This window comes from Citrobacter sp. Marseille-Q6884 (assembly GCF_945906775.1).
In the GTDB taxonomy this organism is placed as follows: domain Bacteria; phylum Pseudomonadota; class Gammaproteobacteria; order Enterobacterales; family Enterobacteriaceae; genus Citrobacter.
Genome location: NZ_CAMDRE010000001.1, coordinates 461,372 through 1,384,117 on the forward strand (window position 1 = coordinate 461,372; position 922,746 = coordinate 1,384,117).

Annotated in this window: 869 protein-coding genes, 23 tRNA genes, 13 rRNA genes, 2 other RNA genes, 4 pseudogenes, 1 riboswitch and 1 other annotated feature (2 of these 913 only partly in view); of the genes and pseudogenes, 415 read left to right on the forward strand and 496 right to left on the reverse strand. The window is 52.2% G+C overall.

All coding sequences use genetic code 11. The features are described 5' to 3' along the window. The 7 genes in view from N7268_RS02045 to ureG are tightly spaced (at most 10 nt apart) and all read left to right on the forward strand, a layout consistent with a single transcriptional unit that may run on beyond the window. Positions 1-615 carry the 3' portion of an urease accessory protein UreD gene (locus N7268_RS02045; RefSeq protein ID WP_260863517.1) on the forward strand. The gene continues 210 nt to the left of window position 1, outside the view, so 615 of the gene's 825 nt are visible here — the last part of the coding sequence; the start codon falls outside the window, past its left edge; the stop codon is at positions 613-615. Between the two features lie 10 nt (positions 616-625). Beyond that, positions 626-928 (forward strand): urease subunit gamma, encoded by a 303-nt coding sequence (locus N7268_RS02050; protein ID WP_260861638.1) that lies wholly within the window; start codon positions 626-628, stop codon positions 926-928. An 8-nt stretch (positions 929-936) separates the two neighbouring features. Beyond that, entirely contained in the window at positions 937-1,257 is a 321-nt protein-coding gene (locus tag N7268_RS02055) for an urease subunit beta (RefSeq protein ID WP_260861639.1), read from the forward strand. Beyond that, positions 1,250-2,953 carry an urease subunit alpha gene (gene ureC, locus N7268_RS02060; RefSeq protein ID WP_260861640.1) on the forward strand — a complete coding sequence of 568 codons (1,704 nt, stop codon included), beginning with the start codon at positions 1,250-1,252 and terminating at the stop codon, positions 2,951-2,953. Before N7268_RS02055 ends, ureC begins: the two co-directional genes overlap by 8 nt. Positions 2,954-2,962: 9 nt before the next feature. Next, a complete protein-coding gene (ureE, locus tag N7268_RS02065) occupies positions 2,963-3,421 on the forward strand; it encodes an urease accessory protein UreE (protein WP_198905720.1) in 459 nt (152 codons plus the stop codon). Next, complete coding sequence (locus N7268_RS02070) at positions 3,421-4,092, forward strand: urease accessory protein UreF (protein WP_260861641.1); 672 nt, start codon at positions 3,421-3,423, stop codon at positions 4,090-4,092. Before ureE ends, N7268_RS02070 begins: the two co-directional genes overlap by 1 nt. Positions 4,093-4,102: 10 nt before the next feature. Then, positions 4,103-4,720 carry an urease accessory protein UreG gene (ureG, locus tag N7268_RS02075; protein WP_198905718.1) on the forward strand — a complete coding sequence of 206 codons (618 nt, stop codon included), beginning with the start codon at positions 4,103-4,105 and terminating at the stop codon, positions 4,718-4,720. Between the two features lie 60 nt (positions 4,721-4,780). Here ureG and tsaD read toward each other — a convergent pair whose 3' ends face one another. Beyond that, a complete protein-coding gene (gene tsaD / locus N7268_RS02080) occupies positions 4,781-5,794 on the reverse strand; it encodes a tRNA (adenosine(37)-N6)-threonylcarbamoyltransferase complex transferase subunit TsaD (RefSeq protein ID WP_198905717.1) in 1,014 nt (337 codons plus the stop codon). A gap of 236 nt (positions 5,795-6,030) precedes the next feature. On the opposite strand from tsaD, the gene rpsU reads away from it, so the two are divergent. The 3 genes from rpsU (at position 6,031) to rpoD (ending at position 10,238) form a co-directional block, all read left to right on the forward strand. Next, positions 6,031-6,246: a 30S ribosomal protein S21 gene (rpsU, locus tag N7268_RS02085; protein WP_001144069.1), complete on the forward strand. Its 216-nt coding sequence runs from the start codon at positions 6,031-6,033 to the stop codon at positions 6,244-6,246. 238 nt (positions 6,247-6,484) lie between these two features. Further along, positions 6,485-8,230: a DNA primase gene (gene dnaG, locus N7268_RS02090; RefSeq protein ID WP_260861642.1), complete on the forward strand. Its 1,746-nt coding sequence runs from the start codon at positions 6,485-6,487 to the stop codon at positions 8,228-8,230. Positions 8,231-8,390: 160 nt separating this feature from the next. Next, complete coding sequence (gene rpoD, locus N7268_RS02095; protein WP_198905715.1) at positions 8,391-10,238, forward strand: RNA polymerase sigma factor RpoD; 1,848 nt, start codon at positions 8,391-8,393, stop codon at positions 10,236-10,238. 45 nt (positions 10,239-10,283) lie between these two features. Here the strand turns inward: rpoD and mug are convergent, their stop codons facing one another. Further along, entirely contained in the window at positions 10,284-10,790 is a 507-nt protein-coding gene (gene mug, locus N7268_RS02100; RefSeq protein WP_260861643.1) for a G/U mismatch-specific DNA glycosylase, read from the reverse strand. Between the two features lie 124 nt (positions 10,791-10,914). Here mug and N7268_RS02105 point away from each other — a divergent pair. Beyond that, positions 10,915-10,990: transfer RNA gene (locus tag N7268_RS02105), tRNA-Ile, on the forward strand. Positions 10,991-11,147: 157 nt separating this feature from the next. Here the strand turns inward: N7268_RS02105 and N7268_RS02110 are convergent. The 14 genes from N7268_RS02110 to N7268_RS02175 form a co-directional block, all read right to left on the reverse strand. Then, positions 11,148-11,366 (reverse strand): DNA-binding transcriptional regulator, encoded by a 219-nt coding sequence (locus N7268_RS02110; protein ID WP_260863518.1) that lies wholly within the window; start codon positions 11,364-11,366, stop codon positions 11,148-11,150. Positions 11,367-11,433: 67 nt separating this feature from the next. Beyond that, entirely contained in the window at positions 11,434-12,603 is a 1,170-nt protein-coding gene (locus N7268_RS02115) for a phage late control D family protein (RefSeq protein ID WP_260861644.1), read from the reverse strand. Next, positions 12,600-13,085: a phage tail protein gene (locus N7268_RS02120; protein ID WP_000978867.1), complete on the reverse strand. Its 486-nt coding sequence runs from the start codon at positions 13,083-13,085 to the stop codon at positions 12,600-12,602. The genes N7268_RS02115 and N7268_RS02120 overlap by 4 nt, the downstream gene beginning before the upstream one ends. A gap of 14 nt (positions 13,086-13,099) precedes the next feature. Beyond that, complete coding sequence (locus N7268_RS02125; protein WP_260861645.1) at positions 13,100-15,541, reverse strand: phage tail tape measure protein; 2,442 nt, start codon at positions 15,539-15,541, stop codon at positions 13,100-13,102. Beyond that, positions 15,534-15,671, reverse strand: coding sequence for a GpE family phage tail protein (locus N7268_RS02130; RefSeq protein WP_077633992.1), 138 nt, complete (start codon positions 15,669-15,671; stop codon positions 15,534-15,536). Before N7268_RS02130 ends, N7268_RS02125 begins: the two co-directional genes overlap by 8 nt. 14 nt (positions 15,672-15,685) lie before the next feature. Further along, the gene (locus N7268_RS02135; RefSeq protein ID WP_052946300.1) at positions 15,686-16,021 is read right to left on the reverse strand and encodes a phage tail assembly protein; all 336 of its coding nucleotides are present in this window, start codon (positions 16,019-16,021) and stop codon (positions 15,686-15,688) included. Between the two features lie 62 nt (positions 16,022-16,083). Continuing rightward, positions 16,084-16,605 carry a phage major tail tube protein gene (locus N7268_RS02140; RefSeq protein WP_260861646.1) on the reverse strand — a complete coding sequence of 174 codons (522 nt, stop codon included), beginning with the start codon at positions 16,603-16,605 and terminating at the stop codon, positions 16,084-16,086. A 15-nt stretch (positions 16,606-16,620) separates the two neighbouring features. Then, the gene (locus tag N7268_RS02145; RefSeq protein WP_260861647.1) at positions 16,621-17,799 is read right to left on the reverse strand and encodes a phage tail sheath protein; all 1,179 of its coding nucleotides are present in this window, start codon (positions 17,797-17,799) and stop codon (positions 16,621-16,623) included. Positions 17,800-17,936: 137 nt separating this feature from the next. Continuing rightward, the gene (locus N7268_RS02150) at positions 17,937-18,515 is read right to left on the reverse strand and encodes a tail fiber assembly protein (RefSeq protein ID WP_260861648.1); all 579 of its coding nucleotides are present in this window, start codon (positions 18,513-18,515) and stop codon (positions 17,937-17,939) included. Then, the gene (locus N7268_RS02155; RefSeq protein ID WP_260861649.1) at positions 18,515-20,380 is read right to left on the reverse strand and encodes a phage tail protein; all 1,866 of its coding nucleotides are present in this window, start codon (positions 20,378-20,380) and stop codon (positions 18,515-18,517) included. Before N7268_RS02155 ends, N7268_RS02150 begins: the two co-directional genes overlap by 1 nt. 6 nt (positions 20,381-20,386) lie before the next feature. Beyond that, positions 20,387-20,920 (reverse strand): phage tail protein I, encoded by a 534-nt coding sequence (locus tag N7268_RS02160; RefSeq protein WP_260861650.1) that lies wholly within the window; start codon positions 20,918-20,920, stop codon positions 20,387-20,389. Beyond that, a complete protein-coding gene (locus N7268_RS02165; protein ID WP_260861651.1) occupies positions 20,913-21,821 on the reverse strand; it encodes a baseplate assembly protein in 909 nt (302 codons plus the stop codon). The genes N7268_RS02160 and N7268_RS02165 overlap by 8 nt, the downstream gene beginning before the upstream one ends. Before the next feature lie 6 nt (positions 21,822-21,827). After that, the gene (locus N7268_RS02170; protein ID WP_260861652.1) at positions 21,828-22,175 is read right to left on the reverse strand and encodes a GPW/gp25 family protein; all 348 of its coding nucleotides are present in this window, start codon (positions 22,173-22,175) and stop codon (positions 21,828-21,830) included. Beyond that, on the reverse strand, positions 22,172-22,813 hold the full coding sequence (locus N7268_RS02175) for a phage baseplate assembly protein V (protein WP_260861653.1): 642 nt from the start codon (positions 22,811-22,813) through the stop codon (positions 22,172-22,174). The genes N7268_RS02170 and N7268_RS02175 overlap by 4 nt, the downstream gene beginning before the upstream one ends. A gap of 188 nt (positions 22,814-23,001) precedes the next feature. On the opposite strand from N7268_RS02175, the gene N7268_RS02180 reads away from it, so the two are divergent. Beyond that, positions 23,002-23,865, forward strand: coding sequence for a hypothetical protein (locus N7268_RS02180; protein ID WP_078207423.1), 864 nt, complete (start codon positions 23,002-23,004; stop codon positions 23,863-23,865). Between the two features lie 56 nt (positions 23,866-23,921). On the opposite strand, the gene N7268_RS02185 is transcribed toward N7268_RS02180, so the two are convergent. From N7268_RS02185 to N7268_RS02235, 11 genes are all read right to left on the reverse strand, one after another. Continuing rightward, on the reverse strand, positions 23,922-24,374 hold the full coding sequence (locus tag N7268_RS02185; protein WP_260861654.1) for a phage virion morphogenesis protein: 453 nt from the start codon (positions 24,372-24,374) through the stop codon (positions 23,922-23,924). Further along, the gene (locus N7268_RS02190; RefSeq protein ID WP_260861655.1) at positions 24,367-24,834 is read right to left on the reverse strand and encodes a phage tail protein; all 468 of its coding nucleotides are present in this window, start codon (positions 24,832-24,834) and stop codon (positions 24,367-24,369) included. Before N7268_RS02190 ends, N7268_RS02185 begins: the two co-directional genes overlap by 8 nt. Then, positions 24,797-25,042: an Rz1-like lysis system protein LysC gene (gene lysC, locus N7268_RS02195; protein WP_110916055.1), complete on the reverse strand. Its 246-nt coding sequence runs from the start codon at positions 25,040-25,042 to the stop codon at positions 24,797-24,799. Before lysC ends, N7268_RS02190 begins: the two co-directional genes overlap by 38 nt. Then, entirely contained in the window at positions 24,942-25,355 is a 414-nt protein-coding gene (gene lysB / locus N7268_RS02200) for an Rz-like lysis system protein LysB (protein ID WP_260861656.1), read from the reverse strand. Before lysB ends, lysC begins: the two co-directional genes overlap by 101 nt. Further along, positions 25,352-25,849: a glycoside hydrolase family 104 protein gene (locus N7268_RS02205; protein ID WP_260861657.1), complete on the reverse strand. Its 498-nt coding sequence runs from the start codon at positions 25,847-25,849 to the stop codon at positions 25,352-25,354. The genes lysB and N7268_RS02205 overlap by 4 nt, the downstream gene beginning before the upstream one ends. Beyond that, a complete protein-coding gene (locus N7268_RS02210; protein ID WP_023135264.1) occupies positions 25,836-26,132 on the reverse strand; it encodes a phage holin family protein in 297 nt (98 codons plus the stop codon). The genes N7268_RS02205 and N7268_RS02210 overlap by 14 nt, the downstream gene beginning before the upstream one ends. A 3-nt stretch (positions 26,133-26,135) precedes the next feature. Then, on the reverse strand, positions 26,136-26,339 hold the full coding sequence (locus tag N7268_RS02215; protein WP_023135265.1) for a tail protein X: 204 nt from the start codon (positions 26,337-26,339) through the stop codon (positions 26,136-26,138). Then, the gene (locus N7268_RS02220; RefSeq protein ID WP_191672059.1) at positions 26,339-26,845 is read right to left on the reverse strand and encodes a head completion/stabilization protein; all 507 of its coding nucleotides are present in this window, start codon (positions 26,843-26,845) and stop codon (positions 26,339-26,341) included. The genes N7268_RS02215 and N7268_RS02220 overlap by 1 nt, the downstream gene beginning before the upstream one ends. An 88-nt stretch (positions 26,846-26,933) precedes the next feature. Beyond that, positions 26,934-27,686: a terminase endonuclease subunit gene (locus N7268_RS02225; RefSeq protein WP_260861658.1), complete on the reverse strand. Its 753-nt coding sequence runs from the start codon at positions 27,684-27,686 to the stop codon at positions 26,934-26,936. 3 nt (positions 27,687-27,689) lie between these two features. Continuing rightward, positions 27,690-28,757, reverse strand: a complete 1,068-nt coding sequence (locus N7268_RS02230; RefSeq protein WP_001247243.1) for a phage major capsid protein, P2 family — start codon at positions 28,755-28,757, stop codon at positions 27,690-27,692. A gap of 76 nt (positions 28,758-28,833) precedes the next feature. After that, positions 28,834-29,688 (reverse strand): GPO family capsid scaffolding protein, encoded by an 855-nt coding sequence (locus tag N7268_RS02235; RefSeq protein WP_260861659.1) that lies wholly within the window; start codon positions 29,686-29,688, stop codon positions 28,834-28,836. Positions 29,689-29,853: 165 nt separating this feature from the next. On the opposite strand from N7268_RS02235, the gene N7268_RS02240 reads away from it, so the two are divergent. Together N7268_RS02240 and N7268_RS02245 are read left to right on the forward strand one after the other, a co-directional pair. Continuing rightward, positions 29,854-31,623 (forward strand): terminase ATPase subunit family protein, encoded by a 1,770-nt coding sequence (locus tag N7268_RS02240; RefSeq protein ID WP_260861660.1) that lies wholly within the window; start codon positions 29,854-29,856, stop codon positions 31,621-31,623. Between the two features lies 1 nt (position 31,624). Continuing rightward, positions 31,625-32,671 (forward strand): phage portal protein, encoded by a 1,047-nt coding sequence (locus N7268_RS02245; RefSeq protein ID WP_260861661.1) that lies wholly within the window; start codon positions 31,625-31,627, stop codon positions 32,669-32,671. Positions 32,672-32,980: 309 nt separating this feature from the next. On the opposite strand, the gene N7268_RS02250 is transcribed toward N7268_RS02245, so the two are convergent. From N7268_RS02250 to N7268_RS02295, 10 genes are all read right to left on the reverse strand, one after another. Further along, positions 32,981-34,993 (reverse strand): ATP-binding protein, encoded by a 2,013-nt coding sequence (locus N7268_RS02250; RefSeq protein WP_260861662.1) that lies wholly within the window; start codon positions 34,991-34,993, stop codon positions 32,981-32,983. A 4-nt stretch (positions 34,994-34,997) separates the two neighbouring features. Beyond that, on the reverse strand, positions 34,998-36,026 hold the full coding sequence (locus tag N7268_RS02255) for a DNA cytosine methyltransferase (RefSeq protein WP_260861663.1): 1,029 nt from the start codon (positions 36,024-36,026) through the stop codon (positions 34,998-35,000). 283 nt (positions 36,027-36,309) lie between these two features. Next, positions 36,310-36,750 (reverse strand): DinI family protein, encoded by a 441-nt coding sequence (locus tag N7268_RS02260; RefSeq protein ID WP_260861664.1) that lies wholly within the window; start codon positions 36,748-36,750, stop codon positions 36,310-36,312. Positions 36,751-36,865: 115 nt separating this feature from the next. Next, positions 36,866-39,010: a replication endonuclease gene (locus N7268_RS02265; protein ID WP_260863519.1), complete on the reverse strand. Its 2,145-nt coding sequence runs from the start codon at positions 39,008-39,010 to the stop codon at positions 36,866-36,868. Between the two features lie 94 nt (positions 39,011-39,104). Next, the gene (locus N7268_RS02270; RefSeq protein WP_061549575.1) at positions 39,105-39,326 is read right to left on the reverse strand and encodes a TraR/DksA family transcriptional regulator; all 222 of its coding nucleotides are present in this window, start codon (positions 39,324-39,326) and stop codon (positions 39,105-39,107) included. Beyond that, on the reverse strand, positions 39,326-39,559 hold the full coding sequence (locus N7268_RS02275) for a DUF2732 family protein (RefSeq protein WP_103014764.1): 234 nt from the start codon (positions 39,557-39,559) through the stop codon (positions 39,326-39,328). Before N7268_RS02275 ends, N7268_RS02270 begins: the two co-directional genes overlap by 1 nt. 66 nt (positions 39,560-39,625) lie before the next feature. After that, positions 39,626-39,826, reverse strand: a complete 201-nt coding sequence (locus N7268_RS02280) for a hypothetical protein (protein ID WP_061549576.1) — start codon at positions 39,824-39,826, stop codon at positions 39,626-39,628. After that, positions 39,813-40,040, reverse strand: a complete 228-nt coding sequence (locus N7268_RS02285; RefSeq protein ID WP_001550178.1) for a phage filamentation protein Fil family protein — start codon at positions 40,038-40,040, stop codon at positions 39,813-39,815. The genes N7268_RS02280 and N7268_RS02285 overlap by 14 nt, the downstream gene beginning before the upstream one ends. Positions 40,041-40,047: 7 nt before the next feature. Then, entirely contained in the window at positions 40,048-40,557 is a 510-nt protein-coding gene (locus tag N7268_RS02290; protein WP_052935637.1) for a phage regulatory CII family protein, read from the reverse strand. Between the two features lie 30 nt (positions 40,558-40,587). Further along, positions 40,588-40,851, reverse strand: coding sequence for a hypothetical protein (locus tag N7268_RS02295; RefSeq protein WP_061549577.1), 264 nt, complete (start codon positions 40,849-40,851; stop codon positions 40,588-40,590). A gap of 128 nt (positions 40,852-40,979) precedes the next feature. On the opposite strand from N7268_RS02295, the gene N7268_RS02300 reads away from it, so the two are divergent. After that, positions 40,980-41,561: a phage repressor protein CI gene (locus N7268_RS02300; protein WP_061549578.1), complete on the forward strand. Its 582-nt coding sequence runs from the start codon at positions 40,980-40,982 to the stop codon at positions 41,559-41,561. 2 nt (positions 41,562-41,563) lie between these two features. Beyond that, a complete protein-coding gene (locus tag N7268_RS02305) occupies positions 41,564-42,565 on the forward strand; it encodes a tyrosine-type recombinase/integrase (protein WP_061549579.1) in 1,002 nt (333 codons plus the stop codon). 9 nt (positions 42,566-42,574) lie between these two features. Here the strand turns inward: N7268_RS02305 and N7268_RS02310 are convergent, their stop codons facing one another. The 3 genes from N7268_RS02310 to N7268_RS02320 form a co-directional block, all read right to left on the reverse strand. Next, the gene (locus N7268_RS02310; RefSeq protein ID WP_260861665.1) at positions 42,575-44,038 is read right to left on the reverse strand and encodes a restriction endonuclease; all 1,464 of its coding nucleotides are present in this window, start codon (positions 44,036-44,038) and stop codon (positions 42,575-42,577) included. A 407-nt stretch (positions 44,039-44,445) separates the two neighbouring features. Further along, positions 44,446-44,820: a cell envelope integrity TolA C-terminal domain-containing protein gene (locus N7268_RS02315; RefSeq protein WP_260861666.1), complete on the reverse strand. Its 375-nt coding sequence runs from the start codon at positions 44,818-44,820 to the stop codon at positions 44,446-44,448. A gap of 553 nt (positions 44,821-45,373) precedes the next feature. Then, the gene (locus tag N7268_RS02320) at positions 45,374-45,502 is read right to left on the reverse strand and encodes a hypothetical protein (RefSeq protein ID WP_260861667.1); all 129 of its coding nucleotides are present in this window, start codon (positions 45,500-45,502) and stop codon (positions 45,374-45,376) included. Positions 45,503-45,875: 373 nt separating this feature from the next. On the opposite strand from N7268_RS02320, the pseudogene N7268_RS02325 reads away from it, so the two are divergent. Continuing rightward, positions 45,876-46,056, forward strand: a pseudogene (locus N7268_RS02325) (cytoplasmic protein); the annotation flags it as partial. Positions 46,057-46,259: 203 nt separating this feature from the next. On the opposite strand, the gene N7268_RS02330 reads toward N7268_RS02325, so the two are convergent. The 5 genes from N7268_RS02330 to N7268_RS02350 all read right to left on the reverse strand — a co-directional run bounded on the left by N7268_RS02330 (position 46,260) and on the right by N7268_RS02350 (position 51,221). Then, entirely contained in the window at positions 46,260-46,559 is a 300-nt protein-coding gene (locus tag N7268_RS02330; RefSeq protein ID WP_198905702.1) for a DUF1889 family protein, read from the reverse strand. Between the two features lie 136 nt (positions 46,560-46,695). After that, positions 46,696-48,516, reverse strand: a complete 1,821-nt coding sequence (locus N7268_RS02335) for a diol dehydratase reactivase subunit alpha (RefSeq protein WP_260861668.1) — start codon at positions 48,514-48,516, stop codon at positions 46,696-46,698. Between the two features lie 10 nt (positions 48,517-48,526). Continuing rightward, the gene (locus N7268_RS02340; protein WP_198905699.1) at positions 48,527-48,955 is read right to left on the reverse strand and encodes a glycerol dehydratase small subunit DhaB3; all 429 of its coding nucleotides are present in this window, start codon (positions 48,953-48,955) and stop codon (positions 48,527-48,529) included. Positions 48,956-48,957: 2 nt separating this feature from the next. Next, positions 48,958-49,542, reverse strand: coding sequence for a propanediol/glycerol family dehydratase medium subunit (locus tag N7268_RS02345; protein WP_260861669.1), 585 nt, complete (start codon positions 49,540-49,542; stop codon positions 48,958-48,960). A gap of 11 nt (positions 49,543-49,553) precedes the next feature. Further along, the gene (locus N7268_RS02350; RefSeq protein ID WP_198905697.1) at positions 49,554-51,221 is read right to left on the reverse strand and encodes a propanediol/glycerol family dehydratase large subunit; all 1,668 of its coding nucleotides are present in this window, start codon (positions 51,219-51,221) and stop codon (positions 49,554-49,556) included. 398 nt (positions 51,222-51,619) lie between these two features. Between N7268_RS02350 and N7268_RS02355 the strand changes: the two genes are divergently transcribed. From N7268_RS02355 to N7268_RS02370, 4 genes are read left to right on the forward strand one after another with little or no spacing between them, the layout of a single operon-like run. Further along, the gene (locus N7268_RS02355) at positions 51,620-52,048 is read left to right on the forward strand and encodes a GlcG/HbpS family heme-binding protein (protein WP_260861670.1); all 429 of its coding nucleotides are present in this window, start codon (positions 51,620-51,622) and stop codon (positions 52,046-52,048) included. A gap of 22 nt (positions 52,049-52,070) precedes the next feature. Then, positions 52,071-53,234 (forward strand): 1,3-propanediol dehydrogenase, encoded by a 1,164-nt coding sequence (gene dhaT / locus N7268_RS02360; protein WP_260861671.1) that lies wholly within the window; start codon positions 52,071-52,073, stop codon positions 53,232-53,234. An 18-nt stretch (positions 53,235-53,252) separates the two neighbouring features. Beyond that, positions 53,253-53,606, forward strand: a complete 354-nt coding sequence (locus tag N7268_RS02365) for a glycerol dehydratase reactivase beta/small subunit family protein (protein WP_260861672.1) — start codon at positions 53,253-53,255, stop codon at positions 53,604-53,606. Continuing rightward, positions 53,607-54,137: a cob(I)yrinic acid a,c-diamide adenosyltransferase gene (locus N7268_RS02370; protein WP_260861673.1), complete on the forward strand. Its 531-nt coding sequence runs from the start codon at positions 53,607-53,609 to the stop codon at positions 54,135-54,137. On the opposite strand, the gene dhaR is transcribed toward N7268_RS02370, so the two are convergent. Together dhaR and N7268_RS02380 are read right to left on the reverse strand one after the other, a co-directional pair. Continuing rightward, on the reverse strand, positions 54,115-56,040 hold the full coding sequence (gene dhaR / locus N7268_RS02375; protein ID WP_198905691.1) for a dihydroxyacetone kinase operon transcriptional regulator DhaR: 1,926 nt from the start codon (positions 56,038-56,040) through the stop codon (positions 54,115-54,117). The two genes, N7268_RS02370 and dhaR, sit on opposite strands and share 23 nt — an antisense overlap. Before the next feature lie 93 nt (positions 56,041-56,133). Then, positions 56,134-57,231 carry a glycerol dehydrogenase gene (locus N7268_RS02380; RefSeq protein ID WP_260861674.1) on the reverse strand — a complete coding sequence of 366 codons (1,098 nt, stop codon included), beginning with the start codon at positions 57,229-57,231 and terminating at the stop codon, positions 56,134-56,136. 563 nt (positions 57,232-57,794) lie between these two features. Between N7268_RS02380 and N7268_RS02385 the strand changes: the two genes are divergently transcribed. Beyond that, positions 57,795-59,453 (forward strand): glycerone kinase, encoded by a 1,659-nt coding sequence (locus N7268_RS02385; RefSeq protein WP_260861675.1) that lies wholly within the window; start codon positions 57,795-57,797, stop codon positions 59,451-59,453. A 61-nt stretch (positions 59,454-59,514) separates the two neighbouring features. On the opposite strand, the gene cfa is transcribed toward N7268_RS02385, so the two are convergent. Beyond that, positions 59,515-60,669, reverse strand: coding sequence for a cyclopropane fatty acyl phospholipid synthase (cfa, locus tag N7268_RS02390; RefSeq protein WP_260861676.1), 1,155 nt, complete (start codon positions 60,667-60,669; stop codon positions 59,515-59,517). Positions 60,670-60,799: 130 nt separating this feature from the next. Here cfa and N7268_RS02395 point away from each other — a divergent pair, with 130 nt between their 5' ends. Continuing rightward, positions 60,800-61,585: an AraC family transcriptional regulator gene (locus N7268_RS02395; RefSeq protein WP_260861677.1), complete on the forward strand. Its 786-nt coding sequence runs from the start codon at positions 60,800-60,802 to the stop codon at positions 61,583-61,585. Here N7268_RS02395 and N7268_RS02400 read toward each other — a convergent pair. Next, positions 61,582-62,364 carry a siderophore-interacting protein gene (locus tag N7268_RS02400; RefSeq protein ID WP_260861678.1) on the reverse strand — a complete coding sequence of 261 codons (783 nt, stop codon included), beginning with the start codon at positions 62,362-62,364 and terminating at the stop codon, positions 61,582-61,584. The genes N7268_RS02395 and N7268_RS02400 overlap by 4 nt on opposite strands. A gap of 235 nt (positions 62,365-62,599) precedes the next feature. Between N7268_RS02400 and N7268_RS02405 the strand changes: the two genes are divergently transcribed. Further along, a complete protein-coding gene (locus N7268_RS02405; protein ID WP_260861679.1) occupies positions 62,600-63,277 on the forward strand; it encodes a PadR family transcriptional regulator in 678 nt (225 codons plus the stop codon). A gap of 57 nt (positions 63,278-63,334) precedes the next feature. On the opposite strand, the gene N7268_RS02410 is transcribed toward N7268_RS02405, so the two are convergent. Continuing rightward, entirely contained in the window at positions 63,335-64,855 is a 1,521-nt protein-coding gene (locus tag N7268_RS02410) for a PAS domain-containing methyl-accepting chemotaxis protein (RefSeq protein WP_260861680.1), read from the reverse strand. Between the two features lie 430 nt (positions 64,856-65,285). Between N7268_RS02410 and ygjG the strand changes: the two genes are divergently transcribed. After that, positions 65,286-66,665, forward strand: a complete 1,380-nt coding sequence (gene ygjG, locus N7268_RS02415) for a putrescine aminotransferase (protein WP_260861681.1) — start codon at positions 65,286-65,288, stop codon at positions 66,663-66,665. 207 nt (positions 66,666-66,872) lie between these two features. Then, the gene (locus N7268_RS02420) at positions 66,873-68,891 is read left to right on the forward strand and encodes an NADPH-dependent 2,4-dienoyl-CoA reductase (RefSeq protein ID WP_260861682.1); all 2,019 of its coding nucleotides are present in this window, start codon (positions 66,873-66,875) and stop codon (positions 68,889-68,891) included. A 12-nt stretch (positions 68,892-68,903) separates the two neighbouring features. Here N7268_RS02420 and N7268_RS02425 read toward each other — a convergent pair whose 3' ends face one another. The 3 genes from N7268_RS02425 to rlmG all read right to left on the reverse strand — a co-directional run bounded on the left by N7268_RS02425 (position 68,904) and on the right by rlmG (position 70,982). Further along, the gene (locus N7268_RS02425; RefSeq protein WP_260861683.1) at positions 68,904-69,326 is read right to left on the reverse strand and encodes a type II toxin-antitoxin system HigA family antitoxin; all 423 of its coding nucleotides are present in this window, start codon (positions 69,324-69,326) and stop codon (positions 68,904-68,906) included. After that, a complete protein-coding gene (locus tag N7268_RS02430; protein WP_260861684.1) occupies positions 69,323-69,640 on the reverse strand; it encodes a type II toxin-antitoxin system HigB family toxin in 318 nt (105 codons plus the stop codon). The genes N7268_RS02425 and N7268_RS02430 overlap by 4 nt, the downstream gene beginning before the upstream one ends. A gap of 205 nt (positions 69,641-69,845) precedes the next feature. Further along, on the reverse strand, positions 69,846-70,982 hold the full coding sequence (gene rlmG, locus N7268_RS02435; RefSeq protein WP_260861685.1) for a 23S rRNA (guanine(1835)-N(2))-methyltransferase RlmG: 1,137 nt from the start codon (positions 70,980-70,982) through the stop codon (positions 69,846-69,848). Between the two features lie 85 nt (positions 70,983-71,067). On the opposite strand from rlmG, the gene N7268_RS02440 reads away from it, so the two are divergent. The 4 genes from N7268_RS02440 (at position 71,068) to sstT (ending at position 75,369) form a co-directional block, all read left to right on the forward strand. Further along, complete coding sequence (locus N7268_RS02440; RefSeq protein ID WP_260861686.1) at positions 71,068-71,571, forward strand: M48 family metallopeptidase; 504 nt, start codon at positions 71,068-71,070, stop codon at positions 71,569-71,571. Between the two features lie 69 nt (positions 71,572-71,640). Next, positions 71,641-72,639, forward strand: a complete 999-nt coding sequence (locus N7268_RS02445) for a Gfo/Idh/MocA family protein (protein ID WP_198905670.1) — start codon at positions 71,641-71,643, stop codon at positions 72,637-72,639. A 271-nt stretch (positions 72,640-72,910) separates the two neighbouring features. Next, on the forward strand, positions 72,911-73,879 hold the full coding sequence (locus N7268_RS02450) for a TerC family protein (protein ID WP_260861687.1): 969 nt from the start codon (positions 72,911-72,913) through the stop codon (positions 73,877-73,879). 245 nt (positions 73,880-74,124) lie between these two features. Then, a complete protein-coding gene (sstT, locus tag N7268_RS02455; RefSeq protein WP_260861688.1) occupies positions 74,125-75,369 on the forward strand; it encodes a serine/threonine transporter SstT in 1,245 nt (414 codons plus the stop codon). Positions 75,370-75,385: 16 nt separating this feature from the next. Here sstT and N7268_RS02460 read toward each other — a convergent pair whose 3' ends face one another. The 3 genes from N7268_RS02460 to uxaC form a co-directional block, all read right to left on the reverse strand. Next, the gene (locus N7268_RS02460) at positions 75,386-75,940 is read right to left on the reverse strand and encodes a YgjV family protein (RefSeq protein WP_260861689.1); all 555 of its coding nucleotides are present in this window, start codon (positions 75,938-75,940) and stop codon (positions 75,386-75,388) included. Between the two features lie 101 nt (positions 75,941-76,041). Further along, positions 76,042-77,529 carry a UxaA family hydrolase gene (locus tag N7268_RS02465; protein ID WP_260861690.1) on the reverse strand — a complete coding sequence of 496 codons (1,488 nt, stop codon included), beginning with the start codon at positions 77,527-77,529 and terminating at the stop codon, positions 76,042-76,044. 14 nt (positions 77,530-77,543) lie between these two features. Continuing rightward, positions 77,544-78,956: a glucuronate isomerase gene (gene uxaC / locus N7268_RS02470; RefSeq protein ID WP_260861691.1), complete on the reverse strand. Its 1,413-nt coding sequence runs from the start codon at positions 78,954-78,956 to the stop codon at positions 77,544-77,546. A gap of 474 nt (positions 78,957-79,430) precedes the next feature. On the opposite strand from uxaC, the gene N7268_RS02475 reads away from it, so the two are divergent. The 11 genes from N7268_RS02475 to N7268_RS02525 all read left to right on the forward strand — a co-directional run bounded on the left by N7268_RS02475 (position 79,431) and on the right by N7268_RS02525 (position 86,792). Continuing rightward, positions 79,431-80,732, forward strand: a complete 1,302-nt coding sequence (locus N7268_RS02475) for an MFS transporter (protein ID WP_260861692.1) — start codon at positions 79,431-79,433, stop codon at positions 80,730-80,732. Positions 80,733-80,867: 135 nt separating this feature from the next. After that, positions 80,868-81,644: a transcriptional regulator ExuR gene (gene exuR, locus N7268_RS02480; RefSeq protein WP_198905663.1), complete on the forward strand. Its 777-nt coding sequence runs from the start codon at positions 80,868-80,870 to the stop codon at positions 81,642-81,644. Positions 81,645-82,062: 418 nt separating this feature from the next. Then, positions 82,063-82,725, forward strand: a complete 663-nt coding sequence (yqjA, locus tag N7268_RS02485; protein WP_260861693.1) for a DedA family general envelope maintenance protein YqjA — start codon at positions 82,063-82,065, stop codon at positions 82,723-82,725. A gap of 18 nt (positions 82,726-82,743) precedes the next feature. Further along, positions 82,744-83,112, forward strand: coding sequence for an EnvZ/OmpR regulon moderator MzrA (gene mzrA, locus N7268_RS02490; protein WP_198906357.1), 369 nt, complete (start codon positions 82,744-82,746; stop codon positions 83,110-83,112). 147 nt (positions 83,113-83,259) lie between these two features. Then, positions 83,260-83,628 (forward strand): DUF1090 domain-containing protein, encoded by a 369-nt coding sequence (locus tag N7268_RS02495; RefSeq protein WP_260861694.1) that lies wholly within the window; start codon positions 83,260-83,262, stop codon positions 83,626-83,628. A 33-nt stretch (positions 83,629-83,661) separates the two neighbouring features. Further along, on the forward strand, positions 83,662-83,967 hold the full coding sequence (locus N7268_RS02500) for a YqjD family protein (RefSeq protein ID WP_045447881.1): 306 nt from the start codon (positions 83,662-83,664) through the stop codon (positions 83,965-83,967). 2 nt (positions 83,968-83,969) lie between these two features. After that, positions 83,970-84,365 (forward strand): phage holin family protein, encoded by a 396-nt coding sequence (locus N7268_RS02505; RefSeq protein ID WP_260861695.1) that lies wholly within the window; start codon positions 83,970-83,972, stop codon positions 84,363-84,365. Further along, a complete protein-coding gene (locus N7268_RS02510; protein WP_198905659.1) occupies positions 84,365-84,664 on the forward strand; it encodes a YqjK-like family protein in 300 nt (99 codons plus the stop codon). Before N7268_RS02505 ends, N7268_RS02510 begins: the two co-directional genes overlap by 1 nt. Positions 84,665-84,849: 185 nt before the next feature. After that, positions 84,850-85,242 (forward strand): DoxX family protein, encoded by a 393-nt coding sequence (locus N7268_RS02515; protein ID WP_260861696.1) that lies wholly within the window; start codon positions 84,850-84,852, stop codon positions 85,240-85,242. A 71-nt stretch (positions 85,243-85,313) separates the two neighbouring features. Further along, complete coding sequence (gene yqjG / locus N7268_RS02520) at positions 85,314-86,300, forward strand: glutathionyl-hydroquinone reductase YqjG (protein ID WP_260861697.1); 987 nt, start codon at positions 85,314-85,316, stop codon at positions 86,298-86,300. A gap of 126 nt (positions 86,301-86,426) precedes the next feature. Next, positions 86,427-86,792, forward strand: a complete 366-nt coding sequence (locus N7268_RS02525) for a DUF805 domain-containing protein (protein ID WP_198905656.1) — start codon at positions 86,427-86,429, stop codon at positions 86,790-86,792. 38 nt (positions 86,793-86,830) lie between these two features. On the opposite strand, the gene yhaJ is transcribed toward N7268_RS02525, so the two are convergent. Then, positions 86,831-87,727, reverse strand: a complete 897-nt coding sequence (gene yhaJ, locus N7268_RS02530) for a DNA-binding transcriptional regulator YhaJ (RefSeq protein WP_260861698.1) — start codon at positions 87,725-87,727, stop codon at positions 86,831-86,833. Positions 87,728-87,831: 104 nt separating this feature from the next. Here yhaJ and N7268_RS02535 point away from each other — a divergent pair, with 104 nt between their 5' ends. Then, positions 87,832-88,533: a pirin family protein gene (locus N7268_RS02535; protein ID WP_260861699.1), complete on the forward strand. Its 702-nt coding sequence runs from the start codon at positions 87,832-87,834 to the stop codon at positions 88,531-88,533. Positions 88,534-88,558: 25 nt separating this feature from the next. Then, the gene (locus tag N7268_RS02540) at positions 88,559-88,714 is read left to right on the forward strand and encodes a hypothetical protein (protein WP_260861700.1); all 156 of its coding nucleotides are present in this window, start codon (positions 88,559-88,561) and stop codon (positions 88,712-88,714) included. 66 nt (positions 88,715-88,780) lie between these two features. Here the strand turns inward: N7268_RS02540 and N7268_RS02545 are convergent, their stop codons facing one another. The 14 genes from N7268_RS02545 to garP all read right to left on the reverse strand — a co-directional run bounded on the left by N7268_RS02545 (position 88,781) and on the right by garP (position 106,076). After that, positions 88,781-90,091 carry a serine dehydratase subunit alpha family protein gene (locus N7268_RS02545; RefSeq protein ID WP_260861701.1) on the reverse strand — a complete coding sequence of 437 codons (1,311 nt, stop codon included), beginning with the start codon at positions 90,089-90,091 and terminating at the stop codon, positions 88,781-88,783. A gap of 24 nt (positions 90,092-90,115) precedes the next feature. Continuing rightward, positions 90,116-91,447: an amino acid permease gene (locus N7268_RS02550; RefSeq protein ID WP_260861702.1), complete on the reverse strand. Its 1,332-nt coding sequence runs from the start codon at positions 91,445-91,447 to the stop codon at positions 90,116-90,118. Between the two features lie 368 nt (positions 91,448-91,815). Next, positions 91,816-93,180, reverse strand: a complete 1,365-nt coding sequence (gene tdcG, locus N7268_RS02555; RefSeq protein WP_260861703.1) for an L-serine ammonia-lyase — start codon at positions 93,178-93,180, stop codon at positions 91,816-91,818. Between the two features lie 91 nt (positions 93,181-93,271). Beyond that, entirely contained in the window at positions 93,272-93,667 is a 396-nt protein-coding gene (locus N7268_RS02560; RefSeq protein WP_260861704.1) for an enamine/imine deaminase, read from the reverse strand. A gap of 13 nt (positions 93,668-93,680) precedes the next feature. Beyond that, complete coding sequence (gene tdcE / locus N7268_RS02565) at positions 93,681-95,975, reverse strand: 2-ketobutyrate formate-lyase/pyruvate formate-lyase (RefSeq protein ID WP_260861705.1); 2,295 nt, start codon at positions 95,973-95,975, stop codon at positions 93,681-93,683. 28 nt (positions 95,976-96,003) lie between these two features. Beyond that, positions 96,004-97,212: a propionate kinase gene (gene tdcD / locus N7268_RS02570; protein ID WP_260861706.1), complete on the reverse strand. Its 1,209-nt coding sequence runs from the start codon at positions 97,210-97,212 to the stop codon at positions 96,004-96,006. Positions 97,213-97,243: 31 nt separating this feature from the next. Next, positions 97,244-98,575 (reverse strand): threonine/serine transporter TdcC, encoded by a 1,332-nt coding sequence (gene tdcC / locus N7268_RS02575; RefSeq protein ID WP_260861707.1) that lies wholly within the window; start codon positions 98,573-98,575, stop codon positions 97,244-97,246. A gap of 20 nt (positions 98,576-98,595) precedes the next feature. Continuing rightward, positions 98,596-99,585 carry a bifunctional threonine ammonia-lyase/L-serine ammonia-lyase TdcB gene (gene tdcB, locus N7268_RS02580; protein ID WP_198905642.1) on the reverse strand — a complete coding sequence of 330 codons (990 nt, stop codon included), beginning with the start codon at positions 99,583-99,585 and terminating at the stop codon, positions 98,596-98,598. A gap of 97 nt (positions 99,586-99,682) precedes the next feature. Next, positions 99,683-100,621, reverse strand: coding sequence for a transcriptional regulator TdcA (gene tdcA, locus N7268_RS02585; protein ID WP_260861708.1), 939 nt, complete (start codon positions 100,619-100,621; stop codon positions 99,683-99,685). Between the two features lie 796 nt (positions 100,622-101,417). Continuing rightward, positions 101,418-101,794: RNase P RNA component class A (gene rnpB / locus N7268_RS02590), an RNA gene on the reverse strand. 32 nt (positions 101,795-101,826) lie between these two features. Next, positions 101,827-102,972: a glycerate 2-kinase gene (gene garK, locus N7268_RS02595; RefSeq protein ID WP_260861709.1), complete on the reverse strand. Its 1,146-nt coding sequence runs from the start codon at positions 102,970-102,972 to the stop codon at positions 101,827-101,829. 65 nt (positions 102,973-103,037) lie between these two features. Continuing rightward, complete coding sequence (gene garR / locus N7268_RS02600) at positions 103,038-103,928, reverse strand: 2-hydroxy-3-oxopropionate reductase (RefSeq protein ID WP_198906355.1); 891 nt, start codon at positions 103,926-103,928, stop codon at positions 103,038-103,040. Between the two features lie 30 nt (positions 103,929-103,958). After that, entirely contained in the window at positions 103,959-104,729 is a 771-nt protein-coding gene (gene garL, locus N7268_RS02605) for a 2-dehydro-3-deoxyglucarate aldolase (protein WP_260861710.1), read from the reverse strand. A 15-nt stretch (positions 104,730-104,744) separates the two neighbouring features. Then, positions 104,745-106,076 (reverse strand): galactarate/glucarate/glycerate transporter GarP, encoded by a 1,332-nt coding sequence (garP, locus tag N7268_RS02610; RefSeq protein WP_260861711.1) that lies wholly within the window; start codon positions 106,074-106,076, stop codon positions 104,745-104,747. Between the two features lie 385 nt (positions 106,077-106,461). Between garP and garD the strand changes: the two genes are divergently transcribed. The 7 genes from garD (at position 106,462) to N7268_RS02645 (ending at position 114,843) form a co-directional block, all read left to right on the forward strand. Next, entirely contained in the window at positions 106,462-108,033 is a 1,572-nt protein-coding gene (gene garD / locus N7268_RS02615; protein ID WP_260861712.1) for a galactarate dehydratase, read from the forward strand. A gap of 354 nt (positions 108,034-108,387) precedes the next feature. Continuing rightward, positions 108,388-109,647, forward strand: coding sequence for an ABC transporter substrate-binding protein (locus N7268_RS02620; protein ID WP_260861713.1), 1,260 nt, complete (start codon positions 108,388-108,390; stop codon positions 109,645-109,647). A 68-nt stretch (positions 109,648-109,715) separates the two neighbouring features. Then, positions 109,716-110,660: a carbohydrate ABC transporter permease gene (locus N7268_RS02625; RefSeq protein WP_260861714.1), complete on the forward strand. Its 945-nt coding sequence runs from the start codon at positions 109,716-109,718 to the stop codon at positions 110,658-110,660. 9 nt (positions 110,661-110,669) lie between these two features. After that, positions 110,670-111,494, forward strand: coding sequence for a carbohydrate ABC transporter permease (locus N7268_RS02630; RefSeq protein WP_260861715.1), 825 nt, complete (start codon positions 110,670-110,672; stop codon positions 111,492-111,494). An 11-nt stretch (positions 111,495-111,505) separates the two neighbouring features. Then, entirely contained in the window at positions 111,506-112,612 is a 1,107-nt protein-coding gene (locus N7268_RS02635; RefSeq protein WP_260861716.1) for an ABC transporter ATP-binding protein, read from the forward strand. A gap of 36 nt (positions 112,613-112,648) precedes the next feature. Beyond that, positions 112,649-113,905, forward strand: a complete 1,257-nt coding sequence (locus N7268_RS02640; protein ID WP_198905629.1) for a Gfo/Idh/MocA family protein — start codon at positions 112,649-112,651, stop codon at positions 113,903-113,905. Between the two features lie 17 nt (positions 113,906-113,922). Beyond that, positions 113,923-114,843 (forward strand): ROK family protein, encoded by a 921-nt coding sequence (locus N7268_RS02645; protein ID WP_198905627.1) that lies wholly within the window; start codon positions 113,923-113,925, stop codon positions 114,841-114,843. A gap of 37 nt (positions 114,844-114,880) precedes the next feature. Here N7268_RS02645 and agaR read toward each other — a convergent pair whose 3' ends face one another. Next, positions 114,881-115,651: a transcriptional repressor AgaR gene (gene agaR, locus N7268_RS02650; RefSeq protein ID WP_198905625.1), complete on the reverse strand. Its 771-nt coding sequence runs from the start codon at positions 115,649-115,651 to the stop codon at positions 114,881-114,883. A 325-nt stretch (positions 115,652-115,976) separates the two neighbouring features. Further along, positions 115,977-116,780, reverse strand: a complete 804-nt coding sequence (locus N7268_RS02655) for a DeoR family transcriptional regulator (protein WP_260861718.1) — start codon at positions 116,778-116,780, stop codon at positions 115,977-115,979. A gap of 220 nt (positions 116,781-117,000) precedes the next feature. Here N7268_RS02655 and kbaZ point away from each other — a divergent pair, with 220 nt between their 5' ends. The 8 genes from kbaZ (at position 117,001) to kbaY (ending at position 124,403) form a co-directional block, all read left to right on the forward strand. Continuing rightward, positions 117,001-118,326, forward strand: a complete 1,326-nt coding sequence (kbaZ, locus tag N7268_RS02660) for a tagatose-bisphosphate aldolase subunit KbaZ (RefSeq protein ID WP_313958367.1) — start codon at positions 117,001-117,003, stop codon at positions 118,324-118,326. Between the two features lie 19 nt (positions 118,327-118,345). Further along, complete coding sequence (gene agaV, locus N7268_RS02665) at positions 118,346-118,819, forward strand: PTS N-acetylgalactosamine transporter subunit IIB (RefSeq protein ID WP_198905621.1); 474 nt, start codon at positions 118,346-118,348, stop codon at positions 118,817-118,819. A gap of 10 nt (positions 118,820-118,829) precedes the next feature. Then, complete coding sequence (agaW, locus tag N7268_RS02670) at positions 118,830-119,609, forward strand: PTS N-acetylgalactosamine transporter subunit IIC (RefSeq protein ID WP_198905620.1); 780 nt, start codon at positions 118,830-118,832, stop codon at positions 119,607-119,609. Next, on the forward strand, positions 119,599-120,477 hold the full coding sequence (agaE, locus tag N7268_RS02675) for a PTS N-acetylgalactosamine transporter subunit IID (RefSeq protein ID WP_198905619.1): 879 nt from the start codon (positions 119,599-119,601) through the stop codon (positions 120,475-120,477). The genes agaW and agaE overlap by 11 nt, the downstream gene beginning before the upstream one ends. 16 nt (positions 120,478-120,493) lie before the next feature. Beyond that, entirely contained in the window at positions 120,494-120,928 is a 435-nt protein-coding gene (gene agaF, locus N7268_RS02680) for a PTS galactosamine/N-acetylgalactosamine transporter subunit IIA (RefSeq protein ID WP_260861719.1), read from the forward strand. After that, positions 120,925-122,058, forward strand: a complete 1,134-nt coding sequence (gene nagA / locus N7268_RS02685) for an N-acetylglucosamine-6-phosphate deacetylase (protein WP_260861720.1) — start codon at positions 120,925-120,927, stop codon at positions 122,056-122,058. The genes agaF and nagA overlap by 4 nt, the downstream gene beginning before the upstream one ends. A 302-nt stretch (positions 122,059-122,360) precedes the next feature. After that, positions 122,361-123,515: an AgaS family sugar isomerase gene (locus N7268_RS02690; protein ID WP_260861721.1), complete on the forward strand. Its 1,155-nt coding sequence runs from the start codon at positions 122,361-122,363 to the stop codon at positions 123,513-123,515. A gap of 12 nt (positions 123,516-123,527) precedes the next feature. Continuing rightward, the gene (kbaY, locus tag N7268_RS02695) at positions 123,528-124,403 is read left to right on the forward strand and encodes a tagatose-bisphosphate aldolase subunit KbaY (protein ID WP_260861722.1); all 876 of its coding nucleotides are present in this window, start codon (positions 123,528-123,530) and stop codon (positions 124,401-124,403) included. Positions 124,404-124,523: 120 nt separating this feature from the next. Here kbaY and N7268_RS02700 read toward each other — a convergent pair whose 3' ends face one another. Together N7268_RS02700 and rsmI are read right to left on the reverse strand one after the other, a co-directional pair. Next, positions 124,524-125,525, reverse strand: a complete 1,002-nt coding sequence (locus N7268_RS02700) for a Fic family protein (RefSeq protein ID WP_260861723.1) — start codon at positions 125,523-125,525, stop codon at positions 124,524-124,526. A gap of 2 nt (positions 125,526-125,527) precedes the next feature. Further along, positions 125,528-126,391 carry a 16S rRNA (cytidine(1402)-2'-O)-methyltransferase gene (gene rsmI, locus N7268_RS02705; RefSeq protein WP_198905604.1) on the reverse strand — a complete coding sequence of 288 codons (864 nt, stop codon included), beginning with the start codon at positions 126,389-126,391 and terminating at the stop codon, positions 125,528-125,530. Between the two features lie 63 nt (positions 126,392-126,454). Between rsmI and N7268_RS02710 the strand changes: the two genes are divergently transcribed. From N7268_RS02710 to dolP, 4 genes are read left to right on the forward strand one after another with little or no spacing between them, the layout of a single operon-like run. After that, positions 126,455-128,509 (forward strand): penicillin-binding protein activator, encoded by a 2,055-nt coding sequence (locus tag N7268_RS02710; RefSeq protein WP_260861724.1) that lies wholly within the window; start codon positions 126,455-126,457, stop codon positions 128,507-128,509. Further along, complete coding sequence (locus N7268_RS02715) at positions 128,467-128,862, forward strand: YraN family protein (protein ID WP_260861725.1); 396 nt, start codon at positions 128,467-128,469, stop codon at positions 128,860-128,862. Before N7268_RS02710 ends, N7268_RS02715 begins: the two co-directional genes overlap by 43 nt. A gap of 34 nt (positions 128,863-128,896) precedes the next feature. Then, positions 128,897-129,487: a DnaA initiator-associating protein DiaA gene (gene diaA / locus N7268_RS02720; RefSeq protein WP_048213380.1), complete on the forward strand. Its 591-nt coding sequence runs from the start codon at positions 128,897-128,899 to the stop codon at positions 129,485-129,487. Between the two features lie 9 nt (positions 129,488-129,496). Next, the gene (dolP, locus tag N7268_RS02725; protein WP_198905598.1) at positions 129,497-130,072 is read left to right on the forward strand and encodes a division/outer membrane stress-associated lipid-binding lipoprotein; all 576 of its coding nucleotides are present in this window, start codon (positions 129,497-129,499) and stop codon (positions 130,070-130,072) included. A 48-nt stretch (positions 130,073-130,120) separates the two neighbouring features. On the opposite strand, the gene N7268_RS02730 is transcribed toward dolP, so the two are convergent. Continuing rightward, on the reverse strand, positions 130,121-130,768 hold the full coding sequence (locus N7268_RS02730) for an NAD(P)H-binding protein (protein WP_260861726.1): 648 nt from the start codon (positions 130,766-130,768) through the stop codon (positions 130,121-130,123). A gap of 38 nt (positions 130,769-130,806) precedes the next feature. Then, entirely contained in the window at positions 130,807-131,235 is a 429-nt protein-coding gene (locus N7268_RS02735; RefSeq protein ID WP_260861727.1) for a YhbP family protein, read from the reverse strand. 52 nt (positions 131,236-131,287) lie between these two features. Here N7268_RS02735 and N7268_RS02740 point away from each other — a divergent pair, with 52 nt between their 5' ends. Next, positions 131,288-131,587, forward strand: a complete 300-nt coding sequence (locus tag N7268_RS02740; RefSeq protein WP_198906353.1) for a GIY-YIG nuclease family protein — start codon at positions 131,288-131,290, stop codon at positions 131,585-131,587. Here the strand turns inward: N7268_RS02740 and N7268_RS02745 are convergent. Continuing rightward, entirely contained in the window at positions 131,574-132,077 is a 504-nt protein-coding gene (locus N7268_RS02745; protein ID WP_198905592.1) for a GNAT family N-acetyltransferase, read from the reverse strand. The two genes, N7268_RS02740 and N7268_RS02745, sit on opposite strands and share 14 nt — an antisense overlap. Continuing rightward, a complete protein-coding gene (locus N7268_RS02750; RefSeq protein WP_198905590.1) occupies positions 132,071-132,595 on the reverse strand; it encodes an SCP2 domain-containing protein in 525 nt (174 codons plus the stop codon). The genes N7268_RS02745 and N7268_RS02750 overlap by 7 nt, the downstream gene beginning before the upstream one ends. Before the next feature lie 218 nt (positions 132,596-132,813). Between N7268_RS02750 and N7268_RS02755 the strand changes: the two genes are divergently transcribed. The 3 genes from N7268_RS02755 to N7268_RS02765 all read left to right on the forward strand — a co-directional run bounded on the left by N7268_RS02755 (position 132,814) and on the right by N7268_RS02765 (position 135,784). Next, the gene (locus N7268_RS02755; RefSeq protein WP_198905589.1) at positions 132,814-133,809 is read left to right on the forward strand and encodes a peptidase U32 family protein; all 996 of its coding nucleotides are present in this window, start codon (positions 132,814-132,816) and stop codon (positions 133,807-133,809) included. An 8-nt stretch (positions 133,810-133,817) separates the two neighbouring features. Continuing rightward, the gene (locus N7268_RS02760) at positions 133,818-134,696 is read left to right on the forward strand and encodes a U32 family peptidase (protein ID WP_260861728.1); all 879 of its coding nucleotides are present in this window, start codon (positions 133,818-133,820) and stop codon (positions 134,694-134,696) included. Between the two features lie 80 nt (positions 134,697-134,776). Continuing rightward, positions 134,777-135,784: a luciferase-like monooxygenase gene (locus tag N7268_RS02765; RefSeq protein ID WP_260861729.1), complete on the forward strand. Its 1,008-nt coding sequence runs from the start codon at positions 134,777-134,779 to the stop codon at positions 135,782-135,784. 46 nt (positions 135,785-135,830) lie between these two features. Here the strand turns inward: N7268_RS02765 and mtr are convergent, their stop codons facing one another. The 12 genes from mtr to N7268_RS02825 all read right to left on the reverse strand — a co-directional run bounded on the left by mtr (position 135,831) and on the right by N7268_RS02825 (position 149,768). Next, a complete protein-coding gene (gene mtr / locus N7268_RS02770) occupies positions 135,831-137,075 on the reverse strand; it encodes a tryptophan permease (RefSeq protein ID WP_260861730.1) in 1,245 nt (414 codons plus the stop codon). A gap of 270 nt (positions 137,076-137,345) precedes the next feature. Then, positions 137,346-139,319, reverse strand: a complete 1,974-nt coding sequence (locus N7268_RS02775; protein WP_260861731.1) for a DEAD/DEAH family ATP-dependent RNA helicase — start codon at positions 139,317-139,319, stop codon at positions 137,346-137,348. Continuing rightward, on the reverse strand, positions 139,312-139,392 hold the full coding sequence (gene yrbN, locus N7268_RS02780) for a protein YrbN (RefSeq protein WP_010723222.1): 81 nt from the start codon (positions 139,390-139,392) through the stop codon (positions 139,312-139,314). The genes N7268_RS02775 and yrbN overlap by 8 nt, the downstream gene beginning before the upstream one ends. Before the next feature lie 105 nt (positions 139,393-139,497). Beyond that, a complete protein-coding gene (gene nlpI / locus N7268_RS02785; RefSeq protein WP_040234121.1) occupies positions 139,498-140,382 on the reverse strand; it encodes a lipoprotein NlpI in 885 nt (294 codons plus the stop codon). A 108-nt stretch (positions 140,383-140,490) separates the two neighbouring features. Beyond that, positions 140,491-142,626 (reverse strand): polyribonucleotide nucleotidyltransferase, encoded by a 2,136-nt coding sequence (gene pnp / locus N7268_RS02790; protein ID WP_260861732.1) that lies wholly within the window; start codon positions 142,624-142,626, stop codon positions 140,491-140,493. Between the two features lie 251 nt (positions 142,627-142,877). Continuing rightward, positions 142,878-143,147, reverse strand: coding sequence for a 30S ribosomal protein S15 (gene rpsO / locus N7268_RS02795; RefSeq protein WP_198905582.1), 270 nt, complete (start codon positions 143,145-143,147; stop codon positions 142,878-142,880). Between the two features lie 148 nt (positions 143,148-143,295). Then, positions 143,296-144,240, reverse strand: a complete 945-nt coding sequence (truB, locus tag N7268_RS02800) for a tRNA pseudouridine(55) synthase TruB (RefSeq protein ID WP_198905581.1) — start codon at positions 144,238-144,240, stop codon at positions 143,296-143,298. Continuing rightward, on the reverse strand, positions 144,240-144,644 hold the full coding sequence (gene rbfA, locus N7268_RS02805; protein ID WP_003024988.1) for a 30S ribosome-binding factor RbfA: 405 nt from the start codon (positions 144,642-144,644) through the stop codon (positions 144,240-144,242). Before rbfA ends, truB begins: the two co-directional genes overlap by 1 nt. A 150-nt stretch (positions 144,645-144,794) precedes the next feature. After that, positions 144,795-147,491, reverse strand: coding sequence for a translation initiation factor IF-2 (infB, locus tag N7268_RS02810; RefSeq protein ID WP_260861733.1), 2,697 nt, complete (start codon positions 147,489-147,491; stop codon positions 144,795-144,797). A gap of 24 nt (positions 147,492-147,515) precedes the next feature. Continuing rightward, the gene (gene nusA / locus N7268_RS02815; protein WP_260861734.1) at positions 147,516-149,003 is read right to left on the reverse strand and encodes a transcription termination factor NusA; all 1,488 of its coding nucleotides are present in this window, start codon (positions 149,001-149,003) and stop codon (positions 147,516-147,518) included. 28 nt (positions 149,004-149,031) lie between these two features. Continuing rightward, a complete protein-coding gene (gene rimP / locus N7268_RS02820) occupies positions 149,032-149,484 on the reverse strand; it encodes a ribosome maturation factor RimP (RefSeq protein ID WP_003024996.1) in 453 nt (150 codons plus the stop codon). Between the two features lie 207 nt (positions 149,485-149,691). Then, positions 149,692-149,768 (reverse strand) — tRNA-Met (locus N7268_RS02825). A 344-nt stretch (positions 149,769-150,112) separates the two neighbouring features. On the opposite strand from N7268_RS02825, the gene argG reads away from it, so the two are divergent. Then, entirely contained in the window at positions 150,113-151,456 is a 1,344-nt protein-coding gene (gene argG, locus N7268_RS02830; protein WP_260861735.1) for an argininosuccinate synthase, read from the forward strand. Between the two features lie 189 nt (positions 151,457-151,645). Here the strand turns inward: argG and N7268_RS02835 are convergent. The 3 genes from N7268_RS02835 to N7268_RS02845 all read right to left on the reverse strand — a co-directional run bounded on the left by N7268_RS02835 (position 151,646) and on the right by N7268_RS02845 (position 153,137). Next, positions 151,646-151,732: transfer RNA gene (locus N7268_RS02835), tRNA-Leu, on the reverse strand. 9 nt (positions 151,733-151,741) lie between these two features. Further along, positions 151,742-152,074 (reverse strand): preprotein translocase subunit SecG, encoded by a 333-nt coding sequence (gene secG / locus N7268_RS02840; protein ID WP_003025000.1) that lies wholly within the window; start codon positions 152,072-152,074, stop codon positions 151,742-151,744. A gap of 169 nt (positions 152,075-152,243) precedes the next feature. Then, the gene (locus N7268_RS02845) at positions 152,244-153,137 is read right to left on the reverse strand and encodes a LysR family transcriptional regulator (RefSeq protein WP_198905578.1); all 894 of its coding nucleotides are present in this window, start codon (positions 153,135-153,137) and stop codon (positions 152,244-152,246) included. Positions 153,138-153,288: 151 nt separating this feature from the next. Between N7268_RS02845 and iadA the strand changes: the two genes are divergently transcribed. Continuing rightward, positions 153,289-154,422, forward strand: coding sequence for a beta-aspartyl-peptidase (gene iadA / locus N7268_RS02850; protein ID WP_260861736.1), 1,134 nt, complete (start codon positions 153,289-153,291; stop codon positions 154,420-154,422). A 10-nt stretch (positions 154,423-154,432) separates the two neighbouring features. Then, entirely contained in the window at positions 154,433-155,899 is a 1,467-nt protein-coding gene (gene dcuC, locus N7268_RS02855) for a C4-dicarboxylate transporter DcuC (RefSeq protein ID WP_260861737.1), read from the forward strand. 50 nt (positions 155,900-155,949) lie between these two features. On the opposite strand, the gene glmM is transcribed toward dcuC (N7268_RS02855), so the two are convergent. The 4 genes from glmM to rlmE all read right to left on the reverse strand — a co-directional run bounded on the left by glmM (position 155,950) and on the right by rlmE (position 160,887). Then, positions 155,950-157,287, reverse strand: a complete 1,338-nt coding sequence (glmM, locus tag N7268_RS02860) for a phosphoglucosamine mutase (protein ID WP_260861738.1) — start codon at positions 157,285-157,287, stop codon at positions 155,950-155,952. After that, a complete protein-coding gene (folP, locus tag N7268_RS02865) occupies positions 157,280-158,128 on the reverse strand; it encodes a dihydropteroate synthase (protein ID WP_198905573.1) in 849 nt (282 codons plus the stop codon). Before folP ends, glmM begins: the two co-directional genes overlap by 8 nt. A 98-nt stretch (positions 158,129-158,226) precedes the next feature. Then, on the reverse strand, positions 158,227-160,158 hold the full coding sequence (ftsH, locus tag N7268_RS02870) for an ATP-dependent zinc metalloprotease FtsH (RefSeq protein ID WP_260861739.1): 1,932 nt from the start codon (positions 160,156-160,158) through the stop codon (positions 158,227-158,229). Positions 160,159-160,257: 99 nt separating this feature from the next. Then, positions 160,258-160,887 carry a 23S rRNA (uridine(2552)-2'-O)-methyltransferase RlmE gene (rlmE, locus tag N7268_RS02875; RefSeq protein WP_004106110.1) on the reverse strand — a complete coding sequence of 210 codons (630 nt, stop codon included), beginning with the start codon at positions 160,885-160,887 and terminating at the stop codon, positions 160,258-160,260. Between the two features lie 125 nt (positions 160,888-161,012). Between rlmE and yhbY the strand changes: the two genes are divergently transcribed. After that, entirely contained in the window at positions 161,013-161,306 is a 294-nt protein-coding gene (gene yhbY, locus N7268_RS02880) for a ribosome assembly RNA-binding protein YhbY (RefSeq protein WP_003025016.1), read from the forward strand. A gap of 280 nt (positions 161,307-161,586) precedes the next feature. Here the strand turns inward: yhbY and greA are convergent, their stop codons facing one another. Then, complete coding sequence (gene greA, locus N7268_RS02885; protein WP_260861740.1) at positions 161,587-162,063, reverse strand: transcription elongation factor GreA; 477 nt, start codon at positions 162,061-162,063, stop codon at positions 161,587-161,589. A gap of 248 nt (positions 162,064-162,311) precedes the next feature. On the opposite strand from greA, the gene dacB reads away from it, so the two are divergent. Beyond that, a complete protein-coding gene (gene dacB / locus N7268_RS02890; RefSeq protein ID WP_260861741.1) occupies positions 162,312-163,748 on the forward strand; it encodes a serine-type D-Ala-D-Ala carboxypeptidase in 1,437 nt (478 codons plus the stop codon). 102 nt (positions 163,749-163,850) lie between these two features. Here dacB and cgtA read toward each other — a convergent pair whose 3' ends face one another. The 4 genes from cgtA to rplU form a co-directional block, all read right to left on the reverse strand. Then, on the reverse strand, positions 163,851-165,023 hold the full coding sequence (cgtA, locus tag N7268_RS02895) for an Obg family GTPase CgtA (protein WP_198905570.1): 1,173 nt from the start codon (positions 165,021-165,023) through the stop codon (positions 163,851-163,853). 15 nt (positions 165,024-165,038) lie between these two features. Then, a complete protein-coding gene (locus N7268_RS02900; protein ID WP_260861742.1) occupies positions 165,039-166,004 on the reverse strand; it encodes a DMT family transporter in 966 nt (321 codons plus the stop codon). Between the two features lie 127 nt (positions 166,005-166,131). Beyond that, positions 166,132-166,389 (reverse strand): 50S ribosomal protein L27, encoded by a 258-nt coding sequence (gene rpmA, locus N7268_RS02905; protein ID WP_003025030.1) that lies wholly within the window; start codon positions 166,387-166,389, stop codon positions 166,132-166,134. Between the two features lie 19 nt (positions 166,390-166,408). Next, the gene (gene rplU / locus N7268_RS02910; protein ID WP_003025032.1) at positions 166,409-166,720 is read right to left on the reverse strand and encodes a 50S ribosomal protein L21; all 312 of its coding nucleotides are present in this window, start codon (positions 166,718-166,720) and stop codon (positions 166,409-166,411) included. A 259-nt stretch (positions 166,721-166,979) separates the two neighbouring features. On the opposite strand from rplU, the gene ispB reads away from it, so the two are divergent. Then, complete coding sequence (gene ispB / locus N7268_RS02915) at positions 166,980-167,951, forward strand: octaprenyl diphosphate synthase (protein WP_260861743.1); 972 nt, start codon at positions 166,980-166,982, stop codon at positions 167,949-167,951. Between the two features lie 241 nt (positions 167,952-168,192). Continuing rightward, a complete protein-coding gene (gene sfsB, locus N7268_RS02920) occupies positions 168,193-168,477 on the forward strand; it encodes a DNA-binding transcriptional regulator SfsB (protein ID WP_198905565.1) in 285 nt (94 codons plus the stop codon). 56 nt (positions 168,478-168,533) lie between these two features. Here sfsB and murA read toward each other — a convergent pair whose 3' ends face one another. From murA to mlaF, 7 genes are all read right to left on the reverse strand, one after another. Beyond that, the gene (gene murA / locus N7268_RS02925) at positions 168,534-169,793 is read right to left on the reverse strand and encodes a UDP-N-acetylglucosamine 1-carboxyvinyltransferase (protein ID WP_198905563.1); all 1,260 of its coding nucleotides are present in this window, start codon (positions 169,791-169,793) and stop codon (positions 168,534-168,536) included. A gap of 53 nt (positions 169,794-169,846) precedes the next feature. After that, positions 169,847-170,101, reverse strand: coding sequence for a BolA family protein (gene ibaG, locus N7268_RS02930; protein ID WP_198905561.1), 255 nt, complete (start codon positions 170,099-170,101; stop codon positions 169,847-169,849). Between the two features lie 123 nt (positions 170,102-170,224). After that, positions 170,225-170,521 (reverse strand): lipid asymmetry maintenance protein MlaB, encoded by a 297-nt coding sequence (gene mlaB / locus N7268_RS02935; protein WP_260861744.1) that lies wholly within the window; start codon positions 170,519-170,521, stop codon positions 170,225-170,227. Further along, positions 170,521-171,156, reverse strand: a complete 636-nt coding sequence (gene mlaC / locus N7268_RS02940) for a phospholipid-binding protein MlaC (protein WP_260861745.1) — start codon at positions 171,154-171,156, stop codon at positions 170,521-170,523. The genes mlaB and mlaC overlap by 1 nt, the downstream gene beginning before the upstream one ends. 18 nt (positions 171,157-171,174) lie before the next feature. Then, positions 171,175-171,732: an outer membrane lipid asymmetry maintenance protein MlaD gene (mlaD, locus tag N7268_RS02945; protein WP_198905558.1), complete on the reverse strand. Its 558-nt coding sequence runs from the start codon at positions 171,730-171,732 to the stop codon at positions 171,175-171,177. Positions 171,733-171,736: 4 nt separating this feature from the next. Beyond that, positions 171,737-172,519 (reverse strand): lipid asymmetry maintenance ABC transporter permease subunit MlaE, encoded by a 783-nt coding sequence (gene mlaE, locus N7268_RS02950; protein ID WP_198905557.1) that lies wholly within the window; start codon positions 172,517-172,519, stop codon positions 171,737-171,739. Positions 172,520-172,526: 7 nt separating this feature from the next. Continuing rightward, complete coding sequence (gene mlaF, locus N7268_RS02955; RefSeq protein WP_198905556.1) at positions 172,527-173,339, reverse strand: phospholipid ABC transporter ATP-binding protein MlaF; 813 nt, start codon at positions 173,337-173,339, stop codon at positions 172,527-172,529. Between the two features lie 215 nt (positions 173,340-173,554). Here mlaF and N7268_RS02960 point away from each other — a divergent pair, with 215 nt between their 5' ends. The 11 genes from N7268_RS02960 to npr all read left to right on the forward strand — a co-directional run bounded on the left by N7268_RS02960 (position 173,555) and on the right by npr (position 181,480). Beyond that, on the forward strand, positions 173,555-174,532 hold the full coding sequence (locus tag N7268_RS02960) for a calcium/sodium antiporter (protein WP_260861746.1): 978 nt from the start codon (positions 173,555-173,557) through the stop codon (positions 174,530-174,532). A gap of 13 nt (positions 174,533-174,545) precedes the next feature. Then, positions 174,546-175,532, forward strand: coding sequence for an arabinose-5-phosphate isomerase KdsD (gene kdsD / locus N7268_RS02965; RefSeq protein WP_198905553.1), 987 nt, complete (start codon positions 174,546-174,548; stop codon positions 175,530-175,532). A gap of 20 nt (positions 175,533-175,552) precedes the next feature. Next, a complete protein-coding gene (gene kdsC, locus N7268_RS02970; protein WP_260861747.1) occupies positions 175,553-176,119 on the forward strand; it encodes a 3-deoxy-manno-octulosonate-8-phosphatase KdsC in 567 nt (188 codons plus the stop codon). Then, positions 176,116-176,691, forward strand: coding sequence for an LPS export ABC transporter periplasmic protein LptC (lptC, locus tag N7268_RS02975; RefSeq protein ID WP_198905551.1), 576 nt, complete (start codon positions 176,116-176,118; stop codon positions 176,689-176,691). Before kdsC ends, lptC begins: the two co-directional genes overlap by 4 nt. Then, entirely contained in the window at positions 176,660-177,214 is a 555-nt protein-coding gene (lptA, locus tag N7268_RS02980; protein ID WP_103769889.1) for a lipopolysaccharide ABC transporter substrate-binding protein LptA, read from the forward strand. The genes lptC and lptA overlap by 32 nt, the downstream gene beginning before the upstream one ends. A 6-nt stretch (positions 177,215-177,220) precedes the next feature. Continuing rightward, complete coding sequence (gene lptB, locus N7268_RS02985) at positions 177,221-177,946, forward strand: LPS export ABC transporter ATP-binding protein (protein ID WP_260861748.1); 726 nt, start codon at positions 177,221-177,223, stop codon at positions 177,944-177,946. A 46-nt stretch (positions 177,947-177,992) separates the two neighbouring features. Continuing rightward, positions 177,993-179,426, forward strand: a complete 1,434-nt coding sequence (gene rpoN, locus N7268_RS02990; RefSeq protein ID WP_198905549.1) for an RNA polymerase factor sigma-54 — start codon at positions 177,993-177,995, stop codon at positions 179,424-179,426. 22 nt (positions 179,427-179,448) lie between these two features. After that, entirely contained in the window at positions 179,449-179,736 is a 288-nt protein-coding gene (hpf, locus tag N7268_RS02995; protein ID WP_005121327.1) for a ribosome hibernation promoting factor, read from the forward strand. Between the two features lie 83 nt (positions 179,737-179,819). Continuing rightward, a complete protein-coding gene (gene ptsN, locus N7268_RS03000) occupies positions 179,820-180,311 on the forward strand; it encodes a PTS IIA-like nitrogen regulatory protein PtsN (RefSeq protein WP_198905548.1) in 492 nt (163 codons plus the stop codon). A gap of 45 nt (positions 180,312-180,356) precedes the next feature. Next, positions 180,357-181,211, forward strand: coding sequence for an RNase adapter RapZ (gene rapZ, locus N7268_RS03005; RefSeq protein ID WP_003025085.1), 855 nt, complete (start codon positions 180,357-180,359; stop codon positions 181,209-181,211). Then, on the forward strand, positions 181,208-181,480 hold the full coding sequence (gene npr / locus N7268_RS03010; protein WP_198905546.1) for a PTS phosphocarrier protein NPr: 273 nt from the start codon (positions 181,208-181,210) through the stop codon (positions 181,478-181,480). Before rapZ ends, npr begins: the two co-directional genes overlap by 4 nt. A 48-nt stretch (positions 181,481-181,528) precedes the next feature. Here the strand turns inward: npr and mtgA are convergent, their stop codons facing one another. From mtgA to N7268_RS03030, 4 genes are all read right to left on the reverse strand, one after another. Continuing rightward, positions 181,529-182,248, reverse strand: a complete 720-nt coding sequence (gene mtgA, locus N7268_RS03015) for a monofunctional biosynthetic peptidoglycan transglycosylase (protein ID WP_260861749.1) — start codon at positions 182,246-182,248, stop codon at positions 181,529-181,531. Further along, positions 182,245-182,898: an isoprenoid biosynthesis glyoxalase ElbB gene (elbB, locus tag N7268_RS03020; RefSeq protein ID WP_198905542.1), complete on the reverse strand. Its 654-nt coding sequence runs from the start codon at positions 182,896-182,898 to the stop codon at positions 182,245-182,247. Before elbB ends, mtgA begins: the two co-directional genes overlap by 4 nt. Positions 182,899-183,127: 229 nt before the next feature. Continuing rightward, complete coding sequence (gene arcB / locus N7268_RS03025) at positions 183,128-185,464, reverse strand: aerobic respiration two-component sensor histidine kinase ArcB (RefSeq protein WP_260861750.1); 2,337 nt, start codon at positions 185,462-185,464, stop codon at positions 183,128-183,130. A 94-nt stretch (positions 185,465-185,558) separates the two neighbouring features. Then, positions 185,559-186,488 carry a TIGR01212 family radical SAM protein gene (locus N7268_RS03030; protein ID WP_198905540.1) on the reverse strand — a complete coding sequence of 310 codons (930 nt, stop codon included), beginning with the start codon at positions 186,486-186,488 and terminating at the stop codon, positions 185,559-185,561. A gap of 686 nt (positions 186,489-187,174) precedes the next feature. Here N7268_RS03030 and gltB point away from each other — a divergent pair. The 4 genes from gltB to N7268_RS03050 all read left to right on the forward strand — a co-directional run bounded on the left by gltB (position 187,175) and on the right by N7268_RS03050 (position 195,842). After that, a complete protein-coding gene (gene gltB / locus N7268_RS03035; protein ID WP_260861751.1) occupies positions 187,175-191,635 on the forward strand; it encodes a glutamate synthase large subunit in 4,461 nt (1,486 codons plus the stop codon). Between the two features lie 9 nt (positions 191,636-191,644). Beyond that, entirely contained in the window at positions 191,645-193,063 is a 1,419-nt protein-coding gene (gene gltD / locus N7268_RS03040) for a glutamate synthase subunit GltD (protein WP_260861752.1), read from the forward strand. A gap of 258 nt (positions 193,064-193,321) precedes the next feature. Continuing rightward, positions 193,322-194,572, forward strand: a complete 1,251-nt coding sequence (gene codB, locus N7268_RS03045; protein ID WP_260861753.1) for a cytosine permease — start codon at positions 193,322-193,324, stop codon at positions 194,570-194,572. Continuing rightward, positions 194,562-195,842 carry a cytosine deaminase gene (locus tag N7268_RS03050; RefSeq protein ID WP_260861754.1) on the forward strand — a complete coding sequence of 427 codons (1,281 nt, stop codon included), beginning with the start codon at positions 194,562-194,564 and terminating at the stop codon, positions 195,840-195,842. The genes codB and N7268_RS03050 overlap by 11 nt, the downstream gene beginning before the upstream one ends. 58 nt (positions 195,843-195,900) lie before the next feature. On the opposite strand, the gene nanQ is transcribed toward N7268_RS03050, so the two are convergent. The 5 genes from nanQ to nanR all read right to left on the reverse strand — a co-directional run bounded on the left by nanQ (position 195,901) and on the right by nanR (position 200,744). Further along, positions 195,901-196,371, reverse strand: coding sequence for an N-acetylneuraminate anomerase (gene nanQ / locus N7268_RS03055; RefSeq protein ID WP_260861755.1), 471 nt, complete (start codon positions 196,369-196,371; stop codon positions 195,901-195,903). Next, positions 196,368-197,243, reverse strand: coding sequence for an N-acetylmannosamine kinase (gene nanK / locus N7268_RS03060; protein WP_260861756.1), 876 nt, complete (start codon positions 197,241-197,243; stop codon positions 196,368-196,370). The genes nanQ and nanK overlap by 4 nt, the downstream gene beginning before the upstream one ends. Before the next feature lie 79 nt (positions 197,244-197,322). Next, positions 197,323-198,813 carry an MFS transporter gene (nanT, locus tag N7268_RS03065; RefSeq protein WP_198905532.1) on the reverse strand — a complete coding sequence of 497 codons (1,491 nt, stop codon included), beginning with the start codon at positions 198,811-198,813 and terminating at the stop codon, positions 197,323-197,325. Between the two features lie 111 nt (positions 198,814-198,924). Further along, positions 198,925-199,818: an N-acetylneuraminate lyase gene (nanA, locus tag N7268_RS03070; RefSeq protein ID WP_260861757.1), complete on the reverse strand. Its 894-nt coding sequence runs from the start codon at positions 199,816-199,818 to the stop codon at positions 198,925-198,927. 134 nt (positions 199,819-199,952) lie between these two features. Next, positions 199,953-200,744 (reverse strand): transcriptional regulator NanR, encoded by a 792-nt coding sequence (nanR, locus tag N7268_RS03075; RefSeq protein WP_260861758.1) that lies wholly within the window; start codon positions 200,742-200,744, stop codon positions 199,953-199,955. Between the two features lie 359 nt (positions 200,745-201,103). Between nanR and dcuC (N7268_RS03080) the strand changes: the two genes are divergently transcribed. Next, on the forward strand, positions 201,104-202,471 hold the full coding sequence (dcuC, locus tag N7268_RS03080) for an anaerobic C4-dicarboxylate transporter DcuC (RefSeq protein ID WP_260861759.1): 1,368 nt from the start codon (positions 201,104-201,106) through the stop codon (positions 202,469-202,471). Between the two features lie 43 nt (positions 202,472-202,514). Here dcuC (N7268_RS03080) and sspB read toward each other — a convergent pair whose 3' ends face one another. The 5 genes from sspB to zapE all read right to left on the reverse strand — a co-directional run bounded on the left by sspB (position 202,515) and on the right by zapE (position 206,159). Next, positions 202,515-203,018 carry a ClpXP protease specificity-enhancing factor gene (gene sspB / locus N7268_RS03085; RefSeq protein ID WP_198905528.1) on the reverse strand — a complete coding sequence of 168 codons (504 nt, stop codon included), beginning with the start codon at positions 203,016-203,018 and terminating at the stop codon, positions 202,515-202,517. A 5-nt stretch (positions 203,019-203,023) separates the two neighbouring features. Beyond that, positions 203,024-203,662, reverse strand: a complete 639-nt coding sequence (gene sspA, locus N7268_RS03090; RefSeq protein ID WP_198905526.1) for a stringent starvation protein SspA — start codon at positions 203,660-203,662, stop codon at positions 203,024-203,026. Positions 203,663-203,976: 314 nt separating this feature from the next. After that, positions 203,977-204,369 (reverse strand): 30S ribosomal protein S9, encoded by a 393-nt coding sequence (rpsI, locus tag N7268_RS03095; protein ID WP_000829818.1) that lies wholly within the window; start codon positions 204,367-204,369, stop codon positions 203,977-203,979. A 15-nt stretch (positions 204,370-204,384) separates the two neighbouring features. After that, positions 204,385-204,813: a 50S ribosomal protein L13 gene (gene rplM / locus N7268_RS03100; protein WP_003025141.1), complete on the reverse strand. Its 429-nt coding sequence runs from the start codon at positions 204,811-204,813 to the stop codon at positions 204,385-204,387. A gap of 218 nt (positions 204,814-205,031) precedes the next feature. Next, positions 205,032-206,159 carry a cell division protein ZapE gene (gene zapE, locus N7268_RS03105; RefSeq protein ID WP_260861760.1) on the reverse strand — a complete coding sequence of 376 codons (1,128 nt, stop codon included), beginning with the start codon at positions 206,157-206,159 and terminating at the stop codon, positions 205,032-205,034. A gap of 192 nt (positions 206,160-206,351) precedes the next feature. Between zapE and zapG the strand changes: the two genes are divergently transcribed. From zapG to degS, 3 genes are all read left to right on the forward strand, one after another. Then, the gene (gene zapG / locus N7268_RS03110) at positions 206,352-206,750 is read left to right on the forward strand and encodes a Z-ring associated protein ZapG (protein ID WP_198905522.1); all 399 of its coding nucleotides are present in this window, start codon (positions 206,352-206,354) and stop codon (positions 206,748-206,750) included. A 168-nt stretch (positions 206,751-206,918) separates the two neighbouring features. Beyond that, entirely contained in the window at positions 206,919-208,286 is a 1,368-nt protein-coding gene (gene degQ / locus N7268_RS03115) for a serine endoprotease DegQ (protein ID WP_260861761.1), read from the forward strand. Positions 208,287-208,378: 92 nt separating this feature from the next. Continuing rightward, the gene (gene degS / locus N7268_RS03120; protein WP_198905519.1) at positions 208,379-209,446 is read left to right on the forward strand and encodes an outer membrane-stress sensor serine endopeptidase DegS; all 1,068 of its coding nucleotides are present in this window, start codon (positions 208,379-208,381) and stop codon (positions 209,444-209,446) included. Between the two features lie 65 nt (positions 209,447-209,511). Here degS and mdh read toward each other — a convergent pair whose 3' ends face one another. After that, positions 209,512-210,447 carry a malate dehydrogenase gene (mdh, locus tag N7268_RS03125; RefSeq protein ID WP_198905518.1) on the reverse strand — a complete coding sequence of 312 codons (936 nt, stop codon included), beginning with the start codon at positions 210,445-210,447 and terminating at the stop codon, positions 209,512-209,514. A gap of 436 nt (positions 210,448-210,883) precedes the next feature. Between mdh and argR the strand changes: the two genes are divergently transcribed. Both argR and yhcN-B read left to right on the forward strand, forming a co-directional pair. Further along, entirely contained in the window at positions 210,884-211,354 is a 471-nt protein-coding gene (gene argR, locus N7268_RS03130; RefSeq protein ID WP_198905517.1) for a transcriptional regulator ArgR, read from the forward strand. Between the two features lie 380 nt (positions 211,355-211,734). Continuing rightward, on the forward strand, positions 211,735-212,001 hold the full coding sequence (gene yhcN-B / locus N7268_RS03135) for a DUF1471 family stress response protein YhcN-B (RefSeq protein ID WP_260861762.1): 267 nt from the start codon (positions 211,735-211,737) through the stop codon (positions 211,999-212,001). A 56-nt stretch (positions 212,002-212,057) separates the two neighbouring features. Here yhcN-B and N7268_RS03140 read toward each other — a convergent pair whose 3' ends face one another. The 4 genes from N7268_RS03140 to aaeX form a co-directional block, all read right to left on the reverse strand. Further along, positions 212,058-212,336 (reverse strand): hypothetical protein, encoded by a 279-nt coding sequence (locus tag N7268_RS03140; protein WP_198905515.1) that lies wholly within the window; start codon positions 212,334-212,336, stop codon positions 212,058-212,060. A gap of 176 nt (positions 212,337-212,512) precedes the next feature. Beyond that, positions 212,513-214,480, reverse strand: a complete 1,968-nt coding sequence (aaeB, locus tag N7268_RS03145) for a p-hydroxybenzoic acid efflux pump subunit AaeB (RefSeq protein WP_260861763.1) — start codon at positions 214,478-214,480, stop codon at positions 212,513-212,515. A gap of 5 nt (positions 214,481-214,485) precedes the next feature. Then, on the reverse strand, positions 214,486-215,418 hold the full coding sequence (gene aaeA, locus N7268_RS03150) for a p-hydroxybenzoic acid efflux pump subunit AaeA (protein WP_260861764.1): 933 nt from the start codon (positions 215,416-215,418) through the stop codon (positions 214,486-214,488). A 7-nt stretch (positions 215,419-215,425) separates the two neighbouring features. Continuing rightward, positions 215,426-215,629, reverse strand: a complete 204-nt coding sequence (gene aaeX, locus N7268_RS03155; protein ID WP_003025177.1) for a p-hydroxybenzoic acid efflux pump operon protein AaeX — start codon at positions 215,627-215,629, stop codon at positions 215,426-215,428. Positions 215,630-215,814: 185 nt separating this feature from the next. Here aaeX and aaeR point away from each other — a divergent pair, with 185 nt between their 5' ends. After that, positions 215,815-216,753 carry an HTH-type transcriptional activator AaeR gene (gene aaeR / locus N7268_RS03160; RefSeq protein ID WP_260861765.1) on the forward strand — a complete coding sequence of 313 codons (939 nt, stop codon included), beginning with the start codon at positions 215,815-215,817 and terminating at the stop codon, positions 216,751-216,753. Between the two features lie 46 nt (positions 216,754-216,799). Here aaeR and tldD read toward each other — a convergent pair whose 3' ends face one another. The 7 genes from tldD to mreB form a co-directional block, all read right to left on the reverse strand. Continuing rightward, on the reverse strand, positions 216,800-218,245 hold the full coding sequence (gene tldD / locus N7268_RS03165; RefSeq protein WP_260861766.1) for a metalloprotease TldD: 1,446 nt from the start codon (positions 218,243-218,245) through the stop codon (positions 216,800-216,802). Between the two features lie 147 nt (positions 218,246-218,392). Next, positions 218,393-222,193 (reverse strand): AsmA2 domain-containing protein YhdP, encoded by a 3,801-nt coding sequence (gene yhdP, locus N7268_RS03170; protein WP_260861767.1) that lies wholly within the window; start codon positions 222,191-222,193, stop codon positions 218,393-218,395. A 111-nt stretch (positions 222,194-222,304) separates the two neighbouring features. Beyond that, the gene (rng, locus tag N7268_RS03175) at positions 222,305-223,774 is read right to left on the reverse strand and encodes a ribonuclease G (protein ID WP_003025190.1); all 1,470 of its coding nucleotides are present in this window, start codon (positions 223,772-223,774) and stop codon (positions 222,305-222,307) included. Further along, positions 223,764-224,357, reverse strand: a complete 594-nt coding sequence (locus tag N7268_RS03180; RefSeq protein ID WP_260861768.1) for a Maf family protein — start codon at positions 224,355-224,357, stop codon at positions 223,764-223,766. Before N7268_RS03180 ends, rng begins: the two co-directional genes overlap by 11 nt. 7 nt (positions 224,358-224,364) lie before the next feature. Beyond that, complete coding sequence (gene mreD, locus N7268_RS03185; protein WP_151217892.1) at positions 224,365-224,853, reverse strand: rod shape-determining protein MreD; 489 nt, start codon at positions 224,851-224,853, stop codon at positions 224,365-224,367. After that, the gene (mreC, locus tag N7268_RS03190) at positions 224,854-225,876 is read right to left on the reverse strand and encodes a rod shape-determining protein MreC (protein WP_260861769.1); all 1,023 of its coding nucleotides are present in this window, start codon (positions 225,874-225,876) and stop codon (positions 224,854-224,856) included. Between the two features lie 64 nt (positions 225,877-225,940). Then, on the reverse strand, positions 225,941-226,984 hold the full coding sequence (gene mreB / locus N7268_RS03195) for a rod shape-determining protein MreB (RefSeq protein ID WP_000913396.1): 1,044 nt from the start codon (positions 226,982-226,984) through the stop codon (positions 225,941-225,943). On the opposite strand from mreB, the gene N7268_RS03200 reads away from it, so the two are divergent. Beyond that, a complete protein-coding gene (locus tag N7268_RS03200) occupies positions 226,962-227,282 on the forward strand; it encodes a hypothetical protein (protein WP_198905499.1) in 321 nt (106 codons plus the stop codon). The two genes, mreB and N7268_RS03200, sit on opposite strands and share 23 nt — an antisense overlap. Before the next feature lie 8 nt (positions 227,283-227,290). On the opposite strand, the gene csrD is transcribed toward N7268_RS03200, so the two are convergent. Further along, a complete protein-coding gene (csrD, locus tag N7268_RS03205) occupies positions 227,291-229,231 on the reverse strand; it encodes an RNase E specificity factor CsrD (RefSeq protein WP_260861771.1) in 1,941 nt (646 codons plus the stop codon). A gap of 224 nt (positions 229,232-229,455) precedes the next feature. Here csrD and N7268_RS03210 point away from each other — a divergent pair, with 224 nt between their 5' ends. From N7268_RS03210 to fis, 10 genes are all read left to right on the forward strand, one after another. Beyond that, positions 229,456-230,430 carry an MDR family oxidoreductase gene (locus tag N7268_RS03210; protein ID WP_260861772.1) on the forward strand — a complete coding sequence of 325 codons (975 nt, stop codon included), beginning with the start codon at positions 229,456-229,458 and terminating at the stop codon, positions 230,428-230,430. 77 nt (positions 230,431-230,507) lie between these two features. After that, positions 230,508-231,509 carry a protein-methionine-sulfoxide reductase catalytic subunit MsrP gene (gene msrP, locus N7268_RS03215; RefSeq protein WP_260861773.1) on the forward strand — a complete coding sequence of 334 codons (1,002 nt, stop codon included), beginning with the start codon at positions 230,508-230,510 and terminating at the stop codon, positions 231,507-231,509. Beyond that, positions 231,510-232,109, forward strand: coding sequence for a protein-methionine-sulfoxide reductase heme-binding subunit MsrQ (gene msrQ / locus N7268_RS03220; RefSeq protein ID WP_260861774.1), 600 nt, complete (start codon positions 231,510-231,512; stop codon positions 232,107-232,109). A gap of 390 nt (positions 232,110-232,499) precedes the next feature. Beyond that, positions 232,500-232,970, forward strand: a complete 471-nt coding sequence (gene accB / locus N7268_RS03225; RefSeq protein ID WP_198905494.1) for an acetyl-CoA carboxylase biotin carboxyl carrier protein — start codon at positions 232,500-232,502, stop codon at positions 232,968-232,970. A 10-nt stretch (positions 232,971-232,980) separates the two neighbouring features. Continuing rightward, positions 232,981-234,330, forward strand: coding sequence for an acetyl-CoA carboxylase biotin carboxylase subunit (gene accC / locus N7268_RS03230; protein ID WP_260861775.1), 1,350 nt, complete (start codon positions 232,981-232,983; stop codon positions 234,328-234,330). A gap of 107 nt (positions 234,331-234,437) precedes the next feature. Continuing rightward, positions 234,438-234,680, forward strand: a complete 243-nt coding sequence (locus tag N7268_RS03235; RefSeq protein WP_260861776.1) for a YhdT family protein — start codon at positions 234,438-234,440, stop codon at positions 234,678-234,680. Next, complete coding sequence (gene panF, locus N7268_RS03240) at positions 234,670-236,121, forward strand: sodium/pantothenate symporter (protein WP_260861777.1); 1,452 nt, start codon at positions 234,670-234,672, stop codon at positions 236,119-236,121. The genes N7268_RS03235 and panF overlap by 11 nt, the downstream gene beginning before the upstream one ends. An 11-nt stretch (positions 236,122-236,132) precedes the next feature. After that, a complete protein-coding gene (gene prmA / locus N7268_RS03245; RefSeq protein ID WP_260861778.1) occupies positions 236,133-237,014 on the forward strand; it encodes a 50S ribosomal protein L11 methyltransferase in 882 nt (293 codons plus the stop codon). Positions 237,015-237,374: 360 nt separating this feature from the next. Next, on the forward strand, positions 237,375-238,340 hold the full coding sequence (gene dusB / locus N7268_RS03250; RefSeq protein ID WP_260861779.1) for a tRNA dihydrouridine synthase DusB: 966 nt from the start codon (positions 237,375-237,377) through the stop codon (positions 238,338-238,340). A 25-nt stretch (positions 238,341-238,365) separates the two neighbouring features. Then, positions 238,366-238,662 carry a DNA-binding transcriptional regulator Fis gene (fis, locus tag N7268_RS03255; RefSeq protein WP_000462905.1) on the forward strand — a complete coding sequence of 99 codons (297 nt, stop codon included), beginning with the start codon at positions 238,366-238,368 and terminating at the stop codon, positions 238,660-238,662. Between the two features lie 215 nt (positions 238,663-238,877). Here fis and N7268_RS03260 read toward each other — a convergent pair. Continuing rightward, positions 238,878-239,054 (reverse strand): annotated as a pseudogene (locus N7268_RS03260) (excisionase); the annotation flags it as partial. A 116-nt stretch (positions 239,055-239,170) separates the two neighbouring features. On the opposite strand from N7268_RS03260, the gene N7268_RS03265 reads away from it, so the two are divergent. Next, positions 239,171-239,545: a hypothetical protein gene (locus N7268_RS03265; RefSeq protein WP_232946773.1), complete on the forward strand. Its 375-nt coding sequence runs from the start codon at positions 239,171-239,173 to the stop codon at positions 239,543-239,545. Here N7268_RS03265 and N7268_RS03270 read toward each other — a convergent pair whose 3' ends face one another. From N7268_RS03270 to N7268_RS03320, 10 genes are all read right to left on the reverse strand, one after another. Then, the gene (locus N7268_RS03270) at positions 239,546-239,896 is read right to left on the reverse strand and encodes a hypothetical protein (protein ID WP_260861780.1); all 351 of its coding nucleotides are present in this window, start codon (positions 239,894-239,896) and stop codon (positions 239,546-239,548) included. Further along, positions 239,893-240,492: a tail assembly protein gene (locus tag N7268_RS03275; RefSeq protein ID WP_260861781.1), complete on the reverse strand. Its 600-nt coding sequence runs from the start codon at positions 240,490-240,492 to the stop codon at positions 239,893-239,895. Before N7268_RS03275 ends, N7268_RS03270 begins: the two co-directional genes overlap by 4 nt. 13 nt (positions 240,493-240,505) lie before the next feature. Beyond that, positions 240,506-242,167 (reverse strand): terminase large subunit, encoded by a 1,662-nt coding sequence (locus N7268_RS03280; protein WP_260861782.1) that lies wholly within the window; start codon positions 242,165-242,167, stop codon positions 240,506-240,508. After that, on the reverse strand, positions 242,151-242,507 hold the full coding sequence (locus N7268_RS03285) for a phage terminase small subunit P27 family (RefSeq protein WP_023326190.1): 357 nt from the start codon (positions 242,505-242,507) through the stop codon (positions 242,151-242,153). The genes N7268_RS03280 and N7268_RS03285 overlap by 17 nt, the downstream gene beginning before the upstream one ends. 273 nt (positions 242,508-242,780) lie before the next feature. Beyond that, positions 242,781-243,224 carry an HNH endonuclease signature motif containing protein gene (locus N7268_RS03295; RefSeq protein WP_239605602.1) on the reverse strand — a complete coding sequence of 148 codons (444 nt, stop codon included), beginning with the start codon at positions 243,222-243,224 and terminating at the stop codon, positions 242,781-242,783. After that, positions 243,224-243,517 carry a head-tail connector protein gene (locus tag N7268_RS03300; protein WP_134214847.1) on the reverse strand — a complete coding sequence of 98 codons (294 nt, stop codon included), beginning with the start codon at positions 243,515-243,517 and terminating at the stop codon, positions 243,224-243,226. Before N7268_RS03300 ends, N7268_RS03295 begins: the two co-directional genes overlap by 1 nt. Beyond that, entirely contained in the window at positions 243,510-243,833 is a 324-nt protein-coding gene (locus tag N7268_RS03305; RefSeq protein WP_260861783.1) for a phage head closure protein, read from the reverse strand. Before N7268_RS03305 ends, N7268_RS03300 begins: the two co-directional genes overlap by 8 nt. An 11-nt stretch (positions 243,834-243,844) precedes the next feature. Continuing rightward, positions 243,845-245,080, reverse strand: a complete 1,236-nt coding sequence (locus N7268_RS03310; protein WP_260861784.1) for a phage portal protein — start codon at positions 245,078-245,080, stop codon at positions 243,845-243,847. A 1-nt stretch (position 245,081) separates the two neighbouring features. Then, entirely contained in the window at positions 245,082-245,642 is a 561-nt protein-coding gene (locus N7268_RS03315) for an HK97 family phage prohead protease (RefSeq protein ID WP_260861785.1), read from the reverse strand. Between the two features lie 51 nt (positions 245,643-245,693). Continuing rightward, entirely contained in the window at positions 245,694-246,860 is a 1,167-nt protein-coding gene (locus tag N7268_RS03320; RefSeq protein ID WP_260861786.1) for a phage major capsid protein, read from the reverse strand. Between the two features lie 260 nt (positions 246,861-247,120). Here N7268_RS03320 and N7268_RS03325 point away from each other — a divergent pair, with 260 nt between their 5' ends. Both N7268_RS03325 and N7268_RS03330 read left to right on the forward strand, forming a co-directional pair. Beyond that, positions 247,121-247,861 (forward strand): hypothetical protein, encoded by a 741-nt coding sequence (locus N7268_RS03325; RefSeq protein ID WP_260861787.1) that lies wholly within the window; start codon positions 247,121-247,123, stop codon positions 247,859-247,861. A 56-nt stretch (positions 247,862-247,917) separates the two neighbouring features. Beyond that, positions 247,918-248,427 carry a hypothetical protein gene (locus N7268_RS03330; protein WP_260861788.1) on the forward strand — a complete coding sequence of 170 codons (510 nt, stop codon included), beginning with the start codon at positions 247,918-247,920 and terminating at the stop codon, positions 248,425-248,427. 32 nt (positions 248,428-248,459) lie between these two features. Here the strand turns inward: N7268_RS03330 and N7268_RS03335 are convergent, their stop codons facing one another. The 9 genes from N7268_RS03335 to N7268_RS03380 form a co-directional block, all read right to left on the reverse strand. Further along, positions 248,460-248,720, reverse strand: a complete 261-nt coding sequence (locus N7268_RS03335; RefSeq protein WP_260861789.1) for a hypothetical protein — start codon at positions 248,718-248,720, stop codon at positions 248,460-248,462. Positions 248,721-248,934: 214 nt separating this feature from the next. Further along, positions 248,935-250,299, reverse strand: coding sequence for a helicase RepA family protein (locus N7268_RS03340; protein ID WP_260861790.1), 1,365 nt, complete (start codon positions 250,297-250,299; stop codon positions 248,935-248,937). Next, entirely contained in the window at positions 250,296-250,664 is a 369-nt protein-coding gene (locus N7268_RS03345; protein WP_260861791.1) for a hypothetical protein, read from the reverse strand. The genes N7268_RS03340 and N7268_RS03345 overlap by 4 nt, the downstream gene beginning before the upstream one ends. Next, positions 250,661-250,972 (reverse strand): hypothetical protein, encoded by a 312-nt coding sequence (locus tag N7268_RS03350; protein ID WP_260861792.1) that lies wholly within the window; start codon positions 250,970-250,972, stop codon positions 250,661-250,663. Before N7268_RS03350 ends, N7268_RS03345 begins: the two co-directional genes overlap by 4 nt. After that, complete coding sequence (locus N7268_RS03355) at positions 250,965-251,156, reverse strand: hypothetical protein (RefSeq protein WP_260861793.1); 192 nt, start codon at positions 251,154-251,156, stop codon at positions 250,965-250,967. Before N7268_RS03355 ends, N7268_RS03350 begins: the two co-directional genes overlap by 8 nt. Further along, complete coding sequence (locus tag N7268_RS25160) at positions 251,149-252,309, reverse strand: host cell division inhibitor Icd-like protein (RefSeq protein WP_409929169.1); 1,161 nt, start codon at positions 252,307-252,309, stop codon at positions 251,149-251,151. Before N7268_RS25160 ends, N7268_RS03355 begins: the two co-directional genes overlap by 8 nt. 10 nt (positions 252,310-252,319) lie before the next feature. Continuing rightward, positions 252,320-252,529, reverse strand: coding sequence for a helix-turn-helix transcriptional regulator (locus tag N7268_RS03370; protein WP_014072030.1), 210 nt, complete (start codon positions 252,527-252,529; stop codon positions 252,320-252,322). 115 nt (positions 252,530-252,644) lie between these two features. Continuing rightward, a complete protein-coding gene (locus N7268_RS03375; RefSeq protein ID WP_260861795.1) occupies positions 252,645-253,487 on the reverse strand; it encodes a DUF6387 family protein in 843 nt (280 codons plus the stop codon). Next, the gene (locus tag N7268_RS03380) at positions 253,484-254,707 is read right to left on the reverse strand and encodes a tyrosine-type recombinase/integrase (protein WP_260861796.1); all 1,224 of its coding nucleotides are present in this window, start codon (positions 254,705-254,707) and stop codon (positions 253,484-253,486) included. The genes N7268_RS03375 and N7268_RS03380 overlap by 4 nt, the downstream gene beginning before the upstream one ends. A gap of 278 nt (positions 254,708-254,985) precedes the next feature. On the opposite strand from N7268_RS03380, the gene yhdJ reads away from it, so the two are divergent. Next, positions 254,986-255,870, forward strand: coding sequence for an adenine-specific DNA-methyltransferase (gene yhdJ / locus N7268_RS03385; protein ID WP_260863521.1), 885 nt, complete (start codon positions 254,986-254,988; stop codon positions 255,868-255,870). 82 nt (positions 255,871-255,952) lie between these two features. Then, the gene (locus tag N7268_RS03390) at positions 255,953-256,117 is read left to right on the forward strand and encodes a DUF2556 family protein (protein ID WP_198905487.1); all 165 of its coding nucleotides are present in this window, start codon (positions 255,953-255,955) and stop codon (positions 256,115-256,117) included. A gap of 66 nt (positions 256,118-256,183) precedes the next feature. On the opposite strand, the gene envR is transcribed toward N7268_RS03390, so the two are convergent. Next, positions 256,184-256,840: an acrEF/envCD operon transcriptional regulator gene (envR, locus tag N7268_RS03395; RefSeq protein WP_260861797.1), complete on the reverse strand. Its 657-nt coding sequence runs from the start codon at positions 256,838-256,840 to the stop codon at positions 256,184-256,186. Positions 256,841-257,253: 413 nt separating this feature from the next. Here envR and N7268_RS03400 point away from each other — a divergent pair, with 413 nt between their 5' ends. From N7268_RS03400 to N7268_RS03430, 7 genes are all read left to right on the forward strand, one after another. Next, a complete protein-coding gene (locus N7268_RS03400; protein ID WP_260861798.1) occupies positions 257,254-258,417 on the forward strand; it encodes an efflux RND transporter periplasmic adaptor subunit in 1,164 nt (387 codons plus the stop codon). Positions 258,418-258,428: 11 nt separating this feature from the next. Beyond that, the gene (locus tag N7268_RS03405) at positions 258,429-261,542 is read left to right on the forward strand and encodes an efflux RND transporter permease subunit (protein ID WP_260861799.1); all 3,114 of its coding nucleotides are present in this window, start codon (positions 258,429-258,431) and stop codon (positions 261,540-261,542) included. 274 nt (positions 261,543-261,816) lie between these two features. Next, positions 261,817-262,038: a lipoprotein gene (locus N7268_RS03410; RefSeq protein ID WP_198905482.1), complete on the forward strand. Its 222-nt coding sequence runs from the start codon at positions 261,817-261,819 to the stop codon at positions 262,036-262,038. Positions 262,039-262,497: 459 nt separating this feature from the next. After that, complete coding sequence (locus N7268_RS03415; RefSeq protein WP_260861800.1) at positions 262,498-263,523, forward strand: amino acid ABC transporter substrate-binding protein; 1,026 nt, start codon at positions 262,498-262,500, stop codon at positions 263,521-263,523. A gap of 69 nt (positions 263,524-263,592) precedes the next feature. Continuing rightward, a complete protein-coding gene (locus N7268_RS03420; RefSeq protein ID WP_260861801.1) occupies positions 263,593-264,774 on the forward strand; it encodes an amino acid ABC transporter permease in 1,182 nt (393 codons plus the stop codon). 9 nt (positions 264,775-264,783) lie between these two features. Then, the gene (locus N7268_RS03425) at positions 264,784-265,887 is read left to right on the forward strand and encodes an amino acid ABC transporter permease (protein WP_260861802.1); all 1,104 of its coding nucleotides are present in this window, start codon (positions 264,784-264,786) and stop codon (positions 265,885-265,887) included. Positions 265,888-265,894: 7 nt separating this feature from the next. Beyond that, positions 265,895-266,653: an amino acid ABC transporter ATP-binding protein gene (locus N7268_RS03430; protein WP_198905479.1), complete on the forward strand. Its 759-nt coding sequence runs from the start codon at positions 265,895-265,897 to the stop codon at positions 266,651-266,653. A 102-nt stretch (positions 266,654-266,755) separates the two neighbouring features. On the opposite strand, the gene rrf (N7268_RS03435) is transcribed toward N7268_RS03430, so the two are convergent. The 7 genes from rrf (N7268_RS03435) to N7268_RS03465 all read right to left on the reverse strand — a co-directional run bounded on the left by rrf (N7268_RS03435) (position 266,756) and on the right by N7268_RS03465 (position 272,148). Next, positions 266,756-266,871: ribosomal RNA gene (gene rrf, locus N7268_RS03435) — 5S ribosomal RNA — on the reverse strand. Between the two features lie 38 nt (positions 266,872-266,909). After that, a tRNA-Thr gene (locus N7268_RS03440) sits at positions 266,910-266,985 on the reverse strand. Positions 266,986-266,999: 14 nt separating this feature from the next. Next, positions 267,000-267,115: ribosomal RNA gene (gene rrf, locus N7268_RS03445) — 5S ribosomal RNA — on the reverse strand. Positions 267,116-267,209: 94 nt separating this feature from the next. Then, a 23S ribosomal RNA gene (locus N7268_RS03450) occupies positions 267,210-270,115 on the reverse strand. Positions 270,116-270,324: 209 nt separating this feature from the next. Further along, positions 270,325-270,400: transfer RNA gene (locus N7268_RS03455), tRNA-Ala, on the reverse strand. Positions 270,401-270,459: 59 nt separating this feature from the next. Further along, positions 270,460-270,536 (reverse strand) — tRNA-Ile (locus N7268_RS03460). Between the two features lie 70 nt (positions 270,537-270,606). Further along, positions 270,607-272,148, reverse strand: a 16S ribosomal RNA gene (locus N7268_RS03465). Positions 272,149-272,617: 469 nt separating this feature from the next. Between N7268_RS03465 and N7268_RS03470 the strand changes: the two genes are divergently transcribed. After that, positions 272,618-273,172 carry a gamma carbonic anhydrase family protein gene (locus tag N7268_RS03470; protein WP_260861803.1) on the forward strand — a complete coding sequence of 185 codons (555 nt, stop codon included), beginning with the start codon at positions 272,618-272,620 and terminating at the stop codon, positions 273,170-273,172. On the opposite strand, the gene N7268_RS03475 is transcribed toward N7268_RS03470, so the two are convergent. From N7268_RS03475 to dprA, 6 genes are read right to left on the reverse strand one after another with little or no spacing between them, the layout of a single operon-like run. Further along, positions 273,148-273,405 carry a DUF1488 domain-containing protein gene (locus tag N7268_RS03475; protein WP_260861804.1) on the reverse strand — a complete coding sequence of 86 codons (258 nt, stop codon included), beginning with the start codon at positions 273,403-273,405 and terminating at the stop codon, positions 273,148-273,150. The two genes, N7268_RS03470 and N7268_RS03475, sit on opposite strands and share 25 nt — an antisense overlap. Continuing rightward, a complete protein-coding gene (aroE, locus tag N7268_RS03480; RefSeq protein WP_260861805.1) occupies positions 273,402-274,223 on the reverse strand; it encodes a shikimate dehydrogenase in 822 nt (273 codons plus the stop codon). Before aroE ends, N7268_RS03475 begins: the two co-directional genes overlap by 4 nt. Position 274,224: 1 nt before the next feature. After that, positions 274,225-274,800 (reverse strand): L-threonylcarbamoyladenylate synthase type 1 TsaC, encoded by a 576-nt coding sequence (tsaC, locus tag N7268_RS03485; RefSeq protein ID WP_198907456.1) that lies wholly within the window; start codon positions 274,798-274,800, stop codon positions 274,225-274,227. 4 nt (positions 274,801-274,804) lie between these two features. After that, on the reverse strand, positions 274,805-275,347 hold the full coding sequence (locus tag N7268_RS03490) for a type I DNA topoisomerase (RefSeq protein ID WP_260861806.1): 543 nt from the start codon (positions 275,345-275,347) through the stop codon (positions 274,805-274,807). Positions 275,348-275,373: 26 nt separating this feature from the next. Next, positions 275,374-275,847 (reverse strand): DUF494 family protein Smg, encoded by a 474-nt coding sequence (smg, locus tag N7268_RS03495; RefSeq protein ID WP_104652295.1) that lies wholly within the window; start codon positions 275,845-275,847, stop codon positions 275,374-275,376. After that, positions 275,819-276,943, reverse strand: a complete 1,125-nt coding sequence (dprA, locus tag N7268_RS03500; protein WP_260861807.1) for a DNA-protecting protein DprA — start codon at positions 276,941-276,943, stop codon at positions 275,819-275,821. The genes smg and dprA overlap by 29 nt, the downstream gene beginning before the upstream one ends. Positions 276,944-277,072: 129 nt before the next feature. Between dprA and def the strand changes: the two genes are divergently transcribed. From def to mscL, 5 genes are all read left to right on the forward strand, one after another. Continuing rightward, positions 277,073-277,582 (forward strand): peptide deformylase, encoded by a 510-nt coding sequence (gene def, locus N7268_RS03505; RefSeq protein WP_198907459.1) that lies wholly within the window; start codon positions 277,073-277,075, stop codon positions 277,580-277,582. Between the two features lie 14 nt (positions 277,583-277,596). Then, complete coding sequence (fmt, locus tag N7268_RS03510; protein WP_260861808.1) at positions 277,597-278,544, forward strand: methionyl-tRNA formyltransferase; 948 nt, start codon at positions 277,597-277,599, stop codon at positions 278,542-278,544. Between the two features lie 52 nt (positions 278,545-278,596). Next, positions 278,597-279,886, forward strand: a complete 1,290-nt coding sequence (rsmB, locus tag N7268_RS03515; protein ID WP_260861809.1) for a 16S rRNA (cytosine(967)-C(5))-methyltransferase RsmB — start codon at positions 278,597-278,599, stop codon at positions 279,884-279,886. A 21-nt stretch (positions 279,887-279,907) separates the two neighbouring features. Next, positions 279,908-281,284 carry a Trk system potassium transporter TrkA gene (gene trkA / locus N7268_RS03520; protein ID WP_260861810.1) on the forward strand — a complete coding sequence of 459 codons (1,377 nt, stop codon included), beginning with the start codon at positions 279,908-279,910 and terminating at the stop codon, positions 281,282-281,284. 141 nt (positions 281,285-281,425) lie between these two features. Then, positions 281,426-281,839, forward strand: a complete 414-nt coding sequence (gene mscL / locus N7268_RS03525; protein WP_003031152.1) for a large-conductance mechanosensitive channel protein MscL — start codon at positions 281,426-281,428, stop codon at positions 281,837-281,839. Here mscL and N7268_RS03530 read toward each other — a convergent pair. From N7268_RS03530 to rpsJ, 31 genes are all read right to left on the reverse strand, one after another. Then, positions 281,836-282,054: an alternative ribosome-rescue factor A gene (locus N7268_RS03530; protein WP_260861811.1), complete on the reverse strand. Its 219-nt coding sequence runs from the start codon at positions 282,052-282,054 to the stop codon at positions 281,836-281,838. The two genes, mscL and N7268_RS03530, sit on opposite strands and share 4 nt — an antisense overlap. A 57-nt stretch (positions 282,055-282,111) precedes the next feature. Next, positions 282,112-282,537, reverse strand: coding sequence for a Zn(2+)-responsive transcriptional regulator (gene zntR / locus N7268_RS03535; RefSeq protein ID WP_260861812.1), 426 nt, complete (start codon positions 282,535-282,537; stop codon positions 282,112-282,114). Between the two features lie 11 nt (positions 282,538-282,548). Beyond that, positions 282,549-282,917 (reverse strand): DUF1992 domain-containing protein, encoded by a 369-nt coding sequence (locus N7268_RS03540; protein WP_260861813.1) that lies wholly within the window; start codon positions 282,915-282,917, stop codon positions 282,549-282,551. A gap of 107 nt (positions 282,918-283,024) precedes the next feature. Next, positions 283,025-283,411, reverse strand: coding sequence for a 50S ribosomal protein L17 (gene rplQ, locus N7268_RS03545; RefSeq protein WP_001216372.1), 387 nt, complete (start codon positions 283,409-283,411; stop codon positions 283,025-283,027). Between the two features lie 40 nt (positions 283,412-283,451). Continuing rightward, positions 283,452-284,441, reverse strand: coding sequence for a DNA-directed RNA polymerase subunit alpha (locus tag N7268_RS03550; RefSeq protein WP_003031139.1), 990 nt, complete (start codon positions 284,439-284,441; stop codon positions 283,452-283,454). Between the two features lie 25 nt (positions 284,442-284,466). Next, positions 284,467-285,087 (reverse strand): 30S ribosomal protein S4, encoded by a 621-nt coding sequence (gene rpsD / locus N7268_RS03555; RefSeq protein ID WP_003031138.1) that lies wholly within the window; start codon positions 285,085-285,087, stop codon positions 284,467-284,469. 33 nt (positions 285,088-285,120) lie between these two features. Beyond that, a complete protein-coding gene (gene rpsK / locus N7268_RS03560) occupies positions 285,121-285,510 on the reverse strand; it encodes a 30S ribosomal protein S11 (protein ID WP_260861814.1) in 390 nt (129 codons plus the stop codon). Between the two features lie 16 nt (positions 285,511-285,526). Then, positions 285,527-285,883 (reverse strand): 30S ribosomal protein S13, encoded by a 357-nt coding sequence (rpsM, locus tag N7268_RS03565; RefSeq protein ID WP_003031135.1) that lies wholly within the window; start codon positions 285,881-285,883, stop codon positions 285,527-285,529. Between the two features lie 146 nt (positions 285,884-286,029). Next, positions 286,030-286,146: a 50S ribosomal protein L36 gene (rpmJ, locus tag N7268_RS03570; protein WP_000868187.1), complete on the reverse strand. Its 117-nt coding sequence runs from the start codon at positions 286,144-286,146 to the stop codon at positions 286,030-286,032. 30 nt (positions 286,147-286,176) lie between these two features. Continuing rightward, the gene (gene secY, locus N7268_RS03575) at positions 286,177-287,508 is read right to left on the reverse strand and encodes a preprotein translocase subunit SecY (RefSeq protein ID WP_001118864.1); all 1,332 of its coding nucleotides are present in this window, start codon (positions 287,506-287,508) and stop codon (positions 286,177-286,179) included. 7 nt (positions 287,509-287,515) lie between these two features. Then, positions 287,516-287,950, reverse strand: coding sequence for a 50S ribosomal protein L15 (gene rplO / locus N7268_RS03580; RefSeq protein WP_198907466.1), 435 nt, complete (start codon positions 287,948-287,950; stop codon positions 287,516-287,518). 3 nt (positions 287,951-287,953) lie between these two features. Then, a complete protein-coding gene (gene rpmD / locus N7268_RS03585; protein WP_001140434.1) occupies positions 287,954-288,133 on the reverse strand; it encodes a 50S ribosomal protein L30 in 180 nt (59 codons plus the stop codon). Between the two features lie 3 nt (positions 288,134-288,136). Next, on the reverse strand, positions 288,137-288,640 hold the full coding sequence (gene rpsE, locus N7268_RS03590; protein ID WP_003031131.1) for a 30S ribosomal protein S5: 504 nt from the start codon (positions 288,638-288,640) through the stop codon (positions 288,137-288,139). 14 nt (positions 288,641-288,654) lie between these two features. Further along, a complete protein-coding gene (gene rplR / locus N7268_RS03595) occupies positions 288,655-289,008 on the reverse strand; it encodes a 50S ribosomal protein L18 (RefSeq protein WP_000358956.1) in 354 nt (117 codons plus the stop codon). A 9-nt stretch (positions 289,009-289,017) separates the two neighbouring features. Beyond that, on the reverse strand, positions 289,018-289,551 hold the full coding sequence (rplF, locus tag N7268_RS03600) for a 50S ribosomal protein L6 (protein ID WP_260861815.1): 534 nt from the start codon (positions 289,549-289,551) through the stop codon (positions 289,018-289,020). 12 nt (positions 289,552-289,563) lie between these two features. Next, positions 289,564-289,956 (reverse strand): 30S ribosomal protein S8, encoded by a 393-nt coding sequence (gene rpsH / locus N7268_RS03605; RefSeq protein ID WP_123650840.1) that lies wholly within the window; start codon positions 289,954-289,956, stop codon positions 289,564-289,566. Positions 289,957-289,986: 30 nt separating this feature from the next. Further along, entirely contained in the window at positions 289,987-290,292 is a 306-nt protein-coding gene (gene rpsN, locus N7268_RS03610) for a 30S ribosomal protein S14 (RefSeq protein ID WP_003031125.1), read from the reverse strand. Between the two features lie 14 nt (positions 290,293-290,306). After that, complete coding sequence (rplE, locus tag N7268_RS03615) at positions 290,307-290,846, reverse strand: 50S ribosomal protein L5 (protein WP_003031123.1); 540 nt, start codon at positions 290,844-290,846, stop codon at positions 290,307-290,309. 14 nt (positions 290,847-290,860) lie between these two features. Next, positions 290,861-291,175 (reverse strand): 50S ribosomal protein L24, encoded by a 315-nt coding sequence (rplX, locus tag N7268_RS03620; protein WP_003031122.1) that lies wholly within the window; start codon positions 291,173-291,175, stop codon positions 290,861-290,863. 10 nt (positions 291,176-291,185) lie between these two features. Further along, a complete protein-coding gene (gene rplN, locus N7268_RS03625) occupies positions 291,186-291,557 on the reverse strand; it encodes a 50S ribosomal protein L14 (RefSeq protein WP_000613954.1) in 372 nt (123 codons plus the stop codon). Between the two features lie 163 nt (positions 291,558-291,720). Continuing rightward, positions 291,721-291,975, reverse strand: a complete 255-nt coding sequence (gene rpsQ, locus N7268_RS03630; RefSeq protein ID WP_003031120.1) for a 30S ribosomal protein S17 — start codon at positions 291,973-291,975, stop codon at positions 291,721-291,723. Beyond that, positions 291,975-292,166 (reverse strand): 50S ribosomal protein L29, encoded by a 192-nt coding sequence (rpmC, locus tag N7268_RS03635; protein ID WP_000644742.1) that lies wholly within the window; start codon positions 292,164-292,166, stop codon positions 291,975-291,977. Before rpmC ends, rpsQ begins: the two co-directional genes overlap by 1 nt. After that, complete coding sequence (gene rplP, locus N7268_RS03640; RefSeq protein WP_000941208.1) at positions 292,166-292,576, reverse strand: 50S ribosomal protein L16; 411 nt, start codon at positions 292,574-292,576, stop codon at positions 292,166-292,168. The genes rpmC and rplP overlap by 1 nt, the downstream gene beginning before the upstream one ends. Positions 292,577-292,588: 12 nt before the next feature. Further along, entirely contained in the window at positions 292,589-293,290 is a 702-nt protein-coding gene (rpsC, locus tag N7268_RS03645; protein WP_000529945.1) for a 30S ribosomal protein S3, read from the reverse strand. A 17-nt stretch (positions 293,291-293,307) separates the two neighbouring features. Beyond that, on the reverse strand, positions 293,308-293,640 hold the full coding sequence (gene rplV / locus N7268_RS03650) for a 50S ribosomal protein L22 (RefSeq protein WP_000448832.1): 333 nt from the start codon (positions 293,638-293,640) through the stop codon (positions 293,308-293,310). A 14-nt stretch (positions 293,641-293,654) separates the two neighbouring features. Then, entirely contained in the window at positions 293,655-293,933 is a 279-nt protein-coding gene (gene rpsS / locus N7268_RS03655; RefSeq protein ID WP_001138115.1) for a 30S ribosomal protein S19, read from the reverse strand. A 16-nt stretch (positions 293,934-293,949) separates the two neighbouring features. After that, positions 293,950-294,771 (reverse strand): 50S ribosomal protein L2, encoded by an 822-nt coding sequence (rplB, locus tag N7268_RS03660; RefSeq protein ID WP_198907468.1) that lies wholly within the window; start codon positions 294,769-294,771, stop codon positions 293,950-293,952. A 17-nt stretch (positions 294,772-294,788) separates the two neighbouring features. Continuing rightward, complete coding sequence (gene rplW / locus N7268_RS03665; protein ID WP_000617546.1) at positions 294,789-295,091, reverse strand: 50S ribosomal protein L23; 303 nt, start codon at positions 295,089-295,091, stop codon at positions 294,789-294,791. Beyond that, a complete protein-coding gene (gene rplD / locus N7268_RS03670; protein ID WP_003031119.1) occupies positions 295,088-295,693 on the reverse strand; it encodes a 50S ribosomal protein L4 in 606 nt (201 codons plus the stop codon). The genes rplW and rplD overlap by 4 nt, the downstream gene beginning before the upstream one ends. Before the next feature lie 10 nt (positions 295,694-295,703). After that, the gene (gene rplC, locus N7268_RS03675; RefSeq protein ID WP_003031117.1) at positions 295,704-296,333 is read right to left on the reverse strand and encodes a 50S ribosomal protein L3; all 630 of its coding nucleotides are present in this window, start codon (positions 296,331-296,333) and stop codon (positions 295,704-295,706) included. 32 nt (positions 296,334-296,365) lie between these two features. Continuing rightward, positions 296,366-296,677 (reverse strand): 30S ribosomal protein S10, encoded by a 312-nt coding sequence (rpsJ, locus tag N7268_RS03680; protein WP_001181005.1) that lies wholly within the window; start codon positions 296,675-296,677, stop codon positions 296,366-296,368. 380 nt (positions 296,678-297,057) lie between these two features. On the opposite strand from rpsJ, the gene N7268_RS03685 reads away from it, so the two are divergent. Beyond that, entirely contained in the window at positions 297,058-297,525 is a 468-nt protein-coding gene (locus N7268_RS03685) for a prepilin peptidase (RefSeq protein ID WP_260861816.1), read from the forward strand. On the opposite strand, the gene bfr is transcribed toward N7268_RS03685, so the two are convergent. The 11 genes from bfr to fkpA form a co-directional block, all read right to left on the reverse strand. Beyond that, a complete protein-coding gene (gene bfr, locus N7268_RS03690) occupies positions 297,522-297,998 on the reverse strand; it encodes a bacterioferritin (RefSeq protein ID WP_198907470.1) in 477 nt (158 codons plus the stop codon). The genes N7268_RS03685 and bfr overlap by 4 nt on opposite strands. A gap of 71 nt (positions 297,999-298,069) precedes the next feature. Then, a complete protein-coding gene (gene bfd / locus N7268_RS03695; protein ID WP_003031111.1) occupies positions 298,070-298,264 on the reverse strand; it encodes a bacterioferritin-associated ferredoxin in 195 nt (64 codons plus the stop codon). A 185-nt stretch (positions 298,265-298,449) separates the two neighbouring features. After that, positions 298,450-299,634 carry an elongation factor Tu gene (tuf, locus tag N7268_RS03700; protein ID WP_260861817.1) on the reverse strand — a complete coding sequence of 395 codons (1,185 nt, stop codon included), beginning with the start codon at positions 299,632-299,634 and terminating at the stop codon, positions 298,450-298,452. Between the two features lie 69 nt (positions 299,635-299,703). After that, the gene (fusA, locus tag N7268_RS03705; RefSeq protein ID WP_260861818.1) at positions 299,704-301,818 is read right to left on the reverse strand and encodes an elongation factor G; all 2,115 of its coding nucleotides are present in this window, start codon (positions 301,816-301,818) and stop codon (positions 299,704-299,706) included. Between the two features lie 96 nt (positions 301,819-301,914). Further along, positions 301,915-302,385, reverse strand: a complete 471-nt coding sequence (rpsG, locus tag N7268_RS03710) for a 30S ribosomal protein S7 (protein ID WP_003023657.1) — start codon at positions 302,383-302,385, stop codon at positions 301,915-301,917. 95 nt (positions 302,386-302,480) lie between these two features. After that, the gene (gene rpsL, locus N7268_RS03715; protein ID WP_003023654.1) at positions 302,481-302,855 is read right to left on the reverse strand and encodes a 30S ribosomal protein S12; all 375 of its coding nucleotides are present in this window, start codon (positions 302,853-302,855) and stop codon (positions 302,481-302,483) included. Between the two features lie 125 nt (positions 302,856-302,980). Beyond that, complete coding sequence (gene tusB / locus N7268_RS03720; RefSeq protein ID WP_260861819.1) at positions 302,981-303,268, reverse strand: sulfurtransferase complex subunit TusB; 288 nt, start codon at positions 303,266-303,268, stop codon at positions 302,981-302,983. Positions 303,269-303,275: 7 nt separating this feature from the next. Beyond that, complete coding sequence (gene tusC / locus N7268_RS03725; RefSeq protein WP_198907132.1) at positions 303,276-303,635, reverse strand: sulfurtransferase complex subunit TusC; 360 nt, start codon at positions 303,633-303,635, stop codon at positions 303,276-303,278. Continuing rightward, a complete protein-coding gene (gene tusD / locus N7268_RS03730; protein WP_260861820.1) occupies positions 303,635-304,021 on the reverse strand; it encodes a sulfurtransferase complex subunit TusD in 387 nt (128 codons plus the stop codon). Before tusD ends, tusC begins: the two co-directional genes overlap by 1 nt. Further along, positions 304,021-304,743, reverse strand: a complete 723-nt coding sequence (locus tag N7268_RS03735) for a transcriptional regulator (protein WP_198907130.1) — start codon at positions 304,741-304,743, stop codon at positions 304,021-304,023. The genes tusD and N7268_RS03735 overlap by 1 nt, the downstream gene beginning before the upstream one ends. Positions 304,744-304,908: 165 nt before the next feature. Next, entirely contained in the window at positions 304,909-305,727 is an 819-nt protein-coding gene (gene fkpA, locus N7268_RS03740) for an FKBP-type peptidyl-prolyl cis-trans isomerase (RefSeq protein ID WP_198907129.1), read from the reverse strand. Positions 305,728-305,958: 231 nt separating this feature from the next. Between fkpA and N7268_RS03745 the strand changes: the two genes are divergently transcribed. Further along, entirely contained in the window at positions 305,959-306,177 is a 219-nt protein-coding gene (locus N7268_RS03745) for a protein SlyX (RefSeq protein WP_198907128.1), read from the forward strand. A 134-nt stretch (positions 306,178-306,311) separates the two neighbouring features. Here N7268_RS03745 and slyD read toward each other — a convergent pair whose 3' ends face one another. The 4 genes from slyD to kefG form a co-directional block, all read right to left on the reverse strand. Continuing rightward, positions 306,312-306,908: a peptidylprolyl isomerase gene (gene slyD, locus N7268_RS03750; RefSeq protein WP_198907127.1), complete on the reverse strand. Its 597-nt coding sequence runs from the start codon at positions 306,906-306,908 to the stop codon at positions 306,312-306,314. Positions 306,909-307,002: 94 nt separating this feature from the next. Then, positions 307,003-307,203: a YheV family putative zinc ribbon protein gene (locus N7268_RS03755; protein WP_260861821.1), complete on the reverse strand. Its 201-nt coding sequence runs from the start codon at positions 307,201-307,203 to the stop codon at positions 307,003-307,005. A gap of 9 nt (positions 307,204-307,212) precedes the next feature. After that, positions 307,213-309,018: a glutathione-regulated potassium-efflux system protein KefB gene (kefB, locus tag N7268_RS03760; RefSeq protein ID WP_260861822.1), complete on the reverse strand. Its 1,806-nt coding sequence runs from the start codon at positions 309,016-309,018 to the stop codon at positions 307,213-307,215. Then, positions 309,018-309,569, reverse strand: coding sequence for a glutathione-regulated potassium-efflux system ancillary protein KefG (gene kefG / locus N7268_RS03765; protein WP_260863522.1), 552 nt, complete (start codon positions 309,567-309,569; stop codon positions 309,018-309,020). The genes kefB and kefG overlap by 1 nt, the downstream gene beginning before the upstream one ends. A gap of 132 nt (positions 309,570-309,701) precedes the next feature. On the opposite strand from kefG, the gene N7268_RS03770 reads away from it, so the two are divergent. Further along, on the forward strand, positions 309,702-311,606 hold the full coding sequence (locus tag N7268_RS03770; RefSeq protein WP_260861823.1) for an ABC transporter ATP-binding protein: 1,905 nt from the start codon (positions 309,702-309,704) through the stop codon (positions 311,604-311,606). Positions 311,607-311,648: 42 nt separating this feature from the next. Here the strand turns inward: N7268_RS03770 and N7268_RS03775 are convergent, their stop codons facing one another. Next, positions 311,649-311,957 (reverse strand): monooxygenase, encoded by a 309-nt coding sequence (locus N7268_RS03775; protein WP_260861824.1) that lies wholly within the window; start codon positions 311,955-311,957, stop codon positions 311,649-311,651. A gap of 196 nt (positions 311,958-312,153) precedes the next feature. Between N7268_RS03775 and N7268_RS03780 the strand changes: the two genes are divergently transcribed. The 3 genes from N7268_RS03780 (at position 312,154) to N7268_RS03790 (ending at position 314,380) form a co-directional block, all read left to right on the forward strand. Beyond that, positions 312,154-313,176, forward strand: coding sequence for a hydrolase (locus N7268_RS03780; protein WP_260861825.1), 1,023 nt, complete (start codon positions 312,154-312,156; stop codon positions 313,174-313,176). Then, positions 313,173-313,391 (forward strand): YheU family protein, encoded by a 219-nt coding sequence (locus N7268_RS03785; protein ID WP_260861826.1) that lies wholly within the window; start codon positions 313,173-313,175, stop codon positions 313,389-313,391. Before N7268_RS03780 ends, N7268_RS03785 begins: the two co-directional genes overlap by 4 nt. A 119-nt stretch (positions 313,392-313,510) precedes the next feature. After that, on the forward strand, positions 313,511-314,380 hold the full coding sequence (locus tag N7268_RS03790; protein ID WP_260861827.1) for a phosphoribulokinase: 870 nt from the start codon (positions 313,511-313,513) through the stop codon (positions 314,378-314,380). Between the two features lie 46 nt (positions 314,381-314,426). Here the strand turns inward: N7268_RS03790 and N7268_RS03795 are convergent, their stop codons facing one another. Continuing rightward, entirely contained in the window at positions 314,427-314,831 is a 405-nt protein-coding gene (locus tag N7268_RS03795; RefSeq protein WP_096759301.1) for an OsmC family protein, read from the reverse strand. Between the two features lie 308 nt (positions 314,832-315,139). Between N7268_RS03795 and crp the strand changes: the two genes are divergently transcribed. Together crp and N7268_RS03805 are read left to right on the forward strand one after the other, a co-directional pair. Further along, on the forward strand, positions 315,140-315,772 hold the full coding sequence (gene crp, locus N7268_RS03800) for a cAMP-activated global transcriptional regulator CRP (RefSeq protein WP_000242758.1): 633 nt from the start codon (positions 315,140-315,142) through the stop codon (positions 315,770-315,772). Between the two features lie 51 nt (positions 315,773-315,823). Then, the gene (locus N7268_RS03805) at positions 315,824-317,911 is read left to right on the forward strand and encodes a YccS/YhfK family putative transporter (protein ID WP_260863523.1); all 2,088 of its coding nucleotides are present in this window, start codon (positions 315,824-315,826) and stop codon (positions 317,909-317,911) included. Positions 317,912-317,960: 49 nt separating this feature from the next. Here N7268_RS03805 and N7268_RS03810 read toward each other — a convergent pair whose 3' ends face one another. From N7268_RS03810 to ppiA, 5 genes are all read right to left on the reverse strand, one after another. Continuing rightward, positions 317,961-319,178, reverse strand: coding sequence for an aspartate aminotransferase family protein (locus N7268_RS03810; RefSeq protein WP_260861828.1), 1,218 nt, complete (start codon positions 319,176-319,178; stop codon positions 317,961-317,963). 85 nt (positions 319,179-319,263) lie between these two features. After that, complete coding sequence (gene pabA, locus N7268_RS03815; protein WP_260861829.1) at positions 319,264-319,827, reverse strand: aminodeoxychorismate synthase component 2; 564 nt, start codon at positions 319,825-319,827, stop codon at positions 319,264-319,266. 31 nt (positions 319,828-319,858) lie between these two features. Beyond that, on the reverse strand, positions 319,859-320,461 hold the full coding sequence (locus N7268_RS03820) for a putative adenosine monophosphate-protein transferase Fic (protein WP_198907113.1): 603 nt from the start codon (positions 320,459-320,461) through the stop codon (positions 319,859-319,861). Beyond that, positions 320,451-320,618: a YhfG family protein gene (locus tag N7268_RS03825; protein WP_260861830.1), complete on the reverse strand. Its 168-nt coding sequence runs from the start codon at positions 320,616-320,618 to the stop codon at positions 320,451-320,453. The genes N7268_RS03820 and N7268_RS03825 overlap by 11 nt, the downstream gene beginning before the upstream one ends. Positions 320,619-320,724: 106 nt before the next feature. Then, positions 320,725-321,297, reverse strand: coding sequence for a peptidylprolyl isomerase A (ppiA, locus tag N7268_RS03830; protein ID WP_198907111.1), 573 nt, complete (start codon positions 321,295-321,297; stop codon positions 320,725-320,727). A 276-nt stretch (positions 321,298-321,573) separates the two neighbouring features. Here ppiA and tsgA point away from each other — a divergent pair, with 276 nt between their 5' ends. The 5 genes from tsgA (at position 321,574) to cysG (ending at position 328,296) form a co-directional block, all read left to right on the forward strand. Next, positions 321,574-322,755, forward strand: a complete 1,182-nt coding sequence (gene tsgA, locus N7268_RS03835; RefSeq protein ID WP_260861831.1) for an MFS transporter TsgA — start codon at positions 321,574-321,576, stop codon at positions 322,753-322,755. Between the two features lie 295 nt (positions 322,756-323,050). Beyond that, positions 323,051-325,594, forward strand: a complete 2,544-nt coding sequence (nirB, locus tag N7268_RS03840; RefSeq protein WP_260861832.1) for an NADPH-nitrite reductase large subunit — start codon at positions 323,051-323,053, stop codon at positions 325,592-325,594. Next, positions 325,591-325,917: a nitrite reductase small subunit NirD gene (nirD, locus tag N7268_RS03845; protein WP_198907108.1), complete on the forward strand. Its 327-nt coding sequence runs from the start codon at positions 325,591-325,593 to the stop codon at positions 325,915-325,917. Before nirB ends, nirD begins: the two co-directional genes overlap by 4 nt. Positions 325,918-326,101: 184 nt before the next feature. Beyond that, positions 326,102-326,911 (forward strand): nitrite transporter NirC, encoded by an 810-nt coding sequence (gene nirC / locus N7268_RS03850; RefSeq protein WP_260861833.1) that lies wholly within the window; start codon positions 326,102-326,104, stop codon positions 326,909-326,911. 11 nt (positions 326,912-326,922) lie between these two features. Next, on the forward strand, positions 326,923-328,296 hold the full coding sequence (cysG, locus tag N7268_RS03855) for a siroheme synthase CysG (protein WP_260861834.1): 1,374 nt from the start codon (positions 326,923-326,925) through the stop codon (positions 328,294-328,296). 76 nt (positions 328,297-328,372) lie between these two features. On the opposite strand, the gene trpS is transcribed toward cysG, so the two are convergent. The 12 genes from trpS to N7268_RS03915 form a co-directional block, all read right to left on the reverse strand. After that, positions 328,373-329,377, reverse strand: a complete 1,005-nt coding sequence (gene trpS / locus N7268_RS03860) for a tryptophan--tRNA ligase (RefSeq protein ID WP_260861835.1) — start codon at positions 329,375-329,377, stop codon at positions 328,373-328,375. Then, entirely contained in the window at positions 329,370-330,128 is a 759-nt protein-coding gene (gph, locus tag N7268_RS03865) for a phosphoglycolate phosphatase (RefSeq protein WP_260861836.1), read from the reverse strand. The genes trpS and gph overlap by 8 nt, the downstream gene beginning before the upstream one ends. Continuing rightward, positions 330,121-330,798 carry a ribulose-phosphate 3-epimerase gene (rpe, locus tag N7268_RS03870; protein ID WP_260861837.1) on the reverse strand — a complete coding sequence of 226 codons (678 nt, stop codon included), beginning with the start codon at positions 330,796-330,798 and terminating at the stop codon, positions 330,121-330,123. The genes gph and rpe overlap by 8 nt, the downstream gene beginning before the upstream one ends. Positions 330,799-330,815: 17 nt before the next feature. After that, the gene (gene dam, locus N7268_RS03875; protein WP_198907095.1) at positions 330,816-331,652 is read right to left on the reverse strand and encodes an adenine-specific DNA-methyltransferase; all 837 of its coding nucleotides are present in this window, start codon (positions 331,650-331,652) and stop codon (positions 330,816-330,818) included. A gap of 117 nt (positions 331,653-331,769) precedes the next feature. Further along, positions 331,770-333,089 carry a cell division protein DamX gene (damX, locus tag N7268_RS03880; protein ID WP_260861838.1) on the reverse strand — a complete coding sequence of 440 codons (1,320 nt, stop codon included), beginning with the start codon at positions 333,087-333,089 and terminating at the stop codon, positions 331,770-331,772. Positions 333,090-333,185: 96 nt separating this feature from the next. Beyond that, complete coding sequence (gene aroB, locus N7268_RS03885) at positions 333,186-334,274, reverse strand: 3-dehydroquinate synthase (RefSeq protein WP_260861839.1); 1,089 nt, start codon at positions 334,272-334,274, stop codon at positions 333,186-333,188. A gap of 57 nt (positions 334,275-334,331) precedes the next feature. Beyond that, entirely contained in the window at positions 334,332-334,853 is a 522-nt protein-coding gene (aroK, locus tag N7268_RS03890) for a shikimate kinase AroK (RefSeq protein WP_003023552.1), read from the reverse strand. A 403-nt stretch (positions 334,854-335,256) separates the two neighbouring features. Further along, positions 335,257-336,495, reverse strand: a complete 1,239-nt coding sequence (gene hofQ, locus N7268_RS03895; RefSeq protein WP_260861840.1) for a DNA uptake porin HofQ — start codon at positions 336,493-336,495, stop codon at positions 335,257-335,259. Further along, positions 336,410-336,811 carry a DUF2531 family protein gene (locus N7268_RS03900; protein WP_260861841.1) on the reverse strand — a complete coding sequence of 134 codons (402 nt, stop codon included), beginning with the start codon at positions 336,809-336,811 and terminating at the stop codon, positions 336,410-336,412. The genes hofQ and N7268_RS03900 overlap by 86 nt, the downstream gene beginning before the upstream one ends. Continuing rightward, entirely contained in the window at positions 336,801-337,262 is a 462-nt protein-coding gene (locus tag N7268_RS03905) for a hypothetical protein (protein WP_260861842.1), read from the reverse strand. The genes N7268_RS03900 and N7268_RS03905 overlap by 11 nt, the downstream gene beginning before the upstream one ends. Continuing rightward, positions 337,246-337,788: a PilN domain-containing protein gene (locus N7268_RS03910; protein ID WP_260861843.1), complete on the reverse strand. Its 543-nt coding sequence runs from the start codon at positions 337,786-337,788 to the stop codon at positions 337,246-337,248. Before N7268_RS03910 ends, N7268_RS03905 begins: the two co-directional genes overlap by 17 nt. Continuing rightward, on the reverse strand, positions 337,788-338,567 hold the full coding sequence (locus tag N7268_RS03915) for a DNA utilization protein HofM (protein ID WP_260861844.1): 780 nt from the start codon (positions 338,565-338,567) through the stop codon (positions 337,788-337,790). The genes N7268_RS03910 and N7268_RS03915 overlap by 1 nt, the downstream gene beginning before the upstream one ends. 120 nt (positions 338,568-338,687) lie before the next feature. Between N7268_RS03915 and mrcA the strand changes: the two genes are divergently transcribed. Then, positions 338,688-341,240, forward strand: coding sequence for a peptidoglycan glycosyltransferase/peptidoglycan DD-transpeptidase MrcA (mrcA, locus tag N7268_RS03920; RefSeq protein ID WP_260861845.1), 2,553 nt, complete (start codon positions 338,688-338,690; stop codon positions 341,238-341,240). 70 nt (positions 341,241-341,310) lie between these two features. Here the strand turns inward: mrcA and nudE are convergent, their stop codons facing one another. Beyond that, the gene (gene nudE / locus N7268_RS03925) at positions 341,311-341,871 is read right to left on the reverse strand and encodes an ADP compounds hydrolase NudE (protein WP_198907141.1); all 561 of its coding nucleotides are present in this window, start codon (positions 341,869-341,871) and stop codon (positions 341,311-341,313) included. A 322-nt stretch (positions 341,872-342,193) separates the two neighbouring features. On the opposite strand from nudE, the gene igaA reads away from it, so the two are divergent. The 4 genes from igaA (at position 342,194) to hslO (ending at position 346,375) form a co-directional block, all read left to right on the forward strand. Continuing rightward, positions 342,194-344,329 (forward strand): intracellular growth attenuator protein IgaA, encoded by a 2,136-nt coding sequence (gene igaA / locus N7268_RS03930; RefSeq protein ID WP_260861846.1) that lies wholly within the window; start codon positions 342,194-342,196, stop codon positions 344,327-344,329. A gap of 62 nt (positions 344,330-344,391) precedes the next feature. Next, positions 344,392-345,060, forward strand: a complete 669-nt coding sequence (yrfG, locus tag N7268_RS03935; protein ID WP_260861847.1) for a GMP/IMP nucleotidase — start codon at positions 344,392-344,394, stop codon at positions 345,058-345,060. 10 nt (positions 345,061-345,070) lie between these two features. Next, positions 345,071-345,472 carry a ribosome-associated heat shock protein Hsp15 gene (gene hslR, locus N7268_RS03940; protein WP_260861848.1) on the forward strand — a complete coding sequence of 134 codons (402 nt, stop codon included), beginning with the start codon at positions 345,071-345,073 and terminating at the stop codon, positions 345,470-345,472. Between the two features lie 24 nt (positions 345,473-345,496). After that, positions 345,497-346,375, forward strand: coding sequence for an Hsp33 family molecular chaperone HslO (hslO, locus tag N7268_RS03945; protein WP_198907083.1), 879 nt, complete (start codon positions 345,497-345,499; stop codon positions 346,373-346,375). Between the two features lie 48 nt (positions 346,376-346,423). Here hslO and N7268_RS03950 read toward each other — a convergent pair whose 3' ends face one another. Beyond that, entirely contained in the window at positions 346,424-348,142 is a 1,719-nt protein-coding gene (locus N7268_RS03950) for a DUF4153 domain-containing protein (RefSeq protein WP_260861849.1), read from the reverse strand. Positions 348,143-348,520: 378 nt separating this feature from the next. Between N7268_RS03950 and pckA the strand changes: the two genes are divergently transcribed. The 3 genes from pckA (at position 348,521) to nadS (ending at position 350,936) form a co-directional block, all read left to right on the forward strand. Continuing rightward, positions 348,521-350,143: a phosphoenolpyruvate carboxykinase (ATP) gene (gene pckA, locus N7268_RS03955; protein WP_198907081.1), complete on the forward strand. Its 1,623-nt coding sequence runs from the start codon at positions 348,521-348,523 to the stop codon at positions 350,141-350,143. Between the two features lie 126 nt (positions 350,144-350,269). Further along, entirely contained in the window at positions 350,270-350,587 is a 318-nt protein-coding gene (locus N7268_RS03960; RefSeq protein ID WP_198907080.1) for a type II toxin-antitoxin system RelE/ParE family toxin, read from the forward strand. A 52-nt stretch (positions 350,588-350,639) separates the two neighbouring features. Further along, positions 350,640-350,936, forward strand: a complete 297-nt coding sequence (gene nadS, locus N7268_RS03965; protein WP_260861850.1) for a NadS family protein — start codon at positions 350,640-350,642, stop codon at positions 350,934-350,936. A 44-nt stretch (positions 350,937-350,980) separates the two neighbouring features. Here nadS and envZ read toward each other — a convergent pair whose 3' ends face one another. Both envZ and ompR read right to left on the reverse strand, forming a co-directional pair. After that, entirely contained in the window at positions 350,981-352,333 is a 1,353-nt protein-coding gene (gene envZ, locus N7268_RS03970; RefSeq protein ID WP_198907078.1) for a two-component system sensor histidine kinase EnvZ, read from the reverse strand. After that, complete coding sequence (ompR, locus tag N7268_RS03975; RefSeq protein ID WP_001157751.1) at positions 352,330-353,049, reverse strand: two-component system response regulator OmpR; 720 nt, start codon at positions 353,047-353,049, stop codon at positions 352,330-352,332. The genes envZ and ompR overlap by 4 nt, the downstream gene beginning before the upstream one ends. Before the next feature lie 227 nt (positions 353,050-353,276). Here ompR and greB point away from each other — a divergent pair, with 227 nt between their 5' ends. The 6 genes from greB to N7268_RS04005 all read left to right on the forward strand — a co-directional run bounded on the left by greB (position 353,277) and on the right by N7268_RS04005 (position 360,637). Beyond that, positions 353,277-353,750, forward strand: a complete 474-nt coding sequence (gene greB, locus N7268_RS03980; RefSeq protein ID WP_005121627.1) for a transcription elongation factor GreB — start codon at positions 353,277-353,279, stop codon at positions 353,748-353,750. Between the two features lie 101 nt (positions 353,751-353,851). After that, on the forward strand, positions 353,852-356,188 hold the full coding sequence (locus tag N7268_RS03985) for a Tex family protein (RefSeq protein ID WP_260861851.1): 2,337 nt from the start codon (positions 353,852-353,854) through the stop codon (positions 356,186-356,188). A 464-nt stretch (positions 356,189-356,652) separates the two neighbouring features. Beyond that, positions 356,653-356,880: a ferrous iron transporter A gene (gene feoA / locus N7268_RS03990; RefSeq protein ID WP_162380549.1), complete on the forward strand. Its 228-nt coding sequence runs from the start codon at positions 356,653-356,655 to the stop codon at positions 356,878-356,880. Positions 356,881-356,898: 18 nt separating this feature from the next. Continuing rightward, on the forward strand, positions 356,899-359,217 hold the full coding sequence (gene feoB, locus N7268_RS03995; protein WP_260861852.1) for a Fe(2+) transporter permease subunit FeoB: 2,319 nt from the start codon (positions 356,899-356,901) through the stop codon (positions 359,215-359,217). A gap of 11 nt (positions 359,218-359,228) precedes the next feature. Beyond that, positions 359,229-359,465, forward strand: coding sequence for a [Fe-S]-dependent transcriptional repressor FeoC (gene feoC / locus N7268_RS04000; protein ID WP_198907074.1), 237 nt, complete (start codon positions 359,229-359,231; stop codon positions 359,463-359,465). Positions 359,466-359,674: 209 nt separating this feature from the next. Next, positions 359,675-360,637 carry an Rpn family recombination-promoting nuclease/putative transposase gene (locus N7268_RS04005; RefSeq protein ID WP_260861853.1) on the forward strand — a complete coding sequence of 321 codons (963 nt, stop codon included), beginning with the start codon at positions 359,675-359,677 and terminating at the stop codon, positions 360,635-360,637. Positions 360,638-360,680: 43 nt separating this feature from the next. Here the strand turns inward: N7268_RS04005 and bioH are convergent, their stop codons facing one another. Continuing rightward, entirely contained in the window at positions 360,681-361,451 is a 771-nt protein-coding gene (bioH, locus tag N7268_RS04010) for a pimeloyl-ACP methyl ester esterase BioH (protein ID WP_260861854.1), read from the reverse strand. Positions 361,452-361,488: 37 nt separating this feature from the next. On the opposite strand from bioH, the gene gntX reads away from it, so the two are divergent. The 3 genes from gntX to gntT all read left to right on the forward strand — a co-directional run bounded on the left by gntX (position 361,489) and on the right by gntT (position 364,440). Further along, positions 361,489-362,172 carry a DNA utilization protein GntX gene (gene gntX, locus N7268_RS04015; protein ID WP_260861855.1) on the forward strand — a complete coding sequence of 228 codons (684 nt, stop codon included), beginning with the start codon at positions 361,489-361,491 and terminating at the stop codon, positions 362,170-362,172. A gap of 58 nt (positions 362,173-362,230) precedes the next feature. Further along, positions 362,231-362,806: a Fe-S biogenesis protein NfuA gene (gene nfuA / locus N7268_RS04020; protein ID WP_198907070.1), complete on the forward strand. Its 576-nt coding sequence runs from the start codon at positions 362,231-362,233 to the stop codon at positions 362,804-362,806. 317 nt (positions 362,807-363,123) lie between these two features. After that, the gene (gene gntT / locus N7268_RS04025) at positions 363,124-364,440 is read left to right on the forward strand and encodes a gluconate transporter (protein WP_198907069.1); all 1,317 of its coding nucleotides are present in this window, start codon (positions 363,124-363,126) and stop codon (positions 364,438-364,440) included. Positions 364,441-364,535: 95 nt separating this feature from the next. Here the strand turns inward: gntT and malQ are convergent, their stop codons facing one another. Next, a complete protein-coding gene (malQ, locus tag N7268_RS04030; RefSeq protein ID WP_260861856.1) occupies positions 364,536-366,623 on the reverse strand; it encodes a 4-alpha-glucanotransferase in 2,088 nt (695 codons plus the stop codon). A 9-nt stretch (positions 366,624-366,632) separates the two neighbouring features. Further along, positions 366,633-369,026, reverse strand: a complete 2,394-nt coding sequence (gene malP, locus N7268_RS04035) for a maltodextrin phosphorylase (protein ID WP_260861857.1) — start codon at positions 369,024-369,026, stop codon at positions 366,633-366,635. A gap of 615 nt (positions 369,027-369,641) precedes the next feature. On the opposite strand from malP, the gene malT reads away from it, so the two are divergent. Next, on the forward strand, positions 369,642-372,347 hold the full coding sequence (gene malT, locus N7268_RS04040) for an HTH-type transcriptional regulator MalT (protein WP_260861858.1): 2,706 nt from the start codon (positions 369,642-369,644) through the stop codon (positions 372,345-372,347). A gap of 44 nt (positions 372,348-372,391) precedes the next feature. Here the strand turns inward: malT and N7268_RS04045 are convergent, their stop codons facing one another. The 3 genes from N7268_RS04045 to glpE all read right to left on the reverse strand — a co-directional run bounded on the left by N7268_RS04045 (position 372,392) and on the right by glpE (position 374,574). Continuing rightward, positions 372,392-373,150 carry a DeoR/GlpR family transcriptional regulator gene (locus tag N7268_RS04045; RefSeq protein WP_260861859.1) on the reverse strand — a complete coding sequence of 253 codons (759 nt, stop codon included), beginning with the start codon at positions 373,148-373,150 and terminating at the stop codon, positions 372,392-372,394. A 161-nt stretch (positions 373,151-373,311) separates the two neighbouring features. Further along, entirely contained in the window at positions 373,312-374,142 is an 831-nt protein-coding gene (glpG, locus tag N7268_RS04050; protein ID WP_260861860.1) for a rhomboid family intramembrane serine protease GlpG, read from the reverse strand. Between the two features lie 105 nt (positions 374,143-374,247). Further along, the gene (gene glpE / locus N7268_RS04055; protein WP_045448476.1) at positions 374,248-374,574 is read right to left on the reverse strand and encodes a thiosulfate sulfurtransferase GlpE; all 327 of its coding nucleotides are present in this window, start codon (positions 374,572-374,574) and stop codon (positions 374,248-374,250) included. 191 nt (positions 374,575-374,765) lie between these two features. Here glpE and glpD point away from each other — a divergent pair, with 191 nt between their 5' ends. After that, the gene (gene glpD / locus N7268_RS04060) at positions 374,766-376,274 is read left to right on the forward strand and encodes a glycerol-3-phosphate dehydrogenase (RefSeq protein WP_260861861.1); all 1,509 of its coding nucleotides are present in this window, start codon (positions 374,766-374,768) and stop codon (positions 376,272-376,274) included. Between the two features lie 67 nt (positions 376,275-376,341). Here the strand turns inward: glpD and glgP are convergent, their stop codons facing one another. The 6 genes from glgP to asd form a co-directional block, all read right to left on the reverse strand. After that, the gene (gene glgP / locus N7268_RS04065) at positions 376,342-378,789 is read right to left on the reverse strand and encodes a glycogen phosphorylase (protein WP_260861862.1); all 2,448 of its coding nucleotides are present in this window, start codon (positions 378,787-378,789) and stop codon (positions 376,342-376,344) included. 19 nt (positions 378,790-378,808) lie between these two features. Further along, entirely contained in the window at positions 378,809-380,242 is a 1,434-nt protein-coding gene (gene glgA, locus N7268_RS04070; RefSeq protein ID WP_260861863.1) for a glycogen synthase GlgA, read from the reverse strand. After that, the gene (gene glgC / locus N7268_RS04075) at positions 380,242-381,537 is read right to left on the reverse strand and encodes a glucose-1-phosphate adenylyltransferase (protein WP_198907060.1); all 1,296 of its coding nucleotides are present in this window, start codon (positions 381,535-381,537) and stop codon (positions 380,242-380,244) included. Before glgC ends, glgA begins: the two co-directional genes overlap by 1 nt. A 13-nt stretch (positions 381,538-381,550) precedes the next feature. Beyond that, on the reverse strand, positions 381,551-383,527 hold the full coding sequence (gene glgX, locus N7268_RS04080; RefSeq protein WP_260861864.1) for a glycogen debranching protein GlgX: 1,977 nt from the start codon (positions 383,525-383,527) through the stop codon (positions 381,551-381,553). Beyond that, complete coding sequence (glgB, locus tag N7268_RS04085) at positions 383,527-385,710, reverse strand: 1,4-alpha-glucan branching enzyme (RefSeq protein WP_260861865.1); 2,184 nt, start codon at positions 385,708-385,710, stop codon at positions 383,527-383,529. The genes glgX and glgB overlap by 1 nt, the downstream gene beginning before the upstream one ends. Before the next feature lie 313 nt (positions 385,711-386,023). Beyond that, a complete protein-coding gene (asd, locus tag N7268_RS04090) occupies positions 386,024-387,130 on the reverse strand; it encodes an aspartate-semialdehyde dehydrogenase (protein WP_198907057.1) in 1,107 nt (368 codons plus the stop codon). A gap of 192 nt (positions 387,131-387,322) precedes the next feature. Here asd and yhgN point away from each other — a divergent pair, with 192 nt between their 5' ends. Then, the gene (gene yhgN, locus N7268_RS04095) at positions 387,323-387,916 is read left to right on the forward strand and encodes a YhgN family NAAT transporter (RefSeq protein ID WP_198907056.1); all 594 of its coding nucleotides are present in this window, start codon (positions 387,323-387,325) and stop codon (positions 387,914-387,916) included. Positions 387,917-387,972: 56 nt separating this feature from the next. Here yhgN and gntU read toward each other — a convergent pair whose 3' ends face one another. The 5 genes from gntU to N7268_RS04120 all read right to left on the reverse strand — a co-directional run bounded on the left by gntU (position 387,973) and on the right by N7268_RS04120 (position 393,140). Continuing rightward, positions 387,973-389,313 (reverse strand): gluconate transporter, encoded by a 1,341-nt coding sequence (gene gntU, locus N7268_RS04100; protein ID WP_260861866.1) that lies wholly within the window; start codon positions 389,311-389,313, stop codon positions 387,973-387,975. Further along, positions 389,313-389,843 carry a gluconokinase gene (gene gntK, locus N7268_RS04105; protein ID WP_198907054.1) on the reverse strand — a complete coding sequence of 177 codons (531 nt, stop codon included), beginning with the start codon at positions 389,841-389,843 and terminating at the stop codon, positions 389,313-389,315. The genes gntU and gntK overlap by 1 nt, the downstream gene beginning before the upstream one ends. Before the next feature lie 146 nt (positions 389,844-389,989). Then, positions 389,990-390,985: a gluconate operon transcriptional repressor GntR gene (gene gntR / locus N7268_RS04110; RefSeq protein ID WP_198907053.1), complete on the reverse strand. Its 996-nt coding sequence runs from the start codon at positions 390,983-390,985 to the stop codon at positions 389,990-389,992. A 298-nt stretch (positions 390,986-391,283) separates the two neighbouring features. Then, the gene (gene yhhW / locus N7268_RS04115; RefSeq protein ID WP_260861867.1) at positions 391,284-391,979 is read right to left on the reverse strand and encodes a quercetin 2,3-dioxygenase; all 696 of its coding nucleotides are present in this window, start codon (positions 391,977-391,979) and stop codon (positions 391,284-391,286) included. Between the two features lie 123 nt (positions 391,980-392,102). Next, on the reverse strand, positions 392,103-393,140 hold the full coding sequence (locus tag N7268_RS04120) for an oxidoreductase (protein WP_260863524.1): 1,038 nt from the start codon (positions 393,138-393,140) through the stop codon (positions 392,103-392,105). A 248-nt stretch (positions 393,141-393,388) separates the two neighbouring features. Here N7268_RS04120 and N7268_RS04125 point away from each other — a divergent pair, with 248 nt between their 5' ends. Further along, positions 393,389-394,162, forward strand: a complete 774-nt coding sequence (locus N7268_RS04125; protein WP_260861868.1) for a polymer-forming cytoskeletal protein — start codon at positions 393,389-393,391, stop codon at positions 394,160-394,162. 186 nt (positions 394,163-394,348) lie between these two features. After that, positions 394,349-394,837 carry an N-acetyltransferase gene (gene yhhY, locus N7268_RS04130; protein ID WP_260861869.1) on the forward strand — a complete coding sequence of 163 codons (489 nt, stop codon included), beginning with the start codon at positions 394,349-394,351 and terminating at the stop codon, positions 394,835-394,837. An 87-nt stretch (positions 394,838-394,924) separates the two neighbouring features. Here yhhY and ggt read toward each other — a convergent pair whose 3' ends face one another. Continuing rightward, the gene (gene ggt, locus N7268_RS04135; RefSeq protein ID WP_260861870.1) at positions 394,925-396,670 is read right to left on the reverse strand and encodes a gamma-glutamyltransferase; all 1,746 of its coding nucleotides are present in this window, start codon (positions 396,668-396,670) and stop codon (positions 394,925-394,927) included. 117 nt (positions 396,671-396,787) lie between these two features. Between ggt and N7268_RS04140 the strand changes: the two genes are divergently transcribed. Further along, positions 396,788-397,231, forward strand: a complete 444-nt coding sequence (locus N7268_RS04140; RefSeq protein WP_198907047.1) for a DUF2756 family protein — start codon at positions 396,788-396,790, stop codon at positions 397,229-397,231. Here the strand turns inward: N7268_RS04140 and ugpQ are convergent. From ugpQ to livK, 12 genes are all read right to left on the reverse strand, one after another. After that, a complete protein-coding gene (ugpQ, locus tag N7268_RS04145) occupies positions 397,228-397,971 on the reverse strand; it encodes a glycerophosphodiester phosphodiesterase (RefSeq protein WP_260861871.1) in 744 nt (247 codons plus the stop codon). The two genes, N7268_RS04140 and ugpQ, sit on opposite strands and share 4 nt — an antisense overlap. Beyond that, the gene (locus N7268_RS04150) at positions 397,968-399,038 is read right to left on the reverse strand and encodes a sn-glycerol-3-phosphate import ATP-binding protein UgpC (RefSeq protein WP_260861872.1); all 1,071 of its coding nucleotides are present in this window, start codon (positions 399,036-399,038) and stop codon (positions 397,968-397,970) included. The genes ugpQ and N7268_RS04150 overlap by 4 nt, the downstream gene beginning before the upstream one ends. Positions 399,039-399,040: 2 nt before the next feature. Beyond that, positions 399,041-399,886 carry a sn-glycerol-3-phosphate ABC transporter permease UgpE gene (gene ugpE / locus N7268_RS04155; protein ID WP_198907044.1) on the reverse strand — a complete coding sequence of 282 codons (846 nt, stop codon included), beginning with the start codon at positions 399,884-399,886 and terminating at the stop codon, positions 399,041-399,043. Continuing rightward, positions 399,883-400,770 carry a sn-glycerol-3-phosphate ABC transporter permease UgpA gene (ugpA, locus tag N7268_RS04160; RefSeq protein WP_038634974.1) on the reverse strand — a complete coding sequence of 296 codons (888 nt, stop codon included), beginning with the start codon at positions 400,768-400,770 and terminating at the stop codon, positions 399,883-399,885. The genes ugpE and ugpA overlap by 4 nt, the downstream gene beginning before the upstream one ends. A 107-nt stretch (positions 400,771-400,877) precedes the next feature. Next, positions 400,878-402,194 carry a sn-glycerol-3-phosphate ABC transporter substrate-binding protein UgpB gene (gene ugpB / locus N7268_RS04165; RefSeq protein ID WP_260861873.1) on the reverse strand — a complete coding sequence of 439 codons (1,317 nt, stop codon included), beginning with the start codon at positions 402,192-402,194 and terminating at the stop codon, positions 400,878-400,880. Positions 402,195-402,457: 263 nt separating this feature from the next. Then, entirely contained in the window at positions 402,458-402,826 is a 369-nt protein-coding gene (locus tag N7268_RS04170) for a type II toxin-antitoxin system death-on-curing family toxin (protein ID WP_260861874.1), read from the reverse strand. Beyond that, entirely contained in the window at positions 402,823-403,044 is a 222-nt protein-coding gene (locus tag N7268_RS04175; protein ID WP_260861875.1) for a type II toxin-antitoxin system Phd/YefM family antitoxin, read from the reverse strand. The genes N7268_RS04170 and N7268_RS04175 overlap by 4 nt, the downstream gene beginning before the upstream one ends. Positions 403,045-403,133: 89 nt before the next feature. After that, entirely contained in the window at positions 403,134-403,847 is a 714-nt protein-coding gene (gene livF / locus N7268_RS04180) for a high-affinity branched-chain amino acid ABC transporter ATP-binding protein LivF (protein ID WP_260861876.1), read from the reverse strand. Position 403,848: 1 nt separating this feature from the next. Continuing rightward, positions 403,849-404,616, reverse strand: coding sequence for a high-affinity branched-chain amino acid ABC transporter ATP-binding protein LivG (gene livG / locus N7268_RS04185; protein ID WP_260861877.1), 768 nt, complete (start codon positions 404,614-404,616; stop codon positions 403,849-403,851). Beyond that, positions 404,613-405,890 (reverse strand): branched chain amino acid ABC transporter permease LivM, encoded by a 1,278-nt coding sequence (livM, locus tag N7268_RS04190; RefSeq protein ID WP_260861878.1) that lies wholly within the window; start codon positions 405,888-405,890, stop codon positions 404,613-404,615. The genes livG and livM overlap by 4 nt, the downstream gene beginning before the upstream one ends. Beyond that, entirely contained in the window at positions 405,887-406,813 is a 927-nt protein-coding gene (livH, locus tag N7268_RS04195) for a high-affinity branched-chain amino acid ABC transporter permease LivH (RefSeq protein ID WP_221922606.1), read from the reverse strand. Before livH ends, livM begins: the two co-directional genes overlap by 4 nt. Positions 406,814-406,873: 60 nt before the next feature. Beyond that, positions 406,874-407,983 carry a branched-chain amino acid ABC transporter substrate-binding protein gene (gene livK, locus N7268_RS04200; RefSeq protein ID WP_198907038.1) on the reverse strand — a complete coding sequence of 370 codons (1,110 nt, stop codon included), beginning with the start codon at positions 407,981-407,983 and terminating at the stop codon, positions 406,874-406,876. Positions 407,984-408,406: 423 nt separating this feature from the next. Between livK and panM the strand changes: the two genes are divergently transcribed. Next, entirely contained in the window at positions 408,407-408,790 is a 384-nt protein-coding gene (gene panM / locus N7268_RS04205; protein WP_260863525.1) for an aspartate 1-decarboxylase autocleavage activator PanM, read from the forward strand. An 85-nt stretch (positions 408,791-408,875) separates the two neighbouring features. Here the strand turns inward: panM and livJ are convergent, their stop codons facing one another. The 5 genes from livJ to ftsY all read right to left on the reverse strand — a co-directional run bounded on the left by livJ (position 408,876) and on the right by ftsY (position 414,632). Continuing rightward, positions 408,876-409,979 carry a branched chain amino acid ABC transporter substrate-binding protein LivJ gene (gene livJ, locus N7268_RS04210; RefSeq protein ID WP_260861879.1) on the reverse strand — a complete coding sequence of 368 codons (1,104 nt, stop codon included), beginning with the start codon at positions 409,977-409,979 and terminating at the stop codon, positions 408,876-408,878. Positions 409,980-410,280: 301 nt separating this feature from the next. Further along, positions 410,281-411,135 (reverse strand): RNA polymerase sigma factor RpoH, encoded by an 855-nt coding sequence (gene rpoH / locus N7268_RS04215; RefSeq protein ID WP_260861880.1) that lies wholly within the window; start codon positions 411,133-411,135, stop codon positions 410,281-410,283. 254 nt (positions 411,136-411,389) lie between these two features. Continuing rightward, complete coding sequence (gene ftsX / locus N7268_RS04220; protein WP_260861881.1) at positions 411,390-412,448, reverse strand: permease-like cell division protein FtsX; 1,059 nt, start codon at positions 412,446-412,448, stop codon at positions 411,390-411,392. Further along, positions 412,441-413,109, reverse strand: a complete 669-nt coding sequence (gene ftsE, locus N7268_RS04225) for a cell division ATP-binding protein FtsE (RefSeq protein WP_198907034.1) — start codon at positions 413,107-413,109, stop codon at positions 412,441-412,443. Before ftsE ends, ftsX begins: the two co-directional genes overlap by 8 nt. Positions 413,110-413,111: 2 nt before the next feature. Next, the gene (ftsY, locus tag N7268_RS04230; RefSeq protein WP_260861882.1) at positions 413,112-414,632 is read right to left on the reverse strand and encodes a signal recognition particle-docking protein FtsY; all 1,521 of its coding nucleotides are present in this window, start codon (positions 414,630-414,632) and stop codon (positions 413,112-413,114) included. A 277-nt stretch (positions 414,633-414,909) separates the two neighbouring features. On the opposite strand from ftsY, the gene rsmD reads away from it, so the two are divergent. Then, entirely contained in the window at positions 414,910-415,506 is a 597-nt protein-coding gene (gene rsmD, locus N7268_RS04235) for a 16S rRNA (guanine(966)-N(2))-methyltransferase (RefSeq protein ID WP_260861883.1), read from the forward strand. Next, positions 415,496-415,771 (forward strand): DUF1145 family protein, encoded by a 276-nt coding sequence (locus N7268_RS04240; protein ID WP_260861884.1) that lies wholly within the window; start codon positions 415,496-415,498, stop codon positions 415,769-415,771. The genes rsmD and N7268_RS04240 overlap by 11 nt, the downstream gene beginning before the upstream one ends. Positions 415,772-415,815: 44 nt before the next feature. Here N7268_RS04240 and N7268_RS04245 read toward each other — a convergent pair whose 3' ends face one another. After that, positions 415,816-416,175, reverse strand: coding sequence for a DUF2500 domain-containing protein (locus N7268_RS04245; RefSeq protein ID WP_260861885.1), 360 nt, complete (start codon positions 416,173-416,175; stop codon positions 415,816-415,818). Positions 416,176-416,316: 141 nt separating this feature from the next. Here N7268_RS04245 and N7268_RS04250 point away from each other — a divergent pair, with 141 nt between their 5' ends. Both N7268_RS04250 and zntA read left to right on the forward strand, forming a co-directional pair. Beyond that, the gene (locus tag N7268_RS04250; RefSeq protein ID WP_198907029.1) at positions 416,317-416,943 is read left to right on the forward strand and encodes a lysoplasmalogenase; all 627 of its coding nucleotides are present in this window, start codon (positions 416,317-416,319) and stop codon (positions 416,941-416,943) included. A 75-nt stretch (positions 416,944-417,018) separates the two neighbouring features. Beyond that, positions 417,019-419,217, forward strand: a complete 2,199-nt coding sequence (zntA, locus tag N7268_RS04255) for a Zn(II)/Cd(II)/Pb(II) translocating P-type ATPase ZntA (protein WP_260861886.1) — start codon at positions 417,019-417,021, stop codon at positions 419,215-419,217. A gap of 51 nt (positions 419,218-419,268) precedes the next feature. Here zntA and tusA read toward each other — a convergent pair whose 3' ends face one another. After that, a complete protein-coding gene (gene tusA / locus N7268_RS04260; protein ID WP_003827551.1) occupies positions 419,269-419,514 on the reverse strand; it encodes a sulfurtransferase TusA in 246 nt (81 codons plus the stop codon). A 168-nt stretch (positions 419,515-419,682) separates the two neighbouring features. Here tusA and N7268_RS04265 point away from each other — a divergent pair, with 168 nt between their 5' ends. Further along, entirely contained in the window at positions 419,683-420,348 is a 666-nt protein-coding gene (locus tag N7268_RS04265; protein ID WP_260861887.1) for a 7-cyano-7-deazaguanine/7-aminomethyl-7-deazaguanine transporter, read from the forward strand. A 72-nt stretch (positions 420,349-420,420) separates the two neighbouring features. After that, positions 420,421-420,978 (forward strand): DcrB family lipoprotein, encoded by a 558-nt coding sequence (locus tag N7268_RS04270; RefSeq protein WP_198907026.1) that lies wholly within the window; start codon positions 420,421-420,423, stop codon positions 420,976-420,978. 3 nt (positions 420,979-420,981) lie between these two features. On the opposite strand, the gene N7268_RS04275 is transcribed toward N7268_RS04270, so the two are convergent. Next, complete coding sequence (locus tag N7268_RS04275; protein ID WP_260861888.1) at positions 420,982-422,199, reverse strand: MFS transporter; 1,218 nt, start codon at positions 422,197-422,199, stop codon at positions 420,982-420,984. A 132-nt stretch (positions 422,200-422,331) separates the two neighbouring features. Between N7268_RS04275 and N7268_RS04280 the strand changes: the two genes are divergently transcribed. From N7268_RS04280 to nikR, 3 genes are all read left to right on the forward strand, one after another. Beyond that, a complete protein-coding gene (locus tag N7268_RS04280) occupies positions 422,332-423,381 on the forward strand; it encodes an AI-2E family transporter (RefSeq protein ID WP_260861889.1) in 1,050 nt (349 codons plus the stop codon). Between the two features lie 62 nt (positions 423,382-423,443). Beyond that, positions 423,444-424,022 carry a 4'-phosphopantetheinyl transferase AcpT gene (gene acpT / locus N7268_RS04285; RefSeq protein WP_198907023.1) on the forward strand — a complete coding sequence of 193 codons (579 nt, stop codon included), beginning with the start codon at positions 423,444-423,446 and terminating at the stop codon, positions 424,020-424,022. Positions 424,023-424,133: 111 nt separating this feature from the next. Continuing rightward, a complete protein-coding gene (gene nikR / locus N7268_RS04290; protein ID WP_005121550.1) occupies positions 424,134-424,535 on the forward strand; it encodes a nickel-responsive transcriptional regulator NikR in 402 nt (133 codons plus the stop codon). A 65-nt stretch (positions 424,536-424,600) separates the two neighbouring features. On the opposite strand, the gene N7268_RS04295 is transcribed toward nikR, so the two are convergent. The 4 genes from N7268_RS04295 to N7268_RS04310 all read right to left on the reverse strand — a co-directional run bounded on the left by N7268_RS04295 (position 424,601) and on the right by N7268_RS04310 (position 431,030). After that, positions 424,601-425,725 (reverse strand): ABC transporter permease, encoded by a 1,125-nt coding sequence (locus tag N7268_RS04295; protein WP_198907022.1) that lies wholly within the window; start codon positions 425,723-425,725, stop codon positions 424,601-424,603. Then, the gene (gene rbbA, locus N7268_RS04300) at positions 425,725-428,466 is read right to left on the reverse strand and encodes a ribosome-associated ATPase/putative transporter RbbA (RefSeq protein ID WP_260861890.1); all 2,742 of its coding nucleotides are present in this window, start codon (positions 428,464-428,466) and stop codon (positions 425,725-425,727) included. The genes N7268_RS04295 and rbbA overlap by 1 nt, the downstream gene beginning before the upstream one ends. After that, positions 428,463-429,530: an HlyD family secretion protein gene (locus tag N7268_RS04305; RefSeq protein ID WP_260861891.1), complete on the reverse strand. Its 1,068-nt coding sequence runs from the start codon at positions 429,528-429,530 to the stop codon at positions 428,463-428,465. The genes rbbA and N7268_RS04305 overlap by 4 nt, the downstream gene beginning before the upstream one ends. A 303-nt stretch (positions 429,531-429,833) precedes the next feature. Further along, entirely contained in the window at positions 429,834-431,030 is a 1,197-nt protein-coding gene (locus tag N7268_RS04310) for an NAD(P)/FAD-dependent oxidoreductase (protein ID WP_260861892.1), read from the reverse strand. 229 nt (positions 431,031-431,259) lie between these two features. Here N7268_RS04310 and pitA point away from each other — a divergent pair, with 229 nt between their 5' ends. After that, on the forward strand, positions 431,260-432,759 hold the full coding sequence (pitA, locus tag N7268_RS04315) for an inorganic phosphate transporter PitA (RefSeq protein ID WP_260861893.1): 1,500 nt from the start codon (positions 431,260-431,262) through the stop codon (positions 432,757-432,759). Positions 432,760-432,821: 62 nt separating this feature from the next. On the opposite strand, the gene uspB is transcribed toward pitA, so the two are convergent. After that, entirely contained in the window at positions 432,822-433,157 is a 336-nt protein-coding gene (gene uspB, locus N7268_RS04320) for a universal stress protein UspB (protein WP_003023371.1), read from the reverse strand. 393 nt (positions 433,158-433,550) lie between these two features. Here uspB and uspA point away from each other — a divergent pair, with 393 nt between their 5' ends. Both uspA and dtpB read left to right on the forward strand, forming a co-directional pair. Further along, complete coding sequence (gene uspA, locus N7268_RS04325) at positions 433,551-433,988, forward strand: universal stress protein UspA (RefSeq protein ID WP_003023368.1); 438 nt, start codon at positions 433,551-433,553, stop codon at positions 433,986-433,988. 293 nt (positions 433,989-434,281) lie between these two features. Then, a complete protein-coding gene (dtpB, locus tag N7268_RS04330; protein ID WP_260861894.1) occupies positions 434,282-435,754 on the forward strand; it encodes a dipeptide/tripeptide permease DtpB in 1,473 nt (490 codons plus the stop codon). 84 nt (positions 435,755-435,838) lie between these two features. Here the strand turns inward: dtpB and N7268_RS04335 are convergent, their stop codons facing one another. Next, entirely contained in the window at positions 435,839-436,342 is a 504-nt protein-coding gene (locus N7268_RS04335) for an RrF2 family transcriptional regulator (RefSeq protein ID WP_260861895.1), read from the reverse strand. A 231-nt stretch (positions 436,343-436,573) separates the two neighbouring features. On the opposite strand from N7268_RS04335, the gene N7268_RS04340 reads away from it, so the two are divergent. Further along, entirely contained in the window at positions 436,574-437,773 is a 1,200-nt protein-coding gene (locus tag N7268_RS04340; RefSeq protein ID WP_260861896.1) for an NAD(P)/FAD-dependent oxidoreductase, read from the forward strand. A 51-nt stretch (positions 437,774-437,824) separates the two neighbouring features. On the opposite strand, the gene rsmJ is transcribed toward N7268_RS04340, so the two are convergent. Together rsmJ and prlC are read right to left on the reverse strand one after the other, a co-directional pair. Continuing rightward, positions 437,825-438,577, reverse strand: a complete 753-nt coding sequence (gene rsmJ, locus N7268_RS04345; protein WP_260861897.1) for a 16S rRNA (guanine(1516)-N(2))-methyltransferase RsmJ — start codon at positions 438,575-438,577, stop codon at positions 437,825-437,827. 134 nt (positions 438,578-438,711) lie between these two features. Further along, on the reverse strand, positions 438,712-440,754 hold the full coding sequence (gene prlC / locus N7268_RS04350) for an oligopeptidase A (protein ID WP_260861898.1): 2,043 nt from the start codon (positions 440,752-440,754) through the stop codon (positions 438,712-438,714). A gap of 214 nt (positions 440,755-440,968) precedes the next feature. Between prlC and N7268_RS04355 the strand changes: the two genes are divergently transcribed. Beyond that, positions 440,969-441,811, forward strand: coding sequence for a 23S rRNA (adenine(2030)-N(6))-methyltransferase RlmJ (locus N7268_RS04355; protein WP_198907014.1), 843 nt, complete (start codon positions 440,969-440,971; stop codon positions 441,809-441,811). Between the two features lie 71 nt (positions 441,812-441,882). Continuing rightward, positions 441,883-443,235: a glutathione-disulfide reductase gene (gene gorA, locus N7268_RS04360; protein WP_260861899.1), complete on the forward strand. Its 1,353-nt coding sequence runs from the start codon at positions 441,883-441,885 to the stop codon at positions 443,233-443,235. 62 nt (positions 443,236-443,297) lie between these two features. Here the strand turns inward: gorA and N7268_RS04365 are convergent, their stop codons facing one another. Continuing rightward, positions 443,298-444,692 carry a cytochrome-c peroxidase gene (locus N7268_RS04365; protein WP_260861900.1) on the reverse strand — a complete coding sequence of 465 codons (1,395 nt, stop codon included), beginning with the start codon at positions 444,690-444,692 and terminating at the stop codon, positions 443,298-443,300. A gap of 425 nt (positions 444,693-445,117) precedes the next feature. On the opposite strand from N7268_RS04365, the gene N7268_RS04370 reads away from it, so the two are divergent. After that, positions 445,118-446,767: an alpha,alpha-trehalase gene (locus tag N7268_RS04370; RefSeq protein ID WP_260861901.1), complete on the forward strand. Its 1,650-nt coding sequence runs from the start codon at positions 445,118-445,120 to the stop codon at positions 446,765-446,767. A gap of 30 nt (positions 446,768-446,797) precedes the next feature. Here N7268_RS04370 and N7268_RS04375 read toward each other — a convergent pair whose 3' ends face one another. Next, positions 446,798-448,387 carry an STY4199 family HEPN domain-containing protein gene (locus tag N7268_RS04375; RefSeq protein ID WP_260861902.1) on the reverse strand — a complete coding sequence of 530 codons (1,590 nt, stop codon included), beginning with the start codon at positions 448,385-448,387 and terminating at the stop codon, positions 446,798-446,800. Between the two features lie 176 nt (positions 448,388-448,563). On the opposite strand from N7268_RS04375, the gene N7268_RS04380 reads away from it, so the two are divergent. Next, positions 448,564-449,103: a GNAT family N-acetyltransferase gene (locus tag N7268_RS04380; RefSeq protein ID WP_260861903.1), complete on the forward strand. Its 540-nt coding sequence runs from the start codon at positions 448,564-448,566 to the stop codon at positions 449,101-449,103. Positions 449,104-449,190: 87 nt separating this feature from the next. Next, positions 449,191-449,541: a glycoside hydrolase family protein gene (locus N7268_RS04385; RefSeq protein WP_260861904.1), complete on the forward strand. Its 351-nt coding sequence runs from the start codon at positions 449,191-449,193 to the stop codon at positions 449,539-449,541. An 18-nt stretch (positions 449,542-449,559) separates the two neighbouring features. Here N7268_RS04385 and N7268_RS04390 read toward each other — a convergent pair whose 3' ends face one another. Both N7268_RS04390 and N7268_RS04395 read right to left on the reverse strand, forming a co-directional pair. Then, positions 449,560-450,162, reverse strand: coding sequence for a response regulator transcription factor (locus N7268_RS04390; protein ID WP_260861905.1), 603 nt, complete (start codon positions 450,160-450,162; stop codon positions 449,560-449,562). A gap of 367 nt (positions 450,163-450,529) precedes the next feature. Then, positions 450,530-451,288 carry an SDR family NAD(P)-dependent oxidoreductase gene (locus tag N7268_RS04395; protein ID WP_260861906.1) on the reverse strand — a complete coding sequence of 253 codons (759 nt, stop codon included), beginning with the start codon at positions 451,286-451,288 and terminating at the stop codon, positions 450,530-450,532. A gap of 118 nt (positions 451,289-451,406) precedes the next feature. On the opposite strand from N7268_RS04395, the gene N7268_RS04400 reads away from it, so the two are divergent. From N7268_RS04400 to N7268_RS04410, 3 genes are all read left to right on the forward strand, one after another. Continuing rightward, a complete protein-coding gene (locus N7268_RS04400; RefSeq protein WP_260861907.1) occupies positions 451,407-452,306 on the forward strand; it encodes a LysR family transcriptional regulator in 900 nt (299 codons plus the stop codon). 79 nt (positions 452,307-452,385) lie between these two features. Beyond that, positions 452,386-453,402 (forward strand): inner membrane protein YhjD, encoded by a 1,017-nt coding sequence (yhjD, locus tag N7268_RS04405; protein WP_260861908.1) that lies wholly within the window; start codon positions 452,386-452,388, stop codon positions 453,400-453,402. Between the two features lie 297 nt (positions 453,403-453,699). After that, entirely contained in the window at positions 453,700-455,022 is a 1,323-nt protein-coding gene (locus tag N7268_RS04410; protein WP_260861909.1) for an MFS transporter, read from the forward strand. A gap of 47 nt (positions 455,023-455,069) precedes the next feature. Here the strand turns inward: N7268_RS04410 and N7268_RS04415 are convergent, their stop codons facing one another. Both N7268_RS04415 and pdeH read right to left on the reverse strand, forming a co-directional pair. Further along, positions 455,070-457,130 carry an AsmA family protein gene (locus N7268_RS04415; RefSeq protein WP_260861910.1) on the reverse strand — a complete coding sequence of 687 codons (2,061 nt, stop codon included), beginning with the start codon at positions 457,128-457,130 and terminating at the stop codon, positions 455,070-455,072. A gap of 78 nt (positions 457,131-457,208) precedes the next feature. Then, positions 457,209-457,976 carry a cyclic-guanylate-specific phosphodiesterase gene (gene pdeH, locus N7268_RS04420; protein WP_260861911.1) on the reverse strand — a complete coding sequence of 256 codons (768 nt, stop codon included), beginning with the start codon at positions 457,974-457,976 and terminating at the stop codon, positions 457,209-457,211. A gap of 231 nt (positions 457,977-458,207) precedes the next feature. On the opposite strand from pdeH, the gene N7268_RS04425 reads away from it, so the two are divergent. After that, entirely contained in the window at positions 458,208-459,137 is a 930-nt protein-coding gene (locus N7268_RS04425; protein ID WP_260861912.1) for a sugar kinase, read from the forward strand. 40 nt (positions 459,138-459,177) lie between these two features. Here N7268_RS04425 and N7268_RS04430 read toward each other — a convergent pair whose 3' ends face one another. The 4 genes from N7268_RS04430 to N7268_RS04445 all read right to left on the reverse strand — a co-directional run bounded on the left by N7268_RS04430 (position 459,178) and on the right by N7268_RS04445 (position 464,678). Then, positions 459,178-460,671 carry a M16 family metallopeptidase gene (locus tag N7268_RS04430; RefSeq protein ID WP_260861913.1) on the reverse strand — a complete coding sequence of 498 codons (1,494 nt, stop codon included), beginning with the start codon at positions 460,669-460,671 and terminating at the stop codon, positions 459,178-459,180. Between the two features lie 222 nt (positions 460,672-460,893). After that, positions 460,894-462,180 (reverse strand): dicarboxylate/amino acid:cation symporter, encoded by a 1,287-nt coding sequence (gene dctA / locus N7268_RS04435; protein WP_198906998.1) that lies wholly within the window; start codon positions 462,178-462,180, stop codon positions 460,894-460,896. Positions 462,181-462,358: 178 nt separating this feature from the next. Continuing rightward, entirely contained in the window at positions 462,359-464,344 is a 1,986-nt protein-coding gene (gene hmsP, locus N7268_RS04440; RefSeq protein ID WP_198906997.1) for a biofilm formation regulator HmsP, read from the reverse strand. A 226-nt stretch (positions 464,345-464,570) separates the two neighbouring features. Continuing rightward, a complete protein-coding gene (locus tag N7268_RS04445) occupies positions 464,571-464,678 on the reverse strand; it encodes a type I toxin-antitoxin system toxin Ldr family protein (RefSeq protein ID WP_198906996.1) in 108 nt (35 codons plus the stop codon). Positions 464,679-465,108: 430 nt separating this feature from the next. Between N7268_RS04445 and megL the strand changes: the two genes are divergently transcribed. Then, positions 465,109-466,305, forward strand: a complete 1,197-nt coding sequence (megL, locus tag N7268_RS04450; RefSeq protein ID WP_260861914.1) for a methionine gamma-lyase — start codon at positions 465,109-465,111, stop codon at positions 466,303-466,305. Between the two features lie 117 nt (positions 466,306-466,422). Beyond that, positions 466,423-467,721, forward strand: a complete 1,299-nt coding sequence (locus N7268_RS04455; protein WP_260861915.1) for an amino acid permease — start codon at positions 466,423-466,425, stop codon at positions 467,719-467,721. 33 nt (positions 467,722-467,754) lie between these two features. Here N7268_RS04455 and N7268_RS04460 read toward each other — a convergent pair whose 3' ends face one another. From N7268_RS04460 to N7268_RS04515, 12 genes are all read right to left on the reverse strand, one after another. Further along, positions 467,755-468,957 carry a sigma-54 interaction domain-containing protein gene (locus N7268_RS04460; protein WP_260861916.1) on the reverse strand — a complete coding sequence of 401 codons (1,203 nt, stop codon included), beginning with the start codon at positions 468,955-468,957 and terminating at the stop codon, positions 467,755-467,757. A 158-nt stretch (positions 468,958-469,115) separates the two neighbouring features. Next, complete coding sequence (gene dppF / locus N7268_RS04465; RefSeq protein ID WP_198906992.1) at positions 469,116-470,120, reverse strand: dipeptide ABC transporter ATP-binding subunit DppF; 1,005 nt, start codon at positions 470,118-470,120, stop codon at positions 469,116-469,118. Next, a complete protein-coding gene (dppD, locus tag N7268_RS04470) occupies positions 470,117-471,100 on the reverse strand; it encodes a dipeptide ABC transporter ATP-binding protein (protein ID WP_260861917.1) in 984 nt (327 codons plus the stop codon). Before dppD ends, dppF begins: the two co-directional genes overlap by 4 nt. A gap of 10 nt (positions 471,101-471,110) precedes the next feature. Then, entirely contained in the window at positions 471,111-472,013 is a 903-nt protein-coding gene (dppC, locus tag N7268_RS04475) for a dipeptide ABC transporter permease DppC (protein WP_198906990.1), read from the reverse strand. 9 nt (positions 472,014-472,022) lie between these two features. Beyond that, positions 472,023-473,042, reverse strand: coding sequence for a dipeptide ABC transporter permease DppB (dppB, locus tag N7268_RS04480; protein WP_045448668.1), 1,020 nt, complete (start codon positions 473,040-473,042; stop codon positions 472,023-472,025). A gap of 161 nt (positions 473,043-473,203) precedes the next feature. Further along, positions 473,204-474,811, reverse strand: coding sequence for a dipeptide ABC transporter periplasmic-binding protein DppA (dppA, locus tag N7268_RS04485; RefSeq protein WP_198906988.1), 1,608 nt, complete (start codon positions 474,809-474,811; stop codon positions 473,204-473,206). Continuing rightward, positions 474,726-474,962, reverse strand: coding sequence for a hypothetical protein (locus N7268_RS04490; RefSeq protein ID WP_198907146.1), 237 nt, complete (start codon positions 474,960-474,962; stop codon positions 474,726-474,728). The genes dppA and N7268_RS04490 overlap by 86 nt, the downstream gene beginning before the upstream one ends. 547 nt (positions 474,963-475,509) lie before the next feature. Then, a non-coding RNA gene (locus N7268_RS04495) (RtT sRNA) lies at positions 475,510-475,641 on the reverse strand. A 34-nt stretch (positions 475,642-475,675) separates the two neighbouring features. Then, positions 475,676-475,752: transfer RNA gene (locus tag N7268_RS04500), tRNA-Pro, on the reverse strand. Between the two features lie 91 nt (positions 475,753-475,843). Beyond that, a complete protein-coding gene (gene eptB / locus N7268_RS04505) occupies positions 475,844-477,535 on the reverse strand; it encodes a kdo(2)-lipid A phosphoethanolamine 7''-transferase (protein ID WP_260861918.1) in 1,692 nt (563 codons plus the stop codon). A gap of 209 nt (positions 477,536-477,744) precedes the next feature. After that, positions 477,745-478,947: an MFS transporter gene (locus tag N7268_RS04510; RefSeq protein WP_198906986.1), complete on the reverse strand. Its 1,203-nt coding sequence runs from the start codon at positions 478,945-478,947 to the stop codon at positions 477,745-477,747. Between the two features lie 245 nt (positions 478,948-479,192). Continuing rightward, positions 479,193-479,894 (reverse strand): autotransporter outer membrane beta-barrel domain-containing protein, encoded by a 702-nt coding sequence (locus tag N7268_RS04515; RefSeq protein WP_260861919.1) that lies wholly within the window; start codon positions 479,892-479,894, stop codon positions 479,193-479,195. Between the two features lie 159 nt (positions 479,895-480,053). Between N7268_RS04515 and tag the strand changes: the two genes are divergently transcribed. Both tag and N7268_RS04525 read left to right on the forward strand, forming a co-directional pair. After that, positions 480,054-480,635: a DNA-3-methyladenine glycosylase I gene (gene tag / locus N7268_RS04520; protein ID WP_260861920.1), complete on the forward strand. Its 582-nt coding sequence runs from the start codon at positions 480,054-480,056 to the stop codon at positions 480,633-480,635. Then, positions 480,613-481,053 carry an N-acetyltransferase gene (locus tag N7268_RS04525; RefSeq protein ID WP_260861921.1) on the forward strand — a complete coding sequence of 147 codons (441 nt, stop codon included), beginning with the start codon at positions 480,613-480,615 and terminating at the stop codon, positions 481,051-481,053. Before tag ends, N7268_RS04525 begins: the two co-directional genes overlap by 23 nt. Here N7268_RS04525 and N7268_RS04530 read toward each other — a convergent pair. After that, positions 481,022-483,355, reverse strand: coding sequence for a molybdopterin guanine dinucleotide-containing S/N-oxide reductase (locus N7268_RS04530; protein WP_260861922.1), 2,334 nt, complete (start codon positions 483,353-483,355; stop codon positions 481,022-481,024). The genes N7268_RS04525 and N7268_RS04530 overlap by 32 nt on opposite strands. A gap of 160 nt (positions 483,356-483,515) precedes the next feature. Here N7268_RS04530 and N7268_RS04535 point away from each other — a divergent pair, with 160 nt between their 5' ends. The 6 genes from N7268_RS04535 to ghrB all read left to right on the forward strand — a co-directional run bounded on the left by N7268_RS04535 (position 483,516) and on the right by ghrB (position 489,438). Next, positions 483,516-484,178: an OmpA family lipoprotein gene (locus tag N7268_RS04535; RefSeq protein WP_045448680.1), complete on the forward strand. Its 663-nt coding sequence runs from the start codon at positions 483,516-483,518 to the stop codon at positions 484,176-484,178. 102 nt (positions 484,179-484,280) lie between these two features. Then, positions 484,281-485,297 carry a LacI family DNA-binding transcriptional regulator gene (locus N7268_RS04540; protein ID WP_260861923.1) on the forward strand — a complete coding sequence of 339 codons (1,017 nt, stop codon included), beginning with the start codon at positions 484,281-484,283 and terminating at the stop codon, positions 485,295-485,297. 100 nt (positions 485,298-485,397) lie between these two features. Then, complete coding sequence (locus N7268_RS04545; protein WP_260861924.1) at positions 485,398-486,147, forward strand: sugar phosphate isomerase/epimerase family protein; 750 nt, start codon at positions 485,398-485,400, stop codon at positions 486,145-486,147. A 3-nt stretch (positions 486,148-486,150) separates the two neighbouring features. Further along, positions 486,151-487,089, forward strand: coding sequence for a sugar kinase (locus N7268_RS04550; protein ID WP_260861925.1), 939 nt, complete (start codon positions 486,151-486,153; stop codon positions 487,087-487,089). Positions 487,090-487,154: 65 nt separating this feature from the next. After that, a complete protein-coding gene (locus N7268_RS04555; protein WP_260861926.1) occupies positions 487,155-488,441 on the forward strand; it encodes an MFS transporter in 1,287 nt (428 codons plus the stop codon). Between the two features lie 22 nt (positions 488,442-488,463). Further along, positions 488,464-489,438 carry a glyoxylate/hydroxypyruvate reductase GhrB gene (ghrB, locus tag N7268_RS04560; protein ID WP_260861927.1) on the forward strand — a complete coding sequence of 325 codons (975 nt, stop codon included), beginning with the start codon at positions 488,464-488,466 and terminating at the stop codon, positions 489,436-489,438. Positions 489,439-489,478: 40 nt separating this feature from the next. Here ghrB and N7268_RS04565 read toward each other — a convergent pair whose 3' ends face one another. Beyond that, on the reverse strand, positions 489,479-490,189 hold the full coding sequence (locus N7268_RS04565; RefSeq protein WP_198906976.1) for a DUF3053 domain-containing protein: 711 nt from the start codon (positions 490,187-490,189) through the stop codon (positions 489,479-489,481). A gap of 379 nt (positions 490,190-490,568) precedes the next feature. Between N7268_RS04565 and N7268_RS04570 the strand changes: the two genes are divergently transcribed. The 3 genes from N7268_RS04570 to cueP all read left to right on the forward strand — a co-directional run bounded on the left by N7268_RS04570 (position 490,569) and on the right by cueP (position 492,084). Further along, positions 490,569-490,859: an HTH-type transcriptional regulator gene (locus N7268_RS04570; RefSeq protein ID WP_198906975.1), complete on the forward strand. Its 291-nt coding sequence runs from the start codon at positions 490,569-490,571 to the stop codon at positions 490,857-490,859. 281 nt (positions 490,860-491,140) lie between these two features. Further along, positions 491,141-491,353 carry an RNA chaperone/antiterminator CspA gene (gene cspA, locus N7268_RS04575; protein WP_000014594.1) on the forward strand — a complete coding sequence of 71 codons (213 nt, stop codon included), beginning with the start codon at positions 491,141-491,143 and terminating at the stop codon, positions 491,351-491,353. Positions 491,354-491,544: 191 nt separating this feature from the next. After that, entirely contained in the window at positions 491,545-492,084 is a 540-nt protein-coding gene (gene cueP / locus N7268_RS04580) for a copper-binding periplasmic metallochaperone CueP (protein ID WP_260861928.1), read from the forward strand. A 59-nt stretch (positions 492,085-492,143) separates the two neighbouring features. Here the strand turns inward: cueP and glyS are convergent, their stop codons facing one another. The 3 genes from glyS to N7268_RS04595 form a co-directional block, all read right to left on the reverse strand. Beyond that, on the reverse strand, positions 492,144-494,213 hold the full coding sequence (gene glyS, locus N7268_RS04585) for a glycine--tRNA ligase subunit beta (protein ID WP_260861929.1): 2,070 nt from the start codon (positions 494,211-494,213) through the stop codon (positions 492,144-492,146). 9 nt (positions 494,214-494,222) lie between these two features. Next, entirely contained in the window at positions 494,223-495,134 is a 912-nt protein-coding gene (gene glyQ, locus N7268_RS04590; RefSeq protein WP_006817708.1) for a glycine--tRNA ligase subunit alpha, read from the reverse strand. A 95-nt stretch (positions 495,135-495,229) separates the two neighbouring features. Continuing rightward, on the reverse strand, positions 495,230-495,541 hold the full coding sequence (locus tag N7268_RS04595) for a YsaB family lipoprotein (RefSeq protein WP_260861930.1): 312 nt from the start codon (positions 495,539-495,541) through the stop codon (positions 495,230-495,232). Between the two features lie 176 nt (positions 495,542-495,717). On the opposite strand from N7268_RS04595, the gene N7268_RS04600 reads away from it, so the two are divergent. Next, entirely contained in the window at positions 495,718-496,713 is a 996-nt protein-coding gene (locus N7268_RS04600; protein ID WP_260861931.1) for an acyltransferase, read from the forward strand. Here N7268_RS04600 and yiaB read toward each other — a convergent pair. The 3 genes from yiaB to xylA all read right to left on the reverse strand — a co-directional run bounded on the left by yiaB (position 496,710) and on the right by xylA (position 500,092). Further along, positions 496,710-497,075 carry an inner membrane protein YiaB gene (yiaB, locus tag N7268_RS04605; protein ID WP_260861932.1) on the reverse strand — a complete coding sequence of 122 codons (366 nt, stop codon included), beginning with the start codon at positions 497,073-497,075 and terminating at the stop codon, positions 496,710-496,712. The two genes, N7268_RS04600 and yiaB, sit on opposite strands and share 4 nt — an antisense overlap. Before the next feature lie 167 nt (positions 497,076-497,242). Continuing rightward, entirely contained in the window at positions 497,243-498,697 is a 1,455-nt protein-coding gene (gene xylB / locus N7268_RS04610; protein WP_260861933.1) for a xylulokinase, read from the reverse strand. Positions 498,698-498,769: 72 nt separating this feature from the next. Then, positions 498,770-500,092, reverse strand: coding sequence for a xylose isomerase (gene xylA, locus N7268_RS04615; RefSeq protein WP_260861934.1), 1,323 nt, complete (start codon positions 500,090-500,092; stop codon positions 498,770-498,772). A gap of 364 nt (positions 500,093-500,456) precedes the next feature. Between xylA and xylF the strand changes: the two genes are divergently transcribed. The 4 genes from xylF (at position 500,457) to xylR (ending at position 505,518) form a co-directional block, all read left to right on the forward strand. After that, entirely contained in the window at positions 500,457-501,449 is a 993-nt protein-coding gene (gene xylF / locus N7268_RS04620; RefSeq protein ID WP_198906967.1) for a D-xylose ABC transporter substrate-binding protein, read from the forward strand. A gap of 109 nt (positions 501,450-501,558) precedes the next feature. Beyond that, positions 501,559-503,100, forward strand: coding sequence for a xylose ABC transporter ATP-binding protein (locus N7268_RS04625; RefSeq protein WP_198906966.1), 1,542 nt, complete (start codon positions 501,559-501,561; stop codon positions 503,098-503,100). Further along, complete coding sequence (gene xylH, locus N7268_RS04630) at positions 503,078-504,259, forward strand: xylose ABC transporter permease XylH (protein ID WP_260861935.1); 1,182 nt, start codon at positions 503,078-503,080, stop codon at positions 504,257-504,259. The genes N7268_RS04625 and xylH overlap by 23 nt, the downstream gene beginning before the upstream one ends. A gap of 80 nt (positions 504,260-504,339) precedes the next feature. Further along, positions 504,340-505,518: a D-xylose utilization transcriptional activator XylR gene (xylR, locus tag N7268_RS04635; protein ID WP_260861936.1), complete on the forward strand. Its 1,179-nt coding sequence runs from the start codon at positions 504,340-504,342 to the stop codon at positions 505,516-505,518. A 74-nt stretch (positions 505,519-505,592) separates the two neighbouring features. Here the strand turns inward: xylR and N7268_RS04640 are convergent, their stop codons facing one another. Further along, positions 505,593-506,417 carry a protein bax gene (locus tag N7268_RS04640; protein WP_198906963.1) on the reverse strand — a complete coding sequence of 275 codons (825 nt, stop codon included), beginning with the start codon at positions 506,415-506,417 and terminating at the stop codon, positions 505,593-505,595. A gap of 316 nt (positions 506,418-506,733) precedes the next feature. On the opposite strand from N7268_RS04640, the gene malS reads away from it, so the two are divergent. Both malS and avtA read left to right on the forward strand, forming a co-directional pair. Next, positions 506,734-508,764, forward strand: a complete 2,031-nt coding sequence (gene malS / locus N7268_RS04645) for an alpha-amylase (RefSeq protein ID WP_260861937.1) — start codon at positions 506,734-506,736, stop codon at positions 508,762-508,764. A 176-nt stretch (positions 508,765-508,940) separates the two neighbouring features. Continuing rightward, positions 508,941-510,191: a valine--pyruvate transaminase gene (gene avtA, locus N7268_RS04650; RefSeq protein WP_409929173.1), complete on the forward strand. Its 1,251-nt coding sequence runs from the start codon at positions 508,941-508,943 to the stop codon at positions 510,189-510,191. A 36-nt stretch (positions 510,192-510,227) separates the two neighbouring features. On the opposite strand, the gene N7268_RS04655 is transcribed toward avtA, so the two are convergent. Further along, entirely contained in the window at positions 510,228-510,701 is a 474-nt protein-coding gene (locus tag N7268_RS04655; protein ID WP_198906960.1) for a 4Fe-4S binding protein, read from the reverse strand. A 240-nt stretch (positions 510,702-510,941) separates the two neighbouring features. Beyond that, positions 510,942-511,682 carry a MipA/OmpV family protein gene (locus tag N7268_RS04660; RefSeq protein ID WP_260861939.1) on the reverse strand — a complete coding sequence of 247 codons (741 nt, stop codon included), beginning with the start codon at positions 511,680-511,682 and terminating at the stop codon, positions 510,942-510,944. 121 nt (positions 511,683-511,803) lie between these two features. Between N7268_RS04660 and N7268_RS04665 the strand changes: the two genes are divergently transcribed. Next, on the forward strand, positions 511,804-512,757 hold the full coding sequence (locus N7268_RS04665; RefSeq protein ID WP_260861940.1) for a LysR family transcriptional regulator: 954 nt from the start codon (positions 511,804-511,806) through the stop codon (positions 512,755-512,757). A 28-nt stretch (positions 512,758-512,785) separates the two neighbouring features. Here N7268_RS04665 and N7268_RS04670 read toward each other — a convergent pair whose 3' ends face one another. From N7268_RS04670 to N7268_RS04710, 9 genes are all read right to left on the reverse strand, one after another. Then, positions 512,786-513,922 carry an HlyD family secretion protein gene (locus N7268_RS04670; RefSeq protein WP_260861941.1) on the reverse strand — a complete coding sequence of 379 codons (1,137 nt, stop codon included), beginning with the start codon at positions 513,920-513,922 and terminating at the stop codon, positions 512,786-512,788. A gap of 5 nt (positions 513,923-513,927) precedes the next feature. Then, a complete protein-coding gene (locus N7268_RS04675) occupies positions 513,928-514,251 on the reverse strand; it encodes a DUF3302 domain-containing protein (RefSeq protein ID WP_198906956.1) in 324 nt (107 codons plus the stop codon). A 220-nt stretch (positions 514,252-514,471) separates the two neighbouring features. Continuing rightward, on the reverse strand, positions 514,472-516,010 hold the full coding sequence (gene aldB / locus N7268_RS04680; protein ID WP_198906955.1) for an aldehyde dehydrogenase family protein: 1,539 nt from the start codon (positions 516,008-516,010) through the stop codon (positions 514,472-514,474). 93 nt (positions 516,011-516,103) lie between these two features. Then, complete coding sequence (yiaY, locus tag N7268_RS04685; protein ID WP_260861942.1) at positions 516,104-517,255, reverse strand: L-threonine dehydrogenase; 1,152 nt, start codon at positions 517,253-517,255, stop codon at positions 516,104-516,106. Positions 517,256-517,442: 187 nt separating this feature from the next. Continuing rightward, positions 517,443-519,287: a selenocysteine-specific translation elongation factor gene (gene selB, locus N7268_RS04690; protein ID WP_260861943.1), complete on the reverse strand. Its 1,845-nt coding sequence runs from the start codon at positions 519,285-519,287 to the stop codon at positions 517,443-517,445. Further along, on the reverse strand, positions 519,284-520,675 hold the full coding sequence (selA, locus tag N7268_RS04695; protein ID WP_260861944.1) for an L-seryl-tRNA(Sec) selenium transferase: 1,392 nt from the start codon (positions 520,673-520,675) through the stop codon (positions 519,284-519,286). The genes selB and selA overlap by 4 nt, the downstream gene beginning before the upstream one ends. Positions 520,676-520,773: 98 nt before the next feature. Further along, positions 520,774-521,382 carry a glutathione S-transferase gene (locus tag N7268_RS04700; RefSeq protein ID WP_260861945.1) on the reverse strand — a complete coding sequence of 203 codons (609 nt, stop codon included), beginning with the start codon at positions 521,380-521,382 and terminating at the stop codon, positions 520,774-520,776. Positions 521,383-521,479: 97 nt separating this feature from the next. Next, positions 521,480-522,616: an HlyD family secretion protein gene (locus tag N7268_RS04705; protein ID WP_260861946.1), complete on the reverse strand. Its 1,137-nt coding sequence runs from the start codon at positions 522,614-522,616 to the stop codon at positions 521,480-521,482. Between the two features lie 2 nt (positions 522,617-522,618). Continuing rightward, the gene (locus N7268_RS04710) at positions 522,619-522,975 is read right to left on the reverse strand and encodes a DUF3302 domain-containing protein (protein WP_198906949.1); all 357 of its coding nucleotides are present in this window, start codon (positions 522,973-522,975) and stop codon (positions 522,619-522,621) included. Between the two features lie 530 nt (positions 522,976-523,505). Between N7268_RS04710 and mtlA the strand changes: the two genes are divergently transcribed. From mtlA to mtlR, 3 genes are all read left to right on the forward strand, one after another. Next, positions 523,506-525,419: a PTS mannitol transporter subunit IICBA gene (gene mtlA, locus N7268_RS04715; RefSeq protein ID WP_260861947.1), complete on the forward strand. Its 1,914-nt coding sequence runs from the start codon at positions 523,506-523,508 to the stop codon at positions 525,417-525,419. 143 nt (positions 525,420-525,562) lie between these two features. Beyond that, on the forward strand, positions 525,563-526,711 hold the full coding sequence (gene mtlD / locus N7268_RS04720) for a mannitol-1-phosphate 5-dehydrogenase (RefSeq protein ID WP_260861948.1): 1,149 nt from the start codon (positions 525,563-525,565) through the stop codon (positions 526,709-526,711). Then, positions 526,708-527,298, forward strand: coding sequence for a mannitol operon repressor MtlR (gene mtlR / locus N7268_RS04725; RefSeq protein WP_409929174.1), 591 nt, complete (start codon positions 526,708-526,710; stop codon positions 527,296-527,298). The genes mtlD and mtlR overlap by 4 nt, the downstream gene beginning before the upstream one ends. A 12-nt stretch (positions 527,299-527,310) precedes the next feature. On the opposite strand, the gene N7268_RS04730 is transcribed toward mtlR, so the two are convergent. After that, entirely contained in the window at positions 527,311-527,517 is a 207-nt protein-coding gene (locus N7268_RS04730; protein ID WP_260861949.1) for a hypothetical protein, read from the reverse strand. A gap of 291 nt (positions 527,518-527,808) precedes the next feature. Between N7268_RS04730 and N7268_RS04735 the strand changes: the two genes are divergently transcribed. The 5 genes from N7268_RS04735 to trmL all read left to right on the forward strand — a co-directional run bounded on the left by N7268_RS04735 (position 527,809) and on the right by trmL (position 532,561). Beyond that, on the forward strand, positions 527,809-528,171 hold the full coding sequence (locus N7268_RS04735) for a YibL family ribosome-associated protein (protein WP_260861950.1): 363 nt from the start codon (positions 527,809-527,811) through the stop codon (positions 528,169-528,171). Between the two features lie 260 nt (positions 528,172-528,431). Beyond that, a complete protein-coding gene (gene lldP, locus N7268_RS04740) occupies positions 528,432-530,087 on the forward strand; it encodes an L-lactate permease (RefSeq protein ID WP_260861951.1) in 1,656 nt (551 codons plus the stop codon). After that, positions 530,084-530,860 carry a transcriptional regulator LldR gene (gene lldR / locus N7268_RS04745; RefSeq protein ID WP_260861952.1) on the forward strand — a complete coding sequence of 259 codons (777 nt, stop codon included), beginning with the start codon at positions 530,084-530,086 and terminating at the stop codon, positions 530,858-530,860. Before lldP ends, lldR begins: the two co-directional genes overlap by 4 nt. Continuing rightward, positions 530,857-532,047, forward strand: a complete 1,191-nt coding sequence (gene lldD, locus N7268_RS04750) for an FMN-dependent L-lactate dehydrogenase LldD (protein ID WP_198906942.1) — start codon at positions 530,857-530,859, stop codon at positions 532,045-532,047. Before lldR ends, lldD begins: the two co-directional genes overlap by 4 nt. Positions 532,048-532,087: 40 nt before the next feature. Beyond that, positions 532,088-532,561 carry a tRNA (uridine(34)/cytosine(34)/5-carboxymethylaminomethyluridine(34)-2'-O)-methyltransferase TrmL gene (gene trmL / locus N7268_RS04755; RefSeq protein ID WP_260861953.1) on the forward strand — a complete coding sequence of 158 codons (474 nt, stop codon included), beginning with the start codon at positions 532,088-532,090 and terminating at the stop codon, positions 532,559-532,561. A 142-nt stretch (positions 532,562-532,703) separates the two neighbouring features. Here trmL and cysE read toward each other — a convergent pair whose 3' ends face one another. The 5 genes from cysE to N7268_RS04780 form a co-directional block, all read right to left on the reverse strand. Continuing rightward, positions 532,704-533,525 carry a serine O-acetyltransferase gene (gene cysE / locus N7268_RS04760; protein ID WP_003024160.1) on the reverse strand — a complete coding sequence of 274 codons (822 nt, stop codon included), beginning with the start codon at positions 533,523-533,525 and terminating at the stop codon, positions 532,704-532,706. 78 nt (positions 533,526-533,603) lie between these two features. Then, positions 533,604-534,623 carry an NAD(P)H-dependent glycerol-3-phosphate dehydrogenase gene (gene gpsA / locus N7268_RS04765; RefSeq protein WP_260861954.1) on the reverse strand — a complete coding sequence of 340 codons (1,020 nt, stop codon included), beginning with the start codon at positions 534,621-534,623 and terminating at the stop codon, positions 533,604-533,606. Beyond that, positions 534,623-535,090, reverse strand: coding sequence for a protein-export chaperone SecB (secB, locus tag N7268_RS04770; RefSeq protein ID WP_003024155.1), 468 nt, complete (start codon positions 535,088-535,090; stop codon positions 534,623-534,625). The genes gpsA and secB overlap by 1 nt, the downstream gene beginning before the upstream one ends. Positions 535,091-535,137: 47 nt before the next feature. After that, positions 535,138-535,389 carry a glutaredoxin 3 gene (grxC, locus tag N7268_RS04775; protein WP_003024152.1) on the reverse strand — a complete coding sequence of 84 codons (252 nt, stop codon included), beginning with the start codon at positions 535,387-535,389 and terminating at the stop codon, positions 535,138-535,140. 148 nt (positions 535,390-535,537) lie between these two features. Continuing rightward, complete coding sequence (locus N7268_RS04780; protein ID WP_260861955.1) at positions 535,538-535,969, reverse strand: rhodanese-like domain-containing protein; 432 nt, start codon at positions 535,967-535,969, stop codon at positions 535,538-535,540. Positions 535,970-536,216: 247 nt separating this feature from the next. Between N7268_RS04780 and gpmM the strand changes: the two genes are divergently transcribed. Genes gpmM through N7268_RS04795 form a run of 3 tightly spaced genes read left to right on the forward strand, consistent with a single transcriptional unit; the run spans position 536,217 to position 539,990 of the window. Continuing rightward, a complete protein-coding gene (gene gpmM / locus N7268_RS04785) occupies positions 536,217-537,761 on the forward strand; it encodes a 2,3-bisphosphoglycerate-independent phosphoglycerate mutase (protein ID WP_260861956.1) in 1,545 nt (514 codons plus the stop codon). 33 nt (positions 537,762-537,794) lie between these two features. Then, positions 537,795-539,054: a murein hydrolase activator EnvC gene (envC, locus tag N7268_RS04790; protein WP_260863526.1), complete on the forward strand. Its 1,260-nt coding sequence runs from the start codon at positions 537,795-537,797 to the stop codon at positions 539,052-539,054. A 3-nt stretch (positions 539,055-539,057) separates the two neighbouring features. After that, entirely contained in the window at positions 539,058-539,990 is a 933-nt protein-coding gene (locus N7268_RS04795; protein WP_260861957.1) for a divergent polysaccharide deacetylase family protein, read from the forward strand. Here N7268_RS04795 and N7268_RS04800 read toward each other — a convergent pair whose 3' ends face one another. From N7268_RS04800 to kbl, 3 genes are all read right to left on the reverse strand, one after another. Then, positions 539,991-541,028, reverse strand: coding sequence for a glycosyltransferase (locus N7268_RS04800; protein WP_260861958.1), 1,038 nt, complete (start codon positions 541,026-541,028; stop codon positions 539,991-539,993). A gap of 190 nt (positions 541,029-541,218) precedes the next feature. Continuing rightward, positions 541,219-542,244 carry an L-threonine 3-dehydrogenase gene (gene tdh, locus N7268_RS04805; protein WP_198906934.1) on the reverse strand — a complete coding sequence of 342 codons (1,026 nt, stop codon included), beginning with the start codon at positions 542,242-542,244 and terminating at the stop codon, positions 541,219-541,221. Positions 542,245-542,253: 9 nt separating this feature from the next. Beyond that, positions 542,254-543,450, reverse strand: coding sequence for a glycine C-acetyltransferase (kbl, locus tag N7268_RS04810; protein ID WP_260861959.1), 1,197 nt, complete (start codon positions 543,448-543,450; stop codon positions 542,254-542,256). 215 nt (positions 543,451-543,665) lie between these two features. On the opposite strand from kbl, the gene rfaD reads away from it, so the two are divergent. Genes rfaD through N7268_RS04830 form a run of 4 tightly spaced genes read left to right on the forward strand, consistent with a single transcriptional unit; the run spans position 543,666 to position 547,897 of the window. Beyond that, positions 543,666-544,598, forward strand: coding sequence for an ADP-glyceromanno-heptose 6-epimerase (gene rfaD / locus N7268_RS04815; protein ID WP_003827312.1), 933 nt, complete (start codon positions 543,666-543,668; stop codon positions 544,596-544,598). Positions 544,599-544,606: 8 nt separating this feature from the next. Then, positions 544,607-545,653 carry an ADP-heptose--LPS heptosyltransferase RfaF gene (gene rfaF / locus N7268_RS04820; RefSeq protein WP_260861960.1) on the forward strand — a complete coding sequence of 349 codons (1,047 nt, stop codon included), beginning with the start codon at positions 544,607-544,609 and terminating at the stop codon, positions 545,651-545,653. A gap of 3 nt (positions 545,654-545,656) precedes the next feature. Further along, the gene (gene rfaC / locus N7268_RS04825) at positions 545,657-546,610 is read left to right on the forward strand and encodes a lipopolysaccharide heptosyltransferase RfaC (RefSeq protein ID WP_260861961.1); all 954 of its coding nucleotides are present in this window, start codon (positions 545,657-545,659) and stop codon (positions 546,608-546,610) included. Positions 546,611-546,652: 42 nt separating this feature from the next. After that, entirely contained in the window at positions 546,653-547,897 is a 1,245-nt protein-coding gene (locus tag N7268_RS04830; RefSeq protein ID WP_260861962.1) for an O-antigen ligase family protein, read from the forward strand. Between the two features lie 34 nt (positions 547,898-547,931). On the opposite strand, the gene N7268_RS04835 is transcribed toward N7268_RS04830, so the two are convergent. From N7268_RS04835 to rfaQ, 7 genes are read right to left on the reverse strand one after another with little or no spacing between them, the layout of a single operon-like run. Further along, positions 547,932-548,717 (reverse strand): glycosyltransferase family 25 protein, encoded by a 786-nt coding sequence (locus N7268_RS04835; protein ID WP_260861963.1) that lies wholly within the window; start codon positions 548,715-548,717, stop codon positions 547,932-547,934. A 26-nt stretch (positions 548,718-548,743) separates the two neighbouring features. Further along, a complete protein-coding gene (locus tag N7268_RS04840; protein ID WP_260861964.1) occupies positions 548,744-549,757 on the reverse strand; it encodes a glycosyltransferase family 8 protein in 1,014 nt (337 codons plus the stop codon). A 51-nt stretch (positions 549,758-549,808) separates the two neighbouring features. Then, on the reverse strand, positions 549,809-550,825 hold the full coding sequence (waaO, locus tag N7268_RS04845) for a lipopolysaccharide 3-alpha-galactosyltransferase (RefSeq protein WP_260861965.1): 1,017 nt from the start codon (positions 550,823-550,825) through the stop codon (positions 549,809-549,811). Positions 550,826-550,830: 5 nt separating this feature from the next. After that, positions 550,831-551,919 (reverse strand): lipopolysaccharide 1,6-galactosyltransferase, encoded by a 1,089-nt coding sequence (gene waaB, locus N7268_RS04850; RefSeq protein WP_260861967.1) that lies wholly within the window; start codon positions 551,917-551,919, stop codon positions 550,831-550,833. Between the two features lie 18 nt (positions 551,920-551,937). Continuing rightward, on the reverse strand, positions 551,938-552,735 hold the full coding sequence (gene rfaP, locus N7268_RS04855; protein WP_260861968.1) for a lipopolysaccharide core heptose(I) kinase RfaP: 798 nt from the start codon (positions 552,733-552,735) through the stop codon (positions 551,938-551,940). Next, positions 552,728-553,852, reverse strand: coding sequence for a glycosyltransferase family 4 protein (locus N7268_RS04860; RefSeq protein WP_260861969.1), 1,125 nt, complete (start codon positions 553,850-553,852; stop codon positions 552,728-552,730). The genes rfaP and N7268_RS04860 overlap by 8 nt, the downstream gene beginning before the upstream one ends. Next, the gene (rfaQ, locus tag N7268_RS04865) at positions 553,849-554,919 is read right to left on the reverse strand and encodes a lipopolysaccharide core heptosyltransferase RfaQ (protein WP_260861970.1); all 1,071 of its coding nucleotides are present in this window, start codon (positions 554,917-554,919) and stop codon (positions 553,849-553,851) included. The genes N7268_RS04860 and rfaQ overlap by 4 nt, the downstream gene beginning before the upstream one ends. A 397-nt stretch (positions 554,920-555,316) precedes the next feature. Here rfaQ and waaA point away from each other — a divergent pair, with 397 nt between their 5' ends. Both waaA and coaD read left to right on the forward strand, forming a co-directional pair. Further along, positions 555,317-556,594: a lipid IV(A) 3-deoxy-D-manno-octulosonic acid transferase gene (waaA, locus tag N7268_RS04870; RefSeq protein WP_260861971.1), complete on the forward strand. Its 1,278-nt coding sequence runs from the start codon at positions 555,317-555,319 to the stop codon at positions 556,592-556,594. 8 nt (positions 556,595-556,602) lie between these two features. Further along, entirely contained in the window at positions 556,603-557,082 is a 480-nt protein-coding gene (gene coaD / locus N7268_RS04875) for a pantetheine-phosphate adenylyltransferase (RefSeq protein ID WP_260861972.1), read from the forward strand. A gap of 16 nt (positions 557,083-557,098) precedes the next feature. On the opposite strand, the gene mutM is transcribed toward coaD, so the two are convergent. The 4 genes from mutM to radC all read right to left on the reverse strand — a co-directional run bounded on the left by mutM (position 557,099) and on the right by radC (position 559,369). Further along, on the reverse strand, positions 557,099-557,908 hold the full coding sequence (gene mutM / locus N7268_RS04880) for a bifunctional DNA-formamidopyrimidine glycosylase/DNA-(apurinic or apyrimidinic site) lyase (RefSeq protein ID WP_198906919.1): 810 nt from the start codon (positions 557,906-557,908) through the stop codon (positions 557,099-557,101). A gap of 98 nt (positions 557,909-558,006) precedes the next feature. Next, positions 558,007-558,174 (reverse strand): 50S ribosomal protein L33, encoded by a 168-nt coding sequence (gene rpmG / locus N7268_RS04885; RefSeq protein WP_003024094.1) that lies wholly within the window; start codon positions 558,172-558,174, stop codon positions 558,007-558,009. Between the two features lie 20 nt (positions 558,175-558,194). Continuing rightward, complete coding sequence (rpmB, locus tag N7268_RS04890; RefSeq protein ID WP_003024071.1) at positions 558,195-558,431, reverse strand: 50S ribosomal protein L28; 237 nt, start codon at positions 558,429-558,431, stop codon at positions 558,195-558,197. Between the two features lie 272 nt (positions 558,432-558,703). Then, positions 558,704-559,369 (reverse strand): RadC family protein, encoded by a 666-nt coding sequence (radC, locus tag N7268_RS04895; protein ID WP_260861973.1) that lies wholly within the window; start codon positions 559,367-559,369, stop codon positions 558,704-558,706. 170 nt (positions 559,370-559,539) lie between these two features. Between radC and coaBC the strand changes: the two genes are divergently transcribed. From coaBC to slmA, 3 genes are all read left to right on the forward strand, one after another. Continuing rightward, on the forward strand, positions 559,540-560,760 hold the full coding sequence (coaBC, locus tag N7268_RS04900) for a bifunctional phosphopantothenoylcysteine decarboxylase/phosphopantothenate--cysteine ligase CoaBC (protein WP_260863527.1): 1,221 nt from the start codon (positions 559,540-559,542) through the stop codon (positions 560,758-560,760). Next, positions 560,738-561,196: a dUTP diphosphatase gene (gene dut / locus N7268_RS04905; RefSeq protein WP_198906917.1), complete on the forward strand. Its 459-nt coding sequence runs from the start codon at positions 560,738-560,740 to the stop codon at positions 561,194-561,196. The genes coaBC and dut overlap by 23 nt, the downstream gene beginning before the upstream one ends. Positions 561,197-561,312: 116 nt before the next feature. Next, a complete protein-coding gene (slmA, locus tag N7268_RS04910; RefSeq protein WP_260861974.1) occupies positions 561,313-561,909 on the forward strand; it encodes a nucleoid occlusion factor SlmA in 597 nt (198 codons plus the stop codon). A gap of 82 nt (positions 561,910-561,991) precedes the next feature. Here slmA and pyrE read toward each other — a convergent pair whose 3' ends face one another. Both pyrE and rph read right to left on the reverse strand, forming a co-directional pair. Continuing rightward, positions 561,992-562,633, reverse strand: coding sequence for an orotate phosphoribosyltransferase (gene pyrE / locus N7268_RS04915; protein WP_198906915.1), 642 nt, complete (start codon positions 562,631-562,633; stop codon positions 561,992-561,994). A gap of 63 nt (positions 562,634-562,696) precedes the next feature. Further along, on the reverse strand, positions 562,697-563,413 hold the full coding sequence (gene rph, locus N7268_RS04920; RefSeq protein WP_260861975.1) for a ribonuclease PH: 717 nt from the start codon (positions 563,411-563,413) through the stop codon (positions 562,697-562,699). A 125-nt stretch (positions 563,414-563,538) separates the two neighbouring features. Here rph and N7268_RS04925 point away from each other — a divergent pair, with 125 nt between their 5' ends. Further along, positions 563,539-564,402: a YicC/YloC family endoribonuclease gene (locus N7268_RS04925; RefSeq protein ID WP_260861976.1), complete on the forward strand. Its 864-nt coding sequence runs from the start codon at positions 563,539-563,541 to the stop codon at positions 564,400-564,402. Between the two features lie 106 nt (positions 564,403-564,508). On the opposite strand, the gene N7268_RS04930 is transcribed toward N7268_RS04925, so the two are convergent. Continuing rightward, the gene (locus N7268_RS04930) at positions 564,509-566,221 is read right to left on the reverse strand and encodes a PilZ domain-containing protein (RefSeq protein ID WP_260861977.1); all 1,713 of its coding nucleotides are present in this window, start codon (positions 566,219-566,221) and stop codon (positions 564,509-564,511) included. Between the two features lie 931 nt (positions 566,222-567,152). On the opposite strand from N7268_RS04930, the gene N7268_RS04935 reads away from it, so the two are divergent. Continuing rightward, the gene (locus N7268_RS04935) at positions 567,153-567,770 is read left to right on the forward strand and encodes a trimeric intracellular cation channel family protein (RefSeq protein WP_260861978.1); all 618 of its coding nucleotides are present in this window, start codon (positions 567,153-567,155) and stop codon (positions 567,768-567,770) included. Here N7268_RS04935 and ligB read toward each other — a convergent pair. Further along, positions 567,767-569,446, reverse strand: a complete 1,680-nt coding sequence (ligB, locus tag N7268_RS04940; RefSeq protein WP_260861979.1) for an NAD-dependent DNA ligase LigB — start codon at positions 569,444-569,446, stop codon at positions 567,767-567,769. The genes N7268_RS04935 and ligB overlap by 4 nt on opposite strands. Positions 569,447-569,707: 261 nt before the next feature. Between ligB and gmk the strand changes: the two genes are divergently transcribed. The 5 genes from gmk to recG are packed head-to-tail and all read left to right on the forward strand — an operon-like array spanning position 569,708 to position 575,572. Continuing rightward, a complete protein-coding gene (gene gmk, locus N7268_RS04945; protein ID WP_005122601.1) occupies positions 569,708-570,331 on the forward strand; it encodes a guanylate kinase in 624 nt (207 codons plus the stop codon). A 54-nt stretch (positions 570,332-570,385) separates the two neighbouring features. Next, positions 570,386-570,661 carry a DNA-directed RNA polymerase subunit omega gene (rpoZ, locus tag N7268_RS04950; protein WP_000135058.1) on the forward strand — a complete coding sequence of 92 codons (276 nt, stop codon included), beginning with the start codon at positions 570,386-570,388 and terminating at the stop codon, positions 570,659-570,661. A gap of 18 nt (positions 570,662-570,679) precedes the next feature. Then, positions 570,680-572,791: a bifunctional GTP diphosphokinase/guanosine-3',5'-bis pyrophosphate 3'-pyrophosphohydrolase gene (gene spoT / locus N7268_RS04955; protein ID WP_260861981.1), complete on the forward strand. Its 2,112-nt coding sequence runs from the start codon at positions 570,680-570,682 to the stop codon at positions 572,789-572,791. A 4-nt stretch (positions 572,792-572,795) separates the two neighbouring features. Continuing rightward, the gene (gene trmH, locus N7268_RS04960; RefSeq protein ID WP_260861982.1) at positions 572,796-573,485 is read left to right on the forward strand and encodes a tRNA (guanosine(18)-2'-O)-methyltransferase TrmH; all 690 of its coding nucleotides are present in this window, start codon (positions 572,796-572,798) and stop codon (positions 573,483-573,485) included. Between the two features lie 5 nt (positions 573,486-573,490). After that, positions 573,491-575,572, forward strand: a complete 2,082-nt coding sequence (gene recG / locus N7268_RS04965) for an ATP-dependent DNA helicase RecG (RefSeq protein WP_260861983.1) — start codon at positions 573,491-573,493, stop codon at positions 575,570-575,572. Between the two features lie 42 nt (positions 575,573-575,614). Here recG and gltS read toward each other — a convergent pair whose 3' ends face one another. After that, positions 575,615-576,820, reverse strand: a complete 1,206-nt coding sequence (gene gltS, locus N7268_RS04970) for a sodium/glutamate symporter (RefSeq protein ID WP_198906907.1) — start codon at positions 576,818-576,820, stop codon at positions 575,615-575,617. A 228-nt stretch (positions 576,821-577,048) separates the two neighbouring features. Between gltS and xanP the strand changes: the two genes are divergently transcribed. The 5 genes from xanP (at position 577,049) to N7268_RS04995 (ending at position 583,931) form a co-directional block, all read left to right on the forward strand. Then, positions 577,049-578,440, forward strand: coding sequence for a nucleobase:cation symporter-2 family protein (gene xanP, locus N7268_RS04975; protein ID WP_198906906.1), 1,392 nt, complete (start codon positions 577,049-577,051; stop codon positions 578,438-578,440). Positions 578,441-578,561: 121 nt separating this feature from the next. Further along, on the forward strand, positions 578,562-580,271 hold the full coding sequence (locus N7268_RS04980) for an AsmA family protein (RefSeq protein WP_260861984.1): 1,710 nt from the start codon (positions 578,562-578,564) through the stop codon (positions 580,269-580,271). Positions 580,272-580,573: 302 nt separating this feature from the next. Further along, a tRNA-Sec gene (locus tag N7268_RS04985) sits at positions 580,574-580,668 on the forward strand. 119 nt (positions 580,669-580,787) lie between these two features. Next, positions 580,788-581,825, forward strand: coding sequence for a virulence RhuM family protein (locus N7268_RS04990; RefSeq protein WP_260861985.1), 1,038 nt, complete (start codon positions 580,788-580,790; stop codon positions 581,823-581,825). A gap of 609 nt (positions 581,826-582,434) precedes the next feature. Then, the gene (locus tag N7268_RS04995; protein ID WP_198906902.1) at positions 582,435-583,931 is read left to right on the forward strand and encodes a C69 family dipeptidase; all 1,497 of its coding nucleotides are present in this window, start codon (positions 582,435-582,437) and stop codon (positions 583,929-583,931) included. A 57-nt stretch (positions 583,932-583,988) separates the two neighbouring features. On the opposite strand, the gene N7268_RS05000 is transcribed toward N7268_RS04995, so the two are convergent. After that, positions 583,989-584,645, reverse strand: coding sequence for a LuxR C-terminal-related transcriptional regulator (locus tag N7268_RS05000; RefSeq protein ID WP_260861986.1), 657 nt, complete (start codon positions 584,643-584,645; stop codon positions 583,989-583,991). A 483-nt stretch (positions 584,646-585,128) separates the two neighbouring features. Here N7268_RS05000 and N7268_RS05005 point away from each other — a divergent pair, with 483 nt between their 5' ends. Genes N7268_RS05005 through N7268_RS05020 form a run of 4 tightly spaced genes read left to right on the forward strand, consistent with a single transcriptional unit; the run spans position 585,129 to position 589,886 of the window. Continuing rightward, the gene (locus N7268_RS05005) at positions 585,129-585,704 is read left to right on the forward strand and encodes a fimbrial protein (protein ID WP_260861988.1); all 576 of its coding nucleotides are present in this window, start codon (positions 585,129-585,131) and stop codon (positions 585,702-585,704) included. 53 nt (positions 585,705-585,757) lie between these two features. Continuing rightward, positions 585,758-586,465: a molecular chaperone gene (locus N7268_RS05010; RefSeq protein ID WP_260861989.1), complete on the forward strand. Its 708-nt coding sequence runs from the start codon at positions 585,758-585,760 to the stop codon at positions 586,463-586,465. 20 nt (positions 586,466-586,485) lie between these two features. Then, positions 586,486-588,948: a fimbria/pilus outer membrane usher protein gene (locus N7268_RS05015; RefSeq protein WP_260861990.1), complete on the forward strand. Its 2,463-nt coding sequence runs from the start codon at positions 586,486-586,488 to the stop codon at positions 588,946-588,948. Then, on the forward strand, positions 588,939-589,886 hold the full coding sequence (locus N7268_RS05020; protein WP_260861991.1) for a fimbrial protein: 948 nt from the start codon (positions 588,939-588,941) through the stop codon (positions 589,884-589,886). The genes N7268_RS05015 and N7268_RS05020 overlap by 10 nt, the downstream gene beginning before the upstream one ends. A 76-nt stretch (positions 589,887-589,962) precedes the next feature. Here N7268_RS05020 and N7268_RS05025 read toward each other — a convergent pair whose 3' ends face one another. Continuing rightward, positions 589,963-590,802, reverse strand: a complete 840-nt coding sequence (locus tag N7268_RS05025; RefSeq protein WP_260861992.1) for a helix-turn-helix domain-containing protein — start codon at positions 590,800-590,802, stop codon at positions 589,963-589,965. A gap of 368 nt (positions 590,803-591,170) precedes the next feature. Then, positions 591,171-592,088 carry a LysR family transcriptional regulator gene (locus N7268_RS05030; protein WP_260861993.1) on the reverse strand — a complete coding sequence of 306 codons (918 nt, stop codon included), beginning with the start codon at positions 592,086-592,088 and terminating at the stop codon, positions 591,171-591,173. A 237-nt stretch (positions 592,089-592,325) separates the two neighbouring features. Here N7268_RS05030 and N7268_RS05035 point away from each other — a divergent pair, with 237 nt between their 5' ends. The 3 genes from N7268_RS05035 (at position 592,326) to N7268_RS05045 (ending at position 594,669) form a co-directional block, all read left to right on the forward strand. Next, on the forward strand, positions 592,326-593,333 hold the full coding sequence (locus N7268_RS05035; RefSeq protein WP_260861994.1) for a zinc-binding alcohol dehydrogenase family protein: 1,008 nt from the start codon (positions 592,326-592,328) through the stop codon (positions 593,331-593,333). Between the two features lies 1 nt (position 593,334). Beyond that, entirely contained in the window at positions 593,335-593,640 is a 306-nt protein-coding gene (locus N7268_RS05040) for a putative quinol monooxygenase (RefSeq protein WP_260861995.1), read from the forward strand. Between the two features lie 126 nt (positions 593,641-593,766). Then, positions 593,767-594,669 carry a carboxylate/amino acid/amine transporter gene (locus tag N7268_RS05045; RefSeq protein WP_198906893.1) on the forward strand — a complete coding sequence of 301 codons (903 nt, stop codon included), beginning with the start codon at positions 593,767-593,769 and terminating at the stop codon, positions 594,667-594,669. Positions 594,670-594,697: 28 nt separating this feature from the next. On the opposite strand, the gene nlpA is transcribed toward N7268_RS05045, so the two are convergent. Together nlpA and N7268_RS05055 are read right to left on the reverse strand one after the other, a co-directional pair. Beyond that, positions 594,698-595,510 carry a lipoprotein NlpA gene (gene nlpA / locus N7268_RS05050; RefSeq protein ID WP_198906892.1) on the reverse strand — a complete coding sequence of 271 codons (813 nt, stop codon included), beginning with the start codon at positions 595,508-595,510 and terminating at the stop codon, positions 594,698-594,700. A gap of 206 nt (positions 595,511-595,716) precedes the next feature. Then, positions 595,717-596,133, reverse strand: a complete 417-nt coding sequence (locus N7268_RS05055) for a GNAT family N-acetyltransferase (RefSeq protein WP_260861996.1) — start codon at positions 596,131-596,133, stop codon at positions 595,717-595,719. Between the two features lie 130 nt (positions 596,134-596,263). On the opposite strand from N7268_RS05055, the gene N7268_RS05060 reads away from it, so the two are divergent. Both N7268_RS05060 and N7268_RS05065 read left to right on the forward strand, forming a co-directional pair. After that, on the forward strand, positions 596,264-596,557 hold the full coding sequence (locus N7268_RS05060; protein WP_198906890.1) for a YicS family protein: 294 nt from the start codon (positions 596,264-596,266) through the stop codon (positions 596,555-596,557). A gap of 93 nt (positions 596,558-596,650) precedes the next feature. After that, positions 596,651-598,033: a glycoside hydrolase family 1 protein gene (locus tag N7268_RS05065; protein ID WP_260861998.1), complete on the forward strand. Its 1,383-nt coding sequence runs from the start codon at positions 596,651-596,653 to the stop codon at positions 598,031-598,033. 18 nt (positions 598,034-598,051) lie between these two features. On the opposite strand, the gene nepI is transcribed toward N7268_RS05065, so the two are convergent. From nepI to N7268_RS05090, 5 genes are all read right to left on the reverse strand, one after another. After that, positions 598,052-599,245, reverse strand: coding sequence for a purine ribonucleoside efflux pump NepI (gene nepI / locus N7268_RS05070; RefSeq protein ID WP_260861999.1), 1,194 nt, complete (start codon positions 599,243-599,245; stop codon positions 598,052-598,054). Between the two features lie 118 nt (positions 599,246-599,363). Further along, positions 599,364-599,663 (reverse strand): helix-turn-helix domain-containing protein, encoded by a 300-nt coding sequence (locus tag N7268_RS05075; RefSeq protein WP_198906888.1) that lies wholly within the window; start codon positions 599,661-599,663, stop codon positions 599,364-599,366. Positions 599,664-599,672: 9 nt separating this feature from the next. Beyond that, a complete protein-coding gene (locus tag N7268_RS05080) occupies positions 599,673-600,014 on the reverse strand; it encodes a type II toxin-antitoxin system RelE/ParE family toxin (RefSeq protein ID WP_260862000.1) in 342 nt (113 codons plus the stop codon). Positions 600,015-600,169: 155 nt separating this feature from the next. Beyond that, positions 600,170-600,622, reverse strand: coding sequence for a DUF1198 domain-containing protein (locus N7268_RS05085; RefSeq protein ID WP_260862001.1), 453 nt, complete (start codon positions 600,620-600,622; stop codon positions 600,170-600,172). A 52-nt stretch (positions 600,623-600,674) separates the two neighbouring features. Beyond that, positions 600,675-602,009 carry an NCS2 family permease gene (locus tag N7268_RS05090; RefSeq protein WP_260862002.1) on the reverse strand — a complete coding sequence of 445 codons (1,335 nt, stop codon included), beginning with the start codon at positions 602,007-602,009 and terminating at the stop codon, positions 600,675-600,677. 176 nt (positions 602,010-602,185) lie between these two features. Between N7268_RS05090 and adeD the strand changes: the two genes are divergently transcribed. Then, the gene (gene adeD, locus N7268_RS05095; RefSeq protein WP_260862003.1) at positions 602,186-603,958 is read left to right on the forward strand and encodes an adenine deaminase; all 1,773 of its coding nucleotides are present in this window, start codon (positions 602,186-602,188) and stop codon (positions 603,956-603,958) included. A 64-nt stretch (positions 603,959-604,022) separates the two neighbouring features. On the opposite strand, the gene uhpT is transcribed toward adeD, so the two are convergent. The 7 genes from uhpT to ivbL form a co-directional block, all read right to left on the reverse strand. Beyond that, the gene (gene uhpT / locus N7268_RS05100; RefSeq protein ID WP_260862004.1) at positions 604,023-605,414 is read right to left on the reverse strand and encodes a hexose-6-phosphate:phosphate antiporter; all 1,392 of its coding nucleotides are present in this window, start codon (positions 605,412-605,414) and stop codon (positions 604,023-604,025) included. A gap of 132 nt (positions 605,415-605,546) precedes the next feature. After that, entirely contained in the window at positions 605,547-606,875 is a 1,329-nt protein-coding gene (locus N7268_RS05105; RefSeq protein WP_260862005.1) for an MFS transporter, read from the reverse strand. A gap of 9 nt (positions 606,876-606,884) precedes the next feature. Then, positions 606,885-608,387, reverse strand: a complete 1,503-nt coding sequence (gene uhpB / locus N7268_RS05110; protein ID WP_260862006.1) for a signal transduction histidine-protein kinase/phosphatase UhpB — start codon at positions 608,385-608,387, stop codon at positions 606,885-606,887. Continuing rightward, positions 608,384-608,977, reverse strand: a complete 594-nt coding sequence (gene uhpA / locus N7268_RS05115) for a transcriptional regulator UhpA (RefSeq protein ID WP_198906881.1) — start codon at positions 608,975-608,977, stop codon at positions 608,384-608,386. Before uhpA ends, uhpB begins: the two co-directional genes overlap by 4 nt. A 141-nt stretch (positions 608,978-609,118) precedes the next feature. Further along, positions 609,119-609,409, reverse strand: coding sequence for an acetolactate synthase small subunit (ilvN, locus tag N7268_RS05120; protein ID WP_046671058.1), 291 nt, complete (start codon positions 609,407-609,409; stop codon positions 609,119-609,121). Positions 609,410-609,412: 3 nt separating this feature from the next. Beyond that, positions 609,413-611,101, reverse strand: a complete 1,689-nt coding sequence (ilvB, locus tag N7268_RS05125; RefSeq protein WP_260862007.1) for an acetolactate synthase large subunit — start codon at positions 611,099-611,101, stop codon at positions 609,413-609,415. A 126-nt stretch (positions 611,102-611,227) separates the two neighbouring features. Beyond that, positions 611,228-611,326, reverse strand: a complete 99-nt coding sequence (gene ivbL, locus N7268_RS05130) for an ilvB operon leader peptide IvbL (RefSeq protein ID WP_003827118.1) — start codon at positions 611,324-611,326, stop codon at positions 611,228-611,230. Between the two features lie 522 nt (positions 611,327-611,848). Between ivbL and tisB the strand changes: the two genes are divergently transcribed. The 3 genes from tisB (at position 611,849) to emrD (ending at position 614,299) form a co-directional block, all read left to right on the forward strand. After that, positions 611,849-611,938, forward strand: a complete 90-nt coding sequence (gene tisB / locus N7268_RS05135) for a type I toxin-antitoxin system toxin TisB (RefSeq protein WP_198906879.1) — start codon at positions 611,849-611,851, stop codon at positions 611,936-611,938. Positions 611,939-612,057: 119 nt separating this feature from the next. Then, on the forward strand, positions 612,058-612,891 hold the full coding sequence (locus N7268_RS05140) for a DMT family transporter (RefSeq protein ID WP_260862008.1): 834 nt from the start codon (positions 612,058-612,060) through the stop codon (positions 612,889-612,891). A 223-nt stretch (positions 612,892-613,114) separates the two neighbouring features. Then, positions 613,115-614,299, forward strand: coding sequence for a multidrug efflux MFS transporter EmrD (gene emrD, locus N7268_RS05145; protein WP_260862009.1), 1,185 nt, complete (start codon positions 613,115-613,117; stop codon positions 614,297-614,299). Here the strand turns inward: emrD and N7268_RS05150 are convergent. Continuing rightward, positions 614,226-615,287, reverse strand: a complete 1,062-nt coding sequence (locus tag N7268_RS05150; protein WP_260862010.1) for a cellulase family glycosylhydrolase — start codon at positions 615,285-615,287, stop codon at positions 614,226-614,228. The two genes, emrD and N7268_RS05150, sit on opposite strands and share 74 nt — an antisense overlap. Before the next feature lie 89 nt (positions 615,288-615,376). Continuing rightward, the gene (gene dsdC, locus N7268_RS05155) at positions 615,377-616,300 is read right to left on the reverse strand and encodes a DNA-binding transcriptional regulator DsdC (RefSeq protein WP_260863528.1); all 924 of its coding nucleotides are present in this window, start codon (positions 616,298-616,300) and stop codon (positions 615,377-615,379) included. 229 nt (positions 616,301-616,529) lie between these two features. On the opposite strand from dsdC, the gene dsdX reads away from it, so the two are divergent. Both dsdX and dsdA read left to right on the forward strand, forming a co-directional pair. Further along, complete coding sequence (dsdX, locus tag N7268_RS05160) at positions 616,530-617,867, forward strand: D-serine transporter DsdX (RefSeq protein ID WP_198906875.1); 1,338 nt, start codon at positions 616,530-616,532, stop codon at positions 617,865-617,867. A gap of 17 nt (positions 617,868-617,884) precedes the next feature. Beyond that, the gene (gene dsdA / locus N7268_RS05165; protein ID WP_260862011.1) at positions 617,885-619,207 is read left to right on the forward strand and encodes a D-serine ammonia-lyase; all 1,323 of its coding nucleotides are present in this window, start codon (positions 617,885-617,887) and stop codon (positions 619,205-619,207) included. A gap of 12 nt (positions 619,208-619,219) precedes the next feature. On the opposite strand, the gene N7268_RS05170 is transcribed toward dsdA, so the two are convergent. The 7 genes from N7268_RS05170 to ibpA form a co-directional block, all read right to left on the reverse strand. Continuing rightward, on the reverse strand, positions 619,220-619,750 hold the full coding sequence (locus tag N7268_RS05170) for a radical SAM protein (RefSeq protein WP_260862012.1): 531 nt from the start codon (positions 619,748-619,750) through the stop codon (positions 619,220-619,222). Continuing rightward, a complete protein-coding gene (locus N7268_RS05175; RefSeq protein WP_260862013.1) occupies positions 619,747-620,109 on the reverse strand; it encodes a DUF202 domain-containing protein in 363 nt (120 codons plus the stop codon). The genes N7268_RS05170 and N7268_RS05175 overlap by 4 nt, the downstream gene beginning before the upstream one ends. Next, entirely contained in the window at positions 620,099-620,446 is a 348-nt protein-coding gene (locus N7268_RS05180) for a YidH family protein (protein ID WP_260862014.1), read from the reverse strand. The genes N7268_RS05175 and N7268_RS05180 overlap by 11 nt, the downstream gene beginning before the upstream one ends. A 166-nt stretch (positions 620,447-620,612) precedes the next feature. Continuing rightward, the gene (locus N7268_RS05185; protein ID WP_260862015.1) at positions 620,613-622,274 is read right to left on the reverse strand and encodes a putative transporter; all 1,662 of its coding nucleotides are present in this window, start codon (positions 622,272-622,274) and stop codon (positions 620,613-620,615) included. A gap of 110 nt (positions 622,275-622,384) precedes the next feature. Further along, positions 622,385-623,215 carry a DNA damage-inducible protein D gene (gene dinD, locus N7268_RS05190; RefSeq protein WP_260862016.1) on the reverse strand — a complete coding sequence of 277 codons (831 nt, stop codon included), beginning with the start codon at positions 623,213-623,215 and terminating at the stop codon, positions 622,385-622,387. Positions 623,216-623,351: 136 nt separating this feature from the next. Then, positions 623,352-623,780 (reverse strand): small heat shock chaperone IbpB, encoded by a 429-nt coding sequence (ibpB, locus tag N7268_RS05195; protein WP_198906869.1) that lies wholly within the window; start codon positions 623,778-623,780, stop codon positions 623,352-623,354. Between the two features lie 93 nt (positions 623,781-623,873). Next, positions 623,874-624,287, reverse strand: coding sequence for a small heat shock chaperone IbpA (gene ibpA, locus N7268_RS05200; RefSeq protein WP_198906868.1), 414 nt, complete (start codon positions 624,285-624,287; stop codon positions 623,874-623,876). Further along, positions 624,281-624,353 (reverse strand) — a sequence feature (ROSE (Repression Of Heat Shock gene Expression) occurs in the 5'-region of heat shock genes and acts as an RNA thermometer to modulate expression.). (Overlaps the previous gene by 7 nt.) Before the next feature lie 236 nt (positions 624,354-624,589). Here ibpA and N7268_RS05205 point away from each other — a divergent pair. Next, entirely contained in the window at positions 624,590-624,925 is a 336-nt protein-coding gene (locus tag N7268_RS05205) for a YceK/YidQ family lipoprotein (protein ID WP_260862017.1), read from the forward strand. Between the two features lies 1 nt (position 624,926). On the opposite strand, the gene N7268_RS05210 is transcribed toward N7268_RS05205, so the two are convergent. From N7268_RS05210 to dnaA, 6 genes are all read right to left on the reverse strand, one after another. Then, on the reverse strand, positions 624,927-626,153 hold the full coding sequence (locus N7268_RS05210) for a DUF3748 domain-containing protein (RefSeq protein ID WP_260862018.1): 1,227 nt from the start codon (positions 626,151-626,153) through the stop codon (positions 624,927-624,929). Between the two features lie 109 nt (positions 626,154-626,262). Further along, the gene (gene yidA, locus N7268_RS05215) at positions 626,263-627,075 is read right to left on the reverse strand and encodes a sugar-phosphatase (protein ID WP_260862019.1); all 813 of its coding nucleotides are present in this window, start codon (positions 627,073-627,075) and stop codon (positions 626,263-626,265) included. 159 nt (positions 627,076-627,234) lie between these two features. After that, entirely contained in the window at positions 627,235-629,649 is a 2,415-nt protein-coding gene (gyrB, locus tag N7268_RS05220) for a DNA topoisomerase (ATP-hydrolyzing) subunit B (protein ID WP_260862020.1), read from the reverse strand. A 28-nt stretch (positions 629,650-629,677) separates the two neighbouring features. Beyond that, positions 629,678-630,751, reverse strand: coding sequence for a DNA replication/repair protein RecF (recF, locus tag N7268_RS05225; RefSeq protein WP_260862021.1), 1,074 nt, complete (start codon positions 630,749-630,751; stop codon positions 629,678-629,680). Next, positions 630,751-631,851 (reverse strand): DNA polymerase III subunit beta, encoded by a 1,101-nt coding sequence (gene dnaN / locus N7268_RS05230; protein WP_198906862.1) that lies wholly within the window; start codon positions 631,849-631,851, stop codon positions 630,751-630,753. Before dnaN ends, recF begins: the two co-directional genes overlap by 1 nt. A gap of 4 nt (positions 631,852-631,855) precedes the next feature. Beyond that, positions 631,856-633,259, reverse strand: a complete 1,404-nt coding sequence (gene dnaA / locus N7268_RS05235) for a chromosomal replication initiator protein DnaA (RefSeq protein WP_260862022.1) — start codon at positions 633,257-633,259, stop codon at positions 631,856-631,858. 606 nt (positions 633,260-633,865) lie between these two features. Between dnaA and rpmH the strand changes: the two genes are divergently transcribed. From rpmH to N7268_RS05280, 9 genes are all read left to right on the forward strand, one after another. Next, the gene (gene rpmH / locus N7268_RS05240; protein WP_003023858.1) at positions 633,866-634,006 is read left to right on the forward strand and encodes a 50S ribosomal protein L34; all 141 of its coding nucleotides are present in this window, start codon (positions 633,866-633,868) and stop codon (positions 634,004-634,006) included. 17 nt (positions 634,007-634,023) lie between these two features. Further along, positions 634,024-634,383 (forward strand): ribonuclease P protein component, encoded by a 360-nt coding sequence (rnpA, locus tag N7268_RS05245; RefSeq protein WP_045448963.1) that lies wholly within the window; start codon positions 634,024-634,026, stop codon positions 634,381-634,383. Then, the gene (gene yidD, locus N7268_RS05250; RefSeq protein WP_198906860.1) at positions 634,347-634,604 is read left to right on the forward strand and encodes a membrane protein insertion efficiency factor YidD; all 258 of its coding nucleotides are present in this window, start codon (positions 634,347-634,349) and stop codon (positions 634,602-634,604) included. The genes rnpA and yidD overlap by 37 nt, the downstream gene beginning before the upstream one ends. A gap of 2 nt (positions 634,605-634,606) precedes the next feature. Continuing rightward, positions 634,607-636,253: a membrane protein insertase YidC gene (gene yidC / locus N7268_RS05255; RefSeq protein WP_260862023.1), complete on the forward strand. Its 1,647-nt coding sequence runs from the start codon at positions 634,607-634,609 to the stop codon at positions 636,251-636,253. Positions 636,254-636,358: 105 nt separating this feature from the next. Continuing rightward, positions 636,359-637,723 carry a tRNA uridine-5-carboxymethylaminomethyl(34) synthesis GTPase MnmE gene (gene mnmE / locus N7268_RS05260; RefSeq protein WP_260862024.1) on the forward strand — a complete coding sequence of 455 codons (1,365 nt, stop codon included), beginning with the start codon at positions 636,359-636,361 and terminating at the stop codon, positions 637,721-637,723. 151 nt (positions 637,724-637,874) lie between these two features. After that, the gene (locus N7268_RS05265; protein WP_260862025.1) at positions 637,875-639,056 is read left to right on the forward strand and encodes an MFS transporter; all 1,182 of its coding nucleotides are present in this window, start codon (positions 637,875-637,877) and stop codon (positions 639,054-639,056) included. Continuing rightward, on the forward strand, positions 639,025-639,984 hold the full coding sequence (gene yidZ, locus N7268_RS05270; protein ID WP_260862027.1) for an HTH-type transcriptional regulator YidZ: 960 nt from the start codon (positions 639,025-639,027) through the stop codon (positions 639,982-639,984). Before N7268_RS05265 ends, yidZ begins: the two co-directional genes overlap by 32 nt. A 167-nt stretch (positions 639,985-640,151) precedes the next feature. Next, complete coding sequence (locus N7268_RS05275) at positions 640,152-640,901, forward strand: 4'-phosphopantetheinyl transferase family protein (RefSeq protein WP_260862028.1); 750 nt, start codon at positions 640,152-640,154, stop codon at positions 640,899-640,901. A gap of 30 nt (positions 640,902-640,931) precedes the next feature. Continuing rightward, positions 640,932-641,498, forward strand: a complete 567-nt coding sequence (locus N7268_RS05280; protein ID WP_260862029.1) for an NADPH-dependent FMN reductase — start codon at positions 640,932-640,934, stop codon at positions 641,496-641,498. Positions 641,499-641,558: 60 nt separating this feature from the next. On the opposite strand, the gene adeP is transcribed toward N7268_RS05280, so the two are convergent. Then, positions 641,559-642,896 (reverse strand): NCS2 family permease, encoded by a 1,338-nt coding sequence (gene adeP / locus N7268_RS05285; RefSeq protein WP_198906853.1) that lies wholly within the window; start codon positions 642,894-642,896, stop codon positions 641,559-641,561. A 167-nt stretch (positions 642,897-643,063) separates the two neighbouring features. Here adeP and yieH point away from each other — a divergent pair, with 167 nt between their 5' ends. After that, positions 643,064-643,729 (forward strand): 6-phosphogluconate phosphatase, encoded by a 666-nt coding sequence (gene yieH, locus N7268_RS05290; protein ID WP_260862030.1) that lies wholly within the window; start codon positions 643,064-643,066, stop codon positions 643,727-643,729. A gap of 87 nt (positions 643,730-643,816) precedes the next feature. Here yieH and phoU read toward each other — a convergent pair whose 3' ends face one another. The 20 genes from phoU to asnC all read right to left on the reverse strand — a co-directional run bounded on the left by phoU (position 643,817) and on the right by asnC (position 664,467). Beyond that, the gene (phoU, locus tag N7268_RS05295) at positions 643,817-644,542 is read right to left on the reverse strand and encodes a phosphate signaling complex protein PhoU (protein WP_003023824.1); all 726 of its coding nucleotides are present in this window, start codon (positions 644,540-644,542) and stop codon (positions 643,817-643,819) included. Positions 644,543-644,556: 14 nt separating this feature from the next. Next, positions 644,557-645,330, reverse strand: a complete 774-nt coding sequence (gene pstB / locus N7268_RS05300) for a phosphate ABC transporter ATP-binding protein PstB (protein ID WP_198906850.1) — start codon at positions 645,328-645,330, stop codon at positions 644,557-644,559. A 51-nt stretch (positions 645,331-645,381) separates the two neighbouring features. Further along, positions 645,382-646,272 carry a phosphate ABC transporter permease PstA gene (pstA, locus tag N7268_RS05305; RefSeq protein WP_260862031.1) on the reverse strand — a complete coding sequence of 297 codons (891 nt, stop codon included), beginning with the start codon at positions 646,270-646,272 and terminating at the stop codon, positions 645,382-645,384. Then, on the reverse strand, positions 646,272-647,231 hold the full coding sequence (pstC, locus tag N7268_RS05310; protein ID WP_198906848.1) for a phosphate ABC transporter permease PstC: 960 nt from the start codon (positions 647,229-647,231) through the stop codon (positions 646,272-646,274). The genes pstA and pstC overlap by 1 nt, the downstream gene beginning before the upstream one ends. 145 nt (positions 647,232-647,376) lie before the next feature. Next, positions 647,377-648,417, reverse strand: a complete 1,041-nt coding sequence (gene pstS, locus N7268_RS05315) for a phosphate ABC transporter substrate-binding protein PstS (protein WP_260862032.1) — start codon at positions 648,415-648,417, stop codon at positions 647,377-647,379. A gap of 328 nt (positions 648,418-648,745) precedes the next feature. Then, complete coding sequence (gene glmS, locus N7268_RS05320; RefSeq protein WP_260862033.1) at positions 648,746-650,575, reverse strand: glutamine--fructose-6-phosphate transaminase (isomerizing); 1,830 nt, start codon at positions 650,573-650,575, stop codon at positions 648,746-648,748. 314 nt (positions 650,576-650,889) lie between these two features. Beyond that, complete coding sequence (gene glmU / locus N7268_RS05325; RefSeq protein ID WP_198906845.1) at positions 650,890-652,260, reverse strand: bifunctional UDP-N-acetylglucosamine diphosphorylase/glucosamine-1-phosphate N-acetyltransferase GlmU; 1,371 nt, start codon at positions 652,258-652,260, stop codon at positions 650,890-650,892. 723 nt (positions 652,261-652,983) lie between these two features. Continuing rightward, positions 652,984-653,403, reverse strand: coding sequence for a F0F1 ATP synthase subunit epsilon (locus N7268_RS05330; protein WP_005121460.1), 420 nt, complete (start codon positions 653,401-653,403; stop codon positions 652,984-652,986). Positions 653,404-653,423: 20 nt separating this feature from the next. Next, entirely contained in the window at positions 653,424-654,806 is a 1,383-nt protein-coding gene (gene atpD / locus N7268_RS05335) for a F0F1 ATP synthase subunit beta (RefSeq protein ID WP_003023806.1), read from the reverse strand. Between the two features lie 26 nt (positions 654,807-654,832). Beyond that, complete coding sequence (gene atpG, locus N7268_RS05340; RefSeq protein WP_005121458.1) at positions 654,833-655,696, reverse strand: F0F1 ATP synthase subunit gamma; 864 nt, start codon at positions 655,694-655,696, stop codon at positions 654,833-654,835. Between the two features lie 50 nt (positions 655,697-655,746). Continuing rightward, complete coding sequence (atpA, locus tag N7268_RS05345) at positions 655,747-657,288, reverse strand: F0F1 ATP synthase subunit alpha (protein ID WP_198906843.1); 1,542 nt, start codon at positions 657,286-657,288, stop codon at positions 655,747-655,749. A gap of 12 nt (positions 657,289-657,300) precedes the next feature. Further along, the gene (gene atpH, locus N7268_RS05350) at positions 657,301-657,834 is read right to left on the reverse strand and encodes a F0F1 ATP synthase subunit delta (RefSeq protein WP_198906842.1); all 534 of its coding nucleotides are present in this window, start codon (positions 657,832-657,834) and stop codon (positions 657,301-657,303) included. 14 nt (positions 657,835-657,848) lie between these two features. Next, a complete protein-coding gene (atpF, locus tag N7268_RS05355; RefSeq protein WP_003827022.1) occupies positions 657,849-658,319 on the reverse strand; it encodes a F0F1 ATP synthase subunit B in 471 nt (156 codons plus the stop codon). Positions 658,320-658,378: 59 nt separating this feature from the next. Then, the gene (gene atpE / locus N7268_RS05360; RefSeq protein WP_000429386.1) at positions 658,379-658,618 is read right to left on the reverse strand and encodes a F0F1 ATP synthase subunit C; all 240 of its coding nucleotides are present in this window, start codon (positions 658,616-658,618) and stop codon (positions 658,379-658,381) included. A gap of 46 nt (positions 658,619-658,664) precedes the next feature. Then, complete coding sequence (atpB, locus tag N7268_RS05365; protein WP_047460083.1) at positions 658,665-659,480, reverse strand: F0F1 ATP synthase subunit A; 816 nt, start codon at positions 659,478-659,480, stop codon at positions 658,665-658,667. Between the two features lie 7 nt (positions 659,481-659,487). Next, entirely contained in the window at positions 659,488-659,868 is a 381-nt protein-coding gene (gene atpI / locus N7268_RS05370) for a F0F1 ATP synthase subunit I (RefSeq protein WP_198906841.1), read from the reverse strand. 615 nt (positions 659,869-660,483) lie between these two features. After that, the gene (rsmG, locus tag N7268_RS05375) at positions 660,484-661,107 is read right to left on the reverse strand and encodes a 16S rRNA (guanine(527)-N(7))-methyltransferase RsmG (protein ID WP_260862034.1); all 624 of its coding nucleotides are present in this window, start codon (positions 661,105-661,107) and stop codon (positions 660,484-660,486) included. A 100-nt stretch (positions 661,108-661,207) separates the two neighbouring features. Continuing rightward, a complete protein-coding gene (gene mnmG / locus N7268_RS05380; RefSeq protein ID WP_260862035.1) occupies positions 661,208-663,097 on the reverse strand; it encodes a tRNA uridine-5-carboxymethylaminomethyl(34) synthesis enzyme MnmG in 1,890 nt (629 codons plus the stop codon). 372 nt (positions 663,098-663,469) lie between these two features. After that, positions 663,470-663,919 carry an FMN-binding protein MioC gene (gene mioC / locus N7268_RS05385; protein WP_260862036.1) on the reverse strand — a complete coding sequence of 150 codons (450 nt, stop codon included), beginning with the start codon at positions 663,917-663,919 and terminating at the stop codon, positions 663,470-663,472. An 89-nt stretch (positions 663,920-664,008) separates the two neighbouring features. After that, positions 664,009-664,467, reverse strand: a complete 459-nt coding sequence (gene asnC / locus N7268_RS05390; protein ID WP_003023780.1) for a transcriptional regulator AsnC — start codon at positions 664,465-664,467, stop codon at positions 664,009-664,011. A gap of 151 nt (positions 664,468-664,618) precedes the next feature. Between asnC and asnA the strand changes: the two genes are divergently transcribed. Further along, on the forward strand, positions 664,619-665,611 hold the full coding sequence (asnA, locus tag N7268_RS05395) for an aspartate--ammonia ligase (protein ID WP_260862037.1): 993 nt from the start codon (positions 664,619-664,621) through the stop codon (positions 665,609-665,611). A 3-nt stretch (positions 665,612-665,614) separates the two neighbouring features. On the opposite strand, the gene viaA is transcribed toward asnA, so the two are convergent. Then, complete coding sequence (gene viaA / locus N7268_RS05400) at positions 665,615-667,066, reverse strand: ATPase RavA stimulator ViaA (RefSeq protein WP_260862038.1); 1,452 nt, start codon at positions 667,064-667,066, stop codon at positions 665,615-665,617. Beyond that, positions 667,060-668,556: an ATPase RavA gene (ravA, locus tag N7268_RS05405; protein ID WP_260862039.1), complete on the reverse strand. Its 1,497-nt coding sequence runs from the start codon at positions 668,554-668,556 to the stop codon at positions 667,060-667,062. Before ravA ends, viaA begins: the two co-directional genes overlap by 7 nt. A gap of 347 nt (positions 668,557-668,903) precedes the next feature. Here ravA and kup point away from each other — a divergent pair, with 347 nt between their 5' ends. From kup to rbsR, 7 genes are all read left to right on the forward strand, one after another. Further along, positions 668,904-670,772, forward strand: a complete 1,869-nt coding sequence (gene kup, locus N7268_RS05410) for a low affinity potassium transporter Kup (RefSeq protein WP_260862040.1) — start codon at positions 668,904-668,906, stop codon at positions 670,770-670,772. Positions 670,773-670,964: 192 nt separating this feature from the next. Further along, on the forward strand, positions 670,965-671,384 hold the full coding sequence (rbsD, locus tag N7268_RS05415) for a D-ribose pyranase (protein ID WP_198906833.1): 420 nt from the start codon (positions 670,965-670,967) through the stop codon (positions 671,382-671,384). A 7-nt stretch (positions 671,385-671,391) separates the two neighbouring features. After that, positions 671,392-672,897, forward strand: a complete 1,506-nt coding sequence (gene rbsA / locus N7268_RS05420; protein WP_198906832.1) for a ribose ABC transporter ATP-binding protein RbsA — start codon at positions 671,392-671,394, stop codon at positions 672,895-672,897. Between the two features lie 5 nt (positions 672,898-672,902). Beyond that, entirely contained in the window at positions 672,903-673,868 is a 966-nt protein-coding gene (gene rbsC, locus N7268_RS05425; protein ID WP_198906831.1) for a ribose ABC transporter permease, read from the forward strand. A 24-nt stretch (positions 673,869-673,892) separates the two neighbouring features. After that, positions 673,893-674,783 (forward strand): ribose ABC transporter substrate-binding protein RbsB, encoded by an 891-nt coding sequence (gene rbsB / locus N7268_RS05430; RefSeq protein ID WP_088902911.1) that lies wholly within the window; start codon positions 673,893-673,895, stop codon positions 674,781-674,783. A gap of 141 nt (positions 674,784-674,924) precedes the next feature. Beyond that, positions 674,925-675,854: a ribokinase gene (gene rbsK, locus N7268_RS05435; RefSeq protein WP_260862041.1), complete on the forward strand. Its 930-nt coding sequence runs from the start codon at positions 674,925-674,927 to the stop codon at positions 675,852-675,854. A 3-nt stretch (positions 675,855-675,857) separates the two neighbouring features. After that, positions 675,858-676,850, forward strand: a complete 993-nt coding sequence (gene rbsR / locus N7268_RS05440) for a ribose operon transcriptional repressor RbsR (RefSeq protein WP_260862042.1) — start codon at positions 675,858-675,860, stop codon at positions 676,848-676,850. Here rbsR and mdtD read toward each other — a convergent pair. Then, complete coding sequence (mdtD, locus tag N7268_RS05445) at positions 676,816-678,243, reverse strand: multidrug transporter subunit MdtD (protein ID WP_260862043.1); 1,428 nt, start codon at positions 678,241-678,243, stop codon at positions 676,816-676,818. The genes rbsR and mdtD overlap by 35 nt on opposite strands. A 1-nt stretch (position 678,244) precedes the next feature. Continuing rightward, positions 678,245-678,949: a FadR/GntR family transcriptional regulator gene (locus N7268_RS05450; RefSeq protein ID WP_260862044.1), complete on the reverse strand. Its 705-nt coding sequence runs from the start codon at positions 678,947-678,949 to the stop codon at positions 678,245-678,247. A gap of 476 nt (positions 678,950-679,425) precedes the next feature. Between N7268_RS05450 and N7268_RS05455 the strand changes: the two genes are divergently transcribed. From N7268_RS05455 to N7268_RS05480, 6 genes are all read left to right on the forward strand, one after another. Beyond that, positions 679,426-680,967, forward strand: a 16S ribosomal RNA gene (locus N7268_RS05455). A gap of 85 nt (positions 680,968-681,052) precedes the next feature. Continuing rightward, positions 681,053-681,128: transfer RNA gene (locus N7268_RS05460), tRNA-Glu, on the forward strand. 222 nt (positions 681,129-681,350) lie between these two features. Further along, positions 681,351-684,256, forward strand: a 23S ribosomal RNA gene (locus N7268_RS05465). A 95-nt stretch (positions 684,257-684,351) separates the two neighbouring features. Further along, positions 684,352-684,467: ribosomal RNA gene (gene rrf / locus N7268_RS05470) — 5S ribosomal RNA — on the forward strand. A 51-nt stretch (positions 684,468-684,518) separates the two neighbouring features. Further along, positions 684,519-684,595: transfer RNA gene (locus N7268_RS05475), tRNA-Asp, on the forward strand. Between the two features lie 53 nt (positions 684,596-684,648). After that, positions 684,649-684,724 (forward strand) — tRNA-Trp (locus tag N7268_RS05480). A gap of 108 nt (positions 684,725-684,832) precedes the next feature. Here N7268_RS05480 and hdfR read toward each other — a convergent pair. Next, positions 684,833-685,666, reverse strand: coding sequence for an HTH-type transcriptional regulator HdfR (hdfR, locus tag N7268_RS05485; protein ID WP_260862045.1), 834 nt, complete (start codon positions 685,664-685,666; stop codon positions 684,833-684,835). A 118-nt stretch (positions 685,667-685,784) separates the two neighbouring features. Between hdfR and maoP the strand changes: the two genes are divergently transcribed. Further along, positions 685,785-686,123: a macrodomain Ori organization protein MaoP gene (maoP, locus tag N7268_RS05490; protein ID WP_003018025.1), complete on the forward strand. Its 339-nt coding sequence runs from the start codon at positions 685,785-685,787 to the stop codon at positions 686,121-686,123. A 24-nt stretch (positions 686,124-686,147) separates the two neighbouring features. Here maoP and N7268_RS05495 read toward each other — a convergent pair whose 3' ends face one another. Next, entirely contained in the window at positions 686,148-687,668 is a 1,521-nt protein-coding gene (locus N7268_RS05495; RefSeq protein ID WP_260862046.1) for a YifB family Mg chelatase-like AAA ATPase, read from the reverse strand. A 352-nt stretch (positions 687,669-688,020) separates the two neighbouring features. On the opposite strand from N7268_RS05495, the gene ilvL reads away from it, so the two are divergent. From ilvL to ilvA, 6 genes are all read left to right on the forward strand, one after another. Continuing rightward, positions 688,021-688,119, forward strand: a complete 99-nt coding sequence (gene ilvL, locus N7268_RS05500; protein WP_001311244.1) for an ilv operon leader peptide — start codon at positions 688,021-688,023, stop codon at positions 688,117-688,119. Positions 688,120-688,258: 139 nt separating this feature from the next. After that, positions 688,259-689,905 (forward strand): acetolactate synthase 2 catalytic subunit, encoded by a 1,647-nt coding sequence (ilvG, locus tag N7268_RS05505; RefSeq protein WP_260862047.1) that lies wholly within the window; start codon positions 688,259-688,261, stop codon positions 689,903-689,905. Next, positions 689,902-690,165 (forward strand): acetolactate synthase 2 small subunit, encoded by a 264-nt coding sequence (ilvM, locus tag N7268_RS05510; RefSeq protein WP_003018017.1) that lies wholly within the window; start codon positions 689,902-689,904, stop codon positions 690,163-690,165. Before ilvG ends, ilvM begins: the two co-directional genes overlap by 4 nt. A gap of 17 nt (positions 690,166-690,182) precedes the next feature. Next, complete coding sequence (locus N7268_RS05515) at positions 690,183-691,112, forward strand: branched-chain amino acid transaminase (RefSeq protein ID WP_198907425.1); 930 nt, start codon at positions 690,183-690,185, stop codon at positions 691,110-691,112. A gap of 62 nt (positions 691,113-691,174) precedes the next feature. Next, entirely contained in the window at positions 691,175-693,025 is a 1,851-nt protein-coding gene (ilvD, locus tag N7268_RS05520) for a dihydroxy-acid dehydratase (RefSeq protein WP_260862048.1), read from the forward strand. Positions 693,026-693,027: 2 nt separating this feature from the next. Next, a complete protein-coding gene (gene ilvA, locus N7268_RS05525; RefSeq protein ID WP_260862049.1) occupies positions 693,028-694,572 on the forward strand; it encodes a threonine ammonia-lyase, biosynthetic in 1,545 nt (514 codons plus the stop codon). 54 nt (positions 694,573-694,626) lie between these two features. On the opposite strand, the gene N7268_RS05530 is transcribed toward ilvA, so the two are convergent. The 7 genes from N7268_RS05530 to ilvY all read right to left on the reverse strand — a co-directional run bounded on the left by N7268_RS05530 (position 694,627) and on the right by ilvY (position 702,712). Then, entirely contained in the window at positions 694,627-696,201 is a 1,575-nt protein-coding gene (locus N7268_RS05530; RefSeq protein WP_260862050.1) for a hypothetical protein, read from the reverse strand. A 124-nt stretch (positions 696,202-696,325) separates the two neighbouring features. Continuing rightward, positions 696,326-697,516 (reverse strand): glycosyltransferase family 4 protein, encoded by a 1,191-nt coding sequence (locus tag N7268_RS05535; RefSeq protein ID WP_260862051.1) that lies wholly within the window; start codon positions 697,514-697,516, stop codon positions 696,326-696,328. Continuing rightward, entirely contained in the window at positions 697,513-697,905 is a 393-nt protein-coding gene (locus N7268_RS05540; protein WP_260862052.1) for a GtrA family protein, read from the reverse strand. The genes N7268_RS05535 and N7268_RS05540 overlap by 4 nt, the downstream gene beginning before the upstream one ends. Beyond that, entirely contained in the window at positions 697,902-698,591 is a 690-nt protein-coding gene (locus N7268_RS05545) for a class I SAM-dependent methyltransferase (RefSeq protein WP_260862053.1), read from the reverse strand. Before N7268_RS05545 ends, N7268_RS05540 begins: the two co-directional genes overlap by 4 nt. Beyond that, a complete protein-coding gene (locus tag N7268_RS05550) occupies positions 698,588-699,862 on the reverse strand; it encodes a glycosyltransferase family 2 protein (RefSeq protein ID WP_260862054.1) in 1,275 nt (424 codons plus the stop codon). The genes N7268_RS05545 and N7268_RS05550 overlap by 4 nt, the downstream gene beginning before the upstream one ends. 578 nt (positions 699,863-700,440) lie before the next feature. Next, a complete protein-coding gene (gene fabV / locus N7268_RS05555; RefSeq protein WP_260862055.1) occupies positions 700,441-701,634 on the reverse strand; it encodes an enoyl-ACP reductase FabV in 1,194 nt (397 codons plus the stop codon). 175 nt (positions 701,635-701,809) lie between these two features. Then, positions 701,810-702,712: an HTH-type transcriptional activator IlvY gene (gene ilvY, locus N7268_RS05560; RefSeq protein WP_198907422.1), complete on the reverse strand. Its 903-nt coding sequence runs from the start codon at positions 702,710-702,712 to the stop codon at positions 701,810-701,812. A gap of 156 nt (positions 702,713-702,868) precedes the next feature. Here ilvY and ilvC point away from each other — a divergent pair, with 156 nt between their 5' ends. Next, positions 702,869-704,344: a ketol-acid reductoisomerase gene (gene ilvC / locus N7268_RS05565; protein WP_260862056.1), complete on the forward strand. Its 1,476-nt coding sequence runs from the start codon at positions 702,869-702,871 to the stop codon at positions 704,342-704,344. A gap of 45 nt (positions 704,345-704,389) precedes the next feature. Here ilvC and ppiC read toward each other — a convergent pair whose 3' ends face one another. Continuing rightward, complete coding sequence (gene ppiC / locus N7268_RS05570) at positions 704,390-704,671, reverse strand: peptidylprolyl isomerase PpiC (protein WP_001140251.1); 282 nt, start codon at positions 704,669-704,671, stop codon at positions 704,390-704,392. Between the two features lie 84 nt (positions 704,672-704,755). Between ppiC and rep the strand changes: the two genes are divergently transcribed. After that, a complete protein-coding gene (gene rep, locus N7268_RS05575) occupies positions 704,756-706,780 on the forward strand; it encodes a DNA helicase Rep (protein WP_260862057.1) in 2,025 nt (674 codons plus the stop codon). A gap of 21 nt (positions 706,781-706,801) precedes the next feature. Here rep and gppA read toward each other — a convergent pair whose 3' ends face one another. Further along, entirely contained in the window at positions 706,802-708,283 is a 1,482-nt protein-coding gene (gppA, locus tag N7268_RS05580) for a guanosine-5'-triphosphate,3'-diphosphate diphosphatase (protein WP_260862058.1), read from the reverse strand. A 136-nt stretch (positions 708,284-708,419) separates the two neighbouring features. Continuing rightward, positions 708,420-709,688: an ATP-dependent RNA helicase RhlB gene (rhlB, locus tag N7268_RS05585; RefSeq protein ID WP_003829013.1), complete on the reverse strand. Its 1,269-nt coding sequence runs from the start codon at positions 709,686-709,688 to the stop codon at positions 708,420-708,422. A 238-nt stretch (positions 709,689-709,926) separates the two neighbouring features. On the opposite strand from rhlB, the gene trxA reads away from it, so the two are divergent. The 20 genes and pseudogenes from trxA (at position 709,927) to N7268_RS05685 (ending at position 727,076) form a co-directional block, all read left to right on the forward strand. Then, a complete protein-coding gene (gene trxA / locus N7268_RS05590; RefSeq protein WP_001280776.1) occupies positions 709,927-710,256 on the forward strand; it encodes a thioredoxin TrxA in 330 nt (109 codons plus the stop codon). A 153-nt stretch (positions 710,257-710,409) separates the two neighbouring features. Then, positions 710,410-710,518 (forward strand): annotated as a pseudogene (locus N7268_RS05595) (rho operon leader peptide). 77 nt (positions 710,519-710,595) lie between these two features. Continuing rightward, positions 710,596-711,855 (forward strand): transcription termination factor Rho, encoded by a 1,260-nt coding sequence (gene rho, locus N7268_RS05600; protein WP_002437993.1) that lies wholly within the window; start codon positions 710,596-710,598, stop codon positions 711,853-711,855. A gap of 236 nt (positions 711,856-712,091) precedes the next feature. Then, entirely contained in the window at positions 712,092-713,195 is a 1,104-nt protein-coding gene (wecA, locus tag N7268_RS05605; RefSeq protein WP_260862059.1) for a UDP-N-acetylglucosamine--undecaprenyl-phosphate N-acetylglucosaminephosphotransferase, read from the forward strand. A gap of 12 nt (positions 713,196-713,207) precedes the next feature. Then, the gene (wzzE, locus tag N7268_RS05610) at positions 713,208-714,254 is read left to right on the forward strand and encodes an ECA polysaccharide chain length modulation protein (protein WP_260862060.1); all 1,047 of its coding nucleotides are present in this window, start codon (positions 713,208-713,210) and stop codon (positions 714,252-714,254) included. A gap of 55 nt (positions 714,255-714,309) precedes the next feature. Then, positions 714,310-715,440: a non-hydrolyzing UDP-N-acetylglucosamine 2-epimerase gene (gene wecB, locus N7268_RS05615; RefSeq protein WP_198907415.1), complete on the forward strand. Its 1,131-nt coding sequence runs from the start codon at positions 714,310-714,312 to the stop codon at positions 715,438-715,440. Further along, positions 715,437-716,699: a UDP-N-acetyl-D-mannosamine dehydrogenase gene (wecC, locus tag N7268_RS05620; protein ID WP_260862061.1), complete on the forward strand. Its 1,263-nt coding sequence runs from the start codon at positions 715,437-715,439 to the stop codon at positions 716,697-716,699. Before wecB ends, wecC begins: the two co-directional genes overlap by 4 nt. Next, positions 716,699-717,766, forward strand: coding sequence for a dTDP-glucose 4,6-dehydratase (gene rffG, locus N7268_RS05625; protein WP_260862062.1), 1,068 nt, complete (start codon positions 716,699-716,701; stop codon positions 717,764-717,766). Before wecC ends, rffG begins: the two co-directional genes overlap by 1 nt. A gap of 18 nt (positions 717,767-717,784) precedes the next feature. Continuing rightward, the gene (rfbA, locus tag N7268_RS05630) at positions 717,785-718,666 is read left to right on the forward strand and encodes a glucose-1-phosphate thymidylyltransferase RfbA (protein ID WP_260862063.1); all 882 of its coding nucleotides are present in this window, start codon (positions 717,785-717,787) and stop codon (positions 718,664-718,666) included. Then, positions 718,644-719,321, forward strand: a complete 678-nt coding sequence (gene rffC / locus N7268_RS05635; protein ID WP_260862064.1) for a dTDP-4-amino-4,6-dideoxy-D-galactose acyltransferase — start codon at positions 718,644-718,646, stop codon at positions 719,319-719,321. Before rfbA ends, rffC begins: the two co-directional genes overlap by 23 nt. Positions 719,322-719,325: 4 nt before the next feature. Further along, positions 719,326-720,456, forward strand: coding sequence for a dTDP-4-amino-4,6-dideoxygalactose transaminase (rffA, locus tag N7268_RS05640; RefSeq protein WP_260862065.1), 1,131 nt, complete (start codon positions 719,326-719,328; stop codon positions 720,454-720,456). A 1-nt stretch (position 720,457) separates the two neighbouring features. After that, entirely contained in the window at positions 720,458-721,708 is a 1,251-nt protein-coding gene (wzxE, locus tag N7268_RS05645; protein ID WP_260862066.1) for a lipid III flippase WzxE, read from the forward strand. After that, on the forward strand, positions 721,705-722,784 hold the full coding sequence (locus tag N7268_RS05650) for a TDP-N-acetylfucosamine:lipid II N-acetylfucosaminyltransferase (protein WP_260862067.1): 1,080 nt from the start codon (positions 721,705-721,707) through the stop codon (positions 722,782-722,784). Before wzxE ends, N7268_RS05650 begins: the two co-directional genes overlap by 4 nt. After that, complete coding sequence (gene wzyE / locus N7268_RS05655) at positions 722,781-724,136, forward strand: ECA oligosaccharide polymerase (RefSeq protein ID WP_260862068.1); 1,356 nt, start codon at positions 722,781-722,783, stop codon at positions 724,134-724,136. The genes N7268_RS05650 and wzyE overlap by 4 nt, the downstream gene beginning before the upstream one ends. Next, on the forward strand, positions 724,136-724,876 hold the full coding sequence (wecG, locus tag N7268_RS05660) for a lipopolysaccharide N-acetylmannosaminouronosyltransferase (RefSeq protein WP_260862069.1): 741 nt from the start codon (positions 724,136-724,138) through the stop codon (positions 724,874-724,876). The genes wzyE and wecG overlap by 1 nt, the downstream gene beginning before the upstream one ends. A gap of 279 nt (positions 724,877-725,155) precedes the next feature. Further along, a complete protein-coding gene (gene thrP / locus N7268_RS05665; RefSeq protein WP_260862070.1) occupies positions 725,156-726,541 on the forward strand; it encodes a bifunctional threonine/serine APC transporter ThrP in 1,386 nt (461 codons plus the stop codon). 102 nt (positions 726,542-726,643) lie between these two features. Then, positions 726,644-726,720 (forward strand) — tRNA-Arg (locus tag N7268_RS05670). A 56-nt stretch (positions 726,721-726,776) separates the two neighbouring features. After that, positions 726,777-726,852, forward strand: a tRNA-His gene (locus N7268_RS05675). Positions 726,853-726,872: 20 nt separating this feature from the next. Further along, a tRNA-Leu gene (locus tag N7268_RS05680) sits at positions 726,873-726,958 on the forward strand. 41 nt (positions 726,959-726,999) lie between these two features. Continuing rightward, positions 727,000-727,076 (forward strand) — tRNA-Pro (locus N7268_RS05685). A 536-nt stretch (positions 727,077-727,612) separates the two neighbouring features. On the opposite strand, the gene hemY is transcribed toward N7268_RS05685, so the two are convergent. From hemY to hemC, 4 genes are read right to left on the reverse strand one after another with little or no spacing between them, the layout of a single operon-like run. Next, positions 727,613-728,812 carry a protoheme IX biogenesis protein HemY gene (gene hemY, locus N7268_RS05690; RefSeq protein WP_260862071.1) on the reverse strand — a complete coding sequence of 400 codons (1,200 nt, stop codon included), beginning with the start codon at positions 728,810-728,812 and terminating at the stop codon, positions 727,613-727,615. A 2-nt stretch (positions 728,813-728,814) separates the two neighbouring features. Continuing rightward, a complete protein-coding gene (gene hemX, locus N7268_RS05695; RefSeq protein ID WP_260862072.1) occupies positions 728,815-729,990 on the reverse strand; it encodes a uroporphyrinogen-III C-methyltransferase in 1,176 nt (391 codons plus the stop codon). A 21-nt stretch (positions 729,991-730,011) separates the two neighbouring features. Further along, positions 730,012-730,752 carry a uroporphyrinogen-III synthase gene (gene hemD, locus N7268_RS05700; protein ID WP_260862073.1) on the reverse strand — a complete coding sequence of 247 codons (741 nt, stop codon included), beginning with the start codon at positions 730,750-730,752 and terminating at the stop codon, positions 730,012-730,014. Further along, the gene (gene hemC, locus N7268_RS05705) at positions 730,749-731,690 is read right to left on the reverse strand and encodes a hydroxymethylbilane synthase (RefSeq protein WP_260862074.1); all 942 of its coding nucleotides are present in this window, start codon (positions 731,688-731,690) and stop codon (positions 730,749-730,751) included. Before hemC ends, hemD begins: the two co-directional genes overlap by 4 nt. Positions 731,691-732,082: 392 nt before the next feature. Here hemC and cyaA point away from each other — a divergent pair, with 392 nt between their 5' ends. Next, positions 732,083-734,629: a class I adenylate cyclase gene (gene cyaA, locus N7268_RS05710; protein WP_260862075.1), complete on the forward strand. Its 2,547-nt coding sequence runs from the start codon at positions 732,083-732,085 to the stop codon at positions 734,627-734,629. Between the two features lie 51 nt (positions 734,630-734,680). On the opposite strand, the gene cyaY is transcribed toward cyaA, so the two are convergent. Further along, positions 734,681-735,001 (reverse strand): iron donor protein CyaY, encoded by a 321-nt coding sequence (gene cyaY, locus N7268_RS05715; RefSeq protein ID WP_198907400.1) that lies wholly within the window; start codon positions 734,999-735,001, stop codon positions 734,681-734,683. A gap of 137 nt (positions 735,002-735,138) precedes the next feature. Here cyaY and lptM point away from each other — a divergent pair, with 137 nt between their 5' ends. The 8 genes from lptM (at position 735,139) to corA (ending at position 742,171) form a co-directional block, all read left to right on the forward strand. Further along, positions 735,139-735,342, forward strand: coding sequence for an LPS translocon maturation chaperone LptM (gene lptM, locus N7268_RS05720; protein WP_198907399.1), 204 nt, complete (start codon positions 735,139-735,141; stop codon positions 735,340-735,342). Between the two features lie 36 nt (positions 735,343-735,378). Then, positions 735,379-736,203, forward strand: coding sequence for a diaminopimelate epimerase (gene dapF / locus N7268_RS05725; protein WP_198907398.1), 825 nt, complete (start codon positions 735,379-735,381; stop codon positions 736,201-736,203). Continuing rightward, on the forward strand, positions 736,200-736,907 hold the full coding sequence (locus N7268_RS05730; protein ID WP_198907397.1) for a DUF484 domain-containing protein: 708 nt from the start codon (positions 736,200-736,202) through the stop codon (positions 736,905-736,907). The genes dapF and N7268_RS05730 overlap by 4 nt, the downstream gene beginning before the upstream one ends. Further along, positions 736,904-737,806 carry a tyrosine recombinase XerC gene (gene xerC / locus N7268_RS05735; RefSeq protein WP_260862076.1) on the forward strand — a complete coding sequence of 301 codons (903 nt, stop codon included), beginning with the start codon at positions 736,904-736,906 and terminating at the stop codon, positions 737,804-737,806. The genes N7268_RS05730 and xerC overlap by 4 nt, the downstream gene beginning before the upstream one ends. Then, positions 737,806-738,522 (forward strand): 5-amino-6-(5-phospho-D-ribitylamino)uracil phosphatase YigB, encoded by a 717-nt coding sequence (yigB, locus tag N7268_RS05740; RefSeq protein ID WP_260862077.1) that lies wholly within the window; start codon positions 737,806-737,808, stop codon positions 738,520-738,522. The genes xerC and yigB overlap by 1 nt, the downstream gene beginning before the upstream one ends. Positions 738,523-738,610: 88 nt before the next feature. Continuing rightward, positions 738,611-740,773 (forward strand): DNA helicase II, encoded by a 2,163-nt coding sequence (gene uvrD / locus N7268_RS05745; RefSeq protein WP_198907394.1) that lies wholly within the window; start codon positions 738,611-738,613, stop codon positions 740,771-740,773. A 236-nt stretch (positions 740,774-741,009) separates the two neighbouring features. Beyond that, entirely contained in the window at positions 741,010-741,066 is a 57-nt protein-coding gene (ysgD, locus tag N7268_RS05750) for a YsgD/CorL family protein (RefSeq protein WP_212723238.1), read from the forward strand. 154 nt (positions 741,067-741,220) lie between these two features. Continuing rightward, a complete protein-coding gene (corA, locus tag N7268_RS05755; RefSeq protein ID WP_260862078.1) occupies positions 741,221-742,171 on the forward strand; it encodes a magnesium/cobalt transporter CorA in 951 nt (316 codons plus the stop codon). A 73-nt stretch (positions 742,172-742,244) separates the two neighbouring features. On the opposite strand, the gene rarD is transcribed toward corA, so the two are convergent. Together rarD and yigI are read right to left on the reverse strand one after the other, a co-directional pair. Continuing rightward, entirely contained in the window at positions 742,245-743,138 is an 894-nt protein-coding gene (gene rarD, locus N7268_RS05760; RefSeq protein ID WP_260862079.1) for an EamA family transporter RarD, read from the reverse strand. Positions 743,139-743,189: 51 nt separating this feature from the next. Beyond that, entirely contained in the window at positions 743,190-743,657 is a 468-nt protein-coding gene (gene yigI / locus N7268_RS05765; protein WP_260862080.1) for an acyl-CoA thioesterase YigI, read from the reverse strand. Positions 743,658-743,821: 164 nt separating this feature from the next. Here yigI and pldA point away from each other — a divergent pair, with 164 nt between their 5' ends. The 3 genes from pldA to rhtC all read left to right on the forward strand — a co-directional run bounded on the left by pldA (position 743,822) and on the right by rhtC (position 747,292). After that, positions 743,822-744,691 carry a phospholipase A gene (gene pldA / locus N7268_RS05770; RefSeq protein ID WP_260862081.1) on the forward strand — a complete coding sequence of 290 codons (870 nt, stop codon included), beginning with the start codon at positions 743,822-743,824 and terminating at the stop codon, positions 744,689-744,691. A gap of 87 nt (positions 744,692-744,778) precedes the next feature. Continuing rightward, positions 744,779-746,608, forward strand: a complete 1,830-nt coding sequence (gene recQ / locus N7268_RS05775; RefSeq protein WP_260862082.1) for an ATP-dependent DNA helicase RecQ — start codon at positions 744,779-744,781, stop codon at positions 746,606-746,608. A gap of 63 nt (positions 746,609-746,671) precedes the next feature. Beyond that, positions 746,672-747,292 carry a threonine export protein RhtC gene (rhtC, locus tag N7268_RS05780; RefSeq protein WP_198907388.1) on the forward strand — a complete coding sequence of 207 codons (621 nt, stop codon included), beginning with the start codon at positions 746,672-746,674 and terminating at the stop codon, positions 747,290-747,292. 38 nt (positions 747,293-747,330) lie between these two features. On the opposite strand, the gene N7268_RS05785 is transcribed toward rhtC, so the two are convergent. Together N7268_RS05785 and rhtB are read right to left on the reverse strand one after the other, a co-directional pair. Beyond that, positions 747,331-748,215: an Rpn family recombination-promoting nuclease/putative transposase gene (locus N7268_RS05785; protein WP_260862083.1), complete on the reverse strand. Its 885-nt coding sequence runs from the start codon at positions 748,213-748,215 to the stop codon at positions 747,331-747,333. 162 nt (positions 748,216-748,377) lie between these two features. Then, on the reverse strand, positions 748,378-748,998 hold the full coding sequence (gene rhtB / locus N7268_RS05790; protein WP_198907387.1) for a homoserine/homoserine lactone efflux protein: 621 nt from the start codon (positions 748,996-748,998) through the stop codon (positions 748,378-748,380). 110 nt (positions 748,999-749,108) lie between these two features. Here rhtB and pldB point away from each other — a divergent pair, with 110 nt between their 5' ends. From pldB to N7268_RS05805, 3 genes are all read left to right on the forward strand, one after another. Next, positions 749,109-750,125 (forward strand): lysophospholipase L2, encoded by a 1,017-nt coding sequence (gene pldB, locus N7268_RS05795; RefSeq protein WP_198907386.1) that lies wholly within the window; start codon positions 749,109-749,111, stop codon positions 750,123-750,125. Between the two features lie 15 nt (positions 750,126-750,140). Then, on the forward strand, positions 750,141-750,941 hold the full coding sequence (gene yigL / locus N7268_RS05800) for a sugar/pyridoxal phosphate phosphatase YigL (RefSeq protein ID WP_260862084.1): 801 nt from the start codon (positions 750,141-750,143) through the stop codon (positions 750,939-750,941). Between the two features lie 80 nt (positions 750,942-751,021). Beyond that, the gene (locus tag N7268_RS05805; protein WP_260862085.1) at positions 751,022-751,921 is read left to right on the forward strand and encodes a carboxylate/amino acid/amine transporter; all 900 of its coding nucleotides are present in this window, start codon (positions 751,022-751,024) and stop codon (positions 751,919-751,921) included. On the opposite strand, the gene metR is transcribed toward N7268_RS05805, so the two are convergent. Continuing rightward, the gene (metR, locus tag N7268_RS05810) at positions 751,809-752,762 is read right to left on the reverse strand and encodes an HTH-type transcriptional regulator MetR (protein ID WP_260862086.1); all 954 of its coding nucleotides are present in this window, start codon (positions 752,760-752,762) and stop codon (positions 751,809-751,811) included. The two genes, N7268_RS05805 and metR, sit on opposite strands and share 113 nt — an antisense overlap. A gap of 248 nt (positions 752,763-753,010) precedes the next feature. Here metR and metE point away from each other — a divergent pair, with 248 nt between their 5' ends. Then, on the forward strand, positions 753,011-755,272 hold the full coding sequence (metE, locus tag N7268_RS05815; RefSeq protein ID WP_260862087.1) for a 5-methyltetrahydropteroyltriglutamate--homocysteine S-methyltransferase: 2,262 nt from the start codon (positions 753,011-753,013) through the stop codon (positions 755,270-755,272). Positions 755,273-755,323: 51 nt separating this feature from the next. On the opposite strand, the gene N7268_RS05820 is transcribed toward metE, so the two are convergent. After that, entirely contained in the window at positions 755,324-756,148 is an 825-nt protein-coding gene (locus N7268_RS05820; protein ID WP_260862088.1) for a dienelactone hydrolase family protein, read from the reverse strand. 265 nt (positions 756,149-756,413) lie between these two features. On the opposite strand from N7268_RS05820, the gene udp reads away from it, so the two are divergent. Then, a complete protein-coding gene (gene udp / locus N7268_RS05825) occupies positions 756,414-757,175 on the forward strand; it encodes a uridine phosphorylase (protein ID WP_006686084.1) in 762 nt (253 codons plus the stop codon). A gap of 72 nt (positions 757,176-757,247) precedes the next feature. Here the strand turns inward: udp and N7268_RS05830 are convergent, their stop codons facing one another. After that, positions 757,248-757,685: a CZB domain-containing protein gene (locus N7268_RS05830; RefSeq protein WP_260862089.1), complete on the reverse strand. Its 438-nt coding sequence runs from the start codon at positions 757,683-757,685 to the stop codon at positions 757,248-757,250. A 505-nt stretch (positions 757,686-758,190) separates the two neighbouring features. Here N7268_RS05830 and rmuC point away from each other — a divergent pair. From rmuC to tatD, 8 genes are all read left to right on the forward strand, one after another. Then, positions 758,191-759,618 (forward strand): DNA recombination protein RmuC, encoded by a 1,428-nt coding sequence (gene rmuC, locus N7268_RS05835; protein ID WP_260862090.1) that lies wholly within the window; start codon positions 758,191-758,193, stop codon positions 759,616-759,618. 94 nt (positions 759,619-759,712) lie between these two features. Beyond that, positions 759,713-760,468, forward strand: coding sequence for a bifunctional demethylmenaquinone methyltransferase/2-methoxy-6-polyprenyl-1,4-benzoquinol methylase UbiE (gene ubiE / locus N7268_RS05840; protein WP_045449144.1), 756 nt, complete (start codon positions 759,713-759,715; stop codon positions 760,466-760,468). A 13-nt stretch (positions 760,469-760,481) separates the two neighbouring features. Continuing rightward, positions 760,482-761,087 (forward strand): ubiquinone biosynthesis protein UbiJ, encoded by a 606-nt coding sequence (ubiJ, locus tag N7268_RS05845; protein ID WP_260862091.1) that lies wholly within the window; start codon positions 760,482-760,484, stop codon positions 761,085-761,087. Continuing rightward, positions 761,084-762,724: a ubiquinone biosynthesis regulatory protein kinase UbiB gene (ubiB, locus tag N7268_RS05850; protein ID WP_260862092.1), complete on the forward strand. Its 1,641-nt coding sequence runs from the start codon at positions 761,084-761,086 to the stop codon at positions 762,722-762,724. The genes ubiJ and ubiB overlap by 4 nt, the downstream gene beginning before the upstream one ends. Before the next feature lie 78 nt (positions 762,725-762,802). Further along, complete coding sequence (tatA, locus tag N7268_RS05855) at positions 762,803-763,057, forward strand: Sec-independent protein translocase subunit TatA (protein ID WP_260862093.1); 255 nt, start codon at positions 762,803-762,805, stop codon at positions 763,055-763,057. Positions 763,058-763,060: 3 nt separating this feature from the next. Continuing rightward, entirely contained in the window at positions 763,061-763,609 is a 549-nt protein-coding gene (gene tatB, locus N7268_RS05860) for a Sec-independent protein translocase protein TatB (protein WP_260862094.1), read from the forward strand. Between the two features lie 2 nt (positions 763,610-763,611). After that, on the forward strand, positions 763,612-764,403 hold the full coding sequence (tatC, locus tag N7268_RS05865; protein WP_260862095.1) for a Sec-independent protein translocase subunit TatC: 792 nt from the start codon (positions 763,612-763,614) through the stop codon (positions 764,401-764,403). A 41-nt stretch (positions 764,404-764,444) separates the two neighbouring features. Next, a complete protein-coding gene (gene tatD / locus N7268_RS05870) occupies positions 764,445-765,227 on the forward strand; it encodes a 3'-5' ssDNA/RNA exonuclease TatD (RefSeq protein ID WP_260862096.1) in 783 nt (260 codons plus the stop codon). Between the two features lie 5 nt (positions 765,228-765,232). Here tatD and rfaH read toward each other — a convergent pair whose 3' ends face one another. Beyond that, complete coding sequence (rfaH, locus tag N7268_RS05875; protein WP_260862097.1) at positions 765,233-765,721, reverse strand: transcription/translation regulatory transformer protein RfaH; 489 nt, start codon at positions 765,719-765,721, stop codon at positions 765,233-765,235. A 203-nt stretch (positions 765,722-765,924) separates the two neighbouring features. Here rfaH and ubiD point away from each other — a divergent pair, with 203 nt between their 5' ends. Beyond that, on the forward strand, positions 765,925-767,418 hold the full coding sequence (ubiD, locus tag N7268_RS05880) for a 4-hydroxy-3-polyprenylbenzoate decarboxylase (RefSeq protein WP_260862098.1): 1,494 nt from the start codon (positions 765,925-765,927) through the stop codon (positions 767,416-767,418). Positions 767,419-767,458: 40 nt separating this feature from the next. Beyond that, positions 767,459-768,160, forward strand: coding sequence for an NAD(P)H-flavin reductase (gene fre, locus N7268_RS05885; protein WP_198907368.1), 702 nt, complete (start codon positions 767,459-767,461; stop codon positions 768,158-768,160). Between the two features lie 155 nt (positions 768,161-768,315). Here fre and fadA read toward each other — a convergent pair whose 3' ends face one another. Together fadA and fadB are read right to left on the reverse strand one after the other, a co-directional pair. Further along, the gene (gene fadA / locus N7268_RS05890) at positions 768,316-769,479 is read right to left on the reverse strand and encodes an acetyl-CoA C-acyltransferase FadA (RefSeq protein ID WP_260862099.1); all 1,164 of its coding nucleotides are present in this window, start codon (positions 769,477-769,479) and stop codon (positions 768,316-768,318) included. 9 nt (positions 769,480-769,488) lie between these two features. Further along, positions 769,489-771,678 carry a fatty acid oxidation complex subunit alpha FadB gene (fadB, locus tag N7268_RS05895; RefSeq protein WP_260862100.1) on the reverse strand — a complete coding sequence of 730 codons (2,190 nt, stop codon included), beginning with the start codon at positions 771,676-771,678 and terminating at the stop codon, positions 769,489-769,491. Between the two features lie 189 nt (positions 771,679-771,867). On the opposite strand from fadB, the gene pepQ reads away from it, so the two are divergent. From pepQ to rrf (N7268_RS05940), 9 genes are all read left to right on the forward strand, one after another. After that, positions 771,868-773,199 (forward strand): Xaa-Pro dipeptidase, encoded by a 1,332-nt coding sequence (pepQ, locus tag N7268_RS05900; RefSeq protein WP_260862101.1) that lies wholly within the window; start codon positions 771,868-771,870, stop codon positions 773,197-773,199. Further along, positions 773,199-773,813 carry an IMPACT family protein gene (locus N7268_RS05905; protein ID WP_260862102.1) on the forward strand — a complete coding sequence of 205 codons (615 nt, stop codon included), beginning with the start codon at positions 773,199-773,201 and terminating at the stop codon, positions 773,811-773,813. Before pepQ ends, N7268_RS05905 begins: the two co-directional genes overlap by 1 nt. 37 nt (positions 773,814-773,850) lie before the next feature. Further along, positions 773,851-775,302 carry a Trk system potassium transporter TrkH gene (trkH, locus tag N7268_RS05910; RefSeq protein ID WP_198907363.1) on the forward strand — a complete coding sequence of 484 codons (1,452 nt, stop codon included), beginning with the start codon at positions 773,851-773,853 and terminating at the stop codon, positions 775,300-775,302. Between the two features lie 11 nt (positions 775,303-775,313). Then, positions 775,314-775,859 (forward strand): menaquinone-dependent protoporphyrinogen IX dehydrogenase, encoded by a 546-nt coding sequence (gene hemG / locus N7268_RS05915; protein ID WP_260862103.1) that lies wholly within the window; start codon positions 775,314-775,316, stop codon positions 775,857-775,859. Positions 775,860-776,232: 373 nt separating this feature from the next. Beyond that, positions 776,233-777,774 (forward strand): 16S ribosomal RNA (locus N7268_RS05920). A gap of 69 nt (positions 777,775-777,843) precedes the next feature. Then, positions 777,844-777,920: transfer RNA gene (locus tag N7268_RS05925), tRNA-Ile, on the forward strand. Positions 777,921-777,979: 59 nt separating this feature from the next. Beyond that, positions 777,980-778,055, forward strand: a tRNA-Ala gene (locus N7268_RS05930). 209 nt (positions 778,056-778,264) lie between these two features. Further along, positions 778,265-781,170: ribosomal RNA gene (locus N7268_RS05935) — 23S ribosomal RNA — on the forward strand. Between the two features lie 95 nt (positions 781,171-781,265). Further along, a 5S ribosomal RNA gene (rrf, locus tag N7268_RS05940) occupies positions 781,266-781,381 on the forward strand. Between the two features lie 100 nt (positions 781,382-781,481). On the opposite strand, the gene mobB is transcribed toward rrf (N7268_RS05940), so the two are convergent. Both mobB and mobA read right to left on the reverse strand, forming a co-directional pair. Continuing rightward, complete coding sequence (gene mobB, locus N7268_RS05945) at positions 781,482-781,985, reverse strand: molybdopterin-guanine dinucleotide biosynthesis protein MobB (RefSeq protein WP_260862104.1); 504 nt, start codon at positions 781,983-781,985, stop codon at positions 781,482-781,484. Continuing rightward, positions 781,982-782,566: a molybdenum cofactor guanylyltransferase MobA gene (mobA, locus tag N7268_RS05950; RefSeq protein ID WP_260862105.1), complete on the reverse strand. Its 585-nt coding sequence runs from the start codon at positions 782,564-782,566 to the stop codon at positions 781,982-781,984. Before mobA ends, mobB begins: the two co-directional genes overlap by 4 nt. A gap of 69 nt (positions 782,567-782,635) precedes the next feature. On the opposite strand from mobA, the gene N7268_RS05955 reads away from it, so the two are divergent. The 4 genes from N7268_RS05955 to N7268_RS05970 all read left to right on the forward strand — a co-directional run bounded on the left by N7268_RS05955 (position 782,636) and on the right by N7268_RS05970 (position 786,193). Next, positions 782,636-782,905, forward strand: coding sequence for a YihD family protein (locus N7268_RS05955; RefSeq protein WP_042325406.1), 270 nt, complete (start codon positions 782,636-782,638; stop codon positions 782,903-782,905). Positions 782,906-782,981: 76 nt separating this feature from the next. Further along, positions 782,982-783,968: a serine/threonine protein kinase gene (locus N7268_RS05960; protein ID WP_260862106.1), complete on the forward strand. Its 987-nt coding sequence runs from the start codon at positions 782,982-782,984 to the stop codon at positions 783,966-783,968. Between the two features lie 16 nt (positions 783,969-783,984). Continuing rightward, positions 783,985-784,608: a thiol:disulfide interchange protein DsbA gene (gene dsbA / locus N7268_RS05965; RefSeq protein ID WP_260862107.1), complete on the forward strand. Its 624-nt coding sequence runs from the start codon at positions 783,985-783,987 to the stop codon at positions 784,606-784,608. A gap of 154 nt (positions 784,609-784,762) precedes the next feature. After that, a complete protein-coding gene (locus N7268_RS05970; protein ID WP_260862108.1) occupies positions 784,763-786,193 on the forward strand; it encodes a DUF945 family protein in 1,431 nt (476 codons plus the stop codon). A gap of 38 nt (positions 786,194-786,231) precedes the next feature. Here the strand turns inward: N7268_RS05970 and N7268_RS05975 are convergent, their stop codons facing one another. Beyond that, a complete protein-coding gene (locus tag N7268_RS05975) occupies positions 786,232-787,137 on the reverse strand; it encodes an acyltransferase (protein ID WP_198907265.1) in 906 nt (301 codons plus the stop codon). A gap of 389 nt (positions 787,138-787,526) precedes the next feature. On the opposite strand from N7268_RS05975, the gene polA reads away from it, so the two are divergent. Continuing rightward, positions 787,527-790,313, forward strand: a complete 2,787-nt coding sequence (polA, locus tag N7268_RS05980; protein ID WP_260862109.1) for a DNA polymerase I — start codon at positions 787,527-787,529, stop codon at positions 790,311-790,313. Positions 790,314-790,646: 333 nt separating this feature from the next. On the opposite strand, the gene yihA is transcribed toward polA, so the two are convergent. Continuing rightward, on the reverse strand, positions 790,647-791,279 hold the full coding sequence (yihA, locus tag N7268_RS05985) for a ribosome biogenesis GTP-binding protein YihA/YsxC (protein WP_198907267.1): 633 nt from the start codon (positions 791,277-791,279) through the stop codon (positions 790,647-790,649). 227 nt (positions 791,280-791,506) lie between these two features. Here yihA and N7268_RS05990 point away from each other — a divergent pair, with 227 nt between their 5' ends. The 3 genes from N7268_RS05990 (at position 791,507) to hemN (ending at position 793,924) form a co-directional block, all read left to right on the forward strand. After that, complete coding sequence (locus tag N7268_RS05990; RefSeq protein ID WP_260862110.1) at positions 791,507-791,731, forward strand: hypothetical protein; 225 nt, start codon at positions 791,507-791,509, stop codon at positions 791,729-791,731. A gap of 115 nt (positions 791,732-791,846) precedes the next feature. Beyond that, positions 791,847-792,362 (forward strand): Der GTPase-activating protein YihI, encoded by a 516-nt coding sequence (gene yihI, locus N7268_RS05995; protein ID WP_260862111.1) that lies wholly within the window; start codon positions 791,847-791,849, stop codon positions 792,360-792,362. A gap of 188 nt (positions 792,363-792,550) precedes the next feature. Continuing rightward, positions 792,551-793,924 (forward strand): oxygen-independent coproporphyrinogen III oxidase, encoded by a 1,374-nt coding sequence (hemN, locus tag N7268_RS06000; protein WP_260862112.1) that lies wholly within the window; start codon positions 792,551-792,553, stop codon positions 793,922-793,924. 90 nt (positions 793,925-794,014) lie between these two features. Here hemN and N7268_RS06005 read toward each other — a convergent pair whose 3' ends face one another. The 4 genes from N7268_RS06005 to glnA form a co-directional block, all read right to left on the reverse strand. Continuing rightward, complete coding sequence (locus tag N7268_RS06005) at positions 794,015-794,125, reverse strand: YshB family small membrane protein (protein WP_096758886.1); 111 nt, start codon at positions 794,123-794,125, stop codon at positions 794,015-794,017. 111 nt (positions 794,126-794,236) lie between these two features. Beyond that, positions 794,237-795,646, reverse strand: coding sequence for a nitrogen regulation protein NR(I) (gene glnG / locus N7268_RS06010; protein WP_198907271.1), 1,410 nt, complete (start codon positions 795,644-795,646; stop codon positions 794,237-794,239). Positions 795,647-795,657: 11 nt separating this feature from the next. Next, entirely contained in the window at positions 795,658-796,707 is a 1,050-nt protein-coding gene (gene glnL, locus N7268_RS06015; protein WP_198907272.1) for a nitrogen regulation protein NR(II), read from the reverse strand. 274 nt (positions 796,708-796,981) lie between these two features. Further along, complete coding sequence (gene glnA / locus N7268_RS06020) at positions 796,982-798,391, reverse strand: glutamate--ammonia ligase (RefSeq protein WP_137381412.1); 1,410 nt, start codon at positions 798,389-798,391, stop codon at positions 796,982-796,984. 379 nt (positions 798,392-798,770) lie between these two features. On the opposite strand from glnA, the gene typA reads away from it, so the two are divergent. The 4 genes from typA to N7268_RS06040 all read left to right on the forward strand — a co-directional run bounded on the left by typA (position 798,771) and on the right by N7268_RS06040 (position 803,889). Beyond that, on the forward strand, positions 798,771-800,594 hold the full coding sequence (gene typA / locus N7268_RS06025; protein WP_198907273.1) for a ribosome-dependent GTPase TypA: 1,824 nt from the start codon (positions 798,771-798,773) through the stop codon (positions 800,592-800,594). Between the two features lie 233 nt (positions 800,595-800,827). Next, positions 800,828-801,538, forward strand: coding sequence for a GntR family transcriptional regulator (locus N7268_RS06030; protein WP_198907274.1), 711 nt, complete (start codon positions 800,828-800,830; stop codon positions 801,536-801,538). Between the two features lie 8 nt (positions 801,539-801,546). Continuing rightward, positions 801,547-802,527, forward strand: a complete 981-nt coding sequence (locus tag N7268_RS06035) for a sugar phosphate isomerase/epimerase family protein (RefSeq protein WP_260862113.1) — start codon at positions 801,547-801,549, stop codon at positions 802,525-802,527. Between the two features lie 96 nt (positions 802,528-802,623). Then, positions 802,624-803,889, forward strand: coding sequence for an MFS transporter (locus N7268_RS06040; RefSeq protein WP_260862114.1), 1,266 nt, complete (start codon positions 802,624-802,626; stop codon positions 803,887-803,889). A gap of 206 nt (positions 803,890-804,095) precedes the next feature. Here N7268_RS06040 and N7268_RS06045 read toward each other — a convergent pair whose 3' ends face one another. Continuing rightward, entirely contained in the window at positions 804,096-805,034 is a 939-nt protein-coding gene (locus N7268_RS06045) for an SGNH/GDSL hydrolase family protein (RefSeq protein ID WP_260862115.1), read from the reverse strand. A 324-nt stretch (positions 805,035-805,358) separates the two neighbouring features. Here N7268_RS06045 and yihX point away from each other — a divergent pair, with 324 nt between their 5' ends. From yihX to fabY, 4 genes are read left to right on the forward strand one after another with little or no spacing between them, the layout of a single operon-like run. Beyond that, a complete protein-coding gene (gene yihX / locus N7268_RS06050) occupies positions 805,359-805,958 on the forward strand; it encodes a glucose-1-phosphatase (RefSeq protein WP_260862116.1) in 600 nt (199 codons plus the stop codon). Next, on the forward strand, positions 805,952-806,824 hold the full coding sequence (locus N7268_RS06055; protein ID WP_260862117.1) for a virulence factor BrkB family protein: 873 nt from the start codon (positions 805,952-805,954) through the stop codon (positions 806,822-806,824). The genes yihX and N7268_RS06055 overlap by 7 nt, the downstream gene beginning before the upstream one ends. Next, on the forward strand, positions 806,821-807,258 hold the full coding sequence (gene dtd / locus N7268_RS06060) for a D-aminoacyl-tRNA deacylase (protein ID WP_198907290.1): 438 nt from the start codon (positions 806,821-806,823) through the stop codon (positions 807,256-807,258). The genes N7268_RS06055 and dtd overlap by 4 nt, the downstream gene beginning before the upstream one ends. A gap of 44 nt (positions 807,259-807,302) precedes the next feature. Further along, positions 807,303-808,244, forward strand: a complete 942-nt coding sequence (gene fabY, locus N7268_RS06065; RefSeq protein WP_260862118.1) for a fatty acid biosynthesis protein FabY — start codon at positions 807,303-807,305, stop codon at positions 808,242-808,244. Positions 808,245-808,282: 38 nt separating this feature from the next. Here the strand turns inward: fabY and N7268_RS06070 are convergent, their stop codons facing one another. After that, on the reverse strand, positions 808,283-809,197 hold the full coding sequence (locus N7268_RS06070) for an alpha/beta hydrolase (protein WP_260862119.1): 915 nt from the start codon (positions 809,195-809,197) through the stop codon (positions 808,283-808,285). Between the two features lie 199 nt (positions 809,198-809,396). On the opposite strand from N7268_RS06070, the gene N7268_RS06075 reads away from it, so the two are divergent. Beyond that, positions 809,397-809,639 carry a CopG family transcriptional regulator gene (locus tag N7268_RS06075; protein WP_260862120.1) on the forward strand — a complete coding sequence of 81 codons (243 nt, stop codon included), beginning with the start codon at positions 809,397-809,399 and terminating at the stop codon, positions 809,637-809,639. Further along, positions 809,639-810,013: a type II toxin-antitoxin system VapC family toxin gene (locus tag N7268_RS06080; RefSeq protein ID WP_260862121.1), complete on the forward strand. Its 375-nt coding sequence runs from the start codon at positions 809,639-809,641 to the stop codon at positions 810,011-810,013. Before N7268_RS06075 ends, N7268_RS06080 begins: the two co-directional genes overlap by 1 nt. Before the next feature lie 35 nt (positions 810,014-810,048). Here N7268_RS06080 and fdhE read toward each other — a convergent pair whose 3' ends face one another. The 4 genes from fdhE to fdnG are packed head-to-tail and all read right to left on the reverse strand — an operon-like array spanning position 810,049 to position 815,572. Beyond that, a complete protein-coding gene (gene fdhE, locus N7268_RS06085) occupies positions 810,049-810,978 on the reverse strand; it encodes a formate dehydrogenase accessory protein FdhE (protein WP_260862122.1) in 930 nt (309 codons plus the stop codon). After that, complete coding sequence (gene fdoI / locus N7268_RS06090; RefSeq protein WP_198907294.1) at positions 810,975-811,610, reverse strand: formate dehydrogenase cytochrome b556 subunit; 636 nt, start codon at positions 811,608-811,610, stop codon at positions 810,975-810,977. The genes fdhE and fdoI overlap by 4 nt, the downstream gene beginning before the upstream one ends. After that, entirely contained in the window at positions 811,607-812,509 is a 903-nt protein-coding gene (gene fdoH, locus N7268_RS06095) for a formate dehydrogenase O subunit beta (protein WP_260862123.1), read from the reverse strand. The genes fdoI and fdoH overlap by 4 nt, the downstream gene beginning before the upstream one ends. A gap of 12 nt (positions 812,510-812,521) precedes the next feature. Beyond that, the gene (gene fdnG / locus N7268_RS06100; RefSeq protein WP_260862124.1) at positions 812,522-815,572 is read right to left on the reverse strand and encodes a formate dehydrogenase-N subunit alpha; all 3,051 of its coding nucleotides are present in this window, start codon (positions 815,570-815,572) and stop codon (positions 812,522-812,524) included. 193 nt (positions 815,573-815,765) lie between these two features. Here fdnG and fdhD point away from each other — a divergent pair, with 193 nt between their 5' ends. Then, positions 815,766-816,602, forward strand: a complete 837-nt coding sequence (gene fdhD, locus N7268_RS06105) for a formate dehydrogenase accessory sulfurtransferase FdhD (RefSeq protein WP_260862125.1) — start codon at positions 815,766-815,768, stop codon at positions 816,600-816,602. Here the strand turns inward: fdhD and N7268_RS06110 are convergent. Both N7268_RS06110 and N7268_RS06115 read right to left on the reverse strand, forming a co-directional pair. Further along, positions 816,569-817,075, reverse strand: coding sequence for a YgjV family protein (locus N7268_RS06110; RefSeq protein WP_260862126.1), 507 nt, complete (start codon positions 817,073-817,075; stop codon positions 816,569-816,571). The two genes, fdhD and N7268_RS06110, sit on opposite strands and share 34 nt — an antisense overlap. A gap of 58 nt (positions 817,076-817,133) precedes the next feature. Continuing rightward, on the reverse strand, positions 817,134-817,655 hold the full coding sequence (locus N7268_RS06115) for a Crp/Fnr family transcriptional regulator (protein ID WP_260862127.1): 522 nt from the start codon (positions 817,653-817,655) through the stop codon (positions 817,134-817,136). Positions 817,656-817,784: 129 nt separating this feature from the next. Between N7268_RS06115 and N7268_RS06120 the strand changes: the two genes are divergently transcribed. Next, positions 817,785-817,997, forward strand: a complete 213-nt coding sequence (locus N7268_RS06120) for a DUF1471 domain-containing protein (protein ID WP_196209881.1) — start codon at positions 817,785-817,787, stop codon at positions 817,995-817,997. A 41-nt stretch (positions 817,998-818,038) separates the two neighbouring features. Here the strand turns inward: N7268_RS06120 and N7268_RS06125 are convergent, their stop codons facing one another. Next, the gene (locus N7268_RS06125) at positions 818,039-818,362 is read right to left on the reverse strand and encodes an AzlD domain-containing protein (RefSeq protein ID WP_198907299.1); all 324 of its coding nucleotides are present in this window, start codon (positions 818,360-818,362) and stop codon (positions 818,039-818,041) included. Then, positions 818,362-819,021, reverse strand: a complete 660-nt coding sequence (locus tag N7268_RS06130) for an AzlC family ABC transporter permease (protein ID WP_260862128.1) — start codon at positions 819,019-819,021, stop codon at positions 818,362-818,364. Before N7268_RS06130 ends, N7268_RS06125 begins: the two co-directional genes overlap by 1 nt. Positions 819,022-819,122: 101 nt before the next feature. On the opposite strand from N7268_RS06130, the gene N7268_RS06135 reads away from it, so the two are divergent. Further along, a complete protein-coding gene (locus N7268_RS06135) occupies positions 819,123-819,671 on the forward strand; it encodes a helix-turn-helix domain-containing protein (RefSeq protein ID WP_198907301.1) in 549 nt (182 codons plus the stop codon). A 47-nt stretch (positions 819,672-819,718) separates the two neighbouring features. Here N7268_RS06135 and rhaM read toward each other — a convergent pair whose 3' ends face one another. From rhaM to rhaB, 5 genes are all read right to left on the reverse strand, one after another. Then, the gene (rhaM, locus tag N7268_RS06140) at positions 819,719-820,033 is read right to left on the reverse strand and encodes an L-rhamnose mutarotase (protein ID WP_260862129.1); all 315 of its coding nucleotides are present in this window, start codon (positions 820,031-820,033) and stop codon (positions 819,719-819,721) included. Then, positions 820,030-821,178, reverse strand: coding sequence for a lactaldehyde reductase (gene fucO / locus N7268_RS06145; protein ID WP_260862130.1), 1,149 nt, complete (start codon positions 821,176-821,178; stop codon positions 820,030-820,032). The genes rhaM and fucO overlap by 4 nt, the downstream gene beginning before the upstream one ends. A gap of 76 nt (positions 821,179-821,254) precedes the next feature. Beyond that, positions 821,255-822,082 carry a rhamnulose-1-phosphate aldolase gene (gene rhaD, locus N7268_RS06150; RefSeq protein ID WP_260862131.1) on the reverse strand — a complete coding sequence of 276 codons (828 nt, stop codon included), beginning with the start codon at positions 822,080-822,082 and terminating at the stop codon, positions 821,255-821,257. 58 nt (positions 822,083-822,140) lie between these two features. Further along, a complete protein-coding gene (rhaA, locus tag N7268_RS06155; RefSeq protein ID WP_260862132.1) occupies positions 822,141-823,400 on the reverse strand; it encodes an L-rhamnose isomerase in 1,260 nt (419 codons plus the stop codon). Continuing rightward, positions 823,397-824,866: a rhamnulokinase gene (gene rhaB, locus N7268_RS06160; RefSeq protein ID WP_260862133.1), complete on the reverse strand. Its 1,470-nt coding sequence runs from the start codon at positions 824,864-824,866 to the stop codon at positions 823,397-823,399. Before rhaB ends, rhaA begins: the two co-directional genes overlap by 4 nt. Positions 824,867-825,168: 302 nt before the next feature. Between rhaB and rhaS the strand changes: the two genes are divergently transcribed. Together rhaS and rhaR are read left to right on the forward strand one after the other, a co-directional pair. Further along, positions 825,169-826,017: an HTH-type transcriptional activator RhaS gene (rhaS, locus tag N7268_RS06165; RefSeq protein ID WP_260862134.1), complete on the forward strand. Its 849-nt coding sequence runs from the start codon at positions 825,169-825,171 to the stop codon at positions 826,015-826,017. Between the two features lie 145 nt (positions 826,018-826,162). Further along, on the forward strand, positions 826,163-827,005 hold the full coding sequence (gene rhaR, locus N7268_RS06170) for an HTH-type transcriptional activator RhaR (protein ID WP_260862135.1): 843 nt from the start codon (positions 826,163-826,165) through the stop codon (positions 827,003-827,005). 2 nt (positions 827,006-827,007) lie between these two features. Here rhaR and rhaT read toward each other — a convergent pair whose 3' ends face one another. Together rhaT and N7268_RS06180 are read right to left on the reverse strand one after the other, a co-directional pair. Continuing rightward, entirely contained in the window at positions 827,008-828,042 is a 1,035-nt protein-coding gene (rhaT, locus tag N7268_RS06175; protein WP_198907309.1) for an L-rhamnose/proton symporter RhaT, read from the reverse strand. A 203-nt stretch (positions 828,043-828,245) separates the two neighbouring features. Next, positions 828,246-829,667, reverse strand: a complete 1,422-nt coding sequence (locus tag N7268_RS06180; protein ID WP_260862136.1) for an L-fucose/L-arabinose isomerase family protein — start codon at positions 829,665-829,667, stop codon at positions 828,246-828,248. 255 nt (positions 829,668-829,922) lie between these two features. Between N7268_RS06180 and sodA the strand changes: the two genes are divergently transcribed. Further along, complete coding sequence (gene sodA, locus N7268_RS06185; RefSeq protein ID WP_103780006.1) at positions 829,923-830,543, forward strand: superoxide dismutase [Mn]; 621 nt, start codon at positions 829,923-829,925, stop codon at positions 830,541-830,543. Positions 830,544-830,836: 293 nt separating this feature from the next. Continuing rightward, entirely contained in the window at positions 830,837-831,820 is a 984-nt protein-coding gene (kdgT, locus tag N7268_RS06190) for a 2-keto-3-deoxygluconate transporter (protein WP_260862137.1), read from the forward strand. A 79-nt stretch (positions 831,821-831,899) separates the two neighbouring features. On the opposite strand, the gene N7268_RS06195 is transcribed toward kdgT, so the two are convergent. Next, the gene (locus N7268_RS06195; RefSeq protein ID WP_260862138.1) at positions 831,900-832,790 is read right to left on the reverse strand and encodes a dihydrodipicolinate synthase family protein; all 891 of its coding nucleotides are present in this window, start codon (positions 832,788-832,790) and stop codon (positions 831,900-831,902) included. Between the two features lie 152 nt (positions 832,791-832,942). On the opposite strand from N7268_RS06195, the gene yiiM reads away from it, so the two are divergent. Then, positions 832,943-833,617 (forward strand): 6-hydroxyaminopurine reductase, encoded by a 675-nt coding sequence (yiiM, locus tag N7268_RS06200; protein WP_260862139.1) that lies wholly within the window; start codon positions 832,943-832,945, stop codon positions 833,615-833,617. Between the two features lie 58 nt (positions 833,618-833,675). Here yiiM and cpxA read toward each other — a convergent pair whose 3' ends face one another. Next, positions 833,676-835,049: an envelope stress sensor histidine kinase CpxA gene (gene cpxA / locus N7268_RS06205; protein WP_260862140.1), complete on the reverse strand. Its 1,374-nt coding sequence runs from the start codon at positions 835,047-835,049 to the stop codon at positions 833,676-833,678. Next, a complete protein-coding gene (gene cpxR, locus N7268_RS06210) occupies positions 835,046-835,744 on the reverse strand; it encodes an envelope stress response regulator transcription factor CpxR (RefSeq protein WP_260862141.1) in 699 nt (232 codons plus the stop codon). The genes cpxA and cpxR overlap by 4 nt, the downstream gene beginning before the upstream one ends. 150 nt (positions 835,745-835,894) lie before the next feature. Between cpxR and cpxP the strand changes: the two genes are divergently transcribed. The 7 genes from cpxP (at position 835,895) to N7268_RS06245 (ending at position 843,581) form a co-directional block, all read left to right on the forward strand. Further along, a complete protein-coding gene (gene cpxP / locus N7268_RS06215) occupies positions 835,895-836,395 on the forward strand; it encodes a cell-envelope stress modulator CpxP (protein ID WP_260862142.1) in 501 nt (166 codons plus the stop codon). A gap of 147 nt (positions 836,396-836,542) precedes the next feature. Next, positions 836,543-837,445 carry a CDF family cation-efflux transporter FieF gene (gene fieF, locus N7268_RS06220; RefSeq protein ID WP_260862143.1) on the forward strand — a complete coding sequence of 301 codons (903 nt, stop codon included), beginning with the start codon at positions 836,543-836,545 and terminating at the stop codon, positions 837,443-837,445. A gap of 173 nt (positions 837,446-837,618) precedes the next feature. Beyond that, positions 837,619-838,581 carry a 6-phosphofructokinase gene (gene pfkA / locus N7268_RS06225; protein ID WP_260862144.1) on the forward strand — a complete coding sequence of 321 codons (963 nt, stop codon included), beginning with the start codon at positions 837,619-837,621 and terminating at the stop codon, positions 838,579-838,581. A gap of 191 nt (positions 838,582-838,772) precedes the next feature. Next, positions 838,773-839,762 carry a sulfate/thiosulfate ABC transporter substrate-binding protein Sbp gene (gene sbp / locus N7268_RS06230; RefSeq protein ID WP_260862145.1) on the forward strand — a complete coding sequence of 330 codons (990 nt, stop codon included), beginning with the start codon at positions 838,773-838,775 and terminating at the stop codon, positions 839,760-839,762. A gap of 105 nt (positions 839,763-839,867) precedes the next feature. Further along, the gene (locus N7268_RS06235) at positions 839,868-840,617 is read left to right on the forward strand and encodes a CDP-diacylglycerol diphosphatase (protein ID WP_260862146.1); all 750 of its coding nucleotides are present in this window, start codon (positions 839,868-839,870) and stop codon (positions 840,615-840,617) included. Between the two features lie 73 nt (positions 840,618-840,690). After that, complete coding sequence (locus N7268_RS06240; protein WP_260862147.1) at positions 840,691-841,995, forward strand: SLC13 family permease; 1,305 nt, start codon at positions 840,691-840,693, stop codon at positions 841,993-841,995. Between the two features lie 113 nt (positions 841,996-842,108). Beyond that, entirely contained in the window at positions 842,109-843,581 is a 1,473-nt protein-coding gene (locus N7268_RS06245; RefSeq protein ID WP_260862148.1) for an anion permease, read from the forward strand. Between the two features lie 41 nt (positions 843,582-843,622). Here the strand turns inward: N7268_RS06245 and tpiA are convergent, their stop codons facing one another. Both tpiA and N7268_RS06255 read right to left on the reverse strand, forming a co-directional pair. After that, positions 843,623-844,390 carry a triose-phosphate isomerase gene (gene tpiA, locus N7268_RS06250; protein ID WP_198907323.1) on the reverse strand — a complete coding sequence of 256 codons (768 nt, stop codon included), beginning with the start codon at positions 844,388-844,390 and terminating at the stop codon, positions 843,623-843,625. A gap of 109 nt (positions 844,391-844,499) precedes the next feature. Next, positions 844,500-845,099 carry a YiiQ family protein gene (locus tag N7268_RS06255; RefSeq protein ID WP_198907324.1) on the reverse strand — a complete coding sequence of 200 codons (600 nt, stop codon included), beginning with the start codon at positions 845,097-845,099 and terminating at the stop codon, positions 844,500-844,502. A 100-nt stretch (positions 845,100-845,199) separates the two neighbouring features. Here N7268_RS06255 and N7268_RS06260 point away from each other — a divergent pair, with 100 nt between their 5' ends. Continuing rightward, a complete protein-coding gene (locus tag N7268_RS06260) occupies positions 845,200-845,631 on the forward strand; it encodes a DUF805 domain-containing protein (protein WP_260862149.1) in 432 nt (143 codons plus the stop codon). A gap of 43 nt (positions 845,632-845,674) precedes the next feature. Here the strand turns inward: N7268_RS06260 and fpr are convergent, their stop codons facing one another. The 4 genes from fpr to N7268_RS06280 form a co-directional block, all read right to left on the reverse strand. Then, the gene (fpr, locus tag N7268_RS06265; RefSeq protein ID WP_260862150.1) at positions 845,675-846,421 is read right to left on the reverse strand and encodes a ferredoxin--NADP(+) reductase; all 747 of its coding nucleotides are present in this window, start codon (positions 846,419-846,421) and stop codon (positions 845,675-845,677) included. 95 nt (positions 846,422-846,516) lie between these two features. Then, positions 846,517-847,527 carry a class II fructose-bisphosphatase gene (gene glpX / locus N7268_RS06270; protein WP_198907327.1) on the reverse strand — a complete coding sequence of 337 codons (1,011 nt, stop codon included), beginning with the start codon at positions 847,525-847,527 and terminating at the stop codon, positions 846,517-846,519. Positions 847,528-847,660: 133 nt separating this feature from the next. Then, the gene (gene glpK, locus N7268_RS06275) at positions 847,661-849,169 is read right to left on the reverse strand and encodes a glycerol kinase GlpK (protein WP_260862151.1); all 1,509 of its coding nucleotides are present in this window, start codon (positions 849,167-849,169) and stop codon (positions 847,661-847,663) included. A 21-nt stretch (positions 849,170-849,190) separates the two neighbouring features. Next, on the reverse strand, positions 849,191-850,036 hold the full coding sequence (locus tag N7268_RS06280) for an MIP/aquaporin family protein (RefSeq protein WP_260862152.1): 846 nt from the start codon (positions 850,034-850,036) through the stop codon (positions 849,191-849,193). A gap of 427 nt (positions 850,037-850,463) precedes the next feature. On the opposite strand from N7268_RS06280, the gene zapB reads away from it, so the two are divergent. Continuing rightward, entirely contained in the window at positions 850,464-850,709 is a 246-nt protein-coding gene (zapB, locus tag N7268_RS06285) for a septal ring assembly protein ZapB (RefSeq protein ID WP_198907330.1), read from the forward strand. A gap of 220 nt (positions 850,710-850,929) precedes the next feature. Here the strand turns inward: zapB and rraA are convergent, their stop codons facing one another. From rraA to priA, 7 genes are all read right to left on the reverse strand, one after another. Further along, entirely contained in the window at positions 850,930-851,415 is a 486-nt protein-coding gene (gene rraA / locus N7268_RS06290) for a ribonuclease E activity regulator RraA (protein ID WP_198907331.1), read from the reverse strand. A 92-nt stretch (positions 851,416-851,507) separates the two neighbouring features. Beyond that, positions 851,508-852,437, reverse strand: a complete 930-nt coding sequence (menA, locus tag N7268_RS06295) for a 1,4-dihydroxy-2-naphthoate polyprenyltransferase (protein ID WP_198907332.1) — start codon at positions 852,435-852,437, stop codon at positions 851,508-851,510. 67 nt (positions 852,438-852,504) lie between these two features. Next, on the reverse strand, positions 852,505-853,836 hold the full coding sequence (gene hslU / locus N7268_RS06300) for an HslU--HslV peptidase ATPase subunit (protein ID WP_045449318.1): 1,332 nt from the start codon (positions 853,834-853,836) through the stop codon (positions 852,505-852,507). A gap of 9 nt (positions 853,837-853,845) precedes the next feature. Beyond that, positions 853,846-854,376 (reverse strand): ATP-dependent protease subunit HslV, encoded by a 531-nt coding sequence (gene hslV / locus N7268_RS06305; RefSeq protein ID WP_003028805.1) that lies wholly within the window; start codon positions 854,374-854,376, stop codon positions 853,846-853,848. 91 nt (positions 854,377-854,467) lie between these two features. Next, on the reverse strand, positions 854,468-855,445 hold the full coding sequence (gene ftsN, locus N7268_RS06310; protein WP_260862153.1) for a cell division protein FtsN: 978 nt from the start codon (positions 855,443-855,445) through the stop codon (positions 854,468-854,470). A 92-nt stretch (positions 855,446-855,537) separates the two neighbouring features. Then, positions 855,538-856,563: a DNA-binding transcriptional regulator CytR gene (gene cytR, locus N7268_RS06315; protein WP_198907334.1), complete on the reverse strand. Its 1,026-nt coding sequence runs from the start codon at positions 856,561-856,563 to the stop codon at positions 855,538-855,540. Positions 856,564-856,719: 156 nt separating this feature from the next. Next, positions 856,720-858,918, reverse strand: a complete 2,199-nt coding sequence (priA, locus tag N7268_RS06320) for a primosomal protein N' (protein WP_260862154.1) — start codon at positions 858,916-858,918, stop codon at positions 856,720-856,722. 333 nt (positions 858,919-859,251) lie between these two features. On the opposite strand from priA, the gene rpmE reads away from it, so the two are divergent. Then, positions 859,252-859,464 (forward strand): 50S ribosomal protein L31, encoded by a 213-nt coding sequence (rpmE, locus tag N7268_RS06325; RefSeq protein ID WP_038636025.1) that lies wholly within the window; start codon positions 859,252-859,254, stop codon positions 859,462-859,464. Between the two features lie 53 nt (positions 859,465-859,517). On the opposite strand, the gene metJ is transcribed toward rpmE, so the two are convergent. Next, on the reverse strand, positions 859,518-859,835 hold the full coding sequence (gene metJ, locus N7268_RS06330; protein ID WP_003825168.1) for a met regulon transcriptional regulator MetJ: 318 nt from the start codon (positions 859,833-859,835) through the stop codon (positions 859,518-859,520). A 266-nt stretch (positions 859,836-860,101) separates the two neighbouring features. Here metJ and metB point away from each other — a divergent pair, with 266 nt between their 5' ends. From metB to N7268_RS06355, 5 genes are all read left to right on the forward strand, one after another. Continuing rightward, positions 860,102-861,262, forward strand: coding sequence for a cystathionine gamma-synthase (metB, locus tag N7268_RS06335; protein ID WP_260862155.1), 1,161 nt, complete (start codon positions 860,102-860,104; stop codon positions 861,260-861,262). Positions 861,263-861,264: 2 nt separating this feature from the next. After that, positions 861,265-863,697, forward strand: a complete 2,433-nt coding sequence (gene metL, locus N7268_RS06340) for a bifunctional aspartate kinase/homoserine dehydrogenase II (protein WP_260862156.1) — start codon at positions 861,265-861,267, stop codon at positions 863,695-863,697. 301 nt (positions 863,698-863,998) lie between these two features. Continuing rightward, entirely contained in the window at positions 863,999-864,886 is an 888-nt protein-coding gene (metF, locus tag N7268_RS06345; RefSeq protein ID WP_198907338.1) for a methylenetetrahydrofolate reductase, read from the forward strand. Positions 864,887-865,054: 168 nt separating this feature from the next. Further along, entirely contained in the window at positions 865,055-867,235 is a 2,181-nt protein-coding gene (katG, locus tag N7268_RS06350) for a catalase/peroxidase HPI (RefSeq protein WP_260862157.1), read from the forward strand. A gap of 100 nt (positions 867,236-867,335) precedes the next feature. Further along, positions 867,336-868,256, forward strand: coding sequence for a DMT family transporter (locus N7268_RS06355; RefSeq protein ID WP_260862158.1), 921 nt, complete (start codon positions 867,336-867,338; stop codon positions 868,254-868,256). Positions 868,257-868,289: 33 nt separating this feature from the next. Here N7268_RS06355 and gldA read toward each other — a convergent pair whose 3' ends face one another. Genes gldA through ptsP form a run of 3 tightly spaced genes read right to left on the reverse strand, consistent with a single transcriptional unit; the run spans position 868,290 to position 872,585 of the window. Further along, complete coding sequence (gene gldA / locus N7268_RS06360) at positions 868,290-869,393, reverse strand: glycerol dehydrogenase (protein WP_198907341.1); 1,104 nt, start codon at positions 869,391-869,393, stop codon at positions 868,290-868,292. Between the two features lie 11 nt (positions 869,394-869,404). After that, on the reverse strand, positions 869,405-870,067 hold the full coding sequence (gene fsa / locus N7268_RS06365) for a fructose-6-phosphate aldolase (protein ID WP_260862159.1): 663 nt from the start codon (positions 870,065-870,067) through the stop codon (positions 869,405-869,407). Between the two features lie 16 nt (positions 870,068-870,083). After that, complete coding sequence (ptsP, locus tag N7268_RS06370; protein WP_260862160.1) at positions 870,084-872,585, reverse strand: phosphoenolpyruvate--protein phosphotransferase; 2,502 nt, start codon at positions 872,583-872,585, stop codon at positions 870,084-870,086. 307 nt (positions 872,586-872,892) lie between these two features. Between ptsP and N7268_RS06375 the strand changes: the two genes are divergently transcribed. From N7268_RS06375 to N7268_RS06395, 5 genes are all read left to right on the forward strand, one after another. Continuing rightward, positions 872,893-873,972 (forward strand): PTS fructose transporter subunit EIIC, encoded by a 1,080-nt coding sequence (locus N7268_RS06375; RefSeq protein WP_260862161.1) that lies wholly within the window; start codon positions 872,893-872,895, stop codon positions 873,970-873,972. A gap of 14 nt (positions 873,973-873,986) precedes the next feature. Beyond that, a complete protein-coding gene (locus N7268_RS06380) occupies positions 873,987-874,307 on the forward strand; it encodes a PTS fructose-like transporter subunit IIB (RefSeq protein ID WP_198907345.1) in 321 nt (106 codons plus the stop codon). Between the two features lie 110 nt (positions 874,308-874,417). Continuing rightward, on the forward strand, positions 874,418-876,715 hold the full coding sequence (locus N7268_RS06385) for a formate C-acetyltransferase (RefSeq protein WP_260862162.1): 2,298 nt from the start codon (positions 874,418-874,420) through the stop codon (positions 876,713-876,715). Then, entirely contained in the window at positions 876,681-877,559 is an 879-nt protein-coding gene (locus N7268_RS06390) for a [formate-C-acetyltransferase]-activating enzyme (protein WP_260862163.1), read from the forward strand. The genes N7268_RS06385 and N7268_RS06390 overlap by 35 nt, the downstream gene beginning before the upstream one ends. 1 nt (position 877,560) lies before the next feature. Continuing rightward, positions 877,561-877,917, forward strand: a complete 357-nt coding sequence (locus N7268_RS06395) for a PTS fructose-like transporter subunit IIB (protein WP_198907348.1) — start codon at positions 877,561-877,563, stop codon at positions 877,915-877,917. Here the strand turns inward: N7268_RS06395 and N7268_RS06400 are convergent. From N7268_RS06400 to argE, 4 genes are all read right to left on the reverse strand, one after another. Further along, the gene (locus N7268_RS06400; RefSeq protein WP_260862164.1) at positions 877,904-878,764 is read right to left on the reverse strand and encodes an AraC family transcriptional regulator; all 861 of its coding nucleotides are present in this window, start codon (positions 878,762-878,764) and stop codon (positions 877,904-877,906) included. The genes N7268_RS06395 and N7268_RS06400 overlap by 14 nt on opposite strands. 90 nt (positions 878,765-878,854) lie before the next feature. Next, the gene (locus N7268_RS06405) at positions 878,855-880,588 is read right to left on the reverse strand and encodes a phosphoethanolamine transferase CptA (protein WP_260862165.1); all 1,734 of its coding nucleotides are present in this window, start codon (positions 880,586-880,588) and stop codon (positions 878,855-878,857) included. 214 nt (positions 880,589-880,802) lie between these two features. Further along, positions 880,803-883,454, reverse strand: a complete 2,652-nt coding sequence (gene ppc, locus N7268_RS06410) for a phosphoenolpyruvate carboxylase (RefSeq protein WP_260862166.1) — start codon at positions 883,452-883,454, stop codon at positions 880,803-880,805. A gap of 346 nt (positions 883,455-883,800) precedes the next feature. Beyond that, entirely contained in the window at positions 883,801-884,952 is a 1,152-nt protein-coding gene (gene argE / locus N7268_RS06415; RefSeq protein WP_260862167.1) for an acetylornithine deacetylase, read from the reverse strand. Between the two features lie 155 nt (positions 884,953-885,107). Here argE and argC point away from each other — a divergent pair, with 155 nt between their 5' ends. The 4 genes from argC (at position 885,108) to oxyR (ending at position 889,528) form a co-directional block, all read left to right on the forward strand. Further along, a complete protein-coding gene (argC, locus tag N7268_RS06420; RefSeq protein WP_260862168.1) occupies positions 885,108-886,112 on the forward strand; it encodes an N-acetyl-gamma-glutamyl-phosphate reductase in 1,005 nt (334 codons plus the stop codon). 7 nt (positions 886,113-886,119) lie between these two features. Further along, entirely contained in the window at positions 886,120-886,896 is a 777-nt protein-coding gene (gene argB / locus N7268_RS06425; protein WP_260862169.1) for an acetylglutamate kinase, read from the forward strand. A 77-nt stretch (positions 886,897-886,973) separates the two neighbouring features. Then, positions 886,974-888,347 (forward strand): argininosuccinate lyase, encoded by a 1,374-nt coding sequence (gene argH / locus N7268_RS06430; RefSeq protein WP_260862170.1) that lies wholly within the window; start codon positions 886,974-886,976, stop codon positions 888,345-888,347. Positions 888,348-888,610: 263 nt separating this feature from the next. Beyond that, positions 888,611-889,528, forward strand: a complete 918-nt coding sequence (gene oxyR, locus N7268_RS06435; RefSeq protein WP_198907356.1) for a DNA-binding transcriptional regulator OxyR — start codon at positions 888,611-888,613, stop codon at positions 889,526-889,528. Here oxyR and sthA read toward each other — a convergent pair. Next, the gene (gene sthA, locus N7268_RS06440) at positions 889,511-890,911 is read right to left on the reverse strand and encodes a Si-specific NAD(P)(+) transhydrogenase (RefSeq protein WP_124022000.1); all 1,401 of its coding nucleotides are present in this window, start codon (positions 890,909-890,911) and stop codon (positions 889,511-889,513) included. The genes oxyR and sthA overlap by 18 nt on opposite strands. Before the next feature lie 191 nt (positions 890,912-891,102). Between sthA and fabR the strand changes: the two genes are divergently transcribed. Next, on the forward strand, positions 891,103-891,738 hold the full coding sequence (gene fabR, locus N7268_RS06445; RefSeq protein ID WP_003028862.1) for an HTH-type transcriptional repressor FabR: 636 nt from the start codon (positions 891,103-891,105) through the stop codon (positions 891,736-891,738). A gap of 15 nt (positions 891,739-891,753) precedes the next feature. Beyond that, on the forward strand, positions 891,754-892,113 hold the full coding sequence (locus tag N7268_RS06450) for a YijD family membrane protein (protein WP_260862171.1): 360 nt from the start codon (positions 891,754-891,756) through the stop codon (positions 892,111-892,113). Between the two features lie 58 nt (positions 892,114-892,171). Here N7268_RS06450 and trmA read toward each other — a convergent pair whose 3' ends face one another. Then, complete coding sequence (gene trmA, locus N7268_RS06455; RefSeq protein WP_260862172.1) at positions 892,172-893,272, reverse strand: tRNA (uridine(54)-C5)-methyltransferase TrmA; 1,101 nt, start codon at positions 893,270-893,272, stop codon at positions 892,172-892,174. A 115-nt stretch (positions 893,273-893,387) separates the two neighbouring features. After that, positions 893,388-893,584: riboswitch (cobalamin riboswitch) on the forward strand. A gap of 64 nt (positions 893,585-893,648) precedes the next feature. Here trmA and btuB point away from each other — a divergent pair. The 9 genes from btuB to birA all read left to right on the forward strand — a co-directional run bounded on the left by btuB (position 893,649) and on the right by birA (position 904,050). Further along, positions 893,649-895,532: a TonB-dependent vitamin B12 receptor BtuB gene (btuB, locus tag N7268_RS06460; RefSeq protein WP_260862173.1), complete on the forward strand. Its 1,884-nt coding sequence runs from the start codon at positions 893,649-893,651 to the stop codon at positions 895,530-895,532. Further along, positions 895,477-896,328, forward strand: a complete 852-nt coding sequence (gene murI, locus N7268_RS06465) for a glutamate racemase (RefSeq protein WP_260862174.1) — start codon at positions 895,477-895,479, stop codon at positions 896,326-896,328. Before btuB ends, murI begins: the two co-directional genes overlap by 56 nt. A 374-nt stretch (positions 896,329-896,702) precedes the next feature. Next, a 16S ribosomal RNA gene (locus tag N7268_RS06470) occupies positions 896,703-898,244 on the forward strand. 70 nt (positions 898,245-898,314) lie between these two features. Further along, a tRNA-Ile gene (locus tag N7268_RS06475) sits at positions 898,315-898,391 on the forward strand. Between the two features lie 59 nt (positions 898,392-898,450). Beyond that, a tRNA-Ala gene (locus N7268_RS06480) sits at positions 898,451-898,526 on the forward strand. Between the two features lie 209 nt (positions 898,527-898,735). Next, a 23S ribosomal RNA gene (locus tag N7268_RS06485) occupies positions 898,736-901,641 on the forward strand. Between the two features lie 93 nt (positions 901,642-901,734). After that, positions 901,735-901,850, forward strand: a 5S ribosomal RNA gene (gene rrf / locus N7268_RS06490). Between the two features lie 212 nt (positions 901,851-902,062). Next, positions 902,063-903,091 (forward strand): UDP-N-acetylmuramate dehydrogenase, encoded by a 1,029-nt coding sequence (gene murB / locus N7268_RS06495; protein WP_260862175.1) that lies wholly within the window; start codon positions 902,063-902,065, stop codon positions 903,089-903,091. After that, complete coding sequence (gene birA, locus N7268_RS06500; RefSeq protein WP_260862176.1) at positions 903,088-904,050, forward strand: bifunctional biotin--[acetyl-CoA-carboxylase] ligase/biotin operon repressor BirA; 963 nt, start codon at positions 903,088-903,090, stop codon at positions 904,048-904,050. Before murB ends, birA begins: the two co-directional genes overlap by 4 nt. 31 nt (positions 904,051-904,081) lie before the next feature. On the opposite strand, the gene coaA is transcribed toward birA, so the two are convergent. Together coaA and N7268_RS06510 are read right to left on the reverse strand one after the other, a co-directional pair. Then, positions 904,082-905,032: a type I pantothenate kinase gene (gene coaA / locus N7268_RS06505; protein ID WP_198907474.1), complete on the reverse strand. Its 951-nt coding sequence runs from the start codon at positions 905,030-905,032 to the stop codon at positions 904,082-904,084. 290 nt (positions 905,033-905,322) lie between these two features. After that, positions 905,323-905,403 (reverse strand): annotated as a pseudogene (locus N7268_RS06510) (hypothetical protein); the annotation flags it as partial. Between the two features lie 19 nt (positions 905,404-905,422). On the opposite strand from N7268_RS06510, the gene N7268_RS06515 reads away from it, so the two are divergent. The 13 genes from N7268_RS06515 to rpoC all read left to right on the forward strand — a co-directional run bounded on the left by N7268_RS06515 (position 905,423) and on the right by rpoC (position 919,494). Continuing rightward, positions 905,423-905,498 (forward strand) — tRNA-Thr (locus N7268_RS06515). 8 nt (positions 905,499-905,506) lie between these two features. Continuing rightward, positions 905,507-905,591, forward strand: a tRNA-Tyr gene (locus N7268_RS06520). Between the two features lie 114 nt (positions 905,592-905,705). Then, a tRNA-Gly gene (locus tag N7268_RS06525) sits at positions 905,706-905,780 on the forward strand. Between the two features lie 5 nt (positions 905,781-905,785). After that, positions 905,786-905,861 (forward strand) — tRNA-Thr (locus N7268_RS06530). A 118-nt stretch (positions 905,862-905,979) separates the two neighbouring features. Continuing rightward, positions 905,980-907,164 (forward strand): elongation factor Tu, encoded by a 1,185-nt coding sequence (gene tuf / locus N7268_RS06535; protein ID WP_260862177.1) that lies wholly within the window; start codon positions 905,980-905,982, stop codon positions 907,162-907,164. Positions 907,165-907,393: 229 nt separating this feature from the next. Further along, the gene (gene secE, locus N7268_RS06540; RefSeq protein WP_003033128.1) at positions 907,394-907,777 is read left to right on the forward strand and encodes a preprotein translocase subunit SecE; all 384 of its coding nucleotides are present in this window, start codon (positions 907,394-907,396) and stop codon (positions 907,775-907,777) included. Position 907,778: 1 nt separating this feature from the next. Then, positions 907,779-908,324, forward strand: coding sequence for a transcription termination/antitermination protein NusG (nusG, locus tag N7268_RS06545; RefSeq protein WP_003033125.1), 546 nt, complete (start codon positions 907,779-907,781; stop codon positions 908,322-908,324). A 157-nt stretch (positions 908,325-908,481) separates the two neighbouring features. Beyond that, entirely contained in the window at positions 908,482-908,910 is a 429-nt protein-coding gene (rplK, locus tag N7268_RS06550) for a 50S ribosomal protein L11 (protein WP_003033122.1), read from the forward strand. Between the two features lie 3 nt (positions 908,911-908,913). Further along, positions 908,914-909,621 (forward strand): 50S ribosomal protein L1, encoded by a 708-nt coding sequence (gene rplA, locus N7268_RS06555; RefSeq protein ID WP_198907431.1) that lies wholly within the window; start codon positions 908,914-908,916, stop codon positions 909,619-909,621. Positions 909,622-909,915: 294 nt separating this feature from the next. Next, positions 909,916-910,413 carry a 50S ribosomal protein L10 gene (rplJ, locus tag N7268_RS06560; protein ID WP_007704673.1) on the forward strand — a complete coding sequence of 166 codons (498 nt, stop codon included), beginning with the start codon at positions 909,916-909,918 and terminating at the stop codon, positions 910,411-910,413. A gap of 66 nt (positions 910,414-910,479) precedes the next feature. Further along, positions 910,480-910,845 (forward strand): 50S ribosomal protein L7/L12, encoded by a 366-nt coding sequence (gene rplL / locus N7268_RS06565; protein WP_012133812.1) that lies wholly within the window; start codon positions 910,480-910,482, stop codon positions 910,843-910,845. A gap of 320 nt (positions 910,846-911,165) precedes the next feature. Beyond that, positions 911,166-915,194, forward strand: a complete 4,029-nt coding sequence (gene rpoB, locus N7268_RS06570) for a DNA-directed RNA polymerase subunit beta (protein WP_260862179.1) — start codon at positions 911,166-911,168, stop codon at positions 915,192-915,194. A 76-nt stretch (positions 915,195-915,270) separates the two neighbouring features. Then, a complete protein-coding gene (gene rpoC / locus N7268_RS06575; protein ID WP_260862180.1) occupies positions 915,271-919,494 on the forward strand; it encodes a DNA-directed RNA polymerase subunit beta' in 4,224 nt (1,407 codons plus the stop codon). Between the two features lie 76 nt (positions 919,495-919,570). On the opposite strand, the gene N7268_RS06580 is transcribed toward rpoC, so the two are convergent. The 6 genes from N7268_RS06580 to N7268_RS06605 form a co-directional block, all read right to left on the reverse strand. Next, the gene (locus N7268_RS06580; protein ID WP_260862181.1) at positions 919,571-919,891 is read right to left on the reverse strand and encodes a PTS lactose/cellobiose transporter subunit IIA; all 321 of its coding nucleotides are present in this window, start codon (positions 919,889-919,891) and stop codon (positions 919,571-919,573) included. Between the two features lie 4 nt (positions 919,892-919,895). Then, positions 919,896-920,201 (reverse strand): PTS sugar transporter subunit IIB, encoded by a 306-nt coding sequence (locus N7268_RS06585; RefSeq protein WP_260862182.1) that lies wholly within the window; start codon positions 920,199-920,201, stop codon positions 919,896-919,898. A 292-nt stretch (positions 920,202-920,493) separates the two neighbouring features. Then, positions 920,494-921,627, reverse strand: coding sequence for a 2-iminoacetate synthase ThiH (thiH, locus tag N7268_RS06590; protein WP_260862183.1), 1,134 nt, complete (start codon positions 921,625-921,627; stop codon positions 920,494-920,496). Then, a complete protein-coding gene (gene thiG, locus N7268_RS06595; RefSeq protein ID WP_260862184.1) occupies positions 921,624-922,394 on the reverse strand; it encodes a thiazole synthase in 771 nt (256 codons plus the stop codon). Before thiG ends, thiH begins: the two co-directional genes overlap by 4 nt. A 1-nt stretch (position 922,395) precedes the next feature. Next, a complete protein-coding gene (thiS, locus tag N7268_RS06600; RefSeq protein WP_260862185.1) occupies positions 922,396-922,596 on the reverse strand; it encodes a sulfur carrier protein ThiS in 201 nt (66 codons plus the stop codon). Continuing rightward, positions 922,577-922,746 carry the 3' end of a HesA/MoeB/ThiF family protein gene (locus N7268_RS06605; protein ID WP_260862186.1) on the reverse strand. The gene runs 589 nt beyond the window's last position, so 170 of the gene's 759 nt are visible here — the last part of the coding sequence; its start codon lies off the right edge, out of view; the stop codon is at positions 922,577-922,579. Before N7268_RS06605 ends, thiS begins: the two co-directional genes overlap by 20 nt.

Consider the following 922,746-nt stretch of genomic DNA (forward strand, 5'->3'; position numbering starts at 1 on the left):
ATCTCAGTCACGCTGGAGGAACAAAGCCACGCGTTAATCACCATGCCCGGTGCGGGAAAGTTTTATCGCAGCCGTGGCCCACAAGCGGTGCTGCGTCAGACTTTTACGCTCGCACCGCAAGCCACCCTGGAGTGGCTTCCACAGGATACGATCCTCTTTCCCGGCGCAAACGCCCATATTCAGTCGGTGTTTCATTTGACTAACGACAGCCGTCTGCTGGCCTGGGATCTCTGTTGCCTGGGTCGGCCTGTGATGCACGAAAGCTTCTGCCACGGCACGTTACACAACCGTCTGGAAGTGTGGCGAGAGGGTCTGCCGTTGCTGATTGAACGACTACATATTCACAGCGGCGAGCTGAATATCCTTGCCCATCAACCCTGGGTCGGCACGCTGCTGTGTTATCCGGCCACGGAAAGCATGCTGGAAGGGACGCGTGAGCGGCTTGCCCCCCTCGGTGATTATGCCGGGGCAACGCGGGTCGATTCCCTGCTCACCGTCCGTTTTCTTTCAAACGACAACCTGATCGTGGGTGGCGTGATGCGCGATATCTGGCAATTTTTGCGCCCATTACTGACTCAAAAATCTCCCGTACTGCCCCGAATCTGGCAAACATAAGAGAGTCCCTATGGAACTGACCCCCAGAGAAAAAGACAAGCTGTCGCTCTTTACTGCCGCGTTGGTGGCTGAGCGCCGTCTGGCCCGTGGGTTGAAGCTCAATTACCCGGAATCCGTGGCGCTGATTAGCGCCTTCATTATGGAAGGTGCGCGTGACGGTAAAACCGTCGCTTCACTGATGGAGGACGGTCGCCACGTTCTGACGCGCGATCAGGTGATGGAGGGCGTTCCGGAGATGATCCCGGACATTCAGGTTGAAGCGACTTTCCCGGACGGTTCAAAGCTGGTCACCGTTCATAATCCGATCATATAGGAGCGGCAATGATCCCTGGTGAATATAAGATCCTGGCGGGCAATATCGCCATCAACGCGGGACGAAAAACCTGCACGATCGTCGTGGAAAATCATGGTGATCGGCCCGTTCAGGTCGGATCACATTACCACTTTTATGAGGTCAATCCCGCGCTGCGTTTCGACCGGCAAAAAGCATTGGGCTTTCGTCTGAATATTCCAGCAGGCACCGCAGTACGTTTTGAGCCCGGGCAAAAGCGGGAAGTCGAGTTGGTCTACGTCGCAGGCGCACAGCAGATCGTTGGTTTTCGCGGCGCAGTGATGGGCGCGCTGGAGGCAGACAATGCGTGAACTCTCCCGACAGGCGTATGCCGACATGTTTGGCCCCACCACCGGCGACAAAGTGCGTCTGGCCGATACCGAACTGTGGATCGAGGTGGAAAACGATCTCACCACTTACGGTGAAGAGGTTAAATTCGGCGGAGGGAAAGTGATCCGCGATGGAATGGGCCAGGGACAAATGCGCGCCGACGCCTGTGTGGATCTGGTGATCACCAACGCGCTGATCGTCGATCACTGGGGGATCGTCAAAGCGGATATCGGCATTAAAGACGGCAGGATTGCCGCCATTGGCAAAGCGGGCAACCCGGATATACAACCTGACGTCACGATCCCGATTGGTGTGGGTACTGAAGCGATCGCCGGCGAAGGTAAGATCGTTACTGCAGGCGGAGTGGATACGCATATTCACTGGATCTGCCCGCAGCAGGCGGAAGAGGCGCTGGTTTCCGGGGTCACAACAATGATCGGCGGCGGTACAGGACCAGCCGCTGGAACCCATGCGACAACGTGTACACCGGGTCCGTGGTATATCGCCCGCATGTTACAGGCAGCAGACGCGCTGCCGGTCAATATCGGCTTTCTCGGCAAAGGCAATGGCTCCTGTCCTGATGCGCTGCGCGAACAGGTCGCCGCTGGCGCAATCGGTCTGAAGATCCATGAAGATTGGGGCGCAACGCCTGCGGCGATTGACTGTGCGTTAACCGTTGCTGATGAGATGGACATTCAGGTCGCGCTGCACAGCGATACGCTGAATGAATCCGGTTTTGTGGAAGATACGCTGGCGGCCATTGGCGATCGCACCATTCATACCTTCCATACCGAAGGCGCTGGCGGTGGCCATGCGCCGGATATCATCACCGCCTGCACGCACGCCAATATTCTGCCCTCCTCGACCAACCCGACGCTGCCTTACACCGTCAACACGATCGACGAACATCTGGACATGCTGATGGTTTGTCATCATCTCGACCCGGATATTGCCGAAGATGTGGCGTTTGCCGAATCACGCATTCGCAGAGAAACGATCGCCGCCGAAGACGTGCTGCACGATATCGGCGCGTTTTCGCTGACCTCATCAGATTCCCAGGCAATGGGACGCGTAGGAGAAGTGATCCTGCGAACCTGGCAGGTAGCGCATCGCATGAAAGTCCAGCGTGGCGCGCTGGCGGAAGAAACGGGCGACAACGATAACCAGCGAGTGAAACGCTACATCGCCAAATACACCATTAATCCGGCGCTGACTCATGGCATCGCCCACGAAGTGGGGTCTGTCGAGGTCGGGAAACTGGCAGATCTGGTGCTCTGGTCGCCTGCGTTTTTCGGTGTGAAGCCTGCCACCATCATTAAGGGCGGGATGATTGCCTGTGCGCCGATGGGCGACATCAACGCCTCAATCCCGACGCCGCAGCCGGTACATTACCGCATGATGTTCGGGGCGCTGGGCACCGCTCGCCATCACAGCCGCCTGACATTTATTTCGCAAGCGGCAGATGCACTCCACATCCCGCAACAGCTCAATCTGCACAGTGCCATCGCGGTGGTAAAGGGCTGCCGAACGGTGAAAAAAGCCGACATGATCCACAACAGCCTACAACCCAATATTACCGTCGATGCCCAAACCTACGAGGTACGCATTGATGGGGAATTGATCACCAGCGAAGCGGCAGATGTGCTGCCGATGGCGCAACGTTACTTTCTATTTTAAGGAGCCGAGATGCTGTTTCTGACACAACGTATTGACACCTCTGCCGCTGCGACCGCCACGCTGACGTTACCCATTGATGTGCGCGTCAAAAGTCGGGCGAAAGTACACCTGAATGACGGTCGCGAAGCGGGTCTGATGCTACCGCGCGGCCTGTTGCTACGCGGCGGTGACCGTCTGAGTACGGAAGACGGTACGGTCGTCGTGGAAATTATCGCGGCTGACGAAGCGGTTTCCGTCGTGCGCTGCGCCGATCCGTTTCTGCTCGCCAAAGCCTGCTATCACCTGGGCAACCGCCACGTACCGCTACAAATTCTGCCCGATGAACTGCGCTACCACCACGATCATGTGCTGGATGACATGCTGCGCCAGTTCAACCTGCAGGTCACATTTGCCCATCTGCCGTTTGAGCCGGAAGCTGGCGCATATGCCAGCGAGTCTCACGGACATCATCACAGCCATGCCCACTGATGCGTGAAACCCAACAGCTGCGCCTGATGCAGCTCGCCAGCAGCAGTTTACCGGTGGGATCGTTTACCTGGTCTCAGGGACTTGAGTGGGCGGTGGAGGCCGGCTGGGTAAAAAGTGCTGATGACTTTTCTCGCTGGCAGATCCAGCAAATGGAACAGAACTTTTTTACCGTCGATTTACCGCTGTTCGCCCGGCTTTACCACGCCTGCGAACAGAACGATTTTACCGCCGCCCGCCGCTGGACAGCCTGGTTGCTGGCCTGTCGGGAAACCCGCGAACTGCGTGAAGAAGAACGTAGCAGAGGGATCGCATTTACGCGTCTGGTGGCGGACTGGGAGCCGGATTTCCCCCCGCAATGGCGTACACTCTTTGCCGACAGCCAGCTCTGTGGTTTGGCCTGGCTGGGCGTACGCTGGAACCTCCCTCTCGCGGATCTCGCCCTGAGCTTCGGCTACAGCTGGATCGAGAGCGCGGTGATGGCCGGGGTCAAACTGGTTCCTTTTGGGCAACAGGCGGCGCAACGGTTGATCATGTCGCTTTGCGATCGTTATGCGCAGGGCCTGACACAAGCGCTGGCATGCCCTGATAACAGCGTGGGGTCAGCGACTCCCCTGGCCGCCATCGCCTCATCCCGGCATGAAACCCAATATTGCCGATTATTCCGCTCCTGAGGAGACAAAAATGCGTGAATATAAACATCCCCTGCGCGTTGGCGTGGGCGGTCCGGTCGGTTCCGGTAAAACGGCGCTGCTGGAAGCGTTATGCAAAGCCATGCGCACCACTTACCAACTGGCAGTGGTAACCAACGATATCTACACCAAAGAGGATCAGCGCATTCTCACCGAAGCGGGCGCACTGGAGCCGGACAGGATTGTGGGTGTGGAAACGGGCGGCTGCCCGCATACAGCGATCCGCGAAGATGCGTCGATGAATCTGGCCGCAGTAGAAGCACTCAGCGAGAAATTCGGCAATCTGGATCTGATCTTCGTTGAAAGCGGCGGTGATAACCTGAGTGCCACCTTCAGCCCGGAATTAGCCGATCTGACGATCTACGTGATCGACGTAGCCGAAGGCGAGAAGATCCCGCGTAAAGGTGGACCGGGGATCACAAAATCTGATTTTCTGGTGATCAACAAAACCGACCTCGCGCCTTATGTCGGTGCGTCGCTGGAGGTTATGGAGCGTGACACCCTGCGTATGCGAGGCGAGCGCCCCTGGACGTTTAGCAATTTAAAATCAGGCGAGGGTCTGGCTAAAATTATCGCGTTTCTGGAAGAGAAAGGGATGCTGCGGGTGTAGTGCGGTGTTGTGCTGTAATTGCCCGGTGACGCTGCGTCTACCGGGCAAGACAGAAAGCGCTTACGCCGCAGGCAACTCCGCCAGCGGCCAGCGTGGGCGTACGGTGACACCGAGGTCGGCCGTTGCGCCGGCTTTAAAACGCACCATGCCCGCATACGCGATCATCGCGCCGTTATCGGTACAAAATTCCGGGCGCGCATAAAACACTTCGCCACGACGCTTTTGCATCATCTCCGCCAGTTTCGCACGCAGGGTACGGTTCGCACTCACCCCACCCGCCATCACCAGGCGTTTAAAACCGGTTTGATCCAACGCGCGTTTGCACTTGATCATCAACGTATCCACCACCGCATCTTCGAAGGCGCGGGCGATATCCGCACGGGTCTGATCGTCGTTTCCGTTATTGCGAATGGTATTTGCTGCAAAGGTCTTCAAACCGGAAAAGCTGAAATCGAGTCCCGGACGGTCAGTCATAGGACGTGGGAAAACAAAACGTTTTTCTACGCCCTGTGATGCCAGCTTAGACAACATCGGGCCGCCAGGATAATCCAGCCCCAGCAGCTTGGCCGTTTTATCGAATGCTTCACCCGCAGCATCATCGATCGATTCGCCCAGCAGTTCATACTGGCCGATCCCGGTGACGCTAATCAGTTGGGTATGTCCCCCCGAAACCAGCAGCGCGACAAACGGATATTCCGGCGGATTGTCTTCCAGCATCGGTGCCAGCAGATGTCCTTCCATATGGTGAACAGGAATTGCCGGTACGTTCCAGGCGAACGCCAGCGAGCGACCAACCGTTGCGCCGACCAGCAGTGCGCCAACCAGACCCGGACCTGCGGTATAGGCCACCGCATCGATGTCTTTTGCCGTCAGGTTCGCTTCTTTTAATGCCGCCTGAATCAGCGGCACAGTTTTGCGCACGTGATCGCGCGAAGCCAGTTCAGGCACCACGCCGCCGTAGTCAGCGTGTAATTTCACCTGACTATACAATTGGTTGGCTAACAGACCTTTTTCATCGTCGTAAATGGCGATGCCGGTTTCATCGCAGGATGTTTCAATTCCCAGTACACGCATGACTTATTTTACCTCGCTCTAATACCGCGCAGTGTAGGTCGAATGCGGGTTGATGTAAAACTTTGTTCGCCCAGGAGAGAAGCCTCGTGTATACTCCTTGTCCTTATAAAAGTCCCTTTCAAAATCGCGTCGGTGCTTTACAAAGCAGCAGCAATTGCAGTAAAATTCCGCACCATTTTGAAATAAGCTGGCGTTGATGCCAGCGGCAAACCGAATTTATTAAAGGTGAGAGTTACATGCCGGTAATTAAAGTACGTGAAAACGAGCCGTTCGACGTAGCACTGCGTCGCTTCAAGCGTTCATGCGAAAAAGCAGGTGTTCTGGCGGAAGTTCGTCGTCGTGAGTTCTATGAAAAACCGACTACCGAACGTAAGCGCGCTAAAGCTTCTGCTGTGAAACGTCACGCGAAGAAACTGGCTCGCGAAAACGCACGCCGCACTCGTCTGTACTAATTCATTGAGAGCCAAAGCTCTCAATTCAGACTGAGTTGTAGTTGTAAGGCCGTGCTTCCGAAAGGAATGCGCGGCTTATTTTCGTTTATACACGTCATCATTCAAGCTGCCTCTGAGTTGGCTGCAGTCGCTCACCCCAGTCACGTACTGATGTACGCTCCTGAGGATTCGCTCCCTTGCCGCCTTGATGCATCCTGAATGATTTTGTGTATATGAGTCATCAAAAAAACAGGGGCCTATGGCTGGACGAATTCCTCGCGTTTTTATCAATGACCTGCTGGCAAGAACCGACATCGTCGATCTCATCGACGCGCGGGTAAAGCTGAAAAAGCAGGGCAAAAATTATCACGCGTGCTGTCCGTTCCATAACGAAAAAACCCCCTCTTTCACCGTAAATGGTGAAAAACAGTTTTATCACTGCTTTGGATGTGGCGCGCATGGCAACGCCGTCGATTTTCTCATGAACTACGACAAGCTCGAGTTTGTGGAGACCGTCGAAGAACTGGCCGCAATGCACAACCTCGAAGTGCCTTATGAAGCAGGCAGTGGCCCCAGTCAGATAGAGCGCCATCAACGGCAAAGTCTTTATCAATTGATGGACGGCCTGAACACGTTTTATCAACAGTCTTTGATGCAGCCCGCCGCTACCCCTGCGCGCCAGTACCTGGAAAAGCGAGGATTAAGTAGCGACGTTATCACCCGTTTTGCCATTGGTTTTGCCCCCCCCGGCTGGGACAACGTCCTGAAACGGTTTGGTGGCAATTCTGAAAATCGCAAATCGCTGATCGACGCGGGTATGTTGGTGACCAACGATCAAGGACGCAGTTACGATCGCTTCCGCGAACGGGTCATGTTCCCCATCCGCGACAAACGTGGTCGGGTGATTGGTTTTGGTGGACGCGTGCTGGGTGATGCCCTGCCGAAATACCTGAACTCCCCGGAAACCGATATTTTCCATAAAGGTCGCCAGCTGTATGGCCTTTATGAAGCCCAGCAGGATAACGCCGATCCGCAGCGCCTGTTAGTGGTAGAAGGCTATATGGATGTGGTGGCGCTGGCGCAATACGGCATTAACTACGCCGTGGCTTCCCTTGGGACGTCAACTACCGCCGATCATATCCAGTTGTTGTTCCGTGCAACGAACAACGTGATTTGCTGTTACGACGGCGACCGCGCAGGACGCGACGCCGCCTGGCGTGCGCTGGAAACCGCGCTGCCTTATATGACAGACGGTCGTCAGTTGCGTTTTATGTTTTTACCTGACGGCGAAGATCCTGACACGCTGGTACGTAAAGAAGGGAAAGAGGCTTTTGAAGCCCGGATGGAGCAGGCCCTGCCGCTCTCCGCGTTTCTCTTTAATACTCTATTGCCGCAGGTCGATTTGAGTACGCCAGACGGACGTGCACAGCTAAGCACATTAGCGCTGCCGTTGATCACTCAGGTCCCGGGCGAAACGTTGCGCATCTATCTGCGACAAGAGTTGGGAAACAAGCTCGGCATTCTGGATGACAGCCAGCTTGAACGTTTAATGCCAAAACTGGCAGAAAATGGGGCTTCCCGACCGGTTCCGCAGCTAAAACGCACGACCATGCGTATACTGATAGGGTTACTGGTACAGAACCCGGACTTAGCACCGCGGGTTCCGCCCTTAGGCGCCCTGGATCAAAATAAGCTGCCTGGACTTGGCTTATTCAGGGAACTGGTCAACACTTGTCTGTCTCAGCCAGGTCTGACCACCGGACAACTGTTAGAACACTACCGTGGCACAAATGATGCTGCAACCCTTGAAAAACTGTCGATGTGGGACGATATAGCAGATAAAGATATCGCAGAAAAAACCTTCACCGACTCGCTCAACCATATGTTTGATTCGATGCTTGAACTACGCCAGGAAGAGTTGATTGCGCGTGAGCGCACACACGGTTTAAGCAGCGAAGAACGCCGGGAACTCTGGACACTGAACCAGGAACTGGCCAGGAAGTGAAAAACAAAAGTATTTAACGGCTTAACTGCCGAATATCGTTCGGGAAGACCCCGACAGCCGCACGGAGAGGCAGCGGCAAAATATAAGTATGCCCTCGTTTTGCCGTTGGCGGTTTTACCGCCCAACACCAATCAAACGAATTAAGTGTGGATACCGTCTTATGGAGCAAAACCCGCAGTCACAGCTGAAGCTTCTTGTCCAACGTGGTAAGGAGCAAGGCTATCTGACCTATGCCGAGGTCAATGACCATCTGCCGGAAGATATCGTCGATTCCGATCAAATCGAAGACATCATCCAAATGATCAATGACATGGGTATTCAGGTGATGGAAGAAGCACCGGATGCCGATGATCTGCTGCTTGCCGAAACCTCCAACAGCACCGATGAAGACGCGGAAGAAGCGGCTGCCCAGGTTCTGTCCAGCGTTGAGTCCGAAATCGGCCGTACAACTGACCCGGTACGCATGTACATGCGTGAAATGGGTACCGTTGAACTGTTAACCCGTGAAGGCGAAATTGATATCGCTAAGCGTATCGAAGACGGGATTAACCAGGTTCAATGCTCCGTTGCCGAATACCCGGAAGCTATCACCTACCTGCTTGAACAATACGATCGCGTTGAAGCTGAAGAAGCGCGTCTCTCCGATCTGATCACCGGCTTTGTTGATCCGAACGCGGAAGAAGAGATGGCGCCAACAGCGACCCACGTCGGTTCGGAACTCTCTCAGGAAGAGATGGATGACGACGAAGACGAAGATGAAGAAGACGGCGACGACGACAGCAGCGATGACGACAACAGCATCGACCCTGAATTAGCGCGTGAGAAATTCGCTGAGCTGCGTACGCAGTACGAAGTCACCCGCGATACCATCAAAGCGAAAGGCCGCAGCCATGCAGCCGCGCAGGAAGAAATTCAGAAGCTGTCTGAAGTGTTCAAACAGTTCCGCCTGGTGCCGAAACAGTTCGACTACCTGGTCAACAGCATGCGCGTCATGATGGACCGTGTGCGTACTCAGGAACGTCTGATCATGAAGCTCTGCGTTGAGCAGTGCAAAATGCCGAAGAAAAACTTCATCACCCTGTTCACTGGTAACGAAACCAGTGAAACCTGGTTCAACGCGGCAATCGCGATGAACAAGCCGTGGTCTGAAAAACTGCACGATGTTACTGATGACGTTCACCGCGCCCTGCAGAAACTGCAGCAGATTGAAGAAGAGACCGGCCTGACCATTGAGCAGGTTAAAGACATCAACCGTCGTATGTCCATCGGTGAAGCGAAAGCCCGCCGTGCGAAAAAAGAGATGGTTGAAGCGAACTTGCGTCTGGTTATCTCCATTGCCAAGAAATACACCAACCGTGGCCTGCAGTTCCTGGATCTGATTCAGGAAGGTAACATCGGCCTGATGAAAGCGGTTGATAAGTTTGAATACCGTCGCGGCTACAAGTTCTCCACCTATGCAACCTGGTGGATCCGTCAGGCGATCACCCGTTCGATCGCGGATCAGGCGCGTACCATCCGTATCCCGGTACATATGATTGAGACCATCAACAAACTCAACCGTATCTCCCGTCAGATGCTGCAAGAGATGGGTCGTGAGCCGACGCCGGAAGAACTGGCTGAACGCATGCTGATGCCGGAAGACAAGATCCGTAAAGTGCTGAAGATCGCCAAAGAGCCTATCTCCATGGAAACGCCAATCGGTGATGATGAAGATTCGCATCTGGGTGATTTCATCGAGGATACCACCCTCGAGCTGCCGCTGGACTCAGCCACCACCGAGAGCCTGCGTGCCGCAACGCACGACGTTCTGGCTGGCCTGACAGCGCGTGAAGCGAAAGTCCTGCGTATGCGTTTCGGTATTGATATGAACACCGACCACACGCTGGAAGAAGTGGGTAAACAGTTCGACGTTACCCGCGAACGTATCCGTCAGATCGAAGCGAAGGCATTGCGTAAACTGCGCCATCCGAGCCGTTCTGAAGTGCTGCGTAGCTTCCTCGACGATTAATCTCGCCGCATTTACACAAACGCCACCGCAAGGTGGCGTTTTTCTTTACAGTCCGCGAACAACCAGCGCCTCATCTAACTCCCGATACGCCTCAACCAGTTTTTCCAGCGTAATCCGGCTCAACCCACTGGGGTTTGGCAGCACCCAAATCTGCGTTGCACCAATCGTCAACGTTTGTTTCCCCCACTGCGCACCGCGCTGGCTAAAACCTTGTTCAAAGGCCTGTTTGCCCAGGATCGCTAACGCCGAAGGCTGATAGTCCTCTATCTTCTCAACGAGCTTGCGGCCACCACTGCGCATTTCTTGCAGCTTCACTTCATTGGCTTGCACCGTCGGTCTGTCGACAAATTTGGTCACGCCACAGCGGAAATCCAGCAATTGCTCCGCCTCTTCCGGCTTTAACTGACGATCGGTAAAACCGGCCTGATGAATGACCTTCCAGAAGCGGTTAGCAGGATGTGCAAAGGGGAACCCCGTACCCGCCGAAGAGAGCCCCGGATTGATGCCACAAAAAACCACCCGTAGCCCCGGCGCCAGAATATCCTTAACCATAATCACTCCGAAAAATACGTCAGGGGACAAGTATAACGGACTGAAAACACATTGTTTATAAAAACAGCATCCGTACGCTTATGGCTGGATTGCAACGCGGAGTTACTTTATAATCCACCGCCACGGCCCCTTAGCTCAGTGGTTAGAGCAGGCGACTCATAATCGCTTGGTCGCTGGTTCAAGTCCAGCAGGGGCCACCAAATTTTAGCTTTAAAATCATATAATTAAGCCACTCTAAAGAGTGGCTTTTTTGTTGTCTCGTTTTTAAGTGGCGATAAAATGGCGGTGGATTTTATACCGCCATTTTCCTGAGCGTATAAAAAAACCCGCACACGGCGGGCATTTAACGTAAATTTATCAGAGCCACAATGACCGCTGACCACCGACAGTCGGGTGCGGCGGTGCCGGGTCGATAGCTCCTGGAGTAACAATAAAGCGCTCTATCGTTTCCATTGTCATAAACGTACAACTACAGTTGATGTTCTGGCATTGGTGGTAGCGCTCTTTTGTATTCTCTGTTAAATAGCGGCTTGTTCGTGCATGTGCGGCATGATGACACTTTGGACAATGAAACATAACCCACCCTACTATTCTCAATTCGTGAATCAATGATAAACAGCAATTCACTTTTTGTGAATACATTTTATTCATCATCCGGTTCAGCACTGTACTCCACATCGGAGAGCTTAACCTCAAGCTCTAAGCCCGTCGTGAATCCATTATTATTCAGATTGTGAGTTACCTTACTGATTAACCATGCCTGCTCATCTATGACGCGCTTAAAGCCCGACACGCGCACCGGTGTCTCGGGGAATAAATCAGCCCGACCGAGCGCCAGTGTAATTGAAAACTCCGCAACGCCTCGCTGCAACTTATCCCACTTAGCCTGAGCTGCTCGCATCGCCTGAGCCTTTGAAGCGTAGACCGTCGTCAGCGCCAGCACGTTATCAGCCTCACCGGCCATATACTCACCCTCGCGCGCTTCCTGCTCTTTTTTGGCTTTTGTCTTTTTGCTGACCGGCTTTGCTTTCGGGTGTTCCAGTGCGCGCAGGTGCTTCTCTTTTGGTTTACGTTTCAGCGTTACCTTTTGCTTTTGCGGCTTAGGGTCTTTAGTGTGCAACCATTTTGCCGTTACGCCGGTATAAGCCCCACGGTCGGCAATGGCAAACTGATGACGGTCACCATCACTTCGGGTCAGTGTCATTTGTGGGACGGGTCTACCACTGGCCGTCACTGCGCTACCGGCTTTCAGAAACAGCAATTTCCCCGCTTTCACTGATACTGTCGCCCCGTTGCGCTCAGCCAGTCTGGTCAAAAATACTGCGTCGGACTCCTGCGACTGGTCGATATGCGGTACCGGGATTTTTTTCAGCGAATCCGCGACGCTGGCCGTCAGTTTATTGCGTTTTGCGATGGCGCTGACCAGCTCACCGAGAGTGGTGTCGTGCCATGATTCCTCGCGCCGTGAATTGAGCGTTCCGCGAAAATCTGCGCTACGCGCACGGATGGTCAGCGTATCAGGCGCGCCCCGGTGCTCAATCTCATCAACAGTGAAATCGCCCTTATTCAGAAGTCCCGACCCTTGCCAGCCAAGCCACAGCGTCAGCACTGCCCCGCGCAGGGGTAACTCGACTTTGCCGTCGGTATCGTCGAGCTCAATGTCGAGTTGGTCAGCTTCAAACCCCCGGTTGTCGGTCATAGTGAGAGAAATCAACCTGTCACTAAAATTGCTGGTAATGTCCTGGCTGTTCAGCGTCAGCATAAATGCCGGGGCAAGGCTTACTCCGGCGTCAATGGCCATGCCCGTCATCATGCGGTCAGCCCTCCGAGCATACCCTGCAGCTTATCGGTCAGGTTACCGGCAGAGTCAAGCAGCTCGCTGGCCTGCTTATTCAGGTCGCCAAACATCGCTGCCAGTGATTCGTCGACCCGTTTCAGCGAAAGTGTGAAATCAATCTTTCTGGCCGCGCCATCACTGAAAAATTCAGTGTGTGTAGTCGAGACTTTATCGACGATATACATTCCGAGAATATTGCCGGTACCCTCAATCAGCGGCCACGCTCTGCCCTCGTCGGCCATCAGCTCAACCGCCCTCAGTGATATACGGCCGCCGGTAATGGCAGGGTAAAGCGTACCGGCAAGCTGAATGGAGGTTTCCCCCTCACCGAGAAACTGATAAGCGGGAGGTTTACCAACCCTGTCATTAGACACCCAGCGGTAATCCTTCGAGTGTTGCATCGACTGATAAGGCAGGGTGCGGCGTTCAAATACAAACATTCCAAGTGCAAGCATCATTTTTTATTCCCCCCTCAGTCATGGCTCATACTGGCGCGCTGCCGTGCACGCTTCTCGCGCTCAATCTGTTCGAGTGTGTCGCGTAACTGTCGGTCAAGCTGATGCCCCGGCGCAACGCCACCCGGCAAAGTGATGTTGTATTCACTTTTACTCTGGTCAATGTAAGAGCGTCCCGCCGGTGCGGTCACTGGCTGATAAGCCTGATAACCACCATATGTGCTGGTTGCCGGGATGTAGGAATTACCCTGTGTAGCGGAGTTGGTTTTTGCTGCGGTCTTGTCCAGGCTGCCTGACTCTTTGTTGATGATACCGAGCTTTTCGAGAAGCCAGTCGACACCGCTGCGCAACTTGTTAAATACATTGAGCGGAGCCATCAAAGCAGAGGCCAGCGTCTGACCAAATATGACGCCGACATTTTTGCAGCTATCGAGTGTTTCCTGCGCGGCCTTGACCGGTGCTATAAGGTCTTTAAACCACTGCCAGACGCCGCGCAGTTTCTCACCGAGACCATCAAAAACTGGTGCCAGTGGAGCGAACATTTCCCTGACAGGAGCAAAGGCGCTCATGACTCCCTCAATCACCCCCGAGAAAAATGCGCTGACTGGCTCCCAATATTTACGGATGAGTAACGCCCCGGCCACAATCGCCGCCCCCACAGCCACAATCGGCCAGGTAATCGCGCCGAGTGCGGTCAAAATGGCGCTACCGGCGACAGTAAAGACCGTACCCAGCACGCCAGCAGCAGCGATAATGGCGTTAATCCCCATGACAACCGGCCATGCAACGAGACCAATGCCGCCGATGATGCCAATCAGAGCCAGCGCACCACCGGCAATGATGCCAATAGTTTCCGCTAACCCTTTGTTGTCTTTGATCCATCCGTCGAGCTTTAACACGTATTGTGTGGCGGTTTGGGTCAGCTTGCGCAGAGAGCCCTCTTGCTGGTCAAAAAGGTCGGTACCGACAGCCTCATAAGCAGACTGAAACTCTTTAAAGTCGCCGCCGAGGTTATCCTGCATAACCTTAACCAGTTCCTCGGTTTTACCGTCTGATGCTTTCAGCGCGGCGGCTAGCTGGTCGAGCTTGCCGCTGGCCGCTGCCGCCATCAGCACGTTAGCCGATGAGCTGGCTTCTTCGCCGAATATGGTTTTCATGTATTCGGCTTGCTGGGCGGTACCGAGATTGTTGCGCTTAAAGCTGGCCTGCATTTCTTTCAGGATGGTAAAAATCGGGCGCGTATTACCTTTGCTGTCCGAGGTTTTGACACCCAGCTCCTTGAGGGCATCCCATGCTTTGCCGGTCGGTGCCTGCAGGCGGCTTAACACCGCACGGCTCCCGGTACCGGCCATCGAACCAGTAATTTTCGCATCATGCAGAGCCCCCACCATCGCGGCGGTCTCTTCAATACTGACACCTGCATTTTTTGCCACCGGCGCGGCATAGGTCATAGCATCGCTGAGGCCGTCAAAGTCGGCGGCGGTTTTGTTCATCACCGTAGACAGCACATCGCCAATATGTGCGACTTTGTCATTTGAAAGCTGAAACGCGGAGCGCATCCCCATCAGTAACGCGGCGTTTTCCTCCATTGTGCGACGGTTAGCAAGCGCCATATTCAGAGTAACTGGCGTTGTCACCTGAATCGCTGCGGCATCACCACCACCTTTTGCGATAATAATCTGCGCACTCGCAGCATCGTCGGCAGAGGCGGCGGTATTGTCGCCGAGCTGTCGCGCCTGTTTGCGTAATGCCTGCATTTCTGGCGACTGCTTATCGACCCCGAGCACAGCCTGCAGCTCGGAATTTTTCTGCGCAAAGTCATAACCGGGCATCAGCAATTTAACCCCGGCCATCGTTCCCGCTGTCGCAATACCTACCCCGGCAGCGCCTGCTGCGGCCATGTTACCGGCAAGCTCCTTACCTGATTTATATCGTTCTTTCACGCGGTTTAAGTGCGCCTGCTGTGCGCTGACCTTCGCCAGCGCCTCGCGCTGCCGGTTGAGTTGTGCTGTCGTTTCACTGATGCGGTTTTTTAATCCTCGCTCGTCATTAGCAAGGTTGCGGGTATTGATTCCGGCAGCACCCAGTTCGCGTTGCTGGCGTTTTACCGACTCGGTGAGGCTGTTGTATTTGACCTGCAGACCATCAGCCGCACGTTTTGCCGATTCAAGCACCTGCGCCTGCGCACGCGTTGGCCGTTCGGTATTTTTAAATTGGGTGGCAAGCTCCTCGGCTTCACGTTTCGCTTTTTCAAGCGCCTGACCGGTTACGGCCAGTTGCGCGCTTGTCTTACGAAAGCCGTCGATTTTCGACGCCTGACCATTCAGGTCACGCAGCCCTTTTTGTGTGGTGCGAATATCACCCGACAGGGTTTTACTCGCGGTCTGGATAGATTTAAGCGGTCGGGTCGCCTGGTCGACCGCTTTCAGCAATACCTCAAGCCTCAGGTTATTACTCATTGTGGTTTCCGCTACGCTGCAGCGCCTTTTCGCGCCATGTGATGAGCTCGCACAGGCTCAGGGAATAGAGCTCTGATGGCGGCCAGTGGAATATCACTGCGATATCCGCCATCAGGTCATCGGTCGACAGGTCGGGCGGGAAATCTATTCCGCCGAAGCCGGTGACAAAAAACCAATCACCTTAGCGGCCAGCGACAGCATATCTGGCAGGTTCATCGCGGTGAGTTCCTGCGTGGTGAGTGCCGGATAGGTCATGCGGGGCAGCACCTTAATCAGCGCATCGACCTCGGACTGCGCCACCGCCGCCAGACTGACGCCACGCAGGGTACCTGCGTTCGGTTCAATCAGGGTGACCTTTTCAATCGTCTGACCGGCGCGCTTAATCGGCTTGTCGAGGGTCACGACGTTCGGGTTTACGGTGTCAATTTCATTGCCAGCCGTATCAACAAATTCAGGGGTTTTGCGTGGAGCTTTTGCCATGATGTTTTTCTCTGCTCTGAATGGGGGTAATAACCGGCCAGCAGTGCTGACCGGTCAGGGAATTACAGCAGCCCGATTGCGCGGCGGTGCTGCTCCAGACGGTCGACATCGTTCACCTTCTCGACCATGTTGACGGTGTCGATTTCGATAATGTCGCTACCATCAATCGTGAGGCGGTAATAGGTGCAGACGGTCGACAGTTTGGTCGAGGTGTTTTCACCCTGCTTATTCTCGCCGCCGTCGATTTCTTTATGACGGCCACGCATGACCACCTCGACAGCAACGATTTCGCCAGTGTCGTCACGCTGGTAAGATCCAGCAAAACGCAGCGGCACGGCATCAGCACCCGGTGCCGCATACTGCGCCCACAGCGCCACATCAGGCAGGCCACCGACAGACCATTCGACGGTGAGCGCATCATCGTCGAGACCAAGGTCAATCGCCGCCGCGCCATTCATGCCGCCGCCGCGATAGTTTTCGAGCTTGCGGGTCAGCTTCGGCAGTGTCACGGATTCAACAACGCCCATATAGCTAAGGCCGTCATTGAACATGTTCAGATATTTAAGTTTGCGGGGTAGTGCCATGTTGTTTCAGGCTCCTTAGCTGTTGACCGATTCGGCCAGATTCACCAGATATTTATCGGTGATACGCTGGCGCAGGGTCAGGCTTTCCAGTGGTGGAACCGGCGTATAGTCGTAGTCGATATACAGTTTCCCGGCTTTGAGGGTTTCCTTGTCGTTCGATTCCTCGTCGAACCAGCATTCACCGTCCACGATGTAGCCGTTAGATTTCAGCTCGCGGAATTTGGCGTTAATGCCGTCGACAATGTCACGGATGAGCGATGCGGTGATGGGCTTATCGACCGCCCACATGTGCGCCTCAGCCATTGTGTCGGCCAGCACCTGCGCGGTGCGGGTGTAGTTCTCAAACAGGAAAAGCGGGTCATCAGAACAGGTGCGGTTCCCCCAAAAACGGAAACCATCTTTGCGCACCAGAGTCGTGACTCCGGCCTCGTTGAGTAGGTCAGCATCGGTGCCGGATGCCTGCAAATCCCAAAAGACTGAGGCACTGATGCCAGTGACGCCCTGTACGCCAACGTTAGACAGCGTTTTGTGCCAGCCGATAGTCTGGTCGATGTAGGCACGCAGACCGAGTGCGCGAGCGGTGGCGTAGGCCGTCGCGGTGGCGTTCGCGGTGGTATCCCATGCGAGGAAGTCAGGCCAGATGAGCATCAGTTCGCGCTGGCTGAAATTCTCACGATAGGCCATCGCCTCGGAAATGGTTTTACAGCCCCACGCGCTGACATAGCAAAATGCGCGTAGCTTGATAGCGGCTGACGCAAGTGCGACCGCTACCTCTTGCGTATCGAGACCCGGCACACCGAGAATACGCGGCTTAACGCCGGTAACTGCTTCGGCAGTCAACAGCGCTTTAATGCCAGTGTATTTACCATTCTCATCCGTGCCTCCGATGATATTGGTAACGGTCTGCGCTTCTGCATCGTCACCGGTACCTTCGGCAATGCGCACAACGATAGTAACCGGCTTCGACTGGTCTGCGATGGCCTGCAGGGAGGTCGCCAGCGTGCCTTTTTTACCGGCTTTCGCAATGGCGCTTTGCACGTTGGTAATCAGTACCGGCTCATTGAGGGGGAATAGCTTCGCATCCGCATCACTGGCCGTGCAGACAATGCCGATGATAGCGGTCGAAACTGTGGAAATGACGCGGGTGCCGTCGTTAATTTCAAGCACCTGCACGCCGTGGTGAAAATCACTCATCCGGTTAACTCCATGGTTAAGGGGTGAGTGTATTTTCTGTTGTGTGGTGGTGGCGGGCTATTTGTCAGGGTTGGATAAGGTCTGGCACAACCGGGGAGCAGGAAAGCGCGGGCAACCGCCCGCCTGAGTGATACCGGTTATGCGGGCAGTTCCGGCCATGTGATATCGGGGGCATCTTCGGGTTTGATTCGGTTTAGCATCACGCGATACTTTTTCCACGCAATAAGCGCATTCGATTCGTCTTCCGTGGCCATATACAGATCAACAGCATCCTGTAAGGGGGCAATAGCCGATGTTGCAATCGTCAGCAGGTTTGCTTTTTCCTGCGCCGCCTGCCCCTGACGAAATGTTTTTTCCGCTTCGGCATCGTGGAGCCACTGAGTACCGTCCCATTTTACATACTCCCCGTCAGGTGCAACCGACACAACGTTATCAGGCAGAGCGCCCAGCTCTTCAATAACAGTGGGCTTACCGGTGCTGATGTCATAAACGGTTGTCCCACGGTGGTCTTCCACCCGCGACCATTTATTAGCCTGAGCATCAAAAACAGCCACAAAACCCGCCGTCACTTTTGGGGGCGCAATATCGGTGCTGTAGGCAGGCAAGCCCGTATTGGCCGGAATAAAGCCATCCCCCTTACCGATAAACTCATTCGTGGCAGATGACAGGTTGTAAATCGTAATCACGCGATTGGTGTTGGTCATTTTAAAAGTCATTATGCAAGCCTCACAATGTAGTTAAATGCGGTGTTTTTTACGGTATTTTCAGCCTGACCAGATGCCCAAACAGTTACACCGTGGCTGTGCGCGCCAATATAGACAGAGTGAGCATGTGCCCCAATATATACCGAGTGAGCGTGGTCGCCCGATGGGGTGGTCGTCATGGTTCCTGCAGTGGCTAATGCCTGGTTTCGGTCACCATCTTTAACGGTTGTTGAAGTCGGGCCAGTATAATTGTGAGCGTGTGAACCTGTGGTATTCGTCGTTTTGGTTCCGTAATCAAATCCGGTTGTGTCCCGGTTTCCAATGTCGGTAGCCGCGACCGTTGCGCCGTGGTCGTGTGATTTAATACCGTCGAGCTCCTGAGACAATACGGCGCGTCCGCTGGCTGGTTTGCCTTTGATGGTCTGACCGCGCATATCAGGAATCACCCCAGAGGGATACGCCACTGCAAGCAACGGATAGACTGATTTATCAAAGGCCTGTCCCTGCATTAATGCATAACCAGCGGGCACAGCATCAGACGGCCACGGGACAGGAGCGCCCACTGGATAGGCATCAGAGGGCGGATTCGCGGTGTTGAAATCCCTGCGCCAGCCCGGCAAATAGACATCACCATGATTGATGTAGGTAAACTGAGCGCTGGCAAGTCCACTCATTGCTGTTGTCGGGGTCGTAATGCGAATAGTCATTGCGCCGCGAATACCCATCACCTCAACCACCGCACCGGCTAACTGGATATTTCCGCACCCGGTATCGGTGATGGTTCGGTTATCACCATAAGACCACGAACCTTTACACATCCAGTACGGATGATTAAACGCACCTTGTTGCTCCAGCCAGACGATAAACTCCGCAGTCGTCCAGTTACCGCCCCCGCCAATGCTTACAGAGCCACTGAAAGCCCGCGCTGCGCCTGTGTTACGCACGAATAAATCTTTTTCTGGAATATCCCTGCCGTTCTGCTCTTTAGCCAGTCTCTTATCTGCGTTGTCGTTAGCTTCCTTGACCGCTTTCGGTGTCGCGGCAAGGCTCTCAGATGAGCTGTCAGTATCGCTGCTGAGTTTCACCAGACCTTTCTGCGTTGTGCTCGCGTCCTGAGCTGTATATTTACCATTAGCAAGGTCATACGCCGCCTTAACCGCTTTCGACGTCGCGGCGAGCGTCTCAGACGTGCTGTCGGTCGCGCTGCTGAGCTGCACCAGACCTTTCTGCGCTGTACTCGCGTCCTGAGCCGTATATTTACCACTGGCAAGGTCATACGCCGCCTTAACCGCTTTCGGCGTCGCTGCGAGCGTCTCAGACGTGCTGTCGGTCGCACTGCTGAGCTGCACAAAACCTTTTTCTTTCAGCGTGGCGTCAGGATGATTGCGGGACCGCTCATGCTCAGCCAGTTTGTCGTCGACATAATCCTGTGTGGCCATCACCGTTGTTGCATCAATGGACAACGCCACCGAGTCGATGCTGCTGACAATAATCACCATGCGACAGGTCTGCGCACGCCCCGAGCCCTCGGCCAGCTTCGGCTTATAACTTTCAGCCATATTGGCAACGGCAATCAGCGTGCCTGCATCATCATACAGACCCAGCTCGCGCATCCAGAAACCACCCACATCAGGAGGGATGACCAGCTCTGCCACAATATAGTTTTTATTTTTGTTGTCCTGGCTGATTTTATTCAGCGCACGACGCCAGACTTCATTAATGAGCTTTGTCTGACCGGCGTTAGGCTCCGGCAGCGTGCCGCCGCCATCCCCGACGGCCATCGCGGTAAGGTTCACTTTTTTTCCACCCGGCACAGTAGCTGCTGCCAGTTTCTCAGCACCGGCAGTGGTAATAATTGTTTTAAATTTTTTGCTCATTATTCCTCACTCTTCCGGGTAAACCGTAATAATGTCGCCGTCATATGCCACTCCGCCGGTGTACATATAGCCCGCTATGTCCTGGATAATATTCAGACCAATCAGGTGACGGCTTGCGGGTTTTGCATCCGCAATTAACCGCTCCATTTCTAAATACATTTCTTCGGTGATACCGCTTTCCAGTACACCGATATCAAGACGAAAAGTGCCTGCCGGGTCGTCATTCTCCCACCACTCAGTAACGTTAATGATGTAACCGAGCGGCTCAACCACACGCCGAACTGCGCCTATCGTCCCTTTGTGGCAGTGGATGTAATACGCACTGCGAATAACGTCACGCTTGGTTTCTTCCGGCCAGTTCTCATCCCAGCGGTCAACGGAAAACGCCCACGCCAGCCACGGCAAAAGGTTTGCAGGACAGGTGTCAGGGCTCCACAGGCGGCGTAACGGAATGGGGGTATTTTCAATATCTGCACAGGCACGGGCAGCAGCCACCTCAAGAGGTGATGAGCCTACAGGTAACAGGCGCGCATCACTCATCAGAGCCACCAATCACTATTTGATAGTCAGTGCAAAAGGAGGCCTGCGTTTTATCAAGCACAATGTCAGCCACTGGTGCCGCCAGTTCTACACGCTGCACCCCCTCAACATGTAACGCGGCATAGATGGCCGACAGGCGAATATCCCGCCCTAACCGGTGTTGAGCGCTGGCATAGGCTTTGAGCTTCGCCTCAGCAGCTGCGCGAATCGGCTCACTTTCCGGCCCCGGATAAATGAAAAGCGTTGCGCGTATCTGGTAATCAACAATCTGAGCTGACTGCACCGTTACACGGTCAGCAACCGGCCTCACGTCCTCACCATTAAGCGCATTGCGTACAATGCTCAGAAGCTCGTCAGACGCCGCGCCGTTATTCTCACGCGAGAGCACAGATATCGTGACGCACGCAGGGGATGGGCTGATAACAGAAATATCAGCGACACGCCCGTCAGCACTACGACCATGAAATTCATAGGCACCCGTAGAGCCCGCCACGCTCATTCCTTCAAATGACTGCTGTATGCGCAGGCGATAATCGGCGTCGAGCTCCATTTCTGCCGGGGTGGGTGGAATGGTGGTGTCATCAGCAGGCGTGACGACAAGACGCTCAACATTGAAATTCGCCCCGATATTATCGAGGTCACTGTCTATGGCATAAGCCAGCATGACTGCACGTGCTGCCTCATTGACACGCTGACGCCAGATAACCTCACGGTAGGCGTTTTCCTGCAGCAGCTTAACAACCGGCTCAGACTCAAGCGCGAGCGTCCGGGCGACGGCTTCCTGCAGGTCTTCTGGATAGAGCGAAATCAGCGTCGCAATGCGCTCCGCAAGGATAGTTTCATAGTCCAGTTCCTCGACCACATCGGGAACAGGTAGCAGACTCAGGTCAACAGTTGCCATAGTGATTTAACTCAGTGAAACAGTGGTTGAAACTGACGCACCGGTATCGGTACGCATACCGGTAATATCGACATACATTTCGCCAGTGTCGCCGCGCTCAAAACTGATGGATGTAAGCCTGATGCGTGGTTCCCACTTCTGGATCGCGGAATAGCACGCCACCATGATTTGGAGCCTTAGCGCTGGGGTTTGCGGCATATCAATCAACGCAGACAGGAGCGAGCCATATTCACGACGCATTACCCGCGAGCCGACCGGCGTCAGCAGAATGTCGCGCATGCTCTGGCTGATATGCTCACTGTCACGGATAGCGAGGCCGGAATGGCGGTTCATCCCCATATAGCGCGCCGTCACTTGGTTCCCTCCGTCCAGCTCCCGCCCCGTTGCACGCCGCCGTGACTGTGGTCATCAACCTGCACACCGTTTGATTTCAACGTGCCGTCGGTATGTTCGATGTTTCCACGCATGGTGCCGCCTTTCTGCACCTCAAGCGTCGCTGTTGTCAGTTTATTGGTGCAGACCACCTCCGGGGTGTCGAGGGTGATACGTTCTACCGCTTTAACCAGCACCACCGGCACGGTGGCGGTGATAGACTCCGATGCCGTCACATCGGCAGTCTTGATGCCGCTGACCGTCAGCGCACCGGATTCCGGCTCATACTCCATAACCGCGCCATCAGGGAACACCACATGCCACGCATCCGCCGAGGCAGACGGGGCGGGGTTATCGTCTGAGAAAATCCCCGGCAGCACGAAAGCGGTATCAAGCTCGCCACCAATCGCCAGCAGCAGCACCTGCTCACCGACCGAGGGAGCCCACCATGTGCGCGAACGACCGGCGCGGGTAGTCAGCCAGTTCAGCCATGTAGTCTGGATCCCGCCGCTTTGTACGCGACACAGCCCCTGCACAATATCGACCTCAGTCACCACACCTGAGCGGATGAGGTTGCGAACCGCACGCGCTAGTTCTTGAATGCTGTTTAGTGTGTTCATGTAGCAAGAATGACGCAGTTAAAGCTATGGGGCTACCGAGGGAAAATTGTTCAGCAATGGGACAACAAACATCGAGGTCTAGACCTTAAAAAAACAGCCTTGTTCTAGATCGCCCTTCCAATTACACTTGATTTAATCTCGACAGAGATGGAATTCTAAATGGCTAGCTTATAATTCAGGATTGAAAAATGGAAGAATCTAAAAGAATACGCCAATTAAAAGAAAACCTCATAAAGGAACTACCTTTCTTTCCAAATGAAAAATCAATACGCACTGAACTAGAAAATCAAAGTTTAAATGGGGTTTTAATCGCTTACCTCCACTGGAAAACAAGAATTGTGCCGACCCGCAGAAGGAGAGTTCATATATATCCAGAGGTAACGAGCGATAAAAGATGGAAAGAACTAAAACTTGGTATTCATGGGTTACTGGATAAGGTCAGAAAAGGTGAAGACTTATACCCTCATCTTTCATTGCGCGCACATAAGTATGGCTACACTCCTGTTGAAAGAATTCGTAATGGAGATGCTGATTCATGGGAAGACAAAGATCAGTTATTAAATACGAAAGGTTTTCATCATTTTCATTTGAGCATGAATATTCAAAGTACAGGCTTGGCCGAAAGGACAAACAATGTTCTTTTTGCCTTCGTTTCTCGCGACCAGTTTCGTGCTGTGGGGATATTTGATCATAGTGTATTTGATAAACCCGATAGTTTAAATGGCATGACTGAGGAACGTGAAAGAATGTGGACCCTGCATGAAAAATACATCACATTCGGAATGAAAGCTGGCACAGTGTATATAAACAATCTGATAACAGCATCCGGGCATCCTGTAAATCTTATCATGCTCGCCGATCGTTATGCTGCAATCATCCGAGAATATGACCAGAAGGCGGAAGACAGAATTTTTGTAAATGAGCTTTATGCTCAAAGCCCACTTCCCTCTCCAGAAAGGTTTAAATTTGAGTGGCGCATAGAGGGTTTGGATCTTGTTCTTTTTGATAAAAAAAACAGAGTGGCCTTTAACGTCTACAAAGCTCACATTTAAGCATGTGAATATATTTTTCTCTGCTGCTATTAAATTAGCAGCAGAGAATTAATCAATTATCTTAGGAAAAGATACTGTAAGACCACTTCCTCCATCAATGTCACTTCATCTTGGTTAAATCCGAGCAACGGGCGCGCCTCGTACTGCACATCGCGGCTGTTGCGGTTTGGCCGGTCTTTGAGGCCATACTGATGCACCCGCGCCATGCGCTGCACTTTTCCGGTAAATTCCACCACCGCCGCACTGTCGCTGCCTTTGGCTTTCATAAAGCGGTTAGTGCGCAGTCTGGTGAACATTTCACGCTTAATGCGGCCTTTTTTGCTCCGCACAGGCTGGCGCTTTCGCGCCGCATACGGGGTGCCGTCGGGTGCCTGCTGGCGCTTAATGCGTTGTTGCTGACTGGCGCGCAGCTTTTTCGCAATCTCAGCCGCCATTTGACGACGCGCCGCCGGTGACAGGCTGGCAATCAGACCGGCAAGGCGCTCCTGCAGTGCGGTTAACTCACTCATCCCACTTACTCACCAGTTCGCCGTTAACATACAGTTCGACCGGGCGCGTCACCGGCTCAGGCAGCGGCGGCTCAGGGGCATAACTGACATGCAGCGCGCCGTCGACCTCTCTGACGAGCGTGCGCTCGGAGAGTCTCAGGCTGATACTGATATCAAGCGAATCGTCGCTATTGATATCAATCATCCAGGTGAATCCTTTCTCCCGCCCGTCGTCGGTGGTCATAATGTCCGGCTGATGTTCACGCAGCCACGCCTGCACCGGCACGAATATCAAGTCGAGGTCGCCGGTGAAGTCAGTCACCACCACGTTAAGCACGTACACCTTTTCAAATGACAGCGAGCTCGCCAGTCGGGAATCGGTATGGCCGTTGTCGGCAAACAGGCGCAGCATATCGGGGTTATTTCGGAGCTGCGGCACGGCGTTAATCAGCGCTTTGCGCAGGCTTTTGTGCTTCTGCATCAAGTTCATCCTGACAGTGTTTGACAGTTTTGACCTGCAGCGCACAGGCAGTCAGCGCGCCCTCAAGACGGCGAATATCCGCGCTCAGGTCACCATTCGTTTTCGGGTCACTTTCCGGCATCGGGCAAAGGCTCACCCTCGGGCATCCGTTGACCACAATCACCGGCGCTGGCGCAGGCGGGGCGGGTGTGCAACCGACGCACAACATCAGGCAGAGCAGCGTTATACCAGCGGCGAAAGGCTTCATTTTCATTAAGTAACCTCATTATCGTCTGCTCACGGCGCCTGGCTTCTGCGCTTGCCTTTGCGAGCTGTTCGCGCAGTGCCACCTGCGCGGATTCATTACGTCTGGCGAGCTGACCGGCAACACTGAGCTGATTTTTCAGCATGCTAATCGTCGTCTTTTGCTCGCTCGCGACACGGTTTGCCGTCTCAAAGGAGCGGGATAAATTGCCGTTCTCATGGCGCAACCACAGCAACCCGAGCACGGCCAGCACAAGCAGCGTTATCAGGACTTTCATGCCATCACCCCGCCAGCCGAGCGCCAGACGGTGACCAGCTTTTCGAGACTGTGCTCGCGCTGGCCGTAACCGGCACCCGGCAATGACGCCCAGATATTGCGACAACGGGAAACAGCACGCTCAATACGCCCCGCCCGGATATCGTCAATAGCACCGCGTTCCCGGATTAACTGGATCGCGAGCTTGTCCTGCGACAGTGGACTGAAATCAGGCAACGAGAGCTGTTTTTTATAGTGCGGCCAGAACAGATAAAGCTGCTGGTAACGCCCCGATGCCGTGGATTTCTCACCACGGCGATTAAACACTTTCGGTGGTCGGCCATGTGCGAAAGGGTGGTCGCTGTAATCGGTGAAAATCTCTGGCTTACCATCAAGACCGGTGACAATGGCGTCATAGCCACGGTTTTTCGTCAGCGGATGGTTCGCTGTTCCTTCGGAATACGCCAGCATGTCCAGAAAGGCGGCGATATTCTGGTGAGTATTAATGACCGGCATCGTCTTCCCCTTTCTGTGACTTAAAGCGGCGCTGTATGGCGATTTCCACCACCTGATAACCGGCAATGCCGAGCATGGATCCAATCCCGCATACGGCAGGCAGTGACATATCAGGAAACTGCACCAGAACAACACCGGCGACCATCGAAACGAAACCGCCGAGCAGCATGCGTCCGACAAACAGGCGCGGGGTGATGGGCTCACCACCTGCCAGCACTTTCCCGACAACAATCATCACGCCAATCACAAACAGTGACAGGACGCCTTTTTCCCCTTCTGTCATGGTTTACTCCCAAAGATTGATAGTGTTAGTTACTGGTGAAGACGGCACATCGGGCAGGTCAATCTCGGTACCATGCGGCAGAATGACTCCCAGCTCAGACAGACCCGGATTAGCCTGCAGCACCGTCTCGACCACGCCCTCAGTGCGCCCGTAATACCGGGCGCAAATCGCATCGAGGGTGTCGCCCTGCATTGCCCTGACTTTCATCAGAGCTGACCCACTATGCAGCGCGGCTTGTCCTGCAGACGCGCAACTGACCAGCGCATATCCCGCCACAGGTCATCAATGGTGGTTTCCACACTGTCGGCTTTTTTGTCACCCTTGCCGGTGGCCTCAACGCCGCGATAACGCTCATACAGGGTGGCGGTCGCCATCGCCGTCACGGCGCTGAGGTAGTGGAAAACGCGCACATTCTCGCCGTCGATTTCCTCGGCAGGCACGTCGGCCAGTTGCTTAAACCCGGCGGCAGTCTGGCGCAGCCGGTAGTCGTAAAGCTCCGCATTGGTCTCGGCCATGCCAGTCTTGATGGCATTGCGCAGGCGCGCATCGGAAACCGTCTGCTCAAGGCGCATCAGTTCGCGCACGCGCTTCGGATCCACATCAGGGAAAAAGAACGTGTTTTTAATCACTGCACCGCCCGTCTCCGGTGCGGGAATCACCACGCCCGGTACGTCCTGCGGTTCATCGGGCTGGTTCAGTATCACTGTCATCATGACAACCTCATCAGGTTGGGCGGTGGACGCCGGTCGCCGTCAGGTCTTTGCCTGCTTTGACCGGCGTGCCGCCCGGCTCGGGGAGCGTTCAGTTAACCGGCGGTTTTGCCGCCTTTGGTGGACGCCCGCGCTTTGCTGCCGGTCTGGTGGCAGGTTTGCGCGTGCGCGGTTTAGTCGTTTTACGGGGTGCGGCCTCTGGCTTTGGCTTCAATGCCCGTTCCAGTCGCTCAATCTCCTTGCGCACACCGGCATTGCGGTCGAGCTGCATCGCGCGCTGAAACTGCGCCAGCGCCTCTGCATTCATACCGGCATCACGCAGGGTCAGGCCAGTCACCTTATGCAGACGGGCGCGCACCATATCGGGAACGTCAGCGCCGTCGGTCAGGTCGATAGTGGTCTGCAGCCAGGAAAGGTCGACAGACTCACCGGCATCGCGCAGACGCTGCGAGGCAAACGCCACCTCCTCAACCAGCATGTAAGGTGTTGTGCGGCGATGGTCAGAGGTGAGGCCGTATTTCAGCGCGTAGGGGGCAATTTCCAGCGCGCCAGCGATATCACCGGCATCGAGACGCCACAGCATAACGGTCATGACAATGTCATCCTGCGCACCACGACCATCAGCCAGCACACCGGCGACCCACGGCGCATAGAACGGCAGCAGCTCGCGCTTTTTCTCGGCTTTACGTTCGTTTGAACGGATGTTTTTTAACGTGCGGCGGTCATCGGCCAGCTTAACCAGCATCTGCTCATAGGCGGTTGCATGGCGCAGCGGGGCTTGCTCCCGCTGCGCGGCTTGAGAGGCCGAGACCCGCATCATGTGACGCTGTGCGGGGCTCGTCATGGTTTAGGCTCCGCTTTCCGGTGCTGCAGGTGCGGTGAAATCGCCCAGGGTGATGTTTTCCAGCAGGCACCCGGCGGCATACGCCTCGACCACATAGTCGATATTCATCGACTCGTAGTTTTCCACACGGTCTTTTTTCGGGTTTTCGTCAATGCTGCGGCGGTGGCTCTCATCCATGAAATAGATAGAGAGGTTTTCCAGCGTGGTCACTAACACGGCATTCGCCGGGAAGTACGGCACACGCACAGCAGGCAGGTTGCCGATTCGCTTCTGGCTGATGATGATATCTGCCGCGAGCGCTTCGCTGTTTTCCTGCGGCTTATTCACCAGCGGGAAATATTTGTCGGCCAGCAGCTTACGGCCAACGATGGCAACGAGTTTCGGGTCATCCTGATAAACCTCGTCAATCAGGTTGTTGGTCGCATCCATCACCAGCGCGTCGAGGTTCTCATAGTCGCCGTTTCGACCGACACGAATCACTGCTGAAACGACCTTACCGTCAGCGTCGGTGATGTTGCTCATTACGCGCGTCGGGGCTTCATTGCGGTATTTCTGCAGCCAGCCGACGGCCACATCCTGCAGCATCGGATTTTTGGTGCGGTCAGAGGTGGCGGCGCGGGTGGTACCGTTAAAACCGGCCATGATGAAATCGAGCGCCTGACGCTTGACGATGGCGTCACGGATACGGCGCTGGAAGTCCTGAAAACGCGCCCACAGGTCGAGGGTTTTATATTTCAGATGGAAGTCAAAGTTAATCTGGTCGCACTCGTACTTGTTGGACTCAAGCGCGGTAAAGTCTGCGGTCTTACGCTCATCATCACCCGAGGTGTCGGTCGTGCTGGCGATAGTACCGGTCACACCAACGCCGATTTTCTCACCCTTCATTTCTGCGACTGGCAGGATATTAATCGTCTGCAGAAACGCGGATGACTCCTGCACTTTGTTCATCAGCGTTTGCGTGACGGACGGCTCGACGGTGAATTTTTTACTGACATCATCAGTGCTGATGCCGTTCAGCTCAGCGACGCGGGTCAGATAGGCATTGAACTTAAAACGGGTTTCCGGGCGCATAGTATTTCCTGTTTGAATTTATCGGTTAGTCACTGCATCGGGCGGGGTTGCCGCCCGGTTTCTGCTCTGCGGTTTATCAGCAGTCGGTCAGCAGCTCATCGCCACCACCGCCGCTGGCTTTCGTGCGTCGCGGCTGGCTGAAACTTTCGGTTTTATCGAGGGTGGTTTTCAGGGCGGAAAATGCCTGGCTGGTTTCTTCAACCTTGCCGGTCAGTTCCTGTTTGAAGGTGGCAAGCGCGGTTTCTATATCGGAAAGACGCTTATCCTGCGCAGTGAGGTTGGTCTGCACATGCTCGCTGACGGCGGTCACCGCCTCATGCACATCATTCATGCGCGCATCGTCGCTGACCTGCTTACGGCTGAAAATGGCTTTCACCTTGTCAGTCAGGGCGGTGAATACCGTTTCCGGCTGGTCTTCAAACTCAAGCTCCGCAAGCGTTGCCGCTGAAATCAGGTTTTCAGGGTTAGCTTTAAAGCGGTTAAGCGGGTTGTGTTTTGCATTGCGACAGAATTCGAGGTATTCGGTGCCGAGGCTTGCCGGGTCATCGGTCACAGCCAGACCAACGAGATAGCATTTGCCGCTGTTGCTGAAATTCGGCGCGATTTCCATTGAGGTATAAACCTTCTGGAGAGCCTTATTCATTGCGACTAAATCGTCGGATGGGCTGATTTTTGCGAACAGTGCCAGCTTTCCGTTAAGCGCAGAGTCATCTTCGATTTTCTCCGCTTTCAGCTCGACCACATCGCCATAGCGTTTGAACGGGCTATCAGGAAACACGCTTTTGATGTGCTCAAGATTGATGCGGCAACCGTAGACGCGCGGGTCAAACGTGTCGGCCATTTCCTGAATATCACTGGCGCTGATAATGCGCCCGTCGCAGGTATCACCCTCGACGCCGATGCGAAAGAATTTTGAGACTTTTTTTGCCATTGTCAGGAGTCCTGAGGTTAGGGTTACTGGTCAACGCCAGTTTCCAGACTCCGGGCACACCAGACCACTAACGACGGCTGGACAATCGCCCACACAACAGCACCTTAGCGAATCACTGACGGCCATTAAGTAGCCTTGCCCTGAATCCACTACGGCGAGGCATCAATGACCATTTCCACCGATACAACCTTGTTGCATGACCCGCGACGACAGGCATCGCTGCTTTACTGGCAGGGGTTTTCCGTGCCACAGATTGCCGAAATGCTGCAGGTCAAGCGCCCGACCGTGCAGAGCTGGAAGCAGCGCGACGGCTGGGACGGCATCGCGCCGATTTCCCGCGTTGAAAGCAGCCTTGAGGCCAGGCTGATTCAGCTCATCGCCAAGCCGCAAAAGACAGGCGGCGATTTCAAAGAGATTGACCTGCTCGGGCGGCAGATTGAGCGGCTGGCGCGCGTCAACCGCTACAGCCAGACCGGCAACGAGGCCGACCTTAACCCCAACGTCGCCAACCGCAACAAAGGGGAGCGCAAAAAGCCGAAAAAGAATTTTTTCAGCGACGAGGCTATCGAGAAACTGGAGGAATTATTTTTCGACCAGTCTTTCGAGTACCAGTTGCAGTGGTACCGCGCAGGGCTGGAGCACCGCATTCGCGACATTCTCAAATCCCGCCAGATTGGCGCGACGTTCTATTTCTCCCGCGAGGCACTGCTGCGCGCGCTCAAAACCGGCCATAACCAGATATTTCTGTCAGCCAGTAAAACGCAGGCTTACGTGTTCCGCGAATACATCATCCAGTTTGCACGACTGGTCGACGTCGACCTGACCGGCGACCCGATTGTCATCGGCAACAACGGCGCAAAACTGATTTTTCTCGGTACCAATTCCAATACAGCGCAGAGCCATAACGGCGACCTGTATGTCGATGAAATATTCTGGATCCCGAACTTTCAGAAACTGCGCAAAGTCGCCTCGGGCATGGCTTCGCAGAAGCACCTGCGCTCAACCTACTTTTCGACACCTTCCACGCTGGCGCACGGCGCTTACCCCTTCTGGTCTGGCGAGCTGTTCAACAAAGGGCGCAGCCGGATTTCCGACCGCATCGAAATCGATATCAGTCACAGCGCGCTCGCCGGTGGTCAGCTCTGCGACGATGGCCAGTGGCGGCAGATTGTCACCATTGAGGACGCCCTTGCCGGTGGCTGCACCCTGTTCGACCTCGACCAGCTCAAACGCGAAAACAGTGATGAGGATTTTAAAAACCTGTTTATGTGCGAGTTTGTCGACGATAAAGCGTCGGTATTCCCGTTCGAGGAACTGCAGCGCTGCATGGTCGACGTGATGGAGGAATGGGAGGACTTTGCTCCGTTCGCCGACCATCCGTTCGGCTCGCGCCCTGTCTGGATTGGCTACGACCCGTCACACACCGGCGACAGTGCCGGGTGCGTCGTGCTCGCGCCGCCAGTGGTCTCCGGTGGCAAATTCCGCATGCTGGAGCGCCATCAGTGGAAAGGCATGGATTTTGCCGCTCAGGCAGAGGGCATCCGCAAACTGACTGAGAAATACAACGTCGAATACATCGGCATTGACGCAACCGGCCTCGGCCTCGGCGTATTCCAGTTGGTGCGCTCATTCTACCCGGCGGCACGCGGCATTCGTTACACGCCTGAGATGAAAACCGCGATGGTACTCAAGGCAAAAGACACCATTCGCCGCGGCTGTCTGGAGTACGACGCCGGGGCGACCGACGTCACGCAGTCGTTTATGTCCATCCGCAAAACTATGACCAGCAGTGGGCGCAGCGCCACCTACGAGGCCAGTCGCACCGAGGAAGCCAGTCACGCCGATATCGCATGGGCGACCATGCACGCCCTGTTAAACGAACCGCTTTCCGCCGGTAGCGGCATGCAGCCTAAATCTATTCTGGAGTTCAACTAAAATGGGTAAGCAAAAATCCCGTAAAGCCAACGCACAAAAGGCCAGCAAACCACAACAACTGAACGCCAGCGCACCGCCAAAAACGACAGCGTTCACCTTCGGCGAGCCGGTGCCGGTACTCGATAAGCGCGACATTCTGGATTATGTCGAGTGCATCAGTAACGGCAAATGGTACGAGCCGCCGGTCAGCTTCTCCGGGCTGGCAAAGAGCCTGCGCTCTGCCGTGCATCACAGCTCACCGATTTACGTTAAACGCAACGTGCTCGCGAGCACCTACATTCCGCACCCATTGTTATCCCGTCAGGATTTCAGCCGTTTTGCGCTCGACTATCTGGTATTCGGCAACGCCTTTCTTGAGCAGCGCCACAGCGTCACCGGCCAGTTAATCAAGCTACTGACCTCACCGGCCAAATATACCCGTCGTGGGGTTGATGATTCGATTTTCTGGTTTGTGGAAAACTTCACTCTGCCGCATGAGTTCGCGCCTGACACCGTGTTTCACCTGCTGGAGCCTGACATTAATCAGGAAATTTACGGCCTGCCGGAATATCTCAGCGCGCTTAATTCTGCCTGGCTGAATGAATCCGCGACGCTGTTCCGTCGCAAGTATTACCAGAACGGCGCGCACGCGGGTTACATCATGTATGTGACCGACCCGGCGCAGAGCGCGACCGACGTCGAATCGCTGCGCGAGGCAATGCGCAACTCGAAAGGGCTCGGCAACTTTAAGAACCTGTTTTTCTACGCCCCCGGAGGAAAACCAGACGGCATCAAAATAGTGCCACTGAGCGAGGTCGCCACAAAGGATGACTTTTTCAATATCAAGAAAGCCAGTGCCGCCGACCTGATGGACGCGCACCGCGTGCCGTTCCAGCTTATGGGCGGCAAGCCCGAGAATATCGGCTCACTCGGTGACGTTGAGAAGGTGGCAAAGGTATTTGTGCGCAACGAGCTGTCGCCGCTACAGGACAGGTTCAGGGAGGTAAACGACTGGCTCGGCATGGAGGTCATCAGGTTCAAAGAGTACACCCTCGACAACCCGGAATAATCCCCCCACAAGCCGCCAGCATGGCGGCTTTTTCACACCCTGCCACCATCACGCCTCAGACGCACCACACGCGCACGAATACACGCGACCACCAACGAACCGACAGCAACCACGAAAGCGCCATTACGAGGCGCTCAGACGATAATTTTTATCATTACGCACCACCTCTGGCGCGCAATGCTATCCCCGCCACGCCTGCCCGCTTTATGGGGCAGTTTTAATGCAGTTGCCTTAATAGTATAAAGGCGCGCCATTACTGGCACGCCTTTAAATTTATCAAGCAATAATTCTGATGCATTAGCATGCAACTTAATGCACTTGTTGCGCTGACTCTTGAACTTTTTCACCTTCCGAAATTTTTAGCGTTTCAGTGTTAATTAACGCATGAATCCGCTTATCGTTAGGCGAGCGTTCGACCAAATGATCTAAGAACTCTTGCCATTGACGTTTTGCTTCGGAAAGAAGGTCTCCCCATGTAAGGGTTTCGAGTCCATCCTCTTTAAGCTTTTTAACTTTTTTCAAGAATGCAGGATTTTTCTTAGCTATTTTGTCAGCGACCAAATAGCCAGTGGCAGTATTAAATCTTGAGCCCGTTGAGCTTTCGAGATGACCACGGAATGTATCTACGTATGTTTCAAACCTGACCAAATGATCTAAATCGATGGTTAACCCTGGGCGCATGAACTCAAGGATGAGCAGATGCTCTCCGCTAGCCAAAACTAAATCAACACGCCCATTAAAATCTTCATCCTTATCAAGACCTGAATCTTTTGCTGCCTCAACGGCTAAGTCACCAACATTTCTTTCCTTAGCAAAGGTTTCCCACTTTGGTGATATTAACCAAGGGTTATTTGCAATGTAATCACGCACCGCATTTTCTAACTCACGATTTTTGATTCGTGATTCTAGGCCAATTATTGTATCTAGCTTTGCTTTAACTGATTCTGCTGTATGTAGGGCTTGAATGGTGTTAGCTTCGATAAGCATAGATAGTAATTTATCACTATCCATATCAGGAACCTCTGCCACTTGCCGGATTAACTCTTTTAAACGACCGCCTTCCCACGCCGTAAGAATAGAGTTACCTAACTCCTTGAATTGCTCAGCATTAATTTGATTGATGCTTGCCAACTTTTTAAGGGCAGTCATTATAGTTTTCTTTTCGCTCGGAGCAAGTTTTTCAATTCTCGAGCTAAAGTCAGAAACCTTATCCTCTATGAGCTTCGTTTTTTCTTCAGCCCTTCGGTCTTTCCATATTCTCAATAAATTGCGAATACGAGCCTTCCCCCACTCTTCAAGGGTTGCTAAATGGTGATGTCCCCAATTCAACCGCTGGCGTTCTGTTGAAATAACATCTTCATCAAATTCATCAAGATAATCAGCCAATACTGCACCAGTCATATATTCTGGTCCATTTTGACTAGGGAGTCCGCCAGTTAAATTGAACATAAAAGGTCTTTGTGATAATTTCCCATGGGAAAATATTGAAATCCCCTGCAACTCCTCTTCCTTTATAGTTTCCTTCAAGAAGAAAACTCTCCATTTTATTTGATGGCCTCCAACCATTTCGGTTCCCCATCCATCTTTATCAATCTCAGTCAGCCCTTCAGGTTTTTCATTTGATTTATAATCTTTAGGGAAAGACATTTCTGATTGAATAAGGAAATTTTCCGTCGGAATTACTTTCCCATCAACACTGACATAAAAATTTGCAGCCGCCGCATTAACAGAGAAACGGCGAGCCATAGATGTTGCAAAAAAATCTGCTGAAATCAAACGTTGTATTTTCAGACCTGTTAATTTAATAGTTGTACCATGTTCTTGTTTTAATTCTTCATTAGGCTCAACTCGATCAATAACATCAATGCTAAGCTTAGATGTATTGATATAATCGTCATTCGATGAATCACGAATTTTATCAATATCAAGTACAAATGATGTTTTCTCACCAGTGTCTTTACTGATAGTTGTTACAGTGATAACGGATGCGATACCAAAACCTGCAAATTTCCCAATACCCTTTCGTCCCATTAATGGTCGTTTTAAATCCCGTGAAAGAGTTTTTGCATTGTTTTTACGTTTATCATACCCTACTGTCAGAAATTTATTCTGACATTCGTCTTGAGTCATTCCAATACCATTATCTTGAATAGTAATGGAGAAATCATCATGCGTAGGGAGCGTGATTTTAACTTCAGTAGCATCAGCATCCCATGAGTTAGAAACCATTTCCGCAATAGCTGCTGTTGGGCTTTGATACATTTGTATGCCCAAATGATCAATTATTCTTCCATGGAAATTTAAAAATAAAGAGTTTTCCATTCTATTATCCTAATTCAATAAGGTGCTTTTTGATTACTTCTGCATGACGCTTGATAAACTCTGGAGGTAGCGCATTGCCAATCATAAGAGCAGCTCTATCTTTGCCGTACTTGATTGGGAAGTAATAGTTTTTGGGAAAAGTTTGCAATAGAGCCGCTTCTCGCAAAGTAATCGCTCTATCTTGTACAGGATGAAGAAACCGTCCTTTAGATGGATTGGTACAACCACTTGTTATTGTTGGAGATACCGCATCCCATTTCATACGGCCATAAACATCTCTAAATCCGTTAGGATATTTTTTATGACAAGGTAGCCAGTATTCATACGGCAAGTCAGCACGGCTACCACCATCTTTAGGTACCAGCTTTATTATTTTCATGACTTTTTCAGTTCGATTTTCTTTAATATTATGCAAAAAGTCATCGCTATGCTGTGGTAATGGCAAATCTCCAATCGCATCCTTAACAGTTACCTTTATGCTGTTTTTTTCTGCTCTTGGTAAATATCCTAATCTTGACGCTAACATTACCATACGTCGCCTTCTCTGCGGTACTCCAAAGTAAGAAGCATCTTCAATCGCAACTGAATTAGAATCTATGAAGTATCCTAATTGCTTCAATTCATCGCAAAAAATCTTTATACGGTAATCCTTGGCTAACGCGGGGACATTTTCCAACATCACCACTTTAGGAAGGAAACATTTAACAAAATCCAAAAACGAAAATATCAAATCATTCCGTTCATCGTTAACTGAGGAATTTTTATTTCTCGTTCTTAAGCTTGAAAAACCCTGACATGGTGGGCATCCCGCAAGCAATTCAAGCTGCCCTTGCTGGAGACCAAGTTCACTCATGATTTTTGCTGGAGATAGTTCTCGTATATCTCCAGTACGCAATGAAACATCAGGATGATTCTGCATATAGGTTTCAGAAACAATAGGCTCCTTTTCGACAGCCGACACTACATCAAAGCCAGCCATCTTAAGACCAACCGTCAGGCCACCTGCGCCGCAGAAGAGATCTATCGCTTTCATAAAATCCTTATCAAATCTAAACCAATCTGTAACTTTGAAAAATAATGGATGAGTATAAATGAGTCACCATGTCGCAGCAAAAGTATCTTTGTGGAAGCTGGTTCAGATGTGAGCTGAACGCCAAAGATGTCGCATTTTCGTTGTTAGCAGGTGCATTCATCCCGTTCTTCCAATGTGCAATGCTGACACGTTGTTATTCCATGGTTTACCTTTGTATGCAATCCCATACAAAATAACCCCATGCCATCAAACATAGGGTTACGGTTTGTATATTTTTCAGGAACTAACGCCAGCTCTCATCTTCCCATACTTCCTGAAGGATACTATCGAGAGCTTCGCGGTCTGAATCTTTATCGAACCCCATCAACTCAACACCAGTCATAGAACCTTTCTTGACGTTAACGCTAGTTGTCGGAAAAACTGACTGTATTCGCTTGGTCAATTCACTCTGAAAAGCATCAATCACAGGCTGGCCGACTATTTGATCTTTATCTAATGTGATATTTACTCTCACCTTGCCCTCCTTCGCAAAGGTTTCATCAACAGGCGGCGCGGAAAAAACAACAGAAAAATTATTGTTTTTCATTAAGTTGCCTCTTGCTATCTCCGCAATTAAATTTAATGCGATTTCACGGTCTCTTTCCTGACAAGTCCCTTCAGCCGTCAGACGCGCAATCATTTCGACCCGCTCAATCATAACGTGCTCACTTAACTCTCTATCCACACAACCTCCACAACGAGATACTGTATAAACATACAGTAGCACGTATTGATAAAAAATGTGAAGAAAAAAAGCAGTAAATACACTGTATGTACATGATATGTATGAACATTAACGGTTATGCTCTCATCGTCAGCTCAGCTAAAAGCGCAACGCGATTGAGGATTTCTGTAGCTTTGGTCTGATGTTCCTTAGCTCTAGCCTGATGCGATGGCGCTGCGGAAAATATTTCGCCTTTGGCCGTTCCGCGTAACCATTTGCCACCCAAACAACTTTTACCGCCAGCCATCAGGTGCAGAGCTTCTCCCCGGCTGATAGTGATGCCAGTTGTCAGATGTATCTCGTCGATAATTATCGCTGCAACTGCGTTTTGTTCATTCGTTCCGTGAATGAATTTTCGCCGCATTTGTGGCTTTTGCTTCCTAAGTCGTTTTGTCAGCTCTCGTCTTTCACGTCGACTCAGTGGTTTTGATAAATCGATTTCCGGTGGATCGCTTTCGCTTCCCGTACAGTTATTGACAGAACTCCGAGGGACGGCTTTGCCGTCCTGAAGGTCAACGGCCAAATCAACAGCACGCTTCGGAACAATCTTCCACTGAGTGAGCCGAGTTAAAATCGGGCTCCCTGCACCTATGGAGGAATCGTAGACCCCCTTAATGCATACCGTTTCCTCACCGTACTGATTAAGCTCGGTACGCGGTTCATACAGTGTGCGCACCTGTAAATCATCGCGACGGACAAACGGCCCACCCTGCGCATTAACATAACCAGCCCAGTCACCAGCGTCGGCGGCATCATGGACGGCGGCAAACTCAACGCTCAGGCCGTGCGCGGTTTCGGTATCAGCGAGGCGACGTAACTCACGGTAAACCGTCACCGGCGCACCACCGATAAACTGAAACTGACGGATGTGCCAGCGCGCTGCCCATGCTGAAACGGCGGGGGCTGTATCCTTCAGCAGCTCACCACTTTCATCATCGGTTTCACCATCGAGAGCATAACCGTCGATATTTTTTGAGATGTATTTAGCAACATAGCCGGTTGCGCTGCCTTTCTCTGGGTCAATCGCCTCGGCGTGGAAACGTGCTTTTTTGGCTTTATCGCTTTTCAGTTCGTGGCGGTCTTCTTTCCATGCGTATTTACGGACGATGGAGCGAACATATTCAACATCTTCCGGCAGCATGAACATCAGCATGTGCCAGTGTGGAGTACCGTCGTGATGGGGCTCGGCGACACGAATACCGAAAATTCGCACATCTTCCCGATGCAGTTTGGCACGGATACGCGCCCAGATACCGGTTAGATAGTTTTGCGTGTCAGCCGGGCTGGCACCGCTCCATTTGCTGTTACGGTAACCGGCTTTAGTCGTGGCGTGGTATTTTGACGGCGCGGTTAGAGTGTAAAACTCACCAACATAACCGAGCTCATTACAGATGTTTTCAAACCCACGAATGCGGGTCATGAGCTCACAGCGGCGAATGGCAGGGTTAGCAACTGAGCCATCATATTTTTCAATCAGGCTGATACGGTTGCCGTCTTCGTCTTCGAGATCCAGACCTTTGAGAAATTCACGAGTGCGGCGCTTTTGTTCACGCCAGTCAGTCACGCAGTTTTTACTCGCGTAGGTATTTTTTTTCTTGTTGACGTTACCGACTGCAATTTGCAGGTGTTCGCGCCACGTAGCCGCAACGCGGCGCAAACGACCACGCCACCACCCATCATTAAACATCTTGGCAATAGCCGGTGCGATTTCATCCGCGTCGACATAATTTTTTGCAACCCGATCCCAATGTGGTGGGATAACGTTGAATTGGAGGGAAATAATGCCAGCACGGATATACCAGGTGTACAGCGTTTTAAGCTCGCCAAATCCGTGGTCATCAATGTTGGCAAGTTCACCACGAATGAAATTAGCAATATCAGCGGCCAACAGGTCAACATCAGCACGCGACATATCAGGGAGGCGATTATATCTGGCGACCATATTGACCATGCGTGACGCCAGATATTGCATAAGCTGGGTATCAAAATGACAACCGAAAACAGCGGTTGATACATTGCTGTTGATGCCAGCGCACTCGTATTTTTTTGCAACCAGTTCAAGACGCGGCAATGCCTTTTTGCAGAAGCTGATTAAAAAAGCATTGGCTCGTTGACTGCCCTGATTTTGCTCCAGCACCGCAGCGGTTCGATAAACATCAAAACGCACGCACTCAGGCTGGAGAGAAAGCACCTTTCTCGCATGCAGCAAAGCCGCGAACATACGGTCGCGGCGATACTGTTGGTCGTAGGTAAGATATGGACTGGTTATTGCCGACCGTGGAGCATTCCACGGAAACGCGAATTGAACAGCCAATTCATACCCCCCGATAATGCTTAGATTTGAGCTCGTCGATTTGCTGACAGGTCACGCACAAATCCACGCCCGGAATCGCAATGCGGCGAGCTTCTGGGATTGGTGCGTCACATTTTTCGCAGAAAAAACGGGAAGGCGCAGCGATACGGCTGCGCGCTTTGTTGATGTAGCGCTCGCGGTCTTCCTGCTCACGCTGTTGGGCTAAATCAATTGTGTCAGCCATTAGTGCAGCTCCTGTGATTCGTTCTCAAAGCGAGTGGCTTCGCGGCGCAGAAGTTCGGCCGCTTCTTTGCCGGTCATATCTGAATTGGTAATGTGAACGGCCAGCGCTTCGAGACGGATTGAAACGGCGAGAGCGCGATCTTTGCGCTCTTCTTTTTTGGCTTCTTTAAACAAAGACTCCAGCACGTGGTCGCCAGCACTACTCGGCGTTGATAAATAAATAGTTCTACTCATATATCCTCCTGATTTTTGGCAAAAGAATGCCCGGCGGGTTTACGCCAAGTAATTACGTTTAATTAATTAACTATATCCAAATACAACAGCAGGCTTGCTTTTTAACTGCTTGATGATTTCGGCTTTTAATCCATCCTTAAATTCTTTGCAGCACTCCCACTCAGGGTCAACGCGAAGTATTGCGCCGTCTCGGGTTTTAATTTCAAAACCATCCTCCATATTTGGAATCATGGCACCTAAAACAATTCTTAATTCATCGCGTGACATGTTTCACTCCTTTAATTACAAAGTGGACAATACGAATAATTAAAAAACCTGACGATTTCGGCGACTTTGTTTTCAGCCCTTTTAATAATTCGGACTGTGAGCGGCACGGGTGCCAGCGCTTGCCGTCCTTACCTGCGATCCAGCCATGGCCGTAATGCATGCCGGGGCTTTGCTTAACGAGCAGAGACGCGAATGACGGTTCACTTTTCAGCATACGCACCTCAAATAAGACCAAACGATGCGCCAATACCGCTCATGGTATCGACCACGCTCGACATAGCGGGATTAGTCTGCAGACGTGCATGCAGCGCCAGAGCCGACAATGACAACATGCGAATGCCGGAGTTAACGCTTTCAATCATGTTGTGCTTACGGGCAGTGGTCAGACGCTCATCAGATACAGCACCGCTCGCCAGTTCACCGAGTTCGCGCATTGCGCGCATGACGTAAGACTGCAATTTATCTTTAGCCAGCTCATTAACCGGCACGCATGGCAGACAATGAATCTGCGCCAGAAAACCATCAACGAGGGTTGAGTCTTCGGTCAGGTCAGTCAGCAGCCACAATTCAGGCGGTGTGAACTGGTGAGGCTGTTCTGGGTTGAGCTTGTTACGTAACGTCTGAACATTCATACCCGCACGCTCGGCCAGCTTCGCCATATTGTGACGCTGCGCAAAAGCCCGGCACGCTTCGTCATAGTGGGGATGTTTGGAAATCTGAAAATCAAACATGCTACATCCTTATAATTCACATAATGTGAATCAAGCACCGATAACAAGTTGGAAACGGGAATGACCCAACGCTTTACGCAACTGTTCTTCTTTCCAGCGAGCGTAATAGATACGAATCGGGCCACCTGCTTTCTTGCAGCCTTTACGGATGGTGCGGGGTTCGATTGGTACACAAGGGTTGTCGCCAGTTGTCCAGCGATAAGCGGTACGCTCAGAAACACCTTCAAGTTCTGCGAACTGCTGCAGACTAACGATAGGTGCAGGTACTTTGATGATTGCGATTTCAGAAGCCATGTTGCATGATTCCCTTTTGCCAAAGTTTGCAATTGAAATGACTCTGTTTGCCAACACCTGCCATCAATTGCGTAGGTTTAGCCAAAATATATCTCCCAATTGAGAGATAGTAAATAGGTTTTAGTGAAATGAACATTAATTCTTTAGGATGGAGCAACGTAGACGTCCTCGATCGCATCTGCGAGGCTTATGGATTTTCACAGAAAATTCAATTAGCTAACCACTTCGACATTGCCTCAAGTTCGCTATCGAATAGGTACACCCGAGGCGCTATCTCCTATGACTTCGCAGCACATTGCGCCTTAGAGACAGGAGCAAATCTTCGTTGGCTACTTACTGGGGAGGGTAGAAAGTTCGAAAATGAGAAACCTGCAGAGGGAACTTTGAATCTTTCGATTCAATTATTCACAATAAGTGAAGGCCAACTAGATGATCAGGGTTGGATAACAATTGATAAGAAGTTTTTCCCTGATGCCATTTCTGATCCCTACATCATCGAAGCTGATGGAAGATTTCATTTTATGGAGAGTAAAAATTCACTCTCTGATGGGACTTATTTGATTGATGTTGATGGCAGCAAAAGCATACGAGAACTCACTATTTTACCGGGTCAAAGGCTTCACGTTTCTGGCGGAAAGATTGCTTTCGAATGCAGTATTAGCGATATAAAAATTCACAATCGTGTTTTTGCCGTTTATCAGGAACTTTAACAATGACGGTAAGAAAAAATCCCGCTGGCGGTTGGATTTGTGAACTCTACCCAAACGGTGCAAAAGGCAAACGTATCAGAAAGAAATTCGCTACTAAAGGCGAGGCTCTGGCGTTTGAGCAGTACACCGTTCAAAACCCGTGGCAGGAAGAAAAGGAAGACAGGCGCACGTTAAAAGAGCTGGTTGATTCATGGTATAGCGCTCATGGCATTACACTGAAAGACGGCTTGAAACGCCAGTTAGCCATGCAACATGCTTTTGAGTGTATGGGCGAACCACTTGCACGCGATTTCGATGCGCAGATGTTTTCCCGCTACCGAGAAAAACGGTTAAAAGGTGAATATGCCCGTTCAAACAGAGTGAAAGAGGTATCTCCTCGCACGCTTAATCTTGAGCTGGCCTACTTCCGGGCAGTGTTCAATGAGCTAAACCGCCTCGGAGAATGGAAGGGTGAAAACCCACTGAAAAATATGCGCCCATTCCGAACAGAAGAAATGGAAATGGCCTGGTTAACTCACGACCAAATTTCGCTACTGCTCGGAGAGTGTAAACGGCATGACCACCCTGATTTAGAAACCGTGGTAAGAATCTGTCTCGCCACTGGCGCACGGTGGTCTGAGGCCGAGAGTCTGAGAAAAAGCCAACTTGCGAAATACAAAATCACATACACCAATACAAAAGGCAGAAAAAACCGCACCGTTCCAATAAGCGAAGAGCTCTACAAATCTCTGCCTGATGATAAAAAAGGTCGGTTGTTTAGTGACTGTTATGGCGCGTTCCGATCTGCTTTGGAAAGAACAGGCATCGAACTACCGGCAGGACAGCTTACCCATGTCTTGCGCCACACCTTCGCCAGTCACTTTATGATGAATGGTGGTAATATTTTAGTCCTACAGCGCGTTTTGGGGCATACCGATATCAAAATGACAATGCGGTATGCCCATTTTGCTCCAGACCACCTAGAAGATGCTGTTAAGCTTAATCCATTAAATACATTTAGTTAGACTAATTTATTATTTATTGTTCATTTCTCGTAGATCTTGCTCCCAATGGGTGTCGTTGGATTCAACAATACCCTCCCTTTCCAAAAGCATCATTCTCTTCAAAAGATATTTGTTGCTAATTCCTCTTAGATAATACCTAACAGTTTCTGCAAAATCCCAGTTGTTATCTGAAAATAGTCTTGGCTGGAATGAATGGCAATATACAATTTCAATATCCTTTCCCTCGCAATCAAAATTAGCTAACATATTAGTAATTTTTTGATCACGAAGCACCTCGACATGTGGGCCATGCAATGTTTCATATCCAATATGGATAACTGTTTTACCATCATCTGGGGCTTGCCTTACAGCCTTTACAAGTAACCCTTTGACATCTTTGGCCTTTTTTGTAATCGACTCATCTGCTATACATTCCCATTTAGCGCAGAAAGGTCTCTTTATCTCATCTGCAAAAACATTAATCGTACTATATTCATCATCGCTATAAGTACAAAGTTTCGCTTGGCATGCCATTGTATAACTACCGTGGGGGTCATAGTTATCATCTAAAAGAGAGTTAAGCTGTGGAGAAGGATACTTTACTATCCATTTGGCAAAATGTTCATTTATACGGTCCATATCAATTAAATTTGCTACCACTGATATTTCATCATTTTCACAAGATGCAACACCAGATTGCATCAAATCTCTTGAGCCGTATAAATACCTAACAACATTCAAGAAAATATCCGGATTGGTACTATTGACCTCGCATTTAAATTTTACATTGAAAAAAACAGGATATGGGTAAGAAATTATATATGGCAGAGCTTGCTGCCATCTTTTAACCCATTCCGTTCGTTCATTTTCTGAATATTGAGTTACCTTTGCAAGCCTTTTACATTCGACATATAGTTTATCATTTCCTTTCGTAACTAGAAGGTCTGGTGTTTTACCTGCGCCGGATTCAGGTATAAACTCCACTTCCCATCCATTTTTTATATAACAGGCAGCAACAACCAATTCGAATAATACAGAGTCTGGTTGATTTTCAGGTTTAATAAGTAAATCTTTAAGTTTATTTTCAATACCTTTGGTACGCTTCAACTCTTCGCTAAATTCCCCGATGGTAGCAAAAAACGGCCAAATTCTAGAGGATTGTGCAGGTTCATCAACTGTTGGGCGATCTGCAAGTGATTCTGCAAGATATAAATACCAAGCGATCCAATCATCATAAAAAGCCATGCGAGAATCTTTTTCATGAAAAGAAACATCAGATTGACTGCTATACAACCGTTCAGTGAGGGAGCGAAAATATCGTAGAACATTATCTCTTCGCTCAGACCACTTTTCTTCTCCCATGACGTCAACAAACCATCGATATGTTTTCTTTATATCTTTGACGAGAGGATCGTCATGTCTCGCATTAAAATGCTTCCAAAATTCAGCGTACTCATCTTCAGTAGCATTTTTATCATGACTATTTTCGTTCACTTTATATCCTTAGATGGAAAAAAAGATAGGCCTAAGTTACTATTTTTTAACCTATATGTATGTATCTGCATTCACAAACATAGCGCATTTTAGTGGCGATAAAGTGGCGGTAGAAATGGCGAATAATGGGTAATCATTGGCAAACAGTGGCAATCTATGTCAATGATAAATAACGCAAACTATTGATTTTCGGTTGTTCCGGTAGGAACTCATAATCGCTTGGTCGCTGGTTCAAGTCCAGCAGGGGCCACCAAATATATCAAGGGCTTAGATAAGAAATTATCTAAGCCCTTTTTCTTTGCGACTCATTTTCAATACCTGTCAGCTACAGCGGACTGTTCCAAAACTATCACGGCGGTACGTAGTGGTACTCAGGCCCAGACGCAGAGCGAAGTAAACAAAACACCTCAAAGTTTGAAATCGAATGGGATACCATTTTGCCCAAGTAGTGCTTTCGGCACCGGCAGGAACGTAGAATTCTTCACAGCAGTAATAGCGGCCTCACAGAGCGCTGGATCGCCGCCTTCGGATTGTACGCCTCGTACAAGGCCATCAGGCTGCAGAAAGAGACGGACAGAGCAAACTTGCCCCTTATACTGCTGCCAATCGTCAATATTACTCATTATTTCGTATTTTACCGACTGCGCCCAGGAACCGATGGTTAACGGTACTTCGCGATGATTCGCCTTAATTTCGGCTTTCAACCCTTCCGAGGTCACTGGGTTACCTGAGCATCCGGTTACCAGCAGCACCATGAACATCTGAGGGATCAAATATTTCATATATGATCCTATCGTGCCAATTCAACGACATAGTCGCTGGATTTGATAATATAGTTCATACTATTCTCCGATAAATAATCGTCCAGGCTGAACTGTTGGTATCGAGATTACTTCTCTATTACTCGTAATGATAATCACCTCGCATGTTGACATGTCATCCGAAGTCATCGTGCTGGCGAATCATTAAAAACGTAGGCAGTTAGCACTGGAAAAGTAGTGCGTTCATATGTTAATGAAATTTATTGACAGCGTAATCCTTTTAATTACCTGACATTATTTAATGTAAACATTTATCCGCATCAGGATAGATTGGCATTCTCACGTTTAGATATTTTGTCAGTTTGGTAACTTACAAGATAATGACGATAAGTAAAACTGTACATATTATACAGTTATAATAAACGAAGATTAATGGCAAGGCGTTTTTATTGCCAGTAGAGCACAATCACAATATTTTTTTCGTTTTCATTAGAATCATGTCTGGCACTCTCAGTAGATCACACTTGTGGCATCCCTGCCCCAGAGCGCTGCGGGTATTACCGACAGTCCAAAATTAATAGCAGGTGCCACCAGCATGATGACTACCAGTACCGCCATGCGGATGAGTGCCTGATGGGCAGGCATTAGCAGCACTTGCGAAACCAGCAACAGCCAGGACAGCAATCAAAATCAGCTTTTTCATGATCATTCTCTTTTTTAACGAAAAGGCGCCAAGGCGCGTTATCTTACGTAGTCGTGCTATACAGCACATCACGAGTGAATTTACGGCGGAAAGGCGCATCGTCACAACAGAAATGCGTTCGCCAATATAAAAAGAGCATGTACATCTGAAAAGCTATATTCGTTTGATGAATTGTGCTTTGAGTAAAAGTTAAATTTTCGCGAGTGGCGACAGTATTGTTAATTACTATGATTTGATGTCCGTATTATAATCTAACCATTCCAACCTCCGAATATGTCCCCTTATGTATCTCAGCCCATGACATATGGCCGATACTAACGCACCTCTCAAACCCCGATAATTACCCTCCCCCAAAAAATAAGGAGATAAAAATATGGCTCTTAAACCTGGAGAAAATTCAGGAAACAACGGTGGAATCTATGTGGAAGTTGGCCCAAGAGGCGGTGTGAAAGATAATTTCGCAACTATTGCGGACAACAAAACAGCTCCACCAACTCAAAACCCCAAAAGCTACTGGAAGTTGGCCAAAAGAACACCTAACAGTAAACGTAAATGATTGATAGCAGGCGCTACTTTGAGTAGCGCTTATTTCTGACATCTGGTTTAGCTTAGAATTAAAAGAAAACACAACAGGCGGCGTTTTGGGATTATGCCACTCTTACAACCCTTCCAGACACGAGGATGTTGCTGGCAATGCTTTTGGACGCCGCCATCGGGAGATGGAAACGTCCAGTTAGCGTTTGATTCGATAGTCAGCTCACACTAATGCTTTGAGCTGCTCCTGCATATAGGCCGTAAAAAACTCAGGGTTCTTGATAAGCATACGGTTACCCGATGCCACTTTCTCTGCCCATCCAGCCACTTTTTTTGTGAACTCGGGATTCCATCCCTCCTGTTCGCCGCGAGCAGTAATCTCGGCTGCGCTGGCTGGTACACCTAACTCATTCAAATACTTTAAAATTCCCTTGGCCGTACTTTCATCCATTGAATGCGGCACCGATGCCGATGTGTTCATACCACCAATAAAATCCAGTGCTTTCTCAATCGCTGTTGGCATGCTCTTATCCTTAAATTAACCACGTGATAAACACGTTTATAATATGAACCCAACTCAGCGGGGATATCAAAGAGAACGTTACCTTTATTTGATTTACCCCGCAGCCAAACGCTTGCTGTGGTGATTTTCTGCTCTATTATAGCGTGTCTGGCGCGGCTCCGGCTAAAACCAGCCCGGTTGCAACCGCGTTGCGCGGCCCTTCGGTACCACGAATATTCCCCTGCCCGGCGACGACGCCGTAATGCGCCAGCGCTTCGGTGATCATTTGTGGGATCTCAAAATCCAGCGATGAGCCTCCCACCAGCACCACAAACGTCATATCGCGAATTGAGCCGCCTGGCGAGACCAGACGTAACGCGCGCAGGCAGTTGCTCACAAAGACCTTCTCTTTTGCCTGACGACGCACCAGGCGGATTTTCTCCAGTGACGTCTGATTTTCAATGGGGATCAGCTCGCCGTCTTTCAGATACACCACCTTGGCAAATACGGATGGACTTAGCGGTTCGCGAAAAAACTCCACCGCGCCGTTCTCGTGGCGAATGCTGAACAGACTCTCCACCTTCGCCAGCGGGTATTTTTTAATTTCCTCCGCCAGAAAAGCATCGTTCAGACCAAGCTCCGTTTTAATCAGCAGGCTGACCATATTCCCCGCACCCGCCAGATGCACCGCGTTTACCCCACCATCACGATGAATAATGGCAGCATCAGTGGAGCCCGCCCCCAGATCGAGGATCGCCAGCGGTGCGGCGCATCCGGGCGTGGTCAGCGCCCCGGCTACCGCCATATTGGCCTCCACACCGCCCACTTCAACAGGTGTGCTTAGTCGCTTGCTCAACTCGCTGGCAATCGCCTGCATCTGTAGCCGGTCGGACTTCACCATCGCCGCGATGCCCACGGCGTTTTCCATCGCATGCTCCCCCGCGATGCCACCCAGCACTTTACGAGGGATAAACGTATCTACCGCCAGCAGATCCTGAATATGCACCGTGTTCATATCCTGCCCGCTCAGCGAGGCCATCACCTTACGCACACGCTCCAGCATTCCCCCTGCGTGAGTACCCGCTTCCCCGCGGATATCACGCACCGGCGCACAGGCGCTCATCGCCTGCATGATAGCCTGTGCCCCCTGCGCCACGTCCGCTTCACCACTTCGCTTTTCACCACGGACAAAGATCTTGCCCGCCGGGATCACCCTTGAACGCACATCCCCTTGCGGTGTTTTCAGCACCACGGCGGAACGGTTGCCAATCAGCGCTCTGGCGATGGGGACGATGGTTTGCGTTTCCTCAGGCGTCAGGGCAAAGAAGGTTGCGATACCGTAGGGATTCGACAGCACGCGAACCACCTGGCCGGCAGCCGCGACTTCAACGGCCGCCAGCACACCTTCCGGGACCTTCTCCAACAGAGTGACCTCATCAATAACCGGCATCACCCGATGCAGACGGTTATTGACCAGCACGCCATCGTCTTTTTTCAGGATCGCCGCCACCACGTTCACGCCGCGATCCAGCGCCTCATTGATCAGCCACACCACTTCAAGGAAATCCCTCTCTTCCCCCACCAGTGGGATCCAACCTTGCGTTAGCTGATCCTTGCTCAGCGATGCCAGCTTATCCACAGCGATCGTGGTACCCATCCCCACCCCAACGCCGCCCGGCGTTTGGGGGTTATGCCCAATCATGGTCGATTCAGTAATGATGGTTTCCGTGATCGTTTCCATCGCGACATCGCCAATCACCGGCGCGGCTTCGTTGATACAGATTTTCTCCACATCACTTAGCGACCATGGGGTTTTATCCAACGCCTGTTGCAGGGAAGCTATCACCCCGGCGATATTGTCCCGCGTGCCTTTCATGCCCGTGGTGGCGACAATCCCGCTGGCAACGAACCGGCCATGCTGTGCCAGTGCCACTTCCGTCGTGGCATTACCGATATCAATCCCCGCAATTAACGGCATAACGCCTCCGTCACTGATTACCTTTACGCAGTTTATTTCTCTGTTGATACACTTCGGCTGACTCACGGACAAACCCGGCATTCACCGTAGCGTGCCAGGTGTGTTCCAGCTCATCGGCGATGGCCAGAAGTTCCGCCATGGAAGATCGAAATGGGCGTAGCGCGTTGTAAATCTCCAGGATGCGGGCATCCGGGATGGCGATCAGCTCCGCCGCGCGACGAAAATTACGCGCCACAGCATGGCGCTGCATCTGCTCGGCAATCTGCGCCTGGTACTCCAGCGTTTGCTGAGAAATACGCACATCCTGCGGACCGACATGCCCGGCCAGTACGTTCTCAAGGGTAATATCGGTTAATGGTTTACCGGTTGGGGTCAGGATCTTCTCCGGGCAGCGAGTCGATAACGGATAATCCTGTGCAGTCATGATGTTTTCGCTCATGGTCATTCCCTTACTAATGCAACGTGCAGAGTGACAGGCGCGGCATCCTGCACCACATGTTTGGTTTCTTTGATGTGAAACAGCGCGGCTTTCGCCATAAATTTCGGGCGCACCATTTGGTCATTGACCACTGGAACAGGTGAAGGCGACTCTTTACGCGCATAGCGCGCGGCGTTTTTACCGATCTGGCGATAGGTTTCCAGCGTCAGCAGCGGGGCCTGCGAAAAAAGCTCAAGGTTGCTCAGCGGCAGCAAATCGCGCTGATGGATAACCGTTGTGCCTTTCGACTGGATGCCAATCCCAATGCCGGAGCCGCTAAGGTTTGCCGCATCCCAGGCCATAAAGGAGACATCTGAGGTACGCAGAATTCTGACGACCCGCGCATGCAGCCCCTCTTCTTCAATCCCGGCCACCAGCTCTTTCAGGATTGCCTTGTGCAGCATATCAATCAAGGTCTTGTGCTGGTATTTATCAAAGGCCGGTCCCACGCCAATCACCACCTCATCAGCGCGGACATCCGCTGTTGCTGCCTCGCCTTCACAGACCTGCAAGGTGAAAACCGGCTTACGTTCAGTTGTGCATTCCACGGTATACCGCCTTATTCAATCGAGCTGGGCTGAACCACGCCCGCGATATTTTTAATTTCCGCCCAGCGTTCGGCAGAGATGCGATAGCCGGTCCCGGGTCCCTGATAGTCATTGATGTCATTGACCGCGCTGACCACATCGAACTGGCGGTCAAGAATGGCGGACGTTTGCAGGTAATCGCCGGTCACACGCTGTCTCAGCATATTGAGAATGTTGTTGGCGATGTCCTCGAAGCCGCTGGCGCTCAATGCGCCGACAATATCCAGCCCGGTAATGTTGCGCTTCATCATCTCTTCCACCGCAGCCAGATCTTCCACCACATTGCGGGGCGGCATATCTTTGCTCCCGTGCGCATACGTTGCGGCCTCTACCTCATCATCGCTAATGAGCGGCAATCCCAACTCACGGAATACAGCCTGAATGGCGCGGGCGGCTTTATTACGGATGGCGATGGTTTCCGCTTCGGTGACCGGACGTAAACCGCCATCAACCATCAGATCGCGTTGCAGGATGTTGTAATCGTCAAAGTCTTCAGCATCAAAGTTCGACCCGGCAAACATGTTGTCGTAGTTCGGTACCGCGCTGTAGCCGGAGAAGATAAAGTCGGTGCCGGGCAACATCTGCATCAATGTGCGGGCGGTACGGCGAATATCGGAGTGTGAGAAGGTCTGGTCATTAGCTGATGCCACTTCAAGGTCGAGCATTGAGGCGATCAGATTTTCCGCCAGTACCGCACGAATGCCCGACGGTACCGCGCCGGTCATCCCGATACAGCTGACGGCACCGTTTTGCAGCCCCTGAACACCCGCGCCCTTGGTGATAAAAATGCAGCGCGATTCCAGATACAGCATCGATTTGCTTTCTGAATACCCCATCAGCGCTTCCGACCCCGTACCGGAGGTATAACGCATCTTCAGCCCACGAGAAGCATAGGCCGAAGCGAGAAAGGCTTTTGACCAGGGCGTATCATCGCCGTCGGTAAATACCGATTCCGTCCCGTAGACCGATACGGTTTCGGCGTAGCTGGTTAACCCACGCATCCCCAGTTCCAGCTCTGTCGCTTCTTCAACAGAGCATTGAGTGAGCACGCCAGGGCGACCACATTGGGACCCCACCAGCAGCGCCAGCGCGTTGAACGGCGCATAGCGCGCGATACCCACCGTGGTTTCTTGCTCGGAAAAACCACGGATCCCAGCTTCAGCCGCATCGGCTGCAATCTGCACCGGGTTATCTTTCAGGTTAGTGACGTGACACTGGTTAGAAGGGGTACGTCTGGCGCGCATTTTTTGCAACGCCATCATCATCTCCACTACGTTCATTTGTGCCATCACTTCCACCGCTTTCGCCGGGGTGATGGCAGTGGTCACCGCAATAATCTCTTCCCGACTGACGTGGATATCCACCAGCATTCTGGCGATTTCCAGCGCGTCGAGCTGCATCGCTTGCTCAGTCTGCGCCACGTTAATGGCATAGTCGGCAATAAAGCGGTCAATCATGTCGAACTGTGCGCGGTCTTTACCGTCCAGCTCGACAATACGACCATTTTCTACCTTCACAGAGGAAGCGGGATCGTAAGGGCTTTCCATCGCGACAAGCCCTTCTTCCGGCCACTCACCAATGAGCCCATCCTGATTAACAGGCCGCTGGGCAAGGACTTCGAATCGTTTTGATCTTCTCATAGCGCATTGACTCAAAAGTTAAAAAAACAGGAACGCCGGGCTGTATCGCCGGAGGTGGAAACCCCTCAGCCATCGCCTTTATTCAGCAATAGCCGAACTTTAAATGAGCAAGACAATAAAAAAATAAAATTAATTACGTTCCAATTTGGCACGTAATTAATTCTCACCGTTTCAGAATGGAACGCCAACCCGGAATATTCACGAAGAATTGTGATGGGGTTAAATGATCATTATCAAAAAACACACAAGGCTAATAATTAATGTGGCTTCACTGGTATTTTCACCCTCTTGACTTAATAACGTGCGGCGTGAAAATAAAGAAAACGCAATGATGATAAAAAATAGCTGTCGCACGAAATTTTTCGTGACCTCGGCCCTACACGTACACAGGAGAGATTGTGAATAAGAGCCAGCAAATTGCCACCATTACCCTGGCGGCAGCCCAGAAAATGGCAGCCGCCGTCGAAGCAAAAGCACGTGACATCAACGTTCCGGTGGTCTTTTCCGTCGTTGACCACGGTGGCAACACGCTGCTGATGCAGCGTATGGACGAGGCATTTGTCAGCAGTTGCGATATTTCACTTAATAAAGCCTGGACCGCCTGCTGTTTACGTCAGGGGACTCACGAAATTACCGATGTGGTACAACCCGGTGCTTCACTATATGGATTACAGCTGACTAACCAACAGCGCATTATTATTTTCGGCGGTGGTCTGCCTGTCATGATAAACGGAAAAACAATCGGTGCTGTCGGCGTAAGTGGCGGCACTGTCGAACAGGACAAATTATTAGCCGAAACGGCATTGAATTGTTTCTCTGAATTATAAATGAAATCTAAGAAGGTATATTATGAGCTATCGTATGTTTGATTACCTGGTGCCGAATGTTAACTTTTTTGGTCCCAATGCTATTTCCGTTGTCGGTGAACGTTGCAAATTATTAGGCGGTAAAAAAGCGCTGCTGGTGACCGATAAAGGTCTGCGGGCAATTAAAGACGGCGCAGTAGATAAAACGCTCAGCCATCTGCGTGAAGCGGGTATTGAGGTCGTGGTTTTTGACGGCGTCGAGCCAAACCCAAAAGACACCAACGTACGCGATGGTCTGGCGGTATTTCGTAAAGAGCAGTGCGATATTATCGTCACTGTCGGCGGCGGCAGCCCGCACGACTGTGGTAAAGGCATTGGCATCGCCGCTACCCACGAAGGCGATCTCTACAGCTATGCCGGAATTGAAACCCTGACCAACCCGTTGCCCCCCATCGTGGCGGTCAACACCACCGCGGGTACGGCCAGCGAAGTGACTCGCCACTGCGTGCTGACGAACACGAAAACAAAAGTGAAATTCGTCATCGTCAGCTGGCGTAACCTGCCGTCGGTCTCCATTAATGATCCATTGCTGATGCTCGGCAAACCCGCGCCGCTGACCGCCGCCACCGGGATGGATGCGTTGACCCACGCCGTTGAAGCCTATATTTCGAAAGACGCTAACCCGGTCACCGACGCCGCCGCAATCCAGGCAATCCGACTGATCGCCCGTAATTTACGCCAGGCCGTCGCGCTGGGCAGCAACCTGAAAGCCCGCGAAAATATGGCCTATGCTTCGCTGCTGGCGGGTATGGCATTTAACAACGCCAACCTCGGCTACGTGCACGCCATGGCGCACCAGCTTGGTGGCCTGTATGACATGCCACACGGTGTGGCGAACGCCGTTCTGCTGCCGCACGTGGCGCGCTATAACCTGATAGCCAACCCGGAAAAATTTGCCGACATCGCGGAGTTTATGGGCGAGAACATTGACGGTCTGTCCACGATGGACGCCGCTGAACGGGCAATTCACGCCATCTCTCGTCTTTCTGCCGATATTGGTATTCCGCAGCATCTGCGCGAACTGGGCGTCAAAGAGGCCGATTTCCCGTATATGGCGGAAATGGCGCTGAAAGATGGCAATGCTTTCTCGAACCCGCGCAAAGGGAATGAGAAAGAGATTGCTGAGATCTTCCGCCAGGCTTTTTGATTGAAAAAGGGGGACGCCATGCCACTTTCACCACCCGGTGTACATCTGTTTTATCACTCGCGCTGGCAGAATACCCGCGAGCTTGATGAGCTGTGCTGGGGGCTGGAGGAGCAGGGTGTCCCTTGCCAGGCAAGGTGTTGTGATGAGAATGCCAGTGCGCTGACGCTCAGCAAACGGGCGGCAAAAAGCTCAGCGTTGCGGGTAGGTCTCGGGCTTAACGCAACCGGTGATATTGCCTTAACCCATGCACAGTTGCCCAACGATCGGGCGCTGATCCGCGGGCATATCGCCGCCGGAGTGACGCAGATCCGCACGCTCGGTGCCAACGCCGGTCAACTGGTGAAAGTGCTTCCCTTCAGCGAGATAACATAAATGTATCGTATTTATACCCGAACCGGCGATAACGGCACCACCGCGCTGTTTGGCGGTCGGCGCATCGACAAAGATGACATCCGCGTGAATGCCTATGGGACGGTGGATGAACTGATTTCCCAGCTTGGCGTCTGCTATGCCACGACCCGGCAACCCGCGTTACAGCAAGATCTGCACGCCATTCAGAAAACGCTGTTCGTGTTGGGCTCGGAACTCGCCAGCGATGAAAAGGGTCTCGCTCGCTTAACGCAGACGATTAACGCCGGAGATATTCAGGCGCTGGAGCAGTTGATTGACCGCAATATGGCACAAAGCGGCCCGCTTAAGGCGTTTGTGATCCCGGGGAAAAACCTGGCGTCGGCGCAGTTGCACGTCGCACGCACGCTGTCGCGACGGCTGGAACGTATTCTCATCGCAATGGACAAGGCAGTGACCGTGCGCGACGAATTGAAGAGCTATATCAATCGTTTATCCGATGCCCTCTTCTCCATGGCGAGAATCGAAGAAACTACTCCAGATGCTTGCGCTTAAACTGGCTGGCGTCGATATCGTACTGCTTCATCTTGCGCCACAGCGTAGTACGGCCAATGTTCAGCAGTTGCGACATCTCCTGCACACGCCCGCTGGTTACGCGCGCGGCGTGGATAATCGCCTCTTTTTCGATGGCCGTAAACGTCAGGCTGGCAGGAAGCAGTGAGGAAGTCGTATCACTGCCGGGGCGTTCGGCAAACAGATAATCAGGCAGATTACTCAAGCGAATATGGCCGTTATCGCTGCTGATGGCGATGTTTTCGATAATGCTGTTCAGCTCAAAATCGTTGCCCGGCCACGAGTAGGCCACCAGTTGCGCCAGCGCATCGTCATCGATCTTCAGGCTGGTTGAAAAGCGTTTTTTCAGGCTATTCAGGCGCGTATATATCAGCGATGGAATGCTGTTACGCCGCGCCCGTAGCGGCGGGATGACGATCTCAAAAGAGTGCAGCGCATAGTAAAGCTGGCGGCTAAAGCGGTTTTGTTCCACCAGATTGGCGAGATCCACGGTGGTGGTGGCGATCACTTTCACATCTACCGGGATCAGGCGGCGCGCATCAAGGCGGGTCAGAACGCCCTGTTTTATCACCTGCAGCAGCGCAGACTGGAGTTCCGGCGCCAGATACTCAATTTTTTCCAGAAACAGCGTGCCACCGTTTGCCAGTTCAAGGCGGCTCAGCCGACCGTTTTCATCATCGGTTGGCGCACTGCCCATAAAATCCTGCCCCAGTACGCTGTTGGCATACAGCTGGCAGTTAACGGCGATGTACGGACCGCTGGCGCGTTCGCTTTCATTATGAATGGCCTGACTCAGCAGCTCCTTACCCACCCCCTCTTCCCCACACAGCAGGATCGGGAAACTCCCCCTCGCCGCCTGGCGACCGAAATGGATCAGCCGCCGGGTTTCCGGGTCATCCGTCGACATCTGTTCAAAGGTATGGCTGACCTTGCCTAACTGGCTGGTCATCAATTGGCGCATTTGCTCGACCGGATGCAAGAGCAGAATAAAGCTATTGCCCTGCTCTTCTACAATCGGCTTCAGGGTAATGACAGCATCCACAAACTGATGCTGACTCTCAAAGGTGACTTCGACGTGATTCAGGCCACGGGCATGCTTAATTGCACGGCGCAGCAGCGTGGGTAAATTGACCAGGTCGTGAATGTTTTTACCCTGGCTGGCCTGAGCGTCCAGATGCAAAAGCATCGCGGCTCGCGCATTGAGGAACTGCAATACGCCCTGCTCATTCCAGGCCATCACGCCATCATCCATACTCTCCAGCAATCCGTACATCTGATTCAGATGACGGTTAGATTCGGCTAACAGACTGTCGGTCAGCAAAGAATTACCGACTTCTCTGGCAATCGCCAGCGTCAGGGAGAGATCAGAAACGGACTCATGCTCGACCAGACAGCAGAGTGAAATGGAGCCAAACAGCCGTCCGTGGTTATCGAACACCGGCGTTGAGCAGAATGACCAGGGATGCAGCGCCTGTTTAAAGTGTTGATCGCCAGAGGTTTTGGTCGGCTGTCCCGGCATCGTCGCCAGCGACAGCGCACAGCTACCAATAATGCTCTCGGCACAGTAGCTGCCGTCACGAAAACCCAGCTCCGCCAGTTGTTCTACCGTTTGCGGATCGCCGCAACGGCTGAGAATACAGGCCGACTCATCCAGAATCAGCAGCGCACAGGGGCGTCCATCCATAAACTCCCAGGCATCTTCCAGCGCGGCCTGACCAATCGTCAGTAGCGCAGTCTTGCGGCGGCAAATCGACTCAAACGTCAGCCCTTGTGCCTGATGCGGCGCCTGCCAGGTTTCCCGCTGCATAAATTTGCTGCAGCGATGCCATGACTGAGCGATGACCGAAGAGACGTCCTTTTTGAGTTCCTGAGTGTGCGCCGTCATATCCCTTTCCGCTGTTTTACCCTGGACAACCCCTCCGGCAGAGACTGTCAGAGGGGAGAGAAGATGCCGGAAAAAAGGCTTACCGACGTCTGATTAACGTGCCAGCCACTGCTGTCCCAGCAGGTCTGCCGTCAGAATAGCGGCATGTACGCTGTCTGGGGTCACCGGGAACGGCATATTATGGATGGTTTCACCTTCTGCACAGGTGGCTTTCGCGACGGCATGGATTTTATCATCAATGCCCTCTTTCACACCCATTTGCGCCAGCGTCACCGGCAAGCCGACTTTCTGACAGAAATCCAGCACGGTTTCAATCTCGTCCATTGGGCTGTTTTGCAGCACCAGTTGCGCCAGCGTACCGAATGCGACCTTCTCACCGTGGTACAAATGGTGGCACTCTTCGAGAATCGTAAAGCCGTTATGAATAGCATGTGCGCCCGCAAGACCACTGCTTTCAAAACCGATACCGCTGAGATAAGTGTTGGCTTCAACAATACGTTCCAGCGCGTCGGTGACTACGCCTGCCTGCGCGGCTAAGCGAGCCTTTTCACCTTCTGCCAGCAACGTATCATAGCACAGGCGCGCCAGGCTCAATGCCGCCGCCGTGGACTGCCCACCCGCCATGCTGGTCGCTCTGGCGTCATAACAGGCTTTAGCTTCAAACCAGGTAGAGAGCGCATCCCCCATTCCGGCAACCAGCAGACGCACTGGCGCTTTGGCGATAATTGCCGTATCCATCACCACCATATCCGGGTTTTTCGGGTAGATCAGGTACTCTTCAAATTCCCCGGCTTCGGTGTAAATCACCGACAGAGCGCTGGTTGGCGCATCGGTAGAGGCAATCGTCGGAATCACTACCACCGGCAGCTTCTGGTAGTAGCCAATCGCTTTGGCGGTATCCAGCGTTTTCCCACCGCCAATCCCCACGACGCCACGGCAGCCGTGTTGTTTCAGAATGGCAATAAGACGATCAATTTCCACATGGCTGCATTCGCCGTTAAAGCGCTCTGCGTGGCAGCTAATCCCATGATTGTGGAGGCCATTAAGTACTTTTTCCCCCGCCAGCTTCATCACGAAATCATCCGCAATCACAAAAAAGCTGTCCGCCAGGTTTTTAGCGTATTGACCAAATAAGGTAGAAGCGTCAGGACCCTGGAGATATTTGGCTGGAGATTGAATAACTTTTAGCATTCCTTTCATCCTCAAATAAGTACATGTTTTTACATGATGAGCCCTGGCGTTTACCTGTTTAGCCTGATGCTGAGCGCTAAAGCAGAGCGGTACCGGAGCGATGTACTCACTGTAGGGCGAGGCGTGCACAAAAAAATCTTTCGTCTTTTTGTTCTGATATGAAACAGATAAAAATAGCTGACGTTCCATATTGAAACGCTTAACCCTAAATTTAATACGGTTTGCGATCCCGATCCGTTCATTTGCGCTCATTTCAGTACAGAACACACAAACCGGATAGGTCTTTTACCTTCCCGTCACGGTAAAGACCGTCAAAAAATCCCCATCCATTCGCGATAAACGCCGCTAATGTCAGGAGAAAAAAGCGGTGCAGGGTCGCATTGCGCGCTTTTTTCGCACAATCACGTTCCATTTCGGAACAAAAAAGAACATTCGCGTTTCGTAATGAAACTCATTTTGCTGCAGTTTTTTTCCGCGCTGACTCCGCCAGAATCTCTCCATCGCCTCCGCGCCATGACAGGGCATCCGGGGGTTTGTTTTACACTCAATCGCCAGGAGCTGTTATGTCTCAATTCTTTTTTAACCAACGTACCCATCTCGTTAATGACGTCATCGAAGGTACGATTATCTCCAGCCCGTGGAACAACCTGGCACGTCTGGAGAGCGATCCCGCCATTCGCATCGTGGTGCGTCGCGATCTCAACAAAAATAATGTCGCGGTGATCTCCGGCGGTGGCTCAGGGCACGAACCTGCCCACGTCGGATTTATTGGCAAGGGTATGTTAACCGCTGCCGTGTGCGGCGACGTGTTTGCCTCCCCGAGCGTGGATGCGGTACTGACGGCCATTCAGGCCGTGACTGGTGACGCGGGCTGCCTGTTAATCGTGAAGAATTACACTGGCGACCGTCTTAACTTCGGTCTCGCCGCAGAGAAAGCACGTCGGTTGGGTTATAACGTCGAAATGCTGATCGTCGGTGACGACATTTCACTGCCGGATAATAAACATCCTCGCGGTATCGCCGGAACCATTCTGGTCCATAAAGTCGCGGGCTATTTTGCCGAGCGCGGCTATAACCTCGCGACGGTCCTGCGTGAAGCACAATACGCGGCGAACAACACCTTTAGCCTGGGTGTCGCGCTTTCCAGTTGTCATCTGCCGCAGGAAACCGAGGATGCACCACGTCAACATGCAGGTCAGGCGGAACTGGGGATGGGGATTCACGGTGAGCCTGGCGCGTCGGTGATTTCCACGCAAAACAGCGCGCTGGTTGTCAATCTGATGGTAGAAAAGCTGGTTGCCGCCCTACCGGAAACGGGTCGTCTGGCGGTGATGATAAATAATCTCGGCGGCGTGTCGATTGCGGAAATGGCCATTCTGACCCGCGAACTGGCAAACAGCGCGTTGCATCCGCGCATCGACTGGCTTATTGGACCGGCCTCACTGGTTACGGCGCTGGATATGAAAGGCTTCTCGCTGACGGCCATCGTGCTGGAGGAGAGCATCGAAAAAGCACTGTTAACCGAAGTGGAAACCAGCAGTTGGCCAACGCCCGTGCCGCCACGTGATATCACAACCGTACCGTCATCGCAGCGCAGCGCGCGCGTGGAATTCCAGCCTTCAGACAACGCGCAGGTCGCCGGGATTATTGAGCGGGTTACCGGAACGCTTTCCGATTTAGAGACACACCTTAATGCGCTGGATGCCAAAGTGGGCGATGGCGATACCGGGTCAACCTTTGCCGCGGGTGCGCGCGAAATTGCCGATCTGCTGCATCGCCAGCAGCTTCCGCTTGCTAACCTTGCCACGTTGTTCGCACTGATTGGCGAGCGTCTGACCGTGGTGATGGGCGGTTCCAGCGGCGTACTGATGTCTATCTTCTTCACCGCAGCCGGTCAGAAACTGGAACAAGGTGCCGGAGTCGCTGAAGCACTGAATACGGGTCTGGCTCAGATGAAGTTTTACGGGGGTGCGGATGAAGGCGATCGCACAATGATTGATGCCTTGCAACCGGCCCTGACCGCGCTACTCGCGCAACCTGAAAACCTGCAGGCCGCCTTCGACGCCGCGCAAGCAGGCGCAGAGCGTACCCGCCTGTCGAGCAAAGCCAACGCGGGTCGCGCATCTTACCTTAATAGCGAAAGCCTGCTCGGTAATATGGACCCCGGCGCACATGCTGTCGCGATGGTGTTTAAAGCGCTGGCAGAGAATGAATTGAGCTAAGTTTTCGTCCCAATAAAAAAACCGGAGTCAGTTCATTGAGCTCCGGTTTTTTTCTGCGCGATTAGCGATAAACGCGAAGACCGCCTTCTACGCCTCGACTAAACAGCACCTGCCAGAGTTCAATATCTCTGGCGCGGAACGCCCCGGCGCATGCACATAAATAGTAATTGAACATCCGTCTGAACGTCGCGGAATAACGCGGAGACAACTCCGGCCAGGCCTGATTAAAACGCTGGTGCCAGGCCATCAACGTTTTATCATAATCACTGCCAAAGTTATGCCAGTCCTCCATCACAAACCGTGACTCGCTGGCTTCAGCAATATGAGAGATCGCCGGCAAACACCCGTTAGGGAAAATATACTTATTGATCCACGGATCGACGCTCATCCCTTTTTTATTGCTGCCAATCGTATGCAGCAGGAAAAGTCCGTCGGGTTTTAAACAACGGTCTGCAATGCTGAAATAGGTGTCGTAGTTTTTCGGCCCGACGTGTTCAAACATGCCGACAGAGACAATACGATCATAGTGTTTATCGAGATCGCGATAGTCCTGAAGCAGAATAGAAACATCCAGCCCCTCGCAGCGCTGCTGCGCCATTTTTTGTTGTTCCTGCGAGATGGTGACCCCTTCTACCGCCACGCCATAATGACGCGCCGCATATTCTGCAAGGCCTCCCCAGCCACAACCGATATCCAGTAAGCGCATGCCCGGTTTAAGCTGCAGCTTCTCGCAAATCATTTTTAATTTTGCATTCTGCGCCTCTTCTAAGGTCTCCGCTTCTTTCCAGTAGCCGCAGGAATATTGCATGTAAGGATCAAGCATCAGGGCGAAGAGATCATTCCCTGTATCGTAATGTTCCTTACCGACAATCCAGGCGCGGCTGCGCGACTGCAAATTAAAGAGGCGTGCGCTGGCAATGCGCAAAATATCTTTCAGATTACCCGGCATCTTTTGGTCGAGTTTTGCTTTCAGGATTTTGCAGAACAAAATATCGAGCCGTTCGCAGTCCCACCAGCCTTCCATATAGCTTTCGCCAAGCCCTAAAGAACCTTGTTGCAGTACCCGTTTAAAGAAACCGGTGTGATGAAGTTGAATGTCCCAGGCACGCGTACCATTAATCTGGATATCAGCCTGCTGGAGCAGCTCTTTCCCCATCCGCGTCCAATTATCATTTTTTTCATTTACGATTACTGCATCTGAACAAAGCGTGCTCATGGTCTTTACCAAAAGTGGACTAATAATTCTTAGGCAAGATTATTATGGAAAAGAGATTGTATGTATTATGATTTGAGGACAAGATCTATCGAGCAGAGGCCACAGAATCGGGAGCATTGCGCATTTATTTATGGAAACCCTCACACAGAAACAGTGGAATTCCTTCCCGGATGACTCCGTCGCTGAGCTGCCGCAGGACGTTTACTTTCGCTCGTATGTGCTGGAGGCCAACAACCATGTTCCGCAGCACACCCATTCTTTTATGCAGTTTCATTTTGCCCGCAAGGGCAGCATGCGTATTGATGTCGCCGGGAAGTGCTGGATAATCCCCGCGCATTATGGCATCTGGATCCCCAATAATACGGAGCATGCGGTCTGGGCGCTGGATGATGTTTATTTAGAGAATCTGGATATTAAACCGGACTTTCTGGAACAGCCCATTAACGAGTGTAAAGTGGTTGCCATCAGTGATTTCGCCAGAGAATTTATTCATTACGCAACCAACTTAATTTCAGGTCATTATGATAGCCAGTCTAAAGAGGGAAAACTGGTTAGCGTCCTGGTCGATATTATTTTGCAATTACCGGAAGTGGCGTTTGTATTACCCTGGCCGCAGGATCGCGAATTAACCAAAATCTGCCGGACAATACAAGAATCCCCGGCATTAGAACATTCCGTTGAGTATTGGGCGCAGCATCTCGGTATGTCGGCCCGCACCTTTTCGCGTCATTTCAAAAAAGAGACAGGATTACCCTTCAGCGTCTGGAAGCAAAAAATGCGTATTCTAGAATCCGTGTTAATGCTGAAAAAAAATAAAAGCGTGACCGCCGTTGCGCTCGACGTGGGGTATTCGAGCACCGCGGCGTTTAGCTATGCGTTCCGCCAGGTATTTGGCGTGCCCCCGTCAAATTATTAACGGGTGGAATTGCGGTGATGCCAGTAGGCTGCCGCACGTACCCGTTGCTGATCGAACGCCTCGGTTTCAAAGCGGGCGCTCAGGTTTTTTACCGCTTTTCCTTCACCGGTGATCCAGATGAAATAATCATCCGCAGGGACGTTCAGTTGCGCCAGCGCATCATTCACCGCCTGCTCGTTATGACCGACAAACCACTGAATCGCAAATCCGTCGAGATGGGCCAGGTAATCCTGGCAGGCAGCATCCTGCACGCTCACCAGCGCCATTACATTCGGACGTACCGCTAAACGGCTGAGCGCTTCCAGCCGGCGGCGCAATGCTGGCATACCTGACTCATCACAAACATACACCTGGTACGCGTAATCTTCCGGCACCACCAGCGAACCACGCGGGCCGCCAATCGTCAGTTTGTCACCTTCACGGGCATGCTTCGCCCAGGTACTCGCCACGCCGCCCTCATGCAGGTAGAAATCCAGCGCCAGTTCATGGCGCGCTTCGTCATACAGCGGTGTGTAATCCCGGGAGACAGGACGGATTCCTTCAGCCCAAACGATGCCCTCATCGGTGACCGTTGGCGGCACAAACTGTGTGCCGGGTTCAGGGAAAAAGACCTTGGAATGGTCGTCAAAGCCGCGTGAACTAAAGCCCTCCAGAGCATCACCGCCGAGCACGATACGCTGAAAGCCCGTGCTGATACGTTCAACGCGCAAAACGGTGAGTTCACGAAAACGCAGCTCATGACGAACGCGCTGGGGGTAGCGTGAGGTGTTTTTTGTCATTTTTTCGCCTTAATGGGGATAATACGATATATCTAAATTATCATTTTAAATGATAATGATTGCTAATCACGAATATTGCAAGCACTTTCTGATATAGCCACCGTCCAACTCCCTATCAGCAAAATAAAAATTAAGTACATATAAATCAATCAATTAAAACATAAAAACATCACACCCTTGCAAAACATAAAAGTTTAGATATAAATTAGATATATCTAAACAACGTCAGGAGACAATGATGCAAAACCAACATGAGGGTTGCTGCAAACATGCAGATCGCCAACACGAAGGATGCTGCAAGGGTGAAGGACATCACCACGAAGGTCATGACCACGAGCACCACCACGCAGGTTGTTGCAAAGGAGAAGCGCATCGCCACGAAGGTCATGACCACGAGCACCACCACGAACACGGCTGCGGGCATCGTCATGGTCGGGGCGGCGGTCGCCGTCAGCGCTTTTTCGGCCACGGTGAATTACGTCTGGTGATTCTGGATATCTTGACCCGTGACGCCAGCCACGGCTACGAACTGATCAAAGCTATCGAAACGCTGACCCAGGGAAATTACACACCAAGTCCTGGTGTTATTTATCCGACGCTGGATTTCTTGCAGGATCAGGAGCTGATTGCTGTCAGTGACGAGGAAGGCGGGCGTAAACAGATAACGATCACGACGCAAGGCCAGCAATGGCTGGATGAAAACCGTGAGCATCTGGAGCACATCCACGAACGCATCAAGGCACGCTGCGTGGGGTTCGAATTACGTAAAAACCCGCAAATGAAACGGGCCCTGGATAACTTCAAAGCGGTGCTGGATCTCCGGGTTAATCATGGCGACACCAGCGATGCACAGATCAAAAAAATCATCGGCATTATCGATCGCGCCTCGCTGGACATCACCCAACTGGATTAAGCCGCTCCCTCTTCAGACGGAACACGTTAACTCGCGGTTCCGTCTGTTGCGTTGTGCTTAATGCAGAACGGTGACTGCATCTTCCAGGCGCCCGGCGCGATGTTTCACCATCGCAGAAATCCGGGTGCTCTCTTCCACCAGCTCAGCATTTTTCTGCGTAATGCTGCTTAACTCATTCACCGCACGGGTCAAACTGGTCAGCCCGTCCGCCTGCTCTATCGTGGAGTGGCTGATTTGAGCGATCAGTTGCGTGACGTTTTGCACCTGCGCCACAATGTCATCCATCGTGCGCCCTGCTGCGTGAACCTGATCGGAGCCGGACTGCACTTTATCGGCGCTGGCATCAATCAGTTTACGAATGTCATTCGCCGCACTGGCGCTACGGCTGGCAAGATGGCGGACTTCCCCTGCCACCACGGCAAACCCTTTCCCCTGTTCACCAGCCCGCGCGGCTTCCACCGCGGCGTTCAGCGCCAGGATATTGGTCTGGAAAGCAATATCGTTAATCAGGGTGGTGATGGTGCCAATTCGCTGCGTGCTGTTGGCGATATCGTCCATGGTTTTAATGACGGTACCCATCGCCTCACCGCCCTGCGTTGCCGCACTGCTGGCAGCAATTGAGAGCTTGTCGGCAGCCGCAGCCGTCGCAGAGTTTTGCTTCACCGATGCCGCCATCTGATTCATGGTCGTCACCGTATCCTGCACATTCTCTACAGTCTGCTGAGTATGTTTGTTTAAATCATCACTCCCTTTCGCCAGCGTTTCGCTGTCGTTACGTACGCTGGAGACCTGACTTGAAACGTCATGAATAAGCCAGCGGCACATTAATCCCAGTTGCCCCACCGCCCGCAGCATCAGACCCAGTTCATCACTGCGATTGAGATGCGACACACTGTTGCGCTCACCGGTCGCCACTTTCAGCGCCTGGCGGGCGACGTTCTCAATGGGGCGCACAATTTGCCATTCGAAAATCGCTGTACCCGCCAGCATCACTAACGCACTCGTCAACAATATCGGCCACGCAGCGCCCATCTGCTGCAACGTTACGGCCAACACGATAAACATCAACGCCATCACGCTGCGTACCCGCCAGCGAACCGGGAGTGACGGCAGTTTGCCCAACCAACCTTTGCGAACCACCAGCCCTTTATGCACACGCTTGTTACAACGACCTTCATTCAGCGCCTGATATAAAGGCTCGACCGCCGCAACCTCTTCCTCCGTCGCCCGGGTACGAATCGACATATACCCGGTAACGCGCCCTTCCCGCACCATCGGCACGGCGTTGGCTCTCACCCAGTAGTGATCGCCATTTTTACGCCGGTTTTTCACGATGCCGCTCCACGGCTCCCCTTGCTGTAGCGTGTACCACATATCTGCAAATGCGGCTTTTGGCATATCCGGGTGGCGGACCAGATTGTGCGGTTTGCCCAGTAATTCATTCAGCTGATACCCGCTGACCTGGACAAACGTGTCGTTCGCGTGGGTGATATAGCTTTGCAGGTCAGTCGTTGACATGAGGGTGATATCATCATCCAGCGGTGTGTTTTGCTGGCTAACGTAGGGATGAGAAGACATGATTGCGTCCTGTGCAGGTTATCTGGTTGTTAACTCTCTCGGCATATGTTATTTCGGCGATAATCTTTTTATCTTTAGTTGTTAAATTTGATTTAGATCGCAATTTGCGATTAAACCTCCAAATCTGTATGTTTTCTAATTCCTTGATTTAAAATACTTTCATCCAGAAACTATTCAGTAACGCTTCACTTCATGCACCGTGACAGGGCAGATCTTGCTCTCTTTTGGCGCAACTGCGGCTGTTTCCTGTCTGTTTTTGCGGTGCAAACCTGCCAAAAATGCCAGTAAATGTTAAGTTTTGACATTAAATGTTGCACAAATGAATAACATCCTGGTGTTTATCCCGATTTTCGTAAAGCGCGCCGGGCTGGCGTAATCCCTGCAATACTTAATTCAGTATCATGTGATACGCGAGCTCCGGGAGCATATTTTGAACAGGTTACCTTCCAGCGCATCGGCCCTGGCCTGCAGCGCACACGCACTGAATCTCATTGAGAAGCGAACGCTTGATCATGAGGAAATGAAAGCACTTAACCGAGAGGTGATTGAATACTTCAAGGAGCATGTCAATCCGGGGTTCTTAGAGTATCGAAAATCTGTAACTGCCGGCGGGGATTACGGAGCCGTAGAGTGGCAAGCGGGGAGTCTGAATACGCTTGTCGACACCCAGGGACAGGAGTTTGTCGATTGCCTGGGAGGTTTTGGAATTTTCAACGTGGGGCACCGTAATCCAGTCGTGGTCTCCGCCGTACAGAATCAACTCGCTAAACAACCGCTTCACAGCCAGGAATTGCTGGACCCTTTGCGGGCCATGCTGGCGAAAACGTTGGCTGCGCTGACGCCCGGAAAACTGAAGTACAGTTTCTTCTGTAACAGCGGCACCGAGTCCGTTGAAGCGGCACTGAAGCTGGCGAAGGCGTATCAATCGCCACGCGGAAAATTTACCTTTATTGCCACCAGTGGCGCTTTCCACGGTAAATCGCTGGGCTCGCTCTCTGCCACGGCAAAATCGACCTTCCGCAAACCTTTTATGCCGCTCCTGCCGGGCTTCCGTCATGTGCCTTTTGGCGATATTGACGCGATGCGTACCGTGCTCAGCGAGTGTAAAAAAACCGGTGACGATGTGGCGGCCGTTATTCTGGAGCCAATCCAGGGTGAAGGGGGCGTGATCCTGCCGCCGCAAGGGTATTTGACCGCGGTACGTAAACTCTGCGATGAGTTCGGCGCGCTGATGATCCTGGATGAAGTTCAAACAGGCATGGGGCGTACCGGCAAGATGTTCGCCTGCGAGCATGAAAACGTGCAGCCCGACATTCTGTGTCTGGCAAAAGCGCTGGGCGGCGGCGTGATGCCTATCGGGGCGACCATCGCCACCGAAGAGGTATTCTCCGTGCTGTTCGACAACCCGTTCCTGCACACCACCACGTTTGGCGGTAACCCGCTTTCGTGTGCGGCGGCGCTGGCAACCATCAATGTCCTGCTGGAGCAAAATTTACCGGCTCAGGCAGAGCAGAAAGGCGATATGTTACTGGATGGCTTCCGTCAGATGGCGCGGGAATACCCGGACCTGGTGCATGACGTACGTGGTAAAGGCATGCTGATGGCGATTGAGTTTGTCGATAATGAAATCGGCTATAACTTTGCCAGTGAGATGTTCCGCCAACGCGTGCTGGTCGCCGGAACACTCAACAACGCCAAGACTATCCGCATCGAACCGCCATTAACGTTGACGATCGAACAATGCGAGCTGGTCTTACGCTCAACGCGCAAAGCGCTGGCCGCATTGCGAGTGAACGTGGAGCAAGTGTAATAACCTTATCCGGCCTGCTAAGTAGTACTTTTACAGGCCGGATAAGATTCATCATCCATATTGCTATTCGGCTAATCATCCCTCAGACGCCCTCTTTTTTGAATCCCATCACAATCACGGCATTCCCCTTTTCCCTTTTGCGCGCCGACGACTAAATTATTAACTCATCCGACCACATAACAATAATTTTACATACTGGACACCTTTATGAGCTATCCGTCGCTGTTCGCCCCACTCGATTTGGGATTTACCACGCTTAAAAACCGCGTGCTGATGGGTTCAATGCATACCGGGCTGGAAGAGTATCCCGATGGTGCAGAACGGCTGGCGGCGTTCTACGCTGAGCGCGCCCGTCATGGTGTCGCCCTCATTGTGAGCGGAGGGATTGCCCCTGCGTTATCGGGTGTGGGGATGGAAGGTGGCGCGATGCTTAACGACATCAGCCAACTGCCGCACCATCGCGTCATCACCGATGCGGTTCACGACGAAGGCGGCAAAATTGCGCTGCAAATTCTGCATACCGGACGCTACAGCTATCAGCCACATCTGGTCGCGCCCTCAGCGATTCAGGCTCCCATCAACCGCTTTACGCCGCATGAACTGAGTCACGATGAAATCCTGCAACTGATTGAAGATTTCGCCCATTGCGCACAACTGGCGCGTGAAGCGGGCTACGATGGTGTCGAAGTCATGGGTTCAGAAGGGTATTTGATCAACGAATTCCTGACGCTGCGTACCAACCAGCGCACTGATGAATGGGGCGGCGATTATGCCAACCGCATGCGCTTTGCGATAGAAGTGGTACGGGCGGTACGTCAGCGCGCCGGCAATGATTTTATAATTATCTTCCGGTTATCGATGCTCGACCTGGTGGAAGACGGAGGAACCTTTGATGAAACCGTCCAGTTGGCGCAAGCGATAGAAGCCGCCGGCGCCACTCTCATTAATACCGGAATCGGCTGGCACGAAGCGCGTATTCCCACCATCGCCACGTCGGTTCCACGCGGGGCTTTTAGCTGGGTAACACGCAAACTGAGAGGCCATGTAACGATCCCGCTGGTTACCACCAACCGTATCAACGATCCTGCCGTGGCCGATGACATTCTGGCGCGCGGCGATGCTGATATGGTGTCTATGGCCCGTCCATTCCTCGCCGATGCTGAGCTTCTGTCAAAAGCGCAAACGGGACGGGCGGATGAGATCAATACCTGCATCGGCTGCAACCAGGCTTGTCTGGATCAGATATTCGTCGGCAAAGTGACATCCTGCCTGGTGAACCCACGCGCCTGTCATGAAACCAAAATGCCGATCGTTCCGGCAACACAGTTGAAAAACCTGGCTGTCGTCGGTGCCGGTCCCGCGGGACTTGCTTTTGCCATTAACGCGGCCGCCCGCGGGCATCACGTGACGCTGTTTGATGCGCATGGCGAGATTGGCGGGCAGTTTAATATCGCCAAACAGATCCCCGGTAAAGAAGAGTTCTATGAAACGCTACGTTACTACCGCCGCATGATCGACGTGACTGGCGTAACGCTGAAGCTGAACCATTTGGTGACGGCACATGATCTTCAGGCCTTTGATGAAGTGATCCTCGCCAGCGGGATCGAACCCCGCAGGCCGCCGATCGACGGGATTGATCACCCGAAAGTTCTGACCTATCTCGACGTCCTGCGCGAGAAAACGCCTGTGGGTAAACGTGTCGCCATTATTGGCTGCGGCGGGATCGGTTTTGATACCGCCATGTATCTGAGCCAACCCGGTTCTCCCACCAGCCAAAACATTGCCGAATTCTGCGTGGAATGGGGCATCGATACCAGCCTACAGCAGGCGGGAGGTTTACGCCCGGAAGGTCCGCACTTGTCCCGTAGCCCGCGACAGATCGTTATGTTGCAGCGTAAGGCCAGCAAACCGGGGCAAGGTTTAGGGAAAACAACCGGCTGGATCCATCGCGCCACCCTACTCTCGCGCGGCGTAAAAATGATCCCCGCGGTGAGCTACCAGAAGATCGACGATGAAGGACTGCATGTTTTGATCAACGGCGAACCGCTGATCTTCGACGTGGATCATGTGATTATCTGCGCCGGTCAGGAGCCAAAACGCGAGCTGGTCGAGCCGCTACATGCGGCAGGTAAAACCGTGCATCTGATTGGTGGGTGCGATGTGGCGATGGAACTGGATGCCCGACGCGCAATCGCTCAGGGCACCTGGTTGGCGCTGGAGATTTAACACTCGCGCAGGCTAATCGATAAATAACGCCGGGGATATGCCAAATCGTGCAGCCAGCTTTTTGGCATGCTCCAGCGTTAATTTTCTTTGTCCGTTCAGTACACGTGAAACCATCGACTTACTGCCAATTTCGTCAGCAAAATCGGAAAGCGTCAGATTATACTGGTCCATAAGAGTGCGCAAAACCGCGATACCCGCCGGAATAGCCTCAATCTCTTCACGTAATGCACGTAATGCCGGATGATTATCTTCATATGCGCGGATGCGAACGCACAGCAGGTCAACTAGCGGATTTGTTGGGTCGCTCATCAGCAGTTCGGCCACCAGTTCCAGAGCGTCACGATGATCGGCTTCGGTGGGGTTATCTCCCAGAAGAGGAATTTCTGCGACCAGCGTTTGTGTCGCTTTCAGGGCTTTTTCTGTCATCAGAATCATGATTTTTTCCCCTTCGTTCTGTGTCTCTCTGTGAACCTGTCGTACTCGGCGTGGTTAAAGATGTGCCTGATGTAAAACTTCTGACTTTCAAAAAATATCAGCGCAATCACTCTGATATTGTTGTTAGCGATGTTTAATACGTAATGCTTATCAAGATATTTGAAGTTATCCAGTGAGGGATAAAACACTTTCAGTGCTTCCGGCGTCGGACAGTGTGCTTTCGCAATAGTCTTTCCTAGCAGCTTAATTTCTTTTGCAAATTGAGGAAATCTTTCACATCCCTCGTCAATTGCGGTCATTGATATCAGGTGCATTCTTTATCACGTCCGTTGACAAATTGGCAATATCATAACACGAGTTGCCAATTTGGCAACTTCATGACCTTGTAGGAATCAGCGTAACAATACGCCGGAGATCACCAGAGGTGGAGGGGGCTAAGGGAGAGAGTTTATGGTTTGCGAACAGGATTCCAAATCCGAGCCGGACAGCGACATTTACGCCGCCATCCGGCATCAGGGTTTAGCGACGGCGACCGGTTTTCACGGCTTTCAGCACCACAAATTTGTTGTTCGTGGCGATGGTGACGCAGTTACCGAAAATCTTCTTCAGCTTGTGGAAGTAATCCAGATGACGGTTGGCAACGATATACAGCTCGCCGTTAATTTTCAGGCAGCGACGGGCATGATGGAACATCTCCCAGGCGATGTTATCGGTCAACGCATGCTTCTGATGAAACGGAGGGTTACACAGCACCGCGTTAAAGCGGAACGGCTCAACGCCAGACAACGCGTTGTTGATCATAAATTCACAACGATCCAGCGCTTCTGGCATGTTGGTTTCAACGTTCAGGCGGCTGGATGCCACCGCCATTGGCGACTCATCGACAAACACGACGCTCGCTTGCGGGTTTTTCTCCAGCAACGTCAGACCGATGACTCCGTTACCGCAACCGAGATCGACGATCTCCCCTTCCAGATTTTCCGGCAGGTGTTCAATAAAGAAACGCGCGCCAATGTCCAGCCCGGTACGTGAAAACACATTCGCATGGTTGTGGATGGTCCAGTCTGTCCCTTCCAGCTTCCAGCTCAGGGTTTGTGACGCATCGGCCAGTTCAGGATGGCTGAACGTACAGTTGATCAGGCGGGCTTTTTTCCATGCCAGCGTGGTGGTGGTTGGACCCAGTACTTTTTCAAACAGCTCAAGAGTCGAAGTGTGAATATCACGCGCTTTCGCGCCCGCGATAATACGCGTCTGCGGCGTGACAACCTCGCGCAGGGCTCGCAGCTGCTGTTCCAGCAGCGCCATGGTTTTGGGGATCTTAATCAGCACAACGCCCGGCGCTTGCGGGTACGCCGCCGTGCTGTCGAGAAACTTGACGCTGGATTCCGCTATATCGTTGTGACGCAGGTTCTCACGCGTCGCCAGCTCGCTTAAATAAGAGTCGCCGATGCTGTATGGCGTATGTTCCGCCAGCGCACAGCCCAGCGCGCCGAAGGTATCATTCAGGATCAGCACCGGGCCGCTAATCTCGGTATCATCCAGCTGTTGCAGCAGATATTCATCGGCCGCTTCCCACGCCAGCAGTGGGTTAACGTCATCCGTTTCCGGGAAACGTTTTAGTGACAGCGAACGGAAACCGTTGTCTATGTGGCTCATCGGCCCTCCTGAATGGTAAAATTTCGGTGTTATCCCTGAAAAGGGTGCGTGAGTATACACTTTTTATACTTTATATGGGGCACAAATGAGTCAGCTGACCTATCTGCAAGGCTACCCGGAGAATTTGCTTTCTCAGGTCCGCACATTAATCGCCGAGCAGCGTCTGGGGGCGGTACTGGAGAAGCGTTATCCGGGAACGCATGATTTCGCGACCGACAAAGCGCTCTGGCAATACACGCAGGATCTGAAAAACCAGTTTCTGCGTAATGCGCCACCGCTCAATAAAGTCATGTATGACAGCAAGATCCACGTGCTGAAGAATGCGCTGGGGCTGCATACCGCCGTATCTCGCGTGCAGGGTGGAAAACTGAAGGCAAAAGCAGAGATCCGCGTTGCGACCGTGTTTCGCAATGCTCCTGAACCCTTTTTACGCATGATCGTCGTTCATGAACTGGCACACCTGAAAGAAAAAGAGCACGACAAGGCGTTTTACCAGTTGTGCTGTTATATGGAACCTCAGTATCACCAACTGGAGTTCGATACCCGTCTGTGGTTAACGCAACAATCGCTAAAGCAAACTGCGCAGTAGCGCACTGGCTTTGTCATCAAGGCATGCTAAATTGACGAAAGGATCCCTTTTCGCAGCCTGAAGGCATTTATGATACGTTTCGCAGTAATTGGCACAAACTGGATCACCCGCCAGTTTGTCGATGCCGCCCATGAAACCGGCAAATACAAGTTAACCGCTGTTTATTCCCGTAGCCTTGAACAGGCACAGACCTTCGCCAACGATTATCTCGTCGAACATCTGTTTACTTCGCTGGACGCGATGGCGAAAAGCGACGCGATTGATGCCGTCTATATCGCCAGCCCAAACGCCCTGCATTTCCCGCAGACAGAGCTTTTTTTGACGCACAAAAAGCATGTCATTTGCGAAAAACCGCTGGCATCAAATCTGGCGCAAGTCGATGCCGCCATCGCCTGTGCGCGCGAAAATCAGGTCGTACTGTTTGAAGCGTTTAAGACCGCCAGTCTGCCCAATTTCCTGCTGTTGCAGCAGTCTCTGCCCAAAGTAGGGAAAATCAGAAAGGCGTTTATCAATTACTGCCAATACTCTTCACGCTACCAGCGCTATCTGGACGGCGAAAACCCGAATACGTTTAATCCTGCGTTTTCTAATGGCTCGATTATGGATATCGGTTTTTATTGCCTGGCCTCAGCCGTTGCGCTTTGGGGTGAACCGCACAGCGTTCAGGCCAGCGCCAGCTTGCTGGACAGCGGCGTGGATGCCCACGGCGTGGTGGTCATGAACTACGGTGATTTCAGCGTCACTCTGCAGCATTCCAAAGTCAGCGACTCCGTGCTGGCCAGTGAAATTCAGGGGGAGTCTGGCTCTCTGGTGATTGAGAAAATCTCCGAATGCCAGAAAGTGTGCTTTGTTCCTCGTGGAGGCAAAACGCAGGATATTACGACGCCGCAGCACATCAATACTATGCTCTATGAGGCAGAGGCATTTGCTCATCTGATTGAAACCAACGACGTGGATCACCCGGCACTGGCTGTCAGTCGTATTACCGCAAAACTGCAAACGGAGATCCGCCGTCAGACCGGCGTCATCTTCCCGGCTGATCATGCGGATACCTCGCTGACTGCGTAAAACTATGTAAAACAGATGTTACAGGCCATTGACTGAAAACGTGGCCTGTAATACTTTGTAACCCGCAAAGGGGAGTAACTTCGTTGTCGGTTGATCGTCATTACGATGTGTGAAAAACCACATCCGGTCGCCGGGCGATAACAAAGGAATACGCTATCGTATTCCTTTGTTGTTGTAAGTGAGACCTTGCCGAATGGCAAGGTCTATGCATAAAAAGCAGCGGCTAACGTCATTCGGCGTTGGCCGTTTTTTTTATGTATGGGGAAAAAGAATGAATACTGTCGGCACACCGTTGTTATGGGGTGGGTTCGCTGTTGTGGTGGTGATTATGCTGGCCATCGACCTGCTGCTGCAGGGGCGTCGTGGCGCGCATACGATGTCGATGAAGCAGGCCGCAGCCTGGTCAATCGTCTGGGTAACACTGTCATTACTGTTTAACGCCGCATTTTGGTGGTATCTGGCTGAAACACAGGGTCGTGCTGTCGCCGATCCACAGGCGCTGGCGTTCCTGACCGGCTACTTAATCGAGAAATCGCTGGCGGTTGATAACGTCTTTGTCTGGTTGATGTTGTTCAGCTACTTCTCTGTTCCCCCTGCGCTGCAGCGTCGGGTGCTGGTCTATGGCGTACTGGGCGCGATTGTCCTGCGTACGATTATGATCTTCGCTGGCAGCTGGTTAATCGCCCAGTTTGAATGGCTACTGTATGTGTTCGGCGCGTTCCTGCTGTTTACCGGCGTGAAGATGGCGCTGGCAAAAGAAGATGCATCCGGCATTGGCGACAGACCGTTAGTTCGTTGGTTGCGCGGTCATTTGCGTATGACCGATACCATCGAGAACGAGCATTTCTTTGTCCGTAAAAACGGCCTGCTGTTTGTGACGCCTCTGATGCTGGTACTGATTCTGGTTGAGCTGAGCGATGTGATTTTTGCCGTGGACAGCATTCCGGCTATCTTTGCGGTGACGACGGACCCGTTCATCGTGCTGACCTCTAACCTGTTCGCGATTCTTGGTCTGCGTGCGATGTACTTCCTGCTGGCTGGCGTGGCAGAGCGTTTCTCCATGCTGAAGTACGGGTTGTCCGTCATTCTGGTCTTTATCGGTATCAAAATGCTGATCGTCGATTTCTACCATATCCCGATCGCCATCTCGTTAGGCGTTGTGTTCGGTATTCTGTTCGTCACGCTGATTGTGAATGCGTGGGTCAACCACCAGCACGACAAAAAGCAGCAAATACAATAAGTTTCAAGCTTTAGCCTTTAAAGCCCGACGGCCCGATGCGCGCGTCGGGCTTTTTATTTATCATGTCAAAATTATGTTAATTTAAAGTTATAAAATATGATCTCACCGCGAAATCCAGGAGATTTATCTTCCCGAACGACTTTCTTTCCCTATACTCAGCCATGCAAACATCAGCCTGGGTTCTGAAAGATGCGTCTATAGAACGCACAAAGGCCAGGCAACAACACAATGAAAGGAATGATGAAATGACTACGCAACGTTCGTCGGGGCTGATCTCGCGCCTGGTTCAAGGAAGCCTGGTAAAACAAATTCTGGTGGGTTTGATACTGGGGATCCTTCTGGCTCTGATATCAAAACCCGCAGCAGAAGCGGCGGGTTTGTTAGGTACTTTGTTCGTCGGCGCATTAAAAGCGGTCGCTCCAATCCTGGTCCTGATGCTGGTCATGGCGTCTATCGCTAACCACCAGCATGGCCAAAAAACCAATATCCGTCCGATTCTGTTCCTCTATCTGCTCGGGACATTTTCAGCGGCGTTAGCGGCCGTCGTGTTCAGCTTCGCCTTCCCGTCTACCCTGCATCTTTCCAGTAGTGCAAACGATATTGTGCCGCCATCCGGCATCGTTGAAGTGATGCGCAGCCTGTTAATGAGCATGGTGTCTAACCCGATTGATGCTCTGCTGAACGCTAACTATATCGGTATTCTGGTCTGGGCTGTCGGCCTGGGCTTTGCGTTGCGCCATGGCAACGACACCACTAAAAACCTCGTCAACGATATGTCCAACGCGGTCACCTTTATGGTTAAGCTGGTGATTCGTTTTGCCCCTATCGGTATTTTTGGCCTGGTCTCTTCCACGCTGGCAACAACCGGTTTTGCTACCCTTTGGGGCTATGCGCAACTGCTGGCCGTGCTGGTTGGTTGTATGCTGTTGGTGGCGTTTGTGGTTAACCCGCTGCTGGTATTCTGGAAAATTCGCCGTAACCCCTACCCGCTGGTGCTGGCATGTCTGCGTGAAAGCGGAGTGTACGCTTTCTTTACCCGCAGCTCCGCAGCCAACATTCCGGTGAATATGGCGCTGTGCGAGAAGCTGAATCTGGATCGGGATACCTATTCTGTGTCTATCCCGCTGGGCGCAACCATCAATATGGCGGGCGCGGCGATCACCATTACCGTGCTGACGCTGGCGGCGGTGAATACACTGGGTATTCCGGTCGATTTACCAACGGCCTTATTGCTGAGCGTGGTGGCTTCTCTGTGTGCCTGTGGCGCATCGGGCGTGGCAGGAGGCTCGCTGCTGCTGATCCCGCTGGCATGTAATATGTTTGGTATCCCGAACGATATCGCCATGCAGGTGGTTGCCGTCGGCTTTATTATCGGCGTGTTGCAGGACTCCTGTGAAACCGCGCTGAACTCCTCTACCGACGTCTTATTCACCGCTGCAGCCTGTCAGGCTGAAGATGAGCGTCTGGCAAATAACGCCCTGCGCGGATAACCGCACTTCCCCTCCGTTATCGTACGGAGGGGTTCTCTTCCTGTACGCTTTTTTCAATTTTGAAAGGATCAATTCCGCGTTTCTGCATGCGTCTGAAGCGGAGAATGTTCAGGCCATTCATGACCAGAAAACTTCCTTCGATCATCGTGCCGCCAATCGAGCCCAACCAGAAATTGTGGGCAACCCAGCAGGCGGTCGCACACCACATCACGCAGCGAACGGTCAATCCCTTACAGCGAAACAGCGCCCAGGTACTGGCCAGCGTACCGATAATCGGCAATAACTCCATGGCATGCTGCAATTTTGCCAGCCCGAGCACCAGGGTGAGAAGAATGAAAACAGCCATGACCCACAGCTTGCGGGTATGCATCGAAACCAGGGTGCGTATCGTATTGAGCTCTGCGCTCATCCCCGCAGGCCAGGCGCCCATCAGAAAGAAATGCACGCCAATGGTGGCGCTATAGACAGCAAGTTGCAGCCTGAACCGGCGCTCGTCGCGGTTGAAGAACGTGGTAATACCGATCAGAAAGGCGATGACACCTACGCCCTGGGCCAGCCAATACGCGGTCATGGAAGATCCTTGTCAGAATTCACAAAAGCAAACGGCGCTCCATATTATGAAACGCCGTTTTTTTAAATCCACTCGAACGTGGTTCGGAAGATGAAGGGTAATTACAGCGTTACGCCACTCTTGAAGATAGCCAGTTCACGGAAATCGTTACGTTCATTGCACGTCGGCTTACCGTTGGCAAACTCCACAATCGTATCGACAAACTCGTTTAGCAACTGCGGCATCGCTTTACCGTGAATCAACTGCCCGGCGTCAAAATCAATCCAGTGCTTTTTCTTCGCCGCCAGCTCGCTGTTGGTGGCGATTTTCACCGTCGGCACGAAGCCACCGTAAGGCGTTCCGCGACCGGTACTGAACAACACCATATGACAACCTGCACCCGCCAGCGCACTGGTCGCAACGGCATCATTACCCGGTGCGCTTAACAGATTCAGACCGTGCGTTTTCAGGCGTTCGCCATAACGCAGTACATCCACAACCTGACTGGAACCCGCTTTCTGTGTGCAGCCCAGCGATTTATCTTCCAGCGTGGTGATACCACCCGCTTTGTTGCCCGGTGACGGGTTCTCATAAATCGGTTGGTCATGAGCAATGAAGTACTGTTTGAAGTCGTTGACCATGGTCACCAGCTTGCCGAAAGTCTCTTCGTCACGGCAGTGATCCATCAGAAGCTGCTCTGCACCGAACATTTCCGGCACTTCAGTCAATACGGTGGTGCCGCCGTTCGCGATCACGTAGTCGGAGAAACGACCCAGCATCGGGTTGGCGGTAATGCCGGACAGACCATCCGATCCACCGCATTCCAGACCAAACTTCAGCTCGCCCAATTTGCCCGGCTCACGCTTATCATTTCGCATCACGTTGTACAGTTGATGGAGATGTTCGACCCCGGCTTCCACTTCGTCTTCCTGGTGTTGGCAGACCATGAAGTGAACACGGTCAGGATCGAATTCACCTAACGTTTCGCGAAAAGCATCAACCTGGTTGTTTTCACAGCCGAGGCCAACCACCAGCACCGCACCCGCATTCGGGTGGCGCACCATATTTTGCAGCATGGTGCGGGTATTGATGTGGTCATCACCCAACTGCGAACAGCCGTAGGTGTGGCTGAAAAGATGAACGCCGTCGATACCTTCAGCATCGTGGGTCTCTTTCAGGAATCGGGTCTGCATCTGACGCGCCATCGCGTTGACACAGCCAACGGTCGGCAGTATCCACAGCTCATTACGCACCCCAACCTCGCCATTGGCACGACGGTAGATCTGCACATCGCGATCCGCCGGTTGCGCTTCGGGCGCCTGAAAGTCGGGTTGATAGCTATATTCATCCAGATCGCTCAGGTTGGTACGCGTGTTGTGAGCATGAATGTGCTCACCCGCCGCGATATCCGCCAGAGCATGGCCGATAGGTTGGCCGTATTTAATGACGTTTTCACCCTGCGCAATATCGCTCAGCGCAAATTTATGCCCACGTGCAACGTCCTGCAAAAGCGTGACGGTGTGGTTATCGACACTGACCTGTGTGCCTTGCGTCAGGTCCGCCAGCGCGACCGCAACGTTATCCAGCGAATGGATCTTGATGTATTGCATATCAACCCCGGACCTTAGTTCAGTTCAATGGCGAAGTAGTCGCGCGCATTGTTGAAGCAGATATTTCTGACCATTTCGCCAAGCAGTTGAATGTCTGCCGGTGCTTCACCCGCAGCCACCCAACGACCGATCATCTGACACAGGATGCGGCGGAAGTACTCATGGCGCGTGTATGACAGGAAGCTACGGCTGTCAGTCAGCATACCGACAAAACGGCTCAGCAGACCCAGTTGCGCCAGCTGCGTCATCTGACGTTCCATACCGTCTTTCTGATCGTTAAACCACCAGCCAGAGCCAAACTGCATTTTGCCCGGCATCCCTTCACCCTGGAAGTTACCAATCATGGTGCCCAGCACTTCGTTATCGCGCGGGTTCAGACAGTACAGGATGGTTTTCGGCAGCAGATTCTGTTCGTTCTGTTTGCTCAGCAGTTTGGAGAGCTCTTCCGCCATCGGACGGTCGTTAATGGAGTCGAAACCGACGTCCGCACCCAGCAGTTTGAACTGACGCAGGTTGTTATTGCGCAGCGCGCCAATGTGGTACTGCTGTACCCATTCGCGACGTGCATATTCTGCGCCGAGGAATACCAGTACCGCCGTTTTGAACTGCGCCACTTCATGTTCGCTCAGGGTCTCACCGGCCAGACGGCGCGCCAGGATGCTATCCAGTTCGGATTCGTTAGATTCAGCAAACAGCACCACGTCCAGCGCGTGGTCAGACACTTTACAGCCGTGCGCGGCGAAGTGATCCAGACGCTTCGTCAGTGCGGCTTGCAGGTCGGAGAAGCGGCGGATATCAGTGTCAGACACTTCGCCCAGCTTCGCCATGTAATCGCAGAATGTTGCCTGTTCAATGTTGAAGGCTTTATCCGGACGCCAGCTCGGCAGCACTTTGATGTCGAAGGTGCTGTCTTTGGCGACCGTTGCGTGATGCTCCAGAGAGTCAATCGGATCGTCAGTGGTACCGACCATCTTCACATTCATCTGCTGCATGATGCCGCGCGCGGAGAACTTGTCCTGCGCCAGCAGTTCGTTGCATTCGTTCCAGATTTCGTCCGCGGTAGACGGAGACAACAGCTTACCTGTAATACCAAACGGGCGACGCAGCTCAAGGTGCGTCCAGTGGTAAAGCGGGTTACCGATAGTGTGCGGAACCGTCGCAGCCCAGGCATCAAACTTCTCACGGTCAGACGCATCGCCGGTACACAAGCGCTCAGCCACACCGTTGGTACGCATCGCGCGCCATTTGTAGTGGTCACCCTTCAACCAGATGTCATACAGGTTGTTAAAACGGTAGTTTTCCGCGATTTGCTGCGGCGGCAAATGGCAGTGGTAATCAAAGATCGGCTGGTCTTTCGCGTAATCATGGTACAGACGGCGGGCAAATTCGGTATCTAGCAGGAAATCTTCAGTCATAAACGGGGTCATTATCGTCTTCCTCTCAACGAGTGCGTCAGATTGCTTATGTTTTGATGCTGACAAAGTTATCACACCAATTTCTACATACCGAAGATATTTTCGTGAGTTAGATCAACAAATGGTGACAAAAAAATTACTCTCAAAGAGGTAAATCGTGCGTCAGGCCGCGCCAGTACTGGCTTTGCTGAATCGAAATAATGACCACACGAAGATTCACACTTTTGTGATGGCACTCACCTTTTAAAGCTGTATGACAAGTTATCTTTTTGCCGTCGCAATACATAAGCCGACGGAATGCAAATTACCGATGGTTCACCATCGGATTGACCGGTACGGAAACCGAATTAGCAAGATTATTGACATGGCAAAGTTCGGGGAGTACCGGCTTTTTTTCGGTTACGCCCTTCGTAAAAGAACATCCTTCGCTCTGCACAGGAAGATGACCGCGATCCTTGCGGAAATAACAAAACGACGAGGTTTTACATGCGTAAAATTAAAGGGTTACGTTGGTACATGATCGCACTGGTGACACTTGGCACCGTGCTGGGTTACCTGACACGTAACACTGTGGCGGCAGCTGCGCCAACGCTGATGGAAGAGTTACACATCTCCACTCAACAGTATTCCTATATCATCGCAGCCTACTCTGCTGCTTACACCGTAATGCAACCCGTTGCTGGCTATGTTCTGGATGTCCTGGGAACAAAAATTGGCTACGCGATGTTCGCCGTTCTGTGGGCCGTCTTCTGTGGTGCAACGGCGCTGGCAGGAAGCTGGGGTGGCCTGGCGCTGGCTCGTGGTGCTGTCGGTGCCGCTGAAGCCGCGATGATCCCTGCGGGTCTGAAAGCCAGTTCAGAATGGTTCCCGGCCAAAGAGCGTTCAATTGCAGTTGGCTACTTTAACGTCGGTTCTTCTATTGGTGCGATGATCGCTCCACCGCTGGTTGTCTGGGCAATCGTGATGCACAGCTGGCAGATGGCGTTCATTATCTCCGGTGTACTGAGTTTCATCTGGGCGATGTCCTGGCTTGTTTTCTACAAACATCCTCGCGACCAGAAAAAACTGTCTGACGAAGAGCGTGATTACATCCTCAACGGTCAGGAATCCCAGCACAAAAACAGTACTGCGAAGAAAATGTCGCTCGGTCAGATCCTGCGCAACCGCCAGTTCTGGGGTATTGCACTGCCACGTTTCCTGGCAGAACCGGCCTGGGGTACGTTTAACGCCTGGATCCCGCTGTTCATGTTTAAAGTTTACGGCTTTAACCTGAAAGAGATTGCGATGTTCGCCTGGATGCCAATGCTGTTCGCTGACCTGGGTTGTATCGTCGGCGGTTATTTACCACCGCTGTTCCAGCGCTGGTTCGGCGTCAACCTGATCGTTTCCCGTAAAATGGTCGTGACGCTGGGTGCATTCCTGATGATTGGCCCTGGCATGATTGGTCTGTTCACCAGCCCGTACATTGCTATCGCTCTGCTGTGCGTCGGTGGTTTTGCTCACCAGGCACTGTCTGGCGCGCTGATTACGCTCTCTTCTGATGTGTTCGGTCGTAATGAAGTGGCAACCGCAAACGGCTTGACCGGTATGTCCGCATGGCTTGCAAGTACGCTGTTTGCCCTGGTGGTCGGCGCCCTCGCTGACACCATTGGCTTTAGCCCGCTGTTTGCCGTACTGGCGGTATTTGACCTGCTCGGTGCGTTGGTTATCTGGACGGTGCTGCAAAACAAACCGGCCAGCGAGATTGACTCGGGCCCGCAGACCAATAAACCTGCGACACAAAGCTAATTTGCCCTGATTCACAAAGGTTATAAAATGCTAAAGCCGCCAGTTCACTGGCGGCTTTTTTGTCGCCACGAGTGGAGCCATACTCGCAAAAGTGGTATAACAAATATAGTCTGCCGTATCATGCCTGGAGTGCATATGGAAATCACCGAACCACGACGTTTGTATCAACAACTTGCTGCTGATCTTAAAGAACGCATTGAGCAAGGCGTTTACCTGGTGGGCGATAAGCTACCCGCCGAACGCTTTATCGCCGATGAAAAAAATGTCAGCCGTACCGTGGTTCGTGAAGCGATTATTATGCTGGAGGTTGAAGGCTACGTTGAGGTGCGCAAAGGGTCTGGGATCCACGTCATCTCTAACCAACCTAAACATTATGTCGCACCGGATGAAAATCTCGAGTTTGCCAGCTACGGTCCGTTTGAGCTTCTCCAGGCTCGCCAGTTAATTGAGAGCAATATTGCCGAGTTTGCCGCCACCCAGGTGACCAAACAGGACATCATGAAACTGATGGAAATCCAGGAGAAATCGCGTAACGAAAAAAGCTTCCGCGACTCTGAGTGGGATCTCCAGTTCCATGTGCAGGTTGCCCTCGCAACGCAAAACACGGCGCTGGCGGCCATCGTTGAAAAAATGTGGACCCAACGCGTATACAACCCGTACTGGAAGAAATTACACGATCACATCGATCTCCGCACAGTCGATAACTGGTGTGATGACCATGACCAAATCCTGCGGGCGTTAATTCGTAAAGATCCCCATGCCGCTAAACTGGCAATGTGGCAGCACCTTGAGAACACGAAACTGATGCTGTTTAACGAAACCAGCGATGATTTTGAATTCAATGCTGACCGTTACCTTTTTACGGAAAATCCGGTCGTTCATCTGGATACTGCCGCGAACGGGGCAAAATAAACATTCTGATACCCAATGGATTTCGAGTTGCATTGAGGCGGCAGGTGAGTCGTGAGCAGGCGCAGCCAACAATAATGCAGCTTGAAGGACAATGGGTATAGCCTGTTTCCGACACTCGGTAAGCATTAAGTATAAAGTGTCAGCCTGTGTAAATCCTCTCGCCACCCTCCTTTGCGATAAGCAAAATCACAGTTCAGCGGCCGTAATTTCTATAACGGACTACGTTGACCTTTGTTACAATTAAAAGCCTTTTGAATTTTTGTGTGTTAGTGCTTGCTTACTTCACAACTTAACAGGGAACAGTTCAGGCCGTGAATTTGTGCCAGACCGCGACCCATGTAAAAAATATTAATAAAATTGCGGCATGACAAACTCCAGACAACCGGCGTGACGACAACCGATTCTCCAGGAATACTGAATGGAACTACTGACTCAATTACTGAATGCCTTGTGGGCTCAGGATTTTGAAACTCTGGCCAATCCTTCCATGATTGGCATGCTGTATTTTGTCCTGTTTACAATTTTGTTTCTGGAAAATGGACTGCTCCCTGCAGCCTTTTTACCTGGCGACAGTTTGCTGGTTCTGGTCGGGGTGCTTATTGCTAAAGGAGCAATGGGTTTTCCGCAAACGGTTCTGCTCCTCACCACCGCGGCCAGCCTCGGCTGCTGGGTGAGCTATATACAAGGTCGATGGTTGGGTAATACTCGCGTCGTGCAGAATTGGCTTTCTCATCTCCCCGCGCATTACCATCAACGTGCTCATCATCTTTTCCACAAGCATGGCCTGTCTGCGCTACTGGTGGGGCGATTCATTGCTTTTGTCAGAACGTTACTGCCAACTATCGCAGGACTGTCAGGTCTGAATAATGCGCGCTTTCAGTTCTTCAACTGGATGAGCGGGCTGTTGTGGGTACTGATCCTGACAACGCTGGGCTACCTGTTGGGCAAAACGCCTGTTTTCCTCAAGTATGAAGATCAGCTCATGTCTTGCCTGATGCTGCTTCCTGTCGTTTTACTGGTGTTTGGGCTGGCAGGATCGCTGGTTGTACTGTGGAAAAAGAAATACGGAAACCGAGGGTAAATTATGCCGATATCACGCATAACACTCCGACGGCTGGCCTGGACGACCACCTTTCTCCTGTTTGTCGGCGGGCTCATTCTGACCTGGTCAGCCATTCGCGAGCAGGAGTCAACACTGGCTATTCGCGCGGTTAACCAGGGCGTCAGCATGCCAGACGGCTTCTCTATCTGGCACCATCTGGATGCCAACGGCATTCGCTTTAAAAGTATCACCCCCCAAAAAGATGCGCTGCTCATCACCTTTGATTCCAGCGCACAAAGCGCCGCAGCGAAGGTCGTGCTGGACAAAACGTTACCGCACGGCTTCGTTATCGCTCAACAGGACGATAACAATCAGACGGTACAGTGGTTATCTCGCTTACGCGATAACCCGCATCGTTTTGGTTAACTTCCAGGAATCTGAATTAGATCACTCACTTTGGTGATTTCGCCGTTTAGAGCCTATGATTAATAAACTGGGTTTATGACTCATGCTTTATTACCTGGAGCAACGACCCCAACGTAACCGGGGCGAAACACAATGGAAGGTTCAAGAATGAAATACCACGTCGCTTTAGCAATTACCCTTTTCGCTCTCAGTGCCGGCTCTTACGCCAACACCCTCTGTCAGGAAAAAGAACAAGATATTCAGCGGGAGATTAGTTATGCCGAAAAGCACAATAATCAGAGCCGCATCAACGGGCTGAACAAAGCGCTGAGCGAAGTTCGGGCAAATTGTTCTGACAGCAAATTGCGAGCCGACCATCAGAAAAAAATCGCAGAACAGAAAGATGAGATTGCTGAGCGTCAACGTGATTTAACTGAAGCGAAGCAAAAAGGCGATGCGGATAAAATTGCAAAACGCGAACGTAAGCTTGCTGAAGCTCAGAATGAGCTAAAAAAACTCGAGACCCGCGATTACTAAGTACGGTAACTACCCACTCACCTGGAGAAAACTATGTCTAAAGATAATGCTACGGAACACCTGCGTGCTGAGCTGAAATCCCTTGCGGATACGCTTGAAGAGGTACTGAGCTCTTCTGGTGATAAGTCGAAAGAAGAGCTGAGTAAAATCCGCAGTAAAGCCGAACGTGCGCTGAAAGAGAGCCGCAATCGCCTGGGTGAAACCAGCGATGTCATTGCCAAACAGACCCGCGAAGCCGCAGCCCGGGCAGATAACTACGTGCGCGAAAACCCGTGGACCGGTGTCGGTATTGGCGCGGCGGTCGGTGTGGTACTGGGTGTTCTGTTGTCGCGCCGCTAACAATGGCTGACTCTCAACACGCACAAGGCCCGGGCAAAAGCGTACTGGGTATCGGGCAGCGGATCCTCACTATTCTCGTTGAGATAGTGGAGACCCGACTGCGGTTGGCCGTCGTTGAACTGGAAGAGGAAAAAGCCAACCTTATTCAGCTTATGCTGATGCTGGGGTTGACCATGCTTTTTGCGGCTTTCGGCTTGATGAGCCTGATGGTGCTTATCATCTGGGCCATTGATCCTCAGTATCGCCTCAACGCAATGATTGCCACCACCGTTGTGCTGTTACTTCTGGCACTCCTTGGCGGTATATGGACGTTACGTAAAGCCCGTAAATCAACGTTGTTGCGGCATACGCGCCACGAACTGGCCAGTGACCGGCAGAGTCTGGAGGATGATGCATAATGAGCAGTAAAGTCGAACGTCAAAAACGTAAGGCGCTGCTGCTTGGCCAGATCCAGCAGCAACGGCTGGATCTGTCTGCCACGCGTCGAGACTGGCTGGAGGCAACCGGCGCATACGATCGTGGCTGGAACACGCTACTCAATCTGCGTTCCTGGGTGTTGGTCGGCAGCAGCATCATGGCGATTCGCACTATTCGCAACCCGAATCTGCTCGTGCGCTGGGCCAAACGTGGATTTAGCATCTGGAGCGTCTGGCGACTGGTGAAAGCCACAATCCGGCAGCAGCAGTTGCGCGGTTAGCCCCCTGATCCCGTCCCTGTGTATCCTCTTTCCTCAAATTTTTTGAAAATTACTGACAGTTTTCCTTGCTAACAATTGTCATTCTCCACGTTTATGATTCTCTCCATCGACAGCAACGACGCGCTATTCAGCGTTGTTGCACAAAAAACAAAATAAGCCGCCTGGGTGGTTTCGTGGAGAGTACGATGAAAAAATTAGAAGATGTTGGTGTACTGGTAGCGCGCATTCTGATGCCAATCCTGTTTATTTCTGCAGGTTGGGGAAAAATCACCGGATATGCGGGTACCCAACAGTACATGGAAGCCATGGGCGTCCCTGGATTTATGTTGCCGCTGGTTATTCTGCTTGAGTTCGGCGGCGGTCTGGCCATTTTGTTCGGCTTCCTGACCCGTACTACCGCACTGTTCACCGCTGGCTTCACCGTGCTGACAGCGTTCATCTTCCACAGCAACTTTGCGGAAGGGATGAACTCACTGATGTTCATGAAAAACCTGACCATCGCAGGCGGCTTCCTGCTGCTGGCTATCACCGGTCCTGGCGCATTCAGCATTGACCGTGCGCTGAATAAAAAGTGGTAAGCAAGCTATACTAAACGAATCAAAAAGCGAGGAGGCATCTCCTCGCTTTTGCTATCTGATGGAGAGAAAAAATGGGACAACTGATTGATGGCGTCTGGCATGACACCTGGTATGACACCAAATCTACCGGGGGAAAATTTCAACGTTCTGCATCGGCTTTCCGTAACTGGCTCACCGCTGATGGCGCGCCGGGTCCAACTGGCGAAGGTGGCTTTGCCGCCGAAAAAGATCGGTATCACCTCTACGTGTCACTTGCCTGTCCCTGGGCGCACCGTACACTGATCATGCGTAAGCTCAAAGGGCTGGAATCGTTTATCTCTGTTTCCGTCGTGAATCCACTGATGCTGGAAAACGGCTGGACGTTTGACGATGATTTCCCGGCAGCAACGGGCGATACGCTCTACCAGCACGAGTTCCTCTACCAACTCTATTTGCATGCCGATCCGCATTACAGTGGCCGGGTCACCGTTCCGGTGCTGTGGGACAAAAAAAATCACACGATTGTCAGCAACGAATCCGCGGAAATCATCCGCATGTTTAACACGGCGTTTGATGCGCAGGGTGCAAAAGCCGGGGATTACTACCCGCCGGCGCTGCAAGGTAAAATTGACGAGCTGAATAGTTGGATTTACGACAACGTCAATAATGGCGTCTATAAAGCCGGATTTGCCACCAGCCAGGAAGCCTACGACGACGCTGTCGAAAAAGTCTTTGTTTCTCTGGCGCGTCTGGAGCAGATCCTGGGTCAGCATCGCTATCTGACCGGCAACCAGTTAACAGAGGCTGATATTCGCCTGTGGACAACGCTGGTGCGCTTTGATCCGGTCTATGTCACCCACTTTAAGTGCGACAAACACCGTATTAGCGACTATCTGAATCTTTACGGTTTCCTGCGCGATATCTACCAGATGCCGGGCATTGCAGATACCGTCAATTTTGATCATATCCGTAATCACTACTTCCGTAGTCACAAAACCATTAACCCGACCGGCATTATTTCTATCGGGCCATGGCAAGATCTCGACGAGCCCCACGGACGCGATAGCCGTTTCGCATAATTTACACAGGCACCCTTCAGGGTGCCTTATTAATTAACACTGCAAATATTTACCCGCGTACCAATCACAGCTATTCTTATTTTGATTGCTTTAAAAACAAGTAATTGAACGCAGAACGAGGCAAAAATGGATTGGTATTTAAACGTATTAAAGAACTACTTTGGTTTTGGCGGCCGTGCGCGCCGCAAAGAGTACTGGATGTTTGTTCTGGTCAACATCATCTTTACGTTCGTACTGGGCGTTCTGGACAGAATGTTTGGCTGGCAACGTGCCGGGGGAGAAGGCATATTAACGACGATTTATGGGGTTCTGGTCTTTATCCCATGGTGGGCGGTGCAGTTTCGCCGTTTGCATGACACCGATCGATCGGCATGGTGGCTGTTAGTGTTACTGATCCCCATCGTCGGCTGGTTGATAATCATCCTTTTCAACTGTCAAAACGGCACGCCGGGTAACAACCGGTTCGGCGCCGACCCTAAAAGCCTGTCCTGAATTCACATGCGCCCCATCGTTTGAAGGGGCGCATGCTATTATTTTCCGGCAAACAGCTTCGGTATTTCCCGTAAACACCAGGATTTTGCCTCACCCATGCTGTCACGTCGCCAGGCCATGATGATATCAATTTCGTTCGTGGATTCCGGGCTAACCACGCGCAGTCGGCCTGCCGCAATATCGTCTTCAACCAGCGGGTAAGGCATTGTCGCCACGCCCAACCCGGCCAGCAATGCCTGCCGCTTGTCCTCTATTGAACTCACCGTCAACCGCGGTTGTTTATCCAGCAGTTGAACGGTCAGCACCGGTCGCTCACGGGCGGTATCCGCCACAGCAATACCGCGGTATTTGACGCGAGTCACTTCCGACAACGGTTCAGGCTCCTGATGAATCGGGTGATCCGGTGCCGCAACATAGACGTTCATCAGCGTGTACAGCTTGCGGGAATTGATTTCTGATGATGAGCGAAAATGCATATCCGGGGCGATCACGATATCCGCTCTTCCCTGCTCCAGACGCTCCCATGCCCCTGCCAGCACTTCGGTGATCACCGAAAGTTGGGTATTCGCCTTCCCGGCGAGCCGGTCGATAAGTGGGAAGAACGCCGCCGTTGGCACCAGCGCTTCGGTGACAATCGTCAGGTGCGTTTCCCAACCACGAGCCAGCGCTTCCGCATCGGTAGTCAGCTTGTCTGCGGCTTCCAGTAACACGCGACCCCGTTCCAGCAGCATGCGCCCTACGTTGGTGAATTTTGTACGGTGGCCTGAACGGTCAAACAGCACGACGTCCAGCTCTTCTTCCAGTTTCTGCATGGTATAGCTGAGTGCAGAAGGTACGCGCCCCAGTTCGTCCGCCGCTGCGGCAAAGCTACCGCGTCGATCTATTGCGTCCATGACGCGTAACGCTTCCAGCGTTAAAGCCCTTTCTTTGGCCATCTCGTTCTCATTCAGGAAATTTGAACATACCGGGCAGAATATCTGGCTAACAATGCAGCGTCCAGCCATTTAACATAAAAGGAAGTAAAGAGAGGTCAAGAATTATGATTACTACCCGAACAGCCAAACAGTGCGGACAGGCAGACTACGGCTGGCTGCAGGCCCGTTATACCTTCTCCTTTGGACACTACTTTGATCCGAAATTGCTGGGTTATGCCTCACTGCGTGTTCTGAACCAGGAAGTTCTGGCGCCGGGGGCTTCTTTCCAGCCACGTACCTATCCAAAGGTGGATATTGTCAATCTGATCCTTGAAGGGGAAGCAGAATACCGCGACAGCGAAGGCAACCACGTTCAGGCCAAAGCAGGTGAGGTCTTACTGCTCGCCACACAACCTGGTATAAGCTACAGCGAGCACAATCTCAGCAAAGATAAACCATTGACCAGAATGCAATTGTGGCTGGATGCCTGCCCACAACGGGAAAATGCATGTGTGCAGAAAACCACACTGACCGCAGGCAAACATCAGCTCATCGCCTCACCGGACGGTGAACAGGGTAGCCTGCATCTTCGCCAGCAGGTTTGGGTGCATCATGTTGAACTGAAACAAGGTGAATCGCTGAGTTTTCAGCTACATGGCCCGCGAGCCTATTTGCAGTCGATCCACGGCACCTTCCATGCGGTGACGTCTGGCGCAGAGAAAGAAGCGCTGACCTGCGGCGATGGCGCATTTATTCGTGACGAAGCTAACATAACGTTAGTCGCCGATACGCCGCTGCGCGCTTTGCTGATAGATTTGCCCGTATAGTCAGGAAAAACAAGGGAGTGCGACGATGAGCAAGAAATCGTCAAAAAAACGCCAGCCGAAGGCTGAGCCCAAAATACAGGAAGTCGTCACCACCTTCGGGTATGAAGAAATGCTGACGGAACTGGAAGCGATTGTTACCGAAGCCGAGATCCGGCTGACAGAAGAAGATGCCGCCCAATAAGGCGGCATCGGATAAAACCCAAACAGCCGGATAGCGACACTAACGTGTCTTATCCGGCCCATACGGTTAATGTGCTTTACTGGCCATAATCTCAATGATCTGCTTGTCGGTTTCCTGCATCGAACGACACGCCAGCGCACACAAGTTAGAGATAGATTGCTCTACGTTATGCGCCACAATCCCTTCATTACCCGTTACTGCGGTATCGTCCAGCGCCATGAGCACCGCCTTCCACGCCGCCGAAGCGCTGGTAGAGACTTTCATTGCACAGCTGTTTGACGCGCCATCGCAAATCATCCCACTCACATCGCCAATCATGCTGCTGATGGCCATCGCGATGGTGTTGTAACGGCCATCCACGACCCATGCCATACCTGCCGCAGCACCCATTGCCGCTGTTGTTGCCGCACACAACGCCGATAAACGCGGAAGCTGATGATGGATATAGATCGCACTCAGGTGAGATAACATCAGCGCACGCGCCAGCTTCTCATCATCCGCGCCAAAATGTTCTGCCACCACCATGACCGGAACCGTGGCGGTGATACCCTGATTACCGGAGCCGGAGTTGCTCATCGCCGGCAGCGTCGCCCCGCCCATACGTGCATCCGATGCTGCACTGGTACGGATTAGAATGGCAGTGGAGAGGTCATTGGACAACAAACCCCGCGCGCACTGCTTCTCCAGCGTCGCACCGATGTGTAGTCCCCAGTTGCCGCGTAATCCTTCCTGAGACAAGGCGCCATTCAGTTTTGCCGCATCCAGAATAAAGCGAATCGACTCAAAAGGTACCGCATTCACAAACGCCAGAATCTCTTCCAGCGAAGTGTGAGATAACACTGCTAATGGCGATACCTGTTCTTCATCCTGATCATGCTCTTGGTGGGTAAACACCACACCGTTGTGCGTCTCGATGCGCACAATGTTGGTGTGACCGCCAACGATAGTGACGCACGCCCACCCTTGCGCGCTGTAAACCTTCGCACGAGAGAAAAGAATATCCTCGCAAGGCTGCTGCAGCATCACGGCAACCTTGCCGCTCTCCAGCATCGCTTTAGCGCTGGCAATCGCCTCCGCAGACGCATCTTTCAGCACTTCCAGGCCCGCACGGGGATTTCCCCCCAACGCACCCAGCGCAGCGGCTACGGGTAGCCCCACCATTCCCGTACCCGGCACGGTCACGCCCATGCCGTTTTTCATCAGATTCGGTGATACCCACGCATCAATGCGTTCAACCGCGCCGTTCAACTCAGCAGATGCCACAGCAGCGGCCAGAGCCAGGGAGATAGGTTCGGTGCAGCCCAGTGCAGGTTTTACTTCTTCCTGCACCGCGCGGATAAAACTATCCCATAATGGATTCAATGTAGTCTCAAACATAACAACGACCTTTACTCAGATATCTCAAGAAAATGCCAGGAACGGAGAAACGCACAACAGCAGGCCTGTGATGATGATCAGATACAGAGATGCGCCTTTATATTTGTGCAGTGCAGGAACTTTGTAGACCAGCCAGGCCGGGATTAAACACCCCACCATGCCGAAGATTGGGCTACAAATTGAGGTGAAGCTCAGTACCGGCGCATTGAGCACAATTGCGCTCCAGGCCAGTAAGATGGCGAAGACCATGATGCCGCGCTGAACGAGGGTTTCGTTGATCTTCTCTGCGGGCATTTTGCGGCGCAGCAGGTTCATCACAATTCCCTGAGTCGCTTCACGAAAGCCCAGATAAACACCGAAGAATGCAGTCATAACGGCGAAGATATTCAGGATTACGCTGACGATTTTTACCCAGCCCGCACCATCACCACTGATAAACTGCGCGGCAATCGCCAGGGCGGAAATATTTTGCTCATATGCTTTCACCGCTTCTTCATGCCCCATCGCCAGAGTGAAGGAGACTGCATAGAAAAAGACGGTGACAAACAGAATACCGAACGCGATGTTCATCGCGCGCAGGGCTTTATGACGCGCCACTTCAATGGATTTTTCACGAGAACGGTATGAAATAACCATCGGGCTCAGTGTCTGAATAAACAGAATTGAGGTCAGCGTGAACGGCAGGGTAATGATGGCATTCTTGATCAACAGCGCCATCGGCGGCAGTGAACCCGCGTTATACAAATGCCACATTCCCACCATCGATACGCCCAGTGCCGCGACCACCAGCAGCTTGGTCAGCACCATACCGGTGGAGATTTTAAACAGCATTTTTTCGCCGCGTGACGAGATGGCAACCAGGATGCAAATCAGCACCAGGCCATAGAACGGGCTGTCTGACAGTAAACCTTCCGTCACGCCAAACGTATGCAGATAAGAGGCGCTATCGTTAGTGATTGCGGTGGAATAGACGAACATCCAGATAACCAGCATCACAAAGTAGAGTGCGCCTAACAGGATGCCCCAGTTTTTACCCAAATAGCCGCTGATAACGCTCGGGTAATCTTTACACTCAGGGGACTCAGCCAGCGTGTTGATAAACAAACGCTGAAACAAGTACATGGCGGGATAACCGATAATAGAGGAGAGCAGGAATACCCACAGCCCCATCAGGCCCACCTGAACGGGCAGGAAAACAATCCCTGCGCCAATCGCCATCCCGATACTCATGATGACCCAGCCGGTGTCCGTACTGTCGAACTTAATGGCTTCTTGCCATTCGCTTTCCGTCATCCCCGCCCGACGCGCCGGAGCGGATGCGTCGAGTACTACGCTGTTATTCGTTGCCGTTGCCATAATTTTTCGCTCAATGTGTAGGTAGAGGTTTTTTATTTTTTTTGTGCTGCTTCAAGGCGATATGCAGCATTCAAGATGCAGGCGAACTATTGGAATGCAGAAATCATACGCTCGGGTTCAGAGAAAAACTTCACAAACAAACCCCTGTAATTTCTAAAAGTTAAGAATTATTTTCTACAAAAATAAATAAAAGAATATTCATTTTCTGTTTTTGAAGGCGATCACAACAAAAAAAGGTGCACCGAAGTGCACCTTTTTGTCATGTCTACATGGTTAACTCATTGCGGAATCTGGGTGTTTTTGCCTTATCCAACCGACAGGGATGACAAACCCGGATGGCGTTGTGCCACCGGGTTAGCCGCTTTGCCTCAGGTACACACCACTTTGATCGCCAGGCCGCCGCGTGAGGTTTCACGGTATTTATCGTTCATATCTTTGCCCGTTTCGTACATCGTTTCGATCACTTTATCGAGCGAGACACGTGGCTCGGACGTCCGTCGCAGCGCCATACGTGCAGCGTTGACGGCTTTTACCGCGTTGATGGCATTACGTTCAATGCACGGAATCTGCACCTGGCCAGCCACCGGATCGCAGGTTAATCCCAGGTTATGCTCCATCGCGATTTCCGCGGCAATACAGACCTGTGACGGGCTACCCCCCAGTAATTCGGTCAGCCCGGCGGCAGCCATTGAACAGGCTACACCAATCTCACCCTGGCAACCCACTTCGGCGCCAGAAATTGAGGCATTCATCTTATACAGCGCGCCTATCGCCCCTGCTGCCAGTAAATAGCGGGCAATCGAATTCGCATTAACCGGACGACGGAACTTGTCGTAATAGGCCAGTACTGCCGGGATAATCCCACAGGCACCGTTCGTCGGCGCGGTTACCACTCGCCCTCCGGCCGCGTTTTCCTCACTCACTGCCAGTGCGAACATATTGATCCAGTCGATGACATTCATCGGATCGCTGGACAAGTTATCGCTGGAAACCAGTAACCGACGTAACGCTACGGCGCGGCGCGGCACATTCAGCGGGCCAGGCAATACGCCTTCGGTGTTCATGCCGCGCTCGATACCGGCGTGCATGACGTCCCAGATACTGGCAAAACCCGCATCAATTTCCTCTTTACTGCGCATCGCCAGCTCGTTTTGCATCATCAGGCCGGAAACCGAAAGCCCGTTTCGCTCACACAGTTTCAGCAACTCGCTGGCAGAATGAAAGTTGTACGGTACACGTGTTTCGACATCGTGCGCCTGGCCAAAATGTTCCTCTTCAACGATAAAACCACCGCCGACAGAGTAATAGGTTTTACTTAACAGCGACTCCTCGCCGTTCCACGCGGTGATCCGCATTCCATTTTCATGGCGTGGAAGCATTTCGCTATGGAAGAGAATGTTCTCAGCAGGAGGGAAATCGACGATATGCGTCCCCTCTGCGACCGGCAAGCGGCCAGTGCGGGTGACATCCTGAATAAAACCGGCAATAGCGTCAATATGCACGTTTTGCGGGCTATTACCTGCCAGCCCCATCATGATCGCGACGTCGGTCGCATGACCTTTGCCGGTCAGGGAAAGCGATCCATAAAGATCGACCACAATACGCGTGGTCTGACGTAATTCACCAGAACTGACCAGTTGGTCGATAAAGCTTTTACCTGCATTCATTGGCCCCACGGTATGGGAGCTGGAAGGTCCAATGCCAATCTTAAAAATATCGAATGCGCTAATCATATCCACACCCTCGGATTGCCGTTCAGTGAAGACCAGGTTTCACACTCATTAAAGGAATCGGGGCGATCCTGACGATCGCCCCGCGGGGGGATTACAACGTGTCACCACGTACGGCGATGGCTTCAATCTCCAGCTTCACATCCTTCGGTAAGCGGGCGACCTGTACGCAGCTGCGTGTAGGATAGATTGCCTTATGCTCATCAAAGAACTGCTGGTACACCTGGTTAATGGTGGCGAAATCGTTCAGGTCAGAAACAAAAACCGTGGTCTTCACGATATCGCTCACTTTCAGACCTGCGGACTCGACGATCGCTTTCACGTTTTCCAGGCTCTGACGCGCCTGATCGGCCACGTCTTCTGCCACTTCACCCGTCTGCGGACACACCGGGATTTGACCTGATGTCAGCACCATGCTGCCCAGATCCACACCTTGTACGTAAGGCCCAATGGCTCCCGGCGCACATTCGGTTGCAATAATTTTTCTCATAGCCCCTCCGGCGTCAAAGCGCCTGGGTGAAAGTACGTGAAATGACATCCTGCTGCTGTTCGCGGGTAAGCGCATTGAAGCGCACCGCATAGCCAGACACACGGATAGTCAGGTTCGGATAGTTTTCCGGGTGCTCAATCGCATCCATCAGCATTTCGCGGTTCATGACGTTAACGTTCAGATGCTGACCGCCTTCCACATGAGCTTCATGGTGGAAGTAACCATCCAACAGCCCTACCAGGTTGGTTTTACGCACACTATCTTCTTTACCCAGCGCAGCTGGCACAATCGAGAAGGTGTACGAGATACCGTCTTTGGCATAGGTGAACGGCAGTTTGGCCACGGAAGTTAACGATGCGACAGCACCTTTGCGGTCACGGCCGTGCATTGGGTTCGCCCCTGGTGCAAACGGTGTACCTGCCCGACGTCCATCCGGCGTGTTACCGGTTTTCTGTCCATACACCACGTTAGAGGTGATGGTCAGAATGGACTGCGTCGGTACCGCGTTACGATAGGTCGGCAACACTTTAATTTTCTTCATAAAGCGTTCAACCAGGTCGCAGGCAATGCTGTCTACTCGCTCGTCATTGTTACCGTACTGCGGGTAGTCGCCTTCAATTTCGAAATCGACGGCCAGGCCGTTTTCATCACGAATCGGTTTCACGCGGGCATATTTGATCGCCGACAGAGAATCCGCCGCAACGGAGAGACCCGCCATGCCGCATGCCATCGTCCGATAAACATCACGATCGTGCAGCGCCATCAGAGAGGCTTCGTAGCTGTACTTGTCGTGCATGTAGTGAATGATGTTCAGCGCGCTGATGTACTGTACCGCCAGCCAGTCCATAAAATGGTCCAGGCTCTCCATCACCGTGTCGTAATCCAGCACATCATCCATCAGCGGCGCGGTTTTCGGACCGACCTGGATTTTCAGCTTCTCATCCACACCACCGTTGATTGCGTACAGCAACGTTTTGGCGAGGTTGGCGCGTGCGCCAAAGAACTGCATTTGCTTGCCGATAACCATCGGGCTAACACAGCAGGCGATAGCGTAGTCATCGCTGTCAAAGTCGGCACGCATCAGATCATCGTTTTCATACTGCAAAGACGAGGTGACGATAGACACCTGCGCGGCATATTTTTTGAAAGCAATCGGCAGCCCTTCAGACCACAGCACCGTCAGGTTTGGCTCAGGCGCCGGTCCCATGGTGTGCAGCGTGTGCAGGTAACGGAACGAGTTTTTCGTGACCAGCGTGCGGCCGTCCAGCCCCATCCCACCAATGACTTCCGTTGCCCAGATAGGATCGCCAGAGAACAGGGTGTCGAATTCCGGCGTACGCAGGAAGCGCACCATGCGGATCTTCATGATGAAGTGGTCGATCAGTTCCTGCGCCTGCTGCTCGTTTAAAATTCCGGCTTTGAAGTCGCGCTCAATGTAGATATCGAGGAACGATGCGGTACGACCCAGAGACATTGCACCGCCGTTCTGGGATTTCACCGCGGCCAGATAGGCAAAGTAAACCCACTGCACGGCTTCCTGCGCATTACGCGCCGGGCGGGAGATATCACAACCGTATTTCGCCGCCATTTCCTGCATTTGCAGCAGTGCGCGACGATGTTCAGACAGCTCTTCACGCAGACGAATCGTCGCTTCAAGATTCTGTCCCCACTCCAGGTTTGACTGGAGATCGGCGAACTGCAGTTCACGCTCACGCACCAGATAGCGGATGCCATACAGCGCAACGCGGCGGTAGTCGCCGATGATGCGGCCACGACCATAACCGTCCGGCAGTCCGGTCAGCACACCGGATTTACGGCAACGCAGCATATCCGGGGAATAGGCGTCGAATACACCCTGGTTATGGGTTTTACGCAGTTCAGTAAACTGATATTCAAAATCCGCATCCATCTCACGACCATAAGCCTCAAAAGAGCTTTTGATCATGTTGATGCCGCCAAACGGGTGCAGAGCACGTTTGAGCGGTTTATCCGTTTGCAGACCGACGATCTTTTCCAGTTCTTGTTCAATATAACCGGCATCGTGCGCGGTAATCGTCGTTGCAATATTGGTATCGAAATCAACCGGCGCATGCGTCGAGTTTTCAATACGGATGCCCGCCATCACCTTTTCCCACAATGCGGTGGTCGCTGGTGTTGCTTCGGCGAGGAAAGATTCATCCCCTTCATAAGGCGTGTAGTTATGCTGAATAAAATCACGGACATTAATTTCTTCTTTCCAGTCCGTACCTTTAAAGCCATTCCAGGCTTCGGCATACAGCATATCGCTGGTATCGATATTTACCTTCATGAAAAATAATCTCTCTACTGAAAATTAATTATGCAAATTCCGCTGGTGTATTAATTTTGCCTAACTGAATGGCATCACGAGCAATCATTTTCTCTTCGTTTGTGGGAATTACCGCACAAACAACACGCGCGTCTTTCGCGGAGATAATTCTTTCGCCATGGGAATTCGGCAGACTATTCATATCGCTGTCGATATTCACACCTAATACAGCCAGATGTTCAATGACCAGGCGGCGAATTAATACTGAGTTCTCACCAATTCCACCGGTGAAAATAATTCCATCAAGACGATGTAACGATGCGGCATGGCCGGCGATATGGCGTGCAATACGGTGCACAAAGGTTTTAATCGCCAGTTGCGCACGTTCGTGTCCTTCGTGCCAGGCTTTCTCCAGCGTACGTAAATCAGAGGACAAACCGGAAATACCCAGTAAGCCGGACTCTTTATTCACAACACGCTCAAGGTCGCTCAGCGTCTGGTTGGTTTCGCTGGCAATCCACGCCATTGCGCCGAAGTCCACATCACCGCTACGCGTACCCATCATCAGCCCTTCCAGCGGCGTCATACCCATTGAGGTATCAACGCTTTGCCCGTTACGGACTGCACAGATGGAAGCACCGTTTCCAAGATGGGCGACAACCAAACCAGAATCATCTTCGTGCAGGTCGAGCAACTCATGCGCACGCTGTGAAACATAGCGGTGTGACGTACCATGGAAGCCATAACGGCGAACACCCAGCTCTTCGAAATATTTCCACGGTAACCCGTACAGATAGGCTTCAGGTGCCATCGTCTGGTGGAAGCTGGTGTCAAACACGGCCACCTGCTGCCGGCCTGGGAATAGATGCTGTGCGGATTCAATGCCGCTCAGGTTCGCATAATTATGTAACGGTGCTAATGGAGATACTTTGCGAATATTGTCGATAACTTCATCAGTAATTATCGCTGATTCCGTAAAGATACTGCCGCCGTGGGCAATGCGGTGGCCAATTAAGGCCACGCTGTCCATTAAATTACGGTTCTCCAGTTCTACTGCAATTGCTTTTAATGCATCTTCGTAGCTGTGGTGAGCCAGCTTAGCTGGCTCTCCTCCATTAATCGCTATGAACGCATTTTCAGAATTAATACCGTCCGCAATTCCCGCCATTAAAACTTCACAGTTTGCTGCATCCAGCACTGAGAATTTAATTGAAGATGAACCGCAGTTAATAACCAGTACTACCGGAAACTCATTCATTTCACTACTCCGCTCATCCTGAGCTTACGAATTAAAACAGTTTGTAGACAATGTTCAGGATGGTCAGCAAACCAATCACGGTAACAAACACGTTATCCAGACGGCCACGGTATTTCGCCAGTGATGGCGCTTTACGGATGGCGTACATCGGCAACAGGCAGAGCAGAGAAGCGATAATTGGTGCACCCATTGCTTCAATCAGGTCCAGAATGTTCGGGTTGGCGTAAGCAACAACCCAGGTGGAGCCCATGATGAAGATCATGCTGATGGTGTTAAGTTTGCCAGCAGATACTTTGGTTTTATCGCCTTTGTAACCGAACTTCAGTACCAGACCGTTCAGACCTTCCAGTGTGCCCAGGTAGTGGCCGAAGAAAGATTTGAAGATAGCAACCAGTGCGATGATAGATGCCGCGTATTCCAGAACGGTCGCAAAGGCCGATTTCGTACCAGACAGTGACGCGAAGTGGTTAGCCAGGTAAGACAGCACCGGGATGTTCTGCGCTTTCGCTTCCGCCATGTTTGCCGGAGACAGTGTGAACAGGCAGCTAAAGGCGAAGAACATAACCACGGCAACCATCAGCATACTGGCGCGGGAGATGATCTTGGAACATTTCTGCTCGGTAAACTCACGACCGAAATCTTTCTCATACTCTTCACGTTTAGAAACCACGAAGGAAGAAACGATTGGAGAGAAGTTGAAAGAGAACACCATGATGGAAATACCCAGCCACACGGTAACCAGGATGCCGTCATGACCGGTCAGTGCGATATTACTGAGGTCAACCTGCTGAATAACCGCAGAGTTCCAGTAAGGGATCAGTGACAGAGAAATCAACACCAGGCTGGCAATAAACGGCCATACCAGGTAGCTCATCACTTTAACCATCAGGTCCTTACCAAAGTAGATGACGAATGCCATCAACAGCAGCAGGAACAGTGCTACGAAGCCACGGTTAAGCGCTGGCATCTGCAACTGGTTTTCCCAGAAGGTCATAAAGGTGTTGGTAATGGTGACGCCATAAATCCACAGCAGTGGGCAAATCGCAAAGAAGTAAAGGAACGTGATAACCACGCCACCCGTTTTACCAAAGTGCTCTTCAACCGTTTCTGTGATGTTACCGGAAGGGTTAGAACCGGAAAGACACAGGCGTGCCAGTGCACGGTGGCAATAGAACGCGATGGGGTACGCTAACACCAGCATCAACAGAATGGGGATCAGCCCGCCAAAACCTGCGCGGATAGGGAAGAACAGCACCCCTGCGCCGATGGCCGTACCAAATAAACCCAGTGTCCAGGTGGTGTCCGATTTGCGCCAGGACGATTGTTTTGTCTGGCTGGATACAATGCTATCAGTAGTACTCATATCCTATCCTCAACGAAATATTAAGCGTCAACTAAACCAGTAATTTGGGATACACGAGAAAGATCGATATTACCGCCAGAAATAATGCTGACTGTTTTTCTGTTCTGGATATAGCTATCTAATTTCCCGCTTAATAATGCTGCACATGCCAGAGCACCGGCACCTTCAGTCACAACTTTATTTCGCTGAATTAATGCCACCATACTGTTGCGAATTTCCTCTTCGCTAACCAGGACAATGTCATCGACCAATTCACGAACGATTTCATAGGTTAAATTACCCGGGCGGGAGACGTCACAACCATCCGCCAGGGTGCCGGTCGTTCGATGCGTGGTTATTTCTCCAGCGTGGAAAGAAGCCGCCATGCCGTGAACGTTTTCAGACTGAACACCAATAATTTTAATCGTCGGATTGATTGATTTAATAGCGACTGCAATACCAGCAATCAGACCACCACCACCAATGGGCACAATCACGTTATCGACATCGTACAGATCTTCCAGAATTTCCAGACCAATGGTGCCCTGGCCTGCAATGACTTTCGGATCATCATAAGGAGGAATAAAGATACGGCCTTCAGTTTCCACAATCTCGCTGACCTTAGCGATTGTGTCGTTGAAGTTATCACCGTGCAGGACAACTTCTGCAGAGTAGTCGCAGGTTGCTGCTACTTTAGACTTCGGCGCGCCTTTCGGCATCACCACTTTACCGTCGATACCGAGCATAGCGCAGGAGAGAGAAACCCCTTGCGCATGGTTACCTGCAGAGCAAGCCACCACGCCTTTAAGTCTTTCTGCTTCAGTTAATGAACTGAGCTTATTAAAGGCGCCACGGATTTTAAATGAGCCAGTACGCTGCATGTTTTCGAACTTGAGGAAAATTTCCCCTTTGCAACGTTCACTAAAATAGTTAGAGCGAGGCATTCCAGTTTTATAAATTTTCCCCGCCAGTCTTTTTTTCGCTTCGAGGATATCTTCAATTGCAACCGGGAGATCGTATGTAATGTGCATTAGAACCTCTTACCTGGGTATTAAAGTAAATAGATTACCGTAACCAACGTCTGATATAGACAGATGGCGTTTATTCCGTATTAAAAATTTTTAATCTTTAATCAATTTCAATTAATTGCTTTCGTCGATGGCAATTATATGATGAATATTCTTTGGCTAACTCCACCAAAATTGATGCTGCTTTTTTTATTCGATAATTTTTCGACCATACGGCGGCATATCGCGCGACCGGTAAGGCCTCTTCTACCGGAATAGTAATAAACTGGTTTGAACCAAATGGAGTGGTCATATCACAGGGAATTACTGTTAAGAAATCAGCATTGAGAACAAGATTATAAATCGTGACGACGGAGTCGGTTTTAACGATGTTTTCACTGCTGATGCCATTTTTTTGTAACGTAGTAAGAAGTTCGCTGTAGTAACCCATATTCGTTTGTGGCAACACCCACTGTTCGTTTTTCAACGCTTTCAGCGTGGTGATGCCGGTGCATGTTCGGGACTTACTGGCCACCAGCACGAACTCTGACTCAAAGAGCGGCTCCACATGCAGATCGTGCAGTTTCATCTCATCACTCAACGTTCCGATGGCGAAATCCAGACGCCCGTCACGAACAGCAGGTAAGAAAGAGGAAAGCTGAGCCTCATACATGGAAACCTGCGCTTTCGGGAACACCTCTTTAAACTTCTTAATCATGCCGGACATGATGGTAAAGGCAATCAGTGACGGGAAGCCAAACGACACATCGACAACCGCATTGCTCGTCATGCTGTTCATCTCATCAACCATATTTTTCATTTCACGGGTAATGGATTCAGACCATGAGAGCATCACCTGACCCGCCTGAGTCAATGTCACGCCGGTATTTTTACGTACCACTAACTCAATCCCAAAATAAGCCTCAACATCATTTATGATTTTGCTGACAGCGGGTTGAGTTAATCCTAATTCTTTTGCAGCCGAACCGATAGAACCACTCCTAATGACTTCCTGAAAGACCACTAAATGCTGTGTTTTAGGGAGAGTAATCGTATTCATATCGACCTGCGCTAATTACTTTGTTGACGGCAGGAAGTGTATCAAATTAAGTACACGAGGATATGTGCGACCACTCACAAATCCCCTTGCCTTACATTTTGCAAGATTATTATAAAACAATAAAACACTTTAAATTCAGATACATGCGAAATTCCGATCTCACTTTATCCTGATTTTAATCAAAAAAAGATGGGGGGATAACGAATTTTTATGGCGATAACATGCCAACTTTATTGGCTATTTCTAAAGATCGTGAAAGGTGATATTTCAAGCAATTACAGCGTAATTATCAGGCAACATGGCGATTAAATTTAATGAGTAACTTATCAAATATAATTATATTTTAATTATTACCTTCATTAAATAACGTTATGCATCACATTTTTTTGCCTTATTTGTTTGTAAAGAAACATTAAATGAATTTATATTTAAACAATTTCAAACAAACAATTATCATGCGCAACAATATATTAACACTGATTTTGTGTGGTTTATCAGCAAGTAATTTTGTGATGACGATCGATTGCGTGTGTTTATACTCGATAAAAACGTATCGCACAGCGTTTTGTGTTAGTCGTCACAAAACAGGAAATATTCAGTGACGACTTCCACTCTGACAAAAGACGTTCTGCACATAAATAAGAGGGGAATAAAAGGAGATTGAGAGAAAATAACCGATAAAACCCAGCCAATCAGGACTGGCCTGAAAACGTAGTGCTATCAAGCGCAACAGACAGTCGGACCGATAAAGCACCCAAAAAGCAAAAACCCGCCGAAGCGGGTTTTTACAGAGAAATAGTGAAGCTGACCGATAAGCCGGGTTCTGTCGTGGACAGTCATTCATCTAGGCCAGCAATCGCTCACTGGCTCAAGCAGCCTACCCGGGTTCAGTACGGGCCGTACCTTATGAACCCCTATTTGGCCTTGCTCCGGGTGGAGTTTACCGTGCCACGGACTGTTACCAGCCGCGCGGTGCGCTCTTACCGCACCCTTTCACCCTTACCTGATCCCACTTGCGTGGGCCATCGGCGGTTTGCTCTCTGTTGCACTGGTCGTGGGTTTCCCCCCCAGGCGTTACCTGGCACCCTGCCCTATGGAGCCCGGACTTTCCTCCCCTCCGCCTGTCTCCTCCGAAGAGGACGACGACGAAGCGGCGACTGTCTGGTCAGCTTCGGCGCGCAGTATAGAGGGTTCGCGCGCCTTTGTCACCCCGCACTGCGCATTCCGACTGCAAGCGTGGCGGCGATATTTCGTGAAGCCCGGTAAATATTATCAAATGCCCCGCGAAAGGCCTCTTCCAGCGTACCGATACGGGTCAATACGCTAAACACCGCATCAATACCATATTGATGCACTACGCCCACATCAGGCGTCAAACTTCCGGCAATACCAATCACCGGCTTATGGTATTTCTTCGCCACGTTTGCTACCCCTACAGGCACCTTACCGTGGATGCTTTGACTGTCGATGCATCCTTCTCCGGTAACCACCAACGTGCAATCGTGAATATGCTCTTCCAGATTAAGCGCCTGGGTCACAATCTCTATACCACTGCGAAGATCCGCACCTAAAAAAGCCATTAACGCGGCGCCCATACCGCCCGCGGCTCCCGACCCCGGAACGTCCCTCACGTCCACACGCAGAGATTTTTTAATCACATCGGCATAGTGAGAAAGATTACCGTCCAGTTCAATAATCTGTTCTTCAGTTGCCCCTTTTTGAGGGCCGAAAATGCGGGAGGCACCCTTTTCGCCGATCAGTGGGTTAGTCACGTCGCAGGCAACGCGAATTAAACAGGTTTTTAATCGCGGATCCAGACCTGAAATGTCGATACTGTTCAGGCTATTCAGACAGCCGCCGCCATAACCTATTTCAGTTCCATTCGCATCACGGAGTTTTGCGCCCAGCGCCTGCATCATCCCCGCGCCGCCGTCATTGGTTGCACTGCCGCCAATGCCAATAATGATGCTTTTCGCGCCACTTTCCAGCGCTTGCAGGATCAGTTCCCCAGTGCCGCGAGACGTGGTCACTAACGGGTTGCGCTTTTCAGGAGGAACCCGAGCCAGGCCGCTGGCTGCCGCCATTTCGATAAAAGCCGTCTTACCATCCCCGGACATGCCCCAACTGGCGTTCACTTGCTCCCCCAGCGGCCCCGTCACCAGAGCGGAATGCTCCGTTCCCTGCGTGGCGGCAATCATCGCCTCAACTGTTCCTTCGCCGCCATCAGCAAGCGGAACAGACACATATTGCGCATCGGGAAAGATTTCCCGGAATCCTTTTTCTATCGCCTGAGCTACCTCGGTGGCAGAAAGGCTTTCTTTATAAGAGTCTGGGGCAATTACGATTTTCATAGTTATGTAGCCTGACTGTGCCGCGCAAGGCAAGAAATACAGGGCGCGCATCCGCGCCCTTCTTGTTAGCGAGTGACTTCCACTTTCGCCAGTTTTTCGTAGTAGCACGCCAGCGCACTGTGGTCTGCCGTTCCCAGTCCATCGGCACGCAGCGCCTGCATCATTTCCATGACTGCAGCGGTCAGCGGCAGCTGAGCCCCCACGCCATGAGAGGTGTCCAGCGCATTCGCCAGATCTTTAATATGTAGATCGATACGGAAACCGGGTTTGAAATTACGATCCATCACCATCGGCGCTTTGGCATCCAGCACGGTGCTGCCCGCCAGACCACCACGAATCGCCTGGTACACCAGATCAGGATTCACACCCGCTTTGGTCGCCAGCGTCAGCGCTTCGGACATTGCGGCGATATTCAGCGCCACAATCACCTGGTTTGCCAGTTTGGTGACGTTACCCGCGCCGATTTCCCCGGTATGCACGACAGAGCCGGCCATCGCTTTCATCAGGTCATAATATTTGTCGAAGATTGCTTTATCGCCGCCAACCATCACAGACAGGGTGCCATCAATCGCTTTCGGTTCACCACCGCTTACGGGTGCATCCAGCATATCCACGCCTTTTGCTTTTAGCGCCTCGCTGATTTCACGGCTTGCCAGCGGAGCAATGGAACTCATGTCGATCAGGACAGTGCCCGGCTTCGCGCCTTCGATAATTCCGCCTTCACCTAACGCAACGTCCTTCACGTGCGGGGAGTTCGGCAGCATCGTGATGATCACATCACACCGCTCGGCTATCGCTTTGGCGGTGCTGGCGGTTTCTGCGCCTGCGGCGATCAGTTCGGCAATCACTTCCGGGTTACGGTCGGAAACCACCAGCGAGTAACCGGCTTTAATGAGGTTCTTACTCATTGGTTTACCCATGATCCCCAGGCCAATAAAACCCACTTTCATCGTCATCATTGTGTCTCTCTCTTGTTGCGGTGGTGATTATTTTTTAAAGGCATCAGCCAGTTTCTGCGTCGCAGAGCGGAAAACGCCAAGGTCGCTGCCGACGGCAACGAAGGTTGCCCCCCACTCCAGATAACGGCGAGCGTCCGCTTCCACCGGCGCCAGAATGCCGCTTGGCTTACCATGGGCTTTCGCACGAGCAAAAATGTGTTGAATCGCTTTCTGTATGTCCGGATGCGAGGCGTTGCCGAGATGGCCTAACGCGGCGGCCAGATCGCTTGGGCCAACGAAGATGCCATCCACACCATCCGTCGCGGCAATCGCGTCAACGTTATCGACCCCCTGCTGGCTTTCGATCTGCACAAGGACAGTGATGTTCTTATTCGACTGAGCGAAGTAATCCGCTACGGTGCCAAACATATTGGCGCGATGGGAAACGGACACACCGCGAATACCTTCCGGCGGATAACGGGTAGACGCCACAGCCCGCACCGCTTCTTCTTCGGTTTCCACAAACGGGATCAGGAAGTTATAGAACCCAATATCCAGCAGACGCTTGATAATCACCGGCTCGTTGGTCGGCACACGCACAACCGGTGCGCTGGCACTGCCTTTCAGCGCCATTAATTGCGGAATAAACGTAGAGATATCGTTCGGCGCATGTTCACCGTCCAGCACCAGCCAGTCAAAACCCGCCAGGCCTAATACTTCGGTACTGATGGGGTTGGCCAGCGCGGACCAGCAGCCAATCTGAATCTGTTGCGCCGCCAGGGCCGCTTTAAATTTGTTCGGGAAGATCGTGTTATTCATCGCCTATACCTTTGTTTATTTCTGCAATTCCATACGTTTAATGTCACCGACAATAAACAGGTAGCAAACCATCGCCATCAGCGCCGAACACCCTACGAACATCAGCGCAGCATTAAATGAGTGCAGCTCACTCACCAGATAACCAATTACCAGCGGGGTAACGATAGAAGCCACGTTACCAAACACGTTAAAGACCCCACCGCACAGCCCCACAATCTCTTTCGGCGCAGTATCCGAAATCACCGGCCAACCAAGCGCGCCAAAACCTTTACCAAAGAACGCCAGCGCCATCAGCGCAACCACCAGGGTGGTATTGTCCGTGTAGTTACACAGAATGATGGTCGAGGCGAGCAGCATGCCGAGCACAATCGGCAGCTTGCGCGCCAGCGTGATGCTGGAACCACGTTTAATCAGATAATCGGAGAACACACCACCCAGCACGCCACCGGCAAACCCGCACAGCGCCGGAATGGAGGCCACCAGACCCACTTTCAGAATCGACATCCCTTTTTCCTGCACCAGGTAAATCGGGAACCAGGTCAGGAAGAACCAGGTGATGGTGTTGATAAAATATTGTCCGAAGAATACCCCCAGCATCATGCGATTGGTCAGCAATTGCTTGATGTAGTGCAGTTTCGGACCACTCGCCGCCGCGCCCGGCTTCTTGTGATCCATATCCACAACCGCGCCGTTATCGGAAATAAACTTCAGCTCTTCTTGTGACATACGCGGATGGTCGGTTGGATTATGGATCAGCTTGACCCACAGCCCGGTCAGCACAAAACCTATCGCGCCCATCACGGTAAAGACGTGCTCCCAACCCCAGGCAAAGGTCAACCAGCCCAGCAGCGGAGAGAACAGTGCCAGAGAGAAATACTGTGCGGAGTTAAAAATAGCCGATGCGGTGCCACGTTCTTTGGTCGGGAACCAGGCTGCCACAATACGGGCGTTTGCCGGGAAGGAGGGCGCTTCCGAGAAACCCAGCATGAAACGCATGATAAACATTGAAACACCCGCCCAGGCCAGCGGGAACATATCCACAAAGCCCTGCAGGAAAGTGAACAGTGACCAGAAGAACAGGCTGTAGGTGTAGACTTTCTTCGAGCCAAACTTGTCGAGCAGCCAGCCGCCGGGGATTTGCATCAGCAAGTACGCCCAACCGAAGGCAGAAAAAATGTAACCCATTGAGATGGCGCTAAGCTGCAGCTCTTTTGCCACTTCAGTACCAGCAATAGACAGCGTTGCACGATCCGCGTAGTTAACGGCGGTCACAATAAATATTATCAGCAATATTAAATAGCGGGTGTGCGTGCCCTTCTTTTTCTCTACAACCGTATCCAGAATCATTTTATTTACCTCGGGTACATAAGCATTTTTATTATTATTGAGTAGGTATTCCTGGTGATAAATTACCATTAATTAAAACAAGTAATAATATCAGACGCGATACAACCGTGATTTAGTATAATCAGCATGGCACCGTTAATCATTGTGCAATCGCTCATTAACAACGCGTATTTAAAATATTATCTTAGGCATATGCACATAAGTATGGGCGCTGATGCACACATTTGTAGATTGATGCCCCCGGCGGCGCGGCTTTCCCGATATTAAGTGATCCTCGTCACGTTCTTAGATTTAAACTCCTGACATTCTTATTTCATAACACGGAATCTTTCGTCCCTATAATTAGATTCAATATATATAACCCACTGGCTGGAGAATACTGGCAATGGCCGACATCGAAATTAGACAAGAATCGCCGACGGCGTTTTATATTAAAGTACACGACACGGATAATGTGGCGATTATTGTCAATGACAATGGTCTGAAAGCCGGAACACGCTTCCCGGATGGACTGGTATTGGTTGAGCATATTCCCCAGGGCCATAAAGTGGCGCTCACGGATATTCCTGCACATGGCGAAATCGTGCGTTATGGCGAAGTCATCGGCTATGCGATGCGCGATATCCCGCGCGGCAGTTGGATCGATGAATCCATGGTTGAACTGCCCAAAGCCCCGCCGCTGGAGACACTCCCACTGGCCACAAAAGTACCGGAGCCGCTTCCGCCTCTGGAAGGTTATACCTTTGAAGGTTACCGCAATGCCGATGGCAGCGTCGGTACCAAAAACCTGCTCGGCATCTCCACCAGCGTCCACTGCGTGGCGGGCGTTGTCGATTATGTGGTGAAAATCATTGAGCGCGACCTGTTGCCAAAATACCCGAACGTAGACGGCGTGGTGGGGCTGAACCACCTGTATGGTTGCGGTGTTGCGATCAACGCGCCGGCAGCCGTCGTGCCCATTCGGACCATCCATAATATTGCGCTGAACCCCAACTTCGGCGGCGAAGTGATGGTTATCGGCCTCGGTTGCGAAAAGCTCCAGCCAGAACGCCTGCTGGAAGGGACTTCTGACGTAAAAAGTATTCCGGTAGACAGTGCCAGCATTGTCAGCCTGCAGGATGAAAAACACGTTGGATTTAGATCCATGGTTGACGACATTTTGCAGGTTGCCGAGCGCCATCTGGCAAAACTCAACCAGCGTCAGCGCGAAACCTGCCCGGCATCTGAACTGGTCGTCGGTATGCAATGTGGCGGTAGCGATGCGTTTTCCGGCGTAACGGCCAACCCGGCGGTCGGCTACGCGTCCGATCTGTTGGTGCGCTGCGGAGCAACCGTCATGTTCTCGGAAGTCACTGAAGTGCGTGACGCGATCCACCTTCTGACGCCACGTGCAATCAACGAAGAGGTGGGTAAACGCCTGCTGGAAGAGATGGCCTGGTACGACAACTATCTTGATATGGGCAAAACCGACCGTAGCGCAAACCCCTCTCCGGGCAACAAAAAAGGGGGGCTGGCAAACGTGGTGGAAAAAGCGCTGGGCTCCATTGCCAAGTCGGGCAAGAGCGCCATTGTCGAAGTGCTGTCACCCGGGCAGCGTCCAACCAAACGCGGTCTGATTTACGCCGCAACGCCTGCCAGTGATTTTGTCTGCGGCACCCAGCAGGTCGCTTCAGGCATTACCGTACAGGTGTTCACTACCGGTCGCGGGACACCGTATGGTTTGATGGCCGTACCGGTGATTAAAATGGCAACGCGTACAGAGTTGGCCAACCGTTGGTTTGATCTGATGGACATCAACGCCGGAACCATCGCCACGGGTGAAGAGACCATTGAAGAAGTGGGTCTGAAGCTGTTCGAATTCATTCTCGACGTCGCCAGCGGACGCAAAAAAACCTTCTCGGATCAGTGGGGGCTGCATAACCAGCTGGCGGTGTTTAACCCGGCGCCGGTCACCTGACTTTCGAAATGAAAGCGAGAAACAAAACGGGGATTTATCCCCGTTTTTCATGCCGCCTGTTGAAAAGATAAAGTGATAACGTTCGCATTTTCAAAGGTTTTTTTTAGCGCCTCTTTTTTTCGGTTTTAACACGCAAAAACATGCTAACAACATGAAATAAAAAGAAATAATAGCAGCATAAAATTAAGTTATATTTTCGTTTTGATAAAAGAGAAACCTACCGAAAGACGCCGCAGTTTTATTGCGATAATCCCCTCTTTTTTCCTCCTTTGACTTTCCCTTTTGTTACACAGATTATTCGATAGCTCCTGTAATTTACCTCCAAGCATTCTGACCTGAATAAAGAGGGAAGTTATGTATACCCTGAATAAAAATAATGTCGCATTGGCGTGCCTTATTTCATGCTTACTGGCTACACCTGTCGTCGCGAGCGCCGAAGGGCAGGCTGAATCTAAGCCTGTTAAATTACGCTACACGCTGTGGGATCGAAATCAGCTTCCTGGCGAACAACAACTGGTTAATGAGTTTGAAAAAAATAACCCGGGCGTTAAAGTTGAAATTGAATTAACCCCGTACGATCAGTATTTCATAAAATTAAGTTCTGCCGTGGGTGGTAATGTTGCTCCAGATGTATTCTGGATGAATATGCCTAATTTCCAGCAGTATGTTAAAAATGGCATGCTGGAGCCGCTGAGCGGTTATCTGAAAGATAAGTCATCACCCAATCTGGATGATTTTGTAAAAAGCTCAGTAGACGCCTATCAATACCAGGATAAACAATACGCTATCCCCCGGGATATTGACGCGATTGCCGTCTGGTATAACAAAAAACTGTTCGATCAGGCGGGTGTCGCTTATCCAGATAAAAACTGGTCGTGGGATGATTTAAAACAGAAAACTGAGCAGTTACGTAAAGGACTGGATCAGCAATCTTATCCACTGGCGATGGAATTCAGCAGCGGCCAGGACAGTTACTTTAACCTGCTATTACAGGCTGGCGATAAAATCGTCCTGCCGGATGGCAAAACGGATGTCGCCAATGATAAAGCAATTGCCGTATACCGCGACGTTCAGGGCATGTTGAAAGACGGGTTGATCCAGCCGCCGGGAGAAACAGAGGCGTCTGATGTCTTCCAGTCCAATCGCGTCGCTATGGTCTACGCAGGCTCATGGTGGGCGCTACCATTCTCGCAAAACGAACTGATTAAAGGCCATATTGGCGTGGTTCCTATGCCAAAAATGGCAGAACAAGCGGGTGTCTCGCACAGTCTGGCATTCGCCATGTCGGCGAAGAGCGAGCATAAAGACGCGGCCTGGAAATTTATTGAATTTATGAGTTCTGAGCATGCGCAGCAAACACTGGCGCGGGGAAAAGTGGTTATTCCTGCCAACCAGAAAGTGGCGAAAGAGTGGGCTGAAGGTTTCAAAGATATCGATGTTTCTGCCTATATCGACTCACTGGCTTTTTCGCATAAATACCCTACTGCCGGTTCCAACACCGCTAAATGGAATAGCATCCTGAATGACGGATTGAAAAAAGTCTGGACGGGAAGCGATCCGGAAAAAGTGATGCCTGGCGTGGCAAAACGTGTTGAACGTGAAATGCAGAAATAATCCTGAGGGAGCGTTGCTCCCTCTCACCTTCGCCTGCGCGATTGTAAAGTAAGTCTCCCGGAGTCTGTATGAGCTATTCAGATGAAGCTGCATCCCCACCGCTGCCGGCCAAGGAAATACGCAAAAAAAACCTGACAAAGCTGGAAAAAGAAGAACGCTTTTGGGGCTGGATAATGATTCTGCCGCTATTAGCGGGATTAATTGTTTTCTACTTTACGCCGTTTTTCCAGAACGTTTTTTATAGTTTCACCGATCTGGGTGAGTTTCAAATCTGGACGACAATCAGCTTAGATAACTATATTAATTTATTTAGCGATGATGAGTTTCGTGCAGCAATATATAACACGCTGGCCTACGTTTTTATTTGCGTACCCATTATCACCGTTCTGTCATTACTGCTTGCCATTGGCCTGAATCAGGCCATTCGCGGTCAGTGGCTGTTTCGCACCCTGCTGTTTCTGCCGGCTGTCACCATGCCAGCGGCCATTGCCATGGTCTGGCAATGGTTGATGAACCGTAACTTCGGCTTAATTAATCAGATTCTGGCCTTTTTCGATATTCCCGCGATTGGCTGGCTTTCAGACCCGGATATCGTGCGTCTGAGCGCCTCTCTGGTCATCATCTGGTCGGCGATTGCGCTGAAGATGATCATCTTGCTCGCAGGACTGCAAGGCATTCCCAAACAGATCTATGAAGCGATGTCGATCGATGGCATCAGCAAACTCCGCGGGTTCTGGTCCATTACCTTACCGTTGATGATCCCGACGCTGTTTTTCGTTCTGGTGATCTCATTTATCGAAACGCTACAAATTTTCGACGTGGTGTACCTGCTGTTTGGCAGTTCGTCCATGGTGGACGATCAAACGATGACCATCGCCTATCTCTTCTACAAATATGCCTTTATCTACCATGAAAAAGGGTATGCCTCAGCCATTGCCGTGGTGATTTTTGTTATCACGATGGTACTGACGCTGCTGCAGGTATGGATTGGTAAACGACTTAAAGCACAGTAAGGCACCGCTATGTTTATGACAAAACGTGAAAAATGGCTTATTTACGGCCTGATGACCCTGGCAACGCTGGTCACGGTGGTTCCTTTTATCTGGATGATCGTGACCTCGTTTAAAACGCAGGCCGAAAGTATCGCTTTCCCCCCGATCCTGCTGCCCGCCAACCCCGGTTTTCAGGCTTACGGTAAAATCCTGCATGAAATGCCGTTTGGCAGTTTTTACTTTAACTCGATCGTCTCCACGCTGGTCATCGTCATTTTACAGACGCTGATTGCCGCCATGGCGGCGTATGGCTTCTCGCGCCTGCGCTTTAAAGGACGTGATGTCATTTTTATGCTGTGCATTTCAATTCTGATGGTGCCCGGACAGATCTTTTTGATTCCACAATTTTTAACCATTGAGAAAATAGGCTTACTGAACTCTATTCCTGGCCTGGTGCTGCCTGGTTTATTCAGTATTTATAGCGCTTTTTTATTACGCCAGTTTTTCCTTTCCGTTCCAAAGGAACTGGAAGAGGCCGCGATCATGGATGGCTACAACCATATGACTATTTTCTTCAAAATTATGCTGCCGTTAATTAAACCGGGACTGATTGCCTGCGTCATTATTAACGGATTGTGGAGCTGGAATAATCTCATGTGGCCGCTCATCGTCAATACCTCCATGGATAAAATGACGCTGCCGGTAGGGTTGGCCTCGCTATCTGGACGTTCTGGTGTGGAATATCCCATGTTAATGGCGGGTGCGTTACTGGCGATTATCCCCATGTTGTTACTTTATATCTTCTTCCAGCGCTATTTTATTCGCGGCATCGCTGGTGCCGGAATTAAAGGATAAGGGGCATTGTTATGTCAGGCATACAATTACAGGCAGTAAGCAAAGTCTATCCCAATGGTTTTAAGGCTATTCATGGCGTTGATCTTGAAATTCATGATGGCGAATTTATGGTTTTTGTTGGGCCATCTGGCTGCGCGAAATCCACGCTTTTACGCATGATTGCCGGTCTGGAAGAGATTACCCATGGGCATATCGCTATCGGTGAACGCTGCGTAAACGATCTGCTGCCGAAAGAACGTGGTGTTGCAATGGTCTTCCAGAACTATGCCCTCTATCCGCATATGACGATTTATAAAAATATGGCGTTTAGCTTGCTGGGCAAAATGAGCAAGGAAGAAATTGATGCTCGCGTACGCGAAGCGGCGCATAAGCTGGAAATCGAAACATTGCTCGACAAGAAACCCGGCCAGCTGTCTGGAGGACAGTGCCAGCGTGTTGCCGTCGGCAGGGCCATTGTACGTAAGCCTGAAGTCTTTCTGTTTGATGAACCCCTCTCCAACCTCGATGCCAAACTCCGTGTCTCGATGCGCGTAAGGCTGACGGAGCTACATCGCCAGTTGCGTAATGAAGGTGTGAACGCAACCATGGTGTACGTTACCCACGATCAGATTGAAGCCATGACCATGGGAGACCGAATTTGCGTTCTCAACGGGGGTCGCATTATGCAGGTAGATACCCCCGGTAATATCTATCACCATCCCAAAAATAAATTTGTGGCAGGATTTATTGGCAATCCCGCCATGAATATTCTTCTCCTGGATGTCGAACCCGGCGCCCGTGGACTTCGTCTGGCGGATAATCTGACCTTACCCCTGAATCCGCGACTCTGCGGTCTGCTGGAACAGTATCCACACGACAGCGTGTGGTTTGGCATCCGTTCAGAGGCCATTCTGTTAGCACCACAAAATGATGCAACCGCGTTCGACGCGCATATTACCAACGTAGAAAGAATGGGAAATGAAGATCTCCTTCATTTCGATATTGGCGAGCAACATATGATCCTGCGCGTTAATTCGTCGCCAGGCTGGAATCCGCTTCCCGGAGAATCCATCAAAGTAAAATTCAATCTTGAAGCCGCCTTTTTATTTGATAAACAACATGAAGAAAATCTGGCCTGACCGTTATTCAGGCCGGGTGAAAAATGAGAGGTTTATATGTGTGCGAATAAAGTGACCGTTTTAGTGGTAGGGGCTGGTGCGCGCGGCGAAATATATTCTCGCTATGCCCTGGAACATCCTGACAGAATGCAGGTAGTGGGTGTTGCCGAACCCAGAGAGGCTTATCGCCAGCAATTTGTTGCGCAGCATAAGATTGATCAAAATAACGTATTTTGCGACTGGAAAGAGGCCGCAGCGCAGCCAAAAATGGCCGACGTGGTACTGATTTGTACGCAAGATAATATGCATAAAGATCCTGCCGTTGCCTTTGCCGGACTCGGCTATCATATTTTGCTGGAAAAGCCGCTCGCACCGACGCCAGAGGATTGCCGTATCATCATCGACGCGGTCAAACGCAACAACGTATTACTGGCCGTCGCCCACGTCCTGCGTTACACCCGCTATACGCAAAAACTGAAATCACTGCTCGATGACGGCGTGATTGGCGATATTGTCAGCATGCAGCATCTTGAACCCGTAGGTTACTGGCATCAGGCACACTCCTTCGTACGCGGTAACTGGCGTAACGAAGCAGAATCGTCATTTATGCTGTTACAAAAATCCTGTCATGACCTGGACTGGATCCGCTACATCATGAGCGACAACTGCCGTGACGTTGGGTCGTTTGGCAGCCTGAGCCATTTCGTGAAAGAGAATCAACCTGAAGGCGCCGCAGACCGCTGCCTGGATTGCCAGGTTGAAGCGACGTGCCCCTGGTCAGCCCGCAAAATTTATCTGGGTGAAAACCATAAATGTACCCCGCATTTCCGACGTGTTCTCACCGCTGAGCCCAGCGAAGAGAATGTCCGCCAGGCACTGCGTGACGGACCTTACGGTCGCTGTGTTTATCGTTGTGATAACGACGTGGTGGATCATCAGGTCGTTAATTTACGCTTTGCCCACCAGCAGACGGTTACGTTCACCATGACCGCGTTCACCAAAATGGAAGACCGAAAAACTCGCCTGTTTGGTACAAGAGGTTATCTGGAAGGTGACGGCGAGAAAATTCGCGTGTTTGATTTCCTGACTGACACAGAAACGCTACATGAGGTTGAGGAGATAGCTGAAGGGACACAAACGCAGATGGGCGGTCATGGCGGTGGTGACTACTACCTGATGGATCGCTTTATCCACGCGGTGATGGCGGAAGATCAGGACATGATCCTCTCTGGTCCGGATGAGTCACTGGAAAGCCATTTAATGGTCTTTGCTGCTGAGCGCGCTCGCAAGGAAAACTGTTTAGTTAAGCTGTAAAGCCGAGGAGATGAGGCATGTTTTACGGTGTTGATATTGGCGGAACAAAAACTGAAATTGTCGCCTTTGATAAGGAAATGCAGGTTTGCTGGCGCAAGCGCGTTGCCACGCCGGTTAAGGATTATGAACTCTTTCTTTCGACCTTTGCCTCTCTTATTGATACCGCCGACTGGGCAACGGGAACGCAGGGTAAAATCGGCATCGGCATGCCGGGATTAATGGACAGGCATACCGGAAAACTCCTGTCCTCTAACGTGCCCTGCCTGACCGGGCGCCAGGTCATGAACGATCTGGCTCATCGGCTCAACCGTTCAGTTGAGCTGGACAACGACTGCTGTTGCTTCGCGCTATCGGAGGCCCATACCCAGCAGGCGCGTCAGTTCTCCCGAATATTTGGCGCCATTATTGGTACCGGTATGGGCGGTGGCTTAGTCATTGACGGTCAGTTGTATCGGGGTCGCAACCGGATGGCCAGCGAGTTCGGCCATTTACCGCTGCCCGCAACGTTTATGCGTCGCTACCACCTGCCGGAACTGAAGTGTGGCTGTGGCTTACAAGGCTGTGTGGAGCGCTATCAATCCGGCCCGGGCCTGCTCTGGCTGCATAAACACTTTAGCGGTGAGCAGCTGAAAATGGAGACATTGCTGGAGAACTACCGTCAGGGAAACGCCAGCGCAGTGACAACCGTGGAGGCGTGGATCGATATGCTGGGCTGCACACTGGCACAACTACAACTGATTCTGGATGTCGATGCGTTTATTTTGGGGGGCGGTATGTCCAACATCCAGGAGCTTTATACGTTACTGCCGCCGGCCATGTCACGCTACCTTTTCCCTGGCTTAGCACCTGCCCGCGTGTTCCCGGCCATCCATGGCGCATCAAGCGGTGTACGTGGAGCCGCGTTACTGCTGGTTGAACAGGGAGAACCGGCCCACTAGAGGAGAGCTGGCAAGCCTGGCTTGCCAGCCACCTGGCTTATTCATCCGCAATCACGACGTCAATGCCAAGCTGGGTTAAGGTTCGATGATAATTCTCCGGTATACCGCTGTCGGTAATCACCCGATCAATCCCGCTGATTTCACTGATCATACAGAAGCTTTTGCGCCCAAATTTACTGGAGTCAGCCACCACGGTGACCTCCTGCGCCACCTGACACATCACTTGATTGAGGTGTGCTTCCCCGGGATGGGGAGTGGTAATCCCCGCTTCCAGACAGAACCCATCGACACCTAAAAAGAGCTTATCAAACCGATACTGTCTGAGCTGATGCTCTGCCGAAGGGCCATACAGTGAATACACGCTTTGTCTGACATTCCCGCCCAGAATCATGACGTCCACGCGTTCAAAGTTGGCAAGCTCCCAGGCGATATTAAGCGCATTGGTCATCACCACCAGATCACGGCGATTTTTTAGCATTGGGGGAATGAGCGCGGTAGTGGAGCCAGAATCGAGGATTAACGTGTCGCCATCTTTCACAAAACTGGCCGCTTTCTCCGCAATTTGTGATTTAACGTCGCGGTTGAGCCGGTCTTTATCCTGTAAGGGTCGGTCAAGGGCAAAGTGCTGGTTTAACACCGCCCCGCCGTAGGAGCGCATGACACATCCCTTCTTTTCCAGATAGCGCAAGTCGTTGCGGATCGTGACAGATGAAACACCAAAATGGAGGCTGAGTGGTTCCACACGCACACTGCCCTGATCGCATAGCAGATCGATAATTTGCTCGCGACGTCTTAAGTTATCCAGCATTTCTATTGCTCCATCAAATATTCATATTGTTATGTTTTAGCGCTTTAGCACTTTCGTTTTCTTTTGAATATATTACATCAGAAGCAAAAAGGTGAATTTGTGAGCACTGCTCCAGCGTTGATTTTAGAAAAAAAAGCGCATTCTTTTTCGGTTTAGACAAATCGAAAAGGAGAAAAGCGAAAGAATGAAAACGGGCAGAACATTAAGTGGGGTAGAAAAAGGCGGGATCTTTGCGGTAAAACGAAAGCGAGCCGCAGAAAAAGCTCGCTTATTTTTTCTTTCTGTTTAATTGAAACCGATCACAATTTTGAGTTTTCGCGGGGCGTTACTCAACAATGATCACTTCAACACCGCAGCGGCGTAATTCCTGCAAACTCTCTGCCGGAATACCTTCGTCAACAATAATGGTGTGAATACGTTGTGTATCAATGATTTTATGCAGACTGGAGCGATTAAATTTACTGGAATCCGTCACCACGATAATACGCTCGGCCACTTCACACATCCGGCGATTCAATCTGGCTTCGTCTTCATTATGCGTACTCACACCCCGTTCTAAATCGATGGCATCAACGCCAAGGAACAGCATATCGAAGTGGTAGTTCTGTAACGATTGCTCCGCCTGGTCGCCATAAAATGACTGCGACTGCCGACGCAAATGCCCACCGGTCATCAGCAGTTCTACACCATCAGCTTCCAGTAACGCATTGGCGACATTCATGCCGTTGGTCATCGCAATCACATCGGTATGCTGGCGCATCAGACGGGCAATTTCATACGTCGTGGTACCGGAATCCAGAATCACGCGGTGACCCGGTTTGATCAGTTCAGCGGCTGCACGGGCAACACTGCGTTTCATGGCGGTATTGAGTGAGCTTTTGTCCTCAACAGAGGGTTCCACACCCGGCGTATTACTGTCGCAAATCAGCGCACCACCATAAGCGCGGACAGCAATGCCCTGCTTTTCCAGAAAAGCCAGATCGTTGCGGATCGTCACCGTGGATACGCCGAAGAAAACAGAAAGATCGTTCACCTGCACGCTTCCTTGCTGTCGCAACCGCTGGATGATCTGCTCACGCCGCTCGCTGGTACCTGTCACGCGCTTACTTGCAGCATCGGTATTGCTCATAAGAGATCCCTTAATTAATACTTTCGTTTCATTTCGTTTTGTCTATTAACGCCTTTCTTTTCACGGAATGCAAGCGCAATAAGCCGCTCTGAGGCACACAGATCTACCGCTGAAACCTTTCATTATGTTTCTTTTGTGAAACAGATCGGAAAACCAGTATCTTTCGTTTTATTTTTATAACACCATGATGCAGTATCAAATGAAACAAAACGAAAGATTGATGTCGCCATCATCTGACCTGGAGAGGAAAGTGAAACATCTAACTGACATGGTGGAACAGCACAAACGCGGAGAAGCTAACGGGATTTATGCCGTTTGTTCCGCGCACCCACTGGTACTGGAATCCGCAATACGCTTCGCCCATGCGAACCATACACCACTACTCATTGAAGCAACCTCCAACCAGGTTGACCAGTTTGGCGGCTACACCGGTATGACGCCAGCCGATTTTCGCAATTTTGTCTACAGCCTGGCCGACTCGTTTGATTTTCCACGGGATAGATTAATTCTGGGCGGAGACCATCTGGGGCCAAACCGCTGGCAAAATCTCCCCGCCGAACAGGCAATGGCCAATGCTGACGATCTGATCAAAAGCTATGTCGCCGCCGGTTTTAAAAAGATCCACCTGGATTGCAGCATGTCCTGCGCCAACGACCCGGTTCCCCTGACGGATAAAATCGTCGCTGAACGTGCCGCCCGACTGGCGAAGATCGCCGAAGAAACCTGCACAGCCCATTTTGGCGAATCTGATCTGGTCTACGTGATTGGTACGGAAGTCCCGGTACCTGGTGGGGCTCACGAAACGTTAACCGAGCTGGAAGTCACCACGCCTGATGCTGCACGCGCCACGCTGGAAGCTCACCACCATGCGTTTGAAAAACAGGGTCTGGACGCCATCTGGCCGCGTATTATCGCACTGGTTGTTCAACCCGGCGTCGAATTCGATCACACGCATATCATCGATTATCAGCCGCAGAAAGCTGTCGCCTTAAGCAAGATGGTGGAAGCCTACGACACGCTGGTATTTGAAGCACATTCAACGGATTACCAAACACCGCAGTCCCTACGTCAGCTAGTGAAAGACCATTTCGCTATCCTGAAAGTCGGTCCCGCGTTGACCTTTGCCCTGCGCGAAGCCCTGTTCTCACTGGCCGCCATTGAGGAAGAACTGCTGCCTGCAAAAGCGAGTTCCGGCCTGCGCCATGTTCTGGAAAGCGTCATGCTTGACCGCCCCGAATACTGGCAAAGCCATTACCACGGAGATAGCCACGCGCGTCGTCTGGCTCGCGGCTACAGCTACTCCGATCGGGTACGTTATTACTGGCCGGACAGTCAGATTGATGACGCCTTCGAACGCCTGGTGCGTAACCTGGCTGACGAACCTATTCCGCTGCCGCTGATCAGCCAGTATTTACCGTTGCAGTACGTAAAAGTACGCGAGGGCAGTCTCAGAGCAACACCACGAGAACTCATCATTAACCATATTCAGGACATACTGCAGCAATATCACTGCGCCTGCCTGGGTGCATCATTTCATAACGCATAACAAGAAAGAGAAAAATTCTATGCCAAACATTGTATTAAGTCGCATTGATGAACGCCTGATTCATGGTCAAGTTGGTGTGCAGTGGGTTGGATTTGCGGGGGCAAATCTGGTTCTGGTCGCAAATGATGAGGTCGCTGAAGATCCGGTTCAGCAAAACCTTATGGAAATGGTGCTGGCTGAAGGGATCGCCGTCCGTTTCTGGTCACTGCAAAAAGTGATCGACAACATTCATCGTGCCGCCGATCGACAAAAAATTCTGCTGGTTTGCAAATCACCCGCGGATTTTTTACGGCTGGTCGAAGGTGGCGTACCTGTGAACCGCATCAACGTAGGCAACATGCACTACGCCAACGGTAAGCAGCAAATCGCCAAAACAGTTTCTGTAGACGCTAACGATATTACGGCGTTTAACGGGCTGAAAGCTGCCGGGGTGGAATGCTTCGTACAGGGCGTTCCAACAGAACCAGCCCAGGACCTCTTTAAACTTCTCTGAGGAATTCACAATGGAAATTAGTCTGTTGCAGGCTGTTGCGTTGGGTATTCTCGCCTTTATCGCAGGCCTGGATATGTTCAACGGGTTGACGCACATGCACCGCCCGGTTGTGCTTGGACCGCTGGTTGGTCTGATTCTGGGCGATCTGCATACCGGTATTTTAACCGGCGGTACACTGGAACTGGTCTGGATGGGTCTCGCCCCACTGGCTGGCGCCCAGCCACCAAACGTGATCATCGGCACCATCGTTGGGACCACCTTCGCCATTACCACCGGTGTGAAACCTGAAGTGGCCGTCGGTGTGGCGGTACCGTTCGCCGTAGCCGTTCAGATGGGTATTACCTTCCTCTTCTCGGTTATGTCAGGGGTTATGGCTCGCTGCGACCGTATGGCAGCCAATGCCGATACAGCAGGGATTGAGCGGGTAAACTATCTGGCATTACTGGCGCTCGGAACGTTCTACTTTTTATGCGCATTCCTGCCGATTTACTTTGGCGCGGAACATGCCAAAACCGCCATTGATGTCCTGCCAACCCGCCTGATTGACGGCCTGGGTGTTGCGGGCGGCATCATGCCAGCTATCGGTTTTGCCGTGCTGCTGAAAATCATGATGAAAAACGTCTACATCCCTTATTTCATCCTGGGTTTTGTTGCCGCGGCCTGGCTCAAGCTCCCGGTACTGGCTATCGCCGCTGCCGCTCTGGCAATGGCGCTGATCGATTTTCTGCGTAAATCACCTGAACCTACGGCTCCTACAGCACAAAAAGAGGAATTCGAAGATGGCATCTAATCAAACGGCTCTGCCGAACGTTTCCGATACAGAAACAACGCTGCTGTCAGGCACCAATGAAGACGTCTATGAAGACCAGAAAATCGGCGCTGAGTTGACGAAAAAAGATATCAACCGCGTGGCCTGGCGTTCAATGTTATTACAGGCGTCCTTTAACTATGAACGTATGCAGGCATCAGGATGGTTGTACGGCCTGTTGCCCGCACTGAAAAAGATCCACACCAACAAACGCGATCTGGCGCGTTCGATGAAAGGCCATATGGGTTTCTTCAATACCCACCCCTTTCTGGTGACGTTTGTTATCGGGATCATCCTGGCGATGGAGCGTTCCAAGCAGGACGTGAACAGTATTCAAAGCACCAAAATTGCTGTGGGTGCGCCGCTTGGCGGCATCGGTGATGCGATGTTCTGGCTAACGTTACTGCCCATTTGTGGCGGGATTGGCGCCAGCCTTGCGCTTCAGGGCTCCATTCTGGGTGCCATCGTCTTTATTGTATTTTTCAACATTGTGCACCTCGGTCTGCGCTTTGGCCTGGCGCACTACGCTTACCGTATGGGCGTGGCCGCAATCCCACTGATTAAAGCCAATACCAAGAAGGTCGGACACGCGGCATCTATCGTAGGTATGACGGTAATTGGGGCGCTGGTAGCCACATACGTTCGCCTTAGCACAACGCTGGAAATTACCGCTGGCGATGCGGTTGTGAAGCTGCAAACGGATGTTATTGACAAGCTGATGCCTGCTTTCCTGCCACTGGTCTACACATTGACCATGTACTGGCTGGTTCGCCGTGGCTGGAGTCCCCTGCGTCTTATCGCCATTACCGTGGTACTCGGCGTGGTAGGTAAGTTCTGTCATTTCCTTTAAATACAAGGGGCTGTAGATGTTAGGTATTATTTTGACGGGTCATGGCGGGTTTGCCAGCGGAATGGAAAAGGCGATGAAGCAGATTCTGGGCGAACAGTCTCAGTTTATCGCCATCGACTTTCCAGAAACCTCAACCACTGCCTTACTGACCTCGCAGCTTGAGCAGGCGGTGAGTGAGCTGGATGCCGAGGAAGGAATTATCTTTCTGACCGACCTGCTGGGTGGAACGCCCTTTCGCGTCGCCTCCACGCTGGCAATGCAAAGGCAAGGGACGGAAGTGATCACAGGGACCAATTTGCAACTGCTGCTGGAGATGGTGCTGGAACGAGAAGGTCTGAGCGGCGAAGCGTTTCGTTTACAAGCGCTCGAGTGCGGACACCGGGGGTTAACCAGCCTGGTCGATGAGCTGGGACGCTGCCGCGAGGAAAAGCCCGTTGAGGAAGGGATATGACACAGCTGCTGCGCGCCAGACGTCTGCTGACTGAACAGGGTTGGCTGGACGACCACCAATTGCGTATTGAAGACGGCATCATCACAGCAATAGAGCCTGTGCCAACAGGCGTGATGAGCCGCGATGTTGAACTGCTTTGCCCGGCGTATATCGATACCCACGTGCACGGTGGCGCAGGCGTCGATGTAATGGATGAAGCACCCGATACGCTTGATAAGCTGGCGATGCATAAAGCGCGTGAGGGGGTAGCCAGTTGGCTACCCACTACCGTCACCGCCCCATTGAAGGATATTCACAGGGCGCTGCAACGCATTGCCCGCCGCTGCCATTCTGGTGGGCCAGGTGCGCAGGTGCTGGGAAGCTATCTCGAAGGCCCGTACTTTACGCCGCAGAACAAAGGCGCGCATCCCCCCGAACTCTTCAGGGAGCTGGCTCTGAGCGAACTGGATGCGTTGATTGCGATTTCCGAACAGACGTTGCGTGTCGTCGCACTGGCACCGGAAAAAACCGGCGCACTGCAGGCCATTCACCATCTGAAGCAACAGAATGTGCGGGTCATGCTGGGTCATAGCGCCGCAACCTGGGAACAGACCCGTGCGGCCTTTGATGCTGGCGCTGACGGGTTAGTGCACTGCTATAACGGCATGACCGGTTTGCATCACCGTGAACCCGGTATGGTCGGCGCAGGTTTAACCGACCCACGCGCATGGCTGGAACTGATTGCCGACGGACACCACGTTCATCCGGCGGCCATGAAGTTGTGCTGCTGCTGTGCGCAAGATCGGGTCGTGCTCATCACCGACGCGATGCAGGCTGCGGGCATGCCCGACGGGCGCTATACGCTTTGTGGCGATGAGGTAGAAATGTCCGGCGGGATCGTGAGAACGGCTTCCGGCGGTCTGGCAGGCAGTACGCTCTCGGTTGATGCGGCCGTTCGCAATATGGTCGAACTCACCGGGATAGCCCCTGAAACAGCGATCCATATGGCTTCGTTACACCCTGCGCGCTTGTTAGGGATCGAAAAGCGTCAGGGATCGTTAGAGACGGGCAAACGCGCCGATATTATTGCGCTCGACAGTGGGCTGCATATGCAACAGATCTGGATTCAGGGTCAGGCTCTCCCCCTTTAGACCTTTCATTTTGCCTCATATTGGCCTTTGCTCACCGAGTGCAATGCCTTTCTTTTCCTTTCGTTAAGAAAAATCAGAACTCAACGTTAATTAAAACTTATCTTTATATATCAATAGATTAATTGAATGAGCTGCTTTCTTGATCACAAATTTCGTTTTATTGCATTTTACGCCATTGAACTTTCGATTTCTTTCATATAGATTTTAAACAAACGATCATGTGTACAAGTGAAACGAAACGAAAGATAGCAACATGTTTACCAGCGTCTGATGTGGAATTCACAAGACTAAGGACTTAAGTTATGCCAGAAACCTACACTCCTGTTGCTGCGGTAACGGGCACCTGGACAGAAGAAGAGATCCGCCAGCAACCTGCCAGTTGGATCCGTTCTCTCGTTAATATCGACAACATTCGATCCGCCATTGATAGCTTCCTCACACCATTACTGCGCAAAAACGACCTGCGGATCGTTCTGACCGGAGCGGGTACTTCGGCCTTTATCGGCGACATCATCGCTCCCTGGCTCGCCAGCCACACCGGAAAAAACATCAGCGCCGTTCCCACCACGGATTTGGTGACCAATCCGATGGATTACCTGAACCCAGCACATCCGCTGCTGCTGGTGTCTTTCGCGCGCTCGGGCAACAGCCCCGAGAGTGTCGCCGCAGTAGAGCTGGCTAATCAGTTTGTCCCTGAGTGCTATCACCTTTCGATCACCTGCAACGAAGCGGGCAGCCTGTATCAAAATGCAATCGAAAGCGACAACGCCTTTGCGCTGTTAATGCCTGCCGAAACCCATGACCGTGGTTTCGCCATGACCAGCAGTATTACCACCATGATGGCCAGCTGCCTGGCCGTCTTCGCCCCGGAGAAAATCAACAGTAAAACCTTCCGCGACGTGGCGGATCGTTGCCAAAAGATCCTGACCTCGCTTGGCGATTTTAGCGATGGCGTATTTGGTCATGAACCCTGGAAACGGATCGTCTATCTCGGCAGCGGCGGGCTGCAGGGCGCCGCGCGTGAATCTGCACTGAAGGTTCTGGAGCTGACCGCAGGAAAACTGGCCGCGTTCTATGACTCGCCAACCGGTTTTCGCCATGGCCCCAAATCGCTGGTCGATAACGAAACGCTCGTGGTGGTCTTTGTCTCCAGCCATCCCTATACGCGTCAGTATGATCTCGATCTGTTAGCTGAGTTACGCCGCGATCAACAGGCGCTGCGCGTTATCGCCATTGCCGAGAAAACCGATGCCACCATTGAAGCCGGCCCACATATCCTGCTGCCATCTTCACGCACGTTCATCGATATGGAATTAGCGTTCTGCTTCCTGATGTACGCCCAGGTGTTTGCACTTACGCAATCCATCAACATCGGCAATACGCCAGATACGCCTTCCGCCAGCGGTACAGTCAACCGTGTCGTACAGGGTGTTGTCATTCATCCCTGGAATGCCTAAGAGGATCGTTTTATGAGCATTATTTCCACCAAATATCTCCTGCAGGATGCACAGGCTAAAGGTTATGCCGTACCTGCGTTCAACATCCATAACGCCGAAACGATCCAGGCGATCCTCGAAGTGTGCAATGAAATGCGTTCGCCGGTGATCCTCGCCGGGACTCCGGGCACCTTTAAACATATCGCGCTGGAAGAGATTTACGCGCTGTGCAGCGCCTACTCCACAACCTACGACATGCCGCTGGCGCTGCATCTTGATCATCATGAATCACTGGATGATATCCGTCGCAAAGTGAATGCCGGGGTACGTAGCGCGATGATCGATGGCAGCCACTTCCCGTTTGAAGAAAACGTAAAGCTGGTGAAATCCGTTGTGGACTTTTGCCACGCCAAAGATTGCAGCGTTGAAGCAGAATTAGGCCGTTTGGGCGGCGTTGAAGATGATATGAGCGTTGATGCAGAAAGCGCATTCCTGACCGACCCGCAGGAAGCAAAACGTTTTGTTGAGCTGACCGGCGTAGACAGCCTTGCTGTCGCTATCGGTACCGCGCACGGCCTCTACACCAAAACGCCAAAAATCGATTTCCAGCGCCTGGCCGAGATTCGTGAAGTTGTTGATATTCCGCTGGTGCTGCACGGCGCAAGCGATGTACCTGACGAATATGTCCGCCGCACAATCGAACTCGGCGTGTGCAAAGTTAACGTCGCCACCGAACTGAAAATTGCCTTCGCTGATGCGGTCAAAGCATGGTTTGCTGAAAACCCACAGGGTAACGATCCTCGCTACTACATGCGTGTCGGTATGGATGCAATGAAAGAAGTGGTACGGAGCAAAATCAACGTCTGTGGCTCGGCGAATAAATTGATGCCAGCCCGCGAATTATCGTAGAACGCATCGAGAGTTGAATGCGAATTATGGAGCGTTATCTGGTTTATACCGGGTGACGCTCTTTTTTACGACATCCTTCTGGCACTGAAGGAGAACGGATTTAGAACGACGGATGGGCTGTTAGCATACCCGCCATGACCCCCCTTTCTTCGCCCCAATGCGTTGTAGCTTTCCTTTTTGCTGTAATGCTTTCAGATATCTTTCCACTGTTCGTGCTGAAATTTCGCATTCACCTGCAAGGCTTTTGGCCGTTCGCGTCGGCTGATCCGATAAGATCTGCAGGATACGTTTCTCTATGGCCGTTAACTCAGACGATATTTCTTCCGACATTTGTTCCGACATTTCTTCCGACAGCGCGGAGGTGTTTTCTAATCCCTCTTTCAATGCAGTGATCATGTTGTCCAACATAAATTCTATAAACGCCGTACAGCCACTTTGCCGATCGCATTGCCCCAGAATCTGATAATACCGCTCTTGCTGGTAGTGGATCAGTGTCTCCACCGGTAGCCACGCCAGTTCTGCACGCCACTCGCTAAGAATTAATGTCTGCCATAACCGCCCCATTCGGCCGTTTCCATCCGCAAATGGATGGATGAATTCAAACTCGTAATGGAAAACAGCCCCCGCAATCAGGGGATGGATTTCCGTGACGCTTAACCAATGCAGCAATTCATCCATCAAACGGGGAAGTTGCGAAGCGGGGGGAGCCATATGAATGAGTTGTTTTTCTCTGTATACGCCAACATTTCCTGAGCGCAATCGACCAGGATTATCGACCAGGCCCATCATCAAGATGTGGTGGGCATTCAAAAGGTCAGATAACTGATGACTTTTCCACTCCGACATCTTTTCATAGGCCAATATCGCATTTCTGACTTCCTGTATATCTTTAGCCGGAGCCAGAATGCGCTTCCCTTCCATCAGTGCCGTAACCTGGTCCGCGCTCAGCGAATTATGCTCAATCGCTAAAGAAGCCTGAATAGTGCGAATGCGATTCTCTTTGCGCAAAAGAGGAGATGCCCGCCCAGCCATAACCGCCCAATGCCCCATAAGCTCACCAATCTCAATCACCTGATTGAGTATCAGTGGCGTGACGGCGAAGGGAGGCTGGTATTCACCCACGCTTATTCTCCCTGCTGTTCCAGCGCGTGCTTATACAGCGCGTTCTTTTTCACACCATGGATTTCAGCAGCCAGCGCGGCGGCCTTTTTCAGCGGCAACTCGGCCTGCAGCAGCGCCAGCGTCCGTAACGCATCGGCCGGGAGATCGTCTTCCTGCGCTTTGTGTCCTTCGACAATCAGCACCATTTCGCCTTTGCGGCGGTTTTCATCTTCTTTTACCCAGGCCAGCAGTTCGCCAACCGGCGCCCCGTGAATGGTTTCCCAGGTTTTGGTTAATTCGCGCGCCAGTACCACATAGCGCGACTCCCCCCAGACGGTAACCATGTCTTCCAGGCTATCGAGGAGGCGGTGAGTCGATTCATAAAAAATCAGAGTCCGCGGTTCCGCCTCAATGGCTTTTAACGTATCGCGGCGGCCTTTGGATTTGGCAGGCAGAAAACCTTCATAGCAAAAACGATCTGACGGCAGACCCGCAGCGCTCAATGCGGCAATCGCAGCGCACGGACCCGGCAGAGGAACGACGCGAATACCCGCTTCACGACAGGTGCGCACCAGGTGATAACCCGGATCGTTAATCAGCGGCGTACCGGCGTCGGAAACCAAGGCAATGTTTTGCCCTTCTTTCAGTTTTGCGACTAACGTTTCGGCTTTTTGCTGCTCGTTATGATCATGTAGCGCGAACAAACGCGCGTTAATCGCGAAGTGTTGTAACAATAATCCTGTATGACGAGTGTCTTCAGCGGCAATCAAATCAACGGCTTGTAAAACTTCGAGCGCTCGTTGGGTAATATCAGCCAAATTCCCGATAGGAGTAGGTACAATAAAGAGTTGGCCTTGAGAATTATCCGCCGATTCGTGTTGTTTCATTGTGTCGTCCGTATTGCCGATTTAATATTGAGCATTGCGTAAAAAAATATCACTGGATACAGAATGGTACCCTCAACATTTTCTCGTTTGAAAGCCGCGCGCGCACTGCCTGTTATCCTGGCAGCATTGTTGTTCGCCGGTTGTGGCACCCAGGCGCCCGATCAGAGTGCAGCCCATATGCAGGGCACTGCGCAAGCTGATTCCGGCTTTTATCTGCAACAGATGCAGCAAAGTTCAGATGATAGCAAGACCAACTGGCAATTACTCGCCATTCGTGCACTGCTGAAAGAAGGTAAAAGCCAGCAGGCGGTCGAATTGTTCAACCAGTTGCCGCAGAATCTGAACGATAATCAACGCCGGGAGCAGTCTCTGCTGGCGGTGGAAATCAAGCTGGCACAAAAAGATGTGGCTGGCGCACAGGCATTGCTGGATAAACTCACCCCTGCCGATTTCGATCAGAACCAGCAAGCGCGATACTGGCAAGCGCAAATTGACGCCAGCCAGGGTCGCCCTTCCCTCTCACTGCTGCGTGCGTTAATCGCTCAGGAGCCGCTGCTTGCCGCTAAAGATAAGCAGAAAAATAGTGATGCGACCTGGCAGGCGCTCTCATCCATGACGCCAGAACAAGCTCAGGCGTTGGTCATCAATGCCGATGAGAATGTGCTGCAAGGCTGGCTGGATCTGCAACGCGTATGGTTTGATAACCGTAACGACCCGGACATGATGAAAGCGGGTATTGCCGACTGGCAAAAACGCTATCCGCAAAACCCGGGAGCCAAACTGCTGCCAACGCAGCTGGTTAACGTCCAGAGCTTTAAACCAGCATCCACCAGCAAAATTGCGCTGCTGCTGCCTCTGAATGGTCAGGCTGCTGTGTTTGGCCGTACGATTCAGCAAGGTTTTGAAGCGGCGAAAAATATGGGCACGCAACCGGTAGCCGCCCCCGCAGTAACACCGGCAGTGGCGCCAACGAGCGGCACCGAAACAAATGCTCAGCCACAGACGGCTGATGGCGTTGCCAGTCCTTCTCAGGCTTCAGTGAGCGATCTGACCAGCGATGCGCCAGCGCAGACAGAAACCGCGGTTGCTGCGCCACAATCAACTTCAGCGCAACCGACCACGGCAAGCGCGCCGGCGAATCCTTCCGCTGAGCTGAAAATCTACGACACCTCCTCGCAGCCGCTGAACCAGATTCTGGCGCAGGTGCAACAGGATGGCGCCAGCATTGTTGTCGGCCCGTTGCTGAAGAACAATGTTGAAGAGCTGATGAAAAGCAACACCCCGCTGAACGTGCTGGCGCTTAACCAGCCTGAGGCGGTGAAGAATCTGCCAAATGTATGCTACTTCGCCCTGTCACCGGAAGATGAAGCGCGCGATGCCGCACGTCATATTCGTGCGCAGGGTAAGCAAGCTCCGCTGCTGCTGGTTCCACGTAGCGGCCTTGGCGATCGTGTATCAAACGCCTTTGCTCAGGAATGGCAGACGCTTGGCGGCGGTGTGGTGTTACAGCAGAAGTTTGGCTCTACTGCAGAGCTGAAAATGGGCGTCAACGGTGGTTCCGGGATTTCCCTGACAGGCAGCCCAATTGCCTCCTCACTTCCGTCACAGCCTGGTGTAACAATTGGTGGTCTGACGATCCCAGCAGCACCAACGGATGCGCAAATCACTGGCGGAAGCGGTCGTGTTGATGCCGTGTACATTCTGGCGACCCCGGAAGAAATTGCGTTTATTAAACCGATGATCGCCATGCGTAACGGCAGCCAGAGCGGTGCCACGCTGTATGCCAGCTCGCGTAGCGCACAAGGCACGGCGGGTCCTGACTTCCGACTGGAGATGGAAGGCTTACAGTACAGCGAAATTCCTATGCTGGCTGGCGGCAATGCGTCACTCATGCAGCAGGCGTTAAGCGCGGTGCGTAACGACTATTCGCTGGCGCGTATGTACGCCATGGGCGTTGATGCCTGGTCACTGGCGAACCACTTCTCGCAAATGCGTCAGGTGCAGGGATTCGAAATTAGCGGTAACACGGGTGCATTAACTGCAACGCAGGATTGTGTGATAAACAGGAAGTTATCATGGCTCAAATACCAGCAAGGAGAAGTCGTTCCTGCCAGCTAACAAGTAAACAGACCGGTGACGCGTGGGAAGCTGCTGCGCGTGACTGGCTGGAGGGCAAAGGACTGCATTTTATCGCCGCCAACGTACGTGAACGGGGCGGCGAAATCGACCTGATAATGCGTGAAGGCCGCACCACCATCTTTGTTGAAGTCCGCTACCGGCGTTCAACCCAGTTTGGCGGCGCAGCGGCAAGTGTGACTCGCAGCAAACAACACAAATTATTACAGACCGCCCGCTTGTGGCTCGCGCGCCACAATGGGAGTTTTGATACTGTGGATTGCCGTTTCGATGTGTTAGCCTTCACCGGAAATGATGTTGAGTGGTTTAAGAATGCGTTTAATGACCACTCATAATTGAAGATACAGAGCCTGGTACTTAAGGATTAGCGTGTTAGACAGAATTAAAGTCTGCTTTACAGAAAGCATTCAAACTCAAATAGCTGCAGCTGAAGCGCTCCCGGATGCGATTTCCCGTGCGGCCATGACGCTGGTTCAATCCCTGCTCAATGGCAACAAAATTCTCTGTTGTGGTAATGGGACGTCCGCTGCCAACGCACAGCATTTTGCTGCCAGCATGATCAACCGTTTTGAAACAGAACGCCCAAGTTTACCTGCGATTGCACTAAATACTGATAATGTGGTCTTAACTGCGATTGCCAACGACCGCCTGCACGACGAAGTTTATGCCAAACAAGTCCGTGCGCTGGGACATGCAGGCGATGTTCTGTTGGCCATTTCTACGCGTGGTAATAGCCGCGATATCGTAAAGGCCGTTGAGGCAGCCGTTACGCGTGACATGACTATCGTCGCGCTGACCGGTTATGACGGGGGAGAACTGGCCGGGTTATTAGGGCCACAGGATGTTGAAATTCGCATCCCTTCCCACCACAGCGCCCGCATTCAAGAAATGCATATGCTGACGGTCAACTGCCTTTGCGATCTCATCGATAACACGCTTTTTCCTCACCAGGATGATTAAGGAGTACACATGAAGGCATTTTCACCGCTCGCAGTCATCATTTCTGCGTTGCTGTTGCAAGGCTGTGTAGCTGCCGCCGTTGTCGGAACTGCTGCTGTCGGCACGAAAGCCGCAACAGACCCTCGCAGTGTCGGCACCCAGGTAGATGATGGAACCCTGGAATTACGCGTCAATACGGCGTTGTCAAAAGATGCCCAGATTAAGAAAGAAGCGCGCATCAACGTCAGCGCTTATCAGGGTAAGGTGCTACTGGTTGGTCAGTCGCCTAATAGCGAACTGTCTGCACGAGCAAAACAAATTGCTATGGGTGTAGAAGGCACAACGGAAGTCTATAACGAGATCCGTCAGGGTCAGCCAATTGGTCTGGGTGAAGCCTCTAACGACACCTGGATCACCACCAAAGTGCGTTCTCAGTTGCTCACCAGCGATCAAGTGAAATCGTCTAACGTGAAAGTGACAACCGAAAATGGGGAAGTGTTCCTGCTGGGTCTGGTCACCGAGCGTGAAGCGAAGGCTGCTGCGGATATCGCCAGCCGGGTCAGCGGTGTGAAACGCGTCACCACAGCCTTTACGTTCATTAAGTAACGGACGAACGGTCCGGCAGCGATTGCTGACCGGGCCTGCATCCTTATTCTATTCTGCCAACCGTTTTGCCCTTTCGCGAAGTTGAGAAGATGTCAGAATTGCGACGCCTTCATGCTCCGGCGATATCGCTTCTGCCAGCATTGCCCGCGCGACATCCCGCCCCTCAATCGATTTCCAGTTTCCGGGCAGCAACCTGAACAACGGTGCAAAGAGCATTTCATTCGTTCGCTGTTTCTCCCGCTCCCCCAACAACATCGAAGGCCGAACAATCGTTAGCCGTGGCCAGTTCTGAGCAATCAGCGCCTCTTCCATCTCACCTTTTACCCGGTTATAGAAGAAGGGAGAGTGAGCATTAGCCCCCATCGAACTCACCACCAGCATATGCTGCGCCCCCAGGCGACGCCCCGTCAGTGCCGTATCGACCACCAGCGTATAATCGGCATGAATAAACGCCTCTTTACTGCCCGCTTCGCGTCGGGTGGTGCCCAGACAGCAAAAAACAATATCGACCGGATCGGTCACCTGCGCCAGGGCATCGGTCAGTTGTGGATCATGAGGGTTATAGATCCCCACCGTATCAGCCAGCGGCCGACGTGTCGGGGCAGTGATGGCGTGAACCCGGGGTTCATTCAGCAGCATACGCAATAAATGCCCGCCAACCAGCCCCGTCGCGCCTGTAATTAACACCTGACTCATCGTTTTTCCTTCCCCTGCGCCCGCTTTCACTCTTCTAACTATAGATCACGCTGCCAGTGCATTTTTTTACCAAAACCCATGGTGTTATCCGTGAACTTGATTTCATCGAGACGAATCGCCCACACCGGCGCATTCAGGGCTCTGGCAACCGGAAAGCGACGGTTATAGAGCTTACGCGCCCTGTCACTTTCTTCCCCCTCCAGACGCCGAATCTCTCCTTTAAACTGCACGCCACGAATTAACGCCACCGTTTTAGGCTGCCCGTTTACCGTACCGGCGATGGGCGCGCGTGGGCCAGACATCTGAGCATGACGGGTTTTCTCTTCGGTAAGCACGTAGAACGCGACATTTTGTGCATCAAACAGATAAAAAGCATTCGTGCACCACAGCTCTCCGTCCTGGTGTACACACCAGGTGACAACATGCTGTTTCGCCAGCCACTGGGATATCGCGGTAAGTGTTTCCATCTCTGTTCTCTCTTATACTGGGCACCTGAAACGTAACACGCTGAAGACAATGATGACATCCTGGTATCTGTATCTGATTCGCACAGCAGATAACGCGCTTTACACCGGAATTACCACCGATGTGGAACGTCGTTATAAACAGCATCAAACCGGAAAAGGCGCAAAAGCCTTGCGTGGGAAAGGAAAATTAACGCTGGCGTTTTCGGCGCAGGTAGGCGATCGGTCACTGGCCCTGCGCGTCGAATACCGGGTAAAGCAACTCACAAAACGTCAGAAAGAACGCCTTGTCGAAGGCGAAGGGCTTGAGGCGCTACTGGCTAGCCTGCAAACCCCGGCGCTTAAAAACGATTAAAGTGGTCGTGGTATTCCACCAACCCCGTCACACCATTTAGCGCATCATCTGCCAGACGATGGACCTGGAAAGCGCTTTCTGTGCCCGGCCAGCGACAATGCAAATCATGATGAGCCGCGAGCTCAAAACCAAAGCGGCTGTACAATGCCGGATCGCCCAACGTGACGACTGCCGCATAGCCAAACTCATTTAAAGAGTCCAGTCCTTCATAGACCAGTTGACGTGCCAGCCCCTGCCCACGGTAGTTTGCATCCACCGCCAACGGCGCCATACCGACCCACTGCAGATCTTCACCCTGAACATCGACAGGGCTGAAGGCGACATAACCGACTACCTGACCTTCATCGTCAGTAGCAACCAGACCGAGCGTCAACAAACCGTCTTCACGCAGGTCGTGTACTAACGTTGCTTCTGCATCGCTCTCGAATGAACGACGCAACAGCGCATCAATACCAGGGGCATCAATGGGAATTTCAACTCGAATCAGCATGGTTCACCTACCGAGGTCTGTTTGGTTTCTGGCGAATGTTTCATACCCGCCTCAACAAAATCCGCCAACTGCAGAAGCACGACGCGTAGTGCTTTCGGCATCTGCTCCAGCTCAATGGCATCCATCAGATTTTTCACATATAGCCCTAATTCAGTATCGCCTTCAATCACCAGACGACGCTGGAAGAAAAGCGTATCCGGGTCCTGCTTACGCGCCGCAATCATCAATAAATCACTGGCATCAGCGCTGAAACTCACATCAGCGTCTGCGTTCTGACTGACAATAAGCTTGCCGTTGTCAACAGAGGTGTACCATCTGAGGCCAATATCACGGACATGAATGCTTAACCAGCGACCTTCCAGAAACTCCAGCTCCCCATCAGCCAGCGCCTGGCTAAATTGCCAGCTCAGGACCTGTTCCAGAACCTGTCGCTTCAGCGCAAAGGGCGTCAGTTTAACCGGTACACTCATCAAAGAAGGACCAAAATGCACTAAGCGTGAACGCAGTTTATCCAACACGAGCTTTACTCCCTGTTTCAATTGTCCTGCTATTTTGCCATATCAAATAAACGACATAGCGGCATAAATCAACAATTACGTTCGATTTCCCTGGTCAATTATTGGTATCACCAATGCCACTTTAACTGCCTTAAATCAAAAATTGTCGCAGCAAGGTTAACTAAAATCCCTCTTCGTTAACATTTTTGCGCCCAGAGGCGCAACGTTCAGGATAAATTATGGAGCTGCTCTGCCCTGCCGGAAATCTCCCGGCGCTTAAGGCGGCCATCGAGAACGGCGCTGATGCTGTTTACATCGGGCTGAAAGATGACACCAACGCCCGTCATTTCGCCGGCCTTAATTTTACCGAGAAAAAATTGCAGGAAGCGGTCAGTTTTGTCCATCAACACCGCCGTAAACTGCACATTGCGATTAACACCTTTGCCCACCCGGATGGTTACGCACGTTGGCAACGTGCCGTTGATATGGCGGCGCAGTTGGGTGCGGATGCGCTCATTCTCGCTGACCTCGCTATGCTTGAGTATGCCGCAGAGCGCTACCCTCATATTGAGCGCCATGTCTCTGTTCAGGCATCTGCGACCAACGAAGAAGCCATTAATTTCTATCATCGCAATTTTGACGTCGCACGCGTTGTACTTCCGCGCGTACTTTCCATTCATCAGGTGAAACAACTCGCTCGCGTGACGCCGGTTCCGTTAGAAGTCTTTGCCTTTGGTAGCCTGTGCATTATGGCGGAAGGCCGCTGCTACCTCTCATCTTACCTGACGGGCGAATCGCCGAATACCGTAGGCGCCTGCTCCCCAGCCCGCTTTGTCCGCTGGCAGCAAACTCCGCAGGGGCTGGAATCTCGCCTGAACGAAGTGCTGATCGACCGTTATCAGGATGGCGAAAACGCCGGTTACCCAACGCTGTGCAAAGGCCGCTATCTGGTTGACGGTGAGCGCTATCACGCACTGGAAGAACCCACCAGCCTGAATACGCTGGAATTGCTGCCTGAACTGCTGGCTGCAAATATCGCTTCGGTGAAAATCGAAGGTCGTCAGCGTAGCCCGGCCTATGTAAGCCAGGTGGCGAAGGTGTGGCGTCAGGCGATCGATCGCTGCATCGCCGACCCCAAAAATTACGCACCGCAGGCTGCCTGGATGGAGACTCTCGGTTCCATGTCCGAAGGCACGCAAACGACGCTTGGCGCGTATCACCGTAAATGGCAGTGAGAGAAGCAATGAAATATTCCTTAGGGCCGGTGCTGTGGTACTGGCCGAAAGAAACGCTGGAAGATTTTTATCAGCAGGCCGCCACCAGCAATGCCGACATTATCTACCTCGGTGAAGCCGTGTGCAGCAAACGCCGCGCCACGAAAGTGGGTGATTGGATCGATATGGCAAAATCGCTCGCAGGCAGCGGTAAGCAAGTCGTGCTGTCTACGCTGGCGCTGGTTCAGGCTTCATCGGAACTGGGGGAGCTGAAGCGTTACGTGGAAAACGGCGACTTTCTGCTGGAAGCCAGTGACCTCGGCGTGGTCAACATGTGTGCAGAGCGTAAACTGCCGTTTGTGGCTGGCCATGCGCTTAACTGCTACAACGCGGTCACGCTGCGTCTGCTGCTTAAGCAAGGCATGGTGCGCTGGTGCATGCCCGTTGAGCTTTCCCGCGACTGGCTGGTGAATCTGCTCAACCAGTGCGACGAACTGGGTATTCGCAACCAGTTTGAAGTGGAAGTTCTCAGCTATGGGCATCTGCCGCTGGCGTACTCTGCCCGCTGCTTTACTGCACGCTCCGAAGACCGCCCCAAAGATGAATGCGAAACCTGCTGCATTAAGTACCCAAATGGGCGTGATGTCTTGTCTCAGGAGAATCAGCAGGTCTTTGTCCTGAACGGGATCCAGACCATGAGCGGCTATGTCTACAACCTCGGAAATGAACTGACTTCCATGCAAGGGGTCGTGGATATCGTGCGCCTGTCCCCATCAGGAACCGAGACATTCGCCATGCTTGATGCCTTCCGCGCCAACGAAAATGGCGGTTCGCCATTACCCCTTGCCGCGCACAGCGACTGCAACGGATACTGGAAACGTATTGCCGGACTGGCGTTACAGGCATAAGTAAATAGCTCACTTTGTTAACAACGTTAACTACTCTTTAATGCAGTATTAAAGATTAATCGGTAACAAAGTGAGCCGTTATGACTGATAAAACCATTCCGTTCTCGGTGCTGGATCTGGCACCGATCCCCGAAGGCTCCTCGGCGCGAGAAGCGTTCTCCCACTCTCTCGATCTCGCTCGCCTGGCTGAAAAGCAGGGCTATCATCGCTACTGGCTGGCGGAGCACCACAATATGACTGGCATTGCCAGTGCTGCGACGTCGGTGCTGATTGGCTATCTGGCGGCGAATACCACAACGCTGCATCTGGGCTCTGGCGGGGTCATGCTGCCTAACCATTCACCGTTGGTGATTGCCGAGCAGTTCGGGACATTGAATACGCTATACCCCGGTCGTATCGACCTGGGTCTTGGCCGCGCACCGGGTAGCGATCAGCCTACGATGCGCGCGTTACGCCGCCATATGAGCGGTGATGTCGATAACTTCCCACGTGATGTAAGCGAAATGGTGGACTGGTTTGACGCCCGCGATCCCAATCCACACGTGCGCCCGGTACCTGGCTACGGCGAGCAAATTCCCGTCTGGTTGCTGGGTTCCAGCCTGTATAGCGCACAGCTGGCGGCACAGCTCGGCCTGCCGTTTGCCTTCGCCTCGCATTTTGCGCCCGATATGCTGCATCAGGCGCTCCATTTGTATCGTACCCAGTTCAAACCCTCTGAGCGTCTGGCACAACCCTACGCAATGGTGTGTATCAATATCATTGCTGCTGATAGCAATCGCGACGCTGAGTTTCTCTTTACTTCCATGCAGCAGGCATTCATGAAGCTGCGCCGGGGTGAAACCGGGCAGTTACCGCCGCCGGTAGAGAATATGCATCAACTGTGGTCCGCTTCAGAGCAGTATGGCGTGCAACAGGCGTTAAGGATGTCGCTGGTCGGTGATAAAGCGAAAATCCGCCACGGTCTGGAATCCATTCTGCGTGAAACCCAAGCCGATGAGATTATGGTTAACGGACAGATTTTCGATCATCAGGCGCGCCTGCATTCGTTCGGATTAGCGATGGATGTGAAGGAAGCATTAGTAGGGTAGTGTTTTTTTGCCCGGTAGCGCTTCGCTTACCGGGCAGCACAACGACTTATTGGTATACCGGCAACAGATTAACGCTCGACAGGATATGTATCAGCGCGTTGCCCACACCAAAGACCAGGATCAGCGCAATCATCGGCTTACCTCCCCAGACGCGGAATTTCGGGCTGCCGAAACGCTCGCGGGATTTACGCGCCAGCAACGCCGGAACAATCGCCGCCCAGATGGTTGCCGCAAGTCCTGCATAACCAATGGCATACAGGAAACCGTTCGGCCACAACAGGCCACCGACAATCGGCGGAACGAAAGTCAGTAATGCTGTTTTAAAACGTCCCATCGCCGAGTCATCAAAACCAAACAGATCCGCCAGATAGTCAAACAAGCCCAGCGTCACGCCGAGGAATGAACTCGCGACCGCAAAGTTAGAAAACACCACCAGCAGTAAATCCAAGCTACGGCTGTTCAGCACACCACTCAGCGCCTGTACCAGCACATCAATGTTGCCGCCCTGCTGTGCAATACCAATAAATTCTGGACGCGGGATATTCCCCATCGTGCCCAGCAACCATACGGTATACAACACCAATGCCAGCAGCGTACCGTACACCAGACACTTAACGATAGTCTTCGGATCCTTACCGTAGTACTTCATCAGGCTCGGCACGTTGCCATGGTAGCCAAATGACGCGAGACAGAACGGCAGGGTCATTAACAGATACGGTGTATAAGACGCGTTGCTTTCCGCCACATTAAACAATGTCGTCGGCGTAACGTGCCCCAACAGGCTGCCGAATGTCAGGAAAAAGGTTATCACTTTCGCACCCAGCACAATCGCCGTCATTCGGCTAACCGCTTTTGTGCTTAACCACACCACAAACGCCACCAGCAGGGCGAAGCCCAGACCTGCAGCACGCGCCGGAACATTCAGCGACATCTCAGAGAAGGTGTGATGCAGGATCGAACCACTCGCAGAAATATATGCATAAGTCAGAATATAGAGAACGAAAGCAATCGAAATGCCGTTCACCACGTTCCAGCCTTTACCCAGCAAATCTTTAGTGATGGTGTCGAAGCTGGAGCCAATCCGGTAGTTGAGGTTAGCTTCCAGGATCATCAGCCCGGAATGCAGCATGCAGAACCAGGTAAAGATCAGAGCGGCCATTGACCAGAAAAACCACGCACCGGACATGACTACAGGCAGGGAAAACATCCCCGCGCCAATAATTGTGCCGCCGATGATCACTACGCCGCCGAGCAGCGAAGGTGATGTTTGGGTGGTGGTTAGTGTTGCCATTCAGCCATCTCTCCAGTCATTTATATTGTGACTACATATCAATGTGCTGCACTGTACCAGTACACGAGTACAATTAAAATAAAAAAAGCCCCGATTGTTGAGATCGGGGCTGTATAGTTTACTTTACGCTTTTATACTCGTCATACTTCAAATTGCATGTGCGTTGGCTACGCTCGTTCACCCCAGTCACATAGTTATCTATGCTCCTGGGAACTCACTCCCTTGCCGCCTTCCTGCAACTCGAATTATTTAGAGTACAAGCTAAGAAGCTTATGCGTCACCGCCGAAACGACGACGGCCAGCAGAATCATCACGACGCGGAGCAGAAGAGTCGTCACGACGTGGACCACGGCTACCTTCACGACGTTCGCCGCTGAAACGACGACCATCACCACGACCGCCTTCACGACGCTCGCCGCCAAAGCCACGACCTTCTCCACGACCGCCTTCACGACGCTCGCCGCCAAAGCCACGACCTTCACCACGACCGCCTTCACGACGCTCACCGCTGAAACGGCCACCGCCACGACGCTCACCACCCGTGTGCGGTACTGCATCGCCAACCAGCTGCATGTTCATCGGCTTGTTCAGGATGCGGGTACGGGTAAAGTGCTGCAGCACGTCGCCCGGCATACCTTTCGGCAGTTCGATGGTGGAGTGGGAAGCAAACAGCTTGATGTTACCGATGTAACGGCTGCTGATATCACCTTCGTTAGCAATCGCACCAACGATGTGACGGACTTCAACACCGTCATCGCGACCCACTTCAATGCGGTACAGCTGCATATCGCCAACGTCACGACGTTCACGACGCGGACGATCTTCACCACCACGGTCATTGCGGTCACGCGGGCCACGATCGTTGCGATCACGCGGACCACGATCGTCACGGTCACGGAATTCACGTTTCGGACGCATCGGCGCATCTGGCGGCAGGATCAGAGGGCGCTCGCCTTGAGCCATTTTCAGCAGTGCTGCAGCCAGCGTTTCGATATCCAGCTCTTCTTCCGGCTGCATTTTTGCCAGCAGAGCACGGTACTGATCCAGATCGCTGCTTTCCAGCTGCTGCTGTACTTTCGCGGCGAATTTTTCCAGACGGCGTTTGCCCAGCAGTTCTGCGTTCGGCAGTTCAACTTCCGGAATGGTCAGCTTCATGGTGCGTTCGATGTTGCGCAGCAGACGACGCTCGCGGTTCTCAACGAACAGCAGCGCACGACCCGCACGACCCGCACGACCCGTACGACCGATACGGTGAACGTAAGACTCGGAGTCCATCGGGATATCGTAGTTAACAACCAGGCTGATACGTTCAACGTCGAGGCCACGGGCCGCAACGTCAGTCGCAATCAGAATATCCAGGCGGCCGTCTTTCAGACGTTCCAGAGTCTGCTCACGCAGGGACTGGTTCATGTCACCGTTCAGTGCAGCACTGCTATAACCGCTACGCTCCAGCGCTTCTGCCACTTCCAGAGTTGCATTTTTGGTACGAACGAAAATGATCGCCGCATCAAAATCTTCAGCTTCCAGGAAACGCACCAGCGCTTCATTTTTACGCATACCCCAGACAGTCCAGTAGCTCTGGCTGATGTCAGGACGCGTCGTTACGCTGGACTGAATGCGCACTTCCTGCGGCTCTTTCATAAAGCGGCGGGTAATACGACGAATCGCTTCCGGCATAGTCGCGGAGAACAGCGCGGTCTGATGACCATCCGGGATCTGCGCCATAATGGTTTCAACGTCTTCGATGAAGCCCATACGCAGCATTTCATCGGCTTCGTCCAGTACCAGACCACTCAGTTTAGAGAGATCCAGCGTACCACGCTTCAGGTGATCCAGCAGACGACCTGGCGTACCGACAACGATCTGCGGCCCCTGACGCAGGGCACGTAATTGCACGTCATAACGCTGGCCGCCGTACAGGGCAACCACGTTCACGCCGCGCATGTGTTTAGAGAAATCCGTCATGGCTTCTGCAACCTGAACCGCCAGTTCGCGGGTCGGTGCCAGCACCAGAATCTGAGGTGCCTTCAGCTCAGGATCAAGATTGTTGAGCAGCGGTAAAGAGAACGCTGCAGTTTTGCCGCTACCTGTCTGGGCCATACCCAGAACATCGCGACCGCCCAGCAGATGCGGAATGCACTCTGCCTGGATTGGAGATGGTTTTTCGTAACCCAGATCGTTAAGGGCTTCAAGGATAGGAGCCTTCAGGCCCAGATCTGCAAAAGTGGTTTCGAATTCAGCCATGTAGTACGTGTGCCTCAAAATTAATGGCGGCCAGTCTACATAACTCATCATGAAATTGATCTGCAATTTTCATTGAAAAGTGTGAACCGGCTCAAAGTAGGTGTATTAACGAACAACAACGCCCTCACCCGTGAAGGTGATGGCAATCAAAAAGATTACGGGCTGATGTGTACGTCAGCTATTGCTGGTCCGATTCTGCCAGGTCATCTTGGTCCTGGCCCAGGAGCGATAATTCCAACAATGCGTATCGGTGCTCAACAAAGTTATGAACGTTGTTAGCCACCGCCAGTTTGAACAATGCCGTAGCGTTGTCCAAATCCCCCAGACTTAGGTAGTACTTACCTAAATAGAAGTTGGTTTCACTGAGATGCTCAGCGAGCGAGGTGTTATCCGTTGCGTCCGCCTTCAGGCGTTCCATCAGCGTTGCTTCGCTAATGTTGCCCAGGTAGAACTCGACAATGTTCCATCCCCATTGCTCTTTATCCGATTTCTCGAAGCGCTGTTTTAACGCTTCTTTAGCCTGCTTCTCATCGAGCTTCTGCTCAGCGAGATAAAGCCACAGACTGCGGAAAGGATCATTGGGATCGTCTTGATAAAACGCCAGCAGATCATCTTGCGCTAACTTGTCGCGACCGCCGTAATACAATGCGATACCGCGATTTAAGTGCGCGTAGTTGTAAGTTGGATCAAGCTCAAGTACAGAATCAAACGCTTCATAGGCAGCATCAAAATTGCCTGCCTGCGTTAAATATATACCTAAGTAATTGAATACTTCAGGCATATCTGGTCGGATTGCCAGCGCTTGTGAAAAATCATTCCGCGCTAGTGCCCTCAGACCGAGACTATCATACAACACTCCGCGCTCATATAAAAGCTGTGCGCGTTCGTCATCGGTTAAAGCCCGACTGGCAAGAATTTGTTCCATACGTGCCAGAATCACTTCCTGCTGTAAAGTCGGTTGCAGTGGTACTGCGAGGACTTCACTCTTACGCCAGGTGGAATTACTGCATCCAGCCAGCGTGAGTGCTGTCGCAACGAAACACCAGCGCAAAAAAGGCTTCATTTCCCACTCCCGAAGACAACGATTGAATGAACGTCCTGTTCCCCGGTTGCTAACAAGGCATCCTGCCGGGTTAAAGGCCCTCCGCTTTCACGGAGGGCAATGGCAACCTTACTCGCCCTGTTGGCTCACCGGAGCTTCCGGTGCAGCGGCAGGCTGAGACTGCTCAGTTGCTTCTTTAATGCTTAAACGTACGCGGCCCTGACGATCAACTTCCAGAACCTTAACCGGTACTTCCTGACCCATCTGCAGGTAATCGGTCACTTTCTCTACGCGCTTGTCGGCGATCTGAGAGATGTGAACCAGACCTTCTTTACCGCCACCAATGGCAACGAATGCGCCAAAGTCAACGATACGGGTCACTTTACCGTTGTAGATACGGCCCACTTCGATTTCTGCGGTGATCTCTTCGATACGACGGATTGCATATTTTGCTTTCTCGCCATCGGTCGCAGCAATCTTCACAGTACCATCATCTTCGATTTCGATGGTGGTGCCGGTTTCTTCGGTCAGGGCACGGATAACAGAACCGCCTTTACCGATAACGTCTTTGATCTTGTCCGGGCTGATCTTGATCGTATGGATACGCGGAGCGAACTGAGAAATGTCACCGCGTGGCGCGTTGATCGCCTGTTCCATCACACCCAGGATGTGCAGACGCGCACCTTTAGCCTGGTTCAGAGCAACCTGCATGATTTCCTTGGTGATACCTTCAATTTTGATATCCATCTGCAGTGCAGAGATACCGTCGCGGGAACCCGCCACTTTGAAGTCCATATCGCCCAAGTGGTCTTCGTCGCCCAGGATGTCAGACAGAACAACGTAGTTGTCGCCTTCTTTCACCAGACCCATCGCGATACCCGCAACAGCCGCTTTAATCGGCACGCCTGCGTCCATCAGCGCCAGAGAAGCACCACATACGGAAGCCATAGAAGAGGAACCGTTAGATTCGGTGATTTCAGAAACCACACGCACGGTGTACGGGAATTTATCCAGTTCCGGCATAACAGCCAGCACGCCACGCTTCGCCAGACGACCGTGACCAATTTCACGACGCTTCGGAGAACCGACCATGCCCGTTTCGCCTACGCAGTACGGAGGGAAGTTGTAATGGAACAGGAAGTTGTCAGTACGCTCGCCCATCAGTTCGTCAAGGCTCTGCGCGTCACGCGTGGTGCCCAGGGTCGCAGTAACCAGCGCCTGAGTTTCGCCACGGGTGAACAGTGCTGAACCGTGAGTACGCGGCAGAACGCCAGTACGCACGTCCAGACCACGAATCATGTCTTTTTCACGACCATCGATGCGCGGCTCGCCTGCCAGTACGCGGCTACGAACAACGTTTTTCTCGATAGCGTGCAGGATTTCACCCAGCTCGTTAGCGTCCAGGGTTTCGTCTTCAGCCACCAGCGTCGCGATGGTTTCAGATTTGATCACGTCAACCTGAGCATAACGCTCTTGTTTGTCGGTGATACGGTAAGCGTCGCTCAGGCGCGCTTCTGCCAGGGCGGCAACGCGTGCATTCAGCGCTTCGTTGACGGCTTCTGGCTGCCAGTCCCAACGCGGTTTGCCAGCTTCTTTCGCCAGCTCGTTGATAGCCTGAATAACAACCTGCTGCTGTTCGTGACCGAATACGACTGCGCCCAGCATCTGGTCTTCGCTCAGCAATTCTGCTTCGGATTCAACCATCAGTACGGCAGCTTCAGTACCCGCTACAACCAGATCCAGTTTGCTTTCTTTCAGTTCGTCCTGAGTCGGGTTCAGTACGTACTGGTCATTGATGTAACCAACACGTGCAGCACCGATCGGGCCGTTGAATGGGATGCCAGACAGAGTCAGCGCAGCAGATGCACCGATCATTGCCACGATATCCGGGTTAACCTGTGGGTTAACGGAAACAACGGTCGCGATAACCTGAACTTCGTTAACGAAACCTTCCGGGAACAGCGGACGAACCGGGCGGTCAATCAGACGCGCAATCAGGGTTTCGCCTTCGCTTGGGCGGCCTTCACGACGGAAGAAGCTACCCGGGATACGGCCAGCAGCGTAGGTACGCTCCTGATAGTTAACGGTCAACGGGAAGAAATCCTGGCCCGGCTTCGCTTTTTTCTGACCTACAACGGTAACGAATACCGCAGTGTCATCCATGCTAACCATAACGGCTGCTGTCGCCTGACGCGCCATCATGCCGGTTTCCAGAGTGACGGTGTGTTGGCCGTACTGGAATTTACGAACGATCGGATTAAGCAAAATAATATCCTTTCTCTATTTTTGGACGGCACATTGATCTATGCGCCATCGTTAATACCCGATCTTCTGCGCATCCTCGCGACTAATGACAACCCTAACCCACATTCATTGGGTAAAGCCTCTCATTAGCCGCGCGAACCTCTGCAACGGAAGATCATTTATAGCAACAATACATTAGTTTCCAGCGAATTGCTGCCATCTGCTGGAAAAAAGGGGCCATGAAGGCCCCCTCTTTCTGAAACTCGAAAGAATTAGCGACGCAGACCCAGACGCTCGATCAGCGCGGTGTAGCGTGCAACATCTTTACGTTTCAGGTAGTCGAGCAGTTTACGACGCTGAGAAACCATGCGCAGCAGACCACGACGGCTGTGGTGATCTTTTTTGTGCTCTGCAAAGTGGCCCTGCAGGTGGTTAATCTGTGCAGTCAACAGAGCAACCTGAACATCGGTAGAACCGGTGTCGTTTGCATCACGACCGAACTCAGAAACGATTTTAGCTGTAGTTTCAGTACTTAGAGACATTTTAAAACTCCAAAGTATTAAGAATGAAAGGACGCCGATCTCTAATTCAGCGATCCCAGTGTACGCCGCGCGAACTGTTAAAAAATTTACGCAACGTTAAGCGGCAGTATTCTACTCGCAGCGCCCTTTTATCGCAAGACAGAGAGCGCTATGCAGGATACTCAACCACCAGGCGACGGGGAGCGACACGACCTTCATCGTCTATCTCACCCATGCCGATAAACTTGCCTTCGTCACCTTCCGTCACGCGAACCAGGCCTTCCAACGGTACGCCCGTCGTACGCACCGGATTACCATTTTTAAAGTAAACCGACGACGTTAAAGGGAGATTAACCACCGGATAGTCCGATGCCGGACTGTCCATTGGCATCAACAGCGGATCAAGCAACTGCGCTGCCGGAATATTTTGCTCTTCTGCCTGCTCAACCAGGCTGCGTAAATGCTCCAGTGTGACCATACGGTCTACCGGATATTTACTGACTGTCAGGCGACGCAGATATGTCACATGCGCACCGCATCCCAGCTTCTCGCCCAGATCGTCAATGATCGTACGAATATACGTCCCTTTGGAGCAATGCACTTCCAGCTCCAGTTCGTGACCTTCGTGGCGAATAAACAGCAGTTCATAGACGGTAATCGGACGCGCTTCACGCGGCACTTCGATGCCCTGACGCGCATACTCGTACAGTTTTTTACCCTGATACTTTAACGCTGAGTACATTGAAGGGACTTGTTCGATATCGCCGCGAAAGGTTTCCAGCGCGCTAGCCAGCTGTTCCGGGGTAAACGTCACCGGACGCTCCTGCACGATTTGCCCATCCGCATCGGAGGTATCAGTACGCTGTCCCAAACGGGCAACTACGCGGTAGCGTTTGTCAGAATCCAGCAGATACTGCGAAAACTTTGTCGCTTCCCCGAGGCAGATTGGCAGCATGCCGGTCGCCAACGGATCCAACGCGCCGGTATGGCCGGCACGATTGGCATTGTAGATACGTTTGACTTTCTGCAGCACGTCATTACTGGACATGCCCTGCGGCTTATCCAACAGCAGGACACCATGAATGTCGCGACCACGACGACGAGGACGACTCATCAGTCCTCCTTGCTGTCGTCCGCAGGGTTCACACGACGTTCATCGTCATGTTTCACCACGCTGGTCACCAGGTTAGACATGCGCATCCCTTCGACCAGCGAGTTGTCGTAGAAGAAGGTCAGCTCAGGCACGATACGCAGACGCATCGCTTTACCCAGCAGAGAGCGGATAAAACCAGAGGCTTCCTGCAGTGCTTTAATCCCGTTTTTCACAGCAGCTTCGTCCTGGTCGTTCAGGAACGTCACGAACACTTTGGCATACGCCAGGTCACGGGACATCTCAACGCCAGAAACGGTCGTCATCATACCTACACGTGGATCTTTGATTTCGCGTTGCAGGATGAGTGCGATCTCTTTTTGCATCTCCTGGGCCACACGCTGCGGGCGACCAAATTCTTTCGCCATAATAAATTCTCCAGAATAAAGACAAAAAAGGGGCCATAAGCCCCTTTTTAAATTTCATTGCCGGGTGGCGCTTCGCTTACCCGGCTTACACCTAATCATCTTCTAAGGATTTTGGGTTGCACATAACAGTGGCCCAAAAGACGACGAAGATTATGCGATGGTACGTTTGATCTCGATAATCTCGAACACTTCGATCATATCGCCAACGCGAACGTCGTTGTAGTTCTTAACGCCGATACCACATTCCATGCCGTTACGAACTTCGTTAACGTCATCTTTGAAGCGGCGCAGGGATTCCAGCTCGCCTTCATAGATAACCACGTTGTCGCGCAGTACGCGGATCGGGTTATGACGTTTAATCGTACCTTCGGTAACCATACAGCCCGCGATCGCACCAAATTTCGGTGATTTGAACACATCACGAACTTCAGCCAGACCGATGATCTGCTGTTTCAGTTCCGGAGACAGCATGCCGCTCATCGCTGCTTTCACTTCGTCGATCAGATGATAGATGACGGAGTAGTAACGCAGATCCAGGCTTTCAGCTTCAATCACTTTACGTGCAGAGGCATCAGCACGTACGTTGAAGCCAACCAGAATCGCGTTGGATGCCGCAGCCAGCGTTGCGTCGGTTTCGGTGATACCACCCACGCCAGAACCGATGATCTTCACTTTTACTTCGTCGGTAGACAGTTTCAGTAAAGAATCGGAGATCGCTTCCACAGAACCCTGAACGTCGGCTTTGAGGACAATATTCACTTCGTGAACTTCGCCTTCAGTCATGTTCGCAAACATGTTCTCGAGTTTAGATTTCTGCTGACGAGCCAGTTTAACTTCACGGAATTTGCCCTGACGGTACAGTGCAACTTCACGCGCTTTCTTCTCGTCACGAACGACGGTCACTTCGTCACCGGCAGCCGGAACACCGGACAGACCCAGGATTTCCACCGGAATGGACGGACCTGCTTCCAGTACTTCCTGACCCAGTTCGTTACGCATTGCACGAACGCGGCCATATTCAAAGCCACACAGAACGATATCGCCTTTGTTCAGCGTACCTTCACGAACCAGAACGGTAGCAACCGGACCACGACCTTTATCCAGGAAGGATTCGATAACCGCGCCGCTCGCCATACCTTTGCGAACCGCTTTCAGTTCCAGAACTTCGGCCTGCAGCAGGATGGCATCCAGCAGTTCGTCGATACCGGTACCGGCTTTCGCTGATACGTGAACGAACTGGCTTTCGCCGCCCCACTCTTCCGGCATGATACCGTACTGGGACAGTTCATTTTTAACGCGATCAGGATCCGCTTCTGGCTTATCAATTTTGTTGACTGCAACTACCACCGGCACACCTGCCGCTTTCGCGTGCTGGATAGCTTCGATGGTCTGCGGCATCACGCCGTCGTCTGCTGCAACAACCAGAACAACGATATCCGTTGCCTGCGCACCACGAGCACGCATAGAGGTAAACGCGGCGTGACCCGGGGTATCCAGGAAGGTGATCATACCGTTGTCAGTTTCAACGTGGTACGCACCGATGTGCTGAGTAATGCCGCCCGCTTCGCCAGAGGCCACTTTCGTTGAACGAATGTAGTCCAGCAGAGAGGTTTTACCGTGGTCAACGTGACCCATGATGGTCACAACCGGCGCACGAGGTTCAGCAGCAGCGCCCATATCACGGTCGCTCATTAACGCTTCTTCCAGCTCGTTTTCACGACGCAGGATAACTTTGTGACCCATCTCTTCGGCAACCAGCTGTGCGGTTTCCTGGTCAATGACCTGGTTGATAGTGGCCATTGCACCCAGTTTCATCATCGCTTTGATGACCTGAGAGCCTTTAACCGCCATCTTGTTCGCCAGATCGCCAACGGTGATGGTTTCGCCGATCACAACGTCACGGTTAACAGCCTGAGCTGGCTTCTGGAAGCCCTGCTGCAGAGAAGAACCTTTACGCTGCTTGCCGCCTTTACCGCCGCGAACCGCTGCACGCGCTTCTTCACGGTCAGCTTTAGATTCAGCGTGTTTGTTGCCTTTTTTCGCTGGACGCGCTGCTTTCGCGCTGCGAGTACGGCCACGACCGCCTTCTACTTCACGATCGTTCTCGTCTTCAGCCTGGCGAGCGTGCTGAGAAGTGGTGACGTGATAATCGCTCTTATCATCTTCCACTTTCTCTTTCTCTTGCTCTGCCCAAACACCGGCATTTTCTTCCGCCATACGACGGGCTTCTTCAGCCACACGGCGCGCTTCTTCTTCAAGCTTACGACGCGCTTCTTCTTCCGCTTTACGCTTCAGTTCTGCGGCTTCATTTTCACGGCGGGCTTTTTCGGCCTGGGCGGTTTTAGTCATATCGTCGGTCTGTTGATTGCTCACTTTGTCTTTTTCCGCAGCTTCACGTTTCGCTTTATCAGCGGCTTCACGTTTAGCTTGTTCTGCGGCCTCACGTTCAGCTTTTTGTTGCGCCTCGCGTTTAGCAGCTTCTTCTGCTTCACGACGGGCTTGCTCTTCCGCTTCACGCTGCGCCTGCTCTTCCGCGGCCAGGCGTTCAGCCTCTTGCGGATCGCGTTTTACAAAGGTGCGTGTCTTGCGGACTTCGATTTGTACCGATTTGCTTTTTCCACCGGTACCTGGAATATTGAGAGTACTGCGCGTTTTACGCTGCAATGTCAACTTATCCGGCGCAGATCCGTTTTCACGGTTCAGGTGCGCCAGTAAGGTCTGTTTCTCTTGTGCGGACACAGAATCATCAGCAGACTTCGGGATACCAGCATCAGCAAATTGCTGAACCAGGCGATCCACGGAGGTCTGAATCTCTGCAGCCAGCGTTTTTACGGTTACATCTGTCATACTGTTCCTTCCTGCTACAGTTTATTACGCTTCGTCGCCGAACCAGCAAATATTACGGGCAGCCATAATCAGCTCACCGGCTTTTTCGTCGGTCAACCCTTCGATATCAGCCAGATCATCAATGCCCTGTTCAGCGAGATCTTCCAGCGTACAAACACCACGGGCAGCCAGTTTGAAGGCCATATCGCGATCTAATCCTTCCAGATTCAGCAGATCGTCAGCCGGCTTGTTATCACCGAGGCTTTCTTCCTGGGCCAGTGCCAGAGTGGTCAGTGCGTTTTTAGCACGCTCGCGCAGCGCTTCAACGGTCTGTTCATCAAGGCCGTCGATTTCCAGCAGTTCTTTCATTGGCACGTAGGCCAGTTCTTCCAGCGTCGCAAAACCTTCTTCCACCAGAACAGTCGCGAAATCTTCATCGATATCGAGATATTTGGTGAAGGTATCAATGGCTGCATGCGCTTCAGCCTGATGCTTAGCCTGCAGGTCATCAACGGTCATTACGTTGAGTTCCCAACCGCTCAGTTGTGAAGCCAGGCGGACGTTCTGACCGTTACGTCCAATCGCCTGAGCCAGGTTACCGGCTTCAACCGCGATATCCATGGTGTGTTTATCTTCATCCACCACGATAGAAGCGACGTCTGCTGGCGCCATTGCATTGATCACGAATTGTGCGGGGTTATCATCCCACAGGACGATATCGATACGCTCGCCGCCCAGCTCGGTAGAAACCGCCTGAACACGCGCACCGCGCATACCCACACACGCACCGACGGGATCAATACGCTTATCGTTGGTTTTCACTGCGATTTTCGCACGAGAACCCGGATCGCGAGCCGCCGCTTTAATTTCGATCACTTCTTCGCCAATTTCTGGCACTTCAATGCGGAACAGTTCAATCAGCATTTCTGGTTTGGAACGCGTAACGAACAGCTGCGCACCACGCGCTTCCGGGCGAACGGAGTACAGTACGCCACGAATGCGGTCACCCGGACGGAAGTTTTCACGCGGCAGCATGTCTTCACGCAGAATGACGGCTTCAGCATTGCTGCCAAGATCCAGAGAAATGTTGTCGCGGTTTACTTTCTTCACCACACCGGTGACGATTTCGCCTTCGTGTTCGCGGAATTGATCAACAACCATCGCACGTTCAGCTTCACGTACTTTCTGTACGATAACCTGTTTTGCGGTCTGGGTAGTGATACGGTCAAAGGTCACAGATTCAATCTGATCTTCAACATATTCGCCCACGTTCAGACTTTCGTCTTCGAAACGTGCCGCTTCCAGCGTAATTTCTTTCGTTGGCTGGGTGACTTCTTCCACAATCACCCAACGGCGGAAGGTATCGAAATCACCGCTTTTACGATCGATTTCTACACGAACGTCGATCTCTTGCTCATATTTTTTCTTTGTTGCTGTAGCCAGCGCACTTTCCAGCGCTTCAAAAATTTTCTCGCGTGGCAGCGCTTTTTCGTTGGATACGGCTTCAACAACAGCCAAAATTTCTTTGTTCATCGCGGGCTTTTCACCTCAATCCAGACTGTTAAAAGTGGGGAACCAGGTTCGCCTTCTGGATATTACTCAGCGCGAACACTTCATCTTTACCTTCGACTGTGACAGTGATCATCTCACCATCCACCGCTTTGATAACGCCCTGCCATTTACGACGGTTTTGTACCGCCATACGAAGAACCAGCGTAACTTCTTCACCCAGGAAACGCACATAGTGTTCAGCCGTGAACAGAGGACGGTCGAGACCCGGTGAGGAGACTTCCAGGTTATAAGCAACGGTAATGGGGTCTTCGACATCCATCACGGCGCTGACCTGGTGGCTCACATCAGCACAATCATCAACATTGATGCCATCTTCACTATCAATATAGATGCGCAGTGTGGATGTGCGACCGCGAATAAATTCGATGCCGACCAGCTCGTACCCCAAGGCTTCAACTGGCGCTGTAATCATCTCTGTTAATTTTTGCTCTAATGTGGACAAGCCCACCCCCAAGACATAAAAAAAGGGCCTAAAGCCCAGTTATTCTGTAGTCAGATAACAAAAAACCCCGATAAATCGGGGCTTTAGATAACTGAACCCTATAACCGCACCTGCGGTTCGGAGAACCTTCCGAAAGAATTTTTTTCAAATCCAGCTACGAAGGCCTAAGTCTTCACAGTATATTTGAAAAAGAACTCTAAGGGAAAGTGGTTGCGGGGGCCGGATTTGAACCGACGACCTTCGGGTTATGAGCCCGACGAGCTACCAGGCTGCTCCACCCCGCGCCTGAAACGTGGCAAATTTTACTCGCTTTGGGTAAAAGATGCAAATACTGCTGGGATTTGGTACCGAGGACGGGACGTAAAATCTGCGCACAGTATATTGATTACGTATGCCTTATGTCAACCTTGTTACTGCTATGCAAATGAATGAATGCCACTCAGCGCAAAACAAGTGGGAACCATCACAGATAAATCGACCCTCCACGCCGTTATTTAACGAAATTGCCACTAAACTCTTCCTGTCATCCTGAAAAGATGATTAAATGAAAACTCATTTATTTTGCATAAAAATGCACTCAATATAAAAACCGACCTCTTCACCAGTCTATCAAGCAGGGTTTTATTTTATGACGACGATTCTCAAGCATCTCCCGGTAGGTCAACGTATTGGTATCGCTTTTTCCGGCGGCCTGGACACCAGTGCTGCACTGCTGTGGATGCGACAAAAAGGGGCTGTCCCATATGCATATACTGCGAATCTGGGCCAGCCGGATGAGGATGACTATGACGCCATTCCTCGCCGCGCAATGGAATATGGTGCTGAGAACGCTCGCCTGGTTGATTGCCGGAAGCAGCTGGTTGCCGAAGGGATCGCAGCGATTCAATGTGGCGCATTCCATAACACCACCGGTGGCCTGACTTATTTCAACACCACTCCGCTGGGCCGTGCGGTTACCGGCACCATGCTGGTTGCTGCAATGAAAGAAGATGGCGTGAATATCTGGGGTGACGGCAGCACCTATAAAGGAAACGATATTGAGCGTTTCTACCGCTATGGTCTGTTGACCAATGCGGAACTGCAGATTTACAAACCGTGGCTGGATACCGATTTTATCGATGAGCTCGGCGGCCGCCATGAGATGTCTGAATTTATGATCGCCTGCGGGTTCGACTACAAAATGTCTGTCGAAAAAGCCTATTCCACCGACTCCAATATGCTCGGTGCCACGCACGAAGCGAAAGATCTCGAGTTCCTCAACTCCAGCGTCAAAATCGTTAACCCGATTATGGGCGTGAAGTTCTGGGATGAAAGCGTGAAGATCCCGGCAGAGGAAGTCACTGTGCGTTTTGAACAGGGTCATCCCGTTGCACTGAACGGTAAGACCTTCAGCGACGATGTTGAGATGATGCTCGAAGCCAACCGCATCGGTGGCCGTCACGGTTTGGGCATGAGCGATCAGATTGAAAACCGTATCATTGAAGCGAAGAGCCGTGGGATCTATGAAGCCCCGGGGATGGCATTGCTGCACATCGCTTACGAGCGTCTGCTGACCGGCATTCATAACGAAGACACCATTGAGCAATATCACGCTCACGGTCGCCAGCTTGGTCGTCTGCTGTATCAGGGTCGTTGGTTCGACTCTCAGGCATTGATGCTGCGTGATGGCCTGCAACGTTGGGTGGCCAGCCAGATCACCGGCGAAGTGACGCTGGAACTGCGTCGCGGTAATGACTACTCGATCCTCAACACCGTGTCTGACAATCTGACTTATAAACCAGAACGTCTGACAATGGAAAAAGGCGACTCCGTATTCTCACCGGACGATCGTATCGGTCAGCTGACCATGCGCAATCTGGATATCACCGATACCCGCGAGAAGCTGTTCGGTTATGCGCAGTCTGGTCTGCTGAGCGCATCTTCCACGACGGGCCTGCCACAGGTTGAGAATCTGGAAAACAAAGCGAAGTAAACATCATCATCTTAAGGCCGCGAAAGCGGCCTTTTTTATGCGCGGAATATGAGGGATGTAGGACTGATAAGCGTAGCGCCATCAGGCGTTGTAATAATGTCGGATGGCGGCATAAACGCCTTATCCGACCAACCCCCACAAATGACAGACGAAAAAAAAGACGCTTTGCAGCGTCTCTTTTTTGGAATTTGGTACCGAGGATGGGACTCGAACCCACAAGCCCGTTAGGGCACTACCACCTCAAGGTAGCGTGTCTACCAATTCCACCACCTCGGTACAGAATACTTAGCGTGGGATATCGCTGGTCGGCTGAGCCGGAGCAGCTGGCTGAGTCTGCTCGGTTTTCGCCGGTGCACTCAGATTTTCCCACTCACTTCCTTTATTGGTCTTATTGCTGTTCATGTTACCCAGCACCAGACTGATAATGAAGAACAGGGTTCCCAATACAGCTGTCATTCGGGTCATGAAGTTACCAGAACCACTTGAACCAAACAGCGTACCAGATGCGCCTGCGCCAAAAGAGGCTCCCATATCAGCGCCTTTACCTTGCTGCAGCATAATCAAGCCAACCAGGCCAATTGCCACAATAAGGAAAACTACCAAAAGAGCTTCGTGCATAATCAACCTGTTCCTTGCGGAGTTGCCGCGTACCAATGCTTCGACCAATAAAGCGGGACATACATACTGTTTCCCACTGAAGCGGGTGTGAATACTAACCAAAGCGAATAACCTTCGCAAGGGCAATTTGTTGGCATTGTATCAACTGCGGAAAAAATCGCCACATCAATCAAAAACGCAGCAATTTATCCCAGCACCTCTGCATGACAGGTCGTTGATCATCAACGTTCGCCCAAACAACAACGGGGATTTCACAAATCAGCGCGGTATTATCCGGCCAACAGTGGATAATCTCATGATTCACTAATTCTTCAGCGACCATTGATTCCGGCAACCACGCCATTCCCATATGCCGTAACACCATTTCCCGAATGGTCTCGCTTAAGCCACTCTCAAACACCTTTTTCAGACGCGGGCGCACACGTTGCTCTGCAGGGTCGATAATACGCCTGACAAAGGTGTAGTCGCTATAGCAAAGCCAGGGGATCTGCGCCTTAGTATCCTCAAGCTTCTCCGCCAATTGTGAAGAAATAACCGGAATAAAACGCTCGTATCGCCATAAGGAGCGCTTGAGCCTTCCCGCAATCTCCAATCCCGGCTGAGAGGAAGGCAAATCATACGTCACCAGCAAATCAATCTGCCGGTCAATCAAGGCGTTAAAGTGGTTATCAATCCCCTGAATGCTGGCGTTTACCGTAAAGCTAAGTTGCGGTTCACTTTGTCGCAGATAGTTGATCATGTCAGGCAGGATATTCACCGACAACGTATGTAGACTGACCATTACCAGCGTATTGTCTGTCGCGGGCATCATTGCAGATAGTTCATGATGCGCCTCCGTCAATGTACTGAGGACATGACGGGCATAGGGTTCAAAACGTTCGCCATAGGAAGTCAGTGAAACCGGCGTTGTGGTGCGATCGAACAGCGGGACGCCCAGTACCTCCTCCAGCGCTTTAATCCGCCGACTTAACGCGGGTTGCGTGATATGTCGCTGCGCCGCGGCCTGAGAGTAATTCCCATGCTGACTCAAAGCCAAAAAATCTTCTAACCACTTACAATCCATGTCGAACACTCCACCATACCATAACCGTATCCACCGATAACAAATTGGAAATAGTCACAGTTATAGTAATGACTTTAATGTGGACATCATAACAACAATATTCCGTTTCACCTGCCGACTCTTCTTTCCCTTGACGTTTGACAGGACTGATATGTTTACATTACTGACCAATGCCCGTGTCTTTTCCCCTGAGGATTTAGGCCTCTGCTCCCTGCTGGTACATGCCGATCGTATTGTGGCGGTAGAAAAAGATATTTCATGCTTTGAAGGTGTTACAGAAGTCATCGATTGTCGGGGAAAGTGGGTAATCCCTGGCATCATCGATCAGCATGTCCATCTTACCGGTGGTGGCGGTGAGGCCGGTTTTGCCAGCCGCACACCAGCCGTCAAATTACGTGATCTCATTCAGGCAGGTATTACAACGGTTGTCGGCGTGCTGGGTACAGATGCCATCTCTCGCTCCCCCAAAGATCTCTATGCCAAAATGCAATCGCTGAATCTGGAAGGCGTGCGTGCGTTTATGCATACGGGTGCTTATGCCGTACCCAGTCCCACCATCACAAAATCCATCCGCGATGATATGGCATTTATCCCGGCCATTCTCGGCGTCAAAATAGCACTGGCCGATCACCGTGGTTCTTATCCGTCTTTTCAGGAACTGTTGAGGATTGTCAGCGATATCCGCGTGGCCTCTCTGCTGGCGGGTAAAAAAGGGTTGCTGCATGTCCATCTTGGCAATCTGCCAGAAGGCATGTCGCAACTGGTTGAGCTTTGCGATGCAGGGATCCCAATCCACCATATCTCGCCGACCCATGTGGCGAGAACAGAAGCGCTATTCGAGCAAGCCATCGCCTTCGCACACCGGGGCGGCCATATCGATGTGACCTCAGGCGGCAGCCGATTTATGCCTCAGGAAGAAGCCATTCTGCATGCACTGAAAGCACAAGTTCCGGCCGATCGCATTACCATCAGTTCGGATGGTAATGGCAGCGTACCGCGCTTTAACGCACAAGGCATTGTCGAAGGATTAAGCGCGGCGCCAGTGGCCGGTAACCTTAACCTGCTTCCGCGTCTGATCGACGTCGGCATCCCAGTATCACAAGCGATTGCCATGGTGACGGCAAACGTCGCACGGTCTTTGGGGATTTCCGGCGGCGTGCTCTGTGCGGGTGAACGTGCCGATATTTGCGTACTCAATGACGACCTCTCTCTGGCGCATCTGTTTGCCGCGGGCATACCGTTACTGCGTGATGGCGAATGTCTGGTCAACGGCAATTTTGAGTGAGGATGTAAGAATGTCATTATTGCTGGCACTCATTGCCATTATTTTTGCCGGACGTCTGATTCTGAAAAAGTATCACCCTCAGTCGGTGCTGCTACTGACCGGGATTGTCCTGCTGCTCATCGCGCATTTTAGTGGGCTGGCTACGCTCAGTGGCCTGGTGAAAAAAAGTACCGGATTTGGCCCGTTTGATGTCTTTGAGTTTATCCGCGATACGCTGAGCGTTCGCCTCGGCGGTCTCGGGCTGCAAATTATGCTGATTGGTGGTTTCGCCACGTATATGTCGGCAATTGGTGCCAGCCAGGTACTGGTTAGGGTGACATCCCGCCCTTTGCAGCGCCTGAACTCCCCTTATCTGCTGCTCGGGCTGGCATTATTGCTGGGTCAATTTCTGTCGCTGTTTATCAGCAGCGCCACAGGATTAGGCTTACTGCTGATGGCAACGCTTTACCCCTTGCTGACGCGTCTTGGTTGCAGTCGCGCGGCCGTTGCCGCCGTAATCGCCAGTACCTGCGCGGTGGAATTTGGGCCAGGCTCCGGCAACTCTGTTCTTGCCGCCAAAACGGCGGGCATTGAGGTCGTGAACTATTTTGTCCAGGATCAGCTTCCCATCGTCATCCCTGTCATTCTTTTTATTGCACTGCTGCATATTGTCGTCCAACGCTTTTTCGATCGACGTGAAAGTGGCGACAACGTCGCTGTGCAGATGCAGACGTTAACATCTACCGACGAAACCACCGCACCGGTAGCCTGGCTTTTTCTGCCAATGTTACCGCTGGTTTTAATGCTGCTGTGCAGCGATCTGCTGTTCAGCTCGCTCAAAATCACCCTGGATACCGCAGTCCTGATAAGCCTTGCCATTACGCTGGTTTGTGAATACTGCCGCCACAGGAAAGCGCGCGATGTGATGGCGGGCGTGCAAAAAGTTTTCGACAGCATGGGCAGTGTTTTTGCCACTGTCGTGACGCTGATTATCGCTGGTGAAGTTTTTTCTGCCGGATTAAAAGCGATTGGCGCCGTCGATGCACTCCTCTCCCTGTCTGGTGAATTTGGTCTGAGTGCCGCTTCGATTATCCTGCTGATGACGCTGATCACCTTCGCGATTTCGGCTTTGATGGGATCCGGGAATGCGGCGTTTTTCTCCTTCGCACCGATGGTACCGGACATCAGCCGCCATATCGGCAGCGATATCGCGGTGATGATGTTACCGATTCAAATATCGGCGGGGATTGGACGGACATTATCGCCGATTGCCGGCGTCATCATTGCTATCGCAGGGATTGCTGGCGTATCGCCCGTAGATATTGTTAAGCGCACCGCCATTCCGATGCTGGGTGGCTGGTTGTTGATGATTGCACTGACGTTTGCCCGTTCCGGGCATTTGCTGGCGGTACTGCCGTGGCTGGCAGCCCTCGTGTTGATGATTGCCGGGGGCTATTTCTGGCAAAACCGACGCAAGCCGGCGATTTCAGCACAGTAAAAAAAAGCCGGAGTCCAGGACTCCGGCGTTACTACTGACGCTTTATGTGATTAAACCGCTTTCACGGCATCCGCAATACGGTGAGCGAATTCAGTGACCTGCGCTTCATCTTCACCTTCAACCATCACTCGAATTAACGGTTCAGTACCAGACTTACGCAGCAGAACGCGTCCACGGTTACCCAGCGCCGCTTCAACTTCCGCCATCACCGCTTTTACGTTTTCATTTTCCAGCGGGTCGCCGCTGCCAGCAGTGAAACGAACGTTAACCAGCAGCTGCGGGAACATTTTCATGCCGCTGCACAAATCGTGCAGACTCATGTGATTGCGTACCATCGCAGCCAGTACCTGCAGACCCGCTACAATCCCGTCACCGGTGGTTGTTTTGTCCAGCAGGATCACGTGCCCCGAGTTCTCTGCCCCGATACGCCAGCCTTTTTCCTGCATTTTTTCCAGCACGTAGCGGTCGCCCACTTTCGCACGGGCAAACGGAATACCCAGCTGCTTCAGTGCCAGTTCAAGACCCATGTTACTCATCAGCGTACCGACGGCACCGCCACGCAGTTGCCCCTGACGCAGCGCTTCACGGGCGATGATATACATGATCTGATCGCCATCGACTTTATTACCTTCGTGGTCAACCATGATCACGCGGTCGCCGTCGCCGTCCAGCGCAATACCCAGATCGGCTTTTTCTGCAATCACCCGCGCCTGCAGGGCACGGACGTCGGTGGCGCCCACTTCTTCATTGATGTTCACGCCGTTTGGCTCACAGCCAATGGCAATCACATTTGCACCCAGCTCACGCAGGACATTTGGTGCAATGTGGTACGTCGCGCCATTCGCGCAATCCACCACGATCTTAAGCTCATTCAGACTCAGTTCGTTCGGGAAGGTGCCTTTGCAAAACTCAATATAACGACCGGCAGCATCGACAATACGGGTAGCTTTACCCAGTTCAGCCGAGTCCACGCAGGTGATCGCTTTTTCCATCTCGGCTTCAATGGCTTCTTCAACCGCATCCGGCAGTTTGGTCCCGTCGGTGGAGAAGAATTTGATCCCGTTGTCATAGTACGGGTTGTGCGAGGCAGAGATAACAATTCCGGCTTCAGCACGGAAAGCGCGCGTCAGATAAGCAACGGCGGGTGTGGGCATTGGACCGGTAAAAGAAGCCGAGAGTCCGGCTGCAGCCAGGCCCGCTTCCAGCGCAGACTCCAGCATATAGCCAGAAATACGCGTATCTTTACCGATAATAATTTTACGTGAACCATGACGTGCCAGCACTTTACCTGCAGCCCAACCCAGCTTGAGCACAAAGTCAGGAGTAATTGGGGCGTCGCCTACACGGCCACGGATCCCATCAGTGCCAAAATATTTACGATTACTCATAGCGTTTTTTTTCCTTTGCAGACAATGTGGCTTCCACCACACGCATCGCTTCTACGGTTTCTTTGACGTCATGGACACGAATGATCTGCGCCCCCTGCATCGCGGCAATCACCGCACACGCAAGACTACCGCTCAGGCGTTCAGATGGCCCCACATTCAGCAACTGGCCAACCATTGATTTTCGTGACATCCCAACCAGCAGCGGCAGATTAAAATGATGAAACTCCGCCAGGCGTGCCAGTAATGTGTAGTTATGGGTGAGATTTTTACCGAATCCGAATCCCGGGTCGAGTAACAATTTATCTTTTGCGATGCCAGCCCTTTCACAACGAGCTATTTGCTCAATAAAGTAACGATTTACCTCAGCAAACACATCCTCGTATTTGGGCGCTTCCTGCATCGTTTTCGGCTGCCCCTGCATATGCATCAGGCAAACCGGTAATCCGGTTTCCGCTGCGGCTTCCAGCGCACCCGGCTCCGAGAGTGAACGAATGTCATTAATGATATGTGCCCCCACTCTGGCACACTCGCGAATCACTTCCGGTTTTGAGGTATCAACCGAAATCCACACTTCGAAACGTTGAGCGATTGCCTCAACGACCGGGATCACGCGATTCAGCTCTTCTTCCACGCTCACGTCCGCTGCGCCTGGACGTGTGGATTCTCCACCCACATCAATGATAGTCGCCCCTGCGTTAATCATCAGATTGGCGTGTTTCACTGCCTCAACCAACGTATTGTGCGCCCCGCCATCAGAAAAGGAGTCCGGCGTGACATTTAAAATACCCATAACGTGGGGATGGCTGAGATCCAGTGAAGAACCCTGAGCAAAGAGTTTCATAGTCTTATCCCTGGTAAAATCTTGAGTAAGCAGATAACAAAAACCCCGGAGCAAGCCCCAGGGTTTTCAATTAAAACATGGTCATCGGTAACGATAACTTATTTGTCGCCTAACTGCTCTGACATGTTGCCCGGATTCGGCGTACGCGGTTCATCGACCGGACGCGGTGCACTCGGGGTACCATTGTTGCCAGAGTTATTAGACGTACCGGACTCTTCCCAGCCCGCAGGCGGGCGCACATCACGACGAGCCATCAGGTCATCAATCTGCGGCGCATCGATGGTCTCATATTTCATGAGCGCATCTTTCATCGAGTGCAGAATGTCCAGGTTATCGTTCAGAAGGCGACGAGCACGGTCATAGTTACGTTCGATCAGCAACTTCACTTCCTGGTCGATGATACGCGCGGTTTCATCGGACATATGTTTTGCTTTCGCAACAGAGCGTCCCAGGAACACTTCGCCTTCTTCTTCCGCGTACAGCAACGGACCGAGTTTCTCAGAGAAGCCCCACTGAGTCACCATGTTACGCGCCAGATTGGTCGCGACTTTGATGTCGTTCGACGCACCGGTAGAAACATGTTCAACACCGTAGATGATCTCTTCAGCCAGACGACCGCCGTACAGCGTAGAAATCTGACTTTCCAGCTTCTGACGGCTGGCGCTGATTGCGTCGCCTTCAGGCAGGAAGAAGGTCACACCCAATGCACGACCACGCGGAATAATTGTCACTTTGTGGACCGGATCGTGTTCCGGCACCAGGCGACCGATAATCGCATGACCTGCTTCGTGGTACGCGGTGGATTCTTTCTGCGCTTCCGTCATCACCATGGAGCGACGTTCCGCACCCATCATGATTTTGTCTTTCGCTTTTTCGAACTCAACCATCGAGACAACACGTTTGTTGCCACGGGCAGCAAACAGTGCAGCTTCGTTGACCAGGTTCGCCAGGTCCGCACCGGAGAAGCCCGGGGTACCGCGGGCAATGATTGCCGCATCGATATCCGGCGCCAGCGGTACACGACGCATGTGAACTTTCAGGATCTGCTCACGACCACGAACGTCTGGCAGGCCAACCACAACCTGACGGTCGAAACGGCCAGGACGCAGCAGTGCCGGGTCCAGAACGTCCGGACGGTTAGTTGCCGCGATAACGATGATACCTTCGTTACCTTCAAAGCCATCCATCTCAACCAGCATCTGGTTCAGCGTTTGTTCACGTTCATCGTGACCACCGCCCAGACCCGCGCCACGCTGGCGACCTACGGCATCGATTTCATCGATGAAGATAATGCACGGTGCTGCTTTCTTGGCTTGTTCAAACATGTCACGCACACGAGATGCACCGACACCCACGAACATTTCCACGAAATCAGAACCAGAAATTGTGAAGAATGGAACCTTCGCTTCACCCGCGATGGCTTTTGCCAGCAGGGTTTTACCTGTACCCGGAGGACCGACCATCAGGACGCCTTTCGGGATTTTACCGCCCAGTTTCTGGAAACGGCTCGGTTCGCGCAGGTACTCAACCAGTTCCGCCACCTCTTCTTTCGCTTCGTCACAACCTGCAACGTCAGCAAAAGTGGTTTTGATCTGATCTTCCGTCAGCATGCGCGCTTTGCTCTTACCGAACGACATGGCACCTTTGCCACCGCCGCCCTGCATCTGACGCATGAAGAAGATCCAGACACCAATCAGCAGCAGCATTGGGAACCAGGAAATGAAGATAGAAGCCAGCAGGCTCGGCTCTTCAGGCGGCTCGCCAACAACCTTGACGTTTTTGGTCAGCAGGTTATCAAGCAGCTTCGGATCGTTAACCGGAATGTAGGTCGTGTAACGGTTACTGTCTTTCTTGGTAACGTTAATCTCACGTCCGTTGATACGCGCTTCACGAACCTGGTCCTGATTGACCTCTTGCAGAAAGGTAGAGTAATCCACCTTACGGCCATTAGACTCGCTGGGCCCAAAGCTCTGGAATACTGACATCAGCACAACGGCAATGACCAGCCAGAGTATTAGGTTTTTCGCCATGTCACTCAAGGGATTAACCTCTTATTACAACTGTGTTAAAAACAGCGTCAGGATACTCTATATCCAGCGTCTTTCAAACTTTCGTTTGAAATCTACCGGTTATGGTTTACGCCCGGTCGCTACAATGTACACTTCACGCGAACGGGCGCGGGAAGAGTCCGGCTTACGAACTTTGACCTTCGTAAACAGGGAGCGAATCTCTCTTAGATACTCATCGAAACCTTCGCCCTGGAACACTTTCACTACAAAACTACCACCTGGCGCTAATACATCACGAGCCATACCCAGCGCCAGTTCTACCAGATACATGGCCCGGGGAATATCCACTGCCGGTGTACCACACATATTTGGCGCCATATCAGACATGACCACTTGTACTTTACTGTCACCTACTCGCTCAAGTAATGCTTTCAGGACTAATTCATCACGAAAGTCGCCCTGAAGGAAGTCCACTCCAACGATTGGATCCATAGGTAAAAGATCGCAAGCGATAATGCGGCCGCTGTTTCCGATCTGCGTAACCGCATATTGCGACCAGCCACCGGGTGCAGCGCCGAGGTCAACAATCGTCATCCCCGGTTTAAAAATTTTGTCACTTTGCTGTATTTCATCAAGTTTAAACCAGGCACGGGAACGTAACCCTTTTTTCTGCGCCTGTTGAACATATTTATCGCTAAAGTGTTCCTGAAGCCAGCGGCTTGAGCTGGCAGAACGCTTTTTACCTGTCATTTCACTTTCCCATCGGGCAGTTCATCGTAACCAATGGTGTAAATTTCTACACAGCTATTTGGCGATATATGGGAGATGGCGGTAGAATGACCCGTTTTCAATCCCAACGTAAGCAAAAATATACGATGAATCTGAGTACTAAACAAAAACAGCACCTGAAAGGTCTGGCACATCCGCTCAAGCCGGTAGTTATGCTTGGCAATAATGGTTTGACCGAAGGGGTACTGGCCGAGATTGAACAAGCGTTAGAGCACCATGAACTTATCAAGGTGAAAATCGCCTCGGAAGATCGCGATACTAAAACCTTGATCGTGGAAGCTATCGTACGCGAAACCGGCGCCTGCAACGTACAGGTCATCGGCAAAACGCTGGTACTGTATCGCCCGACTAAAGAACGTAAAATCTCGCTGCCACGCTAAGAATATCCCAAAGTTAAACACGAAGTTTGTGTAAAACACGGGAATTTCCGCTAGCAGGAGAGCAAAATGCCACGCTCTCTTCGTTGATAAAAGGCCGCTATGCGGCCTTTTTCCTTTCTTTACAATACATCAACATCTTACAGATACACTAAATAATTCGAGCGGCAGGAAGGCGGCAAGAGAACGAACCCCGGTGAGCTTACTGTGGTAAGTGCTTCGGGTGAGCGAACGTAGCCAACGCACATGCAGCTTGCAGTATGACGTGTGTATTGGGTAATGCTTACAGGTATTCTACCTTAAGCACTTCATATTCCACTTCACCGCCCGGCGTTTTGATAACCACTACGTCATCCTGCTCTTTGCCGACCAGGCCACGTGCGATAGGTGAGTTCACTGAAATCAGGTTCTGTTTAAAATCTGCCTCATCGTCACCCACAATACGCCAGGTTTGCTCTTCATCGTTATCGAGGTTCAGAACGGTGACTGTCGCACCGAAAACGACGCGGCCATTGTTCGGCATTTTCGTCACGTCGATAACCTGGGCATTTGACAGCTTCGCTTCAATATCTTTAATGCGTCCTTCGCAGAATCCCTGCTGTTCACGGGCAGCGTGATACTCCGCGTTCTCTTTCAGATCACCGTGTTCACGCGCTTCAGCAATGGCGGCAATAATTTCAGGACGGCGCACAGATTTCAGAAAATCCAGCTCTTCGCGCAGTTTTTCAGCACCACGTAAGGTCATCGGGATAGCTTGCATTTGTTATACCTCTTGAACATTCCTGTAGGGGGCGCTTGTTTTCACCCCGGCTGCTAAGCCCACTCAGGCATACGCCATGCGAGAGTCAGAAGCAAAAAAAATACCGACCCGGGCACAATGTCCCAGGTCAGCTACGATTTTCTATTTGATGATCATTTTACCCTGGAGTTCCCTATGGGTCATCGTTTACTTTTTGGGGCGTTGCGCCGTAGTATGACGGCCTGTTTCCAGGTTGTTAGCGCGAGATTATGCGATTTCCCAGATTTACCATTGGATTGACTGCCAGTATAGCGGCGTTCAGCATTCAGGCTGCGAATGTTGACGAGTACATCAACCAGCTTCCTGCTGGGGCCAACCTCGCCCTTATGGTACAGAAGGTCGGGGCCCCTGCTCCCGCGATTGATTACCATAGTCAGCAGATGGCGCTCCCCGCCAGTACCCAGAAAGTCATTACCGCTCTGGCGGCACTGATTCAGCTCGGGCCAGACTTTCGTTTCACCACCACGCTTGAGACGAAAGGCAGCGTAGAAGATGGCGTATTGAAAGGGGACTTAGTCGCGCGATTTGGTGCCGATCCGACGCTAAAACGCCAGGATATTCGCAATATGGTGGCAACCCTGAAAAAATCAGGCGTGACGCAAATTGCCGGAAATGTCCTTATCGACACCTCTATTTTCGCCAGCCATGATAAAGCCCCTGGCTGGCCCTGGAATGACATGACGCAGTGCTTCAGCGCTCCGCCTGCGGCAGCGATTGTCGATCGTAACTGCTTCTCTGTTTCGCTCTACAGCGCACAGAAGCCAAACGATCTTGCCTTTATTCGCGTGGCGTCCTATTACCCAGTCACTATGTTCAGCCAGGTACGCACGCTGGCACGCGGTTCTGCAGAAGCGCAGTATTGTGAACTCGATGTCGTTCCTGGCGATTTGAACCGTTTCACGCTCACTGGCTGTCTGCCCCAGCGCGCGGATCCTCTGCCGCTGGCATTCGCGATTCAGGATGGCGCCAGCTATGCCGGGGCCATTATCAAAGATGAGCTGAAACAAGCAGGTATCACCTACAGCGGCACGCTATTGCGCCAGACACAGGTCAACGAGCCGGGGACAATCGTCGCCAGCAAACAGTCTGCGCCTTTGCACGATCTGCTTAAGATTATGCTGAAAAAATCAGACAACATGATCGCCGACACCGTCTTTCGCATGATTGGCCACGCGCGGTTTAATGTGCCGGGCACCTGGCGCGCAGGCTCTGATGCCGTACGCCAAATCCTGCGCCAGCAGGCAGGCGTTGATATTGGCAACACCATTATTGCTGATGGTTCAGGACTGTCCCGCCATAACCTGATTGCGCCGGCCACCATGATGCAAGTGCTGCAATACATTGCTCAGCATGATAATGAGCTGAATTTCATCACGATGCTGCCGCTGGCAGGCCACGATGGCTCTTTGCAATACCGTGCAGGTTTGCATCAGGCGGGAGTGGATGGCAAAGTCTCGGCGAAGACAGGCTCGTTACAAGGGGTGTATAACCTCGCCGGATTTATCACCACAGCAAGCGGGCAACGCATGGCGTTTGTGCAGTATCTGTCGGGCTATGCGGTAGAGCCTGCAGACCAGCGTAATCGCCGTATACCACTGGTTCGCTTCGAGAGCCGGTTGTACAAGGATATTTATCAGAATAACTAACCCGGCGAAACGCCGGGCAGTGACGTTAACGCGCTTATCCGGCCTACAGAGGCTGACCTGGAAACAAAAACCCCGGCAACATGGCCGGGGTTTTGATTGCGATTAACGCTTGTAGATGAACTCAACGCCTTCTTCGTCGTCTTCGTCCCAATCATCATCCCAGTCATCTTCCGCTTCGTCTTCGACTTCAGCGAGCTGCTGACGGTGATAATCGTCCCACATGAACTCCACTTTCTCCGGCTGTTTCGCTTCTTCAGCCTGAACAATCGGGTTCTCGATGATAAAGGTCATCACATCCCAGCAAAGATCTTTCACGCCCAACTGGCTGGCGGCAGAGATCAGATAATATTTACCTTCCCAGCCCAGCGCGTCCGCGATCGCTTTCGCTTTTTCTTCTGCTTCAGCCGCATCCATCAAATCAATTTTGTTGAACACTAACCAGCGCGGCTTAGATGCCAGATCCTGACTGTATTTTTCCAGTTCGCCAATAATGATACGGGCGTTTTCTACCGGATCAGAACCGTCAATCGGATCGATATCAATGAGGTGCAGCAGGACGCGACAACGTTCCAGGTGTTTCAGGAAGCGGATCCCCAGGCCTGCGCCTTCGGCCGCGCCTTCAATCAGCCCCGGGATGTCAGCAACCACGAAGCTCTTTTCGTTGTCCATACGCACAACGCCCAGGCTCGGTACCAGGGTAGTAAACGGATAATCCGCCACTTTCGGTTTCGCCGCAGACACTGCACGGATGAACGTTGATTTACCAGCGTTTGGCATGCCCAGCATACCCACGTCCGCCAACAGCATCAGCTCCAGCATCAGATCGCGCTTATCGCCCGGTGTACCCATCGTTTTCTGACGCGGAGTACGGTTTACCGAGGATTTAAAACGGGTGTTACCCAGACCGTGCCAGCCGCCTTTCGCCACCATCAGACGTTGACCATGTTTTGTCATGTCGCCCATGGTTTCGCCGGTACCTTGGTCAATAACGCGCGTACCGACAGGCACTTTAATGGTGACGTCTTTACCACGCTTACCAGTACAATCACGGCTCGCGCCATTCTGACCACGTTCCGCACGGAACGATTTTTCAAAGCGGTAATCGATCAGCGTATTCAGGTTTTCGTCGGCTTCCAGCCAGACGTCGCCGCCATCCCCGCCATCACCGCCATCCGGGCCGCCTTTCGGGATGTATTTTTCGCGGCGGAAGCTGACACAACCATTACCGCCATCACCTGCAACGACCAGAATCGATGCTTCATCAACAAACTTCATTTTACTCTCCGTAAATCATTCGCCTGAGCGGGGTTGCGAAACCACCGTTTCATGCTTACGTAAACCGCCCCAAATTCGATGACCAATGGCGGAATACATCGCGCCCGCAACCACGATAAACGCACCGAGATAACCTAATAGGTTTAGCATCGGTCTGGCGAAGAAATCGGGCCAGGCCAGTGATAATAAATCTGAAAATAACAACGTAAACAGCGGCGTGAGCGTGATAATGGCGCTCACCTGCGCCGCCTGCCACCGCGCCATCGCTTCCGCAAGGGCACCGTATCCTACCAACGTATTCAGGCCGCAGAATACAAGACAGGCAAGCTGCCAGTCGCTGAGCTGCGTTATCACGCCGGGTTTAGCCAACGGCAATAACGCAATCGTACATAAAGTGTACAGTAAAAACAGGATCTGCGGTGACGCCAGGCGACGCAATAACACCTTTTGCGCCACCCCATAACTCACCCAGACCATCGCCGCACTGACACCAAAAATCACACCCCAGGTGTAATCGGTCAGTCGGGTAAAAATCTCGATCAGACTGGTATTAAAAAACATCACCAGCCCGCTCAAAAGCATAATGGCACCAATGACCTGCGTACCGCGCATCTTTTCTTTCAGGATAAAGACGCTGGCGATCATCATGCCAACCGGTGAAAGTTGACCGATAACCTGCGAAGCCGTTGGGCTCAAGTATTGCAAAGAAGAACTAAACAGAATGAAGTTACCGAACAGTCCACCGGTGGCGATTGCCAGCAGTACCAGCCAACGCGCTTTGCGAAAAATACGCAGTGGCGGGAGCTTCTTTTTAACCGCAAGAATCGCCCCAAGGCCAATGCTTGCCATTAAAAAACGGTAGAACACGACGGTAGGAGGCTCCATCACCTCCAGCACTTGCTTCATCGCTATTGGCAAAGCCCCCCAACAGACCGCAGTCGTGAGCGCTAAAAGAATACCAATACCTGCCTGCTGCTTCATGCCGTATTCCCTGCAAGGGCTCGTTTCCGAATGATGACGGTGCGACGAGCATATTTACCGGTCGTCGAATGTAAAAAGCCCCGCAACGTGTTGCGGGGCTTTTATCCGTTACCGGGACGCGAAAAACTTATTCAGCAACAATGCTGATGAATTTACGGTTTTTCGGGCCTTTCACTTCAAATTTCACTTTACCGTCTGCTTTAGCAAACAGAGTGTGGTCTTTGCCGCAACCAACGTTAGAACCAGCGTGGAATTTAGTACCACGTTGACGAACGATGATGCTACCAGCCAGAACTGTTTCGCCGCCAAAGCGTTTTACGCCCAGACGTTTAGCTTCTGAATCGCGACCGTTACGAGTCGAGCCGCCAGCCTTTTTATGTGCCATTTAATCTGCTCCCCTTAACTTAAGCGCTGATGCCAGTGATTTTCACATCAGTGAACCACTGACGATGGCCCTGCTGCTTACGGTAGTGTTTACGACGACGAAACTTAACAATTTTAACTTTCTCGCCACGACCGTGAGCAACAACTTCAGCTTTGATAACGCCGCCATCAACGAAAGGAACGCCGATTTTGACTTCTTCACCGTTTGCGATCATCAGAACTTCTGCGAACTCAACAGATTCGCCAGTTGCGATGTCCAGCTTTTCCAGGCGAACGGTCTGACCTTCGCTTACTCGGTGTTGTTTACCACCACTTTGGAAAACCGCGTACATAAAAAACTCCGCTTCCGCGCACACCTTTTTGATGATTCAGAGTGCGCTATAAATATTCACAATAGGGCGCGAATATTACGCAAAACGCGAGCCTTTGACAAGTGCTACCGTCAATACATGAAGAAAAAAAACACAACACGTACGGTAACGTTTATCTGCGGCGTTTTTTCAGTACAATCAGCATATATTTCTAACCTTAAAACCCGACGTTGCCTTGCCATACTGTGAGGTAATCGGGGCGAGAAGCCCGGCTTTTGCGATGAATTTAGAAAAAATCAATGAGTTAACCGCGCAAGATATGGCGGGTGTCAATGCGACAATCCTTGAGCAACTCAATTCCGATGTCCAGTTGATCAACCAGTTGGGGTACTACATTGTTAGCGGCGGCGGGAAACGCATTCGTCCAATGATTGCGGTACTCGCGGCGCGTGCCGTTGGTTATCAAGAAAATGCGCACGTTATGATCGCGGCTTTAATCGAGTTTATCCACACCGCGACCCTGCTTCATGATGATGTTGTGGATGAATCCGACATGCGCCGCGGGAAAGCAACGGCGAATGCCGCATTTGGTAATGCGGCCAGCGTGCTGGTCGGCGATTTTATCTATACCCGCGCTTTTCAGATGATGACCAGCCTCGGTTCGCTGAAAGTGCTGGAAGTCATGTCTGAAGCGGTAAACGTCATTGCAGAAGGCGAAGTGCTGCAGTTGATGAACGTCAATGACCCTGACATTACCGAAGAAAACTACATGCGCGTCATTTACAGCAAGACAGCGCGCCTGTTTGAAGCTGCGGCCCAATGCTCAGGTATTCTGGCTGGCTGTAGCGCTGAGCAGGAAAAAGGGTTGCAGGATTATGGCCGATATCTTGGTACGGCATTCCAGTTAATTGACGATTTGCTGGATTACAGCGCCGATGGCGAGCAGTTGGGTAAAAACGTGGGGGATGATCTCAATGAGGGCAAACCTACGCTCCCTCTGTTGCACGCCATGCGTCACGGCACCCCGGAACAGGCCCTGATGATTCGACAGGCAATTGAACAAGGTAATGGCCGCCATCTTTTGGATCCGGTTCTGGAAGCCATGAACGCCTGTGGTTCACTGGAATGGACCCGCCAGCGTGCTGAAGAAGAAGCCGATAAGGCGATTGCCGCACTTCAGGTACTCCCAGACTCTCAGTGGAAAGAAGCCCTGATTGGGCTGGCACATATCGCAGTACAGCGTGATCGTTAATACTCCCCTTACCCGCTGATACCATCATCCCGCGCCCAGCGCGGGATGCGCTTATAAGCTCCTGTAAAATCTCTTCACCACACGCCAATCGCATTTAAAACCCTTCAGTATGACATTGGCATATTCTGAATATATTAACATTTTACAGGAACATATTAGAGCATTCGTTCTCCTGACGTTATAGTGTCCTCACTGGCTAATTGTGAAACCGTAAGTGGTTAAACTAAGGAGTGATGGAATTATGGAAAACAAGTTTATTGACTGGCATCCAGCTGACATCATCGCGGGATTACGCAAGAAAGGAACCTCGATGGCTGCCGAGTCGCGTAAAAATGGATTAAGTTCATCAACACTGGCAAATGCGTTAACGCGGCCGTGGCCAAAGGGTGAATTGATTATCGCCAGAGCACTGGGGGCAGATCCCTGGGTGATTTGGCCATCGCGCTATCACGACGCACAAACGCATGAATTTATCGACAGAACGCGCCTGATGAGAGCCCGTAAAGAGAAGCAGGATACCGAATGATGTTTTGACAGTCCCCCCATGTCAACGACCCATGGGGGAACAAAAGCCGCAGACGATTACTCGCCTTTCACGCGCTCAATATTTGCACCAAGTGCGCGCAGTTTATCTTCGATGCGCTCATAGCCACGATCGATGTGATAAATGCGATCCACCACCGTGGTACCTTCCGCAATACATCCCGCCAGTACCAGGCTTGCGGACGCACGCAGATCGGTCGCCATGACCTGTGCGCCGGAGAGCGTTTCAACACCGTGGCAAATCACCGTATTGCTTTCGATCTCCGCATGCGCGCCCATACGGCTCAGTTCAGGCACGTGCATAAAGCGGTTCTCGAATACGGTTTCAGTGATGAACCCCGTCCCTTCTGCGACCAGGTTCAGCAGCGTGAACTGGGCTTGCATGTCAGTCGGGAAAGCCGGATGCGGCGCAGTGCGCACATTGACAGCTTTTGGACGCTTACCGTGCATATCCAGGCTAATCCAGTCTGCACCCACTTCAATATCCGCACCTGCATCACGCAGCTTCGCCAGAACGGCATCCAGCGTATCAGGTTGCGCATTGCGGCAGATAATTTTGCCGCGAGAAATTGCCGCTGCCACCAGGAACGTCCCGGTTTCAATACGGTCTGGCAGAACGCGATACACGCCGCCACCGAGGCGTTCAACGCCTTCAATGGTGATACGATCGGTACCCTGCCCGGTGATCTTCGCACCCAGCGTAATCAGGAAGTTTGCGGTATCAACGATTTCCGGCTCGCGCGCGGCGTTTTCGATGATGGTGGTGCCTTCTGCAAGCGTTGCTGCGCACATGATGGTGACTGTCGCGCCGACGCTGACTTTATCCATCACGATGTGCGCCCCTTTCAGACGACCATCAACAGACGCTTTCACATAGCCTTCTTCCAGCTTGATGGTGGCGCCCAACTGCTCAAGACCGGTAATGTGTAAGTCAACCGGACGCGCGCCAATAGTGCAGCCGCCTGGCAGTGAAACCTGGCCCTGACCAAAGCGAGCCACCAACGGTCCCAACGCCCAGATGGACGCGCGCATGGTTTTCACCAGGTCATACGGCGCGCAGAATACGTTCACGTCACGCGCATCGATGTGCACGGAACCGTTACGTTCAACTTTCGCACCCAGCTGGCTCAGCAGCTTCATAGAGGTGTCAACGTCCTTCAGTTTCGGGACGTTTTGGATCTCGACAGGTTCTTCTGCCAGCAGCGCCGCGAACAAGATCGGCAGTGCGGCGTTTTTAGCGCCTGAAATGGTGACTTCGCCCTGGAGCTTCGTCGGCCCCTGAACACGGAATTTATCCATTATTCTGTTCTCTGTTTAGAATTCATACTCGCTACCGGCACATAACCCGTAGCTCAAAAACCGTTAAGTTTACGATCGCGCGCCCATTCAGCTGGGGTAAACGCCTTGATCGACAAGGCATGGATGCGATTATCCGCAATATATTCCATCAACGGCGCGTAGACGGATTGCTGCTTTTTGACCCGGCTCATGCCTTCAAACATCTCACCCACGGCAATAACCTGAAAGTGGCTGCCATCGCCAGAAACGTGGACTTCCTGGAGGGAGAGTGCATTCATCAGCACGCTCTGAATTTCATTATTTTCCATGGGCTCTTCATTCGTCAGATAGTGAAAACAGCCCAACATCTTAGAGCAAAGTGGCGCTGTCATAAATAAGCAAAAAGCCTCGCTGATAAATCAGGCGAGGCCATTGAGAGTAACGTCCTGATATTACTGACGCGGAAGGACGTCGTCGGGAAGATTGTAAAGCTGCGCCAGCGTGTAAACCTTATCGTTAACGCCAGCGAGTGAAACTCGATTCCCCTGCTGCTTGCCCTGGTCGATAAGGTGTAGCAGTAATGCCAGACCACCGGTATCTACCCGGGAAATCTGGCTCAGGTCGATACAGGTTACCCCTTTCATCGCTTCAACGCGCGCATCCCATAACGGATTTAACACGTCCTGATCCAGCTCTCCCACAAGCGCCAGCTTGTCACCTTCGCGCGTCCACGTGAGTGACTGTGGCATTATTTTTTCTCTTCCAGCGTGATTTTCTGCTGAGCAATGGATTTCAGCTGTGCCGTCAGACCATCGATACCTTTCGTACGCAGCAGGTCGCTCCACTCGTTTTGTTTCGTGGTGATCATGCTGACGCCTTCGGCAATCATGTCATACGCCTGCCAGTGACCGGTCTGGGAGTTTTTACGCCACTGGAAATCCAGACGTACCGGAGGACGGCCATTCGGATCGATGATCGTCACACGGATCGGCACAATGGTCGCATCGCCCAGCGGCTGCTCAGGTGCAATCTGATACGTTTGTCCATGGTACATCGCCAGCGCCTGACCGTAGGCCTGTTTCAGATATTCACGAAACGCAGCGAAATACGCATCACGTTGCGCAGGCGTCGCTTCTTTGTAGTAACGACCCAGCACTAATGCGCCCGCATATTTTACCTGCACGTACGGCAGCAGTTCCTGATCAACAACATCACGCAGATAGTCCGGGTTGGAACGGATTTTAGATTGTTCGTTTTTCAGACGATCGAAGGTTTTCTGTGCCGCTTCATTCATCTGTTTGTACGGGTTAGTCTGATCCGCTGCCGTTGCGGCGCTAAGGGGGGCAATCACCAGCATAGCCACCATCATCAATCGTTTAAACATACGTCGATTCTCCTGAGATTATTTCGTTGCGCCCGCAGGCGTAGTGGCTTCATTATTGCCTTCTGTCGCAGCAGACGCATCGCCAGAATTCTTATTGTCATCACCTTTACTGTTGCTGTTGTAAAGGAACTGACCAATCATGTCCTCCAGCACCATCGCAGATTTGGTGTCCTGAATCGTGCCGCCATCTTTGAGGATAGACGTTCCCAGCTCAGGATCTTCAAAACCTACGTTTAATGCCAGGTACTGCTCGCCCAGCAGACCGGAGGTACGGATGCTCAGTGAACTGGTATCCGGGATATGGTTAAAACGCGATTCGATCTCCAGCGTCACACGCGGCAGATAGGTTTTCGGATCTAACGAGATGTCGGAAACACGGCCTACCACCACGCCGCCAATCCGCACCGGAGAGCGCTCTCTCAAGCCGCCGATGTTATCAAAGGTCGCATAAATCGTGTAGGTCGGCTCAGTGCGCATCGACGTGACGTTTGCGGCTTTCAGGCAGACAAACAGCGCCGCCAGCAGCGCAACCAACAGGAATAACCCGACCCAAATTTCATTTTTTTTCGTTTGCATGAACTTAATTCCCAAACATCAGTGCGGTCAGCACAAAATCCAGCCCCAGAACGGCAAGAGATGCGTGCACAACGGTGCGTGTCGTTGCCCGGCTAATCCCGGCGGAGGTCGGGATCGCATCATAACCATTAAACAATGCAATCCACGTGACCGTAATGGCGAACACCACGCTCTTAATCAAACAGTTGACCAGGTCCAGACGCCAGTCGACGGCATTTTGCATGGCAGACCAGAAAAAGCCTGCATCAATACCTTTCCAACTCACGCCAACCAGCGAACCACCCCAGATGCCAACCGCGACAAAAATAATCGTCAGTAGCGGCAGAGAGATAACACCCGCCCAAAAACGCGGGGAGATCACCCGACGCAGGGGATCGACCGCCATCATTTCCATACTGGAAAGCTGCTCGGTCGCTCGCATCAGACCAATTTCTGCGGTTAACGCCGAGCCGGCACGTCCTGCAAACAGCAGCGCCGCAACGACCGGTCCCAGTTCACGCAGCAACGAAAGCGCCACCAGCATGCCAAGGCTGGTTTCTGCGCTGTAAGTCGTCAGAACCAGGTATCCCTGCAACCCCAACACCATACCGATGAACACGCCAGAGACGATAATGATCAGCATCGATAAGACACCGACATTATAGAGCTGGCGTATCAGCAGCGGCGCATGTTTGCGAAACTCCGGCTTGCCGATTACCGCATTGAACAACATTAATCCGGCACGCCCGAACGTTCTGAGGGTTTTGATCCCCCGATGTCCGAGTGATGCCAGCGCATTTAACAACATGGGTGGCTTAACTCCCTGTTTTGAGTAAATCGGTGTGGTAATCGCCCGCCGGATAGCGGAACGGAACCGGCCCATCGGCAATACCATCCAGGAACTGGCGCACGCGCGGATCGGCATTTTCTTGCAGCGCCTGAGCACTACCGTAGGCCACTATTTTTTTGTCCGCCATAATATAGGCGTAATCCGCAATACTCAGCACCTCCGGCACATCATGGGAAACCACCACGCAGGTGACGCCCAGCGCGCTGTTCAGTTCTGAAATCAGCTTCACCAGCACCCCCATTGTGATGGGGTCCTGGCCAACAAACGGCTCATCAAACATGATGAGATCAGGCTCCAGCGCAATGGCGCGTGCTAATGCCGCACGTCGGGCCATCCCACCGGATAATTCCGAAGGCATTAATTTTGCCGCGCCCCGCAGGCCGACAGCCTCCAGCTTCATCATCACCGTGCTTTTCAGCAACGGCGCGGGTAACGTCGTATGCTCACGCAGCGGATAGGCAACGTTGTCAAACACGTTCATGTCGGTAAACAAGGCACCTGACTGAAACAGCATACTCATGCGCTTACGCACGGTGTACAAACGCGAACGAGACATGGCAGGAACGTTCTCGCCGTCAAACAGAATCTCGCCCTTATCGGGAGGGATCTGCCCGCCAATCAGACGCAGCAGCGTCGTTTTGCCGATGCCTGATGGCCCCATGATTGCCGTTACTTTACCGCGCGGCACCGTCAGGGAAATATTATCAAAAATGCAGCGGTCGCCTCGGGAAAAGCTGACATCGCGCATATCGACTAGATTCGCCACAGACTGACCCATTGATTCATCCTTTACTATTGCCTCGTTAATCGAAGAGTTTGGCGCTCAATTTAGCCATGAACCCAACATATTTACAGATTATTACCCACCCTGGTTAGCGAAAGCTGGCATTTGTTTTACTTTTTAGCCGCATAAAGTCAAAATTAAGACTTCGTTACGGCTTCCAGAAGATCCTTCACGTGGACCGGCGAGTATACCTGAAGAAAGGACTTTAGATGCTTTTAGCGACGGCGCTGTTAATAATTGGTTTACTTCTGGTGGTCTACGGTGCCGACCGTCTGGTGTTTGCCGCATCCATTTTATGCCGATCCTTTGGCATTCCCCCGATCATCATTGGGATGACCGTCGTCAGCATCGGTACCTCCTTACCTGAGATTATTGTCTCCGTTGCCGCATCAATGAATGGGCAGCTCGATTTAGCCGTCGGTACCGCTATCGGCTCCAATATCACGAATATTTTATTAATTTTAGGCCTGTCAGCGCTAATTCACCCTTTTACCGTGCATTCTGATGTTCTGCGTCGTGAATTACCGCTAATGTTGCTGGTGAGTATTCTGGCCGCTTCTGTGCTGTATGACGGGCAGTTGAGTCGCAGCGATGGATTCTTTCTTCTGCTTCTTGCCGTGCTATGGCTGCTATTCATTGTTAAAATCGCGCGTCTGGCTGAACGGCAAGGCAACGACAGCCTTACCCGGGAACAAGTGGCGGAGCTCCCACGCGAAGGGGGACTACCCGTTGCATTTTTGTGGCTGGGTATTGCGCTGATCATCATGCCGATGGCAACACGGATGGTGGTCGATAACGCGACCGTGCTGGCGAACTATTTTGCCATGAGCGAACTCACCATCGGTCTGACGGTGGTCGCCATTGGCACCAGCCTGCCAGAACTGGCAACGGCAATCGCAGGGCTGCGCAAAGGTGAAAACGACATTGCGGTCGGTAACATTATCGGCGCGAATATTTTTAATATTGTTATCGTCCTCGGACTGCCTGCGCTAATTACGCCAGGCGAGATTAATCCGATGGCCTTCAGCCGCGACTATAGCGTCATGCTACTGGTGAGCGTAATTTTTGCATTACTCTGCTGGCGTCGTCCACGCCAGACAGGTCGAGGCGCTGGCGCGCTGTTGACCGGCGGTTTTATCATATGGCTGGCGATGCTGTATTGGTTATCGCCCCTTCTCGTTGGATAACTGGAAACGCATTATGTCGCACTTAGAGTTGCAACCGGGTTTTGACTTTCAGCAAGCAGGCAAGGAAGTCCTGGCAATTGAACGTGAAGGCCTGGCGGAGCTTGATCAGTACATCAATCAGAATTTCTCTCTCGCCTGTGAAAAGATTTTCAGTTGCCCGGGAAAAGTGGTGGTCATGGGAATGGGAAAATCCGGCCACATCGGGCGGAAAATGGCCGCAACGTTTGCCAGCACCGGCACTCCGTCATTTTTCGTTCATCCTGGTGAAGCGGCGCACGGCGATCTGGGTATGGTATCGCCGCAGGACGTGGTGATCGCCATTTCTAACTCCGGCGAATCCAATGAGATCGCCGCGTTAATTCCGGTACTCAAACGCCTTCACGTTCCGCTTATCTGCATGACCGGCCGCCCTGAAAGCAGCATGGCGCGTGCAGCAGATGTGCATCTGTGTGTTAAAGTGCCCAAAGAAGCGTGCCCGTTAGGTCTGGCACCGACCAGCAGCACGACCGCGACGTTGGTGATGGGCGATGCGCTTGCCGTCGCGTTACTCAAGGCTCGCGGTTTTACTGCAGAAGATTTTGCGTTATCCCATCCGGGTGGCGCACTGGGTCGTAAGCTTTTACTGCGCGTTAACGATATTATGCATACCGGCGACGAGATCCCGCACGTCAATAAAAGCGCCAGCCTGCGTGATGCCTTACTGGAGATCACGCGGAAAAACCTTGGCATGACCGTTATTTGCGATGACGCGATGAAGATTGACGGTATTTTCACTGATGGCGATTTACGTCGCGTCTTCGACATGGGCGTCGATGTTCGCCAGTTAGGCATTGCCGATGTGATGACGCCTGGAGGCATCCGTGTGCGCCCTGGCATTCTGGCCGTGGATGCCCTGAACTTAATGCAGTCCCGCCATATCACTTCAGTAATGGTTGCTGATGGCGACCAGTTACTCGGTGTGTTACATATGCATGATCTGCTGCGTGCAGGTGTAGTGTAAGAAACTCAAGGATAAAGAAAATGAGTAAAGCAGGTGCGTCGCTTGCGACCTGTTATGGACCCGTCAACACTGACGTCATCACGAAGGCAGAGAACATCCGTCTGCTGATCCTTGATGTGGATGGCGTGCTGTCTGATGGTCTGATTTATATGGGTAATAACGGTGAAGAGCTGAAGGCGTTTAACGTCCGCGATGGCTACGGTATTCGTTGCGCGCTCACTTCCGGTATTGAGGTTGCCATTATTACCGGACGAAAGGCTAAACTTGTAGAAGATCGCTGTGCCACGTTGGGGATTACCCATCTCTATCAAGGGCAATCGGACAAACTGATCGCGTTTGCCGACCTGATCAGCAAACTGGCTATTGCACCTGAAAATGTGGCGTACGTTGGCGATGATCTGATCGACTGGCCGGTGATGGAAAAAGTGGGATTAAGCGTCGCCGTCGCCGATGCGCATCCGTTGTTGATCCCGCGGGCCGACTATGTCACCCGTATCGACGGGGGGCGCGGCGCGGTACGTGAAGTCTGCGATTTATTACTCCTGGCGCAGGGCAAACTGGATGAAGCCAAAGGGCAATCGATATGAGCAAAACCAGACGTTGGGTTATCATTCTACTGTCGCTGGCTGTCCTTGTGCTGATTGGTATTAACCTGGCAGACAAAGACGACACAACCCAGGTGGTCGTGAATAACAACGATCCCACCTATAAGAGCGAACATACTGATACCGTCGTGTATAGCCCGGAAGGCGCACTGAGCTATCGTCTGATCGCCCAACATGTTGAATATTATTCAGATCAGGCGGTTTCGTGGTTTACGCAACCCGTATTAACCACGTTTGATAAGGATAAAGTCCCGACATGGTCAATCAAGGCCGATAAAGCCAAATTGACCGAAGATCGGATGCTGTATCTGTATGGTCACGTTGAAGTCAACGCGCTGGTGCCTGACTCTCAACTACGCAGAATTACTACCGATAACGCGCAGATCAACCTGGTGACGCAAGATGTCACATCAGATGATCTGGTCACGTTGTACGGAACAACATTTAACTCCAGCGGACTGAAGATGCGCGGCAACTTACGCAGCAAGAACGCCGAGCTGATTGAAAAGGTTAGAACCTCATATGAAATCCAAAACAAACAAACTCAGCCTTAACCTTGTGCTTGCCAGCTCACTTCTGGCCGCCAGCATTCCGGCATTTGCCGTCACCGGCGATACCGAGCAGCCGATTCACATTGAATCGGACCAGCAGTCCCTGGATATGCAGGGTAACGTGGTGACATTTACCGGTAATGTTATCGTGACGCAGGGCACCATCAAAATTAATGCCGATAAAGTCGTCGTGACCCGTCCTGGCGGCGAAGATGGCAAAGAAGTGATTGATGGCTATGGTAACCCGGCAACGTTTTACCAGATGCAGGACAACGGTAAGCCGGTTAAAGGTCACGCTTCGCAGATGCACTATGAACTGGCGAAAGACTTCGTCGTTCTGACCGGTAAGGCCTATCTGGAACAACTCGATAGCAACATCACGGGCGATAAGATTACCTACCTGGTAAAAGAGCAAAAAATGCAGGCCTTCAGTGACAAAGGCAAACGCGTCACCACCGTTCTGGTGCCGTCGCAGCTGCAGGATAAAAACAAAACCAAGGCTCCGGCAGAGAAAAAAGGTAACTGATTCGTTATGGCAACATTAACTGCAAAGAATCTTGCAAAAGCCTATAAAGGCCGCCGCGTAGTGGAAGATGTCAGTCTGGCCGTCAACTCAGGGGAGATCGTCGGTCTGCTTGGCCCTAACGGCGCCGGTAAAACCACGACCTTTTACATGGTTGTCGGCATTGTGCCGCGTGATGCGGGCAATATCATCATTGATGATGAAGACATTAGCCTGCTGCCGCTGCATGCTCGCGCACGTCGTGGTATCGGCTATTTACCGCAGGAAGCCTCCATTTTCCGTCGCCTGAGCGTGTTTGATAACCTGATGGCGGTGCTGCAAATTCGTGACGATCTGACCAGCGAACAGCGTGAAGATCGTGCTAACGAACTGATGGAAGAGTTCCATATCGAACATTTGCGCGACAGCATGGGTCAATCGCTCTCCGGTGGTGAACGCCGCCGTGTGGAAATCGCCCGTGCTCTGGCCGCAAATCCGAAATTTATCCTGCTGGATGAACCGTTTGCGGGCGTTGACCCGATTTCCGTTATTGATATTAAACGCATCATCGAACACCTGCGTGACAGCGGGCTGGGCGTGCTAATTACTGACCATAACGTGCGCGAAACGCTGGCGGTCTGTGAGCGGGCCTACATTGTGAGCCAGGGGCATCTGATCGCGCACGGTACGCCGACAGAAATTCTGCAGGACGAGCACGTTAAGCGCGTATACCTTGGGGAAGACTTCAGACTCTGATAGGGTAGAAGACTTCACCTCACTGCGGGAGAAAACAACTCTGAACATGAAGCAAGGTTTGCAACTCAGGCTCAGCCAACAACTGGCCATGACGCCTCAGCTACAACAGGCTATCCGCCTGTTGCAGTTGTCCACGCTGGAACTTCAGCAAGAACTTCAGCAAGCGCTGGAAAGTAACCCACTGCTCGAGCAAACCGATCTTCACGACGAAATTGATACGCAGGATAAACAGGACAGCGAACCTCTCGACACCGCAGACGCGCTTGAACAAAAAGAGATGCCGGAAGAGCTGCCGCTTGATGCCAGTTGGGATGAAATTTACACCGCAGGTACGCCTTCTGGCACCAGTGGAGATTACATCGACGACGAGCTACCTGTGTATCAGGGTGAGACTACACAATCGCTGCAGGATTATCTGATGTGGCAAGTGGAGCTGACCCCGTTCTCGGATACCGATCGCGCCATTGCCACATCGATTGTGGATGCGGTTGATGAGACTGGATATCTGACTGTTTCGCTGGATGACATTCTCGAAAGCATGGGTGATGACGACATCGGTATGGATGAGATCGAAGCCGTGCTTAAACGCGTTCAACGCTTTGATCCTGTTGGCGTTGCGGCAAAAGATCTCCGCGACTGTTTGCTGATCCAACTTTCGCAGTTTGACAAGGCCACGCCGTGGCTGGAAGAAGCCCGTCTGATCATCAGCGATCATCTCGATCTGTTAGCCAATCACGACTTCCGCACGCTCATGCGTGTTACCCGACTGAAAGAAGATGTGCTGAAAGAAGCCGTCAACCTGATTCAGTCGCTTGACCCCCGACCGGGACAGTCGATCCAGACAGGTGAACCGGAGTATGTGATCCCGGATGTGCTGGTGCGCAAGCATAACGATCGCTGGGTCGTCGAACTGAACAGTGACAGCATTCCACGCCTGCAGATTAACCAGCACTATGCGGCCATGTGTAATGGCACGCGTAACGATGCCGACAGCCAGTTTATCCGCAGCAACCTGCAGGATGCGAAGTGGCTGATCAAAAGTCTGGAAAGCCGCAATGATACGCTGTTGCGCGTCAGCCGCTGTATTGTGGAGCAGCAGCAAGCTTTCTTTGACCAGGGCGAAGAGTATATGAAACCGATGGTGCTGGCGGATATCGCCCAGGCCGTCGAGATGCACGAATCGACCATTTCCCGAGTGACCACGCAAAAGTATCTGCACAGTCCGCGCGGCATTTTCGAATTGAAGTATTTCTTTTCCAGCCACGTTAACACTGAGGGTGGAGGCGAAGCCTCTTCCACAGCGATACGCGCGCTGGTGAAGAAATTAATTGCTGCGGAGAACCCTGCGAAACCGCTGAGTGACAGCAAGTTAACCTCTATGCTGTCAGAACAAGGTATCATGGTGGCGCGCCGCACCGTTGCGAAGTACCGAGAGTCTTTATCCATTCCGCCGTCTAACCAGCGCAAACAGCTGGTCTGACCCAACCGATAAGGAAGACACTATGCAGCTCAACATCACTGGAAATAACGTCGAAATCACTGAAGCCCTGCGCGACTTTGTCACCACAAAGTTCGCCAAGCTTGAACAATATTTCGACAGGATTAATCAGGTCTATATTGTGTTGAAAGTGGAGAAAGTCACACACATCTCGGATGCAACACTGCATGTGAACGGTGGCGAAATTCATGCCAGCGCGGAAGGTCAGGATATGTATGCCGCCATTGACGGTTTAATTGATAAACTGGCTCGGCAGTTAACAAAACATAAAGATAAACTGAAACAGCACTAACTTGTCCGGGCAGTTAGCGGGTGCAGGACGGCCTGTTGTGAAACACAACAGGCCATTTGTACAGTTAGCGCTTAGGTGAAATTATGATAAATAACGATACGACTCTACAACTGAGCAATGTACTTAACCAGGAATGTACGCGCGCTGGCGTTCACTGCCAAAGCAAGAAACGCGCACTGGAAATCATCAGTGAGCTGGCAGCCAAACAGCTCAGTCTGCCCCCTCAGGTGGTATTTGAAGCCATCCTGACGCGTGAGAAAATGGGCAGTACCGGCATCGGTAATGGTATTGCGATTCCGCACGGAAAGCTGGAAGAAGACACGTTGCGCGCAGTCGGCGTTTTTGTGCAACTCGAAACGCCTATCGCGTTCGACGCCATAGATAATCAACCTGTCGACCTGCTTTTCGCCCTGCTGGTCCCTGCGGACCAAACCAAGACGCATTTGCATACGCTATCACTGGTAGCAAAACGTCTGGCAGACAAGACTATCTGCCGCCGTCTGCGTGCCGCGCAGAGTGACGAAGAGCTGTATCAAATCATCACGGACACCGAAGGTGGACAGGATGAAGCATAACAACCCAATGACATCCTTTTTTGTCGTTGTGAGGAGAAACAGTACATGGTACTGATGATCGTCAGCGGTCGTTCAGGGTCAGGAAAATCTGTCGCCCTGCGTGCGCTGGAAGATATGGGTTTTTACTGCGTGGATAACCTCCCCGTCGTGTTGTTGCCCGATCTGGCTCGTACACTGGCCGATCGCCAAATTTCTGCGGCCGTCAGCATTGATGTGCGCAACATGCCTGAGTCCCCGGAGATTTTCGAGCAGGCCATGAATAACCTGCCGGAAGGTTTCTCGCCGCAACTGCTGTTCCTTGACGCTGACCGTAATACGCTGATTCGCCGCTACAGCGATACGCGTCGTCTACACCCGCTCTCCAGCAAAAATTTGTCTCTGGAAAGCGCGATTGATAAGGAAAGTGATTTACTGGAGCCGCTGCGCTCCCGCGCTGACCTGATCGTTGATACGTCCGAAATGTCCGTCCACGAACTGGCGGAAATGTTACGTACCCGCCTGCTGGGCAAGCGTGAACGTGAACTCACGATGGTCTTCGAGTCCTTCGGCTTCAAACACGGCATCCCCATTGACGCGGATTACGTCTTTGACGTGCGCTTCCTGCCGAACCCGCACTGGGACCCGAAACTGCGTCCAATGACCGGTCTTGACAGACCTGTCGCCGCCTTTCTCGACAGGCACACAGAAGTACACAATTTTATCTACCAGACTCGCAGCTATCTTGAGCTATGGTTACCCATGCTGGAGACCAACAACCGAAGCTATCTCACCGTAGCCATCGGCTGTACCGGCGGGAAACACCGTTCGGTGTATATTGCAGAGCAACTGGCAGACTACTTCCGCTCTCGCGGTAAAAACGTACAGTCACGCCATCGTACGCTGGAAAAACGTAAATCATGACCGTGAAGCAAACTGTTGAAATCACGAATAAGCTGGGCATGCATGCCCGGCCGGCAATGAAACTGTTTGAATTGATGCAGGGTTTTGAAGCAGAAGTCCTGCTGCGTAATGATGAAGGTACAGAAGCCGAAGCAAATAGCGTTATCGCTCTGCTGATGCTGGATTCTGCCAAAGGACGTCAGATCGAGATTGAAGCCACAGGACCTCAGGAAGTTGAAGCCCTGGCGGCAGTGATTGCGTTGTTTAATTCAGGGTTTGACGAAGATTAATCCTGTTGGCCGGATAAGGCGTTTACGCCGCATCCGGCGACCGACCCACTAATACAGTTTATTTTCCCGCATAAACGACTCACCACCCAACTGGCGCATTTGACGCATAATCCACGCCTGGCGGTTACGCACATAACCTGACGGTGCATTCGCCTTAAATCGTATTGGATTCGGCAGCACCGCTGCCAGCAATGCCGCTTCAGACAGGCTCAGCCGACTGGCTGGCTTATGAAAATAGCGTTGCGCCGCCGCTTCCACACCGAATACGCCATCACCAAACTCAGCAATATTCAGGTACACGGTCAGAATACGTTTCTTACTCCAGACCGTTTCCATACCGAGCGTTAACCCGGCTTCCAGCCCTTTACGTATCCAGCTGCGTCCATCCCACAGAAAGAGGTTTTTTGCCGTTTGCTGCGATAACGTGGACGCGCCACGAATACGGTTTTCATTACGTTCGTTGTGCGCCAGCGCTTTTTCTATCGCGGAAACATCAAATCCCCAGTGTTGCGGAAATTTTTGATCTTCTGCCGCAATCACCGCCAGCCCCATCCACGGAGAAATCTCATCCATGCTCACCCAATCCGAGTGCGCCACGTAACGGAAATCACCGGACAGCCATGCGCCGATTTGCCGTTCAACCATCACCGCCGAAAAAGGCACTGGCAACACGCTGAACAGGGCGATGCCCCCGCCCCAAAATACCGCGAGGACAATGACGATACGGAGAAAAATACGCCGCAGAAACGCGGTAACGCCTTTTCTCATTCAGCCAGTACCAGCACGCGCGAGACCAGCTTATCGATACCGCTTGCCGCCTCAGCAATATCCTGTGCCAGCATGTAAGCTGGGGTGGTGACGATTTTGTTATCTTCATCAACCACAATGTCATCGACCGGACAAGGCACATGTTCAGCCCCCATCTCTTCGAGTACTTCCGCGGTATCAATATCAGTGCCAATCGTCACCCGCAGCGGGAAGTTAAATATTTTGGGTAACATGGCTGGCGCGATACACATAAAGCCCAACGGTTTCCCTGCCTGATGCATCGCCACGGCCAGTGCGGCTAAATCGCTATCGACCCGGCAGTCGCTCCCCTGGCTGGCGAAATTGCTCAGGTTCTTCGCCGCGCCAAATCCTCCGGGCACAATCAGTGCGTCCAGTTCCGAAGAAACAGCCTGGGCAAGTGGGCGAATCTCCCCTCGCGTAATACGGGCGGCTTCAATCAGGACGTTACGCGTTTCCGGCATCGGCTCGCCCGTCAGATGATTGATGACATCCGTCTGCTGTTTGTCCGGCGCAAAGCAGATAGCCTGAGCACCACTGCGGGCAATGGCCAGCAGTGTGAGTACGGTTTCATGGATCTCCGCGCCGTCATAGACGCCACATCCACTCAGCACTACGCCAACTTTTTTCATCGAAACACTCCTTTCGCAACTGACCGAAGCACATTAATAATTTTGATTAAAATGCTACGCTTCACACATTTAACTGATTCATGTAACAAATTATTTAAGATTTGCTATCTTAACTGCGTGCGGCCTGAAATTTAGGGCTGCGCCCTTGTAAACAATGATAATAATTTACGGCGCAGCCACGATTTCCCTGGTGTTGGCGCAGTATTCGCGCACCCCGGTCAAGCCGGGGTCATTTTTTTTCCGCGCTTGCTACCCAGGCTCTTAATACCGCCACATCGTGTTGCCACTCCTGCTTCATCTCTTCAATCCATTCAGCCACGTTATCTTCCCAGGCAGGAAGGTCCGGTGATTGAATTTGCTGACCGAGCTGTTGCAGATGACGCAGCCCGACCGATCCCGCTGCGCCTTTGATTTTGTGCCCCTCTTCCACAACGCCTTTTTTATCACGTGCGGTCAGGTTCGACTCCAGCACGCTCAAATATCCCGGCATCATCTTCTCAAACACCGCCAGCCCGTCGGTAATTAACTTCGGTCCCACCAGCTCGAGGTATTGTTCCAACATGGGAATATCTAACAGCGCTTGCGATTTACTGCTTTCTTCAGATGTCACAGTGCTCTCCTCTTCGTTTCGGGTATCCCAGTATTTTTTAATCATGGCGGTTAAGGCCGGAACCGACAGCGGCTTACTCAGCACATCGTCCATGCCAGCATCCAGATATTCTTTTTTGTCTTTCAGCACGTTGGCGGTGAGCGCCACCAGCGGTGGCAGGTCTTCGCGCGCGTATTTTTTGGTGAGCTCCCGGGAGATATCCAGCCCCGTCATATCCGGCAACTGAATATCCAGCAGCACCAGGTCATATTCACCCGGTTTGAACATCTCCAGCGCGGCTTTCCCGGTCATGGCGACATCCACACTGTTACCCAGTTTTTCCAGCACTGAACGCGCGACAATCACGTTCAGCTCAATGTCTTCGACCAACAGTACGTTCAGCGCGGGCAGAGGCATCTCATCGTCTTCAAACGCATCTTCAACCTGTTCCGCCACGGCGGGAGCATGAACGGTCAGCGTAAAGACAGATCCTTTTCCTGGCTGGCTGGAAACCGTAATATCGCCGCCCATGTTTTTCGCCAAACGCTTCGACACGGCCAGACCGATACCGGTTCCCGTCGCCGGTTTGCCCCCGTTACTGTCTTTCACCTGATAGTACATGGCGAAGATTTTATCCTGCTCATCCTGCGGAATACCGATCCCGGAATCTTCAACTTCAAAGTGCAGCATGCTCTCTTTGTCATAACGCGCCCGCACGGTGACCTGCCCCTGCTGGGTAAACTTCACGGCATTGCTGATCAGGTTCCACAGGATCTGACGCAGACGCGTCCCGTCGGTAATGACTTTATGCGGCAGCGGTAACGTCGGCTCAAGCACAAAACGCAGCCCTTTTTGCTGCGCCTGCAGGCCAGAGAGGTTTTCCAGATCGGCGATAAAGCTGGTGAAATCTATCGGCTGATTATCGAGCTGAACTTTACGCCGCTCCATCTTATCCATGTCAATAATATCGTTGAAGATATTACCCAACGTCACCGCAGAGACATGGATCGTTTTCAGGTATTTTTCCTGCTCCGCGGTCAGGTCCGTATCCAGCAATATGCGGCTTAATCCGACAATGCCATTAAGCGGCGTACGCAGTTCGTGGCTGATCGTGGAAATAAAGGTGGTCTTATCGCGGCTGGCGCGCTCAAGCGCATCCTGATAGCGCTTACGTTCCGTAATATCGCGCCCAAAGCCCATCAGACCATGTCGCTTACCCACGCGGTCATAGTAGGGCACTTTACGGATTTCAAAGCAGGCTTTGCGCCCGTCGGGGTAATCCAGCCACTGCTCATAGGTGAGTGACACATTGTGGCGGAAGACTTTCTCGTCAGTTTCGATAACCTTCTCAGCCGCCTCAGGCGAGTAAACGTCTGCCGGTTTTAAATTCACCAGTTGCTTTTCACTCTTGCCGGTCAGTAACTCCATGGCGCGGTTACAGCCGGAAAACTCTTTATCTTCATTGCGATAAAAAACCAGATCCGGCGAGGCATCCAGGAAAGAACGCAGAAAAGAGGACTGTTGCTCAAGCTGGATCTGCGCTTCTTCGCGCTCTTTGATTTCGACTTTGAGCTGCTCGAAGGTTTCCTCACGCTCGGCTTCCGCCTTCTCGCGCTCAACAATCTCTTGATTGAGCTGCGCGATATTGTCTTTCAGTTGTACGTTAAGCTTAAGATCGCGCTCGCGCATCTCCTCAAGCTTTTGCACCAGCCGTGATAAGCGTTGCCGGGATTCCTCCAGTTGCTCCACCACCACGGACAAGAAATAGACGGCCCAGGGCGTAATCAGCAGACCAAAAAAGATAGAGCGAATGACATCAATACTTTCTACCCGGCCATGCAACACCATAGTGACAGCCATCTGCACCACGATTGCCAACACGACCAGAGCCAGCGCCAACAGCAGCGAAAAGCGCACCAGACCTAACTTCATCATCAGGTCGACATAATATTGCGCCAGCATACGAATTTGCTTCATAGAGGGTTCCTTCACGACAACTTGGCACAATAATACTCAATTCTCAGCGTGACGTTTAAGATTGTGCAAGAAATGCGTAGTTTCCCTCATCGCGCTACGCGTTTGGCAGGCTCCAGGGGTTGCCCAGAGCGGATCCCTGGACGCCATGTTCATTGAGATACCTGTCCAGTTCGACCATCCCGGTCCATCGATTTTCACACCAGAGCGGCGCCAGTAACGTCGGGCGACGGGCGCTGGCAGAAATCCGATGGTAGATAACTTCCGGCGGTGTATGGCGAATCATCTCGCCTGCTGTCACTGTATAATCAGCAAGGTCAATGCCGCTCAGACGCCCTGCCTCCCAGGCTTTCGCCATAATGCTGCCCTTCACGATATGCAGCGGGTGCAGCTTAATACCGTCAACGCCAGTATCTACCACCCGCTCCAGCGTTTGCAGACACTCCGTCTGCCCTTCTCCCGGTAAGCCGACAATAAGGTGCGAGCACACTTTTAACCCGCGTTCACGGGCCAACTGAGTGGTTCGCTGGTAGCAGGCAAAATCATGTCCACGATTGATGCGGTGCAGCGTTTTATCATGTGCGGTTTGCAGCCCCAGCTCCAGCCACACCTCGTATCCCTGATCCTTATATTCGCAAAGCAGATCGAGCACCGCATCCGGCACACAGTCCGGGCGCGTTCCGACGCACAGCCCAACGATATTGGCCTGACTGACGGCCTGCTGATACATAGAACGGAGCACCTGCACTTCTGCAAAGGTACTGGTATAGGCCTGAAAATAGGCCAGATAACGCTTGGCGCGATTAACCAGATGCGCCTGATGCTCAAGCTGCTCGGCAATGGAATGATGCTGCTGCGCTTCATCGGCAAACGAGGCGACATTACAGAAAGTACAGCCGCCACGTCCGATGGTGCCATCGCGATTTGGGCAGCTAAAACCCCCGTGCAGCGTGAGTTTATGAACCTTTTGCCCATAACGGCGAGAAAGATCCCCACCAAACATATTGACTAATTTCTGTAACTGCATAATCTGATAGACCGCGCCTTGAAAAGAGGCCAAAGCCTGCCATTTTTAGCCCCTGTCGGCGATGACCTGGATCAATCGCCCAGGCGCGCCTTTATTTATTGCATAAAAATTCAAAATAACAGAAATTTCATTCAGTAAAACGGTAATTACTTTTCCTTATATCCCGCTATTTTTTTTATCTTCTGACACCCTTCGGATAAAAACAGTATCTTTAAGACGCCAATGCTCCAAAAACCAGCATAAAATGCCACACATCGTGATAAACAAAGGGAGGAGATGAGATATCAGGCCATCCTGACAGTGAGACAGATCACACTTCCCCACCGACTTCACGCGCGTTAAATCGATGTAAAAACCCCTTTATTTTCAATGTATTCATAAAGTTAATCGCGCTATAGCACATTTTTGTATAAATAAGATTGCCATTTGACCTGTGTGTGGATTCCCGATAACTTGGAAATCCGCTGGAAGCTTTCTGGATGAGCAGCCTGCTCATCATATTTATGCAGTAATTGAGATTCCCTCTGAAGCAAGTCCTCAAACTTGTTTGACCTATGCGAAATGGATAAAGAGGGCGAATGCGAGGTAAGCGTATGACACGCAAACCCCGTCGCCATGCTCTTGGTGTGCCCGTGCGCAAACGGTATCGGAGAGGTGTCCCGCAGAGCCTGGGGAGGTTCACTGATATGTTGTACGATAAATCCCTTGAGAGGGATAACTGTGGTTTCGGCCTGATCGCCCACATAGAAGGCGAACCTAGCCACAAGGTAGTGCGTACCGCCATACACGCACTGGCCCGGATGCAGCACCGTGGCGCCATTCTTGCCGATGGTAAAACCGGCGATGGTTGCGGCCTGCTGTTACAAAAACCTGACCGCTTCTTTCGCATCGTTGCGCAGGAGCGCGGCTGGCGTTTAGCCAAAAACTACGCCGTCGGCATGATCTTTTTAAATAAAGACGCTGAACTGGCCGCGGCATCCCGTCGCATTGTTGAAGAAGAACTCCAGCAGGAAACCCTGTCGATTGTGGGCTGGCGCGATGTGCCAACCAACGAAGGGGTCCTTGGTGAAATCGCCCTCTCCTCTCTGCCACGTATTGAGCAAATTTTTGTCAACGCCCCTGCGGGCTGGCGTCCACGCGATATGGAACGCCGCCTGTTCATCGCGCGTCGCCGTATCGAAAAACGCCTTCAGGCCGATAAAGACTTCTACGTCTGTAGCTTGTCGAACCTGGTCAATATTTATAAAGGTCTGTGTATGCCGGCGGATCTGCCGCGCTTCTACCTGGACCTCGCGGACCTGCGTCTGGAATCGGCCATCTGCTTGTTCCACCAGCGCTTCTCCACGAACACCGTGCCGCGCTGGCCGCTGGCACAGCCGTTCCGCTATCTGGCGCATAACGGCGAGATCAACACCATTACCGGTAACCGCCAGTGGGCGCGTGCCCGTACCTATAAGTTTCAGACGCCACTGATCCCGGATCTGCACGATGCCGCCCCGTTCGTCAACGAAACCGGCTCCGACTCCAGTTCGATGGACAACATGCTGGAGCTGCTACTGGCGGGCGGGATGGATATCATCCGCGCCATGCGCTTGCTGGTACCGCCAGCCTGGCAGAACAACCCGGACATGGACCCTGAGCTGCGCGCCTTCTTTGACTTTAACTCCATGCACATGGAGCCGTGGGATGGTCCCGCGGGGATCGTCATGTCTGACGGTCGCTTTGCTGCCTGTAACCTCGACCGTAACGGTCTGCGTCCGGCACGCTTTGTGATCACCAAAGACAAGCTCATCACCTGTGCCTCTGAAGTGGGTATCTGGGACTACCAGCCGGATGAAGTGGTCGAGAAAGGCCGCGTCGGTCCTGGCGAACTGATGGTTATCGATACCCGCACCGGGCGCATTCTGCACTCAGCCGAGACCGATAACGACCTGAAAAGCCGTCATCCGTACAAAGAGTGGATGGAGAAAAACGTCCGCCGTCTGGTGCCGTTTGAAGACCTGGCTGACGATCAGGTCGGCAGCCGCGAGCTGGATGATGACACCCTCGCCAGCTACCAGAAACAGTTTAACTACAGCGCCGAAGAGCTGGATTCCGTGATCCGCGTGCTGGGTGAAAACGGCCAGGAAGCGGTCGGTTCAATGGGTGATGATACCCCGTTCGCCGTGCTCTCCAGCCAACCGCGTATTATTTATGACTACTTCCGTCAGCAGTTTGCCCAGGTGACCAACCCGCCTATCGACCCGCTGCGTGAAGCGCACGTGATGTCGCTGGCCACCAGCATTGGTCGTGAGATGAACGTTTTCTGCGAAGCGGAAGGCCAGGCGCACCGCCTGAGTTTTAAATCGCCGATCCTGCTGTACTCCGATTTCAAACAGCTCACTACCATGAAAGAGGAGCATTATCGCGCTGACACGCTGGATATTACTTTCGACGTGACCGAAACCACGCTCGAAGAGACCGTTAAAGCGCTGTGCGATAAAGCGGAACAGATGGTGCGGAACGGCACGGTACTGCTGGTGCTCTCCGACCGTAACATTGCCAAAAACCGCCTGCCGGTTCCGGCTCCGATGGCGGTCGGTGCGGTGCAAACGCGTCTGGTAGAACAGAGCCTGCGCTGCGATGCCAACATTATCGTGGAAACCGCCAGCGTGCGTGACCCACACCACTTTGCGGTGCTGCTGGGCTTCGGCGCAACGGCAGTCTATCCATACCTCGCGTATGAAACCCTGGGACGTCTGATCGATACGCAGGCGATTGCCAAAGATTATCGGACCGTGATGCTGAACTACCGTAACGGCATCAACAAAGGTCTGTACAAAATCATGTCCAAAATGGGCATTTCAACCATCGCCTCTTACCGCTGCTCGAAGCTGTTTGAAGCCGTGGGTCTGCACGATGACGTCGTTGCGCTCTGCTTCCAGGGTGTGGTCAGTCGCATCAGCGGAGCCAGTTTTGCCGACTTCCAGCAGGATCTGCTGAATCTCTCCAAACATGCCTGGCTGGCGCGTAAACCGATCAGTCAGGGTGGGTTGCTGAAATATGTTCACGGCGGCGAGTATCACGCCTACAACCCGGACGTGGTGCGCACGCTGCAACAGGCTGTTCAAAGTGGCGAATACAGCGACTATCAGGAATATGCGAAGCTGGTCAACGAGCGTCCGGCGGCAACACTGCGCGACCTGCTGGCCATCACGCCAGGTGATGAAGCAATTAGCCTGGATGATGTCGAACCGGCAACAGAACTGTTTAAACGTTTTGATACCGCCGCGATGTCTATCGGCGCATTAAGCCCGGAAGCACACGAAGCGCTGGCCGAAGCAATGAACAGCATCGGCGGTAACTCTAACTCCGGCGAAGGCGGCGAAGATCCGGCACGCTATGGCACCAACAAAGTGTCACGCATCAAGCAGGTGGCTTCCGGTCGCTTCGGCGTCACCCCGGCGTATCTGGTCAATGCGGACGTCATTCAGATTAAAGTCGCCCAGGGCGCGAAGCCGGGCGAAGGCGGACAGTTGCCGGGTGACAAAGTGACCCCGTACATAGCCAAACTGCGTTATTCGGTACCCGGCGTCACGTTGATCTCCCCGCCGCCGCACCACGATATCTACTCTATCGAGGACTTAGCGCAGCTGATTTTCGACCTGAAACAGGTTAACCCGAAAGCGATGATCTCCGTGAAGCTGGTTTCCGAACCGGGCGTGGGCACCATCGCGACCGGCGTGGCAAAAGCCTATGCAGATCTGATCACCATCGCGGGCTATGACGGCGGTACCGGCGCCAGCCCACTCTCGTCGGTAAAATACGCGGGCTGTCCGTGGGAACTGGGCCTGGTGGAAACCCAGCAGGCACTGGTCGCTAACGGTCTGCGCCATAAGATCCGCTTGCAGGTTGATGGCGGTCTGAAAACGGGCGTCGATATCATCAAAGCGGCGATTCTCGGGGCGGAAAGCTTCGGCTTCGGAACCGGTCCGATGGTGGCGCTGGGCTGTAAATACCTGCGTATTTGCCACCTGAACAACTGCGCAACCGGCGTCGCGACTCAGGACGAAAAACTGCGTAAGAATCACTATCACGGCTTGCCGTTCAAGGTGACCAACTACTTTGAATTTGTTGCCCGTGAAACCCGTGAGCTGATGGCGCAATTGGGCGTGAAACGTCTGGTGGATCTGATTGGCCGCACCGACCTGCTCAAAGAGCTGGACGGATTTACCGCCAAACAGCAGAAGCTGGAACTGTTCCGACTGTTGGAAACGGCTGAACCCCATCCGGGTAAAGCGCTGTACTGCACCGAGAACAACCCGCCGTTTGATAACGGCGTGCTGAACGCACAGTTACTGCAGCAAGCGAAACCGTTTGTCGATGAACGCCAGAGCAAAACCTTCTGGTTTGATATCCGCAACACCGATCGTTCAGTCGGCGCATCACTGTCTGGCTATATCGCGCAGACGCACGGCGATCAAGGTCTGGCATCCGATCCGATCAAAGCGCACTTCAGCGGTACTGCGGGTCAAAGCTTTGGCGTATGGAACGCAGGCGGCGTTGAACTGTATCTGACTGGCGATGCTAACGACTACGTCGGTAAAGGCATGGCAGGCGGTTTGCTGGCAGTACGTCCTCCGGTGGGCTCTGCCTTCCGTAGCCATGAAGCAAGCATCATCGGTAACACCTGTCTGTACGGCGCGACCGGCGGCCGTCTGTTTGCCGCAGGTCGTGCGGGTGAACGCTTTGCCGTACGTAACTCCGGCGCGATCACCGTGGTAGAAGGCATTGGTGACAATGGTTGCGAATACATGACAGGCGGTATCGTCTGTATTCTTGGGAAGACGGGCGTTAACTTCGGCGCAGGTATGACGGGCGGATTCGCCTACGTGCTGGACGAAGACGGCGATTTCCGCAAACGCGTGAACCCGGAACTGGTCGAAGTGTTGAGTGTAGACACGCTGGCTATCCATGAGGAACATCTGCGTGGTCTCATCACTGAGCACGTACAACATACCGGTTCTTCACACGGCGAAGAGATTCTGGCTAACTGGCCGGCCTTCTCAGCGAAATTTGCGCTGGTAAAACCAAAATCCAGTGATGTGAAAGCACTGTTGGGTCACCGTAGTCGTTCCGCAGCTGAGCTGCGGGTGCAGGCGCAGTAAGGGGTTAAGATGAGTCAGAACGTATACCAATTTATCGACCTGCAGCGTGTTGATCCGCCGAAGAAACCGCTGAAGATCCGTAAGATCGAGTTTATCGAGATTTACGAACCGTTTTCCGAAGGTCAGGCCAAAGCGCAGGCAGATCGCTGCCTGTCCTGCGGCAACCCGTACTGCGAGTGGAAATGCCCGGTGCATAACTACATCCCGAACTGGCTGAAGCTCGCCAACGAAGGACGTATTTTTGAAGCGGCAGAGTTGTCTCACCAGACCAACACACTACCGGAAGTCTGCGGTCGCGTTTGCCCGCAGGACAGGCTGTGCGAAGGCTCCTGCACGCTGAACGATGAGTTTGGCGCAGTGACCATCGGCAACATCGAGCGCTATATCAATGATAAAGCCTTCGAAATGGGCTGGCGTCCGGATATGACCGGCGTTCGCCAGACGGACAAACGCGTCGCCATCATCGGCGCGGGTCCGGCAGGCCTGGCTTGTGCTGACGTACTCACCCGTAACGGCGTGAAGGCCGTGGTGTTTGATCGCCACCCGGAGATCGGCGGACTGCTGACCTTCGGTATTCCGGCCTTCAAGCTGGAGAAAGAGGTCATGACCCGCCGTCGTGAGATCTTCACCGGTATGGGCATTGAATTCAAACTCAATGTGGAAGTCGGTCGCGACGTGCAGCTCGACGATCTCCTGAAGGATTACGACGCTGTGTTCCTCGGCGTGGGGACTTATCAGTCAATGCGCGGTGGGCTGGAAAACGAAGACGCCGACGGTGTGTTCGATGCTCTGCCGTTCCTGATTGCGAATACCAAACAAATCATGGGCTTCGGCGAAACCACTGACGAACCGTTCGTCAGCATGGAAGGCAAGCGCGTCGTTGTTCTTGGCGGTGGTGATACGGCGATGGACTGTGTGCGTACCTCGGTTCGTCAGGGGGCGACACACGTAACCTGTGCTTATCGTCGCGATGAAGAGAACATGCCAGGCTCAAAACGCGAAGTGAAAAACGCGCGTGAAGAGGGCGTGGAATTCCAGTTCAACGTTCAACCGCTGGGTGTGGAAGTCAACGCCAACGGTAAGGTCTGCGGCGTGAAAATGGCGCGCACAGAAATGGGTGCACCGGATGCCAACGGTCGCCGCCGCGCGGAAATCGTCGCCGGTTCTGAACACATTGTCCCGGCCGATGCGGTGGTCATGGCGTTTGGTTTCCGCCCGCACAGCATGGAATGGCTGGCGAAGCATAGCGTCGAGCTGGATTCGCAGGGACGAATTATTGCCCCGGAACGCAGCGACAACGCCTTCCAGACCAGCAACCCAAAAATCTTTGCTGGCGGTGACATCGTGCGCGGTTCAGATCTGGTCGTGACGGCGATTGCCGAAGGTCGTAAAGCGGCTGACGGCATCATGAACTGGCTGGAAGTGTAAGTCAGCTTTTTCTGGCATCTCATCCACCCTGGTGGATGAGATGTTAAACGCCTTAGTAATACCGCTAAACCTACCAACTAAACCTGCCGACTAAGCCAGCCTGACTACACGTTTTGTAAACAGGGCAAATAACCTGATACCTGCAATACATCAAAAACATGAATAATAGCCATGTAAAGATTATACGGAAACGTTTGCTTTATTCTGGGAACTGTATATGATGCGGCGGATTTTTTGGGCAAAATTCATGGAGGCGTTGTGTCGCAGGACAACAATTATAGCCAGGGCCCCGTCCCTCTGGCGGAGCGGAAAGGCGTGATTCCACTAACGTTTGTCATGTTGGGACTCACATTTTTTTCCGCCAGTATGTGGACCGGTGGCACACTCGGTACCGGTCTTTCTTATCATGATTTCTTCCTGGCAGTCCTCTTCGGTAATCTTCTCCTCGGTATTTACACTGCATTTCTCGGTTTTATCGGCGCAAAAACAGGGCTCTCAACCCACCTTCTGGCGCGTTACTCATTTGGTTTGAAAGGTTCATGGCTCCCCTCACTGCTATTAGGCGGCACGCAGGTGGGCTGGTTTGGCGTTGGCGTGGCCATGTTTGCTATCCCCGTCGGCAAAGCGACGGGGCTTGACGTCAATATCCTGATTGCGGTTTCCGGTCTGTTGATGACCCTGACTATCTTTTTTGGCATCTCGGCGCTGACCGTTTTATCTATCATCGCCGTACCTGCCATCGTCATTCTTGGCAGCTACTCCGTCTGGCTGGCGGTGAGCGATGTCGGCGGTTTAGACCATTTAAAGGCGATAGTGCCGCAGACGCCTCTTAATTTCTCCACCGCACTGGCGCTGGTGGTCGGCTCGTTCGTCAGCGCTGGGACGTTAACCGCCGACTTTGTCCGCTTTGGCCGAAACGCTAAAGGCGCGGTGCTGATTGCCATGGTGGCGTTTTTCCTTGGCAACTCGCTGATGTTTATCTTCGGCGCTGCGGGCGCCGCCGCTGTTGGACAGGCGGATATCTCTGACGTGATGATTGCCCAGGGACTGCTGCTGCCCGCGATTGTGGTACTCGGTCTGAATATCTGGACCACCAACGACAATGCGCTATACGCCTCAGGTCTGGGATTTGCCAATATTACCGGCCTTTCCAGCCGTACGCTGTCAGTGGCTAACGGTATTATCGGTACACTGTGCGCACTGTGGCTTTACAATAACTTTGTCGGCTGGCTGACATTTTTGTCGGCGGCTATTCCCCCAATTGGCGGGGTGATTATCGCCGACTATCTGCTGAACCATCGCCGATATGCCGACTTCAGCAAAGCGCAATTTATTTCCGTAAACTGGATAGCTATCCTGTCTGTTGCCCTGGGCATTGCCGCCGGTCACTATATCCCCGGTATCGTGCCCGTCAACGCTGTACTCGGCGGCGTATTCAGCTATATCCTGCTGAATCCCCTTTTCAATCGCAGCCTTGCTAAATCACCAGAGGTCAGCCATGCAGAATAATAACATCACCCTTCGTCAGGCGCGTTTACAGGGGCGTGACGGATTGTGGCAGCTCACTATTGAAGACGGGCGCTTCAGCCGGATTGAACCTCAGGACGCCGCTACGTTACCACAGGGTGAAGTGCTGGATGTCGAAGGCGGTCTGGCAATCCCACCGTTCGTTGAACCACATATCCATCTCGACACCACCCAAACCGCGGGTGAGCCGAGCTGGAACCAGTCCGGGACATTGTTTGAAGGTATTGAGCGCTGGGCCGAACGTAAGGCAATGCTCACTCACGAAGACGTGAAAGCGCGCGCCATGCAGACCCTGAAGTGGCAGATGGCCAACGGCATTCAGTACGTCCGTACTCACGTTGACGTTTCCGACCCTACGTTGACGGCGCTGAAAGCCATGCTGGAGGTGAAGCAAGAAGTTGCTCCGTGGGTAGAGCTGCAGATCGTCGCGTTCCCGCAAGAGGGCATTCTTTCTTACCCCAACGGTGAGGCGTTATTAGAGGAAGCTGTGCGTCTGGGCGCCGACGTCATTGGCGCGATCCCCCACTTTGAATTCACGCGTGAATATGGCGTGGAGTCGCTGCACAAAATTTTCGCCCTCGCGCAAAAATACGACAGGCTTATCGACGTGCACTGCGACGAAATTGACGATGAGCAATCACGCTTTGTTGAAACCGTCGCGGCGCTGGCGCATCGCGACAATATGGGCGAACGCGTGACCGCCAGCCATACCACGGCAATGCACTCCTATAACGGCGCGTATGCTTCCCGTCTGTTCCGCCTGTTGAAAATGTCCGGCATTAACTTTGTCGCAAATCCACTGGTCAATATTCACCTGCAAGGGCGCTTTGACACTTATCCTAAACGCCGCGGCGTCACGCGCGTCAAAGAGATGCTGGAGGCGGAGATCAACGTCTGCTTCGGTCATGATGACGTCTTCGATCCGTGGTATCCGCTGGGTACCGCGAATATGCTGCAGGTACTACATATGGGGTTACACGTGTGCCAGTTGATGGGATACGGGCAGATTAACGATGGGCTGAACCTGGTCACCACCCACAGCGCGAAAACCCTGCACCTGCAGGACTACGGTCTGAACGTGGGGAATTCCGCGAATCTGGTCATTTTACCGGCAGAGAATGGATTTGACGCGGTTCGTCGCCAGACACCTGCACGTTATTCCATTCGTCACGGTCGAATCATTGCCGAGACGGTGCCTGCCCAGACGACGCTGCATCTTACACAGCCCGAAACGGTGACGTTTAAGCGCTAGGTCGTGACATTCCATGTCGGATGGCGCAAGCCTAGCCATCCGACACAGTCTCTCATCGTCAGGCTGGTTGTAATAAGCTGGCGCGTACCTTGATCACTACCTTTTTGATATCCATCGGAGCCTGCACCACACAGCCCGGTTTATGCGGCTCGCGCGGCATAAAAATCACAAATCTTCCCGGCTTCAGTACAATAGCCTGCTCATCGGCAATCTGACTGCACAACTGGTAGTCATCCTCAACGTGCATCTCTTCGCACTGACGAGCAGAATCGCTCAACCCAAACAGAATACGTTCTTCGCCGGATAACAGCACCTGAATGTCAATGTACTGCTGATGCAGCTCCGCTTTCTTTTGCTCCGGGCTCTGCGTTGCAAATTGCATCACATTCATAAAAATATTATCGCCCTGCAACGCATAGCGCCCAGGCGTCTTCTCCTGCGGATTCGCCGCAATGGCCAGCGTTAACGCCTGCTGCAAGACCGGATGTAATCCAGCAGAAGGCAGTGAACGCAACTCATCTGACATCATAATCGATCTCCCTGGGCCAACAGCGCAGCCCCTAATAATCCGGCATCATGCCGGTAATGTGCCGGTTGTAGCGCCACCTGGTAGGCCGATGGCTCTTGTGCCAGGCAGCGTCGGACCTGCGTCAGATAGCCGTCGGCCAACCCGACGCTACCGCCAACGACCACACACTGACAATCGGTGGTGGCTTTGATATCCGCGATTAACCTCGCCAGTGCTTGTGCCGAACGAGTAATAAGGTCAGCAGCCTGCGTGTTGCCTTGCCCGGCGCGGATAAAAATCGTTTTGGCATCACATCCGGCAAGTTCACCTTGTGCCGCAGCCGCAATCCCGCGTCCTGAAGCGATCGCTTCCACACAGCCGCGACGACCGCAGCCGCACATCGGCCCATTGGGATCGGCCAGCGTATGGCCCAGATGCCCTGCCAGCCCGCCGGTACCGGTGAGAAGTTTGCCGTCCGTCACGACGCCGCCCCCCACGCCCGTAGAGACGGTGAGAAAGACCATGTCACGATAATCCCCCCGCAGAGCATGATATTCCGCCCATGCCGCAGCCTGAGCATCGTTAACCGCCCGTGCGGGCAATCCGGTAATCGCTTCCAGCGTTTCCGTCAGCGGGAAATGCAATAACCCTCCAAGATTATGCGGATTGATTGCCAGCAGAACACCGTCGCGGATAATCCCGGTCGAGGCAATCGCCACGTGCTTAGCATAAAGAGAAAGCGGCTCCACCAGGGTATGCAACGCCGCGCGTAGTGCATCCGGCGTTTTGCTCGCGGGGGTGGGCAATTCACGACGGTCGCGAATCAACAGGTCATTATCGACCAGTGCGGCGGCCAGTTTGGTACCGCCGATATCAATAGCCAGCGTGGTCATCGCAAAGCCTTCTTCTGCGTTAGTAACGACATACAGTTTCCCTTACGAAAATTGCCCGGTTCTGAACCGGGCAAACGGACTAACTTTTTGATTTCACCAGGCCGCGTTTATCGCTACCAAACGGGACAGCTCCGCTAAAGGGTTTGCCATCGATAGCATCATGCGTACGCAGTGCTTCCGGACGCAGCCAGCGCTGAACACGTGACGGCATATCGAGACCAATCAGCAGGATCACCACAAACGTCAGGCTGAACGAAAGCGATCCCAGCGCCGTCCCCAGATCCAGACGTTGTGCAATCAACGCCCCGATGATCGGCGCCAGCGCCCCGCCCAGCGCACCGACGTTGTAGGTGAAGCCCAGGCCCGCCGCACGCTGGTCGGTATCAAAATAGCCACCAATCAGTTTTGGTAAGATCCCGGAGATCCCCTGTCCGAGCATTTGCTGGAAAAACAGCAGCAAACCGAGGACCCAGACGTTGGTGCCACCAATGGCAAAGACCGGAATAATCAGCAGCTGTGAGGCCAGCAGACTGCATACATAAGCCTTGCGGGTGCCCAACCAGTCGCCAAGAAAACCGCCTACGCAACAGCCAACCGCTGCACCAAAACCGCTAAAGAAGAGCACACGGGCGACCGTTGAAGGGTCATACATCAGCTCAGTTTTCAGGTACGTCGGCAACAGTGCCTGAATCGGCCATGAGTAGAGGAAGGCAAACAGCACGACCACCATGAGCATCACGCCAGTCGGCCAGCGTTTACCGCTGCTTTGCACCATAAAGCTGATGAAAATGAATGCGCAGAGCAGTCCGAGAATCGCAACGATTGCCGCATTTTGCAGATTGCCGGCAAAACAGAACCACAGCGCCGTTGCGGCAGCCATCGTCATCAGAATATTGATCACCCGATGTTCGCCCCGATAGAGAATATCGACCATCGTGCGCACTGGCGCCTTACCTTCGTGCTTCTCTTTCCAGTCTTCGGCTTCAGGAATATTTTTACGCAGCCAGAGTGCGAAGATAATCGGTACAATGCCGATGAAGAACAGCGCACGCCATCCCCAGACCGGAACCACCAGACTGTAGACCTGTGCGGCGATCACCGCACCAACGGAGAAGCCGGAAATCAGGAAACCGCTGGCTTTATTGCGCAGGTGTTTAGGCCAGCTTTCAATGACATAGGTCGCACTGGAGCCGTATTCACCCGCCATTCCCATACCGATAACCAGTCGGGCGATAAACATGGTGGTGTAGCCCGGCGCAAAGCCGCAGGCCAGCGTCCCGACAGAGAACAGAATGATGCTGGTGACCATCGCCAGACGGCGGCCATAACGGTCACCCATCGCCCCCAGCACCAGCCCGCCAAACCAGCGAGAAATAAAGGCGGCCGAAATCAGGCTGGCGGCTTGCACCGTCGTCAAACCGAATTCGCCTTGTACTTCTGTCAGCACAAGCGCGATTAAGACAAAATCAAAACCATCAAGCAAATATCCCAGCCAGGCTGCGGAAAATGCCCGCCATTGCGCCCGATTGAGATGGCGATACCACGGGATGCTCTGGGTAGAAGTACTCATTTTACTCTCCCGACGATGTTTTGTTGTTGTGCCGGATAGCGGCGTTCCCCGATCCGGCCTACGGTCGAAATAGCCAGGCCGGGCAAGCGAAGCGCCCCCGGCAACCCGCGGTTACGCCTTTTCTGCCAACAGTTGGTTCGCCAACGCTTTCAGCTCTGGCAGGAATTTCTCGTCCACTGGGGCGAAAGGTTTACGGCACAGCGGTACAGAGACCACGTCCATATAGTGCAGAACGGTTTTCAGACCACGGAACACGCCGACTTTAATGAGCAGATCGATAACCTTATTGCACTCGGTTTGCAGCTTTTGTGCAGTCTTGATATCGCCTTCTTTGAGCGCTTTCACAATTCCCTGATAACGCCATCCCATGATGTTATATGTGCTACCGATACCCCCATCAGCGCCCGCCAGCAGGCCAGAAGCAAAGATTTCGTCATAACCGTTATAAAGCACCAGATCAGGATGCGCGCGGCGGATCTGCTCCATCTGATAGAGATCGCCCGAGGTTTGCTTCAGTGCGCCAACGCCCGGCAGCGTGACCAGCGTATTGATTTGATCCAGCGTCAGTTTTACGCCACTCAGCGCCGGAATGTTGTAGACCACCATCGGCAACCCATCAGCGGAATCAATAATTGCACGGTAGTGATCGCAATGTTCTTCAAAACTGAACGGATAGTAAAACGGGGTGACGGCGGAGACAGCATCAAAGCCGTAGCGGTGCGCGGCACTCGCCAGTTGTTGGCTTTCTTCGGTGCTTACCGTCCCGACATGGGCGATTAAGGTAACTTTGCCTTTCGCTTCTTCAGCAACGATCTCCAGTACCTGCTCTCTTTCCGCACGGTTCTGTACAAAGGCTTCACCCGTTGAGCCTCCGACGTACAACCCGTCAACGCCCTGCCCAATGTTGAAACGCACCAGACGGCGCAGGCTCTCAATATCCAGGCGCTGTTGGTTATCGAATGGGGTTAACAACGCTGGCATCACGCCTTTTAAATCTCTTGCCATAACGACCTCTGTCTATGATTAGTGTTATCTAACTGCATACCTTTATACCTGTTATACCAGATCAAATAAGCAGCAATACAATACAGAACGCTTATAATGCGATCTGCTTCACTAAACGATCGTCAGGATCGAAATTACTTGCGCGATTTTTTCTTTTTACCGAAGGCGTGCCAGGTGGCGGAAACGCTGTTGAGATGTTCTTGTAAAGCGCGGTCGGCTTCATCAGGATTGCGCTGACGAATCGCCTCGACAATAGCGATATGCTGCTGATAACTCACGCTATTATGTTCATGCAATTCCTGATCGGCGACGGTCGGACGTGCTGCAATCAACCAGTCCAGCAGCGCGACATGGATCGCCATAAAAATAGGATTACCCGGGATCTCCGCCAGCACGCGGTGGAAATCAACATCCGAACGAATAAACAGCGTGTTGTCATCCAGCGACTGGCTGTTGATCTCCAGCGCTTTCGCCAGCCTGTCAATTTGTTCGTCTGTGGCATGTTCGGCCGCGTAACGCACCAGGCTGGACTCAAAAAACAGCCGCAGTTGCTCAAAGTGGGCAATACCTCCCGGGTGCGAGAGGAAATCTTTCGCCATGCCGGACAATTCGCTGATGATGGTATCGGCCGAGGGGCGCGAAACACGGGCGCGCTCGCCATTGTTGATTTGTACCAGACCTTTACGTTTTAACGCCGCGAGGGCTTCACGTACGGATGGACGACCCACGTTGAAGAAAGCCATCAGTTCCCGCTCCGACGGCAACGGCTCACCCTCGCTAAATTCCCGGCGACGAATCATCTGTTCCAGCTCTTCTTCCACCATTTCAGAGAGTTTCTTACGCGCCAGCGGACGGTTACGTAAGCTACGGCCAATGGTAGAGGGAGAGTCTTCAGCTTGCGAATCAAATGCGTTCATAGGGTCCATTCCGCTAAGTCGAGGTGACAAACAACAGCGGGTTCATCCTAACACAGGATCGAAAGCAGGGTGAAATGATGGTCTGCCAGACCAGTCTGTCTATTGATACCCAATAAAATGAAAATATTATTCTTCACGAAGATATTTAAATTAACGTTAATTTAAAACACCCGCATTCTGTTTATGAAATTCGCGAATATGAATGTGAAAAATAATCATAACTTACTCTTTTAAATAGAAAAATAATTTAGATATCGAATTAAAAACACGATATCCACTCCATAAAAAATGCCCAAAAAAATATAACATCCGATTTCATAACAGCGTTATTACCGGATTTATCTTCTTCTCTGGCATGGAGTGAAAAAATGTTCGGCATTATTATCTCTGTCATCGTTTTATTAACGATGGGTTATCTGATCCTCAAAAACTACAAACCACAGGTCGTGCTGGCGGCAGCCGGGATCTTCCTGATGATCTGCGGCGTCTGGTTGGGGTACGGCGCGCTGGTCGCCCCCGATAAAAGCAGTGGCTATCTGCTGGTCGATATTTATAACGAAATTCTGCGTATGCTCTCCACCCGGGCCGCAGGCCTTGGATTATCCATTATGGCGGTGGGCGGTTATGCCCGCTATATGGACCGGATGGGCGCCAGCAGAGCCATGGTGAGTCTACTGAGTCGCCCGCTTAAGCTTATTCGCTCACCTTATATCGTACTTGCAGCCACCTACGTGATCGGTCAGATCATGGCGCAGTTCATCACCAGCGCTTCCGGGCTAGGTATGTTATTGATGGTCACGCTCTTTCCGACGCTGGTCAGCCTTGGCGTGAGCCGTTTGTCTGCGGTCGCGGTCATTGCAACCTCAATGTCGATTGAATGGGGCATTCTGGAAACCAACTCAATTTTTGCCGCCCAAGTGGCTGGAATGAAAATTGCCACCTACTTCTTTCACTACCAATTGCCCGTGGCGTCCTGCGTCATTCTCGCCGTTGCCATTGCGCACTTTTTCGTGCAGCGCCGGTTTGATAGAAAAGCGTTACCGGACAGCGCCGGCTTCGCCGAACAAAAGGTTCTGGAAGACGTCCCCCCACTCTACTATGCCATTTTGCCAGTCATGCCACTGATTCTGATGCTGGGTTCGTTGTTACTTGCGCATATGGGATTGATGAAGGCAGAGCTGAATCTGGTCGTGGTGATGCTCATGAGCATGACAGTGACCCTGTTTGTGGAGTTCTTTCGTAAGCACAATCTGCGCGAAACCATGGACGACGTGCAGGCATTTTTTGACGGGATGGGGACGCAATTTGCCAATGTCGTCACGCTGGTCGTGGCGGGGGAAATTTTTGCCAAGGGGCTAACCACTATTGGCACCGTTGATGCGGTAATAAAAGGTGCGGAACATTCCGGTCTGGGCGGCATCGGTGTGATGATCATTATGGCGGTGGTTATCGCCGCTTGCGCAATTGTGATGGGGTCAGGCAACGCGCCGTTTATGTCGTTTGCCAGTCTGATCCCGGATATCGCTGCAGGGCTGCATATTCCGGCGGTCGTGATGATCATGCCAATGCACTTTGCCACCACGCTGGCCCGTGCGGTTTCACCGATTACCGCGGTCATTGTCGTGACATCAGGTATTGCAGGCGTGTCGCCTTTTGAGGTCGTCAAACGTACGGCGATCCCAATGGCAGTGGGATTTGTGGTGAATATGATCGTCACCATCGCCCTGTTTTATTAATGCCTGGCGCAGAAAACCAAACAGGCCCAAAAGGGCCTGTTTTTTATTTCACTACGCGTAGTGCTGGACGCCCACCACGAGGCGGTGGCGGAGTGTCATCCGGGTCGTTGTCGTCACCGTTGTCAGGCTTATCGCCATCAATGACCGACATGACGGTTTCACTCTCAAAACCCGATGCTTCGTTGTCGTCATCATTTAAGCTGGCGACCTCTTCATCGTAAGCGGCTTCTGGCTCGAACATCGTGCCCGCACCGTTTTCACGCGCATAAATTGCCAGAACGGCAGCCAGCGGCACGGAAACCTGACGTGGTACACCGCCGAAGCGCGCGTTAAAGCGCACTTCATCGTTAGCCAGTTCGAGGTTCCCCACTGCACGCGGAGCGATATTCAGAACAATTTGCCCGTCACGCGCATATTCCATCGGAACCTGCACGTCCGGGAGCGTCACATCCACCACCAGATGCGGCGTGAGTTGGTTGTCTAACAACCACTCATAAAATGCACGCAGCAGATACGGACGGCGCGGTGATAGTTGTGGCAAATCCATACAGATTAACCCCGGCCCAGGCGCATTTCGCGTTCAGGCTCAGTCAGAGAAGCCAGGAAAGAGTCACGTTCAAAGACGCGAGTCATATACCCTTTCAGCTCTTTCGAACCTGCGCCGCTGAATTCAATACCCAGCTGCGGTAAACGCCACAGCAGCGGTGCCAGGTAACAGTCTACCAGGCTGAACTCATCGCTCAGGAAATACGGTTTCTGACCAAATACTGGCGCAATCGCCAGCAGCTCTTCGCGCAGTCGCTTACGTGCGACATCGGCTTCAGCGGCAGAACCGTTCACGATGACGTTCATCAGCGTGTACCAGTCTTTTTCAATACGCTGCATGTACAGGCGGCTCTCACCACGCGCAACCGGGTAAACCGGCATCAGCGGCGGATGCGGGAAACGCTCATCCAGGTATTCCATAATGATGCGAGATTCCCACAGGGTCAGCTCACGATCCACCAGTGTCGGTACGCTCTGATTCGGGTTGAGGTCGATCAGATCCTGCGGTGGATTGTCCTTTTCCACATGCTCAATCTCGAAACTAACACCTTTCTCAGCCAGCACAATGCGGACCTGATGGCTATAGATGTCAGTAGGACCAGAAAACAGCGTCATTACCGAACGTTTGTTGGCAGCGACAGCCATGAAAACCTCCAGGTATATTCAGAATTTTTACTGCTACCAGCCACTGTGTGGCCAGCCAGAAGTGATGTCACCCATACTCGGAAAGCCATTGCTGTTCAAAATACAAACAAAAAATGAACAATACCGGATATTTGGGCAGAAAATTGGATGATAGTTTACCAGATTTTGTGACCTTTGTGGTGAGTCGATTCTGGAAATGGGGAAAAAGAGGTGGCCATCAGCGTATTACTGCGGTAATTCGCGGGGAATATTCATAAAAAAACCCGCCGGAGCGGGTTTTTTCGTAAATTGAAATCTGCCTGAGCAGAAAGCAATTAACGCTTGGAGAACTGCGGACGACGACGTGCTTTACGCAGACCGACTTTCTTACGTTCAACCTGACGAGCGTCACGAGTAACGAAGCCAGCTTTACGCAGTTCAGAACGCAGGGACTCGTCGTACTCCATCAGAGCGCGGGTGATACCGTGACGGATCGCACCAGCCTGACCAGAGATACCACCACCTTTAACGGTGATGTACAGATCCAGTTTCTCAACCATGTCGACCAGTTCCAGCGGCTGACGAACTACCATGCGGGCAGTTTCACGACCGAAGTACTGTTCCAGAGAACGTTGGTTGATTACGATTTTACCGTTGCCCGGTTTGATGAAAACGCGAGCTGCGGAACTTTTGCGGCGACCAGTGCCGTAGTATTGATTTTCAGCCATTGCCTATAATCCCGATTAGATGTCAAGAACTTGCGGTTGCTGTGCCGCGTGGTTGTGCTCGTTGCCAGCGTAAACTTTCAGTTTACGGAACATAGCACGACCCAGAGGGCCTTTTGGCAGCATGCCTTTAACCGCGATTTCAAGCACACGCTCAGGACGGCGAGCAATCATCTCTTCAAAGGTCGCTTGTTTGATACCACCGATGTGACCGGTGTGGTGATAGTACACTTTGTCAGTACGCTTGTTGCCGGTTACAGCAACTTTGTCAGCGTTCAGAACGATGATGTAATCACCAGTATCTACGTGCGGAGTGTATTCCGCTTTGTGCTTACCGCGCAGGCGCAGAGCCAGTTCGGAAGCCAGACGGCCCAGAGTTTTACCGGTCGCGTCAACAACATACCAGTCGCGTTTTACGGTTTCTGGTTTAGCTGTAAAAGTTTTCATTAAAAGCTTACCCAAATAAATAAGTTACACGTTGGTGAACACCCAAACGTTTTGTCAGTTGAGGTTCACACGACATTGTCCAGCAAACCTACCCCTTCGAATAGCCTATGCCGGCACATAGAAAGTTTTGGGAAAAAAACTCTCTCGTAACGTGGGGTCGCAAGATTATAGAGAAGTCGGGGTCAAAGATCGACCCCTTTGTGTGATTTGCAGTGGGTTTAACCCGCTAAATGTTCCCGCTTCAGATACTCTTCGCTTTGCATCTCCTGCAAACGCGATAAACAGCGCTGGAACTCAAACTTGAGACGTTCGCCCTGGTAAATCTCATATAAGGGCGATGCAGCACTCACGACCAGTTTTACGTGGCGTTCGTAGAACTCATCAACCAGCGCGATAAAGCGCCGTGCCTCACTTTCCATCAACGTCGTCATGACCGGCACATCCGATAACAACACCGTGTGGAAAAGGCGCGAAAGCGCAATATAGTCGTGCTGGCTGCGAGCATCGACGCACAACGTGGAAAACGAAACCGCCAGCGTCTGGTTTTCGACGGCCAGCGTCTGCATCGGACGGTGGTTGATTTCCAGCGTCGGCGCATGTTCGCTTTTCGCGCCCGCTAACGCCAGCCACAGCTTATCCATCTGTTGCCGGGTTTCCTCATTAAGCGGCGAGAGCCATAAATGCGCCTGTGTTAACGTCCGCAGGCGGTAATCAACTCCCGCATCCACATTCATGATGTCGCAATACTGTTTGATTGCGTCGATAGCAGGTAAAAAACGCGCGCGCTGTAAGCCGTTGCGGTACAACTCGTCGGGCGGAATATTGGAGGTTGCCACCAGCGTGATACCGCGAGCAAACAGCGCTTTCATTAATCCCCCGAGCAGCATCGCGTCGGTGATATCGGAGACAAAAAACTCGTCAAAGCACAGCACATCCGTTTCTGCCTTAAAGCGGTCAGCAATCACTTCCAGCGGGTCGCTTTGACCTTGCAGAGCAGTGAGCTCTTCGTGTACCCGCAACATAAAGCGGTGAAAGTGCAGACGCTGTTTCCGCGCGCCAGGCAGACTATGGTAGAACAGATCCATCAGCCAGGTTTTCCCGCGCCCTACCCCTCCCCACATATACAGGCCCCGTACCGCCGTATGTTCTTCCGGCTCACGCTTACCCAGCAATTTGCCAAACCGTGCCATCAACCCACTCGGCTGCGGTGCTGGAAGCTTCAGCGCAGTGAGTTCTTGGTAAATGGTTTCCAGTCGATTGACCGCTTCTTGTTGTACGTTGTCGGGTTGATGGCTGCCGTCATTGAGGGCCTGGAGGTAACGCGATGTCGGGGAAAGGCTTTGCATGATGTTATTGTTATTCCTTGAGAATCGATGTGCCGTCGCTCACGGTTGACGAAAAAAAGGCCGTTCTACACTACGCGATATAAAGACGGGATTCCACTTCTACAGGATTAGCGGTTATAGTGGCATAATCAGGCGCGGGCATGGAGCCTAAAGCCAACACCCTACGGAAACAAAAGACAACGGGAGATGTTCATGACCTGGGAATATGCGCTAATTGGGTTAGTCGTCGGTATCATTATTGGTGCCGTAGCCATGCGTTTTGGTAATCGTAAATTACGCCAACAGCAGGCATTGCAGTACGAACTGGAAAAGAACAAAGCTGAGCTGGAAGAGTACCGTGAAGAGCTGGTGAGCCACTTTGCCCGTAGCGCCGAGTTACTGGATAACATGGCGGACGACTATCGTCAGATCTATCAGCACATGGCAAAAAGCTCCAGCAGCCTGCTGCCGGGCATGTCACCGGAATCCAACCCGTTCCGTAATCGTCTGGCTGAGTCTGAAGCAGGCAACGATCAAGCGCCGGTGCAGATGCCGCGTGACTATTCCGAAGGGGCTTCCGGCCTGCTGCGTAGTGGCGCAAAGCGCGACTAACTGCACATCGTTAAGAAATTTATTGGGCGCAGCGATTGCGCCCTCCGCTTCTCTTCCCGTCCCAGCTATTATTTAGTCGTTAGCCGCATTGTGACCAAACCGAAAATTCAATAACATCAAACTGTTTTGAATCATCTTCCGTTTACTCAAGGTACGAGAGCAGGATCCATGAAAAAACAAACCCAGCTGTTGAGTGCATTAGCGTTAAGTGTCGGGTTAACTCTCTCGGCGCCCTTTCAGGCCTTTGCGTCGATACCAGGCCAGGTCCCCGGTCAGGCAGCCCTCCCCAGCCTCGCCCCAATGCTGGAGAAAGTGTTACCTGCCGTCGTGAGCGTGAGAGTCGAAGGTACGGCCACTCAGGGGCAGAAAGTCCCGGAAGAATTCAAAAAGTTTTTTGGCGATGAACTGCCCGATCAACCCTCACAGCCTTTTGAAGGGCTAGGGTCGGGGGTCATCATTGACGCCGCAAAAGGGTACGTGCTGACTAATAACCATGTTATTAACCAGGCACAAAAAATCAGCGTCCAGCTAAACGATGGTCGTGAATTCGACGCCAAGCTTATCGGTAGTGACGATCAAAGCGATATCGCGCTGCTGCAAATTCAACATCCCAGCAATCTGACGCAAATTGCCATCGCCGACTCCGACAAGCTACGCGTAGGTGATTTCGCGGTAGCCGTCGGCAACCCGTTCGGATTAGGGCAAACCGCAACGTCCGGTATTGTATCGGCTTTAGGTCGCAGTGGCCTGAACCTGGAAGGTCTGGAAAACTTTATCCAGACCGATGCCTCCATTAACCGCGGTAACTCCGGCGGTGCCTTGCTTAACCTGAACGGTGAGTTGATCGGGATTAACACCGCGATCCTGGCGCCAGGTGGCGGCAGCATCGGCATTGGCTTTGCGATTCCCAGTAACATGGCACGTACGCTGGCACAGCAGTTGATGCAGTTTGGCGAAATCAAACGCGGATTGCTGGGGATTAAAGGGACGGAAATGACCGCCGACATCGCCAAAGCGTTCAAGCTGGATGTGCAGCGCGGCGCATTTGTCAGCGAGGTTCTGCCGAACTCCGGCTCCGCGAAAGCGGGCGTGAAATCCGGTGACGTCATTACCAGCCTGAACGGCAAGCCGCTCAACAGTTTCGCTGAACTGCGTTCACGCATTGCGACGACCGAACCGGGAACCAAAGTCAAACTGGGCCTGCTGCGTAACGGTAAGCCGCTGGAGGTTGAAGTCACCCTGGATACCAGCACCTCATCTTCTGCCAGCGCAGAGATGATTGCACCGGCGTTACAAGGGGCAACGCTGAGCGACGGACAGTTAAAAGACGGTACTAAAGGCATCAAAATTGATAACGTCGAAAAAAGCAGCCCGGCAGCCCAGGCAGGCCTGCATAAAGATGATGTTATCATCGGCGTTAACCGTGACCGCGTGAACTCCATTGCCGAAATGCGTAAGGTACTGGAGGCGAAACCGTCAATCATCGCGCTGCAGGTGGTACGCGGTAACGAGAATATTTATCTGCTCTTGCGTTAAACCTGTCACGAACCGGACATCAGCCTGCCGTGTGATGTCCGGTAAACTCGTGATATGCTGCTGCCGTTCCCCTTTTTAATGACGCCGCCATCATGTTTGTGAAGCTTTTACGTTCGGTCGCGATTGGTTTAATTGTCGGCGCAATTCTGCTGGCCGCGATGCCCTCTCTGCGCAAAATAAATACGCTTTCAGCGCCACAGTTCGACAGCGCCGATGAAACGCCTGCCAGCTATAACCCAGCCGTTCGCCGCGCGGCACCAGCCGTCGTTAACGTATATAACCGCAGTATGAACAGCACGACGCATAACCAGCTTGAGATCCGTACACTCGGCTCGGGCGTGATCATGGATCAGCGCGGCTACATCATCACCAATAAACACGTCATTAATGATGCCGACCAAATCATCGTGGCTTTGCAGGATGGACGCGTGTTTGAAGCGCTGCTTGTCGGCTCCGATACGCTGACTGACCTTGCAGTGCTGAAAATCAACGCGTCTGGCGGACTGCCGACAATCCCAATCAATAACAAGCGCGTACCGCATATCGGTGATGTGGTTCTTGCCATCGGCAACCCCTACAACCTTGGACAAACTATTACCCAGGGGATTATCAGCGCCACCGGTCGTATTGGCCTGAACCCAACGGGACGGCAAAACTTCCTGCAAACGGACGCCTCGATCAACCACGGTAACTCCGGCGGTGCGCTGGTGAACTCGTTGGGTGAGCTGATGGGCATTAACACGCTGTCGTTTGATAAGAGCAACGATGGAGAAACCCCGGAAGGGATTGGCTTTGCCATACCGTTCCAGTTAGCGACCAAAATCATGGATAAGTTGATTCGTGATGGACGCGTCATTCGTGGGTACATCGGCATTAGCGGCCGTGAGATTGCTCCGCTGCACGCTCAGGGCAGTGGAATGGATCAGATTCAGGGGATTGTGGTTAACGAAGTCGCCCCGGATGGCCCGGCAGCTCAGGCAGGCATTCAGGTTAATGACCTGATTATCTCGGTTAATAATAAACCGGCTGTCTCGGCCCTAGAGACCATGGATCAGGTTGCTGAAATTCGCCCGGGTTCCGTGATTTCAGTGGTCGTAATGCGCGATGACAAGCAATTGAAGTTGCAGGTCACGATTCAGGAATATCCGAATACGAACTAAGTGAATGAAAGACGTAAAAAAACCGGAGCTCGCTCCGGTTTTTTTATCTGGCCTACGCGAATGCGTTACTTAACGAACTCTTCGCCCAGAGTGATATCTTTCTTCAGAGTGTCCAGCATGCCTTCCAGCGCATTCTGTTCAAACGCGCTCAGTTTACCGATGGACTGGCGTTCTTCTACACCGTTTTTGCCCAGCAGCAGCGGCTGAGAGAAGAAACGCGCATACTGACCGTCACCTTCAACATAAGCGCATTCTACTACGCCTTTCTCGCCATTCAGCGCACGAACCAGAGACAGACCGAAACGTGCCGCAGCCTGACCCATAGACAGGGTTGCAGATCCGCCACCGGCTTTTGCTTCGACGACTTCAGTACCTGCGTTCTGGATACGCTTGGTCAGATCAGCCACTTCCTGCTCAGTGAAGCTCACGCCTGGAATTTGTGACAGCAGTGGCAGAATAGTTACGCCAGAGTGTCCGCCAATAACCGGCACTTCAACCTCGGTCGGTTGCTTACCTTTCAGTTCCGCAACAAAGGTGTTGGAGCGGATGATGTCCAGCGTGGTTACGCCAAACAGTTTGTTCTTGTCGTATACACCTGCTTTTTTCAGCACTTCTGCAGCGATTGCAACGGTTGTGTTCACTGGGTTAGTGATGATACCAACACATGCTTTCGGGCAGGTTTTCGCAACTTGCTGTACCAGGTTTTTCACGATACCGGCGTTAACGTTAAACAGGTCGGAACGATCCATACCCGGTTTACGCGCGACACCCGCGGAAATCAGCACCACGTCAGCACCTTCCAGTGCAGGGGTCGCATCTTCACCGCTGAAGCCTTTGATTTTCACAGCAGTAGGGATGTGGCTCAAATCAACAGCCACACCAGGTGTTACTGGAGCGATGTCGTACAGGGAGAGTTCTGAACCTGAAGGCAGTTGGGTTTTTAACAGTAATGCTAGCGCCTGACCGATACCACCAGCAGCGCCGAGGACTGCAACTTTCATCCTAAACTCCTTATTATCTTGATAAGCAAAATGTCTATTGCTCCGCGGCGGCGACCTTAATTCACAAATCCAATGAATTCAATAACCACGCGTCAAGAATGCGTAGTCACGCAAATTTGGCTTTTATGCATTTAACTTACGTAAAATAAAACCTAAGTTACGTAATTCAAAACCACACGCACAGTAGAGCAACTTTCCAACAGGTGCTGACAATATACCTTACCGCCCTCTCAAAACAACATCAATTTGATAACATTTGATTTACTTTTAATCTTATTTGCGAGCCGTGACACAGGCATGTTTCTTGATAACGAAATTTGATAAAATTCCGCTCTTTCATAACATTATTTCAGCCTTGAACAAGGCAGACTGTTTGCATAAAAATTCATCTGTATGCACAATAATGTTGTTTCTACTGCCATATTACGGGTGACTTATGCGAAGCTCGGCTAAACAAGAAGAATTAGTAAAGGCGTTTAAAGCGCTACTCAAAGAAGAAAAATTCAGCTCTCAGGGCGAAATCGTCATCGCGTTGCAGGAGCAGGGCTTTGATAATATCAATCAGTCCAAGGTTTCACGCATGCTGACAAAGTTTGGCGCCGTGCGTACCCGCAATGCAAAAATGGAGATGGTGTACTGCCTCCCGGCAGAACTGGGTGTACCCACAACCTCCAGCCCGCTGAAGAATCTGGTCTTGGATATCGACTATAACGATGCTGTCGTGGTGATTCATACCAGCCCTGGCGCTGCACAGCTCATTGCACGTCTGCTCGACTCATTGGGTAAAGCAGAAGGTATTCTGGGAACAATCGCTGGCGACGACACCATCTTCACCACCCCGGCCACGGGTTTTACGGTAAAAGATCTGTACGAAGCGATTCTTGAACTGTTCGAACAAGAGCTGTAATGCCTTTCCCCGTCGCACATCGTGGTGGCGGGGAAAAACCTGCCGTTTTCATTCCCTCCCTCTATCATTCACTACCAATCATTTAACAAATAGTGCGTTTCACCGTCAAAATGCATTCACACAGTGAATGATAAGCATGAAAAACGCACAATTTGCAAAATTACGTATCTAAATGAATTTATTAAGTTTATTTAAATTCACTTGCCAAAAAATGAGTTTTTAATTCCATACAGTTATAAAAAATACATTTCTTAACACCTAATAACGCCAGAAACCATTAGCGTGGTATTAATTTATCGAGTGATTAGTGTATACTTGATTTTGTGATGAGGGTCACGAAACAAAGACCCCCAATAAAAGAATTCGACGAGGTAAATATCATGAAAATCAAAACCACTGTTGCAACATTAAGCCTTCTTTCCGTTCTCTCTTTCGGCGCAAGCGCAGCCGTGAATCAGGTGAACGCACAAGAAGCACAGAATCTGCAATCCATGGGCACTATCTCTGTATCTCAGATCGGTAGCTCACCAATGGATATGCGCCAGGAAATCGTTGCTAAAGCTGAAAAAGCAGGCGCCAGCAGCTACCGCGTGACCGAACTCCGTGAAGGCGCTCACTGGCACGCAACGGCAGAACTGTACAAATAAACCCTCGTCGTCTAGTCCGACGACTTGCCCCCGCCTGTCGGGGGCTTTTTTATGTCTTACTTCGCATGGCGAACATTAAAGCGTAATTGCCCTTCCAGCTCTTCTTCCGCTTCATCAAACAGCAAAATCAGCGCGCCATACCGTCTACGTTGTTTGTCCGGCAAATGGACAAATTCAATCTCGAGCGGCAACGGCAATACTTCCCCAATGACCACCTCCCACAGAGAATCCAGGTCGCTGACCTTGTCCCGTGCCAGCCCGAAGGTGCGTGTAAACTCCCGGTAGAAATCGTTCTGATCTTCAATCTCGTCAAAATCAAACGTATAGATGTTCATCTGTAGCCACCATCCCGACACCAGTTACTCTACAGACCACCACTATGCAGGGTCTTCTATTGTCCATCGCCCAGTCGTCCCCTCTGAATAACATCACTCACATGATTCTATGGCTCCCGCACATCAGGTAAGTATAGCCATAAAAAAACCGACGCTTCTGGCATCGGTTTTTACGCTTAACTGCTGGTCAGCGCATGCTGGTATTTGTGTAGCATGCCCGTTAGCCGTTTCACTGGCTCCGTCACCTGGGGAGGGGCTTCCCACTGATTTAATTTTTCCTGATAGATATCAAGCTCCGCCAGCAGCTGACTGAAGTAACGCCGACGTTTGTCGTCATTCCCTGCAGAAATCACAAGATCGGCGGTGCGTCGAAGTTGACGATGAAACGCAGAGAGATCCTCGTTTACCGGTACTGGCGCATCGCGCAGACGCTGGTGGGCGATGATCATCGTCAGCGCCAGACGAAACTTCGCCAAATCGCCAGGGAATTTATTCATCAGTAAAAACAGTTGCTGGTAGAGCGCCGGAAGATGGTTTTCTTTGCGACGAACCACATTGGTTGTCATGGCGGAAACGGCCGCCGAAACAAACTGATTCAGAAGCACGCGACCGGTTCTGTCACGAGAGTTATCACGCACCAGCAGAATCACAAGAAACGCCAGTACACACCCCACAATCTGCCCCAGCGCACTGTCGAGGAACTGGCTGAAATGGAAGGTCATTGGGTTATCCAGCACGATAATATTAATGGTGCTGGCCAGCGCCCCCATCGATCCCAGACGCCGCTTCTGCACCTCAATCCCCAGAAAGAATCCCAGTACCGCCAGGCTCAGGCACAGTAGCAACATGCTTTGCTGTGTGTTCGGGATGATGACCAGAAAATAGAGTGCGCCGAGCGGTAACGCCGCCAGTGTGCCGTAGATAAAGTCGATCGCCACCATGCGTGGATTGGGTAAACGCATTGCCAGAGAGGTCACGACCGCGATCATCACCATTGCACCGCTTCCCGAGGTCCAGCCCGTCCATAACCAGAACAACGTACCCAGCACACAGGACAGCGTGGTACGCCAGAAATTCACCATCGCATGATGGCGTTCGGCAGATTCCACTTTCACCACCGGCTCGCCCTGCAGGATCTCTTCTTCTGTTGCACTGATTTTCGTATTACTGATCACCCCGCGTTTCAGCAACAAATAGCGTGTCGCAGCGCCGGCCCAGGTATAAATCGTCACCGGCGTTTCACGCTCGCCAGTCCAGGCAATCACCCGGCGCATCCGTTTCAATTGCTTATGGACATCCTGCGCCGTTTCCACGGGCGTCGCGAACAACTCGCGAAACGTGTCCGTAATCTGCTCCGGCCGCGTGTTCTGAATAAGATAGGTTTCACAGGATTGGGTAATCAGCGTCAGCGACAGCGTATTCAGCGCTTTTAGCCTTCGGTTAGCGCGCCCCCAGCGTGAAGATTCCATGTTCAGGTTGCTGCGCATACCTTCGAGCGCCGCCGTCCGACGTACTAAATCGCCCCAGGCCTTATCCACCTCTTCGCTGTCGCCATGCTTAATGCACAATTGCATGAGTTGGTACTGCGCCACCAGCAAACTGTCCAGTTCGAGATCGACTTCTTGCTTCACTGAACGCGGCGAAAAGAGTAAATCCGCCACGATAGCGCAGACAATACCAATGACAATTTCACTGCAACGTTCGACCGCAAACTGTGGCGTCAGCAGAGGCTCGGCCTGAATGGTAATAACGATAATCAGCGCCGTATAACCCGAAAGCCCCCATGCATAAGAGTTCTCGATCCGCACCAGCGAGGAGAGCCAGGTACAAAAACCGGCCCAGATACAGCACACCAGAATCATCAACAATGGCGCACGGATCATGCTGATGATAATAACCAGAGCAGCAATACAGCCAATGAATGTCCCGACGATACGCAACATACCGCGATAACGGATTGCGCCAGAATACGGTTCTCCACCCGCGGCAAAGGCCGGGCCAGCCGCCACTATTGCCGCCGTCAGCACCGCCCAGCGTGGTGTCTCAAGCTGAAAGTGAAAGCCAACAAACAGCGCCAGTACAATGGCGCACGCCAGTTTTACCGCAAAACGGATATGCTGATTGGCAATGGAGAAAATGCCCATCACGATTAACCAAACTCGCGCAGACGGTGCGCCATTTTACGGAAGAAGGATTCCTGGCTGGCGTCACGATCCTGTTTGCCCGTAATGACGACGGTGGCCGTGGTGCCTGCTGGCCACAATGTCCCCTGCTGTTCATCAAGGCGAATACGCACCGGTACACGCTGCGCCAGACGAACCCATTCGAGGTTGGAGTCGATGGTCGCCATGCCTTTCGCATCTTGTGTACTGCTGGCATTTGTCACGCCTGCCGCCACGCTATCGACAGTACCTTTTAATACCTTGTTGCTGCCAAGTGGCGTTATCTCAGCGCGATACCCCGGACGAACGCCTTCCAACTTCGTTTCTTCCATATAAGCCAGCACATAGAATGAGTGCTGTTTTACCAGCGCTACCGCCGTAGAGCCTCGGGTGATAAATTCACCGGAATAGACGTTAAGGTTCGTGACCCAGCCGTCGGCGGGTGCACGAATCACCGTACGTTCGAGATCCAGTTTTGCCAGATCGCGCGTTGCCTGCGCTTTCGCCAACTGGTGCAGCACGGTTTGCAGTACGTTATTGGACTGATCAATCTCTTCACGTGACATAGCTTGAACGCCAAGTCGATTACGACGACCGGCTTCCTGGCGTTTTTCCTGCGCCAGCACCTGATAATAGGCGACATCCGCTTCGGCTTGTTCGAGGGCTTTCTTGTAGCGCGGTTGGTCGATGGTGAACAGGACCTGATCCTTTTTCACCAACTGATTATCATGAATATTGACGTTCGTGATTAAGCCTGCAACGTCCGGGGCAATCGCAACGACGTCAGCACTAAAACGCGCATCACGCGTCCACGGCGACTCCGTGTAGAACACCCAGGCGCGAAAAAGGGCAATGAAGGCCAGAATGACCAGTACGACGGTCGTGGCTGTGCGGGCAAGTTTTCTTGTTAGTGTTTTCACTTCAACCTCAAACGAACAGGCGCGTTATTAAATAGAACAGACAGCAATACAGCGCGGTATTAAACAGAGCCGGATGCCAGACAAAGTCATAAATGCCAGTCGGAACCAGCACCCGGCGCACCAGCCAGAAAATCGCCAGTGACAAAAGTAATTCGAAAAATATCGGTGGGAATGAGAGACCAAACACCACGATAACGGGAAACAGACTCATGTTGACCTTGGTAGCTATAAGAGAGTGCAGATGAACGATTTTCTAGCGTATGTCACCGCAGAGAAGGGCAAGGATTAGCCAGGCGAGAGCGACACAGCCGTTATTTGAATAATAATATGTTAGCGTAACTGTTATGCTGTTATCTATATTATGTGATCTAAATCACTTTTAAGCCAGAGTGAACAATGGAACGATTAAAACGTATGTCGGTATTCGCCAAAGTCGTCGAGTTCGGCTCCTTTACGGCCGCCGCAAGACAGCTGCAAATGAGCGTTTCATCGATAAGCCAGACAGTATCAAAACTGGAAGATGAGCTGCAGGTTAAGCTGCTAAACCGCAGCACACGCAGCATTGGGCTGACTGAGGCGGGTAAAATTTACTATCAAGGCTGCCGCCGAATGCTGCACGAAGTTCAGGACGTTCATGAGCAGCTTTATGCCTTTAACAACACGCCAATCGGTACGCTGCGAATTGGCTGTTCTTCAACTATGGCACAAAATGTCCTCGCCGGACTGACCGCAAAAATGCTGAAAGAGTATCCTGGGCTAACGGTGAATCTGGTCACCGGCATCCCGGCGCCAGACTTAATTGCCGACGGTCTGGACGTGGTTATCCGCGTGGGAGCGCTACAGGATTCCAGTCTTTTCTCTCGTCGTCTGGGCAACATGCCGATGGTGGTGTGCGCCGCTAAAAGTTATCTCGCCCAGTTTGGTACCCCGGAAAAGCCCGCCGATCTCAGCAACCATTCCTGGCTGGAATATAGCGTACGCCCCGATAACGAATTCGAACTGATTGCCCCGGAGGGAATTTCTACACGCCTCATCCCACAAGGGCGTTTCGTGACGAATGATCCCATGACGCTGGTTCGCTGGCTGGCTGCAGGCGCGGGAATTGCCTTTGTCCCACTGATGTGGGTGATCAATGAGATCAACCGTGGTGAAGTAGAGATCCTGCTGCCCCGCTACCAGTCAGACCCACGTCCGGTCTACGCGCTGTATACCGAAAAAGACAAGCTGCCGCTCAAGGTACAAGTGGTGATTAACTCTCTGACAGATTATTTCGTCGATGTGGCACAGCTGTTTCAGGGGATGTACGGTCGGGGAAAAGGTAAACCAGAGGAATGATGTGTAGGCCCGATGGTACTGTTACTCATCGGGCCTACACAGAGAATCAGGCGGTACCGCCGACGGTCAGATTATCCACCTTCAGCGTCGGCTGACCCACGCCAACTGGCAGACTTTGCCCTTCTTTACCGCAAACACCCACACCGTTATCCAGCTTCAGATCGTTACCGACCATGGAAATTTGCTGCATCGCCTCAATACCTGAGCCGATCAACGTCGCACCTTTCACCGGCTTAGTGACTTTACCGTTTTCGATCAGATACGCTTCAGACGTTGAGAAAACAAACTTACCGGAGGTGATATCCACCTGCCCACCACCGAAGTTAGGCGCATAAATACCGTATTCAACAGATTCGATAATTTCCTGCGGCGTGGATTTCCCCGGCAGCATATAGGTGTTGGTCATACGCGGCATCGGCAAATGCGCATAAGATTCGCGGCGGCCGTTACCTGTCGGCGCTACACCCATCAGACGTGCATTCAGTTTATCCTGCATGTAGCCTTTCAGAATGCCATTTTCGATCAGGACATTGTACTGACCCGGCGTCCCTTCATCATCAATAGCCACGGAGCCACGGCGATCCGCCATTGTGCCGTCATCAACGACTGTGCACAGTTCAGATGCCACCAGCTCGCCCATATGGCCGCTGAAAACAGAGGTGCCGCGACGGTTAAAGTCGCCTTCCAGACCATGACCGACCGCTTCATGCAGCAGAACGCCAGGCCAGCCCGCGCCGAGTACCACCGGCAGCGTACCCGCAGGCGCAGCTACCGCAGACAGATTCACCAGCGCCATGCGCACGGCCTCTTTCGCCCACGCGTCGGCACGGACTTCGCCATCGAGAACGCCAAGGAAGAAATCATAGCCAAAGCGACCGCCGCCACCGCTGGCGCCACGCTCACGTTTACCGTCCTCTTCGACCTGCACGCTAACGGACAGACGCACTAAAGGACGGACATCTGCCGCCAGCGTACCGTCAGTTGCCGCCACCAGGATCAGCTCGTAGACCCCCGTCAGGCTTGCCGTCACTTCCTGTACGCGTTTATCTGCCGCACGGGCAACGCGATCAACACGACGCAGAATGTCCAGCTTCTCTTCACGGCTCATGCTCTGTAAAGGATCAACAGAGGTGTAGAGCGCAGGATGCTCAACGGCGCCCAGCGTTTTTACTTTGCCATCGCCACTGTCACGCACGATTGTACGAGCCGCATGTGCGCTTTGTTCCAGCGCCAGCAGGCTGATCTGATCGGCATAGGCAAATCCCGTTTTTTCTCCGCTGATGGCGCGTACGCCAACGCCCTGGTCGATATTGTAAGAGCCATCTTTAATGATGCGGTCTTCTAAAACCCAGGATTCGTGATAGCTCGACTGAAAATAGAGATCGCCGTAATCAAGACGGCGTTCGGCCAGTTGGCCCAGAATGGCAAACAGATCCTGATGTTTCAGGCCATTCGCCGCTAGCAATTGTTCACTTACCAGGTTCAGACTCATCGTTTTGGTTACTCATTTAATTCTGCCGGGTGACGACGAAAGCGCCTTACCCGGCCTACTTTGTTAGGCTGCACCAGGCCGGATAAGCGTAACGCCATCCGGCATGACTATGTAGTGAGATTGGGGCAATTACTTGCCTTCGTCAAATCATTGCTGGCTTTCTTTTCGCGGCTGGCGCAGGACTTCGTTAATCTGCGGCTTATCGACCGGACCGGTGATTCGATAGCGTAAAATCGAGACTTTGCTCCACAAAGGTCCCAGCACTTTACTGGCTGCAAACACCGCAGCACCGACAATTGGGTTGACGGCAAATGCGGCAGCAACACCCACGGTCGCGGAGATTTCAGGCGCCACGACGGCTTCCATATCCAATTCACGACGCACCAGGTTCACCGAGCCTTTCATGGCGATATCCGCTTCCAGGCCATCCACCAGCGTATCGTCAGTATGCATCACGCCATCTTTGATCCATGCCGTACTGCGAATGGAGTCAAAATAAAAGCCTTCGCTAAACGTATCGCTAAAATCAAAACGCAGTTTACGTAACAGCGCATCAAAGCTTAGTAGACGTAACAGTTGTCCTGCATGACCCGTGCTTAACTCCGTCAACTCACCTTTCCCCAAACGGGTTCGCAGAATACCATTCAGCGAAGCCTCATCAGGATCCCAGGGGGGATTACGCCAGTGCAGATCGTATTCCACATTAAACGAAGAATTTCGAATCGGGGTGGAGACACCAAAGAAGCTGACGGCAGAGTCGATTTTGTTACCGTTCAGTTTTCCTTTCAGTGATGTACGCTCTTTGCCAGGCACGTTAACCCATTCACCGTCTGCGGTGAGTCTGGCAAAGCCCGTATCCAGCAGACCATTGCTTAAGGTTAGCGTGTCGCCTTTCACCGCCACATCGGCGTCGATGCGCCCGTATTTCTGGCCCCACAACCAGCACTCAGCGCAGCGTAACTGCACATCTGGCCAGCCACGGAAGCTGACTCTGTCGATGGTAGAAAACGGCGAAGATGGCGTGGTATTCGGTTCTGGCTTCGTGGCGCTCGGGTTGTAATACAGGTACTTAACCAACGCATTCCACGGTGCGTTATTGCGCATGGTCAGCGTCGCGTTGATCTCGCGTCCCTGCGCCTGCACGGTAGCGCCGTTTAGCGAAGGTTCAGACACAATACTCAGGTTGTTCCATTGCTGGCCGCCCAGAGACAATGACGGCGTGCGTATTGCAACACGCTGAGGGAAATTCGCGTTTGTCCCCACGTTATCCGCCGCGCCTTTCTGGAACAGCGCCAGCCATTGCGCACCATCCATAGGTGGAAGGTTGAGTTCGATCCCTTGCTGGTCAGGCAGAGCGGGCACGGTACGACTTTCAGAAGTCCAGATGGCACGGTCAAGCGTCAGTTTCTGATTCAGCAACCAGCGGCTGTTAAAGTGGTTTTTGTTTCCGGCGTTACCGGTCAGTTCAAAGCTGCGCAGGTTGCCATCCGCCTTAACGTTAACCGGCAGCGACTCACCCGCCTTTTTATTCAACGGTGCAGGTAAGTGACTACTTACATTCTTCAGGTCGCCTTTAAGCTCAATGTTGTAGGTCGCCCCTGCATGATACGGAAGTTCGATACCGACTTTACCGTTCCATGCCATGCTTCCGCTCAACGCATCGTTCAACTGCGTCGGCAATATCCCCATGCGGGTAGGTTGCCAGTCGCCTTTCAGATTTACCGCAACCTGATAGGCTTTTGCGCCTTCGGTCGTGGAGAAATCGACGTTCAGAGGCTGATTAAACCAGTTTGCCGTCATCGGCTCGCTTTTAAGATCGCCATTCACAAAGCTGAATTTACCGTTCAAATCCTTCAGCGTACTGTCGAGCGGCTTAATAAACAGGCTGTTGTTACGCAGGTTGACGTCACCTTTGGCGGTGACCAGCGAACCATCCAGCGGGATATCAAGATGTAAGCGAGCATTCACATCGCCGTCAATCTGGAGCTGCTCCAGCGTGGCACCGAGAGAATCCTTCAGCGGAGTTTCATCAAAATAGGGGCCAACCGCCTTTCCTGGGCCATTGATGTCGGCATCAATCAGCAGCTTTTCTTTCGCATAGTCAGGAATATCGGCCGTCAGATTAGTGGCTTTCACTCCACCTAAATTGACGCTGTCCGTTTTCATCCACAGACCGTCATTGAGGAAGTTCAGTTCTATATCAAGGTCAGTGAGCGCAGGCCAGTCGGGCTGAAAAGCAAACTTCGCCTCGCGAAGCGGGACGAATACCTGAAACTGCCCTTCATTGTGTTTATAGGGGAATAAACGTGGGTTGCCGCCATACACCAACGTGGCGTTATCCGCTTTACCGCCCTGAATCGCACCGCTGAGATAGTCAACCAGATCCTTGCCCATCAGGTTTTCCGGGAAATAGCGCCAGGCCTGAGAACCGTCGTCAGTGCTGATCCCTGCCAGAATGCCCAGCCAGGGTTCATCACCTGCGGGTTGCAGATAGCGAAAACCGCCGCGCGCATGCACCGCTTTCGCTTTAACATCGATATTCCGCCCGTCCAGCTGAAAACCGTTGTCATTCTTCAGCCAGCTTAACGACGCCACGCCATTTTCGATTTCCAGCGGTGCGCGAAAGACGGTTTCATAGGGCATTTTCGCCTGTTTCATGGAAGCCGTAAGCGCACCATTCTCAACGCTCCCGGTCAGCGTACCGGAGAAATGTTCTGCACCCGGTAACAGTTTCCACTGTTTCCAGGCCAGGTTCGTCCATGTGGACTGAAAGCGGGTTTTTTCGGTCGCCTGGAGTGGGATATCGAGCGCCAGCACATCAATCTTGCCACTCGGTTGCGTGGCCTGCCAGATCTCGCCCAGCGCCGGAGATAGCTTTGCCGCCATTGGGCGCAGTCCTTCTAATCCCGCTAACTCCAGATTACTGGCGCGGATGCGTAATTCATCGCTGCGTTTGTTATTCTCCCCACAGACTTCCTGCTCCGGGATCCAGGCGAGAGTTAATGCACCACTCGGCCAGGGTTTGCCATCCAGGGTTATCCGTGTATCGGGAATAGAAAATTGCCAGCCAGGCTGTTCACGGCTGATATGCGCGGTCAGGTTATCAACCGAAAGCGTATGCGTATGGTTATCACCCAGCCAGCTTGCGCCACCTTTCTTCAGCCAGACATCGCCGCCGGAGATTTCACCTTTACTGAGGGTCATCCACCCTTCCAGGCTAAAGCGCGCGGTTTGCAACGCGACATTGTCCTGCATCCATTTTCCCAGCCACGGTTTTACGTCAATGCCATCAGCCTGCAGCCAGACCCGACCATTATTCAGCAGTCCGTCATCATCACGCAGATCCATTCGTACCTGCATGACGCCATGCTGCCCGGTCAAACTGGAAAGACTGACCTGACCTTCCGCGCGATGCCTGTTTTTACCATTCAGCCAGGTAAGTTGGGGGATCGCCAGTTCAGCGCGCTGGCCTGACAGGGTCAAAAAACTGATCTGGCTATCACGTAGATCGAAATGATCGAATTGCCGAAGAAAAAGATCGCTGATGCGGCCAGTTTCAATCCCTTCACCGCTTTCACTGCGCTGGATGGGCGTATTGGTGCGCAGTTGCAGTTGCCAGAAAGTGAGGTCGCGAAACTGCCAGCGCATGTGCAGCAAGCTTTGCCAGACATCCAGCGCCAGCGTGACGCGCTTTACCGACAATTCACCGCCATCTTTTAGCTGCGCATGGATATCGCGCGCTTCAAGCGTAGGACCAAAATTTTGCCAGTTGGCGGAAAGCTGGCTGGCAGAAACAGGCATGCCAGTGGCGGATTCAATCTTATCAAGGAGGGTCGGACGCAGACTGTCCAGATGAGGCAGGGCAAGGCGCAGCCCACTCACCAGCAGCGCTGCGATGACAACGAATGCGGCTCCAGTGAGCAGTAATATCCCCGGCAATCGCCTCACGCGCCTCTCCTTGTCTGCCAAAAAATGTGACTCACGAACCTGAAGTGATATTTGCCGGATGGCAGCGCTTGCGCCACATCCGGCTTACAGACGCTGATTCCGCAGGCCTGATCACATCATAACCACGTCGAACTGCTCCTGGTTATAGAGCGGCTCGATTTGTACTTTGACCTGTTTACCGACAAAGATTTCCACTTCCGCCAGCGCATGAGATTCTTCGCCTTTCAGGGTTTCAGCCACTGCCGGAGAAGCATAGACCAGGAAACGATCCGAATCATAAGCATGATGCACGCGTACGATTTCACGCATGATTTCATAACATACGGTTTCCACCGTTTTCACCGTACCGCGCCCGTGACAGGTCGGACACTCATTGCACAGCACATGCTCCACACTTTCGCGCGTACGCTTACGTGTCATCTCCACCAACCCAAGTTGGGAGAAACCGTTGATGCTGGTTTTTACGCGATCCTTACTCAGCGCCTGCTCCAGAGAGTGCAGTACCCGACGGCGATGGTCTTCATTATTCATGTCGATAAAGTCAATAATGATGATCCCGCCCAGGTTACGCAGACGCAGTTGACGCGCGATAGCCTGAGTCGCTTCGATATTGGTATTAAAGATAGTGTCGTCGAGATTACGATGTCCAACAAACGCGCCGGTGTTGATATCAACGGTAGTCATGGCTTCCGTTTGATCGATAATCAGGTACCCCCCTGATTTCAGCTCAACTTTACGTTCCAGCGCACGTTGAATTTCATTTTCTACATCAAAGAGATCGAAAATGGGCTGGCGTCCGCTGTAGTGTTCCAGCTTACTGGTCATCTCCGGGATGTATTCCGCTGTAAACTCCAGCAGCGCCTCATAGGTCAGACGGGAGTCTACACGGATTCGGTCAAGCTGCGCGTCGGCAAAATCACGCAGGACGCGCTGCGCCAGCGCCAGCTCTCCGTACATCTGGTAGCGTGTTTGCGGGCGCTTTTTGCGCTCCATGACTTTCGTCCAGACGCGCTTAAGATAAGCCGCATCGGAGGCCAGATCCTCTTCACACACCCCTTCTGCCGCCGTGCGAATAATAAATCCGCCCTGCTCGTCGCAGTAATCAGCCACCACTTTTTTCAGGCGCTCACGCTCTGTTTCGCTTTCGATACGCTGGGAAACCCCAACGTGTGATGCGCCGGGCATAAAAACAAGATAACGGGAAGGCAGCGTGATGTCTGTCGTCAGGCGTGCGCCTTTAGTGCCAAGCGGATCTTTTACCACCTGCACCATCAGGTCTTGCCCCTGACGTACCAGCTCGGAGATGTCGCGCACGGTAAATTGCTTTTGCTCTTCACCGGCCACACATTCGGTGTGCGGCATGATATCTGAAGCGTGAAGAAATGCGGCTTTATCCAGTCCAATATCTACAAAAGCCGCCTGCATACCCGGAAGTACACGACTTACACGACCTTTGTAGATATTGCCTACGATTCCGCGTCGCGCCTCACGTTCAATATGAATTTCCTGCAGAATACCGCCATCAATGTACGCCACACGTGTTTCCGATGGCGTTACGTTTACCAACAATTCAGCCGTCATGTTTATCCCTTTTCTCACGCAGTGCGTTAAAATTGCTCAGCAACTCATACGTTTCTACCAGCGGTAAGCCGACTACGGCGTGATAGCTGCCATTTATCTTCCTGACAAAACAACCACCCAACCCTTGAATACCGTATGCACCTGCTTTATCCATAGGCTCACCGCTGGCTACATAGCTCGCGATGTCCTCATCTGTTAGTGCTCTGAATGTCACTTCCGTCACGACCAGGCAGTCCAGACTGTGCTGGCGATCGGCTAATGCCACTGCCGTCATCACCTGATGCGTTTTGCCTGACAATTTACGCAGCATCGCGGCGGCATGAGCAGCATCCCGGGGTTTTTCCAGCACTTCGCCATTCAGAATGACAATGGTATCCGCCCCCAACACCGGCACATCGCGCGCAGCCAGCGCAACACCGGCCTGTGCTTTCTCACGCGCCAGGCGAACGACATACTGCTGCGCACTTTCCTGCGGGTGCCGTTGCTCCTCAATTCCGGGAACCAGGCGCTCGAATGTTATGCCAAGCTGGGTCAACAGCTCCTGACGACGCGGGGAACCTGAAGCAAGATACAGAGTATTCATATCGACCTTATTGCACCGCGAACTGCTGGCGGACTTTACGCATCAGTAAGAATAGCCATGGCCAAAGCACACCATTCACTACACTACTCCAGAACACTTCGGGTCTGAAAGAGACATTGATCACTAAAAACTCGGCCCAGAAAACAATTATATCCACGACCAGTGATAACAACATGACTACCAGCGCCTGTTGCCAGAGCGCGAGGTTACGGAATAGCTGGAATTTCAGCGCGACCAGATAAGCGATGATGCTCATCGACAATGCCCGCACGCCAAGCGTGGAGCCACTAATGAGATCCAGTATGGCACCCATCACAAATCCTGTGCCCACATTTACGCGATGCGGCAGCGCCAGAATCCAGTACAGCAGGATGAGTAATACCCAATTTGGCCGGAAAACCAAAATGTCATCCGGCCAGGGCATCACTTGCAGCAGAAGTGCAATAAGGAACGAGAGCCAAATTACCCAACGTCCCTGGCTACGATAGCTTGCCACTTACTGTCCTCCCGGCTTACGCGGAGCAGGTGGCGTCGTCGTGGTATCCACAGGCGTTGAGGTGACGCCTGTCGCAGGTGCAGGAACTGGCGCAGGAGGCCCCATCGCATCCGGTGCCGGCAGAACTTGCGGCATCATTTGCATCAGACGTTCATTGGCAACACGATGCACCTCTTCCGGCGTCATCGGATTTGCGCCATTACGATCGGCTCCCCACAGCAGCAGCAGATAGCGTAAACGCTGCAAACCCGCTGTCGGACGCGCCTGAATCACCGTGTAAGCGCGCTGGGTGTCCAGCTTAACGGAGGAGACGACAGCAACCGGGTACCCTTCAGGGAAACGGCCACCCAGACCGGAAGTGACCAGCACATCGCCAACGCGGATGTCGGTATTGGCCGGCAGGTGTTCGAGCTGTAGATCGTCCGTGCAGCCGTTACCCGCAGCAATGACACGAATATCGTTACGTAAGACCTGGATCGGCAGCGCGTGGGTGGCATCGCAAATCAGCAGTACGCGACTGGTCAGTTTGGCCACGGCAACAACCTGACCTACCACACCTTTATCACTGATAACTGGCTGACCTTCGTAGACGCCGTTAACGCTCCCTTTGTCGATCACAACTTGATCGCTGTAGGGATCATTCACCGTCGAGATGACCTGCGTCACCATCTTCTGTTCGTCCTGACGCAGCGGCGATCCCAGCAGCTCACGCAAACGCGCGTTCTCCTGTTTATATTGCCCCAACATCAGCAGCTCACTGTTTTTCAGCAGCAGTTCCTGACGCAACGCCCGGTTTTCAAGTTCGAGTTGGTCACGCGATGCCAGCGTTTGCGACACGCCGTCGAGTAATTCACGGGGACCATTAGAGATAAAGTAGAAAGGACTGACGGCGGTATCCATGTACGTTCGGATTTGACTAAACGTACCCAGGCGGCTGTCGGCAATAATAACGCCGAGCGCCACCAGCACCGCCAGAATAAGGCGAATCTGTAGCGACGGGCCACGGCTAAAAATTGGCTTCATAGTCTATGCGTATTCTCGTATCAGAGCGGAAGGGTAACCCGCGGGCTACCCTACCTGCATCCGATTACTCTTCGCTGAACAGGTCGCCGCCGTGCATATCGATCATTTCCAGCGCCTTGCCACCACCACGCGCCACACAGGTCAGCGGGTCTTCAGCAACAACAACTGGAATACCGGTCTCTTCCATTAACAGACGATCAAGGTTACGCAACAGCGCGCCACCACCGGTCAGCACCATGCCGCGTTCGGAGATATCAGACGCCAGCTCTGGCGGGCACTGTTCCAGTGCAACCATTACCGCGCTCACGATACCGGTCAGTGGTTCCTGCAGCGCTTCCAGAATCTCGTTTGAGTTCAGGGTAAAGCCACGTGGAACACCTTCAGCCAGGTTACGACCGCGAACTTCAATCTCGCGGACTTCGTCGCCCGGATAAGCAGAACCGATTTCGTGCTTAATACGTTCTGCAGTCGCTTCACCGATCAGAGAGCCGTAGTTACGACGGACATAATTGATGATAGCTTCGTCGAAACGGTCGCCACCGATACGCACGGAAGAGGAGTAAACCACGCCGTTCAGGGAGATAACGGCAACTTCAGTGGTACCACCACCGATATCCACAACCATAGAACCGGTTGCTTCAGAAACGGGCAGACCCGCACCGATTGCAGCCGCCATCGGCTCTTCGATCAGGAAAACTTCACGCGCGCCTGCGCCCTGAGCGGACTCACGGATCGCGCGGCGTTCAACCTGAGTTGCTCCAACCGGTACACACACCAGCACGCGCGGGCTTGGGCGCATAAAGCTATTGCTGTGCACTTGTTTGATAAAGTGCTGAAGCATCTTTTCAGTCACGAAGAAGTCAGCGATAACGCCGTCTTTCATTGGGCGAATGGCAGCAATATTGCCCGGCGTACGACCCAGCATCTGCTTCGCATCATGACCTACTGCAGCCACGCTTTTCGGCGAACCGGCACGATCCTGACGAATGGCCACAACAGAAGGCTCATTCAATACGATGCCTTGTCCTTTTACATAAATAAGGGTATTCGCGGTACCCAGGTCAATGGACAGGTCATTGGAAAACATGCCACGAAATTTTTTCAACATACTAAGGGATAATCCTGAAAGCTGGGGCGGAAAACAAAATCCGCTTACTTTACCAACCACACGCAGCAGCGACAAGGCGCAAAAATCATCTGCTACGGTGAAAATTAGTGCAGTTCGTTTCCTTTGTTACAAAATCGGCCTGAGTCCGTCAGGGCTGAATAAATCAGCAGCACTCCTCGCTTTTGTTTGCAACCTGTCAAAGGTCATTCACCTGCATGTTTGCTATTACAACCTGGCGAGCAGACAAGCACACCCCCAGAAGGCACAGCGCGCGTTATTCTACGTGAAAACAAATTAAACGGCAGGTTAAACCGAATATCTTTGCGAATATTTTTTCACGTTGGTGTCAAGTGGCTGTGATGCGGCAAAAAAATCACCCTGGCCACCCGCGACTCCACGTTCTGTCAGCGTATGCCACTCGCTACGCGAGCGTACGCCTGTCGCATAAACCTGCGTTGGCGTCCCTGAACACGCCTCTACCAGGCTTTGGACCAGAAGCTGGTTTTCCGTTCGCTTATCAATATTCCTCACCAGACTGGGGTGAAGTTTCAATAATTCGACGTTCAGCTCTTTAATCCAACTGGTACTCACCAGCGTTAAACCGGCCTGCGTCACGGCAATACGAACGCCAAGCGCATCCATCAGACGAATGACGGGCTGTAACCGGCTGATATGTTGACAGACATCTGCCTCTGCAAGTTCAATAATTATGCGTTTACGTAGCGATTTTTCGCACTGCATCAATGTATCGCGCAGCCAGCGCTGAAAACGCGGGCGAATAAGCGACTCAACCGTCGTCTGTATCGCCAGGTTTTCCTGTGGCCAGTAGCCCAGTAACAGGATCAGACGACTAATCTGCAAGCGGTCATACTCTTCCGCCAGGCCAAATTGCAGCACCATCGGCATATATTCCGCCGAGATGACCTCTTCGCTGCCATCAAAAATGCGGCACATTAATTCCCGATGATGCACCCGTCCTTCACGCGTCACCGCCGGTTTTTGATAAATTCTCGGACCGCCCCGACTGAGCATCTGCTCGATGAGCGTTCGCCAACGCACATTACCCCGGCCTTTTTCCGGTAAGGAGTCATCATAGACGGACCAACTGTTCCCACCCTGCAGTACCGAATTACGGGTTGCCGCTTCGGCGTGATCCATCACTTGTTCAGTAGACTGGCCGCTGCGGCAGACGCAAATCCCGATATGAACCATATCGGCACGATCGATCATTTTGTTAGCAGGAAGTGCATCCACCGCTTTTAATAATTGCCCGGCGATGCTTTCCGCCTCTTTCAACGTGCGGTGTGGCAGCAGTATGGCAAAATCGCTACGGTGGTAACGCGCCAGCAACGCGCCCGGATAGCGCATAATAAAGGTCGATAACAAATTGATAAGCGCAGAAATTTGCTCTTCCGCCAGCTTGATTCCCCAGCTATCGCGCAACAGCGTAAAGTCGGGCAGGCGAACCATCATCACGACGCCGTGCGATCCCACTTTTTCCTGATCTTCCAGCAATGTCGCCAGTTGGTTATCAAAGAACAGGCGGTTGCTCAGCCCGGTTTTTGTATCCTGAGCAACATAGGAGCGGATCAGCGTATCCAGTCGGCTGCGCTGCTCGCGGGCGCTTTGAATTTCACTCAGCAGCATATCAAGCGCACTGCTGGTACGCGCAGGCCACTCATAAACCGTTCCGCGCACGTTCGGTCCACGTTCGCCGTTAAGAATGCGCGTTGAGCGAATTTCCAGAAGCTCCTGCCCGGAAAGCTGACGCTGAAGCCAGCGTACCGACAGAAACAGCATGAGAATAATGAAGCCAATCGCCAACGTGAGCGGTGCGGTGGTTAAGAGCGAATGAAAATAGTTGCCCATCGGATCCTGGTAGACCAGATGCAGCGACATTCCAGGGTGCTTAATCAAAGGAACGGTGAGATCGCGATAAACACTGTTCGTCCCGGCCGGGCGATAAATGCTCGTCCGCGCATGGCTATAAACCGTATGCGTTCCCTGAACCAACTCGACACGCACAATATCAGCCGACACCATCAGTTCATCGATCTGCGGTGTTAAGGAGACAAAATCTTTTGAGACGAGATGCGTGTCAATCGCTGTCGCAACGGCCTGAACCCGACTGGCGAGCTTGTATTGAATACCGTTATAGAAACTCAGCGAGCAGCCGATCAGCGTCACGAAGATCGTTAAGCCGGTAAGCAATGTCACAAAAGCTGAAAATTTCGTCGTTAATCGCATCCTTGTGTTAACTCCGACAGTGATGAAACAGGTATGAAAATGAAAAAGCGACACGAAAATGCAAATCTGAACGCGAAATTCGTTATTTTACATAATAGCGCGGGCATACTACCAAATCAGGTATATCTGGCAATTTATTGCGCAGAATCGGCATCATGTTTTGATTAGCGAGTATAGTCTTCATAATTAATTTTCCAATCCACTATATGAATTGAGGACAGGTTATGCAGGCTTTGATCTTAGAACAGCAGGACGGAAAGACCCTGGCATCCGTTCAACCCCTCGACGAAAACCAACTTCCACAAGGCGATGTCACGGTGGATGTTCACTGGTCAAGCCTGAACTATAAAGACGCGCTGGCCATCACCGGGAAAGGTAAAATCATTCGTAATTTTCCGATGATTCCTGGTATCGATTTCGCCGGTACCGTGCGGACCAGTGAAGATCCTCGTTTTCATGCGGGCCAGGAGGTTTTACTCACCGGCTGGGGTGTAGGTGAAAACCATTGGGGCGGTCTGGCTGAACGCGCGCGCGTAAAAGGCGACTGGCTGGTTGCACTGCCACAAGGCCTGGATGGACGCAAAGCCATGGTCATCGGCACCGCCGGTTTTACGGCCATGCTGTGCGTCATGGCGCTTGAAGACGCGGGTATTCGCCCGGAAGATGGCGAAATTGTTGTCACCGGCGCCAGCGGTGGTGTCGGCAGTACAGCCGTGGCATTGCTGCATAAGCTGGGCTATCAGGTTGCTGCGGTATCCGGTCGCGAAAGTACTCACGATTATCTGCGTAGCCTGGGCGCTAACCGAATCCTCGGTCGTGATGAATTTGCTGAATCTCGCCCGCTGGAAAAACAGCTGTGGGCAGGCGCTATTGATACCGTTGGTGACAAAGTACTGGCAAAAGTTCTCGCTCAGATGAATTACGGTGGCTGCGTTGCCGCCTGCGGTCTGGCCGGTGGTTTTGCGCTGCCCACTACGGTGATGCCATTTATTCTGCGTAATGTCCGTTTGCAGGGTGTGGACTCCGTGATGACGCCTCCGGCTCGTCGCGCACAGGCCTGGCAACGTCTGGTTAACGACTTGCCGGAATCATTCTATACACAGGCGGCCACAGAAATTACCCTTGCCGACGCACCGAAGTTTGCCGATGCCATCATCAATAACCAGATTCAAGGCCGTACGCTGGTGAAGATTGCCTAATCTTCAAATTTTTGTGACATATTCGCATTAATAATCGTCCTCCATCATGCTTAGTAAAACGCCTGATGGAGGACACTATGAGAGACTCAAAGTTAACGGAAGCCGATGTCACGGCGGAATCCGTTTTTATGCTCCAACGCCGCCAAATCCTTAAGATGCTGGGTATCAGCGCGACGGCCCTGACACTCTCGCCCGCCGCTCATGCCGATCTGCTCAGTTGGTTTAAAGGCAACGACCGCCCCCCTGCACCTGCTGGCAAGCCGCTAAATTTCAGTAAACCTGCAGCCTGGCAAAATACGCTGCCTTTAACGCCAGAAGATAAGGTTTCCGGCTATAACAACTTTTATGAGTTTGGTCTGGATAAAGCCGACCCGGCCGCTAATGCTGGCAGTCTGAAAACCGATCCGTGGACGTTAAAAATCAGCGGTGAGGTCGCAAAACCCTTAACGCTCGACCACGATGCGCTCACCACCCGCTTCCCACTGGAGGAGCGCATTTACCGGATGCGCTGCGTGGAAGCCTGGTCAATGGTCGTGCCATGGATCGGCTTTCCGTTACATAAGCTGTTGGCGCTGGTCGAACCCACCAGCAATGCAAAGTATGTGGCTTTCGAAACACGTTATGCGCCAGATGAAATGCCGGGGCAGAAAGATCGGTTTATTGGCGGAGGGCTGAAATATCCCTACGTTGAAGGATTACGTCTTGATGAAGCTATGCACCCACTCACTCTGCTCACCGTGGGCGTGTATGGTAAAGCGCTTCCTCCACAGAATGGCGCCCCAATTCGCTTAACTGTGCCGTGGAAATACGGTTTTAAAGGCATTAAGTCGATCGTCAGTATTAAACTCACGCGAGAGCGTCCCCCCACAACCTGGAACATGGCCGCCCCCAATGAATACGGGTTTTATGCCAATGTGAATCCCCATGTCGATCACCCGCGCTGGTCCCAGGCCACTGAGCGATTTATTGGCTCAGGCGGTATCCTTGACGTACAGCGACAACCCACCCTTCTGTTTAACGGCTATGCCGATGAGGTGGCTTCGCTTTATCGCGGCCTCAATCTCCAGGAGAATTTTTAAGTGCGTCTGACACCCAAACAGGTCACCTGGCTGAAAGTAGGTTTGCATCTTGCCGGTATTTTGCCGTTTGCCTGGCTCTTTTGGGCAGTGAATCACGGGGGATTGAGCGCCGATCCCGTCAAAGATATTCAACACTTTACCGGTAGGACAGCTCTGAAATTTCTGTTGGCGGCCTTGCTGGTTACGCCGCTGGCACGCTACGCTAAACAGCCATTATTGATACGCACGCGCCGCCTGTTAGGGCTATGGTGTTTTGCCTGGGCTACGCTGCATTTAACCAGCTATGCGTTACTGGAGTTGGGCATTAATAACCTGGCGCTGTTAGGGCGAGAATTAACAACGCGGCCTTATCTGCTTTTAGGCATTATCAGTTGGTTCATCTTATTCGCCCTCACAGTGACATCCACGCAGGCAGCACAGCGCAAGCTCGGTAGAAACTGGCAGTATTTACACAACTTCGTCTATCTTGTGGCGATCCTGGCGCCGGTTCATTATCTGTGGTCGGTAAAAGTTTTATCCCCACAACCGATCATTTATGCTGCGCTCGCTATCGTGCTTTTAGCCTGCCGTTATAAGAAGTTCCGCCAGTGGTGGCGGTAGTTTCGCGATATGTGCAGTACGTTACAAAACACAGACGAACCCACGTTCTTTACATACCAGCGGTTGATAATCTTCCCTGATAAGACCAGTATTTAGCTGCCAATTGCTACGAAATAGTTATAATGTGCGACCTTGCTTTCCCCGAGAGCGTTTTAACATCGCTGAAAGGGTGACAATCGCGCATTGAAGGTATATTTTGTTTTTTACCCGAAAATGGCAGAAGATAGCCACACAATGACTGGTAAGTCCTGGAATCTCATTGAATGGTTATGGCACTGAGTGCAAACCTGAGATACAGGCATCGTGTCACCAACAGTTATTCAAATGCTATACAGACGGCGATAAAACGCCTGTCACAATCTCACTAAACAAAGAGTACGGAACCCACTCATGGATATTCGTAAGATTAAAAAACTGATCGAGCTGGTTGAAGAATCAGGCATCTCCGAACTGGAAATTTCTGAAGGCGAAGAATCTGTACGCATCAGCCGTGCAGCGCCAGCTGCAAGTTTCCCGATGATGCAACAGGCTTATGCAGCACCAATGATGCAACAACCTGCTCTGTCTAACGCTGTCGCACAAACTGCAACTCCAAGCATGGAAGCCCCTGCTGCAGCGGAAATCAGTGGTCACATCGTACGTTCCCCGATGGTTGGTACCTTCTACCGTACCCCAGGCCCTGACGCGAAACCGTTCGTCGAAGTGGGTCAGAAAGTGAATGCGGGCGATACCCTGTGCATCGTTGAAGCCATGAAAATGATGAACCAGATCGAAGCCGATAAAACCGGCGTCGTAAAAGCCATTCTGGTCGAAAGTGGTCAACCGGTAGAATTTGACGAGCCGCTGGTCGTCATCGAGTAACGAGGCGAACATGTTGGATAAAATTGTTATCGCCAACCGCGGCGAGATTGCCTTGCGTATTCTTCGTGCCTGTAAAGAACTGGGCATCAAGACTGTCGCAGTGCACTCCAGCGCGGATCGCGATTTAAAACACGTATTACTGGCAGATGAAACGGTTTGTATTGGACCGGCTCCCTCTGTAAAAAGTTACCTGAATATCCCGGCCATCATCAGCGCTGCTGAAATCACTGGCGCGGTGGCAATCCACCCGGGTTATGGCTTCTTGTCCGAGAACGCCAATTTTGCTGAGCAGGTTGAACGTTCTGGCTTTATTTTCATTGGCCCGAAAGCTGACACCATCCGCCTGATGGGCGACAAAGTGTCCGCTATTACCGCGATGAAGAAAGCAGGCGTACCGACCGTTCCAGGTTCCGACGGCCCGCTGGGCGACGACATGGACGCTAACCGCGCGCATGCTAAACGCATCGGCTACCCGGTAATTATCAAGGCCTCCGGCGGCGGCGGCGGTCGCGGTATGCGCGTTGTGCGCGGCGATGCTGAGCTGGCGCAATCCATCTCCATGACGAAAGCTGAAGCGAAAGCGGCTTTCAACAACGACATGGTGTACATGGAAAAATACCTGGAAAATCCTCGTCATATCGAGATCCAGGTACTGGCTGACGGTCAGGGTAACGCAATCTATCTGGCAGAACGTGACTGCTCCATGCAGCGTCGTCACCAGAAAGTGGTCGAAGAAGCGCCAGCACCAGGCATTACGCCGGAACTGCGTCGCTACATCGGCGAACGTTGTGCAAAAGCGTGTGTTGATATCGGCTACCGCGGCGCAGGTACGTTTGAGTTCCTGTTCGAAAACGGCGAGTTCTATTTCATTGAGATGAACACCCGTATCCAGGTTGAACACCCGGTTACTGAGATGATCACGGGCGTAGACCTGATCAAAGAGCAGCTGCGTATTGCCGCTGGTCAACCGCTGTCCATCAAGCAGGATGAAGTTGTGGTTAAAGGCCATGCGGTAGAATGCCGTATCAACGCCGAAGACCCGAACACCTTCCTGCCAAGCCCGGGTAAAATCACGCGTTTCCACGCGCCGGGCGGATTTGGTGTGCGTTGGGAGTCTCATATTTACGCAGGCTACACTGTACCTCCGTACTATGACTCAATGATCGGTAAACTGATTTGCTACGGCGAAAACCGTGACGTGGCGATTGCCCGCATGAAAAACGCCTTGCAGGAACTGATCATCGACGGCATCAAAACTAACGTTGATCTGCAGATCCGCATCATGAATGACGAGCACTTCCAGCGTGGTGGATCCAATATCCACTATCTGGAGAAAAAACTCGGACTTCAGGACAAGTAAGCGAACGTTACGCGAAAAGGCCGGATTTTCCGGCCTTTTGTTTTTCTCCCCTCCGGCACGTCCCATAATGTACAATCCCCGCTTTCTTTATCCACAAGGGACAAAAAATGGACGCTCGTTTTGTTCAGGCCCATAAAGAGGCGCGCTGGGCGCTGTGGCTGACCCTTTTCTATCTTGCCACATGGTTAGTGGCCGCTTACTTACCAGACTCCACGCTGGGGATTACCGGCTTACCGCACTGGTTTGAGATGGCCTGTCTGCTAACGCCGCTGGTTTTCATTTTACTGTGTTGGGCAATGGTGAAATTTATCTATCGCGATATCTCTCTGGAGGATGACGATGCAGCTTGAAGTCATTTTGCCGCTTGTCGCCTATCTGCTGGTGGTGTTTGGTCTTTCCGTTTATGCAATGAGAAAGCGAACGACGGGCACCTTCCTGAATGAGTATTTCCTCGGCAGCCGTTCTATGGGCGGGGTCGTGTTAGCCATGACGCTGACCGCAACCTATATCAGCGCAAGTTCGTTTATTGGCGGTCCAGGCGCAGCCTATAAATACGGGCTGGGATGGGTACTGTTGGCAATGATCCAACTGCCCGCCGTCTGGCTGTCACTGGGTATTCTCGGCAAGAAATTCGCTATTCTGGCGCGGCGTTATAATGCCGTCACCCTCAACGATATGCTGTTCGCCCGTTACCAGAGCCGTTTACTGGTATGGCTGGCGAGCCTCAGTCTGCTGGTGGCTTTCGTCGGAGCCATGACCGTGCAGTTCATCGGCGGTGCCCGTTTGCTGGAAACCGCCGCCGGTATCCCTTATGAAACCGGTCTGCTGATCTTTGGTATCAGTATCGCGTTATACACCGCATTCGGCGGATTTCGCGCCAGCGTGCTGAATGACACGATGCAAGGCATGGTAATGCTGATTGGTACCATTGTCCTGCTGGTCGGTGTCGTCCATGCTGCAGGCGGCCTCAGCCACGCAGTAGAAACCCTGCAAACCATCGATCCTAAACTGGTGACGCCACAGGGCGCTGATGACATTCTGTCGCCAACCTTTATGACGTCGTTCTGGGTGCTGGTCTGCTTCGGGGTGATTGGCCTGCCGCACACAGCGGTACGCTGTATCTCCTATAAGGACAGTAAAGCGGTACATCGCGGCATTATTATCGGCACTATTGTGGTGGCGATCCTGATGTTTGGTATGCATCTGGCGGGCGCCCTGGGACGTGCGGTAATCCCCGATCTGACGGTACCGGATCTGGTTATTCCGACCCTGATGGTTAAAGTTCTGCCACCCATTGCTGCCGGGATCTTCCTCGCCGCACCTATGGCCGCGATCATGTCAACGATCAACGCCCAATTACTGCAGAGTTCCGCTACGATCATTAAAGATCTTTACCTGAACCTTCGCCCGGAACAATTACGCAATGAAACCCGGTTGAAGCGAATGTCTGCAGTGATCACCCTGCTGCTGGGTGCGTTACTGTTGCTAGCCGCCTGGAAACCACCAGAGATGATCATCTGGCTCAACCTGCTGGCGTTTGGTGGTCTGGAAGCGGTCTTCTTGTGGCCGCTGGTGCTGGGCCTGTATTGGGAGCGAGCGAATGCGACAGGTGCCTTGAGTGCCATGATTGTCGGCGGTGTACTCTATGCGGTACTTGCCACCTTTAACGTTCAGTACCTGGGCTTCCATCCGATTGTGCCCTCGTTACTGCTAAGTTTGCTGGCTTTCCTGGTCGGGAACCGTTTTGGTTCTACCGCCCCGCAAGCTGCCATATTGACTACTGATAAATAAAGAGTTTTGCCATGCCATGGATTCAACTGAAACTGAACACGACCGGTGCAAACGCTGAAGAATTGAGCGACGCGCTGATGGAAGCGGGAGCTGTCTCTATCACCTTCCAGGATACGCATGACACGCCGGTATTTGAACCCCTGCCAGGTGAAACTCGCCTGTGGGGCGATACCGATGTTATCGGCCTGTTCGATGCAGAAACCGACATGAAGGACGTGGTTGCCATTCTGGCTCAACATCCACTTCTGGGTGAAGGCTTCGTGCATAAAATCGAACAGCTTGAAGACAAAGACTGGGAACGCGAGTGGATGGATAACTTCCACCCGATGCGCTTCGGTGAACGTCTGTGGATTTGCCCGAGCTGGCGCGATGTCCCGGATGAGAATGCCGTTAATGTGATGCTGGACCCTGGTCTGGCGTTTGGTACAGGCACACACCCGACGACGTCTCTGTGCCTGCAATGGCTGGACGGTCTCGACCTTAACGGTAAAACCGTTATCGACTTTGGCTGCGGCTCCGGCATTCTGGCCATTGCCGCACTGAAATTGGGTGCAGCGAAAGCTATCGGTGTGGATATCGATCCGCAAGCTATTCAGGCCAGCCGTGACAACGCACAACGTAATGGCGTTTCCGACCGCCTGGAGCTCTATCTGCCGCAAGATCAACCAGAAGCCCTGAAAGCCGATGTCGTGGTTGCAAACATCCTCGCGGGCCCATTACGTGAACTGGCACCGTTAATCAGCGTACTGCCTGTTGAGGGCGGTTTACTGGGCCTTTCCGGCATCCTCGCCAGCCAGGCAGACAGTGTTTGTGAAGCCTATGCTGACCTCTTTACCCTCGATCCTGTTATCGAGAAGGAAGAGTGGTGTCGCATTACAGGGCAGAAGAAATAGTCCCTTTCCGTTACCATTTGCCACGCTAAAATCGCTCTTTTTTTCGCAAAAGGATTTGCGGAAATGAGAGCGAGATCTCATTCAAATGTCATTATTTGCTCATAAAAACAGCTTTTTATCCTGACTAACTCACCTCGCCAGCAATAAAAAAAGAGAAGTTTTCGGAATTTATAAATGGATGCAAAATTACTCTTTTTTTGTATATCAATGATTATTAAAGAATTTAATCCGAAAGCGTGCACTCAACACGCAATTCATTGATCCACCTCAGAGGATTGGTTAAAGTTTGGCCTTTCATCTCGTGCAAAAAATGCGTAATATACGCCGCCTTGCAGTCACAGTATGGTCATTTCTTAACTCATGCGCATCGGACAATATCAGCTCAGAAATCGCCTGATCGCAGCACCTATGGCTGGCATTACAGACAGACCATTCAGGACGCTGTGCTATGAGATGGGAGCAGGATTGACGGTATCCGAGATGATGTCTTCTAACCCGCAGGTTTGGGAAAGTGACAAGTCTCGTTTACGGATGGTGCACGTTGATGAGCCAGGAATTCGCACGGTGCAAATTGCCGGTAGTGACCCTGTTGAGATGGCCGATGCCGCACGAATTAACGTGGAAAGCGGCGCCCAAATTATTGATATCAATATGGGGTGTCCGGCTAAAAAAGTGAATCGTAAGCTCGCAGGTTCAGCCCTCTTGCAGTACCCGGATTTAGTGAAATCGATACTAACCGAGGTCGTCAATGCAGTGGACGTTCCTGTCACACTCAAGATTCGCACCGGCTGGGCTCCGGAACACCGTAACTGCGTAGAGATTGCCCAACTGGCTGAAGACTGTGGCATTCAGGCTCTGACCATTCATGGACGCACCCGCGCCTGTTTGTTCAATGGAGATGCTGAATACGACAGTATTCGGGCAGTTAAGCAGAAAGTTTCCATTCCGATCATCGCGAATGGCGACATTACTGACCCGCTTAAAGCCAGAGCTGTGCTCGACTATACGGGGGCGGATGCCCTGATGATAGGCCGTGCAGCTCAGGGAAGACCCTGGATCTTTCGGGAAATCCAGCATTATCTGGACACTGGGGAGTTGCTGCCCCCGCTGCCTCTGGCAGAGGTGAAGCGCTTGCTTTGTGCGCACGTTCGGGAATTGCACGACTTTTATGGTCAGGCAAAAGGGTACCGAATTGCGCGTAAACACGTATCCTGGTATCTCCAGGAACACGCTCCAAATGACCAGTTTCGGCGCACATTCAACGCCATTGAAGATTCCAGCGAACAGCTGGCGGCGTTGGAGGCATACTTCGAAAATTTTGCGTAAACAGAAATAAAGAGCTGACAGAACTATGTTCGAACAACGCGTAAATTCTGACGTACTGACCGTTTCTACCGTTAACTCTCAGGATCAGGTAACTCAAAAACCCCTGCGTGACTCGGTTAAACAGGCACTGAAGAACTATTTTGCTCAACTGAATGGTCAGGATGTTAATGATCTCTATGAGCTGGTACTGGCTGAAGTAGAACAGCCCCTGTTGGACATGGTGATGCAATACACCCGCGGTAACCAGACCCGTGCTGCCCTGATGATGGGTATCAACCGTGGTACGCTGCGTAAAAAACTGAAAAAATACGGCATGAACTGATACTAATCAGTTAAGTCGTTGAAAGAAAAGGCGCTACTCGGCATGGGGATGCGCCTTTTTTATTAATCTGACTACACCACTGACTACACCGAAGCGCGAACATCTTTGAACGATGCTGATAACTATTTTTTCCGACCGCCTTTCTTTGAAGGAAGTTTATCCAGCGCATCCAGGTTAAAACCCAGCTCTTTATCGGTAAGTGGTTTTGCATGTCCTCTGGCCCAGTTCGTGACCTCTATCAGATCAATCCAGCGCTCCTTCACTCCCTCAATCTTCAGTACGTGCGTTCCCTCTCGCCAGATGCCCCGCTGTATCCGCTTGTTGATTGCCTCCGGCGTTTCTCCTATAACCTCGCAATAGTAAGACAGTGGTACGCAGCCTAACCCATACATAATCGACCTCTAACAAAGTAGCTATTATTGTAGGAGAGATGTATCCTACAATAAGTGGTTAATAATCGAACACCCTACTGCAGGATAGATTTATCCCACGATAAGGAATACCAGCTATGCGATTAACAGCCCGTAAGAAAGAGATCCTCAGCTTCTTTGAATCAGAGCACCGTGAGTGGGTAACCAGTGAAGTTGGCGCACCTCCTATTGACGTTTCCGGTGTTACTTACCTGCTGCACGGTACAAGTTGCTTTGATAAAAGCTACCAACTGGAATCAACCCGCAGAACGCTTGAGGCAATGGTAAAAGACGGGCTACTGGAAAAGGTTATCAGCTACGAGAGACGCCAGGACACGACGCAAAGTGGGGATGGGAAAGGTGTATGGTGCAACTGCTCACGCTATGGTTTACCCGGTCAATGTAACGTTATGCGGGATGATGGCGATAACAGACGCCCCCATATCGAGGGCGAAAGCGTCAGAATTGATTAATCAGTTCAGGGTGCAAGAAGGGGCAGGAAATGCAGATAAGTTTTTTGCTATCACATCTTTCATGTGTTCAGCCCAAGCGTCGAAAATGGCCATATCTGTTCCTGGCCATTTAATCAGGTAGGCAACCAGAACTTCATCAGTTAGCTTATCCTGCTGATCCCAGTCAACAATGAACTGCCGGAATAACGCATAACCCTTCGCCGGGTCTTTGTTCTGCCATGTATCCACAACCACATCGAATGCCGGAACGGTGTAAGTGATTTCCACCGGCAGGGGCTCGTATTTTGTAGGAATGAGAACTTCGCGGGTGAATGTCTCTCCCTCTGGCCATATCTGCGCCTGATTTATCATTGCTGATCCTCCACGTAGATACCCGCCGATATGATTGCTCCCCCGATACGGCGTTTACCGTAAAGCAATGGCACCGGATAGCCTTGCGCAGCAGTGTTAGTTACGCCTCCAAACGCGTATGAGGCCTTATTATCAGCACTTTGTTTGCTTGCAAGCCCCGTAGCCTGAGGGGAAAGAAGTTGGGCTACTCCTCCTACAGTCATCGCAGTACCAGCAGCAAACATCATATTACTTGCAGCAATTCCAATGCCAGGCATCCAGATCGAGGCAGCCACAATAACAGCACCTAAAATAGTTTGTAGCACTCCTGCTTTTTTACTTCCAATTACCACCGGCACGATATGAATCTCACGCCCATTGTTCGGAAATTCCAGGTCATCTACTCCAATGTTCTTTTTCCCGACATAAATCGCATACGTTAAACCGCGAGCCCTGCTTGTATTCATGTATTTTTCGAATCCGGGAATTGTTACGGCCAGAGCCCGAAAAGCCTCATGCGTAGTCCTTACAAGGCGCTGGTGAGTTTTACCGAAGGTCTTGCCTAGCGGGCCAAACATACGGATGGTAGCAAGTGTTTCATTATTAGCTGTATTCATTGTTTTACTCCTGTCAGATACCGTTAAATGTCGCCAGCCGTTGTTTGTGGCTGTCGCTCATATCGAAAGCAAAATCCTCATGCTCAGCCTGGAAGGTACCGAACGCCATTAGCGCAGATACAGCCGGGTCTATCTTGTTGGAGGATTTCTTCTTGTTGGGCTTAATGTTGGCGTTAGCGTCGGACTCCATCACCACGTTACCAATCGCCCAGGCCAGAACTGGATCGCCACGGTGGCGCACCACTCTGCGATTAACGAACACCTCAAAGGATTTCGCTACCGGACTGAATTTGAGATAGGTTTGCGGGAACGGCTCCACATCGAGGCCCGCCCCCTGTAGCTGGGTGCGCAGGTGCGTGGCGTTCCACGTATCGAAGCCCACCAGCCGGATATTGAAGGTTTCAGCGTCGCGCAGAATATCGTCACGGATACGGTCATAGTCGATGCAGTCACCGGGTGTGGTGCGTATCCATCCCGCTTTTACCCACTGCCGGTAGATGGCGCGGTTTTTGTTGGCGACGTTAAGCAGCTGCGCTTCCGGCAGATAATGACGAGTAAGGAGTCTGATCTCCCTGTCGAACGGGAACGCATAGCTTACGCTGGTGATGTCGCTGGTAGAGGACAGGTCAAACCCGGCATAACACTCCATTCCGGCCAGATCGACTTCGGTATAGTCGAGAGCACAGGCATCCCATGCACCGGCGCCCATCCACGGCGTGGAGCCCTGACACCAGATATTGAAACGTTTGGTCAACATTTCGACCCACTGCGACGGTATGCCCCGCGCTTTCTGGATGGTGGACTCCAGTTTCGCCGCATCCACGGACACATGCAGATTAGGGTTAGCCTTGATCCACTTTTCCGGCTGTTCAACCTCGCTTTCGTCGTCCAGCTCGTAGATCAGGACAAACAGTGAATCGTTGTTCTCTTCCCCGGCCAGAATCTGACAGCAGTAGTCATAATGCTGCTTACATGCTGAGACAACGTTACTCCCGGCGGTCGTGATGGCGAATAAAATCGCCTCCGGACGTGCGCCCATACCCAACTCAAGCGCGGAATAAACACCGTTATCCGGGTGAAGGTGGTATTCATCGACAATCGCCAGGCTGGGGTTAGTCCCCTCAATGGTGGCCGCTTTCGCCGCCAGCGGCTTTAACAGGCTGTTGCTCTTCGGGAAAATGACCTTATGCGCCTGGATATTAACGCGCTTTTTCAGCGGTTTTGACAGCAGGCACATCTGGCGGGCATCGTCGAACACGATTCGGGCCTGATCACGACTCACCGCCGCCGTGTAGATATCCTGCTGGCCCTTCTCCATCACCAGAAACCAGTTAGCCAGCATGGCGGCTACGGTGGATTTGGCATTCTTGCGCGGCACCTCAATAAAGGCGCTGCTGTATTTGCGGCGGCCTGACTCCCTGACCTTAAAGCCCAGCAGGTTAGCAAAGGCGAACTGCTGCCAGGGCTCAAGCTCGATAGGCTGGCCCCGCAGCGGGCCTTTGACGTGTGGACAGAGCCGGGAGAACGCGATAAACCGCTCCACGGTTGCCGTATCGAACTCATAACGGGGGTCATTCAGGTCTGAAAAGTACCTTTCAACGGCCTGTTTTACGCGCTTACAGGCCGGAATTTCACCGGATTTAATGGCGTTTGCGTAATCATTCCAGACGGTCAAGCTCGTCCTCCTCTTCCGTTTCTACCGGATTACGGCGGCGGCTTACCGGATCAAAGCCCAGCAGCGACGACATTTTTATGAGAATTTTTTCGGCATCCGCTTTTGCACTCAGTGCCGGGTTACGGCTCTCACCGCCCTGGCTGTTCACTATGCTAAATCCCCGCGTGGCAAGGTCTTCCACGGCTTTGCGGTACATCGAGTAATTGACGCAATACAGCTCAAGGTTGTTCCAGTCGGCAGGCGTAAGATCACCGCGCTCCGCCAGCTGCTTCGCTTTTGCTTTCCACTGCTGCGCCGCGATTTCATCAAGGTAGGCGGGCGGTTTGGGTGGTCTTGCCATAACTTACTGTTTTCCTGTCTGTTTTATTTTCAAAAAAATCGCCGCGCGTAAAAATTTGAGGGGGCGGGTGGTTCTTCGCTGAGAGGGGTTTGTCCTGAAAACCTCCCCCACCCCGTCCATGCGCCCTGTCAGTGGTTGCGGAAGCATTCCATAAGCTCTCGGTCACGCTGGCTCATGCGCTTTACTACGGGCTTCGTGTGCGCTCTCTGTCTGGCTGGTTGCCATGCCTCGCGCTGCTTTATCAGCCCACTAATCAGGCGCTGCTGTTCCTGCTCAGTCATTGTTTGCCTCATAGATCCAGTCGGTGCGATGACGTGCTGCTTCTTCCTGCTCACGAAACTTACCGGCTTTACGCTGCTGCTTCGTCACCGGGTCTGTTGTTGTTGTCTTCCGGCCATGACAGGCAGCGCATAACTGCTGGTGATTACTGGCTGGCCAGAACAGCACATCGGCTTCACCCTCGATAGGAATGATGTGATCGACGATAGTTGCCGATGTATAGACTCCAGCCTTGAGACAGTGGACACATAGCGGATTGGCTTTCAGAAAATGACGACGGTATTCGCCCCAGCGGTTGGAGTAACCGCGCTCTGTCCGTGTACCTCTTCGGCTGTCGCTTTGTCGGCGGGCATCCCGCTTATGCTCATCACACTTGCCGGTCTTCACCCGCCTATTACATCCCGGCTCGGTGCACCGTCGCATTGGCTGCCACGGCATCAGTACACCCCCACATCTCGGTAGACAGACCACAACGCAGAGACAGCCATCGGTATCTCTTTGGCGTCGGTGTCACCAATCATCGTGCGGTACTCATACAGCTGAGAAACGTACATCAGACAACCGATCTTGATTGCAGGGGTGAACTCCAGACCATTATCGAACCGCTTGCCGATATGCTTCTGACAGACCTCCAGCGCTGCCTCGATGTACGCCTGTATCAACGTATCTTCGTAATCATCATCAATACGGCAGTGCAGCTTTGCTTCTGCCAGGGTGATTGAATCAACCATTAAAAATTCCTCCCTTACAAAGCAATTCAAGCCGGGTATGGTCTTTGTCGGGAATAACAGCATCAACCGAATAGGCCATGCCGCGGGCATTGGGTGAGCTCCATAGAAGGCGATAACCGGCCAGGATGTCTGGTCGGTAACGTATCCAGATGCGGGTGGTGATTTGGTTCATGATCGCGCCGGACGCGATAATTTCTTTACCACTCACGTCAGCGATATCCGCCCATACCGTGCACAGGTCTTTCCATTCTTTAATTACCTGGCCTGAGGGCGACTGCCTGGATACATAGTTCTGTACCGTCACCCGGCGTTTCATACTACCCGCTCTCATTCGTCACCTTCCTTGCCGTCTTTGCTGATCTTCACTTCCTGCTTCCATGCCTGGCTGAATTCGTCACCACCTTCACGCGGTGGCATCCCCTCACGCTCTCGGGCTTCGTTCGGGTTCATGATCCCGTTCTTAATACCGCGCTCATAAGTGGCATAACGTTCGGTTGGCGTGGCGCGGAGAAGGTCAGCAGAGTCAAACTCCACCTGATAACGGGTTCCTGGGACGGGGGAGGCCACCAGCAGCGCAGATTTGATTTGTTGTTCGAAGTTCGCCAGCCACGGGCGCATCGTCATGGTAAGAAAGGCGCGGCTCGCTTCGCTGAAATTGCTGTAGGTGCTGTTGCTGTATTCCTGCAGGAAGATAGGCGACACGTTGAACATCCGGGCAATGTCTTCAATAGTGAAGCGACGGGAGGCCAGCCACTCGGCATCCTGATTACTCATGCCCAGCTGCTTATAATCCATTCCACCTTCAAGAATCGGCGTTTTCCCGGCGTTTCTGGCACCCTTGTAGCGCTCCAGCGCATCCAGAGCCTGTTTGCCTTTCACGCTGTCGAGCCAGTCAGCAGTAGTGACCACCCCCGCCGCCATCATTCCATCTTTCATAATGCTAGCGCCGTGGCGCTGCTGAGCGAGTCCTAACCCCAGCGCCTCTCGGCAGACGGTGATTGGCGAACGCCCCAGAAAACCATCATCGGTCGAGTAACGCAGGTGCAGAATCTCTTCCTGCAAGTAGGTGCGCACTGCCCCGGCAAACGGCTCAGTAACAGTGTATTTGTACTTATGCTGGCCGATACGCTCAGGAACCACCGCCCCCGGCGCATACGGATGCAGGGATTCCGGCTGACCGTCGCGGCCCCACTGGATCACCGCATAGGCGTTACCGTTCAGCAGACAATGGCGCATCATCGTGCGCTTGAACTGGTAAGGCGTCTGGCAGTCGTTCGGCTGCTCGTTCAGAAGAAAATCCACCGGGTGATTGCTCAGCCATTCTCGCGCCTCACGCCCGTTATCGTTACGCACGCGGTAGAGGTAGCAGGGCATTGTTGCCACTGCCTCACTGATAACTGACACGGCGTTCATCACCGCCGGCAGAGATTCCGCAGTACCAGCAGACACATATTCGCCTGATCCGGTATTTGGAATCCCTGCCATCGCCAGAAACTCATCAATCGTCATGCTGCGCTGTTCGGATAGCTCAGATTTACGGCCAAAAGGCCAGATATTCCACATATCACAGCCCCGCTAAGTCAGCCCAGCGGCGGCGGTTATCGCCAGCGCGGCGCAGTTCAGGATGTTGGGAGAAAAGCGACCGGTGCGCAATCTCCACGCCGGACTCAGGGTAAGCAGGCATAGAAGTAACGGTGATTTCGCGTAGTTCAGCAGTGATGACGGTTCGTGTGTAAGGTAATTTCGCTGTATCCCAGAAATCTTTTGACGCACGGAAACCAAAGCTCATGCCGGAAATGTCACCGCGCTCCACCAGCTCCAGTACATCATTCCCAAGCTGGGTATTCGGCGGGGTCAGCTCGAAGCGCAGCCCGGTATCGTCTTCGGACAGCACCAGCGTGCCGGATTTAGTGCGTCCCAGTAGTTGGGTGTAGTTATGCTCATACAGCGCACGCACATCGCTACCGGATGCCAGGCTGTCTTTAAACGCCCCCGGCGCGAACTGCTCACGAAATTCATCCCAGATAATTTCTGACAGGCTGTTCCATCGCACGGCATAGCCCACCAGCTTTTTATTGCTGGCGCTCAGATCGGAGGTGCGTATTTCAAAATCTATTGTTTTCATTACTTGACTCCACAGAGGGCAAAAAGGGGCCGAAGCCCCTTAAACGTCAAATCAGGAACCGGAGCCGGAAAGCTCAAGCACCTTGATGGCGTTGGAGTCCACCACACCACCGCCCAGGTATTTATCGGTATGCACCTTGTAGAAACCAGGTTCGGTGATGTTGTCGGGGCGGGTACGCACGCCAGTAGTGTGATCCACGATAAAGTAACCGCGCTTAAAGTCCCCGACTGCCAGGAACGCTTCACCCGCAGCCGCATCAGGCATGGTTTCCAGATATTGAACCGGACGGCCAAGGAGGGTATCGGGAGAGTCAGCGACGAGACGATCACGCCAGATGTAATCCCCGTTGCCGTTTTTCAGCTTTTGCAGCGTAGCGGCAGTGTTGGAGTTCATCACCCATACGGCATTTTTACGGTATTTGGCTTTCAGCTTATACAGCAGGTCGATCAAGCCATCAGAGGAAACGGCAGCAGCTTCCATTTTCTCCAGCGTTCCGAACGGACGGGTTTTATCGCTGGTGGCCGCACGCGGATAGGACAGGAACCCTTTGGATTTTTTATCACCGTCGCCGTTAACAAAGTCGGTTTCTTCGGTAGCAGTGAAGGTGTCGGTGATTTCGGAAGACAGCCAACCCAGAATATCAACTTCGGAGAAGTCGAGAATTTCCTGAGTGGTTTTCGGGTAGGCGTAGATCGGGTTGAGTTTGATATCAACGCGCTCCATCTTCGGCGTGCTGGTTTCGGTACGTGCTTCACCTTCGGTACCGCGATTAACGGTAGTACCGCCCACAGATACCAGCTTCTGGTATTCGTTGGTTTTGGTGGTCTTCACCGTGGCGATGGAGCGCATAACGCTGTCATCCTGCAGCTGGCGCATAATCTCTTTGTCCAGCTCAGGGATAACGGTATAACCGCCATCAGCCTGCACCAGCGTGGAGAGAGAGCGAGTATCCCCAGTCATGATGTAGTGGCGCAGCTCGTCGTTGCTTACTGGCTCACCTTCGACGGAAGTACCAGGCAGATTGCGCAGATCGTCGGCGACGGCTTCAAGACGGGTGATTTCAACTTCAAGCGCATCAGCCTGGGCGCGGAGTTCGTCGAACTTTTTGCCCTCTTCTTCGTTCAGACTACGCTTCTCAGTGTCGGCTTTGTCCAGCATGGAGCGCATCCGCGTTTTGAGGGCGGCTTTCTGCTGGCGTAATTCGAGTAGTTTCTTCATGGAGTGGTTTCCGTAACAATTAACGTTGAGACGTGAAACCAGCGCTTAGGAGAGGAGGCCGTTAAATCTTTTTCTGCCTCTCGCAGGCTGTACTCGCTACAGCTTGATTTAACGGCCAGTGGCGGCTCACGTCTGAGTGCCACTCTTTAAGATATGGATCAAATTATCGATGTAAATAAGGTATTTTTACTCCGAACATCCTTGAAAGATAACACACAAATAATTTACAAAAAGCAATGGTCAAAATGATGGGGATTCACATGACAAAAGAGATTCTTGCCGTTCCGGGTGTACATCCATCCCCGTTGTACAAAAGAACCTATAAATCCGTTCAAGATATTGATGAAAAATTAACCAAGCTGATTCATAGATGGCGATTTTTCAATGCGGGACCGCCTATGAAAGTTACTGCATATGATGGAACAGAAATCTGCTATCAAGGTATGGCCTTTAAAGGTTCTCCCGTTGATGTTTTTTGGAGCGGCTTTATCGGCCCTTACATTGAAAATTACTCAGTGAATGTATTAGAGCAGACATCAGCCTTGGCAATTGAATGCCAATTTTCAATAGAGGAATCCATTGAAGAAGCTAAACGCCTATTACTTGTAATGGTTCGCAGGCTTTACCATGAAATGGCCGAGACTGATAAAATTTTAAGAGGAGATGGATTTTCCTTCCCAGAAAAGAAAGATGTCAGCGGTTACATTGAAAATATGTCCCAGAAGATAAAAGAACATGCTGAAATAGAAAAACTGAAAAAACCACATCCAAATCACAACATATTCAACATAGATACCGTAAATAGCATATATGCGCAATTTGGTACAAGTAATAGCATTAATACTCAAGAACTCAGAGAGTTCTTCACAATAATCGCGTCTTCGGGTGAAGATGAAGTTATCTCCCTCTCAAAAATACTTCTGAAGAGCGTTATGTCAAAGAATTTACTGAGCAAAGAAAAATATGATTTTCTAATATCTATTTTTAAATCTCAGCCATGACTATTGCTTATTAAGCATTAAGTAACTTAAACAAAGCTACCAAAAGGAGTAAAATTATGGATTTTGACGCTATGGCATACCCTGAAAAATTCACAATAGCAGGAATTGAATACAAAGGGCGCAGAAATTCTACTGAAAAAAAGGTACTAATTCCTTACACTGAGGAGCCAGACATCACTATTGGAGATGAAATAACTCAAAAGCTTGGAAAGGGTGAAATATCCTTAAAAGTACTGGATATGTCATTCTTACCAGGAGGCACGCTTAATGTTGGCACTAAGCACCCACACATGCTTACATTAAAGGTTGAAAATTTAACTGCCAATGAGCACAAGCCCAAACCATCCAGCCAAAACACATTCAACATTGGTAGCGTATCAGGCTCACAAGTTCAAATCGGTGAAAGTAATCATATGCTGGTGAATATCAGCATTACTGAACTGGTAGATAAAGTAGCTAAATCTGGCGATCCACAGGCTAAATCAATGTTGAAACAATTACTGGAGAATAGCACCGTTGCCAGTATCGTCGGTGCTGGTGCCTCTGCACTGCTAGGTTTACTTTAAAAATAGGCCTGGTATCAATCCAGGCCTTAAAATCATTTCTCACTCATCCATTTTGGTGGGGATGGCATTTTTTCTCTGAAAGCTTGCAGGTGTTCAATCAAAGCATCAACCTGCTCAATGTTTGTCGCAATAATTTCATCTGATAGCGTACTGCGAACAAAATCATGGTGGTCAATCCACAACAGAGCACCGTTTGCCAGAGCCTGACGATACTCTGAGGTAGGCATTGAACTCATTTCATGAAGCCCAAACTGATCGTAATACTCTTTTATTTCCTGAATCGTAATAGGCATAAATTCTCCTTATTTGTCTAACTTGCCGCATTTAGTGCCGCGTTTAGTAATGCCGCACTTAGCGCCGCACCAGTTTTCTCAAAAAATCATGCAAAGCCAGTAATGACGGGGGTTTCAATGAAATGCCGCACTTAGCGCGTGTATACAGGGACTAAGTGCGGCATTTGGTTACAAGACATACTAAATGCCGCACATGCCGCACTTAGCGCCGCATTTACTCGACTGTTACCGGGTAAAGGTTCTCACCCTCGATGCGAATAATTTGCTCACTCTCCAGCTTGTCCAGCCAGCGCGGGAATGACTTTCTCACTTTATCTGCCCCCAGTGTTGCACGCAGATCGTCTTTTATGACGGAGATAGTGCATGGCTCCCCCTTAGCTGAACGGCTGCGTACTGCCTGCCATAGTGCATGGTGGTTATCGCTAAGACGGGAGATATGGGCCAGTTCAGGCTCAACCTCTTTAGCCTCTCTCGGCTGATCGTGCACAACCAGAGAGCACACAAGCTCACCATCTTCATCGGTGTAAAGCTCAGCCGTTCTCAGGTCATACGCCTTACGTTCTGGCTCCTCCGCGTCTTTCATCTTGGTACAAGTCAGAATAAGCGCCTTTCCATCCCCTTCACGCTTAACGTTAAATTCAGTATCAAGCGCAGCACGGAAAGCACTGGAACCGCGAGCGCCTTTCCCTTCATCCTTGCCGGAGTGGTGGACTACCAGCACCGTTGCACCCGTTTTCTGTTTGATAACGTCACAGCCCTCAATAAACGCCCCCATGTCACGAGCATCATTCTCGTCGTTACCACCAAAACAGCGGGCCAGAGTATCGATCACCACCATGCGAACCGGCACACCACATTCGGCTTCAATCTGCCTGGCAGCAAGAAGCACTTCTGTAACCTCTGACTCACGCACAGGGAACACCGGACGATTAACCAGCCAGAGGTTGTCTGCCTGTATGCCATGCACCTGTTCCCATGCCCGTATACGCCGGGGAACACCTACACCACCCTCGCCAACCACATACAGCACTGCGCCAGGAGTGACCTTCTTCCCCGCCCATGGCAGACCAGCTGCGATATGACAAGCCCACGATACGGCTAGAAAACTCTTATACGAACCGCTTGGGCCGTAAATGCTGCACAGAGACTGCGCTGGCAGAAAGTGTTTAAGGATATAGTCCTGACGGATATCAAAGCCCTCAGATCCGCGAGAGAGAGGCAGCTTTGTCCTGAACTTTGCACCAGCATCAGGAAAGACGCGGTGAATGCGCTGCACGTCAGACAGCATGGCATTCATTTCACCTTCGCCTATCTCTTCCACCAGCACAGAACGCCGTGCGGTAATCATTTGTTTGCGGTCCGTATCGAGATACCCGGCATCACAAAGCTCCTCATACGGCATTGCTGCTATCTGGTTGAGGCGAGCCACCAGCTTCCCGTAACGAGTAGTTGGATCTTTATGCTGGTGGAGGGCCTTATCCAAATCACTGCGGCTGTACTGCTTGCCATGAGCCCACAGATACGAACAGGTAAACAGGGCATCAGATACCGTTTCTACAGATGTCAGTTGCATCGTCATTTGGGTATGCCCCCGCTCATCTGGAATTTTCCAATCAAAGGATGGAACCAGTACGCAGAGCCATATTTGCGCTTAGCACTGCGCAGCACCAACCGCGCCGCTTCCCTGAACTTTTCATCAGGCGCAACGAACCCTCCAGATTTGAGCTTAACCAGCATCACCCCTGTGTTTTTCGCCAGTTCCTCAGCCTTTTTGGTTGAGATACCGTATTCCGCAGCCAGTGTTGCTACTGGCGTCATACCAGGAGGGATTTCTCCACCCTGACTATCGGTGAGTGACTTAACCTGTGCCTCAAGATGCAAAATCTTTTCAACCAGCAACTCAACTCGGTTGGACAGCTCATTAAATTTGACGTTACTGATCATTGCAGCACCTCCCCGCGACGATTTCTAAGTACGAAATTTGCTGTGCAACTGTTTTGCTCCATAGCTTCAGCAAGTCGGGGAAGATTCCGCAACGTATCGCCTAATAACATCAGATCACGCCTGGCATTTTCATTGCTGTATTCTTCACCAAGAGTTGCCTCAAGCGTCAGGTTTCCAATGAGGGTGAGCGTGTTAGAAATGGCCCTGGCAGTTTCGCCACATACATCTGCTGTCTCGATCAGTTCTTCATCGGTATAGTTTTTAAAGTCAGGAGCGTGCTTTACAAGTTGATGGTAGATATCACGCATTTTTCCCCTCCAGCCCATCAAGTTCACGGCGAAGAGAGCGACAACGCATTAAGGCTTTATCCACGAGTTCAAAAGCAATTTCATGCTCATCATCATTTCGGCAATCCATTTCCATTGCCGCAGCCAGTAAGACCTCAAGAGAGCGGAATTTGTCGCCCATATCCAGCATGGTCAGATTAGACATGGCGCACCTCCTGAACTGTAGCGATTTCCGCTACGGTTGAAGGGGTCAGGCTTTCCCTGAGTCCTGAAGGTGTTGGGTTATCACAAACCTCATGAAGAGGTAGGCGTGCGGCAAAGAAGAGCAACCACCCCGGGCAATTGTCACGAGCCCTCTGTTCGCTAGTGGCATTGGTGTAGAGCACGATTGGTTTTGCATTTGGTGCAATGATAGGTACTGCAAGAAAACGCCATGTAAATTTTGGGCGAGTTTGGGTAGAATGATTGTCAGCCATAACTGTTACCTCACTTAACGGTTTGGTTAGACGCCCTGGTACTGCTCTAACAGTCCGGGGCGTTGCTTTTTGGTATGCACCTGTCATACACTTGATTACCACTTCAAAGTAATCAGGTGTCAACCAAATGTCAACCATAGAAATTAAAGCCAAAGGTAACAAGCAGATCGCATTACGTGTAGAACCAAGCCTAGAAGAAGGAATTAAACAGGCTCTGGCACAAGATGGTGACGCTTCTGTATCAGCGTGGATAAAGCGAATAATCCGCAAAGAGTTACAACAACGAGGCATCGAGCCAAAAGGCTGATACCCAAAGTGCATAAATGCACTCTGGAAATCTTCTGGGGTTTGACCACCGCTATTTTTGTAGCTCTGGTTCTGACCGATGCAACTTTCGTTGCATCGATACCCAATATCTGGGTAACGGTCGAAACTACGGGATTTCTCCGTAGTATGTCCAACTGCTGTTGCCCCCAATCCAACTATCACTATCTCAGTGATGGTATCTCCTGAAATCTTAGGAGATTGGGTATGCTGCATTGCAGTACACCCGGCACTCTGTTCCAGTTCTCCAGAAGTTTCGGGAGATTGGGTATGCGGCAATGCCGTACACCTTAAACAGCCCAATTTCTGGGTAGTTTGGGGGTGGGCGTGACTTTTAGTCACTCGCAAAGGTCTGGATTTGAAATCCGATCCCTCTTGGGAGACATATTGCAATGCAGTACGGATTTGAAATCCGAACTGCGCCAATGGCGCAGTTCCTGTAATCACAGGAGCGCTCAGGCTTTGACCACCAGCATTTACCCTGGTATCCTGACTTTGCTTAAGTTTTTGGTAGTGACATTGGCGGCCCTGCATGGCCGCTTTTGTTTTATGTGACATTTCCCACCCCTCACGCTGCTTTGCTGCGGCTCTGCTGCCATGCTGTGACCTCTGACAGAAGCCAACCAACGGCGCGGCCTCCCAGCTTACGGCGGGCGGGAAAGCTCCCCTCTTTTTCCATCATGTATCGAGTGGTTCGACAAATACCGGTTAGCTGTCGGCACTCAGCCTCACGGATAACTCTTTCTGCTGGCTGCTGGGATTGTTTAATATTGTTCATAAAAAAATGCTCTCGTTCGCTAAGGTTCGAGAGCATTCTTATTCAACAAAATTATCACCGCGACGGTGAGAAAAAAATTATATTCCTCTAAAGGAGTTACCCTTATTCACTTATATCAAGATAATTCTTTCCTGATTTTATCTAAAGAATCACTTCTTATGATTTTATCCAAGAAAGGTTTTACCGTTTGAGCTATGGCAAAGGACTCCTTTTCTCCATCCGGGAACAGGGATACTGCGAGTACGCCAAGAGATATTTTGCTGTCGGTAGCGCTCTCCCATGACATCAAATCAATAAGTGGAATTATTCTGTAGTCAATTATCTTACGTCTGACGCTCTCCCAGTCCCCTGAGACTGGCTTATCTGGTTCAGGTATTCCGAGTTCTTCGCGCCATTTTGGGAGGAGGTTCGTGAATGCTTCAATCAAAAGGTCATCTCTGTTGTTTAAGTCAACAGTAATCATCACGTTTTCCACAACATCAGAAAGTAAGTTTACTGGCTCGCGCATGACAGCCCAAAACATACCGTTATCTGCTGTAAACAAATCCCCCACCAAATCATCGTCAACGACTATTGGCTTTCCTTTCCAGTGACCTTTATCAGCATTGATTTTATTCAAAAATGCCAACTCAAATCTCATTAATGGTTTTATACCATCGCCGTAACTTAATTTTAGCAAATCAGGCTGAGTCTTGTACTCGTATTCCTTTTGCTTTTCAAGAAACCATTCTTCTGCTTTGAGCTCCCCGAATGGATCACCAAAATTATTGTTAAGTGGGTATTTAGCACCATGTTGCAAACCATAGTCAGGGCAGTCTGTATTTTTTATTGTTAAATCATCGCATCGCCAATAAAGCTGACGAAACAAATCCTTATCAGACATATTTTCAAGGTCATCATATTTTTCCAGGCTGAATGACTTTGGTAAGTCTCTTTTACTGTTAATTTTTTTTGTCATCTTGCGACCTCAAGAATAGTAACATTTGAGATATCAGAGGTAATAATGTCTAATCTCTGCATCCATTTATTCAGTGCATCCAGTTTTTCAGGTAAATACTGGCTGCGGTTATATACGGACATGACACCACCCAGCGCATGGCCCAGAAGTTGCTCGACAACATGCGGAGCGATTCCCATGTTGTTCAGAGTCGTGGAAAATGTACGGCGTAAATCGTGAAGCGTCCACGGTTCAGAGTGGCCCAGACGCTTATACAACATCCTTCCCCACTGACTGACAGCTTCCGGTTTCTTTATCTCTCCCAGCAAAAGCCCTGTGCTTTGGTGTTGCTCTAAAAGCTGTTTGATAAATGGGCGGATATCTACGGGAATAGGCCGTAGTATTTTCTCACCACCTTTGCTGTGCTCTTTTGGTACAGTCCAAACCCAATCATTTAGATCCCATTCGGTTACGCGAGATAATCTCAACTCCTGAGTTCGGCAGCCAAACACCACCAGCAGACGTAAGAGCGCTGAGTAGTAGGGTTTAAATTTCAGGCCTGAGCACTCCCGCCATATATCTGCCAACTCTTGCCGGGTATGCTCTCTGTCCCGTTTATTCTGTTTACGTCCGACATCGTCAATGGTCAAATCGTCCAGGACATTACTCACTGCGTACCGATGAACACGGCAGAACTTGAGGGCTTGCTTACACATTTGCAGAAGATAGCCAGCAGCTACTGGAGCTTCATCTCTCACCCTGCTGAAACACTCCAGCCAGTGGCGGGTTTCGCACATAGAGAGAGGAAACTCCCCAATATATGGGTAGATATGCTTATTGAGCTGTTCTATATGCTTTTCCACATTAGCCCGTTTATGAGATGCATATTCCCTTATCCAGTATTCAAGTGCCTCTCTTACAGTTACCGGCTTAAGTGTTTCCTGTGTGGTGACAGTTAACTGGTGTTTCGGGTTCTTCCCCTCAGCAAGCCAGGCACGACATTGATCGCGCTTTGCCCTCGCGGCCTTCAGTGAAAGATCGGGATAGTTACCTAACTTCAAACGCTGAGGGGCAGTACTGCGCCCACCTATGCGGTAAGTAAAATACCAGGTCATTATCCCAATCTTTGACACCTTTACGCTCAGGCCGTCACCATCAGCATAAAAGCTATCACCGGGACTTTCCCTCCCGACCATCTTACGGAGCGATGTATCACTTAACTTGTTCGTACCACCAGCCATAAAAACCTCAGTTCATTTTTGGCACTGACTACACCACTGACTACACATCTCAATGTTACTCTATGAACTGCAATGAACAAAGGCAAACCAGAAAAACAGTTTTATGGTTTTATATCATATAGATAAATAAACATCAGCAAACATAGCTGAACGGTAAAAAACGTAGGTTTTGAAAATACGGCATGAACTGATACTAATCAGTTAAATGTTTGTTTTAAAAGGCGCTACTCGGCATGGGGAAGCGCCTTTTTTATTTGTATCACCCAGAGGTTTTGGCGATGAAAGCAAGCTGTGAACCCGTCTATTTTGGCGATGAATCGAAAAAGATTATCCAGGGTGATGCGCTGACCGAACTAAAAAAGCTGCCGTCTGAAAGCGTTGACCTCATTTTTGCCGACCCCCCTTATAACATCGGCAAAGATTTTGACGGCATGGTGGAATCCTGGGACGAAGAGAGCTTTCTGTCCTGGCTGTTTGAATGCATAGAGGAATGTCATCGAATTCTGACGCCACAAGGCACCATGTACATCATGAACAGTACAGAGAATATGCCGTACATAGACCTTAAATGCCGCCAGCTCTTTACCATCAAAAGCCGTATCGTATGGTCTTATGATAGCTCGGGGGTACAGGCCAAAAAGTTCTTTGGTTCAATGTATGAACCGATTCTTATGCTGGTTAAAGATCAGAAAAACTATACGTTTAACCACGATGATATTCTGGTGGAAGCCAAAACAGGTGCCAAACGCGCGCTTATCGATTACAGAAAGAATCCGCCACAGCCATACAATCAGAAGAAAGTTCCCGGTAATGTCTGGGCGTTTCCGCGTGTTCGCTATTTGATGGACGAATACGAAAATCACCCAACGCAAAAACCTAAGGCCTTATTAGAGCGCATTATCCTTGCATCCTCTAACCCAGGCGACAAGGTGCTGGATCCCTTCGCGGGCAGCTTTACTACCGGTGCAACCGCAGTGGCGCTGGGTCGCAAGTTTGTCGGTATTGAAATCAATACTGAATACGTAAAAATGGGGCTCAGGAGACTGAGTATCAGCTCCCATTTTTCTCAGAATGAGCTTGCAAAGGTGAAAAAGCGAAAGACAAAAAACCTCTCTAAAAAGAGTCGATTACCTGAAATGGACGACGAGATTTCACCAAAGTAAAAGCATTGTAAGTCTGCTTTTCAGCTTTTGGATTTCGTGTATATTCCCTGCACGCTTGGGCATGAATACACAGGGTTTGGGAATGATTCGCAAGTATTGGTGGCTGGTTGTTTTTGCTGTCTTCGTGTTTCTTTTTGATGCATTACTCATACAGTGGATAGAGTTAATGACAACAGAGCATGATAAGTGTCGGAATATGGACTCCGTGAATCCTCTCAAGCTGGTCAACTGTGCCGACATCGAATAGCGCCGCCGAAAAGACATCATCTACTGCAGCCGTCAGGCCATGACGGCTGAACTATTGCGGCTGAAACTACCCTACCTGATTTTCATTCTGGACCAGTTGTATTATACAGCCATCAGGACTTAACATTTTTAATACATTATCGACTAATACGGGTGCTTGCTCATAAAGGTCATAACTTATTGGATTCATTAACCAGTTCTTTATTATTCCACTAAAGCTACCATGCAGAATAATGATGATGATATCTAAATCCAGGGCGGTTGCAATAAGACCTTCATCCATACACTTTTGCAGAGACTCGCGAATACTTTGATGGCTAAGGCCTATTTTATCGCGAATTTCCTGTTCAGATATCATATCCTTATGAAACTCACACTTATGATATAAGATTTGCATTAATGCCTGCTGACGAGGAACCTCTGCGATATATTGCAAACCAACAACGAATTTTTCACGCAATCGCTGCAAGGGATCATTCTCCCAGCGACCACTGAGCCTGTCCTGGATAAGATCGCGTAGAGGTGGTTGTTGCAACCATAACTCATTAAACAGTTGAGTCTTATTCTCGAAATGCCAGTAGATTGCGCCCCGCGTCACGTTGGCAGCATCGGCAATGTCATTTAGCGTCGTGTTACCAACGCCACGAGCAGCAAACTGGACAATCGCAGTTTCGATCAGATGCTGTCGCGTTTTGAGGGCATCAGCTTTCGTTTTTTTGGCCATGATTCAGAATGCCTGAGACAGAGTGGGGAATGATAAACTTTCTTATCTAATATTTGCCATACGGAATAAATGTATCACTTAGCTTTTATTTAGACGAGATCTAAAATATTTCATTACATGCAACATATATAAATAAACAAAACGAATAAGAATTACGCATTATATTCACCACGCAAATGTTTATTTCAATATGTATTTTAGCGCGTCATAACATTGCCATCCCTTCCGAATGAAAAAGCAGATACTTAATCTCTTTTTGTTTTTACGTGCCGTGTATTGTCCAGCAAAATAAGTATTGCTTACATCGCAAGCTAATTATTTGTAGGATAGCTAACTATTATTTTTACTTGCGCGCGTTATCGTCCTGCCGTTATCCGGTAAATAACGAGCTTTCGGTTTTTTAAGGAATAGTAATGACGAAAAATGCCAGGTTTTCACTCCTGCCCTCATTCATCATCATCTCCGCTGCATTACTCGCCGGTTGTAACGATCAGGGAGAAACGCAAGCTCATCCTACGGAGCCACAGGTTACTGTTCATGTTGTGGAATCAGCGCCATTAGCCGTGACGACCGAATTACCAGGGCGTACAACAGCATTTCGTATTGCAGAAGTTCGCCCCCAGGTCAGCGGCATTGTGCTTAAAAGGAATTTCACCGAGGGGAGTGATGTTGAAGCAGGTCAGTCGCTTTATCAGATCGATCCTGCTACTTACCAGGCCGACTACAATAGCGCCAAAGGTGAACTGGCAAAAAGCGAAGCTGCAGCGGCAATCGCGCATTTAACGGTTAAACGCTATGTCCCACTGGTCGGAACAAAGTACATCAGCCAGCAGGAGTACGATCAGGCGATTGCTGATGCTCGTCAGGCCGATGCCTCTGTTATCGCCGCAAAAGCCGCTGTTGAAAGCGCCCGCATCAACCTGGCCTATACCAGAGTCACCTCGCCAATTAGCGGACGTATCGGCAAATCGAATGTGACCGAAGGTGCGCTGGTGACCAATGGTCAGGCAACCGAGTTAGCCACCGTTCAGCAGCTTGATCCCATTTATGTCGACGTGACGCAGTCCAGTAACGATTTTATGCGCCTCAAGCAGTCCGTTGAGCAAGGTAACCTGCATAAAGACAATACCCGCAGTACCGCTGAGCTGGTAATGGAGAATGGTCAGTCATATCCGTTAAAAGGTTCTCTGCAATTTTCTGACGTGACGGTGGATGAAAGTACCGGTTCCATCACCCTCAGAGCTGTTTTCCCCAATCCTCAGCACACTCTGCTTCCGGGGATGTTCGTGCGCGCACGTATTGATGAAGGCGTCCAACCCAATGCCATCCTCGTCCCACAACAGGGAGTGACGCGTACACCGCGCGGCGATGCAACAGTGATGGTCGTCAACGACAAGAGCCAGGTTGAAGCGCGTCCCGTGGTTGCCGCACAAGCCATTGGTGATAAATGGCTCATTAGCGAAGGTTTACAACCCGGCGACAAAGTCATCGTGAGCGGTTTACAAAAAGCCCGTCCAGGTGTGCAGGTTAAAGCCACCGCCGATACCGCAACCCCTGCCACGAAAGCGGCGCAATAAGGTAACCGGATATGGCAAATTTCTTTATTAGGCGACCTATCTTTGCGTGGGTGCTGGCCATTATTCTGATGATGGCGGGCGCGCTGGCAATCCTGCAACTGCCTGTAGCGCAGTACCCCACCATCGCGCCTCCTGCAGTGGCGATCTCTGCAACCTACCCGGGCGCAGATGCGCAGACGGTGCAGGATACCGTAACGCAGGTTATCGAACAGAACATGAACGGCATCGATAACCTGATGTATATGTCCTCCACCAGCGATTCCGCGGGGAGCGTCACCATTACGCTGACGTTCCAGTCCGGCACCGATCCCGATATTGCACAGGTTCAGGTACAAAACAAACTGCAGCTCGCGACTCCTTTGCTGCCGCAAGAAGTTCAGCAGCAGGGGATCAGCGTAGAAAAATCCAGTAGCAGCTTTTTGATGGTGGCGGGCTTTGTTTCTGATAACCCGCAGACAACTCAGGATGACATCTCCGACTATGTCGCCTCGAATGTCAAAGACGCCATCAGCCGCCTGAACGGCGTAGGTGATGTGCAACTGTTTGGTGCCCAGTACGCCATGCGTATCTGGCTGGATGCGAATTTATTAAACAAATACCAACTTACGCCGGTTGATGTCATCAATCAGTTGAAGGTACAGAACGACCAGATCGCCGCAGGTCAGTTAGGTGGCACACCAGCCCTGCCCAATCAGCAGCTCAACGCCTCGATCATTGCACAAACGCGACTAAAAGACCCAGATGAGTTTGGCAAAGTCACCCTACGCGTGAACAGCGATGGTTCTGTGGTGCACTTGAAAGATGTCGCACGCATTGAGTTAGGAGGTGAAAACTACAACGTCGTTGCACGTATTAATGGAAAACCGGCATCCGGTCTTGGTATTAAACTGGCAACCGGTGCCAACGCACTGGATACCGCTAACGCCATCAAAGCCAAACTGGTAGAACTGCAGCCGTTCTTCCCTCAGGGAATGAAAGTGGTCTACCCGTACGACACCACACCGTTCGTCACAATCTCAATTCATGAAGTGATAAAAACACTGTTTGAAGCGATTGTGCTGGTCTTCCTGGTGATGTACCTGTTCCTGCAAAACATCCGCGCCACACTGATTCCAACCATCGCGGTACCTGTCGTGTTGCTGGGAACATTTGCCGTACTTGCTGCGTTTGGTTACTCGATAAACACCCTGACGATGTTCGGGATGGTGCTCGCCATCGGCCTGCTGGTCGATGATGCGATAGTCGTGGTGGAAAACGTGGAACGTGTGATGATGGAGGATCATCTACCACCCAAAGAGGCGACAGAGAAATCGATGTCGCAAATCCAGGGCGCACTGGTGGGTATCGCTATGGTGCTATCCGCGGTGTTTATCCCTATGGCCTTCTTTGGTGGGTCAACCGGTGCCATTTACCGGCAGTTTTCTATCACTATCGTTTCCGCCATGGCGCTCTCCGTACTGGTCGCGCTGATCCTGACTCCCGCGCTTTGTGCAACGCTGCTGAAGCCGGTATCGGCTGAGCATCACGAGAAAAAAAGCGGTTTCTTTGGCTGGTTTAATGCCAAATTCGATTACAGCGTTAACCACTACACCAATAGCGTCAGCGGCATTATTCGTAAAACCGGCCGCTATCTGGTCATCTACCTGATCATTGTTATTGGGATGGCGGTACTGTTTATACGTCTTCCTACCTCCTTCCTGCCAGAGGAAGATCAGGGGGTGTTCCTGACGATGATTCAGCTTCCGGCTGGCGCGACGCAGGAGCGCACGCAGAAAGTGTTAGACCAGGTGACCCATTACTACCTGAACAATGAGAAAGCCAACGTCGAAAGCGTCTTTACGGTTAACGGCTTTAGCTTCAGCGGCCAGGGGCAAAACTCAGGGATGGCGTTTGTCAGTCTCAAACCCTGGGAAGAGCGTAGCGGTAACGAGAATAACGTTGAATCCGTTATAGCCCGCGCCACCCGAGCATTTAGCCAGATTCGTGATGGTCTGGTATTCCCCTTCAACATGCCAGCCATTGTTGAATTAGGGACCGCAACGGGCTTCGACTTTGAGCTGATTGATCAGGGTGGGTTGGGGCATACAGCTCTAACGCAGGCGCGTAATCAGTTGTTAGGCATGGTGGCAAAACATCCCGACTTGTTGGTGCGTGTACGTCCTAATGGCCTGGAAGATACCGCTCAATTTAAGCTGGATGTGGATCAGGAAAAAGCGCAGGCGCTCGGTGTCTCCTTGTCCGATATTAATGAAACCATCTCCGCTGCGCTGGGCGGCTATTACGTCAACGACTTCATTGACCGTGGCCGCGTGAAAAAAGTGTATGTTCAGGCAGATGCTAAATTCCGTATGTTGCCGGAAGACATCAATAATCTGTACGTTCGCAGTGCCAATGGTGAAATGGTGCCATTCTCAACATTCAGTTCAGCACATTGGATCTACGGTTCACCGCGACTGGAACGCTACAACGGTATGCCATCAATGGAATTGCTGGGCGAAGCGGCTCCAGGCAGAAGTACCGGTGAAGCAATGGCGCTAATGGAAAGCCTTGCAGAAAAACTGCCTAACGGTATCGGTCATGACTGGACGGGCATGTCTTATCAGGAGCGACTGTCAGGTAACCAGGCCCCCGCACTGTATGCCATTTCGTTGATCGTGGTATTTCTTTGCCTTGCCGCCCTGTATGAGAGCTGGTCGATTCCTTTCTCTGTCATGCTGGTTGTACCGCTCGGTGTGGTCGGTGCGCTGTTAGCCGCGTCGCTTCGTGGAATGAACAACGACGTCTACTTCCAGGTGGGACTGCTAACCACCATCGGTCTCTCTGCCAAAAACGCTATCCTGATTGTGGAGTTTGCTAAAGATCTGATGGATAAAGAGGGCAAAGGGTTGATCGAAGCCACACTGGAAGCGTCACGCATGCGACTTCGCCCCATCCTGATGACATCCCTGGCCTTTATTCTGGGAGTTATGCCTCTGGTGATCAGCCATGGTGCAGGCAGTGGCGCACAGAATGCTGTCGGTACAGGTGTTATGGGGGGCATGCTCACCGCTACATTACTGGCAATCTTCTTCGTTCCCGTTTTCTTTGTGGTCGTTAAACGGCGTTTTAGTCGGCGCAACGATTAATTTGTAAAAACAAGGCGTCTTCGGGCGCCTTTTTAACAGATTCTGACCTCTTTATTTATTAATAAGATAGCCATTTATTTTTTCTCACGCCGCGCAAAGAAACCTTCTATACCCTCCGGATTTATTCATTATGTTTACAATCCACATGAATTGAGATTATTCCTCATGTCAGTCTTTTTTTAAGAGGTGGTAAAATAGTATTCGATTTCGCAGGCAGATAGCTTAGCGTTTGTTTCTGCTTTAATAGCGAAACGCTTATTTTAGAGGTAACACCATGAAAAGATTAATATCCGTTGCATTGCTTACAGCCGTATTGGCGGGCTGTGCACACGATTCTCCTTGCGTACCTGTGTATGACGATCAGGGCCGCCTGGTTCATACCAATACCTGTATGAAAGGCACCACGCAGGATAACTGGGAAACAGCAGGTGCGATCGCTGGTGGCGCAGCCGCTGTTGCCGGTCTGACACTTGGGATAGTTGCCTTGACGAAATAAATCATCTTAAAAGCGCGGCGATGGCCGCGCTTTTATTATAAAAGGTAAATTCTTATATAAGACAAAACGTTGGTTTACATCACTCATCCAATAATAAAATTATTATAGATTTCCCTCACATATCCACGACTTAAAATTAGCGTTTTTTCTGTTTTTCGTAACAACGCGGCTTCAGTCCATTATTCTCACACGCTCAATATTCACGCCCGAAATTGTTATCACGCATCCTGTCTTAATTTTAAATTTTTTGCGCTGAAATGTGGCGTACGTTTCAATTTTGCACCACTTCGGGGCGCTGAATTTATTTTTTCCTGTCTACACTCTGCATATTGCGTCGAACAATCGCACGCAAAAACCTGGCACTACCTTTGCTTAAAAGAGTATGGCCAAAGCCACAGACAGGTAAAAGACGTTTTCAGAACGTTTCCATAACAATAATTCCTCCACACAGGATGCTCTATGAAAAAGATGATAATAGCCAGCCTGGCTGCGGCCGGCGTGATGCTTGCGATTGCAAATCAGGCACATGCCGGCGCAACGCTTGATGCCGTAAAGAAAAAAGGGTTTGTGCAATGCGGTATCAGTGACGGTCTGCCTGGTTTTTCATATGCCGACGCAAGCGGTAAATTCTCTGGTATCGATGTCGATGTATGCCGTGGTGTTGCTTCGGCGGTATTTGGCGACGACACAAAAGTAAAATATACCCCGCTCACGGCCAAAGAACGCTTCACGGCTTTACAGTCTGGTGAAGTCGATATGCTCTCCCGTAATACCACATGGACCTCCTCTCGTGATGCAGGTATGGGTATGTCTTTCACGGGCGTGACTTACTACGATGGCATCGGCTTTCTTACCCATAACAAAGCGGGTCTGAAGAGTGCTAAAGAGCTGGATGGCGCAACCGTATGTATTCAGGCGGGAACGGACACCGAACTGAACGTGGCCGATTACTTTAAAGCCAACAACATGAAGTACACCCCTGTCACCTTCGACCGTTCGGATGAATCGGCTAAGGCGCTGGAATCAGGCCGCTGCGATACGCTGGCTTCCGACCAGTCTCAACTGTATGCCCTGCGAATCAAGCTAAGCAACCCGGCAGAATGGATCGTTCTGCCAGAGGTCATCTCTAAAGAGCCGCTGGGACCTGTTGTGCGCCGTGGTGATGACGAGTGGTTCTCTATCGTTCGCTGGACATTGTTCGCCATGTTGAATGCCGAAGAGATGGGAGTGAACTCGAAAAACGTTGATGAAAAAGCTGCTAACCCTGCCACACCGGATATGGCACACCTGCTTGGCAAAGAGGGTGATTATGGCAAAGATCTGAAGCTGGATAATAAATGGGCTTACAACATTATCAAACAGGTAGGAAACTACGCAGAGATCTTTGAACGTAACGTGGGATCGGAAAGTCCACTGAAGATCAAACGTGGGCAGAATAACCTCTGGAATAACGGTGGCATTCAGTATGCGCCGCCGGTGCGCTAATCCATCGCGATGTAACGGGCGCCGCACTTGCGGCGCTCAGTTCAGAGTCATAGTTACCGAGGTTTTCTTATGCCCCATCGCCGCTCAACCGTAAAAGGATCGTTATCCTTTTCTAACCCTGCGGTCCGCGCCTGGTTATTTCAAATACTTGCTGTCATTGTGGTCGTCAGCATTGCGGTCTATCTCATTCATAACACGATTAATAACCTGAGCAGTCGCGGTATTACCTCGGGGTTTTCTTTTCTCGATCGCAGCGCCGGATTTGGTATTGTCCAGCATCTGATTGATTACGAGCAGGGTGATACGTATGGTCGTGTCTTTCTGGTCGGGCTACTCAATACGCTGCTGGTCTCTGCATTATGTATTGTATTCGCTTCATTTCTCGGTTTTTTTCTCGGGCTGGCGCGCCTGTCAGATAACTGGTTACTGCGGAAGCTTTCTACCGTTTATATCGAAACGTTCCGTAATATTCCGCCTCTGCTACAGATATTCTTTTGGTATTTTGCCGTGTTACGCAATTTACCTGGGCCACGCCAGGCGGTTAACGCGCTCGATTTAGTTTTTCTGAGCAATCGCGGACTTTATATTCCAGCACCACAGATGGGAGAAGGTCTTTTTGCCTTTTGTGCTGCAATCGTTATTGCGGTCGTTTTCTCCATTGGGCTATTTCGATTTAACAGGATGCATCAGACAAAAACAGGTCAACTGCGCCGAACCTGGCCCACTGCACTGGCTCTGATCGTCTTTTTACCCATGATTTCACAGTGGACTTTTGGTGCCGCACTTCATTGGGATATCCCTGAGTTGCGCGGTTTCAACTTCCGCGGTGGCATGGTACTTATCCCAGAACTGGCTGCGCTAACGCTGGCACTTTCAGTGTATACCTCTGCATTTATTGCAGAGATTATTCGAGCCGGGATTCAGGCCGTGCCTTATGGTCAACACGAAGCAGCGCGTTCTCTGGGTCTGCCAAATCCAGTTACGCTCCGCCAGGTGATTATCCCGCAGGCGCTGCGCGTCATTATTCCCCCATTGACCAGCCAGTACCTGAATATCGTAAAGAACTCCTCGCTCGCTGCCGCAATTGGCTACCCGGATATGGTTTCTCTGTTTGCCGGAACCGTGCTTAATCAAACAGGACAAGCCATTGAAACTATTGCTATTACCATGTCGGTTTACCTGATTATCAGCCTGAGTATTTCGCTGCTAATGAATATTTATAACCGTCGTATAGCACTGATTGAGCGCTAAGGAGCCATGATGACAAAAGCACTGCTGTCTCACCCCTCGCGCCAGACCAGCAATCACGCTGGCCGCATCATACTTTGGATGCGTAAAAATCTATTTTCCAGCTGGTCAAACAGCCTGCTCACGCTGTTATGCGTGTGGTTAATGTGGATGTTCATTCCACCGCTGTTCAACTGGGCATTTCTGCAGGCCAACTGGGTAGGTTCGACCCGCGCTGATTGTACAAAAGCGGGCGCGTGCTGGGTGTTTATCCATGAACGCTTCGGGCAATTTATGTATGGGCTCTATCCACACGATCAGCGCTGGCGGATTAACCTGGCCCTGGCTATTGGTCTGCTCTCCATTGCCCCTATGTTCTGGAAAGCGATGTCTCACCGTGGTCGCTATATCGCCGTCTGGGCGGTGGTTTATCCGATTGTAGTCTGGTGGTTGTTGTACGGTGGATTTTTCGGTCTCGAACGTGTAGAGACACGTCAGTGGGGTGGACTGACACTCACCCTGATTATTGCCTCTGTCGGTATTGCAGGCGCGCTTCCGTGGGGGATTTTACTGGCATTGGGTCGTCGTTCTCATATGCCTGTCGTTCGGATTTTATCGGTCATTTTCATTGAGTTCTGGCGTGGTGTGCCGTTAATCACCGTCCTGTTTATGTCTTCGGTCATGCTTCCATTATTTATGTCCGAAGGCACCAGTATCGACAAGCTGATTCGGGCGCTGGTTGGTGTCATCCTTTTCCAGTCCGCCTATGTCGCGGAGGTCGTACGTGGAGGACTGCAAGCCCTGCCGAAAGGCCAGTATGAAGCTGCCGAATCTCTGGCACTGGGATACTGGAAAACCCAGGGGTTGGTCATTCTTCCGCAAGCCCTCAAGCTGGTCATTCCCGGTCTGGTCAATACGATCATCGCCCTGTTCAAGGATACCAGCCTGGTCATCATTATCGGATTGTTTGATCTCTTCAGTAGCGTTCAACAAGCAACCGTGGACCCTGCCTGGCTGGGTATGTCCACGGAAGGGTATGTTTTTGCCGCTCTGATTTACTGGGTTTTCTGCTTCAGCATGTCGCGTTATAGCCAGCATCTGGAAAAACGTTTTAACACCGGGCGTACACCGCAATGAGGAATTTATGAGTCAATTAATAATGCCGTCTAACGACGCGATGATTACGCTGGAAAACGTCAACAAATGGTATGGACAGTTTCACGTACTGAAAAACATCAACCTGAAGGTAAAACAGGGGGAAAGAATCGTATTATGTGGACCTTCTGGCTCGGGTAAATCGACAACAATCCGTTGTATTAACCATCTGGAAGAGCATCAGCAAGGCCGCATTGTCGTGGATGGAATTGAGCTTAATGAAGATATCCGCAATATTGAACGCGTCAGGCAAGAGGTGGGGATGGTCTTTCAACATTTTAATCTCTTTCCTCACTTAACGGTCCTGCAAAACTGCACACTGGCACCTATCTGGGTGCAAAAGATGCCAAAGAAAGAGGCTGACGTGCTGGCAATGCACTATCTGGAGCGCGTACGTATTGCTGAGCATGCCCATAAATACCCAGGGCAAATTTCCGGTGGGCAGCAGCAACGTGTGGCTATTGCACGTTCGCTGTGCATGAAACCAAAAATCATGTTATTTGATGAGCCTACGTCAGCCCTGGATCCTGAAATGGTGAAAGAAGTGCTGGATACCATGATCGGCCTGGCGCAATCGGGAATGACCATGCTTTGCGTCACTCATGAAATGGGGTTTGCCCGAACGGTGGCGGACAGGGTGATCTTTATGGATCTTGGTGAGATTGTTGAACAGGCACCACCGAACGAGTTTTTTGCCAATCCAAAATCTGAACGTACTCGTGCGTTTTTGTCTCAGGTTATTCATTAAATTCACAGGCCGGAAAGGTAAGTATGTTGCCATCCGGCTATTTTTTGAGTCACATAAACGCAAAAAGGCCATCCTTTCGGATGGCCTTTCGCTTGATTTGATGTCTGGCAGTTCCCTACTCTCGCATGGGGAGACCCCACACTACCATCGGCGCTACGGCGTTTCACTTCTGAGTTCGGCATGGGGTCAGGTGGGACCACCGCGCTACAGCCGCCAGACAAATTCTTTTCTAAGCGCCGAACTTTAACCTAAAAACTGGTGCTGATACCCAGAGTCGAACTGGGGACCTCACCCTTACCAAGGGTGCGCTCTACCAACTGAGCCATATCAGCACACTAAATTTGATGCCTGGCAGTTCCCTACTCTCGCATGGGGAGACCCCACACTACCATCGGCGCTACGGCGTTTCACTTCTGAGTTCGGCATGGGGTCAGGTGGGACCACCGCGCTACAGCCGCCAGGCAAATTCTGTTTATTAACCCCTTTTCGCCGGTTAATTCAATCTGTATCAGGCTGAAAATCGTCTTCTCTTTCGCCAAAACATCTTCGGCGTTGTAAGGTTAAGCCTCACGGTTCATTAGTATCGGTTAGCTCAATGTATCGCTACACTTACACACCCGACCTATCAACGTCGTCGTCTTCAACGTTCCTTCAGGAGACTTATAGTCTCAGGGAGAACTCATCTCGGGGCAAGTTTCGTGCTTAGATGCTTTCAGCACTTATCTCTTCCGCATTTAGCTACCGGGCAGTGCCATTGGCATGACAACCCGAACACCAGTGATGCGTCCACTCCGGTCCTCTCGTACTAGGAGCAGCCCCCCTCAATTCTCCAGCGCCCACGGCAGATAGGGACCGAACTGTCTCACGACGTTCTAAACCCAGCTCGCGTACCACTTTAAATGGCGAACAGCCATACCCTTGGGACCTACTTCAGCCCCAGGATGTGATGAGCCGACATCGAGGTGCCAAACACCGCCGTCGATATGAACTCTTGGGCGGTATCAGCCTGTTATCCCCGGAGTACCTTTTATCCGTTGAGCGATGGCCCTTCCATTCAGAACCACCGGATCACTAAGACCTGCTTTCGCACCTGCTCGAGCCGTCACTCTCGCAGTCAAGCTAGCTTATGCCTTTGCACTAACCTCCTGATGTCCGACCAGGATTAGCTAACCTTCGTGCTCCTCCGTTACTCTTTAGGAGGAGACCGCCCCAGTCAAACTACCCACCAGACACTGTCCGCAACCCGGATCACGGGTTCACGTTAGAACACCAGCCATTAAAGGGTGGTATTTCAAGGTCGGCTCCATGCAGACTGGCGTCCACACTTCAAAGCCTCCCACCTATCCTACACATCAAGGACCAGTGTTCAGTGTCAAGCTATAGTAAAGGTTCACGGGGTCTTTCCGTCTTGCCGCGGGTACACTGCATCTTCACAGCGAGTTCAATTTCACTGAGTCTCGGGTGGAGACAGCCTGGCCATCATTACGCCATTCGTGCAGGTCGGAACTTACCCGACAAGGAATTTCGCTACCTTAGGACCGTTATAGTTACGGCCGCCGTTTACCGGGGCTTCGATCAAGAGCTTCTCCTTACGGATAACCCCATCAATTAACCTTCCGGCACCGGGCAGGCGTCACACCGTATACGTCCACTTTCGTGTTTGCACAGTGCTGTGTTTTTAATAAACAGTTGCAGCCAGCTGGTATCTTCGACTGATTTCAGCTCCACGAGCAAGTCGCTTCACCTACCTATCAGCGTGCCTTCTCCCGAAGTTACGGCACCATTTTGCCTAGTTCCTTCACCCGAGTTCTCTCAAGCGCCTTGGTATTCTCTACCTGACCACCTGTGTCGGTTTGGGGTACGATTTCGTGTTACCTGATGCTTAGAGGCTTTTCCTGGAAGCAGGGCATTTGTCACTTCAGCACCGTAGTGCCTCGTCATCACGCCTCAGTGTTAGAGTGAACCGGATTTACCTGGAACACACACCTACACGCTTAAACCGGGACAACCGTCGCCCGGCCGACATAGCCTTCTCCGTCCCCCCTTCGCAGTAACACCAAGTACAGGAATATTAACCTGTTTCCCATCGACTACGCCTTTCGGCCTCGCCTTAGGGGTCGACTCACCCTGCCCCGATTAACGTTGGACAGGAACCCTTGGTCTTCCGGCGTGCGGGTTTTTCACCCGCATTATCGTTACTTATGTCAGCATTCGCACTTCTGATACCTCCAGCAACCCTCACAGGCCACCTTCAACGGCTTACAGAACGCTCCCCTACCCAACAACACATAGTGTCGCTGCCGCAGCTTCGGTGCATGGTTTAGCCCCGTTACATCTTCCGCGCAGGCCGACTCGACCAGTGAGCTATTACGCTTTCTTTAAATGATGGCTGCTTCTAAGCCAACATCCTGGCTGTCTGTGCCTTCCCACATCGTTTCCCACTTAACCATGACTTTGGGACCTTAGCTGGCGGTCTGGGTTGTTTCCCTCTTCACGACGGACGTTAGCACCCGCCGTGTGTCTCCCGTGATAACATTCTTCGGTATTCGCAGTTTGCATCGGGTTGGTAAGTCGGGATGACCCCCTAGCCGAAACAGTGCTCTACCCCCGAAGATGAGTTCACGAGGCGCTACCTAAATAGCTTTCGGGGAGAACCAGCTATCTCCCGGTTTGATTGGCCTTTCACCCCCAGCCACAAGTCATCCGCTAATTTTTCAACATTAGTCGGTTCGGTCCTCCAGTTAGTGTTACCCAACCTTCAACCTGCCCATGGCTAGATCACCGGGTTTCGGGTCTATACCCTGCAACTTAACGCCCAGTTAAGACTCGGTTTCCCTTCGGCTCCCCTATTCGGTTAACCTTGCTACAGAATATAAGTCGCTGACCCATTATACAAAAGGTACGCAGTCACCCCATAAAGAGGCTCCCACTGCTTGTACGTACACGGTTTCAGGTTCTTTTTCACTCCCCTCGCCGGGGTTCTTTTCGCCTTTCCCTCACGGTACTGGTTCACTATCGGTCAGTCAGGAGTATTTAGCCTTGGAGGATGGTCCCCCCATATTCAGACAGGATACCACGTGTCCCGCCCTACTCTTCGAGTTCACAACACATGCACTTTTGTGTACGGGACTTTCACCCTGTATCGTGCGACTTTCCAGACGCTTCCACTAACACACATGCTGATTCAGACTCTGGGCTGCTCCCCGTTCGCTCGCCGCTACTGGGGGAATCTCGGTTGATTTCTTTTCCTCGGGGTACTTAGATGTTTCAGTTCCCCCGGTTCGCTTCATTACGCTATGTATTCACGTAATGATAGTGTGACGAATCACACTGGGTTTCCCCATTCGGAAATCGCCGGTTATAACGGTTCATATCACCTTACCGACGCTTATCGCAGATTAGCACGTCCTTCATCGCCTCTGACTGCCAGGGCATCCACCGTGTACGCTTAGTCGCTTAACCTCACAACCCGAAGATGTTTCTTTCGATTCATCATCGTGCTGCGAAAATTTGAGAGACTCGAACACACCATTTATCTGTTCTTATTACGGAGAACAGACACAGTGTGTCGTTTCAATTTTCAGCTTGATCCAGATTTTTAAAGAGCAAAACTTCGCAGTGAACCTTTTCAGGTACACTCTGAAGTTTTCTTGGGTTTTTGCAGTAAGTAATGGTGGAGCTATGCGGGATCGAACCGCAGACCTCCTGCGTGCAAAGCAGGCGCTCTCCCAGCTGAGCTATAGCCCCATCGAAGTCATCTCATTCACCTTAATCTTCCGGAACACCCTTCGGCATCAGAAAGAATTTGGTAGGCCTGAGTGGACTTGAACCACCGACCTCACCCTTATCAGGGGTGCGCTCTAACCACCTGAGCTACAAGCCTGCAGAGATTTCTTACTGCTAATTTTCATCAGACAATCTGTGTGGACACTACAAGGAACGGTTCTTTAAGGTAAGGAGGTGATCCAACCGCAGGTTCCCCTACGGTTACCTTGTTACGACTTCACCCCAGTCATGAATCACAAAGTGGTAAGCGCCCTCCCGAAGGTTAAGCTACCTACTTCTTTTGCAACCCACTCCCATGGTGTGACGGGCGGTGTGTACAAGGCCCGGGAACGTATTCACCGTGGCATTCTGATCCACGATTACTAGCGATTCCGACTTCATGGAGTCGAGTTGCAGACTCCAATCCGGACTACGACATACTTTATGAGGTCCGCTTGCTCTCGCGAGGTCGCTTCTCTTTGTATATGCCATTGTAGCACGTGTGTAGCCCTACTCGTAAGGGCCATGATGACTTGACGTCATCCCCACCTTCCTCCAGTTTATCACTGGCAGTCTCCTTTGAGTTCCCGACCGAATCGCTGGCAACAAAGGATAAGGGTTGCGCTCGTTGCGGGACTTAACCCAACATTTCACAACACGAGCTGACGACAGCCATGCAGCACCTGTCTCAGAGTTCCCGAAGGCACCAAAGCATCTCTGCTAAGTTCTCTGGATGTCAAGAGTAGGTAAGGTTCTTCGCGTTGCATCGAATTAAACCACATGCTCCACCGCTTGTGCGGGCCCCCGTCAATTCATTTGAGTTTTAACCTTGCGGCCGTACTCCCCAGGCGGTCTATTTAACGCGTTAGCTCCGGAAGCCACGCCTCAAGGGCACAACCTCCAAATAGACATCGTTTACAGCGTGGACTACCAGGGTATCTAATCCTGTTTGCTCCCCACGCTTTCGCACCTGAGCGTCAGTCTCTGTCCAGGGGGCCGCCCTCTCTACCGTTACTCCTCCAGATCTCTACGCATTTCACCGCTACACCTGGAATTCTACCCCCCTCTACAAGACTCTAGCCTGCCAGTTTCGAATGCAGTTCCCAGGTTGAGCCCGGGGATTTCACATCCGACTTGACAGACCGCCTGCGTGCGCTTTACGCCCAGTAATTCCGATTAACGCTTGCACCCTCCGTATTACCGCGGCTGCTGGCACGGAGTTAGCCGGTGCTTCTTCTGCGAGTAACGTCAATCACTAAGGTTATTAACCTTAATGCCTTCCTCCTCGCTGAAAGTACTTTACAACCCGAAGGCCTTCTTCATACACGCGGCATGGCTGCATCAGGCTTGCGCCCATTGTGCAATATTCCCCACTGCTGCCTCCCGTAGGAGTCTGGACCGTGTCTCAGTTCCAGTGTGGCTGGTCATCCTCTCAGACCAGCTAGGGATCGTCGCCTAGGTGAGCCGTTACCCCACCTACTAGCTAATCCCATCTGGGCACATCCGATGGCAAGAGGCCCGAAGGTCCCCCTCTTTGGTCTTGCGACGTTATGCGGTATTAGCTACCGTTTCCAGTAGTTATCCCCCTCCATCGGGCAGTTTCCCAGACATTACTCACCCGTCCGCCACTCGTCACCCAAGGAGCAAGCTCCTCTGTGCTACCGTTCGACTTGCATGTGTTAGGCCTGCCGCCAGCGTTCAATCTGAGCCATGATCAAACTCTTCAATTTAAGTTTGATGCTCGTGAATTAAACTTCGTAATGAATTACGTGTTCACTCAGAGACTTGGTATTCATTTTTCGTCTTGCGACGTTAAGAATCCGTATCATTGAGTGCCCACACAGATTGTCTGATAAATTGTTAAAGAGCAGTTGCGACGCGCTTTAGCGCTCTGTCGCGAGGTGGCGTATATTACGCTTTCCTCTTTCAGAGTCAACCCTGAATTTCAGGATTTTTCTCTTTACCGAACCGGCTGTTTGCGTGAAGTGATTCACATCCGCCGTGTCGATGGAGGCGCATTATAGGGATCCCATTTTTTAGCACAAGTGTTTTTTGGATCTTTTTTGTTGAATGACTGTTTTTTGCCCCTTTCGCTACATTCCTGTGCAATTTGGCTGATTTTTGATAGCTAAATCACTTGCACAGTCTCAATAATCCAACCAAAGTCTTCATTACCGCTCTATTTTCGTTGAGGTAAACATGTCTGATGTACTACGTCCTTATAAGGATCTTTTCCCGCAGATCGGAAAACGCGTGATGATCGACACCAGTAGTGTCGTCATTGGTGATGTTCACCTGGCTGATGATGTTGGGATCTGGCCACTGGTTGCGATCCGGGGTGACGTGAACTACGTGGAGATTGGCGCCCGCACTAACATTCAGGACGGTAGTGTGCTTCATGTGACACATAAATCCTCTTCTAATCCACAGGGTAATCCACTCATCGTAGGCGAGGATGTCACAGTCGGTCACAAAGTCATGCTGCACGGCTGCGTCATCGGCAACCGTGTTTTGGTCGGTATGGGCTCAATTCTGCTGGACGGCGTAGTTGTAGAAGATGACGTTATGATTGGTGCGGGAAGTCTGGTGCCGCAAAACAAACGTCTGGAAAGCGGATATCTGTATCTGGGAAGCCCAGTGAAGCAGATACGTCCACTGAGCGATGAAGAGAAAGCTGGCCTGCAATACTCCGCTAACAACTATGTTAAGTGGAAAGATGAGTATTTAAGTCAGGGTAACCAAACCCAACCATGATCGTCTTCTTGCTGGGCCTGGATCAATGCTTCTGCCTCTTCTTCCAGATCCCAGCGATGCATTCGAAAGATGTCCAGCCACTGTTCTGGCGTGTCTCCACCAAAGCGATACGCCAACACCTCCCCCTTGATGGCACACATTAACTGCATACCATGAACCATAGCCGGAAAGACGACTGCATTGATATCGGTTTTCCACTCTTCTCTGTCGGGAAACTGGATCGCCTGATTCACGCAGACAACTCCTGTTGCAGCTTTTTAATAACGGGTTCAACCTCTGGCAATACACCATGCCAGAGTAAAACAGCATGTGCGGCCTGCCCCACCAGCATTCCCAAACCATCGGCATATCGTCTTGCTCCCTGCTGCACACACCAGGAAAGAAAAGGCGTCATGCCCTTTTGATAAAACATGTCATAGCAGGAGACTGAAGCATGGATCACCGATGCAGGAATGGCCGGTACATCACCGCTAATGCCACTGGACGTCGCATTAATGATCAGATCGAATTCGTAGTGCTCAAGTTCATCCATCACCACAGCCTGGACACTGCCTGTATGGGAGAAAACTTGCGCCAATTCTTCAGCGCGAGAAGCAGTACGGTTCACGATGGTAACCGCGCAATCCATAGACAGAAGCGGCAACAACACTCCACGGGATGCGCCACCAGCGCCAATAAGCAGAATGCGCGACCCGGGATGAATAAACGATAAACGCTCAAGATCGCTTAACAAGCCTATACCATCGGTGTTATCTCCCAGTAAACGACCATCCTCAAGACGTTTAAGCGTATTAACCGCACCAGCAAGTGACGCCCGCTCGGTCAATTCATCTGCTCGTGCAAACGCCTCTTCTTTGAAGGGAACGGTAATGTTTGCCCCTTTTCCCCCTTCAGCAAAGAAGGTATTCAGCGTATTAACAAAATTATCGACAGGTGCCAGTACACGCCCATAGGAATGATCAATATTCAGCAGCTGAGCAAATTGCTGATGGATAAAAGGCGACTTGCTGTGCGCTATCGGATTACCAAAAACAGCATAGTTTTCTTTCATATTACCCCTGTCTAAACTGTTCACCCGTCAAAGCATCACGGATTTCCGAGGGATTTAAGCGTCCTCCGGTATCGCCTTCAACAACAGGAAAATCTGCGCCGAATTGTGCTCGTACTTCCTCTACCGTTCTGCAAGGGGGTAAACCACTCAAATTCGCACTGGTAGAGACGAGCGGTTTGCCATAAGCCTGGCACAATGCGACCACCAGAGGATGATCGGTAACACGTACGGCCAGGGAATCAAAATGTCCCGTTAGCCAACGAGGTGTGGAAGACTGTGCGGGAAAAACAAAAGTAACCGGGCCAGGCCAACGGGAGAAGACGGCTTTTCGCTGGGCATCCGTCAGCATGCTGTCATCGATGTACGGCTTAAGCTGTTCAAAACTCGCCGCAATCAGAATTAAGCCTTTTTCGATTGGTCGTTGTTTCAGTTCCAACAAACGGGTCACGGCCGTTTCACTATCGGGATCACAACCAACACCGAAAACAGCTTCTGTTGGATAGGCGATGACATTTTCTTGTTTCAGAACCTCTATCGCATCAGCGATGATGGTGTCTGTGGGCAGGTTATTATTCACTTTTTTATTCCGCCGAAATCGGCTTTCCACATTGTTTACTGGCACAAAAGTGTTTCACACCCTGCGCGGTTTTCTTTTCGATGAGGAGCGGATAATGGCACTCAGGACATTCTCCGGCTAATGGTTTGAAGTTAATGACAAACTGACACTCCGGATAGCGATCGCAGGAGTAAAAGGTTTTGCCATAACGTGAACGCCGCTGCACCAGATGTCCCGTCTGGCATTGAGGACACACAATGGCTGTTTCATCAGGCTTATCGATGAGTTCAGTATGATCGCATGCAGGATAGTCGCTGCAGCCAATGAACATGCCGAATCGTCCCTGCCTCAGCACCAACTCAGCGCCGCATGCGGGGCAAAACTTACCCTCCAGAACTTTGACAATATGTCCATCCGCAGAAGATTTTAGCGGACGGACATAGTCACATTCCGGATAGTGTGAACAACCGAGAAACGGACCATGTTTCCCGGAGCGAATAACCAGTTCAGCCCCACATTGCGGGCAGGGCTCATTTTTACGCACCGTAAACAGTGCTGATTTAGCCATAACAACTCATACTGAATGAAGATTGATTAATGAAGCATACCTTCATTCACCTCAAAGAGTAATTCTTCCATTTGCTGATACGCATTTTCACAACCTGGAATGTTGAATAAAACCATCAGGATCACCCACTTCAGGTCTTCCAGATCGAACTCCGCCGTATCCAGCGCGAGAACGCGTTCAATGACCATTTCTCGCGTTTCGAGGTTTAGCACCTGAATCTGCTCCAGGAATAACAGGAATCCCCGACAGCTTGCATCCAGTCGCTCGCACTCTTCTGCAGTATAAATACGTATAGAAAGAGGGTCAGAGGCAAGCTGCATGGGTTCAGCAAGGCCATCCTGGTAATCAGCAAGCTTTTCCAGCCACAGTAACGCGTTGTAGATGTCTTCACGATCAAAACCAGCGTCGGTAAGATCCCGCTCCAGTTTGTCCTGATCCACACGCAGCTCGGCTTCGTTATGGATGTATGTCTCAAACAAATACATTAGTACGTCGAACATGGCTTGCCCTCCTCAATCGGACATAGCCGCCGGGTACAGCTGCGATCCATCCTGCTAACTCCAGTTCGAGTAGCTGACTGACTACCTCTGGCACAGGTTGGCCGGCACGTTCAGCGACGACGTCAACAGGTGTTACCTCATCTCCTACGTTAGCCAGGAGCTCTGGAAATGGCAATGCCACCTCTTCGTGATCTGGAGAATAAATTGAATTTTCAGGTTCATCTGGCAACCAATGTAAACCGTATTGCAAATTTTCCAGAATATCCTCTGGTGCTGTCACAAGCGTAGCGCCCTGCTTAATAAGCCAGTGTGGCCCTTCACTCCCGGGACTCCCTATCGGCCCAGGTAAAGCAAACACTTCACGCCCCTGTTCCAGGGCACAGCGCGCAGTGACCAATGAACCACTGCGCTGTACGGCTTCAACCACCAGCACACCTTTACTCAGACCGCTAATAATACGGTTGCGTCGGGGAAAATTGCGCGATAAAGGGGGCATTTCCAAAGGGAACTCAGATACTAACGCTCCACCTCCCTCAACCAGACGTTCAGCAAGACGGATATGTCGCCGTGGGTGAATGGTATCCAACCCGTTCCCCAACACCGCAATACTTTTCCCTTGCATATTAATCGCAGCATTATGTGCCACACCATCAATTCCCCGAGCCAATCCACTGGTGATCGTCACGCCATATGCTGCAAGCTTTTCACAAAATAACCGTCCCCAACGTTCGCCATACCAGGAGTGATCCCGGCTGCCTACAACCGCGATCTGAAACGAATGAAGACATTCGGGATGCCCCACAACAAAGAGCACACCGGGATAGTCTTCAATGGCGCGAAGCTGTAGCGGGTAATTTTTACTGTCGGCAACCATTAAATGGTGATTCGGCAACTCCAGCCAGCGCAGCGTTTTTTCCAGTGCCTGTTCGGAAAAGGTCAAAAAACGCGCTGCTTGTCGGGAGGAGAGCCCAGCGCATTGAAGTATCGCTTTGTTAATACACGGTTGAGCAATAAGCCAGTGCGCAACACGCACCATCTCATCTCCGTACAGTTCACTCACTCGTGCTAAACGTAACCAAATCTCAGTGTGGGTCATCCTGATTCCCCTGCCACAAGCAGTCTTATCAATCTTTGCGATTGGTCACTGATGCTGTCAATCAGAGGGGGTTTTGTCTAGAATAGAGGTAATAATGTTTTCAACTCCTGAATACAACTCTGGATAACTATGTCAGTTTTGCAAGTGTTACATATCCCGGACGAGCGCCTTCGCAAAGTCGCAAAACCGGTTGAAGAAGTGAATGCAGAAATTCAACGTATCGTCGATGATATGTTCGAAACGATGTACGCCGAAGAAGGTATTGGTCTGGCGGCAACACAGGTCGATATTCATCAGCGTATCATTGTTATTGATGTTTCTGAGAACCGCGACGAGCGTCTGGTGTTGATTAACCCAGAACTGCTGGAGAAAGACGGTGAGACAGGCATTGAAGAAGGTTGCCTGTCCATACCGGAACAGCGAGCATTAGTGCCGCGTGCTGAGAAAGTCAAAATTCGTGCGCTCGATCGCGACGGTAACCCATTTGAACTGGAAGCAGACGGTCTGTTAGCTATCTGTATTCAACATGAAATGGATCATTTGGTCGGAAAGTTGTTTATCGATTATCTGTCTCCGTTGAAACAGCAGCGTATTCGTCAGAAAGTTGAAAAGCTCGACCGCCTGAACGCCCGAGCTTAAGGACAAGGATCAACGTGTCAGACTCACTACGTATTATTTTTGCGGGTACACCTGACTTTGCAGCGCGTCATCTTGACGCGCTGTTGTCTTCTGGACATAACGTCGTTGGCGTGTTTACCCAACCGGATCGCCCTGCGGGACGCGGTAAAAAGCTGATGCCCAGCCCGGTAAAAGTACTGGCGGAAGAAAAAGGGATACCGGTTTTTCAACCTGTCTCGCTTCGCCCCCAGGAAAATCAGCAGCTGGTTGCTGACTTACACGCAGATGTGATGGTCGTGGTGGCATATGGCCTGATTCTGCCAAAAGCGGTGCTGGATATGCCGCGACTGGGTTGCATCAATGTCCACGGTTCTTTGCTTCCGCGCTGGCGCGGTGCGGCACCGATCCAACGTTCACTCTGGGCGGGTGATGCCGAAACTGGCGTAACCATCATGCAGATGGATATTGGCCTGGATACAGGCGATATGCTGCATAAACTTTCCTGCCCGATCACCGCTGACGATACCAGCGCCAGCCTCTATAACAAGCTGGCCGAGCTCGGCCCCCAGGGACTGCTTCATACGTTACAACTGCTGGCAAGCGGGACCGCAAAACCTGAAGTCCAGGATGAGTCGCAGGTATGTTATGCCGAGAAACTCAGCAAAGAAGAAGCTCGCGTGGACTGGACGCTTAGCGCCGCACAACTGGAACGCTGCATTCGAGCCTTTAATCCATGGCCAATGAGTTACATTGTTATCGACGAGCAGCCGGTCAAAATCTGGCAAGCGACCGTCATTGATAAACCTGCAGGTGCCGAACCGGGGACTATTCTGGAGGCGACCCGTCAGGGTATTCAGGTTGCAACAGGTGATGGCATTTTGAATCTCACCTCTTTGCAGCCTGCCGGCAAAAAGGCCATGAGCGCGCAGGATTTACTTAATTCGCGCCGGGAGTGGTTCGTGCCCGGTAACCGGCTTCTCTAACGGTTCATCTCTTTAAAGCCCGGGGTCTCCGGGCATTTTTATTTTTGCACTTATGAAAAAACATCTTAATTTACGCAGTATGGTGGCTCAGGCCGTCGAACAGGTTGTTGAAAAAGGTCAATCTTTAAGCAACGTGCTGCCTGCCATGCAGCAGAAAGTCGCTGATAAAGATAAAGCATTATTGCAGGAGCTATGCTTCGGCGTATTACGCACGCTTTCCCAGCTGGAGTGGATTATAAAACAGCTGATGGAACGCCCGATGACGGGCAAACAGCGCACTGTCCACTATCTCATCATGGTTGGTATATACCAGCTATTACACACCCGTATTCCTCCTCACGCTGCGCTTGCCGAGACCGTTGAAGGTGCGGTAGTTATCAAACGTCCTCAGTTGAAAGGCTTGATTAACGGCGTGCTACGCCAGTTCCAGCGCCGCCAGGATGAACTGCTCCCCGAGTTCGCACAAAGTGAACTGCGTTTCTTACACCCATCCTGGTTAGTAAAGCGTATTAAGAGCGCCTATCCACAGCAGTGGGAAGCGATTCTTGAGGCAAATAATCAGCGCCCGCCAATGTGGCTGCGCGTGAACCGAAACCACCATAGCCGTGATGCCTGGCTGAACCTGCTGGCTGAAGCTGGCTTAACCGGTTTCCCACACCCGGATTACCCGGATGCTGTACGTCTGGAAACCCCTGCACCAGTGATGGCTTTACCTGGCTTCGAGCAGGGCTGGGTAACTGTCCAGGACGCTTCAGCCCAGGGTTGTGTCAGCTACCTGCAGCCGCAAAATGGTGAACAAATCCTTGATTTATGCGCCGCGCCAGGGGGAAAGACAACACATATTCTGGAAGTCGCTCCTGAGGCTAACGTAATGGCGGTTGATGTAGATGAAAAACGTTTATCTCGCGTCTACGATAATCTAAAACGCCTCGGCATGAAGGCAACCGTTAAGCAAGGCGATGGCCGCTATCCTGAACAGTGGTGTGGCGAGCAGCAGTTTGATCGTATTTTGCTGGATGCACCGTGCTCGGCCACAGGGGTCATTCGTCGTCATCCCGATATCAAATGGCTCCGCCGCGACCGGGATATTGCTGAACTCGCACAGTTGCAGGCAGAGATCCTCAATGCGACCTGGACACATCTGAAACCAGGCGGCACGCTGGTTTATGCTACCTGTTCAATTTTGCCAGAAGAGAACCAGTTGCAGATTGCCGCCTTCCTGGAGCGTACGCCGAACGCGGTATTAAGCGAAACCGGTACACCGGAACAACCAGGACGTCAGAATTTACCGAATGCAGAAGAAGGCGATGGCTTCTTTTACGCTAAGATAATCAAAAAGTGATGAGATAACGGGTCGCGACTGATGAAAATTATCATTCTGGGCGCAGGGCAAGTTGGCGGTACGCTGGCTGAGAACCTGGTCGGAGAGAACAACGATATCACGGTAGTCGATACCAACGGCGAGCGTTTACGTAGTCTGCAGGACAAGTTTGACCTTCGCGTTGTGCAAGGCCATGGCTCCCATCCTCGCGTACTGCGTGAAGCAGGTGCTGATGATGCCGATATGCTGGTTGCGGTTACCAGTTCGGATGAAACCAATATGGTTGCCTGCCAGGTCGCTTATTCCCTGTTTAATACGCCAAATCGCATTGCACGAATTCGTTCACCGGATTATGTGCGTGACGCCGATAAGCTCTTTCACTCCGATGCCGTACCCATTGATCACCTTATTGCACCGGAGCAACTGGTCATCGATAACATTTATCGCCTGATTGAGTATCCGGGTGCGCTGCAGGTCGTCAATTTCGCCGAAGGTAAAGTCAGCCTTGCAGTGGTTAAAGCCTACTATGGCGGCCCATTAATCGGTAATGCGCTATCAACCATGCGTGAGCATATGCCACATATTGATACGCGAGTTGCTGCAATTTTCCGCCACGACAGACCAATCCGCCCACAAGGATCCACGATTGTTGAAGCCGGTGATGAAGTCTTTTTTATCGCGGCATCACAACATATCCGGGCCGTAATGAGTGAATTGCAGCGTCTGGAAAAACCCTACAAACGCATCATGTTAGTAGGTGGCGGTAATATTGGCGCAGGGCTGGCACGCCGGCTGGAAAAAGATTATAGCGTCAAGTTGATCGAGCGCGATCAACAGCGTGCCTCCGAGCTCGCGGAAAAACTGCAAAATACGATCGTCTTTTTTGGCGACGCGTCAGATCAAGAATTGCTGGCGGAAGAACATATTGATCAGGTTGATCTGTTTATCGCGGTAACCAATGACGATGAAGCTAACATCATGTCGGCAATGCTTGCAAAACGCATGGGCGCCAAGAAAGTCATGGTGTTGATTCAACGTAGAGCGTACGTTGATCTGGTGCAGGGCAGCGTTATTGATATTGCCATTTCACCGCAACAAGCCACCATATCTGCATTACTGAGCCATGTACGAAAAGCGGATATTGTCGGCGTGTCTTCACTACGTCGCGGTGTAGCTGAAGCCATCGAAGCCGTCGCACACGGAGATGAAACAACATCCCGGGTTGTCGGTCGTTCAATTGACGAAATTAAGCTTCCACCGGGAACCATTATTGGTGCCGTCGTCAGGGGTAATGATGTGATGATTGCCAACGATAATCTGCGTATTGAACAAGGCGATCACGTTATTATGTTCCTGACAGATAAAAAGTTCATTACCGACGTCGAGCGATTATTCCAGCCAAGTCCCTTCTTCCTGTAATTATTTGGGCGCTAATATAGCGCCCTTTTTATTTCCCCTTATTTTTCATGGTTTAATAATTGAGTCTTTCCGCAATACATAAATGGAAATTGCCTTAACATTTGTTAAACTTATAAACGTCAGCAGCATAGGGAGAATAAAATGAGCATTATTAAAGAGTTTCGCGAATTCGCGATGCGCGGGAATGTAGTAGATTTGGCTGTGGGTGTCATTATTGGTGCGGCATTCGGTAAAATTGTATCGTCACTGGTTGCCGATATCATCATGCCGCCACTGGGGTTATTAATTGGTGGGATCGACTTTAAACAGTTTGCTCTAACGCTACGCGATGCGCAGGGAGATATCCCGGCAGTCGTCATGCATTACGGTGTATTTATTCAAAATGTCTTTGATTTCATTATCGTTGCGTTTGCTATATTTATGGCAATCAAACTGATCAACAAACTGAATCGTAAAAAAGCTGAAGAGCCGGCTGCACCGCCTGCGCCTTCTAAAGAAGAAGTATTGCTGAGTGAAATTCGTGACCTGCTGAAAGAACAGAATAACCGTTCTTAAACATTTACTGAAACAAGAAGGCCAGTGGTAAAAAAGCGATTCACTTTCTTGCCACTGGCCTCCCAGTTACCCCGATTGCCATGTTTACCCTTACGTAGAAAACTACCTTTCCCTTTCTTATTTTTCTCAATACGCTGCCTGAACAGTGGGTCATGCAAAAGTGCCTCAATGGCGTTGTCCTTAATTTGCCCTTTCGTATGTTGATAACGACTCATCATTACTCCAGATTGTGTGGTTTAACGGCGCGAGTGTAGACCTGTCTGACCAATAAATCAACAGCCCGACTTTGCTCCACTGGCACCTTGCTCAAGCGCTTCGAGAATAGAACAGTACACGCTACTGTGTGCCATGCCACAGCATGCATCATTCAGTCGCTGTAATGACCGTTGCATCGTCTGCAGTTCCGCAATCCGCGCTTCGACTTCTTTTAATCGTTCCTGAACGATCCCTTTTGACTCCTGACAGGTATGATGTTCGGGATCCACCCGGATCGACAGCAGTTCACGGATCGACTCCAGTGTAAAACCGAGCTGCCGTGCATAACGAATGAACTTCAAACGCTGAAGATCGCTTTCTGTATAGAGGCGAAATCCACCTTCGGTACGTACTTCATGCTCCATCATCTGCTGCTTTTCATAGTAGCGGATGGTATCGGGCGTCACTTCCGCCAGTTTCGCTAATTCACCAATACGATACATAATACTCCCCACTATTCATCATTAATCTTATGTTGAAGCTTATCGGCGTACCCACCGCGTAAGAAGTCTGTGCTGATTCCAGCCTGGCGAAGTTTGAGTTCAAGTAACGACAGACGTCGGCTCACTTCCTGATATCGGGGATCGTCTTTACGAATTCCCGCAAGGATATCAAGCAAACCTATTGCTTCTCTGCGCTGCTCAAGTTCAGGAGGCAGGCACCCGGCGTTTTTCAATAAACGATATCCGGCTCGAAGTTCCGGCGGAACATGGGAGTCATCGTCAAGAGTAAGCGGCACGCCAGCACCCGGTAAATCATCAAACTCACCTTTTGTCTGCGCATCGATAATATGGCGCTCCGCCCACTGGTCTAATAGCCACATACAACACTCCAGAGGATGAACAAAAAGAGTACAACTATTGTAGATAAGTTGAAAATAGCAGATATAAAAAAACCCGCCGGGGCGGGTTTTTTTACAGTTACTACAGATTACTCTGCAGCAGCTTCTGCTTTCGATTCAGAGCGATCAACCAGCTCGATGTATGCCATCGGCGCGTTGTCGCCTGCACGGAAGCCACACTTCAGAATGCGAGTGTAACCACCGGCGCGGCTCGCGAAACGCGGGCCCAGCTCGTTAAACAGTTTTGCCACGATCTCGTTATCACGAGTACGGGCGAATGCCAGACGACGATTAGCTACGCTATCAGTCTTGGCAAGAGTAATCAGCGGCTCAACTACGCGACGCAGCTCTTTCGCTTTCGGCAGAGTCGTCTTGATGATTTCATGACGAACCAGTGAACCTGCCATATTGCGGAACATAGCCTGGCGATGGCTGCTGTTGCGGTTCAGTTGACGACCACTCTTACGATGGCGCATGACCTTATCCTTCTCAGTAAAACCTTAACCTGTGATCCGGTTACTCGTCAGCGATGCTTGCCGGTGGCCAGTTTTCCAGGCGCATGCCCAGAGACAGTCCACGGGAAGCCAGCACGTCTTTAATCTCAGTAAGAGATTTTTTACCAAGGTTAGGCGTCTTAAGAAGCTCAACCTCAGTACGCTGTACCAGATCACCGATATAGTGGATAGCTTCTGCTTTGAGGCAGTTAGCAGAGCGGACAGTCAATTCCAGATCGTCAACAGGGCGCAGCAGGATCGGATCGAATTCTGGTTTCTCTTCTTTAACTTCCGGCTGACGTACATCACGTAAATCAACGAAAGCTTCCAGTTGTTCAGCCAGAATGGTTGCCGCACGACGAATCGCCTCTTCAGGATCGATTGTGCCGTTGGTTTCCATTTCGATGACCAGCTTGTCCAGGTCGGTACGCTGTTCTACACGCGCTGCTTCAACATTGTAGGCAATACGCTCTACAGGGCTGTAGCATGCGTCGACCAGCAGACGGCCGATTGGGCGCTCATCTTCTTCCGAATGAATTCGGGTAGAAGCCGGCACATAACCACGACCGCGCTGAACTTTGATACGCATACTAATAGATGCATTCTCATCGGTCAGGTGGCAGATCACGTGCTGTGGCTTGACGATTTCGACATCACCATCATGGGTAATGTCGGCTGCAGTCACAGGGCCAATGCCAGATTTATTCAAGGTAAGAATAACGTCATCTTTACCCTGAACTCTCACCGCCAGCCCTTTCAGGTTGAGCAGGATTTCCAGGATATCTTCCTGAACGCCTTCTTTGGTGCTGTACTCATGTAGTACACCATCAATCTCAACCTCGGTCACCGCGCAACCCGGCATCGATGAGAGCAGAATACGGCGCAGTGCGTTACCCAAAGTATGGCCAAAGCCACGCTCTAAAGGCTCAAGGGTCACCTTGGCGTGCGTCGAACTCACTTGCTCGATATCAACCAGGCGCGGTTTTAGAAACTCTGTCACAGAACCCTGCATTGTGTCCTCTCTTTGGTACTAAGCTTTACTTGGAGTAAAGCTCGACGATCAGGTGTTCGTTAATGTCCGCAGACAGATCAGAACGCTCCGGCTTACGCTTGAACGTGCCTTCCATCTTGCCAGCATCAACTTCCAGCCAGGTTGGCTTTTCACGCTGCTCAGCCAGCTCCAGAGCGGCTTTCACGCGAGACTGCTTCTTCGCTTTCTCACGAATGCTAACAACGTCATTCGGACTAACCTGATAAGAAGCGATGTTAACAACACGACCGTTTACCATAATTGCTTTATGGCTGACCAGCTGACGTGCTTCTGCACGAGTGGCACCGAAGCCCATACGGTATACAACGTTGTCCAGACGACCTTCCAGCAGACCCAACAGGTTTTCACCGGTGTTGCCTTTCAGACGTGCTGCTTCTTTGTAGTAGTTACGGAACTGACGCTCCAGCACACCGTAGATACGGCGAACTTTTTGCTTTTCACGCAACTGCACACCATAGTCAGACAGACGCGGTTTACGCGCACCGTGCTGGCCAGGAGCTTGTTCAATTTTACACTTGGTATCGATCGCGCGAACGCCAGACTTAAGGAATAAGTCAGTGCCCTCACGACGGCTCAGCTTGAGCTTAGGACCCAAATATCTTGCCATTTTCTTTCTCCAACTAACCTGGAAAACGTAGCGTTATACGCGACGTTTTTTCGGCGGACGACAACCGTTATGAGGGATCGGAGTCACATCAGTAATATTAGTGATGCGGAAACCAGCGGCGTTCAGAGCACGAACAGTAGATTCGCGACCTGGACCCGGACCTTTGACCATAACTTCCAGATTCTTGATACCGTATTCTTTTACGGCGTCAGCGCAACGCTCTGCTGCAACCTGAGCTGCAAACGGAGTGGATTTGCGAGAACCACGGAAACCGGAACCACCGGCTGTTGCCCAACCCAGTGCGTTACCCTGACGATCAGTAATGGTAACGATGGTGTTGTTAAAAGAAGCATGGATATGAGCCACGCCGTCAGAGACTTGTTTTCTTACACGTTTACGTGCACGAATTGGTGCCTTTGCCATTATTCAATCACCCCGATTATTTCTTGATCGGTTTGCGCGGACCCTTACGGGTACGTGCGTTGGTCTTGGTACGCTGACCGCGAACCGGGAGACCACGACGATGACGCAAACCGCGATAGCAACCAAGGTCCATAAGGCGCTTGATGCTCATGCTAACTTCACGGCGCAGATCACCTTCAACGACAAATTTGGCAACTTCGTCACGCAGCGTGTCGATTTGTTCTTCAGACAGCTCACTGATCTTAACATCTTCAGCGATACCCGCTGCAGCCAGAATGGCTTTAGAACGGGTCTTGCCGACGCCGTAGATCGAAGTTAATGCGATCACAGCATGTTTCTGATCAGGAATGTTAATGCCTGCTATACGGGCCACTATGCACTCCTACTATTTAATATGTACGCACCATGCTGAAAAGCCCGCTTTCAGGATACTCAAATGGAAACGCACAGACATACAAAAGATTGGCTGGCTAATCTAGCCAGCTCAACCCAACTTTGCAAGAAAAATATGCGAATAAATCAGCCTTGGCGCTGTTTATGCTTCGGCTCGGCACTGCAAATCACACGGATGACACCATCACGCTTAACGATTTTGCAGTTACGGCATAATTTCTTGACGGAAGCACGAACTTTCATTTTTACTCTCCGTAACTTCTCGGGCGACCGTTAACGACCGTAGCCTTTCAGGTTCGCCTTCTTCAATGCAGACTCGTACTGACTTGACATCATCAGAGTTTGCACTTGAGCCATAAAGTCCATAATCACGACAACAACGATAAGCAGTGAGGTCCCACCGAAGTAGAACGGTACTTTCATTGCATCACGCATGAACTCCGGGATCAGGCAGATAAAGGTAATATACAGCGCACCAACCAAGGTCAGGCGGGTCATTACTTTATCGATATACTTCGCCGTTTGCTCTCCCGGACGAATTCCTGGTACAAATGCACCGGACTTCTTCAGGTTATCTGCTGTTTCACGCGGGTTGAAAACCAACGCCGTGTAGAAGAAACAGAAGAAGATGATTGCAGACGCATAGAGTAACACATAAAGCGGTTGCCCAGGCTGCAAATACAGCGAAATTGTTGTCAGCCAGTTCCAACCAGTCCCGCCCCCGAACCATGACGCGATGGTCGCCGGGAACAGAATAATACTGGAAGCGAAGATTGCCGGGATTACCCCCGCCATATTCACTTTCAGCGGTAAATGTGTGCTCTGTGCAGCATAGACACGACGACCCTGCTGACGTTTCGCGTAGTTTACCACAATGCGGCGTTGACCACGCTCAACAAATACAACAAAGAACGTCACTGCAAATACTAATACTGCAACCAACAGCAACACGAGGAAGTGCAGGTCGCCTTGACGCGCTTGCTCGATAGTATGGGCAATGGCTGGCGGGAGTCCCGCGACGATACCGGCGAAGATAATGATTGAGATACCGTTGCCGATACCACGTTCAGTAATCTGTTCGCCCAACCACATCAGGAACATAGTCCCTGTAACCAGACTTACAACAGCGGTGAAATAGAATGCAAAGCCTGGGTTCATCACCAGGCCCTGCATACCAGGCATATTCGGCAAACCGGTAGCAATACCGATCGACTGGAATATCGCCAGCACCAGAGTACCGTAGCGGGTGTACTGGCTGATCTTACGACGACCAGACTCCCCTTCTTTCTTAATTTCGGCCAACGTTGGATGAACCACCGTCAGCAGCTGGATTATGATCGACGCCGAAATATACGGCATGATCCCCAGAGCAAAGATAGAAGCACGGCTGAGAGCACCACCAGAGAACATGTTAAACATTTCAATGATGGTGCCTCGCTGTTGCTCAAGCAGTTTGGCAAGTACAGCGGCATCAATACCAGGGATCGGAATGAAAGAGCCAATACGGAACACAATCAGCGCGCCGATTACAAACAGCAGTCTGCGTTTCAGCTCGCCTAAGCCACCTTTGGCACTTTGAAAATCTAATCCCGGTTGTTTAGCCATCTGCTACTTATTCCTCGATTTTACCGCCAGCAGCTTCGATAGCAGCACGAGCGCCTTTAGTAACACGCAGGCCACGAACAGTTACCGGAGTAGTGACTTCACCAGCCAGGATCACTTTCGCGAACTCGATCTGGATACCGATAATGTTAGCTGCTTTCAGCGTATTCAGGTCTACAATACCGCCTTCAACTTTAGCCAGGTCAGACAGACGAACTTCGGCTGTGATCGCTGATTTACGTGAAGTGAAGCCGAATTTCGGCAGACGACGGTACAGAGGCATCTGACCACCTTCGAAACCGCGACGTACGCCACCGCCAGAACGAGACTTCTGACCTTTGTGACCACGACCACCGGTTTTACCGAGGCCAGAACCGATACCACGACCCAGGCGTTTACCCGCCTTTTTGGAGCCTTCGGCCGGAGACAGAGTATTTAAACGCATCTCTTACTCCTCAACTTTAACCATGAAGGAAACCGCGTTGACCATACCACGAACAGCAGGAGTATCCTCGCGCTCTACGGTGTGACCAATACGACGCAGACCCAGGCCAAGCAGCGTTGCCTTGTGTTTCGGCAGACGACCGATTGCACTGCGGGTTTGAGTAATTTTAATAGTCTTTGCCATGGTTTATTTCCCCAGAATTTCTTCAACGGATTTACCACGCTTGGCAGCGACCATTTCCGGAGATTTCATATTTTCCAGACCATCGATAGTTGCACGAACCACGTTAATCGGGTTGGTGGAACCATACGCTTTAGCCAGAACGTTACGAACTCCAGCGACTTCCAGAACGGCGCGCATTGCACCACCGGCGATGATACCGGTACCTTCGGAAGCCGGCTGCATGAATACACGAGAACCCGTGTGAGTACCCTTAACCGGGTGCTGCAGGGTGCCGTGGTTCAGCGCGACGTTAATCATATTGCGACGGGCTTTTTCCATCGCTTTCTGGATCGCTGCTGGAACTTCACGCGCTTTACCGTAACCAAAACCAACGCGACCGTTACCATCGCCAACTACAGTCAGAGCTGTGAAGGAGAAAATACGACCACCTTTTACGGTTTTAGATACGCGGTTTACCGCGATCAGCTTTTCCTGCAGTTCGCCAGCTTGTTTTTCGATGTGAGCCATCTTACACCTCTACCTTAGAACTGAAGGCCAGCTTCACGGGCAGCATCTGCCAGTGCCTGGACACGACCATGATATTGGAACCCGGAACGGTCAAAGGACACATCTTTGATGCCTTTTTCCAGAGCGCGTTCGGCGACAGCTTTACCCACAGCTGCTGCAGCGTCTTTGTTACCGGTGTACTTCAGTTGTTCAGCGATAGCTTTTTCTACAGTAGAAGCAGCTACCAGAACTTCAGAACCGTTCGGTGCAATTACCTGTGCGTAAATATGACGCGGGGTACGATGTACCACCAGGCGAGTTGCGCCCAGCTCTTTGAGCTTGCGGCGTGCGCGGGTCGCACGACGGATACGAGCAGATTTCTTATCCATAGTGTTACCTTACTTCTTCTTAGCCTCTTTGGTACGCACGACTTCGTCGGCGTAACGAACACCCTTGCCTTTGTAAGGCTCAGGACGACGGTAGGCGCGCAGATCTGCTGCAACCTGACCGATCAGCTGTTTATCAGCGCCTTTCAGCACGATTTCAGTCTGAGTCGGACATTCTGCAGTAATACCTGCCGGCAGCTCATGATCAACTGGATGAGAGAAACCTAAAGCCAGGTTTACTACATTCCCTTTGACCGCTGCACGATAACCTACACCAACCAGCTGCAGCTTCTTAGTGAAGCCTTCGGTAACACCGACAACCATTGAGTTCAGCAGGGCACGCGCGGTACCAGCCTGAGCCCATCCATCTGCGTAACCATCACGCGGACCGAAGGTCAGTGCATTATCTGCATGATTAACTGCAACAGCATCGTTGAGAGTACGAGTCAGCTCGCCGTTTTTACCTTTGATCGTAATAACCTGACCGTTGATTTTTACATCAACGCCGGCAGGAATAACGACCGGTGCTTTAGCAACACGAGACATTTTTTCCTCCGATTAGGCTACGTAGCAGATAATTTCGCCACCAAGACCAGCCTGGCGCGCTGCACGATCAGTCATAACACCTTTAGAGGTAGAAACAACTGCGATACCCATGCCAGCCATAACTTTCGGCAGCTCGTCTTTACGCTTATAAATGCGCAGACCTGGGCGACTGACACGCTGAATGCTTTCTACAACAGCTTTACCCTGGAAATACTTAAGAGTAAGTTCCAGTTCCGGCTTGGTGTCGCCTTCAACTTTAAAATCTTCAATAAAACCTTCTTCCTTCAGCACGTTGGCAATTGCCACTTTCAGCTTGGAGGAAGGCATGGTGACCGCAGCTTTATTCGCGGTCTGACCGTTACGGATACGGGTCAGCATATCCGCGATCGGATCTTGCATGCTCATCTGTCTTTACTCCCGTGATTCAATTGGTAATTACCAGCTAGCCTTTTTCAAGCCTGGTACTTCACCGCGCATGGCGGCTTCACGCAGTTTGATACGGCTCAACCCGAACTTGCCCACATAGCCATGCGGACGACCTGTTTGACGGCAGCGGTTACGCTGACGGGACGGGCTGGAATCACGCGGCAGAGACTGCAGCTTCAGAACTGCGTTCCAACGATCTTCGTCGGTCGCGTTCACATCAGAGATGATAGCTTTCAGTTCAGCGCGTTTTGCGAAGTACTTATCAGCTAAAGCTACGCGCTTTACTTCGCGTGCTTTCATTGATTGCTTAGCCATTCAGTAACCCTACCTTACTTGCGGAACGGGAAGTCAAAGGCAGCCAGCAGAGCACGGCCTTCTTCATCAGATTTCGCAGTAGTGGTAATGGTAATATCCAAACCACGCACGCGGTCGACTTTATCGTAGTCGATTTCTGGGAAGATGATCTGCTCACGGACACCCATGCTGTAGTTACCACGACCGTCGAAAGACTTAGCGGACAAGCCACGGAAGTCACGGATACGTGGAACAGCAATAGTGATCAGACGCTCAAAGAACTCCCACATGCGTTCGCCACGCAGAGTTACTTTACAGCCGATCGGATAGCCCTGACGGATTTTGAAGCCTGCAACTGATTTGCGTGCTTTGGTGATCAGCGGTTTTTGACCGGAGATTGCTGTCAGATCAGCTGCTGCGTTATCCAGCAGTTTCTTGTCAGCGATCGCTTCACCAACACCCATGTTCAGGGTGATCTTCTCGACCCGAGGGACTTGCATGACAGAATTGTAGTTAAACTCAGTCATGAGTTTAGCGACTACTTCGTCTTTGTAGTAATCATGCAGTTTCGCCATCGTACTACTCCAAATTACTTGATAGTTTCGCTGTTAGATTTGAAGAAACGGACTTTTTTGCCGTCTTCGAATCTAAAGCCTACACGGTCAGCCTTGCCGGTTGCCGCGTTGAAGATAGCAAGGTTAGAGATCTGAATAGCTGCTTCTTTCTCTACGATGCCGCCTGGTTGGTTCAGGGCCGGAACCGGCTTCTGATGTTTCTTAACCAGGTTGATACCTTCAACAATGACCTTGCCGGAAGACAGGACATTCTTAACTTTACCGCGTTTACCTTTATCTTTACCGGTTAACACGATAACTTCGTCATCACGACGGATCTTCGCTGCCATGATTCGCTCCTTAGAGTACTTCTGGTGCCAGAGAGATAATTTTCATGAACTTCTCGTTACGAAGTTCACGAGTTACCGGCCCAAAAATACGCGTACCGATAGGTTGCTCGCTGTTATTGTTTAAAATAACGCATGCATTACCATCGAAGCGAATGACAGAACCGTCCGGGCGACGAACACCCTTCTTGGTGCGCACCACTACCGCCTTCAGCACATCACCTTTTTTGACCTTACCACGCGGAATTGCTTCTTTGATGGTGATCTTGATGATGTCGCCTACGCCTGCGTAGCGACGGTGCGAGCCACCCAGAACCTTGATACACATTACGCGACGTGCACCGGAGTTGTCGGCGACGTTCAGCATAGTCTGTTCTTGGATCATTTTAGTGCTCCGCTAATGTCAACTACTACTGAGACCCGAAAATCAGGTCGTTAAAAAAGCCCCATATCGGGGGCGCGGCATTATAACACCGCTTCAACGATATGGGTAGAAAAAATAAACGGCTCATCGCTGAGCCGTTTATTCGTTGAGAATGCGTACTGTATTACAGAACAGCTTTCTCTACAACGCGAACCAGCGTCCAGGACTTAGTCTTGGACAGCGGACGGCATTCGCGGATTTCAACCACGTCACCAGTACCGCATTCGTTGTTCTCGTCATGTACGTGCAGTTTGGTCGTACGCTTAATGAATTTACCGTAGATCGGGTGTTTCACAAAACGTTCGATAGCAACAACAATGGATTTCTCCATTTTGTCGCTAACAACGCGACCTTGCAGAGTACGGATTTTATCGGTCATTACGCACCCGCCTTCTCAGTCAGTAAAGTCTTAACGCGTGCGACATCACGACGCACTTGCTTCAACAGGTGAGACTGTTGCAGCTGGCCACTTGCAGCCTGCATACGCAGGTTGAACTGCTCACGCAGCAGGTTCAGCAGCTCGGTGTTCAGCTCTTCAACACTCTTCTCACGCAGCTCTTTTGCTTTCATTACATCACCGTCTTAGTTACAAAGGTGGTTTTAATCGGCAGTTTCGCTGCTGCCAGCTTGAATGCTTCACGGGCCAGCTCTTCCGGTACGCCGTCCATTTCATAAAGGACTTTACCCGGCTGAATCAAGGCAACCCAATACTCCACGTTACCTTTACCTTTACCCATACGCACTGCCAGCGGCTTTTCAGTGATCGGTTTGTCCGGGAATACACGGATCCAGATCTTACCTTGACGCTTAACTGCACGGGTCATAGCACGACGTGCTGCTTCGATCTGACGGGCAGTCAGACGACCACGGCCAACAGCTTTCAGACCGAAGCTGCCGAAGCTAACATCCGCGCCAGCAGCCAGACCGCGGTTACGGCCTTTGTGCATTTTACGGAATTTTGTACGCTTTGGTTGTAACATCAGCGACGCTCCTTATTTACGGCCTTTACGCTGCTGCTTTTTAGGTTGAGCAGCCGGTTTTTCCGGTTGTTCAACAGCAGCCATACCACCCAGGATCTCGCCTTTGAAGATCCATACCTTAACGCCGATTACACCGTAAGTGGTGTGCGCTTCAGAGGTGTTGTAGTCGATGTCAGCACGCAGAGTGTGCAGAGGAACGCGACCTTCACGGTACCATTCGGTACGTGCGATTTCCGCGCCGCCCAGACGGCCGCTAACTTCAACTTTAATACCTTTAGCGCCCAGACGCATTGCGTTCTGTACAGCACGCTTCATAGCACGACGGAACATAACACGACGTTCCAGCTGAGAAGTGATGCTGTCAGCAACCAGTTTTGCGTCCAGTTCAGGCTTACGCACTTCGGCGATATTGATCTGAGCAGGAACGCCAGCAATATCCGCTACGACTTTGCGCAGTTTTTCTACGTCTTCGCCTTTCTTACCGATAACGATACCCGGGCGAGCAGTGTGAATGGTCACACGGATGCTCTTAGCCGGACGCTCGATAACGATACGAGATACAGACGCTTTCGCCAGTTCCTTAGTCAGGTACTGACGTACTTTAAAATCGCTGTCCAGGTTGTCAGCGAATTCTTTGGTGTTCGCAAACCAGGTTGAGTTCCATGGTTTTACAATACCCAGGCGAATACCATTAGGATGTACTTTCTGACCCATTGCTAGTCTCCAGAGTCTCAGCGATCGGACACAACCACAGTAATGTGGCTGGTGCGCTTCAGGATGCGATCTGCACGACCTTTTGCACGCGGCATAATGCGCTTCATGCTCGGGCCTTCGTCTACGAAAATTTTCGTAACTTTCAGATCGTCAATGTCAGCGCCATCGTTGTGTTCAGCGTTAGCAATGGCAGATTCCAGGACTTTCTTAACCAGTACAGCCGCTTTCTTATTGGTGTAGGTCAGAATATCCAGAGCCTGCGACACTTTCTTACCGCGAATCAGGTCTGCAACAAGGCGAACCTTCTGAGCAGAAGAACGAGCATGGCGATGTTGAGCTAAAGTTTCCATCTCTTCCTCCTACCTTATTTCTTCTTCGCTTTTTTATCAGCAGCGTGGCCGCGATAAGTACGAGTCGGTGCGAATTCACCCAGTTTGTGACCGACCATTTCGTCGGAAACAAATACCGGAACGTGCTGACGACCATTATGGACAGCGATGGTCAAACCGATCATGTTAGGAAAGATCGTTGAACGACGGGACCAAGTGCGCAGGGGCTTCTTGTCTCCGCTTTCCACCGCTTTCTCTACCTTCTTCAGCAAGTGCAGGTCAATAAAAGGACCTTTCTTGAGAGAACGTGGCATGGCTTATCCTCTAAAATTATTTGCTACGGCGACGTACGATGAATTTATCAGTACGCTTGTTGCTGCGGGTCTTCTTACCTTTGGTCTGAACGCCCCACGGAGTTACCGGGTGCTTACCAAAGTTACGACCTTCACCACCACCATGTGGGTGATCGACTGGGTTCATCGCAGTACCGCGAACGGTAGGACGAACACCACGCCAGCGTGCAGCACCTGCTTTACCCAGAACGCGCAGCATATGCTCAGCATTGCCAACTTCGCCCAGAGTTGCACGGCAGTCTGCTTCGACTTTACGCATTTCACCAGAACGCAGACGCAGGGTGACATAAGCACCATCACGCGCAACGATCTGAACGTAAGTACCAGCGGAACGAGCCAGCTGACCGCCTTTACCTGGTTTCATTTCTACGTTATGAACGGTAGAACCAACCGGGATATTGCGCATCGGCAGGGTGTTACCTGCTTTGATTGCAGCATCAACGCCAGACTGAATCTGGTCGCCAGCTTTCAGGCCTTTAGGGGCCAGGATGTAACGGCGCTCACCGTCTTTGTACAGAACCAGCGCGATGTTCGCGGAACGGTTCGGATCGTACTCAAGACGTTCAACAATTGCCGGAATACCATCTTTGTTGCGTTTGAAGTCAACAATACGATATGCCTGCTTGTGACCACCACCGATGTGACGAGTGGTGATACGGCCATTGTTGTTACGACCACCGGATTTGCTGTTTTTTTCAATCAGCGGAGCAAAAGGTTTGCCCTTGTGCAGCTCTGGGTTGACCACTTTAACAACATGGCGACGACCCGGAGATGTCGGTTTACATTTAACAACTGCCATTGTATTACTCCTCCGACTTACTCAGCGCCGCCGACGAAGTCCAGATTCTGGCCTTCCTTCAGGGTGACGTAAGCTTTTTTCCAGTCGCTACGACGACCGATACGCTGTCCGTGACGTTTAACTTTCCCTTTAACTACCAGGGTGTTAACGACTTCGACTTCGACTTCAAACAGTTTCTGCACAGCAGCTTTGATTTCTGCTTTGGTCGCGTCTTTAGCAACTTTGAGAACGATGGTATTGGTTTTTTCCATCGCAGTAGACGCTTTTTCAGAAACGTGCGGTGCACGCAGCACCTTCAGCAGACGTTCTTCACGAATCATGCCAGCATCTCCTCAACTTGCTTAACAGCATCAGCAGTCATTACGACTTTGTCGAAGGCGATCAGGCTAACCGGGTCGATACCAGTTGCATCGCGTACGTCAACCTTGTGCAGGTTGCGCGCAGCCAGGAACAGGTTCTCGTCCAGCTCACCGGTGATGATCAGCACATCTTCCAGAGCCATGTCTTTCAGTTTCTGTGCCAGCAGCTTAGTTTTAGGCGCTTCTACAGAGAATGATTCGACAACGATCAGACGATCCTGACGTACCAGTTCGGACAGAATGCTTTTCAGCGCGCCGCGGTACATCTTTTTGTTAACTTTTTGACTGTGGTCCTGCGGGCGAGCAGCGAAGGTCACGCCACCTGAACGCCAGATCGGGCTCTTGATAGAACCTGAACGCGCACGGCCGGTACCTTTCTGGCGCCACGGCTTTTTGCCTGAACCAGTTACTTCAGCACGAGTCTTCTGAGCACGAGTACCCTGACGAGCACCAGCTGCATAAGCAACAACAACCTGGTGAACCAGCGCTTCGTTGAAATCACGACCGAAGGTAGTTTCGGAAACAGTCAGCGCGCTCTGCGCGTCTTTCAATACTAATTCCATTGCTATCCCCTTACGCCTTCACAGCTGGTTTAACGATCAGGTCGCAACCGGTCGCACCCGGAACACCACCTTTAACCAGCAGCAGGTTGCGCTCAGCGTCAACACGTACTACGTCCAGGCTCTGAACAGTTACACGTTCGTTGCCCAGCTGACCTGCCATTTTCTTGCCTTTGAACACTTTGCCCGGAGTCTGGTTCTGACCGATAGAACCCGGAACGCGGTGAGACAAGGAGTTACCGTGAGTAGCGTCCTGGGTACGGAAGTTCCAGCGCTTAACGGTACCAGCGAAACCTTTACCTTTAGAGGTACCGGTTACGTCAACTTTTTTAACGTCAGCAAACAGTTCAACGCTAATGTTCTGACCAACGGTGTATTCTTCACCATCTGCCAGACGGAACTCCCACAGGCCGCGGCCAGCTTCTACGCCAGCTTTAGCAAAGTGACCAGCTTCCGGCTTAGTTACACGGTTAGCTTTTTTAGCACCAGTGGTAACCTGAACAGCGCGATAGCCATCGTTAGCCAGATCTTTAACCTGAGTAACGCGGTTTGCTTCAACTTCGATAACGGTTACTGGGATAGATACGCCATCTTCAGTGAAGATGCGGGTCATACCCACTTTTTTACCGACTAAACCAATCATTGTATCAACCTCTCAATCGCTCGATGACCTGATTAACCCAGGCTGATCTGCACGTCTACACCGGCAGCCAGGTCCAGACGCATCAGAGCATCAACGGTTTTTTCAGTTGGCTCAACGATGTCAACCAGACGCTTGTGAGTGCGAATTTCGTACTGATCACGCGCGTCTTTGTTAACGTGCGGAGAGATCAGAACGGTAAAGCGCTCTTTGCGGGTCGGCAGCGGGATCGGACCACGAACCTGCGCACCAGTGCGCTTGGCAGTCTCGACGATTTCCGCGGTTGATTGATCGATCAGACGATGATCAAACGCTTTCAAACGGATACGGATTCTTTGGTTCTGCATGAGACCAGAGCTCCAATTATTTTATAGACGAAATAGTTACTCCTCAAACCCATTACGATTGATGGGAGAGTGTAACCGTTCTTACAGAGTTCCCCGATTGGGAACATTGTCTGGTATCGCTTTCGCAGTACCGGTGGCTCATATTGAGCCGCTGTCAATATTAGACAAGCCCGCGCATTATACGTAAATCTCAGCCATACGCAAGCGCCGCGTAGATATTAATCACTCAGGCGGCTGATGCGAGCACGGTTCCACTCTATATGCAGCCGTTTTAGAGTGCCGTAATTTTTCTGGAAGGAGGTCACCGTTATCGCGTTCCTGGTCTTGAGTGACGCCCACTTTTGCTTGAGGGTGATCCCTTTACCGCAAAGGACGCATACATGTACGCCACCCTTCCCTTCCTGATTATCTATACCACTTTGTGCGGGTTGCTTTGGGTCCGAGATTTACGCACCGGGTTATTGCCCAACAAGTTTACCTGCCCTCTTCTCTGGAGCGGCCTTATTTATCATCTGTTTTGCCGACCTGCACTGTTGTCCGATGCACTTTGGGGAGCCATCGTGGGGTATGGCGTATTTTCTCTGATCTACTGGAGCTACCGGCTGGTATACCGACAGGAAGGGCTGGGTTATGGAGATGTAAAATTTCTCGCCGCACTGGGCGCATGGCATCGTTGGGAATCATTACCGCTACTGGTGTTCCTGGCTGCCAGTTTTGCCTGTTGTATGGCGGGAATGGCCTGGATTAAGCATGGGAAAAAGGGACTAAAAAACCCGCTGCCTTTTGGACCATATCTGGCGGCTGCGGGTTTTGTTATTGGCTGGATACGTTTGATGCAGGGCGATTAGTCACTGACTTTAATTTGCGATTGCAGATAATTTTGCAATCCAAGTTTAGATATCAGGTCCAGCTCTGTTTCGAGCCAGTCGATATGCCCTTCTTCGTCGGTCAGGATCTCGATCATCATGTCCCGGCTAACATAGTCATGAACGCTATCGGCATAGGCAATGGCTTCGCGTAAATCTTTCGCACCTTCAAGCTCAAGTCGAAGATCGGACTGCAGCATCTCTTCAACATCTTCGCCTATCCCCAACTTACCCAGATCCTGTAAGTTTGGCAGCCCTTCTAAAAATAAAATACGCTCAATATATTTATCGGCGTGTTTCATCTCATCGATAGATTCATGATACTCAACATCATTGAGACGAGTCAGTCCCCAGTTTTTAAACATACGGGCATGGAGAAAATACTGGTTGATTGCGACAAGCTCATTTCCCAATAGTTTATTGAGATAATTTATGATTTTAACATCACCTTTCATTTTATAGTCCCTCCGCTTCCACTCTTAGAGCGTAGATGGGGCTACAGGGATGTCAAAAAAAAGAGTGTGACTCAGGCGATCTCTTTAAATTCTGGCATTTGTGTTAGCTCATCCTGCATAACTTCACGTGCCGCGCGGATGCATTTACCGCATTGATTTCCCACAGGAATAAATTTACGTAATTGCTGGAAAGACTGTGGGTGAAACTGGCGAACAGCCTGACGAATTTTTTTATCACTTATCGCATTACACAAACAAACGTACATGATCGCTCCCGTTCAATTTATGCGCAAAGTGTAAATGAGAATAGTTATGATTACAATAGCACAATTATGTTTGCATGCGGATTGAGCGAACGAAAAATGCGAATAAATATTACAGTCATTAAATAGCAGGCAGCAAAAAGGGCGCCGAAGCGCCCTTTTTAAGCTCAAAGCTAATTAATAAATAATTAGCTCATTACTTTAGCAACAACGCCCGCACCTACAGTACGGCCGCCTTCACGGATTGCGAAACGCAGACCGTCGTCCATCGCGATCGGGTGAATCAGGGTAACAACCATTTTGATGTTGTCGCCCGGCATTACCATCTCTACGCCTTCCGGCAGTTCGATGGTACCAGTCACGTCAGTAGTACGGAAGTAGAACTGCGGACGGTAGCCTTTGAAGAACGGAGTATGACGGCCGCCTTCGTCTTTGGACAGAATGTACACTTCAGATTCGAACTTGGTGTGCGGCTTGATAGAGCCCGGCTTAGCCAGTACCTGACCACGTTCGATTTCTTCACGTTTGATACCACGCAGCAGAACACCAACGTTCTCACCAGCACGGCCTTCGTCCAGCAGTTTGCGGAACATTTCAACGCCAGTACAGGTAGACTTAGCAGTCTCTTTGATACCAACGATTTCAACTTCTTCACCAACTTTGATGATACCGCGCTCTACACGACCGGTAACAACGGTACCACGACCGGAGATGGAGAATACGTCTTCGATAGGCAGCAGGAACGGCTTGTCAATCGCACGCTCTGGTTCCGGGATGTAAGAATCCAGGAAGCCAGCCAGTTCGATGATTTTTTCTTCCCACTCTGCTTCGCCTTCCAGCGCTTTCAGAGCAGAACCACGAACGATCGGAGTGTCGTCGCCCGGGAAATCGTACTGAGACAGAAGTTCACGAACTTCCATTTCTACCAGTTCCAGCAGCTCTTCGTCATCAACCATGTCGCATTTGTTCAGGAACACGATGATGTACGGAACGCCTACCTGACGACCCAGCAGGATGTGCTCACGAGTCTGCGGCATCGGGCCGTCAGTCGCAGCAACAACCAGGATCGCGCCGTCCATCTGCGCAGCACCGGTGATCATGTTTTTAACATAGTCGGCGTGGCCCGGGCAGTCTACGTGTGCGTAGTGGCGAGTCGGGGTGTCATATTCAACGTGAGAAGTGTTGATGGTGATACCACGAGCTTTTTCTTCCGGAGCGTTATCGATCTGGTCGAATGCACGAGCAGCACCGCCGTAGGTTTTAGCCAGTACGGTGGTGATTGCAGCGGTCAGAGTAGTTTTACCGTGGTCAACGTGGCCGATGGTGCCGACGTTAACGTGCGGTTTTGTACGTTCAAATTTTTCTTTAGACACGGCTATATTCCTTACTATAGTGCTCTCCCCTTTGGAGAGAGCACGGGACTTAGGTTTTAATCCTGTGGCTTATTTACCACGGGCTTCAATAACGGCCTGAGCAACGTTGTTCGGCGCATCGTCGTACTTCAGGAACTCCATGGAGTAAGAAGCACGGCCTTTGGTCAGAGAACGCAGTTGAGTTGCATATCCGAACATTTCAGACAGCGGAACTTCAGCGTGAATAACAACGCCAGTGACGTTGGATTCCTGACCACGAAGCATACCACGACGGCGGCTCAAGTCACCGATAACGTCACCGGTGTTCTCTTCCGGAGTCTCTACTTCAACCTTCATGATAGGCTCAAGCAGAACTGGTTTCGCTTTCTTAAAGCCATCTTTGAAGGCGATAGAAGCGGCCAGTTTAAACGCCAGCTCAGAGGAGTCAACGTCATGGTAAGAACCGAAGTGCAGACGCACGCCCAGATCAACAACCGGGTAACCCGCCAGCGGGCCAGATTTCAGCTGTTCCTGGATGCCTTTATCAACGGCCGGGATGTATTCGCCAGGAATTACACCACCTTTGATGTCGTTGATGAACTCGTAGCCTTTCGGGTTTGAACCCGGCTCCAGCGGGTACATGTCGATAACAACATGACCGTACTGACCGCGACCACCAGACTGCTTAGCGTGTTTACCTTCGATATCGGTAACTTTCGCGCGAATCGCTTCGCGGTAAGCAACCTGAGGTTTACCGACGTTCGCTTCAACGTTGAATTCACGCTTCATACGGTCAACGATGATGTCGAGGTGCAGCTCACCCATACCGGCGATAATGGTCTGGTTAGATTCTTCGTCAGTCCATACGCGGAATGACGGGTCTTCTTTAGCCAGACGGCCCAGAGCCAGACCCATTTTTTCCTGGTCAGCTTTGGTTTTCGGTTCAACTGCGATGGAGATTACCGGCTCAGGGAATTCCATACGTTCCAGAATGATCGGGTGATCCGGGTCACACAGGGTGTCACCAGTGGTCACGTCTTTCAGACCGATTGCAGCCGCGATATCGCCCGCGCGAACTTCTTTGATCTCTTCACGTTTGTTAGCGTGCATCTGTACGATACGGCCAAAACGTTCACGTGCAGTTTTCACGGAGTTCAGGATGGTGTCACCGGAGTTAACCACACCAGAATACACGCGGAAGAAGGTCAGGTTACCCACGAACGGGTCGGTAGCGATTTTGAATGCCAGAGCAGCAAACGGCTCTTCATCGCTAGCGTGACGCTCAGCCGGAGTATCTTTACCGTCGTCCAGGATACCGTTGATCGCAGGTACGTCGATTGGGGATGGCAGGTAATCAATTACCGCATCCAGCATCGCCTGAACACCTTTGTTCTTGAACGCAGAACCACAGGTTACCAGGATGATTTCGTTGTTCAGAACGCGCTGACGCAGAGCTTTTTTGATCTCTTCTTCAGTCAGTTCTTCACCACCCAGGTATTTCTCCATCAGCTCTTCTGAAGCTTCTGCAGCGGACTCGATCAGGTTCTGGTGCCATTCTTCAGCCAGTTCCTGCATGTCAGCCGGGATATCTTCATAAGTGAAGGTTACACCTGCGTCTTCTTCGTTCCAGTTGATGGCTTTCATTTTCACCAGGTCAACAACACCGGTGAACGCTTCTTCAGCGCCAATTGCCAGCTGCAGCGGAACAGGGTTCGCGCCCAGACGGGTTTTGATCTGACCAACAACTTTCAGGAAGTTCGCACCCATGCGGTCCATTTTGTTAACGAACGCAATACGCGGAACTTTATATTTGTTTGCCTGACGCCATACGGTTTCAGACTGAGGCTGAACACCACCAACTGCGCAGTAAACCATTACTGCACCATCAAGCACACGCATGGAACGTTCTACTTCGATAGTGAAGTCAACGTGCCCCGGGGTGTCGATGATGTTTACGCGATGCGGTTCATACTGCTTAGCCATACCAGACCAGAATGCAGTAGTCGCTGCGGAGGTGATAGTAATACCACGCTCCTGCTCCTGCTCCATCCAGTCCATGGTGGCTGCGCCGTCATGAACTTCACCGATTTTGTGGTTTACACCGGTGTAGAACAGAATACGTTCGGTAGTAGTGGTTTTACCGGCGTCGATGTGCGCACTGATACCGATGTTACGGTAGCGCGCGATGGGTGTTGTACGAGCCATTTGATTCCTCGTTTATCTTTTAGGCGTTCAATTTAAGTAGCCCAAAGCGGGCTGCTTACTAGAAGCGCCCGCCTGGTGACTAAAACTCCGAAGGGATTACCAACGGTAGTGTGCGAACGCCTTGTTGGCTTCTGCCATACGGTGAACGTCTTCACGTTTCTTAACTGCAGTACCTTTGTTTTCTGCAGCATCAGAAAGTTCGTTCGCCAGGCGCAGAGCCATGGATTTATCACCGCGTTTACGAGCAGCTTCAACGATCCAACGCATTGCCAGAGCATTACGACGGACCGGACGGACTTCAACTGGTACCTGATAAGTAGAACCACCAACGCGGCGAGACTTAACTTCGACAGTCGGGCGCACGTTTTCGAGAGCTACTTCGAAAGCTTCCAGTTCGTTTTTACCAGAACGCTGAGCCAGGGTCTCCAGCGCGCTGTATACGATAGTTTCGGCAGTAGATTTTTTACCATCTACCATCAGGATATTTACAAATTTAGCCAGCAGTTCTGATCCGAACTTCGGATCCGGCAGAATTTTACGCTGACCAATGACGCGACGACGTGGCATGGAAATACTCCGTTGTTAATTCAGGATTGTCCAAAACTCTAAGAGTTTAGTTTGACATTAATATAAAACGTTTGGCCTTACTTAACGGAGAACCATTAAGCCTTAGGACGTTTCACGCCATACTTGGAGCGTGATTGCTTACGGTCTTTAACGCCGGAGCAGTCAAGCGCACCACGAACGGTGTGGTAACGAACACCCGGGAGGTCTTTTACACGACCGCCACGGATCAGGATCACGGAGTGCTCCTGCAGGTTGTGACCTTCACCACCGATGTAGGAAGTCACTTCAAAACCGTTAGTCAGACGAACACGGCAAACTTTACGCAGTGCGGAGTTCGGTTTTTTAGGAGTGGTAGTATATACACGAGTACATACGCCACGTTTCTGCGGGCATGCTTCCAGCGCAGGCACGTTGCTTTTTGCAACTTTGCGTGCACGTGGTTTGCGTACCAGCTGGTTAACTGTTGCCATTAAATAGCTCCTGGTTTTAGCTTTTGCTTCGTAAACACGTAATAAAACGACCTCATACAATATGAGGACGCAGAATTTTAGGTCGGTGTCGAAAAGGTGTCAAGAAATATACAACGATCCCACAATTACCAGGCCATCTGGTTGGGATGCTTCACCGTAAGTCTGACGAAGTCAGTATAGCCAACCCTGACGACACTGTCTGAAATTTGACCATCTAACCCGCGAGCTTTAATGTCTTCTTCCAGTACATAGACCTTAATGGAGGCGTTTTGCAGACTTTCAAGGAAGCGGCTCCCTTCTACTGCGGCGGTCACGCCATCCTGGAGTAATAAAAGCTCGTCGTCTTCGCCAAGAAAACGAAGAAGGGAGGAGAAATCGGTAAGCCACGCAGAGCGATGTAAGGTATGCAGCATGAGAGTCTCAAAACCTCAAAATGACGTCATAGTTGCCAAGCTCGCGGCGCAACGCTTCGGGTTCAAGTACCGTCGCATCAACCACAAAATTGACGCCCTGCTCCAGACCGCGCTCGCGCAATGAGGCGGCGCAAAGCCAGCATTGTTCTATATCGTACAACCCAAACAGCTTAAAGGTCGCGATATAGTCCCGGGCCAGGACGACATCAGGTTGCTGCCCCTGTAAGATCTGGAAGACACCATCACCAATAAAGAAAACGCCAAGGTTTTCCGTTAACGCTGATGTCGCAAGTAAGGCATCGAGTCCTTCGCGGCCAGACGTGCTTCCGTGCGGCACGGTGGAAAAGACAAAAGCAACACGTTTCATTAAAACTGCACCACGCGATCGCAAGTCAGAGATGACTCAGCCAAAGAACCCAGCCCGCTGAGGCTAAAACCTGATTGTAAATTAGCACATGCCAACCCCAATCTCTTTGCTTCAACCTCATCAACAACACCACGACGCAACGCCGCCGCCACACAGATATGCAGCTCCACACCGTGTTGCTGGTTAAGCTGTTGCCAGGCTCGCACCAGATCAAATTCATCACTGGCAGGCGATGTCAGAAAGTTCGCGTTATACACGCCTTCGCGATAGAAAAAGACGCGACTTAACTCATGCCCTTCCTCAAGCAACGCGTGAGCAAATTGCAGCGCGCTGCTCGCCTGTTGTGTGCCGTAAGCGGGTCCGGTCACCATGATGGCAAAACGCATTACTTATCTTGCCCCTGGAAATCGCCGCTTTTGAACTGGCGAATATAGAGGTAGACAGTGTGCTTGGAGATGTTCAGACGGTCAGCAACCTGGTTTATCGCATCTTTGATATCGAAGATGCCTTTCTCATACAGATTCAGGACGATCTGACGATTCTTCGCGTTGTTCGATACGTTGCGATCGGCATTCACTTCTTCAATCGTGAACTCGAGCGTCTGGGTTACCAGATCTTCCACGGATGACGCGAAATTCACGGCAGAACCCACTTCCGGGGTTTCCGGTGGAATAAAGGTGCTCATTATCTGCGAGAAAGGCACATCAAGATTCATGTTGATGCACAGCAGACCAATAACGCGATGCTCACGGTTGCGAATAGCAATCGTCACCGACTTCATCAAGACACCGCTTTTCGCACGTGTAAAATAACATTTCGACACGCTGCTATCCGCACCCGTCATATCATGCAGCATGCGCAACGCAAGGTCGGTAATCGGAGAGCCGATTTTTCGGCCCGTGTGTTCACCGTTGGCGATGCGAATGGCCGAGCATTTCAAATCCTGCAAAGAGTGCAATACGATTTCACAATGGGAACCAATGAGCATCGCTAACCCGTCCACTACCGCTTCGTAGGATTTAAGGATATCGAAGTCGGTTTGATCGAATGGACGTTGATCCAGCAAATCAAGTTCACTGGTTTCGTTGGTTAAAAGCGACCTGGACATGAAAAAAAGCACTCCTTTTCAGGAGCCTGTCGTTATATTGTCAGGGCAGGCTCATCACTATTGGGGCATCTAAAGTAATACAGCGCACGAGGCGCTTTCCAGTATTAATTATATCCTGTAGATAATAAAAAAACCGCCGCCCTGTGGGCGGCGGTTTGTCGAACCTTATTTCTTGCTGGCATCCGCCGCTTTATCAGCAGGCGCTGCATCTGGCTTCGCCTCTGCTTTCGGTGCTGGTTTGATGTCTAACAGTTCAACATCAAAGACCAGTGTGGAGTTTGCCGGAATGCCCGGAACGCCCGTTTTGCCGTAAGCCAGATCCGGTGGAATGACCAGCTGGATTTTACCGCCTTTCTTGATGTTCTTCAGACCTTCAGTCCAGCCAGGGATAACACCGTCAAGACGGAAAGAGAGCGGCTCACCACGGGTGTAGGAGTTATCAAACTCTTTACCGTCGATCAGCGTACCTTTGTAGTTTACAACAACCGTGTCGCTGTCTTTCGGTGCTTCACCGGTACCTTCTTTCTCTACTTTGTAGACCAGGCCAGTAGAAGAGGTTTTAACCCCTTTCTCTTTAGCAAACTTCTCGCGATACACTTTACCTTTGGCTTCATTATCAGCCGCGTCTTTTTCCATTTTCGCCTGAGCGGAAGACTTCACGCGCGCTTCGAATGCCTGCAGAGTTTGTTCGATTTCCTGGTCAGACAATTTGCTCTTGTCTGCAAATGCATCCTGAACACCCGCGATCAGCTGATCTTTATCCAGTTTGATGCCCAGTTTTTCCTGCTCTTTCAGAGAGTTTTCCATGTAACGCCCCAGGGACGCGCCCAGCGCGTAAGCTGATTTCTGGTCGTCATTTTTGAATGCAGCTTTGCTGTCAGCGGTAGCGGCTGGTTTCGCAGCATCAGCAGCGAAGGTGATTGGGGCATGCAGAGCAACGGCCATCGTGGTCGCCAGCAGCGTTACTTTAAACAGTGATTTCATCCATTTCTCCAGGGCCGGGGCATCTCACCCCAGGGTTATCTAACATAAAAATGTACTATAAAGCGTTGCAGAACAAATCAACATACAGGCACGCCCTATTATCGCCACTTTTCAGACTCTTTTTGTTTAAATTAGTTTCGTTGCAGGGGAATGAGTACTGTGCAAACAGACAAAGTTGAGTAGAATTCGCCACAATCCGCGATCTGCCGGAAATAACAGAAGAGGTGAATCATGCAGGATACAACAATGGAAACTCGCCTGGCTGAGCTGGAAAGTCGCCTGGCATTTCAGGAAATCACCATTGAAGAGCTCAATGTGACGGTAACCGCACACGAACTGGAAATGGCTAAACTGCGCGATCATCTGCGTCTACTGACGGAGAAGCTCAAAGCAACGCAGCCATCTCATATTGCGGCGCAGTCCGAAGAGACACCACCACCCCATTATTGAGATATAAAAAAAGCGGGGATCTCCCGCTTTTTTTTGTGCCGGATGGTGACGCAAACGTCTTACCCGGCCTACTCATCATACCCAAAACCGTTCAACTCACAGCAACACCGCCGTGGGTTGAAAGATGACAGGTATTAGTGGCAACCGCAGCCGCCGTGACCTTTACCGCCACCACCGCAGCAGCCTTCGCCGCCGTGCTCATGACCGTGGTCATGGCCGTGACCGCCGCAGCAGCCTTCGTGATCGTGGTCATGGTCGTGACCGTGCGCACCGTGAACGTGGCCGTGAGCCAGTTCTTCTTCGGTCGCTTCGCGGATCGCAACAACTTCTACGTTGAATTTCAGATTCTGGCCAGCCAGCATGTGGTTACCGTCAACCACTACGTGGTCATCTTCCACTTCGGTAATTTCTACCGGTACTGGACCCTGGTCGGTTTCAGCCAGGAAACGCATGCCAACCTGCAGCTCGTCAACGCCCATGAAAACGTCTTTAGGAACGCGCTGTACCAGGTTTTCGTCATACTGACCGTAAGCATCGTTCGCGCCCACAGCAACGTCGAATTTATCACCAACTTCATGACCGTCCAGCGCTGTTTCCAGGCCAGAAATCAGGGAACCGTGACCATGCAGGTAGTCCAGCGGTGCACTCACCGGAGACTCATCAACCAACACACCGTCTTCTGTACGTACCTGATAGGCCAGGCTGACCACCAGGTCCTTTGCTACTTTCATGATATCTCCTGAGCATGGAAAGAATAGTGGCGCAGATTGTAGCGGAATTCTGCACCCGTGTACCCTCTAGCTTAAAAAAAGCTGCGGCATATCGCTAGTCCGGATGAAAAATCCCTATCACTTGCTCTTCTTTGCGAACGTGCTCGCGCGCTTCTTCATCGGCTTCTCGCATCTGATGGCCGCACTTAACACACTCAACAATATCGATATTATTTTCACGCCACATCGCCAGCGAATCCTGAGCCTGGCAGGACGGGCATTTTGCCCCTGCAATAAAACGTTTACGGATTGCCATGGTTATCCTCTACTCAAATTCATCCCAGCCATCTAACTGGCGTCGCTCTTGTTGCATCTCGCGATGGAAAATCTCTTCCAGTTCACGCCGGGCTTCTCTGGCACGCGAGATTTGTACCGTGTCGGTATGTACCGGGATAAGCTCCCGTAACATGCGCATGTCCAGCCGGCGAAAATGCAGCTGAGCGCGCTGAGCCTGATGCGGATGCATACCCAATGAGACCAGCGTTTTACGCCCCAACTCCAATGCACTCGAAAAGGTTTCTCGGGAAAACTGTGTTACACCTGCCTGTAATAACTCATGTGCTTCAACACGTCCGCGCGCTCGCGCAAGAATATGCAAATGCGGGAAGTGTTGCTGACAAAGTTCCACCAGCTTCATGGTGTCTTCAGGCTCATTGCATGTAATCACTATCGATTCCGCTGCTTCCGCGCCAGCAGAACGTAACAGCTCGACCTGCGTCGCGTCGCCGTAATACACCTTATAGCCGTATTTGCGCATCAGGTTAACCGCGCTGATATCTCGCTCCAGGACGGTAATACGCATTTTATTCGCCATCAGCAAACGACCAATCACCTGACCAAAGCGCCCGAATCCCACCACAATTACCTGTGGCTTATCATCTTCCACCCAGGGTTTTTCATCTTCGTCATCCGGGCCGTTAAACTGGCGAGAGAGCCATTTATCAATCAATTTCATTAGCAGCGGCGTCGTCATCATCGACAACGTGACGGTCACCAGTAGCAGCGCCATTTGATCGCCCTGAAACAGTCGCTGTGAAGAGGCGATTGAGAAAAGAACAAAGGCAAATTCACCCCCCTGACTTAATACACCAGCAAACTGCATCCGCTCGGAGCTTCTCATTCCATACAGCCGCGCCAGAAAATAGAGTACCGACGTCTTAACGACCACCAGCACAATGACGCTCGCCACCACCCACAAAAGGTGGGTATAGAGCACGCCAAGATTCAGCGACATCCCTACCGAGATAAAGAACAAACCAAGCAGCAGGCCTTTAAAGGGATCAATGGCCGTTTCCAGCTCGTGTCGGTATTCACTTTCCGCCAATAGCACGCCCGCGATAAACGTCCCGAGCGCCATCGACAGCCCCAGCGCATCCATAAATAATGCAGAACCCAGCACCAGCAGCAGCGTCGCGGCGGTAAACACTTCCCGCACACCGGAGCCCGCAATAAATCGAAACACAGGCCGCAGCAGGTAACGTCCGCCAATCAGCATGCCGGCAAAGGCCAGCACCTTCATCCCAATTTTGATCCAGTCAAAATGCTCATCGGCTGAGCCCGCTAACAGCGGCACCAACGCCAGTGCGGGGATCACGGCCAGATCCTGAAACAGCAGCACCGAAAATCCCAACTGGCCCGATTCGCTGCGGTTCATCCCCTTTTCCCGCATCAGCTGTAGCGCCATCGCCGTCGAGGACATCGCCAGACCAATGCCGCCCACGACCGCCGCCTGCCAGGAGAAATTCGTCAGCATGAGCAACCCAGCCAAAACGACGGCGCTGAGTACGACCTGCGCCGCGCCCACGCCAAAGATGGAACGCCGCAGTTGCCACAGCTTAGACGGGTTAAGCTCCAGTCCGATAATGAACATCAGGAACACGACACCCAGCTCAGAGAAGTGCAGAATTTCATCCACATCACTGATGAAGCCTAATCCCCATGGGCCGATAGCAATTCCCGCCAACAGATACCCTAAAACAGGGCCAATCCCCAGCCGCGATGCCAACGGCACCGCAGCCACCGCCGCGAAGAGAAACAGCACTCCCGCCAGCAATAAATCAGAACCTTCCATCAACGGCCTCCTGGGGGAATCGGATTTGCCAGCCAGTCACCATACGCTTTGGCATGGCTCTCCAGCTCCTGGCTGGTTTGCCGCCTGGCCCAGTAAACGATAATGGGGCTCATCCAGTGCATCCGGCACATACCTGCCGTCAACTCAAAAGGACGCAGCACATCGCTCATTGGATAGCGGTTCAAGGCATCATAGCGGTAAGCGCTCTCCGGCTCACCGGTCGTAATCACGCTTCGCCAGTACTTTCCCGCCAGTTGATTTCCTCCCGGCCCGCTGGCAAATCCACGGCTCAGTACGCGGTCAAACCACTCCTTTAGCAGAGCAGGACAGCTATAGGTATACAGCGGATGCTGAAAGACAATCACATCGTGCTCGCACAACAGCGCCTGCTCATGTGGGATGTCGATAAAAAAATCGGGATAGTGCGCGTAAAGATCGTGCACGGTAACATTACTGAGCTGCATGGCCGGTTTAAGCAGAACCCGGTTCGCGACCGAGTCCTGAGATTCCGGATGGGCATACAGCAGCAACACTTTCGCTGGCTGGAACATCATCCCCCTCCCGGTTATGTCTTTTGTCTATTTTCGACGTTTTGGGCTACCATTGCGCCTCGGTGCGGCAAACCGCCCGCACATTACATTATCATAATGATAAATTAACATAGTCTGAACATACGGCGCCTTATGATTGTTTTCTCCTCGTTACAAATTCGTCGCGGCGTGCGCGTCTTGCTGGACAATGCCACTGCCACCATTAATCCGGGCCAGAAGGTGGGTCTGGTGGGTAAAAATGGCTGCGGTAAATCTACCCTGCTGGCATTGCTGAAAAATGAAATCAGCGCCGACGCCGGCGGATTTACGTTCCCGGGAAACTGGCAGCTCGCGTGGGTAAATCAGGAAACGCCTGCGCTTCCCCAGCCCGCATTAGAGTACGTGATTGACGGTGACCGCGAGTATCGCCAGTTGGAAGCGCAACTGAACGAGGCCAACGAACGTAACGATGGGCACGCCATTGCCACCGTGCACGGCAAGCTGGATGCCATAGACGCATGGACCATCCGTTCGCGGGCCGCCAGCCTGCTGCACGGCCTCGGGTTTTCCAACGAGCAACTAGAACGTCCGGTTAGCGATTTCTCCGGCGGCTGGCGTATGCGCCTCAACCTTGCCCAGGCGCTGATTTGCCGTTCAGACCTGCTTCTACTCGATGAACCGACTAACCACCTCGATCTCGACGCGGTGATCTGGTTGGAAAGATGGTTGAAAAGCTATCAGGGCACGCTGATTCTGATCTCTCACGACCGCGACTTCCTCGATCCGGTCGTGGACAAAATCATCCATATCGAACAACAGACAATGTTCGAGTACACCGGTAACTACAGCGCATTTGAAATCCAGCGAGCGACTCGCCTGGCACAGCAACAGGCGATGTATGAAAGCCAGCAGGAGCGCGTGGCGCATCTGCAGAGCTATATCGATCGCTTCCGCGCAAAAGCCACCAAAGCAAAGCAGGCACAGAGCCGCATCAAAATGCTGGAGCGTATGGAGCTGATTGCTCCGGCGCACGTGGACAACCCGTTCCACTTCAGTTTTCGCGTACCGGAAAGCTTGCCTAATCCATTGCTGAAGATGGAGAAAGTAAGCGCTGGCTATGGCGAGAATATTATTCTCGACTCCATCAAACTGAACCTCGTTCCTGGCTCACGCATCGGCCTGTTAGGGCGCAACGGTGCAGGTAAATCAACGCTGATCAAACTGTTAGCGGGAGAGCTGGCGCCGATCAGTGGCGAAATCGGTCTGGCGAAAGGCATTAAGCTCGGCTACTTCGCCCAGCATCAGCTGGAATTTTTACGTGCTGACGAATCACCTATTCAGCATCTGGCGCGTATGGCGCCACAGGAGTTAGAACAGAAGCTGCGTGATTACCTTGGCGGATTTGGTTTCCAGGGCGATAAAGTCAGCGAAGAGACCCGACGCTTCTCCGGCGGCGAAAAAGCACGTCTGGTACTGGCGCTGATTGTCTGGCAACGCCCGAACCTGCTGCTTCTCGATGAACCCACCAACCACCTGGATCTCGACATGCGCCAGGCGCTGACCGAAGCGCTAATTGATTTCGAAGGCGCACTGGTTGTTGTTTCGCACGACCGTCATCTGATTCGCTCCACGACCGATGACCTCTATCTGGTCCACGACAAAAAAGTTGAACCGTTCGATGGTGATCTGGAGGATTACCAGCAGTGGTTGAGCGACGTGCAAAAGCAGGAAAACCAGAGCGATGAACCGGCAAAAGAGATCGTCAACAGTGCCCAGGCACGTAAAGACCAGAAGCGTCGCGAAGCCGAACTGCGCACCCTGACGCAGCCGCTGCGTAAAGAGATCGCCCGTCTTGAAAAAGAGATGGAGAAACTCCACGCCCAGTTGGCGCAGGCCGAAGAGAAGCTCGGTGACAGCGGACTGTACGATCAAAGCCGCAAAGCTGAGTTAACGGCCTGTCTGCAACAGCAGGCGAGCGCAAAATCCGGGCTGGAAGAGTGTGAAATGGCCTGGCTGGATGCGCAGGAGCAACTTGAGCAAATGCTGCAGGAAGGCTAAAACGCTGGCAGGCTTTGCCCGTTGCAGAGCCTGCCTTTCTGATTACACCACGTGGCCGTGGTTAATCTTCGTCAGGGCAGCATTGACGTCAAACAGTTGATACTCCACCTCGTCAACTCCCAATCCTTTCAGACGCACAGTATGTTTTTTCACATACGCTTGCGCTGTCTCTTCAGATTCAAACAGGTAGATACCACCCGCCTGTTGGTTCTTTTCACTTTCGGTCCAGATTTTCCAGATGAATCCAGGTTCCTGGTTAATCGACTCCGCTAATCCCACGAGCTGTTGCGCCATTTCATCGCCAAACGGGCCGCTAAAGTTAAAATGGATTTGTAAAAGTGTATTCGACATATTCCCTCCTGGAGCGCGTCCACTAAAGTCTCTACCACCCTACCACGGTTAACTCTGCCGCTGTCGCAATTTGTGCAGCAACCGAAATACATCAACAACAATGCGAAGAAAGTTCGTGCTTTACCTCATTTTCATAAACATGAACCCCATCAGGCGGTATAGTAGCCGCAGATTAAAAGAAGACATCGCATAAGTTATGACTCAAATTACGTCCCCCGACCTCAGCATTGCCAATGACAACAGCGCGGAGTTTGTCCCCATGCGCGGTATCCGTAACCGCCATCTGCAAACAATGCTGCCGCGCCTGATCCGCCGTAAAGTGAAGTTCGATGCCCACTGGCAGCGTCTGGAATTACCCGACGGCGACTTTGTCGATCTGGCATGGAGCGAAGATCCGCATCAGGCGAGGCATAAACCCCGTCTGGTGGTATTTCATGGCCTGGAAGGCAGTCTGAACAGCCCCTATGCGCACGGTATGATTGAAGCAGCGCAAAAGCGCGGCTGGTTAGGTGTAGTGATGCATTTTCGTGGCTGCAGCGGCGAACCGAATCGCCTGAACCGCATTTATCACTCCGGTGAGACCGAAGACGGCACCTGGTTTTTACACTGGCTTGAGCGGGAATTTGGTCGTGTACCCACCGCGGCGGTAGGTTATTCGCTCGGTGGCAACATGCTGGCATGTCTGCTGGCAAAAGAAGGACACGCCATCCCGATTGATGCCGCAGTGATTGTCTCTGCGCCTTTCGTGCTTGAAGCCTGTAGCTATCACATGGAAAAGGGATTTTCTCGCGTCTATCAGCGCTATCTGCTCAATCTTTTAAAAGCCAATGCCTCGCGTAAGCTTGAGGCCTATCCGGGTTCACTGCCGGTGAGTCTGGCACAGCTCAAGTCTTTGCGCCGCATTCGCGATTTTGACGATCTCATTACCGCCAAAATTCACGGTTTTGCCGATGCGATAGACTATTATCGTCAGTGTAGCGCCATGCCGTTACTCAATCAGATCGCCAAACCGACACTGATTATTCACGCGAAAGACGATCCGTTTATGGATCATCACGTGATCCCGAAACCGGAAAATCTGCCCTCGCAGGTGGAATACCAGTTAACCGAGCATGGCGGACACGTCGGATTTATTGGCGGTACGCTACGCCGGCCTGAGATGTGGCTGGAATCGCGTATCCCCGACTGGCTGACAACGTATCTGGAGGCATCATCATGATAATACCGTGGCAAGATATCTCCCCCGACGCGTTGGACAATCTGATTGAAAGCTTTGTCTTGCGTGAAGGCACCGATTATGGTGAACATGAACGCTCGCTCGAACAAAAAGTCGCCGACGTCAAACGCCAGCTACAATCAGGTGAAGCCGTGCTGGTGTGGTCCGAACTGCATGAAACGGTCAACATTATGCCGCGGAAACAGCTTCGCGACTGATCCGTGGATGACGGCTGGCGACAATAAAAAACGACTTTTACCCTAAATAAATCAGGCAACAGGAAGGTAGACAGTACACCTCCGGCTTGACGAATGACGGGTACATTTATGGAGTTATTATGTCTGCCAAATATCCGGTCATTGCGGTAACAGGATCCAGCGGCGCGGGGACCACCACCACCAGCCTCGCGTTTCGAAAAATTTTCGCGCAGTTAAACCTGCGTGCCGCCGAGGTGGAGGGGGACAGTTTTCACCGCTATACCCGTCCTGAAATGGACATGGCGATCCGCAAAGCGCGCGACGCCGGGCGACATATCAGCTATTTCGGCCCAGAAGCCAATGATTTCAGCTTGCTGGAACAGACGTTCATTGAGTACGGCCAGACAGGCAAAGGTCAGTCCCGTAAGTATCTACACACCTACGATGAAGCCGTTCCGTGGAATCAGGTTCCAGGTACCTTTACGCCCTGGCAAGCGCTTCCTGAACCAACGGACATCCTGTTCTACGAAGGACTGCACGGTGGCGTCGTCACCCCCCAGCAAAACGTGGCCAGGCATGTCGATCTGCTGGTTGGCGTCGTCCCTATCGTCAACCTGGAATGGATCCAAAAACTGACTCGTGATACCAGCGAGCGCGGACATTCGCGCGAAGCGGTCATGGACTCGGTCGTTCGTTCAATGGACGATTACATCAATTACATCACCCCACAGTTTTCCCGTACGCATATAAACTTCCAGCGCGTTCCGACTGTTGATACCTCCAATCCCTTTGCTGCCAAGAGCATTCCGTCACTGGATGAAAGCTTTGTGGTGATTCATTTTCGTAATCTGGAAGGGATTGATTTCCCCTGGCTGCTGGCGATGCTGCAGGGTTCATTCATTTCCCATATCAATACGTTAGTGGTGCCGGGCGGTAAAATGGGATTAGCGATGGAATTGATCATGCTGCCGCTGGTGCAACGGCTGATGGAAGGGAAAAAGATCCAGTAAACGGTGAGAAATGCCCGATGGCAGTATGCTTATCGGGCACTCTGTATTACGCCGCAATCACTTCATAGGAATGGGTGATGTTCACCGCTTTTTCCAGCATCAGCGCGACGGAGCAATATTTCTCCGCAGAAAGGTCAACGGCACGAGACACAGAAGCGTCTTTCAGATCATTGCCCGTGACGATGAAATGCAGATTGATATGAGTGAACAGACGCGGCGCCTCTTCACGGCGCTCAGAGGTGAGCTTCACTTCGCAGTTGGTCACGTCCTGGCGGCCTTTTTGCAGGATCGACACTACATCAATCGCGCTACACCCACCCGCAGCCATTAATACCATTTCCATCGGGCTCGGCGCTTTATCACCGGAGTTACCGTCCATCAAAATTTGGTGGCCTGAGGCGGACTCACCGAGGAAGGTTAACCCCTCAACCCACTTTACACGCGCTTGCATATTTCGTAACTCCAATGTTTCAATTTTCCTGACAGATTACGCGCACATAACAATTCTCGCAACGGAAGGCGACCTGCGTCATGCTGAAGCGAGACACCAGGAGACACACGGCGAAAGCTATGCTAAAACAGTCAGGATGCTACAGTAATACATAGACGTACTGCATGTATGCAGAGGACATCACATTACAGGCTGCAGCATTCTTTTTAGCAGCCCCCTTCCCAGGTAGCGGGAAGCACATTTTGGCAACCCAGAGGCAGCGTCGTTTTCTGGCTCTGGAGACAGCTTATAACAGAGGATAACCGCGCATGGTGCTTGGCAAACCGCAAACAGACCCGACTCTCGAATGGTTCTTGTCTCATTGCCATATTCATAAGTACCCATCGAAGAGCACGCTGATTCACCAGGGTGAAAAAGCGGAAACGTTGTATTACATCGTTAAAGGCTCAGTGGCAGTACTGATTAAAGATGAAGAAGGAAAGGAAATGATCCTCTCTTATCTGAATCAGGGCGATTTTATTGGTGAACTGGGCCTGTTTGAAGAAGGCCAGGAACGTAGTGCCTGGGTTCGCGCTAAAACCGCATGTGAAGTCGCTGAAATTTCATACAAAAAATTTCGCCAATTAATCCAGGTGAACCCGGATATTCTGATGCGCCTGTCATCTCAGATGGCTCGTCGTCTGCAAGTCACGTCCGAAAAAGTGGGCAACCTTGCCTTCCTGGACGTTACCGGTCGTATCGCTCAGACGCTGTTGAATCTGGCGAAACAACCTGATGCGATGACCCACCCGGACGGTATGCAGATCAAAATCACCCGTCAGGAAATTGGCCAGATTGTAGGTTGTTCCCGTGAAACCGTTGGTCGCATCCTGAAGATGCTGGAAGATCAGAATCTGATCTCCGCGCACGGTAAGACCATCGTCGTCTACGGCACGCGTTAATCCCATCGTAATGGCGCGTTACCACGTAATGCGCCATTTTTGTTTACACCGATGTGGCGAAGACTGATCTATCACCCCGAAATCAACTACGCACTACGACAAACACTGGTGCTGTGTTTACCTGTGGCTGTCGGTCTTATCATTGGTCAGCTTCATCTGGGGCTCCTCTTTTCCCTCGTCCCCGCCTGTTGCAACATTGCCGGTCTTGATACACCGCATAAGCGTTTTTTCAAACGCCTGATTATTGGCGCATCGCTGTTTGCTGGCTGCAGTTTGGTCATGCAATTGCTGCTGGCGCAGGAAATTCCGCTACCGCTAATCCTTACCGGCCTGACGCTCATTCTCGGCGTTACCGCAGAATTAAGTCCGCTGCATGCGCGACTGTTGCCGGCCTCGCTGATTGCCGCGATTTTCACGCTGAGTCTGGCAGGAAACATGCCCGTCTGGGAGCCCTTGCTCATCTATGCGCTGGGTACATTGTGGTACGGCCTGTTCAATTGGTTCTGGTTTTGGTTGTGGCGTGAGCAACCGCTGCGTGAATCCCTCAGCCTGCTGTACCGGGAACTGGCCGATTACTGTGAAGCAAAATACAGTCTGCTGACCCAGCACATTGATCCTGAAAAAGCCCTGCCCCCGTTGCTGGTCCGTCAACAGAAAGCGGTGGATCTCATTACCCAGTGCTATCAGCAAATGCACATGCTTTCAGCGCACCATAACAACGAATACAAACGTCTGCTGCGGGCTTTTCAGGAAGCGCTGGATTTGCAGGAGCATATCTCAGTCAGTCTTCACCAGCCGGAAGAGGTACAAAAACTGGTCGAGCGCAGCCATGCGGAACAGGTGATTCGCTGGAATGCGCGAACCGTCGCCGCTCGCCTTCGCGTGCTGGCTGATGACATTTTGTATCACCGCTTGCCGACGCGTTTCTCAATGGAGAAGCAGATCGGTACGCTGGAGAAAATCGCCAGGCAGCACCCGGATAACCCAGTCGGGCAATTTTGCTACTGGCACTTTAGCCGGATTGCGCGCGTACTGCGTACCCAGCGCCCGCTGTATGCCCGGGACTTAATGGCTGACAAACAACGCCGGTTGCCGTTGCTCCCGGCGCTGAAAAACTATCTGTCATTGAAATCTCCCGCGCTACGCAATGCCGGGCGCATCAGCGTCATGTTGAGCATCGCCAGCCTGATGGGAAGCGCCTTACATCTGCCAAAACCTTACTGGATACTGATGACCGTCCTGTTTGTGACACAGAACGGCTACGGCGCAACCCGGGTGCGTATTCTGCACCGTTCAGTGGGAACGCTGGTTGGACTGGTCATTGCCGGGGTCACATTGCACTTCCATATCCCTGAAGGGTTCACGCTGGCGGCCATGCTGCTTATCACGCTGGTCAGCTATCTGATCATCCGCAAAAACTACGGCTGGGCTACGGTGGGCTTTACGGTTACGGCGGTGTATACCCTGCAGCTGCTGACGCTGAATGGGGAACAATTTATCATCCCGCGGTTTATCGATACGGTGATGGGCTGTTTGATCGCCTTTGGCGGTACGCTCTGGCTGTGGCCGCAATGGCAGAGCGGCCTGCTGCGTAAGAATGCCCATGATGCGCTGGAAGCCGATCAGGAAGCCATCCGTCTCATCCTCAGCGACAATCCGCAGGCCACGCCGCTCGCGTATCAGCGCATGCGGGTCAATCAGGCACACAACACGTTATTTAACTCTCTGAACCAGGCCATGCAGGAGCCAGGGTTTAACTCGCACTATCTGGCAGATATGAAACTGTGGGTCACGCACAGTCAGTTTATCGTCGAGCACATTAACGCGATGACCACGCTGGCGAGAGAGCACACGGTGCTGACGCCGGATCTGGCGCAAAGGTATCTGGAATCCTGCGAAATCGCCCTCCAGCGCTGTCAACAACGGCTGGAATATGACGGGCCGGGAAGCTCCGGCGATGTGAACATTCTCGAGTCGCCGGAAATGCTCTCCCACGGACTGTTAAGCACCCTGGAGCAGCATCTGCAACGCATCATTGGTCACCTGAACACCATGCACACCATTTCTTCCGTTGCATGGCGCCAGCGACCGCACCACGGTATCTGGCTTAGCCGACGGCTGCGGGACATCAAGAGTTAGCGCTGTTTGCCGGATCACAGCACAAGCGCCTGATCCGGCAATCAGACAATCATCCCACCACTTTTCCTACCGCCTGGGCGAAACGCTGCATGCCTTCATGAATATCGGCGTCCTCCACCACCAGCGACGGAGCGAAGCGCATCACATCCGGCCCTGCGTTCAGCACCATGACGCCTTCGTGCGCGGCAGCGTAAAGGAAATCACGTGCCCGACCTTTGTACTGTGGCTTCAACTCCGCGCCAATCAGCAGCCCCATGCCGCGAATATCGCTGAAAATATCAAACCGCTCATCAATCTGCTGCAAATGCTGGACAAATGTCTGGCGTCTGGCCTGAATACCTTCCAGCACCTCTGGCGTATTGATGATGTCGAATGCCGCTCCCGCAACCGCGCAAGCCAAAGGGTTACCGCCATAAGTGGAACCATGCGAACCAACGTGGAATGCAGAAGCAATCTCCTGCGTGGTCAACATGGCACTCACCGGGAAACCACCGCCGAGCGCTTTAGCGCTGGTCAGAATATCCGGCGTCACACCGTAATGCATATAGGCAAACAGGTCGCCGGTACGCCCCATTCCACACTGGACTTCATCAAATACCAACAGCGCCTGGTGCTGATCGCACAGTTCACGCAGACCTTGCAGGAACTCAGGCGTTGCAGCGGTAACGCCCCCTTCGCCCTGGATAGGTTCAACGACCACCGCGCAGGTGTGATCGTCCATCACGGCTTTTACCGCATGCAGATCGTTAAACGGCACATGGATAATGTCCGCGGGTTTTGGGCCAAAGCCGTCAGAATATTTCGGCTGCCCACCGACGGAAACGGTAAACAGCGAGCGACCGTGGAACGCATTATGGAAGGCAATGATCTTGGTTTTGAACGGGCTATGACGCACACAGGCATAGTGGCGAGCCAGTTTAAATGCCGTTTCGTTAGCTTCGGTGCCGGAGTTCATGAACAGCACCCGTTCAGCAAAGGTCGCATCAATGATTTTGCGGCCTAAACGTAACGCAGGCTCGTTGGTGAAGACGTTGCTGGTATGCCACAGGGTTTCACCCTGGGTTTTCAGCGCATCAACCAGTGCCGGATGGCAATGTCCCAACGCTGTCACTGCAATACCACCCGCGAAATCAACATATTCCTTTCCTCGTTGATCCCAGACTCGACTTCCTTTCCCTTTTACCGGAATAAACTCCGCCGGTGCATAAATCGGCAGAATCACTTCATCGAATGTCGCGCGCGTAATTGCAGTTTGTTCAGTTGCCATGTCATCACCACCCTGTTAAGCAGAAATGCTAGTGAAATAATAATCACAAAATATGAATAAAAAATCACTGAATAGCAACTACAAATCAGCGCTGCAGGAAATTTGCCAGCAATTGATGCCCCTGCTCACTGAGGATACTCTCCGGGTGAAACTGCACGCCCTCCACATCCCACTCACGGTGGCGAATACCCATTATTTCTTGCGTTTCACTCCAGGCAGTGACTTCAAAGCAGTCCGGCAACGTTGCAGGGGCGACCACCAGCGAGTGGTAACGCGTGACCGTTAACGGGTTTGAAAGTCCCTGAAAAACCCCCTGTCCGTTATGCGTAATGGCAGAGGTCTTGCCGTGCATCACTTTCGCCGCACGAACCACTGTTGCACCAAACGCCTGCGCCATCGCCTGATGACCCAGACAAACGCCCAGCATGGGGGTTTTTCCTGCATAGTGACGGATAACGTCCAGCGAAATGCCGGCATCATCCGGTGTACAGGGTCCCGGGGAAATCACGATTTTTTGTGGGTTCAGAGAGGCAATCTGGGGCAGCGTCAACTCGTCATTGCGTCTGACAAGGACCTCAGCACCCAGTTCGCAGAAATATTGATACAGGTTCCAGGTAAAAGAATCGTAGTTATCGATAAGCAGGATCATGGCGGCTCCGGTACATAAGAACCGCGCTATTCTACTCAGAATCCTCGGCTTCGCTTACCACTTTACGAAATATCGCCCGCAACGCAGTCAGATCCCCCATTGCACCGCTTTGGTTAGCCTGATTCCACTCTTCGACCTGAATGCCATCCCAACTGAGCACATACCCGGCATGAATCGCTAACTGTTCGAAGAAAATACGTTGCGCCAGACCGCTACCGATACGAAACGGATGCAGGACGTTAATCTCGCAATAGTAATGCGCGAGCCGATCGACAAATTTTTCTTCAGGTAACCCGACCAGCCAGGACTCCTCTTCCAGATCCTGCATCAGCGCATTGCCCTCTTTCTCGATGTAGGCAAAATGGCAGAAGCGGGTGTCCCCTTGATAAATATCGACTTCGCGCAGATGCCCGGCCCAGTCGAAGATATCCTGGTAAAGCTGACGATGAATAGCACACAAATGAGGCAAGCCCCGTTTCAACGGGCCCAGTTCAATCGTCGCCGCGCGCAACGCCGTCAATTCATAAGCGGCCTGTGCCAGACGCTGGGTCTGATGAACCCCCAGACGATTACGCATCACGTTCAGGCCAGGATACAAATAGGGATCACGCCCATCACCGAATTTATCGCTCATAGTGCCTCCTCAGTTCTTCAAGGCGCACCCGTGCGTCTTCCGCGCTCAGAGTAACCCGTGGAATATCCACGCCTTCCAGCCGTCGGCTTGCCTGGAAATTGACATTTCGCCATTGTTCCCAGAGGCTGGACTTTTGTTTATCGGTGAGTTTTTTCACGTGACCTCCCTGAATGTGCCGGCACTTGCCACAAGTATAAGCAGCAATTTGGGGTTACGCAGAGAAGGGAGAGAACGCGGGCAAGAACTGCCCGCGTAAAATACGATTACGGCAGGACTTTCGCTGAAAGGATAACAATCGGTTTTGACGGGACATTCTGATACGGGCCCACATCGTGAGTCTGTACCTGAGAGATCTTGTCCGCAACATCCATACCTTTCACCACTTTACCGAAGACGGCATAACCAAAGTCACGCTGGCCGTGATCGAGGAAAGCATTATCCGCAATGTTGATAAAGAACTGGCTGGTCGCGCTGTCTTTATCTGCAGTACGCGCCATCGCAATAGTGCCACGGGTGTTGCGCAGCCCGTTATCGGCTTCATTCTTGATTGGCGGGTTAGGTTTTTTCTGCTGCATCTGCTCGTTAAAACCACCACCCTGCACCATAAATCCTGGGATCACGCGGTGAAACGTGGTGTTGTTATAGAATCCGCTGTTTACATAATCGACGAAATTTTGTACGGAGACCGGGGCTTTCTGGCTGTTCAGCTCCAGCTCAATATTACCCGCAGAAGTTGTCAGCAGTACGTGTGGGTCACCTTTCGCTGCCAGCGCTGCAGGAGAGAGAGCAGAAAGAGCGAGAACAGCTGCAACAGCCGCCAGGGTCGATTTGAGCATGAGAATTCCTTAACAAGAGCAGAAATAAAGCAAGTGAATTGATTCTAAAGAGCCTTCAAGGACAAGGCCATCCCTTTACTTAATTTTACGAATCTGAAACAAATGTAACTGTACGCGCTGTGCGAGCACCGCGCCACAAGCAGTGATCAAGATCACATTAAAAAATGTAACGATTACTTCATTCACTAATAATTATTTAAATACGTCACTAAAACGCCTAAAATCTGCCCGTTCATAGCGCTGTCAATGCGCTTTACATTTCAATACAGGCCAGTCATGACTAACAGCAACCGTATCAAGCTCACATGGATCAGCTTTCTCTCCTATGCCCTGACAGGCGCATTGGTCATTGTCACCGGGATGGTGATGGGAAACATCGCAGAATACTTCCATTTACCTGTTTCCAGTATGAGTAACACCTTCACCTTCCTGAATGCCGGCATTCTCATCTCTATTTTTCTGAATGCGTGGCTGATGGAAATTGTGCCGCTAAAAACGCAGCTGCGCTTTGGCTTTATTCTGATGGTACTGGCGGTGGCCGGACTGATGCTCAGCCATAGCCTTGCGTTATTCTCAGCGGCCATGTTTGTGCTGGGTCTGGTCAGCGGCATCACCATGTCGATTGGTACTTTCCTCGTCACTCAGATGTATGAAGGACGCCAGCGTGGTTCACGCCTGCTGTTTACCGACTCCTTCTTCAGTATGGCTGGGATGATTTTCCCAATGGTTGCGGCCTTCCTGTTAGCACGCAGCATTGAATGGTACTGGGTCTACGCCTGCATCGGTCTGGTATATGTTGCGATCTTCATTCTGACTTTCGGCTGTGAGTTCCCGGCATTGGGCAAACACGCTCAGCAACCGGAAGTCCCTGTGGCAAAAGAGAAATGGGGCATTGGCGTTCTGTTTCTGTCCATCGCTGCGCTGTGCTATATCCTGGGTCAACTTGGTTTTATCTCCTGGGTACCGGAATACGCCAAAAGCCTGGGCATGAGCCTGAACGATGCGGGTAAACTGGTCAGCGACTTCTGGATGTCTTACATGGTTGGTATGTGGGCGTTCAGCTTTATTCTGCGCTTCTTCGATTTGCAGCGCATTCTGACCGTGCTGGCGGGTCTGGCAACCGTTCTGATGTATCTGTTCATCACCGGTACACCTGAGTATATGCCGTGGTTCATTCTGACGCTGGGCTTCTTCTCCAGCGCGATTTATACCACCATCATTACTCTCGGCTCTCAGCAAACGAAAGTTGCGTCGCCAAAACTGGTTAACTTCGTGCTGACCTGCGGCACCATTGGTACCATGCTGACCTTCGTGGTCACCGGTCCTATCGTCGCTCACAGTGGCCCACAGGCGGCACTACAAACGGCGAACGGGTTGTATGCTGTCGTGTTTGTGATGTGCTTTATTCTTGGCTTCGTCACGCGTCATCGCCAGCATAGCGCGCCTGCTGCGCATTAAAACTGGCATACCGGATGGCGGCTCCGCCGTCCGGTATTTTATCGCCCGACTTCCCTGCCCCTAACGACGTAGCTCTCAAAATCTTAAGTAGTAGTTCACAACGCAGTAAACCCCTTCATTTTGTATTCTTTTTGTACTAAACCGAAAAGCCTGTCAATTCCGTGACTTATAAAAATACTGACAAATCAGCCACATACCTCTTAAGGAGTATATAAAGGCGAATTTGATTTGCATCAATAAGTGACGTTGCTGAATCGTTAAGGTAGGCGGTAATAGAAAAGAAATCGAGGCAAAAATGAGCAAAGTCAGACTCGCTATTATCGGTAATGGTATGGTCGGCCATCGCTTTATTGAGGATCTTCTTGATAAATCCGACGCTGCCAATTTTGATATTACCGTCTTCTGTGAAGAACCCCGCAAAGCGTACGACCGTGTACACCTGTCATCCTACTTCTCTCACCACACCGCTGAAGAACTGTCTTTGGTGCGTGAAGGATTCTACGAGAAACACGGCGTTAAAGTATTGGTCGGTGAACGCGCCATTACTATCAACCGCCAGGAGAAGGTGATCCACTCCAGCGCGGGTCGTACGGTTTATTACGATAAGCTGATCATGGCGACCGGCTCTTACCCCTGGATCCCGCCGATTAAAGGTTCGGAAACTCAGGATTGCTTTGTTTACCGTACCATTGAAGACCTTAACGCTATCGAGTCATGCGCGCGCCGCAGCAAACGCGGTGCAGTCGTTGGTGGCGGTCTGTTAGGTCTGGAAGCGGCGGGTGCCCTGAAAAGCCTGGGCGTAGAAACCCACGTAATTGAATTTGCCCCAATGTTGATGGCTGAACAGCTGGATCACATGGGCGGCGAGCAGTTACGTCGCAAAATTGAAAGCATGGGCGTGCGCGTGCACACCAGCAAAAACACCAAAGAGATCGTCCAGGAAGGGACTGAAGCACGTAAAACCATGCGCTTTGCCGATGGTAGTGAACTGGAAGTGGATTTCATCGTCTTCTCCACCGGTATTCGTCCACGTGACAAACTGGCCACTCAGTGCGGTCTGGATGTCGCTCAGCGCGGCGGTATTGCGATTAATGACAACTGCCAGACTTCAGATCCAGACATCTACGCCATTGGCGAATGCGCCAGCTGGAATAACCGCGTATATGGTCTGGTCGCGCCTGGCTACAAAATGGCGCAGGTTGCCGTTGACCATATTCTCGGTACTGAAAACGCTTTTGAAGGTGCCGATCTGAGCGCCAAGCTGAAACTGCTGGGCGTGGATGTCGGCGGTATCGGCGACGCACACGCGCGTACACCAGGCGCACGTAGCTATGTCTACCTTGATGAAAGCAAAGAAGTCTACAAACGCCTGATCGTCAGCAAAGATAACAAAACGCTGCTCGGCGCGGTTCTGGTCGGCGACACCAGCGATTACGGCAACTTGCTGCAACTGGTGCTGAACGCCATCGAACTGCCGGAAAACCCGGATTCACTGATTCTGCCAGCGCACGCAGGCAGTGGTAAGCCATCTATCGGTGTTGATAAACTGCCAGACAGCGCGCAGATTTGCTCCTGCTTCGACGTCACCAAAGGCATGTTGGTTGCCGCCATTAACAAAGGCTGCCACACCGTTGCCGCACTGAAAGCCGAAACCAAAGCCGGTACCGGCTGCGGCGGCTGTATCCCGTTGGTTACCCAGGTGCTGAACGCTGAACTGGCGAAACAGGGGATCGAAGTTAACAACAACTTGTGTGAACACTTCCCGTACTCGCGTCAGGAACTGTTCCATCTTATCCGTGTGGAAGGCATTAAAACCTTCGAAGAGCTGCTGGCAAAACACGGGAAAGGTTACGGTTGCGAAGTGTGTAAACCGACCGTGGGCTCTCTGCTCGCTTCCTGCTGGAACGAATACATCCTGAAACCGCAGCACACACCGCTGCAGGATACCAACGACAACTTCCTGGCGAACATCCAGAAAGACGGGACGTACTCTGTCATTCCTCGTTCTGCCGGTGGCGAAATCACGCCAGAAGGTCTGGTGGCCGTAGGCCGTATTGCACGTGAGTTCAACCTGTATACAAAGATCACCGGTTCTCAGCGTATTGGCCTGTTCGGCGCGCAGAAAGACGATCTGCCGGAAATCTGGCGTCAGCTGATTGAAGCTGGCTTCGAAACCGGTCATGCCTATGCCAAAGCATTGCGTATGGCGAAAACCTGCGTAGGTAGCACCTGGTGCCGTTATGGCGTCGGCGACAGCGTAGGTTTCGGCGTTGAGCTGGAAAATCGCTACAAAGGCATCCGCACCCCGCACAAAATGAAGTTCGGTGTCTCAGGCTGTACCCGTGAATGTGCGGAAGCGCAGGGTAAAGACGTCGGTATTATTGCCACCGAGAAAGGCTGGAACCTGTACGTTTGTGGTAACGGCGGGATGAAACCGCGCCATGCGGATCTGCTGGCGGCGGATATCGATCGCGAAACGCTGCTCAAATATCTCGACCGCTTCATGATGTTCTACATCCGTACTGCGGACAAACTGACCCGTACCGCACCGTGGTTAGATAATCTGGAAGGCGGTATCGAATACCTGAAGTCCGTCATCATCGACGACAAGCTGGGTCTGAACGAACATCTGGAAGAAGAGATGGCGCGTCTGCGTGAAGCGGTGGTATGCGAGTGGACGGAAACCGTCAACACCCCGTCAGCTCAGGTTCGTTTCAAACACTTTATCAACAGCGATCAACGCGATCCGAACGTCCAGGTTGTGCCTGAACGTGAACAACATCGTCCGGCCACGCCTTATGAGCGTATCCCGGTGACTCTGGTGGAGGAAAACGCATGAGCCAGTGGAAAAACATCTGCAAACTCGATGACATTCTGCCCGCAACAGGCGTCTGCGCTCTGTTAGGTAATGAGCAGGTTGCTATTTTCCGCCCGTATCACAGCGATCAGGTGTTTGCGATCAGCAACATCGACCCGTTCTTTGAATCCAGCGTGTTATCGCGTGGATTAATTGCGGAGCACCAGGGTGAGCTGTGGGTTGCCAGTCCGCTGAAAAAACAGCGCTTTCGTTTAAGCGACGGCTTGTGCATGGAAGACGAACAGTTCTCCGTGAAACATTACGAAGCGCGAGTGAAAGACGGCACGGTGCAACTGCGCGGTTAATGAATTTTTGGGAGGCGCAACGCCTCCCCTTTTTTGAATTTTTTTTCATTTTAATTGTTATCACAACATCATTTGTGCGGCGTCGCGGCGGCAACTGAGCAAATCCCAGGCGTGACTGGGGAATGCCAGAACAGCCAACAAAGAGGCAGTGCAAAGGATGAAGTGAGAAAAGGGTAATCAACATATGTTCACAGACACTATTAATAAGTGTGCGGCTAACGCTGCGCGCATCGCACGCCTGTCGGCAAATAATCCGCTCGGATTCTGGGTCAGTTCGGCAATGGCAGGGGCTTACGTCGGCCTCGGCATCATTCTTATTTTCACCCTCGGTAATTTACTCGATCCGTCTGTACGCCCTTTGGTCATGGGTGCAACCTTCGGTATTGCGTTAACACTGGTTATTATCGCCGGTTCTGAACTGTTTACCGGTCATACCATGTTCCTGACCCTTGGCGTTAAAGCCGGCACCATCAGCCAGGGTCAGATGTGGGCCATCCTGCCGCAAACCTGGTTGGGTAACCTGGTGGGCTCCGTCTTTGTTGCCCTGCTTTACAGCTGGGGCGGCGGGAGCCTGCTGCCGGTCGATACCAGCATTGTCCATACGGTCGCGCTGGCAAAGACCACTGCACCTGCCACGGTACTGTTCTTTAAAGGGGCATTATGTAACTGGTTGGTTTGTCTGGCGATCTGGATGGCAATCCGTACTGAAGGCGCAGCGAAGTTTCTGGCGATCTGGTGGTGCCTGTTAGCATTTATCGCCTCCGGTTATGAGCACTCCGTTGCCAACATGACGCTGTTTGCGCTCTCCTGGTTCGGTCACCACAGTGATGCCTATACCCTGGCCGGAATTGGTCATAATCTGCTGTGGGTAACACTAGGTAATACTTTGTCCGGTGTCGTATTCATGGGATTAGGTTATTGGTATGCTACGCCAAAATCGGAGCGTCCAGCTCCGGCAAAAATCAACCAAACTGAGGCTGCTGCCAATAATTAAGGGGTAATGTCGTGGATCATTTGCCTATATTTTGTCAACTACGTGACCGTGACTGCCTGATCGTCGGCGGTGGTGATGTCGCAGAACGCAAAGCACGGTTACTGTTGGAAGCCGGTGCCAGACTTACGGTCAACGCACTGGCGTTTATCCCACAGTTCACCGTATGGGCAAATGAAGGCATGTTGACGCTGGTTGAGGGACCGTTCGATGAATCCCTTCTTGATCCTTGCTGGCTGGCTATTGCAGCAACCGACGATGATGAAGTGAATCAACGTGTTAGCCACGCGGCCGAAACCCGTCGCATCTTCTGTAACGTGGTGGATGCCCCTAAAGCCGCCAGTTTCATCATGCCCTCGATTATCGACCGCTCACCGCTGATGGTGGCGGTCTCCTCCGGCGGGACCTCACCTGTTCTTGCTCGTCTGCTGCGTGAAAGACTCGAATCCGTATTACCTCAGCATTTGGGCCAGGTCGCGCAGTATGCAGGTCAGCTTCGCTCTCGGGTGAAAAAGCAGTTTGCCAGCATGGGGGAGCGTCGCCGCTTCTGGGAAAAACTGTTCGTTAACGACCGTCTGGCGCAGTCTCTGGCAAATGCCGACCAGCAAGCAGTAGAGGAAACCACCGAGCAGCTGCTCAGCGAACCGCTGGATCATCGCGGTGAAGTGGTGCTGGTTGGGGCCGGTCCAGGCGATGCGGGTCTGCTGACGCTGAAAGGTCTGCAGCAAATTCAACAAGCTGATGTGGTGGTTTACGACCGTCTGGTTTCTGATGAGATTATGAATCTCGTTCGCCGCGATGCGGACCGGGTATTTGTCGGTAAACGCGCGGGTTACCACTGCGTACCGCAGGAAGAGATTAACCAGATCCTGCTGCGTGAAGCGCAACAAGGCAAACGCGTGGTGCGTCTGAAAGGCGGCGACCCGTTCATTTTTGGTCGCGGTGGCGAAGAGCTGGAAACGTTGTGCCATGCAGGCATTCCGTTCTCAGTTGTACCAGGTATTACCGCCGCTTCCGGCTGCTCCGCCTATTCCGGTATTCCCCTGACTCACCGTGACTACGCACAGAGCGTACGTCTGGTCACCGGACACCTGAAAACCGGTGGTGAGCTGGACTGGGAAAACCTGGCGGCAGAGAAACAGACCCTGGTGTTCTATATGGGCCTGAATCAGGCCGCAACTATCCAGGAAAAATTGATCGAATTTGGTATGCAGGCAGACATGCCAGTCGCGCTGGTAGAAAACGGGACATCCGTGAAACAACGCGTCGTTAATGGCGTGCTGACGGAATTGGGCGAACTGGCAAAACACGTTGAAAGCCCGGCGCTGATTATTGTGGGTCGCGTTGTCGGACTGCGCGATAAGCTGAACTGGTTCTCAAATCATTAATTCGCCAAAAACACCGCAATAACACGAATAAAAAAACCGGGATCTCCCGGTTTTTTTGGCTCTCGATGACGTACGTTTACGGCTTGGCGACAAAACCAATCGCTTCGTACACCGCTTTCAGAGTTGCAGATGCTCGCTCACTGGCTTTTTCCGCGCCATCTTTCATCACCTGCTGCAGGAAAGCTTCGTCGTTGCGGAAACGATGATAACGTTCCTGCAGCTCAGTCAGCATACCTGAAACAGCTTCTGCGACTTCGCCCTTCAGATGACCATACATTTTGCCTTCGAAGTGCTGTTCCAGCTCAGGGATGCTCTGGTCAGTCACGGCAGAGAGGATATCCAGTAAGTTAGACACACCCGCTTTATTCTGGACATCATAACGGACAACCGGTGGCTCTTCGGAATCGGTCATTGCACGTTTGATTTTCTTCACGACCGATTTCGGGTCTTCCAGCAGGCCGATCACGTTATTGCGGTTGTCGTCCGACTTAGACATTTTCTTCGTCGGCTCCAGAAGGGACATCACGCGCGCGCCCGATTTCGGGATAAACGGCTCAGGCACTTTAAAGATATCGCCATACAGCGCATTAAAACGCTGGGCAACATCGCGGCTCAGTTCCAGGTGCTGTTTCTGATCTTCACCTACCGGCACCAGATTCGTCTGGTACAACAGAATATCGGCAGCCATCAGTACCGGGTAGTCAAACAGACCGGCGTTGATGTTCTCAGCGTAACGCGCAGATTTATCTTTAAACTGCGTCATACGGCTCAGTTCACCAAAATAGGTGTAGCAGTTCAGCGCCCAGCCTAACTGAGCATGTTCCGGTACGTGGGACTGAACGAAAATGGTGCTTTTCTCAGGATCGATACCACACGCCAGATAAAGAGCCAGCGTATCCAGCGTTGCTTTACGCAGCTTCTGTGCATCCTGACGGACGGTGATAGCATGCTGGTCCACGATACAGTAGATGCAATGGTAGTCATCCTGCATGTTTACCCATTGACGCAGCGCACCCATATAGTTGCCAATGGTCAATTCACCTGAGGGCTGTGCGCCACTAAAAACGATGGGCTTAGTCATTTTTTAATTCCTGATTTTCGCTATGCGGAAGCCCGAGTGCGGGCAGAAGGTCATTAATGCGGTCGTAAATGATATCTGGCTGGCTGAGGTCTATCCCTTCACCGTAGTTATAACCGTACGTGAGGCCAACGGAAGGACAACCCGCAGCTTTTGCGGCCTGAATATCATTGCGCGAATCGCCAACGAAGAGCAATTGCGCGGGAGCAATCCCCATCCGGTCAGCCACTAACAGCAGCGGATCCGGATGCGGCTTTTTGTTTTTCACGTCGTCACCACCGATGACTACGCTAAAGTATTTGGCGATATCCAGCGCGTCGAGCAAGGGAGCGACAAACGGCGTCGGCTTGTTCGTCACCAGACCTAGCGGCAGCCCTTTTGCGTGCAGCGCGCCCAGCGTGTCGGCAACGCCAGGGAACAGGAATGTCCCCTCTTCTGCCACATCGCCGTAATACCTGTCGAACAGCTTACGCAAAATACGCACCTGTTCTTCGGCGGGGATATCATCATCAACGGGCGGTTTACCCATTGTTTTACGTAATGTGGCACGCTCCTGACGGGACCAGGCCAGCGCGCGCTCCATCAATACATCTGCACCGTTACCAATCCAGGTAATGACGCGGTCTTCACCGGCCACCGGCAGTTCCAGCGCATACAACGCCATATCTACCGCGGCAGCTAATCCTGGCGCGCTGTCAACCAACGTGCCATCGAGGTCAAATGCAACGCCCCGAATTTCCTGAAACTTATGCATGACTTACCTTCGACAGTTCATTACGCATTTCATCAATGACTTTTTTGTAGTCCGGCTGGTCGAAAATCGCAGAGCCCGCCACAAACATATCGGCGCCTGCCGCCGCGATTTCACCAATGTTGTTCACCTTAACACCACCATCGACTTCCAGACGGATGTCATAACCGGACTCATCGATGCGGCGACGGACTTCGCGTAATTTTTCCAGCGTTTGTGGAATGAAGGACTGCCCACCAAAGCCTGGGTTAACGGACATCAGCAGAATCACATCCAGCTTGTCCATGACATAATCCAGATAGCTCAGCGGCGTTGCCGGGTTGAATACCAGACCCGCCTTACAGCCATTCTCTTTGATCAGTTGCAGGGTGCGATCGACATGCTCAGAAGCTTCAGGGTGAAACGTAATGATGCTGGCGCCCGCAGCAGCAAAGTCCGGGACGATACGATCAACCGGCTTCACCATCAGATGAACATCAATAGGGGCAGTAATTCCATATTTACGCAGCGATTTCAGTACCATCGGTCCGATGGTCAGGTTCGGTACATAATGGTTGTCCATGACGTCGAAGTGCACGACATCAGCACCGGCAGTCAGTGCTCTCGCGGTGTCCTCACCCAGGCGGGCAAAATCAGCCGACAGAATTGAGGGGGCGATCAAATACTGTTTCATCCGCTTCTCCTTGAGAATTATTTTTTCGCAGGCGTTACGACTCCTGGTTTATAGAGCGCCAGCAGTTCGTTCACCTTTTTACGTGTGCCGCCGTTGCTGCTTATACTGCGCCGCACTTTGACCTGGAAATGTTTCGCCGTTTTGTACCACTCACGGGTATCAGGCGTGTCATGGTTCGAAATTAACACTGGGATCTGCTTACTGACCAGCTTTTCTGCCATCTGTGCCAGATGCGCCTGCTCTTTCGGGCTAAAGCTGTTGGTATGATACGCAGTGAAATTCGCCGTCGCCGAAAGCGGTGCATAAGGTGGGTCACAATAGACCACAGAGTTGGTATCAGCACGATCCATGCACTCTTCATACGAGAGGCAATGAAACTCTGCATTCTGCGCTTTCTCGGCAAAATGATACAACTCGGCTTCCGGGAAGTAGGGTTTTTTATAACGGCCAAACGGCACGTTAAATTCGCCGCGCAGGTTATAGCGACACAAACCGTTATAGCCAAAACGGTTCAGATACAAGAATAAGACTGCACGTCGAAACGGATCCTGACTGGCGTTAAATTCTGCCCGAAACTGATAGTACACCTCGGCCTGATTGGTTTCTGGCATAAACAGTTCGCGTGAAGCCTGTACATACTCATCGGTACGTAGCTTCACAATGTTATAGAGACTGATAAGGTCGCTGTTGATATCGGCAAGAATATAACGAGAAAAGTCGGTGTTGAGAAACACCGACCCTGCACCCACGAAGGGTTCAACCAGACACTCGCCCTGGGGCAAATGTCGTTTGATATCATCAAGCAGGGGGTATTTTCCCCCTGCCCATTTCAAAAAAGCGCGATTTTTTTTCATGCTGACTAACTGATTACACCTTCTCCGGCTGTGGAGAAAGCTCCGACAGCATCCTGCGCTTTAGTCTTTGTCCCGCAATTGGGCGAAACATCGAACAATTGCAGAACATAGCCTATCTTACTTCAAATCTGCCTGAACCTGATGCAGCGGTTTTGCCCACGGGTTTTTAGCCTGGATATCCGCTGGCAAGGTAGACACCGCGCGTTTCGCATCTTCTTTAGACGCATACACACCCGTCACCAGAACATACCACGGCTGACCGTTACGCGTCGTCTGGTACACCACATAGTTTTTCAGGTTTTCTTTCTTCGCCCAACCATTCAGGTTGTCGTAGTTAGAAGAACTGCTGAGCTGCAGCGTGTAATGACTGGATGGCGCTGATTTTAACGCACCCACATTCCCTGCGCTTTTCGCTCCGCCAGCGACCGGTGTTGACGTAGTCGGCGCTGGAGTTGCAGTCTGAGTCTGAGCAGGCGTCGTACTTGCGGTTGCTTTCGGCTCAGTGGTGGCTTTTGGCGTCGCGGTAACCACAGGTGCTTTCGTCGTTGTCGTCGATGCAGCAGGTGCTGTCGGTTCAGTACGTTTTGCCTGAGCGACTGGTTTCGGCTCTGTCGGCGTCGCTTTCACGGTCGTCTGCGGTTTGCTCTTCGGCTCAATAACGGCCTGTTTGCGTTCCGGACGAGAAGCCGTGTGACGTTCTGCAGGTTCCGTCGTCGCAGTCTGACGCGCCGCGCTACCATTGCGAACAGGTGCCACGGTCGCAGGCTCGGTCGGCAGCGTAGAGTTCACCACGACATTGTTGACCTGTTCCTGACCTTGCGGCTGCGTCAGCGCATTGTTCAGATCGCCCTGAACTTCAACACGCTGCTGCCCTTCCGTTGCTGCCGGAGTCTGGCCTTGCGTCGGCGTGGAGGAAATCGGTGGCAGAGAAACATCCTGCTGCGTATTGCCCGCAGTCTGCTCAGCGCCCGTCGCAGGCTGAGTTGTGCTCGCCTGATCGGTCGCGTTGTTGCCAGAAAGATCGATACTCTTCTCACCAGACGCAGTCTGATCACTGGAGCTGGAAGAGGAAGATGAGGGGGCCTTCAGCGCTGAACCGATACCGACGATCAACAGCAGCAACACCAGAACCCCCACGCCCATCATAATGTACTGACGAGAGGCAGGTTTACTGACGGCTTTTTTGCGCTTACGCGGACGGCGCTCTACACGCTCTTCATCCACGGCATCGTCATCAGATTCATAGTCTTCTTCAATGTCCTGCTCTTCGTCACGCTCTTTACGTGCGTTTGCCGGACGACGATCATCAGCATCCAAATCAATATCATCAAAATTGATTTGCGGATCATTATCGCGTTCAGACGATTGACGAGAACGACCAGTACGACGATCGCTGGGATCGGGTTTCAGCTCGTCTTCTGGTTTGAATTCATCCATTTAACACCCCACTCAAAGGTTACTGCTTACGACGTTGCACATAACCTGAAGCTAAAAGACTTACGCTTTGCAACGCAAGCCTGACCTTTCTTGTTGTTACGCCTGCTGGCAATCAGCAATCGCGTTAAGAACCACTTCATGCGGCACTCCGCCGCGTACTTCACTCTTCCCTAAAGCCAGCGGAAGCACTAAACGAATCTCTCCCGCCAACACTTTTTTATCACGCAGCATGTGCGGCAAATAAGCCTCAGTGGACATTTCACGCGGCCCATTCACCGGCAATCCTGCTCGCTCAAGCAGCGTAATGATCCGCTGTGTGTCCGCGGCAGTAAACTGCCCCAGACGCTCTGACGTACGAGCAGCCATTACCATACCTGCTGCGACGGCTTCGCCATGTAACCAATTGCCATAACCCATTTCAGCTTCGATCGCATGGCCAAACGTGTGTCCCAGATTCAGTAAAGCACGTAAGCCCATTTCGCGCTCGTCTGCTGCGACAACTTCTGCTTTCAGCTCACAACAACGACGAATACAGTACGCCATTGCAGGACCATCCAGACGTAATAATGCGTCCAGATTTTCTTCCAGCCAGTTGAAAAAGTCACCGTCAAGAATAATGCCGTATTTGATCACTTCCGCCAGACCCGATGCCAGTTCACGCGCAGGAAGCGTTTTCAGACAGTCGAGATCCACCACCACGGAGGCCGGTTGGTAAAACGCGCCAATCATGTTTTTACCGAGGGGATGGTTTACGGCGGTTTTGCCGCCAACGGAGGAATCAACCTGCGATAACAGGGTTGTCGGGACTTGAATAAAACGCACACCACGCTGATAGCTGGCTGCGGCAAAACCGGTAAGATCGCCAATCACGCCGCCGCCAAGGGCAACCAACGTGGTATCGCGACCGTGCGGTTTTTGCAGTAACGCCGTGAAAACCGTATCCAGAACCGTCAGGCTTTTGTACTGCTCGCCATCGGGAAGGATGACGCTATCAACGTTGACACCCGCCTGTTCAAGTACGCCGCGAATTTTATCGAGATAAAGAGGAGCCAGAGTTTCGTTGGTCACCAACATAACCTGGTCGCCCGATTTCAGCGGCAAGAATGAAGCTGGTTCATTAAACAAACCAGCCGCGATGGTGATGGGGTAACTACGTTCCCCAAGAGTGACTGTGATCCTCTCCATGACGCGACATCCACCTTAATTACTTGTGCCCGCAGACGAGTGTGTATTCAGCCAGAATTAGTTGCTTTCCAACATATGAATAATCTGGTTTGCCACGACTTTAGCGCTCTGATCATCAGTGCGAATGGTCACGTCAGCAATCTCTTCATAGAGTGGATTACGTTCGTCGGCCAACGCTTCGAGAACTTCACGAGGCGGCGATTCTACCTGCAGCAGCGGGCGCTTCTTGTCGCGTTGCGTACGCGCAAGTTGTTTTTCAATTGTCGTTTCAAGATAGACCACGACGCCACGCGCGGAAAGACGGTTACGTGTTTCACGTGATTTTACAGAGCCACCGCCAGTTGCCAGCACAATACCCTGTTTTTCCGTCAACTCGTTGATGACTTTTTCTTCGCGATCACGGAAGCCGTCTTCACCTTCTACATCGAAGACCCAGCCCACATCAGCTCCGGTTCGTTTCTCAATCTCTTGATCAGAATCGTAAAATTCCATATTGAGTTGTTGAGCTAACTGGCGCCCAATAGTGCTTTTTCCGGCACCCATAGGCCCAACCAGAAAGATATTGCGTTTCTCTGCCATTTTTTCGGTACTACTAAGACTATTCGTTAATGGTAAACCCGCTTCGCAGACACTCAGCGCAGCAGGACATGAACTGAAACCTCATAAGATATTGCGAGAGTCAGACTGAAAATTATCTCAATACTCCAGCGGGTTTGGCAACTGAATAAATCACCAAACCTTGCCATTTCTGGTCGCGACAAGTCTGCTGCCCCGTAAACATCAGGCCAGGCAATGTATCATGTAGACAAATCACGCCAAATAAACCAATGACACACCACCAGAAAGGGAAAGCGTGTTCATCGCTGCATAAGTAAAGAAATGTACCGACGCTCAAATCGGTACTCCTTGTATGCTAAATACACCCCCACGTCAAATCCCTGAAACGTGTTCAGTGCAAAAACAACGGTTTTTCATGCATAACTTATTCTGTCGGAACCAGTCTGGGCGTGATAAACACCACCAGCTCACGCCGTTCGTCTTCTTTACCATCATGCTGAAATAAATAACCCAGCCAAGGGATATCACCTAACAACGGCACACGGTCTGACGCGGATTTATTCTTGTGGGAAAAAATCCCTCCCAGGGCGATCGTTTCTCCACTTTTTACTTCAACCTGCGTTTCTATCTCTTGTTTGTCGATAGCCAGCACTTCCCCATCGGCTTGCTGCAGTACCTGCCCGGGAACGTTTTGGCTGATGTGCAATTTCAGGCGAATGCGCCCTTTTCGTAGCACAGTTGGCGTGACCTCCATCCCCAGCACAGCCTCCTTAAACTCAACGGATGTCGCGCCACTTTCACCACTGGAGACCTGATAAGGGATTTCACTGCCCTGCTTAATACTGGCAGGTTGCAGGTGAGAAGCCAGTAACCGTGGACTGGCGATAATATCGAGCTGCTGTTTTTGTTCCAGCGCGGACAGCTCCAGCTCGAGCAAACGCCCATTTATACGACCAATATTAAACCCGACCCGGGAGGTCGCCGTCGCCACGGAGAGATCGCTGACGAGCGTCGTGACATTCCCCACGGCCGCAGGTTGTTGGGCATCAGCCAGCGACCACTTAACGCCCAACTCACGCAGGCTTTTTTCATTAATGGTGACAATGTGTGCCGCCAGTTCAACCTGCTCAACGGGCAAATCCATTTGCGCCACCCACTTTTCCAGCGCGATCAGCGCAACGTGGTTATCACGCAACAGTAACCGGTTGGTCCGTTTATCGACCGTCATGCTGCCTTTGGCACTCAGCAACTTCTCACCGGCTTTTGCCAGTTCTGCCGCATCTGCGTACTGCAAAATAATGCTGCGTTGCTCCAGCGGGAGACCGGCCTGAACCCGGGCCAGCTCGCTTTCCTGCCGTGCCGCATTTTCATTTTGCCAGCGAACAGAATGCACATGCAGGATGTTTCCCTCCTGGCGCAATACCAGACCCGCGCTTTTCACCACCGTCTGAAATGCCTGCTTCCACGGTACATCCGTCAAATGCAATGACACCACACCGCTGACATCCGGTGAAACCACCAGGTTTTTCTGCTCCTGTTCAGCCAGTGCCTGCAATACCTGAACCACAGGAACATCATCAACCACCAGTGTCACGTTTTGCACTTTCCCCGCCAGCGCGCCCGGTATAACGGCCATCAGCACGATTGCTATCCATCGCTTCATTCACTTCTCCTTGTCGTTGCCACTGCCAGCGTGACGGCTCACACTCTTTTCCTGTATCGATGGTTAAGCTCTGCGTCAAAACCTCGGAGATAACCCAGTTGCTATTCAGGACGTCGTGCTTTTCGACCCGCCACCATCGGTGATTACCATCCTGAACGAGACCAATCACCCGCTCCCCCCGGCTCACCGCGCCCTGATAACGCCACATCGACAACTCTGGTATGTGGCAACGATCTTCGGGCGGCAGGAAGGGATCGCGCATACCGGTCAGGATCAGCAGGCTCAAACAGACTAACAGCCAGCGCTTAACCTTCATTCACGCGCTCCAGTTGCAGCATGAACAGCAGCCCGGCATCTTCTGCACTGAGAGAAAACCGCTCCACCTTCATTCCTTGTTCTGCCAGCCGGGCGAACATTGGCGGGATAGCATACCAGGCTGATTTCAGCGTCATCTCACCGCCCAACGCGGAGGGTTGCCAGTGGGTCAGGTATGTCTGGGGGGACTGAAAATCCAGCGCAGAAAAAGGCACGATCTTCTCTTCAGCAGCCTTATCAACAGAGGTAGCCACCTGATACACACTCCGCCACTGCGCTTGAATCAGGATACGTTGCTGTTCCAGTGCTTCTCGCTGTGCATTCCGGTCTTGCGCCGCCGGGCGAAGCAGACACAGCGCGAAAATGATGAGCAAGCCAACATTCCAGCCGCTCCAACAGGCGAGCCGAAACCGCGGCGACTGCATTAACCAGCCATCACAAAGCGCTATCATGCGTAACGCTCCGTATGAGACGGTAGTGAAACTGCCAGCGACCTTGTGCATCTTGCTGCGTTTCGCCCGGGCTACCCAGCTGAAAAAATGGCTGTTGGCGTAATTGTGTTTCCAGCAGCTGTAGCGCAGTAAAGTTCAGCGTATTCCCGACCAGCTCCAGCGTATTTTGCTGCCAGGTGATTTTTGTTAACCAGGCCTGCTCTGGTAACAGGGTCGCCAGCGTTTCCAGAAAGGGTTGCCAGCTTCGTGTCTGGTCGCGTTGCCTGTTACGTTGCTGCGCCTGCTGCCATTGTTGCTGGCGCAACTGTAGACGCGGTTTTATTGCCATAAGCGCATCGGCACGCCTCTTTTCAGCATCGATCAGCACAGAATTAACCCGGTGCTCCACGCTGCGAACAGTAGCGCAATAGATCAACGCCCAGCTGACAATGAACAGTAGCGAACCGCTAAATAACGCCCCCCAAAACCGCAGGCAGGTTGATCGCCGCGACTGACGCCAGGGCAGAAGGTTGATTGCCGCAGCCATCAGTACATCCCACCCAGGGCAAGCCCGAGAGCAATCGTAAAAAGGTGGCTTTCAGGAGGAATGGGGGGCTGGCGAACTGACACCGCGCTTAAGGGGTCAAAACCACCCGGCTCGCACCGCGCAATCTCTTCTGGTGTCAGTGATAATGTTGCCGCGAGATCGTTAATACCGGCAATATCGCCTGCCGATTTGCGACCCCACGCCGTACGGGTCGCCCATAGCCACTGCACGTCATCCCGCCAGACCAGGCACTGCTGTTGTGCGGGCAGATAAGGAATAAAGCGTTGTAACACGCTGGCATCAGGCGTAACGGCCGTCACGTGTACCTTCAGCGTTTGTACCAGAGCCAGCAGTGTTGAAATCTCTTTGCTTTGCGCCGCCGTCACGTTAAACGCCGGACTCAACGTGTCTTCACTATAATCAAAATGCAGCGCTGCCGGCGACATATCCAGTTCACGAGCCATTGCCCCGGACAACCATGCCGTTTGTTCTGGTTCACGCAACGTCATTGCCGGGCGTGGAACCCTTTTTTGTAACGTCCTGTTGGCGGGAAAAGAGAGATGGATATGGTGTCTGAGAGGAAGCTCGCGACTCCATGGCAGTAGTACGGCGGTAAGCTGCTCAGGTTCGCGGATATGCCCATCCACGATCACTTGAGGCGCCAGCGGCATACGCCACCAGCGCTGCAGATACCACCCGGAGGCGCCACGAACGACGGCGACCGCCAGCACGTCATGTTGCTGAATATGCAAACCAATTTTCCAGATACTGAAAGCCATTGCGAATGATCTCCTTATCACCCGTTACTCTAACGGGTATATCAATGCGTCTGGCTTGCCTTTATACTACCGCGCGTTTGTTTATAAACTGCCCAAATGCCACTAAATGGGAAATCTCCAGTGAAGTTCGTAAAGTATTTATTAATCCTTGCAGTATGTTGCATCCTGCTGGGAGCAGGCTCGATTTATGGCCTTTATCGCTATATTGAGCCGCAATTACCTGACGTCGCGACATTAAAAGATGTGCGTTTGCAGATCCCGATGCAGGTTTACAGCGCTGACGGCGAGCTGATTGCACAATATGGTGAAAAACGTCGAATTCCGGTCACGCTGAATCAGATGCCGCCGGAAATGGTTAAAGCCTTTATCGCGACAGAAGACAGCCGCTTTTATGAGCACCACGGCGTTGACCCGGTGGGGATTTTCCGTGCTGCCAGCGTCGCATTGTTCTCCGGTCATGCCTCGCAAGGGGCGAGTACTATCACCCAGCAGTTGGCGAGAAACTTCTTCCTCAGCCCGGAACGTACGCTGATGCGTAAGATCAAAGAAGTGTTCCTGGCGATCCGCATTGAACAGTTGCTGAGTAAAGATGAAATCCTCGAGCTTTATCTGAACAAGATCTATCTGGGATACCGCGCCTACGGCGTGGGCGCCGCAGCGCAGGTCTATTTTGGTAAGACCGTTGACCAGTTGAGCCTAAGCGAGATGGCCGTGATTGCCGGTCTGCCCAAAGCGCCGTCCACATTCAACCCGCTCTATTCAATGGATCGGGCGACCGCACGCCGTAACGTCGTGCTGTCACGTATGTTGAGCGAGAACTACATTACGCAGGCCCAGTACGAACAGGCGCGCAACGAAGCCATTGATGCGAACTACCACGCCCCGGAAATCGCCTTCTCCGCACCGTATTTGTCTGAGATGGTGCGTCAGGAGATGTATAACCGTTATGGTGAAAAAGCCTATGAAGACGGGTATCGCATCACGACCACCATCACACGCAAAGTACAGCAGGCTGCACAGCAGGCGGTGCGCAACAACGTACTGGATTACGACATGCGCCACGGCTATCGCGGCCCGTCAAATGTGCTGTGGAAAGTGGGCGAAAGCAGCTGGGACACCAGGAAAATCACTGATTCGCTGAAAGCGCTGCCAACCTACGGACCGCTGCTGCCGGCCGTGGTCACCAGCGCCAGTGCGCAGGAAGCCACCGCTACGCTGGCAGACGGCACTTCCGTGGCGCTGCGTATGGAAGGTGTGCGTTGGGCGCGTCCATACCGTTCTGATACACAGCAAGGCCCGACGCCACGTAAAGTGACTGATGTCGTACAGGCTGGTCAGCAAATCTGGGTACGCCAGGTTGGTGACGCCTGGTGGCTGGCGCAAGTACCGGACGTTAACTCCGCCCTGGTCTCCATCAACCCGCAAAACGGCGCGGTGCTGGCACTGGTCGGTGGTTTTGATTTCAACCAAAGTAAGTTTAACCGTGCTACCCAGGCGCTACGTCAGGTCGGGTCGAACATCAAACCCTTCCTCTATACCGCCGCGATGGATAAAGGTCTGACGCTGGCCAGTATGTTGAATGACGTGCCGATTTCCCGTTGGGATGCAGGTGCCGGTTCTGACTGGCAGCCGAAAAACTCACCACCGCAATATGCCGGACCTATCCGATTACGTCAGGGGCTGGGCCAGTCGAAGAACGTGGTGATGGTGCGTGCGATGCGCGCGATGGGTGTGGATTACGCAGCAGAATATCTGCAACGTTTCGGCTTCCCGGCGCAAAACATTGTTCACACTGAATCACTTGCACTGGGTTCCGCATCGTTTACGCCAATGCAGGTAGCGCGTGGTTATGCGGTGATGGCTAACGGTGGCTTCCTGGTCGATCCGTATTTCATCAGTAAGATCGAAAGCGATCTGGGTGGCGTGATCTTCGAGGCGAAGCCGAAAATTGCCTGCCCGGAGTGTGACATTCCGGTGATTTATGGCGATACCCAGAAATCCAACGTGCTGGAAAACAGTAACGTTGAAGACGTCGCGGTTTCTCAGGAGAAGCAAAACGCCGCCGTCCCAATGCCACAGCTGGAACAGGCTAACCAGGCGCTGGTCGCACAGAGTGGCGTACAGGAATACGCTCCACACGTGATCAACACGCCGCTGGCCTTCCTGATCAAAAGCGCGTTAAACACCAACATCTTTGGTGAACCGGGCTGGATGGGAACCGGCTGGCGTGCAGGCCGTGATTTACAACGCCGGGATATCGGCGGCAAAACCGGGACTACCAACAGCTCGAAAGATGCCTGGTTCTCCGGTTATGGCCCAGGGGTCGTGACCTCGGTATGGATCGGGTTTGATGACCATCGCCGTGATCTCGGCCATACGACGGCTTCCGGCGCGATCAAAGACCAAATTTCCGGTTACGAAGGCGGCGCAAAGAGTGCGCAACCTGCATGGGATGCCTACATGAAATCCGTGCTGGAAGGTGTGCCTGAACAGCCGTTAACGCCTCCGCCCGGCATCGTGACGGTCAATATCGACCGCAGCACCGGCCAACTGGCGAACGGTGGCAACAGCCGCGAAGAGTATTTCATTGAGGGGACTCAGCCTACGCAGCAGGCGGTACATGAAGTGGGAACCACCATTATCGATAACGGTGAAACACACGAATTGTTCTGATCAAAAAAGGCGCTTCGGCGCCTTTTTTATTCTTCGTACATTCAGGATGGCCGCTACCGGGCAGACAACATTACAGCCGCCCCTGCCCTTTCAGCCATTCGCGCACCAGAAACAACGCACTCACGTTACGCGCTTCATGGAAATCCGGCTCTTCTAACAGATCCATCAAATGCGCCAGCGGCCAGCGAACCTGCGGCAACGGTTCTGGCTCATCGCCTTCCAGCGATTCAGGATAAAGATCCTCTGCCACCACAATGTTCATCTTGCTGGAGAAATAAGATGGCGCCATGCTGAGTTTCTTCAGAAACGTCAAATCCTTTGCACCAAATCCCACTTCTTCTTTCAGTTCCCGGTTTGCCGCTTCAAACACGCTTTCACCGGGATCGATTAATCCTTTGGAGAAACCCAGTTCATAAGATTCTGTTCCAACCGCATATTCGCGAATCAGGATCAGGTGATCATCCACAATCGGCACAATCATTACCGCTTCGCGAGTGGACGGTCGCATACGTTCATAGACACGGCGTACGCCGTTGCTGAACTCAAGGTCCACGCTTTCGACTTTAAATAGCCGGGATTGTGCGACGGTTTCCACTTTCAAAATCGTGGGCTTTTGTAATGATTTGCTCATCATGAGGATCTTTGCTGTGAAATCTGGGGTCATTGTGCGATATACCGCACGGTTTCGGCAATGTGAATTGCGATTTATTTACATTTATGTAACGTACCAGACGTTGATTCTCAATTCAAATTAAAAGTCAATAGCTTGAAATAACTCCAGGAATTTGCTGATATCCCGTTTTTAGTGATTTTGCTATGATTCGCAGTTACTGGGCTGTAATGAAAACCGCTCAAGTTCAACTCCACGCTTGCCGATAGCCAACCACAGAATCACGATAAGAGAACAGGGTGCGACTCGCCACGCCTGACAGACTAAGTAAGATGGGGAAAGCATGAGCACCATTCTGATTTTTTTCGTTGCTTTGCTGGCCTGCTCATTGCTTGCAGGATGGCTAATCCGATCCAAACCCAGGCGGCAAAAATTACCCTGGAGTAACGTCTTCTCCGATGCTTCTAAGCGTAAACTGACACCCGAAGAGCGCGGTGCGGTCGAAAACTATCTCGAAAACCTGAGTCAAATTCAGCAGGTTCCTGGTCCAACAGGAGCCAGCTCCGCACCGGTGTCACTCACACTGAATGCCCAAAGCAATAGCGTCATCATCCTGACCCATTCCATTACACGCTATGGCATCACCACCGACGATCCTAACAAGTGGCGTTACTATCTTGACTCGGTTGAAGTGCATTTACCGCCGTTCTGGGAACAATACATTAATGACGAAAACAGCGTTGAGCTGATCCACACAAATACGCTGCCATTAGTGATCTCGTTGAATGGTCACACGCTGCAAGAATATATGCAGGAAGCGCGTGGCTATGCGTTACAGCACACCACCTCCACGCAGGCGTCGATTCGTGGCGAAGAGAGCGAGCAGATTGAACTGCTGAATATTCGCCAGGAAACACATGAAGAATACGCGCTTAGCCGCCCAACCGGTCTGCGTGAGGCATTACTGATTGCGGCGTCGTTCCTGCTGTTTTTTTTCTGTTTGATAATGCCCGATACGTTTGTGCCCTGGACGGCTGGCGGCGCGGTATTGCTGCTGGCGGCAGGTCTCTGGGGGCTGTTCGCTCCACCGTCTAAAACCGCTTTGCGGGAAATCCATTGCCTGCGCGGAACGCCGCGTCGCTGGGGGCTGTTTGGCGAAAACGACCAGGAACAAATTAATAATATCTCTCTGGGTATTATCGATCTGATCTACCCGCCTCACTGGCAACCCTACATTGCGCAGGACCTCGGGCAGCAGACGGATATCGACATTTATCTGGATCGCCACGTCGTCCGCCAGGGGCGATTTTTATCCCTGCATGATGAAGTGAAAAACTTCCCATTACAGCACTGGTTACGCAGCGCTGTCATCACGGGCGGCGCATTGCTGGTATTACTGATGCTGCTGTTTTGGGTTCCGCTGGATATGCCGATTAAATTCACGATTTCGTGGATGAAAGGCGCCCAAACGATTGAGGCCACCAGCGTTAAGCAGCTCGAAAACGCGGGCGTACGCGTTGGCGACACATTGCATCTGAGCGGTACGGGGATGTGTAATATTCATATGCCTGGCAGTTGGAGCAGCCTGCCCACCACGCCTTTCATGCCATTCGATTGCTCGCAGATTATCTGGAACGATGCCCGCGCGCTGCCGTTGCCCGAATCCGACCTGGTGAATAAAGCCACCGCGCTAACGCAGGCGGTCAACCGGCAGCTTCATCCCAAACCCGATGATGATTCCCGGGTCAGCGCATCGTTACGCTCGGCTATCCAAAAATCCGGCATGGTACTGATTGATGACTTCGGTGAGATCGTCCTGAAAACCGCTGACCTGTGTGCCGCCAAGGATGAATGTGTGCGCCTGAAAAACGCGCTGGTCAACCTGGGGAACAGCAAAGACTGGACCGCGCTGGTTAAGCGGGCAAACGCCGGTAAACTGGACGGTGTGAATGTGTTACTGCGCCCGGTGAGCGCAGAGTCGCTGGATAATCTGGTGAATACCTCGACGGCGCCCTTTATTTCACGTGAGACCGCACGAGCGGCTCAGGCCCTCAACAGCCCTGCTCCGGGTGGCTTTTTGATTATCAGCGACGAAGGTAGTGACCTGGTCGATCAGCCCTGGCCGTCAACTTCGCTGTATGATTATCCGCCACAAGAGCAATGGAACGCCTTCCAGCGCCTGGCCCAGATGCTGATGCAAACGCCATTTCGCGCTGAAGGCATCGTCACCAATATCGCGACCGATGCCAACGGCACTCAGCACATTGGCCTGCACCGCATCCCGGATCGTTCAGGATTGTGGCGTTACCTCGGCACCACATTGCTGATGTTCTCCATGTTGGGCTGCGCTGTCTACAACAGCGTTCAGGCGTTCAGACGCTATCAGCGTCATCGCTCTCGCATCAGAGAAATTCAGGAATATTACGAAAACTGCCTGAATCCCACGCTGATTGACGACCCGGAAAGCCTGATTCGATAACACGTCTGCGCGATGGAGTATGCTACCCTGTCGCGCATCACGTTTTCCTCTGGGGAGTTTCCATGCATATCAATATCGCCTGGCAAAATGTTGACACCGTTTTGCTGGATATGGACGGCACGCTACTCGATCTGGCGTTCGATAACTATTTCTGGCAAAAACTGGTGCCAGAAACCTATGGCGCCCGACAGGGAATCTCTCCCCAAGAAGCTCAGGAATTCATTCGCCAGCAGTATCATGCGGTACAGCATACGCTAAACTGGTACTGCCTGGATTACTGGAGTGAGCGCCTGGGTCTGGACATTTGCGCCATGACGACAGCTCAAGGTCCCCGTGCAGTGCTGCGTGAAGATACCGTACCGTTTCTTGATGCCTTAAAAGCCTGCGGGAAGCGGCGTATTCTGCTCACTAATGCGCATCCGCATAACCTGGCGGTGAAGCTGGAGCATACCGGTCTGGCCTCACACCTTGATTTATTACTTTCCACCCACACATTTGGTTATCCCAAAGAGGATCAGCGGTTATGGCACGCTGTGGCTGAAGAAACGGGAATGTGCCCCGAGAAGACGCTGTTTATTGACGACAGTGAGCCTATTCTCGACGCCGCTGCTCAATTCGGCATTCGTTATTGCCTCGGCGTGACCAATCCCGACTCAGGTATTGCGGAAAAACAGTATGCACGCCATCCGTCACTGAATGACTACCGCCGACTGATCCCCTCACTGATGTGAAGGAGATGCCATGAAAGAGAAGCCCTCTGTTGAAGTCAGGCTGGATAAATGGCTGTGGGCAGCACGCTTTTATAAAACGCGTGCCTTAGCCCGCGAAATGGTTGAAGGCGGTAAGGTGCATTACAACGGGCAGCGCAGCAAGCCAGGTAAGATTGTCGAGCTGAACGCCACCCTCACCTTACGTCAGGGTAATGACGAGCGCACGGTCATTATCAAAGCCATTACCGAGCAGCGTCGCCCGGCAACGGAAGCCGTGACGCTGTATGAAGAAACGGCGGAAAGCGTCGAAAAACGCGAAAAAATGGCGCTGGCGCGTAAACTTAACGCTTTAACTATGCCGCACCCGGACAGGCGACCGGACAAAAAAGAGCGCCGCGACCTGTTACGATTTAAACACGGCGACAGTGAATGACTGTCACCTGCAAGAGAGATGATTATGCCGCAACATGACCAATTACATCGTTATCTGTTTGAAAACTTTGCCGTGCGCGGCGAGCTGGTAACCGTTTCGGAAACCCTGCAACAGATCCTCGAAAACCATACTTACCCGCAGCCTGTCAAAAACGTACTGGCAGAGCTGCTGGTTGCCACCAGCCTGCTGACCGCGACGCTGAAGTTTGCCGGTGATATCACCGTGCAACTGCAAGGTGATGGCCCGCTAAGCCTGGCGGTAATTAACGGCAACAACAATCAACAGATGCGCGGCGTGGCGCGTATCCAGGGCGATATCCCTGACGATGCCGACCTGAAAACGCTGGTGGGCAACGGCTATCTGGTGATCACCATTTCGCCGGAAGAAGGCGAGCGCTATCAGGGCGTGGTAGGTCTGGAAGGCGACACGCTGGCCGCCTGTCTGGAAGATTACTTCATGCGCTCAGAACAGCTGCCGACGCGTCTGTTTATCCGCACCGGTGATGTCGAGGGTAAACCCGCGGCAGGCGGTATGCTGCTGCAGGTACTGCCAGCGCAAAATGCGCAGGCGGATGATTTCGATCACCTTGCCGCTTTGACCGAAACCATCAAAGCAGAAGAGCTGCTGACGCTGCCGGCCAATGAAGTGCTGTGGCGCTTGTACCATGAAGAAGAGGTCACCCTCTACGATCCGCAAGACGTTGAGTTCAAATGCACCTGCTCACGCGAACGTTGCGCAGGCGCACTGAAAACGCTGCCGGACGAAGAAGTGGACAGCATTCTGGCGGAAGAAGGTGAGATCGATATGCACTGCGATTACTGCGGTAGCCATTATCTGTTCAACGCCATGGATATTGCGGAGATCCGCAGCAACGCCTCCCCGGCTGATCCGCAGGTACACTAAGTTCTGAGCCCGGCAGCCGTCCAGTCTGCCGGGCAATATCACGCACGCTTACTCGTCGTAGAACGTCATCTTGAGCCGCTCGCCATTAATGGTGATATCCCGCCAGACCCGGGGAGCCGAATCCAGTTTCTGGTTAGCCACCACCTGCAACAGTTGATCCTTATTGAATCCCTCAGGCAACTGGGCTACCGCGATAAGCGTCCATTTGTTCTCTTTTCTGCCAAAAACCAGACTCTCACCATCACCAAAGGCATATAACACCTGCTCAGGATAACCATCAGCATTGAGATCCTGATCAACAAGCACACACGCGTCCTGCTCAATGCAAGAGGTAATGCGGTAACTCTGCTTTTTGGCAAACGTCCAGAAGGTTTCATCGGGTTTCTTGCTGCCCGGTGCGATCATCACCTTCGGCGCTAACTGGGTGGTACTCAGATTCTGAATGGGATCGCGATTCCCTTGCAGCAGGGAATTTAAGTCACGCCTGCGCTTACTGTCTTGATTGAACGCCGCGTCCTTTTGTAATGCTTCCAGTGCGGCTCGTCCCGGTTTTCCACTGTGATCCAGCATATACAGGCTGACCTGATCTGGTTTAATTTTCCCGCTGTAATAAAGACGCATATGGCTATTAACACTAATGCGCCAGGCGTCGAGTACCGGCGATGTCAGCAGAATCAAGAGCGCCAAAATCAGCAATGAGACACCGAGGATAACCTTACCCTGAATTTCAAGCGGGTTGCGCCCGCGGCGTAAAAGACTCGCCAGATAGCCAAGCGACCAGACCAGCAACACCACAACGACCAACACGCCATGCAAACGCTCAGGCGTCCAGCCATACTGATGAATTCGCACCCATAGCGCCCAACCGGCAATCAGCATATAAAGGGGCGCGACAACGAGCGAAAACTTGACCAGATAGCGTAATGCGCTGGGATAAGGTAACGCCTCTTTTTGCGGCTCACGCACCATCGCCATGAGCAACAGCAGAATCAACGTCAGCGTTGACAGCAAACCCGCTGCAGAAATCCGCTGAGAGATAGCCTCCAGCCCGGTAAAAGGCAGCGTCACAATAAACATCAGCGCTAACAGCGCGACCAGCGGTAGCAGACCTGTTGCAATAAACGTCAGTAACTTTTGTACGGCTGCAATCAGACGCGACTGCGTGCGAGCCAGAATCACCGCCAGTGCCGTAATCAGGCTAAACGCCACATAACCAAACCAGTTGCTATCAAAGAAAAGTGTTTTAAAGAAGGTAATGCCAACCAGATTAAAGAGCTCGCTCCACAAAAGGAGCACCATCCAGAAAAGGCCGTTGGCAATAAAGACGATCAGCAGCGTCAGCGAGTTAAGCCATAGCTGTGTATAAAACTGCGGATAGCGTCCCTGTCCGGTACGCGCGTAGAGTTGATATTGAATCCACGGTAACGCCAGCATCTCCATCAGCAGCAAACGCCAGCCATAGACAAAAAACACGTCATCCTGCCACCACTGTCTGCTGCCCGTCACACTCCACTTCAGCCACATGCTCATCGCCAGAACGACAACGAAGAGCAGCGCCATCCAATACCACAGCGCTCGCTGCTTAAAAGAAACAACCGTCAACAGAAGCGCTGACGTCAGCGCAATCGTAACGGGCAAGCCATAGAACAACCAGGCGCTATTATGAGGGATGAGGTATGTCATCAGTAGGTAGCACAGTACGCCTTGCAGCAGGCCGACAAACATCATGCCCCAGCGGGTTGTGCGTGAAAGTTCAACACTGTCCATGTTGTTATCCGCAATGAAGTGAAAACCTAATTATCGCATCAACTTCACAATTTTGAGCACCACCGGACCGATTTCGGACGATGACTGAGCGAAGTGAATCGATATTGTTGATGTTTGAGTTACGTATTTTTCTTACATGAATGCGATTACACTCACAACATTTCCGCCAAATACACTCTCCATTAACGTTTTAAGAACATTTTCCACAACAAAAAATGGTTTCCTGCCATAATATCTGCCTCTTTGTGACAGGAGTCGCAGCGCATTCGGTCGCCCGTGATTTTACCGGATGCGTAAATCTATGAGCCTTGTCGCGGTTAGCAATCCCTAAAAAACCTTACTATTCCAGGTAATACATATTGGCTAAGGAGCAGTGAAATGCGCGTGAACACCCGTTTAACCCCGCAAGATCTCAAGGCTTATGGTATCAATGACGTTCAGGATATCGTTTACAACCCAGACTACGACACGCTTTACCAGGAAGAACTTGATCCAAACCTGGAAGGTTACGAGCGTGGTGTGTTGACGAACCTGGGCGCCGTTGCTGTTGATACCGGTATCTTTACCGGACGTTCGCCAAAGGATAAGTACATTGTCCGTGACGACACCACGCGAGACACGCTCTGGTGGTCCGACAAAGGTAAAGGCAAGAACGACAACAAACCTCTCTCCCAGGAGACCTGGCAACACCTGAAAGGGCTAGTCACCCACCAGCTTTCCGGCAAACGCCTGTTTATCATTGATGCATTCTGCGGCGCTAACGCAGACACCCGTCTTTCTGTGCGTTTCATTACTGAAGTCGCCTGGCAGGCGCATTTCGTCAAAAACATGTTCATTCGTCCGAGCGAGGAAGAACTGGTTGATTTCAAACCTGATTTCATCGTAATGAACGGTGCAAAATGCACTAACCCGCAGTGGAAAGAGCAGGGACTGAACTCCGAAAACTTCGTCGCCTTTAACCTGACTGAACGCATTCAGTTGATTGGTGGTACCTGGTACGGCGGCGAGATGAAAAAAGGGATGTTCTCCGTCATGAACTACCTGCTGCCGCTGAAGGGCATTGCGTCCATGCACTGCTCCGCTAACGTCGGTGAAAAAGGTGATGTGGCGGTCTTCTTCGGCCTGTCCGGCACCGGTAAAACCACCCTGTCCACTGACCCGAAACGCCGCCTGATTGGCGATGACGAACACGGTTGGGATGACGATGGCGTGTTTAACTTTGAAGGCGGTTGCTACGCGAAGACCATCAAACTGTCTAAAGAAGCTGAGCCGGAAATCTACAATGCGATCCGCCGTGATGCGCTGCTGGAAAACGTCACCGTACGTGAAGACGGTTCTATCGATTTCGATGACGGTTCTAAAACCGAGAACACCCGTGTTTCCTATCCGATTTATCACATCGACAATATCGTGAAGCCGGTGTCAAAAGCGGGCCATGCCACGAAAGTGATCTTCCTGACCGCTGATGCGTTTGGCGTTCTGCCGCCGGTTTCTCGTCTGACAGCCGATCAAACACAGTACCACTTCCTCTCTGGCTTTACCGCCAAACTGGCCGGTACCGAGCGTGGCGTGACTGAACCGACTCCAACCTTCTCTGCCTGCTTCGGCGCAGCATTCCTGTCGCTGCACCCGACGCAGTACGCTGAAGTGCTGGTGAAACGTATGCAGGCCGCAGGCGCACAGGCTTATCTGGTGAATACCGGCTGGAACGGAACCGGCAAACGTATCTCCATCAAAGATACCCGCGCCATTATCGATGCCATTCTGAACGGTTCGCTGGATAACGCCGAAACGTTCAACCTGCCGATGTTTGACCTGGCGATCCCAACCGAACTGCCGGGCGTGGATACCCGCATTCTCGATCCGCGTAATACTTACGCCTCACCTGAGCAGTGGCAAGAAAAAGCCAACGCCCTGGCGAAACTGTTTATCGAGAACTTCGAGAAATACACCGACACCCCTGCCGGGGCAGCGTTAGTCAACGCAGGTCCGAAACTGTAATCAACTGCGTCAATCTACAGGCCCCTTCTTCTTCAGAATTAGGGGCCTTTTTATTGCTTATTGACTTTAAAAATGTACACGGTACACCTATGATTACCATTAACAAAATCATGCGCAGGAAGCGCTATGTTCACATTTATCGAACTACAGGGATTCAGTAAAAGGCGCCACGCGTTGTTACCCGACGATGAGTTTCGTGTTTTTCAGGAAGCGCTGATTGACGATCCTGAAGCAGGACCGACTATTGCAGGCACGGGAGGATTTAGAAAAATCCGCTGGGGCCGTTCTGGTATGGGTAAGCGTGGGGGTGTGCGAATAATTTATTACAACGTGACGCGCAAAGGCCGTATTTATCTGGCGTTGATTTATCCCAAAAATGAGCAGGATGATTTAACTGAAGAGCAGAAAAGCGTTCTGAAACAGTTATCCGATATGCTGGTGTAACATCAAAAAGTTTACCATCAGAGTCGCCGTAAGTCGGTGTGCTGAGGTCAAAATGAAAGACGAGTTATTTGCCGATCTGCTGGCCAGTGCAGAAGAAATGGTACGTATCGAAAAGGGTGAAGAAACACCTACGCCGGAGTGTGTGCATACATTTAGCGAGATTGATGTAAAAGCCATTCGCGAAGCAACAGGATTACGCCAACAAGATTTTGCCGCTGCCGTTGGCGTGAGTTATGACCTGGTAAAAAGCTGGGAAACTAAACGACGTCAGCCCACTGGGGCTCCACGGAAATTACTGCTACTGCTGCAATCTAATCCTTTTATTATCAACCAGCTAAAAACAATCTAATCGCGTTGCTGCAATTAAAAAGGGAGGCATTTCGCCTCCCTTTCTTATGCGTCTTTCGTCGTACCCTGCACGCGGGTCACCGGAACCGGTAGCCATGCGCGAATCGATAATCCGCCCCGCTCACTGGTCCCAATTTCCAGCATACCGTTATGGTTATCAATAATACGCTGCACGATAGCCAGACCTAAACCGGTACCGCTGGTACTACGGGCACTGTCACCCCGCACAAACGGTTGGAACAAGTGTTTACGCTGCTCCGGTTTGATTCCCGGGCCGTCGTCTTCCACCTGGAACCAGGCACGATGTGGTTCCGTTCCGCTACTGACTTTAATCCATCCATTACCGTAGCGAGCGGCATTGACCACCATATTGGCGACAGCACGTTTAATCGACAGTGGGTGCATCTTAACCTGAATGACGCCGGGCTGGAGCGCAGTATCAATTTCACGCTCATAACCGCTTTCCGCCGCGACCACTTCACCTAACACCGCGTTCAGATCCGCCATCTCCATCGGCATCTCCTGACCGGTACGCAGATAGTCGATGAACTGCTCGATAATGGCGTTACACTCTTCGATATCCTTATTAATGGACTCTGCGAGATAACCGTCCTCTTCACCCATCATCTCCGTCGCCAGACGGATGCGCGTCAGCGGCGTACGTAAATCATGGCTCACGCCTGCCATCAACAATGTTCGGTCATCGGCCAGTTGCTTCACGCCCGCCGCCATATGGTTAAAAGCGCGGGTTACCGAACGCACTTCTGAAGCACCGTACTCACGCAGCGGCGGCGGAATAATGCCTTTCCCCACCTGCAGTGCCGCATGTTCGAGATCAACCAGTGGTCGGTTCTGAATACGGATAAACAGCCACGCGCCCCCGATGGCCAGCAACATAATCGCCAGCGTATAGCGGAACAGCGGTGAAAAATCGCCCTGATGGATTTCGGTCAGCGGTACGCGCACCCAGATATTGGGCGACAACCAGGTTTTCAGCCAGACAACCGGCGAGCTTTTGTTAACCTCAACGCGGACTTCCGTCGGACCACCCAGTTGCTGCGCCATCTGATGGCTTAAGAATTCATAGTGTTGCGCCCAACGCAGCCCGGCTTCTTCAGCGGCTTCGTTGGAATAGAGAGAAATCCCCAGCTCACGGTAAATTTCCCGGCGGAATGCGGGAGGCACCACCAGTTGCGTACCGTCCTCCAGCTGCAGTTTATCGGTCATCAGCATACGAACTTCGTAGGCCAGAACCTTATTAAACTGCTGGAGGCTCGGCAGAATCGCGAAGTTCAGCACCACCAGATAAGTCGTCACCAGGCTGGCGAACAGCAAGGTGACGATGAGCAATAACGTGCGGGCAAATGAACTTCGTGGCGAGAAGCGCATTCGCCTCATGCTTTAGAACCGTCCGGGACAAAGACGTAGCCCAGACCCCATACGGTCTGAATGTAACGCGGATGCGCGGGATCTTCTTCCACCATACGGCGCAGACGGGAAATCTGCACATCAATGGAACGTTCCATCGCAGAATACTCGCGACCACGCGCCAGGTTCATCAGCTTATCGCGGGACAACGGTTCACGCGGATGGCTTACCAGCGCTTTCAGCACCGCAAACTCACCGCTGGTGAGCGGCATCGGCTCGTCTTCGCGGAACATTTCGCGCGTTCCCAGGTTTAGCTTGAACTTACCGAAAGCAATGACCGCTTCTTCCTGAGAAGGCGCACCCGGCAGTTCGTTCGCCTGACGACGCAGCACAGCGCGAATACGCGCCAACAGCTCACGCGGGTTAAAGGGTTTCGGAATGTAATCGTCGGCACCAATTTCCAGGCCGACGATGCGGTCAACTTCTTCGCCCTTCGCCGTGACCATAATGATTGGCATCGGGTTGCTTTGACTGCGCAGACGGCGGCAAATTGACAGACCATCTTCACCCGGAAGCATTAAATCCAGTACCATAAGGTGGAAGGATTCACGGGTCAGCAGACGATCCATCTGCTCAGCGTTTGCGACGCTTCGAACCTGGAAGCCCTGCTCAGTCAAATAACGTTCCAGAAGCGCACGTAAGCGCATGTCGTCATCGACCACCAGAATCTTATAGTTCTCTTGCATTGTTATTACTCCCAAAGGTTCGCAACAATTGTAAGTGTGTATTCTTAAGAAAGCTCACGTGAGTCACCAGCGAATTCTGGTATGAATTCCAGGCTAAATTGTTACAAAGCATATTAAACAGCAGCTTAAGTATACAATGTTTCTCGCAATACATTATTTATTCTGTTGATATGCTCACGTAATACTAATTGTGCGCATCATCACAGAGTCGAAGGTAAAACAATAAGATGAAAACGCCCCTGATAACCCGTGAAGGGTATGAAAAACTCAAACAAGAGCTGAATTATCTCTGGCGTGAAGAGCGCCCGGAAGTCACCAAAAAGGTTACCTGGGCCGCAAGTCTGGGCGACCGCAGCGAAAATGCTGACTACCAGTATAATAAAAAGCGCCTGCGAGAGATTGACCGTCGCGTCCGTTATTTGACCAAGTGCATGGAGAATCTGAAAATTGTCGATTACTCCCCGCAGCAGGAGGGCAAAGTCTTCTTTGGCGCATGGGTCGAAATTGAAAACGATGATGGCGACATCCGCAAATTCCGCATTGTTGGCTACGATGAAATCTTCGGCCGTAAAGATTACATCTCTATCGACTCTCCCATGGCGCGTGCGCTACTGAAAAAAGAGGTCGGTGATCTCGCCGTGGTCAACACCCCCGCCGGGGAAGCCAGCTGGTATGTTAACGAGATTGAATACGTCAAATAAGCCTGGAACATTCCGAGAGAATCGGGTATCGGCTGGCATTTTGATGTGTCAATCCGTATAACTATCCCCTGATTTTTGATCCTATAGATGAAACTAAATCCATGATGAATGATTCGTTCTGCCGCATTATCGCGGGTGAAATTCAGGCACGCGCCGAACAGGTAGAAGCTGCCGTTCGCCTGCTTGACGAAGGGAACACCGTGCCGTTTATCGCACGTTATCGTAAGGAAATCACCGGCGGTCTGGATGATACGCAGCTGCGTAATCTGGAAAACCGTCTGGGTTATTTACGCGAACTGGAAGACCGCCGTCAGGCCATTCTCAAATCTATCGGCGAGCAAGGCAAACTGACCGACGAACTGGCGAAAGCAATCAACGGCACGTTAAGTAAGACCGAGCTCGAAGACCTCTATCTGCCGTACAAACCGAAGCGCCGTACTCGTGGGCAAATCGCCATTGAGGCGGGGCTTGAGCCGTTGGCTGACCTGCTGTGGTCCGCCCCTTCCCACGACCCGGAAACGGAAGCCGCAAAATATCTGAATGCCGAAAACGGCGTGGTAGACACCAAAGCCGCCCTCGACGGCGCACGCTACATTCTGATGGAGCGTTTTGCGGAAGACGCCGCGCTGCTGGCAAAAGTGCGTGACTACCTGTGGAAAAACGCGCATCTGGTCTCCACCGTGGTGAGCGGGAAAGAAGAAGAAGGCGCGAAATTCCGCGATTACTTCGATCACCACGAACCGCTCTCCACCGTTCCCTCTCACCGTGCGCTGGCGATGTTCCGCGGGCGTAACGAAGGTGTGTTACAGCTTTCGCTGAATGCCGATCCCCAGTTTGACGAGCCCCCCAAAGAGAGCCACGGCGAGCAAATTATCCAGGATCACCTTGGCCTGCGACTGAATAACGCACCGGCGGACAGCTGGCGTAAAGGCGTCGTCAGTTGGACATGGCGCATCAAGGTGCTGATGCACCTCGAAACCGAACTGATGGGCACCGTACGCGAGCGTGCGGAAGATGAGGCGATTAACGTCTTTGCCCGTAACCTGCACGACCTGTTGATGGCGGCTCCAGCAGGGTTACGCGCAACAATGGGTCTCGATCCCGGTCTGCGTACCGGTGTTAAAGTCGCGGTTGTCGATGGCACCGGTAAACTGGTTGCGACTGACACCATCTATCCGCACACCGGTCAGGCTGCCAAAGCCGCCGTTGCCGTTGCAGCTCTGTGTGAAAAACACAACGTTGAGCTGGTCGCGATCGGTAACGGTACCGCGTCCCGCGAGACCGAGCGCTTCTTCCTGGATGTGCAAAAACAGTTCCCGAAAGTTACCGCACAAAAAGTGATCGTCAGCGAAGCCGGGGCATCGGTGTACTCCGCTTCAGAACTGGCGGCACAGGAATTCCCGGATCTCGACGTTTCACTGCGTGGCGCGGTGTCGATCGCCCGCCGTCTGCAGGACCCGCTGGCTGAACTGGTGAAAATCGATCCAAAATCTATCGGTGTGGGCCAGTATCAGCACGATGTCAGCCAGACCCAGCTCGCCCGTAAGCTGGATGCGGTGGTGGAAGACTGCGTAAACGCCGTCGGCGTAGACCTGAATACCGCCTCCGTGCCGCTGTTGACACGCGTTGCAGGCATGACCCGCATGATGGCACAAAACATCGTTGCCTGGCGTGATGAGAACGGTCAGTTCCAGAACCGTCAGCAATTACTGAAAGTCAGCCGTCTGGGACCCAAAGCCTTCGAACAGTGTGCGGGCTTCCTGCGCATCAACCACGGCGATAACCCGCTGGATGCTTCCACCGTTCACCCGGAAGCCTATCCCATTGTGGAACGTATTCTGGCGGCAACCGAACAGTCGCTGCGTGACTTGATGGGCAACAGCAATGAACTGCGCAATCTGAAAGCGTCCGATTTTACCGACGAGCGCTTCGGGGTGCCAACGGTGACCGACATCATCAAAGAGCTGGAAAAACCGGGCCGTGACCCACGTCCTGAGTTCAAAACCGCACAGTTCGCTGATGGCGTGGAAACCATGAACGATCTGCTGCCAGGCATGATTCTGGAAGGCGCGGTCACCAACGTCACCAACTTCGGCGCGTTTGTTGATATCGGCGTTCACCAGGACGGTCTGGTGCATATCTCTTCATTGTCGAATAAATTCGTCGAAGATCCCCACACGGTGGTGAAAGCAGGCGACATTGTGAAGGTGAAAGTGCTGGAAGTGGACCTGCCACGTAAACGTATCGCCCTGACGATGCGTCTGGACGAGCAACCGGATGAAACCAATGCTCGTCGTAGCGGTGGGGGTAATGATCGCGCTCAGGGCAACCGCCCGGCGGCAGCAAAAGCGGCAAAACCACGCGGGCGTGATACTCAACCTGCTGGCAACAGCGCCATGATGGATGCGCTGGCAGCGGCAATGGGTAAAAAACGCTAACACACTATCGTGTTTTCTCCGGCCTGGGGCGATGTTTGACCGTAGGCCGGAAAAGCATCCCTCTCGCCATTCCGCAATATAGCCGGCGACACGGGTTAACGTCATTTAAAGTTAACAATTAAATAATGCAGAAAATTGAATCGGTTATTTAATTGCACAACGAGCAACAACACAATTAATTTTCACACCGTTAACAGGTGAAACCTTAATTAAACATTAAGAACGTCAATAATTCCTGCCTTAAAACATTCACTGCAAACCAGAATAAATGTTGAGGCATATCAATATTGGCTTAAATTATTATCCAATCCTACATTCCGTCACATTTAATCTATTGATGATAGAAACCATTCTCATTATCATTGTTTTGTTGATTATTTACTCTTTCCTTCGTTGGCGAATCATCTGGTCTCATGTCTCTTCATGAGGAAATCATCCAGTTAGCGAGATATAAGTAGGTCCCTATGCAATTCACTCCAGACACTGCGTGGAAAATTACCGGTTTTGCTCGTGAAATCAGTCCGGCGTACCGTCAAAAACTCTTGTCGCTCGGCATGTTGCCAGGCTCTTCATTCAATGTAGTGCGCGTCGCACCGTTGGGCGATCCCATCCACATTGAAACACGCCGCGTAAGTCTGGTATTGCGTAAAAAGGATCTGGCGTTATTAGAAGTGGAAGCGGTTTCCTGTTAATACAGTGAGTCTATAAAAATGAAAAAACTAACCATTGGTTTAATTGGTAATCCTAATTCCGGCAAGACAACCTTATTCAATCAGCTTACCGGTGCGCGCCAGCGTGTGGGCAACTGGGCTGGCGTCACCGTGGAGCGTAAAGAAGGTCACTTTGCGACGACGGACCATCAGGTCACGCTGGTGGATTTACCTGGCACCTATTCACTGACAACTATCTCATCGCAGACCTCACTCGATGAGCAGATTGCCTGCCACTATATTTTGAGTGGCGACGCCGACCTGCTTATCAACGTTGTCGATGCCTCAAACCTTGAACGTAATCTCTACCTGACGCTGCAACTGCTCGAACTGGGTATTCCGTGCATCGTCGCCCTAAACATGCTGGACATTGCTGAGAAGCAGCAAGTTCGCATTGATATCGACGCCCTTTCCGCTCGCCTTGGCTGCCCGGTGGTTCCGCTGGTCTCTACCCGCGGTCGCGGGATCGAAGCGCTGAAGCTGGCTATCGATCGCTATAAAGAAAACGACACCGTCGAGCTGGTTCATTATGCCCAGCCGCTGCTGCGTGAGGCTGAGTCACTCGCCGAAGCGATGGCGAAAGAGATGCCGCTGCAACAGCGCCGCTGGCTTGGCCTGCAAATGCTGGAAGGTGATATCTACAGTCGTGCCTATGCAGGTGAGGCGGCGCAAAATCTGGATGGCGCGATTGCGCGCCTGAATGAAACAATGGACGACCCGGCGCTGCATATTGCCGATGCGCGTTACCAGTGTATCGCCGCGATTTGCGACACCGTGAGCAACACGCTGACCGCAGAGCCCAGCCGCTTTACCACTGCGGTCGATAAAATCGTCCTTAACCGTTTCCTCGGTCTGCCGATTTTCCTGTTCGTGATGTACCTGATGTTCCTGCTTGCCATCAACATTGGCGGCGCACTGCAGCCGTTATTTGATGTCGGCTCCGTGGCACTCTTTATTCATGGTATTCAGTGGATTGGTTATACGCTGCACTTCCCGGACTGGTTAACCATCTTCCTGGCGCAGGGTCTTGGCGGCGGGATCAACACCGTGCTGCCGCTGGTTCCGCAGATCGGTATGATGTATCTGTTCCTCTCCTTCCTCGAAGACTCCGGCTATATGGCGCGTGCAGCCTTTGTAATGGACCGTCTGATGCAGGCGCTGGGGTTACCGGGTAAATCGTTTGTACCGCTGATTGTCGGCTTCGGCTGTAACGTACCTTCGGTGATGGGTGCCCGTACGCTGGACGCCCCGCGTGAACGCCTGATGACCATCATGATGGCGCCGTTTATGTCCTGCGGCGCACGTCTGGCGATCTTTGCCGTATTCGCCGCCGCATTCTTTGGGCAGAACGGCGCGCTGGCGGTCTTCTCGCTGTATGTGCTGGGTATCGTGATGGCTGTCCTCACCGGTCTGATGCTCAAACACACCATCATGCGTGGTGAAGCAACACCGTTTGTGATGGAGCTGCCGGTCTACCACGTTCCACACATTAAAAGCCTGATTATTCAGACCTGGCAACGCCTGAAAGGTTTTGTCATGCGCGCCGGTAAAGTCATTATCATCGTCAGCATTTTCCTCAGCGCGTTTAACAGTTTCTCACTCAGTGGGAAAATCGTCGATAACATCAACGATTCTGCGCTGGCCTCCGTCAGCCGCGTTATCACCCCAGTCTTCAAACCGATTGGTGTACACGAAGATAACTGGCAGGCAACCGTGGGTCTGTTCACGGGTGCGATGGCAAAAGAAGTGGTTGTCGGTACGCTGAATACCCTCTATACCGCGGAAAATATTCAGGAAGAAGAGTTCAACCCGGCAGATTTCCATCTCGGTGACGAACTGGCAAGCGCTGTGGATGAAACCTGGCAAAGCCTGAAAGACACCTTCAGCCTCAGCGTTCTGGCCAACCCTATCGAAGCCAGCAAAGGTGACGGTGAGATGGCAACGGGCGCAATGGGCGTGATGGGCGAGAAATTTGGCAGCGCCGCCGCTGCGTACAGCTACCTGATTTTCGTTCTGCTGTATGTCCCGTGCATTTCGGTCATGGGCGCCATCGCGCGTGAATCGAGCCGTGGCTGGATGGGCTTCTCCATTCTGTGGGGCCTGAACATCGCTTACTCGCTGTCAACGCTGTTTTATCAGGCAGTCAGCTACAAAGCGCACCCGACCTACAGTCTGGTCTGCATTTTAGCCGTCATTCTGTTTAACATCGTGGTACTGGGTCTGCTACGCCGCGCCCGTAGCCGCGTGGATATCGAACTGCTGGCGACCAATAAAACGCCAGGCTCCTGCTGCGCCAGCACCACTGGCGATTGCCACTAGGGTGATGAGAGATGGCATCGCTTATACAGGTTCGTGATTTACTGGCTCTGCGGGGGCGTATGGAGGCGACGCAAATCAGCCATACGCTGCAGACCCCGCAGCCGATGATCGACGCCATGCTATGTCAGCTAGAGAAGATGGGTAAAGCCGTGCGTATTCAGGAAGACGCCGACGGGTGTCTTTCTGGCAGCTGCAAAAGCTGCCCCGAAGGTAAAGCCTGTCTGCGCGAGTGGTGGGCTTTACGCTAATTCTCGTGACTGGCCGGATGACGTTGTGCTTATCCGGCCACCACCCTGACCATCCGTCGTTTTGCGTAGTCGGTTCCACAAGAAAGGCGCGGTTTCAGCAAAACAGATTTATCCTCCGGTCCGCTACGCATTGTTCACAATACGGGGATGCTTCCCCTTTCCCTTGCAAGTAAAGTCTCGTCATCTTGTTCTTCAGGTGACGGATCGCCATGAATACTGACGCCACAGCAACACCACATGACGCAATTTTCAAAACATTTCTGAGCCATCCGGCTACCGCGCAAGATTTTTTGCAACTCCATCTTCCGGATGCTTTACGTATTCTGTGTGACCTGAAGACACTGAAACTGGGATCAGGCAGTTTTATTGAAGACGATTTGCGTGCGCACTATTCCGATGTGTTGTGGTCGCTGAAAACCCGCGAAGGCGATGGCTACATTTACACCGTTATCGAACATCAGAGCACCGCAGATGCGCATATGGCGTTTCGTCTGATGCGTTATGCCATTGCAGTCATGCAGCGACATCTTGATGCAGGCCATAAGAAATTGCCGCTGGTGATACCCCTGCTTTTTTATCACGGTACCGCCAGCCCCTATCCCTATTCCTTGTGCTGGCTGGACAAGTTTGACGACCCGGAAGCAGCCAGACAACTTTATGCCACCGCCTTTCCACTGGTAGATATCACGGTTATGCCTGATGACGAAATCATGCAACATCGCCGTATAGCATTGTTGGAACTGATCCAAAAACATATCCGGAAACGCGATCTGATGGGTTTGGTGGAGAAACTGGCCGTCCTGCTTGTTAAGGGAGACGCTAATGACAACCAGTTGAAAGCTCTGTTTAATTACATGATTCAGGCTGGCGACACCGCGCGTTTCAGAGCGTTTATGCATGAAGTGGCCAGACGCTTACCTCAACACAAGGAGAGACTGATGACTATCGCTGAAAGATTACGTCAGGAAGGGCATATGAATGGGCTACAGGAGGGGTTAAAGAAAGGGTTGCAGAAAGGTCTACGGCAAGGGATACAGGAGGGCTTGCAACAAGGTAAACGGGAAGAAGCGCTACGCATTGCCGCAACCATGCTGGCTGACGGTATCGACAGACTGACCATTCTCAGAGTCACGGGGCTTTCCGCTGAAGAGCTGATGGCAAAAAGGCATTAATGTCTGGCCCGGTATGCTTCGTGCCACCGGGCAAGTCACGGCGCTATAACTGTTGCTTCAACGCCACCAGCGCCTGGCAGAACTCCGCTGGATGCGAGATAAACGGCGCATGTGCGGCTTTAGCAAATACCAACGATTCGCTCTGCGGCCACAAGGCATCCAGCAGCGGTACCACTTTGCGCGGAACCAGTCCGTCGAGATATCCGTACAAACGCAGGAAAGGCATCGTTAATGCGCAGAGCGGCTCACGCAAATCAACCGTTTTCAGGATCTCCAGCCCGCCATTCAGCACCGCAACCTCCGGCATCGGTAATGCCAGTACCGTTTTCTTCAACGCACGCGCATCCTGACGCGCGGTTTCCGTGCCCATGGTTTGCAACGCCAGAAAACGCTCTACGGTGCGCTGGAAGTCTTCGCTAAGCTGTTGCTGAAATCCTGCCAGAACGTCCGGCTTAATCCCCGGCCACTCGTCACGCGCGCTAAAGCATGGCGAAGATGCCACCGTCACCAGCGCCTGTACTCGTGCAGGATGGGTTAATGCCACCTGACTCGCCACCAGCCCGCCCAGACTCCAGCCCAACCAGATCGCTTTCTCCGGCGCCTGTTGTAAAACACGCTCCGCCATTTCCTCAAGCGGCATGGCGCCAAACCACTGACTACGACCAAATCCAGGCAGATCGACTAGATGTAACGTAAAATGCGAGCTAAGTTCCTCACTTATGCAATGCCATACTTCCGCATTCAGTCCCCATCCGTGCAGCAGCACAAGATGACAATTTCCCGCACCACGGGTCTGCCACCAAATATCATTCATCCGTTACTGTTCTCTTTTGCCCATGAAGGAGAGTTCTATGCTAACAGTACCGGGATTGTGCTGGCTATGCCGAATGCCGCTAATGCTAGGGCATTGGGGAATTTGTTCCGTCTGTACACGCGCAACGCGACGCCATGTCAATCTGTGTCCACAATGCGGGCTCCCTGCGGCTCACACAGCCCTTCCCTGCGGTCGATGTCTGCAAAAGCCGCCGCCTTGGCAACGACTGATTACTGTCAGCGACTATGCTCCTCCGCTGAGTGGACTTATCCACCAACTGAAGTTTTCCCGCCGCAGCGAAATTGCCGCCGCCCTCTCACGTCTCTTGTTGCTGGAGGTGCTCCAGGCTCGGCAAACGCATCCTCTCCCTCAACCAGACAGGCTCGTCAGCGTCCCACTCTGGCAGAGACGGCACTGGCGCAGAGGATTTAATCAAAGCGATTTGCTGTGCCGCCCATTAGCTCACTGGCTGGCGTGTGACTGGGACAAACAGGCAGTCACGCGGATTCGGGCTACCGCTACACAGCATCATCTCAGCGCCCGATTACGCAAACGAAACCTGAAAAACGCCTTTCGCCTTGAATTGCCCGTACAGGGACTCCATATGGTTATTGTGGATGATGTCGTCACTACCGGAAGTACCGTCGCGGAAATCGCGCAGCTGCTTTTACGCAACGGCGCGGCGACTGTCCAGGTATGGTGCCTGTGTCGAACCTTGTAGAGCCTCGATGATGGGCGTATTATAACCAAGTAAAATAGTCAACTATTAGGCCATTACTATGATCCATATTTCCGATGCTGCACAAGCGCACTTTGCCAAACTGCTGGCAAATCAGGAAGAAGGGACACAAATCCGCGTATTTGTGATCAATCCCGGCACGCCTAACGCTGAATGCGGCGTTTCTTATTGTCCGCCGGACGCCGTGGAAGCAACCGACACCGCCATTAAATTTGACCTGCTGACCGCGTATGTTGATGAACTGAGCGCACCGTATCTCGAAGACGCAGAAATCGATTTCGTCACCGACCAGTTAGGCTCCCAGCTGACCCTGAAAGCACCGAACGCCAAAATGCGTAAAGTGGCTGACGATGCACCGCTCATGGAGCGTGTGGAATACATGCTGCAATCACAGATTAACCCTCAGTTGGCTGGCCACGGTGGTCGTGTCTCTCTGATGGAAATCACCGAAGAAGGCTACGCCATTCTGCAATTTGGCGGCGGCTGCAACGGCTGTTCAATGGTGGATGTCACACTGAAAGAAGGCATTGAGAAACAGCTGCTGGGTGAATTCCCTGAACTGAAAGGCGTTCGCGATTTAACCGAACACCAACGCGGCGAGCACTCTTACTACTAAGTTCCCGTCTGTATTTGCCCGGTGGCAATAACGCTTACCGGGCCTGATTTTTCTGCCTGCCCTCCTGCATCAATCCCCCTGGAATTTGACCTGGTTCTCATATTTTAAATTTTGCTGTCCCAGGTGATTCTCAATCACCACATGTTACCCGTATCATTCGTATGGGCACCAAATCACCCCATAACAGCCAGCTAAACTGATTAGTTTGGAAGGCAATCAGCATTGGTGCTGCAAACACTCTGTTCCCGGTCGGGACAAGCGTAATTTGTCATCTAAACACTGACGTTACCCATAACAAAGTTAAGGCCAGGTAAATCATGCCATTAGTCATCGTTGCTATCGGTGTAATCTTGTTACTCCTCCTGATGATCCGTTTCAAAATGAACGGCTTCATCGCTCTCGTCCTGGTGGCGCTTGCTGTCGGATTGATGCAAGGGATGCCTCTGGGCAAGGTCATCGGTTCAATTAAAGCCGGCGTCGGCGGAACCCTTGGCAGCCTCGCCCTGATTATGGGTTTTGGCGCCATGTTGGGCAAAATGTTGGCAGACTGCGGTGGTGCGCAACGCATTGCGACCACGCTCATTGCTAAATTCGGTAAAAAACACATTCAGTGGGCGGTGGTACTCACCGGCTTCACCGTGGGTTTTGCACTGTTCTATGAAGTCGGCTTCGTCCTGATGCTGCCGCTGGTCTTCACCATTGCCGCTGCCGCGAATATCCCGCTGCTGTACGTCGGTGTACCCATGGCCGCTGCGCTGTCTGTTACCCACGGTTTCTTACCGCCGCACCCGGGTCCGACAGCTATCGCGACCATCTTCCATGCAGATATGGGTAAAACGCTGCTGTTTGGTACGATTCTGGCTATCCCAACCGTTATTCTCGCGGGTCCGGTTTATGCACGTTTCCTGAAAGGTATCGATAAGCCGATCCCGGAAGGTCTGTACAGCGCAAAAACCTTCACTGAAGAAGAAATGCCTGGCTTTGGCGTCAGCGTCTGGACCTCTCTGGTTCCGGTGATTCTGATGGCAATGCGCGCCGTAGCGGAAATGCTCCTGCCAAAAGGCCACGCCTTCCTGCAGGTCGCAGAATTCCTCGGCGATCCAGTAATGGCAACGCTGATTGCGGTTCTGATTGCGATGTTCACCTTTGGTCTGAACCGTGGACGTTCGATGGATCAGATTAATGAGACGCTGGTGTCCTCCATCAAAATCATCGCAATGATGCTGCTGATTATCGGCGGTGGCGGTGCGTTCAAGCAGGTACTGGTAGATAGCGGCGTAGACAAATACATCGCTTCAATGATGCATGAAACCAACATTTCTCCGCTGCTGATGGCATGGTCCATTGCCGCAGTACTGCGTATCGCGTTGGGTTCTGCCACCGTAGCCGCCATCACTGCAGGTGGGATTGTGGCGCCGCTGATTGCAACAACCGGCGTTAGCCCTGAGCTGATGGTTATTGCGGTCGGTTCCGGTAGCGTGATTTTCTCCCACGTAAACGATCCTGGCTTCTGGCTGTTCAAAGAATATTTCAACCTGACTATCGGTGAAACGATCAAGTCCTGGTCAATGCTGGAAACCATTATCTCTGTCTGCGGTCTGGTTGGCTGTCTGCTGCTGGGAATGGTGGTCTGATAAACCTCAGTGCCGGGTGGCAACGTCAATGCGCTACCCGTACTGCATGAACATAAAGAACCCGCCAGATGGCGGGTTCTTTTTTACTTCTTTTTTTACTTCTTCTTCGCGGCAGCTTTGCGCCGTTTATCCAAATCCTTAATCAGCTTGTTCACCCTTTCATCGGCAAACATCTTCTCAAGCGTCGTGGACAACTTGCGCCGCCAGTTCTTGTACTGATAACTGGTACCCGGAATGTTGACCGGCTCCGCCATATCTAACCAGTCTTCCGGTTGCAGCCCCAACAACGCACTGTTGCTGTCAGCAATGTAGCGCTGCATCCCACGATTGAGGATCGGCGTCATCGACATCAACGACGCCTTATGTCCGGCGCGTTTTGGTAAGCAACCGTATTTGTGCAGTGCGTCCAGCAAGCCCTGCTTTGCCTGTTCCCGGTCCAGGTACAACCCGCGCAACACGACGTCATCCGGGTAAAGACCCAATGTTTTTCCCAGCGTCAGGTCGCCGCTGTCCCAGTAGCCTTTCAGCGTGGGAAGATCATGGGTTGCCGCAACGGCCATGGATTGTTCCGGGTACGCTTTCGGCGCACGGAAATTCTTCTCATGGTCATTCTCAAAATAGAGCACTTTGTACGAATACACACCGCTGTCACGCAGCTTGCCAACAATCTCCACCGGAACCGTCCCCAGATCCTCACCGATCACCATGCAGTGGTGGCGTTGACTTTCCAGCGCCAGAATCGCGAGCAGATCGTCTACCGGGTAATGCACATAAGCGCCGTGATCGGCAGTCTCGCCATAAGGGATCCACCACAGACGCAGCATCGACATCACATGGTCGATACGCAGCGCACCGCAGTTCTGCATGTTCGCGCGCAACAATTCAATAAACGGCTCGTAGGCGCGTGCGGTAATGATATGCGGGTCCATCGGCGGCAGCCCCCAGTTTTGACCGAGCGGCCCAAGAATATCCGGTGGCGCACCCACGGACGCTTTCAGGCAGTACAACTCACGATCACACCAGGTTTCCGCTCCGCCTTCGGCGACCCCGACCGCCAGATCGCGATACAGACCGATCGGCATATCAAAGCCCTGGCTGGTTTCCCAGCAGGCAGCAAACTGGGTATATGCCAGCCACTGCAACCAGAGATAGAAATCCACTTCATCGCTGTGCTTCTCGCAGAACTGTTTAACTTCCGGCGAGTCCACCGACTGGAAGGCATCCGGCCATACCGGCCAGCCCCAGCGCATTTCATCTTCTTTCACCTGATGGGCATGCAACGCGTCAAACGCCGCCTGCCAGTACAGACTTTCGCCCTCCTGAACCACAAAACGACGGAACGCCGCCATCTGCTCATCATCACGAGACGAAAAGCCTTTCCATGCCATGCGCAGCGCCGTCATCTTCAGGGCGGTCACCGTAGAGTAATCCACCCACTCGGCATCCCGAGCGCGTTGCAGGATTTGTTGCGTCGCAGGCATTTGCCACCACTCCTGCGCCGCTTTGCTCAGGTGAAAGTCGTCTACCGCATTCACATCAATATAAATGACGTTCAGCCAGCGGCGCGAAGAAGGGCTATACGGACTGGCGCTCTCCGGGTTCGCCGGATAGAGCGCATGAATCGGGTTAAGGCCAATAAACGCCCCACCGCGCTTCGCCACGTCCGCCAGCATAGAACGCAGGTCGCCAAAGTCGCCGATCCCCCAGTTCTTTTCTGAACGCAGGGTATATAGCTGCACACATGCACCCCACAACTTTTGCCCGGCGAGCAATGCCGGCGGCTCATAGCAGCGTTTAGGCGCAACGATAATACGACAATGCGTGCGTAACTCTCCCTGCGTCAGGGTCAGCGTGTGGTACCCCTCCGGCAGCTTCGCCGGAAGGTGAAAAGATTGACCGCCGATGGCATGTCCTTTGTGCTGTGCACCCTCTTCGGTCGTGAGCAGCCAACTAAACTCACCGCTCCCTTCAACCGCCAGCGGCATTTTTTTGCCCGCGGTATACACCATCACATTCGGTACCGGTGTCACCGCCACTTTCGTGGCGGCGGTTGTACGATGCATGGCGTCAAGCAAACGCCGCTTGGTTTCGGCGCCAATAGACTGCGGTTTACCGTGGGCATTGATGTAATTGGGGCTAATCCCCGCCGCCAGCGCGGCATTATCCAGACGTTTGCTTTCCATCACGGGTCCTTAGCGTTTCGCCTGCCAGATACGAGCCTGATAATCGCGGATAGAGCGATCCGAGCTGAACATACCGCAACGCGCGGTATTCAGAATGGCGGCCCGGGTCCAGGCTTCCTGGTCACGGTACAAAACGTCAACCTGCTTCTGCGCCTCAACGTAAGCCGAGAAGTCGGCCATCACCAGATACGGGTCGCCGCCCTGCTTACCGATGCTGTGCAGCATCTGGTCAAAAGCGTGCTTATCGCCATCGCTGTATTTCCCGCTTTCCAGCTCTTTCAGCACCGCATCCAACACTTTGTCTTTCTTACGCCATTTCACCGGATCGTAGCCTTTCGCTTTCAGGGCTTTGACCTCTTCCACCGTGTGGCCAAAGATAAAGATATTTTCGTCGCCAACCTTCTCAGCAATCTCGACATTCGCACCGTCCAGCGTACCGACCGTTAACGCCCCGTTTAGCGCCAGTTTCATGTTACCGGTGCCGGAAGCCTCTTTCCCTGCCGTCGAGATCTGCTCAGAGATATCCGCCGCCGGGATCAGCATTTCCGCCGCCGAGACACAGTAATCCGGCAGGAAGACGACTTTCAGCTTGTCGCCGACTTTCGGGTCGTTGTTGATGGTTTCCGCCACTTTGTTAATGGCGAAGATGATGTTTTTCGCCAGGTAGTAACCCGGAGCCGCCTTCGCGCCAAACAGGAATACGCGCGGTACGCGATCTGCCTGTGGATTTTCACGAATCTCTTTATAGAGCGCCAGAATATGCAGCAGATTCAGGTGCTGACGCTTGTACTCATGCAGGCGTTTGATCTGAATATCAAAGATGGCGTTGGTCGTAATCTCAATCCCGGTACGCGCTTTAATAAACGTCACCAGCCGTTGTTTGTTCGCCAGCTTGATATCGCGGTACTGCTGGCGGAACGTCGCGTCATCAGCGTATTTCTCCAGATTAATCAGCTGATCGAGGTCGTTAGCCCACTCTTTTTTCAGCGATTTATCCAACAGAGCCGCCAGTGCCGGGTTGCACTGTTTGATCCAGCGACGCGGCGTAATCCCGTTGGTCACGTTATGGAATTTGTTTGGCCACAGCTGGTGATATTCCGGGAACAGATCTTTTACCACCAGGTCAGAGTGCAGCGCCGCCACACCGTTAACCGCAAAGCCGCTGACCACGCACAGGTTGGCCATACGCACTTGTTTATTGTGTACAACCGCCAGCTTCGCCCAGACTTCAGCATCACCCGGCCAGGTTTTATCGACCAGCGTCTTAAAGCGGTCATTAATCTCTTTGATGATTTGCATATGACGCGGCAGCAACGCTTTTACCAGTTTCTCATCCCAGCACTCCAGCGCTTCTGGCATTAACGTGTGGTTGGTATAGGCGAAGGTCTTGCTGGTGATTGCCCATGCGTCATCCCAGCTCATCTGGTGCTCATCAATCAATACGCGCAGCAGTTCAGGAATAGCGATAGTCGGATGGGTATCGTTCAACTGAATCACTTCGTAATCAGCCAGTTCATGCAGCTTACGCCCCGCCAGATGGTGACGGCGCAGAATATCGGCAACGGAACAGGCGCACTGGAAGTACTGCTGCATCAGACGCAGCTTTTTACCCGCCGTATGGTTGTCATTCGGGTACAGCACTTTCGTCAGTTTTTCAGCATCGATACCCTGTTGCTCCGCACGCAGGAAATCACCGTCGTTAAATTTGGTCAGGTTAAAAGGATGTGCGTGGCTGGCCTGCCACAGACGCAGCGGCTGCGCCACGCCGTTACGGTAGCCGAGTACCGGCAGATCCCATGCCTGGCCGGTGATAGTGAAGCCAGGCTCCCAGCCCCCCTCTTTGCTGACCTTACCGCCAATACCGACCTGCACATCCAGTGCCTCGTTATGGCGGAACCACGGATAGCTTCCACGATGCCAGTCATCCGGCGCTTCCATCTGCTGCCCATCGGCAAAAGACTGGCGGAACAGGCCGTACTGATAATTCAGGCCATAGCCCGTCGCGGACTGACCGACTGTCGCCATGGAGTCGAGGAAACACGCCGCCAGACGTCCCAGACCACCGTTACCCAATGCCGGATCGATTTCTTCTTCCAGCAGGTCGGTCAGGTTGATGTCATGCGCTTTCAGCTCATCGCTCACGCCCTGATACCAGCCCAGGTTGAGCAGGTTGTTGCCCGTCAGACGACCAATTAAAAACTCCATCGAAATGTAGTTAACATGACGCTGGTTTTTCGCCGGTTTCACCGCAGGCTGAGCACTGAGTAATTCAGCCAACGCCCCACTCACGGCCTGCCACCACTGGCGCGACGTCATTTCGTGAGCCGACAGTAAACCGAAGCGCTGCCACTGACGTGTCAGGGCAGCCTGAAAGTGATCTTTATTGAAGGTAGGCTGTGACATAGGGGTTCCAGGTCCTTAGGTAATAAAACAACGTTATCGCTAGTTTGCCAGGCTCGTTGTTGACCTTCCTCATCCTGGCGAGGATTAGGGAGGGAGGAGGAGCGGGGATGAGCATAAAAATGTGATCGCGACCACTCAAAGGCGGTGTAATTACCCGTAAAAGCGCAGAATCTCCACACACATCCCTGAAATGCACATTAGCGAACAAGGATTAACCGGGCAATTTAAAATAGGGACAAAACGTTTCTAAAAAAACGCAAATAACGAAATAGTTTCCATGCTGAAATACATATAGCGCTTAAGATATTTCACAGGAAAATTATACGGCGATCGCAAAACTCACCGATTTCATTAATCCAAAGGGTTGTCATACAAAAAGAAGGGGATTATTCGATACCGTAAAAATAACGCCAAAGCCAGTCGCCACGCACTTTCAGACATTTAAGCATAATTTCTGTAATAGATGTTTGAAATTGTGACATAGTGCAAAATCAGACACACAAAAACCCTGCTTAGCTTGCATAAAAGCCCTTTCTGGCCGACCTTATATCTATTAATTACGAAGCGCAAAAAAAATCGTTTTCCCCTATTTTCACACAGTGAAGTGACTAGCTTATGTTGATTCCGTCCAAATTAAGTCGTCCGGTTCGACTCGACCATACGGTGGTTCGTGAGCGCCTGTTGGCTAAACTTTCTGGCGCGAACAATTTCAGGCTCGCCCTGATAACAAGTCCCGCTGGTTATGGAAAAACAACGCTCGTTTCGCAATGGGCGGCGGGGAAAAATGAATTAGGCTGGTACTCCCTGGACGAAGGCGATAACCAGCAGGAGCGCTTTGCCAGCTATCTGATTGCCGCTATCCAGCAGGCGACCGGTGGGCACTGTACAACCAGCGAAGCGATGGTGCAAAAGCGTCAGTACGTCAGCCTGACCTCGCTCTTTGCGCAACTGTTCATTGAACTGGCCGAGTGGCATCGCCCGCTTTATCTGGTCGTGGATGATTACCACCTGATCTCTAATCCGGCCATCCACGAAGCCATGCGTTTCTTCCTTCGCCATCAGCCTGAGAATCTCACGCTGGTCGTACTGTCGCGTAATTTGCCGCAACTGGGCATTGCTAACCTGCGCGTGCGCGATCAGTTACTGGAGATAGGCAGTCAGCAACTGGCGTTTAACCATCAGGAAGCCAAACAGTTCTTCGATCGTCGTTTGTCCTCACCTATCGAAGCGGCGGAAAGCAGTCGCATGTGCGATGACGTCGCTGGCTGGGCAACCGCGTTACAGCTGATCGCGCTTTCAGCCCGCCAGAATAATCATTCTGCGCATCAGTCGGCACGACGCCTTGCCGGAATCAACGCCAGCCATCTGTCCGATTATCTGGTCGATGAAGTTCTCGACAGCGTGGACATTGGCACGCGGCACTTCCTGTTAAAAAGCGCCGTTCTGCGTTCAATGAACGATGCGCTGATTGCCCGGGTTACCGGGGAAGAAAACGGTCAAATGCGGCTGGAGGAAATTGAGCGCCAGGGGTTGTTCCTGCAACGGATGGATGACACCGGCGAATGGTTCAGCTATCACCCGCTGTTCGGCAACTTTTTACGCCAGCGCTGCCAGTGGGAACTGGCGACGGAACTCCCCGAAATCCACCGCGCCGCCGCAGAAAGCTGGATGGCGCAAGGCTTCCCGAGCGAGGCCATCCACCATGCGCTGGCGGCAGGCGACGCCCATATGCTGCGCGATATCCTGCTCAACCATGCATGGGGGCTGTTTAACCACAGCGAACTGGCGTTACTCGAAGAGTCGCTAAAAGCCCTGCCGTGGGAAAGCCTGCTGGAGAACCCACGCCTGGTGCTGTTACAGGCCTGGCTGATGCAAAGTCAGCACCGCTACAGTGAAGTTAACACCCTACTGGCGCGCGCTGAGCAGGAAATGAAAGGCGATATGGAAACCACCCTGCATGCGGAATTTAATGCCCTGCGTGCACAGGTGGCGATTAACGACGGTAACCCCGACGAAGCTGAGCGTCTGGCAAAACTGGCGCTGGATGAACTCCCCATAGCCTGGTATTACAGCCGTATTGTCGCGACGTCAGTGCACGGTGAAGTCCTGCACTGTAAAGGCGACCTCACGCTCTCGCTGTCCTTGATGCAGCAAACAGAGCAAATGGCGCGCCATCATGACGTCTGGCATTACGCACTCTGGAGCCTCATCCAACAAAGTGAGATTTTGTTTGCCCAGGGCTTTTTGCAGGCCGCCTGGGAGACTCAGGAAAAAGCGTTCCAGCTGATTAAAGAGCAACACCTGGAACAGTTACCCATGCACGAGTTCCTGGTGCGCATCCGGGCGCAACTGTTGTGGGCATGGGCACGTCTTGATGAATCCGAAGCCTCTGCTCGCAGCGGCATCGAACTGCTTTCCACGTTCCAGCCGCAGCAGCAGCTGCAGTGCCTGGCGTTACTGGTTCAGTGTTCGCTGGCTCGGGGCGATCTGGATAATGCGCGCAGCCTGCTCAACCGCCTGGAAAACCTGCTGGGTAACGGACATTATCACAGCGACTGGATTTCCAATGCCGATAAAGTCCGCGTCATTTACTGGCAAATGGTCGGCGACAAAAATTCAGCCGCCAACTGGCTGCGCCACACACCAAAACCGGAGTTCGCTAATAACCACTTCCTGCAAAGCCAGTGGCGCAACATCGCCAGAGCGCAGATTTTATTGGGTGAATTTGAGCCCGCCGAAATCGTACTCGAAGAGTTAAACGAAAATGCGCGCAACCTGCGGTTGATGAGCGATCTGAATCGTAACCTCCTGCTTCTCAATCAGTTGTACTGGCAGGCCGGACGCAAAAATGATGCGCAGCGCGTGTTGCTTGATGCGCTGCAGTTAGCGAACCGCACCGGGTTTATCAGCCACTTTGTTATCGAAGGTGAAGCGATGGCGCAGCAGTTGCGTCAGCTGATTCAACTCAATACCCTGCCGGAACTTGAGCAGCATCGCGCGCAGCGTATTTTGCGTGAGATTAACCAGCACCATCGCCATAAATTCGCCCACTTTGATGAAGGCTTCGTCGAGCGTCTGCTGACTCACCCGGACGTGCCGGAACTGATCCGCACCAGCCCGCTGACCCAGCGAGAATGGCAGGTTTTAGGTTTGATTTATTCCGGTTACAGCAACGAACAGATCGCCGGAGAGCTGGCCGTCGCCGCAACAACCATCAAAACGCATATTCGCAACTTGTACCAGAAACTCGGCGTCGCGCACCGCCAGGATGCCGTGCAGCAGGCGCAGAGGCTGTTGAAGATGATGGGCTACGGCGTGTAATGTTCTGCCCGGTAGCGCTGAAGCTTACCGGGCCCGCAGACGACCTAGCACAGCTCTAACTGAATATGGTGGTCAGCAATCACCTGCATCACACCGGCAGGCGGTAAGGTGTCGGTATAGACGGCATCCACCAGGCTAATACTACCCATGTTAACCATCGCATTACGCCCAAACTTCGAATGATCCACCACCAGCATCACGTGGCGTGAATTTTCAATAATGGCGCGTTTGGTGCGAACCTCGTGGTAATCAAATTCCAGCAATGAGCCATCACTGTCGATGCCGCTAATCCCTAAGATGCCGAAATCCAGGCGGAACTGAGAGATAAAATCGAGGGTCGCTTCGCCCATAATGCCGCCATCACGACTACGAAGCTCGCCACCAGCGAGAATAATGCGGAAATCCTCTTTCGCCATCAGCGTGTTGGCCACATTGAGGTTGTTGGTCACAATGCGCAAGTTACTGTGATTCAGCAGCGCATGCGCCACCGCTTCCGGCGTTGTGCCAATATCAATAAACAGCGTGGAACCGTTAGGGATCTGCGTGGCCACCTTACGGGCAATACGCTCTTTTTCCGCTGTCTGCGTCGCTTTACGGTCATGCCACGGGGTGTTGACCGAGCTGGATGGCAACGCCGCGCCGCCATGGTGGCGCAAAATCATGTTCTGATCGGCCAGATCGTTAAGATCCCGACGAATCGTCTGCGGGCTGACGGAGAAATGTTCCACCAGCTCCTCGGTGCTGACGTATCCCTGTTTTTTTACCAGTTCAATGATCGCGTCATGTCGTTGTGTTTGCTTCATTATTGTTCCCTGAAAATTTAGAATTCGTCTATCAGGCGTTATCGTTGCAGGCCGTTTGGGCATGGCCAGCGCGCAGAAACCGCAGCGTACTTACGGTACGTGAGGATTTCGAGCACTGCCCAAGCTCACACGGGCAAATAAGATAGCCTGTAGGCGGATTTCTACATTCGTTTTCGCACATGAATAGTATCAACAAATGCCATTGCCAGACCGACGGCCAGCCCGGCGATATGCGCGCCGTTCGCCATCGACATGCCGAACAAATCAAACCAGCCAGCAACAATCCAAATCAAAGCAAAAATGATCAAACCGCGCTGCAAGAAAATGCCACTTTGCGGATCGCGCTCGCCGCGCAGCCATACATAGCCCATCAGGGCATAGACCACACCGGACAACCCGCCAAACCACGGGCCGCTAAATTTTTGCTGCACATAACCGCTCAGCAGCGCGCTGATAACGGTAATAACGATGAGCTTCCCGCTGCCCAGACGTTTTTCTACCGCCCCGCCCAGATACCACCACCACAGCAGGTTGAACAGAATATGCATCAGTGAGAAGTGCATAAAAGCGTGGGTGAAATAACGCCAGAATTCAAATTTCAGCGTTGGGTCAAACGGCCACGCCAGCCATAACATGACCGTCTGATCGCCCACAACGTTCATGGCGATAAACACCAGCACGCACGCTGCCATCACCACCCAGGTCACCGGACCGGCACGCTCGCGCAGCGTGGCAAGAAATGGAAAACGTTGATAGCGCAGACCGCTGCCTGTCTGACCCGATTGCCAGCTGGCGGCCAGATAACGCGGGTCTCCCGGATTTTCCAGAAAACGGGCCAGCTCAGCCTGCACACGTTCGGCCTGGGACTCATCCGCGAGCCAGACATCCGTTTGGTGATGTTGTTGAATCGTCAGAATAACGCCCTGGGTCGCCATGTAATCAACAAATGCCTGCGCCACGCGGGGGTTAGCAAAAGAGGTAATCATCAACATTGTTGCTGTCGCTTATTCCACACAAAAGAGGACAGTATATATACCCTGCTCGTTTCAGGCTGCATCTTTGTTATACCCGGCCGGATTCACACTGCAGGGTATCGCTTACGAACCAAACGCCACTTCTGCCGGAAAATGTCGATGCCAGGCATCAAAACCGCCATCAACGCTGTAAACCGCATCATAGCCCTGCTGCAGCAGGTACTGCGCCGCACCTTTACTGCTGTTACCGTGGTAACACATCACCATCACGGCGGTATCAAAATCGTGGTCACGCATAAATGACCCCAGCGTGTCGTTCGTCAGATGAAACGCCTGAGGCGCATGGCCCATTGCGTAACTTTGCGGATCGCGGATATCCACCAACACCGCCATTCCGTGCAGTAATTTCTGATGGGCTTCTTCGACATTGATACATTCAAACTGATCCATGGTGCTCTCTTTTTCTTTTTGCGCAGGTAACCAATAGTACCCACCAGTGTACGTTGCCAGTACAGGTAAACGCCATAATGTTATATGTATCACTGTAAATTGTTTATCCGATGTTACCAATGGCGCGATTCTTTGCTATTATGCTCGATAACGAACATTATTGAGCTATAACGAAAGTGCAAGAGGCCAGCATGGAAACCAAAGATCTGATTGTGATAGGTGGAGGCATCAACGGTGCCGGTATCGCGGCAGATGCCGCTGGACGCGGTTTATCCGTGCTGATGCTGGAAGCGCAAGATTTAGCCTGTGCGACCTCCTCCGCCAGCTCCAAACTCATCCACGGTGGCCTGCGCTACCTGGAACACTACGAGTTTCGCCTGGTAAGCGAAGCGCTGGCCGAACGTGAAGTGCTGTTGAAAATGGCGCCACATATTGCCTTCCCAATGCGCTTTCGTCTGCCCCATCGCCCGCACCTGCGTCCGGCCTGGATGATCCGTATTGGTCTGTTTATGTACGATCACCTGGGCAAACGCACCAGTTTGCCAGGTTCAACCGGTTTGCGTTTTGGCGCAGATTCTGTGATGAAACCCGAGATTGTGCGCGGTTTCGAATATTCTGACTGCTGGGTTGACGATGCGCGTCTGGTTCTGGCAAACGCCCAGATGGTGGTGCGCAAAGGTGGGGAAGTCTTAACCCGTACCCGCGCCACCTCCGCACGCCGCGAAAACGGTCTGTGGATTGTCGAAGCAGAAGATATCGATACCGGTAAAAAGTACACCTGGCAGGCGCGCGGTCTGGTCAACGCCACAGGGCCGTGGGTAAAAGAGTTCTTCGACGAGGGCATGCACTTGCCATCGCCATACGGTATCCGCCTGATCAAAGGCAGCCACATTGTGGTACCGCGCGTACATACCCAGAAACAGGCTTACATCCTGCAAAACGAAGACAAACGTATTGTTTTCGTTATCCCGTGGATGGATGAGTTCTCGATTATCGGGACCACCGACGTCGAGTACAAAGGCTCCCCGAAAGCCGTGAAAATTGATGAGAGTGAAATCAATTATCTGTTGAAGGTCTACAACGCACACTTTAAGAAACAACTCGGTCGTGACGACATCGTCTGGACCTACTCAGGCGTACGTCCGCTGTGCGATGACGAGTCCGACTCTCCGCAGGCCATCACCCGTGATTACACGCTGGATATCCACGACGAAAATGGCAAAGCGCCGCTGCTCTCCGTCTTTGGCGGCAAGCTGACGACCTACCGTAAGCTGGCGGAGCACGCGATGGAAAAACTGTCGTCGTACTATCAGGGGATCGGCCCGGCATGGACCAAAGAGTGCACCCTGCCGGGTGGCGACATTGGCGGTGACCGTGAAGATTACGCGGCAAAACTGCGCCGCCGTTATCCATTCCTGACCGAGTCGCTGGCGCGTCATTATTCACGTACCTATGGCAGTAACACCGAATGGATCCTCGGCGAAGCGACCTCACTTGAACAACTGGGTGAAGACTTCGGTCATGAGTTCTACGCTGCGGAGCTGAAGTATCTGGTCGATCACGAATGGGTACGCCGTGCCGACGATGCCCTGTGGCGTCGTACGAAAGAAGGCATGTGGCTTAACGCCGAGCAGCAGTCCCGTATGACCCAGTGGCTGGCTGAATACGTGGAAAAGCACCAGCTTTCACTGGCATCGTAAGAAAGAGACCGACAGAGAGCAAAAAGGCCCGGTAACGCTACCGGGCCTTTCTTTATGGCAACCGCAATTACAATCGCACGGAATCAATATGCCAGATGCTTTCGGCGTATTCTTTGATTGTTCTGTCGGATGAGAAATAACCCATGTTAGCGATGTTAATCATCGACTTCGTGGTCCACTCTTCCGGGCGACCATACAGTTCATCAACCTTATCCTGGCAGTCCACATAGCTGCGATAATCCGCCAGCACCTGGTAATGGTCACCAAAGTTGATGAGCGAGTCCACCAAATCACGATAGCGCCCCGGCTCCTCAGGACTGAAGACGCCGCTGCCAATTTGCGTCAGAACCTGATGCAGTTCTTCATCTTTCTCGTAATATTCACGCGGTTTGTAGCCTTTCCTGCGTAAGGCTTCCACCTCTTCCGCTGTATTACCAAAGATAAAGATATTCTCTGCACCCACATGCTCCAGCATCTCGACGTTGGCACCGTCCAGCGTACCGATGGTCAGCGCGCCGTTCAGCGCAAATTTCATGTTACTGGTCCCGGAGGCTTCCGTCCCGGCCAGAGAAATTTGCTCAGACAGGTCGGCGGCAGGAATGATCACCTGCGCCAGGCTGACGCTGTAGTTCGGGATGAACACCACCTTCAGTTTGTCGCCAATCTGCGGATCGTTGTTGATCACTTTAGCCACATCGTTAATCAGGTGGATAATGTGTTTCGCCATGTAATAGGCCGACGCCGCTTTACCGGCGAAGATATTCACACGCGGTACCCACTCGGCCTCAGGGTCGTCCTTAATGCGGTTGTAGCGCGTGATCACATGCAGCACATTCATCAACTGGCGTTTGTACTCGTGAATACGCTTGATCTGCACATCAAACAGCGATTTCGGGTTCACCACCACGTTAAGCTGCTGGGCGATGAGCGCAGCCAACCGTTTTTTATTCTCCAGTTTCGCCTGACGCACCGCGTGATTCACCAGCGGGTAATCACAGTGCTGCTCAAGTTCACTTAACTGACTGAGATCGGTTCGCCAGGTACGGCCAATATTCTCATCCAGTACATCGGAGAGCGACGGGTTCGCCAGCGCCAGCCAGCGACGCGGCGTCACGCCGTTGGTCACGTTGCAGAAGCGCGTTGGGAAAATCTTCGCAAAATCAGCAAACAACGACTGCACCATCAGGTTGGAATGCAGCTCTGAAACACCGTTAACCTTGTGGCTCACCACCACAGCCAGCCATGCCATACGCACGCGACGACCGTTGGATTCATCGATGATCGACGTCCGCCCCAGCAGACCGGTATCATTGGGATACTGTTCCTGCAACGTCTTCAGGAAGTAGTCGTTGATCTCAAAGATGATTTGCAGATGGCGCGGCAGAATTTTGCCCAGCATATCCACCGGCCAGGTTTCCAGCGCTTCGCTCATCAGCGTATGGTTGGTGTAAGAGAAGACCTGGCAGCAGACCTCAAACGCGTCGTCCCAGCTAAATTTGTGCTCATCGATCAGCAGGCGCATCAGCTCCGGGATCGACAGCACCGGATGGGTGTCGTTAAGGTGGATGGCAATTTTATCGGCCAGGTTATTGTAGGTTTTGTGCAGTTGGTAATGACGACTCAGGATGTCCTGCACCGTGGAGGAGACCAGGAAGTATTCCTGACGCAGCCGCAGCTCGCGCCCCGAGTAGGTGGAATCGTCCGGGTACAGCACGCGGGACACGTTCTCGGAGTGGTTTTTATCTTCCACCGCCGCGAAGTAGTCGCCCTGATTAAATTTACCGAGGTTAATTTCGCTGCTGGCCTGAGCGCTCCACAGACGCAACGTGTTGGTCGCATCGGTGTCGTAACCCGGGATAATCTGGTCATAAGCCACCGCCAGGATCTCTTCGGTCTCGATCCAGCGCGTTTTCTTACCTTCCTGCTGAATACGGCCGCCAAAGCGCACTTTGTAGCGCGTATTGTGGCGTTTGAACTCCCACGGGTTGCCATATTCCAGCCAATAATCCGGTGACTCTTTCTGTCGGCCATCGACAATGTTCTGTTTGAACATGCCGTAGTCATAGCGAATACCGTAGCCGCGTCCCGGCAGCCCTAACGTCGCCAGGGAATCCAGGAAGCAGGCCGCCAGACGCCCGAGACCACCGTTACCGAGGCCCGGGTCATTTTCTTCGTCGATCAGGTCTTCGAGATCCAGACCCATACCTTCCAGCGCATTTTTCACATCGTCATAAATTCCCAACGATAACATGGCATTGGAAAGCGTGCGGCCGATCAGAAACTCCATCGACAGGTAATAAACCTGGCGAGTTTCCTGGGACAATTGCGCACGATTAGAACGCAACCAGCGCTCCACGAGGCGATCGCGCACCGCGAACAACGTGGCGTTAAGCCACTCATGTTTATTGGCAATGACCGGGTCTTTGCCAATCGTGAACATCAGCTTGTAGGCGATGGAATGTTTCAGAGCCTCGACGCTGAGTGTGGGCGATGCATAAGTAAATGGAGCATTCATATAGGTGATTCCTGGATATCTATTTCAAGCGATAGTAAAGCTCACGGTAAGACTTCGCCGCGACTTGCCAGCTAAAATCCATGGTCATGGCCTGGCGTTGCACGAACCGCCAAAGCGAAGGCCGGGACCACAATACGAAAGCACGCCGGATCGTGCGTAGCAGCGACCAGGCATTACTATCTTCAAATACAAACCCACTGGCGATGCCGTCCGCCAGGTTCTCCAGCGAACTGTCAGACACCGTATCAGCCAGCCCACCGGTGCGCCGCACCAGCGGCAACGTGCCGTACTTCAATCCATACAATTGCGTTAGGCCACACGGCTCAAAGCGACTGGGAACCAGAATCACGTCGGCGCCCCCCATAATGCGGTGCGAGAAAGCTTCGTGATAGCCAATCTGCACCCCCACCTGGCCTGGGTGTTCCGCCGCTGCGGCCAGGAAACCTTCCTGCAACACCGGATCGCCCGCGCCGAGCAACGCCAGCTGTCCACCCTGCTCTAACAGCCCCGGCAGCGCTTCCAGCACCAGATCCAACCCTTTCTGGCTGGTCAGGCGGCTCACTACAGCAAACAGCGGCACTTTATCGTTAACCTTAAGTCCCATCGCAATTTGTAGCTGGCGCTTGTTCTCTGCTTTATCTTCCAGCGTGTCGCGCGTGTAACGCGATGCCAGCAGCAGATCGGTTTCCGGGCTCCAGATATTTTCATCGACGCCGTTCAGCACGCCGGAAAGACGTCCTTCGCGATGACGCTGCTGCAATAATCCTTCCATTCCGTAGGCAAACTGCGGTTCCGTAATTTCCCGCGCATAGGTCGGGCTCACCGCCGTAATATGGTCGGCGTAGTACAGCCCTGCCTTCAGGAAAGAGATCTGCCCGTTAAATTCCAGACCGTGCACATTAAAGAAGGACCATGGCAATTGGATGTCATCCATATGCTTTGCATAAAACATGCCTTGATACGCCAGGTTGTGTACGGTAAACACTGATTTCGCCGGATGGCCGCGCGCCGCCAGATACGCGGGTGCCAGCCCGGCATGCCAGTCGTGCGCATGCACCACATCCGGGCGCCAGAATGGGTCAAGACCGCAGGCCATTTCACATCCGACCCACCCCAGCAATGCAAAACGCTGTACGTTATCGGTGTACGCAAACAGGTTAGTGTCGTGATACGGGCTACCAGGACGGTCGTAGAGATGCGGCGCGTCAATCAGGTAAATGCCGACGCCGTTGTAATGCCCGAACAGCAGCGTGATCCTGCCGGCAAACGTATCCCGACGCGTCACAACCTGAGCATCAGGAATGCCGCGACGGATATCGGGAAAGGCCGGGAGCAGCACGCGGGCATCCACACCGTCCGCAATTTGCGCTGCGGGTAATGCGCCAATAACATCCGCCAGTCCCCCGGTTTTTAACAGGGGGAACATCTCTGAACATACGTGTAAAACCTGCATTATCGCTCCTGTTTGATCTGCAGTTTGCGCAGCATTTCACGCGTGACCAGCACAATGCCTTCCTCTGAACGGTAGAAACGACGCGCATCTTCTTCCGCGTTTTCACCAATCACCATCCCTTCCGGGATCACGCAGGCGCGGTCGATGATGCAACGACGCAAGCGGCATGAACGTCCAACCCATACTTCAGGTAACAACACTGCCGAATCAATGTTACAGAATGAATTCACCCGCACCCGCGGGAACAGAACTGACTGCACCACCACCGAACCGGAAATAATACAGCCGCCGGAAACCAGCGAGTTCAGCGTCATGCCGTGGCTGCCAGAACGGTCCTGCACGAACTTCGCGGGCGGCAGTGATTCCATATGCGTGCGGATGGGCCAGTCCTGGTCATACATGTCCAGTTCCGGGGTGACTGAAGCCAGGTCGAGGTTAGCTTTCCAGTAGGCTTCCAGCGTCCCAACATCACGCCAGTACGGCTCAGATTCCGGGTCGGACTGTACGCAGGACAATGGGAAAGGATGTGCATAAGCCATGCCAGCTTCGGTAATTTTCGGGATGATATCTTTGCCGAAGTCGTGACTTGAGTTTTCATCCAGGTCATCTTCTGCCAGTAATTCATAGAGATAGTCGGCGTCGAAAACGTAGATCCCCATACTGGCGAGGGATTTTGTCGGATCGTTTGGCATGGCTGGCGGATTTGCCGGTTTTTCGACAAACTCAATAATCTTGTCGCTGTCGTCGACGTCCATCACACCAAATGCGCTGGCTTCTTCGATAGGCACCGGCATACAGGCGACGGTGCAACGCGCGCCCTTCTCGACGTGATCGATCAGCATGCGCGAGTAATCCTGTTTGTAGATATGATCGCCCGCGAGGATCACCACATATTCCGCTTTATAGCGTCGAATGATGTCCAGGTTTTGGGTGACCGCATCCGCCGTTCCGCGATACCAGTTTTCACCCTGCATTCTTTGCTGGGCGGGCAGCAGATCGACAAACTCGTTCATCTCTTCGCTGAAGAATGACCAGCCGCGCTGAATATGCTGTACCAGCGTGTGCGACTGATACTGCGTGATCACGCCAATACGGCGGATCCCGGAGTTAATACAGTTGGATAAAGCAAAATCGATAATGCGGAACTTACCGCCAAAGTGCACGGCAGGTTTGGCACGTTTGTTGGTTAAATCTTTCAGGCGGGTACCACGGCCACCGGCCAGGATCAGGGCAACAGATTTTAATGGCAGCTGGCGCGCCAACATTACACGATCGTTCTTCTCTAAACTCACCATGACTAACTCCTTTTTATCTTCTCTGGAACACACACAGTCCGTGCGCAGGTCCCTGCCAGACAGCCGTAAGCACCGGATTATCCTCTCCGGCAAATGGAGGAATGGCGTGCCATTCCCCTTCAGGTAAAACGATATCTGTCACCTCAAGCGTGGCGTTCATCGCAATCAGAAAACGCGCTGAAAGCAGGATTTGCATCTGCTTCGGCCCGTTTTGCCACTCATCCGCACTTAAGGGGTGTGCATTTTTGTTCAACCAACGGACGTTGCCATCACCTTCTTCCCACCAGCGATCGTCTGTTAACGCGGGGATCTGCCGGCGAAGATGAATCAAGGCAGCGGTAAACGTGGTTAACCCACTGTTTGCCTGCTGCCAGTCCAGCCAGGTTAAGGCGTTGTCCTGGCAGTAAGCGTTATTGTTGCCGTGCTGGCTATGACCATGCTCATCGCCCGCCAGCAACATCGGCGTCCCCTGAGAGAGCAACAGCGTCGTTAACAAGGCATGAATGCTGTCGCGCCGCCGTTCAATGATGTCCAGCGTGCCGCCTAATCCTTCTTTACCATGATTGTCACTGTAGTTATTGCTGGTGCCGTCCCGATTTTCCTCGCCGTTCGCTTCATTGTGCTTATTTGTGAAGCACACACAGTCACGTAGCGTAAAACCATCATGCGCCGTCACCAGATTGACCGTGGCGCTGGGGTGGCGACCATTGCGCTTAAACATGTCGCTGGATGCCGCAAAACGCCCGGCAAACTCCCCTAATGAGAGATTACGCTGCAGCCAGAAGCGTCGGCTCGCATCGCGGAAATGGTCATTCCACTCGGCAAACAGCGGTGGGAAATTCCCCACCTGATAACCGCCCTCACCGATATCCCACGGCTCTGCAATCAGCTTGACGCGTGAGAGCAGCGGACAGTTTTGGATCGCAATAAACAGCGGCGCATCCTGACGAAACGCAGGTGTGCGTCCCATAACGGAGGCTAAATCAAAACGAAAACCATCCACATGGCAGGTTTCAACCCAATAACGCAGGCATTCACAGGCATATTCCACCACGCCGGGATGGCTCAGATTGAGGGTGTTACCACAGCCGGTCCAGTTGTAGTAATCACCGTCTTCCCTAATCCAATAATAGCTACGGTTATCAATTCCGCGCAGCGAGAAGACCGGCCCCTCGAGATCCAGCTCAGCGCTGTGATTCAGGACAATATCGAGAATGACCTCAATGCCCGCTTTGTGCAGCGCTTTCACCGCATCACGAAACTCATCAAGCGCGCGCTCCGGCGTATGGGCATAGGCCGGGTGCAGTGCGAACATCGCCACCGGGTTGTAACCCCAGTAGTTCGACAGACCCAGCCGCTGAAGACGCGGTTCGCTGGCGAAATGCGCCACCGGCAGCAGCTCCAGGGCGGTAATGCCGAGGCGTTTGAAATAGTCGATCATGACCGGATGACCGAGCGCCTGGTATGTCCCGCGGATCGCTTCCGGGATCTCGGGGTGCAGATACGTCAACCCTTTGACATGCGCTTCGTAAATCACCGTGTTTCCCCACGGTGTGCGCGGTGGCGTATCGTCCTCCCAGTCATAATGGTCGGACACCACCACGCATTTGAGGGCAATCGCCGCGTTATCATGATGATCCGGCTCGTCATCGCCACCGTGCAGCAGTGGGTTATCTTTCAATTCGCCTTCTACCCGACGCGCATAAGGGTCAATCAGCAGTTTCGCCGGGTTAAAGCGATGCCCCTGACGGGGCTGCCACGGCCCATGCACCCGATAACCATAACGCAGGCCAGGCCTGGCATCGGCCAGATAGCCATGCCAGACATCGCCGCTACGCCCCGGCAGGTCATAGCGGCATTCGCAGCCTTGCTCATCAAATACGCATAACTCGACGCGCTCGGCGTGGGCAGAAAACAGTGTGAAATTGACGCCATGGCCGTCATAGGTTGCGCCATGGGGGGTGGCGTTGCCGGTTGCCGGTTGCGTCATCACCCCTCCCGCACCAGCCAGATCGTTGCCAGCGGCGGCAGCGTGAGGCTCAATGAATGCTGGCGACCGTGGCTGGCGATTTCATCGCTGTGCACCGCGCCGCCGTTACCGGTATTGCTACCGTGATAATGCATAGAGTCTGTGTTGAGGATCTCACGCCACTTGCCTGGCTGATTGATGCCGAATCGGTAGCCGTGGCGGGGTACAGGCGTAAAGTTACTGGCGACAATAATTTCGTTGCCCGCTTTGTCCCGGCGAACAAAAATCAGCACCGAACGTGCGTTGTCGTCCACCACCAGCCATTCGAATCCATACCCGTCAAAATCCAGTTCGTGCAGCGCTTTATGGTGGCGGTAGGTGTGGTTCAGATCGCGCACCAGACGTTGTACGCCGTGGTGCCAGTTATCGCCCCCTTCCAGCAAATGCCAGTCGAGGCTGGCGTCGTGGTTCCATTCCCGTCCCTGCGCAAACTCATTGCCCATAAACAGCAGTTTCTTACCGGGGAAGGCCCACATCCAGCCATAGTAGGCGCGAAGATTGGCAAACTTCTGCCATGCATCGCCCGGCATGCGGTCGAGAATCGATTTCTTGCCATGAACCACTTCGTCATGTGACAGCGGCAGGACAAAGTTTTCGGTGTAATTGTACAGCATGCCGAAGGTCAGCTTATCGTGGTGATACTGACGATAAACCGGATCCAGCTTCATGTAGTCGAGCGTGTCGTGCATCCAGCCGAGGTTCCACTTGTACCAGAACCCCAGGCCGCCCATATCCTGCGGTCTGGATACACCGGCAAAGTCTGTAGACTCTTCCGCCATGCTCACCGCGCCGGGAGACTGCTCGCCCAGAATACGGTTGGTATTACGCAAAAACTCGATGGCTTCGAGGTTTTCGCGACCGCCAAATTCGTTAGGAACCCATTCCCCTTCTTTGCGGCTGTAATCGCGATAAATCATCGATGCCACGGCATCCACGCGTAGCGCGTCAATGCCAAAACGTTCAATCCAGTACAGGGCATTGCCCACCAGATAGTTGCTGACTTCACGGCGACCATAGTTGTAGATCAGCGTATTCCAGTCCTGGTGATACCCTTCGCGCGGGTCGCTATGCTCATACAATTTGGTGCCGTCAAATTCGGCCAACCCAAAGTCGTCGGACGGAAAATGGCCCGGCACCCAGTCGAGAATGACGTTCAGCCCCGCCTGATGCGCGGCATTTACAAAATAGCGAAAGTCATCGCGCGTACCGAAACGACGCGTCGGCGCGTACATCCCCGTCGGCTGGTAACCCCAGCTTCCATCAAACGGATGCTCGTTAATGGGCAGCAGTTCGAGATGGGTAAAGCCCATCCACTTCACGTAGGGAATCAGCTGATCCGCCAGTTCGCGGTAGCTCAGCCAAAAATTATTGTCCGTATGGCGACGCCAGGAGCCAAGATGGACTTCATAGATAGAGATCGGCGCATCAAACTGGTTGGCTTTTTTGCGCTCCTCGGTTTGCACCACTTTTTCCGGCAAGCCGCAGATGAGTGACGCTGTCTCCGGGCGCATTTGCGCTTCGAAAGCGTAAGGATCGGCTTTAATTCTCAGCTTACCGTTAGCATCGATCATCTCGTATTTGTACAGCTGACCATGCTGTGCGCCGGGGATAAACAGCTCCCAGATACCACTCTCTTTACGCAGGCGCATCGGGTGGCGGCGACCATCCCAGTAGTTGAATTGCCCAACCACCGAGACTCGCTGTGCGTTCGGCGCCCAGACGGAGAAACGCGTACCGGTTACACCGTCCATGGTATCGGCATGAGCACCCAGCGTTTCATACGGACGCAGGTGGGTGCCTTCTGACAGTAACCAGGCATCCATATCCTGAATCAGAGGACCAAAACGGTAAGGATCATCAATCAGATTCTGCTGTCCATGCCAGACAACCGCCAGCTGATAGCGAAAGAAATTTTTACGACGGGGAAGTACTGCACAGAAAAAACCGCGAGAGTCGAGGCAATCCAGCTTGCCGACTTTGCGTCCGGTTTTGGGTTCGATCACCCACACTTCGGTGGCGTCAGGTAATAGGGCGCGGACTTCAAGTCCCGCTTCAGTTTGGTGCATACCGAGTACGGAAAAAGGATCCGCAAAATGGCCTGCAATTAGCGCATTAATCACGTCTCTATCGATACGAACGGACATGGTTGTCATCCTGTTTTATGGTGTCACCCCTTCCAACTGATTTTCGACATCAGGCAGCGACACTTTTTTTGACCTGAACGGCGCAGCACAATTGTGCATCCTCTCTGCGTCGTCCCACTTTCAGGCAACAACTTAATACCTCCGGTATTAAGTCACCCTTAAAGAATAGCCAATGCTTTATCTTACTCCCGGTAAAAAATGAAACATCTGCGCTTACTCCTGTATTACGCAAAAAAAAGGGCGACTCAGCACCCATTGTTTAACGACAAATTGTATCGGCCTGATGAACGTAGCGTCATCAGGCCATCCATCATTACGCCAGCTGGCGCAGCATGCGGCGCAGTGGCTCAGCAGCCCCCCAAAGCAGCTGGTCGCCCACGGTAAAGGCTGACAGGAACTCAGGTCCCATATTCAGCTTACGCAGACGGCCAACTGGCGTGGTCAACGTGCCGGTAACAGCCGCTGGGGTTAACTCACGCATAGTGATATCCCGATCGTTTGGTACCACTTTTGCCCACGGATTGTGAGCGGCCAGCAGTTCTTCCACGGTCGGAATAGACACATCTTTTTTCAGTTTAATGGTGAACGCCTGGCTGTGGCAGCGCAGCGCGCCGACGCGTACGCACAGACCATCCACCGGGATCACCGAAGAGGTGTTGAGAATCTTGTTGGTTTCCGCCTGACCTTTCCATTCTTCGCGGCTCTGACCGTTATCGAGCTGTTTGTCGATCCACGGAATCAGGCTACCCGCCAGCGGTACGCCAAAGTTATCAACCGGCAGTTCACCGCTGCGGGACAGGGTTGTCACTTTACGTTCGATGTCGAGGATAGCAGAAGACGGGGTAGCCAGTTCATCGGCCACATGGCTATACAGATGGCCCATCTGGGACAGCAGTTCACGCATGTGACGCGCACCACCGCCGGAAGCCGCCTGGTAGGTTGCCACAGAAACCCAGTCAACCAGGTCATGGGCAAACAGGCCGCCGAGTGACATCAGCATCAGGCTCACTGTGCAGTTACCGCCGACAAAGGTCTTAATGCCTTTGTTCAGGCCGTCGGTAATCACATCCTGGTTAACCGGATCGAGAATAATGATGGCATCGTCTTTCATGCGCAGCGAAGAGGCCGCGTCAATCCAGTAACCCTGCCAACCGCTTTCACGAAGCTTTGGATAGATTTCGTTGGTATAATCGCCGCCCTGACAGGTCACAATGATGTCGAGCGCTTTCAGCGCTTCCAGATCAAAAGCATCCTGCAGCATGCCGGTGGAGGTGCCACCAAACGTCGGTGCCGCCTGCCCGAGCTGGGAAGTAGAAAAGAAAACAGGGCGAATGGCGTCGAAGTCGCGTTCTTCTACCATGCGTTGCATGAGTACAGAGCCGACCATACCGCGCCAGCCGATAAAACCAACATTTTTCATAGCGTTTTTTTCCTGCAGAGATGTGTGCTGTGTATGCTACACCAGTATCCGACTGGTCTACCCTTCACCATACAAAAAGCAGCCAAAGTCGCAAGTGAAATTAATCAATGATAGCGAAGCCATCAGTAATGCGACTTATCCCGCTGCACCAGCAAGCAGAAAGTCCGCAGCAATTATCAGGGAATTTGACTTATGAATGAAATCATTTCGGCGGCAGTTTTATTGATCCTGATTATGGATCCGCTCGGAAATCTGCCCATTTTCATGTCCGTTTTGAAGCATACCGAACCGAAACGCCGTCGGGCGATCATGATTCGCGAGCTGTTCATTGCGCTATTAGTCATGCTGATATTCCTGTTTGCGGGCGAAAAAATTCTGGCATTTCTCAACCTGCGAGCGGAAACCGTGTCGATTTCCGGGGGCATCATTTTGTTCCTGATTGCCATCAAGATGATTTTCCCCAGCGCATCGGGTAACAGCACCGGGCTACCGGCGGGTGAAGAGCCGTTTATCGTGCCGCTGGCTATTCCACTGGTTGCCGGGCCGACTATCCTCGCCTCGTTAATGCTGTTGTCGCATCAGTACCCTAATCAAATGGGACATCTGGTGATTGCGCTGCTGATCGCCTGGGGCGGGACATTTGTGATTTTGCTGCAGTCTTCGCTGTTTTTGCGTCTGTTGGGCGAGAAAGGTGTGAATGCGCTTGAGCGCCTGATGGGGCTGATACTGGTGATGATGGCAACCCAGATGTTCCTGGACGGCGTGCGGATGTGGATGAAGGGGTGACAGAGTTTTTTTGATTTTGTAAGCCCGGTAAGCGCAAGCGCCACCGGGCAATACCCTCAGCTCAGAAGCTGGAAGGCGATCATACCGACAATCGCCCCGACGGTGCCGAGGATGGTTTCCATCATCGTCCAGGTCTTCAGCGTTTGTGCTTCAGACGCGCCAGTAAATTTACCAAACAACCAGAAGCCGGCGTCGTTTACGTGACTGACAACAATAGAGCCACCCGCGATACAGATAGACAGCGCCGCCATCTGCGCACCGGAGAAGTTCAGTTGTTCAATCACCGGCATAACCAGACCGACCGCCGTTAAGCAGGCCACGGTGGCGGATCCCTGGATGATACGCACTGCGGCAGCCAGTACAAAACAGGTGATCGCAATCGGCAAGCCCATGCCGGTTAACGCTTCGCCGAGTGCCGGACCTACGCCGGAATCGACCAGCACCTGTTTGAACACACCGCCCGCACCAATCACCAGCAGAATGATCCCCGCAGGCTGCAGCGCGTGACCGCAGATCTCCATCACCCTGTCTTTCGCCATACCCTGACGTACCGCCAGACCATAAATCGCGACCAGACACGCCACCAGAATCGCCGTGAACGGGTGACCGATAAACTCAAACCATTCGTAAGCGGAAGAGCCGACAGGTACAAAACGTGCCGCGATGGTTTTCAGGCCGACCAGCACCAGCGGCAGCAGGATAAGCGCGAGACTGAAACCAAAGGAGGGCATTTTGCCTTCGCCAAGGTGCGGTTCGGTAATATCGTCCGGCACATGCAACTCGACGTAACGGCTGATGAAATTACCCCACAGCGGCCCGGCGATAATCATGCCCGGAATGGCTGCGCACAGACCAATCAGGATCATCCAGCCAAAGTCAGCGTGCATCTGGGAAGCCAGCAGCATAGGTGCAGGCCCCGGCAGCAAAAACGCTGCAGCCGCCGCCACGCCAGCAAACAGTGGAATCACCAGCTTCACGAGGTTAGTTCCCGTGTGACGCGCCATCGAAAACGCTACGCTTATCAGCAGCACAATCGCCACTTCAAAGAACAGCGGCAGCGCGCAAATCAAACCGGCCAGACCAATCGCATAATGTGCGCGGCTGTGACCAAAAGACTTCAGCATCTTGACGGCTATCTGATCGACAGCACCTGTCTCATGCAAAATCTTGCCAAACATCGCCCCCAGGGCGACGACAATCGCCAGGAAGCCGAGTGTGCCTCCCATCCCCTTTTCCATGGTTGCCGCAATCTTATCGAGCGGCATACCGGAAAAGAGACCTGCACCAATAGACACCACCATCAAAGCAACGAAGGCGTGCATACGCGCCTTCATCACTAAAAACAGCAGTAATAAAACCGATCCTACTGCTGTTAAAACAAGCGTTAATGTACTCACTACTTACTGCCTTGGTTAATAGCCTCAATGGTGCTCGCTACCACACCGTCCAGCGGCTGATCAATATTCACCACCAGAACATCGTTTTCGTTCGCACCCGGCTCTTCCAGCGCTTCAAACTGGGTGACCAGCATCTGCGTTTTGAAGAAATGACCTTTGCGCGCCTTCAGGCGGCTCTCGATAACATCAAAATCCCCTTTCAGGTAGATGAAAGAGAGGTTCGGGTTACCGGTGCGTAACTGATCACGATAGACTTTTTTCAAAGCAGAACAGACGATCAGCGACACCTTGTTGGTACGCTGCATCGCAAAGGCGGCATCATTCAGCGCCTGCAACCACGGTTTGCGGTCTTCATCGTTGAGTGGCTCACCGGAAGCCATTTTCATGATGTTGCTGCGCGGATGGAGAAAATCGCCATCAAGAAACGCGGCCTGCAGTTGATGCGCCACTTCACTGGCGACAGCAGATTTACCGCTGCCCGATACGCCCATCAGAACGTAAACGTGGTGATCATGATTAGTCGTGCTCAAAGCGTTGCCCCCACTGGTACAAGAATCAGGAAATTGAATTGTTACGGGTAACTGTTATCGGTAACATTGTCCAGCCGGACAAATAGAGAAGCAATATCCATTCGTGCCAGAAGTGCATAAGTGTGAGCTACTTCAAACTTGTTGGGCTAAATAGATCCGCCTGGTGACAAGGTGAAACCTAAATCTAACATTTTAGGTGTTACCGCTTCACCTCGAATACGCGCCAGCAGACGTTCTGCGCCAATACTGCCCATCCTTTCACGCGGCGTCAGTACGCTCGCCAGACGCGGCTCCATGACTTGCCCGATATCGTGACCGTGGAAACCGGCAATCGCCATGTCGTCGGGAATCGTCAGCCCTAAACGCTGGCACTCGAATGCCGCCCCTACCGCCAGATCGTCGTTGGTACAAAAGACGCCGTCCAACTGAGGATATTCACGCCGCGCCTGGCGAAGAAGTTCGATACCGGAGGAGTAGGAAGAGGATTGTTCGACCATCACGCTATAAGGCACCAGGCCAGCATCCAGCATTGCCTGTTCGTAGCCCTTTTGCTTAATGATAGTACGCTCATCAAGACGCGCCCCAAGATAGGCAATATGACGATGGCCGCGCGCGATAATGGCAGAGGTCATCTGACGCGCCGCTTCAAAGTTGTCAAAGCCAACGGCGATATCAAGACACGGAGACTGGCTGTCCATCAGCTCAACCACCGGAATACCCGCGACTTCGATCATTTTCAACGTGCGGGGGGTATGGCTACGTTCGGTGAGGATCAGACCGTCGATATTCCACGACAGCATCGATTCCAGACGCTCTTGTTCCATTTCGGGTTTATAGCCATAGTGCGCCAGCATGGTCTGATAACCATGGGCGTCAGTGACGGCCTCAATGCCGCGTAATACTTCAGCAAAAACCTGGTTGGTCAGAGAGGGTAACAGGACGCCGATTGCCCGGCTGGTCGCATTAGACAGGATATCAGGAGCGCGATTGGGAATATAACCCAGCTCATCAAGTGCAGCGGCAATTTTGCCCCGCAGCGCGACGGAGACCTGCTCCGGATTACGCAAAAAGCGGCTGACCGTCATTTTGGTCACGCCCACGCGGTCGGCTACATCCTGAAGTACGGGTCTTTTCTTTTTCATCGTCCTGAAGTATTAAAAAAGGGAATAGATTCCCCCAGTTTACCACGGACGCGCGTGAACCTTCCCAGAGAAAACAAAGGTTGTTTTTTTATTGTGAGAAATACACTAAATCATTCGAGTCGCATTGAGGCGGCGACGCAGTAACAAATTCGTCAGGAACGAATTTGAACAGCCGAAGGCTGCCTCTGGTGAGGGACAAGGATGTCCCTCAGTAAATCCCCGGAAGCGTACATTAAGTACGTGACCGGGGTGAGCAAGGAAGCCAACAAAGATGCGGCTTGAAGGATGACGTGTATTTTTATACTGGCGGCAAGTCAAACAGTAACACTTCGCTATCACTGTCTGCATGGATGGAGATAGCCTGCTCATCCCAAATCGCCAGACCATCGCTGGTCGTCGCTTTGGTACCGTTAATTGTAACGTTACCTTTTACCACCTGGATCCAGACACGACGTTCAGCGGCAATTTGATGTACCGACTGTTCATCTTTCACCAGCGCCCAACGATACAGCTCCATATCCTGGTACACTTTCAGCGAACCATCGCGCGCATCTGGCGACAGCACTAACTGTTTGCCCTGAACAGCATCAAAACGGCGCTGCTCATAGCGTGGCGTAATCCCGTTTTCCTGCGGGATGATCCAAATCTGATACAGATGCAGCTTCTCAGTGTCACTCGGGTTGTACTCGGAGTGACGGATCCCCGTCCCGGCACTCATAATCTGGAATTCACCGGCCGGTACCTGCTCTTTGTTGCCCATGCTGTCCTGATGCTCTACCGCGCCTTCCAGCACATAGGTCAGAATTTCCATGTCTTTATGGGGGTGAGTGCCAAAGCCCTGTCCTGCGTCAATCACGTCATCGTTAATCACGCGCAGTGCAGAGAACCCCATAAAATTCGGGTCATAGTAGTTAGCAAAAGAGAAGGTATGCCAGGAATCCAGCCAACCATGATTAGCATGGCCACGGTCATTCGCTTTGCGTAAATAGATCATTGTGTTCACCCCCAGATGTTTTCGATGGAGTAAGTGTGGACTCAATCCGACCGGGATCATAGAGGGTGAAAATTGACTCCTCTGTTCAAAAAATATGAACAAAGCCAGAGGAGTCGGATTACGTTATTTAGCGAGGGTAATTGTCGCCGGAGAAGCCTGTTCGAAGGCGCGTTCAAGGAGTTCCAGATTAGTAAGAACTTCAGATTCCTTGACGTAATTAGGCGTACCGGTTGTCAGTGTCTGATACAACGCATCATAAACACGACCATAGTCTCCCACTTCCGGCTTCACCTCTTCTTTTACCGTCACGCCCGCGTCATTCACGTATTCCAGCACACCGACTGAATCATCAGCCGCAAAGCCCGCTTCCCCCGGCATAATATTCGCCTTCAGGCTGGTTTCCTGCTGATCGATACCGTATTTGATAAACGAACCTTTGGTGCCGTGAACAATAAACTTCGGATAGTCGATTTTCACCAGATGGCTGGTTTTAACAATCGCCTTCAGATCGCCGTAGAACAGCTGCGCTTCGAACGTGTCATCGGGGTTCGCTTTGTTGCGCAGGCTGCGAATGTCATAGGCTGCATGATCGGGACGGCCGAACAGCGAGATGATCTGATCCATGGTGTGTACGCCCAGACCATAAAACGCGCCATCCTGCGGCAGACCCGGCTTGGTTTCCGCCACCGGTCGGTAATAATCAAAATGACTTTCGATCTCAACGATATCGCCCAACTTACCGCTCTCAATCGCTTTTTTGGCGGTGAGGAAGCAGGAATCAAAACGACGATTCTGATACGGCGTCACAGTCAGTCCCTTACTTTTCGCCAGCTCAAATAACGCTTTTGCCTCAGCCAGCGTCGGCGTGAAGGGTTTCTCCACCAGGACGTTTTTACCCGCTTCCAGCGCCCGTTTTGCATATTCAAAGTGGCTGTCAGCATGGGTACAGACGATCACCAGTTTCACCTGCGGATCGTCTAAGATCTCGTTCAGGTCGCTGGTAAAGTGAATATGCGAATACTGCGGCGCCTGCTCTTCCGGTTTGGCATGACGACGGAAAATATGCGCGACATGCCAGCTCTCTTTGCGATTGAGTACATACGGTAAATGATAGCGCGTGGTGCTTTTACCAAACCCAATAAATGCGCAGTGTAAGGTCATCTCTTGCTGTCCCAGGTTACTGTTTATGGTTTTTACCATAGCGTAACCTGACCCCGAAATTAACCCCCTAAAACACATATTGGCAGTAATAATCCGTCCGAGTGATGTTTCCACAAACATTATTCCATGAAGCAATAAATTGCATAATAAACAATATCTTAAAATCACTCCATTGCCTTGACCAGGTTAACTAAATTCTGGATAAAGACCCTCTGAAGGACGCAGTCCCCTGCCCGGCACCCAACGTGATGCCTGATACGACGCGTTCATGCTGCCAAAGGAGTGGCCATCCATTTGACATGGAAAGACAGTATCTCGCGTTAAACAGTGCGTTTTTTTTCTGGATACTGGGTCTCATCGCCTGGTACTTCAACGTCACGCATCTGGCCCTGTTTTCAGGTGCGCTGACCCTTTCATTATTCATCATCCACATCCGACTTAATCAGGTTAATCAAATGTTTAGAAAGAACAAGTCAGTAGAAACCCCACAGACTGTTGTAAGCGCATCCCCTACCGCCAACGAGACAGAAACGGCTGAAACAACGGAAACGAAAAAGAATGAAACGACCGTTATTGCCAGTGATGTCCGTTTTGAAGGCAACATCACCTCCAGCAAACATGTGTACGTTTACGGGGTACTGCATGGGAACATCGACGCCAAAGAGAGCCTGATAAAAGTCATGCGCGGGGGTTTAGTCGAAGGGAATATCACCTGTCGCGAGCTCATTATCGACGGCAGTGTTATCGGTCAGTGCACAAGCAATGCAATTGATATCTACGATAATGGCAGCGTGACCGGGACACTCGCCTACCATTCACTGTCGGTAAAAAAGGGTGGGACCTTTTCCGGTCAGGCGGATGTATTGCCGCCGCAGGTGGAACATGCCAACACGGGTCGTCCGGTGGCAGGAAAATCGCCCGAAGCAGCAGACACGCCTGATGGGCAAAATATATCGACACCGCCCCAATCCGTGCTGAACGCGCCAAAAAACCAAAAAAAAAGCCAGCACGCGGCTGGCTAAAGTAATACTGGAAGCAATGTGAGCAATGTCGTGCTTTCAGGTTCTCCGTAAGGTTCCCCTGAACGCAGAGCAATAATAATCATTCTCATTCGCACTTGTCCAATACTTTTTGCAAAAAAATGCTGTTGACGTACTTTTCAATCTCAGCGAGTGTAAATACTCAATTAACCCTGAAGGAGATAAGGAATGAGTGAGATAGTGATACGCCACGCTGAACCAAAAGACTACGACGCAATTCGTCAGATCCATGCCCAGCCAGAGGTGTATCACAACACGCTACAGGTTCCTCATCCTTCCATCGAGATGTGGCAGGGACGACTCGCCGAGCAAACCGGAATCAAACAGCTGGTTGCCTGCATTGACGATCTCGTCGTGGGACATCTTACCATTGCAGTGACCCAGCGCCCTCGCCGCAGCCACGTCGCTGATTTTGGTATCTGCGTCGACGCCAGATGGCAGAACCGCGGCGTCGCCAGCGCGCTCATTCGCACGATGACAGACATGTGCGACAACTGGCTGCGCGTTGACCGTATCGAGTTAACGGTGTTTGTCGATAATGCGCCCGCTGTTGCGGTCTACAAGAAGCATGGATTTGAAATCGAAGGCACGGGCAAAAAGTATGGTCTGCGCAATGGCGAATATGTTGATGCGTACTTTATGGCGCGAGTGAAATAAAAAAACGGCCCGGTGGCGCTGTGCCGACCGGGCTGACACGGCATCAAACGTCGGCCGGGTAAGGGGAAGCCACTACCCGGCAAAACATCAGTACCCTGCCGTTAGATCGTCCACTGAACGTGGGTCAGATGCACCGTACAGCGCGCCATCCGGCCCTACCATAATGCTCTGAGTGCTACCCATCGCCTCTTTCAGCACCACTTTTTGCCCTTTTTGTTCCAACAATTTGAGGGTATCCGGGCTGAAGCCTTTCTCGATACGCAGCTCATCCGGTAACCACTGGTGGTGAAAACGTGGCGCATTGGTGGCTTCGGCGACGTTCATTCCAAAATCGATGCTGTTGACGACCATTTGCAGCACAGTCGTAATAATGCGGCTGCCGCCAGGACTGCCAGTAACCAGCCAGGTTTTACCATCCTTCACCACGATGGTCGGTGACATTGATGACAGTGGGCGCTTGTTCGGTCCAACCGCGTTGGCATCGCCGCCAACCAGCCCGTAAACGTTCGGCACACCCGGTTTGGCCGAGAAGTCGTCCATTTCGTTATTGAGCAAAATACCGGTATTACCCGCCACAATCCCGGTACCGAAGGTCGTGTTCAGGGTATAGGTCACCGCAACAGCATTACCGTCTTTATCCACCACCGAGAAGTGGGTGGTCTGATTGCTTTCATACGGCGCGAGCTTGCCCGGTTTAATCTGACTGGACGGCTTCGCTTTGTTGATATCAATCTGATCGGCAATCGATTTGGCATAGGCTTTGTTGGTCAACGCCTGCCACGGCACCTTCACAAAGTCCGGGTCGCCAAGATATTCCGAACGGTCGGCGTAGGCATATTTCTCTGCTTCAGCCATGACCTGCATAGCATCGGCGCTGCCAAATCCGTATTTCTTCATATCGAAGTTTTCAAGGATATTGAGGATCTGCACGATATGAATACCGCCAGAGGACGGAGGCGGCATGGAGAAGACCTGATAACCACGATAGTCACCGCTGATCGGGGTACGCTCAACGGCTTTGTAGGCCGCCAGATCTGCTTTAGTCATCAACCCGCCGTTCTTCTGCATTTCCTGGGCAATCTGATCGGCAATCGCCCCTTTATAAAAAGCATCCGGGCCGTTCTCGGCGATCATCTCCAGGCTTTTCGCCAGGTTTTTCTGTACCAGCTTGTCACCCTTTTTCAGCGGCTCGCCGTCTTTCCAGAAAATGGCTTTGCTGTTCTCATGGTTAGGGATCACTTCACTGCCGTAGGTCTTCAGATCGTCGGCCAGCGCATCGTTTACCACGAAACCGTCTTCCGCCAGTTTCATGGCCGGGCGTACCACTTTATTCAGCGGCAGGGTGCCGTATTTTTCCAGCGCCAGCGAGAAGCCCGCAACGGTACCCGGCGTGCCAGAAGCCAGATGTGAGGTCAGCGACTTTTTAGCATCCGGGTTACCCTGCTCATCAAGGAACATGTCACGGGTCGCGCTGGCGGGCGCCATTTCGCGAAAATCAATCGCCGTCGTATTGCCATCTTTGGTGCGCAGCAGCATAAAACCGCCACCACCCAGGTTCCCCGCCTGGGGATGGGTCACCGCCAGCGCATAGCCGACAGCAACGGCGGCGTCTACGGCATTCCCACCTTGTTTAAGAATATCGACACCTACCTGCGTGGCCAGTGAATCCACTGAGGCGACCATCCCCTGCTTTGCCCGTACGGGATGGAACACATCTTCCTCCACACCGTAGGACACCGGTGGCGGCGCTGCCGGTGCAGCGGCAACACTAAAACAACTTCCTGAGAGCAGAGCAGCAATGGCTACCCGGCGTAAAAACGTCGGTTTTATCATCGTTATTCTCCAGATGTTAGGGGTCAGCCCCCACTAAGCCTGGTGCATAACTCTGAAATAATCATCGTAACGGCGAGAAAGGAGTAAACTTAAGAGATCCCCGAGAGGAGAAAAGCGATGAAACGACTCTTGATATTAGCCATGCTATTGCCGTTTGCAGGCTTTGCACAGCCCATCAACACCATGAATAACCCGAATCAACCGGGTTATCAGATCCCGAGTCAGCAGCGTATGCAGACACAAATGCAGACGCAGCAAATTCAGCAGAAAGGGATGCTCAACCAGCAGTTGCAATCACAGACGCGCATGCAACAGCAGCATATGGAAAATCAAATCAATACCAACTCCCAGCGAATACGCCAGTCTCAGCCAGGGGAGCTTAATCCTGGTCAGCAGCAAATGCTGCCCAATAACCAAGGTGGGATGTTAAGCGGCACCCGTAACCCGGACAGTTCGCTGAATAAACAGCAGCAAATGCTGCCGGAGAAAAAGAATGGCGACATGTTGAAACCGTCCAACACGCCGCAACCCAATGTTCCGTTAAAAACGATTGGACCTTAATAGGGCTGAAAGTCGGGTCCAATGGTATCAATCGCATCAGTGCAGATGCAGTCCACTCCCCAGCGCAATAGCTCGGCCGCGCGCTGGGGCCGGTTGACGGTATAAACCAGAATCCGTAAGCCCGCATCGCGTAACGCATCCACACGCGCCTCATCTAGCAGCTTATGGTCAAGATGAATCGATACGCAGCCCAGTCTCGCGGTGATTTCACGCCAGTCGTCGCGCCACTCATCGAGTAAAAGCCCGCGCGGCAACTCAGGCGCCGCCTGTTGCGCCGCCTCAAGGGCGTCAATTTCGAAGGATGAAAGCAGCGGTGGCGTCATATCTGCCCACAGTTCCCGCGCGGCCAGCGCCACGACGTTGCCGGTTAACGTCCCGGAACCTGTCGTGGGTTTGATCTCAATATTCGCCATCATACCGTGCTGACGGCAGCGCTCGGCCACCTGTGAGAGCAACGGCAGAGGTTCACCTTTAAACTCCCCGCTAAACCAGCCGCCCGCGTCTACACGCAGTAAATCCTGCCAGTTCAGTTCACCGGCAACACCCCAACCGTTGCTGGTACGCTCCAGATTGTCATCGTGCAGCAAAAAGATCTCGCCGTCTTTTGACAACTTGGCGTCAAACTCAATCATGGTATGCCCGTATCGCGCCCCCACGTCGATCGCCGCCAGTGTGTTCTCCGGTGCCAGTTTGCCGCCGCCGCGGTGGGCGACAATATGGGGATAAGGCCAGTTACTCATACACGTTGTCCTGTTTCGCCATCAAAGAGATGCAAATGATGTTCTGGCAGATGCAGCCATAGTGTGCTGCCCGCCGTCGGGCGATGCTGATGCGCCAGTCGCACCACCAGCTTTTGTTCACCCCAGCGTCCGTGTGCCAGGTTATCCGCGCCCAGCATTTCCAGCGTGTCTAACACCTGCGGCACACCGCCTTCGGCCTGCGAGCTTAGCGCAATATGCTCCGGGCGGATACCCAACGTCATTTTACGTCCCGCTAAGCGACGATACGCATCGCCAATAGGCAACATCATGCCCCCTTCCAGTTCAAAATGACTGCCAGAGGCGCTGATATGTCCTTCCAACAGGTTCATGGCCGGGCTGCCAATAAAACTCGCCACAAAGCGGCTGGCCGGTTTTTCGTAGACTTCAACCGGGGTGCCAATTTGCTCCGCGATACCTTTGTTCATCACCAGCACGCGTTGAGCAAGGGTCATGGCTTCAACCTGATCGTGCGTGACATAAAGTGACGTGGTTTTCAGTCGGCGGTGCAGATGTTGTAACTCAAGGCGCATCTGCACACGCAGCTTGGCATCAAGGTTGGACAGCGGTTCATCAAACAGGAATACCGCCGGGTCACGCACAATTGCCCGCCCCATCGCGACACGCTGCCGCTGACCGCCGGAAAGTTCTCTTGGGCGGCGCTTGAGCAACTCACCCAATTCAAGAATACGCGCCGCCTCTTTCACCCGCTCAGCAATATGTTCCTTGCTCATACCGCGGATCTTCAGTCCCCAGGCCATGTTTTCTTCCACGCTCATATGCGGGTAAAGGGCATAGTTCTGAAACACCATCGCAATGCCGCGATCCTTCGGCTCCATCTCCGTAACCCGCTTGCCGTCAATCCAGACATCGCCACTGCTCACCCGTTCCAGCCCGGCCACCATCCGCAGTAGCGTAGACTTACCGCAACCGGAAGGACCAACCATCACAATAAATTCCCCGTCCGCGACATCCAGCGTCAGCGGTTTAATCACCTGGGTTTTTCCGTCCCAGCTTTTGGTTACTGCTTGTAGTTTTAAACCCGCCATTTTTATTTCTCACTGTCCACTAAACCACGCACAAACGCGCGCTGCATGGCTAACACGATGATGACCGGTGGAATAAGCGTCAGCAGCATGGCTGCCATCACGTGATTCCACTGGGTGGTACCTTCACCGGTGGCGATCATCCCTTTGATACCCGCCACGGCAGTCCCCAAATTAACGTCGGTAATAATTAACAGTGGCCAGAGATACTGATTCCAGCCGTAGATAAAGGTGATGACAAACAGCGCCGCCAGGTTGGTTTTTGACAGCGGCAGCACGATGTCGCGAAAAAAACGCATCGGCGAAGCGCCGTCGATTCTCGCCGCTTCGACCAGCTCGTCCGGCAACGTCATAAAGAACTGGCGAAACAGAAAGGTCGCGGTAGCGGAAGCCATCAACGGCAGCGTCAGACCCGCATAGCTGTCGAGCATCTTCAGGTTGGCGATCACCTCCACCGTAGGAAAGATACGCACCTCAACCGGCAACATTAGCGTGATAAAAATCATCCAGAAGAACAGGTTACGCAGCGGAAAGCGAAACCAGACGATGGCAAACGCCGAGAGAATGGAGACCGTGATTTTCCCCACTGTAATACTGAACGCCATGATGAAACTGTTGAGCATCATCAGCCAGAACGGCGCGCTATTGGCGCCCACGCCGTTGACCCAGATGACATTCATGTTTTCCAGCAGATGCGTACCGGGTACCAGCGTCATTGGCGTTTCAAATACCGCCTTGTTATCCAGCGTCGCGGCAACAAACGCGACGTACAGTGGAAACAGGATCACCAGGATCCCCAGAATCAACAGGGTATGGCTGAAGACGGTCAGCCAGCGACGATTCTCTATCATTGGTAGCGCACCTTACTTTCAACATAGCGGAACTGCACCACCGTCAAAATAATGACGAGGAACATCAGCACCACTGACTGCGCGGCAGAAGCGGAGAGATCCAGCCCGACAAAGCCTTCACGATAAATCTTATAAATCAGCGTAGTGGTCGCCTGTACTGGCCCACCGGCCGTTGCAGCGTCGATCACCGGGAAGGTGTCAAAGAAGGCATAGACCAGATTCACCACCAGCAGAAAAAAGCTCACCGGCGCAATCAGCGGCAGCGCCAGCTTGAAGAAACGACGAATCGGCCCCGCGCCATCAATCGCGGCAGCTTCTATCAGTGAACGAGGAATAGACTGCAAGGCGGCAAAGAAGAACAGGAAGTTGTAACTAATCTGCTTCCAGACTGACGCAAACACCACCAGAAACATCGCCTGGCCGCTGTTTTGCGCATGGTTCCAGTCATAGCCAAACTCACCGAGAAAATGGGTAATCAGCCCACGTCCCGGATTGAATAAAAAGATCCACAACACGGCAGCGACGGCGGGTGCAACGGCGTAAGGCAGCAACATCAGCGTCTGATAAAAACGGCTGCCGCGCACCACATAGTTCACCAGCGCAGCAAAAAATAGCGACACCAGCAAACCGCTTACCGTGACTAACGTACTGAACTTTATTGTCGTCCAGAACGAATCAAGGTAGTACGGGTCATGGAACAGCGCGACAAAGTTTTCCAGTCCGACAAACTGGCTGGAAAGACCAAACGGATCAACGGATTGTAGCGAATACCACAGCGCTTCACCGGCGGGCCAGATAAAGAAAATAACGGTGATAACCAACTGCGGGGCCACCAGCAAATAGGGAAGCCAGCGCGAGCGGAACACCGGACGGGATGAGGACATGAAGATTCGTTTCCTGGAAGGTGCCAGATGGCAATGCAAGCACCTTATCCGGCCGACAATAATCGCTGTAGGCCGGATAAGCGCAGCACCATCAGGCACTTATACACTTAAGACTTAGTCGATTGCTCAAAGCGACGCAGTAACTGGTTGCCACGTTCAACGGCAGAATCGAGAGCCTGCTGTGGCGTTTTCTTCCCGGTCCAGACGCTTTCCAGTTCCTCATCCACAATCGTGCGAATCTGCGGCATATTGCCCAGACGCAGCCCTTTGGTGAACGGCAACGGCGGCTTGTTCAGCATCTGACGCGTGGCGATATCCGCACCTGGGTTTTTGTCATAGAAACCCTGCTCGCGGGTAAGATCGTACGCGGCGGTGGTGATCGGCAGATAGCCGGTCTTCTGGTGCCATTCAGCAGCAATTTCCGGCTTCGCCAGGAAGTTGAGGAACTGCGCCACGCCTTCGTAGGTTGCTTTGTCTTTACCCTGCATCACCCACAGGCTGGCCCCACCGATAATGGCGTTTTGCGGCGCACCCTTCACATCGGCATCGTACGGCATCATCCCCACGCCATAGTTGAATTTAGCGTAGTGGCGAATGTCAGCCAGAGAACCGGAAGAAGCCGTCGTAATGGCACAATCCCCGTTGTAGAACTTCTCGGTGGATTCATCTTTACGCCCCACGTAGCTAAAATCGCCTTTCTTGTTCATCTCCTGCAGCAGGGCAATATGTTTCACCTGCTCCGGTTTATTGAATTCCAGCACCGCGTCCGTACCGTCAAAGCCGTTGTTTTTTGTTGCTACCGGCAGACCGTTCCAGGCGCTGAAGTTTTCAATCTGAATCCAGCCCTGCCAGCCGCTGGCATAACCGCACTTCATGCCTGCCGCTTTCAGCTTCGCGGTGTATTCCGCCAGATCCTGCCAGGTTTTCGGCGGCTGCTCGGGGTCTAAACCGGCTTTTTTGAAGGCATCTTTGTTGTAGTACAGCACCGGGGTGGAGCTGTTAAACGGTTGGGAGAGCAGGTGTCCGCTTTTAGAGTCGGTGTAATAACCGGAAACCGTCGGCACGAACTGAGACTCATCGAAGTTAATACCCGCTTCTTTAAACACTTCATAGACCGGTTTAATGGCTTTCGAGGCCATCATCGTTGCCGTACCCACTTCATAAACCTGCAGCAGCGCAGGCGCGTTGCCCGTACGGAAGGCGGCAATGCCTGCGCTCAGGCTCTGCTCATAGTTACCTTTGTACTGTGGAACAATTTTGTAGTCGGGATTAGCGGCATTGAAACGTTGCGCCAGTGAATCAACTTCTTTTCCCAGTTCACCTTCCATTGAATGCCAGAACGGAATGGTGGTGACTGCCAGCGCCTGTCCTGCAAATGCCAGACTGAGTGCCAGTCCTAAAGCGGTATGTCGTAACGATATCATCGGTTATCTCTCTTGTTGTGCCGGATGCGCGATATCACGCGTTTTATGCTCGCGGGGGTAACATGACATGCTCGAATGACAGAAAAATAACTTTTTTATTACAAAAAAAAGATAGTCAGGCGACAAACAGATGGCAAGGCGGTGAAAGTTTAGAGAAGGGAAAGTGGGCGTTGGTGCACAACAACGTCAGGTAATGCCAACAGAAGTGGTTTTACCGCGCACGGTAGGCGGGCAACTGACGGTTCAGTTGCCGGAGGCCGATTTCATCCACGAAGACGACGCGCGATCTGCTCTAACGTAAGTTGCCCCGCAGCCGCTTCAACCGTCATGGCGACAAAATCTGGATTCGCGGGCAACGAAACGCCATTACGCTTTAAAAATAACAAGGTAATAAATAATGCCGTACGTTTACTACCGTCATTAAAAATGTGCCCACGGGAAATAGCCAGCAAATGCATTGCTGCCATAAGCCACACGTCAGTCACGCCTTCATATTCAATTTGATTTAATACCCGATACATCAGCGCTTCTGCACGCCCCGGATCTGGCATTCCTGTAACACCTGGTGTGACGCTTAACAACTTGTCATGAAAGCGGATTATCTCTTCCGCTGAGATAAACTGAAGCGTCATTTATCCGCCAGCGCCCTGATTTCATTACCATGTACCCTCATGATGTCGGCAAATTCATCATCGAATCTGGCAGACTGATAACGTTCAAACTCTTCCGCACTGATGATGACCGCAGACTTATGACCACGGCGTGTAATGGTGACAGGAACCCCGGTAACGGCAGTTTCCAGGACTTCAGCCAGATTCTGTCGAGCTTCACTATAGTTAACCGTACGCATAGAATCCCCCTTTTTATGTACAACTTAATTGTACAATTAATGTGTACAAAAAAGGAGCCATTTCGGCTCCTTTTCTGAAGAAGGGAATGTTATCCGCCCAGATACGCGCTGCGCACCGCTTCGTTCGCCAGCAATGCGTCACCGGTGTCTTCCAGTACTACATGGCCGTTTTCCAGCACGTAGCCCCGGTCGGCGAGCTTCAGCGCCTGGTTGGCGTTCTGCTCGACGAGGAAGATAGTCATCCCCTGCTCACGCAGCTGCTCGATGGTGTTAAAGATCTGCTGGATGATGATCGGCGCCAGGCCGAGGGAAGGCTCATCAAGCAGCAGCAGGCGCGGCTGACTCATCAATGCGCGACCAATCGCCAGCATCTGCTGTTCACCACCGGACATGGTTCCCGCACGCTGGATACGGCGTTCATGCAGACGAGGAAAGAGTTCGTACACCCACTTAATGCGCTCCTGAAACTGATCGCGTTCGGCAAAAAAGCCGCCCATCGCCAGGTTCTCTTCCACCGTCATGCGGGAAAATACGCGACGCCCTTCCGGGACAATCGCCACCGCTTCACGCATGATTTTCGCAGTCTGCCAGTCAGTAATATCTTTACCGTCAAAGACAATACGACCGCTTGTTGCACGCGGATCGCCGCACAAGGTGCCGAGCAGCGTGGTTTTACCCGCGCCGTTGGCGCCAATCAGCGTCACGATTTCACCCTGATTGATATGCAGGCTGACGTCGTGCAGTGCCTGAATCTTGCCGTAGTGGGCGTTGACTTTGTCAAAGGACAACATGACTTTTTCCATCTTATGCCTCACCAAGGTATGCACGGATCACGTCCGGGTTATTACGAATCTGTTCCGGCGTCCCGTTTGCCAGCGGCGTGCCCTGGTTTACCACGTAAATACGGTCGGAAATGCCCATCACCAGCTTCATATCATGCTCAATCAGCAAAATGGTGGTGTTGTGATGGTTTCGCAGTTCGGCGATCAGCTCGTCCAGCTCTTTGGTCTCTTTCGGGTTGAGACCCGCTGCAGGTTCGTCGAGCATCAGAATTTCCGGCTGCGTGACCATACAGCGGGCGATTTCCAGGCGACGCTGGTCACCGTAGGCCAGGTTACTGGCCTGGCGGTTGGCATGCTCAAGCAAGCCGATACGCTCCAGCCAGACTGCGGCTCTGTCCAGCGCTTCACTCTGTGCACGGCGAAACGACGGGGTTTTCAGCAAGCCGGAGAACACGCCCGTTTTTAACTGCTGATGTTGCGCCACCAGCAGGTTCTCAATCACCGTCATTTCACGAAACAGACGCACGTGCTGGAAGGTACGTACCACACCCATACGGGCAATCTGCTGACCCGGCAACCCTTCCAGGTGCTGGTCACGCAGCTTAATCGTACCGCCCGTCGGTTTATAAAAACCGGTCAGGCAGTTAAAGACTGTGGTTTTTCCCGCACCATTCGGTCCGATTAACGACACGATCTCTTGCGGGCGCAGTTCCAGTTCAACGTTGTTGACCGCCAGCAGACCGCCGAAGCGCATCATCAGGCCGTTAACGGATAATAATGGCTGACTCATGCCTGCTCTCCTTTTGCTTCCCCGTTCTTCAGCTTCAACTGTGGACGGGTCATCGGCAACAAGCCTTGCGGACGCCAGATCATCATCAGTACCATTAAACCACCGAGCATTAACATGCTGTATTCATTGAAATCACGCATCAGTTCACGTGAAACCACCAGCAGAATCGCCGCCAGGATCACCGCAAACTGCGAGCCCATTCCGCCCAAGACCACAATGGCCAGCACGAAGGCCGATTCGGCAAAGGTGAAGGATTCCGGGCTCACAAAGCCCTGGCGTGCGGCAAACAGCGTTCCGGCAAACCCCGCAAACGCGGCGCTGATGGTAAAGGCGGTCAGCTTGATGCGCGTTGGGCTTAACCCCAGCGAGCGGCAGGCAATCTCATCTTCACGCAGCGCTTCCCACGCGCGGCCCAGCGGCATACGCAGCAGGCGGTTAATCACAAACAGCGAGAGAACCACCAGCAGCAGCGCAACCAGGTAGAGGAAAATAACGCGGTCAGACGGATCATACTTCACGCCAAAGAAGTTGCTGAAGGTATCCCAACCGCCTTCACGCGCGGTACGGCTAAACTCAAGACCGAAAAAGGTCGGTTTGGGGATCTGGCTGATCCCGTTCGGGCCACCGGTCACCTCAGTATTGTTAAGCAGCAGGATACGGACGATTTCGCCAAAACCTAACGTAACGATCGCAAGATAGTCACCGCGCAGGCGCAGCACCGGGAAACCGAGCAGGAAGCCCGCCGCCGCCGAGACCAGGCCAGCCAACGGCAGGCAGGTCCAGAAGCCGAGACCGTAATAGTGGTTCAGCAGCGCGAAGGTGTAAGCGCCAATCGCATAAAAGCCGCCGTAACCCAGCACCAGCAGACCGGAAAGCCCCACCACCACGTTCAGGCCCAGACCGAGGATGATATAAATCATCGTCAGCGTGGCGATATCCACCGTCCCGCGCGACACAACAAACGGCCACGCAACGGCAGCCACCAACAGTGCGACGAGGAACAGTTTCTGTTTGACGGTAGAACCGTCAATCGCGGGCAGAATAAACTTCGGCCCGGAAACGCTTTTCAGGCTCTTCTGGAAAGCCGGACGCAGTAACTGGAAGAGGAAAACCACACCAGTGCCGATGAAGACCCACTGCCAGCGGATATCCGTGGCGGTATCCACCACCAGTTTGGTGCCATCCAGCTCTAACTGCACGCCCATAAAGACGCCCGCCAGGATGAAAAACATGGCAGCGGAGAGCAGCGCCATTGCAAAATGCATCGGTTTCATACTTTCTCTACCTCCGGGCGACCCAGAATACCGGTCGGCATCACCAGCAGTACCAGAATCAGCAGTGCGAACGACACCACATCTTTGTATTCCGTACTCAGATAAGCAGAGGAAAGTGCTTCAGCCACGCCCAGAATCAGGCCGCCGATCATCGCCCCAGGAATGCTGCCAATCCCGCCAAGCACCGCCGCGGTAAAGGCTTTCATCCCGGCCATAAAACCAATATACGGGTTAATAACGCCGTAGAACTGACCGAGCAGCACGCCCGCTACCGCCGCCATTGCCGCGCCAATCACAAAAGTCAGCGCAATCACGCGATCGGTGTTAATGCCGAGCAGGCTTGCCATTTTCAGGTCTTCTGCACAGGCACGGCAGGCGCGGCCCATGCGGGAATAGCGAATAAACAGCGTCAGCGCCAGCATCGCCAGGAAGGTCACAATCCAGATAACCAGCTGCATGGTGGTGATGGAAGCAGAAAAGTTTTCGCTGCTCCCAATCGTCCATTGGCCGTTAAACAGGCTTGGCAGCGCCACGTCACGCGAACCTTCAGTCAGGCTGACGTAGTTTTGCAGGAAGATAGACATCCCGATGGCGGAAATCAGCGCAATCAGACGCTTGGAGCTACGTACGGGCCGGTATGCCACCCGTTCAATGCTCCAGCCATACGCACTGGCGATCACGATAGCACCGACAAACCCGGCAGCCACTAGCAGCCAGCTGGAATCGATGCCCATCATCATGAGCGCTGCGATAATCATAAAGGAGACATAGCTGCCGATCATGTACACCTCGCCGTGGGCGAAGTTGATCATGCCGATAATGCCGTAAACCATCGTGTAACCGATGGCGATCAGCGCATAGGTGCTTCCCAGCGTGACGCCGTTAAACATCTGCTGCAAAAAATAGAGGAACTGCTCGGACATAAGGTAACCTTTTTATACCCGCCCACTTTGCATGGGCGGTGGGATAACTTGCCTTCAGGCTTATTTCGCGGCGGTAGATGAACCGTCGGCGTGCCACTGGAAGACACCAAAATCAAATCCCTTCAAATCGCCTTTTTCGTCCCAATTCAGCGGCCCAATCACGGTATCAGCACCGTGAGCTTTCAGATCTTTCACCAGGTCCAGCGGCTCTTTGCTACCGCTACGATCCATGGCTGTCGCCAGCGACTGAACGGCGGCATAAGTGATCCATACATAAGGACCGGATGGATCTTTTTTGTCCGCTTTGAGTGCATCGACAATCGGTTTGTTTGCCGGATCCTGGTCATAGCGTTTTGGCATCGTGACCAGCATGCCTTCCGCTGCGTTACCCGCAATGTTGGACAGTGAAGCGTTACCCACGCCTTCCGGGCCCATAAACTGGGTTTTCAGCCCTACAGCACGTGCCTGGCGCAGCATTTGCCCCATTTCCGGGTAGTAGCCGCCGTAGTAGACAAAATCGATTTTTTCTTTTTCCAGGCGCGCAATCAGCGCAGAGAAATCTTTCTCGCCGGCGGTGATCCCGTCAAAGAAAACAATGTTGGCTTTGCCCGCTTTCAGCCCCTCTTGAACAGAGCGAGCCAGACCTTCACCGTATTGCTGCTTATCGTGAATAATCGCGATACGCTGCGGTTTCACCTTCTCAAGAATGTATTTCGCTGCTGTCGGCCCCTGCGAGGAGTCAAGACCCGCCGTACGCATGATGTGTGCGTAACCGCGCTGCGTCAGTTCCGGGTTAGTCGCGCCCGGCGTGATCATCAGAATACCTTCGTCTTCATAGATATCTGACGCCGGCTGAGTGGATGATGAGCACAGGTGACCAATCACATACTGAATGCCATCGTTAACGATTTTGTTCGCGACGGCCACCGCCTGTTTTGGATCGCAGGCATCGTCATATTCCACGCCCACCAGCTTGTCGCCTTTGATCCCGCCTTTGGCATTGATATCTTTAATCGCCTGACGTGCACCATTGAATTCCATATCGCCCCACTGCGCGACCGGGCCTGACATCGCCCCAACCACAGCGACTTTGATCTCCTCCGCCATGACAGTGTGCGACATTGCCAGTGCTATCACCCCTGCGATGATGGTTTTCGCATTACGTTTCATTCTCTGAATCCCCATTCGTGACGTAATTTATATTTTGTATTTATATGGTTAAAAAGCAGACTGTGCTTTTTATGGACTGCGCTATTTTTATCAGTCTCATTAATGGTTTAGCACACTTTTTTAAGAAGAATTAGATTAAAATCTCTATTTTTCAGTCGATTAAGAAAAGATAATATTCTGCTTTTCACTATAGATAAACAAAAAAAAGTGCGTTTGTCAGCATAAAATAACGGTACAAAGAGCGGAATAAAATGCTGCTCTACAGGGTATTATTCTGCCTGTTTTTCAATCTCCACTGTTTCAAACTGAAATTTTCATTGCTGAAAAATTAATAATCTGGTTATTCGCAGAAAAAAGAGAAAGCATCCGGGCAAATTATTTCGGTACACTGATTCCATCTTTTGTGGTTTGGACATGCTGTCAATGAAGCTGACGATCGTTCGTTTAGAAAACTTTAGCGCTCAGGACAAGATTGATCTGGGCAAAATCTGGCCGGAGTATTCCGCCTCGTCATTAAGCGTAGATGATACGTGCCGGATCTATGCCGCACGTTTTAACGATCGTCTGCTGGGTGCGGTACGCGTGACCCTCAGCGGTACGCAAGGCGCGCTGGATTCGCTCCGTGTTCGTGAAATAACCCGCCGTCGTGGCGTCGGGCAGTACCTCGTCGAGGAAGTTCTTCGGTCTAATCCGGATGTGTCATGCTGGTGGATGGCCGATGTGGGCGTTGAGGATCGAGAAGCCATGGCTGCGTTCATGCAAGCGTTAGGGTTTACTGCGCAGGCGGATGGCTGGGAGAAAAGATAAAAAAGCCGGATGGCGCTGACGCTTATCCGGCCTACGAAGCGCTCGTTGCAGGCCGGGTAAGGCGAAGCCGCCACCCGGCACTCAATTACTTGGCGTCGGTCGCCGTACCGTTTGCATGCCAGTCAAACACGCCAAACTCGAAGCCTTTCAGATCCCCCTTAGCATCCCAGGAGAGCGGCCCCATCACGGTTTCGACTGAGTTTGCTTTCAGATATTTAGCAATTTCAGCCGGATCATCTGAGTGATTCAGACCCGCCTGCAACGACTGCAGCGCAGCGTAGGTGGTCCACACAAAGGCACCGCTTGGATCCTGTTTCTTCGCTTTAATCGCATCTACGATAGGTTTGTTCGCAGGAACCTGATCGTAGTTCTTCGGTTTGGTGACCAGCAATCCTTCAGCAGATTCACCCGCGATGTTAGACAGCGATACGTTCGCGACCCCTTCCGGTCCCATAAACTGCGTTTTCAGGCCAGCAGCGCGGGACTGACGCAGAATCTGCCCCATTTCCGGGTGATAGCCGCCGTAGTAAACAAAGTCGATGTTCTCTTTCTTCAGACGCGCGACCAGCGTGGAGAAGTCTTTCTCACCGGCAGTGATCCCGTCAAAGAACACCACGTTGGCGTTCCCTTTTTTCAGGCCATCCTGCACAGCACGCGCCAGGCCTTCACCGTACTGCTGCTTATCGTGAATGATCGCAATGCGCTGCGGCTTCACTTTTTCCATAATATATTTGGCAGCCGTTGGTCCCTGATCGGAGTCCAGACCGGTGGTACGCATCACCAGGTTATAACCGCGAGCAGTCAACTCCGGTGCCGTTGCCGCCGGGGTGATCATCAGAATGCCTTCATCTTCGTAGATATCAGACGCGGGCTGAGTGGAAGATGAGCACAGATGGCCGATAACGTATTTAATCCCGTCGTTGACCACTTTGTTGGCGACCGCAACCGCCTGTTTCGGGTCACAGGCATCGTCATATTTCACGACGACCAGTTTGTCGCCCTTAACGCCACCTTTTGCGTTGATGTCCGCAATCGCCTGCTCTGCACCGGTAAATTCCTGGTCGCCATACTGCGCCACCGGACCCGACATTGCGCCGACAACGGCCACTTTAATATCCTTAGCAAATGCCATATTGCTCAAAGACAGGGCGATACATCCTGCCAATAACGCTTTACCCTTCATATTCATCCTGACAATCCCCATTATTGTGGTTGTTACGTGTGTTGTGATGTTGTTGTTCAGCACTTTATTTCGATTATTGGATAGCTACCCGTGCTTTAGCAGCATACTCTGCTAAAACATACCCGATTTTTATGATTTTGGAATAGCTAAATTTGACATGCGGATAACAAGTTGATGACAAAAAGCGTAGACCACAGAGTGTGATAGCAGGATGACGGAGGGGATAAAAACAAAAAACCCCGGATTTGCACCCAGGGTTTATTCACTTTTCTATGCCTGACGACGCTAACACGCCGTCGCAGGAAAATTACGCTTCGATTGCCGCGCGCAGTTTCTTCATGGCGTTCTTTTCAAGCTGACGCACACGTTCAGCGGAAACACCGTAGCGATCGGCCAGTTCCTGCAGCGTTGACTTGTTGTCTTCGTCTAACCAACGTGCGCGGATAATGTCCTGGCTACGTTCGTCCAGACCCTGCATTGCGTCGGTCAGTCGGTTAGCGGCCTGCTCTTCCCAGTTATCGTCTTCAATGCCGTCAGCAAAGTTAGACGATTTATCCTGCAGATACAGAACGGGCGCCATCGGCTGGCTGTCGGACTCGTCGTCCGAAGACATATCAAACGTCATGTCCTGCGCCGCCATGCGGGATTCCATTTCGCGAACGTCTTTGCTGGAAACACCCAGTTCGCGCGCTACCATTTCGACTTCATCCTGATTAAACCAGCCCAGACGCTGCTTGGTTTTACGCAGGTTAAAGAACAGCTTACGCTGTGCTTTCGTGGTCGCGACTTTGACGATACGCCAGTTACGCAGAACGTATTCGTGGATCTCAGCTTTGATCCAGTGCACGGCGAAGGAGACCAGGCGCACACCCACTTCCGGGTTAAAACGGCGCACGGCTTTCATCAGGCCGATATTACCTTCCTGAATCAGATCCGCCTGCGGCAGGCCATAGCCCGCATAATTACGAGCAACATGAACAACAAAGCGCAGGTGAGACAGGATCAGCGTTTTAGCTGCTTCCAGATCGCCCTGGTAATGCAGCTTTTCAGCCAGTGCCCGCTCCTCGTCAGCCGACAACATCGGCCACGCGTTCGCAGCCCGGATGTAGGAGTCCAGGTTACCAACAGGGGCTAAAGCTAAAGTTTGCATTTCTTTGGTCATTCAAATCCTCTCAATCTTTATCATCCGGCATGCTGAAAAACCAATAGCAACAACCATGCCAGAGCTTATGAGCAACGAGAATATCATTCAATCTTTTATCAGACAGTGATTTTATCCACAAGTTCCGTGTCGTACTGTGTATAAATTACGCACAAAATGTGACATCACGATGAATGCGCCGGGAAGAGACAACAGGGACTCTTTCCCTGCAGAGCGAACTACTCAGTGCAGGGAAAGATTATACCAGAGATTTTTTAATCGGGGGTAAAGTGGCGTAAATGTTGAACCGTGGCAAGCCAGGCTGCCACCCAGCCAATCATTGAGCACACCAGCAGTAGCAGCAGGCATTCGTCAAATGATAAGCCGTTGATATCAAACTTAGTTCCAAAAATCTGCGCCACTTCAGTGACCGCTGACGACAGACGCATCACCAAAATTTCTGACAAAATCAGTGAAAGAAATGCGCCAGAAAAACCTAACAGCGCTCCGCCGTACAGGAACGGTCGCAGGATAAATCCATCCGTTGCGCCAATCAGTTTCTGCACGTTAATGGTGTCGCGACGCGCAAAAATGCTCAGACGAACACTGTTACCGATGACCAGGAAGACCGCGGCGACCATCAGCACGCCAATCATCGCGGAGACACGCCCAACCAGCCCCGTCAACGCAGCCAGTCGCGCAAACCAGCTGTCGTCCATGCGAACTTCATCAACACCGTTGATTTGCGCCACACGGTCACGTAGCGTGTTCAGCGATGCCGTGCCCTGGAAATCCAGTTTCGGGATCACCACCGCCACGGCGGGCAGCGGGTTCTCTTCGAGCATATCCAGTGCGCCGCCAAAACCTGACCAGTTACGGAATTCGCCCAGCGCATCGTCGCGGGAAAGGTAATTGACTTTCTCCACGCCCTGCTCTGCCTGCAACTGACCGACGACCCGCGCCGCTGCATCATCATCCAGTGTTTTTTGCAGATACACGGTGATCTGTGGGGACGGATAATACTGACTTGCCGCCTGGTTAACGTTCTTGTAGACCATGTAGCAAACGCTCGGCAACGTCAGGGAGATGGCGATAACCATCACCGTCAGGAACGTGGCCAGCGGCTTACTTTTCAGATCCTGTAACGCGCCCTGGAAGGCATAGCGCACCTGCTCGTTGAAGACGTTGGTTTTGCGTGAATTCGGTTTCGGTGCTGATTTCGCACGCTTTGGCGCGTTACGACCGCCGTCCCCTGACGCGCCGCCCGATTTACGGAAGCGGTCCAGTCGGCCACCGAACTGTTTAATTTGGTTAATCGCATCGCGCCTATTCATGAGCTATGCCTCCATGCAGATGTCCATCGCTCAGGACCAGCTGACGATATGAACGACGGGAGATCAGCCCGATATCGTGCGTTGCCATTAATACCGTTACCCCAACGCGGTTAAACTCTTCGAACAAACGCAAGATCCCTTCTGACAATGCGTCATCCAGGTTCCCCGTCGGTTCATCCGCCAGTAATACCGCGGGTTTATTCACCACTGCACGGGCAATCCCCACGCGCTGCTGTTCACCGCCGGAGAGTTGAATCGGGAAGTTCTTCGCTTTGTCCAACAGCCCGACCTTATCCAGCGCTGCCGACACGCGGCGACGAATATCGTCCCCGCTGGCGCCCGCGATGATGAGCGGGATAGCCACGTTGTCAAAAACCGTTCGGTCCATCAACAGGTGGTGATCCTGAAAAATCATCCCGATCTGGCGACGCAGAAACGGCACTTCGCGGTTTTTCAAACGGCTGATGTCATGCCCGCTGAAGTAGATTTTCCCGGCGCTGGGCCGCTCAATTCCACAGATCAGCTTCAGCAGGGTACTTTTCCCCGCACCGGAGTGGCCGGTCAGAAACGCCATCTCGCCAGGCTGCATATGGAAGGTCACTCCCTGCAGCGCTTGTCTCCCACCGAGATAGGCCTTGCTGACATGTTCAAAGCGAATCATTGTTAATCCTCTCGGGCAAAAAGTGCCTCAATAAAATCGCCCGCTTTAAACGGACGTAAATCCTCGATACGTTCGCCCACGCCGATATATCGGATAGGGATGCCAAACTGGTCAGCGACCGAGAAAATTACCCCACCTTTCGCCGTACCGTCCAGCTTGGTTAACGTAATACCGGTCAAGCCCACCGCTTCATGGAACAGTTTGGCCTGGCTTATCGCATTCTGCCCGGTGCTGGCATCGATAGTCAGCATAACTTCATGCGGCGCGTCTTCGTCCAGTTTCTTCATCACGCGAACGATTTTTTTCAGTTCTTCCATCAGGTGCGCTTTGTTCTGCAAGCGACCGGCGGTATCGGCGATCAGCACATCAACGTTACGCGCTTTCGCAGCCTGGATGGCATCAAAAATAACGGACGCAGAATCCGCGCCGGTATGCTGAGCAATCACCGGGATGTTATTACGCTGACCCCAAACCTGCAGCTGTTCTACCGCCGCCGCACGGAAGGTGTCACCCGCCGCCAGCATTACCGATTTACCCTGCTGCTCAAACTGACGCGCCAGCTTACCGATAGTGGTGGTTTTACCCACGCCGTTTACGCCAACCATTAAGATAACAAAGGGCGTTTTGCCATCAACATTCAGCGGTTCGTCAACTTTCGCCAGAATCTCGCCCATCTCATCTTTCAACAGACCGTACAGCGCTTCTGCATCTTTGAGCTGTTTGCGGCTGGCGCCTTCCGTCAGATTCGCGATGATTTTGCGAGTGGTTTCCACACCCACGTCAGCAATCAGCAATTGCTCTTCCAGCTCTTCAAACAGATCATCGTCGATCTTTTTACCCCGGAACAGACTGATAAATCCGGAACCCAGGTTTTCTTTTGTTTTCAGCAGACTACGTTTCAGACGCGCAAAGAACCCTTCTTTAGTCGGCTTCTCCTGCTCCTGTACCGTCTCTTCTGCAACCGCGTCTTCTCCCTGCTCGTCTTGTGCAGAGGTCTCTTCAACGGGCACAACGATGACCGCTTCTTCCGCGGCCTCGGCTGCCAGCGCCTGCGCTTCCAGCTCTTCGTCAGTTAGTTGCGGTTCGTTTTCCGCTTCTTCTTCAACCGCCTCAACAATCTCAACGGTTTCCGCTTCGGCCTGCCACTCTTCTGGCGAAATTTCTTCGGCTTTCACCTCTTCCGGCAGCGGCAACTCTTCATGTTCGGTAGCCACCGTCGGTGCTGGCGCTTCCACAACCGGCTCAACGTCGGCTTGCGGATGTTCGACAACCGGTTCTTCTTCCGGCTGCAGTTTTTCGATTTCCGCAACCTGTTCAGTGACTTCAACAACTTCAGCAGCAAAGGCTTCTGTTTCCGCCTCGCTATGGGATTCCTGCGCGCGCGGCTGTTCCTCAACGACGGCAGTGTCTTCAGCAACCGGTTGTTGTTCTTCGTTTTTTAGTTCTGTCTCGTTTTCCGGTGCCTGCTCTTTTTGACCAAAGCCCAGCCAGGAAAAAAAGCCACGTTTTTTCTCTTTCGCCATTTGCGACTACACTCCCCCGCTGTTGCTTCATGGCACAGCGTCAACGCTATGTACATAGCAGCTAAAAAAATGATGAAATAGTCTATCACTTATACCCAATGAATTTCGAGTTACGTCAAGGCGGCAAGCGCACGAATCCCGATGAGCTTACTTTGAGTAAGTGATTTGGGTGAGTAAGTGCAGCCAACGAAGAGGTCACTTGAAAGGCGACGGGTTAACTTAACTCACATCACCGCCTGGAATGACATGTTATAGGGCGGATTGAGCAATAATAGAAATGAAGAAACCGAATCACTCAGGCAGCGGCCAGATCCGCATTATTGGCGGGCAATGGCGCGGCCGTAAACTCCCGGTTCCGGACAGCCCGGGTTTGCGCCCCACAACCGATCGTGTCCGCGAAACATTATTTAACTGGCTGGCTCCGGTGATGGTCGATGCCCGCTGCCTTGATTGCTTCGCCGGCAGCGGCGCGCTGGGTCTGGAAGCACTCTCCCGTTATGCCGCTGAGACCACGCTTCTGGAGATGGATCGCGCGGTATCGCAGCAGTTACAAAAGAACCTTGCCACGCTGAAGGCAGCTCATGCCCACGTCGTCAATACCAATACTCTGGCGTATCTGGCACAAAAAGGAGCGCCGCATAACGTGGTGTTTGTTGACCCTCCGTTTCGTAAAGGGCTGTTGGAAGAAACATTAACCCTGCTGGAATCGAACGGCTGGCTGGCAGACGAAGCGTATATTTACGTCGAAAGCGAAGTCGAAAATGGTCTGCCTCCGGTTCCGGTTAACTGGTCGTTGTATCGCGAAAAAGTGGCCGGACAGGTCGCCTATCGTCTGTATCAACGTGAAGCCCAAGGAGAAACCCATGCTGATTAATCTGGGACGTTTACTGATGCTGTGCGTCTGGGCATTTTTGCTGCTCAATATTTTTCAGCCGTTTCCGCGCCCGCTCAATATCTTCGTCAACGTGGCGCTGGTGTTTATGGTGTTAATGCACGGGATGCAAATGGCGCTATTGAAAAGTACGCTGCCGAAAGACGGTCCGCAGATGACGACCGGGGAGAAAATCCGCATTTTTCTGTTCGGCGTATTTGAACTGCTGGTCTGGCACAAGAAAATTAAAGCGCAGTTGAAGAAGTAACCATGATGCCGGATGGCGACTGACGCCATATCCGGCCAACGCGATCAGGGTTGCGCGCTAAACCCTTCAAAGCGCGACCCTTTGTAGCTCAGTGTCCCTTTGTCCCCAACCGTCAACGCATGGTATTGCTGCGCATCAAGACGAAACGTCTGCTCCAGCCCACCGCTTTGCGGCTTAAAGCTCACTTCATAACGCATGCTGGTGCCCGCGGGGGTGACCTCCTGCTGGCGTGAACGTCTATCGTTAATCGGTTTTTCCCGCTTACTGCTCACCACTACCTGTTTTTGCACCAGCGGCGCGGCATCGTTTTCGGCTTTTTCCCGACGCTGCGAAACATAGCGAAACGACGCAGCGATAACGATTAAGACAATGATCACAATGAAAAAAAGCGGTGGCTTACTCATATTATTAACCCATCAGAAAATGCGGAAATAAGCATACCCTGCCTGTTATGGTGTTGTCATCCGGCGGTGTCGACCTCTACACTGGACAGTAGAGCCGTAAGCGCCCCGCTTACGAAAAAATAACGAATTCAAGGAACTAAGATGCTTTGGTCGTTTATCGCAGTTTGTCTTTCCGCATGGCTATTTGTGGATGCTTCCTATCGTGGACCCGCCTGGCAACGCTGGGTCTTTAAACCCCTGACATTACTGCTCCTGCTGTTACTGGCATGGCAAGCGCCGATGTTTAACGCGATCAGCTATCTGGTGCTGGCGGGGCTGTTTGCCTCACTGCTGGGCGATGCGCTGACGCTTTTACCACGCCAACGTCTGTTGTACGCCGTGGGCGCCTTTTTCCTGTCACATTTGCTGTACACCATATACTTCGCCAGCCAAATGACACTGTCGTTCTTCTGGCCGCTACCGTTGGTTCTGCTGGTGTTGGGCGCTTTGCTGATCGCCGTAATCTGGACGCGACTGGAAGAACTTCGCTTAGCCATATGCACCTTTATCGGTATTACCCTGATGATGGTCTGGATGGCGGGCGAGCTGTGGTTCTTCCGCCCAACCGCCCCAGCGCTGTCGGCATTTATGGGGGCCGCTTTACTGTTCATTGGTAATATTGTCTGGCTGGGCAGCCATTACCGTTACCGCTTCCGCGCCGATAACGCGATTGCCGCCGCCTGCTACTTTGCCGGACATTTCCTGATCGTTCGTTCGCTCTATCTTTAAAAGCGCTTGACTCTGGAGTCGACTCCAGAGTGTATCCTCCGGTTAATACGTCATGATTATCGACCGGAGGATGCCATGTCGACACCTGATGCCAATGGCAAAAAAGCCCCACAGTTTTCTTCATTCAAGCTCGCGCCTGCGCCACAGAAGGCAGATGACTGCTGCTGTGAAGGCAGTTGCTCAACCCCGCCCCCTGTATCCGATACCGTCGTAGGTACGCGCTTTTCCTGGAAAGTATCCGGCATGGATTGCGCGGCATGTGCCCGTAAGGTGGAAAATGCGGTTCGCCGGGTAAGCGGTGTTAATCAGGTTCAGGTGCTGTTCGCCACGGAAAAACTGGTGGTCGATGCCGGTTCTGATATCCGCCAACAAATTGAAAGCGCGGTGCAAAAAGCGGGCTATACCCTGCGCGATGAGCAGGCATCGGAAGAGGCTCCCGAGTCCCGCTTTAAAGAGAACCTGCCGCTGATGATGCTGATCATCATGATGGCGATCAGTTGGGGCCTGGAGCAGTTCAATCATCCCTTTGGTCAGATAGCGTTTATCGCCACCACGCTGGTTGGCCTGTATCCCATTGCCCGTCAGGCGCTGCGTCTGATAAAAACCGGTAGCTACTTTGCCATTGAAACGCTGATGAGCGTCGCCGCCATCGGTGCGCTGTTTATCGGCGCAACGGCAGAAGCCGCCATGGTGTTGTTGCTGTTCTTAATTGGCGAGCGTCTGGAGGGATGGGCTGCCAGCCGCGCCCGCAAAGGGGTCAGCGCGCTGATGGCGCTCAAGCCGGAAACCGCGATTCGTCTGCGCAATGGCGAGCGTGAAGAGGTTGCCATCAATACGCTACAGCCCGGTGACATCATTGAAGTTGCCGCTGGCGGACGCTTACCCGCCGACGCAAAACTGGTCTCCGGCTTTGCCAGCTTTGATGAAAGCGCCCTGACCGGGGAATCTATCCCGGTTGAACGCGCATTGGGCGAAAAAGTCCCGGCGGGCGCGACCAGCGTTGACCGCCTTGTGACACTCGAAGTCCTCTCCGAACCGGGCGCCAGCGCCATCGATCGTATTCTGAAGCTGATTGAAGAAGCCGAAGAGCGTCGGGCGCCGATTGAACGCTTTATTGACCGGTTCAGCCGGATTTACACCCCCGCCATTATGGCCGTTGCGCTGCTGGTCACCCTCGTGCCACCGCTGCTGTTTGCCGCGTCGTGGCAGGAGTGGATTTATAAAGGGCTGACGCTGCTGCTGATTGGTTGTCCGTGCGCACTGGTTATCTCAACGCCTGCAGCGATCACCTCCGGGCTGGCGGCGGCGGCACGTCGCGGCGCGCTCATCAAAGGCGGCGCGGCGCTGGAACAGTTGGGCAGAGTCACTCAGGTGGCGTTTGATAAAACCGGGACGCTGACGGTCGGTAAACCGCGCGTGACGGCGATCCATCCGGCAAGCGGGATCAGCGAGTCTGAACTGCTGGCGCTGGCGGCAGCGGTAGAACAAGGTGCCACGCACCCGTTGGCACAGGCCATTGTCCGCGAAGCACAGACGCGTGAGCTGACGATTCCGGTCGCGACAGAACAGCGCGCGCTGGTCGGTTCAGGGATAGAAGCACAGGTTAACGGCGAGCGCATACTGATTTGCGCGGCGGGCAAACAGCCTGCAGAAGCCTTTGCCGGGCAGATAAGTGAACTTGAAAGCGCGGGTCAAACCGTGGTGCTGGTGCTGCGTAACGATGCCGTACTTGGTGTCATTGCCCTCCAGGACACGCTGCGTGATGACGCCCGTACCGCCATCAGCGAGCTTCATCAGTTGGGTGTGAAAGGGGTGATCCTGACCGGCGATAACCCACGCGCCGCGGCAGCCATTGCCGCAGAACTGGGTCTGGAATTCAACGCAGGGCTGTTACCGGAAGATAAAGTTCGGGTGGTCACCAGCCTGAACCAACAGTCTCCGCTGGCCATGGTCGGCGACGGGATTAACGACGCCCCGGCGATGAAAGCGGCTACCATCGGCATCGCCATGGGCAGCGGTACCGACGTCGCGCTGGAAACCGCTGACGCGGCCCTGACCCACAACCGTCTACGCGGTCTGGTACAAATGATTTCGCTGGCGCGCGCCACCCACGCCAACATTCGTCAGAATATTGCGATCGCGCTGGGTTTAAAGGGCATTTTCCTGATTACCACGCTGCTCGGGATCACCGGTTTGTGGCTGGCCGTGCTGGCGGATACAGGTGCGACAGTGCTGGTGACGGCCAACGCGCTGCGCTTGTTGCGTAAAGGGTAACGTATTGTTGTTTGCCGGATGAAGCGCTTTGGCGGCGACATCCGGCATCGGTTACTGGCCTTTTCGCACCAGATAGCGGTACGGCAAAGAGTCGGTCTCTTTTGCCACCAGCTCATGTTCCATAAAAGTACAGAAGCCCGGAATATCGCGGGTTGTCGCCGGATCGTCCGCGACAATCAGCAGCGTTTCTCCGGCCTGCATGCCGCGCACGGTTTTACGCACCATCATGACGGGTTCCGGGCAGCGCAGTCCCTGGGCATCAAGGGTATGGTCAGGAGAAGTAAACAGATCGCTCATCATTGTCTCGTTCAATAAAAAACGGCGTTATTTTACGCTCTGTTGTCGTGTAAGCCAATCAGGTTAACGATTGCGTGAAAAACAACCATTGCAATGTGCTCTTAAAGCAGTATCATGCGACGGTTTTTTATTGGGTTCCCTCACCCCATCCAACAAAAAGGTCACAATATGACTCCGTTTACACAAACTCAGCGCGTAAAAGCGTTGTTCTGGCTTTCGCTATTTCATCTGCTGGTGATCACCTCCAGCAACTATCTGGTGCAGCTTCCAATCTCCATTTTTGGTTTCCATACCACGTGGGGCGCTTTTAGCTTTCCGTTTATTTTTCTGGCGACCGATCTGACCGTACGCATTTTTGGCGCACCGTTGGCGCGACGCATCATCTTTGCGGTGATGGTTCCTGCGCTGTTGATCTCGTATGTGGTTTCGTCGTTGTTCTATATGGGCTCCTGGCAGGGTTTCGGCGCGCTTATGCACTTTAATCTGTTTGTCGCCCGCATCGCCGCTGCCAGTTTTATGGCTTACGCGCTGGGACAAATTCTGGATGTGCATGTCTTTAACCGCCTGCGTCAAAACCGCCGTTGGTGGCTCGCGCCCACCGCCTCCACGCTGTTTGGCAATATCAGCGACACGCTGGCCTTCTTCTTCATCGCCTTCTGGCGTAGCCCGGATGCCTTTATGGCCGAGCACTGGATGGAAATCGCGCTTGTCGATTACTGCTTCAAAGTGCTGATCAGCATTATTTTCTTCCTGCCGATGTACGGCGTGTTGCTGAATATGTTGCTGAAAAGGCTGGCAGATAAATCTGAAATCTCTGCATTGCAGACGAGTTAAAGGTTCATTTTCCGAGTTGTGATAAGATGGACGAATGAGCCGTTATGGCCGTTTATCGAAAGGAAGAAGTCAATGCGCAATCTGGTTAAATATGTCGGTATTGGCCTGCTGGTTATGGGGCTTGCGGCCTGTGATAATAGCGATACAAAAGCGCCAGCAGAGGGTGCTGCCGCAGAAAGTAACGCAACCGGACAACCGGTCAACCTGCTGGACGGCAAGCTCAGTTTTTCCCTGCCAGCAGACATGACCGATCAGAGCGGCAAACTGGGCACTCAGGCCAACAACATGCACGTTTACTCTGACGCAACGGGCCAGAAAGCGGTGATTGTGATCGTGGGTGACAACACCAACGAAGACCTGGCTGTTCTGGCAAAACGTCTGGAAGATCAGCAGCGTAGCCGCGACCCGCAGTTGCAGGTCGTTACCAACAAGTCTATTGAACTGAAAGGTCACACCCTGCAGCAGTTAGACAGCATCATCTCAGCGAAAGGCCAGACCGCTTACTCTTCCGTAGTGTTGGGTAAAGTAGACAACCAGTTGCTGACCCTGCAGATCACTCTGCCTGCTGACGATCAGCAGAAAGCACAGACAACCGCAGAAAACATCATTAACACCCTGGTTATCCAGTAACGGTTAAGACGATGATACGGCCTCCGGTGACGCCATCGGGGGCCGTTTTTTTAACCGCCAGGTCAGCAGCAGCGCCACCGCCACCAGCCCGGCTGCCGCCAGATAGATAACCGGCACGCCCGCCCATGTCATGACCAGTCCCGCCAGCGGTCCGGTAACCCCCAGCGATAAATCCATAAACACCGTATACGTTGCCAGCGCAGCACCCTGATTTTGTTGCGGTACCGCTTTTACTGCCACCACGCCCAACGCAGGGAAAACCAGCGAGAACCCGGCGCCTGCCAGCAGAACGCCCACTTTCGCCATCCACGGCATGGATGCCAGCCCCACCAGCAACAACCCAACAATCTCAACGCTAAAGCAGATCATCGCCACATTTAAACCGCCCAGGCGATTGATGCCATTCGGGAATAGCAAGCGGGTACCGACGAACGTGCAACTGAAAAGCGTCAGGGCGAACGCCGCGCCATCCCAGCCTTTGGCATCATAAAACAGCGTAATAAAGGTGGCGATGACGCCAAAACCGGCGGAGGCAAGCGCCAGCGCCATGCCGTACAACCAGACGCGGCCAAGCACCGCGCGAAACGGCAGCGGTTTGCCCTTGCTGGCCTTCACCGTCGGGCGCGGTAACGCCAGCGCTATTGCCAGCAGCGCGACGCCCATGATGGTCAGCGCCAGCCCGTGTAAGCCGCCCCAGGCATAGCACAGCACGCCAAGCGGTGCGCCAATCGCCATCGCGCCATAAGTGACGATGCCATTCCATGAAATCACCCGCCCGATATGTATGGAGCCCACAACGCCCACACCCCACAACGTTGATCCTGTACCGGCAAAACTTTGCCCGATCCCCAGAATCACACGTCCCAGGCACAGCAACAGTAAGCTCGCCATCGGCCAGACGCTCGTCATGCCCGCCAGCAAATAGCCCAGACCACTTAAGAAGCAGCCGCACAGCCCGAAAACCACGATTTTTTTCGGCCCCAGCAGATCGGCATATCGACCCGCATGAGGGCGACTCACCAGCGTAGCGAAGTACTGCAAGCTGATAACCAGCCCGGCCCAGAAGGCGCTAAAGCCCATCACATCATGAACATATCCCGGCAATACCGCGAGCGGCAGGCCGATGGTCAGGTAGCTGGCGAAATTAAACATCACCACGGAGACAATGCGCAGATTGAGGCGTAATCCGCTTAGCGTCGGTTCAACGACGGGTTCGGGCATGGAGGGTCACCACATTTTTACAACATTGTTTCATTTCTACCATGTTGCCGGTCAGAAATCAGTAGCCAGATTAGGAATATCTGTCGCAAGCCAGCCGCTACACTTAATGCAAAACACAAACAGGAAGACGACATGACAACCTCTCAACCCGATAAAACGGGTTTGCATATTTTGCTCAAACTTGCCGCACTGGTTGTTATCCTCGCGGGTATACATGCCGCCGCAGATATTATCGTGCAGCTGCTGCTGGCCCTCTTTTTTGCCATTGTACTGAACCCGCTGGTCACCTGGTTTATTCGCCGGGGCGTCAGCCGCCCCCTCGCCATTACGCTGGTGGTGATGGTGATGCTGATTGTGCTCACGGCGTTGGTGGGCGTTCTTGCCGCGTCAATCAATGAGTTCCTCGCCATGCTACCGAAGTACAACAAGGAGCTCACGCGCAAGATACTGTATCTACAGGATATGATGCCGTTTCTTAATCTGCATATGTCACCCGAACGCATGCTGCAACGGATAGATTCAGAAAAGCTGATGACCTTTACCACCACGCTCATGACCGGGTTGTCCGGTGCAATGGCAAGCGTCGTCCTGCTGGTCATGACGGTGGTCTTTATGCTGTTTGAGGTACGCCATGTTCCCTACAAAATGCGTTTTGCGCTGAACAACCCACAAATCCATATTGCCGGTCTGCATCGGGCATTGAAGGGGGTATCTCACTACCTGGCGCTGAAGACGTTACTCAGCTTATGGACCGGCGCCATCATCTGGCTTGGCCTCGCGCTAATGGGTATTCAGTTTGCTCTGATGTGGGGCGTGCTGGCCTTTCTGCTAAACTACGTGCCCAATATTGGCTCGGTCATTTCCGCCGTTCCCCCGATGATCCAGGCATTGCTGTTCAACGGCATTTACGAGTGCGTGTTGGTCGGCGTGCTTTTTCTGGCGGTACATATGGTAATAGGTAACATCCTCGAGCCGCGCATGATGGGACATCGCTTAGGTTTATCAACGCTAATTGTCTTCCTTTCCCTGTTGGTATGGGGATGGCTGCTCGGCCCGGTGGGAATGCTGCTCTCGGTGCCGTTAACCAGCGTGTGTAAGATTTGGATGGAAACCACCAAAGGCGGCAGCAAACTGGCCATATTGCTGGGACCCGGCAGGCCTAAAAGCCGATTACCGGGATAAACTTGCAAATGATACGAGAAGAATGATACACAACCCCAATATTTCTAAAGGTTAGCCCTGATATGTACCGGATTGTTCTCGGGAAAGTTTCTGTTTTAAGCACCGGCGCACTGCCCCGTGCGCTGTCTGAGCAGGCTCCGCAAGGTGCGCGCCGTGCGCGCTGGCTTGCGGGTCGCGTGCTGCTTTCCCACGCCCTGTCGCCCTTGCCTGACATTGTTTATGGCGAGCAGGGAAAGCCGGCTTTTTCAGCGGGCACACCGCTATGGTTCAATCTCAGTCACAGCGGTGATGACATCGCCCTGTTACTCAGCGATGAAGGGGAAGTGGGTTGCGACATTGAGGTCGTCCGCCCGCGTGAGAACTGGCAGACACTGGCAAATACGGTATTCAGTCTTGGGGAGCATGCTGAAGTCGAAGCGGAATGCCCGGACCAACAGCTGGCGGCATTCTGGCGTATCTGGACGCGCAAAGAAGCGATCGTGAAACAGCGCGGCGGCAGCGCCTGGCAAATAGTCAGCGTGGACAGCACCACACTGACCTCCTCACTCTCTGTTAGCCAGTGCCAACTGGATACGCTAAGTCTGGCCGTATGTACGCCCACGCCATTTACCGTAACAGCCGACGCCGTGCAGAGGTTATAAATCCCCTGCCGATGCATTAACCTTTTCCCCGAATACCCGACGTGTGTTACAAAATGCGGTACAACCCGCATTCCCTGTGCGCCAATGCGCTCCATGAAAGGTTAAATTCAGATGCAACGAGTCACTATTACCCTCGATGACGATTTACTGGAAACGCTGGACAGCCTGAGTCAGCGTCGTGGCTACAACAATCGTTCCGAAGCAATCCGTGACATTTTGCGCGGCGCACTGGCGCAGGAGACGACCCAGGAGCACGGCACCCAGGGTTTCGCCGTGCTGTCCTATGTCTACGAACATGAAAAGCGTGATTTAGCCAGCCGCATTGTCTCGACGCAGCACCATCATCACGATTTGTCGGTCGCCACATTGCACGTTCACATCAACCATGACGATTGCCTGGAAATCGCCGTTCTGAAAGGCGACATGGGCGATGTCCAACATTTTGCCGATGATGTGATTTCCCAGCGCGGTGTGCGCCACGGCCATTTGCAGTGTTTGCCAAAAGAAGAGTAATCCCCGGCTGCAGCGCTGAGTCTACATGTTACTCACATTTGTAAGCCGTCATCCGACATCAGGTTTTACGCCATTGTGCCAATCGTCTTTCGGAAACGCAGTAGCGCAATCAGGAAGAACGCGCTGCCGATAGCCAGTAGCGTCAGGAACTGCGGCCAGACAATGCCGAACCCTGCGCCGCGATAGAGTATCGCTTGTGCAAGGCTGACAAAGTGAGTGGTCGGCATGGTCAGCATAATGTCCTGCACCGCCTGCGGCATACTTTCGCGCGGTGTGGAACCGCCAGAGAGCATCTGTAACGGCAGCAAGACCAGAATCATTAGCAGCCCCAGTTGTGGCATCGAACGCGCCAGCGTCCCCATAAAAATCCCAATCGATGTCGTCGCAAACAGGCTTAGCGCCACGCCGAGCATAAACAGCGGGATCGAGCCTTCAATCGGCACGCCGAGGACCCCTTTTACCATCAGCATCAGAGACAAACCGGAAACCACCAGCACCACCAATCCCATCGACCAGATTTTTGCCATCATGATCTCAAACGGTGTCACCGGCATGACCAGCAGATGTTCTATTGTCCCGTGTTCACGTTCACGAATCAGCGCCGACCCGGTCAAAACAATCGCCAGCATGGTGATGTTGTTAATAATGGCCATGACCGCCCCGAAGCGCGCAGGCTCCAGGTTGGGGTTGAAGCGCATGCGGATCTCCAGCCCAACCGGCTGCACGTTGTTATCGCGATAACGCGCGATAAAACTGTTCACCTCGCCGCTGATGATATTCTGGATATAGCTGTTGCCGGTAAACGCCTGACTCATCCGCGTGGCATCCACGTTTACCTGGATATCCGGTTGCCGCCCTGCCAGTACATCACGCTGAAAATTAGGCGGAATATTCACAGCAAAGGTGTAGCGCCCGGCATCCAGACCCGCGTCCATTTCGTCGGCGGTGATCATTTCCGGCGGTAAAAACCACGGGCGATAAAAGCTGTTCACAATGCGATTCGACAGCGGTGACTGATCCATATCGGCAATGGCAATCGGCGCAAGATGCAGCGAGCCCGGCAATACCGTCGCGGAAGAGTAAACCGAAACCGTGAAGGCGAAGACGATGAGTGTCAGCATCGCTTTATCCCCCAACAAACTGCGTAACTCTTTCAGCCCGAGGTTATAAATATTGCGTAATCGGCGCATCACCCCTCCTGTTTTTTCAGCAGCAACACGCTCAGACCGACCACCAGCGGAATGGCGATCACCAACGGAATAAACGATGGCCAAAGATCCACAAGATCCAGTGCTTTTGAGAACGTTCCGCGCGCGATAGTCAGAAAATGGCTGGTCGGGTAAATCTCACCGATCCAGCGTCCCGGTCCTTCCAGTGATGCTACCGGGTCGATCATCCCGGAAAACTGTGTTGCCGGAATTAACGTAATGATCGCCGTACCGAAAATGGCCGCAATCTGACTCTTCATAAACGTGGAGATAAGCAATCCGAGCCCGGTAGCGATGGTGATGTACAGCAGTGCCGCGAGCGTCAGCGTCAAAAAACTCCCTTTGTGCGGCACGCCAAACACAAACACCGACAGCGCACACAGCAGCAGGAAGTTCAGCATGCCCAACACGATGTAAGGCAGTTGTTTGCCCAGCAAAAACTCGCTGCGGGTCGTGGGCGTGACATACAGATTAATAATGGAGCCCAACTCTTTCTCACGCACCACGCTCAGGGCGCTGAGCATGGAAGGGATCATCATCAGTAACAAGGGGATCACGGCAGGAACAATGGCGGGCAGGCTCTTCACATCCGGGTTGTAGCGATACCGTGTTTCAATGGTCATCAACCCCTTCTGCCCACTGGCGTTTGGCTGACGCGCCATTGCCTCCTGAAGCCACGCCTGGTGCATCGCCTGTACATAGCCCCGCACCGTTTCAGCGCGGCTCGGCATCGCGCCATCCACCCAAACGCCCAGTTGTACCGGCGTTCCGCGCGCAATATCACGACCAAAATGAGGGGGGATCTCTATCGCCACCGCCACTTCACCTGAGCGCATCCTTCGGTCTAACTCATCGTAACTGGTGAGCGGGGGTTGCTCGATAAAATAACGGGAGCCTGCCAGATTCAGTGACCATGCCTGACTACTGACGGTTTGATCGCGATCGAGCACGGCAAAGCGCAGGTTTTCCACATCCATGCTGATGCCATAACCCATGATCAACATCAGGATCACCGTGCCCATCAATGCCAGCGTTGAACGCACCGGATCGCGCCGTAACTCCAGCGCTTCACGGCGGCTATAGCTAAACAGACGCCGCAGACTAAACCCTTGCCGTGGCGGCTGGCGGTTTTCGTGAACAACCGGTACTGCCGGTGAGGTCAACTCCGGCGCCGGACCTGCCGCTTCCTGTAACCAGGAGATAAACGCCTCTTCCAGGCTGGCAGCACCACGTTGTTCCACCAGCGCCTGCGGCGTGCCGCTGGCTAGCACTTTTCCGGCATGCATCAGCGACATACGGTCGCAGCGCTCGGCTTCATTCATAAAGTGAGTGGAAATAAAAATCGTCACTTTATCCTGACGTGACAGATCAACCATCAGTTGCCAGAACATATCCCTGGCCACCGGGTCAACGCCGGAAGTCGGTTCATCGAGAATTAACATTTCCGGGCGGTGGATCACCGCAACCGCCAACGACAACCGCTGGCGAATCCCCAGCGGCAAGGCGCCAGGCAGAACGTCTTCGACATCGCTAAGCGAAAAGCGCTCACTCATCTCTTTCACGCGTTCCGGGATCTCCGCCTCGGGGATATGGAACAGACGCGCGTGTAGCTCCAGGTTTTGCCGCACGGTCAGTTCGCTGTAGAGCGAAAAAGCCTGCGACATGTAGCCCACCCGGCGGCGGGTGTCGATATTGTTCGGATCAACCGCTTCCCCGAACAGCCACGCCTCGCCCTCACTGGCAGGAAGCAGCCCGGTCAACATCTTCATGGTGGTGGATTTACCGCAGCCGTTGGAGCCGAGAAAACCGAAGATTTCCCCGCGCGGAATGCGAAAGTTAACGTGGTCAACGGCGACGAACTTACCGAAGCGCATGGTCAGATCCCGCGCTTCAATGGCAATCTCTTCCTGCTCAGCGTGATACGGCGGAATCACGACCGGTTTGTGCGCCTGACGCTGGGCTTCGGGTAACAGCGCGATAAATGCCTGCTCCAGCGTATCGCTGCCCGTTTTTTCTCGTAGCTGCTGCGCACTACCTGTGGCTAACACCTCCCCGGCATTCATCGCCACCAGCCAGTCAAAACGCTCGGCCTCTTCCATATAGGCGGTGGCAACCAGTACGCTCATGTTGGTCTGGCGCTGGCGGATGTGGTTAATCAACTCCCAAAACTGGGCGCGGGAAAGGGGGTCTACCCCGGTGGTCGGCTCATCAAGAATCAATAATTCCGGGTCGTGGATCAGCGCACAGCACAATCCCAGCTTTTGTTTCATGCCACCGGAGAGTTTCCCGGCAGGACGATCGCGAAACGGCGCCAGACCCGTGCTGTTCAACAACTCGGTTATGCGCGCTTCACGCTCCGCTTTATCATGCCCAAACAGGCGCGCGAAGAAATCGACGTTCTCATACACCGACAGCGTGTGATACAGGTTTTTCCCCAGCCCCTGCGGCATCCAGGCAATACGGGGACAGACGTCGCGACGGTGTTTCGGGTCACGCATGTCACCCCCCAGCACCATCACGTTCCCCTGTTCAATAACGCGTGCGCCGGAGATAAGCGACAGCAGACTTGATTTACCCACACCGTCAGGACCAATCAATCCCACCATGCTGCGGGCGGGAATATCCAGCGTGATATTATTCAGCGCCATCGTTGCCCCGTAATGCTGACTCACGCTGTCAAGGCGCGCCACGGGAGGAACGGGAACAAGCGCCAGGTGCGTCATTGCGGTAACCTCACAACCAGATCATCAGGCCAGCTACGCGTTTCGTCTACGCGCACCCAGGCCATCCCCGGCAGACCGGTTTTGACGTATTCCAGATGTTGCTGCAGTAATTCCGGCGGAATGCGGGCTTTGACACGGAACATCAGCTTCAGTCGTTCATCACTGGTTTCGACCGTTTTCGGCGTAAACTGCGCCACGCTGGCCACAAAGCTGATGGTCGCCGGGATACGCAGATCCGGCGCGGCATCCAGCACCAGGCGCGCTTCACCGCCAATCTTCAGTAAACCAGCCTGTTCGGTTGGCAAGAAGAACGTCATGTAGACATCGCTGAGATCGACCATATTCAGCACACGTCCACCGGCGGAAAGCACTTCACCCGGCTCAGCCACGCGGTACTGTACGCGACCGTCGCGCGGGGCTTTCAGCTCACTGTCATCAATGTCTGCAGCAATCCGTCGTTCGGTCGCCTGCGCGGCTTCAACACGGGTTTGCGCCTGGATAATGCTGGTTCGGGCAGCTTCAATGGCCGCTTTCGCCGCAGATACCTGCGCTTTTGCCGATTCCAGCGCCGCGCGCGCACTTTCAGCAGCGGCACGATCGTCATCCAGTTGTTGTTCAGACACGGCTCCACGCTGTGAGAGCGAACGGGAACGGAGGTGACGTTTGGAGACAGATTGCAGCTCCGCTTCACGCTGTTTTACCACCGACTGCGCGGCGCGCATTTCACTTTGGCGCTGTTCCAGCAGCGCACGCGCTGCCGCAACGGCGCTTTCAGCCTCTTTGATTTGCGCAACCGCTTCCAGCCGCTGCTCGTGCAGCACACGGGTATCCATCTTCGCCAGCACCTCACCCTGGCGAACAAACTGTCCTTCCGACACGAGGATCGTATCAATACGCCCGGCAATCTTCGTGGCGATATCCACTTCCGTGGCTTCAATCCTGCCATTGCTGGTCGCAAATCCCTCCGGTACTCCTGCTGGGCGCAACATCCACCATGCGACAGCGGCGACCACAACCAGGATGCCCGCTCCCCACCACACCAGATGACGCTTAAACTTATCCATATTCGACCCGCCGTAATCCCTGTTACCAAACGATGCGTGTCACAAAGCCCGCTGAACGGCTATTCAGCGGGAGATTCCATCCGGGATATGAAGGAATGAGAAACAAAGGCCAGACGGCGGACAGGCGTCATGACAACGCTCACCGCAAAGGAAGTGAATGACGAAGATGCGAGAAAATCGGGTAGTAATGTTGTCATCATCAGCGTTCCTGGCCGGAAATGAAACACGCATACTCATAACTGCTATCTATTGAATACTAGCATCTGGATTCGATATGTCTATTCGGTTGTTATAGGCAGAATCTTAACTCTGCGACACTAAATCCTGTGCGCACGCCCAGGCGCTCGACCACGCCCACTGGAAGTTATAGCCGCCCAGCCAACCGGTGACGTCCATGACTTCGCCGATAAAGTAGAGTCCCGGCACTTTGCGCGCTTCCATCGTGCGCGATGACAGTTCATTGGTATCGACGCCACCCAGTGTGACTTCCGCGGTACGATACCCTTCCGTACCGTTTGGTTGTACGCGCCATTCGGTCAGCGTTGCCACCAACGTCTGTTGATCGCGCACGTTAAGCCGTTTGAGCGTCACATCCGGGATTTGTCCCAGTTGCTGTAAACACTCCACCAGACGCTTAGGCAACTGCATCGCCAGCGTATTTTTCAGGCTCTGATTTGGATGCGCACTACGCTGTTCATCAAGGAAGCTTGCGAGATCAATATCTGGCAACAAATTAATGCTGACACATTCACCAGGCTGCCAAAAACTGGAAATCTGCAAAACAGCCGGACCTGAAAGTCCACGGTGCGTGAAGAGCAGATTTTCACGAAATACGGTGCCATCCTCGGCGGTGATAACAGAAGGTACAGACACGCCAGAAAGCACCTGAAGCTGCTCCAGCAGCGGCTTATGCAACGTAAAAGGCACCAGACCCGCTCGCGTCGGCAAAACGTTCAGGCCGAACTGTTCGGCAATTTTATAACCAAACGGCGTCGCGCCCAGACCCGGCATGGAGAGCCCCCCGCTGGCAATGACCAGCTTTTTCGCGCCGACCGTCATGCCGTTCAGCGCCAACGTAAAACCGTCATCATCACGCGCGACACTCAGGACTTCGCTACGTAACCGCATCGTTACGTTACCTTTTTCGCACTCTGCCACCAGCATATTGACAATTTGCTCAGCGGAGTCGTCGCAGAACAGTTGTCCCAGCGTTTTTTCATGCCAGGCAATACCGTGTTTGCCGACCAGATCGATAAAGTCCCACTGCGTGTAGCGAGCCAGCGCAGATTTGCAAAAATGGGGGTTTTGGCTCAAATAGGCCGCCGGCTCCACATAAAGGTTCGTAAAGTTACAACGCCCCCCACCAGACATGAGGATCTTACGTCCTGGCTTTTTACCATTATCGATCAGCAGTACGCGACTACCTGCCTGTCCTGCCTGCGCGGCACAGAACATACCCGCTGCGCCAGCGCCTATAATAACGGTATCAAACCTTTCCACGTTGCGATCCTCTCTAAAAAGCGGGCGTGAATTGTAAAGATTCCTCAGTGGTCGCACCAGCACCAAACTATCAATAATAGGTATTTATCTGAATTCTATAGGATAATTCTTTAGTGGTGTAAAACAAAGCAGGAGACAAATCAAAAAAACTCTATATTTCACTTTGCCCGCGCCGCCAAAGTCACTGATAATGCGCCGCGTTCATGTCCTCAAAATGGCGTAACGTCCTATGCTACATTTGTTTGCTGGCCTGGATTTACATACCGGGCTTTTACTATTGCTTGCTCTGGCTTTCGTGCTGTTCTACGAAGCAATTAACGGCTTCCATGACACAGCCAATGCTGTCGCAACCGTGATTTATACCCGTGCAATGCGTTCGCAATTGGCGGTTGTCATGGCTGCATTGTTCAACTTCTTTGGTGTTTTGCTGGGTGGTCTCAGTGTAGCCTATGCCATCGTGCACATGCTGCCGACAGACCTGCTGCTGAACATGGGATCTTCACATGGCCTCGCCATGGTGTTTTCCATGTTGCTGGCGGCTATTATCTGGAACCTCGGTACCTGGTACTTTGGTTTGCCGGCATCCAGTTCTCACACGCTGATTGGCGCGATTATCGGTATTGGTTTAACCAATGCATTGATGAACGGCACGTCAGTGGTGGACGCACTTAACATTCCGAAAGTCATTAACATTTTCGGTTCACTGATCATTTCCCCTATTGTCGGCCTGGTGTTCGCTGGCGGTCTGATCTTTTTGCTGCGTCGCTACTGGAGCGGCACCAAAAAACGGGCGCGTATTCACCTGACACCTGCTGAGCGTGAAAAGAAAGACGGCAAGAAAAAACCGCCATTCTGGACACGTATCGCACTGATCCTCTCCGCTATCGGCGTGGCGTTCTCTCATGGCGCTAACGACGGTCAGAAAGGCATTGGTCTGGTCATGCTGGTTCTGATTGGCGTAGCGCCTGCGGGCTTCGTGGTTAATATGAATGCTTCCGGTTACGAAATTACCCGTACTCGCGATGCTATCAATAACGTCGAAACCTACTTCCAGCAACGCCCTGACCTGCTCAAGCAGGCCACTGGCGTCGATCAGCTGATTCCGTCTCCGACTGACACGGGCACAACGACACCGGCAGAGTTCCATTGTCACCCGGCGAATACCATCAACGCGCTTGATCGTGCGAAAGGTATGCTGGCGAATCTGGAAACCTACGACAAGTTAAGCGTTGAGCAGCGTAGCCAGTTGCGTCGCATTATGCTGTGCATTTCCGATACGACCGATAAAGTCGTGAAACTGCCTGGCGTGAGCAGCGACGATCAGCGTCTGCTGAAGAAACTGAAAACCGACATGTTGAGCACCATTGAGTACGCTCCGGTGTGGATCATCATGGCTGTCGCTCTGGCTCTGGGCTGCGGTACGATGATTGGCTGGCGTCGCGTGGCAACAACAATCGGTGAGAAAATCGGTAAGAAAGGCATGACCTATGCTCAGGGTATGTCGGCACAGATGACTGCCGCTGTCTCTATCGGTCTCGCCAGTTACACCGGTATGCCGGTTTCCACCACGCACGTTCTCTCCTCTTCTGTTGCGGGGACGATGGTTGTTGACGGTGGCGGTTTACAGCGTAAAACGGTGACCAGCATTCTGATGGCCTGGGTCTTCACCCTGCCTGCAGCGATTATACTTTCTGGGGTGCTGTACTGGCTCTCCCTGAAGCTTATCTAAGCGAATGTGCAATAAAAAAGCGGGCCAACAAACGGCCCGCTTTTTTTATGTCTGTCGTAAGGTTAGTGCCAGATAATGAGCGCCACCATACTGATCAATACCAGGCCGCATAACGCGCTGGTAAGAATAAATTGACCGCGAACCCGCTCACAGCGGCGAATAAATTCATCATCATGATGATCGCGGTAACGCTGAGCGTAGATATACCACACCAGACGCATCTGCTTGTTAGGCTGCCCATGCGAGGTAAAAAAGCCTCCGCCATCGACATACTGGTAAAGTAATGGATCGCAACCACGAAGTACCACTAACAGTGCGCGTAACGAAGAAAAATAACGCGCCATATTAACAATGCAAACGACACATAAAGCCCAGAACAACGCAATGGTGCTTATCATACCCCCTCCCCGGCGACCCGCCCACGGAACTCCTCTCCGGGACTACCGCTCCCCGATACCCTACCAAATCATTCAGTGAAGAGTACTACCGAAAGCGCTCGTGTTTATGTCTCGTTTCCGAACGCCTCTCTAGATAGTGTAGGAGATTAGTTAATTTTTTTGCCAGAAGGTTAATCGCTATCAATGCAATTAACTGAAAAATTTGTTTAACTGATTGGCAATCAAGGCGGATTGACGGATTATCCCGGTCGCTATAATGTAAGGATAGTCCTTAAATGGTACGTCTTTACGACTGGGCTAGCCCCGCGCATAACGTTCGCAGGACGCGGATGACGCGGCGGCAGAGAATCGCCAGCAGGCTAGTCATCGACAACTTATGGAAGGAGTAACACTATGGCTTACAAACACATTCTTATCGCGGTTGATCTTTCTCCGGAAAGCAAAGTTCTGGTTGAAAAAGCGGTCTCTATGGCGCGGCCTTACAATGCAAAAGTCTCCCTTATCCACGTTGACGTAAACTATTCCGACCTGTACACCGGGTTAATCGACGTAAATCTGGGCGATATGCAGAAACGTATTTCTGAAGAAACTCACCACGCGTTAACCGAGCTGTCCACCAATGCAGGCTACCCCATCACCGAAACCCTGAGCGGTAGCGGCGACCTGGGTCAGGTTCTGGTTGATGCCATTAAAAAATACGACATGGATCTGGTCGTTTGTGGTCATCATCAGGACTTCTGGAGCAAGCTGATGTCCTCCGCACGCCAACTGATCAACACCGTCCACGTAGACATGTTGATTGTCCCGCTGCGTGACGACGAAGAAGCATAAAATGCTTGCCGCCGGGGGATAACCCGGCTCGCAGCAAACAGTAACGCCTGTAAGCGCCCGCCTGTGCGGGCGTTTTTGTTTTTGGTGCTTTTCATACAAATCAACACACCTCAGTACATCAATCCAACAAATAAATCATAATTAGTGTGATCAACTAATTGGATCGAAAACCATCTCTATAATAATCTACCCTCGCGGGCAATAGCCGCAGTCTATAACAAAAAGAGACTTTTTCGGCGCGTTTTGGCATACGCGTTCATACTTTTCGGGATGGCTTTGAAAGGCGAAGGAATATGAATACAACTGCACCTACGGGCTTGCTGCAGCAACCTCGTCCGTTCTTCATGATCTTTTTTGTAGAATTATGGGAACGATTTGGCTATTACGGCGTTCAGGGTATCCTGGCGGTATTTTTCGTTAAGCAACTCGGGTTCTCTCAGGAACAGGCATTTATCACTTTCGGCGCATTTGCAGCGTTAGTGTACGGTCTGATCTCCATTGGCGGCTATGTTGGCGACCACCTGCTCGGCACGAAACGTACGCTGGTTCTCGGCGCTATTGTGTTGGCAATTGGCTACTTCATGACCGGGATGTCACTGCTTAAGCCCGATCTGATTTTTATCGCGCTGGGCACCATTGCCGTCGGTAACGGGCTGTTTAAAGCGAACCCGGCAAGCCTGCTGTCAAAATGCTATCCCCCGAAAGATGCCCGACTGGACGGTGCCTTCACCCTGTTTTATATGTCGATTAACATCGGTTCGCTGCTGTCGCTCTCGCTGGCGCCGGTGATTGCCGATAAGTTTGGCTATGCGGTGACCTATAACCTGTGTGGCGCAGGCCTTATCGTCGCGCTGCTGGTCTATTTTGCCTGCCGCGGAATGGTGAAGAACATCGGTTCTGAGCCGGATCATAAACCGCTGGTATTCCGTAACCTGCTCTATGTTCTGCTTGGTACGGTGGTGATGATATTCCTGTGCGCCTGGCTGATGCACAACGTTCAGATTGCTAACCTGGTATTGATTGGCCTGTCGATTGTGGTCACCATCGTCTTCTTCCGCCAGGCATTCAAACTGGATAAAACCGGGCGCAATAAGATGTTTGTGGCCTTTATCCTGATGCTGGAAGCGGTGGTGTTCTACGTTCTGTATGCCCAGATGCCGACGTCGCTGAACTTCTTTGCTATCAATAACGTCCACCATGAGATTCTCGGCTTCGCTATCAACCCGGTGAGCTTCCAGGCACTGAACCCGTTCTGGGTCGTTCTTGCCAGCCCGGTACTGGCATCGATTTACACTCGCCTGGGTAACAAAGGCAAAGACCTGACCATGCCGATGAAGTTTACGCTTGGCATGTTCCTGTGCTCGCTGGGCTTCCTGACTGCCGCAGCCGCGGGTATGTGGTTTGCCGATGCGCAAGGTCTGACGTCACCGTGGTTTATCGTGCTGGTCTATCTGTTCCAGAGCCTGGGTGAGTTGCTGATTAGCGCCCTGGGGCTGGCAATGGTCGCCGCGCTGGTGCCACAGCACCTGATGGGCTTTATTCTGGGGATGTGGTTCCTGACCCAGGCGGCAGCCTTCCTGATGGGCGGCTACGTCGCCACATTCACCGCGGTACCGGAAAACATCACCGACCCGCTGCAGACACTGCCTATCTACACCAACGTATTCAGCAAGATCGGGCTGGTCACGCTGGCAGTCACCATCGTGATGGCAATTATGGTGCCGTGGTTGAACCGTATGATTAATACGCCTGATACCGAACAGTAATTCTTAGTGCCGGAGGGTGGCCACCACCTTCCCCGGCCAACCAATATGCCCGATGAGCCTTGCGCCTTCGGGCATATTCAGCGGTTAACCTTTGCGCGAGTCGATCCACTCCTGCACTTCGACCACAAAGGTATCTGGTGCTTTACGGTACATCTTGCGAGCCAAATCCAGAATGGTGTGCTGACCCAGCGCCTCTTCCATCCTCTGCTGCGCCAAATCCATCACGGATCGCACGCCACAAATCCCTTCACACGCCCACTCAGGTGGCTGCTCATCAAATACCGCCAGCCGTTGACGGATTTCACGGCATTCAAAAATGCGCTTGTCGCCATCAATGGCATTGACCACATCCAGTACCGTGATGTGTTCAGCCGGTTTCGCCAGTTGAAAACCGCCGCCTTTCCCCTCAATGCTACGCACCAGGCCCGCTTTCGATAAACGGGTAAAGACTTTTGCCAGATAGTCATAAGGTACGCTTTGCAGCTCGGCAATTTCACGCACGCTCATATCCCGAGCATCACCTTTGCTGTCCACCATGCACATCAGGCTATGGATGCCGTACTCAACCCCGGAACTGTAGAATGCCATTCTCTTATCTCGGTCAAATCAAATCTGAGTTATTGTAGCTTTTTCAGCTTACCCTTGCCACAACGCGTATATATTCTGACAACAGATAAAAATTTAATTATATAAATATCAAACAGATAATTTAAACCCAGTGCTATCACGCCCGTGCATTTTGCAAATCACATTGCATTTAATAACTACGACCAATAAAATCCGAGTAAATAAATCGTAGTTACCCGAGAGAAAAACCCAATGCGTGAAAAAATTCTGATCGTCGGCGCTGGCTTTGCCGGTATGTGGGCAGCATTGAGCGCCGCGCGCCTGGCGGACAAACATCAGCAGCCTATTGAGATTACGGTTATTGCACCTCAGCCAGAGTTACGCGTGCGCCCGCGTTTCTATGAAAATCACGTTCAGACGCTGGTCGCGCCGCTGCAACCGCTATTTGACGTGACCGGTATTACCTTTCTGAGCGGCACCGTAACGCAACTGCTTGTACAGTCAAAAGAGGTGAGCTGGACAGACACCGAGGGCAAAACACACCTGCTCGGATACGACCGACTAGTTCTGGCAAGCGGCAGTCAGGTAAACCGGGAAAGGGTCGCCGGAGCCGCTCAACACGCCTTCGATCTCGATCAACTGGAGAGCGCAGCCGTACTGGAGCAACACCTGAAAGATTTGGCGCATAAGCCGGAATGCGAGGCGCGCAATACCGTAGTCGTCTGCGGCGGTGGCTTTACCGGCATCGAAATGGCGCTGGAGTTACCGGGGCGTCTGCGTGACATTCTCGGCGCAGATGCTAAGACCAGAGTTGTCGTAGTTGAGCGCGGTACACAGCCCGGCGCGCGCTGGAGCCAGGAACTACGCGATGTCATTGCTGAAGCCTCTGCCGATCTGGGGGTAGAGTGGTTGATGAATGCAGAAGTCGAAAGCGTGGATGCTTCCGGCGTGACGCTGAAGAACGGTCAAACCCTCGCGTCGCAGACGGTTATCTGGACGGTCGGCGTTCAGGCAAACCGTTTAACCGCGCAGATCGACGCCCCGCGGGATCGCCAGGGTCGTCTGCATGTGAATGAACATCTTCAGGTGGTAGGGCATGATGATATTTATGCCACCGGTGATGTGGCCTACGCCGCTACCGATGATAAAGGCAATCACGCCTTAATGACCTGCCAGCACGCCATTTTGCTGGGTAAATTTGCCGGTAATAACGCGGCGGCCAGCCTGCTGAATGTTGAGCCCTTCCCCTATCGCCAGGAGATGTATGTCACCTGTCTGGATCTCGGTGCCTGGGGCGCGGTGTATACCGAAGGCTGGGACCAGCAGGTGAAACTGACGCGCGCCGAGGCAAAGAAACTGAAACTGTCGATCACCAGCGAACTGATTTACCCGCCGAAGGCAGAAAGAGCGGCGGCATTTGAAATGGCAGATCCGTACGCGCCGTTTGTGTAGAACCGTGTATCGTCAGATAGCAACGCCATCCGGCGTTGCTATTCAGTCAGCTCAGTCAGCCGTTCCGGCATAAATATCAAACCGGTGTCCTTTGGTCACCACTGCGTTTGGGGTCGCGACATCCGCCAGCGGCGGCGCGTAGTCCGGGCGCTTCACCACCACGCGTTTGGTGGCCAGTTGACGCGCAGGAGCCAGCAGACCATCAGCATCCAAATCCGGTCCCACCAGCGACTGAAACACGCGCATCTCTTTTTTGACCAACGCGCTTTTTTGCTTATGCGGGAACATCGGGTCGAGATAGACCACCTGCGGGCGCGGCGTGATATCGGTTAACGCCGTCAGGCTGGAGGCGTGGATTAACTGTAATCGCTCCTGCAGCCACGGGCCGATTTCCGGGTCAGCATAGCCACGCGCCAGACCATCGTCGAGCAGGGCTGCGACAACCGGATTGCGCTCGAGCATCCGCACGCGGCAACCGACAGATGCCAGCACGAACGCATCACGTCCCAGCCCCGCCGTCGCGTCCACCACATCCGGCAGATAGTCGCCTTTAATGCCGACCGCCTTTGCCACCGCTTCACCGCGACCGCCGCCAAATTTGCGGCGATGCGCCATCGCCCCGCCAACAAAATCCACGAAAATGCCGCCAAGCTTTGGCTCGTCACGTTTGCGCAGTTCCAGATGTTCCGATGTCATCACCAGCGCCATCAGGTTGTCGTCGTCCTGCTCCAGCCCCCAGCGGGCGGCAAGAACAGATAAGGCGCCGTCTCCGGCGCCCGTTTCATCAATTAAGCAGATTTTCATTTCCGCTTTACCCTAAATAATTCGAGTTGCATCAAGACAACAAAGGAACGAATCCCTGGTCACGTACAAGTGGTACGTAACCAGGGTGAGTGAGTGCAGTTGCCGAAGAGGCAGCTTGAAGTATGACGGGTAAATTAGCCTTTGATCCCGTAGTGCTCCAGCATCGCATCCAGCTGCGGTTCGCGACCACGGAAGCGTTTGAACAGCACCATCGGCTCTTCTGAACCCCCACGCGTCAGGATGTTATCGAGGAACGACTGCCCGGTTTCACGGTTGAAAATCCCCTCGTCTTCGAAGCGGGAGAAAGCATCTGCCGCCAGTACGTCAGCCCACAGATAGCTGTAGTAACCCGCCGCGTAGCCGCCAGCAAAGATATGGCTGAAAGCATGCGGGAAGCGGCCCCACGATGGCCCTGGCACCACGGCAACCTGTTTTTTGATTTCCGCCAGCGTTTCGAGGATTTTGGCTCCCTGCTGCGGGTTAAATTCTGCATGCAGACGGAAGTCGAACAGACCGAACTCCAGTTGACGCAGAATAAACAGCGCCGCCTGATAGTTTTTCGCCTCCAGCATCTTATCCAGCAGTTCTTTCGGCAGCGGTTCGCCGGTTTCATAGTGACCGGAGATAAACGCCAGTGCTTCCGGCTCCCAGCACCAGTTTTCCATAAACTGGCTCGGCAGTTCGACCGCATCCCATGGCACACCATTGATGCCGGAAACTCCTGCGGTCTCGATGCGGGTCAGCATGTGGTGCAGACCGTGACCAAATTCATGGAACAGCGTGATCACTTCGTCATGCGTAAACAGCGCCGGTTTGCCGTTGACCGGGCGATTAAAGTTACAGGTCAGGTAAGCGACCGGTTTTTGCAACGAACCGTCGGTTTTACGCATCTGACCGACACAGTCATCCATCCACGCTCCGCCACGTTTGTTTTCACGCGCATAGAGATCAAGATAGAAACTGCCGCGAAGATCATTGTTTTCGTCATACAGCTCAAAGAAACGGACTTCCGGGTGCCAGACATCAACGTCAGTGCGCTCTTTCGCGGTAATACCGTAAATGCGTTTTACCACTTCAAACAGACCGTTTACGGCTTTGTTTTCCGGGAAGTACGGGCGCAGCTGCTCATCACTGATGCTGTACAGGTGCTGTTTTTGTTTCTCGCTGTAGTACGCGATATCCCACGGCTGCAGCTCATCAACGCCAAACTCGGCTTTCGCAAAAGCACGCAGTTGAGCCAGCTCTTTTTCACCCTGCGGACGCGCGCGTTTGGCGAGGTCGGTCAGGAAGTCGAGCACCTGCTGCGGGTTTTCCGCCATTTTGGTGGCGAGTGATTTAAAGGCGTAGCTGTCAAAGCCCAGCAGTTGAGCCAGCTCGTGGCGCAGCGCGAGGATCTCTTCCATGATCGGGCTGTTGTCCCATTTACCGGCATTGGGGCCCTGATCGGAAGCGCGAGTGGAGTAAGCGCGGTACATCTCTTCACGCAGTGCCTGGTTATCGCAGTAGGTCATCACCGGCAGATAGCTCGGGATGTCCAGCGTCAGCAAATAACCTTCCTGCTCTTTGGCTTCTGCCTGCGCTTTCGCGGCAGCCAGCGCGCTTTCAGGCATTCCGGCCAGTACCGCTTCATCCGTAATTAATTTCGTCCAGCCCATAGTGGCGTCGAGAACGTTATTGCTGTACTGGTTGCCAAGCTCAGACAGGCGGGTCGCAATTTCACCATAGCGTTGCTGTTTTTCCTTCGGCAAGCCGATACCTGAAAGCTCAAAATCACGTAGCGCGTTATCTACGGCTTTTTTCTGGGCGGTATTCAGGGTGGCGTAATGATCGCCGTCACGCAGATCGCGGTACGCTTTGTACAGGCCTTCGTGTTGCCCAACCCAGGTGCTGTATTCAGACAGCAAAGGCAGCGTTTGTTCGTAAGCTTCACGCAGTTCCGGGCTATTTTTTACCGAGTTCAGGTGGCTTACCGGGGAGAAGATACGCCCCAGGACGTCGTCCACTTCCGCCAGCTGTTGGCAGAGATTTTCCCAGGTGTACGGCGCACCCTGCGCAACCACACGCTCAACGTTTTCGCGGCAATCGTTCAGCGCCTTAGTCACGGCAGGCACAACATGCTCAGGCTGAATTTTGGAAAACGGCGGCAGTTCGAAGGGAGTCAGCAATGGATTGGTCATTAGCGCGGTCCTGTTGAAAAGAGTGAATGAAGCGCGTATCCGGCGCTGTACATATTATTTGTAGAATGGGGTTAAGTGTAGAGGATTTCAATGCCAGGCGTTGCGCTTTCGCGGCCGTGACGACTTTTCTGTATACTGTGGCGATACGCTCTATTTTCGCCCGATATCGCTAAGCTTATCGGGCCTACGTTTATAACCTGGAACACGTTTACCCATGCTCAGTTATCGCCACAGCTATCACGCTGGCAACCACGCCGACGTCCTTAAACATACGGTTCAGAGCCTGATCATCGAGTCACTCAAAGAGAAAGAAAAACCGTTTCTCTATCTGGACACCCATGCTGGCGCGGGGCGTTATCAGCTGAGCGGTGAACATGCAGAACGTACCGGTGAATACCTGGAAGGCATCGCCCGTATCTGGCAGCAGGACGATTTACCTGCCGAGCTGGAACCCTACATTGGCGTGGTGCAACACTTCAACCGTAGCGGCCAACTGCGCTACTACCCGGGATCGCCACTGATTGCCCGTCAGTTACTGCGTGAACAGGACAGCCTGCAATTAACCGAACTGCACCCAAGCGATTTCCCGTTGCTGCGTGCCGAGTTCCAGAAAGATGATCGTGCGCGCGTGGCAAAAGCCGACGGCTACCAGCAGTTAAAAGCGAAATTACCGCCGGTTTCCCGTCGCGGGCTGATCCTTATCGACCCTCCCTACGAGATTAAAACCGACTACCAGGCGGTGGTTACCGGTATTAGCGAAGGTTACAAACGCTTCGCGACCGGCACCTATGCGCTGTGGTATCCGGTGGTCTTGCGCCAGCAAATCAAACGCATGGTGCACGACCTGGAAGATACCGGCATCCGCCGCATCCTGCAGATTGAGCTGGCAGTGCGCCCGGACAGCGATCAGCGCGGCATGACGGCTTCCGGTATGATTGTGATTAACCCACCGTGGAAGCTGGAACAGCAGATGAACAGCGTGCTGCCCTGGCTGCACAGCAAACTGGTTCCGACGGGAATCGGGCATACTTCCGTCAGTTGGATCGTACCGGAGTAATCGCAGCCATCGGTGGAACCTTTTGATTTCAGGTATACAATCGCGGCAATGAACGATTAAGGATAAAAGCTATGACTAAGCATTATGATTACATCGCTATCGGTGGCGGCAGCGGCGGTATTGCATCGATTAACCGTGCCGCAATGTACGGCCAGAAATGCGCGTTGATTGAAGCCAAAGAGCTGGGCGGCACCTGCGTCAACGTGGGCTGTGTACCGAAAAAAGTGATGTGGCATGCTGCACAGATCCGTGAAGCGATTCACATGTACGGCCCCGATTACGGTTTCGACACCACCATCAATAAGTTCGACTGGGACAAACTGATCGCCAGCCGCACGGCCTATATCGATCGTATTCATACGTCATACGACAACGTATTGGGCAAAAATAACGTTGATGTGATCAAAGGCTTTGCCCGCTTCGTTGATGCTAAAACCATTGAAGTCAACGGTGAAACCATTACTGCCGATCATATTCTGATTGCGACCGGCGGTCGTCCGAGCCATCCGAATATTCCCGGTGTGGAATACGGCATTGATTCCGACGGTTTCTTTGAGTTACCGGCTCTGCCGAACCGCGTTGCGGTCGTCGGCGCAGGCTACATCGCCGTTGAACTGGCGGGCGTGATTAACGGGCTGGGAGCCCAAACGCATCTGTTTGTGCGTAAGCACGCGCCGCTGCGCAGCTTTGACCCGATGATCGTCGAAACGCTGGTTGAGGTGATGAACACCGAAGGCCCAACTCTGCATACCCACGCGATTCCCAAAGCGGTGGTTAAAAATGCCGATGGCAGCCTGACTCTTGAACTGGAAGACGGTCGTAGCGAAACGGTCGATTGCCTGATTTGGGCGATTGGTCGCGAACCGGCAACCGACAATTTCAACCTGGCGGCAACCGGCGTGAAAACCAATGAAAAAGGTTACATCGTCGTTGATAAATTCCAGAATACCAGCGTACAAGGTATTTACGCTGTGGGTGATAACACCGGTGCCGTTGAATTAACGCCTGTTGCCGTTGCCGCAGGCCGTCGCTTGTCTGAGCGCCTGTTTAACAACAAGCCGAACGAGCATCTGGACTACAGCAACATCCCGACCGTGGTCTTCAGCCACCCGCCAATCGGTACTGTAGGTTTAACCGAGCAGCAAGCGCGTGAACTGCATGGCGATGACCAGGTGAAAGTGTACAAATCATCGTTTACCGCAATGTACACCGCGGTGACAACGCATCGTCAGCCGTGCCGTATGAAGCTGGTTTGCGTGGGTCCGGAAGAGAAGATTGTCGGTATTCACGGTATCGGCTTTGGTATGGATGAAATGTTGCAGGGCTTCGCGGTGGCGCTGAAAATGGGCGCAACCAAGAAAGACTTCGACAACACCGTTGCCATTCACCCGACGGCAGCAGAAGAGTTTGTGACCATGCGTTAATCGCACGGCAATAAAAAAACCGCCCATAAGCTAACCGTGGGCGGTTTTTTTCGCACGTGTAATTACTTATTCTGCATATACGGCGTATAAACCCCGTTTAGACTTTCCAGGAACGCCACGATATCGTCGATATCTTCCTGCGGAAGTTCTTTGCCGACCTGAAAACGCAACATCAGTTTTACCGCACCGTCGAGCGTCTGAACATCACCCCGATGGAAATAAGGCGCAGTCAGTGCCACGTTACGTAATCCAGGGACTTTCTGGCGCAGTTTGTCACGTAATTCTTTGGTGACATTCATACGACCAATATCTGCAGCGGTCACTTCACCGAAATTAAAGTCCTTTTTCAAACCCAAAGGTTCGAATGAACGCCCACCCAAAATAATACCGCCATGGCAGGTCGCACACTTATTTTCCTTAAATAACTGATAGCCATGTTTTTGCTGGGCAGTTAACGCCGTTTCATCACCGCGTAACCACTTATCAAACGGCGAATTGGGTGTAATCAACGTTTTTTCAAACTCAGCAATCGCATCGGTAATATTGTCACCGCTAAATCCCTGTGGATAGACCGCGATAAATTCCTGCTTCAACACCGGGTCTTTATCCAGCTTCTGGATAATTTCATCCCAGGATTTCGATGCCATTTCAATGGGATTCAGCGGTGGACCACCTGCCTGAGCCTGCAATGTTGGCGCTCGACCATCCCAGAATTGCTCAACGTTAAATACCGAGTTAAATACCGTTGGCGCATTAATAGGCCCCACAGCACCACCCACACCGATTGACGTTTTTCTGCCATCCACACCCCCCGCATTCAGGGCGTGGCAATGAGCACAAGAAATCGTGCTGTCACCGGAAATACGCGGGTCATGATACAGCGTAAAGCCCAATGCCACTTTTCGGGCGTCGGTCGGGAGGCTTTCGGGAATCGGCTGAACAGGTTCATTACGATGCTGCGTTGCCGTATCACGACTGGCGTAGTACTGTTCACGCTGTTTCGCGATCCAGCCAAGAATTTCTTCTCGCTGCGCATCACTCACCTTACCGGCCCAGTGCAGCGCGGTATAACGTGTCGGCGGCATGGTGTCGTACTGCATGACCCATTCAATCTTATTGAGATCGCTTTGCGAAACGGGTTTATCCGCGACCAGCGCCGCACGTACGGCTTCGAGATTGAAAGATTTATATCCCAGTTGAATATCGTAGTTCATCAACTGTTTAGCGACCGGAAAAGAAGAATAGAAAGGTAATTCCGCCGAAGGCGTGTGACAATAATCGCATCCTTTTTCGCGTAAAAACCCTAATACTTTATTATTGTCTTCCAGTGTAGAGGCCTGAACATCAGCCTGTTTACTACGTTGATTATCGTGATACCACACATAACCGGATAATCCAAAATAACAAATCACGATGCCAGCTATGGCAATCGCGGTAAGACGGGTAATGATTTTCATTATTTTACCCTCACCGTTGTGAGTTATTGTGACCCAGAAAATTAGAATAATTAATGCGCAGTCTTTTTCAGACCTGACCATCATAGGAAATAAGGGGGATACTATTTTGATAAGTATCAATCAATTACATGGGCAAGAACTATCGATAGAATAGCCTGCGCCTATTATCTGCAGAATCCGTTGCGTATTTCTGTTCACATATCGTTGCAACTGAATGTTCTGAAAATGAAAGCGCTTCAGCATCGCATAATTTAAAATTATTCATTTTTATCATTAAGATAGAAATATTCCCTTTGGTTTAAAAACCATAAAAACGTGATTGAACGCACGTTTTACTCACCCGATACCGAAGCGAATGTCTACGCTTAACAGACAGCCGGACAATAGCCTTATTCTCTCAACTTCTACCGGAGGTCTTGCTCATTATGCTCAACCAGAAACACCCCCACGCCCCTTCAGAAGAACTCACGATCGACGTCGATCTGCTTTATGAAATGGATCCGTGCGAGTTAAAGCTGGATGAAATGATTGAGGCAGAGCCCGAGCCCGAAATGATTGAAGGGTTACCCGCATCTGACGCCCTGACGCCAGCCGATCGCTATCTTGAGCTGTTCGAGCACGTCCAGTCGTCAAAAATGTTTGCCGACAGTAAAACCTTCCCCGACTGCGCCCCCAAAATGGATCCCCTGGACATTCTGATCCGTTACCGCAAGGTCAGACGTCACCGTGATTTTGATTTGCGACGCTTTGTCGAGAACCATTTCTGGCTACCGGAAACGCCCTCCAGTGAATATGTTTCCGACCCGGATAACTCGTTGAAAGAACATATCGACCAACTGTGGCCAGTACTGACGCGCGAACCGCAGGATCACATTCCCTGGTCCTCGCTACTGGCGTTACCGCAATCGTACATTGTGCCCGGCGGACGTTTTAGCGAGACCTACTATTGGGATTCCTACTTCACCATGTTAGGTCTGGCAGAAAGTGGCCGGGAAGATCTGCTGAAATGCATGGCGGATAACTTTGCCTGGATGATTGAAAACTATGGCCACATCCCGAACGGCAATCGGACTTACTATCTGAGTCGCTCTCAGCCACCGGTCTTTGCCCTGATGGTGGAATTGTTTGAAGAAGATGGCGTGCGCGGCGCACGTCGTTACCTGGATCACCTAAAAATGGAGTATGCCTTCTGGATGGATGGCGCCGATTCTTTGGTGCTCAACCAGGCGTACCGCCACGTCATCAGAATGCCGGACGGCTCCTTGCTTAACCGTTACTGGGACGACAGGGATACCCCCCGCGATGAGTCGTGGATCGAGGATGTAGAGACCGCCAAGCATTCAGGTCGCCCTCCCAATGAGGTCTATCGGGATCTGCGTGCCGGCGCGTCTTCCGGTTGGGATTACTCGTCACGCTGGCTTCGCGACGCGGGTCGCCTTGCCAGTATTCGCACGACTCAGTTTATCCCAATCGACCTGAACGCCTTCCTGTACAAGCTTGAAAGCACTATCGCCAACATTTCTGCGCTAAAAGGCGAACGGGAAACCGAAGCGCTGTTTCGCCAGAAAGCCAGCGATCGCCGCGCCGCGGTGAACCGCTATTTGTGGGACGATGAAAACGGCTGCTACCGTGATTACGACTGGCGTCGCGAACAAATGGCCCTCTTCTCTGCCGCCAGTATCGTCCCTCTGTATGTCGGTATGGCGACCCATGAACAGGCCGACCGGCTCGCAAACACCGTTCGCAGCCGTTTGCTCACGCCCGGCGGTATTATGGCGACAGAGTATGAAACCGGTGAGCAGTGGGATAAACCTAACGGCTGGGCTCCGTTGCAGTGGATGGCCATTCAGGGATTCAAACTGTATGGCGATGACCATCTGGGGGATGAAATTGCCCGTAATTGGCTAAAAACCGTCAATCTTTTTTATCAGGAGCACCACAAGCTAATCGAGAAATACCACATCGCAGACGGCACGCCGCGCGAAGGTGGCGGCGGGGAATATCCGTTGCAGGATGGCTTTGGCTGGACCAATGGCGTAGTACGCCGGTTAATCGGTCTGTATGGCGAACCGTAGCGGTCAGGCTGCCTGATACACGTCAGGCAGTCAGTTAATCGCGTCATACAGCGCAGTATGGATTTTCTGCCATTTCTTGTTCTCTGCGCTTGGCTCCGCACGGGCGCGTCGTTGCGCCTGTTTGGCATCATACTGCTGACGCGCAATCACTTCCGGTACCGCGCAAAAACTTTGCAGATAGCTTTTATGCAGCGACGTGAGCGAGGCGCCATTCGACATCGCGTGACTCACGGTGCTCATAAAGCGTCGGCAAGGTTTAGCCTCATCCATCTGCGAGGGATAACGCAGCAGAAGTTTCAGTACATCAGTATTGCCCGCCGCGAATGCCTGTTCCGTCCACGCCAGCTTCCAGTCCATACCGCCCTGCAGGAACAGTGACGTGACGCGGGTATCGTTACGATCGATAGCGGCCCGCATGTTAAAAGCATCCCAGGTAATGCCCATTCGGGTCACCGATTCCCGGGCTGATGGCGCATCACGCCGCGGCTCTTCCTGCACGATTTCCATTGATTGTCCCGAAGGAGCGGGCGGCGCAGGGGTGTTGAATAACCAGAATGCGCCCAGTGATATCACCAGCACCATCACACCGACAGCAACCCATAACATGCCGGAAATCAGTTGTTCACGCTCTTCAGCCGTCCGCTGCGCCCGTTTATCCGGCGGATCGATACTGTCAGCAATTTCCTGTTTATCTCCGCCGGCCTGTTCGTCCTTTTGCCTTGCCGCTTCCCAGAACTGATGGACAAGAGATGTCTCAGACTCCAGATACGATGCGGGATTAACACGTGTGCGCCGCTCTTCAAACGCCCGCTGCACCGGATGCGTAATTTGTCGGTACTGGAAATTTAGCAACATGAACTGTACAGAGGTCAGCGGCTGCTGGGCAATGAGGCTGTTTCTCGCCAGTCGGCAATCATCCAGAAACATACGCAACGTTAGACGCGGCTCCACAAACAGCGTGAGCACCGAGGTATCGTTAAAAATCTGGGTAAAGTGGCGCACAAAGAGTTTCTTATCAACAACCATCAACGCCAGTTCGCTAAACAACATGCCGTCCAGCGCATCACGGCTTTCCGCCAGCTTGAGCCAGCGGCGTAGGCGATCCGCACCAAAGTGTTGTTTCAGGAAGCTGTTTAGCGGGTGTTGGTCTGGCCATACGCGGGCAATCAGCCCTTTTAGCGTTAACTCGATAGCACGAAGCTGGCGTTGCGCCCGCATCTGCGCATCCGGCTCCGCACTTTCCATGTCGGTCTGATAGTTCAGCAGCGGCTGTCGCTGGCGTAAATGTTCCAGCGAGGCCACGAAGCGCAGCGCAGAAATCAGCTGATTTTCGCTGACCTCCTGCCCACTTTCATACTGGGGCACATTCTGCTGAAGATGGCGTAACCGCAGGGTGAACTGGCTTAATTGCGCATCATTCATTTGCAAGCGTCTGGCCACGGCGCCCCACCCACCCAAATTGAGTCGGGCCTGGTCGAGTTGCTCCAGAAACCAGCGAGGATCTTTACCTTCTGCGACGTGTACACCTAACAACAACAAGATTTCCACCGACGCCTGGCGAATAATCCCCAAACAGTGTTCAAATGGCGTACATGTCGCCTGCAACGCGCTACTGGTCATTATCATCCCTAAAAGAGCCGCAAAAGTGCGACTTCACGATGGTATTTGTTTCTCTTTTTATAAAGTGGCACAGTGCAACGTTGTGCCGTTGTAAACTAAACACATTCATATAACAAATAAACATGTTTTACAGTGACAGCTGCATAATCCTTGAAAATACACCCGGAGATAAGTCCTTGCCCCTGTTGAGAACATCACGACTGACCTGTCGCCCGCTGACGGGAGATGACTGGCATTTTTTCCTGTCGTTGCAGCAGAATGCAGATGTCATGCGATTTGTTGCTGATGCCCGTACAGAAGAAGAGGTACGAGACGCCTTCAACTCACGCTTACCCGCATGGACTCCCGCAAGCCCACACTGGTTGTGTCTGGTCGTTTGCGATAACGGCACGGGGTCACCGCTGGGGATTACTGGATATATTCATGAAAACAATGAATGTGCCGAAGTCGGTTTCCTGTTTGCGCCTGAGGCACAGGGCAAAGGCTATGGTACGGAGTCCTTGCGCGCCGTTTGTGATTTTGCCTTTACCGCCGGTGGGATACGCCGACTGACAGCCTGCGTTACGGCGGGTAATTATGCTTCACGACAGTTGCTGGAAAAGGTGGGATTCGTACTCGAAGGCACACTACGCGAAAGCTACTGGCTGCAGCAAACCTGGCATGACGACTGGATTTTCGGGCTGTTAAAACAGGAATATCATCCGCTTCAGCCATAAGGCGTTTTACTGAATAAAACGGGCTGTTCGGCAACTACCGTCGCGGCTGGTTTTCTTTAGAATAATCCTCTTTTCAGAGGAATGATGATGCCGCGCTGCCCCGGACACTTTACCCCCGCCTGTATCGCATTTATTAAGCAATGGCAGGGTCTGTCGCTGGAAAAATACCAGGATCAAAACGGAATATGGGTCATCGGCTACGGGCATGAAATTACCGCAGATGAAAACTTCGATACGCCTATTTCCCTCGTGCAGGCAGAACAACTCCTGCTCAAGGATCTCTGTCGTTATGAAGCGCACCTGCGCGCGAAATTACCGCACCTACAAGATCGCTTTCAGCAAGAAGCGCTCATTGTGTGGATGCTCAGCGCAGGAATAACATCCATTCCTGCATCAGTAACGGGGTCAGTTAATATTTCACAGCCAGAGAGAGTCTGACTGTGAAATAATTCGCGGTTAATGTGATGCGTTTAACATCATCGCCGCCTGCGTACGGTTTTTCACTTCCAGGCGCTGATAAAGCGACTCAAGATGGGCTTTTACCGTCCCGGTGCTGATATTTAACATCCGACCTATTTGTTTATTTGATTCTCCCGCCGCCAGCATGGTCAGAATCTCTCGCTGACGTGCGCTTAACGATTTTATATTGTCGCCGCCGCTCTCCGGTGAGGTCAGACAATCCCGGGGGAGAAACATCATGCCCATCGCCACGCTGTTGAGCGCAAGGACGAACGTTTCCACGTCAGAGTCACGCGGCACAATGGCCAGCACGTTTAATTGCGTGACCTCCTGCAACCACTTTTTACGGCAATCGGTGGCCGTTATCAGTACCTTTACCGCCGAAAATGACTGCGCGATTTTTTGCAGTAATTCCCGGCAAAACTCGCCATCGAAATCACCGTCAAGTATCACCAGCGCATTCGGATAGGCTTCCAGCTTTTGCCAAAGGTCATCTGCCTGATTGACACCCTGAACATCCACTCCTGGAATATGTTGTTGCAAACTTATATTCATTCCATGAATAAATATTGACTGCCTGTCAAACATGATTACCTGCATTATTTCTCTCCGTCTGAATAAGATATTAGCCTTAACACGCGGAAGGGTATTATCCTCGGGATAAAATAAGAACTCACCCTTTGGCGGAGGCCATTCTACCGACGAAAGGAGAAGAAAGAAGTCGAAATTATAAATCGTTACAGCTCAAACAAAAGGATTACATAATCCGATGAAAATAATGCCAGAGCATAAGAAATATCTTATTTTTGAGCTTCACAAATCTCTTATTAATATTATTTTCAGGCAGTCTATGATGTTGGCTAAAAATAAGAAATCCTGCGTCGTAAACGAATATGTTACAAAACGCAAGATAGCATTAAGTGCTTATTCAACTATCCACTCCCCGTTGAATAAGCACCTTACAGGATTAGAGGAACATTCCGCCAGACACTTCTATGCGCTGCGCCGTCATCCAGGCCAGCTCATCGCTAAGCAGTGCCGCAATCGCATCACCAATATCGTCAGGTAACCCGACGCGCCCCAGTGCTGTTTGCGAGGCGATGTAGGCATTCAACTGCGCATTGTCACGCACATTCCCGCCGCCAAAATCGGTTTCTATCGCGCCGGGCGCAATAATGTTCGCGGTAATCCCGCGCTCACCTAACTCTTTCGCCTGATAACAGGTGAGGACTTCCATTGCCCCTTTCATGGCGGCATATGCGCTATAACCTGGCAGTGCAAAACGTGACAACCCGCTCGAGACGTTAAGGATCCTGCCCCCCTTTCTCATCAGCGGTAAAAGACACTGCGTCAGGAAAAAAGGCCCTTTAAAGTGGATGTTCAAAAGTTGGTCAAATTGCGCTTCGGCGAAGGTTGAATACGGCGCGTTAATGCCGATCCCGGCGTTGTTCAATAAATAATCAAACGCATCGCTTTGCCACTCGGCTTGCAAGGTGTCCTGCACCTGCTGAACAAAAAGAGGAAAACCAGAAATATCCCCGACATTCAACGGCAATGCCGCAGCTTTTCCGCCAGATTGCCGAATTTCATCCACAACCTGCTGAGCCTCTTTTTCATTGCTGTTCCACGTCAGAATGATACCAATTCCTTTGCCTGCCAGTTTAAGCGCCGCGTTTTTACCAAGCCCACGACCGCCACCGGTCACTATTGCGATACGTTGCGTCATAAGAAACCTCATTTCAGGTGTGTGAAGATTGAGATAGAGCTTATTAGGTGTTAAAAAAACAATAAATATCGCTGACTGCGCATTACTGTTTCATTCAGAACAACAATAGGGCATGGGAATGGATAAAATTCACGCAATGCAGTTGTTCATCCGCGTCGCAGAACTGGAAAGCTTTTCTCGCGCTGCAGAGACTCTCGGACTCCCTAAAGGTAGCGTATCGCGCCAAATCCAGGCCCTGGAAAATCATCTGGGTACACAACTTCTGCACCGCACGACCCGGCGCGTCCAGCTCACGCAAGACGGCATGATCTATTACGAACGCGCGAAAGATCTGTTGAGCAATCTGGATGAGCTGGATGGGTTATTCCATCACGATCCGACCAGTATCAGCGGTAAGCTGCGGGTCGATATGCCGGTGGGTGTCGCGAGGAATCTGGTGATGCCCCGCCTGCCCGCTTTTTTGCATCAGTACCCAGGCCTTGAACTCGAACTCAGTAGCAGTGACCGCCTGGTGGATTTAATTCGTGAAGGCTTCGACTGCGTGGTGCGCGTCGGTACGTTGAAAGACTCGGGGCTGATTGCCCGTCCTCTGGGGAAACTCACACAGATAAACTGCGCCAGTCCGCAGTATCTTGCCCGCTTTGGTTATCCAGAAAGCCTGGAGGATTTGGCTTCCCATGCGGTTGTGCATTATTCGGTGAATTTAGGTACGCGCCCGCAGGGCTTCGAAGTGGCGACAGACACCGGCACGCGATGGATTAAAACCGGCGGCATGCTCACGGTGAATAGCACCGAAACCTACCATGCAGCCAGCCTGGCCGGACTGGGGATTATTCAGGTGCCGCGCGTGGGCGTACGCGATGCGCTACGTGCCGGTACGCTTGTGGAAGTGTTGCCGCAGTATCGTGCCGAGCCTCTGCCGGTTTCCCTGTTGTATCCGCAGCGTCGCAATCTCTCCCGTCGGGTACATCTGTTTATGGAGTGGCTGACCGGAGTAATGAAAGACTATGTGGATTAGTCTGCCAGGCCAATTTTCGGGATACGGGGCTGAGCAGGCTATAATGTCTTGAGTACACAAGATAAGGATCACCGATCGGATGACGCAGGAACACGACGAAAAGCACCCTACCCATTCACAAAAACAGGCTTCACAGCAGGAAGTCTCCACGTCACCGCTAAAAAATGCGAAGGCGAACCAGGCGCTGAACACAGCCAAAACGCTGGCAGAAAAAATCCAGAATCAGCCCGCCATCGCCCATCTGATCCGTGCCGCCGAGCGTTTTAATGACCGCATGGGAAATCAGTTTGGCGCGGCCATCACCTATTTCTCGTTCCTGTCGATGATCCCCATTCTGATGGTGTCATTTGCCGCGGCCGGTTTTATTCTCGCCTCGCACCCCACCTTGTTGCAGGACATCTTTAGCAAAATCCTGATGAACGTCAGTGACCCCACGCTTGCATCCACGCTGAAAAGCACCATCAACACTGCGGTTCAGCAGCGTACTACCGTTGGTCTGGTGGGGCTGGGGATCGCGCTCTATTCCGGGATTAACTGGATGGGGAATCTGCGCGAGGCCATTCGAGCCCAATCGCGGGATGTCTGGGAGCGCACGCCGCAAGATCAGGAAAAAATCTGGGTTAAGTATCTGCGTGATTTTATCTCATTGATCGGATTACTGATTGCGCTGATCGTCACCCTGTCCATCACGTCCATCGCGGGCTCCGCCCAGCAGATGATTATCTCCGCACTGTATCTCGACAGCATCGAATGGCTGAAACCCGCCTGGCGCATGATCGGCCTGGCGATCTCCATTTTTGCCAACTATTTGCTGTTCTTCTGGATTTTCTGGCGACTGCCGCGCCACCGCCCGCGCAGAAAAGCGCTTATTCGCGGCACCTTTATCGCCGCGCTCGGGTTTGAAGCGATCAAAATTATTATGACGTATACGCTGCCATCGCTGGTGAAATCACCATCAGGTGCGGCATTTGGTTCTGTGCTCGGGCTGATGGCTTTCTTCTACTTCTTCGCCCGTCTGACCCTGTTTTGCGCGGCCTGGATAGCCACAGCTGAATACAAAGATGACCCGCGAATGCCGGGGAAAACCCACCGCTAACGGGCAGTAGATGCCGGATAAGGTGACGCTTATCCGGCAGTGTTCCGATGCTTGCATCGACACCCGCCCTATTTTCCAGAATATAAATCCAACCCTTAACTTTTATTTAACCAAATTCTGGTTTTATCATCCAAGTTTTAAATTATGTGAAGCATTTCATAGAAGTTAAAACTTCAGCCTAAAAATTATCCCCTTTTTGCGTTGTTTTTGACCAGAATCAACGCCTGTTACAGATTGAAATGTCTCTTTTGCTGTGCGTAATATGACCATTCGTTCGACCAAAAATAAGAAAATATTATGCAAGCAACAGCCACAACGCTCGACAACGAACAGGAACACACCCCGGTTAACTCGCGCAATAAAGTCGTCGTCGCCTCACTCATCGGCACCGCCATTGAGTTCTTCGACTTCTACATTTACGCGACCGCCGCGGTGATCGTATTCCCCCATATCTTCTTCCCGCAGGGCGACCCGGCAGCGGCAACGCTTCAGTCTCTTGCCACCTTCGCTATCGCCTTTGTGGCGCGACCAATCGGCTCTGCCGTGTTCGGCCATTTCGGCGACCGCGTAGGGCGTAAAGTGACGCTGGTTGCTTCGCTGCTGACGATGGGGATCTCGACGGTCGTCATTGGTCTGTTGCCGGGTTATGAAACTATCGGTATTTTCGCACCACTGCTGCTGGCGCTGGCGCGTTTTGGGCAAGGTTTAGGCCTCGGCGGTGAATGGGGCGGCGCGGCGCTGCTGGCGACAGAAAATGCGCCGGCGCGTAAGCGCGCACTGTACGGCTCCTTCCCACAGTTGGGTGCGCCTATCGGCTTCTTCTTTGCCAACGGGACGTTCCTGCTGCTCTCCTGGTTGCTCACCGATGAGCAGTTTATGAGCTGGGGATGGCGCGTACCGTTCATCTTCTCAGCGGTGCTGGTGATTATCGGTCTGTACGTTCGCGTTTCGCTGCATGAATCTCCCGTCTTCGCCAAAGTGGCGGCGGCGAAAAAGCAGGTGAAAATCCCGCTGGGCACGTTGCTGACAAAACATGTTCGCGTAACCCTCCTCGGCACCTTCATCATGCTGGCGACCTATACGCTGTTCTATATCATGACCGTCTATTCCATGACATTCAGCACCGCCGCCGCCCCGGTGGGTCTGGGTTTACCACGTAATGAAGTCTTGTGGATGCTGATGATGGCGGTGATTGGCTTTGGCGTCATGGTGCCCGTGGCGGGTCTGCTGGCCGACGCCTTTGGTCGTCGCAAAAGCATGCTCATCATCACCACGCTGATCATTCTGTTCGCCCTGTTTGCGTTTAAACCGTTGCTGGGTTCCGGTAATCCGGCACTGGTGTTCGCCTTCCTGTTGCTGGGGCTGAGCCTGATGGGACTGACATTCGGCCCGATGGGTGCGCTGCTGCCGGAGCTGTTCCCGACTGAGGTTCGTTACACCGGGGCATCATTCTCGTATAACGTTTCATCGATTCTCGGCGCTTCCGTAGCCCCTTATATTGCCGCATGGTTACAGGGAAACTACGGCCTGCCAGCGGTGGGACTCTATCTGGCGTCAATGGCGACATTAACCCTGATAGCACTGCTGTTAACCCATGAGACGCGTCATCAGTCGTTGTAATGTGACTGCCGGATGGTTCCACCGCCATCCGGCAATACTTCCCGATTTTACTTCTTCATCTGCGACAAAATGGTCCGGCACTGATTCGCCTCGCCCTCAGAAGGGGAGATCAGCGCCAGCAGGGCGGCGGCGGGTGTGACCAGCGTCGCCAGCGCGGCAGCAACCGCGCCACGCGCAATCAGCGGCCCGGCTTTCACACCGGCCTGCGGATTTTTGAACGTCCCACGCACATACAGCGGTGAACGCAGCGTAATAATACGGATGCCCTTGCTCTCCGGGTCGATCGTTAAGTCCAGTTGCTCAGAAGCAAAGCTCGCGGTTCCGGTCACATTGATGACCGCATTTTCCGTATCGAAAGCAAAAATCTGTGGGCGGGCGACACCGTTGACGATATCCAGGTTCGCTGCCGCGCAGTTCACCCGCACCTCGTCATCACCGAATATCTGCCCGACAATATAGTTGCCCAGATTCAGCCCAACAATCTCCATCAGATTTCGGCTGATCAGCCCGTCATTCATCAGGAGTTTCAGATTGCCATTACTGTTTCCAAGCAGCGCGGCTATCGAATTCCCCGTACCGTTGAATTTGGCATCACCGTTCATTTCCCCCAACGTTTTCTGCATCAGTTCGACGTCCGGCATCAGCTGTTTTAGCTTCAGGCGACGCGCCTGAATATCTGCCTGCCCCCGCATCGGCTTTTTATCGCCTTCCAGATGGATTCGGGAAACGATACTGCCCCCTGCCAGACCAAATTTCAGCGGTTGCAGCCGCAGGTCGGCATTGTCCAGGATGATATGGGTAGAGAGATCGCTGATGGGCAGGCTACTACCGTGCTCAATACGCCGTCCTTTGAAGCGCACGTCAGCGTCCATGACGTCCCATTTGTCAGTCTCAAAGCGATCATAAGGTAAAACTTTACCCGCCGGTTGAACGCTCTTCTCACCTTTACGCTGCTCAGACTGTTTCGCCCGCTCCGCGCCTTTCCCGGAATCAACGCCAATCAGCGGTCCCAAATCTGCCAGCCGCAACTGACGCGACTCGACGTCCCCCTCCAGCTTCGGGCGTGGCTTACCGGTGGTATAGGCGAGCGTGCCGTGAATATCGCTGTCGCCAATGCGGCCATTAAAATCGCGGTAACGAAACACAGAGGATTTCCCGGTGCCGGTTTTTGCTACCAGCCGTCCGTCGGTTTCAAATGGCGGGGTGTCCGGCAGAAGTACACCGGTCAAATCGTATAAATCACCTAACGAATCGCCTGAGAATTTAAGCTGAAGATCCACGCCGCCAAGATTCATCGGGTCACTCACCGTTCCGACAAATGCCACCCGCGTGTTACCCGAGCGGAAGTCAGCTTGTACCGGAAAAGGGGTGCCCTCACTGCGTAACGCCAGCATTCCGCCGATTTTTCCCGTGCCGGTCAGCGGTTCGCCGTTATAGCGTCCTTGCGCTTTCAGACCAAAAACGTAGTCCTCAACGTTGACGCTTCCCTCTTTGCCTTTCGTTCCGGTGACTTCACTGAAGGGCAGCGGCTTGCCCAGCGGATCGACCAGAATCTCAAGCTCAGAACGAGTGACGTTATCATTGATGGCGATACGTCCCTGATCGAACAAAATATTGTCCAGCCGGAAAGACCAGTCGGAGGGAGGAGCATTAGGATCGCGGTTCTCATCCCCGGCCAGGGTAAAGGTCCAGTTGTTATTTTTCTCCGACAGGCGGATAAGCCGGGCATCCGGTTTCACCAGTTTGATCCAGGGTAACCAGACCGTTTTCGTCAGCAGGGCCAGCGGAGCGAGGGTCGCTTCCACGCGAGGAAGGTGCACCATGGTGACATCGGGAATATCAGGTGGGTTGCCAAGAATAATATCTTCAGCATGAACATGCGGCCACGGAACCCAGCTTCGCCAGCCGGTTTCCTGCTTCTGGCGCTCCCAGACCACGCCTAAATCCCCCCGTATCGCGAAGGGTCGATTGAGTTCAGTAGAGACTTTCTGGTTGATGGTCGGTTTGAGCCGGTTCCAGTCAAATGTCGCAATCACGATGATGAGTACGACGATCAACAACAAGAAAACCCCTGATACAACGGTCGTTATTTTGCCTGCTTTCGTCATAGGGTCGCTCCTCACTTCCTCCCTTGCCTGTCCTAAAGATAGTCCAGCAGGGCAAAAACGAGGCACACGACGCGTGCATCAGAGCGACAAGATCACCTCTTCAAGGGTATCCAGAGGAACCGGACGAGAGAGAAAATAGCCCTGTGCGGCAAACGCCGGTGAGTTTTGTACATCTCGCCACTCTTCCAGCGTTTCGACACCTTCGACAATCACTCCGCGGCAATAGCGGTTCATGAGCTGTAATAATAGGGTGAATAAATTCCGGCCTTCCGGTGTTTGGCGCAGCATAACGAAGAGATCCCGCGCCACTTTAATGTAGTCGTAGCTCACTTCGCTGAGGGCTGAGAAATTCGCCATCCCGGTCCCAAAATCATCCAGCCAGAGTGGGCCAAATTCGCACATCGAGGCAAAGGATGACCCTTTCGGCAACCGGATATGCTCCACCAGTTCAAAGCGCAGCCAGGGCAAGCATTCGATGCTTTTCAGAATATCGGGGTCCTGACGCATCGCAATTAATGTTGGGCCATCCACATTCACTGACGCCAGCAGACCGTGGGTGCTGAAAAATTCACTTTTTAACTGAAGCTGGTGAAGCTGTTCTTTCACCACATCGACCCGGTGTCGTACGGCCACTTCAGCAAAATAACGATCTGGCGCAATGCGCTGTGAAGGGTTATCGGGGTGTCTCACGACAGTCAGCAGCTCAACGGCCATTAACCGTCCGTTGGTCTGGTAAATCGGCTGGTAGGTGTAAGCACGCTCGCACTGCAGCCAATAGCGTCGCTCCTGCAAGCTTTCGATACTCGCATCAGGCGTACTTAGCTGCTGGGTAACCTGCTTTATCATCTGAGGTGTCCTGTAAATAAAAGTGTGACTGACCGGACTCGTCAAAGGTTATCGGCGCTCAGACGCAGAACTTTACGTTCAGCAGTACGCAAAATAAAAACGACACGGCAAAAAATTCACACAGAACACGTGCTGGCTCAAAAAAATAATGGAACGATGTTTTAATATAGTTGACCACTTAACACCCACAGCGCACACTAACGCTAATTTTTTTCAGAGCAGGTTACGACTATGTCCAGAAAGATTGCCGTGATTGGCGAATGCATGATTGAGCTGTCACAGAAAGGCGCTGACGTTCAGCGCGGATTCGGTGGCGACACGTTGAATACATCCGTTTATATCGCCCGTCAGGTCGATTCTGCCGCCCTTTCCGTACACTATGTGACGGCGCTGGGCACTGACAATTTCAGTCAGCAAATGCTGGAATCCTGGCAAAGTGAAAACGTCGATACCTCCTTAACACAGCGTATGGAAAATCGCCTGCCGGGCCTCTATTACATTGAGACCGACAGCACCGGTGAGCGTACCTTCTATTACTGGCGTAATGAGGCCGCGGCGAAATTCTGGCTGGAGAGCGAGCAGTCAGCGGCCATTTGCGAAGAGCTGGCAACCTTCGATTACCTGTATCTGAGCGGCATCAGCCTCGCGATTTTAAGCCCGGCAAGCCGTGACAAACTGCTGTCGCTGTTGCGCGAATGCCGCGCCAACGGCGGAAAGGTTATTTTTGACAACAACTACCGCCCACGCCTGTGGAGCAGTAAAGAAGAGACACAGCAGGTGTATCAGCAGATGCTGGAGTGCACCAACATTGCGTTCCTGACGCTGGACGACGAAGACGCGCTCTGGGGTGAAAAACCCGTTGCAGACGTGATTGCCCGTACTCACGCAGCAGGCGTCGAGGAAGTGGTGGTGAAGCGCGGCGCAGACTCTTGCCTGGTTTCCATCCAGGGTGAAGCATGCATCGACGTACCGGCGGTAAAATTACCGAAAGAGAAAGTGATTGATACCACCGCCGCAGGCGATTCGTTCAGCGCAGGTTACCTGGCTGTACGTTTAACCGGTGGTAATGCCACTGATGCCGCCAAACGCGGTCACCTGACGGCAAGTACGGTGATTCAGCATCGCGGGGCGATTATTCCCCACGACGCCATGCCGCAGTAATCCTGTCACCCTCTCCCAACCGGGAGAGGGCTCTTCCCTATTATTGTACCGGCGGAATATCTGTCACTTCAGCGTGAGACTCATCCGTTTCAACGGAAGCCGCCGCAGCGGTAACCGGTGCCATAATTTGATCCCACGTCGCCTGCAGATCCTTCATATTGAATTCAGGCTCACCTTTTGGCTGCAGCAGAATTAACGCCATTTCTTGCGATAACTGCTGGCGCAGATCCTGGTTCAACATGTCAACGGTCAGACCGTTGAGGAAATTCTGGCGCAAGCGCTGATATTGTTCTGGCGCGATATCCACCACCTGATTTTGCAGCGAGCGCAGACGTTGGCTGATCAAAATATCGGTATCCGTGCGGCCATAGGTCGCGAACAATTTCTGCAGCTCCAGATTCTTTTGCGCCACCAGCGCATTGAACTCTTCTTCCGGCAGGCCTTTCTCACGCACTTTCGCCAGCTCACGCGCGACCATACCCAGATTCGCGTTCAGCTTATCGTTCGGTGACTCAATGTTGATGGCACACTGCGCGCGCAAGAACAGTACCCGGCAGTCAAAGCCGAGGCCGATATCTTTCGCGTTGTTTTTGGTCAGCGTCTGCTGAATATGCCAGAACAGCGCTTCACGGGCTAAATCAGCACGCCAGTAGCGCAACAGCGCGGCAGATTCACGGATCGGCTGCCACGGCGTATCCCACATGATGGAAAGGCGATCCTGACGCACCGCTTCGGTCATAATGCTCACGGCCTCTGCGCGCAGCGGAGAGAGCGTAGGCACCGGAGCCGGCGTTTCACGTTTTCCTTTCAATTCACCAAAGGTTTTATTGATTTGCTCAGCCACGTTACGCGCATCAACGTTACCCACGATAATCAGCGTCATGGCATCTGGGGTATACCATTTCTGGTAGAACGACTGAATTTTCGCGGCGTCGATGGGGGTTTTCAACGGATCGGCGGGATCGTGTCCCAATAGCGTCGATCCCTTCAGACGATAGCGCCACCACCCTTCTTTGGTATCCATAGGCCAGGTCGCCACCATGTCTTCGCTGCTTAGCGCATGGTTGACCGTTTCGGGCGTAATAGAAAGCTTGCCGGAGATATTCGCCAGATAAGAGAGCGACTCTTTCAGCAGGTCGTTGCGGCTATTGGGCAAGCTGAGGTTATACAGCGTGGAATCATAAGAAACGATAACCGGCGGCATGGGACGTTTTGGATCGAACCCCTGCTGCCATAAAGAACGGGCTTGCGTGGCATCGAGGCCACCGCTTTGCGTCAGCGCGATACGCGGGATCGCATGGCTGAAACCACTCTGTTGCGTACTTTCGGTGAGTGAACCGGTATTAACCAGCAGGCGAACCTCGATACGGTCGCTGGGGCGCTGGGGAGTGGCGAGTACCTGCCACTGCAAACCATTTGCCAGCGTGCCCTGTTGCCACGCCGGATCAGGCTGGAGCGCATCTGCCTGCACATAGCCGGCAGAGGCCATCATCAGCAAGCCGCCCGCTAAAAGTCGAATTTTTGTGCCCTGCATGTGAACCCCTGATCAACAATCCTGGTAATAAAAAGACAGCCCATAAATGGACTCTCTGAATATGACGGTAAAAACACTTCGTGTTAGACCGCGAGAACATAAAAATGTCACGGCAGAAGTGAAAAAAACCCGACACCGCCGAATTGGCGGTTTCAGGCACAGGGGGTAATTATGCGCAAACACCCGCAGTCCTGGAAGGGACTACGGGCATAAGTGATGAGATTAGGAGGATAATTCGTGCGTTTTGCCATCCTGCGCACGATTATTCAGCACATCATCCAGCTTTTTGTGGTCCAGTTCTTTAACCCATTTCGCCACAACGACCGTTGCCACACCGTTGCCAATCAGGTTGGTCAGCGCACGGGCTTCAGACATGAAGCGGTCAATACCGAGAATCAGCGCCAGACCCGCAATCGGCAAGTGTCCGACGGCTGAAATAGTGGCGGCCAGAACGATAAAGCCACTTCCGGTGACGCCCGCGGCCCCTTTAGAGGAGAGCAGAAGCACGACCAGCAGGGTTATCTGATGGACGATATCCATATGACTGTTCGTTGCCTGAGCGATAAACACCGCCGCCATCGTCAGATAGATCGATGTACCATCAAGGTTAAACGAGTAGCCGGTAGGAATCACCAGCCCGACGACCGACTTCCGGCAGCCCAGCTTTTCCATCTTGTCGAGCATACGCGGCAGCGCAGACTCGGAAGATGAGGTACCCAGTACGATCAGCAACTCTTCACGGATATAGCGGATGAATTTGAAGATGCTAAAGCCGGTTGCGCGGGCAATAGACCCCAGTACTACAACCACAAACAGAATACAGGTGATGTAGAAGCAGACAATCAACTGCCCCAATTGCACCAGCGTTCCGACGCCATATTTACCGATGGTAAAGGCCATCGCACCGAAAGCACCGATAGGCGCCAGGCGCATGATCATGTTGATAATGCCGAAAATGACCTGCGAGAAGCTTTCAATAACGTTGAAGATCATTTGGCCTTTGCTGCCCAGACGGTGCAGAGCAAAACCAAACATCACCGCAAACAGCAGTACCTGCAGAATGTTGCCGCTGGCGAACGCGCCAATGACGCTACCCGGGATAATATCCATCAGGAAGCCGACAATCCCCTGGTCTTTTGCCTGCTCAGCGTATATTGCAACCGCTTTTGCATCCAGCGTCGCCGGATCAACGTTCATCCCGGCACCGGGTTGCACCACGTTGACGATGATAAGACCAATGATCAGCGCAATCGTACTGACCACCTCAAAATAAAGCAGTGCAACCGCACCAGTGCGGCCGACTGCTTTCATACTTTCCATTCCTGCAATGCCGGTAACGACAGTACAGAAGATAACAGGTGCGATGACCATCTTAATGAGCTTAACGAACGCGTCGCCAAGCGGTTTCATTTGGGCGCCTAATTCAGGGTAGTAATGGCCAAGGAGAATACCGATGGCTATCGCTGTCAGGACCTGAAAGTAAAGGCTTTTGAAGATAGAGGTTTTCATAGGGTGTCCTTAAAGTAAAAACCACAGGTCTTGTAAGGTTTTATTTAACCTGCGGCCTTAAAGTAACACCCACACAACATCACAGAAATGTACATAGATCATAATTGATACAAATTTGTTAAAAAATTTGAGCTGGCTCGCACAAGCGAGACCTTTTTTAAGTTTTGTAATCAGCTCATTACTGCGTTAAATAACGTTCTTCGAAGATATCTGCCGGAACCGGACGGGCAAACAGGAATCCTTGCGCCACTTCCACGCCCGCCTGGGACAACCACTCGCGTTGCGCTTGTGTTTCAACACCTTCGGCAATCATTTGCAGATCAAGGCTGTGGGCCAGTTGAATAATGGCGGTGATCATGCTGCTGTCTTCGGGTAATCCTTCAACAAACATCTTATCGATTTTGAGCACATCTACCGGCAACGATTTCATGTGTTGTAGCTGCCGCAGGCCCGCATATCCCATACCAAAATCATCCAGTGCGATACGCACACCCGCATTGCGCAATGGCCGCAAAATAGCCACCGCGGCGTTTGGATCATCAATATGCCGGCTTTCGGTCACTTCCAGAATCAAAGTACCGGGCTTAATGCGATAACGATTTAACAATTCCAGCAGATCCGACACCATATTGGGGTGCATCAGTTGTAACGCAGACAGATTCACCGACAGCGGCAGCATCAGACCGCGCTCCTGCCAGGCGGAAAGCTGGCGGCAGGACTCTTCCAGGATCCAGTAACCCACAGTCACCATCAGCCCGCAGGATTCAATTCTGTCGATTAACCCTTCCGGCAGTTCCCAGCTTCCGTCCGGCTGCTGGATGCGCAACAGTGCTTCCGCACTCAACACCTTACCGCTGGAGATTGCCACCTGAGGCTGCATCCACAGCGCAAACTGCTGGTTATCCAGTGCGGTAAGAATGTCGTTCTCTTCCGTCAAACGCTGCTGAGCTTCTTCCATTTGTTGCGGGTCAAAGAACTGGATCTGATTTTTACCTCTGCGCCGGGAGGTTAACGCCGCCGAGAGCGCACGGCTGTAAAGATCTTCGGCGCTCAAATCCCCGTAGAACATCGCCACCCCAATGTTACAGTTTGGGCGCAGCTGGAGGCTCTGAATAGGCAACCGCTCATTCATGATAGTGAGTACTTGCTGACCTAAAGTAATCGCGTGCCAGGGTTCCTTCACACCGTGCGCAATAATGGCGAAGTCATAGCCGCTCACCTGTGTGAGCACCATTCTGGGCGCCAGCACCGATTTCAGTTTCTCAACCAGCGTCAACAACAGGATTTCCCGTTGGGTTTCAGTCAGTACGCCCGCGGTATCACGCAAGGTTTCGCAGGTGACAATCATGAGCGCCGTTGTCTGCTTGCGAGAAACAACCTGTTCCAGTAACCCCATTAAAAACGTTTTGTTGGGCAGGCCAGAGACCGGAAACCGCATTGAATAATCACTTTGCTCTTCGCTGTGGCGCTGAATAATCTGCTGATTCAGGTTATAGCTGCGGACCAGCATCCCAATCTCGTCATCCTGATGCAGACGTGGCAACGCCAGTTGATAACCTATCAACGCCTGCTGGGGGATCTCGTTTAATTCACGGGCTATTTTACGTAACGGGTGCACAATCAAGCGGTTAATACACCAGGAGATGGCCACCGTCAGAATTAATGACAAAAGTAAGTAAATGGTCACTAACGTAGAGAGCGTGCTCATGACGAATTTGTACATACGGTACGAATCCGCCTGCAGCACCAGGTACGCCAGCGGCTGCGGGTTGGCCGAACGCTCAAGGGAATAAACCGGCAGCGAAATCTGCACCGGAAGTTCAAACAGGCGGGTCACCATCACCGGGACAGGACGTTCGGGAATAAAGCTCATCCGCAACGCCTGGAATTGATTGGGCAGTACCACATCCGCGCGGCTTACCACGCCTGCAGGCCGAATACTTCTTAAAATGGCTTCCGCTTCAGGAATATCCCCTTTCAGAATAGTGGCCGACAGCGGTTCACGGACGGATCGAGCGATGCTTTCCAGTTGCGTAGCCGTGTTATAGCGGTTCTGCTGGACCAAATGGAACAGCAAAACGGTGCAAAAAATAAAAACAAACACCATGACAACGGCTGCAACCATCGCCATCTGCTTAATTGTTAACGAGCGACTGACACGCAAACTGACTCTCCAGGGATAGACGAAACTGCCGTCAGAGTATACCCGATCATAGCGGTATTAAGAGAGGCGGTATCTGAAAACTTCCCCATGTGCATTTTCGCTGCAGATTAGGCACTTGACGTGGACACTTACCGGCAATTAAGACGAAAAAGGCCGCAAGGTTAGCCCCTGCGGCCTGGTTCGGGCGCATGTTGCCATCGCGGCAGGCTGACGCCCACGGGCCCTATTACTTCCTGTTACGCAGCCAGTTCACAATCAGGCTGGCGATAATGCCAGCGATGATTGGAGCGACCAGATCGTGCCAGAAGGCAATGCCTAACTGCGCGAGTGTCATATAACCGCCTGTGTTGCAATGGCAACTGTTCGCGGCTATTCTTGAATTGTCTGGGTTCAAGTTAGCCCCCGTTTTGTTGCCAGGTTTATACCGAACAACGTGCGGGGGTTTTCTCTTTCCAGCAACCGATGCCGCCGGGGATCAAGCCCCCGCAACATTGCGCCTCACCGGGAAACCCCGGCTTGCTGCAGATTCTACGGTAACGATCGTCTCCTATCACCCCGCCATAACTCAGTCTGCGTGAAGCTTCGCAATGAGACGAGTACGCGCGCATCCACCCTGGCTGGAAAGTTTTTTGCCAGATGGCAATTTTCCTGACAACGTATTCAACAGCGATTTATCTAATGCATTGATATCCAAAGGTTCATTTTATGGCACAGCGATTGCTACTTGAGTGTGAGCTGTTCTGTTCCGAATCAAAGGAGATATCATGTCTGACTGTCGTACTTACGGATTCAACACCCAGATCGTTCACGCGGGACAACAACCCGACCCTTCCACTGGCGCGCTCAGTACGCCTATTTTCCAGACTTCAACGTTTGTTTTTGACAGCGCCGAACAAGGTGCCGCCCGCTTTGCGCTCGAGGAGTCCGGGTACATTTACACACGCCTGGGAAACCCGACCACTGATGCGCTGGAGAAAAAGCTGGCCGTGCTGGAAAAAGGAGAAGCCGCGTTAGCCACCGCCTCCGGTATCTCAGCGATCACCACATCACTGCTGACCCTGTGCCAACAGGGCGATCATATTGTTTCCGCCAGCGCCATTTACGGCTGTACCCACGCCTTCCTCTCCCACAGCATGCCGAAGTTCGGCATTAACGTGAGCTTTGTCGACGCGGCAAAACCAGAGGAAATCCGCGCCGCTATGCGCCCGGAAACCAAAGTGGTCTATATCGAAACGCCTGCCAACCCAACCCTCTCGCTGGTCGATATTGAAACAGTGGCGGGAATCGCCCATCAACAGGGCGCACTGCTGGTCGTGGATAACACCTTTATGTCGCCGTACTGTCAGCAGCCTCTGCAGTTGGGTGCCGACATCGTGGTGCACAGCGTGACCAAATATATCAACGGTCATGGGGATGTGATTGGCGGCATCATTGTCGGCAAGCAGGAATTTATCGATCAGGCGCGCTTCGTCGGGCTTAAAGATATTACCGGCGGCTGCATGAGTCCTTTCAACGCCTGGCTGACGCTGCGCGGGGTGAAAACGCTGGGCATCCGTATGGAGCGTCACTGTGAAAATGCGTTAAAAATTGCCCGCTTCCTGGAAGGTCATCCCGCCATTACCCACGTTTATTATCCGGGCCTGCCTTCTCACCCTCAATTTGAACTGGGTCAACGGCAGATGAGCTTGCCAGGCGGAATTATTAGCTTTGAAATCGCCGGGGGTCTGGAGGCTGGCAGACGGATGATCAATTCTGTAGAATTGTGCCTCCTCGCGGTCAGTCTCGGTGATACCGAAACCCTCATTCAGCACCCAGCGTCTATGACACATTCGCCCGTTGCGCCAGAGGAACGGCTTAAAGCAGGTATTACCGACGGACTTATCCGTCTTTCTGTGGGTCTTGAAGATCCAGAAGATATTATTAACGACCTTGAACACGCCATCAGAAAGGCAACATTCTGACCATTACAGCCTGAGCCGGCGCAGAACGGTTCAGGCTGTTGAGAATCAAGGCACAACAGCCTGGCTATACGCGTAATCCTCTTCCGGGGACTGCGCGTATTTTCGGCAGGGGGTTCTATGCAGGACAACACATTACAATTAAGCAACAATACAGTAACCGCCGCATCCTTCTCAAAAAAATTACCATTCACTCAATACGACTTTGGCTGGGTATTACTCTGCATCGGCATGGCAATTGGCGCCGGAACGGTGCTGATGCCGGTACAAATTGGTTTGACAGGCATTTGGGTCTTTATTGTCGCCTTTATTATTGCCTATCCAGCAACCTATATTGTGCAGGATATTTATTTAAAAACGTTATCAGAAAGTGAAACCTGTAATGACTACACCGATATCATTAGTCATTATCTTGGAAAAAACTGGGGCGTATTTCTCGGTGTTATTTATTTTCTGATGATTATTCACGGAATATTTATCTATTCCTTGTCGGTGGTTTTTGACAGCGCGTCCTATATCAAAACCTTCGGGCTGACCGATGCCGACCTTTCACAGTCGATCATCTATAAAGTGGCGATTTTTGCCGCACTGGTCGCCATCGCTTCTGGCGGGGAAAAGCTGTTATTCAAAATCTCCGGCCCAATGGTGGTCGTCAAAGTCGGCATCATCGTCGTGTTCGGCTTTGCCATGATTCCCCACTGGAACTTTAGCAATATCAGCGCGTTCCCTCAGGCTTCTGTGTTCTTTCGCGACGTACTGCTGACGATCCCGTTCTGCTTCTTCTCGGCTGTGTTTATTCAGGTGCTGAACCCTATGAACATTGCTTACCGCAAACGGGTGTCAGACAGAGTACTGGCCACACGCATGGCCATTCGAACCCACCGTATTAGTTACATTACGCTGATTGCGGTGATCCTGTTCTTCTCGTTCTCTTTTACCTTTTCGATTAGCCATGAAGAGGCCGTCTCGGCCTTCGAACAGAATATTTCCGCGCTGGCACTGGCAGCGCAGGTTATCCCCGGACAAATTATTCACATCACCTCAACGGTGCTGAATATCTTTGCCGTTCTGACTGCGTTCTTTGGTATTTACCTGGGATTCCATGAAGCCATTAAGGGTATTATTCTTAACGTATTGGGTCGCGTCATTAACGTTGAGAAAATTAACCCCCTCGTGCTGACGCTGGGAATTTGCGCCTTTATCGTGACCACGCTGGTTATTTGGGTGTCGTTCCGCGTATCGGTACTGGTCTTCTTCCAGCTGGGCAGTCCTCTTTACGGTATCGTATCGTGCATTATTCCGTTTTTCCTGATTTATAAAGTCTCACAACTGGAAAAACTGCGCGGACTGAAAACCTGGCTGATCCTGTTGTACGGAATATTGCTGTGTCTGTCACCGCTATTAAAACTGATTGAATAAGCGGTTCTATGCGCCGTCTGCTCCTGGCGGCGCTTAATTCACACCCTCAAGTTGATAGCTGCGGATTTTATTCAACACCGTGGTATGCGACACCCCCAGCGCTTTGGCGATATGCCGCGACGAGACCTTCTCTTCCACCATCTGCTCAATTAACTGACGCTCGGCACACTGCACCTGTTCTTTGAAAGGGCGCTCGCCGTGAACCTGTTGACCCGACGGTAGCGTTGCCATCCCCAGATCTTCCCGGGTGATGACATCCGATTCAGCCATGAGCATCAGGCGTATAATGGTATTTTCCAGTTCACGAACGTTTCCTGGCCAGGAATGATGATGTAAAGCGTCAAAACAGGCTTTATCGAGAATAATGCGTCGCTGAAATTCCTTCGCATATTTCTGCACAAAATGGCGAATCAGCAAGCTGATATCCTGTGGATGATCCCGTAAAGGAGGAATCGTCAGCGAAAGCACGTTGATCCGGTAATACAGATCGGCGCGCAGTAGCCGCTGTTCAACCATTTCTTCCAGATTGGCGTTAGTCGCAACAATAATGCGCACATTCACCGGAATAATTTGTGCGCCCCCCACGCGGCGAATACCGCCATCCTGAAGTACACGCAACAATTTAGCCTGTAAACTCAGCGGCATTTCACCAAATTCATCAAGAAACAGCGTCCCTTTGTCGGCCATTTCAAACAGGCCTTTCTTGCCTTTACAATCTGCGCCGCTAAATGCCCCTTTCTCATAACCAAAGAATTCACTTTCCATTAATGATTCAGGTAGTGCAGAACAGTTCACGGGAATAAACGGATAAAAACGCCGCTGCCCGGAATTATGGATAGCCCGGGCCAGCAACTCTTTGCCGGTGCCGGTTTCACCCCGAATCAAAACGGTATATTTGCTGTCAGCGATGCGTATCGCCTTTTCTATCAATGCCTGCATACCGGGGCTACTGCAGATAATGTCTGAAAAATAGCGCGGACGTACGGCTTGAGGCATCGACAATTCGCTTATCTCTTCACAGAGGTAAGCGACATGAATAATATCAGCACGCTGGCTCAGGCAGGATTGTACGCAGGAAATATCCTGCAATTGACGACACCAGGATTTAATCAGGATCCGTCCGGGCGTCACTTTCATTGAGATGATATTGATATCACAGCAGGAAAACTCCTTCAGGACATCCTCAACCATAGACAGGCGATCAATTGTTTTTATATCCCAGCGTATCGTGACCACATTTGCTCCTGGTAGTTAGCAACTGCGAATTCAGCAATCTGTCTATATTCTAGACGCTGTGGAATAATGTTCTGCCAAAGGACTCACATTGTGGAAGTAAAAACGAAATGTAAAAAAACCGGAGCACAAGGCTCCGGTTATTAGGTCATAACCCACGCTTATTGCTGTGGATTCTCATCCTGGTCAACGGCAAAGCACGCGACCAGCTGACCGCCGTAATCTTTAAGCTGCGGTTGCAACTGCGTACAAGGACCAAAGCGACGACGGCAACGAGCATTGAACGCACAGCCTGGCGGTGGGTTCAGCGGGCTGGGCAGCTCTCCCGTCAGTTTGATACGCTCGCGGCGATCGTCCGGGTTCAGACGCGGCGTCGCGGAGAGCAGCGCCTGCGTGTACGGATGGCGTGGGTTGTTGAATATCTGATCCTTCGTCCCTTTCTCCACGCAGCGGCCGAGATACATCACCATCACTTCATCGGCAATATGTTCCACCACCGATAAATCGTGGGAGATAAAGACGTAGGACAGCCCCATATCCTGCTGCAGATCCATCATCAGGTTCAGTACCTGCGCACGTACGGAGACGTCGAGCGCAGAAACCGGTTCATCGGCAATCACCACATCCGGGTCAAGCATCAGACCACGGGCAATCGCAATACGCTGACGCTGACCGCCTGAGAACATATGCGGATAGCGGTCATAATGCTCGGTTTTCAGACCTACTTTCGCCATCATCGCCAGCGCTTTTTCACGACGCTGCTCTTTGCTGAGCGAGGAGTTGATCAGCAGTGGCTCTTCCAGAATCTGGCCCACTTTTTTACGCGGGTTCAGAGAACCGTACGGGTTCTGGAACACAATCTGAATTTTCTGCCGACGCAGTTTCTGCGCCTGCGGATCGTGCTTCAGCAGATCCTGCCCCTGATAATAGAGCTCACCGCCGGTCGGGACTTCAATCATCGTCAGCAGACGACCCAGCGTCGATTTTCCGCAGCCCGACTCGCCAACCACGGCCAGCGTTTTACCGCGTTCCAGGGTAAAAGAGACACCGTCCAGCGCTTTTACCAGACGCTCCGGGGCAAAAATGCCTTTCTTCACCGGATAGTGTTTTTTCAGGTCAATTGCCTGCAGCAACGGTTGCTGCAAGGTGGCCTCATGCGTACTCATAATCCAGGCCTCCCGGCATCATCAAGTGGGTAGTGGCATTTCGACTGGCGACCGTCGCCCAATACGTTCAGCTCCGGCTCAATACTCCGGCACTTGTCCGTTGCATACGGGCAGCGTGGGTTCAGCAGACAGCCGTTCGGACGATCGTATTTCCCCGGAACCACGCCCGGCAATGAGGCCAGACGCGCTTTATCCTGAGCAAACTCCGGCAGCGCGCGCAGCAACGCCTGGGTGTACGGATGACGCGGCGCGCGGAAAATATCGTGCGCATTTCCTGTCTCAACCACTTGACCGGCATACATCACGATAATTTTGTGTGCCGATTCCGCCACCAGCGCCAGGTCATGCGTGATCAACACTAACGCCATGTTTTCTTTCTGCTGCAGCTCCAGCAGCAGTTCGATGATCTGCGCCTGAATCGTCACGTCCAGCGCCGTTGTCGGTTCATCGGCAATCAATAACTTCGGACGACAAGCAATCGCCATCGCGATCATCACGCGCTGGCTCATCCCACCGGAAAGCTGATGCGGATAGACATCCAGTCGCGACGCAGGGTCGGGAATACCCACCAGCGTCAGCAGGTCGATGGCCCGTTGGATACGGGTTTTCTTATTGCCACCCTGATGCACCTTAATGGCTTCCATAATCTGATAGCCGACGGTATAGCACGGGTTCAGGCTGGTCATCGGGTCCTGGAAGATCATCGCGACTTCCGCACCCACCAACTGGCGGCGCTCTTTCTCCGAAATGCGCTTCAGATCGCGGCCGTTAAACTCCAGCGATTCAGCCATGACGCGACCGGGATAGTCAATCAGCCCCATAATCGCCAGTGAACTCACCGACTTACCGGAGCCGGATTCCCCCACAATGCCAACCACTTCACCCTGGTTCACACTGTAGCTAATGCGGTCTACGGCACGGAATTCGGAGCCAACGTCGCCGAAGTGCACCGATAATTTATCTACATTTAATAACGCCATCTCGAACCTCTTACTGCTTCAGTTTGGGATCGAGCGCGTCACGCAGACCGTCACCCATCAGGTTAAATGCCAGCACCGTGAGCAGGATCGCCAGACCCGGGAAGGTCACGACCCACCAGGCACTTTGCGCAAACTGCAACACGTCGGAGAGCATGGTGCCCCACTCCGGCGTTGGCGGTTGCGCACCCATGCCCAGGAAGCCAAGCGCAGCCATGTCGAGAATGGCGTTAGAGAAGCCGAGCGACGCCTGAACAATCAGCGGCGCAAGACAGTTTGGAAGAATGTTAACGAACATCTGGCGCATCGCACCGGCTCCCGCCACACGGGAAGCGGTAACGTAGTCGCGGTTGACCTCCACCAGCACGGCGGCACGCGTCAGACGGACATAGTGCGGCAATGCCACGAACGTCAATGCCAGCGCGGCGTTACCGATAGACGGGCCAAACACGGCGACCAGTACCAGCGCCAGCAACAGGCTCGGCAGCGCCAACATGATATCGACAATACGCATGATGACGTTATCGACAATCCCGCCGAAATAACCCGCAACCAGCCCGAGTACGACCCCCATCAGCAGGGAAAGCACCACCACCAGACAGCCAACCAGCAGCGACAGGCGCGCACCGTACATCAGACGTGACAGCACATCGCGGCCCACATCATCAGTACCAAACAGGTGCGCCATGGAACCGCCTTCCTGCCAGGCTGGCGGCGCCAGCAGCGTATCGCGGAACTGATCTGCCGGGTTGTACGGCGCCAGTACGTTGGCAAAGACCGCAATCAGGATCATGACAACCACGTATACCAGCCCAACAACCGCACCTTTGTTGCGTTTGAAATAGTGCCAGAACTCCTGCAACGGGGTCATGGGCACCGGAGCAGTAATAACTTTATTTTCAGTAACCTGTGACATGATGGCCCCTTACTTCTTATGCCGAATACGCGGGTTCACCACGCCGTACAGCAGGTCTACCAGCAGGTTGACGAGGATAATCATCGTCGCGACCAGCAGCACCCCACCCTGCACCACCGGGTAATCGCGGCGTTGCAGTGCATCAATCAGCCAGCGTCCCAGACCCGGCCACGAGAAGATGGTTTCGGTCAGAATGGCGCCCGCCAGCAGCGTACCGACCTGCAGGCCGATAACGGTCACAACTGGCAGCATGGCATTGCGCAGCGCATGGATGATGATCACACGCATCCGTGTAAGCCCTTTGGCGCGCGCGGTACGAATGTAATCCTCACCCAACACTTCCAGCATTGATGAACGGGTCATACGCACAATCACCGCCAGTGGAATAGTGCCCAGCACCATCGCAGGCAGGATCATATGAACCACGGCATCAATGAAGTTGCCCTCTTCACCCCAGATAGCCGTGTCGATCAGCATAAATCCAGTTAGCGGATTGGAGTCATCAAGGAACACCATGTCGCTCACCCGCCCGGAAACGGGCGTCAGGTTCCACTGTACGGAAACCAGCATGATCAGCATCATGCCCCACCAGAAAATTGGCATGGAGTAACCGGTCAGCGCCAGGCCAACAGCGGTATGATCGAAAATAGAACCACGCTTGACGGCAGCAAGGACACCGACCGGAATGCCCACTGCGGTAGCAAAAATCATGGCGCAGACGCCCAGTTCCAGCGTCGCTTTAAAGCGAGGCACGAACTCTTCCCACACCGGCAGGCGGCTTTTCAGCGAGATACCTAAATCGCCATGCATAACCCCCCAGATATAGTGGAGGTACTGCTGCCACATCGGTTTATCCAGACCGAGTTCAGCCAGCAGTTGAGCATGACGCTCAGGGGAGATACCACGTTCACCCGCCATGATCATCACCGGATCGCCGGGGATCATATGGACGAAGGCAAAGGTGAGAAGAGTGATACCGATAAACGTGGGGATGACGAGTCCCAAACGTCGGAGAATGAACTGCAACATAACCCGGATTCTCTCTAATGACACACGGCCTGGAACCGTGGGTCTGTATTGCTCACAAATCTTATCTCCCCCTCACGCGAGAGGGAGATAAAGCATTACTGTCAGGTGGCGCGACGGTTGCCCGACTTAACGGTCCGTCACGCTGCCTGGCTTGCTTTTAATTATTCGACAGAAACGTTTTCGAAGTGGTGTTTGCCTAATGGATCAACCACATAGCCTTTGACTTCTTTACGCACTGGCTCGTATACCGTGGAGTGAGCGATGATCAGCGCAGGCGCCTGGTCATGCATAACGACCTGAGCCTGTTTGTACAGCTCAACACGCTTGTTGTGGTCGTCGGTCGCGCGCGCCGGTTGAATCAGATCTTCAAACGGCTTGTAGCACCAGCGAGAATAGTTGGAACCATCTTTCGCCGCAGCACAGCTAAACAGCGTGGCGAAGAAGTTATCCGGATCCCCGTTGTCACCGGTCCAGCCCATCATAACGGCCTGATGTTCACCGGACTTGGCGCGCTTGAGGTACTCGCCCCACTCGTAGGTCACAATCTTGGCCTGAACACCAATCTTCGCCCAGTCAGCCTGGATCATTTCAGCCATACGGCGCGCGTTCGGGTTATACGGACGCTGTACTGGCATTGCCCACAGCTCTACGGTGAAGCCCTTATCCTGACCGGCTTCTTTCAGCAGTGCTTTGGCTTTTTCCGGGTCGTAGGTATAGTCTTTAACGTCATCGTTGTAGCCCCACATGGTCGGTGGGATCAGGTTCTTCGCAGCAACGCCAGCGCCCTGGTAAACGGCTTTGATGATCGCTTCTTTGTTCACCGCGTAGGTCAGCGCCTGACGGACTTTCACGTCATCAAACGGTTTCTTCTCGGTGTTGAAAGAGAGGTAGCCCACGTTCAGACCCGCCTGCTCCATCAAATTGATGTTTTTATCCTGCTTCATGCGTGCGATATCAGCCGGATTCGGGTACGGCATCACCTGGCACTCGTTCTTCTGCAGCTTGGCGTAACGAACAGAAGCATCAGGGGTAATAGAGAAGACCAGACGGTCGATCTGCGGTTTGGTGCCCCAGTAGCCTTCGAAGGCTTTATACAGAATACGAGAATCTTTCTGGTACTGCTGCAGCTGGAACGGACCGGTACCGATTGGGTTCAGATCCACTTTCTCCGGGGAGCCCGCTTTCAGCATGTTGTCAGCGTATTCTTTGGAAAGAATAGAGGCGAAGTCCATGGCCAGATCAGCCAGGAACGGGGCTTCTGGACGCGTCAGCACGAACTGAACGGTTTTATCGTCCACTTTTTTCACTTCAGCGATCAGATCAGGCAGACCCATCCCTTCGAAGTATTCATAGCTGCCGCCAGACACTTTGTGGTACGGGTTCTGGGCATTTTTCTGACGATCAAAGGAGAACACGACGTCATCGGCGTTGAAATCGCGCGTCGGTTTAAATTCTTTGTTGTCCTGCCACTTCACGCCCTGGCGCAGGTGGAAGGTATATGTTTTACCGTCTTCGCTGATTTCCCACTTCTCAGCAAGGCCCGGGATGACTTCCGTTGTACCGGTTTTGAATTCAACCAGGCGGTTATAGATCGGTACAGAGCTGGCGTCATACGTTGTGCCAGAGGTGAAAAGCTGTGGGTTAAAGCCTTCAGGAGATCCTTCTGAACAATAAACCAGAGTTTTAGCCTGTACGCTTGCTGCGACGGTCATGGCCACCAGGCTCAGACCAAGCTTCAGCATCCCTGACTTCTTCAAGGAAATACTCATTCTTCTGCTCCAAATGTGATGTTTGTTGTTTTACCCTTTGCAGTGGGTTTGCACCGCCTGGCCTTTTTTGTTTTTTACCCGGCCGGGTCAGCGTTAAGAGGATGGGGATTCCGTTCACATAAGCGACTGAGTTGCAGTGCGGATTCTCCATGAAATGCCCCTCATGCCCTACAATCTGTCAACAGAATGTGAAAACGTCAATACAGGTGACCGTGATTTACACCAACGGTGAGAATTCACAAACAAAGATTAAAAAAAGTGCAGACGGAGATTTTCAGCAGGGAAATTTGTGCTACGCCTGCTATGCCAGAATAAATATCTTCATATTTCGCAACATTTGGTGATTAACATTTATGCAAATTATGAAAAATTCCTAAATGAACGCTGCATATATGAGCGATTAATATCATGAACGTTAAAACGCACAGCGGATAATGCTGGGTTCAGCCATAAGTAACGCGAAAAAAGATTCAAGCAAATATAAAAAAAGACAATGGAATATGTCACAAAATCGTTAACAGTCAGTGGGAAGTGGTACACAATTTTTGCAGATAGAATGAAGGTGGGTGAACGCAGGATATAGGGCGATGTGTGGGGTGGGTGGCGCTACGCTCGAGTCGAACCTCTGCCCCCCGGAGGTTCTTATCCTCACGGGCTATAATGCAAAAAAACCTGCTCGTTGAGCAGGGTTTTGAATTTGGTCGGTGATAGAGGATTACTCGCCACTACGTGGCTCGCCCTTCGGGCCGTTGCTGACGCAACGTTCTCTCGCTACGCTCGAGTCGAACCTCTGCCCCCGGAGGTTCTCATCCTCGCGGGCTTCGGAAAGCAAAAAGCCCGCTCAAAGAGCGGGCTTTTCTAATTTGGTCGGTGATAGAGGATTCGAACCTCCGACCCCTTCGTCCCGAACGAAGTGCGCTACCAGGCTGCGCCAATCACCGAATGCGGGGCGCATCTTACTGCTCAGGTGCGCGCCCGTCAATCCCTTAGTCTCAAAATGGCATTCGATCGGCCAGAAAGTCAACAGCCCGGTTACTGCGCTGTTGCCTTCTGTGCGTCAGGAACGCGACACCAGTTGTTATTCTCATTAATACCGCCATTAGGCGAGGTATAACCGAGGCAACCTAAGATAGTGTCATACAGTTCAACATGGCGGCGCGGCACCTTCATATCGGCTTCTTGCTTCAGGTGCGCAAACGCCTTCGCATGCTCGGGATCTTCCAGATACTTGTCAGACATCCACACCAGCATCGGGACGCGGAATTGCTCTGGCGGAGCCATTTTACGCGGTGTACCGTGCAAGTGTTCACGCTCGTTTATGGACTCACCGTGGTCAGCAGCATAGAACACAATCGCTTTCTTATCGCGTAGCTGATCGAACACTTTGGTAATAAAGTGATCAACATAGGTCACCGAGTTATCAAACGAGTTAATCATCTCCGCTTTCGAGCAGCCGCTATCAACATTGACACACTCCGGTTTCCACTGGGCGTACTCTCGGGTATAGCGCTGGGTGTAGTTAAAGTGTGACCCTTTGGTATGCAGAATAATCAGATGCTTACCATCATCATTTGGCTTTATAGATTGCTGCATCTCGTTAATCAACAGCATATCGTCTACGTTCTTGCCACGGTTACGCGGCTCTGCGCCAATCTGCTCACGGTAGGCGATGTTCTCCGCCATGGTGTTACTGTAGAACCACATCTCGCTTTGCATCGCGTACAGGTCTGTTTTGAACCCTAACTGAGTGAGCACGGAAAAAACATTTTGTTCTTTCAGCGTACGCTGCGGGTTCTCTTCAGCCCCACCCTCACGGACAAACATGCAGCGCAGCGAAAGTTTTGTCGCCGTATCACATGAGTATCCGCGGAACGCCGCCAGGTTTTTCTCCTGAGCCAGTCTCGGCGTGGTATTTCGCTCGTAGCCAAAAATCCCCATATGATCCCAGCGCGTCGTCTCGCCAATAATAAAGACAACGTAGGTATCATCGAGATTCTTTGGTGCAACGTAGGTGAACTTCTTCGCCGGATTCATCAGCGATTTATTATCTGAAGATTCATCAACCTGCGCCCAGGCATAAAGCCCCAACGCCGAAAGCCAGTTCGAAGGCAGATAAGAGTTCGCCACCACGCCGCCGTAGCTCGGTAAATCAATTCCCGTTTCGCGTTCAACGGTTTTCTGCTGCATGCTGAGCAGGCGAATCGGCACCCACACCATCAAACCGGCCAGGACGACTACCGCCACGCTACGCACTCTCAGACCCGGCGTACGAACCTGCTTTAACAACGTATAACGACAGCGGTTATTCCAGATAAACAGCAGAGGGACTATGCTGACGGAGACCAGCCACGCAATAAAGTGCCAACCGACAACTTCCTTCGATAAATCAATATCGGTGGTCATTACCGAAGCAATAATGCCGTAACCAATCACCACGTTCAGGAAGGTCATGTAATAGCTGGCGCCCGCAGAACAGAGCACCACAAAGCTCGCCAGCACGCGCCAGGCACGCCGACCAAACAAAGACAGAATTCGAAGTAAAAAGAAGGTCACCAGCACAGTGCCAGCTAATTCAACAACCGCAGAAAGTCCTTTCCAGACGGTGAACTCTTGCGCATAGCTACCGAAGCGGCGATAAAAAACAGCGCAGTTCATAAACAGACCGATATAGAGCGCAAGCAAGAAGCTGAGCTTTTGCTGCGTCATCGACTTAATGTATCTCATGCAAACAAACCCTGGAAAGCGGGATAAAAACGCCTGTGCAACGGTCAACCAGACCAGACAGGGAAAAATGCGACAACAGCAGAAATGAAATGTCTACGAGCGCGCGTTAGTAGACCACAGGCGGGGGGAAAAGTGCTTCTGGAGAATGAAAAGAGCGCATATATTTTTGTAAATATATGCGCCAGGTATTAATTAAGCGGCGGTATTAATCAGGCATGCGCTTCGGTGAATACGCTACGCTGCGGCTGACGAATAGTGGTGGACAGCGCCAGAGAGATAATCAACAGGGCGAAGATGACGCAGAAGGTCACATAGAACCCACCAAACAGCGAGGCGATAATGGAACCGCAAATACTGCCAATCCCAAAGCCCAGGTAGATAACACCGTAGTTTTTCGCCAGATTATTCAGGCCGAAGAACTCACTGACCAGTGACGGGAATACCGTAATCGTACCGCCAAAGTTAAACGCGACACAGGCAATCGCCGCAAAAAAGGTCGTGCTATTCAGCGGGGCGAATAACAGTGCCGCCATGCCAACCAGCGAAACGACCTGACCGATGGTGATAACACGAATACGGGAGATTTTGTCAGACAGAATACCCAGTACCAGACGACCTGACAGGTTAGCGATGGAAATAACGGTGACCGCATTTGCCGCCGTCGCCACATCCATATTTGCCAGACTTTGTGCAATATCTTTCGCCACACCAATCACATACAACCCACTCATGCACGCCGTCAGGAACATCACGGCCAGCATCCAGTACTGCGGTTTACGCATGGACTGCGCCAGGGTGTAGTCATTCTCAACCACGCCGTTCACGGCTTTCACTTCCTGATTTGGCGCATCTTTCATCAGCGTAGAACCAAAGACAATCATCACCAGCACAATCGCGCCCCAGATAATAAAAGTCTTTTCCAGTCCCACCGTCGCCAGCAAATGGCTGTCGATAAATTTAAAACCCAGGCTGCCAAGGCCATAAGAGCCGATAGCAAAGGCAGAAATCAGCCCTTTACGCTCAGGGAACCATTTTACGCAGTTGGACAGCGTTAACAGGTAACCCGCACCGTCAGCAAGACCGACCAATACACCTGCGCTCAACCACAGCATGATCAGGCTGTCAGAGTGCGCGGTCAGGAAGAAACCCACACCCAGCAGGATACCGGATGCCATGGTGACGCGTTTTACGCCAAAACGTTCCTGAAGTTTCCCGGCGACGGAAGAAGAAATCGCCAGACCCAGGCTCAGTAAACCAAAGGAAAATGCGACCTGGCTGACAGGCGCATCCAGCTTAGAGGAGAGCGCGCCATTAAACAGACTCCAGGTATAAACAGAACCCAGGGCAAATTGGGTAATGATGGTGCCGATCAGTGTCAGCCAGCGGGTACGCTGATAATCAGTAGTTTTCATGGCAGCCTTCCTGCATAAACAAAATGGGAAATTCTCTGCCAACAACCATACCGAAGTGCGCTTTATACCAGGGGAAAACGGCATGAAATGCCATCAGAACGGAATGAAATGCCTGGAATACGGAATAAATGACGAGACAAAAAGTCAGGATATGAAACTTTCTGACATAAGTTAGCGCACACTATCGCCAGGATACGTGTCGTTCTCGGGAGGAATAAGCAGCCACGTTGTTTGCTGTTTTCGCGCTAAAATTTAGCGCTCACCCCCATGGTGTACATATAGTCGCTATTATTGGTGCTGGTTTCCGCCTGAGAAAGCGCCGCGTACGCCGCCATATGCGGATTGAGCAACATATCAGCCCCCACGGTGACATCCAACCAGGTACCACCGCCCTGACTGACCGCGGTCATACGACTAAGACCCGACTGCGCCTTCCAGATATTCTCGCCAAACTGCTGGTTATAGCTGATTTGCGCCCACGGTCGAACATCACCAAACTGGGAATCGACCCGCCAACCTAAGGTACTGACGCTGGCATGCCACAGCGGATCGGTCAGCGATGTCACGCTGTCGCCAAATTCGTTATAAGCGGATAAGGTCGAGCCGTCGTAATGCAGGGCAGCAACAGGGCCCGTACTCGTTTTAGCGGAGAGCGGAAAATTCCAGCCCATGCTCATCCCGCTGGTCGCATCCAGTGGCGTATCATCGGTCTGATTTAACACGAGACCCGCGACATTCTGCGTGGAACGAATACGCTCTTCCAGAATGTCGTTGTAACGTGGTTGGTGATCGCTGTCCCATGTATAACGTTCCGTCGTATGACCAGGCATGGCATCAACGATATATTCTTGTTGCCAGGCATATGCTGTATGGGTAGACAACGCACAAACTACGGCACTCACCAGAAGGCAAAACCTCTGGCGACCACTACTGTTTCTTATAATCATCAACGCGACTCCAGAAAAGAGCCGAATTCGGCGATATTATTGTCATTGTGTGAAGGATATCGGGCACATAACGCCCTGTATTAAATATTGTCCTTTTAGCGGGCGCGTCAAGGCGGGCCGAATGAAATTTTTACGCGAGTAAAAACAGCGAGGAAGAATATGCAGCGTTGCGGCTGGGTCAGTCAGGATCCACTTTACATTGCCTATCATGACAAGGAATGGGGCGTCCCTGAAACCGATGGCAAAAAGCTGTTCGAGATGATCTGCCTTGAAGGTCAGCAGGCGGGATTATCATGGATAACCGTGCTGAAGAAACGAGAAAATTATCGCCACGCTTTCCACCACTTCGATCCTGTTGCCGTGGCGGCAATGACCGAAGACGATGTTGAGAGACTGGTGTTGGATGCGGGCATCATTCGCCATCGCGGAAAAATTCAGGCCATCATCGGCAACGCCCGTGCATATCTGGCCATGGAGCAAAGCGGCGAGCCGTTTAACGAATTCGTCTGGTCGTTTGTTGATAACAAACCGCAGGTCACGCAAGCCGCCACCCTGGGCGAGATCCCCACCTCCACCCCGGCGTCAGACGCGCTTTCTAAAGCATTAAAAAAACGCGGATTTAAGTTTGTCGGTACCACCATCTGTTACTCCTTTATGCAGGCATGCGGTCTGGTCAACGACCATGTCACCGGCTGTATTTGCTACCCGGGGGATCAACATGATTCGCGAATCAACGGTTGACGATCTGGCGCCCATTCTGGCGTTATGGATGGAAAGCACTATTTACGCCCACCCGTTTATTGAAGAACGCTACTGGCGGGAAAGTGAATCCATTGTACGTGACGTCTACTTACCCGCAGCACAAACCTGGGTGTGGGAAGAGAAAGGCGTACTGAAAGGCTTTGCCAGTGTGATGGATACGCAATTTTTGGGGGCGTTGTTTGTTGAACCGGGCGCCATCAGACGTGGGATTGGCAAAGCGCTGGTGCAGTATGTCCAGCAGCGCTTTTCGTTACTCAGTCTGGAGGTCTACCAGAAGAATCAATCTGCGGTGAATTTCTACCATGCGCTGGGCTTTAGAATTGAAGACAGCGCATGGCAGGAAGAGACGCAACACCCGACGTGGATTATGAGCTGGCAGGCGGGTCAAACGCCGTAAGCGCAAGCATCGGCCCCGTGTATTTCTCCAGCCACACCAGCGCAGTGTTACCTGCACAGCCATTCCCCAGCTTTGAACTGGGGAGGTCTTTGGTCAGCACATTCACTGCGCCATTTTTACAAATACCGTCTGCCGAAAGGTCCAAATCAGGCCAGGCCCCCTCATGAATACAGATGACGCCAGGTTTGATCGCGTCCGTCACAACCGCCCCCGCCAGAACGTGCCCGCGATGATTCCACACCCTGACCGTGTCGCCATCCGCAATACCCCGCGCCTGCGCATCCTGGGGGTGAAGGGTTACCGGTTCACGATCGGCCACCGCATACTGCTCGCGGAGTATGCTGTAATTCAGTTGGCTGTGCAGACGATGCGCCGGATGGGCTGAAAGCAACTGCAACTGGTCGGGTTCGGCGTTGCCAAACCACTCATCAGGCTCCAGCCACATCGGGTGTCCCGGACAATCTGCATAGCCATAACGGGCAATCTTCTGCGAGTAAATTTCAATTTTTCCGCTGTCGGTTTTCAACGGATGCGCTTGTGGGTCGCGGCGAAAATCGGCAAAGCGGATGAACTGCGCACTGGCTGGGTTTTCCGGCATTTCGATGAGCTTATTCGCCTGCCAGAATTCAGCGAATGGCGGCAATGTCACCTTCTGACTGGCGCCGCGCTGCCCGGCGAGCGTGTAAAAGGTCTCCAGCCACTCCAGCTCGCTTTTGCCTTCGGTGAACCGTTCATAACCGCCCGGCTCCCAACGTTCGCTGAGCTCGGCAAAAACATCAAAATCGTTTCGCGCTTCATCACGCGGCGTAACGACCTGCTTCATCGGCACCAGATGCTGATTACTGTAATCTCCGGTCATGGTTAAATCGTTGCGCTCAAACGAGGTTGTCGCCGGTAACACAATATCGGCATGCTTCGCCGCAGCGGTCCAGAAGCACTCCGAAATCACCACCAGTTCTGGTTTTTGCCAGGCGCGGATCAGACGATTCGTGTCCTGGTGATGGGTGAAGTTTGCCCCGCCAGCCCACCAGATAAAGCGGATATCAGGGAAATGGCGGTCCATACCATTGTGCTGATAGAAACCGCCCGGGTTTTCCAGCGCTTCAACAATCCGCGCCACCGGAATTTTATCTACCGCATCAATGCCGCCTTTTATGCTCCCTTGCATCGAAGCCAGTACGGCGGCGCGGCGCGTCGGATTCCCGCCGTTAGCAAAATGATATGAGAGGCCAAAGCCGCCGCCAGGCGTACCAATCTGGCCGAGCATGGCGGCAAGCGTGACGATCATCCAGTGTTTTTGCTCGCCAAACTGCTGGCGTTGCATGCCCCATCCCGCCATCAGCATGGTGGTATTTTGGTGAAATATTTCCGCCAGTTCGCCTATTTTTGCTGCCGGAATGCCACAAATTTCAGCGGCCCAAGCAGCTGTTTTCGCCACGCCGTCGGATTTCCCGAGCAAATAGTCCGCAAACCGGTCATAACCGGTCGTGCAACGTGCGAGAAACGCCTCATCCTGCCAGCCGTTTTCCACCAGCGTGTGCGCAATACCCAGCATCAGCGCGACATCGGTCCCCATATGCGGGGCTATCCATTCCATCTTATCGCCAAAGAAAGCCACGCTTTCCGATCGCATCGGATCGATACAGATCAGTCGCTTGCCGCTGTTTCGCAATGCTTCAAAGTACGCCAGCCCCTGTTCGTCAGAGGCATTCCAGGCAATCTTCAGGGTGTTGAGCGGGTTCGCGCTCCATAGCACCACCACATCGCTGTGTTCCAGAACCACAGGCCAGCTGGTTTGTTGCTGATAGACTTCGTTACCGCCGACAACGTACGGCATGATGGCCTGCGCAGCCCCGGTGGAGTAATCCCCCAGATGACCGGTATATCCACCCGCCAGCGCCATATAACGCTGCAGTAGCGTTGCGGCTTTATGTAACACACCGTTTGAACGCCAACCGTACGAACCCGCAAAAATCGAAGCCGGTCCGTAGCTATCGCGAATACGTTTATGCTGCGTATGAATCAGTTTCAGCGCGTCATCCCAGCTGACGCGGACAAATTCATCCTGCCCACGCACACCCTGCGGAGCTTCCGGTGAGGCGAGAAAACCTTTGCGTACCATCGGGAAACGCACCCGCGTCTTGCTGTGGACCTGGTCGCGCACAACGGTTTGCAATGAGTTGGGATGAGCAGTGGGAAGCGCCCCACGAGAGGAAAAAACGGTTTCGCCATCGGTCTCGACGAGTATCGGTCCCCAGTGTGCGGCGGTTAATACCGGGTAATGTGCGGGTGAATTAGCCAAGATGGCACTCCTGAATGCGATGTGACGGCTTATTTTTTATGCCGTTCAATGTTACTTACAAATTTCAGAGTCTTCCCTGGAATTTTCTTCATGTTCACACGTCATAATCAACCGCCACGGTCGCTGTGGTAAAGAATAAAAAAGTCATTAAGGAATTAAGATGAAGAAACGTGTATTTGTGATTGCTGCCATCGTGAGCGGGGCCCTGGCGGTTTCTGGCTGCACAACAAACCCTTACACCGGTGAACGCGAAGCGGGTAAATCCGGCATGGGCGCGGGCATTGGTTCCCTTGTCGGCGCAGGTATTGGCGCGCTCTCTTCGTCGAAGAAAGATCGCGGTAAAGGTGCGCTGATTGGCGCAGCAGCAGGCGCTGCCGTTGGCGGCGGCATCGGTTATTACATGGATGTGCAGGAAGCAAAACTGCGCGAAAAAATGCAGGGAACTGGCGTGAGCGTGACGCGCAGCGGCGATAACATCATTTTGAATATGCCCAATAACGTCACCTTCGACAGCAGCAGCGCCAACCTGAAACCCGCAGGGGCAAACACCCTGACAGGCGTGGCTATGGTACTGAAAGAGTACAATAAAACCGCCGTGAACGTGCTGGGCTTCACCGACAGCACCGGCAGCCAGGATCTGAATATGCGTCTGTCTCAGCAGCGTGCAGACTCGGTTGCCAGCGCGCTGATCACCCAGGGTGTGGAAGCTAACCGTATTCGCACTCGCGGTATGGGTCCGGCGAATCCTATCGCCAGCAACAGCACTGCCGAAGGTAAAGCGCAGAACCGCCGCGTAGAGATCACGCTAAGCCCAATCCAGTAATCGGTTTGTGCCGGGTGGCAGCCTTGCTTCACCCGGCATGAAGCGCTTGCCATCGGTGATTTTCGCGTTAAGGTGTTCACACCAAAACCAGGGAAATCAGCGATGAGCAAATCAACAAGGGCAACCATCAGCGATGTGGCAAAGGCCGCTAAAACGGGTAAGACCAGCATTTCACGCTACCTCAACGGTGAAAAGCATCTGTTATCCGACGCGCTGCTGGCGCGTATTGAAAAAGCCATCGCCGATCTCGACTATCGTCCCAGCCTGATGGCGCGAGGCCTGAAGCGTGGCCGCACCCGCCTGATCGGCCTGATTATCGCTGACATTACCAACCCCTACTCCGTTAACGTACTGAGCGGTATCGAAGCCGCTTGCCGCGATAAAGGCTTTACCCCGCTGGTTTGTAACACCAATAACGAAGTGGATCAGGAGCTGCATTATCTCGACCTGCTGCGCAGTTATCAGGTTGAAGGGATTGTGGTGAATGCCGTCGGCATGCGCGAAGACGGATTAAACCGTCTGCAGCAGTCCGCGCTCCCCATGGTGCTTATTGACCGTAAAATCCCGGATTTCGACTGCGATATGGTCGGGCTGGATAACACCCAGGCGGCAACGGTCGCCACTGAACACCTGATTGAACAAGGTTTTGAAGCCATTCTGTTTCTCAGCGAGCCGTTGGGGATGGTCAATACCCGCCGCGAGCGTTTGAGTGCTTTTCGCGCGACGCTCGCGCAATATCCCGGTGTTATCGCGGAAAATGCCGAACTGTCGCTGGCAGAAAATACACAGCTGGATGACACCCTGCGTCAGTTTCACCAACAGCACCGGGGGATGCGTAAAGCCGTTATCTCTGCCAACGGCGCCCTCACGCTGCAAGTTGCCCGCGCGCTCAAGCGTATCGGTCTTCACTGGGGCAGCGACATCGGCCTGCTCGGTTTTGACGAACTGGAATGGGCCGAGCTGGCTGGAGTGGGGATCACCACCCTCAAACAACCAACCTGGCAGATTGGTTATACCGCCGTTGAACAGGTTGTACGCCGGATCGAGGGCGATTCTGACGCCATTCAGGAACAGGTTTTCTCCGGCGAACTGATCGTTCGCGGCTCCACCGCCCGCTAAATTTCCTTCGTGATGGTGATCATAAATTCGGCATCATGCGCTTTTCTTTGGAACCGGTTCCATCTAGCGTTATAGCAAGAACGATAGTTTTGGAGTTTCCATGAACAGAAAAATTATGGTGGTCACCGCCGCATATGGTTATGACGCAGTGCGCGCCGCAGGTGGGCAAACGGCTATGTTGCCTATCATTGCTGAAGCCGGTGCAGACGGTGTCGAAATTCGCCGGGAAATGTTGACGGAGGCCGAGCTCAACACGTTACCAACCCTGGCCGATGCCATTGAAATTTTTGGTCTGCTGGCCTGCTATTCCGCGCCGGAGCCGCTGTTTCTGCAAGATAGCAGCCTCAACCCTCTCCTTCCTGAACTGCTTCACGAGGCACAGGCTTTACAGGCCTTGTGGTTAAAAGTCTCCCTCGGCCATTTTACCCACACCGATCAGTTCGACACGTTGCGCGGCTGGCTCGACAACAGTGGTATGGAGCTGGTAGTTGAGAACGATCAAACGCCCTGCGGGCGGCTTCAACCGATGCAACGCTTCGTTGATGCCTGTCAGGCGCTGAATCTACCGGTCCCCCTGACTTTCGATATGGGCAACTGGCTGTGGGCAGGCGACGTCCCTGAAGACGCCGCACAGCATTTGGCCTCTGCCGTGGGATACATCCATGTGAAAGCCGCCATCCCCCATCACGACAACTACCGCGCCGTGCCGCCAGATGAGGCAGAACCACGCTGGCTCGCACTGTTAAACAGACTGCCCGCAGAAGTACCACGCGGCATCGAATTTCCCCTGGAAGGGCAAGATTTGACGGCAGTGACCCGTCACTACGTCGATCTGTTACGTGAGGAGTAAGGTATGAATAATTCTCTGGATGTCGTCACCATTGGCGAAGCGATGGCGATGTTTGTCGCCACACAAACCGGCGATCTGGCAGAGGTAGAGCCGTTTATCAAACGTGTGGCGGGCGCTGAACTCAATGTTGCTACCGGCCTTGCGCGCCTGGGCCTGAAAGTGGGTTGGGTGAGCCGCGTGGGCAACGACAGTTTTGGTCGTTTTATTCTGAAGTCGCTGGCGAAAGAAGGGATTGATGCGCAGGGAGTCACCCTGGACGGGCGTTACGCTACGGGTTTTCAGCTCAAATCTAAAACCGAAAATGGAACCGATCCCATTGTGGAGTATTTCCGTAAAGGTTCCGCGGCAAGCCATCTCGGCATTGATGATTTCCACAACACGTACTTCTCCAGTGCGCGCCATCTGCACCTGAGCGGCGTCGCGGCAGCGCTTTCGTCCAGCTCCTATGAACTGCTGGCTCATGCTGCCCGCACCCTGAAAGCACAGGGCAAGACAATCTCTTTCGACCCGAACCTGCGCCCGGTGCTGTGGAACAGCGAAGCGGAAATGGTTGAGAAACTCAACCGGCTGGCATTCCAGGCTGACTGGGTTCTCCCGGGATTAAAAGAAGGCATGATTTTAACCGGGCAGCAGACACCTGAAGGTATCGCAGACTTTTACCTCCGCCACGGCGTAAAAGCCGTGATTATCAAAACCGGAGCCGATGGCGCCTGGTATCAAACCGCTAACGGCGAACACGGAAACGTCGCACCGGTGAAAGTGGACAACGTGGTCGATACGGTCGGCGCAGGGGATGGCTTTGCCGTGGGCGTCATCAGCGCCCTTCTGGAGGGACGCACGATGCATCAGGCCGTAATCCGAGGCAACAAAATAGGCGCACTGGCCATTCAGGTTCAGGGCGACAGCGAAGGATTACCCACACGTGAACAATTAGGGGATTAACCCCCCAGGCCAATTCTGTACCCTACATACAGAGGCGGCGTAACAGCATAACCAGAGGGCAGTCTATGAATAGCTCAACAAATGCAACAAAACGCTGGTGGTACATCATGCCGATCGTGTTTATCACGTACAGCCTGGCGTACCTTGACCGTGCGAACTTCAGTTTCGCCTCCGCAGCCGGAATCAACGAAGATCTCGGCATTACCAAAGGCATTTCCTCTCTGCTGGGCGCTTTATTCTTCCTCGGATACTTTTTCTTCCAGATCCCGGGGGCGATTTACGCCGAGCGGCGCAGCGTACGAAAACTGATTTTTATCTGCCTGATTTTATGGGGCGCCTGCGCATCATTAACCGGCATGGTTAGCAATATCCCTATGCTCGCCGCCATTCGCTTTATTCTCGGCGTTGTGGAAGCGGCTGTGATGCCTGCCATGCTGATTTATATCAGTAACTGGTTTACCAAATCAGAGCGCTCACGCGCCAACACCTTCCTGATCCTCGGTAATCCGGTCACGGTGCTGTGGATGTCCGTCGTGTCTGGTTACCTGATTCAGGCGCTTGGCTGGCGTGAAATGTTCATCATTGAGGGCTTCCCGGCCATTATCTGGGCGTTCTGCTGGTGGGTTCTGGTCAAAGACAAACCTTCGCAGGTGGACTGGTTGTCGGAATCCGAGAAAGCCGCACTGCAAGCGCAACTGGAAAAAGAGCAGCAGGGTATTAAAGCCGTGCGTAACTACGGCGAGGCTTTCCGTTCACGTAACGTGATCCTGTTGTGCATGCAGTATTTTGCCTGGAGCATCGGCGTCTACGGTTTTGTGCTGTGGCTTCCGTCGATTATCCGTAGCGGTGGCGCAAATCTGGGTATGGTAGAGGTCGGCTGGCTTTCATCTGTGCCGTATCTGGCGGCAACGGCTGCGATGATCCTGGTGTCATGGGCTTCCGATAAACTGCAAAACCGTAAACTGTTTGTCTGGCCGCTGCTGCTGATTGCCGCTTTCGCATTTATCGGCTCCTGGGCCGTTGGCGCTAACCATTTCTGGGTTTCTTATACCCTGCTGGTAATTGCGGGTGCGGCAATGTATGCCCCTTATGGCCCCTTCTTCGCCATTATTCCTGAAATGCTGCCCCGTAATGTTGCCGGTGGCGCTATGGCGCTGATCAACAGCATGGGCGCATTAGGCTCATTCTTTGGTTCCTGGTTCGTTGGCTATCTCAACGGCGCGACCGGTAGCCCGTCTGCCTCGTACATTTTTATGGGAGTGGCGCTTTTTGTCTCAGTATGGCTAACTCTGATTGTCAGACCAAGTCCTGCGAATAATCAGCAACTTCCTACTGGCGCGCGCCACGCTTAAACATTCACTTACGGAGATTCAAATGAAGCCGTCCATTATTCTCTACAAAGCGTTACCTGACGATTTACTGCATCGCCTGGAAGAGCATTTCACTGTGACTCAGGTGCCTAATTTGCGCCCGGAAACAGTCGCACAGCATGCGCAGGCCTTCGCCAGCGCGGAAGGTCTGTTGGGTTCAAGCGAAGCCGTCAATACCGCCCTGCTGGAGAAAATGCCGAACCTGCGCGCGACATCAACCATCTCCGTAGGCTATGACAATTTCGACGTCGATGCGCTCAATGCGCGCAAAGTACTACTGATGCACACACCAACCGTACTGACAGAAACCGTCGCTGATACGGTAATGGCGCTGGTACTGAGCACGGCGCGCCGCGTGGTGGAAGTGGCTGAGCGCGTGAAAATCGGGGAATGGACCAGCAGTATCGGACCGGACTGGTTTGGGACGGATGTGCACCACAAAACGCTGGGGATTGTCGGAATGGGCCGCATTGGTCTGGCTCTGGCACAACGTGCGCATTTCGGCTTTAACATGCCGATTCTCTACAACGCGCGCCGCCAGCATAAAGAGGCAGAAGACCGTTTTAATGCGCGTTACTGCGATCTGGACACGCTGTTGCAAGAATCTGATTTTGTCTGTCTGATTCTGCCGTTAACCGAAGAGACTCACCACCTGTTTAGTACCGAGCAGTTTGCCAAAATGAAGTCCTCCGCCATTTTCATTAACGCCGGACGTGGCCCGGTCGTGGATGAATCCGCGCTGATTGCTGCACTGCAAAAAGGGGAAATTCACGCGGCAGGCCTGGATGTCTTTGAGCAGGAACCTCTGCCCGTAGACTCGCCGCTGCTGTCGCTGCCAAACGTGGTTGCCGTACCACATATTGGTTCAGCCACGCATGAAACCCGCTATAACATGGCGGCCTGTGCGGTTGATAACTTGATCGATGCGCTACAAGGAAAAGTCGAGAAGAACTGCGTGAACCCGCAGGTCGCGGGATAAGCGAAAAGAAAAGAGGCGAATCACTCGCCTCTTTTGATTTTTACTGGGCTGCGTTCACCGCAGCAGTCCAGGCCTGGTTAAATGCCTGGTGCTGAGAAGCCAGCGGGCCAATCAGCGTGTTGTACTGACTTGCCTGTTGTGATGTTGGGAACTGGATACCGTTCGCCACAAAGCTCACCTGCGTATCCTGCTGCGCCACAAAATCACCCACCTGTACCAACTGCTGCGTAAAGATTTGCGCGGCTGGAATCAGCGGCTGTAATGCCTCTGCCGGTGCGGTCACGACTTTGCTGTAAACCTGATCAAAGACCGGCTTCAGATCATCGCTCTGCTTCAGCGCACCGTGTGCGGCGTCTGCCTGCAGCTTCGCGTTCTGCAACTGCTGGCCTAACACGCCCAGCGCACCATTTGCCTGACGCAGCGGTTCGCGCTGAGTCACATAATCCTGCGGAACGCGGATTGCATTTACGCTATCAACAACCGGACGCAGACCAGAGTCCATCGCCTGATTCACCTGCTGTGAATAGCCGTAAAGAATCGCGTAATCGGACACAAACGGGCCAAACTGTTTTTTCTGATCGGCAGTCAGCGTAGGTAAACGCTCACCGCTACGCATTGCAGTATTCTGCAGAAAATCGATGAAGGCTTTACGCTGATCGCCTTCTTTATCAAAACACCCGCTCAGGCCAACTACCATTAAGAGCGCCAAAACAGGCGCAAACCAGCGAGAGCAGGACTTACCTGTCGCCATTTTAATACTCCTTTCACCCAAAAATGCGCACAACGACACCCGCGTGCCTGACGATGACAAGGATAGTCCAGGTCAGCCCCGCAAGATACCCTTTCCGCGTAATCTTGTGGGGGAAAATAACCGTTTCTGCCGACCTCTGTTTCGCGAAACAATGTACCGTTCACTGAGCAGCGTAATAATTTAGTCATCTTTACAATTGCGCGGGGTAGATCGGAGATCCCGACCGTTATCAGATCGTTAGCACGCGAAAGATTCCCTCCCGCGATCCGCTGAAACGACAACCTTACCCAAAACCCACGTCCGGCTTTATTTTTTACGACTATTCTTAATGAGCTTCGATGAAATTGACGATCCTGCTGTGTGATTTTAGGAGTTCTCAATGGAATACAAAGATCCTATGTTTGAACTGCTGAGCAATCTGGAACAGATTGTTTTTAAAGATGTATCGCAGACGGTTACCCTGTCGCAGAAAACCAACCCCTTTACCGAATTTGAACAGCTACGACGGGGGACAGGTTTAAAAACAGATGATTTTGCCCGCGTGATGGGCGTGACGGTCGCAATGGTTCATGAGTGGGAGTCTAAACGCGTGAAGCCTTCTACTACCGAATTGAAATTGATGCGCCTGATTCAGGCAGATCCAAGATTAAGTAAACAATTGATGGATTAACCTTTTTTTAAAATTTAGCTTAAGAACGGTCCTGCTGAAGGACCGTTCCATTCCCCCCTCCTTCCACAAAACAGAAAATAGTAGTTGCATCCACATGCGTAAAATGAGTTAATGCCCTCAACGGTTTGACGTACAGACCATTACAGCAGTTTAGTAAGGCAAGTCCCTTCAAGAGTTATCGTTGATACCCTTCGTAGTGAGCATTTCCTTTACTGTTAAAAAATCTGTAAAGCACGCCATATCGCCGAAAGGCACACTTATTTTTTAAAAGGTAATACACTATGTCCGGTAAAATGACTGGTATCGTAAAATGGTTCAACGCTGACAAAGGCTTCGGCTTCATCACTCCTGACGATGGCTCTAAAGACGTGTTCGTACACTTCTCTGCTATCCAGAACGATGGCTACAAATCCCTGGACGAAGGTCAGAAAGTTTCCTTCACCATCGAAAGCGGCGCTAAAGGCCCGGCAGCTGGCAACGTAACCAGCCTGTAAGCTTAAAAAACTCAGAATTCAAGATCCCTGCCAAACGGCGGGGATTTTTTTTATTTGTACTTTGATATCCCCCTACCACTACATACCGCTTCTTTGCATTACTTTACCCACAACACCTTTGACCTTTCCCTAAGGGCAGGCTTTATAGTGTGGCGGCAAATATCCCACAATTTTCACAAGGAATTGAAGCTATGTCGAAATCCTCACTCCTGCTATTTTTGGGTTTGCTCACCACCGGTAGTCTCTTTGCAGCAACCCCGGAAGCCTCTTTTCTGGCCGAACATGGGCTTAGCGGCAAATCCGTCGAACAAATAGTCGATACCATCGACCAGTCGCCACAGAGTCGCCCGCTGCCTTACTCAGCGTCCATCACCAGCACCGAGCTGAAACTCTCTTCCGGCGATCAGACTTATACCCTGCCGCTCGGCGATAAATTCTATCTGTCATTCGCTCCTTACGAATGGCAAACCCACCCTTGCTTTAACCACAGCCTCTCTGGCTGCCGGGGTGAAATGCCTGAGAAGACCTTCGATGTCAAAGTCACGGATAATAAGGGCGACGTGGTCATTCAAAAAGAGATGAAAAGCTACCGTAACGGCTTTATAGGCGTATGGTTGCCTCGCAATATGGAAGGCACAATCGAAGTGAGCTACAACGGTAAAACCGCCGTACATGCCATTAAAACGATGAATGACAGCCAGACCTGCCTGACAGAATTGCAGTTACGCTAAACGCCAGATATAAAAAAACCTGCCAGATGGCTGGCAGGTTTTTGCTCCCGGTGTAACCGTTACTGCAGCAGCGAAATGTCCGCTACGCGCAGGAACAGCTCACGCAGTTTTTCGAGCATAGAGAGACGGTTAATACGCAGGTCTTTATCCTCAACGTTCACCATCACTTTCTCGAAGAATGCATCGACAGGCTCACGCAGCTCAGCCAGCTCAACCAGCGCTTCCTGGTAGCGGCCTTCAGCGAAGAACGGCTCCAGCTTGTCACGCAGCACCACAACCTGCATCGCCAGCTTGATTTCTTCCGGCTCCTTCAGCGTTGCCGCATTCACTCGATCATTCAGCTTCTCTTCTGACTTCGCCAGAATATTCGATACACGCTTGTTCGCGGCAGCCAGCGCAGAGGCGGCTTCCAGCGTACGGAAGTGCGAAACCGCCTTCATACGCGCATCGAAATCAGCCGGACGGGTCGGACGACGCGCCAGTACCGCCTGAATGGTGTCAACGGTGTAACCTTCGTCCTGATACCAGGCACGGAAGCGACCCAGCATAAAGTCGATAACGTCATCAACCACGTTGGTATTCGTCAGCTTATCACCGTACAGACGCACCGCTTCTTCGGTCAGCGTTTGCAGATCGAGGTTCAGGTTCTTCTCAACGATAATGCGCAGCACGCCCAGCGCGGCACGACGCAGCGCAAACGGGTCTTTATCGCCTTTCGGATGCTGACCAATACCGAAGATACCCGCCAGGGTGTCCATCTTGTCGGCAATCGCAACGGCACAGGCAACCGGGTTGGACGGCAGGTCATCACCCGCGAAACGCGGTTGGTACTGCTCGTTCAGCGCCACAGCTACGTCTTCCGCTTCGCCATCATGGCGGGCGTAGTGCATGCCCATCACGCCCTGAGTGTCGGTGAACTCGAAGACCATATTGGTCATCAGGTCGCACTTGGACAGCAGACCCGCGCGGGTTGCGTGGTTTACATCAGCGCCAATTTGTTCGGCAATCCAGCCCGCCAGTGCCTGAATACGGTCGGTCTTGTCGCGCAGGGTACCCAGCTGTTGCTGGAACAGCACGGTTTGCAGACGCGGCAGATTATCTTCCAGACGTTTTTTGCGGTCGGTATTGAAGAAGAATTCAGCATCCGCCAGACGCGGACGAACCACCTTCTCGTTACCGGAGATGATTTGCTGCGGATCTTTGGATTCGATGTTAGCGACGAAGATAAAGTTCGGCAGCAGTTTGCCGTCAGCCGCATAAACCGGGAAGTACTTCTGGTCACCTTTCATGGTGTGAACCAGCGCTTCAGACGGCACGGCGAGGAATTTTTCTTCGAATTTCGCCGTCAGAACGACCGGCCATTCCACCAGCGAAGTCACTTCTTCCAGCAGGCTTTCGCTCAGATCAGCGTTACCGCCAATCTTACGCGCCGCTTCTTCGGCATCCGCTTTAATCTTCGCTTTACGCTCGGCGTAGTCCGCGATGACTTTGCCGCGCTCACGCAGAATTTCTGGATACTGATCGGCATTGTCGATGGTCATTTCCGGCTCGCCCATAAAGCGATGGCCGCGAATCACGCGATCGGACTGAATACCCAGAATCGTTGCCGGAATCACTTTGTCGCCCAGCAGCAGAGTCACGGTGTGGACCGGACGCACGAAGTGCACGTCGCTTGCTCCCCAGCGCATCAGTTTCGGGATCGGCAGTTTTGCCAGCGACGTTGCGACCATGTTCGGCACTAACGCTTCGGTGCTTTCGCCCTTCACATGTGCACGATACAGCAACCATTCGCCTTTATCGGTGGTCAGACGCTCGGCCTGATCTACGGTAATCCCGCAGCCGCGCGCCCAACCTTCTGCCGCTTTGCTCGGTTTCCCTTCAGCGTCGAACGCCTGGGCGATAGCCGGGCCGCGTTTTTCAACTTCGCGGTCAGCCTGGGATTCAGCCAGATTAGCGACTTTCAGCGCCAGACGACGCGGAGCGGCAAACCACTCGACATTGCCGTGTGCGAGGCCAGCGTTATCCAGCTCCGCGGTAAAGTTCGCAGCAAAGGACTCAGCCAGGCTGCGCAGTGCTTTTGGTGGCAGCTCTTCAGTGCCGATTTCCACCAGAAAAGTTTTCTCAGACATGGCCGCCTCTTATTTGTCTTTGTTGCACATCGGGAAGCCAAGCGCTTCACGGGAAGCGTAGTAAGCTTCTGCCACAGCTTTAGTCAAGGTGCGAATGCGCAGAATGTAACGCTGACGCTCGGTGACGGAGATGGCTTTACGCGCATCCAGCAGGTTGAAGCTATGAGCGGCTTTCAGAATACGTTCATAAGCAGGCAGCGGCAGCGGGTTTTCCAGCGCCAGCAACTGCTGCGCTTCTTTCTCGTACTGCTCGAAGCAGGAGAACAGGAAGTCCACATCGGCGTATTCGAAGTTGTAGGTAGATTGCTCCACTTCGTTCTGATGGAACACGTCACCGTAAGTGGTTTTACCCAGCGGGCCGTCGCTCCATACCAGGTCGTAAACGCTGTCTACGCCCTGAATGTACATGGCCAGACGTTCCAGACCGTAGGTAATTTCCCCGGTCACGGGTTTACATTCCAGACCACCAACCTGCTGGAAGTAGGTGAACTGCGTCACTTCCATGCCGTTCAACCACACTTCCCAACCCAGACCCCAGGCACCCAGCGTCGGGTTTTCCCAGTTATCTTCCACGAAACGGATATCGTGAATGGTCGGGTCCATACCCAGCTCTTTCAGAGAACCAAGGTACAGCTCCTGGATGTTGTCCGGTGACGGTTTAATGACGACCTGGAACTGATAGTAGTGCTGTAAACGGTTCGGGTTTTCGCCATAGCGGCCATCGGTCGGACGACGAGAAGGCTGTACATAAGCAGTCGCCATCGGCTCCGGCCCCAGCGCACGCAGGCAGGTCATTGGGTGAGAAGTCCCCGCGCCAACTTCCATGTCCAATGGTTGAACGATGGTGCAGCCCTGGCGAGCCCAGTAATCCTGTAAGGTCAGGATCAAGCCCTGGAAGGTCCTGGTATCAAACTTTTGCATATTATTTCGTGCTGGATACGTGTGGATTTAAAGGAAGGGATCAGTATACCCGCTGACTGCAAGATATACAGTACGAAACGGGAAAAAGGGGGAACTTAGCGCATGGAAAGATGCAAAAACTGCCCATCCGCATCAAATGAGCAGACAAAACTCTCTTTACGGAAAGTTGAACCGCGCATCTCATAGCTGCCCTGGAATTGTTCAAAGCCCGTCACATCAATTTTCTGTGTGCCGGTGTTATAGCGCTGTGCTGCCTCATTTTTGCACAACGATTCCATATCCATCGAACGCGAAGGACTGACTTTGACCTTTTGCGCCTTTTGCGTGGGTGCAGACGACGGGGAGTCGGCGCAACCTGCCAGCAGCAGAGAAGCCACCAACACGGGAAAGAAATACTTCATCATCATTTTGTTACCGCCTAATGTGCTGGTCAGTCTTATTATTATTAAGGTCTGTATTACGGATCTATTTTGAGAATCTCCTCAGACCATCACAAGCTTTAGCGTAAAAACTCAGATTATTCCAGTGAGATACGCCGACAATATGCCAGTCAGACTATTTTTGAATTGAAACAGAGGAACTGATGCAGCCCAAAATTTTCTGGATTGATAACGTGCGGGGAATTGCCTGTTTAATGGTCGTCATGATTCATACGACGACCTGGTACATTACCAATGCGCAAAGCGTCAGTCCGTTGAATTGGGATCTTGCAAACGTACTGAATTCCGCCTCACGCGTCAGCGTACCGCTGTTTTTTATGATCTCGGGTTATCTCTTTTTTGGCGAGCGTAGCGCCCAACCGCGTCATTTCCTCCGCATTGCGCTCTGCATACTGTTTTACAGTGCCGTCGCACTGGCCTACATCACGCTGTTTACGTCAATTAATGCTGAGTTATCGTTAAGAAATCTGCTGCAAAAACCGGTGTTCTACCACCTGTGGTTTTTCTTTGCCATTGCCGTCATTTACCTGGTTTCCCCACTCATACAGGTGAAAAATATCAGCGGAAAGATGCTACTGGCGCTGATGGTGGTGATTGGCGTTATTGCGAATCCCAATACCGTATCGCAAAAAATCGGCGGTTTTGAGTGGCTACCCATCAACCTGTATATCGGGGGGGATACGTTCTATTACATCCTGTACGGCATGCTTGGCCGGGCGATTGGGATGATGGAGACCCAAAAACGCGCACTCACCTGGCTCTGTGCGGGGGTGTGCATCGTGGCGGTATTTATCATTTCTCGCGGCACGCTGCATGAACTCCGCTGGCGCGGAAATTTCGCAGATACCTGGTATCTCTACTGTGGGCCGATGGTGTTTATTTACGCCGTATCGCTGCTGACGCTGATCAAGAACACGCTCAGCATACGCACCGTACCGGCACTGGGATTCATTTCCCGCCACTCATTAGGTATTTATGGCTTCCACGCGCTGATCATTCATGCCTTACGTACCAATGGGATAGAGTTTAAAGCCTGGCCGCCGTTGGACATGCTGTGGATTTTCAGTGTGACTCTGGCAGGCAGCCTGTTGCTTTCTATGCTGTTGCAGCGGGTCGATACGCGCAGGCTGGTCAGTTAAGGGTTATCAGATTGCGTGTTTTTCTGTGGGTGCAGCAGTAAGACCTGCCCCACTAAACCCATGACGAATGCCGCCGGATAGAGTCCTTTTTCAAACGGAGATAATGGCGCGTTCCATATCCCAACCAACAAGAGTCCGGTGGTTATCAGCGCCACCATCTGGCAGACCAAGGAAAAGCATTCATCGTTCTGATGGCAGTTTTTCGCATGTTGGTAAGCGTAGGTCACAAACATGCCCGTCATCAATACGCCCAAAAAATACCCTTTCCCGCTCAACAGCGGGCATACCCGCCATAAACCCATTACGTAAATGAGTGTGCCAGAAAGGAATAGCATCCATGGCAACCGCCTTGAAGTCTTCATCGGGATCTCCTTATCCATCACAAATACAATATGAATAACCCACTACAGACAACACAGAAAAATGCCACGGCGCGCTGTTTTCAGAATAAATCCATGCACACTATTTATTGTTTTGATTGAACCATATGAATTGATTATCCCCCTCTACGGAGCAGAGGGGGATAAGGTCAGGACATGAGTGGCAGCAATTGCTGGTAGATACGACGAAAGGTCTCGCGACGCTGCTGAAAAAGAGCATGGCGCTCTGTATCAGGGTAATGTGCCTGCTCCAGCACAAGCTGAGGCAGTAAGTCGGATAACGGCTTCTGTGGATTCATCGCAATTTGCGCCAGACGCGCGGCGCCCAAAGCAGGGCCAACATCGCCTCCTGTACGGTAATCCAGTTGCAACCCACTGATATCAGACAACATCTGTCGCCAGTACTCGCTGCGAGCCCCGCCGCCAATCAGCGTAATGCTGGTCGGTTTAACGCCACAGGCATGCACAACGTCCATTCCGTCCGCCAGCGCAAACCCTACGCCCTCCAGTACCGCACGCGCCAATTCCGCCGGGCCATGTTGATGTGTCAGACCAAAGAAAACACCCTTCGCCTGCGGATTGTTGTGCGGCGTACGTTCACCGGACAAATACGGTAAAAACCAGATAGGTTCGGCGCCGTCATCCGCCTGTTGCGCGGCGGCAATCAGAGCAGGAACGTTCGCCAGCCCGGTCAATTTTGCCGCCCAGTCCAGGCAGGAGGCCGCACTGAGCATGACGGACATCAGGTGCCAACGTTCGGGTAAAGCGTGGCAAAAACTGTGAACCGCACTTTCCGGTTTACTGAGGAATCCGTCGCTTACGGCAAAATAGACGCCGGAGGTACCCAGCGAGAGCATCGCCTGACCGGCATTCATCATGCCTACGCCAACCGCGCCCGCCGCGTTATCTCCGCCACCGGCCACGACCGCAACGTCGGACATTCCCCAGGACTGAGCAACAGCAGGCAACAGCGTCCCGGTAATCTCGCTACCTTCATACAAAACAGGCATATGCTCGCGGGTCAGGCTACACGCAGCAAGCATGGCGTCACTCCAGTCACGCTTCGCCACATCCAGCCACATCGTGCCTGCAGCGTCGGACATATCACTGGCAAAATTCCCGGTCATACGCAGACGCAGGTAATCTTTCGGCAACAGGACTTTATCAACCTGGCGGAAAATCTCGGGTTCATGGCGCTGAACCCACAGCAATTTTGGCGCGGTAAAACCGGGCATCATCAGGTTACCCGTAATCGTGCGGGACTGCGGAACCTGAGTTTCCAGTATCGCGCACTCTTCTGCGCAACGTCCGTCATTCCACAGAATAGCCGGGCGCAATACCTGCTGTTGCTTATCAAGCAGAGTGGCGCCGTGCATCTGTCCGGCAATGCCCAACGCTTTCACCTGACTGAGTGAATGCTGCTGAGCTAACGCGTTGATGGCCCGATCCGTTGCCAGCCACCACTGTTCCGGGTCCTGTTCCGACCATAGCGGATGCGGACGCGAGACCGTGAGCGGCTCCGTTTGCGAGGCCACTACATCGCCCTGCTCATCCAGCAGAATGACCTTTACGCCGGATGTGCCAAGATCTATCCCGATATACATAGGCTATCGTTCCTTAAAGAAAGGCCCGGTAGCGTTCTGCTAGCCGGGCTTACGGACGTTCTCAGAGACCGGTTATTTGTCGAACAAATAATGGCTTACCAGATTTTCCAGCTGTTCCTGATGACCACTTTGATGCACTGGCGCCAGGTTATGTTGTTCAGCGTACTGTGCAATTTCCGTCAACGTCATCTGGCCTTTCAGAATTTGCTGGCCCAGTTCACCATTCCAACCGGCATAACGTTTTGCAACCCGCTGATCCAGGCCACCGTCTTCAATCATGCGCGCCGCCACTTTCAGCGACAGCGCCATGGTATCCATCGCGCCAATATGACCATAGAACAGATCGTATTTATCGGTGCTCTGGCGACGGACTTTGGCGTCAAAGTTGAGGCCACCGGTGGTGAAACCGCCCGCTTTCAGGATTTCGTACATAACCAGCGCGTTTTCTTCCACGCTGTTCGGGAACTGGTCGGTATCCCAGCCTAACTGCGCGTCACCCCGGTTTGCATCGACAGAACCAAACAGGCCGAGTGCGATCGCGGTAGCGATTTCATGATGGAACGAGTGACCCGCCAGTGTGGCATGGTTCGCTTCGATATTCAGTTTGATCTCTTTCTCCAGACCGAACTGCTTCAGGAAGCCGTAAACGGTCGCCGCATCGTAATCGTACTGATGTTTGGTCGGCTCCTGCGGCTTCGGCTCGATCAGCAGTGTGCCCTGGAAACCGGTTTTGTGTTTATGCTCAACCACTAACTGCATAAAGCGGCCAATCTGCTCGCGTTCCTGACGCAGGTCGGTATTCAGCAGCGTTTCATAGCCTTCACGTCCACCCCACAGAACATAGTTCTCGCCGCCTAATTTATGCGTTGCATCCATCGCGGTAACCACCTGCGTGGCTGCCCAACTAAAGACTTCCGGGTCCGGGTTTGTTGCAGCGCCTGCGCCGTAACGCGGGTTGGTGAAACAGTTTGCGGTTCCCCACAGTAATTTCACGCCGCTCTGTTGCTGTTTTTCGGCCAGCACATCAACCATCTGCGCAAAGTTATTTTTGTACTCTTTCAGCGAAGCCCCTTCCGGCGAAACATCCACATCATGGAAGCAGTAGTAAGGGACATTCAGCTTGTGGAAAAACTCGAATGCCACATCCGCTTTGCGCTTCGCTAATTCCATCGCTTCACCAGGCTGCTGCCACGGGCGATTAAACGCGCCAACACCAAACATATCAGCGCCATTCCAACAGAAGGTATGCCAATAGCAGGCCGCAAAACGCAAGTGATCTTCCATGCGTTTGCCTAACACTAATTCATCAGGGTTGTAGTGACGAAATGCTAATGGATTCGTTGATTTGGTGCCTTCATAACGAACACGCTCAAGCTGGTCAAAATAGGCTTGCATAATGAACTCCATAATCAGGTAATGCGGCGGGTGATGGATAATGTCGTAATATTGGGCACTCCCCACCTATTGCTCAATTATGTTATTTCACACTGCTATTGAGATAATTCACAAGTGTGCGCCACTTCGCAAAATAAAATTTGACCGCTTTAAAAATCGTTACTTATCAAACTTAAATGTAACCCAGGCAACGAATCATTTAAAATACGATCCCGGTCATAAATCAAGAAATAAACCAAAAAACGTAATTGGAAGATAAAAATCTATAATTGCCTTCCAGCCGTTACCTGTTAAAACTCTGCTACGTCTTACGCTGTGATTGTTACTTTTCTGCTGTCTCTCCCCTACAAAAGGCATCACGATTATGAAGATGAAAAACATTTTACTGACTGTTTGCACATCCCTTTTACTCACCAGCGTTGCAGGTCATGCCAAAGAAGTGAAAATCGGTATGGCGATTGATGATCTCCGTCTGGAACGCTGGCAGAAAGATCGCGATATTTTCGTCAGCAAAGCGGAATCGCTGGGTGCGAAAGTATTTGTACAATCGGCGAATGGTAATGAAGAAACCCAAATGTCGCAGATTGAAAACATGATCAACCGTGGCGTAGATGTCCTGGTGATAATCCCTTACAACGGCCAGGTATTAAGTAATGTTATCAAAGAAGCAAAACAAGAAGGGATTAAGGTGTTGGCTTATGATCGTATGATCAATGATGCTGACATCGATTTTTATATTTCTTTCGATAATGAAAAGGTGGGTGAATTACAGGCTCAATCATTAGTTAACATTGTTCCCCAGGGGAATTATTTCCTGATGGGTGGTTCGCCGGTTGATAATAATGCGAAGCTGTTCCGCGCAGGACAAATGAAAGTATTAAAACCGTATATCGACAGCGGAAAAATTAAGGTAGTGGGCGATCAATGGGTTGACGGTTGGTTACCCGAAAATGCCTTAAAGATTATGGAAAATGCGCTCACCGCCAACAATAACAAAATTGATGCGGTCGTTGCTTCAAATGACGCCACAGCTGGCGGTGCGATTCAGGCTCTGAGCGCGCAAGGACTCTCAGGAAAAGTCGCTATTTCCGGGCAGGATGCTGACCTTGCGGGCATCAAGCGTATTGTCGCCGGCACTCAAACCATGACGGTTTATAAACCCATCACCTTGCTCGCGAATACCGCTGCGGAAATTGCCGTCGAACTGGGAAATGATCAACAGCCTAAAGCAGACACCACGCTGAATAATGGCCTGAAAGATGTCCCTTCCCGACTGCTCACGCCAATTGATGTCAACAAAGACAATATTAACGAGACCGTGATTAAAGACGGATTCCACAAGAAAAGCGATCTGTAAGTCATGTGCCCTCTGCAAAATCAGAGGGCAACAAACGTGGTGTCAAATTCGCCACGGATAGACGTGAACGTCCACGCAGGGTTCTCTTATTGGCTTATGTGGAGCAGTTATGCCATATCTTCTTGAAATGAAAAACATTACCAAGACATTCGGCGTCGTGAAGGCTGTTGATAACGTTAGCCTCAGGGTCAATGCTGGCGAAATCGTTTCATTATGCGGTGAAAATGGTTCAGGTAAATCGACGCTCATGAAAGTGCTATGCGGAATTTATCCGCATGGCACCTACGAAGGCGAAATCATTTTTGCGGGCGAAACCATCCGTGCTAACCATATTCGCGATACCGAACGTAAGGGTATTGCGATCATCCACCAGGAATTAGCCCTGGTGAAAGAACTGACGGTACTGGAAAATATTTTCCTCGGTAGCGAAATGACCCGTAACGGCGTTCTTGATTACGAGATGATGACGCTACGCTGTCAGAAATTACTCGATCAGGTCAGTTTGTCCATTTCGCCAGATACGCGCGTGGGCGATTTAGGCTTAGGGCAGCAGCAGTTGGTAGAAATTGCGAAAGCGCTGAATAAACAGGTCCGCTTGCTTATTCTGGATGAACCTACCGCCTCCCTCACCGAGCAGGAGACCGCAATACTGCTGAATATTATTCGTGACCTGCAACAGCATGATATTGCCTGTATTTATATTTCACACAAATTGAACGAAGTTAAGGCTATCTCGAACACCATTTGCGTCATTCGCGACGGTCAGCACATCGGCACACGCGATGCGACCAACATGACCGAAGACGATATTATCACCATGATGGTGGGCCGTGAGCTCACCGCGCTGTACCCCAGTGAGCCTCATACCACGGGCGAAGAGATTTTACGGGTTGAGAACCTGACAGCCTGGCATCCCGTCAATCGCCATATAAAACGGGTCAACGACATTTCTTTCTCACTCAAGCGCGGCGAAATTCTCGGCATTGCCGGACTCGTCGGCGCAGGGCGTACCGAGGCCGTACAGTGCCTGTTCGGCGTCTGGCCGGGTCGTTGGGAAGGAAAGGTATTTATTGAAGGCACTCAGGTGCATATCCATAACTGCCAGCAAGCCATTGCGCATGGCATCGCCATGGTGCCTGAAGACAGAAAAAAAGATGGCATCGTTCCGGTGATGGCGGTGGGGAAAAACATCACCCTGGCCGCGCTCGATAAATTTACCGGGGGTATGAGTCATCTTGATGATGCCGCTGAACAGAAATGCATTCTGGAATCGCTTCAACAGCTCAAAGTGAAAACATCGTCTCCCGACCTTGCGATCGGGCGTCTGAGCGGAGGGAATCAGCAAAAAGCGATTCTCGCGCGTTGCCTCCTGTTAAATCCCCGAATCCTCATTCTTGATGAGCCCACCCGGGGCATTGATATCGGCGCCAAATATGAAATCTACAAACTCATCAACCAGCTTGTTCAGGAAGGCATTGCCGTGATTGTCATCTCCTCTGAATTACCTGAAGTGCTCGGACTGAGCGATCGCATCCTGGTGATGCATGAAGGAAAACTGAAAGCTAACCTGGTAAATCATAACCTGACTCAGGAGCAGGTGATGGAAGCCGCATTAAGGAGCGAACATCATGTCGAAAAACAATCCGTCTGAAGCGAAACTTTCAACTCCTGTTACGGGGGGGTTCCCAGCAATAAAATCGCTTAACTTACAAGTCTTCGTCATGATTGCGGCGATCATCGTGATTATGCTGTTTTTCACGTGGACCACCGATGGCGCCTACCTGAGCGCACGTAACGTCTCGAACCTGCTTCGACAGACGGCGATCACCGGTATTCTTGCCGTGGGCATGGTGTTTGTCATCATTTCCGCGGAAATCGACCTGTCCGTCGGTTCCATGATGGGGTTATTGGGCGGCGTAGCGGCAATCTGTGATGTCTGGTTAGGCTGGCCATTACCGTTGACGGTGATCGTCACCCTCGTGCTGGGCTTGCTCCTCGGCGCATGGAATGGATGGTGGGTTGCCTACCGCAAAGTGCCGTCGTTTATCGTCACCCTTGCGGGCATGCTGGCCTTCCGCGGCATTCTGATTGGCATAACCAACGGCACAACCGTTTCCCCCACCAGCGCGGCAATGTCTCAGATTGGTCAGAGTTACTTGCCCGATAGCACCGGCTTTATCATCGGCGCTCTCGGCTTAATGGCGTTTGTTGGCTGGCAATGGCGCGGACGTATGCGTCGCCAGGCGTTAGGTCTCGCCGCTCCCGCATCCACGTCAGTTGTGGGCCGCCAGGCATTCACTGCCATTATCGTCTTAGGCGCAATCTGGTTATTAAACGATTATCGTGGCGTCCCGACGCCCGTCCTGCTGCTGACGCTGCTGTTGCTCGGCGGGATGTTTATGGCCACGCGCACCGCATTTGGTCGGAGAATTTACGCCATTGGTGGGAACCTGGAAGCCGCGCGTCTTTCCGGTATCAACGTTGAGCGCACTAAACTTGCCGTCTTCGCGATTAATGGTCTGATGGTCGCCATTGCCGGGCTCATCCTTAGCTCGCGACTTGGCGCAGGCTCCCCTTCCGCCGGGAACATTGCGGAGCTGGATGCCATTGCCGCATGCGTCATCGGGGGAACCAGCCTGGCGGGAGGTATCGGGAGTGTGGCCGGTGCCGTCATGGGCGCATTTATTATGGCTTCTCTGGATAATGGAATGAGTATGATGGACGTTCCCACCTTCTGGCAGTATATAGTGAAAGGGGCGATATTGTTGTTGGCAGTATGGATGGACTCAGCAACCAAACGTCGTTCCTGAATGTCAGAAGTGGGTCTATCTCAATGCCGGTTAACGCAACCGGCATTGTCTTTTCTACATGATTCAGCAGGAAAAGAACCATGTTTGATAAACGTCATCGCATTACGTTGTTATTTAATGCCAATAAGGCTTACGACCGTCAGGTGGTTGAGGGGGTTGGCGAGTATCTGCAAGCGTCGCAATCAGAGTGGGATATCTTCATAGAAGAAGATTTTCGTGCGCGCATTGATAACATCAAAGAGTGGTTAGGGGATGGCGTGATCGCCGACTACGACGACGATGACATCGCCCAGGTGCTTGCTGACGTGAACGTTCCGATCATCGGCGTCGGCGGCTCCTACCACCTTCCTGAGTATTACCCACCCGTCCACTACATCGCCACCGACAACCACGCGCTGGTAGAAAGCGCCTTTCTGCACCTGAAAGAAAAAGGGATTAACCGTTTTGCCTTTTATGGCCTCCCCGCTTCCAGCGGCAAGCGCTGGGCCGCAGAACGAGAGTATGCGTTTTGCCAGTTGGTCGCAGAAGAAAAATACCGTGGTGTGGTGTATCAGGGGCTCGAAACCGCGCCGGAATACTGGCAGCACGCGCAAAACCGACTGGCAGACTGGCTACAAACCCTGCCGCCGCACACCGGTATAATTGCCGTCACCGATGCGCGGGCGCGCCATATTCTGCAGGCCTGCGAACATCTGCACATCCCGGTGCCAGAAAAACTGTGCGTTATTGGCATCGATAACGAAGAGCTCACGCGCTATCTGTCACGGGTCGCCTTGTCCTCCGTCGCGCAGGGAGCCCGGCAAATGGGGTATCAGGCTGCCAAACTCCTCCACCGCCTGCTGGCTCATGAAGAGATGCCGTTACAGCGCATACTGGTTCCCCCTGTACGCGTTGTTGAGCGTCAGTCTACGGATTATCGTTCGCTTACCGATCCTGCCGTTATTCAGGCAATGCATTACATTCGCAACCACGCCTGCAAAGGTATCAAGGTTGATCAGGTGCTGGACTCTGTGGGGATTTCTCGTTCGAATCTGGAGAAGCGTTTTAAAGAGGAGGTCGGGGAGACAATCCACGCCGTCATTCATGCTGAAAAGCTGGAGAAAGCGCGTAGCCTGTTGATTTCCACCACGTTATCGATAAACGAGATTTCGCAGATGTGCGGCTACCCGTCTTTGCAGTACTTCTATTCCGTGTTCAAGAAAGAGTACGACACGACGCCGAAAGAATACCGCGATGTGAACAGTGAAGTATTGATGTGAAGGGATGCAGGCCTGATGGCACGACGCTGATCAGGCCTACACGTCATCATGTAGACCTGACCGGCATGCTGCGATTACATATGCGCGGCGATTAAACGCTGGTTATCCTGGTACATTGCAAACAGATAGTTGTTATAGCTCTGCCCTTTGGTGGAATAACCCTTCAGCTTATGAATCATTGCTGTTGCGGTAACTTCCTGATCGGCTTTACGCAACTGCGCACGCGATTTACGGAATGAAGAGTAAGCCGGATGCGTATTCAGGTTAATGACATAGGCCGTCACTGACTCTTTTACCGAATCGAACTGTGAGTAACCTTTCACTTTACCCGGCGCATTGTTGCAACGCCCTTTGGTACATTTCATACCAAACAGGTTGTTATTGCTGCGCGCCAGCTTCGACGTACCCCAACCACTTTCCGCTGCAGCCATCGTCGCCACCATACTGGTCGGGATAATGTCTACGCGCTCAAGCAGCGTATTCCACGGAATACGGCGGGTGTTACCAGACCAGCTCACCTTGTAGCGCTTCGCGATATCTTTCATGCGCGTGCGCTCACTCGGAGACCAGCGGCTCTGATACTGTTTTGAAATCAGCCAGTTACGATCCGCCGTAATGGCCGCATTTTGACTGGTAATATAAGGCATAACCGTCCGGAGAAACGCTTTTTTCCTTGGTGTCCCGGAAGGGTATTTTCGCAAATCAGGAAGTGAACTACTCTTTGCACTATTGCGAGAATACTCTTGTTTACTGCTTACCTGTGTATTACTTGCCTTGATTACCTGGGGCTTGTGACTCGTTGTCGCCGTGTGTGTCTTTGCCAGCACCTCACCCGAAAATGCGATGGTGAGTAACATAAGAATCATTGCCCCATATCGTCGAATGGGAGTCAATATCATTAGGTCTCCTGGTCGGATTTATACATTCCAACACCTTATATTTTTCACAAAAATGAGAGATGAATCTCAAATCATATCAAAAATAGCCGTCAAGAGCACCTAAAGGAATAGTCCAATTCTGAAACTATGTCACGCACTAACGGTTGAGAGTGTCATTAATTCGAAGAAAATGTGAGGGTTATCGCAAAATACGGTCGTTATTTGCACACGATCGCTCACCCTCACGCCTCATCCTGGCTGAATCCGCTCAAAGGATGAGTTTTCCTCTCTGGTTCACTGGCAAACTGGTGAAAATCGCAGCATCAAGGACAGCATTATGAAACTTGCCGCCGTTGCGCTGGCGCTCATGCCCGGTCTTGCCATTGCCTCATCATGGACTGCTCAAGGATTCCCGGCCTTCGAAGCGGAAGGAACGGGTAAGTTTGTCAGCCATGCAGCGTTGACGAAGGGTACGCGTCCTTTGACCCTGAATTTTGACCAACAGTGCTGGCAGCCAGCTAATCCCATAAAACTCAACCAGATGCTGTCGCTACAACCCTGCGAAGGCACACCGCCGCAGTGGCGTTTATTCAAAGACGGCAACTACACGCTGGAAGTCGATACCCGATCCGGGACACCGACGCTGATGCTATCGGTCAATAACATTGCAGAACCGGTGACGACGCAGATTCGCCAGTGTCCGAAGTGGAATGGCTCGCCACTGACGCTGGAAGTTAGCCAGACCTTCCCGGAAGGCGCAGTGGTGCGTGATTTCTACAGCCAGCAAACCGCAACGGTACAAAACGGGAAAATTACCTTGCTCCCTGCCGCAACCAGCAACGGGCTTTTGCTGCTGGAACGGGCGGAAACCGACGCGCCTGCCGCGTTCGACTGGCATAACGCCACGGTGTACTTCGTACTGACAGACCGCTTTCAGAACGGTGATCCGAGCAATGACCATAGCTACGGTCGCCACAATGACGGTATGCAGGAGATTGGTACATTTCACGGCGGAGATTTACGCGGCCTCACTGACAAACTCGATTACCTGCAGCAGTTAGGGGTGAATGTCCTTTGGATCAGCGCCCCGTTTGAGCAAATCCACGGCTGGGTTGGCGGTGGCACAAAAGGCGATTTCCCCCATTATGCTTACCACGGCTATTACACCCAGGACTGGACCACGCTTGATGCCAATATGGGTAGCGAGACCGATCTGCGGGCACTGGTCGATGGCGCTCACCAGCGCGGCATCCGTATTCTGTTCGACGTGGTGATGAACCACACCGGCTACGCCACACTGGCAGATATGCAGGCGTATCAGTTTGGCGCGTTGTACTTATCAGGAGATGAGCTGAAACAGACGCTTGGAGAGCGCTGGACGGACTGGAGACCGGCTGCCGGACAAAGCTGGCACAGCTTTAATGATTACATCAACTTCAGTGATAAAGCCGCGTGGGAAAAATGGTGGGGGAAAAACTGGATTCGCACCGACATTGGCGACTACGACAATCCCGGTTTTGACGACCTGACGATGTCACTGGCCTTCCTGCCCGATCTCAAAACGGAATCCACCACGCCTTCCGGCCTGCCGGTCTTCTACCAAAACAAACCCGATACGCGCGCCACCGCCATCGCAGGCTACACGCCACGTGATTATCTGACCCACTGGCTCAGCCAATGGGTGCGTGACTACGGGATTGACGGATTTCGGGTTGATACCGCCAAGCACGTCGAGCTCCCCGCATGGCAGCAACTGAAAACACAGGCCAGTGCGGCACTGGCCGAATGGAAACGCGCCAACCCGGACAAAGCGCTTGATGACAAACCCTTCTGGATGACTGGCGAGGCCTGGGGCCACGGCGTCATGCAAAGCGATTATTACCGTCACGGTTTTGACGCGATGATCAACTTTGATTATCAGGAACAGGCGGCAAAGGCCGTTGATTGTCTGGCTACGATGGATCTCACCTGGCAACAAATGGCGGAAAAACTTCAGGATTTCAACGTGCTGAGCTATCTCTCATCGCATGATACCCGTCTGTTCCGCGAAGGGGGAAATAAAGCAGCCGAACTGCTGTTGCTGGCGCCGGGAGCCGTACAGGTCTTTTATGGCGACGAATCCGCCCGTCCTTTTGGACCCACCGGTTCTGACCCCTTGCAAGGTACACGCTCAGATATGAACTGGCAGGACGTCAGCGGGAAATCAGCCGCCAGCGTCGCGCACTGGCAGCGTATCAGCCAGTTCAGAGCCAGACACCCGGCCATCGGCGCAGGTAAACAAACCACGCTCACCTTAACGCAAGGATATGGATTTATACGTGAACAGGGCGACGATAAAGTGATGGTGATTTGGGCTGGCCAGCCCTGATCCTGGCCGGCTTCTTGTGCTTTATCGCGCGGGAAGCCGGATTCAATATAAAAAACCAACCTGCCAAAAATCTTCAGCACAAAACATCAATCCCGCCTTTTGTGCCTGATTTGCACCCTGCCATAGGGAGCGCTATGGTTAGCCACTTTAATACTGAGTTCGACAGACCACCTGCTATGACATTCTCACTTTTTGGCGACAAATTTACCCGCCATTCAGGCATTACCCGCCTGATGGAAGACCTCAACGACGGTTTACGCACACCTGGCGCTATCATGCTCGGCGGCGGGAATCCGGCGCAAATCCCGGAAATGCAGAATTACTTTCAGTCGCTACTGGCAGAGATGCTGGAAAGCGGCAAAGTCACTGATGCGCTTTGTAATTATGACGGTCCGCAAGGTAAAACTGAGCTGCTCACCGCACTCGCCACACTGCTGCGTGAGAAGCTGGGTTGGGATATCGAACCACAAAATATTGCGCTGACAAATGGCAGTCAGAGTGCATTTTTCTACTTATTTAATCTCTTCGCCGGACGTCGCGCAGACGGGACGACCCGAAAAGTGTTGTTCCCCCTGGCTCCAGAGTACATTGGTTACGCTGATGCCGGGCTGGAAGAGGATCTCTTCGTTTCCGCGCGCCCGAACATAGAACTGCTGCCGCAAGGCCAGTTCAAGTATCACGTTGACTTTGAACACCTGCACATTGGTGAAGAGACCGGCATGATATGCGTGTCCCGTCCCACCAACCCGACAGGCAATGTGATCACTGACGAAGAGTTGATGAAACTGGATCGTCTGGCCAATCAGCATGGTATTCCACTGGTGATTGATAACGCCTATGGCGTCCCGTTCCCCGGGATCATTTTTAGCGAAGCACGCCCGTTGTGGAACCCCAACATTGTGCTGTGCATGAGCCTTTCCAAGCTGGGGCTGCCAGGTTCCCGCTGCGGCATTATTATCGCCAATGAAAAAATCATCACCGCTATCACGAATATGAACGGCATTATCAGCCTTGCCCCTGGCGGTATGGGTCCGGCAATGATGTGCGAAATGATTAAACGTAACGATCTTCTGCGCCTGTCAGAGACCGTAATTAAACCGTTTTATTATCAGCGCGTTCAGGAGACGATTGCGATCATTCGCCGTTATTTATCCGAAGATCGCTGCCTGATTCATAAACCCGAAGGCGCGATTTTCCTGTGGCTGTGGTTTAAGGATTTGCCGATTTCGACCGAGCTGCTGTATCAGCGCCTGAAGGCGCGCGGCGTCTTGATGGTTCCCGGTGATTACTTCTTCCCAGGGCTGGATAAACCCTGGCCGCATACCCATCAGTGCATGCGGATGAACTATGTGCCGGAGCCGGAGAAAATCGAGGCGGGCGTGAAGATTCTGGCGGAAGAGATAGAACGCGCCTGGCTGGAAGGCTAACACAACGCCCGGCCAGCATTCTGGCCGGGACGTCTGCTACAGCGGCTGTGAACGCAGGCGCTGCTGCTGAATTTTGACGGCATCAATACATTGCAACGCATGGGTCGGGCAAGCCTCTACACACGCGGGTCCTGTATCACGATGCCAACACAGATCGCATTTAATCGCCTGCGCCCGCGTCGTCTGCGCCACCACATTCATCGCCCCAAATGGACATGCCAGCATACAGCTTTTACAGCCAATGCAGCGCGCCTGTTCTACGAAGATGTGCTCACGTTCACGACGAATAGCATGAGTAGGGCAAACATTCGCGCAGGGTGCGTCTTCACACTGATGGCAGGCTACTGCCGTGGTGAACCGATCATCTTTAATGACCCGGATACGCGGGACAAACGCCCCAGAGGAGACCGTCGCACAATCCTGGTTTTCCTGGTGTGCAACCACGCAGGCAACTTCACAGGTACGACACCCGATACATTTCGCCGCATCCGCCATAATAAAACCGTTCATTGCCCCCTCCTTCTGCGTTAAAACCTCAGAGTGCCAGAGAGCCGGTCCCGGTTGCCTTGATCAAACAGGGGAATTGGTTAAATTTTGTCAGGTACTGAAGGGTTATGCGTATTCGCCTGAGCCGGGCGGTAAAGCCTGGCTGGGACAATATTACGCATGGCGTCCAACGGGTTGTTAGCGCCATACATAAAAGCATCATGAAAAGAGTGCCCTCTTCCATGAGGACAAACGGGTGAGAACTTAGAAACGCCAGCTCACCCCAGACAGGAAAGTGAAGCTGTCGTCGCGATCAACCATTGGGCTATCCTTAATATCGTCCGGCAGCACGCTATAATTGGCGCTTGCCAGCAATGTCAGGTTAGAGGTTAACGCATATTTTGCAGACAGACCGACGTACGGTGTCCAGCTGTCGCCAGGGGAGAAGCTGGATAATCCACTGCGGCGGGATTCATTGCCTGACACACCGTAGTAATATTCATTGAAGTTTTCGTCATAGTAGAGAACACCCACGGACGGAGTGAGCGTCAGCTTGCCCATCGGCATTTGACGGAACAGGGAGGCTTCACCAATCCAGCCATTGCTGTTATCCAGAACATCGGCAGCAGCGGAGACTTTAACGCTACCCCAGCTCTCGTGGTGATACCACGCAACCCCTGCCATTGCCGTGCTGTCGCGCTTGTCCAGTTGCTTCATCGCATGATCGTCGTTATCAGCGGGATCAAACTCAAGCGGCATCCACGACGCAGTAATGCTAAATTCATTACTTTTACTTTTGGACAGAATATAGCCTAACGTTGTTTGCCTAAAATAAAATGATTCACTTTCATAACTGACAAGCGGTACTGCGTGAACATTATCATTATATCCACGATAAGGAGATTCATTATATACAGCGCCACCGCCAATAGAAAATTCTGCGGCTGTCGCACTAGCCATAAAAGAAAAGGCAAATAGCGCCACAATATTGCGTTTAATTAACATGCCAACATTCCATTTTAAAATAAGCTACAAAACGCGGGCATAATAATGCTTACAATTTCATCAGTGCAAGGCGCATATTTATATAGTAATATATACAATCCTATATATATTGGGTTCGGCGATGAACAAACAACAACTCAAACACCGGGAGCTGAAGATAATTTCAGTCATTGCTGCCAGTGAAAATATCAGTCATGCAGCGACAGTCCTCGGCATCGCGCAAGCCAACGTCAGTAAATATCTTGCTGATTTTGAATCAAAAGTTGGGTTGAAAGTCTTCGACAGAACCACCCGACAGCTTACCCTGACACCGTTTGGTACAGCGCTACTGCCTTACATTAATGACATGCTGGATAGAAACGAGCAGCTAAACAATTTCATTGCGGATTATAAGCATGAAAAGCGTGGTCGCGTAACGGTATATGCACCGACAGGAATAGTTACATACTTATCACAACATGTTATTGCAAAAATCCAGAATATTGGTGGTATTAGTCTTTCGCTGAAAACATATAACCTGGAGCGCAAAGCATTTTATGAAGGCGTCGATTTCCCTGACGATTGCGATATTTTAATTACCTATACACAACCTAAAGATGAATCATTAGTTGCCAGTTATATTACTAAATATGCGGTTTCTGCTTTTGCTAGCCAGGAATATCTTAATAAACATCCTATCAGTAGTCCTGAAGAACTGGAGCATCATTCCTGTATTCTTATTGATTCAATGATGATTGATGACGCGAATATCTGGCGATTCACCTCAGGCAAAGGTAAAGAATTACAGGACTATCGTGTGACGGGAAATTACGTTTGCGACAATACGCAGTCGGCACTGGCATTGGCTCGTAACCATTTAGGCATTGTTTTTGCGCCAAATAAAAGCGTGCAAAAGGATACCCAAGCCGGAATGTTGGTTCCGTGCTTCTCTGAACAGCATGAGTGGTGGCTGGATCTTGTGGCCATTTTCCGCAAACGCGAATATCAGCCCTGGCGAGTACAGTTTATTCTTGATGAGATGTTAAATGAGATACGCCAGCAGCTTACTCAGGCACAGCAACAGTCACCTGAGTAAGCGAGAAAGGTAAGCCAATAGCCGACGTTTAGTGGTCGAGATACAGGTAATGCACCCAACTGGTCATACGCAGCAGGACTTTGCGCATCACTGACACATGCGAGAAATGGTCTGAATACACGGCGACTTGTGCGTAAATACCATCAGGCAACGCGTTTAAATCCGCATGTTCATTCAGATCAATGGTGGCAATAACGCCTTCTGAACCGGGTGTGGAATTCAGGGATTGCAACGCCCCATTCGACTGATAGGTTCCCCCCGGAACAGCCGGACTGATAGCCGTCAGTTTACCGCTAAATACTTGACCTGGAAGGGCATTAAACACAACTTCAGCCTCATCACCGGGTTCCAGTCGCAGCAATGAATTTTGACGGAACTGGGCAATAATTTGCCGTTTTTGGTCCGGGATAAAAACCATGACAGGGCGCATAGGCAGCGCAGCCGCGTAGGTACCCGGCCTGATTAATACCTGCGTGATATAGCCATCGCTGGGCGCACGCACCACGGTTTGTTCAAGGTTAAATTCCGCTTCTGCCAGTTGTGCTTTCAGGCTGGCAATTTGTGAATGCTCACCCAATACCATGCTGTCCAACTGACTCTGAATCTGTTGTTGCTCTGCGACGGAGGATTTTACCGACGCTTCCTGTGCCAGATAGTTTTGCCGCGCCGCATCAATATCGCGCTCAGAAAAAGGATTCACTTTCGCCTGACTTCCCTGCGCGTAGCGCTGGTAATCTTTTGCCAGCTTGTCACGCGTCGCCTTTTCCTGTTGCGTGTTCGCTTTCATTTCATCCAGCTGCGCGGCGAGCGCCTGCTCTTTATGCTGCGCGGTGACAATATCAGCCTTCAGACGATCAACCCTCGCCTGGTAGCGCCCCGGATTCAGTTTAAACAGCACTTCACCTTTTTTAATCAGCGTGTTCTTCTTCTCCGTGACTTCTGTCACCACACCCGTTACCTGCGGCACAATCGGAATAGAAATGACCGCTTTTTGCGCCTTAAAAGTATACGGATGGTTATAATTCATCAGTAATATAAGTCCACTAACAATAAATATTCCGCCCAGCGCTGCTGTGGGTACAGTCCATTTATTGACAGGAATTTTAAAAATTTTAAATATAGACCATGCACACGCCACATAGGTCAAAACAATCAGTAAATCCATTAATATTACTCCGCTGGAGAGGTTTTACCCTCGGCCAGTTTCTTTTCCAGATCAGCGACTCGAGCCTGAAGTTGGATAAGGGAAGGATCCGCACTCTGCATACCCCACCCTCGCTCGGGGCGATAAAGCGTCGCCCAGATCCATAAAAATGGCCAAATAACATGCAGCGTAAACAGACTCACCCAACCCGCAACATGTATTGCATCGGCATGGGGATGATTACGTTTTTTTGCTATCAGATAGGGAATATCATGCAGAATAATAATCCCATAGAAAACCACCAGGAATACAAAAATAAGCACTCCTAATGCAAAATAATCAAGGAACATATTTGCCTCAGGGATTAAAATTTAAAAGTTTGTATGCTATTTGTTTTAAACAATAGAGTGGATAATACTAGTGGAATGACCAGATTGAATGCAATTTGCTTATTTATATAACGATATATGTGTTTATATATACCCGTCGTCTTGCGGGCTGTGGATCATAACAGGATGGGTGAAGCATGCCCGGCACGTAACCGGCTACCGGGCAATAAGTGGCGGGATATTAAAACAGTCCCAGCGGTTTATCAGAGTAGCTCACCAGCAGGCATTTGGTCTGCTGATAATGCTCCAACATCATTTTGTGGGTCTCACGTCCGATGCCTGATTGTTTATAGCCGCCGAACGCCGCGTGTGCCGGGTAGGCATGGTAACAGTTGGTCCATACACGCCCCGCCTGAATACCGCGTCCCATCTTGTACGCCAGATTACCGTTACGGCTCCAGACGCCCGCACCGAGACCATATTGGGTGTCGTTGGCGATTTCCAGCGCTTCCTCCATGGTTTTAAAAGTGGTGACGGCCAGCACCGGACCAAAGATCTCCTCCTGGAAAACGCGCATATTGTTCTTACCAAAAAGAATGGTAGGTTCGAGGTAGTATCCCTCTTTTAACTCCCCATCCAGTTGCTTACGCCGCCCGCCGGTCAGCACATCTGCCCCCTCTTTCTTACCGATATCGATATAGTTGAGGATGGTCTCCAGTTGACCGTGCGAAACCTGCGCGCCCATTTGCGTTACGCTGTCGAGCGGGTTACCGCTGCGGATACTTTCCACGCGGCGAATGGCTCTCTCCATAAAGCGTTCGTAAATAGACTCCTGAACCAGCGCCCGACTCGGACACGTACACACTTCCCCCTGGTTGAACGCAAACAGAGCAAAGCCTTCCAGCGCTTTATCAAAGAACGCATCTTCTTCATCCATCACATCTGCGAAGAAGATATTGGGCGATTTGCCCCCCAGCTCCAGGGTGACAGGAATAATGTTTTGCGTCGCATACTGCATGATTTGCTGTCCGACTTCCGTCGAACCCGTGAACGCCACTTTCGCAATGCGTTTTGATGTCGCCAGATACTCGCCGATTTCACCGCCAGCGCCATTAACCACGTTCACCACGCCCGGCGGCAGCAAATCACCCACCACTTCCATCAGCAGCAGTACGGACAGCGGCGTCAGGCGCGCAGGTTTGAGAACCACACAGTTACCTGCAGCCAGCGCAGGCGCCATCTTCCAGCTCGCCATCAGCAGCGGGAAGTTCCACGGAATAATTTGCCCTACCACGCCGAGAGGTTCATGGAAGTGATAAGCCACGGTATCGCTATCGACTTCACTGATCCCTCCTTCCTGCGCACGAATACAGGAGGCGAAATAGCGGAAATGGTCAATGGCCAGCGGCACATCTGCAGCGCTGGTTTCACGGATTGGCTTGCCGTTGTCCCAGGTTTCTGCCGTCGCCAGCAGCTCCAGATTTTGTTCCATTCGGTCAGCAATCTTGAACAGGATCGCCGCACGATCCTGCACGGAGGTATGCGCCCATTTATCTTTTGCTTTATGCGCGGCATCCAGTGCCAGGTCGATATCCTTCTTGCCGGAAGAGGCCACTTCGCACAGTAATTGCCCGGTGACCGGCGTCAGGTTCTGGTAATACTCACCGTCCACAGGTGCGACCCAGTCACCGCCGATAAAGTTATCGTATCGATTTTTTAACTTCAGAGGGTAACCATACTCGCCGGGATAAATACGCGTTGAAGGGGGGTTATTGGTCATGACCGTCTCCTTGCTGTAGGGGTACTACAAAGGGTAGACGGGGCTGGCGAAATATTCGCCAGCCTTTTACTGCTTTACGACAGATATCACGAATTACATCGCTGCGCGATAAATCGCCATGATCTCTTCATGGGTCGCCTGAATCGGGTTGGTGAAACCACAGGCATCTTTCAGCGCATTGGTCGCCAGCACAGCGATATCTTCTTCCTTCACGTTCAACTCACGCAGGCCTGCCGGAATATCGACTTTCTGCGCCAGTTCGCGGATCGCAGCGATGCAGGCTTCCGCCCCTTTCTCTTCGCTCATACCCGCGACATTCACGCCCATTGCGGCAGCACAATCACGCAGACGAGCCGCGGCCACTTTGCTATTGAATACCTGCACATGCGGCAGAAGTACCGCGTTGCACACGCCGTGCGGCAGATTATAGAAACCACCCAACTGGTGCGCCATCGCGTGAACATAACCAAGAGAGGCGTTGTTAAAGGCCATACCGGCGAGGAACTGCGCATAGGCCATGGCTTCACGAGCCTGAGCGTTGCTGCCGTCTTCAACTGCGATGGTCAGATTTTCTGCAATCATCGTCACGGCTTTAAGCGCGCACGCATCGGTAATCGGCGTTGCCGCAGTGGAAACATAAGCTTCAATGGCATGGGTCAGAGCATCCATGCCGGTGGCCGCTGTCAGCGACTTCGGCATGCCTACCATCAGCGAGGAGTCATTGACGGACAACAGCGGCGTAACGTGTTTATCGACGATCGCCATTTTAATATGACGTGCTTCATCGGTAATGATGCAAAAACGGGTCATTTCAGACGCCGTACCGGCTGTGGTATTGATGGCGATCATCGGCAATTGCGGTTTTGCGGAGCGGTCAACGCCTTCATAATCACGAATATCGCCACCGTTCGCCGCCACCAGCGCAATGCCTTTTGCGCAATCATGCGGAGAACCACCACCGAGAGAAATAACGCTATCGCAGGCGTTTTCTTGCAACATTTTCAGGCCAGCAGCAACATTACTGGTCGTGGGATTAGGATGCGTACCATCGTAAATTACACTGAAAATATCACGTTCCTGCAGTGCCTTTTGAATGTCGCCCGCCATCCCTAATTTGGTCAGCATGGCATCAGTCACGATTAACGTACGGCGGAAACCATATTCCGCCATTGTATTCATGGCATCCTTCAATGAATCAGCACCAATGATATTTACAGACGGAATAAAAAAAGTTGAAGCAGCCATAATACGATCCTTAATTACTCAAAAGAGGTAAGAATCATACGAGTGAAAATTCTAACAAAGTATGATCGCGGTTGTTATTTTAATAACACGCAAAATAAAAAGCACATTAGGTTCATAATCTAATGTGCTTATTTATGTCTACGGCTATTTTGTATTAATTCATTTTATTTATGCGTTAATTGTTTCATTATTTTTCAGGAAACAGTAACGCATCGCGTAATAAATGGTCATTTCCCCGGCGACGGGTAAAACCAATACGGTCAAAATATTCCAGAATCTGGATAGCCAGTTTACGCCCCACGTTTAGTCGATCGCGGAAATCCGCCGCGCAGGTCGATCCTCGCTCCTGATCCAATTCACGGATCATATTGGCGAAGGCCACAATCCGATCGTTGCGGTAATAGCGATCTTTGACGATCGCCGTAATGATGCCTTGCTGTGCCGCCTGTCGTAATGCCAAACGCATCGCCTGCTCATCCGTACCGGTTTCTTTGGCCAGATCCCGCACCCACCAGGGTTCGTCGCCAAAAAGAGGTTCGGTCTTTTGCCAGATAGCCTGCTGCTCATCGCTGAAACCCGCCTTATGATCGGGCAAGTGCAACCAGCCATGATGACTGTGGATCGCACCACTTTCGCGCATTTTTTCAATCAGCAGCAGCACCAGCGCTTCGTCTTCCATTGGCAAAGCCATACGACGCAGGCGTTCACGCCCCGGTCCCGGCTCATCGCGATGCTGTTCGTGGTACGTCGCCAGCGTATCAAGAACCTTGCGCTGCCAGCGAGCGGCAACGGGCGCATTCAACAAGCTGTATCCGGCCTGAATAAAACCATGTTGTTCAATCAGCGGACGCATACCCTCGCCATTGAGCTGTCGCGCCCACGCGAAGTCAGGAATATTCACCGCACCGCGCGTCAGATGTAAGGCCAGCACGTCGCCGTCATCCTGAGCATTTTCCAGTGCTGACAGCCACTGCAGATACTCCGGCTTACGCTTCCCGCGGCGTGGCGGGTTGAGCGTGACAACGCGTGCGCCCGCCAGCGTGGTGCGGGCTGAGATGTCGCGCAGCACCAGCCTGTCGTTATCCGCCAGCCACAGTGGGGTATCAAATACCAGCTCCGCCAGTGTCCCTTCGAGTAGCGAAATTCGCCCGGTCACATGGCTGGCCGCATGGTGAATGTGTAGCGGCTGCCACTGCATCAACGGTGCAGAATGCTCCAGAGACACGATCACACGGGTAAAAGCCTCCGGCGGCGCATCGGAAAGCAGCCAGTCACCACGGTTAAGCTGTTCTTTCTCCGCATCACCGGCAATATTCAGCGCAATACGCTGCCCCGCATGGGCATGCTCCGTCGCCTGGTTTTGCGCATGCAAACTACGCACGCGCATCGGTTTGTTCACGCCCGTCAGCCACAGCGTGTCACCCACGTTGACTTCACCACTGAGCGCCGTCCCCGTGACTACAAGGCCTGCGCCTTTTACCGTAAAAGCACGGTCAATCGCCAGGCGGAAGCTGTGGTCGCTTGCATGCTCGCGCGAAGATAACTGCAGCAAATGGTCGCGTAAAGCGTCGATCCCACGCCCTTCGCTGGCTGCGGTCACAAAGAGTTCTGCATCCGCAAAACCATAGTTCGCCAGCGTCGTTTGCACTTCTGCACGCACGTCATGAATGCGCGACTCATCCACGCGGTCGGCTTTTGTCAGCGCCACGGTGAGCTGCGGATTGCCGGTCAGTTGCAGGATCTGCAAATGCTCCCGCGTTTGTGCCATCACACCGTCGTCGCAAGCCACTACCAGCAGCGCATGGTCAATACCTCCGACCCCCGCCAGCATGTTGGAAAGAAACTTTTCGTGCCCGGGAACGTCGATAAACCCCAACACGCGGCCATCCGGCTGCGGCCAGTAGGCATAACCGAGATCGATGGTCATGCCACGCTTTTTTTCTTCCGGCAGGCGGTCAGCATTCACGCCCGTAATGGCCTGCAATAACGTTGTTTTTCCGTGGTCAACGTGTCCGGCGGTTGCAATAATCATTTCAGCATCATCTCCATAAACCGGGTCTCGTCTTCAAGACAGCGCAGATCCAGCCATAAGCGGCCATCATAAATTCGACCGATGACCGGTACGGGTAAGGTGCGCCAACGCGCAGCCAGCGCCTCAAGGCGGCTACCGCGCCCATCATGTGGCGTAAAGGTTAGCGCCGCGCTGGGCAGCCGATCAACAGGTAACGAACCGCTGCCAATCTGCGACAGGCAAGGCATCACGTTCAGGGCAAACTCGCCGCCATAATGTTCTTCAAGCTGCGCCTGCAATTGCTGCGCCTGGTGGCGGATAGCCTCTTCGGTACGGGTAAGTAACCGCAGCGTCGGCAATTTCTCAGCCAGCGCTTCCGGGTGCAGATAGAGTCGCAGTGTCGCTTCCAGTGCCGCCAGCGTCATTTTATCCGCCCGCAACGCACGTTTCAGCGGGTGGCGCTGCAGACGGGCAATCATCTCTTTTTTACCCACGATGATTCCGGCCTGGGGTCCGCCCAATAACTTGTCGCCTGAGAAACTGACCAGGCTCACGCCTGCGGCAATCAGCTGCTGCGGCATCGGCTCCTTCGGCAAACCGTACTGACTGAGATCCACCAGCGAGCCGCTGCCCAGATCCGCAACCACCGGAATATCCTGTTCCTGACCAATGACCGCCAGCTCTGCCTCATCAACAGATTTGGTGAAGCCTTCAATGCTATAATTACTGGTATGCACCTTCATCAACAAGCCCGTGTTTTCATTCACAGCCTGTCGATAATCGCTGGCGTGGGTTCGGTTGGTCGTGCCCACTTCTCGCAAAACACATCCGGCCTGGCACATGACATCCGGTATACGAAACGCGCCGCCAATTTCCACCAGCTCGCCGCGCGAAACCACCACCTCTTTGCCATTCGCCGTTGCGGCCAGCATCAGCAGCACCGCTGCGGCATTGTTATTGACGATACAGGCGTCTTCAGCCCCAGTGATGCGACACAGCAACTCAGCCAGCGCACGATCGCGATGCCCGCGCTCTGCGCCGTCCAGGTCGTATTCCAGCGTGACCGGCGTGCGCATCGCCTGCATGACCGCATCTATCGCCTCTTGCGCCTGCAATGCGCGCCCCAGATTGGTATGCAGAACCGTCCCGGTCAGGTTGATAACCGGACGTAATGCGCTTTGTGATTCTCGCTCCAGCCGGGCATATGCCTCTTGAGCCCAGTCGTCGCACCATGCCGGGAGCACCTGTACATCACGAATCGTTTCCCTGGCTTCATCGAGCATATGACGAAGCAGGTCAACCACCCGGGTATGGCCGTGGGACTCACGCAGGGCAAGAAAGGCGCTATCGCGCAATAAACGATCGATAGCAGGAAGCTGGCTGTAGAGTGAACGCATGTCGGTTGTCATGAAAGGGCCTGGCTGTTGGTGGCCCTCCCCACAATGGAGAGGGATATCGATATAGGGAGGATTGTACCGTGACTTTGCTCAGGCGGACATAATACGCATCAAGCCTTGGGTGGTTCCGTGCGGGCAAAACTTTCGCGTTGAAAGAGCGTTTCCACCAGCTTGACCAACCGTGGTCGATCCACACACCAACCGGGTGAGACCCGACGGAAATTGAGATAGCCCACTGCGCAGGCAATGGCGATGGTGGCCAAGTTTACGGTGTCTGTTTTGAGCGTGCCATCTGCCAGATACCCTTCCAGTGCATCCAGACTGCGGGTAATTTTCTCACGCTGGCGCAACAGTTCGGTTTCCGACTGCTGCGCTGCGGGTCGGGCCTGTTCACGAACCGACACTAAACCGGCATCCATAATACCGTCAGCCAGCGCTTCCAGCTGGCGAACCTTCAGCGCCGCCAGCGGATCGCGTGGCAACATGGCTGGCGCAATATCCAGCAGCTCAATATATTCCGCAATGATCGGAGAGTCATACCAGTATTCTCCCTCGTCGGTGACCAACGCGGGCACTTTGCCTAACGGGTTATACCGCGCCACGCCATTTTCCGCGTTGTAGGGGAGTTCATTAACGAATTCAAACGTGATGCCCTTTTCCAGCAACAGAATGGAAATTTTGCGTACAAAAGGGCTGGTGTAGCTACCAATGAGTTTCATGCCGTGTCCTTTTTGCCAACAAAAAAACTGTGCCCCACGGTTGCGGGACACAGCCTAGTATGGCTCAGACTCTGATAAATGGCAGGTGACGATGGTCTCAATGATCCAAATAAAGGTAATGCATCCAACTGGTCATACGCAGCAGCACCTTACGCATCACCGAAACGTGGGCGAAATGGTCGGAATAGACCGCGACCTGGGCATAGATACCATCCGGTAGGGCATCCACATCCGCGTTCGGTTCCAGTTCAATTGTCGCCAGTACGCCATCGGTACCGGGCACCACCGTTAGCGACTGCAATGCTCCCTGTGCCTGATACGAGCCACCAGGCACAACCGGCAAAATGCTGGTCAGCTTGCCGGAGAAAACCTGGCCGGGCAGCGCGTTAAACACCACTTCCGCTTCGTCACCAGATTTAAGACGCAGCAACGAGTTTTGGCGGAATTGCGCCACAATTTGCCGCTTCTGTTCAGGAATAAACACCATTACCGGACGCAACGGCAGTGCGGCAGCGTAGGTCCCCGGCCGGATGAGTACCTGCGTCACATACCCATTGCTGGGGGCGCGAATAATGGTCTGATCGAGGTTGTATTTCGCTTCTGTCAGTTGCGCACGCAGGCTAACAATTTGCGATTGCTCACCGTTAACCATACTGTCTAACTGACTCTGAATTTGCGCCTGTTCAGCAACGGAGCCTTTCACTAAGGCATCCTGTGCCAGAAAGTTTTGCCGGGCATTATCGATATCGCTTTCTGAGAAAGGATTCACGCGCGCCTGACTGCCTTTCAGATAGCGCTGATAATCTTTGAACAGACGGTCACGTTCCGCGGAAACCTGCGTGGTGTTGGCCTGCGCTTCCGCTAATTGCGCTTTTAAGGTCTCAATATTGTGCGTTGCTGTCACCAGGTCCGCCTGTAGCCTGTCAACCCGCGCCTGATAACGCACAGGATCGAGCTTAAAGAGCACCTCACCTTTTTTAATCAGCTGATTATTTTTATCCGTTACCTCGGTAACAATCCCCGTCACCTGCGGCGTAATGGGAATAGAAATAACGGCTTTTTGCGCGGTAAACGTATACGGGTGGTTATAGTTCATTAATAAGATCAGTCCCGCAACGATAAACACCCCGCCTAATGTCGCCGTCGCCAGCGTCCACTGATTCACTGGTATGCGGAATATTTTAAAGATGGCCCAGGCAAATGCCACGTAGGTCAGAATAATCAACAAATCCATGATTAGCGCTCCAGCGGGGTCTTATCAGCTGCGGGTTGTACCGCGGCCAGTTTTTGTTCCAGCTCGGCTACGCGTTTCGCTAGCGCGTCAACGTCGGGGTTTCGCTCTGAAGGTTGAATGTGGTTTTGCATCCCCCAGCCGCGTTCGGGCTGGTAGAGGGTGGCCCAAATCCACAGAAACGGCCAAATAGCATGAAGGGTGAACAGGCTGATCCAGCCTGCCGTATGGATAGCATCAGCATGGGGATGGTTACGCTTTTTCGCCATGTTATAGGGAATGTCATGGATGGCGATGATTCCGTAAAACAGAACCAAAAAAACGAAGATCAGCACGCCCAACGCGAAATAATTTAGAAACATAGCTGCCTCGTATTCACGCTAATTAGAGTTTTATCTGTGCTGGCAGCCGTACATACCCAGGCTGGTATTTTGAACATAACTGGAGTTATGCATTTTCGCCATATCATAAATAAAATATTTTTTCTGGCGAGAAATGGCTCTATTTGCAGGAAAACAGACCCACAAAGAACCTGCTATAGATCACATCGGGATTTGTCCCAATGAAAATTTCTTGCGATGCAGATCACAAAGATTCAACAAACAGAGAAATAGAAATCGTGATCAAACTCACAATTAATGGCCATTTTTAGCAATTTCTTATGCACTGATGTTTTTTTGTACGCATGTTTTGTGATGACAATCACATTAAGTAACGCCATACACCCTATATTTACGTGACCAACTTCACACAAAAAGTCATCGACTGGACAGTTGAACGATTCAGTGCCAGATTTCGCAGTATCTACAGGGTCCGGCTACCTCCTGCCGCTACATTAACAAACCTCGGGCTTCCAGCCTGCGCGAGAGCAAACATAAGAAGGGGTGTTTTTATGTCATCCGATATTAAGATCAAAGTGCAAAGCTTTGGTCGATTCCTCAGCAACATGGTGATGCCAAATATCGGCGCGTTTATCGCGTGGGGTATTATCACTGCACTATTTATTCCGACAGGATGGTTGCCGAACGAAACACTGGCGAAACTCGTCGGTCCTATGATCACCTACCTCCTGCCGCTGCTGATTGGTTATACCGGCGGTAAACTGGTTGGCGGCGATCGCGGCGGCGTCGTCGGCGCTATCACCACCATGGGCGTTATCGTCGGTGCGGATATGCCGATGTTCCTCGGTGCGATGATCGCCGGTCCGCTGGGCGGCTGGGCTATCAAACACTTTGACAGCTGGGTAGACGGTAAGATCAAATCCGGTTTTGAGATGCTGGTGAATAACTTCTCCGCCGGCATCATCGGTATGATCCTTGCTATTCTGGCATTCCTCGGCATTGGCCCATTGGTTGAAGCACTGTCCAAAATTCTGGCAGCAGGCGTTAACTTCATGGTTGTCCATGACATGCTGCCGCTGGCGTCTATCTTTGTTGAACCGGCGAAAATCCTGTTCCTCAACAACGCCATCAACCACGGTATCTTCTCACCACTGGGTATTCAGCAGTCCCATGAGATGGGCAAATCCATCTTCTTCCTGATTGAAGCAAACCCAGGTCCGGGTATGGGCGTTCTGCTGGCGTACATGTTCTTTGGTCGCGGCAGCGCTAAACAGTCTGCGGGCGGTGCGGCCATCATCCACTTCCTCGGGGGTATCCACGAAATTTACTTCCCGTATGTGCTGATGAACCCACGTCTGATTCTGGCCGTTATCCTCGGCGGTATGACTGGCGTATTTACCCTGACGATTCTTAACGGTGGTCTGGTTTCTCCGGCCTCTCCGGGTTCTATCCTGGCCGTGCTGGCAATGACCCCGAAAGGCGCGTACTTCGCTAACATCGCAGCGATCTGTGCCGCAATGGCGGTCTCCTTTGTTGTCTCTGCCATTCTGCTGAAAACCAGCAAAGTGAAAGAAGATGATGATATTGACGCGGCAAACCGCCGTATGCAGGACATGAAAGCAGAATCCAAAGGTGCATCCCCGCTGTCTGCTGGCGATGTCACCAACGACCTGAGCCATGTGCGTAAAATCATCGTTGCCTGTGATGCCGGTATGGGTTCCAGCGCGATGGGTGCGGGTGTGTTGCGTAAGAAAGTGCAGGATGCGGGTCTGTCTCAGATTTCCGTCACCAACAGCGCGATTAACAACCTGCCGCCGGATGTGGATTTGGTCATTACCCACCGCGATCTGACTGAACGCGCAATGCGCCAGGTTCCGCAAGCACAGCACATTTCGCTGACAAACTTCCTCGACAGCGGCCTGTACACCAGCCTGACCGAGCGTCTGGTTGCGGCACAGCGCCACAACGTTAACGAAGAGAAAGTCCGCGACCACCTGAAAGACAGCTTTGATGAAGGTGATAACAACCTGTTCAAACTGGGTGCGGAAAATATCTTCCTTGGCCGTAAAGCCAGCAACAAAGAAGAAGCGATTCGCTTTGCGGGTGAGCAACTGGTGAAAGGCGGTTATGTCGAGCCAGAATACGTTGAAGCGATGCTGGACCGCGAAAAACTGACCCCGACCTATCTGGGTGAGTCCATCGCTGTGCCGCACGGTACCGTTGAAGCGAAAGACCGCGTGCTGAAAACCGGTGTGGTGTTCTGCCAGTACCCGGAAGGCGTCCGCTTCGGTGAAGAAGAAGACGATATTGCACGCCTGGTCATTGGTATCGCCGCGCGTAATAACGAGCACATCCAGGTGATTACCAGCCTGACCAACGCACTGGATGATGAATCCGTGATCGAACGTCTGGCGCATACCTCCAGCGTGGATGAAGTTCTGGCACTGCTGGCTGGTCGTAAGTAAGTCCCGTGGCCCGATGGCGCTCGCGCTTATCGGGCCCTGGTCCCACTCTCTCCGAAAGCAGGAGAGGGTTTGGGTGAGGGGAATGTATCGCTGTCCCTCACCCCAGCCCTCTTGGGTAAAAAACATTAATGAAGGTTAATACTATGAAAGCATTACATTTTGGCGCAGGTAATATCGGTCGTGGCTTTATCGGCAAATTGCTGGCTGACGCGGGGATACAACTGACGTTTGCGGATGTAAATCAGGTGGTGCTTGATGCCCTGAATGCCCGTCATAGCTATCAGGTTCACGTTGTCGGTGAAAATGAGCAGGTCGATACCGTTTCTGGCGTCAACGCCGTCAGCAGCATCGGTGATGATGTCGTTGAACTGATTGCCCAAGTGGATTTAGTGACCACTGCGGTGGGTCCGGTGGTGCTTGAGCGTATCGCTCCGGCTATCGCCAAAGGGCTGACCAAACGTAAGGCGCAGGGCATCACTACCCCGCTGAATATCATTGCCTGCGAAAACATGGTGCGCGGTACCACGCAGTTGAAAGGCCATGTCATGAACGCGCTGGCAGACGCTGATAAAGCCTGGGTTGAAGAGCATGTCGGCTTTGTCGATTCCGCCGTGGACCGTATTGTTCCGCCTTCTGCTTCCGCAACCAACGACCCGTTGGAAGTGACCGTGGAAACCTTCAGTGAGTGGATTGTCGATAAAACGCAGTTCAAAGGCGAACTGCCGAATATCCCGGGAATGGAATTAACTGATAACCTGATGGCATTTGTCGAACGTAAACTCTTCACGCTGAACACCGGGCATGCTATAACCGCGTACCTCGGTAAATTGACCGGTCATCAGACCATCCGTGACGCGATTCTCGACGAGAAAATCCGCGCAGTGGTTAAAGGTGCGATGGAAGAGAGTGGCGCGGTACTGATCAAACGCTATGGCTTTGATGCGGCAAAACATGCGGCATACATTCAGAAAATCCTCGGTCGTTTTGAAAACCCGTACCTGAAAGATGACGTTGAGCGCGTGGGCCGTCAGCCGCTGCGTAAACTGAGCGCAGGCGATCGTTTGATCAAGCCACTGCTGGGTACGCTGGAATATGGTCTGCCGCACGTTAATCTGGTCAACGGTATTGCGGCGGCGATGCATTATCGCAGCGCAGAGGATCCGCAGGCGCAAGAACTGGCCGCGTTGATTGACGAAAAAGGCCCACAGGCTGCGCTGGCGCAAATTTCCGGGCTGGATGCCAACAGTGATGTGGTCGTGGAGGCGGTAAACGCATATAACGCGACCAAATGATAGAGAATGCGGCGCAGGTCACCCTGCGCCCGAATGACAGATTGTCAGATATGCAGGCAATAATGGAACAAACGCAGGCCTTTGAAAATCGTGTGCTTGAGCGTCTGAATGCTGGCAAAACCGTACGCAGCTTCCTCATCACCGCCGTAGAATTACTCACCGAGGCGGTGAATATTCTGGTGCTTCAGGTATTTCGCAAAGACGACTACGCGGTGAAATACGCAGTGGAACCGTTGCTCGACGGCGACGGCCCGCTGGGCGATCTCTCTGTTCGTCTGAAGCTGATCTATGGCCTGGGCGTGCTCAGTCGCCCGGAGTATGAAGATGCGGAACTGCTCATGGCACTGCGTGAAGAGTTGAATCACGACGGCAATGAATATGCATTTACTGACGACGAAATTCTCGGACCGTTTGGTGAACTGCACTGCGTGACAGCGCTTCCCCCACCCCCACAGTTTGATACCTCAGACTCAGGTTTGTACGCAATGCAAATCCAGCGCTACCAACAGATGGTACGCTCCACCATGGTGCTTTCCCTGACCGAGCTGATTTCCAAAATCAGCTTGAAAAAAGCCTTTCAGAAATAAACCGCTACCGATTTACTTCTCTTCCTGCTGAGGTCGGTACAACTGCCGATAGTACGCCAGGCGCTGTTGATAAAGCTGCACATTTTCCTTAGGGACCTCAGACGGAATCGTATTGCGCGGCGGCGTTTTATTCAGGTACTCACGAAAAGCCTGGCTTGAGGCCATAAAATCGATAGTTTTATCAATAAGGATTGAAACGTTCTCGCCTATTTTCACCATGATGAGCCCTCCTCCATGTATTATTCGCACGCAGCCTGTGCGGCTGATGATTTAAGTTTAGGATCGGTTCGGCGATTATATTGAGGAAAACGTGCTTCACGGTGAAGCCGCCAGTAAACGCGCCATCATCGATCTTATTTCTTAAAATTCATTCTGAATCAAACAGATAGTATTATTGTTAGCGATAAAATACTTGCATCATTTGATTGTTTCTCTTCGATTAGTTGAGAATAATACCGCTCTGCGCGCATACTATAGGATATTCATCCTATTTTTATCAGAAGCTATCCTATGAAAGAAGTCGAAAAAAACGAAATTAAACGCCTGAGCGATCGCCTGGATGCCATCCGCCACCAGCAAGCAGATCTCTCGCTGGTTGAAGCCGCCGAAAAATACGCCGAGCTGGAAAAAGAGAAAGAAACGATCGAAACCGAGATCGCACGTCTGCGTGAAGTGCACGGTCAGAAACTGAGCAAAGAAGCGCAGAAACTGACGAAACTCCCTTTCCGTCGCGCCATCACCAAAAAAGAACAGGCTGACATGGGCAAGCTGAAAAAAAGCGTACGTGGCCTGATCGTCGTACACCCGATGACAGAACTGGGTCGTGAAATGGGCCTGAAAGAGATGACGGGCTTTTCAAAAACTGAGTTTTGATACCTTTCCGGGCAACCTCTGCTTGCCCGGTCTCCCCCTCCCACTGAATTGGCCCTACCAATTCTGACCATATCCGAATACTTCCTCACATTTCCTTAAAATTTGACTACAATACCGTTGCCAATAAATAACATTTGATTAACCATTCATTGTCATTACCCCTACACAACAATATTGGCAGGGCCACTTTTACACATAATGTGACGAAGAGATGAGCACAGACTCATTCCATTATGTTGTCGGCCCCCAGGAGACCTGCAATGAATCTCTGGCAACAGAACTACGACCCGGCCGGTAACATCTGGCTCTCAAGCCTGATCGCGTCACTTCCTATCCTGTTCTTTTTCTTCGCACTGATTAAGCTCAAGCTGAAAGGTTACGTCGCCGCATCGTGGACGGTTGTTATTGCCCTGTCCGTTGCTCTGCTGTTCTATAAAATGCCGGTCGATCACGCGCTGGCCTCCGTGGTGTACGGTTTCTTTTATGGTCTGTGGCCCATCGCCTGGATCATCATCGCAGCGGTGTTTGTTTATAAAATCTCGGTCAAAACCGGGCAGTTTGACATCATCCGCTCCTCCATCCTGTCGATTACCCCTGACCAGCGTCTGCAAATGTTGATTGTCGGCTTCTCCTTCGGCGCGTTCCTCGAAGGGGCTGCAGGCTTTGGCGCGCCGGTGGCGATTACCGCGGCATTATTGGTCGGTCTTGGTTTTAACCCGCTGTATGCAGCAGGCTTATGTCTGATTGTGAACACCGCCCCGGTCGCGTTTGGCGCAATGGGCATTCCGATCCTCGTTGCCGGTCAGGTCACCGGGCTGGACAGCTTTGAGATTGGCCAGATGGTAGGTCGCCAGCTGCCGTTCCTGACGATTATCGTGCTGTTCTGGATCATGGCGATTATGGATGGCTGGCGCGGCGTGAAGGAAACCTGGCCGGCGGTCATGGTCGCAGGTGGCTCCTTTGCTATCGCGCAGTACCTCAGCTCTAACTTTATCGGACCAGAACTGCCGGACATCATCTCTTCGCTGGTTTCACTGGTGTGTCTGACGCTGTTCCTGAAACGCTGGCAGCCGGTGCGCATCTTCCGCTTTGGCGATATGGGTGCTTCACAGGTCGATCAGACCCTGGCCCGCACCCACTATTCCGTCGGCCAGGTCGTTCGTGCCTGGTCCCCGTTCCTGTTCCTGACAGCCACCGTCACGCTGTGGAGCATACCGCCGTTTAAAGCACTGTTTGCGCCTGGCGGTGCGATGTATCACTGGGTGGTTAATATTCCGGTTCCGTTCCTCGACAAACTGGTCGCCCGTATGCCGCCGGTGGTACATGAAGCCACGGCTTATGCTGCGGTGTACAAATTTGACTGGTTCTCGGCAACCGGCACCGCGATTCTGTTTGCCGCCCTGCTGTCTATCGTCTGGTTGAAGATGAAACCGTCTGCCGCGCTTCAGACCTTTGGCAGCACGCTGAAAGATCTGGCTTTGCCTATCTATTCGATCGGCATGGTGCTGGCGTTCGCGTTTATTTCTAACTACTCCGGCCTTTCTTCGACGCTGGCATTAGCACTGGCGCACACGGGAAGCGCCTTCACCTTCTTCTCGCCGTTCCTCGGCTGGCTGGGGGTATTCCTGACGGGTTCGGATACGTCTTCAAACGCCCTGTTCGCGGCCCTGCAGGCAACGGCAGCGCAACAAATCGGTGTTTCCGATGTGCTGATGGTGGCGGCAAATACCACCGGCGGCGTGACGGGCAAGATGATCTCTCCACAGTCTATCGCCATCGCCTGTGCGGCGGTGGGGCTGGTTGGGAAAGAGTCTGACCTGTTCCGCTTTACCGTTAAACACAGCCTGATTTTCACCTGCATGGTGGGTGTGATCACCACACTTCAGGCCTATGTCTTAACCTGGATGATTCCATGATCGTGATGCCCAGACGCCTGTCAGACGAGGTTGCTTCTCGTGTGCGGGCGCTGATTGAAGAACAACAACTGGAAGCGGGCATGAAATTGCCCGCCGAACGTCAGTTGGCGGTACAACTGGGCGTGTCGCGCAATTCTCTGCGCGAAGCGCTGGCGAAACTGGTGAGTGAAGGGGTGCTGATTAGCCGTCGCGGCGGCGGGACGTTTATCCGCTGGCAGCATGAAGCCTGGTCAGAACAAAACATCGTTCAGCCCCTGAAAACCCTGATGGCGGACGACCCTGATTACAGCTTCGATATTCTGGAAGCCCGCCACGCCATCGAAGCCAGCACCGCCTGGCACGCCGCAATGCGCGCCACAACGGCCGACAAAGAGAAGATCCGGCTCTGTTTCGACGCCACGCAGAGCGAAGATCCCGATATCGCCTCACAGGCGGACGTGCGTTTTCACCTCGCCATTGCAGAAGCCTCACACAACGTGGTGTTGTTACAGACCATGCGCGGTTTTTTCGACGTACTGCACTCTTCCGTGAAACAGAGTCGCCAGCGTATGTATCTCGTCCCCCCGGTATTTTCACAACTGACGGAACAACATTTGGCGGTGTTGGATGCCATTGTCGCCGGAGATGCCGATGGTGCACGCAAAGCCATGATGGCGCACCTCAGTTTTGTCCACACCACGATTAAACGATTTGATGAAGACCAGGCCCGCCAGGCGCGAATCACCCGCCTGCCCGGTGACCATAATGAGATTAACAGGGAGAACAACGCATGATTATTTCAGCAGCCAGCGACTATCGCGCCGCAGCCCAACGCATTCTGCCCCCCTTTTTATTCCACTACATTGACGGTGGCGCGTACGCGGAACACACCCTGCGCCGCAACGTGGAAGATTTGTCGGAGGTGGCGCTCCGCCAGCGCGTGCTGAAGAACATGGCCGATCTCAGTCTGGAGACCACGCTGTTTAACGAAAAACTGTCGATGCCGGTAGCATTAGCACCGGTTGGTTTGTGCGGGATGTATGCACGCCGGGGCGAGGTTCAGGCCGCCGCCGCCGCCGATGCCAAAGGTATTCCGTTTACGCTCTCTACTGTTTCCGTCTGCCCGATTGAGGAAGTCGCCCCGACCATCAAGCGTCCAATGTGGTTCCAGCTGTACGTCCTGCGCGATCGCGGTTTCATGCGTAATGCGCTGGAAAGGGCGAAAGCCGCAGGTTGCTCCACGCTGGTCTTTACTGTGGATATGCCAACGCCTGGCGCGCGCTATCGTGATGCCCACTCGGGCATGAGCGGTCCAAATGCAGCAATGCGCCGCTACTGGCAGGCAGTCACTCATCCGCAGTGGGCCTGGGACGTCGGCCTGAATGGGCGTCCGCATGATTTAGGCAATATCTCCACCTATCTTGGGAAACCGACCGGCCTTGAGGATTACATCGGCTGGCTGGCGAATAACTTCGATCCATCTATTTCCTGGAAAGACCTGGAGTGGATCCGTGAATTCTGGGATGGCCCGATGGTGATCAAAGGGATCCTCGATCCAGAAGATGCCCGTGACGCCGTGCGTTTTGGCGCGGATGGCATCGTCGTGTCTAACCACGGTGGACGCCAGCTCGATGGCGTGCTCTCTTCCGCTCGCGCGCTCCCCGCCATTGCCGACGCGGTAAAAGGGGATATCGCAATTCTGGCGGATAGCGGGATTCGCAATGGTTTGGACGTTGTGCGAATGATTGCCCTGGGCGCCGATAGCGTTCTGCTGGGTCGCGCTTACCTGTATGCACTGGCCACACATGGTCAGGCCGGTGTGGCCAATCTGCTGAATTTGATTGAGAAAGAGATGAAAGTGGCGATGACGCTGACCGGTGCAAAAACCATTAGCGAAATCAGCCGCGATTCACTGGTACAGGAGCTGGGTAAACAGCTGGCAGACTCCCCTTCACTGCTGAAACGCGGGAATGCGGCCTAAACGTTAATTTGCTATGCTGCCCCGTACTTAAGGGGGCAGCATGCTTAACATTGTTTTATTCGAACCAGAAATCCCACCTAATACCGGCAATATTATCCGTCTTTGCGCCAATACCGGCTTTCGTCTGCATATTATTGAGCCAATGGGCTTTACCTGGGACGACAAGCGTCTGCGCCGCGCGGGGCTGGATTATCATGAATTTACGGCCGTACTGCGTCACGCTGACTACGACGCCTTTGTGGCCGCAGAAAATCCACAGCGCCTGTTTGCCCTGACCACCAAAGGCACGCCCGCTCACAGCGCGGTCAGTTATCAGGACGGTGATTATCTGATGTTTGGCCCTGAAACGCGCGGTCTGCCCGCCAGCATCCTTGACGCTCTGCCAGCCGAACAAAAAATTCGTATTCCAATGATGCCGGACAGCCGCAGTATGAATCTGTCGAATGCGGTATCGGTGGTGGTGTATGAAGCCTGGCGCCAGTTGGGGTATCCGGGCGCGGTACTCAGAAGCTAATTACCTGAAACATTGAATCTTCGGGCGTTATCGGCGCAGCCAGAGTAAACATGAGCTGCGCTTGTCTACCTGCGCGTACACGCGGGACGTGAGGATGACGAGCACAGCCCGGGTTCAATATGGTAAGTAAGATAACCCGAAATCAGATGCCGTCGCCATACTCGAAAGTATGGTGTATCCCGTTGAAATGCTGATCCATATCCATGGAAGGCTTATCGCTGTCAGGCTTGCCGACAATCCGCGCCGGAACGCCTGCTGCGGTGGTGTGCGGAGGTACAGGCTGCAGGACGACAGAACCCGCGCCAATCTTCGCACCGCGTCCTACTTCGATATTACCGAGAATTTTCGCTCCCGCGCCAATCATCACCCCTTCACGTATTTTCGGATGACGATCGCCCCCGGCTTTCCCGGTCCCGCCTAACGTCACGGACTGCAGAATGGAAACATCGTTTTCAATGACCGCCGTTTCCCCTACGACAATACCAGTGGCGTGATCGAGCATAATCCCACGGCCAATTTTTGCCGCCGGATGAATATCTACCTGGAAAGTCACGGACACCTGATTTTGCAAGAAGATCGCCAGCGCCTGACGACCCTGATGCCACAGCCAGTGACCGATACGGTAAGCCTGCAGTGCGTGGAAACCTTTTAAATACAGCAGCGGCGTGGAGTATTTATCAACCGCCGGGTCACGTGTGCGCACAGCCTGAATATCACAGGCCGCCGAGGCAATCATTTCTGGGTCTGCCGCGTAGGCTTCTTCCACCACTTCACGAATGGCGATCGCGGGCATTATCGGAGAGGCGAGTTTGTTCGCCAGCATATAACTCAGCGCGCTGCCGAGGTTCTCATGCTTGAGTAGCGTTGCGTGATAAAAACTGGCCAGCATTGGCTCACACTCTGCCAGTGCCCGGGCTTCCGCTTTAATATTTTTCCAGACGATATCCAGTTCTTCACACGGCATTGCATACTCCAGAAGGTAGCAAAACGACCAACCCGTTCTGCGCGGGTCGGGTCGTTGTATTAAAACAGATCCTTACAGCTAGTAGTTGCTACGCTCGTCCTTGCGTGCACGACCTAATAACGTCAATGCTGCCTCGCGCGCGTTTTTTCCGCAATACAATACTTGATAAATTTCCTCGGTTATTGGCATTTCAACACCAAAACGGTGCGCCAATTCACGAACTTCTTTCGTATTACGGTAACCTTCAACTACCTGACCAATCTTTTCCTGCGCGCCCTGCACATCCATACCCTGACCGAGCATCATGCCAAAGCGGCGGTTACGTGACTGGTTGTCGGTGCAGGTCAGAACCAGATCGCCCAACCCCGCCATGCCCATAAAGGTGGCAGGATCAGCACCCAGCGCCGCGCCAAGCCGCGACATTTCGGTCAGGCCACGGGTGATCAGCGCCGTACGTGCGTTTGCGCCAAAACCGATGCCGTCAGACATCCCCGCGCCAATCGCAATGACGTTTTTCACCGCGCCGCCAAGCTGGACGCCAATGAAATCCGGGTTGCTGTACACGCGGAAACTTTTGCCGCAGTGCAGCAACTGCTGCAAATCGTCAGCAAAGGTGTCGTCAGTTGATGCCAACGAGATAGCCGTCGGCATACCCGCCGCCAGCTCTTTGGCAAATGTCGGACCGGAAATGACCGCCAGCGGAATAGCATCCCCCAACGCTTCACGTGCGACATCCTGCAACAGGCGCCCCGTTTCCGCTTCCAGACCTTTTGTCGCCCACACCAGACGCGCATCAGCACGCATCAGCGGTTTAATCTGCCGAAGCACTTCACCAAAGACATGGCTCGGCACCACCACCAGAATATTACGACTGGTCGCCAGCGCAGTGGCTAAATCACTTTCCAGGCGCAGCGTTTCGGGAAAAGGCACATCAGGGAGGAACGCGATATTGCAGCGATCGTGCTCAAGGGTCGCGATATGTTTCGGATCATGGCCCCACAGGACAACCTGATGGCCATTTCTTGCCAGAGTGATGGCAAGAGCGGTGCCGTACGAGCCGGCACCAATCACAGTCATTGAAGCATTACTTTGGTTCATCAGGCATCCTGATGTTCTTCAGTACCTTCACCAGCCTGCTGCTGTAAATAGTTCATGAACAGCGCATCAAAGTTGACTGGCGCAAGGTTCAGTTGCGGGAACGTGCCGCGAGAAACCAGGCTGGTGATGCATTCGCGGGCATACGGGAACAGGATGTTCGGGCAGTATGCACCCAGGCAATGCGCCATCTGAGTCCCTTCAATACCACTGATGGAGAAAATACCGCCTTGCTGAACTTCGCACAGGAACGCAGTTTCTTCACCCAGAGAAGCCGTTACGGTGACACGCAGCACTACTTCATACACGTCATCTGCCAGTTGGGTAGATGCGGTATCAAGATCAAGTTTAACCTCTGGCTGCCAATCTTTCTGGAAAACATGCGGTGCATTTGGCGCTTCGAAAGACACATCCTTGGTATAAATACGTTGGATCTGGAAAGCCATTTCAGTGTTGTTTTGTTCTGACATGTTTAGAAAACCCTTTAGTGTTGTCCTTTAAATACTTTCTGTACGCCTTAACGCAGCAGGGGATCCAGTCCACCACGCGCATCCAGCGCATACAAGTCGTCACATCCGCCAATGTGCTGTGCATCAATAAAAATCTGCGGAACCGTCGTACGGCCACTGCGCTTGATCATCTCTTCACGCTTCACGGCATCGCCATCAATCGGAAGTTCCTGGAAACTCACACCCTTGCTGTTCAACAGCGCTTTTGCGCGATGGCAAAACGGGCAGGTTGCTTTGGTGTAGATCTCAATGTTGGCCATAACTTATCTCCAGTATTCTGTTTACCCTATGGGTTTCATGTTGCAGTCAGGCGGCACCAGGATGAATTCCCAGGCGCTGACAGAAATCAAGTGACTGGGATGAATCATAGCAGCCAACACCCCTGCGCCATGAAAGACGACGGGTAAATTACTTGCCGCGAACCAGTGGCAGGTTCTCACCACTCCAGCCCGCTACGCCGTCTTTCAAGACAGAGACCTGCTCAAAACCGGCTTTAATCAGCGCGGTCGCAGATTCCTGGCACTGCATGCCGGAGCCATCAACCACAATCACCGGTTTGGCTTTGTGTTTTTCAAGCTCGCCTAAATTATTGGCTTTGATTTCGCTTGGCAGCAGGTTAGTGGAACCCGCGATATGGCCTTTACGGAAATCGTCGCGCTGACGTAAATCAACAATAACCGCATCTTCTTTGTTGATAAGACGCGTGGCTTCGCCGCGTGTAATCACCTTCACTTTCGAGGTCAGGCTTTTAAACGTAGTAAATAATACAGCCGCCAGTAACGCAATCCAGGCGATACTCAATACAGGGTGGCGACTAACAAATTGCATAATTTCTTGCATGGGGGGTAACAACTCCCGACTCAGTGATTAAAAAACCAGGAAAGGAGTATACCTGCGCGATGCCGCAAATACAGCCAGAGCATGCACTGGATTGCATTTTTGCGGGGCGCTACGGAAAAAAAAGTGTAAATCGGCGCCCTCCCTGAGCCACGCTACCCCATTATTTGATCTTCTGGGGCTATTTTATCGATTCAGCTGTAGTAAAATTACGCAATTATTTTTGTCTATTGAGTGTGAGGTTGTCGCAATGTCGGTTTCTAAAAAACCTATGGTACTGGTAATTCTGGATGGCTATGGCTATCGCGAAGACAGCCAGGATAACGCCATTTTTAATGCCAAAACCCCGGTGATGGATGCTCTGTGGGCAAAACGTCCGCATACCCTGATTGACGCGTCTGGTCTGGAAGTTGGTCTGCCTGACCGCCAGATGGGCAACTCCGAAGTGGGTCACGTCAACCTGGGCGCGGGCCGTATCGTGTATCAGGATCTGACCCGTCTGGACGTTGAAATCAAAGAACGCACCTTCTTCGCTAACCCGGTACTGACCGGCGCTGTCGATCAGGCAAAAAATAGCGGAAAAGCAGTTCACATCATGGGTCTGCTGTCCGCCGGCGGTGTACATAGCCACGAAGATCACATCATGGCGATGGTTGAAATGGCTGCTGAGCGTGGTGCAGAAAAAATCTATCTGCACGCCTTCCTCGACGGCCGCGATACCCCGCCGCGTAGCGCTGAACATTCACTGCAGAAATTCGAAGAGAAATTTGCCGCACTGGGCAAAGGCCGCGTAGCGTCCATCATCGGTCGTTACTACGCCATGGACCGCGACAACCGTTGGGATCGCGTTGAACAGGCATATGACCTGATGACGCTGGCAAAAGGCGAGTTCCAGTTCGCTACGGCTGTTGAGGGCCTGCAGGCTGCCTATGCGCGTGATGAAAACGACGAATTCGTGAAAGCGACCGTGATTCGTGCTGAAGGCCAGGCTGATGCTGCCATGGAAGACGGCGATACGCTGATTTTCATGAACTTCCGTGCTGACCGTGCGCGTGAAATCACCCGTGCGTTTGTTAACGCTGACTTCGACGGCTTCGCCCGCAAGAAAGTGGTTAACCTCAACTTTGTGATGCTGACCGAATACGCAGCTGACATCAAAACTGCGGTTGCTTACCCACCAGCATCTCTGGCTAACACCCTCGGCGAGTGGATGGCGAAGCACGACAAAACGCAGCTGCGCATTTCCGAAACCGAGAAATATGCACACGTGACCTTCTTCTTCAACGGCGGCGTTGAAGAGCCGTTCAAAGGCGAAGAACGTATTCTGATCAATTCCCCGAAAGTGGCGACCTACGATCTGCAGCCAGAAATGAGCTCTGCTGAACTGACTGAGAAACTGGTTGCCGCCATTGAGAGCGGTAAATACGACACCATCATCTGTAACTACCCGAACGGCGACATGGTTGGCCACACCGGCGTGATGGAAGCTGCAGTTAAAGCGGTTGAAGCGCTGGATCACTGCGTTGAGCAAGTCGCCAAAGCGGTTGAATCTGTTGGCGGCCAGTTGCTGATCACCGCAGACCACGGTAACGCAGAACAAATGCGCGATCCGTCTACCGGTCAGGCACATACCGCACATACCAACCTGCCGGTTCCGCTGATTTATGTGGGTGGCAAAAACGTCAAAGCGGTCGAAGGCGGTAAACTTTCCGATATCGCACCGACCATGCTGACGCTGATGGGTATGGAAATCCCGCAAGAGATGACTGGTAAGCCGCTGTTCATCGTGGAATAATCCCTCCCCATGAGGGGAAAGGCGATTAATACCATCACATGGGCCGTGAAACTGCGAAAGTTTTCAGTCAGGCCTCTGTTCTACGCCAGCGCGCTTAGCGCTGGCGTATTGTTGTGCGCCTTTTCCGCCCACGCGGACGAACGCGACCAACTCAAATCTATTCAGGCCGATATCGCGGCAAAAGAACGCGCGGTACGCCAACAGCAACAACAACGCTCTACCCTTCTCGCCCAACTTAAAGCGCAGGAACAGGCTATCGCCGTCGCCGCGCGCCAACTACGCGAAACGCAAAATTCACTGGCGCAACTGAATGCACAAATCGCCGAAATGAACGCCGCGCTGGAGAAGCTGGAAAAACAACGGGCAGCGCAAGAACGCAGCCTGGCAGCCCAGCTGGACGCGGCATTTCGTCAGGGCGAACATACCGGTATTCAGTTAATCCTTAGTGGTGAAGAAAGCCAGCGCGGACAGCGCCTGCAGGCCTATTTTGGGTATCTGAACCAGGCGCGCCAGGAAACCATCGCTCAGTTGAAACAAACTCGCGAAGAGGTCGATACGCAGAAAGCTGAGCTGGAAGATAAGCAGAGCGAACAGCAGACGCTGCTGTATGAACAGCGCGCCCAGCAGGCTAAGCTGGAACAGGCGCGTAACGAGCGCCAAAAAACACTCGCCGGGCTGGAGTCCTCCATTCAACAGGGTCAGCAGCAGCTAGGTGAGCTACGCGCCAACGAATCCCGTCTGCGTAACAGTCTTGCACGGGCTGAAGCCGCTGCTAAAGCGCGCGCTGAGCGTGAAGCGCGTGAAGCACAGGCCGTTCGCGACAAACAGCAGGAAGCGTCACGCAAAGGCTCCACCTACAAACCGACCGAAAACGAAAAATCACTGATGTCCCGTACCGGCGGTTTGGGCTCGCCGCGCGGCCAGGCATTCTGGCCCGTCCGGGGTCCAACGTTACATCGCTATGGCGAACAGCTGCAGGGTGAGCTACGTTGGAAAGGGATGGTCATCGGTGCTTCTGAAGGCACCGAGGTGAAAGCCATCGCCGATGGCCGTGTGATTCTCGCTGACTGGCTGCAAGGCTATGGTCTGGTGGTCGTCGTTGAACACGGTAAAGGTGATATGAGTCTTTACGGTTATAACCAAAGCGCGTTGGTCAGCGTCGGTACACAGGTTCGTGCCGGGCAGCCTATCGCGCTTGTGGGTAGCAGTGGTGGTCAGGGCAGACCTGCACTCTATTTCGAAATTCGTCGCCAGGGTCAGGCCGTCAATCCACAGCCGTGGTTGGGAAGATAAGTTTTGCCTCAATTTCGTCGTCTCTTGCTCTCACTCGCCAGCCTGCTGGCATGCGCTACCCCTGTGTTTGCTGGAAAACTCGCTATCGTCATAGATGATTTCGGTTATCGTCCGCAAACTGAAAACCAGGTGCTGGCGATGCCGTCTACCGTCTCCGTCGCCGTTTTACCCAATGCTCCACACGCCCGTGAAATGGCGACAAAAGCGCATAACAGCGGACATGAAGTATTAATCCATCTGCCGATGGCGCCGCTGAGCAAGCAGCCGTTAGAGAAAGATACGTTGCGCCCGGAGATGAGCAGCGACGAGATTGAGCGGATTATTCGCGATGCAGTGGGCAAAGTGCCCTATGCAGTGGGGCTTAACAACCATATGGGCAGTGCGATGACTTCCAGCCTGTTCGGCATGCAGAAGGTGATGCAGGCGCTGGGTCGCTACGATCTTTACTTCCTGGACAGTATGACCATCGGCAACAGCCAGGCCATGCGCGCCGCAGCAGGAACCGGCGTGAAGGTGATCAAACGTAAAGTCTTCCTCGACGATACACAAAACGAAGCGGACATCCGCCGCCAGTTTAACCGTGCTGTCGATCTTGCCCGCCGCAACGGTTCAGCCATTGCCATCGGGCATCCTCACCCTTCAACGGTTCGTGTATTGCAACAGATGCTGTATAGCCTGCCAGCCGACATCACGCTGGTTCGCCCGAGCAGCCTGCTCAATGAACCGCAGGTCGATACCTCAAGACCCAATCTCACACCGCCGCCAAATGGCGCGCCTGATGCCCCGCGTAATCCTTTCCGCGGCGTGAAATTGTGCAAACCGAAACAACCGCTGGAGCCGGTCTACGCCAGCCGATTCTTTAGCGTGCTCGGTGAAAGCATCACACAAAGCACGCTGGTGCAGTATATGCGACTGCAGTGGCAGGGCTGGCAGTAATCAGTCTTTCAGACCCAGCGTTAAATGAGTCAGTCGGCGCGGAGTCAGTGACTTATCGCGCCACTTGCTAAAGCGGATGGCCCACAACAGCACCTGATAGCCCAGCTTGACGCTGCAAATATTACTCACCATCCGCTTGAACATCCCGGAAACGAAAACCTCGGCAATCATGCGCTGGCGAATCTTCTCGTCAGGCTCTTTGCGTATGCAATGGCAGACGCGCATCGCTTCGTAAATCACCTGCTGTTTGAACTCTGGGTAAATCGGAATACGCCCGGCGTAATCGTGATTCATTTTATCCAGCAGGCGGGTAATTTTGATGTAATGGCGCTGATAGCTCAGGTTCTTTAACCCGGTACGCTTCAGGCGACTCACGGAGGCGCCATGCAGGAAGTATTTGTACAACGGGACTTCCGTGTAGCGCGCACGTTTCGCATTAAACATGAACTCCGTCGTCCAGATGATATCCTGGTGGTGCAAGCCGGACAGGAAAGTCAGCCCCGCGTCGCGGATAGTCTGATGACGGTACACCCCCATCCAGACAACGTGTCTCCAGCGGCGGCTGGCTAATGCTTTTCGTAGCCAGTCTGGTCCGGTCATCACGTCGGTAGAGCGAATACGGTCGGTAGGGATTGATGCCCAGGTCTTACCCGTTTCCGCAATACACCAGTCAGCGTTGCACTGCGCAACATCCAGATTGTCCTTCAGCGCCATATTCATCAGCGTTTCGTACATTTCGGGATAGGCAATGTCATCACCATCGACGTAAGCGATGTATTCACCTTTCGCAATCGCCATGCCGGTATTTCGTGCCGCCGAGACGCCCCCATTGCGCTGGTGTAACAGATGAACGTGCGGATAACGATCCGCATACGCCTGAGCGAGCTCCGCCGAATTATCCGTAGAGCCATCATTAACAATAATGATTTCCAGATTTTTCCAGGTTTGCGCAATCAGCGAATCCATACACGCGATGAACGGCTCACCCGTGTTGTAAAGCGGCATAATGACGCTCAGGAGACCAGGGGTATAGGTCATATAAAATCCTGCCAGACAGTAGAATTAACGGCACTTTTTAACACATTAAACGGTAGATGATCAGAGAAAATTGGTCATGCTTTTAACGTAAAATGCGCCGGGTAATGGCTCCACACAAACAAAAATCCCCGGAGAGTTCACGAGAGTAAACCTCCGGGGACTGCATACAGAATCCCTTCACTCGACAGGGTTAATCCCAACTGAGGATCACTTTCCCTGACTGGCCTGAACGCATAGCGTCAAAGCCTTGCTGGAACTCATCGATAGAGAAACGATGAGTGATGATCGGCGACAAATCCAGACCAGACTGGATTAATGCAGCCATCTTGTACCAGGTTTCAAACATCTCGCGACCGTAAATACCTTTAATGAACAATCCTTTAAAGATAATTTTAGTCCAGTCAACTGACATGTCTGATGGTGGAATACCCAACATGGCAATACGGCCACCGTGGTTCATGGTGTCCAGCATGGCACGAAACGCTGGCGGCGCACCGGACATCTCCAGGCCAACATCAAACCCTTCGGTCATGCCCAGTTCAGCCATCACGTCGGTCAGATTCTCTTTCGCGACGTTGACCGCGCGGGTGATCCCCATTTTGCGCGCCAGTTCCAGGCGATACTCATTGACGTCAGTAATCACCACGTGGCGTGCGCCTACGTGTTTGGCAACCGCTGCGGCCATAATACCGATAGGACCTGCGCCAGAAACCAGTACATCCTCCCCAACCAGATCGAATGACAGCGCCGTATGCACTGCATTACCGAACGGATCGAAGATTGACGCCAGGTCATCAGAGATATTGTCAGGGATTTTGAACGCGTTAAATGCCGGGATCACCAGGTACTCGGCAAAACAACCAGGACGGTTTACACCGACACCGGTGGTATTACGGCACAGATGAGTACGTCCGCCGCGACAGTTTCGGCAATGCCCACAGGTAATGTGGCCTTCACCTGAAACACGATCGCCGATTTTAAAGCCTTTCACTTCCTGGCCGATGCCGACAACTTCGCCGACATATTCATGCCCCACGACCATCGGAACCGGGATGGTTTTTTGCGACCAGTCATCCCAGTTATAAATGTGAACGTCAGTCCCGCAGATGGCTGTTTTACGGATTTTAATCAGCAAATCGTTATGGCCGACTTCCGGTTCAGGAACGTCGGTCATCCAAATGCCCTCTTCCGCTTTCAGTTTGGATAACGCTTTCATTTCACATCCTCAGGCAATAACGCCCAGTTGTTTACCAATGCGTGTGAACGCCTCAACAGCACGCGTAATCTGCTCAGGGGTATGCGCCGCAGACATCTGGGTACGGATACGCGCCTGACCTTTCGGAACCACCGGATAGAAGAATCCGGTCACGTAAATCCCTTCTTTTTGCAGTTCGCGGGCAAAGTCCTGCGCGACGACAGCGTCACCCAGCATAACCGGGATAATCGCATGATCCGCACCGGCCAGCGTAAAGCCAGCGGCTGACATTTGTTCACGGAACTGACGGGCGTTTGCCCACAGACGGCCACGCAGTTCGCTGCCAGCTTCCACCATTTCCAGCACTTTAATGGAGGCTGCAACAATTGCCGGAGCCAGTGAGTTGGAGAACAGGTACGGGCGGGAACGCTGACGCAGCCACTCCACGACTTCTTTGCGTGCCGCAGTGTAACCGCCCGATGCACCACCCAGCGCTTTACCCAACGTACCGGTGATGATGTCCACGCGACCCATGACGTCGCAATATTCATGAGAACCACGACCGTTTTCGCCGACAAACCCCACTGCATGGGAATCATCAACCATCACCAGCGCATCGTATTTGTCTGCCAGATCGCAGACACCTTTCAGATTGGCGATCACGCCATCCATAGAGAACACACCGTCGGTCGCGATCAGCACATGACGAGCGCCAGCTTCACGTGCTTCTTTCAGACGAGATTCCAGTTCTTGCATGTCGTTGTTGGCGTAACGGAAGCGCTTCGCTTTACACAGACGAACACCGTCGATGATAGATGCGTGGTTCAGCGCATCAGAGATAATCGCATCTTCTGCGCCCAGCAGCGTTTCGAACAGGCCGCCATTGGCGTCGAAACAGGAAGAGTAAAGAATGGCATCTTCCATACCGAGGAATGCTGCCAGTTTTTGCTCCAGTTGCTTATGGCTATCCTGAGTGCCGCAGATAAACCGCACCGAAGCCATACCAAACCCGTGAGAATCCATGCCCGCTTTTGCCGCCGCAATCAGTTCCGGGTGGTTAGCCAGTCCCAGATAGTTGTTCGCACAAAAGTTAATAACGTGGCTTCCGTCTGCCACGGTGATATCCGCCTGCTGAGCAGACGTAATAATGCGCTCTTCTTTAAACAATCCTTCCGCACGGGCGGTTTCCAGATCGTTCGTTAACTGCTTGTAAAAATTCCCACGCATTGCGATTCTCCAGACTGGGCAAATTTCAGCACATATTACCCAAAGCTATACGTTGATACGAGATGACGCATCATCACTTCTTCAAAATGAAGCATAAATCACGCGTACCCGCACAGCTTATCGGTGAATGGCTGAAGCCTGGGCCATGTAGTGATATGATATGAAGTATTCGTGTCTGAGATTGTCTCTGACTCCATATTTCGAAGGTTACATTTATGATCATCGTTACCGGCGGCGCGGGCTTTATCGGCAGCAACATCGTCAAGTCCCTGAATGATAAAGGCATCACCGATATTCTGGTGGTGGACAACCTGAAAGACGGCACCAAGTTTGTCAACCTGGTGGATCTGAATATTGCTGACTACATGGACAAGGAAGACTTCCTGATCCAAATTATGGCCGGAGAAGATTTCGGCGATATCGAGGCGATTTTCCACGAAGGCGCATGCTCCTCCACCACCGAGTGGGACGGCAAGTATATGATGGATAACAACTATCAATACTCCAAAGAGCTTCTGCACTACTGCCTGGAGCGCGAAATTCCGTTCCTGTACGCCTCTTCTGCGGCAACCTACGGCGGCCGGACTTCTGACTTCATCGAATCCCGTGAATATGAGAAACCGCTGAACGTCTACGGCTACTCAAAATTCCTGTTCGACGAATATGTTCGTCAAATCCTGCCTGAAGCAAACTCGCAAATCGTTGGCTTCCGCTATTTCAACGTTTATGGCCCACGTGAAGGCCACAAAGGCAGCATGGCGAGCGTCGCTTTCCACCTCAACACGCAGCTCAACAACGGCGAAACGCCGAAACTGTTTGAAGGCAGCGAAAACTTTAAGCGTGATTTCGTCTATGTCGGCGATGTTGCTGCGGTAAACCTGTGGTTCCTGGAAAACGGTGTTTCCGGCATCTTCAACCTCGGTACAGGTCGCGCAGAATCCTTCCAGGCCGTGGCAGATGCCACGCTGGCGTACCACAAAAAAGGCAGCATTGAGTACATTCCGTTCCCGGAAAAACTGAAAGGCCGTTATCAGGCATTCACGCAGGCAGACCTGACTAATCTGCGCGCAGCAGGCTATGACAAACCGTTTAAGACCGTTGCCGAAGGCGTAACGGAATATATGGCCTGGTTGAACCGCGACGCGTAAGAAGAAACATGAAGATACTGGTGATTGGCCCGTCCTGGGTGGGCGACATGATGATGTCGCAAAGTCTCTATCGCACGCTCAAGGCGCGCTATCCCCAGGCGATAATCGACGTGATGGCACCAGCATGGTGCCGTCCGTTGCTGTCGCGTATGCCTGAAGTCAACGACGCTATCGCTATGCCGCTCGGACACGGTGCGCTGGAGATCGGCGAACGCCGCAAACTCGGTCATAGTTTGCGTGAGAAACGCTATGACCGCGCGTATGTGCTGCCTAACTCATTTAAATCCGCGCTGGTGCCGTTCTTTGCCGGCATTCCCCACCGTACTGGCTGGCGTGGCGAGATGCGCTATGGTCTGCTAAACGATGCGCGCGTGCTGGATAAAGAAGCCTGGCCGCTGATGGTCGAGCGCTATGTTGCACTGGCGTACGACAAAGGTGTGATGCTGACGGCCAAAGATTTGCCTCAGCCCCTGTTATGGCCGCAGTTACAAATCAGTGAGGGTGAAAAATCGCTGACCTGCAGTCAGTTCTCTCTTTCCGCTGAACGCCCAATGATTGGCTTTTGCCCTGGCGCGGAATTTGGTCCGGCGAAACGCTGGCCACATTACCATTACGCAGAACTGGCGAAACAGCTGATCGACGAAGGTCATCAGATTGTGCTGTTCGGTTCCGCCAAAGATCATGAAGCGGGCAATGAAATTCTGGCAACACTGAATACCGAACAGCAGGCGTGGTGTCGCAATCTGGCAGGTGAAACGCAGCTGGAACAGGCCGTTATTCTTCTTGCCGCCTGTAAAGCTGTCGTCACTAATGACTCCGGCCTGATGCATGTGGCCGCGGCACTGAACCGTCCTCTGGTCGCGCTTTACGGCCCAAGCAGCCCGGATTTCACGCCCCCGCTGTCCCATAAAGCACGTGTGATCCGCCTGATTACGGGTTATCACAAAGTGCGTAAGGGCGATGCGGCACAAGGGTATCATCAGAGCCTGATTGACATCACACCCCAGCGCGTACTGGAAGAGCTCAATGACCTGTTGTTACAAGAGGAAGCCTGACGGATGCGGGTTCTGATCGTTAAAACGTCGTCAATGGGTGATGTGCTGCATACGTTGCCTGCTTTGACGGATGCACAACAGGCGATTCCGGGTATTCAATTTGACTGGGTAGTGGAAGAAGGGTTTGCCCAAATTCCCTCCTGGCATGCGTCTGTTGACCGGGTGATCCCCGTCGCCATCCGCCGCTGGCGTAAAGCATGGTTTTCTGCCCCGATTAAAGCAGAACGCAAAGTCTTCCGTGATGCGGTACGCCTGCAGCAATATGATGCGATAATCGACGCGCAAGGTCTGGTAAAAAGCGCGGCTCTGGTTACACGCCTGGCACGCGGCGTAAAGCATGGTATGGACTGGAGCACGGCCCGCGAACCTCTGGCGAGCCTTTTTTATAACCGTAAGCATCACATTGCCAAACAGCAACATGCCGTTGAACGTACACGCGAACTGTTTGCGCAAAGTCTGGGATATACCAAACCACAGTCACAGGGTGATTATGCGATCGCGCAGCATTTCCTGACTGACCTTAGTGCCAATTCGGGTCAATATGCGGTATTTTTACACGCCACAACGCGAGAAGATAAGCACTGGCCGGAAGCGAACTGGCGTGAACTCATTGGTCTGTTAAATAACGCCGGAATACGGATTAAGCTCCCCTGGGGAGCACCTCACGAAGAAGCACGGGCCAAAAGACTGGCAGAAGGTTTTTCGTATGTTGATGTTCTTCCACGGATGACTCTTGAAGAGGTCGCTCGCGTACTGGCGGGGGCAAAATTTGTGGTGTCGGTTGATACCGGATTAAGCCATTTAACCGCCGCACTGGATCGACCAAACATAACGCTGTATGGCCCAACAGACCCTGGGTTGATTGGGGGCTATGGGAAGAATCAGACGGCATGTATTTCACAGTCTCATGATCTTAAAGATACTCATCCTAAAGATATACTTGAGTTAGTAAAATAGATATTAATATATTTAACCAAATACATTGTGGACGTTCATTGTATGATAAATAGAAATAACGCCGATAATATACTGTATTCAACAACTATGGGACTGTGCTTACTGGCGTTGTTGTTTCTGCCATTCCAGCAAGGTTATGCATTAAAAACACTAAGGATAGCCGGAGAAATTGCACTACTGGCTATTATAATCTCACCAAAAAAATATTTAAAAACCGAACAAAAATATATAGCCCTTAGCTTGTTGGCGCTGTCTGTTTTATCATTCCTATGGTTCAGGATATATAAAACCCCAGATTCTGAATACGTGGGTGCTTATATGAACTATCGCGACTGGAGTCTGGCAGGGCTATTTACAGCATTTGTCATCCCTGTCGTCACCAGTATGAGGGAACGCTCTGAAAAGATAATGAAAAACGTTCATCTTTTCATTGCTCTGTTGGTTAACCTGATATATATAATATATGCGTACTATCAATTTTTCATTCTAAATGAAAGCAGAGCCACCTTATCATTAGCATACGGACCAAATGCAACTGGTGCAGCTTACACAATTACTTTTATTTCATTGTATGCGTTAATTGCGATATCAACTGTTGTCACAAGATTTCGATTATCGTTGTTGATAATTGTTAGTTTTGCCAATTTTATTGCAATAGCCGCAACAGGTACAAGAGCTGGGATTATTGTATATCCAGTAATTATTGTATTAACTCTTTGGAACGAACTAAAAAAACACAGTAAGAAAACCAGAAAGATCTGTATCTACTCTGTAATTGCATTCTCGATGGCATCAGGCGCGTTACTTTATAAGCCAATTATGGAGAGAGTGGACAATTTAAAATCAGACATAGCTCAATATAACGAAAATAATAGCGTGACATCTGTCGGTGCCAGATTTGCTATGTATAAAACAGGTCTCGAATCTTCGTATAATAATTACACAGGCCAATCGCTTGAAGAACGAGGATATAAAATAAAAAAAATTGTTGAGGATAATAAAGAACTATCCGGAGCACTTTTATATCTCAACACTCATCTTCATAACCAAATGATTGACACACTATCAACAACAGGTTGGTTAGGTGTAATATTGAATGTCCTGTTTTTAATTTCAATAATTACATTTATACATAAGAAGAGTATGCCGTTAATGTATGCTTATGTGGTGGCATTTGTACTATATGGCTTAAGTGATATTTTGGCATACGCGATCCCTGTCCCACTTGCATGGTTGTTAACCTTGGCCTTAGTATGCTCATTAATTAATGATAAAGAAAAAATCTAAAAAAAAGCCAGAATTATAACATTCTGGCTTTCAACTATATGAAACTACCAAGAAAAACTCTAACCCTGTATCGCCATACTAGCAAATTGGAAACTAAGCGATTTCTTTTTTTCACTTTAGTATTTTTCGTTTTATTAATACGGCTATTTTCCAGATGTGAGTTTGATGCATTAACTAGTGGGTGAGAGACTATATCACAAAAATAAATATCATTAATTACACCATTATCTAATAGTATTTTTCTATCATCTATTAAATAAAAGCCATGAGTAGAGAGTAATGACAAAGCTCGTTGGCAGTATTGTCTATCAACAATATAACAGCAGGTCCGTGTCACTTTGTGCTTCTTATATGTTGCCTTACGAAATCTAACCGGTCCAATGTTTAAAACATCAAGTAAGCTTAAACCAAAAAGCTGATAGTCAGAAGTTCCCTGTTGTCCACCCAGTACATAAGTACACCCCCCCTTGAGGATATCCGTTGATTGGGAAAGTGTCTGTACTATGGCAGCTAACCGGGAATCAAATGTGACATCATCTTCAAGTATAAGAGCCCACTTGTAATCGTTATCTAATATTTTTTGATACACACAGAGATGACTTAATGTACAAGCCATTTCTGGCTCAGTCATTTCACCATATACTTTTGCTGAATTTATGGAGACATTTCTTTTTTTATCTTGAAATAGTTCGCTCCGATAATCAACTGCATCAAAAAATTCATAGCTAATATTTGCGTTGGCAAGAAGTTTCGAGATTTTATCTCTTCGCTCTACATCACTCTTAAGAGAGATAATAAAGACAGGAAGGTTATTATTCATAAGTATCGTATTCACTGTATTACAGTCTAATTAAAAATCTTAATTTTTTGATATAAAAATAACGAATAAAAAGCTTTTATATAATGCCTCTGATAGAGGTAGTGTTTATACTCTTCTTTATACTCAGGTTTCGTCTTTGCCTTTAAGTACTTATCATTTTTCCATGGTGTTAACTCATAAACGGTTCGGAAATAGCTTGATGCATCATATCCGCCCCATTCATGCCATGGTTTCGTGACACCTGTATAATGAATAAAAACAGTTTTACCTGTAATATATTTTTTATAATTACTTTTATCTTTGCATTCAAACTCAGACTTCAACGGGTAAATTGCATTATATATTCTATCAAGATAGATCAATCGCCCGCGGAAAACAATATTTAATGCATCTTGATCAGGATATTTTAAATTATCGCTTTCATTTCTTATCAGCGAAAATATTTGATCAGAGATGTTTTTTTCTTTCCACTGTCGCAAGTTAGCAAAAATAACACCGGAATTAAAGTAGTTACCCTGAAAATTAATTTTCAATCGCTGCTCATTCCTTTTCTGTGTAGATTCAACATCAGGAATAACCGCAGCAAATTTATCCCCCAAATCCAACTCTTCTAACTCTGTAATCTCATTTTTACAAATTACATCAGAATCAAGATAGAGGAGCGCGTTTATGCTCTGAGAGAGATAATCAAATGCCAATAACCGATAATATATCGACAATGGCCATATCGCACTTACCGGCAATTTATCGAGTATTTTCTCATCAACCGTATAGATATTAATAGGGGCATCGTACTGCTCCGATATTAATTTCAAGCGCTGGGCATATTCTTCTGATATTGAATTAGTAAAAATATGAAAACAATAATTTCGTTGTCTTTGTTTATTATGTTCAAGAATAGATGCGATAGAAATTGCAGCTCCCATCTGGTAATTAATATCAGTACCATACGCAATATTAAAATACTTATCTTGACCCTGTAATAAATCACTCTTAGTAAATGAATACTCTTTCTTAATATATTGTGTTAATACATCCATATTTTCCACCCAAAAGAAATCAATCAAATCGTTGAAATCGAGATTACCAAATTACTTGATGATTGCTTTTGCTTTATACGCATAGTATTTACCCCAACAAAGAAGAGCTTGAGTGAATTTTTTCTGTTTCATAAAATGCTTAGCGGCATACCGACTTTGCACTGTATTTTGAGGATCAAAAAGTTTTGTGCTCTGCCATGGTGAAGCATCTTTTGCCTGATAGAAAAATGTTGATATCGGGTAGTCTCCCCAAGAATGCCAGGGCTTCGTTGGCCCAATATAGTGCACAAGGACCGTTGAGTCTTGCACTGGGTTTGTAGTGATATCTTTCAATTCGTAGTTAATACTGTATTGGGTATTAAATTTTTTATCTATGAACTTGATTTTACCGGTTAGCAAAATGTTCAAAACATCTTGATCAAAATGTGTAATTTTGTTTGTGATATCTTGATCATTTAGCAGAACAATAGCATTTGAGGATATTTTTTGAGCCGCCCATACAGGAGGCTGAATCAATAGAAAACCGGAATTAAAATACCCATCAACGAGCCCTGGTGTTGATAAATGTTCTGCCCGTCGCTTCCACCATTTTTCATCACCTTCAGCAACAACAGCAGCAATATCATCAGGAGCGAAGTTGAATTCAATTAACTCTTGAATGCTTCCTTTACAGGCAATATCAGCATCAAGATACAGAATTCTATCAAGTTTATCAGAAAAGTAATCAGCAATAATAAACCGGAAATAGATCGCATGAGACCAACTTCTTGTGCTAGGAAGTGCTTTTAGCGTATCTCCGTTTATTATGTATATAGAAATTCGAGTCTTATATTTTTTAGCCAACATTTCAAATTTTTCACGGTAATCCTCTGAAAAATAGTCCGTGAACACATGAAAAGCTAGTTTCTCTTGTGAATTATGAATCAAAACAGAGGTAATCGAAATGCCACACCCAAACAAGAAATTCTTGTCCAATCCATAACAGATATTAAAGCATTCTGCCTCATCGTGCCCAGAATAATTATAATCTATTTGAGAAAGGATAAATCTATTATCATTTAAATACATACGATTTACTTCTCACTTTTATGAGCTACGGATAAGATCGTCTCATTCATATTTTTATAATATACAGAATCGTAAAACCCGGATATTGATTCTTTGATTTCATTCGCGGACATAGTAAGAGGATCAGAAATAATTTTGTTTAATAGCATAGTGAATTCAGTTAGGTTACCAGGTGGATATAAAAAGCCATTTATGCCGTTCTTAATTATATCTTCGGGACCAGACTCACAATCAGAACTGATACACGGTATGCCATATGACATGGCTTCTAGCAATGTCATAGGGAATCCTTCAAAGGATGAGGTTAGTAATAATGCACTAACATATCTGATTTCATTTCTTACCAGGGACCAGGGATCTGATTGCCAACCATGCCAGGTAATATGATTATCGATGTTAAGCTCCTGAGCATAATTCTGGCACTTAACAAAATCTGAACCATCGCCGATGGCATGAAGCCTCCATTTTCCGTTCACATTTGAAAGACCATCAAGTAGATCTTTTATTCGTTTCTGCCCTTCAAATTTCATACGACCGATATAGAGGAAAGTTGTTATCTCCTCTTTACCTGGAGATGGAATTGTTACTTCTTTTCTGGAGACTGGATTATATATGAGACTGATTGAGTCTTCTGGCACACCTCTTGCGATCATCTGCCGTTTAATACCAGAACTGATTGCCAGATGATGATCAGCATAGACTATGTTCTCAGCATGCTTTTTGTGATCAAGAGAAAAATGAGGCCATGAAAAAAATTTGAAGTTTATGCCTGATTTCATTCTGGCCTTACTGGCCAGAAGACAGGATAAAACATCAATACAAATAATAATATCAGGATTGTGTTCTTGAAGCCATTTGCTAAAATCAGAAACTAGCTTCCTTCTTCTGAAAAAAGTAATTTTTTGGTTAGCAAATGAATACTCAACATTAATTCCGTGCAACCAATCCTTATCCATTTTGTCATTTCGACAAAAAAAGAAAATGCTACATTCATCAGGCTGACACTTACCCTGAAGAGTACTAATGACATTTTTAATAACTGTCTCCATACCACCGAATCCGGAAACAGCTTCACCGACGAAGGTTATTTTCATAAATTTTTTTATTATGAGTTAAAGAGATTTCCGTTGTGTACGTTCACGAATTTTTTCAGCTTTTATCTCTGTTTGAGCCAGCAATTTTGCTTCCCGAGACAGCACATCCCGCAGAGGTAAACCAAAGTACGTTTTCATAAAACGGAAAATGTCGCGCTGGGTCAGACCAATATTCATTGATGAAAAATAGAGTCCAATCAGATCTTTATCACGCCAGCGGCGAGGAACCTTAGTACGAATCTGCGCACGATGTAGGTCAATGACAGAAATCTTTAAATCATCCTGATGGCCACTGAAGGGCAGATGCAGCAAAAAATGGCAGATATAGCAATCCCGATGGTTGATACCGCCAGCATGCATTTTTCTTACCATCATCGCGACGCGCTTAATGATCATCCGCTTAACGTTGATATCAGGAGGATTCATCGCCCAATCGGTACAATAATCTTCCAGACTAATCGTTGGTGTCAGATCCTCTGTAATAATGAACGACGTTCTGGTCAGAGGGTTCAACCCCTTTTCACCAAAACCGACGCCATGCATTGTATCTACACCTAAATGGCTAAGCCGGTGAATAGCATTCCACTCTCGATCCGCACCTAAAACAGGCATACGAAGCGAAAGCAAATTTTTCACGATCTCTTTGAGAGAAGTCCCCCGATGCCATTTGAGAAAATAGCTTTTACCTGCTAGTTCAAATCGCAAAGTCCGGCGGGTTTCCAGTTCTCTGAACACTTCACCCTGTAATATTTTGACTTCCTCAAAAGCATCTTTGCCGCGCCAAAGCGTGGTCAACGGCTCTTTCAGCTCAACCATTCAAACCACCTGTAATGAGGTCTGCCGCTTTTTCCGGCAAACTATACAAATCCTGTGTATCCGCATAATGTCGTGCATTTTCCGCCCACGCAGCACGTAATGAAGATTGCGTCAGCGCTTCGCATAATACCTCGTTCAACATGTCCTGCCGAAAGGGCTCTTCAATCACCACACCACAATTTGCATCTTCAATATAGTGCGCATATCCACATACAGACGATGTCAGAACTGGCAACCCGGCAGTAATTGCCTCCAGTAACACAATACCCGCAGCCTCCTGGTATGCCGGATGCAAGAGTAAATCGGCAGCAGCCATTAATTCTGCGACATCATTACGCCCAGAGAAAAAATGAACATTAGCCCGGACACCATGCTTTTCCGCCAACGCTTCAAATTTTCGCGGTTTATCCTGCCCGACAATAAACAACAACGTATTAAGCCGTAGGGTTTCGGGCAGAGATGCCAGCGCTTCAATAGAACGATCCACCCCTTTACGCGTAAAATCTGATCCCACCTGAAGTAATAAATGCTGCTGCTCCGTTATGCCGTTTTTCTGACGGTAGACTCCGCGGCTGTTCGGGATCTGTTGAGTATATTTTCTGTCTGGATAAATCCCCGGGGGGAGAATATGAAAGCGCCCAGCCTCAGTCTTATAATGCTTCTGGAAATCAGCAATCTGCTTATCGGTTAGCATCAATAGCTGCGTCGGTTTACCCTGCTCAAACGTCGCGCGTTCAAAAGCGGCATAGTGACGATAACGTGATGTTAAACGGTAAAAAAAACCTTTTTCTTGCGCTACTTTCTCGGCATAGCAAACGTCAGCAGCATAGTAAACGTCCAGCCCCGGCATTTTATTAAATCCAACAACCCGATCGACAGGGTTTTGGAGCAAATGAGCCTGGACCCAGGAATAATATTCCGCATTCCGTCCATGATTCGTCCGAGACCTTACCGGCACAATAATCAGCTCAAAAATGTCAGGACATTCACCTTCCCAGGATTGTGTGTAGACGCGAACATGGTGACCACGTGTCGCGACAGTTTGAGCAATGCGCATAAAATCCCGCTGCAAGCCACCAAATGGGAAATATTTATATAAACAGAAAGCGACGATCATAGTGGTACGTCCCGGATGTCGGTTTGCATATTTTGCGGTAACATTTTTTCCGTAGCAGCAATCACATCCTCGGCGGGAATAACGGAAAGGTATCTTTTATTCCGGTCGAGCTCGTTTCTCTTTGGCATAGGATGATAATTCCCCGCCCAAAACTGAATAATATTGTCAGTCCAGGGTCGCCAGAAAACATGATCGGTAGCACCAAACAGGCATATCACTGGCGTTTTTACCGCTGCAGCAATATGGCCCGGTGCAGAATCGACACCAATGAAGAGATCCGCATGGTCAATCAATGCCCCCAACTCAGGGAAGCTGGTTTTACCCGCAAGTGCTGTAACAGGCCGGATTTCGCATGCCTGTGCAATTTCGTCCACGCAAGCCAGGTCATCAGCCGAAGGGCCAGACGTCAGAATAACCTCATACCCACGGCGATGTAGGGCATCAATAACACGAGAAAATTTGTCGTTGTCCCAGCATTTAAATAACTGCCTTGCGGTTGGTTGAACAACGACATAGTGCCCTTTGACACCCAACGCATCCAAATCTTTACGAATTTTCTGCCAGTGCTCAGTAGCGTAGCTCATGGTGGTATCTTGATAAAAATCAGTGATACCTAAAGGCTCCAGTACAGACAAATTACGTTCAACAATATGAGTACCGTGAACAGGAGCTAAGTGTGTGAAGCTATTTTTCCAAAAACCATGCTGTCGATGGTCATAACACTGTGAAATTTTCATACGAGCAGAAAGGCAACGTACAATTACTGCCACCATCCACTGATCGGTGAGATTGACGACAAGGTCATACTGGTTGGCACGCAATGTTTTGATCAGTGAAAGGGCATTTTTAATCTTATCTGCGATTTTTACCCCCTTATTACTGATCCCATAAAGCGCATTAATTTCAGGGTTCTCAGACAAAATGGGGATAGTGTCCTGATAAAGAAGCACGTCGATTTTAGCATCAGGATAATTCTGCTTTAGCGTACTAATAACAGGAGTTGTTAATAACATATCTCCGTGAAAACGCATTTTTATGACCAGGATTTTTCGAAATGGCTTATCCACAAGCGACTCTTTTGTTGTGATTGTCTGGTTAAGTTAAGCAGAAAAAAAGCACGCTACCGCCCCAGGCTCAACAGCTACCTGAACGCTGATACCGCACTCATTTTTAGACGATAGTGTATCACTTCTTTTGTGATGATCCGACTCGAATAATTTTTGAGCTAATTATTGATTTTATCAAATAAAATCAATAAGTTGTAAATAAAAATATTTCATCTTTCTGCTACGCCAGATGACATTATCGGGAAGTATCAACTGAAAGTGCAAACATACAAAAATTGTTACTTCCCGCTGACAGTCTCGGGAAAGAAGCCTATTTAGGTCGAAAACAGGAAAAATGATGGTAAAGCCATAGTTAAATACATAGAATCCCCAGCACATTCATAAGTCAGCTATCATTATGCTTGAATTGCTTTACACCGCCCTTTTCTACCTTATTCAGCCCTTGATCTGGATACGGCTTTGGGTGCGCGGACGTAAGGCTCCGGCCTACCGTAAACGCTGGGGTGAACGCTACGGCTTTTATCGTCGTCCGCTGAAATCAGGCGGCATTATGCTTCATTCCGTTTCCGTGGGCGAAACGCTGGCGGCGATCCCTTTAGTTCGTGCACTACGTCATCGTTACCCAGACCTGCCCATCACGGTAACCACGATGACGCCAACCGGTTCCGAGCGCGTACAATCTGCTTTTGGTACGGATGTTCAGCACGTCTATCTTCCTTATGATTTACCGGATGCCCTGAACCGTTTCCTGAATAAGGTTGACCCCAAGCTGGTGTTAATTATGGAAACCGAGCTCTGGCCAAACCTGATTGCTGCGCTACATAAGCGCCATATTCCTCTGGTCATTGCCAACGCACGCCTTTCTGCCCGCTCGGCTGCCGGCTATGCGAAATTGGGTAAATTTGTTGGCCGGTTACTGCGCCGCATTACGCTGATTGCCGCACAAAATGAAGAAGATGGCGCACGCTTTATTACTCTGGGCGCCAAAAGCAATCAGGTCACCGTAACGGGCAGTCTGAAGTTTGATATTTCCGTCACGCCACAGCTGGCCGCTAAAGCCGTTACGTTACGCCGCCAGTGGGCGCCACATCGCCCGGTATGGATTGCAACCAGTACGCATGACGGTGAAGAAAGCATTATCATCGCTGCACACCAGGCGTTATTACATCAGTTCCCGAACCTTTTACTGATTCTGGTTCCCAGACACCCGGAACGTTTCCCGGATGCCATTAACCTCGTACGCCAGGCTGGACTAAGCTATACCACACGGTCCTCAGGCGAAGTTCCTTCTGCCAGTACCCAGGTCGTTATCGGCGATACCATGGGCGAGCTGATGCTGCTGTACGGCATTGCTGACCTTGCTTTTGTCGGCGGTTCGCTGGTTGAACGCGGGGGACACAACCCGTTAGAAGCCGCAGCACACGCTATTCCAGTACTGATGGGGCCGCATACCTTTAACTTTAAAGATATTTGTGCCCGCCTGGAGCAAGCGAGTGGGTTGATCACCGTCACCGATAGCCCGACGCTGGTGAAAGAGATCTCATCTTTGCTGACCGATGCCGATTATCGTAATTTCTATGGTCGTCATGCAGTTGAAGTGCTGTATCAAAACCAGGGCGCGCTACAGCGTCTGCTGCAGCTGCTGGAACCTTACCTGCCACCCAAAACGCATTGAGGGTTGTCATGCAAAAACGGGCGATTTATCCAGGAACTTTCGATCCCATTACTAACGGCCACATTGATATCGTAACGCGCGCAACGCAAATGTTTGATCACGTTATCCTGGCAATTGCCGCAAGCCCCAGCAAAAAGCCAATGTTTACGCTTGAAGAGCGCGTGAAGCTGGCACAGCAGGCCACTGCGCATCTCGGCAATGTGGAGGTTCTGGGATTCAGCGACTTAATGGCAAACTTCGCCCGCGATAATCAGGCTAACATACTGATTCGTGGCCTGCGTGCCGTGGCCGATTTTGAATATGAAATGCAGCTGGCGCATATGAACCGCCATTTGATGCCTCAACTGGAAAGCGTCTTTCTGATGCCTTCCAAAGAGTGGTCATTTATCTCGTCATCGCTGGTTAAAGAAGTCGCCCGTCACCAGGGCGATGTGACCCACTTTTTGCCAGAGAACGTGCATCAGGCGTTAATGGATAAGCTGAAGTAAACGTCTGCCATTAACCTTATTTCTGACAGCGGCGGCAGTAGAACGTCGTCCGCTGGGCATGCTTTGTGGCGACAACGGGTGCGCCGCATGCACGACAAGGCTCGCCTTCCCGCCCATAGACCTGCAACTCTTGTGCAAAATAGCCCGGCTTACCATCACTTTGCAGGAAATCCTTCAGCGTCGTCCCGCCCTGCTCAATAGAGCGCAGTAAAACCGCCTTAATGACGCGTACCAGCAGCTCACACTCCGTTTTAGACAGTGACGATGCCAGACGGTCAGGATGGATGCCAGCCGCAAAGAGCGACTCGCTGGCATAGATATTACCGACACCGACCACCAGCTTGTTATCCATCAGCCAGGGTTTGATCGCCGTTTTCTTCTTCGCACATTTCTGCTGGAGATAATCGCCGTTGAAATCCTCGCTCAGCGGCTCAGGACCGAGATGGGCGAGAACATTGTGTCCTTCCAGCTCTTTCGTCCACAACCAGGCGCCAAAACGTCGGGGATCGGTGTAACGCAGGACTTTGCCATTACTCATCACCAAATCGACGTGGTCATGCTTTTCTGCCGGAAGCTCTTCAGGAAGGATACGCAGACTGCCCGACATCCCCAGATGAATGATAATCCAGCCATCCGGTAACTCCAGCAGCAGGTATTTTGCGCGACGCTGTACGCTCAGCACAGGCTTATCGCTAAGACGATAAATCTCTTCTGATACCGGCCAGCGCAAACGCCCGTTCCTGACGTTGGCGTGCAAAATGGTTGCCCCTACCAGATGAGGTTCAATACCACGGCGACTGGTTTCCACTTCAGGTAATTCAGGCATAGCATCTCCGGCGGTTTATCATGTCTTATGAATATGGGGGCGGCCAGAAAACAAAAAACCCCGCCGAGGCGAGGTTTTTCGTGACATCGAAACTAAAATTATTTGATTTTAGCTTCTTTGTACAGTACGTGCTGACGGACAACTGGATCGAACTTTTTCAGTTCCAGTTTTTCCGGCTTAGTACGTTTGTTCTTCGTGGTGGTATAGAAGTGACCAGTACCAGCAGAAGAAACCAGCTTGATTTTCTCACGAATACCTTTAGCCATGATTTATTTCCTCTAAGTACTTAGTACTTTTCGCCACGGGCACGCAGTTCAGACAGAACTGTTTCGATGCCTTTCTTATCAATTACACGCATACCTTTAGCAGATACACGCAGGGTGACAAAACGCTTCTCGCTCTCAACCCAAAAACGGTGAGAGTGCAGGTTAGGCAGGAAACGGCGTTTAGTCGCGTTCAGTGCGTGGGAACGGTTGTTACCGGTCACCGGACGCTTGCCAGTAACTTGGCAGACTCGGGACATGTCTATTCTCCAAAAATCAAATTAGCTCGAGCTTCGTATGGGGTATTGGCGCCTCGTCAGGCTTCTCAGCCCGGTTATCGCAGTTCAATACACTTAACCGTTCATACCGCATCATTGAACGCCGAATGAATGATTTCATGTATTCGCGAACTCTCGATTGCCAGGCCCAAATGCCAAACCCGAGATTCTCAAAGGTGGCGTAGTATACGCTGAGTCAGCGATGTGCTCAAGTCCCGAACAGACAAAGATCCCGATGGATCGCGTAAAGTGCGTTAAATCCAACCACGTTCCGCAAAAGAAACGTACTCTCCACGCCCAATTATCAGATGATCAAGCACCCGGATATCCATGAACTGACAGCATTTCACCACACGCTCGGTGATGAGTTTATCTGCTTTACTCGGCTCTGCACACCCCGAAGGGTGATTATGCGCAAGGATCAACGCTGACGCATTCATTTTTATTGCCTCACGGACAATTTCTCGTGGATGCACTTCGACATGGCTAAGCGTACCGGAAAAAAGTTTGCTGTGATTAATGACGCGATGCTGTGCATCCATAAAGATCACCAGGAAGATCTCCCGCTCTTCTTCCGCAAGCTGGCTTTGCAGAAACTCTCGCGCCATTTCCGGGCTAAGTATCGCACTTTCCTCTATCACCCGGACGTTGTAGTAACGTCTTGCCAGTTCGGCAATTCCCTTAAGTTGCGCATATTTCGCGATACCAATGCCCTGAACGTGGCTAAATTCTCTGTAATCAGCCGACAACAATCCATACAGCGAACCAAAATGCTGCAGCATCTCTTTCGCCAGCGTAAGCACATCAGTCCCCCGCAATCCGGTGCGTAAAAAAAGCGCCAGTAATTCGACGTCCGTCAGCGATCGGATCCCCAATTTCATCATTTTTTCCCGGGGCATCAAACATCCTGTATTTTTCATGCTTCCCCTCCGTTAGCGCCCGCATGGTGGCATAACGCTCGCACCGAATCGACGCTCTGTTCTCACTTCTTCGTAGCGCCTCGCAAAGTGGAGTACCGTCAAAAGCACGACAAATGGCGGATTGTGATAAAATATCCGCCTTCTGGTGTAACCCAACAGGAAAGATCATGATGAGCCTGGCCGGTAAAAAAATCGTACTTGGCGTCAGTGGCGGCATTGCTGCCTATAAAACCCCTGAGCTGGTGCGTCGTTTACGGGAACGTGGCGCAGACGTCCGTGTGGCAATGACCGAGGCGGCAAAAGCGTTTATTACTCCCCTGAGCTTACAGGCGGTTTCGGGTTATCCCGTTTCCGACAGCCTGCTTGACCCCGCTGCGGAAGCCGCGATGGGCCACATTGAACTGGGAAAATGGGCAGATTTGGTGATTCTTGCCCCTGCCACTGCAGACCTGATTGCCCGCGTCGCCGCCGGTATGGCGAATGATCTGGTTTCAACGATCTGTCTGGCAACGCCAGCGCCTGTTGCCGTTCTGCCAGCCATGAACCAGCAGATGTACCGCGCCGCTGCGACCCAGCATAACCTGGGCATTCTCGCTTCGCGGGGTTTGCTCATTTGGGGACCCGACAGCGGCAGCCAGGCATGTGGCGACGTCGGTCCTGGCCGCATGTTGGATCCGTTAACCATCGTGGATATGGCGGCTGAACATTTCTCGCCTGTCAACGATCTGCAACATCTTAATATCATGATTACTGCAGGCCCGACGCGCGAACCGCTTGATCCCGTACGTTATATTTCCAACCACAGTTCTGGAAAAATGGGATTCGCTATCGCTGCCGCCGCGGCAAGACGCGGCGCGAACGTCACGTTGGTGTCGGGTCCCGTTTCACTCGCCACTCCGGCATTCGTACAGCGCGTAGATGTGATGACGGCACTGGAAATGGAAGCCGCCGTGCAATCTGCCGTGCAACAGCAGCAGATTTTTATCGGCTGCGCCGCCGTTGCGGATTATCGTGCAGAAACTGTCGCCAGTGAAAAAATCAAAAAGCAGGCGACGCAGGGTGATGAATTAACAGTAAAAATGGTCAAAAACCCGGACATTATCGCCGGCGTTGCCGCACTTGATGTTAACCGTCCTTTTGTTGTTGGGTTTGCCGCCGAAACAAATAATGTGGAAGAATATGCCCGGCAAAAACGTATCCGCAAAAACCTTGATATGATCTGTGCGAACGATGTTTCGCTGTCTACTCAAGGGTTTAATAGCGACAGCAACGCATTACACCTTTTCTGGCAGGATGGAGATAAAGTCTTACCGCTTGAGCGCAAAGAACTCCTGGGCCAATTATTACTCGACGAGATCGTGACCCGTTATGATGAAAAAAATCGACGTTAAGATTCTGGACCCGCGCGTAGGGCAACAATTTCCGCTCCCGACGTACGCCACCACTGGCTCCGCCGGGCTTGACCTGCGCGCCTGTCTTGATGACGCCGTAGAACTGGCTCCTGGCGCAACAACGCTGGTGCCGACCGGGTTAGCTATTCATATCGCCGATCCCTCACTGGCAGCAGTGATGCTCCCGCGCTCCGGGCTGGGCCATAAACACGGTATCGTACTGGGCAATCTGGTCGGTTTGATTGATTCCGACTATCAGGGGCAACTGATGGTATCGGTCTGGAACCGTGGCCAGGACAGCTTCACGATTGAACCTGGTGAGCGTATTGCACAGATGGTCTTTGTACCGGTCGTGCAGGCTGAATTTAATCTGGTGGAAGAGTTTGAAGCCACCGATCGTGGCGAAGGTGGCTTCGGCCATTCCGGGCGTAAATAACCCGTAGAGAAGTATCCCACAGCGCAATAACGCAATAACATACCGCAAACAGTCGTTTGCGGTCGCTGTGTGGATGCCTGCCTGGCAAGTGCTTATTTTCAGGGGTATTTTGTAACATGGTAGAAAAGCAAACTGCGAAAAGGAATCGTCGCGAAGAAATACTTCAGTCTCTGGCGCTGATGCTGGAATCCAGCGATGGAAGCCAACGCATCACGACAGCAAAACTGGCGGCCTCTGTTGGCGTTTCCGAAGCGGCATTGTATCGCCATTTTCCCAGCAAGACCCGCATGTTCGATAGCCTGATTGAGTTTATCGAAGACAGTCTGATTACCCGTATCAATCTGATTTTGAAAGATGAAAAAGACACCAGCGCACGTCTGCGTCTGATCGTACTGCTGATTTTAGGCTTCGGTGAACGTAATCCCGGCCTGACGCGTATTCTGACCGGTCACGCGCTGATGTTTGAGCAAGACCGTCTGCAAGGCCGTATTAACCAGCTTTTTGAGCGCATTGAGGCACAGTTGCGCCAGGTTCTGCGGGAAAAAAGAATGCGTGAAGGCGAAGGTTACGCCGTCGATGAAACGCTGCTGGCGAGCCAGTTACTGGCTTTCTGCGAAGGTATGTTATCTCGTTTTGTGCGCAGCGAATTTAAATACCGTCCAACAGACGACTTTGACACCCGCTGGCCGCTCGTTGCCGCTCAGTTGCAGTAACACGGTTGCCGGATGGCGGCTTCGCGCTATCCGGCCTACATAACCTGTAGGCCCGGTAAGCGTAGCGCCACCGGGCAATGACTTAGACCCCGAACTCTTCCCGATACGCCCGTACAGCAGCCAGATGCGCCGCCATTTCCGGCTTCTCTTCCAGATAGGTAATCAGGTCTTTCAGGGTAATGATCGAAATCACCTTGCAACCATAATCGCGCTCGACTTCCTGGATTGCAGAAATCTCGCCACGACCACGTTCCTGACGATCAAGCGAAATCAGAACCCCAGCCAGGGTCGCGCCATTGGCCTGGATTATTTCCATCGACTCGCGAATCGCTGTGCCGGCAGTAATCACATCATCCACCAGCATAACCCGCCCCTGCAGCGCGCTGCCAACCAGGTTACCGCCTTCACCATGGGTCTTCGCCTCTTTACGGTTAAAGCAGTACGGTAAATCCTTATCGTGATGTTCCGCCAGCGCAACGGCTGTTGTCGTGGCAATGGGAATACCTTTATACGCTGGGCCAAACAGCAAATCGAAATCAATACCGGAATCCACCAACGCTTCGGCATAAAAACGACCTAACAGTGCCAAATCGCGCCCGGTATTAAACAGCCCGGCGTTGAAGAAATAGGGGCTTTTGCGCCCGGATTTCAGCGTAAATTCGCCAAACTTTAATACCTGCTTGCCAAGCGCAAACTCAATAAACTGGCGCTGATACGGTTTCATGGATTCGCTCCTCATCTCACTTTATTACGGACAAAAAAAAGGGCGACAACGTCGCCCTTAAAATCAATTTTCTAACGCCGCCTTCTGCGTCGCTACAATGGATTCGATTCCCCCTCGGGCCAATGCCAGTAGGGTGAGTAGTTCTTCATGGCTGAACGGCTCGCCTTCCGCCGTACCCTGCACTTCTATAATGCGACCATCTTCCGTCATCACGACGTTCATATCGGTTTCTGCCGCAGAGTCTTCAACGTACTCCAGGTCACAGAGCGCTTCTCCCCCCACAATACCGACTGACACTGCCGCAACCATCCCTTTCATTGGGTTGGTTTTCAGCTTACCGCTTGCGACCAGTTTGTTCAGTGCGTCAGCCAGCGCAACGCAAGCGCCGGTAATGGATGCTGTACGTGTACCGCCATCAGCCTGAATAACATCGCAGTCCAGCGTAATGGTGAATTCACCCAGCGTTTTCAGGTCAACAGCAGCACGCAGCGCACGTGCAATCAGACGCTGAATTTCCATGGTGCGGCCGCCCTGCTTACCTTTTGCCGCTTCGCGTGCGTTACGGGTATGCGTGGCGCGTGGCAGCATGCCATATTCTGCGGTGATCCAGCCCTGGCCCTGACCTTTCAGAAAACGGGGTACGCCTTCATCAATAGAGGCGGTGCACAGCACTTTGGTATCACCAAATTCGACCAGCACGGAGCCTTCAGCGTGTTTTGTATAATTACGGGTCAGGGTAACGGGACGCACCTGATTGGCACTACGACCTGCTGGACGCATGATAAAATCTCCGGCTTGAAACGAATGTGGCTGCGCATTATACGGACTTCCGACTGTTATTCCTATCCTGACAAGACATGGATGGCTATAATCCCTCCATCTCATCTTTAAAAACAGGAACGTCTATGATCCGCAGCATGACCGCCTACGCCCGGCGTGAAATCAAGGGTGAATGGGGTAGCGCAACCTGGGAAATGCGCTCGGTAAACCAGCGTTATCTGGAAACCTATTTCCGCCTGCCGGAGCAGTTCCGTAGCCTTGAACCCGTTGTACGCGAACGCATCCGTACGCGCCTGACGCGCGGTAAAATCGAATGTACGTTACGTTTTGAGCCTGACGCCAGCGCGCAAGGTGAGCTGATTCTGAATGAAAAACTCGCTAAACAGCTCGTTACCGCAGCAAACTGGGTCAAAATGCAGAGCGATGAAGGTGAAATTAATCCGGTTGATATCCTGCGTTGGCCGGGTGTAATGGCAGCCCAGGAGCAAGATCTGGATGCGATTGCCGCCGAGATCCTTGCCGCGCTTGACGGCACACTGGATGACTTCATTGTTGCGCGTGAAACCGAAGGTCAGGCACTGAAAACGCTGATTGAGCAGCGACTGGAAGGCGTCAGCGCCGAAGTGACGAAAGTCCGTGCGCATATGCCGGAAATCCTGCAATGGCAGCGTGAGCGTCTGGTGGCCAAACTGGAAGACGCACAGGTTCAGCTGGAAAATAACCGTCTTGAACAAGAGCTGGTGCTGATGGCGCAGCGCATTGACGTGGCAGAAGAGCTGGATCGTCTGGAAGCTCACATCAAAGAAACCTACAACATCCTGAAGAAAAAAGAGGCGGTCGGCCGTCGTCTGGACTTTATGATGCAGGAGTTCAACCGCGAATCGAATACCCTGGCGTCCAAATCCATTAATGCTGAGGTCACTAATTCTGCGATTGAGCTGAAAGTATTGATCGAGCAAATGCGCGAGCAGATCCAGAACATCGAGTAACGTTTCACGCACTCTCGCATCGCCTCAAGAAAAAACCACCTGCCTCACAGGTGGTTTTGATCATGCCATCCGCAGATAATACACGAATACGGCAAGGCGCTATCCGTTAAAGGCCATAATCCGCAGGGTTGATAATATTCTCAATATAGCCAATCTGCGACAAATCGCTTTTCGAAATAATAATATTCAGATTCTCATCGGGAAATCTTAAATTTTTGACAATATTAACGTGTTCTGGCTGCCCTTTACTCCCGGTATCCATAATCCATGCCAGAAACCCACCCGAGAATTTAGCAAGACACCCAATGGGGTATAATCCATAAAGCTGAATATAGGAACACAAAAACATCTTGTCGTAAGCGGAACTTAATTTATTAATTTTCTTGTAAGCGTCAATCGGTAACAGGGGTAAATCACCATTGCGCGCGTGCGTTAGCGTATCAATGATTTTTATCACTGAAGCCAGCCGAACTTTTGAAGATAGCTGTGCGCAGTGTTTCCCTGCCGGATAACCACTGCCATCAAGGCGTTCGTTGATATTATTAATAATATCCCGACAGGCGACCGATGGTTCCCATCCCAGCTCTGTAAATTTATTATTGAGTACCGCCACATGACTTTTAAGCCTGCTTTTTTGTGACGGATTCATATTGATTTTAAGTGAAGGGATCTCCTTACTCACCAATAAGAGTTTTCCAAGATTGTGCAATAGTGCGCCAAGAATCACTTCTCGTAGGTCGGGATCGTGTGGGTCCCAGAGCAACAACATATCGCATAATCTGCCTGCAACCTGGATGGAATGCCTGACCCAATCAGGTTCATTGCGCAGCAACGACAATGCATACAGGAATGCTTTGCGATCCTTCATGACCAAATAGCGTAACGTATCGGCACAGTCGTAGAATATTGCTGCGGGGAAGGCATGCTGGGTCTTCATATGCATCAGCCCCACCTGAATTTTATGCGCAATTTCCATTACACCTCGCTCCATAGGCGTCTGCCGGGAGATTTTTTCACCTTCCTGGTTTTCTTTCAGAACCTTGCTTTTTTCTTTCATACCGGCCACAAACAGCGAAGAGGACGAGTGGGCTTTGTCACTAGCCCCTGTGCGAAAAATAACTTCCCTCTCCAGTTCATTAACGGCGTGAAAAATTGCCTCATTCTGGGAGGGTAATAAATTGATAAACTGCAATCCAACCGCCGCATAGCCGTTATTGCCTAGTGGACGCATATGGCAAACTTTTGCTTCGGAAATAAAGCACTCACCATTAGGAAACTCCAGTATTAATGAAGGAACCTGCTGGCCTATTTCCAGGTGCAAGCTATCCGAGAGCGCAATATCAATCAGACAGCCCCCGGTAGAAAGATTACTCAACTTAGCCGTTATCGTGAAATCACTGGAATAAGCGCTAAGGCGCACTCTTGTTTTGATACCTAAAATCAACGGAATACGGATTGAACTTCGATTTTCTTTTATCAGCAATGATGGCGGAAGCTGGCATTCCAGACGATAAAATGCCGTATTTTTGCTGACAATCTTAAACGTCAAATGGCTAAGGCTGTACACTTCACGCTCAATGAACGTCAGTTCTTTTATCGTTTCAATATCAAAACAGATCGCTTCGCAATCAATGTATTGCTCTATCTCTGAGTCTGGACAGGCGACATCCAGAACAACCGTTCCGGTATGAACATCTAACGTGAAAAGTTCGGCCTGTAACGCGTAGGGCATGTGCGGCGAAAACAGCGATATCTTATGAGGTCGCTGAAGAATAGAAAAGATCACCCTTGCGGAAGGATTTTTGTGTTGAATATCCATATTATACTCTTCTTGGTATGTAATGGTTAATATAGCCGCACAGTGATTTTATTGGGCATTAACACCTGACTTCACTTTAAAATAAGTAACAGACCTGAAGCAGGCCGCTGATAATAAGCTATGGAAATCTGCTATATCGAATGACATAGTTATTATTGTTTAAAATTTAAACTCATGAGCCCTTCGCTAAGGAAACAATATTGAAAAAGAATTTTAAATACAAGCGGTAAAAATAAAATGATTAACGTTTTTAAACTAAACCGAATGACTGATGATATATTTATCCTATTTTGTTATTAGCTATTTTCAATATCCATCTGGAAAGTTATTTTCATCATACAAATGTGCTAACGATAAATTTGTTTCTAATTTACTCTAAAAATAAATGCAACCATCGGTTTTATGTGATGAACAGCAAGAATACCGATTTTTTGAATCGTAACGGTAATACTGTGCGAAGACAGATATCGGATACCAGCGCAACATAGAATGTCCATTTTTGGTCTTGTTTAACGTCGTCTTTTGTCGCGCAAGATACGAAAAAGATAAGCATTATTATATCAATGCCCTCAGTGATGAGAGTATTGATGATGCTGTTCTAAAGTTATGTATCAGGCACTCAAGGTCGTTCGCGTCGGGCGTGCGAATGGCGGTATAAGGCCTCTGTAATGAGCACGACAAATGACACGGTGGTGAGCAAACGGCCAAAAAAGAGATAAGCCATTCCGATCAAAGCACAAAGCATCGCCCACCAAATTACATTTTCTCATCGAGAATGATGATAAATTATCAAACAATGTGCATACCACATGGCAATTTCAACAAATTCACATTAGCTGTATTTATCAAAAATGGTTCACCTTAGAAAATCTCAATCGTGACATTGCGCACAAATAGTTAACCTTAACCCCAGCCAATCAAGGGGGAAGGCATGCTGTTACACGTTTTATATTTAATTGGTATTACTGCTGAAGCCATGACAGGTGCGCTTGCAGCGGGTCGTCGCCGTATGGATACATTTGGCGTCATTATTATTGCCACCGCGACAGCCATCGGCGGCGGATCCGTACGCGACATTCTTCTCGGCCACTATCCGCTTGGCTGGGTAAAGCATCCTGAGTACGTTATTATCGTAGCGGCCGCAGCAGTACTGACCACGATTATTGCTCCCGTCATGCCCTACCTGCGTAAAATATTCCTCGTACTGGATGCGCTAGGCCTCGTGGTCTTCTCTATTATCGGCGCTCAGGTTGCACTGGATATGGGGCATGGCCCGATTATTGCCGTTGTCGCTGCCGTCACTACCGGTGTCTTTGGTGGTGTATTGCGCGATATGTTCTGCAAACGCATTCCATTAGTGTTCCAGAAAGAACTGTACGCCGGGGTGTCATTTGCCGCTGCCGTGCTTTACATCGTGCTGCAACATTATGCCTCCAGTCACGATGTGGTGGTTATTTCTACTCTGCTATTTGGTTTCACCGCCCGATTGCTGGCGCTGCGCCTGAAGCTAGGATTGCCGGTATTCTATTATCGTCATGAAGGCCATTAAGGCATAAAACCCGTAATACGCTGAGCAGCCAGCCAGTTGCTCAGCGCTATGATCTCCCGATTCTCCAGCCACTGAACCACCAGCCGCACCCGACGCGCGCCCATTGACGGAAGCTGTTGCCAGCCCTTTTCATCACGCCCCCGCAATTGACGCCAGGCGCTATCACGGCTGGTATTCAGGGTTGCCTGTGTTAATGGAACCCCCATCGCAACAACCCAGCGCGTAAACGGGAGATGGCGAGACTGATTGAACTGATGCCACAGCTTCCCTCCCCGGTTTATCCCAAATGTGGACTGAAGTTGAGCCTGAGTTAGCGTGAGCCAGGAAAAGATATGCTCCAGTCGATACACCCGATGGAGCTCCCGCCAACCCGCCTCACCGATGCCCTCCAATCCCAGCACGTCTTTTGCGCCGAGCCCAACCAGCCTTGCCACAAACTGCTCCTGGCATTCCGGTGTTGCATAAAAACAGGTCAGTGAGTTAAAGCGATTGTCTGGTGGAGTGGGTTTAGTACGTTGAGTGCTACGCCAGACAACATCGTCTATACGAGGAATGCCCTGCCCGGCCAGGCTAACCAGAATATGGTCACCTGGCGCGATATCCCATTCGTTCCAGCGCCGTACAGAGCCAATATTGACACGCTGTACGCGTTTATCATCCAGCGTAACGGGAGCCAGCAACGCAACGACGGCAATCTTTCCACTCTTACCGACGGAAAATTGAATCCCTGTGACCTCAGACACCCGCGCTACCGGAGGATATTTCCATGCAGCCAGCCAGTCTCCCTGCCCAGGTAACCAGTGTCGCGCTTCCGGTTCGCTCTCTGCTCTTACGACCACTCCGTCCGTCACGAAGGGTAAGGCAGAATTCCACCAGTTTGTGCGGGCATGCTCGACCTCATCCGCATTTTTTACAGCCTGAGTATATTGCTGGGTCAGGCCGAATCCTGCATCCGCAAGCTGCTGCAACCTTTCTCGCATCACCGCCGGACCGTCGGGCCACGCCCAGATAAAAATAGCCAAAGAGCGTAGCGATTCTGGATTATCCTGCCGCATCATAATCCCAGCCGCTTTTGCGCGAGCATTCATTCCGCCGCTTTTTTGCTGGATATGTCCGCTTCGTTGTAAAAATATCTCGCCCTGCAACGTACTGTTAGCAAGCAGACCTTTAGTGGTTCGTGGTATTGACGGGATCTGGCGCACCTTGCTCGTCCAGTCTTCTCCTGTTAACCCATTGCCGCGACTGATGGCTCTGACCAGCTTGCCGTCCCGATAGACCAACGTAACCGCGACGCCGTCCACCTTCGGCTGCACCCAGAGATCGCAACGATTACGCATCCACTGCCGCACCTCTTGTTTATCGGCAAGTTTGCGGACACCCGTATGAGGAACGGGGTGTGATGCCGTCCCGCTTATCGGTGGCGCAGACAGATCCGTAGATGAATTCTCGCCAAAACAGCGCTGCCATTGGATGAGTTGTGCATTGAGCTGGTCATAAACACTATCGTCTACGACACTGATGCCTTGCTTCCAGTAGCTGTCATTCCACTGTGTTATCTGCTGTTGTAGCCGTGATATTTCCTCGCTTGCCCGGACAGGCGACCAGACAGGACAAACCGCCCAGGCAGGCAAATGCCATACCAGTAAAATAAGCCCGATGCATTTCCATAGCCTCATTACCGCCTCCGCTGAACATTGTGTTGCCCGGCAGATATAGCGCAAAGCGTGATGGAAACAGAGCGGCAAAAAATCATCATGCGAACGGCTTTCCAGGGATTTTTACTTTTTGCAGTAAATCCCTGGTAAAAGAGGAAACAGGTACGCAAAACGCAATAATCATGCGCAAAAAGTGTGACAAAGGCTACGTCGCAAAGCGGCTACGTGTATAATAAGCCCGTATGTAGGCTCTCTTTCGACAATCACATACATAAGATACTCATGGCTCAAGGCACGCTTTATATTGTTTCTGCCCCCAGTGGCGCGGGTAAATCCAGCCTGATTCAGGCTTTATTAAAAACCCAACCGTTGTATGACACTCAGGTTTCTGTTTCGCACACCACGCGCGCACCGCGCCCGGGGGAAGTGCACGGTGAGCACTATTTCTTTGTGAACCATGATGAATTCAGGACCATGATTGGCAGAGATGCGTTCCTGGAACATGCTGAGGTTTTCGGAAATTACTACGGCACCTCGCGTGAGGCTATTGAGCAAGTACTGGCATCGGGTGTGGATGTCTTTTTAGATATCGACTGGCAAGGTGCGCAGCAAATTCGTGAAAAAATGCCGCATGCGCGCAGTATTTTTATTTTGCCGCCCTCTAAAATTGAGCTGGATCGCCGTCTTCGCGGCCGTGGCCAGGATAGTGAAGAGGTCATCGCAAAACGTATGGCGCAAGCTGTTGCAGAAATGAGCCATTACGCCGAATATGATTATCTTATTGTGAATGATGATTTCGATACCGCCCTGGGCGATTTGAAAACGATCATTCGCGCCGAACGTCTGCGCATGAGCCGCCAAAAGCAGCGTCATGACGCTTTAATCAGCAAACTGTTGGCAGACTGAACCCACATTCAGTATCATGCCCAGTCATTTCTTCACCTGTGGAGCATTTTAAGTATGGCACGCGTAACTGTTCAGGACGCTGTAGAGAAAATTGGTAACCGTTTTGACCTGGTACTGGTCGCCGCGCGTCGCGCTCGTCAGATGCAGGTAGGCGGAAAGGATCCGCTCGTACCGGAAGAAAACGATAAAACTACCGTTATCGCGCTGCGCGAAATCGAAGAAGGTCTGATTAACAACCAGATCCTCGACGTGCGTGAGCGCCAGGAACAGCAAGAGCAGGAAGCCGCTGAATTACAAGCCGTTACCGCTATTGCTGAAGGTCGTCGTTAATCACAAAGCGGGTCGCCCTTGTATCTGTTTGAAAGCCTGAATCAGCTGATTCAAAACTACCTGCCGGAAGACCAGATTAAGCGTCTTCGGCAGGCGTATCTCGTTGCACGTGACGCTCACGAGGGCCAGACACGTTCAAGCGGTGAACCTTATATCACGCACCCGGTAGCGGTCGCCTGCATTCTGGCCGAGATGAAACTCGACTACGAAACGCTGATGGCTGCCCTGCTGCATGATGTGATTGAAGATACCCCCGCTACCTACCAGGACATGGAACAGCTTTTTGGTAAAAGCGTTGCTGAGCTGGTAGAAGGGGTATCGAAGCTTGATAAGCTGAAGTTTCGCGATAAGAAAGAGGCCCAGGCCGAAAACTTTCGCAAGATGATTATGGCGATGGTGCAGGATATCCGCGTCATTCTCATCAAACTTGCCGACCGTACTCATAATATGCGCACGCTGGGCTCATTACGCCCGGATAAACGTCGTCGTATTGCCCGTGAAACCCTCGAAATCTACAGTCCGCTGGCCCACCGTTTAGGTATTCATCACATTAAAACTGAGCTGGAAGAGCTGGGTTTTGAAGCGCTATACCCGAACCGCTATCGCGTGATTAAAGAAGTGGTTAAAGCCGCTCGCGGCAACCGCAAAGAGATGATCCAGAAAATCCTCTCTGAAATCGAAGGGCGTTTACAGGAGGCGGGCATTCCGTGTCGCGTAAGCGGTCGCGAGAAGCACCTGTACTCGATCTACTGCAAGATGGTACTCAAAGAGCAGCGTTTTCACTCCATTATGGATATCTACGCTTTCCGCGTTATCGTCCATGACTCTGATACCTGCTATCGCGTACTTGGTCAGATGCACAGCCTGTACAAACCCCGTCCTGGTCGCGTTAAAGACTATATCGCTATTCCGAAAGCGAACGGATATCAGTCCTTACACACCTCAATGATCGGCCCGCACGGTGTTCCGGTTGAAGTACAAATTCGTACTGAAGACATGGATCAAATGGCGGAGATGGGGGTTGCTGCACACTGGGCATACAAAGAGCACGGCGAAACCAGTACCACGGCACAAATCCGCGCCCAGCGCTGGATGCAAAGCTTACTGGAACTGCAACAGAGTGCCGGTAGCTCATTTGAATTTATTGAAAGCGTCAAATCTGATCTCTTCCCGGATGAGATTTATGTTTTCACACCGGAAGGGCGAATTGTTGAACTGCCTGCCGGTGCGACGCCTGTTGACTTCGCTTACGCCGTGCACACCGATATCGGTCATGCCTGTGTAGGTGCGCGCGTTGACAGGCAGCCTTACCCGCTTTCACAGCCGCTGTTTAGCGGTCAGACCGTTGAAATCATCACCGCGCCGGGCGCTCGTCCCAATGCGGCATGGCTCAACTTTGTCGTCAGTTCGAAAGCACGCGCCAAAATTCGCCAGTTGCTGAAAAACCTCAAGCGCGATGATTCCGTCAGTCTGGGTCGTCGTCTGCTCAACCATGCCTTAGGCGGTAGCCGTAAGCTGGCTGAGATCCCGCAAGAAAGCATCCAGCGTGAGCTTGAGCGCATGAAGCTCGCCACGCTTGACGATCTGTTAGCGGAAATCGGCCTCGGGAACGCCATGAGCGTGGTGGTGGCGAAAAACCTTCAGCAGGGTGACGCGTCGGCAAATGCCCCAGCGCAATCCGGTCATGGACATCTGCCCATTAAAGGCGCAGATGGTGTGCTCATCACCTTCGCGAAATGCTGTCGCCCGATTCCTGGCGATCCGATCATTGCCCATGTCAGTCCAGGTAAAGGTCTGGTTATCCACCATGAATCCTGCCGTAACATCCGTGGCTACCAGAAAGAGCCTGAGAAGTTTATGGCAGTAGAGTGGGATAAAGAAACAGAGCAGGAATTTATCACCGAAATTAAGGTGGACATGTTTAACCATCAGGGTGCGCTGGCGAACCTGACGGCGGCAATCAACACAACCACCTCCAATATTCAAAGTCTGAATACTGAAGAGAAAGATGGCCGCGTCTATAGCGCCTTTATTCGCCTGACCGCGCGCGATCGTGTGCACCTTGCGAATATCATGCGCAAAATCCGTGTCATGCCGGACGTGATAAAAGTCACCCGTAACAGAAACTAGCCTTATGAATGAACAGCGCTATGCACGTATCCGCGAGATGCTCGCGCGTCGTCAGCCAGATCTGACCGTCTGCATGGAGCAGGTCCATAAACCTCATAACGTTTCTGCGATCATTCGTACTGCAGATGCTGTCGGTGTGCATGAAGTTCACGCCGTCTGGCCGGGTAGCCGCATGCGCACCATGGCCTCATCTGCTGCGGGCAGCAACAGTTGGGTGCAGGTAAAAACTCACCCTACCATTAGCGATGCGGTTACGCATTTAAAAAGCCAGGGCATGCAGATTCTGGCCACGCATCTCTCTGATAAAGCCGTCGATTTCCGCGAGATTGATTACACGCGACCAACCTGCATTCTGATGGGCCAGGAGAAAACCGGCATTACTCAGGAAGCTCTCGCACTGGCGGATCAGGACATCATCATCCCCATGATTGGCATGGTGCAGTCGCTGAATGTCTCCGTCGCCTCGGCACTTATTCTGTACGAAGCACAGCGCCAACGGCAAAATGCCGGGATGTACCTGCGAGAAAACAGCATGCTGCCGGAAGATGAACAGCAGCGCTTGTTATTTGAGGGGGGTTATCCGGTGCTGGCAAATGTGGCTAAGCGTAAAGGCCTCCCCTACCCCCACGTGAATACGCAGGGCGAAATTGAAGCCGATGCAACGTGGTGGGCCACCATGCAATCTGCGAGATAAACGCGATGAAAGGCCGTTTACTGGATGCCATTCCACTCAACTCTCTGACGGGGGTTGGCGCAGCACAAAGCAGTAAACTGGCAAAAATTGGCCTGCACACCGTTCAGGACCTCCTGCTACATCTTCCCCTGCGCTACGAAGACCGCACACATCTTTATCCCATTGGTGAACTGCTGCCAGGCGTTTATGCCACCGTTGAAGGTGAAGTGCTGAACTGCAACATCACCTTCGGTGGTCGCCGAATGATGACCTGCCAGATAAGCGACGGTTCCGGCATTCTGACAATGCGTTTCTTCAATTTCAGCGCGGCGATGAAAAACAGTCTTGCGACAGGGCGGCGAGTACTGGCGTATGGCGAAGCAAAGCGCGGGAAGTATGGCGCAGAGATGATCCACCCGGAGTACCGCGTTCAGGGCGATCTCAGCACTCCGGAACTGCAGGAGACACTCACGCCAGTGTATCCGACGACCGAAGGCGTTAAGCAGGCAACGCTGCGTAAACTGACCGATCAGGCTCTGGATCTGCTCGATACCTGCGCCATTGCTGAACTGCTACCGCCAGAACTGTTACAGGGCATGATGAGTCTGCCGGAAGCTTTGCGCACGCTGCACCGTCCGCCACCGTCACTCCAGCTCAGCGACCTCGAAACCGGACAACACCCGGCGCAGCGACGCCTGATACTTGAAGAACTCCTGGCACACAACCTCAGCATGCTGGCATTACGCGCCGGGGCGCAGCGTTTTCATGCTCAGCCGCTTGGCGCTAACGATACCCTGAAAAACCAACTGCTTGCCGCACTACCGTTCAAACCGACCGGCGCACAGGCGCGTGTTGTCGCCGAGATTGAACGCGATATGGCGCTGGATGTGCCGATGATGCGTCTGGTGCAGGGTGATGTCGGTTCCGGTAAAACGCTGGTCGCCGCGCTCGCCGCCCTACGGGCTATCGCACATGGCAAACAGGTCGCGCTGATGGCGCCGACTGAACTGCTGGCCGAACAGCATGCGAATAACTTCCGAAACTGGTTTGCTCCTCTGGGCATTGAAGTGGGCTGGCTGGCCGGTAAGCAGAAAGGCAAAGCACGTCTTGCTCAGCAGGAGGCTATCGCCAGCGGACACGTGCAGATGATTGTCGGTACGCATGCGATTTTCCAGGAGCAGGTTCAGTTCAACGGCCTGGCGCTGGTTATCATCGACGAACAGCACCGCTTTGGCGTTCACCAGCGTCTGGCGCTGTGGGAAAAGGGCCAGCAACAGGGGTTCCATCCGCATCAGCTGATCATGACCGCCACGCCGATCCCCCGCACGCTGGCCATGACTGCCTATGCCGATCTCGATACCTCCGTCATTGACGAACTGCCTCCGGGTCGTACGCCGGTCACCACCGTCGCCATCCCGGACACCCGACGCAGCGACATTATTGACCGCGTGCGCAACGCCTGCACTCACGAAGGGCGTCAGGCGTACTGGGTGTGTACGTTGATTGAAGAGTCTGACCTCTTAGAAGCTCAGGCAGCAGAGGCCACGTGGGAAGAGCTTAAGCTGGCCTTGCCGGAACTCAAGGTTGGGCTGGTGCACGGTCGAATGAAACCTGCCGAGAAGCAGTCTGTGATGGCCGCCTTCAAACAGGGCGAGCTGCATCTGCTGGTTGCCACCACGGTGATTGAAGTGGGCGTCGATGTGCCAAACGCCAGCCTGATGATTATAGAAAACCCGGAGCGCTTAGGTCTGGCTCAGCTGCACCAGTTGCGCGGTCGCGTGGGTCGTGGCGCAGTGGCCTCCCATTGCGTCCTGCTCTACAAATCCCCCCTGTCCAAAACCGCACAGAAGCGTCTGCAAGTGCTGCGGGACAGCAACGATGGCTTTGTTATTGCGCAAAAAGATCTGGAGATCCGCGGCCCAGGTGAACTGTTAGGGACGCGTCAAACGGGAACAGCAGAGTTCAAAGTGGCGGACTTACTGCGCGATCAGGCCATAATCCCCGAAGTTCAACGCATTGCACGCCATATTCACGAACGTTATCCACAGCAGGCGGTGGCGCTTATTGAACGCTGGATGCCGGAAACAGAGCGCTATTCCAACGCATAACTGACCCATAGCGGCGGCGGTTATCACACCGCCGCACCGCCTTTATTGCGCAAAAATGGGCAACAGCAGATACAGCTTAATCACCAGCGCATTGACGATATCGATAAAGAACGCCCCCACCATCGGCACCACCAGAAACGCCATATGTGACGGACCAAATCGCTCAGTGATCGCCTGCATGTTGGCAATCGCCGTCGGCGTTGCGCCAAGCCCAAAACCACAGTGCCCGGCCGCCAGCACCGCAGCATCGTAGTTCTTACCCATCATGCGCCAGGTGACGAAAATGGCGTACAGCGCCATGAAAATCGTCTGCACGACAAGGATGGCCAACATCGGCAGCGCCAGCGAAGCCAGCTCCCACAGTTTCAGGCTCATCAGCGCCATCGCCAGGAACAGCGACAAACTCACGTTACCCAACACTGAAACCGCGCGCTCAAACACCCGATAAAAGCCCATTAACGCCAGGCCATTGCTCAGGATCACCCCGACAAACAACACGCAGACGAAAGTCGGCAGTTCCAGCACCGTCCCCACCAGCAATTGCGCAACGATTTTTCCGACCGTCAGACAGATAGCAATCAGCGCGATGGTTTCAATCAGCACCAGAGAGGTGATCATGCGCCCGACATCCGGCTTTTCAAACGCGGTAGGCACCGCCTGATCGTCTGGCATCCCGTCAGGCGTCGTGGAGTGCTTAACCAGATAACGCGCCACCGGGCCGCCAATCAACCCGCCCAGCACCAGGCCGAACGTTGCACACGCCATCGCCACTTCCGTGGCATTGGTGAATCCATAACGTTCAATAAACAGTTTACTCCACGCCGCACCCGTTCCATGACCGCCGGAGAGCGTGATAGAGCCCGCAATCAGCCCCATCAGTGGGTCAAGACCCAGCAGGCTCGCCATCCCAATACCAATGGCGTTTTGCATTAACAGCAGGCCGACAACAACGATCAAAAACACCCCCACCACGCGGCCACCGGCTCGCAGACTGGCGATGTTGGCATTGAGACCGATTGTGGCGAAGAACGCCAGCATCAACGGATCGCGCAACGTCATATCGAAGTTCACTTCCCAGCCCATGCTTTTTTTCAGCACCAGCAGTGCGATTGCTACCAGCAATCCGCCCGCGACAGGCTCGGGAATCGTATATTTTTTCAGGAAGGGAACAGACTGGACGAGCTTACGCCCCAGCAGCAACACCAGGGTTGCAGCAACCAGTGTTGATAAAGTATCGAGGTAAAACATATACAGCTCCATTAGTGCGCTTCTCGAATCTACTACGCACGATTCATTCCAGGTCTATTTTTAGCTCTTAATGAGTTATCGGGGTGGATTTTAAGCAGAAAATGATGAAAAGTTATATAAAAATGTTTGTTTATCCGTTTTAAATATTAAGAATACCTGCTAGCAAACGTTTGCTTTTCTCCCCTGGTCGGATAAAATCACCGCTTTTCCACCATGGGATTGCCTCTGATGTCCGTTAACGCCGTAGAGTCAGCAAATGCGCAACCGGTTGCGCAGACTCATAACAGTGAACTGATTTACCGTCTTGAAGATCGCCCCCCGTTAGCCCAGACCCTGTTTGCCGCCTGTCAGCACCTGCTGGCGATGTTCGTCGCGGTGATCACGCCTGCTCTGTTAATCTGCCAGGCGCTCGGTTTACCGGCTCAAGATACTCAACACATTATCAGTATGTCGCTGTTCGCTTCCGGCGTAGCGTCCATCATCCAGATTAAGGCCTGGGGGCCGGTTGGCTCAGGGCTGTTATCCATTCAGGGCACCAGCTTTAACTTTGTTGCGCCGCTGATTATGGGCGGTACAGCGCTGAAAACCGGTGGTGCGGATGTCCCGACCATGATGGCAGCGTTGTTCGGTACGCTGATGCTGGCAAGCTGCACTGAGATGGTCATCTCACGAGTACTGCATCTGGCACGTCGTATTATTACGCCGCTGGTATCCGGCGTGGTGGTGATGATTATCGGCTTGTCGCTGATTCAGGTGGGTCTGACGTCGATTGGTGGTGGCTATGCTGCAATGAGCGACCACACCTTTGGCGCACCGAAGAATTTAATGTTGGCAGGCGTTGTACTGGCGCTCATTATCCTCCTCAATCGCCAGCGTAACCCTTACCTGCGTGTAGCCTCGCTGGTCATCGCGATGGCGGCAGGCTACCTGCTGGCCTGGTTTATGGACATGTTGCCGCAAAATACCGCGCCGGTAAGTCAGGATCTCATCATGGTACCAACGCCGTTGTACTATGGTCTGGGCATCGACTGGAGCTTGCTGTTGCCGCTGATGCTGGTCTTTATGATCACCTCGCTGGAAACCATCGGTGATATCACCGCCACTTCCGATGTCTCCGAACAACCGGTCTCCGGCCCGCTGTATATGAAACGCCTGAAAGGCGGCGTACTCGCTAACGGCCTGAACTCCTTTGTCTCCGCAGTGTTCAATACCTTCCCGAACTCCTGTTTCGGGCAGAACAACGGTGTGATTCAGCTGACCGGCGTTGCCAGCCGCTATGTCGGTTTTGTGGTCGCGCTGATGTTGATCGCGCTGGGTCTGTTCCCGGCGGTCAGCGGTTTTGTGCAGCATATTCCTGAGCCCGTTCTGGGCGGCGCAACGCTGGTGATGTTTGGTACCATCGCCGCATCCGGTGTGCGCATTGTTTCTCGCGAGCCGCTTAACCGTCGCGCCATTCTGATTATCGCGCTGTCGCTGGCTGTCGGTCTGGGTGTCTCCCAACAGCCGCTTATCCTGCAGTTTGCGCCAGATTGGGTGAAAAACCTGCTCTCCTCCGGTATCGCCGCAGGGGGGATTACCGCTATCGTTCTGAACCTGGTTTTCCCACCCGAAAAACAATAAGTGCAGAGCGGCGGGGATTTCTGATCAACGCCGCTGTAACGCTCTTTCACCATTCCCGCCTTGAGGATTGCGCGTAAATCGTGCATAACTTGACTATGTGCACTTCACGGGATGGAAGACCATGAAATTTATTGGAAAGCTGCTTCTCTACGTGCTGATCGCCTTTGCAGTGGCGATCCTCGGCCTTTATTTTCTACTGCAAACCCGCTGGGGCGCAGAGCATGTCAGCGCCTGGGTTTCCGAGAACAGCAGCTACCACCTGGCTTTTGACGCCATGGATCACCGGTTTTCCGCCCCCTCCCACATTCTGTTGGAAAACGTCACCTTTGGCCGTGACGGTCAACCCGCCACACTGGTGGCAAAAACGGTCGATATTGGATTGAGTAGCCGTCAAATTACCGATCCCTTTCACGTTGACACCATTTTGTTGCAAAACGGCACGCTGAACCTCTCCCAGAAAACAGCCCCGCTTCCGTTCCAGGCCGATCGCCTGCAATTACAGGATATGGCGCTCAACAGCCCCGGCAGCGAGTGGAACCTGAGCGCTCAGCGGGTGAACGGCGGCGTGATTCCCTGGAGCCCTGAAGCCGGGAAAATTCTCGGTAACAAAGCACAGATCCAGCTCAGTGCCAGCTCGTTGACGCTCAACGATGTGCCCACCACCAATGTGTTGATTGAAGGCAGCATCGACCATGACCGGGTGACGCTAAGCAACATTGGCGCGGATGTGGCGCGTGGCGCATTAACCGGCGTCGCGCAGCGGAATGCCGATGGCAGCTGGGTGGTGGAGAGTCTGCGGCTGAACGATATCCGGTTGCAAAGCGATAAATCGCTGGTCGATTTTTTTGCCCCGTTAACCACCATTCCTTCTCTGCAAATTGGGCGTCTTGAAGTGACCGATGCCCGGCTGCAAGGCCCTGACTGGGCGGTAACGGATCTCGACCTTAGCTTGCGCAACATGACCTTCAGCAAGGACGACTGGCAAACGCAGGAAGGTAAGCTGTCGATGAACGCCAGTGAATTTATCTACGGTTCACTGCACTTTTTCGATCCCATCCTGAACGCCGAATTCTCACCGCAGGGGATTGCGCTGCGCCAGTTCACGACGCGTTGGGAAGGCGGCATGGTCAGAACGTCCGGCAACTGGCTGCGTAGCAGCAAAGCGCTCGTCCTCGACGATGCCGCGCTTGCCGGGCTGGAATACACACTACCAGGGAACTGGAAACAGCTGTGGATGAAGCCCCTGCCAGCCTGGTTAAACAGCCTGACGCTGAAAAAATTCAGCGCCAGCCGTAATCTGGTGATTGATATCGACCCTACCTTCCCGTGGCAACTTACCGCGCTGGACGGCTACGGCGCCAACCTGGGGCTGGTTCAAAATAATCAGTGGGGGATCTGGAGCGGTAATGCCACGCTTAATGCCGCGGCAGCCACATTCAACCGCACCGACGTACGCCGCCCTTCTCTGGCACTCACCGCGAACAGCAGTACCATCAATATCAGCGAATTGAGCGCCTATACGGAAAAAGGGCTACTGGAAGCAACCGCCAGTATTTCGCAGCTTCCGCAGCGCCAGACGCAGATCAGCCTGAACGGGCGCGGTGTGCCAATGGCTATCCTGCAACAGTGGGGATGGCCTGCGCTGCCCCTCTCCGGTGACGGTAACCTCCAGCTCACTGCCAGCGGCAACATACAGGCCGATGCACCGCTGAAACCGACGGTAAATGGCCAATTGCATGCGGTGAATGCGCAACAGCAGCAGGTAACGCAGACCATGCAGGCAGGTGTCGTGTCGGGCGGGGAAGTCATCGCGCCACCGCCCGCGCAATAAAACATCAGGCCGGATGCGCACAACGCCATCCGGCATTTTTCCATGCGATCAGAACGTCATCGTCAGTTCATCACCCTTCGGGGTGATCACCACACCCAACTCGCTAACCACGTATGTCCCGCCCCTGCTGTCTCAGGATTGCATCCGAAAATATGTCTAAGTGTAAGTGATGGATTTTATAGGCATTTATTTGAAACTGGTCATGGTAAAGAGAAAGGGAAGTTAAAAAAGTGAGTGAGGGGGTGTGGAATCCCCAGGAAGTAGCTATAATGCGCCCCGCCTCCATGTAGCAATCGAGGCGCGGAAGATCGTCATCTCCGGTGAGGTGGCTGGACTTCAAATCCAGTTGGGGCCGCCAGCGGTCCCGGGCAGGTTCGACTCCTGTGATCTTCCGCCAAAGTTCCTCAAATAAGCACCTCTTAAATCACATCTCTTTTTAGCTTTCTTTATCCCGTGTTGAACTCTGGCATACTACGTGGATTGCAGCGTTATTAGCCTGGTTAAAACGGAGGCGACATGTCAGATAAACACCTACCACAATCCCCGACAGGCGAATTTATTATGTTTGCCAGCGGTGACGGGAGAGTGCGAGTTGAATGTCGCTTTGAGTCAGACACCATCTGGTTATCTCAGGCAGCGATGGCTAACCTCTACGATAAAGATGTTCGCACCATTAACGAGCATTTAATCAACATATTTTCTGAAGGTGAGCTTGGTCAAAATTCAACTATCCGGAAATTCCGGATAGTTCGCCAGGAAGGAAAACGTCAGGTTTCCAGAGAGATAGATCACTATAACCTCGAGGCAATACTCGCTGTTGGCTACCGCGTCCGTTCGCCTCGCGGTGTCCAGTTTCGCCAGTGGGCAACGCAGACGCTTCAGGAATACCTCGTCAAAGGTTTTGTGATGGACGATGAGCGGCTGAAAAATCCGCCTGTTGGTTCTTCCGCTGTCCCTGACTATTTCGATGAGATGCTCGAACGCATCCGCGATATTCGCGCCAGCGAGCGCCGGGTTTATTTGCGGGTGCGCGAGATCTTTGCTTTAGCTGCCGACTATCAACCGTCGCTAAAAGAAACCACGCAGTTCTTTCAAACCATCCAGAACAAACTTCATTTTGCCTGTACTGGCCATACCGCTGCTGAACTCATCCACAATCGTGCCGACGCCAGCCAACCGCATATGGGACTGACGAGCTATAAAGGCGAAGACGTACGTAAAGGTGACGTGACAATAGCAAAAAACTATCTCAGTCAGGATGAAGTGAGTGAGCTCAACCGCGTAGTTAACATGTGGCTGGATTTTGCCGAAGATCAGGCCCGTCGTCGTCGTCAGGTTTTTTTACGCGACTGGCAAGATAAGCTGGATCAGTTCCTGCAATTTAACGACCGCGAAGTTCTGCAAGGTCCAGGTAAAGTCAGCAAGAAAATGGCAGATGATAAAGCACAGGCGGAATATCACCAGTTTGCCGAGCAACAACGGCGCTTCAAAGAAGCCGAAGGCGAGAAGGATATTGCCGGTTTGCTACAGTGGAGGAAAGAAGGCAAAGAGTAAAGCTGTATGCCCCGGCCTTCGTGTAAAGAGTCAGCAGGGGCTATTCATTCAGCTAAATCATTAAATTTAAATCAATAAGATAGGTAGCGGAACATATCAGGGTTAATTATATATTCACTCATGTACAGAACTGCTCTGATATTTATCCAGGTGACAAACAATAAATAACAATTAAGCAACTTTTCATTTCAGTGGTTCGGTAATAGCGAACCACTGCGAATAGCGTGCAAATTACGTTTCCAATACCGATTTTAATATTTCCCTTAAACAAAATTTTTCACCGCAATAATTCCCGTCCGTTATTTCTCGTCGCAATCACAACATTGACTTACGCGACACAGGTCACTGAATCCAGTGATAAGCCATTGCTATTCTGCACACCGAATCAGGGAACATCCTGAATACCTCAATATCCGTTGTGTATTAATCAAGCGAAATGGACAGGTTATTGCGTCCAGAAGACTTCAACATACAAATGGATATTTGGAGTAAACGTGGGCAGGGGCGTTTATCTCTCTGGCGATCATTACCTGAACGTTCAGGCGTGACCGCATATAAGAAAACGGTATGTTTCCGGTGTGTTTATGGCGTAATTATGAGGGATACATAATGTTTACTTTTAAAAAGTGCCTGATTGCACTTTCAATTAACCTGGCCGTTGTTTCATCAGGTTTTGCTTGTACAACCCTGCTGGTCGGTAATGAAGCATCAGCGGATGGCTCCATGTTGGTGGCCCGTAGCGCAGACAGCGATGCACTGAAAGCACAGCATTTTCTCATTCATCCGGCGAAACAAAACCAGACCGGGGTGTACAGCACCAAAGCGCATAACGGCGCGAATGATTTTACCTGGCCCCTGCCGAAAAACTCTCTGCGTTACACCACCGTTCCGAACTGGAAAACACAGTTACACGGCGCAACCGGATTTAACGAACTGGGTGTTGGCGTGAGCGGCACAGAATCCATCTTTGCCTCACCAGAAGCGCTGGCCGTTGACCCGTACGTTGAGGATAAAGGCATCACCGAAGACGATATCCCGGATATCCTGCTGTCACAGAGCAAAACCGCCCGTGAAGCGGTGGCGCTGCTGGGGCATATCGTAGAAACCGTCGGTGCCGGCGAAGGCTTTGGCGTCGCTGTCGTGGACGATAATGAAATCTGGTATCTGGAAACCGGTAGCGGCCACCAGTGGATGGCGCAGCGTCTGCCTGCTAATCAGTATTTTGCCACCGGTAACCAGGGACGCTTACAGGATTACGATCCTAAAAACCCGGACATGATGGGTTCAAAAAACCTGATTGAGTTTGCGACTGAAAAAGGCCTTTATAATCAGGCCAAAGATGGCAAATTCAACTTCTCCAAAGTCTATACCCGCGATGATGAGCGTGACCGCAATTACAACGACCCGCGCGTGTGGACCATCCAGAAAGCGTTCAATCCTTCCGTAAAACAGGATATGGCCGCAGGGCGTGAATTCCCGGTATTCCTGACGCCAGAGAAGAAGATGACGCTGGACGATGTGAAGTCAGTGTTGCGAAATCACTATGAAGGCACCAGCCATGACCCATACACCAACGGTCTGAACGGCAAAGAGCCGTGGCGTCCTGTCAGCGTCTTCCGTACCTATGAAGCGCACGTCATGCAGGTGCGTCCGTGGTTGCCAAAAGAAATTGGCGAAACCACTTACATTGGTCTGGGGATGGCCGATCTTACCGCCTTTGTACCTTATTACAGCGGACTGAAAGCGTATCCGGCCAACTATACGATGGGTACCGATAAAGCGGATGATCAATCCATTTACTGGAAGTATCGTAAATTACAGACGCTGACCATGACGGACTATCCGAAGCTCGCCCCTATCGTCAAAAAAGCCTACAAAGCGTGGGAAGATAAGGTCGCTAAGGAGCAAAAAGAGGTCGAGGCCGAATATCTGAAGATGGCGAAAACCGATAAACCTGCCGCTGATAAGATGCTGAATGACTTCAACCTGCGCATCATGGCCGATGCTGAGAAGTTAACTGAAGACCTGACTAATCAGCTATTTACCATCCGTACCAAAGATATTCAGTCTGATATTTTCTTTGCTAACGCCAGCAAAAAAGACTAAGTAACTACACGAAGCCCGGCTGGCGCAGCGACTTTGCGCCAGCCTCATCCTTCCCCCTTATCTCCAGGGAAGTTCATCCAGTGCCGGTGCCCTGAGATGGACATTTGCCCAGCACGCCGCCTGTGTTCGATTACTCACCGAGATCTTTTTAAAAATATTATAAATATGCGTTCTTACCGTATTTTCACTAATATAAAACGCACGGGCAATTTCCTGATTAGATGCGCCCTTTGATAATTCAGTCAACACTTCATACTCTCTTTCCGTCAGCATTTCAGTGTCATTGCCGTGTTGAGTGAGATTGAATTTTTCTTTTAAAGGAGAGTGTGCGCGTTCTGAACGAGGGATTTGGCTTCCTTCTTGAATCACTTTGAGCAAATGCTCAGTGGTACAATCATTCGACACAACAGACTCAAAATGGGGCCATGACATATTCGCATAGAGCGAAAGTGATTTCAGGCAATTGATGATATAAATACGCAGGCCATAAGAACTGTCATTCAGGAGTTTAGACCAAACCTTTTTGAGTTTTCGGCTGGATGCCTGAATATCGTAGAGAATAATACTGCCCTCGGATATAAATGACATATCCGGCCTGCTAATATTAATAAAATCCACTAAGGTATTCGTTTTCTTATTGAGATAATCCAGCAAGAGTTGTGTCTGTATTGACTGATTGCTAATCAGTATGATCTTACAGTCCATGTTAAGCATATATCGCCTTCATTTAAATGATAATTAACAATGCATCCCTGTTGCTACTGCACATTAAATAAACAACATGTCATAACTTAGGATTAAAGATAATCTGATTGAATTTTGAAAATTTAGCTAATTGTGCAATCCAAATGTTCGGTTTTTCCGACTCCTGAATACGTATTTTCTCGTGCTATATTTAATTAACTATTCGCCATGACACTTAACCAACTGTATCTTATAGATATTATATTCCAGTACGTATCGCAAGACGCAAAAATGTCATCGTACTAACAGATGATAATATTGCATGATAACTCGTATATATCTGTCACTCTTAATATCATTGACTGAGCAAAATACGTGCAATCTACGATATACAATCACACTTTCCCTTACCTATTTTATAGGGGGCGAAAGCCTGATGGACACTATGTCAGAGGTATCAGCAACACGGTTACTGATATCAGGGACGTTTTATCTCTCAATAAGGAGCACATAATGAATAAGTTATCCATTGTGACGTTGATTGCATGTGCAGTATCCATTCCTTCAGCGATGGCATTTGGTGGAGGTCACCCTCACGGCGATCCCAAAGGAAAAGTTAATTTTAGCGGCCATGTTTATTCCGCATCCTGCAAAATTGCCACTGGGGATCAGAATAAACATGTAAAACTTAATCCTGTATTACGCAATAAGGTTAATGAATACAGAGCTGAACAACTGCAAACATTTACTATTCAGGTTAAAGACTGCTATACCCATGAAAAACTCATTCCAAAATTGTCATGGATTAATAACGGCCAATTGACTAACCAAGGATTTCTCAAAAACATGGAGGCAAACGGTGCAAAAAACGTTGCATTAGTATTAAAAGACAGCAATGGGAAAGACATTGACTTAAAAGACAATAGCAAACGATTTGAACCTGAAAAATATCAAGTTACTGGCCACAAACCCACACTGACCTACAAGTTTAGCGTGGGTTATATTAAGCCGCGCGAGAGCCACTTTTGGGATGTCGTTACTGCAGGTCCGGTGAGTGCTCAGGCAAACTACAGCATTACCTATCTCTAAATACATAATGCCGTAGCACTCGCTGCTATGGCATTTATTTTGCCAGAGGTCATATGAAAACCATCCTTACTTTACTCGCTTTATTCTCTGCTTTTGCTGCGCATGCCAATAACATTATCGTCAATGGAACCCGGTTTATCTATTCTGAAGATGCTGCCGAAATTACTATACAAATGACCAATACGGGAAATTCACCTTCACTGGCTCAGGTCTGGCTGGATGAGGGTGATGCAAGTAAATTACCAGAAGAAATAACTACCCCCTTTATTATTTCACCCCCTATTGCTCGCGTTGATGCCAAAAATGGACAATCTCTGAGAATAAAAAAAGCCAGTGATAAACACATTGCCGCCACCGACAGAGAATCATTATGGTGGTTAAATATTCTGGACATTCCTTCCGTGGATAAAAGTCAGGCTACGGAAAACGCAGCAATGCTCAACCTCGCCATTCGTTCACGCTTTAAATTTTTCTGGCGTCCGATCGGTTTAGGGGATCGGCAGAATGCGGAAAGCAAGATGGAACTTATTGCCAACGCGAAGGGTATTACGCTGGTAAACCCGACGCCATTTTTCATTACCGTTGCCGATATTGTCACCGCCTCAGGGAGCGGACTCCTGAATGAAGGCATCATGGTCGCCCCTAAAAGCAGAACCGATGTCCATGCAAAACAAAAAATAAAGCCAGGAGAGCCAGTAACGTTACAGGCGATCAGCGATTACGGCAGCGTTGTGGAATTTAAAACAGCCATTAATAAGTAAAAAGGGAAAAGGAATACAGAATGGGTTTACGTAAAAGGATCTTCACCTTACCCGGCTGCGTAATTTTATACAGTTCACTCTTTTCAGTTTCGCTTCACGCAGAAAATACAGGCCGCTATGAGTTTGATAATGCCATCCTGATGGGCAATGCTTCACTCAATGATCTGCGTTCATTTAATGCCGCAGGGCTATTACCGGGAACATACATTGTCGATATTTATATTAATGATACCTGGCGCGGACGCCGTGAACTCTTATTTAAAAAAGATAAAAAGGGTGAATTAGTCAGTTGCTATTCAGAAGCGTTCCTCAAAGGAATGGGCATTAACCCAGAAAAAATGAATCAAACGCTGACTGCCCACCCCTCACGCTGCGGCACCATTGCCGAATGGGACACCAGCGGGAAAGCGACGGAGAGACTCAACACCAGCCAGCTTGAGCTACGTATTACGATCCCGCAGGCCTATGTGGATAATATCGAAAGCAATTATGTCGACCCCGAACTCTGGCAACCGGGAACCCCGGCCATTAATTTCGGCTACAACGCGGATTATTACAGTACCCAGCAACGAGGTAATGACCGTTCCAGCACGGACAGCGCCTGGCTGGGAATGGATATCCGTGCTTCTACCGGGGGATGGTTGCTTGAGCATTTTGGCAGTCAGAACTGGGACAGCAGTACGGGCAGCCATTATGCCAATAATCGCACGACGCTAAAACGGCCAATCACTCGCTGGAAATCCATGTTCAGCGCCGGAAAGTTCTACACCGACAGCCAGATGTTCGACAGTATTGCCCTTCTCGGCGTGGGGCTGGCCTCCGAGGATTTAATGCGCCCGGATAGCACGCTGAACTGGGCACCCGTGATCCGCGGGGTCGCGGAAACCAACGCCAGAGTAACCATCACCCAGGATGGCCAAACTATCCATCAGTCTTCGGTTCCGGCCGGTCCGTTCTCTATCGAGTCTGTGCTTCCCGCCAATACCGGAGGCGATCTGCTGGTGACAATCCAGGAGTCTGATGGACGTATTCGCCGTTTTACCGTCCCTTATTCCACCGTACCGCAGTTGCTGAAACCCGGTATTTCTCGCTATGGCATCGCTATCGGTACCGTGGATGAAGATAACAATGATGAAGATCCGTTTGCTGCACAAGCTCACTGGCAGTATGGCCTGAACAACTATTTAACGTTGTATACCGGGGCATCAGGATTTGAACGCTATCAGTCAGCGCTGATCGGGAGTGGCCTCAATACGGGAGTGGGGGCATTTGCCTTCGATATTACGCAATCTCGCCTTCATCTTGACGATGATCGCCACCAGGGACAACAGTATCGCCTGACATGGAATCGTACCCTCCCCTGGTCGGAAACGTCGCTATGGCTGGAAGCCAAATACAGTTCCCATCACTTTTATGGCCAACGCGATGCACTGGATGCGCTGGATACACAAAACGCCGACAGCCAATATTTCTCGTTACGCGAGAAGCAGTCGTTTAGCGCCAGTATTAATCAGCCGTTATCCGACACCTGGGGCTCATTCTATTTATCCGGCTCTCTGAAAAAGTACTGGGATCAACAGGATAATTATCGTCAGTATGCCGTGGGCTACACCAACACCTGGGGCAACCTGACCTGGAGTGTATCCGCTCAACGTTTCTGGAATGAGGACCAACAGGGTTCCGTCACCAAAGACGACCAAATCATGCTCTCATTTAGCTATTTCCTGCCACGCGACAACGCCGGTTTTACGCAGATCTCTTCCGATAGCTACAGTAATAACGGCAAAGCCAGCCATTCTCGCCTTGGGTTCACCACGTCTACCGACGATGAAAACAACATCGTATGGGGTTTGAATACCGGCTACGCCCGCGGCGGCGATGTGGAATGGGGCGCAACCGGGATGGTACGCACCCCCTACACCACGATGAACGGGACATGGAGCCAGAGTAATTCCTGGCATCAGGTCAGTGGGGGCATGAGCGGAATGCTGGTCGGGCATACGGGAGGAATCACCTTCTCACCCGAGCGCTCAGATACCGTGGCCCTGGTCTATGCGCCAAACGCCCACGGCGCGCATCTGGACGGCGTGCCCGGAACCCGCTTCGATAAGAATGGTTATGCCATTTTGCCGTGGTTACGCCCATGGCGCGTTAATGACGTCATTATCGATCCCAAAGGCTCCACGGAAGGCCTGATTTTCAGCAAAACCCAAAGCAAGGTGGCGCCTTACGAGGGCAACGTTATTCCCGTCACCTTCGAAACCACGCTAAAACGGCAGACCATTATTTACCCGCGCATCAAAGGTCAGCAGAAAATGCCGTTTGGCGCCATTGTCCGCGACCGCGCGAATAACCATGTCGGCTATGTCGGACAAGGCGGCGCGCTTTATATCGATGAAACCACGTCACCAGAAGTCTTTGTTTCTCTGGAAAAAGGGAAATGCACGGTCGTACTCAAAAGCCAGGAGGCCATATGTCGGTAATACGTACCGCTTTTATTCTGGGCTTCATGTTAAGCCTTCATCAGACGGCCAGCGCCGCGTGCATTCTGGCGACACAAAAGATAGTCGCCCCGCCGGAGACCGTCACCGAAAAGCGTGCCGTTCAGTCCGGGGGCGTCATTCAGACACGGACCCTTTCTGTCCGTCATGTTCAGAGCTCAGGTTGCACTGAGAGTCAGTCATTCACCGCTCAGGTAGCGGGCGATCCTTCTGTCACGGCGTTACCCGGTATCCTGCGGAGCAACGTGAGCGGCATCGGCATAAAAGTCTCTTTCGAAACCTCAACCGGGCGTCACATCCCGTGGCCATCCACCTTCAGGGCAACACCTGACGAGTTCAGGAACAGCAAGATTAATATCGAGCTGATCAAACTGGATAATCGTCTGCCTGCAGGCGCTTCGCCAGGTTCTCTCAACCTGCAGATCAGAAGCGAGACTCAGTCACTACCGGTGATTGATATCGTCCTGCCGGCAAAATATGTGACGGTGCTCAGCCGTTCCTGCACGATACAGGGCAACCGCACAATCAACGTAAAATTGCCCGATGTCGCCCTGGAACACTTTACCGGCTACGGCAGTACTGCGGGGAGAAAACCGTTTACTATCGACCTGACCTGTAAGGGGGAATTCACAACACCTTCCCGGGTCGTCCTGAGCTGGAGTGATGCGCACAAAAGTCAGGCCCGAAACATGGGCGTCTTACCGAATATCCAGCCCAAAGGTGCGACCGGCATAGGAATTCAGGTTTTAAATCAACACCAGCAACCCATTGATTTCAATCGACGCGCATTCTATACGCTGACACATCAGGATAAGGGAAAGTTCTCGATTCCTTTTCATGCGCAATATTTTCAAACTGAGCAACGCGTCAGCCCCGGAAAGGTGCGATCCGTTTTGTATTTCAATGCCGAATATGAATAGCCATTACTCAATTTAACGTGCTGGGGGTCTTTGCTCCACGCAAGTGGAGCTTTTTTTATGATGATGAATTCAAGCATTATAAATCTAATGGTATAAAGTGTTCACAGCTAATTGTTTTATTAATAACATCCTGCGGGTGGTAATGAAAAACTTCAATATCATAGCCGGGTCTTCGCTTTAATCCCAACTCTGACAGAAGCTTTAAATATATATACATTGCATATTTCGGATAGGTCTCTTTGTCGCATCTGAAGGAAAAGCAGGCATATTTCCCCGGTGGACTGCTATAACAATTATATGTGCTTGTCGCATGGCCATTCTTACTACCAATGATCGTTTTCACCTTCAGCCGCGTCGTTGAATTGGGATGAGGAGAAAAATCAGTCAGCGCCCACACATTTTGTTTTAGCCTGGTAAGTTCGTCGAAAATCATGTTCAGACGAGGACGGTGCGAGTCATCGGTTGGCGGCACGGCAGAGTCATAGTTGTATTGAAAACCGGTAACATAATACTCCGGTAACGTGCACAGTTTTGGCGTACTGATATTGAGATCGCTGCATTGCTCATATAACTGCATCGGTGAGAGATCCCAACTCGTTTTCTTACGATAATCCCTCGGCGTATATCCCGTTAACTTTTTGAATTCTCTGGTAAATGACTGCTGAGAATCAAAACCTAACCGAACTGAAATATCAATGATATCCATTGTCGTCAGGCGTAGCAGCGATGCCGCTTTGGTGATCCGCCGCTTACGAATATAGAGGCCAACAGGCATATTAATTCGCTGCTTTATCATCCCCTGAATATGCCTTCGGCTATACCCGGAGAGTCGGGTAAGATCATCTATATCTATACCCATTGCGGAATTCTCTTCGATATAATGCAAGACATCATTGATTGTCATTGCCTTCAACATACCTTCTCCATACCCATTTTACCTGGCTATAAAAACATCCGTACATCTGTTTAATAAGTGAATAAAGAAATTAAAATACTGTAGGGAGAGGTATGGATCTGTTATATATCAACGAGAGACAATTTAGTCAAACAGATTTAAATAAATATACACAGTTTCGTTGAAAGCATACGAGAAAAACAAAGCCAGAATATAATAAACGTTGGGTCTATTTAAAGCACAATGTTTATTATTGCTAATAATCATCCTGACAATTATCGCTTTCCTGACAAAATAGCCATTAAACTGATCAGAGTTCCGATCAGTTTAATGGCTACGGAAAGCTTAGCGGGAATTAAGACGTATGACTACCGATAATCCACCAATCGTTAAACAGGCTCTGGGGGGAGCACCATCAGCTTTTCACACCGAGCCTTCACCGCATCGTGGAGCAAGCGTACCGCCGTTGAAAGCTGTTTACGGTGGGGGCAAATCATATTCAGCGGGACTTTTTCTCCCTGATAGTCAGGCATGAGCAGTTGCAATCGCCCCTCGCGGACATCTTCACTCACATCCAGCCACGACTTATACGCAATCCCCTCACCGGCAATCGCCAGCCGTCTAATCACTTCGGCATCATCGCTCATAATGGTGCTGTTAACCTGCACACTGCAGACTTCGCCGTGACGCGTAAACGTCCAGCGATCATGCAACCGCCCGCGCAATACAAACGTCATGGCGTTCAACTGCGTTAACTCATCCGGGTGTTGTGGCTTGCCGTGTTGCTCGACCCAGTCCGGGGAAGCCACCAGCACACGGCGGTTACCCGGTGCGACGGGCAGCGCGATATAAGACGCATCTTCGGTATTGCCATAACGAAAGGCGACATCAACGGGGTCTTTAAAGACATCGGTCACCTGATCGGAGAAAAAGACCCGCAGGCGCAGCGCTGGATAACGACGACGAAATGACTGAAATACCGGCAGCAACAAATTACGGCCGAGATCGGACGGCACCGCAATTTGCAGCGTGCCTGAGATCTCATCTTCCGGCGTCTGGATTTTTTGCAGCCCGGCGTGCATCACATCCAACATCTGGCGGGCATAGGGCAACCAGACCTCACCTTCCGGCGTGAGACGCAGGCTACGTGTGGAGCGGGCAAACAAACGGATAGTGAGCGTAGACTCCAGACGCTTAATGGCGGAACTGACCTGGGCAGGCTGGACGCCGGCTTCGCGTGCCGCATCACTAAAACTGTTTAGCGCCGCGGCGCGGACAAATAACGTGAGATCTTCAAGCCGGAACATTTTCACTCCCCGAGTATAAGTCCTGTCGCTGTGAGGCTATTTTTCCCGTTCTGATGCCGGTTTACCATCGAATTATTCAACAGATATACCCTAAATAATTCGAGTTGCATGAAGGCGGCAAGGGAGTGAATCTCCTGGAGCATAGCGAACTATGTGACTGGAGTGAGCGAGCGTAGCCAACGCACGTGCAGCTTGAAGTATGACGGGTATAAATAGATTCCTGTAACCGGAGAGACTATGAAAGCTATCGCCATTACCCACGCCGCAGCCGAAGGCAATAACATTGCGTTTTTACAAGAGATTGATCTGCCTGTGCCGGTCGCCGCAGGACATGACCTGTTGGTTGAAGTGAAAGCCATTTCCGTCAACCCTGTCGATACCAAAGTCCGTGAAGGTTTTAATGCAGAAGTTCCGCGTGTTCTGGGCTGGGATGCTGTCGGTGTGGTGAAATCCGTTGGCGAAGCGGTGACGCTGTTCAAACCAGGTGATGAAGTCTGGTACGCCGGTGCGCTGGGACGTGCGGGCAGCAACAGCGAATTTCAGCTTGTCGATGAACGCATCGTTGCGCTGAAACCACAATCACTGGACAACGCCTCTGCGGCTGCTCTGCCACTCACCGCCATTACCGCATGGGAAATGCTGTTCGACCGTTTGGGCGTTGAGGAAAACGGCAACGAAGGCGATGTTTTATTGATTGTCGGCGCGGCGGGCGGCGTGGGTTCGATCCTCACCCAACTGGCCAGTAAGCTGACAAAAATGACCGTGATCGGCACGGCATCACGCCCTGAAAGCCAGAAATGGGTACGCGAAGCCGGAGCAGACCATGTGATTGATCACAGCAAGCCACTGACAGAAGAGCTGGCACGGATCGGCATTAAAGAGGTCACGCACGTTGCCAGCCTGAACAATACCGAACAGCACTATCAGCAAATCATCGCCGCGCTGGCTCCGCAGGGCAAACTGGCGTTAATTGACGACCCAGAATCTCTGGATGCGCGTCCGCTGAAGGTGAAAAGCATCTCTTTGCACTGGGAATTTATGTTCACCCGCTCGATGTTTGAAACCCGCGACATCATCGCCCAGCACCATTTACTGACCCGCGTGGCGCAGTTAATCGACAGCAAGGTGATCCACACGACGTTGGGCGAACATTATGGCGCCATCACCGCCGCGAATTTGCAAAAGGCCCACGCCCAAATTGAAACCGGTCGTGCGGTGGGCAAGATCGTTCTGGAGGGGTTTTAACATGTCGGACACTGAGGTGATTTCCATCATTGCGGTACTGAAAGCCAAACCGGGGAAAACAGAGGCACTGAAACAGGCGCTGCGGGCACTTTTGCTGCCCACGCGTCGGGAGCCGGGCAATCTCGAATATGCGCTTTTTCAGCTACGTGACACGCCGGATGTGTTTTACGTCCGCGAATCCTGGCGCGGTCAGGCCGGTCTGGATGAGCACATCAACCTGCCGCATTTCCAGACATTCATTCTGCAAATGAATGACCTGCTGGCCGAGCCGCTACGTCTGGATTATCTGACGCCTGTTGAAGCGTAATGTTAACCCGTTGATTCCCCGAATTTCGGGGAATCAACGACAAGGGATGAGGTATGCCTGCGACCCGAGTCTTCTCTGCTATGATGTCTGCACACAAATAAGACAAAACAACATGCAGAGGAAAAGATGAGTTCCACCAGAAGAGGGATGATGAACGTCCTGATTGCCGCCGTTTTATGGGGAAGTTCAGGGGTTTGCGCGCAGTACATCATGGAGCAAAGCCAGATGTCGTCACAGTTTCTGACCATGACGCGTCTGATTTTCGCCGGTCTCATTCTGCTGATGCTCTCCTTTGTGCACGGCGACAAAGTCTTCTCCATCCTCAAAAACCGTAAAGATGCCATCAGCCTGCTGATTTTTTCCGTGGTGGGGGCGCTTACCGTACAGTTAACCTTTCTGCTGACCATTGAAAAATCTAACGCCGCCACCGCGACGGTACTGCAATTTCTATCACCGACTATTATCGTGGCGTGGTTTTCTGTGGTGCGCAAAGCACGGCCGGGAATACTGGTGCTGACAGCGATCCTGACGTCACTCATCGGTACCTTTTTACTGGTCACCCACGGTAACCCCACGTCGCTTTCCATCTCCCCTGCCGCGCTGTTCTGGGGGATCGCCTCAGCATTTGCTGCCGCGTTCTATACCACGTATCCCTCTACGCTTATCGCCCGCTACGGAACGCTGCCAGTGGTCGGCTGGAGCATGTTAATCGGTGGCATGATCCTGCTTCCGTTCTATGCCGGACAGGGAACCCACTTCGTGGTAAATGGCAGTTTGATTCTGGCGTTTTTCTATCTGGTGGTGATCGGTACGTCGCTGACGTTTAGCCTGTATCTGAAAGGCGCGCAGATGATTGGGGGGCCGAAAGCGAGCATTTTGAGCTGCGCAGAGCCGCTGAGCAGCGCATTACTGTCGCTGCTACTGTTGGGGATTACGTTCACCCTGCCCGACTGGCTGGGCACGCTGCTCATCCTCTCTTCCGTCGTACTGATCTCAATGGATTCCCGCCGCCGCGCCAGAGCGGCATAAAGCCAACCGGCGCGGCAACGGGCGAACATTACCAGCCCGGCACCGCGCCGCCGTTAAAGATCGTTTCCGCCGCTTTCGCCACTTCCGGTGACTGATAAGATTGCAGGAACGCTTTGACGTTCTCAGCATCTTTGTTGTCTTCTCGCGCCACCAGAATATTCACGTACGGCGAGTTTTTATCTTCAATAAACACGCTGTCATGCACCGGAGAAAGCCCGGTTTGCTGAATGTAAGTGGTACTGATGATTGCCACATCCACTTTCTGATCGTCCAGCACACGCGGCAGTTGTGCGCCTTCCAGCTCCATAATATTCAGATGACGAGGATTATCCGTAATATCCAGCGCCGTCGGCAGCAGACCCTTGCCCTCTTTCAGGGTAATCAGCTTCTCTTTTTGCAGCAGCAACAGCGCACGCCCCAGATTCGTAGGATCGTTAGGTATCGCAATGGTCGCGCCATCTTTCAGTTCGGCAACAGTTTTGATTTTTTTCGAATAACCGGCCATCGGGAAGACAAACGTATTGCCCACCGCCACCAGTTTATAGTTATGCGCTTTATTATCCTGCTCAAGGAATGGACGATGCTGGAAAACGTTGGCATCCAGCTCACCGTGATTGGTGGCATCATTAGGCAATAACGAGCCACTGAACCCCACCAGTTCAACGTCCAGACCGTACTTCTCTTTAGCCACTTTCTTCGCGACTTCTGCCACATCCTGCTCTGCGCCGTTAATGACGCCCACTTTAATATGTTTGGCGTCACTGCTTTGCTGGTCGCAACCTGCCAGCAATATTCCCGCCAGCAATACCGTCGCCCCGAAATAAGGTATTTTCAATTTCACGTTTTTATCCTTTTGAAATAACCACCTGATGGGTAATGAAATGACTATAGCGGGAAGGCCGCTGCGGTTTAAAAAACGAAAAAGCATCAGCAAGAAGAAAAAAGCATAACGGAGGAATAAACAAAATCCCGGCAGCATTCACGCTCACCGGGTTGGAAAGCCTGTAAAACCCACGGCGGGTATACAGCAACGCGCACTTCCGGTCATCAAAATGTTTTGGATAAATAATGGCGCGCAGCGCCTGCTTCCGGGAAGTTTTCGAGGGTCATTTGCAGCTGGTAACCGTTCTTTTGATAAAACGGCAATGCCTGAAAGCTCAGGGTATCGACCAGCGCATGCAGACACCCTCTCTCTTGCGCGGTCTGTTCAGCGGCCTGCATCAGTTTCGTACCGAAACCGCCTTTGCGCAGGGATTCATGCATCCATAAAAAATCTATGCACAACCACTCACCTTTAATTTTGCCGATCAATCCTCCCTGTATTTCGTTGCGTTCATCCCGCCAGTAGACCGCCAGATCGCCAAAATTGGTCGTTTTCAGGAACTGGCGGTTATAAGCACGCAACCCGGTCAGCAGCGCGTTTTGATCCTCTTCTGTCACCGTATCCGTAATCTGTATCTGCATTCTATCCTCCTGAAAAACTACAACTTCTGGATGATTATTATTTTCGACACTCACCCAGGCTGATGAGTGAGCCGTCTACCGTCTACACTTACCCTTGAGATGATGCGCACTGACAATAAGGATTATTACCATGAAACGAGCCGTTTTTCCGATTATTGCTGTCCTTTTCGCGCTACCGGGTCTGGCACAGGCCGACTCGGCTTACAGTGCGCTCCAGTCAGTTCATGAAAAAAATACCGTACTGAAGGACTTACGTAAGATTTGCACCCCACAAGGGTCGCCTTCGGACGAGGTATGGGAAAAAACGATTATGTCTGATACGCGTAATCAGCAGCATATCCGCGAAGCGATTTTGGCGATTCAGCGGAGTAATCAAAACAACTACTGGGAAGCACTCGGCAAGATTGAATGCCCGGATTTATAAGCATCATGTAAGAAAATGAGCACTGTAACCGGTTTCTGTGTCGCAAAACGCGTATTGTTGCCATAACGAATAAATAGCAAAGGATCAACAATCATGCGATACCGTTTTCCTGATAACTTCTGGTGGGGCAGTGCCTGCTCAGCGCTGCAAACCGAAGGAGATAGCCTGAACGGCGGCAAAAGCCAGACCACATGGGACGTGTGGTTCGACCGCCAGCCAGGCCGTTTTCATCAGGGGGTTGGCCCGGCAAACACGTCGACATTTTATCAGCACTGGAAACAAGACATCGCCCTGCTGAAACAGCTCAAACACAACAGCTTTCGTACTTCGCTGAGCTGGTCACGCCTGATCCCGAATGGCACCGGCGAGGTGAATCCTGAAGCCGTCGAGTTCTATAACAACGTGATCGACGAGCTGCTGGCGCAAGGCATCACGCCCTTTATCACTCTGTTCCACTTCGACATGCCAATGGTGATGCAGGAGAAAGGCGGCTGGGAAAACCGTGAAGTGGTTGAAGCATTTGGTCGCTATGCCCAAACGTGCTTTACGTTATTCGGCAATCGGGTGAAGCACTGGTTCACCTTTAACGAACCGATTGTCCCGGTAGAAGGTGGTTATCTGTATGACTTCCACTATCCGAACGTGGTGGATTTTAAACGCGCAGCCACCGTGGCGTACCACACGGTACTGGCGCACTCACTGGCCGTTCGCGCGTATCGCGCCGGCAACCATGACGGCGAAATTGGCGTGGTGTTGAACTTAACGCCTTCCTATCCGCGCTCGCAAAACCCGGCTGATGTGAAAGCCGCACACTATGCCGATCTGCTGTTTAATCGCAGCTTCCTCGATCCGGTGCTGAAAGGCGAATATCCGGCGGATCTGATAGCGCTATTGAAAGAGTATGATCAACTGCCTGCATGCCAGCCTGGCGATAGCCAGCTCATCGCCGATGGCAAGATCGATCTGCTGGGCATTAACTACTACCAGCCGCGACGGGTCAAATGCCGTGACAGTGCCGTTAACCCGAATGCGCCGTTTATGCCAGAGTGGTTATTTGATTACTACGAAATGCCGGGACGCAAAATGAACCCTTACCGTGGCTGGGAAATTTATGAGCCTGGCATTTACGATATTATTACCAACCTTCGTGATAATTACGGTAACCCACGCTGTTTTATTTCGGAAAACGGTATGGGTGTGGAAAACGAGCAGCGCTTTATTCAGCAAGATCAAATCAACGACAGCTACCGTATTGAATTTGTGTCTGAACACCTTAAATGGCTACATAAAGGCATCAGCGAAGGGTGTCATTGTCTGGGTTACCACATGTGGACCTTTATTGATAACTGGTCATGGCTTAACGGTTATAAAAACCGCTACGGTTTTGTGCAACTCGATTTAGACACGCAAAAACGAACGGTGAAAAAAAGCGGCGAATGGTTTGCCCATACCGCCGAAAACAATGGCTTTGATTAAGTCCGTGATGGCAGGAGATCACGACATATTCTTGATGCGAACCTTTGCGGCGACCAGCAATGCCGTCAGCAACATCAGGCTGCCGGAGAGCATCAAAGGTGACAGCAGTCCAAGGTTATCAAGCGCATAGCCTCCCACCGCAGCGCCACAGGTATTGGCGAGCTGGATCACGGCGACCTGCACGGATCCAGCTTTTTCTGCCTGATCGGCTAGCGAACGGGTGATCCACGTGGACCAGCCGACTGGCACCAGCGCAAATGACAGCCCCCAGATAATCGCAACCCCTGCCGCCACAACTTTGTCGCTGCCCCACAGGATCAGCACCAGAGCACAGAGCGCCAGCACCAACGGCGCTCCGGCCAACGCCAGTTTGACCGAACGTTTCAAAACCATGGAAGAGAGCGACGTGCCGACAAAACTGGCAATCCCAAAACTCAACAGCACCAGCGTCAGGCCATCAACATCAAACCCCGCCAGGTTCATATACACCGGGCGAATATAGGTAAAGAAGGCGAACTGTCCGGCAAAAGACATAAAGATGGCAATCATGCCGGCCATAACGCCCGGACGTTGCAGCAGGCTGAACATATTTTGTTTTTGATGCGAGGGTTCTCCAGGCAGCGAAGGCAGGGATTTCACCACCCAGATGGTACACAGCACACCCATCACCGCCGCCGCATTAAAGACGTTACGCCAGCCAATAATACCGCCCAAAAAGCTCCCCAGCGGCGCGGCAATCACCAGTGCAATAGAGACCGCCCCAAAGATGACTGACAGCGCTTTCGGCACCGTACGCGCAGGCACCAGACGCATCGTCAGGGATGCCGACATCGCCCAGAAACCACCGAGCGCCAGTCCCAGGCAGGCTCGCCCCATCAACAGCAGTGAAAAAGAATTTGCAAACGAGACCAGCAGGCAGGAAAGCGTGAGCAGCACAGAGAAGAGGATCACCACATAACGGCGATCGGTCGCCTGAATAATCTGGGTGATAAACAGGCTGGCAAACATAGCGACAAAGGCCGTTACGGTCACCGATTGGCCGGCAACCCCTTCCGAAATACCCAAATCCTGCGCCATAGGCGTCAGCAAACTGACGGGCAGAAACTCAACGGTTATCAGGCAGGCAACACAGAACGCCACGGAGAATACCGCCGACCAGTTCGGCCGGGCATTCACCTCAGCGCGGGATTTTTGTTCAATAGCGTCACTCATTTTGTTACCTGCGTGGTGTTTTTGTAGAAAAGTTACGCAGTGTACCATTAAAATTGTGACGCATTTAACGTTTTAGCAACTCACTCATTTGCATCCAGAATGCAAAGCGGTCACATGATTAAATCTGGAATGCCACTCTCTTCCCCGTGGGGAGCTTGACATCAATAGTAAGCTCACCCCCAAGCGCTGCAACATAACGTTTTAGCGTGGACAAGCGAGGGTCATTATCTGCCTGTTCTATTTTTGCAATGGTTGGCTGTTTAACCCCCATTGCCGCGGCCAGTTCTGCCTGAGACAGGTTGAGTTCTTCCCTTAACATATTTAAAGCGATAGCCCGGCGCATCTCTTCTACTTTTTCGGCAATACGCTCCTGGCTTTGGGGGCTCTGTTTAGCCATCAATTCTTTAAGGGTAGCCATAATGATTCCTTACTTGTTAAGGTGCCTGCGATATTCAGCATCAGCGAGCTTGATCATCTCTCTGTAAAATTTCTTTTCGTTTAATCCTGTTTTATCTCCGGCACATAACACAATGCCCCGTCGAGAAGGATCAAATGCAAAGAATGCCCGAACCGGATTACCTTGATGCTGTACGCGTAATTCTTTCATATTGGGAAAATCTGAAGCGTTCACCGTATCCGCAAACGGTCTGCCAAGTTGAGGACCATACTCGGATAAAATCGTGATAGCCGCGAGGAGATCCTCCCTGAGCGCTTCGGTTTGCAACTCGAACCACATGTCGAAAACATCCGTTGTTTCAACATCCCACATTTGCGATCCCTCATAGCCAATAAGCTATAATTACATTATAGCCTACTCGCTATTATTTCAACCGCCCTCAACACAATAATAGAGCGCGATCGCCTGCCAATTCGTCAAAAAGCCAAACCTGGGGATACGATATAAGATAAGAATCGGGCTGGCTCTCAGTGCAGCCAGTACACCCCTTCTTCCGGCTGAAAAAGGGCGTTGTAGCGCATTTGAAAGGTATTGAACTCATGCATATCCGGCTCGACCTCGCGCAAAAAACCGAGCGCCAGGCGTACCTGCGTATCGGTTATGGGCGCTGCCAGCCGGGCTTTTTGCAGTAAACGATGCCACTGCAACAGGTTCTGTTCGCTCCCGTCAACAATCACGATTTGCCAGATCAATAAAACCTGAGCCGCATTTTGCAAATGCGACTCATCCGGGCGATGTAGGTACTGCAAAAACGCATCGCCTTGCGCTTTTCCCATCTGATCGATCATCGATTCTACTGGCACCACGTCAATATTCAGACGCTCACTCAGGCGGCGAATCGCACGTCGAGAGCTGGACGTCAGTACCCGAAAGCCCACAACAAAAACAACAGCCAGTGTGGCCAGCATTATCCAGACCATGAGTTCTCCTGCGTTATCCGCACTCATGATATCTGGAAACAGTCGGTGAATACTAATCCACCAGGATGATTTTCAACGCAAACAGTGCCGCCACGGCGATCACACAAAGGTTCAGCTCACGCCAGCGCCCGGTAAACACTTTCATAATGCAATACGACATGAAACCCAGCGCAATGCCTTCGGTAATAGAAAAACTAAACGGCATCATCACCGTCGTGATAAAAGCAGGCACTGACTCGGTTAAATCGTCCCAGTTAACGCGCGCCAGGCTAGAAGTCATCAGTACACCGACAAAAATAAGCGCACCGGCTGTCGCATAGGCGGGCACCATACCAACCAGAGGAGAAAAGAACATCACCAGCAGAAATAACACGCCAACGACCACTGCGGTCAGCCCCGTGCGCCCCCCAACCGCCACGCCGGACGTACTTTCAATGTACGCCGTGACGGAAGATGTGCCGATAAACGCCCCTGCTACAGAACTGACACTGTCAACGTACAGCGCTTTATTCATATTCGGAAATTTACCGTCACGATCGATTAATCCGGCTTTATCGGTAACGCCAATTAATGTTCCTGATGAGTCAAAAAGATTAATTAACATAAATGAGAAAATAATACCGGCCAGATTCAGCGACAACGCGCCGCGTAAATCAACTTCCCCCATCACGGCACCGATGCTGGGTGGTGCAGAATATATACCGTGAAACTGAACGTCACCCAAAAACAATCCGCAACATGATGTCACCACAATAGAAACCAGCACTGCCGCATGAAAATTTCGCGATGACAAGACCGTAATAATAAAGAACCCCAGAATACCTAACAATACGGTATGAGAGCTTAAATCACCGATCGCCACCAGCGTATCTTTATTGGCGATAATAACACCTGCATTTTTTAACCCCATCAATGCAATAAATAAACCGATACCGCTGGTAATGCCAACACGTAAACTAACCGGGATGTTTGAAATCATCCAATAACGAATACGGAAAAGCGTGAGTAGAAATAATCCGACGGCACCCCAAAATATTGCGCCCATCCCCGTCTGCCAACTCACTCCCATCGCGCCCACAACGACAAAAGCGAAAAAGGCATTCAGCCCCATCGCCGGAGCCAGAGCGACGGGAAGATTGGCAATCAGCCCCATCGCAATACTGCCGATACCCGCAATCAGGCAGGTGGTGACAAACACCACCTTCGGGTCCATTTGCGCTGCGCCCAGTATTTGCGGATTCACAAAAACGATATACACCATCGTTAAAAATGTCGTCATTCCCGCAATCGTTTCTGTGCGTACTGTGGTTCCGTGCTGTTGCAGCTTAAATAGTCTCGCCAGCCGCCCTGAACCCTCGTTTACATCATCACTGATTTCATTATTCATTTTTTTCATCCATTGATGAGAATATAAACCCAGTCTCTTTTTAAAGCAGATGGCATACTTAATTCAGTGATAGTTATCACATTGCAAACGCACGTTAATCGATAAACTTTAAATAATCGCAGTAATTCTTAAATGATAAATAACAATCAAATTGATAAAATCAAAATGAGAAAAATATGAATAATACGATTAACGATAAATTTCATTACATTAGCCGACAGCAGAGGCAAGAATTGCTGGCGGTTTCTCGCGGTGATGCACCTGCTGATTATATTATTGATAATGTCCAAATTCTCGATTTAATCAACGGAGGCGAAATACCGGGGCCGGTTGTGATTAAAGGACAACATATCGCCGGTATTGGCCCGGAATATTCCCGTGCCAGGGCATTACGGCGTATAGATGCCCACGGCGCAACCGCAGTACCCGGTTTTATCGACGCTCACCTGCATATTGAATCCAGCATGATGACCCCAGTGACCTTTGAAACCGCGACGCTGCCTCGCGGGCTCACTACCGTCATCTGCGACCCGCACGAAATCGTCAACGTGATGGGGGAAACCGGCCTTGCCTGGTTTATCCGCTGCGCCGAACAGGCAAAGCAAAATCAGTATATCCAGATCAGCTCCTGCGTCCCGGCGCTGGCGGGCTGCGATATCAACGGCGCCCGCTTCACGCTCGAACAAATGCTCACCTGGCGGGATCATCCGCACGTTGCCGGGCTGGCGGAGGTGATGGATTACCCTGGCGTCATTGCCGGGCAGGACGCGCTTCTCGATAAAATGGATGCTTTCCGCCATCTGACGCTGGACGGTCACTGCCCCGGCCTGCAAGGCAAAGCGTTGAACGCATACATTGCCGCCGGGATTGAAAACTGCCATGAAAGTTACCTGCCGGAAGAAGGACGACGCAAACTGCAGCTTGGAATGGCGCTGATGATTCGTGAAGGTTCTGCCGCCCGCAACCTCGATGCACTGGCTCCGCTTATTAATGCGCTAAACAGTCCGCAATGCATGCTGTGTACCGACGATCGTAACCCCTGGGAGATCGCCCATGAAGGGCATATTGACGCGCTGATCCGACGCCTCATTACACAGCACCACGTGCCGCTACACATCGCTTACCGCGTCGCCAGCTGGTCTGCTGCGCAACATTTTGGTCTGCGCCATCTCGGCCTGCTGGCTCCAGGCAAACAGGCGGATATTGTCCTGCTCAGCGATGCGCACAACGTCACGGTGCAACAGGTCTTTATTAAAGGTGAACCGCTCAGTGCCGATGCGCTGAAAGCGGACGAATCCACCAGGCTGGCGCGCACAGCACCACCATATGGCAACACCGTGGCACGACAGCCGGTCGATGCCACGGATTTTCAGTTCAACTTTACTCCCGGAAAACGCTACCGGGTGATTGAGGTTATCCCCAACGAATTAATCACTCCCGCCAGCGAATGCTGTTACACGGAAGACGGTTTTGATCGCGATGATATGTGTTTGATTGCCGTTCTTGAGCGCTATGGTCAGCAGCACCCGCCTGCCTGCGGTTTATTAGGCGGATTTGGTCTGAAGGAGGGCGCGCTGGCAGCGACCGTCAGCCACGACAGTCATAACATCGTGGTTATTGGTCACAGCGCTGAAGAGATGGCGGTGGCGGTGAATCAGGTGATCGCCGACGGCGGTGGCTTATGCGTGGTTCGTCACGGACAAGTGCAGTGCCATTTAGCGCTGCCCATCGCCGGACTGATGAGCACCGATACGGCCGAATCACTGGCTGAACAAATCGATGCGCTGAAAGCGGCGGGTCGGGCGTGCGGCACACTCCCCGATGAGCCCTTTATCCAGATGGCATTTCTCTCTTTGCCCGTGATCCCGGCGCTAAAACTCACCAGCCAGGGATTGTTTGATGGCGAAACATTTACGTTTACCACGCTGGAGATTGTCGACTCACCGTAAGGAACCACGAAACCGAGGCATAAAAAAGCCCGCCATGATGGCGGGCAAAAGTTACCCTACACACTTAAGCGGTTTTTAACTGCTGAATCTTTTTCTCGCGGCGGATCTTACGTTCTTCGAATACGGCCACGATAGCCATCAGACAGATACAGCCGATAGCGGCGGTATCCAGCGCGGCGAACGTCCCTGCCCAACCGGTCAGACCGAAGACGGGAGTGCCGTCGGCAATCATCCCCAGACCCAGTTTGGCGAAGCTGTCACCAATCAGATAAGCGAAAGTACCTTTAATCCCATCGGCAGCGCCGATCGCTTTTTTCGGTACGAAACCGACGGCCGCCACGCCGATTAACAGCTGCGGACCAAACACCAGGAAGCCGAGCGCAAACAGGGACGCCAGATAGACGTACTGGTTGCTGGCATGTTGATAGACACCCAGCGTGGCGATAATCAGCGCCAGCGCAACACAAGCTACCAGCGCACGACGACCGTTGGCGAGGTCAGAGAGCCATCCCCACAACAGCGTGCCCACCAGTGCGCCCACTTCAAACAGCGTGAAGCCCTGAATCGCCACTTCTTTGGACAGTTTCAGTTCCTGGAAAGCATACACGGTTGACCACTGGTCGATACCGATACGCACCACGTACAGGAAGATGTTGGAGAAGCACAGCAGCCAGATCACTTTGTTTTTCAGCACATACTCAACAAAGATCTGCCATTTGGTCATCTCGTTTTCTTCGGTCTCTTTGTCCTCTTCGCTGATCTCTTCGCCGAACAGCTCTTCGGCTTTACCAAGACCATACGATTCCGGGGAGTCGCTGCCATAACGCAGGCCGATAAAACCGACGATCAACGCGATAATGGACGGGAAAATAAACATACCGATCACGTGACCGTCAAACAGGTAGTTCGCACCAAATAACGCCACGCCTGCCGCACCTGCGCCACCGAGGTTATGGGAGATGTTCCACATGCCAAGATAAGATCCACGCTTGCGACGCGGCGTCCATTTGGTGATGGTCGAATAGCTGCACGAGCCGCCGGTACTCTGGAAGAAACCACTCAGCGCATAGAACGCAATCATCAGAAACAGGCTGGTTGACCCTGCGCCCATGCTGGCGCTGAAGCCAAGCATACAAATGGCGGAGAGGATCAGCATGAACGGCAGGAACTGTTTGGTGTTTTTGCCATCTGCGTAATAGGAGACCAGCGTTTTACCCACGCCGTAGGTGATGGAGAAGCCCAGGCCAATCATCCCCAGTTGCGTCATGCTCAGCCCGTAGGTGGAGATCATGTCGTTCTGCGCGATGTTAAAGTTTTTGCGGATCAGGTACATGGTCAGGTAGCCGATGAAAACCACCAGATAGGACTGCATGAACGGTTTGAACCACATTTTGCGCCGCACATCGAGCGGCAAATCCAGGGTCGGTTTACGCACCTGGTTTAAGAAGGCCAGCATGATTGAATTGCTCCTGAGCTGATTTTTGCAGCATTGTAAAAATCAGCCGGGAGAGACGCCTGAGACAGCGTCCAGGTGAAACCGGGAAAATTTCTTAGTTTTGCCCCTCTCGGGGCAAAAAGGTGAGGTGCATCACGCTTCGCTGACGTCGCGTGGAGCCTGCGCATTCAAAAACGGCAGCAACAGCAGCGCGGAAATGCCCGCCGCAATGGCGATGACCACGAAGAAGCCCGTCCAGTGCCAGACTTCCATCACCTTCGCCAGCGGCCAGCCGGAGAGCGATGCGCCGAGATACGCAAACAACCCGACAAACCCGGTTGCCGCGCCTGCAGCATCTTTGTGCGAGCACTCCGCCGCCGCCATGCCGATCAGCATTTGTGGGCCGAAGACAAAGAATCCGGTAGTGAAAAAGCACGCCGCCTGCAGCACGTAACTGGCAAACGGCATCAGCCACAACGAGCCCACGGAAAGCAGTATCCCGGCGGCAAAAATCAGATTCATTGGACCACGGTTGCCGTTGAACAGTTTATCCGACCCCCAGCCTGCGACCAGTGCGCCGATAAATCCGCCCAGCTCGAACATCGTGACGGCCGAATTGGCGGTAACCAGATCGACGCCCAGCGTTTCCGACATATACAGGTTGCCCCAGTCGTTGATCGCCGCGCGCACAACGTACACCAGCACATAGCACAGCGACAGTAGCCAGATGTAGGGATTCAGCAGCACGTATCGGGTGAGGATCTCCTGACGGGTCAGCCCCGCCCCCTCCTGCTGCTGGGCGATTTCCAGCGCATCGTGCCGCCAGTCACCAATCGGCGGCAGACCAATCGCCTGCGGCCTGTCACGCAGCCGCCAACAGAGAAATATCCCCATCACAATCGCCATGATCCCGGCAATCATCATGCCCGCCCGCCAACCGTAATACAGCGCAGCGGCGCCCATCACGATGGGGATCAACGCCCCGCCGACGTTGTGCGCCGTGTTCCACAACGCCCACCAACCGCCGCGCTCGGTACGCGAGTACCAGGCGGTCAACAGACGGGCGCACACGGGCGAACCCCAGCCCTGGAAAAACGCGTTCAGCGCCCACAACACGGCAAACGCCCACAGCGACGTGGAGAAACCGAACAGAATGTTGACCACCCCGGTGGCTATAAGGCCGATGCCCATAAAATAGCGAGCGTTGGAGCGATCGCTGACGATGCCCGAAATAAATTTCGACAAGCCATAAGTGATGTAAAACAGCGTCGCCAGCAGGCCGATATCGCTACGGGTCAGCACACCGCTGGTGAGAATTTCCGGCACCGCGGCATTGAAGCTTTTGCGGGTAAAATAGAACAGCGCATAGCCAAACCAAATGGTCAGCAGAATATGTCGCCGCCAGTAGCGGTAGCGAGCATCAACGTCGTGTTTATCGGTCAGGCGCGGCGCGTTGGCCGGGGCTTTTAAAAACGCAAACATGGCCGCTCCTTACGCATAACGCTGAGGCAAAGAGACGCTGACACGCGTACCGTGCGTGCAGGATATGGCGAGCGAACCGCCGAGAGCGGTGATGCGCTCGCGCATCCCGGTAAGCCCAAATCCCTGATGATTCGCACCCGGCGGCAGACCGCTACCGTCATCCTCAATCACCAACATCAGTCGCTCATCCTGAAGCCAGCCCTGCAGCGTCACCGCGCTGGCATTGGCGTGCTTCACAATGTTGTTCAGCCCTTCCTGACAGACTCGAAACAGCGTCACCCGCTGGCTTTCGCTGAGCGCCGATTCGTCTATCCGCCAGTCAAGATGGCTGACGATGCCGCGACTCTCCAGCTCCATCTCCCGCATCAGCGAACGGATGGCCTGTTCCAGCGTCAAATCGTCGAGTTGCCGTGGGCGCAAACGCCCCAGCAGACGACGCACCGAATCATACACGCCCAGCGAAAGCTGCTCGATGTGCGCCCCGCTCTGCTTCACCCCGGCATTTTCTGGCGCCAGCCGCTGTACGATGCCCGCCTGGGTACGAATGGCGGTGATGGTCTGGCCGATGTCGTCGTGCAGCTCACGCGCCACGTCACGCCGCACGCTCTCTTCGGTTTCCAGCAGACGTTCCGCCAGACGATGGTTACGCGCCAGCTCGTTTTGCAGCGACTGATTGAGTTCACGCAGACGCTGGATGCCCGCACCGAGCAGCAGCCCGGTCAGGCTTTGCACCAACAAGGAGAGCAGTAAATCAACGGGGTGATCGTGCCAGGTCTGGCTGGCAATCAGCGCGATCGCGTTCATCAGCGTCGCAATCAGCGCCCCCTGCCAACCGTAATGCCAGGCAAGCGCAATAATCGGCAGCGCCAGGCAGAACGGCGTAAAGCGGGACAGCTCATCCGGCAACCCCAGCTGAAGCCACAGGCTGACGCTGAATAACAACAGATACCAGACCAGATGCCGCCCGCGCCAGTTGACGGGCTGGGAAACAACCGCCGGCCCCAGCGGCAACCAGGTCGTGCTGGTGAGGTAGTGCCAGAACACCAGACAGATGGGCGCCAGCGTCAACCCACCGGTCAGGGTCAGCAGCAGCGCGTTCCATGCCACTTCGCCTTGTCCCAGCCAGGGCAACGATTGCAGTAGCGCCGCCGCAGTCAGCGCCGCCCCCTGCAATAACAATGTGCGCCAGTCGCGCTGATGGCGATAACGCCAGATCAACGTTACGGGTAGCAGTGTCAGCAGGCTACCGATCATCAAAAGGGAGAGATGAGCCAGCGCCACTTCTTGCGCCAGCCAGAAAAGCAGCACCCACTCCGCGCCCAACAGCACCGGCCAGTAACCGCGCGGGCATTGCAGCATCAGCCCCAGACGCAGACCAAACGGAAACAACAATACCGCCAGCTCCGGTCGGGCCACCAGATGCAGACTGATGCTCCACAGGCAAAACCAGGCGGCAGAGAAGATAAAAAAGCAGGCGAGAACGGTGATTAACCGGGAGAAAAGCGTGTTCATTGCCAGCCGTCAAACATCCGGCGCGCCAGTTCGACGTCGTTGCTGACACCCAGTTTTTCCATCAGATTGGCGCGATGGACGTGCACGGTTTTCGGTGACAGCCCCAGCTCGGCGGCGATCTCTTTTACCGCCATTCCTTGCGCCAGTTTTTCCGCCACCTGCCGTTCGCGTTTGGTCAGCGGGTCCTGACGCCCGGTCGCCAGTTTGACAGCGATATCCGGCGTTAAATAGCAGCCGCCCGTTGCGACCGTGTGTACCGCCGCGATCAGTTCGTCGGGGCTACAGCGTTTGGAGAGAAAACCGCGTGCGCCAGCGTTCAGCGCCTGTTCGACCAGTGCCGGGCTGTCATGAACGGAGAGCATGATGATCGCCATCCCTTTTGGCAACTGGCTGAGCAGTTCAAGCCCGGAAATATCCGGCATGGAGATATCGCAGATACAGACCTGTACGCCACGTCCCGGCAATCCCGCCAGCGCCTCGCGTCCCGAGCCAAACTCGGCAACAACCTGCAAATCAGGTTCCAGCCCCAGCAGCTGCGCAAAGCCGGAGCGGACGATGAGGTGATCGTCAATGAGAGCAACGGTAATCATGGGTTTTATCCTGGCGGGTATAAAAAACGCGCTTACCTTAACGAGATACACTTCATCCTTCAAGCGGCTCTGCGTTGGATACGCCTGTTTACCCCAGTCACTGATGTCAGTAAGCGCTGGGGATTCACAGACTTGAGCGGATTACTCGAAGAAGACGGTAATTTTATTAAACATCGACGGATCGGACTGGTTGCGCGAAACTTTCACCACATCTTCCAGTTTATCGATCTGACTGATCATCTGCTCCAGGCGCTGGTCGTCATTGACCAGTAGCCAGATGCGGCTCTTATCGCTGTCCTGAATCGGTAGACAAAGAATGCCTTCCACGTTGAACGCACGGCGGGCAAACAGACCGCAGACGTGGGTCATTACGCCGGGATGGTTACGCACGGTGAGTTCAAGAATTACGTTGTCATGAGTCTGCTGTTGCATGGCTTATTCCCCCACCATTTCTGTATTAGCCGCACCCGGCGGTACCATCGGATACACTTTCTCTTCCGCATCGATGCGCACATGGATCAGCGCCGGTCCAGGACGATTGATGATCGCCTGCAGCGCGGCCTGCGGGTCCGCTTCGTGGTTTAAATCACAGGTTTCGAGGCCAAAACCCGCAGCAATCTGCATAAAGTTAATCATCCCCGGATAGGTGGCCGCAAACACCCCCTGCTTGTAGAACAAACTTTGTTGCTGATACACCAGACCCAGCGCTTCGTTATTCATCAGGATGATTTTAATATCCAGCTGGTTCTCGCTGGCGGTCGCCATTTCCTGAATATTCATCATCAGGCTGCCATCGCCTGAGAAACACAGCACTTTTTTATCCGGGTTCGCCAGCGCAGCGCCAATCGCCGCAGGCAGGCCAAAGCCCATGGTTCCCAGACCGCCGGAAGTCAACCACTGACGAGGACGGTTCAGCGGATAAGCCTGCGCCGCCCACATCTGATGCTGGCCGACGTCGGTGGTGATAATGGCGCTGTCATCCACGCAGGCGGCCACGGCGTTGATCAACCCGTAATGGCTGAGCGGATCGCTTTCCTGTGGAATAGTGCAAGGGAATTCGCGTTGTAACTCGGCCACCATTTGATGCCACGCTTCCCGCGGCTGCGCGTCAATCAGTGGGATCAGTTGTGCCAGCACCTCATCAACATCGGCCTGAATCGCCACGTGCGGTTGTTTGATTTTCCCCAGCTCCGCGCGGTCGATATCCACGTGGATAATTTTTGCATTCGGGCAGAACTGTTCGGTTTTACCAATCGCCCGGTCATCAAAACGCGCGCCAAGAACGATCAACAAATCGGCTTCTTGCAGAATAAAGTTAGTACTGCGCGCGCCGTGCATCCCCAGCATACCGAGTGACAGCGGATGTGCTTTTGGCAGCATGCCGAGCGCCATTAACGTCATGGTGGTTGGCAGCGTTGCTTTTTCTGCCAGTTCGCGTACACGCTCAGGCGCATTAATCACCCCGCCGCCGAGGTAAAGTACCGGGCGCTGCGCAGCGTTAATCATGGCTGCAGCATCACGAATGCTCTCCTGGCTGAACGCTGGCGACGCCATTTTCTGCGCAGCCTCCGGCATCTCTTCAATGTCAAATACGGCGGTTTGAATGTCCTTAGGAATGTCTATCCACACCGGACCTGGACGCCCTGACTGCGCAATGCGAAAGGCATCGCTCATGACCTGCGGTAATTCATTGATATGACGGACCAGATAGTTGTGCTTAGTGATGGGGATAGAGATGCCGTAGGTGTCCACTTCCTGGAAGGCGTCGGTACCGATCATGGAGGCCGGAACCTGCCCGGTGATACACACCAGCGGGATAGAATCCAGGCGCGCATCCGCGATGGCGGTGACCAGATTCGTCGCGCCTGGTCCGCTACAGGCCATACACACGGCAGGTTTACCGTCGGTTCGTGCCATGCCCTGCGCGATAAACCCTGCGCCCTGCTCGTGGCGCGCCAGGATATGACGGATTTGCGTGCTTTGGCTTAAGGCGTCGTAGACGGGGAGAATGGAGCCGCCAGGAATACCGGTGACGACCTTGATTCCCTGACGTTCCAGGAAATGAACGATAAATTCTGCGCCCGTAAAGCGGGTACGCTTGGATGTTGTGCCCGAACTTGCCATGCTCCAGTCCTTTTATTCTGGGCCGACTTTACGCGTTGTACTTCACGTATCCGGGAGGGCTTAGAAACTAAAAACCCCGCCCGGTTTGCGCCGGCGGGGTTTTGGAATCGTGTGTTGTTCCGGACCCTACGGCGCATTGCCGACGACCACCACCACACGCACGACAACCGCTGCGCGAGATGGCGCAGTTTTTAGTAGGGTCGCAGTCAGCATGGAAGGGTTCATTAGGGACCTGTCTGTTTGTTGATTAACTGGATTTATACAAACACAGGTTTTTCAGCGTGACAATGGAAAAATTTTCATCTGCATAAAAATGCGTCAACGATCACAATTCGCTGTACGTAATGTAAAAAACAAAAAACCCCGCCGAAGCGAGGTTTTTTTCAGCGCTACGCGGTTGGTGGCCGCCGAACACACTGTGTTATGTCAACAGAAAAAGTATACGCGTTAAGCGAAGAACACGCAATTTCGGCACGAATTTTGATGTTTTTGAGTATGGTTCAGCGAGGTCTGAAAGTCCACATAATACTGTTATTTTATACAGTATTTATCTATAATGTCTCAGTACGCAATGTGTTATGCGGGGGCCGCATCGTAAACCGGCGCAATAAAGTCCTGGCTGAAACGGGTGGTGCCGTCAGTGCCTGAACCCCGTGTGAGCACACTGTGTTATGTCAACAAAGGTGCTGGCAACAGGCAGCGGCAAGGTACGCCAGCACCGTGCTCCTTGTACCAAAAGGAGAGCGTATGAGCCTCGTGGATATCGCTATTCTTATCCTCAAACTCATTGTTGCAGCACTGCAACTGCTTGATGCCATTCTGAAATACACGAAGTAATTCAGATTCAAGTCGCACCTAAGAGGAGCGGGCAACCGCTCCTCTTTCACCCTCTCCCTGGTGCTTGTGCCGCCTCAATATGTTACGTTTTTATGACATTCTCATGGAAGAAGACCGCTATGACGCTTTCCGTTTTCTGCATTTTACTGTTTGCTGCACTGCTCCATGCCAGCTGGAATGCCATTGTAAAAGCGGGAAACGATAAGCTTTACTCGGCCATCAGCGTCAGCGGATCTGCGGCGGTTATGGCGCTGATATGTTTGCCTTTTGCCCCTCATCCATCAGCAGCCAGCCTGCCCTATTTAGCGGTCTCAACCGTCTTGCAGGTGATTTATACCGTCCTGGTCGCCAAAACCTATCAGGTCTCAGATATGAGTCAGACCTATCCCTTAATGCGCGGTACGGCTCCGCTGTTGGTGGCGATCATTAGCGTCCTGTTCCTTGGTGATAGCCTGTCACTCATGGCATGGGTGGGGATCGCCACAATATGCCTGGCCATTCTTGGGATGGCATTTAACGGGCGCAGCCGTTCACAACGGGGGATTGTCCTGGCGTTAATCAATGCCTGCTTTATCGCCGGATATACGCTGGTCGATGGAACCGGCGTACGGTTATCAGACACCGCGCTGGGCTATACGCTGTGGACATTCTTTTTGAACGGCTCCAGCTTGCTGTGTTGGGCGATGATCGCCCGACGTCGGGAAGCCTCGCGCTATCTGGCACAGCAGTGGAAAAAGGGGATCTTAGGTGGCATAGGCACCATGGGCTCTTACGGGCTGGCGCTGTGGGCTATGACGCAGGCCCCGCTGGCGGTAGTCGCCGCACTGCGTGAAACCTCCATTCTGTTTGGCGCCCTGCTTGCCTGGTTGCTGCTCAAAGAGAAAGTCGCCGGAATGCGTCTTTTCGCCGCAGGGGGCATTGCCGTCGGGGCGATCCTGCTGCGTTTGTCGTAATTATTTAGCTGACGGATCGCCTTGCCCGGTCCATTGACAGACCCTGATGCAATCCGGCAACATTACTTGCCGCTTTTCGTTTACATTTCCTGCCGTTCCCCTCTCAACCATTGTAGTTATGAATATGGCCTTCTTTTTTTAATGTGGTAGATTCCACGCGCATTTACGGGAATTCATAGCACCTTATTCTTCTTTTTTCTCTTTTTTAAAAGTAATCAGCGAAATGAAAAGGCATAGAAGCGTCAATTTGTTGTTGATGTTGGTACTCCTGGTCGCCGTCGGTCAGATGGCACAAACCATTTATATCCCCGCCATTGCCGATATGGCACGTGAACTGAACGTTCGCGAAGGGGCGGTACAAAGCGTGATGGCCGCCTATTTGCTGACCTATGGCGTGTCACAGCTGTTTTACGGCCCGCTTTCCGACCGCATTGGCCGCCGTCCGGTGATCCTGACGGGGATGTCCATTTTTATGCTGGCGACGGTGATTGCCATTACCACCCAAAGCCTGACGGTGCTCATTATCGCCAGCGCAATACAGGGTATGGGCACAGGCGTCGGCGGTGTGATGGCGCGTACCTTACCGCGCGATCTGTATGAAGGCACCCAACTGCGTCATGCTAACAGTTTGTTAAATATGGGGATCCTGGTCAGCCCACTGTTAGCGCCGCTGATTGGCGGCCTGCTGGATACCGTGTGGAACTGGCGTGCGTGCTTTATTTTCCTGCTCCTTCTGAGTGCAGGCGTGACCTTTAGTATGGCGCGCTGGATGCCAGAAACGCGCCCGGCAGGCGCCCCGCGTACCTCGCTGGTCACCAGCTATAAGACCCTGTTTGGTAACGGAGCCTTCACCTGTTACGTCCTGATGCTGATCGGGGGACTGGCGGGCGTTGCCGTCTTCGAAGCCTGCTCCGGCGTCTTGTTGGGTGCGGTGTTGGGTTTAAGCAGCATGGCGGTCAGTATTCTGTTTATTCTGCCGATCCCGGCCGCATTTTTTGGTGCGTGGTTCGCCGGTCGCCCTAATAAACGCTTCTCAACGATGATGTGGCAGTCGGTCATTAGCTGCCTGTCCGCGGGGTTGATGATGTGGATCCCGGGTCTGTTTGACGTGATGAATGTCTGGACGCTGCTCGTCCCCGCAGCCCTGTTTTTCTTCGGCGCCGGGATGTTGTTCCCACTGGCAACCAGCGGTGCGATGGAGCCTTTCCCGTTCCTGGCCGGGACCGCCGGTGCACTGGTGGGCGGCTTACAGAACATTGGTTCCGGTGTACTGGCCTGGTTCTCCGCGATGTTGCCGCAGACCGGGCAAGCCAGTCTTGGTCTGCTGATGACCCTTATGGGGCTGCTGATTTTGGTGTGCTGGTTACCGCTGGCGTCACGTGTGTCCCATCAGGGGCAGGCGGTTTAAGTGCATGATGGCCCGGTTTATCACCGGGCTTTTCACATTCAGGCGCAATCAGGGTGTTCAGTAGCGATTCCTGCAACGGACGCCATGCCCCTTCCTCACCATCATAAAATTGCATATCCGCATTGATCGCATAGGGAATTTTCGCTCTGTTCAGTTCACATGCCATAAATCTGGCGAACGCGACCTGCGAGGATGAAGGCGTATTTTTGATGGTTTCCCCCGGTGACCAGCCCCCCACCCAACTCACATGACCGGTTTTCTGCTGCCAGTGGAGCGCGGTGTTAATGCGGGCGCGAATCGCCGCCTTTTCAGCCCCCGTCCCCGACGTCCACGGATATTTCCCATTATTTTTTAGCGGTCCCCACGGGAAAATATGCCATTCAGCGAGAACGTAATTCTGGCTTTGCGGCGGCAGCTTCAGGCTCGACAACTCTTCCGGCGCAGCGCGCAGGCGGGGGGCAACGAAGATCATGCGCTGTGGGTCGATGGCATGGATGGTGCGAATCGTTTTGTCATATACCCGATTCAGCGACACTTGATTGTGATTGAGCTTCTCGGCTGGTTCATAGATCAGATCAAAGCCCAATAACGGTGAGCGTTGACGAAAGTAATGCGCCACCGCGACCCACCAGTTAACCACCTCTTTTTCGTTTCCGGCGCTGGGATCTTTTTTATACTCATCCGCCTGATACGCAATAATTGGGATCACGCCATACTGTTCACAGGCTTCCACCAGTTTACGCAGATGAATCAGCCTGGCTTCGGTTGGCTCTCCTGCAACGCGAATCCGCACATGGGCTAACCCTTTCGCCTTGAAATCCCGCACGACCAGTGGATCAAACTCGCGGATACCCTGTTCGGTACGTGCCCAATCAACATCCATTCCCACCCCAAGCTGTTGCGCATAGCGCGCAGCCGTTAACGGCGGTTCAGCTGCACACACGGCGGTGCTGGTCAGCAACAAGAGAGAAATGAGCGGCTTTAACACGGTTGTCCTCAGGCATTAACCGGGAGTGATATCACGTATTTAGCATACTCTCAGGCATCAGGTGTAGCGCGAAAACGTAATAAATATCATCACACCTGCTCTTGCAGCCAGCCAATAAAGGCCTCAATTTTCGGCCACTGCCGACCCGGCAGCGTGGTGATGTAATAGTGTTGATGGCATTTCACCGCCATATCGCCGAAAGGCGCAACCAGCTCTCCACTGTCGAGGCGCTTTTGAACCAACCGTTTTCGCCCCATCGCCACGCCGATGTGATTCATTGCAGCAATGACGGCTAAATCCGAACGATCGAAGCCAATACCCGATGATGTCGGCAAATTCACTGCAAAATGTTGTGCCCAGCTATGCCATTCATCGGTACCTGAATCGTTGCTCCACGCCTGCCTGTCATGCAACAGCGTACAGTGCGGCAAGTTCATCAGCGAACCGCTCAGGTCATAGCGACGGGCATATTCAGGGCTGCATACCGGCAGGATCGCTTCATCCATCAGAAAATGGTGTGTCAGTTGTGCTGACGGCGCATCGTCAAAATAGATAGCCAGATCGATCCCGGCACGTTGCAAATTAACGTTGTCATTTCCGGTCAGTATGGTCAGCGAAATCGACGGATAGCGGCGGGTAAAGTCACCCAGGGCAGGCACCAGCCAGCACTGGGCGATAGAGGGTCGCGAGTAAACGGTCAACGTCCCGGACAGCTCCTGGTTTTTGATGTCGAGAATTTCCTGGTTAAGCGTATCCAGCGACGATTTCAGCGCCCAGAACACCCGCTTGCCTTCGTGGGTGAGTTCCACTTTGCGATGTGAACGGACAAATAACTGGATGCCCAGTTCTTCTTCAAGCTGATTAATCCGATGGCTCACGGCGCTGGGGCTTAACGAAAGCTCATCTGCCGCCAGTGCGAATGACTGATGCCTGGCCGCCACTTCAAAAGTATAGAGTTTTGATAGCTGCCAGCCATTCAGCAGACGATTTCTGACGTCGCGCAAGGGGTCCATAGTCACCTCTGTCATCCTGATATCTCTCGCCGGAGTGTAAAAAAAGTCGTTGTAAAAATCAGCATAAAGATGAATCAGAGTGAACCATATCGCATAATTCAGCCATTATTAGACGTAAATCACCCATTTGATTCAATCTAGTTCATGTGAAGAGCCAATTTTATCGTTTGTCAGCCCATGCCGTTTTTTTGTCCAATATACTCAGGTTAATCACAGGGCAAGGTGAGATATGCACTCTCAAATATGGGTTGTGAGCACGCTGCTGATAAGCATCGTGTTGATCGTTTTGACCATCGTGAAGTTTAAATTCCACCCGTTTCTGGCGCTGTTGTTAGCCAGCTTCTTCGTGGGCACGATGATGGACATGGGCCCGCTGGAGATGGTGAACGCCATTGAGAGTGGTATCGGCGGCACGCTGGGCTTCCTCGCGGCTGTTATCGGCCTGGGGACCATTCTCGGCAAAATGATGGAAGTTTCCGGCGCGGCGGAACGTATTGGCCTGACGCTGCAGCGCTGCCGCTGGCTTTCTGCGGACGTCATTATGGTGCTGGTCGGCTTGATTTGCGGGATTACGCTGTTTGTCGAAGTTGGCGTCGTACTGCTGATCCCACTGGCGTTCTCTATCGCCAAAAAAACCAACACCTCATTACTGAAGCTGGCGATACCGCTGTGTACCGCGCTGATGGCGGTGCACTGCGTCGTTCCGCCACATCCGGCGGCTCTGTTTGTGGCGAATAAGCTGGGTGCGGATCTGGGTACCGTGATTGTTTACGGTTTACTGGTCGGGCTGATGGCTTCTCTGATCGGTGGACCGCTGTACCTCAAATTCCTCGGTAACCGTCTGCCGTTTAAACCGGTACCGGCGGAGTTTTCTGACCTTAAGGTTCGCGACGAAAACACGCTGCCTTCACTGGGTGCAACGCTGTTTACCGTACTGTTGCCCATTGGCCTGATGCTGGTGAAAACCGTGGCCGAACTGAACATGGCGAAAGGCGGCACGCTGTACACGTTTCTGGAATTTATCGGTAATCCGATCACCGCAATGTTTATCGCCGTGTTCGTAGCCTATTACATTCTCGGTCTGCGCCAGCATATCGGTATGGGTGCGCTGCTGACTCACACTGAAAATGGCTTTGGCTCAATTGCCAACATTCTGCTGATTATCGGTGCTGGCGGCGCATTCAACGCCATCCTCAAGAGCAGCGGACTGGCGGATATCCTGGCGCAAATTCTCTCCAACATGCATATGCACCCCATTCTGCTGGCCTGGCTGGTGGCGCTGATCCTGCACGCGGCGGTAGGGTCTGCCACTGTGGCGATGATGGGGGCTACCGCGATTGTTGCTCCGATGCTGCCGCTCTATCCTAACGTCAGCCCGGAGATCATTGCCATTGCTATCGGTTCCGGCGCAATTGGCTGCACGATCGTCACAGATTCTCTCTTCTGGCTGGTGAAACAGTACTGCGGCGCTACCCTGAATGAGACATTCAAATACTATACGACCGCGACATTTATCGCCTCGGTCATTGCACTGGCGTGCACATTCCTGCTTTCCTTTATTATCTAAGCGCAAAGAGACTGACTATGGAAAATATGCAAAAACTCATCGCCCGGTATCCTTTAGTGGAGGCGCTGGTTGCTCTCCAGGAAACGACCTGGTTTAACCCTGGCACCACCTCTCTTGCGGAAGGTTTACCTTATGTTGGTCTGACAGAACACGACGTACAGGATGCGCATGCCCGTCTGGCGCGTTTTGCACCGTATCTGGCGAAAGCGTTTCCTGAAACCGCAGCAACCGGCGGCATTATCGAATCTGAGCTGGCCGCCATTCCTGCGATGCAAAAACGGCTGGAAAAAGAGTACGGACGGCACATCAACGGCGAAATTCTGCTGAAGAAAGACAGCCATCTGCCCATTTCCGGCTCGATTAAGGCCCGTGGCGGTATTTATGAAGTACTGACTCACGCCGAGAAACTGGCGCTGGAGGCCGGTCTGCTGACTACCGAAGACGATTACAGCATCCTGCTGGCGCCGGAGTTCAAACAGTTCTTCAGCCAGTACAGCATCGCGGTAGGTTCGACCGGTAACCTGGGGATGTCGATCGGCATCATGAGCGCCCGCATCGGCTTTAAGGTAACGGTGCATATGTCTGCAGATGCCCGTGCATGGAAAAAAGCTAAACTGCGCAGTCATGGCGTCACGGTTGTTGAGTACGAAGAAGATTACGGCGTGGCAGTGGAACAGGGGCGCAAGGCCGCTGAGTCTGATCCGAACTGCTTCTTCATTGACGACGAAAACTCCCGCACGCTGTTTTTAGGTTATGCGGTTGCCGGGCAGCGTCTGAAAGCGCAGTTCGCGCAGCAGGGGCGTGTGGTGGATGCTGAACATCCATTATTTGTTTATCTTCCGTGCGGCGTGGGTGGAGGTCCTGGCGGCGTCGCGTTTGGCCTGAAACTGGCTTTCGGCGATAACGTTCACTGCTTCTTTGCTGAGCCAACGCACTCACCGTGCATGCTACTGGGGGTATACACCGGGCTGCACGATACGATTTCTGTCCAGGAGATTGGTATCGACAACCTGACGGCAGCAGATGGGCTGGCGGTAGGACGCGCATCAGGGTTTGTCGGTCGCGCGATGGAGCGTCTGCTTGATGGCCTGTACACCCTGGATGACCAGACGATGTACGACATGCTGGGCTGGCTGGCACAGGAAGAGGGAATTCGCCTTGAGCCGTCAGCGCTTGCTGGAATGGCTGGCCCTCAGCGCGTTTGCGGTTCCGCTGACTATCAGAAAATGCATGGGTTCAGCGCAGAACAACTCAATAACGCCACCCATCTGGTATGGGCTACTGGCGGTGGCATGGTACCGGAAGCGGAAATGGCACAGTACCTGGCGAAAGGCCGCTAAGCATCATTGACCTTAACGCAGCATCGCCATCAGTTCCATCGGTGAGCGATGCTGCTTAAGCAGGTCTCGCATGACGCGCATATGCGGTGATGAGTGATCAAAGAAGGCTTGATAGCCCGCACACAATCCACCTTCCCTGTCGCCATCGCACTGCGCCGGGCAATCGCCACGGTAGAATTGCGACAAGGAACATCCCTGACAGCGCGCACTCAGCGAAGAAAGGCTCTGCCGTTCAGTCTGCCCCTTCAGGCCACACCAGCGGTTCAATGTCTGATCAAAAAGCGGAATGGATACTCGATTAATATCCTCACGAACCCAGATATCAAATACCGAATTTAAAAACCGTCCCCAGTCTTCAGACGTCACAGACTCCGCTGTCAGGCAGCCCGTTTCATCGCGTTCCATCAGGGGAATAAACTGCACGGCACGCACACCCGACAATTGTAAATCACGATATAAATCATTCGGATGCAAACACTTTTGGTGATCGACTACAACCCTTACTATTCCTTCACTTACATCCTTGTCCTCACGCTCCGTCATGCAAAATCCCCGATAAATACGATAAGTTGGCGTATATGTGTGACAGCAAACAGTATTGCGAGAGATAACACCGCGAGAGAGATCATAAATTTGTCACGCACCGCACGAGATTCAGAATAATCGCGACGCGTGACGTCCATCAGGCCGCGACTGCGCGTATAACGCCATACAATAATAGCCACGACGACCAGCACACCGACGGAAACCCAGAACAGAACCCCAGCCTGATGCCAGTTATGCTTTAGCGCCAGCGCCATTAACGCCCCGTAACCAAGCAGAGTACGGAACCAGGCCAGGGAAGTGCGCTCCGGTTGCAATCCTGGATCAGCAATTCGCCGCGATTTGCGGCTATCCGGCATACAACACCAGCCCTATCACAACCACCGCAACGATCATCAAAATCAGGCTGATGATGAATAAGCCCGGCGTGTATGGCAGATCCTCTTTCAGGCGCATCGCCTTCTCATTACTCAGCCAACGCAGGTAGCCGTAAATCGCCAGGCCTCCCGCTAACAAACAGAGTAGCAGCGCCAGCAGTTCACGAATGATCGGTGTGGCAAAATCCGGCGCCAGTTGGTCCAGACCAACGCCCGCAGCCAGAAACCCCAGGGCGGTGCGGATCCATGCCAGAAAAGTACGCTCATTTGCCAGCGAGAAACGGTAATCCGGCGCTTCTCCGAGGCGGGAAATCTTCATTACAACTCCTTCATAGTTGTGTCTGGTCGTTATACCGGAACAGTAAAGGAGTATGAACCCGATTCTCAAACGTAAGGCAGGTAATGTGATACAGACAAAAGAAAGGCCTACAAAACAGTGCGTTTGTAGGCCTGATAAGTGCAATATCTTCAGTGGGTTAAAAGGTTTATCCCATTCCCCAGAAAATTACCGCCAGCAGCTGTGGCGTGATAATGCGCAGGAACATCACCAACGGGTAAACTGTGGCATAGGAGAGCGCTGCCGCACCGCTGGTAGCATGCAGGTTATTGGCAAACGCCAGCGCGGGAGGATCGGTCATGGAACCCGCCAGCATCCCACACAGTGTCAGGTAGTTCATTTTAGCGAAGATCCTCGCCAACAACCCGACAGTAATCAGCGGAATCGCGGTAATAAAGATGCCGTAGCCCACCCAACTTAGCCCATCGCCCTGCGTGAGGGTATCGACAAAATCACCGCCGGACTTCAGACCCACTACCGCGAGAAAGAGCACAATCCCCAATTCTCTCAACGCCAGGTTCGCGCTGGGTGGCATAAACCAGTACAGCTTACCGATACTGCCAATACGTCCCAGAATCAGCGCCATAATCAGCGGCCCACCGGCAAGCCCCAGTTTTAATGCCACCGGGAACCCCGGTATAAACAGTGGAATAGAGCCCAGCAGCACCCCAAGCCCGATACCGATAAATACCGGCAACATCTGCACCTGTTGCAGTTTTTGCTGTGCGTTACCCACCACATTCGCTACGGCGTCGATAGATGAGGGACGCCCGACCAGGTTCAGGATATCGCCAAACTGCAGGCTGGCATCACTACTGGCGACCAACTCAACACCGGCACGGTTGAGACGCGAGATCACTACGTCGTAGCGCTCTTTGAAATGCAGATCCCGAATGCGCTTCCCAAGCACCTTTTCATTCGTCACGACCACGCGCTCAACGCGCAAATCCGTTCCCCGCGTAGACAGAGAGGTATCAACCTCCTGACCAATGACAAGCTGTGCGTTATGCAGATCGGCAGACTGCCCCACCAGGTGTAGCAAGTCGCCCATTTGGATAGTCGTTCCCGGCGACGGAACCATCAAGGTCTCTTCACGTTTCAGACGTGAACAGATGATTTTGTCGCTGTTCAGGATAGGCACATCCTGAATGGCCATATTATTGAGGTTGGGGTTTTCAACGCGGATATTCATCGTCTGAATCAGCGCATGCCCATTGGTCAGCGTTGATTCATGTTGCTGCGCTTCGGCTTCAACATTGACCCGGAAAATGAGGCGCATCAGCCACATCGTGAGCAAAATACCGCAGATGCCAAAAGGATAGGCCATCGCATAGCTCATCCCCATCTGGTCAACAATATCCATCGGCGTACCCAAATCGCGCAGGATTTGTTGTCCCGCCCCCAACGCCGGGGTATTCGTGACCGCACCGGAGAATATACCCAGCACCACGGGGAGAGGAATTGCAAAAATTTTGTGCAAAATAGCGGTGACCAGGCCACCCATAATGACAATCAGCACCGCGAACAGATTCAGGCGCAACCCCGAAACGCGCAGCGACGCAAAAAAGCCCGGTCCGACCTGAATACCGATGGTGTACACGAACAGTATCAGGCCAAATTCCTGAATGAAATGCAGCATATCGCCGCTCAGGGTCATCCCTGCCTGATCGACAAAATGCCCGACGATAATACCGCCGAACAACACGCCTCCGATGCCAAACCCAACGCCGCGTATTTTGATGTTGCCGATCCATAACCCGACAACCGCCACCAGTGCCAGAACGCTAACCGTCAATGCTATATCACTCATTATTCTGTTCCCTGTGAATAACATTTCATTTATCGAGGATTATGACTGAACCGTTCAAGCATGAATGCAGAGTGGCGCACATTATCGTGCTGCAGAGCATGCTGGCGTGCTTAAGACGGGTATTCTTTACTGCTTTTCCTGGCGGATATCTGAAGCTGCTGAATACTTTTTTCTGGTGAGGGTAGCGCTTCAGGCATTGTACCGCCAAGATCCTGAATAGTCTGGCGAACTTTGCGCCCAACATCGTAGTGGGTCTGGTTGGCTTGCTGCTTTGTATTCACTGAATCCCGGCGCAGTTTTTCTTCTGTTTGGGTAGCCCGAAAAAGGTTCGCCGCCAACTCAGTGGAACCCATATGGTCGAGTATTTTCTGGCTTTTCGTTAACCCTTTGCGTTCATGTATCGCACGCTGATCCAGGCCACCATATAATCCTTTGTAACCGTGATTCTGGAAGATGGCGAAATCAAATGCAGTTTCAACACCCGCCTGCTGTGCAGTCTCAACCAAATGCTTATTGTGCTCCTTCAATTCATTGCGTAGGAACAGGCGTTTTTCATCTTCACGTAAAGATTTAAAAGTGGCATCGTCAGCCAACTCCTGACGCCGGGTTTGAATAGCAAAGTAAGTCTGGCCTGCGGCGATAACCGGTTTGGAGGGATCACCGTTTTGTACAACCAGATAGCAGGCATAGCGGGAAAGCTTTACATCTTTTAGTTCACGACTCGCTCCAGAGCCGATCTGTACCATTACGAGGATCTCCTCGAAATGGTCACTCTCTAATTGGCAGCTGGATACACATGACGTCACTGCTTTCTTTATTACCGGTATAAAATGCCGGTACTCAGAATATTCAAGCACTTTAGCAAGTGCCCGAGCGGACCAGAATTCAGCACCCTTACTATCAAACTGCTTCATAGCTTCAAAAAGCTGATGCTCACTCATCACAACGTTCCTTCGTTAAAAGAGCTTTATACTGGATATTTTTACAGTGAAACATCCATTGCAACAAGGCGTTTTCGTGTGTGTTAGCGCACAAAAAAGCCCCGTCATTTCTGGCGGGGCAAAGGCAAGGAGCTAATTAGCTATTTAATGCGGGATGTTCGCTGATGGCAATCCGCTGCGGCGGGATGGTTTCCGGCTCATTGCGAACTAAATCGATGTGCAGCAAGCCGTTTGTGAAGCTCGCGCCAGAGACTTCCATATTTTCTGCCAGCGTAAAACTCAGGCTAAAGGACTGCGTGACCAGCCCCTGGTGCAGCCATTTGGTCTCTTTTTCCGGCTGCTCAGGCGTACCTTTTACGGTCAGGCGAGTACCTTCCAGCTGAATATCCAGATCTTCCTGGCGGAAACCGGCTAACGCAAGGGTAATGCGATAGTGGTTATCATCGCTTTTTTCGATGTTATAGGGCGGGAAGCTCTGGCTTTCGCCGGTGTTTTGCAAGGCATTGGCCAGTTTGTCAAAACCGATCCATTGACGCAGCAGCGGGGATAAATCGTAGTTACGCATAGTATTCTCCTTCTAAGAAGCGAGTAAGTACATTCCGGCTCCCTGACGGCAAGCCGATTGTCTGACAGGGCCGCCTAAAGCGGCCCGGTTGAATTAGTTAATTTCGATGCGGCGCGGTTTATTCGCTTCAGGAATCACGCGCTCAAGCTCGATATACAGCAGACCGTTCACCAGGTTTGCACCACGAACGTGAATGTTCTCGGCCAACTGGAACTTGCGTTCAAAGTTGCGCTCGGCAATGCCCTGATACAGGTATGTACGCTCTTTTTGGTCGTCTGCATGGGCGCCTTTTACCACCAGCAAGTTATCCTGGGCGGTAATTTCCAGCTCGCTTTCAGCGAAGCCTGCAACGGCAATCGCAATGCGGTAATGGTTTTCGTCTACCAGCTCAACGTTGTACGGAGGGTAGCCGCCATTACTCTGGCCTTGATTGTTTTCAAGCAGGTTAAACAGACGATCAAAACCAATGGCAGAACGGTACAGCGGAGATAAGTCAAAGTTACGCATAATCAATAGCTCCTGAAATCAGCGAGAATGTGAGACCTTCCATCATGGACAGGTCAGGTAGCCAGGACACCCATCAGGCGTGCCCTTCTTTGCCTACACCCTAAAAATGGGTCCTGATACAAACTTTTCAAGCGTATTCATCTGACTTTTTTTGCAGTTTGTTGTCTATTGCATACACTGGGGGGACAGTCTTTATCGTTAGAGTGCGATAGCCGCCACAGTGCGACATGATGGTGATGTTATTTCTCGCAACGGATCGCTATAACTCACCATGCAAACACCGATGATTAACAGATGAATAAATGATGATAAAAAAAATGTTGTTAACACTGATGGTATGCAGCGGGATGGTTTTTGTGAGCGGCTGTTCCAGCGTGATGTCGCATACCGGAGGTAAAGAAGGGACGTATCCAGGCACCCGAGCCAGCGCCACGATGATCGGTGATAGCGATACCAACTGGGGAACGAAGTCGCTGGCCATTCTTGATATGCCATTTACTGCCGTTCTGGATACTCTATTACTGCCGTGGGATTTCTTTCGCAAGGATAGCTCTGTCAGATCCCGCGTAGAAAGAAGCGAGGAGAGAACGCAAGTGATGAACGACGTTATCCCCCCGGCAAAAATGCCTGCCCCGTAAGTTACCGCCCGGTGTCGGTGACCCATAACTGACGGAAGCCTTCAACGTCTTCCATCCACGCGATCTGGTGACCATCAGGAGAGAAGACGATCGCATCTGCGGAAGGCGGGTTATCATGATTTTCCGTTAAGAAATCAATCTCTCCCGTCTGCACATTACAGCACGCGATTCTGTTTTCCAGCACAAATCCCAGCCATTGGCCCGACGGATGCCAGTTGATTGCTGACTGAATATCCGTAGTACAGTGGGTCAGTTGACGCGGCTCCCCCCCGTGCGGAGAAATCAACCATAGCTGCACAATGCCACTCTCATCACGCATCAGAAAAGCGATCTCAGATGCCTGGGGATTACTGCGTACCCAGTGGCGCGGCTGATTCACCAGGCCCGGAAAAGCGCGATCATGAGTAAACGTCAGACGGCGTTGAGTAACTCCGGATGGCGGTACAGGCATTGTCGATTCAGTACCTTCCAGAGGCTGTTCACCCGGCGTCTTCCAGGCGTTTTCATCCTGTGGCAAATCCACAATAAACAGTTCGGGTACTTTCTCTCCCCCCACTGACACGGTATCCCCGATAAACGCCAGCTTATGGTTTCCCACCCAACCCTCTTCATAGGCACGATTAATATCATCGCTGCCGGGTCGTGGAGTCGGTGTCGTCTGACTCACCAATACACACCAGTGGCTCCCGCTATACTCGCGCGGATGCTGTGCAGAGACGTTCACTGGGCCATAGGGCGTCGCCACGCCGACGTTGCGTAAATCCAGCGATGGATCGCACTCATGCAGCACATGGTCGTTATAGGTAAAACTGACACACTCACCGCCCGGGCTGAAGACATGCACATGGCTTCCGCCGCGCAGCGCGCCTGGCGTGTACGGCGCAGTGATATCCATTGCATCCAGATTCGTCACCTCAGCCTGCCCGACAACCACTCCGCGACGATGATGGAAATCGTAATGCCATGTTTCATCAGGGTTTTCAGGCCCATGAATAAAAACATATTTTTCCTGCTTTGGATGAACGGTCACCACGCCGACGTGCGCGCCCTGGGGAGCGCGATAAATCACGTCCAGCTCACCGGTCTGAATATTAACGCGTTCGATCGTTTCGCCAGTGAACGAGGCACCGGAAGGACGCACATCAAAAACCAGCCACTGGCTGTCCGGGGTCCAGGTATTGATATTCGTCAGCTGGTGGTTACGTGGCGTAAAGGTGATTTGCTTCATGAAGTGCCCTGATTCAAGACGATTTACGCAATCATACTGCACAAGGGCATGACTTTCAGGCTTTCGTAAAATGCAGGGCAAATGCAAGGCCGCATTTGCCCGTCAGCCATTAATTCAGCGCAAACTTCTCAATAGCCCAGGCCACGCCGTCTTCAAGGTTGGATTTTGTCACGAAGTTGGCGATCTCTTTTACGGATGGAATGGCATTGTCCATCGCCACGCCCATTCCCGCGTACTCAAGCATGGCGATGTCGTTTTCCTGATCGCCAATCGCCATCACTTCTTCGGCATTAATCCCCAACGCATCGGCCAGCGACTTCACGCCAGTCCCTTTATTAACGCGTTTATCCAGAATTTCGAGGAAGTACGGCGCACTTTTCAGCACGGTATACTTTTCTTTCACTTCCGCCGGAATACGCGCAATGGCTTTGTCGAGGATTGCCGGTTCGTCAATCATCATCACTTTCAGGAACTGGGTCGCCGGATCCATCTTCTCTGCTTCACAGAACACCAGCGGAATGGTCGCGACAAAAGATTCATGCACCGTGTAGTAACTGATATCACGGTTAGCGGTATACAGCGTATTGCGATCGAGCGCGTGGAAGTGCGAACCCACGTCACGGGAGAGTTGCTCCAGGTAGCGATAATCATCATAGCTCAGCGCGGTTTGCGCAACGGTACTGCCATCCCCTGCTTTCTGCACCAGCGCACCATTGTAGGTAATGCAGTAGTCACCGGGTTGTTCCATGTGAAGCTCTTTCAGATAGCTATGGACGCCAGCATACGGACGCCCCGTGGTCAGCACCACGTTTATACCACGCGCGCGTGCTGCAGCAATCGCCGCTTTGACCGCAGGTGAAATGGTGTGATCGGGCAGCAGAAGTGTGCCATCCATATCGATAGCAATAAGTTTGATAGCCATGAGTTCCCCGGATTAAATGAGTCCGTCCTCATGCTAACGCGATTCCGCTCAAAAAACAGCAACGAAAAGGGGGATAGAAAGCGGAATCGGGATTCCCCTTTTGCAGGCAAAAAAATGCCCGGTTGCGCAAAACAACCGGGCAGATTTTACAACCGACGGTTAGATATCGATATTCGCCGCTTTCAGGGCGTTTTCTTCGATAAATGCACGACGCGGTTCAACGGCATCGCCCATCAGCGTGGTGAACAACTGGTCAGCAGCAATCGCATCTTTCACCGTGACGCGCAGCATACGACGGCTTTCCGGATCCATCGTGGTTTCCCACAACTGTTCCGGGTTCATTTCGCCCAGACCTTTGTAACGCTGGATAGACAGGCCGCGACGGGACTCTTTCACCAACCAGTCCAGTGCCTGCTCGAAGCTGGCAACCGGCTGGCGACGCTCTCCACGTTCGATGAAGGCATCATCTTCAATCAGGCCACGCAGTTTCTCGCCCAATGTACAAATACGACGATATTCACCACCGGTCACAAACTCATGCTCCAGCGGATAGTCGGTATCAACACCGTGAGTACGTACGCGGATCACCGGTTCGAACTGGTTCAGCTCAGCATCTTTACGCACGATGCTATTCCAGGTGCTGCCGTGCATTTCATTTTCATTGAGCACGTTAACCAGCTGAGAAACCCAGGCCGTGACTTTACCTTCATCAGCCAGATCGGCTTCGGTCAGCGTCGGTTGGTAGACCAGTTCTTTCAGCAGCGCACGCGGGTAGCGGCGTTCCATTCGACCGATCATTTTCTGGGTCGCATTGTACTCAGCAACCAGTTTTTCCAGCGCTTCACCCGCCAGTGCCGGAGCGTGGGCGTTGGTATGCAGCGTGGCGCCATCAAGGGCGATAGAGATCTGGTATTGATCCATCGCTTCATCGTCTTTGATGTACTGTTCCTGTTTGCCTTTTTTCACTTTGTACAGCGGTGGCTGTGCAATGTAGACGTGACCACGTTCGACGATTTCCGGCATCTGACGATAGAAGAAGGTCAACAGCAGCGTACGGATGTGCGAACCATCGACGTCCGCATCGGTCATGATGATGATGCTGTGATAACGCAGTTTATCCGGGTTGTACTCGTCACGACCGATGCCGCAACCGAGCGCGGTAATCAGCGTGGCAACTTCCTGAGAAGAAAGCATCTTGTCGAAGCGCGCCTTCTCAACGTTCAGGATTTTACCTTTCAGCGGCAGGATCGCCTGGTTCTTACGGTTACGCCCCTGTTTTGCAGAGCCGCCCGCTGAGTCCCCTTCCACGAGGTACAGTTCGGAGTGAGCCGGGTCGCGTTCCTGACAGTCCGCCAGTTTGCCCGGCAGACCGGCTAAGTCCAGCGCACCTTTACGGCGGGTCATTTCACGGGCACGACGTGCCGCTTCGCGCGCGCGCGCCGCATCGATAATTTTGCCCACGACAATTTTCGCGTCGGACGGGTTTTCCAGCAGGTATTCGCTCAGCAGTTCGTTCATCTGCTGCTCAACCGCCGATTTCACCTCAGAAGAAACCAGTTTGTCTTTAGTCTGAGAGGAGAATTTCGGGTCCGGTACTTTTACGGAAACCACAGCAATCAGGCCTTCACGGGCATCATCACCGGTGGCGCTGACTTTCGCTTTTTTGCTGTAGCCTTCTTTATCCATGTAGGCGTTCAGAGTACGGGTCATCGCCGCACGGAAGCCTGCAAGGTGAGTACCGCCATCACGCTGCGGAATGTTGTTGGTAAAGCAGTAGATGTTTTCCTGGAAGCCATCGTTCCACTGCAGCGCAACTTCAACGCCAATACCGTCTTTTTCGGTGGAAAAGTAGAAGATATTCGGGTGAATCGGCGTTTTGTTTTTGTTGAGATATTCAACAAACGCCTTGATACCACCTTCGTAGTGGAAATGGTCTTCTTTACCGTCACGCTTATCACGCAGACGGATAGACACACCGGAGTTCAGGAATGACAGCTCACGCAGACGTTTCGCCAGAATATCGTATTCAAACTCAACGACATTGGTGAAGGTTTCATGGCTTGGCCAGAAACGTACCTGGGTACCCGTTGCTTCCGTCTCGCCTGTTACTGCCAGCGGCGCTTGCGGTACACCGTGCACATACGTTTGCTGATGCACTTTGCCTTCACGGCGAATCACCAGCTCCAGTTTCTGCGACAGGGCGTTAACCACGGAAACACCTACGCCGTGCAGACCGCCGGACACTTTATAAGAGTTATCATCGAATTTACCGCCTGCGTGCAGAACGGTCATGATAACTTCAGCCGCCGAAACGCCCTCTTCCGGGTGAATCCCGGTTGGGATACCACGACCATCATCGGTAACGGACACGGAGTTGTCAGCGTGAATCGTCACGACAATATCTTTACAGTGACCCGCGAGCGCTTCGTCGATAGCGTTATCTACCACCTCGAATACCATGTGGTGCAGACCGGTGCCGTCATCCGTGTCGCCGATATACATACCCGGGCGCTTACGCACCGCATCCAGCCCTTTCAGGACTTTGATACTGGAGGAGTCATAAGAATTCGACATCAACGTTTCTCGCTCATTTTATCTTGGGTTAATCCGTTATTTTACCCTTTTCCACGGTAAACATCTTCGAATTTTCATCCGACATGTCCAGAACGTGTTCAGCGCTTATTGCGCTGACAAAGACTTGAGATTGCGTGGCTTTTAAGCGACTGGCTAACAGTCCGCGACGCGCATCATCCAGTTCAGAGGCAAAATCATCTATCAGGTACAGGCAGCGCCGTCCGCTTTCGCGGGTCAGGAACTCCCCTTGCGCCAGACGTAAGGCGCACATCAGCAGCTTAAGCTGCCCACGCGACAGTGTATCTTCCACCGGCGCACCGTCAGCGCGTATGCGGAAATCCGCTTTATGCGGACCGTGTGCGGTGTAGGTTAACATGCGGTCGCGTTCAAAACTGCGTTCCAGCACTTCAGCGTAGTCGGTCTCTTTTTCCCAGCCGCGCTGGAAAGAGAAAGAGAGGGAAAACTCGGGAAGAAACTGCTGGCAGGTATCCGCCATATCCTGCGCGATACCGGCGCTGTATTCCGCGCGCCAGGTGCTGATTTGTTCCGCCAGCGGGATCAGTTCTCTATCCCACGGGCGCAGTTGTTCATAACGACTCACCTGGCGCAGTGCCGCATTGCGCTGCTTGAGCAGGCGCTTCAGATTGCTCCAGGCGGTAAAAAATCCCGCTTCATTATGGAAGCATCCCCAGTCGAGGAATGCTCGTCTGTATTTGGGGCCGCCATTGAGTAACGTAAACCCCTCCGGCGTGATCAGCTGCATCGGCATCAGGTGTGCCAGCTCTGCGACTTTATGGCCATCCGTACCATCAATACGGACTTTGCTGTCGCCAAGCTTGTCTTTTGTCAGGCCGATTGAGGTTTCACGCTCGGCCCCTTGTAAACGCCCGTGTAAGACAAACGATTCCTGCTCGTGGCGAATCACACGGCCAATTTGCAAACTGCGAAACGCCCGGCCGTGGCCGAGCGTATAGATGGCTTCCAGCACGCTGGTTTTGCCGCTGCCGTTCGCGCCAACCAGGAAGTTAAAGCCGGGGGATAAAGCGAGATCCGCGCTTTCGATATTGCGAAAGTCGCGGATCAACAGACGGGTGAGCGACATTACAGTCTCATTGGCATGACAACATAGGCCGCGCTTTGGCTGGCTGCATCTTCAATCTGTACGCTCGATACGGAGTCGGTCAGCAGAATACGCACGTTTTCGCACTTCAGCGCATTCAGAACATCCAGTACGTAGCTCACGTTAAAGCCGATTTCCATCTCAGTGCCACCATAGGTGACATCAAGAATTTCTTCCGCTTCTTCCTGCTCCGGGTTATTCGCCGTGATTTTTAGCTGATTTTCGCTGACGTACAAACGCACGCCGCGGAATTTCTCGTTAGAGAGAATCGCCGCACGGGCAAACGCCTGTTTGAGAATATCGCAGCCCGCTTCCAGATGTTTATCCGGGTTCTTCGGCAATACACGGCGATAATCCGGGAAGCGTCCGTCCACCAGCTTGGACGTAAAGATAAAGTCGCCGACGTGCGCACGGATGTTGTTACTGCCAATCTGCACGCGCAGCGGATTCTCGCCGCCATCGAGCATACGCATCAGCTCAATCACACCTTTACGCGGCACAATCACCGAATGGCTTGGCAAAGATTGCCCCACCGGCATTGAGCACACCGCCAGACGGTGTCCATCGGTCGCTACGGTACGCAGCTCTTCGCCTTCGGTTTCAAACAGCATGCCGTTTAAGTAATAACGCACATCCTGATGGGCCATCGAAAACTGCGTCGCTTCAATCAGACGCTTCATCGTTGCCTGTGGCAGCGTGAATTCCACTTCACTCTGCCAGTCATCCAGATTCGGGAAATCGGCGGCAGGCAGTGTGGACAGCGAGAAACGGCTCCGGCCGGAACGCACGAGCATCCGGTCGCCTTCCAACTGAACAGCGATCTCTGCCCCTTCCGGTAGCCCCCGACAAATGTCGAAGAATTTACGTGCCGGAACGGTCGTCGCACCGGGTTCATGAGACTGGATCAGCGCAACGCGTGCCACCATCTCCATTTCGAGATCGGTACCGGTCAGAGAAAGCGTACCATCCGCAACCTGTAGCAGCAGGTTTCCGAGAATCGGCAGTGTAGGACGACCACCCAGCGGGCCGCTGACCTGCTGAAGCGGTTTTAATAAATGTTCACGTTCAACGGTAAATTTCATAGCGTCACGAAGATAATGTTCTGATTAAATTGGAGAAATCTTCTTTAATATCATGGCTTTCTTCACGCAACTGCTCAATCTTGCGACAGGCATGAAGCACGGTAGTATGGTCACGGCCACCAAACGCGTCGCCAATTTCCGGCAAACTGTGGTTGGTGAGCTCTTTTGCCAGCGCCATCGCCATCTGACGCGGACGAGCTACCGAGCGAGATCGACGCTTAGAAAGCAGATCCGCAATTTTGATTTTGTAATACTCCGCCACCGTCTTTTGAATATTATCGATGGTGACCAGTTTTTCCTGCAATGCCAGCAGATCGCGCAAGGCTTCACGCACAAAGTCGATCGTGATCGCCCGGCCGGTAAAGTTGGCATTGGCGATCACACGGTTCAGTGCGCCTTCCAGCTCACGCACGTTAGAGCGTAGACGCTTGGCAATAAAGAACGCCACTTCACCCGGCAGGCGAATGTCATTTTCGTCCGCTTTCTTCATCAGGATCGCCACGCGTGTTTCCAGCTCAGGCGGTTCGATCGCGACGGTGAGCCCCCAACCGAAGCGGGATTTCAGACGATCTTCAACACCATTGATCTCTTTTGGATAGCGATCCGACGTCAAAATGATCTGCTGATTACCTTCCAGCAGCGCATTAAAGGTGTGGAAAAACTCTTCCTGCGAACGTTCTTTGTTGGCAAAGAATTGAATATCGTCGATCAGCAACGCATCAACGGAACGGTAGTAGCGTTTAAACTCTTCGATCGCATTGTTTTGTAGGGCTTTAACCATATCCTGTACAAAACGCTCGGAGTGCATATACACCACTTTCGCATTCGGCTTACGCGCCATAATCCCGTTACCGACAGCGTGTAACAGGTGGGTTTTACCCAGACCCGTACCACCATAAAGGAATAAAGGATTGTAGGCGCCGCCAGGATTGTCTGCCACCTGACGTGCCGCCGCGCGCGCCAGTTGGTTAGATTTACCTTCAACGAAGTTATCAAACGTGTGCTTGACGTTGACGTTAGAGCGGTAGGTCGGTTCTGCAGGTGCCGGGACGTTATCCCAGCCAGGACGTGCTGCTGGCGCGGTACGCTGTGGCTGCACGTGTTGCGCCACATGCGCAGGCGCCACAACATGACTTACCGGCGTCTTCAGCGTTTGCGTGACCGGTTTGGTTCCCACGTCAAAGCGCAACTGTGGGGCATCCGCGCCACAGAAGTTATTCAGCAATCCATTAATATTATTAAGGTATTTGTCCCTTACCCAATCGAGCACGAAACGGTTTGGCGCATACAAAGCCAGCGTGTTATCGCTCAGTTCCGCCTGCAACGGGCGTATCCACATACTGAATTCTGTGGCTGGTAACTCATCCTGCAATCGGGCAAGACACTGCTGCCAAAGCGAAAGTGACACGGCGGACTCCACTCGAACAAAAGTCGATAAATGACAAAGGCTGAAACATTCATGATTGTTGACGCACATCGACAAGACCCTATGCAAAGGGTGACGTGCGAATTGCTATCTGCAATTTTTACCCGATCAGGATCCGTTGAAACGATCAGGACCGCGGATCATAGCGTAAACTGAGAAAGAGATCTTCTGTTTCTCACAGATTCTTCCCGATTTATCCACAGGATGATCCAGAATCGGCTAAGTGTAAACGATCCTGGCGAAGTGCTGCAGGTTTTCGCGCGCATATTGAAAAAATTAATGAGAAAAGACACTTTACAGCTTAAACGATCTAATAAAGATCCCGAGCGATCCTTGCGCTTTATCTGACAGCCCGTATAATTCTTACCCCCAGCGGATAACGGTCGTCTAACGACATCAACGCTGCCTGTTTTTTACGCGAAACCCTGCGGAAAAAAGCGGGAAATAAGGAAAGAGAATTGACTCCGGAGTGTACAATTATTACAATCCGGCCTCTTTAATCACCCACACTGTGGCGTAAGTCGTTCGATATTCGTTCGGGTATACGCAAAAGTCAGTGAATTTATTCAAGTTTAGGTAGAAATCGCCATGAAACGCACTTTTCAACCGTCTGTACTGAAGCGCAACCGTTCTCACGGCTTCCGTGCTCGTATGGCTAATAAAAATGGTCGTCAGGTTCTGGCACGTCGTCGTGCTAAAGGCCGTTCTCGTCTGACCGTTTCTAAGTAATAAAAGCTAGCCCCTGAGTGGTTAAGCTCGCATTTCCCAGGGAGTTACGTTTGTTAACTCCCACTCATTTCACATTCGTCTTCCAGCAGCCACAACGGGCTGGCACGCCGCAAATCACCATCCTCGGCCGCCTGAATTCGCTGGGGCATCCCCGTATCGGTCTTACAGTCGCCAAGAAAAACGTTCGACGCGCACATGAACGCAATCGGATTAAACGTCTGACGCGTGAAAGTTTTCGTCTTCGTCAGCACGAACTTCCAGCGATGGATTTCGTGGTGGTGGCAAAAAAAGGGGTTGCCGATCTCGATAACCGTGCTCTCTCGGAAGCGTTGGAAAAATTATGGCGTCGCCATTGTCGCCTGGCTCGCGGGTCCTGATAGCCCTCATTCGGGTTTATCAACGCCTGATCAGTCCGCTGCTTGGGCCGCATTGCCGTTTCACTCCAACGTGTTCAAGCTACGGAATTGAGGCATTGCGCAGGTTTGGAGTGATAAAAGGCAGTTGGTTGACGGTGAAACGCGTATTAAAATGCCACCCTTTACACCCTGGTGGTGACGATCCCGTCCCGCCCGGACCATTTAATACCAGAGAACACTAACGATGGATTCGCAACGCAATCTTTTAGTCATCGCTTTGCTGTTCGTGTCTTTCATGATCTGGCAAGCCTGGGAGCAGGATAAAAATCCTCAACCTCAAGCTCAACAGACCACGCAGACAACGACCACCGCAGCGGGTAGCGCCGCCGACCAGGGCGTACCGGCCAGTGGCCAGGGGAAACTGATTACGGTTAAGACTGACGTGCTTGATCTGACCATTAACACCCGTGGTGGTGATGTGGAACAGGCTTCACTGCCAGCTTACCCGAAAGAACTGGGTTCAACCGAACCGTTCCAGTTACTGGAAACCACGCCACAGTTCATCTACCAGGCACAGAGTGGCCTGACAGGTCGTGATGGCCCGGATAACCCGGCTAACGGCCCGCGTCCGCTGTACAACGTCGATAAAGACGCTTTTGTACTGGCTGACGGTCAGAACGAACTGCAGATACCGATGACCTATACTGACGCAGCGGGTAACACTTTCACCAAAACGTTTGTTCTCAAGCGTGGTGAATATGCTGTCAACGTTAACTACAGCGTGCAGAACGCCGGCGAGAAACCGCTGGAAGTCTCCACCTTTGGTCAGCTGAAGCAATCCATCAATCTGCCAACTCATCGTGACACTGGTAGCAGCAACTTTGCGTTGCACACCTTCCGTGGCGCGGCGTACTCCACGCCTGATGAGAAGTATGAGAAATACAAGTTCGACACCATTGCTGAGAACGAAAACCTGAACGTCAACGCTAAAGGCGGCTGGGTAGCAATGTTGCAACAGTATTTCGCAACGGCATGGGTTCCGCGTAACGACGGCACCAATAACTTCTATACCGCTAATCTGGGTAACGGCATTGCCGCTATCGGCTATAAATCTCAGCCGGTACTGGTACAGCCAGGCCAGACAGGCGCGATGACCAGCACCCTGTGGGTTGGCCCGGAAATTCAGGACAAAATGGCGGCCGTTGCACCGCACCTGGATCTGACCGTGGACTACGGCTGGTTATGGTTCATCTCTCAGCCGCTGTTTAAACTGCTGAAGTGGATTCATAGCTTCCTGGGTAACTGGGGCTTCTCCATCATCGTTATCACCTTTATCGTTCGTGGCATCATGTACCCGCTGACTAAAGCGCAGTACACCTCCATGGCGAAGATGCGTATGCTGCAGCCGAAGATTCAGGCAATGCGTGAGCGTCTGGGCGATGACAAACAGCGTCAGAGCCAGGAAATGATGGCCCTGTACAAAGCCGAGAAGGTTAACCCGCTGGGCGGCTGCTTCCCGCTGATCATCCAGATGCCAATCTTCCTTGCACTGTACTATATGCTGATGGGCTCCATTGAACTGCGTCATGCGCCGTTCGCTCTGTGGATCCATGACCTGTCTGCACAGGACCCGTACTACATCCTGCCGATCCTGATGGGCGTGACGATGTTCTTCATTCAGAAGATGTCTCCGACTACCGTGACCGACCCGATGCAGCAGAAGATCATGACCTTTATGCCGGTCATCTTCACCGTGTTCTTCCTGTGGTTCCCGTCAGGTCTGGTGCTGTACTATATCGTCAGCAACCTGGTAACCATCATCCAGCAGCAGCTGATTTACCGTGGTCTGGAGAAACGTGGCCTGCATAGCCGCGAGAAGAAAAGCTCCTGATTCGGTGTAAGCCGGATTAGGCGAAGCCGCCATCCGGCAAACGGAACATAAAGTAAAGGGCGGTCAGATGACCGCCTTTTTTATTGCATGACGAAGAGACATATCATGAGCCATAACGACACCATCGTCGCTCAGGCCACCCCACCGGGACGTGGTGGTGTGGGTATTCTGCGTATCTCTGGCCTTAAAGCACGTGAGGTCGCCGAAACCGTACTGGGCAAACTGCCAAAACCGCGTTATGCCGACTATCTGCCATTTAAAGATGCGGATGGCAGCGCGCTGGATCAGGGGATTGCCCTGTGGTTTCCCGGCCCCAACTCCTTTACCGGTGAAGACGTTTTAGAGCTTCAGGGTCACGGCGGTCCGGTCATTCTTGATCTGCTGTTAAAACGAATTCTGACGATTCCCGGCCTGCGTATTGCCAGACCCGGCGAGTTCTCTGAGCGCGCGTTTCTCAACGATAAACTGGATTTAGCCCAGGCTGAAGCGATAGCCGACCTGATCGATGCCAGCTCGGAACAAGCTGCGCGCTCGGCGCTGAACTCTCTGCAAGGCGCGTTTTCCGCTCGTGTAAATCACCTTGTGGAAGCACTCACTCACCTGCGCATCTACGTGGAAGCCGCGATTGATTTCCCGGATGAGGAGATCGATTTCTTGTCCGACGGCAAAATCGAAGCGCAACTCAATAACGTCATCACCGACCTTGATGCCGTACGTGCCGAAGCACGCCAGGGCAGCCTGCTGCGTGAAGGGATGAAGGTGGTGATTGCCGGACGTCCAAACGCAGGTAAATCAAGCCTGCTGAACGCGCTGGCGGGACGTGAAGCGGCAATCGTCACCGATATCGCCGGCACCACCCGTGACGTCCTGCGCGAACACATACACATTGACGGGATGCCGCTGCACATCATCGATACCGCCGGTCTGCGCGACGCCAGTGACGAAGTGGAGCGTATTGGTATCGAACGCGCCTGGCAGGAGATCGAACAGGCCGACCGCGTACTGTTTATGGTTGATGGCACCACCACAGATGCCGTTGACCCGGCTGACATCTGGCCAGACTTTATTGCGCGTCTGCCAGCGAAACTACCGATCACCGTCGTGCGTAACAAAGCGGATATCACCGGTGAAACGCTGGGCCTTAGCGAAGTAAATGGCCACTCACTGGTTCGCCTCTCCGCGCGCACCGGCGAAGGTGTGGACGTGCTACGCAACCATCTCAAGCAGAGCATGGGTTTTGAAACCAATATGGAAGGCGGTTTCCTGGCTCGTCGTCGACACCTGCAGGCACTGGCTGAAGCAGCAGAACATCTCCAGCAAGGTAAAGCTCAGCTGCTGGGCGCGTGGGCGGGAGAATTGCTGGCAGAAGAGCTACGCCTGGCGCAGCAAAACCTCAGCGAAATTACCGGGGAGTTTACTTCCGACGATCTGCTGGGCAGAATTTTCTCCAGCTTCTGTATCGGTAAATAACGGTGTCTGACCCGGTAGCACGATGCTTACCGGGTCTATGGCATCCGGCAATATGTGATTTCCTTTCAGGAAATCACTGTTGTCCAAATGGCAACTCGCACGACTGACTCTCTCCCCGTATTCTTAGCGCCACACTCACCATGAGGTCGCTATGACACGCTTTCTAATCTGCAGCTTTGCCCTTGTTTTACTCTATCCAGCCGGAATCGATATGTATCTGGTGGGATTACCGCGAATTGCCGCCGATCTGAATGCCAGCGAAGCACAGCTACATATCGCGTTCTCCGTTTACCTTGCCGGGATGGCAACAGCGATGTTGTTCGCGGGTAAAGTTGCCGATCAGTCAGGGCGAAAACCGGTGGCGATTGTAGGCGCTCTCATCTTTATTTTCGCTTCTGCCCTGTGTTCATTTGCCGAGAGCGGTACGCCATTCCTGGTAGGACGTTTTATTCAGGGCGTGGGAGCGGGCTGCTGTTACGTGGTGGCGTTTGCAATACTGCGGGATACGCTCGATGACCGCCGCCGGGCAAAGGTGTTATCACTATTGAACGGTATCACCTGTATCGTGCCGGTACTGGCTCCGGTGATGGGTCATCTGATTATGCTCAAATACCCCTGGCAGAGCCTGTTCTACACGATGATCGGCATGGGGGTGGCTGTTTGCCTGTTGTCGGTGTTTATCCTGCGAGAATCGCGTCCGGCAACGCTCCTGACGTCGGCCGGAAGCGCCCCACGCGCGGAGTCACTGATAAACCGCTTTTTCCTGAGTCGCCTGGCGATTACCACCCTCAGCGTGTCGGTCATACTCACCTTTGTGAATACGTCACCTGTGCTGCTGATGGAAGTGATGGGTTTCGACCGCGGTGAGTACGCCACCACGATGGCAATGACCGCAGGTATCAGTATGGCGGTCTCATTTTCCACACCGTTTGCGCTGAGCCTGTTTAAACCTCGCACTCTGATGCTAACCTCACAGGCGCTTTTCCTCGCCGCAGGCGTCGTGTTAACGCTCGCCAATACGCACGCGCTCACCCTGTTCGGGTTGACCTTGATCTGCGCGGGATTCTCGGTTGGGTTTGGCGTCGCCATGAGCCAGGCACTGGGCCCCTTCTCGCTGCGTGCTGGCGTAGCCAGCTCCACGTTAGGGATTGCCCAGGTTTGCGGTTCCTCACTGTGGATTTGGCTGGCGGCTATCCTTGGCCTCGATTCGCTGAATATGCTGATCGGGATTCTGATTGGTTGTAGCATAGTAAGCATCATGCTGATTATCACTGTTGCTCCCGACCGGTCCACACCAACTCATGAAGAAATCCCTCAGCAGCCTCGATCTTAATTTACTGCTCTGCCTGCAGCTCCTGATGCAGGAGCGCAGCGTAACCAAAACCGCCAAACGGATGAACGTCACCCCGTCGGCGGTCAGTAAGTCGCTGTCGAAACTGAGAGTCTGGTTTGACGATCCGCTGTTTGTAAATACCCCGCTGGGGCTGACGCCGACACCGCTGATGGTCAGCATGGAGCAAAACCTGGCGGAGTGGATGCAGATGGGCAACCAACTGCTCGATAAACCGCATCACGAATCTCCCCGTGGGTTGAAGTTTGATCTGGTCGCCGAAACGCCGCTGGTGATGATCATGTTCAACGCGCTCTCACAGCAGATCTATCAGCGTTATCCACAGGCGACGATCAAAGTGCGCAACTGGGATTACGATTCGCTGGACGCGATTATTCGCGGTGAGGTTGATATCGGTTTTACCGGCCGCGAAAGTCATCCGCGCTCACGCGAACTACTGAGCCTGCTGCCATTATCGATCGATTACGAGGTCCTGTTTTCCGATCTTCCCTGCGTCTGGCTGCGTGAGGATCACCCGGCGTTGCAGGAAGAGTGGAACCTGGAGACATTCCTGCGCTATCCCCATATCAGCATCAGTTGGGAGCAAAGCGATACCTGGGCGCTGGATGATGTTCTTCAGGAGATGGGACGCGAGCGCACGATTGCTCTGAGTCTGCCGGGTTTTGAGCAGTCGCTGTTTATGGCCGCGCAGCCGGATCATGCGTTGATAGCGACCGCTCCGCTTTATTGCCAGCGTTATAATCAGCTCCACCAGCTTCCGTTAGTGTCGCGTCCTCTGCCATTTGAGGCTGCACAACGGGAAAAAATGCGCGTGCCGTTCACCCTCCTTTGGCACAAACGCAACAGCCACAATCCGAAGATCGTCTGGCTAAAAGAGACGATAAAAAAACTTTATCGCGATATGTCCTGACGATCCCTCACCAAAACTGGCGTTAAATTAACCACATTTGCGACAGAAATGTAAATGTCACGTAATGCCTGCCGTTTTTGCCTGTTTTTTGCCCAGCAAAGCCTACCTATAGGCCGTGTAAATGTTACTCTGATAATAATTACGGACCATTAATCACGGAGCGAAAAATGGCGACACATTTTGCCAGAGGGATTCTTACGGAGGGACACCTGGTTTCAGTTCGCCTCCCCACTCCATGTCACATTGAAGCAAGAAGCTTACCCAGTCACCGCCAAACACGTTTCCTGGCCTCCAGAAGCCTTCTGGCTGAACTGATGTTTATGCTGTACGGCATCCAGACACTGCCAGAAATTATTATTGAGGCCAAGGGTAAGCCCGTCTTTCGCGATAAAAACCTGCCAGGCTTTTCTATTTCCTATGCCGGGAATATCGTCGGCGTCGCACTGACAACGGAAGGGACATGCGGCCTGGATATGGAACTTCAGCGAGCAACCCGCGGTTTTCATCATCCACATGTGACGGAAACGTATCATTTTTCCAGCAACGAAAATCTGTGGATCAACAATCAAAGCGATCCCGCTGAAGCACGCGCGCAGCTGATTACTCTGCGCCAGAGCGTACTTAAACTCACCGGCGATGTGTGTAACGACGATCCACGCGAACTCCAGCTATTACCTGGTGCGGGACGTCTGAAATGCGCTCATGTCGCGCAGATTGAAGCCCTTTGCGATGCGGAAGATGTACTGGTGTGGTCGGTCGCGGTCTCGCCAACCATTGAAAAGCTCAAGGTTTGGGAGTTTGATGGTAAACAGGACTGGAAAAGTTTGCCCGATATCCAGACTCGCGCCAATGAGCCGACGGGGCGCCTGATCCGGTTTTCTCAATTATCTGCCGCAAAGAGCCATACGGTTAGCTGATTTAACCTTCATGATGAAACAGGAGTAACCATGTCTGAAACATTGAATGTTGTTACGTTACTGGGGAGCCTGCGCAAAGGTTCATTTAATGGAATGGTTGCCCGTACGCTGCCAAAAATAGCCCCTGCGGGCATGGAAGTTAATGCGTTACCGTCCATTGGCGACATCCCACTGTACGACGCAGACCTCCAGCAGGAAGACGGTTTTCCGGCAAGCGTAGAAGCGCTGGCGGAACAAATCAGGAAAGCGGATGGCGTGGTTATCGTGACGCCGGAATATAACTACTCTGTTCCGGGTGGGTTAAAGAATGCCATCGACTGGCTGTCTCGCCTGCCCGACCAGCCGCTGGCGGGTAAACCGGTTCTGATTCAAACCAGCTCAATGGGCGGTATCGGCGGTGCGCGTTGTCAGTACCACCTGCGCCAGATTCTGGTATTCCTTGATGCGATGGTGATGAACAAGCCGGAATTTATGGGCGGCGTCATTCAGAACAAAGTAGACCCGCAAACGGGAGAAGTGATCGACCAAAGTACGCTGGACCATCTGACTGGCCAGCTAACCGCATTTGGCGATTATATTCAGCGGGTTAAAGCGTAAAAGAAAAAGCCCGGCAAGAGATATGCCGGGCTTCTTTTTCTAAGGCCGTGTCAGCAACGCTTAGTGCGCGTCGATAAACACAATCTTCAGGATAAACAGCAGTGCGACAACAATGACGCATGGGCTGAGATCGCGGAAACGCCCGGTACCGATTTTCATCACGCAGTAGGAAATAAAGCCCAGCGCGATACCTTCGGTAATGGAGAAGCTAAACGGCATCATTACCGCAGTAATAAAGGCCGGAACCGCTTCTGTCAGGTCATCCCACTTCACGCGCGACAGGCTGGACGTCATCAGTACGCCAACATAAATCAGCGCACCGGCAGCCGCATAGCCCGGTACCATTCCCGCCAGCGGCGACAGGAAGATAACCAGCAGGAACAACAAGCCGACAACAACTGCCGTCAGGCCGGTACGCCCGCCGACAGAAACCCCGGAAGAGGATTCAATATACGCGGTAACAGAAGACGTACCGATAAATGCACCAGTAACAGACGATACGCTATCCACAAACAGCGCCTGTTTCATGCGCGGGAACTTACCTTTGGCATCTGCCAGTCCGGCTTTATCGGTCACGCCAATCAGCGTACCGGAGGAGTCGAACAGGTTAACCAGCATGAAAGAGAAAATAACGCCCGCCAGGCCAATGTTAAACGAACCCGCCAGATCAACATGCCCAATCACCGACATAACGCTCGGCGGCGCAGAAACGATACCGTTGTAGTGGACATCGCCCAGCAACCATCCCAGCAGCGTGGTAACGATGATGGAGACCAGCACCGCCGCGTGAATGTTGCGGGAAGCCAGAATCGCGATGATAAAGAAGCCCAGTACGCCCAGCAGTACGCTGTGGGAAGTCAGATTTCCGATGGAAACCAGCGTATCTTTATTCGCCACGATAACGCCGGCGTTTTTCAGCCCCATCATGCCGATGAACAGGCCGATACCGCTGGTGATGCCCACGCGCAGGCTGACCGGAATATTGGCGATCATCCAGTAACGCACGCGGAAAATCGTCAACAACAGCAGACCAATCGCGCCCCAGAAGATAGCGCCCATACCAATCTGCCATGACAGTCCCATCGCCCCGACAACCACGAAGGCGAAGAATGCGTTCAGCCCCATCGCAGGCGCAAGCGCAACCGGCAGGTTGGCAAACAGGCCCATCAGGATGCTACCAAATGCAGCAATCAGACAGGTGGTAACGAAGACTGCGCTGGTATCCATGCCAGCAACGCCAAGAATTTGCGGGTTAACAAAAACGATGTACACCATCGTCAGGAATGTGGTGAAACCGGCGATCACTTCGGTCCGCGCCGTCGTGCCATGTTCGCGCAGTTTGAACACGCGTTCCAGCATCCCCTGGCCAGAAGCCTGGGTTGTGTGTTGTTGACTCATTATCAATTTCCGAACAAGGAGGGAAAATTCGTCGCTATCCTATACCAAAATGCGACAATAGGGTTGGGTTATGAGCAACTTTTTTCATTGATTTTGCTTATACGGCAACGATTGCGTCACCGCATTCTGCATTACGTAAACGTTAAACTTGTTAAAATGGAAATGACATGTCCCAGATAGAAGCCGTATTTTTTGACTGTGACGGTACCCTTGTCGACAGTGAAGTAATTTGTTCCCGCGCGTATGTCAGCATGTTCCAGGCGTTTGGCATTACGCTCGATCTTGAAGAGATTTTTAAGCGCTTCAAAGGGGTAAAGCTCTACGAAATCATCGACATTATCAACGAAGAGCACGGTGTCGAACTGGCAAAAGCCGATTTAGAACCGGTTTACCGCGCTGAGGTCGCACGCCTGTTCGATACTGAACTGGAGGTGATTAAGGGGGCCAATGCGCTGCTGGACAGCATGGCTGTGCCCATGTGCGTGGTGTCTAATGGACCGGTCAGCAAAATGCAGCACTCGTTGGGCAAACTGGGCATGTTGCATCATTTCCCGGATTTACTGTTCAGCGGCTACGATATTCAGCGCTGGAAGCCCGATCCGGCGCTAATGTTCCATGCGGCGAAAGCGATGAACGTTAACGTGGAGAACTGCATTCTGGTGGATGATTCCAGTGCAGGCGCGCAGTCAGGGATTGCCGCGGGAATGGAGGTGTTCTACTTCTGCGCCGATCCGCACAATAAACCGATCGATCACCCCAAAGTGACGACGTTTACCGATCTGGCACAGTTGCCTGAATTGTGGAAAGCGCGCGGGTGGAATATTACGCGTTAACTGAAATGCCGGATAGCGCGAGCGCTTATCCGGCCTGTATCGCCTGGAGACCCGGTAAGCTTGCGCCTCCGGGCAATTGATGGCGGGTTACTCTTTCGGATCTTTACCCGCCAGCAACTTATCCAGCTCATCGCCGCCCACGTGACGGAAATCTTGTCCCTTCACGAAGTAGAAGATGTATTCACAGATGTTCTGACAACGGTCGCCGATACGCTCGATAGAGCGCGCGCAGAACAGCGCAGTCAGTACGCTTGGAATCGTTCGCGGATCTTCCATCATATAAGTCATCAGTTGACGTACGATGCCCTCATATTCCTGGTCAACTTTCTTATCTTCACGGTAAATACGCACCGCTTCGTCCAGATCCATTCGCGCAAACGCATCCAGCACATCATGCAGCATTTGCACGGTGTGACGCCCCAGCGACTCCAGACTCACCAGCAGTGGCTGGTGCTGCTGAGAGAATTTTTCCAGCGCGGTACGACAGATTTTATCTGCCACATCACCAATGCGTTCCAGCTCAGCGATGGTTTTGATGATCGCCATCACCAGACGCAGGTCGCTCGCCGTCGGCTGGCGTTTCGCAATAATACGCACGCAGGCTTCATCGATCGCCACTTCCATCATGTTGACGTTCTTGTCGCCCTCAATGACGCGCTTCGCCAGCTCGCTATCCTGATTGTGCATCGCAGTAATCGCATCAGATAGCTGCTGCTCGACCATGCCGCCCATGGTCATCACCTGGGTACGGATGCTTTCCAGCTCTGCATTGAACTGGCCGGAAATATGTTTATTAAGATTAAGGTTATCCACAACAAGCTCCTGAATCAGCCGTAACGACCGGTGATGTAGTCTTCAGTTTGTTTCTTCGCGGGCTTGGTGAACAGATCGTCCGTGTTGCTGAACTCAATCAACTCGCCCAGGTACATAAACGCCGTATGATCGGAACAACGTGCAGCCTGCTGCATGTTGTGGGTGACGATCACAACGGTGTAATCCTCTTTAAGTTCGGTGATCAGCTCTTCGATACGCCCGGTAGAGATCGGGTCAAGCGCAGAGCATGGCTCATCCAGCAGCAAGACTTCCGGGCGAATGGCGATACCCCGCGCAATGCACAAACGCTGCTGCTGACCACCGGAGAGAGAGTATCCGCTCTGGTGTAATTTATCTTTGGTTTCGTTCCATAATGCGGCTTTGGTCAATGCCCATTGCACGCGCTCGTCCATATCCGCACGGGAGAGCTTTTCAAACAGACGTACACCAAACGCAATGTTGTCGTAGATGGACATCGGGAACGGCGTCGGTTTCTGGAACACCATCCCCACTTTGGCGCGAAGCAGGGCGATATCCTGGGTATTGGTGAGAATATTGTCACCATCCAGCAGGATTTCACCTTCTGCACGCTGCTCAGGGTACAGTGCAAACATTTTGTTGAAAGTACGCAGCAGCGTCGATTTACCACAGCCTGACGGCCCGATAAACGCAGTCACCTGGTTCTTAGCGATATCCAGGTTGATGTTCTTCAGGGCATGGAATTTGCCGTAGTAGAAGTTCAAATCACGAACCTGAATCTTACCCGGAGCAGTATCAACCATACTCATTTCAATCTCGTCCTCATCCGGTGCCGCCGTCGTTGGCCGCACCGTAAAAAATTAACCGTGTTTCTTCTTCGCGAAAATAACGCGCGCCAGAATGTTCAGCAGCAGTACGCACAGGGTAATCAGCAGTACCCCGGCCCAGGCCAGTTGCTGCCATTCAGCAAATGGGCTCATCGCAAACTTAAAGATCGTGACCGGCAGGTTAGCAATAGGCTGCATCATGTCGGTGCTCCAGAACTGGTTGGAGAGCGACGTAAACAGCAGCGGAGCGGTTTCACCGGCAATACGCGCAATCGCCAGCAGAACACCGGTAATAATGCCGGAGACAGAGGCTTTCAGGGTGATCGCAGAAATCATCTTCCACTTCGGCGTACCCAGCGCATAGGCTGCTTCACGCAGACTGTCCGGCACCAGTTTGAGCATGTTCTCAGTGGTACGAATGACGATCGGCACCTGCAGCAACGCCAGTGCGATAACGCCCGCCCAGCCGGAGAAGTGCTCCATCTTCGCGACCACGATGGTGTAAACAAACAGACCGACAACAATGGATGGCGCGGAAAGCAGGATATCGTTGATAAAACGGATAACCTCGGCCAGCCAGGACTTGCGGCCATACTCCGCCAGGTAGATACCCGCCATAATCCCGAGCGGCGTACCAAACACGGTCGCCCACAGAATTAACAGTCCGCTACCAGCCAGCGCATTCGCCAGACCGCCACCCGCCGTGTTTGGCGGAGGCGTCATTTCGGTGAACAGCGCCAGCGACATACCGTCAATACCCCGGGTAATCGTGGACATCAGGATCCAGATAAGCCAGAACAGACCGAACGCCATGGTCGCCATAGAGAGCGTCAGCGCGATGCGGTTCTTCATACGGCGACGCGCCTGCATCTTGCGACGGGTTTCCGCCAGTGCAGCGGTGTTTTGCATTTCAAGCGTTGCCATTAGCGTGCCCCCTCGTTTTTCGCAAGGCGCATAATCATGAACTTAGATGCGGCCAGTACGATGAAGGTGATCACGAACAGGATCAGCCCCAGCTCCATCAGCGCAGCGACATGCAAGCCAGATTCCGCTTCGGCAAACTCATTTGCCAGCGCAGAAGTAATACTGTTGCCCGGCATGTACAGCGATGCGCTGTCGAGCTGGTAGGTGTTACCGATAATAAACGTCACCGCCATGGTTTCACCCAGTGCGCGGCCAAGCCCCAGCATAATGCCGCCTATCACACCATTTTTGGTGAACGGCAGGACGATACGCCAGATAACTTCCCAGGTCGTACAGCCGATGCCATAGGCTGACTCTTTCATCAGCACCGGCGTTTGTTCGAACACATCGCGCATAACAGCCGCAATGTACGGAATGATCATGATGGCGAGGATCACACCAGCCGCAAGAATACCAATCCCAAACGCCGGACCCGCAAACAAGGCACCCACAAACGGGATGTTGGAAAGAATGTTACCGACAGGCTCCTGGAACCAGGTCGCGAACAGCGGGGCAAAGATAAACAGACCCCACATGCCGTAAACGATACTTGGAATCGCCGCCAGCAGTTCAATAGCAATACCCAGCGGGCGACGCAGCCAGCCAGGCGCCAGTTCAGTCAGGAACAGCGCAATGCCGAAGCTCACCGGAACGGCGATCAGCAGTGCAATAAAAGAGGTGACCAGCGTACCGTAAATCGGTACCAACGCACCGTAGATATCGTTTGGCGCATCCCAGTCTTTGGTCCACAGAAACGCGAAACCAAATTTCTGGATACTTGGCCAGGAGGAGATAACCAGAGAGACAATAATGCCACCCAACATCAATAGCACAATCAGCGCAGCCAGTTTCACCAGCGCGCTGAATATCATGTCACCCTTTTTACCCGGTGGGTTAAAAGCAGGCTTGGTTTCAGCCATAAATTACTCTTTCCATTAAACGCGTTTTACGAAGTTGCCCAAACCGGATGGCGCTACGCTTATCCGGTCTACCTGTCGGGCCTACAGTCTGAACCGTAGGGCGGATAAGCGTAGCGCCATCCGCCAATTCGTCAAAGATATTCTGTTAATACAGCGCTTTACCGCTGCTGTCCTTCACGTTGGTCTTCCATGCAGCACGAATCTGCTCAACCACGCTGTCTGGCAGGCTGGCGTAATCCAGGTCATTTGCCTGCTTACCGCCATTTTTGTATGCCCAGTCAAAGAACTTCAGTACTTCTGCGCCCTGCTCAGGTTTTTTCTGCTCTTTATGCACCAGGATGAACGTCGTGGAAGTGATTGGCCACGCATCATCACCTTTCTGGTTCGTCAGATCCTGGGCGAAAGTCTTGCTCCAGTCAGCGCCTTTGGCCGCATTGGCAAAGCTTTCTTCCGTTGGGCTAACCGGTTTGCCGTCAGCAGAAATCAGCTTGGTATACGCCAGGTTGTTCTGTTTAGCGTAAGCGTATTCAACGTAGCCGATGGAACCCGGCAAACGCTGTACGAACGCAGCGATACCATCGTTACCTTTACCGCCCAGACCGGTTGGCCAGTTCACGGTAGAGCCCGCGCCAATTTTAGATTTCCACTCTTCGTTCACTTTCGCCAGGAAGCTGGTGAAGACGAAGGAAGTACCGGAACCATCAGCACGGCGGACAACAGCGATATTCTGAGAAGGCAGCTTCAGACCTGGGTTAAGTTTGACGATGGCTTCATCATCCCACTTTTTGATTTTGCCGAGATAGATGTCACCCAGCGTTTTACCGTCAAGCACCAGCTCACCGGATTTCAGGCCAGGAATATTCACAGCTAGCACCACACCGCCGATCACGGTCGGGAACTGGAACAGGCCTTCCTGCGCCAGTTTTTCATCAGACAACGGAGCATCTGATGCGCCGAAATCTACGGTATTTGCCGTAATTTGTTTTACACCACCGGAGGAGCCGATACCCTGGTAGTTAACTTTACTACCGGTCTCTTTCTGATAGGTATCCGCCCATTTGGCATACACCGGCGCAGGGAAAGTTGCACCTGCACCTGTCAGGCTTGCTGCTGCGAATACAGAGAAAGCACTCATCGATAAGGTCGCGGCGACAACAGTTGCGACAGTGGTACGCATAACTTTCATAATGTCTCCTGCACGATTTTCGTAAATCATTGTTAAGTGGCTACGATGAGCAAAATAAGATAAACAGGTGACAGTTAAATGTACGAAATATGACAGTTTTATGACAGTCAAAAATAATGACGAAGAAATAATAAAAAATACCATAAAAACAAAATGTTAATCAGTTTTATGACAATAACATTTCGTGAAAATTTTCTTTTTATGACACTGAAAACAGTAGCTGAAGATGACGGTTTGTCACATAAAAATGGCGGGGTTTTTGATTAAAAACAGAACAGCGATAAAAAAATGCCCCGCTTTTAGCAGGGCATTTTCGGGGTAAATTAACTTACTCTACGGTAACCGATTTCGCCAGGTTACGCGGCTGATCCACATCGGTGCCTTTAATCAGCGCCACGTGGTAAGCCAGTAATTGCAGCGGAACGGTATAGAAGATCGGTGCAATCACCTCTTCCACATGCGGCATCTCGATGATGTGCATGTTTTCGTTGCTGGTAAATCCGGCATCCTGATCGGCGAAGACATACAGCTGACCGCCACGGGCGCGTACTTCTTCGATATTGGACTTCAGTTTTTCCAGCAGTTCGTTGTTTGGTGCCACCACGATAACCGGCATATCGGCATCAATCAGCGCCAGCGGACCGTGCTTCAGTTCACCTGCCGCATAGGCTTCTGCGTGAATGTAGGAGATCTCTTTCAGTTTCAACGCGCCTTCCAGCGCAATCGGGTACTGATCGCCACGGCCAAGGAACAGCGCATGGTGTTTGTCAGAGAAATCTTCCGCCAACGCCGCGATACGTTTGTCCTGAGACAACATCTGTTCAATACGGCTCGGCAGCGCCTGCAGACCGTGAACGATGTCATGTTCAATAGACGCGTCCAGACCTTTCAGACGAGACAATTTCGCCACCAGCATCAGCAGAACCGTCAACTGAGTGGTAAATGCTTTCGTGGAGGCGACGCCGATTTCCGTTCCGGCATTGGTCATCATCGCCAGGTCAGATTCACGAACCAGAGAGGACCCTGGAACGTTACAGATAGCGAGCGATCCCAGATAACCCAGCTCTTTAGACAAGCGCAGGCCGGCCAGGGTATCCGCGGTTTCCCCAGACTGGGAAAGCGTGATCATCAGGCTGTTACGACGCACGGCTGATTTGCGATAGCGGAATTCGGAGGCGATTTCTACATCACACGGAATACCGGCCAGTGATTCAAACCAGTAGCGAGACACCATACCGGAGTTGTACGAGGTACCACAGGCGATAATCTGAATATGCTCAACCTGAGACAACATCTCATTGGCATTCGGGCCCAGTTCGCTTAAATCCACTTCACCGTGGCTGATACGCCCAGTCAGGGTGTTTTTAATCGCGTTCGGCTGTTCGTAGATCTCTTTCTGCATGTAGTGGCGATAAACCCCTTTTTCGCCCGCGTCATACTGCAGATTAGATTCGATATCCTGACGTTTAACTTCCGCACCAGATTTGTCGAAAATAGAGACTGAACGGCGAGTGACTTCCGCAATATCGCCTTCTTCAAGGAAGATAAAGCGACGGGTTACCGGCAGCAGCGCCAGCTGATCGGAAGCGATAAAGTTCTCACCCATGCCCAGACCAATCACCAGCGGGCTACCAGAACGTGCCGCCAGCAGAGTTTCCGGGTTACGGGTATCCATGATCACCGTGCCGTATGCGCCGCGCAGCTGCGGGATAGTCCGCAGTACGGCTTCACGCAGGGTACCGCCCTGTTCCAGCTCCCAGTGCACCAGGTGAGCTATCACTTCGGTGTCGGTTTCAGAAACGAAGGTGTAACCACGCGCTTTCAGTACTTCACGCAGCGGTTCATGGTTTTCGATGATGCCGTTATGCACCACCACAATATGGTCAGAAACATGCGGATGCGCGTTCGCTTCTGAAGGTTCACCATGGGTCGCCCAACGGGTATGAGCAATCCCCGTACCGCCATGCAACGGATGTTCTTCTGCCGCAGCGGTAAGCATCTGTACTTTACCCAGACGACGCAGACGGGTCATATGACCTTCTGCATCAACCACTGCCAGACCGGCAGAGTCATAACCACGATATTCCAGACGACGTAAACCTTCGAGAAGGATTTCAGCTACATCACGCTGCGCGATAGCGCCAACAATTCCACACATATTTTATGATTCCGAATTTAGGCATTGTGCCTGTCGTTGTCGGTCAACCTGTTTACCCTTCGTCTTTCACTCCGTAGCTGCGTTGGCTACACCTGCTCACTACGGTCACTTACTTTAGTAAGCTCCCGTAGATTCCCAAGTTTGCCACCTTGCTACAGCGCGAAATACTTTGGGTAATGCCCGTATTCCGGGCTCCCCGAGCCTTGTAGAGAGTGGGGTTATTTTTATAGGTACTGCATGTGGGCGGGAGATATATATTTACCTCCTCATCCCTCATCTGCCGGATAAACGTATACGCCACCCGGCAAAAAGACTTACTTCTTCTTCACCGGACGCTTCCAGCCCTGCTTATGGACCTGCGGCACACGGCTTAATACCAGTTCATTATCGGCGATATTTCGCGTAACGGTGGTTCCGGCGGCAATCGTTGCGCCTTTACCGACGGTTACCGGCGCCACCAGCTGAGTATCTGAACCGACAAACACATCGTCGCCAATAATGGTTTTGAACTTGTTCGCGCCATCGTAGTTACAGGTAATCGTACCCGCACCGATATTCACGTTATCGCCAATTTCCGCATCGCCCAGATACGTCAAATGGCCAGCTTTGGAGCCTTTACCCAGACGCGCTTTTTTCATCTCAACGAAGTTACCCACGTGCGCGCCTTCCTGCAGTTCGGCACCCGGGCGCAGACGCGCGAAGGGACCGATGGTGCAAGCCGCTTCCAGGTGAGCATCTTCCACCACGCTGTAAGGACTTAGCTCACAGTCATCGCCAATGACGCTGTTTTTGATAATGCAGCCCGCGCCAATCTTCACGCGATTTCCGAGGGTCACGTGACCTTCAATGATAACGTTAGTATCAATTTCCACATCGCGCCCATGAATAAGCGTACCGCGGAGATCAAAACGTGCCGGATCGCGGAGCATAACCCCCGCCAGGAGCAGTTTTTCTGCTTGTTCAGACTGGTATACGCGTTCCAGACGGGAAAGTTGCAGGCGATTATTCACCCCTTCCACTTCGCTCAGTCTGTCCGGGTGAACAGCCGTAATTTCACGACCTTCCTGCCAGGCCAGCGCGATAATATCGGTGATGTAGTATTCACCCTGCGCATTATTATTGGTCAGTTTGGCCAGCCAGCGCTTCATGTCAGCACCATTGGCAATCAAAATACCGGTGTTTATTTCCTGGATCTGGCGCTGCTCGTCGGTCGCATCTTTATGCTCAACAATACCTGTGACCTTACCGTTATCACGCGTAATACGGCCATAGCCGGTTGGGTCGTCGAGTTTTACTGTGAGCAAGCCAATGCCGCCCTGCGGTTTTGCATCGCGCAGGCGCTGGAGAGTTTCAGTGGAGATAAGCGGTACATCGCCATAGAGCATCAAAATGTCTTCGTCATCACCAAAGAATGGCGCCGCCTGTTGCATGGCATGACCAGTACCTAACTGCTCCGCCTGCAGAACCCAGTTCAGGTTGCCTTCTTTCAGTGTCTGCTTGAGCAAATCACCACCGTGCCCGTAGACCAGGTGTACGTGAGTGGCCCCTAATTCATTAGCAGCATCAATAACATGCTGGACCATCGCCTTTCCCGCGAGAGTGTGCAGCACTTTAGGGAGATCGGAATACATGCGTGTGCCTTTGCCTGCAGCAAGGATCACGACGCTCATTGCACTATTCAACATACACGTCCTGACTGTAATTTGAGAACGAATTTATACCCTTTCACATTGAAAATACTACATTTTTTTCATCGTGAAATGGACCGAAGATAAAACGTTCAATAGGAGAAAATACCTATCTGTTAATCAACTATTTTCGTCTATATCGGCGTCTTTTGTCTCCCCAAAATCAAGGGTCTGCTCTTATTAAAGCCTTAGGTTGATGTTTTTGCTATTTTTTTGCCCCATGAATAAAGAATTCAGTACACATAGCACTGTTTTATTAATCAGATTAAGCCCATAGCAAAAAAAAATCCGCTAACCCTTATTTTTGGCAAGGCAGATGAAAATGGATAAGAAAAATTTATTTATTGGGGAAGAGAATGAAAGCAGTGAGGGGAAAGATACTGGAAGACAGATGGCGCTTGCTTACAGTTTTCGCTAAGCACAGCGCCACATTATAAGCAGAGTATTACAGATTGAATGAACCGAAAGAGACATTCATGCTGCTGAAAATGGCGATGATTTTGTTGATCAATTTCATGTTGGTATCCCGTTTTTATCTGAGTTAATTATGTGACACTCATCACAAAAAAGAGTCTACGCCTCATTTTTTAATCGATCAAGATTTATGTGATGTATATCACATAAATTTCAAAATACCTTTTCAGTTTTAAAATTACTAAAACACAGACATAAAAAAAACCAGCCTGAATTCAGACTGGTTTTTGTGTTTTCAAGCCGGTGTTACATCGCTTTTTTGGTCAACTCGATAACGCGTAGTTTCGCGATCGCTTTGGCCAGTTCCGCAGATGCCTGAGCGTAATCCACGTCACCATGAGAGCTTTTAATGTGCTCTTCAGCCTTACGTTTCGCTTCCAGGGCTCTCGCTTCATCGAGATCCTGACCGCGAATCGCGGTATCAGCCAGTACGGTCACGTTGCCAGGCTGCACTTCGAGAATGCCGCCGGACAGATAGATAAACTCTTCATGACCGAACTGTTTAACGATGCGGATCATACCAGGCTTAATGGCGGTGAGCAGCGGTGCGTGCCCTGGGAAAATACCCAGTTCACCTTCACTACCCGTTACCTGGATTTTTTCGACCAGACCAGAGAACATTTGTTGCTCTGCGCTGACGACGTCCAGGTGGTAAGTCATTGCCATATCACCCTCCGATTAAGGCGTTAAAGTTTTTTGGCTTTTTCTACGGCTTCGTCGATAGAACCAACCATGTAGAACGCCTGCTCTGGCAGGTGATCGTATTCACCTTCCATGATGCCTTTAAAGCCACGGATGGTGTCTTTCAGGGAAACGTATTTACCCGGAGAACCGGTGAATACTTCCGCAACGAAGAACGGCTGGGACAGGAAGCGCTGAATCTTACGCGCACGTGCTACCACCAGTTTATCTTCTTCAGACAGTTCATCCATACCCAGGATGGCGATGATGTCTTTCAGTTCCTGGTAACGCTGCAGCAGGGACTGTACGCCACGCGCAGTGTCGTAGTGTTCCTGACCAACAACCAGCGGATCCAGCTGACGGCTGGTGGAGTCCAGCGGGTCAACGGCCGGGTAGATACCCAGAGATGCGATCTGACGGCTCAGTACCACGGTTGCATCCAAGTGAGCAAAGGTGGTTGCTGGGGATGGGTCAGTCAAGTCATCCGCAGGTACGTATACCGCCTGAACGGAGGTGATAGAACCGGTTTTGGTAGAAGTGATACGTTCCTGAAGAACACCCATCTCTTCCGCCAGGGTCGGCTGGTAACCTACCGCTGATGGCATACGACCCAGCAGTGCAGATACTTCTGTACCGGCCAGGGTGTAACGATAGATGTTATCGACGAACAGCAGAACGTCACGACCTTCGTCACGGAATTTCTCAGCCATGGTCAGACCGGTCAGAGCAACGCGCAGACGGTTTCCCGGCGGCTCGTTCATCTGGCCATAAACCAGGGATACTTTATCCAGAACGTTGGAGTCGGTCATTTCGTGGTAGAAGTCGTTACCCTCACGAGTACGTTCACCAACACCCGCAAACACGGAGTAACCGGAGTGTTCGATCGCGATGTTACGGATCAGCTCCATCATGTTTACGGTTTTACCTACACCCGCACCACCGAACAGACCAACTTTACCGCCCTTCGCGAACGGACACATCAGGTCGATAACTTTGATGCCGGTTTCCAGCAGTTCCTGAGAGCTGGACAGCTCTTCATAGGAAGGTGCTGCGCGGTGGATAGCCCAACGCTCTTCTTCACCGATATCGCCTTTCATGTCGATCGGGTGACCCAGGACGTTCATGATACGACCCAGAGTTGCTTTACCTACCGGGACTTCGATCGGGTGCTCGAGGTCTTTTACTTCCAGACCACGACGCAGACCGTCGGAAGAACCCATGGCGATGGTACGTACGATACCGCCGCCGAGCTGTTGCTGAACTTCCAGCACCAGGCTCTCTTTACCATTCATAACCTCAAGAGCATCGTACACGCGCGGTACGGCATCCTGAGGGAATTCGACGTCAACCACGGCGCCGATTACCTGGACAATTTTTCCAGTAGCCATCTTGAATCCTCTACGAATTAACCTGGTTATACCGCGGATGCACCACCGACGATTTCGGTGAGTTCCTGAGTAATGCTGGCCTGACGAGCTTTGTTGTATACCAACTGCAGCTCTTTAATCAGGCTGCCGCCATTGTCGGTCGCGGCTTTCATCGCCACCATACGTGCGGCCTGCTCGCTGGCCAGGTTTTCTACCACGCCCTGATAAACCTGAGATTCAACGTAACGACGCAGCAGGGTATCCAGCAGCGGTTTCGGGTCGGGTTCATACAGGTAATCCCAGGCTTTTTGTTTTAACTCTTCATCTTCTGATGCCGGTAAAGGCAGCAGCTGAGTCAGCGTCGGAACCTGAGACATGGTGTTAATAAATTTGTTGCTGACAACGTACAGTCTGTCCAGACGACCTTCATCGTAGGCCTGCAGCATCACTTTAACCGGACCGATCAGTTCGGACAGGGAAGGGTTATCCCCCATACCGGTTACCTGAGCAACCACATTACCGCCAACGGAGTTAAAGAAAGACACGCCTTTAGAGCCGATCATTGCGATATCGCACTGAACGCCTTTATCGGACCATGTTTTCATATCCGCCAGCAGTTTTTTGAACAGGTTAATGTTCAAGCCACCGCACAGACCACGGTCGGTCGACACCACCAGGTAGCCCACGCGTTTAACGTCGCGTTCTTCCAGGTAAGGGTGCTTATATTCCAGATTACCATTCGCAAGGTGACCAATCACTTTGCGCATGGTCTCTGCATAAGGACGGCTGGCCGCCATGCGATCCTGCGATTTACGCATTTTGGAAGCGGCGACCATCTCCATCGCTTTAGTGATCTTCTGCGTGTTCTGGACGCTTGCGATCTTACTACGTATCTCTTTTGCGCCGGCCATGAGCTTCTCCTCAATGCCTTGCGGTCCGCCCTAAGACAGACCGCCAGACGTTACCAGGACTGGGTTGCTTTGAAGGAATCGAGGATAGCTTTCAGCTTGCCTTCGATTTCATCGTTATAGCTACCGGACTGGTTAATCTCTTGCATCAGCGGAGCGTGATCACGGTCAACGTAAGCCAGCAGAGCGGCTTCGAAGCTACCGATTTTCGCCAGTTCCACATCTTCGAGGTAACCGCGTTCAGCCGCAAACAGCACCACACCCTGCTGTGCAACAGACATTGGGGCATACTGTTTCTGCTTCAGCAGTTCAGTGACTTTCTGACCATGGCTCAGCTGCTTACGCGTAGCTTCATCCAGGTCGGAAGCGAACTGAGAAAACGCTGCCAGTTCACGATACTGTGCCAGTGCGGTACGAATACCACCGGACAGTTTCTTGATGATCTTGGTCTGCGCTGCGCCACCTACACGAGATACGGAGATCCCTGGGTTAACTGCCGGACGAATACCGGAGTTAAACAGGTTGGTTTCCAGGAAGATCTGACCATCGGTAATAGAAATTACGTTAGTCGGAACGAACGCAGAAACGTCACCCGCCTGGGTTTCGATAATCGGCAGAGCGGTCAGGGAGCCGGTTTTACCTTTAACTTCACCATTGGTGAATTTCTCAACGTATTCCGCGTTAACACGGGATGCGCGTTCCAGCAGACGGGAGTGGAGGTAAAATACGTCGCCCGGGAATGCTTCACGTCCTGGCGGACGACGGAGCAGCAGGGAAACCTGACGGTAAGCAACAGCCTGTTTAGACAGGTCATCGTAAACGATCAGTGCATCTTCACCGCGGTCACGGAAGTATTCGCCCATTGCGCAACCGGCATATGGCGCCAGGTATTGCAGTGCAGCAGATTCAGACGCGGTTGCCACAACAACGATGGTGTTGGACAGTGCGCCGTGTTCTTCCAGTTTACGAACCACGTTAGAAATGGTGGACGCTTTCTGGCCGATAGCCACGTACACACATTTGATGCCGGAATCACGCTGGTTGATGATCGCATCGATTGCCATCGCGGTTTTACCGGTCTGACGGTCACCGATGATCAATTCACGCTGACCACGACCGATTGGGATCATGGCGTCAACGGATTTATAACCGGTCTGTACCGGCTGATCGACGGACTGACGTTCGATTACGCCCGGTGCGATAACTTCGATTGGCGAGAAGCCATCGTTATCAACCGGACCTTTACCGTCGATTGGGGAACCCAGAGTGTTCACCACACGACCCAGCAGGCCACGGCCAACCGGAACTTCCAGAATACGACCCGTACACTTAACCTTCATGCCTTCGGCGAGGTCAGCGTATGGACCCATCACAACTGCACCTACGGAGTCGCGCTCCAGGTTCAGTGCGATAGCGTAACGGTTACCCGGCAGGGAAATCATCTCACCCTGCATACAGTCGGCAAGACCGTGAATGCGGATAACACCGTCACTTACAGAAACAATAGTACCTTCGTTGTGAGCTTCGCTCACAACACTGAACTGAGCAATGCGCTGCTTGATCAGTTCGCTGATTTCGGTGGAATTCAGTTGCATGCTCCAGTCCCCTTAAGACTGCAAGACGTCTGCAAGGCGCTCAAGACGGCCGCGTACGCTGCCATCAATGACCATATCACCCGCACGGATGATTACGCCTGCCATTACAGACTTATCGATTTTGCAATTCAGCTTAACTTTGCGTGACAGACGTTTTTCCATCGCAGCGCTAATTTTTGCAAGCTGTTCATCACTCAGTGCATTGGCAGAAGTGACTTCTACCTCAGAGATAGCCTCACTGGCTGCACGCAGGTGAACAAACTGCTCAAAAACATCCGGGAGCGTATTCAGACGGTTATTTTCAGCCATTACCCTAATCAGGTTCTGGCCGTTTTCGTCCAGCTGCTCACCGCAGACTGCGATAAACGACTCTGCGAGCGTTTCCGGCGCCAGCGCGCCAGAGAGAAGCTCTGCCATTTGTTCGTTCTTTGTCACCTCAGCGGCAAACATCAGCATATCCTGCCAACGGTCAACGCTTTGGTGTTCAACGGCAAAGTCAAAAGCTGCTTTGGCGTAGGGGCGAGCTACCGTAATAAATTCAGACATCAGCCCCTCCCTCCTTACAGTTCAGCGACAAGTTTGTCCACGATGTCGCTGTTAGCAGCTTCATCCACGGAACGTTCGATGATCTTCTCGGCGCCAGCAACAGCCAGGATAGCAACTTGCTTACGCAGCTCTTCGCGAGCACGTTTACGCTCGGCGTCAATTTCCGCCTGCGCCTGTGCCACGATTTTAGTACGTTCCTGCTCTGCTTCAGTTTTAGCTTCGTCCAGGATCTGAGCGCGACGTTTGTTCGCCTGCTCGATGATTACCTGAGCTTCCGCTTTAGCCTTTTTCAGCTGGTCGGTCGCGCTGGCCTTTGCAAGGTCAAGATCCTTATGTGCTCGTTCCGCAGAAGCAAGACCGTCAGCAATTTCTTTTTGACGTTTTTCGATGGCTGCCATTAATGGCGGCCATACGTACTTCATGCAGAACAGAACGAACAGGACAAACGCGATGGCCTGGCCGAGGATTGTTGCGTTAAGATTCACAGCACAATGCCTCTATCTAGTTAACGTTCTGATATTGCTCTTAATTCAAGCAACGCTTACTACGCGACAGCGAACATCACGTACAGACCCAGACCTACAGCGATCATCGGGATAGCATCCACCAGACCCATAACGATAAAGAACTGAGTACGCAGCAGAGGAATCAGATCAGGTTGACGCGCTGCGCCTTCCAGGAATTTACCCCCGAGGATGCCGATACCGATCGCAGCACCGATTGCCGCCAGACCCATCATCACAGCGGCAGCCATGTACAGCAGATCCATATTCAGGTTTTCCATGACAGTCTCCAGTTTGTTTCAGTTAAAACGTAGTAGTGTTGGTAAATTAATGCTCTTCAGACGCCATCGACAGATAGACAATCGTCAGAACCATGAAGATGAAGGCTTGCAGCGTGATAATCAGTATGTGGAAAATGGCCCACGGCACATTCAGGATCCACTGTGACCACCACGGCAACAGACCAGCAATCAGAATGAAAATCAGCTCACCGGCATACATGTTGCCGAACAGTCGCAGACCAAGAGAAACTGGTTTGGACAGCAGGCTTACCCCTTCAAGGATTAAGTTGACAGGAATGAACGCCCAGTGATTGAACGGCTGCAGCGTCAACTCTTTCGTGAAGCCACCGATGCCTTTCATTTTGATGCTGTAGAACAGAATGAGGATAAATACGCCCAGCGCCATCGACAAGGTGATGTTCACGTCAGCAGACGGAACGACACGCAGGGCAGGCAGACCAAAGATATGCTCACCGATGTACGGCAGCAGGTCGATAGGCAGTAAGTCCATCAGGTTCATCAGGAATACCCAAACGAAGATCGTCAGGGCCAGCGGTGCAATCAGCTTGCTTTTGCCATGGTACATGTCTTTCACGCTACCATGCACAAAGCCGATTACCAGCTCAATCGCGGTCTGAAATTTACCTGGTACGCCGCTGGTCGCCTTTTTGGCTACGCTACGGAACATAAGCAGGAACAACAGACCCAGAACCACCGAGAAAAACATGGAGTCAATATTGAGCGTCCAGAAGGTGGCTGGGGGGTTGTGCGGATCCACCAGCGAGAATGTACGTAGGTCCAACTGAAGGTTATTCAGATGGTGTCCTATGTAATCCTGCGGCGTCATATTTTCTGAAGCCATGATGCCTTTACCCTTTGTTGTTAATTACAGCCGGTGCCAGTATCTGAACCACCAGCACCAAAACCCACGTAACGATCAGCGGCAAGAATACCGCCTTCAAAACCGCCAACGCCACCACCAGCAATACCAGCATCGCTAACACCTTGAAGGCTTCGCCGAAGGCGAACGACCAGGCCACGCGGCCTTTTGCTGGTGTATGCGCCTGGTGACGCCAGGCAAATATCATAAACAACATATTAGGCAGTATCACTGCCAATCCCCCGCATAATGCGGAGATGCCCCAGAAAGGGTCTTTGAGGCTGAACAGCAATCCACTTGCTATTACCGCCAGAAGCTGTGTGAGCAAAAGCTTACGAGCAACGTTTCGACTCAAGAGCGACATAGACATCACGTTTTTACTCCTGCTCCCTTCGAGGTACGCCGCGTGTCGTATAAAACGTTCTTTATGGCTTAGAGTCAAGCATCAAAAAGCGGACAAATTATACGGTGCGCCTTCGTGATTTCAAACAATAAGTAGCTAAAAAGTGAATAAATGTTTAAATATTTTTCTCCGGGCCACATTTATTACTTTTCGGCAAACTGTGAACGATCATGCAAAACTGCAAATACCGCGTAAACACTGGCGATAAAGCGTGCACCAGATCACATATCGAACATATTCACCTTCGCATATTTTATTTACGTGGCAAATGATGCGTTTTTATCTTTTTGATATTTAAGCGTAAAAAACATCACTGTTTTAGAAATAACGCCTAACACCAAAAAAACCACTCATTGACATTTATAATAAAAAATTAACACAAGCCGGTGATTCTTACGTTCTATTTTTAGCAGCCTGATATTTTCACAGTTGACTTGTTTCACTTTTAACAAAAAACGGTACGTTATAGTTATGATGCAAAACAGTAAGGCACAGGTGAAATGTAACAACATTTAACCACACTGTACCCTCCGATTTTTAACACCTGCAGTACCCTTTTTTTTCTATTTTTTTTGACAAATATTAAATTTTGTTTGGCTTAATAACCACCAAATGACGTTCCCCATCCAGTTGAGGAACCCGTAATTTTACAATCTCCTCGACGCTGAATTCAGCGGGCAAAGAGGCAATCTCATCTTCAGGTACCAGCCCTTTTAATGCGTAAAAACGCCCGTTTTGACCGGGTAAATGATGACACCAGCTCACCATGTCGTTGAGCGACGCAAAAGCACGACTGATCACCCCATCAAAAGGCGGTTCTGAAGGGAACTCTTCAACCCTACTCTGCACTGGCGCGATGTTATCCAGTTTGAGCTCATGCTGTACCTGACGCAAAAAGCGTACGCGTTTTCCCAGGCTATCCAGCAACGTAAAATGCGCCTGAGGCAGCACGATGGCGAGCGGAATACCCGGCAATCCCGGTCCCGTACCCACGTCAATAAAGCGCTCGCCCTGCAGATGAGGTGCGACAACAATGCTGTCGAGAATATGGCGCACCAACATTTCGTTGGGATCACGAACCGATGTCAGGTTGTACGCCTTATTCCATTTATGCAGCATATCAACATACGCAATCAGCTGATTTTTCTGGTGATCGGTAAGAGAAATACCGGCATCAGCCAGCAGACGAGAAAGTTTGTTAAGCACGGCAGTTACCTGTCTATAAAATTTGCCCGGTGGCGCTAGCGCTGACCGGGCCTACAAATCTGTCAGGCGGGTAAAAGCGTCACCCGCCAAAACTGCGCTTTTACGCGCTGCGTCGCAGCATACCTTGTTTTTTCAGCCATACCAGCAGAATAGAGATAGCCGCAGGCGTCACGCCGGAGATGCGCGATGCCTGACCGATCGACACAGGTTTGTGATCGTTCAGTTTGGCAATCACTTCATTCGACAAACCGGAGACCTGGCGATAATCCAGCGTCGCAGGCAGCAGCGTATTCTCGTTGCGCTGCTGTCTGTCGATTTCATCCTGTTGGCGAGCGATATAACCTTCGTACTTAACCTGAATCTCAACCTGTTCAGCGGCCTGAGCATCATCCAGAGCTGGCGCAAATGCAGACAACGATGTCAGCTGCGCATAAGTCATGTCAGGGCGACGCAGCAGATCTTCACCACTGGCCTCGCGTGACAGAGGTGTAGCAAGGTGAGCATTGACTTCGGCGGCAGACTCGGCCAACGGGTTCACCCACGTTGATTTTAGACGCTGACGTTCTTGTTCGATGCGCTCCAGTTTTTCATTGAAGCGCGCCCAACGTTCATCATCCACCAGACCCAACTCACGTCCTACCTCGGTCAGACGCAAATCGGCGTTATCTTCACGCAGCATCAGACGGTATTCAGCGCGAGAGGTAAACATGCGGTACGGCTCTTTGGTGCCAAGCGTACACAGGTCGTCCACCAGCACACCAAGATAGGCCTGAGAACGCGCAGGCGCCCAGCCCTCTTTGTCTGCAGACAGACGGGCAGCGTTCAGCCCTGCCAGTAAACCTTGCGCTGCAGCTTCTTCGTAACCGGTTGTACCGTTAATTTGACCCGCAAAGAACAGCCCCTGAATAAATTTGCTTTCAAGCGTGGGCTTCAGATCGCGTGGATCGAAGAAATCGTACTCAATCGCATAGCCTGGGCGAACGATTCTGGCGTTTTCCATCCCCTGCATGGAACGGACGATCTGCATCTGCACATCGAACGGAAGGCTGGTGGAAATACCGTTCGGGTAAATTTCGTTGGAGGTCAGTCCTTCCGGTTCGAGGAAGATCTGATGTTGGTTTCTGTCGGCAAAGCGCATGACTTTGTCTTCGATCGACGGGCAGTAACGTGGGCCGATACCTTCGATCACACCCGCATACATCGGGCTACGATCGAGGTTATTACGGATCACGTCATGGGTTTTCTCATTGGTGTGCGTGATGTAGCAAGGCACCTGTTCAGGATGCTGCGAGGCATTGCCCATAAACGAGAAAACCGGCATCGGGTTATCGCCATGCTGTTGCGCCAGCACGCTGAAATCGATAGTACGCGCATCAATGCGCGGTGGTGTCCCGGTTTTAAGACGGCTTACGCGTAGCGGCAGTTCACGCAAACGGCGTGACAGCGGAATTGATGGCGGATCGCCCGCACGGCCACCGCTGTAGTTGTCCAGTCCGATATGAATTTTACCGTCGAGGAAAGTCCCGACAGTCAGCACAACCGCTTTGGCACGGAACTTCAGTCCCATTTGGGTCACGGCGCCAACGACACGATCGTTTTCGACAATCAGATCTTCAACCGCCTGCTGGAAGATCATCAGATTGGGCTGGTTCTCCAGCGCGGTGCGTACCGCCTGCCGATAGAGCACACGATCCGCCTGAGCACGAGTGGCGCGAACAGCCGGTCCTTTACTCGCGTTTAGTATCCTAAACTGGATACCTGCATGGTCGATCGCTTTGGCCATCAGTCCGCCAAGCGCATCCACTTCTTTTACCAGGTGTCCCTTCCCAATGCCGCCAATCGCCGGGTTGCAGCTCATTTGCCCCAGAGTGTCGATATTGTGTGTCAAAAGCAGAGTCTGTTGACCCATTCGCGCCGCGGCCATTGCGGCCTCGGTGCCTGCATGACCCCCGCCAATGATGATGACGTCAAAAGGATCCTGATAAAACATGGTAATTGCCTCGCATAACGCGGTGTGAAAATGGATTGAAGCCCGGGCCGTGGATTCTACTCAACTTTAGTCGATCGAGAAAGACCTGGGATCCTGGGTATTAAAAAGAAGATCTTTTTATTTAGAGATCTGTTTTATTGTGATCTCTTATTAGGATCGCGACCTTCTGTGGATAAGGGCGATCCTTTTAATAAGATCAACAGGTTGTTGAGGATCATTAGCTGTGAATGATCGGTGATCCTGGTCCGTATAAGCTGGGATCAGAATGAAGGGTTATACACAACTCAAAAACTGAACAACGGTTGTTCTTTGGATAACTACCGGTTGATCCAAGCTTACTACCAGAGTTATCCACACTCGATCGCACGATCTTTACACGTTTTTGAGTAAATTAATCCAGGATCCCAGCCAAACCTCCGCCGGATCTTCAGGAATATCGTGTTCAAGAACATTGATCCTGAGTGTTTCGCCGATCTGTTTTGCCCCCGATGAGGTCAGTTCAGCCTGTAATTTATCGATCGCGCCACAGAACGTGTCGTATTCGCGGCTGCCGATGCCAATCGCACCGAAACGCACCTGAGAAAGGTCGGTTTTCTGCGACTGAAGATCTTTATAGAAGGGCAGTAGGTTATCCGGAATGTCTCCTGCTCCATGCGTTGAGCTGATAACCAGCCAAATGCCGGATGTCGAGAGCTCCTCTACTTGCGGACCGTGCAAGGTTTCGGTTGAAAAACCCGCATCTTCCAGCTTTTCAGCAAGATGTTCTGCAACGTATTCGGCACCGCCCAGGGTGCTGCCGCTGATAAGAGTGATGTCTGCCATTGATCGCCCACCTTTATAAAGAGCGCGTATTGTACGCTGTGAGCGAGCTGGGATCTACCTGTGGAAAAGCAGGGGATTTAAAAAAACGATCAAGGCTTGATAGTACGCATGATCGGGTTCTGCAGGACGATCAGGGTTTCCGTGGACTGTATTTCATCAATTGTTTGGATCTTGTTGATAAGTACCTGCTGCAGAGCGTCGATGGATTTGCACATTACCTTAATAAAGATGCTGTAGTGACCCGTGGTGTAATACGCCTCCGTAACTTCATCAAGACTTTCCAGTCTGGCCAGTGCGGATGGATAGTCTTTGGCGCTTTTCAGAATGATGCCGATAAAACAACCTACGTCGTAACCCAGTTGTTTAGGGCTGACATCAATACGCGCGCCGGTAATGATTCCGGCTTGCTTCATTTTCTCAACACGCACGTGAATAGTGCCGGGGCTGACACCAAATTGTTTAGCCAGTTCTGCGTAAGCGGTGCGGGCATTTTCCATCAGGGCGTCAAGAATGCCGCGGTCCAGATTGTCGATCTGATAATTTTCCATAGGTTTTTCTTATGTAGATTAATGATTCAATCTATTTTAGCGGATTATTTTAACGAATCAAAATCCATAACGGCTTTTTGCTTGTTGATTATTGAAAATTGACTCCATTCTGTTGCTTAATCATAGGCAACAGGACACAGGAGTAAACATAATGAAAACCGCTTACATTGCCAAACAACGTCAAATTAGCTTCGTGAAGTCTCATTTTTCTCGTCAGCTGGAGGAGCGTTTAGGTCTGATCGAAGTTCAGGCTCCGATCCTCAGCCGTGTAGGAGATGGCACGCAGGATAACTTGTCGGGCTGTGAAAAAGCGGTGCAGGTAAAAGTAAAAGCATTGCCAGACGCCCAATTCGAAGTGGTTCATTCACTGGCGAAGTGGAAGCGTCAAACGCTGGGACAACACGACTTCAGCGCAGGTGAAGGGCTGTACACGCACATGAAAGCCCTGCGCCCCGATGAAGACCGCCTCTCTCCGCTTCACTCGGTCTATGTTGACCAGTGGGACTGGGAACGCGTTATGGGCGACGGCGAGCGTCAATTCTCCACCCTGAAAAGCACGGTAGAGGCTATCTGGGCGGGAATTAAAGCCACCGAAGCGGCGGTGAGTGAAGAATTTGGTCTGGCACCGTTCCTGCCAGAACAGATCCACTTTGTTCATAGCCAGGAGCTGTTATCCCGTTATCCGGATCTTGATGCAAAAGGGCGTGAACGTGCGATCGCTAAAGAACTGGGGGCGGTATTCCTGGTCGGGATTGGCGGTAAGCTCAGCGACGGGCATCGTCATGATGTTCGTGCGCCGGATTACGATGACTGGAGCTCTGCTTCCGAACTGGGTTACGCGGGTCTGAACGGCGATATTCTGGTCTGGAACCCGGTTTTGGAAGATGCGTTTGAGCTGTCTTCAATGGGGATCCGTGTCGATGCCGACGCACTGAAACATCAGCTGTCCCTGACTGGCGATGAAGATCGTCTGAGTCTGGAATGGCATCAGGCGCTGCTGCGTGGTGAAATGCCGCAGACGATTGGCGGGGGTATTGGCCAGTCACGTCTGACGATGCTGCTGCTGCAGTTACCGCATATCGGCCAGGTACAGTGCGGCGTATGGCCGGCACAGGTACGTGAAAGCGTCGCCTCTCTGCTGTAAGTATTAGCGCTGCCAGCGTCTAAGCAGGCGGCTTCGCATCCCGGTATCAAAGCGCCAGATATGATCGAAAATGCGCATGATGCCGGGTTTGCCATGGGCTGACATGGCAACCGCATGAAAGCGATGCTGGTGTACCCGTTGCAGCTCTCCTACTTTGCCGACAACGTCATCGGGTAATCGCTGCGCGATGAAATCTGAGATCACCACCGCATCGGCATCATACCATTCCCTTCCCTGCATTCTTTCAATGATGGCGCGAAAACAGCTGGCAATATCCGTACCGCCGCGAAAGCGTTGGCTTAAAAAACGGATCGCCTGCTCAATTCCTTGTGGGCCGGACAGTTCATAGCGCACCACTTCCGTTGAAAAGAGCATGATAAAGCAACGACGGTTATCGGCGAGGGCAACACGCATCAGCGCCAGACAGAAGGCTTTTGCGCACTGTTCGTTGAATCCCCCCATAGAGCCGGAGGTATCCACGCAAACAATAAAGGGTCCGCGAGGCTGCTCGTCAAAATCCTGATGAACAACCGGCCGCTCTGAGACTTTCTCGCGCCATGCTTCGCCATGCAGACGGTATGTCAGCAGCTGTTTTTCAACCAAGCGCCGGTAGAACTCATATTCCAGTTCCGTAATGCCAAGCGTGGCCAGTTCCGGCGGCAGCAGGCGCAGAATATCATCGCTTTGTTGAATGCCATCAACCTGTTCAGGGACGGTCGCCGGTTCCCTTACCAGGGTGCGAAATGTTTCCATCGGCGCATCTTTACGCGGTACCGATTTTGCTTCCCTGGAGCGCCCCAGTTGTTCTGCCAGACGTTGGAGTTCGGGCTGCTGCGTCAGGAAATCACCATATTTCACAATCAGCTGATAATCGCCGCGTTTGATTTGACCCGCGCTCATATCCCACAGCCGGCCTGCTGCATTGTCATTTTCCGCCAGGACGGGTTCCAGTTGCCCGCTGAGCGTCATTCTCTCCTGTACTTCACTCAGCAGGTGTTCGCGCTCATCTTCCAGCAGTTGCTGATTCAGCGTCGTGGTTTGAATCACCAGACTTAAACGCCAGCGCTGGAGAAAAAGCGTATGCAAAGCGGGCGTAAAAGTGCTGTTGCTATCGACCAGTTGCTGTGCCTGACTGGCATAGGGTGAATGTAGCCGGTGCAATAGCGATAATATTTGCGGTAACTGGACGATAAACTGCGGTGTGGAAAGCAGCTGACTTTGCTGGTAACACATCACCTCTTCCGTCAGTTCCGGCGGGACATGGGTATCTTTAAGGCGAGAGCGTAATGCTTCACGCCAGCGGGGAATATCATCCGTAATCGCTTTCTTTAACCGGGGGAATTTTTCAAAAAAAACCGCCAGTTGTGGAGAGGCCAGCAGGGCGATGATCATCTCTTCGATCAACCCCTCTTCGCTTACTGCCAGCATGATATTCAGTGTATCGAGGGTCAGCATTGTTGCGCCTGCCGGATCTGTTCACCGACGTCCTGCAGACTGGCTTCAATACGGCCTAACCAGTCACTATGGATAAACAGGCATTTTTGCTGCTCACTAAACCCGCTGTGTTGCTGATGCCACTCGGTGTCGAGTGCTTCAAGCTGCTGTTTTATCTCGCTGGGCATCCCCTCTTCTGATACGCCCGGCAGCGCAAGGCGAGAACCCTGCAAACTGACGTCACGTACAACCAGATGCTGGGCGCTATCGACTTCCATATTCAGCGTCTGCGCAAATCCGATACCGTTGAGTTTTCCACGGATCTCTCCTCCTTTGGAAAGCCACTGTTCCAGCGCGCTGCGTTCAAACGAAATATGGATAACCTCCATATCGTGCAGTTTTAAAGGCTTTTGTAGCAGTAACGTCATTACGGAAGCGCTGGCTTCTGGCGGAAGATCATAGTGAGGACGGCGGCTGAACATCCCACCCTGGCGAATGACGGTGAAAGCGGTTTTATCGCTTTGTTGTTGCTGTAGCTGGATCCGGCGCTGCATTATGGACCCAAGACGCGTCAGCATTGCCTGTTGTTGCCAGGCGTGCCCGGTCATCAATATTTCCAGCTGTTGTTGCATCAGATTCAGGCTTTGTGCGTCGTACCACAGGCAATCTTTTAACAGGATAAGATCGATAGGCGCAACGGCATCGCGTCCACTAAAGAAGGCGCTTGCCTGCAGTAAGCGGATCGCTTTTTTCCAGCGACGGTCGGACACGTAAGGCGCATTTGGCAGGGCATCCAGTTGTTGGCGCAGCGTAAAAATAAGCTCGAATACGCGATCGGGTAGCTGGATAGTGCCAATGTCTTTTTGCCACTGGTAATACTCTTCATCCGTCACCTGTAATGTTGCCGGGACGGGATTGTCGCTTTCATCCTGTTGGCTTAACAACATCGAGCGGAAGTTGGCCTTGTCCTGCACTTTATCCAGCCACAGGCGAATCAGCATACGGTCGTACAATGCCTCCAGACTGCTGTCCGCTTCTGGCAGTTCGTTGGACGCAGCCACCAGCAAACGCATCGGGATTTTCTCTTCGTGCGCACCGTTGCGGAAATGGCGTTCGTTAATGGCGGTCAGCAGGGTGTTCAGAATGGCCGGGCCTGCTTTCCAGATTTCATCCAGAAAGACGATCTCGGCTTCAGGAAGATAGCCCGTGGTTAAGCGCTCATAGCGTCCTTCATCTTTCAGCGCCTGAATCGACAGGGGGCCAAAAACCTCTTCGGGCGTAGAGAAGCGCGTCATCAGGTATTCGAAAGCGCGTGCGTTTTTAAAGGCAAACTTCAGTCGGCGAGCGATTAAGCTTTTCGCAATCCCTGGAGGGCCTAACAAGAAAACGCTCTCGCCGCTCAACGCTGCCAGCAGACAAAGACGGATGGCGTGGCTACGTTCATAAAGTCCCTTTTCCAGCGCATTGCTCAGACGGGAAATTCTTTCCGCTAATAAATGTGGGTGAGCCATAATGAAGTGGCGTCCTTTCGCCAAATGTACTGCGTGAACAGCGAGTATAGATGTTGCACACCAGTGCAGTAATAGACTTAAGGTGCGTTTATTTTTCTTTGAGCCAGATTAATCTGGTCTCATTTAGGGGTACGATTTTGCGATTAATCGTGCATACTGTGCGCCTTTTTGTGGGCCTAGGGACTACGCACACATTTCATATATATATACACTAAATCATTCAGGCTGCATCAAGGCGGCAAAGGAGTGAATCCCCTGGGCTTATATCAATAAGTGACTGGGGTGAACGAGTGCTGCCAACGCGGAGGTGGTTTGAATGATGATGTGTATAAACGAAAGACTAGTCTATGAGCACTGATAATAAGCAATCATTGTCTGCGATTACGCTTGCGGCCATTGGGGTTGTCTACGGTGATATTGGTACCAGCCCACTTTATACACTTCGTGAATGTTTATCCGGCCAGTTTGGTTTTGGCGTTGAACGTGATGCCGTCTTTGGTTTTCTCTCGCTGATTTTCTGGCTGCTGATCTTTGTTGTCTCCATTAAGTACCTGACGTTTGTCATGCGTGCTGATAACGCCGGGGAAGGCGGGATCCTGACGTTGATGTCGCTGGCCGGGCGTAATACGTCGGCGCGAACAACATCAATGTTGGTCATCATGGGGTTAATTGGCGGCAGCTTCTTCTATGGCGAGGTGGTGATTACACCGGCTATTTCGGTGATGTCGGCAATTGAAGGCCTGGAAATCATCGCTCCACAGCTTGATACCTGGATTGTTCCTCTGTCCATTATCGTGCTTACCTTGCTGTTTTTGATTCAAAAACACGGTACCGGGATGGTCGGTAAGCTGTTTGCGCCTATTATGCTGCTGTGGTTCCTGGTTCTCGCCGTGTTGGGTGTACGCAGTATTATTGCGAACCCGGAAGTGTTACATGCGTTGAATCCTTACTGGGCAGTGCATTTCTTCCTCGAATTCAAAACGCTGTCTTTTATTGCGCTGGGCGCGGTGGTTCTGTCGATTACCGGTGTTGAAGCGTTGTATGCCGATATGGGCCACTTTGGTAAGTTGCCTATTCGTCTGGCATGGTTCTCTGTCGTGTTACCTTCGCTGGTGCTGAACTATTTTGGTCAGGGCGCGCTGCTTTTAAAACATCCTGAAGCAATCAAAAACCCGTTCTTCCTGCTGGCGCCTGACTGGGCGTTGATTCCACTGTTAATCCTTGCCGCGCTGGCAACGGTTATCGCCTCTCAGGCTGTGATCTCCGGCGTATTCTCGTTGACGCGTCAGGCCGTGCGTCTGGGGTATTTGTCGCCCATGCGCATTATCCACACTTCAGAAATGGAGTCGGGTCAGATCTATATTCCGTTCGTCAACTGGATGCTCTATTTTGCGGTGGTTATCGTCATCGTGAGCTTTGAGCATTCGAGTAATTTGGCGGCCGCGTACGGTATTGCGGTAACGGGAACAATGGTACTGACGTCAATATTGTCTACTACTGTGGCGCGTAAAAACTGGCACTGGAATAAATACTTCGTGTTCCTGATTCTGGTGGCGTTCCTGTGTATCGATATCCCGCTGTTCTCCGCGAACCTCGATAAACTGATTTCCGGCGGTTGGTTACCGCTCTCGCTGGGTCTGGTCATGTTTACCATCATGACGACCTGGAAGAGTGAACGCTTCCGCTTGCTGCGTCGTATGCATGAACACGGTAACTCTCTGGAAGCGATGATTGCTTCCTTAGAGAAATCACCACCGGTACGTGTGCCGGGAACGGCTGTGTATATGTCGCGAGCGCTTAACGTTATCCCGTTTGCGCTTCTGCATAACCTGAAACATAACAAGGTATTGCATGAACGCGTGATCCTGCTGACGCTGCGTACAGAAGATGCTCCGTATGTGCACAATGTACGTCGGGTGCAAATTGAACAGCTATCACCGACCTTCTGGCGTGTGGTTGCCAGTTACGGCTGGCGCGAAACGCCAAACGTCGAGGAAGTGTTCCATCGTTGTGGTCTGGAAGGACTGAGTTGTCGAATGATGGAAACCTCCTTCTTTATGTCGCACGAGTCGCTGATTGTGGGTAAACGTCCCTGGTATTTACGCCTGCGCGGCAAGCTGTATCTGCTGTTGCAGCGTAATGCGCTCCGCGCGCCTGACCAGTTTGAGATCCCGCCTAACCGGGTTATTGAACTCGGTACTCAGGTCGAGATTTAATCTTTGCGACGCCCTCTTTTGTAATGAAAGAGGGCGTTTTGTTTTCACCTTCGCAGTTTTCCTTTTATCCCATGAGACGTCTTGCGAAACGTTTCGATGGCGATCACATTTTCGTAACGTCGTGGTGGTTTTCTGTGCATCCTTCAGACTAAACTTATCTCCAGCGAAACGTTTCGCTAGTGGGGAAAGAAAATGAAGAAAGGCACTGTACTCAATTCTGAGATTTCATCGGTGATCTCCCGTCTGGGACATACCGATACGTTAGTCGTCTGTGATGCAGGATTACCCATCCCTGGCAGCACAACGCGTATCGATATGGCATTAACCCAGGGTGTACCTTCTTTTATGCAGGTACTGGATGTGGTTACCCGTGAAATGCAAGTTGAGGCGGCCATTCTCGCGACGGAAATTAAACAACATAATCCGCAACTCCACGAAACGTTGCTTAAGTTTATTGAGCAACTGCAACAACACCAGGGAAATACCATAGAAATTCGTTACACCACGCATGAACATTTTAAAAAACAGACCGCAGACAGTCAGGCGGTAATTCGCAGCGGAGAATGTTCTCCGTATGCGAATATCATTCTCTGTGCTGGCGTCACGTTCTGAGGCCATCATGAACGCATTACTGCAACTCAAAGGGATCGATAAAGCGTTCCCGGGCGTCAAAGCACTCTCTGGCGCCGCGTTAAATGTCTATTCTGGCCGCGTGATGGCGCTGGTAGGCGAAAATGGCGCGGGCAAATCCACCATGATGAAAGTACTGACCGGTATCTATACCCGAGATGCCGGTTCTTTATTATGGTTAGGGAAAGAAACCAACTTTAACGGTCCTAAATCCTCCCAGGAGGCCGGGATTGGCATCATTCACCAGGAGCTGAACCTGATCCCACAACTCACGATTGCTGAGAATATTTTTCTTGGCCGCGAGTTTGTGAATCGCTTTGGCAAAATTGACTGGAAAAAAATGTATGCCGAAGCTGACCTGCTTCTCGCCAAACTCAATCTGCGTTTTAAAAGCGACAGGCTGGTGGGCGAGTTGTCGATTGGCGATCAGCAGATGGTCGAAATTGCCAAAGTGCTGAGTTTTGAATCGAAGGTCATCATTATGGATGAACCGACGGATGCTCTGACCGATACAGAAACAGAATCCTTATTCCGCGTGATCCGCGAGCTGAAATCGCAGGGGCGCGGCATTGTCTATATCTCCCACCGCATGAAAGAGATCTTCGAAATTTGCGATGACGTGACCGTTTTTCGTGATGGACAGTTTATTGCCGAGCGCGAAGTTGCCTCACTGACCGAAGATTCGCTGATTGAAATGATGGTAGGGCGCAAGCTCGAAGATCAGTACCCACGTCTGGATAAAGCGCCGGGCGATGTGCGCCTGAAAGTCGATAACCTGTGCGGTCCTGGGGTTCATGACGTTTCATTCACCCTGCGCAAAGGTGAGATCCTCGGCGTATCGGGGCTGATGGGCGCCGGGCGTACCGAACTGATGAAAGTGCTGTACGGCGCGCTGCCGCGCACCAGCGGTTATGTCACCCTTGACGGACATGAAGTGGTTACCCGTTCTCCTCAGGATGGGCTGGCGAACGGTATTGTCTATATTTCTGAAGACCGCAAGCGTGATGGCTTAGTACTGGGCATGTCGGTGAAAGAGAACATGTCGCTGACGGCACTGCGCTATTTCAGCCGTACTGGCGGGAGCCTGAAACATAAAGATGAACAGCAGGCGGTGAGCGATTTCATCCGTCTGTTTAATGTGAAGACCCCGTCGATGGAACAGGCTATTGGCCTGCTTTCTGGCGGTAATCAGCAGAAAGTGGCGATTGCGCGCGGTTTGATGACGCGTCCGAAGGTGTTAATCCTTGATGAGCCAACCCGCGGCGTGGATGTCGGGGCTAAGAAAGAGATTTATCAGCTTATCAACCAGTTTAAGGCCGATGGGCTAAGCATCATTCTGGTCTCTTCGGAGATGCCAGAAGTATTGGGCATGAGCGATCGCATTATCGTCATGCATGAAGGGCATCTCGGCGGTGAATTCACTCGCGAGCAGGCCACTCAGGAAGTATTAATGGCTGCCGCTGTGGGCAAGCTTAATCGCGTGAATCAGGAGTAAAAAAGATGACTACCCAGGCTGTTTCTGGTCGCCGTTATTTCACCAAAGCGTGGCTGATGGAGCAGAAGTCGCTTATCGCCCTGCTGGTGCTGATCGCGATTGTTTCCACGATGAGTCCCAACTTTTTTACCGTCAATAACTTGTTCAATATTCTCCAGCAAACGTCCGTCAACGCCATTATGGCTGTCGGCATGACGCTGGTTATCCTGACATCGGGTATCGATCTGTCCGTCGGTTCCCTGCTGGCGCTCACCGGTGCGGTCGCGGCTTCAATTGTAGGGATTGAAGTGAACGCGCTGGTGGCCGTTGCAGCAGCGCTGGCGTTAGGTGCGGCTATTGGCGCGGTGACCGGTGTGATTGTCGCGAAAGGTCGCGTGCAGGCGTTTATAGCCACGCTGGTGATGATGCTGCTGCTACGCGGTGTGACGATGGTGTATACCAACGGGAGCCCGGTCAACACGGGCTTTACTGAGAATGCTGACCTGTTTGGCTGGTTCGGTATTGGTCGCCCGTTAGGGGTTCCAACACCCGTGTGGATTATGGGAATTGTCTTCCTCGCCGCGTGGTACATGCTGCACCATACGCGTCTGGGTCGCTATATCTATGCGTTGGGCGGTAACGAAGCGGCGACGCGTTTGTCCGGTATCAGCGTCAGTAAAATCAAAATTATTGTTTATTCACTTTGTGGGCTGCTGGCATCGCTGGCGGGCATCATCGAAGTGGCGCGCCTCTCCTCTGCGCAACCAACAGCAGGTACTGGCTATGAACTGGATGCTATCGCTGCGGTTGTATTGGGCGGGACCAGCCTGGCGGGGGGGAAAGGGCGTATTGTTGGGACGCTGATCGGCGCATTGATTCTCGGTTTCCTTAATAATGGTTTGAATTTGTTAGGTGTTTCCTCCTATTACCAGATGATCGTCAAAGCGGTGGTGATTTTGTTGGCGGTACTGGTAGACAACAAAAAGCAGTAATAACGACTACAGGACATCTTAAATATGAACATGAAAAAACTGGCTACCCTGGTTTCCGCCGTTGCGCTGAGCGCCACTGTAAGTGCGAATGCGATGGCGAAAGATACCATTGCGCTGGTGGTCTCTACGCTCAACAACCCGTTCTTTGTCTCTCTGAAAGATGGGGCGCAAAAAGAAGCGGATAAGCTGGGTTATAACCTGGTGATTCTGGATTCACAGAACAACCCGGCGAAAGAGCTGGCGAACGTTCAGGATTTAACGGTTCGCGGTACTAAAATTCTGCTGATTAACCCAACGGATTCTGATGCTGTGGGTAACGCCGTGAAGATGGCAAATCAGGCGAAAATTCCGGTCATCACCCTTGACCGCCAGGCCACTAAAGGCGAAGTCGTCAGCCATATCGCGTCTGACAACGTACTGGGTGGGAAAATTGCCGGTGATTACATCGCGAAGAAAGCAGGCGAAGGCGCGAAAGTGATCGAGCTGCAGGGGATTGCCGGAACATCTGCTGCGCGTGAGCGTGGCGAAGGTTTCCAGCAGGCCGTTGCGGCACACAAATTTAACGTGCTGGCCAGCCAGCCTGCTGACTTTGACCGTACTAAAGGTCTGAACGTTATGCAGAACCTGCTGACTGCGCATCCTGATGTGCAGGCGGTATTTGCTCAGAACGATGAAATGGCGCTGGGTGCGCTGCGCGCACTGCAAACCGCGGGTAAATCTGATGTGATGGTGGTTGGATTTGACGGCACGCCTGATGGCGAAAAAGCGGTGAATGATGGCAAACTGGCTGCGACTATCGCTCAGTTACCGGATCAGATTGGCGCGAAAGGCGTTGAAACTGCGGATAAAGTACTGAAAGGCGAGAAAGTTCAGGCTAAATATCCGGTTGACCTGAAGCTGGTCATCAAGCAGTAATAGCGATTCAGGTCGCTCGCGGCCTGATGGCGACATAAATACGCCATCCTTGGACCTGGTTCTGAAGATGAAAGCGTAAAAAGAAAAGCAGGGCACGCGCCACCCTAACCCGGTGGCGCACTTTGACTTGGAATACCGAACATGAAAACCGCAGGCAACCTCGTTGTTCTTGGCAGTATTAATGCCGATCATATCCTTAACCTTGAATCCTTCCCCACTCCTGGTGAAACCGTAACCGGTAGCCAATATCAGGTGGCTTTTGGCGGAAAAGGTGCGAATCAGGCTGTTGCTGCGGGACGTAGTGGCGCGAATATCGCATTTATTGCCTGCACAGGTGACGACGATATTGGTGAAAGTGTTCGTAAACAATTAGCCAGCGATAACATTGATATTGCGCCAATTAGCGTGATTCAGGGTGAATCGACCGGTGTAGCGCTGATTTTTGTTAATGGTGAAGGCGAGAACGTTATTGGTATTCACGCTGGCGCGAATGCTGCACTTTCTCCTGCGCTGGTGGAAGCGCAGCGTGATCGTATTGCACAGGCATCGGCATTACTCATGCAACTCGAATCACCGTTAGAAAGCGTGTTGGCTGCGGCGAAGATTGCACACCAAAATAACACGACGGTTGCGCTTAACCCGGCTCCCGCGCGTGAACTTTCTGACGAGCTGCTGGCGCTGGTGGATATCATTACCCCAAATGAAACCGAAGCTGAGAAGCTGACGGGGATCCGCGTCGAAAATGACGATGATGCTGCTAAGGCGGCGCAGGCATTGCACGCGAAAGGTATCCACACTGTCCTGATTACGTTGGGGAGTCGTGGTGTGTGGGCCAGTGTGAACGGAGAAGGTCGTCGAATTCCTGGTTTTAAAGTGGACGCTGTCGATACTATCGCGGCCGGAGATACTTTTAACGGCGCGTTAATTACGGCGTTGCTGGAAGAAACTCCGTTGCCTGAGGCGATCCGCTTTGCGCATGCGGCGGCTGCGATTGCGGTAACGCGTAAAGGCGCACAGCCTTCCGTTCCGTGGCGTGAAGAAATAGAGGCGTTTTTAGGTCAGCAGAGGTAACGCTTGGCTACAATGAAGGACGTTGCCCGCCTGGCGGGCGTTTCAACGTCGACGGTTTCTCACGTCATCAATAAAGATCGCTTTGTCAGCGAGGCTATCACCGACAAAGTGGATGCTGCGATTAAAGAGCTTAACTACGCGCCTTCCGCGTTGGCGCGTAGCCTCAAGTTAAATCAGACCCGCACTATTGGCATGTTAATTACTGCCAGTACCAACCCTTTTTATTCCGAACTGGTTCGCGGCGTCGAACGCAGCTGTTTTGAGCGGGGCTACAGCCTGGTGTTATGTAACACCGAAGGTGATGAGCAGCGCATGAACCGTAATCTGGAAACGTTAATGCAAAAACGGGTAGACGGCTTGCTGCTGCTCTGCACGGAAACGCATCAACCTTCCCGAGAGATCATGCAGCGCTACCCTTCAATCCCTACTGTAATGATGGACTGGTCCCCCTTTGATGGCGAAAGCGATCTGATTCAGGATAACTCTCTGCTGGGCGGGGATTTAGCGACTCAGCACCTTATCGAAAAAGGATTTACGCGCATTGCCTGCATCACCGGACCGCTGGATAAAACACCGGCGCGTTTGCGCCTGGAGGGGTATCGCGCGGCAATGCAGCGGGCTGGTCTTGCTATCCCGGAGGGTTACGAAATTACCGGCGATTTCGAATTCGGCGGTGGCTTTGAAGCCATGCAAACGCTGCTTTCGCATAAACAGCGTCCACAAGCGGTTTTCACGGGTAATGATGCGATGGCGGTCGGTGCGTACCAGGCCCTGTATCAGTCAGGGCTGCGCATCCCGCAGGATATGGCCGTGGTGGGGTATGATGATATCGAACTGGCTCGGTATATGACGCCACCGCTGACGACCATTCATCAACCGAAAGATGAATTGGGCGAGCTGGCCATCGATGTGTTGATTCACCGTATGGCGCAGCCCGCATTGCAGCAACAACGCTTGCAGCTTACTCCTGTTCTGATGGCGCGGGGCTCGGCTTAGACTTATGCCGTTCTTTGATCAGGTTGCGTCCATCTTTGGGTTTGAGCAGCATGAACATCAAGGCGGAAATTATCGTAATCGCGCCCATCGTTATGAAGGTGTAGTGGAACTGTTCGACCGTATTGGTTCCTTCAATGCCTTCATATACTCGCAAAACGGCGGCGCTAATCGCGACACCTAAACTGATCGACAGTTGCTGAGTGACGGCTAAAACGCTGTTGCCAGTGCTGGCATTATCATCGGTCAGATCCGCAAGCGTGATGGTGTTCATCGAAGTGAACTGGGTGGACATCGCCATGCCTAAAATGAACAGTGGCAGAATCAGCATCCATACCGGCATCGCCGGAGATTGCAAAGAAAACTGAGCGATCATCAGCCCGATAAATACCGTAATGCCAACCAGTGTGGTTCTGTAGCCCAAACGGCGCAGCACCTGCGTCACCATCGATTTCGCCAGGATTGACCCCAGCGCTGTCGGCGCCATCATGCAACCGGCAATCAGCGCCGGATAGCCAAACCCTACCTGTAACATCAGCGGCATTAAAAAAGGCACACATCCCGTACCCAGACGTGTCGCAAGGTTTCCTGCTATCCCCACTGAAAAGGTTCGCGTCTTAAAGATGGGGAGTGATATGAGCGGCGTTGGATGACGACGCGCGTGGCGGATATAGGCGAGCAATAACAAAATGCTGCCAAGAATAATACTCAGGGCAATCCAACTGGCGACCAGCTTTTCACCGAACAGCTCAACGCCGCTGGAAAAGAGCACCAGACTCAGGCCGAAGAGAAAGAAACCGCGCATATCAAAACCGCGGCGCGGTGTCGTGAAGTTTGGCATATATTTGCGGGCATAGAAGATCCCCGCAACGCCAATGGGAATGTTAATCAGGAAGATCCAATGCCAACTGGCCCACGTCACCAGTACACCACCCAATACCGGACCCAAAATTGGCCCCACAAGCCCCGGCATCGTTACGAAGTTCAGTACAGGAAGTAATTCACTTCTTGGATATGCGCGCAATAACGCCAGACGAGCCACAGGCATCATCATTGCGCCACCAATGCCCTGTACAACGCGAAATATCACCAGTTCGGTAAGCGAACCGGAAAGCGCACAGGCCAGCGATCCCAGCGTAAACAGACTCACGGCTATCATAAATACGCGTCGGGTACCGAAGCGGTCAGCCAGCCATCCACTCACCGGGATTAGCATCGCAACGGTCAGCGTGTAACTGATAATGGCAGACTGCATGGCGAGTGGAGAACGATTAAGGCTGTGTGCAATGGCGGGTAACGCAGTATTGAGGATAGTGGCATCTAATGCCTGCATAAAAAAGGCCATCGCGGCTATCCACGGTAACCCGGCCATGCTACGTGATTTCTTTTCTGACATATTATTTATCCGGTAGCACGTTCGGTGCTATCAGTAATGCCTGACAGGCAGAGAAGGCGCGATCGCCATCGCTTTCCTCTATGGCATCAACAATGGCCTGGTGCAGATCCAGCTTTACCACCTCGTTATAAGTAATTGAGGTAAAATAGGTCTGGTAAACAGAATGGAACAACGATGCGAACGAGATCAGGAATGGATTCGCACTCATTTCATAGATGTGCTCATGCCAGGCAATATCAACTTCAATCCAGCGCTCACGCCTGAAGTTCTTTTTCAGTTCGGTCATCTCTTCCATTAATGTATTCAGATGCGCTTTTTGTTCTGCTGTGCCTATGGTTGCTGCCAGTAAACAGGCTTGAGGTTCCAGACTAATGCGCATCACCAGAAAATGTTTGATGACATGATGGAAATTATCTTCTGTCATCCACCAGGTGAGCAGCTCCTGGTCGAGGAAGTTCCAGTTTGCCTGTGGCATGACGCGTGTACCAATGCGAGGGCGCGGTAATACCATGCCTTTAGCCGTTAATGTCTTTACCGCTTCTCTTACTGCCGTTCGGCTCACACCAAACTGATCGCCCAGCTCAATTTCGCCAGGCAGGATCGTACCCGGTGCGTACTCACCTTTTAATATTCGCTGGGCCAGCTTTTCTGCCAGAACATAGGAAAGGTTCTTCTGTGCGGCTAACTGTTGGGCATTTAAAGGCATGAATGTTCTTCCTTACTCTTTTTATTACTCATTAGTATGCCATCAGGAAGTGTGATTGAGGCTGCAAAAACGGCAAATTGCTTATTTTATGGCATGTTATTAGTGGTTTTGGTGAAAAAATACGCACTCGGAAAGTTATTTTAAATTTCCGCTTGTCAGTCTGAAATAACTCCCTATAATGCGCCTCCACTGACACGGAACAACGGCACGCAAGCCGCCGGGTCAGCGGGGTTCCACAGAGAACCTCACGAAGAAAAGCGAAATTAAATGCTTGACTTCGAAGCGGGATGGCGTAATATGCACACCCCGCGCCGCTGAGAAAAAGCGAAGCGGCACTGCTCTTTAACAATTTATCAGACAATCTGTGTGGGCACTCAATGATACGGATTCTTAACGTCGCAAGACGAAAAATGAATACCAAGTCTCTGAGTGAACACGTAATTCATTACGAAGTTTAATTCACGAGCATCAAACTTAAATTGAAGAGTTTGATCATGGCTCAGATTGAACGCTGGCGGCAGGCCTAACACATGCAAGTCGAACGGTAGCACAGAGGAGCTTGCTCCTTGGGTGACGAGTGGCGGACGGGTGAGTAATGTCTGGGAAACTGCCCGATGGAGGGGGATAACTACTGGAAACGGTAGCTAATACCGCATAACGTCGCAAGACCAAAGAGGGGGACCTTCGGGCCTCTTGCCATCGGATGTGCCCAGATGGGATTAGCTAGTAGGTGGGGTAACGGCTCACCTAGGCGACGATCCCTAGCTGGTCTGAGAGGATGACCAGCCACACTGGAACTGAGACACGGTCCAGACTCCTACGGGAGGCAGCAGTGGGGAATATTGCACAATGGGCGCAAGCCTGATGCAGCCATGCCGCGTGTATGAAGAAGGCCTTCGGGTTGTAAAGTACTTTCAGCGAGGAGGAAGGTGTTGTGGTTAATAACCGCAGCAATTGACGTTACTCGCAGAAGAAGCACCGGCTAACTCCGTGCCAGCAGCCGCGGTAATACGGAGGGTGCAAGCGTTAATCGGAATTACTGGGCGTAAAGCGCACGCAGGCGGTCTGTCAAGTCGGATGTGAAATCCCCGGGCTCAACCTGGGAACTGCATTCGAAACTGGCAGGCTAGAGTCTTGTAGAGGGGGGTAGAATTCCAGGTGTAGCGGTGAAATGCGTAGAGATCTGGAGGAATACCGGTGGCGAAGGCGGCCCCCTGGACAGAGACTGACGCTCAGGTGCGAAAGCGTGGGGAGCAAACAGGATTAGATACCCTGGTAGTCCACGCTGTAAACGATGTCTATTTGGAGGTTGTGCCCTTGAGGCGTGGCTTCCGGAGCTAACGCGTTAAATAGACCGCCTGGGGAGTACGGCCGCAAGGTTAAAACTCAAATGAATTGACGGGGGCCCGCACAAGCGGTGGAGCATGTGGTTTAATTCGATGCAACGCGAAGAACCTTACCTACTCTTGACATCCAGAGAACTTAGCAGAGATGCTTTGGTGCCTTCGGGAACTCTGAGACAGGTGCTGCATGGCTGTCGTCAGCTCGTGTTGTGAAATGTTGGGTTAAGTCCCGCAACGAGCGCAACCCTTATCCTTTGTTGCCAGCGGTTAGGCCGGGAACTCAAAGGAGACTGCCAGTGATAAACTGGAGGAAGGTGGGGATGACGTCAAGTCATCATGGCCCTTACGAGTAGGGCTACACACGTGCTACAATGGCATATACAAAGAGAAGCGACCTCGCGAGAGCAAGCGGACCTCATAAAGTATGTCGTAGTCCGGATTGGAGTCTGCAACTCGACTCCATGAAGTCGGAATCGCTAGTAATCGTGGATCAGAATGCCACGGTGAATACGTTCCCGGGCCTTGTACACACCGCCCGTCACACCATGGGAGTGGGTTGCAAAAGAAGTAGGTAGCTTAACCTTCGGGAGGGCGCTTACCACTTTGTGATTCATGACTGGGGTGAAGTCGTAACAAGGTAACCGTAGGGGAACCTGCGGTTGGATCACCTCCTTACCTTAAAGAACCGTTCCTTGTAGTGTCCACACAGATTGTCTGATGAAAAGTAAATAGCAAGGCGTCTTGCGATTGAGACTTCAGTGTCCCCTTCGTCTAGAGGCCCAGGACACCGCCCTTTCACGGCGGTAACAGGGGTTCGAATCCCCTAGGGGACGCCACTTGCTGGTTTGTGTGAGTGAAAGTCGCCGGCCGTTATATCTCAAAACAGACTTGCGAGTCTTGTTTGAGATATTTGCTCTTTAAAAATCTGGATCAAGCTGAAAATTGAAACGACACACTGTTTCATTTCTCCGTAAACAAGAAATGAAAAGCGGTGTGTTCGAGTCTCTCAAATTTTCGCAGCACGATGATGAATCGAATGAAACATCTTCGGGTTGTGAGGTTAAGCGACTAAGCGTACACGGTGGATGCCCTGGCAGTCAGAGGCGATGAAGGACGTGCTAATCTGCGATAAGCGTCGGTAAGGTGATATGAACCGTTACAGCCGGCGATTTCCGAATGGGGAAACCCAGTGTGATTCGTCACACTATCATTACGTGAATACATAGCGTAATGAAGCGAACCGGGGGAACTGAAACATCTAAGTACCCCGAGGAAAAGAAATCAACCGAGATTCCCCCAGTAGCGGCGAGCGAACGGGGAGCAGCCCAGAGTCTGAATCAGCATGTGTGTTAGTGGAAGCGTCTGGAAAGTCGCACGATACAGGGTGATAGTCCCGTACACAAAAGTGCATGTGTTGTGAACTCGAAGAGTAGGGCGGGACACGTGGTATCCTGTCTGAATATGGGGGGACCATCCTCCAAGGCTAAATACTCCTGACTGACCGATAGTGAACCAGTACCGTGAGGGAAAGGCGAAAAGAACCCCGGCGAGGGGAGTGAAAAAGAACCTGAAACCGTGTACGTACAAGCAGTGGGAGCCTCTTTATGGGGTGACTGCGTACCTTTTGTATAATGGGTCAGCGACTTATATTCTGTAGCAAGGTTAACCGAATAGGGGAGCCGAAGGGAAACCGAGTCTTAACTGGGCGTTAAGTTGCAGGGTATAGACCCGAAACCCGGTGATCTAGCCATGGGCAGGTTGAAGGTTGGGTAACACTAACTGGAGGACCGAACCGACTAATGTTGAAAAATTAGCGGATGACTTGTGGCTGGGGGTGAAAGGCCAATCAAACCGGGAGATAGCTGGTTCTCCCCGAAAGCTATTTAGGTAGCGCCTCGTGAACTCATCTTCGGGGGTAGAGCACTGTTTCGGCTAGGGGGTCATCCCGACTTACCAACCCGATGCAAACTGCGAATACCGAAGAATGTTATCACGGGAGACACACGGCGGGTGCTAACGTCCGTCGTGAAGAGGGAAACAACCCAGACCGCCAGCTAAGGTCCCAAAGTCATGGTTAAGTGGGAAACGATGTGGGAAGGCACAGACAGCCAGGATGTTGGCTTAGAAGCAGCCATCATTTAAAGAAAGCGTAATAGCTCACTGGTCGAGTCGGCCTGCGCGGAAGATGTAACGGGGCTAAACCATGCACCGAAGCTGCGGCCGCTACACTATGTGTTGTTGAGTAGGGGAGCGTTCTGTAAGCCGTTGAAGGTGGCCTGTGAGGGTTGCTGGAGGTATCAGAAGTGCGAATGCTGACATAAGTAACGATAATGCGGGTGAAAAACCCGCACGCCGGAAGACCAAGGGTTCCTGTCCAACGTTAATCGGGGCAGGGTGAGTCGACCCCTAAGGCGAGGCCGAAAGGCGTAGTCGATGGGAAACAGGTTAATATTCCTGTACTTGGTGTTACTGCGAAGGGGGGACGGAGAAGGCTATGTCGGCCGGGCGACGGTTGTCCCGGTTTAAGCGTGTAGGTGTGTGTTCCAGGTAAATCCGGTTCACTTTAACACTGAGGCGTGATGACGAGGCACTACGGTGCTGAAGTGACAAATGCCCTGCTTCCAGGAAAAGCCTCTAAGCATCAGGTAACACGAAATCGTACCCCAAACCGACACAGGTGGTCAGGTAGAGAATACCAAGGCGCTTGAGAGAACTCGGGTGAAGGAACTAGGCAAAATGGTGCCGTAACTTCGGGAGAAGGCACGCTGATAGGTAGGTGAAGCGACTTGCTCGTGGAGCTGAAATCAGTCGAAGATACCAGCTGGCTGCAACTGTTTATTAAAAACACAGCACTGTGCAAACACGAAAGTGGACGTATACGGTGTGACGCCTGCCCGGTGCCGGAAGGTTAATTGATGGGGTTATCCGTAAGGAGAAGCTCTTGATCGAAGCCCCGGTAAACGGCGGCCGTAACTATAACGGTCCTAAGGTAGCGAAATTCCTTGTCGGGTAAGTTCCGACCTGCACGAATGGCGTAATGATGGCCAGGCTGTCTCCACCCGAGACTCAGTGAAATTGAACTCGCTGTGAAGATGCAGTGTACCCGCGGCAAGACGGAAAGACCCCGTGAACCTTTACTATAGCTTGACACTGAACACTGGTCCTTGATGTGTAGGATAGGTGGGAGGCTTTGAAGTGTGGACGCCAGTCTGCATGGAGCCGACCTTGAAATACCACCCTTTAATGGCTGGTGTTCTAACGTGGACCCGTAATCCGGGTTGCGGACAGTGTCTGGTGGGTAGTTTGACTGGGGCGGTCTCCTCCTAAAGAGTAACGGAGGAGCACGAAGGTTAGCTAATCCTGGTCGGACATCAGGAGGTTAGTGCAAAGGCATAAGCTAGCTTGACTGCGAGAGTGACGGCTCGAGCAGGTGCGAAAGCAGGTCTTAGTGATCCGGTGGTTCTGAATGGAAGGGCCATCGCTCAACGGATAAAAGGTACTCCGGGGATAACAGGCTGATACCGCCCAAGAGTTCATATCGACGGCGGTGTTTGGCACCTCGATGTCGGCTCATCACATCCTGGGGCTGAAGTAGGTCCCAAGGGTATGGCTGTTCGCCATTTAAAGTGGTACGCGAGCTGGGTTTAGAACGTCGTGAGACAGTTCGGTCCCTATCTGCCGTGGGCGCTGGAGAATTGAGGGGGGCTGCTCCTAGTACGAGAGGACCGGAGTGGACGCATCACTGGTGTTCGGGTTGTCATGCCAATGGCACTGCCCGGTAGCTAAATGCGGAAGAGATAAGTGCTGAAAGCATCTAAGCACGAAACTTGCCCCGAGATGAGTTCTCCCTGAGACTATAAGTCTCCTGAAGGAACGTTGAAGACGACGACGTTGATAGGTCGGGTGTGTAAGTGTAGCGATACATTGAGCTAACCGATACTAATGAACCGTGAGGCTTAACCTTACAACGCCGAAGATGTTTTGGCGAAAGAGAAGACGATTTTCAGCCTGATACAGATAAAATTAACCGGCGGTAAGCGGGTTAATAAACAGAATTTGCCTGGCGGCTGTAGCGCGGTGGTCCCACCTGACCCCATGCCGAACTCAGAAGTGAAACGCCGTAGCGCCGATGGTAGTGTGGGGTCTCCCCATGCGAGAGTAGGGAACTGCCAGGCATCAAATTAAGCAGTAACCGGTATGTGCCGGTGGTTGTAGAAAAATCCGGTGGAGCGGTAGTTCAGTTGGTTAGAATACCTGCCTGTCACGCAGGGGGTCGCGGGTTCGAGTCCCGTCCGTTCCGCCACTTATTAAAAAAATTAAGCCTGCTTTAATAGCAGGCTTAATGATAGAAAATTTAGGGGCGTAGCTCAGTTGGTAGAGCACCGGTCTCCAAAACCGGGTGTCGCGAGTTCGAGTCTCTCCGCCCCTGCCAGAAACAATCCTTAGCATTTTTGCTAAGGATTTTTTTTTGCCTGCAAACTACGTCAATATTTCCTTCCGCTCAATTTCCCCGGCATCCTTGCCTGCACGAGATCTTTCTTTATTCTTCCAAAATATACGTGTTTAACAGGTCGCGAATAAGCGGATATTTATCGCTATTTTGTAGCCAAACAGCATATAACGGACGCGAAATTGTCGCACTGTCGGTAACTGTATGGAGATCGTTTTTTGCTTTTGCCCAGTTGATGGGAAGCCAACTAAAACCATTAAGAACAGAAAGTTGCTGTCTGACCAGTTCTGCTGAACTGGTGGTTAGCACCGGTACTTCATCACCCGCGATCAATCCAGCTTCGTGTTGTTGAAAATCAGCGCCCCATTCCAGACGCAGGTAATTCAATTCATCTTTAGTTTGTGATGGTTTGCTGCAATAGAGCGCCAATGTGAAATACCCCAACAATTGGCTGCTAAATTCGTCCATTTTGGGTGTTTCGGTAGTAATTAACAGATCAAGCTGTCGTTCATGGAGATGCTTGACTAACGACTGGCGCTGCGCAATCCGGGCTTCAAATTGCAGACTGGATTGCGGTTCCTGAGATTGATACAAACGCCCCAACCAGTCATTGAGCATACATTCCCAAAGGGATGCGCTGGCTCCGATAGAGAACTCATTGTGTCGCGAAGTATTTGCGACCTCCTTACGCGCGGCCTGCCAGGTATTCATTAGCGTTTCAGCGTAAGGCAATAATTTTTCACCTGCAGCGGTAAGACGGATATTGTTTCTGTGTCGGGTGAACAGGTTCACACCCAGTTGATTTTCCAGTTGTCTTATCCGAAAACTTACCGCCGATTGGGTCAGGTAGAGTGCTTCAGCAGCCCGACCAAAGTGGCGCGTTCGGCTAACTTCCAGGAAAGTTTTTAACAATTCCGTATCCACAACTCGCTCCGTAAAATTATTTGTCGTTATGATTTAAATCTTTTGTTTGACGCTCTGTCAAGCGTAACTAATACTCCGCGCCATAAATAGCTCGGCCAAAGAATTAGGAGCGTGCAGGATGGCGGAAAGCTTTACGACGACTAATCGATATTTCGACAATAAATATTATCCCCGTGGATTCTCCCGTCATGGTGATTTCACCATTAAAGAGGCACAACTGCTTGAGCGTCACGGTTATGCCTTTAATGAGCTGGATCTGGGCAAGCGTGAGCCGGTAACAGAAGAAGAGAAGCTGTTTGTTGCGGTATGCCGTGGTGAACGTGAACCGGTGACTGAAGCTGAACGTGTGTGGTCTAAATACATGACGCGTATTAAGCGTCCTAAACGTTTCCATACTCTGTCTGGCGGGAAACCTCAGGTGGAAGGTGCGGAAGACTACACCGAATCCGATGATTAATAAAAAAGGGCGAAAGCCCTTTTTTTATGCCAACAGTTTCTGCAGATGAATTAATAATCGATCAATTGCCCGATAGCCAACGGCTTCCTGGAGATGCTGGCGGCTGATATGGTCACATTGCTCAATATCTGCAATCGTGCGAGCGACCTTTATCAGGCGTAGCCATGCACGAATGGATAGCCCAAGATGCGCCAATGTCTCTTCCAGCCAGCGTGCGTCATCACTCTGTAATGGGCAGAAATTATGTATCTCCTGACTGTCCAGATGCGCGTTTAATTTATTTTGCCGCTGATACTGACGCGCCTGCGCCGCCATGACGCGTTTCATCACTGCATCGCTGGTTTCTCCCTTCACTACGCTCTGGCTGAGTATTCCGGGCGGTGGCAGGGGAATTTCAAGCGAGAGATCAAAGCGGTCGAGAAAGGGGCCTGATAGCCGATTGAGGTAACGTATCGTTTGTTCTGGAGTACAGCGGTTGTGGTTTCCCTGATAGTGACCTGTCGGGCTTGGATTCATTGCTGCAATGAGTTGAAAACGCGCAGGGTAGGTTATTTTTGCCCGGGTGCGTGATAAATGAATTTGTCCGGATTCAATAGGTTCGCGCAGTGCATCCAACGTACGCCGCTCAAACTCGGGTAATTCATCCAGAAATAATATGCCGTTATGCGCCAGAGAAATTTCTCCGGGGGCGGGAATGGAACCTCCTCCCACCATAGCGGTTAATGACGCGCTGTGATGAGGTGAGCGAAAAGGGCGTTGCCTCCACTGCTTTTGTATCGTATCGGCATTGACCAGACTGAGAATCGCTGCGCTTTCCAGCGCCTCGGTATTGCTAAGCGGGGGGAGCAGTCCTCTGAGGCGGCTGGCCAGCATGGTTTTTCCCGTTCCGGGAGGGCCAATCAGCAGGAGGTTATGACCGCCAGCAGCCGTGATCTCCAGCCCTCGTTTACCCTGTTCCTGACCGATGATGTCGCTAAGGTCATCGGGTAACACGCTGGGTACAACGTCGGCCGGGGTCGGTTTTTCCAGCTCATGCTTGCCTTCCAGAAATGCGCATACAGCCTGCAGATGGTCGGCAACCAGGCATCCTTCACCGTGTATCAGTCCAACTTCTGGCGCGTTCTCTTTTGCGACAATAATTATCCTGCCTGCATTGATAGCTTCGGTTGCGCTGGATATGGCTCCGGGAACGCCGCGTAGCACGCCTGTAAGCGCTAATTCACCTACCAGCTCATATGTATCTAGATTATCTATTGTGAGCTGCTCAGACGCTGCCAGAAGCGCAACGGCAATAGGTAAATCATATCTTCCTCCTTCTTTAGGCAAATCTGCCGGAGCGAGGTTGATGGTTATTTTCTTTGCCGGGAATTCATACCCGCTATTAATAATCGCACTACGAACCCGATCGCGGGCTTCTTTCACTGTCGTTTCCGGTAACCCCACCATGGTTAAACCAGGCAGACCATTGCTGATATGCACCTCAATCGTAATGGGCGGTGCATTGACACCCAGTGCTGCGCGAGTGTGGACAATTGCCAGTGACATAACTCCTCCTGAGACAGACATTATGTCGAAAAAATAACGGCAATATCGCATCATTTTGGTATTTTTAGATGCCGATTCAGGTCTTTTTGTGTAATTCAATATGGTTTGCATAAGGCCTTGAATAACACTCGCAAGCACTGATGGAAACGCTGAAAACTCATGAAAAGCGTGGTTATGCATACCTAATATCGTGAAATATTTTCATTTTGTATTTTTTGTATAAAAAACAACGGTATTTATCTAAACAGTTAACTTCGTCAGAAAAATGAATGCAAAAATATCTTGTGCCATCGTTAAATTCTATGGTAACTCTTTAGGTATTCCTTCGAACAAGATGCAAGAAAATACAAAAATGACAGCCCTTCTACGAGTGATTAGCCTGGTCGTGATTAGCGTGGTGGTGATTATTATCCCACCGTGCGGGGCTGCACTTGGACGAGGAAAGGCTTAGAAAACAAGCCTTAACGAACTAAGACCCCCGCACCGAAAGGTTCGGGGGTTTTTTTTGACCTTAAAAACATAAACGAGGAGCAGAAAGTGAACGGTAGCATGAAATTCTGTTTCTCAAGATTTACGGCGGGGATGTAACTATGAACGGGGCACAGTGGGTGGTACATGCGTTGCGTGCACAAGGGGTTAAAACCGTCTTTGGTTATCCCGGTGGCGCAATTATGCCGGTTTACGATGCGTTGTATGACGGCGGCGTGGAACACTTGTTGTGCCGTCACGAGCAGGGCGCGGCGATGGCGGCGATTGGTTATGCTCGCTCTACCGGTAAAACCGGTGTCTGTATCGCGACCTCTGGCCCAGGCGCTACCAACCTGATCACAGGCCTGGCGGATGCGCTGTTAGACTCTGTTCCTGTCGTGGCTATCACGGGTCAGGTTGCTGCACCATTCATCGGCACCGACGCATTCCAGGAAGTTGACGTTCTGGGTATGTCGCTCTCCTGTACCAAACACAGTTTCCTGGTGCAGTCACTGGAAGAACTGCCGCGCATCATGGCAGAGGCTTTCGATGTGGCTAATTCCGGTCGTCCGGGACCGGTTCTGGTTGATATCCCGAAAGATATTCAGTTAGCCAGCGGGATTCTGGAACCCTATTTTACGACGGTCGAAAATGCAGCTGCTTTCCCGCATGCTGACGTTGAGCAAGCCCGTAAAATGATGGCACAGGCGCAAAAGCCGGTTCTGTACGTGGGCGGTGGCGTCGGTATGGCGCAGGCTGTTCAGGCTCTGCGTGAGTTTATCGCGGTAACGCAAATACCGGTTGCCTGTACGCTAAAAGGTCTGGGTGCCGTTGATGCCGCTTATCCTTACTATCTTGGCATGCTGGGAATGCATGGCACTAAAGCCGCAAACTTCGCCGTGCAGGAGTGTGATTTGTTGATCGCCGTGGGCGCACGTTTTGATGACCGGGTGACCGGTAAATTGAATACATTTGCACCGAATGCAAGCGTGATCCACATGGATATCGACCCGGCCGAGATGAACAAACTGCGTCAGGCGCACGTTGCGCTGCAGGGGGATTTAAATGCGTTGTTACCGGCATTACAACAGCCATTCAGTATCGACGAATGGCGCCAGTACAACGCGCAAATGCGGGCTGAACATACCTGGCGCTACGATCATCCTGGTGACGCTATCTATGCGCCGTTGTTGTTAAAACAATTGTCCGATCGCAAACCTGCCGATAGCGTGGTGACCACCGATGTTGGTCAACATCAGATGTGGTCAGCACAACACATGACCTATACCCGTCCGGAGAACTTCATCACCTCCAGCGGCCTGGGAACGATGGGGTTTGGTTTGCCGGCGGCCGTGGGAGCGCAGGTCGCGCGTCCGAATGATACGGTAATCTGTATCTCCGGTGACGGCTCTTTCATGATGAATGTACAAGAGCTGGGCACCGTAAAACGCAAGCAGTTGCCGCTGAAAATCGTTTTACTCGACAACCAGCGCTTAGGCATGGTGCGACAATGGCAGCAGCTGTTTTTCCAGGAACGTTATAGCGAAACCACACTCACCGATAATCCCGATTTCCTCATGTTAGCCAGCGCCTTCGGTATCCCTGGCCAACACATCACCCGTAAAGACCAGGTTGAAGCGGCCCTCGACACGATGCTGAACAGTGAGGGGCCATACCTGCTTCATGTCTCAATCGACGAACTTGAGAATGTCTGGCCTCTGGTACCACCTGGTGCCAGTAACTCAGAAATGCTGGAGAAATTATCATGATGCAACATCAGGTCGCCGTTGAGGCTCGTTTCAACCCGGAAACGTTAGAGCGTGTTTTACGCGTGGTACGCCATCGTGGTTTTCAGGTGTGCTCCATGAATATGGAAGCTGCCTCCGATGCACAGAATATAAATATCGAATTGACCGTTGCCAGCCCACGGTCGGTCGACTTACTGTTTAGTCAGTTAAGCAAACTGGTGGATGTCGCACATGTTGCTATCTGCCAGAGCACTACCACATCACAACAAATCCGCGCCTGAGCGCAAAAGGAAGAAAAATGACGACGAAAAAAGCTGATTACATTTGGTCCAATGGCGAGATGATTCGTTGGGAAGACGCGAAGGTACATGTGATGTCCCACGCGTTGCATTACGGTACTTCCGTGTTTGAAGGTATCCGTTGCTACGATTCTCACAAAGGACCGGTGGTGTTCCGTCATCGTGAGCACATGCAGCGCCTGCGTGATTCAGCCAAGATCTATCGTTTTCCCGTTTCTCAGAGCGTTGATGAACTGATGGAAGCTTGCCGTGCGGTGATCCGTAAAAACAATCTGACCAGCGCCTATATCCGTCCGTTAGTCTTTGTTGGCGATGTTGGTATGGGGGTTAACCCGCCAGCCGGATATACCACTGATGTGATTATTGCCGCGTTCCCGTGGGGGGCTTATCTGGGAGCAGATGCGCTCGATCAGGGGATTGATGCAATGGTTTCTTCCTGGAATCGCGTGGCACCTAACACCATCCCAACCGCTGCAAAAGCGGGCGGTAACTATCTGTCCTCACTGCTGGTGGGTAGCGAAGCGCGTCGTCATGGCTATCAGGAAGGCATCGCGTTAGATGTCAATGGCTACATCTCTGAAGGTGCTGGTGAAAACCTGTTTGAAGTAAAAGACGGCATTCTGTTTACGCCTCCGTTTACCTCTTCTGCGCTGCCGGGTATCACCCGTGACGCGATCATTAAACTGGCGAAAGACCTCGATATTGAAGTTCGCGAGCAGGTGCTGTCGCGCGAATCACTGTACCTGGCAGATGAAGTGTTCATGTCCGGGACGGCGGCTGAGATCACGCCGGTGCGCAGCGTTGATGGTATCCAGGTCGGTGAAGGTCGCTGTGGCCCGGTCACCAAACGTATCCAGCAAGCCTTCTTTGGTCTCTTCACGGGCGAAACGGAAGATAAATACGGTTGGTTGGATCAGGTTAATAACTAACAAAGAAAGGGGACGGCACGCACCGTCCCTTTTAGTAGACAGACACTGGGAGTAAATAAAGTATGCCTAAGTACCGTTCCGCCACCACCACACATGGCCGCAATATGGCGGGAGCCCGCGCGCTTTGGCGCGCTACCGGGATGACCGATGCCGATTTCGGCAAGCCGATCATTGCCGTCGTGAACTCATTCACCCAATTTGTGCCGGGTCACGTACATCTGCGCGATCTCGGCAAGCTGGTCGCCGAGCAGATTGACGCTGCGGGTGGTGTGGCAAAAGAGTTCAATACCATTGCCGTGGATGACGGAATCGCCATGGGTCATGGCGGCATGCTTTATTCACTGCCGTCGCGCGAGCTGATCGCCGATTCAGTGGAGTATATGGTTAACGCTCACTGTGCCGATGCGATGGTCTGTATCTCGAACTGCGACAAAATCACCCCGGGAATGTTAATGGCCTCTCTGCGTCTGAACATTCCGGTGATCTTTGTTTCCGGTGGTCCGATGGAAGCGGGTAAAACCAAACTTTCTGACCAAATCATCAAACTCGACCTGGTTGATGCCATGATTCAGGGGGCTGATCCGAAAGTCTCTGATTCTCAAAGCGATCAGATTGAGCGTTCTGCCTGCCCGACCTGTGGTTCCTGTTCTGGGATGTTCACCGCCAACTCGATGAACTGTCTGACCGAGGCGCTGGGTCTGTCGCAACCGGGCAATGGTTCGCTGTTGGCAACCCATGCTGACCGCAAGCAGTTGTTCCTCAATGCGGGTTCGCGGATTGTCGAGCTGACCAAACGCTATTACGAGCAGAATGATGAATCAGCGCTGCCGCGTAGCATTGCCAGCAAGGCGGCGTTTGAAAACGCCATGACCCTGGATATCGCCATGGGCGGTTCAACGAACACTGTATTGCACCTGCTGGCTGCCGCGCAGGAAGCTGAAATCGACTTCACCATGAGTGATATCGACAAGCTTTCCCGCAAAGTACCGCAACTGTGTAAGGTTGCGCCGAGTACGCAGAAATACCACATGGAAGACGTGCACCGCGCAGGTGGTGTGCTGGGGATTTTAGGCGAGTTGGATCGTGCCGGGTTGCTGAACCGTGATGTGAAAAACGTACTGGGTCTGACCCTGCCACAAACGCTCGATCGTTATGATGTCATGCTGACCAAAGACGATGCGGTGAAAACGATGTTCCGCGCCGGGCCGGCGGGTATCCGCACGACTCAGGCATTTTCACAGGAGTGCCGCTGGGATACGCTGGATGATGATCGCGCCGAAGGTTGTATCCGCTCGCTCGAACATGCTTACAGCAAAGATGGCGGCCTGGCGGTTCTGTACGGTAACTTCGCGGAAAATGGCTGTATCGTCAAAACTGCAGGTGTGGATGACAGCATCCTGAAATTTACCGGCCCGGCAAAAGTGTATGAAAGCCAGGATGATGCCGTTGAAGCAATCCTCGGCGGTAAAGTGGTGGCGGGGGATGTGGTCGTTATTCGCTACGAAGGGCCGAAAGGTGGACCGGGCATGCAGGAGATGCTCTATCCGACCACCTTCCTGAAATCCATGGGGCTGGGCAAAGCCTGTGCGCTGGTCACTGACGGCCGTTTCTCGGGTGGGACATCGGGTCTTTCCATCGGCCACGTATCGCCGGAAGCGGCCAGCGGCGGGAATATCGCGATCATTGAGGACGGCGATATGATTGCCATTGATATCCCGAATCGCGGCATCCAATTGCTGCTGAGCGAGCAGGAAATCGCTGCCCGTCGCGAAGCGCAGGAAGCGCGTGGCGATCAAGCCTGGACGCCGAAAGATCGTCAGCGTCAGGTTTCCTTCGCACTGCGTGCTTACGCCAGCCTGGCGACCAGCGCTGATAAAGGCGCGGTGCGCGATAAATCGAAACTGGGGGGTTAATGATGGCCGATTCGCAACCCCTGTCCGGCGCCCCTGAAGGCGCGGAGTATCTCAGAGCGGTGCTTCGTGCACCGGTCTATGAAGCCGCGCAGGTGACGCCGCTACAAAAAATGGAAAAACTGTCGTCGCGTCTCGACAACGTTATTCTGGTGAAGCGTGAAGACCGACAACCGGTGCACAGCTTCAAGCTGCGCGGTGCCTACGCCATGATGGCAGGCCTGACGGAGCAACAAAAAGCACACGGCGTGATCACCGCGTCTGCGGGTAATCACGCGCAAGGCGTCGCGTTCTCCTCCGCGCGATTAGGTGTAAAGGCCCTGATCGTGATGCCCACGGCGACTGCCGATATCAAAGTTGACGCGGTGCGAGGTTTCGGCGGTGAAGTGCTGCTTCACGGCGCTAACTTTGACGAAGCAAAAGCCAGAGCGATTGAGCTGTCTCAGCAGCAGGGTTTCACCTGGGTACCGCCGTTCGACCATCCGATGGTGATCGCCGGGCAGGGGACGCTGGCGCTGGAATTGCTCCAGCAGGATGCTCACCTTGATCGCGTTTTTGTCCCGGTCGGCGGTGGAGGACTGGCGGCGGGCGTTGCGGTGCTAATCAAACAATTGATGCCGCAAATCAAAGTGATTGCGGTGGAGGCGGAAGATTCTGCCTGCCTGAAAGCCGCGCTGGATGCCGGTCATCCGGTTGACCTTCCGCGCGTGGGATTGTTTGCGGAAGGTGTGGCAGTTAAACGCATCGGCGACGAAACGTTCCGTCTGTGTCAGGAATACCTTGATGACATCATCACGGTGGACAGCGACGCTATCTGCGCGGCGATGAAAGACCTGTTTGAAGATGTGCGTGCGGTCGCGGAACCGTCCGGGGCGCTGGCACTGGCGGGAATGAAAAAATATATCGCTCAGCACAACATTCGTGGCGAACGGCTGGCGCATGTCCTCTCCGGGGCTAACGTTAACTTCCACGGTTTGCGCTATGTCTCGGAACGCTGCGAACTGGGTGAACAGCGTGAAGCTTTGCTGGCAGTGACTATTCCGGAAGAGAAAGGCAGCTTCCTGAAGTTCTGTCAGTTGCTGGGTGGGCGTTCGGTCACCGAGTTTAATTACCGTTTTGCGGATGCGAAAGACGCCTGTATTTTCGTGGGGGTCCGCCTGAGTCGTGGGCTGGAAGAGCGTAAAGAAATTCTTCAGTTGCTCCATGACGGCGGTTACAGCGTGGTGGATCTTTCCGACGATGAAATGGCCAAGCTGCACGTGCGCTATATGGTGGGGGGACGTCCGTCAAAACCACTACAGGAGCGTTTGTACAGCTTCGAATTCCCGGAGTCTCCAGGTGCGCTGCTAAAATTCCTGCACACTCTGGGTACCCACTGGAATATTTCCCTGTTCCACTACCGCAGCCACGGTACCGACTATGGCCGCGTGCTGGCAGCATTTGAACTGGGCGATCATGAGCCAGATTTTGAAACCCGGCTCAACGAGCTGGGTTATGACTGCCATGATGAAAGCAATAACCCGGCGTTCCGCTTTTTCCTTGCGGGTTAACGGCCACTTAACAGGAGATAACCAGAGCGGGTTATCTCCTGTTTTTCTGCAATCTCAACGATGATAGATGTTGGCAAACAGGTTTTTGTCATCATCTCCGTCTTTGAAGAGGCCAGCATAAGTTCCTTCCGGCAACAATAACGCTCTCTCCGGGCCATTAAGTAATGTGATGGTTTTGCTGTCAGCCGACAAGGTAATGGGGGGGGTGAGCGTGATCCCTTCCACTTTCATTTGTGCTGATACGGGTGCGCCAGTTTCGCTGTACAGCTGATATCTTCCGGCCAGCGGAACCTTGAATTCTTCCTGATGGCCGATACGCAGCCGTCGCCCCGCCATCCTGATATTCGGCGCCACCTGAACGTAGCTGTTATCAATGGCTTCTGCGATGACAGAATGGATATTACTCAACCGGTAGGACCATAAGATCACTTTCGGGGGAGACTGGGTAAGCACTTGCCAGGCTTCGGAGTCTTTCCCTTCCCGCAGTGTTTTTAAAACATACCAGGCATCGAGCCACAGCGTTGTTGGCTCTAACCTGTTGGGCAACATCCCTATACCATCAAAGTACTTTTCATCAGGTTTGAGCAGCGCTTCTGCTCGGGTAACCAGTTCAAGCTGTCGCACATTGCTAATTTTCAGGTAGCTGAAGTTGATAAAGTAACTTGAAAGTAGGGTTAATGTTGTCACCGTCAGGAAAAATAATCTCAGGATCGGTGTGCGGCTATGGGTGAGGAGATAATCCAGCGGGACGAGAGACCAGAGTGATATAAACGGTAGTGCCATAATAAACACATAGGGCCAGGGCTGGCTGTGTGTGAAAACCAGTGTGGTAATGACGAACGAAAATACCAGGGCAATGCGCGTTTTTTCATTTGAGATTCTCCAGCGTTTTAACGTGATAATCATGCCGCTAAAACAGAGCAGGTAGAGAAACGTATTGTCTATCAGGGTTTGTAAGACATACACACGAATTCCGTCATATGCTTCACTGCCGTTAACCGCCACTTCGACCGGGCCAAAAATCAAACTTTCAGCGATACGCAGCGGGTCGCTGCCGCCGAATATAAAGCAATAGGCAACCGCAGGAAGTAACCATCCCGCGGTTAAGTAAAAGCCGCGAACGATAGCCGCGATAAAATCTTTGCGCAGCATCACGTCAATCACTAAGCCAAGCCCAAGAGCCAGATTGAAGAACGCTGATTTTTGGGTAACCAAAAACGCCAGTCCGCTCAGGATTCCGGCGATGAAAATTTTTCTTGCGATGAGGGTATGGCCGCGCAGTATAACCAGTACGGCGGCCAGGGCGAAAAACAGTGCCAGGGGCTCTGAGCGGGTACGGAAGATCCGCTCCATAAAATTCGTAAAACAGAGTAAAACGAGCGCAATAAAAAGTGCACGTAAACGCTGCTCGCCCAGCGCCCGCGCGCAAGCGTAGACCAGCAGCAGGGTTCCACAAGCGAGCAGGGCCGTCTGCATTCGCCCGACCAGAATCATCGAAGCGGCATCCCAGCCAACCAGGTGAGCCAGTTTATAAAACACCGCAAAGCCCACGGCCTTTGGCGGCTGAATGGTATCGAATAGCCCATTAGCAAAATACTTGGCGTAACCAAGCTGGGCAAACTCATCCATGATCAGGCGAATATGCCAGGCAAAAATGAAAATCAGCGTAACTTTAATGGCAATACTCACGCCAAGGATAAGCGTTAACCTGCGGGGACTCGTGCTAAAAAGGTGCTTACAGGAAGTACCCATTTTATGCTCTCCCGGCTTCGCCATTTGCTTTTCTGTCTTTTGCGCGTTGTGCCAGCTCCAGGATTTCCTTCGCCATTGTTTGCCAGCTATAGCGCTCTCTGACGTAACAAATCATCGCTTCACGTTCATGGGGGGGCAGCACGCAGTGATCTATTGCGACAGAACAGCGCTGTGCTGAACGTTGAGGGTCGTTGAGGTCTATGTCCACGCCACGTAGCCAGTTTGCCGCGTTGGGATCGGCCCTATGAGCCGGGCCGCCGCAGATGACCGGTAATCCGCTGGCCATTGCTTCCTGGATAACAAGGGGATAGCCTTCACCGACGGCAGGCAACAACAGCAAATCCGCGCAGCGATAAAGTTCCGCCAGTGCCGCAGGAGCCAGGACGCCAAGATCGTAAACGTTGCTCAACCCCCATTCTGCAGGACGAAGCAGGCCGCTTCCGGCCAATAAAAACTGACAGTCTGTCCTGGTCGCCGCCAGGGCACGTAGTATCGACAATCCTTTCTTTTCAACATAACGACCAACAAAAAGTATGCGCCGGGTGCAGGGAGGGAGGTTATATTTTGCCTGCAGGTTCTGTCTGCCCTCCAGGGGGGCTGGTGGATAAAAAATAGCGCTATCAACACCGTTAAACAGTAACTTATACGGATAGCGTGCAGGGGTTCCAAGCAGGTCGTGACGGACAGTATCGCTAATAAATACCCGGGCATCTGCGGCCCATAGCATTGGGCGCGTAACGACCAAATTAGCCAGCTGCATAAGCAGACGCAGCAGAGGGGATCTGAACGGAATCGCGGCAATATGTTGAATCAGAACGATGGGCTTTCCGTGCCGTTTGGCCATTATCATGCCAAGGATTGAGGTGACATAGAGTGCGTCGTGGATCACCACTGCGTCGCTACTCCGTACCGCGTCTCTAAGTGCAAAAATGGCTCCTGGACCCGGTAACGGCATTGGCAGGCCGGTGAGTTTTTCCAGTGGGTCGACGCAGCGCAACGCTATTGTTTTGAGGCCATCGCCGGGTAAAGCATCACTATCGCTGGCTGCCCAACTCGGTGTCGCTCCCTGGCGGGCGAACTGACGGCACAAATGCCCGGCAACGCGTTCAATACCGCCACCGTGTGCCTCGTAGAAATGACTTATCGTCAGGATATTCTGTAAATGCTGCGGATTAATGGGATCGTTAATCATACGTGCACGGCCTTATTGCAGCCTGTTGCGCTAATCGCCCAGCGGCTAAGGAAAAAATTCAGTGCAATCATGCAGAGGGAAGCTAGCGGCGCGGCAGTGGGCATCGGAAATCCCAGCCAGGAATACCAAAACCAGGTGGTCGCAAATGAAAGCGGAATATTCAGCAACATGCTGAGGGTATAACGGCCAAAGGCACGAAATGACAGTGGCTGCTTAAACGTGAATACGCTGTGCAATATGTAACCAACAGTAGCGATCACAGCGAACGATATCAGGATTGCTAACCAGAGCGCAACGCATAAACTTTCTGCCACAATCATGATGGCATTATGTCCAACGAAACAGCTGCCAGACACGCAGAGATAAGCAAAAGAGGTGCGAATTTTCATCGAGGCGCCTTTCGCGCGCGAAGCAAAAAGACGCAGGCGTTATCATGGCGTATGTGCGCTGGGGTGATGTAATCTTCGAACATTGCGCGCAGATTCATAATGACCGCCAAACCTGAGGCAAGAACGCTACCGATAATGGGGAGTCGGCGGAGGAAAAAGGCAAATCCTGTCAGGCGAATAATAGTGGTGGTGGCTAACGGGCCAACCAGTGCTTCGACTTCTTCAACCACAAACCCGCGATCGGTAAGATCGGCTATGAGACCGGTGCGGGTCCAGCGGCGGTGATCTTCAGGATGAGGATGATAGAGCCAGGTTCCGTGCGTGGAGAGTAACAAGAGGCCATCATCACTCAACAGACGCCGAATTTCGGCGCAATAGGCATCAAGATCTCTGACGTGTTCCAGTACCTGGACTGAAAGTACTGCCCCGGCGACGCCATCAGCTAAAGGGACGCGTCCCTGTTGGTCAATCTTGATCGTGCCGTTGTCATCAAGATCGGCGCCGCAGTAGTTGATATTCAACTGGCGCATCATCCCGGCGTATGGGGAATCACCACAGCCAAAGTCGACCATGAATGTCTCGGGTTGAATGTGACGTTCTGCCTGCTCGCGTAACCGTCGCGCCAGTGCCCGTAATAGCAGCCAGTCAGTTTGCCAAATGCGCGGGGTGGCTCTGTTTCCTTTCATAACACAGGTCCTTGTGTTGATGTCGCTGAATCATGCCGGCTCAGGTTGTCCAGCAGCAACTGCAGTACAAATCCGGCTAATACCATCAGCACGCCGGCGATGCAGGCTGTACTGATGACAAAAACAATGTGTACCGACTGCTCCATAGAACCGAGGGTAAATATCCATCGAAAGGCAAGGAGGAGGTCGGCGCAAAAAGCTGATATGGCAAGAGCGGAACCGCAGAATACCAGCCACTCCAGGGGGTGCGAGCGCATCAGCCACGTAATAAGTCGGCTTTTCGCAACCGGGTGGTAAATGGCGATGGCGACCTTCGCTAACACGCCTAACAGGATGGCGATTAGGCCAATAAGCGTCGACATTGTCGCCAGGGCAACGAAATGGATACCAAAATAGTAACCGTGGATTTCTATGGGACCAGCGGCAAGCAGCGCGAGGCAGATAGCCCCGAGCAGTAGTAGCGTAAACCCGGGGATCAAATATAGCCTGTCAGGGGCGTGGGCAATAAGAAGACGCAGATGCCGCCAGCCATCACGAAATGAACGTAAATGAGGAGGACGGTTGCGTTTGTCTGGATAGAGTTTGATCGGCACTTCGTGAATGATTAGTCCTGCACGATGTGCGTTAATAATCATTTCGGAGGCAAATTCCATACCGGTAGAGCGGGTGGACATTTTCTGGAATGCTTCGCGAGTAAAGGCCCGCATCCCACAGTGAAAGTCGCGAATGGGGGAGTGGTAAAGACCCCGAGCAATGCCGGAAAGCAGTGGATTACCCAGATAGCGATGCAGAGGGGGCATTGCACCCGGTTCAATTCCTCCGGCAAATCGATTACCCATCACAAAGTCCGCGCCGCCTTCCAGTGCATCAACGAAAACATCAATCTGGCTCCAGTCATAGGAGTCATCAGCATCAGCCATAATGAGATATTTGCCTTTTGCCGCATGGGCCGCCGCGCTTATTGCTGCGCCATAACCTTTAACGGGCTGGTGAATAACCCGGGCGCCAAGCGATTTTGCAATTTTAACGGATTTGTCCGTTGAGCCATTATCACCAACGATCACTTCACCTTGAATTCCCAGACGGGTAAAAGCATCCATTACTTTATTAATACAAATGGCAAGCGTGAGCTCTTCATTCAGGCAAGGAATAATTGCCGAAACAAGGAGCGAATGGCCCGCTGTAGTCATCTCTAACGCGGAATCAATATGGTTATCTGGATTTAATAACTTCTCTGAATGGTCAAATTGGCGTAAGTTCGTTGAGTGCATAATGTTAAGCTCCGATCCATGAGCAGAATTAAGAGCCCACCCCAATGGGCTATTTTATTTGTCCGTTTAAATCAAGGGGAACATCCATCAGGGAAGCCTGAAAGGGAGTCATTCTCTGATACTTCACGTATGCTCTTTTTGTTCCATGCTGCCCGTGGCCAAACTGACTGCAATAAACTACAACCCTGTTTCTTCTAATTCATATTATGAATGACTAAAGTGAATGGCGAGTCTATATTTTATAAATGATGGCGCTTATTACCTTCATCAGGCTTTTAATTGGCTTTATGCATATAAAAAATTGAATGGCATCGTACAGGAATGACCGATATTAAGTCTACTGATTTTGTGGCGTGCAAAATATAATGGTTTTGATTTATTTATTGATATTTTTAATATAACGCTCTGGTTTGGGCACTAAGACATTATCAGTGGATATATTTCATGATGATATTATGGAAGGGATAATTTTTTGGGGGGCGCGATCAGTCTTTTTTGCACTGACTTTATTAGATAAAAGTCCTGACTTTTCAGCCAGGACTTTGTCAGACGTCTGTGTTTGCTACCACATCAGTAACTTACAGCGTCACCACATCGAATTCGATTTCGGTGTTCACATCGGCATCGTAATCGACTTCGTCGAGGGCAAAACCGAACAGGTTCAGGAATTCTCGCTTGTAGCCTGCATAATCGGTTTCTTGCGACAGGTTTTCAGTGGTGATCAGCGGCCACAGGTCGCGGCATGCCTGCTGAATGTCTTCACGCAGTTCCCAGTCATCCATGCGGATACGCTGGTTGTCATCAAGTGCAACCTTGTCACCGTACAGGCTGGTGGTCATCAGGCGATTAATTTGCTCGATGCACCCTTCATGAATTCCCTGTTCCTTCATCAGTTTGAAGACCATAGAGATATACAACGGCATCACTGGAATGGCAGAAGAAGCCTGTGTGATAACCGATTTCAGTACTGCAACGTTGGCGGTGCCGTTGAGCGGAGCCAGTTGATTACGCAGCGCGCCTGCTGCACGGTCAAGGTCTTCTTTCGCTTTACCCAGCGCGCCATGCCAGTAGATTGGCCATGTCAGGTCGGTACCGATGTAAGAGTAGGCCACGGTTTTCACGCCGTCAGCCAGCACGCCAGCTTCGCTCAGCGCACCCATCCACAACTCCCAGTCTTCACCGCCCATGACGGTCACGGTGTTTTGAACTTCTTCTTCCGTTGCTGGCTCAATGCTGGCCGTCGTGATCTGATCCTTGTTGGTATCAATCGCTTTGGAAGTGTAAACCTCACCGATCGGTTTCAGCGCAGAACGGACAACTTCACCGGTTTTCGGCATTTTACGCACCGGGGAAGCCAGTGAGTAAACCACCAGGTCAATCTGGCCCAGGTCTTCTTTGATCAGTTTAATCACTTCATCGCGGCACTCGTCGGAGAAGGCGTCGCCGTTGATGCTCTTGGAATACAGACCTTCACGTTTTGCGGCCTCATCGAAGGCGGCAGAGTTATACCAGCCCGCGGAACCCGGTTTGGTGTCCGTGCCCGGTTTTTCGAAAAATACGCCGATAGTGGCGGCACCGCTGCCAAACGCCGCGGAGATTCTTGAGGCCAGGCCATAGCCGGTTGAAGCACCGATGACCAGTACGCGGGAAGGGCCGTTTTCGATTTTCCCGTTTTTCTTCACATAATCGATCTGTTTTTCCACATTGACTTTGCAGCCAGTCGGATGGGTCGTTGTACAGATGAATCCACGAATTTTTGGTTTGATTATCATAATGATGGCTAATTAAGTTTGTATTTTCGCTGTCAAGTGCGCAATGACACCGTCTGTTCTGGCTCGCTAAACGTGATGGTTAACAAGCCCCCCACATCTACTATGGCACGGGGCATTATACAGAAAAGGAACCCCAAAACTGAATCTACCTCTGATTTTAGGCCTGACGCTGACGTTACTCAGTGATTTTTCGCTCCAGTACAATCTTCCAGAACGCATCGATCAACGGCTCATGTAGTCGCTTTTTCGGCGCGCAGACACCCAGTTCAAATGGCGTTTTTTCGTCACTGCGTTCCAAAATCATGACGCGATTACGCACGGGCTCGGGGCTGTTTTCCAGCACGACTTCCGGCAACAGCGCCACGCCGCAGCCCAGCGCCACCATGGAGACCATCGCTTCGTGCCCCCCCACTGTGGCGTAAATCGATGGGTTGCTGATTTTGTGACGACGGAACCACAGCTCGATGCGGCGGCGCACCGGCCCCTGGTCGGCCATGATAAACGGCACCGTTGACCAGTCCGGTTTGTCCACTGAAACCTGATTACGCACCGGGCAAGGTAGAGCCGGTGCGATCAACACGACGGTCAGATTCTCCAGCATGGAAAACGCCACCGCGCCGGGCAGCGTCTCGGGTTTACCTGCAATCGCCAGGTCGGCTTCTCCGGTGACCACTTTATCCATCGCGTCGGCAGCATCACCGGTGGTGAGCTTAATTTCCACCGACGGATGCTCTGCGCGAAAGCGGTCAAGGATCGGTGGCAAATGGCTGTAGGCAGCCGTCACCGAACAAAAAATGTGTAGCTCGCCTGACAGCGATGGCCCTTGCTGATCGAGGGTGTGGCGCAGTTGCTGGTACTGTAATAGCGTTTGTTGGGCAAAAACGCGTAACTCCTCGCCCGCTTCGGTCAGGGTCACCGTGCGGTTATCACGCACAAACAGTGGTTGACCCAGGTCCTCTTCGAGGCGCTGAATCTGCCGGGAGAGCGTGGAAGGGCTAACGTGCATCGCGCGCGCACTGCGGCCGAAATGGCGGCTCTCCGCCAGATGCAGAAAGGTTTTTAGATCGCGTAAATCCACAGGCGAAGCCCTCGATGTTTACGTTGCAGAAATTGCAATGTGACGTTGTGAATATATCAATTTCCGCAATAAATTTCCTGTTGTAATGTGGTGACATTCTCGCTTAACCGCGAACCGAACAATAACACGCACAACATCACGATCACGGAGTTCACCATGGCTAACTACTTTAATACACTGAACCTGCGCCAGCAGCTGGCACAGCTGGGCAAATGTCGCTTTATGGGTCGCGACGAATTCGCTGACGGCGCGAGCTACCTTCAGGGTAAAAAAGTGGTCATCGTCGGCTGTGGCGCTCAGGGGCTGAACCAGGGCCTGAACATGCGTGACTCGGGGCTGGATATCTCTTACGCCCTGCGTAAAGAAGCCATTGCTGAGAAGCGCGCTTCCTGGCGTAAAGCGACCGACAACGGCTTCAAAGTGGGCACTTACGAAGAGCTGATCCCGCAAGCGGATCTGGTCGTTAACCTGACGCCGGATAAACAGCACTCTGATGTTGTACGTTCCGTTCAGCCGCTGATGAAAGACGGTGCGGCGCTGGGCTACTCTCACGGTTTCAATATCGTGGAAGTGGGCGAGCAGATCCGCAAAGACATCACCGTGGTGATGGTCGCGCCGAAATGCCCGGGTACTGAAGTGCGTGAAGAGTATAAACGTGGTTTCGGTGTTCCGACCCTGATCGCGGTTCACCCGGAAAACGATCCGAAGGGCGAAGGCATGGCAATTGCGAAAGCCTGGGCAGCAGCGACCGGCGGTCACCGTGCGGGCGTTCTGGAATCGTCTTTCGTCGCGGAAGTGAAATCTGACCTGATGGGCGAGCAGACTATCCTGTGCGGTATGCTGCAGGCCGGTTCTCTGCTGTGCTTCGACAAGCTGGTGGAAGAAGGCACCGACCCGGCATACGCGGAAAAACTGATTCAGTTCGGCTGGGAAACCATCACCGAAGCGCTGAAACAGGGCGGCATCACCCTGATGATGGACCGTCTCTCTAACCCGGCGAAACTGCGTGCTTACGCGCTCTCTGAACAACTGAAAGAGATCATGGCGCCGCTGTTCCAAAAACATATGGACGACATCATCTCCGGCGAATTCTCTTCCGGCATGATGGCGGACTGGGCCAACGACGATAAGAAACTGCTGACCTGGCGTGAAGAGACCGGTAAAACCGCGTTCGAAACCGCGCCGCAGTTTGAAGGCAAAATCGGTGAGCAGGAGTACTTCGATAAAGGCGTTCTGATGATCGCGATGGTGAAAGCGGGCGTTGAGCTGGCGTTCGAAACCATGGTTGATTCCGGCATCATCGAAGAATCCGCTTACTATGAATCACTGCACGAACTGCCGCTGATCGCGAACACCATCGCCCGTAAGCGTCTGTACGAAATGAACGTGGTGATCTCTGATACCGCAGAATACGGCAACTATCTGTTCTCTTACGCTTGCGTACCGCTGCTGAAAGAGTTCATGACCACACTGCAAACCGGCGACCTGGGCAAAGCGATTGCCGAAGGTGCGGTAGACAACGCCCAACTGCGTGACGTTAATGATGCGATTCGCAGCCATGCGATCGAGAAAGTGGGACAGAAACTGCGCGGCTATATGACGGATATGAAACGTATTGCTGTCGCGGGTTAATGACAATTTGCAGACAAAGGCCTTCTCTCTGAGAAGGCCTTTCTGTTAGTTACGGTACAGCACTTTAATGATGTGGTAACCGAACTGCGTGTGCAACGGGCCAGTTGGCTCCAGCACCGGGCAGGAGAACACCACTTTATCGAACGCCGGAACCATCTGGCCCTGGCGGAATTCACCTAAATCACCGCCGCGTTTGCCTGACGGGCAGATGGAGTGTTTTTTCGCCAGTTTACCGAAGTCGGCACCGTTCTTAATCTGCTCCAGAAGATCCAGAGCCAGTTTCTCTTCTTTAACAAGGATATGCAGTGCTGCTGCTGTTTTTGCCATGATCGCGCCTTGAGTGGGGTGGTTGAGGCTGGCTATACTACCATGCTCTAAATTTCCCCTCCCTACTTTCATTGAGTGATCTGTATGCGTTTAAACCCCGGACAACAACAAGCCGTCGAATTCGTCACCGGACCTTGCCTGGTGCTGGCGGGGGCGGGTTCCGGTAAGACGCGAGTGATCACCAATAAAATCGCTCACTTGATTCGTGGTTGCGGCTATCAGGCGCGGCATATTGCGGCAGTCACCTTTACCAACAAAGCGGCGCGCGAGATGAAAGAGCGTGTGGCGCAGACGCTGGGGCGCAAAGAGGCGCGAGGGTTGATGATCTCCACCTTCCACACGCTTGGGCTGGATATTATCAAGCGCGAATATGCGGCGTTGGGGATGAAGTCGAACTTCTCACTGTTTGATGATACCGATCAGGTGGCGCTGCTGAAGGAGTTGACTGACGGGCTTATCGAAGATGATAAGCTCATACTTCAGCAACTGATCTCGACGATCTCCAACTGGAAAAACGATCTGATGACCCCGGCGCAGGCGGCAGCCAGCGCCAAAGGCGAGCGCGACCGTATTTTTGCCCACTGTTACGGCCTGTACGACGCGCATATGAAGGCGTGCAATGTGCTGGATTTCGATGATCTGATTCTGCTACCGACGCTACTGCTTCAACGTAATGAAGAGGTGCGTGAGCGCTGGCAGAATAAAATTCGTTATCTGCTGGTGGATGAGTATCAGGACACCAACACCAGCCAGTACGAACTGGTTAAGCTGTTGGTAGGAAAGCGTGCGCGTTTTACCGTGGTGGGTGATGACGATCAGTCCATCTATTCATGGCGCGGCGCACGTCCGCAGAACCTGGTCCTGTTGAGCAAAGATTTTCCGGCGCTGCAGGTGGTTAAGTTGGAGCAAAACTACCGTTCTTCCGGGCGTATCCTGAAAGCGGCGAATATTCTTATCGCTAATAACCCGCATGTCTTTGAAAAAAGACTCTTTTCTGAGCTGGGTTACGGTGCTGAACTTAAAGTATTGAGCGCCAATAACGAAGAACACGAAGCGGAACGTGTCACGGGGGAGTTGATTGCCCATCACTTCGTTAACAAAACACAGTATAAAGATTACGCGATCCTCTATCGCGGCAACCATCAGTCGCGGGTATTCGAAAAATTCCTGATGCAAAACCGCATCCCGTACAAAATTTCTGGTGGCACCTCATTTTTCTCCCGTCCGGAGATCAAAGATCTGCTGGCCTATTTGCGGGTATTGAGCAATCCGGATGACGACAGTGCATTTCTGCGCATCGTCAATACGCCGAAACGTGAAATTGGTCCCGCCACGCTGCAAAAGTTGGGCGAGTGGGCGATGACGCGTAATAAAAGTTTGTTTACCGCCAGCTTTGACATGGGATTGAGCCAGACGCTCACCGGCCGTGGTTATGACTCGTTGACCCGCTTCACGCACTGGCTGGGCGAAATCCAGCGTCTGGCCGAGCGTGAACCGATCGCGGCCGTACGCGATCTGATCCACGGTATTGATTACGAATCCTGGCTGTATGAAACCTCACCCAGCCCAAAAGCCGCAGAAATGCGCATGAAAAACGTCAATACCCTGTTTAGCTGGATGACGGAAATGCTGGAAGGCAGTGAACTTGAAGAGCCGATGACCCTGACCCAGGTGGTGACGCGCTTTACGCTACGCGACATGATGGAGCGTGGAGAGAGCGAAGAAGAGTTGGATCAGGTACAGCTCATGACGCTGCATGCTTCGAAAGGGCTGGAGTTCCCGTACGTCTTTATGGTGGGGATGGAAGAGGGATTTCTGCCACATCAGAGTAGCATAGACGAAGACAACATCGATGAAGAGCGTCGTCTGGCCTATGTTGGGATCACTCGCGCACAGAAAGAGCTTATCTTTACGCTGTGCAAAGAGCGTCGTCAGTACGGTGAGCTGGTGCGCCCTGAGCCGAGTCGTTTCCTGCTGGAGTTACCGCAGGATGACATTATCTGGGAACAAGAGCGTAAAGTGGTGAGCGCCGAAGAACGTATGCAAAAAGGGCAGAACCACCTGGCAAATCTGAAAGCGATGATGGCGGCAAAGCGAGCGAAACCGTAGGCCAGCCAGGCGAAATGACGATTACTGCACGTCTAACGGCCAGTGGACATAGCTCTGCCACTGGCTTTCTTGTTCAATCAACTCTTTGCCCAACGGATGCTGTTGCAGCCAACCTTCTGGCAGCGTCAGAGTCAGAACTTCATTCGCCGCCTGTAAGGTGATTTCTGGCACCAGGTCGTCACGGCGACGGCTGGCGAAAATGATGGCCAGACGCAACAAACGACAAAGGTGTTCAGCAATGCGTGGCGGTACAGCATTTTGCTGATGAAGCGAAGAGAGATCGACGGGGTTGGTCTGGTTTAATAACAGCGTGGCTAACAGTTTTTTCTGTGCGGGGGTAAATCCCGGAAGATCGAGATTTCGTACCAGGTAAGCCGCATGTTGTGGCGCCTGTTTAAAATCAACGCTCAGCCCAATTTCATGAAGCTGGCATGCGCTAATCAGGAGTTCACGGCTGATGGGCTCAAGATGCCAGTCTTTCTCGACCTGATCGAGAAACTTGCTTGCCAGATTGGCTACCCGGTGCGCTTGCTCAGTATCGACCATAAAGCGACGCTGAATATTACGCAATGTGCGGCTACGAATGTCCTGATCGACAGCCAGATGCAGCATACCGTAGACCAGACCTTCACGTAATGCGCCGCCAGCGAGGGTCATGCACTGAATATTGAGTTCGGTGAAAATGGCGATCAGAATGGCCAGGCCGCTGGGGAATACCAGGGCTCGCTCCAGCGTTAACCCTTCGATTTCCAGTTCTTCAAGACGCCCGCAATGAATGGCTCGCTGCTTTAGTTGCTCGAGTTTCGCCAGCGTAATGCGTTCATCCATTCCCTGCGCCATCATGATTTCTTGCAGCGCCTGTACCGTGCCAGAGGCCCCGACGCAGACTTTCCAGCCATGAAAACGTAGCTTGTCAGCAACCGGACGCAGAACATCACGTGCCGCTTTCTCTGCTTCGTCAAAGTTTTCCTGTGCCAGATTACGGTCGGTAAAGTACCGTTCAAGCCACGTCACACAGCCCATGGACAGGCTAAACAGAGAGGTTGTTTGTGCACCTGAGCCTGTGACCAGTTCGGTGCTGGCCCCGCCAATATCAACGACCAGACGTTGATCTGCGCCGCCGGTTGTGTGGGCAACACCCTGATAAATCAGCCGTGCTTCTTCTTCCCCGCTGATGACCTGGACGGGACAGCCGAGGATCTCTTGCGCTTTAGCAATAAACGCATCGGCATTGACGGCGATGCGCAATGTCGCGGTGGCGACTACGCGGATTTGCGGTTGAGGGATATCCTGCAATCGCTCAGCAAATAAGCGCAGGCATTGCCAGCCTCGCTCCATCGCTTCGGCGGAGAGAACATTGTCGCTGTTCAGCCCTGCAGCCAGACGCACCTTGCGCTTAATCCGCGTGAGCGTCTGAATGCTTCCTGCCACTTCGCGTACAACCAGCATATGAAAACTATTGGAACCGAGATCAATGGCTGCATACAACGAGGTAGAGTTCATACACTTCATCCTTCAACCTGTATCTGTGTTGGCTGCGTTCTCTCACCCGAATCACTTACTAAAGTAAGCTCATCGGGATTCGTTCTCTTGCCGCCTTGATACAGGCTGAATGATTTTGCGTATGGCATAACTTTTCTTAACCTGAACGACGACGATTACGTGGAGCACCACCGGTACGACGTGGGCCATTGCCTGTGCGCGGGCGCGTCAGACGCAGCGGCTTCGGCAGATCGGTCATTAGTGCGTCCGGGTTGTACTTACTAACCGGAATCGAGTGGCCGATATAGGTCTCGATTGCAGGTAAATTCAACGCATACTCTTCACAGGCCAGACTGATTGAGTGACCGCTTGCACCGGCACGACCCGTACGACCAATACGGTGAACGTAGTCTTCACAGTCATCCGGCAGGTCATAGTTAAAGACGTGGGTGACTGCAGGAATATGCAGGCCGCGCGCAGCAACATCGGTCGCCACGAGAATATCGAGATCGCCACGGGTGAACTCATCAAGAATACGCAGGCGTTTTTTCTGTGCTACGTCACCGGTGAGCAGGCCGACGCGATGACCATCAGCGGCAAGACTGCCCCAGATATCTTCACAACGGTGCTTGGTATTGGCGAAAACAATGGCGCGATCTGGCCACTCTTCTTCGATAAGCGTTTGCAGCAAACGCATTTTCTCTTCGTTTGAAGGGTAGAAGAGTTCTTCTTTAATACGGTGACCCGTCTTCTGTTCTGGCTCGACTTCAACGTACTCGGCGTTGTTCATCTGCTCGAACGCCAGTTCGCGAACGCGGTAAGAGAGCGTTGCAGAGAACAACATGTTCAGACGCTGGGTGGTGGGCGGCATGCGGCGGAACAGCCAGCGAATATCTTTAATAAAGCCCAAATCGTACATACGATCGGCTTCATCCAGGACGACAACCTGAATCGCGCCCAGGTTGATATGGTTTTGTTTTGCGTAGTCAATAAGACGGCCGGTGGTACCGATAAGGATATCGACGCCGCTTTCCAGCACTTTCAGCTGTTTATCGTAACCGTCGCCACCATATGCCAGGCCTAATTTCAGACCGGTGGTCTGTGCCAGTGGCTCGGCATCAGCGTGGATCTGCACGGCTAACTCACGCGTTGGCGCCATAATTAACGCACGCGGTTGGTTCACCTTGCGATCGGCAATCGCGGGATGAGAGAGAAGATAATGAAACGTAGACGTCAGGAACGCCATCGTTTTTCCGGTACCGGTTTGCGCCTGCCCTGCAACATCGCGACCTGCCAGCGTTAGCGGCAGCGCGAGGGCCTGAATGGGCGTGCAGTTATGAAACCCTTTATTTTCAAGGGCTTCTATCACCTTTGGGTGCAGGGCGAAGTCGGAAAACTTCTGTTCTGTTAAATGTGTTTTGCTCATAGTGTGGTAGAATATCAGCTTACTATTGCTTTACGAAAGCGTATCCGGTGAAATAAAGTCAACCTTTAGTTGGTTAATGCTGTACATAAAGCATTCATGAAGCGCCGAGGCGGCAAGTGAATGAGTCACATGAACGTACAATATACGTGACTGGGGCACTGAGCGCAGCCAACAAAGCGGCAGCTTGAAAGATGATGTGTATACACCAACACACCAGGCTTATTCCTGTGGAGTTATTATGAGCGATAAAATTATTCACCTGACTGACGACAGTTTTGACACGGATGTACTCAAAGCGGACGGAGCGATCCTCGTTGATTTCTGGGCAGAGTGGTGCGGTCCGTGCAAAATGATCGCTCCGATTCTGGATGAAATCGCTGACGAATATCAGGGCAAATTGACGGTTGCTAAACTGAATATTGACCAAAACCCAGGCACCGCGCCGAAGTATGGTATTCGTGGCATCCCGACCCTGCTGCTGTTCAAAAATGGTGAAGTGGCGGCGACGAAAGTCGGCGCGCTGTCCAAAGGTCAGCTGAAAGAGTTCCTCGACGCGAATCTGGCGTAAGCGGAATTATCATGATCGGGCGGCCATACTCCTAAATGATTCGGATGACTGGACGCCCGACTTGAGTCGTGCTAACTTAGTGTTGACTTCGTATTAAACATACCTTATTAAGTTTGAATCTAGTTTTATCCAATACTTCCCGTTGTTTCTCGCGTGAGAAGTGGACAGATTCCTGGCTTGTCACTCAATCCGTCTTGTCGTTTCAGTTCTGCGTACTTTCCTGTGACCAAGACAGCGAACAGACATGAGTCGATGGCCGTAAACAGGCATGGATGATCCTGCCATACCATTCACAACATAAGTTCGAGATTTACCCCAAGTTTAAGAACTCACACCATTATGAATCTTACCGAATTAAAGAATACGCCGGTTTCTGAGCTGATCACTCTCGGCGAAAATATGGGTCTGGAAAACCTGGCTCGTATGCGCAAGCAGGACATTATTTTTGCCATCCTGAAGCAGCACGCAAAGAGTGGCGAAGATATCTTTGGTGACGGTGTGCTGGAGATATTGCAGGATGGATTTGGTTTCCTCCGCTCTGCAGACAGCTCCTACCTCGCCGGTCCTGATGACATCTACGTTTCTCCCAGCCAAATCCGCCGTTTCAACCTCCGCACTGGTGATACCATTTCTGGTAAGATTCGCCCGCCGAAAGAAGGTGAACGCTATTTTGCGCTGTTGAAAGTTAACGAAGTTAACTACGACAAACCGGAAAACGCCCGCAATAAAATCCTCTTTGAGAACTTAACGCCGCTGCACGCAAACTCTCGTCTGCGTATGGAGCGTGGTAACGGTTCTACTGAGGACTTAACCGCTCGCGTACTGGATCTGGCCTCTCCAATTGGTCGCGGTCAACGTGGTCTGATTGTGGCACCGCCGAAAGCGGGTAAAACCATGCTGCTGCAGAACATTGCACAGAGCATTGCTTACAATCACCCAGACTGCGTACTGATGGTTCTGCTGATTGACGAACGTCCGGAAGAAGTGACCGAGATGCAGCGTCTGGTGAAAGGTGAAGTGGTTGCTTCTACCTTTGACGAACCGGCATCTCGCCACGTTCAGGTTGCGGAAATGGTGATCGAGAAGGCGAAACGCCTGGTTGAGCACAAGAAAGACGTTATCATTCTGCTCGACTCCATCACCCGTCTGGCGCGTGCTTATAACACCGTGGTTCCGGCTTCCGGTAAAGTTCTGACCGGTGGTGTGGACGCTAACGCCCTGCACCGTCCGAAGCGTTTCTTCGGTGCGGCGCGTAACGTGGAAGAGGGCGGCAGCCTGACCATCATCGCGACTGCGCTGATCGATACCGGCTCTAAAATGGATGAAGTCATCTACGAAGAGTTTAAAGGTACCGGCAACATGGAACTGCACCTCTCTCGTAAGATTGCTGAAAAACGCGTCTTCCCGGCTATCGACTACAACCGTTCTGGTACCCGTAAAGAAGAACTGCTTACCACTCAGGAAGAGCTGCAGAAAATGTGGATCCTGCGCAAAATCATCCATCCAATGGGTGAAATCGACGCGATGGAATTCCTCATCAATAAGCTGGCGATGACCAAGACGAATGACGACTTCTTCGATATGATGAAGCGCTCTTAACTCGGGCATCGTCCGAAAACGCCACGTTTTTACGTGGCGTTTTGCTTTTGTGTCTGTAACATTAACGACACATGAAGACGCGTGGTATCCCTCGCCTTTATTTTGCGCTGCATACGTCATTCGTGTTTTGTGGTTAATAATTATACAAAACAGGTATTTCGGAGCGGAGTTTCCCTTCTGAATAAAGGTCTTCGTGGTTATACTTCTGCTATTAATTTTCTCTGAGAGCATGCATTGTGAATTTACTGACAGCAAGTACTGATCTCATCAGTATTTTTTTATTCACGACACTGTTCCTTTTTTTTGCGCGTAAGGTCGCAAAAAAGATCGGTTTAGTGGATAAACCCAACTTTCGTAAACGTCATCAGGGATTGATTCCGTTGGTTGGGGGGATTTCGGTTTATGCTGGCATTTGCTTCATGTTCCTCATCGCCGACTATTACATACCCCATGCCTCACTCTATCTGGCCTGTGCCGGTGTTCTGGTTTTTATCGGCGCTCTGGACGACCGTTATGATATTAGCGTAAAAATTCGCGCCACCATTCAGGCTGCCATCGGCGTTATTATGATGGTCGTTGGTAAACTCTATCTCAGCAGTCTCGGTTACATCTTTGGTCCCTGGGAGATGGTTTTGGGGCCTTTTGGCTATTTCCTGACGCTTTTCGCCGTTTGGGCAGCGATTAACGCCTTTAATATGGTGGATGGTATTGATGGTCTTTTGGGGGGGCTCTCCAGCGTTTCCTTTGCCGCAATGGGGCTGATTCTATGGTTTGATGGACAAACCAGCCTGGCCATCTGGTGCTTTGCTATGATCGCTGCCATTCTGCCTTACATCATGCTGAACCTGGGGATTCTGGGGCGTCGTTATAAAGTCTTTATGGGCGATGCGGGCAGTACGCTGATTGGCTTTACCGTTATCTGGATTTTGCTAGAGACCACACAGGGTAAAACGCATCCTATTAGTCCGGTGACCGCGCTGTGGATTATCGCCATTCCGCTGATGGATATGGTGGCAATCATGTACCGCCGCTTGCGTAAGGGTATGAGTCCTTTCTCTCCCGATCGTCAGCACATCCATCATTTGATTATGCGCGCAGGGTTTACTTCCCGACAGGCGTTTGTCCTGATCACCCTGGCAGCCGCGATTCTGGCCTCTATTGGCGTATTGGCAGAATATTCTCATTTCGTCCCTGAATGGTTCATGCTGGTGCTCTTTTTGCTAGCATTCTTCTTTTACGGCTATTGCATCAAGCGTGCCTGGAAGGTGGCGAGATTTATCAAACGCATGAAGCGTAGGCTGAGAAGAAATCGTGAAAACAAGCCAGACTTAACCAAGTAAATTGAGGATGCGATGACACAACCATTACCGGGAGAGCATGCCGTGAGCGCTGAAAATGAACTGGATATCCGTGGGTTGTTTCGTACCTTATGGGCAGGGAAGGTGTGGATTGTCGGCGTCGCTCTCGCGTTTGCGCTTGTTGCTCTCGCCTATACGTTTTTTGCCCGGCAGGAGTGGAGTGCGACGGCCATATCCGATAAACCGACGGTGAATATGTTGGGGGGGTATTACTCCCAACAACAGTTTTTGCGCAACCTGGATATTAAGGCCAGCCTTGCGTCCGCGGATCAGCCATCAGTGATGGACGAAGCGTATAAAGAATTCATCATGCAACTTGCTTCCTGGGATACACGGCGTGAATTCTGGTTGCAGACCGACTACTACAAGCAACGTATGGTGGGGAACAGTAAAGCCGATGCAGCGATGTTGGATGAACTGATCAACAACATTCAGTTTATGCCCGGCGATGCGCTTCGTAATACCAATGACAGCGTGAAGCTGATTGCGGAAACGGCTCCTGATGCTAACAACCTGTTGCGCCAGTACGTGGCGTTTGCCAGTCAGCGCGCAGCGCGTCATTTGAACGATGAGTTAAAAGGCGCATGGGCTGCGCGTACTGTACAGATGAAAGCGCAAGTCAAACGTCAGGAAGAGGTGGCTAAATCTATTTTCTCCCGACGCGTTCATAGCATTGAACAGGCTCTCAAGATCGCTGAACAACATAATATTTCTCGCACTTCAACCGATGTCCCTGCGGAAGAATTACCGGACTCCGAACTGTATTTACTCGGACGCCCAATGCTGCAGGCCCGACTCGAAAACCTGCAGTCTGTCGGCCCCGACTTCGATCTGGACTATTTCCAAAACAGAGCCATGCTGAACACACTGAACGTAGGACCTACACTCGATCCTCGTTTTCAGACCTATCGTTATTTGCGGACGCCGGAAGAACCGGTAAAACGTGATAGCCCACGTCGTGCCTTCCTGATGATTATGTGGGGCATTGTGGGGGCTCTGATCGGTGCTGGTGTCGCGTTAACCCGTCGCCGCACGATATAGCACCACCGTTGCAGTGAGGGGCTGGGCCCTCACTGCCAATCCGAAGAGAATCGATGTGAAAGTACTGACTGTATTTGGCACGCGACCGGAGGCCATTAAAATGGCGCCTCTGGTTCATGCGCTGGCAAAAGATCCTGATTTTGAGGCGAAAGTTTGCGTCACTGCGCAGCATCGCGAGATGCTGGATCAGGTGTTGAACCTCTTCTCTATTGTTCCTGACTATGATCTCAATATTATGCAGCCAGGCCAGGGACTAACAGAAATTACCTGCCGAATCCTGGAAGGATTAAAGCCCATTCTGGCTGATTTTAAACCCGATGTCGTATTAGTACACGGTGACACCACAACCACTATTGCGACCAGTCTGGCCGCGTTTTATCAGCGCATTCCGGTTGGCCATGTCGAGGCGGGATTGCGAACGGGCGATCTCTATTCTCCCTGGCCAGAAGAGGCAAACCGCACGTTGACCGGCCATCTGGCGATGTATCATTTTGCACCGACAGAGAACTCGCGCCAAAATCTTTTACGCGAAAATATTCCTGATAACCGCATTTTTGTCACCGGCAATACGGTTATTGACGCGTTGATCTGGGTTCGGGACCGCGTACTGGCGAACGATGCGCTACGCGCCGAACTGGCGGAGCACTATCCTTTCCTGAGTGCGGATAAAAAGATGATCCTGGTGACCGGTCATCGCCGGGAAAGTTTTGGTCGCGGTTTTGAACAAATCTGCCACGCCCTGGCTGAACTGGCTGCAGCCAATCAGGACGTACAGATTGTCTACCCGGTTCACCTGAATCCGAATGTCAGTGAACCGGTGAATCGCATCCTGGGTCACGTTAAAAACGTGATTCTGATCGAGCCGCAGGAGTATCTGCCGTTTGTCTGGTTGATGAATCATGCCTGGCTGATTCTTACTGATTCCGGCGGGATTCAGGAAGAGGCCCCTTCTTTGGGCAAACCTGTGCTGGTGATGCGCGAAACGACGGAGCGCCCGGAGGCCATTACGGCGGGAACCGTGCGTCTGGTGGGGACAGATCCTCAACGGATAGTTGAAGAAGTCACGCGTTTACTGCATGACGAAAATGAATATCAGACCATGAGTCGAGCCCATAATCCGTATGGTGACGGGCAGGCATGTGGCCGCATTTTACACGCGTTAAAAAATAATCGGATATCGCTATGAGTTTTACGACCATTTCTGTCATTGGGCTGGGTTATATCGGGCTGCCGACGGCAGCGGCCTTTGCTTCCCGTCAAAAACACGTGATTGGCGTAGATGTAAATCAGCATGCGGTGGATACCATTAACCGCGGTGAAATCCATATCGTTGAACCCGAGCTGGGTACCGTAGTGAAAACGGCGGTCGAAGAGGGATATCTTCGCGCGACCACAAAACCTGAAGAAGCGGATGCGTATTTAATTGCCGTACCTACCCCGTTCAAGGGGGAGCATGAACCCGATATGGTGTATGTCGAAGCTGCCGCGAAATCGCTTGCGCCGGTGCTGAAGAAAGGGGCGTTAGTGATCCTCGAATCAACGTCCCCGGTCGGCGCAACGGAGCAGATGGCCGGCTGGCTTGCACACATGCGACCCGATCTGACGTTTCCTCAGCAGGCAGGGGAACAGGCGGACGTCAACATCGCATATTGCCCGGAGCGCGTATTGCCGGGGCAGGTGATGATTGAGTTGATTAAAAACGATCGCGTTATTGGTGGGATGACACCAGCCTGTTCCGCGCGCGCCAGCGAGCTGTATAACATCTTCCTTGAAGGTGAATGCGTGGTGACCAATGCCCGCACGGCGGAAATGTGCAAACTGACCGAAAATAGCTTCCGTGACGTCAATATCGCTTTTGCCAATGAATTATCGCTGATCTGCGCCGATCAAGGGATTAACGTCTGGGAACTCATTCGTCTGGCAAACCGCCATCCGCGCGTTAATATTTTGCAGCCTGGGCCAGGCGTAGGTGGGCACTGTATTGCGGTCGATCCGTGGTTTATTGTGGCGCAGAATCCGCAGCAGGCGAAGCTTATCCGCACTGCACGTGAAGTGAACGATGGTAAACCACACTGGGTTGCCGATCGGGTAAAAGCGGCTGTCGCGGATTGTCTGGCGGAGACCAACAAGCGTGCCAGCGAAGTTACCGTGGCCTGTTTTGGCCTGGCGTTTAAACCGAACATCGACGATTTACGTGAGAGTCCGGCGATGGGGATTGCACACAGTATCGCCCAGTGGCACAGCGGGGAAACGCTGGTGGTGGAGCCAAATATCCATCAACTGCCGAAAAAACTGGATGGCCTTTGCACTTTAGCGACGTTGGATGATGCGCTGGCCCGTGCTGATGTGCTGGTGATGCTGGTCGATCATAATGAATTTAAAGCCATTAACAGCGATGCTGTTCATCAACGGTACATCGTTGATACCAAAGGAGTCTGGCGCTAATGAAACGCATTCTTGTCACTGGTGGCGCCGGATTTATCGGCTCAGCGGTTGTACGGCATATCATTAATGAGACGCAGGATGCCGCGATTGTGGTTGATAAGCTGACCTACGCCGGAAACCTGATGTCACTGACACCGGTCGCACAGAATGACCGTTTTAGCTTTGAGCAAGTCGATATTTGCGATCGCGCCGCGTTGGATCGGGTTTTCCAGCAGTATCAGCCAGACTGTGTGATGCATCTGGCCGCGGAAAGCCATGTTGATCGTTCTATCGATGGCCCGGCTGCGTTTATTGAAACGAATATCGTGGGAACCTACACGCTGTTAGAAGCGGCGCGAGCTTTCTGGAGCGCCCTGGCCGATGAGAACAAATCGGCGTTTCGCTTCCATCATATTTCGACTGATGAGGTGTATGGCGATCTGCACTCCACCGGGGATTTCTTCACGGAAACCACGCCGTATGCGCCGAGTAGTCCGTATTCCGCGTCGAAAGCCAGCAGCGATCATCTGGTTCGAGCCTGGCAGCGTACTTACGGCCTACCGACATTAATTACCAACTGCTCCAATAACTATGGCCCTTACCATTTCCCGGAAAAACTGATTCCGCTGATGATCCTCAACGCGCTGGCGGGGAAACCATTACTGGTGTACGGCAACGGGCAGCAGATCCGTGATTGGTTATATGTAGAGGATCACGCCAGAGCGCTCTATTGCGTGGCAACCACCGGTGAGGTAGGGGAAACCTACAATATCGGCGGTCATAACGAGCGTAAAAATCTGGATGTGGTCGAAACCATTTGTACTCTGCTGGAAGAGCTGGTTCCGCAAAAACCGCAGGGCGTGGCGCAGTACCACGATTTGATTACCTTTGTTGATGATCGTCCGGGCCACGATTTACGCTACGCGATTGATGCTTCGAAAATTGCGCGAGAGCTTGGTTGGATGCCGCAGGAAACCTTTGAAAGCGGAATGCGAAAAACCGTGCAATGGTATCTGGATAACGAAGCCTGGTGGAAAAATGTGCAGAATGGTAGCTATCAGGGCGAACGTTTAGGTCTGAAGGGTTAGTTTCCGTAGGAGGTACGCATGAAAGGTATCATTCTGGCGGGCGGCTCAGGCACCCGCTTACATCCTATTACGCGTGGTGTATCGAAGCAGCTCTTGCCTGTCTACGATAAGCCCATGATTTACTATCCGCTGTCTGTACTGATGCTGGCGGGAATTCGTGACATTCTGATTATCACCACGCCGGAAGATAAAGGTTATTTCCAGCGGTTGTTAGGTGATGGTTCTGAGTTCGGCATTGATTTGCAGTACGCTGAACAACCCAGTCCGGACGGGCTGGCGCAGGCATTTATCATTGGCGAAACGTTCCTGAACGGTGAACCGTCATGCCTGGTTTTAGGCGACAACATCTTCTTTGGTCAGGGATTTAGCCCGAAATTACGTCAGGTTGCGTCCCGAACGGAAGGGGCGACGGTGTTTGGTTATCAGGTCATGGATCCCGAACGGTTTGGCGTGGTGGAATTTGATGACGATTTTCGTGCTATCTCGCTGGAAGAGAAGCCGAAAGCACCGAAATCTAACTGGGCAGTCACCGGGCTCTATTTCTATGACAGTAAGGTGGTGGAATACGCAAAACGCGTGAAGCCATCTGAACGCGGAGAGCTGGAGATTACCTCCATCAACCAGATGTATCTTGAAGAAGGTAGCCTGACGGTTGAACTGCTTGGTCGTGGCTTTGCGTGGCTGGATACCGGTACTCATGACAGCTTGATTGAAGCCAGTACGTTTGTGCAGACCGTTGAGAAACGTCAGGGCTTTAAGATTGCCTGCCTGGAAGAAATCGCCTGGCGTAATGGCTGGCTGGATGACGAAGGCGTGAAGCGTGCCGCCAGCGCGCTGGCTAAAACTGGTTACGGCCAATATTTACTGGAGCTGCTCCGTGCTCGTCCGCGCCAGTATTGAAGCGCTGGGCTGGGAAAATACCTTCTTTGGCGTCAATAGCGCCATTGTCCGTATTGACCCACACGCACCGGTTCTGACCGAGACGACATTGCAGCCCTGGGGACGTGTGCAGGCTAAAATCCCCGCCGCCGATACGCAGGCATTAGATGCGTTGCAGGCGTTGGGTTTTTCGCTGGTAGAAGGCGAAGTGGATTTTACCGTGCCGGTAACCTGCGTAAGCGGCAATCCTGCTGCTCAAATCGCGCAAGCCGCTGATATCCCGGCGCTACGCCAGTTGGCGGCACAGGCGTTTATGCAAAGCCGTTTTCGTGCGCCATGGTACGCACCCGATGCCAGCGCGCGTTTCTATGCCCAGTGGATTGAAAATGCCGTATTGGGGACGTTCGATCATCAATGTCTCGTGTTTCGCACTGCAGCAGGCGACATTGGTGGTTATGTCTCGTTACGCGAACTGAATGATACCGAGGCGCGAATTGGCTTGCTGGCGGGGCGCGGTATGGGTGCAGAACTGATGCAGGCAGCGCTTTGCTGGGCGCAGGCTCGCGGTAAAAAAACATTGCGGGTGGCGACCCAGATGGGCAACACCGCCGCGCTTAAACGTTATATACAGAGTGGTGCAAATGTGGAAAGCACCGCGTACTGGTTATACAGGTGACAAAATGATTCCATTTAACGCACCGCCGGTGGTGGGTACCGAGCTTGATTACATGCAGTCAGCGATGAGCAGCGGCAAACTCTGTGGCGATGGCGGCTTTACCCGTCGTTGTCAGCAGTGGCTGGAGCAGCATTTTGGCAGCGAGAAAGTGCTACTAACGCCATCTTGCACCGCATCGCTTGAGATGGCGGCCCTGCTGCTGGATATCCAGCCTGGCGATGAAGTCATCATGCCAAGCTACACGTTTGTTTCCACCGCGAACGCCTTTGTCTTGCGTGGGGCAAAGATTGTCTTTGTGGATATCCGCCCGGATACCATGAACATTGATGAAACGCTGATTGAAGCGGCGATCACCGACAAAACCCGCGCGATTGTGCCGGTGCATTACGCGGGCGTAGCCTGCGAAATGGATACAATTATGGCGCTGGCGACACAGTACAACCTGTTCGTTGTGGAAGATGCCGCACAGGGCGTGATGTCTACCTACAAGGGACGTGCGCTGGGGACCATTGGTCACATTGGTTGTTTCAGCTTCCACGAGACCAAGAATTATACTGCGGGTGGCGAAGGCGGCGCGACGCTGATTAATGATCGTAAATTAGTCGAACGCGCGGAGATCATCCGTGAAAAAGGGACTAACCGCAGCCAATTTTTCCGTGGCCAGGTGGATAAATATACCTGGCGTGATATCGGTTCAAGCTATTTGATGTCCGATCTGCAGGCTGCCTATCTGTGGGCGCAACTGGAAGCGGCCGATCGTATTAATCAGCAACGTCTGACATTGTGGCAAAACTACTATGACGCACTCGAGCCGCTGGCGCGTGCCGGGCGTATCGATCTGCCTTCCATCCCGGAAGGTTGTGTGCAAAATGCCCATATGTTCTACATTAAGCTGCGGGATATCGATGATCGTAGCGCGCTGATTAACTTCCTGAAAGAAGCCGAAATTATGGCGGTATTCCATTATATTCCGCTGCATGATTGCCCGGCTGGCGATAAATTTGGCGTGTTTGCGGGTGTTGATCGTTACACCACCAAAGAGAGCGAGCGTCTGCTGCGCTTGCCGCTGTTTTATAATCTGTCGCCTGTTAACCAGCGAACAGTGATTACGACCTTACTGAACTACTTCGCCTGATATGTCGCTTGCTAAAGCGTCCTTGTGGACGGCTGCCAGTACGCTGGTAAAAATTGGTGCGGGTTTGCTGGTTGTAAAGCTGCTGGCGGTGTCATTTGGTCCGGCGGGTGTGGGGCAGGCGGGTAACTTCCGCCAGATGGTCACTGTGCTTGGCGTACTGGCGGGAGCCGGTATTTTTAACGGCGTCACGAAATACGTCGCACAGTATCATGATGACCCGACGCGACTCCGTAACGTTGCTGGCACAGCTTCTGCGATGGTGCTGGGATTTTCTACCCTGATGGCGGTGATTTTCTTGCTGGCGGCAGCGCCCATCAGCCAGGGATTATTTGGTCATACGCACTATCAGGGACTGGTGCGGCTGGTTGCACTGGTACAGATGGGGATTGCCTGGGCGAACCTTCTGCTGGCGCTGATGAAAGGCTTCCGCGATGCCGCCGGTAATGCATTGTCGCTGATTGTCGGCAGTCTGGTGGGGGTTGTGGCGTATTATGCCTGCTACCGGCTGGGTGGATACGAAGGCGCCTTACTGGGGCTGGCGCTGGTGCCCGCGTTGGTGGTTGTACCCGCCACGGTGATGTTGATCAAACGTGGAACCCTCCCACTGCATTACCTGAAACCTTCCTGGGATAACGGCCTGGCAGGGCAATTGAGCAAATTTACGCTGATGGCGCTGGTCACCTCCGTCACGCTTCCCGTGGCGTATGTGATGATGCGAAACCTGCTGGCTGCCCGGTATAGCTGGGATGACGTTGGGATCTGGCAAGGCGTGAGCAGTATTTCTGACGCCTATCTGCAATTTATTACCGCGTCATTTAGCGTGTATTTACTGCCGACATTGTCACGACTGACAGAAAAACGTGATATTACGCGCGAAGTGGTGAAGTCGCTCAATTTTGTACTGCCAGCCGTCGCCGCGGTGAGTTTTACCGTCTGGCTGTTGCGTGATTTTGCTATCTGGCTGCTCTTTTCCGCGAAATTTACCGCCATGCGCGACCTTTTCGCCTGGCAGCTGGTGGGAGATGTACTGAAAGTCGGCGCTTACGTTTTTGGCTATCTGGTGATCGCGAAAGCGTCACTGCGGCTCTATATTTTGGCTGAAATTAGCCAGTTTATTTTATTGACGGCATTTGCCCACTGGCTCATCCCGATGCAGGGTGCTTTGGGCGCTGCTCAGGCCTATATGGCAACCTATGTGGTCTATTTTTCTCTTTGTTGTGGCGTGTTTTTACTCTGGCGTAGGCGGGCATGACTGTACTGATTCACGTTTTGGGATCGGATATCCCTCACCATAACCAAACCGTACTGCGGTTTTTTAATGACTCGCTGGCTGCGACGAGCGAGCACGCGCGTACGTTTATGGTTGCAGGCCAGGATGCCGGACTCAGCGCCAGTTGCCCGGCGTTATCGCTGAGCTTTTATGGTGGAAAAAAGGCACTGGCCGAAGCGGTGATTGCGAAAGCGAAAGCTGATCGCCAACAGCGTTTCTTCTTCCATGGTCAGTTCAACACCAGCCTGTGGCTGGCGTTGCTGAGTGGGGGCATTAAGCCAGAACAGTTTTACTGGCATATCTGGGGCGCGGATTTGTACGAAGTCTCCAGTGGCCTGAAATTCCGCCTGTTTTACCCGATTCGTCGTATGGCGCAAAACCGAGTGGGCTGCGTGTTTGCCACGCGGGGAGATTTACGCTATTTCGCCGGGCAACATCCCCGAGTACGCGGAGAGTTACTCTATTTCCCTACGCGCATGGACCCATCGCTGAATAACATGGCTAACACGCGCGAATGTAGCGGCAAAATGACAATTCTTGTGGGTAATTCCGGCGATCGTAGTAATGCACATATTGACGCACTGCGTGCGGTGCATCAGCAGTTTGGCGACACCGTGAACGTGATTGTTCCGATGGGATACCCGGCGAATAACGAGGCGTATATCGATGAGGTACGCCAGGCGGGGCTGGCATTGTTTAGTGCGGAAAATTTGCACATTCTCAGTGAAAAGCTGGAATTTGATGCCTATCTGGCATTACTTCGTCAGTGCGATCTGGGCTATTTTATTTTTGCCCGCCAGCAGGGAATTGGAACCTTGTGTCTGTTGATCCAGGCCGGTATTCCATGCGTACTTAACCGTGAAAACCCTTTCTGGCAGGATATGGCTGAGCAGAATCTGCCTGTGTTATTTACCACTGACTTTCTTAACGAAAGTGTCGTGCGCGAAGCGCAGCGGCAACTGGCATCGGTAGACAAGAGCACGATTACCTTCTTTAGCCCGAACTACCTGCAACCGTGGCATAACGCGCTGAGCATTGCCTCAGGAGAAACCGTATGAGTCTGATGCAATTCAGCGGTCTGCTGGTAGTGTGGCTGCTCTCTACCTTATTTATCGCCACGCTGACCTGGTTTGAATTCCGTCGCGTACGCTTTAACTTCAATGTGTTCTTCTCATTGCTGTTTTTGCTGACGTTTTTCTTCGGTTTTCCCCTGACCAGCATTCTGGTATTCCGCTTTGACGTTGCGGTCGCGCCACCGGAGATTTTGTTGCAGGCGTTGCTTTCAGCCGCCTGTTTCTATGCGGTTTACTACGTGACCTATAAAACGCGTTTACGTCAGCGCGTCAGCGATAAACCGCGCAAACCGCTGTTCACCATCAACCGCGTTGAGGCCCATCTGACCTGGGTGATCCTGATGGCGATTGCACTGGTGAGCGTGGGTATCTTCTTTATGCACAACGGTTTTCTGCTGTTCAGACTGCAGTCTTACAGTCAGATTTTCTCCAGTGAAGTGTCCGGTGTTGCCCTGAAGCGTTTCTTCTACTTCTTCATTCCGGCAATGTTGGTGGTCTATTTCCTGCGTCAGGACAGCAAGGCGTGGCTGTTCTTCCTGGTTAGCACCGTCGCGTTTGGTTTACTGACCTATATGATCGTGGGCGGTACACGTGCCAACATCATCATCGCGTTTGCCATCTTCTTGTTTATTGGCATTATTCGCGGCTGGATTTCACTGTGGATGCTGGCCGCGGCTGGCGTGCTTGGCATTGTCGGGATGTTCTGGCTGGCGCTGAAGCGCTACGGGATGAACGTGAGCGGCGACGAGGCGTTCTATACTTTCCTGTACCTCACACGTGATACCTTCTCACCGTGGGAAAACCTGGCGTTGTTGCTACAGAATTACCACAATATTGAGTTCCAGGGTCTGGCGCCGATCGTGCGTGATTTCTACGTCTTTATTCCGTCCTGGCTGTGGCCGGGTCGGCCGAGCATTGTACTCAATTCAGCAAACTACTTTACCTGGGAAGTGCTGAACAACCACTCGGGTCTGGCGATTTCTCCTACATTGATTGGTTCACTGGTGGTTATGGGCGGTGCGTTGTTTATACCGCTGGGTGCGATTGTGGTCGGGCTTATCATCAAGTGGTTTGACTGGCTGTATGAGCTGGGAAACCGGGAAACCAATCGCTATAAAGCCGCGATTCTGCACAGCTTCTGTTTCGGCGCCATTTTCAACATGATTGTGTTGGCGCGTGAAGGACTGGATTCGTTTGTTTCGCGCGTGGTCTTTTTCCTCGTGATTTTTGGTGTCTGTCTGCTGGTGGCAAAATTGTTGTTCTGGTTGTTTGATAGCGCGGGACTTATCCATAAACGAATAAAATCGCTGCCCCGGACACAGGTTGAAGGATCGTAATGACAGATAACACAACTGCGCCGCTGTACTCACTGCGCGGGTTACAACTGATTGGCTGGCGCGATATGCAGCATGCGCTGAATTACCTGTTTGCAGAGGGGCACCTCAGGCAGGGGACGCTGGTGGCTATCAATGCCGAGAAAATGCTGACGGCGGAAGATAACCCGGAAGTTCGGGCGTTGATTGACGCTGCCGAATTTAAATATGCCGATGGCATTAGCGTTGTGCGTTCTGTGCGTAAAAAATTCCCACAGGCGCAGATTTCACGCGTGGCTGGCGCCGATCTCTGGGAGGCGTTAATGGCGCGTGCTGGCCGTGAAGGGACGCCTGTGTTCCTGATAGGCGGCAAGCCCGAGGTATTGGCGCAGACAGAAGCAAAACTGCGGGCACAGTGGCGGGTCAATATTGTTGGCAGCCAGGATGGTTATTTTACGCAGGAGCAGCGTCAGGCGTTGTTTGAGCGTATTCATGCCAGTGGTGCGCAAATTGTTACGGTGGCAATGGGCTCGCCGAAACAAGAGATTTTTATGCGCGATTGCCGTCAGGTTCATCCGAATGCGCTGTATATGGGCGTGGGTGGCACCTACGACGTCTTTACCGGGCACGTCAAGCGTGCGCCAAAATTCTGGCAGAACCTGGGGCTGGAGTGGCTGTATCGGTTACTGTCACAACCAAGCCGTATTACCCGCCAACTCCGTTTGTTGCGTTATCTCCGCTGGCACTATACCGGTAATCTCTAATCTCCCTCCCTCAATGGATAAGTAGCGGGTTCTGCTGGACGCGCTACTTATTGACAACATAATCGCCGCTTTCTCGAACAATCTATTTATTTTTTGAATGCTTTAATTGCCATTTAGGCGATTTTAAGAAACCATTCGCAACAATCATTACAATGCTGTGATGTTTTTAGCGCCAGCCGTGAAGCGGTTAGTGCCGTATGGCTTGTGATGGAAAAATAAGATGTACCCATAACGATAACCGGTAATACCGGAAATAATGCGAATACAACAAGAGGTTTTATGGCTGCGAACAAACCTGAGCTACAGCGTGGGCTGGAGGCTCGTCATATCGAATTAATTGCCCTTGGGGGCACCATCGGCGTCGGACTGTTTATGGGGGCCGCCAGCACCCTGAAATGGGCTGGACCGTCGGTTCTGCTGGCATATATTGTCGCTGGCCTGTTCGTCTTTTTCATCATGCGTTCCATGGGCGAGATGCTGTTCCTTGAGCCGGTTGCCGGTTCATTCGCCGTTTACGCCCACCGTTACATGAGTCCCTTCTTTGGTTATCTCACCGCCTGGTCCTACTGGTTTATGTGGATGGCAGTGGGCATCTCGGAGATTACCGCCATCGGGGTCTATGTGCAGTTCTGGTTCCCGGATATGGCGCAGTGGATACCGGCGATCATTGCCGTCGGACTGGTTGCGCTGGCGAACCTGGCGGCGGTGCGTCTGTATGGCGAAATCGAATTCTGGTTTGCCATGATTAAAGTGACCACCATCATTGTGATGATTGTCATTGGGCTGGGCGTCATTTTCTTCGGCTTTGGTAACGGAGGTCAGGCGATTGGCTTTGGCAACCTGACCGAACACGGTGGCTTCTTTGCGGGCGGCTGGAAAGGTTTCCTTACCGCATTGTGTATTGTGGTGGCTTCCTACCAGGGGGTGGAGTTGATTGGTATTACGGCTGGCGAAGCCAAAAACCCACAGGTTACGTTGCGGAGTGCAGTGGGTAAGGTGCTGTGGCGGATCCTGATTTTTTATGTCGGCGCGATTTTTGTCATTGTCACTATCTTCCCGTGGAATGAGATTGGCAGCAACGGTAGCCCGTTTGTCCTTACGTTTGCCAAAATTGGTATCACGGCTGCGGCGGGGATTATCAACTTTGTGGTGCTGACAGCGGCGCTATCAGGTTGCAACAGCGGGATGTACAGCTGCGGCCGTATGCTCTACGCACTGGCGAAGAACCGCCAGCTACCAGCGGTTGTCGGGAAGGTCTCCCGCCATGGCGTACCGGTGGCCGGTGTGGCGATTTCTATCGCAATCTTACTGATTGGCTCATGCCTGAACTATATTATTCCTAACCCGCAGCGCGTGTTCGTCTATGTCTATAGCGCCAGCGTACTGCCGGGCATGGTACCGTGGTTTGTGATCCTGATAAGCCAGCTGCGTTTTCGTCAGGCGCATAAAGAGGCGATTGCCAGCCATCCTTTCCGCTCCATTTTGTTCCCGTGGGCGAATTATTTGACGATGGCGTTCCTGGTTTGCGTATTAATTGGCATGTATTTTAATGAAGATACCCGTATGTCGCTTTTTGTTGGTATCGCCTTCTTGTTGGTTGTGACGCTCATTTATAAGGTTTTTGGGCTGAATCGTCATGGTGTCGCCCAAAAATTGGAGGAATAAGCGACAAAACGCACAAAGCATGACCAAACGATAATTTATTTTAAAAAAGCACTAGACAGCAGACCGAGACCTCCGTAATATCCAGCCCCGCAACGGCGCTAAGCGCCCGTAGCTCAGCTGGATAGAGCGCTGCCCTCCGGAGGCAGAGGTCTCAGGTTCGAATCCTGTCGGGCGCACCATTTAGTAAGGTGCCGGAGCTGCGGTGGTTTAATACCGCGTAAAAAGATTTGCAGTGGTGGCTATAGCTCAGTTGGTAGAGCCCTGGATTGTGATTCCAGTTGTCGTGGGTTCGAATCCCATTAGCCACCCCATTAATTTAAAGTTGTGAAATGCGAAGGTGGCGGAATTGGTAGACGCGCTAGCTTCAGGTGTTAGTGTCCTTAGGATGTGGGGGTTCGAGTCCCCCCCCTCGCACCACGACTTAAAGAATTGAACTAAAAATTCAAAAAGCAGTAAAACGGCGAGTAGCGCAGCTTGGTAGCGCAACTGGTTTGGGACCAGTGGGTCGGAGGTTCGAATCCTCTCTCGCCGACCAATTTTGAACCCCGCTTCGGCGGGGTTTTTTGTTTTCTGATTTTCCCTTCTCTGCGTTTAGCGCCCCAAATTACCTGCAGTCTTAAAAAGTCCGAATACCTGGTTTTTGCAGTGTAATCCCAGCATGGGCTGTGTATAATACGCGCCGTAGATGCTCATTCCATCTCTTATGTTCGCCATCAGGCCTCATAAACTCAGGAATGACGCAGAGCCGTTTACGGTGCTTATCGTCCACTGACAGATGTCGCTTTAGCCTCATCGAACACCATGGACATAACGTTGAGTGAAGCACCCATTTATGTTGTCATACAGACCTGTTTAACGCCTGCTCCTTTCGAGCGGGCGTTTTTTTATGCATATACACGTCATCCTTCAGGCTGCCTCTTTGTTGGCGACGCCTGCTCACCCCAGTCACTTACTTATGTAAGCTCCTGAGGATTCCCAGACTTGCCGCCTTGATGCATCTTGAATGATTTTGTGTATACGATTGAAAAATATGTAGGCCCGGTAAGCGAAGCGTCACCGGGCAATGGGGAATTACTGCGGGGGATTGTTGTTCTGCAGCGTCAACATCAGGCCATCGCGGCGCATCGTAGCGGCCTCCTCAGGCTGATGCAGTCTATCCAGCGCGTCGGCAAGCCAGGCATAGTCGTAGGCGTCCGGGCGCTGTTTAAGCGCAGCACGGAAGGCGAGCGTCGCTTCCTGCCATTCGCCGTGCTTCATCAATGACTGGCCGAGCGTACTCCACAACAGCGGGCGATTACCCACCGTTTTAATCTGCTGACGCAGTACTTTTTCTATCTGCTCCGGGTTGTTCGTTTTCAGACGCGGAATGGGCAGTACCAGACGGTCGTCATACTGACGTTTCAGGCCGTCGATAAGGATCTGCTGCGCCGTGTCGTGATCGTCACACTCAATCAGATGTTCCGCCATCGCTACCTGCAGGGCCACCTGATGACGGGTCTTACGGTTTTGGTTTTTCCACCAGGTCCGTAATCCTTCACTGCCCTGATCGGCACGAACCTGATCCATCAGACCCACCCACGCTTGCTGTTCCAGCATGGCGCGATGCTCTTCATCCCCAACGTGCGCTTTTGCCATGGATGGAATGATATCCAGCAGAGAACTCCATGCGCCGGTGCGAATGTAAGCCTGCTCAGCCAGACGCAGCACTTCCGGATGACGTGGCGTCACTTCCAGCAGTTTATCGATGCTGTGGCGTGCGGCGTGATTTTCGTTTCGGGCCAACTGCAGACGAACACGGGCGATCTCTACCGGGATCGTATCATTCCCGGCCAGTTCCGCTGCGCGTTCGAGGTGCTGATTGGCTCGCGCTTCGTCGCCACGCTGCTGCGCGGCTTCTGCCGCCAACAGGTAATTCACCACCGGCTGTTCTGCGTGATCGGCATTTTTCGACATCAGCTTTTCAACCTGCTGATAGTCACCTTCAGCCAGTTTAAGCAGTGCCTGTTCAGTCTGTTTACGAGCACGACGGCGCTTACGGCCGACAAACCAGCCGCGAGTGTGCGCACCGGTACGGAAAATACGGCGCAGCAGCCATTCAATCGCAAACAGGATCACCATCGCGATGATCAAAATGATCACAAGCCCGGTCACGCTGGTCTCGACATTGTAGTTATCCGTCTGGATCAGCACGTAACCCTGATGACCGGCAATCATCGGGCCGATGACGATCCCGGCGATCAACAGCACAAAGAGCAATAATACTTTTAGCATCATTATTCTCCTTGCGGCGCGGTTGCCGGAGCATCAGCCTGAGGCGCTGGTGCGGCCTCAACCGGTGTTGTGGCGGGTTGAGCCAGTAAATTACGCACGCGAGTCTGCATTAATTTCTCAAGAATAGTCTGGCTCTGGAGCGTTTCAGGAACGTCCATACTGATGCTTTGTTGGCTTAGTTGATCCACTTCTTCCAGGAAGGCTTTCGTCGTTGCATCGTCGGTGTCGTAGTAAGCACGTACCCAGGTGGAGACGTTTTCCAGCGCCTGGCGATATGTCTCTTCCTGATGGCGCGGTACGGCTTGCGCCGCCACTAACAGGCGGGAGCGGATATTTTCACGTAAGTAAACATCCTGGTTCGGTGCCAGCAGCGGTACGGCGGTTTCATCGCGGCGACGAATCGTGATAAAGCTGTCCATAAAGTTCTGCCAGCTTTTTTGCAGATTGACGCGCCACTCGCTAATGGAGCTGGAAAGCTCGCTGCTGTCGGAGTCCATCGGCGAATCGTCAGTGTCATTATCGGCCAGACGCAAATTATCGATCTGATTCGCGAGCTGGTTCACTTTGAGGATAATGCCATCATAGTCAACCTGAGAGACCGAAGAGAGGCTGGCGATATCATCGGTAATCGCACGACGTGCGGCAATCAAGCTCGGGTCGTTCATATCGGCCAGGCTCGCGTCGGCGCTTTTCAGTAGCGCTGCAGCGGTGGTTACGTCCTGATCGCTCCATAATTTACGACCCGCCAGTTTGACCAGAAAATCGGCCTGTGCCAGCAGCCAGGTTTTGGCGTCGCTGCCGGAAATGGTGGCGACTTTTTGCTGCACTTCATCAAGCTGTTTGACCAGCGCGGCCTGTTGGCGACTGGCTTCATCCAGCTGTGTCGCCTGCTGTTTGATAATGCCTTCCAGCTCAGCCTTCTGGCTTTCCTGCGCTTTTTGCAGCGCGGTGAGCTGATTTGCCAACGCATCGTTGGTTGCCGTCTGCGTTGTTGCCTGCTGTTTCCCCCAGCCATACAGTCCTACACCCGCGGCCAGCGCGATAGCAATCGCCACTGCGCTCAGGATCAGCGCGGTGCTATTTTTGCTCTTTTTTTCAGCATTGACTGGCTGTGATGTGGTGTCCACGGCCTCCCTGGTCTCTTCAACCACGGCGGAGGATTTTTCTTGTTCCGTCATTATGGCATCCCATTATGAGAGTTATTGTAATGCGCGGAGTAGCGCATCGTTGTCGGCGTTATCAGCGACCTCAATATCTTGCCAGCCCAGTTCCCGGGCGAGGTGCGCCAGACGCTCACTGACGACCAGCAGCCGACAGCGTAGTAACCAGTGCTCACGATACCACTGCGGAATCAGCGACCAGAGCTGGTGTAGCATCTCTCCGCTGGTGACCACTACCGTCGTCACACCGCGCGATTGCCAGCGCATCGCTTCTTCTGCACCATCGTAATGTTTTGCACTGCGTTGATAACATTCACAAAAATTCACATCGGCTCCACGCGCTGTCAAGGTTTCGCCTATCAGCTCCCGACCGCCGTTACCGCGTAAAATAAGCGCGCTTTTTCCCGCAATATTTTGTAATTCAGGTAATTGTAGCAAGACTTCGCTAATTTCCCGATCCAGAGGATAGTGAATATTACATCCGCTAACGGTATGCAGCGCCAGCGCCGTTGTGCGACCAATAGCAAAATAGCGCGGAAGGGAGGGCCAGCGAGCCCCTTGTTGCTGAAGCTCGGCATCCGCAAAGGTGACGGCATGTTGCGAGAGGGCGAAGACCAGATCGTTTTCCGTGAGTGCCGACAGGCGGGAGGCAAGCGTGGCCAGCTCCCGACCCGGCGAAAACTCAATGAGCGGAAAACTCCAGGCCACCTGCCCCAGTGTGCGCAGACGGCTCACTAACTCTTCCCCTGCGGGAGATGGGCGGGTGACCAGAATACTCATGCGGGTGCTTCTCCGTTATAAACGTCAGCCAGAATGTCTCGTGCGCCGTTATCCAGCAGCTCTTCCGCTAATGAAATGCCCATTTGTTCGGCATCCTGCGGCTCACTGCGGCGTTCCCCACATACCATCTGCGAACCATCCGGCGCGCCGACCAGCGCGCGTAGCCAAATCTCACCGTTGATGAGTTCAGCGTAACTGCCGATAGGCACCTGACAGCCCCCTTCCAGGCGGGTATTCATGGCACGTTCCGCTTTCACGCGTAACGCGGTTTCTTCATGATTGAGCGGCGCTAACAGTGCCTGAGTGCGCAGATCATCAAGGCGACATTCTATGCCGACCGCGCCCTGTCCGACAGCCGGCAGAGACACTTCTGGCGGCAGTGCGGTGCGGATACGCGACGCCAGGCCTAAGCGTTTTAACCCGGCGACGGCCAGAATAATGGCGTCATAGTCGCCGTTATCCAGTTTACTCAGGCGTGTTCCTACGTTGCCGCGCAGTGAGCGGATGATGAGATCCGGGCGACGTTTCGCCAACTGGCACTGACGACGTAAGCTGGATGTTCCGACGATGCTACCTGCGGGAAGGTCATCCAGCGTATTGTACTTATTCGAGACAAACGCATCGCGTGGGTCTTCACGTTCGCAAATGGTGACGAGTCCCAGTCCTTCAGGGAATTCGACCGGCACATCCTTCATGGAATGCACGGCGATATCGGCACGTTTTTCCAGCAGCGCGACTTCCAACTCCTTAACAAACAAACCCTTACCACCCACTTTTGCCAGCGGGGTATCCAGAATCACATCGCCACGGGTTACCATAGGCACCAGTTCTACGACCAGACCAGGGTGATTTGCCATTAAGGCGTCTTTGACATAATGTGCCTGCCAGAGCGCAAGGGGGCTTTGGCGTGTGGCAATTCTCAAAACATTGTCTAACATGCTTGTTACCGTCATTATCATTCATTGACCATCCTAACATCCTTATCAAAGGGATGTCAGCGTTACGCTCAAACGTAAGTGAGAGGAAAAGGCGCTGCATTATCACTGGCAGTGAATAATGACGAGAAACCTCCCGACCGTATGAAGGAATTTACACGTAACGAACGGTGCTACACTTGTATGTAGCGCATCTTTCTTTACGGTCAATGAGCAAGGTGTTAAATTGATCACGTTTTAGACCATTTTTTCGGCTGTGTCCTATAAAAAATAGGGGCGAAAAAAGGTAACGGTTATTTTTGACATACGGTTTATCCGAATGGGTGACGATTGTTTCAAGCGCATGCGCCGTGACAATCGACAACATGACGGATAGCAACATCAGGCGATACGTCTTGTACCTCTATATTGAGACTCTGAAACAGAGACTGGATGCCATAAATCAACTGCGTGTGGATCGCGCGCTTGCTGCCATGGGACCTGCCTTCCAGCAGGTATACAGTCTGCTGCCGACATTATTGCACTACCACCATCCGCTGATGCCGGGTTACCTCGATGGTAACGTTCCCAAAGGCATATGCTTTTACACGCCTGATGAAACCCAACGCCACTATCTGAATGAGCTGGAACTGTACCGTGGAATGTCACCACAGGACCCGCCTAAGGGCGAACTGCCGATTACCGGCGTTTACTCGATGGGTAGCACCTCTTCAGTAGGGCAAAGTTGTTCCTCTGACCTGGATATCTGGGTCTGCCATCAATCCTGGCTGGATAGCGAAGAGCGCCAGCTGCTGCAGCGTAAATGTAGCCTGCTGGAAAGCTGGGCCGCCTCGCTGGGCGTGGAAGTCAGTTTCTTCCTGATTGATGAAAACCGTTTCCGCCACAATGAAAGCGGCAGTCTGGGTGGTGAAGACTGCGGCTCGACGCAGCATATCCTGCTGCTTGATGAATTCTATCGCACTGCCGTGCGCCTCGCGGGCAAACGTATTCTGTGGAATATGGTACCGGGCGACGAAGAAGATCATTACGACGATTACGTCATGACGCTCTACGCGCAGGGTGTATTAACGCCAAACGAATGGCTTGATCTGGGCGGACTCAGTTCGCTCTCCGCCGAAGAGTACTTTGGCGCCAGCCTCTGGCAGTTGTACAAGAGTATCGACTCCCCGTACAAAGCCGTGCTGAAAACCCTGCTGCTGGAAGCGTATTCCTGGGAATACCCCAATCCACGCCTGTTGGCGAAAGACATTAAACAGCGCCTGCACGATGGCGAGATTGTCTCGTTTGGTCTCGATCCTTATTGCATGATGCTGGAGCGCGTCACCGAATACCTTACGGCGATTGAAGACCCGACGCGTCTGGATTTAGTGCGTCGCTGTTTCTACTTAAAAGTGTGTGAGAAACTGAGCCGCGAGCGCGCCTGCGTTGGCTGGCGTCGTGAAGTGTTAAGTCAGTTAGTGCAAGAGTGGGGCTGGGACGATGACCGCCTGACCATGCTTGATAACCGCGCTAACTGGAAGATTGACCAGGTCCGTGAAGCCCATAACGAACTGCTTGATGCGATGATGCAGAGCTATCGTAATCTGATTCGCTTTGCGCGCCGCAATAACCTGAGCGTCAGCGCCAGTCCGCAGGATATCGGCGTGCTGACCCGTAAGCTGTACGCTGCATTTGAAGCTCTGCCGGGGAAAGTGACGCTGGTGAACCCGCAGATTTCACCCGATCTCTCCGAACCGAATCTGACGTTTATCCATGTACCGCCGGGTCGTGCCAACCGTTCGGGTTGGTATCTCTACAACCGTGCGCCCAACATGGACTCCATCATCAGCCACCAGCCGCTGGAATATAACCGCTACCTGAACAAACTGGTGGCGTGGGCATGGTTTAACGGTCTGCTGACATCGCGTACGCATTTGTTTATTAAAGGCAACGGCATTGTCGATTTGCCTAAGCTGCAGGAAATGGTCGCTGATGTATCGCACCACTTCCCGCTGCGTTTACCTGCGCCCACACCGAAAGCGCTCTACAGCCCGTGCGAAATTCGCCATCTGGCGATTATTGTTAACCTTGAATATGACCCGACGGCGGCATTCCGCAATCAGGTCGTGCATTTTGATTTCCGTAAGCTGGATGTCTTCAGCTTTGGTGAAGAGCAAAATTGCCTGGTGGGAAGCGTAGACCTGCTGTATCGCAACTCGTGGAATGAGGTGCGTACGCTGCACTTCAACGGCGAGCAGGCGATGATTGAAGCGTTAAAAACGATTCTGGGCAAAATGCACCAGGACGCTGCGCCGCCGGATAGCGTAGAAGTGTTTTGCTACAGCCAGCATTTGCGTGGCCTAATCCGTACTCGCGTCCAGCAACTGGTGTCTGAGTGTATCGAACTGCGCCTCTCCAGTACGCGTCAGGAAACCGGTCGCTTTAAAGCGCTGCGCGTTTCCGGTCAGACGTGGGGACTGTTCTTCGAGCGCCTGAACGTATCAGTCCAGAAACTGGAAAACGCCATTGAATTCTATGGCGCCATTTCGCACAACAAACTGCACGGTCTTTCCGTACAGGTTGAGACAAACCATGTGAAATTGCCGTCCGTGGTGGATGGTTTTGCCAGTGAAGGGATCATTCAGTTCTTTTTCGAAGAAACGGGTGAGGATCAGGGCTTTAATATCTATATTCTGGACGAGAGTAATCGGGTCGAAGTGTATCACCACTGCGAAGGCAGCAAAGAAGAGCTGGTGCGTGACGTCAGTCGCTTCTACTCATCATCGCACGATCGTTTTACTTACGGTTCCAGCTTTATCAACTTTAACCTGCCGCAGTTCTATCAGATTGTGAAAACTGACGGGCGTGCGCAGGTGATCCCGTTCCGTACTCAGCCGATCAACCCTGTCCCGCCGGCTAATCAGGATAACGACACACCGATGTTGCAGCAGTATTTCTCCTGATCGGAACGGCAGTGCCGGATAGGGTGTTGGCATCGCTATCCGGCAAACCACTCAGCGGAAGCTAACGTCTTCACCCGCCTGTTGCGTGGCCGCCTGCTCCAGCAGATCCCAGAACGTTTCGCCGCTACGATCGCAAATCCACTCATCGCCTTTCAGGTCAAAATGGTAGCCACCCTGTTTGGTCGCCAGCCACACCTGGTGCAACGGCTCCTGACGGTTAATAATAATTTTGCTGCCGTTTTCAAAGCTGATGGTCAGCACGCCGCCGTTGATCTCACAATCGATATCGCTGTCGCCATCCCAGTCGTCCAGACGTTCTTCAATGGTCATCCACAGCGTGTCGGCAAGGCGATGAAATTCACTGTCGTTCATTTTTTTATCCTGTTTTTCGTGATGGTCGCAGTATAACGGGAAATAAATCGCGATGCAGTTTTTAGCCAAACTCTTGCTTTTACGCCTTCTCCTGCGATGATAGAAAACAGAAAGTATGAACTTACAGGCAATCCATAATGAAAAATGTGTTTCAGGCACTCGCTGTACTTTTTACTCTGTTCAGCCTGACGGGTTGTGGTCTGAAAGGCCCACTCTATTTTCCGCCAGCCGACAAAAGCGCGCCGCCTCCGACCAAGAGCGTTCAACCGCAATCGCAATCCACGACGCCTGAGAAAAACGATCGTGGGGTGGGTGACGGTCCTTCTCAGGTGAATTACTGACGGTAAGTTTCTGTACCCGCGTGAACGGAGTGAACGATGCAATTCTCTAAAATGCATGGCCTTGGCAACGATTTTATGGTCGTCGACGCGGTAACGCAGAATGTCTTTTTCTCACCGGAACTGATCCGCCGCCTGTCTGACAGGCATCTTGGCGTGGGGTTTGATCAACTGCTGGTGGTTGAGCCTCCCTATGACCCGGAGCTGGATTTTCATTACCGCATTTTTAATGCTGACGGCAGTGAAGTGTCGCAATGCGGTAATGGTGCCCGTTGTTTTGCCCGCTTTGTCCGCCTGAAAGGGCTGACAAACAAGCGTGATATTCGCGTCAGTACCGCCAACGGTCGCATGGTGCTGAGCGTAACGGACGACGAGCTGGTACGGGTGAATATGGGTGAACCCAATTTTGAGCCCTCGCAGGTTCCTTTTCGCGCCAACAAAGCAGAGAAGACCTATATTATGCGAGCGGCTGAGCAGACAGTATTGTGCGGTGTGGTCTCGATGGGGAATCCGCACTGCGTGATTCAGGTTGATGATGTTGAAACCGCCGCAGTGGAAACGCTGGGGCCGGTTCTGGAAAGCCACGAACGCTTCCCTGAACGCGCCAATATCGGATTTATGCAAGTGGTGAAACGTGAGCATATCCGACTGCGCGTCTACGAGCGCGGGGCCGGTGAAACGCAGGCCTGCGGCAGCGGTGCGTGCGCAGCGGTAGCTGTTGGTATTCAGCAGGGCCTGCTGGCCGAAGAAGTGCGCGTGGAATTACCAGGCGGTCGCCTTGATATCGCCTGGAAAGGTCCGGGTCATCCGTTGTATATGACTGGCCCGGCGGCACATGTCTACGACGGATTTATTCACTTATGAAGCAACCAGGGGAAGAACTACAGGAAACGCTCATGGAGCTGGACGATCGCGCGGTCGTCGATTATCTCCAGCGTAATCCTGAGTTTTTTATCCGTAATGCCCAGGCAGTTGAAGCGATGCGTGTTCCGCACCCGGTGCGGGGCACGATTTCTTTAGTTGAATGGCATATGGCGCGGGCACGTAATCACATTAACGTGCTGGAAGAGAACATCGGATTATTGATGGAACAAGCCACCGCTAACGAAAGCTTGTTCTATCGTCTGTTAAATCTGCAAGCGCGTCTGGTGGCGGCTAGCAGTCTTGACGATATGCTGATGCGGTTGCACCGCTGGGCGCGTGAGCTGGGGCTGGCGGGTGCGACGGTGCGCTTGTTTCCGGATCGCTGGCGGCTTGGCGCTCCATCGAAATTCACCCATCTGGCATTAAGCCGGCAGGCGTTTGAGCCGTTGCGTATTCAGCGACTGGGTCAGTCACAGCACTATCTTGGTCCGCTCAACGGCCCGGAACTGCTGGTTATGATGCCGGATGCAAAAGCGATCGGTTCCGTGGCTATGTCGATGCTGGGGCAGGATGGCTCCCTTGGCGTCATGTTGTTTAGCAGCCGTGATGTTAATCATTACCAGCAAGGGCAGGGAACGCAGCTATTGCAGGAAATCTCGCTGATGTTGCCGGAGCTGCTGGAGCGCTGGATTGAACGCGTATGACCGAATCACCCCTTTCTCAGGATGTTGCGCGCTTCTTACGCTATCTGGGCGTAGAGCGTCAGCTTAGCCCGATCACGCTGCTCAATTATCAGCGTCAGCTTGATGCCATCATCGCGTTAGCCGGCGAAACCGGTCTGCAAAGCTGGCAACAATGTGATGCTGCGAGTGTACGCAGTTTTGCCGTGCGTAGTCGGCGTAAAGGTCTTGGACCGGCGAGTCTCGCATTGCGACTTTCCGCGTTGCGCAGTTTTTTCGACTGGCTGGTCAACCAGGGCGAGTTGAAAGCCAACCCGGCAAAAAGTGTGTCCGCACCGAAAGCGCCACGTCATCTGCCCAAAAATATTGATGTGGATGACGTTAACCGTCTGCTGGATATCGACCTCAACGATCCCCTCGCCGTGCGCGATCGGGCGATGCTGGAAGTGATGTACGGCGCCGGATTGCGTTTATCCGAACTGGTTGGGTTGGATATAAAGCACCTCGACCTCGACACCGGCGAAGTCTGGGTGATGGGTAAAGGCAGTAAAGAGCGTCGCCTGCCCATTGGCCGTAATGCGGTGGCGTGGATTGAGCACTGGCTGGATCTGCGCGGGTTATTTGGCGGTGATGACGATGCCTTGTTTTTGTCAAAACTGGGCAAACGGATCTCGGCACGTAACGTGCAGAAGCGCTTTGCTGAATGGGGGATCAAGCAGGGGCTGAACAGCCACGTGCATCCCCATAAATTACGCCACTCCTTTGCGACGCATATGCTGGAGTCGAGTGGCGACCTGCGCGGTGTGCAAGAGCTGTTGGGACACGCCAATCTCTCTACCACCCAAATCTATACCCATCTTGATTTTCAACACCTGGCTTCAGTGTACGATGCGGCGCATCCACGCGCCAAACGGGGGAAATAATGCGTTTTTACCGGCCTTTGGGGCACATTTCTGCGCTCACCTTTGACCTTGATGACACCCTTTACGACAACCGTCCCGTGATCCTGCGCACCGAGCAGGAAGCGCTCGCCTTTGTACAAAATTATCATCCGGCGCTGAGTTCGCTACAAAATAGCGACTTACAGCGCATGCGCCAGGCTGTACGCGACGCCGAGCCGGAGATCTACCACGACGTGACCCGGTGGCGTCATCGCGCTGTCGAACGCGCTATGCTGGAAGCGGGGCTGTCGGCGGCTGAGGCAAAAATGGGGGCCAATGCGGCGATGATGAACTTTGCAAAATGGCGCAGCCAAATTGATGTTCCGCCGTCTACGCATGACACGCTGAAGGCGTTGGCCCGCAAATGGCCGCTGGTGGCGATCACCAACGGTAACGCGCAGCCTGAGCTGTTTGGTCTGGGCGAGTACTTTGAATTTGTGCTGCGCGCCGGGCCGGACGGGCGATCCAAACCCTTCAGCGATATGTATTCGCTGGCGGCGGAAAAACTGAATATACCAATCGGTGAGATCCTGCATGTGGGGGACGATCTGACGACAGACGTCGCTGGCGCTATTCGCTGTGGTATGCAGGCCTGTTGGATCAAACCGGAAAATGCCGACCTGATGCAAACCGCTGACAGTCGTTTGCTGCCACATATCGAAATTTCACGGTTGGCATCTCTGACCTCGCTGATATAATCACCAGCAGAACTCTGTATATATACCCAGCTTTTTGGCGGATAGCGATGTGCTTATCCGCCTTACCTACTTTTACGCGGCGGTGCCAATGGACGTTTCTTACCTGCTCGACAGCCTCAATGACAAACAGCGCGAAGCGGTGGCCGCGCCACGCAGCAATATGCTGGTGTTGGCGGGGGCGGGAAGCGGTAAAACCCGCGTACTGGTGCATCGTATTGCCTGGCTGTTGTCCGTTGAGAACAACTCGCCATACTCCATTATGGCGGTGACCTTTACCAACAAAGCGGCGGCGGAAATGCGCCATCGTATTGGTCAGATCATGGGAACCAGCCAGGGCGGTATGTGGGTAGGTACTTTCCACGGTCTGGCGCACCGCCTGCTGCGTGCGCACCACATGGACGCGAATCTGCCGCAGGATTTCCAAATCCTCGACAGCGAGGATCAACTGCGTCTGCTGAAGCGCCTGATCAAGGCGATGAACCTCGACGAGAAGCAGTGGCCGCCGCGTCAGGCAATGTGGTTTATCAATAGTCAGAAAGATGAAGGTCTGCGTCCGCACCATCTGCAAAGCTACGGCAACCCGGTTGAGCAAACCTGGCAGAAAGTTTACCAGGCCTACCAGGAAGCGTGTGATCGTGCGGGATTAGTGGATTTTGCCGAACTGCTGCTGCGCGCTCACGAACTGTGGCTCAACAAACCGCACATTCTCCAGCACTACCGCGAACGCTTTACGAATATCCTGGTGGACGAATTCCAGGATACCAACAATATCCAGTACGCGTGGATTCGCTTGCTGGCGGGCGATACGGGCAAGGTGATGATCGTGGGCGATGACGACCAGTCCATTTATGGCTGGCGCGGGGCGCAGGTGGAGAATATCCAGCGCTTCCTCAACGATTTCCCAGGCGCAGAAACCATTCGTCTGGAACAGAACTACCGCTCGACCAACAATATCCTCAGCGCCGCCAACGCCCTGATTGAGAACAATAACGGGCGTCTGGGTAAGAAACTGTGGACCGACGGTATCGACGGCGAACCGATTTCGCTTTACTGCGCGTTCAACGAACTCGACGAAGCGCGCTTTGTGGTCAACCGTATCAAGACCTGGCAGGACAACGGCGGTGCGCTGGAGCAGTGCGCCATTCTTTACCGTAGCAACGCCCAGTCGCGTGTACTGGAAGAAGCCTTATTACAGGCCAGCATGCCGTACCGTATTTACGGCGGCATGCGATTCTTCGAACGCCAGGAAATCAAAGATGCGCTCTCTTACCTGCGCCTGATTGCAAACCGTAACGACGACGCCGCCTTCGAGCGCGTGGTGAACACCCCAACGCGTGGCATTGGCGATCGTACGCTGGACGTCGTGCGCCAGACTTCGCGTGATCGACAGCTCACGTTGTGGCAGGCGTGTCGTGAACTGCTACAAGAGAAAGCCCTTGCCGGTCGTGCCGCGAGCGCCTTGCAGCGCTTTATGGAGCTGATTGACGCGCTGGCCCAGGAAACAGCCGATATGCCGCTGCATGTCCAGACTGACCGGGTGGTAAAAGACTCCGGTCTGCGCATGATGTACGAGCAGGAAAAGGGCGAGAAGGGTCAGACGCGTATCGAAAACTTAGACGAACTGGTGACGGCAACGCGCCAGTTCAGCTACAACGAAGAAGATGAAGACTTAATGCCGCTGCAGGCGTTTCTCTCCCACGCGGCGCTGGAAGCGGGCGAAGGGCAAGCGGATACCTGGCAGGATGCGGTGCAGTTGATGACGCTGCACTCGGCAAAAGGTCTCGAATTCCCACAGGTGTTTATCGTCGGAATGGAGGAGGGGATGTTCCCCAGCCAGATGTCCCTCGATGAAGGCGGGCGTCTGGAAGAAGAGCGTCGTCTGGCCTATGTCGGCGTTACCCGCGCCATGCAGAAGCTGACGCTGACCTATGCGGAAACGCGCCGTCTGTACGGTAAAGAAGTTTACCACCGCCCGTCGCGCTTTATTGGCGAACTGCCGGAAGCGTGTGTGGAAGAGGTTCGTCTACGTGCGACGGTCAGCCGTCCGGTGAGCCATCAGCGGATGGGCACGCCTATGGCGGAAAACGACACGGGTTACAAGCTGGGACAGCGTGTACGCCATGCCAAGTTTGGCGAAGGTACGATTGTGAATCTGGAAGGCAGCGGCGAACACAGTCGTTTGCAGGTCGCGTTCCAGGGGCAGGGGATCAAATGGTTGGTTGCCGCCTATGCAAGACTGGAAACCGTCTGATCATACGGATATCAGGCCTGTGCACAGATTAAGGTGATGATTTCTCCGCCGGATAAGGCGCAGCCGCTATCCGGCAATCTGTCGCTTAATCTTCTGAAATCATAGATAAATACCCTCGTTCTGCTAACCTTGGTGCATGAGGGGAAATTATTACTTTTTCGCCATCTGTTGCGTGTTGACGTCAAAATTTTGCTGGCGTAACATGCGCGCACGATTACGCTAAGAGGACATTCGCCTTGGACACACCCAGTAGATACTGGCTCATTATCCTGTCATCCAGGATCAACTCCTAAGGCTATCCCCTTTTGCTGATAGCCTTCGCGGTTGTCAGCGACCTTCTGTTTTTTCCCGTCGCGCTGAGTCAGGCTGTTTAATGGTCTGAAACCCAATTTGTTTCTGTGTGCCCACCGAACTGTCCGATAATTTTTTGCATTGGGAGTCCCGGTCATGCTGAGCGCATTTCAACTGGAAAACAATCGTTTAACGCGTCTGGAAGCGGACGAAATCGAGCACCTGGCCAGTTCGGTTTGGGTCGATTTAGTCGAGCCTGATGACGATGAACGAAACCGTGTGCAAAAGGATTTGGGCCAGAACCTGGCCACGCGCCCCGAACTGGAAGATATCGAAGCATCCGCACGTTTTTTTGAAGACGAAGATGGTCTGCACATTCACTCCTTCTTCTTTTATGAAGATGCGGACGATCACGCAGGTAACTCCACCGTCGCATTCACCATTCGCGAAGGGCGCCTGTTTACCCTGCGCGAGCGCGAGCTGCCTGCATTTCGCCTGTACCGCATGCGTGCGCGTAGCCAGGCGATGGTGGATGGTAATGCTTACGAGCTGCTGCTCGATCTGTTCGAAACCAAAATTGAACAGCTGGCGGATGAAATAGAAAACATCTACAGCGACCTGGAAAAACTCAGCCGCGTGATTATGGAAGGGCGTCAGGGCGATGAGTATGACGAAGCGCTTTCTACGCTGGCAGAACTGGAAGATATCGGCTGGAAAGTTCGCCTGTGTCTGATGGATACCCAGCGTGCGCTGAACTTCCTGGTGCGTAAGGCGCGTCTACCAGGCGGTCAACTGGAGCAGGCGCGTGAGATCCTGCGCGATATCGAATCTCTGCTGCCGCACAACGAATCCCTGTTCCAGAAGGTTAACTTCCTGATGCAGGCGGCGATGGGCTTTATCAACATCGAGCAGAACCGCATCATCAAGATCTTCTCGGTGGTATCCGTAGTCTTCCTGCCGCCAACGCTGGTCGCATCCAGCTATGGTATGAACTTTGAATTCATGCCTGAACTGAGGTGGAGCTTTGGTTATCCTGGTGCGATTATCTTTATGATCCTCGCAGGTCTGGCGCCGTATCTGTACTTCAAGCGCAAGAACTGGCTGTAATGTTTTACCTTATCCGGCCTACGTTAATACAACATCGGTAGGCCGGATAAGCGCAGCGCCATCCGGCAGTTTACTACCCGCGACGCCCTTTCCTCTGCGTATAAATCGCATCCGCCACAAAAATAGCCAACGCCACCCAGATAAAGGCGAACGTAACCATTTTATCCGCCCCCGGAATTTCACCGTAGAACGTGACGGCCAGCAGGAACATCAGCGTTGGGCCGATATACTGGAAAAAACCCAGCGTGGACAGACGCAAACGTGTCGCCGCACCGGTAAAACACAGCAGTGGAATAGTGGTCACGACACCTGCCGCAATCAGCAGCAAATTGAGCGACAGTGGGTTCTGTCCCATATGGCTGGTTGGGCTATCAGCGATACCAAACAGATAGATTGCCGCAACGGGCAAGAGCCACAGTGTTTCGATCAGCATGCCGGTTTGCGCTTCGACGGCAATTTTCTTGCGAACCAGGCCATAAAAGGCAAAGCTGAAGGCCAGTCCCAACGCAATGATGGGAAGTGAGCCGAACGTCCACAGTTGCACCAGAACGCCGCAGGCGGCTAAAAGCACGGCCAACCACTGCATCCGGCGAAACCGCTCGCCGAGGAAAATCATCCCCAGTACGATGTTCACCAGCGGGTTAATAAAGTACCCCAGACTCGCTTCCAGCATATGATGGTTATTGACTGCCCAGATGAACAACAGCCAGTTACCCCCAATCAACACCGCTGAGAGCGCCAGCAGGAAAATCTTTTTCGGCGTTTGCAGCAGCGTTTTGACTCCCGACCACTGGCGGCTGACGCTCATCAACACCACCATAAAGAAAAACGACCAGATAACCCGGTGCGTCAGGATCTCGTCTGCGGGAACATAATAAATCAGCTTGAAGTACGCGGGTGCGATGCCCCAAATAAAATAGGCAGCAAGAGCGAGTAACACGCCCTGCCGCGTTTGCTTAGCATCCATCGGGAAAACTCATTGCAGAAATGTAACAGCAGTGTACCTGTTTTCAGGCGCTTACCCCACCATATAAGTGGCGGTAGCACTGGCAATATACAGTTGATCTTCGTTATGCAGCTCCACGCGTGCGACAGCAACTTTATTGCCCGCCCGTAGCAGACTGCTGGTGGCTGTAAAGCGATTACCTCTGCCTGGACGCAGGTAATCAACACGGAGATCGATTGTCCCCATACGCGACATCCGCTGACGCAGTTCCTCTTCGCTGATGGTCTCGTGGCGGGTCAGGGTGCTGCCCACGCAGACCAGTCCGGCAGCCACATCCAGCGCTGAGGCGATCACCCCACCATGCAAAATGCTTTGTGCCCAGTTGCCGACCATCATCGGTTGGTTATTAAAAGCTAATTGAGCAAACTCTTTTTCATAGCGCTCCAGCTCCAGCCCCAGCGCCCGATTAAACGGCATATGGTAGACGAACATTTCACCCACTAATTTCAGCGCTTCCTCAGCAGTAAGTACAGCAGACATACGATCCCGACACCTTATTGGTTAATGAAATGTTGATATTATGCTTATTATTTGTTGTTTTCTACTTTAAGACGGGATAACTAACGAGGAACCAGCTAAGTATGTAGAATACCTGCTAGATAATCATACAATTCATCAATATTTAGTTCAGGAGAACAGTACCGATGCGGGCGATTCTGGGTTGGTTACTACCAGCAGTCATGCTGCCGTTGACCGCGTATGCGCAGGAAGCGACAGTGAAAGAGATTCATGATGCACCAGCGGTTCGTGGCAGTATTATCGCCAATATGCTGCAAGAACATGACAACCCTTTCACGCTTTACCCTTACGACACCAACTATCTCATCTACACCAATACCAGCGACATGAACAAAGAGGCCATCAGCAGCTATAGCTGGTCCGATAATGCGCGTAAAGATGAGGTTAAGTTTCAACTGAGCCTGGCGTTTCCGCTCTGGCGCGGGATTTTAGGCCCGAACTCTGTGCTCGGCGGTTCCTATACCCAGAAATCCTGGTGGCAGCTTTCCAATAGTGAAGAGTCCTCGCCGTTTCGCGAGACGAACTACGAGCCCCAGTTGTTCCTCGGTTTTGCCACGGACTACCGTTTTGCAGGCTGGACGCTGCGCGATGTTGAAATGGGGTATAACCATGACTCCAACGGTCGCTCCGATCCTACCTCGCGTAGCTGGAACCGCCTCTATACGCGTCTGATGGCGGAGAACGGTAACTGGCTGGTGGAAGTGAAACCGTGGTATGTCATTGGCAGCACTGACGATAATCCCGATATCACCAAATACATGGGGTACTATCAGCTCAAAATCGGTTATCACCTGGGTGATGCTGTATTGAGCGCGAAAGGTCAGTATAACTGGAATACTGGCTACGGCGGCGCAGAGCTCGGCGTCAGTTATCCCATCACGAAACATGTTCGTTTGTACACTCAGGTCTATAGCGGCTATGGCGAATCGCTGATTGATTACAATTTTAATCAGACGCGTGTGGGTGTGGGTGTGATGCTCAACGATATCTTCTGACGGATGTGAGAGCATTTTAAACATTGCAGTTTCTCTCTCAGGCGCTGAAAATAGCGCCTGTTTTTATTGATAGCGAATGGGGTTAATGTGGCGCAGGCGGAAGTGTTGAATCTGGAAATGGGCGCTAAACAGGTTTTGCAGGAAACCTTTGGCTACCAACAGTTTCGCCCGGGTCAGGAAGAAATCATCGACACCGTGCTCTCTGGCCGCGACTGCCTGGTCGTTATGCCGACCGGTGGGGGTAAATCCCTCTGCTATCAAATCCCCGCATTATTGCTGAACGGGCTAACCGTTGTCGTTTCGCCGCTGATCTCATTGATGAAAGACCAGGTCGATCAGTTGCTGGCAAACGGCGTGGCGGCGGCGTGCCTGAACTCTACCCAGAGCCGCGAGCAGCAACTTGAGGTAATGGCCAGTTGCCGGAGCGGACACATTCGCTTGTTGTATATTGCGCCCGAGCGTCTGATGCTGGACAACTTCCTTGAACATCTGGCGCACTGGAATCCGGTGCTGCTGGCCGTTGATGAAGCGCACTGTATTTCCCAGTGGGGGCATGATTTCCGCCCGGAATATGCCGCACTGGGTCAGTTACGTCAGCGTTTTCCTACTCTGCCCTTTGTGGCGCTGACCGCCACGGCTGATGATACAACCCGACTGGATATTGTTCGTCTGCTTGGCCTCAACGACCCATTAATCCAGATCAGCAGTTTTGACCGTCCGAATATTCGCTACATGCTGATGGAGAAGTTTAAACCGCTCGATCAGCTTATGCGCTATGTGCAAGAACAGCGCGGTAAGTCCGGCATTATTTACTGTAATAGTCGTGCGAAGGTTGAAGATACCGCGGCGCGTCTGCAAAGCCGTGGAATCAGTGCGGGGGCTTATCATGCGGGGCTGGAAAACAGCGTCCGCGCCGAAGTGCAGGAAAAATTTCAGCGCGACGACCTGCAAATCGTCGTAGCGACGGTGGCGTTTGGCATGGGGATCAACAAGCCCAACGTGCGCTTCGTGGTGCATTTCGATATCCCGCGCAACATTGAATCTTACTATCAGGAAACCGGTCGCGCCGGGCGTGACGGCCTGCCTGCGGAAGCGATGCTGTTTTACGATCCGGCAGATATGGCGTGGCTACGCCGTTGCCTTGAAGAAAAACCGGCCGGACAACTGCTGGATATTGAGCGACATAAACTCAACGCGATGGGGGCGTTCGCCGAGGCGCAAACCTGCCGTCGCCTGGTGCTGCTGAATTATTTTGGCGAGGGGCGCCAGGAGCCATGCGGTAACTGCGATATTTGTCTCGACCCGCCAAAACAGTACGACGGTTTAATGGATGCGCGTAAAGCGCTATCAACGATATACCGCGTAAACCAGCGCTTTGGGATGGGCTATGTCGTCGAAGTACTGCGTGGGGCGAATAATCAGCGTATCCGTGAACTGGCTCATGACAAATTGCCGGTTTACGGTATTGGTCGGGATCAGAGCCACGAACATTGGGTGAGCGTGATCCGCCAGCTTATCCACCTCGGGTTGGTGACGCAGAATATCGCCCACCACTCCGCGTTACAGCTTACCGAAGCCGCACGTCCGGTACTGCGCGGCGATGTTCCATTGCAGCTTGCCGTTCCACGAATTGTGGCGCTGAAACCGCGCGTGATGCAAAAATCCTTTGGTGGCAACTACGACCGCAAGCTGTTTTCCAAATTACGTAAACTGCGTAAAGCCATTGCAGATGAAGAGAACATCCCACCGTATGTGGTCTTCAACGACGCCACGCTGATTGAAATGGCCGAACAGATGCCGGTATCGCCGAGCGAAATGCTGAGCGTTAACGGTGTGGGCATGCGAAAACTTGAGCGTTTCGGTAAAGAGTTTATGGCGCTTATTCGTGCGCACGTTGATGGTGACGACGAAGAGTAGTCAGCCAGGCAAAAAAGTGCCAGGATGGTGACTCACTGAACTATTCCCCCGCGAGTCATTTTTATGTTAACGCTATTTTTCACCGTCGCATTGGTGCACATTGTTGCGCTGATGAGCCCTGGTCCCGATTTTTTCTTTGTCTCTCAAACGGCCGTGAGTCGTTCGCGCAAAGAAGCGATGATGGGCGTGCTGGGTATTACCTGTGGCGTCATGGTATGGGCAGGAGTGGCACTGCTCGGCCTGCATCTGATCATCGAAAAAATGGCCTGGTTGCACACTATCATTATGGTGGGCGGGGGTCTGTATCTGTGCTGGATGGGTTACCAGATGCTGCGCGGTGCGTTTAAAAAGCAGGCCGTTGCCGCACCCGCTCCTCAGGTTGAGCTGGCCCAGAGTGGACGCAGCTTTATCAAAGGCTTGTTGACCAACCTGGCGAATCCGAAAGCGATTATTTATTTCGGCTCCGTCTTCTCGCTGTTTGTCGGCGATAGCGTAGGCACGGGTGCGCGCTGGGGTATCTTTGCCCTGATTATCGTGGAAACGCTGGCCTGGTTTACCGTAGTGGCCAGCCTGTTTGCGCTCCCGAAAATGCGTCGTGGCTATCAGCGTCTGGCGAAGTGGATTGATGGTTTTGCCGGCGCGCTGTTCGCGGGCTTCGGTATTCACCTGATTATTTCACGCTAATTTTGTTACCCGCCTGGTCGTCCCAGGCGGAGTACGGTTTATTGCGCAAGTTTCTGTAATTCGTCCTTCGAAAGGCCGGTCATTTCCATAATTGCGTCGGTATCAAGACCCCGTTTGAGCATCGCTTTTGCTACATCAGTTAGGGCGATGCGCCTTCCTTCTTCGCGGCCTATTTGCTTTAGCTGATCCGCCATTGTCATCAGTTTGTCTCCATGCTGCGGCACACGTTGTGCCAGCTTATACAATAATGTCTGAACATCTTGTGTATTCCCTGCTTGCACCATGTAGTTTACCAACACGGTTAATTGTTGTCCGCTCATCTTATTCAGCATAAACAGGCGGGTAAGTTTATCCAACAGCTGCGCCATATCGCGCTGGCGAATATGCTTTTGTACTAATGTCAGCGCCGCCATACTGCGATGCTGCATGATCTCATCGTCGGGGATGATCGTGACATCTACGAGTGGAAAAGGTGAGCTGTAAAGCTGGCCTGCGGTACCCGGATCTTCAAAGTGATCCAGCCAGTTCATTGAGCCTTGCCAGGGGCTTTGCTTTCCGTGGTAAAAGAGCACAGGAATAACCAGTGGCAGGGTATCGTTTCCTGCCTCAAGATGACGTTGCATGGCTGCGATAGCATAGCGCATCAATCGAAACGACATATGCTTGTCCGGTGAGCTTTGGTGCTCAATTAGCACATGTACGTAACCATGGCCGCTGGTAGTTTCCAGTGAATAGAGAATGTCGCTGAAATAGGGGCGCAGATCGTCCTCCACAAAGCTCCCTGATTCCAGATGCAGTGTTTCCAGTTTGCAAATTTTGAGTAATGAGGGCGGAAGATGAATTTCGATAAAATCCCGCGCGGTTTCCACGCGAGAGAGGAAGGACTTAAATACAGCATCATGGGGTGTTGTTGCTTCCGCCATCGTTCATCATCCGTGAAAGGTGAATGTGGCTGAATTCTGGCATGAGCTGTTAATGCCTAACAGCTCAGAGTAAAAGGTTTCTCTCCCTTTGCGGCGGTGCCCGAAAAACCTTGTTCAGCGGCTCTGACAGTTCGCATTCCATTGCGAGCATCGTTCCATTTGTCAGGCATGCCGTGCTGATGCCAGCAAGGCGCCGATCAGCATAAATAGCGAACCAAACACTTTGTTTAGCGCCTTCATCTGCTTTGGCCCTTTAATCCAGCCTGCAATGCGCGTGGCCAGCGTCGCATAACCGATCATCACAATAATATCGACCACGATAGTGGTGACGCCAAGCACCACATACTGCATCACCTGTGGTTCCTGCGGCATGATGAACTGCGGGAACAGGGCAGCGAGAAAAACAATGCTCTTCGGATTGGTCAGGTTAACAAACACTGCTCGTTTGAACAGGCGGCTGCGTGATTGTGCATTCGCCAGGGTGTTCAGGTCGATAGCGCCTGCGGCGCGCCATTGCTGGATCCCTAACCAAATCAGATAGGCCGCTCCTGCCCACTTCAACACCTCAAACGCGATCACTGACCGTGAGAATAACGTTCCCAGTCCAACGCCAACCAGCACGATATGAATACCCAGTCCGGTCTGTAAACCGGCGATCGACGCGCAGGCTCCCCGATAGCCGTGGCTGATGGCGGTTGTCATGGTGTTGATTGCGCCAGAGCCAGGAGACAAGCTCAAAATAATAGAGGTCAGCAGGTAAGCGAACCACCATTCAAAGGTCATGAGAAACTCCCGAATTGTCTATTTTTATGCCACAATACGCTACTGTCGCTGCGTTGTATCAGACACGGCAAAAAAAACGATTTTACTTGGTCAGCGAGGCTGGATACCCGATGTTTCAGCAGCAAAAAGACTGGGAAACAAGAGAAAACGCGTTTGCCGCTTTTTCCATGGGGCCACTGACAGATTTTTGGCGTCAGCGGGAAGAAGCGGAGTTCATCGGCGTAGATAACGTCCCTGTCCGTTTCGTCCGCTTTCGGGCAGAAAAAAATGATCGTGTCATCGTCATCTGCCCGGGACGAATTGAAAGCTACGTGAAGTATGCTGAACTGGCATATGACCTGTTTTATTCTGGTTTTGATGTCCTCATCATCGATCACCGTGGACAAGGGCGTTCCGGACGGATGTTGCCGGATCCGCATCGCGGTCATGTCGATAATTTTAATGACTATGTCGATGATTTGACGGCTTTCTGGCAGCAGGAAGTTCAGCCAGGCCCGTGGCGAAAACGCTACATATTGGCGCATTCCATGGGTGGCGCGATTGCCACGCTTTTCCTGCAGCGTCATCCTAATCAGTGTGATGCCATCGCGCTCTGTGCGCCGATGTTTGGGATTGTGATGCGCTTTCCCGACTGGATGGTGCGTCATATCCTTGACTGGGCTGAAGGGCATCCGCGCATTCGTGAAGGCTATGCGATGGGAACAGGTCGCTGGCGGGCATTGCCTTTCGGGATGAATGCATTAACCCATAGTCGTCAGCGCTACCGGCGTAATTTGCGCTTCTATGCCGATGAGCCGCAGCTACGTGTTGGCGGCCCGACCTATCACTGGGTGCGTGAAGGTATTCAGGCTGGTGAGCAGGTTCTGGCAGGCGCCGGAGATGACGCAACCCCCACACTGTTGATTCAGGCCGAAGAAGAACGTGTGGTGGATAACCGTATGCACGATCGTTTTTGTGAACTCCGCGCCGCAGCTGGCCATCCCGTAGAAGGAGGTCAGCCGCTTGTCATAAAAGGCGCGTACCATGAGATCCTTTTTGAAAAGGACGCAATGCGCTCAGTCGCGCTTAACGCCATTGTTGAATTTTTCGACAGGCATAACTCACCCAGCGGAAACCGCTTTGCTTAGAGGTTTAATTTTCTTATGTATCAGGTTGTTGCGTCTGATTTAGACGGTACGCTGCTTTCTCCCGACCATACCCTGTCCCCTTATGCCAAAGAGACACTGAAGCTGTTGACTGCCCGCGGCGTCAACTTCGTGTTTGCGACCGGTCGTCATCATGTTGATGTGGGGCAAATTCGCGATAACCTCGGCATTAAATCCTACATGATCACGTCTAATGGCGCGCGCGTGCATGATCCTGACGGAAATCTGGTGTTTTCGCATAATCTGGATCGTGACATTGCCAGCGACTTGTTTGGCGTGGTGAATGCGAACCCGGATATCGTGACGAACGTTTATCGCGATGATGAGTGGTTTATGAATCGCCATCGCCCGGATGAAATGCGTTTTTTCAAAGAGGCCGTGTTTAACTACGCATTGTTTGAACCTGCGTTACTGGAGCCGGAAGGCGTCAGCAAGGTCTTTTTCACCACGGATTCCCACGAAAGGTTATTGCCGCTGGAGCAGGCGATTAATGCTCGCTGGGGCGATCGCGTCAACGTCAGCTTTTCGACGCTCACCTGCCTGGAAGTGATGGCTGGCGGCGTGTCGAAAGGTCATGCGCTGGAAGCGGTGGCGAAGGCGATGGGGTATAGCCTGCAGGACTGCATTGCTTTCGGCGACGGTATGAACGACGCCGAAATGCTCTCTATGGCAGGAAAGGGATGCATCATGGGCAATGCGCACCAGCGTCTGAAAGATCTGCACCCGGAACTGGACGTGATCGGTCTCAACGCTGACGATGCTGTGCCGCACTATTTGCGTGAGCTTTTTTTACAGTAATGCCGTTGTCTATTAGTTGACCAGTTGTCAACTGCAATCTTCGCTACAATGGGTGTACCTTCTGTTAAGAGACATCCATTGTGGCGTTACTCATCATTACCACAATTCTGTGGGCCTTTTCTTTTAGCCTGTTTGGCGAGTACCTTGCTGGTCATGTCGATAGCTATTTTGCGGTGCTGGTTCGTGTTGGGCTGGCGGCGCTGGTATTTTTACCGTTTCTGCGTACCCGTGGACACAGCGTAAAAACAATCGGTCTGTATATGCTGGTGGGAGCCATGCAGCTTGGCATCATGTATATGCTGAGTTTCCGTGCCTATCTCTACCTGACAGTCTCAGAACTGCTGTTATTTACCGTCCTGACTCCGCTCTACATTACGCTGATTTATGACCTGATGAGCCGACGCCGTTTACGCTGGAGCTACGCTTTCAGCGCACTGCTGGCGGTGATTGGCGCAGGGATTATTCGTTACGATCAGGTGACCAGCCATTTTTGGACCGGTCTGCTGCTGGTGCAGCTTTCCAACCTTAGCTTTGCTATCGGCATGGTGGGGTACAAACGCCTGATGGAAACGCGCCCGATGCCGCAACACAACGCATTTGCCTGGTTCTATATGGGGGCGTTGCTGGTGGCGATTGTTGCCTGGTTCATGCTGGGGAACGCGCAAAAAATGCCGGAAACCACGCTACAGTGGAGTATCCTGGTGTTTCTTGGCGTGGCAGCATCCGGCATTGGTTACTTTATGTGGAACTACGGCGCGACACAGGTGGACGCGGGCACGCTGGGCATCATGAACAATATGCATGTGCCTGCGGGACTGTTGGTTAACCTGGCTATCTGGCATCAACAGCCTCACTGGCCAAGCTTCATCATTGGCGCGGCTGTGATAGTGGCCTCACTGTGGGTGCATCGAAAGTGGGTCGCTCCGCACTCCGCACAAATGGCAGGTGATCGCAGGCGTGGTTCCGCGCTGAGCGAATAAACGCTTCTGTGACCGACTGACGTTGCTCGCCGTCGCGCACGGCCGCGTACAATCGGCTCCATAATCCTTCTCCCAGGGTCTTGGTGACGACCAGACCCTGGCGCTCAAAACTCTCCACGACCCAATGCGGCAGGGCGGCAATACCCATTCTGGCGGCAACCATCTGAATCAATAGCAGCGTGTTATCTACGCTTTTCAACGACGGGCTAACGCCTGCAGGTTGCAGGAAATGTCGCCAGACATCCAGCCGACTGCGCTGTACCGGATAAATGAGCAGCGTTTCGCTGGCCAAATCTTCCGGCGTTATCTGCGTTTTGCTGGCCAGCGGATGATCGGGCGCCAGGACCAGGCGGACTTCAAAATCGAACATCGGCGAATAGTGCAGGCCGCTGCGCGGAAGAATGTCGGAGGTTAACACCAGATCCAACTCATCCTGCTGTAGAGCAGGCTGCGGATCGAACGTCACGCCGGATTTAAAATCCATCTCCACCTGTGGCCAATTGGCGCGGAAATTCTCCAGCGCGGGGGTCAGCCATTGAATGCAGCTATGGCATTCGATAGCAATGCGTAACCGGGTTTGCTGCGGTTCGTTGCATGCCTGAAGCGCACGGCCAATCTGCGGCAACACCTGATTGGCCAGCTGAAGCAGAATTTCGCCCTGCGGGGTAAAGCGCAAGGGTTGGCTTTTACGAACGAATAATCGAAAGCCGAGTCGCTGCTCCAGATCGCTGAACTGGTGAGAAAGGGCGGACTGCGTCTGGTGTAGCGTGGCAGCCGCCGCTGCCAGCGAACCACTATTCCGCAACGCTTGCAGCGTTTTCAGGTGTTTAATCTCGATCATGAAAGTCCTTCACTTCGGCATGAACAAATTGCGCTTGAGGAATATACAGTAACTGGCAAATATGGATGTGTAAACATCTGGACGTCCAAAACTCGTCATATTTCGACTTGCAGATGCGTTGGCTTCCTCGCTTACCCCAGTCACTTACGTCAGTAAGCTCCTGGGGATGCGCTGTGTCGCCGCCTTCCTGCAAGCCGAACTATTTAGAGTTTTTGCTTCAGATTCAATAAAATAGGAGAGGAAGAAAAATGACAATATTGAATCACACCCTCGGTTTCCCTCGCGTTGGCCTGCGTCGCGAGTTGAAAAAAGCGCAAGAAAGTTACTGGGCAGGTAATGCCTCCCGTGAAGAACTGCTGGCGACAGGTCGCGAGTTGCGTGCCCGTCACTGGGATCAGCAAAAGCAAGCGGGCATCGACCTGTTACCCGTGGGCGATTTCGCCTGGTACGACCATGTTCTGACCACCAGCCTGCTGTTGGGTAACGTTCCGGCTCGTCATCAGAACAACGATGGATCGGTAGATATCGACACTCTGTTCCGCATTGGGCGTGGCAGCGCACCGACCGGAGAGCCGGCGGCGGCGGCAGAAATGACCAAATGGTTTAACACCAACTATCACTATATGGTGCCGGAATTCACTAAAGGTCAGCAGTTCAAACTGACCTGGACGCAGCTGCTGGATGAAGTCGATGAAGCGCTGGCGCTGGGTCACAAGGTGAAACCGGTACTGCTGGGGCCAGTGACTTACCTGTGGCTGGGTAAAGTGAAAGGGGAGCAGTTTGACCGCCTGAGTCTGTTAAACGATATTCTGCCTGTTTATCAGCAGGTACTGACTGCGCTGGCGAAACGAGGCATTGAGTGGGTGCAGATTGATGAACCCGCGCTGGTGCTGGAACTGCCGCAGGAATGGCTGGACGCTTATCAACCGGCCTATGATGCACTCCAGGGGCAGGTGAAGCTGCTGCTGACGACCTACTTTGAAGGCGTCACGCCAAACCTGGACACCATTACCGCGCTGCCGGTGCAGGGCCTGCACGTTGACCTGGTTCACGGGAAAGATGATGTGGCTGAGTTGCATCAGCGTCTGCCAGCAAACTGGCTGCTTTCAGCCGGTCTGATCAACGGTCGTAACGTCTGGCGTGCCGATCTCACGGAGAAATATGCACAAATTAAGGACATTGTCGGTCTTCGTGATCTATGGGTTGCTTCTTCCTGCTCCCTGCTGCACAGCCCTATCGACCTGAGCGTAGAAACGCGTCTTGATGCTGAAGTGAAGAGCTGGTTTGCCTTCGCGCTGCAAAAATGTGGCGAATTGTCGCTGCTGCGTGATGCGCTGAACAGCGGTAATACCGCGACGCTCGTGGAGTGGAGTGCGCCGATTCAGGCTCGTCGTCATTCAACCCGTGTACACAATGCGGCGGTTGAAAAGCGTCTGGCGGCGATTACGGCGCAGGACAGCCAGCGTGCCAATGCTTATCCCGTTCGTGCAGAAGCTCAGCGTACACGCTTTAATCTGCCGGCATGGCCGACGACCACGATCGGTTCATTCCCACAAACCACCGAAATTCGCGGCCTGCGTCTGGACTTCAAAAAAGGTAATCTCGATGCCGGTAACTACCGCACTGGCATCGCGGAACATATCAAACAGGCGATTGTTGAACAGGAACGTCTGGGTCTGGATGTGCTGGTACACGGCGAAGCCGAGCGTAACGACATGGTGGAATATTTTGGCGAGCATCTGGACGGTTTCGTCTTTACCCAGAACGGTTGGGTACAGAGCTACGGTTCTCGCTGTGTGAAGCCACCGGTGGTTATTGGCGACGTCAGCCGCCCGGAAGCGATCACCGTTGAATGGGCGAAGTACGCGCAGTCGCTGACCGATAAACCGGTTAAAGGCATGCTGACCGGTCCGGTGACCATTCTCTGCTGGTCGTTCCCACGTGAAGATGTGACCCGCGAAACGATCGCAAAACAGATTGCGCTGGCGCTGCGTGATGAAGTCGCGGATCTGGAAGCCGCTGGCATTGGGATTATCCAGATCGATGAACCGGCACTGCGCGAAGGTCTGCCGCTGCGCCGCAGCGACTGGGCAGCATATCTGGAGTGGGGCGTGGAAGCCTTCCGTATTAACGCCGCGGTGGCGAAGGACGAAACCCAGATCCACACGCATATGTGTTACTGCGAGTTCAACGACATCATGGATTCGATAGCCGCGCTGGACGCGGACGTGATCACCATCGAAACCTCACGTTCTGACATGGAGCTACTGGAATCGTTCGAAGAGTTTGATTATCCAAACGAAATCGGACCGGGCGTGTATGACATTCACTCACCAAACGTCCCGAGCGTTGAGTGGATTGAAGCCCTGCTGAAGAAAGCCGAGCAACGCATTCCGGCAGAGCGTCTGTGGGTGAACCCGGACTGTGGCCTGAAAACACGCGGATGGCCGGAAACGCGTGCTGCGTTGGCGAACATGGTCAAAGCCGCGCAGAACCTGCGTCAGGCATAATTTTAGTCAGCCCGGTTAGCACCGGGCTTTTTATTGGTCGGCGGTTTCGTTTCACCCTACCTGCAGTGACTTTTTACTTCCATATTGCGCAAACCACTCCAGCATTCTCTGCCAGCCGTCTTGTGCAGATTCTTCGTGATAACTCGGGCGATAATCGGCGTTAAACGCATGCCCGGCGTCCGGATACACGACGATTTCCGCTTTGGCATTGGCGGCGCGTAATGCCTGACGCATCGTTTCGACAGTGTCCTGCGGGATACTGGTGTCTTGAGCACCGTACAACCCTAAAACCGGCGCGTTCAGATCGGTGGCGATATCGACCGGATGTTTGGGGGAGTTTAGCGTTTTGTCACCAACCAGTTTGCCGTACCACGCTACCGCCGCTTTGAGCTGTGGATTGTGCGCCGCGTACAGCCACGTGATGCGTCCACCCCAACAAAAACCGGTAATCATCAGTCGATGTGCATCACCGCCATTGCGCGAGGCCCAACTGGCAACATGGTCGAGATCGGCCAGCACCTGGGTGTCTGGTACTTTGGCCACCAGTCCGCTCAGCAGCGTCGGGATATCGGCAAAGTCGTTCGGGTCGCCCTCGCGAAAATAGAGTTCGGGGGCGATAGCCAGATATCCCTCAAGCGCCAGTCGACGGCAAACATCACGGATATGTTCATGAAGACCAAATATTTCCTGCACGACGATCACCACAGGCAACGGGCCATCGCTCTGTTTTGGCCGTGCGTGATAGGCGGGCATATCGTCGCCTTGTGAAGGAATTGATGTCACACCCGCAATAATCTCGTTATCCGGGGTGTGAACCGTGGTGGATGCGGGTGGTGATACAGCAGGTGCAAAGCCAGATTGTCGTGTTGTTGTCATGGTATTCTCCGTACCCTTAAATATTCAGCAAAACAGCGCATTGTTAACTATAGACACATGCAACGAACCACATTGCCCTAAACGGTCTATCTTTTGTGCAAGGCTTCGCGATAACGAATGATTAATGTGATGAGTGTCACTTTTTGACGGTAAGTTAATGCAATTGATTTACATCAAGGTGATGGGTGTCACGAAATTATGTTTATGCCTTCGGTAAAGTGTCTTTTTGCTTCTTCTGACAAAACCGATTCACAGAGGAGTTTTTATGTCTAAGTCTGATGTTTTTCATCTCGGCCTCACTAAGAACGATTTACAAGGGGCCCAGCTCGCTATCGTCCCTGGCGACCCGGAGCGTGTGGAAAAGATCGCCGCGCTGATGGATAAGCCGGTCAAGCTGGCATCTCATCGCGAGTTCACTACCTGGCGTGCTGAACTGGATGGTAAAGCCGTGATCGTGTGTTCTACCGGTATCGGCGGCCCGTCCACGTCTATTGCAGTAGAAGAGCTGGCTCAATTGGGCATTCGTACCTTCCTGCGTATCGGTACTACGGGTGCAATTCAGCCGCATATCAATGTTGGCGATGTACTGGTTACCACGGCGTCAGTGCGTCTGGACGGTGCAAGCCTGCATTTTGCACCCATGGAATTCCCGGCTGTTGCGGACTTCGAATGCACCACTGCGCTGGTTGAAGCCGCGAAATCTATCGGTGCGACCACCCACGTTGGCGTTACCGCCTCTTCAGATACGTTCTACCCAGGTCAGGAGCGTTACGACACCTTCTCTGGTCGCGTGGTGAGCCGTTTCAAAGGATCTATGGAAGAGTGGCAGTCTATGGGCGTGATGAACTATGAAATGGAATCCGCTACGCTGCTGACAATGTGCGCAAGCCAGGGCCTGCGTGCAGGCATGGTTGCAGGCGTTATCGTCAACCGCACTCAGCAAGAGATTCCGAACGCAGAGACAATGAAGCAAACGGAAAGCCATGCGGTGAAAATCGTCGTCGAAGCTGCACGCCGTTTACTGTAATCCAACCTAAATATAAAGGGCCTTTTGACAAAGGCCCTTTTGCTCTCTGCTATTGAATAATTAAGCGGTCATCTAACGCTGTGACGCTTCAAGCAACGCGCCTAGCGATAATCCCACTTCTTCAGATAACGGCATGAGTTCGTCGCTCACTGTTGCAAAAGCATCAAGAAAATGCCCTTTTTGGTGCAGGCTGACAATTTTCCCGGCACACTGGTGGAATTTAGCATGCAATACCCGAAAATGGTCGTACTCAGGATATTTGGCCAGCGATGCGCCTTCATTATATATCCATTTTCCGACCTGGCAAACGGCATCGCTTGAAACCTGAGAAACATCGAATTCGCTGCCTCGGTGTTCACGTAAAGCGGTTAACCATCTTTCACGCCAGGCAATATGGTAGGCAATGGCTTCTTCAAGGATGAGTCCGTTCAGGTTCTGTCTTTCTTTAGGAACACCTAATGGAATATCTTCACCCGCTATTCTTTTTTTGATCCATGAACCAAATTCCATAATATTCTCCGTAATCTCTCTATCCGTTGGTTGAGTATCCATGTCTAAAGACAAGATGATAAAATATGCTTATATTAGTTTTAATAATATTATTAATTTCTGTGAATAATAAAATTCTCAGATTATATTTTTATTTTGAATGTATTCTTGTAATTATTATGCGTAAACACACAAAGTGTAAATGCATAATACCTTCATGGCATACTACGGGCAACATTACTCAATTCTTTTTATTGCTCAGGTGTCTCAATTTTTATTTATATTTATAAAAACATGATGCAGATCCATTGGTTTTATTCTTCTATTGTTTGTGCCAATTGGTTAGAATGAAGAAATATGACAAATAATATTATTAATATATATTATTTGTGGTATCTCTGATTTTAGATCAAATTCGTCATGACCTTCATTTTTGCTCAGTACCTCGCAGGAATGTCTTTTAAACTGGACATTTATACAGCACAATTCTATTTTATGTGGAAAATAGGTTGAGGCAGGAGGTGAGGTGGATATCTCAGTCATTGTTTACGCGCTTATTGCGCTGGCAGGTGTTGCAATTGGGTGGCTGATTGCAAGTTACCAGCACGCGCAACAAAAAGCCGAACAATTTGCAGAGCGCGAGGATCTTGTTGCGGAGTTAAGCGCGGCAAAGCAAATGCTCGCGCAAGATGGCCACTGGCGTGACGAATGTGAACTGCTCAACAATGAATTGCGCAATTTGCGCAGTATTAACACCTCTCTGGAAGCAGATCTGCGAGAAGTCACTACGCGTCTTGAAGCAACGCAGCAGCACGCGGAAGATAAAATCCGCCAGATGATCAACAGCGAACAGCGTCTGAGTGAACAGTTCGAAAACCTTGCGAACCGTATTTTCGAACACAGCAACCGCCGTGTTGATGAGCAAAACCGTCAAAGCCTGAATAGCCTGCTGACCCCCCTGCGTGAACAACTGGACGGTTTTCGTCGTCAGGTTCAGGATAGCTTTGGTAAAGAGGCACAGGAGCGGCATACGCTGGCGCATGAAATTCGCAACCTTCAGCAACTCAATGCGCAGATGGCGCAGGAAGCGGTGAACCTGACGCGGGCGCTGAAAGGCGATAACAAAACGCAGGGAAACTGGGGAGAAGTGGTGCTTACGCGCGTACTTGAGGCCTCCGGTCTGCGTGAAGGCTATGAATATGAAACCCAGGTCAGCATTGAAAATGACGCGCGTTCGCGGATGCAGCCGGATGTTATTGTCCGATTGCCGCAGGGGAAAGATGTGGTGATTGACGCGAAAATGACGCTGGTTGCCTATGAGCGCTATTTTAATGCAGAAGATGACTACACCCGGGAGAGCGCGCTACAGGAACATATCGCTTCCGTGCGTAACCATATTCGATTGTTAGGACGCAAAGATTATCAGCAGCTTCCTGGATTGCGTACGCTGGATTATGTGCTGATGTTTATTCCCGTTGAGCCTGCGTTCCTGTTGGCGCTGGACAGACAGCCCGAACTGATTACCGAAGCACTCAAAAATAACATTATGCTGGTGAGCCCCACTACGCTGCTGGTGGCGTTACGCACGATCGCCAACCTGTGGCGCTATGAGCACCAGAGCCGTAATGCGCAGCAGATCGCAGACCGAGCCAGCAAACTTTATGACAAGATGCGGTTGTTTATCGATGATATGTCAGCGATTGGCCAGAGTCTGGACAAAGCGCAGGATAACTACCGACAGGCGATGAAAAAACTCTCCTCGGGGCGTGGAAACGTCCTGGCGCAGGCAGAAGCTTTCCGTGGTTTGGGTGTGGAAATTAAGCGCGAAATGAATCCCGAACTGGTGGAGCAAGCGATGACACAGGATGAGGAGTACCGTTTACGATCGGTTCCTGACGCGCAGCAAGATATCAGCACCCTCAATGATGAGGGGGGAAAGCAACAATCAAACTAGTCCATTTGGGGTAGTTGAACCCGGCAGAAGGGTAGGGCAAATTGGCCCAATCTGTTACACTTCTCGAACATTTTATTGATGAGTAGGCACTGAGATGGTGGAAGATTCACAAGAAACGACGCACTTTGGCTTTCAGACCGTCGCTAAAGAGCAGAAAGCTGACATGGTGGCCCACGTTTTTCATTCTGTGGCGTCTAAATATGACGTTATGAATGACTTAATGTCATTTGGCATTCATCGTTTGTGGAAGCGCTTCACCATTGATTGTAGTGGCGTACGTCGCGGACAAACCGTGCTGGATTTAGCCGGCGGTACGGGCGATCTCACCGCGAAGTTTTCTCGCATGGTTGGTGAGACCGGTCAGGTTGTTCTGGCGGATATCAATGACTCCATGCTCAAAATGGGTCGCGAAAAGCTGCGCAATATCGGTGTGATTGGTAACGTCGAGTACGTGCAGGCAAATGCTGAAGCATTGCCATTCCCTGACAATACCTTCGACTGCATCACGATTTCGTTCGGTCTGCGTAACGTCACGGAAAAAGAGAAAGCATTACGTTCCATGTATCGCGTGTTGAAGCCGGGTGGACGCTTACTGGTGCTGGAGTTCTCCAAACCGATTATCGAGCCACTGAGCAAAGCGTATGACGCATACTCTTTCCATATCTTGCCGCGTATTGGGTCGATGGTGGCAAACGACGCAGAAAGTTACCGTTACCTGGCGGAGTCCATCCGTATGCATCCCGATCAGGACACGTTAAAAGCGATGATGCAGGACGCCGGGTTTGAAAGCGTTGATTACTACAACCTGACGGCGGGTGTTGTTGCGTTACATCGTGGTTACAAGTTCTGACAGGAGACCGGGGATGCCTTTAAAACCCTTAGTGACCGCAGGCGTTGAAAATCTGCTCAACACCTTTCTGTATCGTTCACCCGCGCTGAAATCAGCCCGAACGCGTTTGCAGAGTAAGGTGCTGCGTGTAGATCTCAAAGGATTTTCGACACCGCTGGTGCTGGTGTTCAGTGAGCGCCAGGTTGATGTGCTGGGGGCATGGGAAGGCGAAGCCGATTGTACCGTGATCACTCACGCCAGCGTGTTACCGAAATTACGCGACCGCCAGCAACTTACGACGCTGATTCGTAGCGGTGAGCTGGAAGTACAGGGCGATATTCAGGTGGTGCAGAATTTTGTGGCGCTGGCCGACCTGGCAGAGTTTGATCCCGCTGAATTGTTAGCGCCCTATACGGGCGATATCGTCGCGGAAGGGGTCAGCAAAGCACTGCGTGGTGGCGCGAAATTTCTGTGTCACACGATGCAACGTCAGCAGCGTTACGTTGCCGAAGCGATCACTGAAGAGTGGCGTATGGCTCCCGGTTCGCTTGAAGTGGCATGGTTTGCTGAAGAAACGGCAGCCGTTGAGCGCGCGGTCGAATCTCTGGCCAAACGGCTGGAAAAACTGGAGGCCAAATGACGCCAGGTGAAGTACGGCGCCTTTATTTCATCATTCGCACTTTTTTAAGCTACGGTCTTGATGAACTCATCCCCAAAATGCGTATTACGCTGCCGCTTCGGTTATGGCGTTACACATTGTTCTGGATGCCCAACCGACATAAAGAAAAGCCGCTGGGTGAGAGACTTCGGCTGGCTTTGCAGGAACTGGGGCCGGTGTGGATTAAATTTGGTCAAATGCTTTCCACCCGCCGCGACCTTTTCCCGCCACATATTGCCGATCAGCTTGCGCTATTGCAGGATCGGGTCGCTCCGTTTGATGGTCAACGAGCGAAGCAACAAATCGAAGAAGCCATGGGTGGGTTACCCGTTGAGGCGTGGTTTGATGACTTTGAGATTCAACCTTTGGCCTCTGCATCCATTGCTCAGGTGCATACCGCACGACTGAAATCGAATGGCAAAGACGTGGTGATCAAAGTTATCCGCCCGGATATTCTGCCGGTTATCAAAGCGGATTTAAAACTGATCTACCGCCTTGCCCGATGGGTTCCCCGGTTACTCCCTGATGGTCGTCGTTTGCGACCGACGGAAGTGGTCCGTGAATATGAAAAAACGCTGATAGATGAGCTGAATTTGCTGCGCGAGGCGGCCAACGCCATTCAATTGCGTCGTAATTTTGAAGACAGTCCGATGTTGTACATCCCGGAAGTCTATTCTGACTATTGCAGTCAGAACATGATGGTGATGGAACGTATTTACGGCATTCCCGTTTCAGATGTGGCAACCCTTGAGAAGAACGGCACCAACATGAAATTGTTGGCTGAACGTGGTGTGCAGGTCTTCTTTACCCAGGTCTTCCGTGACAGCTTTTTCCACGCAGATATGCACCCTGGCAATATTTTTGTCAGCTATGAGCATCCTGAAAACCCGAAATATATCGGTATTGATTGCGGGATTGTGGGCTCATTAAATAAAGAAGATAAGCGTTACCTGGCCGAAAACTTCATTGCGTTCTTTAATCGCGATTACCGCAAGGTTGCCGAGCTACACGTCGATTCTGGGTGGGTTCCCCCGGATACCAACGTCGAAGAGTTTGAATTCGCTATCCGTACCGTATGTGAGCCGATATTTGAAAAGCCACTGGCGGAGATTTCATTTGGTCATGTGCTGCTGAATCTGTTTAACACGGCACGCCGATTTAATATGGAAGTCCAGCCTCAACTGGTGCTGCTGCAGAAAACACTGCTGTATGTTGAAGGCGTCGGGCGACAGCTCTATCCGCAATTGGATTTGTGGAAAACGGCCAAACCATTCCTTGAATCCTGGATTAAAGATCAGGTCGGTATTCCGGCGCTTGTCAGGGCATTTAAAGAAAAAGCACCGTTCTGGGTCGAAAAAATGCCAGAAATACCTGAACTTGTGTATGACAGTTTGCGCCAGGGCAAATATTTACAGCACAGTGTTGATAAGATTGCGCGCGAGCTTCATGCAAATCATGTACGTCAGGGACAATCCCGTTATTTATTGGGTATTGGCGCAACGCTACTGCTAAGTGGGACATTCCTGCTGGTAAGCCGTCCTGAGTGGGGGCTGATGCCTGGCTGGTTAATGGCGGGTGGCGTCATTGCCTGGCTGATAGGCTGGCGAAAAATGCGCTGAATTTTTCATCGCCCAAGGCAGGTCGTGTAACGTATACTACGGCCTTATTAATTCATCATCTATGACAGAGGAACATGTATGGGTGGTATCAGTATTTGGCAGTTGTTGATCATTGCCGTCATCGTTGTACTGCTATTTGGCACCAAGAAACTCGGCTCCATCGGTTCCGATCTTGGCGCGTCTATTAAAGGCTTCAAAAAGGCGATGGGAGATGATGAACCCAAGCAAGATAAATCCAGCCAGGATGCTGATTTTACTGCTAAATCCATCACCGATAAGCAAGGCGAAGTGAAAAAAGAAGACGCCAAAAGCAACGATAAAGAGCAGGTATAATCCGTGTTTGATATCGGTTTTAGCGAACTGTTATTGGTGTTCGTGATTGGCCTCATCGTTCTGGGGCCACAACGATTGCCGGTAGCGGTAAAAACGGTCGCAGGCTGGGTTCGCGCGTTGCGTTCCCTTGCAACTACTGTTCAGAATGAACTGACCCAGGAGCTAAAACTCCAGGAGTTTCAGGACAGCCTGAAGAAAGTTGAAAAAGCGAGTCTGACAAACCTCACGCCGGAGCTGAAAGCATCGATGGATGAACTGCGTGAAGCGGCAGAGTCGATGAAGCGTTCTTACAGCGTTAACGAACCTGAGAAAGCGAGCGATGAAGCGCACACCATCCATAATCCGGTGGTGAAAGGGAGTGAAGCGCAGCATGAGGGCGTGACCCCTGCCACCGCTGAAACGCAGGCTGATGCGCCGCAGCAAAAACCGCAATCCGCGGGTGCTAAGGCCCCAGAACCGACGGAAACCGCTTCCGAAACGGTGATGGACGCAGAAAAGAAAGCCGCCGCGCCTGTTGTTGAATCTTCCCCTTCGTCGAGTGATAAACCGTAAACATGGCTGTAGAAGATACTCAACCGCTCATCACGCATCTTATTGAGCTGCGTAAGCGACTCCTGAACTGCATTATTGCGGTTATCGTGATCTTTTTGGCGTTGGTTTATTTTGCCAACGACATTTACCACATGGTTGCGGCACCGCTGATCAAGCAGATGCCACAGGGTGCAACGATGATCGCCACCGATGTGGCCTCGCCGTTTTTTACGCCGATCAAGCTGACCTTCATGGTGTCACTGATCCTGTCTGCGCCAGTGATTCTGTATCAGGTGTGGGCCTTTATTGCGCCCGCGTTGTATAAGCATGAACGTCGCCTTGTTGTGCCGTTGCTGGTATCAAGTTCACTGCTGTTCTATATCGGTATGGCGTTCGCCTACTTTGTCGTCTTCCCGCTGGCGTTTGGTTTCCTTGCCAATACGGCTCCGCAGGGCGTACAGGTATCGACAGATATTGCCAGCTATCTTAGCTTCGTCATGGCGCTCTTTATGGCGTTCGGGGTCTCGTTTGAGGTACCTGTCGCTATTGTGCTGCTGTGCTGGATGGGTATTACGACCCCTGATGATTTACGTAAGAAACGTCCTTATGTCGTCGTCGGCGCATTTGTCGTGGGAATGTTGTTGACCCCACCTGATGTCTTTTCGCAAACGCTACTGGCAATACCCATGTACTGCCTGTTTGAAGTGGGCGTTTTCTTCTCTCGTTTCTATGTGGGTAAGCGACGCACGCGAGATGAAGACAACGAGGCTGAGAATGCAAAAGAAGCCGAAGCCACCGAGAAAACCGAAGAATAAATTCAACCGCCCGTCAGGGCGGTTGTCATATGGGAGGAAGCATGTTTGATATTGGCGTCAATTTAACCAGTTCGCAATTCTCGAAAGACCGGGATGAGGTGGTCGCGCGGGCTTTCGCTGCTGGCGTGAACGGCATGCTTCTGACGGGGACAAATCTGCATGAAAGCGAACAGGCGTTAACGCTGGCGAAGCAATATCCGCATTGCTGGTCCACGGCAGGTGTTCATCCCCATGACAGCAGCCAGTGGCAATCCTCAACTGAAGAGGCCATTGTGGCGCTGGCAAACCAGTCTGAGGTGGTTGCGATTGGCGAATGCGGTCTGGATTTCAATCGTAATTTCTCCACCCCGCAAGAGCAGGAGAAAGCCTTTGAAGCACAATTGCGCATTGCCGCTGAGCTGCAGATGCCTGTTTTCATGCACTGTCGGGATGCCCACGATCGGTTTTTGACGCTACTGGAACCCTGGCTGGATAGCCTTCCGGGCGCGGTGTTGCATTGCTTTACCGGTACGCGTCAGGAGATGCAGGAGTGCGTGGATCGGGGACTTTACATTGGGATCACCGGGTGGGTCTGCGATGAGCGCCGGGGGCTGGAACTTCGGGAACTGCTGCCTTTTATCCCGGTGGAACGGCTCCTGATTGAAACCGATGCCCCTTATCTACTCCCCCGCGATTTATTGCCTAAACCCACTTCGCGGCGCAATGAGCCTGCACATCTGCCGCATATTCTTGAGCGTATTGCTCACTGGCGCGGGGAAGATCCACAATGGCTATCCGCAACGATTGATGCCAATGTGAGAACGTTGTTTGAGGTGAGCTTCTAAGTCGATTAGATTTTACGAAAGCCGGTATTTTTCACGCTTTGTCTGACTTCTTTATTGAGCAGGTTAAGCAGCAGCATGGAGCGTGCTTCGCCGTCAGGTTCGGTGAAAATCGCTTTCAGTCCCTCAAATGCACCTTCCGTGATAATCACGCTGTCACCCGGATAAGGTGTTTCCGGGTCAACAATCCCTTCGGGCTTATAGATGGAAAGCTGGTGAATCACCGCAGAAGGAACCGTCGCCGGGGTTGCGCCAAAGCGTACGAAGTGGCTGACGCCACGTGTGGCATTGATCGTCGTGGTGTGGATCACTTCCGGGTCGAATTCGACAAACATGTAATTCGGGAACAGTGGCTCACTGACTGTGGTACGTTTACCGCGCACCATTTTTTCCAGGGTGATCATTGGCGTCAGGCAGTTCACCGCCTGTCTTTCCAGGTGTTCCTGGGCACGCTGAAGTTGCCCGCGTTTGCAGTACAGTAAATACCAGGATTGCATAGTAACTCTTATCCGTTTGTTCTTGGCGTAAGCATAACAAAAGCCGTGCGCTAAGTTAATTATACCCGCCTGAAAGTAACTCTGAATCTGTTGGGTATATAATCCCTGGGCTGTATGTACCGCCAGAGTTCACGCTAATTTAACAAAAATACAGCATCACAATGATGAACGCCGTATAATGAGGCGCTTACGAAGAGGCCACAATGGACGCCATGAAATATCACGATTTACGCGACTTCCTGACGCTGCTTGAACAGCAGGGTGAACTCAAACGCATTACGCTTCCGGTGGATCCCCATCTGGAAATCACTGAAATTGCCGATCGCACCCTGCGTGCGGGTGGACCTGCGTTGCTGTTTGAAAACCCCAAAGGCTATTCAATGCCAGTGCTGTGTAACCTGTTTGGCACACCGAAGCGTGTGGCAATGGGAATGGGGCAAGAAGATGTCTCCGCGCTGCGGGAAGTGGGTAAACTGTTGGCGTTTTTGAAAGAGCCGGAGCCACCTAAAGGATTCCGCGATCTGTTTGATAAGCTGCCGCAGTTCAAGCAGGTGCTGAATATGCCGACCAAACGGCTACGCGGCGCGCCTTGTCAGCAAAAAATCGCTTCAGGCGATGAGGTCGATTTAAACCGTATTCCGATAATGACCTGCTGGCCAGAAGATGCAGCTCCGCTGATTACCTGGGGACTCACCGTCACGCGAGGACCGCATAAAGAGCGGCAGAATCTGGGCATTTATCGCCAGCAACTGATTGGAAAAAATAAGCTCATTATGCGCTGGTTGTCGCATCGTGGCGGCGCGCTTGATTATCAGGAGTGGTGCGCTGCGCATCCTGGCGAGCGTTTCCCGATTTCTGTGGCATTAGGGGCTGACCCTGCGACCATTCTGGGCGCGGTAACTCCCGTTCCTGATTCACTATCTGAATACGCGTTTGCCGGGTTGCTGCGCGGAACTAAGACCGAAGTGGTCAAATGTATCTCTAACGATCTCGAAGTACCGGCCAGTGCAGAAATTGTTCTGGAGGGGTATATCGAACCGGGCGAAATGGCGCCGGAAGGTCCTTATGGTGACCACACTGGTTACTATAATGAAGTGGATAGCTTCCCGGTCTTTACCGTCACGCATATTACCCAGCGTGAAGACGCGATTTACCATTCAACGTATACCGGTCGTCCGCCCGATGAGCCAGCGGTATTGGGCGTAGCGCTGAACGAAGTGTTCGTGCCGATTCTGCAAAAGCAGTTCCCGGAAATCGTCGATTTTTACCTGCCGCCGGAAGGCTGCTCTTATCGACTGGCCGTTGTAACAATGAAAAAACAGTACGCTGGGCATGCCAAACGCGTCATGATGGGCGTTTGGTCGTTTTTGCGTCAGTTTATGTACACGAAGTTTGTTATTGTCTGCGATGATGATGTTAACGCACGTGACTGGAATGATGTGATTTGGGCGATTACGACCCGTATGGACCCGGCCCGGGATACGGTGTTAGTCGAGAATACGCCAATTGATTACTTGGACTTTGCCTCGCCGGTTTCCGGTCTTGGTTCAAAAATGGGACTGGATGCCACCAATAAATGGCCGGGTGAAACCCAACGAGAGTGGGGACGCCCGATTAAAAAAGATCCCAACGTGACGGCGCGTATTGACGCCATTTGGGATGAATTAGCCATCTTTAATGACGGCAAAAGCGCCTGAGGCGCGATTGTTTTGCCTATAGATCCGACAGAGAGAGCGCATGACAACCTTAAGCTGTAAAGTGACCTCGGTAGAAGCTATCACTGACACCGTATATCGCGTTCGTTTAGTGCCAGACGCGGCGTTTTCCTTTCGTGCTGGTCAGTATTTAATGGTCGTGATGGATGAGCGGGATAAGCGTCCGTTCTCCATGGCATCTACGCCGGATGAGCACGGGTTCATTGAGCTGCACGTTGGCGCTTCTGAGCTCAATCTGTATGCCATGGCAGTGATGGATCGAATCCTGAAAGACCGGGAAATCACGGTCGATATCCCGCACGGCGAGGCCTGGTTGCGCGATGACGAAAATCGCCCGCTGATCCTGATTGCTGGCGGTACGGGGTTCTCTTACGCGCGCTCAATTTTGCTGACGGCTCTGGCGCGTAATCCAAACCGTGATGTCACGATTTACTGGGGTGGACGGGAAGAGAAGCATCTCTACGATCTCTCTGAGCTGGAAGCCTTGTCAGTGAACCATCCCAACCTGCGTGTTGAGCCGGTCGTGGAGCAGCCAGAAGCGGGCTGGCGTGGTCGTACGGGTACCGTATTAACGGCGGTATTACAGGATTACGGTACGCTGGCGGAACACGATATCTACATTGCCGGCCGTTTTGAGATGGCAAAAATCGCGCGCGACCTGTTCTGCAACGAGCGCAGTGCACGTGAAGATCGCCTGTTTGGCGATGCGTTCGCGTTTATTTAAGAAATAAAAAACCCGCCCCTGACAGGCGGGAAAAACGGCAACTAATTGTTATACAGCGGCGTTCTCGTTGCAGACCGGATAAGACGTTTTTGTGTCGCTATCCGGTTTTGCCGGGAGCGCTTCATGCTCCCGACCCGCAATACACCTCTCCTGGCTTAAACGCGCTCAAATACAGTGGCGATACCCTGACCCAATCCGATACACATCGTCGCCAGACCAAACTGTACGTCTTTGCGCTCCATCAGGTTAAGCAGAGTGGTGCTGATACGTGCGCCGGAACATCCCAGCGGATGGCCCAGCGCGATCGCACCGCCGTTGAGGTTGATCTTCTCGTCAATCTGCTCCATCAGTCCCAGATCTTTAATACACGGCAGGATCTGTGCGGCAAAGGCTTCGTTCATTTCAAACAAACCGATATCACGGGTGGAGAGTCCTGCTTTTTTCAGCGCCAGTTTTGAGGCCGGAACCGGACCGTAGCCCATAATGGACGGATCGCAGCCTACAACCGCCATTGAGCGAATACGTGCGCGGGGTGTCAGACCCAGTTCACGGGCACGACTTTCGCTCATTACCAGCATGGCGGCTGCGCCATCAGAGAGAGCGGAAGAGGTGCCTGCGGTGACCGTGCCGTTGACCGGATCAAACGCCGGACGCAAGGTGGACAACGCTTCAACAGTGGTTTCCGGGCGGATGACTTCGTCGTAGTTAAACTGCTTCAGTACGCCATCAGCGTCATGACCGCCGGTTGGGATGATTTCGTTTTTAAACGCACCGGACTGTGTCGCGGCCCAGGCTCTGGCGTGAGAACGTGCGGCGAAGGCATCCTGCATTTCACGGCTGATGCCGTGCATACGGGAAAGCATTTCTGCCGTCAGACCCATCATTCCCGCCGCTTTGGCGACGTTGCGGCTCAACCCTGGATGGAAATCGACACCGTGGCTCATGGGAACATGACCCATATGTTCGACGCCACCCACCAGGCATGCCTGCGCATCACCCGTCATGATCATACGCGCCGCGTCATGTAATGCCTGCATTGACGAACCACACAGACGGTTGACCGTGACTGCCGGAACGGAGTGCGGGACTTCAGCCAATAACGCGGCGTTGCGGGCGATATTGAAACCTTGCTCCAGCGTCTGTTGCACGCAACCCCAGTAAATATCATCAAGAGCGGTTGGCTCCAGGGCTGGATTACGCGCCAGCAGGCTACGCATTAAATGTGCGGAGAGATCTTCCGCCCGCACGTTTCGAAACGCGCCCCCTTTCGAACGGCCCATTGGGGTACGGATCGCATCAACAATTACAACCTGTTCCATTGTGACTCCTTAAGCCGTTTTCAGGTCGCCAACCGGGCGAGCAGGCTCAACCGGGGGATAATACGGTTCGTTATGACGCGCTTTATTACGCAGACCTTCCGGTACGTCGTACAGCGGACCAAGGTGCTGATACTGCTGCGCCATATCGAGATATTTCGCGCTACCGAGCGTATCCAACCAGCGGAACGCACCGCCGTGGAACGGAGGGAAGCCCAGGCCATAAACCAGTGCCATATCGGCTTCTGCCGGGCTGGCGATAATGCCTTCTTCCAGACAACGCACCACTTCGTTAACCATAGGGATCATCATGCGGGCGATAATCTCTTCATCGCTAAAGTCACGCTTCGGCTGGCTGACGTCTGCCAGCAGACTCTCGACAGTGGCGTCTTCTTCTTTCTTCGGCTTACCCTTGTTGTCTTCTTTATAGCGCCAGAATCCAAGACCGTTTTTCTGTCCAAAACGGTTCGCGTCAAACAGCGCGTCAATCGCATCGCGATAATCTTTCTGCATGCGCTGCGGGAAGCCTGCTGACATTACCGCCTGCGCGTGATGAGCGGTATCGATGCCAACGACGTCCAGCAGGTATGCCGGGCCCATCGGCCAGCCAAACTGTTTTTCCATTACCTTATCCACTTTGCGGAAGTCCGCACCGTCGCGCAGTAACTGGCTAAAACCGGCGAAGTAAGGGAACAGTACGCGGTTGACGAAGAAGCCGGGGCAGTCGTTAACCACAATTGGTGTTTTGCCCATTTTGCTGGCCCAGGCCACGACTTTGGCAATGGTTTCATCCGAGCTTTTCTCGCCGCGAATGATCTCGACCAGTGGCATGCGGTGGACCGGGTTAAAGAAGTGCATCCCGCAGAAGTTTTCCGGGCGTTTCAGAACGCTCGCCAGCTCGCTGATAGGGATCGTAGAGGTGTTCGAGGCCAGTACCGTATCCGGGCGCACCTTCTCTTCGGTCTCTGCCAGTACCGCTTTTTTCACTTTCGGGTTTTCAACGACCGCTTCCACCACCACGTCTACACGCTCAAACCCGGTATAGTCGAGGGTTGGATGAATGGTTGAAATCACACCTGCCATTTTCAGACCATCAATCTTGCCGCGCTCAAGCTGTTTATTCAGCAGCTTGGCGGCTTCGGTCATGCCCAGCGTCAGCGACTTATCATTGATGTCTTTCATGATAACCGGCACACCTTTCCAGGCTGACTGGTAGGCAATACCGCCGCCCATAATGCCTGCGCCCAGCACTGCGGCCTGCTTCGGCGTCTCAATATCTTTCGTCAGCTTTTTCGCTTTCGCTTTTACATACTGATCGTTGAGGAAGATACCGACCAGCGCACGGGCTTCATGAGTATGTGCTAGTGGAACAAAGCTTTTGTTTTCCAGATTCAGTGCTTCTTCACGACCAAAGCGGGCGGCAGCTTCAATGGTTTTTACTGCTGTGATGGGCGCGGGGTAATGCTTACCCACCGTCTGCGCGACCATACCTTTGGCGATGGTAAAGCTCATCGCAGCTTCAATTTTGCTGAGTTTCAATGGTTCCAGTTTCGGCTGGCGTTTGGCTTTCCAGTCCAGAGAACCGTCAATCGCCTGACGCAGGACGGCAATTGCACCGTCGATCAGCTTCTCTTGTTTCACCACGCCATCGACCAGGCCGATTTTTAGCGCTTCTTCAGCGCCGACATCTTTCCCGGCAGCAATAATTTCCAGCGCGCTGTCCGCACCCAGCATACGTGGCATACGTACGGAGCCGCCAAAGCCCGGCATAATGCCCAGCTTTGTTTCCGGCAGGCCGATGCGCAGATCCGGCGTGGCCAGACGGTAATCTGTCGCCAGTACGCATTCGCACCCGCCACCCAGCGCATAGCCATTGACCGCAGAAAGGGTCGGGACAGGGAGATCTTCCAGGCGATTAAAGACGCTGTTGGCAAAATGCAGCCACTGGCTTAACTGTTCTTCTGGCACGAGGAACAGTGAAAGGAATTCGGTGATATCGGCACCGACAATAAAGGCCGCTTTGTTAGAACGCAGCAGCAGCCCTTTTAAATCATGTTGTTTTTCCAGCACATCAAGCGCATGGCCAAGGCTGGCAACGGTTGCCGTATCGAGTTTATTGACCGAACCAGGGGCATCGAACACCAGTTCGGCGATGCCATCTTCCAGCCAGTCGAGGTACAGGGTGTCGCCTTTGTAAAGCATGTCAGTCTCCTGAATCCGCAAGGTGATCTGGTCATACCAGATGAAGCGAAGTGTGTGTTTTGTGTTAAAAAAATGCAAATAAATGATTAAAGAAATGACGATTTGATCACGCTCGGCAGAAATCACGCAGTGAGATGACGATGTGCTAAGATGCGGTGACTTGAGGTCAAAAAAACAGAAGGGTAAATAATGGAATCACTGGCCGCACTCTATAAAAATCATATTGTTACCTTACAGGAACGGACTCGCGATGCGCTGGCGCGTTTTAAACTGGATGCGTTACTTATTCACTCCGGCGAGCTGTTCAACGTTTTTCTCGACGATCATCCGTATCCGTTTAAGGTTAACCCGCAGTTTAAGGCCTGGGTGCCGGTAACACAGGTCCCTAACTGCTGGTTGCTGGTGGATGGCGTGAATAAGCCAAAATTGTGGTTCTACTTGCCGGTCGATTACTGGCACAACGTTGAGCCGCTGCCGACCTCTTTCTGGACGGAAGAAATCGAGATCATTGCGCTGCCAAAAGCCGACGGTATTGGTAGCCAGCTGCCTGCGGCGCGCGGCAATATCGGTTATATCGGTCCGGTTCCTGAACGTGCGCTACAGCTGGACATTGCGGCCAGCAATATCAACCCGAAAGGGGTGATCGATTACCTTCATTATTACCGAGCCTATAAAACGGATTACGAGCTGGCTTGTATGCGTGAAGCGCAGAAAATGGCGGTGAGCGGGCATCGTGCGGCGGAAGAAGCTTTCCGCTCCGGTATGAGCGAGTTCGACATTAACCTGGCTTATCTGACCGCGACCGGTCATCGCGACACTGACGTGCCGTACAGCAACATCGTCGCGCTCAATGAACACGCCTCCGTACTGCATTACACCAAACTGGATCATCAGGCGCCTGCGGAAATCCGCAGCTTCCTGCTGGACGCCGGTGCAGAGTACAACGGTTACGCGGCAGACCTGACGCGGACCTGGTCGGCGAAAAGCGACAACGACTATGCGCAATTGCTGAAAGATGTTAACGACGAAGAACTGGCGCTCATCGCGACGATGAAAGCAGGCGTTAGCTATGTGGATTATCACATTCAGTTCCATCAGCGCATTGCGAAGCTGCTGCGTAAACATCAAATCATCACCGATATGAGTGAAGAGGCGATGGTAGAGAACAATCTCACCGGGCCATTTATGCCACACGGCATTGGTCACCCGCTGGGTCTGCAGGTCCATGATGTTGCGGGCTTTATGCAGGATGACAGCGGTACGCACCTTGCTGCGCCGTCGAAGTATCCGTACCTGCGCTGTACTCGTGTGCTCCAACCCGGCATGGTGTTGACCATTGAGCCAGGCATTTACTTTATCGAATCGCTGTTAGCGCCATGGCGTGAAGGGCAGTTCAGCAAACACTTTAACTGGCAGAAAATTGAAGCACTGAAACCGTTTGGTGGTATTCGCATTGAAGATAACGTGGTTATTCACGAGAACAATGTCGAAAACATGACGCGGGATTTGAAACTGGCTTGATGGACAGTTGGTTAATCCCTGCGGCGCCGGTTAGCGTCGTCGAAGAGATCAAAAAAAGCCGCTTCATTACCCTGCTCGCTCATACGGACGGTGTAGAGGCGGCGAAAGCGTTTGTTGAGTCAGTGAAAGCGGAACACCCGGACGCTCGCCACCATTGTGTGGCGTGGGTAGCGGGTGCGCCGAATGATTCACAACAGCTGGGATTTTCGGATGATGGCGAACCGGCGGGAACGGCAGGTAAACCGATGCTTGCTCAGCTCATGGGGAGCGGTGTCGGTGAAATCACCGCCGTGGTGGTGCGCTACTACGGCGGTATCCTTCTTGGTACCGGTGGGCTGGTGAAAGCCTACGGTGGCGGTGTGAATCAGGCGTTGCGTCAGTTAACAACGCAGCGCAAGACGCCATTAACCGAATATACTTTGCAGTGTGAGTACGGTCAGTTGGCCGGTATCGAAGCACTGTTGGGGCAGTTTGACGGTAAAATCGTTTCCAGTGATTACCAGGCATTGGTTCGGCTCAGGGTAGCGCTTCCTTATGCGAAAGTGGATGAATTTTCAGCAAAACTGGCGGATTTTAGTCGTGGTTCATTGCAATTGTTAGCGATTGAAGAATAATCCCCACCTCATTTGAAGAACTAAGGAAGCGGCAGAGATGCATTTTCGTGCCATTACCCGAATCGTTGGACTACTGGTTATTTTATTTTCGGGAACAATGATCCTTCCCGGACTGGTAGCGCTTATCTACCGTGATGGTGCGGGGCGAGCATTTACGCAGACTTTCTTTGTCGCGCTGGCGATTGGTTCCATGCTGTGGTGGCCGAACCGTAAGGAGAAAGGGGAGCTGAAATCCCGCGAAGGGTTTCTGATCGTCGTCTTGTTCTGGACGGTGCTGGGCAGCGTGGGTGCGCTACCGTTTATCTTTTCTGAAAGTCCTAACCTCACGATTACCGATGCGTTTTTCGAATCCTTCTCTGGATTAACGACCACGGGGGCGACGACGCTGGTGGGGCTGGATTCGTTGCCACACGCTATCCTCTTTTATCGACAGATGCTGCAATGGTTTGGCGGTATGGGGATCATCGTGCTGGCCGTTGCCATCTTGCCTATCCTCGGCGTTGGTGGGATGCAGCTCTATCGGGCAGAAATGCCGGGGCCGCTAAAAGATAATAAAATGCGCCCGCGTATAGCCGAAACGGCGAAAACGTTGTGGCTTATCTATGTTCTGCTGACGATCGCCTGTGCGCTGGCGTTATGGTTTGCCGGGATGCCGGCGTTTGATGCCATAGGGCACAGTTTTGCCACCATCGCGATCGGCGGCTTTTCAACACACGATGCCAGCGTAGGCTATTTCGACAGCCCGACGATCAACACGATTATTGCTATCTTCTTGCTGATCTCCGGTTGTAACTATGGTCTGCACTTCTCCTTATTAAGCGGGCGTAGTCTAAAGGTCTACTGGCGCGACCCCGAATTTCGCATGTTCATTGGTGTCCAACTGACGCTGGTGGCAATCTGTACGTTGGTGCTGTGGGTGCACAATACCTATGGCTCGGCGCTAACAACGCTCAATCAGGCCTTTTTCCAGGTGGTGTCGATGGCGACCACTGCGGGGTTCACAACGGACAGTATTGCCCGTTGGCCGTTATTCCTGCCGGTTTTGTTGCTGTGTTCTGCGTTTATTGGTGGCTGTGCCGGGTCAACGGGCGGTGGTTTGAAGGTGATTCGTATCCTGTTGCTGTTCAAGCAGGGGAACCGTGAACTCAAACGACTGGTCCACCCCAATGCGGTCTACAGTATTAAGCTGGGTAATCGTGCATTGCCGGAACGTATTCTGGAGGCGGTATGGGGATTCTTCTCTGCCTATGCACTGGTCTTTATTGTCAGCATGCTGGCCATTATCGCGACCGGTGTGGATGACTTCTCCGCATTCGCCTCTGTTGTGGCGACGCTCAATAACCTGGGACCAGGGCTGGGCGTTGTTGCCGATAACTTTGCCAGTATGAACCCGGTGGCGAAATGGATCCTGATTGCCAATATGTTGTTTGGTCGTCTGGAGGTCTTTACTCTGCTGGTGCTCTTTACCCCTACCTTCTGGCGTGAATAATGGAGTAACACGTGAAAACACTGATTCTTTTTTCTTCCCGGGATGGGCAAACGCGTGAAATCGCCGAGTATCTGGCTTCTGAATTAAAAGAACTGGGCGTCTGGGCTGATGTCGTGAACTTGCATCGCACTGAAGAGCCTGACTGGAAAAACTATGACAGCGTGGTGATCGGCGCATCGATTCGTTACGGTCATTACCATTCTGCGTTTCAGGAATTTGTGAAGAAGCATGCCACGCAACTGAATGCGATGCCAAGTGCGTTCTACTCCGTTAACCTGGTTGCCCGTAAGCCGGAAAAACGCACCCCGCAAACCAACAGCTACGCACGGAAGTTTCTGATGAGCTCGCCATGGCGACCAGACCGTAGTGCGGTGATCGCAGGAGCCTTGCTTTATCCTCGCTATCGTTGGTATGACCGCGTCATGATCAAATTGATTATGAAGATGTCAGGCGGTGAAACGGATACGAATAAAGAAGTGGTGTATACCGATTGGGAGCAGGTGGCGAGTTTTGCCCGCGAAATTGCCCAATTAACCAACAAAGCGTCGTTAAAATAAACGTAAAGAATAAAAAATACGCACTCGGAAGGTTTTTTTAAATTTCCGCTTGTCAGCCTGAAATAACTCCCTATAATGCGCCTCCACTGACACGGAACAACGGCACGCAAGCCGCCGGGTCAGCGGGGTTCCACAGAGAACCTCACGGAGAAAAGCGAAATTAAATGCTTGACTTCGAAGCGGGATGGCGTAATATGCACACCCCGCGCCGCTGAGAAAAAGCGAAGCGGCACTGCTCTTTAACAATTTATCAGACAATCTGTGTGGGCACTCAATGATACGGATTCTTAACGTCGCAAGACGAAAAATGAATACCAAGTCTCTGAGTGAACACGTAATTCATTACGAAGTTTAATTCACGAGCATCAAACTTAAATTGAAGAGTTTGATCATGGCTCAGATTGAACGCTGGCGGCAGGCCTAACACATGCAAGTCGAACGGTAGCACAGAGGAGCTTGCTCCTTGGGTGACGAGTGGCGGACGGGTGAGTAATGTCTGGGAAACTGCCCGATGGAGGGGGATAACTACTGGAAACGGTAGCTAATACCGCATAACGTCGCAAGACCAAAGAGGGGGACCTTCGGGCCTCTTGCCATCGGATGTGCCCAGATGGGATTAGCTAGTAGGTGGGGTAACGGCTCACCTAGGCAACGATCCCTAGCTGGTCTGAGAGGATGACCAGCCACACTGGAACTGAGACACGGTCCAGACTCCTACGGGAGGCAGCAGTGGGGAATATTGCACAATGGGCGCAAGCCTGATGCAGCCATGCCGCGTGTATGAAGAAGGCCTTCGGGTTGTAAAGTACTTTCAGCGAGGAGGAAGGCATTAAGGTTAATAACCTTAGTGATTGACGTTACTCGCAGAAGAAGCACCGGCTAACTCCGTGCCAGCAGCCGCGGTAATACGGAGGGTGCAAGCGTTAATCGGAATTACTGGGCGTAAAGCGCACGCAGGCGGTCTGTCAAGTCGGATGTGAAATCCCCGGGCTCAACCTGGGAACTGCATTCGAAACTGGCAGGCTAGAGTCTTGTAGAGGGGGGTAGAATTCCAGGTGTAGCGGTGAAATGCGTAGAGATCTGGAGGAATACCGGTGGCGAAGGCGGCCCCCTGGACAGAGACTGACGCTCAGGTGCGAAAGCGTGGGGAGCAAACAGGATTAGATACCCTGGTAGTCCACGCTGTAAACGATGTCTATTTGGAGGTTGTGCCCTTGAGGCGTGGCTTCCGGAGCTAACGCGTTAAATAGACCGCCTGGGGAGTACGGCCGCAAGGTTAAAACTCAAATGAATTGACGGGGGCCCGCACAAGCGGTGGAGCATGTGGTTTAATTCGATGCAACGCGAAGAACCTTACCTACTCTTGACATCCAGAGAACTTAGCAGAGATGCTTTGGTGCCTTCGGGAACTCTGAGACAGGTGCTGCATGGCTGTCGTCAGCTCGTGTTGTGAAATGTTGGGTTAAGTCCCGCAACGAGCGCAACCCTTATCCTTTGTTGCCAGCGGTTAGGCCGGGAACTCAAAGGAGACTGCCAGTGATAAACTGGAGGAAGGTGGGGATGACGTCAAGTCATCATGGCCCTTACGAGTAGGGCTACACACGTGCTACAATGGCATATACAAAGAGAAGCGACCTCGCGAGAGCAAGCGGACCTCATAAAGTATGTCGTAGTCCGGATTGGAGTCTGCAACTCGACTCCATGAAGTCGGAATCGCTAGTAATCGTGGATCAGAATGCCACGGTGAATACGTTCCCGGGCCTTGTACACACCGCCCGTCACACCATGGGAGTGGGTTGCAAAAGAAGTAGGTAGCTTAACCTTCGGGAGGGCGCTTACCACTTTGTGATTCATGACTGGGGTGAAGTCGTAACAAGGTAACCGTAGGGGAACCTGCGGTTGGATCACCTCCTTACCTTAAAGAACCGTCCTTGTAGTGTCCACACAGATTGTCTGATGAAAATTAGCAGTAAGAAATCTCTGCAGGCTTGTAGCTCAGGTGGTTAGAGCGCACCCCTGATAAGGGTGAGGTCGGTGGTTCAAGTCCACTCAGGCCTACCAAATTCTTTCTGATGCCGAAGGGTGTTCCGGAAGATTAAGGTAAATGAGATGACTTCGATGGGGCTATAGCTCAGCTGGGAGAGCGCCTGCTTTGCACGCAGGAGGTCTGCGGTTCGATCCCGCATAGCTCCACCATTACTTACTGCAAAAACCCAAGAAAACTTCAGAGTGTACCTGAAAAGGTTCACTGCGAAGTTTTGCTCTTTAAAAATCTGGATCAAGCTGAAAATTGAAACGACACACTGTGTCTGTTCTCCGTAATAAGAACAGATAAATGGTGTGTCCGAGTCTCTCAAATTTTCGCAACACGATGATGAATCGAATGAAACATCTTCGGGTTGTGAGGTTAAGCGACTAAGCGTACACGGTGGATGCCCTGGCAGTCAGAGGCGATGAAGGACGTGCTAATCTGCGATAAGCGTCGGTAAGGTGATATGAACCGTTATAACCGGCGATTTCCGAATGGGGAAACCCAGTGTGTTTCGACACACTATCATTACGTGAATACATAGCGTAATGAAGCGAACCGGGGGAACTGAAACATCTAAGTACCCCGAGGAAAAGAAATCAACCGAGATTCCCCCAGTAGCGGCGAGCGAACGGGGAGCAGCCCAGAGTCTGAATCAGCATGTGTGTTAGTGGAAGCGTCTGGAAAGTCGCACGATACAGGGTGAAAGTCCCGTACACAAAAGTGCATGTGTTGTGAACTCGAAGAGTAGGGCGGGACACGTGGTATCCTGTCTGAATATGGGGGGACCATCCTCCAAGGCTAAATACTCCTGACTGACCGATAGTGAACCAGTACCGTGAGGGAAAGGCGAAAAGAACCCCGGCGAGGGGAGTGAAAAAGAACCTGAAACCGTGTACGTACAAGCAGTGGGAGCCTCTTTATGGGGTGACTGCGTACCTTTTGTATAATGGGTCAGCGACTTATATTCTGTAGCAAGGTTAACCGAATAGGGGAGCCGAAGGGAAACCGAGTCTTAACTGGGCGTTAAGTTGCAGGGTATAGACCCGAAACCCGGTGATCTAGCCATGGGCAGGTTGAAGGTTGGGTAACACTAACTGGAGGACCGAACCGACTAATGTTGAAAAATTAGCGGATGACTTGTGGCTGGGGGTGAAAGGCCAATCAAACCGGGAGATAGCTGGTTCTCCCCGAAAGCTATTTAGGTAGCGCCTCGTGAACTCATCTTCGGGGGTAGAGCACTGTTTCGGCTAGGGGGTCATCCCGACTTACCAACCCGATGCAAACTGCGAATACCGAAGAATGTTATCACGGGAGACACACGGCGGGTGCTAACGTCCGTCGTGAAGAGGGAAACAACCCAGACCGCCAGCTAAGGTCCCAAAGTCATGGTTAAGTGGGAAACGATGTGGGAAGGCACAGACAGCCAGGATGTTGGCTTAGAAGCAGCCATCATTTAAAGAAAGCGTAATAGCTCACTGGTCGAGTCGGCCTGCGCGGAAGATGTAACGGGGCTAAACCATGCACCGAAGCTGCGGCAGCGACACTATGTGTTGTTGGGTAGGGGAGCGTTCTGTAAGCCGTTGAAGGTGGCCTGTGAGGGTTGCTGGAGGTATCAGAAGTGCGAATGCTGACATAAGTAACGATAATGCGGGTGAAAAACCCGCACGCCGGAAGACCAAGGGTTCCTGTCCAACGTTAATCGGGGCAGGGTGAGTCGACCCCTAAGGCGAGGCCGAAAGGCGTAGTCGATGGGAAACAGGTTAATATTCCTGTACTTGGTGTTACTGCGAAGGGGGGACGGAGAAGGCTATGTCGGCCGGGCGACGGTTGTCCCGGTTTAAGCGTGTAGGTGTGTGTTCCAGGTAAATCCGGTTCACTCTAACACTGAGGCGTGATGACGAGGCACTACGGTGCTGAAGTGACAAATGCCCTGCTTCCAGGAAAAGCCTCTAAGCATCAGGTAACACGAAATCGTACCCCAAACCGACACAGGTGGTCAGGTAGAGAATACCAAGGCGCTTGAGAGAACTCGGGTGAAGGAACTAGGCAAAATGGTGCCGTAACTTCGGGAGAAGGCACGCTGATAGGTAGGTGAAGCGACTTGCTCGTGGAGCTGAAATCAGTCGAAGATACCAGCTGGCTGCAACTGTTTATTAAAAACACAGCACTGTGCAAACACGAAAGTGGACGTATACGGTGTGACGCCTGCCCGGTGCCGGAAGGTTAATTGATGGGGTTATCCGTAAGGAGAAGCTCTTGATCGAAGCCCCGGTAAACGGCGGCCGTAACTATAACGGTCCTAAGGTAGCGAAATTCCTTGTCGGGTAAGTTCCGACCTGCACGAATGGCGTAATGATGGCCAGGCTGTCTCCACCCGAGACTCAGTGAAATTGAACTCGCTGTGAAGATGCAGTGTACCCGCGGCAAGACGGAAAGACCCCGTGAACCTTTACTATAGCTTGACACTGAACACTGGTCCTTGATGTGTAGGATAGGTGGGAGGCTTTGAAGTGTGGACGCCAGTCTGCATGGAGCCGACCTTGAAATACCACCCTTTAATGGCTGGTGTTCTAACGTGGACCCGTGATCCGGGTTGCGGACAGTGTCTGGTGGGTAGTTTGACTGGGGCGGTCTCCTCCTAAAGAGTAACGGAGGAGCACGAAGGTTAGCTAATCCTGGTCGGACATCAGGAGGTTAGTGCAAAGGCATAAGCTAGCTTGACTGCGAGAGTGACGGCTCGAGCAGGTGCGAAAGCAGGTCTTAGTGATCCGGTGGTTCTGAATGGAAGGGCCATCGCTCAACGGATAAAAGGTACTCCGGGGATAACAGGCTGATACCGCCCAAGAGTTCATATCGACGGCGGTGTTTGGCACCTCGATGTCGGCTCATCACATCCTGGGGCTGAAGTAGGTCCCAAGGGTATGGCTGTTCGCCATTTAAAGTGGTACGCGAGCTGGGTTTAGAACGTCGTGAGACAGTTCGGTCCCTATCTGCCGTGGGCGCTGGAGAATTGAGGGGGGCTGCTCCTAGTACGAGAGGACCGGAGTGGACGCATCACTGGTGTTCGGGTTGTCATGCCAATGGCACTGCCCGGTAGCTAAATGCGGAAGAGATAAGTGCTGAAAGCATCTAAGCACGAAACTTGCCCCGAGATGAGTTCTCCCTGAGACTTTAAGTCTCCTGAAGGAACGTTGAAGACGACGACGTTGATAGGTCGGGTGTGTAAGTGTAGCGATACATTGAGCTAACCGATACTAATGAACCGTGAGGCTTAACCTTACAACGCCGAAGCTGTTTTGGCGAAAGAGTAGACGATTTTCAGCCTGATACAGATAAAATTAACCGGCGAAAAGCGGGTTAATAAACAGAATTTGCCTGGCGGCTGTAGCGCGGTGGTCCCACCTGACCCCATGCCGAACTCAGAAGTGAAACGCCGTAGCGCCGATGGTAGTGTGGGGTCTCCCCATGCGAGAGTAGGGAACTGCCAGGCATCAAATCAAGCGAAAGGCCATCCGGAAGGATGGCCTTTTTGCGTTTGTGCGCATCTGAAACCGCCGGAAAACGGCGTAAACACCTTCTCCGACCCGTAATTATTGTCTTACCCACTGCGTAACAAACTCTGCAATTTGCCGTACATCGTTGATATCTAACAAAGGAACGTCCAGTGCAAGCGGGACGTCACTGGCAACCGCGACGACATGCTCATCAATCACCAACTCTTCCGCATGATGTCCGCAGTCTTGACGAAAAAGCAGGATCTTTGCGACAGGTTCATGCTTAAAGCCCTCAACAAGTACCATATCCAACGTTGAAGCATCCATCCTGCTGACCAGATACGCTAAATCCAGCTGAGGTTCATCCGGTGTTTCTGTCATTAACGCCCAACGCTGCTGGCTGGCGACCAACGTTTGAGCTGCACCCGCTTTGCGTAACTCATAGCTATCTTTACCCGGTTTATCGACATCCATATTGTGGTGTGTGTGCTTAATCAGCCCCGGACGAATACCTCTGGCGCACAGTTCCGGGATCAGTTTTTTAAGTAGCGTGGTTTTCCCTGTGCCGCTCCATGCTGCAATGCCAAGTAATGGGATCATGATTTATCCTGCCATCTGGCAAGTTCTTCCGGCGTATTCACATTTACAAAGGCGCCCATATGATCGCTGAAATCGACGGCGTGTCCGCCGGCCAGACCCATAAATACCATCACCCGTCGTTCACCTGACTGGAGGTATTCCTGTAATAACGGCTGTATATTTCTGTGCACCAGCGCAATAGCAGGATGATCCCGTTCTCCATCGTGCACCCATACGACCGGCGCGCCATTGCGTTGCTCTTTTAAACGAGTAACCAGGTTGCGGGGGATATAGGGCATATCGCAAGGGCAAAATAGAAACCATTCGCCAGGTTCCTGCTGAAAAACAGACAACATACCCGCCAGTGGGCCAGGAAAATCGGCCAGTGAATCCGGTATGACTTTCAGGCCGCTTTTCCGGTAAATATCTTGATGGCGATTAGCATTAACCACAACGGTCTCGACCTGGAGAGCGAGGGTATCCGCCACATGTCTCCATAAGGGCTTACCGCCCAGCTCCAGGAGACCTTTATCGGTTCCTCCCATTCGTCTGGCCTTACCGCCGGCCAGGACAACCCCTGTTATTGCACTATCCAGAATCACTGATATCGCCTCTTTTAATGTGGGATTGACCCTGCTAACGTATCCGTATCAAGCGTAAGGAGCACAACCATGAAATGTAAACGTCTGAATGAAGTTATTGAACTCCTCCAGCCAGCCTGGCAGAAAGAGCCTGATCTTAACCTGATGCAATTTTTACAGAAACTGGCAAAAGAGTCAGGTTTTGACGGTGAACTGGCGGATTTAACTGATGACATTCTGATCTATCACCTGAAAATGCGTGACTCAGCAAAAGATGCCGTCATCCCAGGTATCCAAAAAGATTATGAAGAAGATTTTAAAACTGCACTACTACGCGCACGTGGCGTAATTAAAGAGTAAAAGCTTGTAATCGCCACCACCGAAAGCGCTGCGAAATGATATCCTGAATCATTCGTAGTATTTTCCGGATGATGGGATGAACGACAACGCTTTTACTTTCCAGACGCTACACCCGGATACCATCATGGATGCGCTGTTTGAACAGGGGCTCCGGGTGGATTCCGGGCTTACTCCGCTCAACAGCTATGAAAACCGTGTCTATCAATTCCAGGACGAAGACCGTCGGCGCTTTGTCGTAAAGTTTTATCGTCCTGAGCGCTGGTCCGTTGATCAAATACTGGAAGAACATCAGTTTGCACTTGAGCTTGTGCAAGATGAAGTGCCGGTTGCGGCACCGATTGTGTTTGATGGTCAGACGTTATTGGGTCACCAGGGCTTCCATTATGCGATATTCCCCAGTGTAGGTGGGCGCCAGTTTGAAGCCGACAATATCGATCAGATGGAGGCTGTAGGCCGCTATCTGGGACGTCTGCATCAAACGGGGCGCAAACGTGCTTTTGCCTTCCGGCCAACGATTGGGCTTGAAGAGTACCTGACAGAACCGCGTAAGCTTTTCGAGAATGCGCAGATCATTCCCTCAGGGCAAAAGGCCGCTTTCCTGAAAGCAACAGATGCGCTTATTGCGGTAGTGACCGAACGATGGCACACGCGTTTTGAGACTTTACGATTGCATGGCGACTGTCATGCCGGGAACATTTTGTGGCGCGATGGCCCTATGTTCGTCGATTTGGACGATGCTCGTAATGGTCCGGCCATACAGGATTTATGGATGCTCCTCAATGGCGACAAAGCGGAACAACGCATGCAGCTTGAAACCATTATTGAGGCTTATGAAGAGTTTAGCGAGTTCGACACCGCTGAAATCGGACTCATTGAACCTTTACGCGCCATGCGTTTAGTTTATTATCTTGCCTGGTTAATTCGGCGTTGGGCTGACCCTGCTTTCCCCAAAAACTTTCCGTGGTTAACCGGGGAAGATTACTGGCAACGTCAGACAGCGACCTTTATTGAGCAGGCAAAAATACTGCAAGACCCCCCCTTACAATTAACGCCAATGTATTAATCGGAGAGACCTGAACATGAAAAAAATATGGCTGGCGCTGGCTGGTATGATTTTAGCTTTTAGCGCATCGGCAGCGCAGTTCCAGGACGGCAAGCAGTACACGACACTGGAAAAGCCTATTGCGGGTGAACCGCAGGTGTTGGAGTTCTTCTCCTTCTACTGCCCGCATTGCTACCAGTTCGAAGAAGTTCTTCATGTTTCTGATAACGTGAAGAAAAAACTGCCGGAAGGCACCAAAATGACCAAATATCACGTTGAGTTTTTGGGGCCGCTGGGTAAAGACCTGACTCAGGCGTGGGCAGTTGCGCTGGCGCTGGGTGTTGAGGATAAAGTCACTGCACCTTTGTTTGAAGCTGTTCAGAAAACGCAGACTGTTCAGTCAGTTGCTGATATCCGTAAAGTGTTTGTCGATGCAGGCATCAAAGGTGAAGATTATGATGCTGCGTGGAATAGCTTCGTAGTGAAATCACTCGTCGCACAGCAGGAAAAAGCCGCGGCGGATCTGCAACTGCAGGGCGTTCCGGCGATGTTTGTTAACGGCAAATATCAGGTAAATCCGCAGGGCATGGATACCAGCAGCATGGATATCTTTGTGCAGCAGTATGCTGATACTGTGAAACACCTCGTCGAGAAAAAATAATTCATCCCGAATGTCATACAGCCTGCGAATATTCGCAGGCTTTTTTTTATTCTTTTATAAATATAAATGCTTTCTGATAATTCATCATGTTACTGGACTTCCTCGCATCAGAAGTTGATATTCAGTGTTTTGATGTTTTATCAGGGATAATAAAATGATATGTAAAACAGCCGCGAGCATGGTTGTCGCTTTAGCCGTTATCTGGGGCGGCGGAACATGGTACACAGGGACGCAAATTCAATCGCGAATCGATAAGGATGTGAAAGAATTTAATTTCAGAATGAGGGATCACGGCGATGATCGTCAATTAACGGCCCGTTACGAAAACTTTGATAATAGTTTTTTTAGCTCACATTTTAAATTGTTCGTTAAAATTGATAAAGGAGCGGCCAGCCTTGGAATGAAAACAGGGCAAGAAATTGGGTTTGATATTAATGTCATCCACGGACCGTTGCCATTAATTTTTCATGGTGATTTTACACCGGCTATGGTGGCTGCAAAGTTAAGATTAGTGAACAATGAACTGACACAACCACTCTTTACCGCGGCTAAAGATAAGTCGCCTGGCGAAGCGACCATACGTTTCAGCTATGATGGTTCCTACTCAACTGTACTTGATGTGATGCCAGCTCAGTATACCGGTTTATCTTTTGGCAATGGTCAGTTTGCTATTGGTAAAGATGACAGCGGCCTGTCAAACCTGCAGATTAACGGCGAAGTAGAGAACGTCGTGATGAGTGTGAATAACGACAAAAAAGTCATTGCTGACTCCTTAAATGTCGATACTCTCTTGCGTCTGGAGGAAAAGAGCTATCCCATCGGTAACATCGCGCTAAAATTTAACAAGGCTACTCTCTCTGAGCGCGATGCTGGGCTTTTTAAAATGGACGCACTTATTATTAAAACATCGTCAGAGCGTGCAAAAAATAGCAAATATATTAATGCCAATCTGACCTACGTGTTCGAAAAAATTAAAAAGGAAAATCAGGATATTGGTAGTGGCCAGGTGTCATTAGTTGCGGAATCTATTGACCCATTAGCCGTGAGGGCGTTTATTAGTCAGTATGGCGTCACAATGAGGGAGTATTTTGCTAAGAACTCCCTGGAAAGTGATGATGCGAATTATAAAGCTCGCCGGTTTCATAGTGAGTTCTTAATAGCAAATATGCCAATTTTATTTAAAAGTGAGCCTGTTATTAAATTCCCTGTTTCATGGAACAATGCAGGCGGTGAGTTGACCGGAAGCTTAGACATCGCTTTTAAAGACCCAGGCAATATAATGCCGGCCACTGTTAAGGCTATTAAATCTGTGAATGCTGATTTTGTCGCTCCGATTACGTTTGCAACCGAGATGATAAAACAGTCTAAACTTGCCCAAGGCATGAATGCGAAGGATGCCCAGAGTCAGGCGCAAAAAGAAGTTAATGACATTAAACAATATGTTTCCATGCTCAATTTGTTAATGATTCATGAAAATAATGCTTCGTTGCGGGTACGTTATGTCCCGGGTCAAGTTAACTTTAACGGAAGACAAATGGCAGACGACCAATTTATGGCGCTTCTCAAAGGTCTCTCTCGCCGATAAAAGCGTACCGCCTCCGTTCAACCCGGAGGCGGATAACATCATTTCTTAGGCTGATGCGCGGTAATCAACGAAGTAATAAGACGATCTTTCTCCTGCCAGAGCGTATTCAGCCACAGCTGGAACCGACGTTTAAACCCTTTATCGTTAACGTAATCGCCGTGCAGTTCCTCTTTAATTGTCTCCAGATTCACTCTCACCACAATACGCGTCAGTTTACCGCTCAGCATATCGTAGAAAGGGCGCTCGCTGTTTTCCGGGTAGCACAGCGTGACATTAAGCAGTTTATCGAACTGCGATCCTAAGACATTTAGCGCCATTGCAATACCGGCCGCTTTTGGTGGCAACAGGTTTTGAAATGGCGAACGGGTTTGCTGGTGTTTCTCTTTTGTAAACCGGGAACCTTCGACAAAATTCACAATAGTTGTCGGATGTGCACGGAATTTCTCACAAGAAAGACGTGTGGTTTCCACGTCTTTACCGCGTCGTTCCGGGTGACGGAGCAAATAGCCTCGCGAATAGCGCTTCATAAATGGCATATCCAGCGCCCAGCATGCGAGGCCGATAAAGGGCACCCAGGCCAACTGCTGTTTGAGGAAATATTTATTCGCGGGGATGTGCTTACGAAACAGAACGCAAAGCACAACGATATCGGCCCAGCTGTAGTGATTACAGATGAGAAGATACCAGTTTTTCTTGCTAAGACCTTCCAGTCCTTCGACGTCCCACTTCAGTCGCGGGTTAAGGTGCAGGAGTAGCGCCAGACCTTCACACCAGCAGTACATCATGAAATTACAGAAGACGGATACCTTGCGCCAGACGATGGGAATGGGCAAAAGGAGTTTGATAACCCCGGCAAGGATGATCGGCACAGAACAAAAAATCGTGACCAATATGGTCAATACGATACTCAGCAACAGCGTTATCGCAGCGAGTATTCTCGTCATAATTAAATTATTCAACGGTTAGCCATAAACAGTGCGCTAAAGAGGCGCAAGGGGCTGATTCTATCAGAAAACGAAGCAAATGATGGATCTTCACTGAATAGAAAAAAAGGGAATATCTATCCACATCCCGATATATACAGAAAACAGAATATAAAAAATCCGATATCAATATAACTTAATGAAAAATAGGTAAAAATATTATGATTCATACATTATTTTGCTGTATCTAAAGGGCTGAAAATTATTTATTCACAAAGTTATCCACAACGCACTTTGCGAACAACCCAGAAGATCTGCAAAAGTTTTTCGACAAATGCGGTGAAAAACTCATGTTTTCATCCTGTCTGTGGCATCCTTTACCCATAATCTGATAAACAGGCACGGACATTATGGTTCAGATCCCAGAAAACCCACTTATCCTTGTAGACGGTTCATCTTACCTGTATCGCGCATACCATGCGTTTCCGCCGCTGACTAACAGTGCGGGAGAACCTACGGGAGCGATGTACGGCGTCCTCAACATGCTGCGTAGCTTGATTCTGCAATACCAGCCAACGCATGCGGCAGTGGTCTTCGACGCTAAGGGTAAAACCTTCCGTGATGAATTATTCGAACACTACAAGTCACACCGTCCGCCCATGCCGGACGATCTGCGTGCGCAGATTGAGCCTCTGCATGCGATGGTAAAAGCGATGGGATTGCCGCTGCTGGCGGTATCCGGTGTGGAAGCGGACGATGTTATCGGTACGCTGGCGCGTGAAGCGGAAAAAGTGGGGCGTCCGGTACTGATTAGCACCGGTGATAAAGACATGGCCCAACTGGTCACGCCCAATATTACCCTCATCAACACCATGACCAACACGATCCTCGGGCCGGATGAGGTGGTGAACAAGTATGGCGTTCCTCCGGAACTGATTATCGATTTCCTGGCGCTGATGGGTGACTCCTCCGATAACATTCCAGGCGTTCCGGGGGTAGGTGAAAAAACCGCTCAGGCGCTGCTTCAGGGGCTGGGCGGGCTGGACACGCTCTATGCTGAATCAGACAAAATAGCCGGGCTGACATTCCGTGGCGCAAAAACCATGGCCGGTAAGCTCGAGCAGAATAAAGAGGTGGCGTACCTTTCTTATAAGCTGGCTACCATCAAAACGGATGTTGAGCTGGAGTTAACCTGTGAACAGCTGGAAGTGCAGCAACCCGCAGCAGACGAACTGCTAGGTCTGTTTAAACAGTATGAGTTTAAGCGCTGGGTCGCTGACGTTGAAGCCGGTAAATGGTTGCAGGCGAAAGGGGCAAAACCCGCGGCAAAATCGAAGGAAACAATAGTTATAGATGAAACCCCCGAGGAACCTGCAACGGTTCTCTCGTACGATAACTATGTGACGATTCTCGACGAAGCGACGCTGGAAGCGTGGATTGCGAAGCTGAAAAAAGCACCGGTCTTTGCTTTCGATACTGAAACGGACAGCCTGGACAACATCTCTGCAAATCTGGTCGGCCTCTCCTTTGCCATCGAACCGGGTGTTGCGGCCTATGTTCCTGTTGCTCATGACTATCTGGATGCTCCCGATCAGATCTCCCGCGACCGCGCGCTGGCGCTATTGAAGCCGCTGTTGGAAGATGAAAAAGCGCATAAAGTCGGGCAAAACCTGAAGTACGATCGCGGCATACTGGCGAATTACGATATTGAACTGCGCGGTATCGTCTTTGATACCATGCTTGAATCCTATACGCTCAACAGCGTTGCCGGGCGACACGATATGGACAGCCTGTCCGATCGCTGGCTGAAACATAAAACCATCACTTTTGAAGAGATCGCCGGTAAAGGTAAAAACCAACTGACCTTCAACCAGATTGCACTGGAAGAAGCCGGGCGCTATGCCGCAGAAGATGCCGACGTTACGCTGCAACTGCATCTGAAAATGTGGCCGGAATTGCAAAAGCACAAAGGACCACTCAACGTCTTCGAAAATATCGATATGCCGCTGGTTCCGGTGCTGTCTCGTGTCGAACGCAACGGTGTGAAAATCGATCCTGCAGTACTGCATAAGCACTCAGAAGAATTGACGAAGCGTTTGAATGAACTGGAGAAAAAAGCGCACGAGATCGCCGGGGAAGCCTTTAACCTCTCTTCGACTAAGCAGTTACAAACCATTCTGTTTGAAAAGCAGGGTATAAAACCGCTGAAGAAAACGCCTGGTGGGGCACCGTCAACGTCAGAGGAAGTCCTGGAAGAGTTAGCGCTGGATTATCCGTTACCGAAGGTGATTCTGGAACATCGTGGGTTAGCGAAACTGAAATCGACCTACACGGATAAACTTCCGCTGATGATCAATCCGAAAACCGGGCGCGTACATACCTCTTATCATCAGGCTGTTACGGCAACTGGACGTTTATCATCTACCGATCCTAACCTGCAAAACATCCCGGTGCGTAACGAAGAAGGTCGTCGTATTCGCCAGGCGTTCATTGCACCAGAAGATTATGTGATCGTCTCGGCGGACTACTCGCAAATCGAACTGCGCATTATGGCGCACCTTTCTCGTGACAAGGGCTTGCTGACCGCCTTTGCCGAAGGAAAAGACATTCACCGTGCAACGGCTGCGGAAGTTTTTGGCCTGCCACTCGACTCGGTGACCAGTGAGCAGCGTCGTAGCGCGAAAGCCATTAACTTTGGTCTGATCTACGGGATGAGCGCCTTTGGCCTTGCGCGTCAGTTGAATATTCCGCGCAAAGAAGCACAGAAGTACATGGATCTCTATTTCGAACGCTATCCTGGCGTGCTGGAATATATGGAACGCACACGTGCACAGGCAAAAGAGCAAGGGTACGTTGAAACGCTCGAAGGGCGTCGACTCTATTTACCGGATATTAAGTCCAGTAATGGTGCTCGTCGTGCCGGTGCTGAACGCGCAGCGATTAACGCCCCGATGCAAGGTACCGCAGCAGATATTATTAAGCGCGCTATGATAGCCGTAGACGGATGGCTGCAGACCGAGCAACCTCGCGTACGTATGATCATGCAGGTACACGATGAACTGGTCTTTGAAGTGCACAAAGATGATCTGGAAAGCGTATCGAAAAAGATCCATCAATTGATGGAGAACGGGACGCGTATTGATGTGCCGTTGCTGGTTGAAGTCGGTAGCGGTGAAAACTGGGATCAAGCGCACTAAGCGTTAGCTGAATAACACGCTCTTTTCGTAACTAAGCAACATAAGTGAGAATTTTTTGTGATATCCATTAGAATTCCCTATGTCGGGAGTGAAAAAAAATTACAAAAAATACTTTCTGAGTTGCTCAAAAAAGAGTAAAGTTATTCGCGTAGGGTACAGAGGTAAGATGTTCTATCTTTCAGACCTTTTACTTCACGTAATCGGATTTGGCTGAATATTTTAGCCGCCCCAGTCAGTAATGACTGGGGCGTTTTTTATTGTGCGCAAGAAACGTGTTGTCCATACTATAAACCGGACAAGACGCGCAGCGCCTCCATCCGGCATATCATTGGGTTATTCCCCGTCCTGCATCTCTTCAACTGGCGCCAGTTCGCTAAACCAGGTATCCAGCTTCTGACGCAGCTTATCTACGCCCAGCTTCTTCAGCGATGAAAAGGCTTCTACCTGCACATCACCATTAAACGCCAGTACGGCTTCACGTACCATATTCAACTGTGCTTTACGTGCGCCGCTGGCCAGTTTGTCCGCTTTGGTCAGTAATACCAGAACCTGCACGTTGCTTTCTACGGCCCACAGGATCATCTGCTGGTCGAGATCTTTTAACGGGTGGCGAATATCCATCAGAACGACTAAACCTTGCAGGCTCTGACGTTTCTCAAGGTATTCAGCCAACGCGCGTTGCCATTTACGCTTCATCTCTTCCGGGACTTCTGCGTAACCGTATCCCGGCAGGTCAACCAGGCGTTTACCGTCAACGACTTCAAACAGGTTGATGAGCTGAGTACGGCCGGGCGTTTTAGAGGTACGCGCCAGGCTTTTTTGATTCGTCAGGGTATTCAGTGCACTGGATTTGCCTGCGTTGGAACGGCCAGCGAAAGCCACTTCGATTCCCGTATCGGAAGGTAAATGGCGAATGTCAGGCGCACTCATTACAAAGTGCGTCTGTTGATAATTCAAATTAGTCAAAGCGGTCGTCTCCATCAATCAAGGCTTTGCAGCGATTATACCTGAACACCAGCAAAAGGCTGATTTTTCGGCACGCGGGTTGTGTAAGTAAAAAACCAGCGCGTTGTGAGACATTGCCGATAGTGTTTATGAGAAATAACAGAAGGAATAATATCCTAAAGCAATAAAATCATATAATTACGAGTAGGCATTATTCTGAATAAGCAAAAATGCTACGCAGGTTACTTGTGAGTTTAACCCAAAAGGGTAAAGTAGCGCCCATAGCGAGGATGCTGGCAGGACATACGACTCAGGATGAGGGTCAGGAGCGCCAGGAGGCGAAGACGCAGGATTGTCAGGAAGACAAACGTCTGGAGACGTTAGTAAAGGGAAATGGAACTGACAAGGAATGTTTCAGGCTAAGGGAAAAACAGGGTGTGTTGATGGCCGACAGGGATTGTAGAGCCCATTAAGGGCGGAGAGTCAGGAAAAAAGGCGGCAGATTACTCTGTCGCCTTTTTTCTTTGCTTGCTTTCTGCTAGATTCCGCCGCAAATGTATACTGAATAAAAACAGCCAAAGACGAATTATGATGAAACCAACTTCTACACCACGCGGTAAAGGCCCAACTAAAGCACGCCGTAAAACGCGTGAAGAAATTAACCAGGAAGCCCGCGACCGCAAACGTCAGAAAAAACACCGCGGCCATGCGGCGGGCAGTCGTGCGACCGGTAGCGAAGGCTCATCAGGCGGTGGGAACACGTCTAAGCAGAAAGATCCTCGTATTGGCAGTAAAAACCCTATTCCATTAGGCGTGACCGAAAAAGTCACCAAACAGCATAAACCGAAGAGTGAGAAACCTATGCTTTCACCGCAGGCTGAGTTGGATTTACTGGAAACAGATGAGCGCCTGGATGCGCTGCTGGAACGTCTTGAAGCGGGAGAAACGCTGAGCGCTGAAGATCAGAGCTGGGTAGATGCTAAGCTGGATCGCATCGATGAGCTGATGCAAAAGCTGGGGCTCTCGTATGATGACGATGAAGAAGAGGAAGAAGAGGACGAGAAGCAGGAAGATCTGATGCGCCTGCTGAAGGGTGGCAATTAACGGTTTTACACCGTGGGCCTTCCCGTCCTGCTTATAACCCTTCCGGTTATATGTTATCTGGTGTGGTTATTCGTTAAACTACAGCGATTGTCGCGGCGACAAAAGTGGCTGCGCAGCCGGCTTATCACCCGCGGTGGGGTTAAGCCGGTACGCCGTACCCGCCAGAAACGCCATCGGAAGGAGTGAGCATGTCTGAGCAGCTAATTGACTGGGACCTGGCCCTGATCCAGAAATATAACTATTCCGGGCCACGATACACGTCGTACCCGACCGCGCTGGAGTTTTCCGAAGACTATGGCGCTGAGGCATTTTCACAAGCCGTTGCGCGTTATCCTGAGCGTCCCCTCTCTTTGTACGTCCACATTCCGTTCTGCCACAAACTGTGCTACTTCTGCGGCTGCAACAAGATTGTGACGCGTCAGCAGCACAAAGCCGATCAATATCTCGATGTATTAGAACAAGAAATTATTCATCGCGCACCGCTGTTTGCGGGACGGAACGTGAGTCAGCTGCACTGGGGCGGCGGCACGCCAACTTACCTGAATAAGGCGCAAATCAGTCGGTTAATGACGCTGCTTCGTGAGAACTTCACGTTTAACGCAGATGCCGAAATCTCGATCGAAGTGGATCCCCGTGAAATTGAGCTGGATGTTCTCGATCATTTACGTGCTGAAGGCTTTAACCGTCTGAGCATGGGGGTGCAGGACTTCAATAAAGAGGTTCAGCGGCTGGTAAACCGTGAGCAGGATGAGGAATTTATCTTCGCGTTGCTCAATCATGCGCGTGAGATAGGCTTTACATCGACGAACATCGACCTGATTTACGGCCTGCCAAAACAGACACCAGAAAGCTTCGCGTTCACCCTGAAGCGCGTTGCTGAGCTTAATCCCGACCGCCTGAGCGTCTTTAACTATGCGCACTTGCCGACGCTGTTTGCCGCTCAGCGCAAGATCAAAGATGCCGACCTGCCCAGCGCGCAACAAAAGCTGGATATTCTGCAAGAGACCATCTCTTCACTGACCGAAACAGGCTATCAGTTTATCGGGATGGATCACTTTGCCCGCCCGGATGACGAGCTGGCGATTGCTCAGCGCGAGGGTGTTCTGCATCGTAATTTCCAGGGCTATACCACCCAGGGTGATACCGATCTGCTGGGGATGGGCGTGTCTGCCATCAGTATGATTGGCGATCACTACGCACAGAACCAGAAAGAGCTAAAGCACTATTACCAGCAGGTTGATGAGCAGGGGAATGCGTTATGGCGTGGTATCGCACTTACCCGTGATGACTGCATTCGTCGTGATGTGATTAAGTTCCTGATCTGCAATTTCCGCCTTGACTACGCTACCGTGGAAAAGCAATGGGATCTGAATTTTGCGCAGTATTTTGCTGAAGATTTAGCGCTATTGTCGCCACTGGCGAAAGATGGGCTGGTGGACATGGATGAGAAGGGGATTCAGGTCACGCCGAAAGGTCGCCTGCTGATCCGTAACATTTGCATGTGCTTTGATGCGTATTTGCGCCAGAAAGCGCGGATGCAGCAATTCTCGCGGGTGATTTAGCAACGTTGCCCGGTGGCGAAACCGCTTACCGGGCATACACGTCGCGACAGCCTGCAGGCCGGATACACGTTGACGCTATCCGGCACACTCTCAGCTAAACAGTCCAACCAGCGCCGCACACAGTACTGCAGCAACTGCAGTTTGTGGTGTATGGCTTTCGACTGAACCGCTCGACAGCAGGTTAATAATTGATTCCAGCATGATGACTCCCCCCGTTTGCCGGGCACGATCATACTTAACTCATCGGAACAGTAAAGCGCAAAATAGCAGCAATTTGCGCTCAATTATCAATCTTTACACAGTGACGAATCGTCACTCCATACCGAGTTCTTTTAATTTGCGCGTCAGGGTGTTACGCCCCCATCCGAGCAAGCGCGCCGCTTCTTGTTTATGGCCCTGAGTATGGCGCAGTGCGGTGGTTAACAGCGTACGCTCCATCTCGGGTTGCGCTTCAGAAAGCAGGTTTTGATGACCGGAGCGTAATGCCCGGTCGGCCCACTGCGCCAGCAAGGTTGCCCAGCTGTCTGGTTGCATGTGTGAAGGCGTATCTGGCACGGTGGCTTCAAACAGTTCGCTCGGTAAGTCCTGAATCAGTACTTCCTGACCCGCGGCCATCACCGTTAACCAACGGCAGGTGTTTTCAAGTTGACGCACGTTTCCCGGCCAGGCCAGACGAGTGAGAGCGGCTTCGGTTTCGGGGTGTAGTTGCTTAGCTTCAACACCCAGCTCACGTGCGGCGTCCTGCAGAAAATGACGCGCCAGGCGAGGGATATCTTCACGACGTTCTCGCAGCGGCGGTAAATGCACGCGAATGACATTCAGACGGTGGAATAAATCCTCTCGGAATTTACCTTCCTGAACGCGCAGTTCCAGATTCTGGTGGGTGGCGGCGATGATACGCACATCCACTTTCACAGGCGCATAGCCGCCAACACGATAAAATTGTCCGTCGGCTAAGACGCGTAATAACCGCGTTTGCACGTCCAGCGGCATATCACCAATTTCATCTAAAAACAGCGTGCCGCCATCCGCCTGTTCGAAGCGCCCCTGGCGAATCGTATTTGCGCCGGTGAACGCCCCTTTTTCGTGGCCAAACAATTCAGATTCGATCAAATCCTTCGGGATAGCCGCCATATTAAGCGCGATAAAAGGTGCTTTGACGCGAGGGCTGTGACGGTGCAGAGCGTGGGCGACCAGCTCTTTACCGGTCCCGGATTCACCGTTGATTAATACGCTGATTGAAGAACGGGAAAGCCGGCCAATAATGCGAAAGACATCCTGCATCGCAGGTGCTTCACCAATGATATCGGTGGTCGGGCCGTTGATCTGCACATTACGCGGCTGTTGCTGTTCCTGATAATGGCTGATGGCACGCTCTACCAGTGCAACCGCCTCATCGATATCAAACGGCTTAGGCAGATAATCGAAGGCCCCTTGCTGATAGGCGCTGACGGCGGCGTCCAGATCGGAGTGTGCCGTCATTATGATGACCGGAAGCATTGGATGGCGCTGTTTAATCTGTTTTAACAGCGTCAGACCGTCCATACCCGGCATACGGATATCCGATAACAGGACGTCAGGCGTTTTACTGGCAAGCGCGTCCAGCACCTCTTTACCGCTTTCAAATGTCGTGCAGCTAAGTCCTGCCCCTGCGAGCGCACGTTCAAGCACCCAACGGATGGAACTATCGTCATCAACTACCCAGACTATTCCTCGTTGCATAAACGTCACCTCTATTTCCTGATAGGCAGGTAAACCGAGAACTCGGTATGACCCGGCCAGCTGGTAAATTCAATTTTGCCGGAATGTTGATCGATCAAATTACGGGCGATGGATAATCCGAGCCCGGTACCGCCTTCGCGGCCGCTAACCATGGGGTAGAACAGCGTATCCTGCAAATGAGAAGGAATACCCGGACCGTTGTCCTCCACGTCAATACGCGCGGCCAGGCGATAACGCATGCCGTGCAGCGTGAGCTGGAAAGCGGTACGGGTGCGCAGAATAATTTCGCCGCCTTCCGGTCCCAGCGCTTGTAGAGCATTGCGCACAATATTCAGCAGAACCTGCTCTATCTGGTCGGGATCGTGCAACAGTTCTGGCAGACTTGGATCGTAATCACGAATCAGCGTCACGTTTTCCGGTAGCTCCATGGACACCAGCGCGACCACGCGCTCCGCCACTTTGTGAATACTTTCTGTGACGTGCATACCTGGCTGTTGCGGACCCAGCAAACGATCGACCAGATTACGTAACCGGTCTGCCTGCTCAATAATGACTTTGGTGTACTCCGTCAGTGCCGGATCCGGGAGCGCTTTGCTGAGAAGCTGCGCGGCGCCACGTAGCCCACCCAGCGGGTTTTTTATTTCGTGCGCCAGACCGCGAACCAGATCGCGGGCAGCAATTTGTTGAGCATGCTGGAGTTGCTCCTGACTCAAACGACGCTGGTTATCCATTGGCGCCATCTCGAGCAAGATAAGGCCATCAGGAAGTCGCTGTGCGGTCACAGAGAGAATATGTGAGTGGCTGTCTATCACCAGCGTCACTTCGTTGTCCGTAAAGCCCTGTCCGGCTTCAAGGCTTTCGCGCATCAGTCCGATGTTTAATGAGAAGTAACTCAGCAACTCAGGCAGCGGCGTGCCAAACAGTTTACGGGAACTCTGGGCCAGCAATTGTTGTGCCGCAGGGTTGGCGTAATGCACCGCCAGCTCATCATCGACCAGTAAAATGCTGTTGATTAACGAATTGAGGATCTGCCCAGCATCGGGCAGCGTGCCGGTTGCCATTCAGCAGTCTCCTGAAAAAGGTTGCACCAATTTAGTGCATTATAGCTTTTTACACAGAAAAAGCGCGAAGGATCAAGTTGTTGGTGGAGAAAAAAGCCCATCGTGTGATGGGCTAAAAGTTCCACGGCAACTAAAAAACTCCTGACGCCTTTCATGCCGCTGCTGCGTTGGCTACCTTTGCTCACCCCAGTCACATAACGATCTATGCGCCATGGGGATTTGCTCAGTTGCCGCCTTGCCGCAACGTGAAATGCGTCGGATTTTTAAGATACGATTAAACGCTGTAGTACAGCTCAAACTCTACCGGGTGCGGCGTCATGCGCACGCGGTCATCTTCTTCGCGACGCAGCGCAATGTACGCATCAATCGCTTCGTTGGTGAACACGCCGCCTGCAGTCAGGAACTCGCGGTCCAGATCCAGTTCTTTCAGTGCTTCTTCCAGAGAGCCAGCAACCTGTGGGATCTCTTTCGCTTCTTCCGGCGGCAGGTCATACAGGTTTTTATCCATGGCTTCGCCCGGGTGGATCTTGTTCTTAATACCGTCAAGACCCGCCATCAGCAGCGCTGCGAAGCACAGGTACGGGTTAGCAGCCGGGTCCGGGAAACGCACTTCGATACGGCGTGCTTTCGGAGAAGCAACCACCGGAATACGGATGGATGCAGAACGGTTACGGGCAGAGTAAGCCAGCATTACCGGTGCTTCGTAACCCGGGACCAGACGCTTGTAGGAGTTGGTGGTCGGGTTTGCCAGGGCGTTGATGGCTTTCGCGTGTTTGATGACGCCGCCGATGTAGTACAGCGCCTGCTCAGACAGACCGGCATATTTATCGCCAGAGAACAGGTTTACGCCGTTCTTGGACAGAGACATGTGGCAGTGCATACCGGAACCGTTATCGCCAAACATCGGTTTTGGCATAAAGGTCGCCGTTTTACCGAAACGGTGTGCAACGTTGTGAACCACATATTTATAAATCTGAATTTCGTCCGCTTTTTTGGTCATGGTGTTAAAGCGGGTCGCGATTTCGTTCTGACCGGCAGTCGCCACTTCGTGGTGATGCGCTTCAACAACCAGGCCCATCTCTTCCATGATCAGACACATGGTAGAACGGATATCCTGAGAGGAATCTACCGGAGGAACCGGGAAGTAACCGCCTTTCACGCCTGGACGGTGACCTTTGTTACCACCTTCGTATTTGGTGGAGGAGTTCCATGCGCCTTCGATGTCATCGATAGCCACGTGGGAACCAGAAATAGATGCGCCGAAACGGATGTCATCAAACAGGAAGAATTCTGGCTCTGGCCCGAACAGAACGGTGTCTGCGATGCCGGTAGCGCGCAGGTATTCTTCAGCACGTTTAGCGATGGAGCGCGGGTCGCGGTCGTAGCCCTGCAGCGTACCCGGTTCCAGGATATCGCAACGGATGATCAGAGTAGACTCTTCAAAGAACGGGTCAATGAGCGCGGTGGAAGCATCTGGCATCAGCACCATGTCTGATTCGTTAATGCCTTTCCAGCCACCGATTGAGGAGCCGTCAAACATTTTGCCTTCTTCAAAGAATTCGGCATTTACCTGATGAGCAGGAATAGTGACGTGCTGTTCTTTACCTTTAGTATCAGTGAAGCGCAAATCAACAAACTTCACTTCGTGTTCGTTCAGCATCGTCAAAACGTGTTCAGCGGACATACTTACTCTCCCGGATTGGTCATTGTCGTCGTGGTAACGAAGTCTACAATTCTGCAAAAAATTGGCCGTGTCGCCGTAAAAATTATAAAGCGAAATCTGTGCCAACTTTTAAATTGCCCCTAAAAGGCGTTATCATGCGCACCATCGTGCAAAAGGGCTGCACCATGATCGCTGTGTTGCACCAATATAGTGCTTTAATGTGAACATTAAGCACCATGTTGGTGCAATTGACATAAAGTAACCCTTTTAACGCTCCGTGAATGTGATCACAAAGAAACTCTGCAATACTTGTTTGCGGAGGATGTTTGTGATCCTGTTTTGTACTGCGATTAATCCGTGTACAATAACGCGCTATTTCTAAAATGCCTGAGGCAAAGTTGTGATCGAAAATTTGCGTAACATCGCCATCATCGCGCACGTAGACCATGGTAAAACGACCCTGGTAGACAAGCTGCTCCAACAATCCGGTACGTTCGATGCACGTGCTGAAACCCAAGAGCGCGTGATGGACTCCAACGATTTGGAGAAAGAGCGTGGGATTACCATCCTCGCTAAAAACACCGCTATCAAATGGAATGACTACCGTATCAACATCGTTGATACCCCGGGGCACGCCGACTTCGGTGGTGAAGTTGAACGTGTAATGTCCATGGTCGACTCCGTGCTGCTGGTGGTGGATGCAATGGACGGTCCGATGCCGCAGACGCGCTTCGTGACCAAAAAAGCCTTTGCCCACGGTCTGAAGCCAATTGTTGTTATCAACAAAGTTGACCGTCCTGGCGCGCGTCCTGACTGGGTTGTTGACCAGGTATTCGACCTGTTCGTTAACCTCGACGCAACTGACGAACAGCTGGACTTCCCGATCGTTTACGCTTCCGCGCTGAACGGTATCGCAGGTCTGGATCACGAAGATATGGCAGAAGACATGACTCCGCTGTATCAGACCATCGTTGATCGTGTACCAGCACCGAACGTTGATCTCGACGGCCCGCTGCAGATGCAGATCTCCCAGCTGGATTACAACAACTATGTTGGTGTTATCGGCATCGGTCGTATCAAACGCGGTAAAGTGAAACCGAACCAGCAGATCACTATCATTGATAGCGAAGGCAAAACCCGTAACGGTAAAGTCGGTAAAGTTCTGACCCACCTGGGTCTGGAACGTATTGAGAGTGATATTGCTGAAGCGGGCGATATCATCGCGATCACCGGTCTGGGCGAGCTGAACATCTCCGACACCATCTGCGATACGCAGAATGTCGAAGCGCTGCCGGCACTCTCCGTTGATGAACCGACCGTAACCATGTTCTTCTGCGTAAACACCTCTCCGTTCTGTGGTAAAGAAGGTAAATATGTTACCTCTCGTCAGATCCTTGACCGCCTGAACAAAGAGCTGGTGCACAACGTTGCGCTGCGCGTTGAAGAAACCGAAGATGCGGATGCGTTCCGTGTATCCGGTCGTGGTGAGCTGCACCTGTCTGTTCTGATCGAAAACATGCGTCGTGAAGGTTTCGAAATGGCGGTTTCCCGTCCGAAAGTAATCTTCCGCGAAATCGACGGCCGTAAACAAGAGCCGTTCGAAAACGTAACGCTGGACGTCGAAGAGCAGCACCAGGGTTCTGTCATGCAGGCACTGGGCGAGCGTAAAGGCGACCTGAAAAACATGAATCCAGATGGCAAAGGCCGCGTACGTCTTGACTACGTGATCCCAAGCCGTGGTCTGATCGGCTTCCGTTCAGAATTCATGACCATGACTTCCGGTACGGGTCTGCTGTACTCCACCTTCAGCCACTACGACGACGTTCGTGCGGGTGATGTGGGTCAGCGTCAGAACGGCGTACTGATCTCCAACGGCCAGGGTAAAGCAGTTGCGTTCGCACTGTTCAGCCTGCAGGACCGCGGTAAGCTGTTCCTGGGTCACGGTGCAGAAGTTTACGAAGGCCAGATCATCGGTATTCACAGCCGCTCTAACGACCTGACTGTAAACTGCCTGACCGGTAAGAAACTGACCAACATGCGTGCGTCCGGTACTGACGAAGCAACGGTTCTGGTTCCGCCGGTTAAGATGACTCTGGAGCAAGCTCTGGAATTCATCGATGACGACGAACTGGTAGAAGTGACCCCAACGTCTATCCGTATTCGTAAACGTCACCTGACTGAAAACGATCGTCGCCGTGCAATGCGTGGCGCGAAAGAAGAGTAATTCACACTCTTTATGACAAGACCCTGCCTTACGAGGCGGGGTTTTTTTTGCCTGTCACCGGGTGTCAGCCCCGGTTTATGCTGAATTCTGCCGCGTTCACTCACTTCCCCTCCTGATCCCTGCCATAAGAGAGCTTTGTCACAATTATTTCTAAAGCTCGACGCGTGTGTTTGCTTTCGTTTTCGACGTCAGCGTATGATTAACCATCTGGTTTAAACCAAATGGATTAAACAATGACGAGTAATCAGTCAACCGTTGAAAATGCAAAAGAGAAGTTAGATCGTTGGTTAAAAGATGGGATCACCACGCCAGGCGGAAAACTTCCTTCAGAAAGAGAGCTCGGAGAGCTATTGGGTATCAAGCGTATGACGCTGCGTCAGGCGCTATTAAACCTGGAGTCTGAATCAAAAATCTTTCGTAAAGACCGCAAGGGATGGTTTGTCACGCAGGCTCGCTTTAACTACAGCCCGGAATTATCGGCAAGCTTTCAACGCGCTGCGCTTGAGCAGGGCAGAGAGCCTTCCTGGGGATTTATCGAGAAAAGCCGGGTATCGCATTTCCCTGAAGTTACCGCTCCGTTGGTGTCAGCGACGCCATCTGATGAACTGTATCGGATAACGGGTTGGGGGGCGCTGGAAGGACATAAAGTTTTCTATCATGAAACCTATATCAACCCGAAAGTTGCCCCAGGCTTTATTGAACAGCTTGAAAGCCAGTCATTTTCTTCCGTGTGGGAAAATGAATATAAAAAAGAAACCGTAATTAAAAAGCTGGCTTTTAAACCCATCAGAATGGCGGGTGATATCAGCAAATTTATTGGCGGCTCAACCGGTATGCCCGCGATTCTTATTGAAAAACATCGGGCTGACAACGATGGCAACATCGTGCAAATAGATATTGAGTATTGGCGATTTGAAGCAGTTGATCTCTTCATTAACTTGTAGGTACGTTTATGGTCACTAAAGATAATGCACATAAAATTCTGGCTCGTGTAGATAACCTTCCTTTGTATCTACATGCTTATGCTTATCATCTGAATATGCGTCTTGAACGTATATTACCAAATGATTTACTTGATATTGCCAGTGAAAATAATCTGCGCGGTGTGAAAATCCATGTGCTGGATGGCGAGCGCTTTTCTCTGGAAAATATGGATGACAAGGCGTTGTCAGCATTTGGTGATAAAGCGCGTAAGTTAGAACTTGATGTGCATATTGAAACCAGTTCCTCAGATAAAAAGGCCATTGACCAGGCTGTCGATATTGCACTAAAAACGGGTGCGTCTTCCGTAAGATTTTATCCGCGCTACGAAGGAAACCTTCAGGAAGTTCTCGCGATAATAACCGAAGATATCAAATACGTACGAGATCGTTATCAGGATAGCGGGTTGACCTTCACGTTAGAACAACATGAAGACCTGAAGAGTCATGAGTTAGTCTCGTTAATTCAGAACAGTGGCATGGAGTCACTCTCATTACTCTTTGATTTTGCAAATATGATCAATGCCAACGAGCATCCATTAACGGCATTAGACACCATGTCACCGCACATCACGCAGGTGCATATTAAAGATGCGTTAATCGTTAATGAGAAAGCGGGACTCGGCCATAAAGCCTGTACCTCAGGTCAGGGTGATATGCCATTCAAAGCATTGCTGACCAGGCTTATCTGTTTAGGTGAAGATAAACCACAGGTTATGGCTTACGGCCTGGAAGAAGAAGTTGATTATTATGCGCCGGCATTTCGCTTTGAAAACGAAGGTGATAATCCCTGGATCCCCTGGCGCCAGATGAGTGAAACCCCTCTGCCAGCCCCCGAACTTCTGGAAGAACGTTTGATTAAAGAAAAAAAGGACGCCATCCAACAATTAGAATTTGTACGTAGCGTGCTACAACAAATTAAAAATGAGGCGCATGAAATTCTAAATAATTAATAAAATTAACTTCTTTTAGGTTTCTCAATCCATTCCTGGTGAATGGTCAGACTATTATTTTAAGCAAGTGATTTAAATAATCATTTAGGGGATGCTATGCTCACAAAAAAGAAATGGGCGCTTTTTAGCCTATTGACACTGTGCGGCGGTACAATCTACAAATTACCTTCACTGAAAGATGCGTTTTATATTCCTATGCAGGAATACTTCCATTTGACGAATGGTCAGATTGGTAACGCAATGTCAGTGAACTCATTTGTGACTACCGTGGGTTTTTTCTTATCTATTTATTTTGCGGATAAGCTACCACGTAAATACACCATGTCTTTTTCGCTTATTGCGACGGGGTTGTTGGGGATCTATCTGACAACCATGCCAGGGTATTGGGGGATTCTCTTTGTCTGGGCGCTGTTCGGTGTCACCTGCGACATGATGAACTGGCCGGTGTTGCTAAAATCGGTTAGTCGACTTGGCAACAGTGAACAGCAGGGCCGCCTGTTTGGCTTTTTCGAAACAGGCCGCGGTATTGTAGACACGATAGTCGCGTTTTCTGCACTGGCCGTTTTTGCCTGGTTTGGCAGCGGGCTATTAGGGTTTAAAGCCGGTATCTGGTTCTACTCGGCAATCGTCATTATGGTCGGGATCATCATTTTCTTTGTGCTCAACGATAAAGAAGAAGCCCCGGCGGCAAAAGTACTTGATGCGGAAGACGCACCGAAAAATACCAGCATGACGTCGGTATTGAAGGACAAAACGATTTGGTTAATCGCCTTCAACGTCTTCTTTGTCTATGCCGTATATTGTGGATTAACGTTCTTCATCCCGTTCCTGAAAAACATTTATATGCTGCCAGTCGCGCTGGTGGGGGCTTATGGGATTATTAACCAGTATTGCCTGAAAATGGTGGGTGGCCCTATTGGCGGGATGATCTCAGATAAAATCCTGAAATCACCCAGCAAATACCTATGCTATACGTTTATGATCAGCACGGTTGCTCTCGTGCTGCTGATGATTCTGCCTCATGAAAGTATGCCGGTCTATTTAGGTATGGCGTGTACGCTGGGCTTTGGTGCGATCGTCTTTACGCAGCGTGCCGTTTTCTTTGCGCCGATTGGTGAAGCAAAAATTGCCGAAAATAACACGGGTGCGGCAATGGCGTTGGGGAGTTTTATCGGTTATGCCCCTGCGATGTTCTGCTTTAGCCTGTATGGCTACATTCTGGATTTAAACCCAGGGCTCATCGGCTACAAAATTGTGTTTGGCATTATGGCGTGTTTCGCTTTTTGCGGTGCGATTGTCTCCGTACTGCTGGTGAAACGTATTAGCCAAAGAAGGAAAATGCTGGAAGCTGCAGAAGCGTAACAGACTTCTACAGCTAAGAGTACGAAAAAGCCGCTGATGATCAGCGGCTTTTTCATCAGTGAAACTCACCAGCCTGGCTCGAAATAGAGTGAGGGTAAGAGTGTGGCGGAAATGTTGGTAATCATAAAATCCCATGTGTTACCCATCCAGTCACTATAGTCTTGTCCTGATTATCGATTTAAAGTCGTTATACGATATTTTTATAATTACAACGGTTGCGTAGAGAAATTCTTGTGGATGAATTCTTCAAGTCTCATCGCGATAATAAGGTGTACTTCTTGTGAGGGATGAACATCATCATTGAAAACATAGTGATGCGAAGTGTTAACCTCGGCTTCAGGCTCCGGCGTTTTATTGCCAGGGAAACGGTCGTGGGTGTCATACTCGAGCTCATCCGCTTTGCAAAATATTTCTGTCATACAGGCATTGCTGTCAAAGAAATGAATATTAATATCTTTATTTTCGGCAATCTTATCGACCAGCGCACGTAGTTTTTCATTGTGCAGAACAGATATTTGATGCAGGTCTTCTTGCTTTTGCGCGCGCTTGTGTTTGATTTTTGCGGTGACAGACAGATCGGGCATACCCATTACGATGAGATTTTTGACTCCCTGGTCGATTATTTTCTGAATGTTTTTTTCTTGTGCTTCAATGACCCTGTCTACGTCCTTTTTATGGAATGTCATATAGTCATTGGCACCAAATTCGACAATAACCAGATCTTTTTCTGAGAAATCAACGGCAGAGGTTTGTTGTGTCATATTGGAAACAAAGAAAAATGCCGGATTGATTTTTGAATAAGATGCGCTGACAGCACCGCCTTCAGCCTGATTCAAAAGTCTTTTATTAATTAAGTTTGGTGAGCATAAGAATTCCGGCCAGGTAAAACCATTGGTGAATCGGCCATCATAGTATTGATGACCTAAAGGGACCAATCCATGCGATTTTGAACTCATTCTGCCTTCTGAATCCGATAAACTGTCGCCGAGCACAACCAGTCTGTCGAAGGGTTCACTGACCGATTTTTGTGATGTGTTCGAGCATCCCTGAAACGATTGTGCCAGTTTGAAATTATGACTTTCAACGACATTATTTGAGTTTTTTACTTCATTGAAGGGGGTATAGCGCAGAGTGGTTATTTCCATACTGTTCTCCATTCTATAGAAGTGATATTTGCTATTAGGGCAAAATTCTGTGTTATTAAATGATGATTGCTTATTTGATTAAAATATTGTTTGCAAGAAAGATGAACCATAAAAAATTATTTATTGTCTCTCTTCATGGCAAGTTAATTGGGGGTTTGAAAGTCGGCTTTGATGTATAAAACGATGATGTTGTAGAGTTTCATGCTGATATTGTTTGCCAGGTTGTTGATGTACCGGGCATAAACTCAAAATGTAACATCACCGATAGTCAAACTTCCCCTTTCCCGCTACAGTTATTCATCCACGGCGAGTAAGGAGAAGGGCATGCTCTATATCTTTGATTTGGGTAATGTGATTGTCGATATCGACTTCAATCGCGTGTTAGGCACATGGAGCGATCTAAGCCGTGTCCCGCTGGCGTCGCTAAAGCAAAGTTTCACAATGGGTGACGCTTTTCACCAGCATGAACGGGGTGAAATAACGGATGAGGCCTTTGCCGAAGCCCTGTGTCATGAGATGGCGCTACCATTGAGTTATGAACAGTTTTCCCATGGCTGGCAGGCCGTTTTTGTCGCGTTACGACCAGACGTGATCGACATTATGCATAAGCTGCGCGAGCAGGGGCATCGTGTGGTGGTTCTCTCGAACACCAACCGCCTGCACACGACGTTTTGGCCGGATGAGTATCCCGAAGTGCGTCAGGCTGCTGACCATATCTATCTTTCTCAGGAGCTTGGCATGCGTAAACCGGAAGCGCGGATTTACCAGCATGTGCTGCAGTCTGAAGGTTTTTCCGCTGCGGATGCAGTCTTTTTTGATGACAACGCCGATAATATTGAAGGGGCTAACCAGTTAGGGATCACCAGCATCCTGGTCGTCGATAAAACGACGATCCCTGACTATTTCGCGAAGTTGTTATGCTAAAAAACGTGCATCAAAAAGTCCGGCATTCTATGCGTACGGTATGGGCCTGGCTAAAACTATTATGGCAGCGCATTGATGAGGACAACATGACTACGCTGGCAGGAAACCTTGCCTACGTTTCGTTGCTCTCATTAGTGCCGCTTATTGCCGTTGTTTTTGCTCTTTTCGCCGCATTTCCCATGTTTTCCGACGTCAGTCTCCAGCTACGGCATTTTATATTTGCCAACTTTATCCCGGCGACGGGCGACGTCATTCAGCGTTATATCGAACAATTTGTCGCGAACTCGAACAAAATGACCGCCGTTGGCGCATGTGGGCTGATTGTGACGGCGTTATTACTGATGTATGCCATCGACAGCGCGTTGAATACCATCTGGCGCAGTAAGCGCGTACGACCCAAAGTCTATTCCTTTGCCGTTTACTGGATGATTTTAACGCTGGGGCCGCTGCTGGCAGGGGCCAGTCTGGCAATCAGTTCTTATCTGCTGTCGCTGCGTTGGGCCAGCGAGCTCAATACGGTGATCGATGACGTACTGCGTATTTTCCCGTTGGTACTCTCATGGCTCTCGTTCTGGCTGCTTTACAGCATCGTACCCACTACGCGCGTACCTAACCGTGATGCGATTGTTGGCGCTTTCGTCGCCGCCGTCTTGTTCGAAGCAGGAAAGAAAGGTTTCGCGCTTTATATCACCATGTTTCCCTCATATCAGCTTATTTACGGCGTACTGGCGGTGATCCCCATTTTATTTGTCTGGGTGTACTGGACGTGGTGTATCGTCTTGCTAGGTGCGGAAATAACTGTCACTCTCGGGGAATACCGCAAACTTAAACAAGCCGCAGAACAAGAAGAAGCAGATCAACCATGATTGCATTAATTCAGCGCGTAACCCGTGCAAGCGTCACCGTGGAGGGCGCAGTGACGGGTGAAATCGGCCCAGGACTTTTGGTCTTATTAGGTGTCGAAAAGGATGATGATGAACAGAAAGCGAACCGCCTGTGCGAGCGCGTGCTCGGCTATCGAATTTTTAGCGATGCCGAAGGCAAGATGAACCTGAATGTGCAGCAGGCGGGTGGCAGTGTGCTGGTGGTCTCACAGTTTACGCTGGCGGCAGATACCGAACGCGGGATGCGCCCGAGTTTTTCAAAGGGAGCCGCGCCGGATCGGGCAGAAGCGCTATACGAGTACTTTGTTGAGCGTTGCCGCCAACAGGAAATGAACACGCAGACCGGTCGATTCGCTGCTGATATGCAGGTTTCGCTGGTTAATGATGGCCCCGTGACGTTCTGGTTACAGGTATGAACCAGCTTCCGGCGTGGTCGCGGGTAACAAGAGAGAATACAACTATGTATCACCTTCGAGTACCGCAAACAGAAGAAGAATTGGAGCGTTACTACCAGTTTCGCTGGGAGATGCTGCGTAAACCTTTGCATCAGCCAAAAGGCTCTGAACGGGATGCATGGGACGCGATGGCGCATCATCAGATGGTGGTGGATGAAGCGGGTAATCTGGTTGCTGTAGGGCGCCTGTATATCAACGCTGACAACGAAGCGTCTATACGCTTTATGGCCGTCGATCCGTCCGTGCAGGAGAAAGGGCTAGGCACGTTGATGGCGATGACGCTGGAATCCGTGGCGCGTCAGGAAGGGGTAAAACGCGTCACCTGTAGCGCTCGTGAAGATGCGGTCGAGTTTTTCGCTAAGCTGGGTTTTGTTAGCCAGGGAGAAATTACGACACCGCAAACCACACCGGTGCGTCACTTTTTGATGATAAAGCCTATCGCCTCACTGGACGATATTCTCCATCGCGGTGACTGGTGTGCGCAGTTACAGCAGGCATGGTACGAACATATTCCGTTGAGCGAGAAAATGGGCGTGCGTATTCAGCAATACACCGGGCAAAAATTTATTACCACGATGCCTGAGACCGGCAATCAGAATCCGCACCATACCCTGTTTGCGGGGAGCTTGTTTTCTCTGGCGACACTCACCGGCTGGGGCCTCATCTGGTTGATGCTGCGCGAGCGCCACCTGGGCGGGACGATAATCCTTGCCGATGCGCATATTCGATACAGCAGGCCTATCACCGGGAAACCTACCGCTATCGCTGATCTGGGTTCACTGAGCGGCGACCTCGACCGTCTGGCGAGAGGTCGTAAGGCGCGTGTTCAAATGCAGGTCGAGCTTTTTGGCGATGACACGGCGGGCGTGGTGTTTGAAGGCACATATATTGTGTTACCCGCGAAGCCGTTTGGCCCGTATGAAGAGGGTGGCAACGAGGAAGAGTAGGGGGCACAGCCCTACTCATCATCCCCTCAGTCTGCGCTTCATTCGTGTATGGCAACACGCCAGGCGATATCCCGCATGGCACTTCGTGCCGCAAGACTGATACCTGCCAGTTGAAAAAATCCATGGATGACACCCATATAGCGCTGGCAGGTGCACTCCACGCCTTGTTCCAGGAACCGTTGATATAGCGCTTCACCTTCATCGCACAGTGGGTCGAATTCAGCGGTGATAATGTGTGTGGGTGGTAACCCGCTGAAATCGTCCCGCCATAACGGACTGGCTTCCGGGTGCTTGAGGTCGGTATGCGGCAGATACATCTCGTAGCCGGACAGCAATGTGTCACGTGTGATGATGTAATCCTGCCCATTACGGGCGTAGCTCTCAAAACTCGCGGTTGCATCCAGCATGGGGTAGATCAGGATGAGCCGGGCGGGTTGCCATTGTTCTGTGGCTTTTAGACGTAATGCGCTGGTCAAAGCCAGATGCCCGCCAGCACTGTCGCCTGCAAGCGTGATGCGCCCGCGGTCTATACCCAGTTTTTCTGCATACTTCCAGATGATATTGGCCCCTCTTTCAGCATCGTCGTGCGCTGCAGGGTAAGTATGCTCTGGTGCGAGGCGATACTGCACTGCAATCACCCGACACCCGCTGTACAAGGCGAGTTGCCTTAGCGGGTTATCATGTGTGGCAAACCCACCACTGACAAAGCAGCCACCGTGATAATAAATGACGCAAGGTAGTGACCCCGTGGCGTTAAGGGGCGAAACAACGCGAAATGTCATGTTATCGAGCTCAATATCTTCAACCAGTAAGCGAGTTTCTGTTTCTCCGGCCAGTGCCGTGCTGGCGATGTAGCCGGCTCTCCGGTCATCAATATTCTGCTCACGCGAAGAGGGTCGTCCCGCTGCGATAAATGCTTCAACCAACTGTGCAATCCCGCTTTCCAGTGCCATTTCTCTATCCTTGATCTGTATGAATATACAGTGTTATAGCCTGGATATTAGCAAAAGAAAATGGAGAATGTGGCCAGGACTGTGATTCTGGAAAGTGGCTCGCAAAAGTACATTAATCACCTGCAGCGCGCTTCTCTTTAGAATTTACCGGGTGTAAATTGCTCGTGTTTTAATCTTAAGTGATATACTGGAGATATATATGAGCGTGATGGCTGGGCTGGATATGGGCAGAATTTTACTCGATTTATCAGATGAAGTGATTAAACGACTGGACGATCTTAAGGTGCAGCGCAATCTTCCCCGCGCAGAACTGTTGCGAGAGGCGGTTGAGCAATATCTGGAAAGACAGTCAAATACGACTATTTCCAATGCATTAGGCTTGTGGCAGGGCTGTGAAGAAGACGGTGTGGAATACCAGCGCAAACTGCGTGAGGAGTGGTAATGGCTAATGGGTCAGCACTTTTTGACACCAATATTTTAATCGATTTATTCAGTGGGCGGCGTGAAGCAAAACAAGCGTTGGATGCCTGGCCGCCGCAGAATGCGATTAGCCTTATTACCTGGATGGAAGTGATGGTGGGTGCCAAAAAGTATAATCAGGAGCACCGCACGCGCGTTGCGATGAGCGCGTTTAACATTATCGGAGTATCGCAGGAAATTGCCGAGCGAAGTGTTGCTCTGCGCCAGGAGTACGGGATGAAACTTCCGGATGCAATTATTCTGGCGACAGCGCAGGTTCATCACCTTGAACTGGTCACGCGTAACACAAAGGACTTTGCCGACATACCGGGCGTGGCGACGCCATACGAATTGTAACGTGGGCGACTTACGCCGCCCGATACACAGAGCGTTTACTCCCCTTCACCTGGAAACAGGAACGGGTTGATGGAACTGCGGGCAAAGCCCTCTTGTTCCATGTGCGCGTCCAGCATCAGTGAAGCGAGGTCGTCGGCAACGGCTTCCACCTTCGGGTCTTTTTCCTGATAAAGAATCTTCAGGTAAGTCCCACAGTCGCCACAGCTTTCAGCTTTAATAGCCGCCTGCTCGTTATCCAGCGACCAGTAGTTCAGATCGCGGCTCTGCTCGCAGTTACTGCATTTTATGCGTACGACATGCCACTCGGTTTCGCACAGGTTGCAATGCAGATAGCGCAGCCCCTGCGTGGTACCGATTTGTACTACGCTGGAGACTGGCATCGAACCGCAAACTGGGCAGTATTGACGCTGTTCGCCATATTCTGCGCGCGCTTTGCCAGGAATCAGGCTGGCCATCTGCGCCCAGTAGAGCGAGAGCGCAGCCCAGATAAACGGCGCTTTATCACTGCTGACAGAGGCAAAATCAGAGGCAAACAGCGCACTGGCCATCAGTTCCAGTTCTTGCTCTGAGGCTTTTTCCAGATTCTCGATCACGGCTAATGCAGGACCGCTCATTTCCGGCTTCAGCTCAGCAATTAACGATTGCAGCAGTTTTTGCCAGTGCTTATCGCGTGGCAGGACGTGGATATCCAGCGGCGGTTTGCCTTGATCGTTCGCTTCTTTGATGCGCGCGGTCAGGTCTACCTGCAGCGGATGGTCGTAAAGCACCACTTCCTGCGCATGGGCGATAAGCGCGGCAAAGCGCAGGTAATCACCCAGCGGGTTGTTTTCGGCCAGCTCGCGCAGACGCTCAGCACGGCGGTTATACAAATTTTTGAGTCTGGGGAACAATAACGGCGGAATCATATCCGCCGTGCGTTTCTCGCTCGAACCCAGCTCATCTTGCGGGATTATGCGAATACTCATTCAGATGACTTTTCCTGTTTCTGGCGGACTTCACGGTACCAGCGTGGGTGATGTTTCTTCGCCCATGAACGGGTAACCCATCCTTCCACCATCGCGGTAATGGTGCCTTTCACCCAAAGGGCGGCGTAAATGTGCACCATGATAACCACAATTAACGCTACTGCGGCAAATGAATGCAGCATTAACGCGAATCGGATCACCGGGATTGAGAAAGCAGGCGCAAAATACGGACGCCAGATGATCACTCCGCTCACCAGTAACAGGACCAGGAAGATAATCGCCGCCCAGAATACGCACTTCTGGCCGAAGTTATAACGTCCCGTGTCACCTACTTCCTCGTTGACGACGATCTTACGAATATTCTTCGCCCAAAAGATATCATCCCGATTGATTAGATTGTGGTGCCAGTAACGGAAAAACATGATGATAAACGAGGCAAACATAATCACGCCGACAAACGGGTGCACAATTCGCGCCAGTTGCGGGGTGCCCATGATGTGCATCAGCCAGTTAAAAGACGGGAAGAGAAAGCCCATCCCACTCACTGCCGCCAGCACGAAGCAGAAGGCGGTGATCCAGTGGTTGATACGTTCCGGCGCCGTGTAGCGCACGATGGTGTCACGTCGTTTCATTTGCGCACCTCGTCTTTTTCTTCATGCAGATTGTCTTCTTCCTCTTCCGCACGGTTCGGACCGACACCGACATAGTGGAAGATACTGGCCGCAAATGTTGCCGCGAAGCCGACGGCGGCCAGCGGTTTCCAAATGCCTTTCCAGAACTTCACGGTGGCGCTGATTTCCGGGTTCTCCGGCAGGCCGTGATACAGATTCGGCTTGTCGGCATGATGCAATACGTACATAACGTGCGTACCGCCAACGCCCGCGGGATCGTACAGACCGGCGTTGTCGTAACCGCGAGTCTTCAGCTCCGCCACGCGCTCGCCTGCCAGCGTTTTCATCGACTCTTTCGTGCCGAAATGAATGGCGCCGGTTGGGCATGTTTTCACGCAGGCGGGTTCTTGTCCTACCACGACACGGTCCACGCACAGCGTACATTTGTAGACGCGGTTGTCTTCCGGGTTGAGGCGCGGAACGTCGAACGGACAGCCTGCGATGCAGTAGCCACAGCCGATGCATTGCTCGGACTGGAAGTCGACGATACCGTTGGCATACTGAATGATTGCCCCTTCAGCCGGGCACGCCTTCAGGCAGCCCGGATCGGCGCAGTGCATACAGCCATCCTTTCGGATCAGCCACTCAAGTTTGTCGTTCTGTTCCACTTCCGAGAAGCGCATCACCGTCCAGGATTTGGCAGTCAAATCGGCCGGGTTGTCGTACACCCCAACGTTATTGCCCACTTCATCACGGAGGTCATTCCACTCTGAACACGCCACCTGACACGCTTTACAACCGATGCAGGTGGTGACGTCGATAAGCTTCGCCACTTCTTCCTGATGGCCCCGCGCCTGAGGCGCGGGGGTGAACCCGTTAGTGGCGGAACGACGAATAATGTCTTGCGATTGATAAGCCATAGGTCGTCTCCGTTACACCTTTTCCACGTTCACGAGGAAGGACTTAAATTCCGGCGTCTGCGTGTTCGCATCACCGACGAATGGCGTTAACGTGTTAGCGATAAAGCCTTTTTTCGCCACACCTTCGTAGCCCCAGTGAATAGGAATACCGATCGTGTCGATGTCCTTACCGTTCGCCTTCAGCGTGCGAATACGCTTAGTCACCACTGCCTTGGCTTTAATGTAGCCGCGGTTAGAGGAAACCTTGACGGTATCGCCCTGAGAGATGCCGAGTTTGTTCGCCAGCTTCTCACCAATTTCCACAAACTGTTCCGGCTGTGCGATGGCGTTAAGCAGCGCATGTTTGGTCCAGTAGTGGAAGTGCTCGGTCAGACGATAGGTTGTTCCCACGTACGGGAACTTATCGGCTTTACCCAGTGCTTCTTCGTCGCCTTTAAAGATACGGGCGGCAGGGTTAGAGATAACGTTCGGGTGCAGCGGGTTGGTTCCCAGCGGCGTTTCAAACGGCTCATAGTGTTCCGGGAACGGACCTTCCGCCATCTTATCGATAGCAAACAGGCGTCCCATCCCTTCCGGCTGCATAATGAACGGCCCAACGTTGCTGCCAGGTGCGGCGGCACTGTAGTCAGGAATATCCATCCCGCTCCATTTCGCGCCATCCCATTTCAGGATCTGACGTTTTGGATCCCACGGGTTACCCTGCGGGTCTGCGGATGCACGGTTATACAGAATGCGACGGTTGAGCGGCCATGCCCATGCCCAGCCCAGCGTATTGCCAAGACCGGATGGGTCGGCGTTATCACGACGTGCCATCTGGTTGCCTTCCGGCGTCCAGCTTCCGGCGAAGATCCAGCATCCGCTGGAGGTCGTACCGTCGTCACGCAGTTGGGCAAACGAGCTAAGCTGCTGTCCCTTCTTGACGATGACGGCGCCGGTGGCCGGGTCGGTAATGTCGGCCAGTGCCTTACCGTTGCTCTCCATCGCCACTTCTTCCGATGCCGGCTCATGCGGTGTGGAGTAGTTCCAGGTCATGCTCAGAACCTGCTCAGGATTCGCACCACCCTGTTCGGCATACATCTTACGCAGGCGCAGGAAGATACCGGCGAGGATCTCACCATCAGTAGCGGCGATCCCTGGGGCGTCCGCACCTTTCCAGTGCCACTGCAACCAGCGACCAGAGTTAACGATAGAACCGTTTTCTTCCGCGAAGCAGGTAGATGGCAGACGGAAAACTTCAGTCTGGATTTTCGACGGATCAACATCGTTCGACTCACCGTGGTTCTGCCAGAAGGTGGAGGTCTCGGTGTTGAGCGGATCGATAGTGACCAGGAACTTCAGTTTGGACAGTGAAGCCACAACTTTGTTTTTATTCGGGAATGAGGCGACCGGGTTAAAGCCCTGGCAGATATAGCCATTGACCTTACCCTGATTCATCATCTCGAAATACTGTAAAACGTCATACCCTTTATCCCACTTCGGCAGCCAGTCAAAGCCCCAGCTATTTTCCGCTGTTGCTTTATCACCAAAGAAGGCTTTCATCATTGATACGAAGAATTTCGGGTAGTTGCCCCAGTAGTTCACCTGACCTTCCAGCAACGGTTTTGGCGTGTTGGCGGCAAGGTAGGTTTGCAGGTCAGGTTGTTTTTCGCTCGGCAGTGTCATGTAGCCCGGCAGACTTTGTGACAGCAGACCCAAGTCCGTCAGACCCTGAATATTGGAGTGACCGCGCAGGGCGTTAACGCCGCCGCCAGCCATACCCATATTGCCAAGCAGCAACTGGATCATCGCCATGGTACGGATGTTCTGCGCACCGATAGAGTGTTGCGTCCAGCCCAGTGCGTACAGGAACGATGCCGTTTTATCTTTCGCGCTGGTTTCTGCGATGTATTCGCAGACTTTCAGGAAGTCGGCTTTCGGCGTACCGCAGATGTTTTCTACGACGTCCGGCGTGTAGCGGGAAACGTGCTGCTTCAGCAGATTCCAGACGCAACGCGGGTGCTGCAGAGTGACATCGCGTTTGGCGAAGCCTTTTTCATCCAGCTCGTAGTTCCAGCTGGTTTTGTCATACTTGCGTTTATCCGCGTCGTAGCCGGTAAACAGGCCATCTTCAAAACCAAAATCTTCACGTACGATCAGGCTGGCGTTGGTGTAGGCTTCGGTATATTCGCGGTTAAATTTTTCGTTATTCAGCAGGTACAGTAAAACGCCTGACAGGAAGGCAATGTCAGTACCGGAACGAATTGGGGCATAGAAATCGGCCACCGCAGCGGTTCGCGTAAAGCGAGGATCGATAACAATCAGCTTCGCGCCGTTGTGAATTTTCGCTTCCATCGCCCAGCGGAACCCGACCGGGTGAGCTTCAGCGGCGTTACCGCCCATCACCACAACGAGGTTGGCGTTTTTAATATCAACCCAGTGGTTGGTCATCGCACCGCGACCAAATGTTGGAGCAAGACTTGCTACCGTTGGTCCGTGTCAGACACGCGCCTGATTATCGACCGCGAGCATACCGAGCGCGCGGGAGAATTTTTGCGTTAAATAGCCGGTTTCATTACTGGAAGCGGAAGCACACAGCATCCCGGTAGAAAGCCAGCGGTTAACGGTTACGCCTTCAGCGTTCTGTGCAACGTAGTTAGCGTCGCGGTCTTCTTTCATCAGTTTAGCGATGCGGTCAAATGCCTCATCCCAACTGATTTGTTGCCACTTATCGGAGCCTGGTGCGCGGTATTCCGGGAATTTGAGGCGGCTTTCAGAGTGGATGAAGTCCACGAGACCAGCCCCTTTCGGGCAAAGCGCGCCGCGGTTAACCGGATGGTCCGGGTCACCCTCGATATGGAAGATGGATGCTTTGGCGTTTTTTGCGCCGTCACCGAGGCTGTACATTAACAGTCCACAGCCAACGGAACAGTAAGTGCAGGTGTTACGGGTTTCGCGGGTGCGCAGCAGTTTATATTGCCGTGTTTCCGCTAGCGCTACGCCGGGTGCAAAGCCCAGTGCCGCTGCCGTGGTGCCTGCCATACCGCCAGCGCAGATCTTAAAGAACTGCCTTCTGCTGACCTGCATGGTTCGCTCCTTGTTTCGACATTGTCACGTTCCCTTCGCCTTTCGGTAACGCGAATGCGAGGGAGGTGGTTGTTATTTTCTTTGCGGACGGGACCGCAAAGGTCCAGAATTGGGTGAATTTCCCTCCATCCAGGAGGGGTTTGTAAAGAATACCACAATGTTGGTATGCGTGTTCCAATATGGTTAAAAGAAAGTGAATAAGATTATTCAAGAAAACGTCCAGAATGTGACGACTATTACAGGATCGCGCCAGTTGACCCTCTGGAAACGCGAGGATTTGCAACATCCTCAGCCGGATGAGGTCGCTGAAGAGGTGCCTGTTGCACTGGTCTACAACGGGATATCACATGTCGTGATGATGGCATCCCCGAAAGATCTTGAGCATTTCGCAATGGGCTTTTCACTTTCTGAAGGCATTATTGAACGCCCGCAAGATATTTATGGGATGGAGGTGGTTCCTTCCTGTAACGGGCTGGAGGTACAGGTTGAACTCTCCAGCCGCCGCTTTATGGGGCTGAAAGAGCGTCGGCGCGCGCTGGCCGGGCGGACGGGCTGTGGCGTTTGCGGCGTGGAACAGCTCAATGATATCGGCAAGCCGGTGCAGCCGTTGCCGTTTACCCAGACGTTTAATCTGGCCAATCTCGACCGCGCCTTAAAGCATCTGAATGATTTCCAGCCCGTGGGGCAACGTACTGGCTGTACGCACGCGGCGGCATGGGTACAGCCGTCAGGGGATCTGACGGGCGGACATGAAGATGTGGGCCGTCATGTTGCGCTGGATAAACTGCTGGGACGGCGCGCGATCGAAGGGGAAACCTGGCAATCGGGCGCGGTACTCGTTTCCAGCCGTGCCAGTTACGAGATGGTACAGAAGTCAGCCATGTGCGGTGTGGAGATCTTGTTTGCCGTTTCTGCGGCGACGACGCTCGCGGTGGAAGTGGCTGAACGCTGCAACCTGACGCTGGTGGGCTTTTGTAAACCGGGTCGCGCAACGATTTATACGCATCCGGAACGCCTGGTCGTGGAATAACGCCACCAGGCCGCCAGAATACTGCCCGAAAACGCCAGTTCGATCACGACGGCAACGGGTGAGCCGACAATCACATTGTTCAGCAGCCAACACAGGCTGCCGCACAATGTGTATCCACGTAATTTATCGCGCTGTTTCTGAAACGATGCAAAGGTCATCAGCAGGCTCGCGACGAGCGGTAAGAGACTCCATATATCTCGCCACAGCCAGGCGCTACACAGTAGCGATCCCGCCATAAACCCCCACATCGCCCATTTGTGACATGTCACCATTGCAATAGCGTAGCGGCACGCGGCGATAATCATTAATCCCGCTGCAGCGCTTTGCCCTAAAAGATAAAAATGAATCGCAAGTAGGGATGTAGAACTCGTGAGCAGGGATAACGTAATGGCCCGGCGTTGAAAATGAAAGGCTGAGACATCAAGCAAAAAGCTCATGCCAGCCAGAACTTGAGAGAGGATAAAGGCATTCATTATGTGCGCCATCATGTGAACAGTGGCGGGACAATAATCGACGCAAAAATGTAACGCGTTAACCTTTGTTAAGGCGCTGACGAATCCGGGACAAGCTAACGGGCGTAATGCCGATATAGTTTGCGAGGTCTCGCTGAGTCAGTTGTGACTCCCAATCCGGGAAGTGTGTTTGTACGTACTGGTAGCGTTGCTCGGGTGTGTTGAGCAAAAACATTTGTTCTTTTTTCTCTTTGTAGATCAACTGCTGGACCAGTAGCTGTGTCTTGGTTTCCAGATTTTCCGGGGCGTCCAGCAACGACAACGCGATTTCACGGGTTTCGCCTGGCGTGATCATTTGCAGGCTGTAATCAGCGGGGGTTCGGGTTAGCCAGTTCAGGTAAAGAAAACAATATTCCCCGGCAAAGTAAAACTCTTTAACCCGTTCCGAGCCGTTATCAGAATGGTAAACGGCACGGGCAACGCCATGATGTAAAAGATGAATTTTATTTTGAGGTTCGCCCTGGCGCAGCAACCAGGTGCCCGCCACGTGAGTTCTTTTACGACCGCCAGACATCCATTTTTGAACCTGCTCGAATGACATTTTTTATCTCAAATAATTTGAATAAGACTGGCAAATCCTTCCGCTTTCAGTTGTGTGATGTGAGGGCTATTATTTATCACATCAAGGCACGGTGCCTTACTCAAACAACTAAGTTAAAGGGTTTATATCATGAAAAGCATCAAAACTTTTGTCGCAGTTATCGCTCTCGCTACTTCTTTCGGTTCTTTTGCTGCTCAGTCAGTGACTGCAACCGGCTCTACCCTGGAAAGTGCTGAAGCGAAAATTGCCGCTCAGGCAGAACGCGCAGGGGCCAGCGATTACAAAATCACTCAAGCTTACACCGGTAACCGCGTGCATATGACCGCTGAACTGCTGAAATAAGTTACCCAGTACCGTAGAAAGAGCGCCCTTGAGGCGCTTTTTTAGTTTATACCCACCATTCTCAACAGCGCGGTGACCACGGCTGCGGCGATAATCACCACGATCAGCGGCATTTTGCGCCAGGCGAGAAACACCGCAAAGGCCACGCCGAGCACGCGTGCCATCCCGGCAAAGTGTTCACCTTCGTAAAACGTCGTCGCCAGCGCGACGGAAAAGAGTAATACCGTTGCTGCATCGGAAAGCAGCGCCTGCGAGCGTTCCGAGAATGCCAGACGGCTCCCCAGCTTCGCTCCCCCCAGACGCATTAAATAGGTTCCCAGCGATAAGATGGCGATACCGGCGATAAACAGCGTCATGTTACCCATTATTTTTTCCTCGTCAGTAAGCCAAACAGTGAGAGCAACACCGGCAAGCCCACCGGGGCGAAAGGAAAGGACGCCAGTGACAGAGCGGCGCCGCTACAGGCGCGAATAAGCGTCGTGCGGTTTTTGAAGGCCGGTACCACTAAGGCCAGCAGAATGGCCGGGAATACGGCATCCAGTCCGATGGTTTCTGGCGCGGGGAGCAGTTTTCCTACGGCAGCGCCAATCAATGTGCCGACCGGCCAGAAAATGGCAACCCCCAGGCCGCACAACCAGTAGGCGGCTTTACGCTGCTCCGGTGTTTTTTGCGATAAGCCGAACACCACGCTTTCATCGTTCATAATATGGCAGCCGAGGAAACTGGCGGCGCGTGTGCCGACCAGGTCCCGCACCGTTACGCCAAACGGAACATGACGGGCGTTAACCAGTAAGCCCGCTGCCGCTGCGGCAAGCGGATTACCGCCGCTGGCGACAATGCCGATAAACATAAATTCCGATGCGCCAGCCAGAACCGTAATCGAGAGTACAAACGGCACCCAAAGCGGAAAACCGTAGGCCATGGCCAGCGAGCCGTAGGACATCCCCACCACACCGACGGCCAGGCACACTAAAAATATCGCTTTGATCGTGTCGCCTTTAAGACTGGAAAAATAATGTTTCATGCTGTTTTAGCCATATCGAACGAATTTCCATTATAATGAACGGAACAGATGTTGTTTACAAGTCGAACGATTCGTTCGATATAAAGAACGAGGCGTCATGTATGACCCAACCCATCGGTATAATTGCGAAGAGTCTGGTGCGTGAACGTCAGCGCACGGGTTTGTCGCTCGCAGAGATTGCGCGGCGTGCGGGGATTGCAAAATCAACGCTCTCACAGCTGGAAGCGGGTAATGGAAATCCTAGCCTGGAAACGCTCTGGTCGCTGTGTGTCGCACTGGATATCCCTTTTGCGCGGCTGCTGGAGCCGCAAGTGCAAAAAACTCAGGTGATACGTCGCGGTGAAGGGACGAAAGTGGTGGCCGAGCAGGCCCACTATCAGGCGATATTGCTGGCGGCTTGCCCGCCGGGCGCACGGCGGGATATCTATCTGTTGCTGACGCAACCGGGCGCAGACCGTATTTCACATCCGCATCCGCCGGGATCGGTTGAGCATATTATTGTGACGCAAGGAAAAGCGCTGGTAGGGCTGACGGAAGCGCCAGAGGAATTAGCGGAGGGCGACTATATTTGTTATCCCGCAGATCAGGAACATATCTTTAAAGCGCTGGAGCCTGACACACAGGCGATTCTGGTGGCAGAGCAGAATTAGCCGTTATGCCGGATGCGGCGCATAAGCACCGTATCCGGCTGACAAACCTACGCCAGATAAAAGACTTCTTTTAGCTCTGTACTGACCGGGCTGTTGTCCGCATTGGCGGGCATCACATCACGCATATGCTTCCACCAACGTTGACACACCTCCGTACTGGCCACCGCATTCCAGCGCTCTTCCGATTCTATTTCGACGGTAGCGAACAGTAGATGGCGTTCTGGATCGAGATAAATCGCATAGTGATGCGCGCCGTGGGATTTCAGTACCGTTTCCAGCTCCGGCCAGATGGGATTATGACGACGCTGGTACTCAGCGTGCGCGTCGGCATGCACCTGCATCACAAAGGCTTTGCGGATCATAACGCCTCCAGATACAGCTCGCGGACTTCGTCGCGGCTGGCGGTACGCGGATTGCACGGTGCGCACGGGTCGGCGAGCGCTTTGTCCAGCCAACCTTCGATATCTTCTTTCGTTACGCCAAGCTGACTGAAACCGGTTGGAATGCCCACGCGTTTGCTTAATGCGCGGATAGCGTTGATGGCTTCCATGCTTGCGGTTTCATCGCTCATATCACGCGTATCGACACCCATCGCCTGGGCCACGCGGGCAAAACGCGCCACGGCATTCGGGCGGTTAAAGTTCTCGATAATCGGCAACAGGATGGCATTACAGACGCCGTGTGGCAGGTTGTGCGTTGCGCCTGGCTGGTGCGCCAGCGCGTGTACCAGACCAAGGCCGGCACTGTTAAAGGCCATGCCCGCCAGGTACTGGCCGAATGCCATTTGCTCACGAGCTTCGAGATTGTGACCATCATCAACCGCTTTTGGCAGCCACAGGTTAATGAGACGAATCGCTTCCAGCGCGTTGGCGTCGGTCAAAGGATGCGCACCCACGGAAACATAGGCTTCAACGGCATGCGTCAGGGCGTCCATACCGGTTGCGGCGGTAACGGAAGCCGGAATCTCCAACATTACGCTGGCATCATCGACGGCGATATCGGGGATGATGTTCGGGTCGATGATGACCTCTTTCACCTTACGTGCAGAATCAATAATGACGGCATTACTGGTCATTTCTGCCGCTGTGCCGGCCGTCGTGTTAATCGCAACCAGCGGTACGCCTGCGTTTTTTACTTTCCCTACGCCGGAATACGCGGTGGATGGGCCCGGGTTTGCGGTCAGGATTTTCACCGCTTTAGCGGTATCGATAGGGCTGCCGCCGCCGAAAGCAATAATGTAATCACATTTTGCATCCTGGTAGGCTGCAAACCCTTGCTGCACCAGTTCTTCCGTCGGATTTGGGAACACCTCATCGAACAGATGCCAGGACATATGATGCTCATCCAGCGCGGCAAACAGGCTATCCAGCAGGCCCAGTTTGACCAACTGACCATCGGTAACGATTAACGCTTTTCCCCATTGCTTGTTTGCGACGAGGTTGACCATATCGCCAATTGCGCCAGCGCCATGCAGACTGATTTTTGGAAGTGCCAACATAAAGCTCATGAATACTCTCCTTAACATAGATCCCTGTAAGCCGGAGAAGGTGAAACCGTCATCCGGCATGCGTTTGAGGGTGGTATCAGTACAGCTCTACTGCGCTGGCAAGCGGGGTCACGCCAAAACGTTTGCCGAGAGCAATCAGCTCCTCGCGCGTGATGGTTTGCTTCATACTGCCCATCGAATACACTTTGACTAAAATTTCAGCAGATTTCTCTGCGGTATCTATCAAACCAAACGCGTCATCGATCGTGGGGCCACTGCCGAATACACCGTGGAATGGCCACAGCACCAGCGAATGCTTCTGCATTTCCTCGGCAGTCGCCTGGCCGATTTCATCAGTACCGGGCACCATCCACGGTAGAATGCCGACACCATCCGGGAAGACGACCAGACACTCGGTGCTGCCTTCCCACAGTTTGCGGGTTATCAGCGCGGTGGTGTTTTCCAGTACGTAGGTCAGGGCGATTAAATTGGTGGCGTGGCAGTGCATGATCACGCGATCTTTGCCGTGAGTGGCTTTTATGCGCTCGCAGTGAGAGAGGAAGTGCGCAGGCAGTTCGGAAGTGGGCACGGCTTCATGCGTCAGACCCCACAGGATGTGGTAGCCCGCGCCATCGCTGTCTATTTTGACCACGCCCAGGTTAGCCGCCGGATCAAGCTGGACGTTTCGAAAGAATTTGCCGGAACCGGTGACGATAAATGGCGTGTTCGCCAGCAGCGGCATCGGCTGACTCAGCGCGATATAGCGTGGTTTTTCGTGGAAATCAGCGGCAAAAGGCGCGATATCCGCCTCATCCAGACGTAACGTCAAATTACCGCCATTGCGCTCATCCCACCCTTTCAGCCAGGCATCGGAAGTGGCTTTGATCATCCCCTGGACGAACCAGGAATTAGTTATGTTCTGCATAGTTTATACCTGTCTTATTCAATGCCGGATGCGCGCAGCCGCCATCCGGCCAAAAGGGTTAGTGACGTTGACTCAGGATCTCTTTTTCATAGGCACGCACACTTTCCAGCCACTGGCTGCCTGCCGGGGTGTCGTGGCGCTGGCAATACATTTCCCAGACCGCCTGCCAGGGCAGCGATTTCTGCTCTTCCAGCAGCGCCAGACGTGCGGTGTAGTCGCCGCTGGCTTCGAGCTGACGCAGTTGTCCGGTTGGTTCTAACAGCGCGCGCAACAGGGCTTTTTTCATGTTGCGGGTACCGATAACCCATGCGGCAATACGGTTGATGGAGGCGTCGAAGAAATCGAGGCCAATGTGTACGCGGTCGAACAGGTTGTGGCGCACGATCTCACTGGCAATCGCCTGGGTTTCATCATCCAGCAGCACCACGTGGTCGCTGTCCCAACGCACCGGACGGCTGACGTGCAGCAGCAGGCGCGGTACATACAGCATGGCGGCTGAGATCTTGTCGGAAATCACTTCAGTCGGATGGAAGTGACCTGCATCGAGGCACAGTGCGGTCTGGCGGCTGGTGGCATAACCCATATAGAACTCGTTGGAGCCGACGGTGTAGCTTTCTGCGCCGATGCCAAACAGCTTGCTCTCGACGGCATCAATATGATGCGCCGGGTCGAATTTCTCGCTGATTACGTCATCCAGTGCGTCCAGCAGACGCTGGCGTGGCGCTAAACGGTCAACGGTGATGTCTTTCATGCCATCCGGGATCCAGATGTTCATTACCGACGGCGTGCCCAGTTGCTCGCCAAAATAGGCGGATATGCGACGGCTGGCTTTACAGTGGTCAATCCAGAATTGACGGATGTTGTCATCAGCGTGCGCCAGCGTGAAACCGTCTGCGCTCAGCGGGTGAGAGAAGCAGGAGGGGTTAAAATCCAGACCCAACTGGTTTGCTTTCGCCCATTCCACCCAGTTTTTGAAATGCTCCGGTTTGATTTGATCGCGGGCGACCGGTGTCTCCGATTCCAGATAGATCGCGTGCAGGTTCAGACGTTTTGGCCCTGGGATCAGACTTAACGCCTGCTCCAGGTCGGCCCGCAGTTCGACGGCATTTCGTGCTTTGCCGGGATAGTTACCGGTCGCCTGAATTCCGCCGGTCAGGGAGCCTTCCGGGTTTTCGAACCCGGCGACATCATCACCCTGCCAGCAGTGCATGGAGACCGGCAGACGATCAAGCTGACGTAATGCTTCCTCGACGTCGATACCGACTGCGGCGAAACGCAGTTTTGCCAGTTCCCAGGCTTGTTCAAGTTGAGTGGTCATGCGCAAAGCTCCTTTATCTGTCGTGTGGTTTGAAACTGCGCCTGGTGGCGGGCAATTTCACTTTCAGGATTTGGAATGAAGGTGGTCAGGTCGTAGTTCGTGCTCACCACCTGGCGGAAATCATCGACGTTATCCAGCTCGTCCAGCGTCATGAGCTGGACGCCAATGTTGCCGAGCGTAGAGGCTTCAATCGGGCCGGACATGACGCGGATACCGCAGGCATCAGCACAGAGCTGGTTAAGTAATGCGTTCTGGCAACCGCCGCCGACAATGTGTAACTGGCTGAACGGTTCGCCACGCAGGTCGGCCAGTTCCTGGAGGACATCGGCATACAGCAGCGCCAGGCTGTCGAAAATACAGCGAGCCAGTTCGGCATCTTGCGTGGGAACGGGTTGCCCTGATTCACGGCAGGCCGCCTGAATTTCCGCGCTCATATCTGTGGGGTTGATAAAGCGATCGTCATTGGGATTGATCAGAAACTGGCAGGCCGGCAGTGTTTGCGTTTGCGCGATGAGTGCAGGCAGATCGGTAATCTGGCGCTCGTGTAAGACGCGCTGAAGCAGCCACAGCCCCATGATGTTTTTCAGTACCCGATAACGACCTTCCGCACCGCCTTCGTTAGTGATATTGGCCGCCAGCGCCGCGTCATTGGTATAGGGCGTTCTGCTCTCAAAACCCATCAGCGACCAGGTGCCGGATGAGAGATAAGCGCTGTTTTTGTCGGCCAGCGGTGAAGCGATCACCGCGCTGGCCGTGTCGTGACTGGCAACGGCAACGACGGGAATGTGATTTTTCTGCGGGCAAATCCAGTTGCCAATCACGTTTCCGGGATGTGTGGGGCGACCAAACCAGGCGCTGTCTGCACCGGTCCATGCCAGCAGGGTGTCATCCCAATCGTCGTTATTGATATTCACCAGTTGAGTTGTGGTCGCGTTGGTGTATTCCCAGTTCATTTCCCCGGTCAGACGGTAGCTGAAGTAATCGGGGATCAGTAAGGCGTGCGCCACCCGGGAGACCAGCTCAGGCTGCTGTTCTACCAGGGCGCGGAGCTGATATAAGGTGTTAAAGGGCAAAAACTGGATGCCGCTGCGGCGATAGATCTCGCCTTTACCCAGCTGCTCTATTGCGTGCGACATCACGCCTGTCGTGCGGTTATCGCGGTAAGAGACGGGCAGCCCGACACGCTGACCGTTTTTATCGATCAGGACGTAATCCACCCCCCAGGTGTCGATACCGATACTGTCTATCCGAATGCCTTCGTCGCAGACTTTTTTCAGTCCCAGACGAATATCGCTTTCCAGGCTGTCGATATCCCAGGTGTCAAAACCATCGGTTTTTTGCAGACAATTAACGAAGCGATGGATTTCACGCAGCGTCAGGGTGCGGTGTTCATTGTCGTAACGCGCCAGCATTACGCGCCCGCTGGATGCGCCGAGATCGACTGCGACACAATGGCGAAAAGTCATAGCGAGGTCCTTCTGAGTTTTATTGCACTCAGTCTAAGAACCCGCGAAAACACGTACCTTCTCGCCAGTGACAGCCACAATTCGCGGCTGGCAACGTGGCAAAGGTGAACGTGATAGTGTTCACAATTTGAGGTAATGAGGCCGATTTCGCCTGATGTGACCCCTTCCGCAATTCCTGATGTTTCCCGCCATTTCTTGAAGAATTGACCGTGTTTACGCACTTTGACGTCAAAAATTTAAGGTGAGGGTGATAACGCTTAATTACTATTCAGCCATATTCGTTGTTCAGGAGGGGAGCCGTCATGACCATACTGCATTGCGTGGATTTTTTTCCGACAGGTAAAGCGCCCGTCGCTATTGAGCCGCGGCTTCCTCAGACAGCATTCCCCGAACATCATCATGATTTCCATGAAATCGTGGTGGTTGAGCATGGCACGGGGATTCATGTGTTCAACGGACAGCCCTATACCATCAGTGGCGGTACGGTGTGTTTTGTCCGCGATCATGACCGGCATTTATATGAACATACTGACAATTTATGCCTGACGAATGTTCTGTATCGTTCCCCGGATGCGTTTCAGTTTCTCGCCGGATTACACCAGTTGTTACCCCAGGAACAGGATGGGCAGTATCCCTCTCACTGGCGTGTGAACCAGGGGGTGCTACAGCAGATTCGTCACCTGGTGGGGCAGATGGAAATCCTTGGCGAGGAGATGGACACGCCGACGGCGGCAAATCGCGAAATCTTGTTTATGCAGTTACTGGTGCTGTTGCGTAAAAGCAGCCTGATGGAAGCGGCAACCGATAACGACGCGCGGCTCAATCGTCTGATGGCGTGGCTGGAGGATAATTTTACCAGCGAAGTGTGTTGGGAGGCGGTGGCTGAACAATTTTCACTATCTTTGCGCACATTACATCGCCAGCTTAAGCAGCAAACCGGATTAACGCCGCAACGCTACCTTAATCGCCTGCGACTGATCAAAGCGCGCCATTTGTTACGCCACAGCGATGACAGTATTACCGACATCGCTTATCTCTGCGGTTTTGGCGACAGTAACCACTTTTCGACGCTGTTTCGCCGCGAATTTGAGTGGTCGCCACGGGATATTCGTCAGGGACGCGATGTTATTGCTGGAAGCTGCCTCCAGTAACGCGAAAGCTATCAACGTTTTTTGCCGCCATATTTGTTAGTAATGATTGGCTTATGATGCCGGAAAGCGATGTGTATCCGGCTGGCGTGTCACGTAATCTGTAGACCGGGAAAGGCGAAGCCGTTGCCCGGCAGGGAATATTGTGGTGACGAATCAGCTAGTCCTTCTAAAATCAGAATTTTTTGCCCATGACCAGCAGGCCGTCGCGGTTGCTGACCGTTATCCGCAGGATGTTTTTGCTGAACATACTCATGAGTTTTGTGAACTGGTGATGGTGTGGCGTGGCAATGGTCTGCATGTACTTAATGGTCGCCCGTACCGGATAACCCGTGGCGATCTCTTTTATATTCGCGCCGAAGACAAGCATTCCTACACCTCGGTCAATAACCTCGCGTTGCAAAATATTATCTACTGCCCAGAACGGCTGACGCTGAATTTGGGCTGGGAAAGCGCGATCCCCGGGTTTAACGGCACAGAACGGCAACCTCACTGGCGATTGGGCAGTGCGGGCATGACTCAGGCCCGGCAGGTGATTAGCCAGCTTGAGCATGAGAGTTATCATCGCGATCCGCAGGCCTGTGACCTGGCAGAACTGTTATTTGGACAACTGGTGATGATCCTGAAACGGCACCGTTACGCGACGGACACGCTTCCGACGACATCAAGTGAAACCCTGTTGGATAAGCTGATTACCGCGCTGGCCGGGAGCCATGAACATGCCTTTGAGCTGGACCAATTTTGTGCCCGTGAGCAGTGCAGCGAACGTGTATTACGTCAGCAGTTTCGCAACCAGACCGGAATGACCATCAATCAATACCTGCGTCAGGTACGGATTTGTCATGCTCAGTATCTGCTGCAGCATAGTCGATTGATGGTCAGTGAGATTTCTATGCGCTGTGGCTTTGAGGACAGTAACTACTTTTCGGTGGTGTTCACGCGGGAAACCGGGATGACGCCGAGTCAGTGGCGCCATCGCCGTTATTTATAGGATTAGCTTGCCATTCCCATCCCGACAATGTTGGCGGCGACGATAATCACCACGCAGCCGAGACTCAGCACGCTGACAGGGCGTCGTCCCGCATTGCTCCACTCTTTCATGATCAGACCGACAATACCGCCGCACAGGACGTAGAAGCTCATGTGCAGCATCCAGCTCATGTAGTCATACTGCGCCGGAATTTTGGCGTGGCCCCAGGCGTAAAAGAAGAACTGGAGATACCACATCAGACCCGCGAGCGCCGAGAACAGGATATTGCTGATAATCAGCGGTTTTGCCAGCGAGAAGTCGGCTTTTACCGACAGGTTCTTCATTTTTGCCAGACGGATGAAGCAGTATCCCAGGTTGATCACCGCACCGCCGCCCATGATGACCACGTAGCTTGGCAGGGCGACATACAGCGGATCAATACCGAGTGCGGCGGCGGCTTCATGCATCGGCTTCGCCGCATCCATGGCAAAGGACATCCCGGCGGAGAAAAAGCCGCACATCACCGCCAGTATCAGACCTTTTTTCAGGTTGAACTCTTCGGCTTTGATGCCCATCTTGCGCTCTTTTAGCTGCCCGGCACGGGTGACAATCGCCACGCCGATCAGGGCGACCAGCACGCCGAACAGGGTCATACGGCCGCCAGGTGTGCCGATGAGCACATCAAATTTACCGGCAATGATGGGCGTCATTAAAGTACCGACAATCAGCGTGATGCCGATGGCGATACCAATCCCCATCGACATACCGAGGTAGCGCATGGTCAGGCCATAGTTGATGTTGCCGATCCCCCACATTGCGCCGAATAAAAATACCGGCAGCAGGGTAGAGGCGCTGAAAGAACGGTAATAAGCCCAGAAATCCGGCAGCAGGATGGCGCTGACGAGCCAGGGAAGGATCAGCCATGAAACAAAGCCGCCTATAGACCACATGGTTTCCCAGGACCAGTGTTGTACCTTTTTAAAAGGGGCGTAGAAACAAGCGGCACTAGCGGCACCGATAAGATGCCAGAATATCCCCATCGTAATTGCGTTACCCATTCTGTTTCCTTTTAAATTATCGATCTGGCTGGATGAAAATCACCCGTTTTGATGATCAAAAGTCTAAAGAGTGAGCAATGAATTAACCTTCAGCATGCTGCCGCATGATGGGTAATGCTGGCAAAATTCAGGGGATGAAAGGGATGTTGATCACAAATTGCTGTTCCGCCCCTCTTTTTTGAGAAGGGCGGAAATACCGTGGGTTAGCAGATTTTTACTGCCTGAATGCCCAACAGCCAGGCGAGTTTTTCCAGTACCTCACCATGATGGCCAAGGCCAATACTGCAATGGTGGGCTGGACCGCCCATGCACCATTGCGCGGTAAAATCGCGAGCCGATAATGGGAAGCGATAGCGGCTGTTGGTATTGCCGATATCCAGAACTTCACCCGCCACCGCTTCACCTTCGGCATACTGTAAACGCACGCCGTTTTCGGCATCTTCAATCACTGAAAGAAAGGTGACTGGGCCAGGTTTTACGGTCATCTGGATCGATACACCTTTACCCGGTTTACCATGATAAACCGGCAGCGGCACCAGACTCACCGGACCGTCCGCCATCAACGGATGGGCCGGGCCGTCATGCCCCCACAATACAACATTATCAATAAACTCAATGCCGTATGGCTCTGAGAACGAACCGCCGGCGCCCAGAAGCTGCTGGATCTTCATCGCCAGCACATTTTTGATTTCGTATTCTCCGGCTACGGGAATACCACGGTGGGTGAGCAGCGTGTTGCCGAGGATGATTGAGGTGATGATGTTTTCGTAAGCATTGCCGTTTCGGCCTTCGTAGTAATAGGCCAGCGCACCGAGCGTATTCCGGGCGATCAGCTGATCCATGGCGCAGGCAGTGGTGAGTGCGCGGTCAAGCTCGGCGGGTTCGCATGCCGCATCCAGTTGAAGCACACGGTGCATCTCCTGTCGCTTGGCGCTGAGGTCTGTCTCGCTGACCTGCTCGCGGTATTCCGCCAGTTCACACATTTCCAGCGGTTTAAAGCGTACGCCCAATTTGGCGGACAAATTCGTCATATTGCTGTAAACGTCCACCATGCCGTCATAATAGTGTCCGAGTACGCCGACCTGACAGTTTGCCAGCATCTGACGAGCGTTTAGCGCCTGTAACCACTGCGCCGTTTGTTGCCAGACATACTCATCGCCCTGCAACGCGCCAACAATCAGCTGAAAACGGATGTTCGCGCGGTTAAACACGTTTGCCAGTTCGGGAGCGCTGCAGGCCTGGCAGTGCGCCAGCCACTCTCCGGTACGCCCGCCCCGATCCGGGATTTGACGGATAGTCGCATAGGGCAGACCTGGCTCAGGCTGCAGGGCCAGAATAATCACCGGCTTATTGATACTCTGTACCAGCGGCAGCACCGTTGCGCTGAGGGCGTAGGTGCTGATGTAAAGACAGACGGCATCGACCGGTTGCTGCTGCAACCGCCTGATAAGCGCATCGGCTTTATCGACATTATCAATCAGGCCGCCGTTAATGACGGTGGCGTGTTGCGCCGTCAGACGTTCATCAATCGTTTGCAGATAGCCCTGAAGACGTGATTCCAGGCCAGTAAACTGGGGCCAGTAGGTGTCGAGGCCGATACCGAAAAGGGCGATGTTGACAGACATAGCAATATTTCCTTGTGAGATAATCGGCAGACTATCTCGTGCTTTGTCTCCCGTGTCCTTTATGTCGCTGCCTGTTTTCTACCCAGGCTGGCAAAATTCGCCTGATTTTCCCGGTGACGTTCACACTTTCACCTCAAAATAGCCCTGTAAAAAGTACGGCATTGATAATCATTTTCAATATCATTTAATTAACTATAATGACTCAACTGCTTACGCGGCATTAACACTGGCCGCCCGACAATACTGGAGATGATTATGAGTTATACACTGCCATCCCTGCCGTACGCTTATGATGCCCTTGAACCGCACTTCGATAAGCAGACGATGGAAATTCACCACACCAAACACCACCAGACCTACGTGAACAATGCGAATGCTGCGCTGGAAAGCCTGCCTGAATTCGCGAACCTGTCTGCTGAAGAGCTGATCACCAAACTGGATCAACTGCCAGCGGACAAGAAAACCGTTCTGCGCAACAACGCTGGCGGTCACGCTAACCACAGCCTGTTCTGGAAAGGTCTGAAAAAAGGCACCACGCTGCAGGGTGACCTGAAAGCGGCTATCGAACGTGACTTTGGTTCCGTTGACAACTTCAAAGCTGAATTTGAAAAAGCAGCAGCAACCCGTTTTGGTTCCGGTTGGGCATGGCTGGTACTGAAAGGCGACAAACTGGCTGTTGTTTCCACCGCAAACCAGGATTCCCCGCTGATGGGTGAAGCGATCTCTGGCGCATCCGGCTTCCCGATCGTGGGCCTGGATGTTTGGGAACATGCTTACTACCTGAAGTTCCAGAACCGCCGCCCGGACTACATCAAAGAGTTCTGGAACGTGGTGAACTGGGATGAAGCAGCAGCGCGTTTTGCGGCGAAAAAATAAGTCCGATAGCGCGGTGTTTGCCTGGTCTTAGCGGACTTTTGTAGGCCAACCGACGCCATCTGGATAAGCGATACAGCCCCTGCAAGCGATGCTTGTGGGGGCTTTTTTGTGATCAAACTCAATATAAAAACAATGATCCACTTAAATTGAAACAAGGTTTTATTATGTGGTTGTGATCACTTTTATCGTATCTATGAATGTCTATCTTCTAATCATCAAGACGGGCGCATCTCATAAGTAAGGTGCATTCGCCCATAAAAATTGCCCCATTTTTATGTCTATAGGTGATGGAAATGCAGATCAAACGTACGATAGAGAAAATCCCCGGCGGTATGATGCTCGTTCCGCTTTTTTTGGGCGCGTTATGTCATACCTTTTCTCCCGGCGCCGGGAAATACTTCGGTTCATTCACTAACGGGATGATCACTGGCACGGTGCCGATTCTGGCCGTCTGGTTTTTTTGTATGGGGGCGTCGATCAAGCTGAGCGCCACCGGAACCGTATTGCGTAAATCCGGCACGTTAGTGATCACCAAGATTCTGGTTGCATGGGTGGTTGCGGCGATTGCATCACGCATACTCCCGGAGCACGGTGTGGAAGTCGGGTTCTTCGCCGGGTTATCCACGCTGGCGCTGGTGGCCGCAATGGATATGACCAACGGTGGGCTGTATGCCTCGATTATGCAGCAGTACGGCACCAAGGAAGAGGCCGGGGCGTTTGTCCTCATGTCGCTGGAATCGGGCCCTCTGATGACAATGGTGATTCTGGGAACCGCCGGGATTGCTTCATTTGAACCGCATGTCTTTGTCGGCGCGGTGTTGCCTTTCCTGATAGGTTTTGCGCTGGGTAATCTCGACCCGGAACTGCGCGAGTTTTTCAGTAAAGCAGTGCAGGCATTGATCCCTTTCTTCGCGTTCGCACTGGGTAACACCATTGATTTGAGCGTGATTGCCCAAACCGGTGTGCTGGGTATTCTGCTGGGCGTGGCGGTAATTATCATTACCGGTATCCCGTTGATTATTGCAGATAAACTGATTGGCGGTGGGGACGGTACCGCAGGGATTGCGGCGTCCAGTTCGGCAGGTGCGGCGGTTGCAACGCCGGTTCTGATTGCTGAAATGGTACCGGCATTTAAACCTATGGCACCTGCAGCAACGTCTTTGGTGGCGACGTCAGTGATTGTGACATCGATTCTGGTGCCGATTATCACCTCTGTCTGGTCGAAGAGAGCGAAAGCAAAAGCGGCAGAAATCGATTTGCGTGGGGCGGTGAAGTAACTCCCTTTTGCCGAATGGCGCTGCGCTTATTCAGTCTACGTATGCCCGGTAAGCGTTAGCGCTACCGGGCATTTTGGGGTTAACGACCAAATACCCGATCAATCGTGTTGCACTCGTCCTCGTTCAACTCTCCGCCCGCATTGCGTGATACCCCGGTGCAATAGCCAAACTTCCGCGATACCACCGTTTTAATGGTGGTAACAAAATCCTCACCTATCGTGTAGATGGACATGTAGGTGCCAATCTTATCCTGAATATCCCGCAGCGCCGCCAAATCGCCCTGCTTAAATGCCTCCCTTGCGCTGACAAACAGCTCCGGCATGACGTTATTCAAACCGGAGATAATGCCTGCGCCACCGGCCAGCAGGTTAGGAATATAGTATTCGTCATAACCGGACAGCACGGCAAAATCGTCGCGCACGGCGCGGGTTGTCTGAATCATGCTGCGGGTATGGGACTGGCAGTCTACGGTATCTTTGATACCCGCGAAGTTTGGAAACTCTGCGGCGAGTGTTGCAACCAGCGTGGGCGTTAAATCACAACCGGTGCGCGCCGGAAAGTTATAGGCAAACCATTTGCCAGTGAGCCTCTGACCCAACTGGCGGAAGTAGCTCAACAGCTGCGTCGACGTTTGTCCGTAGTAGTAGGGGGGCAGGATCATGACGGCATCGTATCCCGCGCGATACGCTTCTTGTGCCATCAACAACACATCATTTTGGCAGGTGGATGAGATATTCGCGACCATCTTCAGTGTGCTCATGGCCCGGGCTTCTCGAATCAGCAGTAGCCTTTCTTCCAGCGTAAAAGAAGCAAATTCGCCGATGCTGCCCATCAGCAAAATAACGTCGATCTTTGCCTCGGTAAGGCGTTTGAGATGCTGGCTCAGACCGTTGAGATCGATCTTGCCGTCATTGCCCATTGGCGTAATGGAAGGACACCAGACGCCAGCAAATTGCGATTGACCAGTCACGTTGTTGACTCCTTAATTGAAATGACGTTTCAAAACAAGATTACATTGATAGCATGTGTCCCTAAGTTTCATGTGAACCGTGCTCTCATTTTGAGCGACTGGGGTAAAATAAATATGGTGTAATGGGGAAAATTAATCGGGAGAGGGAACAGATGCGATATCCGGTCGATGTTTTTACGGGCAAGATTCGGGACTACACGGGAAGCCGTCCCAGCGCTATTGCCAAAGTCCAGGTTGATGGTGAGTTGATGCTGACCGAACTGGGGCTGTCAGGTGACGAACAGGCAGAAACGAAAATTCACGGCGGGCCGGACCGCGCGCTGTGCCACTATCCACGAGAACACTATCAGCACTGGGCGCGAGAATTCCCCGAACAGGCAGAGTTATTTGTCGCCCCCGCTTTTGGCGAGAACCTCTCAACGCTTGGCCTGACGGAAGAGAATGTGTACATCGGCGATATTTTCCAGTGGGGAGAGGCGCTGATTCAGGTTACGCAGCCGCGCTCACCCTGTTTTAAGCTGAATTTTCATTTTGGTATTCACGATATGGCGAGCCAGATGCAAAATTGCGGCAAGACAGGCTGGTTGTGCAGCGTTATCGCGCCAGGGCTGGTATCCGCGGATGCGCCTTTGGTTCTGGCCTCACGCGTTAGCGATGTCAGCGTGGAGGAAGCCATTGCTATCGCCTGGCATATGCCGTTTGATGACGAACAGTATCATCGTTTGCTGTCGGCGGCGGGGTTATCCAAGAGTTGGACCAGAACGATGCAAAAGCGCCGTTTAAGCGGCAAGATCGAGGATAATTCGCGTCGTTTGTGGGGGAAATAGCTTTTCGCAGTGAAATGCAGGCCGGGCAAGGCAGCGCCTCCACCCGGCATAACAGCGATTACGAACGTTTATACAGCGGCAGCCAAATGACCAGTCGTAGACCGCCCAGCGGGCTGTCCTCGGCCTTCACCCAACCGCGGTGCTGCTGAATGGCGGTTTCAACAATCGCCAGACCCAGACCGGTTCCGCCGGATTCACGATCGCGCGCCTCATCGGTACGGTAGAACGGACGGAATATCTGTTCTCTGTCTTCAGGGCTAACGCCCGGGCCATCATCGTCCACAGTGATGGTAATCCCGTCTTTATCCACCGCGAAGCCCACTTCAATCTTCGTGTGTGAATAGCGTAAAGCGTTACGCACAATGTTTTCCAGCGCGCTTTCCAGTGCATTTGGGTTACCGTACAGCGGCCACGGTCCCGGCGGGAAATTCACGGTTAATGATTTTCCCATCTGCTCGGCTTCAAATGCGGCGTTGTCCAGCACTTCGCCCCATAGCTGATTCGCTTTCACGGTTTCGCTGACCAGCGCGTTTTTCTGCTGATTACGCGACATCACCAGCAGGTCGTTGATCATGCTGTCCAGTCGGTGCGCTTCCGTTTCAATGCGTTCCAGCTCTTTGCTTTCACCGTTACGACGACGCAGTAACGCGGTTCCAAGCTGCAGACGCGTCAGCGGCGTTCTTAGCTCGTGGGAAATGTCCGACAGCAGGCGTTGCTGGGTGGTCATCATCCGTTCCAGCGCCGTCACCATCTGGTTAAAACTGGCACCCGCCGCAAGGAATTCCTGCGGGCCCGCTTCCAGTTCAGGGTGTTGACGCAGGTTACCCTGAGCCACCTCATCCGCTGCGTTTTTCAGCTTACGCGCTGGTTTTGCCAGACTCCACGCCAGCCAAAGCAACAACGGAGAACTGACCAGCATGGTCACGATCAGCAGCAAAAGCGGCCGGTCAAATAGCAGGTTGATAAAGTCCGATTGCGAGCTGCTGGCAGGTCGAATGAGATACAGCTGGTAGTTATCTTCGCCATCTCTGACGGAGAAAGGCCCGACCATCTCAACGCGACCGTATTTTTTCTTTTGCGGATGATCGGCGTTATCTGCCTGACCAATAAAGTTACGAATGATCTGCATTTCGTTGCGTTCTGCGCCGATCACGCGTCCTTCCGTCGTGACGAGCAATAATCGCTGTCCTGGCGGAGCCCACTTGTCTATGGCACGGAACAAGCGACGCCACCACATCAAATCGTTGGGTGGATCGTTCGCGAGTTCTGCTTCAACGTGTTGCTCGATCATCAACCCCTGGCGCTGTTCGCTGTCCAGTAGCTCGGTCATCTGGCGTGAGTCGAGCTTGGGTAACATCAATACCAGCATCAACACCAGTGCCAGCGTCAACCAGAAGATGGCAAAGATGCGTGCGGTTAAACTCCCTATCATGAAGCAGAAACCATCAGGTAGCCGCGACCACGCAGAGTTTTAAACCACGGATGCCCGTCTTTACGCTCTGGCAGCTTACGACGCAGGTTCGAGATATGCATATCGATCGCGCGGTCGAACGGTGTCAGGCGTTTGCCCAGCACTTCCTGGCTCAAGTGTTCACGAGATACCACCTGGCCGAGGTGCTGCGCCAGCAAGTAGAGCAGAGTGAATTCCGTGCCGGTTAACTCCAGGGTTTGGCCATCAAAGCTGGCTTCCTGGCGGCCTGGGTTCAGACTTAACGCATCCACTTCCAGCGTCGGCGAGCCGTTGTCGCTGCTCTGCTGTTGTTCACTCCAGTGTGAGCGGCGCAGAATAGCGCGGATGCGCGCGACCAGTTCACGGTCGTTAAACGGTTTGGGTAAATAATCGTCCGCGCCCAGCTCAAGGCCGAGTACGCGATCCAGTTCGCTGCCGCGAGCGGTCAGCATAATGACAGGTGTCTGGTGTGTCTGGCGAAGCGCTTTCAGTGTATCAATGCCGTTTTTTTTCGGCATCATGACATCAAGCAAAAGTAAATCGATGCTGTCATCCAGAAGCTCAAGTGCCTGTTCCCCGTCGTAGGCAACCTGCACATCGAAACCTTCCATTTCGAGCAACTCCTTTAACAGGGATGTCAGCTCTCGGTCATCATCAACTAACAGAATTTTATTCATTGTTTACGTACCTCCGAGGCAGAAATTACGTCATCAGGCGGCGCTAATCTATGACTTTACGTTGTTTTACACCCCCTGACGCATGTTTGCAGCCCGAATCGTAAACTGTCTCTCGTTGAATCGCGACAGAAAAGATTTTGGGAGCAAGTGATGGGCAAAGTTACCGCTGCCGTCATGGCCTCAACGCTGGCCCTCAGTACATTAAGCCATGCAGCTGAAGTCGTCACAGGCGATCACTGGCACCTGGGTGAAAGCGCTTCGCAACGCAATGCGCAGAGTCACATGTTTGACGGTATCAGTTTAACCGAACATCAACGCCAGCAGATGCGAGATTTAATGCAGCAGGCAAGACATGAGCAGCCTCCTGTAAATGTGAGTGAAATGGAGACAATGCATCGCCTTGTCACCGCAGAGAAATTTGACGAAAGCGCTGTGCGCGCTCAGGCAGAAAAAATGGCACAAGAACAGGTTGCCCGCCAGGTTGAAATAGCCAAGGTTCGCAACCAGATGTATCGCCTGTTAACGCCTGAACAGCAAGCGGTTTTGAATGAGAAACATGAACAACGAATGGAGCAACTGCGCGACGTCGCGCAATGGCAAAAAAGCTCATCGTTGAATTTATTGAGTAGTAGCAACTCACGTTCCCAGTAGTAACCCTGTTTTCCTTGCCATAGACACCATCCCTGTCTTCCCCCACATGATGTGGGGGTTTTTTTTGCCCAAAATTTGACACTCGGTTATTGCCTGACTGTTTTGCTTCATCCGTTATACTAGCGGCATATCCTGGCAGGAGTGTTTATGAATCAAACCTATGGGCGTCTGGTCAGCCGGGCGGCAATCGCTGCGACAGTGATGGCATCGCTGTTACTTTTGATCAAAATTTTTGCGTGGTGGTATACCGGGTCGGTGAGTATTCTGGCGGCACTGGTCGATTCACTGGTTGATATCGCCGCGTCGTTGACCAACCTTTTAGTGGTGCGTTATTCGCTGCAACCGGCCGATGACGAACACACGTTTGGGCATGGGAAGGCTGAGTCGCTGGCCGCGCTGGCGCAAAGCATGTTTATTTCTGGTTCGGCGCTGTTTTTATTTTTGACGGGTATTCAGCACCTCATCCAACCCACGCCGATGAAAGATCCGGGCGTGGGTGTGGTCGTCACCGTCATTGCGTTAATTTGTACTATCATACTGGTCACGTTTCAGCGCTGGGTGGTGAAACGTACGCAAAGTCAGGCTGTTCGGGCAGATATGCTTCATTATCAGTCTGATGTTATGATGAACGGTGCGATCCTCGTTGCGCTTGGACTGGCCTGGTATGGCTGGCATCGTGCAGATGCCTTGTTTGCGCTGGGGATTGGCATCTATATTTTATATAGCGCATTGCGTATGGGGTATGAGGCGGTGCAATCCTTACTGGATCGCGCGTTACCCGATGAAGAACGTCAGGAAATTATTGATATTGTGACGTCATGGCCGGGAGTCAGCGGCGCTCACGATCTTCGCACGCGGCAGTCAGGGCCGACCCGCTTTATTCAGATTCATTTGGAAATGGAAGATAATCTGCCGCTCGTTCAGGCACATTTAGTGGCTGAACAGGTAGAGCAGGCAATTTTGCGGCGTTTTCCGGGGTCAGATGTGATTATTCACCAGGATCCCTGTTCCGTCGTACCCAGGGAAGGCAAGATGTTTAATTCGTTGTAAAAAGTGTACCAGGTCAGCATTTTGTGTATAAATTACCACCATTTGGCCTGACCTGAATCAATTCAGCAGGAAGGGATTGTTATACTATCTGCATATTGGTTGGATCGTTTCGATATGCGGAATCGACTTCCGGCAGCAGATTTCATTTTGCATTCCAAAGTTCAGAGGTAGTCATGATTAAGAAAATCGGTGTGTTGACAAGCGGCGGTGATGCGCCGGGCATGAACGCAGCAATCCGTGGTGTTGTGCGTGCAGCGTTAACGGAAGGACTGGAAGTCATGGGGATCCATGATGGCTACCTGGGTTTGTATGAAGACCGTATGGTTCAGCTTGACCGTTACAGTGTGTCCGACATGATTAACCGTGGCGGTACCTTCCTGGGTTCTGCTCGCTTCCCTGAATTCCGCGACGAAAATGTACGTGCGGTGGCTATCGAAAACCTGAAGAAACGTGGCATTGATGCACTGGTTGTCATCGGTGGTGACGGTTCTTACATGGGTGCAAAACGCCTGACTGAAATGGGCTTCCCATGCATCGGTCTGCCGGGCACTATCGATAACGACATCAAAGGCACTGACTACACTATCGGCTACTTCACCGCACTGGGTACCGTGGTAGAAGCGATTGACCGTCTGCGTGACACCTCTTCTTCTCACCAGCGTATTTCCATCGTTGAAGTGATGGGTCGCTACTGTGGCGATCTGACCCTGGCGGCAGCGATTGCCGGTGGTTGTGAGTTCGTTGTGGTACCGGAAGTTGAGTTCAGCCGTGACGATCTGGTTGCTGAAATCAAAGCGGGTATCGCGAAAGGCAAAAAACACGCAATCGTCGCGATCACTGAGCACATGTGTGATGTTGACGAACTGGCGCATTACATCGAGAAAGAAACGGGCCGTGAAACGCGTGCAACCGTGCTGGGTCACATTCAGCGTGGTGGTTCCCCGGTTCCTTACGACCGTATCCTGGCGTCCCGTATGGGCGCATATGCCATTTCTCTGCTGCTGGAAGGTCACGGCGGCCGTTGCGTCGGTATTCAGAACGAACAACTGGTTCACCACGACATTATCGACGCTATCGAAAACATGAAGCGTCCGTTCAAAGGTGACTGGCTGGACTGCGCGAAAAAACTGTACTAATCGTGGTTGCCGGATGCGGTGCTTGCGCATCTTATCTGGCCTACGAAAATCGAAAAGGCGGATTTGTTTCCGCCTTTTTTATCGCTCATCATATTCCCTCAAGTTATAGCAAATCTTTTTTTATTCTTTAATGTTTGAAAACCTTTCTGGCAGGCTTTGCTCATCACAACATGAAATGAGAGAGCTGGGCGATGAACAAATGGGGAGTAGGGTTAACATTATTGCTGGCATCGACCAGCGTTCTGGCGAAGGATATTCAGTTACTTAACGTATCGTACGATCCTACGCGCGAACTGTACGAGCAGTACAACAAGGCATTCAGCGCGCACTGGAAGCAGGAAACAGGCGATAATGTCGTGATCCGTCAGTCGCACGGTGGCTCGGGTAAACAGGCGACTTCCGTCATTAACGGCATTGAAGCGGATGTGGTGACGCTGGCGCTGGCTTATGATGTAGATGCTATTGCTGAACGCGGTCGTATCGATAAAAACTGGATCAAGCGTCTGCCGGACAACTCTGCACCTTACACCTCCACCATCGTCTTCCTGGTACGCAAAGGCAACCCTAAACAAATTCATGACTGGAACGATCTGGTCAAACCGGGCGTGTCGGTGATTACGCCAAACCCGAAAAGCTCCGGTGGCGCGCGCTGGAACTATCTGGCGGCGTGGGGCTACGCTCTGCACCACAACAATAACGATCAGGCAAAAGCACAGGCGTTCGTCCAGTCGCTGTTTAAAAACGTTGAAGTGCTGGATTCCGGCGCTCGCGGCTCAACCAATACCTTTGTTGAACGCGGAATCGGTGATGTGCTGATCGCCTGGGAAAACGAGGCGCTGCTGGCAACTAACGAGCTGGGTAAAGATAAGTTCGAGATCGTCACCCCGAGTGAATCCATTCTGGCAGAGCCGACCGTCTCGGTTGTCGATAAAGTCGTGGAAAAGAAAGACACCAAAGCGGTGGCAGAAGCCTATCTGAAATATCTCTATTCCCCGGAAGGTCAGGAAATCGCGGCGAAAAACTACTACCGCCCGCGTGATGCTGACGTTGCGAAAAAATACGAAAATGCGTTTCCGAAGCTGAAGTTGTTCACCATTGATGAGGTGTTTGGCGGCTGGACGAAAGCGCAGAAAGAACACTTCTCTAACGGCGGCACATTCGATCAGATCAGTAAACGGTAAGTACCGGTACTGTGCCCAGGCCTGGTCGCATAATGCGGCCGGGCTTTTTTATTTGTCATCATTTTGCGTTACTCTTGCACTTCAATGAGATACAGGGTGCGCGTAATGAAAAAAGCTGGCTATCTTTTCCTCGCGGTGATGGTGATTGCTGCTGTGGCGGGCATAGGGTACTGGAAATTTGCCGGTAACCCGGATGCGTTACGTCAGATTGTCCTTGAGCAATGCCTGCCAAACGAGGTGCAACGGCACAATCCAGCGCCGTGTGCTGAAGTGAAGCCCGATGCCGGGTACGTGGTATTTAAGGATCGTAACGGCCCGCTGCAATACCTGCTGATGCCCACATACCGCATTAACGGTACGGAAAGTCCGCTGCTGTTGAAATCAGGTACGCCTAACTTTTTCTGGCTGGCCTGGCAGGCGCGTAGCTTTATGAGCCAAAAATATGGTCAGGAGATCCCTGACAAAGCGGTATCGCTGGCGATCAACTCACGTACCGGTCGCACGCAAAACCACTTTCACATTCATATCTCTTGCCTGCGACCCGATGTCAGAACGCAACTGGATGAGAATCTGGCCAAAATCAGCACCCGCTGGCTGCCATTACCCGGTGGATTGCGCGGACATGAATATCTGGCGCGACGTGTTACGGAAAACGAGCTGGCGCAACGCAGTCCGTTTATGATGCTGGCGGAAGAAGTGCCGGATGCGCGTGAACGCATGGGCAGCTATGCGCTGGCGATGGTGCGTCAGAGCGATGAGTCCTTTGTTCTGCTGGCGACACAGCGCGACCTGCTGTCGTTGAATCTTGCCTCTGCTGAGGAAATTCAGGATCATCAATGTGATATTCTGCGATAACCCCACCTAATCTGGCGTTTACTCTCTTTGTCTGTCCCCGTATTCTTGTTGAAAAAAACAACAGGAGACAGGCATGTCGCTCTGGCTTACGCACCCGCTGTTTATCCCTTCACTGGTGGTTGGCATCACTATCCTGCTCTGGGCAACGTCGCTGCTGCCGGAATTTATCACGGCGCTGCTGTTCTTTTCCGTCGCGATGGTGGCCAAAATTGCGCCACCGGATGTGATCTTTGGTGGGTTTGCGTCATCGGCGTTCTGGCTGGTCTTCAGCGGATTTGTGCTGGGCATTGCGATTCGTAAAACAGGGCTGGCAGATCGGGCGGCGCGTGCCTTGTCATCCCGACTGACCGACTCCTGGCCCTTAATGGTTGCGAGCGTGGTGCTGCTGAGTTATGCCCTGGCGTTCGTGATGCCCTCCAACATGGGACGTATTGCGTTATTAATGCCAATTGTCGCAGCGATGGCGAAACGCGCTGGAATCGCTGACGGCACCCGTGCCTGGTATGGCCTGGCATTAGCCGTCGGTTTTGGCACTTTTCAGCTTTCCGCCACAATCTTACCCGCAAACGTGCCTAACCTGGTGATGAGCGGTGCCACGGAAGGTTCGTGGGGGATTCATCTGAACTATCTTCCCTATTTACTGCTCCATACACCGGTACTGGGCTGGCTGAAAGGTGCGGTGCTTGTTCTGCTTATCTGCTGGCTGTTCCCGGGCAAACCGCATGCGCCACGCGATCTGACACCACCTGAGCCAATGAGCCGTGATGAAAAACGCCTCGCCTGGATGTTAGCGGTGGTGTTGATCTTATGGGTGAGCGAAAGCTGGCATGGCATTGGTCCGGCATGGACCGGGCTGACGGCGGCGGTTATCACCTTGTTACCCCGCGTGGGCTTTATCAATGGGGATGAGTTTTCCACTGGCGTCAATATCCGCACCTGTATTTACGTGGCGGGTATTCTGGGTCTGGCGACCTCCGTGACGCAAACCGGTATAGGTCGTGCGGTGGGGGAGGCGCTGTTACAGGTGATGCCGCTGGATGCGGATAAACCGTTTACCAGTTTCCTCGCGCTGACCGGAATTACCACGGCGCTCAATTTTATCATGACGGCTAACGGTGTTCCGGCACTGTATACCACGCTGGCACAAAGCTTTTCCGATGCGACCGGATTCCCGCTGCTGTCAGTGATTATGATTCAGGTGCTGGGTTACTCCACGCCGTTGCTGCCGTATCAGGCCTCGCCGATAGTGGTCGCGATGGCGTTAGGCAAGGTGCCTGCACGAGCTGGAATGTTGCTGTGTATTACCCTGGCGGCGGCAACCTATCTGTTACTGCTGCCCCTGGATTATCTGTGGTTCACTGTATTGGGGAAATTATAGTTTCGTTGTGGTGTTAATTTTTTGTTTTGTGAGAGGGTAAATTGTTTTATCTGCGCCGATGTTGGTTAATATTCAGGCGCAGATTTGCGCACTGGAAACTCAAGGATTGATTCATGGACAGATTGACCCCCATCCGCTGTTGGCCTGCCATCATCTCGATCGTTATTACGCTGACCATCTGGTTTGTTATTCCTTGCCCACCTGAGGTGACGCCTGAGGCGTGGCATCTGTTGGCGCTGTTTATCGGCACAATTGCGGCGATTATCGGTAAAGCGATGCCTATTGGCGCTATCGCCATTGTGGCGATTATGCTGGTGGCCATGACCGGCGTGACCCACCCCGGTAAACCGTCAGCGGCGTTGAATGATGCGCTGAGCGGTTTCTCTAACCAACTGATCTGGCTGATTGGTTTGTCCATTATGCTGTCGCAAAGTCTGCTGAAAACCGGGCTGGGCGCGCGTATTGGCTATGGGTTTATTGCTCTGTTTGGTAAAAGAACGCTGGGTATTGCCTGGGCATTAACCCTGGCGGAAACGCTGATTGCGCCCGTGACTCCGAGCAATACCGCCCGTGGAGGGGGGATTATCCATCCCGTGATGCGCGCGATTGCCGATAGTCTGGGTTCTCAACCCGGAGACAAAGAAAACGGTTCGACGGGCCGCTACCTGGCTCTGGTTAACTACAACATAAACCCGATCAGTTCGGCGATGTTTATCACCGCAACGGCGCCAAACCCGTTAATTGTCAGCTTTTTGACGAAAGGAACGGATGGGGTGCTGACGATGACCTGGGGAATGTGGGCCATCGCCGCGCTGCTTCCTGCGGTCGTTTCTCTAATCGTGATGCCCATTGTTATCTGGTGGCTCTATCCGCCAGCCATCACACGTACACCGAATGCGCCGCAATTTGCCCGGCAAAAGCTGGATGCGCTGGGTCCGTTATCGCTGGCAGAAAAAATTACCCTCGGGGTTTTCATTCTGCTGCTCTGCCTGTGGGCCGGTATTCCTGCGATGGTCATGGGGAGCACCTGGACCGTCAATCCAACCAGTGCAGCGTTGATTGGTTTATCCATTCTGTTGCTGACCGGCGTACTCAGTTGGGACGATATTCTTAAGTGTCGTGGGGCGTGGGATACGATAGTCTGGTTCGCGGCGTTGGTGATGATGGCTGACTTCCTGAGCAAACTGGGATTGGTGAGTTGGCTGGCGACGAGTGTGGGGAGCGCCATCGACCACCTCGGCGTTCACTGGAGTATCGCGACGCTGCTGCTGGTTTTACTTTACGTCTATTCGCACTACTTCTTTGCCAGCACCACCGCGCATATTACGGCCATGTTTGCAGCTTTCTTCGCTGCAGGACTGGGGCTTGGCGCACCTCCGGCGCTGCTTGGGTTGATGCTGGGTTTCTCTTCTTCGTTGATGATGTCGCTTACGCACTATGGCACAGGCACTGCGCCTATTATCTTTGGCTCGGGTTATGTCACGCTGGCGGAGTGGTGGAAAACAGGGCTGGTGATGAGTGTGGTCAACCTGACCGTTTGGGGCGTCACCGGTGCGTTCTGGTGGCACTGGTTGGGGTATTGGTAACGCGGATATAAGAAGGGGGGACATGCCCCCCTTTTAACAACTTAAGCCTGTTTAGCGGCTTCAGCGGCTTTAACGATCACTGCGAAGGCGTCTGCTTTCAGAGAAGCACCGCCAACCAGCGCGCCGTCGATGTCCGGCTGAGCGAACAGTTCTGCAGCGTTGGATGCGTTTACGGAACCGCCGTACTGGATGATCACTTGTTCAGCGATTTTCGCGTCAGCTTTAGCAATGTGGTCACGAATGAATTTGTGAACAGCCTGAGCCTGCGCCGGAGTTGCAGATTTGCCAGTACCGATAGCCCATACAGGTTCGTAAGCGATAACCACGCCTTCGAACGCTGCTGCACCCTGAGTTTTCAGGACTGCGTCGATCTGACGTGCACAAACTTCTTCCGTTTTGCCCGCTTCGTTTTCTGCTTCGGTTTCACCGATGCACAGAACCGGAGTCAGACCCTGCTCTTTCAGCACGGCGAATTTTTTCGCGATCAGTTCGTCAGACTCTTTGTGGTAAGTACGACGCTCAGAGTGACCGATAATGATGTACTGCGCGCCGATGTCTTTCAGCATTTCAGCAGAAGTTTCACCGGTGAATGCGCCAGACAGGTTCAGGTCAACGTTCTGTGCGCCCAGAGCAATGTGGCTACCGGCCGCAGCGTGTTTTGCCAGGTCGATGTACATTTCCGGCGGAGCGATAGCAACCGCACAGCCAGCAACACCAGCCAGCTCTTTACGCAGGTTAGCAACCAGTTCGTTTACCATGTGGCGGCTGCCGTTCAGTTTCCAGTTACCCATCACTAAAGGATGTCGCATTTCATTTCTCCACGCTTTGTCAGCGAATTAAGGAATATGGCCGCCCGTCAGGGCAGCATGGTCTGTGAAACAGTATAGAGATTGTCAGTCACGAAGGCTTTGCTTTTTGTCACTTATTCGATCCTTCGAGGTTTTCAGATAGTGCCAGCTTAATCGGTTCAACAGCGAAGGTCAGCCCCTTTTCGCCGTTATCTGCCACAACATAGCGAATTGCGCCTTCGGTTTCCGCATAGTAGTGCTTACCCTTGCCTGCCGTGAGCAATTTTTGCAGCTTTTTCTGGCTTTGTTCTTTCGTCAGTAAGGGGGCCACGGTGCGAATCACGGCAGTCATGTATTCCAGCGCTTTCGCTTTGGCGGCTTTTTGCTCCGGTCCCTGAATCGGCAACCAGGTTATCTGCATGCTCTTTATTTTCAGCGTACCGCGCTCAAGCGCGGAGGAGGCATACAGGTTTTCATTGATCTTACTTGCTGCGCGGGTGAGATTGGCTTTATCGCGGCTGCTGTCGATGGCGCGGAATTCATTCAAGGTAAGCTTAGGATTCTGAGTATTAAAGTTCTCACGAAATTGGCTAATCGACAGGTCAAAGGTCGGTGCGCCCGCCAGCAGGTAGGGGGCCGTGGTTGCCGTCGATGGCGCTTCCGCCAGTGTCGCAGTGCTCATGGACAGTGCAGAAAACAATAATAAAAACAGAGTAAATCCTTGCTTCATCAATCGTACCTTTCGTTATGGCTGCTCACGATTAAATCGGTAACCGTCGGGCTTGTCAAAAGGGTAAACTGTTCTGGAAGGTAATAATAAAGGAACTTACATGACCATACAGCAGTGGTTATTCTCATTTAAAGGGCGTATCGGACGCCGTGATTTTTGGATTTGGGTCGGTCTTTGGATCGTCGGTATGCTGGTGCTGTTTTCGCTGGCGAGTAAGAAATTACTCGATATTCAGACGGCGGCGTTTTGCCTTGTTTGCCTGCTTTGGCCGACAGCGGCGGTCACGGTAAAGCGTCTGCATGACCGGGGACGTTCCGGTGCGTGGGCGTTTTTGATGATCCTGGCGTGGATGCTGCTGGCCGGAAACTGGGCAATATTACCCGGCATCGGGCAATGGGTGGTCGGGCGCTTTATTCCTACGCTGATTCTGGTCGGCATGATTATCGACCTGGGCGCATTTGTTGGCACCCAGGGCGAAAACAAATTTGGCAACGATACGCAGGACGTAAAGTACAAAGCCGACAAGCAGTAGTCTGCAGGCCGGATAAGGCAAAAGCGCTATCCGGCAACGATGATTACCAGTAATGCTCTGCAGTCATATGGCCCGGACGGCGACGCAGGTGTTTGGTCATCTGCCGGGTCTCTTTCAACAGTTGCTGCGTGTCGCGAACCATTTGCGGATTCCCGCACAGCATCACATGGCTGGTGGCGGTATCCATCAGCAACCCAACCGCCTTTTCCAGTTCGCCACTTTCAATCAGCGCCGGTACGCGCCCGGTAAGCGAGCCTGCGGCTGTTTCACGACTGACGACGGTCTGGATGCGTAGTTTGCCTTCGTAGCGTTTTTCCAGCGCCTGCATCAGCGGCAGATAGCTTAAATCCGCGGCATAACGTGCGGCATGAACCAGCACCAGATTTTTAAAACGGTCCAGATCTTTACCTAACTGCAGAATCGATAAATAGGGGCCGATAGCGGTGCCGGTGGCCAGCATCCACAGCGTGTCGCAGTCGGGGATTTCATCCAGTACGAAGAATCCTGCGGCTTCACTCACGACCTGTACTTCATCGCCAGGTTTCAGTGCCGCCAGACGTGGGCTGAGTTTACCGTCAGGAACTGTCACCAGATAAAACTCTAAATCGGGATTATCAGGCGCATTGACATAGGAATAGGCGCGCTGGATACGCTCGCCGTCAATCTCAAGGCCAAGCTTGGTGAACTGGCCTGCCGTGAAGGGATGCACCGGAGCGCGCACGGTCAAACTAAACAGGGCATCGGTCCAGTTCTGTACCTGAGTGACTTTGCCTGTTACCCAATCCGCCATGGTGTTCTCCTGTTTGCTTTGATTGCCTTATCTTCGTTCTGTGAACAAAAAAATTCCAGTCCCGGAGGACTGGAAGGCTCTATTGATCAAATCAATTACAGGATGTGCGCCTGCACGTCTGGATCTTTGCGATCAAGATAGTGGATGGACTGAATACGACGGATGGTGCGTGATTTCCCACGGATCAGCAGCGTTTCGGTGGTGGCGATGTTGCCTTTACGGCTAATCCCTTCCAGCAGGTCGCCTTTGGTGATCCCGGTTGCGGAGAAGATAACGTTATCGCTACGCGCCATTTCATCCAGACGCAGCGCTTTACCGGCTTCGATGCCCATTGCCTGGCAGCGTGCCAGTTCCTGTTCGCCAATGCGACGGTTTTCTTCGCTGTCACCTTTGACGTCGTGACGAGCCAGCAGACGGCCCTGCATATCGCCATCCAGTGCGCGGATCACCGCGGCGGACACCACGCCTTCCGGCGCACCGCCAATGCCGTACAGCACATCGACTTCGCTGTCTGGCATGCAGGTCAGAATCGAAGCCGCGACGTCGCCGTCAGGAATCGCGAATACGCGTACACCCAGCGTTGTCATCTCTGCAATGACCTCATCGTGGCGAGGTTTTGCCAGAATAGTGACGGTCAGTTCGCTCAGCGGCTTGCCGAGGGCGGCAGCGATGTTACGCAGGTTCGCTTCCAGCGGCAGGTTCAGATCGATAGACCCTTTCGCGCCAGGGCCGACAATCAGCTTTTCCATATACATGTCCGGCGCGTTCAGGAAGCAGCCTTTGTCACCGACGGCCAGTACCGCCAGCGCATTCGCCTGACCCATTGCCGTCATGCGGGTACCTTCGATGGGGTCAACCGCGATATCGACGGCATCGCCGAGACCGGTTCCGACTTTCTCGCCGATAAACAGCATCGGTGCTTCATCAATCTCACCCTCACCAATCACGATGGTGCCGTCGATGTTGACCTGATTAAGCATAATACGCATCGCGTTGACCGCTGCGCCGTCAGCGGTGTTTTTGTCACCGCGACCCAGCCATTTATAGCCAGCCAGCGCTGCCGCTTCGGTCACGCGTGAAAATTCAATGGCAAGTTCTCGTCTCATTGCAAACTCGTAGCTGAAAGGAATGGCGCGAAGTGTAGCACAGGGGAGGGGGAGGGATTATTGATGTGTGTACGTGTGCGGGGTTGAGAAGGTTTTGCCGGATAAGGCGTTAGCCCCATCCGGCAGTTCAGTATTACTCTTCGTGATCTTCCCACGCCATGGCGCGTTTGACGGCTTTCTTCCAGCCGCTGTAACGGAAGTTACGCTCGGTGGTTTCGATGCCAGGGCGGAATTCACGTTCAATAACCGCTTTTTCCTGCAGCTCGTCCAGATTCTGCCAGAAGCCGACGGCCAGACCGGCCAGATACGCGGCGCCCAGCGCAGTAACTTCACGCACTTCCGGGCGTTCAACGCGTGTGCCGAGAATGTCTGACTGGAACTGCATCAGGAAGTTGTTGGCAACCGCACCGCCATCAACACGCAGTGCATGCAGACGAATACCGGAATCAGCCTGCATCGCTTCTAGTACGTCACGAGTCTGATAAGCGATAGACTCCAGCGTTGCACGGATGATGTGGTTAGAGTTCACACCACGGGTCAGACCAAAAATGGCGCCACGGGCATACGGGTCCCAGTACGGCGCACCCAGACCGGTAAAGGCCGGAACAACGTATACGCCGTTGGTGTCCTTCACTTTGGTGGCAAAATACTCGGAGTCGAAGGCATCGCTGATGAGTTTCATTTCATCGCGCAGCCACTGGATAGAGGCGCCAGCCATAAACACTGCGCCTTCAAGCGCGTAGTTCACTTCACCGGTTGGGCCGCAGGCGATGGTGGTCAGCAGCCCGTTTTCGGACTTAACGGCTTTCTCACCGGTATTCATCAGCATGAAGCAGCCGGTGCCGTAGGTATTCTTCGCCATCCCTTCCTTCACGCACAGTTGACCAAACAGCGCAGCCTGCTGGTCACCCGCGATACCGGAGATAGGAATACGCGTGCCGCCTTTACCGCCAATGTTGGTTTGACCGTAGACTTCAGAAGAACGACGCACTTCCGGCAGCATCGCACGCGGAATGTCCAGCGCATCCAGCATCTTGTCGTCCCAGTCCAGGGAGTGGATGTTGAACAGCATGGTACGTGAGGCGTTGGTGTAATCCGTGACGTGTACACGTCCCTGCGTCATTTTCCAGATGAGCCAGGTGTCCACGGTACCGAACAGCAGCTCGCCGCGACGTGCGCGCTCACGAGCGCCTTCGACGTGGTCGAGGATCCACTTCACTTTAGTGCCGGAGAAGTACGGGTCAATCACCAGACCGGTGTTGTTACGGATGTACTCTTCCATCCCATCACGCTTAAGCTTTTCGCAAATATCAGCGGTACGACGGCACTGCCAGACAATCGCGTTATAAATCGGTTTGCCTGTCTCACGTTCCCACACGATGGTGGTTTCACGCTGGTTTGTGATACCAATCGCTGCAATCTCATCGGAACTGATATCGGCTTTCGCCAGCACTTCCACCAGCGTGGAGCTTTGGGTCGCCCAAATTTCCATTGGATCGTGTTCTACCCAACCTGCTTTCGGGTAGATTTGCTCGAATTCGCGCTGTGAAACGGCAACGATATTCGCATCATGGTCCATCACGACCGCGCGGGAGCTGGTGGTGCCCTGGTCGAGCGCAACGATATATTTTTTCTCAGTCATAATTTTTGTCCCGTAGTCACATTACAGCGACGCTTTTTGTTGAGTGTTGGCCGCAATGTCTTTCTCTTCAATCGCGCAGACATCGCACGGTAAATGGCGACCAATCAGTTTGCGATATGCCCATGCGCCCAGAATAGCGCCGGTAATCGGCCCAAACACAGGTACCAGGAAGTAAGGGATATCGCGACCGCCCGTGAAGGCAATCTCACCCCATCCTGCGAGCCAGGCGAACAGTTTCGGTCCGAAGTCACGCGCCGGGTTCATGGCAAAGCCAGTCAGTGGACCCATGGATGCACCAATAACGGCAATCAATAAACCGATGAGCAGCGGTGCCAGTGGGCCACGCGGCACGCCGTTACCATCGTCGGTCAGTGCCAGAATCAAAGCCATTAGAATAGCGGTAATCACCATTTCAACCGCGAAGGCCTGCACAAAATTGATATGCGGGTTTGGATAGGTCGAGAACGTACCTGCCAGATTGAGGCTTTCGACACTGCCACGCACGATATGGTTAGTTTGTTCGAAATCGATGAAAAGATTGTAATAAAGCCCGTAAACCAACGCCGCTGCGCAAAAGGCGCCGGCAATTTGCGAAATAATAAAAGGGACGACTTTGCGTTTGTCAAAACACGCGAACAGCCAAAGTGCGATAGTGACTGCTGGATTCAAGTGTGCGCCAGATACGCCTGCCGTCAGATAGATAGCCATGGCTACCCCCAGACCCCAGATGACACTGATTTCCCACTGACCAAAAGTAGCGCCAGCCACTTTAAGTGCAGCGACACATCCCACACCGAAGAAAATCAACAACCCGGTACCGAGGAATTCAGCAATGCACTGGCCTTTTAAGGTTGATGTTTGACTCATAATCGGATCCTGAAGAGAGTTTAATGTTTATTGTGTGCGAGAAGGTCACTGACATCCCCGGAGCCGGAAGGCACACTGTTAATTTATCGTTAACGAGCAAAAACGAGAAATATCGAAATTAAAATGTGTGTGCTGCATCAACAAATGAGCGTTATCGCGCTATTAAGACCAGTTTGTAACGCGGAAATAGTGTGAGCTGAATCATTTCATTAACTAATATGTTAACACTTTTGAGTTAAACGGCGTATGTCGCCAGGACAAAGATTAAAAGTGTTGCAAACCGCAATCTGCGCGGGATGCTGCTGGACAGGGATGGCGCGGCTTCATACAATCGGTGCTAAGTAGAGTGCGCTCGTTTTTATTAAGGCGTCGCCGGTTATCGGGACGAGGATTTTTATCCATCAACGCCTTGCAATTCAGGAGAGGTATGACGATGTCATTAGAAGTGTTTGAGAAACTGGAAGCAAAAGTACAGCAGGCGATTGATACCATCACGCTGTTGCAGATGGAAATCGAAGAGCTGAAAGAAAAGAACAACGCCCTGTCGCAGGAAGTACAGTCTGCACAGCAGCAGCGTGAAGAGCTGGAGCGTGAGAACAACAGCCTGAAAGAACAGCAGAATGGCTGGCAGGATCGTCTGCATGCTCTGCTTGGTCGTATGGAAGAAGTCTAATCCTCGTCATATTTCACGTTATGGCGGCGTTGGCTGCGTGCATTCACCCCAGTCACATAGTGGCCTATGCTCCTGGGGGGGTCACTTACTTGCCGCCTTGCCCTGACGCGAAATCTTTAGAGGATTGAGAGTGCGAGTTTGTAGGCCGGATAAGGCGCAAGCCGCCATCCGCCAATCAGCGATAACGCATAAAAAAGGCACCTTGCGGTGCCTTTTTTGATCACTCGAGATCGAGGGGGTCTTCGGAGAGGATTATCCCGGTGTTGTCGGCGTACAGATGGTCGCCGGAGAAGAACGTCACGCCGCCAAAATTGACGCGCACATCGCTTTCCCCAATGCCTTCACCTGAGGCGCCAACCGGAATAGCGGCAATCGCCTGAATGCCAATATCCAGTTCTTCCAGATCGTCTACCTGACGTACAGAACCGTAGATGACCAGACCTTCCCACTCATTTTGTACAGCCAGACGAGCCAGTTCGGCATCGACCAGCGCACGACGGACAGAACCACCGCCATCGACCAGCAGAACGCGTCCACGGCCATTTTGTTCGAGCAGATCGTACAGCAACCCGTTGTCCTCGAAACATTTTACCGTGATGATTTGTCCGCCAAACGACGACCGTCCCCCAAAGTTAGAGAACAGCGGTTCCACGACGTTGACATCTTCCTGATAGATGTCACAAAGCTCGGATGTATCGTATTTCATAGGCTTAACGTTCAGTTGCTGCGAGAATTTTTAGTATATCGCGCTATGTGTACTGTTGGCAAAATCATCAATTGTTAATTGATATTTGTCAGTTAAAGAGACCACTGACTTAAGAAAATTCCAACAACAAACAGCAGGTTAGTCAGCAGCGCCGCTTTTACGGTGCGTTCCAGCATCGGACGCATCGCCGCCGGTTCCCTCTCACGCATAACATACCGCGCCTGTTTGACAAGCAGCGGAGCAGCCAGAATGAACAGCCATCCCCACAGACTTTGCAATGAGAACAGGTTAAACAGCGCCAGGCAGACCAGTGAACCCATCAACAGGCAGGCATGATAACGACGGGCATTGACGGCGCCTAAACGCACGACCAGCGTGTTCTTGCCGTTTTCTTTGTCGCTGTTGATGTCACGCAGGTTGTTGATGTTAAGCACGGCGGTAGCCAGCAGGCCACAGGCGGTTGCAGGCAGAATAAGCGCCGGAATCAGAGTATGTGCCTGCAGATACCAGCTGCCCATGACGCTGAGCCAGCCGAAGAAGACCAGAACGGAAATATCACCCAGACCGATATATCCGTAAGGACGGTTGCCGACGGTATAGGTGATTGCAGCGATGATCGACAGGCCGCCGAGTACCAGGAAACCGACAAAATCAGCCAGCGTGTGGCAGGCTACCGCAACCAACGCGAAACCGGACAGGCAGATTAAGATCACGGTGATAATCAACGCGCGCTTCATCTCCTGCTGTGTGATGACCCCTTTTTGCATGCCACGTAGCGGCCCAATACGGTCGGGTTTGTCGCTGCCTTTGACGGCATCGCCATAGTCGTTCGCGAGATTGGACAGAATTTGCAGCAGCCCTGCGGTAATCAATGCCAGCAGAGCCACCAGCGGGTCAAAATATCCTTGCCACCATGCTAATGCCGTACCGACGATGATCGCCGCGAAGGCGAGCGGTAAGGTCTTAGGTCGTAAACTTTCCAGCCAGGCTTGTGAGCGGCTAATTTGTTGTTGTTCAGTCATATTTAGCGCCAATAAAAATGGGGCTTTATCAGCCCCATCAACAGTGATGAAAATGCATTGAACGCGATTATAGGATAAAACGGCTCAGATCTTCATCTGCGACCAGCGCATCCAGATGTTTGCTCACATATTCGGCATCAATTGTTATGCTTTGACCATTCAAATCGCTCGCATCATAGGAAATATCTTCCATCAGACGTTCGAGAACGGTATGCAGACGACGCGCACCGATGTTTTCGGTGGTTTCGTTGACCTGCCAGGCCGCTTCAGCAATACGCTTGATACCCGATTCAGTAAAGTCGATATTCACGCCTTCCGTCGCCATCAGCGCTTTGTACTGTACGGTGATGGACGCGTTCGGTTCAGTCAGGATACGCTCAAAATCGCTGGTGGTCAGCGCCTGAAGCTCGACACGAATCGGCAGACGACCCTGCAGTTCCGGGATCAGGTCGGACGGTTTTGCGACCTGGAATGCGCCAGAGGCGATAAACAGAATGTGATCTGTTTTCACCATACCGTGCTTGGTAGAGACCGTGCAGCCTTCAACCAGCGGCAGCAGGTCGCGCTGTACGCCTTCACGGGACACGTCCGGGCCGGAGGATTCACCGCGCTTACAGATCTTGTCGATTTCGTCGATAAACACGATCCCGTGTTGCTCAACGGCATCGATAGCTTCTTGTTTCAGCTCTTCCGGGTTTACCAGTTTGGCCGCTTCTTCTTCAATCAGCAGCTTCATCGCGTCTTTGATTTTCAGCTTACGCGGTTTTTGCTTCTGGCCGCCCAGATTCTGGAACATAGACTGCAGCTGGCTGGTCATCTCTTCCATTCCCGGAGGCGCCATGATTTCTACGCCCATCGGTGCGGCTGCGAGATCAATTTCAATCTCTTTATCGTCCAGTTGGCCTTCACGCAGTTTTTTACGGAATGCCTGGCGAGCCGCTGACGGTTCCTGAGGCTGTTCTGACTGGCCCCAGTTATTTTTGGCCGGTGGGATCAGCACGTCCAGAATGCGTTCTTCCGCCATTTCTTCCGCGCGGAAGCGGTTTTTCTCGATCGCCTGCACGCGAACCATTTTGATCGCAGCATCGGTCAGATCGCGGATGATAGAGTCAACTTCTTTACCGACATAACCGACTTCGGTGAATTTCGTTGCTTCAACTTTGATGAACGGTGCGTTGGCCAGCTTTGCCAGACGGCGAGCGATTTCGGTTTTACCGACACCCGTTGGACCAATCATCAGAATGTTTTTCGGTGTAACTTCATGACGCAGCTCTTCATCGAGCTGCATACGGCGCCAGCGGTTACGCAGTGCAATCGCCACGGAGCGCTTGGCGTTATCCTGGCCGATGATGTGTTTGTTCAGTTCGCTGACAATTTCGCGTGGGGTCATTTCAGACATGGGGGATCCTTACGCTTTGGAGTTCAATTCTTCGATGGTATGGAAGTGGTTGGTATAAATGCAGATATCCCCTGCAATATCCAACGCTTTCTCAGCAATTTCGCGTGCGCCAAGCTCGGTGTTTTCCAGCAACGCGCGTGCTGCAGCCTGGGCGTAGGGACCGCCGGAGCCGATGGCAATCAAATCGTTTTCTGGCTGGATGACATCGCCATTACCCGTGATGATGAGCGATGCCGTTTCATCGGCGACGGCCAGCAACGCTTCGAGTTTGCGCAGCATACGGTCGGTACGCCAGTCTTTCGCCAGCTCAACGGCAGCTTTTACCAGGTGACCCTGGTGCATTTCCAGCTTGCGTTCAAACAGTTCAAACAGCGTGAATGCATCCGCAGTGCCGCCCGCAAAGCCCGCAATGACTTTGTCGTTGTACAGACGGCGGACTTTCTTCACGTTGCCTTTCATTACGGTGTTACCCAGTGTGGCCTGACCATCACCGGCGATTACCACATGGCCGTTACGGCGTACGCTTACTATTGTTGTCACGAGCAGACCCCTTGGTTACAAATGCAGAATACAGGCCCCGCACAGTGTACGGGGCGTAATGCAAGTATAGATGGGGGGGATTTTGGGGGTTTCAACCCCCGGTAGCGAGTCGAATGCAGTTTGTGTGGCCAGCGACTTTCAAACGACTGATCGTGTTGTCGGCATTTTCTTTGCCTTTGAGCGGTCCAATGACCACACGATTCCAGCCGTTGTTCGTAGTAATGCGCGAGTTGAAGCCTTCAAAGGCCAGCTGTGCACGCACGGTTTCGGCCTGTTCCGCACCTTTAAACGACCCGCACTGCACCATCCAGCGGCGCTCATCTTTTTTCTCCGCTGTCTGTTTTGGCGGCTGCGTTTCGTTCGTTATTGGCGCGGCCGGCTGCGTTTTCGGCTGTGCGGCGGTGGTGTGCGCAGGCGTCTGCAACAGGTCCTGGTACGGCTGCTGGGCTGCTGGTTTTGGCTGCGTCTGGCGCGGCTGTTGTACCGGTGCAGCTTGCGCTGTGCGCGTTTGCTGCTGCTGGTAAGGTTGTTCCGTTACCCGCGGACGTGGCTGCTGAGCCTGCTGTTGTGCGTTGTTCCATTGCTGTTGCTGTACCTGACGCTGGCGCTGCAGCGTTTGCTGGCGCTGTTCAGGCGTTTGTTCGTTCCACGGGACTTCGTTGAGCTGCGTGGGCTGCTGACGCATATCAGCCTGCATTTGCGCCAGAAGCTGGCGCTGCTCATTGGTAAGCTGATCGGCGTTCATCACTTCGCCGCCGGCAGACGGTTCGGTCGGCGCACGTACGCCTGGCTGGCGACTTTCCAGCTCTTTGATGTAGCGCCAGCGTTCCTCCGGTTTAGGTGGGATCCCATTGCCGGTGACTTTCTGGCTTTGCAGCGTTTCGGACTCTTCTTTCTTGTGATGCGTAATGAAGTACAGACCACCGATAAAGGTCACAAGAACGGCTGCCGCAATAGCGACCATTGCGGGTGAGACCGCTGGCGTACTACGTTGCTTTTTCCGTGAAGTGCTCTTTTTGCGCCGCGAAGGTGCCGGTTGGCCGCGACGTACATAATCTCGTTGTGCCACTATCGTTTCGCTGTATTTATTCGTTCGTCAGCCCGCCATGTTACTTAAGCGGCGGGCCTTTGACCAGACAGGGGAGTCCGAAAGCGTTTACTTTAAGTGAGTGCCCGCGTAGAGCCCCGAATAATAAGCTCACAGTCAAGTAAACGTGAACCACTGCTGACGTTCTGCCCTTGTAATTGATCGAGCAGTAACAGCATAGCTTCACGTCCGATATCGAAGCGCGGCTGTGCGACGGTTGTCAGGGGTGGATCACAAAATTCTGTGAGTGAAATATTATCAAAACCAATAATGGATAAATCGTCAGGCACTTTGAGTCCCTGGCGTTTGGCATAAGAGAGCGCACCCAGCGCCATGACATCGCTGTGGCAAAAAACAGCGGTCGGCGGTTTGGGGAGCTCGAGTAGCTGTTTCAGCGCGTTTGCACCCGCTTCATAGGTAAAATTACCGCGCGCAATGAAATGCGGATCAACCGTAATCCCGCTGCGGCGTAACGCCTGGACATAACCTTGCAGGCGATAGTGGCACAGCGGCATATCCTCTGGTCCGGCAATACAGCCGATGCGCTGATGACCCAGTTCAAGCAGATAGTTCATCGCGTTGAATGCCGCGGTGAGGTTATCAATGTGAACGGTGGGGAGCTCCAGTTCAGGCGCGAATTCATTGGACATCACCATCGGCGGCAAATTGCGCTGCTCTTCCACGCTGGCATCAAACGGCAGGCGAGAGCTGAGTAACACCATGCCGTCGATCTGTTTGGTGATAATGAGGTTGAGAAAGGTTTTTTCCTGTTGGTTCTGGTGCGCGCAATCGCCGATGAGCACCAGGTAACCTTGTTCTGCGGCAGTGACTTCTATGCCGCGAATCACTTCGCTAAAAAAGGGATCGCAGATATCCGGGACAATCACCAGAATGGTGCGCGATTCATTACGTTTAACGTTGCGTCCCATCGACTGGGGTAAATATCCCACTTCCAGCGCGGCCTGCTCAACCCGGTTACGGGTGGATTGAGAGACTTTATCTGGGTTCATTAATGCTCTGGATACGGTTGCCGTGGAGACTTTCGCCTTCAGAGCAACATCTTTCATCGTAGCGGCAGCGACCTGCTTATTCGGTTTCACTCTTTCTCCTCGCCAGAGAGCTGCTGGCACAGACCTGTCCCTGGGTAACCTTCATTTGAAATATTTTTATCAGATAGTGAATAGAAGCAGTTACAGAATTTTCATAAAAAGTGTGATGGATATTTAATTTTACGATCCGCCTCGCATCATGAGGGGTTATCCCTCAATGGGATCGACATCCAACACCCATTTGACCTTGCGTGCATCGGGTAGTGTATTGATCAACGCCAGCGTGCCGCTGACGATATGCTGCAGGCGAATGCGCGACGGATGCTGCAATAAAATTTGCCAGCGATAGCGACCGCCGCGTTTGGGAGCCAGCGCAGGAACCGGGCCTAACACCCAGAGCTTATCGTCGGCCAATGGGCAGGCCTGAATCAAATTGCGGAGCTGTTGCAAAAACAGGGGCGCATGCTGGTTGTTGTGATCTTCCGCCCGGACAATCACATGGCTGGTCCACGGTGGAAGTTGCAGCGTTTGTCGCTCAGCCAGCGCCTGTTCAGCAAAGGCGTCATAGCCTTTATACAGTAAGGTTTGCAGCAGGGGATGTTCAGGATGGTGCGTTTGTAACACCACTTCACCCTGTTTACCGGCGCGTCCTGCCCGCCCGGACACCTGCGTGTAGAGCTGGGCGAAGCGTTCTGCTGAACGAAAATCGGCGGAGAAAAGCGCGCCGTCCACATCCAGGAGCGCCACCAGGGTGACATCCGGGAAGTGGTGGCCTTTTGCCAGCATTTGGGTGCCTATCAGGATACGCGCGCCACCGCGGTGAACCTCAGCCAGATGCTGCTCCAGCGATCCTTTACGACTGGTGGTGTCGCGATCGATACGTGAAATGGGCACACCAGGGAAGAACGGGGCCAAAGCCTGTTCCAGCTGTTCAGTACCGAGGCCAACCGGAACCATATGCGTAGAGCCGCAGGAAGGGCACTGACGCGGTATTGGGCGCTGACTGTCGCAGTGGTGACAACGCAGATGATGTTGCGCCTGATGCAGCGTGTAGTAGTGATCGCAACGTGGGCACTCGGCAATCCAGCCGCAGTCGTGACACAGTAGCGCAGGCGCAAACCCCCGGCGATTCAGAAAGAGGATCACCTGATTATCCGCCTGCAGATGTTGGCGCATTCGGGTGATCAGCGCAGGGGCGAGTCCGGCCTGCACCTGTTGGCCTTTGAGATCCAGTACGTGCTGAATGGCGGGACGCGCATTTCCCGCACGGCGCGTCAGGCGCAGCATGCGGTATTTTTTCTGCCGCACGTTGCACAGCGTTTCCAGCGCCGGAGTCGCCGAGCCGAGAATAATTGGGATCTGTTCGCTGTGCGCACGGTAAACTGCCAGGTCGCGGGCATGATAGCGCCAGCCTTCCTGCTGTTTATAAGAGCTGTCGTGCTCTTCGTCGATAACAATAACACCGAGATTTTTAAACGGCGTAAACAGCGATGAGCGCGTCCCGATGACAATCGCCGCTTCGCCATTTTTCGCTTTCAGCCAGGCCGAAAGGCGTTCGCTGTCATTCAAACCGGAGTGCAGAACTTCCACCGGCGCATTGAAGCGCTCGCGAAAGCGCGCAATGGTTTGTGGTGTCAGGCCTATCTCCGGCACCATGACCAGCGCCTGCTTACCCTGGGCAAGGACATTTTCCAGTACGCTTAAATAGACTTCGGTTTTGCCGGAGCCGGTCACGCCTGCTAATAACCAGGCGCTAAAACTGTCTGATGCGCTGTGAATAGCGCCTACGGCAGTGGCCTGTTCGGTGTTCAATCTCAGGCGTTCGCCGGAAACGGCGTAGTGGGTGCGCCAGTCGCTGAATCCCGGCGTTTCGCTCGCCAGTTCGCACAGACCTTTTTTACGTAGCGCCTGTAACGCCGCGTCATTAAATTCAAGCTCTGCCACCTGGTCACGCCAGATTTTCCCTTGCCGCAGTGCGGCCAGCGCCTGCTGTTGTTTCGGGGAGCGCTTTAGGCTATTCAAATCAGTTGCCTGACCTTCTTCGGTGGCAAACCAGTACCACACGGGCGCGTTGGTGGCGGGTCTCCCCTGGCGGAGCAGAATCGGCAGGGCGTGAAATAACACGTCGCCAATGGGATGGTGGTAATAATCAGCAGCCCACAGCAGTAAACGCCAGACGGAGGTGGAATAGACCGGTTCGCTGTCCAGCACCTCAATAACGGCTTTTAATTCATTGAGCGGCAGTTCGCTTTGCTCGCTGACCGACAAGACAATGCCCACGCGTTCCTGCTGTTTGCCGAAGGGGACTCGTACGCGGCAGCCCGCTTTGGCGCTCATGCCTTCAGGCAAGAGGTAGTCAAAGGTTCGGGGCAGCGGAACGGGTAAGGCAACGTGCGCAACGGGCATTGAATCATCCTGACTTGAATTCTGGCGGGTTAGTATACACATTTGCGAGAAGCAGAATGCGGATCAGTTTGCATGCACAGGTTAATTTCTGTATGATTCGCCGCCTTTGATGCAAATTGATTGCGTCAAATAATGACCATTACCCGAGAATTCCGCGCGGCTGGAAGGCGGCAAGCGAGTGAGTCTCTGGGAGCATAGTCAACTATGTGACCAGAGTGAGCGAACGCAGGCAACGCATCAGCAGTGTGGAAGGCGACGGGGAATAATTAACATCGCGTGGTGTCTGGCGTTAGGGCTGGAAGAGCGACGCGGCCTTAAACCGAGGTTTTCCCCATGAAAAAAGATATTCACCCGAAATACGAAGAAATTACTGCAAACTGCTCTTGCGGTAACGTCATTAAAATCCGCTCTACCGTCGGTCACGATCTGAACCTGGACGTGTGCAGCAAGTGCCACCCGTTCTATACTGGCAAGCAGCGTGATGTTGCTACCGGTGGCCGTGTTGACCGCTTCAACAAGCGTTTCAACATCCCGGGCAGCAAATAAGTTTACGCTGTCAAAAAAAAAGCGCCTTCCGGCGCTTTTTTTGTACCTGTAAATCAGTACTCCCACGTTTCCGGGTTGATACCCAGTTCACGCATGATCACCTTTGCTTCTTCCGGTATTTCATCACTGCGCTCTTTACGCAGATCGTCATCGTTGGGTAACGGTTGACCGGTAAAAGCATGCAGAAACGCTTCACACAGCAGTTCGCTGTTGGTGGCGTGGCGCAGGTTGTTTACCTGGCGACGCGTGCGCTCATCGGTAAGGATTTTTAACACCTTCAGAGGAATGGAAACCGTAATTTTTTTGACTTGCTCACTCTTCTTACCGTGCTCAGCGTATGGGCTGATATATTCGCCGCTCCATTCAGCCATGAGATACTTAATCCTCTTCGTCATTAATATTGAGGCCAGAACCTGAGCCCGGACCATAATTGCGCGTAGTTTATCGTAGTGGCGCGGCCCTGACACGAAGTTAGCCGACGCAGATGTACGCTAATGCATATAATTTTAACGGCTATTTCCAGTTTGCTCAATCTATACGCAAAGAAGTTTAGATGTCCAGATGTATTGACGGCTATTATAACAATGTTTACTCTGGTGCCTGACTTTTCACCGACTCAGCCCAGGACTTCCTCAATATGACGCGTAAACAGGCCACCATCGCAGTGCGTAGCGGGTTAAATGACGACGAGCAGTACGGTTGCGTTGTCCCGCCGATTCACCTTTCCAGTACGTATAATTTCACCGGCTTTAATGAGCCTCGCGCCCATGACTACTCCCGTCGTGGCAACCCGACGCGTGATGTCGTCCAGCGAGCGCTGGCGGAACTGGAGGGCGGCGCGGGTGCGGTGTTGACGAATACAGGCATGTCGGCAATTCATCTGGTCACCACGGTATTCCTGAAACCTGGCGATCTGCTGGTGGCGCCGCACGACTGCTACGGCGGCAGCTATCGTCTGTTTGACAGCCTGGCGAAACGCGGCTGTTATCGCGTGCTGTTTGTCGATCAAGGAAATGAGCAGGCTCTGAAGGCGGCCCTGGCAGAAAAACCCAAGCTGGTACTGGTGGAAAGCCCAAGCAATCCGCTGTTACGCGTGGTCGATATTGCGAAAATCTGCCAACTGGCGCGTGAAGCCGGGGCGGTGAGTGTTGTGGACAACACTTTTTTAAGCCCGGCACTGCAAAATCCACTGGCATTGGGCGCCGATCTGGTGTTGCATTCATGCACGAAATATTTAAACGGTCACTCAGACGTGGTGGCGGGTGTGGTGATTGCAAAAGATCCTGACACAGTCACTGAACTGGCATGGTGGGCGAATAATATCGGCGTCACCGGCGGCGCATTTGACAGTTATCTGTTGCTGCGTGGCCTACGGACTCTGTCGCCGCGTATGGAAGTGGCACAGCGCAATGCCCAGGCGATTGTCGATTATCTGCAAACCCAACCGCTGGTGAAAAAACTGTATCACCCGTCACTGCCGGAGAATCAGGGGCATGAGATTGCTGCGCGCCAACAAAAAGGCTTTGGCGCAATGTTGAGTTTTGAACTGGATGGCGATGAGCAAACGCTGCGTCGTTTCCTGAGCGGGCTGTCACTGTTTACGCTGGCGGAATCGTTAGGGGGTGTTGAAAGTCTGATCTCCCACGCCGCGACCATGACACACGCGGGTATGGCGCCAGAAGCGCGTGCTGCTGCCGGAATTTCTGAAACGCTGCTGCGTATCTCTACCGGTATTGAAGATGGCGAAGATTTAATTGCCGACCTGGAAAATGGCTTCCGGGCTGCAAACAAGGGGTAAACATGAGTGTGATTGCGCAGGCAGGGGCGAAGGGTCGTCAACTGCACAAATTTGGTGGTAGTAGTCTGGCAGACGTGAAATGTTATTTGCGTGTCGCAGGTATTATGGCGGAGTACTCGCAGCCTGACGATATGATGGTTGTTTCCGCCGCGGGCAGTACCACTAACCAGTTGATTAGCTGGCTGAAGTTAAGTCAGACCGACAGGCTCTCTGCGCATCAGGTTCAGCAGACTTTACGCCGCTATCAGAGTGAACTGATTAGCGGCTTGTTACCGCCAGAAGTGGCTGATGAGTTGATTAGCGCGTTTATTCACGATCTGGAACGTCTGGCCGGTTTACTCGACAGTGGTGTGAACGATGCGGTCTACGCCGAAGTCGTAGGGCATGGGGAAGTGTGGTCGGCGCGTCTGATGTCTGCCGTGCTTAACCAGCAGGGACTGGAATCGGCCTGGCTGGATGCGCGTGAGTTTTTGCGTGCTGAACGCGGCGCTCAACCACAGGTTGATGAAGGTCTCTCATACCCATTATTGCAACAGCTGCTGGCGCAGCATCCGGGAAAACGCCTGGTCGTCACCGGGTTTATCAGTCGCAGTAATGAGGGCGAAACGGTACTGCTGGGTCGTAACGGTTCTGACTACTCGGCGACACAGGTCGGTGCGCTGGCGGGTGTTTCTCGTGTGACCATCTGGAGCGACGTTGCCGGGGTTTACAGCGCCGATCCGCGTAAAGTCAAAGATGCCTGTTTGTTGCCGCTGCTGCGTCTTGATGAAGCCAGCGAGCTGGCTCGTCTGGCCGCGCCGGTTCTGCATGCCCGCACCTTACAGCCGGTATCGGGTAGCGATATCGACCTCCAGTTACGCTGTAGTTATACGCCGGAGCAGGGATCGACGCGTATTGAACGCGTGCTCGCTTCCGGTACTGGCGCGCGTATTGTCACCAGTCATGATGATGTCTGCCTGATCGAGTTCCTGGTGCCTAAAGGCCAGGATTTTAAGCAGGCGCATAAAGAAATTGATCAGATTTTAAAACGCAGACAGGTGCGTCCGCTGGCGGTTGGCGTACATCCTGATCGTCAGTTATTGCAATTTTGCTATACCTCAGAAGTCGCCGACAGCGCATTGAAAATTCTGGATGAAGCCGGTTTGCCGGGCGAGCTGCGTTTGCGTCAGGGTCTGGCGCTGGTGGCGATGGTCGGAGCCGGGGTGACGCGTAATCCGCTGCATTGCCACCGTTTCTGGCAGCAGCTGAAAGGCCAGCCGGTCGAGTTTACGTGGCAGTCGGAAGAGGGCATCAGCCTGGTTGCCGTGCTGCGTACCGGGCCGACTGAAAGCCTGATTCAGGGGCTGCACCAGTCTATTTTCCGTGCAGAAAAACGCATTGGCCTGGTGCTGTTCGGTAAGGGAAACATTGGCTCTCGCTGGCTGGAGCTGTTTGCCCGCGAGCAGAGCACACTGTCAGCGCGCACGAGCTGTGAATTCGTACTGGCTGGCGTGGTGGATAGTCGTCGCAGCCTGTTGAACTACGAAGGGCTGGATGCCAGCCGCGCACTGGCCTTTTTCGATGACGAAGCGGTTGAACAGGATGAAGAGTCGCTGTTCCTGTGGATGCGTGCCCATCCGTATGACGACTTAGTGGTCCTGGACGTGACGGCAAGCGAGCAGCTGGCCGATCAGTATCTGGATTTCGCCAGTCACGGTTTTCACGTGATCAGCGCCAACAAACTGGCGGGGGCGAGCACCAGCGATAAGTATCGCCAAATCCACGATGCGTTTGAGAAAACCGGCAGACACTGGCTGTATAACGCCACCGTTGGCGCAGGGTTGCCGATCAACCATACCGTGCGCGATCTGATCGATAGCGGCGATACCATTCTGTCGATCAGCGGGATCTTCTCCGGTACGTTATCCTGGTTGTTCCTGCAATTTGATGGCTCTGTGCCGTTCACCGATCTGGTGGATCAGGCGTGGCAGCAGGGGCTGACGGAGCCCGACCCGCGTGTGGACCTCTCCGGCAAAGACGTGATGCGTAAGCTGGTGATTCTGGCGCGCGAAGCAGGTTACGACATCGAGCCGGATCAGGTTCGTGTGGAGTCGCTGGTGCCCGCACACTGCGAAGAAGGCTCCATTGACCATTTCTTCGAAAATGGTGATGAGCTGAACGAGCAGATGGTACAACGCCTGGAAGCCGCCCGTGAAATGGGGCTGGTGTTGCGCTATGTGGCGCGCTTCGACGCCAACGGCAAAGCGCGCGTTGGGGTTGAAGCTGTCCGTCATGAACACCCGCTGGCGGCGTTGCTGCCGTGCGACAACGTGTTTGCCATTGAAAGCCGCTGGTACCGCGATAACCCGCTGGTGATCCGTGGACCTGGCGCGGGTCGTGATGTGACCGCTGGCGCTATTCAGTCGGACATCAACCGCCTGGCGCAGTTGCTGTAACGCATAAATGTCGTATCCGGCCTGTCGGTCTCGCAGGCCGGATACGATTCGATGACATTGCTACCCTTTCTGTAGAGCGGTTTTTTCACTTTCCTCCCCCAGGCCTTTCTTTTGCTATTGCGTTATCCCGCCGTCAGTCAGTTAAATGAATTTTTTTCATCTTCACTGAGTAATCCTCACCTTTATCGATGATTTTTGTGTTGACGCCCGTCCCCTTTTGCGGCATTTTTACATCTAGACGTCTAAACGTATAGCAGTTCACAACACAACATATAACGACAAAAGATTGATGAGGTAAGGTATGAGCTTTTTTCACGCCAACCAGCGGGAAGCCCTGAATCAGAGCCTGGCAGAAGTACAGGGTCAGATTAATGTTTCGTTCGAGTTTTTCCCGCCGCGCACCAGTGAAATGGAGCAAACCCTGTGGAACTCCATCGATCGCCTGAGCAGCCTGAAGCCAAAGTTTGTTTCTGTGACCTACGGGGCAAACTCTGGTGAGCGTGACCGTACGCACAGCATCATTAAAGGGATTAAGGATCGCACTGGCCTCGAAGCGGCTCCGCATCTGACCTGCATTGATGCGACGCGTGATGAGTTACGCACTATTGCCCAGGATTACTGGAATAACGGTATTCGTCATATTGTCGCTCTGCGCGGCGACCTGCCGCCGGGTGGCGGTAAGCCGGATATGTACGCTTCCGATCTGGTGACGCTGCTGAAAGACGTCGCGGATTTTGATATTTCGGTTGCAGCTTATCCAGAAGTGCATCCAGAGGCGAAAAGCGCCCAGGCTGATTTGCTGAACCTGAAGCGTAAGGTCGATGCCGGTGCGAACCGCGCCATCACCCAGTTTTTCTTTGATGTGGAAAGCTATCTGCGTTTTCGCGATCGCTGCGTATCTGCGGGAATTGACGTGGAGATTATTCCGGGCATCCTGCCAGTTTCCAACTTTAAGCAGGCGAAAAAATTCGCCGATATGACCAATGTTCGCATTCCAGCGTGGATGTCTACAATGTTTGATGGTCTGGATGATGATGCTGAAACCCGCAAACTGGTGGGGGCAAATATCGCCATGGACATGGTGAAAATCTTAAGCCGTGAAGGCGTGAAGGATTTCCATTTTTACACGCTCAATCGTGCCGAAATGAGCTACGCGATTTGTCACACATTGGGTGTCAGACCGTATTAAACAGCTCCCCCAGCCCTCTACGGAGGGCTTTTTATTGATCCTTTTGATCTACATCTCTGTAACTAAAAAAATAAAAGGAATTAGCTATCGAATCTGTGGGTTATTTCGACTATATCTTATCTCTGGTGGTGTATATCGTAGCTAGAACACTGTAAAGGGAGCATATAGATGAGCATGTCAGACGATAGCCATAACGGATCCACAGGCGGTGGATGTCCTTTCCATCAGGGAAGTCGCGATCAGAGTGCGGGAGCAGGAAGGAACAACCGCGACTGGTGGCCGAATCAACTCCGCGTAGATCTTCTTAATCAACATTCCAACCGTTCAAACCCGCTGGGTGAGGACTTCGATTACCGCAAAGAGTTTAGCAAACTCGACTACTCTGCCCTGAAAGGGGATCTCAGAGCCCTTCTGTCCGAATCGCAACCGTGGTGGCCCGCTGACTGGGGCTCCTATGCTGGCTTGTTTATTCGTATGGCATGGCACGGCGCGGGGACCTATCGCTCTATTGATGGACGCGGTGGAGCAGGTCGCGGACAACAGCGTTTTGCACCACTGAACTCCTGGCCAGATAACGTCAGTCTTGATAAAGCACGCCGTCTGTTGTGGCCGATCAAGCAGAAATATGGTCAGAAAATTTCCTGGGCCGACTTGTTTATCCTGGCGGGTAACGTGGCGCTGGAAAACTCCGGCTTCCGTACCTTCGGTTTTGGTGCCGGTCGTGAAGACGTCTGGGAACCGGATCTCGATGTTAACTGGGGCGACGAGAAAGCCTGGCTGACTCACCGTCATCCGGAAGAGCTGGCAAAATCCCCGTTGGGTGCGACCGAAATGGGTCTTATCTATGTGAACCCGGAAGGACCGGATCACAGCGGTGAACCGCTTTCTGCGGCAGCGGCGATTCGCGCTACCTTTGGCAACATGGGTATGGATGACGAAGAAACCGTCGCGTTGATTGGCGGCGGCCACACGCTGGGCAAAACCCACGGTGCCGGACCGACATCGCATGTCGGACCTGATCCAGAATCCGCGCCGATTGAAGCGCAAGGTCTGGGCTGGGCAAGCAGCTTCGGCAGCGGTGCGGGCGCAGACAACATTACCTCTGGTCTGGAAGTTGTCTGGACACAGACGCCGACCCAGTGGAGCAACTATTTCTTCGAAAACCTGTTCAAATATGAGTGGGTGCAGACGCGTAGCCCGGCGGGCGCCATCCAGTTTGAAGCGGTGGATGCGCCAGAAATTATCCCGGATCCGTTTGATCCGTCGAAGAAACGCAAACCGACGATGTTGGTTACCGACCTGACGCTGCGTTTCGATCCGGAATTCGAGAAGATCTCTCGTCGTTTCCTGAACGATCCACAGGCGTTCAACGAAGCGTTCGCGCGTGCCTGGTTTAAACTGACGCATCGGGATATGGGGCCGAAAGCGCGCTATATCGGACCGGAAGTGCCGAAAGAAGATCTGATTTGGCAAGATCCGCTGCCGCATCCGTTCTTCAACCCGAGCGAGGAAGACATCCTGAATCTGAAAGCGACCATTGCCGCTTCCGGGCTTTCCGTGGGTGAGTTGGTCTCGGTGGCATGGGCTTCTGCATCGACCTTCCGCGGCGGTGATAAACGTGGTGGTGCGAACGGTGCGCGTCTGGCGCTTGCCCCGCAACGAAACTGGGACGTTAACGCCACTGCGGCACGCGTTCTGCCTGTTCTGGAAGGCATTTATAAATCTGCCCATACCGCGTCGTTGGCCGATATTATCGTTCTGGCCGGTGTCGTGGGTATTGAACAAGCGGCAAGCGCGGCGGGTGTGAGTATCACGGTTCCTTTTGCTCCAGGCCGTGTGGATGCACGTCAGGATCAAACCGATATTGAAATGTTTGCACTGCTTGAGCCGATTGCGGATGGTTTCCGTAACTATCGTGCCCGACTTGACGTATCAACCACCGAGTCGCTGCTGATTGATAAAGCGCAACAGCTGACGCTGACCGCACCGGAATTGACCGTGCTGGTAGGCGGCATGCGCGTACTGGGTACCAACTTTGATGGTAGTCAGCACGGCGTCTTTACCGACCGTCCTGGCGTGCTCAGCAATGACTTCTTCGTCAATCTGCTGGATATGCGTCACGAATGGAAAGCCACTGACGAATCGAACGAGCTGTTTGAAGGTCGCGATCGCCTGAACGGTGACGTGAAATACACAGCAACTCGCGCCGATCTGGTATTTGGCTCTAACTCTGTCCTGCGCGCCCTGGCGGAAGTTTATGCCAGCAGCGATGCTCACGAGAAATTCGTGAAAGACTTTGTCGCTGCATGGGTCAAAGTGATGAACCTGGACCGTTTCGATCTGCAATAATCTCAACGGCTAACACTTCAGCGGCTGCTTCCCGGCAGTCGCTGAAGTTTTTTTTGAGGCGTATAGTGAACAAAGGAAAGGTCACTCTACGGGATTTATCATGTCTGCCTCAGGAAAGAGCAACCCACTGGCCGTCAGTGGTCTTCTCATTCTCACGCTTATCTGGAGTTACAGCTGGATCTTCATGAAGCAAGTCACGAGCTATATTGGCGCGTTTGACTTCACTTCCCTGCGCTGTATTTTCGGCACCCTCGTCTTATTTCTTGTTTTGCTCCTGCGTGGTCGTGGGTTACGCCCGACGCCGTTTAAATTTACCCTGGCGATAGCGTTATTACAGACCTGCGGCATGATCGGTCTGGCGCAGTGGGCGCTGGTCAGCGGTGGGGCGGGGAAAGTCGCCATCCTCACCTATACCATGCCGTTCTGGGTCGTGATTCTGGCGGCGCTATTTCTGGGGGAACGGTTTCGACGCATGCAATATGCGGCAATCGGCATTGCTGCCATCGGACTGGTGCTGGTGATGCAGCCGTGGCAGCTTGATTTCACTTCGATGAAAAGCGCGCTGCTGGCGATCCTTTCCGGTGTGAGCTGGGGGGCGAGCGCAATTGTTGCCAAGCGAATGTACGCTCGTCATCCGGGGATTGATTTGCTCTCGCTCACGGCGTGGCAGATGCTGTATGCCGCGCTGGTCATGAGTGTCGTGGCCTGGTGGGTGCCTCAACCGAAAGTTGACTGGCAGCCTATTGTCTTTTGGGCGCTGGCCTATAGCGCCATTCTGGCCACCGCGCTGGCATGGAGCCTGTGGTTGTTTGTGCTGAAAAATCTGCCTGCAAGTATTGCCAGTTTAAGTACGCTGGCGGTACCGGTGTGCGGTGTACTGTTTTCCTGGTGGCTGCTTGGTGAAAATCCCGGGCCCATTGAAGGCGGCGGCATTGTGCTGATTGTACTGGCGTTGGCGCTTGTGAGCCGGAAAACACAGGCGGATGGAAAAATGAGGCGACAGGCAGGGCATTCAAAATAACTCCCGACCTGAGCCGGGAGACTTCGTCAGATTTTATTCCCACTCTTGCAGATAACGCTGGCCGTACTGGTCAGCCACCAGCAGGGCGGCATACACCTGATCCGGTGTCGCACCGCCCGGCATGTTGTGAATGGTTTCGCCTTCGGCACAGGCAGCCTCAGCAACAATGCGCATCTTCGCCGGAATATCCTGTTTAATATCCAGCTGCGCTAAGGTGATTGGCAAGCCAACGGAATGGCACAACGCCGCAGCGGTTTCAATTTCCTCTACCGGTGCGTTCTCAAGCACCAGTTGCGTCAGCGTACCGAAAGCCACTTTCTCTCCATGATAGTAGTGATGTGCATCCGGGATGGCGGTCAAACCGTTGTGAATGGCATGTGCAGCAGCCAGACCGCCGCTCTCAAAGCCAACGCCGCTCAGATAGGTATTGGCTTCAATGACGCGTTCCAGTGCCGGAGTGACCACATGCTGCTCGGCAGCCAGCATGGCTTTCTCACCCTCTTCAAGGAGCGTGTTATAGCACAACTCCGCCAGCGCCAGTGCAGCCTGAGTACACTGTCCACCCGCCATGGTGGTTGCGCCGCTGCGTGAACAGGCGCGCGCTTCGAACCAGGTCGCCAGCGCATCGCCGATACCGGCTGCTAACAGTCGTGCCGGTGCGCCAGCCACAATTTTGGTATCAACGATGACTCTGTCCGGGTTATTCGGAAGCAGCAGATAGCGATCGAATTCGCCGGTATCGGTGTAAATGACGGACAGCGCGCTGCATGGCGCATCGGTAGAGGCGATGGTCGGTGCAATCGCGACCGGGACACCCATAAAGTGCGCCAGCGCTTTGGCGGTATCCAGTGTTTTACCGCCACCGATGCCGAGTACGGCTCCACACTGCGCTTTTTCCGCAACGCCGCGCAGGCGGTCGATCTCATTTTGTGAACATTCACCGCCGAACGGCGCAATTTCCAATGCCAGTTCTGCATCTTTGAAGCTTTTTTCGAGTGCAGGCTGCGCGAATCCTAAAACAAATTTGTCTCCGACGACCAGCCAGCGTTCAGCCAGTGGTTTGAGGTAGCTGCCAAGACGGGTAATGACATCTGCACCCTGGATGTACTTACCCGGTGATTGAATTATGCGATCCATACATATCTCCCTTACAGGTTGTGATGACCAAATGCGTTTTTCCAGTCTTGCTCAAACTTCTCTATTGCTGACTCTACCGCAGGGGTATTGAGCATTTGTTGAGCTACATCTAATGGCAGGGTAATTGCCTCGCATCCGGTCAGTAAGCAGTCCAGCGCCTGACGTGGTGTTTTAAAACTGGCAGCCAGCACCTTGCTGCTGGGCGCATGCAGCTCCAGCAACGTTTGTAACTCCTGCACCGTGCGGATACCGTCGCCGCCCTGAGCGTCGATGCGATTAACATACGGTGCGATATATTTTGCTCCCGCCAGCGCGGCCATTAACCCCTGCGCTGCGCTGTAAACGGCGGTACCTAATGTTGTAATGCCTTCTTTTTTCAATTGCTTGATGGCCGCCAGTCCTTCAGACGTGACCGGGATTTTCACCACGATATCCGGCAACGCATGACTCAGGCGCCTGGCTTCTTCCACCATGCCACTCGCATCCCGGCTCATGGTTTGGGCAAACAGAATGCCATTATCGCCAAGGGCCTTTTGCAGGCGTGGCAGCACCTCCCAGATAGATACTTTACTTGCCGCCACAATGCTCGGGTTGGTGGTGACGCCCGAGATGGGGAAAATACGGGACAGGCGTTCGACTTCCGCCACGTTGGCGGTATCCAGATACAGTTCCATAGCAATAAATACCCTCTTAAAGTTCGAGTTCGTGTTGCAGCAGGCTGGCAATCGCCTCGGCAGATGCGGCGTTTACCAGTGCGTTGCGGAATTCTTCGTGCATAATGCGGCGCGCCAGGCGTGAGAAAATACGCATATGCTGGTCGCCAGCGGCGTGTTTGTTGAGCGTCAGCATGATGATGAATTGCGCATCGTCATCGCCCCAGCGTACTGGCGCTTTCAGGCGTGCGACGCTAATCGTGGATTGCTCGATATGTTCAGATTTACTGTGTGGAATGGCGAAGCTAAAGCCCAGCCCGGTAGAGAACACCGCTTCACGCGCCCACAGATCGGCTTCCAGCTTGCGCGGATAGCGACAACGGCTCGCCAGTAGCAGGTTGTCGGTCATCCCTTTAATCACTTCTTCTTTGCTGCGCCAGTCGCTATCCAGAGTTATGCACTGTGCAGTAACCAGCGGGGCGTCCTGTTGAGCCATGCGAAACTGAGCCAACAGGTGTTCCACTTCCAGAGAGGTACGACAGGCCATCGCCTGATTCAGTAACTGACGGCAGGCACGGCTGTCGAGTTGTGCCATCCGTGCTTTGGCGGCAGGAATGGATGGCGCACTCATGCTGATCTCATCTAATCCCAGGCCAATCAGGAGTGGCAGCACCGACCCTTTCGCGCCAAGTTCTCCGCACAGGCCAATCCACTTACCCTGGCAATGTACCGCCTGTACCGCGAAATCCAGTGCGCGCAGGAAGGCTGGATTGAGGCTGTTGTAGTGGCGCGTGACTTTGGCGTTGTCACGATCGACCGCCAGCAGATACTGGGTCAGGTCGTTACTTCCGATGCTAAAGAAATCAATCTCTTCGCAGCACTGATCAATAATGAACATCACAGAGGGGACTTCCAGCATGATACCGAACGGGATCTTCTCATCAAACGGGATGTGTTCATTACGCAGTTGCTGTTTGGCTTCCGCCAGTTTCTCTTTGACCCACAGGATCTCTTCCATGGAAGAGATCATCGGGATCATGATTTTCAGACTACCGTGTGCAGAGGCCCGAAGGATCGCACGGAGCTGTGTAATGAACAGCGAAACGTACTCTTCATAAATACGGACGGCACGATAGCCGAGGAACGGGTTCGTTTCGGCAGGAATATTCAGGTAGCCAACCGGCTTATCGCCGCCGATATCCATGGTGCGCACAATGATGCTGCGTCCTTGTGCGGATTCCAGAGCGTGACAAAAGATGTTGTACAGTTCGTTCTCACCCGGGGCGCTGGTTCGGTCCATATACAGCATTTCTGTACGGAACAGGCCGACAGCTTCTGCGCCATTGCCAAAAGCTGCCTGTGCTTCCACGGAATGGGCAATGTTGGCAGCCACTTCCATTCGTATGCCATCTGCAGTGCGGGCTTCCTGAGTCAGCCAGATACGCTGTTGCTCGCGTAAGGCATCCTGGACACGGGCTTCCTGCTGATAATAGCGGACGACGGATTCATCCGGTGCGACGACGACAGCGCCTGCATTGCCGTCGATATAGGCCGTTTGCTGTTGCCACGGCGTTAAGGCCTCAATGTCCACCCCCACCAGCGTAGGAATGTTGAATGAACGGGCAAGGATAACCGTATGGGAAGTCGTGCCGCCGCTTTTTAACAGCAAACCTTTAAGGAACGTTTTATCCAGTTCGAGGAACTGGCTGGGTGTGAGTTCATCAGCCATGCAAATAGCCGATTGCTTGAGTTTGCCCGGCGCCGGGAAGCGTTGTTCACCATAAATGTGCTGCAGGAGCTGGAAGCAGACATCGCGTACATCCAGCGCTCGTTCTTGTAAATAGCTGCTGCTGGAGCGGGAGAACTCATCGCAAAAGTGGTTGGCGCTTTCGACAATGGCCTGGGCGCAACTTAAGCCACGCGCAACGCCGGCCAACAAATGCTGACGTAAGGACGTGTCACTCGCCAGTGAACGATGTGCCTCCAGAATCGCGCGGGTGGCGCCATCGCTGTCGAGCAGACGGAACTCAATATTCTTCATCAACAGCGTTAAGCCGTTATCGAGCATGGATTGCTCGGCTTCTTCATCGTTGGCGGCAGGGAGATCGCTGAGTGCGTTGAGATCCAGTGAAGAGAGAAGCGTCAGAATGCCGCCTGCGCTGCCGTTGCAAACGGTTCTGGCACGGAAAAGCTGAGGATTAAGGTTTGTCAGTGAAGCAGGAAGTGGTTCCAGTTCACTGTTTTTGACCTCCGCCATTGGGGCGTCGCAGTGAGGGAATTCATCGCGTATCCACTGGCTTAATCGCTGGTGAGCTGCCTGTTCGTCTGCACCGGATATCAGTAATTGACAGCGGTCATCTGCCAGCGTGTCGGTACCAATGAGGGCCAGGGCGCTTTTGGCATTGCCCTTTCGGTCGGTGCGCAGATTGTGCCACTCAATGTGCGAGGTGAAGCTGTTGCACAGCGTTTCAACGTGGCTTGCCGGACGGGCGTGTACGCCATTGGGTAACTCACAGGTAAATTCCACAATCAGGGCCATAGCCTCTCTCCCATAACGATTTCTGGCTACAGAATAAAAGGGCAATACCTGAGCCTGCCATGTGACAAATCTGCCAAAAGCTGGACAAATGTAATGTAACTGCCAAAGTGGGAGCTCCCTCACAAGTCGTGATTCATTCCATGATTCCCGAGATGCAGTAAGTTATGAGGCGGATCGCATTTTTGTACTGACATTACAAAAATCCAGTAAATGGCCTTTTTATCCACTGTCTGCGCCGCATCGGATTGCCTATTGTTTTTCGCATCAACATTATGGATATGGGCCTCAAGCAGCCCGGGAGCGACGTATGAAAGAGTTGGTGCAGATCCTGAAAAACACCCGTCAGCATCTGATGACCGGTGTTTCGCATATGATCCCCTTTGTCGTAGCGGGCGGAATTTTACTGGCGGTCTCCGTCATGCTGTATGGCAAGGGGGCGGTACCGGATGCGGCGACCGATCCCAATCTCAAGAAGTTCTTCGACATTGGCGTTGCGGGTCTAACCCTGATGGTGCCTTTTCTCGCGGCGTACATTGGGTACTCCATCGCCGAGCGCTCTGCGTTGGCGCCTTGTGCGATTGGCGCCTGGGTCGGCAATAGCTTTGGCGCCGGGTTTTTTGGTGCGCTGATTTCCGGGATCATTGGCGGTATTGTGGTGCACTATCTGAAGAAGATTCCGGTGCATAAGGTGTTGCGCTCGGTCATGCCCATCTTCGTTATTCCTATTGTCGGTACCTTTATTACTGCGGGCGTCATGATGTGGGGACTGGGTGAACCGGTCGGCGCATTAACCGCCAATTTGACCCAATGGCTGCAGGGGATGCAGCAGGGCAGCATCATTCTGCTGGCGGTCATTATGGGGCTGATGCTGGCTTTTGATATGGGTGGGCCGATCAATAAGGTTGCCTACGCCTTCATGCTGATTTGCGTTGCGCAGGGCGTTTATACCGTGGTGGCGATAGCCGCTGTGGGAATCTGTGTTCCACCGCTGGGCTTAGGGCTCGCGACGTTAATGAGCCGCAAAAATTTCTCTTCTGAAGAGCGCGAAGCGGGTAAAGCCGCACTGGTGATGGGGTGTGTTGGCGTGACGGAAGGTGCGATTCCTTTTGCCGCCGCAGACCCACTGCGCGTCATCCCATCCATTATGATCGGCTCGACCTGTGGTGCGGTAACGGCTGCGCTGTTTGGCGCGCAGTGTTATGCCGGTTGGGGAGGCTTAATCGTACTGCCCGTTGTGGAAGGAAAACTGGGCTATATCGCAGCTGTCGCGGTTGGGGCTGTGGTAACGGCGGTCTGCGTTAACGTGCTGAAAAGTCTGGCGCGGAAGAAAGTGTCTCCGGTTGACGAGAAAGAAGACGACCTGGATTTGGATTTTGAAATGAATTAAGTGAGGAATGAGCCATGACGAAGATTATCGCAGTAACAGCCTGTCCTTCTGGAGTTGCACACACCTATATGGCCGCCGAAGCGCTGGAGAGCGCAGCTAAGGCCAAGGGGTGGGATGTAAAAGTTGAGACACAGGGCTCAATTGGTCTGGAAAACGAACTGACCGCAGCAGATGTGGCGGATGCAGATATGGTCATTCTGACCAAAGATATCGGCATCAAGTTTGAGGAGCGTTTTGCGGGGAAAACCATAGTCCGCGTCAACATCAGCGACGCGGTAAAACGCGCCGACGCCATCATGAACAAGATTGGCGCACATCTGGCGCAAACCGCGTAACGTTTTTTGCCGGATAGCGGCTTCGTCTTATCTGACCTACGGGGCCGCGTCCTCTGTAGGTCGGATAAACGTAGTGCCATCAGGCGCACGTATTCCCACAGGAGTTCCTCATGACCAACCGTATCCAACGTCTCAAAACAGCGCTGTTTCAACATCCCCGTGAAATCTCACTTGAGCGTGCGCAGCTGTATACCGCCAGCCATCAACAGACGGAGGGGGAACCGGTTATTTTGCGTCGGGCTAAAGCTACCGCGTATATCCTTGAGCATGTTGAAATCTCGATTCGTGATGAGGAACTGATTGCAGGGAACCGCACCGTCAAGCCGCGAGCGGGCATTATGTCGCCGGAAATGGATCCGTATTGGCTGCTCAAGGAACTGGATCAGTTCCCGACGCGCCCGCAGGATCGTTTTGATATCAGTGAAGAAGATAAGCGCCTCTATCGCGAGGTGTTATTTCCCTATTGGGAAAAACGCTCGATGAAAGATTTCATCAACGGTCAGATGACCGATGAGGTGAAAGCGGCCGTCAGCACCCAGATTTTTAGCGTTAACCAAACGGATAAAGGGCAGGGGCATATCATCATTGATTATCCGCACCTGCTGAACCACGGGTTGGGTGAACTGGTGTCGCAAATGCGCGCGCATTGTCAGCAGAAGCCGGATAACGCTTTTTATCAGGCGGCATTATTGCTGCTGGAGGCCTCGCAACGCCACATTCAACGTTATGCCATACTGGCTGAGAAAATGGCAGAAAGCTGTGCGGATGCGCATCGTCGTCAAGAGCTACTCACTATTGCCGCTCATTCTCGTCATAACATGCAGCATAAGCCGCAGACCTTCTGGCAGGCGTGCCAGCTGTTCTGGTACATGAATATCATTTTGCAGTATGAATCCAATGCCAGCTCGCTCTCTTTGGGACGTTTTGACCAGTATATGCTGCCGTTCTACCAGGCATCGCTGACGCAGGGAGAAGATCCCGCTTTCTTGAAGGAACTGCTCGAATCACTGTGGGTAAAATGCAATGACATTGTGCTGCTGCGCTCAACCAGTAGCGCGCGCTACTTCGCCGGATTCCCAACGGGTTACACCGCACTGCTTGGTGGATTGACGGAGGGCGGTCGCAGTGCGGTAAATGTGCTCTCTTTCCTCTGCCTGGACGCCTATCAGAGTGTGCAACTGCCGCAGCCAAATCTCGGGGTTCGCACTAACGCGTTAATTGATACGCCATTCCTGATGAAAACGGCGGAAACTATCCGTCTGGGCACGGGTATTCCCCAGATCTTTAACGACGAGGTGGTGGTGCCTGCTTTCCTGAACCGCGGGGTCTCGCTGGAAGATGCGCGAGATTACGCGGTAGTAGGATGTGTGGAGTTGTCGATTCCGGGAAGAACCTACGGTTTGCACGATATCGCCATGTTTAACCTGCTAAAAGTGATGGAAATTAGCCTGTACGAGAATGAGGGTAACCGCGAACTGACGTTTGACGGTCTGCTGTTGCACATTCGGGTCAAAATCAGCCACTACATTACCCTGATGGTGGAAGGGAGTAATATTTGCGATATCGGTCATCGTGATTGGGCGCCGGTGCCGCTGCTCTCATCGTTTATCAGCGATTGTCTGGATAAAGGCTGTGATATCACCGATGGCGGGGCGCGTTACAACTTCTCCGGTGTACAAGGGATAGGCATTGCCAACCTGAGTGACTCTCTGCATGCGCTTAACGGACTGGTATTCGAGCAGCAGCGCGTCAGTTTCGACGAATTATTATCGGTACTGAAGCGTAATTTCGCGACACCCGAAGGCGAGAAAATTCGCGCCAGGCTGATTAATCGTTTTGAGAAATACGGTAATGATATTGATGATGTGGATAACATCAGCGCTGAACTGTTGCGCCATTATTGTAAAGAGGTCGAAAAATACCGGAACCCGCGCGGTGGGCAATTTACACCGGGTTCATATACCGTATCTGCACACGTACCGCTGGGGTCGGTAGTAGGGGCGACACCGGACGGGCGTTATGCCGGAGAGCAACTGGCGGATGGCGGCTTATCACCGATGCTCGGGCAGGATCTGCAAGGGCCGACGGCCGTGCTGAAATCAGTCAGTAAACTGGATAACACTCTGCTTTCGAATGGCACACTTTTGAACGTGAAGTTCACACCCGCCACGCTGGAAGGTGAAGCCGGTTTACGTAAGCTTGCCGATTTTCTGCGCGCGTTTACTCAGCTCAAACTGCAGCATATCCAGTTTAACGTGGTGAATGCCGATACGTTGCGGGAAGCTCAGCAGCGTCCGCAGGATTTCGCCGGGCTGGTGGTTCGCGTGGCGGGATACAGCGCCTTCTTTGTCGAGCTGTCGAAGGAAATTCAGGATGACATCATTCGCCGTACCGCGCATCAATTGTAAGGTTGTGGATACCCCAGGCGAGGAGGTCGCGCGCATTTTCAATATTCAGCGTTATTCGCTGAATGACGGGCAGGGGATCCGCACAGTCGTTTTTTTTAAAGGCTGTCCGCACACTTGCCCGTGGTGCGCTAACCCTGAATCGATTTCCCCGCGTATTGAAACCGTACGGCGCGAGAGTAAATGCCTGCATTGCGCACCGTGTTTGCGTGATGCGGATGAATGCCCTTCAGGCGCCTTCGAACGTATTGGCCGTGATATTACCCTTGATGCGCTGGAACGTGAGGTGATGAAGGATGATATTTTCTTTCGTACCTCCGGCGGCGGCGTGACGCTCTCGGGTGGTGAAGTGTTGATGCAGGCACCTTTCGCGACCCGGTTTTTACAGCGTCTGCGGCGTAACGGTGTTCAGTGTGCTATTGAAACAGCAGGGGATGCTCCTGCCAGCCGTCTGTTGCCGCTGGCAATGTTATGCGATGAAGTTCTCTTCGATCTTAAAATTATGGATGAGCGCCAGGCTTGCGAGGTGGTGAATATGAATCTGTCGCGCGTTCTGGAAAATTTACAGCTATTAGTCCATGAGGGGATCAATGTGATCCCCCGACTGCCGCTGATTCCGGGCTTTACGCTTGGCATGACGAACATGCAGCGCGCGCTGACCTTATTGTCATCATTAGATATTAAGCAGGTACATCTGCTACCGTTTCATCAGTACGGCGAACCGAAGTATCGCCTGCTTGGGCAGTCGTGGGCGATGAAGGATGTACCCGCCCCGTCCGCGCAAGAGGTGGCGGCATTGCGTAAGATGGCGGAAGACGCTGGATTTCAGGTAACCGTAGGGGGTTGATATGGCTGTCGCATCTGTTCGATATCTGGTTGCAGTGACCGCTTGCGTCAGCGGCGTCGCCCATACCTATATGGCTGCCGAGCGGCTGGAAAAACTCTGTCAGCAGGAGAAGTGGAATATCAAGATTGAAACGCAAGGGGCGTTGGGGACAGAGAATCGCCTGACGGAAGACGATATTAGTCGCGCTGATGTGGTCTTGCTGATTACCGATATTGAGCTGGCGGGCGCTGAGCGATTCACGCAAAGTCGCTATGTTCAGTCAGGAATTAGCGCCTTTCTGCGCGACCCTCAGCGGGTGATGAGTGCCGTGCGTAAAGTCCTTTCGGCACCGCAGCATACCCATCTTATTCTGAACTGACTTTCTTGTCTGTTAACTGGCTGTGATATTGCCGGCGATACTCTGATGGTGAACGTTCTGTATTTTTACGAAACAGGCGGCAGAAGTAATTGCTGTCAACAAATCCGCAGGTGTGCGCCACTTCTTTGACCTTCAGGTCGTAACCCTTCAGCAACGTTTTTGCGTGCTCCAGCCGGGTATGGTTCAGGTATTCGTTAAACCCAATGGCTCCTGTTTTCTGGAACAGATGCGAAAGGTAATTTGGGGAGATGTAGAACGCCTGGGCCACAGATTCCCGAGTGAGCGGCGAGGCGTAATGCTCGTCAATATAGTCACGAATGGCTTCAAAAAGCGCCTGGCTGCGTGATGCCGTCTGGATCTGACTTCCCAACAGATCACGGCAATGGCTGAGTAGACTGGCAACGATCAGTCTGGCCGTTTGCTGTTCCTGAGGTTGCATCTGCATTTCATTGAGTGTTTGCAGTAGAAAAGATCCGATACGCGGCCCGCGTCGTGCGACGTGCTGCTTCGTGAGGTTTTGATACTGCTTGCCATCCCACTGCACGACGCTGAAACCCAGTTGCTGTTTGCCAAACAGAATACTGAGAGTGGTGACCGGTGTTTGCCATTGTGGGAAGTTCCAGCCACCAGCAGGGATATACAGAACATCATAAGGCGTTAACGTAGCGGATGTGCCGGCAATACTGCTATCGGAGAACTCGCCCTCCAACACAATCTCCAGTCGTGGAAAATCAACCTGGTATGCCAGTCCCGGCGTCGGGCCGCTGTTGCTGGCAAAGTAGACCTGACTCAGCGGTGTCGTGCCGTTAATAAGACGAGAGAGAAGGTGGCTGACGTCGTGGTACATGTTAATCCCTTGCAGATCGCAGACAGGGAAACAGTAACGTTGATGATAAAAAAAGGCCACCCTAAAAGAGTGGCCCATTGCGGCAAATTATTACTGATTCCCGACCTGATCGCCGTATGGCAGAGTATCGTAATCAATCAGGGCGTTTTTCTTGTACGGATTGCCAATCCAGCGGGTCGTTTCTTTAAACTGCGGGCTGGTAATGGCGCGAGTCGGATCGAACCCATCGTAAGTAAGGCCCGCTAAATCAGACCAGGTGTGGATAAGCTCTGAGCTGCTGTACTTACGATTGACGTCCTGGGAGAAATCCCGGGGATGCGCAGCTTGCCATTTCTCAGAGGTCCACAGCAGGAAAGGCACCGTATACATATGACGCGTTGGGTTGTCTTCATTACGACCCTGGGTTTTATGTGGCGGCGTGTCATAGACCTCTTCGCCGTGATCCGAGAAGTACAGCAGGAAGCCGTTCGGGTCGGTGGCTTTATAGTCGTTGATCAGGCTGGCGACGATATGGTCATTGTAGACATTCGCGCTGTCGTAATCGTTGTATGACTCCAGTTCATCATTGCTCAGGCCTGCAGGGACGTTGTCGATATTATTATCGAATTTCCCCTGACCATCTGGATAACGGAATTTGTACTTAATATGCGTACCCAGCAGGTGAACGATGATGAACTTTTTCGGCGCAGGGTCGGCCAGCACTTCTTTAAACGGCGCCAGGACGTTGCTGTCATATTCTCGCGCACTTTGGGTACGCTGCTGGTTCATATAGAACTGCTTATCCGTCTGTTTCGAAAACACGGTCAGCATGGTATTACGGGCGGTCATCGTTTGCTGATTGGTGATCCAGAAGGTCTTGTAACCGGCCTGTTTCATCATGTTCATCAGTGACGGCTGCGTCAGGTACAAATCCGGGTTTTTCTCGTTGGCGAAGGTTAGCGCCTGCTGCAGGATTTCAATGGTGTACGGACGTGAAGTCACGACATTATTGAACACCGTGAAGTTAGGATCGGATTTATGCAGTGCGTCCAGTTCAGGCGTCGTTTCGCGCGGATATCCATACAGACTCATGCGTCCACGCTGAGTTGACTCGCCAATAACCAGAATCAGCGTGCGCGGCGCATCACCAGAGTTATCTTTAAAGTTAGCCAGCGGCGGCAGCGCATTGTTTTCATTTAGCAGGCTATTTAGTGAAGTCAGTTGCTGACGATACTGATAATACCCAGAAATAAATTGCCATGGTGCGGCAGGCTCCATACGTGAAGCCAGGCCGTCCAGTGTTTTTTCGAAGGGTTTGTCTTTAATTAACGTATTAACGGCAAACGGATGCAGAATCAAACCGTATAACAGTGCAAACGACACCAGAAAACGCCAGGGCGACGGAATATGAACAGGGCGCAGACGCGTCCATAGCAAAATCGCCATTGCTGTATACGCCAGCGCGATTAACACAATTTTCAGGCTGAAATATTGGCTCAGATATTCGCTGGCTTCGTTTGCATTGGTCTCAAACATCACGTACAGAACGCTCTGTGAGAACTCTTGCCCATAGATGACGTAATAACTCAGCGCGGCCAGCGAGGCGGCCCACAGTATTACGCCAATGACAGCGGCAATAATGCGAATACGGTTTGGAAATAAGAATACCGGGATCAACCACAGCGAACTGAATAATAACGAATCGCGTAAACCGGTAGACCCGCTGTAACCGCTGAAATAGATAGTGGCCTGTAATAATGAGGAAAAAAACCAAAAATAGAGGAGAGCCCAACCCAGGGCTTTCCAGCTAAACACGGGTTTAGACTGGAGTTTTAAGGATTGCATAATGTGAGCCTGTCTTTAATCGTAGCGCCAAGATTAGCGACTAAACCTTAAGGAGAACTGAAGCATCGCGATGTTAGTATCGCGTTATTGCTTTTTGGTTATTCACGCGGTGAATAAGTGCAGGCGGGATATTATTGAAAATGAAACGGTTATGACAGCGGTTTTTAATGTCACCCCCAAACATTGGCATGGGGGTGACGGAGGGCGGTGAGTATTAGCCTGTATTACGCATACCGGCCGCGACGCCTGCGATGGTGACCATTAGCGCCTGTTCGACACGCGGGTCGGGTGCTTCGCCTTGCTCCTCAGCCAGGCGCGAACGATGTAAAAGTTCAGCCTGTAAGACGTTCAGCGGGTCAGTATAAATATTCCTGAGCTGAATTGACTCGGCAATCCACGGCAGATCGGCCATCAGATGGGAATCATTGGCGATCGCCAGCACCACATTGATGTCGTCTGCCAGACGGTTACGTAGCTCTTCACCCAGCGGCCACAGCTCTTTTTTGACCAGGCGCTGATCGTAGTATTCTGCCAGCCACAGGTCCGCTTTTGAGAACACCATTTCCAGCATACCAAGGCGTGTAGAGAAGAAAGGCCAGTCGCGGCACATCGCTTCCAGTTCGCTTTGTTTACCATCTTCGACCACTTTTTGCAGCGCAGTGCCCGCACCCAGCCAGGCCGGGAGCATCAGGCGGTTCTGCGTCCAGGCAAAAATCCACGGAATGGCACGTAGAGACTCTACCCCGCCAGTTGGACGACGTTTTGCCGGACGTGAACCGAGGGGTAATTTACCCAGTTCCTGCTCTGGCGTTGCGGAGCGGAAATAGGGGACAAAATCTTTGTTTTCACGTACATATCCGCGGTACAGATCGCAGGAGATGGCTGAAAGCTCGTCCATGATATGACGCCAGTCATCTTTCGGCTCCGGCGGAGGCAACAGGTTGGCTTCCAGGATCGCGCCAGTGTAGAGCGACAGACTGCTGATGGTGACTTCCGGCAGACCGTATTTGAAGCGGATCATTTCACCTTGCTCAGTCACGCGCAGCCCGCCTTTCAGGCTGCCTGGCGGTTGAGAGAGCAGCGCCGCATGAGCAGGCGCGCCGCCGCGACCAATAGAGCCGCCGCGACCGTGGAACAGCGTCAGTTCAATGCCGGCTTTTTCACAGGTTTTGATCAACGCGTCCTGTGCCTGATATTGCGCCCAGGAGGCCGCCATCACGCCCGCATCTTTCGCCGAGTCAGAGTAGCCAATCATGACCATCTGTTTGCCCTGAATAAAGCCGCGATACCAGTCGATATTCAGTAACTGGCTCATGACGTCATCGGCATTGTTCAGATCGTCCAGCGTTTCAAACAGCGGCGCAACCGGCATGGCAAAGCCTATTCCGGCTTCCTTCAGCAACAGGTGAACGGCCAGAACGTCCGACGGCGTTTTCGCCATTGAGATGACGTAAGCGGCAATAGAACCGTAAGGCGCTTCGGCAATGACCCGGCAGGTATCGAGCACTTCACGGGTATCGTTGCTTGGCTCCCAGTTGCGCGGTAAAAGCGGGCGCTTGGAGTTTAGTTCGCGGATCAGGAACGCTTGTTTATCCGCTTCTGACCAGTTTTCGTAATCGCCAATGCCCAGATAACGGGTCAGTTCTCCCAGCGCTTCGGTATGGCGGGTACTTTCCTGACGAATATCAATACGTACCAGCGGTACGCCGAAACATTTCACGCGACGCAGGGTGTCGAGCAGTTCGCCATTGGCGATAATGCCCATGCCACAGGCCTGTAGAGACTGATAACACGCGTACAGCGGTTCCCATAGCTGCTCGTTTTGGGTCAGCAGGCCAGCGGGTTTCGGTAATTTTTCGCCTTTCAGACGAGCTTCCAGCCAGGCCTGGGTCGCCATCAGACGTGAGCGCAGGGTTTTCATCAGGTAGCGGTAAGGTTCTGCCGCACCTTCTTCGCCAACCATCGCCATCAGTTCCGGCGTGGCATCAACCATCGACAGCTCAGAAATCAGAATATGGATATCTTTCAGGAACAGGTCGGTGGCTTTCCAGCGACTGAGCAGCAATACGTGGCGGGTGATATCCGCGGTGACGTTTGGGTTACCGTCACGGTCACCGCCCATCCAGGAAGTAAACCGGACCGGTACAAAATCGACCGGCAGCTTGTAACCCAGATGTTCTTCCAGCTGTTCGTTAAGTTCGCGCAGATAGTTAGGCACGCCTTCCCACAGGCTGTTTTCAACGACCGCGAAGCCCCATTTGGCTTCATCAACCGGGCTGGGACGTAATTTACGGATCTCGTCCGTATGCCAGGATTGGGCAATTAATTGACGCAGGCGGCGCATCAGTTGATTACGTTCGTAATCGACAATGTCTTTGTTATCCAGCTGCTTGAGGCAGGCATTAACCTCACCCATTTTATGGATCAGCGTACGGCGGGTGATTTCGGTCGGGTGTGCAGTGAGCACCAGCTCCAGAGACAGCGCTTCCACGGCTTTCTTGATGGTGGCTTCGTCGAGGTTGGGCTGGGCTTTCAGTTTACGCAGGGTGCGGGCAATCACTTCCGGGTTGCTGGCAGCTTCGCCTTTTGGCGAAATGCTGTGGTATTGCTCGGCGGTATTGGCCAGATTCAGGAACTGGCTAAACGCGCGGGCAACTGGCAGCAGCTCGTCGTTAGACAGATTCTGTAGCGTGGTGAGCAACTCCTGGCGGTTCGCTTCATTGCCAGCGCGAGATGATTTAGACAGCTTACGGATTGTTTCTACGCGATCAAGAATGTTCTCTCCCAGCGCATCCTTGATGGTCTCTCCCAGCACTTTGCCGAGCATACTGACATTACTACGCAACGCGGAATATTGTTCGTTCATATTAACCCAGACACCCCATCTTTATTTGTAAAGGTCCTGTATCTTTCGCGCCACAGCGGCGTTGGCTGCACTTGCTCAACCTGGTCACTGACTGATGTCAGCGTTCTGGATGGGGTCGTTTGCCGCCTTGCGGTGACGTGAAATCTTTCGGACTTTGCTTTTTAGCCGTCTTTTATAAAGCCACGTAAAACACCTGACGTCAATTGCGGCGAAATCGGTTCAGCAAACGAAAAAATGGCGGGAATTTACGTTATTTAATTCATATCGAATCAAATAAGCATTTCTTATGGAAATGTTAAATTCTCACCCGCAATAACACCAAAGGCTTATGCGGGTGAGAGGAAGATTAATGCCAGCAAAAATGGTGCACAACCTGGGTGATCAATTCACGGGTTGGCTTAATAAAACGTGTTTCCAGATATTCATCTGGCTGATGTGCCTGATTAATAGAACCCGGTCCCAGTACCAGCGTCGGGCAAAGCGTCTGGATAAACGGCGCTTCGGTACAGTAGTTAACGACTTCCGTTTGGGTGCCCAACAGTTTCTCAACCACTTCCACCAGTTGATGGTCTGGAGGGCACTCATAGCCAGGGATGGGCGGGTGCAGTTCTGAAACGGTCAGACGACCCGGCCAGCGTTCGCTGACCGGTGCCAGCGCATCGTTAAGTAATCCATTCAGATCGTTCAGCGTCATACCGGGCAGCGGGCGAATGTCCATATGCAGTTCGCAGCAGGCGCAGATACGGTTGGCGGCATCACCCCCGTGAATGTGGCCCAGATTTAATGTCGGGTAAGGAACGGTAAACGCGTCATAGTGATAGCGATCTTTCAGGTCATCACGCAGCTTCATGATGTGACCGATGGCATCGTGCATCAGCTCAATCGCGTTCACACCGCGCGCCGGATCGCTTGAGTGACCCGATTGTCCCAGAATGCGTATCGCGTTAGAAATATGGCCTTTGTGCGCACGAACCGGCTGCAGGGACGTAGGTTCGCCAATGATGGCGCAGTCAGGGCGCAATGCAGTGGTTTCAGAGAAATAGCGCGCACCTGCCATGCTGGTCTCTTCATCGGCGGTCGCCAGAATGTAGAGCGGCTTTTTTAGTTTCGCGATCTCCACATCCCGTAGCGCATCAAGGATAAAGGCGAAGAAGCCTTTCATGTCTGCCGTGCCCAGACCGTAAAGCTTATTGTCATGTTCGGTCAGCGTGAAGGGGTCGCACGTCCAGCGCCCGTCGTCAAACGGTACGGTATCCGTATGACCCGCCAACAGAAGGCCGCCTGCGCCGTGTCCGGCACTGGCCAGCATGTTGAATTTATTGCGCGTACCGGGAACCGGTTGAACCTCAACGTTGAAGCCTAAATCTTTGAACCAGCCCGCCAGCAGAGTGATTAAACCTGCATTGCTTTGATCGAGCGCTTCTTCGGTGGCGCTAATCGACGGTGTGGCGATCAAAGCGCGGTAAATCTCGATAAATGGCGGTAAATTGTTTTTCATTGTTGACACACCTCGGGTCATGATAGTATCAATATTCATGCATTATTAGTGAATAAAAATACAATAACGTTGAGCGTAATAAAACCCACCAAGTGTAAGGTGAGGTGATAAAGGCTTACCCCAGGAAACCGAACAGTAGAAGGTGAACGGTCCCGATGTTGAATACGCTGATTGTGGGCGCCAGTGGCTATGCTGGCGCAGAGCTTGTGACCTATGTAAATCGCCATCCTGATATGACCATAACCGCTTTGACGGTCTCAGCGCAAAGCAATGATGCAGGAAAATTAATCTCCGATTTACATCCGCAGTTAAAGGGCATTGTCGATTTGCCGTTGCAGCCAATGTCAGATATCAGCGAGTTTAGCGCAGGGGTGGATATTGTGTTCCTCGCGACGGCTCATGAAGTCAGCCATGACCTGGCGCCGCAGTTTCTGCAGGCCGGATGTGTGGTGTTCGACCTTTCGGGCGCGTTCCGCGTTAACGACGGCGCGTTCTATGAAAAATATTATGGCTTTACTCATCAGCACCCTGAATTGCTGGAGCAGGCGGTATACGGCCTGGCGGAGTGGAGTGCAGACAAGCTGAAAGACGCGAATCTGATAGCTGTACCTGGCTGCTATCCCACGGCGGCGCAGTTGTCGCTAAAACCGCTGATTGATGCCGATCTTTTGGATCTCACGCAGTGGCCGGTGATTAACGCCACCAGTGGGGTGAGCGGTGCAGGCCGCAAAGCGGCAATTTCTAACAGTTTTTGCGAAGTCAGCCTGCAGCCGTATGGCGTGTTTACCCACCGTCATCAACCGGAAATCGCGATGCATTTGGGCGCGGAGGTGATCTTCACCCCCCATCTGGGCAACTTTCCGCGCGGTATTCTGGAAACCATCACCTGTCGTCTGAAAGCGGGGGTGACCTCTGCGCAGGTGGCGCAAACGCTACAGCAGGCATATGGCGATAAGCCGCTGGTGCGTCTGTATGAAAAAGGCGTTCCGGCCCTGAAAAACGTGGTTGGCTTACCGTTCTGTGATATCGGGTTTGCTGTTCAGGGTGAACACCTGATTGTGGTGGCGACCGAAGATAACTTATTGAAGGGCGCAGCGGCGCAGGCTATGCAGTGCGCAAATATTCGTTTCGGCTTCGCTGAGACACAGTCTCTTATTTAAGGGTGCAATGATGAATCCACTAATTATTAAACTGGGCGGCGTTTTACTGGATAGCGAAGAGGCGCTGGAGCGTCTGTTTACCGCACTGGTCAATTATCGCGAATCGCATCAGCGTCCGTTGGTCATTGTGCACGGTGGCGGCTGTGTCGTCGATGAGCTGATGAAACAGCTTAATCTGCCGGTGAAAAAGAAAAATGGCCTGCGCGTTACGCCAGCCGATCAGATTGACATCATTACCGGTGCCCTGGCGGGAACGGCGAATAAAACCCTGTTGGCCTGGGCGAAAAAACATCATATTTCGTCGGTGGGGCTGTATCTTGGCGATGGCGACAGCGTAAAAGTGACGCCGCTCGATAAAGAGTTGGGTCATGTTGGACTGGCACAGCCCGGTTCACCTAAGCTGATTAACACGCTGCTGGAAAACGGTTTTCTACCGGTGGTCAGCTCCATTGGCGTGACAGAAGATGGACTGCTGATGAACGTGAATGCCGATCAGGCTGCGACGGCGCTGGCGGCAACGCTGGGAGCGGATCTGATCCTGCTTTCTGATGTCAGCGGTATCCTCGATGGTAAAGGCCAGCGTATTGCTGAAATGAGCGCAGCGAAAGCAGAACAGCTGATTGAGCAAGGCATTATCACCGATGGCATGATTGTTAAAGTGCATGCAGCGTTGGATGCTGCGCGTACCTTGGGTCGCCCGGTTGATATCGCCTCCTGGCGTCATGCCGAACAACTCCCGGCGCTGTTTAATGGCACGCCGATTGGTACGCGTATTCTGGCGTAATCGATTTACAGAACCTGCAAGCCGGATAAGCGCAGCGCCATCCGGCAATAAAATTCAAGACATTAAGGAAATTCGTTATGGCACTTTGGGGTGGGCGTTTTACACAGGCAGCAGATCAGCGGTTCAAACAGTTCAACGACTCGTTGCGTTTTGATTACCGTCTGGCTGAACAGGATATTGTCGGCTCTGTGGCCTGGTCCAAAGCGCTGGTCACCGTGGGTGTACTGACTGCTGATGAACAGCAACAGCTCGAAGAGGCGCTGAACGTGCTTCTGGAAGAGGTACGCGCCAACCCACAGCAAATCCTTGCAAGCGATGCCGAAGATATCCATAGCTGGGTAGAAGGCAAGCTGATCGATAAGGTGGGTCAACTGGGTAAAAAGTTGCACACCGGGCGCAGCCGTAATGACCAGGTTGCGACCGATCTGAAGCTGTGGTGCAAAGACACGGTTGTTGAACTGCTTTCCGCTAACCGTCAGTTGCAAAGCGCGCTGGTGGAGACTGCGCAGCATAACCAGGACGCGGTGATGCCGGGTTACACCCACCTGCAGCGTGCGCAGCCCGTGACATTTGCTCACTGGTGTCTGGCTTATGTCGAAATGCTGGCGCGTGATGAGAGCCGTCTGCAGGATGCGCTCAAACGTCTGGACGTTAGCCCGTTAGGCTGCGGTGCCCTGGCGGGTACGGCTTATGAAATCGATCGCGAACAGTTGGCCGGCTGGTTGGGCTTTGCCTCGGCAACCCGTAATAGCCTGGACAGTGTTTCAGATCGTGACCATGTGCTGGAACTCCTGTCTGACGCCTCTATCGGCATGGTGCACTTGTCGCGTTTTGCTGAAGACCTGATTTTCTTTAACACCGGCGAAGCGGGTTTTGTCGAGTTGTCCGACCGTGTGACTTCGGGTTCATCCCTGATGCCGCAGAAGAAAAACCCGGATGCATTAGAGCTGATCCGCGGTAAATGTGGTCGTGTGCAGGGGGCTCTTACCGGCATGATGATGACGCTTAAAGGGCTGCCGCTGGCCTACAACAAAGACATGCAGGAAGATAAAGAAGGGTTGTTCGACGCGCTCGACACCTGGCTGGACTGTCTGCATATGGCTGCACTGGTACTGGACGGCATTCAGGTGAAACGCCCGCGTTGTCAGGAAGCCGCGCAGCAGGGCTATGCTAACGCCACTGAGCTGGCAGATTATCTGGTAGCGAAAGGCGTACCGTTCCGTGAAGCGCACCATATTGTGGGTGAAACGGTGGTCGAGGCGATTCGTCAGGGGAAACCGCTGGAAGCGCTGACGCTCGCTGACTTGCAGAAGTTCAGCAATGTGATCGGCGATGACGTTTACCCGATTCTTTCGCTGCAATCCTGCCTGGATAAACGTGCGGCGAAAGGCGGCGTATCACCTCAGCAGGTCGCACAGGCGATCGACTACGCGAAGGCGCGTCTGGCGTAACATTGTTGGTATTGCTTCGAGCCTGGCATCAAGCCGGGCTTTTTTACGCAAAAAAAATGCGGACCGGGGATCCGCAAAAGTTCACGTTGGCTTTAGTTATTTCGAGTATGAGAGAAACTCTCTAAACGGGCAGTCGCTTCAAGGGTTAAAGGGGTGCCGCCCCGTTTCTGTGGTGCATTATTAAACAGAAAGCTTGATAGGGATAATCGTTCGTTGCTATTCTACCTATCGCCATGAACTATCGTGGCAATGGAGGATGAATAATGAATATTCGTGATCTTGAATACCTGGTAGCGCTAGCCGAACACCGTCACTTCCGACGGGCAGCGGACTCCTGTCATGTCAGCCAACCTACACTTAGCGGACAGATCCGCAAGCTGGAAGATGAGCTTGGCGTCATGTTGCTGGAGCGCACGAGCCGTAAAGTGCTGTTTACTCAGGCCGGTTTACTGCTGGTGGATCAGGCGCGCACTGTGCTGCGCGAGGTCAAAGTGCTCAAGGAAATGGCAAGCCAACAAGGCGAGACAATGTCTGGCCCGCTACATATTGGTTTGATCCCAACGGTGGGGCCATACCTGTTGCCGCATATTATTCCTATGTTGCACCAGACTTTCCCGAAACTGGAAATGTACCTGCATGAAGCGCAGACGCATCAGCTGTTGGCGCAACTGGATAGCGGTAAGCTCGACTGCGTGATTCTGGCGTTGGTGAAAGAGAGTGAAGCGTTCATCGAAGTACCGTTGTTTGATGAGCCAATGATGCTGGCGATCTACGAAGATCACCCATGGGCAAACCGCGACTGCGTACCGATGTCCGATCTGGCGGGTGAAAAACTGTTGATGCTGGAAGATGGTCACTGTTTACGTGATCAGGCAATGGGTTTTTGCTTTGAAGCAGGTGCTGATGAAGATACCCATTTCCGTGCAACCAGTCTGGAAACGCTGCGCAACATGGTAGCGGCAGGCAGCGGTATTACCTTACTGCCCGCACTGGCCGTTCCGCCGGAGCGTAAACGTGATGGCGTTGTCTATTTACCGTGCATTAAGCCTGAACCGCGCCGTACGATTGGTCTGGTGTACCGTCCTGGTTCGCCGCTGCGTAGCCGTTATGAACAGCTGGCTGAGGCCATCCGTGGTGCAATGGATGGCCATTTCGACAATGCGTTAAAACAGGCGGTTTAAGCCGTTTAATGCAGCGACCCGATAGGCTTCTGCCATGGTTGGGTAGTTAAAGGTGGTGTTAACGAAGTACTCAATGGTGTTACCACCACCTTTTTGCTCCATAATCGCCTGACCGATATGAATAATTTCGGCAGCGCGTTCCCCAAAGCAGTGGATCCCCAAAATCTCTTTGGTTTCACGATGGAACAAGATTTTCAGCGTTCCGACACTCATCCCGACAATTTGCGCACGCGCCAGATGTTTAAACTGGGCACGGCCAACTTCGTAGGGGACTTTCATTGCCGTGAGCTGCTGTTCCGTTTTACCGACAGAGCTGATCTCTGGAATGGTATAAATACCGGTTGGAATATCTTCGATCAGATGCGCGGTGGCTTCACCTTTTACCAGTGCCTGAGCGGCAATACGTCCCTGATCGTAGGCTGCAGACGCAAGGCTTGGATAGCCGATCACATCGCCTACGGCATACACATGCGGCAGCGCCGTCTGGTACATGCTGTTGACTTTGAGTTGTCCACGGCTGTCTGTTTTCAGGCCAATATTCTCCAGCGCCAGCGAATCGGTATTACCGGTGCGCCCGTTGGCATACAGCAGGCAGTCGGCCTTCAGTTTTTTGCCGGATTTCAGGTGCATAATGACACCGTCATCGCAGCCTTCAATTTTCTCATATTCTTCATTGTGGCGAATAACGACGCCGCTGTTCCAGAAGTGATATGAGAGCGAATCGGACATCTCCTGATCGAGAAACGCCAGCAGCCGATCGCGGGTGTTGATTAAATCAACTTTCACATCCATACCGCGAAAGATTGACGCATATTCACAGCCAATGACCCCAGCGCCGTAGATCAGCACATGGCGGGGTTCGTGATGCAGGCTGAGAATGGAGTCGCTGTCGTAAACGCGCGGGTGTGAAAAATCGACATCAGTGGGGTGGTAAGGGCGTGAACCGCAGGCAATGACAAACTTATCTGCCGTGAGGGTTTCCACCGTGCCGTCGTGGCATTCCAGAGCGATCGTGTGTTCGTCAACAAAACGGGCATTTCCCTGCAATATTTCGCAGTGGTTACGCTCGTAAAATCCTTGCCGCATGCGCGTTTGCTGATTAATGACGTTATCCGCATGGTTGAGAATATCGGCAAAGGAGGAGCGAAGAAGTCGGGAATGGTCGCTGTACAGGGGGTTCTGATTGAATTCAATGATACGGCTGACGGCGTGGCGGAGTGCTTTCGACGGGATGGTGCCCCAATGGGTGCACCCGCCGCCGACGTTATGATAGCGCTCAATAACCGCGACGCGCGCTCCTTGCTTAACCAGACCCATTGCAGCGCCTTCGCCGCCGGGGCCGGAACCTATTACTATTGCATCGTAATCGTAGGAATGTGACATGGTCAGGCTTACCTGTTCTTATACATAAAAGCAACAGAATAGTAACATCGTTGTTGGGATAACCCAATTATCGTTGTGCTTTTTTGCGAAGTCGAAGCACAAACTGCGCGTAAACAATCATTCACAAAGCCATGCCAACCGCCTAATCTCTGGTATAGTGCCAGCAAGGCATATGGAAGGATTCAGACATCGTGATGGGCGTTAGAGCGCAACAAAAAGAAAAAACCCGGCGTTCGCTGGTAGAGGCCGCATTTAGTCAACTGAGTGCAGAGCGAAGTTTTGCCAGCCTCAGTTTACGAGAAGTCGCTCGAGAAGCGGGCATTGCGCCAACCTCCTTTTATCGCCATTTTCGCGATGTAGATGAACTCGGCCTGACGATGGTGGACGAGAGCGGTCTGATGCTGCGCCAACTGATGCGCCAGGCGCGTCAACGCATCGCCAAGGGCGGGAGTGTGATCCGTACCTCGGTCTCAACATTTATGGAGTTCATCGGCAACAATCCCAACGCCTTCCGTTTATTATTGCGCGAGCGCTCTGGTACCTCCGCGGCGTTTCGTGCTGCGGTCGCACGCGAAATTCAGCACTTCATTGCGGAACTTGCCGACTATCTGGAACTCGAAAACCATATGCCTCGCGCGTTTACTGAAGCGCAAGCTGAAGCCATGGTGACGATTGTTTTCAGTGCGGGTGCAGAGGCACTGGATGTTGGCGCAGAACAGCGCCGACAACTGGAAGAGCGGCTGGTACTGCAACTGCGCATGATCGCGAAAGGCGCATTTTATTGGTATCGCCGTGAACAAGAGAAGATGACGCATCACTCCGAGTAACGAGAAGGACGAGCAATGAAACAGTCAGGTCAAGATAAAGGTACGCTGCTGCTGGCGCTGGTTGCTGGCTTATCGATCAATGGCACATTTGCGGCGCTGTTTAGCTCCATTGTGCCTTTCTCTGTATTCCCGATTATTTCGCTGGTGCTGACGGTTTACTGTCTGCACCAACGTTACCAGAACCGCACCATGCCTGTGGGATTACCGGGTCTGTCCGCGGCCTGTTTTATCCTCGGCGTTCTGTTGTACAGCACAGTCGTGCGCGCTGAATATCCGAATATTGGCTCTAACTTCTTCCCGGCGGTACTGTCGGTGATTCTGGTGTTCTGGATTGGCTTTAAAGTGCGTAACCGTAATCAGGAGATTTCTGAATAATCCCTCCACTCTGTAGGCCCGATGGCGCTGCGCTTACCGGGCCTGCAGGCAAAGTCGATTATTTCGCTGTCAGCAAGACGCCACATTCCATATGGTGCGTATACGGGAACTGATCAAACAATGCCAGACGTGAAACATTGTGCGTCTGACTGAGTGTTTCCAGGTTTTTACACAGGGTTTCCGGGTTGCAGGAGATGTACAGAATCCGCGGATATGCCTGCACCATTTTCTCCGTTTCGCTATCCAGACCACTGCGCGGTGGATCAACGAAAATGGTTTCACACTGGTAACTCTTCAGATCAATTCCCTGCAACCGGTTGAACTCACGCACGCCATTCATCGCTTGAGTAAACTCTTCCGCCGCCATGCGAATAATTTGCACGTTATCAATATTGTTAGCCGCAATGTTGTATTGAGCGGCAGCAACGGATGGTTTGGCGATTTCGGTTGCCAGGACGCGATTGAAGTTCTGTGCCAGTGCTAGCGAGAAGTTGCCGTTGCCACAGTAAAGTTCAAGCAGATCGCCCGTTGAACCTTTGGTGACATCAATAGCCCATTCCAGCATCTGAATATTCATGGCGGCATTAGGCTGCGTGAAGCTGTTCTCAACCTGACGGTAGATAAGCTCTTTGCCCGCAACCGGCAAACGTTCGTCGATGTAATCCTGGTCCAGTTCGATTTTGGTTTTGGTCGCCCGGCCAATCAAATGTACGTTCAGATTCTGCGCTCGCAGCGCATCCCGCAACGCTTCGGCTTCCTGGCGCCATTCGTCATCCAGCTTTTTATGATACAGCATCGATACCACCGCCTGATTGCTCATGGTGGTGAGGTAATCGATCTGGAACAATTTATGACGCAGGGTGTGGTTATTGCGAACACCTTCAATCATGGCCGTCATCAGCGTGTTAATTAACTCGCTGGCAGCCGGAAAGCTATCGACGCGAATACGGCTTTTGGTCTGCTGATCGAACATGATGTGGTACAGGTCATCGCCGTCGTGCCACAGGCGGAATTCGGCACGCATGCGATAGTGGCTGACCGGTGAGCGAAACACTTCCGGAGCCTGTTTGCAAAATGGCGCCATTAAGCTCTGCAGACGCACCACTTTTTCAGCGAGCTGTGCGTCGTACTGTTCTGTCGGAAGGTGTTCGGGGGTCATGATGTATCCTGAAAAATAAAAGTACGCGGGGATTGTAGGGATTGCTCATCAGATGTCCAGTTATTGATGATTTCTCATATTGTGATATGCGGTCTGGACAGTGAGTTGTAACAGACTGTAGCATCCGTGTGCCGGTCCTGTGAGTTAATAGGGAATCCAGTGTAAATCTGGAGCTGACGCGCAGCGGTAAGGAAAGGTGGGATGAGAGCGCAAGCAGACACTGCCAATGGTGGGAAGTCTTCATTTCTTTTTTATTCTATAGCCAGAATAACCTTCCAAGCCCGAAGACCTGCCGGCTAACGTCGCATCTGGCTTTCATCATCGCGTACTATCGGTGGGGCCTGCGGCATCCTTCTTATATTGTGGATGCTTTACAATGATTAAAAAACCTTTGCTGCTGACGGCACTCTCTGTCACGGCATTTTCTGGTTGGGCGCAGGATGCCAGCCCAGATACGCTCGTCGTTACTGCCAACCGTTTTCAGCAGCCTGTGAATTCCGTACTGGCGCCTACCGAAATTGTGACACGCGAAGATATTCAGCGCTGGCAATCAAAAGATCTCAACGATGTAATGAGCCGCCTTCCTGGCGTGGATATTTCTCAGACCGGTGGGATGGGGAATAGCGCCTCTCTGTATGTGCGTGGTACCGAATCGCGCCATGTTCTGGTGCTGATTGATGGTGTGCCGATGGCTCGTGCTGGTATCGATAACGCGATTGATATTGGCCAGATTCCGGTATCGCTAGTGCAGCGCATCGAATACATTCGCGGGCCGCGCTCTGCTGTTTATGGCTCCGGTGCAATTGGTGGTGTCGTCAACATTATTACGATGAGTAGTGATGAGAAGGCGCAGATCAATGCGGGTATGGGGACGGACGGTTATCAGACCTATGATGGTGCAATAAATAAACGTTTTGGCGATACGGTGGTAACGGCAGCTGGCGCTTACCAGACAACCAAAGGTTTTAACATTCAGCCTGATTCTCCCTACAGTGGCGATAGTGACCGTGATGGTTATCGCAACAAACTGTTCTGGGGCGGCGTGCAGCATAAGTTTAACGATAATTTCTCGGGTTTCTTCCGGGGTTACGGCTACACCGCTAACAGTGATTACGACCAGGGCTCGATGTATGGTTCTGCTAGCGGCAATGAGGAAGCCCAGAATTACAATCAGTCCTGGGATACCGGCCTGCGTTATAACTCCGGTATCTATTCTTCTCAGTTGATTGCTAACTATCAACGTCTTAAAGATTACAACTACACCAATAATCTTGGCCGGTATGCGGGACAAGCGACCCTGGATGACATGGAACAGCGTTATATCCAATGGGGTAACAGCGTTGAAGTAGGGCATGGGGCGATTAGCGGCGGTGTTGACTGGAAACAGGAAAAACTGACGTCCAGCAGTACAACGAAATCAGATGCTTACAAACGCGATACCACAGGGCTATACCTGACCGGGCAGCAGCAGATCGACAGCGTGACGCTGGAAGCGTCCGGCCGCGAAGATCATGATGAGCAATTTGGCTGGCATGGCACGTGGCAAACTGCGGCGGGATGGGAGTTTGTTGATGGCTATAGGGCAACGCTTTCCTACGGTACCGGCTTCCTGGCACCTTCTCTTGGCCAGCAATACGGGGCGACGCGCTATGCATCAAATGGGTATTTAGGTATCGTCGCCAACCCGAATCTGAAGCCGGAAGAATCTAAACAGTGGGAAGCCGGAATTGAGGGATTAACGGGGGCACTAGATTGGCGGTTCTCGGGATACCATTATGAAATTCAAAACCTGATTGACTATAAAAGCATTGGTAACTACAGCCAGTACGTTAATGTGAAATCGGCCACCATCAAAGGACTGGAATGGACGGGGAATATTGCGACCGGCCCGGTAGAGCATCACCTGACATTGCAGTATGTTGATCCGCGGGATGATGAAACGAACAAAGTGCTCTATCGTCGGGCAAAACAGCAGGTTAAGTACGAGTTAACCGGACAAGTCTACGATCTCGGCTGGAACGTCGCGTACCACTATATGGGGCAACGCTACGACAATGTTTATAGCGAGACCACTTACACCTCTCGTACGGTGAAATTGGGGGGTGTCAGCTTGTGGGATATTGGAGTTTCATATCCGGTCACCTCACATCTGACAGTTCGTGGTAAAATCGCCAACCTGTTCGATAAAGATTACGAGACAGTTTATGGCTACCAAACTGCAGGACGGGAATACACCTTGTCTGGCAGCTACACCTTCTGATCCACGTCCCACCGTGCTGGTGTTTGATTCCGGCGTCGGTGGGTTGTCGGTCTACAATGAGATCCGGAATCTGTTGCCGGATCTCCACTATATCTACGCTTTCGATAACGTCGCCTTTCCATATGGAGAGAAGAGTGAGGAGTTTATCGTCGAGCGTGTGGTTGAAATTGTCACTGCGGTTCAGCAGCGCTATCCCCTCTCACTTGCGGTCATCGCGTGTAATACCGCGAGTACGGTATCGCTCCCTGCGCTACGCGAAAAGTTTGCCTTCCCGGTAGTAGGGGTTGTACCTGCGATTAAACCGGCGGCGCGACTCACCGCTAATGGTATCGTGGGACTGCTGGCAACGCGGGCGACGGTGAAGCGTTCTTATACGCATGAGCTGATTGCGCGGTTTGCCAACGAGTGTCAGATTGCGATGTTAGGATCGGCTGAGCTGGTTGAACTGGCTGAAGCGAAGTTGCATGGCGAACCTGTTCCCCTGGAGGAGCTGCGGCGCATTCTGCGGCCATGGCTGCGGATGCCGGAACCGCCAGATACGGTGGTTCTGGGATGCACTCATTTCCCTCTATTACAGGAAGAGCTTTTACAGGTTCTGCCTGCAGGGACGCGACTGGTGGATTCTGGTGCCGCGATTGCTCGCCGGACGGCCTGGCTATTAGAACATGAAGCGCCAGATGCAAAATCAACTGACGAGAATGTGGCATTCTGTATGGCAATGACGACAGAGGCTGAACAATTGCTGCCTGTTCTCCAACGTTATGGCTTCAAAACGCTCGAAAAACTGGCAGTTTAATCAGTTTTGGTGAAAAAATACGCACTCGGAAAGTTATTTTAAATTTCCGCTTGTCAGCCTGAAATAACTCCCTATAATGCGCCTCCACTGACACGGAACAACGGCACGCAAGCCGCCGGGTCAGCGGGGTTCCACAGAGAACCTCACGAAGAAAAGCGAAATTAAATGCTTGACTTCGAAGCGGGATGGCGTAATATGCACACCCCGCGCCGCTGAGAAAAAGCGAAGCGGCACTGCTCTTTAACAATTTATCAGACAATCTGTGTGGGCACTCAATGATACGGATTCTTAACGTCGCAAGACGAAAAATGAATACCAAGTCTCTGAGTGAACACGTAATTCATTACGAAGTTTAATTCACGAGCATCAAACTTAAATTGAAGAGTTTGATCATGGCTCAGATTGAACGCTGGCGGCAGGCCTAACACATGCAAGTCGAACGGTAGCACAGAGGAGCTTGCTCCTTGGGTGACGAGTGGCGGACGGGTGAGTAATGTCTGGGAAACTGCCCGATGGAGGGGGATAACTACTGGAAACGGTAGCTAATACCGCATAACGTCGCAAGACCAAAGAGGGGGACCTTCGGGCCTCTTGCCATCGGATGTGCCCAGATGGGATTAGCTAGTAGGTGGGGTAACGGCTCACCTAGGCAACGATCCCTAGCTGGTCTGAGAGGATGACCAGCCACACTGGAACTGAGACACGGTCCAGACTCCTACGGGAGGCAGCAGTGGGGAATATTGCACAATGGGCGCAAGCCTGATGCAGCCATGCCGCGTGTATGAAGAAGGCCTTCGGGTTGTAAAGTACTTTCAGCGAGGAGGAAGGTGTTGTGGTTAATAACCGCAGCAATTGACGTTACTCGCAGAAGAAGCACCGGCTAACTCCGTGCCAGCAGCCGCGGTAATACGGAGGGTGCAAGCGTTAATCGGAATTACTGGGCGTAAAGCGCACGCAGGCGGTCTGTCAAGTCGGATGTGAAATCCCCGGGCTCAACCTGGGAACTGCATTCGAAACTGGCAGGCTAGAGTCTTGTAGAGGGGGGTAGAATTCCAGGTGTAGCGGTGAAATGCGTAGAGATCTGGAGGAATACCGGTGGCGAAGGCGGCCCCCTGGACAGAGACTGACGCTCAGGTGCGAAAGCGTGGGGAGCAAACAGGATTAGATACCCTGGTAGTCCACGCTGTAAACGATGTCTATTTGGAGGTTGTGCCCTTGAGGCGTGGCTTCCGGAGCTAACGCGTTAAATAGACCGCCTGGGGAGTACGGCCGCAAGGTTAAAACTCAAATGAATTGACGGGGGCCCGCACAAGCGGTGGAGCATGTGGTTTAATTCGATGCAACGCGAAGAACCTTACCTACTCTTGACATCCAGAGAACTTAGCAGAGATGCTTTGGTGCCTTCGGGAACTCTGAGACAGGTGCTGCATGGCTGTCGTCAGCTCGTGTTGTGAAATGTTGGGTTAAGTCCCGCAACGAGCGCAACCCTTATCCTTTGTTGCCAGCGATTCGGTCGGGAACTCAAAGGAGACTGCCAGTGATAAACTGGAGGAAGGTGGGGATGACGTCAAGTCATCATGGCCCTTACGAGTAGGGCTACACACGTGCTACAATGGCATATACAAAGAGAAGCGACCTCGCGAGAGCAAGCGGACCTCATAAAGTATGTCGTAGTCCGGATTGGAGTCTGCAACTCGACTCCATGAAGTCGGAATCGCTAGTAATCGTGGATCAGAATGCCACGGTGAATACGTTCCCGGGCCTTGTACACACCGCCCGTCACACCATGGGAGTGGGTTGCAAAAGAAGTAGGTAGCTTAACCTTCGGGAGGGCGCTTACCACTTTGTGATTCATGACTGGGGTGAAGTCGTAACAAGGTAACCGTAGGGGAACCTGCGGTTGGATCACCTCCTTACCTTAAAGAACCGTTCCTTGTAGTGTCCACACAGATTGTCTGATGAAAATTAGCAGTAAGAAATCTCTGCAGGCTTGTAGCTCAGGTGGTTAGAGCGCACCCCTGATAAGGGTGAGGTCGGTGGTTCAAGTCCACTCAGGCCTACCAAATTCTTTCTGATGCCGAAGGGTGTTCCGGAAGATTAAGGTGAATGAGATGACTTCGATGGGGCTATAGCTCAGCTGGGAGAGCGCCTGCTTTGCACGCAGGAGGTCTGCGGTTCGATCCCGCATAGCTCCACCATTACTTACTGCAAAAACCCAAGAAAACTTCAGAGTGTACCTGAAAAGGTTCACTGCGAAGTTTTGCTCTTTAAAAATCTGGATCAAGCTGAAAATTGAAACGACACACTGTTTCATTTCTCCGTAATAAGAAATGAAAAATGGTGTGTTCGAGTCTCTCAAATTTTCGCAGCACGATGATGAATCGAAAGAAACATCTTCGGGTTGTGAGGTTAAGCGACTAAGCGTACACGGTGGATGCCCTGGCAGTCAGAGGCGATGAAGGACGTGCTAATCTGCGATAAGCGTCGGTAAGGTGATATGAACCGTTACAGCCGGCGATTTCCGAATGGGGAAACCCAGTGTGATTCGTCACACTATCATTACGTGAATACATAGCGTAATGAAGCGAACCGGGGGAACTGAAACATCTAAGTACCCCGAGGAAAAGAAATCAACCGAGATTCCCCCAGTAGCGGCGAGCGAACGGGGAGCAGCCCAGAGTCTGAATCAGCATGTGTGTTAGTGGAAGCGTCTGGAAAGTCGCACGATACAGGGTGATAGTCCCGTACACAAAAGTGCATATGTTGTGAACTCGAAGAGTAGGGCGGGACACGTGGTATCCTGTCTGAATATGGGGGGACCATCCTCCAAGGCTAAATACTCCTGACTGACCGATAGTGAACCAGTACCGTGAGGGAAAGGCGAAAAGAACCCCGGCGAGGGGAGTGAAAAAGAACCTGAAACCGTGTACGTACAAGCAGTGGGAGCCTCTTTATGGGGTGACTGCGTACCTTTTGTATAATGGGTCAGCGACTTATATTCTGTAGCAAGGTTAACCGAATAGGGGAGCCGAAGGGAAACCGAGTCTTAACTGGGCGTTAAGTTGCAGGGTATAGACCCGAAACCCGGTGATCTAGCCATGGGCAGGTTGAAGGTTGGGTAACACTAACTGGAGGACCGAACCGACTAATGTTGAAAAATTAGCGGATGACTTGTGGCTGGGGGTGAAAGGCCAATCAAACCGGGAGATAGCTGGTTCTCCCCGAAAGCTATTTAGGTAGCGCCTCGTGAACTCATCTTCGGGGGTAGAGCACTGTTTCGGCTAGGGGGTCATCCCGACTTACCAACCCGATGCAAACTGCGAATACCGAAGAATGTTATCACGGGAGACACACGGCGGGTGCTAACGTCCGTCGTGAAGAGGGAAACAACCCAGACCGCCAGCTAAGGTCCCAAAGTCATGGTTAAGTGGGAAACGATGTGGGAAGGCACAGACAGCCAGGATGTTGGCTTAGAAGCAGCCATCATTTAAAGAAAGCGTAATAGCTCACTGGTCGAGTCGGCCTGCGCGGAAGATGTAACGGGGCTAAACCATGCACCGAAGCTGCGGCAGCGACACTATGTGTTGTTGGGTAGGGGAGCGTTCTGTAAGCCGTTGAAGGTGGCCTGTGAGGGTTGCTGGAGGTATCAGAAGTGCGAATGCTGACATAAGTAACGATAATGCGGGTGAAAAACCCGCACGCCGGAAGACCAAGGGTTCCTGTCCAACGTTAATCGGGGCAGGGTGAGTCGACCCCTAAGGCGAGGCCGAAAGGCGTAGTCGATGGGAAACAGGTTAATATTCCTGTACTTGGTGTTACTGCGAAGGGGGGACGGAGAAGGCTATGTCGGCCGGGCGACGGTTGTCCCGGTTTAAGCGTGTAGGTGTGTGTTCCAGGTAAATCCGGTTCACTTTAACACTGAGGCGTGATGACGAGGCACTACGGTGCTGAAGTGACAAATGCCCTGCTTCCAGGAAAAGCCTCTAAGCATCAGGTAACACGAAATCGTACCCCAAACCGACACAGGTGGTCAGGTAGAGAATACCAAGGCGCTTGAGAGAACTCGGGTGAAGGAACTAGGCAAAATGGTGCCGTAACTTCGGGAGAAGGCACGCTGATAGGTAGGTGAAGCGACTTGCTCGTGGAGCTGAAATCAGTCGAAGATACCAGCTGGCTGCAACTGTTTATTAAAAACACAGCACTGTGCAAACACGAAAGTGGACGTATACGGTGTGACGCCTGCCCGGTGCCGGAAGGTTAATTGATGGGGTTATCCGTAAGGAGAAGCTCTTGATCGAAGCCCCGGTAAACGGCGGCCGTAACTATAACGGTCCTAAGGTAGCGAAATTCCTTGTCGGGTAAGTTCCGACCTGCACGAATGGCGTAATGATGGCCAGGCTGTCTCCACCCGAGACTCAGTGAAATTGAACTCGCTGTGAAGATGCAGTGTACCCGCGGCAAGACGGAAAGACCCCGTGATCCGTTACTATAGCTTGACACTGAACACTGGTCCTTGCTGTGTAGGATAGGTGGGAGGCTTTGAAGTGTGGACGCCAGTCTGCATGGAGCCGACCTTGAAATACCACCCTTTAATGGCTGGTGTTCTAACGTGGACCCGTGATCCGGGTTGCGGACAGTGTCTGGTGGGTAGTTTGACTGGGGCGGTCTCCTCCTAAAGAGTAACGGAGGAGCACGAAGGTTAGCTAATCCTGGTCGGACATCAGGAGGTTAGTGCAAAGGCATAAGCTAGCTTGACTGCGAGAGTGACGGCTCGAGCAGGTGCGAAAGCAGGTCTTAGTGATCCGGTGGTTCTGAATGGAAGGGCCATCGCTCAACGGATAAAAGGTACTCCGGGGATAACAGGCTGATACCGCCCAAGAGTTCATATCGACGGCGGTGTTTGGCACCTCGATGTCGGCTCATCACATCCTGGGGCTGAAGTAGGTCCCAAGGGTATGGCTGTTCGCCATTTAAAGTGGTACGCGAGCTGGGTTTAGAACGTCGTGAGACAGTTCGGTCCCTATCTGCCGTGGGCGCTGGAGAATTGAGGGGGGCTGCTCCTAGTACGAGAGGACCGGAGTGGACGCATCACTGGTGTTCGGGTTGTCATGCCAATGGCACTGCCCGGTAGCTAAATGCGGAAGAGATAAGTGCTGAAAGCATCTAAGCACGAAACTTGCCCCGAGATGAGTTCTCCCTGAGACTTTAAGTCTCCTGAAGGAACGTTGAAGACGACGACGTTGATAGGTCGGGTGTGTAAGTGTAGCGATACATTGAGCTAACCGATACTAATGAACCGTGAGGCTTAACCTTACAACGCCGAAGATGTTTTGGCGAAGAGACAAAAAATTCAGCTTGATTACAGATTACATCGACATGCCAGAAGCGTGTTGATAACAGAATTTGCCTGGCGGCTGTAGCGCGGTGGTCCCACCTGACCCCATGCCGAACTCAGAAGTGAAACGCCGTAGCGCCGATGGTAGTGTGGGGTCTCCCCATGCGAGAGTAGGGAACTGCCAGGCATCAAATTAAGCGAAAGGCCATCCGTAAGGATGGCCTTTTTGCGTTGGTGCGCATCTGAAAACCGCCGGAAAACGGCGTAAACACCTTTTCCGGTCTGAACCGTCCACAGCCTGTTCAGGAAACGCCCATACGATACTCACCCCGCCATAATACAAGCCATACCGCTGCAGATACGTTAAACTAAGCCTGATTTTGCATCAGGAAAGCATCTATGAATCACTCCCTTAAAGCCTGGAACACCTTCGGTATCGACCAATATGCGAGCGAGCTTATCTGTGCCGAAAACGAGCAACAACTATTAAATGCCTGGCAATCAGCTAAAGCATTACATTATCCAGTACTTATCCTGGGCGAAGGGAGTAATGTCTTGTTCCTTGATGCCTTCCGTGGAACGGTTATTGTTAACCGTATCAAGGGTATTGAGGTGACAGAGCAGCCTGATGCGTGGCATTTGCATGTAGGCGCCGGTGAGAACTGGCATCATCTGGTACAACATACGCTGCAGTTGGGTATGCCCGGGCTGGAAAATCTGGCGTTAATTCCAGGTTGTGTGGGGTCATCGCCAATCCAGAATATTGGTGCTTACGGAGTAGAGCTGCAACGTGTCTGCGAATATGTAGACTGTGTTGAGCTGTCGTCTGGTAAACACCTGCGAGTCAGTGCAGCGGAATGCCGTTTCGGGTATCGCGATAGTATCTTCAAACACGAGTATCAGGATCGTTTTGCTATCGTTGCTGTTGGTCTGCGTTTATCTAAGCAATGGCAACCGGTATTGACCTACGGTGACCTGACACGTCTGGATCCCACGACCGTGACACCTCTGCAGGTTTTTGATGCTGTATGCCACATGCGTACAACGAAGTTACCCGACCCTAAAGTGTATGGTAATGCAGGTAGCTTCTTTAAAAACCCGATTGTAAGCGCGGAAGTGGCGAACGTTCTTCTGTCGCAATGCCCTGGAGCGCCTCATTATCCCCAGGCTGATGGCTCGGTGAAATTGGCCGCAGGCTGGCTTATCGATCAGTGCCAGCTAAAAGGTGTGAGTATGGGGGGCGCAGCCGTACATCAGCAGCAGGCATTGGTTCTGATCAATGCAAACAATGCGACAAGCAGGGATGTGGTGCAACTTGCACATCATGTACGCCAAAAGGTTGGTGAGAAATTTAATGTCTGGCTTGAGCCAGAGGTTAGGTTTATTGGCCCACAGGGTGAAGTCAATGCCGTGGAGATCATTGCATGAAGGATAATACCGTACCCCTGACGCTAATCTCACTATTAGCAGATGGTGAATTTCATTCAGGCGAACAGCTCGGTGAAACGCTTGGGATGAGTCGTGCGGCCATCAACAAACACGTCCAGACGTTACGCGACTGGGGGGTTGACGTGTTTACTGTTCCAGGTAAAGGATACAGCTTACCTGAACCTATCCAACTGCTGGATTCTTCACTTATTCATTCACAACTGGATGGCGGAAATATCACCGTTCTTCCTGTCATCGACTCAACTAACCAATATCTGCTGGATCGAATTGGCCAGTTGGAATCAGGTGATGCCTGTGTTGCTGAGTATCAGCAGGCAGGGCGTGGCCGCCGTGGGCGAAAATGGTTTTCGCCGTTTGGCGCCAACCTGTATCTTTCAATGTTCTGGCGTCTGGAGCAGGGACCAGCGGCTGCGATTGGCCTGAGCCTGGTCATTGGCATTGTTATGGCGGAAGTTTTGCGCGACCTTGGAGCGGATAAGGTACGTGTTAAGTGGCCCAACGATCTCTATCTTCTCGATCGTAAGCTCGCGGGTATTCTGGTTGAACTCACCGGTAAGACGGGCGACGCGGCGCAAATTGTTATTGGTGCGGGGATTAACCTGTCCATGCGTCGGGTAGAAGAGAGTGTGGTAAACCAAGGGTGGATTAACCTCCAGGAAGCGGGAATCAATATTGACCGTAATACCCTTGCGGCCCGACTGATCCGGGAATTGCGTGCTGCGCTAGTGCTGTTTGAGCAAGAGGGATTAGCACCCTATTTATCTCGCTGGAAGACGTTGGATAACTTTATCAATCGACCTGTAAAACTAATTATTGGGGATAAAGAGATATTTGGTATATCCCGAGGGATTGATACACAAGGCGCACTATTACTTGAACAAGATGGTGTGATAAAGCCATGGATGGGCGGAGAAATATCGCTGAGAAGTGCTGAATAATAAAAAGGGGAGCCAGAGCTCCCTTTTTTATTTATTTCCGTAGTCTGACCTGCTCAACAGCGTGATTGGCGCTTTTCGTCATAATCAAGCTGGCACGTTCACGAGTTGGTAATATGTTTTGCTTTAAATTCAGCCAGTTAATTTCTTTCCAGAGAGAGGTTGCTGTATTGATGGCCTCATCTTCGGACAATTTTGCGTAGTTATGGAAATAAGAGTTGGGGTTGGCAAAAGCCCCCTCACGGAATTTCAGAAAACGGTTGATATACCACGTCTGCAGTAATTCCTCAGGCGCATCAACATAAATAGAAAAATCCACAAAGTCAGAAACAAATACATGATGTGGATCGTGAGGGTAATCCATTCCGCTTTGTAATACATTTAACCCTTCGAGGATTAATATATCCGGTTGCGCGACAGTTTTGTCGCCGTCAGGGATCACATCATAAATAAGGTGTGAATAGACCGGCGCCGTGACGTTTGGCGCGCCTGACTTGATATCGGAAACGAATTTTACCAGGCGGTGCATATCATAGGACTCGGGGAAGCCTTTCTTCTTCATGAGTCCACGATCTTTCAACACCTGGTTGGGGTGAAGAAAACCATCAGTCGTGATCAATTCAACCTTACGATGCTCCGGCCAGCGACTTAACAATGCCTGCAAAACACGTGCAGTTGTACTCTTACCTACGGCGACACTGCCCGCAATGCTGATGATATAAGGAATGCGTTCGCCGTTGGTGCCTAAAAATTGTTCCAGAACAGCCTGACGACGCAGATTTGAACTGATGTAAAAATTTAATAAGCGCGACAGGGGCAAATAGATCTCGGCAACTTCTTCCAGCGATAAGTCTTCATTAATGCCTTTCAGACGAGCAATCTCTTCCTCGGTCAGAGTCATCGGCACGGAATCACGAAGCGCAGCCCACTGGTTGCGATCAAACTGTAGGTAAGGCGTCATTAACGCTTGCTCTTTTATACTCATACGCATGGTCTGGCTGTCATTGCTATATCAGGTTAGTGATAAAAAACGAAATCATCCCCGTCACGCAATGGCACGTCACATTTCAGTTAATTTGGACAATGGGCAGGAGGGTAACACCAGATTGAGGGGAATAATAAGAAAAAATCATCCCCTGAAAAGCAATGTGACCGGTATTCCACATATAAAAAGATGCGCATTCTGTCTCTTGGGGCAGACAGAACGGTGTAAATCACCTCCGGGCAGGAGCGCTGGCGTTGGAAATTTGTGCAGTTCGAGGTGGAAATAGATTATTTATCGGTCGTATAGCGCAAAATGTGAGCGATAGAACATTTTATGCAATTTTTTAGTTGCATGAGCACGCAGGTCTCCATAAAATGCGCGCTACTTGATGCCGACTTAGCTCAGTAGGTAGAGCAACTGACTTGTAATCAGTAGGTCACCAGTTCGATTCCGGTAGTCGGCACCATCAAGTCCGGTGGGGTTCCCGAGCGGCCAAAGGGAGCAGACTGTAAATCTGCCGTCACAGACTTCGAAGGTTCGAATCCTTCCCCCACCACCACTTTCTGGCAGCGTTATCGCCGCCTGAGTTGGTTAAAAAATTAATCAGCTCGAACATAAAAGAGAGAAATCTCTTTTTTGTTGCAGAAAGAACTGGGTAGCCGAGTTTCAGGATGCGGGCATCGTATAATGGCTATTACCTCAGCCTTCCAAGCTGATGATGCGGGTTCGATTCCCGCTGCCCGCTCCAGACGTGCTGATATGGCTCAGTTGGTAGAGCGCACCCTTGGTAAGGGTGAGGTCCCCAGTTCGACTCTGGGTATCAGCACCACTTCACTTCTCCTTCCCGTTTCTCTCTGTTTACTTTTAAAAGCATTCAACAGCTCAGGTATATTGCCTGGTTGATGTGGTGATATCACCGATTTATCCGTGTCTTAGAGGGACAATCGATGTCTAAAGAAAAATTTGAACGTACAAAACCGCACGTTAACGTCGGTACTATCGGCCACGTTGACCATGGTAAAACAACGCTGACCGCTGCAATCACTACCGTTCTGGCTAAAACCTACGGTGGTTCTGCTCGTGCATTCGACCAGATCGATAACGCACCGGAAGAAAAAGCTCGTGGTATCACCATCAACACTTCTCACGTTGAATATGACACCCCGACTCGCCACTACGCGCACGTAGACTGCCCGGGCCACGCCGACTATGTTAAAAACATGATCACCGGTGCTGCGCAGATGGACGGCGCGATCCTGGTTGTTGCTGCGACTGACGGCCCGATGCCGCAGACTCGTGAGCACATCCTGCTGGGTCGTCAGGTAGGCGTTCCGTACATCATCGTGTTCCTGAACAAATGCGACATGGTTGATGACGAAGAGCTGCTGGAACTGGTAGAAATGGAAGTTCGTGAACTTCTGTCTCAGTACGATTTCCCGGGCGACGACACTCCGATCGTTCGTGGTTCTGCTCTGAAAGCGCTGGAAGGCGACGCAGAGTGGGAAGCGAAAATCATCGAACTGGCTGGCTACCTGGATTCTTACATCCCGGAACCAGAGCGTGCGATTGACAAGCCGTTCCTGCTGCCTATCGAAGACGTATTCTCCATCTCCGGTCGTGGTACCGTTGTTACCGGTCGTGTAGAGCGCGGTATCATCAAAGTTGGTGAAGAAGTTGAAATCGTTGGTATCAAAGACACTGCTAAGTCTACCTGTACTGGCGTTGAAATGTTCCGCAAACTGCTGGACGAAGGCCGTGCTGGTGAGAACGTTGGTGTTCTGCTGCGTGGTATCAAACGTGAAGAAATCGAACGTGGTCAGGTACTGGCTAAGCCGGGCTCTATCAAGCCGCACACCAAGTTCGAATCTGAAGTGTACATTCTGTCCAAAGACGAAGGCGGCCGTCATACTCCGTTCTTCAAAGGCTACCGTCCGCAGTTCTACTTCCGTACTACTGACGTGACGGGTACCATCGAACTGCCGGAAGGCGTAGAGATGGTAATGCCGGGCGACAACATCAAAATGGTTGTTACCCTGATCCACCCGATCGCGATGGACGACGGTCTGCGTTTCGCAATCCGTGAAGGCGGCCGTACTGTAGGCGCGGGTGTTGTTGCTAAAGTAATGAGCTAATTGCCGATAACATTTGACGCAATGCGCAATAAAAGGGCATCATTTGATGCCCTTTTTGCACGCTTTCGAACCAGAACCTGGCTCATCAGTGATTTTTTTTGTCATAATCATTGCTGAGACAGGCTCTGAAGAGGGCGTTTAGTCCGAAACGCACCCGAGCATTTCGGTTTGGATCGCCTCGCTTACGCGGGGTGAAAATGTTTGTAGAATACTTCTGACAGGTTGGTTTATGAGTGCGAATACCGAAGCTCAAGGAAGCGGGCGCGGCCTGGAAGCGATGAAGTGGGTTGTTGTCGCTGTATTGCTGCTTGTCGCTATCGTTGGCAACTACCTCTATCGTGACATGATGTTGCCGCTACGTGCGCTGGCCGTAGTGATTCTGATTGCCGCAGCGGGTGGTGTCGCGCTGTTGACAACAAAAGGTAAAGCGACTGTTGCTTTTGCCCGTGAAGCGAGAACCGAAGTCCGTAAGGTCATTTGGCCGACTCGCCAGGAAACATTGCACACCACGCTGATTGTGGCTGCGGTTACCGCAGTAATGTCACTGATCCTGTGGGGACTGGATGGTATTCTGGTTCGCCTGGTATCCTTTATCACTGGCCTGAGGTTCTAAGATGTCTGAAGCCCCTAAAAAGCGCTGGTACGTCGTTCAGGCGTTTTCCGGTTTTGAAGGCCGCGTAGCTACATCGCTGCGTGAGTATATCAAGTTACAAAATATGGAAGAGCTGTTTGGCGAAGTCATGGTGCCGACCGAAGAAGTGGTCGAAATCCGTGGTGGCCAGCGTCGCAAAAGCGAACGTAAATTCTTCCCGGGCTACGTACTGGTCCAGATGGTTATGAACGATGCAAGCTGGCACCTGGTACGCAGTGTTCCGCGTGTGATGGGTTTCATCGGCGGTACTTCTGACCGTCCTGCACCGATCAGCGACAAAGAAGTTGATGCGATCATGAACCGCCTGCAGCAGGTTGGTGATAAGCCACGTCCGAAAACGATGTTTGAACCGGGTGAAATGGTTCGCGTTAGCGACGGTCCGTTCGCTGACTTTAACGGTGTGGTTGAAGAAGTGGATTACGAGAAGTCTCGTCTGAAAGTCTCCGTATCTATCTTCGGTCGTGCGACACCGGTTGAGCTGGACTTCGCTCAGGTCGAAAAAGCCTAACACGTCGATCAAAAAAGCGGCGATTTAATCGTTGCACAAGGCGCGAGATTGGAATACAATTTCGCGCCTTTTGTTTTTATGGATACTGTCCGTAAAACGAATTTAAAACCACGGGGAGCCTCCTTGAGGCGCTATAACCCAACCAGAGGAATTTAGAATGGCTAAGAAAGTCCAAGCCTATGTCAAGCTGCAGGTTGCAGCTGGTATGGCTAACCCGAGCCCGCCGGTAGGTCCAGCACTGGGTCAACAAGGCGTGAACATCATGGAATTCTGTAAAGCGTTCAACGCAAAAACTGATTCCATGGAGAAAGGTCTGCCGATCCCGGTTGTTATCACCGTTTATGCTGACCGTTCTTTCACTTTCGTTACCAAAACGCCTCCGGCAGCAGTTCTGCTGAAGAAAGCGGCTGGTATCAAGTCTGGTTCCGGCAAGCCGAACAAAGACAAAGTGGGTAAAATTTCCCGCGCTCAGCTGCAGGAAATCGCGCAGACCAAAGCTGCCGACATGACTGGTTCCGACATTGAAGCGATGACTCGCTCCATCGAAGGTACTGCACGTTCCATGGGCCTGGTAGTGGAGGACTAAGAAATGGCTAAACTGACCAAGCGCATGTCCGTGATCCGTGACAAAGTTGATGCTACTAAACAGTACGACATCAACGAAGCTATTGCTCTGCTGAAAGAGCTGGCCACAGCTAAATTCGTAGAAAGCGTAGACGTTGCCGTTAACCTCGGTATCGACGCTCGTAAATCTGACCAGAACGTACGTGGTGCAACTGTACTGCCGCACGGTACTGGCCGTTCCGTTCGCGTAGCTGTATTTACCCAGGGCGCAAACGCTGAAGCTGCTAAAGCTGCAGGCGCTGAGCTGGTAGGTATGGAAGATCTGGCTGACCAGATCAAGAAAGGCGAAATGAACTTCGACGTTGTTATTGCTTCCCCGGATGCAATGCGCGTTGTTGGCCAGCTGGGTCAGGTTCTGGGTCCACGCGGCCTGATGCCAAACCCGAAAGTTGGTACTGTAACTCCTAACGTTGCTGAAGCTGTTAAGAACGCTAAAGCGGGTCAGGTTCGTTACCGTAACGACAAAAACGGCATCATCCACACTACCATCGGTAAAGTGGATTTTGACGCTGACAAACTGAAAGAAAACCTGGAAGCTCTGCTGGTTGCGCTGAAAAAAGCGAAACCGACTCAGGCTAAAGGCGTGTACATCAAGAAAGTTAGCATCTCCACCACCATGGGTGCTGGTGTTGCCGTTGATCAGGCTGGTCTGAGCGCGTCTGCGAACGTCTAAGATTAGCTTTACGTGGGCGGCGAATTTGTCTACAATCTTCGCCCACGATTCTATTAGCTTCGGCCGATAGACAACAGATTTGTTCGTTGGAGCCTGGCCTAATCCAGGCCTCCGTCGAAGACCGCAGGTGTTTCGTCAGAAACTTAATGCCCTGCGTAGACGGTGACAGAACGCTAAGATTATTTCTGATACTCTGGCTTGTTTCTGCTCACCGTATTAAGACGCTCTGTCCGTTTGGAAGAGTGAAGTGAGTTCCGGAACATGAGTTCCGGCAAACATCCAGGAGCAAAGCTAATGGCTTTAAATCTTCAAGACAAACAAGCGATTGTTGCTGAAGTCAGCGAAGTAGCCAAAGGCGCGCTGTCTGCAGTAGTTGCGGATTCCCGTGGCGTAACTGTAGACAAAATGACCGAACTGCGTAAAGCAGGTCGCGAAGCCGGCGTATACATGCGTGTTGTTCGTAACACCCTGCTGCGCCGTGTTGTTGAAGGTACTCAGTTCGAGTGCCTGAAAGACGCGTTCGTTGGTCCGACCCTGATTGCATATTCTATGGAACACCCGGGCGCTGCTGCTCGTCTGTTCAAAGATTTCGCGAAAGCGAATGCAAAATTTGAGGTCAAAGCCGCAGCCTTTGAAGGTGAATTGATCCCGGCATCGCAAATCGATCGCCTGGCAACTCTGCCGACCTACGAAGAAGCAATTGCACGCCTGATGGCAACCATGAAAGAAGCTTCGGCTGGCAAACTGGTTCGTACTCTGGCTGCTGTACGCGATGCGAAAGAAGCTGCTTAATCGCAGTTATCTTTATCAAGCATCTGCTTACGTATAAACTTATTCTGATTTTCAGGAACAATTTAAATGTCTATCACTAAAGATCAAATCATTGAAGCAGTATCCGCTATGTCTGTAATGGACGTTGTAGAACTGATCTCTGCAATGGAAGAAAAATTCGGTGTTTCCGCTGCTGCTGCTGTAGCTGTAGCTGCTGGCCCGGTTGAAGCTGCTGAAGAAAAAACTGAATTCGACGTAATTCTGAAAGCTGCTGGCGCTAACAAAGTTGCTGTAATCAAAGCAGTACGTGGCGCAACTGGCCTGGGTCTGAAAGAAGCTAAAGACCTGGTAGAATCTGCTCCGGCTGCGCTGAAAGAAGGCGTGAGCAAAGACGACGCAGAAGCACTGAAAAAATCTCTGGAAGAAGCTGGCGCTGAAGTTGAAGTTAAATAAGCCAACTTTTCTGGTTGCAGCCTGAGAAATCAGGCTGATGGCTGGTGACTTTTTAGTCACCAGCCTTTTTGCGCTGTAAGGCGCCAGTAGCATTTCACACTGTTTGACTACTGCTGTGCCTTTCAATGCTTGTTTCTATCGACGCCTTAATATACTGCGACAGAGCGTCCGTTCTGTGTAAATCGCAATGAAATGGTTTAAGCGTGATAGCAACAGGCATTGCGGAAAGTATTCGATTTTCCGGTCAACAAAATAGTGTTGCACAAACTGTCCCTTCGTCGGACAGATGGGTCGACTTGTCAGCGAGCTGAGGAACCCTAATGGTTTACTCCTATACCGAGAAAAAACGTATTCGTAAGGATTTTGGTAAACGTCCGCAAGTGTTGGACATACCTTATCTCCTTTCTATCCAGCTTGACTCGTTTCAGAAGTTCATCGAGCAAGATCCTGAAGGGCAGTATGGTCTGGAAGCAGCTTTCCGTTCCGTTTTCCCGATTCAGAGCTACAGCGGTAATTCCGAGCTGCAATACGTCAGCTACCGCCTTGGCGAACCGGTGTTTGACGTCCAGGAATGTCAGATCCGTGGCGTGACCTATTCCGCACCGCTGCGCGTAAAACTGCGTCTGGTGATCTACGAGCGCGAAGCGCCGGAAGGCACCGTAAAAGACATTAAAGAACAAGAAGTCTACATGGGCGAAATTCCGCTCATGACTGACAACGGTACCTTTGTTATCAACGGTACTGAGCGTGTTATCGTTTCTCAGCTGCACCGTAGTCCTGGCGTCTTCTTTGACTCCGACAAAGGTAAAACCCACTCTTCGGGTAAAGTGCTGTATAACGCGCGAATCATTCCTTACCGTGGTTCCTGGCTGGACTTCGAATTCGATCCGAAGGACAACCTGTTCGTACGTATTGACCGTCGCCGTAAACTGCCTGCGACCATTATTCTGCGTGCGCTGAACTACACCACTGAGCAGATCCTTGACCTGTTCTTTGAGAAAGTTGTTTTCGAAATTCGCGACAACAAGCTGCAGATGGAACTGGTGCCGGAACGCCTGCGTGGTGAAACCGCATCCTTTGATATCGAAGCTAACGGCAAAATCTACGTCGAAAAAGGCCGTCGTATCACTGCGCGCCATATTCGTCAGCTGGAAAAAGACGATATCAAGCATATCGAAGTTCCGGTCGAATATATCGCGGGTAAAGTTGCATCTAAAGACTACGTCGATGAATCTACTGGCGAGCTGATCTGCGCAGCGAACATGGAGCTGAGCCTGGATCTGCTGGCTAAGCTGAGCCAGGCGGGTCACAAGCGTATCGAAACGCTGTTCACTAACGATCTGGACCACGGTCCGTACATTTCTGAAACTGTACGCGTCGACCCAACCAACGATCGTCTGAGCGCGCTGGTAGAAATCTACCGCATGATGCGCCCTGGTGAGCCGCCGACTCGTGAAGCTGCTGAAAGCCTGTTCGAGAACCTGTTCTTCTCCGAAGACCGCTATGATCTGTCTGCGGTTGGTCGTATGAAGTTCAACCGTTCTCTGCTGCGCGACGAAATCGAAGGTTCCGGTATCCTGAGCAAAGACGACATCATTGAAGTGATGAAGAAGCTCATCGATATCCGTAACGGTAAAGGCGAAGTCGATGATATCGACCACCTTGGCAACCGTCGTATCCGTTCCGTAGGCGAAATGGCGGAAAACCAGTTCCGTGTTGGCCTGGTACGTGTTGAGCGTGCGGTGAAAGAGCGTCTGTCTCTGGGCGATCTGGATACCCTGATGCCTCAGGATATGATCAACGCCAAGCCGATTTCTGCCGCAGTGAAAGAGTTCTTTGGTTCCAGCCAGCTGTCTCAGTTTATGGACCAGAACAACCCGCTGTCTGAGATTACGCACAAACGCCGTATCTCCGCACTCGGCCCAGGCGGTCTGACCCGTGAACGTGCAGGCTTCGAAGTTCGAGACGTACACCCGACTCACTACGGTCGCGTATGTCCAATCGAAACGCCTGAAGGTCCGAATATCGGTCTGATCAACTCCCTGTCCGTGTATGCACAGACTAACGAATACGGCTTCCTTGAGACTCCGTACCGTAAAGTCACCGACGGCGTTGTTACTGATGAAATTCATTACCTGTCTGCTATCGAAGAAGGCAACTACGTTATCGCTCAGGCGAACTCCAACCTGGATGACGAAGGCCACTTTGTAGAAGATCTGGTTACCTGCCGTAGCAAAGGCGAATCCAGCTTGTTCAGCCGTGACCAGGTTGACTACATGGACGTATCCACCCAGCAGGTGGTTTCCGTCGGTGCGTCCCTGATCCCGTTCCTGGAACACGATGACGCCAACCGTGCATTGATGGGTGCGAACATGCAACGTCAGGCGGTTCCGACTCTGCGCGCTGATAAGCCGCTGGTTGGTACCGGTATGGAACGTGCTGTTGCGGTTGACTCCGGTGTTACTGCAGTTGCTAAACGTGGCGGTACTGTTCAGTACGTGGATGCTTCCCGTATCGTTATCAAAGTTAACGAAGACGAGATGTACCCGGGTGAAGCAGGTATCGACATCTATAACCTGACCAAATATACCCGTTCTAACCAGAACACCTGTATCAACCAGATGCCATGTGTGTCTCTGGGTGAGCCGGTTGAACGTGGTGATGTGCTGGCAGACGGTCCGTCCACCGACCTCGGTGAACTGGCGCTCGGTCAGAACATGCGCGTCGCGTTCATGCCGTGGAACGGCTATAACTTCGAAGACTCCATTCTCGTTTCCGAGCGTGTAGTCCAGGAAGACCGTTTCACCACCATCCACATTCAGGAACTGGCCTGTGTGTCCCGTGACACCAAGCTGGGGCCGGAAGAGATCACCGCTGACATCCCGAACGTGGGTGAAGCTGCGCTCTCCAAACTGGATGAATCCGGTATCGTTTATATCGGTGCGGAAGTGACCGGTGGCGACATTCTGGTTGGTAAGGTAACGCCGAAAGGTGAAACCCAGCTGACGCCAGAAGAGAAACTGCTGCGTGCGATCTTCGGTGAGAAAGCGTCTGACGTTAAAGACTCTTCTCTGCGCGTACCAAACGGTGTTTCCGGTACCATTATCGACGTTCAGGTCTTTACTCGCGATGGCGTAGAAAAAGACAAACGTGCGCTGGAAATCGAAGAGATGCAGTTGAAGCAGGCGAAGAAAGACCTGTCTGAAGAACTGCAGATCCTCGAAGCTGGCCTGTTTAGCCGTATTTACGCTGTGCTGGTTGCCGGTGGTGTTGAAGCTGAGAAGCTCGACAAACTGCCACGCGATCGCTGGCTGGAACTCGGCCTGACCGACGAAGAGAAACAAAATCAGCTGGAACAGCTGGCTGAGCAGTACGACGAACTGAAGCACGAGTTCGAGAAAAAACTCGAAGCGAAACGTCGTAAAATCACTCAGGGTGACGATCTGGCACCGGGCGTGCTGAAGATTGTTAAGGTGTATCTGGCGGTTAAACGTCGGATCCAGCCTGGTGATAAGATGGCAGGCCGTCACGGTAACAAGGGTGTAATTTCTAAGATCAACCCGATCGAAGATATGCCACATGATGCTAACGGTACGCCGGTAGACATCGTGCTGAACCCGCTGGGCGTACCATCTCGTATGAACATCGGTCAGATTCTGGAAACCCACCTGGGTATGGCTGCAAAAGGTATCGGCGATAAGATCAACGCCATGCTGAAACAGCAGCAAGAAGTCGCGAAACTGCGCGAGTTCATCCAGCGTGCCTACGATCTGGGTGCTGATGTTCGTCAGAAAGTTGACCTGAATACCTTCAGCGATGAAGAAGTTCTGCGTCTGGCTGAAAACCTGAAAAAAGGTATGCCAATTGCAACGCCGGTGTTCGACGGTGCGAAAGAAGCGGAAATTAAAGAGCTGCTGAAACTGGGTGACCTGCCGACTTCCGGTCAGATCACGCTGTTCGACGGCCGTACGGGTGAGCAGTTCGAGCGTCCGGTAACCGTAGGTTACATGTACATGCTGAAACTGAACCACTTGGTCGACGACAAGATGCACGCTCGTTCCACCGGTTCTTACAGCCTGGTTACTCAGCAGCCGCTGGGTGGTAAGGCGCAGTTCGGTGGTCAGCGCTTCGGGGAGATGGAAGTGTGGGCGCTGGAAGCATATGGCGCGGCATACACCCTGCAGGAAATGCTCACCGTTAAGTCTGATGACGTGAACGGTCGTACTAAGATGTATAAAAACATCGTGGACGGCAACCATCAGATGGAACCAGGCATGCCGGAATCCTTCAACGTACTGTTGAAAGAGATTCGTTCGCTGGGTATCAACATCGAGCTGGAAGACGAGTAACTCTCGATCAAACAGGTCACTGGTGCTGGCGTAATAGCCAGCGCCAGATTGTGCTAACTCCGACGGGAGCAAATCCGTGAAAGACTTATTAAAGTTTCTGAAAGCGCAAACTAAAACCGAAGAGTTTGATGCGATCAAAATTGCTCTGGCCTCGCCAGACATGATCCGTTCATGGTCCTTTGGTGAAGTTAAGAAGCCGGAAACCATCAACTACCGTACGTTCAAACCTGAGCGTGACGGCCTTTTCTGCGCCCGTATCTTTGGGCCGGTAAAAGATTACGAGTGCCTGTGCGGTAAGTACAAGCGCCTGAAACACCGTGGTGTGATTTGTGAGAAGTGCGGCGTTGAAGTGACCCAGACTAAAGTACGCCGTGAGCGTATGGGCCACATTGAACTGGCATCTCCGACTGCGCACATCTGGTTCCTGAAATCACTGCCGTCCCGTATCGGTCTGCTGCTCGATATGCCGCTGCGCGATATCGAACGCGTACTGTACTTCGAATCTTATGTGGTTATCGAAGGCGGTATGACGAATCTGGAACGTCAACAGATCCTGACTGAAGAGCAGTATCTGGACGCGCTGGAAGAGTTCGGTGACGAATTCGACGCGAAGATGGGTGCGGAAGCAATCCAGGCTCTGCTGAAGAGCATGGATCTGGAGCAAGAGTGCGAGCAGCTGCGTGAAGAGTTGAACGAAACCAACTCCGAAACCAAACGTAAAAAGCTGACCAAGCGTATCAAACTGCTGGAAGCGTTCGTACAGTCTGGCAACAAGCCAGAGTGGATGATCCTGACCGTTCTGCCGGTTCTGCCGCCAGATCTGCGTCCGCTGGTTCCGCTGGATGGTGGTCGTTTTGCGACTTCTGACCTGAACGATCTGTATCGTCGCGTCATTAACCGTAACAACCGTCTGAAACGTCTGCTGGATCTGGCTGCGCCGGACATCATCGTACGCAACGAAAAACGTATGCTGCAGGAAGCGGTTGACGCCCTGCTGGATAACGGTCGTCGCGGCCGTGCGATCACCGGTTCTAACAAACGTCCTCTGAAATCTTTGGCCGACATGATCAAAGGTAAACAGGGTCGTTTCCGTCAGAACCTGCTCGGTAAGCGTGTTGACTACTCCGGTCGTTCTGTAATCACCGTAGGTCCATACCTGCGTCTGCATCAGTGCGGTCTGCCGAAGAAAATGGCACTGGAACTGTTCAAACCGTTCATCTACGGCAAGCTGGAACTGCGTGGCCTCGCCACCACCATCAAAGCCGCTAAGAAAATGGTTGAGCGTGAAGAAGCTGTCGTTTGGGATATCCTGGACGAAGTTATCCGCGAACACCCGGTACTGCTGAACCGTGCACCAACACTGCACCGTCTGGGTATCCAGGCATTTGAACCGGTACTGATCGAAGGTAAAGCTATTCAGCTGCACCCGCTGGTTTGTGCGGCATATAACGCCGACTTCGATGGTGACCAGATGGCTGTTCACGTACCGCTGACGCTGGAAGCCCAGCTCGAAGCGCGTGCGCTGATGATGTCTACCAACAACATCCTGTCTCCAGCGAACGGTGAACCAATTATCGTTCCGTCCCAGGACGTTGTATTGGGTCTGTACTACATGACCCGTGACTGTGTTAACGCTAAAGGCGAAGGCATGGTGCTGACTGGCCCGAAAGAAGCTGAGCGTATCTATCGCGCAGGTCTGGCCTCTCTGCATGCGCGCGTTAAAGTGCGTATCACTGAATACGAAAAAGATGAAAACGGCGAATTCGTTGCGAAAACCAGCCTGAAAGACACGACCGTTGGCCGTGCCATTCTGTGGATGATCGTACCGAAAGGTCTGCCTTTCTCCATCGTCAACCAGGCGCTGGGCAAGAAAGCGATCTCCAAAATGCTGAACACCTGTTACCGCATTTTGGGTCTGAAGCCGACTGTTATCTTCGCTGACCAGACAATGTACACCGGCTTTGCTTATGCAGCGCGTTCAGGTGCATCTGTTGGTATCGATGACATGGTCATCCCAGAGAAGAAACACGAGATCATCTCTGAAGCGGAAGCTGAAGTTGCTGAGATCCAGGAGCAGTTCCAGTCTGGTCTGGTAACCGCGGGCGAACGCTATAACAAAGTTATCGATATCTGGGCAGCGGCGAACGATCGTGTATCCAAAGCGATGATGGATAACCTGCAAACTGAAACCGTTATTAACCGTGACGGCCAGGAAGAACAACAGGTTTCCTTCAACAGCATCTACATGATGGCCGACTCCGGTGCGCGTGGTTCTGCAGCACAGATTCGTCAGCTGGCAGGTATGCGTGGTCTGATGGCGAAGCCGGATGGCTCCATCATCGAAACGCCGATCACCGCGAACTTCCGTGAAGGTCTGAACGTACTCCAGTACTTCATCTCCACGCACGGTGCGCGTAAAGGTCTGGCGGATACCGCGCTGAAAACAGCAAACTCCGGTTATCTGACCCGTCGTCTGGTTGACGTCGCGCAGGACCTGGTGGTTACTGAAGACGATTGTGGCACGCTGGAAGGCATCACCATGACCCCGGTTATCGAGGGTGGTGACGTTAAAGAGCCGCTGCGCGATCGCGTTCTGGGTCGTGTGACCGCTGAAGACGTTCTGAAGCCGGGTACGGCGGATATTCTGGTTCCACGCAACACGCTGCTGCACGAACAGTGGTGTGATCTGTTGGAAGAGAACTCCGTTGACTCCGTCAAAGTACGTTCTGTTGTATCTTGTGACACCGACTTTGGTGTATGTGCGCACTGCTACGGTCGTGACCTGGCGCGTGGCCACATCATCAACAAAGGTGAAGCAATCGGTGTTATCGCGGCACAGTCCATCGGTGAACCGGGTACACAGCTGACGATGCGTACGTTCCACATCGGTGGTGCGGCATCTCGTGCGGCTGCTGAATCCAGCATCCAGGTGAAAAACAAAGGTAGCATCCGTCTGAGCAACGCGAAGTCGGTTGTTAACTCCAGCGGTAAACTGGTTATCACCTCACGTAACACCGAACTGAAACTGATCGACGAATTCGGTCGTACCAAAGAAAGCTATAAAGTGCCTTACGGTTCTGTTATGGCGAAAGGTGATGGCGAGCAGGTTGCCGGCGGTGAAACCGTTGCAAACTGGGATCCGCACACCATGCCGGTTATCACCGAAGTGAGTGGTTTCGTCCGCTTTACTGACATGATCGACGGCCAGACCATTACTCGTCAGACCGACGAGCTGACCGGTCTGTCTTCTCTGGTGGTTCTGGATTCTGCAGAGCGTACTGCGGGTGGTAAAGACCTGCGTCCGGCACTGAAAATTGTTGATGCTCAGGGCAACGACGTTCTGATCCCAGGCACCGATATGCCTGCTCAGTACTTCCTGCCGGGTAAAGCGATTGTTCAGCTGGAAGATGGCGTACAGATCAGCTCTGGTGACACCCTGGCGCGTGTTCCGCAGGAATCCGGCGGTACCAAGGATATCACCGGTGGTCTGCCGCGCGTTGCGGACCTGTTCGAAGCACGTCGTCCGAAAGAGCCGGCAATCCTGGCTGAAATCAGCGGTATCATTTCCTTCGGTAAAGAAACCAAAGGGAAACGTCGTCTGGTTATCACCCCGGTAGACGGTAGCGAACCGTACGAAGAGATGATTCCGAAATGGCGTCAGCTCAACGTGTTCGAAGGTGAACGTGTAGAACGTGGTGACGTGGTTTCCGACGGTCCGGAAGCGCCGCACGACATTCTGCGTCTGCGTGGTGTTCATGCTGTTACGCGTTACATCGTTAACGAAGTGCAGGACGTATACCGTCTGCAGGGCGTTAAGATTAACGATAAACACATCGAAGTTATCGTTCGTCAGATGCTGCGTAAAGCCACCATCGAAAGTGCTGGTAGCTCCGACTTCCTGGAAGGCGAGCAGGTTGAATACTCCCGCGTCAAGATTGCTAACCGCGATCTGGAAGCGAACGGCAAAGTGGGCGCAACATTCTCCCGCGATCTGCTGGGTATCACCAAAGCGTCTCTGGCAACCGAGTCCTTCATCTCCGCGGCATCGTTCCAGGAGACAACTCGCGTGCTGACCGAAGCAGCCGTTGCGGGCAAACGCGACGAACTGCGCGGTCTGAAAGAGAACGTCATCGTAGGTCGTCTGATCCCGGCTGGTACCGGTTATGCATACCATCAGGATCGTATGCGCCGTCGTGCCGCAGGCGAACAGCCAGCAGCACCTCAGGTTACTGCGGAAGACGCATCTGCCAGCCTGGCAGAGCTGCTGAACGCAGGTCTGGGTGGTTCTAACAACGATTAATCGTTGCTGACCTCATAAAAAACCCGCTTCGGCGGGTTTTTTTATGTCTGCTAACAGGATGGATAAGGTGTCAGTGTTATCCGTTTACCGGCGGCAAGCGTCGATAAAGCTCAATCATGTCGTCCGCCAGATCCTGAATCACCATGGCGTTCATCAGATGGTCTTGCGAATGGACGGTAATGAGATTGACCGGCAATTTGCCTGTACCTTCATCGATACCGATCAGTTGGGTCTGGATTTTATGCGCCTGCTTGACGAAATCCCGAGACTCCATCATCGCGTGTTCTGCCCCCGCGAAATCGCCTTTACGCGCCAGTTGCAGGGCCGTTAATGCCTGACTGCGTGCGGCTCCGGCGTTAACCAACAATTCCATGATGATCGTTTCTAACTCTTCCATACCCTCACTCCAGTAGCTTCAGCGCTTTTTCCAGTACGGCATCACCCTTCATCATGCCGTAATCCATCATATCGATAACGGCGACTTTCTTACCTAACGGGTCGGCAAGCGCCTGTAACTTCGCCTGCTCATATTTCACTTGTGGGCCGAGTAACACGATATCGGCAGTCGCAATGTTCTCCTCAAACTCCGCCACGGGGACAGCTTTGATAGTGACTTCAACACCTTTTTTCTGGGCAGCATCTTTCATCCGTTGCACCAGCATGCTGGTGGACATTCCGGCGGCACAGCATAAAACGATATTCTTCATAATCGGCTCTCACAGTTCCCTGGGTCTTTCATCTTTAGCCCGCGCTTGCAGGGAGAACAACAGTGTTTAAGTGAATGTGTGTAAAGCATCACACAAAAAATGAAACCGGTTGCAGTGGCGCTGAACCTGCCTGCAGAGGTGAAGGCAGGGCAAAAATGAGGAAGAGATCTTTCGCCCTGGTCAGCTTCCGTTGCTGACAGAAACAAAATAAAAAAACGGGAGTTGGACGGCAACCTCCCGTTTTTCACATTACGTATTCGCTCGTAAAAAACGTCTGTTCTTACATGCCGGTTCAGCGAATTTGCGAGGCACGCCCCAGATAGCTGTCCCAGTCTTTCCACACCGGCTGCAACCCTTTTGCCATCAGCGCGTCAGCAACGGCTTCAGGGCGGCGGTCGTCGTGCGGAGAAAATTGTTCCAGTTCTGGATGATTGTCGGCATAGCCACCCGGCTGCGTTTTTGAGAAGGCGCTGACATTGTTGATCGCCAAAGGAATGACGTGATCGCGAAACCACGGCGACTCGCGGGTGGAGAGTGACAGTTCAATTTCCGGGGCCAGTAAACGAAACGCACAAATGGTTTGCACCAGTTGACGTTCATCCATGATCGATGCGGGCTCTATACCTCCGGTACAGGGGCGCAGGCGAGGGAAAGAGATCGAGTAGCGGCTCTGCCAGTAATGTTGCTGCATCCACAGCAGATGTTCAGCGACCATGTAACAATCCACGCGCCAACTGTCGGACAGACCAATCAGCGCCCCCAGGCCGATTTTGTCGATGCCGGCACGACCCAATCTGTCCGGTGTTTCCAACCGCCAGAAGAAATCCTGCTTTTTGCCCTTCAGATGATGACGGGCATAAATGCCCTCGTGGTAGCTCTCCTGATAAACCATTACGCCGTCCAGACCCAGCACCTTTAGTTCAGCATATTCCGCTTCTGACAGCGGCTGTACCTCCATCTGTAATGAAGAAAACTGGCGGCGAATGGCGGGGAAATGACGGCGAAAGTAATCCATACCGACCTTACTTTGATGCTCCCCGGTCACCAGCAGCAAATGCTCAAAACCCAGTTCACGGATGGCGGCGCATTCCCGTTTAATCTCGTCCTCGTCCAGCGTTTTTCGCTTAATGTGGTTGCTCATCGAAAAGCCACAGTAGGTACAGTCGTTGGCGCACAAATTAGAGAGATACAGTGGAACATAAAAACTCACGGTGTTGCCAAAACGCTGGCGAGTGAGTTTCTGTGCCCGTTGCGCCAGCGGCTCCAGATAATCGGCGGCGGCAGGTGAGAGCAGCGCCATCAGGTCATCGCGACTGAGCGAGGAGGCGTGAAGCGCCCGTTCGACATCTCGGGACGTTTTACTGTGAATACGCAGACGAATATCGTCCCAGTCTAGCTCCCGCCAGCGATCGCTGAACGTTTTCATGCCATGGCCTCCAGGAATCCGGTTAACGGGCTGGTGGCCTGCGCATCTGCGCTGCGGCTTCCCGGTACCGCCTGACGTGCCAGAACCCCTGCTTCAACGGCCAGTCGGAAAGCGGTTGCCATCATGACCGGATCGTCAGCCACCGCTATCGCGGTATTGACCAGTACCGCGTCGGCGCCCATCTCCAGCGCCTGGGTGGCGTGGCTGGGGACGCCGATCCCGGCATCGACCACAACCGGAACGTTTGCCTGCTGAATGATAATGTCCAGCATCGCACGTGTTTCCAGTCCCTGATTCGAGCCAATGGGCGCGCCGAGTGGCATGACAGCGGCACAGCCTACTTCTTCAAGCCGCTTGCACAGTACGGGATCGGCGCCACAGTAGGGCAGCACCACAAATCCCTGTTTTACCAGCGCTTCGGCGGCTTTCAGCGTTTCTATTGGGTCTGGCAACAGCCAGCGGACGTCAGGGTGAATTTCCAGCTTCAGCCAGTTTGTTCCGAGGGCTTCACGTGCGAGCTGGGCGGCAAAAATAGCTTCTTCCGCTGTTTTTGCCCCTGATGTGTTGGGCAGCAGCGTTACGCCAGCCTCGATCAGCGGCGCGAGAATGGCATCGTTGTTCTGACGCAAATCCACGCGCTTCATAGCCAGCGTAACGAGCTGGCTGCCGGATGCGCGAATGGCGTTGACCATCAGCTGTGACGAGGCAAATTTCCCGGTGCCGGTGAACAGATGAGACTCAAACGTTTTGTCGGCAATACGTAACATATCAACCCCCTGCAATAACCTGAAAAAGCAGGATCTGGTCGCCTTCCTGCACGATGTGTTGTTGCCACTGTTCACGTGGCAGGATCTGCTGATTCAGCGCCAGTGCAGCCCCCGGTTTGAGCTGATTCAGTTGTGCGAGCAGCTCGCTGACGGTTTGTCCTTCCACGCACTGCATCGGCTCGTCATTGAATTGAATCTGCATGCTGCCCTCCACAGACCGGACAACTGCTGGCACGGCGCAGCGCCAGGCTGCGCCACTGGCTGGTTTTGCCATCAAACAGGCGTAATGAATCGCTGGGTGTTTCAATGCCGCTCAGTAGCTTAATGGCTTCCAGCGCCTGCAACGTTCCCA

Bases quoted from the DNA above. Each gene is read 5' to 3' on its own strand.
- N7268_RS02050 (WP_260861638.1), top strand. From the start codon at position 626: ATGGAACTGACCCCCAGAGAAAAAGACAAGCTGTCGCTCTTTACTGCC.
- N7268_RS02055 (WP_260861639.1), top strand. From the start codon at position 937: ATGATCCCTGGTGAATATAAGATCCTGGCGGGCAATATCGCCATCAAC.
- ureC (WP_260861640.1), top strand. From the start codon at position 1,250: ATGCGTGAACTCTCCCGACAGGCGTATGCCGACATGTTTGGCCCCACC.
- ureE (WP_198905720.1), top strand. From the start codon at position 2,963: ATGCTGTTTCTGACACAACGTATTGACACCTCTGCCGCTGCGACCGCC.
- N7268_RS02070 (WP_260861641.1), top strand. From the start codon at position 3,421: ATGCGTGAAACCCAACAGCTGCGCCTGATGCAGCTCGCCAGCAGCAGT.
- ureG (WP_198905718.1), top strand. From the start codon at position 4,103: ATGCGTGAATATAAACATCCCCTGCGCGTTGGCGTGGGCGGTCCGGTC.
- tsaD (WP_198905717.1), bottom strand. From the start codon at position 5,794: ATGCGTGTACTGGGAATTGAAACATCCTGCGATGAAACCGGCATCGCC.
- rpsU (WP_001144069.1), top strand. From the start codon at position 6,031: ATGCCGGTAATTAAAGTACGTGAAAACGAGCCGTTCGACGTAGCACTG.
- dnaG (WP_260861642.1), top strand. From the start codon at position 6,485: ATGGCTGGACGAATTCCTCGCGTTTTTATCAATGACCTGCTGGCAAGA.
- rpoD (WP_198905715.1), top strand. From the start codon at position 8,391: ATGGAGCAAAACCCGCAGTCACAGCTGAAGCTTCTTGTCCAACGTGGT.
- mug (WP_260861643.1), bottom strand. From the start codon at position 10,790: ATGGTTAAGGATATTCTGGCGCCGGGGCTACGGGTGGTTTTTTGTGGC.
- N7268_RS02110 (WP_260863518.1), bottom strand. From the start codon at position 11,366: ATGTTTCATTGTCCAAAGTGTCATCATGCCGCACATGCACGAACAAGC.
- N7268_RS02115 (WP_260861644.1), bottom strand. From the start codon at position 12,603: ATGATGACGGGCATGGCCATTGACGCCGGAGTAAGCCTTGCCCCGGCA.
- N7268_RS02120 (WP_000978867.1), bottom strand. From the start codon at position 13,085: ATGATGCTTGCACTTGGAATGTTTGTATTTGAACGCCGCACCCTGCCT.
- N7268_RS02125 (WP_260861645.1), bottom strand. From the start codon at position 15,541: ATGAGTAATAACCTGAGGCTTGAGGTATTGCTGAAAGCGGTCGACCAG.
- N7268_RS02135 (WP_052946300.1), bottom strand. From the start codon at position 16,021: ATGGCAAAAGCTCCACGCAAAACCCCTGAATTTGTTGATACGGCTGGC.
- N7268_RS02140 (WP_260861646.1), bottom strand. From the start codon at position 16,605: ATGGCACTACCCCGCAAACTTAAATATCTGAACATGTTCAATGACGGC.
- N7268_RS02145 (WP_260861647.1), bottom strand. From the start codon at position 17,799: ATGAGTGATTTTCACCACGGCGTGCAGGTGCTTGAAATTAACGACGGC.
- N7268_RS02150 (WP_260861648.1), bottom strand. From the start codon at position 18,515: ATGACTTTTAAAATGACCAACACCAATCGCGTGATTACGATTTACAAC.
- N7268_RS02155 (WP_260861649.1), bottom strand. From the start codon at position 20,380: ATGAGCAAAAAATTTAAAACAATTATTACCACTGCCGGTGCTGAGAAA.
- N7268_RS02160 (WP_260861650.1), bottom strand. From the start codon at position 20,920: ATGAGTGATGCGCGCCTGTTACCTGTAGGCTCATCACCTCTTGAGGTG.
- N7268_RS02165 (WP_260861651.1), bottom strand. From the start codon at position 21,821: ATGGCAACTGTTGACCTGAGTCTGCTACCTGTTCCCGATGTGGTCGAG.
- N7268_RS02175 (WP_260861653.1), bottom strand. From the start codon at position 22,813: ATGAACACACTAAACAGCATTCAAGAACTAGCGCGTGCGGTTCGCAAC.
- N7268_RS02180 (WP_078207423.1), top strand. From the start codon at position 23,002: ATGGAAGAATCTAAAAGAATACGCCAATTAAAAGAAAACCTCATAAAG.
- N7268_RS02185 (WP_260861654.1), bottom strand. From the start codon at position 24,374: ATGAGTGAGTTAACCGCACTGCAGGAGCGCCTTGCCGGTCTGATTGCC.
- N7268_RS02190 (WP_260861655.1), bottom strand. From the start codon at position 24,834: ATGCAGAAGCACAAAAGCCTGCGCAAAGCGCTGATTAACGCCGTGCCG.
- lysC (WP_110916055.1), bottom strand. From the start codon at position 25,042: ATGTTGTGCGTCGGTTGCACACCCGCCCCGCCTGCGCCAGCGCCGGTG.
- lysB (WP_260861656.1), bottom strand. From the start codon at position 25,355: ATGAAAGTCCTGATAACGCTGCTTGTGCTGGCCGTGCTCGGGTTGCTG.
- N7268_RS02205 (WP_260861657.1), bottom strand. From the start codon at position 25,849: ATGCCGGTCATTAATACTCACCAGAATATCGCCGCCTTTCTGGACATG.
- N7268_RS02210 (WP_023135264.1), bottom strand. From the start codon at position 26,132: ATGACAGAAGGGGAAAAAGGCGTCCTGTCACTGTTTGTGATTGGCGTG.
- N7268_RS02215 (WP_023135265.1), bottom strand. From the start codon at position 26,339: ATGAAAGTCAGGGCAATGCAGGGCGACACCCTCGATGCGATTTGCGCC.
- N7268_RS02220 (WP_191672059.1), bottom strand. From the start codon at position 26,845: ATGATGACAGTGATACTGAACCAGCCCGATGAACCGCAGGACGTACCG.
- N7268_RS02225 (WP_260861658.1), bottom strand. From the start codon at position 27,686: ATGACGAGCCCCGCACAGCGTCACATGATGCGGGTCTCGGCCTCTCAA.
- N7268_RS02230 (WP_001247243.1), bottom strand. From the start codon at position 28,757: ATGCGCCCGGAAACCCGTTTTAAGTTCAATGCCTATCTGACCCGCGTC.
- N7268_RS02235 (WP_260861659.1), bottom strand. From the start codon at position 29,688: ATGGCAAAAAAAGTCTCAAAATTCTTTCGCATCGGCGTCGAGGGTGAT.
- N7268_RS02240 (WP_260861660.1), top strand. From the start codon at position 29,854: ATGACCATTTCCACCGATACAACCTTGTTGCATGACCCGCGACGACAG.
- N7268_RS02245 (WP_260861661.1), top strand. From the start codon at position 31,625: ATGGGTAAGCAAAAATCCCGTAAAGCCAACGCACAAAAGGCCAGCAAA.
- N7268_RS02250 (WP_260861662.1), bottom strand. From the start codon at position 34,993: ATGGAAAACTCTTTATTTTTAAATTTCCATGGAAGAATAATTGATCAT.
- N7268_RS02255 (WP_260861663.1), bottom strand. From the start codon at position 36,026: ATGAAAGCGATAGATCTCTTCTGCGGCGCAGGTGGCCTGACGGTTGGT.
- N7268_RS02265 (WP_260863519.1), bottom strand. From the start codon at position 39,010: ATGTTCGCGGCTTTGCTGCATGCGAGAAAGGTGCTTTCTCTCCAGCCT.
- N7268_RS02270 (WP_061549575.1), bottom strand. From the start codon at position 39,326: ATGGCTGACACAATTGATTTAGCCCAACAGCGTGAGCAGGAAGACCGC.
- N7268_RS02275 (WP_103014764.1), bottom strand. From the start codon at position 39,559: ATGAGTAGAACTATTTATTTATCAACGCCGAGTAGTGCTGGCGACCAC.
- N7268_RS02280 (WP_061549576.1), bottom strand. From the start codon at position 39,826: ATGTCACGCGATGAATTAAGAATTGTTTTAGGTGCCATGATTCCAAAT.
- N7268_RS02285 (WP_001550178.1), bottom strand. From the start codon at position 40,040: ATGCTGAAAAGTGAACCGTCATTCGCGTCTCTGCTCGTTAAGCAAAGC.
- N7268_RS02290 (WP_052935637.1), bottom strand. From the start codon at position 40,557: ATGTTTGATTTTCAGATTTCCAAACATCCCCACTATGACGAAGCGTGC.
- N7268_RS02295 (WP_061549577.1), bottom strand. From the start codon at position 40,851: ATGGCTTCTGAAATCGCAATCATCAAAGTACCTGCACCTATCGTTAGT.
- N7268_RS02300 (WP_061549578.1), top strand. From the start codon at position 40,980: ATGAACATTAATTCTTTAGGATGGAGCAACGTAGACGTCCTCGATCGC.
- N7268_RS02305 (WP_061549579.1), top strand. From the start codon at position 41,564: ATGACGGTAAGAAAAAATCCCGCTGGCGGTTGGATTTGTGAACTCTAC.
- N7268_RS02315 (WP_260861666.1), bottom strand. From the start codon at position 44,820: ATGAAATATTTGATCCCTCAGATGTTCATGGTGCTGCTGGTAACCGGA.
- N7268_RS02320 (WP_260861667.1), bottom strand. From the start codon at position 45,502: ATGAAAAAGCTGATTTTGATTGCTGTCCTGGCTGTTGCTGGTTTCGCA.
- N7268_RS02330 (WP_198905702.1), bottom strand. From the start codon at position 46,559: ATGCCAACAGCGATTGAGAAAGCACTGGATTTTATTGGTGGTATGAAC.
- N7268_RS02335 (WP_260861668.1), bottom strand. From the start codon at position 48,516: ATGCCGTTAATTGCGGGGATTGATATCGGTAATGCCACGACGGAAGTG.
- N7268_RS02340 (WP_198905699.1), bottom strand. From the start codon at position 48,955: ATGAGCGAAAACATCATGACTGCACAGGATTATCCGTTATCGACTCGC.
- N7268_RS02350 (WP_198905697.1), bottom strand. From the start codon at position 51,221: ATGAGAAGATCAAAACGATTCGAAGTCCTTGCCCAGCGGCCTGTTAAT.
- dhaT (WP_260861671.1), top strand. From the start codon at position 52,071: ATGAGCTATCGTATGTTTGATTACCTGGTGCCGAATGTTAACTTTTTT.
- N7268_RS02365 (WP_260861672.1), top strand. From the start codon at position 53,253: ATGCCACTTTCACCACCCGGTGTACATCTGTTTTATCACTCGCGCTGG.
- N7268_RS02370 (WP_260861673.1), top strand. From the start codon at position 53,607: ATGTATCGTATTTATACCCGAACCGGCGATAACGGCACCACCGCGCTG.
- dhaR (WP_198905691.1), bottom strand. From the start codon at position 56,040: ATGACGGCGCACACTCAGGAACTCAAAAAGGACGTCTCTTCGGTCATC.
- N7268_RS02380 (WP_260861674.1), bottom strand. From the start codon at position 57,231: ATGCTAAAAGTTATTCAATCTCCAGCCAAATATCTCCAGGGTCCTGAC.
- N7268_RS02385 (WP_260861675.1), top strand. From the start codon at position 57,795: ATGTCTCAATTCTTTTTTAACCAACGTACCCATCTCGTTAATGACGTC.
- cfa (WP_260861676.1), bottom strand. From the start codon at position 60,669: ATGAGCACGCTTTGTTCAGATGCAGTAATCGTAAATGAAAAAAATGAT.
- N7268_RS02395 (WP_260861677.1), top strand. From the start codon at position 60,800: ATGGAAACCCTCACACAGAAACAGTGGAATTCCTTCCCGGATGACTCC.
- N7268_RS02400 (WP_260861678.1), bottom strand. From the start codon at position 62,364: ATGACAAAAAACACCTCACGCTACCCCCAGCGCGTTCGTCATGAGCTG.
- N7268_RS02405 (WP_260861679.1), top strand. From the start codon at position 62,600: ATGATGCAAAACCAACATGAGGGTTGCTGCAAACATGCAGATCGCCAA.
- N7268_RS02410 (WP_260861680.1), bottom strand. From the start codon at position 64,855: ATGTCTTCTCATCCCTACGTTAGCCAGCAAAACACACCGCTGGATGAT.
- N7268_RS02420 (WP_260861682.1), top strand. From the start codon at position 66,873: ATGAGCTATCCGTCGCTGTTCGCCCCACTCGATTTGGGATTTACCACG.
- N7268_RS02425 (WP_260861683.1), bottom strand. From the start codon at position 69,326: ATGATTCTGATGACAGAAAAAGCCCTGAAAGCGACACAAACGCTGGTC.
- N7268_RS02430 (WP_260861684.1), bottom strand. From the start codon at position 69,640: ATGCACCTGATATCAATGACCGCAATTGACGAGGGATGTGAAAGATTT.
- rlmG (WP_260861685.1), bottom strand. From the start codon at position 70,982: ATGAGCCACATAGACAACGGTTTCCGTTCGCTGTCACTAAAACGTTTC.
- N7268_RS02440 (WP_260861686.1), top strand. From the start codon at position 71,068: ATGAGTCAGCTGACCTATCTGCAAGGCTACCCGGAGAATTTGCTTTCT.
- N7268_RS02445 (WP_198905670.1), top strand. From the start codon at position 71,641: ATGATACGTTTCGCAGTAATTGGCACAAACTGGATCACCCGCCAGTTT.
- N7268_RS02450 (WP_260861687.1), top strand. From the start codon at position 72,911: ATGAATACTGTCGGCACACCGTTGTTATGGGGTGGGTTCGCTGTTGTG.
- sstT (WP_260861688.1), top strand. From the start codon at position 74,125: ATGACTACGCAACGTTCGTCGGGGCTGATCTCGCGCCTGGTTCAAGGA.
- N7268_RS02460 (WP_260861689.1), bottom strand. From the start codon at position 75,940: ATGACCGCGTATTGGCTGGCCCAGGGCGTAGGTGTCATCGCCTTTCTG.
- N7268_RS02465 (WP_260861690.1), bottom strand. From the start codon at position 77,529: ATGCAATACATCAAGATCCATTCGCTGGATAACGTTGCGGTCGCGCTG.
- uxaC (WP_260861691.1), bottom strand. From the start codon at position 78,956: ATGACCCCGTTTATGACTGAAGATTTCCTGCTAGATACCGAATTTGCC.
- N7268_RS02475 (WP_260861692.1), top strand. From the start codon at position 79,431: ATGCGTAAAATTAAAGGGTTACGTTGGTACATGATCGCACTGGTGACA.
- exuR (WP_198905663.1), top strand. From the start codon at position 80,868: ATGGAAATCACCGAACCACGACGTTTGTATCAACAACTTGCTGCTGAT.
- yqjA (WP_260861693.1), top strand. From the start codon at position 82,063: ATGGAACTACTGACTCAATTACTGAATGCCTTGTGGGCTCAGGATTTT.
- N7268_RS02495 (WP_260861694.1), top strand. From the start codon at position 83,260: ATGAAATACCACGTCGCTTTAGCAATTACCCTTTTCGCTCTCAGTGCC.
- N7268_RS02500 (WP_045447881.1), top strand. From the start codon at position 83,662: ATGTCTAAAGATAATGCTACGGAACACCTGCGTGCTGAGCTGAAATCC.
- N7268_RS02505 (WP_260861695.1), top strand. From the start codon at position 83,970: ATGGCTGACTCTCAACACGCACAAGGCCCGGGCAAAAGCGTACTGGGT.
- N7268_RS02510 (WP_198905659.1), top strand. From the start codon at position 84,365: ATGAGCAGTAAAGTCGAACGTCAAAAACGTAAGGCGCTGCTGCTTGGC.
- N7268_RS02515 (WP_260861696.1), top strand. From the start codon at position 84,850: ATGAAAAAATTAGAAGATGTTGGTGTACTGGTAGCGCGCATTCTGATG.
- yqjG (WP_260861697.1), top strand. From the start codon at position 85,314: ATGGGACAACTGATTGATGGCGTCTGGCATGACACCTGGTATGACACC.
- N7268_RS02525 (WP_198905656.1), top strand. From the start codon at position 86,427: ATGGATTGGTATTTAAACGTATTAAAGAACTACTTTGGTTTTGGCGGC.
- yhaJ (WP_260861698.1), bottom strand. From the start codon at position 87,727: ATGGCCAAAGAAAGGGCTTTAACGCTGGAAGCGTTACGCGTCATGGAC.
- N7268_RS02535 (WP_260861699.1), top strand. From the start codon at position 87,832: ATGATTACTACCCGAACAGCCAAACAGTGCGGACAGGCAGACTACGGC.
- N7268_RS02540 (WP_260861700.1), top strand. From the start codon at position 88,559: ATGAGCAAGAAATCGTCAAAAAAACGCCAGCCGAAGGCTGAGCCCAAA.
- N7268_RS02545 (WP_260861701.1), bottom strand. From the start codon at position 90,091: ATGTTTGAGACTACATTGAATCCATTATGGGATAGTTTTATCCGCGCG.
- N7268_RS02550 (WP_260861702.1), bottom strand. From the start codon at position 91,447: ATGGCAACGGCAACGAATAACAGCGTAGTACTCGACGCATCCGCTCCG.
- tdcG (WP_260861703.1), bottom strand. From the start codon at position 93,180: ATGATTAGCGCATTCGATATTTTTAAGATTGGCATTGGACCTTCCAGC.
- N7268_RS02560 (WP_260861704.1), bottom strand. From the start codon at position 93,667: ATGAGAAAAATTATTGCAACCGAATGTGCGCCGGGAGCCATTGGGCCT.
- tdcE (WP_260861705.1), bottom strand. From the start codon at position 95,975: ATGAAGGTAAATATCGATACCAGCGATATGCTGTATGCCGAAGCCTGG.
- tdcD (WP_260861706.1), bottom strand. From the start codon at position 97,212: ATGAATGAGTTTCCGGTAGTACTGGTTATTAACTGCGGTTCATCTTCA.
- tdcC (WP_260861707.1), bottom strand. From the start codon at position 98,575: ATGAGTACTACTGATAGCATTGTATCCAGCCAGACAAAACAATCGTCC.
- tdcB (WP_198905642.1), bottom strand. From the start codon at position 99,585: ATGCACATTACATACGATCTCCCGGTTGCAATTGAAGATATCCTCGAA.
- tdcA (WP_260861708.1), bottom strand. From the start codon at position 100,621: ATGAATACGATTACTCTCCCTAAAACACAGCATTTAGTGGTCTTTCAG.
- garK (WP_260861709.1), bottom strand. From the start codon at position 102,972: ATGAAAATCGTAATTGCCCCAGACTCTTATAAAGAAAGCCTTTCTGCC.
- garR (WP_198906355.1), bottom strand. From the start codon at position 103,928: ATGACGATGAAAGTGGGTTTTATTGGCCTGGGGATCATGGGTAAACCA.
- garL (WP_260861710.1), bottom strand. From the start codon at position 104,729: ATGAATAACACGATCTTCCCGAACAAATTTAAAGCGGCCCTGGCGGCG.
- garP (WP_260861711.1), bottom strand. From the start codon at position 106,076: ATGATTCTGGATACGGTTGTAGAGAAAAAGAAGGGCACGCACACCCGC.
- garD (WP_260861712.1), top strand. From the start codon at position 106,462: ATGGCCGACATCGAAATTAGACAAGAATCGCCGACGGCGTTTTATATT.
- N7268_RS02620 (WP_260861713.1), top strand. From the start codon at position 108,388: ATGTATACCCTGAATAAAAATAATGTCGCATTGGCGTGCCTTATTTCA.
- N7268_RS02625 (WP_260861714.1), top strand. From the start codon at position 109,716: ATGAGCTATTCAGATGAAGCTGCATCCCCACCGCTGCCGGCCAAGGAA.
- N7268_RS02630 (WP_260861715.1), top strand. From the start codon at position 110,670: ATGTTTATGACAAAACGTGAAAAATGGCTTATTTACGGCCTGATGACC.
- N7268_RS02635 (WP_260861716.1), top strand. From the start codon at position 111,506: ATGTCAGGCATACAATTACAGGCAGTAAGCAAAGTCTATCCCAATGGT.
- N7268_RS02640 (WP_198905629.1), top strand. From the start codon at position 112,649: ATGTGTGCGAATAAAGTGACCGTTTTAGTGGTAGGGGCTGGTGCGCGC.
- N7268_RS02645 (WP_198905627.1), top strand. From the start codon at position 113,923: ATGTTTTACGGTGTTGATATTGGCGGAACAAAAACTGAAATTGTCGCC.
- agaR (WP_198905625.1), bottom strand. From the start codon at position 115,651: ATGCTGGATAACTTAAGACGTCGCGAGCAAATTATCGATCTGCTATGC.
- N7268_RS02655 (WP_260861718.1), bottom strand. From the start codon at position 116,780: ATGAGCAATACCGATGCTGCAAGTAAGCGCGTGACAGGTACCAGCGAG.
- kbaZ (WP_313958367.1), top strand. From the start codon at position 117,001: ATGTCGCCATCATCTGACCTGGAGAGGAAAGTGAAACATCTAACTGAC.
- agaV (WP_198905621.1), top strand. From the start codon at position 118,346: ATGCCAAACATTGTATTAAGTCGCATTGATGAACGCCTGATTCATGGT.
- agaW (WP_198905620.1), top strand. From the start codon at position 118,830: ATGGAAATTAGTCTGTTGCAGGCTGTTGCGTTGGGTATTCTCGCCTTT.
- agaE (WP_198905619.1), top strand. From the start codon at position 119,599: ATGGCATCTAATCAAACGGCTCTGCCGAACGTTTCCGATACAGAAACA.
- agaF (WP_260861719.1), top strand. From the start codon at position 120,494: ATGTTAGGTATTATTTTGACGGGTCATGGCGGGTTTGCCAGCGGAATG.
- nagA (WP_260861720.1), top strand. From the start codon at position 120,925: ATGACACAGCTGCTGCGCGCCAGACGTCTGCTGACTGAACAGGGTTGG.
- N7268_RS02690 (WP_260861721.1), top strand. From the start codon at position 122,361: ATGCCAGAAACCTACACTCCTGTTGCTGCGGTAACGGGCACCTGGACA.
- kbaY (WP_260861722.1), top strand. From the start codon at position 123,528: ATGAGCATTATTTCCACCAAATATCTCCTGCAGGATGCACAGGCTAAA.
- rsmI (WP_198905604.1), bottom strand. From the start codon at position 126,391: ATGAAACAACACGAATCGGCGGATAATTCTCAAGGCCAACTCTTTATT.
- N7268_RS02710 (WP_260861724.1), top strand. From the start codon at position 126,455: ATGGTACCCTCAACATTTTCTCGTTTGAAAGCCGCGCGCGCACTGCCT.
- N7268_RS02715 (WP_260861725.1), top strand. From the start codon at position 128,467: ATGGCTCAAATACCAGCAAGGAGAAGTCGTTCCTGCCAGCTAACAAGT.
- dolP (WP_198905598.1), top strand. From the start codon at position 129,497: ATGAAGGCATTTTCACCGCTCGCAGTCATCATTTCTGCGTTGCTGTTG.
- N7268_RS02730 (WP_260861726.1), bottom strand. From the start codon at position 130,768: ATGAGTCAGGTGTTAATTACAGGCGCGACGGGGCTGGTTGGCGGGCAT.
- N7268_RS02735 (WP_260861727.1), bottom strand. From the start codon at position 131,235: ATGGAAACACTTACCGCGATATCCCAGTGGCTGGCGAAACAGCATGTT.
- N7268_RS02740 (WP_198906353.1), top strand. From the start codon at position 131,288: ATGACATCCTGGTATCTGTATCTGATTCGCACAGCAGATAACGCGCTT.
- N7268_RS02745 (WP_198905592.1), bottom strand. From the start codon at position 132,077: ATGCTGATTCGAGTTGAAATTCCCATTGATGCCCCTGGTATTGATGCG.
- N7268_RS02755 (WP_198905589.1), top strand. From the start codon at position 132,814: ATGGAGCTGCTCTGCCCTGCCGGAAATCTCCCGGCGCTTAAGGCGGCC.
- N7268_RS02760 (WP_260861728.1), top strand. From the start codon at position 133,818: ATGAAATATTCCTTAGGGCCGGTGCTGTGGTACTGGCCGAAAGAAACG.
- N7268_RS02765 (WP_260861729.1), top strand. From the start codon at position 134,777: ATGACTGATAAAACCATTCCGTTCTCGGTGCTGGATCTGGCACCGATC.
- mtr (WP_260861730.1), bottom strand. From the start codon at position 137,075: ATGGCAACACTAACCACCACCCAAACATCACCTTCGCTGCTCGGCGGC.
- N7268_RS02775 (WP_260861731.1), bottom strand. From the start codon at position 139,319: ATGGCTGAATTCGAAACCACTTTTGCAGATCTGGGCCTGAAGGCTCCT.
- yrbN (WP_010723222.1), bottom strand. From the start codon at position 139,392: ATGAAAATTGCAGATCAATTTCATGATGAGTTATGTAGACTGGCCGCC.
- nlpI (WP_040234121.1), bottom strand. From the start codon at position 140,382: ATGAAGCCTTTTTTGCGCTGGTGTTTCGTTGCGACAGCACTCACGCTG.
- rpsO (WP_198905582.1), bottom strand. From the start codon at position 143,147: ATGTCTCTAAGTACTGAAACTACAGCTAAAATCGTTTCTGAGTTCGGT.
- truB (WP_198905581.1), bottom strand. From the start codon at position 144,240: ATGAGTCGTCCTCGTCGTCGTGGTCGCGACATTCATGGTGTCCTGCTG.
- rbfA (WP_003024988.1), bottom strand. From the start codon at position 144,644: ATGGCGAAAGAATTTGGTCGCCCGCAGCGTGTGGCCCAGGAGATGCAA.
- infB (WP_260861733.1), bottom strand. From the start codon at position 147,491: ATGACAGATGTAACCGTAAAAACGCTGGCTGCAGAGATTCAGACCTCC.
- nusA (WP_260861734.1), bottom strand. From the start codon at position 149,003: ATGAACAAAGAAATTTTGGCTGTTGTTGAAGCCGTATCCAACGAAAAA.
- argG (WP_260861735.1), top strand. From the start codon at position 150,113: ATGACGACGATTCTCAAGCATCTCCCGGTAGGTCAACGTATTGGTATC.
- secG (WP_003025000.1), bottom strand. From the start codon at position 152,074: ATGCACGAAGCTCTTTTGGTAGTTTTCCTTATTGTGGCAATTGGCCTG.
- N7268_RS02845 (WP_198905578.1), bottom strand. From the start codon at position 153,137: ATGGATTGTAAGTGGTTAGAAGATTTTTTGGCTTTGAGTCAGCATGGG.
- iadA (WP_260861736.1), top strand. From the start codon at position 153,289: ATGTTTACATTACTGACCAATGCCCGTGTCTTTTCCCCTGAGGATTTA.
- dcuC (WP_260861737.1), top strand. From the start codon at position 154,433: ATGTCATTATTGCTGGCACTCATTGCCATTATTTTTGCCGGACGTCTG.
- glmM (WP_260861738.1), bottom strand. From the start codon at position 157,287: ATGAGTAATCGTAAATATTTTGGCACTGATGGGATCCGTGGCCGTGTA.
- folP (WP_198905573.1), bottom strand. From the start codon at position 158,128: ATGAAACTCTTTGCTCAGGGTTCTTCACTGGATCTCAGCCATCCCCAC.
- ftsH (WP_260861739.1), bottom strand. From the start codon at position 160,158: ATGGCGAAAAACCTAATACTCTGGCTGGTCATTGCCGTTGTGCTGATG.
- rlmE (WP_004106110.1), bottom strand. From the start codon at position 160,887: ATGACAGGTAAAAAGCGTTCTGCCAGCTCAAGCCGCTGGCTTCAGGAA.
- yhbY (WP_003025016.1), top strand. From the start codon at position 161,013: ATGAATCTGAGTACTAAACAAAAACAGCACCTGAAAGGTCTGGCACAT.
- greA (WP_260861740.1), bottom strand. From the start codon at position 162,063: ATGCAAGCTATCCCGATGACCTTACGTGGTGCTGAAAAACTGCGCGAA.
- dacB (WP_260861741.1), top strand. From the start codon at position 162,312: ATGCGATTTCCCAGATTTACCATTGGATTGACTGCCAGTATAGCGGCG.
- cgtA (WP_198905570.1), bottom strand. From the start codon at position 165,023: ATGAAGTTTGTTGATGAAGCATCGATTCTGGTCGTTGCAGGTGATGGC.
- N7268_RS02900 (WP_260861742.1), bottom strand. From the start codon at position 166,004: ATGAAGCAGCAGGCAGGTATTGGTATTCTTTTAGCGCTCACGACTGCG.
- rpmA (WP_003025030.1), bottom strand. From the start codon at position 166,389: ATGGCACATAAAAAGGCTGGCGGCTCGACTCGTAACGGTCGCGATTCA.
- rplU (WP_003025032.1), bottom strand. From the start codon at position 166,720: ATGTACGCGGTTTTCCAAAGTGGTGGTAAACAACACCGAGTAAGCGAA.
- ispB (WP_260861743.1), top strand. From the start codon at position 166,980: ATGAATTTAGAAAAAATCAATGAGTTAACCGCGCAAGATATGGCGGGT.
- sfsB (WP_198905565.1), top strand. From the start codon at position 168,193: ATGGAAAACAAGTTTATTGACTGGCATCCAGCTGACATCATCGCGGGA.
- murA (WP_198905563.1), bottom strand. From the start codon at position 169,793: ATGGATAAATTCCGTGTTCAGGGGCCGACGAAGCTCCAGGGCGAAGTC.
- ibaG (WP_198905561.1), bottom strand. From the start codon at position 170,101: ATGGAAAATAATGAAATTCAGAGCGTGCTGATGAATGCACTCTCCCTC.
- mlaB (WP_260861744.1), bottom strand. From the start codon at position 170,521: ATGCCACAGTCACTCACGTGGACGCGCGAAGGTGACAAGCTGGCGCTT.
- mlaC (WP_260861745.1), bottom strand. From the start codon at position 171,156: ATGTTTAAACGATTGATGATGGTGGCTATGCTGGTGATTGCCCCCCTT.
- mlaD (WP_198905558.1), bottom strand. From the start codon at position 171,732: ATGCAAACGAAAAAAAATGAAATTTGGGTCGGGTTATTCCTGTTGGTT.
- mlaE (WP_198905557.1), bottom strand. From the start codon at position 172,519: ATGTTGTTAAATGCGCTGGCATCACTCGGACATCGGGGGATCAAAACC.
- mlaF (WP_198905556.1), bottom strand. From the start codon at position 173,339: ATGGGTCAGTCTGTGGCGAATCTAGTCGATATGCGCGATGTCAGCTTT.
- N7268_RS02960 (WP_260861746.1), top strand. From the start codon at position 173,555: ATGCTTTTAGCGACGGCGCTGTTAATAATTGGTTTACTTCTGGTGGTC.
- kdsD (WP_198905553.1), top strand. From the start codon at position 174,546: ATGTCGCACTTAGAGTTGCAACCGGGTTTTGACTTTCAGCAAGCAGGC.
- kdsC (WP_260861747.1), top strand. From the start codon at position 175,553: ATGAGTAAAGCAGGTGCGTCGCTTGCGACCTGTTATGGACCCGTCAAC.
- lptC (WP_198905551.1), top strand. From the start codon at position 176,116: ATGAGCAAAACCAGACGTTGGGTTATCATTCTACTGTCGCTGGCTGTC.
- lptA (WP_103769889.1), top strand. From the start codon at position 176,660: ATGAAATCCAAAACAAACAAACTCAGCCTTAACCTTGTGCTTGCCAGC.
- lptB (WP_260861748.1), top strand. From the start codon at position 177,221: ATGGCAACATTAACTGCAAAGAATCTTGCAAAAGCCTATAAAGGCCGC.
- rpoN (WP_198905549.1), top strand. From the start codon at position 177,993: ATGAAGCAAGGTTTGCAACTCAGGCTCAGCCAACAACTGGCCATGACG.
- hpf (WP_005121327.1), top strand. From the start codon at position 179,449: ATGCAGCTCAACATCACTGGAAATAACGTCGAAATCACTGAAGCCCTG.
- ptsN (WP_198905548.1), top strand. From the start codon at position 179,820: ATGATAAATAACGATACGACTCTACAACTGAGCAATGTACTTAACCAG.
- rapZ (WP_003025085.1), top strand. From the start codon at position 180,357: ATGGTACTGATGATCGTCAGCGGTCGTTCAGGGTCAGGAAAATCTGTC.
- npr (WP_198905546.1), top strand. From the start codon at position 181,208: ATGACCGTGAAGCAAACTGTTGAAATCACGAATAAGCTGGGCATGCAT.
- mtgA (WP_260861749.1), bottom strand. From the start codon at position 182,248: ATGAGAAAAGGCGTTACCGCGTTTCTGCGGCGTATTTTTCTCCGTATC.
- elbB (WP_198905542.1), bottom strand. From the start codon at position 182,898: ATGAAAAAAGTTGGCGTAGTGCTGAGTGGATGTGGCGTCTATGACGGC.
- arcB (WP_260861750.1), bottom strand. From the start codon at position 185,464: ATGAAGCAAATTCGTATGCTGGCGCAATATTATGTCGACCTGATGATG.
- N7268_RS03030 (WP_198905540.1), bottom strand. From the start codon at position 186,488: ATGCAGTTACAGAAATTAGTCAATATGTTTGGTGGGGATCTTTCTCGC.
- gltB (WP_260861751.1), top strand. From the start codon at position 187,175: ATGTTGTACGATAAATCCCTTGAGAGGGATAACTGTGGTTTCGGCCTG.
- gltD (WP_260861752.1), top strand. From the start codon at position 191,645: ATGAGTCAGAACGTATACCAATTTATCGACCTGCAGCGTGTTGATCCG.
- N7268_RS03050 (WP_260861754.1), top strand. From the start codon at position 194,562: ATGCAGAATAATAACATCACCCTTCGTCAGGCGCGTTTACAGGGGCGT.
- nanQ (WP_260861755.1), bottom strand. From the start codon at position 196,371: ATGATGTCAGATGAGTTGCGTTCACTGCCTTCTGCTGGATTACATCCG.
- nanK (WP_260861756.1), bottom strand. From the start codon at position 197,243: ATGACCACGCTGGCTATTGATATCGGCGGTACCAAACTGGCCGCCGCA.
- nanT (WP_198905532.1), bottom strand. From the start codon at position 198,813: ATGAGTACTTCTACCCAGAGCATCCCGTGGTATCGCCATCTCAATCGG.
- nanA (WP_260861757.1), bottom strand. From the start codon at position 199,818: ATGGCAAGAGATTTAAAAGGCGTGATGCCAGCGTTGTTAACCCCATTC.
- nanR (WP_260861758.1), bottom strand. From the start codon at position 200,744: ATGGACCCTATGAACGCATTTGATTCGCAAGCTGAAGACTCTCCCTCT.
- dcuC (WP_260861759.1), top strand. From the start codon at position 201,104: ATGTTCGGCATTATTATCTCTGTCATCGTTTTATTAACGATGGGTTAT.
- sspB (WP_198905528.1), bottom strand. From the start codon at position 203,018: ATGGATTTGCCACAACTATCACCGCGCCGTCCGTATCTGCTGCGTGCA.
- sspA (WP_198905526.1), bottom strand. From the start codon at position 203,662: ATGGCTGTCGCTGCCAACAAACGTTCGGTAATGACGCTGTTTTCTGGT.
- rpsI (WP_000829818.1), bottom strand. From the start codon at position 204,369: ATGGCTGAAAATCAATACTACGGCACTGGTCGCCGCAAAAGTTCCGCA.
- rplM (WP_003025141.1), bottom strand. From the start codon at position 204,813: ATGAAAACTTTTACAGCTAAACCAGAAACCGTAAAACGCGACTGGTAT.
- zapE (WP_260861760.1), bottom strand. From the start codon at position 206,159: ATGCAAAGCCTTTCCCCGACATCGCGTTACCTCCAGGCCCTCAATGAC.
- zapG (WP_198905522.1), top strand. From the start codon at position 206,352: ATGACCTGGGAATATGCGCTAATTGGGTTAGTCGTCGGTATCATTATT.
- degQ (WP_260861761.1), top strand. From the start codon at position 206,919: ATGAAAAAACAAACCCAGCTGTTGAGTGCATTAGCGTTAAGTGTCGGG.
- degS (WP_198905519.1), top strand. From the start codon at position 208,379: ATGTTTGTGAAGCTTTTACGTTCGGTCGCGATTGGTTTAATTGTCGGC.
- mdh (WP_198905518.1), bottom strand. From the start codon at position 210,447: ATGAAAGTTGCAGTCCTCGGCGCTGCTGGTGGTATCGGTCAGGCGCTA.
- argR (WP_198905517.1), top strand. From the start codon at position 210,884: ATGCGAAGCTCGGCTAAACAAGAAGAATTAGTAAAGGCGTTTAAAGCG.
- yhcN-B (WP_260861762.1), top strand. From the start codon at position 211,735: ATGAAAATCAAAACCACTGTTGCAACATTAAGCCTTCTTTCCGTTCTC.
- N7268_RS03140 (WP_198905515.1), bottom strand. From the start codon at position 212,336: ATGAACATCTATACGTTTGATTTTGACGAGATTGAAGATCAGAACGAT.
- aaeB (WP_260861763.1), bottom strand. From the start codon at position 214,480: ATGGGCATTTTCTCCATTGCCAATCAGCATATCCGTTTTGCGGTAAAA.
- aaeX (WP_003025177.1), bottom strand. From the start codon at position 215,629: ATGAGTCTGTTTCCCGTTATCGTGGTGTTTGGTCTCTCATTCCCACCG.
- aaeR (WP_260861765.1), top strand. From the start codon at position 215,815: ATGGAACGATTAAAACGTATGTCGGTATTCGCCAAAGTCGTCGAGTTC.
- tldD (WP_260861766.1), bottom strand. From the start codon at position 218,245: ATGAGTCTGAACCTGGTAAGTGAACAATTGCTAGCGGCGAATGGCCTG.
- rng (WP_003025190.1), bottom strand. From the start codon at position 223,774: ATGACGGCTGAATTGTTGGTAAACGTAACGCCATCGGAAACACGTGTG.
- N7268_RS03180 (WP_260861768.1), bottom strand. From the start codon at position 224,357: ATGAATACTCTGTATCTTGCTTCAGGTTCCCCGCGTCGTCAGGAGCTG.
- mreC (WP_260861769.1), bottom strand. From the start codon at position 225,876: ATGAAGCCAATTTTTAGCCGTGGCCCGTCGCTACAGATTCGCCTTATT.
- N7268_RS03200 (WP_198905499.1), top strand. From the start codon at position 226,962: ATGCCACGAAATTTTTTCAACATACTAAGGGATAATCCTGAAAGCTGG.
- mreB (WP_000913396.1), bottom strand. From the start codon at position 226,984: ATGTTGAAAAAATTTCGTGGCATGTTTTCCAATGACCTGTCCATTGAC.
- csrD (WP_260861771.1), bottom strand. From the start codon at position 229,231: ATGCGATTAACGACGAAATTTTCAGCTTTTGTGACATTGCTTACCGGC.
- N7268_RS03210 (WP_260861772.1), top strand. From the start codon at position 229,456: ATGCAGGCTTTGATCTTAGAACAGCAGGACGGAAAGACCCTGGCATCC.
- msrP (WP_260861773.1), top strand. From the start codon at position 230,508: ATGAGAGACTCAAAGTTAACGGAAGCCGATGTCACGGCGGAATCCGTT.
- accB (WP_198905494.1), top strand. From the start codon at position 232,500: ATGGATATTCGTAAGATTAAAAAACTGATCGAGCTGGTTGAAGAATCA.
- accC (WP_260861775.1), top strand. From the start codon at position 232,981: ATGTTGGATAAAATTGTTATCGCCAACCGCGGCGAGATTGCCTTGCGT.
- N7268_RS03235 (WP_260861776.1), top strand. From the start codon at position 234,438: ATGGACGCTCGTTTTGTTCAGGCCCATAAAGAGGCGCGCTGGGCGCTG.
- panF (WP_260861777.1), top strand. From the start codon at position 234,670: ATGCAGCTTGAAGTCATTTTGCCGCTTGTCGCCTATCTGCTGGTGGTG.
- prmA (WP_260861778.1), top strand. From the start codon at position 236,133: ATGCCATGGATTCAACTGAAACTGAACACGACCGGTGCAAACGCTGAA.
- dusB (WP_260861779.1), top strand. From the start codon at position 237,375: ATGCGCATCGGACAATATCAGCTCAGAAATCGCCTGATCGCAGCACCT.
- fis (WP_000462905.1), top strand. From the start codon at position 238,366: ATGTTCGAACAACGCGTAAATTCTGACGTACTGACCGTTTCTACCGTT.
- N7268_RS03265 (WP_232946773.1), top strand. From the start codon at position 239,171: ATGCGATTAACAGCCCGTAAGAAAGAGATCCTCAGCTTCTTTGAATCA.
- N7268_RS03270 (WP_260861780.1), bottom strand. From the start codon at position 239,896: ATGATAAATCAGGCGCAGATATGGCCAGAGGGAGAGACATTCACCCGC.
- N7268_RS03275 (WP_260861781.1), bottom strand. From the start codon at position 240,492: ATGAATACAGCTAATAATGAAACACTTGCTACCATCCGTATGTTTGGC.
- N7268_RS03285 (WP_023326190.1), bottom strand. From the start codon at position 242,507: ATGGCAAGACCACCCAAACCGCCCGCCTACCTTGATGAAATCGCGGCG.
- N7268_RS03295 (WP_239605602.1), bottom strand. From the start codon at position 243,224: ATGCCGTGGCAGCCAATGCGACGGTGCACCGAGCCGGGATGTAATAGG.
- N7268_RS03300 (WP_134214847.1), bottom strand. From the start codon at position 243,517: ATGGTTGATTCAATCACCCTGGCAGAAGCAAAGCTGCACTGCCGTATT.
- N7268_RS03305 (WP_260861783.1), bottom strand. From the start codon at position 243,833: ATGAAACGCCGGGTGACGGTACAGAACTATGTATCCAGGCAGTCGCCC.
- N7268_RS03310 (WP_260861784.1), bottom strand. From the start codon at position 245,080: ATGTGGAATATCTGGCCTTTTGGCCGTAAATCTGAGCTATCCGAACAG.
- N7268_RS03315 (WP_260861785.1), bottom strand. From the start codon at position 245,642: ATGAAAACAATAGATTTTGAAATACGCACCTCCGATCTGAGCGCCAGC.
- N7268_RS03320 (WP_260861786.1), bottom strand. From the start codon at position 246,860: ATGAAGAAACTACTCGAATTACGCCAGCAGAAAGCCGCCCTCAAAACG.
- N7268_RS03325 (WP_260861787.1), top strand. From the start codon at position 247,121: ATGACAAAAGAGATTCTTGCCGTTCCGGGTGTACATCCATCCCCGTTG.
- N7268_RS03330 (WP_260861788.1), top strand. From the start codon at position 247,918: ATGGATTTTGACGCTATGGCATACCCTGAAAAATTCACAATAGCAGGA.
- N7268_RS03335 (WP_260861789.1), bottom strand. From the start codon at position 248,720: ATGCCTATTACGATTCAGGAAATAAAAGAGTATTACGATCAGTTTGGG.
- N7268_RS03340 (WP_260861790.1), bottom strand. From the start codon at position 250,299: ATGACGATGCAACTGACATCTGTAGAAACGGTATCTGATGCCCTGTTT.
- N7268_RS03345 (WP_260861791.1), bottom strand. From the start codon at position 250,664: ATGATCAGTAACGTCAAATTTAATGAGCTGTCCAACCGAGTTGAGTTG.
- N7268_RS03350 (WP_260861792.1), bottom strand. From the start codon at position 250,972: ATGCGTGATATCTACCATCAACTTGTAAAGCACGCTCCTGACTTTAAA.
- N7268_RS03355 (WP_260861793.1), bottom strand. From the start codon at position 251,156: ATGTCTAATCTGACCATGCTGGATATGGGCGACAAATTCCGCTCTCTT.
- N7268_RS25160 (WP_409929169.1), bottom strand. From the start codon at position 252,309: ATGTCACATAAAACAAAAGCGGCCATGCAGGGCCGCCAATGTCACTAC.
- N7268_RS03370 (WP_014072030.1), bottom strand. From the start codon at position 252,529: ATGAACAATATTAAACAATCCCAGCAGCCAGCAGAAAGAGTTATCCGT.
- N7268_RS03375 (WP_260861795.1), bottom strand. From the start codon at position 253,487: ATGACAAAAAAAATTAACAGTAAAAGAGACTTACCAAAGTCATTCAGC.
- N7268_RS03380 (WP_260861796.1), bottom strand. From the start codon at position 254,707: ATGGCTGGTGGTACGAACAAGTTAAGTGATACATCGCTCCGTAAGATG.
- yhdJ (WP_260863521.1), top strand. From the start codon at position 254,986: ATGAAAGCAAGCTGTGAACCCGTCTATTTTGGCGATGAATCGAAAAAG.
- N7268_RS03390 (WP_198905487.1), top strand. From the start codon at position 255,953: ATGATTCGCAAGTATTGGTGGCTGGTTGTTTTTGCTGTCTTCGTGTTT.
- envR (WP_260861797.1), bottom strand. From the start codon at position 256,840: ATGGCCAAAAAAACGAAAGCTGATGCCCTCAAAACGCGACAGCATCTG.
- N7268_RS03400 (WP_260861798.1), top strand. From the start codon at position 257,254: ATGACGAAAAATGCCAGGTTTTCACTCCTGCCCTCATTCATCATCATC.
- N7268_RS03405 (WP_260861799.1), top strand. From the start codon at position 258,429: ATGGCAAATTTCTTTATTAGGCGACCTATCTTTGCGTGGGTGCTGGCC.
- N7268_RS03410 (WP_198905482.1), top strand. From the start codon at position 261,817: ATGAAAAGATTAATATCCGTTGCATTGCTTACAGCCGTATTGGCGGGC.
- N7268_RS03415 (WP_260861800.1), top strand. From the start codon at position 262,498: ATGAAAAAGATGATAATAGCCAGCCTGGCTGCGGCCGGCGTGATGCTT.
- N7268_RS03420 (WP_260861801.1), top strand. From the start codon at position 263,593: ATGCCCCATCGCCGCTCAACCGTAAAAGGATCGTTATCCTTTTCTAAC.
- N7268_RS03425 (WP_260861802.1), top strand. From the start codon at position 264,784: ATGACAAAAGCACTGCTGTCTCACCCCTCGCGCCAGACCAGCAATCAC.
- N7268_RS03430 (WP_198905479.1), top strand. From the start codon at position 265,895: ATGAGTCAATTAATAATGCCGTCTAACGACGCGATGATTACGCTGGAA.
- N7268_RS03470 (WP_260861803.1), top strand. From the start codon at position 272,618: ATGTCTGATGTACTACGTCCTTATAAGGATCTTTTCCCGCAGATCGGA.
- aroE (WP_260861805.1), bottom strand. From the start codon at position 274,223: ATGAAAGAAAACTATGCTGTTTTTGGTAATCCGATAGCGCACAGCAAG.
- N7268_RS03490 (WP_260861806.1), bottom strand. From the start codon at position 275,347: ATGGCTAAATCAGCACTGTTTACGGTGCGTAAAAATGAGCCCTGCCCG.
- smg (WP_104652295.1), bottom strand. From the start codon at position 275,847: ATGTTCGACGTACTAATGTATTTGTTTGAGACATACATCCATAACGAA.
- dprA (WP_260861807.1), bottom strand. From the start codon at position 276,943: ATGACCCACACTGAGATTTGGTTACGTTTAGCACGAGTGAGTGAACTG.
- def (WP_198907459.1), top strand. From the start codon at position 277,073: ATGTCAGTTTTGCAAGTGTTACATATCCCGGACGAGCGCCTTCGCAAA.
- rsmB (WP_260861809.1), top strand. From the start codon at position 278,597: ATGAAAAAACATCTTAATTTACGCAGTATGGTGGCTCAGGCCGTCGAA.
- trkA (WP_260861810.1), top strand. From the start codon at position 279,908: ATGAAAATTATCATTCTGGGCGCAGGGCAAGTTGGCGGTACGCTGGCT.
- mscL (WP_003031152.1), top strand. From the start codon at position 281,426: ATGAGCATTATTAAAGAGTTTCGCGAATTCGCGATGCGCGGGAATGTA.
- N7268_RS03530 (WP_260861811.1), bottom strand. From the start codon at position 282,054: ATGAGTCGTTATCAACATACGAAAGGGCAAATTAAGGACAACGCCATT.
- zntR (WP_260861812.1), bottom strand. From the start codon at position 282,537: ATGTATCGTATTGGTGAATTAGCGAAACTGGCGGAAGTGACGCCCGAT.
- N7268_RS03540 (WP_260861813.1), bottom strand. From the start codon at position 282,917: ATGTGGCTATTAGACCAGTGGGCGGAGCGCCATATTATCGATGCGCAG.
- rplQ (WP_001216372.1), bottom strand. From the start codon at position 283,411: ATGCGCCATCGTAAGAGTGGTCGTCAACTGAACCGCAACAGCAGCCAT.
- N7268_RS03550 (WP_003031139.1), bottom strand. From the start codon at position 284,441: ATGCAGGGTTCTGTGACAGAGTTTCTAAAACCGCGCCTGGTTGATATC.
- rpsD (WP_003031138.1), bottom strand. From the start codon at position 285,087: ATGGCAAGATATTTGGGTCCTAAGCTCAAGCTGAGCCGTCGTGAGGGC.
- rpsK (WP_260861814.1), bottom strand. From the start codon at position 285,510: ATGGCAAAGGCACCAATTCGTGCACGTAAACGTGTAAGAAAACAAGTC.
- rpmJ (WP_000868187.1), bottom strand. From the start codon at position 286,146: ATGAAAGTTCGTGCTTCCGTCAAGAAATTATGCCGTAACTGCAAAATC.
- secY (WP_001118864.1), bottom strand. From the start codon at position 287,508: ATGGCTAAACAACCGGGATTAGATTTTCAAAGTGCCAAAGGTGGCTTA.
- rplO (WP_198907466.1), bottom strand. From the start codon at position 287,950: ATGCGTTTAAATACTCTGTCTCCGGCCGAAGGCTCCAAAAAGGCGGGT.
- rpmD (WP_001140434.1), bottom strand. From the start codon at position 288,133: ATGGCAAAGACTATTAAAATTACTCAAACCCGCAGTGCAATCGGTCGT.
- rpsE (WP_003031131.1), bottom strand. From the start codon at position 288,640: ATGGCTCACATCGAAAAACAAGCTGGCGAACTGCAGGAAAAGCTGATC.
- rplR (WP_000358956.1), bottom strand. From the start codon at position 289,008: ATGGATAAGAAATCTGCTCGTATCCGTCGTGCGACCCGCGCACGCCGC.
- rplF (WP_260861815.1), bottom strand. From the start codon at position 289,551: ATGTCTCGTGTTGCTAAAGCACCGGTCGTTATTCCTGCCGGCGTTGAT.
- rpsH (WP_123650840.1), bottom strand. From the start codon at position 289,956: ATGAGCATGCAAGATCCGATCGCGGATATGCTGACCCGTATCCGTAAC.
- rpsN (WP_003031125.1), bottom strand. From the start codon at position 290,292: ATGGCTAAGCAATCAATGAAAGCACGCGAAGTAAAGCGCGTAGCTTTA.
- rplE (WP_003031123.1), bottom strand. From the start codon at position 290,846: ATGGCGAAACTGCATGATTACTACAAAGACGAAGTAGTCGCTAAACTC.
- rplX (WP_003031122.1), bottom strand. From the start codon at position 291,175: ATGGCAGCGAAGATCCGTCGTGATGACGAAGTTATCGTGTTAACCGGT.
- rplN (WP_000613954.1), bottom strand. From the start codon at position 291,557: ATGATCCAAGAACAGACTATGCTGAACGTCGCCGACAACTCCGGTGCA.
- rpsQ (WP_003031120.1), bottom strand. From the start codon at position 291,975: ATGACCGATAAAATCCGTACTCTGCAAGGTCGCGTTGTTAGCGACAAA.
- rpmC (WP_000644742.1), bottom strand. From the start codon at position 292,166: ATGAAAGCAAAAGAGCTGCGTGAGAAGAGTGTTGAAGAGCTGAACACC.
- rplP (WP_000941208.1), bottom strand. From the start codon at position 292,576: ATGTTACAACCAAAGCGTACAAAATTCCGTAAAATGCACAAAGGCCGT.
- rpsC (WP_000529945.1), bottom strand. From the start codon at position 293,290: ATGGGTCAGAAAGTACATCCTAATGGTATTCGCCTGGGTATTGTAAAA.
- rplV (WP_000448832.1), bottom strand. From the start codon at position 293,640: ATGGAAACTTTAGCTCAACATCGCCATGCTCGTTCTTCTGCTCAGAAG.
- rpsS (WP_001138115.1), bottom strand. From the start codon at position 293,933: ATGCCACGTTCTCTCAAGAAAGGTCCTTTTATTGACCTGCACTTGCTG.
- rplB (WP_198907468.1), bottom strand. From the start codon at position 294,771: ATGGCAGTTGTTAAATGTAAACCGACATCTCCGGGTCGTCGCCATGTT.
- rplW (WP_000617546.1), bottom strand. From the start codon at position 295,091: ATGATTCGTGAAGAACGTCTGCTGAAGGTGCTGCGTGCACCGCACGTT.
- rplD (WP_003031119.1), bottom strand. From the start codon at position 295,693: ATGGAATTAGTATTGAAAGACGCGCAGAGCGCGCTGACTGTTTCCGAA.
- rplC (WP_003031117.1), bottom strand. From the start codon at position 296,333: ATGATTGGTTTAGTCGGTAAAAAAGTGGGTATGACCCGCATCTTCACT.
- rpsJ (WP_001181005.1), bottom strand. From the start codon at position 296,677: ATGCAGAACCAAAGAATCCGTATCCGTTTGAAAGCGTTTGATCATCGT.
- N7268_RS03685 (WP_260861816.1), top strand. From the start codon at position 297,058: ATGTACGCCACCCTTCCCTTCCTGATTATCTATACCACTTTGTGCGGG.
- bfr (WP_198907470.1), bottom strand. From the start codon at position 297,998: ATGAAAGGTGATGTTAAAATCATAAATTATCTCAATAAACTATTGGGA.
- bfd (WP_003031111.1), bottom strand. From the start codon at position 298,264: ATGTACGTTTGTTTGTGTAATGCGATAAGTGATAAAAAAATTCGTCAG.
- fusA (WP_260861818.1), bottom strand. From the start codon at position 301,818: ATGGCTCGTACAACACCCATCGCGCGCTACCGTAACATCGGTATCAGT.
- rpsG (WP_003023657.1), bottom strand. From the start codon at position 302,385: ATGCCACGTCGTCGCGTCATTGGTCAGCGTAAAATTCTGCCGGATCCG.
- rpsL (WP_003023654.1), bottom strand. From the start codon at position 302,855: ATGGCAACAGTTAACCAGCTGGTACGCAAACCACGTGCACGCAAAGTT.
- tusB (WP_260861819.1), bottom strand. From the start codon at position 303,268: ATGCTGCATACCTTACATCGCTCTGCGTGGCTTACCGATTTCTCCTCC.
- tusC (WP_198907132.1), bottom strand. From the start codon at position 303,635: ATGAAACGTGTTGCTTTTGTCTTTTCCACCGTGCCGCACGGAAGCACG.
- tusD (WP_260861820.1), bottom strand. From the start codon at position 304,021: ATGCGTTTTGCCATCATGGTGACCGGACCCGCTTACGGCACACAACAG.
- N7268_RS03735 (WP_198907130.1), bottom strand. From the start codon at position 304,743: ATGTCCAGGTCGCTTTTAACCAACGAAACCAGTGAACTTGATTTGCTG.
- fkpA (WP_198907129.1), bottom strand. From the start codon at position 305,727: ATGAAATCACTGTTTAAAGTAACGCTGCTGGCGACCACGATGGCCGTT.
- N7268_RS03745 (WP_198907128.1), top strand. From the start codon at position 305,959: ATGCAGGATACAACAATGGAAACTCGCCTGGCTGAGCTGGAAAGTCGC.
- slyD (WP_198907127.1), bottom strand. From the start codon at position 306,908: ATGAAAGTAGCAAAGGACCTGGTGGTCAGCCTGGCCTATCAGGTACGT.
- N7268_RS03755 (WP_260861821.1), bottom strand. From the start codon at position 307,203: ATGGCAATCCGTAAACGTTTTATTGCAGGGGCAAAATGCCCGTCCTGC.
- kefB (WP_260861822.1), bottom strand. From the start codon at position 309,018: ATGGAAGGTTCTGATTTATTGCTGGCGGGAGTGCTGTTTCTCTTCGCG.
- kefG (WP_260863522.1), bottom strand. From the start codon at position 309,569: ATGTTCCAGCCAGCGAAAGTGTTGCTGCTGTATGCCCATCCGGAATCT.
- N7268_RS03770 (WP_260861823.1), top strand. From the start codon at position 309,702: ATGATTGTTTTCTCCTCGTTACAAATTCGTCGCGGCGTGCGCGTCTTG.
- N7268_RS03775 (WP_260861824.1), bottom strand. From the start codon at position 311,957: ATGTCGAATACACTTTTACAAATCCATTTTAACTTTAGCGGCCCGTTT.
- N7268_RS03780 (WP_260861825.1), top strand. From the start codon at position 312,154: ATGACTCAAATTACGTCCCCCGACCTCAGCATTGCCAATGACAACAGC.
- N7268_RS03785 (WP_260861826.1), top strand. From the start codon at position 313,173: ATGATAATACCGTGGCAAGATATCTCCCCCGACGCGTTGGACAATCTG.
- N7268_RS03790 (WP_260861827.1), top strand. From the start codon at position 313,511: ATGTCTGCCAAATATCCGGTCATTGCGGTAACAGGATCCAGCGGCGCG.
- N7268_RS03795 (WP_096759301.1), bottom strand. From the start codon at position 314,831: ATGCAAGCGCGTGTAAAGTGGGTTGAGGGGTTAACCTTCCTCGGTGAG.
- crp (WP_000242758.1), top strand. From the start codon at position 315,140: ATGGTGCTTGGCAAACCGCAAACAGACCCGACTCTCGAATGGTTCTTG.
- N7268_RS03805 (WP_260863523.1), top strand. From the start codon at position 315,824: ATGTGGCGAAGACTGATCTATCACCCCGAAATCAACTACGCACTACGA.
- N7268_RS03810 (WP_260861828.1), bottom strand. From the start codon at position 319,178: ATGGCAACTGAACAAACTGCAATTACGCGCGCGACATTCGATGAAGTG.
- pabA (WP_260861829.1), bottom strand. From the start codon at position 319,827: ATGATCCTGCTTATCGATAACTACGATTCTTTTACCTGGAACCTGTAT.
- N7268_RS03820 (WP_198907113.1), bottom strand. From the start codon at position 320,461: ATGAGCGATAAATTCGGTGATGGGCGTGATCCCTATTTGTATCCTGGC.
- ppiA (WP_198907111.1), bottom strand. From the start codon at position 321,297: ATGCTCAAATCGACCCTGGCGGCTGTTGCAGCTGTTCTCGCTCTTTCT.
- tsgA (WP_260861831.1), top strand. From the start codon at position 321,574: ATGACTAACAGCAACCGTATCAAGCTCACATGGATCAGCTTTCTCTCC.
- nirB (WP_260861832.1), top strand. From the start codon at position 323,051: ATGAGCAAAGTCAGACTCGCTATTATCGGTAATGGTATGGTCGGCCAT.
- nirD (WP_198907108.1), top strand. From the start codon at position 325,591: ATGAGCCAGTGGAAAAACATCTGCAAACTCGATGACATTCTGCCCGCA.
- nirC (WP_260861833.1), top strand. From the start codon at position 326,102: ATGTTCACAGACACTATTAATAAGTGTGCGGCTAACGCTGCGCGCATC.
- trpS (WP_260861835.1), bottom strand. From the start codon at position 329,377: ATGACTAAGCCCATCGTTTTTAGTGGCGCACAGCCCTCAGGTGAATTG.
- gph (WP_260861836.1), bottom strand. From the start codon at position 330,128: ATGCATAAGTTTCAGGAAATTCGGGGCGTTGCATTTGACCTCGATGGC.
- rpe (WP_260861837.1), bottom strand. From the start codon at position 330,798: ATGAAACAGTATTTGATCGCCCCCTCAATTCTGTCGGCTGATTTTGCC.
- dam (WP_198907095.1), bottom strand. From the start codon at position 331,652: ATGAAAAAAAATCGCGCTTTTTTGAAATGGGCAGGGGGAAAATACCCC.
- damX (WP_260861838.1), bottom strand. From the start codon at position 333,089: ATGGATGAATTCAAACCAGAAGACGAGCTGAAACCCGATCCCAGCGAT.
- aroB (WP_260861839.1), bottom strand. From the start codon at position 334,274: ATGGAGAGGATCACAGTCACTCTTGGGGAACGTAGTTACCCCATCACC.
- aroK (WP_003023552.1), bottom strand. From the start codon at position 334,853: ATGGCAGAGAAACGCAATATCTTTCTGGTTGGGCCTATGGGTGCCGGA.
- hofQ (WP_260861840.1), bottom strand. From the start codon at position 336,495: ATGAAGCGATGGATAGCAATCGTGCTGATGGCCGTTATACCGGGCGCG.
- N7268_RS03900 (WP_260861841.1), bottom strand. From the start codon at position 336,811: ATGAAGGTTAAGCGCTGGCTGTTAGTCTGTTTGAGCCTGCTGATCCTG.
- N7268_RS03905 (WP_260861842.1), bottom strand. From the start codon at position 337,262: ATGATAGCGCTTTGTGATGGCTGGTTAATGCAGTCGCCGCGGTTTCGG.
- N7268_RS03910 (WP_260861843.1), bottom strand. From the start codon at position 337,788: ATGGCTGCGGCAATCAACCTTCTGCCCTGGCGTCAGTCGCGGCGATCA.
- N7268_RS03915 (WP_260861844.1), bottom strand. From the start codon at position 338,567: ATGGCTTTCAGTATCTGGAAAATTGGTTTGCATATTCAGCAACATGAC.
- nudE (WP_198907141.1), bottom strand. From the start codon at position 341,871: ATGAGCAAATCATTACAAAAGCCCACGATTTTGAAAGTGGAAACCGTC.
- igaA (WP_260861846.1), top strand. From the start codon at position 342,194: ATGAGCACCATTCTGATTTTTTTCGTTGCTTTGCTGGCCTGCTCATTG.
- yrfG (WP_260861847.1), top strand. From the start codon at position 344,392: ATGCATATCAATATCGCCTGGCAAAATGTTGACACCGTTTTGCTGGAT.
- hslR (WP_260861848.1), top strand. From the start codon at position 345,071: ATGAAAGAGAAGCCCTCTGTTGAAGTCAGGCTGGATAAATGGCTGTGG.
- hslO (WP_198907083.1), top strand. From the start codon at position 345,497: ATGCCGCAACATGACCAATTACATCGTTATCTGTTTGAAAACTTTGCC.
- N7268_RS03950 (WP_260861849.1), bottom strand. From the start codon at position 348,142: ATGGACAGTGTTGAACTTTCACGCACAACCCGCTGGGGCATGATGTTT.
- pckA (WP_198907081.1), top strand. From the start codon at position 348,521: ATGCGCGTGAACACCCGTTTAACCCCGCAAGATCTCAAGGCTTATGGT.
- N7268_RS03960 (WP_198907080.1), top strand. From the start codon at position 350,270: ATGTTCACATTTATCGAACTACAGGGATTCAGTAAAAGGCGCCACGCG.
- nadS (WP_260861850.1), top strand. From the start codon at position 350,640: ATGAAAGACGAGTTATTTGCCGATCTGCTGGCCAGTGCAGAAGAAATG.
- envZ (WP_198907078.1), bottom strand. From the start codon at position 352,333: ATGAGGCGAATGCGCTTCTCGCCACGAAGTTCATTTGCCCGCACGTTA.
- ompR (WP_001157751.1), bottom strand. From the start codon at position 353,049: ATGCAAGAGAACTATAAGATTCTGGTGGTCGATGACGACATGCGCTTA.
- greB (WP_005121627.1), top strand. From the start codon at position 353,277: ATGAAAACGCCCCTGATAACCCGTGAAGGGTATGAAAAACTCAAACAA.
- N7268_RS03985 (WP_260861851.1), top strand. From the start codon at position 353,852: ATGATGAATGATTCGTTCTGCCGCATTATCGCGGGTGAAATTCAGGCA.
- feoA (WP_162380549.1), top strand. From the start codon at position 356,653: ATGCAATTCACTCCAGACACTGCGTGGAAAATTACCGGTTTTGCTCGT.
- feoB (WP_260861852.1), top strand. From the start codon at position 356,899: ATGAAAAAACTAACCATTGGTTTAATTGGTAATCCTAATTCCGGCAAG.
- feoC (WP_198907074.1), top strand. From the start codon at position 359,229: ATGGCATCGCTTATACAGGTTCGTGATTTACTGGCTCTGCGGGGGCGT.
- N7268_RS04005 (WP_260861853.1), top strand. From the start codon at position 359,675: ATGAATACTGACGCCACAGCAACACCACATGACGCAATTTTCAAAACA.
- bioH (WP_260861854.1), bottom strand. From the start codon at position 361,451: ATGAATGATATTTGGTGGCAGACCCGTGGTGCGGGAAATTGTCATCTT.
- gntX (WP_260861855.1), top strand. From the start codon at position 361,489: ATGCTAACAGTACCGGGATTGTGCTGGCTATGCCGAATGCCGCTAATG.
- nfuA (WP_198907070.1), top strand. From the start codon at position 362,231: ATGATCCATATTTCCGATGCTGCACAAGCGCACTTTGCCAAACTGCTG.
- gntT (WP_198907069.1), top strand. From the start codon at position 363,124: ATGCCATTAGTCATCGTTGCTATCGGTGTAATCTTGTTACTCCTCCTG.
- malQ (WP_260861856.1), bottom strand. From the start codon at position 366,623: ATGGAAAGCAAACGTCTGGATAATGCCGCGCTGGCGGCGGGGATTAGC.
- malP (WP_260861857.1), bottom strand. From the start codon at position 369,026: ATGTCACAGCCTACCTTCAATAAAGATCACTTTCAGGCTGCCCTGACA.
- malT (WP_260861858.1), top strand. From the start codon at position 369,642: ATGTTGATTCCGTCCAAATTAAGTCGTCCGGTTCGACTCGACCATACG.
- N7268_RS04045 (WP_260861859.1), bottom strand. From the start codon at position 373,150: ATGAAGCAAACACAACGACATGACGCGATCATTGAACTGGTAAAAAAA.
- glpG (WP_260861860.1), bottom strand. From the start codon at position 374,142: ATGTTGATGATTACCTCTTTTGCTAACCCCCGCGTGGCGCAGGCATTT.
- glpE (WP_045448476.1), bottom strand. From the start codon at position 374,574: ATGGATCAGTTTGAATGTATCAATGTCGAAGAAGCCCATCAGAAATTA.
- glpD (WP_260861861.1), top strand. From the start codon at position 374,766: ATGGAAACCAAAGATCTGATTGTGATAGGTGGAGGCATCAACGGTGCC.
- glgP (WP_260861862.1), bottom strand. From the start codon at position 378,789: ATGAATGCTCCATTTACTTATGCATCGCCCACACTCAGCGTCGAGGCT.
- glgA (WP_260861863.1), bottom strand. From the start codon at position 380,242: ATGCAGGTTTTACACGTATGTTCAGAGATGTTCCCCCTGTTAAAAACC.
- glgC (WP_198907060.1), bottom strand. From the start codon at position 381,537: ATGGTGAGTTTAGAGAAGAACGATCGTGTAATGTTGGCGCGCCAGCTG.
- glgX (WP_260861864.1), bottom strand. From the start codon at position 383,527: ATGACGCAACCGGCAACCGGCAACGCCACCCCCCATGGCGCAACCTAT.
- glgB (WP_260861865.1), bottom strand. From the start codon at position 385,710: ATGTCCGTTCGTATCGATAGAGACGTGATTAATGCGCTAATTGCAGGC.
- asd (WP_198907057.1), bottom strand. From the start codon at position 387,130: ATGAAAAATGTTGGTTTTATCGGCTGGCGCGGTATGGTCGGCTCTGTA.
- yhgN (WP_198907056.1), top strand. From the start codon at position 387,323: ATGAATGAAATCATTTCGGCGGCAGTTTTATTGATCCTGATTATGGAT.
- gntR (WP_198907053.1), bottom strand. From the start codon at position 390,985: ATGAAAAAGAAAAGACCCGTACTTCAGGATGTAGCCGACCGCGTGGGC.
- yhhW (WP_260861867.1), bottom strand. From the start codon at position 391,979: ATGATCTATTTACGCAAAGCGAATGACCGTGGCCATGCTAATCATGGT.
- N7268_RS04120 (WP_260863524.1), bottom strand. From the start codon at position 393,140: ATGACCTTACACTGCGCATTTATTGGGTTTGGTAAAAGCACCACGCGC.
- N7268_RS04125 (WP_260861868.1), top strand. From the start codon at position 393,389: ATGCCTGATACGACGCGTTCATGCTGCCAAAGGAGTGGCCATCCATTT.
- yhhY (WP_260861869.1), top strand. From the start codon at position 394,349: ATGAGTGAGATAGTGATACGCCACGCTGAACCAAAAGACTACGACGCA.
- ggt (WP_260861870.1), bottom strand. From the start codon at position 396,670: ATGATAAAACCGACGTTTTTACGCCGGGTAGCCATTGCTGCTCTGCTC.
- N7268_RS04140 (WP_198907047.1), top strand. From the start codon at position 396,788: ATGAAACGACTCTTGATATTAGCCATGCTATTGCCGTTTGCAGGCTTT.
- ugpQ (WP_260861871.1), bottom strand. From the start codon at position 397,971: ATGAGTAACTGGCCTTATCCCCATATTGTCGCCCACCGCGGCGGCGGC.
- N7268_RS04150 (WP_260861872.1), bottom strand. From the start codon at position 399,038: ATGGCGGGTTTAAAACTACAAGCAGTAACCAAAAGCTGGGACGGAAAA.
- ugpE (WP_198907044.1), bottom strand. From the start codon at position 399,886: ATGATAGAGAATCGTCGCTGGCTGACCGTCTTCAGCCATACCCTGTTG.
- ugpA (WP_038634974.1), bottom strand. From the start codon at position 400,770: ATGTCCTCATCCCGTCCGGTGTTCCGCTCGCGCTGGCTTCCCTATTTG.
- ugpB (WP_260861873.1), bottom strand. From the start codon at position 402,194: ATGATATCGTTACGACATACCGCTTTAGGACTGGCACTCAGTCTGGCA.
- N7268_RS04170 (WP_260861874.1), bottom strand. From the start codon at position 402,826: ATGACGCTTCAGTTTATCTCAGCGGAAGAGATAATCCGCTTTCATGAC.
- N7268_RS04175 (WP_260861875.1), bottom strand. From the start codon at position 403,044: ATGCGTACGGTTAACTATAGTGAAGCTCGACAGAATCTGGCTGAAGTC.
- livF (WP_260861876.1), bottom strand. From the start codon at position 403,847: ATGGAAAAAGTCATGTTGTCCTTTGACAAAGTCAACGCCCACTACGGC.
- livG (WP_260861877.1), bottom strand. From the start codon at position 404,616: ATGAGTCAGCCATTATTATCCGTTAACGGCCTGATGATGCGCTTCGGC.
- livM (WP_260861878.1), bottom strand. From the start codon at position 405,890: ATGAAACCGATGCATTTTGCAATGGCGCTGCTCTCCGCTGCCATGTTT.
- livH (WP_221922606.1), bottom strand. From the start codon at position 406,813: ATGTCCGAGCAGTTCCTCTATTTTTTGCAGCAGATGTTTAACGGCGTC.
- livK (WP_198907038.1), bottom strand. From the start codon at position 407,983: ATGAAACGTAATGCGAAAACCATCATCGCAGGGGTGATAGCACTGGCA.
- panM (WP_260863525.1), top strand. From the start codon at position 408,407: ATGAAGCTGACGATCGTTCGTTTAGAAAACTTTAGCGCTCAGGACAAG.
- livJ (WP_260861879.1), bottom strand. From the start codon at position 409,979: ATGAATATGAAGGGTAAAGCGTTATTGGCAGGATGTATCGCCCTGTCT.
- rpoH (WP_260861880.1), bottom strand. From the start codon at position 411,135: ATGACCAAAGAAATGCAAACTTTAGCTTTAGCCCCTGTTGGTAACCTG.
- ftsX (WP_260861881.1), bottom strand. From the start codon at position 412,448: ATGAATAGGCGCGATGCGATTAACCAAATTAAACAGTTCGGTGGCCGA.
- ftsE (WP_198907034.1), bottom strand. From the start codon at position 413,109: ATGATTCGCTTTGAACATGTCAGCAAGGCCTATCTCGGTGGGAGACAA.
- ftsY (WP_260861882.1), bottom strand. From the start codon at position 414,632: ATGGCGAAAGAGAAAAAACGTGGCTTTTTTTCCTGGCTGGGCTTTGGT.
- rsmD (WP_260861883.1), top strand. From the start codon at position 414,910: ATGAAGAAACCGAATCACTCAGGCAGCGGCCAGATCCGCATTATTGGC.
- N7268_RS04240 (WP_260861884.1), top strand. From the start codon at position 415,496: ATGCTGATTAATCTGGGACGTTTACTGATGCTGTGCGTCTGGGCATTT.
- N7268_RS04245 (WP_260861885.1), bottom strand. From the start codon at position 416,175: ATGAGTAAGCCACCGCTTTTTTTCATTGTGATCATTGTCTTAATCGTT.
- N7268_RS04250 (WP_198907029.1), top strand. From the start codon at position 416,317: ATGCTTTGGTCGTTTATCGCAGTTTGTCTTTCCGCATGGCTATTTGTG.
- zntA (WP_260861886.1), top strand. From the start codon at position 417,019: ATGTCGACACCTGATGCCAATGGCAAAAAAGCCCCACAGTTTTCTTCA.
- tusA (WP_003827551.1), bottom strand. From the start codon at position 419,514: ATGAGCGATCTGTTTACTTCTCCTGACCATACCCTTGATGCCCAGGGA.
- N7268_RS04265 (WP_260861887.1), top strand. From the start codon at position 419,683: ATGACTCCGTTTACACAAACTCAGCGCGTAAAAGCGTTGTTCTGGCTT.
- N7268_RS04270 (WP_198907026.1), top strand. From the start codon at position 420,421: ATGCGCAATCTGGTTAAATATGTCGGTATTGGCCTGCTGGTTATGGGG.
- N7268_RS04275 (WP_260861888.1), bottom strand. From the start codon at position 422,199: ATGCCCGAACCCGTCGTTGAACCGACGCTAAGCGGATTACGCCTCAAT.
- N7268_RS04280 (WP_260861889.1), top strand. From the start codon at position 422,332: ATGACAACCTCTCAACCCGATAAAACGGGTTTGCATATTTTGCTCAAA.
- acpT (WP_198907023.1), top strand. From the start codon at position 423,444: ATGTACCGGATTGTTCTCGGGAAAGTTTCTGTTTTAAGCACCGGCGCA.
- nikR (WP_005121550.1), top strand. From the start codon at position 424,134: ATGCAACGAGTCACTATTACCCTCGATGACGATTTACTGGAAACGCTG.
- N7268_RS04295 (WP_198907022.1), bottom strand. From the start codon at position 425,725: ATGCGCCGATTACGCAATATTTATAACCTCGGGCTGAAAGAGTTACGC.
- rbbA (WP_260861890.1), bottom strand. From the start codon at position 428,466: ATGACGCACCTGGCGCTTGTTCCCGTTCCTCCCGTGGCGCGCCTTGAC.
- N7268_RS04305 (WP_260861891.1), bottom strand. From the start codon at position 429,530: ATGGATAAGTTTAAGCGTCATCTGGTGTGGTGGGGAGCGGGCATCCTG.
- pitA (WP_260861893.1), top strand. From the start codon at position 431,260: ATGCTACATTTGTTTGCTGGCCTGGATTTACATACCGGGCTTTTACTA.
- uspB (WP_003023371.1), bottom strand. From the start codon at position 433,157: ATGATAAGCACCATTGCGTTGTTCTGGGCTTTATGTGTCGTTTGCATT.
- uspA (WP_003023368.1), top strand. From the start codon at position 433,551: ATGGCTTACAAACACATTCTTATCGCGGTTGATCTTTCTCCGGAAAGC.
- dtpB (WP_260861894.1), top strand. From the start codon at position 434,282: ATGAATACAACTGCACCTACGGGCTTGCTGCAGCAACCTCGTCCGTTC.
- N7268_RS04335 (WP_260861895.1), bottom strand. From the start codon at position 436,342: ATGGCATTCTACAGTTCCGGGGTTGAGTACGGCATCCATAGCCTGATG.
- N7268_RS04340 (WP_260861896.1), top strand. From the start codon at position 436,574: ATGCGTGAAAAAATTCTGATCGTCGGCGCTGGCTTTGCCGGTATGTGG.
- rsmJ (WP_260861897.1), bottom strand. From the start codon at position 438,577: ATGAAAATCTGCTTAATTGATGAAACGGGCGCCGGAGACGGCGCCTTA.
- prlC (WP_260861898.1), bottom strand. From the start codon at position 440,754: ATGACCAATCCATTGCTGACTCCCTTCGAACTGCCGCCGTTTTCCAAA.
- N7268_RS04355 (WP_198907014.1), top strand. From the start codon at position 440,969: ATGCTCAGTTATCGCCACAGCTATCACGCTGGCAACCACGCCGACGTC.
- gorA (WP_260861899.1), top strand. From the start codon at position 441,883: ATGACTAAGCATTATGATTACATCGCTATCGGTGGCGGCAGCGGCGGT.
- N7268_RS04365 (WP_260861900.1), bottom strand. From the start codon at position 444,692: ATGAAAATCATTACCCGTCTTACCGCGATTGCCATAGCTGGCATCGTG.
- N7268_RS04370 (WP_260861901.1), top strand. From the start codon at position 445,118: ATGCTCAACCAGAAACACCCCCACGCCCCTTCAGAAGAACTCACGATC.
- N7268_RS04375 (WP_260861902.1), bottom strand. From the start codon at position 448,387: ATGACCAGTAGCGCGTTGCAGGCGACATGTACGCCATTTGAACACTGT.
- N7268_RS04385 (WP_260861904.1), top strand. From the start codon at position 449,191: ATGCCGCGCTGCCCCGGACACTTTACCCCCGCCTGTATCGCATTTATT.
- N7268_RS04390 (WP_260861905.1), bottom strand. From the start codon at position 450,162: ATGCAGGTAATCATGTTTGACAGGCAGTCAATATTTATTCATGGAATG.
- N7268_RS04395 (WP_260861906.1), bottom strand. From the start codon at position 451,288: ATGACGCAACGTATCGCAATAGTGACCGGTGGCGGTCGTGGGCTTGGT.
- N7268_RS04400 (WP_260861907.1), top strand. From the start codon at position 451,407: ATGGATAAAATTCACGCAATGCAGTTGTTCATCCGCGTCGCAGAACTG.
- yhjD (WP_260861908.1), top strand. From the start codon at position 452,386: ATGACGCAGGAACACGACGAAAAGCACCCTACCCATTCACAAAAACAG.
- N7268_RS04410 (WP_260861909.1), top strand. From the start codon at position 453,700: ATGCAAGCAACAGCCACAACGCTCGACAACGAACAGGAACACACCCCG.
- N7268_RS04415 (WP_260861910.1), bottom strand. From the start codon at position 457,130: ATGACGAAAGCAGGCAAAATAACGACCGTTGTATCAGGGGTTTTCTTG.
- pdeH (WP_260861911.1), bottom strand. From the start codon at position 457,976: ATGATAAAGCAGGTTACCCAGCAGCTAAGTACGCCTGATGCGAGTATC.
- N7268_RS04425 (WP_260861912.1), top strand. From the start codon at position 458,208: ATGTCCAGAAAGATTGCCGTGATTGGCGAATGCATGATTGAGCTGTCA.
- N7268_RS04430 (WP_260861913.1), bottom strand. From the start codon at position 460,671: ATGCAGGGCACAAAAATTCGACTTTTAGCGGGCGGCTTGCTGATGATG.
- dctA (WP_198906998.1), bottom strand. From the start codon at position 462,180: ATGAAAACCTCTATCTTCAAAAGCCTTTACTTTCAGGTCCTGACAGCG.
- N7268_RS04445 (WP_198906996.1), bottom strand. From the start codon at position 464,678: ATGACACTCGCGCAGTTAGGCATTGCCTTCTGGCACGATCTGGTCGCT.
- megL (WP_260861914.1), top strand. From the start codon at position 465,109: ATGTCTGACTGTCGTACTTACGGATTCAACACCCAGATCGTTCACGCG.
- N7268_RS04455 (WP_260861915.1), top strand. From the start codon at position 466,423: ATGCAGGACAACACATTACAATTAAGCAACAATACAGTAACCGCCGCA.
- dppF (WP_198906992.1), bottom strand. From the start codon at position 470,120: ATGAGTACGCATGAGGCCACCTTGCAGCAACCGTTGCTGCAGGCAATT.
- dppD (WP_260861917.1), bottom strand. From the start codon at position 471,100: ATGGCGTTATTAAATGTAGATAAATTATCGGTGCACTTCGGCGACGTT.
- dppC (WP_198906990.1), bottom strand. From the start codon at position 472,013: ATGTCACAGGTTACTGAAAATAAAGTTATTACTGCTCCGGTGCCCATG.
- dppB (WP_045448668.1), bottom strand. From the start codon at position 473,042: ATGTTGCAGTTCATTCTCCGACGTTTGGGACTCGTCATCCCCACGTTT.
- dppA (WP_198906988.1), bottom strand. From the start codon at position 474,811: ATGAGTATTTCCTTGAAGAAGTCAGGGATGCTGAAGCTTGGTCTGAGC.
- N7268_RS04490 (WP_198907146.1), bottom strand. From the start codon at position 474,962: ATGGAGAATCCGCACTGCAACTCAGTCGCTTATGTGAACGGAATCCCC.
- eptB (WP_260861918.1), bottom strand. From the start codon at position 477,535: ATGAGATACATTAAGTCGATGACGCAGCAAAAGCTCAGCTTCTTGCTT.
- N7268_RS04510 (WP_198906986.1), bottom strand. From the start codon at position 478,947: ATGAAAACTACTGATTATCAGCGTACCCGCTGGCTGACACTGATCGGC.
- N7268_RS04515 (WP_260861919.1), bottom strand. From the start codon at position 479,894: ATGATTATAAGAAACAGTAGTGGTCGCCAGAGGTTTTGCCTTCTGGTG.
- tag (WP_260861920.1), top strand. From the start codon at position 480,054: ATGCAGCGTTGCGGCTGGGTCAGTCAGGATCCACTTTACATTGCCTAT.
- N7268_RS04525 (WP_260861921.1), top strand. From the start codon at position 480,613: ATGATTCGCGAATCAACGGTTGACGATCTGGCGCCCATTCTGGCGTTA.
- N7268_RS04535 (WP_045448680.1), top strand. From the start codon at position 483,516: ATGAAGAAACGTGTATTTGTGATTGCTGCCATCGTGAGCGGGGCCCTG.
- N7268_RS04540 (WP_260861923.1), top strand. From the start codon at position 484,281: ATGAGCAAATCAACAAGGGCAACCATCAGCGATGTGGCAAAGGCCGCT.
- N7268_RS04545 (WP_260861924.1), top strand. From the start codon at position 485,398: ATGAACAGAAAAATTATGGTGGTCACCGCCGCATATGGTTATGACGCA.
- N7268_RS04550 (WP_260861925.1), top strand. From the start codon at position 486,151: ATGAATAATTCTCTGGATGTCGTCACCATTGGCGAAGCGATGGCGATG.
- N7268_RS04555 (WP_260861926.1), top strand. From the start codon at position 487,155: ATGAATAGCTCAACAAATGCAACAAAACGCTGGTGGTACATCATGCCG.
- ghrB (WP_260861927.1), top strand. From the start codon at position 488,464: ATGAAGCCGTCCATTATTCTCTACAAAGCGTTACCTGACGATTTACTG.
- N7268_RS04565 (WP_198906976.1), bottom strand. From the start codon at position 490,189: ATGGCGACAGGTAAGTCCTGCTCTCGCTGGTTTGCGCCTGTTTTGGCG.
- N7268_RS04570 (WP_198906975.1), top strand. From the start codon at position 490,569: ATGGAATACAAAGATCCTATGTTTGAACTGCTGAGCAATCTGGAACAG.
- cspA (WP_000014594.1), top strand. From the start codon at position 491,141: ATGTCCGGTAAAATGACTGGTATCGTAAAATGGTTCAACGCTGACAAA.
- cueP (WP_260861928.1), top strand. From the start codon at position 491,545: ATGTCGAAATCCTCACTCCTGCTATTTTTGGGTTTGCTCACCACCGGT.
- glyS (WP_260861929.1), bottom strand. From the start codon at position 494,213: ATGTCTGAGAAAACTTTTCTGGTGGAAATCGGCACTGAAGAGCTGCCA.
- glyQ (WP_006817708.1), bottom strand. From the start codon at position 495,134: ATGCAAAAGTTTGATACCAGGACCTTCCAGGGCTTGATCCTGACCTTA.
- N7268_RS04595 (WP_260861930.1), bottom strand. From the start codon at position 495,541: ATGATGATGAAGTATTTCTTTCCCGTGTTGGTGGCTTCTCTGCTGCTG.
- N7268_RS04600 (WP_260861931.1), top strand. From the start codon at position 495,718: ATGCAGCCCAAAATTTTCTGGATTGATAACGTGCGGGGAATTGCCTGT.
- yiaB (WP_260861932.1), bottom strand. From the start codon at position 497,075: ATGAAGACTTCAAGGCGGTTGCCATGGATGCTATTCCTTTCTGGCACA.
- xylB (WP_260861933.1), bottom strand. From the start codon at position 498,697: ATGTATATCGGGATAGATCTTGGCACATCCGGCGTAAAGGTCATTCTG.
- xylA (WP_260861934.1), bottom strand. From the start codon at position 500,092: ATGCAAGCCTATTTTGACCAGCTTGAGCGTGTTCGTTATGAAGGCACC.
- xylF (WP_198906967.1), top strand. From the start codon at position 500,457: ATGAAGATGAAAAACATTTTACTGACTGTTTGCACATCCCTTTTACTC.
- N7268_RS04625 (WP_198906966.1), top strand. From the start codon at position 501,559: ATGCCATATCTTCTTGAAATGAAAAACATTACCAAGACATTCGGCGTC.
- xylH (WP_260861935.1), top strand. From the start codon at position 503,078: ATGTCGAAAAACAATCCGTCTGAAGCGAAACTTTCAACTCCTGTTACG.
- xylR (WP_260861936.1), top strand. From the start codon at position 504,340: ATGTTTGATAAACGTCATCGCATTACGTTGTTATTTAATGCCAATAAG.
- N7268_RS04640 (WP_198906963.1), bottom strand. From the start codon at position 506,417: ATGATATTGACTCCCATTCGACGATATGGGGCAATGATTCTTATGTTA.
- malS (WP_260861937.1), top strand. From the start codon at position 506,734: ATGAAACTTGCCGCCGTTGCGCTGGCGCTCATGCCCGGTCTTGCCATT.
- avtA (WP_409929173.1), top strand. From the start codon at position 508,941: ATGACATTCTCACTTTTTGGCGACAAATTTACCCGCCATTCAGGCATT.
- N7268_RS04655 (WP_198906960.1), bottom strand. From the start codon at position 510,701: ATGAACGGTTTTATTATGGCGGATGCGGCGAAATGTATCGGGTGTCGT.
- N7268_RS04660 (WP_260861939.1), bottom strand. From the start codon at position 511,682: ATGTTAATTAAACGCAATATTGTGGCGCTATTTGCCTTTTCTTTTATG.
- N7268_RS04665 (WP_260861940.1), top strand. From the start codon at position 511,804: ATGAACAAACAACAACTCAAACACCGGGAGCTGAAGATAATTTCAGTC.
- N7268_RS04670 (WP_260861941.1), bottom strand. From the start codon at position 513,922: ATGGATTTACTGATTGTTTTGACCTATGTGGCGTGTGCATGGTCTATA.
- N7268_RS04675 (WP_198906956.1), bottom strand. From the start codon at position 514,251: ATGTTCCTTGATTATTTTGCATTAGGAGTGCTTATTTTTGTATTCCTG.
- aldB (WP_198906955.1), bottom strand. From the start codon at position 516,010: ATGACCAATAACCCCCCTTCAACGCGTATTTATCCCGGCGAGTATGGT.
- yiaY (WP_260861942.1), bottom strand. From the start codon at position 517,255: ATGGCTGCTTCAACTTTTTTTATTCCGTCTGTAAATATCATTGGTGCT.
- selB (WP_260861943.1), bottom strand. From the start codon at position 519,287: ATGATTATTGCAACCGCCGGACACGTTGACCACGGAAAAACAACGTTA.
- selA (WP_260861944.1), bottom strand. From the start codon at position 520,675: ATGACAACCGACATGCGTTCACTCTACAGCCAGCTTCCTGCTATCGAT.
- N7268_RS04700 (WP_260861945.1), bottom strand. From the start codon at position 521,382: ATGAAACTCATTGGTAGCTACACCAGCCCTTTTGTACGCAAAATTTCC.
- N7268_RS04705 (WP_260861946.1), bottom strand. From the start codon at position 522,616: ATGGATTTGTTGATTATTCTGACCTACGTGGCATTTGCCTGGGCCATC.
- N7268_RS04710 (WP_198906949.1), bottom strand. From the start codon at position 522,975: ATGTTTCTAAATTATTTCGCGTTGGGCGTGCTGATCTTCGTTTTTTTG.
- mtlA (WP_260861947.1), top strand. From the start codon at position 523,506: ATGTCATCCGATATTAAGATCAAAGTGCAAAGCTTTGGTCGATTCCTC.
- mtlD (WP_260861948.1), top strand. From the start codon at position 525,563: ATGAAAGCATTACATTTTGGCGCAGGTAATATCGGTCGTGGCTTTATC.
- mtlR (WP_409929174.1), top strand. From the start codon at position 526,708: ATGATAGAGAATGCGGCGCAGGTCACCCTGCGCCCGAATGACAGATTG.
- N7268_RS04730 (WP_260861949.1), bottom strand. From the start codon at position 527,517: ATGGTGAAAATAGGCGAGAACGTTTCAATCCTTATTGATAAAACTATC.
- N7268_RS04735 (WP_260861950.1), top strand. From the start codon at position 527,809: ATGAAAGAAGTCGAAAAAAACGAAATTAAACGCCTGAGCGATCGCCTG.
- lldP (WP_260861951.1), top strand. From the start codon at position 528,432: ATGAATCTCTGGCAACAGAACTACGACCCGGCCGGTAACATCTGGCTC.
- lldR (WP_260861952.1), top strand. From the start codon at position 530,084: ATGATCGTGATGCCCAGACGCCTGTCAGACGAGGTTGCTTCTCGTGTG.
- lldD (WP_198906942.1), top strand. From the start codon at position 530,857: ATGATTATTTCAGCAGCCAGCGACTATCGCGCCGCAGCCCAACGCATT.
- trmL (WP_260861953.1), top strand. From the start codon at position 532,088: ATGCTTAACATTGTTTTATTCGAACCAGAAATCCCACCTAATACCGGC.
- cysE (WP_003024160.1), bottom strand. From the start codon at position 533,525: ATGCCGTGTGAAGAACTGGATATCGTCTGGAAAAATATTAAAGCGGAA.
- gpsA (WP_260861954.1), bottom strand. From the start codon at position 534,623: ATGAACCAAAGTAATGCTTCAATGACTGTGATTGGTGCCGGCTCGTAC.
- secB (WP_003024155.1), bottom strand. From the start codon at position 535,090: ATGTCAGAACAAAACAACACTGAAATGGCTTTCCAGATCCAACGTATT.
- grxC (WP_003024152.1), bottom strand. From the start codon at position 535,389: ATGGCCAACATTGAGATCTACACCAAAGCAACCTGCCCGTTTTGCCAT.
- N7268_RS04780 (WP_260861955.1), bottom strand. From the start codon at position 535,969: ATGCAAGAAATTATGCAATTTGTTAGTCGCCACCCTGTATTGAGTATC.
- gpmM (WP_260861956.1), top strand. From the start codon at position 536,217: ATGTCGGTTTCTAAAAAACCTATGGTACTGGTAATTCTGGATGGCTAT.
- N7268_RS04800 (WP_260861958.1), bottom strand. From the start codon at position 541,028: ATGACCTATACCCCTGGTCTCCTGAGCGTCATTATGCCGCTTTACAAC.
- tdh (WP_198906934.1), bottom strand. From the start codon at position 542,244: ATGAAAGCGTTATCCAAACTGAAAGCGGAAGAGGGCATTTGGATGACC.
- kbl (WP_260861959.1), bottom strand. From the start codon at position 543,450: ATGCGTGGGAATTTTTACAAGCAGTTAACGAACGATCTGGAAACCGCC.
- rfaD (WP_003827312.1), top strand. From the start codon at position 543,666: ATGATCATCGTTACCGGCGGCGCGGGCTTTATCGGCAGCAACATCGTC.
- rfaF (WP_260861960.1), top strand. From the start codon at position 544,607: ATGAAGATACTGGTGATTGGCCCGTCCTGGGTGGGCGACATGATGATG.
- rfaC (WP_260861961.1), top strand. From the start codon at position 545,657: ATGCGGGTTCTGATCGTTAAAACGTCGTCAATGGGTGATGTGCTGCAT.
- N7268_RS04830 (WP_260861962.1), top strand. From the start codon at position 546,653: ATGATAAATAGAAATAACGCCGATAATATACTGTATTCAACAACTATG.
- N7268_RS04835 (WP_260861963.1), bottom strand. From the start codon at position 548,717: ATGAATAATAACCTTCCTGTCTTTATTATCTCTCTTAAGAGTGATGTA.
- N7268_RS04840 (WP_260861964.1), bottom strand. From the start codon at position 549,757: ATGGATGTATTAACACAATATATTAAGAAAGAGTATTCATTTACTAAG.
- waaO (WP_260861965.1), bottom strand. From the start codon at position 550,825: ATGTATTTAAATGATAATAGATTTATCCTTTCTCAAATAGATTATAAT.
- waaB (WP_260861967.1), bottom strand. From the start codon at position 551,919: ATGAAAATAACCTTCGTCGGTGAAGCTGTTTCCGGATTCGGTGGTATG.
- rfaP (WP_260861968.1), bottom strand. From the start codon at position 552,735: ATGGTTGAGCTGAAAGAGCCGTTGACCACGCTTTGGCGCGGCAAAGAT.
- N7268_RS04860 (WP_260861969.1), bottom strand. From the start codon at position 553,852: ATGATCGTCGCTTTCTGTTTATATAAATATTTCCCATTTGGTGGCTTG.
- waaA (WP_260861971.1), top strand. From the start codon at position 555,317: ATGCTTGAATTGCTTTACACCGCCCTTTTCTACCTTATTCAGCCCTTG.
- coaD (WP_260861972.1), top strand. From the start codon at position 556,603: ATGCAAAAACGGGCGATTTATCCAGGAACTTTCGATCCCATTACTAAC.
- mutM (WP_198906919.1), bottom strand. From the start codon at position 557,908: ATGCCTGAATTACCTGAAGTGGAAACCAGTCGCCGTGGTATTGAACCT.
- rpmG (WP_003024094.1), bottom strand. From the start codon at position 558,174: ATGGCTAAAGGTATTCGTGAGAAAATCAAGCTGGTTTCTTCTGCTGGT.
- rpmB (WP_003024071.1), bottom strand. From the start codon at position 558,431: ATGTCCCGAGTCTGCCAAGTTACTGGCAAGCGTCCGGTGACCGGTAAC.
- radC (WP_260861973.1), bottom strand. From the start codon at position 559,369: ATGAAAAATACAGGATGTTTGATGCCCCGGGAAAAAATGATGAAATTG.
- coaBC (WP_260863527.1), top strand. From the start codon at position 559,540: ATGAGCCTGGCCGGTAAAAAAATCGTACTTGGCGTCAGTGGCGGCATT.
- dut (WP_198906917.1), top strand. From the start codon at position 560,738: ATGATGAAAAAAATCGACGTTAAGATTCTGGACCCGCGCGTAGGGCAA.
- slmA (WP_260861974.1), top strand. From the start codon at position 561,313: ATGGTAGAAAAGCAAACTGCGAAAAGGAATCGTCGCGAAGAAATACTT.
- pyrE (WP_198906915.1), bottom strand. From the start codon at position 562,633: ATGAAACCGTATCAGCGCCAGTTTATTGAGTTTGCGCTTGGCAAGCAG.
- rph (WP_260861975.1), bottom strand. From the start codon at position 563,413: ATGCGTCCAGCAGGTCGTAGTGCCAATCAGGTGCGTCCCGTTACCCTG.
- N7268_RS04925 (WP_260861976.1), top strand. From the start codon at position 563,539: ATGATCCGCAGCATGACCGCCTACGCCCGGCGTGAAATCAAGGGTGAA.
- N7268_RS04930 (WP_260861977.1), bottom strand. From the start codon at position 566,221: ATGGATATTCAACACAAAAATCCTTCCGCAAGGGTGATCTTTTCTATT.
- N7268_RS04935 (WP_260861978.1), top strand. From the start codon at position 567,153: ATGCTGTTACACGTTTTATATTTAATTGGTATTACTGCTGAAGCCATG.
- ligB (WP_260861979.1), bottom strand. From the start codon at position 569,446: ATGAGGCTATGGAAATGCATCGGGCTTATTTTACTGGTATGGCATTTG.
- gmk (WP_005122601.1), top strand. From the start codon at position 569,708: ATGGCTCAAGGCACGCTTTATATTGTTTCTGCCCCCAGTGGCGCGGGT.
- rpoZ (WP_000135058.1), top strand. From the start codon at position 570,386: ATGGCACGCGTAACTGTTCAGGACGCTGTAGAGAAAATTGGTAACCGT.
- trmH (WP_260861982.1), top strand. From the start codon at position 572,796: ATGAATGAACAGCGCTATGCACGTATCCGCGAGATGCTCGCGCGTCGT.
- recG (WP_260861983.1), top strand. From the start codon at position 573,491: ATGAAAGGCCGTTTACTGGATGCCATTCCACTCAACTCTCTGACGGGG.
- gltS (WP_198906907.1), bottom strand. From the start codon at position 576,820: ATGTTTTACCTCGATACTTTATCAACACTGGTTGCTGCAACCCTGGTG.
- xanP (WP_198906906.1), top strand. From the start codon at position 577,049: ATGTCCGTTAACGCCGTAGAGTCAGCAAATGCGCAACCGGTTGCGCAG.
- N7268_RS04980 (WP_260861984.1), top strand. From the start codon at position 578,562: ATGAAATTTATTGGAAAGCTGCTTCTCTACGTGCTGATCGCCTTTGCA.
- N7268_RS04990 (WP_260861985.1), top strand. From the start codon at position 580,788: ATGTCAGATAAACACCTACCACAATCCCCGACAGGCGAATTTATTATG.
- N7268_RS04995 (WP_198906902.1), top strand. From the start codon at position 582,435: ATGTTTACTTTTAAAAAGTGCCTGATTGCACTTTCAATTAACCTGGCC.
- N7268_RS05000 (WP_260861986.1), bottom strand. From the start codon at position 584,645: ATGCTTAACATGGACTGTAAGATCATACTGATTAGCAATCAGTCAATA.
- N7268_RS05005 (WP_260861988.1), top strand. From the start codon at position 585,129: ATGAATAAGTTATCCATTGTGACGTTGATTGCATGTGCAGTATCCATT.
- N7268_RS05010 (WP_260861989.1), top strand. From the start codon at position 585,758: ATGAAAACCATCCTTACTTTACTCGCTTTATTCTCTGCTTTTGCTGCG.
- N7268_RS05015 (WP_260861990.1), top strand. From the start codon at position 586,486: ATGGGTTTACGTAAAAGGATCTTCACCTTACCCGGCTGCGTAATTTTA.
- N7268_RS05020 (WP_260861991.1), top strand. From the start codon at position 588,939: ATGTCGGTAATACGTACCGCTTTTATTCTGGGCTTCATGTTAAGCCTT.
- N7268_RS05025 (WP_260861992.1), bottom strand. From the start codon at position 590,802: ATGTTGAAGGCAATGACAATCAATGATGTCTTGCATTATATCGAAGAG.
- N7268_RS05030 (WP_260861993.1), bottom strand. From the start codon at position 592,088: ATGTTCCGGCTTGAAGATCTCACGTTATTTGTCCGCGCCGCGGCGCTA.
- N7268_RS05035 (WP_260861994.1), top strand. From the start codon at position 592,326: ATGAAAGCTATCGCCATTACCCACGCCGCAGCCGAAGGCAATAACATT.
- N7268_RS05040 (WP_260861995.1), top strand. From the start codon at position 593,335: ATGTCGGACACTGAGGTGATTTCCATCATTGCGGTACTGAAAGCCAAA.
- N7268_RS05045 (WP_198906893.1), top strand. From the start codon at position 593,767: ATGAGTTCCACCAGAAGAGGGATGATGAACGTCCTGATTGCCGCCGTT.
- N7268_RS05055 (WP_260861996.1), bottom strand. From the start codon at position 596,133: ATGCAGATACAGATTACGGATACGGTGACAGAAGAGGATCAAAACGCG.
- N7268_RS05060 (WP_198906890.1), top strand. From the start codon at position 596,264: ATGAAACGAGCCGTTTTTCCGATTATTGCTGTCCTTTTCGCGCTACCG.
- N7268_RS05065 (WP_260861998.1), top strand. From the start codon at position 596,651: ATGCGATACCGTTTTCCTGATAACTTCTGGTGGGGCAGTGCCTGCTCA.
- nepI (WP_260861999.1), bottom strand. From the start codon at position 599,245: ATGAGTGACGCTATTGAACAAAAATCCCGCGCTGAGGTGAATGCCCGG.
- N7268_RS05075 (WP_198906888.1), bottom strand. From the start codon at position 599,663: ATGGCTACCCTTAAAGAATTGATGGCTAAACAGAGCCCCCAAAGCCAG.
- N7268_RS05080 (WP_260862000.1), bottom strand. From the start codon at position 600,014: ATGTGGGATGTTGAAACAACGGATGTTTTCGACATGTGGTTCGAGTTG.
- N7268_RS05085 (WP_260862001.1), bottom strand. From the start codon at position 600,622: ATGGTCTGGATAATGCTGGCCACACTGGCTGTTGTTTTTGTTGTGGGC.
- N7268_RS05090 (WP_260862002.1), bottom strand. From the start codon at position 602,009: ATGAATAATGAAATCAGTGATGATGTAAACGAGGGTTCAGGGCGGCTG.
- adeD (WP_260862003.1), top strand. From the start codon at position 602,186: ATGAATAATACGATTAACGATAAATTTCATTACATTAGCCGACAGCAG.
- uhpT (WP_260862004.1), bottom strand. From the start codon at position 605,414: ATGCTGGCCTTCTTAAACCAGGTGCGTAAACCGACCCTGGATTTGCCG.
- N7268_RS05105 (WP_260862005.1), bottom strand. From the start codon at position 606,875: ATGTTTGCGTTTTTAAAAGCCCCGGCCAACGCGCCGCGCCTGACCGAT.
- uhpB (WP_260862006.1), bottom strand. From the start codon at position 608,387: ATGAACACGCTTTTCTCCCGGTTAATCACCGTTCTCGCCTGCTTTTTT.
- uhpA (WP_198906881.1), bottom strand. From the start codon at position 608,977: ATGATTACCGTTGCTCTCATTGACGATCACCTCATCGTCCGCTCCGGC.
- ilvN (WP_046671058.1), bottom strand. From the start codon at position 609,409: ATGCAACAGCAGACTCATGACAACGTAATTCTTGAACTCACCGTGCGT.
- ilvB (WP_260862007.1), bottom strand. From the start codon at position 611,101: ATGGCAAGTTCGGGCACAACATCCAAGCGTACCCGCTTTACGGGCGCA.
- ivbL (WP_003827118.1), bottom strand. From the start codon at position 611,326: ATGAACCCTTCCATGCTGACTGCGACCCTACTAAAAACTGCGCCATCT.
- tisB (WP_198906879.1), top strand. From the start codon at position 611,849: ATGAGCCTCGTGGATATCGCTATTCTTATCCTCAAACTCATTGTTGCA.
- N7268_RS05140 (WP_260862008.1), top strand. From the start codon at position 612,058: ATGACGCTTTCCGTTTTCTGCATTTTACTGTTTGCTGCACTGCTCCAT.
- emrD (WP_260862009.1), top strand. From the start codon at position 613,115: ATGAAAAGGCATAGAAGCGTCAATTTGTTGTTGATGTTGGTACTCCTG.
- dsdC (WP_260863528.1), bottom strand. From the start codon at position 616,300: ATGGACCCCTTGCGCGACGTCAGAAATCGTCTGCTGAATGGCTGGCAG.
- dsdX (WP_198906875.1), top strand. From the start codon at position 616,530: ATGCACTCTCAAATATGGGTTGTGAGCACGCTGCTGATAAGCATCGTG.
- dsdA (WP_260862011.1), top strand. From the start codon at position 617,885: ATGGAAAATATGCAAAAACTCATCGCCCGGTATCCTTTAGTGGAGGCG.
- N7268_RS05170 (WP_260862012.1), bottom strand. From the start codon at position 619,750: ATGACGGAGCGTGAGGACAAGGATGTAAGTGAAGGAATAGTAAGGGTT.
- N7268_RS05175 (WP_260862013.1), bottom strand. From the start codon at position 620,109: ATGCCGGATAGCCGCAAATCGCGGCGAATTGCTGATCCAGGATTGCAA.
- N7268_RS05180 (WP_260862014.1), bottom strand. From the start codon at position 620,446: ATGAAGATTTCCCGCCTCGGAGAAGCGCCGGATTACCGTTTCTCGCTG.
- N7268_RS05185 (WP_260862015.1), bottom strand. From the start codon at position 622,274: ATGAGTGATATAGCATTGACGGTTAGCGTTCTGGCACTGGTGGCGGTT.
- dinD (WP_260862016.1), bottom strand. From the start codon at position 623,215: ATGAGTGAGCATCAGCTTTTTGAAGCTATGAAGCAGTTTGATAGTAAG.
- ibpB (WP_198906869.1), bottom strand. From the start codon at position 623,780: ATGCGTAACTACGATTTATCCCCGCTGCTGCGTCAATGGATCGGTTTT.
- ibpA (WP_198906868.1), bottom strand. From the start codon at position 624,287: ATGCGTAACTTTGACTTATCTCCGCTGTACCGTTCTGCCATTGGTTTT.
- N7268_RS05205 (WP_260862017.1), top strand. From the start codon at position 624,590: ATGATGATAAAAAAAATGTTGTTAACACTGATGGTATGCAGCGGGATG.
- N7268_RS05210 (WP_260862018.1), bottom strand. From the start codon at position 626,153: ATGAAGCAAATCACCTTTACGCCACGTAACCACCAGCTGACGAATATC.
- yidA (WP_260862019.1), bottom strand. From the start codon at position 627,075: ATGGCTATCAAACTTATTGCTATCGATATGGATGGCACACTTCTGCTG.
- gyrB (WP_260862020.1), bottom strand. From the start codon at position 629,649: ATGTCGAATTCTTATGACTCCTCCAGTATCAAAGTCCTGAAAGGGCTG.
- recF (WP_260862021.1), bottom strand. From the start codon at position 630,751: ATGTCGCTCACCCGTCTGTTGATCCGCGACTTTCGCAATATCGAAAGC.
- dnaN (WP_198906862.1), bottom strand. From the start codon at position 631,851: ATGAAATTTACCGTTGAACGTGAACATTTATTAAAACCGCTTCAGCAG.
- rpmH (WP_003023858.1), top strand. From the start codon at position 633,866: ATGAAACGCACTTTTCAACCGTCTGTACTGAAGCGCAACCGTTCTCAC.
- yidD (WP_198906860.1), top strand. From the start codon at position 634,347: ATGGCGTCGCCATTGTCGCCTGGCTCGCGGGTCCTGATAGCCCTCATT.
- yidC (WP_260862023.1), top strand. From the start codon at position 634,607: ATGGATTCGCAACGCAATCTTTTAGTCATCGCTTTGCTGTTCGTGTCT.
- mnmE (WP_260862024.1), top strand. From the start codon at position 636,359: ATGAGCCATAACGACACCATCGTCGCTCAGGCCACCCCACCGGGACGT.
- N7268_RS05265 (WP_260862025.1), top strand. From the start codon at position 637,875: ATGACACGCTTTCTAATCTGCAGCTTTGCCCTTGTTTTACTCTATCCA.
- yidZ (WP_260862027.1), top strand. From the start codon at position 639,025: ATGAAGAAATCCCTCAGCAGCCTCGATCTTAATTTACTGCTCTGCCTG.
- N7268_RS05275 (WP_260862028.1), top strand. From the start codon at position 640,152: ATGGCGACACATTTTGCCAGAGGGATTCTTACGGAGGGACACCTGGTT.
- N7268_RS05280 (WP_260862029.1), top strand. From the start codon at position 640,932: ATGTCTGAAACATTGAATGTTGTTACGTTACTGGGGAGCCTGCGCAAA.
- adeP (WP_198906853.1), bottom strand. From the start codon at position 642,896: ATGAGTCAACAACACACAACCCAGGCTTCTGGCCAGGGGATGCTGGAA.
- yieH (WP_260862030.1), top strand. From the start codon at position 643,064: ATGTCCCAGATAGAAGCCGTATTTTTTGACTGTGACGGTACCCTTGTC.
- pstB (WP_198906850.1), bottom strand. From the start codon at position 645,330: ATGAGTATGGTTGATACTGCTCCGGGTAAGATTCAGGTTCGTGATTTG.
- pstA (WP_260862031.1), bottom strand. From the start codon at position 646,272: ATGGCAACGCTTGAAATGCAAAACACCGCTGCACTGGCGGAAACCCGT.
- pstC (WP_198906848.1), bottom strand. From the start codon at position 647,231: ATGGCTGAAACCAAGCCTGCTTTTAACCCACCGGGTAAAAAGGGTGAC.
- pstS (WP_260862032.1), bottom strand. From the start codon at position 648,417: ATGAAAGTTATGCGTACCACTGTCGCAACTGTTGTCGCCGCGACCTTA.
- glmS (WP_260862033.1), bottom strand. From the start codon at position 650,575: ATGTGTGGAATTGTTGGCGCTATCGCGCAGCGTGATGTAGCTGAAATC.
- glmU (WP_198906845.1), bottom strand. From the start codon at position 652,260: ATGTTGAATAGTGCAATGAGCGTCGTGATCCTTGCTGCAGGCAAAGGC.
- N7268_RS05330 (WP_005121460.1), bottom strand. From the start codon at position 653,403: ATGGCAATGACTTACCACCTGGACGTCGTCAGCGCAGAGCAACAAATG.
- atpD (WP_003023806.1), bottom strand. From the start codon at position 654,806: ATGGCTACTGGAAAAATTGTCCAGGTAATCGGCGCCGTGGTTGACGTC.
- atpG (WP_005121458.1), bottom strand. From the start codon at position 655,696: ATGGCCGGCGCAAAAGAGATACGTAGTAAGATCGCAAGCGTCCAGAAC.
- atpA (WP_198906843.1), bottom strand. From the start codon at position 657,288: ATGCAACTGAATTCCACCGAAATCAGCGAACTGATCAAGCAGCGCATT.
- atpH (WP_198906842.1), bottom strand. From the start codon at position 657,834: ATGTCTGAATTTATTACGGTAGCTCGCCCCTACGCCAAAGCAGCTTTT.
- atpE (WP_000429386.1), bottom strand. From the start codon at position 658,618: ATGGAAAACCTGAATATGGATCTGCTGTACATGGCTGCCGCTGTGATG.
- atpB (WP_047460083.1), bottom strand. From the start codon at position 659,480: ATGGCTTCAGAAAATATGACGCCGCAGGATTACATAGGACACCATCTG.
- atpI (WP_198906841.1), bottom strand. From the start codon at position 659,868: ATGTCTATGTCGCTCTTGAGTCGAAACGTTGCTCGTAAGCTTTTGCTC.
- mnmG (WP_260862035.1), bottom strand. From the start codon at position 663,097: ATGTTTTATCAGGATCCTTTTGACGTCATCATCATTGGCGGGGGTCAT.
- mioC (WP_260862036.1), bottom strand. From the start codon at position 663,919: ATGGCAGACATCACTCTTATCAGCGGCAGCACCCTGGGCGGTGCCGAA.
- asnC (WP_003023780.1), bottom strand. From the start codon at position 664,467: ATGGAAAATTATCAGATCGACAATCTGGACCGCGGCATTCTTGACGCC.
- asnA (WP_260862037.1), top strand. From the start codon at position 664,619: ATGAAAACCGCTTACATTGCCAAACAACGTCAAATTAGCTTCGTGAAG.
- viaA (WP_260862038.1), bottom strand. From the start codon at position 667,066: ATGCTGACCCTCGATACACTGAATATCATGCTGGCAGTAAGCGAAGAG.
- ravA (WP_260862039.1), bottom strand. From the start codon at position 668,556: ATGGCTCACCCACATTTATTAGCGGAAAGAATTTCCCGTCTGAGCAAT.
- kup (WP_260862040.1), top strand. From the start codon at position 668,904: ATGAGCACTGATAATAAGCAATCATTGTCTGCGATTACGCTTGCGGCC.
- rbsD (WP_198906833.1), top strand. From the start codon at position 670,965: ATGAAGAAAGGCACTGTACTCAATTCTGAGATTTCATCGGTGATCTCC.
- rbsA (WP_198906832.1), top strand. From the start codon at position 671,392: ATGAACGCATTACTGCAACTCAAAGGGATCGATAAAGCGTTCCCGGGC.
- rbsC (WP_198906831.1), top strand. From the start codon at position 672,903: ATGACTACCCAGGCTGTTTCTGGTCGCCGTTATTTCACCAAAGCGTGG.
- rbsB (WP_088902911.1), top strand. From the start codon at position 673,893: ATGAACATGAAAAAACTGGCTACCCTGGTTTCCGCCGTTGCGCTGAGC.
- rbsK (WP_260862041.1), top strand. From the start codon at position 674,925: ATGAAAACCGCAGGCAACCTCGTTGTTCTTGGCAGTATTAATGCCGAT.
- mdtD (WP_260862043.1), bottom strand. From the start codon at position 678,243: ATGTCAGAAAAGAAATCACGTAGCATGGCCGGGTTACCGTGGATAGCC.
- N7268_RS05450 (WP_260862044.1), bottom strand. From the start codon at position 678,949: ATGCCTTTAAATGCCCAACAGTTAGCCGCACAGAAGAACCTTTCCTAT.
- maoP (WP_003018025.1), top strand. From the start codon at position 685,785: ATGGCGGAAAGCTTTACGACGACTAATCGATATTTCGACAATAAATAT.
- N7268_RS05495 (WP_260862046.1), bottom strand. From the start codon at position 687,668: ATGTCACTGGCAATTGTCCACACTCGCGCAGCACTGGGTGTCAATGCA.
- ilvL (WP_001311244.1), top strand. From the start codon at position 688,021: ATGACAGCCCTTCTACGAGTGATTAGCCTGGTCGTGATTAGCGTGGTG.
- ilvG (WP_260862047.1), top strand. From the start codon at position 688,259: ATGAACGGGGCACAGTGGGTGGTACATGCGTTGCGTGCACAAGGGGTT.
- ilvM (WP_003018017.1), top strand. From the start codon at position 689,902: ATGATGCAACATCAGGTCGCCGTTGAGGCTCGTTTCAACCCGGAAACG.
- N7268_RS05515 (WP_198907425.1), top strand. From the start codon at position 690,183: ATGACGACGAAAAAAGCTGATTACATTTGGTCCAATGGCGAGATGATT.
- ilvD (WP_260862048.1), top strand. From the start codon at position 691,175: ATGCCTAAGTACCGTTCCGCCACCACCACACATGGCCGCAATATGGCG.
- ilvA (WP_260862049.1), top strand. From the start codon at position 693,028: ATGGCCGATTCGCAACCCCTGTCCGGCGCCCCTGAAGGCGCGGAGTAT.
- N7268_RS05530 (WP_260862050.1), bottom strand. From the start codon at position 696,201: ATGGATGAGTTTGCCCAGCTTGGTTACGCCAAGTATTTTGCTAATGGG.
- N7268_RS05535 (WP_260862051.1), bottom strand. From the start codon at position 697,516: ATGATTAACGATCCCATTAATCCGCAGCATTTACAGAATATCCTGACG.
- N7268_RS05540 (WP_260862052.1), bottom strand. From the start codon at position 697,905: ATGAAAATTCGCACCTCTTTTGCTTATCTCTGCGTGTCTGGCAGCTGT.
- N7268_RS05545 (WP_260862053.1), bottom strand. From the start codon at position 698,591: ATGAAAGGAAACAGAGCCACCCCGCGCATTTGGCAAACTGACTGGCTG.
- N7268_RS05550 (WP_260862054.1), bottom strand. From the start codon at position 699,862: ATGCACTCAACGAACTTACGCCAATTTGACCATTCAGAGAAGTTATTA.
- fabV (WP_260862055.1), bottom strand. From the start codon at position 701,634: ATGATAATCAAACCAAAAATTCGTGGATTCATCTGTACAACGACCCAT.
- ilvC (WP_260862056.1), top strand. From the start codon at position 702,869: ATGGCTAACTACTTTAATACACTGAACCTGCGCCAGCAGCTGGCACAG.
- ppiC (WP_001140251.1), bottom strand. From the start codon at position 704,671: ATGGCAAAAACAGCAGCAGCACTGCATATCCTTGTTAAAGAAGAGAAA.
- rep (WP_260862057.1), top strand. From the start codon at position 704,756: ATGCGTTTAAACCCCGGACAACAACAAGCCGTCGAATTCGTCACCGGA.
- gppA (WP_260862058.1), bottom strand. From the start codon at position 708,283: ATGAACTCTACCTCGTTGTATGCAGCCATTGATCTCGGTTCCAATAGT.
- rhlB (WP_003829013.1), bottom strand. From the start codon at position 709,688: ATGAGCAAAACACATTTAACAGAACAGAAGTTTTCCGACTTCGCCCTG.
- trxA (WP_001280776.1), top strand. From the start codon at position 709,927: ATGAGCGATAAAATTATTCACCTGACTGACGACAGTTTTGACACGGAT.
- rho (WP_002437993.1), top strand. From the start codon at position 710,596: ATGAATCTTACCGAATTAAAGAATACGCCGGTTTCTGAGCTGATCACT.
- wzzE (WP_260862060.1), top strand. From the start codon at position 713,208: ATGACACAACCATTACCGGGAGAGCATGCCGTGAGCGCTGAAAATGAA.
- wecC (WP_260862061.1), top strand. From the start codon at position 715,437: ATGAGTTTTACGACCATTTCTGTCATTGGGCTGGGTTATATCGGGCTG.
- rffG (WP_260862062.1), top strand. From the start codon at position 716,699: ATGAAACGCATTCTTGTCACTGGTGGCGCCGGATTTATCGGCTCAGCG.
- rfbA (WP_260862063.1), top strand. From the start codon at position 717,785: ATGAAAGGTATCATTCTGGCGGGCGGCTCAGGCACCCGCTTACATCCT.
- rffA (WP_260862065.1), top strand. From the start codon at position 719,326: ATGATTCCATTTAACGCACCGCCGGTGGTGGGTACCGAGCTTGATTAC.
- wzxE (WP_260862066.1), top strand. From the start codon at position 720,458: ATGTCGCTTGCTAAAGCGTCCTTGTGGACGGCTGCCAGTACGCTGGTA.
- N7268_RS05650 (WP_260862067.1), top strand. From the start codon at position 721,705: ATGACTGTACTGATTCACGTTTTGGGATCGGATATCCCTCACCATAAC.
- wzyE (WP_260862068.1), top strand. From the start codon at position 722,781: ATGAGTCTGATGCAATTCAGCGGTCTGCTGGTAGTGTGGCTGCTCTCT.
- wecG (WP_260862069.1), top strand. From the start codon at position 724,136: ATGACAGATAACACAACTGCGCCGCTGTACTCACTGCGCGGGTTACAA.
- thrP (WP_260862070.1), top strand. From the start codon at position 725,156: ATGGCTGCGAACAAACCTGAGCTACAGCGTGGGCTGGAGGCTCGTCAT.
- hemY (WP_260862071.1), bottom strand. From the start codon at position 728,812: ATGCTAAAAGTATTATTGCTCTTTGTGCTGTTGATCGCCGGGATCGTC.
- hemX (WP_260862072.1), bottom strand. From the start codon at position 729,990: ATGACGGAACAAGAAAAATCCTCCGCCGTGGTTGAAGAGACCAGGGAG.
- hemD (WP_260862073.1), bottom strand. From the start codon at position 730,752: ATGAGTATTCTGGTCACCCGCCCATCTCCCGCAGGGGAAGAGTTAGTG.
- hemC (WP_260862074.1), bottom strand. From the start codon at position 731,690: ATGTTAGACAATGTTTTGAGAATTGCCACACGCCAAAGCCCCCTTGCG.
- cyaY (WP_198907400.1), bottom strand. From the start codon at position 735,001: ATGAACGACAGTGAATTTCATCGCCTTGCCGACACGCTGTGGATGACC.
- lptM (WP_198907399.1), top strand. From the start codon at position 735,139: ATGAAAAATGTGTTTCAGGCACTCGCTGTACTTTTTACTCTGTTCAGC.
- dapF (WP_198907398.1), top strand. From the start codon at position 735,379: ATGCAATTCTCTAAAATGCATGGCCTTGGCAACGATTTTATGGTCGTC.
- N7268_RS05730 (WP_198907397.1), top strand. From the start codon at position 736,200: ATGAAGCAACCAGGGGAAGAACTACAGGAAACGCTCATGGAGCTGGAC.
- xerC (WP_260862076.1), top strand. From the start codon at position 736,904: ATGACCGAATCACCCCTTTCTCAGGATGTTGCGCGCTTCTTACGCTAT.
- yigB (WP_260862077.1), top strand. From the start codon at position 737,806: ATGCGTTTTTACCGGCCTTTGGGGCACATTTCTGCGCTCACCTTTGAC.
- uvrD (WP_198907394.1), top strand. From the start codon at position 738,611: ATGGACGTTTCTTACCTGCTCGACAGCCTCAATGACAAACAGCGCGAA.
- corA (WP_260862078.1), top strand. From the start codon at position 741,221: ATGCTGAGCGCATTTCAACTGGAAAACAATCGTTTAACGCGTCTGGAA.
- rarD (WP_260862079.1), bottom strand. From the start codon at position 743,138: ATGGATGCTAAGCAAACGCGGCAGGGCGTGTTACTCGCTCTTGCTGCC.
- yigI (WP_260862080.1), bottom strand. From the start codon at position 743,657: ATGTCTGCTGTACTTACTGCTGAGGAAGCGCTGAAATTAGTGGGTGAA.
- pldA (WP_260862081.1), top strand. From the start codon at position 743,822: ATGCGGGCGATTCTGGGTTGGTTACTACCAGCAGTCATGCTGCCGTTG.
- rhtC (WP_198907388.1), top strand. From the start codon at position 746,672: ATGTTAACGCTATTTTTCACCGTCGCATTGGTGCACATTGTTGCGCTG.
- N7268_RS05785 (WP_260862083.1), bottom strand. From the start codon at position 748,215: ATGGCGGAAGCAACAACACCCCATGATGCTGTATTTAAGTCCTTCCTC.
- rhtB (WP_198907387.1), bottom strand. From the start codon at position 748,998: ATGACCTTTGAATGGTGGTTCGCTTACCTGCTGACCTCTATTATTTTG.
- pldB (WP_198907386.1), top strand. From the start codon at position 749,109: ATGTTTCAGCAGCAAAAAGACTGGGAAACAAGAGAAAACGCGTTTGCC.
- yigL (WP_260862084.1), top strand. From the start codon at position 750,141: ATGTATCAGGTTGTTGCGTCTGATTTAGACGGTACGCTGCTTTCTCCC.
- metR (WP_260862086.1), bottom strand. From the start codon at position 752,762: ATGATCGAGATTAAACACCTGAAAACGCTGCAAGCGTTGCGGAATAGT.
- metE (WP_260862087.1), top strand. From the start codon at position 753,011: ATGACAATATTGAATCACACCCTCGGTTTCCCTCGCGTTGGCCTGCGT.
- N7268_RS05820 (WP_260862088.1), bottom strand. From the start codon at position 756,148: ATGACAACAACACGACAATCTGGCTTTGCACCTGCTGTATCACCACCC.
- udp (WP_006686084.1), top strand. From the start codon at position 756,414: ATGTCTAAGTCTGATGTTTTTCATCTCGGCCTCACTAAGAACGATTTA.
- N7268_RS05830 (WP_260862089.1), bottom strand. From the start codon at position 757,685: ATGGAATTTGGTTCATGGATCAAAAAAAGAATAGCGGGTGAAGATATT.
- ubiE (WP_045449144.1), top strand. From the start codon at position 759,713: ATGGTGGAAGATTCACAAGAAACGACGCACTTTGGCTTTCAGACCGTC.
- ubiJ (WP_260862091.1), top strand. From the start codon at position 760,482: ATGCCTTTAAAACCCTTAGTGACCGCAGGCGTTGAAAATCTGCTCAAC.
- ubiB (WP_260862092.1), top strand. From the start codon at position 761,084: ATGACGCCAGGTGAAGTACGGCGCCTTTATTTCATCATTCGCACTTTT.
- tatA (WP_260862093.1), top strand. From the start codon at position 762,803: ATGGGTGGTATCAGTATTTGGCAGTTGTTGATCATTGCCGTCATCGTT.
- tatC (WP_260862095.1), top strand. From the start codon at position 763,612: ATGGCTGTAGAAGATACTCAACCGCTCATCACGCATCTTATTGAGCTG.
- tatD (WP_260862096.1), top strand. From the start codon at position 764,445: ATGTTTGATATTGGCGTCAATTTAACCAGTTCGCAATTCTCGAAAGAC.
- rfaH (WP_260862097.1), bottom strand. From the start codon at position 765,721: ATGCAATCCTGGTATTTACTGTACTGCAAACGCGGGCAACTTCAGCGT.
- ubiD (WP_260862098.1), top strand. From the start codon at position 765,925: ATGGACGCCATGAAATATCACGATTTACGCGACTTCCTGACGCTGCTT.
- fre (WP_198907368.1), top strand. From the start codon at position 767,459: ATGACAACCTTAAGCTGTAAAGTGACCTCGGTAGAAGCTATCACTGAC.
- fadA (WP_260862099.1), bottom strand. From the start codon at position 769,479: ATGGAACAGGTTGTAATTGTTGATGCGATCCGTACCCCAATGGGCCGT.
- fadB (WP_260862100.1), bottom strand. From the start codon at position 771,678: ATGCTTTACAAAGGCGACACCCTGTACCTCGACTGGCTGGAAGATGGC.
- pepQ (WP_260862101.1), top strand. From the start codon at position 771,868: ATGGAATCACTGGCCGCACTCTATAAAAATCATATTGTTACCTTACAG.
- N7268_RS05905 (WP_260862102.1), top strand. From the start codon at position 773,199: ATGGACAGTTGGTTAATCCCTGCGGCGCCGGTTAGCGTCGTCGAAGAG.
- trkH (WP_198907363.1), top strand. From the start codon at position 773,851: ATGCATTTTCGTGCCATTACCCGAATCGTTGGACTACTGGTTATTTTA.
- mobB (WP_260862104.1), bottom strand. From the start codon at position 781,985: ATGATCCCATTACTTGGCATTGCAGCATGGAGCGGCACAGGGAAAACC.
- N7268_RS05955 (WP_042325406.1), top strand. From the start codon at position 782,636: ATGAAATGTAAACGTCTGAATGAAGTTATTGAACTCCTCCAGCCAGCC.
- N7268_RS05960 (WP_260862106.1), top strand. From the start codon at position 782,982: ATGAACGACAACGCTTTTACTTTCCAGACGCTACACCCGGATACCATC.
- dsbA (WP_260862107.1), top strand. From the start codon at position 783,985: ATGAAAAAAATATGGCTGGCGCTGGCTGGTATGATTTTAGCTTTTAGC.
- N7268_RS05970 (WP_260862108.1), top strand. From the start codon at position 784,763: ATGATATGTAAAACAGCCGCGAGCATGGTTGTCGCTTTAGCCGTTATC.
- N7268_RS05975 (WP_198907265.1), bottom strand. From the start codon at position 787,137: ATGACGAGAATACTCGCTGCGATAACGCTGTTGCTGAGTATCGTATTG.
- polA (WP_260862109.1), top strand. From the start codon at position 787,527: ATGGTTCAGATCCCAGAAAACCCACTTATCCTTGTAGACGGTTCATCT.
- yihI (WP_260862111.1), top strand. From the start codon at position 791,847: ATGATGAAACCAACTTCTACACCACGCGGTAAAGGCCCAACTAAAGCA.
- hemN (WP_260862112.1), top strand. From the start codon at position 792,551: ATGTCTGAGCAGCTAATTGACTGGGACCTGGCCCTGATCCAGAAATAT.
- N7268_RS06005 (WP_096758886.1), bottom strand. From the start codon at position 794,125: ATGCTGGAATCAATTATTAACCTGCTGTCGAGCGGTTCAGTCGAAAGC.
- glnG (WP_198907271.1), bottom strand. From the start codon at position 795,646: ATGCAACGAGGAATAGTCTGGGTAGTTGATGACGATAGTTCCATCCGT.
- glnL (WP_198907272.1), bottom strand. From the start codon at position 796,707: ATGGCAACCGGCACGCTGCCCGATGCTGGGCAGATCCTCAATTCGTTA.
- glnA (WP_137381412.1), bottom strand. From the start codon at position 798,391: ATGTCCGCTGAACACGTTTTGACGATGCTGAACGAACACGAAGTGAAG.
- N7268_RS06030 (WP_198907274.1), top strand. From the start codon at position 800,828: ATGACGAGTAATCAGTCAACCGTTGAAAATGCAAAAGAGAAGTTAGAT.
- N7268_RS06035 (WP_260862113.1), top strand. From the start codon at position 801,547: ATGGTCACTAAAGATAATGCACATAAAATTCTGGCTCGTGTAGATAAC.
- N7268_RS06040 (WP_260862114.1), top strand. From the start codon at position 802,624: ATGCTCACAAAAAAGAAATGGGCGCTTTTTAGCCTATTGACACTGTGC.
- N7268_RS06045 (WP_260862115.1), bottom strand. From the start codon at position 805,034: ATGGAAATAACCACTCTGCGCTATACCCCCTTCAATGAAGTAAAAAAC.
- yihX (WP_260862116.1), top strand. From the start codon at position 805,359: ATGCTCTATATCTTTGATTTGGGTAATGTGATTGTCGATATCGACTTC.
- N7268_RS06055 (WP_260862117.1), top strand. From the start codon at position 805,952: ATGCTAAAAAACGTGCATCAAAAAGTCCGGCATTCTATGCGTACGGTA.
- dtd (WP_198907290.1), top strand. From the start codon at position 806,821: ATGATTGCATTAATTCAGCGCGTAACCCGTGCAAGCGTCACCGTGGAG.
- fabY (WP_260862118.1), top strand. From the start codon at position 807,303: ATGTATCACCTTCGAGTACCGCAAACAGAAGAAGAATTGGAGCGTTAC.
- N7268_RS06070 (WP_260862119.1), bottom strand. From the start codon at position 809,197: ATGGCACTGGAAAGCGGGATTGCACAGTTGGTTGAAGCATTTATCGCA.
- N7268_RS06075 (WP_260862120.1), top strand. From the start codon at position 809,397: ATGAGCGTGATGGCTGGGCTGGATATGGGCAGAATTTTACTCGATTTA.
- N7268_RS06080 (WP_260862121.1), top strand. From the start codon at position 809,639: ATGGCTAATGGGTCAGCACTTTTTGACACCAATATTTTAATCGATTTA.
- fdhE (WP_260862122.1), bottom strand. From the start codon at position 810,978: ATGAGTATTCGCATAATCCCGCAAGATGAGCTGGGTTCGAGCGAGAAA.
- fdoI (WP_198907294.1), bottom strand. From the start codon at position 811,610: ATGAAACGACGTGACACCATCGTGCGCTACACGGCGCCGGAACGTATC.
- fdoH (WP_260862123.1), bottom strand. From the start codon at position 812,509: ATGGCTTATCAATCGCAAGACATTATTCGTCGTTCCGCCACTAACGGG.
- N7268_RS06110 (WP_260862126.1), bottom strand. From the start codon at position 817,075: ATGAATGCCTTTATCCTCTCTCAAGTTCTGGCTGGCATGAGCTTTTTG.
- N7268_RS06115 (WP_260862127.1), bottom strand. From the start codon at position 817,655: ATGTCATTCGAGCAGGTTCAAAAATGGATGTCTGGCGGTCGTAAAAGA.
- N7268_RS06120 (WP_196209881.1), top strand. From the start codon at position 817,785: ATGAAAAGCATCAAAACTTTTGTCGCAGTTATCGCTCTCGCTACTTCT.
- N7268_RS06125 (WP_198907299.1), bottom strand. From the start codon at position 818,362: ATGGGTAACATGACGCTGTTTATCGCCGGTATCGCCATCTTATCGCTG.
- N7268_RS06130 (WP_260862128.1), bottom strand. From the start codon at position 819,021: ATGAAACATTATTTTTCCAGTCTTAAAGGCGACACGATCAAAGCGATA.
- N7268_RS06135 (WP_198907301.1), top strand. From the start codon at position 819,123: ATGACCCAACCCATCGGTATAATTGCGAAGAGTCTGGTGCGTGAACGT.
- rhaM (WP_260862129.1), bottom strand. From the start codon at position 820,033: ATGATCCGCAAAGCCTTTGTGATGCAGGTGCATGCCGACGCGCACGCT.
- fucO (WP_260862130.1), bottom strand. From the start codon at position 821,178: ATGAGCTTTATGTTGGCACTTCCAAAAATCAGTCTGCATGGCGCTGGC.
- rhaD (WP_260862131.1), bottom strand. From the start codon at position 822,082: ATGCAGAACATAACTAATTCCTGGTTCGTCCAGGGGATGATCAAAGCC.
- rhaA (WP_260862132.1), bottom strand. From the start codon at position 823,400: ATGACCACTCAACTTGAACAAGCCTGGGAACTGGCAAAACTGCGTTTC.
- rhaB (WP_260862133.1), bottom strand. From the start codon at position 824,866: ATGACTTTTCGCCATTGTGTCGCAGTCGATCTCGGCGCATCCAGCGGG.
- rhaS (WP_260862134.1), top strand. From the start codon at position 825,169: ATGACCATACTGCATTGCGTGGATTTTTTTCCGACAGGTAAAGCGCCC.
- rhaT (WP_198907309.1), bottom strand. From the start codon at position 828,042: ATGGGTAACGCAATTACGATGGGGATATTCTGGCATCTTATCGGTGCC.
- N7268_RS06180 (WP_260862136.1), bottom strand. From the start codon at position 829,667: ATGTCTGTCAACATCGCCCTTTTCGGTATCGGCCTCGACACCTACTGG.
- sodA (WP_103780006.1), top strand. From the start codon at position 829,923: ATGAGTTATACACTGCCATCCCTGCCGTACGCTTATGATGCCCTTGAA.
- kdgT (WP_260862137.1), top strand. From the start codon at position 830,837: ATGCAGATCAAACGTACGATAGAGAAAATCCCCGGCGGTATGATGCTC.
- yiiM (WP_260862139.1), top strand. From the start codon at position 832,943: ATGCGATATCCGGTCGATGTTTTTACGGGCAAGATTCGGGACTACACG.
- cpxA (WP_260862140.1), bottom strand. From the start codon at position 835,049: ATGATAGGGAGTTTAACCGCACGCATCTTTGCCATCTTCTGGTTGACG.
- cpxR (WP_260862141.1), bottom strand. From the start codon at position 835,744: ATGAATAAAATTCTGTTAGTTGATGATGACCGAGAGCTGACATCCCTG.
- cpxP (WP_260862142.1), top strand. From the start codon at position 835,895: ATGGGCAAAGTTACCGCTGCCGTCATGGCCTCAACGCTGGCCCTCAGT.
- fieF (WP_260862143.1), top strand. From the start codon at position 836,543: ATGAATCAAACCTATGGGCGTCTGGTCAGCCGGGCGGCAATCGCTGCG.
- pfkA (WP_260862144.1), top strand. From the start codon at position 837,619: ATGATTAAGAAAATCGGTGTGTTGACAAGCGGCGGTGATGCGCCGGGC.
- sbp (WP_260862145.1), top strand. From the start codon at position 838,773: ATGAACAAATGGGGAGTAGGGTTAACATTATTGCTGGCATCGACCAGC.
- N7268_RS06235 (WP_260862146.1), top strand. From the start codon at position 839,868: ATGAAAAAAGCTGGCTATCTTTTCCTCGCGGTGATGGTGATTGCTGCT.
- N7268_RS06240 (WP_260862147.1), top strand. From the start codon at position 840,691: ATGTCGCTCTGGCTTACGCACCCGCTGTTTATCCCTTCACTGGTGGTT.
- N7268_RS06245 (WP_260862148.1), top strand. From the start codon at position 842,109: ATGGACAGATTGACCCCCATCCGCTGTTGGCCTGCCATCATCTCGATC.
- tpiA (WP_198907323.1), bottom strand. From the start codon at position 844,390: ATGCGACATCCTTTAGTGATGGGTAACTGGAAACTGAACGGCAGCCGC.
- N7268_RS06255 (WP_198907324.1), bottom strand. From the start codon at position 845,099: ATGAAGCAAGGATTTACTCTGTTTTTATTATTGTTTTCTGCACTGTCC.
- N7268_RS06260 (WP_260862149.1), top strand. From the start codon at position 845,200: ATGACCATACAGCAGTGGTTATTCTCATTTAAAGGGCGTATCGGACGC.
- fpr (WP_260862150.1), bottom strand. From the start codon at position 846,421: ATGGCGGATTGGGTAACAGGCAAAGTCACTCAGGTACAGAACTGGACC.
- glpX (WP_198907327.1), bottom strand. From the start codon at position 847,527: ATGAGACGAGAACTTGCCATTGAATTTTCACGCGTGACCGAAGCGGCA.
- glpK (WP_260862151.1), bottom strand. From the start codon at position 849,169: ATGACTGAGAAAAAATATATCGTTGCGCTCGACCAGGGCACCACCAGC.
- N7268_RS06280 (WP_260862152.1), bottom strand. From the start codon at position 850,036: ATGAGTCAAACATCAACCTTAAAAGGCCAGTGCATTGCTGAATTCCTC.
- zapB (WP_198907330.1), top strand. From the start codon at position 850,464: ATGACGATGTCATTAGAAGTGTTTGAGAAACTGGAAGCAAAAGTACAG.
- rraA (WP_198907331.1), bottom strand. From the start codon at position 851,415: ATGAAATACGATACATCCGAGCTTTGTGACATCTATCAGGAAGATGTC.
- menA (WP_198907332.1), bottom strand. From the start codon at position 852,437: ATGACTGAACAACAACAAATTAGCCGCTCACAAGCCTGGCTGGAAAGT.
- hslU (WP_045449318.1), bottom strand. From the start codon at position 853,836: ATGTCTGAAATGACCCCACGCGAAATTGTCAGCGAACTGAACAAACAC.
- priA (WP_260862154.1), bottom strand. From the start codon at position 858,918: ATGCCCGTTGCGCACGTTGCCTTACCCGTTCCGCTGCCCCGAACCTTT.
- rpmE (WP_038636025.1), top strand. From the start codon at position 859,252: ATGAAAAAAGATATTCACCCGAAATACGAAGAAATTACTGCAAACTGC.
- metJ (WP_003825168.1), bottom strand. From the start codon at position 859,835: ATGGCTGAATGGAGCGGCGAATATATCAGCCCATACGCTGAGCACGGT.
- metB (WP_260862155.1), top strand. From the start codon at position 860,102: ATGACGCGTAAACAGGCCACCATCGCAGTGCGTAGCGGGTTAAATGAC.
- metL (WP_260862156.1), top strand. From the start codon at position 861,265: ATGAGTGTGATTGCGCAGGCAGGGGCGAAGGGTCGTCAACTGCACAAA.
- metF (WP_198907338.1), top strand. From the start codon at position 863,999: ATGAGCTTTTTTCACGCCAACCAGCGGGAAGCCCTGAATCAGAGCCTG.
- katG (WP_260862157.1), top strand. From the start codon at position 865,055: ATGAGCATGTCAGACGATAGCCATAACGGATCCACAGGCGGTGGATGT.
- N7268_RS06355 (WP_260862158.1), top strand. From the start codon at position 867,336: ATGTCTGCCTCAGGAAAGAGCAACCCACTGGCCGTCAGTGGTCTTCTC.
- gldA (WP_198907341.1), bottom strand. From the start codon at position 869,393: ATGGATCGCATAATTCAATCACCGGGTAAGTACATCCAGGGTGCAGAT.
- fsa (WP_260862159.1), bottom strand. From the start codon at position 870,067: ATGGAACTGTATCTGGATACCGCCAACGTGGCGGAAGTCGAACGCCTG.
- ptsP (WP_260862160.1), bottom strand. From the start codon at position 872,585: ATGGCCCTGATTGTGGAATTTACCTGTGAGTTACCCAATGGCGTACAC.
- N7268_RS06375 (WP_260862161.1), top strand. From the start codon at position 872,893: ATGAAAGAGTTGGTGCAGATCCTGAAAAACACCCGTCAGCATCTGATG.
- N7268_RS06380 (WP_198907345.1), top strand. From the start codon at position 873,987: ATGACGAAGATTATCGCAGTAACAGCCTGTCCTTCTGGAGTTGCACAC.
- N7268_RS06385 (WP_260862162.1), top strand. From the start codon at position 874,418: ATGACCAACCGTATCCAACGTCTCAAAACAGCGCTGTTTCAACATCCC.
- N7268_RS06390 (WP_260862163.1), top strand. From the start codon at position 876,681: ATGACATCATTCGCCGTACCGCGCATCAATTGTAAGGTTGTGGATACC.
- N7268_RS06395 (WP_198907348.1), top strand. From the start codon at position 877,561: ATGGCTGTCGCATCTGTTCGATATCTGGTTGCAGTGACCGCTTGCGTC.
- N7268_RS06400 (WP_260862164.1), bottom strand. From the start codon at position 878,764: ATGTACCACGACGTCAGCCACCTTCTCTCTCGTCTTATTAACGGCACG.
- N7268_RS06405 (WP_260862165.1), bottom strand. From the start codon at position 880,588: ATGCAATCCTTAAAACTCCAGTCTAAACCCGTGTTTAGCTGGAAAGCC.
- ppc (WP_260862166.1), bottom strand. From the start codon at position 883,454: ATGAACGAACAATATTCCGCGTTGCGTAGTAATGTCAGTATGCTCGGC.
- argE (WP_260862167.1), bottom strand. From the start codon at position 884,952: ATGAAAAACAATTTACCGCCATTTATCGAGATTTACCGCGCTTTGATC.
- argC (WP_260862168.1), top strand. From the start codon at position 885,108: ATGTTGAATACGCTGATTGTGGGCGCCAGTGGCTATGCTGGCGCAGAG.
- argB (WP_260862169.1), top strand. From the start codon at position 886,120: ATGATGAATCCACTAATTATTAAACTGGGCGGCGTTTTACTGGATAGC.
- argH (WP_260862170.1), top strand. From the start codon at position 886,974: ATGGCACTTTGGGGTGGGCGTTTTACACAGGCAGCAGATCAGCGGTTC.
- oxyR (WP_198907356.1), top strand. From the start codon at position 888,611: ATGAATATTCGTGATCTTGAATACCTGGTAGCGCTAGCCGAACACCGT.
- sthA (WP_124022000.1), bottom strand. From the start codon at position 890,911: ATGTCACATTCCTACGATTACGATGCAATAGTAATAGGTTCCGGCCCC.
- N7268_RS06450 (WP_260862171.1), top strand. From the start codon at position 891,754: ATGAAACAGTCAGGTCAAGATAAAGGTACGCTGCTGCTGGCGCTGGTT.
- trmA (WP_260862172.1), bottom strand. From the start codon at position 893,272: ATGACCCCCGAACACCTTCCGACAGAACAGTACGACGCACAGCTCGCT.
- btuB (WP_260862173.1), top strand. From the start codon at position 893,649: ATGATTAAAAAACCTTTGCTGCTGACGGCACTCTCTGTCACGGCATTT.
- murI (WP_260862174.1), top strand. From the start codon at position 895,477: ATGGCTACCAAACTGCAGGACGGGAATACACCTTGTCTGGCAGCTACA.
- murB (WP_260862175.1), top strand. From the start codon at position 902,063: ATGAATCACTCCCTTAAAGCCTGGAACACCTTCGGTATCGACCAATAT.
- birA (WP_260862176.1), top strand. From the start codon at position 903,088: ATGAAGGATAATACCGTACCCCTGACGCTAATCTCACTATTAGCAGAT.
- coaA (WP_198907474.1), bottom strand. From the start codon at position 905,032: ATGAGTATAAAAGAGCAAGCGTTAATGACGCCTTACCTACAGTTTGAT.
- tuf (WP_260862177.1), top strand. From the start codon at position 905,980: ATGTCTAAAGAAAAATTTGAACGTACAAAACCGCACGTTAACGTCGGT.
- secE (WP_003033128.1), top strand. From the start codon at position 907,394: ATGAGTGCGAATACCGAAGCTCAAGGAAGCGGGCGCGGCCTGGAAGCG.
- nusG (WP_003033125.1), top strand. From the start codon at position 907,779: ATGTCTGAAGCCCCTAAAAAGCGCTGGTACGTCGTTCAGGCGTTTTCC.
- rplK (WP_003033122.1), top strand. From the start codon at position 908,482: ATGGCTAAGAAAGTCCAAGCCTATGTCAAGCTGCAGGTTGCAGCTGGT.
- rplA (WP_198907431.1), top strand. From the start codon at position 908,914: ATGGCTAAACTGACCAAGCGCATGTCCGTGATCCGTGACAAAGTTGAT.
- rplJ (WP_007704673.1), top strand. From the start codon at position 909,916: ATGGCTTTAAATCTTCAAGACAAACAAGCGATTGTTGCTGAAGTCAGC.
- rplL (WP_012133812.1), top strand. From the start codon at position 910,480: ATGTCTATCACTAAAGATCAAATCATTGAAGCAGTATCCGCTATGTCT.
- rpoB (WP_260862179.1), top strand. From the start codon at position 911,166: ATGGTTTACTCCTATACCGAGAAAAAACGTATTCGTAAGGATTTTGGT.
- N7268_RS06580 (WP_260862181.1), bottom strand. From the start codon at position 919,891: ATGGAAGAGTTAGAAACGATCATCATGGAATTGTTGGTTAACGCCGGA.
- N7268_RS06585 (WP_260862182.1), bottom strand. From the start codon at position 920,201: ATGAAGAATATCGTTTTATGCTGTGCCGCCGGAATGTCCACCAGCATG.
- thiH (WP_260862183.1), bottom strand. From the start codon at position 921,627: ATGAAAACGTTCAGCGATCGCTGGCGGGAGCTAGACTGGGACGATATT.
- thiG (WP_260862184.1), bottom strand. From the start codon at position 922,394: ATGTTACGTATTGCCGACAAAACGTTTGAGTCTCATCTGTTCACCGGC.
- thiS (WP_260862185.1), bottom strand. From the start codon at position 922,596: ATGCAGATTCAATTCAATGACGAGCCGATGCAGTGCGTGGAAGGACAA.